This window comes from Burkholderia torrens (genome assembly GCF_984668525.1).
In genome coordinates this window covers 687,167-1,604,608 of record NZ_OZ480212.1, presented here as the reverse complement: position 1 = coordinate 1,604,608, position 917,442 = coordinate 687,167, and the positions used below count along the sequence as shown (strand labels likewise).

Sequence of the window (917,442 nt, the reverse complement as noted above, 5' to 3'; positions counted from 1 at the left end):
GCAGGCGGCACGGGCGCGCCGCCGTACAGCTATGATCCGAAGCCGACGCAGGTGGCGCTGGGCCGGCCGGCAGCCGATCCGGGCGCGAAGGTGTATAACGCTTACTGCCTGCATTGCCACGGTGCGGACGGGCGCGGCTATGCGCCGCTGCTCGCGCCGCTCGCCGGCAATCCGAACGTGCTCGAAGCCGATGCATCGTCGCTGATCAACGTGACGCTGAACGGCAGCGACACGCTCGTGATCGGCGGTGTGCCGTCCGCGTATCCGATGCCGGCGTTCTCGAACCAGCTGAACGACCAGCAGATCGCCGACGTGCTGACGTTCATGCGCGCCGGCTGGAACAACGGCGCACCGGCCGTGCAGGCGGCAGACGTCGCGAAACTCCGCAAGGCGACGGCTGCCGCGCACTGAGCGCGGCACGCTGCGCAACGATGGCGGGCCGCCGTGCCTGCCGTCGGCGCCACCGGGTGCGTGCCTGCCCCGGCGGCCTCGCTCTTTCTGTCAACCGGCGCGCGGCCGTTCGCGGCAGCGCGCGTTTTATCGACGCAATGTAGGGGTGTCTGGATGGCTAACGTGACTTATACGGATACGCAACTGCTGATCGACGGCGAGTGGGTCGACGCCGCGAGCGGCAAGACGATCGACGTCGTGAACCCGGCGACCGGCAAGCCGATCGGCAAGGTGGCCCATGCGGGCATCGCCGATCTCGACCGGGCGCTCGCCGCCGCGCAGCGCGGCTTCGAAGCGTGGCGCAAGGTGCCCGCGCACGAGCGCGCGGCGACGATGCGCAAGGCGGCCGCACTGGTGCGCGAACGTGCCGACGCGATCGCGCAGCTGATGACTCAGGAGCAGGGCAAGCCGCTCACCGAGGCACGTGTGGAAGTGCTGTCGGCGGCCGATATCATCGAATGGTTCGCGGACGAAGGCCGCCGCGTGTACGGCCGCATCGTGCCGCCGCGCAACCTCGGCGCGCAGCAGACGGTCGTGAAGGAGCCGGTCGGCCCGGTCGCGGCGTTCACGCCGTGGAATTTCCCGGTCAACCAGGTCGTGCGCAAGCTGAGCGCGGCCCTCGCGACCGGCTGCTCGTTCCTCGTGAAGGCGCCGGAGGAAACCCCCGCATCGCCGGCCGCGCTGCTGCGCGCGTTCGTCGACGCAGGCGTGCCGGCCGGCGTGATCGGCCTCGTGTACGGCGATCCGGCTGAAATCTCGTCGTACCTGATCCCGCACCCGGTGATCCGCAAGGTCACGTTCACGGGTTCGACGCCGGTCGGCAAGCAGCTCGCCGCGATGGCCGGGCTGCACATGAAGCGCGCGACGATGGAGCTGGGCGGCCACGCGCCGGTGATCGTCACCGAGGATGCGGACGTCGCGCTCGCGGTGAAGGCCGCCGGCGGCGCGAAGTTCCGCAACGCGGGCCAGGTCTGCATTTCGCCGACGCGCTTCCTCGTGCACAACAGCATCCGCGACGAATTCACGCGCGCGCTGGTCAAGCATGCGGAAGGGCTGAAGGTCGGCAACGGTCTCGAGGAAGGCACGACGCTCGGCGCGCTCGCGAACCCGCGCCGCCTCACCGCGATGGCATCGGTCGTCGACAACGCACGCAAGGTCGGGGCGCGCATCGAAACCGGCGGCGAGCGGATCGGCTCGGAAGGCAACTTCTTCGCGCCGACCGTGATCGCGGACGTGCCGCTCGACGCGGACGTGTTCAACAACGAGCCGTTCGGTCCGGTCGCGGCGATTCGCGGCTTCGACAAGCTCGAGGATGCGATCGCCGAAGCGAACCGTCTGCCGTTCGGTCTGGCCGGCTACGCGTTCACGCGCTCGTTCGCGAACGTGCACCTGCTCACGCAGCGCATGGAAGTCGGGATGCTGTGGATCAACCAGCCGGCGACGCCGTGGCCGGAAATGCCGTTCGGCGGCGTGAAGGATTCGGGCTACGGGTCGGAAGGCGGGCCGGAAGCACTCGAGCCGTACCTCGTCACGAAGTCGGTCACCGTGATGGCGGTCTGACGACCAGCCGTGCATGGCGATGCCGCCGCTCCCGCGACTGTCGGGGGCGGCGGTTTTTTTAGGGGCCCGCAAGGGGTTCCGCCGCGGACGTCGAACGCATTGCGAAGCATTGACCCATCGCCTATCCTCAGATCAATACGGCTACACGATTTCGCGGACGGCAGGGGCGCCGGCAGCAGAAGAATGACAACCGCGCGCGAACTGAAAGGCTGCGCCCGTGACCGGGCGATCGGCATGCCGTCTCCATGACTTTCCGACACCCGGGCCAGGCACCGGTGCTTTCGACGCACAACGCAAAACACAAAGCGGGAGCAGTTTGGTCAACCACCACTATGGGGATATCGTCATGGCCAATTCGGTAGCAAATCAATTCGTCGATTGGGGTTCCGAATATCACGCGCCACCCTGGCAAGCGAACGACAACATCGCAATTGCGCCCGGCGTGACGACCGTATTCGATCTCCTGACCGCCGACGGCGTGTCGCCCGCCCTCAACCCGCAATCGCAGGGATCGGGCGCAAGCCTGTTCGTGACGGCCCTGGGCGGCGTGCAGGCGAATCAGGGCGGAAACGGCTACTGGTGGGTGTATTTCGTCAACGGTAAGATGCCCGACGTCTCGTGCGCGGTCTACACGCTGCAACCCGGCGATAGCGTGGCCTGGGACTACAAGCACTACTCGAGCGGCCTGAAGCAGGCCGTTCATCCGCCGCTGGCCTGACGGCTGCGGGTGCGGCACCGGCGGGAAGGCGAATCGTCTTCCCGTGCATCCGCTTCGTCAATGCCGCCCGCTGCCGCGATAGCTTTCCACTTCCGCGTCGTACGCGGCCAGGAATGCCTTGCCGAACACCGACGCGAAATCGTCCTCGATCGCGAACACCGTATCGCGATGGGTCGCCGCGTAGCGATCCCACATCCTTGCCTTGTACAGCGCGGGCACGCGCTTCTCGTACCAGCGCATCGCGTCGTCGCGTTCGCGCAGCCGTTGCGGCGAAAAACGCGTGAGCAGGTCCATCAGCGCGGCGCGCATGCCGGCGACCATGCCGATCTGGTGCGCGTGCAGATCCTGGAACGCGTCGCTGACCGCGCTCTGCGGCGACATGAAGCCCGGCAGCGGCAGCCCGAACATCTGACGCAGCACCGCGCCGCCGTCCGGCAGCAGTTTCAGCGGGTTGTTCTCGCGATCGAGCAGCATCGTCATGTGCGCTTTCACCTCGCGCTTCAGGATGCTGCGCGACGACAGCAGTTCGACCGTGCCGTTCGCGAACAGCGCCAGCAGCTGGCCCGCGATGTACAGCTGTTCGGCCGACCACTGGTGCGATTCGGCGGCCGTATCGAGCCCCGCGCCTTCGAAGAACGCGTTCAGCAGCTCGTCGGGTGTCGGCGGCGCCGGCCTGGCACGCGCGGCCGGTGACGCCGGCTCGTCGGCCGGCCGTGTGTCGGCACGCGTGGCTGCCGGCTGAACGCGCACGTGCTGCGTCCACTCGGGCGCATGGTCGGCCTGCGTCGCGTGCGACGTGTCGCGATCCGCGTTGCCGTGCCCGGCCGGCGGCGCCGTGCTCGGCCCGCCGGGGTCGCCCGACGCATGCGCAAACAGATCCAGCGGATCGATCGACAACTGGTTCAGGTCGCGCTGCGACGGCGCGGGCGGCACGGCCCGGGCCGCGCGGTTCGCCGGCTGCGGCGCATCCGGGCGGGCGGGACTGCCGGGCCGTGCGGCGGCATCCGCCGCCTTGCCGCGTGGCGCGAGACGATCCTGGAGCAGCCCCCACAGCCGGTTGCCGGCGCCTTTCGGCAAAGGCGAGGGCGCCGCCGCGGCCGCCCCGGCCGTACCGCGCGTGTCGACAGGCGCACCGGTATCGGGGACCATGTCGATGACCGGCGTGTCGTCGTCGCCATCGCCGCCATCGTCGCGTTCGGCCCGCAACACGTACGGCCCGATGCGGATGATGTCGCCCGTATTGAGCGGACGCTCCTGCGCATAACCGACCGGTTCGCGGTTCACCTCGATCGTCGATACGCTGCTCAGGTTCTTCAGCAGGCAGGTGTCGTCGCCGACCTGCAGCAGGGCCTGCAAGCGCGAAATCTGCCGGGTGTCGTCGCGCAGCACCAGATGGTTGTCGGTCGCGCGGCCGATGGTGCCGCCCGGCGGATGAAACACGACGGCGTCGTAGGAGTCGTTTTCGACCGGCTCGCCGGCATGTTCGATCACGATCAGTTGCATGTCATACGTCGCTCGGTGGATGAAGCGCTCGCGTGGAAACCGGTTCGCTCAGGACGACGACGCATGCCTGCGGCGCGCGAATTCGAACGCGGGCCCCCAGATCGGATGCCCCTTCTCGGCGGGGGACAAGTCGAAGCGCGGGTTGAGGTCGAGAATCTTCGAGAACTCGGCGCGGCACGGCGCGATGCGGTTCGTCACGCAATAGCTGAACGCCAGGAGCTTGTGCGCGGCGACCTGCGTCTCGGTGTCGGCGCCGTCGATCTCCTTCGCGTGGCTCAAGAGCGCGATCGTGCGCCCGTAGTCGCCAGCGGCGTACGCGGCACGCGCGCTGTCGACCGTTGCATGCGCAGCCGACTGCGTCGGCGACGTGCTGCATCCGCCGGCCCCCAGCAGCAGCGCGCCAAGGAAAAGAACGATCGATGCACGTCCTTTCATTATTGAAATTAAGAATTCGCGTAATTGGAAGAGGGCTCGCAAGTGCTGTTGGATTCTAGTGCCAATCATCGACATCGATGGTGCTGTTACGTTTTGTTTCAAATGACCGATCCGATTCCATTTAAACCTGAAAATAGACTACGAATTTCAGTGCTTGTTAATCCAGAAAAACGATCTATAGTTCGCTGTGTTTTTCGGATTTGTCAGTTGTTTGGCCAGCGCTCGTCAATGCCGGAGAAAACGGGACATCCGTTCGGGCAACACGAATAGCCTGGCTCATCGTCAGCGCCGCACAGCCCTTGTCCGGTGGCCGGCCGGCTCGTACCCTCCGAGCCCATCCGAAAGACGTCGACGCAATAGAACCGGGCCGCCCAGGCGAACCGGCTGGATTAACTTTTCCGTCAAATGATTCACATCAATTCAATTGCCAATCATCCTGCCAAATCAAATTTCGAAAAACTCGAATGATTTGACCCGGCTTCAGACAAGAACAATTTGCCGACACCATTTTCAATGGATGGACATGCCAGTCACATAATTACCAGTCAATTAATTGTCCCTTTTTTAATCCGGTCAACCGGTTTCGCACTCGGAAACCGGCGCACGGCTATTGGGTGGCGAGGGTGGAATATGCAATGGCGGTCGAGCAGTTTCATCGTATGGGGATGCGCGTTGCTGCTGCCGGGGTGCGGCGCGACGGAGCACGCGGCCGCGGTGCCGTATGCGATCACGGTCGACGTGGCGCCCGACGTCAACCCCGACATGAATCGCAAGCCCTCACCGATCGTACTGAAGGTGTTCCAGCTTCGCGCGGCGTCGGGATTCGACAGCGCGGATTTCTTCTCGCTGCAGGACAAGCCCGAGAATGTGCTCGGCGCGGACCTGCTCGGCACCGACCGCGTGATCCTGCGGCCGGGCGAGTCGCGCACGCTGCACTATCGCGGCAATGTCGAGGCCGGCGCGATCGGCGTCGTTGCCGAATACCGGATGCTCGAAAGGAACCGCTGGCGGCTCACGGTACCGTTGCCGCGCGCGAAGCAGCTCAACCTGTACAAGTTCTGGCAGACGTCGCCGGGCGAGTTGAAGTTGTCGATCGCGGTCCGGAACGGCGGCGTCGCGCTGAACAATCCGCAGGGGCGACCATGACCGAACCGACGATGTCCGCGACGCCGGTTGCGGCGCTGCGCCAGCGCGTGGTGTGGACCGAAGGCATGTTCCTGCGCCCACAGCATTTCCAGCAGCTCGAACGGCACTGGGAACGCTACGTCGCGTTGCGCTGCCTGCCGCTGCAAGGCTTCTACTGGGGCTTCGACACGCTCGAGATCGATCGCGAGCAACTGGCGTTCGGCAAGGTCGCGCTGCGCGCCGCATCGGGCGTGATGCGCGACGGTACGCCGTTCGACCTGTCGCATCCGGACGATCTCCCCGAGCCGCTCGACGTACCGGGCGATGCGAAAGACCAGCTCGTCGTGCTTGCGCTGCCGCTGTGGCGCGGCGGGGGCGAGGAGGTGTCGTTCGGCGCAGGCGCCGCAAACGGCGGAAGCAGCGCGAGCGCCGACGCGGACGTCGCGCGCTATGTCGTGCGCGAATACGAAGTCGCCGACGCGAACGCGGTTGCGCTCGGCCCCGCGCTGCTGCAGACGGGCCGCCTGAACGTGCGGCTGATGCTCGAAGCCGAATTGACCGGCGACTGGCACGCGCTCGGCGTCGCGCGGATCGTCGAGCGGCGCACCGATGCACGGCTGCTGGTCGACGACGGCTACATTCCGCCGCGGCTCGTCGCGCAGCGCGATCCCGTGTTGCTCGCCTATGCACGCGAGCTGCACGGGCTGCTTGCGCAGCGCAGCGAGGCGCTTGGGGAACGGCTGTCGGAACCAGGGCGCGGCGGCGTGTCGGAAGTCGCGGATTTCCTGTTGCTGCAACTCGTGAACCGTTACCTCGCGCTGACCTGGCATGCGCAGCAGCATGTGGCGACGCATCCGGAAACGCTGTTCTGCGACTGGCTGAAACTCGCGTGCGACCTGAGCACGTTCACGGCTGCCGGCCGGCGCCCGCAGTCGCTCGCGGTCTACGTGCACGATGACCTGCGCACGAGCTTTGCCGAACTGATCGCGGAACTGCGGCGGTCGCTGTCGACGGTGCTCGAACAGAACGCGATCCAGATCGAGCTGCGCGATGCCGGCAACGGCATCCGCGTCGCGACGCTGGCCGATCCCGCGCTGCGCGACACGGCCGGCTTCGTGCTCGCGGTGCGCGCGGACGTGCCGGCCGACAGCCTGCGCACGCGCTTTCCCGCGCAGGCGAAGCTCGGGCCCGTCGAGCGGATCCGCGATCTGGTGCAGTTGCAGCTGCCGGGCATCACGATGCGCCAGTTGCCGGTCGCGCCACGCCAGATCCCGTATCACGCGGGCCATACGTACTTCGAGATCGACAAGGGCAGCGACCTGTGGAAGCAGTTGGCGCGTTCCGGCGGTCTCGCATTTCATTTCGCCGGCGAATTCCCCGGACTCTCGATGGAGTTCTGGGCGATACGCGGGTGACGCCGGGGCGACGCGATGAATTCTTCTTCCGATCCGATCTCCGCCGGTGCCGGCGGATTCGTGCCGCCGAATCCGGGCGGCATGCATCCGGCTGCCGCGTCGGGCACGGCCGGGCCGACGGCCACGCAGCCGCGGCCGGGCCGCTGGGCCGCGAGCGGCACGAACCCGCTCGTCGCGGCCGCGAACCCGCTGCTCAACCTGGTGCCGCAGATCCGCTCGACCGTCCACCATCCGAATCCGGCGTGGCTGCGCGAGCATCTCGTGGTCGAGATCCGGCAGTTCGAGGCACGCGCGCAGGCAGCCGGCGTGCCGTCCGAGGCGATCATCGGCGCGCGCTACTGCCTGTGCACGGCGCTCGACGAGGCGGCCGCTCTGACGCCGTGGGGCGGCAGCGTGTGGTCGTCGCACAGCCTGCTCGTGTCGTTCCACAACGAGACCTGGGGCGGCGAGAAGTTCTTCCACCTGCTCGAACGGCTGTCGCAGCAGCCGCGTCAGCATCTCGACCTGCTCGAGCTGCTGTATTTCTGTCTCGCGCTCGGCTTCGAGGGCCGCTATCGCGTGCTCGACAACGGCCATGCGCAGCTCGACGCGCTGCGCCACCAGCTCGCGCTCACGATCCGCTCGGTGCGCGGCGAATTCGAGCCCGCGCTGTCGCCGCACTGGCGCGACGTCGTCACGCGCGACGTCGCCCGCCGGTTCGTCGTGCCGCTGTGGGTGTGCGTGGCGCTCGCACTGCTGATCGGCTTCGGCCTGTTCGTCGGGCTGCGCATTGCGCTCGCCGGGCATTCCGACCGGCTGTTCGCGTCGATCGACGCGCTGCACGTGCCGAAGCTGCAGCCCGCGCAGGTGCCGCCGCGCCCGGCGCCGGCACCGCGGATCGCGAAATTCCTCGCGCCCGAGATCGCGGCCGGCCTCGTGTCGGTGCGCGACGATGCCGATCGCAGCGTGATCGTGCTGCGCGGCGACGGGCTGTTCAAGTCCGGCTCGACGTCGGTGATCGACCGTTACGCGCCGGTGCTCGCGCGCGTCGCCGATGCGCTGAACAAGGTGCCCGGCAACGTGCGCGTGACCGGCTATACCGATGACACGCCCGTGCATACGGCGCGCTTCGCGTCGAACTGGGACCTGTCGCGCGAACGCGCGGAAGCCGTGCGCACCATGATCGCCGCGCGGCTCGACCATCCGGAGCGGCTGGCGGCGGAAGGGCGCGGCACGCTCGATCCGGTCGCACCGAACGATTCGCCCGCGAACCGGGCACTGAACCGGCGCGTCGAGATCACGCTGCTGCCGGCACCCGGCAGTGTCTCCGGCGCGACGCAGGGGGCGAACTGAAATGAACCAGGCTGTCGCGCGTTTCGTCCGGCCCTTGCCGTCGCGGGAAATCTGGACCTTCGCCGGTCTCGTCATGCTCGCGTGCTTCGTGTGGCTCGCGGGCCCGCTGTTCGCGTTCGCCGAGGTCCGGCCGCTCGAAAGCGGCTGGGCGCGCGGGCTGACGATCGCGGTGCTGTTCATCGCGTGGGGCGCACGCGTCGCATGGCGCAGCTGGCGCGCCGGCCGCCTCAACGCGCAGTTGCTGAACCAGTTGCGCGAGGCCGCGCCGGGGCCGGCCACCGCCGACGATCCGGCAAAGGCGCAGCTCGACGAGCTGCGCAGCCGCTTCGACGAAGCCGCGACGCTGTTGAAGAAAGTCCGCTTCGGGCAAGCCGACACCGTGCGTCACGGCCTGCCGCGCTGGTTCGACCGGATGTCGCGCCAGTATCTGTACCAGTTGCCGTGGTACGTGTTCATCGGCGCGCCCGGTTCGGGCAAGACGACCGCGCTCGTCAATTCGGGGCTCAGCTTCCCGCTTGCCGAGCAGTTCGGCCGCGCGGCGATTCGCGGCGTGGGCGGCACGCGTCATTGCGACTGGTGGTTCACGAACGACGCGGTGCTGATCGACACGGCCGGCCGCTACACGACGCACGAAGGCAATCGCGCGCTCGACGAGGCCGAGTGGAAAGGCTTCGTCGAGCTGCTGAAGAAATACCGCACGCGCCAGCCGCTGAACGGCGCGATGCTGACGATCAGCGTCGCCGACCTGCTCGGCGCGTCGGAAGCCGAGCGCACGCAACACGCGATGGTGCTGCGCAAGCGGCTGCTCGAACTGCGCGCGCAGCTCGGCATCCGCTTTCCCGTCTACCTGCTCGTGACGAAGGCGGACCTGCTGGCCGGCTTCGCCGAATATTTCGGTGCATACGGCCGCGCGGAATGCGCGCAGGTGTGGGGCTTCACGTTCCCGCTCGCGCAGAGCGAGGCGCCGGGCTTCGACCTGCGCGCGGCGTTCGACCGCGAATACCGACTGCTGCACCAGCGGCTGAACGACGGGCTGCCCGAACTGCTCGCCGCGCAGACCGACGCGCGCCAGCGCGAGATGACGTACCTGCTGCCGCAGCAGATCGCCGACCTGCAGGACATGCTCGGCCAGTTCGTCGCCGAAGTGTTTTCGGTGTCGAGCTACGAGCCGATGCCGATGCTGCGCGGCGTCTACCTGACGAGCGGCACGCAGGAGGGCACCGCATTCGATCGCGTGATGAGCGGCATCAAGCGCTTCCTGAAGATAGAAGGCGTGCCGCCGGTCGCGCAGGTCGGGTCGACCGGGCGCAGCTTCTTCCTGAAGTCGCTGTTGCAGGAACACATCTTCCGCGAAGCCGCGCTCGCCGGCAGCGACCTGCGCTGGCACCAGAAGCGGCGCGTACTGCAGATCGCCGGCTACGTGCTGCTCGCGCTGGCCTGCGTGGCCGTGCTGGCCGCATGGCTGCGCAGCTATGCAAACAACCGTGCGTATCTCGACCAGATCGCCGCGCGCGTGCCGGCCGTCGATGCGCAGATCGCCGGCGCGAAATTCTCCGATGCGTCCGACATCGCACGGCTGCTGCCCGTGCTCGACGCGCTCGGCGGCCTCGCGAATGCGGGTGGCGTCGACCTGCAGCATCCGCCGCTCGCGTACCGGTGGGGGCTATTCCAGGGCGAGAAGATCGACGAGGCCGTCGACGCCGTGTACCGGCGCGCGCTCGAGGACGTGCTGCTGCCGATAGCCGCGAGCCGGATGGAAGCCGCGCTGCGCGACGCACGGCCCGACGAGACCGAATACGCGTATGCGGCGCTGAAGGCGTACCTGATGCTGTACGACAGCGCGCACTACGATCCCGCGTTCGTGCAGGCCGTCGTCGACCTCGAAATGGAACGCTCGCTGCCGCCCGATTTTTCGCCGGCCGAACGTTCGGCGCTGCGCGCGCATCTCGCCGCGCTGTTCGGGAGCCGCGTCGCCGTGTCGCCGTACCCGATGAACGAACGGCTCGTGGCCGACGTGCGCGACCGGCTGCGGCAGGTGCCGCTCTCGCAGCGGCTGTACCGGCAGCTCACGCGCACGCTGCGCCCGGCGACGGCGTCGTTCGACTTCAGCGTCGCGCGCGCGGTCGGCCCCGACGCGTCGCTGGTGTTCCGCCGCCAGAGCGGCAAGCCGCTGTCGGAAGGCGTGCCGGGCTTCTATACGCGCAACGGCTATCGAAACGTGTTCGCGCCGCGCCTGGCCGGCGAGGTCGAAGCGTACGGGCGCGAGGAAGTGTGGGTGCTGAACCTCGGCCTGTCCGAGATCCCCGGGCCGAACGACGCGGCCGCGTGGGTGCGCGACATCCGCCAGCTCTACCTGAACGACTACCTGAAGATCTGGGACGACTATCTCGCCGACATCAGGCTGCAGCGCACGGCGACGCTCGCGCAGAGCATCCAGGTCGCGCGCGCGCTGTCGTCGGCCGATTCGCCGCTCACGCGGCTGATGGTGGCGCTCGCGCGCGACACCGCGCTCGGCGACGCGCCGGGCGGCGCGCGCAATCTGGCAGCGCGTGCGCAGGACAAGGTCGACGAGGCGCGCAGCTCGCTGTCGCAGATCTTCGCGGGGCAGGCCAGCGACGCGAATCCGGCGACGGCGGCGCCCGCGAGCCCCGAGCAGGTGGTCGACAGCCATTTCGCCGGGTTGCGCGCGTTCGCGCCAGGCAGCGGCGACCAGGCGCAGGCATTCGACGCGGTGCTGAAGTCGATCGACGCGCTGTACACGTACCTGACGGCCACCGACGACGCGCTGAGAAGCGGCGCGCAACCGCCGCCGTCGGACGCCCCCGCACGGCTGCGCGCGCAGGCCGGCCGCCTGCCGACGCCGTTCCGTGAAGTGCTCGACGACCTGTCGAACGTCGCGAACGGCAGCGTCGCGACCGTCGAACAACGCAGCGTCGCGCAGCGTGCCGGCGCGAACGTCGGCGACTTCTGCCGGCAGGCGATCGCGGGCCGCTATCCGTTCGCGCGCGGAGCGTCGCGCGACGTCGCGCCGGCCGATTTCGCGCAGATGTTCGCGCCGGGCGGGCTGATGGACGACTTCTTCCAGAAGAACCTGCAGTCGATCGTCGATACGACCTCGCACCCGTGGCGCTTCGCGAACCGCAATGCGGACGCCGATCCGTCGGCCGCGGCGATGCTGGCGTCGTTCGAGAAGGCCGCGGTGATCCGCGACGTCTATTTCGGCGGCGGTGCGCGCACCGCGCAGTTGAAGGCGCAGATCCAGCCGCTCGAAATGGATCCGTCGATCACCGAGATGGTGCTCGACGTCGACGGACAGATCGTCCGCTACGCGCACGGCCCGCTCGTGCAGAGCGCGGTCGAGTGGCCGGGCCCGCGCGGCAGCAACCAGGTGCGGCTGCAGGTGTCGGGGCAGGCCGGCGCGACCGACGGCTTCTCGACCGACGGGCCGTGGGCGCTGCACCGGTTGTTCGACCGCGCGGCCGTGTCGGCCGGGCGCGGCTCGGACCAGATGATTGCGCGCTTCACGGTCGACGGCAAACCGATCGTGCTGCAGGTGAATGCGGGCAGTGTCCGCAACCCGTTCCGACTGCCCCAGATGGAGTCCTTTACATGCCCTCCGAAGCCATGAGCCCGACACCGCCGCTCGCGCGCGCCGACGGCGACGCGCCGGCCTGGTACGGGAAGATTCCCGGCGCCGGCGACTTCGTGAACAGCCGGTTGCCGCATGCGCTCGCGCTGTGGTGGGAACGCTGGCTCCAGCAAGGGATGGCTGCGATGCGCCAGCGCGGCACGGACGAGATCGAGCGCCACTACACGGTCGCGCCGGTCTGGAACTTCCTGATCCCCGCGGGTGCCGGCGCGTCGTGCGTGCAGTCGGGCTGCCTCGCGCCGAGCTGCGACCGCGTGGGGCGCTATTACCCGGTGATCGTCACGCTGCCGATGCGCGCGGCCGATTACCGGAACGGGCTGCCGGACACCGCCGACGCGTTCTACTGGCAGGTCGGCCATGCGTTGCTCGACGCGATCCGCCATGCGCGCGCGCCGGGCGATCTCGAGCAGACGCTCGAACGCGTGCGGCTCGCGCCCGACGTCGGCCGCGATGCGGCGGACCTCGTCGACGGCACGCCGGCAGCGCTGCCGGCACAGCCTGCGCCGGCCGCCTGGCCCGGGCTGTCCGGCTATTTCGATCCGCACGGCGGCACCAGCTTCTGGTGGACCAACCGCGCCGACGGATCGCCGTTGCGCACGCATGCGCATACGGGCACGCCCGACAACGCACTGTTCCTGACGCTGTTCGGCGGCAGTTAGCGGCGCGGGTGACGATCGGCGGGCCGCCACGCGCGGCAGGCGGAAAGGACGCGGTTTCGAGAGGTGGTGGACATGAAGGACGCTGGATCGAGAGACAACGAGCACGACACGGCGACACGCGGCGACGCATCCGAATTCACGGTGCGGCCGCTGCCGCTCGGCCATCGCCTCGGTGAACTGCAGCTCGACGAGGTGCTGGGCATTGGCGGTTTCGGCATCGTCTATCGCGCGTTCGACCGCACGTTGCGGCGCGCGGTCGCAATCAAGGAGTACATGCCGTCGATGCTCGCGACGCGCGGCGGCGACTATACGGTGTCGCTGCGTTCGGAGCGGTTCGCGCAGGCGTTCGACGCGGGGCGCGGCGCGTTCCTCAACGAGGCACGCCTGCTCGCGCAGTTCGATCATCCGGGGCTCGTCAAGGTCCTGCACTTCTGGGAAAGCCACGGCACCGCGTACATGGTGATGCCGTTCTACGAAGGCCGCACGCTCAAGCAGCTGCTCGACAGCGGGATGCGGATCAGCGAGACGCAGTTGCGCAACATCGTCGGCGCGCTGCTCGGCGCGCTCGACACGCTGCATCGCGCGCAGTGCTTCCATCGCGACGTCGCGCTCGACAACGTGCTGATCCGCCCGAACGGCAGCGCGATCCTGCTCGACTTCGGCGCGGCGCGCAAACGGATCGGCGATATGGTCGACGACGGCGCGATGATGATCAAGCCGGGCTACGCGCCGATCGAGCAGTACACCGACGATCCCGCGTTCAGCCAGGGGCCGTGGACCGACCTCTATGCGCTCGGCGCGGTGATGCACGCGATGATCACCGGCGAATTGCCGCCCGCGGCCGTCGTGCGCAGCATCAAGGACACCTACCGGCCGCTCGCGTCGCGCGAACTGCCGGCCGGCGAGGTGTACAGCCCGGCATTTCTCGCGGCGGTCGATCATGCGCTGCAGTTGCGGATACCGGAGCGGCCGGAATCGGTCGCGGCGTTCGCGGCGGAACTCGGGTTGCGCGACTTCGACCGGACGGGCAGCGCGTATGGCGCGGCAGTCGTGCCGCCGGTGGGCGATGCGGGCAAGGGCGGGGAAGGGCAGGCTACCGCGGCTCCCGGTACCGCGTCGTCGTCGGCGGCGTCGACGATCGGTGACGGCGGGACCGCTTCGGGCGGGGCCGGGTCGGATACGCGGGCTTCGCAACCCGCGCGCTCGAACAACGTGTCGACAACGGAGGAAACCGCCTCCGCTTCGCCCGCCGCGTCGTCCGCGTTGTCTGGAGGAGCAGCTCCGCCGACCGACACTCCTCATGCGGCGGCACCCGCCGGATCGCGCAACCGCCGCATGCCGGCCTATGTCGGCGCCGCAGTCGTTGCGCTGATCGCCGTCGGCCTCGCCGCGACCTATCTGTCGCGTCCGTCCCGCGTCGCTGACGACACCGCGCCCGCCGCGAGCCAGCCACTGGCCGGCACGTCACCGCCCGCAAGTACCGCGGAGCCTACGCTGGCCCAGCAGGGGCCGACACCGACCGTCGTGCCGCCCTCGAGCCTGCCGGCCGGATCGTCCGCGGATGTTCCGCCGCCACCTGTCGCCGCCGCGCCGGCCAGCGCGCCTGCCGTCGAAGCCGCCGTGCCGGCGCCGCAGGTCGCGACGACCGTCACGAACCCGCCCCCGGCGCGCGTCGGCGCCAGTTCGACCATCGCACCGGCCGGCAGCCTCGACGCGTCCGAACGCGTCGTCAACGTACCGCCGTCGGAAGCGGCCGCGACACCCGCAACAGCACCGACACAAGCGCCGAAGGCGCCGTCGGAAGCCGAGACGGCCGTCGCCGCCGTCAACGCGCCGACGGCCGAATCGCAACCGCGTCCGCCGAAGACGCAGGAAACCGTCCAGGTCCGTTTCAATGTGCGGCCGTGGGGCGACATCTACGTAAACGGCGCAAGGCGCGGCGCGAGCCCGCCGCTGCGTTCGGTGTCGCTGACGCCGGGCGTCTACGTGATCGAGATCCGCAACGGCTCGCTGCCGCCGTTGCATCGCACCGTCGCGATCGATTTCGGCAGCAAACCGGTCAACATCGACTATGCATTCGAATGACGTCAGCCAGGCGGCGCTGGCCGCCGCCGAATCTTCCGCGGCATCGCCCGGCGTGCCGGCGTCGCCGCGCGCCGACCTGATCGGCCGGCTGCTCGCGGACGTCGCACCCGATGCACCGTGCGGCGCGAACCTCGAATACGACGCCGAGTTCCTGCACCTGCAGGAGCGCGCGACGCCGCGCGCCGAGCAGCAGTACGGCGACACCGTGATCCCGGCCGAGGCGCCCGACTGGCGGACGGTCGAGCGGCTTGCGCTCGCACTGTCCGCCCGCACGAGGGACTTGCGCGTCGTCGCGTATCTCGCGCGCAGCTGGACCGAGCAGCACGGCATTCCCGGCTATGCGGACGCGCTCGCGGTCGTCGCGATGCTGCTCGAACACCGCTGGGACGACCTGCATCCGCGGCTCGATGCGGACGGCGAGCCGGACCCGACGCCGCGCATGAACGCGCTTGCCGACGTGGCCGGCGCGCACGACTGCGCACGCGCGGCGCGCCGCCAGCCGCTGTTCGACGGGGGCCCGAGCGTGCGCGACGCCGAACGGCTGCTCGACGGCCGTGACGAAACGGGCGCCGCCGCGACCGGCAGCCGCGAAAGCCTGATCGCCGCGCTATCGGCCGCACGCGACGACGGCACGATGCCGCTCGACGCTACACGCACTGCGTTGCAATCGCTCGATGCGATCCGCGCGTGCGTGGCGGGCAAGCTCGGCCGCGAATGGGCGCCCGACGAAGGCGATGCGGAAAAAGCGTTGCGGCGGATCGTGCAGGAAGTCCCGCTGCCCGAGCCGTCGCAGCACGTACCGGACGGCGCGACGCCCGCACGGCAGGCCACGCCCGGCAGCGCCGCAACCGCCGCACCGGCGGCCCCGCCGAACGCTCACGCGTGGCGCGACGCCGAATTCACGAGCCGCGACGACGTGCGCATCGGCCTCGACAAGATGTGCCGCTATTTCGAGCTGCACGAGCCGAGCCATCCTGCGCCGCTGCTGCTGCGGCGCGCCCAGCGGCTGCTCGCGCTCGACTTCTACGCCATCATCCGCGATCTCGCGCCGGAGAGCCTGCCGAAGCTGGACCTGCTGAGCGGCGAGCGGAGCGAATGAACCGTACGAAGGAAGCCGCCACGCGGGCGGCAACGACCTGCGCAACCTGATCGAAGTGAAGGAGTGGACGATGACGGACAGAACCAAGGCAGCGGGCAGCGGACAGAAGTTCATCGCGCGCAATCGGGCGCCGCGCGTGCAGATCGAGTACGACGTCGAGACCTACGGCGCCGAACGCAAGGTGCAGCTGCCGTTCGTGATGGGCGTGATTTCGGACCTGGCCGGCAAGCGCGCCGAGCCGCTGCCGGATTTGCCGGAGCGCAAGTTCCTCGAGATCGACGTCGACAACTTCGACGAGCGGATGAAGTCGGTCGCGCCGCGCGTCGCGTTCCAGGTGCCGAACACGCTGACGGGTGAAGGGATGCTCAACGTCGACATGACGTTCGAGCAGATCGACGATTTCTCGCCGGCCGCGATCGCGCGCAACGTCGACGCACTGCGCCGGCTGCTGGAGGCGCGCACCGAGCTGTCGAACCTGCTGTCGTACATGGACGGCAAGCACGGCGCCGAACAGCTGATCGAGCGCGCGATCAACGATCCCGACCTGCTGAAGACGCTCGTGCGCGAACCCGCGCAGGGCGGTGACGCGACCCAACCGGAGGCCCGCGATGAATGATCCCGTCCAGTCCCGCGCCGACGCGCGCCAGCCCGCGCAGCCGGCCGTCGCGCACGGTGAATTCGCGGCGCTGCTGCAGAAGGAATTCAAGCCGAAGACGGCCGAGGCGCGCGAGTCGGTCGAGCGCGCCGTGCGCACGCTCGCGCAGCAGGCGCTCGAACATACGGTCGGCATGACGAACGACGCGTACGGCAGCGTGAAGCAGATCATCGCCGAGATCGACCGCAAGCTGTCCGAGCAGATCAACCAGATCCTTCACCACAACGAATTCCAGACGCTCGAAGGCGCGTGGCGCGGGCTGCATTACCTCGTCACGCACACGGAGACCGACGAACTGCTGAAGATCAAGGCGCTGCCGGCATCACGCAACGAGGTCGCGCGGATGCTGAAACGCTACAAGGGCGTCGCGTGGGACCAGAGCCCGCTGTTCCGCAAGATCTACGAGGAGGAATACGGGCAGTTCGGCGGCGAGCCGTTCGGCTGCCTGGTCGGCGACTTCCATTTCAACCACAGCCCGCCGGACGTCGAGATGCTCGGCGAGCTGTCGAAGATCGCGGCGGCCGCCCATGCGCCATTCATCGCCGGCGCGTCGCCCGAGTTGATGCAGATGGATTCGTGGCAGGAGCTGTCGAACCCGCGCGACCTGACGAAGATCTTCCAGAACACCGAATACGCGGCGTGGCGCAGCTTGCGGCAATCGGAGGACTCGCGCTACGTCGGCCTCGCGATGCCGCGCTTTCTCGCGCGGCTGCCGTATGGCGCACGCACCAACCCGGTCGACGAATTCGACTTCGAGGAAGACACCGACGCCGCGAACCACGACCGCTACACGTGGGCGAATTCGGCGTACGCGATGGCTGCGAACATCAACCGCTCGTTCAAGCAGTACGGCTGGTGCTCGTCGATCCGCGGCGTCGAATCGGGCGGAGCCGTCGAAGGGCTGCCGAGCCACACGTTCCCGACCGACGATGGCGGCGTCGACCAGAAATGCCCGACCGAGATCGCGATCAGCGACCGCCGCGAGGCCGAGCTCGCGAAGAACGGCTTCATGCCGTTCGTCCACCGGAAGAACTCCGATTTCGCGGCGTTCATCGGCGCGCAGTCGCTGTACCAGCCGACCGAGTATCACGACCCCGACGCGACCGCGAACGCGCGGCTGTCCGGCCGCCTGCCGTACCTGTTCGCGTGCTGCCGCTTCGCGCATTACCTGAAGTGCATCGTGCGCGACAAGATCGGCTCGTTCCGCGAACGCGACGACATGGAGCGCTGGCTGAACGACTGGATCATGAACTACGTCGACGGCGACCCCGTGAACTCGTCGCAGGAAACCAAGGCGCGCAAGCCGCTCGCGGCCGCGCAGGTGGTTGTCGACGAGGTCGAGGACAACCCCGGCTACTACACGTCGAAATTCTTCCTGCGGCCGCACTACCAGCTCGAAGGGCTCACCGTGTCGCTGCGGCTCATCTCGCGCCTGCCGACCGCGAAGGCGGCGAACGAGTGAGCGGCGCAGCGGGCAACGATCGGTATTCAACGCGGCATTCATCCTGACATCGCACTGAAACGGAGACGGCAATGGGCGTGGCAATGTTTATGAAGGTGGACGGCGTGACCGGCGAATCGGCGGACGCGCAGCACAAGGGCTGGACCGACATCCAGTCGTTCACGTGGGGCGCGAGCCAGCCGGGCGCGATGGCGAGCGGCAGCGGCGGCAACGCGGGCAAGGCGAGCTTCAACGATCTCGTCGTCGCCGCGTACATGGATAAGGGCGCGCCCGCGATCATCAAGAACTGCGCGAACGGCAAGCATCTGTCGTCGGTCGAGATATCCGCGTGCAAGACCGGCGGCACGCAGGTCGAGTTCATGCGCGTGACGCTGCAGGAGGTGCTCGTCACGTCCGCGCAGGTCGCGGGTATCGATCCGGGCGACGTCGCCGACCGGCTGATGATGCATTACGGCTTCCAGGCCGCGAAGGTGAAGAAGCAGTACTGGCAGCAGAACGACAACGGCGGCAAGGGCGCCGAGGTGACGGTCGGCTGGAACATCAAGGAAAACACCGAGATGTAACGGTACAAGCAGGCACGGAGACGACCATGGACGACCCGCGAACCCGCGACGGCCGCGAGGGCAACCTGCGCGACCGGCTGCAGCCGGCGTTGCTCGACCGGCTCACCGACGACGCACCGCAGCGCGCCGCCGAAGCACCCGGCGCGCAATGGATCGGCACCGAACGCCTGCGTGCAGCCGTGCTGCGCGATCTCGCGTGGCTGCTCAACACGCGCAATGGCGAGGACGGCTTCGTCGACTGGTCGGCGTTCGCGCACGCACAGGCGTCGGTGCTCAACTACGGGATGCGGCCGCTCGTCGGCAAGCCGATGTCGGGCGTCGAGCGGATGTCGGTCGAGGCGTCGATCCGCGATGCGATCGTCCGCTTCGAGCCGCGCATCGCGCCCGACAGCATCGATGTCCGCAGCGTGACCGACGCGCCCGGCGGCCGCGCCGGCGAACGGCGCCACAACGTGCTGCTGTTCGAGATCCGCGGCACGCTGTGGTCGATTCCGCATCCGCTCGAATTCGTGCTGAGCTCCGACCTCGATCTCGAGACGGGCGCGATGTCGCTGCAATCGGCGTCGGGAGGCTGACGCGATGGATACGCGCCTGCTCGACTACTACAACCGCGAACTCGCGTACCTGCGCGAGCTTGGCGGCGAATTCGCGCAGCAGTTCCCGAAGGTCGCCGCGCGGCTGCGATTGAATGAATCGGGGCCGCCCGACCCGTACGTCGAGCGGCTGCTCGAAGGCTTCAGTTTCCTCACGGCGCGCGTGCAGCTGAAGATGGACGCCGAATTCCCGCGCTTCACGCAGGCGCTGCTCGATGCCGTGTATCCCGGCTATATCGCGCCGTTGCCGTCGATGGCAATCGTGCGCTTCGCGCCGATGCTGAACGAAGGCAGCCTCGCGCAGGGCTGGCGGCTGCCGGCCGGCACCGCGCTGCGCGCACGGCCGGTTGCGTCCGAGCAGACCGCGTGCGAATTCCGCACCGCGCACGACCTGACGCTGTGGCCGCTCGAACTGACCGATGCGACCGTCACCGGCGCGCCGTCGTGGCTGCCGCGCGGCGCCGTCGCCGCCCGCCAGGACGTGCGCGGTGCGCTGCGCATCCGGCTGAAGGCGCGCGGTGGCACGAAGCTGTCGCAACTGCCGCTCGACCGGCTGACGTTCCATCTCGCGGGCCCCGAGCGCGATGCGCTGCATCTGCTCGAACTGATCGCCGCGCATGCGCTCGGCGTCGTGTGCCACGACCCGGGGCAGCCGCCGCGCTGGCTGCACACGCTCGACGCCGATGCGATCGTCCACGAAGGTTTCGATCCGGCGCAGGCGATCCTGCCCGACGACGGCCGCAGCTTCCACGGCTACCGGCTGCTGCGCGAGTATTTCGCGTTTCCGGCGCGCTTCCTGTTCTTCAGCATCGGCGGGCTGCGCGCCGCACTCGCGCGTGCGACCGGCGACGCGTGCGAGCTGACCGTGCTGTTCGACCGGCACGACGCTGCGCTCGAAGCGGCCGTCGATGCGCGCCATCTCGCGCTGAACTGCACGCCGGCCGTGAACCTATTCGCGCGCCGCGCCGACCGCATTCCGCTGCAGCCGGGCGCACGCGAACACCATGTCGTCGTCGACCGCAGCCGGCCGCTCGACTACGAGGTCTATGCGGTGCAACGGCTCGCGAGCGAACAGCGCGACGACGGCCAGTCGCGCGAATTCCGGCCGTTTCACGCGTCGTTCTCCGGCGACGACGGCAATTACGGCGCGTATTACACCGTGCGGCGCGAGCCGCGGCTGGTGTCCGCACAGGCACGCTCGAACGGCACGCGCACCGGCTACGTCGGCAGCGAAACCTACGTGTCGCTCGTCGACAGCCAGTGCGCGCCGTACGACGAGACGATGCGCTACCTGTCCGCCGACACGCTGTGCACGAACCGCGATCTCGTGCTGCTGCAGCCGCCCGGCGACGCGAACACGTTCACGCTGCGCGTGTCGGCGCCGGTCGAGCGAGTCGTCGCGATCCGCGGCCCGTCGCGGCCGCGCCCGCCGATCGCCGATGCGCAAACTGCATGGCGCCTGATCCGCCATCTCGGGCTCGCGCGCCACACGCTGACCGATCTCGACGACGACGAGGGCGCGCATGCGCTGCGCGAACTGCTCGGCCTGCATGCCGACCCGGCCGACGCCGCGATGCGCCGGCAGATCGACGGCGTGCAGCGCGTCGCGTTCTCGCCGGTGTTCCGCCGGCTGTCGGCATCCGGGCCGTTGATGTTCGGGCGCGGCGTGCAGGTCGACGTGACCGTCGACGACCATGCATTTTCCGGCGACAGCCCGTTCCTGCTCGGCGCGGTGCTCGAACAGTTCTTCGCGCGGCATGTCTCGATCAACGCGTTCGCCGAATGCGTGCTGACCAGCACGCAGCGCGGCACGCTCGCGCGCTGGCCGGCGCGTATCGGCAGGCGGCCGGCCATATGAAGCGCGAACCGTCATCCGGTATCCAGCCGGCCGCCGAAGCCGCGCGCCGCGACGCGTGGTGGGCGCGGCTGCGTGCGGCGCCGCACGGCTACGACCTGTTCCAGGCGCTGCGCTGGCTCGACGCGCTGTCGCCCGGGCGCCCGCCACTCGGGCGCGCCACCCGGCCGCGCGACGAGCCGGTGCGGCTCGGGCAGCAGCCGTCGCTCGCGTTCGCCGCGTCGATGCTGGCTGGCGTCCACGACGACGGCGGCGCCGTGCCGCCGCGCATCGCGATCCACGGGTTCGGGCTGTTCGGCCCGAACGGGCCGCTGCCGACGCACCTGACCGAATACGCACACGAACGCGCGGCGCAGCACGACGACCCGACATTTGCCGCATTCGCGGACCTGTTTCATCACCGGCTGATCCTGTTGTTCTATCGCGCATGGGCCGACGTACAGCCGACGGTGAGCCTCGATCGGCCCGGACGCGCACGATTCGACGGCTATGTCGCGAGCCTGATCGGGCGGGCCGCGCATGGCGACCAGTCGAACGCACCGGCCGACGCCGACACGCTCGCGCCGCATGCGCGCTATTTCCATGCGGGTCATCTCGTGCGGCACACGCGCAACCCGGAAGGCCTCGTGCAGATCCTGCGCCGGCACTTCGGCGTCGACGCGCGCATCGTCGAGCACGTGCCGCAGTGGGTCGCGATCGAGCGCTCGCAGCGCTGCACGATCCGCGCGACACGGCCAACGTTGCGCGTCGGTGCCGTCGCGCTCGGCATCGCGGTGCGCGACGCGCAGTCGCGGTTCCGGATCGTGCTCGGCCCGCTGTCGCTCGACGCATACCGCCGCTTCCTGCCGGGTGGTCCGCACGCACGCCAGCTCGCGCAATGGGTGCGCGAATACGTCGGCATCGAATTCGACTGGGACGTGCAACTCGAACTGGCGGCCGACGCGGTGCCGGCGCTCGCACTCGGCGAGCCGCAGGGCATCGGCCGTACCGCGTGGCTCGGGCAGCGGCTCGAACCGGGCCCGGCCCGCGACCTCGTCGTCCGCTACGACGTGCGGCGCGGCGGCACGCCCCTTCATCGCGAAACCGCCTAACCGGGAACCGTCATGTCCGATATCGGCCGCGTCAACCTGTTCGGAAAACTGAATCCGTTCCTCTACGAGACGCTCGAGCAGGCGACCGGGTTCTGCCGGCTGCGCGGCAATCCGTACGTTGAACTCGCGCACTGGTTCAAGCAGATGCTGCAGCGGCCCGACGGCGACCTGCAGCGCGTGCTGCGACGCTTCGAGATCGACGAGGCCGCGATCGACCGCGGGCTCGTCGCCGCGCTCGACAAGCTGCCGCGCGGCGCGGGATCGGTGTCGGACCTGTCGGCGCACATCGACGACGCGGTCGAGCGCGCGTGGGTCTATGCGACGCTGAAATACGACGCGACGCGGATTCGCGGCGCGGTGCTGCTGCTCGCGATACTGAAGACACCGCAGTTGCGCAACGTGCTCGTGGCGATCACGCGCGAATTCGAGCGAATCGTGCCCGACGTGCTCGCCGACGCGCTCGAATCGATCGTCGACGGGTCGCCGGAGGCGCAGCCGGCCGGGCAGGCTGCGCAGAGCGGCGACACGGCGATGCGCGGCGCGACCACCGCTGCCGACGGCTCCGCACTCGCACGCTTCGCCGTCGACCTGACCGCCCGTGCGCGTGCCGGCGAGATCGATCCGGTGATCGGGCGCGATCCGGAGATCCGCCAGATCGTCGACATCCTGCTGCGGCGCCGGCAGAACAACCCGTTGCTGGTCGGCGAGGCCGGCGTCGGCAAGACGGCCGTCGCGGAAGGCTTCGCGCTGCGGATCGCCGCCGGCGACGTGCCGCCGTCGCTGCGCGACGTCGCGCTGTACCTGCTCGACATCGGGCTGCTGCAGGCCGGCGCGAGCGTGAAGGGCGAGTTCGAGAGCCGGTTGCGCGGCGTGATCGACGAAGCGATGTCGTCCGAGCGGCCGGCGATCCTGTTCATCGACGAAGTGCATACGCTCGTCGGCGCAGGCGGCGCAGCCGGCACCGGCGACGCCGCGAACCTGCTGAAACCGGCGCTTGCGCGCGGCCTGCTGCGCACGATCGGCGCGACCACGTGGTCCGAGTACAAGCAGTACATCGAGAAGGATCCCGCACTGACGCGGCGGTTCCAGCTCGTCCACGTGCACGAACCCGAAGAAGCGGCCGCGCTGACGATACTGCGCGGCCTGGCTGCAAAACTCGAGGCCCATCACCGCGTGCTCGTGCTCGACGACGCACTGCAGGCTGCAGTGACGCTGTCGCACCGGTATATTCCCGCCCGCCAGTTGCCGGACAAGGCGATCAGCCTGCTCGACACGGCCTGCGCGCGCGTCGCCGTCAGCCAGCATGCGGTGCCGGCACCGGTCGAGGACGCACGACGCCGCATCGACGGCCTGCGCGTCGAGCAGGAACGGATCGGGCGCGAGTGTGCGCTCGGTACCGGCGATGCCACACGGCGCGATGCGATCGACACCGAGATTTCGGCTGCACGGGCGGAACTCGACCGGCTCGACACACGCTGGCAAACCGAACGAGCCGCGCTGGCGGCGGTCGTCGCATCGCGTGCCGTGTTGCTCGACGACGATCCGTCCCACGCGCTCGATGCAGACGCCCGTACCGCCGCGCAGGCGCGTCTCGCCGCCGCCCAGCAGGCGCTGGCCAACCTGCAGGGCGATGCGCCGCTCGTGCTGCCCGCCGTCGACATGCACGCCGTGGCGGCCGTTGTCGCCGACTGGACCGGCATTCCGCTCGGCCGGATGGTGCGCGACGAGACGCAGGCCGTTCTGAAGCTTGCCGATACGCTCGGCGAACGCGTCGTCGGCCAGCGGCATGCGGTCGAACTGATCGCCGAACGCATCCAGACCGCACGCGCGAAGCTCGACGATCCGGCGAAGCCGCATGGCGTGTTCCTGCTGTGCGGCCCGTCCGGCGTCGGCAAGACAGAGACCGCGCTTGCGCTCGCCGACACGCTGTACGGCGGCGAGCACAACGCGATCACGATCAACATGAGCGAGTTCCAGGAGGCGCATACCGTGTCGACGCTGAAGGGCGCACCGCCCGGCTATGTCGGCTACGGGCAGGGCGGGGTGCTGACCGAGGCCGTGCGCCGGCGGCCGTATAGCGTCGTGCTGCTCGACGAGATCGAGAAGGCCCATCGCGACGTCCACGAGATCTTCTTCCAGGTGTTCGACAAGGGCTGGATGGAGGACGGCGAGGGGCGCGACATCGATTTCCGGCACACCGTGATCCTGCTGACGTCGAACGTCGGCGCCGATCGCGTGATGGCGCTATGCCGCGACCCCGAGCGCCTGCCCGACGCGCAAACGCTCGCCGATGCGCTGCGCGCGCCGCTGCTCGACGTGTTTCCGGCCGCGCTGCTCGGGCGGCTCACCGTCGTGCCGTATTACCCGCTCACCGACGCGACGCTCGCACGGATCGTCGCACTGCAGTTGCGGCGCATCGAGAAGCGGATCGACACGCATCACGGCATCCGGCTGCACTGCACCGACACGGCGACTGCGCTGATCGTCGAACGCTGCCGGACCATCGAATCCGGCGGCCGCCTGGTCGACGCGATCCTCACCCATACCGTGATGCCGCGCATCAGCCGCGCGATCCTGCAGGCCATGCTCGAAGGGCGTGTGCTGGCCTCGATCGAGGTGAGCGCGGCCGACGGCGAATTTGCCTACCGGTTCGACGAGGAGGCCACGACGTGAATCGCGTATTCACCCTCGACAGCCCGCACGGCGACGACCTGAAATTCCACACGCTCGACGGCAGCGACGAACTCGGCCGGCTGTTCGAATTCCGGATCGAGGCGCTGGCCGACAGCCATAGCCTGTCGCTGAAGGACATGCTCGGCAAGCCCGTGACGGTGCGCATCGAGCAGCAGGACCAGTCGACACGCCACCTGAACGGCATCGTTGCCCGCGCATCGCTCGCCGGCCGCCGCGCGGAGCGGTATTACGGCTACGAGTTGATCGTGCGCCCATGGCTGTGGCTCGCGACGCGACGCTCCGATTGCAGGATCTTCCAGCACAAGACCGTGCCCGAGATCGTGCAGGAAGTGCTGTCGACGTACGGCTTTCCGATCGAGAACCATCTCGCGGAAACGTACGCGCCGCGCGAGTATTGCGTGCAGTACAACGAGACCGATGCCGCGTTCGTGTCGCGGCTGATGGAGTTCGAGGGCATCTATTACTGGTTCCGGCATGCGGAGGACACGCATACGCTGATGCTCGGCGACGCGATGTCGTCGCATACCGCGCTGCCAGGCTACGAGACGATTCCGTACATAGCGCGCGACCGCACCGCGATCGCGGACGAGGAGCATATCGACGGCTGGCTGCCCGCGCAGGAGGTCAGCGTCGGCAAGCACCAGACCACCGACTACGACTATACGAAGCCGCGCGCCGATCTTTCGGCGCAGAAGGTCGATCCGCGTGGTCACGATCACGACAGCTTTGCGTCGTTCGAATGGCCGGGCGGCTATCGCGACGATGCGCCCGGTGCCCATTACAGCCGCGTGAGGCTCGAGGAACAGCAGGCGGAACACGAGCGAGCCAGTGCGGATACCGACGTGCGCGGTGCCGCGCCGGGTTACCTGTTCACGCTCGCGCATTGCCCGCGAGCGGACCAGAACCGCGAGTACCTGATCGTGCGGTGCCAGTACCGGTTTCAGGAGAACGCGTATGCGAGCGACCAAGGTGCGGAGGCCGTCGTGCATCAGACGATGATGCTCGTGCAGCCGTCGAGCCTGCCTTACCGGTCGCCGCGCGATACGCCGCGACCTCGCACCAACGGCCCGCAGACGGCGACCGTCGTCGGGCCGCCGGGCGAGGAAATCTGGACCGATCAGTATGGGCGCGTGAAGCTGCAGTTTCGCTGGGACCGGTACGGGCAGAGCAATCAGGATTCGTCGTGCTGGGTGCGGGTGTCGAGTCCCTGGGCCGGTGGTGGATTCGGCGGTGTGCAGATTCCGCGGGTGGGTGATGAAGTCGTCGTCGATTTCCTGAACGGCGATCCGGATGAGCCGATCGTCACCGGGCGGGTTTTCAACGGCGAGAAGATGCCGCCGTGGGGACTGCCGGGGAGTGCGACGCAGAGCGGGCTGCTGTCGAGGTCGTCGCCGGGCGGGACGACCGACCATGCGAACGCGTTCCGGTTCGAGGACAAGAAGGGCGCCGAGCAGCTGTGGATGCATGCGGAGCGGAACTTCGATGCGGAGACAGAGGCCGATCACACGCTTTCCGTTGGGAACAACCATACGCATACGGTCGGGAACGACGAAACGATGCAGGTCAAGAACAACCGGCAACGCAGTGTGGGGCAGAACGAGACGGTCAATATCGGGCAGAACCGGGTCGCGCAGATTGGGGCGAACGAGACGCATGGGGTGACGGGGAATCGCACGCGGACCGTTGGGCAGAACGAATCCGTGACGATCGCCGCCAATCGCGATGCGACCATCGGTGGCGTGCACAACGAGACGGTCGCGAAAGCCAAGACCGAAACGATCGGTGAAGGCAAGACGCTGAGCGTGGGGCAGCTTTATCACACGACATCACAGGACATGAAGACGCAGGTCGCGTCCACGCATACCGAAGAAATCGGTGCGCGCACCTCGACGATCGCAAACGCGCATACGCACACGGTCGGCGGCGAACACACCGTCAACGTCGGCGCGAACCATACGACGAACGTGCAGCATCAGGTGGTCGTCAACGCGGGCGACCAGCTTTCGCTCGTCTGCGGGATGTCGAGCATCGTGATGAAGAGCGACGGCACGATCACGATCCAGGGCGTCAATGTCGCGTCGACCGGCACGGACACCCATCGCGTGAACGGCAAGACGGTGACGTCGTCGGCGACCGCCGAGCACACGGTCGAAGGCGCCGTCCTGAAACTGAATCCGTGACGGAGGTCCGCACGCATGCAGAACTGGCAGCCGACCAATCCGATAGAGCGCAGGTTCATGGATGCGCATTCGGACTGGATGAGTTTCGCGAAAGAGCGGGACGCGCGATTGATGATCTGGCAGACCGACGAGACGGATGCGGAGCTCGTGCGGCTCTATTTCCAGGTTCAGGACGAGACGTCGTGTGCGGTCAGGACGATGCGCGCGTCGTTCGTCAATGAAGCCGGTTATGCAAGAGCGTTGACGGATGAACTCATCGCCTTCTACGACAGTCGGCGAGAGGGGTCCGCTGCGCAGGGCGTACGGGCGGACTGGCAGCCGCCGCACGACGACGGCAAGAATTCGATGCTGTATCTGTTCGCGGTTGCCGACAGCCTGATGCAGCACCACCCCGATATTTTTCCGGCGATGGTATTCGTGCTGGAGCCGGTGAAATTGCGGGATGACGCGGCGTGGGTACGGTGGATGGACGATTTGCTGTCGATCATCGCGGTCGCGCCGCAGCTTGCCGAGCGTGTGCGCTTCGTCGTGCCGCGTATCGATATCGCGCCGTTTGCGGCGTTGATGCATCGGCATCGCGCCGCGGTGCGCGTCGTGCACGGCAAGTATTCGATGGCGAGCGTGCCACGAGAGTTACTGGCGGAATCGGGCGAGCGCGGGCCGAGCGGCGAGTTTCGACGGCATTTCGTGATGCTGACCGAGATGATCGAAGGCGGTAGTCCTGCTCGGCTGGAGGAACTGCGCGCGGCGGCGCTGAAGGTCGCGGAGCGCGAGCAGTGGTTCGATCAATGCGTGGTCGTGCATTTGATTGCGGGGGCCGCGTATCTGAAATGGCGTGATCGTGAGAGGGCGATCAATGCGTATCGGAGCGCGGCCAGCAGCGGCACGCGTGCGGTTGAAGCCGGACATCCGGCGGGGCACAAGCTCGTGGCGAACGGGTTGTTCGGCGAGGCGAGCGTGCATTTGACGCACAAGGATTATGCACACTCGGCGTATTGCTACGAGCGCGCGGTGGCGTCGACCACGGCGGCGAAGGACGGGCTGATGACGGTCGAGGCCTGGCGGATGAGCGCGGTGTGCTGGGAGCGGGCAGGGGAGCGCGAGCACGCGCTGGAGGCCGGGTTCAATGCGCTCGATGCGGGGTTGATGATTGACGAGCCGATGCGGGCGAACAGCAGTCTGCCGACGGTTGTCGAGTGGATGGTGTCGCAGCTGGGCACGCAGGACCGACGGCGCAACGCGTTGAGCGAGAAGGTCGCGGCGTTGCGTGGCGGGCGTTGAGCGGGAGGCGAAACCTTGGCACTTCTCGCCGTCAAGCATCTCGATCCCGTTGTTGGCGTGGACGTTCATTCGGTGCTGGTCACGCCGGGAACGCCGCCGGTGTTCCTGCCGCATCCGCATGTCGGTTTCATGCTCGATCTGCGCGAATACATCCAGGCGGCGAAGGCCGTAGTCGGCTGCATTGCGATGATGATCGTGCAGGAGCAGGTGACCGAGTACATCGAAGATCATCCCGACGATGTGACGAAGCTGGAACACCTGGCCGATGAGGCGGACCAGCAAGTCAATGACCTGATGGGCAGCGGCAAGCTGCCGGACTTCAAGAACGATCCCACCGTCACGGAGGGGATGAAACTGGCGAAAGAGGCCAACAAGATCAAGAGCCGCATCAGCGACGATCTTGGCTCGAACGTCGGGTCAGGTGGCGGCAGCGGCCGGCCGATTTTCGTGAATGGGATGATGCGGGCCACGGCCGGGACGCATGCGTATCACGTCCCGGGTTTGCATTTTCCGCTTGGCGAATCGTTCGCCCCGCCGCCGGCCGAGTTCGAACCGTCAAATGACGGGGAGTCGTTCATGGGCAGCAAGACGGTGCTCGCCAACAACGATCCGCTGTCTTACATGGCGCTTGAAGCGTTGAGTTGCTGGTCGATCGGGATGGAGCCGCCTCCGCACAACAGCGCACATACGGATCGAACCTATCCGTCGATGCCGAGTTCGGTGATGCTGCCGATTCCGGCGGGGCGGCCGGTGTTGGTGGGCGGGCCGCCGATCATGAACATGGCTGCGGCGGCGAAGGGGTTGTTCAAGGCGTTTCGCGGCTCCAAATGGGCGAAGGCGCTGGCGGACAAGCTTCATTTGAAGCCGGGGTTCTTGCGCTGCAAGGTGTTGCATGCCGAGCCGGTGGACGCGACGACGGGTGAAGTGATCGTGGAGCAACGCGACTTCACCGTACCGGGGCGATTGCCGCTCGAGTGGGATCGATATTATTCAAGTCACGATACGCATATCGGCGTCGTTGGCGTGGGTTGGCAGACGCCAGCCGATATCCGGTTGGAGCTGTTGCCGCACGGCGACGGGATCGGCGCGGTCGCCTATCTTCCCGATCATACGACTGCGTTCGATGCACTGCCCGTGACCGAGGGCTGGCCCTCTTGCGAAAGCGACTGGCAGCAAGCGGATGGACTGTACCGACTGTCCGACCAGCTAGTGTTGCGCACGCGCGAAAGCATCGAGTACCGATTCACGTTACCGCCGCAATCGCGGCAGACGATTGCCTTGGCGAGAAGCGATTCGAGACTGACTCTACCGATCCAGTGCATTTCCGATCTGAACGGAAATGCATGGGTCTTCAAACGCGATCAGGGCGGAAGCCTCGAGCATATCGCCGAACGGAGTCGGGATGGAGCAACGGGCCGCGTCATCGCATGCGAGATCCGCATCCCCCGTCGTGACGCGAATGGCCCCGGGCATGCCGGGTGGCTGACCGCATTGACGCTTGTCGACGCGAATGGGCACGCGCACCCGCTCGTCACCTACGAGCATGATCGAGATGGCCACTTGCGTGCTGTGGTCGATGCAATGGGATACCCGTATCGCTTCGATTATGACGACGGGCACCGGATCGTCGGTCATACGACCGCGCGGGGCGTGTCATTTCTTTACCATTACTGCGCCGATGACGACGGCGTTTGGCGCGTCGACCATGCCTGGGGCGACGATGGCCTGTTCGATTACCGATTTGCGTACGATCGCGCACGAATGCAGACATGTATCACCAATTCGTTGGGGCATACGACAGTACTGCAACTGAACGCGCGGGGCATGCCCGTATTCGAACTGGGGCCGCTCGGCGGTGTCACGAGTTACCGGTACGAGGCAAAGGGACGCACGAGTGCGCTGACCGATGCCGCGGGACGTATCACGTCATGGGCATACGATCGGTACGGCAATCTCGTGACGCAAACGCTGCCGGATGGCAGATCGATTCGAACCGAGTATGACGCTAACCATCATCCGGTCTGTGTGACGTTGCCAGGCGAGCGACAATGGCGCTACGAATGGGATGAGCGAGGCAACCTACTTGCACAAACGACGCCATCGGATGCGACCTCTCGTTACCAGTACGACGCATACGGGCAGCTCGTCGCACAGCTCGGGCCTTGCAGCGACATTTCCCAACTCGAATACGACCGCGACGGTCAGTTGGCTGCGGTGACGGATCCACTCGGCCATCGAACGTTCTATCGGCACGATGCGCGAGGAAATCTCGTCGAAGTGATCGACGCACTGGGGCAGACAAGTCGTTACGAATACGACCGCAATGGCAATTTGACGCGCGCGATCGAGCCGAGCGGAAAGGAGATTCTGTGCGGGTACGATGCCGACGGCAACCTGACGCACTATCGCGACCCGGCAGGCCATACGGCGGAACTACAGTATTCAGCGCTAGGGCGGATGATCAAACGGCAATCGCTGGACGGCACCCACGTCAGGTATCAGTACGATACGGAAGGGCAACTCGTTGGCGTCGTCAACGAGCGCGGCGAACCATACCAGCTCAAGCGCGACGCGTTGGGCCGGATCGCCGAAGAAGTCGACTACTGGGGCCAACTGCGTCGCTACGAGTATGGTGACTTCGGCGAACTGCGACGTAGTGTCGACCCGGCCGGGCAGGCTGTCCTCTACCTGACCGACAGGTTCGGGCGCGTCGTGCAGAAGCAGGTCGCGGATTCCAGACAGGCTGCCGGCTTTCGCGTCGAGACATTCGAATACGACCGCATCGGCAGGCTCGTCGAGGCGCGGAATCCGGACAGTCGCCTCGAATTTTGCTACGACGACGCTGGCCGCATCATCGAAGAAAGGCAAGGCGACGATTTCGTCATCGCCTACCGGTACGACACAGTTGGACGACGCGTGGAGCGCCGAACACAGCTCATGACCGATCGCGAAACGGTGACGCACACCGTACGCTATGGTTACGACGCTTTCAGTGCCGTCGCCTCGATCCAGATCGACGATGCCGCACCCGTCACGCTCGAGCGGGATGCGCTTGGCCGAATCTGTGTGGAATACCTCGGCGAGGCGTTGCGGCGCGAGTTGGCGTACACACAGGAAGGGCAACTGGCGCGGCAAACGTTGTTGTCCGGTGCCGGCGTTCTCTTTGCCACCGAGTACGGATACGATGCCAACGGCGAGATGACCGAGAAGCGCGACTCCCGCCTTGGTATCGAGCGTTTCGATTACGACCCGATGGGCAAGCTGACCGCTTATCTCGACCCGGGCGGAAAACTGCACCGCTTCCTGCACGACCCTGCAGGCGATCTGTTGACGACGAGAGGCAACCCGGGCCATCGCACCGAGGTGCCGGACCAGACATCGCCGGTCGATGCCTGGGTACGCGTAGGCGAGCACGACGGCTGTCACTATACGTTCGACCGTACCGGCAACCTGATACGCAAGCGTGACGCGCACCAGGATTTGCGGTTGCGATGGGACGGCGACGGGCTGCTGATCGAAACGTTGATGCTGCGCGCGTATGCGGACCCGGCGATCGCGGCTAGTCGTATTCATACCCGCTATGCGTACGACGTCTTCCAGCGACGCGTCCGGAAGACTACGCGGGTCCTCGGCAAGCCTGACGCGCCGGCCGGGTCAGAGTCAGCATCGACAGTCGGGGGGCATCGTAACGATTACTTTTGGGACGGCGACGCGTTGGTGGGCGAAATAACGCGCCCGTGCCAGAACGTCGATGTGCCGTTCACGAACGTTGCCACCGAGCCGAATCCCGGCTGGGGAGCGTACCCGGTCGACATATCGCCAGCGGATGGCTGCGGAGAATCGTACGTGTGGGTTTATTACCCGGGTACGTTTCGGCTGCTGGCAGCGATGCGACACGTACCGAAGATCGATTCGGATCAGGCGACGGCGGCGTCGAAATCTGCAGCGCGCAACGTGTTCTTCCATACCGAACCGAACGGAGCGCCGACACGACTGACCGATCAATTCAATGCAATCGTCTGGGAGGGGCGCTACGGGGCGTGGGGGCACGTCAGCGCAGCCGGGATGCATGCTGCCGATGATCAGCGACTGCGGCTCCTGGGACAGTACGAGGACTGGGAAACGGGCCTGCACTACAACCGATACCGATATTACGATCCGGTAATCGGGAGCTTTGTCAGTCAGGATCCCCTCCGAATCGATGGTGGAATCAACCCCTACCAATACGCGCCCAACGTACTTGGCTGGAGAGACCCGCTCGGTCTCAAACGAGAGGAAACGCCCTTTGAGGGTTATCAACGAATCCGGTCATTTCGGGAAAGAAGAGGGCTCGACCTGCCAAACAACCCTGATGGCCGGTTCAAGACGGGAGACAAATTGGGATCGATCGGCACGATCTTGGGCTCGGATCGCGTGTACGGAATCAATTCCACTTTGCGGGAGACCCAGGATTTCCAAATGACGCGGGCTTGGCGGGAAAGTCTCGGCCTTGATGGGTCAAAGGGAAACACGTTTCAATTTCTATTTCATTCCGAGGCGGGCACGTTATTGCTGGGACATCGTGAAGGCTTGCTCGGCGATGAGGTCACCCTGATCAACGACCGGACGACATGCGCCCCTGCTTGCAGACCGATGCTGTCCCGGCTGCTGGCCCCGCTGGGAATTGGCCGCTTGACGGTGTATTCCGGTGGTTCGATGTCGCAGATAGCACGCGTGGACGTTTATACGAGAGGCGGGCGGCACGAATGCATGACCGGCAAGCGCGATCCCAAGTTGTAACGTCCGCACGCCCTATGCCCCAAGTTCGGGGCACTCGTCGCAGCACGTCCAACCGTATTCGACCTTGACCTCCGCGTGAATCGCCTTGATGTGCGCCAGCAGTGCATCGTTGCTCACGCGGCCTCGGTGCGGCTTGTTCTGCGCAACACGTTGCCGCCGCTGATGAAAGCCGCTGGGGCTCACATCGAGCGCCTCGCACAGCACCGAAATCGGCCAGTGACGGCGATTGCGCTCGATAAAGACGTACTTCACGTCGAGTCCTTCGCGAAGTACGCACAGGCCTTTTTTAGGATGTCGCGCTCCATCTTCAGCCGCGCCACTTCGGCACGAAGTCTCGACATCTCCATCTGCTCTGGGCTTACCGGCTTCGCGCCCGCTCCGCCAAGCGCCGCGCAGACGGTGGCTTCTATCGGGCAAAAGCCGCTCGATCAACAGGCTGCGGTCGAAGAAGCGCGTCGCATCGCTGCGGGTGGAGCGGCCGCCGGCTCGGAATCGGTGATTGATCGCTTGCGCCGGATCTCGCGGTCGTAATCAGATAGGCCGCGCGCCGGCGACGACGGCGCGCGGCAAACAGAGGCGAATCGTGCCGATCGATGTGGCTTATTTTTTAGTTGACATAACGTGAATTATCGACATAACTGGTTGTAGTGGCTAGATTGAAATGTCCGCTTTTGGCTACATAGAAATGTCCGCTTTCGGGCCGCGTAAGCTATCCGGCCGCCGGTTGTCCGGCGCCGGAGGCTGCGATGGCTGCAACGGAGCGGATCACGATGACGATGCGCGAACTGGACCGATTCAAGGTCATTCAGGACGTGGCGGACGGCAAGCTCAAGCCGTGGCGTGCAGCGGAACGGTTGGAGTTGACGACACGGCAAGTTCGCCGGCTGGTCGCCCGGCTGCGCGAGCACGGTCCAGCGGGTTTGGTGTCGGGACACCGGGCGAAGCCCGGCAACCGCCGTCTGGATCCAGGAGCCGCCGACCGGGCGCTGTCGATCATCCGAGATCGCTACGCCGATTTCGGGCCGACGCTGGCCTGCGAGAAGCTCTGGGAGTGTCACGGCATTGGGCTGGCCAAGGAGACGGTCAGGAAGCTGATGACGGACGCTGGGCTCTGGATTCCGCGCCGGCAACGACCGCCGAAGGTCTACCAGCCGCGAGCGCGTCGGGCGTGTCTGGGCGAACTGATCCAGATCGACGGCAGCGATCATCGATGGTTCGAGGAACGGGCGCCGGCCTGCACGCTGCTGGTGTACGTCGACGACGCGACGAGCCGGTTGATGATGCTGCACTTCACGCAGACCGAATCGACCTTCAGCTACTTCGAGGCCACGCGGGCGTATATCGAACGCCATGGCAAGCCCGGAGCGTTCTACAGCGACAAGGCCAGCGTGTTCCGCAACGTGAAGCCAGGCAAGACCGGTAACCGTGTGACGCCGTTCGGCCGCGCGATGGTACGAGCTGAACATCGACACGTTCTGCGCGAACAGCAGTTCAGCCAAGGGGCGCGTCGAGCGCGCACACCTGACGTTGCAGGACCGATTGGTCAAGGAGATGCGATTGCGCGGAATCAACACGGTGGCCGACGCCAACGCATACGCGCCCTCCTTCATGGCCGCCTACAACACACGCTTCGCGAAGCCGCCGAAGAGTGACTTCAATGCGCACCGGCCGCTGCGGGCCGACGAGAGTCTGGACTTGGCGCTGACGTGGCGCGAGCCGCGGAAAGTAACGAAGTCGCTGACGGTGCAGTACGACCGGGTGCTGTACTTGCTGGAGGACACGCCGGAGAATCGGAAGTTGATTGACCGGCAGATCGAGGTGTGGGAGTACCCGGATGGACGGATTGAACTACGGGCTGACGACCGGGTGTTGGACTACAGACAGTACGACCGCCTAACCGAAATCGATCAAGGCGCCGTCGTTGAGCACAAGCGCTTGAGTCATGTGCTGCAGGTCGCGCAAGCGCTTCAGGCGCAACGCGATAACAGCCGAATCGGTAAAGCGCCGTCACGGACACATCGCGGCGACTCAACCCGGACCAATCGAAACGACCCGCAAGCGGGAAAGAAGAAGCAACGCGAGATCACGCAGGCCGACGTCGAGCATGTGATCGTGGATCTGGCGCAGCGTCGGCAAACCGCCAAGCCAGCAGGCAAATCTGGCCGACGGTCTGCAAAAGCTGGAGAAACAAGCGTGAGCGCCCTGCCCGTTCAGGCGCCGACCTTCGACACTGCGTAACGGTCAAGACGAGAAAGCAGAAGCAGCAAAACCAACCTAAAAACCGGACATTTTTAAATAGCTGGAAGGTGGACATCTGAATCCGGGTATGACACTGGTTGTAGTGGCTAGATTGAAATGTCCGCTTTGTGCGGCGGAATTCTTGGACTATCAGGAGCTAGTCCATGTACTCATACGAAGAACGCATCCGAGCAGTCAAGCTCTACTTGGAGCTTTGAATACGCGTTCCTATCCTTCTAGATTCGACGTTACGTTACGCGACGAACCGGATCGCGTTGTCCTCGATGGCAGCCTGGTTGCCGTATTGCCAAGTGATGTTGCGGTGTTCATGTCCGATCGGCAGACCCGAGTAGATCGGCAGGCCGATGCCGCCCAGCACGTCGACAAGCATCTGCTCGAGCGTGAAATCCGCGCCGTCCGGGATCGGGCAGCGCGTGAATTGCCCGAGCACGAACGCGCGGGCCCCATCGAACGCGCCGCTCAGACGCAGTTGCGTCAGGCTGCGGTCGAGCCGGTAGCCGAATTCCGTCACGTCCTCCAGCAGTACAATCGCGTCGCGTGAGCGAAGCGACCAGCGTGTACCCGCGACGCTCGCGAGCACCGTCACGTTGCCGCCGCACAGACGTCCCCGCACCGCACCAGGGGCGCCGGACAAATGCCGCAGGCTCAGCGGCGCGCGTTTGCCACCGGTCAGCACGGCGCGCATGTCGGCACGCGTCGCGTCGTCGACCTTGGTCGCCAGGCTGTGGAATGTCGGACCGTGCAACAAGCGCACGCCGGGCCGGTCTGCAAGCGCGCAGAATAGCGACGTCGCGTCGGAAAAACCGATGATCGTCTTCGGCGTCGCGATCTCGTCGGGCAGGTGCTCGAGCAGATGCGCGCAACCGAATCCCCCTCGCGCGAGCCAGACGATATCGATTGACGGATCCATCAAGGCGCGCCGCAGATCGCCCGCGCGCTCCTCGGCGGTACCGGCGAAATAGCGGTACCGGCTGCCGAGATGTGCGCTCGTCGTGACCTTGAAGCCCCAGCTTTCGACGAGCGCGATGCCGCGCTCGATTCCTTGCGGATCGGGCACACCCGCGGGCGCGACGATGCGCACTGTCTTGCGTCTCGATTCCATTGAACGGATACCGTGAGGATAAGAACCCGCTGAATATACCTGACACCTCTCGCGAGCCGCTCACACCTGCGAGGCGACCTTGAACGCGGGGAGAGGCCATTCTCCGTCGCCCGCGAATCCGATTCGCTTCCACCGCTTGAGAATCACAGTCGATGCAAAATCGCCGGCCGATCGATGCGGATCCCACACCGGGAACAGGCCCGGGCACCGAACTCGCGCGCCGCCCTCCCCGACCACGTGGACGTGGCCTTTGCCGATCCGCATTGCCGTACCGGATACGTGCGCGAACCACGACGTTCGATTCAGCGAGCGGCAATCGGTGATTCGCTCAGCATCGTATCGGCGATATCGAGCATCGCGCGCAAGCGATCCATATGCCGAAGGTCATGGTGGTAACCCACCCATATGTCTCTGGATGGAGGCGGTTCCGGCGTCTCGATGCGCTGCACTGCCGGTACCGCGTCGCCCAGCGGTCGCGGCAGCACCGCGATGCCCATGCCTGCCGCGCACATCCGGGCCTGAACGGCTCGGCTCGTGCTGGTGAACACGCGCGGCGACTGCGGGAACCTGTCGAGCAGCCAGGCGACGTCGGGGAAATGAGACTGCGCCGTGTTCATCACGATCAACCCCACCGAAGCAGGATCGCGCCGCAACGCACGTATGGTTTCGGCCGTGCCGTAAAGACCGTACGGAACGGTCATCAGGCGGCGCTGGACAATGTCCGGTTCGGTGAAAGGAACGATCCGGAACGCCAGGTCGGCCTCGCGACGCGACAGGCTCAGCAATCGGTAGCTCGCGATCACTTCCGGCACCACGGCCGGATGCCGGCGCACCAGTTCCGCCAGCACAGGCGTCAGCACGTAGCCGGCGAACCACTCTGCGCACGAGATGCGCAAGATGCCTTCGAGGCGATCGTGATTACCGGCCAGACGCCGCTCCATGGCCAGCGCGGCGTTTTCCATCGCTTCGGCCATGCCAAGCACGGTATCCCCGGCGTCCGTGAGCACCAGCCCATCCGCGGTCCTGCGGAACAACGCCTGCCCGGCTTCATCCTCCAGCGCCTTGATCCGGCGGCCGATCGTCGGATGGCTCACGCCCAGGCCTCGGGCTGCCGCACCGAAAGATCCGCCCCGCTTGACGGCCAGAAAGACCCGGACATCACTCCATTCCATGCGAGGAACCTTCGTTCAAAAATGTACGCTCAATATACAAGAACGACCATTCACAAACAATTGTGTACGTCTCACCATGGTGGTGTTCATCAATCGAACCGGCCCGCTCGGGGCCGGCGTCTGCGGAGTGTGAAGACATGGGCAAACGCATGTCGGCGTGCCCCGTCGAGCGTATCGAAACGCGGAATCGAGCAAAAGGAGAAACACATGAACAAAACCTGGTTGATTACCGGCTGCTCCGGCGGCTTCGGCCTGCATCTCGCACGCGCGGCAGCCGCGCGCGGCGACCACGTGGTGGCAACGGCGCGTACGCCGGAAACGCTACGCGATCTGGCACGGCGTTATCCGGACACGCTGCGTGTCGCAGCACTGGACGTGACGAAGCCGGAGACGATACAAGCGGCCATTGCCTTGACGACTGAAACGTTCGGCAGGCTGGACGTGCTCGTCAATAACGCCGGCCATGGCTTCATGGGCGCAATCGAAGAAGGCACGCCGGAGGAATACCGGCCGTTATTCGATGTGAACGTGTTCGGGCTCATCGAGACGACGCGTGCGGCGTTGCCGCTGATGCGGCGCACCGGAGGCGGCAGGATCGTAAACCTGTCGTCCGGTGCGGGCATCGCCGGCTCGGGGGGCCGCGGCTATTACAACGCGACGAAGTTCGCAGTCGAAGGCCTGTCGGAGGCCCTCACGCAGGAAGTCGAACCGATGGGCATTCGCGTGATCATCGTGGAGCCCGGCCCGTTTCGAACCGAATTCCTGGGGCGCTCGATCGCGGTCGCCAAGCAGCAAATCAGCGCCTATTCGGCAACCGCGGGCTCCGCGCGCAGCTATCGCGACAGCAACGACGGACATCAGGCAGGCGATCCGGCCAAAGCCGCCGCGGTGATCATCCAGGCGATCGACTCGGACGATCCACCCTTGCACCTGCCGATCGGACCGAGTGCCCATGCAATTGCGGAGCGCAAGCTGAAGGCGTTCCGCCAGGACATCGACGCGTGGCGCGCGCGCTCCATCGCGACCGACTTCGATTGACGGTCCCGGGCCGACGCAACGGTCGGCCCGAAAAAAGAATCTCGGACACGCGGCCGGTCCTCGAGCATCGGTTCGGAGACCGCCGTCCGCTTGCACGCCGGCGAACGACAAGTCGCTCGCCGGGCGGCCGGCTTACATCGGAGGCGCTACCCCATCCTTCTCGACCACGATCTGGCGTCCGTCGTATGCCCCGTCCTTGCCCGGCGTAGCCACGACGAAGATCTTCTTGCCCGTCGACAAATCGGCGCGCGTCGCCGGGACCAGCGTCACGACCGGTGCGTCGGGCGGCACGTTGATCGTGTTGCTGCCGCCCTTGTATGAAAGCTTGAGATCGCGCCCGCTCGTGCCTTGAACGACGGTATCCACATTCGCGTTCGTCATCGAGCTGTTCGCGCCGAGATCCCATGCGTAGTGGCCTTCACCCATGCCGCGCGCGGCTTCGGGGAATACGAGCACTTCCTTCGCGATCAACTTGCCGTTCTCGCCCGGCATGGCTGCCGCGCCCACGTAGGAACCGGGCTTGATATCGGAAAGCTGAATCGCTTTCACCGCGTTCACGTTGGCCGACGCTGCGATATTGATGAGCACGGTATCGCCGCTGCGGCGGTGTACCTTCAGACTGTCTCCGGAAAACGAGACGATGTCGCCGCGAATGCGCTCGGGCTTGACCGCGACGGATTGCGCGAACGCAGTGCCGGCCAGCGTAGCCGCGACGACGGAGACAACGAGTTTGAGTCGAATGGACATGAATGCTCCTGTGAAGAGGTTGCGATCGAGAACGTCACCGGCGCGGGCTCCTGGGCCGGAAGCTCAGGAGCCGCCAAACCAGTTGTATCCCTGGTTTTCCCAATAACCGCCCGGGAATGCGTTGGTCACCGTGATGGCGACGATGTGTTTGGGATTCTTGTAGCCGAGCTTGGTCGGCATGCGCAGCTTCATCGGGAAGCCGTACTTCGCCGGCAAGACGCTGCCGTCATAGGTGAGCGTCAGCAGCGTTTGCGGATGGAGCGCAGTCGGCATGTCGATGCTCGTCCAGTAGTTGTCGGCGCAATGCAGCGCGACGTACTTCGCGGTGGTGTCGGCGCCGGCACGCAACAGGAAGTCGGAAAATCGCACACCGCCCCACTTCCCGATCGCGCTCCACCCTTCGATGCAGATATGCCGCGTAACCTGGCTTTCCTGCGGCAGCGCATGGAGCTCGTCGAGCGTCCACGCACGCTTGCCCTTGACCAGCCCGCCGAGCTGGAGCCGATATCTCGCCGCATCCACGTCCGGCACCTGGTCGATGTCGTAGTACGCATTGAACGGAAAGGGCCGCGTGATCATCGACTCCGGATACGTCGGCGCAAGCTTGCGCGGATCGAAGAGCGACGCCTGCACGTCGTCGTTGAACGACGACACGCGGCGCAGCATCGTGTTGACCGATTGGTCGTCGGTCAGGTCGCAGCCGGAAAGCAGCATCAGGCCGCCTAGCGTGAGGATCCGCTTGCCGAACAGGCGGCGTTGCGTCGACTGGAGTGCGTTGCGCGCATCCTTGACGATCGCATGCGAATCGAGCTGCGCGAAACGGTCGGCACGCGGCGAACGTTTTGGTTCATTCATGATCAGCGCCCTCGAATCATCGTGAGCAATGAGCGCGGAACGAGCGCGACCATCACGACGTGAACGGCAAAGAAACCGACGAGCACGCTCATCGCGACGAAATGAACGATGCGCGCGTTGTCGAATCCGCCCATCAATGTCCTCAGGACCGCAAACTGCACCGGTTTCCAGATGGCGAGCCCCGAAAGAACGAGCAGCACGATATCGGCGAGCGCGCCGATATACGCGAACTTCTGCACGGCGTTGTACCGGGCGGGATCATCGTGGACCAGCTTTCCGCGCAGCGCGGCGGCGAGGTCGGAAAGGAGCGCGCGCATGCCGAGCGGCAACAGCTTCCTGCGCAACCGCCCTGTTGCGATGCCGAGCACGAGATAGGCGAACAGGTTGCCGACCAGGATCCACATCGCCGCGAAGTGCCAGAGGAGCGCGCCGCCCAGCCAGCCTCCAAGCGTGATGGAAGGCGGAAACGTAACCGCCCTGAAAATCGGCGACGCGTTGTAGACCTGCCAGCCGCTCATGCACATGGCGATGACTGCGGCGGCATTGAGCCAGTGGAAAAGACGAACCCACAGCGGATGAATCGTCGAGCGTCTCAAAGCGAACTTCCTCGTGACCTTGCGGATGGTGCATGCACAATGCCGTGGCGACATGCGGGTGACGAGAAGGATCGCAATTGCCCCGACGTACCGGTATCGGTCGAACGACCGACCCCGGCCGAACGCCCGTCGAGCCGATATCGGCGGCCCGTCGCACTCGTTGACATCGGAACCGATCGGTCCATATAATGGCGCTACATTCAAGCACCGCATCGTTTGCGAAACTGACCGATGGCAAATCCGGCTGGCGTGGGCCGTCCGCGCGAATTCGAACTTGGCGATGCCGCGCGCGACGCGATGGACGTTTTCTGGGACCGCGGATATGAAGGCGCGTCCCTGCCCGACCTGATGGCCGGCACCGGCTTGTCGCGCGGCAGTCTCTACAAGGCATTCGGCGACAAGAAGGCGTTGCTGCTGGCGGCGCTCGACCTGTACATGGCCGACGGGCTCAAGGCGACCGCGGACATCCTGTCGCAACCCGGCCCCGTGAAGGATGCGATTCGCGATTCGCTGCTGCGCTATGCGCGCCTGTCCGTCGGCGACGCGGGCCGGCGCGGGTGCCTCGCGGTCGCGATGACCACCGAACTGGCCGCGCGCGACGCGGATGTCGCTGAGCGCACCGGGCGCATGTTCCGGCGCCTGCAGCAGCTCTATGCGGGCGCGATCGTCCGCGGCCAGGCGAGCGGCGAGATCGCCGAGCAGGACGAACAGGTACTGGCGCGTTTGCTCGTCTGCCAGATCGAGGGCATGCGCGTGCTGGGGAAAACCGGCGTGCCCGAGAGCGACATGCTCGCGCTGGTCGACCGTACGATGCGCACCCTCGACTGATTTTTTTTACCCAATTTGGAACCGATTGGTTCCGTATAGAGAGGCATCAATGTCACGAAATGATCCCGTATCACCCGACCCGCGCCGCTGGGCCATGTTTTCGGTCCTGCTCGTCGGTGCGTTCCTCCCGCCGCTGGACTTCTTCATCGTCAATGTCGCGCTGCCGTCGATCCGCGCGGAACTGGGCGCCTCGTCGTCGGCCGAGCAACTCGTCATTTCGTCGTATGCGGGCCTGTATGCGGTGACGCTGATCACCGGCGGGCGCTTGGGCGACCTGTTCGGCCGCGGCCGCGTGTTTTTCCTCGGGTTGATCGGCTTTGCGATCGCCTCGACGCTGTGCGGTCTCGCAAGTTCGCCGTGGACGCTCATCGTCGGTCGCGCGTTGCAGGGTGTGACGGCCGCGATCATGGCGCCGCAGGCGCTCGCTTCGATCCAGGCGATCTTTCCTGAATCGGAAAAGCCGCTCGCACTCAGCTTGTACGGCGCGGTGTTCGGTCTCGCAGCCGTGGTCGGGCAGGCGCTGGGCGGGATCCTGATCTCGCTGAACCTGTTGAACCTGGGCTGGCGCACGATTTTCCTCGTCAACCTGCCGCTGGCGATCCTGGTCGTCCTGTTCGGGATTCCGCTGTTGAAGGAAACGCGTGCGCAGCATGCACGCAAGCTCGACCTCGGCGGCACCGCGCTGTCGATGCTCACGCTGGGCGCGCTGATCGTGCCGCTGATCGAAGGGCGCGAAGCAGGCTGGCCCGGATGGGCATGGGTGTCGCTGCTCGCGGTGCCGGCCCTCGCCTGGTTCTTCTGGCGCTACGAGCGCCGGCTGGGACGCAGCGGCGGCGCACCGCTGCTCGATCCGGCCGCGCTGCGCGCGCCGGGGCTGAGCCGAGCGTTGCTGATCGCGCTGCTGCTGTACTCGATCGGCGCGTTCTTCCTGCTGTTCTCGGTGTATCTGCAGAATGCGTTGCACGTCGACGCGCTGAGCGCGGGCCTCGTGTTCTTGCCGTTCGGCGTGGGGTTTCTGCTCGGCCCGTTGTCGACGCCTTTGTGCACACGTGTCATCGGCGCGTACGTCAATCCGTTCGGGATGAGCCTGGAGATCGTCGGGCTCGTCGGCCTCGCGTGGTTGATCGATGCCACGCCGATCGGGATGCCGCTCGCTACCGTGCCGCTCGCCGTCGTTCTCTTCGTCATCGGTTTCGGACAAGGCCTCGCGCTGCCGACGCTGATGCGCATGGTGACGGGGCGCGTCGCACCGGCGCTTTCCGGCATGATCGCCGGCATCGCCAGCTCGACGCTGCAGGTCAGCACGTCGCTCAGCGTGGCGATCATCGGCGGCATTTTTTATACGGCGCTCGGCACGCGCCAGGATCCTGCGGCCATCGCTCACGCGTTCATCGTCGCCCTCCTGGCGATCTCGTTGTTCCTCGCCGTCGGCGCCGCGCTGGGTATCTCGCTCGCACGCGCACCTGCCGCGCCCGCTCCGATGCGCGCTGCCGCCCGGCCGGGCTTCGGCCCCGAACGCAAACGGCCGTAATCGTCCGTATCGACATTCATCGTTCATGCTTGAGACTCGCACCAGTCGGCGCGGAGGCCGCCGAAGCAGCCGACGGCGCGTTCATGTACGCCGGTGGAGGCTTCTTCTCCTTTCGGATGCCCGGCGGCGGTGCCGTCGGGCGCCGCTCCATGTCGGCCAGCATCTGCCGGCACGGCAACGGGCTGCTGCGGCCCGGTTGCACCAACGCGAGCAGACTTGCGAGCGGATTCACCAGGCCCAGCCCGATCGCCGCACCGCCACGCGCGATCAGTGCTCCCGCCTTCACCCCGACGTGCGGCTGCTTGAAGGATCCGGTGACATACAGCGGCGAGCGCAGCGATATCACCCGGAATCCCTTGGTATGGGGATGCAGCGTCAGATTCATGGTCTCGTCTCGCAGGTTCACGTTGCCTTCCATTCCGATCACCGCATCGTCGGTGTCGAGTGCGAACACGCGCGAGTCGAGCACGCCATTGGTGGCCACCAGGTCGGCCACGCCGCAGTTGATCTTTACGTCACGTGTGCCGAACAATTTCTCGTAAACCACGTTGGCGACGTTCAGGCCTGCGGCTTCCATCAGCAGGAGGCTCACCGTGCCGTCGGTGATCAATGTCTTCACTTCCCCGTTGGAAGTCGCGGCGAGTGCCGCCGGCGAATTGCCGGTGGCTGACAACTCGGCATCGCCGTTGACCTCGCCGAGCGCCGTTTGCATCACCGAGAATGTCGGGAACAGCTGCTTGAGTTTCAGATGTCGCGCCTGCAGCGAGAATCGCCCCTTGAGCGGCACGCCGCTGCCGTCCAGATGAATGTTGGAAGCCAGCGTCCCGCCCGCGACGCCGAAGTTCAGCGGGTTGAGCATCAGAACCCCGTCACGCATGACTATGTGGGTCGACAGGTCGGTGATCGGCAAGCTCGAGGTCTTGACGATGCGTCGCCCGGTAAATCGAACGTCGGCGTCAATCTTCTTCCAGCGGTCGGTTCGGAATGTCTCGACAGGCAACGCCTTGTTCGCGGGCTGCGCGACTGCGGCACCGCGCCGCGCCTTCCTGGCATTCGTGTCGGCGCCGACAAGCGGTGCGAGGTCAGAGAACTGCAACAGTCTGGACTCCAGCGTGCCGGACAAGAGCGGCCTCGGTTCGCGCGAAACGTACACCAGCGTGCCGTTGAGATCGCTGCCGCCGACGCGTCCCGTGAAGTCCTCGTACTTGAAGACGTCGCCAGACGCCCGGAATTGGCCGATCAATCGGCCGTCGGTCGCATAAGGAGAGGTTTCGGGTAACGTGATGCCCGTGACTTCATACAGATGGGCCATCGTGGTGCCTGCGAGCCAAAGCCGGAGATCGACCGCAGCCAGGTGAGCCGGATCGGTCAGCGTACCGACGAACGCCAGATGCGTATCGCCAAAGCGCAAATCGGCCTGCACCGGAAATGGCCGCGACGTGCCCTGCACCTCCAGCAAATTGCCGATCTTGCCGGTGCCGGCGACATTGCTCTTCTTGTAGGTTCCCTTGACGGTCCAGCCGATCATGTAAGTGCCGGCGCCAGCAGATTCCGCCGGCGCCGGGCCCGCCGATGCACTCGTCGTCGCAGCGGACGTCGCGCCCGGTGCGGCAGCAGCGGAGGCGTTCGATGCAACCGGTGCGCCCGATGCGGCAGCAGCGGAGGCGTTCGATGCAACCGGTGCGCCCGATGCTGCCGGCGGCATTGTGGTGCCGGCTTTCATCCCTGCGGTACGCGACGCCGCGGCCAGCGCTTGCGAAGCCGCTGCCGATGCGCGGGACGCGGCGTCGGCACCCGACGCGGGAACCACCGGTTGCACCTGGCCGGCGTGCGCCTGGGCCGCGAGTTTCTTTTGACCCGCCGGCCCGACGGCCTTTGCCGATTCGTGGCGCGCCAACGCCTCTTGCTGTTTCATCGCGACACCGAACGGGATCGGCTGGCCAAGCGTGTCGATCGTCGCGCTCAGATCGAATTGCTTTTGCTGGTCGTAGTAGCCGAGACTGCCTCGGGCGAACGCGACCTGATGCAGATCGAGCGTCCATTGGCCCGGCTGCGCGAGCTTCTTGAACTTGAACGTCCAGTTGGCTCGCCCGTCGCCGAGACGTTCGAGGTCGACGGAAGGATTGACCAGGTCGATCGCCGGAATCACGATGTGGCGCGCCATCAGCGGCAGCGCCTCGATCTCGAAGCTGATCGCGTCCAGCGCGACGAAATTCTTTGACCGCGCCCAGTCCGGGTTGGAAATCGTGACGTTGTGTGCGGTGAATCGTGGCCATGGTACCCATGCGCGCCAGCCTCGCTCGGCCACAGGCTTATGCCACCCGACACTCAGGTCGCCGTTGATCGCGAATTGCCGCCCGATCGCGTCCGACACCTTGTCATCGATCCAAGGGCGGGCCCGATTCCAGTCGAACGTCACAATGACGATAACCAGCGCTGCAAGCGCCAGCGCGACGATCGCGGCAAGCCACGCGGCCGCCTTGCCGACGGTGTGGCCGATGTGCATGTCTCACTCCCCGAATTTGCTGTACGGTCTTGCGCAATTCGTGTTCCTGAATGCGCTTCGGATGGACATGTCTGACGATATCGACGTGCACGTCGAAATGGGGTTCTCACGACTGTTCGCACGTCGATCGTCGCAGTAATGTGACGAATCGACTTCTCCGCCTGCTCAATGGTGTGCGGCAGTGCCAGCATGCTGAGAGAGAGAAACGGACGCCTGCTGCGGCCATGACATGTCGATCGGGAGGATCAATGGATCGTCGCCGTTTCCTCGAGTCGTCGGTCTTTTTTACCATTGCGGCTGCCGCCGCTCCGCACAGCGTCTCACCGGCGGTCATACCCGTCGGTGCCGCGCGCAAGAACCTTGATCGATTCCCGCAAGGTGTCGCCAGCGGCGATCCGCACGATCGCTCGATCGTATTCTGGACGCGATGCGTGCCGGTACCCAGGAGCGTCACGCAACGGGCAAAAGGTGTCGCGCGGGCGGTACCGCTGCGACTCGAAGTATCGACCCTGCCGGATTTCTCGACGCTCGTCGCAAGCGTACCGCTGACGGCGCTGGCCACCTACGACTTCACCGTGCGCGCGAAGGTGACGGCGCTCTCGCCGAAGACCACCTACCACTACCGGTACGTTGCCGGCAACGACGTCAGCATGACGGGTGTCGCGCGGACTGCGCCGGAAGTCACCGAGGCAAACGAACAGGTTCGCTTCGCGTGGCTCACGTGCCAGGACTGGAGCGTCAACCATTGGCAAGCGATGACGCTGCTGGCCGCCGAGCGCGATCTCGATTTCTTCGTGCACGTGGGCGACTACATCTATGAAACGGTCGGGGCGTTTCCTCCCGGCCCTGCCGAGCCGTCACACCCTCCTCTGCGCTTGCCCGACGGAAAGCGGCTCGCGGACGGCCGCGCGTATGCCGATACGCTCGAAGACTACCGGACGCTCTATCGCACCTATCGCACCGATCCGCGACTGCAGATGCTGCACCAGCGCCTTCCGATGATAGCGATCTGGGACGACCACGAATTTTCCGACGACTGCTGGCAGGATCATCAGGTCTATACCAACGAGGAGCGGCAGGAAACCCGGCGCCGCCGCAGCGCCAGTCGCGCTTGGGCAGAGTACATGCCGGTGGATTGGGGCGATGTGCGATTCGATCCGGACAATCCGTCGTACACGAACATTCGCATCTACCGCGATTTTCGCTTCGGCATGCTGATGCATCTCGTGATGACGGACGAACGGCTGTATCGCGACGATCATGTCGTCAGCGAGGCAGCCATCGCGCGCGTGCATGGGCACGACCCGGTACATGGAGACGACGCAGCCGGCTCGCGCTATTTCGTACAGCAGGATGTGCTGCAACGATACGAGGCAAGCGATACCAAGCGGCTTGGTCGCCCACCGTCGATGCTGGGCCCGGAACAGACGCAATGGTGGAAAGCCGCGATGAATGACTCGCCCGCAACCTGGAAGGTATGGGGCAACGAGGTGATGTTGAACCGTCTGTGGTTCCAGATGCCGGGCGCACCCAAGACGCCAGCGGCCCGCCTCGTGGCCGATTGCGACGCCTGGGACGGTTATCCCGCGCACAAGCACGAACTGCTCGCTTACTTGAGGGAGCACCAGATCCATAACGTGGTCGCGATCACCGGCGATCTGCATGCATTTCAATGCGGCGTCGTGCGCGACGACCCCGACCCCGCGACGGGGGTGCCGGTGATCGTCGATTTCGTTTGCGCCGGCGTCAGCAGTTCGTCCTTCTATTCCAACCTGAAGGCAGCATGGACCGGCACACCGCTGGCGTCGATGGTGGCCACCCCTGGCAGACTCGACAGCTTCCTGATGGCGAACAACCCCGATCTGTGCCACGCCGACCACGATGCGCAGGGTTATGCGTCGGCCACCGTCACGCCGGAACATTTCTCCGTCACGTTCATCAAGGTGAAGCCGTTAAGTCCGGACGGCACGGCGCCCGCGGATGCACTGCTTGGTCGCACGCGATTGACGGTGCCCAGGGACTCGGCCGAAGTACGCGTCGAGCACATCTAGATGGAATTGCACCGGGCCGCTCCAGGCGGCTCGTCAGTGGTAATGTCCGCCAAAAAGCCCAAGCAATCCAATGACGATCAGGTAGATCGCGACGATGTAGTTCAGCAGGCGCGGTACCACCAGAATAAGAATTCCGGCGATCAGCGAGACCAAAGGGCTCAGGTTGGTGAATACGTGCATGGCATTGCCTCCTAACAAATGAATCGCCAGAACACCGCAGGGAGCGCCTGTCGTCTATTTCTTTCAATGCAGCACGCGTTTCCGCGCATGTGACGGAGATCGGTTACCGACGCCGGCGATCCGAGCGACGCATGCCTGGCCGGTGCAGCGTTTGTTTACATTGCCGAGCGATTTGCGTGCCCGCCGCAACGCATGGCGCATCGCTTCTTCAAATTGGCGGCCGGCGGCAATGCGACCTCTGTCGTTCTCCGACTAATTCAAGTCTTCGCTTCGACGGGAATGACAATTGCGGGGTGTCAAAAAGGAGGCAAGCGCGTGCTCTCGTGATACCGGCGCGGCCCTCGCACGCGATCTGCTAAGGTTGCTTCGGGCCACCACCACGACAACATTCGCCATGCACTACCACCCCGACGACATCAGCCGGCTGTTCCGGTCCGTGCCGACATTGCACCTGAACCGCCCGGCGCCGGCCGAATCGTTCCTGGCTGGTGCCGTCGAGGCCGGCATCGCATTCGGGCACGTGCTGCGCGACTACCCGCTGGTCCGCTGCCAGCCGCTCGACTTCCACTACCTGTGCCAGCAGAGCCTGTCCGTGCTCGACGACACGCTGCTGGCCGACCTGACATGCGACCTGCCGCCGCTCGGATGGCGCGGCGCGCACTGGGCCGCGCTGCTGATCGCGTTGTCGGGCAACGCGCGCTATCTGCCGCATCTCGACAAGGCCAGGCACCATCGCGGTGTCGAGTGGGCGGCCGGCCTGGCCGAAGCCGCCGTGCACCAGGAGGCGTCGTCCTCGCGGTACCCCTGTGCCCGGCTGATCGTCGACCTTCGACAGCAGCTCGCGTCGCTGCCGCGCGTGGCCGTGCGCCTGCGCAGGCTGCCGCCACCCGACGCCGTGGCGGCCACGGCCGCGGCCGTCCGTGCCGCGTATCGCCGGGGCGATGTCGCGGCGGCACTGGCGATCGCCCGCGGGTAGGTTCGCAGCGCGTGCCGGTCGTGCCCGCCGCGGCCTACTCGACGTTGTCCGACACATCCGTCATCCGGATCATGTGCGGCCGCACGCCGTCGTCGTCGGCAGACACGGCCTCCTTCGGATGAATCAGCGCTTCGAGCCGCGCCTTCGTCGCGATGAACGCCGGCGAATTGACCTGAGAATAGTCGCGCGGCCTCGGCACCGGCACCTCGATCAGTTCCTGCACGCCCCCCGGATTCGCCTTCAGCACGAGAATCCGGTCCGCCAGGAAAATCGCCTCGTCGAGATCGTGCGTGATGAACAGGATCGTCACGTCGATGTTGCGCCAGATGTCGAGCAGGTGCGTCTGCATCCGTGCCCGCGTTTGCGCGTCGAGCGCACCGAACGGCTCGTCCATCAGCAGGATGCGCGGGCGGTTCGCGAGCGCGCGGGCGATCGCCACGCGCTGCTTCATCCCGCCCGACAACTGGTGCGGATACACGTCGGCGAAACGCGTCAGCCCGACGAGATCGAGCCATTGCAGCGCTTCACGCTCGGCTTCGCCGCTGCTGCTTCCATTCATCCGGAGTCCGAACATCACGTTCTTCTTCACGGTGAGCCATGGAAACAGCGTGTAGCCCTGGAACACCATCCCGCGATCGGCGCCCGGCCCCTGCACGGGCTGGCCGTCCAGCAGCACCTCGCCGCTCGTCTGCGCGTCGAGCCCCGCCAGGATGCGGATCAACGTCGACTTGCCGCATCCGGACGGGCCGATCACGCACACGAATTCGCGCCGGTGCGTACGGAAGCTGATGTCGTCGAGCGCGACGCACTCGCCTTGCGGCGTCGTGAAACGCTTGCCGACATGGCGCACGTCGAGTATCACGTCACGGGTTTTCAGCCGCGCGAAGCGCTCGCGCACCGCGTCGGACTGGATCAGGTAATCGGGAACGGCTTGCGGATTCTGCATGATGCCCTCTGCGGAAATCGGTCGATGGATGCGAATCAACGGGCGTCACGCTTTCAGCGTGCGATCCCACGGAAACAGCTTGCGGCCGAGCAACCCGAGCACGATGTCGGTGCCGAGGCCGATGATCCCGATCATCAGGATCGCCGCATACACGTTGTCGAAATGCTGGTAGCGCGCCTGCTGGCTGATGTACCACGTGATGCCCGAGCTCGTGCCGACGAGTTCGGCAACGATCAGGTAGGTCCACGCCCAGCCGAGCAGGATCCGCTGGTCGCGATACAGGTCCGGCAGCACGCCGGGAATCACGACGTGCGTGAGCAGCTTGAGCTTCTTCGTGCCGAGTGTCATCGCGGCCTCGAACAACCCGTATTCGAGCTTGCGCGTCGTGTTCGCGACGATCAGCACCTGCTGGAACAGTGTCCCGATCACGATGATCGCGATCTTCGGCGCGTCGTAGATGCCGAGGATCGCGACCATCAGCGCGCCGAACGCCGGCGCGGGCAGGTAGCGGAAGAACTCCAGGAACGGCTCCTGCAGCCGCGCGAGCGCGCTGAAGGTGCCGCAGACGATGCCGAGCGGCACGCCGATCGCGGACGAGATCACGAAGCCCCAGAAGATGATCCGGATGCTGTGCCACAGGCTCTCGTGCAGCCATACGCCGTCGCGCGAGGCAGGCGGCGTCGTGAATGCGGTGTAGAACGCGCGCAGCACCTGGTGCGGCGCGGGCAGGTAGACCGGATTCGCGCGCACGCCTTCCGGCACGGCCGCGTGCGTTGCCCGCGCATGCGCGAGCTCGTCGTCGAACACGTCGCGGTCGATCTGCATGCCGGTCTGGAAATAGTCGACGCTGCCGGGATTCGTGATGCGCATCTGCGGATGCCAGACGAACGGCACATAGCTGATCAGGCACCAGACGGCGAACGGCAGCAGGAAGGACGCGAGGCCGAGCGTCCATTTGCCGCGCGTCGTCAGCTCTCGGCGCACGGCCAGCCATCCGGTCGTGTTGCGGGTCATTGACATGGGAATCTCCGTATCGTTTCGGGTGCCGGCCGCGCAACGCTCGTGGCATCGCGCGGCCGTGCGTTCATTGCAGCGCGCTGCTCGCGGCATGTGCGCGGTAAGCCCGCCAGCCGCCGAACCGCGTGATGTCCGTCGCATCGCCGAGCGCCGCGCTTTCGCACAGGAAGCCCTGCACGCGCGCGCCGTCCGCGAGCGTCAGCGTGCCGATGCCGAGCGGCCCCGCGATGCCCGCGACGAAGCTGCCGTACGCAGCGACCGGCATCTCCCAGATCTCGACCGCGATCGGCGCGCCGCCGTCCGGCACGCGCACGAGCCCCGGCTTGGCGACCCCGCCGCCGGATGCCGCATCGGACAGTGCGTACAGCCGATAGGCCGCCGCCGTCGTCGTCGCGGCAACGAAGCGCGCGCCGCGCTGCACAAGCTGCCTGTTCAACGGCTCGCCGCGCAGATGCGCACCGACGACGGCCACGCGCACCACGCCGGCGGATGCGGCAGGGGCAGCGCGCGCCGGGGCCCGTGCGTCGCCGGCAGCCGGATCGCCGTCGCCCCACGCCTGGGCGAGATCGAGCAACCTCGCATCGTCGTGCGCGCGGCCGACGAACGTGATCCCGAACGGTAACCCCGCGTGCGGCCCGGTCGCGCAGAAACCGGCCGGCACCGCGATCGCCGACAGGTCGAGCAGGTTGACGAAGTTCGTGTAGTAGCCGAAGCGCGAATTGACGGCGATCGGATCGGCTTCGAGCGCGTCGACGGTCGCGGTCGTGGCCGAGGTCGGCATCGCGATCGCGTCGAGTCCGTCCCATGCGCGGGCAGCCTCGACGCGCAGCGTCGCGAGCCGGTCGAACGCGGCGAACGCGTCGGCCGCGCTGAAGCGCGACGCGCCGCCGACGATCGTGCGAATCACCGGATGCAGCGCGTCGGGTTCCCGCGCGGCGAATTCACCGAGCGCGGCGAGCCGCTCGGCCACCCATGGCCCGTCGTAGAGCAGTCGTGCAGCGGCCAGGAACGGGCTGAAGTCGATCTCGACGATCCGCGCGCCGGTCGCCCGCAGGCGTTCGAGCGCCGCGCCCCATGCCGCGCGGTACGACGCGTCGCCGAAGAATTCGAGCTGGTCGGCACGCGGCACGCCGAAGGCCGACTGCGCGAGCGACCGTGCCGGGTGTGCACGCAGCCCGTCGGCCCCCAGCAGCGGCTGCCACGCGCGCCCGTATGGATCGCCTTCGGTCGTGCCATGCGCGGCGGCGAACACCGACCGTACATCGGCCGCCGAATGTGCAAACACCGACACGCAATCGAGCGACCGGCAGGCCGGCACCACACCGAGCGTACTCAGCACGCCGCGGGTCGGCTTGAGCCCGACGAGCCCGTGAAACGCGGCCGGCACGCGCCCGGAACCGGCCGTGTCGGTGCCCAGCGAGAACGTCGCGACGCCGAGCGCGACCGCCACCGCCGACCCGGAACTCGACCCGCCCGATGCGTAGCGCGGATCGAGCGCATTGCGGCACGCGCCGTACGGCGAGCGCTGCCCCGACAACCCGGTCGCGAACTGGTCGAGATTGGTCTTGCCGACCGGAATCGCGCCGGCCGCGATCAGCCGCTCGACCACGGGCGCGCTGCGTGCCGGCGTGTACGCATACGCCGGACAGGCCGCTGTCGTCGGGATGCCGGCGAGGTCGATGTTGTCCTTGATCGCGAACGGCACGCCGTAAAGCGGCAACGACGCGATGTCGCGCCCGGCCAGCGCGTCCGCGTAGGCCGTCATCTCGGCCTGGGTCAGCGGCCGGATCCACGCGTGATGCGGATCGCCGGCGTCGAAATGCGCGGCGATCGCGTCGACGAGCGCATGCGGTGTCAGGTGGCCGGCCTCGTAGCGCGCCCGCAGCGCGGCAATCGAGCGAAGCCCCGGCAGGAGCGAGCGTGGCATCGTGCTCATGCGACCTCCTCGGCGGCGCCCGCCTTCAGCACCATCAGCCGCTGGCCGGCCACCACCGCCACGCCCGGTGCGCAATCGACCGTCTCGATCATGCCGTCTTCCGTTGCCGTCACCGCCACCTCCATCTTCATCGATTCGACGATCGCGACGACCTGCCCCTCGGTCACGCGCTCGCCGGGCTCCACCAGCACCTTCCACACGCTGCCCGACACGTCCGCGGCAATCGCGCGCTGCGTGTCGTCGAGCGCACCCGCGCCGCGTGCCGCCTGTGCGTCGCCCTGCTCCGCCTCGCCGACGTATTCCGCGTGCCCGGCCGCCCGCCACCGGTCGCGTTCGGCTTCGAACGCGGTTTGCTGCGCGGCCTTGAACGTCGCGATCGACGCCGCCTCGTCGCGCAGGAAGCGGTTGTACGCGCCCAGGTCGAACACGGATTCCTCGATCCTCAGCGCCGCGCGGCCCGCGATGAAATCCGCGCGCAGTGCGGTCAGCTCGGCCTCGCTGACTTCGTAGAAGCGGATCTCGTCGAAGAAGCGCAGCAGCCACGGCTTGCCGGCTTCGAATTCACGCGTCGTGCGGTGACGGTTCCACATCTGGACGGTACGGCCGACGAACTGGTATCCGCCGGGCCCTTCCATGCCGTACACGCACAGATACGCGCCGCCGATGCCGACCGCGTTCTCGGGCGTCCACGTGCGCGCGGGGTTGTACTTCGTCGTCACGAGCCGGTGCCTCGGATCGATCGGCGTCGCGACCGGCGCGCCGAGGTAGACGTCGCCGAGCCCCATCACCAGATAGCGCGCATCGAACACGATGCGCTTCACGTCGTCGATGCTGGCCAGACCGTTGATCCGCCGGATGAACTCGATATTGCTCGGGCACCACGGCGCGTCGGGCCGCACGGACTGCATGTAGCGCTCGATCGCGACGCGCGTCGACGGGTCGTCCCACGACAGCGGCAGATGCACGATGCGATTCGGCACGCGCATGTCGGCCACGTCGGGCAGTTCGCGCTCGGCGGCCTGCAGATGCGCGAGCAACGCGGCGAGCGGCAGCGTCCGCGCGTCGAACTGGATCTGCAGCGAACGGATCCCCGGCGTCAGGTCCAGCATGCCGGGCAGCCGGTGCGCGTCGAGCCAGCACATCAGCGCGTGCACGCGAAAGCGCAGGTTCAGGTCGAGCATCAGCGGCCCGTATTCGACCAGCACGTTGCGATCGCCCGAGCGGCGGTAGACGACGCCGATGCCGCCGCCCGCCGACGGGTCGCGATGCAGCACGCAATCGTCCGGCGTGCCGGCCGTCGCCGCGGCATGGCCAGCCGGCACGCGGGCGCGCACGAACTGCACGGTATCGCCGGGGCGCAACTGCCCGAGTTTCCACAGCTCGTCGCGCACGACCGTCACCGGACACACGAAGCCGCCGAGGCTCGGGCCGTCCGGGCCGAGGATCACGGGCATGTCGCCGGTGAAATCGACCGCGCCGATCGCATACGCGTTGTCGTGGATGTTCGACGGATGCAGGCCGGCCTCGCCGCCGTCCGCGCGCGCCCATTGCGGTTTCGGGCCGAGCAGCCGGACACCGGTCCGGCTCGAGTTGTAGTGGACCGTCCACCGCGTGCCGTAGAGCATCGCGATGTCGTCCGGCGTGAAGAAGTCCGGCGCGCCGTGCGGGCCGTCCAGCACGCCGAGCGTCCACGCGTGCGTCAAGGCGGGAATGTCGGCGTCGGCCAGCGTCGCGCCGGCATCGCCGCGCCCCGCGTCCGCGTGCAGGTGCAGCACGTCGCCCTTGCGCAACGCGCGCCCCGCGTGGCCGCCGAACTGGCCGAGCGTGAAGGTCGCCTTGCTGCCGAGATAGTCGGGCACCTGCAGCCCGCCTTTCACGGCCAGGCAGGCGCGCACGCCCGCGCCCGTCACGCCGCCGAGCTTCAGTACCGAACCGGGCCGCGCGCGCAGCACCTGCCAGAACGGCGCGGGCTCGCCATCGAGCGCGGCGGCGAGCGGCGCGCCGCCGAGCACGAACAGCGTCGCGGTGTTGAAGCGCAGCGCCGCGCCGACCATCGTGAATTCCAGCCCGGCCGCGTCGCTTGCATTGCCGAGCAGCGCGTTCGCCAGAGCGAACGCGCGGTCGTCCATCGGACCGGACGGCGGCACGCCGACGCTCCAGTAGCCGACGCGCCCCGGCGCCTGCTGCACGGTAGTCTGTACGCCACCGTCGAGCACGTCGATCGTATGCGGCGCGAACGCGAAGCGCGACAGGAACGCCGTCGTCGGCGCGCCGCGCGCGAACGTGTCCGAGCCGGCGATCGCGCGCAGGTAGTCGAGGTTGGTTTCGATCCCGTACAGCTCGGTGCGCGCCAGCGCGGCCTGCAGCGCGGCCAGCGCGTCGCGGCGCGTATCGCCGCGCACGATCAGCTTCGCGAGCAGCGGATCGTAATGCGCGCTGACTTCGGTTCCCGCTTCGATCCAGCCGTCGACGCGCACGTCGTCCGGAAAGGCGACGTGCGTGAGCAGGCCGGCGCTCGGCAGGAACTGCTTGTGCGGATCCTCCGCATACAGCCGCACCTGGATGCTCGCGCCGCGCGGCTCGACGGCGAGCGTGTCGAGCGGCGGTAGGTCGCCTTCGGCCTGCAGGATCATCCATTCCACGAGATCGATGCCCGTGACCGCCTCGGTCACGCAATGCTCGACCTGCAGCCGCGTATTCACTTCGAGGAAATAGAACCGCCGCGTGCTCGCGTCGAATACGAATTCGACCGTGCCGGCCGACGCGTAGCCGACCGCGCGGGCGAGTCGCACCGCGCTCGCGTGCAGCGCGTCGCGCTCGGCATCGGTCAGGTCCGGCGCGGGCGTTTCCTCGATCACTTTCTGGTTACGGCGCTGCACCGAGCAGTCACGTTCGCCGAGCGCGATCGCATCGCCGCGCCCGTCGCCGAAGATCTGCACTTCGATATGCCGCGCGTGCTCGACGAACTTCTCGAGATACACGCCCGCATGCGCGAAGTTCGCGTTGCCGAGCCGAACGACGGATTCGAAGGCGGACTCGAGCTGCGCGGCGTCACGGCACAGCGACATGCCGATCCCGCCGCCGCCGGCCGTGCTTTTCAGCATCACCGGATAGCCGATCGCGTCGGCTTCGGCGAGCGCGGTCGCCACGTCGTCGAGCAGGCCCGTGCCCGGCAGCAGCGCGACGCCCTGCGAGGCCGCGAGCTCGCGCGCGGTGTGCTTGAGGCCGAACGCGCGCATCTGGTCGCCGCGCGGCCCGATGAAGCGCAGGCCCGCCGCTTCGCAGGCATCGGCGAAGCCCGCATGCTCGGACAGGAAGCCGTAGCCGGGATGCACGGCCTGTGCACCGGTCTCGCGCGCGGCGGCGAGGATCGCCGCGACGTTCAGGTAGCTCTCCGCCGCCGGCGCGGGGCCGACCCGCACGGCTTCGTCGGCGAGCGTCACATGGCGCGCATCGCGGTCGGCATCCGAGTAGATCGCGACCGACGCAATGCCGAGCCGTTTCAGCGTACGAATCACGCGGCACGCGATTTCTCCGCGGTTCGCGACGAGGACTTTGGCGAATCTCATGTTGCCTCCCGTCGGGCCGCCCCAAGGGGCGTAGCGGGGAATTCGCGGAGCATCGCTCCGCGCCCGCGCAGCCGGCCGGCTCTGCAAAGCCGGCCGTGGACGGCAACCGCCCCCTTGGGGGGCAGCGAACAATAGTGAGCGTGGGGGCAGTTCATTCCGCCTCCCATACGGTGAGGCGCACGGGCGTCGGGTTGTAGCCGTTGCACGGGTTGTTGAGCTGCGGGCAGTTCGAGATCAGCACCGTGACGTCCATCTCCGCGCGCATCTCGACGTACTTGCCAGGTGCGGAAATGCCGTCCTCGAACGTCAGCCGGCCGAGCGGCGTGACAGGCACGTTCATGAAGAAGTTGACGTTGCCGACGAGATCGCGCTTCGTGAGCCGCGCGCCCGCGCCGCACGTGCAGTGCGCGATCGCATTGAGGAAGCTGTCGCGGCAGTTGTGCATGTGACGCTTGTCGAGCGCATAGCGCACCGTGTTGCTCTCGGCCGCGCACGCGCCGCCGAGCGTGTCGTGGCGGCCGCAGGTGTCGGCAACGATCGTCGCCATCGGGTTGCCCCGGCTCGACAGCAGCACGCTGCCGGCGCTCAGGTACAGGTTGCGCTGCGCGCGGATCGTGTCCTGTGCGCTGTAGCGCTCCTCCGGGTCGTCGGACCGGTAGAACAGCGTGTCGACGGCCTGGTTGCCTTCCAGGTCGAGGATGCGGAAGACCTGCCCGCGCTTCAGGTCGTGCAGCCACGGTTCGCCCGCGTTCAGCGTGACGTCGTGGATCGCGTCGCGCGTGTCGAGTCGGCTTTCGATGATCGGCATGGCTCGGCTCCTTATGCGAACAGGCGGTCGGTGTTGATGAAGCCGCGCGTGTTCTCGGCGCACGCGCGCCGGCACGGATCGTCTTCGGGCGCGGCGCCGTCCGCCGGATACGCGCGGTACGCGATCAGCTTCACCGGCTTCGGCGCATAGTCCGCGCGTGGATCGAGCGGATGCGGCGCGGTCGAGAATGCCGCGAGCGTATTCATCTCGAAGCGCAGGTCGACGGCACTGCCGGCCGTCGAATGTCCGGGGACGAAGTCGAGCGCGCCGTCGTCGCGCGTCTCGAGCTTGCTGAAGAAATTGACGTTCGCAACGAGGTCGCGCGCCGACAGCCCGTATTTCGCGAGTTCGAGCACGAGGCTGTCGCGGCCGTTGCGGATCATCGCGTTGCGATCGGCCTGATACGTCGTCGTGCCGTACTTGTGCGCGAACAGGCGCGCGTCGCCGACGCCGCCGAGCGGGTCGTGCCAGCCGAGCGTGTCGGCCGTGATCGACGCGATCACGCGCCCCATGTCCGTGTACAGCGCATGGCCGCGCGTGAGATGCGCGGTGTGCTGCGCCTTCAGCGTATCGGCCATGTTGTAGCGCTCGAGCGGGTCTTCCTGGCGATGAAACACGGCGGACAGATTCGCGCCGCCTTCGATATCGACGATGCGCAGCGCGAGGCCGCGGCGCAGGATGCCGGACCAGTGGGTTCCGGCGGGAATCAGCGTTTCCCACGCGACGTGCGGCGGTGGGGCGAGGACGGCTTGGGGGCTCGGCGACATGGCGGCTCCGTGGTCGGTTGGATAAAAGGCGTGAGAGGGCGACCGAACGACATCGCGACCTCCCGGGCTTTTATCCCTCCGTGGAGCCTCGCCGTTTCCTCGAATCGAGGCGAAGGCAAGACCGGATTGCTCTCGGACCAGGCATCGCACGGCACGAACGCCGCACGACCGGAACCCTAGCGATCCTGAAGATGATGCAAATTGCTTCGCACCTCTCGGGCAATGATTAAGCGAGTTGCGTGCCAGCGTCGACGGAATGGCCGCACAACGCGGTGCGGCGGCGTGCGGGCGCGCTGCGTGCACGACATTGCGGCGGCCGCTTGCCCGCGCCGCGGGCGTGCGGCGCACCAAGCGAACGCGATCCCGCACCGCTGCAGTGCGTGCCGCACGCGCAGGCACGGCACGATCCGCAGTGGCACGGGCATTGCATCGACGGAGGCACACTCACTCGATATGCCATCGTTCATGAACAAGCTCGACCTGCTCCGGCGCGTGCTGACCGCCCTCTTCTCCGCCCGCTTCATCGAGCTGCAGCGCGCCGCGCGCCGACGCTGAACCACCCCCGTCGCACGTCGTTGGCACGGTTCTCGCTCGGCATGACGCCGAGAGGTGCGGCGGCGTCGCATCTTAGGGGTGCTAGGGTTCCGGTTCATCGAACGTCTGGTCCGAGAGCAGCCCGGCACGTGTTTGCCCGATCGCGAGAGCGGGCACGCACGCGCTACACGGCGGGACAAAAGCCCGGGAGATTGGCGATGGCAACGGCCGTCGCGCCTCTCCGTGGCCGTTTCGTTCGTTCCGCATCCGCAGGAACCGGCCACGCGGCCGGACCGTGCTCAGGCACGGTCCGTATCGACGATCCCGATCCCGGTCTCCTGGAGAAACACGATGACCCGTCCCGCCCCGGCGCTTCGCCGCCTGCTGTCCTTCCGTTCCCTCCGTCATGCACTCGGCGCCGCCGCCACGGCCGCGACGCTGCTCGCGGCACCCGTCGCGCACGCGGCCGCGCCGCTGAAGATCGGCTATAGCGACTGGCCCGGCTGGGTCGCGTTCCAGGTCGCGCTCGACAAGGGCTGGTTCAAGGAGGCCGGCGTCGACGTCGATTTCGAATGGTTCGATTACTCGGCGTCGCTCGACGCGTTTTCCGCGGGCAAGCTCGACGCGGTCGCGGCCACCAACGGCGATGCGCTCGTGACGGGCGCGTCCGGCGCGAAGAACGTGATGATCCTGCTGACCGACTATTCCGCCGGCAACGACATGATCGTCGCGAAGCCGCCGCTGCGCAGCGTCGAGGCGCTGAAGGGCAAGAAGGTCGGCGTCGAACTCGGCCTCGTCGATCACCTGCTGCTCGAAACCGCGCTGCAGAAGCACGGCCTGAAGGACGGCGACGTGACGCTGGTCAATGCGAAGACCAACGAGCTGCCGCAGGTGCTCGGCTCGTCGGCCGACATCGCCGCGGTCGCCGCCTGGCAGCCGAACGCGGGCGAGGCGCTGAAGCGCGCACCGGGCGCACGCGCGATCTTCACGTCGGCCGATGCACCGGGGCTGATCTACGATGCGATCACGGTCGCGCCCGCGAGCCTTGCCGCGCGCCGGGCCGACTGGGCCAAGGTGATCAAGGTCTGGTATCGCTGCGTCGCGTACATCAACGATCCGAAGACGCAGGCCGACGCGGTCAGGATCATGTCGGCACGCGTCGGGCTCGCGCCCGAGCAATACCTGCCGCTGCTGAAGGGCACGCACCTGCTCGACGAGGCTGCCGCGAAGCGCGCGTTCCGCAAGGGCGACGGGCTGGATTCGATCTACGGCTCGACGCACAACGCGAATGCGTTCAACGTGCGCAACGGCGTGTACAAGCAGTCGCAGGACATCGACGCGTACATCGATCCGCGCCTGGTGGCGCCGCACTGACCACGGCCAGACCGGTGTCGCGGACAGCAGGCAGCAGCCACTGGCCGCGACATCGCCCACCGCAAGCACCGGCCGGCTGAACGACGGCCGGCTTCTCCCCTCCCCTCGATTCTGCTCGATTCCGCACAGGACCTTTCCTGTGCAACGCCTTAATCGACGGCCGCACGATCTCCAATAATGGCCGCTCGATCCGTCGGCCAGTCCGGCGACGCGACCCGCCCGCCATCGTGCCGGGCCAACGATAAAAAATCCTATGCATTCCTACCAGATGAACAAGCATGCCGGCGCACGCGTCGCGGGGACCGTCATTGCCGCATGCCTGACCGGCATCGCACCGGGCATCGCGCACGCACAGAGCAGCGTGACGCTCTACGGCCTGATCGATACCTCGATCACCTATGCGACCAACCAGCGCACGCACGGCGCGGGCTCGCCCGGCTGCGGCACCGTCGCGCTGACGAGCGGTGCGCTGAACGCGTCGCGCTGGGGGCTGCGCGGCCGCGAAGATCTCGGCGGCGGAATGGCCGCGGTCTTCGCGCTCGAGAACGGCTTCTCGGGCACGAACGGCAAGCTGTCGCAGAAAGGCGTCGACATGTTCGGCCGTCAGGCGTGGGTCGGTGTGAGCTCGAAGACGGCCGGCACGCTCACCTTCGGCCGCCAGTACGACCTGATCCTCGATTTCGTGACGCCGCTCGGCGCGTCCGGCCCCGGCTGGGGCGGCAATCTCGCGGTCCATCCGTACGACAACGACGATTCGAACCGCAACATCCGCATCAACAATGCGGTGAAGTACACGAGCCCGACGGTTCGCGGGCTGACGTTCGGCGCGATGGTCGGCTTCTCGAACACGGCCGGCCAGTTCGCGAACAACGCGGCGTTGAGCGCGGGCGTGTCGTATGCGAACGGGCCGCTGAAGCTCGGCGCCGGCTACCTGAAGATCAGCCGCGACCGCAACTCGCCGAACCCGGACGGTGCGCTGAGCACGGTCGACGGATCGGCGACGATCACGGGCGGCAACCAGCAGATCTGGGCCATGGCCGGCCGCTATGCGTTCGGCCCGCATTCGGTCGGCGCCGCATGGTCGCACTCGACCACCGACGGCGTGACGGGCGTGCTCCAGGGCGGCAACATCGCGCCGCTGAAGGGCGAATCGCTGGTATTCGACAACTTCACGGTCGACGGGCGCTACTTCGTCACGCGCGCGTTGAGCGTCGCCGCCGCGTACACGTACACGATGGGCCGCTTCGACGCACGCACGGGCCAGACGCGCCCGAAATGGAACCAGGTCGTCGCGCAGGCCGACTACGCGCTGTCGAAACGCACCGACGCGTATCTCGAAGGCGTTTACCAGAGCGTGAGCGGCGGCAACGGCATTCCGGCGTTCAATGCGTCCGTCTGGACGCTGACGCCTTCGGCGAACAGCAACCAGGTGGTCGTCGCGCTGGGGCTGCGGCACAAGTTCTGACGGCGCGCCGCGCGATCGTCGCGACTCGCCCCCATCAGGCCGCGCCCGTGCGCGGCCTTTTTGCCGTGGCAGCCCGGACCGCATGCCGGCGTCGGGAGCAAGAATGCCTGCCCGACTGTCGCGTCCGCGCAAAAAATGCGAAGAAACTGGTCGCGATGTGACATTTTTCCTAATCTGTTTGCAGCGGCGCCGTATTTCGGCGCTCCGGACGCAACACTCTTTCATATGGCGCACCGCCGGCTTACGAACACGCATCACGTCGACGGAGCCGGACTTTTCGCGCCATTGCGGCCGGATACGCGCGTGCCGATGGCATGCGCCACGCTTTCAACGCAATCAACCGCTGGAGAAGAACGATGAGCAAAATGAACCGGTTTGCGGTCCTGGCAACCTTCGTACTACTGGCCGGTTGCCACAATGCGGCGAAAACGCCCGAAAACGCCGGCACGCCGCCGACGCCGTCGAGCGAAGCCGTCGCAACGGTGACGGCCGACGATCTCGACAATCCGAACAGCCCGCTCGCGAAGCGCAGCATCTATTTCGACTTCGACCAGTACAGCGTGAAGCCCGAGTTCCAGTCGCTGCTGCAGGCGCACGCCGATTACCTGCGCAGCCATCCGGCACGGCATGTGCTGATCCAGGGCAACACCGACGAACGCGGCACGTCGGAATACAACCTCGCGCTCGGCCAGCGCCGCTCGCAGGCGGTGTTCAGCGCGCTCCAGACGCTCGGCGTGCCGGCGACGCAGCTCGAGGCCGTCAGTCTCGGCAAGGAAAAACCGGTCGCGCTCGGTCATGACGAGGATGCGTGGGCGCAGAACCGTCGCGCCGATCTCGTCTATCGTTGATCTGCTGCCGCCGCGACGGCGGCCTCCGCATGAGGGAAAGTCACGCAGGCCGTTGACCGTCGTCACGGCCGCGCATTGCCGTCCGGTCTGCCGGATCGTGCTCGCTCGTCGGTCAAGCGCGCGATGCGCGGCGCACCGCACTCAACGCCGGCGTTCGAGCCGCCGATGCAGCCAATGCGACAGCACCGCGGACGTCACGATTGCATCGAGCATTGCGATCGCGTTGATATCGCCCACCTTGTCCGACTTGAGCATCCAGGCGACGAGCAGCACGTAGCCGATCATCGTGCCGGCGCCCGCGAGCGAGCCCAGCAACACGAACCAGCGCCGCCGGATGCGCGTGCCGATCGCGCCCAGGATGCCGCCGGTCACCATCGCGGGCAGGAAATAGCCGAACAGAAACGACGCAAAGAAGATCAGCGGCACCATGCCTGCGCTGACTTTCAGCACGTCCCATGACGGGCCGTCGATCAACGTCCATGCGATCAGCATCACCGCCGGCCAGACGAGCGACGCGACCAGCGGGCCGCCGATGGCGAACGTCAGACAGCCGAACACGGCACGACTGGGCATGCGCGACGAATGGCGCTCCGGGCGCTCGACGGTAGTACTCATTTTTCTGTAGTCGGAATCGGAATGGCGTGCTGGAGTGTACCAAGTCGCCGCGCCATGCCTCGATTCCGGCCCCTTCTCGCATGGCGATACGCAAAAAGCATGGAATAAACGGCCGGCCCGCCGCGTTTCGTCATCGCGCAGTCGCGCGGTTCATGCGAACCGCCTTTTCGTGCGGCCTGCGCGCTGCAAGGAGATTGCAATGAAATCGGCAACGTTGGCCGCGGCGCTGATCGCGGCACTGGTGCTCGCGCTGACGGCGGGATGTTCGTCGTCCGGCAGCGGCGTGTCGCAAGGGCCGAGCATGAGCCGGTACGGCGGCGGCTCGGGAGGCAGTGGAGGGGGTGGCGGAGGGGGTGGCGGCTACTGAAGCGCCACCGAATAATGCAGCGCGGTGCATCGCGCGCAAGCGCCGGAAACCGGCTGCCTCGCGCACGACGCCCCGCCCCGCGGCACGACTTAACGCATCGCCTTCACGTCGGCCGGCGTGACGCTCGCGGGCTGGCCGCCCCACGTCGCGCGCAGGTAGTTCGAGAGCTGCGCAAGCTCGTCGTCGCTCAGCGTGTGCGCGAAGCCCGGCATCGGCTGCAGGTTCTCGAAACCGGCGAACTTCTGCTCGCCGATGCCGTCGAGCATCGCGACCAGCAGGTTGCGCGGATCGCCCTGACGGACCGTCGAGTTGCCGTTCATCGGCACGGCCACGTGCGGCTTGCCTTCGCCGTTGAAGCCGTGACAGCCAGCACACACCGCGAGATACACCGACCGGCCGGCCGCGAGCTGCGCGGCATCGGCCGATACCGGCTTCACCGGTTGCGGCGCGGGCGGCGTGTCGCCAAGCAGGTACACCGACAGCGCGCGCAGGTCGTCCTTCGCCAGGTATTGCGTGCTCAGGTGCACGACCGGATACATCTCGCCGAACGCCGAGCCCTGCGGCGCGATGCCGACACCGAAGAACGCCTGCAGGTCGGTGCCCGTCCAGCCGCGCGCGGCGAGGCCCGCCGGCGTGATGTCGGGCGCCGCCACGCGGCCGAGCGCGGCACCGGCGAACGGCTTCGCACCGTCGAGCTGGCCCGTGAATGCGCGCGGCGTGTGGCATTCCGCGCAGTGGCCGAGCGCGCCCGCGAGATAGCGGCCGCGCTGCCAGTCGGCGGATCGTCCGGCCGACGCATCCGGCAGGCTGTCCTTCAGGAACACCATGTCCCAGAACACCATGCCGAAGCGTAGGTTGTACGGGAACTTCAGGTCGTGCGCGCGGTTTTCCTGTGCGACGGGCTTGACCGTCATCAGGTACGCGTACATCGCGTCGGCGTCGGCACGCGTGAGCTGCCGGTACGACGTGTACGGCATCGACGGATACAGGCGCTTGCCCGGCGCCTTGCCGTCGTGCAGCGCGGCGTAGAAATCGTCCGCGCTCCAGCTGCCGATCCCGTGATCCTTGTCGGGCGTGATGTTCGAGCCGTAGAACGTGCCGAACGGCGATTCGAGCGCCGCACCGCCGGCGAACGGCGCGCCGTCCTTCGCGGTGTGGCACGCCGCGCAGTCGGCGGCCTTGACGAGATAGCGGCCGCGCGCGACCTGGTCTGCGCCGGGCGCGCCGGAAGCCGCGTTCGGAGCCGGCGCGTCGTGGCCGCCGCACGCGGCGAGCAGCAGCGCGCAGGCCGCGGCGAGCGCGGGCAGGCCCGCAGCCCGCGCAACACGATGAGCGAGTGTGCGCTTCATGCGGACTCCTTCACGAGTCCCGGCGTCGTCAAGATCACGTCCTTCACGGCTGCGTAGTAACGGACATAGCCCGTGCAGCGGCAGAGGTGCGCGTCGAGCGCATCGGTGATCGTGCGTTCGACGTCGGCCTTCGCGACCGGCTCGCGCTTCAGGCGTTCGATCAGCACGGTCGCCGCGTTGACGAAGCCCGGCGTGCAGTAGCCGCACTGGAAGCTGAAGTGCTCGAGGAACTTCTGCTGGATCGGCGACAGCTCGACCACTTCGCCGGCTTCGTTGCGCTTCGCGTGGCCTTCGATCGTGCGGATCGAACGGCCGTGGAAGAAGTGCGCGCCGGTGATGCAGGTGCGCATTTCCTCGCTCGTGCCGTCCGGCTTGTCGACGATCACGACGCACGCGTGGCAGACGCCCTGCCCGCAGCCGAGCCGCGAACCGGTGAGGCCTGCGTACTCGTGCAGGAACTCGATCATCATCAGCCCTTCCGGCACCCGCATCGGGCCGACGGACTTGCCGTTGATGTTCACCGACAGCGGCTTCTGCTGGAACCGGACGAGTGGACGCTCGATGGCGGCCGGAGCCGATGCCGGCGCGGAAGGAACGGATGCCGGTGCGGCCGAAGCCGCCGCCGGCGCGGAAGCGCCGGTCGCAGCCGCGCTGGCGCTCGCGGCCGAAGCCGCGGTTTGGGCGGTCGTCATGCGAGCACCTCCTGGATCTTTTGCGGGGTCACCGGCAAATCGGTGAAACGATGGCCGATCGCATGCGCGATGCCGTTCACGATCGCGCCGACGACGGGGATCATCACCACTTCGGCGACGCCCTTCGGCGGATCGGTCTCGGACAGCGGCGGCAGCACGTCGCCCGTCTGCGTCCACACGGCGACGTCGGACGCGCGCGGCAGCTGGTAGCGGTTGAAGTTCCACGTGCCGTTGCCGGGGCCGTCCTCGTAGAGCGGCAGGTACTCGTGCAGCGCATGGCCGATGCCCATCGCGAGGCCGCCCTGCAACTGGCCCGACACGAGCTGCGGCGAAATCTGGTTGCCGCACTCCATGATCGAGTGGTGCGTCAGCAGTTCGACCTTGCCGGTCGCTTCGTGCACGGCCAGCTCGACGAGCGTGCCGACCGCCGTGTAGTACGTGACGGCCGCGTTGTTGCGGCTCGTCGGCGGGATGAACACGCGCTTGCGGTCCAGCACGCGGTAGCCGTTCGCGGTCGGCGCCAGCGTGCCGCGCATCGCGGTCGCGCCGGCCGGCGCGGCGGTGCCCGGCACCGGGCCGTCGTCGGCGCCCGTCTTCGGCGCGCCGATACGCAGCGACAGCCCGTCGATCGGCAAACGTTCGACCGTGCCGCCCACGTCGAACTCGGCGTCGGTCCACTGCCAGCGGTTGAACACGTGCACGACGGCGCCGGTCGGCAGGCCGAGCGCATGCGCCTGCTTCGCGAGCTGTTCGAACGTCAGCGGCTCGAGGCCGTCGGCAGTCAGCTTGCCGTCGACCCAGCGCGCATCCTCGATGCGGATCGTGTACGGCGCGGCCTGGCCGCCGCCGAGGCCGCGCGTCCAGATCGACATCGCGGCCGGCCACAGGCCGTAGCGGAATACCGCCCGTGCGGCTTCGCGCGTGCTGTGCGTGAAGTAGTACGCGGAGTTCGTCGCGCTCGACGGCGACGCATAGCCCGGCGACCAGCGCGGGTTCGCGCTCAGGCGATCCTGGTCGGCCTGCGACATCAGGTACGGGTCGCCGCTCGTCTCGACCGGCAGGTCGGGCCATTCGGTCACGGCCACCCGCACTTCCGTTGCCGGACGGCCTAGCCATTTCGCGACCGCGACGGCCTGCGACGTCGACATCCCGGTGCCGATCTCGGCAGCCGTGTGCTGCAGCGACACCTTGCCGTTCTCGTCGAACTCGATCTTCGCGAACGACGCTTCCGCGCCCGTGCCGAAATCCTTCTGCACGCACGCGAAGCCGACGCCGTAGCGCTTGCCCGGGTTCGCGGCCTCGAATTCGGCCTTGCGCGCAACACGATGCGTCCACAGCGGATGCTGCTTCGCGCGCTCCAGCACCTCGTCGACGCGCAGCGCGCCGGCGGGAATCGCACCCTGCGTGTTCTTCATCCCCGAACGCAGCGCGTTGCGCAGACGGAAATCGATCGGATCGAGGTTCAGCTGCGCGGCGATCTCGTCGACCGCCATCTCGGTCGCGGCCATGCTCTGCAGCGTGCCGTAGCCGCGTGCCGAACCGGCGTCGATCGCGCGCGACGCGATCGCGACCGCGGCCAGGTCGCTCTTCGGGAAGTAGTAGATCGATTGCGCGGCCGTGGCGCCGACCATCGCGACCGACGGCGAGAAGTTCGAACGTCCGCCGCCGTTCGCCTCGAAGTCGCCCTTGAACGACTGCAGCAGGCCCGTGTTGCGGTCGACCGCGATCCGGTAGTGCATCTTGAACGCGTGACGCTTCAGCGACGTCTGGAACTGCTCGTAGCGGTCGTTCGCGAAACGCACCGGACGGCCGTCCGCGTACAACGCGCAGACGAGGCCGTAGAACGGCACGTTGAAGTGATCCTTCGAGCCGTAGCCGACCGTGTAGCACGGATGCACGAACAGCTTCTTCACCGGGAAGCGGCATTTCGCGACCATCGCGGCCGCGTTCTCCGACACTTCGAGCGGCGACTGCGTCGGCACCACGAGGTGCAGCGACTGCGTCGCGGCGTCGTACCAGCAGTTCGCGTTGTCGGGTTCGAGTGCGGCCGTGTCGACCGACTGCGTGTTGTATTCGCGATCGAACACGAGCCAGTCGGCCGACGGATGGTCGAGCTCGCTGGCGATCTGCCCGGCCAGGAACATGCCCTGCTCGTCGAGCTTGCCGTGCTCCTTGCCGTCCGGCCAGACCGGCAGGTGCTTGCGCATCATGCTCGGGAAGATCGGCGCGTCCTTCAGGCTCGAATAGACGTCGTCGTCATAGGCCGTCTTGCCGCCCACGCGCACGTAGCGGAAGGTGCCCCACGGGTCGCGCTCGAGCGGGCCCGTGACCGCGCCGTAGCGGATCACGTCGTCGCGGAACTTGAGCGCGTTCTTCGCGAAGCGGAAGCGCGCGAAGTCGTGATAGATCAGGATCGCGACCGCATGGCCGAGATACGCGGGCGTCTTGCCGGCCGGCAACAGCATGTCGTCGCCGTAGAACGCCGGGAACGCGACGCCGTCGCGCGCGAGATCGTCGGCCGTGACCACGCGGTCCGGCTTCAGGTCATCGCCGAGCAGTGACAGGTCGAAACCTTCGTACGTGCGGTCGGCCTGCGTGACGCGCAGGATCAGCGCATGCGACTGCTGCTGCGGCCAGTGCGGCATGTCGGCGGCACGCACGTCGCGGGCGAACACTTTCGAGCCCGTGACCTTCGCGATGCCGTCGATGCGGAATTGGGGGATGCCGGTGACGCTATCCCATTTGACAGGGGTGAGGAGTTTTTCTTCGAAGAGCGCCGCGAATGCGCGGCTGCCGATGGGCGCGACATACACCGCGACGCCCGCCAGCACGCTGGCTTTCAGAAAACCCCGCCGTGACAGGCCGTGGTTTTTCATTGGGGGGAACCTCCTGATGCGGCTCGGACGGCGATCGGGTGTCGCGACGTTCGGAGCGGCGCGCATTCTGGCATTGTTTTCGATATATCGCCTATAGTATTTCTCGCATGAAATACTTATTGAATTTCTTATAACGGGATTCAGCCGGCCTGCGGCGGGTGGTCGCATGGTGCACATCGTCTGGTTTACCCCGGTTCGCTCCGGCCCGGGACGTGTCGACGGCATGCGGCAGGCATGCGCGCCATGCATCGCGGCCGGTCTCCGGTCGGCCGCCACGTATCGCCCCGTTCGCAACGATGCAGCCCCGCGCCGACGGATGCGCAAGCCTTTCGCCAGCGTGGTTGCCCACCAGCGACCGGCTCGGCATCGGGTCCTCCCGCCCTGCCGCGCCGTCCATTTTTCATGTTAATGTCGTGCGCATCCGGCCGGGCCGGCGCTTCCGCCACGTGCCGTGCGGGCGCCGCCGGCCATCGCGACATCGTGTCGAGGTCAAAAACCATGGCAGTCAGGACCTTTCTCCTGAACTCCGTTCTCGCCACTCCCGCCTCCGGCAACCACCGCGTGACGGCCGCGCTGCGCCCGTCGATGCTCGTGACGCTGTTCGAGGACGTGCGCCCGATGGCGCTGTCCGGGCTCGCGAGCAGCTTCGTCGCGGCCGTTGCACTGATGCGGCTGCAACAGTTCTGGTGCCTCGCCTGGCTCATCGTCGACTTCGGCCTGCTCATCGCGAGGCTCGCGATCGCGCGCGCGTACACCGAGCAGCGCAACGCCGGCGACGACCGCGCCGAATACTGGGCGTTGCGCTATGCGCCCGTCTCGCTCGTCGCGTGCTTCGTGCTCGGCCTCGGCGTGATGGGCTGCGTGCAGGCCGTCGACGTCGAGCTCGGCACGCTGTCGGTGATGGTCGCCGGCGGCGTGTTCGGCGGGATCGCGTCGCGCAATTCGGCGCTGCCGCGGCTCGCGATGACGCAGGTCACGCTCGGCGTGCTGCCGATCGGTGTCGGCGCGCTGCTCGCTCACCGGTCGGGCGCGTGGCTGCTGCTGCCGCCGCTCGCGATCTATCTCGCCGCGATGCGCACGGTCGTCCAGCGCCACTATCGCGTGCTCGTTGCGCTGCTCGCCGCACGCCAGCGCAACACCGAACTCGTCGCGCACTTCGACGCCGCGCTCACTTACATGCCGCACGGCCTGTGCATGATCGACGGCGACAGCCGCGTGATCGTCGCGAACCGGCGCACCGCGCAGCTGTTCGGCTCGCCGCGCGAAATCATGCTCGATACGCCGCTGCCCGACGTCGTTGCCGCGCTCGGCGCGAACGCCGTGACCGGTCCCGGCGACGGGCTCGCCGCCCAATGCGACGCGTGGCTGCGCCGCGTCGAACCGGTGCCATTCGACATCGTGCTCGACGACGGCCGCCAGCTCGAACTGACGCGCCATCGCGTGCCGGACGGCAATGCGGTGATCATCGTCGAGGATGTCACCACGCGCCGCCGCGCCGAACAGCACATCCGGCACCTCGCGCGGCACGACGCGCTGACGGGTTTGCCGAACCGCCACGAACTGCATGCGGAGCTCAAGCGGAGGCTCGCGCGCCGGCCGCGCCTGCCGAGCTCCGCGTTCGCCGTCATGTATCTCGACCTCGACGGCTTCAAGGCGATCAACGACCGCTTCGGTCACCAGGCCGGCGACGAGGTGCTCACGCAGGTCGCCGAGCGGCTCGGCAAGACGCTGCCGCCCGGCGAGCTCGCGGCGCGCATCGGCGGCGACGAGTTCGTCGTTGCGATCGACGACACGACGATGCAGGCATGCTCGATCCTCGCCGCGCGGATCATCCGGCAGATCTCGGCGCCGTACGCGCTGTCGATCGGCGAGACCGTCTGCATCGGCATCAGCATCGGCATCGCGCTCGACGACGGACACGGCTCGCCCGACGACCTGATCCGCCAGGCCGACAGCGCACTGTACGACGCGAAGTCCGCCGGCAAGGGCATCTACTGCTTCTACTCGAGCGGCAGCCGCCGCTTGGCGCCGGCCACCGCGAGCTGACCCGGCGACGCACGCGCCGCCCGCTGCCGCTTCGTCTCTTCCCTGCCTGCCGCATCCTCCCGGCGATTCAATTCCGAAACGCCTTGCGCGTTCGCACGTGGCGTCGCGCATGCGCGTGTCACGTGACGTGTTCCGTAACATCGCTGCTTGCCGCGCGTCACGTTGGCCGCAGAAGCCGGCACGATCGACGCAGCGCAAGGCTTTTCGTGGTTGGCACTCTTATTGCTCCCTGTCAGGGAAACAGGTTGTCAGGGAGACCCAACATGAATACCGTCGAAGTCCTCAGCCGCAGCGAAACCGTCGACGAACTGGATGTGATCGACGGCGCATCGCTGATCCGCCGGCTCGTGTCCGAACGCCGCGTGCCGGCCGCACGCGAAGCCGCCTGCATCGACAATCCGCCGCTGACGCTGTACGGCGCGTTCCGCCAGGGCGTCGCCGATCACGGCACGCGACGCGCGAATCCGTATCGCGCCGGCAGCCGTTTCTGGGCACTGTGGGAAGAAGGACGTCTCGAAGCTGAAACATCGGGACGGTAAGCCGGTTGCACGCGCCGTCCCTGCTGCGGCAAGGGATCGGCGCGAATTCCAACACACGAATGCAGCCGGCCCGCGCGCCGGCATGTGTTCATCGCTGAAACATCCGCGTGGCCTCGCGTGTCGTTCTCGGCGGCATGGGTAGGTTTGTCCGGCCGCAGCGCCTTGTCACGCGATCTGCTGAACCCATTGCCTCCGCCAATCCGGCGCATCGAAGGGATCGGAAAAATACTGGGTCTCGTGAACGACCTTGCCGTTGCGAAACGCCATGATGCTGACCGTGCAAGTCGGCCGGCCGTTATAGGTGATCGAATATTCCGTGACCCATAGATTGCCCTCCCCTTGAATTCGCCTGACGTCGAAACCTGCCGGCTTGCCGGGATGATGACCGCGCAGTGCCTGCAAATTCACGCGTCCCAGGATGCGTTCCCCTGACTGCGGATAGTCGCAGACGACATCGTCATCGTAAATATCGTGCTCCGCTTCGAGATCACCGGCCGCCGACGCCTGCCAGTGCGCATTCAGCGCTTCGCGTATGCCCTCTTCCTGCATGGGATGCCTCCGTTTCATGCGTGTCGTGGAGCAAGCTCGCGGTCGCCCGGCTCGATGACTTCGGGACGCCGCCAAGGATGTGCTCGTGAGTGTCCTTGCCTCGGAACGCAGAGGCCGCCAGTTCTTCATGATAGGTGGTGGTCGGCAGGGCGCGACTGTGTGATTGGTCTACGAGCTTCGAACTTGCGTCGGTCGATCGCTTCCGCTCTGTTACCGGCTTGTGTGAGGGGCGACTGTCGACCCAGAACGGCCCTTCAGATTTATCCAAAGCGGCCAATCGTTGCGACCTGCGGCGGGATTTTATAGCCACGCTCGATGAGTATCTTGGCCTCGGCGCGACTGCGGAATCATTCCCGATTAAATCGCTTCTCCCGCAGCGTGCCGTTGGAACCTTCAACGGAGTCGTTCTGCCAAAGGCGGCAAGAACGGACACAGCGTGTACGATCTGGTCTTCAAGAAAACCATCCAAGGAGAGAGGAATGAATCCGGAACAGGCCCGAGCCGAAGAAACCGAGGCGATGGAGCGCATGGTGGCCGCCACGCTGCGCGTGCAGAGTACGTTCGCCTCGATGCAGAAGCAATTCCCGCCGCAAGGCAGCGGCGAGCCTTCGCCGTTCGCGCTGCAAACCTTTGATGCCGCCCTGCAGGAACTTGAAGACGCACAGGCCGCGTTCGATGCGCTGCTGAACGATCTGATCGACGGTAACCGCTAAAGGCTACGCCCTTATCCGCACCGATTGTCGACGATCTAAAAAGCTGTGTCGAACGGCCGTTCGTGGCCGGCAGCAACCGCTCGTAAGCGTCGCCTTCCAGCCGGCCTGCCCCTCACATTCGACACCATGCGGTTTCGCCCCCACTGGCCTCGAACGTGACGTCACCTTCTCATTTCAACGCGACGCCCATAAAAGCCCGCGGCACCCTGCCCGCGTCCTGACGCTCGATCATCCAGCCGGGATAGCTCGGCGACAACGCACTCACGGTGTCCAGACACGCAAGCTCGTCCCCGCTCAGCACGACATCGACCGCGCCGAGATTGTCTTCGAGCTGCTCGACCCGTTTGGCGCCGACGATGACGCTCGTGACGTGCGGCTTCGCGAGCAACCACGCGAGCGCGATCCGGGCAACCGACACCCCATGCGCGTCGGCGATCGAACGCATCGCGGCAACGCACTGCCACGCGCGCTCGAGGTCGACCGGCGGAAAGTCGAAATGGCTGCGTCGCGCGCCCTCCTCGGTGGGCGCATCGGGACCGAACTTCCCCGACAGCAGCCCGCCTGCGAGCGGCGACCAGACCAGCAACCCCACCTGCTCGTCGATCGCGAGCGGCACCAGTTCGCGCTCCACGTCGCGTCCGGCGATCGAATAGTAGGCCTGCAGCGTCTCGAAGCGCGTCGCATGGAGCGCCTGGCTGAGGCCGAGCGCCTTGCCGATTTTTCCGGCGCGCCAGTTCGAGACGCCCACGTAGCGAACCAGCCCCTGGCGCGTCAGGTCGTCGAGCGCCCGCAACGTCTCTTCGACCGGCGTGACGGAATCGTTGGCGTGTATCTGGTAAAGGTCGATATGGTCGACCTGAAGACGTTCCAGGCTGCGCTGCACGGAATCCATGATGTGGCCGCGCGACGCGCCCTGGTCGTTGGGCTTCGGGCCTATCGCGCCGGCCGTCTTGGTCGCCAGCACGATCTCGCTGCGCGGGACGCCGAGGTCCCGGAGCGCCTGTCCGACGAGCCGTTCGGACTGGCCGAACGAGTAGACGTCGGCGGTATCGATGAAGTTGATGCCCGCGTCCAGCGCACGGGAAATCAGCCGGGTCGCGTCGCGCTGATCCAGTGTGCCGATCGCCGCCCACATGCCGGCATCCGCATTGCCACCCAGCGTCATCGTGCCGAGGCACAGCTCGGAGACATACAGGCCGGTGCGGCCCAGTCGCTTGTATTTCATGGTCGTTTTCCTTCAGGCTCGGCGGGGAAAAATGCGGCGGCGGCCGATCCGGCGCACCGCGCACACCAGGACTTCCATTGATTCAGGGCTGCCCGGCCCGAAACTGTCCCGCGATCGCCGCAACGCGTTCGCCATAGCGGCGTGCGGTTTCGAGATCCCCCGGCGACATCTCGTCAGGCGACGCGTCGGCCGGCGTCTGCGCCATCGGCGCGATATAGGAGCCCATGCGGTTCAGGTCGTCACGCGCCGACGCCTTCAGGTTCGCCGGCTTGATGTCCATGCTCACCCAGATACCCCCGTGCTGCCCGGCCAGCAAGACGAAGTACTCGAGCGTATTGAGCTTGTCGCCGTTGAGGCTCGCGCTGTTGGTGAAGCCGCCGAAGATCTTGTTGCGCCACGCCCCGTCGAACCACGCCTTCGACGACGCATCGGCGAACTTCTTGAACTGCCAGCTGGGCCCGCCCATGTAGGTCGGCGAGCCGAACAGGATCGCATCGGCGCCAGCCAGCGTGTCCCATGCGTCGTCGGCCAGGTTGCCGTCGGCGTCGATGGCGACGAGTACGGCGGCGGCCCCCTCGGCGACCGCCGCGGCCAACCGCTGCGTATGTCCATAGCCGGAGTGGTAGACCACGGCCGTTCTAACCGGAGAAGTGTATTGCGTCATGCGTGTGCCCTTCCGTTGAGGTTGTCGTCGGGTGACGACGTCGGAAAGCACTCTACTGGGTCGAAACTGAGTTATAAATGACGATCGATTGAACGTTCTGTTACTCCGTGAGTGAACAATGCAAAACCTCGATGCGCTTCTGATCTTTGCGCGTGTCGCCGAAATGGCGAGCTTCACGCGGGCGGCCGAAAGCCTGGGCATCCAGAAAGGACGTGTCTCGATGGTGATCCGGCAACTCGAACGCGACGTAGGGGTTGCGCTGCTGCATCGAACGACGCGGAGCGTGCAACTGACCGACGACGGCCGCGCGTTCTATTCGCGCGCACGGGACCTGCTGGCCGACGTCCAGGCGCTGCAATCGATGTTCTCCGGCGACGGCACACGCATCCGGGGAAGGTTGCGCGTCGACATGCCGACCGAGCTGGCACGCAGCGTTGTCGTGCCCGCGCTCCCGCAACTGATGGCCGCGCATCCGGAGCTGGAACTGGAGCTGTCGAGCACCGACCGGCGCGTCGATCTCGTGCAGGAAGGATTCGATTGCGTGATCCGCCTCGGTCCGATCGTGGACGAGACGCTGATTGCCCGGCCGCTGGGCCGGCTGCGCATGATCAATGCGGCCAGTCCCGATTATCTGGCGCGGCATGGCGTGCCGCATACGCTCGACGATCTGCTCAGCCAAGGGCACCGGATGGTCCACTATTCGCTGACACTCGGTGCCAGGCATGCCGGCTGGGAATATCCGAGCGGTGACGGCTATGCGACGCTTGCGCTGCCGAGCGCGATGCAGGTGAACAACGTGCAGACCTATCACGCGGCCGGGCTGGCCGGCATCGGATTGATCCAGGCCGGCTATTCAGGGGTCGCGAATCACGTCGCAAGCGGCGCGCTGGTGGAGGTGCTGCCCGACCTGCGTCCGGAGCCGCTCGCCGCGTCGCTCGTCGTGGCCCATCGGCGCAATCTGTCGCCGCGTGTCCGGGCGTTCATGGACTGGATCGAACCGGTATTGGAGCCGTATTTCGCTTGAGGGCGTGCGGACGTGCGGCGTGGTACGCGCCCGGCGCAGCGCGCGGCGGTCGTTTCCCGATAAGATGGCAGATTCCGTTCATCGAACCACGCTGCCATGACCGCCTCTTCTTCACACCGCAACCCCATTCACTGCGAAATCGATCTCGACGCGCAAGGCAAGCACGCAGGCTACCTGCGGCTGCCGCACTCCGTGCACCGGTCGGCGTACGGCTGGCTGCCGATCCCGATCGTGTCGATCCGCAACGGCGACGGCCCAGTCGCGCTCGTGATGGCCGGCAACCACGGCGACGAGTACGAAGGCCAGATCATCGTGTCGCAACTGATGCGCGAGATCGAGCCCGAGATGGTCAGCGGGCAACTGATCCTGCTGCCGATGGCGAATTTTCCGGCAGCGGATGCGGGCCTGCGCGTGTCGCCGCTCGACGGCGGCAACCTGAACCGCAGCTTCCCCGGCGACCCGACCGGCACGCCGACGCAGATGATCGCCCATTTCATCGAGCACGCGCTGCTGTCGCGCGCGCAGTATCTGGTCGACCTTCACTCGGGCGGCAGCTCGCTGCTGTATCAAGGCGGCAACATGCTCGCGATCGATCCGCTCGACGCCGACGAAGCCGCGAAGCTCAACGGGCTGCTGGTCGCGTTCGGGTTGCAGAATGCGCTGCTGCATGCGCCGAATCCCGTGCATTCGGCGTCGGCCGCGCGCCGGCAAGGCGCGATCTCGATCGTGACCGAACTCGGCGGCGCCGGGATGGCCGATCCGTCGCTGATCCGGCTCGGCCGCCACGGGCTGCTGCATTACCTCGGGTATATCGGTCTGCTGCACGGCGCGCTCGTGCCCGACGCGCCGCCCACCGTCACTCGCTTCATGCGCGTCGACGGCGATCGTCATTTCGTCTATGCGTACGAGCGCGGGCTGTACGAGCCGCTCGTCGAACTCGGCGACCAGGTGAAGGCCGGACAACCGGCCGCGTGGGTGCATTTCCCCGATACGCCGCTGCGCGAACCGGTGCTGCACCGGTTCAAGGGCGATGGCGAGGTGGTGTGCAAGCGCGTGCCCGCGCAGGTGCAGCGCGGGGACTGCATGTTTCAGCTGGCGGAGTTGTCGACGCCGCCGCGTGTCGTCGCGTGATCGACGCGACTGACGCGTTCACGACCGTCGTACGCCGCCCGTGCTACGCGCTGAGCGTCAGTCGGATGACACCGGCGACTCGTTCCCCTGCGCAGCACCGCATTGATGGCAATGCGGGAAGAAAAAGAAATTCCGGCCGCCGCATTCGCATACATTGAAAAGCCTCAATCCGCAATGCACGCAGAACGTGGAGTCGTCGCCGCCGAGATTCCATTGTTTGTCGCATGACGGGCAGCGCTTTTTCTCGAGTGACCGTACGGCTTTTTCGTATCCGATCGTGCGCGCGCGTTCGCCCTGATCCTGCTGCAATTCGAGCCGTTTGCGTTCGGCGTAGCGCTGAAATGCCCTCATCATGTAAAGACCGGCGAATACCGTGAGCACGATGCCGACCAGGACCCGCACATAGCCGCCGAAATTCGGCAAGTACGGGACCAGTTCGATGAAGAACGCGCTCAATGCAAACAGGCCGAAACCGTACACGAACGGCCAGTAGCGCGCCTTGCGGTAGCGGATGAACAGCCAGGTCGCCACCAGCAGTATCGGCAACGTCAGCGCAAGCCTCAGCCCGAACACTTGCATCTCGTAGTGCCGGGTTGCCGCGTCGAAGCGCCGTTCGGCCGCTGCGTCCGCTTCGGCGATGTGCGCGTCGACTTGCGTCTGCTGCGATGCCAGTGCCCGTTGCTGGTCGGCAATCGCATCGATCTGATGCTGCCAGCCGACCACCACGGCCTGCAGCTTGTCCAGCTTGCGCGTTCTCGCCACAATGTCCGGGTCGCTCGCCCCGTCCCCTGTCACCGCGCGAGTGGCCAGCCAGTTGCGGAAACTCTCCTTCTCGTCCGCATACTCCTTCGCGGCGCGGCTGCGCGCCACTTCCATCGTGTCGACTTTCTCGGTCAGCGCGTCGCGCTGTGCCTGCAACTGGCGCCGCGCCGCGTCCAGCCGCGCTTTTACCGGAGCGTCGGCGAATTGCTCCACGACCGGCGGACCACCGCTCGGCGCAAATGCCATGTCACGGATCACGAGACTGCCGAGCATGTTCAGAAAGACAGCGAAGATGATCGCAATCACCCATGACGCGACTCGTAGGAGCCGCGCCGGGCTGGTCAGGCCGTCGCCGGAAATCATCATTGTTTTTGCCCTCTTGTTGGAATGGTTTCCATTGTCATCAATCTTGATGCAATCGTCGACTGCCTCTTTCTCTCGGCGGATTCCGGAGGCGGATCGGTCGCCTCGACAGTGCCCTCCCTCTAGTCGCTCATTTGATTGCGAGCGCGTCGAACGCGGCCCGAACCTCGCTCACCGTCTGCCCAGGCGCCTGCAGATGCGGAAAATGGCCGAGTGCCGGGAGAATCGAGAGCGTCACGCCGCTACGGCTCGCATACTCGACACCCATTTCCTTCTTGATATAGATGTCCTGTTCGCCCCATACCACCCTGACGGGGATGTTCAGCTTTGCGATATTGGCTTCCAAGTAGTCCTGGTCGCGAGTGAAGCAGGAGTAGTAGTGATAGAAGGCATCTGCCGCCGTGATATCGCCGTCCCAGCCTTTCGCCATATCCTCCCTGAAATCCTCGGGCAATGCGTAACGCTCTTCCGCCGCCATGCCGCGAAAGAATGTGTTGGCGAGAATTTCGTCACGGTTCTTGTTCATCGCCGCATGCACGACGTCAGACGAAGGTTTCGACTTCAGAGCCTGCAGGCTCTCGTACATGTATTGCGGGCGGTTGAACGGGGCAAAGTCGCCAACGACGATTCCCCTGGCGATATCCGGTTGCGCCAATGCGGCCAGCAGCGCAGGCAAGGCCCCGATATCGGTCGCATAAATCAGCAGCTTCGAGCGGTCGATGCCGGACGTGCGGATATAGTCTTCCAGCACACGGGCGCAATCCATCGGCGCATAGGAGAAACGGTCCGCGGACGGACGCGAGGATTGCCCATAGCCCGGCCAATCAAATGCATGCACTTCATGGTCGCTGGACAGCGATTCGGCAATCGGCTTCCACGCATGCATCGTCTCGGGAAAGCCGTGCAGGAACAGTACGGTACCCTTTGAATACGCGGGCCGATACACCATATGACGCAGCTTGATGTCGGCATTGACCTGCACCTTGCCGACTTCAACCTTCGGCACCGATGAGGATGACGCCGGCACAATCGTGCAAGGGGAAATGTCCACCGCGATTGCGGAGGAAAGTGGCGCCTTCGTTGAAACTTTGAACATGATTGGCTCTCGTTTGGAAAGACTTACTCAGCAGAATCGACGCGTACGGAAGCGGTCGTCGGTTCAAGACGAAGCCGCTTCATCGTGCGGCCGTGCTTCCGGTCCCGTCAGATAGCAACTTCGGAAACGCTCGTCGACGCGTTCCGCCATCAGCCTGGAAAACAGCATTGCCGCTTCGAGCGGGCGATGGTTGATGACCACGGAATCCGTCTCGCCCTTGTCGTTCAGATGCGCGACGACCACCGTCTCGATCGGCATGCCCTGGATCCGGGAACGATAGGACTCCAGATACAAGCCGTCTCCGATCGTGCCCTTGTAGGTGTGATGCTGGAATTCGTAGAGCGAGACCGCGTGCTGGATCACGGAGAGAATGTCTGCTCGTCCTTCGATCGGTCGTTTCAGGACGGTGGCTTCGAGCGTGGCGTTCTCAGCGAGGCTCGTCAGCCACAGCGGCGGAACGCCGGCGGGCGGCATCACGGCGGCCGTGTCGTTGAATTTCATGGGGTGCTCCTGTTACGGCTTGCGTGTGGTGCCCGCGATAGCGGCATCACGAGCCGCTTCGAGCGTGATGCACGCTTTTTCGCGGCGGCGTCGTGCGAGACGTTCAACGCCCGCGATGCGTTCGGACTCGCCCGCCAGCAACGCATGAATGGCGGGCAGCGTCCAGATCGCGCCGCGCGTGCCCCACGTGCCATCCGGGATCTCGGTCGGGAAGACCCAGACGCGCGGCGCGACATCGTCGAACGGTCGGTTCTCCGCGCGTGCCACCGCCTCCGTGACCCGTCTGACGAGCCAGCGACGCGATTCGTCTGTGTATTGCCCTTCGGGTACGGACGGAATGATCCGGTAACGTATCGTGTCCGTGCGTTCACCGCCGATGTAAAGCGCGGCAGGTCGATGAAGATGCAACACGGTGACGCGTTGCGCAATCGGACTGGCGGGATCGTAGCCTTCGGCCTCGATGAGGATGTCGGTCAATTCCTTGACGAGGCGTACCTCGGCCTCGGGCGTCAAAGCGTTTTCGGGCCACAGTGCATCGATCATCGGCATGGTACTGCTCCTGTTTTCGGTTCGTCGGAGGTGCCCATGATCGGGGTTTACTGGCGCAGTCATAAGTGGCAGGATCGCCATTATTGAGGGAATTTCAGACACGCAAATGGCCATCATCCGCATCTGGGTCTACGACGGCATCCTCGCGTCCGGCGTCGCGGGTCCGGTTGATGTCTTCAGCGCAGCCAATCAATTCCATATGCGCAAGGCCACACCGGCCGGCACCACCGCCGCCCCCCTGCTCGCATGGCGTGTGGAATCGCTCGACGGTCAACCCGTCACTGCTGCGTCGGGCCAGACCATTCCGGTCGACGGAAAGATCGACCCGCGCAAGCGGGCGGACGCCGTTCTGCTGACCGCACCCTTCTTCTCGAACATCGACGAATTCATCGGGCGCCGCGAGCGGTTGAACGAGTTGACTTCCGCGCTGAGGCGCCAACGCAAGGCCGGCGCCGTGCTGGCCGCCTATTGCACAGCCAATTACCTGCTCGCCGAGGCCGGCCTGCTGGATGGCCGCGCCGCCACCACGCACTGGGCGCGGGCCTCGGATTTCGCGCGCCGCTATCCGCGAGTCGAAGTTCGCGCGCACGAACTGATGATCGCGCAAGACGGCATCATCTCGGGCGGTTCCGTGACGTCGTATCTGAATCTCGCGGTGCAGCTCGTCGAAACACTCGCCGGCGAGGCGCTCGCGACGATGACCGCGAAGGCCCTGTTGATCGACATGAACCGGACTTCGCAGGCCTCCTTTGCAACGCTGGTCGAGGAACACGGACATACCGATACGCTCGTCGCCCGTGCGCAGCAGCAGATGGAGGCAACGTTGCAGCAGGGATTCCGGCTGAGCGAACTGGCAGCATCGCTTGCGGTGAGCGAACGCACGCTCAATCGCCGCTTCAAGGAAGCCGTCGGGCTCGCGCCGCTCACGTATCTGCAGAATCTGCGTATCGAAGTCGCGAAACGCTTGCTGGAAACACGGCCAATCGGGCTGGAGGCGCTGAGTCAACGTGTCGGTTATGGCGATATCAGCACGTTCCGGCAATTGTTCAAGCGCAAAACCGGATTGTCCCCAAGTGAATATCAAATGCGGTTTTCGCGCGCGGCGGCGAAGAATAGGGACGACGAACCAGGCAGCAATGGCTGAGACCTTGCGACGTCACGCCGTCGCCCTGCAGGCAAAGACGCCCACCTGATTGAGCGCGGTATGGTTCGAGGATGCGGCGCGCGTTTTCAGCATACGCGCGGCGGATTGCAGGCGGAGCTGGCGCCCGAACGTCCGGATGACCGTCCCGGTGAGTGACGCTTCATGGCCGGGAGCCGCCCACGTCATATAGAATGACGCGCTTTGCCCGTACGCCTATGTGGTTCAAGAACCTTCAGCTTCATCGTCTTCCGGCACCTTGGGCCGTGACCCCCGATCAGATCGAAAAATGGCTGGCGCCCCACGCGTTCCAGCCGGGCAGCAGCGTCGAGATGCAACGCCACGGCTGGGCATCGCCGCGTGACGACGGCGCGCTCGTGTATTCGAACAACCGTCAGATGCTGCTGCTGTTTCGCGCCGAAAAGAAGCTGCTCCCGGCGTCGGTGGTCAATCAGGTGACCAAGGCACGTGCGCTCGAAGTCGAGGAGCAGCAGGGCTTCAAGGTCGGCCGAAAACAGATGCGCGAACTCAAGGAGCAGGTGACCGACGAACTGTTGCCGCGCGCCTTCAGCATTCGCCGCGATACCCGCGTGTGGATCGATACGGCGAACGGCTGGCTCGTCATCGATGCGGCGGCCCAGGCGCTTGCCGACGACGTTCGCAGCCTGCTCGTCAAATCGATCGATCAGTTGCCGCTCGCCGGCGTTCAAGTGGCGCGTTCGCCGGTCGCCGCGATGACGGACTGGCTGCTGTCCGGCGACGCGCCGGGCGGATTCACCGTGGACCAGGACGCCGAGTTGCGCTCGAGCGGCGAAGGCGGCGCCACGGTGCGCTACGTCGGCCACGCGCTGGAGGCGAACGACATGCGCCGGCATATCGAAGCCGGCAAACAATGCATGCGCCTCGCGATGACCTGGAATGACCGCATCTCGTTCGTGCTGACCCCGTCGCTGACGATCAAGCGTGTCACGCCGCTCGATGTGATCAAGGAGGCGGCGGATCCGACCGCGCAGAATGACGATGAACGCTTCGATTCGGACTTCACGCTGATGACGGGCGAATTGGCGCAGATGCTGACCGGGCTCGTCGATATCCTGGGCGGCGAACAGCAGGACGCGATTCAGCAGGCGGCAGCAGCCTGAACGCCGTCGTCTGCGAGGGGCACCGCCTCGCGCTGACGCGACGATTCGACGAGGTCCGTCGCCCGCGTGGCGGCGCGCCTCGGCCGGGCGCTCGCGCCCCTGACGAGCGAGCCCCGAATCGGCATGACCGGTCGGCCATCGAAACCACGACGCCCCGCCGATCGTCGCCGGTCATCCCGGTCGTACGCACCCCGTACGCCCCCTCCAACGGGCTCGCCGCCCCAGCCGTTCGATCCTCCCACTCCGCCTGCAAGCCTTCTGACTCGCCTCGCGAAATCCTTATCGGAATTGCTTCGTTCGCCTTTGCCGGCCGCACCGCTAACGTGTTCGAAACGGCGGCGGCGCGCCACCGGCATCGCAGGATGCGCAGCGACCGCCGCCATCACGACAACTGCGTCGCGATAACGGAACAGACCGGACGGGCAGCGTGCCCGCACCCCGCCAGGAACGTCCGCATCGCGCGCCCTTCGCGATGCCCATGGCCACGAACGACCGCATCATCGACACGACGCCGCTCGACGTCCGCGCGCAACCGCTGATCGACGCGCTGATCGACGAATATTCGACCCGTTACGACGCATACCGCCCCGACAGCCGCGCGTCCGCCCGCGACGAACTCGCGCGCTACCCGGCCGAACTGTTCGCGCCGCCCGAAGGCGCGTTCGTGCTGCTGCTGCGCGACGGCGAAACGATCGGCGGCGGCGCGTTCAAGCGCTACGACGCGCAGACCGCCGAACTCAAGCGCATCTGGACACGCACCGACCTGCGCCGCCAGGGCCTCGCGCGGCAGATCGTCGAAGCACTCGAACTGCGCGCCGCGCAGCAGGGCTACCGCCGCCTCTACCTGACCACCGGCTTTCGCCAGCCCGAAGCGTGGGCGCTCTACGACCGCACCGGCTATACGCGGCTGTTCGATTCGTCGGTCGACCCCGAAGCGTATTTCCACCTGCGCTTCGGCAAGGATCTCGTCGATCCGTCGCGCACGTCGACGCTGGCCGACCTGTGGGCGCCTTTGCCCGAACCGGTGCTCCCGCGCTGACGGCGCGGCGCGCGACGCCTCGCCACTCACCTTCCGCTTTCCCCGACAGGACGTTTTCATGCAACGAGCCGTATCGCTTTCCTCCCGTACCGTGCGCACGCTGGCTGCCGCGCTGATCGGCCTGACCGCCTTCGCCGCCGCGGCAGCGGCCGCGACGTTCGACCTGAGCCCCGAGCAGCGCGGCCGTCCGCGCGGCACGGCCGACGCGGCGGTCGAGCGCGCGGTGCCCGCGTCGTTCAAGTTCGCCGAACCCGGCACGCTGACGATCGGCATCGCGCCGAGCCTGCCGCCGATCAGCTCGTATGCGACCGACGCGCGCACGGTGATCGGCTTCGACGCCGACATCGGCCAGCTCGTGTCCGACAGCCTCGGCCGCAAGCTGAAGATCGTCGCGCTCGCGTGGGCCGACTGGCCGCTCGCACTCGAATCGGGGAAAGTCGACGCGGTGATCTCCAACGTCACCGTCACCGAGGAACGCAAGCAGAAGCTCGATTTTTCGACCTATCGCAAGGACCAGGTCGGCTTCTACGTACGCAACGACAGCAAGATCCAGGCGATCCGCGAACCCAAGGACGTCGCGGGGCTGCGCATCGTGACCGACGCCGGCACCAACCAGGAAAAGATCCTGCTCGCGTGGGACCGCGAGAACGTCGCGCACGGGCTGAAACCCGTGCAGTTCCAGTACTACGACGACCAGGCGATGCGCATCGTCGCCGTGCAGTCGGGCCGCGCCGATGCGGTGTTCAGCGTGAACTCGGTGCTGGCATACCAGAGCGCGCAGCAAGGCAAGACGCGGCTCGTCGGCGCGATCAGCGGCGGCTGGCCGCGCACGGCCGACATCGCGATCGCGACGCGTCGCGGCAGCGGGCTCGCCGAGCCGCTGACCGTCGCGCTGAACGGGCTGATCAAGACCGGCCGCTACCAGCAGGTGCTCGACCGCTGGAACCTCGCGTCCGAAGCGATCGACCAGTCGCGCACGAATCCGCCGGGACTGCCGAAGAGCTGAGCGCCGCGCGCACCCGTCGTCCATCCACGCTTACGCAGGAACGCCGCCCATCATGTCTTATTCGCTTTCGCTGCTGGACAAGAGTCCGATCGCCGACGGCGCGACCGCCGCCGACGCGCTGCGCTTCACGACGACGCTCGCGCAGCGCGCCGAACAGCTCGGCTACGAACGCTTCTGGGTCGCCGAGCATCACGGCACGCCGGGCTTCGCGAGCTCGGCGCCGGAAGTCGTCGTCGCGCACCTGCTCGCGCATACGTCGCGCATCCGCGTCGGCTCGGGCGGCGTGATGCTGCAGCACTACAGCCCGTTCAAGGTCGCCGAGACGTTCAAGCTGCTGTCGGCGCTCGCGCCCGGCCGCGTCGATCTCGGCATCGGCAAGGCGCCCGGCGGGCTGCCGCTGACCACGCGCGCGCTGCAGTGGTTTCACGACAAGGCGCGCAAGCCCGACTTCGCAGGCCAGCTCGCGGAGCTCGACGCGTTTCTCGGCTGGGGCGTCGCCGAAGATCATCCGCTGGCCGGCGCGGTCGCGACGCCGGTGCCGCCGCAGCCGCCCGAACGCATCCTGCTCGGCGGCTCGCCGGACAGCGGCGCGCTCGCCGCGCGCAACGGCTGGCGCTTCTGCTACGCAGGCCATTTCAACGGCGACGATGCGAATCTCGAACGCTCGCTCGATGCGTACCGCAGCGCCGGCGGCGCGAAGCCGCTCGTCGCGCTGTATGCGGTCGCCGCGCCGACGCGCGACGAAGCCGAGCAACTGATCGGGCCGCTGAAGATCTTCAAGCTGCAGCTCGCGGGCGGCCAGAGCTTCAATCTCGCCAGCGCGCAGGCAGCCGCCGAATTCGCGCGGCAAAGCGGCGCGTCCGACTACCGGATCGACGAGTTGCGCCCGACGGTACTCGCCGATACACCCGAGCGCATCCACCGCGCGCTCGACGCATTGAGCCGGCGGCTCGACGTCGACGCGTTCGTGATCGATTCGCCGGTGACCGACTACGCGGCGCGGCTCGCGTCGGCCGAATGGCTCGGCGGCGCGCTGTCGGCCACGCCGTTGCAGACGGCCCTCGCGGCCGACCGCTCCCTCTCCCCTGACCAGAACGCGTGACATTCCCATCATGACGACCCGACGATCGATCCCTTTCGGCCTGATGCTGCAAGGCGCAGGCAGCCATATGAACGCGTGGCGGCATCCGAGCAACCCGCCCGACGCGAGCATCAACCTCGACTTCATGATCGGCGTCGCGCGCAAGGCGGAAGCCGCCGGCATCGCGTTCGCGTTCGTCGCGGACGGCCTCTACATCAACGAGAAGTCGATCCCGCACTTCCTGAACCGCTTCGAGCCGCTGACCGTGCTGTCGGCACTCGCGGTCGCGACGAAAAAGATCGGGCTCGCCGGTACGATCTCGACGTCGTACAGCGAGCCGTTCACGGTCGCGCGCCAGCTCGCGTCGCTCGACGCAATCAGCGGCGGCCGCGCGGGCTGGAACGTCGTGACGACGCCGCTCGAAGGCACCGCGAAGAATTTCGGCAAGGCGCACCCCGATCACGAACTGCGCTACGAGATCGCCGACGAATACCTCGAGGTCGTGCAGGGCCTGTGGGACAGCTGGGACGACGACGCCTTCGTGCGCGACCGCGCGACCGGCCGCTTCTTCGATCGCGACAAGCTTCACACGCTCGATCACCGCGGCCGTTTCTTCCAGGTCGCGGGGCCGCTGAACATCCAGCGCTCGCCGCAGGGGCAGCCGGTGATCTTCCAGGCCGGCTCGTCCGACACCGGGATCGGGCTCGCGGGCAAGTATGCGGATGCCGTGTTCACGCATTCGCCGTCGATCGAGGAAACGGCCGCATTCACGCAGCGCGTGAAGCAGAGCGCGATCGAGCACGGCCGGCAAGCCGGCGACGTGAAGATCTTCCCCGGCGTCGGGCCGATCGTCGGCCGCACGGCCGCCGAGGCGGAAGACAAATACCAGGCGATCCGCGACCTGCTGACGATCGACGAGGCGCTCGCGTACCTCGGCCGCTATTTCGATCATCACGATTTCACGCAGTACGCGCTCGACGCGCCGTTCCCGGAACTCGGCGAACTCGGCCGCAACAGCTTCCGCTCGACCACCGACCGGATCAAGGCCGACGCGAAACGCAAAGGTCTGTCGTTGCGCGAAACGGCGCTCGCGGTCGCCACGCCGCGCCCGAACTTCATCGGCACGGCCGAGCACGTGGCCGACGAGCTGATCCGCTGGCACGATGCAGGTGCCGGCGACGGCTTCATCCTCGGCTTTCCGGTGCAGGCGCAAGGCGTCGACGATTTCGTCGAACTCGTGATTCCGGTGCTCGAGGCTCGCGGCCGCTACAGCCGCGACCTGCCCGGCGCGACGCTGCGCGACCACCTCGGCCTGCCGCGCAAGGCTAGCCGCCACGCGGCGCCCGGCGCCGCGCACGAAACGGCGGCCGAAGCACACGCCTGACGCCGCCGCGCCGCCCGTGCGCGGCGCGCCCGCCCGACCGATTCGAGGATTTCCAACGCCATGAGCGACACGACCCATCTCGGCGGCGCGCTGCCGCCGCTCTCTTCCCCCGTCGCGCGCGACGCCGGCACGCGTTTGCGGATCGTGCCCGCGCGCCACCGGTCGCGCACGGCCGGCACCGTGCTCGCGCTCGTGCTGATCGCGATCACGCTGCATTCGATCCTCGGCAACCCGCAATGGGGCTGGCCGGTATTCGCCGAATGGTTCCTGTCGCCGCCGGTGCTGTCGGGGCTCGCGCGCACGCTGGTGCTGACGCTGCTGGGTGCGGTGTTCGGCTTCGCGCTCGGCGCGTTCGTCGCGCTGGCCCGGCTGTCGCGCTCGCGCCTGCTGTCCGCGAGCGCCTGGACCTTCGTATGGCTGTTCCGCTCGATCCCGCTGATCGTGCTGCTGCTGATCCTGAACAACCTCGGCTACCTGTACGAACACGTGCGGCTCGGCGTGCCGTTCACCGACATCGTGTGGTTCGAGGCGCCGACCACCGACCTGATCAGCCCGTTCCTCGCGGCCGTGCTCGGCCTCACGCTGAACCACGCGGCGTTTTCCGCGGAAGTGATCCGCGGCGGCATTCTCGCGGTCGACCAGGGGCAGCTCGAAGCCGCCGCCGCGCTCGGGCTGCCGCGCGGCCGCCAGACCACGCGGATCGTGCTGCCGCAGGCGATGCGCGCGATCCTGCCGACCGCGTTCAACGACCTGATCACGCTCGCGAAAGGCACGTCGATGGTGTACGTGCTCGCGATGCCCGAGCTGTTCTACACGGTGCAGGTGATCTATCGGCGCAACCTCGAAGTGATTCCGCTGCTTATGGTCGCGACCGTCTGGTACCTGATCATCCTGACCGTGCTGTCGGCGATCCAGGTGCAGGTCGAGCGGCACTATGCACGCGGCGCGCTGCGCAACCCGCCGCCGTCCATGCTCACGTTCGCGCTCGTGCGCATCGGCGCGCTGTGGCGGCGTGCCGCGTCGCGCCGCGCGACGTCGATCGCGCGAGCCGAAAGCGATGCCCTTGCCGATGCCGCTGCCTCCGCTGCGCCGCGCACCGGCGGCGAAGTGGCCGTGCACGGCGTGTCGAAGCAGTTCGGCATGCAGCGCGTGCTCGACAACGTGTCGTTCGTCGCGCCGCGCGGCAGCGTGACCGTGATCGTCGGGCCGTCCGGCTCCGGCAAGTCGACGCTGCTGCGCACGATCAACCATCTCGAACGCGTCGACGACGGCTATATCGACATCGACGGCGAACTGATCGGCTATCGCCGCGACGGCGACGTGCTCCACGAGCTGAAAGAGCGTGACGTGCTGAAGCGGCGCACGGCCGTCGGCATGGTGTTCCAGAACTTCAACCTGTTCCCGCACCTGACGGTGCTCGAGAACCTGATCGAAGCGCCGGTCGCCGTCGGCGGCGTAACGCGCGACGCGGCCGAGCGCACCGCGCGCTCGCTGCTCGCGCGTGTCGGCCTCGCGGACAAGGCCGATGCGTACCCGCGCCAGCTGTCGGGTGGACAGCAGCAGCGCGTCGCGATCGCACGAGCGCTCGCGCTGCGGCCGAAGGTGCTGCTGTTCGACGAGCCGACGTCCGCGCTCGATCCCGAACTCGTCAACGAAGTACTCGACGTGATCAAAGAACTCGCGCGCTCGGGCACGACGCTCGTGATCGTCACGCACGAAATCGGCTTCGCGCGCGAAGTCGCGGACACCGTGCTGTTCATGGAGCAAGGGCGCATCGTCGAGGCCGGGCCGCCGGCCGTCGTGCTCGACGCGCCGTCGCATCCGCGCACGCGCGCATTCCTGTCGCGGGTGCTGTGATGCGCGCCGCTTCCGACCTGCGAGGGACCGCACGATGACCGATCGTCGCCAGTTCATCTCGGCCGCGCTGGCTGCGGCAACCGTCCTGCCGTGGCAGGCCGCGCACGCGGCGGCGGCCACCGCCGATCTCGACCCGCGCCAGGCGGGCCGCCTGCGCGCGGCACGCGACGACGCGGCGATCCGTGCCGCAGCCGCCTACCGCTGGGTACGCGATGGCGCGTTCACGGTCGCGATTTCGCCGCATGCGCCGCCCGTGTCGACCTACGCGACCGACGCGCGCACGGTGGTCGGCGCCGATCCCGACTATGCGCAATTGGTCGCGGACGCACTCGGCCGCACGCTCGTGCTACTGCCGATCGCGTGGGCCGACTGGCCGCTCGGGCTGACGTCCGGCAAGTACGACGCGGTGATTTCGAACGTCGGTGTCACCGAAAAGCGCAAGGAGAAGTACGACTTCACGACCTACCGGCTCGGGCTGCACGGCTTCTATGTGCGCACCGCCAGCCCGATCGCGAGCATCGCCGAGCCGAAGGACGTCGCGGGCCTGCGGATCATCACGGGTGCCGGCACGAGCCAGGAGCGCATCCTGCTCGAATGGAGCAAGCGCAACGTCGCGCAGGGGCTGAAGCCGGCCGAGCTGCTCTACTTCGACGACGATGCCACGGCGCGCGTCGCGCTGCTGTCGGGCCGCGCCGATGCGGAGCTGAATCCGAACGCGTCGCTCGCGTACGAGGCCGCGCGCACCGGCAAGATCCGACGCGTCGGCGTCGTCAATGCGGGCTGGCCGGCCAATGCCGACGTCGCGATCGCGACGCGTCGCGGCAGCGGGCTGGCACCGGCGCTGACGCTCGCGACGAATGCGCTGATCGGCAGCGGCCGCTACGGGCAGGCGCTCGCGCGCTGGGGTTTGCAGAGCGAGGCGATTGCACGCGCGGAGACCAATCCGCCGGGGCTGCCGTCGTTCTGACGAATGAAGGCAAGCGCCCCGGCATGCCGCGAGGGACATGCCGGGGCGATTCAGCGTGCGGCTCGTTCGTCTACGCCGGCACGGCCGCCTGATGCCGGTCGAGTTCGGCGATCTGCGCATGGATCGCCGGAATCAGGTCGCGCCCGTAGGCCAGCGCATCGTCGAGCGGATCGAAGCCGCGAATCAGGAACGTCGACACGCCGAGCCGGTAATACGCGCCCAGCGCCCGTGCGACCTGTTCCGGCGTGCCGACCAGCGCGGTCGAATTCCAGCGCGCGCCGGTCAGGTTCGCAACCCCCATCCACAACCGCTCGTCGAGCACGTCGCCCTGCGCGGCGGCCGCCATCAGCCGTTGCGAGCCCGCATTCTGCGGCGCGTGCCCGGCGATCGGCTGCCCGTTCGCGACGCGCGCCGCACGCACGCGCTCGCGGATCGCCTCGGCCTTCTCCCATGCGGCAGCTTCCGTATCGGCAACGATCGGCCGGAACGACACGCTGATCCGCGGCACGCGGCCGAACGGCGCGGCGGCGGCCCGCACGCGCGCAATCTGCTCGCGCACCGCGTCGAGCGGCTCGCCCCATGTCATGTAGACGTCCGCATGCTCGCCCGCGACCGCCAGCGCGGCCGGCGACGATCCGCCGAAATAGATCGGCACGTGCGGCTGCTGCGCGCTTTTCACGAGCGGCGACGCGCCGCGCAGCCGGTAGAACGCGCCGTCGTGATCGACCGGCGCATCGGCCAGCCAGATCCGCTTCAGCACGTCGAGATATTCGCCGGTGCGGCGGTAGCGCGCATCGTGCGGCACGAAATCGCCGTCGCGCTGCAGGTCCGTATCGTCGCCGCCCGACACGACGTTCAGCGCGAGCCGGCCGCCGCTGAACACGTCGAGCGTCGCGATCTGGCGTGCGGCGGCCGACGGCACGATCACGCCCGGCCGGTGCGCGAGCAGGATGCGGATGCGCTCGGTCGCGGCGGCCGCGAACGACGCGACGATGAAGCCGTCCGCCGCGTTGCTGAAATGGCCGACCAGGACCTGATCGAAGCCGGCGGCCTCGTGCGCCTGCGCGAAGCGGCGCACGTAGTCGGGCTGGACGGCCGCGCCGCCCGGTACGTCGACCTCCGCGCCGGGCGTCGCGGTGATCATGCCGATGATGTCGACTGGCATGTCGGGATGTCCTCGGGTACGTCTATCGGGAATCGGGGAAATCGTCGGAACGGCCGCACGGTCACTGCGCGGCTGCCGTCTTCTGCGCCGGCACGGCGAACGCGCCCGCATACGAGCGGTCGAGCAGCTTCGCCGTGTCGTACGCGTTTGGAATCACGCCGGCCTTGTGCAGGAAGTCGGCCGTGTTCTGCGCGTCCTTCGCGGCCGTGTCGTCGACCGGGCCGACGCGCTGCTTCGCGTTGTTGAGCCAGCGATACGCGACGTCGGGCTCGAGCTTCGCGCGCTTCGCCCACAGGTCCGCATACTCGCGCGGGTGGTTGTCGACCCACTGGCGCGCGGCCACCACGCGCCGCAGGAAATCGGTGATCTCGGCGCGCTTGTCCGACGCGGCCTGCTCGTTCGCGGCGACGAAACTCAGTGCGGGCATCAGCCCCTGCGCGGTCGTCACGGGCCGTGCGCCCTGCCGCAGCGCAAGCGTGCTGACGAACGGCTCCCACAACGACACGGCGTCGACCGAGCCGTTCGCGAACGCGTTGGTCGCATCGATCGGCATCAGGTACGCGTACTTGACCGAATCGGCGCGCAGGCCTGCGTGTTCGAGCGCGCGCAGCACGAGTTGCTGGCTCCACGCGCCGCGCCATACGGCGATGGTCTTGCCCTGCAAGTCGGCCACGGTGCGCACCGGCGAATTCTTCGGCACCAGGATCGCGACGCCGTCGAGGCTTTGCCGCGATACCGCGACGACCTTCACCGGCGCGCCGCGCGCGGCCAGCGTCAGCAGTGCTGAATCGCCGAGGAAACCGACGTCGATCGCGTTGCCGTTCAGGCTTTCGGCAACGGGTGCGGCGGCCTGGAAGTGCTTCCACTCGATCGTGTAAGGCAGGTCCTTCAATGCGCCGGACGCCTCCATCGAGGCCTGGATGTTGAAGTAGTTCTGCTCACCGACGCGCAGCGTGACGGTGTCCTTGGCAATGCCCGGCTGCGCGGCAAGCGCCAGCAAGAGCGCCGTGACGATTCGGCTCGACAACATGATCTCCCGGAAGGTTGGCGGGCGGCCGCGTGATGGCGCGGCCGCGTGGTCCGCCATGCGCGACGGCCGGCGGAACGGATTGAACCGGTGAAGATACGTCGATCGGCTTCATGAGACAAACGCAATATTCTGCTTTGCAAAGATGCAAATATTTTATGACGCGAATTCAGACGCACTGTGCGCGGACCGGTCTCGGCCGTCTGCCGTTCGAATGAATCCTCGACAGATATTTCGTGCGCGAAATAAATCCCGGACTATATTTCGCATACGAAACAACTCCCCGGAACGAGGATGGCCATGACCGCCGAACCCATCGAGTTCTCCGCCGCCGACGGTTACACGCTGCACGGCACGCTGTGGTCGCCGGACGCCGCGCCGCGCGCGCTGGTGCTGATCCATCCCGCGACGGCCGTGCCCGAGCGGCTGTATGCGGGCTTCGCGCGCTTCCTGACCGAACGCGGCTTCGCGGTGCTGACCTACAACTACCGCGGCATCGGCGCATCGCGGCCCGCCCGCCTGGGGGCGCTGAAGGCCCGCATGCGCGACTGGATGGAGCTCGACGTGGGCGCCGCGACCGCATGGGCGCGCCAGGCGCATGAAGGGCTGCCGCTGCTGGCGGTCGGCCACAGTGTCGGCGGGCATGCAATCGGGCTGTCGGGCGCCACCACGCACCTGCGCGCGGCCGTGCTCGTCGCCGCGCATGCAGGCAGCACGCGGCTGATCGCGCAGGCGGCCGAACGCCTGAAGGTGCGGCTGATCCTGCGCGTGCTCGGCCCGCTGACGTCGGCGCTGCTGGGTTACGTCCCCGGCAAGCGGCTCGGGCTCGGCGAGGATCTGCCGGCCGGCGTGTTCCGCGAATGGAGCCGCTGGACGACGCTGCCGCACTATTTCTTCGACGATCCGACGCTCGAAGCGGCCGAGCGCTTCTCGAAGCAACGGCTGCCGATCCTCGCACTCGGCTTCGACGACGATCCGTGGGCGAACCCGGCTGCGATCGGCCTGCTGGTAAGCTATCTGACCCGCGCGAAGGTCGAACGCCGCCAGATCGATCCGCACGCGGCGGGCAGCGGCCCGGTCGGGCACATGGGCTTCTTTCGCAGCCGGCCCGGCACCGTGCTGTGGCCCGATGTCGCCGACTGGCTCGCGCAGGCACTCGACACGCCACGCACCGCGGGCCGCCCCTCCCTTTCCATTGCAGCCGGGAACCCAGCTTGAGCGAAGACCGACGACTGTTTTTCATGTTGAACATCGGCCAGCGGCGCGTGCAGCGCTGGATCGACCGCAGGGCCGAAACCGAGACGCGCGCGAGCGCCGCGCAGGCCGGCGCGCTGTTCTGTCTCGCGAAGCAGGATGGCGCGCTGATCGGCGAAGTCGGCGCCGCGCTGCAGCTCGCGCCGTCCGCGATGACGGGCCTCGCCGACCGGATGGCGAAAGCCGGCCTCATCACGCGTCATGCCGATTCCGACGACGGCCGCGCAACGCGGCTGTACCTCACCGATGAAGGCCACGCGGCGCTCAAGCGCGCACGCGTGCTGCTGCGCGAACTGAACGGCAAGCTGTGCGACGGGTTTTCCGACGACGAACTCGATGTCGTCGCGCGCTGGTTGCACGCGTTGCAGGACCGGTTCCCGGCGGAGCGCTGAACGGCACGTCGCCCGCCGCGACCGACTCGCGCCGGCATCAATCGAAAGCGATTGCGATTCGTGTTTTCGATTCGATTTTCATGTCGTCGCGACGGCAAAATTTGCGTTGCCGACACACGCCGCCGGCAACGCTTTCCGGCTACCGACTGTTACAAAAAACTGCCTGTCGCGCGGCATTCGAATCACCTACATTGCAATCCACTTCGACACATTCGTCGCATGCCCGGACTGGCCTTCCCGTCGGGTCGACATCGCAGACACACCCGACAAGCAATCAGAATGAAGAGGAGTCTTAACCGACGTGCTGGCGGGTTCCAGCGCACGCGGATTGCGATCGCTGAAGCGGCATCCTGAACGACACGCAGCAACGCGCGCGGCACGATTCGCCGCGCCCCGGCTCGCGTGGCCGCCTCGTGCCGTGCCTTCGCAGCCGCACGTCAACGAGGAGCAGTCCATGCGACGCACGATCGTGTCCCCTTCGCTTGTCACCCGCCTGTCCGCCGCGATGGCAATGGCCGCCGCTGCCGCGGCGCACGCCGAGCCTGTCGTCGTGTCCGGCCCGAGCCCATTCGCCGCGTGCACCATCGGCGGCCCCGGCACCAACTACGTGAATGCCGAAGTGGAACCATGGCTCGCGGTCAACCCGGCGAACCCTACGAACATGATCGGCGTGTGGCAGCAGGACCGCTGGTCGAACGGCGGCGCGCACGGGCTCGTCGCCGGCTACACGTTCGACGGCGGCGCGACCTGGGCGCGCACGCCGCAGCCGTTCAGCGCGTGCGCGCCGGGCGGGCTGAAATACGAGCGCGCGTCCGATCCGTGGGTGTCGTTCGGGCCGGACGGCACCGCGTATTCGGTGTCGATCTCGTTCAACCAGTCGAACAACAGCAACGCGGTGGCCGCGTCGGTCTCGACCGACGGCGGACAAACCTGGAGCAGCCCGGCCGTGCTGATCGCGAACGACGAACCGACGACGCAGTTCTTCAACGACAAGGAATCGGTGACGGCGAACCCCGTGAAGGCCGGTACCGCCTACGCGGTCTGGGATCGTCTCGAACTGCCGAACGGCAACCCGTACGCGAACCTGCACACGAAGGCGTACCGCGGGCCGACGCTGTTCTCGAAGACGGCCGATGGCGGCAAGACGTGGAGCACCCCGAAAGTCATCGTCGACGTGCCTTCGCGCCAGCAGACGATCGGCAACCAGATCGTCGTCGATCCGAAGAGCGGCACGCTCTACGATTTCTTCGACCTGATCCAGCCGCCGTTCAGCAAGGCGGCCGGCAAGGTCGCGTTCATCAAGTCGACCGACGACGGCGCGACGTGGACGAAACCGCAGGTGATCGCGGGGCTGCAGACGGTCGGCGTCACCGATCCGAACACCGGCGAACCGGTACGCACCGGCGACATCATTCCGGAACCCGCGATCGATCCCGCATCGGGGCAGCTCTACGTGGTGTGGCAGGACAGCCGCTTCAACGGCGGCAAGTACGACGAGATTGCGGTATCGACGTCGAAGGATGGCGGCGCGACATGGAGCACGCCGCAGCAATTGAACACGCCGACCGGGCGCCCCGCGTTCAATCCGTCGGTGCGCGTCGACAACACGGGCGCCGTGATGGTCACCTACTACGACTTCCGTGACCTGCTGGCCGGCAACACGACGACGCTGCCGACCGGCTTCTGGCGCAAGATCTCGCACGACGGCGGCACGACGTTCGCCGACGAGCGGCGCGTCGGCGGCCCGTTCGACATGAAACTCGCGCCCAACGCCGAAGGGTTCTTCATCGGCGACTACCAGGGGCTCGACGTGCTCCCGTCATCGTCGTTCCACCCGTTCTTCGTGCAGACCAGCGCGGGCAACCTGACGAACCGCACGGACGTGTTCTTCGCACCGTAAGGCGACGCCGGCCGCCATGCCGCCGCGCGACACCCTGCGTCGCGCGGCGGCATGCGCACCGCAATGCGTCAAGCAGCCTGCGGAATCGCGGCGACCACGGATTCCGCCTTCAGCGCGGCGACCTTGCCGATCGTATCGACGCATGCATGCGCAAGTTCCGCGCCCTTCACGAGGAAGTGCTCGTGGAAGTAGGCGACATGCTCGGCGCCGTGGAAATGATGCGGCGTCAGCACAGCCGACAGCACCACCACGCCGGTTTCGAGCTGCACCTGCATGAGACCGGAAATCACCGCCTGCGCGACGAAGTCATGGCGATAGATGCCGCCGTCGACCACCAGGCCGGCGCACGCGATGGCCGCGTACTTGCCGGTGTTTGCGAGCAGCTTGGCATGCAGCGGAATCTCGAAGGCGCCTGCCACTTCAAAGAAATCGCAATCCGCCCGGCTCAGGTTCGCGTTGGCGAGCCCGTCGACGAACGCGTTTCGGCACTGGTCGACGATCTCCTTGTGCCAGCACGACTGGACGAAGGCGATACGCGGCGCGGCAGTTTGGGAGGGGGAAGCAAGTTGGGTCATCGATGGGTCCTGTGTGAGTTGAATGGGCGCACAGGGACAAGCCGCGTACCTTGCGTACGCAACGAACCCCGCTCTCTCTCATCCGGACTTTGACCGTCGGCCCCGGAATCGAACCGGGTCTGCTGACCTTGCCGTGCACATGCGTGCCGGCAAGCGCTCGCGGGCTACGCGCAATTGCGCGATTACCGCCGGTGGGGAATTTCACCCCGCCCTGAGAACGTTCGCGGCACATCGGCCGCGCCGGAAATCTATCACAGTCTCGTCGTGTTGGTGCTTCAACGTCGCCGCTCGCGTCATGCGCCCGACGCGCCCCCGGTCGTTTCCCGCACTCCCCCCTCCGCTCCAGCCGCCGTTTTCACCGATCCGACAGAAACCCGACGGGAACCTCCCGGCCGGCTTGGAATTTGAAATGATATAACATATCATTTCGGGTGCTCGTTCGCCTGACGCCGTTCCACCGTGGGTGGCCGAGTCTCGCCGAGCGATGTTCCAGCGGGTCACTGCGCGTCAGTGACGCAACAATATATCGTATCAAAACGTGATCCGCATCGCTCGTTATCCGATCCGATTCCAACCGATTCACCGACCATGCGCGACCTCCCTCGTTTACCGCTTCGCCCGCTCTCGCCCCTTTCGCTGATGCTGCTCGCCGCCGTCGCCCATGCGCAGACCGATACCCCCGCGTCGTCGAACCCGCCACTGCCCACCACCTCGCTCGCACCGATCTTCGTGACCGCTAACCCGCTCGGCGACACCGAGCTGATCGCGCCGACCGTGCAGCTCTCCGGCGATGCGCTGACGCGCCGCCAGGCCGATTCGCTCGGCGAAACGCTCAACGGGCTGCCCGGCGTGTCGACCACGACCTACGGGCCGATGGTCGGCCGCCCGATCATCCGCGGGATGGACGGCGACCGGATCCGGCTGCTGCAGAACGGCGTCGCGGCCTACGACGCGTCGTCGCTGTCGTATGACCATGCGGTGCCGCAGGATCCGCTGTCGATCGAGCGCGTCGAGATCGTGCGCGGCCCGGCCGCGCTGCTGTACGGAGGCAACGCGGTGGGCGGCGTGGTCAACACGATCGACAACCGGATTCCGCGCGAAGCGATCGAAGGCGTGACGGGCGCGCTCGACGCGCGCTACGGCGGCGCGAATTCCGTGCGCGCGGGTGCCGCGCAGGTCGAAGGCGGCAACGGCCGCTTCGCATTCCACGTCGACGCGTTCGACCGCGAAACAAGCAAGCTGCGGATTCCGGGCTACGCGCGCAGCAGCCAGCAACGTGCGATCGACGGCCCCGACACGCCGCAGCCGGAAGGCAACGTGCCGAACAGCGACGGCCGCGTGCACGGCGGCGCGGTCGGCGCGTCGTACACGTGGGCAGACGGCTTCGCGGGCCTGTCGTACAGCGGCTATGAATCGAACTACGGCTCGGTCGCGGAAAGCGACGTGCGGCTGCGGATGCGCCAGGAACGCCTTGCGTTCGCGTCCGAGGTGCGCAACCTGAGCGGGCCGTTCACGAAGCTGAAATTCGATTTCGCGTACACCGACTATCGCCACAAGGAAGTCAACAATGGCGAGACGGCGACCACCTTCCGCAATCGCGGCTACGAAGCGCGCATCGAGGCACGGCATCGCAAGATCGGCCCGTTCGAAGGCGCGATCGGCGTGCAGTTCGGCCAGAACACGTTCTCCGCGCTCGGCGACGAATTGCTCGTGCCGTCCACGCGCACGAACAGCGTCGCGCTGTTCGGCCTCGAGGAATGGCAGGTCGTCCCCGCGCTGAAGCTGAGCCTGGGCGGCCGCTTCGAGCACGTGAAGGTCGACCCCGATCCGGCCGGCGTCGAGAAATTCGCGGGCGCGCAGCCGCGCGACTTCAACGCGGGCAGCCTGTCGGCCGGCGCGCTGTTTTCGCTGACACCGGTATGGTCGGTCGCGGCGAACGTCGCGTACACCGAACGCGCACCGACCTTCTACGAGCTGTATTCGAACGGCCCGCACGACGCGACCGGCCAGTTCCTGATCGGCAACCCGAACGCATCGAAGGAGAAAGCCGTGTCGACCGACCTGTCGCTGCGCTATGCGAGCGGCCCGAATCGCGGCAGCGTCGGCGTGTTCTACAACCGCTTCTCGAACTACCTGACCGAGTACAACACGGGCCGCGTCGTGGACGGCGACGGCGAACCCGTCGCGCCCGGCACCGACGGCTCGCTGAACGAGGCGATCTATCGCGGCGTGCGCGCCGAGTTCTACGGCGTCGAGCTGGACGGCAAATGGCGCGCGTTCTCGCGACGCGGCCACACGGTCGACCTCGAACTGACGGCCGACTACACGCATGCACGCAACGTCGACACGGGCCAGCCGCTGCCGCGTATCGCGCCGCTGCGCGCGACGCTCGCGGCCGACTATGGCTACGGGCCGTTTGGCGCACGCGCACAGGTCACGCACGCGTGGTCGCAACATCGCGTGCCCGACAACGACTTCTCGACGGACGGCTACACGTCGCTCGGCGTGATGCTGACCTACAAATTCCGTGTCGGCCCGACGCATTGGCTCGCCTACCTGCGCGGCGACAACCTGACGAACCAGGAGATCCGCTATTCGACGTCGGTCGTGCGCGGCTTCGCACCCGAAGGCGGCCGCAGCGTGATGGCCGGGTTGCGCACTACGTTCTGACCCTTGTACGGCTCGCGGCGCCCGCCGCGGGCCGGTCCGGCGCGCCGACACGGCGCGCCCGTTTTCGTTTACCTGCCCATCGCGCCAATCAAGCGGCGCACGCCGGACATCTGTATCGGCGCCTCCCGTGATTCACCGAAAACGAAATTCCAGCATTCATCCATAAATCGAAACGAAATCATCAGACAATTATTATAAATAAGATGGTTTTTGTTTTTACCAATAAAACCGGTTTCAAATTCCACATATAAACCCTTGAATCACGGGCGACAGGCGATTTTTTGATCAGAATCAAGAACGCCCGCCGGATAACGCTCTCAGCGCCAGAAAAACTAATATCAGGGTTTTCGAAGGGTAAAGAATCATCTCGCATACCCGTTAATGCGGGCACGAGCCCGTATCTGGTCGAACAATAAAATCCATTTGCCAACCACACGCGCAGAGGCACATCGTGAAAATCGCCAGAATGAGCATCAAAACAAAACTCCTTGGCGGCTTCGGCCTGCTCGCCGCGGTCGTCGTAATCGTGTCGGGCGTGGCCCTCAAGGCACTGTCCGATACGAATGCCGAGTTTTCACGCTACATGAACGGCATCAACGCACGGGCGAACCTGTCCGCGCAAATCCGCACCGCGGTCGACCGACGCGCGATCGCCGCGCGCAACCTCGTACTCGTGACCAAGCCGGCCGACGTCGAGGCCGAACTCGCCGACGTGAACCAGGCGCACAAGGACGTGCAGGAGCATCTCGCGAAGCTGAAGGACATGATGGCGAACGCGACCGATACGTCCGATCGCGCACGCGAGCTGGTGGGCGACATCGTGCGCATCGAAGGCAGCTACGGGCCCGTCGCGCTGCGCATCGTCGGGCTCGCGCAGGCCGGCAAGAAGGACGAAGCGACCGCCGACATCGACGACAATTGCCGCCCGCTGCTCGCCCAGCTGGTGCGTGCGACCGATGCGTACGCGGCCTACACGCATGAACGCGAGCTCGCGATCGCACAGCAATTCGCCGACCGCTACGCGATGGAGCGCAACCTGCTGGCCGGCATCTGCCTGATCGCGGTCGTTGTCGCCGCCGCCGGCGGCCTGTGGCTGACGCGCAAGATCACGGTGCCGATCGGCTCGGCCGTGGACGTCGCACGCACGGTGGCGGACGGCGATCTCGGCAGCCGCATCGACGTGAGCGGCAACGACGAAACGCGCGACCTGCTCGACGCACTGCGGACGATGAACGAGCGGCTGATCGGCATCGTCGGGCGCGTGCGCGATTCGTCGAACAGCATCGCGCATGCGGTGAGCGAGATCGCGTCGGGCAACCTCGACCTGAGCCAGCGCACCGAGGAACAGGCCGCGTCGCTGCAGGAAACCGCCGCGACGATGGAAGAATTCACGTCGACGGTGCGGCTGAACGCGGAGAACGCCCAGCAGGCGAGCACGCTCGCCGCGAACGCGTCGGACGTCGCGCAGCGCGGCAGCTCGGTGGTCGGCCGCGTGGTCGACACGATGACGGAAATCGGCCAGAGCTCGTCGAAGATCGCCGACATCACGGGCATCATCGAAGGCATCGCATTCCAGACCAACATCCTTGCGCTGAACGCGGCCGTCGAGGCCGCACGCGCGGGCGAACAAGGCCGCGGCTTCGCGGTCGTCGCGAGCGAGGTGCGCAGTCTCGCGCAACGCTCGTCGACGGCAGCGAAGGAAATCAAGGAGCTGATCTCCGCGTCGGTGCAGACGATCCAGGACGGCTCGGCGCTCGCGGGCGAAGCCGGCAAGACGATGTCCGACGTGACGCAGGCCGTCGCGCGCGTGACGGACATCATGGGCGAGATCGCGGCCGCATCGGCCGAACAGAGCCGCGGGATCGACCAGGTCAACCTGACGATCACGCAGATGGACGAGACGACGCAGCAGAACGCGGCGCTCGTCGAGCAGGCCGCGGCTGCATCGAAGTCGCTCGAGGCGCAAGGCCGCGAGCTGTCCGAAACGGTTGCTGCATTCCGGATGCCGTCCGGCACGCACGCGACGTCGCCGGGTGCGCATGCGCATGAGGCCGGCACGCATCACTGGCAGCCGGCCGTCGTGTAACCGATACCGATACGGCCGCGAGACGGGGAAGCGTATGCTGTTCCGCTTGCCCGTCTGCGGCGCAACCGTGCGGGTTCTGCGCACGCCGTTGCGCACACTGCGTTTGCCGCCTCGCGCAAATTTCGATCCCGCCCGGATATCGCGTGTTGCCATACCGCCGTCATGGAAATCGCGCTGCATTCCCACCTGCGCCGCTCGCCGATCCAGACTTTTAAAACGAGCGAATGACGAGTATGCTTAAAAAAGCACTCCCCGTTCGGACGGCGAATCGCGTGCCCTGACTCCCGTCCGTTCGCATTGCGGCCCCATCGCATCGCGCACTGCGCGCCGATGGCGGCGTCTGCTTCTCGCGCCTTGGCCGCACGAATCTTTCCCCCAACAATCGTCAGGAGAGCTGGTGAGCCGACTCGTCGTCGTATCCAATCGCATCGCAGATCCCCGTAAGGCCGCGGCCGGCGGCCTCGCGGTCGCCGTGAAGGACAGCCTGCAGGAAACCGGCGGCGTATGGTTCGGCTGGAGCGGCAGGCTACGCGGCGGCGACGATCAGCCCACGCATGGCGACGACGTGCAGGTCCAGAACGTCGGCGGCATCCAGCTCGCGACGATCGACCTCGATCCGCAGGACTACGACGCGTACTACCTCGGCTATTCGAACAACGTGCTGTGGCCGGTATTTCACTACCGGCTCGATCTCGCGCAGTTCGACCGACGGTTCGCCGACGGCTACCGGCGCGTGAACCAGTTGTTCGCGCGCAAGCTGCGCACGCTGCTGCGGCCCGACGACACCATCTGGGTTCACGACTACCAGCTGATTCCGCTCGCGGCCGAATTGCGCGCGATGGGCTGCACGAATCCGATCGGCTTCTTCCTGCACATCCCGATGCCGCCGCCGCCGATCATGGCCGCGATCCCGGAGCACGAATGGCTGATGCGCTCGCTGTTCGCGTACGACCTCGTCGGCTTCCAGACCGAATCGGACCTGCTTCACTTCGAGCATTACGTCGAAGCGGAAGCCGGCGCCGCGCGGCTGCCGGACGGCCGCCTGCAGGCGTTCGGCCGCACGCTGTCGGCCGGTGCATTCCCGATCGGGATCAACGTCGACGAATTCGAGTCGCTCGCACGCGATCGCGACGGCCTCGACATGTTCGAACGGATGCGCGATGAATATTCGCGCCGTCAGCTGCTCGTCGGCGTCGACCGGCTCGATTACACGAAGGGCCTGCCGCAGCGCGTGCATGCATTCCGCCAGCTGCTCGAACAGTATCCGGAGAACCGCAACCGCGCGACGCTGATCCAGATCGCGGCGCCGAGCCGCGAGGATCTCGGCGCATACGACGATCTGCGGCGCGAGATGGACAGCCTGTGCGGCGCGATCAACGGCGACTACGGCGAGCTCGAATGGATGCCGATGCGCTACATTCACCGCACCGTTGCACGCAAGCGCCTGCCGGGCCTGTATCGCGCGAGCCGCGTCGCGCTCGTCACGCCGCTGCGCGACGGGATGAACCTCGTCGCGAAGGAATTCCTCGCCGCGCAGGACGCAGCCGATCCCGGCGTACTCGTGCTGTCGCGTTTCGCGGGCGCGGCCGAGCAACTGAAGTCGGCGCTGCTCGTCAATCCGTACGACACGCAAGGCACCGCGCAGGCGATCCAGCGCGCGCTCACGATGCCGCTCGAAGAGCGCCGCCAGCGTCATTCGGCGCTGATGGCGATCGTGCGCAAGACCGACGTGCACTGGTGGCGCACGCGCTTTCTCGACGCACTCGCCGAAGCGGCCGAAGTCGCGGCCGCAGCCGAATCGTGACGCGCTGACGCACGCCGCCAGCAGGTCGGCGCGACGCGTTCAGCGATCGGGCTCGCGCGGCCGCCCGTACGAGACGAAGTCGCGTTCGACCGCGGAGGCCTGTTCCGTCTCGATCGCCCCGCCACGCGCGCCGGCTTCGTCGCCGGGTGCCGCCGACGTGGCGGACGGCGGCTCGATGCCCCCGTCGATCAACGTCTGCAGCGCGTCGCGCTCGAGCACCTCGCATTCCAGCAGCCGTCGTGCGATGCGTTCGAGCGCATCGCGACGCTCGCCGAGCGTCGCCGCGACTCGCGCATGCGCATCGGCCAGCAGCGTGCGCACTTCGTCGTCGATCATCCGTGCCGTGTGCTCGCTGCAGCGACCGTCGCCCGGATGCCACGCGCCGGGCATGCCCTGGCGCGCATCGCCGTCGTCGAACGTCGCGAGTCCGATCTTCTCGCTCATCCCGTACTGCATGACCATGTGGCGTGCCATCGCGGTCGCGCGTTCGAGATCGTTCTGCGCGCCGGTCGAGACGTCGCCGAACACGAGCTCTTCAGCGACGCGCCCGCCGAGCAGCGCATCGATCCGGTCGAGCAGTTCGCTCCGGCGCAGCACGTATCGATCCTCGGTCGGCACCTGCTGCGTATAGCCGAGCGCGGCGACACCGCGCGGAATGATCGACACCTTCTTCACCGGGTCGCAATGCGAGCGGCTTTCCGCGACGAGCGCATGGCCGGCCTCGTGATACGCGATGGTCAGCTTCTCCTGCGCGTTCATCACGCGGCTCTTGCGTTCGAGGCCCGTCAGCGCGCGGTCGATCGCCTCGTCGAAGTCGGCCATGCCGATCGCGGGCTTGCCGAGTTCGGCCGCATGCAGCGCGGCCTCGTTGACGACGTTCGCGAGATCGGCGCCGACGAAGCCCGGCGTGCGCGACGCGAGCTCGCCGAGGTCGATGTCGGCCGCGAGCTTCACGCGCTTCACGTGAACGCCGAGAATCTGCCGGCGACCGTTCACGTCGGGCCGGTCGATCGCGATGTGGCGATCGAAGCGGCCCGGGCGCAGCAGCGCGGGATCGAGGATCTCGGGACGGTTCGTCGCGGCCATGATGATCACGCCCGAGCCGGCCTGGAAGCCGTCCATCTCGACGAGCAACTGATTGAGCGTCTGTTCGCGTTCGTCGTTGCCCGACATCGGGCCGACGCCGCGCACCTTGCCGAGTGCATCGAGCTCGTCGACGAACACGATGCACGGCGCCTTCTGCTGTGCCTGCTCGAACAGGTCGCGCACGCGCGCCGCGCCCACGCCGACGAACATCTCGACGAACGCCGAGCCGCTGATCGAGAAGAACGGCACGGCCGCCTCGCCGGCCACCGCGCGCGCGAGCAGCGTCTTGCCCGTGCCCGGCGCGCCCACCACGAGCACGCCCTTCGGGATCTTGCCGCCGAGCCGCTGGTAGCGGTCGGGATTGCGCAGGAACGCGACCAGCTGCTGCAGCTCGGCCTTTGCTTCGTCGATGCCCGCGATGTCGTCGAACGTGATGCCGGTTTCCTGCTGCACGTACACGCGTGCGCGGCTCTTGCCCATCCCGGTGAAATCCTGCAGCCCGCCGCGCTTGCGCAGCATCATGTTCCACACGAACACGAACAGCACGAGCGGCAGCAGCCACGACGCGAGCCCGGCGATCCAGCCCGTGTCGGGCGTGCCGTGATAGCGGATGCCGGCGGCGGTCAGCGTGTCGGTCAGGCGCTCGTCGGTCACGCGGTTGGTCGTGAAGCGCCACGGTGCGCCGACCTGCTGCACGGCAGCCGCTTCGGATGCCGGCAGCATCGTGCCGGCCTGCGGCATCTTCAGCGTGCCCGAGATCGACGCGGGGCCGACCTCGAGATCGTCGACGAGCCGTGCGGCGACGAGCTTGTGGAAATCGCTGTACGCGATCGATGCCGACGTCGGATGCAGCATCAGCAACTGCGCGGCGAACAGCACGAAGAAGCCCGCCGCGATCAGCAATCCCGGGTAGTCGAATTTCCTGTCCATGACATCGGGCCGGCCTCGTGTGCTGCGCGGCGTGCGCTCACACGGGCACGCGGCATCGGCGGCCCTGCGAAAACGGCATCCATCCGCGCCATCGTCGCCTCCCTGTGTCGCCTCGTTTCGTCGCATCGACGACGCCGCGGCGACGCCATCGGCCGGCGCCGCCGGGCGATCCTCGCCCGGGCGGCACACCGCGACGCGCCGCCCCTGCATCCAGTCTAGTTCGCGCGCGCACGTCCCGCATCGCCCGCCGCACGCGTCGATACATCCGACGAACGGCTTTCATTCGCGGCACGCAGCGCGTTATAGTCGCATTCGTGACATTTTTATGACAATTCGATTGCCCGCGCTTGCCGCGCCGTGCCCGGCATTGCATGCCGTCACGCATCGCGGCAGCCTGAGCGGCGCCGCCGCGCATCGAACGACACCGCCCACCCGACATTCGAGGAGCCCACGACGTGACCGACACCCCCGATCGCCCCGACGACCTTCCCGCCGATCCCGACCGCCGCCGCGTACTCGGCGGCCTCGCCGCACTCGGTGCCGGTGTCGCGCTCAGCGGCTGCGAAACCACCTCGGGCAGCGCGCCGCGTTCGGCCGCCGACCTGCGCATCGACGAAGCGTTGCGCCAGCGCGTGCGCCACATCGTCGTGATCTACGCGGAAAACCGCAGCTTCGCGAACCTGTACGGCGATTTCCCCGGCGTGCAGCATCCGCTGAGCGAAGTGCGGCCCGAACACGCGCAGCAGCTCGACCGCGACGGCAAGACCCCGCTGCGCGTGCTGCCGAAGATCTGGGGCGGGCTCGTGCCGCAGGCGCAGGAAGTGGACGGCAAGCGCTACGCGATCGCCGAGCGCGACATCGACAAGCTGCCGAATGCGCCGTTCCGGATCGCCGACGCGCAGGGCAACCCGCTGCCGAACGGCGTAATCACGCGCGACCTCTGGCACCGCTTCTACCAGAACCAGATGCAGATCGCCGCCGGCCGCAACAACCAGTTCGCCGCGTGGGCCGATTCAGGCGGCCTCGTGATGGGTCATTACCGCAACTCGGCCGATTCGCTGCGGCTGTGGAACCTCGCACGGCAATACACGCTGTGCGACAACTTCTTCATGGCGGCTTTCGGCGGTTCGTGGATGAACCACATGTTCCTGATCTCCGCGCAGCCGCCGCTGTATCCGGACGCGCACAAGCATCCGCATGCGGCGAAACTGCTGTCGAAGGTCGAAGGCGACGATCCGGCCGGCACGCGCCTGAAGCTCGCCGACGATTCGCCCGCGTCCGCGCTCGACGGCCCGCCGAAGTTCGCGGTCGACGGGCCGCTGACGCCGGACGGCTATGGCGTGAACACGATGGCGCCGCCGTACCAGCCGAGCTACGTGCCGCCGCCCGATCCGGGCAACGCGGCGTATGCGGACCCGGCCGACCATCGCGTGATGCCGCCGCAGGGCTATGCGACGATCGGCGACCGCCTGTCGGAGAAGAACGTCGACTGGGCGTGGTACAGCGGCGCGTGGCAGTACGCACTCGAGCACCGCGACACGGGCACCGTGCCGGATTTCCAGTACCACCACCAGCCGTTCAACTACTTCGTGAACTACGCGCCGGGCACGGAAGCCCGCCGCCGGCACCTGCGCGACGCGGGGCTCGGCGACGAGCCGTCGACCAACCGCTTCATCGCCGACATCGACGCGGGCCACCTGCCTGCCGTCACGTTCTACAAGCCACAGGGCAACCTGAACATGCACGCGGGCTATGCGGACATCGAATCGGGCGACCGCCACATCGCGACCGTGATCGACCATATCCGGCGCGGCCCGCAATGGGAAAACACCGTGATCGTGATGACGCACGACGAGAACGGCGGCTGGTGGGATCACGTCGCGCCGCCCGTGGGCGACCGCTGGGGCCCCGGCTCGCGGATTCCGGCGCTCGTGATCTCGCCGTTCGCGAAGCAGGGCTTCGTCGATCACACACTGTACGACACGAACTCGATCCTGCGCTTCATCAGCCGCGTGCACGGGCTCGCGCCGCTCGACGGCGTGGTCGTGCGCGACAAGGCGTTCGCCGCACGCGGCGCGACGCCGCCGGGCGACCTGACGAACGCGCTCGATCTCGGCTGACCGCCAGTCAGACGCCTGACCGGCGGCTACGCGGCGCTGCGCAACGCGTCGCGTCGCGCCTGCGCCGCATGACGGCCGGCCTGCCGGCCGAAGAACGTCGAGTCGGCCAGCGACAGCCCCGAGCTGTATCCGGCGCCCCAGCGCGGCAGCCCACAGGTCGTGCGGCCGGCCGCGTAGAGGCCCGGCACCGGCGCGCGCGCCGCGTCGAGCACCTGCCCGGTCGGCAGCGTGTCGAGCCCGCCGAGCGTGAAGTGCGGGTAGAACGCGTAGTCGATCCGGCAATCGAGCGCGACGAACGGCGGCGCGATCAGCGGCTGCAGCCACTTCTTCGCCTTGTGGAACAGCGGATCGGCGCCTTCGGCCGCATGGCGGTTGTACACGTCGACGGTCGCCGTCAGCGTGCCGGCCGGCATCTGCAGGTCGCGCTCGATTTCTTCCCACGTTTCGCCGGCTGCCGCGATCCCGATCCGCGCGATCGCGGGCGGCTCCTGGTAGGTCGCCTGATCGACCAGCAGGTAGATGCGATCGCCGGCCTGGTGAAACGCGTGATGGCCCGTGCGGCCGTGATAACCGTCCTCGTTGATGAAGCGCTGGCCGCGCCCATTCACGAAGATCCCCTTGATCAGCGATTCGGGCGCGTAGAACGGCAGGCTGACGAAACCCTGGTCCATGTGGATCGCCGCGCCGCCCACGCTCTGGCCGAGCAGGATGCCCGAGCCGTCGTCGCCGGGGCTGCCGATCGGCTCGTCCGAGCGCAGGAATTGCGGTGCATGCCGGCGCACCATGTCGCGGTTCATCGCGAAGCCGCCCGCGCACAGGATCACCGCACCGCGCGCCCGCACGAACACCGTCTCGCCGTAAGCACGCAGCACGGCGCCGCACACCGCGCCGCCGTCGTCGACGATCAGCGCGAGCGCGCGGGTGTCATAGCGCGTGGCGACGCCGAGCGCCGTGACGCGTTCGGCCAGCACGCGCATCAGCATCTGGCCGCCGCCCCAGCCCGGCCATTGCGGCGTATGGCCGCGCGGACACGGCTTCGCGGCCTCGCTGAACGGCCAGGCCTCCTCGCTGCCGGACCAGATCAGGCAGTCATCGGTTTCCGGCTCGACGATCCGCTCGGCGATGAACGTGTTCTTGTAGGTCACCCCCTGCGCGACGAGCCAGTCGTGGTGCGCGAGGCTCTCGTTCGCGTAGAGGCGCACCTTTGCCTCGTCGGCGTCGCGGCCGCCCGCGAGCATCAGGTAGCGGTACAGATCCTCGGTGTCGTCGGTGAAGCCGGCTTGCCGCTGCGCAGGCGTGCCGCCGCCGCCGCCGAGGTAGATCTCGCCGCCCGACAGCGCGCTCGTGCCGCCGTAGCTCGATGCGCGCTCGACGATCAGCGTGTCGGCGCCGGCGCTCGCGGCTTCGATCGCGGCGCATGCGCCGGCCGCGCCAAAGCCGACGATCACGACATCGTGTTCGGCGTCCCAGCGATGTACGTCGCGAAGGTTCAGGGGGCGAGTCAGGAAATGGTCGGATGACATGAGGATGGGTCAGCGTGAAGGAAATCTGCGGACAGCGGTGGTCGTGGCAGTGCGAACGCCTGGCGCGTACGGGGTGCTGCCCGAGGGAAATCAAATGATGCGAAGCCGAACCGGCGACTCGATCGGGCGCCGCGCGCAACGTGCGACGTCCGGCGCCTGCGACCCAAGACCGCCGCGCTGGCCTCACATGCCGCGCAACGCGGCGAAACCGAAGTGAGACGGATCGATCGGCACGCACGCGGTCGGCAAGCCGTTCGGATCGACCGAGCGGCATTGCAGGATGCCGGCCGCGTACGGCGGCGACGGGACCGCGTCGGCACCGTATCGCGCCATCGCCATCGCAGCGAACGTGCCCATCGCCAGTACGCACAGCTTGCGAGTCGTCAGTCTCATGATCGTCGTCCCCTCCGGTTGGCCGCTGGTGCGGTTCGTGTCCGGCGCATCGCTTGCGGCACCGGATGACTGCACGGTAGCCAGCGCCCGGCCGGCGGCCATCGTCCGTTTCGACTAGGGACAAACGCTGAAAGGAAGTCGCACGCGATGCGGCGCCGCAACATCGTCGTCGGCGAATCCGCGTGCGGCCGGCAAACGCGCCGCATCCAGCGCCTTTACCGGCCTGCCGTGCGAATCGTCAGACGCATGCCGCGCATCGGACGCTGCGTCGCAGCAGCGCCGCCACGTCGCGTTGCGCCCGCCTGCCGGCCCCGGTGTTTTCCCCGACCTTCGCCCTGCTCCGTATGGACGATGAGTATCGATCGGTCCGATGCGAACCTGCGCATCGACGTCGCACGCACTCGCGACGCGACCCGGCATCACGTGCACGACCAGTCCGTCACGCTCGTCGGCGGCGAAGCCGATGTCGAGACCCAGGGCGTCGCGTGCCACGTGTACATGCGCGGCGACGTGCAGCGCGCGGTCGACGAAGTCGTCGCGCATTGCCGCGCGTAATAAGCGACGCGGATGCGAAAACGTCCCGCCGCCGGCAAGCGCTGCCGGCGACGGGACGTCAAGGGCGATGCGTCGATACGGATCGTCAGGCGCCGATGCGCTGCGCGATCTTCGTCATCGTTTCGGTCATCTCGGCAGGCAGCCGCAGCTTCAGCGTATCGAACAGTTCCGCATGCAGCTTCAGCTCCTCGCGCCATTCGTCGGCGTTCATCGACGTCACCGCATCGAACTGGTCGCGTGTGAAATCGAGGCCGTCCCAGTGCAGGTCTTCATACGCCGGCGACACGCCGAACGCGTGCTCGCCGCCGCCGCCCGTGCCTTCGAGACGATCGAGCATCCACTTCAGCACGCGCATGTTCTCGCCGAAGCCCGGCCACACGAACTTGCCGTTCGCGTCCTTGCGGAACCAGTTTACGCAGTAGATCTTCGGCAACGTCGCGCCCGTGGCTTCGAGCTGCTTGCCGAGTTTGAGCCAGTGCGCGAAATAATCGCTGACGTTGTAGCCGCAGAACGGCAGCATCGCGAACGGATCGCGGCGCACGATGCCCTGCTGGCCGACGGCGGCGGCCGTCGTTTCCGAGCCCATCGTCGCGGCCATGTACACGCCTTCGACCCAGTCGCGCGCCTCGGTCACGAGCGGTACCGTCGTCGAGCGGCGGCCACCGAAGATGAACGCGTCGATCGGCACGCCGGCCGGGTTCTCCCAATCATCGTCGATCGACGGACACTGCGCGGCCGGTGCGGTGAAGCGCGAGTTCGGATGCGCGGCCTTGCGGCCGGTTTCCTTGGCCGTTTCCGGCGTCCACGGGTTGCCCTGCCAGTCCGTCAGCTTCGCGGGCGGCGTGTCGGTCAGCCCTTCCCACCACACGTCGCCGTCTTCCGTCAGCGCGACGTTCGTGAAGATCACGTTCTTCGTCAGCGTCGAGATCGCGTTCGGGTTCGTCTTCACACCGGTGCCCGGCGCGACGCCGAAGAAGCCGGCTTCCGGGTTGATCGCATACAGGCGGCCGTCGCGACCCGGCTTCAGCCATGCGATGTCGTCGCCGATCGTCGTGACCTTCCAGCCTTCGAAGCCCTGCGGCGGGATCAGCATCGCGAAGTTGGTCTTGCCGCACGCGGACGGGAATGCGGCCGCGACGTGATACTTCTTGCCGGCCGGCGACGTCACGCCGAGGATCAGCATGTGTTCGGCGAGCCAACCCTGGTCGCGGCCCATCGTCGACGCGATGCGCAGTGCGAAGCACTTCTTGCCGAGCAGCGCATTGCCACCGTAGCCCGAGCCGAAGCTCCAGATCTCGCGCGTCTCGGGAAAATGCACGATGTACTTGACCGGATTGCACGGCCACGGCACATCCTGCTGTCCTGCTTCGAGCGGATGGCCGACGCTGTGCACGCACGGCACGAACTCGCCGTCCTCGCCGAGTACGTCGTACACGTCGCGGCCCATGCGCGTCATGATCCGCATGTTCACCGCGACGTACGGGCTGTCGGACAGTTCGACGCCGACGTGTGCGATCGGCGAGCCGAGCGGGCCCATCGAGAACGGCACGACGTACAGCGTGCGGCCGCGCATCGAGCCGCGGAACAGCCCGTTGAGCGTCTCGCGCATTTCGGCCGGCTCGATCCAGTTGTTGGTCGGGCCGACGTCGTCGCGCGAAGCCGCGCAGATGAACGTGCGATCCTCGACGCGTGCGACGTCCGACGGATCGGATTGCGCGAGATACGAGTTCGGGCGCTTCGCCGGGTTCAGGCGCTTGAGCGTGCCCTGGTCGACCATCGCCTGGCACAGCGCGTCGTTTTCTTCCTGCGAACCGTCACACCATACGACGCGCTCGGGCTCCGTGAGTGCCGCGATGCGCGACACCCAGTCGATCAGCTTGCGATGTTTGACGAAAGCCGGCGGAGCGATCAGCGGGCCGTGTGTTGCTTCGGCCATGGTGTTTTGCGACATGGGGATGTCTCCAGATTATTGGACGGGATGGGGGATGCGGGGCCAGCCCGCGAGATGGGGAATGCGATTGGAGCGCAGGAGGAGGCAGCGCGCAGGACGAGACGCGCGAGCGGAGCGCGCGTCGATGCCGCGATGCGTGCGAGAGAAGGTGAAGTCTCGTTAGAGGGTGCGAACGCGAGTTTCGCCATGCAAGCAACCTGCCATACAACTCCATTCCGGCCAGCATACCACCGCCGTTATTGGACGAGCGTTGCGTTGCAACAAGAAACAACTGTGACGGCGAACCGGCATGCGCATTGCAGGCTGCTCTTTTTTACAGCCGTCATCGCGTGCGCTTTGGGGACGAAACGGCCGGGACGTCCGTCTGCTTTGGGTTTCGCGGGAGCGGCAATTTCAGTGTGTCGCACCCGAGCACTACAAACGCGAATGCGCACCGGGCGAATTCGCGTTTTCGCTATTCAGGCAAACCCCGAATTAGGTTGCGCACACAAACATCCTGATCGAATGCCCGATACGCACCCCCGCTCAAAACGGCGCGCCCGGCAATCCGGGGTAATACGCGCCCGCCGCCATCCCGCCGTCGACGGCCAGCTCGGCACCGTTGCAATACGACGCTTCGTCGCTCGCGAGAAACAGCGTCGCGCGCGCGATTTCTTCGGGCAAGCCGACGCGCTGCTGCGGCACGTTCGCATAGTGCCGGTTGATTTCCTCGAGCGGCGCGCCGGTCGGGTTCGACATCGCGGTATTCACGCCGCCCGGATGGATCGAATTCACGCGCACGCCCTGGTGGCCGAGTTCGAGCGCCGCGACCTTGGTCAGCCCGCGCACGCCCCACTTGCTCGACACGTATGCGGCCAGCGCGTTCACGCCACGCAGCCCGTCCACCGACGAGATGTTGACGATCGACCCGCGCTTCTGCGCGATCATGCGCGGCGCGATCGTACGGATGCCGACGAACGTGCCGACCAGGTTGATCGACACCGCGCGTTCGAAATCGCGCTTCGACAGCTCGGTGATGCCGCCGAACGTCAGCACGGCCGCATTGTTGACGAGCACGTCGATGCGGCCGAACTGCTCGACGGTCGCGTCCGTCACGCGTACCCAGCTCGATTCGTCGGCCACGTCGAGCCGCATGAAGCGCGCCGCGTCGCCCAGTTCGCGTGCGAGCGCCTCGCCTTCCGCGTCGAGCACGTCGCCGATCACGACGCGCGCGCCCTCCTCGACGAACAGCCTGCACGTCGCCGCGCCCATGCCGCGCGCGCCGCCCGTGACGATCGCTACCTTTCCTGCCAGTCGACCCATGTCGTCCTCGCTTCGATTCCGGTTTTCCGGCAACCGTGCGCATGCAGGCGCGCAATTGCCGAATTCATGATTGATTGGCACCGGCCGTATGCCGTCAGCCCCAGTACGCCTGCCCGCCGTCGAGCGGCAGCGTCGCGCCCGTCAGGTAGGCAGCGTCGCGGCTCGCGAGAAACACGATCGCGCGCCCGATGTCCTGCTCGCAGTCGCCGACGCGGCCGAGCGGAATCGTGCGAAAGAACGCAGCGGCTTCCTGCGGATTCGCGTCGACCCAGCCCTTCAGGCCCGGCGACAACGCATGCGGCGCGACCGCATTCACGCGAATGCCGTCCACACCCCATTCGCATGCGGCCGCACGCGTCAGCGCGCGAATCGCTTCCTTCGTCGCCGCATACGCGCCGTACCCGGACGCATCCCAGCGCACCGCGGCCGACGACGCGAAGTTGACGATCACACCGTCACCCTTCAGGTGCGGATGGCATGCGCGCATCATCCGCAGCGTCGCGATCGGCCCCGATTCGAGCCCCGCCATGAAATCCGCATCGGTTACGTCGAGCAGCCGGCCGAGCGGCACGACCTGCGCGTTGTTGATCAGGATCTGCACGCCGCCGAACCGTTCGACGACGGCATCGACGCACTGCGCAATCTGCGCGGCGTCCATCACGTCGCACTCGAACGGCTCGGCCACGCCGCCGCGTGCGCGAATGGCCTCGCACGTGACAAGCAGCTTGCCGCGTGTACGGCCGACCACCGCGACGTGCGCGCCTTCGGCCGCCAGCGCATGCGCGACGCCCTGGCCGACGCCCTGCCCCGCGCCCGTCACGAGCGCGACCTTGCCCTTCAGGAGGTCCATGCGCGCTCCCTAAGCGACGATCGCCGGATGGGCCTGCACGGGCCCGCCGAGCAGCTCGCGATACGACGGCGGCTGCTTGCCGTCGAGATCGGCAATCCCGTACTGCAGCGCGGCTTCCGCACCGACGAGCACTTGCCCCGACAGCGCCATGCGCTGCGGATCGCCGTGGATCGCATGAATCACGCGGCCCGTGAATTCCGGGCTTTCGGCGACGAGCGAGAATTCCTTGTAGAGATCCGGATGTGCTTCCCACACGCGCGTCGTGCGCTCGGTGCGAAGCGGGCCCATCCAGATCGACACGGCCGCGACGTCGAACGGCTTCAGGTCGACGGCCATGTCCTTCGCGAACTTGTCGACGCCGGATTTCTGCGCGCCGTACGCCGCGCCGTGCATGTAGCAGCTCGCACCGAACGACGACGTGAACGCGATCAGCCCGCTGCGGCGCTTCGCCATCAGCGGCGCCGCATGCCAGCTCGCGACATACGCCGAGCGCAGCCCGACGTCGAGGATGTTCACGAGGTCGAGCGACTTCTCCCAGAACGGGCCCGGCAGGATCAACTGGTCGTGCAGATAGGTGGCGTTGTTGACGAGGATGTCGAGCCGCCCGCCGTCGCGCTCGACGCGCTCGAACAGCGCCTTCACCTGCCCGTCGTCCGCGTGATCGCAGGCCACCGCGATCCCGCGGCCGCCGAGCGCGTCGATCTCGCGCGCGGTCTCGTGGATCGTGCCGGGCAACGGTGCATCGCCTTCGCGCTGCGAGCGGCCCGTCACGTAGACGGTCATGCCGGCCGCACCGAGCGCGCGCGCGATGCCCTTGCCCGCGCCGCGCGATGCGCCCGTCACGACGGCGACCGGCGCATCGTGGTTCCGTGTCATGTTCTGTCTCTCCTGTGGAATGTTCGCCACGACCGTGGCAATCGCGTGCGTCAGGCGGCCGGCGGCTGTGCGCCGGCGAACAGCACGCCGCATGCATCGCCTTCGTAGCGGGCCGACAGCGTCGACGTGACGACGCAGCGCGTGGCCGCGATCTTCCATTCGCCGTCGACCTTCCGGTACGCGTCGTCGTAATACGCGCCGAGCTGCGTGAGCGTGCGCGCGTTCGTGTCGATCATCTGGTAGTGCAGGCCCCACGTGCCACGCGCATGCGTGTCGTCGAGCACGGCGATGTCGGGATTCACGCCGTGATGCATCTCGACGATGTGCGGATGACAGCCGAGCTGCTCGAACACGTCGACGAGCGCGTCGCGCGTGTCGAACGTGCCGATTCGCCCGTAGTCGATCTGCACGGGGCCGGCGACGAAGCAGTCGCGCATCCCTTGCGGATCCTTGCGATCGCAGCACGTGAAGTAGCGCGCCTTCAGCCGGCGGATCGCATCGGCGTCCTCGAGCCGGCGCACGCGTGTCTCCAGCGATTCGATGGGGGTCATTCCGTCTCCTTGTTCGGTGCCGGCGCGGTTCGAAGGCCGCGTCGACGCCACGTTACCGCTGCGCGCTGCGTCGGCCATCACCCGTTTGGATTAACGGCCTGTTCCCGCATGAGGGTTTCGTCCGAACAGACGATGTGATGCAGGCGGCTTCGTTCCTACCATCGAACGACACCACCACGAGACACGGCGATGGACGACACGACCCGCACACTCCACGAGTACGAGCTGATCCGGCAGTTGAAGTATCGGTATTTCCGCGCGGTCGATACGCACGACTGGGCGCTGCTCGCGGCTTGCCTGACCGAGGATTGCGAGGCGCGGCTGTATGGCGGCCGCTATGTGTACGACGGCCGCGACGCGTTCGTGTCGAGCCTGCGCGACCTGATCGGCAAGCCGACCTTCCTGACGATGCATCACGGCCATCACCCGGAACTCACGCTGGTGTCCGCCGATCATGCGTGCGGCGTGTGGTTTCTCGAGGATCACGCGATCAATCTCGAGGACAACTACTTGATGCACGGTACCGCGTTCTACGACGACCAGTACGTGAAGCGCGACGGCGCGTGGCGCATTCACGCGACGCGTCACGAGCGGCTGTTCGAAACCGTCACGTCGCCCATCCCACCGTCGTGCACGCTGACCGCGAACCGGTTCGCACCCGGCGCGCATCAGGCGGCCGGATCGGCCGAAACCGCTTCCTGAACCGCGGCGGCAGCGCCGCCGATCCCGTCATTCCCCCTGGAGCCGAAGCAATGGAGAAAGTCATTTACGTGTTGTGGCGCGATACGCAGGCTGCGCCCGACCAATGGAACCGCACGGTGCGCGCGCAGCTCGCCGACACGCTGCTGTCGCTCGGTGCGCACGGCGTGCAGGTGAACGTCGTCGATGAAGATGTCGCGCCGGCCGCCGCGCTGAAGCAAACCAGCACGCACCCGGGCATCGACGGCATCGTCGCGGTGTGGATGGACAGCGCGAACGCGATGTTCCGCCAGCCGTTCGACGAGGCGGTGCGCGCGGCGGTCCCGCACATGGCCGCGTATCTCGTCACCGAGTCGCAGCCGATTCCGAACACGCGCTTCCCCGCGCGGCCCGGCGAGCGCACGACCGGCTTCTCGCAGCTCGCGTTCCTGAAGCGGCCGCCGCGTCTCACGCACGAAGCGTGGCTCGACGTGTGGCACGGTCATCACACGCGCGTCGCGATCGATACGCAGGACAACTTCCTGTACGTGCAGAACTTCGTCGTGCGCGCGCTCACGCATGCGGCGCCCGGCTACGACGCGATCGTCGAGGAATGCTTCCCGGCCGCGGCCATGACCGATCCGCACGCGTTCTTCGATGCGGTCGGCGATGAGGAAAAGTTCCAGCGCAACGTGGCCGAAATGATGGACAGCTGCGGACGCTTCATCGATTTCGACAAGATCGACGTGGTGCCGACGAGCCAGTACATCGTGAAGGCCGTGCGCGGATGACGCGCCAGGATCGGGCGGATAAAAAAAACGCCAGCCCCGAGGGGCTGGCGTTGTGCTTCGGGTCGGACGATGATCAGAACTGGTTCATCGTGTTGTCCTTGCCCGCAGCCTTCAGCGCTGCTTCGCCGCTGAAGTATTCCTTGTGGTCGTCGCCGATGTCCGAGCCCGACATGTTCTGGTGCTTCACGCAGGCGATGCCCTGACGGATCTCCTTGCGCTGCACGCCCGCCACGTAGCCCAGCATGCCCTGGTCGCCGAAGTATTCCTTGGCCAGGTTGTCGGTCGACAGCGCAGCCGTGTGGTAGGTCGGCAGCGTGATCAGGTGATGGAAGATGCCTGCTTCACGCGACGCATCGGCCTGGAACGTACGGATCTTCTCGTCGGCGAGCTTGGCCAGTTCGGTCTCGTCGTACTCGACGCTCATCAGCTGCGCACGGTCGTAGGCCGACACGTCCTTGCCTTCCGCCTTCATCGCGTCGTACGCCTGCTGACGGAAGTTCAGCGTCCAGTTGAACGACGGGCTGTTGTTGTACACCAGCTTCGCGTTCGGGATCACCTTGCGGATCTCGCTGACCATGCCGCCGATCTGCGCGATATGCGGTTTTTCGGTTTCGATCCACAGCAGGTCGGCGCCGTTCTGCAGCGACGTGATGCAATCGAGCACGCAACGCGCTTCGCCCGTGCCGGCGCGGAACTGGAACAGGTTGCTCGGCAGGCGCTTCGGACGCAGCAGCTTGCCGTCGCGCTTGATGACGACGTCACCGTTGCCCAGCTGGTCGGCCGACAGCTCTTCGCAGTCGAGGAACGCATTGTATTGGTCGCCCAGGTCGCCCGGCGTGGCCGTCACGGCGATCTGCTTGGTCAGGCCGGCGCCCAGCGAGTCGGTACGCGCAACGATGATGCCGTCGTCCACGCCCAGCTCCAGGAACGCGTAGCGGATCGCGCGGATCTTCGCGAGGAAGTCCTCGTGCGGCACCGTGACCTTGCCGTCCTGGTGGCCGCACTGCTTCTCGTCCGACACCTGGTTTTCGATCTGGATGCAGCACGCGCCCGCTTCGATGAACTGCTTGGCCAGCAGGTAGGTCGCTTCCGCGTTGCCGAAGCCCGCGTCGATGTCGGCGATGATCGGCACGACGTGCGTTACGTGGTTGTCGATCTTTTCCTGGATCGCAGCCTTGGCCGTCGCGTCCTTCGCCGCGTCCAGCTCGCGGAACAGGCCGCCCAGTTCACGGGCGTCGGCCTGGCGCAGGAACGTGTACAGCTCGCGGATCAGCGCGCTGACCGACGTCTTTTCGTGCATCGACTGGTCCGGCAGCGGGCCGAACTCCGAGCGCAGCGCGGCGACCATCCAGCCCGACAGGTACAGGTAGCGGCGTTCGGTGCTGTTGAAGTGCTTCTTGATGGAGATCATCTTCTGCTGCCCGATGAAACCGTGCCAGCAACCCAGCGACTGCGTGTACTTGGCCGGATCGGCGTCGTAAGCGGCCATGTCGGCGCGCATGATCTTCGCGGTGTACTTCGCGATGTCCAGGCCGGTCTTGAACTTGTTCTGGGCACGCATGCGAGCGGCGTACTCGGGGCTGATGGCATTCCACGCGGTGCCGTGGTTTTCCTTCAAGCCAGCCACTGCCTTGATGTCGTCTTGGTACTGGGACATGTCGATCTCCTGGGAACGAAGCGCATTTGAGTAAAGGGTTCAGCGTGCCCGCCCCGTGTGACGAAGCGAACTGCATGGACTCAATATTAATCCTGTCGAGCGCGCTGTCGATCAACTCTTATATAAGACATAAGATATAAATTTCCTTTGTTTTTCAATGAGATAGTCAATCGATTTTGCGATGCAAAACAACTTTTCAAGCGGCGGAAAGACGACGCGGCAGGAATTTCCCGCGAGTTTCGCAATGTGAAAAGCCCTTTCGCAGTTGGAGAAACGCCAGGCGCGACAGCCTCTGCTTTTGCCACATCGCATGACAAAACGTCTATACTTGGACAATCCATCGATAGCGAGCAGCACGCTCGCTTCCCGTGCACTGCGTGCGCCCCCTCCTGGCCGGAGCGACATGAACGACTCTCCCGTTTTCGACACGCTTTGCCATCTGCTGAATACGTCCGGTGCGCGATTCCGCGTGCTCGAACATCCGGCGGAAGGCAAATCCGACGTGATCGCCGCGATCCGCGGCACACGCCCCGAACAAGGGGCGAAGGCGATGCTCTGCACGTTCAAGGACGGTGGCGACACCACCGCGCTCGCCGTGATCCCCGGCCACCTGAAGATCGATTTCCGCAAGGTTGCCGATGCCGTGGGCCGCCGCAAGGCGACGCTCGCATCGCCCGACGTCGCGGCCGCCGTCACGCGCTGCGTGATGGGCGCCGTACCGCCGTTCGTGTTCGACGCGAACGTGACGCTCGTCGTCGATCCCGCACTGGTCGAACGCAACGCCGAGATCGCGTTCAACGCGGGCCGCCTCGACCGCTCGGTCGTGCTCGACTCGGCCGACTACGTGCGGATCGCGCAGCCGTTGCTGGCCGACATCACGCGGCCGGAAACGACCGATGCGCCGTCACCGCAGGAAAGCGCATGACCACGCACCGCACCCCGCCGCTGTCCGAGCAGGCGTCGCTGATCGAACAGGTGCAGCGCATCGCCGAAGGGCTCGGCGAGATGTTCGCGCCGTTCACCGAAGTCGTCGTGCACGACCTGCGCACGCCGCAACACGCGATCCTCGCGATCCACAACAACCTGTCCGGGCGCGCGGTCGGCGATCCGGCGACCGAACTCGGCCTCGCCCGCATCGCCGACGACGATTTCCCGCAGGTGCTCGCGAACTACCCGAACCGCTTCGCCGACGGCCGCACCGCGAAAAGCACGTCGATCGGCATCAAGGATTCGACCGGGCGCTACGTCGCCGCGCTGTGCCTGAACGCCGACGTCACGCTGTTCCGCGGCTTTCAGGGCATGCTGAACCAGTTCTGCCGCACCGACGGCGAAACCGTCGTCGAGACGCTCGACCCGGCCGGCGCCGACGCGATCCGGCAGCGCATCGACGCGTTCGCGACGCGCCTCGCGACGACGCCGCGCGAGCTGAAGACCGACCAGCGCCGCGAGTTGCTGCAAACACTCAAGGCCGACGGCTTCCTCGAGGTGCGCCGCGCGATGGAAATCGTGTCGCAGCATCTCGGCGTCTCGCGCGCGACCGTCTACAACGATGCGAAGTAGAAGTCATACGCGCGCGGCTTCTTCCCAGTTGACTGATCTTTCCGACTCACGACCCACCATGAACGCTCCGACTCTTCCCACGTACGACGACGTCGCCGCCGCCGCGGCCCGGCTCGAAGGCCATGCGCACCGCACGCCGGTGATGACGTCGCGAACGGTCGACGACGCACTCGGCGCGCAGGTGTTCTTCAAGTGCGAGAACCTGCAGCGCATGGGCGCATTCAAGTTCCGCGGCGCGTTCAACGCGCTGTCGCGTTTCAACGCCGAACAGCGCCGCCACGGCGTCGTCGCGTTCTCGTCCGGCAACCATGCACAGGCGATCGCGCTGTCGGCACGCATCCTCGGCATTCCGGCGACGATCGTGATGCCGCAGGACGCACCGGCCGCGAAGATGGCCGCGACACGCGGCTACGGCGGCAACGTCGTGACCTACGACCGCTACACCGAGGACCGCGAGCAGATCGGCCGCGATCTCGCGGAGCGGCACGGGCTCACGTTGATCCCGCCCTACGACCACGCGGACGTGATGGCCGGCCAGGGCACGGCGGCCAAGGAACTGTTCGACGAAGTCGGCCCGCTCGACGCGGTGTTCGCGCCGCTCGGCGGCGGCGGCCTGCTGTCGGGCACCGCGCTCGCCACGCGCGCGCTGTCGCCGCACGCGAAGCTGTACGGCGTCGAGCCCGAAGCCGGCAACGACGGCCAGCAATCGTTCCGGTCCGGCGCGATCGTCCGGATCGACACGCCGCGTACGATCGCCGACGGCGCGCAGACGCAGTACCTCGGCAACCTGACGTTCCCGATCATTCGCCGCGACGTCGACGACATCCTGACCGCGACCGATGCGGAACTGGTCGACTGCATGCGCTTCTTCGCCACGCGTATGAAGATTGTCGTCGAGCCGACCGGCTGCCTGTCGTTCGCAGCCGTGCGGCGGATGAAGGACGCGCTGCAGGGCAAGCGCGTCGGCGTCGTGATCAGCGGCGGCAACGTCGACCTCGAGAACTTCTGCGCACTGGTATCGACGCCGGCGTGACGCGCGCGGCTTACATGAATATCTGGTAATCCGTACGTCATTGCGCCTTCACGACGCGTTAAGTTTCGCGCCCTAGACTGATTACGTTGTCCCGCAGTCAGTCGTGAAGGAGCCACCATGAACACGCACGCGATCGTCGCCGCCGCCCTGGCGGCCGCCTCCCTTTCGGCGTTCGCTCAACCGGGCGCGACGTCCTCCGGTTTCCCCGCCGCATCGCCGCACGACGCCGTCGCGCAGGCGATGCACCACTCTCCCGGCGGGCTGCCGCACGCCGGCTTCGTGCTCGCGAAGATCGATCAGAACAATACGCCGCCCGATCGCGGCGGCGACCCGGGCGGCCGCACGCACGCCGGCACGCACATGTAACGGCGTGCGCCGGGCGCTGCTGCCGCGCCCGGCCCCGCCGGCATTCAGAACGACGTCAGCGACGGATCGCGTGCCGCAAGAATGTCGCCGGTACGCCGCTGCAGCGCGCCGTCTATCGTCTCCGGTTGCGGAATCAGCCAGTAGCGCCCTGCGCGGATGCCGTCGAACACCCGTTCGGCAAACGCGTCGGGCGTGAGCCCGTGTGCGTTCAGCATCGCGCGCATCGTGTCGACGAAACCGCGCACCTCGGGCCGGTCGTGCGCGGCGCCGAACGGATCGTTGAAGATGCCGGACTGCACGGGCCCCGGCGCGAGCAGCGATACGCCGACCGGCGCGCCGAGCATCTTCAGTTCTCCATACAGCGACTCGGTCAGCGCGACCACCGCGAACTTCGTCGCCGAATACGGCGACATCAGCGGGCTCGGCAGGAAGCCACCGACCGATGCGGTGTTCACGACCCGCGCGGGCACGTTGCGCTCGAGCATCCGCGGCACGAAGCTGCGGATCCCGTTCAGCACGCCGTGCACGTTGATCGCGAAGCTGCGCTCGAAGCGTTCCGGCGTGATTTCCCAGCTGAAGCCGGTCGCCATCACGCCTGCGTTGTTGAACAGCAGGTCGACGCCGCCGAAACGCCGCCACGCGGCTTCGGCCAGCGCGTCGACGGCTTCCGGCTGGCTGACGTCGGTCGGCACGCACAGCACGTCGGTATCGAGCGTCGCGGCGAATGCATCGAGCTTCGCCGGATCGAGATCGGCCAGCACGACGCGCATGCCGAGCGCGGCAGCGTGGCGTGCCAGCCCGCTGCCGATGCCGCTGGCCGCGCCGGTGATCACGGCGGTGCCGCCGTCGAAGCGAATCGAATTCGTCATGTCAGTCAGAGTCCTGAGGGGTCAATGAGAGGATGCGCGTACGCGGGAATCACCGGCGGCGGCAGCGGCGTGCGGCCGTCGAGCGAGCGCACCGCGAGTGGCTGCGCGAGCGGGAAATGCAGGCTGTGCGTGTCGAGGCCCGTGCGCTCGCGCGCCGGCGGGCTGGACAGCGCGAGCGCGCACTTGCCGGCCAGGATCGGCGATGGGGTGTCGGTCATGCTGTCTCCAGTCGTTTCGATGCGTGTCGTTCAGCCCGCAATATCCGCAACATGCAGCACGAGCTTGGTTTTCGCCTCGCCCGTTTGAACGAGATCGAGTGCGCGGGCAGCCTGGTCGAGCGGGAAACTGGCGAAGCGCGGCACGCACAACGCGCGCCGGCCGAGCCGTTCGGCGATCGACGCGAGCGTGGCGCCGCTCGGCATCCGGCTGAGGGCAGCGCGACGTGCAGCCCGCGTATCTCGGCTTCGGCGGCGAAGAGGCGTTCCGGCGCGCGTTCGTGCGCTGGACCGGCATCGCGCCGAGCCGGTTCAGGCGCGAGCGCATCGCGCTTGATCACCTCAATTCATCAGACGATAAATGCAGCGCTGGTGCATGACAGAAAGGATTCGGAAAGCGATGGCCGGGTAATGACGTTTTTTCGCATCCCCGCACGGCGCGGCAATTGACGCGCCCGAGCGCACGCCATTACCCTTGCGCGCTGATGGTTCCCAGGGATGGGATCAAAAGGGAACGCAGGAGGGGCAACGCCTCGAATCTGCGGCTGCCCCCGCAACTGTGAGCGGCGAATCCGTGCCTCTGCATGCCACTGGGAAACCGGGAAGGCCTGCACGGATGACGACCCGCGAGCCAGGAGACCTGCCATCGACCCGAGGTCCAGCAGCCGCACCGGGCGGGGTGTCCCGATGCGCCAGGCGCCGCCGTTGGCGGTCGCCCGTTGCATGGACGACCCGACCTCAGGATCCGTCAGATGTCCTTCGTTCCCGAATCCGCTTCCGTGCCGGAAGCGTCGCACCGACACGCCGTCGCCATACGCAACCTGCCCGCCGTCCGCTCACGATCGCCGTACGCGCAACACGCTTTCTCCCGCTGTCTCATGAACATTCGCTACCTGCTCGCCACGTCCGCCGCCACCGCGCTGCTTGCTCCGATCGCCCATGCCGCGGGCGACACCGCACTACCGCAGCCCGCCCAGCCAGCGGAAAGCGCCGACCTGCCGACGATCAGCGTGACCGACACGCGCCGCCTGCCCGAATCGTTCGACGGACGCTATGCGTCGACCCAGGTCCTCACGCGAACCGATCTCGACCGGCTGTCGCCGAGCGACCCGAGCATCACGCAGGCACTCGCGACGCTGCCCGGCGTGACCGTGTCGCAAACCGGCGGCCCCGGCTCGTCCGCATCGGTCAGCATCCGGGGCTCGTCCGCGAGCCAGGTCGCCGTGTTCATCGACGGCATCCGGATCGGCTCGCCGACCACCGGCATCGCGCCGTGGGCCGACCTGCCGACGGATGCGTTCGAACGGGTCGAGGTGATTTCGGGGCCGGCCGCCGCGTCGTTCGGCGCCAACGCGATGGGCGGTGTCGTGCAGCTGTTCACGCGCCGCTCGTCGAACCAGCCGAACCAGACCACCGTATCGTTCGGCGGCGGGTCGAACAAGACGTTCGACACGCAGCTGCGCACGTCGGGCACGGTGCCGTCGACCGGGCCGCTCGCCGCACTCGGCGGGCTCACCTACTCGCTCGGCCTGCACGCATACAACACGGCCGGCATCGATTCGACGCGGCCCGTCTTGCCGTATCACGAGGACGGCCGCAATCCGTATCACGCGCAGGATCTCGATGCGCGCCTCGGCTACGCGCGCGACAACTGGTCGATCTCGACGTTCGCGCTCTATCACCGCTCCGACCTGTCGTTCGACAACAGCGGCTATGCGAACCGCGAGCTCGATCACCAGCTGACGACGGGGCTCGCGTTCCATCTCGACATCACGCCCGATACGCAGTTCGACCAGTCGTTCGGTTATGCGAATGATCGGCAGTTCCTCTACGCGAGCGATCCGGCCATCCCGACCGGCCAGATCGATTCGCAGCGCATCAGCACGTCGACCTCCCTGACCCATCAGGCGCGCGGGTTCCACCTGTTCGGGCTGCCGCTGTCGGGCGAAAGCAAGCTCGCGTACGACTTCACGCGCGAACAGGCGTTCCTGCCGGTCGATGCGCCCGGCGGCATTCCGACGCGCAACGACTCCGCGTTCTCGCTCCATCAGTCGGCCACGCTCGGCAGCGTGACGCTGTTCCTCGCGGGGCGTCGCGAGATCATCGCCGGGCAAAGCGTGAACACCGGCAATGCCGCGCTGTCGTGGGCGATCACGCCGGTCTACACGGCGCGCGTGTCGTACGGCAATGCGTTCCGCCTGCCGAGTTTCAACGACCTGTACTACCCCGGCTACGGCAATCCGAACCTCAGCCCGGAGCGCAGCACGTCGGTCGAGGCCGCGCTCGACGCGAACACGTCGTACGGCACGTTTTCCGCGGCGATCTACGACACGCGCGTCAGCAACCTGATCGCCTACAACCCGGCGACGTTTTCGCCGATGAACATCGGCCGCGCGCATATCCGCGGGATCGACCTGTCGTACAAGGGGACGATCGGCCGCTACACGCCGGTGAGCGTCGCGATCGGCATCCTGAATCCGCAGGACGAGACCCATGACAGCTGGCTGAACCGCCGGCCGCGCCAGACGGTCAGCCTGACCGTGGACCACACGTGGGACGAACTGCACCTGCACGCGCTCAGCACGGGTGCGTCGCTGAACTACGGCGGAACGACGTTCGACGATCCGGTCAACACGACGTACCTGCCGTCGTACCTGACCGTGAACCTGCGCGCGTCGTACCGGATCAATTCGCACCTGACGGTGTCGGCCACGCTGTCGAACCTGTTCGACCGGCAATACATGACCGCGTACGGCTACAACACGCTCGGGCGGACTGCGTTCGGGAAGGTCAGCTACACGTTCTGACGGACCGCCGCGACCGGCACGTGCGGGAAATTGACATCGCGGCGAAAACTAATAGAATTAGTTTTTTGACTAATTCGCATAGTATTCGTCATGGCACGTGCCGGCATCACCGTGGACAAGCTGGTCGAAGCCGGCGCGCAACTCGCCGATGAAACCGGCTTCGAGCAGCTCACCGGCGCGGCGCTCGCGCGACACTTCGACGTCAAGCTGGCCAGCCTGTATTCCCATGTCCCGAGTTTCGACGACCTCAAGAGCCGGATCGCGCTGTTCGCGCTGAAGGAACTCGCCGATCGCGCGACCGACGCACTGGCCGGCCGCACCGGCAAGGACGCGCTGGCCGCGCTGGCGAACGTCTATCGCGACTATGCGCGCGCGCACCCCGGCCGCTTTGCGGCCGCGCGCCATCCGGTGAGCGCCGAGCGTGCCGCCGGGAGCGCGGGCGGCACGCTCGTCAGGATGACCTCGGCCGTGCTGCGCAGCTACGACCTGCCGGAGGCCGAACAGGCCCATGCGATCCGCCTGCTCGGCGGCTTCTTCATGGGCTACGTGACGCTCGAGGGCGCCGGCGGTTTCTCGCACAGCGCGCCGGATTCCGACGCGTCGTGGTCGCGCAGCCTCGACGCGCTGGACGTGATGCTGCGCCACTGGCCGTCGGCCGCATGACGTGCCGGATGGAATTCAAGCGATGAAAAACAAACCTGACGGCGTCGTGCTGCCGAGCCGCGTCGTGCCCTTTCCGGCTTCGATCAGCGACGAAGCGCGAATCGCGTTGCAACGACTGGTCGGCGACGACGGCGTGCCGCTGAATGCGCTGCACGTCATGCCGGCGCCGGACGACGTCGATGCGTGGATGCGCGTGAAGGCGGCCGCCGACGAGCACTACGCGGCCGCCGTCGAGAAGCTTGCCGGGTATCTGCGTTCGAGCGTCGAGACGATCCGGGCCGGCCACGCGGACGTGCATGTCGCGACGCCCGAAGCGCCGGTTTCCGATGAATGCGCCTACATCGACCTGCATGGCGGCGCGCTGATCGTCGGCGGTGGCGCCGCGTGCCGCGCCGGCGCGCAGATGCAGGCCGACCGGCTCGGCCTTCGCTGCTACGGCGTCGACTACCGCATGCCGCCCGACCATCCGTATCCGGCCGCGCTCGACGATTGCATCGCCGCCTACACGTACGCGCTGGAACGCCACGCGCCGGAAAACATCGTCATCGGCGGACGCTCGGCCGGCGGCAATCTCGCCGCCGCGATGGTGCTGCGCGCCCGCGACGAAGGCCTGCCGCTGCCGGCCGCGCTGGTCCTCCTGTCGCCGGAAGCCGACCTGACCGAATCCGGCGACAGCTTCGAGACCAACCGGCTCGTCGACGTCGTGCTGCCGGCGTCGCTGATGGCGAACAACCTGCTCTACGCGAACGGCGCCGATCTCGCGCATCCGTATCTGTCGCCGCTGTTCGGCGACTTCTCGGCCGGTTTCCCGCCGACGTTCCTCCAGAGCGGGACGCGCGACCTGTTCCTGTCGAACGCCGTCCGCCTGCATCGCGCGTTGCGGCGCGCGCAGGTGCCGACCGAGCTGCACGTGTTCGAGGGAATGCCGCACGGCGGGTTCATGGGCGCGCCGGAGGATCTCGAACTGAGCCAGGAGATCGCGCGCTTCGTGCAGGCGCATGTGCGGGCGTTGCAAGCTGCCGAAGGCGTCCGACCGAACGGCGGCACGCTTCAGCGCTAGACAAGGCCCCGCACGCCCGCAACCAGCTGGATCACGCCAAATACCGCGACGACGGCGGCCGACACGCGCGACAACCCGTGCATGAACGCGAACGACATCCTCGTGCGCAGCGCGGCCGTCGCGCCGCTCAGGCACAGCCACCAGGTTGCCGAACCGACGAACACGCCGGCGACCATCCACTCGACCGCCGGCCGCATCGCCCCTTCGTTTGAACCCGACAGCGGGCCCAGCGCCGCGAAAATCCCGACGAACGACAGGATCGTCATCGGGTTCGACAGCGTCAGGCCGAACGTCGTCAGGAAGTCGCGCAGCACGGTCGTGCGCGGAAGGTCACGCTGCGGCGCCGACGCGGCCGGCGGCTGGCGCGCGATGGACCACGCAAGCCACACGAGGAACGCGCCGCCGGCGATCTTGAGGCCGACGGTCAGCATCGGGAATGCGGTGACGATGCCCGCGATGCCCAGCGCGCCGAGCAGGCCGTAGATTGCATCGGCGCACGCAGCACCGATGCCTGTCGCGAACCCTGCCTGAAAACCGCGGCTCAGGCTGCGCTGAATGCACAGCATGCCGATCGGGCCGACCGGCACCGCGATCGACAGCCCCATCACGACGGACTTGATGAACAGCATGGCCTGCTCCTTGCGACATGCAATAACTCGAACAGGCATCGTAGGGAAAATCCGGTCACCGCTGAATGCGGTTTTTAAGGAAAAATGGGGACTTCACCTTAAAAAATACCGCCGCGATGGATGATCTGGACTGGAAGGTACTGGCGCTGTTGCAGGCCAACGCCCGCATCAGCTATACGGAACTCGCGCGCCAGGTTCACCTGTCGGTGCCGGCGGTGACGGAGCGCGTGAGGCGCCTCGAGGCGTCCGGCGTCATCGAGGGCTATACGGCCCGAATCAATCCGGCCGCGGCCGGCTACCCGGTGAGCGCGCTGATCGGCATCACGGTGCCGCAGCCGGCCAAGGCCAAATTCCTCAAGCTGCTGGAAGCGATTCCCGAAGTCGTCGAATGCCGTCACGTGACCGGCGCGGATTCGTACGTGATGCGGTTCGTCGCGACCAGCATGACCCATCTCGAACAACTGATCGAGCGCATCAACCTGTATGGCGAAACGCGCACGTCGATCGTGATGTCGACGCCTGTGCCGGTGCGCGGGCTGGCGCGACCGCCGTCGAAGCTCGACGGCAATCGCGGCTGACGGGCTGATCGCCACTGTCGGCCGGGCCGCGCCGCGAAAGTCGCGAGCGGCGGCGGCCGGCCGATCTCAGGCCGGCGGCCGGCCACCCACCTTTCCCAGGATGACCGACGCGCTCCGGCTACTTGCCGGCGACTCCGCCCGTCACACCACCGAGCAGGCCACCCACCAGCGACGTAACGGGCGCGAGTGGATTGCCCGTGCCGCCCGACGCCGCACCGCCGCCCGTACCGGCTCCGGGCCCGTTTATCACCATCGCCGGCATGCCGCCGGCGACGCTGATCACCAGACCGGGAATCGGCGCGCCGCCGTTCGCGCCTTTCGGACTCACAAGACCGCCCGCATTGGTCACCGTGTTGCCGACCGCTGACACGACCTGGCCGACGGCGCCGACGATCGGCTGCGACGACGCCGACGCCACCTTGCCGCCCGCCGAGGTGATCGCCGCGCCGACCTGTCCGAGCAGGCCGGCAACCGGCTGTCCGAGGCCCGTTGCCGTGCCGACCTGCTGCGTGAGCTGGCCGGTGGTCGTGACGAGCGGCGTGATCGCGGTGCTGATCGCCTGCGTCGCCTGTTGCACCGGGCCCGACGACAGCGTCGAGCCGAGTGTCGCGCCGGCGCCCTGGAGACCGCCGGCAACCGTATCGAGCAGGCCGCCGACGGGCGCCGTGATCGGCGCCAGCGGTGCGAGCGGCCCGGTGCCGAGCGCCTTCGCGGTCTGGCTCAGGCCCGTGACCGGGCTGCTCGCCGAGCCGACGAGCGAGCCGAGGCCGGCAACGGTCGTGCCGACCGGATTCGATGCGATGCCGATCCGGCCGATCCCGTTGCTCACCGCATTGGCGGTATCGCGAATGATCGTGCCGGCGCCGTTGACCGTGTTGCCGAGTCCGGCCGTCGCGTCCTTGCCGACGGGAGGCGTCACGCCGTCGATCGTCGTGCCCGCGGCCATGACGACGCCGCCGACGGAACTGATGATGCCGTTCGTGCCCGGCGTGCCGCTGGTCCCGAAGCCGCTGGTGTTGCCGCTGCTCGAACCGCTGCTACTCGTGCCGCTGCTGCTCGTGCCGCTACTGCTCGTGCCGCTGCTGCTCGTGCCGCTGCTGCTCGTGCCACTGCTGCTCGTGCCACTGCTGCTCGTGCCACTGCTGCTCGTGCCGCTACTGCTCGTGCCGCTGCTGCTCGTGCCACTGCTGCTTGTGCCGCTGCTGCTTGTGCCGCTGCTGCTCGTGCCGCTGCTGCTCGTGCCGCTGCTGCTCGTGCCGCTGCTGCTCGTGCCGCTGCTGCTCGTGCCGCTGCTACTCGTGCCACTGGTCCCGCTCGTGCTCGCCCCGATGTTGTTGCCCGACAGCGTCGGCGCCGTGATGTCCCCGCCGCCGCATGCCGCCAGCGCACACGCCGCAGCAATGGCGGCGAGCGCGACATTCGCGTTGATGAAATGATTGTGCATGGAAGTCCCCGTCTGCTGTTCAACGTCGGGCTTCCAGCAAGCATCTACCGTGCCATCGCGATCAGGACCGCTGATGGTTCGGCGATCTCATCGGATCACGCCGTCCCGACGCCCCTCGCACGCACCACGCACGGCACCGCCGCCCGATCTTTCGGCGCACGCTCACCTTACGTTCCGATAACGCATGCGTAACACGAATCCGTTGTTACGTAGCACTGCACGTCAAACGACCGCGCGCTGCCTCGCCGCCTCCTCCGAGCGCCCCCAACGATGCTATCGTCGATACCTGCCCGAAAGCCTGCAATCCGCGCCGCCGGCGCCCCGATCCCCGGACCAGACAGACGATGAACAACCCCCGAGCCATTCTGAGCGCCGCCGATATCGCGGCGATGGAACCGGAGCACTCCGTCCATCCGCTGAACCCAAATGCCATCCGCCTGAAGCGGTCGCTGGGCGACGCGACCGGGCTGACGCAACTGGGCTTCCATCTGATGACGTTGATGCCGGGTCACGAATCGACCGAATATCACCGGCATCTGTACGGCGAGGAATGCGTCTACGTGCTGTCCGGATTCGGCGAGGCAACCATCGACGGCCAGACCTGTCCGGTCGGCCCGGGAGACTTCATGGGATTCCCGCGCGGCGGCCCCGCGCACACGATGGTCAATACCGGGGACCTGCCGCTCGTCTGCCGGCGATCGGCCGGAGCACGACGTGTGCGACTACCCGAAACTCGGCAAGCGGCTGTACAAGGCGGGCGCCAACAAGGTGTTCGTCGATCACGACGAATAGCGTCACCCGTCACGGCCGCTTGACGAGCTTCACGATCGTGAGCGTGCCATCGACGCGTTCAACCCGAACCCGGACCTTGTCGCCCGCATGCAGCGACGGGATCATCGCCACGTCGCCGACCTTGAACGCCATCGTCATCGGCGGCATCCCGACGTTGTCGAGCGCACCGTGCTTCAGCGTCACACGCCCGCGCCCGGCATCGACCGCCCTGACCTCGGCATCGGTCAGCTTCGCATCCGGCGCCGACATCGTCGTGTCGCCCATTTGCATGCCGGACATGTCGCCGCCCGCGAACACCGGCATCGCGACGACGGCCATCGCGCACCACGCGGCGACGGCATGAAACCAGGTCTTCATCGAGAGTCTCCCGACAGGCCCCGCAAGTTTCCACTGCAGGGCGGCACCGCCCGTCACACGATCAACGTCGCACCGGCCCACGCAATCAGCACGATGCCAAACGCGCGGCCGATGCGTTCGCCGCCGGGCAGGACCTTTTCCGCGAACACGAGGAACGACAACGCGGCAATCCACACGACGTTCATCACGCCGCCGACGAACAACAGCGCCATCAGCAGCCAGCAGCAGCCCACGCAGTACGCGCCGTGACGCACGCCGAGCAGAAAACTGCCGGCGATACCCGGACGCCAGTGCGCAACCAGGAACGCGGCCGGCGCACGGCATTGCTGCAGGCACGCGCGCTTCAGCGGCGAGAACTGATAGAGCCCGGCGAGCGCCAGGACGACAGCGGAAAGGACGGCGCTCTTCGACCACAGCATCATCGCGGAGATCAATCCGGCCGGCTGCAGCATCGCCTGCAGCAGCGCCGCGCCGATCGAGAACGCGAGCCAGGCCGTCAGGTAGCCGGCCAGCAGCGACACCGACGTGAACGCCGAGCCGGACGCCTGGCCGCCGCGATGCCGCAGCACGCGCCGGTACAGGATCACGAGCGGCGCCGCGCCGGGCGTCATCATCGCGATCATCATGACCCACCACATCGCGATCACGGTCGGCAGCGATGGATCCATGCTGCCCATGTCGTCCGCGAGACGGTGCGGAAAGAGCGCGAACGTCGTCATGTCCAGCGCCGACATGCCGGTCCCGGCGCCGGTCCACAGGTAGAACCAGCACACGCCGGCGAGCGCGGCCATCGCGAGCAGCGTAACGACGCGCTCGCGGCCGAGCCAGGTGTCGAACGGGGTCATGCCGCGACGCGATGCCGGATCAATCCGTGGTTGTTCATGTGCAGCCGCGCGAACTGCGCATAGGTGCCGTCGAGATTCAACACGATGTTGCCTTGCGAGCGCCCCGAGCCCGAGCCGATCTCCGCCACCTCGTATTCGAAACCGTGCGGCAGGTCGATCCGCGCGCGATGCTCGGCGCCCGTCACCGGGTTGCGGATCGGTTCGCCGGTTGCGTCGAACACGCCGTCGACGTGAATCCGGCCGCGCCGCGCATCGACATCGACGTCGAAATCGATCTTCGTGAAGATCGGATCGAACGCGTGCTCGAGCGTCGACGCGTACACCGAGAACATCGTCGCGAATGGATCGGTATCCTGACCGGTCATGATCTTCAGCACGGCATCGCGCTGCTCGGGGCTGGCACGCTCGTCGACGATCGGCTGGCACTTGCCCCTGCCTTCGTGAACGGCACCCGGCCACTGGAACACGACCGCGATCCTCACACCGTCAAGCGCCACGTCGCCGTAGTGGCCGCTGTCGATCGATATCGCCCCCATCGCTTCGCAATTGCCGTTGGTCGGCAACGCATTGAACTGGCACGGGCAACCGTATGAGCAATTGCAGCTGATCATTTCGGTACCCTGAATCTCCCACGGCGTCATGGCTCCACCTCGCGCTCGGTGACATATAAACGCTTCGAATCTAGTGCACGCAGTGGGGAAATCAAAGCAGGAATGGCGGCGTGAAAACCCTGTGTACCAGCTGCGCACGACGCGTGTCGGCACGCGCCCGCAACACGGTTTCGGCCACCGTCTCGCCGCCCCGATCTCAAACGAACAACGACGCGACGATCGCGCACCACACCGCACTCGCACCGCACAAAAACACGCGCCGCGCGACGAACATCCGCGACTCGTCGTCGGGTGTTTTCATCGGCGACGTCGCGAGAAACGGCACGCTGGCGAGGCACGCGAAGCCCGCGAGCGCGGGCACGATCACGACGTAGTCGCCGAACCGCCAGGGCAGCGGTTCGTGCAGCCCCCAGTAGCCGAGAAACAGCATGCCCAGCGAAAACATCGTCGCGGCCGCCGAACTGAGCGCGACCACCGATCCGGTCGGAAATTGCATGGGAGCCTCCCCTCGCGCCGTATGCGCGTTACAACGCATCCCGGCCGGAATCAACGTGATCTCGCCCGCGGGCAGCAGGCTTGTGCGTGGTTTTCCGGCTCGCTTGAATCCGCAACGGAATCGCCATCGAGCGGCGAATACGCGTTGTCACGAATTGACAGGATTGGCGCGAACGCCGGCTGTTTCGTGACCGTCCAGGGGAAAGCGTGCGCCACGCCTCTAACCCGGCTTCTTCCCCGACTGCGCAAACGTCATCCATCCGACCACCGCGGTGGCGACCCAGCAACACGTGAGCAGCAGGTCGAGATTCATCCAGCCCTCGAAATTCGCGCTGTTTTCGAAACTGCAGCGCTGACGGCCCCTGACCCACATGCAGCCGCTGATCAGTTGGTCGATGTGCATGTAGATGCTGTATGCCGCAACGGCCGAGGCGATGACGGCGACCCGCAGGCTCATGCTCTTTTTCATTGGTGCTGGACGCGTGTGGTGAACTCCTGCCGATCTTAAGCCAATGGCGATGTGTCACGCAATTGATCGGGTATCGTCCCGATTGACCGGCACGCATGAAAGATGTGCGCCCCGCTCACCCGTCGATCGGCGTGATCGTCCTCAGGCAGTCCGCCGCCAGTTGCTGATAGATCCGCGTGCCGTTCGCCTTCGCTTCGATCTCCGCGTCGCTCAACCGCCGCACGACGCGCCCCGGCACGCCCGCGAGCAGCACGCCGCCCGGCACGTCGTAACCGACCTTCACGAACGCGCACGCGGCAATGATCGTCGTCGCCCCGATCGTCGCGCCGTCCATCACGACCGCATTCATCCCGATCATCGTGTCGGGTTCGAGCGTCGCGCCATGCACGATCGCGCCGTGGCCGACGTGGCTGTTCACGCCGAGCCGGCATGTCTCGCCGATCCCGACATGCAGCACGCAGCCGTCCTGCACGTTGCTGCCGTCCTCCACGACGATCGCACCGAAGTCGCCGCGCAGGCTCGCATGCGGACCGATGTAACAGCGCGCACCGATCGTCACGTCGCCGATCACGACCGCGGTCGGGTCGACATATGCGGACGGGTCGACGCGCGGCCGCATCCCGTTGAATTCGAACAGCGGCATCGTCAAAGCGCCGCGACGGCTTCCGGCACGAGCGCGAACAGGTCGCCGACGAGGCCGTAGTCGGCCACGCTGAAGATCGGTGCCTCCGGATCCTTGTTGATCGCGACGATCACCTTCGAATCCTTCATGCCGGCCAGATGCTGGATCGCGCCCGAAATACCGACCGCGACGTACAACTGCGGTGCGACGATCTTGCCGGTCTGGCCGACCTGGTAGTCGTTCGGCACGTAGCCGGCATCGACCGCCGCACGCGATGCGCCGAGTGCGGCCTGCAACTTGTCGGCCAGCGGCTCCAGCACCTTCGTGTAGTTCTCGCCGCTGCCCAGGCCACGGCCACCCGACACGATGATGCTCGCGCTCGTCAGTTCCGGACGGTCCAGCTTCGTTACTTCACGGCTCACGAACTGCGACTTGCCGGCGTCTGCCGCTGCTTCGATCTTGTCGACCGATGCGCTGCCGCCTTCCGCTGCCACCGGATCGAAACCCGTCGCACGCACCGTGATGACCTTGATCGGGTCGCTCGATTGCACCGTCGCGATCGCGTTACCCGCGTAGATCGGGCGCTCGAACGTGTCGGCCGAATCGACCGCCGTGATGTCCGAGATCTGCGCGACGTCCAGCTTCGCGGCGATGCGCGGCGCGATGTTCTTGCCGTAGGCCGTCGCCGGCGCGAGGATGTGCGAGTAGTCCTTCGCGATATTCAGCGCGGTCGCCTCGACGTTTTCCGCCAGGCCTTCGGCCAGTTGCGGCGCGTCGGCCAGCAGCACCTTAGACACGCCGGCGATCTTCGCTGCCGCGTCGGCAGCCGCTTGCGCGTTGTGGCCCGCGACCAGCACGTGGATGTCGCCACCGATCTTCGCGGCCGCCGCCACCGTGTTCAGCGTCGCGGCCTTGATCGACGCGTTGTCGTGTTCTGCAATCACCAGAATCGTCATTTCTTTGCGCTCCCTCTTACAGCACCTTGGCTTCGGTCTTCAGCTTCTCGACCAGCGTCTTCACGTCCGGCACCTTCACGCCGGCTGCGCGCTTCGGCGGCTCGACCACCTTCAGCGTCTTCAGACGCGGCGCGACGTCCACACCGAGGTCTTCCGGCTTCACGGTTTCCAGCGGCTTCTTCTTCGCCTTCATGATGTTCGGCAGCGTCACGTAGCGCGGCTCGTTCAGGCGCAGGTCGGTCGTCACGACCGCCGGCAGCGTCAGCGACAGCGTTTCCGCGCCCCCGTCGACTTCGCGTGCAACCGTGGCCTTGCCATCGGCGATGGTGACCTTCGACGCGAACGTCGCTTGCGGGAGACCTGCCAGCGCGGCCAGCATCTGGCCCGTCTGGTTCGAATCGTCGTCGATCGCCTGCTTGCCGAGGATCACCAGCTGCGGCTGCTCCTTGTCGACCAGCGCCTTCAGGATCTTCGCGACGGCCAGCGGCTCGACGCTGTCGTTCGACTCGACGAGGATCGCGCGATCCGCGCCGATCGCCAGCGCCGTGCGCAGCGTTTCCTGCGCTTGCGTCACGCCCACCGACACCGCGATCACTTCGGTCGCGACGCCCGCTTCCTTCAGGCGCACGGCTTCTTCAACGGCGATCTCGTCGAACGGGTTCATCGACATCTTCACGTTCGCGATGTCGACGCCCGTCCGGTCGGATTTCACGCCGACCTTCACGTTCGCGTCGACCACGCGTTTCACTGCCACGAGCGCTTTCAACTGCCTGTCTCCTGTTCCGTTGCGTGCACCGCGCCGTATCAGCGCGCGGTATACCCGCCGTCGATCACGAGCTCCGCGCCCGTCACATAGCGGCCTGCCGGCGACACGAGATACAGGATGCCGGCCGCGATGTCGCGCGGGCTGCCGATCTTCGCCATCGGTACGTGCGTCTGCATGTACTCGAATGCGCGATCGGGGTCCTGCCCCATCTGGCGGAACGCGTCCTCGAGCATCGGCGTGCGGATATAGCCGGGATGCACCGAATTCGCGCGGATGTTCTTCGCCGCGTACAGCATCGCGTCGACCTTCGCCATCATCCGCACCGCAGCCTTCGACGCGTGATACGCGGGCACGTCGGGGCCGCCGACGATCCCGTACATCGACGACAGGTTCACGATCGACCCGCCGCCGGCTGCGTCGATATGCGGAATCGCCGCACGCGTGCACAGGAACACGCCGTTCACGTTCACGTCCTGCACGCGCTGCCACTGCGCGAGCGTGAGCTCGTGCGTCGGCACGTTGTGCCCTTCGATGCCCGCGTTGTTCACGAGCACGTCGAGGCGCCCGAAGCGCGCGACGATCTCGCCGAACACGCGCGCGACGTCGGCCTCGTGCGTCACGTCGAGCGACCAGAACGCGGCCTGGCCGCCCTGCGCGCGGATTTCCCCGACCAGCGCTTCCGCCGGTTGCGACAGCACGTCGAGAATCGCCACGCTCGCGCCGGCAGCAGCCAGCGTGCGCGCCGTCTCAGCGCCGATGCCGCGCGCGCCGCCGGTGATCGCGGCGACCTTGCCGCGCAGGTCGAACAGTTCTTCGATGAGTTTCATGGTGTCTCCGTAAATTCATACGGCCCGCCCGCATGCGCGGCGGCCTTCAAGGGCATCCGGCGTTATCGCGTGTTCCGCGTCGCAAGAAAATCGACGCATTCCCGATTGAAATAATCGGCGTGTTCTACCATCACCCAGTGGCCGCACCGGTTCATCAGCACGAAGCGCGCATCGCGACAGTGTTCGAGGAATTTCAGCGCGCCGCCGACCGGATTGAAGCGGTCGTCCGTGCCCCAGAAGCCGAGTATCGGGCAGCGCAGGTCGCCGAGTGCACCGGTCAGGTTCGGCACGCTCATCGTCGACAGCACTTCGGTCGGCTGCTCGACACACACCTTCATCCGCTCGGCGACGAGCGCGTCGGTGACGATCGCCGGATCGTGCACGAGCAGCGTCAGCAGTTCGCGCATCGTGTCGTCATTCATCTGGCGATTGGTGAACAGCTCCACCATCCGCTGGATTCCTTCCATCCGGAAATAGGTGTCGCGATCCTCGACACCGCCCGGCGCCATCATGATCAGCCCGTCGACTTCGTCCGGGTAGTCGAGCGCGTATTTGAGCGCGATCGCGCCGCCGAGCGAGTTGCCGAGCAGCACGGCCGGCCCGATCGCGAGCGCGGCCAGTTGCGCATGCAGCGCGCCGACGAAGAAATCGAGCGTATAGGCGACGTCGGACGGCTTCGACGACTGCCCGTAGCCCGGCAGGTCGACCACGATCGCACGGTAGCCGGCCGTCGCGAACGCCGGCACGTTGTGCTTGAAGTTGCTGAAACCGCTGGCGCCCGGGCCGCTGCCGTGAATGAACACCACCGGCCGGCCCTCGCCCACCTCGAAATGGTGCAGGCGCATGCCGCCCGGTACGTCGGTGAAGATGCCGGCCGGCGGCGTCGTGAGGGTCGTCATCGCGAGTTGTCTCCTTCGTCGTTCGATGGATGCCTGCCACGATGATTGCGCCGCCGGCGCCGGCCGGCATCATCCTTTCAGACTACGAAGCCGCGCGCGCTTCTTCCTATCATCGGCCCACCGAAACGGAGGCAACGATGAACGGATTCGACTACAGCGGCAAGACGGTGCTCGTGACGGGCGGCACCAAGGGCATCGGGCGGCGCATCGCCGAACGGTTTCTCGCGGCAGGCGCGCGCGTGTTCGTCTGCGGGCGCAGTGCGCCCGATACGCCGCCTTCGGCCGATGGCCGCTCGGCGGCCTTCATCGCGGCCGACCTGCGCGACGTCGAGCAGGTCGACGCGATGCTCGCGGCGATCCGCGAGACGGCCGGCGGCCTCGACGTGCTCGTCAACAACGCGGGCGGCTCGCCGTTCGCGCTCGCGGCCGATGCATCGCCGCGCTTCACCGAATCGATCGTACGGCTGAACCTGATCGCGCCGCTGCAGCTCGCGCAGCGCGTGAACGCGATCATGCAGCCGCAGCCGGCAGGCGGCGTGATGCTGTTCATCGCGAGCGTCAGCGCGTCGCGGCCGTCGCCCGGCACGGCCGCGTACGGCGCCGCGAAAGCGGGCCTCGTCAATGCGGTCGCGTCGCTCGCGGTCGAGTGGGCGCCGCGCGTGCGCGTGTGCGCGATCAGCCCGAGCCTCGTGCAGACCGAATCGGCCACCGAAGGCCACTACGGCGACGACGCCGCGCTCGACGCGATCCGCGCGACGATTCCCGCCGGACGGCTCGCGACGCCCGACGACGTCGCATCCGCCTGCCTGTTCCTCGCGTCGCCCGATGCGTCGTACACGTCGGGCACGAACCTGCGGCTCGACGGCGGCGGCGAACGGCCCGCGTTCCTGTCGGCCGCGCAATCCGACGCGCGCTGAACCACGCAATGCAAGTGGTGCGGGCAATTCTTTTCCAGTCCTAGGGAAGTCATCTAGTTCATTTCGACGATTCCCTGCTACCGCGATCTCCCTACTCTGCCTCTCACGACAACACACACAGTCGACCGTCGTCGATACCCCCAAGAGGAGACACCATGCATCAACGGATTTCGCGCCGTACCGACAAGCGGGCCACCGCCACGCTGTCGACGCTGGCCGCCGCGCTGCTGACGTGCGCCGTTCCCGGTGCGCATGCCGGCAGCACGATCGAGCTTGGCGCCGACACGACGCTGGACTATACGTTCACGCTCAGTTACGGCCTCGGCATGCGCACCCGCGCACCGAGCGGCAATCTGCTGACGCCGGCGAACATCAACGGCGACGACGGTGACCGCAACTTCGCGAAGAACAAGCTGATCGAGAACCAGGTCAGCCTGCTCGGCGAAGTGAACCTGAAGCACGACGACTGGGGTGTGTTCGTCCGCGCGGACACGTTCTACGACCAGGCCTATCGCCGCCCGAACTACAACGACGCGCCGGGCACGGTGAACCACGCGGGCCAGTACAACGACTTCACGAGCGATGCGCGCTACTGGTCGGGGGGCCACACGACGCTGCTCGCCGCGTATGCGTACAACACCTTCCACATCGGTTCGACGAGCCTGAACGTGAAGGTCGGCGACCAGGTGGTCGCATGGGGCGAAAGCCTGTTCTTCCCGAACATCGCCGGCGCACAGGGGCCGTCCGACGCGACCAAGTCGTACATGGCCGGCGCCGAGGTGAAGGACATCCTGCTGCCGGTGCCGCAGATCTCGACGCAGTGGCAGATCACGCCGAACTTCAGCCTGCTCGGCTACTACCAGTTCTCGTACCAGCAGAACCGGCTGACCGCGCCCGGCACGTACTGGAGCTACTCCGACGTCACGGGTCCCGGTGCGCAATACATCATCGGCCCGGGCGGCATGATCATTCCGCGCGGCCCCGACGACAAGCCGAGCGCGCGCAACCAGTGGGGTATCGGCGCGCGTGTGCGCGTGCTCGGCGACACCGAGATCGGCCTGTACCACCTGCACTACAACGACATGAACCCGAGCGTCGTCACGACGTACTTCCCGACGCTCCAGTATCAGCAGACCTATTTCAGCAACATCAAGCTGACCGGCGCGAGCTTCTCGACGCAGGTCGGCCCCGTGAACGTCGCGGGCGAGGTGTCGTACCGCCAGGGCGCGGCCGTGCTCGTCAATACGCCGACGGGCCCGCAGTCGACGCGCGCGAACGTGCTGCAGACCAACCTGTCCGGCATCTACTCGATCGGGCCGAGCTTCCTCGCGAACTCGCAGTCGCTGATCGGCGAACTCACGTACGTGCACGCCGGCAGCATCTCGGCGCTCGACGGCTCGACCACGCTCGCGAATTCACGCAATGCGCTCGCGATGGAGATCGCGTGGACGCTCAGCTACAAGAACGTGTTCAACGGCTGGGATCTCGACGTGCCGCTGACCTACACGCACGACCTGACGGGCACGTCGCCGCTCGCCGGTGCGCTCGGCTCGCTGACGGGCCAGGGCGACCACCGCGTGACGGCCGGCGTGACGTTCACGCGCCTGAGCAACCTGCAGCTGTCGCTCGTCTACGCGAAGTTCCTCGGTTCGCCGAATCCGGTCACGCGTCCGCTGTCGGATCGCGACTACGTGCTGGCCACGGCGACCTACCACTTCTGAGCGGCCCGGCCGCTCGTCATTCAGCAACAAGAGGATCGATATGAAACGCATTCATCTCCCCCTCCTGCGCGCGTCGGTGATGGCCGCGTGCGCGGTCGCCGCGACGGCGTCGTTCCCGAAGGTCACGCCGGACGACCTGAAGGCGCTCGACGGCCCGCTGACGCCGGTCGGCGCGGTGCGCGCCGCGAGCAAGGACAACGGCGTGCCCGAGTGGACCGGCAAGTGGCTCGGCACGCCGCCCGACGTGCAGTACAAGCGCGGCAGCCGCTACCCCGATCCGTTCGCGAGCGAGAAACCGATCGCAACGATCACCGCGGAAAACATGGCGCAGTACGCCGAGCACCTGACCGACGGCCAGAAGGCGATGTTCAAGCGCTATCCGGCCACGTTCAAGATCAACGTCTACCCGAGCCATCGCGACTTCCGCTTCCCGGACGCCCTCTACAAGGACATCCGCACGTACGCGCCCGAGTCGACGATGACGCCCGATGCGAACGGCCTGACGAACGCGCCGCCGACGGTGCCGTACCCGATCCCGAAGACGGCCGCCGAGCTGCTGTGGAACCAACGCTTCTCGTCGGCGATCGGCGCCGAGCAGGCGACCTACGACCAGGCGGTCGTGTACTCGGACGGCAACATCGCGTGGGGCAAGATTCGCTACGACATCTACTCGCCGCGCAACGTCGGCAAGTACGACGTGAAGAACGACCTGAACAACCGCACGTACTACCGCAACGCGACGGAGCTGCCGCTGTCCGACCGCGGCTCGCTGATCGTCGGCTTCCAGAACTGGGACAAGGCCGGCGCCGACAACGCGTCGCGCACCTGGATGTACAACCCCGGCACGCGGCGCGTGCGCCAGGCGCCCGAGTACGGGTACGACCAGCCGTCGGGCGCGGGCGGTTTCCGCACCGTCGACGACGACCGCCTGTACAACGGCCCCGGCGACCGCTACGACTGGAAGATCGTCGGCAAGCGCGAGATCTACGTGCCGTACGACAACTACAAGGTCATGGACAGCGCGATCAAGTACGGCGACCTGCTGACCAAGGGCCACGAGAACCCGGCGTACCTCCGCTACGAACTGCATCGCGTGTGGGTGCTGCAGGCGACACTGAAGAACGGCTATCGCCACCAGTATGCGAAGCGCGTGCTGTACATCGACGAGGACTCCTGGCAATCGCTGCTGGCCGACAACTACGATGCGCGCGGCCAGCTGTGGCGCACCAACGTCGCGACGTCGCTGTATGCGTTCGACGCGAAGACGTTCTATCCGAGCGCGGTGTTCTATCACGACCTGATTTCCGGCGCGTACTTCGCCGACCGCCTGACGAACGAAGGCCCGATGCCGAAGCTCGACAACAGCCCGCAGTTCAACGAGGCGTACTTCTCGCCGGACGCGATCCGCAGTTCGGGCAACTGATCGATCCACCGACTCGGCGCGGCCGCGACCCGCGCGCCGGAGCCCCGCTCCGGCGCACGACGCCGCCCGCGACGGCGGCTTTTTCCATTCGAGATTCGAGGGTACTTTCATGTCTTCCCGCCTGCATACGACGCTCGGCGACGAACTGTACGCCGCGTGGCACGCGCGTGCGCCGGTCGCGCCGCTGTCGAATCGTCCGCGCCGGCTGTCGCTCGACGACGCCTACCGCATCCAGCAGCGCTTCATCGAGCGTCGCATCCAACAGGGCGAAGCGGTCGTCGGCAAGAAGATCGGCGTGACGAGCCAGGCCGTGCAGGACATGCTGAACGTGCGCCAGCCCGATTTCGGCATCCTGCTGTCCGGCATGCACTACGCGGCCGGCGAGGCGATTGCCGCCGATTCGCTGATCGCGCCGCGCGCCGAAGGCGAGATCGCGTTCATCCTCGCGCACGACCTGCGCGGCCCCGGCATCGACCGCACCGACGTGATCGCCGCGACGGCCGCTGTCGCGCCCTGCTTCGAGATCGTCGATTCGCGCATCCGCGACTGGGCGATCCGCATCGAGGACACCGTCGCAGACAACGCGTCGTGCGGCGTATACGTGCTCGGCGATGCGCGCGTCGACCCGTGCTCGCTCGATCTCGCCGCGTGCGAGATGACGATCGACAAGAACGGCGAGCGCGTCGCGCAAGGGCGCGGCGACGCGGCGCTCGGCCATCCCGCCGACGCGGTCGCGTGGCTCGCGAACACGCTCGCCGCGTACGACGTGCCGCTGCTGGCCGGCGAGATCGTGCTGTCCGGCTCGCTCGCGAAACTGATTCCGGTCACGGCCGGCGACACGCTGTCGATGCACATCTCCGGCATCGGCAGTTGCGACGTCCGCTTTATCTAAAGGAACCATCCTGATGAAGAAAATCAAATGCGCACTGATCGGGCCGGGCAACATCGGCACCGACCTGCTATACAAGCTGCGCCGCTCGACGGTGCTCGAACCCGTGTGGATGGTCGGCGTCGATCCGGCATCCGACGGTCTCGCCCGTGCGCGCGAGTTCGGCCTGAAGACCACCGACAAGGGTGTCGACGGGCTGCTGCCGCACGTTGCCGCCGACGACATCCGCATCGCGTTCGACGCGACGTCGGCATACGTGCACCGCGACAACTCCGACAAGCTCACCGCGCTCGGCGTGAAGATGATCGACCTGACGCCCGCGGCGATCGGGCCGTACTGCGTGCCGCCGGTGAACCTCGACGCGCATCTCGACAGCGCGCAGGCGAACGTGAACATGGTGACCTGCGGCGGCCAGGCGACGATCCCGATGGTGTACGCGGTATCGCGCGTGCAGCCGGTCGCGTACGGCGAGATCGTCGCGACCGTGTCGTCGCGCTCGGTCGGCCCCGGCACGCGCAAGAACATCGACGAATTCACGCGCACGACGTCCGGCGCGATCGAACAGGTCGGCGGCGCACGCAAGGGCAAGGCGATCATCGTGATCAACCCGGCCGAGCCGCCGCTGATCATGCGCGACACGATCCACTGCCTGACCGACGGGCCGCCCGACGTCGACGCGATCACCGCGTCCGTGCATGCGATGGTCAAGGAAGTGCAACGCTACGTGCCCGGCTACACGCTGAAGAACGGGCCGGTGTTCGACGGCAATCGCGTATCGGTGTTCATGGAAGTCGAAGGGCTCGGCGACTACCTGCCGAAATACGCCGGCAACCTCGATATCATGACCGCCGCCGCGGCCGCCACCGCCGAGCGTTTCGCCGAACAGATGCTGGCCGCGACGGCCGCCACCGCTTGAGTCGAGGAGTCACACGATGTCACTTGCAGGCAAGAAGATCACCGTTCACGACATGTCGCTGCGCGACGGGATGCACCCGAAACGCCACCAGATCACGCTCGACCAGATGCGCAACATCGCGCGCGGCCTCGACGCGGCCGGCGTGCCGCTGATCGAGGTCACGCACGGCGACGGCCTCGGCGGCGCGTCGGTCAACTACGGTTTCCCTGCCCATACCGACGAGGCGTACCTGAGCGCCGTGATTCCGGAGCTGAAGCAGGCGAAGGTGTCGGCGCTGCTGCTGCCCGGCATCGGCACCGTCGAGCACCTGCGCATGGCGCACGCGCTCGGCGTCGGCACGATCCGCGTCGCGACGCACTGCACCGAGGCCGACGTGTCGGAGCAGCATATCGGCCTTGCGCGCACGCTCGGGCTCGATACTGTCGGCTTCCTGATGATGGCGCACATGTCGTCGCCGGAGCAACTCGTCGTGCAGGCGAAGCTGATGGAGTCTTACGGCGCGAACTGCATCTACATCACCGATTCGGCGGGCCACATGCTGCCCGACGACGTGACCGCACGGATCGGCCAGGTGCGCGACGCGCTGAAGCCGGAGACGGAACTCGGCTTCCACGGCCACCACAGTCTCGCGATGGGCGTCGCGAACTCGGTTGCGGCGGTTGCGGCCGGCGCGAACCGGATCGACGCGGCCGCGGCCGGCCTCGGCGCCGGCGCGGGCAACACGCCGATGGAAGTGTTCGTCGCCGTGTGCGACCGGATGAGGATCGAGACGGGCGTCGACGTGTTCGCGATCTCGGACGTCGCCGAGGATCTCGTCGTGCCGATCATGGACGCGCCGATCCGCCTCGACCGCGATGCGCTGACGCTCGGCTATGCGGGCGTCTACTCGTCGTTCCTGCTGTTCGCGAAGCGCGCGGAGGCTAAGTACGGGATTCCGGCGCGCGACATTCTCGTCGAGCTGGGCCGGCAGCGGCTCGTCGGCGGCCAGGAGGACATGATCGAGGATGCGGCGCTGACGATGGCGCGGGCGCGGGCGGTGGCGGCCTGAGCGGACGGAATCACGAGCGCAGCGATGAACGCTGTGCGCTGCCGCGCACGACTTGCGCGCGCCAATGTTTGCCGGCGCGCTGGTCCAACTGACGGGCGCGGTGGTGTCGGCGGTGAGCGTGCAACATGCAGCGTGACCCACCGCTCCTCCGGCTCAGCGATGTTTCCCGCCGTGCTTGCGCGCCCGATGCTCGGCGCGCTTTTGCAGCAGCGCCGGCATCAGCTCCTCGATATATTGCCGCGCCTGTCCGCGCGTGACGATCTCGCTGAATCGCTGATGCGCCTTGTCCTGGCCAACCAGCGCCGCATGCGCTTTGCGCAGGATGTGCAGATACGCGATCAGGCTCGTGCCGTCGCGCACGGGCAGCGCATCGCGCGGGTCCGGGGTCGTACTCATGTTCCGATCCTTTGCGGACAATCCGTCCGGCACGTTGTCGTCACGAGCGATAGCAGGTCGTTGGCAAGGCGGTCGCGATCGGTCAGCGGCGCGAAGCCGAACAGCCGCTCGAGCGTCGCGGCGACCGACGCATGGTCGTACAGCGTGTGATCGACCTGCCCGGCCGCGACCCACGGCGAAATCACGATTCCCGGCACGCGCACGCCGTACACGTCGAAGCCGAAGCCGCTCGCGTTCAGCGTCGCGGCCGCGCCGTCGTTCGGCGGCGGCGCGGCGCCCGGCTTGACCGAATCGTAGAAGCCGCCATGCTCGTCGTAGACGATCACGAACAGGCTGCTGTTCCACACCGGTGAATTGCGGATCGCGTTGTACACGCGCGCGGCGAGCTGGTCGCCGCCGGCCAGCCCGTCCATCGGATGCTGCGAACTGCCGTTTCGATAGGTGCCGTGCACGATGTCGCCGTAGCCGGGTTCGATGAACGTGTAGCGCGCCGTGTAGCCGGCCGCGAGATCGGCTTCGAAATGCGCGAGATCGTCGATGTCGAAGAAGCTGACGCCCTTCAGCGACGCGACCTGCGGCACGTGGCCGAGCGGGTCGCCCGTCTGGTCCTGGTAGATGCGCCAGTTGCCGTCGCCGAGCGCGCCGAAGATCGAGCCCTTCGGATAGGGAAAGCCGTCGAATGCGTCCCATCCGGCCATCTCTTCCTTGGTCGGCGAATGGTCGAGCCCGGCCGACGACGCGCCGTGCAGGAAGAAGCGGTTCGGCCAGGTCGGCCCCGGCATCGACGCATGCCACGCGTCGCACAGCACGAACGCGTTCGCGAGCGCGTACAACGACGGCGCCTGCGTCGCGACGTCGACACCCTGCATGATCTTGCCCGCGTCGGCCGGCTGCGGCGGCGTGCCTTCCGAGCGCGACGTCGCGTAATTCGACACGAAGCCGGAATTGCCGATGGGCGGATAGGCCTGCCCTTTCACGAACGGCACGCCCGCGCCGCAGAGCTGCTCGAGCACGTCGGTGAATTCGTGGCACGGATCGGTCGGCATCAGGTCGGGCGCACCGCAGCCGAACGGATAGACCGCGCCGCCGTACGCGTTGCTGTTGCCCGGCGATGCGGCGACGATGTCGGGATAGCCCGACAGCGCGAACAGGTGATCGAAGGAGCGGTTCTCGAGCATCAGCACGAACACGTGCTGGATGCGGTCCTGAACGGACGGGGATGCGGGGGCTGCGTCTGCACTCATGGCGCCTCCTGGCGTCGCGCGACGAATGTCCGGCTGCACGGTCGCAGGCCCGCTGAAAGCCACTGAAGGGATTGAAAGCCACGCGCGCGGGCCGCGAGTTGCCGACGAGTGTACGACTGCGCCACCCCGCGCGTAAAGCGTCATACGAACGGCGTCACCGCCTGCCGGTTCAGCCGTCGGCCGATGTGGTTTTCAGCGCGACGACATCCGCGGGCTCGATACGCGCTTTCTGGTGATCGTGGGCGACAAGGATCCGGGGCTCGACACGGCGGCGATGCAGGCGACGTTCCTCGCATGGCATCCGAACGCGCGGCTCGTGACGATACCGAATTGCGGGCATTACCCGATGCAGGAATGTCCGCCGTACTTCGCGATGATCGTCGAGGATTTCCTGCGGGACGCGGCTGCCTGAGCGTTGCGCACGCGCAGTAGCCGGTAAAGGCGGGGCTGGCCGCCGCGGCGCGATGGCGCCGCCGGCGACCGACGAACGGCATGCAACGTGCCGTTCATCCGGTTCGTCCGGCCGAGTGGCCGGAAGGATGTCGACCGCGTGCGCGATGTGCCGCGCACCGATCGTTGCCGCTTAACGACGCGGCTGGCCGGTTCGCGGCGGACGCGGGGAGTTCGCGTCCTTGTGACGGAAGTTGATGCGGCCCTTCGTGAGGTCGTACATCGACAGTTCCAGCGTCACGCGGTCACCCGCGAGAATGCGGATGTGGTTCTTGCGCATGCGGCCCGACGCGTACGCGCCAACCACGACGCCGTTTTCCAGCGTCACACGGTATTTGCTGTCCGGCAGCACTTCGTCGACGATTCCGTCGAGTTCCAGCAGTTCTTCTTTTGCCAAACCAATTCCTCCAGACAAGGTGATAGACCGCGGCCGCGGCGATCTGCCCGGCGCCGTATCCCGCAACGGGACGGCCGCCGGCAGGCTGCCGGGGATCGGTTCGTTCAGACGGGCAACGGGCCTGTCTTGCGATCGGAGCCCGGCGCGTTGCGGCGGTCGGGCGGTCGGTGGCGGCGGCGGGATGAGCGCCGCGCAAGTCGGGACCGCGCCGGCTACGACATGGTGGCGGCGGTCTGCTCAGGTTGATGCGTTGAAGCGGTGATACGCTCGCGAAGCGGCGAGCGCTGTACGAGGGCGTTACGTCGCACGCCGTTCAGGCATGCGAGGAGGGAGGCGTCACGACCGATGCATCGTGAATGTCGCGATGCATCGGTCGTGCGCATCGGAACGCGCTGGCGCCGCCAAAGCGGCGCGTCGCGCAAAACTCCATCCGGCAGCGGCCGCCGCTGGCGACCGATGCCGATGCGGCTTACTGCGGCGTGATGTTCGACGCTTGCAGACCCTTCGGGCCGCGCTTCACTTCGAAGCTGACCTTCTGGCCTTCGGCCAGGGTCTTGAAGCCCGTGCCGCGAATTTCCGAGAAATGGGCGAACAGATCGTCGCCGCCGTTGTCCGGGGAAATGAAACCAAAGCCCTTGGTTTCGTTGAACCACTTGACGGTACCGGTATCCACAAATACTTCCTTAATACAAATAATTGAACATGCGCCCACGACGGGCACAGAAAGACTCAAAGAGGGAGAGACCAACGACTGCCGCACGGAATGCGGCCAATGATGAGCAATCGGACTTCTTGAACACTTCGACCATAGACACTACGCTGTCTCAGCCGGTTCGTCAAGCCATTTCGATGCAGTGCAGCATGCGATCGCCTCGAGCGCCTTATGCGGCGGGCGTGACCGGCCGACGGGGCACCTATCGTTACCTCCCCGTTTTCGGCCGGCCTGCCCGCTTTTTTACTGCGGCTCGAACACGTGATGCAGCGCCGGCGGCTCGCCGCCGTCGCGAATCCGCATCTCGAACGCCTTGCGCGCGACGCTGGACGGCCGCACGTCGGCCACGTCCAGGTAGAACTGCGCGTACCAGTCGCGCATCTGGTACAGCGGCCCGTCGCCCTCGCACAGCAGCGGGTTGTCGATCCGCGTCTTGCTGTGCCAGATGTCGACGTCCTCGTAGAACGCGCGCTGCGCTTCCTTCACGTACGCGTTCGCGATCTCCATGTTCTGCTCGTCGGTCAGCCCGGCCACCTTCTTCACGATCACGCCGTAACGCAGCTCGAAGCTGTTCATGTCGATCGGCACGTGGCAGTTCAGCAGCACCGAATGGATCGGCTGCCCGTTGCTCTGCCCCGTCATCTGCGTGATGTGCACGGCCGGCCCGAAATAGGTCGACAGCGCGGTCAGGCTGTCGCCGCCGAGCTTCTCGCTGCGGCCGACCATCAGTTGCGTCGCCTTGTGGTCCTCGAACAGGTTCGCGAAATAGTCGATCGGCGCATGGTGCACGGTCGCGAAATGCGCGACGTCCGAGATGTTGTCGACCAGCTCGCGGCAGTTGGCCTGGATCACCATCTTGTCGACGACCCAGCCCGACCATTCGTCGGAAAAGCACACGTCGAGGCGCGGAATCGCGACGTCGACCGGCGGCGCATTGCCTTCCGGGTCGTTCCACACGAACAGCAGGTTGTTTTCCTCGCAGGTCGGCCACGCGCCGATGCGCGCCTTCGGCGGAATCCGCTTGCAGTACGGGATCGACGCGCACTGCCCTTCGCCGCTCCACGCCCAGCCGTGGAACGGGCACACGAGGTTGTCGCCTTCGACCGTGCCGAGGCTCAGGTCGGCGCCCATGTGCGGGCAGTACGCGTCGACGATGTTGACCTTGCCGGTCGAATCGGCGAACGCGGCGAGCTTGCGGCCGAAGACGTTCAGCGTGTGCGGCTTGCCGTCCTTGTAGTCGCGGGCGAGCCCGAGGCAGTGCCAGCCGCGCGCATAGCGCTGCGCGAGCGGCTGGGCTTCGATCTTGTAAGGGCGTGCGGACATGTGGGTTGACTCCTTCTTTGGGAGAACGCGCGACGGCCGGCCGCGCGCGGGGGAAATGGGAGCGCCGTTCAGCGCATCGGGTTGCCGGGTTCGAGCGCGGGCGACGGCTTCAGCGGCGCCGGGGCCGCCGACGTCTGCGGCCGGGGCGACACGCGACGCTCGGCACGTTCGACGCCGAGCCACGCGGCGAGCGCGGGCAGCAGAAAGACCGCGCCGAACAGGTTCACGAGGAACATGAACGCGAGCAGCACGCCCATGTCGACCTGGAACTTCAGCGCGGAGAACGCCCACGTGCCGACGCCGATGAACATCGTGACGGCCGTGAACAGCGCCGCGGTGCCGCGCTGGCGCATCGCGTCGGCAAATGCGTCGGGCAGCGTCGCGCCGTGGCGGATGTCGTGCTGCAGGCGCTCGTACAGGTAGATCCCGTAGTCGACGCCCACGCCGACGCCGAGCGTGATCACCGGCAGCGTCGCGACCTTCAGCCCGATGCCGAGGCGCGCCATCACCGCATTGCACAGGATCGACACGAGCGTGAGCGGCACGATGATGCACAGCACCGCGCGCCACGAGCGGAATGTCGCCGCGCAGAGCAGCGCGATCGCCCCGAAGATCGACAGCAGCATCGCGATCTCCGCGTCGCCAACGGCCTCGTTGGTCGCGGCCATCACGCCGACGTTGCCGCCCGCGAGCCGGAACGCGACGTTCGGCGTCGGGTTCTCGGCCGCGAAACGCCTGATCTCGTCGACGATGTGCGCGATGGTCGTGCCTTCGTGATTCTTCGTGTAGATCAGCACCTGGATCGCCTTGCAGTTTGCGGTGTTCATCCCGTTGTCGGGATCGAACGCGCTGGAACCCTGCGTGAGCCCTTCGCTGGAGCGCGGCAGCGCGGCCCAGCGCGGGTTGCCTTCGTTGAACGCGGCGATGAACACCTTGCCCTGCGACGCGACGCTCGTCACCGACTGCACGCCGGCCACGCCGCGCATGGTCATCTCGAACTTCTCGATCGCGCTCATCACCGGGTAATGCAGGCACGCGTCGTCGAAGCCGGTCGTCTCGACGATCACCGACAGCACGTCGACGCCGATGTTGTACTGGTGCGTGATCGCCGCGTTGTCGATGTTGTAGCGCGAGTTCGTGCGCAGCTCCGGCGCGCCCGTGCCGATGTCGCCGATCTCCAGCTTGCGCGACTCGAGCGCGCCGTACGCGAGCAGCACGAGCGCCACCGCGAACACGCCGAGCGCCGGCGCCGGCCGCGCGAACACGGCGAAGCGCAACCACATCCGGCTGCCGCCGGCCGCCGCCGTGCGCTGCGCACGCGCCAGCGTGCCGCGTTCGAGGCGCGTGTACGACAGCAGGATCGGCAGGAACACCTTGTTCGTCACGATCATCAGCAGCACGCCGAGGCACGCGGTGATGCCGAGTTCGCGCACGATGTCGATCCTGATCCGCATGATCACCATGAAGCCCAGCGCATTCGTCAGCAGCGCGACGGTGCCCGGCACGAACAGCTTGCGGAACGCGTCGCGTGCGGCGTCGGCCGACGACGCGCCGCGCACCAGCGCCTGCTTCCACGCGTTGGTCATCTGCACCGCGTGCGACACGCCGATCGAGAAGATCAGGAACGGCACGAGGATCGACATCGGGTCGATGCCGAGCCCGAGCAGCGGCAGCGAACCGAGCAGCCAGACGACCGGCAGCAGCGCGACGACGAGCGCGAGCACGGTCGTCTTCAGCGAGCGCGTATAGGCGAGCAGCAGCGCGGCCGTCACGAGGAACGCAAGCGCGAAGAACGCCATCACGCCCGCGATGCCGTTCTCGACGTCGCCGACCAGCTTCGCGAAGCCGATGATGTTCACGTCGATGCCCTGCTTCGCGACCTTCGCGCGGATCTCTTCGAGCTGGCGCGCGACCGCGCTGTAGTCGAGCCGCTTGCCGGTCGCCGGATCGGTCTCGCGCAGCTCCGCGCGGATCAGCGCCGACTTCAGGTCGTTGCCGACGAGGCGGCCGATCTGCCCGGAGCGGGCGACGTTGCGGCGCACCTTCGCGAGATCGTCCGGGTTCGCGCTGGAGAACTGGCCGGGCACGACCACGTCGCCGCGGAAGCCGGCCTCGGTCACTTCCGTGTAGTGGACGTTCGGCGTGAACAGCGAGAACACGCGCGAGCGGTTCACGCCGGGGATGAAGAACACGTCGTCGGTCGCGTGGCGCAGCGCGTCCATGAACGTCTGGTTGTAGATGTCGCCGTCGCCCTTCCAGCGCAGGCTCACGAGGATCGTGTTCGCGCCGGGGAACGCGCCCGCATAGCGCTCGAACACCTGCATGTACGGGTGCTGCATCGGGATCATCTTGTTGAAGCCCGGATCGAGCTTCAGGCGCGTCGCGGACAGTCCGAGCGCGAGCGTCACCGCGACGCACAGCAGCATCAGCAGCTTGCGCCGGCGGATGATCGTGTCGGCGCAGCGCTCGACGAACGTCGCGAGACGCGACGCGGGAACCGCTTCAGGGGGGCGTGACAGGTCGTTCATGGATTTCTCGTGTCGGTACGGACGGGCGATGCGAAACGAACGGTTGCATGCGGAAACCGGCGGTCGCGTCGGTCGCGGCCGCCATGAGCGCGCGTCAGGACGGCGACGCGGCGAGCGGCGCGACGCCGGCTTCACCGCCGAGCAGCAGCGCACCGTGGCCCATGTCGAGCACGGCCGCGAGGCTCTGCACGCCGCCGAGCTTCCGTACGTCGAAGGTCAGCCCGCCGTCGCGCGACGCGACGATCGCGCCGCCCTGGCCGACCAGCACGAGTTCGCCGTCGCCGAGCTGGGTCGCGCCGAAGTACGACACCGGCACGTGGCTGTCGACGTGCGTCCAGGTCGCGCCGTGATCGGTGCTGCGCACGACGTTGCCGCGCATCCCGTATGCGACCCAGTCGCCGTTCGCGAGCATCAGCGCGCCGAACAGCGAGCCCGCGTATGGCGACGCGAGCTTGTTCCATGTGACGCCGTTGTCGGTCGAGCGCAGCAGCGTGCCGCTTTCGCCCGCGACCAGCAGGTTGCCGCGGCCGTCGCCGACGATCGCGTTCAGGTGGCGGTCGCCGGCCGGCGTCTTCACCGCCTGCCAGTTGACGCCGGCATCGTCCGAGCGCAGCAACTGGCCGAAGCTGCCGGCCGCGAACAGCGGGCCGCCGGCGGTGCCCCATACGGACAGCAGCGGATCGGAATGCGCGTGGTCCATGTGAACCTCGCGCCAGTGCCCACCGCCATCGTCGCTGCGGACGATCCTGCCGTCATGGCCGACCGCGATCCCGAGCGTCGGCGTGACGAAGCGCACCTGCGTGAGCGTCGACGCCGGGTCTTGCGCGATCGATGCCGGACGCCAGTGCGCACCCGCGTCGTCGCTGAGCAGGATCACGCCGCGTTCGCCGACCGCGACGATGCGCGTCGTGCCGGCGCGGGCAAGCCCGTTGATCTGCAGCCGGTCCGCGTGGATCGCGGTGACCGGGAACGCCGGCAGCGGGCGCGGCGAAAACGCGAACAGCGCGGCGCCGAGCACCAGCGCCGACATCGCGAGTCCGGGCAAAGTTCGTTTCATCGCTTGTCTCCTGTGTCTGCGTTCGACGGCGGTGCGCCCGGAAGCGCCTGCCGCAGTCGACTGCAAGTCTCCGGGCCGTCGGTCGTTGCCGCGGCCTCGAATGGTCCCGACTGGAATCGCTAGGCGCCGACTTCGAACAGCGCGGCGGCACCCATCCCGCCGCCGATGCACATCGTCACGACCGCGTGCCGCACGCCGCGCCGCGCGCCTTCGAGCAGCGCGTGCATCGTCATGCGCGTGCCCGACATCCCGAACGGGTGGCCGAGCGCGATCGCGCCGCCGTCCACGTTCAGCCGGTCGTCGGGAATGCCTAGCGTGTCGCGACAGTACAGCGCCTGGCACGCGAACGCCTCGTTCAGCTCCCACAGCCCGACGTCGGCCACCGTCATCCCGAAGCGTTCCAGCAGCTTCGGAATCGCGAACACCGGGCCGATGCCCATCTCGTCCGGCTCGCAGCCGGCCACCGCGAGGCCGCGGAACGCGCCGAGCGGCGTCAGCCCGCGGCGCGTCGCCTCGCTGCGCGACATCACGACCACGGCCGCCGCGCCGTCCGACAGCTGCGACGCATTGCCGGCCGTCACGAACTCGCCCTGCTCGACGACCTTGCCGCCGCTCCACGACGGCTTCAGCCCCGCGAGCCGCTCGGCCGTCGTGTCGGCGCGCACGCCTTCGTCGCGCGCTGCGCGCAGATCCTCGTGGCCGGTCGCGTTGCCTTCCTGGTCGAACAGCGCGCGGCGCACGTCGAGCGGCACGATTTCCGCGTCGAAGCGGCCGGCCGCCTGGGCGTCGGCCGTGCGGCGGTGGCTCTGCAGCGCGAAGGCGTCCTGCTCGGCGCGCGAGATCCCGTAGCGGCGCGACACGATCTCGGCCGTTTCCATCATCGCGATATACGCGGCCGGCTGGTGGTCGAGCACGGCCTGCGAGCGCGCGCGATACGCGTTCTTGTGCTTGTTCTGCGTGAGCGAGATCGACTCGACGCCGCCCGCGACGACGATCCGAGCGTCACGCGCACCGATGCTGCGCGCGGCGCTCGCGATCGACATCAGGCCCGACGAGCACATGCGGTCGATCGCCATGCCGGGAACCGACGCCGGCAGTCCGGCCGCCGCGGCCGACAGGCGGCCGAGGTTGTAGCCCTGCGTGCCCTGCTGCGCGGCGCAGCCGATCAGCACGTCGTCGACGTCGGCCGGCGCGACGCCCGCGCGTTCGAGCGCCGCGCGCACGACGTGCCCGCCCAGCGCCGGCGCCTCGGTATCGTTGAACATGCCGCGAAACGCCTTGCCGATCGGCGTGCGTGCGACGGAAACGATGACTGCGTCTTCCATGTCTCTGACTCTCTACAAGTAATAGCGGCTGATCGTGTCGGCGACGCAGCCGGGTTTCGCTTCGCCCTCGATCTCGACGGTCACGCGAATCCACGCCTGCACGCCGCCTTCGAGCGGCTCGACGCGCAGCAGCTCGCCGACGCCGCGCACGCGCGCACCGACCTGCACCGGCGCCGGGAAGCGGATCCTGTCGCAGCCGTAGTTGACGCCGAGCCGCGCGCCTTCGATGCGCACGATCTGCGGCAGGAAATGATTGACGAGCGACAGCGTCAGGTAGCCGTGCGCGATGCACGCGCCGAACGGGCCGTCCTTTGCGCGCTCGGGGTCGACGTGCACCCACTGGTGATCGCCCGTCGCATCGGCGAAGCCGTCGATGCGAAGCTGGTCGATCGCGAGCCACGCGCTCGCGCCGAGCGTGTCGCCGACGGCCGCGACGAGTTCGCCGGGATGCGCGAACACGCGGGGCGCCGCATGCACGAGGTCGAGCGTCGTGTCCATCATGCGTGCTGGCTGCTGACCGACAGCACTTCGCCCGTCATGTACGACGCGTAATCGCTTGCAAGAAACACCATCACGTTCGCGACCTCCCAGACTTCGGCGGCGCGCCCGAAAGCTTCGCGCGACGCCAGTTGATTCAGCAGGTCGGCCGGAGCCGACTTCTTCAGAAAATCGTGCATCGCGATGCTCGGTGCGACCGCGTTGATGCGCACGCCGTACGGCGACGCCTCGAGCGCCGCGCAGCGCGTGAGCGCCATCACGCCCGCTTTCGCGGCCGCGTAGTGCGCCTGTTCCGCCTGCGCGCGCCAGCCGAGCACCGATGCGTTGTTGACGATCGCGCCGCGGCCGCGGGCCTGCATGTGCGGCAGCATCGCGCGCGTCATCCGGAACGTCCCGGTCAGGCTAATGTCGATCACGCGCGACCATTCGGCATCGTCCATATCGACGATGCGGGTCGACCCGCCGAGCCCGGCGTTGTTGATCAGCACGTCGACGCCGTCGAGCGTGTCCTCGGCTGCGGCGACGAGCGCCCGCACGTCGGCCTCGACCGCGACGTTGCACAGGCGGCCATGGATCCGTTGCAGCCCCGTTTCCGCGCGCAGCGTGTCGACGGCCTGCTCGAGACGCTTTTCGTGGATGTCGGAGATGAACAGCGCGCGGCAGCCTTCCTCCGCGCAGCGGCGCGCGGCCGCGAAGCCGATGCCGGCGCCGGCGGCGGCCGTGATCAGCACCGATTTGCCCGCGAGCAGCTGGTGGCCCGGCACGTAGGCCGGCGCTTTCTGGATCTGGGGTTCGGTCATGCTGTGCCTCGTGGTTCCCTGGGCATGCCGAGCCCGCGCTCGGCCATGATGTTGAGCTGGATTTCGTTGGTGCCCGCGTAGATCGTGTCCGCACGGGAGAACAGGAACACGCGCTGCAGATGGGTGAGCTTGTCGTCGGCGGGATCGATCACGTTCGCGCGGGGCCCGAGCGCGTCCATCGCGAGCTGGCCGAGATCGCGGTGCCAGTTCGACCAGAAATACTTGTAGATCAGCGCCTCGCGGCGCAGCGGCGCGCTCGCGTCGGCATCGTCGGCGCCCGACAGCATCCGCAGCGCGTTGTAGCGCATCACGCGCAGCCCGGCCCATGCGCGGCCGATCCGCTGGCGCAGCACGGGGTCGCGGTCCGCGCCCGATGCACGCGCGGCGTCGATCACCCATTCGAGTTCGCGGACGAACTGCATCTGCTGGCCGAGCGTCGACATCCCGCGCTCGAAGCCGAGCAGCGTCATCGCGATCCGCCAGCCGTCGCCCGGCGCGCCGACGAGGTCGCGAGCTTCGGCACGCGCGCCGTCGAAGAACACTTCGTTGAATTCCGCGCCGCCGTTGAGCTGCCTGATCGGACGGATCTCGATGCCCGGCTGGTCGAGCGGCATCAGCAGGAACGACAGCCCCTTGCTGCCCTTCGACTCGGGATCGGTGCGCGCCAGCACGAAGATCCAGTCGGAATCGTGCGCGAGCGACGTCCACACCTTCTGGCCGACCACACGCCACGTGCCGTCCGCGTCCTGTTCGGCACGCGTGCGCACATTGGCCAGGTCCGAACCCGCACCCGGCTCCGAATAGCCCTGGCACCAGAACTGCGTGCCGGCCAGGATGCCGGGCAGGAAGCGCGCGCGCTGGTCGTCGGTGCCGCACGCGACGAGCGTCGGCCCGAGCAGCCCTTCGCCGATATGGCCCATCCGACCAGGGCCGCCCGCGCGGGCATATTCCTCGTGGAAGATCACCTGCTCGGCGACCGAGAAGCCGCGCCCACCCGCGCTCGCCGGCCAGCCGAGCCCGGTCCAGCCGCCCTTCGCCAGCGCCTGCTCCCACGCCTTGCGCAGTGCCGGCCACGCTTCCTCGTCGCCGGGGCCGCCGCGATATTTCAGGCAGGCGAATTCGCCGGTCAGGTGCGACTGCACCCAGTCGGCCACTTCGTGCCGCAATTGCTGTTCGCGCGTTTCGCTGTTCATTGGAGGGCTCCTGAGCGCGCGGCCGATGGGCGGGATGCGACTGCAACCGATGACTCGAGCGCTGCATCGCGCGGCGACGCGCTGCCGTCGATCGCATGACAGGCGATCCATTCGAGCAGTTGCGGCGTACTGCCGAACTGCGCGCCCGACGCCTGCGCGCGCTTGAAATAGAGATGCGGGTCGTATTCCCACGTGAAGCCGACGCCACCGTGCAACTGGATCGCTTCCTGTGCGCAGAACGCATACGCGTCGTTCGCGGCGGCTTTCGCGGCCGCGATGTCGGCGCGCAGCGCGGCGCCCGCCATCGCGCCGGCTTCGGCATCCCATGCATGCGCGGCGCCGAGCACCGCCGAACGCGCCGCTTCGATCAGCACCATCATCTGCGCGCAGCGGTGCTTGACGGCCTGGAACGATGCGATCGCGCGGCCGAACTGCACGCGCTGGCTCGTGTAGTCGAGCGTCAGGTCGAGGCACTGCCGCGCGCCGCCGAGCTGTTCGGCGGCCAGCGCGAGCGCCGCGAACCAGCCTGCGCGTTCGAGCGCCCGTGCAGCAGTGGCGCCGCTGGCGAACAGCACCTCGCGGCTCACGCGCGTGTCGTCGAACACCACGCGCGCGATCGGCCGCGTCGCGTCGAGCGTGTCGAGCGGCGTGACGGCCAGGCCCGACGCCGATGCAACGTCGATCGCGAACAGCCCGATCGATTGCCCTTCGTTCGCGATCCGCGCGGGAATCACCAGCAGGTCGGCGCGTGCGCCGTCGATCACCTGCTCGACCGTGCCGGACAGCGCATAGCCACCTGCCACTGCTTCCGCGACGACCGGCAACTTCCACGCGCCGGCCGGCAGGTCGAACGGCAGCGCCAGTGTCGCGCTGCACGCGCCTTCGGCGATCTTCGCAAGCCAGCCGTTGGCCGGCGGCGTGTCGCAGCCGGCCAGCGCGGTCGCCGCGAGGCATGCGGTCGCGAAGTACGGCACGCACGCGACGCGCCGGCCGAGCTGCTCCATCAGCACCGTCTGCTCGACCGCGCCGAGCCCGAGCCCGCCGGCCGCTTCCGGCAGCGCGAGCGCGTTCCAGCCGAGCTCGCCCGCGAGCGTGGCCCACAGCCCGTCGTCGCGGCCGGCCGACTGTTCGAGCGCGCGGCGCACGTCGGCCGACGCACTGCGTTCGGCGAGCACGTCGGCCGCCGCGTCGCGGATCATCGCCTGTTCGTCGGTGAGCGCCAGATCCATCGGTCAGCTCCCGTACACGCGTTGCGCGGGCCGCGCATCGGCCAGCAGTTGCGCGACCGCCGGGCCGATCTCGGCCGCCGCCCAGCGCGCGCCGCGATCGACGCTCGGGCCTGTGCGCCAGCCTTCGGCGACCGCGATCATCCCGCCCGCGACCTCGAACACCTGGCCCGTCACGTCGGCCGACAGCGTGCTGCCGAGCCATACGACGAGCGGCGCGACGTTGGCCGGATCGAAATAGTCGAAGCCGCCGTCCTCGGGCTTCTTCATCATGTCGGCGAACACGCCTTCCGTCATCGACGTGCGCGCGGCCGGCGCAAGCGCATTCACGCGCACGCCGTAGCGCTGCAATTCGGCCGCCTGCATCAGCGTGAGCGCGGCGATCCCGGCCTTGGCTGCGCCGTAGTTCGACTGGCCGATCGAGCCTTGCAGCCCGGCGCCCGAACTCGTGTTGACGATCCGTGCGTCGACCGCGTGGCCGGCTTTCGCCGCGTCGCGCCACACGCGCGCCAGCACGCTCGACAGGCAGAAGTGGCCGCGCAGGTGCACGCGCATCACGTCGTCCCAGTCGGCTTCGGACATGCTCGTGAACATCCTGTCGCGGCAGATGCCCGCGTTGTTGACGAGCACGTGGACGTCGCCGAATGCGTCGCGCGCCGCGTCGACGATCCGCTGCGCGGTGTCGGCCTGCGTGATGTCGTCGGCATTCGCGAGCGCGCGACCGTCGCTTTCAGCTCGATCGGCGATTTCGTCGCACACGGCCTGCGCGGCGTCGTGCCGGATATCGTTGACGACGACCGACGCGCCTTCGGCCGCGAACGCCAGCGCGTACTCGCGCCCGAGCCCGCCGCCCGCGCCGGTGATGATGACGGTGCGTCCGTTACAGATTCCCATGCTTGTGCCTCGTGGATCGTGGAGATGACGCGCTCACAGGCGCTCGATGATCGTGACGTTCGCGAGGCCGCCGCCTTCGCACATCGTCTGCAGCCCGTAGCGGCCGCCGGTGCGTTCCAGCTCGTGCAGCAGCGTCGTCATCAGCCGCGCGCCGGTCGCGCCGAGCGGATGGCCGAGCGCGATCGCGCCGCCGTTCGGGTTGGTCTTTTCGTGCGGGAAACGCGTGTCGGCCAGCCACGCCTGCGCGACCGATGCGAACGCCTCGTTCAGCTCGACGACGTCGATCTGCGCCAGGTCGAGCCCGCTCTTCTTCAGCGCGGCCTTCGTTGCCGGAATCGGCGCGGTGAGCATCCACAGCGGATCGTCGCCGAGCACGCTCAGGTGATGGATACGCGCACGCGGCGTGAGGCCGTAGCGCTTCAGCGCCTCTTCCGACACGATCAGCAGCGCGGCCGCCGCATCGCAGGTCTGGCTCGCGACGGCCGCCGTCAGCGAGCCGCCCGGCGTCAGCGGCGCGAGCGTCGCCATCTTCTCCAGCGACGTGTCGGGGCGCGGCGTCTCGTCGTGCATCACGCCTTCGAACGGCACGATCTCCCGCCTGAAATGGCCGCCCTCGATCGCCGCGACCGCACGGCGGTGGCTTTCCAGCGCATAGCGCTCCATCGCGTCGCGCGACAGGTTCCAGTGATCGGCGATCCGCTGCGCGGCGACGAACTGCGACACCGGTGCATCGCCGAAACGCGCGCGCCAGCCGGTGCTGCCCGAGAACGGATCGGTGAAGCCGAGCGGCGCCGCGCAGGTCATCGCGGACGAGATCGGAATCTGCGTCATCGTCTGCACGCCGCCCGCGACGATCACATCCTGCACGCCGCTCATCACGGCCTGCGCGGCGAAGTGCACGGCCTGCTGCGACGACCCGCACTGGCGGTCGACCGTCACGCCCGGTACCTGCAGCGGCAGCCCGGCCGCCAGCCAGCAGGTGCGCGCGATGTTGCCCGCGAGCGGGCCGATCGTGTCGACGCAGCCGAACACCACGTCGTCGTATTCGTCGGCGGGAATTGCGTTGCGTTCGACGAGCGTCTTCAACACGAAGCCGCCGAGGTCCGCTGCATGGACGTGCGCGAGCCCGCCCTTGCGGCGGCCGGTCGGCGTGCGCAGCGCGTCGACGATATAAGCCTGTTTCATGCGTTCGATTCCTCGAGGTCGAAGGTCTGCGCGGGGCCGATCGGCAATGCGTCGCCGAGGATCGCGTCGGCCACGCGGGCCTTGTGGAAGGCGGCGTCGCCCCAACTGCCCGAGAGCGCCCAGATGCGCTTCATGAAGATCTGCAGGTCGAGCTCCCACGTGTAGCCGATCGCGCCGTGCACCTGCATCGAGTGGCGTGCGGCCAGTTGCGCGGCCGACATCGCCGCGAGCTTCGCGTGCGACACGAACACCGCGCGCTGCGGGTGATCGTCGGCGATCGCCTGTGCGGCGCGCGCCACCACCGGCCGTGCGAACTCGTAGCGGATCGCGACGTCGGCGAGCAGGTGCTTGAGCGCCTGGTACGAGCCGATCGCCTTGCCGAACTGCTTGCGCTGCGTGCTGTAGTCGAGCGCGACGTCGAGCACGCGCTGCGTGAGCCCGAGCAGCTGTGCGGCGACCGCGAACGCGCCGTGGTCGAGCGCACGATTCAGCAGCGGCGCTGCGTCGTCCGCACGCGCGACGCGGGTGGCCGCCGACGGCTCCCAGTCGAGCGTGAACAGGCGCCGCGACGGGTCGACGCTGTCGACCGCACGCCACGCGCACTGCGCGGGATCGACGCGGTGCAGCTCGCCGCGGTGTTCGCACAGGAGTGCCTGCGCGACATGCACGTCGGCCGCATACGGGTTCACCGGATGCACGAGCGCGACACGCGCGCGCCCTTCGGCGATGTCGCGCAGCAGCGCGTCGCGCCAGTCGCTCGCGGGCAGCCGCGCCAGCACGCCGGCCGACACGAGCGCCGTGTCGAGCAGCGGCTCGGGGCTGCCGAAATAGCCGTAGGCCTGCGCGAGCAGCGCCCATTCCACTTCGGTCAGGCCGAGGCCGCCCTGCGGCTCGGGCACCGACACGGCCGTCAGCCCCTGCGACGCGAACAGCGCCCACAGGTCATCCGAACGCCCGGTCGGCGTCGCCCAGAGCTCGCGGATCAGCTCGGGCGTCATCTCGGTCATCAGCAGGCGCTTCACGCTGTCCGCGAGCGCTTCCTGGTCTTCATCGAATACGAAATCCATACGATGTCCGTTCTGTGAGGGTGGCGCCGGCGCCGTTACGCGCGCGGCATGCCGAGCATCCGTTCGGCGACGATGTTGCGCTGGATCTCGTTGGTGCCCGCGTAGATCGTGCCGGCCTGCGCGAACAGGAAGCCGTCGAGCCAGTGGCCGAGCGCCGCGTGCTGCGCGGCCGTCTGCGGGACGACCTCGCCGTGCGCACCGAGAATGTCGAGCGCGGTCTGGTGCATGCGCAGGTCGAGCTCCGACCAGAACACCTTGTTGGTGCTCGACTCCGCACCGATGTGGCCGCCCTTCAGCAGGCGGCTCGCGGTCGCGTAGGTCGACAGCGCATAGGCCTGCGCGTCCATCCAGGCCTGCACCACGCGTTCGCGCAGCGTCGGATCGCGGTCCGCGCTGTCGCGGTGGGCGAGATACAGGTCGCGCAGCGCCTGCGCGGTGCGCTGGAAGCGCGCGGGCGAACGCAGCATCAGCCCGCGCTCGAACCCGGCCGTCGCCATCGCGACCTGCCAGCCCGCGCCTTCGGCCGCCAGCCGGTTCTCGACCGGTACGCGCACGTCGTCGAAGAAGATTTCAGCGAAACCGGTCTGCCCGTTGAGCTGCCGGATCGGCCGCACCGTGATGCCCGGCGCGGACAGCGGCACCATCAGGAACGTCAGCCCGTGGTGGCGCGACGATTCGGGATCGCTGCGGAACAGCCCGAACAGCCAGTCCGCCCACACCGCGCGCGTCGACCAGATCTTCTGGCCGTTCAGCACGTATTCGTCGCCGAGGCGGGTGGCCGTCGTGCGGATCGCGGCCATGTCCGAACCCGCGTTCGGCTCCGACCAGCCCTGCGCCCACACGTGCTCGCCGGCCGCCATCGCGGGCAGGAAGCGCGCCTTCTGCGCGTCGGTGCCGAAATCCATTAGCGTCGGGCCGAGCAGGAAGATGCCGTTCTGGTTCACGCGCATCGGCGCGTCGGCACGCCAGTACTCTTCCTCGAAGATCAGCCACTCGATCAGGTCGCAGCCGCGCCCGCCCAGCTCGCGCGGCCACGTGACCATGCTCCAGCGGCCCGAGTGCAGCGTGCGCTCCCATTCGCGGTGCGCGGCGAAGCCTGCCTCGGTGTCGAAGCTCGGCAGCCGCTCGCGCGGCACGTGCGCGGCGAGCCATTCGCGGATTTCCGCGCGGAACGCGTGCTGTTGCGGCGTATAGGTCAGGTTCATGCGCGTGCCTCCGCGGCGGTTGTCTGCGCGTCGAAACGCGCATCGCGCTTCTCGACGAACGCGGCGCGCGCCTCCGTCGAGTCGTTCGTCATGTATGCCTGCAGCGTGAAGCCCTGCTCCCAGCGGTACTTGTCCTCGAGATCGCCGTCCTCGACGCCATTCAGCGCCTCCTTCGCGAGCCGCACCATCGCCGGGCTCTTCTCCGAGATCTTGCGGGCGATCGCGAGCGCGGCGTCGCGCAGCGTGTCGCGCGTGACGACCTGCTCGACCGCGCCGAGCCGGTACGCCTCGGCCGCGTCGATCATGTCTCCTGTGAAATACATCGCGCGGACCTTCTGTACGCCGAACAGCCGCTGCAGGTGCGCGCCGCCGCCCATTGCACCGCGATCGATCTCGGGCACGCCGAAGCGCGCGCAATCGGCCGCGACGACGATGTCCGCCGCGCCGCAGATGCCGATCCCGCCGCCGAGCACGAAGCCGTGCACGGCCGCAATCACCGGCTTCGGGTTGCGGTGCACTGCGCGGAACGTCTCGTAGTTGCCCGCGTTGACCGGCACGATCCGCTCCGGATGCGCGGCCAGTTCCTTGATGTCGACGCCCGCGCAGAAGCCGCGGCCTTCGCCGCGCACGACGATCACGCGGACGTCGTCGTCCGCGCCGAGCGCGTCGAGCGCACGCGAGAGCGCATGCCAGCCCTGCGCGTCGAGCGCGTTCACGGGCGGATGGGCGATCACCAGTTCGGCGATGCCGTCGGCGCGATCGATCCGGAACGGCATCGCGCCGGCCGGTTGGTTGGATGCTGTCATCTCCTTGGCCTCCCTGTGATGGTTGTTCATGCGGCCTGCACCGCTGCCGCGCCGCGCAACGCGGCCAGTGCATCGATCCGCTCGCAGGCTTCCGCGACGATCCGCGCGATCAGCGCGTCGCACGACTCGATCGCGCCGATCATCGCGGCCGCCTGGCCGCTCGGCAGCACGCCTTCATCCGGGCGGCCCTCGACGATCGCGCGCTGGATCAGGAACGGCGCGTTCGCGGCCATCAGCGTCTGGCTCGCCGTGTAGTCGTGCGAACGCAGCGCCTTGAGCGCGAGGCCGAGCATGTCGCCCGTGCCGAGGCCGTTCTGGCGCCGCCACGCTTCGGCCGTCTTCAGCGCGAACCACGTGCGGCGCAGCGGGCCGAAGCGTTCGAGCTTCAGCAGGTACGGGTTGTCGATCATCCGTTGCGGCAGCCCGTCGAGCGCGTCCGACACGCGGATGCGCGCCGGGTCGCCGACCGCGACGTAGCGGTCGAGCGTTTCGCGCGGCACCGGCGATTCGGCGCTCATCAGGAAGCGCGTGCCCATCGCGATGCCGGCCGCGCCGTATGCGAGCGCGGCAGCCAGCCCGCGCCCGTCGAAGAACCCGCCGGCCGCGACCACCGGCACGCGCACCGCGTCGAGCACCTTCGGCAGCAGCAGCGTGGTCGGCACCGAACCGGTGTGCCCACCACCTTCCGCGCCCTGCACCGTCACGATGTCCGCGCCGAGTTCGACGGCCTTCGCCGCGTGCTTCGGCGCGCCGACCGTCGGCATGCAGACGATGCCGGCGTCCTTGAAGCGGCGAATCGTCTTCGCATCGGGCCCGCGGCCGTAGCTGACCGCGCGCAGCCGGTGCTTGATCGCGAGATCGACCACCTGCGCGGCGTTCTTCTGGAACATGTGGAAATTGATGCCGAACGGCTGGTCGGTCAGCGACTTCACCTTCAGGATCTCAGCCTCGACCTGCCCGGGTTCGAGCGTCGCGCCGGCCAGGAAGCCGAAGCCGCCCGCGTTGGCGGTCGCCGCGACGAGCCGCGCGTCGGCCACCCAGCCCATCGCGGTCTGCACGATCGGGTAGCGGCAGCCGAGCAGGTCGCACAGCGGCGTATGCAGCGGGCTTTGCGGCGTCGTGCTCATGCGGCGGCTCCGTTGACGGCGACCGGGGCCGGCGCGTCGCCGCGATCCGCGCCGTTCGGCTGGCGCTGCGAGCTGGCCATGCTGCGCGCGTCGTAGCCGCCGAGGCGGTCGCCGCTGACGAGTTCGTTGTGCGCATGCGCGAAGTGATGCCACGCGAACGCCGCGTCCATCGCCGCGCGCTTGCCCTGCAGTTCCTCGACGTGGTTCAGCGCCTGCTTGGTCAGCGTGAGCCCGAGGCGCGGCATCATCGCGATCTTCGCGGCGATCGCGTAGGTCGCGTCGCGCAGCCGCTCGCGCGGCACCACGCGGTTGACCATCCCCATCTGATATGCGCGCTCGGCCGGCATCCGCTCGCCCAGGAACAGGAATTCCTTCGCGATGCGCGGGTTCAGCTCGTAGGCATGCGCGAAATACTCGACGCCCGGAATCCCCATCCGCACGACCGGATCGGCAAAGAACGCGTCCTCGGACGCGACGATCAGGTCGCACACCCATGCGAGCATCAGCCCGCCTGCGATGCATGCGCCCTGCACCATCGCGATCGTCGGCTTCGGCAGGTCGCGCCAGCGCCGGCACATTCCGAGGTACACCTCCTGCTCGCGTGCATAGAGGAATTCGCCGCCTTCCTTGTCGACGTGGTCGTACCACAGCGACGCGCGATCGAACGACTCGTGGATGTCGCGGCCCGGCGTGCCGATGTCGTGGCCTGCCGAGAAATGCTTGCCGGCGCCCGCGAGCACGATCGCCTTCACCGCGTCGTCGTGCGCCGCGCGCCGGAACGCCGCGTCGAGCGCATACGTCATCTTCGAATTCTGCGCGTTGTGATACTCGGGGCGGTTCATCGTGATCGTCGCGATGCCGTCCTCGACCGCGTAGTCGACGACACCGTCGCCGAACGTCATCTGGGTCGCTTCCATGTCGGACCTCATCGCCGGCGCGGCGCCGGATTGTTGCGCACGATCGTCGCGCGCAGGTTGTGCGGATCGAGCGCGCGCACGATGCGCAGGTCTTCCGCGTTCGGCGGGGCCGTCGTGCCGAGCTCGGGCGCCGCGATCAGCGGGAAGCCGGTCGCGTCCTGCACTTCGTCGAAGCTCACGCCCGGGTGCAGCGAACGCACGCGGATCGCGTGATCGGGGCCGCCGAAATCCATCACGCAAAGGTCGGTGACGATGCTGCGCAGGTCGACGAAGGTCTTCATCCCCGGCAGCCGGCGCGCCGGGTTGTAGCCGACCGTGCACACCATGTCGACTTCGCGTTCGACGAACGTGCGCTTGCCGTGGCCGCTGACGAAGAACGAGTTCGCGTGGTTCGTCGTGTTGCCGGGGAAGCCGCGCGCGCCGAGCAGCTGGGTTTTCGGGCGGGCGTAGTCGTCGCCGAGCCACGAGATGTTGGCCTGACCGAAACGGTCGATCTGCGTCGGCATCACGAGCGCATGGCGGCGGCCGTGCCACAGGCAGTCGAACACGCGTTCGTAGGTCATCCAGCCGCTCGCCTTCACGCGATAGCCGTCGGGGCGCGGGCCGAGCGGCACCGGCTCCTCGACGAGATACGCTTCGCCGTCGGTCAGCATCAGCCCGTTGTTGTACGCGAGCCGCGCAAGGCCGGCCGCGAGCCGCGGGCCCGTGCCGATGCCGGTCGCCAGTACTTCACCGTCGTCGCGCCAGAGTCGCGCGGACGCGACGATCATCAGTTCCGCGAGGGAATGGTCGAGAGATTCGCTCACAGGCGCTCCTTTACAGAATCGGCAACGGCAACGTCGTCACGTGCGACAGGCCGCCGATGCCTTCGAGGTACTGGCGTTCGTCCCGGCCGACCACGTCGCGCAGGTACGCCGCCGTTTTCGCGTCGTCTTCCGCACTGGCGCAGTACGCGCGCAGGTGCGGCAGGTCCCAGCCGTAGGCCGGCCCGCATGACGTCGGGTGCGCGCCGCCCGGCGCGTGGACGACGCCTGTGACGAGCGAGCGTTCGAACGGGTTGCGGCGCGCGGCGTCGAGGTCTTCGCTCGCGAGCGATGCGTCGACCGTTTCCGCCGATACGTAGCAACGCTGAGCGGCCCGCGCCATCCACGCATCGAAGAACGGATCGGGGCCGTCGATGCGCGTATTGCCCATCCGGTCCGCCGCGTTCACGTGCAGCAGCGCGACGTCGAGGTCGATCGCGGGCATCGCGAGCAGCGTCTCGCCGTCGTCGTACGGCGATTGCACGGTGCGCAGTGTCGGCGCGTGATCGAGCAACGCGGTGCCGAGCCCAGCGCGCGTCGGCAGGAACGGCAGGCGCGCGGCGGCGGCGCGCAGGCCGAGCTGCAGCATCCCTTCGTCGAGCTCGAGCACGTCGATGCGGCCCTGTTCGCGCGCACGGCGGAAATGCGGCTCGAGCGGGATCACGTCGAGCGACACGAAGCCGAACACCACCTTGCGAACCTTGGCCGCCGCGCACAGCAGGCCGACATCGGCGCCGCCATAGGCGACGATCGTCAGGTCCCGCAGGTTCGAGCGCGCGATTTCGCGCACCAGCGCCATCGGCTTGCGCCGCGGCCCCCATCCGCCGATGCCGATCGTCATGCCGTCGGCGAGTTGCGCGACCACGTCGCGTGCGGACATCGTCTTGTCGAGAGGTTTCATCGTCATCGTGCTGGCTTACCGGTATCCGATGCTGAAATCGTGGCCCCACTGGCTCACCTTGGTGGCCTCGAACACCGCGTGCTTCGACCAGTCGACCGTGAGGCCGCCGAAGCCGTATTCGAGATCGAAGCCGCCGGGGGTCTTCATGTAGAAAGAGACCATCTGGTCGTTGCAGTGGCGGCCGAGCGTCGCGGACATCTTCACGTCGTGCGCGGCGACACGGTCGAGCGCGCGGCCCACTTCGTCCATCGAATCGACTTCGGCCATCACGTGCACGCAACCCGACGGCACGGCCATCTCGAACAGCGCGAGGCTGTGATGGCGCGCGTTGCGGCAGTGCATGAAATGGATACGCTTTTCCGGTTCGGCCGGATCGGGCGTGAACTTCACGCGGTAGATGTCGGACAGCTCGAAGCCGAGCACGCCGCGCACGAACGCGTCGGTCGCGTCGAACTGCGGCGCGGGCAGCACCGCGTGGCCGAGCCCCATGTCGCCGGTGACGAAGCGCGCGACGCCCAGCGGCGACACGAAGCGGCGGAAGTCGCAGCGCGCGCCCCAGTACAACTCGTGGCGGTTGCCGGACGGGTCGGTGCACCACGCCATCGCCTGTACGCGGCGCAGCGCGGCTTCGTCGCGGGTCGCGCGCACGGGCTCGACGCCCGAGCGCTGCAGTGCCGCCAGCGCGGCGTCGAACGCGGCGCCGTCGGGCAGTTCCCAGCCCGACGCGAAATAGCGGTCGGCCGCGCCGGGGACGATCACGTAGCGGAAATCGCGCTCGTCCATCTTCAGGTACAACGCGCCGCCGGGCGCATCGAGCGCCTGCATGCCCAGCACGTCTTCCGCGTAGCGGCGCCACGCATCGACGCGCGTCGCCTCGACGACGACATAGCCAAGCGCACGGACATCGATCATGTCGGCCTCCTCCTGGTTCAGAATCCGTTGTTCGTGTAAGGATTCTGGCCGGTCGGGGGTGGCGTTACATCGTCTGTTGGGACGAGAGGACGGGTGGGAAACAGCGGGGTTTGCGGCGCGGAATGGGCGCCGAAGGGAGATTCGGTGCGCGAGCGTGGATTGCGGCGGCCGTGCCGGACCCGGTCACGGCGGCCGGCAATGGGTGCCGGCTTGCCTGCCGGCCGCCGCCCGCGTCGATTTCGCGCGACGGCAGACCACCAGACGCCGCCACGCCGCCGCTAGTCGAACGGATTCAGCAGGCGCACGCCGGTGCGCGCGAAATCGCCGACGTTGCGCGTGACGACCGTGAGATCGTTGATCAGCGCGGTGGCCGCGATCAGCTTGTCGAGTTCGTGCGCCGGATCGGGCGCGCGCAAATGCCCCCACATCTGGCTGATCTCGATATCGACCGGCAGGATGTTCGGCGCATAGCCGGACAGGATCATCGCCATCCACGCGTCGAGCGCCGACGCCTGGACGTGATCGCCGCGATGACGGATCAGGTCGACGCCGCGCCGCAGCTCGGCCACCGTCACGACGGACAAGTAGAGCGGGCTCGCGTCGACCTCGGCCTGCCTGAAGAACGACCGCACGCCGCGGTTGGTTCGCTTGCCCTTCCTGATTTCGCTGATGACGTTCGTATCAATCAAAAACACGCCTGACCTCGCCGGAATCCTGAACCCGTTGGAAATCCGCGTCCTCGCCGACCTCCGGCATGCTCATCAGCACTTGCGCGAATGTCCGCCGCTTCGGGCGGCCGAGCGCTTCGGCCAGAATGGCCCGATGTTCGGCCTCGGCGCTCCTGCCGTTTGCCGCAGCCTGCTCGCGCAGGCTCTGAACGATAGTGTCATCCACGTTACGCACCAGTAAATTTGCCATGAGTTCCTCCATCCGGATTTGCTATCAATGATAGCGCCATGATGATGAATTGCAAGCATTGCTATCACCTTCATGACCGGACGGACAACGGGGTCGGCGCAGACCCGCGGCGGTGGACGGCATGAATCCGTCCACCTTCCGCCGCGGGCCCGACGCGTCGAACTGCTGTCGCTCAAGGTAAGCCGGAGCGGGACGATGTGGAAGCCGGCCGAATGGCCAGTCAAGTGCCGTCGACAGCGACGAATGTCCGGCCGGCGAGGAACGGGATTTGCGACACGAGCATCGTTGGCGTCATGCGCGACGGAATACGGGCGCCATCTCGCTTCACGCTGAAACATCGTGTTGCACAACGGGCTGCGGCCGTTGCAACCGTTTGCTACCATCAGCCCATAAGTCGGCGATCGAACGCCGCACGAAGCGCGCAGAAGACCTTGCATCGACGCGGACCCTCCGTGCCTGAAACCCCGATCCAAGACACGAGACGCTCTTCAGTGGACTTTGTTACGCTCTCTCCGGCCACCCTGTTCTCCCCGACTCCCGACAAACTCTACTTCCCGGCATGCCTCGCGGCCGTCGCGATCATCGCGTGGCTCGTCGCCAGGCACGTGCCGTTCTACCGGTGGGCCGTCGACCGTTCGTTGTCGATGCGCTATCGCAACCTGGACGGATTCCGCGGCATCCTGGCCACCTCCGTCGTCTTCCATCACTTCGCGTGCAACCAGGCGTTGCTGTCGACCGGCATCTGGGGAGCCGACTCCGATTTCCTGCGCAATCTCGGGACGATTCCCGTCGCGATGTTCTTCATGGTCACCGGTTTCCTGTTCTGGGAACGCGCATGCCGACGCTCGTTCGACGTGCGGACCTTCTTCGTCGGACGCGTGCGACGCCTCGCGCCGCTCTACCTGTCTTACGCGGTCGTCATCGTCGCGTGCACGCTGTACTGGTTTCCCCGCAACGCCGTCGGCGCTCCGGCGCAATTGCTGGGCGACCTGCTCAAAGCGGTGTCGCTCGGCTGGTTCGGAGCGTTCCCGATCAACGGTGCGGCGCGAACCAGTTATCTGAGCGGCGTGTGGTGGACGCTCGCATACGAATGGCGCTTCTACGTCGCCGTTCCGCTGCTCGCATGGTTCGTCGCCACGCACGCGTGGCGCAAGCTGCTCGCGCTCGCGATCGTCATGGCCTGCGCCGCGCTGTTCGGACCGCCAGCCGGCATGGCGCTGCTGTTCGCGTTCGGCGCCGCGGCATACGAGGTATCGCGGCACCCCGTGATCCGTGCGCGGCTCGGCACGAAATCGGCGGCTACCGTCGCGTTGCTGATCCTCGCCGTGTCCCCGTCCCCGACCGAACGCTATTCAATCGAGGGCGCGCTGCCGCTGCTCCCGGTATTCCTCTGCGTCGCGTGCGGGAACACGTTCTACGGTGTGCTCGGCACGCGGCCGCTCGCGCTGCTCGGCACCGCCAGTTTCAGCATCTACATGGTGATCGTGTACGCGATCACGCATGCGGCCAACAAGTTCGCGTTCCCGATCGATTCGGCCGGCGTCCCCGGCATCTGGGCGCTGTCGCTTGCAAGCGCGCTGATCGCCGTCTTCTGCGCGCTGCTGACCTACCGCTACATCGAGCACCCGTTCATCGCGAAGCGCAACGATGCACGCCCCGCACGCCGCGCGGCCGACCCCGTTCGCGAGCATCACACGGTCACGTCGTGACGGATGCGCAGTTCAGAACCGGTACGAAATCCCGATCTGCAAGACCGGATACCACCGGTATCGCGACATCACCCGCCGCAGCTGGTCGAGCCCGCTCGCGACCAGGATCTGGCTCTTCACCGGTCCGGCCGCGGCCGCCAGTTCCGGCGACAGCGAGTACGAACATTTCGGGATCCCGTACGCGACGCCGATATCAGCGACGAATCCGAGCCCTTTCGACGCCGGCCGGTGCCCGTAGCCGATACCCGCATACGGCATCACGGTCGGATAGCGCGCTTCCGCGACCGCATACATCCCCGGCAGCGCCGGATAGCGCTTGCCGCCGAACACGTAAGTGCCGTTGGTCGGTACCGACACGCCGCGAAGCTCGTCGTCGTTGAAGCGCAGCCCGAGCGTCGCGCGGAAGCCGCTGCCCCGCCACGGAAAGATGTCGGCGTACAAGCCGCCCTGGCGCAGTTTCAGGTCGTCCTGATAGCGATTGCCGGCCACCGTGAAGTCATGCGAAAGATCGATCGCGTTGAAATCCGCATGCGCACCCAGCATCGAATTGAAGCTCACGGCCGCGCCGATGCCGACGCCCTGCGTACCGCCCTGCAGATAGATTTCCTGCGCGTGCGCACTCGCGGCAAACGCCACCGCGACGAATGCCCATTGATTCACCGTCGTTTTCACGGGCGCCTCCCCCGACACGTGCCGGGCGCAGCGTCCCGCCGCACGCGGCCTTCGTCGCGATGCGCGGTGCGAACCCCGGCACGACACCTTGCAAGCAAGCTTGCTGTTCGACGGATCGGGAACGCGTTGCACCGTGCGCATGACCGATACGACATGCGCGGCGCTTGCGCCACGACACGCGGCGCCCGCGACCCGATCCGATCCCCGGTTTGTTTCGATGTCGTTACACGCCGCCGATGTGCTGATCGTTCTGGCGAATCCGTCTGCGCCGGCGGCACCGGGTCAACCGCAAGGCACGTGCCATGCGGCGCAAATCGAAGCGGGAAAAGCGTGACGGCCGCGCACGCGCGACACTGCGGGTCGCAATGGTGGGGAAATGTTTCAGGAACGTATCCGTATTCGGCACGCCAGGCCGAATTACGCGATCGGCGGAATCGCGCATCGATCGCGCAATGTCAGCAGAACGAGACCGGACGGCGCGTCAGCGCACGCGCGTCGCCATCGCGATCGATCGTGTGCAGAGGAACACGTTGGAAAAGCGTTGCAAAAGTGTGACCTCGTGGCATGCGCATGCGGTGCCGATGCACCCTCGTGCGTGACGAGGCAGGGTGAATACCGATGCGTGCGCATGCATCTTGCCCGCGCCGGGTACGGATGCGACAAGCGAGCCGATCGGCATCCCGGCCAGCTTCGTCGATGATTTCAGGAAGGCACGCCGGCGCGTGCGATCTCGAGCGCGACGCCCTGCCCGATCCCGCCGCTGCTGCCGAACACGAGCACCGCGCCCTGCGGAAATCCGTCGTCGCTCAGGCAGCCGCGTCGGCCGCCGCGCGCAACCGGTACTTCAGCACCTTCCCCGCGGCGCTCGTCGGCAGCTGCTCGACGAACGTGAAAAATCGCGGCACCTTGTAGTTCGCCATGTTGCTGCGCGCCCAGTCGTTCAGTTCGCCGGCATCGACATGCGCACCCGGACGCAGCACGACATACGCATGACCGACCTCGCCGAGGCGCGTATCGGGCACGCCGACCAGCGCGACCTGCGCGATCGCCGGATGCGCGGCGAGCAGCCGTTCGATCTCCGCCGGATAGCAGTTGAAGCCGCCGACGATGAACATGTCCTTGATGCGGTCGGTGATCTTCAGGTTGCCGTTCGCATCGACGCAGCCGAGATCGCCCGTATGCAGCCAGCCGTCCGCATCGACCGTCTCGCGCGTGGCGTCCGGCTGGTTGAAGTAGCCGCGCATCACGTTGTAGCCGCGCACCCAGATCTCGCCGGTCTCGTCCGCACCGAGCGGTATGCCGCCCGGCCCCGCGATGCGCAGCTCGACGTCCGGCATCGGCCGGCCCGACGTATAGGCGACCGTCTCCGCATCGTCGCCGTGACGGCACAACGTCGCGAAGCCGCACGATTCGGTCAGCCCGTAGCCGGTCAGTACCGTCTCGAAGCCGAGCTCCGCGCGCATCCGCTCGATCAGGCTCGGTGCGATCGCCGCTGCGCCCGTCACCGCGATCCGCAGCGACGACAGGTCGCGCGTCGAGCGATCGGGTGCGTCGAGCAGTGCGTAGTACAGCGTCGGCGGCCCGGGCAGCACCGACACGCGATCGTCGGCGACGCGCCGCAACACGTCGGCGGGCTGGAACACGAGATGCGGCAGCACGGTCGCGCCGCTCGACAGCGCAGCGAGCCAGCCGGCCTTGTAGCCGAACGTATGGAAGAACGGATTGACGATCAGGTAGCGGTCGTCCTGTCGCACGCCCGCGATCGCGGCCCATGCCTGCGCGGCGCGCAGGTTCTGGCCGTGCGCGGTCATCACGCCCTTCGGACGGCCCGTCGTGCCCGACGTGAACATCAGGTCCATCACGGTGTCGGGCGTGACCTGCGCCTCGCGTTCGCGCACCGCGGCCTGCGATACCGCCGCACCGCGCGCGAGGAACGCGTTCCAGGTCTCGTCGCGCGCACCGGACGGCGGCTCTCCGTCGAACACGACGACCCGCTCGAGCGTCGCGGGCCGGTGCGGCGCGAGCATCGCCGGATACGATTCGCCGAGGAAGGCGCCGCAGCAGAACAGCAGTCGCGCACCGCCGTCGTGCAGGATGCCGCCGACCTCCATCCCCTTCATCCGCGTATTGACCGGCACCAGGATCGCGCCGACGGTGTGGATCGCCAGCGCCGCGACGATCCATTGCGGCAGGTTCGGCGCCCAGACCGCGATGCGGTCGCCGGCGTCGATACCGCTCGCCAGCAGCGCACGGGCCGCATCGAGTCGCGCGGCGTCGAGTTCCGCGTAGGTCAGCCGGCCGTGTTCCGACTCGATCGCCGGATGCGCGCCGTGGCGCGCGGCAGCCCGTGCGATCAGCGCGGGCGTGGTCAGGATTTCATTGTCCATCGTCATAGATCAGGATGGCCGTGCGCGCAGCAGGCGCGCCACGGCTCAGTCGGGAAACACCACGCGCAGCGCGTCGCTCGCGGGCCGCGCGCAGCAGGCGAGCGTCCAGCCGGCCGCGATCTCGTCGTCGTCGAGCACGTGGTTGCCGTCGAGCGCGACCTCGCCGCGCTCGATCCGGCACATGCACGCGCCGCACTGCCCCATCCGGCATGAATTCGGCGCCGGCACGCCCGCGCGCAGCATCGCGTCGAGCAGCGTTTCGCCGGGCGCGCTGTCGAACGCGAACGCGTCGCCGTCGAGCACCGTCTCGATCGCCGCGCCGTCGCCGGACGCCGCCGTTGCCGCCGCCTGCGCCGCGGTGCCGGCCTGCGCCGGCGCATCGGGCAGCGACGCGAACCGCTCGACATGCACGCGGGCCCGCGGCAACCCGAGGCCGAGCATCGCGGCCAGCGCGTTCTCCATGAACAGCGCGGGCCCGCAGATGAACGTCTCCTGCTGGCTGAACGGCCGCGCGAGTTCCTCGAGATGGCGCTGCTGCGGGATGCCCTGCACGCTGTCGAGCCAGTGGATCACGCGCACGCGGCCCGGATGGCGCTGCGCAAGCTGCTGCAACTCGGTGCGGAAGATCACCGAGCGTTCGTCGCGGTTCGCATAGATCAGCGTCAGCATCCCGCGGCCGTGCACGAGCGCCGATTTCAGGATCGACAGCACGGGCGTGATGCCGCTGCCGCCCGCGAACAGCAGCAGGTCGCCGTCGAGCGTGCGCGGCGTGAACACGCCGGCCGGCGGTAGCACGTCGAGCGTGTCGCCGGCCTTCACGCGGTCGCACAGCCAGTTCGACGCGCGGCCGTCGCGCACGCGCTTGACGGTGATCTTCGGCGCCGCGTCGATATCCGGTGCGCTCGACAGCGAATAGCAGCGCGCGACGGTCGCGTCCGCGCACGGCACGTTCAGCGTCAGGAACTGCCCGGGCCGGTATGTGAATGCTTCACGCAGCGCGGCCGGGACGTCGAACACGAACGAGCACGCGTCGTCGCTTTCGGCAATCACTTCGGCCACGGCCAGCCGGTGGAAGCGTGGATCGCTCATCGCCGGTTCCTTGCGTCACGCCGCCGCACGGGCCACCGGCGCGCCGGGCGTCGTATACGCGCCGTCGAGATAGACGAGCGGATCGACGTCGCCGCTCATCAGCACCTCGCGGATGCGCCCGATGAACACCGTATGCGTGCCGTATTCGAAGCGGCCGTCCTGCTCGCACACGAGGCTCGCCTGCGCGTCGCGCAGATACGGCACGCCGTGCGGCGACGTATGCCAGTCGCCGGTCGTGAAGCGCGCCTCGCCCTTCAGGCGGCCGCTGCAGTCGATCGCGACACCTTCGTGGCGTGCGGACAGCACGTTCACGCAGAACGGCGCGCCCGCATCGAGCGGCGGATACAGCGACGCGGTGCGGTTGATGCAGATCAGCAGCGAAGGCGGATCGGTCGACAGCGAGTCGACCGCCGTCGCGGACATCGAGTAGCGCCGGCCGTCGTGCGTGCTGCTGATGACCGTGACGGAGCGCGCGAGGCGGCGCATCGCGAGCAGCATGTCGGTGCGCAGCGGGTGGGTGGTGAGATCGCTCATGATCGGACTCCGTCAAGTTCAGTCGTGAATGGCCGGGCCTGCCGGCCTCCGGCGTCGGCTGCGCGAGCAGCCAGGTGGTCGGCGGCGAGATACCCGAAGGTCATCGCCGGGCCGAGCGTCGAGCCCGCGCCGGGGTAGCTCGCGCCCATCACCGATGCGCTGGTGTTGCCGATCGCGTAGAGGCCGTCGATCGGCGCGCCGTCGGCGCGCAGCACGCGGGCGTGCACGTCGGTGACGAGCCCGCCCTTCGTGCCGATGTCGCCCGCGTCGATCCGCGCCGCGTAGAACGGCGCTTCGTCGACCGGCCCGAGACACGGGTTCGGCGTGTTGCGCGGATCGCCGTAGTACGTATCGAATGCGTTGTCGCCCTTGCCGAACGCCTCGTCGATGCCGGTGGCCGCGTAGCGCGCCATGTCGCGCAGCGTGTCGTGCAGGCCGGCCGCATCGACGCCGATCTTCGCGGCCAGCGCGTCGATCGTGTCGGCTTTCACGAGCACGTCGCGAAAGGCTTCCGGTATCCGCGCATCGGGCATCATCGACGCCGGCATGACCGGCCCGCACGGATACTTGCGGCGAAAGCGCGCGTCGAACACCATCCATGCGGGCACGGTCGCGCCGGTGCGCGCATGGTCGCGATACATCGCGGGCACGAATTCGGAATACGGCGCGGCTTCGTTGACGAAGCGCTTGCCAAGGCCGTTGACGATCACGCAGCCCGGCAGGTTGCGTTCGACGAACAGCGCGCGTTGCTTCTCCTCACCCGCGACGCGGACCGTCGGCGCGCCCCACACGTGCTCCATCAGGTCCAGCGCGCCGCCGAGCCGGTGGCCTTCGGCGATCGCGTCGCCGGTGTTGGACGGCGGCGTCGCACTCCATTGCGCCTGGGTCGGCTGCGGCAGGTAGCGCTCGCGCATCGGCTGGTTGCGCTCGAACCCGCCCGCGCCGAGGATCACGCCATGCCGCGCGGCGATCGTCACCGGCTGCCCGAAGCGCTGCGCACGCACGCCCGTCACGCGGCCGTCCGCGTCGAGCAGGTCGCGCATCGGCGTGTCGAGCCACACGGGCACGTTGCGGTCGAGCAGCGCACGGCGCAGCCCGCCGATCAATGCGTTGCCGAGCGTCAGGCGCCGGTCGCGCCGCGTGCGGCGGCGCATGCCGACATCGAGCCAGTAGCGGCCGAACTGCCTGATCGTGAGCGTCATGAAGCCGGGGCCGCGCGAGAACAAGGTGTGCGCTTCCTTCGACGTCACCGCGAGACGCCCGAAGATCAGCGTGCCGGGCGACGGCGGCCGCAGCCGGTCGAATTCCTCGCCGAGCAGCCCGCCGTCGAACGGCAGCGGATCGAGCGCGCGATAACCGGGCATCGCGCCCGGCAGCTTCTGGAAATAGTCCGCGTACTTCGGCAGCGCCTGGTAGCGCACGGGCGTCTTCGCTTCCAGATAGCGCAGCATCTCCGGCGCGCGATCGAGATAAGCATCGAGCCGTTCCTGTGCCGACGCACCGGCCACGCACGCGTCGACATAGCGGCGCGCGGCCTCGCGCGAATCGGCCGCACCGAGCTCGGCGATATGGTGGTTGCACGGAATCCAGATGCCGCCGCCCGATACGGCCGACGTGCCGCCGTACAGCGCCGTCTTCTCGATCACGACGACGGACAGCCCGTGGTCGGCCGCGCGGCACGCGGCGAGCAATGCGCCCGCGCCCGAACCGACGACGACCACGTCGAACGTGTATTGCTGTGCTTGCGTGTCGTTCATCACGGCCTCGTCAGATGAAGAAGTCCGTGTTGTCGCGACCGAGCATCACCGCGCCGAGGTTCTGGCCGAAGCGGTCGACGTTGTTCGCGTAGTGCGCGCGGGCCGCATGCAGGTCGAGGAAACGGCGCACCAGCGGATTGCGGTGATAGATGCCGTTGCCGCCCGCGTAGCGCAGCAGCGTGTTCGCGGCCTGCGCGCAGCGCTCGGCGACCTGCGCCGACTGGTAGCGGAAATGCACGCGGCGCTCGATCGACACGGCCGGGCCGCCCGTCACCGACGCCATCAGTTCCGCGAAATTGCGCTGGAGCAGCACCTTCATCTCGTCGATCGCGACGGCCGCGTTCGCGCACGCGCTCTGCGCGCCCGGATCGTCGGTCGTCTTCGCGCCGCTGTTCGCCGACACGCGCGTCGCCGCATAGCCGGTGAAATCGTCCAGCGCACCCTGCAGCGCGCCGATGCACGACGTGCACACCGCGCGCACGAAGATCTGCGCGAACGGCAGCTTGAACAGCGGCGCATCGTTGACGACGAGGCCGGGGCTCGTGCCCATCATCCCGTCGATCGCCTTGTGCGTGCGGTACGCGGGCACGAACACGTCGTCGACGACGATGTCGTGGCTGCCCGTCGCGCGCAGGCCGAGCACGTCCCAGTCCTGCTGGATCCGGTAGTCGGTTTTCGGCAGCAGGAAGGTCCGGTATTCGGGCGGCTGGCCGGCCTCGGCCGGCGGCACCAGCGCGCCGAGGAACACCCATTCGCACAGTTCGCTGCCGCTCGAGAACTTCCAGTGGCCCGACAGGCGGAAGCCGCCGTCGACCGGCGTCACGCGGCCGACCGGCATGTAGGTCGACGCGATCAGCGTGGCCGGGTCGTTGCCCCAGACATCCTGCTGCGCGTGTTCGTCGAACAGCGCGAGCTGCCAGTTGTGCACGCCGACGACGCCGTACACCCACGCGGTCGACATGCAGCCGCGCGCGAGCGCCATCTGGATGTCGAAGAAGGCCTGCGGATCGAGCTCGTAGCCGCCGTAGCGCTTCGGCTGCAGCACCTTGAAGAAGCCGGCGGCCTGCATGTCGGCGATCGTCTCGGCCGGGATCCGGCCCTGCGCGTCCGCCTGCGCGGCGCGCCCGGCCAGTGTCGGCGCCAGTGCCTCGGCCCGGGCGACCAGCGTGGCGGCCAATGCGTTCGAATCGTTGTCGCGATGCACGAATGTCTCCTGTGGAACGGGGGCTGCGCCGTGGTGCGCGCCCCGCTCTCGTTCAAAGTTGTTCGGCGCGGCCTGGCCGCGGGCGATGCTCGCCACCACCGATGGTCGGCGTCGCGCGACCGCGCCGCATCGTCCGACCGGACGGGACGACGGGCGCAGCCCCGTGCATCACGCGCAGGCGCGTTCCTTCTCGCGGTTGAAGAACGGGATCACGTGCTCGCCGATGTTGCGGATCGTCTCCATCTGCGCTTCGTGCGGCACCGTGCCCATCTGGCACAGGAACAGCACTTCGTCGACACCGGCTTCCTGCAGGCGGCCGACATAGCCGATGCAGTCGTCCACCGTGCCGTACGCGTGGTTCGGGTTCATCATCGCGAGCGCCGGGTCGGCGAAGTTGACGACGACTTCCTCCGACGCGAAGCGCGAGCGGATCACCATCTCGCCGGTGTCGGCCTGCACGAGATCGTCGCCCCACTTCGCCGGGTCCGGACGCTCGCCGCCCGTGTACCAGTACGCGAGCGATTCCATGAAGTAGCGCTGGCCGCGGATGCCGATCTTGCGGGCCGCCTGGCCGTCGGCCATCACGACCGTCGGGCACAGCGCCGCGAGGTGCTGGGTCGGGCGGAAGCCGACCTGGTCTTCCGGCTTGCGGTTCGCCCATGCCTCGCGGTACACCGCATTCTTCTTCGCGACCTCGTCCGGGCCGCCGAAGCCGAGCACCAGCGCGCCCATCCCGCGCTGGCCGGCGCGCAGCAGCGCATCGGTGTTCGTGCACGCGAGGTACATCGGCGGGTGCGGATCCTGGAACGGCTTCGGGTGGATCGGGCGCTTCGGGATCTTGATGTACTTGCCGTCGTGCTCGATCTCGTCCTGCACGAACATCTTCGGCACGAGGTACATCGATTCGTCGATCATCGGCTGCAGCTCGTTGAGGTCGTAGCCGAACGCGCCGGCTTCCTGCTGGCTGCCGCCCTTGCCGACGCCGAAATGCACGCGGCCGCCCGACAGGATGTCGAGCAGCGCGACGCGTTCCGCCACCTTGATCGGGTGGTTCATCGCCGGCGGCAGGCACACGACGCCGTGGCCGAGGCCGATGCGCGTCGTGCGGCCCGCGAGGTACGCAAGGAAGGTTTCCGGCGCGCTCATGTGCGCATAGTGGGTCAGCGACGTGTGCTCCACGCACCAGATCGTGTCGAAACCGACCTGCTCGGCGAGCAGCGCCTGCTCGACGGTCTCCTTGAACACCCGGTGGTCGCCCTCGCGCGATGCGTCGGTGGTCTGGGCTTCGTAGATGAGGGAAAACTTCATTGCGTGCGTCTCCATGTGTGTTGGACGAGTCGGGGTCGCGCAGGCCGCCCGCACGATACGGACGAATAGCGACGGTCCACGAATGGGAGTGTCGGCGTGCCGGCTGGCGTGGACATCATCTGTTCGGAGTAGCTGCCCGCCTGAGGGGACAGAGGGGTTTCACCGTCATCCGATCGGACTGCGTGAGCCCGCGGGCGACGCGCTAGCATCGACCGGCGGCGCATTGCACGCCGCCCACATCAAGACAAGGGAGAACCGGAATGAAGGTATCGATGCTGCTGTATCCGGTCGACGACATCGACACGGCGCTGCCGCTGTTCGTCGACGGGCTGGGGCTGAACGTGAAATTCCGCGACGGCGACCGCTATTGCGCGCTCGACGGCGGCCCGCTGACGATCGCGCTGGTCGCGGGCGACGAGCAGATCGTCGAGCGCGCGGCGCTCACGCTGCGCGTCGACGAAGACGACGACCTGTATGCGGCGATGGCGCGGGTCGTGAAGGCCGGCGCATCGGTGCGCGTGCCCGTGCAGGCCGGGCCGCACGAATACCGCGCGGTGCTGGAGGACAAGAACGGCGCGCTGCTCGTGATTTCGCAGAAGCGGTCGACCTGACGATGCGCGGCGCGGGCGCCGGATGCCGGATGCCGGCGCATGGCGTGCGTCACCTGCCCCCTTTTCCGCGAGCGCCTTCAGCACGACCGCGTGCGTGACGCTCGGCTCGACCTCAATTTCCTCAGACAGCTTCCCGATATCCACCGGAATCGGTACCATCGAGCGCTCGAAGTCCGGCAGGCGCCGCGCATCCGCGCAGCGGCGCACCCGCGCCGGGCTTTCGCACCGCCGATTTCGCCATGTCCTGGGAACCCACACACGCCGTGCTGCTCTGGATCGTCGCCGCTGCATTCTTCATGCAGTCGCTCGACACGACGATCGTCAACACCGCGCTACCCTCGATCGCCCAAAGCCTGCACGCGTCGCCGCTCGCGATGCAGCCCGTCGTGGTCGTCTATACGCTGACGATGGCAATGCTCACGCCGGCATCCGGCTGGCTCGCCGACCGGTTCGGCACGCGCCGCGTGTTTTCGGTCGCGATCCTCGTGTTCGTGCTCGCGTCGATCGGCTGCGCGGCGTCGCATACGCTCGGCCAGCTCGTCATTGCGCGCGCCGTGCAGGGCATCGGCGGCTCGATGCTGCTGCCGATCGGCCGGCTCGCCGTGCTGCGCCGCGTGCCGGGCGAACAGTACGTCGCGGCGATCGCGTTCGTGTCGATCGCCGGCCAGCTCGGCCCGATCGTCGGGCCGACGCTCGGCGGCTGGCTCACGCAGGCGATTTCATGGCACTGGGTGTTCATCGTCAACGTGCCGGTCGGGGTGGTCGGCTTCATCGCGGTGCAGCGCTACCTGCCGCACGACCACGCGACGCAGCCGCCGCCGTTCGACTTCGTCGGCTGTGCGCTGCTGTCGGTCGCGATGATCGCGCTGTCGCTCGCGATCGACCCGCCGACGCCCGCGCATCGCGCTGCGTGGGCGGCCGGGCTTGCCGTGGTCGGCCTTGCGAGCGCGCTCGCCTACCTGCCGCATGCGCGGCGGCATGCGCAGCCGCTGTTCCGGCTCGGGCTGTTTCGCGAGCCGAACTTCGGTTCGGGGCTGCTCGGCAACCTGCTGTGCCGGATCGGCACGAGCTCGGTGCCGTTCATGCTGCCGCTGCTGATGCAGGTGCAGCTCGGCTATACGCCGCTGCAATCGGGGCTGATGATGCTGCCGGCCGCGATCGCGGGCGTCATCGCGAAACGCTGGATCGCGCCGCTCGTGAAGCGCTTCGGCTATGCGACGTTCCTGGTCGTGAACACGGTGATCGTCGGCTGCGCGATCGCGGGATTCGCGCTGGTGTCGGCGCGGCCCGCGCCGGTGCTGGAGGGTGTGCTGCTGATCGTGTTCGGCACGGCGAACTCGATGCAGTTCGCGGCGATGAACAGCGTGACGCTCAAGGGGCTGTCGCATGCCGACGCCGGCAGCGGCAACAGCCTGTTCACGATGATGCAGATGCTCGCGATGGGCCTGGGCGTGTCGATCGGCGGCGGGCTCGTCAACCTGTTCGCCGCCTATTGGGGCTCGATGGCGCACGGATTCATGCTGTCGTTCGCGTGCATGGGCGGCGTGACGCTGCTGTCGTCCGCCGTATTCCGGCGGATCGATACGGCCGCGCCGCCGGCCGGTGCGGCGGCGCGGTCATCTGCTTGAACGCGGCCGTCAGTTCGCCTGACGGCGTTCGACGACGCGCTTGAGCACCCAGCGGATCGACGAACCGTCGGCCGGCGGCTGCGCGACGCGGTATTCGTCGATTTCGAGCGAGTACAGGTAACCGGGCTGATAGGCAAACCCTTCGATCCCCGCGTACCACAAGCTCCACGGCTCGCTCGGGCTGCTGCGCACCTGCAGGCACTCCATCGGCGCGACGCCCGTGCAGCGCGCCGCCTGCGGCGCGACGTAGACGGTCCTGGCCACGGGCTTGCCGTCGGCCGGGCGGGCCGCGTTCGGCGCCGTGGCGGCCGCGTCGGTCTGGCATCCGGCGAGGAGCGTGCTGCCGGCAATCACGGCCGCGCCGAGCAGCGTTCGGGTCTTGTGAATCATCAGATGTTCCTCTGGGAGCGTTGGAGGGCCGGTTAGACGAGCGGCGCGGAGAGAAGGTTCACAAATACCTTACAAAACGCACTCGACCACCCTCATTCATGGGATGTCGCGCGCGAGCCGATACGCTACCGTGTTCCGGTTCCGCCACGCGCATCGCCGCCGGCGGTCCGAACGTGCACGCCGGGCGCCCTGCGACCCGGCGGCCGCAACAGGAGACAACCCGAATGATCACGGCGCCCCCGGCCCTGCCGCCAAACCTTGCCCAATCGAAACTGACGCTCGAGCAGTTCGACGCGTTGCTCACGACCATCTACGAAGGCCCGCTCGAAGACGTGCCGTGGGGCGCCGCGCTCGAACAGATCCGCGTGCACCTCCACGCGAACTACGTGACGATGATCCTGCGCTGGCCCGCCAGCGGCCATACGGGGCTGATGATCAACGCGTCCGGGGAGAGTGCGCCGCTGACGGGCGTCGCGTCTTACAACAACTACTACTACGCACTCGACCCGTTCGTGAATCTGCCGGGCGATCGCGTCGTCACCGTCGACGAGCTGCTCGGCGTCGGCGTCTGGCGCAACAGCGCGATGTATGCCGAATTCCTGAAGCCGTTCGACGTCGGCTATCTGATGGGCGCCGACCTGCGCACGCACGACGGCGTCGAGTGCCGCTTTCGCGTCTGCCGTCCGCATCGCGGCCAGGCATTCTCGGCGGCCGACAAGGCCGTGTGCAACGCACTGCTGCCGCACCTGAAGCGCGCGGTGCGGCTGCACGCGAAGTTCGGGATGGTCGAATCCGAGCGCACGCTGTATGCGAGCACGATCGACCGCATGCTCGTCGGCACCGCGATTCTCGACGAGCGCGGCACGATCATGAGGACCAACTCCGTCGCCGACGAGATCTTCGCCGAATGCGACGGCCTGCGCGTGCGCGGCGGCACGCTCGAGGCGTCGTATCCGCTCGAGGACCGCAAGCTGCAGAAGCTGATCCGCCAGGTGCTCGCGGAACGCACGGGCGTCACGCCGTCGGTCGCGCACGCGATCGCGGTGCCGCGCCCGTCCGGCAAGCCGCGGCTCGGCGTGCTGATCCGTGCGGTCCCGTTGAGCGAATGGTCGGAGGACAACCCGCGCCGGCCGGCGTGCGCGATCTTCATCCGCGATGCCGAGCGCAAGTCGCAGGCGTCGCACGACATCGTGCGCAAGCTGTTCGACCTCACGCCGGCCGAAACGGCGCTGGCGCTCGCGCTCGTCAACGGGCAGACGCTCGAGGAAGCGGCCGACGAACTCGCGATCAGCAAGAACACCGCGCGTTCGCACCTGCGTGCGATCTTTTCGAAGACGGGCGTCACGCGGCAGGCCACGCTGGTGCGGATGTTGTTGAACAGCGTGCTGTCACTGGGGTGAGGGGCGCTGCGCGACGAATGCCCGCCGTCGAATCCGCCTAGTCCGTTTCAACGTCGAAGCACCGGCCCGTACCGCCTAACCTGTCGCTCCACCCCGCGCCTCAGGAGACAGGTATGGAACATTTCGCAGGAAAAGTCGCCGTCGTGACCGGTGCGGCGACCGGTATCGGACGTCAGGCCGCCCTATGTTTCGCCGAAGCCGGTGCGCAGGTCGCGCTGCTGGACACCGCGGTATCCGCCGCGGAAGACACCGCGCACGAAATCGAGCGCCTCGGCGCAAAGGCGATCGTGCTACGCGCCGACGTGGCGCGCGACGATGACGTGCGCGCGGCAATCGACACGACGGCCGCCACGTTCGGCCACCTCGACTTCGCGTTCAACAACGCGGGCATCGCACCGCGCGGAGCCCCCGCCGCCGAGTTCGACGAAGGCGAATGGGACCGCACGATCGCCGTGAACCTGAAAGGCGTGTGGCTGTGCCTGAAGCACGAATGCCGGTACATGCTGCAATCCGGCGGTGGCGCGATCGTCAACACGTCGTCGATCATGGGGCTCGTCAGCGGGCCCGGGCTCGCTGCGTATTCGGCGTCGAAAAGCGGCGTTATCGGCCTCACGAAAGCGGTGGCGATCGACTATGCGAGCCGCGGCATCCGCGTGAATGCCGTGTGTCCGGGCGGCATCGCGAACACGGCGATCACCGAGCGGCCGGACAATCGCGACGACATGGCGCGGCTGATGCAGGCCACGCCGATGGCGCGGCTCGGCGAACCGCGCGACATCGCGGAAACGGTGTTGTGGCTGTGCTCGCCGGCCGCGCGCTTCGTCACCGGCCAGGCGATCGCGATCGACGGCGGTTTCACCGTGTGGTGATCGTGTACCATCGGCGCTTCCCGATACGCCTTGACGCGTTCGTTGCCTGCGTCCGCCCGGCCACGCCCGCGCGGTTCGCGCAACGCGCCTCCCTTCGCATGCCCTCACCCGTTCCGTCCGACGCCGCGCTGCGCCCGCTGCCGATCGATACGCTGACCGTGCCGGCCGCGCTCGACGGACGCACCGGCTCCAACCGTTCCGGCAGCGCGCATCCGCAGATCGCCGCGACCAACGATCTCGACGCCGTGCGCGCGTGGCTCGCGCGCTTCGTCGATACGCCGACCACGTTCCAGAACTACCGCAAGGAAGCCGAGCGCCTGCTGCTGTGGGCCGTGATCGCGTGCGGCAAGCCGCTGTCGTCGCTCACGCACGAGGATCTCGTCGTCTACCGGCAGTTCCTGCTCGCGCCCGCGCCGGCCGACCTGTGGTGTGCGAACGGCGGCCGCAAGCATCCGCGCGACGATCCGCGCTGGCGGCCGTTCTACGGGCCGCTGTCGGCGGCCAGCCAGCGGCAGGCGCTGGTGATCCTGAACGTGATGTTCTCGTGGCTCGTGCAGGCCGGCTATCTGGCCGGCAACCCGCTCGCGTTGTCGCGGCAACGGCAGCGCCGGCCCGCGCCGCGCGTCACGCGCCATCTCGGGCAGCCGCTGTGGCAGTCGGTCAAGGATGCGATCGCCACGATGCCGCGCGACGATGCGCGCGCGTGCTTCCATGCGGATCGCGCGCGCTGGCTGTTCACGCTGCTGTATCTCGGCGGGCTGCGCATCACCGAAGCGGCCGACACGACGATGGGCCAGTTCTTCTGCCGGCGCGATGCGAACGGGCACGACCGCTGGTGGCTCGACGTGACGGGCAAAGGCGGCCGGCAGCGGCTCGTGCCGGCAACCGACGAGATGATGGCCGAGCTGTCGCGCTACCGGCGCGCGCATGGCCTGGCCGCGCTGCCGTCGGACGGCGAGCCCACGCCGCTCGTGCTGCCGGTCGGCCGGACGCGCAAGCCGCTCACGCGTGCAGCGCTGCACCGTATCGTGAAGCAGGTATTCCGGCACGCGGCCGACCGGCTGCGCGCGAACGGCGAAGCCGGCGACCAGCAGGCACGCGTGCTCGAACAGGCGTCCGCGCACTGGCTGCGCCACAGCGCAGGCTCGCACATGGCCGACGGCCGCGTCGACCTGCGGCTCGTGCGCGACAATCTCGGCCATGTGTCGCTCACGACGACGAGCCAGTACCTGCACGCGGACGACGACTGGCGGCATCGCGAAACGGAGGAGAAGCACCGGATCGGGTGGTAGCCGGTATCCGCACCGCCCGGCACGTCACGGCCGGTCAGTACACCGCCACCCAGTGCCCCGGCACCCACGCCCAGTGATTGCCGGCCCACCGGTAATGCCCCTTTGCCCAGCGATAGCCCGGTGCAGGCGGCGGCGGTGCCACCTCGACGAGCGGCGCCGGCTGCGGCGGCCGTACGGGTTCGACCACGCAGGCGGACATCAGCACGGCACTTGCGCTCACCAGCACGGCAAGCGAAACGGATCGCATCTTCATCGTCAATTCTCCCTGTTGTGTAGTCGGTCGGCGGGCACGAACGCGGCATGCGCCGCGTCACGCGGCTCCGCGAATCAAGCCGGTCATCGGCCGCATCGCGCCGCTTTCCGCGAACAACGCAGCTGCCGTGCGGCGCGGATCGAGCCGCAGGCTTTCGGCAGCTGCGCCCGAGATCAGCGCGTCGAGCGACGCAGTCGGCTTCAGGTCGCGCCCTTCGTACAGGTCGCCCGGCCGCAGCCCCGGCCAGTCGGCGATCACGCGGCCGCCGGCCACCGCGCCGCCTGCGAGCATCGCGACCGACGCCTGCCCGTGATCGGTGCCGCCCGTACCGTTCACGGCCGCCGTGCGGCCGAACTCGGTCGCGACCAGCACCGTGGTCTGCTGCCAGGCGGGCCCGAGGCCGTCGCGCAGCGCGGCGAGCATCGTGTCGAGCGCCTTCAACTGGTTCGCGAGCCGCGCGTTCTGCGCGCTGTGCGTGTCCCAGCCGCCTGTCTCGATCATCGCGATCCGCGGGCCGTCGTCGCGTGCGAGGAACGTCGCCGCGAGCTTGCCGACGCCGGCCGGGTCCTGCCGCGCATGCGCGTCGCCGGCCAGGCCGCGCGCGTCCATCGCCGACTGCCACAGCGGGCCGAGCTGCGCGTCGGCCTCGTAGAGCGACGACACGCGCGCGAGCAGGTCGTCCGGCGCGGCCGGCAAACCGGACGGCGCATACGACGCGGCCTGCACGGCGCCGCGCAACGCGAGCGGCACGGTCGGCGCGAACGCGATCGCGTTTTCGCGTGTCGCCGGCAGCAGCGCGGCGAGCCGGTTCAGCCAGCCGTCCTTCACCTGGTATGGCGCGCGGCCGCCCGTTTCGAGCACGTTCTGGCCGTCGAAATGCGACCGGTCGCGATACGGCGACGCGATCGCATGAACGAACAGCGCCTGCCCGTCGCGATACAGCTGCGCGGTTTGCGCGAGCGACGGATGCAGCGCGAACGTGCCGTCGAGCCGCGTCGCGGCCGCCGTGTCGATCGCGAGCGGGCCGCGCAGCGACGCATACGCGGGTTCCGCATACGGGACGACGATGTTCAGGCCGTCGGCCGCGCCGCGCTGGATCACGAACACGAAGCGCCGGTCGGTCGCGACGTTCGCGAATACGATCCGCGGCGCGACGAGGATCGCGCCCGCACCCGCGGCGGCAACGCTCAGGAATTGTCGGCGTGACAGGGCCATGGTCATCTCCGTTGGAAATCGGGCGAAACGAGCAGCAGCGCGAGCGACGTGGTCGCGCTTTCGGCACGCGACAGCGCAGTCGCGGTCGGCGCGCTCATCGAACCGGCCAGCAGCGTGTTGCCGAGCGTGCGCGGATCGAGGCGGTCGCCCGTGCGCGCGGCCAGCCGCTGTGCAATCTCGACGCGGCGCACGAGCGCATCGGGCGCGGCCCAGCTCGCGGCGACATCGTCGTAGCCGGCCGGCGAGCCCGGCCGCCACACCGGCTGGCCGAGCTGCGCGAGCAGCGGCGCGGCCTTCAGGTCGCCCGTATCGCGCCAGCCGAGCCCGCGCAGCGACGATACGGCCCATTCCCACGGCGTCTTGAACTTGCGGTTGACCGGCGACCACGCGTCGGGCGCATCGACGAGCGCGCGATAGACGGTCGGCAGGTCGCCGCCGCTCGCATCGAACGCACGGGCCAGCCGGTCGGTCAGCGCGGGCGGCGGATTGTCGGCGACGAAATGACGCGCGAGCTGGAACGCGATGTGCCGGCCGGTTGCGTCCGAGTGCGCGAGGTCGTGCAGGATCGCGCGCGCCTGCGCTTCGCCCGGCTGGTCGTAGGTGCGTCCCATCACCGTGCGCGCGCCCGGTTCGTGCAGCTTCGGGCGAAACACGAATGCACCGGGAGCGGCATCGCCCGGCTGCGGGCCGCGGCCGCCGGCGATGCTCCAGCCGGTCAGCGCGCGCGCGAATTCCGTCACGTCGGCTTGCGTGTAACCGGTGCGTACGCCGAGCGTGTGCAGCTCCATGATTTCGCGCGCGAGGTTCTCGTTGAGCCCGCGCTTCGTCGAGGGATTGCGCGCTTCGGCGCGCAACGCGGCCGGGCTGTCGGGGCCGACCGAGCGCGCCTGGTCGAGGAACACCTGCATCGCGGGATGCTGCTCGACGGCGACGAGCATGTCCTCGAAGCGGCCGAGCACGTGCGGGCGAATCGCGTCGCGTTCGAACGCGCCCGCATAGGCAGCCACCTGCCCCTTGTCGACCGACACCGCGAAATGGTTCGCCCAGAAATGCACGAGACGCTCGACGAACGGCGCGGGCGTGTTCAGCGCGCTGTTCATGCGTGCGGTAACCGCACTGCGATAGGCGTCGTAGCCGTCGCGCCGGATCGATTGCCCGGTCGCGCGCTTCGCGGCCGCATCGCCGCCCGTCATCGCGTTGCGTGCATCGGCAAAGCGCGTGGCGAGTGTGACCGCGTCCGGTTCGCCGGCCCACGCGGCCGGTCGTGCGTCGTAACGGTCGAATTGCGCGACGAGGGCCGCCTTCGGGTCTGCTGGCGGCGCTTCGTCGGCCCGTGCGCCGAGACCGAATCGGTTCAGCGCGATCGCGGCCGGCGTGATGTCGTTCGGATGGTCCATGACAGGCTCTCTCGCGGTGCGTACCCACGTTCAACGCGGGAGCGCCGGGAAATCCGTCGCGGGAATCGCAAATAAATGTCGATCGGGGAAACGCGGGGCGGAGTGATCGGCAGAAATCTCGCAACGCGGCAGCGTACGTCATGAATGAACGAACGACGACGACGACGACGCAATCCACCGGAAACGGCACACGCGTTGCGCGTGACCGAAAGCGCGCGACGGCGGCACGCAGTTCGCGTGTCGCCCCCGGCGCGAGGTTTTACTGACTCGCCGGCGTGTCCGGCTTCTTCTGCAGCCTCGGCGGCAACCGCCAGTTCCCGCTGCGCTGCAACCCATCGACGAACTTCGCGCGCTCTTCTGGCGTGAGCGTAGCCGCGAAATCGACGACGCTGCGTTCGACCTGCGCACGCATCGCGGTATCGGCCGCGCGCGTGCGGTCGAGCGCGGCATCGATCGCCGCCCGATCGAGTTGCGGCGCGGCGAGCAGGTCCAGCACGGTGATCCGGCCGTCGCGCCCTTCCCGTGCAAAATCGCGGCCGGTCTTGCGGGCCGCCTTCAGCGCGGCCGCGAATTCGCGCTGCCGCGCATCGGGCAATTCGTCCGCCGCGAAACGCAACGCGGTGCGCGATGCAGGGGCGCCCGCCGCATGCAGGTCGCGATGCGTCGAGAACCACTGATAGGCGCCGCCGCCGATCGCGCCGAGCATGAACACGTTCAGCACGACCGAGCCGACGAGGATGAATTTCCAGCCACGTTCAGTCATTCATCGCTCCAGTCGACGCTCGGGCCGCCGAATGTCGTCGTCAGATAGCCCGGTTCATGCTGCGACATCGGCGCGCCGCCGAGCATCAGCATCGACACGACCACCGCGCCCGCGAGCGCACCGGCCAGGCCGACGCCCGCGAACGCCGCGCCCGACCACCAGACTTTGCCACGCCTGCGTGCGCGCTGCGGCGCGGGCGCCGTCGCGACGATGCGCTCGACCAGCGACGGCGCGGGCGGCGCGACCGTATCGCATGCAAGCCACGCATCGAGGTCGGCTGCGTCGTCCAGGGCGAGCAGCGCTTCGCGCGGGTTCGCGTGCGCCCACGCCTCGGCGGCCGCGCGCTCGCCGGCCGGCCAGCGCCGCGCGTCCGAGCCGTACGCGGCGACGATGGTGCGAAATCGTTCGGGTGTCATCGCTTGTCCTCGCTAGGTGGGTCGCCGGCCAGCTGCGCGCGCAGGTTGCGCCTCGCACGGGCGAGCAGGCTTTCCAGCGCATCGACGGTGATGCCCATCAGGTTGGCCGCTTCCACATTCGACATTTCCTGATAGTACTGGAGCACGAGCGCTTCCCGCTGCCTCGGCGGCAATGCGGCCAGTGCCTGCCGCACGCGCGCATCGCGCGAACGCAGCTCCGCCTGCGCGGCCGGCTCCGGTTGCGTGTCGGGCACGTCGGGCAGCGTATCGACGGGCTCCTCGCGCCGGCCGCGCAGGCGGTCGTAGCACAGGTTCAGCACGACGCGATGCAGCCACGTGTCGAAGCGCGCCTCGCCTTCGCGCCAGCGCGGCGCCTGGTTCCAGATTCGCAAGAACGTCTCCTGTGCGACGTCCTCGGCTTCGTTCCGGTCGCCGAGCATGCGCGTCGCCAATGCGAGCAGCCGCGGCAGCTTGCGTGCGACGAGCACGCGCACGGCCGACGAATCGCGCGCGCCGACGCGCGCGACGAGTTCCGCGTCAGGATCGCGGTCGCCGCGATCGTTCAACGCCGCCTGCTCCGTCGCGCGGCGCGCGGGCGCCGCACTGTCACGGCAGGTGTACCCGCCGCCCGGCTGAAGCTCATCGTCGTGCTCTCCTTGCATGCGTCGGGCCATCACCGGACGGCGCCACGCCGACTGTTCGGCACTGCCGCGCGCATCGCGCCCGGCGTCGCACACGGCGTCGGCCATGTCCGTTTCATCGACATCCGGTTCGCGCGGCATGTCGATCCTGTCGGCCGGCCGCACGACCGGCGGCCGGCGCGCTCAATATACGACGACCGGCGCGGGCCGGTAATACACCGGACGGGCCGGCACCACGACGCAGCCGGCCAGCACGATGGCTGCGGCCGCCAGGATCACGATGGTTCGAAAAGGCATGGCTTCGACTCATGATGTTGCACGAAGTAACCGCCGCGCCGGCACTGCGTGCCGTGCGGCGGCGTATGCATCACGCCCAGTGACCGGGCACCCAGCGCCAGGCCGGCCCGCGCGCGGCCCAATGGCCGGGCACCCAGCGGTAACCGACGCGCACCACTTGCCAGTGGCCCGGAATCCAGACATAGCGGCCCTGCCGCCAGTGCCAGTGCCCCTGATCCCAGACGTAGCCCGCACGCGGCGCCGGCAGCACTTCGACGCGCGGCGGCGGCGGCGCGTACGGCGCGACGATCACGGCCTGCGCGAACGACACGGAGGCCGCCAGCGCGGCCACGCATGCCGTGGCGAATCGCAATGGAACAGAAAGTTTCATGAAAGACTCCGAAGTAACGGGCATCGACCGGTGGCGGTCGTTCATGCGTTAAACGGCGCCGGCGAACGGAATCCGTCGCGGAGTCTGCAAATAAATTTCGGGGAGACCGACGTGGCGTTGGCGGGTGCCGCGGTTCCGCTCGGCAAGAGCCTGCGAGATCCTGCCCGCGCCGGGTTGCGGGGCTGTCACATCGCGGCAAAACTGCCCTTCGACAATGCATGCGACCGGGATCCCGCTCGTTTCCGGCCCACGCCCCGGCCGCGCTCGCGCATGGCCGCGCGGTTCCACCCTCTCGCGTCCCCACCCAACGAAAACACCGATCATGTCGAACCAGGACACTTCCCCTGATCAGCCGAACGAGCCGGCCGCCTCGGTATCGCGTCGCGGCTTCCTGAAACTGGCCGGCGTCTCCGGCCTCGCCACCGCTGCCGGCGGCCTCGCGGCCGCGCGCGCCGCCGCATCGAATCCGGACGGCACGCCCGAACAGGTCCACCTGACGTGGGGCAACGACCCGACGTCCGAGGTCGTGATCTCGTGGGCGTCGCTCGCGCCGGCCGTCAACCCGCGTGCGCGCATCGTCGCCGACGGCGAGCCGGCGCGTACCGTGCACGGCGTCCAGCGCCTGTACACCGACGGCCTGAACGGCGAAACCGTGTTCGCGTACCACGCGCGCGTGCACGGGCTGAAGCCCGACACGCACTACCGCTACGAGATCACCGCCGACAACGACGGCAACGCCGCACAGCCGTTCTCCGCGACCTTCTCGACGGCGCCGCGCGGCCGTGCGCCGTTCCGCTTCACGAGCTACGGCGATCTCGCGACGCCGAACGGCGCGTGGGTGCTGTCGTCGCCGCAAAGCCGCTTCGCGGTGCAGGCCGTCGAGCAATTCCAGCCGCTGTTCCACCTGCTGAACGGCGACCTCTGCTACGCGAACCTGAACCCCGCGCACCAGCCCGAGGTGTGGCGCGATTTCGGCAACAACAACCAGACGTCGGCCGCGAACCGCCCGTGGATGCCGTGCCCCGGCAATCACGAGATCGAGTTCAACAACGGCCCGCAGGGGCTCGACTCGTATCTCGCGCGCTATACGCTGCCGGAGAACGGCACGCACTTCCCCGGCCGCTGGTACAGCTTCCGCGTGAGCTCGGTGCTGTTCGTGTCGCTCGATGCCGACGATGTCGTGTATCAGGATGCCGCCGCGTTCGTCGGCGGCCCGGCGCCGCTCGTGCCGGCCGCGAGCACGGGCCGCCCGCCGATCGAACCCGGCACGTCGTTCTACGTGCGCGGCTACAGCAACGGCGAGCAGACGCGCTGGCTCGAACGCACGCTGCGTCACGCCGCCCATGACGACGACATCGACTGGATCGTCGTGCAGATGCACCAGGACGCGCTCAGTTCGTCGAAGACGGGCAACGGCTCCGACAAGGGCATTCGCGAAGCCTGGCTGCCGCTGTTCGACCGTTACGGCGTCGACCTCGTGCTGTGCGGCCACGATCACGACTACGAGCGCAGCTACCCGGTGCGCGGCTGCAATCACCGCGCAGGCGTCGACGCGACGACCGGCGAAGTGGTCGAGACGCTGCAGCCGCGCCCGGTCGGCTCGAACGATCCGGACCGCACGAAGTTCGACACGAGCCACGGCACGATCCACCTGATCCTCGGCGGCGGCGGCACCAGCGCGCCGCTCGACGTGTACGGCGAGAACCCGTCGACCGGTTTCGCGCGTGCGAAGGTGTTCACGAAGCCGAACCGGCCGGTGCCGGGCAGCGCGCCGAACACGTTCGTGCGCCAGCCGGCCGATGCGCTCGAGGATGCGATCTGGTCCGCGCGCCGCGATACGGGCACCGGCTACGGGATTGCCGTGTTCGACCACGATCCGGGCAAGCCGGGCGGGCACACGACGATCACGATGCGCTACTACCACGCGCCGGGTGCCGACCAGCACCCGACCGCGCAGTACGAACTGTTCGAAACGATCGAACTGAGCAAGAAGCGGCGCGAGCGGTAATCACGCCGGCGCCCGCTGCGGCGGGCGCCGGTAGCGCTGCCTTCGGGGACGGGATGCCGCGGCACGGGTTAGACTGCCCGGCTCGCACACCGGCTCGCGCAGATGAGTTTCGAATATCGCATCCACACGATTCCGTTGGCCGCCGCATTCGATGCCATCGCGCATGCCCTGCGGCAGGCGTATGGCGGCATCGACATCGATCCCGGCCGACAACGGCTCGACGTTCGGGATGACACCTGCGCCTGGCCGCTGATTGGCCTGACGACCGACGAAGACGGATTCTTCCTGGTCACGACGCTGGGGCCGACGCGGCGCGCCATGCTCGACGCGATCGGACACGCGTTGTCGGCAATCGGCGCCGCATGGCGTATCGACGACGCGTGACCGATTCGCGCGCCTGAATCGACCGCAGGCCGTACACACGCGTCCGGCCGGATCGCTGCAACGGCTTCGCCCCGTTAAAATGCGCGCTTCCAGCGAAATCACCCCACCACACTTCCGCTCGCGACAGCAGCACGCGCGAACGGCCCCCGTATCATCCGCAATCGAATCGGCATGTCGAAGCAGGCAGGAAGCATGAAACGCAAGAACAAGGCAACGCTCGCCGGGCTCGGCGCGGTGCTGTTATGGGCCTCGGTGGTCGCGCTCGTCCGCAGCGTCAGCGAAAGTCTCGGCGCGACCGGCGGCGCCGCGATGATCTATACGGTGGCGTCCGTGCTTCTGCTGTTTTCGATCGGCTTCCCCGACCTGAGCAAGTTCCCGAAAGGCTATCTGCTCTGGGGCGGCCTGCTGTTCGTGTCGTACGAACTGTGCCTCGCGCTGTCGATCGGCTATGCGAGCAACGGACAGCAGGCGATCGAAGTCGCGATGGTCAACTATCTGTGGCCGAGCCTCACGCTGGTCGCCGCCATCGTGTTCAACAAGCAGCGGGCAAACCTGCTGGTCGTGCCGGGCGTCCTGCTGTCGATGCTCGGCATCTGCTGGGTGCTCGGCGGCGACCGCGGCCTCGATCCGGCCGGCATGCTCCGCAACGTCGCGGACAATCCGCTGAGCTATGGCCTCGCGTTCATCGGCGCGCTGATCTGGGCCGGCTACTGCACGGTCACCGCGCGCCTCGCCGACGGCAAGAACGGCGTCACGCCGTTCTTCATGCTGGTCGCCGCGGCGCTCTGGATCAAGTTCGCGATCGAAGGCGGCGGCGGCATGACGTTCAGCTTTCACGCGGTCCTGTATCTCGTGCTGGCGGCGTCGGCGCTGGGGTTCGGCTATGCGGCCTGGAACACCGGCATCATGCACGGCAACGTGACGGTCATCGTCGGCGCGTCGTACTTCACGCCGGTGCTCGCCGCCGCGTTCGCCGCGACGCTGCTGCATGCGCCGCTGTCGGTCGAATTCTGGCAAGGCGCATCGATGGTGTGCGGCGGATCGATCCTGTGCTGGCTCTCGACGCGCAGCCGGCGCCAAGCCAAGGCCGCGCCCGTTCGCGTCGGCAAAGAGGTCGAAGGCAATTGCAACGGGTGACGTTGCCCGAAGCTGTCGACGCAAGGCCGGCTTGCTGCCGGCCGCGCTCCCGAGCGCCGGCCACCGTGTTCTAGCGTTGCGACTCCAGCGCGATACGCACGGCCAGTCCTGCCAGCACGGTGCCCATCAACCAGCGCTGAACCGACGCCCAGAACGGCCGGCCCGCCAGAAAGCCCGCGATGGAACCGGCCATGCACGCGATCAGCGCATTCACGCTGACGCTCACCGCGATCTGCACGCAGCCCAGCACCAGCGATTGCGCGAGCACGCTGCCGTGGCCCGGCGAAATGAACTGCGGCAACAGCGACAGATACATCACCGCGATCTTCGGGTTCGCCAGGTTCGTGACGAACCCCATCGCGAACAGCCTGACGCGGCTGTCGTGCGGCAACTGCCGGACCTGGAACGCCGAACGGCCACCGGGCTTCAGCGCCTGCCACGCCAGGTAGGCCAGATACAGCGCGCCGGCAAAGCGCAGCACATCGTATGCATACGGCACGGTCATCACCAGTGCGGTAATGCCCAGCGCCGCACACACCATGTAGAACACGAAGCCCAGCGCGACGCCGCCGAGCGACACGAGCCCGGCACGGCGGCCCTGGCAGATCGAACGCGACACCAGGTAGATCATGTTCGGGCCAGGCGTCAGCACCATGCCGAGCGCTACGAGTCCGAATGCAAACAGGGTAGGCAAGGCCGGCACGGCAATCTCCTTCGGGGCGACGGGAATGATGTCCGATCAATGTATTGCATTCCGGGCATCATCAGCATGAATAAACTGCAAGCCACCCATGAACGCCGTTCATCGTGCCGCCTGCTTGCTACCTGCCCTCTTCGCGCGTGCGTGGATCGCCTTCCCCGCTTTCGCACGTTGTGCGTCGACTAGCCTCACGAATTCATCGGTCACCGCGTTGCCGGCCGTATTCCACGCCAGCCGCACGGAGCGATGCAGCCGCGGCGACAGTTCCAGTACGCGGCCGCCGAACGGCGTATACGTGAGCGTGATGCGCGGCACGATCGATACGCCCATGCCGGCCTCCGCCATCGACAGGATGGTGCGCATCTCGACCACGTTGAACGCGGCCTGCAGCGGCGCGCCGCCGCGCGCGAAGTAATCCGCGATCACCGGCCCGCACCCGCCCTTCGAAAAGATGAACGGCGCCGCGGCCAACTGCCTGGCCGACACGCTCTTGCGGCCGGCGAACATCCCGTCCGCCACCACGGCGACGAAATCCTCGTCGAGCAGCGGCAGGTTGTGCGTGAACGTCTTCGTGCCGGCCACCACGCCGATGTCGGCGGTCCCGTCGTCCAGCCACCCTTCGACTTCGCTGTCCGTGCCTTCGAGCAGCACCGCCGATACGCCTTCGTGCAGCGCCTTCAACGCCTCGAGCGCGGGGACGACGAACGCCAGCGACACGCTCGGCAACGACGCGACCACCAGCCGCCCTTCGAGCTTCCCGCGCGACAGGCTGAACTGCTGGCGCAGCATCTGCGCTTCACGGACGACACTCTGGACGTACGGCCACAGGCGTTCGCCCGCCGCCGTCAGGACGACCGGCTGCCGGTCACGCCACAGCAGCTTGACCTGCGTGATGTCCTCCAGTTCGGTCAGCGCGTGACTGATCGCGGACTGGCTGCGGCTGAGCCGGTCGGCAGCCGCCGTGAGCGAACCGAGTTCGACCACGGCCGCCAGGGCCTGCAACTGCGCAAGCGTCATCGGATTTCCTTGTGTCGATGGCATGTATTCGCCGCATGAAACGGCAAGCCGTCGTGAATTATATTGAATCGGCACCATCGCATGAAACGCCGTGCCCGCATCGCTCAGGTAAGATGCACGCTCGTCCCGCCGCGCCCTTGCAGGCGCACCGGCCGGCGGTCGACAAGCGATGTTGAACCACGCCACCGCGTGGCTCATGCTCGCCGGCACGACCTGCCGGCCTGGACCGGAGCCGCGCGCCCGCCGGCCGCACACGAGGCGGTGCCATGCGATCGCATGACCGGTTCAAGCCAGACAAGAACGAATGCGTGCGAAACGCACGCGACCGCAACGGATTCGACCGACAGCGCTCGCTGCCGGATATGCCGCGACAGGCCACTCCATGATTCATTTCAATCTGACTGAAGGTGTGCTGGTTTCCAGCCTGCAGGCGCTCACCGTGCTCGACCTGGCCGGCATCGCCATTGCGTTGCTGCTGGGCGGCATGGCCAAGGGCATCACGGGAATCGGCGTGCCGCTGATCGCGATGCCGATCCTCAGCCAGTTCCTGCCGATCCGGCACGCGGTGCTGCTGCTGTCGATGCCGATCATCCTCGGCAACATTCCGCAGGCGCTGGAAGGCGGCCAGGTGCTGGCGACGGCCCGGAAGATCGCCGCGCCGATCGCCGGCACCGTGATCGGCAATATCGTCGGCGTCGCGATCCTGCTGTCGCTCGATCCCAGGCATGCGCAGGCGGCATCCGGCGCGCTGCTGATCGTGGCCGCGGCGCTGATGCTCGCCGCACCGAAACTCAGCCTGCCGGAAGCATGGCAAAAGCCCGTCGGGTTCGTGCTCGGCTTCGGCGCGGCTCTGATGGAAAGCATCGCGTCGGTTCCCGGGCCGCTGCTCGCGACCTACCTGATTTCGTCCGGCGCGACCGGGCGCGTGTTCACGAAGCAGATCGCGATCATCCTCGTGGTGTCGATCGTCACGCTGATCACGACGTTCAGCGGCGCCGCGCATGCCAGCGGCGCGGACCTGGCGATCTCGGCGGCAGCCAGCCTGCCGGCCCTCGCCGGCATGTGGCTGGTGCGCCCGCTGCGTGACAGGATGTCGCCGAAAATCTTCCGGATGGTCGTCCTGCTGTTCGTGCTCGTCGCGGCGTCGCAGATGATCTGGAAATCGGGCGTGTTCCGGCACGGCGGCCCGCACGCTGCGCAGATCGACGGCACGCACGCAGCCGGGAAATAGCCGGCGATGTGCCGTCACCGGTCGCGCATGGGTCCTGAAAGCTGCGACGCGTAGTATTCGCGGATCCGGCGTAGCGCTCCGGCCGTCGACGCCGACGATACGCTGCCGACTTTGCGGTTCGCGCACCGATGCCGACATCGGCGCTGCCATGTTTTCAGAGGCACGAAATGGAAACCTATGTGTTGCTGGGCTGCGGGCTCGGCCTTGGGCTGTTGATCGCGATCTGGGGCATCTGGTCGCTCAGATGAGGCGACCGGTTCCGTCCGCGCGCAAGCAATCCGTATGGCGATGGACGGGAAACTGTAGTTTGCGGCCGTGCCTTCGACCCTATTGCTTCGCACTCCGATCCAGCCGTCCGGCAACAACGATCACGCAGATCACGCCGTCTTCGACATCACACGCGACCGGGCCTCGCCGAAACGCACGCACTCGGCCTTGAGCCAGCCCGAAAAGGCGGCGGTTCGGGGATCGTCCGGGTTGCGTGACAACAGCACGTAGCGCGCCGGCGCACGCACGTGCACGCCGAACACATCGACCAGCCGTCCGCTCGCAATCTCGTCATGCACGAGCGCCGCGCGCCCCATCGCGACGCCTTGATGGTTCAACGCGGCCGTGATCGCCAGGCTGGAAAAGTTGAACTGAGGCCCGTCCAGATGCGCGATCCACGCTGGCCGGACGGCCTCCAGCCACGTACGCCACTCGACGAACTCGGGCGCGCCGGCCCACGGCGCGGCGTCGTGCAGCAACACGACGCCGTCCGGCGACGCCCCGCCGGCGAATGCCGGATGCCGCGCCAGATACGCCGGCGTGGCGACCGGAAACAGGGTTTCGTCGAGAACGGTTTCCGCATGCAGCCGGCTGTATTGCACCGGGTCGTAGCGCACGGCCACGTCGATGTCGCCGGTCTCCATCGCCTGGCGGTCCAGCACCTGGAATTCGGCCTGCACACGCACCGACACGTCGGGCTGCTGCCGGTGAAATTCGGTCAGGCGCGGCATCAGCCACTGCAACGCAAACGACGGCAGGCAACTGACTTGCAGCGGCGCATCCGACATGCCAAGCGTCTGGAGCGTGCGGTGGATCTCGCCGAATGCGCCAGACATCGTCGCGAGCAGGATCGCGCCCTTCTCCGTCAGCCTCAACCCGCGCGCCTGACGCACGAACAGCGGATAACCCAGCCGGTCCTCCAGATTCCGGATCTGCTGGCTCACGGCGCTTTGCGTCAGGTTGAACGCCTGCGCCGTCTTCGTGAAGCTCAACAGCCGGCCGGCCGTTTCAAAACAGAGCAGCGCACCGAGGATCGATCCGTCCAGTCGCATTCGTATAAGTCCAGCTAATGCATTGATTAGAAATCGGCGCTTTTGCGCAGTTGCCTGGAATCGTAGCATTTCAGCTCTGCAATTCGCTCAACGAATACAAGGCCGATCCGTGACTGCTACGCTTCAACCTGCCGATCTATTAGCCAGACTGCAATCCCGTCACCCGCTGCTGTGGCTGAACGCCGCTGCCGGCAGCCCGTTGCCGCACGGCGCGCCTTCGTTCGACGCCATCGCGGCGGCCGAAGCGCGGCTGGCACGCTGCGAGCCGCTGATGGCCGAGCTGTTTCCGGAACTCGTGGCCACCACGGGAAAAATCGAATCGCCGCTGATGCCGGCGGACGCGTTGCGGCGCGCGTTGCCGCACGCGGATGATGCGCACGGCGCCTGGTTCATCAAGCGCGACGACGCATTGCCGGTCGCCGGTTCGATCAAGGCGCGCGGCGGCTTTCATGAAGTGCTCGCGCTCGCCGAGTCGATCGCGATCGAACACGGGCTGCTCGCCCCCACGGGCGACCGGCGGATCCTCGCGTCGGCGGCCGCACGCGCATTGTTCGCCACCCATACCGTCGTCGTGGGCAGCACCGGCAATCTCGGCTTGAGCATCGGCGTGATGGCTGCCGCGCTGGGGTTCGAGTCGGTCGTCCACATGTCGACCGATGCGAAACCGTGGAAGAAGGCGCGCCTGAGAAAGCGCGGCGTCCGCGTGATCGAGCATGACGGCGATTACGCACAGGCCGTCGCGGCCGGTCGGGCGCAATCGCGCGATCAACCGCGCTGCCACTTCGTCGACGACGAAGGCTCGCTGATGCTGTTCCTCGGCTACGCCGCGAGCGCCCGGCATCTCGCCGCGCAGCTTGCCGGATCGGGTCGCCGCGTGGATGCCGCGCATCCGCTTTTCGTCCATCTTCCGTGCGGGGTCGGCGGCGCACCGGGCGGCATCACGTATGGCCTCAAGGCGCTGTTCGGCGAACACGTGCATTGCTTTTTCGCCGAACCCGTCGCGGCGCCATGCATGCTCGTCCAGCTCGCCGCCGGCGCAGGCAGACCGGTGTCCGTCTACGACATCGGGCTCGACAACCGGACCGAGGCCGATGGCCTGGCCGTTGCGCAGGCGTCGCATCTGGTCAGCCCGCTGATGGCGTCGCAGTTGTCGGGCGTCTTCACGGTCAGCGACGCGCAGCTCTACGCGCAATTGCTCGCGGTTCGACGCGCGATGGGGATAGAACTGGAGCCGTCGGCCGCAGCCGCCGTCGGCGGGCCGGGCTGGCTGGCGCGGTCACCGGCCGGCAGGGACTACCTGCAGCGCCATGCGATCGACATGCGTGCGTCCACGCACGTCATCTGGGCGACCGGCGGCTCGCTCGTTCCGCCGGAAGAACACCGCCGCTTCCAGTCTCATGCGGAGGCGCTCGCCGGGCCCGGCGCATGACCTTCCGCCCGGCGCCTGCCCCGTTCCCGAAGACCGGTTAGACTGTCCGGATGGAACAATGCCGTTATTGCCAGAGAATCCGCGATGAATGGGATTGCCACGGGGACGAATGCCGCCGGGCAATCGCCAAGGCGCTGCGCCGGCAGCGTGCGGGCCTGCCGATGGTGCCCGATCGCATCCGCAACGAACTGCCGTCCGGCGCGCCGACCCAGCAGGTGATCGCCGTGCTGTCGCGGCAGCGCCTGCGCGCGCGTCGCGGCAACGAGGAACGCCGGGAGCGCAAGGAAATCGACGACGACGTCTGATCCGGCCTACCCGCCACCCGCCCGCCTCCATCCCCGCTTCCCGCTACCGTCGGGCGGCCGCCAGTACGCGCCATCCGCGCTGCGCGCCGTTCCGTTGCAAATCCGGCAAGACACAATGGGGACAGAATATATTTGCCGCCGAATTATTGCCTCTCCGGCAACGATCTTTCGCCGAAACTCACGTTTACCCTAGGTCGACCGGCGCCTACGATGTAATCAACCGCTGACGACATGGTGTCGAACGCGGAAAGCCAACAAACATCGGAGGTCATCATGAAATCGCTCGTTTCCGCAGTCGTTGCCGCTGTTGCCCTGTTCGCTTCGTTCGGCGCATTCGCCCAAAGCACCGTGACCCGCGCCCAGGTGCGCAACGAACTCGTCCAGCTCGAACAAGCCGGCTACAAGCCGGGCCTGTCGAGCCCGTACTACCCGGCCGACATCCAGGCCGCCCAAGCCCGCGTGCGCGGTGCCGACAACAGCGGCTACGGTGCACAACCGACCGCCACCGTCGAAGGCGGCGCACCGGTCGTGAAGCCGCAAAGCGCTCACGACTCGGTCTACTTCGGCCACTAAGCCTGCCGCTCCGCGCGCCTCGCGCGCGGTCCGGCCATCCAGCGAGCCCGTCCATGACGGGCTCGTCGCGTTTGCAGCGCATGCGTTGCCGGCAGATCGTCAGCGGCTGCCGCCCGATGCGACCCGGTCGCCTTCATCCGTCGCGACACCGCCGCGGACCAGGTCCTGATAACGCACGCATGCACACTGCGCGGACGCTTTCGCCGCGTACATCGCCGCATCGGCCTTGACGAGCAGTTCCTCGGCCGACGCGCCGTCGGCCGGAAACTCGCTGACGCCGATGCTGGCGCCGACCGCCATACGCTGCTCGCCGAATTCCAGCTCCTCGGCCATCACGATCTGGATGCGCGACGCGACGTCGCCAATCACCGCCGGCGAACGCACGTCCACGATCAGCACGACGAATTCATCGCCGCCGAGCCGCGCGACCATGTCGCCGCTGCGCAGCACGTGGCTCAGCCGCTTCGCGACCGCGACGAGCGTGCGGTCGCCGGCCGAATGCCCGTGCTGGTCGTTGATCTGCTTGAAGCGGTCGAGATCGACGAACATCACGGCCAGCCCTTCGCGCACCGCCGCCGCATGCCGGATCGCCGCATCGAGATGCTCCATGAACAGCAGCCGGTTCGGCAACGCGGTCAGCGGGTCGTGGCCGGCGAGATGCGTGAGTTCCTGCTGCTTCGCACGCAGCATCGCGACCTGCGTGCGGATCTCGACACGCATGCTGTCGAAACAGCGCGCGAGCACGCCGATCTCGTCGGCACGCGCGATCGGCAGCCGCTCGACGGCCGAATCGTCGAACACGTGCGTCGCGGCACGCGCCAGCGTCTGCAACGGCCGCGTGATCGCACGCGCGAACAGGATCGCGAGGACCACCGCCAGCAGGCTCGACACGAGCACCATCCGGACGATCCGCTCGCCGAGCACGCCGGCCGGCGCCAGCACGTCCGCGAGCGGACGCGCCATGCCGAGCACGACGAAGCGGTTGCCCTCGTCGTGCCCGAACGGCGTGCGCGCGAACGCGAACATCTGGCCCGGCGCCTCGTCGGGCTGCGCGAGACCGTTGAGCGTCACGTTCACTCGCGCGTTGTCGAACAACGCGCGCGTGGCGGTGAAGCGATCCTGCATCAGCACGCGCCGGCCGCGATCGAAACCGAACGTCTGCGCCGGATCGGGATGCACGAGGAAGTCGCCCCATTCGTTCGCGAGATAGACCGCATAGTCTTCCGGCAGGTCGCGCTCGAGCCGGTCGAACACGCGCGACAGCTCGACGTCGACGACGAGCGCACCGACCGTCCGGCCCGACGCGTCGACGACGGGCGTGCCCACACGCAGGATCGGCAGCCCTTCGGCCGCGTGCGACCCCGTCTCGTGGTTGATCGCGATCGGCGACAGGTAGATATGACCGGGCGCCGTCGCGAGCGTATCGAATACGTAGGAAAACTGCCCTTTCTCCTGGAATGCACTTTCGGGCAGCACGACGATGCCGCGCGCATCGCGATAGACACGGATGCGTTCGATCCCGAAATGCCCGTTCGCGATCAGCCGGATCTGCAGGTATTCCGGATGATTTCTCATGAAGCTGAAATAGACCTGCTCGAGTCGCGTGCGTCGCGCGATGTCCGGATTGTCGCCGCCGGCCACGAACGCCGCCGACGGCAACTGCGCGAGCACGAGCGCATCGTCGGCAACGTCCGACAGCACGGTCGTGAAGCGCTGCCCGAGCAGTTGCGTCGACATCAGCAGGCTGTGCTGCGCTTCCTGCACGAGCATCGCGCGGGTGGCGCGATACGCGTAGTAGCCGGTCGTGCCGGATGCGATCACGCCGATGCAGGCGAACAGCACCGACAGCTTCGACGTGAGCCCGAGCCGGATCATTTTCCGAACCGCTCCGGCCGGTCGCCCGACACGATGCGGCTCCACAACGATTCGCGGCGCGCGATGTCCTCGACCGGCTGGAGCCATACGAGATGCTGGTGCCCGGTGTCGAGTCCCGTTGGCGGCTGGAGCGTATTCGCGAGCCCCTGGCGCTCGGTCAGCAGCGTGCCGATCGCCGGTTCGAGCATGTAGTTGATCCATGCGAATGCAAGCTCGGGGCGTTGCGCGCCGCGCGTGACGGCCCAGCAGTCGAGCCACGCGAGCGCGCCTTCTTCCGGGATCACGTAGCCGACGTCCGCGCCCGCGCGCCGCAGCAGCTCGACCTGCTGCGTGCCGTAGTTGCCGAACATCAGCGCCGCGCGATGCTGGACGAACAGCGCGGTCGCCTCCTCGGGAAGCGTGTAGTAGGTCAGCAAGTTGCGGCGCAGGTCGATCAGCTTGCGCGCGACCGCGAGCGTCTGCGCGGACGACAGCCGAAACGGATCGGAATAGCCGAGCGCGAGCGCGGTGAACGAGAAATTGTGCTGCGCGCTGTTGAAGTCGAGCACCTTGCCGCGGTAGCGCGGATTCCACAGCTCGCGCATCGAGCGCGGCGCCGCCGGTACCTGCTTGCGGTCGTAGATCAGCCCCATCGACGAATACGTGAGCGGGATCGCGTAGGTCGCGCCGTCCTGCACAAGCCCGCCGATCGCCGCGAGCTGCTGGAAGTTCGGCAACTGCCGCCGCCGGTTCGGGATGCGCGACAGGTCGATCGGCGCAAGCAGCCGTTCGTGTGCGTAGCGCTGGATCTCGGCCGTGTTCGCGGCCAGCACGTCGTACGCCGGCGGCGACGCGCTGTGCATGCGCGACCACAACGCTTCGTCGGAATCGACGAACGTCACTTCGACGCGCGCGTGGAACTGCGTCTCGAACGCGCTGACGACGTCGCCGTCCGCATAGCCGGGCCATGCGAGCACGCGCAGCACGTTGTCGTTGACGGTTTCGGGAGAGGCGGCGAAAGCCGGCGGGACGGGCGCCAGCAAGGCGATTGTCAGTATGACGAGCAGCCTGCGCACGGCTCCGCGTGCACGCATGCGTGCACCGATTCCCCTGATCAATCGGACCCCGTATGAATCGCCCGGCTGCATTCGACTGTCCTTTTTCGAGTCGATGCGATATCCCGCAACGAGACCATAAATCGTACGGTCGCGCAATCGGAAGAAGCCGCACGCGGCGTGCAGGGTCGCCGGCACCGGCGACTGAATGCGGCAAGTTACAACGGCCCGCTTCGGGCCGCGGAAACGAACGTCAGCGCCACGCCTGCGTGAACTCGGCGATCACGCGCGACAGGTGCGCACGCATCGCGTCGCGCGCACCGGTTGCGTCACGTGCCATGATCGCCGCGAAGATCCGCTGGTGATCCTCTTGCGACGCCTCGCGCAGCGCGGTCGAGTGGAAATGCTCCTCGATCTTGTCCCACAGCGGATCGCTGCGCGCGCAGTCCCACATCGCCGTGACCATGTGCAGCAGCACCGTGTTGCCGGTCGACTCGGCAATCCGCAGATGAAACTGGCGATCGGCCGCGTCGTACGCGGCCTTGTCGTCCATCTGCTCGCGCATCGTCGTCAGCGAGAAAAACAGGCGGTCGAGATCGGCGTCCTTGCGTTCGGTCGCCGCGAGTGCCGCGACTTCCGCCTCGATCAGCCCGCGCGCGCGCAGCGTCTCGATCGGCCCCGGGCCGCGCGGTACCTCGAACGTGACCGGCCGCGCGGCATCGGCCGCCGACACATAGATGCCCGAGCCGATCCGCACTTCGACGATCCCCTGCACCTCGAGCGCGATGATCGCCTCGCGCACCTGCGTGCGGCTGACGCCGAACTGGTCGGCCAGGCTGCGCTCCGACGGCAGTCGCGCGCCGGCCTCGAACGCGCCGGCGGCCACCATCGCGTGAATCTGCCGCGCCAGGCCGATATAGGAGCGGTCCGCGGCGTCGGTGTCGCGGCTGGCGGGCAGGCTGGAAAGATCAGTCATCGAAAGGCTCGCAACAGGCTGGCTGGTGCCGTCGCGGCACCGGATCGCCAAAATGGTACACCAATTTCGGTCCACCTCCGATTCGTCCTGCCAGCCAATCCTGACGGGCAGTCGCCGAAGCGTCATGCCTCCCGCACGGGAATCAGGCAACTGGTAAACCACTATCCCGCACAACTGGCATACCAATCATAATCCGCACACCGACGACAGGCCGGCACGCTGCCGCCCGGTCGTTCATGCATGAACCGCCAGCCAGGAGCCGCTCCAGTGAAGATGTCTTTCCGTTGGTACGGCGAGTCCGATCCGGTCTCGCTGCAATACATCCGCCAGATCCCGGGCGTCACGCATATCGTGTCCGCGATCTACGACGAACCGGTGGGCGAAGTCTGGCCCGTGCACAAGATCGATGCGCTGAAGGCGACGATCGAGCGCGCCGGCCTGCAGTTCGAAGTCGTCGAATCGGTGCCCGTGCACGAGGACATCAAGCTCGGCAAGCCGGGCCGCGATCGCCTGATCGACCGTTACCGGCAGACGATCCGCCATCTCGGCGCGGCCGGCATCCGCGTCGTCTGCTACAACTTCATGCCCGTGTTCGACTGGACGCGCACCGAGCTGTCGAAGACGCTCGACGACGGCTCGACCTGCCTCGCGTTCAGCACCGACGCGGTCGACCGGATCGATCCGAACGACGGCATCGCACTGCCCGGCTGGGATTCGAGCTATCGGCCCGAACAGCTGCAGGCGCTGCTCGCCGACTATCGCGACGTTGACGAAGCCGCGCTGTGGGCCAACCTCGAATACTTCCTGAAGGCGATCATCCCCGTCGCCGAGGAAGCCGGCGTGAAGATGGCGATCCACCCGGACGATCCGCCGCGCCCGATCTTCGGGCTGCCGCGCATCGTGAAGAACCGCGACGATCTCGCGCGGATCCTGCGCATCGTCGACACGCCCGCGAACGGGCTGACGCTGTGCTCGGGCTCGCTCGGCGCGGGTCCGCAGAACGACGTGGAAGCGCTGGTACGCGAGTTCGGTGCGATGGGCCGCATCCACTTCGCGCACATCCGCAACGTGAAGGTCGACGCGAACGGCGATTTCGAGGAAACCGCGCACCTGTCGAGCTGCGGCTCGCTCGACATCGCCGCGATCGTGAAGGCGTACCACGACACCGGCTTCACCGGCTACGTGCGCCCCGACCACGGCCGCATGATCTGGGGCGAAACGGGCAAGCCCGGCTACGGCCTGTACGACCGCGCGCTCGGCGCGGTCTACCTGAACGGCCTGTGGGAAGCGCTCGCGAAGTTCGACACCACCGCGCACGCGTCGCGCTGATCCGCCCATCGAGGCGGCCGGCGCTGCGGATCGCCGGTCGCCCGTCACGACATTCCGCACGGAGACACCGCATGCCACGCATCCGATGGGCCATGATCCTGATGTGCTTCCTGGCCAACGTCATCAACTTCATCGACCGCGCGAACCTCGCGATCGCGGCGCCCAGCATCCGCGCCGACCTCGGCCTCGACGCGGTCGGCATGGGGCTCGTGCTGAGCGCGTTCTTCTGGACCTATGCGTTCCTGCAGCTGCCGGCCGGCTGGTTCATCGACAAGGTCGGCGTGCGCGTGAGCCTCGCGCTGGCCGTCGGCTGGTGGTCGGTCTTCACCGTCGCGACGGGCGCCGCGCGCGGCCTTGCGCAACTCGTCGGCGTGCGGCTGATGCTCGGCGTCGGCGAGGCAGCCGCGATCCCGTCGTTCGCGAAGGTCGCGTTCAACTGGTTCCCGCGCAGCGAGCGCGGGATCGCGAGCAGCATCTTCGACAGCGGCTCGCGCGTCGGCTCCGCGCTGTCGTTGCCGCTCGTCGCGTGGCTGATCTCGATCGTCGGCTGGCGTGGGTCGTTCGCGATCACGGGCGGCATCGGCATCGTGTGGGCACTCGCGTGGTGGTTCGTCTATCGCGACCCGGAACGCTACCGCGCGATCGCACCCGATGCCGTCGATGCGCTGCTCGCGCAACGCGGCGCACCGGCCGTTGCGTCCGCAACCAATGGCCCGAAGGTGTCGTGGCTCGACCTGTTCCGCTACCGCACCATGTGGGGAATGATGATCGGCCTGTTCTGCCTGAACTTCGCGATCTACTTCTTCATCACGTGGTTCCCGAGCTACCTGCTGCAGTCGCGCGGCTTCTCGCTCGCGTCGCTCGGCACGTGGGGCATGCTGCCCGCGCTGCTCGCGATTCCCGGCGGCTGGCTCGGCGGCTACGTGTCGGACAGCCTGTTCCGCCGCGGCTGGAGCGCCACCGCTGCGCGCAAGACCTGCCTCGTGCTCGGGATGCTGCTGTCGTCGTCGATCGCGCTGTCGGCGTTCGTCGAAAACGTATGGGCGTGCCTCGGGCTGTTCGCACTCGCGTATGCGAGCCTGTCGTTCGCGGGTGCCAACGTGTGGACGCTCGTCGGCGAAATCGCGCCGACGCCCGCGCACGTCGCGTCGATCGGCGGCATCCAGAACTTCGCAGGCAATCTCGCGGGGATCTTCATCACGACCTTCACCGGCGTGATGCTGTCGATCACGAAAGGCTCGTTCGTGGTGCCGCTCGCGGTGGCCGGCGCACTGTGCGTGGTGGGCGCGCTGTCGTACCTGTTCATCGTCGGCAAGGTCGAGCCGCTGCCGCCGCTGCGTGGCGGCGCGACCGGGCGGAATGCGGCGCCGAACGCGGCCTGACGCTTCGGGAACGCGCGGCCGGCCCGCCGCGCTTTCCTTTTCGGGCCGCCCGTCGGACAATGACCCGCGCCCCCGCCGGCGCGGTGCCACTCCGGCCCGCGCGTGGAGACGGCGCGCTCCGCCCACGCCGATGAAACGCTACGAAACCCTCGCCCACACGATCGCCGAAGAAATCCGCAACGGCAACCTCGCGGTCGGCACGCGCCTGCCGTCGCTGCGGCAGATCATCGCGCAACACGGCGTGAGCCAGTCCACGGTGTTTCGCGCGTATTACCTGCTCGAACAGTGGGGGTTGATCCGCGCACGCGAACGCTCGGGCTACTATGTCGCGCCGGGCGCCAGGCCGGAGCCGGGGCCCGCCGCGAAGCGCCGCGCGAGCCGCACCGGTGCCACGCGCAAGGTCGACATCAGCAGCCTCGTGTTCTCCGTTCTCGATGCCGCCACGCAGCCCGGCATCGTGCCGCTCGGCTCCGCCTTCCCCGCACCGCAACTGTTTCCGCTGCCGCGGCTGGCGAAGTCGCTCGCGCAGGCCACGCGGCTCGTGAGCCCGTGGAGCACGGTCGTCGACCTGCCGCCCGGCAACGAGGCGCTGCGCCAGCAGATCGCGCGACGCTATCTCGCCACCGGCATCTCGCAGCCGATCGACGAGATCGTCGTCACGAACGGCGCGCTCGAAGCGCTGAACCTGTGCCTGATGGCCGTCACGCGGCCCGGCGACGTCGTCGCGGTCGAGGCGCCCGGCTTCTATGCCGCACTGCAGGCGATCGAACGGCTCGACCTGCGCGCGGTCGAGATTCCCGTCGATCCGCGCACGGGCCTCGATCTCGATGCGCTTGCGAACGCACTCGACCGGCACGACATCCGCGCGTGCTGGTTCATGACCAATTTCCAGAATCCGACCGGCGTCACGCTGTCCGCCGACAAGAAACGTGCGCTCGTCGAGCTGCTCGCGGCGCGCGAGGTGCCGCTGATCGAGGACGACGTGTACGGCGAGCTGCATTTCGGCCCCGACTATCCGCTGCCCGCGCGTGCGTTCGATCGACACGGCCTCGTGATGCACTGCAGTTCGTTCTCCAAGACGCTCGCGCCCGGCTACCGGATCGGCTGGGCCGCCGCCGGCCGCTTCGCCGAGAAGGTGCAGCGGCTCAAGCTGATGACGACGCTGTCGGCGAGCATTCCCGCGCAGGCCGGCATCGCGAACTATCTCGAGCACGGCGGCTACGACCGCCATCTGCGCAAGCTGCGCGGCGCGCTGCACGCGCAGCTCGACCGGATGGACGACGCGCTGCGGCGCTGGCTGCCGCCCGGCGTCGAATGGGTGCGGCCCGACGGCGGGTACTTCCTGTGGCTCGCGTTTCCCGACGCGATCGACGCGATGGAACTGCATCGCCAGGCGATCGCACGCGGAATCAGCTTTGCGCCGGGGCCGCTGTTTTCGGCAGCGCACGGCTTCGAGCGCTGCGTGCGCGTGAACTTCGGCCATCCGTGGAGCCGCGACATCGAGCGCGCGATCCGCGTGCTCGGCGAGCTGGTCGCGCAGCCGTCGGTCCGCAAGCGCGGCTGAATCGCACGCGGCACGCGGAATACCGCATGCGGCAACCGCCGCTCGTCGCCCGCGTCGACTCCGTGCACGCCGTCCGCGCGCGGGTTACAGTGCTGATCCCGCGGCCCCTTCACGATTGCCCATGAACCCAATGCCCTACCTCGATCACGATGCACTGTTGAAACTGACGACCGAAGCGGCGCGCATCACGCAGCCCTGCGTCTGCACGAAAACACCGCTCGCCGGCTGGACGACCCTGCCGCTGTCGCTGCAGGACGCGCAACTGAACGAGGTGGCCACGCTCGCGCCGCCGGACGAGACGGAGCCGACCTACGCGGAACATCACCCGGCCGGCACGCACTACGCATCGGACGACGCGCCGATCGCGTTGCGTCATTTCCCGTACAACCGCTGCACCGTCAACCGCTGCCGCTCGTGCGGGCGCCTGTTCCTGCGCTACCAGGAAGGCGGCGGCTACTTCATCGACCAGCGCATCCGCGCGCTCGATCCGGCGCTCGTCGTCGACGCTCCGGTGTAATTCCCGTTCGTTTCGAGCGCCGCGCCGGCATTCATGGCGCGTTTCTCAAACCCGGTTGCTGCCCGATCTGACGGAATACCATTCGGTGTACAGAGCGGTATTTACGAAACCGTCTCTTAGCGTAGCCATTCACTTACCCGGGTGCGATTGGAGGCAATCCATCGCGCGACACCCTTCTGCGGATCGGATTCACCGTTTGCACGGATATCGTTCATCAGCGTGCCGAGTGTCTGGTCGTCCATCTTCCATGCAGCGAGCCAGCGCGCGACATCGGGATGCGCATTACCGAAGCCGGACTTCGCGATCGCATAGATCGCATCGGGTTGACCGTACACCTGCTTCGGGTCTTTCAGGTAGTGCATCGGATACTTCGCCCACACCCAGTGCGGATTCCACAGCGTGACGACGATCGGCTGGCGACGCTTTTCCGCACGTTCCAGCGCGAGCAACATCGCGGCCTCCGATGACGGCAGCACGGTTGCGTCAAGCGCATACGCGACGCGCGCCTCGCCCGTCAGTTTCATCAAGCCACTGCCGGGTTCGATGCCGAAAATCGTCGGCTTGCCGTCGTGGCTGAACTGTGCGGCATTTGCATTCAACTGGTCGATGCTGTCGATCGCGACGTAATCGGGCACCGCGAGGCCGAGCTGTGCGCGGGGGAACCACGGGCCGATCTTCTCGACGCGCGATTTGATCGCGTCGTACGGCGGGCCGTCCGCCGACGGCAGCCAGACTTCGAACGTCAGGTCGAGCTTGCCCTGCGCGACGCCGTTGTAGATGATGGCCTTGTCACCGGGCTGCAGCGTGACGTCGTAACCTTTTTCCGCGAGCAGCGCCTTCCACAGATTCGCGACCGCGATATTCTCGGCCCAGTTGTTCACGCCGATCACAACCGTTCCATTGCCGGCGGCGTGTGCCAACGCCGAAACCGACAGCGTGAAGACAAGCATGAACCGCCCGAGTACCGGGCGGCGCATGGCGACAGTGAACAAGCGGGCAAGCAACGACGGGATCATGGGAAAGGCTCCTGTTGGATGGCGAAGGAACTTGGGCACGGCATGACGTGGCCGCTGGAACCGGGCGTGCGCGATCGCGCGCACACCGGCATCCGTGGCAACGGTCATCCGTTCGCTCACCGATATATTTATTGCGCCAATTTCGTTTTGACAGCGAGGAATTCCGATAGGGACCATCGGAGAGGCCGAACGATCGCGTCGTTGCGTGTGGCCCGGTTCACCCGAGGCTACCGGATGGGATGCGCGATCATTCAGTCGGGCGACAGCGCGCTCGCCGCGCGGCGGCGTTCCTCGACCATCGTCTCGATCAGCAGGGCCAGATCGTCGGCGGCAGGATTGCGATTGCCGGGTGCGCGGAGCAGTTCGAGATCCGCGGGCGGCAGCGCCGGCAAGCCGTCTTCCATATCCAGCACGCGCCAGTTCCCGGGCAGCGTGCAGCGGTCGATGATCGTCACCGCCGCACCGTGATTGACGGCAACCTTGATGCCGGTCGGGCTCTGGCTCGTGTAGACCACGTGATACGGCCGTCCGAGTGCCGCCAGGGCCGCGAGTCCGCGCTGACGGTAGCAGCAGGTTTCCGGAAACAGCGCGAGCGGCACGGACGCGTCACCCGGCAACACGAAATCGCGATGCGCGGCCCACACCACGTCCTCGCGGCCGAGATGACGACCGCCGCTTTGCGTGTTGTGCCTGACGACCAGCGCCAGGTCGAGTTCGCCCGCCTGCAGGCGCTCGATCAGCTCCAGCGACATTCTGCAATCGATATGCGGGCGCGCATCCGGCCGCAGGCGATAGAACTTCCCGAGCAGATCGGGCAACCAGAGCTCCGCGTAATCCTCAGGCAAGCCGAAGCGGATGACGCCATGACTGCCCGTGCGTTTGAGTGCGGCTATCGCTTCGTTCTGCACCTGAATGATGCGGCGCGCATGAATCAGGAAGTTTTCGCCATCTCGCGACAACGCCAGACGGCGGCTGTCGCGCAGGAACAGGTGCGTTCCCAGCCGCTCTTCGAGCGTACGAATGCGAAGGCTGATCGTCGATTGCGTCCGGTGCATCTGCCTGGCGGCGGCGGTCACCCCGCCGCTGTCGACCACCGTGATGAACGCGCGCACCAGTTCCCCGTCGAGCGAGCTGAGTTGAGACCAATCGGGATCCCTGATGGTAGTCATCGAAATTACTCGCTATGCAATGGAATTTGTCGATCAAATCATGGGCGCATCGATAGGCCGATTGTTGTCGAAAACAATTCAGGCCACAAACCCCCTCACCCCTCGAAAATGGAGCCAACCGTGCAAGCAAGCCTGCCTCTGGCCGACGCAGAATGTACCGATCTGAGCGATATCGTCGATGCCGACCGCTATCCGTTGCATGACCCCGAGCACCCGCGAATGCGCGACCTGATTGCAACCTGCCGGGCCCAGCTCGCCGGCAGCGGCAGCGCGGTACTGCCCGGCTTCCTGCGCCCCGCCGCACTGGAACAGGCGCGCGTCGAAGGGCTCGGCTTCGCGAAAAAGACCTATTTCTCGAGCCGCAAGGTCAACGCGTATTTCACCGCCGACGATCCGTCGTTGCCCGAAGCGGACCCGCGCCGTGTCTTCATGGATCGCACGAGCGGATTTGTCACCCGCGATGTGATCCCGGCCGACGCAATCGTTCACAGGATTTACGTGGCGCGTGCGATGAAGCGATTCGTCGCCGCCTGTCTCGGCGAAGCGCAGATCTGGGAATACGCGGATCCGTACGCCGGGCTGGTTCAGAACGTGATGCCGCCCGGCACCGAACAGCCGTGGCACTACGACACCAACGAATTCATCGTATCGATGATGACGCAGCAACCCACGGCAGGCGGCGATTTCGAGTACTGCCCGAACATCCGGTCGCCCGAGGGCGAAAACTACGGAGCGGTCGGCGCCGTGGTGCGCGGCGAGACGCGCGCACCGATCAGCGTGATTACGCTGCAGCCGGGCGATCTGCAACTGTTCAAGGGCCGTTTCTCGCTGCACCGCGTGACCCAGGTTCGCGGCGACATCGACCGTCACACCACGATCTTCGCCTATTCGAAAAAGCCCGGCGTGATCGGCCGCCTCGAGCGAACCCGCCAGCTGTACGGCCGCGTATCCGAAATGCACCTGGAAGCCGAAAAGACGCTGGTCCGCGCGGACGATCTGGTCGACTGACGATGCGAGTTCCCGATGGGTCAACCCATCACCATATTTCGTTCTACTGACACAAATAACATTCACCCTACCATCATGACGATGCTCCGACCGACTCACCGCCCGGAAGATTGCGAGCCGACCGCCGACGAAATCGCGCAGATCCAGCGCGACCGGCTTGCCGCGGTTCGCCGCGAACTGAAGAAACGCGACCTGACCGCCGCGATCCTGTTCGACCCTACCCACATGCGATACGCGACCGGTTCGCGCAACATGCAGGTGTATTCGATGCGCAATCCGGCACGCTATCTGTTCGTGCCGGCCGAGGGAAAGGTGGTGCTGTTCGAATACGCGGGATGCGAATTCCTGGCCGACGGACTCGATACCGTGGATGAAATCCGGCCGGCCACCGCGATCTCGTACTACTTTTGCGACGACATGCTGCGCCAGGTCACCGAGCGCTGGGCGGACGAGATCGACGATCTGGTTCGCGCGTGCGGTGGCGGCAAGCGGATCGCGATCGAAAGCGCGACATCGGCGGCCGCATTTGCGTTGCAGGCGCGCGGCTACGAGATTTCGGACGCCCAGGAGCCGCTCGAACGCGCCCGTGCAATCAAGGTGAAGAACGAGATCAAGATGATCCGCGCGTCGCTGCGCGCGGCGGAAGCGGGCGTGCACAAGCTCGAGGCAGCCCTCGTGCCCGGCATCAGCGAGAACGAACTGTGGTCGCACCTGCATCAGCACGTGATCGAGACCGACGGCGACTACGTCGAAACCCGCCTGATAAGCTCGGGCCCGCGCACGAATCCATGGTTCCAGGAAAGCAGCCCGCGCAAGATCCAGGCGGGAGAGCTGGTCGGGCTCGATACCGACGTGGTGGGCCGCTTCGGCTACTACGCGGATTTCTCGCGCACGTTTCTATGCGGCGACGGCCCCGCGTCCGCCGCGCAAAAGACGCTGTACCGCCTCGCCTATGACCAGATCCACGCGAACATGGAGAACGTGAAGGCCGGCACCACGTTCCAGGAGTTCATCGCGAAGGCGTGGCAGATCCCGCAGCCGTACCGCGCACGCCGCTATTTCGCGCTGGCCCACGGCGTCGGGATGACAGGCGAATATCCGTACATCTGCCATCGCGAGGACAACGATGCAAAGGGCTATGACGGCGTGATCGAACCCGGCATGACGCTGTGCATCGAGAGCTACATCGGCCACGAGGCGGGTGGCGAGGGCGTGAAGCTCGAGGAACAGGTGTACGTGCGCGACGACGGCCAGCTCGAACTGCTGTCCGACTACCCGTTCGAGCAACGTCTGCTCGCGTGAACGCCGCGCAAGACCGATCCCGCGGGGCCCATTCTTGAGTCCGTCACCGCAAGGGTATGCAACGCCGGGCACTGCAATCGAAAATCAGGCGACGCTGGCGTGAGCATGGCGCGTCGGGGCGATGCCGCTTTCGCCCCGACGTACAGGGTCGGCGCACCGCCAACGGCTTGCCGAACGTGCCGAGAAATCTTCTTCTCGAGCACGATGTCGTCGACGGCCGGCGTCTGACCGCGTCACGGGCATGCACGCCGGCCCGGCTACTCGCGCCGGCGTGTCGCCGGCCATCTGCTGTGCCCTTTTCGTCCCGATCTGCTGCTTGTCCCGCCGCACCGCGTTCCCTACGCTGTCTTCCGTTGCCCGACATCCGTCGCAACGTCTGTCCGAGCCGCGCGCAACCCGCGTCGCGGCGCTTCTCGCGTATCACGTCATGTACCGATATACCGATTTCGACCGGGCGCTCGTGCACAGCCGCGCCGCCCAGTTCCGCGACCAGCTCGAGCGCTGGCAGCACGGCACGCTCAGCGAAGACGCGTTCCGGCCGCTGCGGCTGCAGAACGGCTGGTATGTGCAGCGCCACGCGCCGATGCTGCGCGTCGCCGTGCCGTACGGCGAACTGTCGAGCGCGCAGCTTCGCGTGCTCGCGCGGATCGCGCGCGACTACGACGTGCCCGACGACGCCACCTACCGCGCCGCGCGCGACGCACAGGCGCTGCTCGGCACATTGCGCCTGCCGACCCGCAGCGCGCACTTCACGACGCGCACCAACGTGCAGTTCAACTGGATTCCGCTCGCGAAAGCGGCCGACGTGATGGACCTGCTCGCGACCGTCGACATGCACGGCATCCAGACGAGCGGCAACTGCATCCGCAATATTTCGTGCGACGAGCGCGCGGGCGTCGCGCCGGACGAAATCGCCGATCCGCGCCCGTTCGCCGAAGTGATGCGCCAGTGGACGACGCTGCACCCCGAATTCGCGTTCCTGCCGCGCAAGTTCAAGATCGCGATCACCGGTGCCACCGAAGACCGCGCGGCGACCGACTGGCACGACGTCGGGTTGCGGCTCGTGCGCAACGACGCGGGCGAACTCGGCTTTCGCGTCAGTGTCGGCGGCGGGATGGGCCGCACGCCGATGATCGCTACGCTGCTGCGCGCGTTCCTGCCGTGGCAGCACGCGATGAACTACATCGAGGCGATCGTCCGCGTGTACAACCGCTACGGGCGCCGCGACAACAAGTACAAGGCGCGCATCAAGATCCTCGTGAAGACCGAGGGGCAGCGCTATATCGACGACGTCGAGGAAGAGTTCCGCCAGATCGTCGACCTCGACGGCGGCCCGCACACGATCCCGCAGGCCGAGTTCGACCGCATCGCCGCGTCGTTCGTCCCGCCGCGGCTCAAGCCGCGCACGCTCGACATGTCCGATGCGGATGCGCGCGTGTCCGCGCAGGCGGCCCGCCATCCGGCGTTCGCACGCTGGCTCGCGCGCAACGTCGCCGAACATCGCGATCCGGCGCTGCGCATCGTCACGCTGTCGTTCAAGCGCCGCCTGCAGGCCCCCGGCGACGCATCGCCGGACCAGCTCGACGCGCTCGCCGATCTCGCCGACCGCTTCTCGGCCGGCGAGGCGCGCGTCACGCACACGCAGAACGTCGTGCTGCCGTGGGTGCACGTCGACGACCTGTTCCTGCTGTGGGAAAACGCCCGTGCGATCGGGCTCGCGAGCGCGAACGTCGGGCTGCTGACTGACATGATCGCGTGCCCGGGCGGCGATTTCTGCGCGCTCGCGAACGCGCGCTCGATCCCGATCGCCGACGCGATCACCGAGCGTTTCCTGGATCTCGACCTGCTGCACGACATCGGCGACATCGACCTGCACATCAGCGGCTGCATCAATTCGTGCGGGCATCATCACAGCGGCCACCTCGGCATCCTCGGCGTCGACAAGGACGGCGCGGAGTGGTACCAGGTCACGCTCGGCGGGTCGGACGGCTCGGCCGCGAGCGGCCCCGCGCGGCCGGGCAAGGTCATCGGCCCGTCATTCGCGGCTGACGAGATCGTCGATGTCGTCGACGCGATCGTCAATGCATACCTCGACGCGCGGATCGATACGAACGGCCGCAGCGAACGATTCATCGACACGGTGCGCCGCATCGGCGCGGAACCCTTCAAGGCCGCCGCGAACGACGCGCGCCACTCGGCGGAGCACGCATGAACCAGGAAACGTCCAACGCACACGCACGCATCCGCCTGCTGACGCCGGCCGAACACGCCGGCGACACGCCGCTGCACGACGACACGACGCTGATCATCGGCAACGACGAGGAATTGCCGCCGCTCGCGTCTCGGATCGCTCGTGCCGCGCGCATCGACCTGCAGTTTCCGTCGTTCACCGACGGCCGCGCGTACAGCCAGGCGTACCTGCTGCGCAAGCGCTACGGTTTCACGGGTGACCTGCGCGCGACCGGCGAAGTGCTGGTCGACCAGTTGCTGCTGATGGAACGCACGGGGTTCTCGAGCGCCGTGCTCGGCGACGATACCGACATCATGGCCGCACGGCGACAACTCGACCGGTTTCCGGGTTTCTATCAACGCGATGCGAGAACGGTCACGCCGCCGCAGAACGCGGCAGCACCGGCCGGAAAATGAAACGGGCGGCACGCTGGCCGCCCGTAAGAAGCACCGGAAGCAATCCGGCCGGCGCCCGCCGCGACGCGGGCGCCGGCGTTCAGCGCGCCGCCACCGGCTTGCCGAACGCGCCGAGGATCTTCTTCTCGAGCGCGATGTAGTCGCGGCCGAAGTGGTGATCGCCCTGTGTCTTGATCACGTCGGCGCCCGTGTTCGCGAGCGCCGGGCACATCGTGTCCTTCTCTTCCGCGCCGTAGAAGCACTGCACGAGCTGCGGCGGCACCTTCGCGATTTCAGGCGCGACCTTCAGCGCATTGTCGCTCGCGGGCATGCCGAGCCAGCCCGTCACGCGGATCTGGAAATCGGCGGCCGGCGCGAAGCCGAGCAGCGACATCACCACGACCTTGTCGCGCAGGTCGGCCGGCAGCCGGTTGTACGCGAACGGCATCACGTCCGCGCCGAACGAGTAGCCGACCAGCGCCATGCGGCTCGCATGCCAGCGCGCCGTGTACGTGCGCATCACGCGTGCGAGATCATGGCTCACCTGCGCAGGCGGCTTCTCGCTCCAGAAATAGCGCAGGCTGTCGATGCCGACCACCGACACGCCGTCACGCTGCAGCGCCTCGGCGATCGTCTTGTCGAGATCGCGCCAGCCGCCGTCGCCCGAGATCACGATCGCCAGCCGGTCGCTGCCGCCCTTGGCCGGCAGCTCGACGAGCGGCAGGTCCGACACGTCGAGTTCGGCATTGCTGCTGGTGTCGCGCAGGTGCGCCGTCACGAGCGGCACGAGCTTCGAGTTGTCGCCCGCGGTGGCCGTTTCGACGAAGCCCGGCATCGCGCGGCGCACGATCGTCGGATCGGGCGGGCACGGCTTGAAGCGCGGATCGAGCTTCGCGGCCGGGCCGACCGATACGACGCCGGCGATCGTGTTCTCCGGCGCCATCGACAGGATCTGCTTCGCGATCGCACCGCCCTGGCCCACGCCTGCGACGATCGGCGTGAAGTAGCGTGACGACTGCGCGAGACGTTCGAGCTGGTGGCTGACCGCCTCGGCGTCGCCGTCGAGGTGGTGGCAGGTCTCCTGCTTCGCCGCGAGATTCATCGCGTAACGCTCGGAATCGACGCCGACCGTCATCGCGCCGGCTTTCGCCAGCGCATCGGCCGCCTGCTGATCGGCGGCATTCCAGCCGGCCTCGCGCGAGAACAGCACGACGAATCCGCGCAGCGGACCGCTCGGCCGGGTCACGGTGACGGGCCCATAGCGGCCGCCCGACACGGTTTCGGCTTTCACGGCGGCCGGCTGCGTGGCGCACGCGGCGCCGGCCAGCATCATTCCCGCGCAGGCGGCAGCCGCCCGCGCGATTCCCTTCTTCAAACTCATGAGCGCCGACCTCCAGCCAGCAATGACAGATCCGCGAGCGTGACGAACACGCCGACCGTGCCCGAGGCCGCGAGGTAACGCGGCTCCCAGTGCGGTTCGAACTTGCTCTTGAAAGCGCGCAAGCCGCGGAAGTTGTAGAAGCGGCCGCCGAAGCGCCAGACCATCAGCCCGATCCGGTGCAACGGCGACGGCATCTTCGCCGCCCCCATCCCCGAGAACGGCGCGATACCCAGGCTCAGCTTGCGGAAACCCGCTTCCTTCAGATGCAGCGCGAGCTGCGTAAACAGATACTCCATCGCGTACGGCGACGCGTCCGGCAGATGGCGCATCACGCCGACCGTCGCCTCGGTGTTGAGGTCGGTCGTCATGAACGTGACGAACGCGATCGGCTTGTCGGCCTGGCGCACGAGCATCACCGACTGCGTCGCGAGATAGCCGTCGTGGAACGCGGCCACCGAGAAGCTCTTCTCGCGCGCATCGCGGCTGTCGAGCCAGCCGTCCGAGATGTCGCGCAGCGCCGGCAGCGCGGCCGGCACGTCGCCCGGCGCGATCACCTCGACCGTCAGCGCGTCCTTGTCGCCGCGGCGCAGCGCGTAGCGCAGGTGCGACCGGTTCGAACCCTTCAGGTCGAACCGGTCGAGCGCGATATGCGCTTCCTCGCCGAGCTTCATCAGCGTGAGGCCCGCGTCGAGATACAGCGGCAGCGCATTCGCCCGCACCTGGTAGAACGCCGCGCGGCCGCTGTGCGCGTGCGCGAGCGCGATGAACTTGCTGATCAGCGCCGGCCACTCCTCGCGCGGCCCGACCGGGTCGTGCAGCGCGGCCCACGTGCGGCCGTTCTTCGCGTACATCAGGAACGCCTGGCGCGATTCCGAGAACAGGAACGACTTGTCGCCCATCAGCGCGAGGCCTGCATCGCTGCACTCCTGCGCGCGAATGATCCGTTCGGCGTCGAACAGGTCCTGCGGCACGGGCTTCACGAAGCGGCCGGGCGCCGGACGCAGTAATTGCCACAGCGCGAACAGCGCGACGAACACGCCGGACGCGAGCGTCGCGCGCAGCGCCCGCGGCGCGCGCGCATCGAACGAGAAATGCGACCACAGCTCGCGCGTGTACGGCACATCGCGGAACGCGAAGAACAGCACCCATACGGCCAGTATCAGCACCATCGTCACCGACACGAACCAGCTCACCGTGAAGCGCTCCGCGAGCAGCGACGAATGGCGGTTGAAACGGCGACGGCTGACGAGCAGCAGCACGAGCAGCGTGCCGAGCACGCCGGCCTCGACGAACGCAAGGCCCTTCGCGAGCGACAGCGCGAGGCTCGCGAGCGTCAACGCGAAGGTCATCCACCACGCGCCGTCGAGCCGCCGCAGCAGCCCGCGCGCGACGAACAGCAGCGCGACGCCGAGCACGCTGCAGATCACCTGCGAGCCTTCGAGCACCCACAACGGCACGATATGGCGCAGGATCGCGATCCGGTGCCAGAACGCGGGCGTCGCGCTCGAGATCACCAGCATCCCGCCGACTGCGAACGTCACGAGGCTCAGGAACACCGGTGCGAGCTGCGACACGCGCACGGCCTGCCGCGTGACGAGCCGGCGCCGCAGCGCGCGGCCCTCGAAGCCGGCGAGCAGGCCGGCCGACAGCACGAGCGGCACGCCGAAATAGATCGCGCGATACGCGATCAGCGCGGCGACCATCGCGTGCGCGGGCACTTCGCGGCCGAGCGTGAATACCATCGCGGCTTCGAACACGCCGATCCCGCCCGGCGTATGGCCGATCATCCCGAGCAGCAGCGCGGCCGCGTAGACGGTGATGAAGGTCGGGAAGCCGACCGGCGCGGCCGGCAGCAGCACCCACAGCGTCAGGCCCGCGGCGACGACGTCGAGCACCGCGTAGACGACCTGCGCGACGAGATCGCGCCGCGCGGGCACGTCGAACGACAGCCACTTGAAGCGCGTGACGACGGGGCGCGCGGTGTTGCCGCACATCACGACCATCGCGGCCAGTACCGCGAGCAGCGCGGCGCCGCCCCACGTGAGCACGCCGGGTGCGACGTGCAGCATCGCGGCGAGCGCCTCGGGCACGCAGACCATGCCGACCGCCGTCATCAGTACCATCGCGAGCGCCAGCGTACCGCTCGTGAACACCGTCATCCGGCCGATCTGCGCGGGCGTGACGCCCGACACGCCGTACACGCGGGCGCGGACCGCGCCGCCCGTCAGCGCGCCGAAGCCGGTTGCGTTACCGAGCGCCGAACCGGCGATCGCGCCGATCCACAACGCGACGCGCGGCACCTTCGCGGCGACATAGCGCAGGCCGACCGCGTCACGGGCGACGAGTGCGAGATAGCTGAGGGCCGTCGCGGCCAGCGACGCGCCCCACTCGCCGACGGACATGTGACGCAACTCGCGGATCACCGACCGGTAGTCGACGGATTCCGACAGATGCTGGAAGACCACGATCAGCAGCAGGCCGATACCGAGCGCGAGCAGCGGCGACAGCACGCGCTCGTTGCGGATCAACGCCCGGGCACGGGCGATCACCGCCGCGGCACGGCCGGGCGAACCTGAGTGGCGGGAAGACATAAGTTGTTCAGTGGTGGTGCATAGCGTGTCGCGGCGCAAGATGGCCTCACGGCGACGAACGGGTTGTTCTGCGCGGGCGGTCGGCCGAAAGGCAAGGCTGGCAGCGCATGGATCAGAACTTTCAAGTATACGGAATTTATATTACAGAATCTTTCACGTCGGCTTTGTGCCGATTTGTGGTTTCTCGCACATCAAAAACGCATAAAGAAACAGCGTCCTGCGAACGCAAGGTGCGCATCATACCGGGAACCGGGGTGGTTTTTTCATCAGATGAATGACTTGTGATGCATTTGGGAGAAATCTGCCGGACGAGGCCCGGCGGGCGAGGATGAAAACGGGATGGCGCGGGGCGTTTCGGGAATGGGGACGGGTTGATCCGGGGCGCCAGTCAGCACACTTCATCAGTGCGGAAACACTCGGCTCGCCTCACTTCCCCCGCTCACGCTCCCCCAACGCGATCGCCTTGTAGTCGTAAGTCGGATAGAACTCCGTTCTGTAAGCCCCCCACGCCGTATCCTCGAGCACGCGATTGACCTCGCGCAGCCGCGACGCCGGCAGCCGCAGCACGACAATCTGCCCGATCCCCATCGTCACGGTCCAGCTCACCACTTCGACGCCCGGCGGCGGAAACGCCTTGTAGAACCCCTGCTTCGCGAGTTGCGCATTCAGCTCGGCGAGCGGGCGCGACTGGTCGTGTTTCAGGAACACCGTCAGCAATATTGCGTTGTCGGGCGTCGCAGCCGCCGAGCCGGCCGGCACGGTCGACGTCTGGATCTGGCCGATGGCTGGTGCGCTGCAGATCGCGGCGCCGGCCAGCGCCGCAGCAATCACAAGGGTTCGAATCGGGAAATACGGGGATGCCGTCATGACGCGACTCCATGGCTTCGTGGCTGGAGCCGCCATCATGCATCGTCACCGCCATCGCTGCAGCCGGCCGGCCGATGCGATTATGGCGCGTGCGCGCCGTCGCGCTCGCGCAGCACGTCGATGAACGCGCGCAGCTTGGCCGGCACGTGCTTGCGGTTCACGTAGTAAAGCCACATCGGCGGCAGCGTACGGCACATGCCCGGCAGCACCTCGACGAGCGTGCCGTCGCGCAGGTCCTGCTCGATCCGCTCGCGCATGAACGCGAACGCGATGCCGACACCCGCACGTGCCGCGTCGATCACCGCGTCGGCATCGTTCGTCACGAATACGCCGTCGGGATCGAGATCGACGTCACGCTGCCCATCATGCAGCAACCATTTGTGCAGGCGGCCGCTTTCCGAGAACCGGAAACGGATGCACGCATGCCGTTCGAGCGCCGCAATCGACGCCGGCGCGCCATGCTTCGCCAGATAACCGGGCGACGCAACCAGCGCACACGACAGCGCCGGCGCGATCCGCACACCGATCATGCCCGGCTGCAATCGGTCGGCCAGGCGAATCCCGGCATCGAACCCGCCCTTCGCGATGTCGACCAGTTCGTTCTCGTAGCGAATCTCGAGCCGCACTTTCGGGTAGCGCTCGCGGAACGTGGCAAGCACGGGCGCAATCACGAACGCACGCGCCAGCGGCAGCGCGGTCACGCGCAACACGCCACTCGGCTCGCTGCGCGCATCCTTCAGCTCGTCGCGCGCCTGCATGACCTGCCGGTATGCAGGCTCCGTCTGATGCCGGTAGCGCTGTCCCGCTTCCGTCAGGCTCACGCCGCGCGTGCTGCGGTTGAACAGCTTCACGTTCAACTCGCCCTCGAGCTGCCCGATCGCGAGGCTGACGGCAGCCGGCGTCAGGCCGAGCGCAGCGGCGGCGCGCGTGAAGTTGCCGGCCGTCGCGACGGTCATGAACACGTGCAGCCCGGCCATCGGATCGCGTCTGCTCATCGTCCGTCCATCATTAAAAAAACTTGAAACTGCTTCGAGCGGAATACGGATTCTCCCATATACCGCAACTGCCTACACTGGCGCTGTCGTCCCCTCGGAGCCTCACATGAACCCGCTCACCGCCGCATGCCCCCTGCCGCTCGCCGTCGCCCGCCGCACGATCGACGCGGCGCTCGCGCATGCCGCATCGCTGCAGGTGGCCGGCGTCGCGATCGCCGTCGTCGATGCCGGCGCGAACCTGCTCGCATTCGTGCGCACCGACGACTGTTTTCTCGGCGCGATCGATCTCGCGCAGCGCAAGGCGCTGACGGCCGTCCGCTTTCGCGCGTCGACCGGCGCGCTCGGCGCGATGTCGGGCGACGGTCCGCTGCGCGGCATCGAACACAGTCACGGCGGGCTCGTCACGTTCGGCGGCGGCGAGCCGCTCGTCGACGGCGACGGGCGCTGCGTCGGCGCGATCGGCATCTCGGGCGGCAATGTCGACGAAGACACCGCGATCGCGCAGCACTGCCGCGACCTTTTTCAGGCAACCCTTCACTCAACAAGGTAAGCAGATGACACGGAAACGCATCCTCATCACCGGCGCGGGCACGGGCTTCGGCCGCGAAGTCGCGCTACGTCTCGCCGAGCGCGGTCACCACGTGACGGCCGGTGTACGCACGGCCGTCGAGATCGACGCACTGACGGACACCGCCGCGCAGCGCGGCACCGCGTTGCGCGCGGTGAAGCTCGACGTCACGTCGGCCCACGATCGCGCCCGCGCCGCCGAACTCGACATCGACGTGCTCGTGAACAACGCGGGCGTCGGCGAAGCCGGCGCGCTCGTCGACCTGCCGGTCGAGATCGTCCGCGAGCTGTTCGACGTCAACGTGTTCGGGCCGCTCGAACTCACGCAGCAGATCGCGCGCGGGATGCTCGCGCGCAAGCACGGCAAGATCGTGTTCGTGTCGTCGATCGCCGGGTTGATCACGGGGCCGTTCACCGGCGCGTACTGTGCGTCGAAGCACGCGGTCGAATCGGTGGCCGAGGCGATGCACGCGGAACTGGCGCCGCACGGCATCCGCGTCGCGGTCGTGAACCCGGGCCCGTACCGCACCGGCTTCAACGACCGGATGATGGAAACGACGCGGCGCTGGCACGATCCGGCCGTCCATTCCGTGACGCCCGAGCGGCTGACGTTCCCGCTGGAGCAGCATGACCCTGAGGAAATGATCGCGAAGATGGTCGACGTGATCGACAGCGACGGCGGCGCGTTCCGCAACCTGCTGCCGGCCTCGTCGGAAGCGTTCGTGCGCGCCGAGCAGGCGCGTGCGTGGGAGCGGCAGCAGTAACCGGCCGGCGAAGCGGCGGACAACCGTCCGCCGCATCCGTGAAAATGCGCGCCGTCCTGCGGGGAAGAGAACAGTTCCGCACCCTGCTCGCGCCGCTTGAAGAAACGGCGCGCACCGGCTGCGAAACGAACCGGCCGGCGCCCGCGCCTGTGCTACGCTGCGACGATCGATTCCCGCCTGCGGCCGCTACGCCGCCAGCCGAGTGCAAGCGTCATGCCCGCCGCCGCGAAGGACAACGCCAGAATGAAAATGACTTCGCTGAAGAAGATGCCGATTTTCAGCGGCGATGCGCCGGAAACGGTCCGGATAGCCGTCACGCTGCTGACGGGCGCGTGGTGCATCTTCGCGTACCGGGTCGCCGTGTTCGAGTCGGAGATCGTCCCAGTCCTGCTCGGCCGCTTCTCGCGCGACGCCTTAGCCACCAGGCTCGTCCAGATGCTCGCGACGATGTTCATCGCGCTCGCCGTCGTCCTCGCACTGCTCGTCGTGCAGATCGCGCGCCGGAAGAACTGGGCGCGCATCACGATGATCGGGCTGGTCGTCGCCACGCTGGCCATGATGGCGTTCGCGGCCGCCCACCGACCATCCGATTTCCTGAGCACCGTCTACTGTCTTTTCGTGCTGGCGACCTTGCTGTTGCTGTCGCGCTCGAGCCGGCAGTGGTTCGGCCGCCCGCAACCGGACGATCAAGCGTAACCCGCCCGGCCCGCGTCGCCGGAAATCAATACACGTCGCGCATGTACCGCCGGGCCTTCGAAAGCCGCGCGACGTAGTCGTTCGCGGCTTCATCCGACATGCCGCCGTGCTGGGCGACGATCGCCTTCAGCGCCATGTCGACGTCCTTGGCCATCCGCGCGGCGTCGCCGCACACGTAGAAGTGCGCGCCTTCCTCCAGCCATGCGAACAACTCGGCGCCCTGCTCGCGCATCCGGTCCTGCACGTAGATCTTGTCGGCCTGGTCGCGCGAGAACGCGAGGTCGAGCCGCGTGAGAAAGCCGCTGTCGTGCATCGCGCCCAGCTCGTCGCCGTAATAGAAGTCGGTCTGCGCATGCTGCTCGCCGAAGAACAGCCAGTTGCGCCCGCGTGCGCCGCGTGCCTGCCGCTCGTGCAGGAAGCCGCGGAACGGCGCGACGCCGGTGCCCGGGCCGACCATCACGATCGGTACGTCGCCGTTCACCGGCGGACGGAAATGCGCGGATTTCTGCACGAACACCGGCACGCGGCCGTCGTCCGCGCGATCGGCGAGGAACGTCGACGCGACGCCTTTGCGTGCGCGCCGGCCGTTGTGATAGCGCACGGCCGACACGGTCAGGTGAATCTCGCCCGCGTGCGCGCTCGGGCTCGACGCGATCGAATAGAGACGCGGCTGCATGCGCTTCAGCATGCCAACCAGTTCCGTACCCGACAGATCGACCGGGTATTCGTGCAGCACATCCGCAAGCTGTTGCCCCCACAACCATTGCTTGAGGTCGGCCTTGCGATCTTCGCCGAGCAGCGACTTCAGCGCGCCGTTCGAGCTGCGCGACGCGATGAAGGCCAGCGTGTCCGGATGCGGGCGTGTGATGTCGAAGTGGTGCGCGAGCGCTTCGCCGAGCCGGATGTCGCCAACGCCCGGCACCGACACGGATGCATCGGCCTTCAGCGCGGTGACCGACAGCAGTTCGTCGACCAGTTCCGGGCAGTTGGTCGGCCACACGCCGAGCGCGTCGCCGGTTTCGTATTCGAGGTTCGCGCCTTGGGTCGACAGCGACACGTAGCGCGTATCCTTCGCGGCGCCCGGGCGGTTCAGCCGCAGGTTCGCGACGAGCTTCGACGGCGCCGGATGCGCCTTCGTCGGCAGCAGCCCCGACGGGCTCATCCCGCCGGACGGCACCGCGTGCAGCGCGGCATCGGCCTCCTTGATCCGCGCGACGACACGCTCGAGCCACTGGTCGGCATCGTGCTGGAATTCGACGTCGCAATCGACGCGCGCACACAGGCGCGCCGCGCCGAGTTCCGCGAGCCGCGCATCGAGCCGGCGGCCGTGGCCGCAGAACTGGTCGTAGTTGCGGTCGCCGAACGCGAGCACCGCGAAATGCACGCCGTCGAGGCGCGCGGCGCCGCCGGCCTGCAGCGCGTCCCAGAATTCGGTGCCGTTGTCGGGCGCATCGCCGTCGCCGAACGTGCTCGTCATCAGCAGCACGTATTGCGCACCGGCAAGCGACGCGACCGGATAGTCGGACATGCATGCGGTGCGGATCTCGAAGCCCGCGTTCATCAATTGCGTCGCGTAATCCTCGGTCAGCGATTCGATGTTGCCGGTCTGTGACGCCCACAGCAGCACTACCTTCGGACGCGCGCGCACGATGCGCACGCCGCCGCCGGCAGCGGCATCGGCCGGCAGCGCAGGCGCCGCGGCAATCTGCGCACCGGCAGGCAGCGAGCGGCTGAACAGCCCCGCAAGCATCCCGTCGAGCCAGAACCGCACGGGCGGCGTCAACGGCGTGCCGGCCGGCAGCACGGGCACGCCGCCTTCGCGACGGCCGACGCTCGCCTTCAGCCCGCTGACGAGGCCGGCCACGTACAGCCGCTCGGTGTCGGTCAGCGGCGGCGGCGCGAGATCGGCGACGCCGAGCGCGGCCGCGAAAGTGTCGAGGTCTGCCATGTCGAATTCCTGTGAAGCCGAGATTGGCGAGATCGCAGGCGCGGGCGAGGCATCGTCCTCGCTTGCGTCCAAGCGCGCCGTGTCGTCGCCGGCGGACGAGAATGCATCCGTGTCGACGCGCCGCAGCGCGACCGCGCAGTATTTCAGTTCGGGTTGCTGAGATTCCGGATCGATCGCGTCGTTCGTCACCGCGTTGATGCACAGGTCGTCGCCGTACACGTCGTTCCAGTGCATCGGCGCGAAGCAGTTGCCGCGCCGCACGCGCTCGGTCACGACGGCCGGCAATACCGCGCGGCCGCGCGCCGAGCGGATTTCGACGCTGTCCTTCGCGGCAATGCCGAGCGCGCTTGCATCGTCAGGATGCAGCTCGACGAACGGACGCGGGTTCAGCTTGTTCAGCATCGCGACCTTGCCCGTCTTCGTCATCGTGTGCCATTGATGCTGCAGCCGGCCCGTATTGAGCACGATCGGGAACGTGCCGTCGGGCAGTTCGGCCGGATCGACGTGCGGCCGGGCGAAGAAGCGCGCCCTGCCCGACGGCGTCGGGAACGCGACGCGCGGTGTCTCGTTGCCGCCGGCGCCCGGGCGCAGCGTCTGGCTCACGCCGTCGTTCAGGTAGCGGATCGGGTGCCGCTCGCGCGCGGTGCCCGGCGCGACCGGCCATTGCACCGGGCCGTCGCGCAGCGCCGCGTGGCTCGCGCCGCGCAGGTCGTAGCCGGTCGCCGGATTCGAGAAACGCACGATCTCGTCGAACACGTCGGCCGCCGACGCATAGTCGAACGCATCGCCGAAGCCCATCGCACGCGCGACTTCCGCGACGATGCGCCAGTCGGGCAGCGCGTCGCCGGGCGGCGCGACCGCCGCGCGCATCAGCGTCATGTTGCGCTCGGAGTTGACCATCACGCCGTCGCCTTCGGCCCACAGCGCGCCCGGCAGCAGGATGTCCGCGTAGCGGTTGGTCTCGGTGTCGAGAAACGCGTCCTGCGCGATCACGAGTTCCGCGGCCTGCAGCCCGGCGATCACGTTCTGCCGGTTCGGCACGGTCGCGACCGGGTTCGTGCAGACGATCCAGCACGCCTTGATGCCGCCGGCCGCCATCCGCGAGAACAGGTCGACCGTGCCTTGCCCCGCCTCCTTGCGCAGCGTGCCGGCCGGCACGCGCCAAAGATGCTCGACGTAGCGGCGATCGTCGTCGGACAGCACCGAGCGCTGGCCCGGCAGGCCCGGCCCCATGTAGCCCATCTCGCGCCCGCCCATCGCGTTCGGCTGGCCGGTCAGCGAGAACGGGCCGCTGCCGGGGCGGCAGATCTTGCCCGTCGCGAGATGCAGGTTGCAGATCGCGTTGGTGTTCCACACGCCGTGCGTGCTCTGGTTGAGCCCCATCGTCCAGCAGCTCATCCATTCCTGCGCGTCGCCGATCCATTGTGCGGCCGTGCGCAGGTCGGCTTCCGCGAGCCCCGTGATCGCCGCGACGCGCTCGGGCGTGTAATCGGCGAGGAACGCGGGCATCGCGTCCCAGCCTTCCGTGTACGCGTCGATGAATGCGGCATCGGTGCGGCCGTTCGCATGCAGCAGGTGCAGGAGCCCGTTGGTCAGCGCGAGATCGGTGCCCGGCCGGATCTGCAGGAACAGGTCGGCCTTGTCGGCGGTGCCGGTGCGGCGCGGATCGACGACGATCAGCTTCGCGCCGGCCTTCACGCGATCCATCATCCGCAGGAACAGGATCGGATGGCAATCGGCCATGTTCGCGCCGGTCACGAAGAACAGGTTCGCGCGATCGAAGTCCTGGTAGGACCCGGGCGGGCCGTCCGCGCCGAGCGACTGCTTGTAGCCGGTGCTCGCGCTCGCCATGCAGAGCCGCGAGTTCGACTCGATGTTGTTGGTGCCGACGAAGCCCTTCGCGAGCTTGTTGACGAGGTACTGCGCCTCGATCGACATCTGGCCCGATACGTAGAACGACAGCGCGTCGGGGCCGTGCGCATCGAGTATCGCGCGCAGGCGGCGCGCGGTTTCGGCGATCGCGTCGCGCGCCGGCAGCGGCACGAGGTCGTCCTCGCGCGCGCGGCGCACGAACGCGCGGTCGAGCCGCCCCGAGCGGCGCAACGCGACGTGCGCAGACGAACCCTTCGTGCACAGCCGCCCGAAGTTGGTCGGATGGTCGGCGTCGCCGGATACCTTGACGACTTCGCCGTCCTCGACGTGCAGCACCATCCCGCAGCCGACGCCGCAGTACGGGCACACGCTCTTGACGGGAGTGGCGGTCATGCGTGCTCCGGCGCGCTCAGGCCGCGATCCACACGAAGCCGTCCTCGACCCGCGACGGATACGCGCTCACCGACTGCTCGGGCACTTCCAGGCATTCGCCGGTGCGCAGGTCGAAGTGCTGCTTGTACAGCGGCGACGCGACGACGACGCGCTCGCCGAGGCTGCCGACCAGCCCGCGCGACATCACGGCCGCTTGCGACACGGGATCGACGTTGTCGATCGCGAACACGCCGCCGTCGGGATGCGCGACGTGAAACACCGCGACCTGCTCGCCGTTGACGAGTGCGCACACGCCGGTGTTCGGCACGATGTCGTCGAGCGGGCACACGCGGGTCCAGGACAGCGGAAGACGATCGTTCATGATGGGCTCCTTGCAGTGAGGCTGGTATCGGTCAGGCGGTTGCCGTTTCAATCCCGGCATGCGTCGCGCTTTCGGCGACGGCGGGAATCGACACGGGCTTGCCGCCCGTGCGCTCGCCGGGCGTCGCGGGACGAATCTGGCCGCGCGTCTCGACGAATTCGATGGTCGTATCCTGCGCGTCGCTGTTCACGAAGTGACGGAAGCGCTTGCGCGTGTCGGGATCGGTCACGGCCTTCTTCCATTCGCACTCGTAGGTGTCGACCACGTGCTGCATGTCGGCTTCGAGTTCGGCCGCAATCGCGAGCTTGTCGTGCACGACGACGTCGATCAGGTAGTCGAGGCCGCCTTCGAGGTTGTCGCGCCACACGCTGGTGCGCTGCAGCCGGTCGGCCGTGCGCACGTAGAACATCAGGAAGCGGTCGATGAAGCGGATCAGCGTCGGGCGGTCGAGATCGGACGCGAGCAGTTCCGCGTGGCGCGGCTTCATCCCGCCGTTGCCGCACACGTACAGGTTCCAGCCTTTTTCGGTCGCGATGATGCCGACGTCCTTGCCCTGCGCTTCCGCGCACTCGCGCGTGCAGCCGGATACGCCGAACTTGATCTTGTGCGGCGCGCGCAGCCCCTTGTAGCGGTTTTCCAGGTCGATCGCGAGGCCGACCGAATCGTCGACGCCGTAGCGGCACCAGGTCGACCCGACACACGACTTCACGGTGCGCAGCGCCTTGCCGTAGGCATGACCCGATTCGAAGCCGGCCTCGATCAGTTCTTCCCAGATCGACGGCAGCTGCTCGACGCGCGCGCCGAACAGGTCGACGCGCTGACCACCCGTGATCTTCGTGTAAAGGCCATACTTCTTCGCGACCTGCCCCACGGCGATCAGCCCTTCCGGCGTGACCTCGCCGCCCGGCATGCGCGGCACGACCGAGTACGTGCCGTCGCGCTGGATGTTCGCGAGGTAGTAGTCGTTCGAATCCTGCAGGCTCGCGTGTTCCCGCTTCAGCACGAATTCGTTGAAGCACGACGCGAGGATGCCCGCGACGGCCGGCTTGCACACGTCGCAGCCGAGCCCGCGGCCGTGCTTCGCCAGCAGTTCGTCGAACGTCGTGATGCGCTCGACGCGAATCAGGTGGAACAGTTCCTGGCGCGAATACGGGAAGTGTTCGCACAGATGGTTGTTGACCGACAGACCCTGCCTCTTCATCTCGGCCTTCATGATCTGCGTGACGAGCGGCACGCAGCCGCCGCACGACGTGCCGGCGCCCGTGCACGTCTTCAGCGCGCCGAGGCTCGTCGCGCCGTCGGCCACCGCCGCGCAGATCTGCGACTTCGACACGTTGTTGCACGAGCAGATCTGGGCGGCCGCGGGCAATGCATCGACGCCGATCGCCGGCTTCGCCGCGCCGTCCGACGACGGCAGGATCAGGAATTCCGGCGACTCGGGCAGTTCGATGCGGTTGAGCATCATCTGCAGCAGCGTGCCGTATTCGGCTGCATCGCCGACCATCACCGCGCCGTGCAGGAACTTGCCGCAGTCGGACACCACGAGCTTCTTGTAGACCTGGCGACGCTCGTCCGCGTACTGGTAGGTGCGGCTGCCGGCCGTCGTGCCGTGCGCGTCGCCGATGCTCGCGACGTCGACGCCCATCAGCTTCAGCTTCGTGCTCATGTCGGCGCCCGCGAACGCGGCAGCGGGCGCGTCGTCCGCGTCGCCGGCGAGCTGTTTCGCGACCACGCGCGCCATGTCGTAGCCGGGGGCGACGAGGCCGTACACCATGCCGTTCCACGCCGCGCATTCGCCGATCGCGTAGATGTCGGCATCGCTCGTGCGGCAGGCGTCGTCGATCGCGACGCCGCCGCGCGGGCCGATGTCGAGCCCGCAGGCGCGCGCCAGTTCGTCGCGGGCGCGGATGCCGGCCGAGAACACGATCATGTCGGTGTCGAGATGCGTGCCGTCGGCGAACGCCATCCGGTGCGTGCCTTCGTCGCCATCGACGATTTCCAGCGTGTTCTTGCCCGTATGCACGGTCACGCCGAGCGCCTCGATCTTCGCGCGCAGCATCCGGCCGCCGCCGTCGTCGACCTGCACGGCCATCAGCCTCGGCGCGAATTCGACGACGTGCGTGTCGAGCCCCATGTCGCGCAGCGCCTTCGCGCATTCGAGGCCGAGCAGCCCGCCGCCGATCACGACGCCGCGCTTCGCGTGCGCGCCGCACGCCTGCATCGCCTCGAGATCCTCGATCGTCCGGTACACGAAGCAGCCTGCGCGATCGCGCCCCGGCACCGGCGGCACGAACGGGCGCGAGCCCGTGGCGAGCACCAGCCTGTCGTACGCGAGCGTTTCGCCCGACGCGAGCGTGACCGTATGCGCGGCGCGGTCGATCGACGCGACCTGCGCGTTCAGGCGCAGGTCGAACCGCGGATGACGCGCGAAGAAGCCCGGTTCGACGAGCGACAGGTCGTCCGCCGACTTGCCCGCGAAAAATTCGGACAGGTGCACGCGATCGTAGGCCGGGCGCGGCTCCTCGCCGAGCACGGTGACCTGCAGCGCGCCCGCCGTGCCGGCTTCCGCCGCGACGCATTCGAGGAGCTTGTGGCCGACCATGCCGTGGCCGATGACGATGAGTTTCATGATGACGGTTCCTTCGGTCGATCAGTTCGCAGCGCTGGCGGCGGCCAGCGCGCGGTCGCGCAGTTCGGCTTCGCGCGCCTTGTGTTCTTCGCTGAAGCGCACGGCCATCGCGCACAGCGCGGTCGCGGTGACGGCAAGGCCGAGCAGGCTCAGCGTCTGCTGCACGTCGCCGACGCCCTTCAGCAGGAAGGCCGCGGCCACCGCGCCGACGTTGCCGCCCGCGCCGACGATTCCCGCGACGCCGCCGAGCGCCTTGCGGTCGATGAACGGCACCAGCGCATAGGTCGCGCCGCAGGCCATGTGCGTGAACAGGCCGAAGACCAGCATCGCGACGAGCGCGACGCCGATGCTTTGCGCATGCGAGAACCAGATCAGCCCGAGCCCTTCGCCGACGATCAGCGCGCACAGCAGCGCCGCACGCACGTCGAGGCTGCGGCGCGCGGCGATCTTGTCGGACAGCCAGCCGCCGAGCGCGCGGGCGAACAGCGCGAGCAGCCCGAACAGGCCGACCGCGAAACCGGCGTCCTTCAGCGACAGGCTGAAGTGATTGACGTAGTAAAGCGCGGCGATGTTGTGGATGAACACTTCGACACCGAAGCACGCGCCGTACGTGACGAACAGCATCCACACGCGATAGTTGCCGCACGCGGCGAAGAAGCTCGCCCAGCCGCCCTTCTTGCCGCTGTCGACCGTCACGCCTGCCTTGCGCAGCGCGATGACGTCGCCTTGCGGGCAGTCCTGCGTGAAGCGCCAGTAGGCCCAGGCCATCACGAGCATCGCGATGCCCGGCACGACCAGCGCCATGCGCCACGACGAATCCTCGCCGAAGCCGAGCATCAGGCCGGCGGCGACCAGCAACGGCATCAGCGCCTGCGTCGCGCCGGCCCCGGCGTTGCCCCAGCCGGCCGTCGTCGCGTTCGCAGTACCGACGACGTTCGGCGCGAACATCACCGACGTGTGGTATTGCGTGATCACGAAGCCTGCGCCGATCGCGCCGATGCCGAGCCGGCAGATCAGGAACGACAGATAGTCGTGCGTGAACGACACGGCGAATACGGGGATCGCACCGAGCAGCAACAGGCCGACATACACGCGGCGCGGGCCGAAGCGGTCGCACAGCGGGCCGACGAGCAGCCGCACGGCGATCGTCGCGGCCACCGCGGCGATGTTGATGTTGGCGACCTGGGCCGCCGTCAGATGGAATTCGCGTGCAATGAGCGGCATCAGCGGCGCGCACGCAAACCAGGCGAAGAAACACACGAAGAACGCCATCCACGTCATGTGGAACGCGCGCATCGGCGCGGTGCGGAAGCTGAAGAGATCGATACGGGTAGCTTTGTCGGTCATGTCATCCGCCAAACGAAAAACGGCGTCCTGCGCACCCGGTCTCGTCGAGACCCGATGCGTAGGACGCCGTTGCCCATGAAGCCCGTTGCCGGGCGCGTCGGTAATCGGTACTGCGGACGAATCGCCATTGATCCGCCCGAATCGGCTTACGCAAGCGCCATGCCAAGTCGCCGCCGATCGGGCCTTCGGCCCCGCGCTGCAAGGCTTGCCGGTCGGCAGGCGGGGGGCAGCGACTCGCGCCGCACGACGCGCTTTGAGGCAGCGAGGCACAGATGTGGTGCGCTGCAGCACTGTCGCCGTGCGACATCGCGGTGCGCGCCGGCGGCGCACGATGCACGCCGATGCGGCATGACGGCCGCCCGCGCGCGGCGGCTGCCTGCAAGCCTGCACGCGCGCCCCCCCCGTCATACGGTCCATCGCGTGCTGCGCGCGCCGGTTGGCCCGGATATTGCTCGATCGACGCATCACACCGGCAACGGCGCCGGTGGGCAGTCCCCGCAAACCCTGCCCGCCCTTCACGGCGGGCCCGTCAGGACAACGGCGTCCTCCCGTGCGCGGCACGGCAGGACACCGGTGCGTTTCGACCGCCCGCCGCCGCGCAGACCATCCGTTATCGGCCGCCGCACGACGCATGCGGCAATGGAACACGACATGACGACTGGCAAAGTCACGCTGCTGGGCGCCGGCCCCGGCGATCCCGATCTCCTCACGCTGAAGGCCGTGAAGGCACTGGCCGCGGCCGACGTGCTGCTGCTCGACGATCTCGTCGCGCCCGGCATCGTCGAACTCGCGCCCCAGGCGCGCGTGATCCGCGTCGGCAAGCGCGGCGGCTGCCGCTCCACGCCGCAGGCATTCATCGAAAAGCTGATGCGCCGCTACGCGCTGCGCGGCGCGCAAGTGGTGCGCGTAAAAGGCGGCGATGCGCTGCTGTTCGGCCGTGCCGGCGAAGAGCTCGCGACGCTGCGCGCCGCCGCGATTCCGGTCGAGATCGTCAACGGCATCTCGTCGGGATTCGCGGCCGCCGCAAGCCTCGGCATCTCGCTCACTCACCGCGAGCACTGCCAGGGCGTCACGTTCGTCACCGCGCACCGCCAGGACCACGGCGAACCCGACTGGGCACGACTCGCGTCGACCGGCACCACGCTCGCGATCTACATGGGCATGAGCCGCGTCGACAGCATCGCGGCCGGCCTGCTCGCCGCGCTGCCTTCGTCGACGCCGGCAGCCGCCGTGCAATGGGCCGGTACGCCCGACGAACGCCGCTGGACCGGCACGCTCGCCACGCTCGCACACGGCATCGAGGCCGCGCGGCTCGGCAGCCCGGCCGTGATCCTCGTCGGCGGCGCAATCGGCGAAGCAGCCGCGCCGTGCGCGGACGTCGCGGCCGACACCGCATTTTCGCGGGCCGCCTGACATGTACCGCGTCACGCGGCTGCGGCCGTTCCCCCTTCCCGTCATCGCCGGCCGCGCATGCGGCCTGCCTGCATCGTTCGCGCGTTGCGCCGAAGCGTCACCGCTCCTGTTACCCGCCTCATGAGTTCGCCTGCCCCGACCACCCGCCTGCGCGTGCTGCTCGTCACCGACACCGACAAGCCGATCGGCGAGCTCGGCGACGCGCTCGCGCGCCTCGGCTACGAGATGCTGAACGACGTCGCGACGCCCGCGCGGCTGCCCGCGGCCGTCGAGGAGCAGCGTCCCGACGTCGTGATCATCGATACCGATTCGCCGTCGCGCGATACCCTCGAGCAGCTCGCGGTGATGCACGCGACCGCGCCGCGCCCCGTGCTGATGTTCAGCCACGACGCCGACCAGGAACTGATCCGTGCGGCGGTCGGCGCGGGCGTCAGCGCGTATCTCGTCGAAGGGCTGTCGGCCGAGCGTCTCGCCCCGATTCTCGAAGTCGCGCTCGCGCGCTTCTCGCACGACGATGCGCTGCGCCGCCGGCTCGCCGACGTCGAGCGCGAACTCGCGGAACGCAAACTGATCGACCGCGCGAAACGCGCGCTGATGGACCAGCGCAAGCTGTCCGAGCACGATGCGTATGCGGCACTGCGCAAGCGTGCGATGGATCAGGGCCTGCGTATCGTCGACGTCGCGCGACAACTGCTCGACGCGCCACCCCAGTCATGACTGCCATGCATACCTCACCTCCCGCCGCGCCGGAACGCGCGCATCTTCGCCTCGGGTTCGTCGCGCTCAGCGACGCGGCCCCGCTGATCGTCGCGCAGCGCCTGAACCTCGGCGCTCGGCACGGCCTCACGCTCGAATTGAGTCGCCAGCCGTCGTGGGCCGCCGTGCGCGACAAGCTGCTCAGCGGCGAGCTCGATGCGGCGCATGCGCTGTACGGGCTCGTCTGCGGGCTGCAGCTCGGCATCGGCGGCCCGCAGGCCGACATGGCCGCGCTGATGGTGCTGAACCGCAACGGCCAGGCGATCACGTTGTCGCGCGGTCTCGCCGACGCGTTCCGCGCAACCGGCAACGTGCGCGACGCGTTCGCGACGCTCGGCCGCAAGCCGCTGCTCGCCCAAACCTTCCCGACCGGCACGCACGCGATGTGGCTGAACGCGTGGCTCGCGTCACACGGCATCGATCCGCTGCGCGACGTGCGCAGCGTCGTGATCCCGCCGCCCGAGATGGTCTCCGCGCTCGCCGGCGGCGAGCTCGACGGCTTCTGTTCCGGCGAACCGTGGCACGCGGTAGCCGAAGCGTGCGGCGCGGGCCGGACCGTCGCGGTCACGAGCGAGATCTGGCCCGATCATCCGGAGAAGGTGCTGGCCGCCCGGCGCGACTTCGTCGCGCTGTATCCGGCCACCGCGCGCGCGCTGATCCGCACGCTCGTCGACGCGTGTGCGTGGCTCGACAGCGCCGCGCACCGCCGCGAGGCGGCCGACTGGCTCGCATCGCCCGATGCGCTCGGCGTGCCGGCACGGCTGATCGCGCCGCGCCTGCTCGGCGACTACGGCGCGGGGCCGTTCGCCGCGCCGCCGCTGCCGATCCGTTTCCACGACGGCGGCGCCGTGAACCGGCCCGATCCGCAAGAAGGGCGCTGGTTCCTGTCCCAATACCGGCGCTGGGGCATGCTCGACGGTCCGCATGACGATGCGGCGATCGCCGCGGCAATCGCGCAAAGCGCGTTGTATGATGCTGCGGTCGCCGAAGGCGGCGCAGCGGGCCCGTCGCACGCGTAATGCGTGCCGCATGAGGCCGCGGGCGCGCGCTCCAGGGCCGCGCCACGCCGATCCGGGCCACCCGGCGGCTCCGGCGGGCGCCGTCCGGGCGACATTGCACGCCCCTTCCGTCCCCGATCCGAATCGATGCCGAAACGAACGCGCGCGCCGCTCGACGTGCTGCTCACCGAAATCCGTGCGTGCCGTGCCTGCGAAGCCGACCTGCCGCTCGGCCCGCGCCCCGTCGTGCGCGCCCATCGCGACGCGCGCATCCTGATCGTCGGACAGGCGCCGGGCGCACGTGTCCATGCGAGCGGCATCCCGTGGGACGACGCGAGCGGCAAGCGGCTGCGCGGCTGGCTCGACGTCGCCGCCGACACCTTCTACGACGAAACGCGCTTCGCGATCGTGCCGATGGGCTTCTGCTACCCCGGCCGCGGCGCGAGCGGCGACAACCCGCCGCGCCCCGAATGCGCGCCACTGTGGTTCGACCGGCTGCTGGCCGAGCTGCCGTATATCCGACTGACGCTGCTGATCGGCCAGTACGCGCAGCGGCATTTCCTGCGCGACACGCGCAAGGCGACGCTGACCGACACCGTGCAGGCGTGGCGCGACTACGGCCCCGGCGTGCTACCGCTGCCGCACCCGTCGCCGCGCAACCAGGCGTGGTTCAAGCACCATCCGTGGTTCGACGCCGAGGTCGTGCCCGAGCTGCGGCGCCGGGTGGTGCCGCTGCTCGACCGATGAACGCAATCACCGGCGCCATCGCGATGCGTCGCGTGGCGCCCGATGTCCCCGCGATACCCTCATGAATACCACCTCGACCGACCTCGACGTCGACTTTGCCTGCACCGGATGCGGCGCATGCTGCCACGACCTGCGCATTCCGCTGACGCTCGACGAGGCGATCGCGTGGCTGCGGCGCGGCGGCCACGTGGAATTGCTGTGCGACGCGATGCCGTGGCCCGTCGAACCCGAGCCGGGCGACGCGTTCGCTGCGTACAAGCGCGCGCGTTCGACGGCCGCGACGAGCGGTTCGCTGCCCGTACGCATCACGGCCGTGCTCACCGCGTCCCATGCGGGCCCGTGCCCGAACCTGCGCGACGACCTGCGCTGCGGGATCTACGACGAACGCCCGCTCGTGTGCCGGATCTATCCGGCCGAGATCAATCCGTTCGTGGCGCTGCTGCCCGGCGGCAAGCAATGCCCGCCCGATGCCTGGCAGCACGCGCCGCTCATCCGTGGCGGCACGCTCGTCGACGCGGCGACGCGCGAGCACATCGCACGCTCGCGCGCGGCGAGCGAGGCCGAGACGCCGTTGCGCGCGCGGCTGTGCGCGGCGCTAGGCATCGACACGGCGGCCGTCGCCAATGAAGGATTCATGGTCCATGCGCTGCCCGCCGCCACCTTGCTCGCCGCACTGACCGACCTGCGCGCCCCGTCGGCGGCTGAAGCTGTCGAGGCTACCGGATGGAAGCTGGTGTCGAACCGCGCGCCGACGGTGGAAACGCTCGTGTCGGTCGGCGCATCGAGCGTGCTCGCCGGCAACGGCACGGGGCCGCACGCCCGCTATCTCGGATTCCATCCGGACGCCTGAATGCCGCGCCGCAGCGCGCCCGCACGTTCCGGCCGCGCCCGGTTCGCTGTACCATCGCGGCTCCACCGCGTCACGAACAGCAGAATCCTTCATGCCCTCCACCGCCCCGCCGCGCCTGTACGGGATGCCCGAACGCAGCGACCGGCTCGACTTCTACATTCGCGACCAGGCGTCGCGCCAGGCGATCACCGAGCCGCACCGGCACGCGTATTTCCAGATCCAGTTCAACCTCGGCGGCGACACCGAGCAGCGGATCGGCGGCGTCACGCGGCCGTTTCCGCGCGGTGCGCTCGCGTTCGTGCTGCCGCACCGCGAGCACCTGATCCCGCATCCGGAAGGCGCGCATTTCATCGTGATCAACTTCAGCCAGGCGTTCCTGCGCGCCGATCTCGACGTCGATCCGCTCGACCTCGAGGACGTGCCCGCGCACCGCTTCCCCGAGCTGACGCCGTTCCGTTTCCAGGAACATCTCGACTTCATCCTGACCGGCGACACCTACGACGAAGCGCGCCGCCTCGCGCTGTGCATGCTCGACACCGATCGCGTGCGCACGTTCGGTTCGACCACGTTGCTGCGCGGCTACCTGCTGCAGCTGATCGGGCTCGTCTGCACGCAGTACGCGGGCGCGCTCGACAAGCTCGCCCAGCGCGGCGCCCAGCGTGCAGGCCGGCGCGATGCGCTCGCGCGCGTGCTGCGGCACGTTCGCGCGAACCTGACCCGCGAGGACCTGACGCTCGCCGCGACGGCCGAGGCCGCGTTCCTGTCGCCGAACTACCTCGCGCACCTGGTCCGCAAGGAAACCGGCAGTACGTTCACCGATCTCGTGACCGAGCGCCGGATCGCGCTCGCGCAATCGCTGCTGGCCCATACCAGCCGGCGCATCGCCGACATTGCGCGCTCGGTCGGCTTCCGCGACGAAGGGTATTTCGCGCGGCGCTTCCGGGCGCGCGTCGGCGTGTCGCCGAAGGCGTACCGCGACGCGAACGCCGCGCTGCCGGACAGCGACGACACGCCGCCAGCCGCCGACGCGTAGTTTTGTCCCGGTAAAACGCAGTTGCGTCGCATCCGGCCGTACGCGCGTCGGGTATCGTTGCACGCATGCCGGCCCGCGCGCCGCACGGGCACCGGCATCCGTCTTCCTACCGAACGAGGCCATCCGATGTCCGCCTATGTCATCGACGCCGCAGAGCGTCCTTCCGTCGAAGTCGAACAGTCGTCCGCGCGCTTTCCGGTGCGCCGCGTATTCTGCGTCGGCCGCAACTACGCCGACCACGCCCGCGAAATGGGCGCCGATCCCGACCGCGAACCGCCGTTCTTCTTCACGAAGCCGGGCGACGCGATCGTCCCGGCCAGCGGCACCGTCGCCTATCCGCCGCTCACGAACGACCTCCATCATGAGATCGAGCTGGTGGTCGCCATCGGCAAGGACGGCCGGTCGATCGCCCCGGCCGACGCGCTGTCGCACGTGTGGGGCTACGGCGTCGGCGTCGACCTCACGCGCCGCGACCTGCAGGCCGAGGCGAAGAAGCTGAGCCGTCCGTGGGACTGGGCGAAGGGTTTCGACGCGTCGGGCCCCGTGACCGCACTGCGCCCGGCGTCGGCCACCGGGCACCCGGCGACGGGCCGCATCTGGCTCGCAGTCAACGGCGACACGCGCCAGCAAGGCGACCTGGCCGACATGATCTGGGCCGTGCCCGACGTCATCGCGTACGTGTCGCGCTCGGTCGAACTGAAGGCCGGCGACCTGATCTTCACCGGCACGCCGGCCGGCGTCGGCGCGCTGCAGCCGGGCGACCGCGTGACGGGCGGCGTCGACGGCGTCGCGACGTTCGAATTCGTCGTGGGCGCGAAGCCGTAACGAAGCACGCACGGCGGCCGCCCGCCCGGGCCGCCGTGCGGTATCCCGATGGCGGTCAGCCGTAGCGGCGCAGGAATGCGTCGGCGACGGCCGGCGGATTCAGCGCTTTCGCCGATGCGTTTTCCAGCGCCTCGGCGGCATCGTCGTCGCTGATCGACACGAACAGCGTGATGGCCGCCCGCTCGTCGCCCGTGCCGAACAGGCCCTCGCGGTCGAGCAGCCGCAACGCCTCGATCATGTCGGTGTGCAGTTGCCGGGAAAATTCGGTGAATCGCGACCGGACGAACTGCGGGCTCAGCACTTCGTCGGCCAGCCTGCCGCAGATCGCGTTGAACGGCGAGGCCTCCGCCGCCTCGTACGCCCATTCGGAAACACCCCACACGAACCACGGATCGTCGTCCGGAATCGCCTGTTGCGCGCGCATCCGGCGCAGCCCTTCGACCGTATTGGCGGCCGGCACCACCGTCATCGCGCCGCTGTCCGTATAAAGCGCGAACGCATAGAAATGCTCGTCCGGGTGCAACGCCCGCAGCGCCTTGAAGGTCGCCCTCGCGGCATCGGCAATGTCCCGCTGGAAATCCGAAAAGTCGCTCATCGCATCCTCGTCCAGTCACCCTTCACGCGTGTCCGGGAATACGGCTCGCGGATGGTGCATCGTGTCCCGGTATTCGACGGATTTTCCGCCAATCGACCGCGCCCCGGTACCGGGGCGCACCCGCGCTCACCGCCCGGCGTCTTGCCCGTCGAACACCCGGACGCACACGGCCGCCGCCAGCGCGATCGCCGCCGACAGCAGCATCATCGCGAGCGGCGCATAACCGGCGTTGCCGGCGGTCAGCACCGCGCCCGTCAGCGACGACAGCACGGCGCCGCCCGCGATCGTCATCGCGCCGGCCAGCCCCGACGCGCTGCCCGCCAGTTCCGGGCGCACCGACACCGCGCCGGCATGCGCGCCGGGATTGGTCAGCCCGTTGCCGATGCCGACCAGCACGCACGGCCCGAACCATGCGAGCGCATGCATCGCGCCGCCGGACACGAGCCCTAACGCGATCAACGGCCCCGCACACGCGACGACCCGCCCGCACAGGATCGTCGTGGCGAGCGCATAGCGGCGCGCGACACGTGCGGCCAGAAAGCTGCCGACGACGAAACCGGCCGTGATCGTCCCCATGTAAAAGCCGACCTCCGCCGGCGCAATGCCGAACCGCGTTTTCGCGGCAAGCGGCGCGCCGGCCAGGAACGCGTAGAACGCGCCCGTCGAAAACGCCATGCAAAGCGCGTAGGCCCAGAAACGGCGTGCGCGGAGCAGCGCCGGATACGCGCGAAGCTGCTGCCGGAAGCTCGACGACCGGTTCGCATGGGTTTCGACGAGGTCGAATGCGCACCAGCCGAACAGTGCGATGCCGGCCGCGCCGAGCAGCCAGAAGCTCGCCCGCCAGCCGACCGTCTGGTCGAGTGCGCCGCCGAGCGTCGGGCCGAGCATCGGCGCGAACGCGGCCGCCATCGCCGCATAGCCGATCCGGCTCGCCGCGCGCGCGCCGCCGCCGGTATCGCGGATCGTCGCCATCGACACCGGATAGACCGATGTGATCGCCGCCTGCATCATCCGGCACGCGAGAAACACGCGGATATCGGTCGCCGTCGCGCAGCCGAGCGAACCGAGCACGAACACGCCGACGCTCGTCAGCACGATCGGCCGCCGCCCGAACCGGTCCGACAGCGGCCCCATCACGAACTCGAGCGACGCGGCCACCGCCGCGTAACCGCCGAGCGACAGCGCGACGAGCGCATAGTCGGCATGCAGGTCGCGTGCGATCGCCGGCAACGCCGGCAGGAACAGGCTCAGCGGCAATACCGAGAGCGCGCACAGCAGGATCAGCGTCACATGTCGCGGTGACGCCGGGGCGGATTCGATCGGCAGGTTCGATTGCAAGCGGATGCCCTCCGCGCACGTGCCGCAGCGCCGTGCGCAATGCAAAAAAAAGCCCCCGAACGAGTCGGGGGCGCATGGGTGCCGGCGCGGTGCCGCTACCGGACCCTGCGCCTGTGGACTACTACGATGAAGCAAGCCGTATTCATGCCGAATGGCTCCTGAATGCCGGGCTGACTGCCGGCGAGATCGAACGATGTTAGGCGGGCGACACCCGCCGCGTCAACGCCCTAACGCGCACGCACCGACACGAACTTCCGCGCGTTGTTGCGCTGGATCAGCACCGCGATCACGTTGCCGCCGCTCGCTTCGAGCATCGGCACGTCGTCCGGCGTCTCGAGCAGCGTGTCGTTCAGCTCCAGGACGACGTCGCCCGGCTGGATGCCCGCGCGCGCGGCCGGCCCGTGCACCGCGTCCACCATCATCCCGACCGCGAGCCCTGTCGAACGGCGCTCGTCGTCGCTCAGCGCGTGCATCGTCAACCCCAGGCGGTCGCCGCGGTCGCCCGCCCCCGGGCCCGGTCGTGCCGCGGCCTTCGGCGCGGCCATGCCCGCTGCCGTGGCCGGTGCGTTCCCGGCCGTCTCGTCGGCGCCCGTGATCGTCAGCATCACCGGTGCACGGTTGCGGATCACGCGCAGCGACGCCTTTTCGCCGGGCGCCAGCGCGGCGGCCAGGTCGTTCAGCTCGGCCGAGCGGCCGATCGCCTTGTCGCCGAGTTTCACGATCACGTCGCCGGGTTTCAGGCCGGCCGCGGCGGCCGGCGAGCCCGGCGCGACGCCGTTGACGAGCGCGCCTGCCGGACGCGGCAGCCCGAATGCCACGGCCAGCCCGACGCCGACGTCCTGCACGTCGACGCCGAGCGCGTTGCCGGCCGGCGCATCGGGAGCGGGCACCTGAACCTGTTGCACCTGCATCTGGGCCTGTTGTTGCGCCTGCAACTGCGCGCGCACCTTTGCGGCAAATGCGATCGGGATCGCGAACGTCATGCTCGCGTAGCGATCGTTGCCCGTGTAGACCTGCACCGCGATGCCGATCACGTCGCCCGCGCGGTTGAACACGGGGCCGCCGGAGTTGTCGGGATTCGGCGCGATGTCGGTTTCGAAGAACGGGAATGCGCTGCCGTCCGGCAACTGGTGCGACGTCGCGCTGACGATGCCGGCCGTGACCGTGTTGCCCGCCCCGTCCGGCGCGCCGATCGTCATCACCGGTTCGCCCGCCCGCACCTTCGCCGAATCGCCAACGCGCACGAACGGCAGCTTCGTTGCATTGACACGCAACACGGCGACGTCGCTTTGCGGATCGACGGCCAGCACCGTTGCCTTGAATTCGCGCCGGTCGGTCAGCCGCACCGTCACGTCGGCCGCCTCGTCGACCACGTGCGCGGACGTCAGGATCAGGCCGTCGGCGCTGACGATGAAGCCCGAGCCGCTGCCCGACACCGCGCGCAGCACCGGGTCGGGCGTCGGCACCTGCGCGCCCTGCACAGGCGTCGGCCCGCCACGCCGGAAGAACACGGCGAGCGGATCGTCGGTATCGAGGATCGCGAAGGACGGCCCGCCGGTTTGCTGGTTGAGCGCGGTCATGATCGTCACGACCGCGGGTCCGTAACGCTCGACGATGGCCGGAAAATCGACCGGCATCGCATAAGGCGCGGCGGGCGGCCGTTGCTTCAGGGCGCGTGGCGCGGCAGGCGGCGCGAGGGTGGCGGCAATGGCGGCCGGCGGCGGCAAACCTCCGGCAAACACGCTCCCGATCAACGCGGTGCGAAGCACGGCGCGAGCAAGCGTCTGGCGAACCACGGCGCACCTCCCCCGGCAGTCGCGACGCCATCCTGCGCGAGACGCGCAGGCGCCCGACAAGGACCGGTACACCCAACCATTTATAGCCCACGCGCCGGTCGGAACATACGAATCGAAACCCGTATGGCGGAGAGACGGCACGTGCCGAGCCGCGTTGGCGCTCGTTTCGAACAAAGTCGGCGATTCGTCAATCCGAACAAGTCCGATCACCTGACCCGCCGCATTGGTTATCGGACATGAAAGACCGGCTCGGCCGACATGCGCGGAAGGCCGCACAGCACTTGCCGGAACAGAATCACCGCATACCGCCTACTTGACGCACCAGTAACGCGACGCAAACTCCTTGTTGATCGTCACCGAAACCATCCCGTATGCACCGCGCGGCGGCTTGCCGTCGGTACATGCGGCGCTGTCCGATACCCGGTACTCGATATTGCCGCGCCTGAACGACCAGTCGGTGCTCACGCACGGGTCCGTTCCACCCGTTTCTTCGGTGCCACCGCGCACCTCGACGTCCGGCTTCCGGTCGACCGGACGCGGCTTGTTCCACACGCGATAACGCAATGCACCGTCCGCGACGTGGTCGATCACGACGTGATGTTTGTCGGTATCGCAGATGAAGCCGTCATGCGTCACCTGTGCGTGAGCGACGATCGCTGACAGCGACGTACTGGTAATGGCAACGAACAGGAAAGATTGGCGGAGCGTGATCACGATCGGGCAGCAGGAAGTTCGAATGGCCGAACTATACCGTCACGCGTTACCGCCGCCCCCCCACCCGCTCCGCAATCGCCGACAGCATCCGCAACATCGGCTCGAACGCATCGGCCGACGTGTTGCCGAAACCGAGCACGAGCCCGTTGCCCGCCCGCGCTGCATCGATCGAAAAACCCGACAGCGGAAACGGTCCGATGCCGTGCGCGCGCGCCGCTTCGACGATCGCACGATCGCGATAGCGCGCCGGCATCCGCAACGCGAGATGCAGCCCGCACGGCCCGCCCTCGACCTGGTGCGGCACGCTCAGGCTGCTGTCGAGCGCGGCGAGCAGCGCACGCCGCCGGTCGCGATACAACCGGCGCATTCGCCCGAGATGCCGGCCGTACTCGCCCGTCTCGATGAAATCGGCCAGCGCGAGCTGCACATGGCGCGTCCCGCCGCGCAGCATCTCCGGCAGCGCCGGCCGCACGGCGGCCAGCAGCGCCTCGGGCAGCACTAGAAAACCGATCCGCAACGCCGGAAACATCGTCTTGCTGAACGAACCGAGATAGACGACGGGCGAATCGGGCGCGAGCCCGTGCATCGCGCCGATCGGCTCGCCGGTGTGACGGAATTCGCTGTCGTAGTCGTCCTCGATGATCCACGCGCGATGCCGGCGCGCCGCATCGATCAGCGCGAGCCGGCGCGAGATCGACAGCACGGCGCCGGTCGGAAACTGGTTCGACGGCGTCGTGTAGACGAGGCGCGGCGTCCGCTCGCGCCAGTCGTCCTCTTCCGCGCGCAGCCCCTCCGCGTCGACCGGCATCGGCACGACCTCGAGATCGGCCGCCTGCATCGCGGTGCGCGCGCCGCGATAGCCGGGCTCCTCGACCCATACCGTATCGCCCGGGTTCGTCAGCAACTGCGCGCACAGCGCGATCGCGCCCTGTGCGCCCTCCGTGATCACGATCTGCTCGGGATCGCAGCGCACGCCGCGCGTCACGGCCAGATGGCGCGCGATCGATTCGCGCAGCGCGGGCTCGCCGAGCGGGTCGCCATATGCCAGCAGGTCGCGGCCGGCGCGGCGCAGCGCGCGGTCGATCGCGTGCCGCCACGCATCCACCGGGAAATGCGACAGCGCGGGCACGCCCGGCCGGAACCCTTCCGACTCGCCGGACCCGACGAGGCTGGGGCGAATTCGGCCGAGCCGCTGCGCGACGGCCGGCGGCGCCGCTCGCCGGCGCGGCGGCGCCGGCCGCGACAGCCCGACCACGCGCGTGCCGCGACGGTCGGACTGCAGGAAGCCTTCGGCGACGAGCTGCTCATAGACGGCGGCCGTCGTGTTGCGCGACACACCGAGCGTCTCGGCCAGCGCGCGCGTGCCGGGCAGCCGCGTGCCGGCCGGCATCGCGCCGCCGAGAATCGCGTCGCGCACGCGGCGCAGCAACTGACGCTGCAACGAAGGTGCGCCCGGCGCACGCGCCAGCGGAGCGTCGAGCGGCAGCAACGGCGCGTCGCCGGAAGAAATGGCAGTCGTCATCGGAACATCGCAGCGTGAAAGTGTCGGAACAGCGCACAGGTGACGGCACCCTATCGTGGCACCATAAATTTGCCAATCTCTGGCGCTTCTCATGGTACCTCGCCAGGACTACGATCGTCTGCATGCCGGCATGTCGCCGGCCGCCAACCGAAGCGAGATCGACCTTGTCCACGCTCACCAACGCCTTCCAGCAATCCATCGGCCACCCCGTTCCCGACTGGTCCGCGCGCCCGCGCCCGGAGCGCATCGCGATCGAAGGCCGCTACTGCCGGCTCGAACCGCTCGACGCCGAGCGCCATGCGGCCGACCTGTACGCGGCCTACTCGCAAGCGCCCGACGGCAGCGACTGGACCTATCTCGCGCACGGCCCGTACACCGACGAATCGAGCTACCGCGACTACGCACGCACCGCGCAGGCGAGCCCTGACCCGCTGCACTACACGGTGATCGATCGCGCGACGGGCCGCGCGGTCGGCACGCTCGCGCTGATGCGGATCGATCCGGCTAACGGCGTGATCGAAGTCGGCTCCGTCACGTTCTCGCCGCTGCTCAAGCGCACGCCGATCTCGACCGAAGCGCAGTTCCTGCTGATGAAGTACGCGTTCGACACGCTCGGCTACCGGCGCTACGAATGGAAGTGCGACGACCTCAACGAACCGTCGCGCAAGGCGGCCGCGCGGCTGGGCTTCCGCTATGAAGGCACGTTCCGGCAGGCGATCATCTACCGCGGCCGCAATCGCGACACCGCGTGGTTCTCGATCATCGACGGCGAATGGCCGGACGTGCGCGCCGCGTTCGAAGCGTGGCTCGCACCGGAGAACTTCGACGCCGAGGGCAACCAGCGCCGGTCGCTCGTCGCGATCCGCCACGCGCAGGCCGGCGCGCGCGACGCGGCCAGCCGTGCGAACGACGCGACGCGCGTCACGGTGCGCCCGCTCGTCGCTGCCGACGAAGCCGCATGGCGCCCGCTGTGGCAGGGTTACCAGAAGTTCTACGACACCGCGCTGAGCGACGCGGTGTTCGCGACGACGTGGGCGCGCCTGATGGATCCGGCCGAACCGATGTTCGTGCTGGGCGCATTCGACGCGTCGGGCGCGCTGGTCGGGATCGTGCATGCGATCTACCACCGCTCGTGCTGGACCGAAGGGCCGTACTGCTACCTGCAGGACCTGTACACGGCGCCCGACGCGCGCGGACAAGGCGCGGGCGGCGCGCTGATCGAGGGCGTGTACGAACGGGCCCGCGAAGCCGGCGCGAGCCGCGTGTACTGGCTCACGCATGAAACCAACACGACCGCACGTGCGCTGTACGACAAGCTCGCGAACAATGCGGGATTCATCCAGTACCGGCACGATCTGAAGAAGTAAGCCGATCCGCGGCCGGCCGGCGTTCCGCTCAGTCGAGCACGTCGGCCGGATCGCGTGCGTCGTCGTGCTCCGGCGCCACGTCCCGCGCCGTGCCTGCTGTGCCCGCTGTGCCGGCCGCACCCGGCACCGACGCCGGGCAGATCATCTCGTCGCCATTGGCCGGCACGGGCCGCCGCACCGGCCGGAACACCGGCTCGCCCGGCTCGATCGGCCGCCCCGACAGCGCGCAGCGGCCCGACTGTAGCGCGACGCGCAAGCGCCAGCGTTGCTCGCCGTAATGGCAACGGCCGCTCTCGACCCATCGAATCAGCAGGCCGTCGTCGCCGGCCTCGAGCACCGTGACGAACAGTTGCGGACGCAACGGCGAGGCCGCCGCCGCGGCGTGTTCGGGTACCGGTGCGCGGCCGATCGTCACGAGCGGATGCGCGACAACGCGGTCGCGCAGCGACATCGCATCGTGCGCGCCATGGGCGGGCGCATTGCACGACACGTCTTCTTCGCAGATCGGGCTTTCCATGATGATGAGCATGCTTGACGGAATTCCGTGCAGGTTGAACGGCACCGGCGCACTCAGCGCCGGCCCATCGGTTCGCGCAGCAGCGACAGGCCGATCGCCGCACCGGCCACGGCGGCCGTGAGCATCAGCCCGACGACGCCCGACCAGCCAAACGCACCGACGAACGGAAACACCGACATGATCCCGCTCAGCGACGCGAGCGATCCGCCGAGCTCGTTCTGCAGCGACGGCAACGTGGCGGCATCTGCCGCGACAGGCGCTTCGGTCATCTCCACCTCCGTTGCGGCGGCCGCGCGCAACGGGATGCCTCACGCGGCCGCAATCGGACTGGCCCACATGATACAAATTGAAGTTCACTTCAAGTAAAGGGGTAACGTGCGCAACGATGCGTTTCGGCGATCATGGCAATCGGTCGGTACGACAGCGGTGAACGAAGTCGTCGCCCGAGCATGCATCGAACCGCACCGCCCGCTGCCGTTCGTCTCACGATTCGTCTCATTGCGTTGAGACGAACGTCCCGGCGTCTCACCCGATCCGCTTTTTCGCACATGCAGCAAATTCCACGCGCCTTTCTCGTCCGATCGTCGCCGGCCGACGCAGGAACGCGTGCTGCGCCGCACGCTTTCTCACCCGCCCGATCACCGTAACCGGCATCGATTCACGCTGGCCCCGTTCCTGCATACCGGTCGAGCGCGCAATCGCGCGACGGGCGTCCCGGCAGCCACGCCATGCGCCCGACGACAACCTGACGGAGACTGCAACGTGAATACACCGGCACCGATCACCGCCCGCAGCATGAAAGCCGCCGTCTGGCGCGGCCGCCACGACATCCGCGTCGAAGAGGTTCCCGTTCCGGAGCGCCCGCCGGCTGGCTGGGTCACGATTCGCGTGCACTGGTGCGGCATCTGCGGCTCCGACCTGCACGAATACGTCGCCGGGCCCGTATTCATCCCGGTCGATGCGCCGCATCCGCTGACGGGCCTGAAGGGTCAGTGCATCCTCGGGCACGAGTTCAGCGGCGAGATCGCCGAACTCGGCGCGGGCGTATCCGGCTTTGCTGTCGGCGACCGCGTGACGGCCGACGCCTGCCAGCATTGCGGTACCTGCTGGTATTGCCGGCACGGCCTGTACAACATCTGCGAGAACCTCGCGTTCACCGGGCTGATGAACAACGGCGCGTTCGCCGAATTCGTCAACGTGCCGGCCGAGCTGCTGTACAAGCTGCCCGACAACTTCCCGACCGAGGCCGGCGCGCTGATCGAGCCGCTCGCGGTCGGGCTGCATGCGGTGAAGAAGGCCGGCAACATCGTCGGGCAGACCGTCGTCGTGGTCGGCGCCGGCACGATCGGCCTGTGCACGATCATGTGTGCGAAGGCCGCGGGCGCCGGGCGCGTGATCGCGCTGGAGATGTCGGCCGCGCGCAAGCAGAAGGCGCTGGAAGTCGGCGCGAGCGTCGTCATCGATCCGAAGACGTCCGACGCGATCGCGGAAGTCAAGGCGCTGACGGGCGGCTACGGCGCCGACGTGTCGTTCGAATGCATCGGGCACACGGCCACCGCGAAGCTCGCGATCGACGTGATCCGCAAGGCCGGCAAGTCGGTGATGGTCGGCATCTTCGAGGAGCCGACGCCGTTCAACTTCTTCGACATCGTGTCGACCGAGAAGGAAGTGATCGGCTCGCTCGCCTACAACGGCGAATTCGCGGACGTGATCCGCTTCATCGCGGACGGCCGCATCGACGTGCAGCCGCTCATCACCGGACGCATCGCGCTCGGCGACATCGTCGCGCACGGGTTCGAGGAACTGGTCAATCACAAGGACCGGAACGTGAAGATCATCGTTCAGCCTGCCGTTTCCTGACAGCGCGCGTATCGCCATTTCGCTGTCGAGCGTCGCCCGATTCCCGGGCGACGTGTCCGAGTGCCTCCCGCCCGATTTCCTCCCTGCCGTCATCCGACGCGATCCGCATCCCGTGCTCCACCCCGGACACGCCGTCAAATAACTTTCGCAATCCAAACAATCAAGCACGACGCACCACGCGCCTGACGCGTGATCAGGGTTTCTCCCGATCGCGCACGTTCGACCGGTGTCGACAGGACGGAGGCGCAAGGCACCACGGTCACGATCACGCTGCCGGCGGCCGCCAACGCGTGACGAAGCGTGCCACCGCTGCTGCGCGCGATTCTTGGATATACTGGACCGAACCCTTTTCGGGGCGACCGGAGGCCACCACGTCCTTCGCGCGTTCGCCCCAATCTGCGTGGAATTGCGCACCGTGAAACCGCGAGCCGGACTGATACTCGAACTTTTCGTCAACCTCGTGCTGCCGTGGGTGGCCTACCGGGTCGCGCAGCCGCAGTTCGGCGATACCGGCGCGCTGTACGCGTCGGCGGTTCCGCCGATCATCTGGTCGATCGTCGAATTCGTCCGCTCGCGCCGCGTCGACGCGGTGGCGGCCATCGTGCTGCTCGGCATCGCGCTGTCGATCATCGGCATGGCGCTCGGCGGCAGCCCGCGTACATTGCTGATGCGCGAATCGCTCGCGTCGGGCACGATCGGCGTCGTGTTCCTGCTGTCGCTGTTTCGCGAGCGCCCGCTGATCTTCTATCTCGCCCGCGCGACCGTGGCCCGCGAGATGGACGGCGGCGCCGCGCACTTCGAAGCGGTCTGGGCCGCGCAACCGGGGCTGCGGCAGATGCTGCGCCGGATGACGTTCGTGTGGGGCGGCTTCATGACGCTGGAAATGCTGCTGCGCTGCTGGATGGTGATGACCTGGCCGGTCGAGCGCGTGCTGGTCGTGTCGCCGATCGTCGGCTACACCGTGTTCGGCTGCCTGCTGGCCTGGACGTTCTGGTACCGGCGGCGGATGCGCGTGCGCAACAGCGTCGACATTCCGGGCCGCAGCGGCGTCACCGAGACCGCCGGCCGCTGACGCCCGGCCTGCCCGCCGACGCCCCATCGTCGTCGGCCCGGCGGCAGTCCCTGCGGCTGCTGTATGATGCGCGGCGTCCCGTCCGACCCAAGCCTGTCCCATCATGTCCCTTTCGCTCCTTCCGTGTGCCACGATCTGGCTGGCCCTGTTCGCGGCCGCCGCATTCGCGTGGCAGCGCCCGCTGCACGGCCTGAGCATCATCCTGGCCGGGTTCGGCTATGCGGTCGCGCTGGCGTTCGGCAAGCTCGGGGCAGCCGCACTGGCGCCGCTCGCGCTGCTGGCCGCAGCCGCGTGGGGCGTGTGGCCCGCGCGCCCGCTCGCGGTGCGGATCGCCGCGCACGCCGTGTTTGCCGCGCTGGCGATCGCACTGAGCCTGCATCTGATCCCCGGATTCCACAATCCGCTCGTGATCGGCCCGACGCGCTTCACGCCGGACGCCGTGCCGTTCACGATGTACCTGAATCTCGACAAGCCGCTGGTTGGCCTGTGGCTGCTGTGGGTGCTGCCATGGGTCGCGCCCGACGTCGCGCTGTCGCGCGCGCTTCGCACCGGCGCGCTGGCGGCCGTCGCGACGGCGGCCGCGTGCCTGGCCGGCGCGCTGGCGTTCGGGATGGTCGGCTGGGCGCCCAAGTGGCCGGCGTCGGGCTGGCTGTGGCTCGTGAACAACCTGCTGCTCGTGACGCTTGCCGAGGAAGCGCTGTTCCGCGGCTACGTGCAAGGCGGGCTGACGCGCGCGCTCCGCGCGTTCTCATGGGGCCCGTGGGTCGCGCTCGCGGTCGGCGCGGTGCTGTTCGGCGCCGCGCACGCGGCCGGCGGCTGGCAATGGATCGTGCTGGGCACGGTGGCCGGCGCCGGCTACGGGCTCGCATGGCGGCGCGGCGGACTGCTTGCGTCCGCCATCACGCATGCCGGGTTGAACGTCGTCCACTTCGGCCTGTTCACCTACCCGATGCTCGCCGCCGCACGCTGAACGCGCTGCGCGGCGGCGCCTGCAATACCGCTCAGTCGAACCCGGCGACCGCGTGCGGCACGTACGGGCGTTCGAGCGTCGCGATCTCGTCGTCGGTCAGCTTCAGCGCGAGCGCACCGAGTGCGTCGTCCAGCTGCTGCGGCTTCGAGATGCCGACGATCGGCGCGGTCACGCCGTGCTTTTGCGCCACCCATGCCAGCGCGACCTGCGCCCGCGGCACGTTGCGCGCGGCGGCGATCGCCGCCACGGCCTCGACGACGGCCTTGTCCGCGTCGATCGTCGCGTCGTACAGCTGCTTGGCGACTTCGTCCTTCTGCTGCCGTTCCGACGATTCGTCCCAGTTGCGCGTCAGGCGGCCGCGTGCGAGCGGGCTCCACGGAATCACCGCGATGCGTTCGTCCGCGCACAGCGGCAGCATTTCGCGCTCTTCTTCCCGATACAGCAGGTTCAGGTGGTTCTGCATGCTGACGAAGCGGGTCCAGCCGTTCTCCTTTGAAATGTGCAGCGCCTTCGCGAACTGCCACGCGAACATCGACGATGCGCCGATATAGCGCGCCTTCCCGGCCTTCACGACGTCGTGCAGCGCCTCGAGCGTCTCCTCGATCGGCGTGCCGTAGTCCCAGCGGTGGATCTGGTAGAGGTCGACGTAATCGGTGCCGAGCCGCTTCAGGCTCTGGTCGATGTCGGTCATGATCGCCTTGCGCGACAGGCCGGCGCCGTTCGGCCCCGGGCGCATCCGGTAGAACACCTTGGTCGCGATCACGACATCGTCGCGCTTCGTGAAATCGCGCAGCGCACGACCGACGATCTCCTCCGACGTGCCGTCCGAATACATGTTCGCGGTATCGAAGAAATTGATGCCGGCTTCGACCGCCCGCTGGATGATCGGGCGGCTCTCCGCTTCCGGCAACGTCCACGGATGCGTGCCGCGCAACGGCTCGCCGAACGTCATGCAACCCAGCACCAGCTTCGACACGTCCAGCCCGGTCGACCCGAATTTCACATATTCCATTGCACGCCTCGCCACTCAAGTTGGGATTGCGGCCGGATGCGCGCCGCGCATCCGCCAGACGTCGCATGGTATCCCGCATGCCGCGAACGCGTATGACCGCGCGTCGCGTGCAGGCTGCGTGAAAGAATAAACCTCGAAGGATGAACCGGAAGGCGCCGGTTACTTTGCCTGGTCGGCGATCGGCTGCAGGAACGCGGAGAAGCCAGTCAACATGATCTGCACGCCGATGCACAGCAGCAGGAATGCCGACACGCGCTTCGCGACCTTGGTCCCTTCGCTGCCGAGATAGCGCGCGAGCAGCGCGGAGCGGCTGTAGACCTGCCAGATCACGACCGCGACGAGCACGGAGACGGCGATCGACACGATGCTCGACAGCATGAACTCCGACAGCTTGTGCGTGCGGTTCGCGTTCAGCGCGATCGCGGTGGCGATCGAGCCGGGGCCGACCGTCAGCGGCACGGTCAGCGGGAAGAACGCCCGCGTCATGATCGCGTTCGCGTCGATCGGCTTGACCGGCGTATCGCCGCCGCCGGGGCCGTCGGGCTCGTTCAGCATCTGCCAGCCCGCCACGGCAACCGCGAAGCCGCCGCCGATCCGCAGCGCTTCCATCGAGATCCCGAAGAAATGCAGCACCGGCGTGCCGGCGAAGAACGCGACCAGCAGCACGACGAACGAGTTGAATGCGACCTTCCGCGCGAGCAGGTCGCGCTCGTGCTCGGTCAACGCCTCGGTCCGTTCGAGAAACAGGAACGCGATGCCGATCGGATTGATGATGCCGATCAGGCCGGTGAAGCCGAACAGGATCTCGGAGATAAGGCGGTTGACGATCATCGGGCGAAGCATCGGACGGGGCTGGGCCGGCAGCGCGCCGGGGGTCACGCATTGTAGAGCAAGCGCCCGGGCCCGAGACGCAATTTGCGGCCGGGCCCGTTTCGCCGTCGATCGTGGTCGCGCCGCCTTACTCGGCGGGCGCCTCCCAGGCCGGCGGCCGCTTCGCGAAGAACGCGGCGAAGCCCTCCTTTGCTTCCGCCATCGCCCGCACGCGGGAGATCGTCTGCGCGGTGAATGCCGCACGCTCTTCCGACGGCGGATACTCGCCGATCGCGTCGAAGAAGCGCTTGATCTCCGTCAGCGCGTTCGGGCCGTTGCGGCCCAGTTCGGCAAGCGTCCGGTCGAGCGTTGCGTCGAGCGCATCGAGCGGCACGGCCTGGTGGATCAGGCCGATCGCCACGGCCTCGGCGGCGCCGAGTTGCGTCGCGGTCAGCGCAAGCCGGCGTGCCTGGCGCTGGCCAACCGCCTCGACCAGATACGGGCCGATCACGGCCGGCAGGATCCCGAAGCGTGCCTCGCTGACCGAAAAGCGCGCGTGGTCGCTCGCGATCACGATGTCGCAGGCCGCGCACAGGCCGACGCCGCCGCCGAACGCATGGCCCTGCACACGCGCCACCGTCGGTTTCGGGCACTGCCGGATCGCGCGCATCATCGCGGCGAAGCGCTCGGCGTCGCGCAGGTTCGCGGCCGCGTCGTTCGCGCTCGCGCGCTGCATCCACTGCAGGTCGGCGCCCGCGCAGAACGCACGACCGTCCGAGCGCAGCACGATCGCGCGCACGTCGTCGCGCCGGCCGAGCGCCGTGAACGCATCGGTCAGCTCGGCGATCATCGTCTCGTCGAACGCGTTGAGCACGTCGCCGCGCTGCAGCGCGACGGTCGCGATGCCGCGCGCATCGACCGCGACGGCCAGGGTCTTCAATCCATCCATCGAACAGGTTTCCTCGGGTAGAACGGTCAATCTCGGAATCAGGCAGCCTGGCGGCGGTCGATCACGCGCCGAGCCTTGCCGGTCGCGGTCGCGGGAATCCCGCCGGCCGCCAGCACCGTCACGCCGGACGACACGCCGACCATCGTCTTGATCCGGTGCTGCAACTCGCGCGCAAGCGCCGCGCGATCGCCGGCGGTAACGGACGCGGCCACCTCGGAGCGCAGCTCGACCGCAAGGTCGAGGCGGTCCATGTGACCGTCGCGCGACAGCGTGATCTGGAACTGGCCCGACAGTTGCGGCAGCGCGACGACGATCTCCTCGATCTGGCTCGGGAACACGTTCACGCCGCGCACGATCAGCATGTCGTCGGAGCGGCCGGTAATCTTCGCGAGCCGGCGCATCGCGCGCGCGGTCGGCGGCAGCAGCGCGGTGAGGTCGCGCGTGCGGTAGCGGATCACCGGCATCGCTTCCTTCGTCAGCGACGTGAACACCAGCTCGCCGTGGCTGCCGTCGGGCAGCACTTCGCCCGTCACGGGATCGATGATCTCCGGGTAGAAATGGTCTTCCCAGATCACCGGGCCGTCCTTCGTCTCGACGCATTCGCACGCGACGCCCGGGCCCATCACTTCCGACAGCCCGTAGATGTCGAGCGCGTCGATGCCCACGCGCGTTTCCACTTCCTCGCGCAGCGCCTGCGTCCACGGCTCGGCACCGAAGATGCCGATCTTCAGCGACGACTCGGCCGGGTCCATCCCCTGCCGCACCATCTCGTCGATCAGGTTCAGCATGTACGACGGCGTGACGAGGATGATCTTAGGCTCGAAATCGCGGATCAGCTGCACCTGCTTCTCGGTCTGGCCGCCCGACATCGGCACGACCATGCAGCCGAGCCGCTCCGCGCCGTAGTGAATCCCGAGGCCGCCCGTGAACAGCCCATAGCCGAACGCGTTGTGCAGCGTGTCGCCCGGGCGGCCGCCGGCCGCGCGGATCGAGCGCGCGGTCACGTTCGCCCACGTATCGATGTCGCGCGCGGTGTAGCCGACCACCGTCGGCTTGCCCGTCGTGCCGCTCGACGCATGGACGCGCACGACCTGCTCGCGCGGCACCGCGAAGAGCCCGAACGGATAGTTGTCGCGCAGGTCGCTCTTCGTCGAGAACGGGAATTTCGCGAGATCGGCAAGCGACTTCAGGTCGTCCGGATGCACGCCGGCCGCGTCGAACGTGCGGCGATAGTGCGGAACGTTGTCGTACGCGTGACGCAGCGACCACTTGAGGCGCTCGAGCTGCAGCGCCTGCAGTTCGTCGCGGCTGGCGGTCTCGATCGGCTCGAGGGCGGCGGCGGGATGCGTCGGGTGAGTCATCGGGGTGCTCCTCCAATGGAGTGATGTCGTTATCGTGTTCGAAGTCACGGGGCCGGCGGCTGCGACCGGAACGTGCGGCCGGCCGCATGCAGCGCGGCGAGCCGCGGCGACACGCGATAGCGGTCCTCGCCGTAGCTCGCCGCGAGGTTCGACAGCACGCGATGCACGCGGCCGATGCCGATCGCATCGGCCCACGCGAGCGGGCCGCACGGGTAGTTCACGCCCTTCTCCATCGCGAGATCGAGATCGGCGGGCGAGCACACGCCCTGGTTCACCGTGTCGGCCGCCTCGTTCGCGAGCATCGCGACGGTGCGCATCGCGACCATCCCCGGCACGTCGCCGACGCCGACGACGCGCAAGCCCGCCTGCTGGAACAGGCCGACCGCATCCGCATAGGCCGCGTCGCTGCACTGGAGCGCGCGCGTCAGCGCGACGAGCCCGGCCTGCGCGTAATCGCGCGCAAGATCGACGAGCACGAGATCGGCCACGCCAGCCTGCGCGGCGCGGACGGTGGCCGTGCGGCCGTCGGTCAGCGCGATCGACGCGCGGCCGGCCGTCGCGAGCAGGTCGTCCGCCTGCGCGCCGGCCTGCCGGGCACCCGCGATGCGTTCGGCGAAGCGCGCCTGCAACGCCGCGGCCGGGCCATCCTGCGCGTACAGCACGACGTCGGCCGGCGCGGCGCGCGGCGGTTCGAGATCGGGCGCGGGCGGCGTCGCACCGTCCGCATACGAATAGAAGCCGCGCCCCGACTTGCGCCCGAGGAAGCCCGCGTTCACGAGTTCCTGCTGGATCAGCGACGGCGTGTAGCGCGGATCGTTGAAGTACGCGCGGAACACCGATTCGGTGACCGCGAAATTCACGTCGTGGCCGATCAGGTCCATCAGCTCGAACGGCCCCATCCGGAAGCCGCCGGCTTCGCGCATCACCGCGTCGATCGAGGCCGGCGCGCCGCCCTGCTCGTTCAGCACGCGCAGCGCCTCCGCGTAGTACGGCCGCGCGACGCGGTTCACAATGAAGCCGGGTGTCGATTTCGCCATCACGGGCTGCTTGCCCCACGCGGCAGCGGTCGCATGGAGCACTTGCGCGACCTCGGGTGCGGTCGCCAGCCCGCTGACCACTTCGACGAGCGCCATCAGCGGCGCCGGGTTGAAGAAATGCAGCCCGGCGACCCGCTGCGGCACGCGCAGCCCGGCCGCGATCGACGTGATCGAGATCGACGACGTGTTGGTCGCGAGCATGCACGCGTCGTCGACATGGCCTTCGAGCGTCGCGAAGATCTCGCGCTTCACGTCGAGCCGCTCGGCCGCCGCCTCGACGACCAGCGCGGCGCCCGCGAAGTCGGCCAACGCACGCACCGCGCGGATCCGGTTGCCGGCAGCGTCGGCCTGTGCCGGTTCGAGCCGGCCTTTCTCCGCGAGTCGCGCGAACTGTGCGCGGATGCCGGCCAGCGCCTTGTCGCAGGCTGCTTCGCTCAGGTCGTACAGCAGCACCGTGTGCCCGGCCGCGGCCGCGACCTGCGCAATGCCCGCGCCCATCGCGCCGGCTCCGATCACGCCGACGATGGCCGACGACGCCAACGCGCCCGAGTTCACCGATTGTGCAGAGGAAACAGCCATCGCTTGCGATCCGTCATGAAGTGGAGGTGCGAGCGATTATAAACCGACCGGTCGGTAGATTTATGTCAGGGCGTGCCCGAATTCGTCGTGCAAGAGACCGTTCCGGAGACTGCAAAGATAAAAAATTGAAAGATCGGGGCACTTTTTATCAACCGAAAGGTCAACGTAAGGGTTCGAATATGAGATAGCGACCCCCGAACGCCTGATAAAATTCGACAAACCGCCGGATTTCAGGGGGAAACCGCGTGTCACGTCGCTACCGCCGTCCGTCACCGGCCGCCCTGTCGGCGCCGGAACCGCGCCTCCGGCCCGCGCGTCGTCACGTGTACCGCCTCGCCGTCAGCGGGCAGCCGCATCGAACCACCGTTTCATCCAGCGACGGGCTTCGGCCCGCCCGCGCCCCTCGCCGCCTCACGGCAGCGAATCCAGGGCAGCGCCGTTGCGTGCTGCCGCCCTTTCTGTTTCATCGTCCTCGTTCGGCGGATAGTACGGCCGGGCTTCGTCAACCCGTGACGGCGCGTCGCGCGCCGCCACTCGCATAAGGAAACCCTCCATGCCGCTCTCGTCCAACCAGCTCCCGCGCTGGACCCTCTGGGCCCCGCTTGCCGCGTGGCTGGTACTCGCGCTGTCGCGCGCGGTGCCGGCCGAAGGCCTCGTCATCGCGGTGTTCGCCGCCGCGCTCGCCGGCGCCGTGTTCGCCGCCGTCCACCATGCGGAAGTCGTCGCGCACCGCGTCGGCGAACCGTTCGGCACGCTCGTGCTCGCGGTCGCCGTGACCGTCATCGAGGTCGCGCTGATCGTGTCGGTGATGCTCGGCGCGGGCCCCGAGAAATCGGGCCTCGCGCGCGACACCGTGTTCGCCGCGGTGATGATCATCTGCAACGGCATCGTCGGCATCTGCCTGCTGGTCGGTGCGTGGAAGCACGGCGAACAGGACTTCCAGGGGCGCGGCGCCAGCAAGGCGCTCGCGGTGCTCGCGTCGCTGTCGGTGCTGTCGCTCGTGATGCCGAACTACCTGAACGCCGCGCCGGGCCCGTTCTTCTCGAAATCGCAGCTCGCGTTCGCCGGCGTCGCATCGCTCGTGCTGTACGGCGCGTTCGTGTTCGTGCAGACCGTGCGCCATCGCGACTACTTCCTCGCCGAGCACGACAGTGCAAACGAGGCGGTGCACGCGGCGGCGCCGAGCAACCGCACCGCCGTGATCAGCATGATCCTGCTGTTCGCGAGCCTCGTCGCGGTCGTGCTGCTCGCGAAGCTGCTGTCGCCGGCGGTCGAACACGCGGTGCTGAAGCTCGGGGCGCCCGAAGCCGCGGTCGGCATCGTGATCGCCGCGCTCGTGCTGCTGCCGGAAGGGCTCGCGGCCGTCACCGCCGCGCGCGCGAACCGTCTGCAGACCAGCATGAACCTCGCGCTCGGTTCCGCGCTCGCGAGCATCGGGCTCACGATCCCGACCGTCGCGGCCGTGTTCATTTGGGTCGGCCAGCCGCTCACGCTCGGCATCGGCGCGATGGAAACGGTCCTGCTCGCGCTCACGCTGCTGGTCAGCACGCTCACCCTCAGCCAGGGGCGCACGACGGTGCTGCACGGCGTCGTGCACCTCGCGCTGTTCGCCGCGTACCTGTTCCTGTCCATCACCCACTGACGTCCGAATGCACGCGGCCCGGCGGATTCTCTTCGCCGGGCCGCGGGCCGTCTTTCACGTCCCTTCACCTTCCTTCATTCACGCCACGCCGCTGTTACCGGGCCGGAATCACGAGATGCTGGCCGGCCAGGATCAGGTTCGGGTTCGCGAGGTTGTTGCGGCGCTGGATCTCGCGATAGCGCTGGCCGCTGCCGAGCTTGCTCGCCGCGATCAGGTTCAGCGTGTCGCCCGCCTTCACCACGTATGTGAGCTCGCCCGATGCGGCCGCGGTCGTCACCGCCTGGTCGCTGACGAAGTACTTGCGCAGCAGCTCGAGATACTGCGGCGACTGCCGGAGCTTCGCGATCGCGGCGTTCAGGTAGATCAGCAAGTCCTGGTCGTCGGCGCGCACGCCGATCTTGTACGCGATGTTCGAGCCGTCGAGCTTGGTCACCGCGAATTTCAGGTCGGTGTTTTTGATCGAGCTGACCGCAAACGGATAGTCGTAGATGAACGCGTCGACCGTACGGCCGTCGACGCTCTTCGCGATGAACGCCGGATCGGAATCGTCGACCTCGACGAAGTGCACGTTCGGATACTGGCGCGTGACGAACGCGCGCACGTCGGGGTCGCCCTTCAGGATGCCGACCGTCTTCCCGGCGAGATCGTCGGTCGAGCGGATCGCCGAGCCCTGACGCACGATCAGCGAATAGCCGAAATCGTCGACGTACGGCACCGAATAGACGACGCCGGCCGGCGAGTTGTCCGGGAACGTCAGCCCATCCATCGCAACGTCGACCACGTGGTTCCCCTTCGCATCCGTATCGAGCAGCTGCTTCGGCACGCCGGGGTACGTATCGACCTCGTGACGCGTATCGACGACGACCGGCTTGCCGCCGTGCGAGAACGACGGATCCGCGAACAGCAGCCGCGCGAATTCGACGTTGAAGCCGTGCGGTGTGCCCTTGTCCTCGCCGAAGAACGGCTCGCTCGGGTTCTGCACCGAGATCCTGACGATGCCGTTTTCGGCAATCGATTTCAGCGTGCTGGCCTGCGGCGTGAAGCCGGCCGGCAGCACGTTGGCGGATGTCGGCGTCTGCGCGGACCGGCCAGTGTCGACATTTTGTGCGGACGTCGACGACGGCGCCGCGTCATGCGCGGGAATCAGCGTCGACAGGCCGCCCTGATGCACGATCCATACGCCGACGAGCACGACCAGAAACGCAATTGCGCCAAGAAGTTTTTTCATGGTTGAGGGCCTGCGGGAAGTTATTGTTGTTTGGACGGCAACTGGGCGGGGTTCGCCGCATCGAGCCCGGGCGCGCGGCCGCCGTTCAACACCGCCTGCTGTTGCGCCTGCTTGACCTCGGGGTTATCCATCAGCGACGTCTCCATCTCGGAGAACGCCTTGTTGACCGAGCGCATCACCGAATCGACGGCCACGTCGGTCTTGATCTGCTCGAACGTATCGGACGCCTGCCGGCCCGCGAGCTTGTTCATCTGCTGCGCCGCCTGCGACATGTCCCACATCGCCTTCGCGCGGTCGATCGCCGATGCGAAATTCTTCAGTTCGACCTGCACCTGCTTGTAGCGGCCCTCGCGGAACGCGAGCAGCTGCTTCATCGTGTCGAGCTGCGCCCGGAAGCGCGGCGCGTCGTCCGGGTACTGCTTCTCGAACAGCTCCGTCTTGCTCTCGAAGTTCTTCACCTCGGTACGGAACGCGGTGATGCTGTCTGCGAACTTCTGCGCGTCCTGGCGCTTTTCCGCGAGCTGGTTGATCAGCGTCTCGATCGGATTCGACTGCGCCTCCTCGACGATCATCTTCACCTTCTGGTTCGCGAGCTTCATCGCGACGACCGGCGCCAGATAGATCGCGCCGAGACCGATCACGCCCGCCGCGACCAGCGCGATCACCCCCTTCAGGATGAACAGCGCGGCCGGTGCCGCGATCGCGACGCCGGCGACGATGATCGCCCACTTGATCAGCTTGACCTTGCCGCTCCCCGAACTGCCGTTTGCTTCATTTGAAAGCTGCGACATGAGTTTTTCTCCTTGAACCTCGAACCGGACTGCGTACGTTTGCTTTTTCAAATGCAATCGAAATGCTTCGGACTCCGGTGCCGCCCGGCAATCAGGAAAGCCGGCGGCGCAATACCAGGACGGACGCGTGCGGACGTCACGAGACGCCGGTGTAGGCGCCGTTCGGGATGCGGTGATCGGGGGTAGCGGGCGGCGATGCGATGCGGCGGGCCGCACTGGCGCCGTTCATCGTCGCGGCCAGCGCGCGGACGGGAAAGTGTACCGGCGCGCAGGTACGAACGGGATGACGGATACGTGACGCGACGGGCGTCGGGTGAAGCGTCGTTGCGGCGCGCGGATGGATGCGGCGCCGGCATTCCGGTACGAAGGCGTAAAGGCTCATCGTTGTTCTTTTGCGTGTCGCGGGTGCAGGAACCGCGCGGCCGGCGCGTCCCGCTCCAAATGCACGGACGTATCCTGCGCCGACCGGCATGCAGCGTCAAGCGGTCGGTATGGAGCCCCTCGTCGGGCTGACAGCGCCCCTGGCGTTCGTGCCGCCCGCCGCGAAGCACGCGCATGACGGCATGCTTTCGAAATTGCAAGGATTCCTGTCGTCGGCGCGTGCGCCGCTCGCTCAGGATTGCTTGTCGTCGCGGCGCCGCAAGCTTCCGGATTGAAAGCTTGTGACACGATGCGACCGCGCGACGCCGCTACGCTGCGCCGCCGCCTTGTTCCTGTGCGAGAAACCGCTCGACCATCGCGTTGAACACCGGCAGCGCCGGATTGTCGTTGTCCGCGCGCCACGCGAGATACAGCTCGGCTGCGACATTGACGCCCGCCAGCGGCCGGAACACCACGCCGTCGACATGAAGCTCGCGCGCCGACGCCGGCACCAGCGCCGCGCCGAGCCCCGCACGCACGAGGCCGAGGATCGTATGCGTCTGCCCGACGTAGTGCAGGTAGTTCGGCAGGCGCCCGGCGCCCGCGAACATCCCCGAGATCATGTCGTGGAAGTACTTCCCCTCGTTCGGCGAATATGCGATGAACGGCTGCCGGTCGAGTTCGTCGGGGCCGATCTGCTCGTAGGCGGCAAGCGGCGCGCCTTGCGCCACCGCGACGAGCATCGGTTCGCGCTGCACGAGCCGGTATTCGAGCGGCTGGCGCGCGGCGCGCTGCCGCACGAAACCGGCGTCGAGCATCCGCGATGCGAGCGCATCGATCTGCACGGTCGACACCATCTCGCGCAATTCGACGTCGACGTCCGGCAGCGCATGCGCCGCGTGCGCGAGCAGCACCGGAATCATCCGGTACGCGCTGACAGCCGTGAAACCGAGCGTGATGCGGCCGGCCCCGCCGTGCGCGACGCGCTGCGCGGCCTGCTCGGCCCGGGCGGAGAATTCGAGGATGTGCCGCGCGTCGCGCAGGAAGCGCTCGCCGGCCGCGGTCAGGCTGACCTGCCGGCTGCTGCGCTCGAGCAACGCGATGCCGAGTGCGTGCTCGAGCAGCTGGATCTGCCGGCTCAGCGGCGGCTGGGTCATGAAGAGCCGTTTGGCCGCACGGCCGAAATGCAGTTCCTCGGCCACCGCGACGAAGCAGCGAAGCTGGTGCAGTTCAATCATCCAATTCTTGAATCAATCGATAGTCTTTTGATGTTAGACCGATATCGATGCGATTTCTATACTCGGTTCCACCCGATGCGCGGCCCGCGCCGCGCACGACGACCGAGACCTTCATGACCATCGACATCCTGCTGACCCAGCCGCTCCCCGCCACCATCGACGCCGAACTGTCCGCCCGTTACACGGTGCATCGGCTGCACGCGGCCGAAGACCCGGACGCGTTGCTCGATCGCGTGGCGTCGCGCATTCGCGGCGTCGTGACCGGCGGCGCGAACGGCCTGTCCGCCGCGCTGATGGACCGGCTGAGCGCGCTCGAGATCGTCGCGATCAGCGGCATCGGCACCGACGCGGTCGATCTCGACCGCGCCCGCGCACGCGGTATCCACGTGACGACCACCCCCGACGTGCTGACCGACGACGTCGCCGACATGGCGCTGGGGCTGATCCTGATGACGCTGCGCGACCTCGGCGCCGGCGAGCGGATCGTGCGTGCCGGCCGCTGGGGCAAGACGGCCCAGCCGCTCGCGACGCAGGTCACCGGCAAGCGGCTCGGCATCGTCGGGCTTGGCCGCGTCGGGCGCGCGATCGCGCAGCGCGCGCAGGCGTTCCGGATGCCCGTCAGCTACTTCGGCCCGCGCGAGCATCGCGACAGCGGCTATCGCTACGTGCCCGACCTCGCCGCGCTCGCGCGCGACAGCGACGTGCTCGTGATCGCGGCATCGGCCGACCACGGCAACGTGCTCGTGACGGCCGACGTGCTCGCCGCGCTCGGCCCCAAAGGATTCCTGATCAATGTCGCGCGCGGCAAGCTGGTCGACGAAGCCGCGCTCGTCCGTGCGCTCGCCGACGGCACGATCGCCGGCGCCGGCCTCGACGTGTTCGCGAACGAACCGCACGTGCCGGCCGCGCTACTCGAACTCGACCGCGTCGTCGTACAGCCGCACCGCGCGAGCGCCACGCATGAAACGCGCGAGGAAATGGGCCGGATCGTGCTCGCCAACCTCGCCGCGTGCTTCGCGGGCCAGCGCCCGCCGACCAGCGTCACGCGCTGAACGCCGCGCGGCCGCCTCGTTACAACACCGGATGCCTCCGCCCGACGGAGGCCAGGAGACACGCATGTCCAATCGATCCAGCGGCGGCGCCCTCGCCGCGTCGCCCGCCGCCTCGCGCACGATCGGCCGCGTCCGCTATGCGGTCCTCACGCTGATTTTCGCGGTCACCGTCGTCAACTACGCGGACCGCGCGACGATGTCGATTGCCGGCACCGGCGTCGCGCACGATCTCGGCCTGACGCCCGTGCAGCTCGGCATCGTCTTTTCGGCGTTCGCGTGGGCCTACGCGATCGGCCAGATCCCGGGCGGCTGGCTGCTCGATCGCTTCGGCGCACGGCGCGTGTACGGCCTGAGCCTGCTGCTGTGGTCGGTCTTCACGATGCTGCAGGGCACGGTCGGCTGGCTCGCCGTGCAGGGTGCGGCCGCGACGCTCGCGCTGTTCGTGATGCGCTTCATGCTCGGCCTCGTCGAATCGCCGGCGTTCCCGGCCAATTCGCGGATCGTCGCCTGCTGGTTCCCGACCGCCGAACGCGGCACCGCGTCGGCCCTGTTCAATTCCGCGCAGTACATGGCCGTCGTGCTGTTCACGCCGGCAATGGCCTGGCTCACCCACGCACTCGGCTGGGAGCATGTGTTCCTGTGGATGGGGCTGCTCGGCATCGCGCTCGCCGCGCTGTGGTTCGCGTGGTATCGCGAGCCGCACGGGCACCCGCGCGTGACGGATGCCGAGCGCGACTACCTGCGCGCCCACGGCGCGCTCGTCGATCTCGAGGCGAACCGCGTGCGCCAACGGCCGCGTGTTTCGTGGCACGACGCATCGCAACTGTTCCGCCACCGGAACCTGTGGGCGATCTATATCGGTCAGTACTGCATCACGGCGCTCACGTACTTCTTCATCACGTGGTTTCCGATCTACCTGATCAAGGGACGCGGGATGACGATCATGGAAGCCGGCTGGGTTGCCGCGCTGCCGGCAATCTGCGGGTTCACGGGCGGCGTGCTCGGCGGCGTGCTGTCGGACTGGCTGATCCGGCGCGGCATGCATCCGTCGAAGGCGCGCAAGACGCCGTTCGTCGCGGGGATGGCGATGGCGACGCTGCTCGTGCTCGCGAACGGCGCGTCGTCGAACGCGGTCGTGATCGCGTTGATGACGATCGCGTTCTTCGGCAAGGGGCTCGCGGCGGTCGGCTGGGCCGTGCTCGCCGATACGGCGCCCGAAGGCATGGTCGGACTGAGCGGCGGCGTGTTCAACGGCCTCGGCAACATCGCCGGGATCGTCACGCCGCTCGTGATCGGCTACTTCGTCGCCAGCACCGGCTCGTTCGCCGGCGCGTTGTGGTTCGTCGCCGCGCACGGGCTGATCGGCATCGCCGCCTACGCATGGCTCGCGGGCCGCTTCGAGCGGATCCGCATCACGCCGGCGGCCTGAGCCGCGCAGCGGCCCGCACGTGCGCCGTCACGCGCGCTTGCGGCCGCCCGGCGCATGTTCGGTCGTCAGCCTGTCGAGTTCGCGCAGGTCGTTCTCCAGCGCGGGCGTGAGCGTCGTGCGCAGGTGCTCGAGGAACGTACGGATCTTCGCGTCGAGATAGCGGCGCGTCGCGTAGACGGCATACACGCTCACCGTCTGCAGCCGGTACTCCGGCAGCACGCGGATCAGCCGCCCCGCGCGGATGTCGTCGAGCACCGTATACAGCGCGACGCACGCGATCCCGCGCCCAGCGCGGACCGCGACGCACAGCGCGTCCGGCACGTTGACCTGGAACGGCGCCGGCTGCAGTTCGTAGACGGCTTCCTCGCCGTCGCTGCGCTCGAGCCGCCATTCGCTGGCCGGCGAGGCCGGCGTGTCGAGACGCAGGCACACGTGGTTCGGCAATTCGCCAGGCGTCTGCGGCGTGCCGTGCCGCGCCAGGTATTCGCGCGACGCGACGAGCACGCTGCAGCTCGTGCCGCAGGTCTGCGCGACATAGCCCGAATCGGGCAGTTGCGACGCCGTCACAATCGACACGTCGTAGCCCTCCTCGACGAGATTCGGCATCCGCTGTGCGAGCGTCAGCTCGACCGACACGTCGGGGTTGTCCTCCTGGTAGCGGACGATCGACGACACGACATGACTCTGCCCGAGCCCCGTCATCGCATGGATGCGCATCTTGCCGCTCGGCCGCAGCAGCGCGTTGCGCGCCTCCGCGTTCGCATAGTCGATTTCCGCGAGGATCGATTTCGCGCGCTCGAAATAGCGTTCGCCGCTTTCGGTCAGGCCGAGGTGGCGCGTCGTGCGATGCAGCAGGCGCGTCTGTACGTGCGCTTCGAGGTTCGAGACCGCGCGCGACACCTGCGCGGTGGTCGCGTCGATTTCCTTCGCGACCGCAGTAAAACTGCCGGCTTCGACAACGCGCACGAACAGGCGCATGTTTTCGAGCATGTCCATTGGATTGGCTTGGGGAGAGTCGGTGGGGAGGCGTCGGCGGCGCTCGCGTCAGGTGGGAAACGGAACGCGGCCGCGAACCACGTCGAGTCGATCACCGGGCCGGGGAAAAGGCGGGAGAGCGGGCATCGCGTACGTGGTTCTGGCATGACGGGGGATTCGGTGGCCCGAATTGTACGCCGCCGCCGACGAATGTGCGCGGTTGCGTGGCCCCAAAGCTCTCATCGAATGAAAGGCTTTCGCAAGGCTCGCGCGTCGTGTGCATGCAACGGCTTGATGCAGCACGGCAATTTATATCACAACACGATATAATTGCACCCTTGTCGCCGTACGGCCCCGCGCCGTCCTATTTACCGCGTACCCGTCCATGTCGTCGTCAGGCTCCTCTCCGTCTCGCCGCACGCTGCAGCAATGGCTGCGCAGCTTCCTTCCCCATCCGATGTCGCTTGGCTGGCGCGAGCGCCTGCGTTCGTGCACGGGGGCGCTCGTCGGGATCGCGACGGTCGGCGTCACGATGCGGCTGCTGCCCGGCGTGCCGGGCCTCGTGCCGCTGCTCGTCGCGCCGATGGGCGCATCAGCCGTGCTGCTGTTCGCGGTGCCGGCGAGCCCGCTCGCGCAGCCTTGGTCGATCATCGGCGGCAACCTCGTCGCGGCGACGGTCGGCGTGGCCTGCGCGCAATGGATCGCCGATCCGATCACGGCCGCCGCGGTCGCGATCGCATGTGCGATCGGCGGCATGTTCGCGCTGCGCTGCGTGCACCCGCCGTCGGGCGCCGTCGCGCTCACGGCCGTGGTCGGCGGCCCGGCCATCCACTCGCTCGGCTTCGGTTTCGTGCTGGAGCCGATCGCACTGCAATCGGCGATCCTGCTGTCGGCCGCGCTCGTGTATCACGCGCTGACCGGACACCGCTATCCGCACGGCGGTGTGCGACCCGACGCGAAACCGCAGGCGGGCGGCGCCGCATCGGCGCGCGGCGGTTTCACGCGCGGCGACCTCGACGTGGTGCTGAAGCGCCGCGGCGAATGGCTCGACGTCGATCCGGACGATCTCGAGACGCTGCTGCTCGAAACCGAGATGCAGGCCTATACGCGCACGTTCGGCCAGCTCACGTGCGCCGACCTGATGACGAACGATGCGATCGAGGTCGCGCCGTCGACATCGGTGACGGCCGCGCTGACGCTGCTCGACCGCCACCGCGTGAAAGCGCTGCCGGTGGTCGATGGCGAAGGCCGGCTGACCGGCATCGTCACGCGCGCCGACCTCACGCGCCAGCTGCGCCGTCCGGCCCCGCTGTGGCAGCGCCTGTCCGCGCGGCTGCCGCAATCGCTCGGCGGCCCGCCCGCGAGCGTCGCCACCGTGATGACGCGCGACGTCGCGTGCGTGCCGGAAACGATGCCGATCACCGCGCTCGTGCCGCTGTTCACGCATTCGGGCCATCACCACATTCCGGTTGTCGATGCGTCGCGCCGGCTCGTCGGGATCATTACGCAGACGGATCTCGTGACGGGCCTCTATCAGCAGACCCGAATGCTCGAGGCCGCGTAGCACGCGCCATGTCCCGTAACGGCTGACGCGACGCAGCACACATTCATTCTACCCTCGCTCGGCCATTTATATCATATTGTGATATATTTGATGCCACCGAAACTGACCGTACAACCGACCTCGATGAACGATACCCGACGCGCGCTGGCCAAAAGCGATTTCCAGCAACTGTCCGAATTCCGCTACCAGATGCGCCGCTTCGAGCGCTTCTCCGAACGCGCCGCCCAAAGCGAAGGCGTGACGCCGCTGCAATACCTGCTGCTGCTGCACATCAAGGGTTATCCGCATCGCGAATGGGCAACCGTCGGCGAGCTCGCGGAACGCCTGCAGGCGCAGCATCACGGCGTCGTCGCGCTGGTGACGCGCTGCGAGGCGCTCGGGCTCGTGAAGCGCAAGACGAGCGAAGCCGATCGCCGGCAGGTCGAAGTCCACCTCGAACCCGCCGGCGAGACGTTGCTCGCGCGCCTCGCGGCCATGCACCGCGCCGAGCTGAAGTCGCTCAAGGGCACGTTCCAGGTTCCCCAGATCGATTACTGACCCTTGCTCTTTCCACTCCGATGAACGCACCACACAAACGCGATTTCTCGACCAACGCACGCCTGCCCAGGATCGCGTTGCTTGCCGCCGGGATCGGCCTGCTCAGCACGCTTGCCGCGTTCGTGCTGTTGAGCCTGATCCACCTGTTCACGAACCTGTTCTTCTTCCAGCAGTTCTCGTTCGCCGACCGCTCCCCGGCGAACAACACGCTCGGCGCATGGGTGATCGTGATCCCGGTGATCGGCGGCCTGATCGTCGGGTTGATGGCGCGCTTCGGTTCGGAGAAGATCCGCGGCCACGGCATTCCCGAAGCGATCGAGGCGATCCTGTTCGGCAAGAGCCGCATGTCGCCGAAGGTCGCGATCCTCAAGCCGCTGTCGTCCGGTGTCGTGATCGGCAGCGGCGGCCCGTTCGGCGCCGAAGGCCCGATCATCATGACGGGCGGCGCACTCGGCTCGCTGATCGCGCAATGCGTGCACGTGACCGCCGCCGAGCGCAAGACGCTGCTCGTCGCCGGTGCGGCCGCCGGCATGACGGCCGTGTTCGGCACGCCCGTCGCCGCGGTGCTGCTCGCGGTCGAGTTGCTGCTGTTCGAATGGCGGCCGCGCAGTTTCCTGCCGGTCGCGCTGGCGTGTGCGGTGGCCGGGTTCGCACGTGCGCTGTTCTTCGGCGTCGATCCGCTGTTTCCGCTGTCGACGGCCGCGCCGACGCCGGTCGCGCTGCTGTCGTGCATCGTCGCGGGCCTGCTGTCGGGCATGCTCGCATGCGGCCTGTCGGCGGCGCTGTACCGCGTCGAGGACACCTTCGCGAAGCTGCCGGTGCACTGGATGTGGTGGCCCGCGCTCGGCGCGGTCGTGATCGGCATCGGCGGCTGGCTCGAACCGCGCACGCTCGGCGTCGGCTACGACGTGATCGGCGACCTGCTGCATCAGCACATCGCGTTGAAGATCGCGCTCGCGCTGCTGATCGTGAAGGCCGTGATGTGGGTGATCGCACTCGGCTCGGGCACGTCGGGCGGTGTGCTCGCCCCGCTGCTGATGCTCGGCGCCGGCCTCGGCACCGTGCTGTCGCCGCTGCTGCCGGGCGGCGATCCGGCGCTGTGGCCGCTCGTGTGCATGGCCGCGACGCTCGGCGCCACGCTCGGCGCCCCGCTCACCGCGATCGTGTTCGCGTTCGGCCTCACGCATGACGCGAACGCACTGCTGCCGCTGCTGGCGGCAACGCTCGTCGCGCACGGTTTCTCGACCATCGTGATGAAGCGCTCGATCATGACGGAAAAGATCGCGCGTCGCGGCTATCACATCTATCGCGAATACGGCGTCGATCCGCTCGAGCGCCATGACATCGGTGAAGTGATGACGCCGGCCGACCGGCTCGTCGCGATCGACGGCGCAGCGACGCTCGATATCGTCGAGTCGCAATACTTCGGCGCGAAGCAGACGCATCGCGCCTACCCGGTCGTGCAGCACGGCCGCCTGCTCGGCCTGGTCGATCGTGCGACGCTCGACGCGCAGCGCTCACAGGCCGGCGCCGACACGCCGATCGCGGGCGCGTTCGCCGGCCGCGCGCCGGCCGTCGCGCTCGCGCACGAAACATGCCGCGTCGTCGCATCGCGCCTCGCGATGCTGGGCCTCGAACGCCTGCCGGTCGTCGACGACGAGCAATCGCTGCGCATCACGGGCCTCGTGTCGCGCAGCGACCTGATCAAGCCCGCGCTCCAGCACTTCGACGACGAACAGAAGCGCGAGCGCTTTCGCCCGATCGTCCCGGTCAACCTGCGCGACGCCGCCACCCGCAAGGCCGGTTGACGCCAACCGCGTGCGCGGCACACCGGCCGCGCACCGCCTCCTCATCGCGCCACGCCTCGCTTCACGATGCGGCGCGCCCTCGTGCGCCGCATCGCATTCCGCCGTGTTCCGTGTTTAAAGTTGGTTAACATTTTGTCTGGCGAAAGTTTGTCATCATGGTGCTCATGCGACGGGGCCATCAATCAGCCATTCCACTTCGCCATCAGATAAAGAGTCGCGGCACGGCATGCATACACATGCCGTGTGCCGTGACCGTCACGACACCACACGACCGGGCAGCGCGCTGACCGCGCAACGCATGACGTCGAGCCGCACACGACGCATGCCGCATCGCAGCAACGCCGCACAGCACCGGAGCCGCCATTTGGCAAGCGCGTTAACAACTTGTTTCGGAATCACCGGAACCGTGCTTGCCCGATGCGATCTCATTAGCACGCAGTACTGCTGCGCATCCCACTTAATCAATCACGACTCGAGGGAGATAACGTGAACGCGAAATACTTACCGCTCATCGCATTGACCGTGGCATTTTCTGCTCATGCAGCCGATTCTGCCCTGCAGAACGTGGGACAAAGCCAAAAGCCCGCCGACCAAGTGGCGCAGTGCATCGCCAAGACGTGGGCCGACAAGTCGCAGCAACAAGTGACGTCGCAGTACGAACTGGCGAACGGCCTCGCAATGGCCGTCTACGCGCCTGGCCAGCAGCCGCCGAACGGCGCTGCCGCCGTGGTGCGCCCGGCCAACGCCGGCAACGCGAAGACCTGGGTCGGTTTCCGCGGCGGCGACGCATCGTCGGCCGGCGACATCAACGCCTGCCTGTAACGAGAACAGGCGCTCCGGATGGCCTTGCGCCATCCGCTTGCGACAAGCCCCGCTTCGGCGGGGCTTTTCTTTTTCTGCCGCCTGCGCTTACAGGTAGCTGCAGACGTAATCGAGCATCTCGAGCACTTCGATGTCGAAGCGGCTCTTGCCCGGCACCGAGAACGATTCGCCGGCGCCATAGGTCTGCCATTCGCTGCTGCCGTCGAGCTTCACGCGGCACTTGCCGGCCTGCACTTCCATCAATTCGGGCGCGTCCGTGCCGAAGTTGAGCGCGCACGGCAGGATCACGCCGAGCGTCTTGCGCGTGCCGTCCGGGAAGAGCACGGTATGCGACACGCACTTGCCGTCGAAATAGACGTTCGCGCGCTTGACGACCGATACGTTGTCGAATTGGGTTGCACTGGTCATGTGAAGCCTCTGATTGCTGGATGCCGGATGGCGAGAGTGGTTGGCGGCCGGCCGGAGCGGCGGGCCGGCCGATATCATACCGGCTCGCGCGGCATGCGCCGGAATGGCGTACCGCTCGCCGCGTGTCGGCACGATCATCGTCAGGATGACTACATGATTATCGTCGGGTTCCGCTTCACCGCAGTCCCTTGCGCCGCGCGGAATCGCGCAGGCAGTCGAGCAGCATCGCCGCGGCCGGCGTCAGCGGGCTGTCGCGGCGCGTGACGACCTGCACCGAGACGCCCGGCAAGCGCTCGCGGATCGGCAGCACCGCGAGCTGGTCGCGCGCCCACTCGCCCTGCAGCAATTGCTCGGGCATCGATGCGATCAGGTCGCAACCCGTCATCAGGCTGTGCGCGAGCCCGAAGCTCGGGCATTCGACGACGCGCGCCGGCACCGGCAGCCCGTACGCGACGAACGAATTGAACAGCACCTGCGTGGAGCTTTCCGGCGACGGATTCATCAGCCAGTCGGCGTCGACGAGATCGGCGAGCGACGTAGCCGACGCGAGCGGATGCCCCTTGCGCGCGACGATCAGCGAACGGCTCGCGTAGAGCTCCGCATGATCGAACTCGGCCGCCAGCAGCTCGGGCACGACGACGGCGACCGCGAAATCGAGCGAACCGTCGTGCAGGCGCGGCAGCGCGACGCCCGGAAACCCTTCGACCAGATTGACGCGCGCCACCGGGAAGCGGCGCCGGAACGCGCGGAACGCGTCGGGCAGGATCGTCACCGCGGCCGCCGGCGTGATGGCGGCCGCGACGGAGCCCGTCATCGCGCCCTGCGCCTGCTCGATGTCGTCGCGGGCACGCTGCATTTCGGCGACGATCAGCCGCGCGCGCACCTGCAGCTGCTGGCCGAACGCGGTGAGCTGCACGCCGCGTGCGGTACGCACGACGAGCGACACGCCGAGTGCGATCTCGAGTTCCTTGACGGCCTTCGTCAGCGCCGCCGGTGACACGTTCAGGCGCCGCGCGGCCGCGCGGATGCTGCCTTCTTCGGCAACGGTGACGAACGCTTTCAGCTGATGGTATTTCATGGCGGCAATGCGTGATCCGTGGAAACCCTGTGCGTCGCGCGGCACAGTGGCTCAGGGTATTCCCGAGCGGCAACCGACGGTGTGCACCAAAGCAATTTAGCAGCTTCTGGTACCCGAAAGAAATTTATATGCTTGCTCGTCATATGCACGTCAAACGCTCCACCTGCCCCACAGGAGACCCCATGCTGCAAGCCGTGAACCCCGTCATCCCCGGCATCGCCGCGATCGCCCCCGAGCTGGTCGAGGTGCGCCGCCGCATTCACGCTCATCCCGAGCTCGCGTTCGAGGAGACGCTCACGAGCGATCTCGTCGCCGAGCTGCTCACCGGCTGGGGCTACGACGTGCATCGCGGCATCGGCAAGACGGGCGTTGTCGGCGTGCTGCGCGAAGGGCAAAGCACGCGCACGGTCGGACTGCGCGCCGACATGGACGCGCTGCCGCTCGCGGAAGCCACGGGCCTGCCGTACGCGAGCCGCCATGCAAACAAGATGCATGCATGCGGCCACGACGGCCACACGGCGATGTTGCTGTGCGCGGCGCGCCACCTCGCGGCCACGCGCCAGTTCTCCGGCACGCTGAACCTGATCTTCCAGCCGGCCGAGGAAAACTTCGGCGGCGCGAAGGCGATGATGGACGACGGCCTGTTCGACCGCTTCCCGTGCGACGCGATCTTCGCGATCCACAACATGCCGGGCCGCGCGGCCGGCGACATGGCATTCCGCACCGGCGCTGCGATGGCATCGGCCGACCGCGTGACGATCACGCTGCGCGGCGTCGGCGGCCACGGCGCGATGCCGCATTTCGCGCGTGATCCGATGTCGGCCGCAGGCAGCATCATGGTCGCGCTGCAGACGATCGTCGCACGCGAGGTCGATGCGCAGCATGCGGCCGTGATTACGGTCGGCAGCGTGCAGGCCGGCGAGACCTTCAACATCATTCCCGAAACCGTCGTGATGAAGCTGTCGGTGCGCGCGCTGAACGCTGACGTGCGCGCGCTGCTCGCACGCCGCATCGAAGCCCTCGTGAAAGGCCAGGCGGAAAGCTTCGGCATCACCGCGGAAGTCGACTACGACTACGGCTACCCGGTGCTCGTCAATCACGCGGAACCGACCGCGTTCGCGGCCGAGATCGCGCAGCAGATGCTCGGCGCCGAGCGCGTCGAAACCGACGCCGCGCCGCTGATGGGCAGCGAGGATTTCGCGTTCATGCTCGAGGCGCGTCCCGGCTGCTACGCGTTCATCGGCAACGGGATCGGCAGCAAGGGCGGCTGCATGGTGCACAACCCCGGCTACGACTTCAACGACGACATTCTCGCGATCGGCGCGAGCTATTGGGTTCGCGTCGCCGAAGCCTGGCTCGCGGCCTGACGGCCTTTCACCACGCAGTTTCGCGCTTAACCGGGGGAACCCCATGGAAACGTCCGCCCTTCCGTTCGCCGGCACACCGGTCGATGCCCGCGCCGCCGCGAAGAAACGCCGGCTGATAGCGGCAGCCGCCGTCGGCAACGCGCTCGAGTTCTACGACTTCACGGTCTACAGCTTCTTCGCGATCCTGATCGGCAAGCTGTTCTTTCCCGTGCATTCGTCGTTCGGGCAATTGATGCTCGCGGTCGCGAGCTTCGGTGTCGGTTTCGTCACGCGCCCGCTCGGCGGGCTCGTGATCGGCATGTATGCCGACCGTGCCGGCCGCAAGAAGGCGATGATCCTCACGCTCCTGCTGATGGCGCTCGGCACCGCGACGATCGCGGTCGCGCCGACCTTCGCGCAGATCGGCATCGCCGCGCCAGTGCTGCTCGTGCTCGCGCGCCTGCTGCAGGGGTTCGCGTCGGGCGGCGAAGTCGGCGCATCGACGACGCTGCTGCTCGAACAGGCGCCGCAGCATCGTCGCGGCTTCTACGCGTCGTTCCAGTTCTCGAGCCAGGGGCTTGCCGCGCTCGCGGGCGCGCTGACCGGCGTCGCGCTGACGTCGACGCTGACTGCCGCGCAACTCGAAAGCTGGGGCTGGCGCGTGCCGTTCATCATCGGCACGCTGTTCGTGCCGCTCGGCTACTGGCTGCGCCGCACCGTCGAGGAAGTGCCCGCCGCCGCACCGGCGGCCGCGCACGACGAGCCGGTCGCATCGCTGCCGCTCGCCGATGTGCTGCGCCATCACGGCAAGGCCGTGTTCGCGGGCCTCGGCGTGACGATCGGCGGCACGTCGATCCACTACATCATCGTGTTCTACATGGCGATCTACGGCGTGCAGGTGCTGCACCTGCCGACGTGGCTGTCGATGACGGCCGGCTGCGTCGCCGGCGCGATCCTGATGCTCGTGACGCCGATCGGCGGCTATCTGTCCGACGTGTACGGGCGCAACCGGATCGTCTGGTGGACACGCATCGTGCTGATGGCCGCGATCTACCCGGCGTTCATCGCGCTGAACCGCTGGCCGGGCGCCGCGTCGCTGCTGTCGATCATCGCCGCGCTGTCGATCGTGCATGCGATCAATATCGGTGCGACGGGGGCGATGCTCGGCGAGTTGTTTCCGCGGGCGGTGCGGGCGACCGGGGGTGCACTCGTGTATAGCGTCGGCGTCGCGATCTTCGGCGGCTTCGCGCAGTTCTTCGTCACGTGGCTGATCGCGGCAACCGGGAATCCGAATGCGCCGGCTTGGTATGCGATCGGGTGCGGCGTCTTCACGCTGCTCGCGATTCGCTGCATGGACGAGAAGGCCGGGAAGGCGCTGGATTGAATGGCGGCCGATGCGGCCGAAGTTGCCGCAGGCCGCAAATGAAAAAGGCACGGGTCCGATCACCCGTGCCTCTTGCGTATCTGGCGCTGCCCGCGCTCAGAACGTATGCATCATCCCCACATAAGCACCCGTCTGCGACTCGCCCGCGAGCGGGCTCGTCCCCGACGTCGCATCCCGCGGCGTCGCGAGCAGCGAGAAGTTCGAATTCCCGCCGTTGCGCGCATACGCGACCGTGCCATACAGGAACGTACGTTTCGACAGGTTGTACGTGGTGCCGAGCACATACATGATCGCGTGACCCGACGGATCGTGCGATGCGTCTCCACCGCCGTCACCCACCTTCACGTAATACCCGCCACCCGTCACGGCCCACTGCGGCGTCGCCGCATAAGTCGCACCAAGCCAGTAGTGATCCGCACGATCGGCGACACCAGCCGGGCTGTCCGGCGCCTGGTAGTGCGTATACGCGCCCTGGATCTTGAACTTCGACACCTTCACGTTCGCGCCGACGAAATACTCGCGCGACGCCGTGAAGATGTTGCTGAACTTGCCGTTGTTGTCGCGCAGCTCGTCGTAGATGCCGCGCACGTCGAGCACCGGCGAGTGGTACGAGATCATGATCCCGTCCGAGCGGCCGAAATCGTCGGCCGCGCCGTAGTTGAAGCCGCGCGACTGGTTGCCGAACGCATATTGCGCCTGCACGTCGAAGCCGCCGATCACCGGGCTGTGATATTCGATGTTGTTGCTGCTCTGCTGCCAGTTGCGGCCGCGCACGAGCGACGCCGACGAAAACGCCTGCTGGACGAACGGGTCGAATTCCCACACGCCGTCGCTGTCGATGAACAGGTTTCGGCCGGCCTGCAGCTGGCCCCATGTGTTGCTCTTCAGCCCGACGTACGCGCGCCGCGACCACATGCGCCCGCCGCCCGTCGTGCCGTTCATCACCTGAAATGCGGTTTCCAGGTTGAAGACCGTCGACAGCCCGCCGCCGAGATCCTCGAAGCCCTTCAGGCCGAACATGCTGGTGCCCCAGTCGCCGCCTTCCGCGCTCCAGCGCGACTTGCTGCCGTTCGGCGTCGCGATGTGGTTCAGGTATTCGATGCCGCCGTCGATCCGGCCGTACAGCGTCACGCTCGTCTGTGAAAAGGCGGCCGCCGGTGTGGCAGCCGCAATCAGCCATGCGAAATGTTTAAGTCGCAAAATGATGCCCCCTCGGAGTCTCGACCTTCCCGCGCGCGCCCCATGCGCGCGCCCAGGGTCTGCTTATCCGCGATCGATCGAATATCGACCGGGGCCCGCTGCGCACAGTGCAAGCAGGCCGCCCGCGATCGCGATGTTCTTGTAGAAATGAATCATGTTGTTGATCTGCTCGCCGCCCGTCATCGTCCAGTAGTGGTGGCCGATGATGCCGGTGCCGATCGTATACAGCGCAAGCAGCAGCGCGAGCGGGCGCGTCTGGAAGCCGACGAGGATCGCGATGCCGACGACGAGCTCCATCACGACGGAGATCGCCGCCGAGATGATCGGCGCGGGCGCGCCCTCAGAGCCCATGAACGCGATCGTACCGGAGAAGTCGACAATCTTCTTCCAGCCGAACATCACGAACAGGATCACGAGCAGGATCCGGGACAGCAGCAGCAGCACATCGCGCTGGGACGCGAGAAACGGTTGATTCGGTGTCATGGTCTCGATCAACGAAAGCGATGCGCGGCCTGCGCGCACCGGATTGCCAACGAACCAGGACGGGCGGCCGCCTGCGCCGCCCGCCCCGCTCTGCAACAACCGGCATCGGGCCCGCCCGATGTGCTGTGCGCCTCCTCTTCTCTGTCGTCGCTCTGCTGCGTCGCGCGCCGCGTCAGCGCAGCTTCGCGACGTCCTGCTCGGTCACCTTCGCGGCCGGATTGCCGAACTGCCCGGTCAGGTAGTTCGTCAGCGCGGCGATCTGCGCATCCGACAGCTCGTGGCGGAATGCCGGCATCCCGACGTCCTCGCTGCCGGCCTTGCGCTGCACGCCGTTCAGGATCACCTGCACGAGGTTGGTCGGATTCGGTGCGCCGACCGTCGAGTTGTGGAACAGCGGCGGGTAATAGCCGTCCGGCGTGCCCTTGCCCTGCATCTGGTGACACGTTGCGCAGTTGCCGAGGTACAGCCGCGCCGGATCGATACCCGACGACGCGAGCGCGACACCACGAAGCTTCAGGCCGTCCTCGGCCGGCTTGCCCCACGACGAACGCGACTGCTTCGCGTCGCCGCTGGCCACCGCCGGCACCGTACGGATATACGTCGAGATCGCGCCGATGTCGGCTTCGGTCATCTTCGAGAAGCTGTGCTCGACCGCCTCGGCCATCGGGCCGGCCGCCTGCGCGAGGCCCGGCACGCTGCCGGTGCGCAGGTACTGGACGAGCTGCTGCTGCGTCCAGCCGCCGATCCCCGCGTTCGGGTCGGACGTGATGTTGTAGCCGTCCCAGCCCGCGAGCACCGAACCCGACAGGAAGCTGCCGCCGGTTTCATCGAGCGACTTCTCCTGCATTGCAATGCCGCGCGGCGTATGGCACGTGCTGCAGTGCGCGAGGCCCTGCACCAGATACGCACCACGGTTCCACTCGGCGCTCTGCTCGGGCTTCGGCTGGTACACGCCGTCCTTCAGGAACAGCCAGTTCCAGATCTTCAGCGGCCAGCGCATGCTCAGCAGCGCGGGGATCTCGTTCTTCGGCGGCGCTTGCTTGACCGGTTCGACGCCATGCATGAAGTACGCGTACAGCGCCTGCACGTCGTCGTCGTTGATCTTCGCGTACGACACGTACGGCATCGCCGGGTACAGGTTGTCGCCGTTCTTCGAGACGCCGTGACGCACCGCGCGCTCGAAGTCGTCGAACGTCCAGTTGCCGATGCCGGTGTCCGGGTCGGGCGTGATGTTGCTCGTATAGATCTTGCCGAGCATCGGCACCGGCATCCCGAGGCCGCCCGCGAACGGCTTGCCGCCCTTCGCGGTGTGGCAGGCCATGCAGTCGCCGGCCACCGCGAGGTATTCGCCGCGCTTGACCTGCGCCGGATCGGCCGAATCAGCCGCACGGACGAGCCCCGGCAGCGCGAGGCAGCCGGCGAGGAGGAAGGTGAGAGTAGATTTCCGCACGGTCAGACTTCCTTCTTCAGCGTGTCCGACATCCGCAGCGCCAGCGCCGCGATCGTCAGCGTCACGTTCACCGTACCGACGGTCGGCATCGTCGAGCTGCTCGAGATGAACAGGTTCGGATGGTCGAACGTGCGGCAGTCCTTGTCGACGACCGAGTCGCGTGCATCCGCGCCCATGATCGTCGCGCCCGTGATGTGGTTGTTCGGCGCGAATTCGTCATTGAAGACGACTTCGGTGCCGCCGAGCACCTTCGCGGCCGTCGCGTAGACCTCGCGTGTATGCACGGCGCCGCGCTTCACGTAATCGTCGATCGCATACGTGATCTCGGGGCGCGGGATGCCGACCGCGTCGGTGGCCGTCTTGCTCGGCACGATGCGGTTCTCGGGCTGCGGCAGGATTTCGTGGAAGCAGTCGAACTGCACGTAGCGCGCGGAACGGTCGCGGATCTGCGCGTCGAGCTCCGCGGGCTTCATCAGCTTGCCGGCCTTGAAGATCTTCTGCGTCTCCTGGTTGATGCGCGACATGTTCGACAGGTGGATCTTCTTCGCGGCTTCGGTCGCACGGAACGGGCCGTCGCGGAAGCCGATCAGCGACGTCATCTCCTGCGGGCCGCGGCCCGGCCACAGCTTCTCGTTCGCGTAGAACGACACGCCGGTGCCCGGATGGTCCATCAGGTTGCGGCCGACCATGTCGGAACTGTTCGCGACGCCGTTCGGGAAATCGCGGTTCGCGGACATCAGCAGGATCTTCGGCGTCTCGATACCGTTCGCGGCGATCACGAAGTACTTGCCCTCGACGCGATGGTCCGCGCCGGTCTTGTCCTTGTAGATCGCGGCGACGATGCGCTTGTCCGGCCCGGTCTCGAGCTTGTAGACGACCGCGCTGTCGATCAGCTTCGCGCCGGCCTGCTCGGCCTTCTCGACGTGGACGATGCCGTTGTACATCGCGCCGATCGGGCAGATCGGCATGCAATTGTTGTTCCCGCAACAGGTCGGCCGGCCGTCGTACGGGCGGCTGTTGCGCGCGACGGGTTCGGTCACCACGTGGAACTTCGGATCGTAGCCGTTGAGCGCGCTCTTGATGGTCTGCTCGTTGAACGACAGCGGCAGCGGCGGCATCGGATACGCCTGTTTGCGCGGCGAGTACAGGTCTTCCTCGGGGCCCGGGCCCCACACGCCGAGTTCTTCCTCGGCGCGCTGGTAGTAATGCTCGAGGTCGTCGTACTGGATCGGCCAGTCGCGGCCGACGCCGTACACCGTCTTCATCTTGAAGTCGTTCGGGATGAAACGCCACGCCGACGCGGCCCAGTGCCACGTCGTGCCGCCCACCGCGCGGATGTACTGCGAGTTGAACTTGTGCTCGCCCTTCAGGATCAGGTAGTCGTTCGGCGGGCCGTATTCCGGATGCGGCGCCCATGCGCTCGACGGGTACGGCGCCATGAAATCGGTTTTGTCGACCTGATTGCGAAAGCGCTCGACGATTTCCCCGCGCGGCATGCGCGGGCCGGCTTCCAGCAGGATCACGGACTTGCCCGCCATCGCGAGCTGGTGGGCGACGATCGCGCCTGCGACACCCGATCCGACGACGACGATGTCGGCTTTTTGCGTATCGGTATCGGCCATCAGGCTTGCCTCTCGATCGGTTTTTCGGCCCAGAAGCCGGGTTTGTTGGGGCAATACGAGGGAATCACGAGCGTATCGGACACGACGCTGAACATTAATGCTTCTTCGTAGGTAATCACGACGTTGTCGACGATGCCGAGATACCACGCTTCAAGAATCTTCAGCGCGAGCGCTTCCTGATCGGGATTCAGCGAACCGGACGCGAGTGCGCCGGCGAGTTGCGGCAGGCTGTCGGCCGTCTTGAACGAGCCCTTCTGCAAGGCCTGCAGGAAGCGTTCGCCGAGCACGCGGCTCAGCCCCTTCTTGCCGGTCACTGCTTCGGAGAGCGTCATGAACGTATCGAGCGGCGCAGTGCCGGGGTCGTCGGCCAGGGCCCGCAACGCCAGCGAGCCCGTGAGGCCCGCCGCCGTCAGCGCCAGTGCGCCCTGCAGCCATTGACGCCGCGTGATACCGCTTGTGGTTGCGTCGCTTTCGCGACGCGAGTGGGGAGTGTTGTCGTTGTGCATGTTTCCTTCTCTCGAACACCGGATTCGGGAAAACCACGCTTGATATTTCTCAAACATTGGCGCGGACCTGAAATGTACGCGCACAAATCGGATCGAACAATCTTTTTATAGTCCATTTAATGTTCCGCAATCCGAGACAATCGACATTTCGCTGCATTTTTGTGTCGTCGGCGCGACAAATCTGCGGCACCGGCACCCGTGTCGCGTGCGGGCGACACTCTGCGCACCGCGATGCGCGTGCCTGACGGTCGGTTAGAATCGCGTGCAATCAAACAGAAAGCTTCCCTCCGAGGGCAATCGAGCGATGAAGCAGCACGACAAACACAACAAAGAAACGAAGCAAACCAACCACACCACCCGGCTGCTCTGGCGCATCGGCGCCGTCACGGTGCTCGGCGCCGCCGCGGCGCTGTCGCTGCATGCGGGCGCGGCGCGCACGGTGAGCGTGTCGCCGCAAGGCACCGTCACCGAAGTCCGGCAGAGCGTCGTCAAGTTCGACGAACCGATGGTCGCGTTCGGCTCGGCCTCCGCGCCGAATCCCGCACGCGTGACCTGCAACGACTCGACGGCCGCGCGCGGCCAGGGCCACTGGCTCGACGCCAAGACCTGGGTTTACGATTTCGAAAACGACCTGCCGCCCGGCGTGCGCTGTTCGGTTGCGCTCAACGACTCGCTGCGCTCGGTCGCCGGCAATGCGGCGAGCGGCCCGCGTCGCTTCACGTTCCAGACGGGCGGCCCGTTCCCGGTGTCGGTGCGTCCCGGCTCGCGCGAGATCGAGGAACGCCAGGTCTTCGTCATGAAGTTGAACGGCCCGGCCGAGCCGCGTTCGGCACTCGCGAACATCTGGTGCGAAGCGGCCGGCATCGGCAACCGCATTCCCGTCACGGCGGCCGACGACGATGCGCGCAACGCACTGCTCGATCATTTCGGGCTGAAGCAGGACGCCGCACGCGTGCTGACGCTGTCATGCTCGCAGGCGCTGCCGGCGAGCGCGAAGATGCAGCTCGTGTACGGCAAGGGTGTCGCAAGCCCGAGCGGCATCGCGAACGAGACCGAACGCCGCTTCGATTTCACCGTGCGCGCGCCGTTCGCCGCGAGCTTCTCGTGCGAACGCGAGAACGCGAAGGCGCCCTGCACGCCGCTGCGCCCGCTCACGCTGTCGTTCAACGCGCCGATCTCGCGCAAGAACGCCGAAGCGATCAAGCTGCGCGGCCCCGACGGCACGTTGAACCCGACCTTCGCGGCCGACGACCACAGCGAGGAAGTGACGACCGTCGCGTTCAACCCGCCGCTGCCCGCGCAGGCCGGCCTGACGATCGAACTGCCGTCGGGCCTGCGCGACATCACCGACCGGTCGCTGTCCAATGCCGACCTGTTCCCGCTGGCCACGCGTACCGCGCCGATGCCGCCGCTCGCGAAGTTCTCGTCGGGCACCTTCGGGATCGTCGAGCGCTTCGCCGAACCCGATACGCCCGCGCTCGTGCCCGTCACGCTGCGCAACGTCGAAGCCGACCTGCATATCGCGGGCCTCAACGCGGGCGGCGCGCAATTCGCGAACCTGAAGGTCGAGAACGACACGGCGATCCGCCAGTGGATGCGCACCGTCGACCGCTTCGACAACTGGTCGATGACGGCCGGCTCGATCGACAGCCAGATTCCCGGCCTGCTCGACCGCAAGGGCCAGCACCCCGTCTACGTGCCGCTCGAGGCCGGCGAAAAGCAGCCCGCGCCGAAGAACCGCCGCATCGACGTACGCTCGCTGTCGCTGCTCAAGGGCGAGTCCGGCGTGCAGACGATGACGCTGCCGCCGGCCGACCCGAAGACGCTGCGCCCGTTCGAGGTGGTCGGCGTGCCGATCGACAAACCCGGCTTCTACGTGCTCGAACTCGCGTCGCCCGCGCTCGGCCGCTCGCTGCTTGCGAAGCCGTCGAGCATGTACGTGCGCACCACCGTGCTCGTCACGAACCTCGGCGTGCACCTGAAACAGGGCCGCGAGAACAATCTCGTGTGGGTCACGACGCTCGACAAGGGCAAGCCGGTGCCGAACGCGCAGATCCGCGTGTCGGACTGCAACGGCGACGAAATCGCGGCGGGCAAGACCGACGCGCAGGGCCTGCTGAAGATCGACGGGCCGTTCGAGCCGAAGCGCGCATGCAGTTCGTCGGAGCAGCGCTTCGACGACTACTTCGTGTCGGCCCGCGTCGACGACCCGAAGACGGGCCCCGACATGGCGTTCGTCAGCTCGGGCTGGAACCGCGGGATCGAATCGTGGCGCTTCAACGTGCCGACCGATACCGACAGCGCGCCGACCGTGCGTGCGCATACGGTGTTCGACCGCACGCTGCTGCGCGCCGGCGAAACCGTGTCGATGAAGCATTTCATCCGCGCCGAAACGCTGCAGAGCCTCGCGTTCCCGTCGCAATACCCGACGCGCGTGACGATCCGCCATCTCGGCACGGGCCAGACCTACAAGCTGCCGCTCACGTGGGCGGCCGACCATAGCGCGGACACGCAGTTCACGCTGCCGGCCGCCGCGAAGCTCGGCGAATACAGCGTCGAGCTCGAAGGCGGCCCGGAAGATGCACCGACCGCCACCTACTACAGCGGCAGCTTCCGCGTCGAGGCGTTCCGCCTGCCGGTGCTGAAAGGCTCGATCGGCGCGCGCGACGCGCAGAAGAGCCCGCTCGTCGCCGTGAAGGAGGCGCCGCTCGCGGTGCAGATCGACTACGTGTCGGGCGGCGGCGCATCGAACCTGCCCGTGCAGGTGTCGGCGCTGATGAAGTGGGCATCGCCGCCCTTCGCCGATCGCTTCGAGGACTTCAGCTTCACGCCGTATCGTCCCGACGCGAGCGACGGCAACGCCGACGACGATTCGCAGGACGGCGACAACGCGTCGTCGTCTTCGAACCACGACCCCGATGCGACGAAGCTGATCGCCGACAAGCTGCCGCTGACGCTCGATCGCAACGGCGCGGGCTCGGTCACGCTCAAGGGCCTGCCGGACGTCGATGCGCCGAAGCGCATCGCGCTCGAAGCGACGTTCGCGGACCCGAACGGCGAAGTGCAGACGATCCGCGGCGACACGATCCTGTGGCCGGCCGCGGTGGTCGCCGGCATCAAGGCCGGCCGCTGGGTGTCGGTCGGCCAGCGCGTGCCGGTGCAGGCGCTGGCGGTCGATTTGCAAGGCAAGCCGCGCGCATCGGTGCCGATCGAGATCAAGGGCGTCGCGCACATCACGACGACGTCGCGCAAGCGGATGGTCGGCGGCTTCTATGCGTACGACAACAAGAGCGACACGCGCGACCTCGGCGTGCTGTGCTCGGGCAAGACCGACGACAAGGGCCGCATGGCCTGCGACGCGACGCTCGAGCAGGCCGGCAACGTGCAGCTGATCGCGGTCGCGAAGGACGGCGACGGCCGCACGTCGAATGCATCGACGTCGGTGTGGGTCACGCGCGAGGACGAGCTCTGGTTCGGCGGCGACAACACCGACCGGATCGACGTGATCCCAGAGAAAACGTCGTATGAACCGGGCGAAACGGCCCGCTTCCAGGTGCGGATGCCGTTCCGCTATGCAACGGCGCTCGTCGCGGTCGAACGCGGCGGCGTGATGGAAACGCACATCGTCGAGCTGAACGGCAAGAACCCGACCGTCGACCTGAAGGTCGGCGAATCGTGGGGGCCGAACGTCTACGTGTCGGTGCTCGCGCTGCGCGGCCGGATTCGCGAGGTGCCGTGGTACTCGTTCTTCACGTGGGGCTGGAAGGCGCCGGTCGAATGGGCGCGGGCGTTCTGGCGGGAAGGCCGTCACTATGAAGCGCCGACCGCGTTCGTCGACCTGTCGAAGCCCGCGTTCCGCTATGGCCTCGGCGAAATCAAGGTCGGCACGGGCGTCCACCGTCTCGGCGTGACCGTGACGACCGACGCGACGCGCTACACGGTGCGCAGCAAGGCGCAGGCGCACGTGAAGGTCACGCTGCCGAACGGCCAGCCCGCGCCGGCCGGCACGCAGATCGCGGTCGCGGCCGTCGACGAGGCGCTGCTCGAACTGATGCCGAACAACAGCTGGGACCTGCTCGACGCGATGCTGCGCCGGCGCGCGTACGGCGTCGAGACGGCCACCGCGCAGATGGAGATCGTCGGCCGCCGCCACTTCGGCCGCAAGGCCGTGCCGGCCGGCGGCGGGGGCGGCAGCGCGCCGACGCGCGAGCTGTTCGACACGCTGCTGCTGTGGAACCCGCGCGTGACGCTCGACGCGAACGGCAGCGCGACGGTCGAAGTCCCGCTGAACGACGCGCTCACGCGCTTCCGGATCGTCGCGATCGCGGCGGTCGGCCCCGACCGCTTCGGCACGGGCAGCACGTCGATCCGCAGCACGCAGGATCTGCAGCTGATCTCCGGCCTGCCGCCGCTCGTGCGCGAAGGCGACGCGTTCCGCGCGCAGGTCACGCTGCGCAACACGACCGATCGTACGATGCAGGTCGTCGTGACGCCGCGCGTGACGGGCCTGGAGGTCGCACCGCAGACCGTTTCGCTCGCCGCCAATACGGCGACCGAGGTCGCGTGGACGATCACCGTGCCCGAGCAGGCGCTCGACGCGGCCGGTGCGCTGAACTGGCGCATCGAGGCGGCCGAGCAAGGCGGCAAGCGCGCGTCCGACGCGCTGGCGGTCGCGCAGAAGGTCGTGCCCGCGCTGCCCGTAACGGTGCAGCAGGCGACGCTCGCGCAGGTCGACGGCACGCTGACGGTGCCCGTATCGGCCCCGGCCGGCGCCGTGAACAACGCGCAAGGTTCACCGCGCGGCGGCATCGCCGTGTCGCTGCAGTCGAAGCTCGCCGACGGCCTGCCCGGCGTGCGGCGCTGGTTCGAACGCTATCCTTACCGCTGCCTCGAGCAGCAGACGTCGCGCGCGATCGGCCTGCGCGACCCGGCGCAATGGCAGGCGCTGGTCGCCCGCATGCCCGTCTACCTCGACGGTGACGGGCTCGCGAGCTACTTCCCGCCGTCGTCCGACGATTCGCACCACGGCAGCCCGACGCTGTCGTCGTACCTGCTCGTGGTGTCCGACGAAGCCAGCCGCCTCGACCCGCGCTTCGCGCTGCCGGAGGATGTGCGCACGCAGCTCGAGGCCGGGCTCGCGCGCTTCGTCGACGGCCGCATCGAGCGCAACGCGTGGGCGCCGCGCCAGGATCGCGACCTGCGCAAGCTCGCCGCGATCGAGGCGCTGTCGCGCTACGGTGCCGCGCAAGGCCGCATGCTCGGCTCGATCGAGATCGCACCGAATCAGTGGCCGACGTCGGCCGTGATCGACTATCACGCGATCCTGACGCGCGTGAAGGACATCCCGCAACGCGACGAGAAACGCGCGCAGGTCGAGCAGATCCTGCGTGCGCGCCTCACGTACCAGGGCACGCAGCTCGTGTTCTCGACCGCGCGCGACGACGAGCTGTGGTGGCTGATGACCAGCAACGAGACCAATGCTGCCCGTCTCGCGCTGGAATTCGCGGGCGACCCGGCGTGGAAGGACGAGATGCCGCGCGTCACGGCCGGCCTGCTCGCGCTGCAGCGCCAGGGCGCATGGCAGACGACGACGTCGAATGCGCTCGGGCTGCTCGCGGTCGAGCGCTTCTCGCGTACCTACGAGAGCACGCCGGTCGCCGGCGCGACGAAGGTCGCGCTGGGCGGCGACGAGCGCTCGATCTCGTGGTCGCAAGCGGCACCCGCCGCACCCGCCGATACGTCCGCGTCCGCGTCGGCGACGCCCGCGACCCGCGCCGCCGCCGCGCGCAGCGTGATGCTGCCGTGGCCGCGCGCGTCGCAGGGGCCGGCCACGCTGTCCGTCACGCAGGACGGCACGGGGCGCCCGTGGGCGACGGTCGAGAGCCTCGCGGCCGTGCCGCTGCGCTCGCCGTTCGCAGCCGGCTACCGGATCACGAAGACCGTCACGCCCGTGTCGCCGGCCGTCAAGGGTGTGCTGACGCGCGGCGACGTCGTACGCGTGCATCTCGATATCGATGCACAGAGCGACATGACGTGGGTTGCCGTCAACGATCCGATCCCGGCCGGCGCGACGATCCTCGGCTCGGGGCTCGGCCGCGATTCGGAAGCAGCGACGCAGGGCGAGAAAACGCCGGACGGCGCGTGGCCGGCATTCATCGAGCGCGATTTCGACGGCTACCGTGCGTACTACGACTATCTGCCGAAGGGCAAATTCTCGGTCGAGTACACGGTACGGCTGAACAACGTCGGCACGTTCGGGCTGCCGCCGACGCGCGTCGAGGCGCTGTACGCACCGTCCGTGTACGGCCTGTGGCCGAACCCGCCGATGACCGTGAAGGCGGCCGACGCGGGCAAGTAACGAGAACGTGATGATCGATCTGGCATGGCCGCGGCCGGCGCGTTTCGCCGGCCGCGTATTCGTCGCCGTCGTGCTGGCGGCGCCGCTGGTCGCGCATGCACTGCCCGGCTACGACGACGTGCGCCGCAACTGGCGCAGTTCCGACTGGGTGCTGCTCGCGCGCGACGGCACGCCGCTGCAACGCACGCGCGTCGACCTCACCGAACGGCGCGGCGACTGGGTGTCGCTCGCGGATGTCTCGCCCGCGTTTCGCGAGGCGATCGTCGTGTCCGAGGACAAGCGCTTCTACGAACACAGCGGCGTCGACTGGCGCGGGATCGCCGGCGCCGCGTGGGGCAACCTGTGGAACGAGCGCACGCGCGGCGCGTCGACCGTCACGATGCAGCTCGCCGGCCTGCTCAGCGATTCGCCGCGCCGCTCGGGCCAGCGCTCGCTGCCGCAGAAGGCCACGCAGGCGATGAACGCGCTGCTGCTCGAACGCGGCTGGCGCAAGGACCGGATCCTCGAGGCGTACCTGAACCTGGTGCCGTTCCGCGGCGAGACCGTGGGGCTCGGTGCGCTGTCGCAGGTGCTGTTCGGCAAGGCGCCGTCGGGCCTCGACGCGCGCGAAGCCGCGATCGCGGCCGCGCTCGTGCGCGCGCCCAACGCGGCGCCCGCGAAGATCGCCGAGCGTGCGTGCCGGATCCTGCGCGACATGCATGCCGAGCAGGCGTGCGCATCGCTCGACGGCTACGTGCAGCTCGTCGTCGCGCGCCCGGCCAACGCGGTGCGTAACGACGTCACGGCGGACGGCGCCGCCCTCGCCCCGCACTTCGCGCGGCGCATCGCGGCCGAAGTCAAGCCGGCGGCCGGCGCGCAGGTGCGCACGACGCTCGATGCGCCGCTGCAGCGCTTCGCGCGCGACACGCTGGTGCGCGCGCTGACCGAGCTCAACGCGCCCGCGCACCGGCGCAACGTGCAGGACGGCGCGGTGGTCGTGATCGACAACGCGACCGGCGAGATTCGCGCATGGGTCGGGTCGTCGGGTGCGCTGTCGAGCGCGCGCGACGTCGATGCCGTGCTCGCGCCGCGCCAGGCCGGCTCGACGCTCAAGCCGTTCCTCTACGCGCAGGCGCTCGACGAAAAGCGGCTGACGGCCGCGTCGCTGCTCGACGACGCGCCGATCAACCTCGCCGCCGGCGGCGGCCTGTACATTCCGCAGAACTACGACAAGGATTTCAAGGGCTGGGTGAGCGTGCGCAGCGCGCTCGGCGGCTCGCTGAACGTGCCGGCCGTGCGCACACTCGTGCTCGTCACGCCGCACCGCTTCGCGCGCACGCTGACCGCGCTCGGCCTGCCGCTCGCGCAGGAAGGCGACTACTACGGCTTCAGCCTCGCGCTCGGCAGTGCGGACGTCACGCTGCTGTCCCTGACCAATGCGTATCGCGCGCTTGCGAACGGCGGCGTCGCGCGCCAGGTGGTCGACCTGCCCTCACCGGCACCGGCGTCCGGCGCATCGGCCCCCGTACGGGTGGACAGCGGCACGCGCGTGTTCAGCGAGGCGGCCAGCTTCGTCGTCACCGATATCCTGTCGGACAACAACGCGCGCGTCCGCACGTTCGGCTTCGACAACCCGCTCGCAACGCGCTTCTTCTCGGCGGTCAAGACCGGCACGAGCAAGGACATGCGCGACAACTGGACGATCGGCTACACGTCGCGCTACACGGTCGGCGTGTGGGTCGGCAATGCGGACGGCTCGCCGATGTGGGACGTGTCGGGCGTCACGGGCGCGTCGCCCGTGTGGTCGGCTGTCGTCGGCTACCTGCACCGCGACCTGCCGAGCCGCGCACCGCGCGCGCCGGCCGGCGTCGAGACGCGCCGCATCGCGTTCGAGCGCGACATCGAGCCGGCACGCAACGAGTGGTTCCTCGCCGGGACGGCGGTCGACACGATCCGGCTCGCGGCACCCGTCACGCCGGGCAAGGACGGTGCGCGTGCGCCGTTGACGATCGGCGCGCCGACCGACGGCACGATCTTCGCGATCGACCCCGACATTCCGCCGAAGAATCAGCGGGTCTGGTTCGAGCGTTCGGCCGGGCACGCGACGAAGTTCGCGTGGCGGCTCGACGACAAGGTGATCGGGCATGCCGACCGTATCGCGTGGCTGCCGTGGCCGGGCCGGCACCGGCTCGAACTCGTCGATGCGCGCGGCAACGTCGCGGATACGATCAGCTTCGAGGTGCGCGGCGCGTTCGCGAAAGCGGCCGCGCGCAAGCCGTGAGCGGATAAGCCGGCCGCTTACTGGCCGGCCGTACTCGCCTTCGGCGGCTGGGCGGAGAAGTCGAGTGCCGGCGCCGTCGAGATCGCCGCTTCGTTCGCGACGCTGAAGTTCGGGCGCGGCTGGTAGCCGAAAATCTTCGCGATCACGACGCCCGGGAACTGGCGGATCTGCACGTTGTAGTGCTGCACCGTCTTGATGTAACGGCCGCGCGCGACCGCGATGCGGTTCTCCGTGCCTTCGAGTTGCGTCTGCAGGTCGCGGAACGCTTCGTTCGCCTTCAGTTCCGGATAGCGCTCGGATACCACCATCAGGCGGCTCAGCGCGCCCGACAGCTCGCCCTGCCGCTGGTCGAATGCCGCGAGCGCGGCCGGATCCTTCGCCATCTCCGGCGTCATCTGCACGCTGCCCACGCGTGCGCGGGCCGACGCCACTTCGGTCAGCACGCGCTCCTCGTGCGACGCATAACCCTTCACCGACGCGGCGAGGTTCGGCACGAGATCCGCGCGGCGCTGGTACTGGTTCAGCACTTCGGACCACGCGGCATTGATGTCCTCGTCGGACGATTGAATCGCGTTATAGCCGCACCCCGCGAGCGGAGCCAGCACGCAGCATGCGATCAGGATTCGAAACCATTTCATCGTGGGTGACTTCCGGTTGAACGCTCCGGGCGGAGCGGTAGGTAAAAGGAAATGCGCGCGGCGGCTACCAACGGCCCGACGCACCGCCGCCGCCGCTCGACCCGCCGCTCCCGCGGAACGAATCGGAACGCGAACTCGAGCGCGACGAACCCGACTGCGAACCGGACGACGAAGACGAGTCGATGCCCATCAACTTCGCCCAGATCACGGCGAGCACGCACAGCACGCCGAAGATGCCGGACAGCACCTCCTCGATCGAATAGTCCATCTCGCGCCCGATCGCGATGATCATGAACAGCGTGCCGCCGATGATCGCCGTGTATTTGCGCACGCGCGCCGATCGGAACAGGTTGATGCCGAGCAGGCACGGCACGACGCCCGCCGCCGCCGGGACGAACAGCGCTGCGCAGAGGATCTCCACGAGATTGCCGTTGAAGATCGCGCCGACCGGCAGCATCACGACCGGCACGACGGCCGCCACGAGCCAGGCCGCCGGGAGCGTGATCCGCAGGCGCAGCCTGCGCCACTCGGCGACCACGCCCAGCACGACGCAGGCAAGCCCGAGCAGGAACCAGAACCGTACGCCGCCGGTCTTCGGGGATTTGCGCACGGGCAAGCCGTTCGACTGGTACGTTTCGCCGTCGGGTCGTGTGGCGCGGGGCGATGAGTGCGTGGTATCCGTCGCGTCCGTGTCGTCGCGCCCGCGCATCGCCGTCTCCGGGGCGGCCTGCTCCGGTGTCGCCATGTCCGCAGGTGCCACTTCGCGCATCAGCGCGTCGACCGCATCGCTGATGCCAGCTTCGATGCGGCTCTCGCGAAACGCCGGCACGACCCGCTCACGGATGATCCGGCCCGCGACGATGTCCGGAATCGTGCCTTCGAGCCCGTAGCCGACTTCGATCCGCACGGTACGGTCGTTGAGCGCGGCGACGAGCAGCACGCCATTGTCGACTCCGCTTCGGCCGAGCTTCCAGCGATCGAACACGGTGGTTGCGAACTGTTCGATCGTCGACTGCCCGGTCGAGCCGACCAGCAGAATCGCAATCTGCACGCCGTGTCGTTGTTCGAGCGCGGCGAGGCGGTCGGTCAGTTCGGATGCGCAGGCGGCACTCAGCACGCCCGTCATGTCGGTCACGCGGCCTTTCAGCGGCGGAGCGGCTTCGGGTTTGCCGGCGACGGGATAGACCGCGGCGACGGCCTCGTGTGTGCAGGCCGACTCAGCCGGCGCTGCCAGCGAGCCGGCTGACGATGCCGCGATCGCGGCGCTGTCGGCGCCCGCCGGCGCGGCAAACACGGCACTGCCGAACAGCAGGGCCGCGCCCGCCAGGGTGGCTGCGGCCTTCCGTGCGCCGGACCGCACTGCCGCGCCGCGCATGTGTATGTGCTGAACGTCGTGGCGGGCCGTGTGGGCCCGCGATGCCGGATTGCCGTCGCAACCCGCCGGGCACGGCCGGCCCGTTAGTCGTTTGAAGTTCATGTCGGAAACGGCACGCCGGCCCTCTCGGGAACGGCGCGTTCTCTCATCGTTTTTAGTCGTCCCGCAGCATAACGAATTGCGAAGGGAACTGAAAGGTTTCCGACCGAACGCGTGCAGAGGTCGATCACACGCGCCTCCCGTCGTCGGACACGCGTCGCGCCGTCGCCGCCGGACCGTCCTTCGCGCAAGTGACGCAGCCGCCCAGCGGAAGCGTGCCTGAGCCGTCGACGCCAAGTCGAACAGGCCAGCAGCACGCCGATTCGGGACATAGAATGAGAACAGCGCCGTATTCCCGACGCTCGCCGGTTGCCCCATTCTCCCGACTGCCCGCGACCATGAACATTCGCCACGAACGCTTCACCCGCCCCGCACTTGGCGCCTTGTGCGTTGCAACGCTCGCAGCCCTCCAGGCGTGCAACGGCGACGCCTGCTTCGGCGTCGATGCCTGCTTCAACAACAACACGCAGACCGTCGCGCTGTCGGGTACGGCCGCGACGGGCGGCGCGCTCGCGAGCGCGCAGGTGACGGTCAGTTGCGCGGCCGGCTCGGCGACAACGCTGACGGACGGCGGCGGCAACTACCGCGTGACGGTCAACGCGACGCTGCCGTGCGTCATCACCGTGGCGTCGGGCGGCACGAGCCTGCATTCGCTTGCCTATGCGGGCGGCACCTTCAACACGACGCCCGAGACCGAGCTGATGCTGGTCTATCTCGCGGCGCAGCTCGGCACGAACACGGCCGGGCTGATCGGCAATTTCCAGGGTAGCCTGCACGATCAGCAGGTGATGAACGATCCGAACGCGGTCCAGGCCGCGCAATCGGCCGTGGTGTCGAACCTGCAGCAGCGCTATGCGGTCACGCTCGCGGCGCCGGCGTTCCTGACCACGTCGTTCGTGGTCGGGCAACCGGGCGTCGACAGCGACCTCGTCGCGCTGGCGAAGGCCGGCGCGATCGATTCGAACGGGCAGCCGGATCCGGCCGCCGTATCGCTACTGACACAGGCCGGCGCCGCACATCCGCTGTAAGCCCTGACGCGGGCGCGGCATCGGGCGTCACGCGTCCACAGCGCTCTCGTTGTCGGCCAGCAGCGCCCACCGTTCGTGGTCGCGCCATTCGCCGCCGATACGCAGGTAGCGCGGCGAAAAGCCTTCTTTCATAAAGCCGAGCCGCCGCACCAGCGCGATCGACGCGTGGTTGCCGGGCTGGATGTTCGCTTCGAGCCGATGCAGCCCCAGCTCGCCGAATGCGACGACGATCGCCGCGCGCAGCGCATCCGTCATCAGCCCCTTGCGGCTGAAATCCGCCATCCCGTAGTACCCGAGATACGCACTCTGAAACACGCCGCCGACGATCTCGTTGAGGTTCACGACACCGGCCACCGCACCGGAAGCCCGATCGCGCGCGACGAGGCCGACGTTCGGCCCCGTCAGGCAGCGGTTGAACCATTGGTCGAATCCCGCCTGGTCGACGAACGAGTCGACCCACGGCAGATGATGACTCCGGCTCGCTCGGTTGGCGGCGATCAGGTCGGCGGCGTCGGATCGGGCGACGCGGTTCAGCAGGATTCGATTCATCGGTCGGCCGGCGGCGCTTACGCGGCCTCCCCGCTCCGGCACGCGACCGGCGCGGCCTGCTGCTGCGACAGGTAGCGCAGCAGCTTCGTCACCATCCACACGACGATGAACGACAGCGCGACGAAGAACACCGCAAGCGGCGTCAGCACGTGGATCGACACGAAACCGGCGAGGCCCATCATCGCGGACGACACGAGCAGCAGCGCGCAGCCGAGGATCGCGCTCGTCAGCCCGGCGATATGCGGAAACAGCGAATTGCCCTTGGCCATCAGCGTCGGATACATCGCGCCCGCGCAGAAGCCCATCACGAGCACCGGCGTCGCGAGCGTCCACACGCGCAGGCCGACGGTCAGCGCGAGCACCAGCATCGCGACCGATGCGCCGGCCATCACGCGCGCGCCGATGCGCAGCCGTTGCTCGGCGCTCGGCAGCCCGCGGCCGTGAATCCGGTTCGACAAGCCGCCGAGGAAATACATCAGCCCGATCCCGAGCGCGAGATAGCCGAAGAAGGTCGGCGGCTTGTGCAACGTTGTCTGCACCATGAACGGCCCGACGATGTTGAACACGAGCAGGATGCTGTAGCACAGCCCCTGTGCGAGGAAGCAACTCTGGAACACCGGGCTCGCCAGCACCTTGCCCGCGTTCGTCATCAGCGTGCGCGGCTCGAGATGCACCGGCTTCGGCAGGGTTTCGCGGTAACGCCACAGCAGCGCCCACATCGCCAGCGAGTAGACCAGCAGGAACACCAGGCACGCGCGCCAGCCGAACCATTCCTGCAGGTGCGCCCCTATCACCGGCGCGATGATCGGCGCCAGCCCCCACGCGATCGACATGTACGTGAACGCGTGCATCAGCGCCTGGCCCGAGAACGAATCGGTGATGATCGCCTTCGCCAGCAAGTTGGTAGTCGCGATCCCGAAGCCCTGCAGGCAGCGCGCCAGCACGAACGTCTCGAGGTTCGGCGCGCCGAGCGACAGCAGGCAGCCGATCGTGTAGATCACGAGCCCGAACGCGAGCACGCGCTTGCGGCCGTACGCGTCGGCGATCGGCCCGAAGATCAGCTGGCCCAGCGCGTAGGCCGCCATGTAGCCGGACACGCTCGACTGGATCGCCTGCGGCGTGGTCGCAAACGAACGCGCCATATCGGGCAGCGCGGGCACGTAGATGTCGATGGCGAGTTGACCGGCGGACGCAAACAGGCAGATCAGGAACAGCAGGAAGCGCGGCGAATTCGACTCGCGCGCCGGGGTGAGCGTGGCGTTCATGACGACTGGGGAGGATCTCGGGCAGCAGTGACGTGCCGACAATGTTCGAATTGCGAACATGCGTGCGGTCGCGACGAATCCCGTATTGTGCCCGTTGTTGCATCGGGCGACCGGATTCCCATGGCGCGCGCGAGGTTGAATGCCGATTGCGGCACATCCTGAAAGGCGCTGGCCGGGATGAACCCGTCATCGCGACGGCCCGCCCTGCGCGAGCCGGTCGTCAACTCGACACCTGGCGCGACTCGCCCCGCTCCCGAACCGCCGGCACGCGCCGGCGGCGTTTCATCGCGACGACCGGATCAATACTGCGCCTGGTCCGTCGGATTCTTGAACAGCTGCTTCATCTCCGCCGACAGCGGATAGTCGAGACTCACGCCCTTCGGCGGAATCGGTTGCGTGAACCACTGGTTGTAGAGCTTCTCGGCCGCGCCCGACGTCTGCATTTTCGCGATCACACCGTCGACGACATGCTTGAACGCCGGATCGTCCTTGCGCATCATGCACGCGTAGTTCTCGTGGACGAGCGGCGTGCCCGTCACCGTATACGCGCCGGGATTGCGATCCTTCGCGATCTCGCCGTACAGCAGCGGCTCGTCCATCACGAACGCCACCGCCCGCCCGGTCGTGACGTTCATGAACGCTTCGGCGTGATCCTTCGCGCTGATGATCGTCATGTTCATCGCCTTCTCTTCGTTGAGCTTGCGCAGCAGACGCTCGTCCGACGTGCCGGCCGTGGTCGCGACCGTCTTGCCGGCCAGGTCCGTGAAGTCCTTCACGCCCGAATCCTTGCGCGTGCTGAAGCGAATGCCGTAGAGAAAGATGCTGTTCGAGAACGCGGCCTGCTTCTGCCGCTCGAGCGTGTTGGTCGTCGATCCGCATTCGAAATCGATCGTCCCGTTCTGCAACAGCGGAATCCGGTTCTGCGACGTGATCGGAATTTCCTTGACCGTGAGGTTCGGCACGTTCAGTTCCGTCTTCAGTTGGTCGATGATGCGCGACGCGATGTCCCGCGAGTAGCCGATGTTCTTCTGCTGGTTGTCCGAATACGAGAACGGCACCGACGATTCGCGAATGCCGAGCGACACGATGCCCGTGTCCTTGATCTTCTTCAGCGTACCGGTGAGGGCCTGCGCGTGCGCGGCACCCGCCAGTGCACAGGACAGCGCGACAGCCAGCCAACGGAAGCGGCGATCCATGCTTTTCTCCTGACGAAACGTTGATCGAATCGCGATCCTACGCCCGACAAAATTCGCGTCGCATCAGGGAAAGCGTAAGCGGCCTTCCGCAACCGCGGGCCATGAAAGATGTTTTCCGTGCCGCGCCAATCACGTCGAAGCGGTGCGTTCGGCCCGACCGGCCGCGCGCGGACTCGCCGCCATCCTCTGTGCCACGCGTTCCAAACGCGCGTTCATGCCGCGACGCACCAACGTAATCGTTTGCGGCCACCCCTGTTTTTCTCGTGAAACGCACTCAAGAAGCCGCCGTGCAAGCCGTTACCCAGAGCATGGCGCGTCGCAGCAACCTGGCTGCAACCGTCAGACAAAAAAGACTAGGTCCGGGTCAGCCGGACCAGCGCCACCGCCGGCACGACGGTTATCTACGAGGATCGAGTTTCAACATGAGAGCCAAACGTTTCAATTTTGCGCTGGCGCGCTCCGCACACGCGCGCATGCTCGCCGGCATGCTGTCCGCCGCCGCCCTACTGCCTCTCGCCGGCTGCGGCGGAGGCGGCGGCGACGGCAGCAACCCCTCTTCCTCCAACGCGTCGCCCGCACCCGCCCCGACGCCTGCCCCCACCCCCGCGCCCAGCAACCCCACGACCCCGCCCGCCTCGTCCGGCAGCAATGCATGCGCCACGCAGCAGGCCGCCGTGCAGATGGCTGCGCAGACGGCACCGGTCGAGCCGCCGGTCGATCACCTGATCGTCAAGCTGAAGACGCTGACGGCCACGCGTGCGATGGCGGCCGTCGACAACGGGACGCGCCTCGATGCGGTCATCCAGCGCTCGATGACGCGCTGGACGGCGCCGGTGACCGGCAGCGCGCGCGCCTATGCGAGCACGGTCGCGCAAACGCCAGTCAACGTGCAGGTCGAGCGGACGATCTCGAACGGCGCAGCCGTGCTGTCGCTCGGCCAGCGCATGGCGGCTGCCGACGCAGCCGCCCTGGCGCAGGCATTCGCGGCCGACGGCGATGTCGACTACGCGGAACCGGATCACCCGATGCAGGTTCGCGACACGCCGAGCGACCCGCTCTACAACCAGCAGTGGAACCTGTCCGATCCGACTGCCGGGATCGACCTGCCGCCCGCGTGGAGCGCGACCAAGGGTTCGCCGACCGTCGTCACCGCCGTGCTCGACACGGGCTACCGGCCGCACGGCGACCTGGTCGGCAACCTGCTGTCCGGCTACAGCTTCATCAGCAACGTCAACACCAGCAACAACGGCCTGACGCGCAGCCCCGATGCAACCGATCCGGGCGACTGGGTCACGCAGCAGGAACTCGACAACGCCAACGGTCCGTACTATCACTGTGCGAGCCAGCCGAGCGACAGCAGCTGGCACGGCACGCGCGTGATGGGCGTGATCGGCGCGACCGCGAACAACGGCACCGGCATCGCCGGCGTGTCGTGGCTCGGCCAGATCCTGCCGGTGCGCGTACTCGGCAAGTGCGGCGGCGTGACGAGCGACATCGCGGACGGGATGCGCTGGGCAGCCGGCATCCCCGTGAACGGCGTCCCGACGAACCCGCGGCCCGCGAAGGTCATCAACCTGAGCCTCGGCGGCGTCGGCGCATGCAGCACGACGTTCCAGCAGGCGATCGACGACGTGACCGCGAAGGGTGTGACCGTCATCGTCGCGGCCGGCAACGACGGCTTGTCGACCGGGCTCGACCAGCCCGCGAACTGCCGCGGCGTGATCACCGTCGCCGCGACCGACGCGACGGGCCGCCGTGCATCGTTCAGCAACTTCGGCGCCGACGTATCGCTGAGCGCGCCGGGCGTCAACATCCTGTCGACGTCGAACACCGGCACGACGACGCCGGGCGCGGACACCTACGGCCTCGCGAACGGCACCAGCCTCGCGACGCCGCAAGTGTCGGGCGTCGCGGCGCTGATGCTGTCGGTAAACGGCAACCTCACGCCCACGCAGATCCAGCAGAAGCTGCAAGGCGGCACGCGCGCGGCGAAGCTGGCAGCCGGCACGTCGTGCACCGCGATGCCGGCAGGCTCGGGCATCCTCGATGCAGGGGCCGCCGTCGCGTCGGCGAACCAGTAACCGGCGCCCTGCCCGAAGCGGCCGCGCACATGCAGGCATGGCATGCGCGCGGCCGCTTCGTTGCCGGCCCGCCGGCGCTTCCGCGAGCCCGCATCGACCCGATCACGCATCTCGAAATAACGCCTGACAAAAGGGTTGACGCTTCGCACAGCGAGCCATTACCATCGCTCCCGTCTCATTACTTGGAGTGTTCTGTGAACACCGATGCGAGTTGTAGTTGGTGCTTGACCAACTCGACTGCTGCCTGAGGAAAACGCGCAGAGCCTCGTCTTCTGCCGCATCCCGGGAAGCAGGATGCGGCGTCCTTCCGGCCTGAGTACTGGCCCGATCTCCCGCCGAATTTTTCGAAGTTGTCGAATGCACGCGACGCGCCGTCGCGCGTGTGCGTTCGTGTCGCGCGCGGCGCCAGCCGCGTGCACTCTCCGTTCGCGTGCCGTCCGGCCGCGCGCCTCGTTGCGCGCGCCGCCGTCGATCGCACGTGCCGACTCTCCGCAACCGACAGGAGTGCAGATGAACTCAGACGACAGTAGTCGATTACCGCTCGCCGGTGCGACGCTGCGCATCGACATGCCGACCGCATCACGCGCGCCGGCGAGCGTTCCCGCCTTTACCGATCCACAGCCGATCGCGCCTGACGCGACGCGGCGGGGAGCGCTCGTGCGTCGATAACGTCACGGCCGCTCCCCGCCCGCCGCCTCGTGCGCAAGGAGCGACTCATGACAACACGACACAACACCTCTCAGAAGAAACAGCGCGGCTTCATCAAGGCCGGCGCCGGCCGGCAGAACGAGCCGCGCATCATGCGCGCCGCGCAGGAAGCGGCCCGCCCGCTCGAAGATACGCTGAAGGCACTGCACACCAGCACGCGCGGCCTCACCTACGACCAGGCCGCCGACCGCCTGCAGCACTACGGCCCGAACGAGATCGCGCACGACAAGCCGCCGCACTGGACCCGCCAGCTGCTGCTCTCGTTCCACAACCCGTTCGTCTACGTGCTGCTGGTGCTGGCCGCCATCAGCTTCTTCACCGACGTCTACTTCGCGGCGCCCGACGATCGCGACTACGTCGGCATGACGATCCTGCTGACGATGGTCACGATCAGCGCGCTGCTGCGCTTCGTGCAGGAATTCCGGTCGCTGCGCGCGGCCGAGAAGCTCAAGGCGATGGTCCGCACGACGGCCACCGTGCAGCGTTCCGTGACCGACACGTCCGAGCCGACGCGCCGCGAAGTGCCAATGCGCGAAGTCGTGGCCGGCGACATCGTGCACCTGTCGGCCGGCGACATGATCCCCGCCGACGTGCGCCTGCTCGCGTCGCGCGACCTGTTCATCAGCCAGGCCGTGCTGACCGGCGAGGCGCTGCCCGTCGAGAAGTACGACACGCTCGGCGCAGTGGCCGGCAAAACCGCGAGCACGAACGCGGCCGGCCCGGCAAGCGATGCGTCGGCGTCGCTGCTCGATCTCGAGAACGTCTGCTTCATGGGGACCAACGTCGTCAGCGGCACGGCGACGGCCGTCGTCGTCGCGACCGGCGAGGACACGTACTTCGGTTCGCTCGCGCGCAACGTCGTGAGCCACAAGCGCATCGAGACGAGCTTCGATCGCGGCGTCGCGAGCGTGAGCTGGCTGCTGATCAAGTTCATGTTCGTGATGGTGCCGATCGTGTTCATGATCAACGGGCTGACCAAGGGCGACTGGCTGAGCGCGCTTACGTTCGCGCTCGCGGTGGCCGTCGGCCTGACGCCCGAGATGCTGCCGATGATCGTCAGCGCGAACCTCGCGCGCGGCGCGGTCGCGATGGCGCGCCGCAAGGTCGTGGTCAAGCGGCTGAACTCGGTGCAGAACTTCGGTGCGATGGACGTGCTGTGTACCGACAAGACCGGCACGCTCACGCAGGACAAGATCATCCTCGAACACCACCTCGACCTGTCCGGTCACAAGAACGAGGAAATCCTGCGGCTCGGCTGGCTGAACAGCTTCCACCAGAGCGGCCAGAAGAACCTGATCGACATCGCGGTCGTCGCGCGTGCCGACGAGATCGGCGAACGCGTGAAGCCGCAGGGCTACAAGAAGATCGACGAGCTGCCGTTCGACTTCGTGCGGCGCCGCCTGTCGGTCGTCGTCGAGGACAGGCACGGCACGCACCTGCTGATCTGCAAGGGCGCGGTCGAGGAAATGCTCGCCGTGTCGACCCACGTGCAGGACGAAGACGGCGTACGCCCGCTCGACTTCGTCGCGCGCAAGCGGCTGCTCGAACAGGCGACCGCCTACAACGAGGACGGCTTCCGCGTGCTCGTGCTCGCGACGCGCACGATCGCACGCGGCGACGAGCGCGCACAGTACCGCACCGCCGACGAACACGATCTCGTCGTGCGCGGCTTCCTGACCTTCCTCGATCCGCCGAAGGAATCGGCCGCACCGGCGCTCGCCGCGCTGCGCGAGAACGGCGTCGCGGTGAAGGTACTGACGGGCGACAACCCGACCGTCACGATGAAGGTGTGCCGCCAGGTCGGCCTCGAACCGGGCAAGCCGATGCTCGGCACGGAAATCGAAGCGCTCGACGACGACACGCTCGCCAAGGTCGTCGAACGCACGACCGTGTTCGCGAAGCTCACGCCGCTGCAGAAAGCGCGCATCGTCAAGGCATTGCAGGCGAACGGCCACACGGTCGGCTTCCTCGGCGACGGCATCAACGATGCACCGGCGCTGCGCGACGCCGACGTCGGCATCTCGGTCGACAGCGGCGCCGACATCGCGAAGGAAACCGCCGACATCATCCTGCTCGAAAAGAGCCTGATGGTGCTCGAGGAAGGCGTGATCAAGGGCCGCGAGACGTTCGGCAACATCCTGAAGTACCTGAACATGACGGCCAGCTCCAACTTCGGCAACGTGTTCTCGGTGCTCGTCGCCAGCGCGTTCCTGCCATGGGAGCCGATGCTCGCGACGCAGCTGCTCGTGTTGAACCTGATCTACGACACGTCGCAGATGCTGCTGCCGTGGGACAAGATGGATCCCGAGTTCCTGAAGAAGCCGCGCAAGTGGGAAGCCGGCAACATCAGCCGCTTCATGCTGTGGGTCGGGCCGACGTCGTCGGTGTTCGACATCACGACCTACATCCTGATGTGGACCGTGTTCGGCGCGGGCGCGCTGTATCACCTGAACGGCGGGACCGGCGGCCAGATCGTGATGAACTCGGGCTGGTTCATCGAGAGCCTCGTGTCGCAGACGCTCGTCGTGCACCTGCTGCGCACGCAGAAAATCCCGTTCCTGCAGAGCACGGCGTCGCTGCCGGTGCTGCTGTCGACCTTCACCGCGATCGCGATCGGCTGCTGGCTGCCGTTCTCGCCGTTCGCGGAAGCGATCGGCTTCATGCACCTGCCGGGCACCTACTGGCTGTGGCTCGCCGCGACGATGGTCGGCTACATCGTGCTCGCGCAGATCGTCAAGACGATCTACGTGCGCCGCTACAAGCAGTGGTTCTGATTCCGTCCTGATGACAACGTGCCGGCGCGACGCATGCGCCGAGCCGCTACACGACGGGCCGCATCAGCGGCCCGTTTTTCATTCATCAAGCGTCGTTCGCGCCGAACAGTTGCGCGCACACCGCGCGCCCTTCGTCGGTCAGCGCAGCGCTGCCGGTGCCGTCTTCATTCAGCGTCGTCGCGCTCAGGCCCGCGGCGTCGAGCTGCGTCAACACACGGCGCAGCGTACTCATCGGCAGTTGCGTGCGCTTCGCGATCTTCGGCAGCGACCACGTCTTGCCGGCCGGATCGTTCGCGGCCTCGTTCAGCGTCGCGAGCGTCGCGACGAGTGCGGGATCGAGCGGGGATTCGTCGGATTCTGAAGTCATCGGTTCGGGGTCATCCGCCGGCAGCGGGCCGGCGTTCGGTCAGGAAAGGTCATCGCGGACACTATACGCCGCGTCATACGCCCTTGAGTGCCGTGCGCATGAACGACACGAAACGCGTGGTGACGGGATCGTCGCGATCCGACAGCCACGCGAGCCCCACGCGCCACTTCGCGTCGCGACCGTCGAGCGGTATCACCGTCGCATCGCGCAGCAGATACTGCGCGCTCGACGGGATGAACGCGACGCCCACGCCGGCCGCGACGGACGTCAGCACCGACTGCACGTCCTCCGCCTGCTGCGTCACGTGCGGCACGAAGCGGCGCTCGACGCACCACCGGTCGATCTGCGCGGCCAGCCCCGGGCCGCGCGCACGCTGCAGCGCGATGAAGCCGATCTCGTTGAGCACGTCGAGGTCGGCCGGCACGCGCTTGAAGCCGAGGTGCGGAGGCACCGCGAGCGCGAGCGATTCGTCGATCACCTTGAACGACGACACGCCGTCGTCGGACGGCAGACGCAGGAACCCGGCGTCGAGCTTGCCCGCACGCAACCGGCGCGTCTGCTCGGACGACGACAGGTCGCTCAGCGTGACCGCAATGCCCGGATTGCGACGTCGAAACTCGGCGATCAGCTTCGGCACGAGCGTCAGCACGGACAGGCAGATGCCGAGCCGCAAATGACCGCGCTGCCCGCCGGCTGTCTCACGCGCACGCGCGAGGATCTCGTCGGCGTCGCGCACGAGCGCCTGCGCATCGGGCAGGAAGCGTTCGCCGAACGACGTCAGCTCCGCGCCGTGCCGGCCGCGCTCGAACAGCTTGCCGCCGAGGCTCGCCTCGAGCGCGCCGATCTGCTTGCTCAGCGCCGGCTGGCTCATGTGCAGCGCATCCGCGGCGCGGCTGAAATGGCACAGCTCGGTGACCGTCAGGAACGTGCGGAGCAGTTTCAGTTCCATTCTTCAAAAGAATCGTATTGATCGAAATATTCATTTTACTGATCGAATCCGATAGCGTCCAATACGGACATGCCCTTCCCGGAATTCACCGTCATGTCTTTCGATCAAGCCGTTGAATGCGTGGCCCAGCCGTCATGCGATGCCGCGGACGCAAACGAACCCGCTGCCGCAACCGATGCGCACGCGCCGAAACGTCGCGCCGGACGCGTCGACGGACGCAGCCGCCGTTTCCGCTTCGGCGATGCGATCGAAGACCCGACGCCGCGCGCCGTGACGGGGTCGATCGCGATCAGCTTTGCGGTCGTGTCGCGGCGGAACTGGCCGCGCTGAACGGCCAGCCTGCACGGCCGTCACCACACGCGCACCACCCGCACCATCTCAACAGGCAGATCGAAAACACGCCGAATCCGCCTGCATCACGCGTCATTGCGACTCATCCCATCGTCATCGCCACGCGATCGACCGTATAATTTCCCGCACCCGCTGACCGCCCATGCATTCCGCGCAGCCGCATCGCGCGTGAAAAGGAGACTTTCGCTTGACCGGCCTCATCGCGCGCCTGCCTCGCGCCCGGACCACCGTGATCCTCGCCCTCTCGTTCCTGCTGCTCGCGTTTGCCACGAACGCGTCCGCGCAACGCGTGCAGCCGCATCGCACCGCACATGCCCACGCGCATGGCCACACGAAGGCCGTCAAGAAGAAACCCCACCGCAAGAAAAAGGCCGTCAAGCAGCGCCGCCCGCGCGTCACGCATCAGGCCGCCAAACGTCACGCCGCACCCGCACCGCAACCGCGGCGTGCGAAACGCACGGCGGCCGTACGGCCGCGCCCGCCCGCGAAACCGAAGCTGCTCGCCAGTTGCGGCTTCACGCCGCGCGCGGTCGGGTCGCTGCATTCACGCGCGGCCTACGTGCTCGACGTCGACTCCGGCACACCGCTGCTGGCCCGCAACGCGCGCACCGTGCGACCGATCGCGTCGATCTCGAAACTGATGACGGCCGTCGTCGCGCGCGATGCCGATCGTCCGCTGAACGGCGTGCTGCGCGTCACCGCGCACGATCGCGACACCATCAAGTTCACCGGTTCGCGCCTGCAGGTCGGCTCGGAACTGTCGCGCCGCGACATGTTCCATATCGCGCTGATGTCGTCGGAGAATCGCGCGGCCGCCGCGTTGAGCCGCGACTATCCGGGCGGGCGCGCCGCGTTCGTCAAGGCGATGAACCGCGAAGCGCGCCGGCTCGGCATGCGTCATACGCACTTCCGCGAGCCGACCGGCTTGTCGCCGCACAACGTGTCGACGGCGGAAGATCTCGCGCGACTCGTCGGCGCGGCCGCGCAAGATCCGCTGATCCGCTATTTCTCGACGGACACGTCGACCACCGTGCGCCCCGGCGACGGCGAGCTCGTGTACGTGAATTCCGACCCGCTCGTCCGCTACCGCCGCCTGCCGATCCGGCTGCAGAAAACCGGCTTCATCAACGAGTCGGGGCACGGCGTCGTGATGCGGATGCGCGTGAAGGGCCGCCGCGAAACGGTCGTGCTGCTCGGCGCGCCGACGCGTGCCGGCGTATCGAGCGACGCGCTCAAGATCCACCGCTGGTTGTCCTGCTCGATCCAGTAAGCACGCGCAGGCAGCCGTTGCGTTCACCCGACGGGAGCGATGCCATGCAGGATGAATACCGCTTCAACGCGTTCGGACGGCTGCTCGCCGTCGTGCGCGCGAACGGCCGATGGGCTGTGTTCGACCTCGGCACCGAAGGCAAGCGGCGCCCGGCCAACCTGCAGATTCCGTCGGCGCTCGCCGCGGACGAACTCGCGCAATACCTCGGCGACCTGCTGCACGAAAGCGCGACCCCGAAATACAACGAAGTCGTCCCGGTCGACCCGCGCCGCGCGTGATCGCGCGATGGACCGCTCCGTCGCGCAGCGGGAAATTCAACAGTTAAACTTGCAAGTTTAACTGTCGTATTCTATGATCCGCCGCATGAACCCGCCACGCAAACCCGGCGTTTCCGCCGACACCGTCGCCGCCGACCTGACCCTCGCGGTCGGCCAGCTGATCCGCCGGCTGCGCTCCGAGATCGAATCCGAAGGGCTCGGCATGTCCCAGACCAGCGCGCTCGCGCGGCTCGAACGACACGGGCCGATGACGACCGCCGACCTCGCGCGCGCCGAAGCGATGAAGCCGCAATCGATGAAGGCGATTCTCGCGAGCCTCGAGGAAGATGCGCTCGTCGAGCGCGAGCCGCACCCGACCGACGGCCGCCAGATCCTGTTCAAGCTGACCCAGGCCGGCCTCGACGCACGGCGCAAGCGCAACGCCGCGAAGCACAAGTGGCTCGGCGCCGCGATCGACAAGCTCGATCCCGAAGACATCGCCACGCTCGCCGCGGCGATCCCGCTGATCCGCCGCATCGGCGACCAATGAATCCGGCCGGCGCGCCGCGCGGCATCCGCGCGCCCGGCTTTCCCCGCCCTTTTTCACGGAGCCCCGTCATGAGCGCAACCCGTCTCGACACGAACACGGCACTGGTCGTCATCGACCTGCAGAAAGGCATCGTCGCCCTCCCCACCGCCCACCCGGTCGCACCGGTGATCGCGCACGCCCGCACGCTGCTCGACGCATTCCGCAGCCGCGGCCTGCCGGTCGTGCTCGTCAACGTCGCCGGCGGTGCGCCGGGCCGCACCGAGCAAGCGCCGCGCACGGCGCAACTCCCCGCCGACTGGGCCGAACTCATCCCCGAACTGGACCGCCGGCCGAACGACCACGTCGTGACGAAAAAGACCTGGGGCGCATTTACCGGCACGGATCTCGACGCTCACCTGAAGGCGGCCGGCGTCACGCAGATCGTGCTGACCGGCGTCGCGACGAGCATCGGCGTCGAATCGACCGCCCGGCAGGCCCACGAACTCGGCTACAACGTGACCCTCGCCGTCGACGCGATGACCGACCTCAGCGCGGACGCACACGTGAACAGCATCGAGCGCCTGTTCCCGCGCCTCGGCGAGACCGGCACGACGCAGGACATCGTCGCGCTGCTCGACCGGCGCGACGCGTGAGCGACCAGCACGCGAAGCCGGCGCCGGGCCATGCGGCCGGCCGGCTCGACCCGTCGATCTGGAAGGTCAGCGCGGTCGCGACGCTCGGCTCGCTGCTGTCGCAACTCGACGCGACGATCGTCAACGTGTCGCTGTCGAGCCTCGCGACCGACCTGCACGCGAGCCTGTCGACGATCCAGTGGGTGACGAGCGGCTACCTGCTCGCGCTGACGCTGGTGCTGCCGCTGAACGGCTGGCTGGTCGACCGCATCGGCGCGAAGGCGCTGTATCTGTGGTGTTTCTCGGCGTTCACGCTCACCTCGGCGCTGTGCGGGCTCGCGTGGTCCGCACCTTCGCTGATCGCGTTCCGCGTGCTGCAAGGCGTCAGCGGCGGGTTGCTCGCGCCGATGGCGCAGATGATGATCGCGCGCGTCGCCGGCCAGCAGATGGCGCGCGTGATCGGCTACGCGGCGGTACCCGTGCTGCTTGCGCCGATCCTCGGGCCCGTGGTCGCCGGCGCGATCCTGCAGCATGCGTCGTGGCGCTGGCTGTTTCTCGTGAACCTGCCCGTCGGCGCGCTTGCGCTCGCGCTGGCCGCGCGTTTCCTGCCCCGTGACCACGACGATGCGCATCGGCGCGAACTCGACTGGGTCGGCCTCGCGCTGCTGTCGCCCGCCCTCGTGCTGTTCCTGTACGGCGCCGAACGGATCGGCTCGGCGCTCGGCGTCGCCGCGGTCGGCTGCTCGGCGCTGCTGCTCGCCGCGTTCCTGCGCTTCGAACGGCGCAAGGGCGAACAGGCACTGATCGATCTCGCGCTGTTCCGCTCGCGCATGTTCGGCGCGGCGGCCGGCACGCAGTTCCTGTCGAACGGCGCGATGTACGCGGGCCAGATGCTGATCCCCGTGTTCCTGATCCAGGCGTGCGGGCGTTCGCCGGGCGAGATGGGCTGGCTGCTCGCGCCGCTCGGGCTCGGCATGCTCGTCACCTATCCGTCGATGGGCGCGCTGACGAGCCGGTTCGGCGTGCGCCGGCTGGCCGCGGCCGGCGCCTTGCTCGCGCTCGTCGCAACGCTGCCGTTCGTGGTCCTCGCGCTGACCGGCTACGACCCGGTCGTGCTCGTACCGGCGCTGTTTCTGCGCGGCATGGGCCAGAGCGCGATCGGCGCGCCGTCCATCTCCGCCGCGTATGCGTCGGTCGAACGCCGCAACCTGCCGATGGCGACGACGTCGCTCAATATCGTGCAGCGCCTCGGCGGCCCGACGTTCACGACGATGTGCACGCTGTTCCTCGCGTGGCGGCTGCACGTCGAATCGGCGTCGGCCGGCGGCTCGCAGGCCGTCGCGTATGCGTGGGCATTCGGCCTGCTGTGCGCGCTGCACGCGGCGAGCTTCATCACGACGCTGTGGCTGCCGTTGTGGTCGAGCGGCGCCGGTGGCCGGCCTGCCGGCGCCGTGCGGGCCGGTTAGCACTGAACAGGGGGAGCGCCGCGCAGTGTGCGCGGTCTCCTGCTACGGCAGCCACATCGGCACGATCGACACCACGAGCAGCAAGCCGAGCCCGACATTCAGGCAGCGCCACTGCCGCTCCGTGCGCAACACGCGTGCAAACAGCAGCCCCGCGAAACACCACAACGACAGCGACGCCATCGCGGCCACACCGAACGCGAGCCCGAGCAGCACGCCGAGCCGCGCCGGCCCGGACGCGAGCGCCGCGAACGACGCGGCCGCGCCGAGCGTCATCGCCCAGCCCTTCGGGTTGTGCCAGAGCATCCACACGCCGCTGACGAATCCCTGCGGCCGCTGCACGGCGGCATCGAGCCGCGGCTTGCCGCCGCGCCCGATACGCACGGCCAGCCACATGAGGTACAGCGACCCGACCGCCTTCATCGCGAGCTGCAACGCCGGCAGTGCGAGCAACACACTGCCAAGCCCGGCCGCCGCGGCCGCCGCCATCGACGCCAGGCCGGCCGCGATGCCCGCCATCAGCGGCAGCGAACGCCGGTAGCCGAAATGCGCACCCGACGCCGTCGCGAGCGTCGTCGCACCGCCCGGCGTCACGGTGGATACGATCACGAACAGCATCAGCGGCAGGTAGTCGTGAAGCGGCACGGCGGCTCCCGGTTGTCGTCGTCGAAGCCCCGTTTTACCCGCGATTCATCCATTACGACAGTGAAAGCTTCTTATGTCTGCCATTAGCGTTCATAATGTGACGCATGGCTCGCAATCTCGACATCGCGCTGCTGCGCGCATTCGTCTCCGTCGCCGATCATCGCAGCATGACGGCGGCCGGCCACGCGCTGCACCTGACGCAAGGCGCGATCAGCCAGCAGGTCGCGCGGCTCGAAACGCTGTCCGGCCCGCTGTTCGTCCGCGAGCATCGCAACCTGCTGCTCACGGCGACCGGCGAGCGGCTGCTCGAACAGGCGCGCCGGCTGCTCGCCGTACACGATGCGCTGCTCACCGACCTGACGGCCGGTGCGGTGGAAGGCGCGGTGCGCCTCGGTGCGCCGCAGGATCTGGTCGGCACCTGTCTCGCGCCGATCCTGAAAAGCTATGCGCAGGCGCATCCGCAAGTTGAGCTCACGCTCGTGTGCGCGGCGTCGCCGGAACTGCGGCGCGGGCTCACGCAGGGCGACCTCGACGTCGCGCTGATCGAGGCGCCGGTCGGATCGTCGCGCGGCGAGTGCATCGCCGTCGACCGGCTGGTCTGGGTCGGCGCGAAAGGCGGCGCCGCGCATCGCACCACGCCGCTGCCGGTGTCGATGGTCGCGCAGACCTGCGCGTTCCGCCCTTCCGTGCTCGACGCGCTGCGCGGCTGCGATCGCACGTGGCGCACCGTGTTCGAGAACGGCAGCTTCGACGCAACGGCCGCGACCGTGCGCTCCGATCTCGCGGTGACCGTCTGGCTCGCGTCCACCGTGCCGGCCGACCTCGACATCCTGCCGGCCGGCAGCGGCCTGCCCGCGCTGCCGAATTTCTCGATCAACCTGCACGTGCCGCGCGGCCAGCGCACGCCGGCCGCGACGGAACTGGCCCGCTACCTGCGCAACGGTTTCGCGCGCCTGCGCACGGCTGCGTAGCGCCCGTTCGCGCTACACGGTGCCCGGCTCCTGCGGCGCGGGCGTCGTGCCGGCCGCCTCCAGCGCCTGATGCAGCGTCGCGAAGATGCACGACGCGCCGACGACCTCGGTGATCCCGTGACGATCCATGTCCGCACGCAGATAGCGATTCACGCGCCCGAACAGCACGCCGATCCCGCGCGCATGCAACATCTTGACGAGATCGGTCAGCGTCCGCGCGGCCGAATAATCGACGTCGGTGATCGCGCCCGCGTCGACGACGAACCAGCGCGGCCGCACCGGCGCCGCGTCGACGAGCTCGGTGATTTCGCCGGCGAACAGATGGTCGTTCGCGAAGAACAGGTCGGAGCCGAACCGGTAGACGATCAGCCCCGGCGCCGTCATCGCACCGCGCCGCGTGGGCACCGGCTGCCACCGCCCATCGCCCGCGACGGGTTCGAGCACCATCGTGTGCGGCTGGTAGCTGTGGCGCACGTGCCGCATCAGCGACAGCGCCACGGCCAGCAGGATGCCGTGTTCGACGCCGACGGTCACGACGGCCGTGGCCGTCACGAGCGCAAGCGTGAATTCGCCGGGGCTTTCCTTGCGGATCGCCGCGAGGCTGCGCACGTTGATCAGCCCGAGCGCGATCGTGAACACGATGCCGGCCAGCACCGCATGCGGCAGATACTGCAGGTAGGTGCTGAAGCACAGCAGCACGACGGCCACGACGGCGGCGAACGCGAGATGCCCGATCTGGCTGCGCACGCCCGCGCCGTCGGCCATCGCTGTTTGTGTCGGGCTGCCGTTGACGACGAATGCACCGCCGACCGCCGCCGCCGCATTCGCGGCCGCGAGGCCGAGGATGTCCGCGTTGGTGTCGACGTCTTCGCCGTATTGCTGCGCGAACACGCGTGCGGCCGCCGCGCTCTGCGCGATGATCATCACGAAACACGACGCGGCGACCGGCACGAGATCGAGGAACTGCTGCCACGTGACGGACGGCCAGCGCAGCGGCGGCAAGCCGCCCGCAACAGGCCCGAGCACCGCGATGCCGTGCGCGGAGAAGCCGAACCCGTCACTCGCCGCGATGCTGCCCACGACGACGATCATCGGCATCGGCACGCGCGGCAGGAACCGCTTGCACGCGAGAATCGCGACGACCACGAGCGCCGCGAGCGCGAGCGTCGGCCGGTTCGTGTGGACGAGATGCGTGACGACGTAGTCGAGTTGCGCGAGGCTGCGCGACGCCGGGTACGGCACCGCCAGCCCGAGCATGTCGCCGAGCATCGCGATCGACACCTGCACGCCGACGCCCGCGAGAAAGCCGACCAGCACCGTGCGCGACAGGAAATCGGCGAGAAAACCGAGCTTGAAGACGCGCGCGAGCAGCAGCATCGCACCGGTCAGCAGCGCGACCATGCCGGCCAATGCCGCATATTCCGCGCTGCCGGCCGGCGCCATCGACGACAGCCGGCTCGCGAAGATCGTTGCGGTCGCGGAATCGGCGGCGACCACGAGATGACGCGATGCGCCGAAGCACGCGAACGCGATGAGCGGCAGGAACACCGTGTAGAGGCCCGTGACGGCCGGCATCCCGGCGATGCGCGCATAGCCGAGCACCTGCGGGATATCCATCGATGCGAGCGAAATGCCCGCGAACACGTCGCGGACGGCGCCTGCCCGGCGGATCGGGAGAATGCCTTTCAGCAGCCGCACGCCCGACGGGCGGCTTTCGTTGGAATCTTGCATGCGTGAAATGCGTGAGGTCGAAGTGACGAGGATCGCGAAGGCTTTCGCGCATCGTGCCTCGGGCGAGCCTCGCATGGCAAGTACGGCCTTTCACCCTCACCTCGATGCAGAGGATACCTGCACAATGGTGAACGTATTCGGGAGCCGGTTGACGCGGCATCCACGACACGCGCCCGGAACCCGATGGCACAATCACGGTCCCTTTCATGTGCCCTTCACCGGGCGCGCGCCGCGTCGCGGCGCCGATTCAACGCACGAGAAGGCCCCTGTTAGCCGCTATGACCCTGAACGAATCCTGGTTGACGCCGCTCGTCGGCATCCTCATTCTGCTCGCCGCTGCCGGCGCCATCACCGCCGCCGTCCATTTCCTGCTGTTTCGCGTGGTCGCGCGCCTCGCGCGGCTGTCCGCCACGCGCGTCGACGACGCGCTGTTCGAGTTCGGCGCATTCAAATGGCTGAACCGCATCGTCCCGTTCGTCGTGATCAAGCTCGGGCTCGGCGCGGTGCCCGGCATTCCGGAGCGCGTCGCGCAGGTCACCGACAAGGTGCTGTTCGCGCTGATCGTGTTCCTCGTCACGATGACAATCAGCGCGACGCTGTCCGCGCTCGAGCACACGCACCGCACGCACCAGCGCGACCAGCCGCGCCTGTCGCTGAAAGGCGCGATGCAGCTCGTCAAGCTCGTGATGTTCATCACGGCTGCGCTCGTCGTGATCGGCGATGCGACCGGCAAGCAGATCGGCCTGCTGCTGTCCGGCATCGGCGCGATGTCCGCGGTGCTGATGCTGATCTTCAAGGACACGCTGCTCGGCCTCGTCGCCGGCGTGCAGCTGTCGTCGAACGACATGCTGCGGATCGGCGACTGGATCACGATGCCGTCGGCCGGCGCGGACGGTACCGTCATCGACATCACGCTGAACACGGTCAAGGTCGCGAACTTCGATCACACGATCATCACGGTGCCGACGTGGAAGCTGATCACCGAGAGCTACCAGAACTGGCGCGGGATGACCGAAGCGGGCGGCCGCCGCATCAAGCGCGCGCTGTTCGTCGATGCGACGAGCGTGCGCTTTCTGTCGAACGACGAGATCGAACGGCTCGAGCGCCTGACGCTGCTGAAGGACTATCTGGAGGACAAGGTCGACGCGATCGAGCAATGGAACGGCACGCTCGGCGCGGCCGGCGACTGCCCGGCGAACCGGCGCCAGCTGACGAATCTCGGCACGTTCCGTGCGTATGTCGCGAACTACCTGAAGGGCCATCCGCGCATCCGCCGCGACATGACCTGCATGGCTCGGCAACTGCCGCTCACGGCCGAAGGCATTCCGCTCGAACTGTACTGCTTCACCGACACGACGACGTGGGTCGACTACGAGGCCATCCAGGCCGACCTGTTCGACCACCTGATCGCGGTGCTGCCGGAGTTCGGGCTGCGCGTGTACCAGCACCCGTCGGGCTTCGACATGCGGCAGATGGGCGTCGCCGCACAGGCCGGGTTGCAGGCGCCGCACGCGGGTTGAGGCACTGCACGGCCGCGCTCACCGCGCCGCGCACTCCGACGCGAGCCGTCCCAGCACCTTCAATGCGTCCTCGATCTGCCGCGACCACGGATAGCTGTAGTTGAGCCGGATGAAATGCCGGTAGTCGGTGCCGGCCGAGAACATGTGGCCGGGCCCGACCGTGATCCGCTGCGCGAGCGCGAGCGTGTACAGCTTCATCGCATCGACCTGCGGCGGCAGCTCGACCCACAGCACATATCCGCCCTGCGGCTGCGACAGCCGCGTGCCCTCCGGGAAGAAGCGCCGCACCATCGCGCTCATCAGGCTCGCCTGCTGCGCGTACTGCTTGCGCATGCGCCGCAGGTGGAAATCGTAGCCGTCGTGTTTCAGGTACTCGGCGATCGCCAGTTGCTCGATCGCGGGCGTCGCAAGCGTGTTCAGGAATTTCAGCTTCTCGACCTGGTCGCGGTAGCGGCCCGGCATCGCCCAGCCGATCCGGTAGCGCGGCGACAGGCTCTTCGTGAACGACGCGCAATGCAATACGAGCCCGTCGCGGTCGAACGACTTCAGCGCGCCCGGCGTCGTGTCGCCGAAGTGCAGCTCGTGATAGACGTCGCTCTCGATCGCCGGCACGCCGTGCTTCGCCAGCAGCTCGACGAGCGCGCGCTTGCGCGCATCGGACATCTGGAAGCCGAGCGGATTCTGAAAATTCGGCATCACCATGCACGCCGCGATGCGCTCGCGCTCGAGCACCCGTTCGAGCGCGTCGAGATCGATGCCTTCGCCCGGGTGCGTCGCGACTTCGAGCGCGCGCATGCCCATCCGCTCGATCGCGTGCAGCATCGCGTAGAAAGTCGGCGATTCGACGGCGATCGTGTCGCCCGGCTTCGCGACGGCCTGCAGGCACAGGTTGATCGCCTCGGTCGCACCGATCGTCATCACGATCTCGCCCGGCTCGACCGCGATCCCGCGCTCCGCATAGCGCCGCGCGATCTGGCGGATCAGTTCCTGGTTGCCGGGCGGCAGGTCGTCGATCACGCCCCAGCGCGTGCGGCGCCGCCCGATCGCCTGCGCATAGCGCGCCAGGCGCTGCACCGGGAATTGCGACGCGTCGGGGTACGGCGAGCCGAGCGGCACCGCGTCGTCGCGCGCGATCGAGCGCAGCGTCGACAGCACGAGCCGGCTCACGTCCACGGCCGAGGGCTCGGCCGTCGGCGCCGACGTGTGCAGCTCGGCCCCGGGCGGCGCCGACGCGCGCGCCCGGACGAAATAGCCCGATTGCGGCCGGCTCTCGATCAGTCCGCGGCTTTCCAGCACGAGGTACGCGCGCAGCACGGTCGTGACGCTCAGCTGCTGCTGCCGGCTCGCGTGCCGCACCGACGGAATCCGCTCGCCCGGCCGGTACACGCCACGCTCGATCTGCGCCTGGAGATCGTCGGCCAGTTGTTCGTAACGCTTCACGCGCCTCCCTTTCAGCTTCCCTTCAACAACACAGTTGCGATCCGCACTGTATGAATGGCCGAAACTGTACTCTTTTTTGAAGTGAACAGGTGTACACACAGCCGGACGGGTGCCGCGCGTACTCTGCAGCCATCGACCCCGACACCCGCATCATGAAAAAGAAATCCGCCACCGCGCGCATCGAACCGTACACCCACCCGGCCGCCGGCTGGGGTGCGCTGAAAGCCGTCACGATCAACCTGATCAAGGAAAAGGTCGCCGGCGGCAACTACCGGACGCTGCTGCGCCAGAACCAGCCGGACGGCTTCGACTGCCCCGGTTGCGCGTGGCCCGACCGCCAGCACGCGTCGACGTTCGAATTCTGCGAGAACGGCGTGAAGGCGGTGGCCGCCGAAGCGACGAGCAAGCGCGTGACGCCCGAGTTCTTCGCCGCGCACACGGTCACCGAGCTGCTCGACCAGTCGGATTTCGAACTCGAGCAGCACGGCCGGCTCACCGACCCGATGGTGTACGACGCGCGGACCGACCGCTACGTGCCGATCGCGTGGGACGACGCGTTCGAGCTGATCGCGCGCCACCTGCGCGCGCTGCCCGACCCGAACCAGGCCGCGTTCTACACGTCCGGCCGTGCGAGCAACGAAGCCGCGTTCCTGTACCAGTTGCTGGTGCGCCTGTACGGCACGAACAACTTCCCCGACTGCTCGAACATGTGCCACGAGGCGACGAGCCGCGGGCTGCCGGCGTCGGTCGGCGTCGGCAAGGGCACCGTCACGCTCGACGATTTCGAGCACGCGGACACGCTGCTGATCTTCGGCCAGAATCCGGCGACCAACCACCCGCGGATGATGGGCGAGCTGCGCGAATGCGCGAAGCGCGGCGCGACGATCGTGTCGATCAACCCGCTGAAGGAACGCGGCCTCGAACGCTTCGCCGATCCGCAAAGCCCGATCGAGATGCTGACGATGTCGGGCACGAAGATCGCGTCGACGTTCATCCAGCCGACGATCGGCGGAGATTTCGCGCTGATCAAGGGAATCGCGAAGCGCGTGCTCGAACTCGACGATGCCGCGCGCGCCGCCGGTGCGCCGCGTGTGCTCGACACCGCGTTCATCGATGAGCACACGGCCGGCTTCGACGCGTTCGCCGACGACCTGCGCAACGAAAACTGGTCCGCGCTGACGGCCGAAAGCGGCGTGCCGTACGAGCAGATCGACGGCCTCGCACAGCTCTATGCGCGCAGCGAACGCGTGATCGCGACGTGGGGCATGGGCATCACGCAGCACAAGCATTCGGTCGCGACCGTGCAGATGCTGACGAACCTGATGCTGATGCGCGGCAATATCGGCCGCCCCGGCGCCGGCCTGTGCCCGGTGCGCGGCCACTCGAACGTGCAGGGCAACCGCACGGTCGGCATCGAGGAAAAGCCGTCGCAGGCGTTCCTCGACCGGCTCGGCCACGTGTTCGACTTCGAACCGCCGCGCCATCACGGCTACGACGTCGTCGAGACGATCGAAGGCATGCTCGAAGGCCACGTGAAGGTGCTGATCGGCCTCGGCGGCAACTTCGCGATGGCGACGCCCGACACGCCGCGCACCTGGGAAGGCATGCGCCGCTGCGACCTGTCGGTGCACATCACGACCAAGCTGAACCGCAGCCACCTGATCCACGGCCGCGACGCGCTGATCCTGCCGACGCTCGGCCGCACCGAGATCGACCTGCAGGACAACGTCGCGCAAGGCGTGACGGTCGAGGATTCGATGAGCATGGTCCACGTGTCGTACGGGATGAACAAGCCGGCGTCGCCGAACCTGATGTCGGAGCCCGCGATCGTCGCGCACATGGGTCATGCGCTGTTCGGCAGCGGCAAGGTCGACTGGCTCGCGTACAAGGACGACTACGCGAAGATCCGCGACGCGATCGAAGCGACGCTCGACGGCTTCTACGACTACAACACGCGCATCGCACGGCCGGGCGGCTTCCACCTGCGCGTCGCGTCGCGCGACCGCGAATGGCTCACGCCGACCGGCAAGGCGAACTTCATCGCGCACGCATTGCCGACCGACACGCCGATCCAGCGCGCCCGCGCGCTGCACGGCGAACGGCTGATGACGCTGATGACGACGCGCTCGCACGACCAGTACAACACGACCGTCTACGGGCTCGACGACCGCTATCGCGGCGTGTTCGGCCAGCGCCGCGTGGTGTTCGTCAACCGCGACGATCTCGCGATGCTCGGCCTGAAGGCCGGCGAATGGGTCGACATGGAAACTGTGTGGCACGACGGCATCGAGCGGCGCGCGGACGGCTTCCTGCTCGTCGAGTACGACATCCCGCGCGGCTGCATCGGCGCGTACTACCCGGAAACCAACCCGCTCGTGCCGCTCGACAGTGTCGGCGACGTGTGCAACACGCCGACGTCGAAGTCGGTGCCCGTACTGCTGCATCGCGCGGCCGCGCCGGCGTCGATCGCCGCCTGACGGAGCGCGACGATGATCGTTCGTCCGCGCGAGCACTGGCTGCGGATGCTGCTCGTCTGGAACGGCTCGGTGCTGCCGACCATCCTGCCGCAGCTCGTGCTGACGCTCGCGATCAGCCTCGTCGCGGTGTGGGGCGGCGGCCGCGTGCTCGGCGAGAAGGTGCCGCTGAACCCGACGCCGTTCACGTTGATCGGCCTCACGCTGGCGATCTTCGCGGGGTTTCGCAACAACGCGAGCTACGAACGCTACCGCGAGGGCCGGCAACTGTGGGGCGGCGTCCTGACCGCCACGCGCACGCTGGTCTCGCAGGCGCTCTGCTACGGCGCGGTCGATCGCGACGATGCATCGCGGCGCGCATTCGTGCGGACGGTCGTCGCGTTCGTCTATGCGCTCAAGCATCAGCTGCGCGGCACCGATCCGGCCACGGACCTGCGCGGTCTGCTCGACGAGGCCACCTATGCGCGCATCGCCGGTGCGCGATTCCGCCCGGTCGTCATCGTGCACGCGCTGCGCGAAACGTTCGCCGCACGCGCCGACGCGGGCCGTCTCGCCGAGACGCGCCTGTGGATGCTCGATGCGCGACTCGACGATCTCGTGTCGATGGTGAGCGGCTGCGAGCGGATCGCGTCGACGCCGATCCCGTTTTCATACGACGTGCTGCTGCACCGGACCATCTATGCGTACTGCGTGCTGCTGCCGTTCGGCCTCGTCGACTCGATCGGCGCGGCGACGCCGTTCGTCACCGTATTCGTCGCCTATACGCTGATCGCGCTCGACGCGATCGCGCATGCGATCGCCGAGCCGTTCGGCGACGGGCCGAACCATCTCGCACTCGATGCGATGACGCGACAGATCGAGCGCACGCTGCTCGAACTGAACCACGAGCCGCTGCCGGCCGAAGTGACGCCCGGCCGCGCGTACCGCCTCACCTGACCCTCGCCCCGCTCAGTCGCCGCGGCCGCGCAGGAAGCGGCCGTGCTCGGCGGCTGCGTCGGCGATCCGCCGCAACAGCACGACGCCGCGCAGCAACGCGTGCGCATCGTCGCCGTCGCGCACGGCCGCGCGCCGCCGCAGCACGCGCGCCGCCGCGTCGCAGGTCCGGTCGAGTTGCGCGACATCCGCCCGCGCGACGCGCCCGCGCACCACGGCCGCCGCACGGCGCGCTGCGGGCTCGCGCGATGCCAGTTCGGCGAGCGACAGCAGGCTGTCGCCGATTCCCCAGATCGCGAGCAGGTCGCGCATGTCGCGCTCGATCAGCGTCTGCGGCAGGCTGCCCGCGAAGCCGAGTTCGCGCGCGAGACGATCGGCCGTCCGGCTCAGCCACACGCTCTCCGGCCACGCGCGCGGGTCGCGTGCGATGCCGGCCAGGTCGCGGCGCACCGCGCGATGCAGCCGCCGCCGGCTTGTGCCGGGATCGCCGGGAAACACCAGCGCGAAGATCAGCGCGCCGAACGCGATGCCGAGCATCGTGGCGAGTGCGCTGTTCAGGAACGCGGCGTCGCCGATGCGCACCGTATTGTCCGGCGACGTGAAATTCCAGAAGAAGATCGCGAATGCGCTGCCCATCGCGGCCGTGCGCGGATGACGCATCGCGATGCCGTTGGCGACCAGGAATACGCCGAGGATGGTCGCGAGCATCTCGAAGCCCGACACCGCGGGCAGCAGGATGAAGTTGCAGACGACGCCCGCGACCGCCGCGCATGCCGTGCCTTTCAGGAAGCCGACGGCCGCGCGCACCGAGTTCGGGCGTGTCGAGAACAGCGCGCCGACCACCGCCGTGATCGCGACGAAGCCCGCGCCCGACGGCCATGCGGTGACGATCCAGATCGCCGACGCGGCCAGCACCGCGATGAACGCGCGGATGCCGTTGTGGCACGCGAGCACCGGATCGTGGTGGAACGCGTAGCGCACGCGCGCAGGCGGCGGCTCGGGCCGGTCGAGCAGCGTCCGGCTCGCGAACGCACGATCGAACCCGGCGAGCAGCGCCGCCAGCCGGTCGAGCGTGAGCAGGCGCGACGTGTCCGGGCCGATCTGCGCGGCGGCCTCCGCGTGCAGGGCGTCGTCCACACGCGCACGCAGTGCCGCGATCTCGTGCCCCGCATCGCCCGAAGCGGCGACACCGTCGAGCACGCGCGCGACCTCGTCGACCAGCGGATCCGTCGCATCGCCGGCTCGCGCCGCATGCTCGCGAATCGCCTGCCCGGCGGCCTGCGCGGTGAGCACACCCAGCGCCGCCGCGCGCAGATGGCCGATCGCGTTGCGCACGGGCGGTGCGCCTGCCGCCGCATACTCGGCCGCCGTGTCGAGTTCGAACGCATCCGCAAACAGGCGATGCACGGCCGCGCCGTTCGGCTCGCGGCGCAGCGCGCCCGCGCCGACCGCCACCGCGCGGTCGAGATAACGCGCGAGGTGGGTCCGGACGTCCTTCAACGGCGCACCCGGCGCAAAGACCGTTTCGACCAGCGCGCCGCACAGGATGCCGACCACCACATACAGGAACCGCGCGACCGCGATGTCGAACGCGTGCAGCGGCGCCGATACCGCATCCATCGCGATGATCGCGGCCGTATAGCCGGCGAGCACCGCCGCATACGCGCGGAAATTCCGCTGGAACGTCGCGACGCCCGCGCACAGCCCGATCCACGCGGCAAGCGCCAGCAGGAACAACTCGGGCGTCTGCGCGAATGCGCCGGTCAGCACGAGCGCGACGGCCGCGCCGATCGCGGTGCCGAGAATCCGGTACTGGCTCTTCGACAGCCCCATCCCGCGGCTGCCCTGCGCGACGATCCACACGGTCGACGCGGCCCATTTCGGATCGTCGAGATTCATCCGGAACGCGATATAGAGCGCGAGCAGCGACGCGGCCGTATTGCGCAGCGCGAACGCGAGCGCGCCGGGCGGCAACGTCGGGCGCGCATCGCGCAGCGCGGCCCGGACGGCCGCGAGCGGCGGCACGCTGGGGAGAGCGAATTTCATCCGGCGAGCATACGATCGCGCGCCGGCCGCCACTACGGGGCGGCGGCGGGATGCGTTATTGCACCGGGCAGGATAATCGGCGCGACCCGCTGCGATCCGGCGCGCGACGGTAAGATGCGCGCAGAACGAACCTCGAAACGCCCCGTATGGACCTCGAAAGCATCCGGATATTCTTGCGCGTGGTGGAGCGCGGCAGCTTCACCGCCGCCGCCACGCAACTCGACATGCCGCTCAGCCGCGTGAGCCGCAAGGTCAGGCAGCTCGAGGACGACCTCGGCGTCCAGCTGCTGTACCGCACGACGCGCCGCGTGTCCGTCACCGAAGCCGGGCGCGACTATTACGAACGCTGCCTGCGCGCCGAGGAAATCCTGCTCGACGCCGACCGCCAGGCCCGGGCGCTGCGCACCGAGCCCGAAGGCACGCTGCGCGTGCTGGTGCCCTACGCGATCGGCCTGATCGAACTGGAGCCGGCGCTCGCCGAGTTTCGCCGGCGCTACCCGCTGGTGCAGCTCGTGCTGATCTACGACAACAGCCCGCTCGACCTCGTCGAGCACGGCTTCGACGTCGCACTGCGCACGGGCGTGCTGACCGATTCCGGCTATGTCGCGCGCTCGCTCGGCTGGTCGCACGCAAAGCTCGCGGCCAGCCCGCACTATCTCGACCGGGCCGGCCGGCCGCAGACGCCGCAGGATCTCGCCGGTCACGACATCCTGTTCGTCGGCCGCGACACGCCGGGCCTGACGCTGCGACTCACCAACGCGGCCGGCGACGTGGCCGATGTGCCGGTGCGGCCGGTGCTGATCTCGAACGAATCGGTCACGGTGCTGCGCCAGGCCGCGAGCGGCGGCGGCATCGCGCTGATCTCCACGCACTTCACGACGCGGCGGCTCGCCAGCAACGAACTCGAAATCGTGCTGCCCGACTGGCACCGCACCGACGACGTCGAGCTGCACGCGCTCTACCCGAAGCGCGCGACGCTCGACAGCAAGGTGCGCGCGTTCGTCGAGTTCCTGACGGAAGTCTTCACCGCGTGGCGGACCGCGCCGTAACCGGCGGCACCGGCGACCGGCCATCGATGCCCATCGGCTGCATTATTGCGGCGCACGAAAGGAACTAATGAGCGCGCGAGCGTTGATCGCCGTGCGCCGCATCGTTAGCCTGTGCCCATGCCAAATCACCACACACGCTACGGCAGCCACGTGCCCGCTGCCCGCCGACGCGTCACGCGCGTCGCGCCCTCCTGACCGGCCTGCCCGCGTCCCGAAGCCCGCCACGGCTTCACCGATCCGATCGAACGCCTGAACCGCATGCTGCGCGCGGACGGCCCCGTTTGCCGGGCCGCCCGCGCGCAGGGCGTGTTCGTCCGCTTCGCGGCCCGTCCGCGCAGGCGTCGCGCGCGTACGTGCGCGACTGCCGGCGCGCGCCGCCCGGCCCCTTTCATCACGCAGGAACACCATGTCATCTCCGTCCCCCCAGGCGCCGCTGTCGGGCGGCAAGCTCGCGATCGGCACGATCGCGGTATCGCTTGCCATGTTCATGAACGTGCTCGACTCGTCGATCGCGAACGTCGCCATTCCGACGATCTCCGGCGACCTCGGCGTGTCGGTCGACGAAGGCACGTGGGTGATCACGATCTTCGCGGCCGCGAACGCGGTGTCGATTCCGTTGACCGGCTGGCTCACGCAGCGCTTCGGCCAGGTGCGCCTGTTCGTCACGTCGATCCTGCTGTTCGTGTTCGCGTCGTGGCTGTGCGGGATCGCGCCGAACCTGCCGACGCTGCTCGCCGCGCGGATCCTGCAGGGCGCCGTCGCGGGGCCGCTCGCGCCGCTGTCGCAGGCGCTGCTGCTCGGCGCATGGCCGCGGCAGAAATCGTCGAGCGCGCTCGCGCTGTGGTCGATGACGGCGCTCGTCGGCCCGATCGCGGGGCCGTCGCTCGGTGGCTGGATCACCTACGACTACAACTGGTCGTGGATCTTCTACATCAACATCCCGGTGGGCTTCTTCGCGGCAGCCGTCACGTGGATCGTGTTCCGCGACCGCGAATCGGCCACGAAACGCATGCCGATCGACACGGTCGGCCTGCTGCTGCTCGTGCTGTGGGTCGCGTCGCTGCAGATCATGCTCGACAAGGGCAAGGATCTCGACTGGTTCAACTCGTCCGTCGTCGTCGCGCTCGGCATCGTCGCGCTGATCGGCTTCGCGTTCTTCCTCATCTGGGAGCTGAACGAGGCCAACCCGATCGTCGACTTGCGGCTCTTCACGCAGCGCAATTTCGCGGGCGGCACGATCGCGATCTCGGTCGCGTACGGGATGTTCTTCGGCACGCTCGTGCTGCTGCCGCAATGGATGCAGGGCTATCTCGGCTACCGCGCGGTCGACTCGGGGCTCGCCACCGCGCCGCTCGGGGTGTTCGCGATCCTGCTCACGCCGGTCATGGGGCGCCTGCTGCCGCGCACCGACCCGCGCTACATCGCGACGCTCGCGTTCGTCGGGTTCGCGGTCGTGTTCATGATGCGCACGACCTTCTACACCGACGTGTCGCGCTGGGATCTCGTGCTGCCGACGCTGCTGCAGGGCATCCCGATGGCGATGTTCTTCGTGCCGCTGACGTCGATCATCCTGTCCGGGCTGCCGCCGGAGAAGATCCCGGCCGCGGCCGGCCTGTCGAATTTCGGTCGGACATTCTGCGGCGCGGTGGGCACGTCGCTGATCAGCAACGCGTGGAACGACCGCACGATCCTGCATCACGTGCGGCTCACCGAACAGGCGAGCGTCACCAATCCGGTCTTCACGCAGCAGGTCGACGCGACGCGTTCGCTGCTGCACCTGAGCCCCGATTCGGCGCTTGCGTTCTTCAACGCATCGGTCGACTCGCAGGCGGCCGTGATGGGGTTGAACGACATCTTCTACGTGTCGGCGATCATCTTCATCGCGATCATCCCGCTCATCTGGATCACGAAACCGGTGCGCTCGGGCGGCGGTGATGCCGATGCGGCGGCGGCCGGCGCGCATTGATCCGTACCCGCTGCGGCGCGCGCCCCGCGCCGCGGCAGACGTAATAAACACTTGCAATCGATACAGGCCGAAACGTCAACAGCCGGTGCCCGTATCGCGTTTTTTCGTCATGCGCCCACGATTCCGGAGCGCAACGACAGGAGAAAACACCATGCGAGCCCTTACGCGCCATATCGCGATTGCCACCACCCTGATGTCGGTGCTGACCGGCACCGCGTTCGCCGATACACCGTGGCAAAACGCGCATCCGCGCCGCGAAGAGGTCAACCAGCGCCTCGCGAACCAGAATCGCCGCATCCATCACGAAGTGAAGGAAGGCGAAATGTCGCACGCCCAGGCCGCGCGCCTGCACCGCGACGACCGCAAGATCCGCCAGGAAGAGCGGGACATGGCCGCGCAGGATCACGGCCACATCACGAAGAGCGAAAAGCACGTGCTGAACCAGCAGGAAAATGCGGTCAGCCACAAGATCGGCCAATAACGACGACAACACCGGCAAGCGCCCATTCGCCCTCACCTGAAACGCCCGCTGCCGCGATGCGGCAGCGGGTGCTTGTTCTGGTTGTGTATCGAATCGTTTCAACGCACCGACGGCGTCAAATGCTGCGGGTATACTCCGTCGTCAGCCGCCTGTCGCATCGTCGTCCGTCAAAAACGGCCCGATTCCGGGCGGTTTCGTCGCGAAGCTTCGCGTTTCGCCTACCCCGCGCCCCAGCCTCGATACGAGACACCCGACGACCGACCATGAAACGATTCCTGCTGCTCCTCCCCGCCGCCCTGCTCGCCGCCTGCGGTTCCGCGCCCTCGTCCGACTCTGCCTCGTCGGGTGCCGCACCGATGATCTACGTGTCGTCGCAACGTCCGGCCTACGCGATCGCGAACTGCCTCGACAGCCGCCTGTCTGGCACCGAGCAATCGCAGCGCAACGGCGTGACCGACATCTCCGTCGGCTCGAATTCGTACTTCGTCACGCTGACGCCATCGGGCAACGGCTCGGTCATCAAGGTCGTGCGCGGCTCGGGCAACGAACCGGCCGAGGAAGCGATGCGCTTCGCGGTCGCGCGCTGCGCGATCTGATCCAAACCTGCCAATGCCGGGCGCCCGCCCGGCTCGTTCCTGCGCGCCAGCCCGCCGGCGCGCCTGCCGAATATTTTCATCCGGGCGGCCGTCGATGAGAGAATCGCACCCACGATTCCCTTTCAACGGAGCCCGCATGAAGCACCTGCTGTCCCGGCTGTTCGTCAGCGCCGCGCTCGTCGCGCTTGTTCCGGCGCTGCCGGCGCAGGCTGCCACGCCGCCCGGCATCTTCGTCGTCGCCACGCAACTCGGCGAATTCACGACCCTCGACCCGAGCGGGATCTACGAGCTGGTGCCGTCCGAATATGTCGCGAACACCTACGAGCGGCTGGTGCGTGTCGACCTGAAGGACCCGACGCGCTTCGACGGGCAGATCGCGCAATCGTGGACGGTCGGCGCCGACGGCACGACCTACACGTTCAAGCTGCGCCCCGGTCTCACGTTCCATTCCGGCAACCCGGTGACCGCCGACGACGTCGCGTGGTCGCTGCAGCGCACCATCCTGCTCGACAAGGGGCCGGCCGGCGTGCTCGCCGATCTCGGCCTCACGAAGGCGAACGTGATGCAGAAGGTGCGCGTGGTCGATCCGCAGACCGTCGTGCTCGAAACCGACCGCAAGTACGCGCCGAGCTTCGTGCTCAACGTGCTGAGCGCCTGCCCGGCATCGGTGTTCGACAGGAAGCTGCTGCTGTCGCATCAGCAAGGCAACGATTTCGGCAGCGGCTGGCTGCGGACCAACGACGCGGGCTCGGGCCCGTACCAGCTCGTCAAGTGGACGCCGAACGAAACCATCGTGCTGCAGCGCTTCGAGAAATACCGCGCACCGTACCCGATGAAGCGCGTCGTGCTGCGCCACGTGCCCGAAGCGTCCGCGCAGCGGCTGCTGCTGGAGAACGGCGACGCCGATGCCGCCCGCAACCTGAGCCCCGACAGCCTCGCCGCGCTGACGAAGGCCGGCAAGATCAAGGTCGCGTCGTGGCCGGTGTCCGCGCTGCTGTACCTGAGCCTGAACACGAAGAACCCGAACCTCGCGAAGCCCGAGGTGCAGCAGGCGATGAAATGGCTGGTCGACTACGACGGCATCCAGCGCAACATCGTCAGCACGACCTACAAGGTGCACCAGACCTTCCTGCCCGAAGGCTTCCTCGGCACGTCGAACGCGCGGCCGTACAAGCAGGACGTCGCGAAGGCGAAGGCGCTGCTCGCGAAGGCCGGCTTGCCGAACGGCTTCGACGTGACGATGGACATGCCGAACGACTATCCGTACCTCGAGATCGCGCAGGCGCTGCAGGCGAACTTCGCGCAGGGCGGCATCCGCGTGAAGCTGATCCCCGGCGATGCGAAGCAGGCGATCGGCAAGTACCGCGCGCGCCAGCATGACATCTTCATCGGCGAATGGTCGCCCGACTACATGGACCCGAACAGCAACGCGCGCGGCTTCGCATGGAATCCGGACAACTCGGATCAATCGCCGACGAAGATGCTCGCGTGGCGCAACAGCTGGGACATTCCGCAACTGACGAAGGACACCGAGGCCGCACTCGTCGAGCCGTCGCCCGCCAAGCGCGCGCAGCGTTACGAAGCGCTGCAGAAGGCCGTGCTCGCGAACTCGCCGTTCATCATCATGTTCGAGAAGGTCGTGCAGGTCGCGACGCGCCCCGGCGCGACCGGGCCCGAAATCGGGCCGATCAACGACCTCGTGTCATACCGCACGCTAGCGAAGTAATCGCGCCTGCCCGCGTGCCCGGCCATGCCGGCGCGCGGGTAATCGCCACGTGCCGCCGCGCCGGCGCTGTGCCGTGCGGCGGCCGCGATCTACAATGGCCGGCGCCGCGCGGATACCGCGTCGGGCACACGTAACGGGGAAACAACATGCATCCGAGCGAGCACGCGGTCTGCGTGGCGATCAACGACAACAACCGCGCCTGGTACGAAATGCTCGTGCCGTTCCTGCTGTCGCTGCGGCAGACCGGCTACGACGGCCGGATCGCGGTGATCGGCTACGGGCTGTCCGAACGCAAGCGGCAGATCCTCGCGAGCGAGTCGGTCGACGTGATCGACGCGTCGGGCGCATATGCGCTGCCGGTCGGCCGCTTCATCGAGGCCGCCGCGTATTGCGCGCGCCATCCGCAGATCCGCAAGCTCGCGCTGTACGACGCCGACATCTGGTTCTGCGCGCCGCAGTTCGACCTGTTCTCGCAGATCGGCGACGACCGCATCCACGTGTGCCCCGACCCGCTGTTCTGCACGTTCGTCGTCACGCCGCTGATCGGCGAGCGGCGCGACCATCACTGGCGGCTCGTCGTCGACGATGTCACCGCACGCCACGGCGGTGCGCTGCAGGCCGGGCTCGTGGCGGGAACCGCCGACGCCTGGGCACGCTACGCGGACCACCTGCGCGACTGCATCGCGCGTGTCGGCACCGATTTCCAGGAATGCTTCGGCATCGATACGACGTTCCTCCATCTGTGGAGCGCACGGGGCGAAACGGCGCTGCTCGACCCGGTCCAGAACTTCGTCAGCAAGTACGGCATCCACGAATCGTTCGACGCGGGCAGCGGCACGACGACGCTCCGGTATCAGGGCGAGCCGATCCGCGCGCTGCACATGACCGGCGACATCCGTTTCCTCGACCGCTGGCGCTACTACGCGAACCACACCGACGCCGCGCTGCGCGACGGCTCGCCGTTCGCGCTGTCGGACGGCACGCCGGTGCCGGCCGGCGCAGTCGCCGCACGCATCGCCGCGGCGGACTACGTGCAATCGGCCGGACTGACCGTTTCGTCCGCCGCGATCGAGGGCAGCGCAGGCGCGTACCTGCAGGCGCTCGACGAACCGGGCGGCACGATGCTCGTCGGTAGCGGCAACCACGAAGTCGTGTTCACCGCGACACGCGACATCGCGCGGCTGAACGTCTACGTCACACATCCGTCCGGTTCGCCGTCGCCGTTGCTGTGCGAAGTGCTGGTCGACGGGCACGCGCAGCGCAAGGGCACCGAGCTGATGGCGCATTTCTCGTATCAGGTGGCGGCCGGTACCGTCATCACGCTGCGCGCGACGAGCCTCGGCGGCCAGCAGTGCAACGCGATCTGGCGGCTGCGCGAAGCGCCAGACATGCAGCAGTAAGCCGCCGGCCGCCCCCGTTCAATTGAATGCCGCCCACACCAGGTAGACATTCAGCCCGACGATCACGACCGTCGCCGCACCGGCGACGATCCGCAGCGGCATCCGCATCGCGTAAGCGCCCATCACGTCCGCGCGCGCCGACAGCATCAGCAGCGCGATCATCGGCATCGGCAACACGAAACTCAGCACGACCTGGCTCGCGACCATCGCGCGCGTGACGTCGCAGCCGAGCGCGACCACCGCGAACGCGGGCACGATCGTCACCGCGCGCCGCACCCAGACCGACATGCGGCGATGGATGAAACCCTGCATCACGACCTGCCCGGCCATCGTGCCGACCACCGAGCTCGACACGCCAGACGTCAGCAGCGCGACGAGAAACAGCGCACCGGCCGCCGGCCCGAGCACCGGGATCAGCGTGTGGTAGGCGTCGCCGATGTCGGTCATGCCCGGCGCGCTCAGGTGGAACGCCGACGACGCCATCATCACCATCGCGAGATTCACGAACCCGGCCAGCCCGAGCGCGACGACGACCTCGCGGTTCGAGAACCGCACGAGCCGCCGCCGCTCCGCATCGTCGCGCGGCGCGGCGCGATCCTGCGTGAGGCCGGAATGCAGGTACAGCGTGTGCGGCATGATCGTCGCGCCGATGATCCCGACCGCGATCGTCAGCGCCGCGTGATCCGGAATCTGCGGGACGACCAGATGGAACGCGGCCGCGTGCCAGTCCTGCGGCGCGATCAGCAGTTCGCCGAGATAGCACGCGCCGATCACGCCGACCAGCGCCGCGATCGCGGCCTCCAGCGGCCGGAAGCCGCGCTTCTCCAGCGCGAGGATCGCGCAGGTCGCCAGCCCCGTCGCGATCATCCCGGCGAACAGCGGCAGGTGGCACAACAATCCGAACGCGAGCGCGCCGCCGAGGAATTCGGCGAGATCGGTCGCCATCGCGGCGATCTCCGACGCGGCCCACATGGCCCACACGACGGGCGCGGGGAAACGGTCGCGGCACAGCTCGGCGAGATTGCGGCCGGTGACGATGCCGAGCTTCGCGGACATCGCCTGGAACAGCATCGCGATCGCGTTCGCGGCCAGCACGACCCACAGCAGCCGGTAGCCGTATGCGGCACCGGCCTGGATGTTGGTCGCGAAGTTGCCGGGATCCATATAGCCGATCGACGCGATCACGGCCGGTCCGACGAACGGCAGCAGCGCGGCGGCGCCGGTGCGGCGCCCTTCCAGCGCGGCACGCGTCGCGCCGTCGATACGCTCGGGGGACAGGCCCGGCAGCACAAGGCCGCCGGCAGGTTTGCTCGGGACGGGAAGCATGGTGGAGTTTCCGTTCGAATGAGGAAGACCGCTTCGGGAGCGGGCACCGAGGCCGGCATGCCGCCTGCCGGCTTCGGCCTGGAGCGAAGACCGCGTTACAGCGGCACGACGTCGGGACGATTGCGCGGAAACTGCGCGATCACGTCGGGCGCGACGTTCAGATGCGCTTCGACGAGCTTCGGCGGCGTATGCGCGAGCCAGTCGGACAGCGACACCTCCGCATAGCGGTCGGTCTTGAAGATCTCGAGGAACACGAGGTCGGTCTTGCCGGTGTTCTGCACGTAGTGCCCAAGGCTCTTCTTCACGTAGCCGACGTCGCCCGCGCGGAAGTCAGCCGTCTGCGCCTTCGGGCCCGTGTCGAACACGGTCATCCGCGCTTCGCCCTGCAGGTAGTACTGCCATTCGTCCGCGTTCGGGTGCCAGTGCAGCTCGCGCATGCCGCCCGGGTGCACGGTGACGAGCGCGGCCGCGACGGTCGTCGACACGTTGAAGTTGGTGCTGTCCGCGATCCGCACTTCGCCGCCGCGCGTCTTCCTGACCGGCTTCATGTCGCCGAGCGAAAAAATGAACGGATGCGGCGGCGCCCCGGCCGACGAAGCCGATGCACGCTGCGCGTCCGCGAGCGGCCCCGGTTCGTCGCCCTGGAAGATCCACAGGTTGTCGAGCGGAACATTCCTGAACGCATTGGCCGGCACGCCGAAGTTCAGCGCAAGCACGTCGGGCGGCGTATGCGCGATCCAGTCGGTCAGCAGCAGCGTGTTGAATTCCGATGCGCGGCCGTTATCGAACGCGAGCAGGAATTCGGCGCCGTCGGTGCCGAGGCCCTGCAGCGAATGCGGCAGGCCGGGCGGGAAATACCAGAGATCGCCGGTCTTGACGTCCTGCACCGACGGCCGCCCGAGTTCGTCGAGCACCGTGATCCGGCAGCGGCCGTCGAGCATGATTGCCCATTCGGCCTGCTGGTGCCAGTGCATTTCGCGAATGCCGCCGCGCGTCAGGCGCATGTTGACGCCGGAAATGGTTTCGGAAATCGCAAAATCGTCCTGCGTGACTTCGCGCGCCCATCCGCCATTTTGAATGCGCTTATGGGCATTATTGAATGAGGCCCAGAATAACGGCATCCCGTTGATATCGGTGGCCGGCGGATCCTGAAAGGATGGAAACTGGTTTGCAATGGCCGGATTTTTCGGGCCCGGGTCGGTCAGGCTCTGGCGGTTGAGCGCATTCACCGCGCCTTCCGGCGGACGATCCGGATTGCCGAACGAGGCGGCCTTGGCCGATACCGCGATACCCGCGGCAGCAATGGCGCCGGCCGTACCCGCCAGCATTTTGCGTCGAGAAAGATTCGTCACGATTTCCTCTTCATTTCTGCAATTGAGAGAATTTCCATTACGGAGCACATGTCGCTTTTCCGATTATCGAAAATCGAACATCCCGTGACGCAAGTTAAATACATATCCTCATAAAAATTAAATGAATTATTAACCTGAATTAATGATTTTAACTGATCGACTTTAATTTTGTAATTATCGAGACGCTGTGTGGTGCTGGATGCAGGTGAATCGGCGAGTCAAGTGAAGGTGGAAATCCAACCGTGCGTGGTGGTCATGCCATCCACCTGCTGCCTGGTCCAATATTCCTGACAGGCATAAACGCAAAATATGTCTGTCAGGAATAATCCGCCGCCCGGCTCACACCCCTGCCCATGTCACCAAGCGCGCTTTCGACCCTATCACCTATCCTCGCATCATAGTTTTTATCCGCTGGCGCGATTGATTTTGGCTTTGTTAGATGGATGACATCAAATCACCAGACGACAAATATCTAACAGCCGATGACCTGCGCATTCGCCCGCACCGTCGAATCCCGCTATGCCGAACTGACGCCGACCGCCAAGCGCATCGCGAGCTACATGCTCGCGAACCTCGACCGGCTCGGGCTCGAGACGGCCGACCAGATCGCGCAGCAGGCCGGCACCAGCGGCATCTCGGTCGGGCGCTTCCTGCGCAGCGTCGGCTATCGCAATCTCGACGACCTGAAACGGGAGCTGCGCGGCGGCGGCGATCGTCCGTGGATGATCACCGACCGGCTCGACGAATACCGCCGCATCGCCGGCACGCCGCCGGACGAACGCAACGGCAACGGCAATAGCAGCGACGGCACGCTCGCGTCGTCGCTCGAACGCGAGCTCGACGCGATCCGGCACGTGTACCGGCTCGCCGAAGGCCCCGTGTTCGCGCAGGTCGCCGACCGGATCGCGCAGGCCGACGCGGTGTTCATCCTCGGCATCCAGTCGACGCGCGGGATCAGCAACGCATTCAGCAGCTACCTCGAATACCTGCGCCCGCGCGTGTTCTATTCCGACGGCCAGTCGGGCTCGTACGTCGATTCGCTGAACTCCGAATTCGAGCGGCCGTATTGCATCGTCACCGATACGCGCGCGTATTCGCGCAGCGCACGCCGCTATTGCCAGGCAGCCGCCGAGCGCGGCCAGCCGTTCGCGCTGGTCACCGATCTGTCGTGCCCGTGGGCGCGCGACTGGCCGGCCGACCTGCTGCAGGTGAAGACCGACGTCGGCCAGTTCTGGGATTCGCTCGCGCCGCTCACCTGCCTGTTCAACCTGCTGATCACGGCCGTGGTCGACCGCCTCGGCCCCGCGATCGACCGGCGCGTCGCGCGCAACCGCGAACTGCAGCGCACCTTCGACCAATTCGAATCCTGAGCGAGCCCGCCCTGCCGATGAACGATCACCGCCTCGTCGAAATCACGTCCGCCACGCATCGCGTCGAGATCGACCTCGTCTATGCGACCGACCGCAACCTGACCGGCAAGCCGATCTATCGCCGCGCGCACTGCCTGCTGCTGGCGCCGGCCGAAGCCGCATTGCGCCGCGCAGTCGACATCGCGGCGCAAGCCGGCTTCACGCTGCGCATCTACGACGCGTACCGGCCGCCGCAGGCGCAGCAGGTGCTGTGGGATTTCCTGCCCGACCCGAACTTCATCGCCGATCTCGGCCGCGGCTCGAATCACAGCCGCGGCACCGCGCTCGACCTGACGCTCGTCGGCGCGGACGGCGAACCGCTCGACATGGGCACGGGATTCGACGAGATGGTCGCCGCGTCGGGCCACTTCCATGCGGGGCTGCCCGAAACCGTGCAACGCAACCGCCTGCTGCTGCTCGGCGTGATGCACGCGGCCGGCTTCACGCACATCGACAGCGAATGGTGGCACTACGAACTGCCCGGCTCGCGCGCCTTGCCGCAGATCGACAACGCGGCGAGCGGCCCGTGGCGCCTGATGTAACGACGATGCACGTCCCCTTTTTCATGCACGTTCACGTTCAACGACTCAAACGACAGATGGAGAAGCGCACATGAATTTCCCGACATCCCGGCTCGTCGCGGCGCTGGCCGCCGCATCCGTTCTCGCCGCCGTTCCGCTCTCCGCCGCCTACGCGGAGACGCCGAAGGACATGTTCGTGATGGCCACGCTGCTCGACGAATTCACGACGCTCGATCCGGGCGAGATCTACGAGCTGGTGCCGGAGGAATACGTCGCGAATACCTACGACCGGCTCGTGCGCGTCGACCTGCGCGATCCGTCGAAATTCAACGGCGATGTCGCGCAGTCGTGGTCGGTGAGCCCCGACGGCCTGACCTATACGTTCAAGCTGCGCCCCGCCCTCAAGTTCCACTCGGGCAACCCGCTGACGGCCGACGACGTCGCGTGGTCGATCCAGCGCGCGGTGCTGCTCGACAAGGGGCCTGCCGCCGTGCTGACGGGCATCGGCCTCACCAAGGAGAACGTCGCGGCGAACGTGAAGAAGCTCGACGACCAGACGGTGTCGGTCACGACCGACCGCAAGTACGCGCCGACCTTCGTGCTGAACGTGCTCGGCTCGTGGCCCGCGTCGGTGCTGGACAAGAAGCTGCTGCTGTCGCATCAGCAAGGCAGCGACTTCGGCAATGCCTGGCTGAAAACCAACGAAGCCGGCTCCGGCGCGTACAAGCTGGTCAAGTGGGCGGCCGGCGACAGCATCGTGCTGCAGCGCTTCGACGGCTACCGGCTACCGCTCGCGATGAAGCGCATCGTGCTGCGCCACGTGCCCGAAGCCGCGAGCCAGCGCCTGCTGCTGGAAAACGGCGACGTCGACGCGGCACGCGACCTGAGCCCCGACGATCTGGCGTCGGTCGTGAAATCCGGCAAGGCGAAGGTATCGGCTTCGCCACAAGCGACGCTGCTGTATCTCGGCCTGAACACGAGGAACCCGACGCTCGCGAAACCCGACGTGCAGGAAGCGCTGAAATGGCTCGTCGACTATGCGGGCATCCAGGGCAACGTCGTGAAGACGACCTACAAGGTGCACCAGACCTTCCTGCCCGAAGGCTTCCTCGGCACGCTGAACACGAACCCGTACAAGCTCGACGTCGCGAAAGCGAAGGCGCTGCTCGCGAAGGCCGGCGTGCCGAACGGCCTTTCGGTGACGATGGACGTGCGCAACGACTATCCGTACACGGAAATCGCGCAGGCCGTGCAGGCGAACTTCGCGCAGGCCGGCATCAAGGTGCAGCTGATCCCCGGCGACAACAAGCAGACGCTCGCGAAATACCGCGCGCGCCAGCACGACATCTACATCGGCGAATGGTCGGCCGACTACATCGATCCGCACAGCAACGCGCAGGGTTTCGCATGGAATCCCGACAACTCCGACAAGTCGAGCTATAAAATGCTGGCCTGGCGCAACAGCTGGGACATCCCGCAACTGACGAAGGAAACCGACACCGCGCTCGCCGAGCCGACCGCCGCGAAACGCGCGCAGCTGTATCAGGCGATGCAGAAGGAAGTGCTCGCGCGCTCGCCGTTCGTGATCATGTTCGAGAAAGTCGCGCAGGTCGCGACGCGGCCCGGCGTGAGCGGGCTCGAAGTCGGGCCGATCAACGATCTCGTGTCATACCGCAACCTGAAGAAGCAATAAGCATTGGGAGAATGTGCGGCGCGGCGAACACCGGCGGCACGCGGCTTCGGGATGGACGCGGGAAAATTCATCCGCCGCCGCACGCAGGTAGCGCATTTCCGCATCGAAATACTTGAGGAACGGCTTCTAGTTCTCTGGGGGATCGTTTCCACGGGCCGTTCATGGTTGCATCTCCGGCGGCAAAGGTGGCGGCGGCAGGAATGGCGGCTGGCTGCCGCCCTTGCCGACGACAAAAATTCGCTCCGGCATCCGGAAGCCTCGCAGCTTCAGCAGATCCAGCGGTCCGGCACCTACCTGTGCTCGCAGCACATAGCGCAGCGATTCGTCGTGTGGCACGTTCCACGTGAGTTGATAACGGGTGCTGTCGAGCGGCTTCACGTCGGCCTTGCCCAACAAACGCAGGAATGCCCAGTCGCCCGTCGCATCGAATGCCTGCCGCAATCCCGCATCGACCGTCTGCCACGTCAGTCCCGCGTGCCCGTTCAGGCCATTGCCGGGCCATGCGAGCGGTGTCCAGCTTTCCCGTTGGTTGAAGTAGACGATCTGCTTGCCGTCCACCGACAGTTCCGAACGCGTCACGTTTGGCGTCGGCAGCGCCATCATCTCGAAGCGCTCGCCCGCATCGCCCTGCAGATACAACTGGGCACCCACGGTCGACAACTGGCGCAGGCCGGAGAGGAACTTCGGATCGAACTGCAGTGCCTGGGGCGCCAATTCGTTCGGCACCCAGTGGTCGCCCTCCATCGTCAGCACGCCCGCCAGTTGCGTCGAGACGAAGCGCGCGATCAGGCCGGTGTCGGGGCGCACGTAGCGCCCGAGTTCGGCAAACGACGCATCGGTGTTTGTATCGAAGAACGGATACCGGCCGTTCATGGCCGCGTTGAACGGCATGGCGACGCTTGAGCGCCACGCCCCGTTCAGGCTCGCAGCGGCCGGCTGCAAGATGGTCTGCCACGCTCCCTCGAGCGGCTGAGCGAATGCAGCGCCGCCGAAGCCCGACCATGCAGCGCCTAGGCTTGCAGCGGTGAGCGCGGCATCGTCGCGGGCCTGCGAGAGATCCGACAGCTTGCCCTGGAATACCGCCTGCGCGAGCGAGCGGGCCATCGCTTGCGCATCGGCGCTGCCCGCGATCTGCTGTAGCTTCAGGCGCATCGTCGTCACGGCCGTCAGATAGCGCGATAGACTCACGCCGTTCAGCGCGATATTGGCGGGCATGTTGCCCTCGCCGTTGCCGCCGGCTGGTGCGGCGCCGACGTCGCCCATCAGCGCAAGCAGTGGGCCGAATGGCTTGTCGAGAGGATGGACGGCCCGCGCGTCCAACTGCTCGTCGCTGCCGATCAGGCTTTGCGCCTTGCGCACCAACGTGTCGCTCAACGCCTGCGACGGGCGGCCCGCCTGCGCCTGATCTTGCACCGTCTTCATCAGCGCGATCAGCGGCGAGGTCTGCGCATCCGCGAGTCGGGACAACTGGTCGATCGCACCATTCAGATTCGCCGCCGGTTGCCACTGGATGCTGTTGAGCATGTGCTGCCACGCAGCCGCATACTCGGCGAAGTAGCGCGCAGTCAGGCGTTGTTTCAACTCCTCGGTCACGCGCTTCTCATCGATTGCCGCCACTGTCTTGATGGTGCCCACCGAAAGCACATTGCCGATAGTCTGCGCCGACTGTGCACCGGTTAGCACCCAATCACCGCTCACGCGACGTTCGCTCGACGCCTTGTCGATCGCCGCTGCGACAATGCCGTCCCACGCAGCACGGGTATAGATCCCCGGCACCGTCTGCGCGGTCGTAAAAAGACCATGTGCATCCGCACCGGCGAGCAGCGTCGCCAGCGACGCATCCGCATACTTGCCGCGTGCTGCATCGAGGATGCCCTGATACAGCACGTCGTCGCTGCCTGCCAGCCCGATCTGATTGACGAGCGTCGAGCGCATCTGTGTGACAAGCGGCATCGATGCGTCGATCCGCCAGACCGGGTGCGCCTGGAGGTGTGTCGCCCAAAACCCGGCCAGTTGCTGCGAGATATCAAGCCATTCGCCCGCACGCATGCCGGCAGGCGCGGGCCATACGTCGAGCAGTTGGGTCTTGAGGTAGGGCGCATCGGTCCGCGACGGCTCGGCCAGCATCAGATAGGCCTTGAGGCGGTTATACGCGCGCGTCCGCGCGTCGGGGCTCTGCTGTTCGTCGTCACGAACCTGAGAGAGCTGGGTAAGCTGGCCTTCCAGCGCCTGCACGACTGGTTGCCGCAAATTGCGTGCGGCGATCGTCCGATATGGCAACCACAGCGCGTCGAGCAGTTCATCGTTGCGCGACAGGCCCGCGCGCAAGTACCACGGCACCCCATGCAGCTGGCGGTATTCCAGCAGGCTGATCTGCTTCTGCAGCGCGAGTTGCGCGTGCAACGCCTGCGGCGTGCCGGGCGGAGCGGTCAGCGCCACGTCGGCCACTGCTTGCACTTCGCGAACCAGTACACGGTTACCGATGCCGGACATCACCAGCATTACCAACCACGCAATCGCCCCGAACAGCGCGCACCCCGCCAACACGTTCGGCCAGTAAAGCTTCGTGCGGCGGCCCCGGCAGTGGCACACACCGGCGGCGATCTTCCGCCAGACGGGGAGCAGCGCAACCGGTTGTTCGCGCGTGACCGCTTCCACCGGTATCGCCGGGGCGGACGGATCTTGCACGTCATCGGCGACTTCCGGGATCGGCACCGGGACAGTGGATGCCCCCGGAAGGACTGGCACGAACATGATCCCCGTCAGCGGTACGCGCAGCCACTTCGATGCAGCGAGCGCTTGCCAGCCTTCGATCATCCGCTCGCGTTGGTCGCCAATGTATTCCGAAATCTCCAGCAGCCACGTGTACCAGTGCGGCTGGCCGCCCATGCGTACTCCAGCATCTGCAGTCTTGTATTCGAGGTCACGCAATCTGTCCAGCAGGAAGGCTCCGGCGGTTCGCATCTCCTTGCGCGAACTGCTTGGCATGAATGTCCCAACCGGATCGAACCGTTCGGGTAGATTGCCGCCTTTAGCCTCGACCGGATGTAGAAACGTGATCGGAGCGGCCCAGCCCAAAGCGATGGCAATCGTCGAGAGCGTACGAGGCAGCTTGGGATCTGCATCGCTCGCGCAGGCCACCTGTACCAAGCCGTCAACCGGGTTGCGGCGACGCAACTCCCGGATCTGGCCGAGCCACTTCGTCGACTCAATCCCGTCAGGCGATGCGTGTACCAGCACCGTTTCGTCCACGTGCATGATGCCGGCCTGCTTGAGGCCCGGCGCGACCTGATCGATCCGGTCATCCGTGCCGTTCACCAATAGCCAGCACAGGCGGCGGCGCCAGAACCAACCGTGCGTGACGCGTAATTCCTCATAAAGACATTGCAGCCGGGCGTCACGCTTCGGCGGCTTCAGCCTCGTGGACGCTGTTCTCGTCTCACCCGTTTCAAGACGAAATAATCGGGCAGCGCTCGCATAGGCGCCCGTGGAGATCGAATACAGATGAGCGGTCACGACGGCGACGAGTAACACCGGAATGCCGGTCATTATCTGCATACGATGCATACCGTCTGCAATGCCGAGATGATCGCCATAAAACCAGATCAGCCAGAGCGCTACGACGGCAAGCACCAACGCGGCGAGAGGCAAGCCCCAGATCGCCGCGCGGCTCGGAGTCGCCTTCTCGGCGGAAACTTGGCGCTCGATGTGCTGCAGGTTATTTTTGGATATCGACATGCGCGGAAATCATTTGATCTTCGGATATGACATGGAGAATGGCCGACTGAAGACCATCGACGACAAGTTGAGGTTCGTCATCGGTGGGCGCTTCGATGGCAGCGGCAATCGACAACAAGCTATTGCCCGCCCAGGCGTCGCCGACAATCCGATCCAGCCTGCACTGCGCAGCGTCTTTTGCCGCAGCCAGAAATCCGGCGGCACGCAAAACCTCGTCGCACCTTTCGATCGGACGGGTGATCCACGCGCTCTTCACCGCCCCGGGTTCAGTCTTGCCGCAGATTGCGGCATCGGCGAAACCGTATTCGGGTTCGGCGGCATCACATGCGATGGGCCTGCACAGCTTCGCTTTCAGGCTGACTTCTGACGGAAACTTGAAATAGCCGGCATCAAGCAATACGGCGGCACATCCCTCGGAGAAGCCTTCGTCAATGTCATCGTCGTACCACGCCGCCGCAATGACGAGAAGCGGACGACGCTCGTGCGCATCGAGCCACGCATCGGCCACCAGCAATCCGTCGCTAGCTGGCGCTGGCTGAACCGCCAGCGGGGGAAGTCCTGCCAGGCGCATCGCATCGCGAACCTGGGCGAGACGCTGGTTCGCCACTTTCGATTCGACCAGTACGCGTACTTGGGGCCAATAGGTCGCTCCGTATCGAGTCAGCGCGCGGATACTCTCGATCAACGGTTCAAGCGCCAAACGAATCATCTGAACGGCGGGTGCGATCTTCACCGGTTCGGGTGGATCGTCTGTCTGGTCGTCTTCTCCACTCGTCGTGAATGCGGTAGCAAGTAACGGATCGTCGTCCGCAAATCGGTTGCATAAAACCTTACCTGGACCGTGCCGAGGGGCTTGCATTTTCAGGATCGGCCTTTTCGCTTCCAGAACTTCGGACAAGGATTTGCCCGCCAGCGGCAAGCAATAGCCTGCACCGAGTACGTGTAGCGGGCGCTGTGCGAATCTGATTTTCTCCGCGAGCCAGCGATCACGATGATGGTTGCTCCAGTACGCGCGATACCACAGCACTTCGTAGCCGGCGCGGCCGAAACCGAGCAGCACCAGGAACAGTCCGTTCGGCACGCCAACGATCCAGCTCCAGAACTTGAGGCCGCTTGCTGGCTCGCCTTTGGGCCATGCCAGCAACACGAACGCCGGGCCGAATACGTTGCAGACGAGCCACGTACACGCCCATGGCCAGAAACGCATTCGATGGGGGTACGCGCTGGGGCGTCCGGCGGGAGAAAAGTCGACCGGCATCAGACAATATTGACGTTCTGTAGCGACGAAATCAGCCGGCACCCGCAGGCACATCGATGGTGATGCATGGCGATGAACCTGCCGTCGCGATCGGGAAAACGCTCGTAGCCTTCGTCAATGGTGGTCGGTCCGTGCTGGTCACAGATTGCGTCGTCGCCCTTGCGGGCGAGTGGCTTGCCCATGAATACGGTCCACGCGGAGCCGCTGGTGACTTCGCCACCGTGTTCGAGTTTGTCGCCCTTTCGGATGGGAGATTTCATTTTTGGAATGCCATTTCTGTGGTGTTTAAAAGACCGCACTTGTGTCATCTGTCGTCACGACGCGTCGATTGCCCTGAATTGCCCACACTTGGACAGGCTCCGTCCGTGCAATCCATTTTCCCTTTGGACGTGTTGCGCGACATTCATTCAACGAGGGGTGTCGCTGCATTGATCCGAGACCGTCAAAAGTTTCCACTTAATTGCACCATGATCGAAGACGGAAATATCCGGGCAATACATGATCTTGCCGCCCGCAACTGGGGTTTTCTTCCAGCGCCATCGTTCCGTTCGGACTAGCTTCGTCGACGGCGAGTGGCCGTTCTTCTTTCTGAAGATCGTGGAGTGATATCGGATCATTGCGCGACAGGGACACTTGCTGTCACGGGTTTTGATCCTGAAGTATCAACGAATTCGACGCTGCGAAGGACTTCAATAACATATGAGAGCAGACTGCCATTCGGATCACTAAGGTACATGACAGGTTCACCACCACATACAGCCATACCTTCGTGAAAAATACAGAATGACAAGTAGCGCTCGCGCTGACCTGGATCACCATCCTTATCGTCCTGGATCAAATAGAATCCGTTCCCGTTGACCGCTTCCAGGTTGTACACATTGGTGAATGCACCCAGAAGCTCTTTATCTCTCGCGCTCTCGAAATAAGGGATCCACTTTTTTCCATATTCATCATAGAGAGCACCATATTGGCGCGCGACTTCGTTTTTCGATTTTTTGACAAAATTAACGCATGCAAAATTAATACCGAACTTCGAAAATGCATTTTTAATTGGCGGCTTTTCCGTCCAGTAAGACGCATTTAATGGCACCCCACTGACTAAGTGGCCATTGAAATAGTCAACAATACTAATTACACATTGCTCACCCATATCGACTACAAGCCTCGATGGTTTATCGTCTGAGAAAGTGCCACCTTTGGCGCACGATGCAAATTGGACGAATACGAGAATTATCCCAATCAAAATTGCACTCAATTTGTCACGCATACTCAATCTCTCCGGGGAATGCGCCCCTCAGGAAACTCGTGTGAGGGAGCGCCTGATTCGTCTGGAAATTTGACTTCCGCCAGCACCGCTAGCGCTTGCGCGAATGCCACGCACCGGGCGATATAGCCATTAAATGGTTTATGGAGACGGCCTACGGCAGCAGGAAGGTTCACAGCAGCCGACGCGTCCCGAAAATTCATGCTGTGATAATAGATCTTGCTGACTGGTGGGTTCGGACGGGGACGTTGACGGTCCGGCGGTCGCGTAGCAGTTACTGCACGCCGCTCCAAGATGATTGGCCTATCAGCGTAACGCCCCATACCCATTTTTGCCCAGTAGTACCCGGCACTATCGGCAGGAGCAAAGGTGTCTTCGGGTGTTACAGGCTGGCCCTCAGCACCGACTTGCTCGCGCCACGTTAGCATTACAGGCGTTACGCCACTGACTGGATCCGCTAAATAAGTTCGGGCCTGTGCTCGATGCCCATCGGCTTGGGCCTGCGCGTGTGCCAAGTCGTTGCGTGTGGTTTGCGAGATCAGAGCGTTGCGTCCACGAAAATCCCAGTAGCCGATGTAATTTGACGAATGTGTAAGCTGCAGAAATCCGCGACCATCCCACGGGTAGTACCACTCGTTACGATTGTTCTCGTGCAATTTTTCAAGCCATTGGGTTTCCTGCAAAGAATTTCCAAAGAACGTCGCCATGCGATCAGGCGAAGAAACAGTGTATTTTCGCAAAGCACAATTCAACGGAACCCGATGAGCGTTAGAGATATCTGATCGGCGCCTCGAATAGGCCACTTCTTCGTAATACAACCGGTGGGTTCCTGCTTCGCGCAGGACCTCTATTGGCAACAACTGTTTGAATTCGCTCGCGCTCAACCATGCACACTTCCTGAAATGCCGAATAAACGCCAAGGGATGAAAAAACCAGACCTTCTGTCCAGCAAGCGGCGTCTTATCCAGAAATTGGAACTTTCTCAAGAATTCAATGAACTTCTCGTACCCGTCCGGATTGGTATCTTTCTGCTTACCGAAGAATCCATCCGACTCGTTCAATCCCTGATACCGCTCGTCGTTGTCGGACGGGTCCCACTCGCTGCGTGCCTTGCACACCAGTCCCCTAAGTTTTTCGCGCGCGCCCTCTGCGTTCCGCACGTAGCCTGCGAGTTGCAGGTTGACGCTATCGTCGTTGTTCCTGTCGTATTCGAGCGGCGAGATCATGCCGGACGCGGCTTGCGGATCCGCGACGCCAGTCAGACGGCAAAGCTCATCGTAGCCGCAGAGTCCATCGTGATTGAATGGCGCATTGTCTTCATCGACCTTTTGCCAATCCTTGAAGAACGGGAAATCCGCATCAGAAAGCTTGACGATCACGTCTGATGCGATGTTGATATATCCCTGGCTTCCGTTCTCATCGACTGGCACCGCGACCCAAGTATCACAAGCCGCACCCGAGAGCGTCGGATCGTCCGAGAGAATGCGCCCAAACCGAAGCATTTCGTAGCCATCGCTCGGGCAATCGGAATAGAGCGCCATCGAACGCTGATACAGGTCGTACTCGTATTGCTTCGTGTCGTTGTCGTACGGGTCAGCGACCGGGGCAGGCGTGAGCAAGGTGACGCTACCACTGTTGCCGCGGTCGATCCACGCCTGCGTATAGCGCCGTCCCTTGTTGAACCAGGCCTCGACATAGAGCGTGTCGTTTTCACCAATTGAACCGCCCTGCACTGGAGGAAACCAGGCGTCACTCATACCCGCCGGCTGAGGCACGAAATCCATCGGGCCGGGAATGACAAAATACGTATGTCCCCAATAGTCGCCCGACGTAGGCTGAACGGGGTTCTTTTCACCTAGCTGAACCTTGTGGCCGTCCTGCTCGAACCAGGCCGTGAAATCATCGTCTGCCATGAAGATTTCAAAGTGCAGATGCCGAACACCCTGATGCCAGCCGACATAACCAAGTATGTCCTTGCGATACACCTTTTTCGTACCGCCCGGCTGAACCACGCAATCCTTGCCCTCTGCCGTATCGAGCAGCCATTTCGGCAGGGCGTTCGCCGATCCGGTCGCTGGCGGATCGTTCGATTGAGGCGCGACATCTTGCTGCCCGGTCATGTCCAGCAGGTGCATATAGAGCGAGTAATACGTGATCGTGCGCCCGTCTCCCGTGTCGGTCGTGTGCCTGAGCAGGACGAAACCGGCATTCGAGTTCCGTTCCAGCTGCCCTGTCGTCGGATCGATCCTGCCATCGGACAGGGCGTTCTTGCAGATCCGATAGGCCACCACGTCACCGTCGGCAATCGCGCGCACGGGTTCGTGCTGCTCGCTCGGCGCCAGATGAATGCCGCCGTGAAAACGCCGGTCGAAGGCGACCGGGTAGACCCCGTGATGGCCGATCTCGAACTGGTCGACGGCGTCCATCATGGGGTCCGGCCTCGACGCATCATTGGACGACAGACCCGATGCGGGCAAAAAAGGAGGGCTGATGATCATGGCTTCAATGCGACGACGAGTAATGGTCGGAAATTTTCAGGCCGATTTTTGGCAGGAGTGGCAATGGCGCTGCAACGTTGTCCGGCCCTTCGAAGGTGAACGACGCCGCCTTGATAACGAACGCACCGGGACAGTGGAACGTCATGTTGCCGTTTTCGATGACCAGCGACGCCCCGCCGCTGTTGAGCGTGATTTTCGACTTTGCCGCCAGTTGGACGTCCGCGCTCTCGCTCGCGACACGCAACTGTTTCTGCGCGAACAGATCCATGCCGTCCGTCAGGGCCATAGCCGTCAATTTCCCCTTCGAGGCGGTCAGATTGATGCCTAGCTTGTGGGCACACAGCGAAATCAATTCGCCCGCCATCATCCGCAGCCGCTTGGTGACGCTGACGTCCATGTGCTTGCCCGCCGTGACGATCACGTTCTCGCCCGCCGAGTGCTGGGCAGATTTAGGCGTCACGAACGCCATGCCGCCGGGCGCGCTCGCGAGCAGCCCCGCGTCACGAAGCTGGTTCAATCCGTCCAGCAGTGCCGCCTGCGTGGCCCGGTCGGCCGGTTCTACCTTCGCCTGCCGTGTAGCATCGGCCAGTTCCGTTACGTGCTGCAGCGCTGCCTTCAGCTGCTGGATGGCAGCGGGCATGTCGAGGTGCGGCGTGTCAGCACCACCTGTCGAGTCCGCGGAAAAATACAGCCCCTTCTCCGCACGCATCGTGCCCCACGCACGAGTCGTGACGTCGATTCCCTCTCCGCGCTTGAATTTCTTGCTGTCGAGCAGATAACCGAGATTCACCGCCGACTGGCCGTAGACCGTGGCGATGCGCGCGCTTTCCTTCTCTCTCAGGTCGTTGAACACGATCTCCGCGCCCCGCAGCGGCGAGCGCCAGATCGCGTAGCTGAACATCGCCTGCGCGCCATGCACCAGGTCCGGGTTCGAATAGTCGTGCAGCGCGCCCGATATAAGCAAGCGATCGACGTCGTTGTGTTCCCCCTGCAGCAGCACCTCCGTCTGCGGCAGCAATGGCGAATGGAAGCCGGCCTGGTACGACGACGACGGACGCACAAGGCGCAGATTCAGCAACTGCTTGTCGGCGCTGTCCGATCCCTGCAGGAACTTGGGCAGGACGGGATAGCGCCCGTGCTCGTCTATACACGCATAGGGTGCGCGGTCAAACGTCGTTACAACGCCGGCGACTGGCCCTTCCAGAAAACGCCAATGCTTTTCGTAGTCGAATTTCGGCCGGTAACCGAGATGTCCGGGCATCGCCTTGAAGGTATTGTGCGCCGGCTTGGTGCGCCCGCCCTTCATCTCCATCGATGTGATCACGAACCCGTATTCGGCGCCGCGCATCTTCGTGTTGCCAAGTTTCACCACCACACCCGGCATGAGGCCCTTCACGTTGCCGGTACCGAACAGAGTGACCTGACGGGCGATCTGCTCGTCGCGTCGCGTTTGCACCAGCGCCTCGCCCCCTTGCTGCGTCAGGTGAAATTCCGCGCTACGGTTGATCCGGCCGAACACCGAGCGGTCACCGCTCTCGTCCGAAACGGTCGCCGTCGCGCGCAGCGGATCCTCCGGCGTGCGATAGTTGCGCTCCCACACCTCGATCTCGGCCGGCACCAACGTGCGTTCGCCATTCAGTGAAAGCACCGCCTCGTGCCAGTTACCCGTGAGGCCGGAATCCGGCATCAGGGGCACTTCGATCGAACGCACATAGGCGCGCGGATTGTCCGCAAATACAACGGTGTCGAGCTGCCCCTGCTTGCCGCGTCCCTGTTTGTAGAACCAGAAAATGCCTTTTCGGCGGCAATGACGTGCGATGAAGTTCCAGACGGACTCCTCGTACATAACCACCTGCTCAAGCTTCTCCTTCACGCCTTCCAGGTCGAATTCGATATCGAACGCGTCGAAGTTCCGCCGATCGACAACCAGTTCGGTGATGATCTCCTGCAGGCTCTTGTCGCGAAATACCCGCGAGCCATGCACGCGCTTGAGCAGAGCGGCAAACCTGGGCTCGATGCGCAACTGGTAAGCCGCCTCGTCGCGACTCGTACGGATACGCTTCCAGCGCGTGACGATGCCATTGAAGGTGGCTGCGGCATGCTCGACCGGATCGACGTAATTGACCGACGGGACAGCCACCCGCTCGTCAATTTGCAAGCCTGCGCGCCGTCCGACGCACTGCTTGCCATCGATATCGAGATGTGGCGAGGTAACCGTGACATCGACCTTGTAGTCCCTGCAAAACCCGGCGCGTACCTTGAAGTCGAGCACGTCGAGCCCGAGGTCAAGCGTGCCGATCCATATTCCAAGACGCTGGCTAAGGCGTGCGCTCGGATGGCGCAGTGCATCCACAAGGGTTTTCGTCACCGCATTCATATGCCATTCCTATCCGATTGAAGAAGAAACGATGTAATACCGTTGCACCAGCAACTTTGATCGAAAGGGCGCAGAAGCTGCAACGCGAAAAATCCAGCTTCCGTTACTACGTATACGAGGCCTTCAATAAAATTGTTAAATAGAGTGACTTTTGATTCTCTGGCCCGCCCAAAATCAATATCGAATGATTCGACCGCACCAGTTTCGTTTTCTTGATTCGAACGGCGGCGAGCGGTCCATTTCGACCGCGGGTTGCGTCGAGGGCATCAGCGCGCTTCGAATATATGGATACTGTGTGGCGCCGCCTCCCGAAGAAGCGCTAAGATTCACCGCATGTCGACTCCCGCCTCCTCCCTCGAAGCACTGCGCACGCTGCCCGCGCGGCGCCCGGCCGTGCGCTGGGCACTGCGCGTGCTGCGCTGGGCGCTCACGCTCGCCGTCACGTTCGCGGGGCTGCTCGCGCTGACGTTCGTGATCGGCCGCAAGGTGCCGATCGATCCCGTGCTCGCGATCCTCGGCGATCGCGCGTCGGCCGACGCGTACGCGGCCGAACGCCTCGCACTCGGGCTCGACAAGCCGCTCGTCACGCAATTCGCGATCTATGTGCGCGACGTGCTGCACGGCAATCTCGGTGTGTCGCTGCTGACCGCGAACCCGGTACTCGACGACATCAGGCGCGTGTTCCCGGCGACGCTCGAACTCGCGACGATCGCGACGCTGATCGGCATCGCGATCGGCGTGCCGCTCGGCGTCGCGGCCGCGGTGAAGCACAACCGCCCGATCGACCACATCGCGCGCTTCGTCGGGCTGATCGGCAATTCGGTGCCCGTGTTCTGGCTCGGACTGATGGGGCTGCTGCTGTTCTACGCGCGGCTGCACTGGGTCGGCGGCCCCGGCCGGCTCGATCCCGTGTACGACGGGATGGTCGACACGCGCACGGGCAGCCTGCTGATCGACGCAGCGCTCGCCGGCGAGTGGGACGTGTTCCGCAACGCGGTGTCGCACATCGCGCTGCCGGCCGCGATCCTCGGCTACTACTCCGTGGCCTACCTGAGCCGCATGACGCGCTCGTTCATGCTCGACCAGCTGAGCCAGGAATACATCGTCACCGCACGCGCGAAGGGCTTGTCCGAGCGGCGCGTGATCTGGCGGCATGCGTTCGGCAACATCGCGGTGCCGCTGCTGACCGTGATCGCGCTCACCTACAGCAACCTGCTCGAAGGCTCGGTGCTGACCGAGATCGTGTTCGCGTGGCCGGGGCTCGGCTCGTACCTGACCGGCGCGCTGCTGAACGCCGACATGAGCGCGGTGCTCGGCGCGACGCTCGTGATCGGCGCGATGTTCATCACCGTCAACCTGCTGACCGACGCGCTGTATCGCGTGTTCGATCCGCGTGCGCGCTGAGGGCCGCCCGGACATGACCGCTTCCACCCCGCTTCTTTCATCGTCCATGCCGAAGGTCGTCCAATCATGAACACCGAGCGCCTCACGCTGCGCGCGTGGCTGCTGTCCGATGCGCCCGCGTCGCGCTCGCAGGCCGCATTCGGCCTCGCGTACCGACGCTGGCGCCGGTTCGCCACGAATCCGCTCAACCTGTTCGGGCTCGCGATCCTCGTCGCGCTGATCGTCGTCGCGATCGTCGGCCCGCTGATCATGCCGCACGACCCGCTGCGCCAGGTGCTGTCCGACCGGCTGCTGCCGCCCGGCTCGCCGTCGCACTGGTTCGGCACCGACCAGCTCGGCCGCGACATCCTTTCGCGGCTGATCGACGGGTCGCGCCTGACGCTCGGCATCGCGCTGCTCGTCGTCGTGATCGTCGTGCCGATCGGCCTCCTGATCGGCACGACGGCCGGCTATTGCGGCGGCTTCGTCGACAGCGTGCTGATGCGCATCACCGACATCGCGCTCGCGTTCCCGAAGATCGTGCTCGCGCTCGCGTTCGCGGCCGCGCTCGGGCCCGGCGTGATCAACGCGGTCGTCGCGATCTCGATCACCGCGTGGCCCGCGTATGCGCGGCTCGCGCGCGCGGAGACGATCCGCATCGCGCAGGCCGACTACATCCACGCCGCGCGGCTGCAGGGCGCATCGGGCCCGCGCATCCTGCTGCGCTACATCATGCCGCTGTGCATGTCGTCGGTGATCGTGCGCGCGACGCTCGACATGGCCGGCATCATCCTGACGGTCGCGGGCCTCGGCTTTCTCGGCCTCGGCGCGCAGCCGCCGAGCCCCGAATGGGGCTTCATGGTCGCATCGGGCCGCAACGTGCTGCTCGACGCATGGTGGGTCGCGACGCTGCCCGGCATCGCGATCCTGCTCGTGAGCCTCGCGTTCAACCTGCTCGGCGACGGGCTGCGCGACGTCTTCGATCCCCGTCATGGAGCGTGACATGCCGACGCATTCCGCCACCGCGCCCGCGCCGCTCTGCGAGATCGACGGGCTGAAGATCGGCTTTCGCGGCCACGACGGCGTCGTCACCGACGCCGTGCGCGACCTGTCGCTGACGCTCGCGCCGGGCGAACGGCTCGGCATCGTCGGCGAATCGGGCTCCGGCAAGTCGCTGACGGGCCGCGCGCTGCTCGGCCTGCTGCCCGACGCCGCACGCTGGTCGGCGCGCACGATGCGCTTCGCGGGCCACGACCTGCTCGCGATGTCGCCGCGCGAGCGCCGGCGGCTGTGCGGCAGCCAGATGGGCATGATCCTGCAGGATCCGAAGTATTCGCTGAACCCGGTGATGACGGTCGCGAAGCAGATGGGCGAAGCGTTCCGCTTGCACGAGCCCGGGCTGCGCGGCCGCGCGCTGCGCGAACGGATCGTCGATGCGCTCGCGGCCGTGCAGATCCGCGACCCGGCACGCGTCGCCGATGCGTATCCGCACGAACTGTCGGGCGGCATGGGCCAGCGCGTAATGATCGCGATGATGGTGTCGACCGGCCCGCGCCTCTTGATCGCCGACGAACCGACGTCCGCGCTCGACGTCGCCGTGTCGATGCAGGTGCTCGCGGTGCTCGACGCGATGATCGCGCGCCACGACACCGGCCTGATGTTCATCAGCCACGACCTGCCGCTCGTGATGTCGTTCTGCGACCGCGTCGCGGTGATGTATGCGGGCCGTGTGGTCGAAACCTGCGCCGCGCGCGACCTGCGCAACGCTTCTCACCCCTATACGCGCGGGCTGCTCGCGGCGAACCCGCCGCTCGCGAACCCGCCCGACGAACTGCCGGTGCTGCGCCGCGATCCGGCGTGGCTCGAGCCCGCCGACCGACAGGAGGCCGCACGATGATCGACGTCGATCACGCATCGATCCGATTCCCGACCCGTACGGGTCACGTCGACGCCGTGCGAGACGCGAGCTTCGCGGTGCGCGACGGCGAAGTGTTCGGGCTCGTCGGCGAATCGGGTTCCGGCAAGTCGACGCTGCTGCGTGCGCTGACGGGCCTCGTGCCGCTCGCGTCCGGCAGCCTGTCGATCGACGGCCGGCCGGTCGGCGGCACGCCCGATCGCGCGTTCCGCCGCCACGTGCAGATGGTGTTCCAGGATCCGTACGCATCGCTGCATCCGCGCTTCACGGTCGACCAGACGCTGCGCGAGCCGCTGTCGATCCATGCGATCGGCGACGCCGATGCGCGCATCGCCCGCGCGCTCGCCGAGGTCGGCCTCGGCCCGGCGTTCCGCTTCCGCTATCCGCACCAGTTGTCGGGCGGCCAGCGGCAGCGTGTCGCGATCGCGCGTGCGTTGATCGTCGAGCCGCGCGTGCTGCTGCTCGACGAGCCGACGTCCGCGCTCGACGTCTCGGTGCAGGCCGAGATCCTGAACCTGCTGCGCCGCCTGCATCGCGAACACAAGCTGACGATGATCCTGGTGAGCCACAACCTCGCGGTGATCGGCTTCCTGTGCCAGCGCGTCGCCGTGATGCAGCATGGCGAGATCGTCGAGCAGTTGCGGATCGAGGACGTACGTGCCGGGCTGGTTGCACGCGACTACACGCGCACGCTGCTGAATGCGACCGAGGGCTATCGCCGTCTCGACCCGGTGGCCGGTGTGCCGGCCGCCTGACATCTGCGCGATGCGCCGGCGTGCGATACTCGGCACGCCACGCGCCGGCTGCGCCGCCGCATGGAACCCTTGTGCGTCGCACGGGTCAACTTCCTTTCGTCAACAGCTCAACCGCAATAGGGAGGCGTTCATGCTGCAATTCATCGAAACCCTGGTCGTCGGGCTCATCGTCGGCCTCCTCGCCCGCGCGCTCAAGCCCGGCGACGACAAGATGGGCATCCTGATGACCATCGTGCTCGGCGTCGTCGGCTCGCTGGTCGCCGGCTACGTCGGCCGCGCGGCCGGCTGGTATGCGCCGGGCCAGGGCGCAGGCTGGATCGCGTCGATCATCGGCGCGATCGTGCTGCTCGTCGTCGTGGGTGCGATCCGCAAGCGCGCGGGTTGAACACCGAAGACCGCGCTCCGACGCAAACGGCCGCTCGTCGCACACGAGCGGCCGTTTTCTTTTGGCGCATCGTCATTCACCGGATGGTCGATTCGTTGAGCCCTCAACGATTTACCTGCGAATCCCGCGTCCATTGACGCGCTTCCTCCGAGTTTACGTCACCGGCAATACCCCGACTTGCGGCCGCACAATTTTGAGATAAATTGATTGAAGGAACACGGCGTCGTTTGCTCATCGTCGTTATTTCCGGTTTCTCACTCAAGAGGTTCGATGAACTTGCCGTTTACGCATACAGCACCGCAGCGTTGACGGACTGCCACCCGAGCGGCCCCGCTGCGACGCGCTTCCTCTCTGGAGCCTGTCATGAAGCACCGTTCGTTTGCCGCCTCGTTCGCGCTGGCTGCCTCGCTTCTGGCCACGTCCTCGTCCTTTGCCGCCGGCGCGTCCGGCATCATCCATTTCACCGGCATGATCGTCGAGCCGCCCTGCTCGTTCGCACTCGATACGGCCGATGCCGTCCACGCGCACGTGCGCCCCGACTGCCCGCGGCCTGCCAGCGGACAAGTCGCGTTCGTCGACGCGGCAAGCCTGCGCACGATCAAGACCACGACCTTTACGCAGGCCTCCCGCGCAATCGTTTTACCTGACCGTCCGGGCAACGCGCGCGCGCCGATGATCGCCGTCGTGACCTACCAGTAGAACCCGCCGCCGGAGCCCCGCGCGTCAGTCGCGATGGCGCGCGATCCAGTCGCTGAACGCGCGGATCTTCTGCTGGCTGCCGATGGTCTCGGGATACACGAAGAAGTAGCGCGCGCCGGTTTCGAGCACGATGTCGAACGGCCGTTCGAGCCGGTGTGCGCTGACGTCGTCGTCGACGAGCGTCACGTCGCCGATCGCGACACCGAAGCCCTGCATCGCCGCGTTCGTCGCGAGATCGAGCGTGTCGAACGTCGGCCCGCGAGCGGGATCGACGCTGCGCTCGCCCGCATGATCGAGCCACGCGCGCCAGTCGCGATGGTCGCGGGTCGGATGCAGCAGCGTCTGGCGCGCGAGATCGCCGACCGCATCGAGCGGCGACGCCTGCCGCAGCTCGGGCGCGCACACGGGCGTGAGCCGCTCGTCGAACAGCGGCAGCGCGACGACGCCCGGGCCCGGCGACGTGCCGTAGACGACCGCCGCATCGAACGGCTCGGTCGAAAAATCGACGACGTGCTGCCACGCGGTCGTGATCTGCACATGGAGATCGGGATGCTCGCCCTGGAAGCGCATGATGCGCGGCAGCATCCAGCGCATCACGCAGGTGGGCACCTTCAGCGCGAGATCGGTGCGCTGCCGCGTGAGCTTCATCGAGATGTCCTCGATCCGCGCGAAGCTCTCGTTGACGACCGGCAGCAACTGCTCGCCCTCCGCCGTCAGCGTGAGCCCCTTCGCATGCCGCTTGAACAGCGGAAAGCCATAGTGCGCCTCGAGCGTCTGGATCTGCCGGCTCACTGCGCCCTGCGTGATGCACAGCTGCTCGGCCGCGCGCGTGAAGCTGCGGTGGCGGGCCACCGTCGAGAAGATCTGCAGCGCGTGCAGGGGCGGAAGTCGGTGCATGGCGAACGGGAAACGGAAAAACGGCGCGGAAGAACCGCGCGCCGACGCCGGCGCGCTCAGACCGACACGATAAGCCAAACGCCCGCGTTGCGCGAGACGCCGGCCCGTCAGGCCGTCGCGGTCAGCGCGCCCGCAGCGATGCGCGCCGCCGACGCGACGACGTCCGCGCGCGCCGCCGCATCGGCCTGCTGCTGCGTGAACGACACGGCCATCACGATCGGCGCACGCGACGGCGGCCACAGCACCGCGACGTCGGTCGTCGTGCCGTAGCCGCCCGTGCCGGCTTTTTCCGCGACGCGCCAGCCCGGCGGCACGCCCGCCGCGATGCCGGTCGCGCCGCGCGCGCCGTCTGCCATCCATTCCGTCAGCTGCGCGCGTTGCGGCGCTTGCAGCGTATTGCCGAGCAGCAGCCGCTGCAGCGTGTCGACCATCGCGACCGGCGTCGACGTGTCACGTTCGTCGTCGGGCGCGGCCTTGTTCAGTTCCGGCTCCCAGTGGTCGAGGCGGAACGTCGTGTCGCCGCTCTCGCGCGCGAACGACGTGACGGCCTGCGGGCCGCCGAGCACGCCCATCAGCAGGTTGCCCGCGCCCTTGTCGCCCGCCTGCAGCATCGCCTCGCACAGCTGCGCGATCGTCATGCCCGTGTCGACGTGGCTTTCGGTGATCGGCGAGCCCGACACGACTTCATAGCGGCGATACAGGATGCGGCGCGGCAGCAGCGAGGCATCGAGCGAACCGCGCGCGAGCATCGCGGCGGCGGCCATGACCGCATACGTGCCGCACAGCGGGAAGCGCTCGCGCGCGTGGTGGGCGATGCGCACGCCGTTCGACGTGTCGAGCGCGGCGACGCCGAGGCGGCCGTTCGATGCTTTTTCGAGTGCGGCCAGTTCGGCCTGGGCGGTGTGAGCGCGCCCCTTGTCGGCGACCGGCGCGGATGTGCACGCGGCGACGAACGGCGCGGCAACGGCGGCAAGCAACAGCGAGCGGCGTGTCGGAGAGTGTTCCATGTATGAGGTGCGTTCTGTCGGAAACGGTGGCACGAAGCAACGCGGGCACGCCTCGGCGAAGCGCGCCCGTTCACGCCGACGGCCGGCCCGCGACGGCATTCGCCGCGCATCCCCGAAAGACGCCCGTCGGCCCGCGGCGCGCGGGACGTGCATGAACAGACCCTAGCGTAGCAGCGACCGCCGCCACGTTCCAGCAAAACGGCCCTGCGTCACCCTTGCGACGAAGGCAGGTACGGCATCGGATTCACCGGCTTGCCGTCGCGCCGCACCTCGAACAGCAGCGCGACGCGCGAGTTGTCGAGGTCGCCCATCTCGGCGATCTCGTCTCCCTGGCGCACGATGTCGCCCGTCTTCACGAGCAGCTTGCGGTTGTGCGCATACGCGGTCAGGAAATCGGCGTTGTGCTGGACGATGATCAGGCTGCCGTAATCGTTCAGGCCGGTGCCCGCGTACATCACGCGGCCGTCGGCCGCGGCGCGCACCGGGTCGCCCGGCCGGCCGGCGATCTGGATCCCGCGGTTCTGCCCCGGCCGGAACCCGTCGACGATCTTGCCGCTTGCCGGCCACTTGAGCGCGACACCGCCCGCATGCCGTTTCGTTTCCTTGACGACCTGGCGGTCGCTCGCATTCGATGCGCTGGCCGGTGAAGTTGCCTGACCACCTGCGGCCCCATTGCCCGCGGCCGTTTGCGTACCGGCCGCGCCCGCCGGCGGCAGCGGCTGCTGCTTGACGATGCGCAGCACCTGCCCCATCCGCAGCCTGCCGTTCGCGGCCAGCTTGTTCCAGGTGCGCAGGTCGGCCACGCTGCAGTCGTTCGCGGACGCGATGCCCGTCAGCGTGTCGCCGCGCTTCACGACGTACTTCTGCGCGACGAGAATCGGCGCGGGCGGCAAGGTGGCGGACGGGGCCGCCGGCGGCGCGGAAGCCGGCTGGCTTGACGACGAGCCCGCCAGCGTATCGCTCGGCGGGACGGACTGCGTGCTTGCACAACCGGCCATGACGAGCACGGCTGCCAGGCCTGGCAGCCACGCCGCGTTGCGGTGAATCTCGCGCGTTTTCATGGACGATCCGACTCCGGTTTGACAATCTTTCAAGCATCTCAAAAACGGAACGGCCGACGTGTAACCGGATGCAAACAATGATGACAAACGATCACGAACCGGATGCCGGCCGGCATTCGCTACCGGTAATACGGTCCGATTCAGAAAAACTTGATGGTCTTTTTGTGGAAAAGCGGAAGAATTTTCGTCGTTAAAAACTATGGCAGATTTGTTTCAATAGGCGCGCAGCCGCACTCAACGCAACCATCCGACGAATTCGGAACAGGCCCACGCGATGCCGATGCACAGGAACAGCAGATGCAGCGCGATCTTGAACGACACGCCCCACGACGAATCGATCTGCATGACAGGCTCCCCCCCGGGTTGATGTGCAGCCATGATCGACCATCGATCGCGCCCCGAAAATGCGGAACCGGCGAATCGGGCCTCAGGCTGCGCCTGAGACCGACGCGGCGGTTCCTGCTAACTTATCGGCCATCCAACGCCTTCACTCCCCGCCCATCATGCGCTTCGACCTGACCGACCTGCGGCTCTTCCTGAACATCTGCGAAGCCGGCACGATCACGAGCGGCGCCGAGCGCACGCACATCACGCTGCAGGCGGCGAGCGAGCGCATCCGCGGCATGGAGGACGAGCTCGGCGTGCCGCTGCTGCACCGGACCAAGTCAGGCGCGCAGGCGACCGACGCGGGCCGCGCGCTCGAACACCACGCACGCACCGTGCTGCAGCAGATCGATCACATGCGCGGCGAACTGCAGCAATACGGCCAGGGGCTGCGCGGCCATATCCGGCTGCTGTGCAACACGGCGTCGCTGAGCGAATACCTGCCCGACGCGCTGGCCGATTACCTGCCGCACCATCCGAAGCTGTCGATCAGCGTCGAGGAACGCTCGAGCCAGGAGATCGTGCATGCGATCCGCAACAAGACGGCCGAGGTCGGCATCGTCGCCGATTCGGTCGGGCTCGGCGGGCTCGAACAGAAACCGTTCCGCGAGGACTGGCTGATCGTCGTCGTGCCGGCTGCGCATCCGCTCGCGTCGCACGGGGCAGTCGCGTTCGACGCGATCGCCGGCGAAGATTTCATCGGCCTCACCGACGGCAGCGCGCTGCAAGTGCATCTCGCCGACCAGGCGCGCGCGCTCGGCAAGCGGATCCGTTACCGCGTGCAGTTGAAGAGCTTCGATGCGATCTGCCGCGTGATCGCGAGCGGCGTGGGCATCGGCATCGTGTCGCGCCATGCGGCCGAGCGCGCGATGCAGACGATGGACGTGCGGCTCGTCGAGCTGTCCGATCCGTGGAGCCACCGGAAGCTGACGCTCTGCGCGCGGTCGTTCGACGCGCTGCCGAAGTACACGCGCGAGTTCGTCGCGTTCCTGTCCGGCGCGAGAACGTCACCGTAACGCGCGCCGCATCGTCGAAACATGGAGGCATGACCATGACCGAAACCGATCTCGCTACCCGCTATCGCGCCTATATCGATTGCCTGAACCGGCAGGACTGGGCGGCGCTCGGCGAGTATGTGTCCGACGACGTGATCCACAACGACCGGCCGCTCGGCCTCGCCGGCTACCGCGCGATGCTCGAACAGGACTATCGCGACATTCCCGATCTCCGTTTCGACATCCGGCTGCTCGCGTGCGAGCCGCCGCGCGTCGCATGCCGGCTGCGCTTCGCCTGTTCGCCGAAGGGGACGTTCATGGGGCTCGCCGTCGACGGCCGGAAGGTCACGTTCGCCGAGAACGTGTTCTACGAGTTTCATGACGGCAAGATCCGCCAGGTCTGGTCGGTAATCGACAAGGCTGCGATCGAGGCCCAGCTTTAGGCCCGTCGCGGCGGCCCGATATCTGCGGTGACGCACCTCGATCCTTATGGATAACGTTTTCTCTCGTCATCCATCTAAAGCAGCTCGACGGTCAATCTTGTTGTCTGTCGTTCCAGCGCTCTTTCCCGGCACGATATCTGCTCGATCGACGACAAAATACCGGGTAATTTCCGCACCATCCTGATCTCCCGCCCCATCTCGCCATTCCCACCATCCGGGTTTTCACCGGCGCATCGGGCGTGAAAGTTCATTGACATCGCGCCGCGCGATGCCTAAATTTGGAAAACGTTTTCCAATGCATCAGCGCGACGCCGGCCTCGGCCCGCGCAGGGGGAACGCTTGCCCGCTCGAGTTGTGATTCAGGCTGTCCGCCCGCAGGGATCAGGGTTGCAGGGCGGTGGCCGGGTACGGGCGTCGAGCGCGGCAACGGCCACACCTGCCCGTCCTTCATCACTATTCGAAACTGGAGACACAATGCATCCGCGCAGCAGATTCGCGCTCGGCGCCGCGCTCAGCGCCCTTTCCGTCGTATTCATCAGCGCATGCGGCGGCAACGACGTGACCGACACGCCGCCGTCATCGCCACCGCCGTCCACGACACCCACGCTCGCGTCGAACTCGCTGCAGGCGCTCGTCTATGGTGCGCCCGACACGAGCGTGCCGGCCGGCACGAACATTCCGGTCACGATGATGGGCCAGATGCGCGCGCTGTTCGACCTGATCCGGAAGTCGCCCGACTTCACGCAGGTCGTGATGGATCTCGGCGACGGCACGCCGGTCCACGTGCTCGACACGAACACCGGCGACAAATTCCTGCCCGGCAAGCTCGCACTCGGCCTGTCGTACATCCTGATCGACATGAAGTCGAAGAACGACCCGCAATACGCGAGCTACCTCGCGACGTACCAGACGATCACGACCGCGATGATGGCGCAGTCGGGCAGCAACTACGCGTATGCGAACACGTCGTGGGGCGAGTACTACTACCTCGTCGCGCTGAACAACCTGAAGGCGCACGGGATGCTCAACGAGGTCTTCAGCGACGCGATGCTCGCGACGCTGCAGCAGCGCCTCACCTTCTGCGACATGTTCGGCCCCGATGCGAGCGGCAAGACCAGTACGTGCCCGGCCGCCGGCACGCCGATCGACATCGCATCGCTCAATACCGCGCAGAATTACTATGCGGTGTCCTACGGAATTGCCGGGTTGCGCCAGAAACTCGGCTGGAGCAGCCCGTCGTTCGCGTCAAAGACCGATCCGTCCGTCGCGACGATGGGCGCGCGCGACGCGCTGCTGTACACGCTGACGAACCACATCCGCAACGATTCTTCCGGCGGCTTCTCCGACGAAGCGTCGAACACGCATACGACCTACTACGACCAGGCGCGCTTCGACCGCTACAGCACGCTGCTGATCGGCGAAGTGGTCGAGCGCACGTTCGAGATGGACAACGTGGCAAATCTCACGCCCGAGCTGAAGGGCTATCTGCGCAAGTCGGTCGACCTGATCCTGCCGCAGCTGAACGCCGGCGGCCAGGGCTTCAACTACGGCCGCTCGATCGGCCCGTACGGCGATTCCGCGTTCATGGAAGTGCTGACGGCCGCCGCCAACGCCGGCGTGCTGACCGACCAGGAGAAGCAGGTTGCGTACGCATTCATCTACCGGGCCGCGCATCGTTTCGACACGTACTGGTACGACCCGTCGCTGCCGACGCCGTCGGTGAACATGTGGGTCAAGGGCCGCGGCACCGACACGTATCGCGGCAAGCCGCGCGTGATGGGCGAGAACTTCAGCCTGCTGCACCAGTACCTGTACGTGAACGCGTGGTGGAACAAGCTCGGCTTCGGCGGCAAGGCGCCGATGGCCGATGCCGACTACGGCGCATGGCTCGATGCGCTGCCGCGCTACACGCTCACCTGGTACAACCAGCCGACCGATGCCGCGCACCCGTACAGCGCGGCGCTGCTCACCGTGCGCGACGGCCGGCGCGTGATCAACCTGAACCTGAGCCAGGCGCCCGACTACAACTCGTACACGCCGTACTACCCGGTGCCGTTCTCGGACAAGCTGATCTACGGCACGACCGATCTCGGCTACGCGCTACTGGTGCCGCAGGTGACGTACAACGCGAAAACCTACATTCCCGTCACGTACTACAAGAACCTGAACGTGCAGCAAGGCAACGGCCAGGTGATCGTGTCGTTCGATACGACGAAGTTCCGTCTCGCGTCGAAGAACGCTGCCTACACGACGGATCTCGACCTGCAGGTGCATACGGTGCTGACGTTCGCGCACGGCACGGTGTCGCGCAGCGATACGCTGAGTTCGGGCACGCTCACGGGCAACCTCGCGGTCGAGACGGACTTCACGTCGTTCGCGGATTTCGCGTCCACGCAGGCCAACGGCGACGGCATGTCGGTGACGTACGCGAACAGCGCCGCGACCGGCTATGCGGCCTCCGGGTTCGACACCTGCGCACTGTCCGCCTTCGATACGGCGAACGGCGCGACGAACCCGCTGTCGACGACGCCGATCGGCCAGCTGCATTCGAACTTCGCGTGCACGACGAAGCCGTTTGCACTCGGCGCGGGCACGACGCGCACGTTCGGGTGGTCGCTGAAATACGCCGATCCGGCCTGATCCGCGTGATCCACGCCGTGTGAAACACGCCCGGAGCCGGTCGCTGAAACCGGCCTCGGGCGCTTCTGAACGAGGCAGGCATCACCCTCGCCCGCGATACCCGCTCACAGCCACCCCGACGCTGCCATATACGCGCCGAGCGCGATCAGCCCGATGAAGAAGCAGCGCTTGAACGCCTTTTCGCTCATCACGCGCCGCGCATACTGGCCGCAGGCCATCCCCGCCAGCGCCGGCACGAGCGCGAGCGCCGACACGCCGAGATCGACCGTCTGCAACGCGCCCGACACGTGCAATTGCAGGCCGAGCGCGATCGTCGATGCGGTAAACGACAGCCCGAGCGCCTGGATCAGGTCGTCCTTCGACAACCGCAGCGCCTGCAGGTAAGGCACGGCCGGCACGACGAACACGCCGGTCGCCGCCGTCACGACGCCCGTCAGGTAGCCGACCACGGCCGACAGCCCTTTCTCGTGGCGACCCGGCGCGGGCAAGCGCGCGGCGGCCAGCCCCCACAACCCGTATACGATCAGCACGACGCCGAGCGCCGCGTGCGTCCAGGTGCTGCCGGCCGCGAGCGCCGGCAGCCCGCCCGTGAGCGTGCCGATCGTCAGGCCGGCGAGCAGCGGCCACAGCCGGCGCAGCAACGGCCCGAACGACGGGCCGAGCCACAACTGCCACACGTTGGTGATGAACGACGGCACGAGCAGCAGGCTGGCCGCGGCCGACGGCGGCATCGCGAGCGTCAGCAGCCCCATCGCGATCGTCGGCAGCCCGAGCCCGATCATTCCCTTGACCGCGCCGGCCAGCAGGAACACCAGCACGATGATCGTCAGCGTATGAATTTGCATGGAGGCGATTCCATCGGTTGAGTACGGCGCCGATGGTGCCGCCCCGCCATGCTGCCCGCCATCTGGTTTTGCCTGAGGCTGGCTAGGGCCCGCCGGACGGGCCTGTGGCGCCCGGCGATCCGGCCCCGTGGATCACCCCCGGCCCTGCTCGCTGTCGAGGTGCGCCATCTGTGCGGCGGGATAACGCTCGCCGGCAGCCGCCCCGGCGGGCACCGCCGCTTCGATGCGAGCGAGATCATTGACCGTTAGTTGCAAATTAGTTGCCAGCAAACCGTCCTGCAGTTGCGTGCGTTTGCGCGCACCGACCAGCGGCACGATATCGGCGCCGCGCGACAGCACCCATGCGATCGCGACCTGCGCCGGATTGCTGCCCTTCTCGTCGGCGATCGCCCGCAGCGCGTCGACGAGCGCGAGGTTGTGCGCGAGGTTCTCGCCCTGGAAGCGCGGGCTCGCCGCGCGGAAATCGCGCTCGCCCTGCCGTGCCGTGCTCCAGCGCCCGCCGAGCAGCCCGCGCGACAGCACGCCGTAGGCCGTGACGCCGATCCCGAGTTCGCGGCAGGCAGGCAGGATGTCGGCTTCGATACCGCGGGACAGCAGCGAATATTCGATCTGCAGATCGGCGATCGGCGCGACGGCCGCCGCCCGGCGGATCGTGTCGGCGCTGGCTTCGGACAGCCCGATATGGCGCACGTACCCGGCCTTCACGAGATCGGCGATCGCGCCGACTGTCTCCTCGATCGGCACGGCCGGATCGACGCGCGCCGGACGGTAGATGTCGATGTAGTCGGTGCCGAGCCGCTTCAGCGAATACGCGACGAAGTTCCGGATCGCGTCCGGCCGTGCGTCGTAACCGGCAAATCCGCCGACCGGATCGCGCAGCGCGCCGAATTTCACGCTGATCAGCACCTGGTCGCGTGCGCGGCCGCGCAGCGCGTCGCGGATCAGCATCTCGTTGTCGCCCATCCCGTAGAAATCGCCGGTATCGAGCATCGTGATGCCGTTGTCGAGCGCCGCGTGCAGCGTGGCGATGCTTTCGTCGCGGTCGGCCGGCCCGTAGAAGTCCGACATCCCCATGCAGCCGAGCGCGATCGCCGAAACCTGCGGGCCCGTGCGGCCCAGTTGACGCGTGTCCATGTGCGTTTCCTTCAAGTGGTGAGTGGATGGACCGGATTCTGGGCGCTTTGCCGCGCACGATAAACGCGAAACGCTCCACCAAACCATTCGACGCTGATTAACAATGGAGCCTTGTTCCCCTCCCCGCCAAGGCTTCCGCCCGCATGGACCATCTGCAAGCAATGCGCATCTTCGCGCGCGTCGCCCATCTCGGCAGCTTCACGAAAGCGGCCGAGCAGCTGCAACTGCCGCGCCCGACCGTCAGCAACGCGGTCCAGTATCTGGAAAAGCACCTGAAGATCCGCCTGCTGCAACGCACGACGCGGCGCGTCGCGCTGACCGCCGAAGGCGCGACCTACTACGAGCGCTGCGAGCAGCTGCTCGCCGATCTCGACGATGCGGAAACGCTGTTCGAGGATGCCGGCACGTCGCCGCGCGGCGTGATCCGCGTCGACCTGCCCGAACGTTTCGCGCTGAACCAGGTGATCCCGGCGCTGCCGGATTTCCACGCGCGCTACCCCGACCTGCGCGTCGTGATCAGCACGACCGATCGCTTCGTCGATCTCGTCGCCGACGGCATCGACTGCGCGGTACGCGTCGGCGTGCTGTCCGACACGTCGCTCGTCGCACGGCGCGTCGGCGAGATGGCGCAGATCAACTGCGCGTCGCCCGCGTATCTGGCGCGCCACGGCACGCCGCGCTCGCCGGACGAGCTGCCCGACCACGTCGCGGTCGGCTATTTCTCGAGCCGCACGGGCCGCGAGCTGGACTGGGAATATGCGGACATGGATTCGGGCGAGATCCATACGGTGAAGATGCACAGCGTCGTGTCGGTCAACAGCTCGCAGGCGTATCTCGCGTGCTGCGTCGCGGGCCTCGGGCTGATCCAGGCGCCGCGCGACGGGCTCGCGCCGCTGCTCGCCGACGGCTCGCTGGTCGAGGTGCTGCGGGAATGGAATGCGACGCCGCTGCCCGTGTCGGTGGTGTTCCCGACCGGCCGGCATCTGGCGCCGCGTGTGCGGATCTTCGTGGACTGGCTCGCGGAGACGCTCGGCGGCATGCACCGCGCGGACTGACACCGGCCGACGCCGGGACGCCGCCGGTCGAAACAATCAGAACTTGTGGCGGATCGCGGCACGCACCGCGAACTGGTTCGACGACGCCGACGGGCCGTCGGTCCCGACCACGTAGCCGCCGTCGGCTGCCGTGCCGGTCTTGTCGCCGGCCACCTTCTGCCACGCGCCCTGCAGATAGACGTCGGTGCGCTTCGACAGGCTGTAGTCGGCCATCAGGCCGACCGTGTGGTACTTCGGCTTGAACGAGCCGGCGGCCGCGTCGAACTTGCCGTCCGTATACACGTACTGCGCGCCGAGAAAGAAATCGGGCGTGAGCTGGTACTTGCCGTTGATCTCGATGTTCTGGAACTTGGTCGCAGTCAGCCCGAGGCCGGCGAACGTCGAGGCCGGCAGGTAGACGGTCGACACCGGGTTCTTCACGTCCGTCTTCGTGTAGACGAGGCCGACCGTCGCCGGGCCGAACGTGTAGTTCACGCCGCCGCCGAAGATGCGCAGGCGGTCGGCGACGAAGTTTGCATCGTCGGCCGCGATCGCGCCCGCATTGCCGATACCCGGGTTGTTGGCCTGCAGGTACGCGGCCGCGACCTGCAGCCCGGCCAGCGAATACTGCGCGCCGATGCTGTACTGGCGGTTGTTCGAGAAGCCCGTGCTGTTGCTGAAGCTGTACGTGCCGCCGAACGTCAGGCCGTTCCAGTCGGGGCTCGCGTACTTGACCGTGTTGTTGACGCGGAACGAGTTGTCCGTGTTGTCGTTGTCGAACGGGTGCGAGAACAGCGTGCCGCCCCAGTTGCCGTTCGCGGTCAGCGGCGCGAGATAGTCGACGACGGAGTCGTACTGGCGACCGAAGGTCAACGTGCCGAAGCGCGATTGGCTCAGCCCGACGAACGCCTGGCGGCCGAACATGCGGCCGCCCTGGCCGAGTCGGCCGTTGTTCACGTCAAACCCGTTTTCCAGCGTGAAGACCGCCTTCAACCCGGCGCCGAGATCCTCGCTGCCCTTCAGGCCCCAGCGGCTGCCCTGCGCGTAGCCGCTCGCGAGCTGGTAATTCGTCTTTCCGACCCCATTGACGTTGACGTTGTTCGTGTAATTGAAGCCTTCGTCGATCAGGCCGTACAGCGTCACGCTGTTCTGGGCAAAGGCCGGCGCGGCGAATGCAGCGAGCGCGGCGGCAAAAATGACGTGCTTCTTCATGACGAATCTCCGGAGCCGAGGGCCGGGCAGGCCGTGCGCCCGGCGAATTGTTCGATCTGTTGTATGTGTGGCCCGCAGGGCGGACGACGCGGTGTGCGGCCGCGTGAGGACAAAATGGTGTCACGACGCAAACCGTCCGTCCATCGGGTGCGAGTCGTCGCGCGCAAAGCGTTGCGCTCGTCCAACTGCCCCGTTGCGCAGATGGCCTGACCGGGCTTATCGGCAGCGGCAGGCCGACCTGCCATCCGCGTAAACCCGATGCGCGTCGCATCGATGGCACAATGCGCATCCGTTCGCCATTTCCTCACGAAGTCATGCTTCACCCCGATTCCTGCGCGGCATGTGCCGGCTGCGCCCGCGGCCCGCGCCGGGAGGCGGTCCGATGACCGCGCCGGCCCGTGCTGGCCGCTACGCCGAACTCGATTTCTTCCGCGGCCTCGTGCTGCTCGTCATCGTCGTCGACCATATCGGCGGCAGCATCCTGTCGCGCGTGACGCTGCACGCGTACGCGCTGTGCGACGCGGCCGAGGTGTTCGTGTTCCTCGGCGGCTTCGCGACCGCCATTGCGTACAACTCGCTCGCCGAGAGGCACGACGAGGCCGCCGCGCGCCAGCGCTTCATCCGGCGCGCGTTCGAGATCTACCGCGCGTTCCTCGTGACGGCCGGGCTGATGCTGCTGATCACGGCTGCGCTGAACGCGTTCGCGATCGACGGCCCGAACATGCCGACCAACGACCTCGACGGCCTGCTGCACAAGCCGCTCGCCGCGCTGCGCGACATCCTGCTGTTCCGCCGCCAGCCGTACCTCGCGTCGGTGCTGCCGATGTATGCGTTCTTCGCGCTGCTCGTCCCGCTCGCGCTGCCGCTGGCGCGCACGCAGCCGTGGCTGATGCTCGCGTTCAGCGGGTCGCTCTGGTATGCGGCGCCGCACGTCGCACGCTTCTTGCCGACCGTCGAAGGCGCGCCGTGGGACTTCAATCCGTTCGCGTGGCAATTCCTGTTCGTGCTCGGCGTGATTGCCCGCTGCCAGCCCGTGTACCAGACGCTCGCGCCCAAGCCGCAGGGCTGGGTGCTGACGGCCGTGTCGCTCGCGATCGTCGCGGCAGGCGCGTACTACCGGCTGCGCTTCGAGCCGTTCCCGACCGATCCGTCGATCAAGCAGAACCTCGGCACGCTGCGCCTCATGAACTTCCTCGCGATCGCGTGGCTGGCCGCGAAGCTCGTGCACCTCGGCTGGATGAAGAAGGTCGCGCACGCGATGCCGTGGATCGGCACGATCGGCCGGCAGGGGCTGCTGTGCTTCGTCGCGGGCACCGGCATCTCGCTCGCGGTCGATTCGCTGCTATACCAGGCGACCGAAGGCTATCTCGACGTGCCGCTCGGCCTGACCGCCGACGCCGTCGCGATGGGCCTGCTGTATCTCGTGGCCAAACTCTACGGGCCGCTCGTCGCGCGGCTGCCGTTCCGTTCGCGGCGATGACGCGCCGCGCCGTCATGTGCCGCTGCTACGATAGCCGGCGCCTCTCCTGAAACGCTTCGCCATGCGCCGACTCGCCCTTCCGTTCGCCCTCGCCCTGATCGCCGGCTCCATCGCCGCCGCCCGCGCCGCGCCGGCCGCGCCGCCGGTCTCGCCCGTGCCGCCGCCACCGGCCGCCCAGACCGCGACGACACCGTCGACCGCCCAGGAGCCGCCGGTCAACCCGGGCAGCAGCGTCGTGCTGCGCACGTTCCGGTCGGCGTCGCTGAAGCGCGACTGGTCGTACACGGTCTACCTGCCGCCCGGCTACAACCCGGAAGGCGCGCGCTACCCGGTGATGTACCTGCTGCACGGCAACGCCGGCAACGCGAACGACTGGGTCACGCTGGGCCGGCTGCAGGCCACCGCCGACACGCTGATCGAGCGCCGCGAGATTCCGCCCGTCGTGATCGTGATGCCGCAGGGCGGCACCGACTGGTACGTCGATCGCAAGGAGAAGATGCAGAGCGCGTTCCTCAACGACCTGCTGCCCGAGGTCGAAGCGCACTTCGCGGTGTCGAACCAGCGCGCGGGCCGCGCGATCGGCGGCGTGTCGATGGGCGGGTTCGGCGCGCTGCGCTTCTCGCTGCTCGAACCGGGGCTGTTCTGCGGCGCGATGCTGCTGAGCCCCGCGATCTATGCGAACGAGCCGCCGCTCAATTCCGCCGCGCGTTATGTCGGCGTGTTCGGCGACCGGCAGTTCGACGCGCGCGTATGGCACGAGCTCAACTACCCGGCGCTGCTGCGCGGTTATTTCGCGCGCACCTGGCGTGTGCCGATGTTCATCGCGGTCGGCGACGACGACCTGACGATCCAGGCGGAATCGAGCGTGCTGTACACGCAGCTGCGCCGCGCGCAAAACCCGGCGGAGCTGCGCATCGTCGACGGCGGGCATACGTGGGACGTGTGGCGCGGGTTGCTCGGGCAAGGGTTGAAGTACGCGCTCGAGTGCGTGAAGTGACGGCGGGCGGGCATCGCCCGGCCTGTTTTCGTCCGGCCGGCCGCCAGGCGGCAAACGCAAGACCCGGCGCGCCGGTCGCATCCGGCATCGGGCTCAAAGCCACGTGCCGCCCTGCCGCTCGTTCGGCACCTCGTCGAGCGCGTCGAAATCGTGAATCCAGTCCAGGTGATGCAGCACGCTGTCGCGTTCGGCCAGACGCGCGTTGCGCGCCTGCGCGGCCGGTCCGTCGGGCAGGTGCAACACGTCGGCCGCTGAAATCGACGCGTATTGCACCTTGCGTGTCCGGCCGCGACGCAGCCGCTCGTAGGCTTCCTGCGCTTCGCGCCAGTTCCCCGGCCCGGCCTTCGCGAGTTGCGCCGCCAGCACCACCGCATCCTCGATCGACTGATTCGCGCCCTGTCCGTGGTGCGGCACCAGCGCATGCGCGGCATCGCCGATCAACGTCACGCGCCCGCGGCTCCAGCGGCCGAGCGGCGGACGATGAAACAGCCCCCAGCGCTGGCTGATCGGCACCGCGGTGATCATCTGCACGACGGCCGGATGCCAGTCCCTGAACACGCGCAATTGCTCGCCCTCTGCCGCCGGCATGACCCAGTCGCGCGACGGCCACGGCGACGGATGCCGCTCGACCAGCAGGAAGTTCTGGTCGCCGTTGTCGCCGATCGGGTAGTGCAGCAGATGCCCGTGCGGCCCGACCCAGAACTGGATCGTGTCGGCATCCGGCAGCAGGTCCAGGCGCGCGGCCGGCACCACGCCGCGAAAGCCCGAGCAGCCCGAATACAGCGCATCGTCGTAGCCGAGCATCCAGCGCCGCGTGATCGAACGCGCGCCGTCCGCGCCGATCACGAGATCGGCCTCGACGCGCGCGCCGTTGTCGAACGACAGCGTGACGCGATCGGGATGTTGCGCGAGATCGACCAGACGGTGGCCGAGATGAATGCATTCGAGACCGACCGCCTTCGACAGCACGGCCTGCAGATCCGCGCGATGCACGCCCCAGTACGCGCCGCCGAATTGCCGGCGATAGTCGGGTTCGCCGCGATGATGGCCGATCACCGCACCGCTGCGCCCGTCACGATAGACGAGGCCCGGGATATCCGCGCACACCGCCTCGAAGGCCGCGCGCAAGCCCATGCGTTCGTAGAAGCGTGTCGCATTGGCCGACAGCGCGACGGCCGCGCCGACTTCACGCAACGCATGGGTCTGCTCGTAGAGCTGCGCGTCGATGCCGTGCTCGCGCAATGCGAGCGCGAGGGTCAGGCCGCCGATGCCGGCGCCGACGATGGCGATCTTCAGGTTCGTCTGCATGATGAAGGTGTCTCCGATATTCGTTTGGGGGCCCGCGACCGGCGCAGCGGTCATGTCGAATGCATGGTCCGTATCGGTATTTTCAGCAGTGGACTTTCATCCCGCAATAAAATGAAATGAATCTCCTTCATCACTGAATGCAATGAAAGAGGCACCGCGGAACCCATGGAACTGAGCGAGATCGACCTCAACCTGCTGCTGCTTTTCCAGCGGCTGATGCAGGAACGGCGCGTGTCGAGCGTCGCCGAGCAGATGAACATGAGCCAGCCGGGCGTCAGCAACGCGCTCGCGAAGCTGCGCCGCCGGCTCGGCGATCCGCTGTTCGTGCGCGGGCCGGGCGGCGTCGTGCCGACGCCGTTCGCGCTGCAGTTGGCCGAACCCGTATCGCGTGCGCTCGCGACGCTGCATGCCGCGCTGAATCCCGAGACCGGTTTCGATCCGCTGCGCGCGGCCCGCACGCTGACGATCGGCATGACCGATATCGGCGAAGTCGTGTTCCTGCCCGCGCTGCTCGAACACCTGTCGCACGCGGCGCCGGGCATCGCGCTCAATACCGTCCGCAACACGAGCGTCAACCTCGGCGACGAAATGGCCGACGGCCGCGTCGATCTCGCGATCGGCCTGCTGCCGCAGCTCAAGGGCGGGTTCTATCAGCGCCGGCTGTTCGATCAGCGCTATGTGTGCCTGTTCAGGCGCGGCCATCCGCTCGAGGAAGCGCCGCTGACGGTCGAAGCGTGGCGCGACGCCGAACATCTGGTCGTGGTATCGGCCGGCACCGGTCACGGGCAGGTGGACGAATGGCTGCAGCGCCGCCGCGTGAAGCGCCGGGTGCGGCTGACGGTGCCGCATTTCATGAGCGTGGGTTACATCCTGCAGCGCACCGACCTGATCGCAACGGTGCCCGAGCATCTCGCGCTGCAACTCGCCGCGCCGTTCTCGCTCGGCTGGCGCGCACTGCCCGTCACGCTGCCCGGTGCACCGATCCACCTGCTCTGGCATACGCGCGTCAATCAGGACGAAGGGAACCGGTGGCTGCGCGACGTCGTGGTCGACCTGTTCGCGGAGACGGGCACACGGGCACGAAAGGCCGTGCCTGGGCGAAAGAAATAGTCGTCGTCACCACGCGGTCGCACGCGAATCGCGATATCGCTCGAATCCGCGTGCCGCGCATTTAGACTACATTGCCGAAGCGGTCACGACATCGAGCCGCGGTCGCCTCGCTCCTCATTCAACCAGCAGGAAATCAAGCCATGTCTGTCTCGAAGAAATTCGCTGCCGTCACGGGCGCCGGCTCCGGCATCGGTCGCGCGGCGGCCATCGCGCTCGCCCAGGCGGGATTCGCCGTCGCGCTGCTCGGACGCAACGAAGCATCGTTGCGTGAAACGCAGGACGCAATCCGCACCGCCGGCGGCGGCGCGCAGGTGTTTCCCGCCGACGTCACCGACGAAGCATCGGTCGACCACGCGTTCGCGCAGATCGCGCAGCAGTTCGGGCGGCTGGATGTCCTGTTCAACAATGCCGGCCGCAATGCGCCCGTCGTGTCCCTCGACGAATACGACCTCGACGTGTGGAACAGCGTCGTCGCGACGAACCTGACCGGCGTCTTCCTGTGTGCGCGCGCCGCGTGGCGCCTGATGAAAGCGCAGCAGCCGCAAGGCGGCCGCATCATCAACAACGGCTCGATCTCCGCGCACGCGCCGCGCCCCGATACGATCGCGTACACGGCCACCAAGCACGCGGTGACCGGCATCACCAAGTCGCTGGCGCTCGACGGCCGCCGGTACAACATCGCTTGCGGCCAGATCGACATCGGCAACGCCGCGACGTCGCTCACGGAACGGATGACGCAAGGCGTCCCGCAAGCAGACGGCAGCCTCGCGCCCGAGGCGCGCATGGACGTCACGCATGTCGCGAATGCAGTCGTTCAGATGGCGAATCTTCCGCTGGATACGAACATCCTGAACATGACGATCATGGCGACCACGATGCCGTTCGTGGGGCGCGGATAAGCACGCGCTGCGGCCTGCGCCGGGGCGCGCCGCCCGGGCCAGTGCCGGCGTACGCTGCCGGGCCTAGCCCGCCGGGTGACGCGCAGCCGAAGGCAGCGTTGCCGCGGTTCGGCACGCCAGCCATGCAGTCCTTCATGTTCCATCAACCCCGCTTTGCCTTCTTGCCGGCAGGCGGAGGCTTGCAATGGCGAACTGGCGGCGGTCCTTGCCGCGAATCCAGAGCGGCGCGTTACCGCGCCCGCTCCACTCCTTCCCGCTCGCGGGATCGCGATGCCGCGCCGGCAATACTTTCACCATGTACGGGCCCCGGCTGCCGTTGCGGCCGACCGGGTCGCGATGCTTGATCGCATACGTGTCCATCAACGCGTGAACCTTCTCGAACGCGTCGACGCGTTCGCGTGCACGCGCGCGTTCGATCTCCTCATCCAGTGCGGCCAGCTCCGCAACGAGCTGCGCATAGGTCTTGCTCACGCTCATCTTCTGCTTCATGCCACGCATCCGCATGCGGATCGACATGATTCGCATGACTAAAAGATGGTTACACCACACGCCGCACGGGCGGCATTCACCGGGGCGGCAGGCGACGCTCACAAGCGGCAATCCCTGGCACCCTGGCGGCGCATCGACGCCCCCAGCTTGCCGCGACGCCACGCTTCAGTGAGGCAGGCTGATTGCCTCCTGTTCGTCCTCGAGCAGTTGAACGAGCTGCGATAGCGGGGACCGTTGACGACAACGGACCCGTAACCTGTCTCGGCGAGATCAATCGGTTCCTGTCGAACCCAAACTCGTATCGGCGATCGAGCGGCAGGTGATGCGGGAGCCGCAGTTATCTCCGCCACCGTTCGTCGCCCGCATTTTTTCCGAACAGCGCGTCCTCGAATGCTCGATTGAGTTCGGTCAATTTCGCGTCGAGCCGAGCCAGTTCCCGATGGGCCGGTAACGGATGATTGCCGGATATCGCGAGTGTTCCGTGCCCGACGTTCACATCCGCATCGAGTCGCATCGAGTGGCTGCAATGCAAGTCGCTCATCAAAGCATCGATTCGCGTCACGATGGCTGCGCGCGCATGTCGCTCCAATGCGACAACCGGGCCGCCTGCTTCAACGGGCAGGCGGGTCGCCACGATTCGGCCATGCAGCCAGCAGTACAGCAGCGTGTCCAGCAACCGTCGGGCGTCGCCGGATACACGCAGCATGCGCCACGCGGCCAACGGCCTGATAGCCATGCGCACGTCGTGAAAGCGGCGATCGGCCGCGCGCGTCTGCGCCGCCCCCGGCCGCGTGCCATCGTCGCGTTCGTGTACGAGTTCGCGCAGCGCAGCCAACAGGCTGTGCGAGCGCGTCGCGATGTGGCGCGACGCCGCCAGCGGCATCACCAGCAGCGCCGCCGCGAGCGAAACCGAACAGCCGATCAACACCTCGCCGATACGCAGTTCCGCGAGCAGGCCGATCTCGAAACCCAGTTGCGCATAGACGAGGCCGATCAGCACCGTGAGAAAGAAAACACCGCGCCCATAGGCGTGCAGGATGTGGTACGCCCAGGCAAACACACAAACGCCCATTACGATGGTCACGAGTGCATTCGCATGATGAACGGCGCCGACGACGAGTACGCTCGCGAGCGCGCCGGCGAGCGTACCGGCGATGCGTTGCGCGCCGCGATAGATCGTGTCCGCGCACGAATACGTGCCAAAGAACACGACGAACGTGCTAAGCACCGCCCACATCCACCGTTCCGACGACAGCGTCTCGCCGATCAACATCGCGGCGCACGCAGCCGCCGCAGCGCGGATCGCCGGTAACCATGCGAGCGTGCGCCAGTCGGCGCCCCACCAACCCGCACGCGCGTGCCGCGGCACCGCGGACGGACGTGCGGTGGTCATGCGCGCCGCCACTTCGTCGGCGACGCTATCGAAGCGGGCGATCGCGGCGCGTAGTGCCGCGGTGGCGGTGGCGGTCCGATCGTGGTTCAGCACGCGTCGAGCCGACGCGATCTCCAATGCGACGAGCGCGGCATGCAACGCATGCGCGTCGCCTTCATCGAGTGTCGACGCCTGATTCTCGAGTGCGATGGCGGCTTCGTTCAGCGCCAGTAAATGCGCCATCGCATCCAGTGCGCCAGCGTCCGATACGTCGCTTCGCGCAATGCATGCCGCTTGCAGCGATACGGAACGCGCGATGAGCCGTGGCGTGGGCGCCGCATGCGCCGACAACAGCAACCGGCAGACGAGCACGACGCTTGCGGGGCCTGCGATCGACATCGCCAGCATGCGGTCGATCTGTAGCGCGGTCGGATGCAGATAGAGACCAAGGTAGTACATGGCGATCGCGAGGAACGCACATCCGATCGTGCGCGGCCCCCGGGTTTGGCACAGCATCGAACAGAACAGGACGATCACGAAACCCGCCTTGCCGACGGCGGGCCACGCGCTCACGACGGCGGCCGCGGCGAAACTCGCGCATGCGACGCCGTACTGCCATGCAAGCGATTCATACCAGTCCAGCCGGTGAGCATCGCGCAGGAAGAGTGGCGCGATCATCGAGAAAAGTATGCCCACGGCGCCGGTGGTGATCGCAAAACCGAGATGGAGCGCCGATGCAATGCCGAGCGCTCCGGCAAGCAAGCTCGCCAGGGCGGCGCGCGCACCGCCCAGCAGACGATGAAGACCGGGGTCGACTATGAACAGGCGGTCAATCACCCGTGACAACGAAACAGCTGACATGATCGAAGAATTCCAACAGGCAGCGCGGCTGCTTCCGGCCGGGATGCCGGCCGCGGTTTTCACGGCGGCCGTCGCGAGTCGCGAGGGCCGTCGCGCCGAACTCAAAACACGCGATCCACCCAGCCGTGGCGATCGGCTTCGCGCCCGTTCTGGATATCGAGCAGCGCCGCCTTCAGGCGCGACGTGACCGGCCCCGCACCGCCTTCGCCGATCGTGAAGTCGTACGCACGGCCCTTCACCCGGCCGATCGCCGTCACGACCGCCGCCGTGCCGCACGCGAACGCCTCGACCAGCCGACCGCTGCGCGCATCCACCTGCCACTGCTCGATCGTGTAGCCCTCCTCCCGCACCGTGTAATTCAGATCCCGGGCCAGCGTGATCAACGACGCGCGCGTGATGCCCGGCAGAATCGTCCCGTTCAGCGGCGGCGTCTGGATCGACCCGTCGTCGAACACGAAGAACACGTTCATTCCCCCCAGTTCCTCGATCCAGCGGCGTTCGACCGCATCGAGAAACACCACCTGCTCGCAGCCTTCACGGATCGCCTCCGCCTGCGCAACCAGGCTCGCCGCATAGTTGCCGCCGCATTTCGCGTCGCCCGTGCCGCCCGGCGCCGCCCGCGTGTAGTGCTCCGACACCCACAGCGTCACCCCCGACGCGCCGCTCTTGAAGTACGCGCCGACCGGCGTAGCGATCACGCAGTACAGATACTCCGGCGACGGCTTCACGCCGAGCACCGCCTCCGTCGCGATCATGAACGGACGCAAATACAGCGCCGCGCCGTCGAACGCCGGAATCCAGTCGCGATCGGCCCGGACCAGCGCACGTACCGATTCGACGAACATCGCCTCCGGCAACGGCGCCATCGAGAGCCGCTCGGCCGAATGGCGAAAGCGCCGCGCATTCGCATCGGGACGGAACAGCGCCGCGCCGCCGTCGGGCAACCGGTAAGCTTTCAGGCCCTCGAAGATTTCCTGCGCGTAGTGCAGCACGAGCGTCGCCGGATCGAACCGGAACGCTTCACGCGGCCCGATTTTCGCGTGATGCCACCCTCGTTCCGCCGAGTACCGGATCGTCACCATGTGATCCGTGAAGACACGGCCGAAACCGGGATTGTCGAGCAGCGCCGCGCGCTCGGCCGCCGCGACGGGATGAGGATTTTGTTCGAATTCGAAGTGCTGGACGGAATCGGTGCTCATCTTTTGCCCCTTGATCGGCAGCGGGACCGTCCCGGCTGCTACGGGCAAAAATTTATCGTAGAAAAAATAATTTCAGGTTGCGTGTTCGACTTAAGATCGGAGCAGTTTGGCAATTCAATGCTTCAAAAAGTGAACATTCAGGCATCGTGTGCCTCAACTCAACCTATCGGACCAATGGCCGAGATCGAGCTGGACGAAACGGACCGTCGCATTCTGAGAGCGCTCCAGGAAGATGGGCGGATCCAGAACGTGGAACTTGCGCAGAAAGTGGGCTTGTCGCCGTCACCGTGCCTGCGTCGAGTCAAGCAACTGGAACAGGCTGGCGTCATCGAGCGCTACGCGGCGCTGCTCGACGCATCGAAGATCGGTGCGGGGTTGACCGTCTTCGTCCGCATCTGGCTGACGAGCCAGGACGCGAAAACCGTCGACCGTTTCACCGAGGCGGTTCAACGTCTTCCGCAGGTTCTCGAGTGCCACTTGATGGCGGGCGATTGCGATTGCCTGCTGCGTGTCGTGACTGCCGACATCGACGCCTATCGGAAGCTCCAGATCGACCACTTGACCCGGATCGACGGCGTGCAGAGCGTAAAGACCGAGATTCCGATGCAGAAGATCAAGCAGACTTCCGTGCTTCCGCTTTGACCTTGGCGATAGCCCGGGCCGTCGCGACATCGGGCGCTGCCGCCCCCCGCTTCCGACCGATCTCGGTGCGTGTGTCAGTCCGGAACGCGTGCAGTCGATCGCATCCGGGCCGAGCCGACGGCAACGACCGCGCCGCCCAGTATCGCCATGGCGATCGAAGTCAGCGTCATGACGAGCGCAACGCGCCCGTGACCGGAGAAGAGCCCCACAAGCAGCCCGGCAAGCGGCTGCGTCGCGTTGTTCAGCAGAACGATGACGCCTATCGTCTTGCCGTAATCCCGAGGGGGGATGATGGCCTGCCGTGCGCTGCGTATATACACGTTGAACATCTTGTCGAAGCCGATGACCATCAGGAAACCGGCAACGTACATCGCAATCGAACCCGACATGCCCATCACGAGGCCGCCAGCCGCGATCGCAGCGAATGCGACGATGCCGAGCCGCACGCGCGATACCTCGATACGCGCGACGAACAACAGGATCGCGACCGTCGCGACGGCACCCGCGACCTGCAGTGCGGCATAGAAACCGCCTGACTGTCGAAACGCACCGGTGACCATTGCAGCCGACGTCGCAAGTGTCGTCCCGATCACGAGGTTTTCCGCCGCCGCAAGCAGGACCAGCCGCAAGAGCCCCGGCAGCGTGACGACATGCGTCAGCGCCACGCCGAACGGCGCATACCACGGCCCCACCGAGCGTTCGGGAGGCGCAATGCTTGCCGTGCTGGTCCGTTGCCATACGAATGTCAACCTGTCCGCCGCGACAAACAGGAGCGCCGCGCAAGCGACGGCCCACTCCCAGGTACGGAATCCAAGCAGCGCCGCCGCGACGATCGGCCCGAGCACGACACCCAGCTGATCGGCAAGCTGCGTATAGGCCAGCACTTTCTCGAAGCGCTGCCGCGGGAAAATCTGTGGCAGCAGCACCTCCCGAGCGACGAGGCCCTGGCTCGTCAGTACGCCGCATACGGCGGACAACGCGATCAGCCAGCCGATTCCACTCCAGGCGACATAGCCGGCGATGCCGATCAAGCAAGCGACAGCGCGGCTGGTCTGGCTCGCTCGCAGCACGCGAATCGGGGACACGCGGTCGCTCAATGCACCGCAAATCGGGAAGGCGATGAATCGCGGGAACGCTTCAATGAAAAAAGCGAGCCCGGACCACGTCGCTTTCTGAGTGACCTGAAAGACGACGAGCGGGACCAGAAACAGCAGCATCTGGTCTGCAAGCCGCGACAGAAAAAGAGAACCCAGAAAAGCCGGCTGATCGACGCGCATCACGCGTATGCCCCCCCGTAAGATTGTTCGGAAGTCTTCTGATTCCAGGGCAACGTTCTCAGATTTCTTCCGACCACACCATGTTCTCGCGCGCCATCAGCGCGGAAGATGCAGCAGGCCCGAACGTGCCGGCGATATAGTTGCGCGGTCGGTCGCCGAGTTCCTTCCAGCCGTTGAGAATCGGTTCTACCCACGCCCATGCCGCTTCGAGCTCGTCGCAGCGCATGAAATGACTGGTCGTACACGGTCTACCTGCCGCCCGGCTACAACCCGGAAGGCGCGCGCTACCCGGTGATGTACCTGCTGCACGGCAACGCCGGCAACGCGAACTCATGGCGACCACGATGCCGTTCGTGGGGCGCGGATAAGCACACGCTGCGGCCTGCGCCGGGGCGCGTCGCCCGGGCCAGTGCCGGCGTACGCTGCCGGGCTTCGCCCGCCGGGTGACGCGCAGCCGTGGGCAGCGCTGCCGCAGTTCGGCACGCCGGCCATGCCGTCCTTCATGTTCCATCAACCCCGCTTTGCCTTCTTGCCGGCAGGCGGTGGCTTGCAAATGGCGAACTGGCGGCGGTCCTTGCCGCGAATCCAGAGCGGCGCGTTACCGCGCCCACTCCACTCCTTCCCGCTCGCGGGGTCGCGATACCGCGCCGGCAATACTTTCACCATGTACGGGCCCCGGCTACCGTTGCGGCCGACCAGGTCGCGATGCTTGATCGCATAGGTATCCATCAACGAGTGAACCGCCGCGATCGCATCGACGCGTTCGCGCGCGCGTGCTCGCTCGATTTCCTCGTCCAGTTCGGCCAGCTCGACTACGAGCTGTGCATAGGTCTTGCTCGCGCTCATCTTCTTCATGCCCGCATCCAGATCTGCATGCGAACCGCCATGATTCGCATCACTAACTGACTGTTTCACGACACCCCGTGACGACGGTATCCACTCGATCGGCAAGCGGCTGGCGTCGGCGCGTCGAAGCACGCGACACGCGGGTAACGACACACCGCCGCGCACCGGTACACAGTGCGCGCCCCCGCGTCGACCCGAACGTCCGCCCGGGGAATCCCCGCTGCAGACGTCCGGCGGCACAATCGCGCCCTGCGTTTCAAATATCAAGTGATATTTGAAACGCGATCGTAATGGTATCTATCTCAAATATCAACTGATATCCTGCCTGTCATGAACATGCCCTCCCTTCCCCCGCGGCTGAGCCGCGAAGAAAGCCGACAGCAGACTCGCGCCCATTTGCTCGCCGCGGCGAAGCGGCTGTTCGTCGATCGCGGGTTCGGCGCGACGTCGCTCAGGGATATCGCGGCCGAGGCCGGTTATACGCAGGGCGCGTTCTATTCGAATTTCGCGAGCAAGGAGGAATTGTTCGTCGAACTGATGCGGGAGCGTTCGACGACGCAGGTGGCCGACATCGCGCGGGCGCTGAGCGACCCGTCCGCGTCCGGGGAGGACATTCTGAATGCGCTGGACGTCTGGTCGCGGACCGTCGATGCCGAGCCCGAATGGTCGGTGCTGGGCGTCGAGTTCAAGCTTCAGGGGCGGCGCAACCCCGCTTTCGCCATCGCGTCGCAGGCGATGCTGGACGCCCATCGCGATGGCCTCGCCTATTGCATCGAGCAGATTTTCGCGCGGCTGAAGAAAGTGCCGCCCGAACCACCGGCCGTCCTGGCCATGTCGTTCATGGGGCTCTCGCAAGGCCTGTCGCTGCAGCAGTCGATCCTGTCCGAGGTGCCGATCGGGCACATGATCATGGTGTTCCTGCGTAGCCTGCTGGCCACGGCCGAGCCGGCAGGTTGACCGGAAAGGTCACTCGCGACCGGGAAATGACCGGCTCCACGATGGAGCCGGATCGCGCGTGATGCCGTGCGGGCCATTGCGGCCGCTCGACGCACGCGAGGGCGCCCATATCCGGGCAGTGCCGCAGCTCCACCGCTCACGAACGCCGGGATGCCGCTGTGATGCGCCGCCTGCGGATGTGCAGCGTCATGCCCGCAGGATCTCCTCGGCGACCTGTTCGAACGTCACCCGCCCTTGTCGAAGCTCGACGGTATCGTCGCTCCCGAAATCGATGTGCCCGCTGTTCAGCCCGTGATTCAGTTCGATGAATCCATTTATCGCCACACTGGAGAACAGATTCATCGTGAGTACGCCAGCCCACTCCGAAGACTCGAGCGCCATCGGCCTCACCGGTCGATCCAGCGCGCGCGCAAAGATCGCCGCGATGTCGGCAGGCGAATATGCAGTCGGCCCTTCCAGGCCGATCTTCCGGACGCCTGTCCAGTCTTCACGCAGCAAGCCCGCCGCGCGCACCGCTTCGGCAACGGCGCGCGCCGTCACGTCCGCGTGTTCGAACAGGTTCTCCCGCGCATAGTTGGGCGGCTTGACCAGATACGCGCCATGCCGTTCGTCAATGCCCCGAAATCATTCGACAACACCGCGCCCGCCGGCACACGTGATCGCTCCCTCGCGCCGTTCGGCATGCACATGGACATCGACCGGCCAGCCCGGCTCGAGCACCGACAGGATGCACCCTGGTATCGCGTGCGGCGCAGCTTCGGCCGCTGAATCACCGACCGCAAATCGTCTACGGCAGGGATTTCCGCGTCGCCCCATCACCCCGCGCCAGCAAATCATTTTGCCCAGTCTTTTACATCCCTTCCACACTGCCGATATTAAAAATTGCAATGCGGGGGCATTGCAAATTCCAATTAAATCCGGGGGAGGTGTCGCGTGGAAGCCATTCTTCAAAGCGTCTATCGCTCATATCGGACGCTGCCCGAACTCATCGAGCCAATGATGCTCGCCTTGATCGGGAAGCTGAGGTTGCCAGCGGCGTCGATATGGCTGCGCGACGTAGGCACCTTGAAGCTCGGCTGCAACGGCGATGCCGTCGATTTTGCCTGGGTCGGCGACGGGAGCAGCGGCCAGGATCGACATGACCTGCACGATGGCGACTTCGCTCGGTTCGCCGTGATCTACGCGGGCGAGCAGATCGGCGAACTTCGGCTGCCCGAACCGGATACGTCAGCGGACGCTGATTCCCGCCGGGAATTGGGCACACAGTTCGCTCGATGGTGTGCGCTGCTGAGCATGCGCTATGAAGTGCAGCGATGGACCCAAGCGCGATTGGGCCATCCGCTGCTGCTTGTCGGGATATCGAAAGCGTTGCAACAAATGGAAGTGTTCGTCGAACGGGCATCTCGCAGCACGCTTCCCGTGCTGCTGGCGGGCGAATTCGGTACCGAGAAAATCCCGTTGGCGGTGGCGCTGCATTGCAACGGCCCGAGGCGCGACGGGCCGTTCATCGAGGTGAATTGCGCCGAACCGGCAGGCGAGCCCGCGCAATGGTTCAAGCAGGCAGCCGGCGGCACCTTGTTTTTCAATGGCATCGATGAACTGACTCCCCGCCTTCAGAGCCAATTGCCCCAACATATGCATTCACGGCTCGGGCAATGGCTGACCGTGCCGGATGCAAGCGAGGCGCGCGTGGTGGCGTCGACGACATCCAATCTGCGGCAGCAAGTCGAAGACGGGCGGTTCTCGCGAGCGCTGCTGGCCGAACTCGATTTCCTGTCGGTCAGCATTCCACCGCTGCGCACGCGCACGCTTGACATTGCGCCGCTGGTCGTCGCTGCGCTCGAGCGTCATGGCCATGTCGCGGACAACAAATGCAGCGATGCGTTGATTGCCGCTTGCGAGGCCTACGCGTGGCCGGAAAACCTCTTCGAGCTCGAGCGCGTGATTGCGCGTCTCGCGGTGATGGCGGACAACATGCCGATCAGCCTCGAAGACATCGCGCACCATACACCCTGGATGGCGCCGCCGTCGGCCGGCGCTCACGCCGGCACGCCGACGTCGCCCGAACGACTCAACGCGGAGCCGGCGGGAGCCTCGGCCGCGGATGAAGCCGCGTCAGGCGCCCTGGCGCCGCTGGCGCATTGGGCGCATTGCGCCGTGACGCGCGACGCGGCGGCACTCGGCCATTTGCATAAGGCGCTGCGCAAGGCGCTGCTGTATCTGGGCGAACATTATGCGAGCGCGGTTTCGATGGACCATCTGGCACGGCATGCGCATGTGAGTCCGTCGCACCTGAGCTATCTGTTCCGCCACGCGTTGAACACCGCATTCAAGCCGCTTCTGCAATATATCCGCATTGAAAAGGCGAAAGAGCTGCTGATACGCGACAACGGCATACGCATCACCGAAGTCGCCTTGAGTGTCGGCTTCGGTGACTTGAGCCACTTCGAGAAGAGCTTTCGCCGCATCGTGGGGGTGAGTCCACGGGAATACAGACATGCGGTCACGTGAAGCGCAGGGACTACGACGACTGGCACGGCTCGGACGGGTCCGCCAGGCTCGACGTGCTCAAATCCACCTGAATGTTCCCGATCGGCGCACCCCGCAGCAGCAGCGCGCAGTTCTGTTGACACTGCCACGCCACGGCATCCGGATAACCCGAGCCGGAAGGCGCGCCGTCAGGAAAATCGTCGAGGGCACCGACATACGGATGCGCGGCATCGGTCGGTATGTTCCAGGCCCAGATGCGCAGCGCGGGAGCCGGGCTCAACGTGGCCATCAGCGACGCCATCGTTGCGGCCAGATCGTGTGAGCAATAGATGCCCGGGTGATAGCCGCGTTTCATCACCGCGGCAGCCCACGCGCGGAGATAGACCCGGGCGTCCGTGCCGAGCGCGTTGCCGTCTTCCCAGTCGATGAATACGTAGGAGTTGGGCGAAAATCCTTCGCGGTTCATCAACCGGGCTGCCTCGGAACCGTCGATGGCACCCTGCGATGCCGATACGTCATGCGAGCCGGCGCCAGTCGTTTGCTGGCCCACGTAGATGGGCAGCAAACCCCAGCCTTTTTCGATCAGCATCCCGCGGTTGCCCATCCAGCTGGTGTTGCCGTGACTGGGGGCAGGAGCCAGATAGTAGCCGCACCAGACGAGGTTGGTATTGCGCTTCAGCCATTCGAGTTGCGCGTGGCCGGGAAAGATATCGGTGTCGAAGCCTGCGTAGTAGCTCATGATCGTGTCCTGCCTGTCGCGATGAAGGTCTGGAAATTCCATGTGGCCGTGGTACGCCGCGCGCGCAAAACCGAGAGCGGTATCCGGTCGGATCTAGACGCCCTGCGACGAGGACGCATCCTCGACTTGCACGACTCTCCAGACCGCCCATTCGCCGGCTTTGTCGCAGAGATGGGACGCGTCGTCGCCGATCGGCATCAGACGCGTGGGAATCCTGTCCGAGAATGGTGAAACGTCGAATAGCTCCCGATCGCCGTCAAAGGCTTTACGTGGCACGCATTTCGACAGCGAGACGAAATACACGTAGTCGCCGACTCTCACGGGGCTGTCCGGTTGCCGACTATTGCACAGGCGGATTTGCCAGAGGGCGCGGGGGTCATCAGAAAGATAGGCATCCTTAGAATCAAGAACGGACAAATTCCACCATTTATCTCGCTCGTGACATCGGATATACAGCGCCGACATATTGAGTATCCTGGACGCCTGGGTCTTTCCGTCGAGTTCTCCGGTGCGGTAACTGAGCGCAACCCTTACCGTGAGGTCCCGATCCTCCGAGACGGTGGGATACCACCACGTCCTGCGGCTGTAGCGGTGGACGGCGCTCGTTGCTTTCGCGAGGTACAGCGGTTCGCCACGCACCTGCCTCCAGGGATTGCCGACGTACTCGAGAACATAGATCTGACTCGTATCGAGTTCGTTGGCTGAATCGGAATCGTGATAGGGATAGGGGCCCGAATCGGAATCGGGATCGAATGCGGCCGGCACCGTCAATGCGCTCGACGGTTCGGTGAGCGCATCTTTGCGAGGGTCTTCGTTGATCAGGTACTCGAAGGTGGGAGCGTTCTCCACGCGCGATCCGAGTTGCCAGAATCGTCGTTCGATGCCTGCCATGCTCAGAATGGTTGCGATGATCGACGCATGATCAAACGGGAGTATGGAGCCCTTGGGCCGGAAGATGGTCGATCGACTGACGCGCGGCGATATGACGAGCGTCGGCACTCGCACCCCGTACTGGTCGAACTCGAATCCGAACTGCGTGCGAGTGGCCGGATCCATCCCCCGGCCGGTCCTGTCCCCGGGAAGCGGGCATCGATCCAGATCCGACGGCGGCGCCGGCGGTGGAACCAGATGGTCGTACGTTCCGCCGTTCTCGTCGAACGTGATGATGAACAGCGTATCGCTCCAGTTCTTACCGGTCGACAGCGCGTTATAGACGTTCATCACGAAGTCCTCGCCGACCGTGGTGTCGCCAACCGGGTGATAGTCGTTCCCGGTAAGGCTGAGTTCCCACGACGGCCCACCGCCCCACTTTGGTTCGATCCAGCTCACCGCCGGCAAGGTGCCATCGCGGGCGGCCGTGTAAAAGGCGTTGTTAGGATCATCGGCGCTGAACTGGGCGAAGTTTGCATTGAAATCGCTGCCATACAGGAGGGGGAACATCGTTCTCACATACTGATTCCACTCCTTCAAGGGGGTCAGCGGCCAGGGCCGTTGCCAGTAGACCTTCCAACCGATGCCGAACGCTCCGAGCACGTCGAACAGGCAGCGCGTGGAAGCGGGAAGCGTGTCCGCTTCAGTGCCAGCCAATTCCGGCAATGACCAATCCCCGGACTCCTGATTCCACCAGTTGCGGGCACTTGAGGCGGCCCGGCCCGCCCAGGCGGCCGGATCGCGAAACGCTGGATGATAGAAATTGTTGTCGACCAGTCCCCTGGACGTTCCCGCCATCGAAAATGCCCGGTTGGTATTGGTCTGGCTCGGGACCGAGCAATACCAATCGTCCGAGACGGCGTAGTACCTGGCGAGGCCGCTGAGCACCGGAAGCTGCTGCGGAATATAGGTTTCCATGATCTGGCTCAGCGTCTCCCGCGTGGGGCCGGGGTCGCGCATCTTGTGCTCTTTTCGGAGTACGTCGTCGAAGTCGACGACAAAACCTTTCATGTCTGCCCGCGAAGATGATCCGCTGATGCTCCCGAGATCCTCCGGCCCCCTGATTTGCCGCCGAATGTGCTGATATTTCTCGCCGGGACCGTAGACAGGTGTCGCGGGCGAGCGTGTCGCCCTGATGGGCTCGATCGGGCCATCGCTCGCGCACGACGGCGGAACCGGATTGGCCAGGTTCTGCAACGAGCTCCTGTTTTCGCCATATGTCGAAAGTCCGCGGAACGGTTCCGGGTTGTCTCCGGGAACGATCGTCGGGTCCTCGTCGCGCGCATAGAGCCAGCCCATCAGGTGATCGAAACCGCGGTTCTCCAGCATCAGCACGACAATATGCTTGATGACGCCGGGAAACAGCCGATCGCCGCTTTCGCTCTCGTCGAGCCCCTTCTCTTTCTCTTTATCTTTGCCCACTTTTCTCTCCCTGGTCATCGGACGCATTCGTGCTCGTTGCCCGCTCGGCTGCTTGCTGTGCCGCGTCGGCCTGCCGCCATGCGGCTTCGATCGCGTTGGCCTGCGCGTCACCCGCCTGTCGTACGGCTTGGGCAACCGCAGCCTCGCTCGCGCTCGCGCCATCCTGCGAAGTTGCCTGCGCGTCGGCTTGCGCCGTTGCATCGGGCGTGTACTGACCGCCGACGGTCAAGCCAGCGTTCGCGGTACCGCCCAACGCCGTCCGTATCGCTTCGTCACTGGCCGCGACCGCCCGGTCCACGGACTGCTGTGCCTGCGTTTCGGCGTTCCGGGATAAAGAATCCTGAGGCTCCGCAGCAGTTTCATTGCCGGTCGAGTTCATGATTCTTCCCGCTCCTGAGACGCCGGGTTCGAATCGCCGGCGGCACGATCCGGCTTGTCGGATGCATGAAGCGCCCGCAGCGATTCGAGCAGCGCGCGCTCCGCGTCCGCGATCATCTGCCGGGCCTTCGCCCGAGCGTCCTCCCGAATGTTCGCGAGCGCAGCCTGGACACTGGCGAAGACTGGCTGCGCCTCGGATACCACGCCGGCAGGCACGGCGTCGGACCGGGGCGGCGAAGGCGCTTGCGACGTCGCCGGTTGCGCGCTGGACGGTTGTTCGGGCGCCGTCGATTCCGTATTTGATGGTGTGCTCATGATTCGTCATCCTGATAGATTTGCGATCCATCCGTATCGACGGAGACCGCAGTATTGGTAGGAGTTGGCCTGGCACCAAAGTCGGCCAACGAAATCACGCCGTGGCTGTTCAACCGCAACTCGGCCCGCAGTTGACCCGTCTCGACGGAAAACGAACAGGTCGCCCCGTCCTGCCCCATCAGCCCGTGGTAGACCTGTTGCGAAGCCAGAAACGACTGTGCCGAATGCAGATAGAAGTCGACGATGCGCCTGGCCGCGTCGCCGGTTTCACCCTTGTAGGACGTGTGACGCACGATCTGCTGTGCCCCCTGCGAGAGTCGCGTGAAGCCCATCATCCGCCCACGGGCAAGCCAGTTCCGCACGGTCGATTCCACCTCCGGCGGCCCCGTCAGGCCCTGCACCTGCGGGCAATCGAGCGCGCCGAACATCAGTGGCAGCAGTGCGTGCATGGCATCGGTCGCCGCGACTTCGCGCTGCTCCGGTGTCGTCGCATCGCCGCCAAGCTGTTCCGCACGATCCAGGTAAAGCCGGTAGAAATCGCAGAACTCGTGAACCGTGCGCGCCTGCTTCACCGCGAACGAGGCGGCTTCGCGCTGCAACGCAGGCTGTTGCGCGGCCTGCCCCGGATACATCAGCCTCATCAGCGCGAGCTTCTCGTCGAAGCCCGGGGCTTGAAAAAGCGGCGCGGAATTCACGCTCAGCTGCTCGAGGAAGCTGACGCCCGCCGCCAGATCCTCGCGGGTGACGAGCCCATGCGCGGAGAGGATCTGGCGCACCTGTGCGGCCACGATGTCCGAATCGTCACCGCTCTCCGCCGACGCCAGCGTCCTGAGGTCAGCGGTGCTCAACGTCAACAGCTTGACGGGGCTGACCATCAGACCGAGTTGCGGCAACAACGCGAAACGCGATGCGTGCAAGCCTTGCTGAACGGCGGCGACGAGTTGGGTTTCGTCCGCGAAGTCATAGCGCGCCGCCGGCGCGTTGGCAGCCCACCCGAGCCACTCGATCCCGCCGTCGATGAACGCAAGCGCGAGCCGCCCCCCTTCGGATAGCGCAGCAGGTAGCGGGATCAGCTTGCCGGCAACGGATACGGTCATGTCCTTGCTCCTTGGTCGTACTTCGATGGCGTACGGCTACGCTTCAACCCGCCGGAAACCCCTTGAGCACGGCGGCGGCGGCCGTGCCGACCTTGGCGAAGTCCTCGGTCGCGGCGTGCATCAGCGCCTGCGCCTGCTGCAACGCGGTGACGTATTTCGGGTCGCTCGAAACCAGCAGCTGAGCCAGCGCCACGCCGGCTGCGGTCGTCGCGATCGTCGAGATGTTGCGCAGTGCGTCCGTCGCGTCCTGCACCGCGAGCGCGGTCGACTGAGCCACCGACTGATAAGCCTTTCCCGCACCACTCGTCAGCACGACCTGAGGGCTCATCGTCGCCAGTTGGCTCTGGTTGATGACGTCGATGATCTGAGAGTTGACCTTCATGGGATCCATGGAATCTCCTTCGATGGAGTGAACGCGTCAGTTGACCGATGCGTGTGCCGTCAATGTCCTGGTGGCGTCCCGTCCGGCTCCGGTGCGGGATCGTGAGCCGTCGAAGCGCCTGTCGGGGTATCCGTCGAGTGATGATTCGGTGGCTCGTTCGAAGCGCTTTTCGACACGTCGGCCGTGATCGCCTTCGCGAAATCGGACAGCGCCTGCTCGGCATCGGTCGCGTCCTGCGCCGCGGCGCCCGCTCCGGCCTTCAGGTTCTCGAGTGCGGCCTTCGCGCCGCTGAACGCGATCTCGCCCTCCTGTACCGCCGCCTTGACCAGGGCTGCCTGCGACGGCGGCTCCTCCGGCCCCGGAAGCGGGTGCACCGCCGGCGGGGGTGTCGGTGCAGGCGGCGGCGGCGCCGGCGGCGCAGGGAACGGCACGGCGAGCATCTTGGCGCACGCCGCCGTCAGCGCGGCCGCGCTCACCATGCTCGCGCTTTGCTGTCGATTCACGGCGTTATGCATCGCCATGCCGAGCGTTTCCAGCAAGACGGCGTCGAGCATGGCAAGCGCCTGTGACGGCGACTGGCCCGTGGTCAACGTGACGATGCTGCTCACTGCGTCGACGATCTGGCTGTTGACGGTGCTGTTGTCGGTGGTCATGGCTATTTGCTTCCGTTCTTGATGATCAAGGCGAGAACCTGGATCGTTGCGGCATCGGCGACGACCTGGCCGCGCTGCTGGTTGGCCACGGCGTTACCCATCGCGAGACCGAGACTGTCGGCCATGGCGACATACGTCATCGCCATGGCGAACGCCGGCCCGTGCCCCGCGGCGAGCTGAGGCAGCGCGCTGACCGGCGCTGCCAGACGCGAGCTGGCCGATTGGCGTGGCAAGCTTGCACTCCGCTGCCGCGAGGCTCAGACGCCGCTACTTCAGCCCGAGGATCTCCGTCGTTGCAACGCCGGTGGTCGCCGTGTCCACCGTCAGCAGCGTGGATACGGCCTGCGTGGTGGACGCCTGCATCGTCACGTAGGACTGCTGCTGGTTGTTTGTCGCGTTGTGAGCGGCATTCGAAAGCGCTTGGCTCGTCGCCACGTACAGATTTCCCATCGCGACCGATGGCGCGTCGCCCAGGACTTTCGTGTTGACCTGCGAAACCGAATCGGTGATCTGACTGTTGACTGATGTCGGAAATGCCATGATTTGAACTCCTCAACAAATGAACGAAACGTGATGCCGGAATCCGGTCGGAAACTGGCCGTCAGCCGAGAATCTTCGCGGTTGCGGCCGCCGTGCTGCCGGTATCGAGTGAATAGAGAAGCGACACGCCCATCGTGGTTGCGGCTTGCGCCGTAACGTACATCTGCTGCTGCGCCAGCGTGGCGTTGTGGGCCGCGTTGGCCAGTGCTTGCGCCGTAGCCTGGTAAAGGTTGCCCATTGCAACGGCCGGCGATACGCCCAACACCTGGGTGTTCCCCTGCGTCACCGAATCGGTGATCTGGTCATTGACGGCTGTAGGAAAGGCCATTTGCTCAGCTCCTTCGTGTCAACGGTTGACGACGGACCTCAACTGCCGAGGATGTCCTTCGTCGCGACGCCCGTTGAAGCCGTGTCGAGCGAGTACAACGTCGCCACCCCCATCGTCGTGGCAGCCTGGGATGTCACGAAGCTCTGCTGCTGCGCATTGGTAGCGTTGTGGGCGGCATTGGCCAGGGCTTGCGCGGTGGCCTGGTAGAGGTTGCCGAGAGCGATGGCCGGCGCGTCGCCCAACACTTTCGTGTTGGCCTGCGTGACGGAATCGGTGATCTGGCTGTTCACAGAGGTAGGAAATGCCATGTCGGGCTCCTCGATGTTTTATGGCGCGGGGTTAGCGGCCGAGCCCGGGGACGCCGGTGCTCAGGATGTCCTTCGTCGCGACACCGGTGGAGGCCGTGTCGAGCGAGTACAACGTCGCCACCCCCATCGTGGTGGCGGTCTGGGCCGTCACGTAGCTCTGCTGCTGCGCATTGGTGGCGTTGTGGGCGGCATTGGCCAGGGCTTGCGCGGTGGCCTGGTAGAGGTTGCCGAGAGCGATGGCCGGCGCGTCGCCCAACACTTTCGTGTTGGCCTGCGTGACGGAATCGGTGATCTGGTCGTTGACGCTGGTAGGAAAAGCCATGGTTGCTCCTTGGATGTGAGGCTGCCGTCGGGCAGGCCCGGTTTGCGGAACGAACCCTGCACTCAATGGGTCCGGCCGTGGAATTCATCGTAGGAAAGCAACGGCGACAGCGAATGGCGCGGTCTACGGAAAATACGGCGCCGAAGCGGAAGAACCCGCGCAACGTGCGGACCCGGCGCCCTCGCGATCAGCGATTTCGCGGCATCCGCGCGCGCTGTCGCGTCGGGACAGCACGCGGGAGGCGGGCAAATCGACGATTTGCGGTGGAATCTACGATCGAATCGGAGCGGACATCTGCGGCATACCGCCCCTTCGCAACACCTGGGAATGACGAAAACCGCGCGAAGCGGTACGAGCAACGCATCACGCGCGGGTACGGCCTCATGGCTCGCCCGTCGGTCCTCAAATATCCGGATCCGGAATCCGCGCCGACTGAATCACGACCAGCGTGTCCCCTTTCTCGATCCTGCACGGCGGATCCTCGTAGAACGAAAAGATCTTCCCGCAGCGATCGAGCCCGACGACGATCGCGCCCGGCACCACATTCGTCAGGCAGCCGATCTCGTGCGGCAACGCCTCGCGCTCCAGCAGCGTCGCGCGCCCGCGCGTCGACAGCATGTCGTTCACGAACGGCACGATATAGCGGCTGTGCACGGCATCCGCGAGCAGCAGCGCGCCGATCTTCGTCGACGACACGATCACGTCGGCGCCGGCCTGCCGCAGTTGCCGCTGGTACAGGTTCTCCTGGATCCGCACGACGATCTTCGTATCGGGCGCGATGCTGCGCACCGACAACGTGAGCAGGATCGCGGTCGGATCGTCGGTCACCGAAATGATCACGGCCTTCGCTTCACGCACCTGTGCCTGCTGCAGCAGATCCTCGTGCGCGGGATCGCCAAGCAATCCCGCCACGCCGAGCGACGTCGCGGCCTCGATCGCCTGCTGCTGCGAATCGATCACGATGAGCGTCGCCGGATCGACGCCGCTCTCGAGCAGTTCGCGCACCGCGATCGACCCCGACAGGCCGTAGCCGCACACGACGATGTGATCGGACAACTGCTTCTGCAGGCGTTTCATGCGGAATTCCTCGATGACACGCTGGATCACGAACTGATACGCCGTGCCCAGGAAAATGAACCAGATGCCGATGCGGATCGGCACGATGAAGAACGCATCGAGCAGGCGCGCCCGTGCGGTGACGGGCACGATGTCGCCGTAGCCGACCGTCGCGACCGTGACCATCGTGAAATACACGAGATCGGCGACGGTCATCGGCGTGCTCTTGGTCGAATCGCGCAGGCCGTCGCGATCGAGATACAGCACGACGAACGCGAGCGTGCACAGCAGCACGACCGCGCCGATGCGGAACAGCAGCGTGCGCCGCGGCGACGTCGCGGGACGCGTGAACAGCGTGCGCGCACGCGGCGCCTGCCACGGATTGCGGGCGCGGCGCAGGCGCAAGCGCAACGAGCGGCGCTGGTCGGATGGCGAAGCCAACGGGAAGTCTCCTGAAGAATGCGGGCTCGATTCTACGACGGGAACGCGCGCGCCCGGCCGTCACAGCATGCTGCGCGGCCGCACCATCGTCCCGTCGACGAAGCGCTGCGCGCGAAACGCCGACAGGTCCAGCGACGGCGCGCCCGTGTCGATCCATTCGGCGAGCAGCCGGCCGACGATCGGCCCCATCGCGAAACCGTGGCCGCAGAACCCCGTCGCGATCGCGAGGCCCGAAGGCGTGCCCGGCGCATCGATCACCGGAATGCCGTCGGGCAGCACATCGATCAGGCCGGCCCATGCCTCGACGATCTGCGCGTCCTTCAACGCGGGGAAGATCGCCTTGAGCTTCGCGAGCGCACGCGGCGCGTGCGCGCGATTCGGCTGCGGCTGCGGATCGCGCGGCTCGATCGGGCCCGCCGCGCCGTTGATGCGTGCGAGCACATCGCGCCACGCCGCCGCATTCACGTGCAGCCGGAATTTGTCGCGCTGCGACCAGAACTCCGGCCAGAAGAGACTCAACCCGCGCAAATGGCCGAGCGTCAGGTCGACGTCGACCTGCATGTCGTCGGCGAGATTGATCGCGCCGTTCTTGCGCTGCCGGATGCCGAGGCCATGCCCCCACACCGTCGACGCCGACACCGGCGGCACCACATTGGTGCGCATGCAGGTTCCGCGCACGGCCTGTTGCGGCAGCCGGATGCCGACACCGTCGAGCAGCCGGAAACTCGTCGCGCCGGCCGCACAGATCACGCGCCGCGTGCGGATCGTGCCGCGCTCGGTCGCGACGCCGACGACCGCGCCGCCGGCCGTTTCGATCGCCGTCACGCCGCAACCTTCGAAGAAACGCGCACCGCCCTCGGCGGCGCGTGCCGCGAACGCGGCGGCCACCCGACGCGGCTCGGCCTGCCCGTCGGTCGCGGTGAACAACCCGCCGAGCGTACGCGCCTGCGGCGAAAGGCCGCCGACGCGTTCGTCGATCTGCGCGCGCGTCAGCGTGCGCGTGTCGAGCCCGTGCTCCCGCGCAACGGCGAGCCACGCATTGAACGACGACCAGTCCGCTTCGTTGTCCGCAATATAGAGACAGCCGCCCTGCCGCCATTCGAGATCGAAACCGAGGGTTTCCTCTAACTCCTCCCAGATCCGCATGCCGGCCATCATCAGCGGCACCTCGGCCGACTCGCGGCCCTGCTGCCGCACGAAGCCCCACGCGCGTGTCGACTGCTGTCCGGCGATGCGCGACTTGTCGAGCACGACGGCCTTCAACCCGCGCAGGCCCAGGTAGTACGCGGCCGCGCAGCCCATGATGCCGGCGCCGGCGATCACGACATCGGCTTCGGCCGGAAACGCCGTTTCGGCGCGGGTCAGGGTATCGTGCAGCGGATAGGTTGTCGTCATTGTTTCCTGTCAGGCGTTAATTCCTACGAGATGTGCGCGCGGCGGTAACGTCGTGACACACCTTTCACACAAACGCACCTTACGCGACACGGAATGACGACCATTTTGCGGTAAAGTTATCTTTTCCGCGCGTGGCCGGTCGGCTCGCCCCTGGACGTCATGAAGACTGTCCATCGAGACTGCCGCAAGGCATCGTTCTGAACGTCACGATCCGTTCCCGTAGCATGACCACTGAAGCAATCACCACGGATTCCCTCGCGGTCGCCGAGCGCGTGCGCGAGCTGATGACCCGCAATGGTATCGGCAAGCGCCAGCAGACCACCGAGCTGTGCCGCATCCTCGACCTGAGTTTCTCGCAAGGCCATCGCAAGCTGCGCGGCAGCAGTCCCTGGACGCTCGCGCAGATCAAGAAAGTCGCCGAAGCGTACGGCGAACCCGCCGCACAGCTGTTCGGCGCGCAAACGCTCGACCCCGGCATGGTCGGCGCCTGTTCGCAGGAGGCCGTACTTTATGCGGGTGTCGCCGAGATTCCGTGCACCGCATGGATCGGCGCGCCGCTCGAAGCCGGCGCCCGCCCCGAGTTCGTCGCGTACGAACAGAACGGCCGCTGGCGCGTGCTGCGCCACACCGGCGTGCTGTATCAGAATGCGTACGACGTGCACAAGATCGAAATCTATCCGCGCCGCGCCGAGAGCGACAAGCTCGTCGTCGCGGTGATCGACCCCGATCGCGTGAGCGCAACCGAGCTGTGCCGCTACCTCGAACGGCAGGGTTTCGCGACGGCCGCGTTCGACGGCCTCGCGCCGTTCGTCGACGCGCTGCAGGGCCAGGCCTTCGACGCCGTGCTGACCGAATGGCTGTTCGACGACAGTACGGCCGCCACCGCGATCAAGGCCGTGCGCACGTCCGACAACCCGGGCGCGCCGATCTTCGTGCTGACGGGCGACCTGCTCACCGGCCGCGCGAGCGAGGCCGACATCAGCGAAGTGATCCGCGCGTTCGACGTCGTCTGCTACGAAAAACCCGCGCGCATGGCGATCCTCAGCGCCGATCTCGCGAAACGGCTCGCACGCGGATAACGCCCGCCGGGCCGGCCGCTCGTCGAGCGGCCGATGCACGCGCGGCGCCGCGGGCACGAACAGGTTCCTCAGTACAATAGCCGCACCTGTTCACGCCCACGCCGGCATTTGCCGCCCGACTCCATGGCCCGCCTCATCCCCGACGACTGGAAAAGCCTCGCCGCGACCGGCGCAGCCGAACGCGAGCGCGAAACGCTAGCCGCGCTCGAACACGCGCTGCCCGACAGCTACACCGTGTATCACGGCGTCCACTGGACGCGCGCCGACCAGGCGTTTTCGGTATTCGGCGAAGCGGCGTTCGTCGTCGTGAGCCCGGCCGGCCGCGTGCTGCTGATCGAGCAGAAAGCCGGCTTCCTGCGCGAAACGCCGAAGGGGCTCGTGAAGGTTTACCTGCAGAAGGAGCGCAATGTCCCGATCCAGCTCGCGCGTACGCAGGAAACGCTGCACCGGCGTCTGACGGCCGCGCTCGGCGCGGGCGTCTGCGGCGTCGAGGCGCTGCTGTACTGCCCCGACTACTCGATCCGCGACGCGTCGATCGCGGGTGTCGCGGCCGACCGCATCGTCGACGCGTCGCGCAAGGCGCAGCTCGCTCAGGTGATCCGGCAGATCCTGCCTGAAGACGACGAACACTTGCCGAACGCGTCGAAGCTCCACCACTTCCTCGCGGACGAGCTCGCGCTCACGCCTGACACGAGCGCGCTCGTCGGGCAGGCGGGCACGCTCGTCACGCGGCTGTCGGGCGGGCTCGCCGCGTGGGCGCGCCAGCTCGAATTCGCGCCGTTCCGGCTGCGTGTCACCGGCACGGCCGGCTCGGGCAAGACGCAGCTCGCGGTGCAGGCGATGCGCGACGCCGTCGCGGCCGGCAAGCGCGTACTGTACGTGTGCTTCAACCGGCCGCTCGCCGACTACATCGCGCGCATCGCGCCGCCCGGCGCGAAGATCGCGAACTACCACCAGCTGTGCGACTGGGTCGCGCGCGACGGCGGCTATACGCCCGACTTCCAGGTGCCCGGCGAATTCGAGCGGCTCGAAGCGCGTTTCGCGCAAGCGCCGATTCCCGAACGCTGGCGCTTCGACGTGCTGGTCGTCGACGAAGGACAGGATTTCCACGCGCCGTGGGCGGCCGCGCTGGAGCGCTTGCTGGCGCCGGACGGTGCATGGTGGTGGCTGGAAGATCCGCTGCAGAACCTGTACATGCGCGAACCCGTCGCACTGCCAGGCTGGGTCACGCTGAAGGCGCTGACGAACTACCGCAGCCCGCGCGACCTGCTCGAATTCGTGCGCGACGTCGTCGGCCGTGTTGAGCCGCTCGCGGCCGAGCTGCGCTCGGGCAGCCCGTTCGACGGTTCGGAGCCATCGGTATCGGCATACGGAGAGGAAGGCGCGTCGGCGGACGCATTGTCGGAAGCCTGTATCGACGCGACCAAGCGCGCGGTCACGCAGGCGCTGTCGCTCGGCTTCCGCAAGCAGGACATCGCGGTGCTGTCGTATCGCGGCCGCGAAGGTTCGGTGCTCGCGCCGCTCGACCAGCTCGGCCCGCACCGGATCAAGAGTTTCACCGGCAAGTACGACCTGTTCGGCAATCCCGAATACCGCGAAGGCGACGTGCTGCTCGATTCGATCTACCGCTTCAAGGGCCAGTCGGCGCCGTGCGTGATCCTCACCGAGGTCGATTTCGACACGCTCGACGCGCGCGCGGCACGCAAGCTGTTCGTCGGCGCGACGCGCGCGACGATGAAGCTGCTGATCGTCGCGTCGTCGCGCGCGGCTGGGCAACTGGCGGGCGCGTCCGGTTGACGCGGCGGGCGGGCGAACGCCTGTCCGCGCCGGGACGCTCTCCGATATCGTGGTCGTCGACACAATCGGGCACATTTCTCGATGCTCCGGACCCTTGTCCACGCTCGTTTCGACCTGTTTCGGCAATACTTGACGGTTTGTCCACTTGCAACCGGCCTCTACGATGCCAGGCCATTCGTTGCAAACGGAATAGTCCATGGCCGACGTAAAAAAGCTGCCGTACTACAAACCGAAAAAGGGGTTGTTCGGATCGGAGTTGAAGGAATACAAGGGTTCCCAAGGGTGCGTGCCGCTTGATACGCAAAGGAGCGTATCGATCGACAGGCTTGCCCCGGGGGAAAAGCCGCCGCCACCGAAACCGAAACCGATTTCCAGGCCTTCGAATGTCCCGAAGCCTCCCGCAGCACCTCAACCGCCGCCGCAAGCCAATCAGGCAATAACCAAAGGACCACCAACGCAGGCGGAATCGGAGGTGTGCGAAAACCCGCCGCCTTTCGATCTCCAGGACGTGCCGATTGCGATGGACACTCTGGGCTGGAGGGTTTCAGCCAGGCTTGCGCGAATCTGGTTTGCGGGCGCTGCGCATACCTACAATGACGACCCAACGTCGGCCCAGCCGATGAATAATGATGACGTTACCCTTGACTGGGTGTTGAAATTCGGGAATGTAAGAAAAAAATACGAGAAACTTCTCGCGAGCGATATCTACAGCGAGCGCTCCGTACGCACAGCATCAGATATCACGAAGTCGTTTGTCAAAGAGCTATTTTTTGACAGAAATTCGACATTCAATTTCAACACCACCTCGCTTACCGGAAATTTGCAGAAATTTCACAAAAAGTGGCAATTTCAACTATCTAAAATAGGAAATTTTGACACCCTGGAAAATCTTTCCCCAACGGATCTCACAGGGGCATTGGCCAATTTCAACATTTATGCAGCCATTGGAAATGTTGAAATTTCCAGTGAAAAATACTTTAAATATGAAAAATCAAGCACCTTTTATTGCCTAAGCGCCACCGGGAAAATTACGCACATCTATGTTTACGTGAAAGACAACTACTCGTTCAACGGAGAGCAATATTTAGGCCACTGGAACAAGCATGGGGTGATCATCGCCACAGGGGCGCTCCTCACCGGATCAAGTTCGCCAAAGCGAGAATTCGATATTGATATTTGGTCAAGAAATATCAAAAAACCAGTCGACACACGAAGAAGCCCGTTCGGAAAATTCAAAATAAACGATGTTTACTTTCCGATCTACAACGCAGACTACAGTCGCTGGCGAGAGAAGCATCACCGAGGCAGAGACTTCATGATATATTCAAGTCCAGTCTATTTGAAGCTGAAGAGGCCGATCGATCTTAATCTTGGTGAAATATGTCGAATAGAGTCATCAGATACATTGGCCTAGCCACTATCATTTATATATGCACAGGTTTGGTCATTCATTTCAATCGCCCCACCTATGGCCGATGTGACTTCTATGACCGCCCTGATACATTGGATGGCGGCATGAAAAACATGAATGGCGTTTGGTACAAATTCAAGCTGTGCGGCACCGGCGGGAACGATCAGAACGCGACCAATGACGACATAGAGCTAAGAGTGTTTAGTGAAAATGGCGAGCTTCTTGCGAGACGATATTTTTCCGTCAACTGGTATCACGGAGAAAGCTTTCACCCGCCTCTGGGTTACGAGGGCAACCTGGTTCGCTACATCGACTTGACCGATGAATCGAATTACACGAAACATCTGAAAATCCCACCATCCAAGTGGGACTGGCTTCGCGCCAGATTGCCTTTGTTTTAGAGGCTGCACTATAAGACTTTGATTTTCAATAAATAAAGCCCCTCTACCGGGGCTTTATTTATCAACAGACTGCTCGATCGGATCAACGACACGAGTTCGACCAACCCGTAAAAACAGGTCGCCTCAGCCGACAAATCCCCGGCGACTCACCTCGAGCCCGCTCACGCCACCCGAAACGCCCCCACCGCGCGACGCAACCCATCCGCCTGCTCCTCGAGCGACGCAGCCGCGGCGGCAGCCTGCTCGACCAGCGCCGCGTTCTGCTGCGACACCTGATCCATCTGCGACACCGCGCGGTTCACCTGTTCGATCCCGTCGCGCTGCTCGCTCGATGCGGCGGCGATCTCGGTCATGATGCCCGTCACGCGCCCGATCGCCTGCTGGATGTCCTGCATCGTCGCGCCGGCCGTACTGACGAGCCGCGAGCCCGTCGCGACACGTTCGACCGATTCGCCGATCAGCGTGCGGATTTCCTTCGCGGCCGATGCCGAGCGCTGCGCGAGCGTGCGCACCTCGCCGGCGACCACCGCGAAACCGCGGCCCTGCTCGCCTGCGCGCGCGGCTTCGACCGCCGCATTCAGCGCGAGGATGTTGGTCTGGAACGCAATGCCCTCGATCGTGCCGATGATGTCGGCAACCTTCTGCGAGCTCTGGTCGATCTCGTTCATCGTGCCGATCACCTCGCCGACCACCGTCGCGCCGCGCGTCGCGATCTCGCTCGCGCTGTCCGCGCAAGCCTGCGCCTCGAGCGCGTTGTCGGCATTCTGCTTCACGGTCGCCGTCAGCTGCTCCATGCTCGCAGCCGTCTCCTGCAGCGCCGATGCCTGCTCCTCGGTGCGCTGCGACAGGTCGGTATTGCCGGCCGCGATCTGGTGCGTCGCCGTCGAGATCGCTTCGGAACCCTGGCTGACCTGACGCACCGTATCCGCGAGACTGCGCTGCATGCCCGTCACGCCCTTCACCAGCTCGGCCATCTCGTCGCGTGACGACCAGCGCACTTCCGACGTCAGGTCGCCGTCCGACAGGCGGCGGAAATGCGACAGCAGCCGGTTCACCGGCTGCGTGATCGCGAAATGCAGGCCGATCGCGCAACCCAGGCACGCGGCCAGGCCGAACGCGATGCCCGCGATCGCGCCCATGCGCATCCAGCCGTAATAGGTCTGCGCGGTGTCGTAGACGTCCTTGCCGCGCGCGACCTGGTACGCGTCGAGCGCATCGGTCGCTTGCGTAAGCGCAACCGACAGCGGCGGCGCGACCGTCATCAGCAGCCGGTCGGCTTCGTCGCGCCGGCCTTCGCGGATCGCATCGATCATCGGCTTCAGCGCCTGCCCGATCAGCGCCTGGCGTGCGGCGTCGAGACGGCTCGCAAGCGGGCCTTCGTCGCCGTCGTGCGGCATCGCCGCATAGTTGCGCCAGGCGGCGTCGGCCTTCGCGAGATAGCTCTCGGCCTTCTTGACGAGCTCCGGCACTTCCGGCGCTTCCGGATGCAGCAGCGCGCGATCGAGCGTCGTGCGCACGATCGTCAGGTTCAGGCTCGCCGCGGACAGCGCGGTCTTCGCAGCCAGTTGCTGCGTGTAAGCCTCGTCGAGCGCGCGGTTCGAGCTCTGCATGCCGGCGAGGCCGATCAGCCCCGACACGACGAGCAGCACGGCGACGAGACCGAGCGTGGAGAAGATCCGCGTACGGATCGAGAAACGGGAAAACAGGGCGTTCAGGTTCATGACGGCACGTGAGCGGTGAAAAATGCCGCGGCAATCGGTCCGCGGCACTCTGTATTACGGTTTGCCTGCAAAAAACTTGAGCCTGTCCCCGCTGTTCGCCTGATCGCGGTCAATTTTTCATGTCGGCAATCTCCTGTTACCGCTGAAACATATCGAGTCTGGGCAGAAATTGACTAGTCAATCATCCATGGCTATATTTCGACACGATTCCCTGCCATGGCAGACAACTCGATGACAACCGATACCCTCCTCACTCCACCGGCCGCCGAAGCGGCCCGCCGCGACGCGCCGACCGCGCTGATCGTCGCCGCGCTGCTGCTCGTCATGCTGCTGTCCGCGCTCGACCAGACGATCGTGTCGACCGCGCTGCCGACGATCGTCGGCGAGCTCGGCGGGCTCGACCAGTTGTCGTGGGTCGTCACCGCGTACCTGCTGTCGTCGACCGTCGTGCTGCCGCTGTACGGCAAGCTCGGCGACCTGTACGGCCGCAAGATCGTGCTGCAGGCCGCGATCGTGCTGTTCCTCGCGGGCTCCGCGCTGTGCGGCGTCGCGCAGGACATGACGCAGCTGATCGTGCTGCGCGCGCTGCAGGGGCTCGGCGGCGGCGGCCTGATGGTCGTCACGATGGCCGCGATCGGCGATCTGGTCCCGCCCGATCGCCGCGCGCGCTACCAAGGGATGTTCGGCGGCGTGTACGGCCTCGCGACGATCGTCGGCCCGCTGCTCGGCGGCTTCCTGGTCGAGCACCTGTCGTGGCGCTGGATCTTCACGATCAACCTGCCGCTCGGCTTTCTCGCGCTCGCGGTGATCGGCATGGCATTCCGGCCGCATACCGCGCACGTGAAGCACCGGATCGACTACATGGGCGCCGCGTTCCTCGCGACCGCCCTCACCTGCGTGATCCTGTTCACGAGCGAAGGCGGCTCGTTGCTGCCGTGGACGTCGCCGCAACTGTGGATGACGCTCGTGCTCGGGCTCGTCGCGATCGGCGGCTTCATCTATGAGGAGCGACTCGCGGCCGAGCCGATCATGCCGCTCGAACTGTTCCGCCATCGCACCTTCGTGCTGGTCAGCCTGATCGGCTTCGTGGTCGGCGTCGCGCTGTTCGGTTCGGTCACGTTCATCCCGCTCTACCTGCAGGTCGTGAAGGGCTCGACGCCGTCGCAGGCCGGCATGCAGCTGCTGCCGATGATGGGCGGGATGCTCGTGACGTCGATCGTCAGCGGCCGGCTGATCTCGCGGCTCGGCTCGTACCGGATGTTCCCGATCGCGGGGACGTTGATCGGCGGCGTCGCGATGGCGCTGCTGTCGACGCTGACGCTCGATACGCCGCTGCACACGATGTACGCCTACATGGCGCTGCTCGGGATCGGGCTCGGCATGGTGATGCCCGTGCTCACGCTCGCCGTGCAGAACACGGTCGAATTCCGGCACATGGGCGTCGCGACGTCGGGCGCGACGCTGTTCCGCTCGATCGGCGGCTCGCTCGGCGTCGCCGCGTTCGGCGCGCTGTTCTCGCACGGGCTGCAGTCGCGGATGATGCGCGCGCTGCCGGCCGGCACCGAGCTGCCGCCCGCGCTGGGCCCGGCCACCGTGCACCAGTTGCCCGATGCGGTACGCGACGCGTATCTGCATGCGTTCGCAGGCTCGCTGCATGTCGTGTATCTGTCGGCTGCGACGGTCATCGCGATCGCGTTCGTGCTCGCGTGGTTCGTCGAGGACGCACCGCTGCGCAAGCACAACTGACCTGCTATCGAGTGGCGATGCGGCCGTCGGGCAGCGTCGCGATCCGCAACTGACGCCCCGTTACGGCAGCAGCACGACCGCGCCCGTCGTCGAGCGTGACTCCAGCAAGCGGTGCGCGTCGGCCGCCTGTTCGAGCGGCAGTCGCGCGCCGATCTCGACGTGCATCCCGCCCGCCAGCCGTTCGAGCGTCGTGCGCGCGGCGTCGCGATAGCCGTCGACGTCGCGTGCAATGAAGCCGAGCACGCTCGGCCGTGCGAGCGCGATCGAGCGGGCCGGGCCCAGTTCGTCGAGATCGAACGTCTGCCGCGCACCGATCGCAGCCACCTGTCCGATGCTCGCGACCATCCCGAACGGGCGCACCGCGCCGAGCGTGCGCGTCAGCACGTCGCCGCCGATGCCGTCGATCGCGTAGTCGACGCCCGCGCCGCCGCCGAACGCACGCGCCGCCGCGACAAAATCCTCCTCGCGGTAATCGACGACCGCCTCGGCGCCGTGCGTGCGGACGAGCGCGGCTTTCGCGGCCGATCCGACCGTGCCGATCACCCGCGCACCGAGCGCGCGCGCCCATTGCGTCGTCAGCAGCCCGACGCCGCCGGCCGCCGCATGCACGAGCACCGTGTCGCCGGCGCCGACCTGCCGGACGCGATGCATCAGCATGTAGACGGTGATCCCCTTCAGCAGCCCGGCCGCGGCGGCTTCGTCGCTCAGGCCGTCGGGAATTGGCAGCACGCGCGTTGCCGGCATCGTGCGCAGGCTCGCATAGCTGCCGGTCGGCATACCCGCATACGCGACGCGCTGGCCGGGCACGAGATCCGTCACGCCGCCCCCGACCGCGTCGATCACACCGGCCGCTTCGACGCCGAGCGCGTCCGGCAGCGCGGGCAACGCGTGTGCGCCCGTCCTGAAATAGATGTCGACGAAGTTCACGCCGACGGCGGTCTGGCGAATCCGCACTTCGCCTGCGCCGGGCGGCGCAACGGGCGCATCGACGCGGCGCAGCACGCCGGCGTCGCCGTAACGGTCGATCCCGATCCGGATGGCATTGGCAGTCTGGGTCATGACGTTCCTCGCTCTCGAATGAAGTGACACGATCATCTCATCGTGCATAATCGAACGGAATTCACGTTAATCGCCCAGTTACTGTGCAAAATTCGACCGATCAGGATCCTGTTCCCGCGTCCGCGCTGCCAATGAGCTGGGACGACATCCGCTACTTCCTCGCGGTGATGCGCGGCGGCAGCCTGTCGGCCGCTGCTCGCGCGCTGCAGGTCCAGCATTCGACGGTCGCGCGGCGCATCGACGCACTGGAATCCGCGCTCGGGATCCGGCTGTTCGACCGGCTGCCGCGCGGCTGGCCGCCGACCGACGAAGGACTGCACCTCGCCGAGCACGCAACGCGCCTCGAAGCCGATGCGCATGCGTTCGCGCGCGCCGCGCAGGGCGCCGCTGCACTCGACGGCGCGGTGCGCGTGTCGGCGTCGCCGGTGTTCGCCAGCCATTTCCTTGCGCCTCGCCTGGCCCGTGCGCAGCGCGCGTGGCCGGCATTGCGGATCGACCTGATGGGCGAGATGCATGCGGCGAACCTGTATGCACGCGAAGCCGATCTCGCGGTGCGGCTGTCGCGGCCGAGCGAGCCGGGACTCGCCGCGCGCCGGCTCGGCACGATGCGCTTCGCGCTGTGCGCAGCGCTGGAATGGGTCGACGCGCCGCCCGACACCTGGCCGTTCGTCGGCTACGACGACGCGCTCGCGCAAACGCCGCAGCAGCAGTGGCTCGAACGCTTCGCGGCTGGGCGGCGTTTCGCGTTCGTCGCCAACGACCTCGCCGCGCAGCACCGCGCCTGCGCCGCGGGAGCCGGCGTCGCGCTGCTGCCGCGGTTTCTCGTCGACGATCCGGCCGTGCACGCCGGCGCACCGCTCGTCGAGCTGACCGATGCCCCTCGTTGCGACATCGAGCGCGAAATCTGGCTCGTCGTTCACCCGGACGTGCGCCGGTCGCCGCGCGTGCAGCGCGTCGCCGACGCGATCGCCGATGCGGTTCATGCGGCGGACGGACGGCTGTAGGCACCCGGCGGCGCCATTCGCCGGATGGATTTGCCACGCGCGCCGGCGGACGGCATAGTATTCATTTGATTTCGCTCCCGCCGCCGCCATGCCTATCGCTCCCGCCTGCGTCGTTCGCGACGCAACCGACGCCGACCTCGATGCGATCCACGCGATTTACGCGCATCACGTTCACCACAGCGTCGCGTCGTTCGAGGAAACGCCGCCCGGCGTCGCCGAGCTGCGCGCACGCCGCGACGCGGTGCTGCATCACGGGCTGCCGTATCTCGTCGCCGAATGCGACGGCCGCGTGGCCGGCTACGCGTACGCGACGCCGTACCGCGCGCGCAGCGCGTACCGCTTCGCGATCGAGGATTCGATCTACATCGACGATGCGCAGCGCGGGCGCGGGATCGGCCGCGCGCTGCTCGCCGCGCTGATCGAACGCTGCGAAGCGGGCCCGTGGCGGCAGATGATCGCGATCATCGCCGACGGCGGCACCGGCGGCTCGACGTCGCTGCACCGCGCATTCGGTTTCGAGCCGGCCGGCGTGCTGAAAGCGGTCGGCTTCAAGCACGGCCGCTGGATCGACACGGCGCTGCTGCAACGGCCGCTCGGCGACGGCGCGCACATGCTCCCTGCGTCGCGCCAGCCCGCCGCGTCGCGCTAGAATGACCGCATGTCAAAACAGACTCATTCCACGCCCGACGAGGCTGCGCCGGATTCCCGCAACGAGTACACGGTCGACGAACTCGCGCGCGTATCCGACACCACCGTGCGCAACGTCCGCGCGTACCAGGATCGCGGGTTGCTCGCGCCGCCGGAAAAACGCGGACGCGTCGGCATCTACGACGACACGCACGTCGCACGCCTGAAGCTGATCAACCATCTGCTCGCGCGCGGCTACACGCTGTCGAACATCCAGGACCTGATCAAGGCGATCGACGAAGGCCACGACCTGCGCTCGATCCTCGGTCTCGAAAACGCGATCGGCGGCCGCTGGTCGCACGAACTGCCGAAAACCTATTCGCTCGCCGCGCTCGCGCAGATGTTCGGCCCGCAGGCGACCGCGCAGCTGTCGCGCGTGACCGAGCTCGGGCTGCTCGAACGGCGCGGCCTGTCGTTCGTCGCGAAGAGCCCCGCGCTGCTCGAGGCGGCGGCCGCGATGACGAAGGAAGGGATCCCGCCGCGCGAGCTGCTCGACGTGATCAGCCTCGCGCGGCCGCATTTCGACGCGATCGCGCGGCTGCTCGTCGACCTCGTCGTGAAGCGGCTCGACCGCTACGACGCCGGCACGCTGCCGCCGGCCACCGACGTGCCCGAGCTGGTCGACGCGATCTGGCGCTTGCGCCCGCTCGCGGCCGTGTTCGTCGAGGGCGAGACGAATCGCGCGCTCGAAACCGCGGCAAGCGCGTATCTCGGCGGCCGCGTCGCGACGATCCTCGACAAGAAGCTCAGCGACGAAGCGGCGCGCCAGTCCGGCACGCCGGATACGTCCGGTCCGGCAGACGACGGCGACAAAGCATAGGGCCGCCGCCGTCATATTCATATCGGCAATGCTTCGTTTGCCGGCGCGATCGCCCATGCGACGATTCTTCCAACCGAGCGGCACCGGCCGCTCCCCGAAGATGTCTCGCATGGAGTTCGTTCGATGATTCGTTTCACCCGCTGGATCACCCGCACCGCCGCCGTCTCGCTCGTTGCCCTGTCTGCCGCGTCGGCCTTCGCGCAAGGCAGCGCCGACAAGATCGTGCGCATCGGTTATCAAAAGGCCGGCCTGCTGTCGATCGTCAAGGCGCAGGGCTCGCTCGAAGCGCGGCTCAAGCCGCTCGGCTACGGTGTTCAATGGTTCGAATTCCCGGCCGGCCCGCAACTGCTCGAAGCGCTGAATGCGAACAGCATCGACTTCGGCTACACGGGCGCGCCGCCGCCCGTGTTCGCGCAGGCGGCAGGCGTGCAGTTCGTCTATGTCGGCGCGGAACCGCCGGCGCCGCACAACGAGGCCGTGTTCGTGAAGGGCGATTCGCCGATCCGGACGGTAGCCGGCCTGCGCGGCAAGAAGGTCGCGCTGCAGAAAGGCTCGAGCGCAAACTACCTGCTGCTCGAGGCGCTGAAGAAGGCCGGCGTGCGCTATGACGAAATCCAGCCGGTCTATCTCGCGCCGGCCGACGCGCGCGCCGCGTTCGAAAGCGGCAATGTCGATGCGTGGGCCGTGTGGGATCCGTACTATGCAGCTGCGCAGAACGCGCTGAAGGTGCGTACGCTGTCCGACTACACGGGGCTCGCGGCGACCAACAATTTCTACGAGGCGACGCGGAGTTTCGCGCAACAGCATCCCGACGTGGTCGGCGCGATCCTGAAACAGGCGCGCGAAACGGGCCAGTGGGTCAACGGGCATCCGGCCGACACGGCCGCGCTGCTTGCGCCGAAGGTCGGGTTGCCGCAGGCGCTCGTCGAGACGTGGATCAAGCGCGTGCCGTTCGGTGCGGTGCCGATCGACGAGAAGATCGTCGCCGGTCAGCAAGGCGTTGCCGATGCGTTTTACGCGGCGAAGCTGATTCCGCAGAAGCTGAGTGTCACGGAGAATGCGTGGATCGATAAAAGCGTCGCGGGTGCGCTGGCGGCGAAGTAACGCACGGTCGTCGCGCGCCTGTCATTCGCGACAGGCCGACGAGCGCCCTGCCCGTCGGCCGTCGCCCGTTCCGGACCGGCATCCTGTCGTCGCATCCGGCGCCGGCCGGCTCGTGCGGCGCCGAACGCTTCGGCTGAGCGTACCCGCGTTCGCATGCATGGCCCCGCTGCACGAACGTGCGCATCAAGATTAGGCGGAACCCGTTCGCCGATCAGGAAAGCGCTGATGCTACGCACCAACCCACTCGCTTCGCCCAAAGATACTGCCGTCCAATCCACCGAACAGCACACCCCGCCGCCGGCGCCGGAGCGCACGCCATCGCCGCAGCAACCGGGGCACGCGTTGTCGGGGCTTCAGGATCTGTCAAGCAGCCGCGCACGTGCACCGGGCACCACGGGTGTCGAAAAGCGCCCGATTTCGCCGAGCGCGTTCAGCACGCCACAGGCGTCTGCGAAGAAGTCCAGGCTCGACGCCGATGCGCAATCCCCCACCGATATCGGCGACAGTCACGGCCCCGGTCGACTCTTCGGTTCCGGTTCAAACAGCCCAGCGCCGTCTCGCACGGAAAGCGTCCAGACTATCGCGTCGGCACACGGCAGTGATGCGAAGATGGGGGGCAAAGTCGTCGACGTGCCGAATCTGCCGACGCTTCAAGGCCAGCCGGATAAATGGGATCCCAAGCAAGTCCAGCAGGTGAAGCACGCCATCGAGACCGAACTCACGAAGCAACAAGGTCATCCGGTCAAGGTGCTCGGCTATCACGTGACACCCGATCACAACGTGGCATCGCTTCGGGCAGAGGGTTTTTCCGCCGACAAGCACCAAGGGCAAGCAGGCGGGGTCGCCGGCACCAACATCCACGGCCCGGGCCTCTATATTTCCAAACGCCCGACCGGCGACTACGCCAGAGCCGACGGGCACGACACGATGTTCGCGGTAGTCGTGCCCGGTACCGGATTCCACGAGAGCAACGCGAGTCCATCCGAAGCCTGGGCGCCGGCGCAACATCACGCGAGTACCGATACCGGCCATTACATGAAGAGCATTGAAGGCGACCTCAAGATCCTGCCGAGCGCAATCGGGCAGGTCGGGCTCGTTCCCATCGCCCGCATTCCGCCTTCGATGTCGTCGGCAGCGCTGGCGGAGCGCGCGAGCATGTTCGCCAAACCAGCTGTGCCTAAGGCAAACGGCGTTTCACCCGAACTGCACAAGTGGATCACGAGTGCGATCGAAAATCATCCTGCGTTGAAGAACATCGACACGGAGACCGACCCGGAGAAGAGGCGCGCCAGCATCCAGCGCGTGGTGAACGAGCTCGACAGCAATTGGATGAAACCGAACGATGCAAACAGGGAAAGCCTGCTGGCCGATCTGAATGCGCGCTATTCGATACCGGGCTGAGTCGATCTTCCTTTCGCGTTGAATCGACGTTGCGGCCGGCCGGGACCCCGACGCTTCGACGGCGCCGGATTCGCGTGTGCGCCGACGCGTCGAGCAGCAGCAGGCCCGATGGGCTTTCACCAGGGTGCCCGACCTGTCGGCGCACCCGCTTGCCTACTTCCCCGCCACCTTCTTCTGCCGCCACAGGCACAGCAGGTCGCAAGCGACATGCGCCGCCGCGATCGCGGTAATGTCCGCATGATCGTAAGCCGGCGCCACCTCGACCACGTCGGCCCCGACCAGGTTCACCGCCCCGAGCCCGCGCACGATCGCCAGCGCCTGCGCGGACGGCAACCCGCCCGCGACCGGCGTCCCCGTTCCCGGCGCGAACGCCGGATCGAGGCAGTCGATGTCGAACGTCAGATACGCGGGCCGCGCGCCGACGATCTCGACGATCCGCTCGACCGCCGCGCGCGAACCATGGTCATGCACCCATGCGGCATCGAGCCGCTCGATCCCGAGAAAGTCGTCGTTCCACGTACGGATGCCGACCTGCACCGACGTCGCCGGATCGATCAGCCCTTCCTTCACGGCCTTGTAGAACATCGTCCCGTGATTGAGGCTGTCCGGCTCGTCGTCGGCCCACGTGTCGCAATGCGCGTCGAAATGAATCAGCGACAGCGGCTTGCCGTAGCGCTCCGCGTGCGCGACCAGCAGCGGATACGTGATGTAGTGGTCGCCGCCGAACGTCAGCATCTTCGCGCCCGAACGCAGGATCGTGCGTGCGTGCTCGATGATCGCCGGCTTGATCGACAGCGGGTTGTGCGCGTCGAACCAGCAGTCGCCGTAGTCGACGGCCGCGAGATCGTCGAACGGATCGAAGCCCCACGGATACGGATTGAGCTCGGCGAGCTGCACGCTCGCGGCGCGGATCGCGGCCGGCCCGAGCCGTGCGCCCGAGCGATAGGTCGTCGCAAGGTCGAGCGGCACGCCGGAAATCGCGACGTCGACGCCGTCGAGCGTGCGCGAATAGTTGCGGCGCATGAACGACAGCACGCCCGCATAGGTGTTTTCGATCGACGAGCCGTACGGCGTCGTGCGACGGATCGCGCCGTCGCCGTGGAGAAGTTCGGTCATGGGTCGGACCTGTATTCGTGGAGAGCCGGCGCCGCCCCGCTTTCTACGAGCGCGCGGGCCGGGCACGGCATGGATACATCGGGCACGCACCGGCTGTGCATCCAGTCGCGCGGCCGGGCGGGACAACGACAACAACGGCGACAACGGCAATACCGCGGCGATCATAGCAAGCCGAATTGAAGTCGTTGCCCCGGTTCAACCGGGGCAACGCGCGGAAAACTCAGCCGGCGGCGTCGCCCTCCTTCGCAATCGATTCCTAGAAGGATTCGCCGGTTTTTGCACGCCCGTTCTTCCGGATAATGGCCGGCAGCCGCGCCCTCGACGGCGCGCCGTCCGATGCCGGCCGTCCGCTGCCGGCCGCCCGCCGCAGACAACAACAAACCGGAGACACCCGCCTTGATCGCCACGCTTCCCGCCACCTACCGCCGGCTCTGGCCGCTCGCCATCGCCGCCGCGCTGCTGTACGGGCTGTCGCTCGCTGCCGCGCCCTATCCGGGCCAGGCCGTCGCGAAAGCCGCGATGGGCATCCTGCTGCTCGCGGCGGGCAGCACCTGCGGCGCGCCGCGCGAACGCGCGTGGCTATGCGCGGCGCTTGCCACCGCCGTGCTCGGCGACGTACTGCTCGCGCTGCCCGACTGGCCGCTGTCGTTCGTCCTCGGCCTCGGCGCGTTCCTGCTCACGCACCTGTGTTATTGCGCGATCTTCTTCCGGTGGCGCGCGCGGCCGGACGGCTGGCGCATCGTTGCGCTCGTCGGGCTGTGGATCGCCGCGCCGTCGTTCTACGCGGCGTTCTTCCCGCATCTCGGCGAGTTGCTGGCGCCCGTCGCCGTCTACATGCTCGTACTGTGCGTGATGGCGAGCTTCGCGCTCGCGGCCCGCACGCACGGCCCGCTGGTCGCGATCGGCAGCCTGATCTTCGTCGGCTCGGACACGCTGATCGGCGTCGGCCGCTTCCTCGGCGGTTTTCCGGGCATCGACTACCTGATCTGGGGCCTCTACGCACTCGCGCAGGTCACGATCGTGGCCGGGGTTTTCCATGAGACGGCCACCCGATCGATCCGGCCCTGATACTGTTTCAAACAGACCGCCGCATGCCGGCGGTCTGGTCCATCGCCTGTCTCGTCCTGCCGACGGCCCTTCCCGCCCATCCCGCATCGCGGAAAGCGGATCGTTCCAAACCCCGCTCAGCCTTTTCCCGTCTGGCTTCCGGCCCTTAGAGCGCCGCTTCTAGCCCCTTGCGGTTTCCAGGCTCACCCTCTATCGTTACATCAAACAATGTAACATTCGAAAATGAGCCAAATCGGAGACACCCGGATGAATGCTCGTACGTTGCCTTTCGGTCCGCCCGGCCACGACGGCCAGGACGAAACCATCGACATCGCCATCATCGGCACCGGCTTCGCCGGTCTCGGGATGGCGATCCGCCTGCGGCAAACAGGCGTGACCGACTTCGTGGTCCTCGAGAAGGCCGCGTCGGTCGGCGGCACGTGGCGCGACAATCATTACCCAGGGTGTGCGTGCGACGTGCAATCGCACGTCTATTCGTTCTCGTTCGCGCCGAACCCGCGCTGGACGCGCATGTTCGCGCCGCAGCCGGAGATCCGCGCGTATCTGGAAGACTGCGTGCAGCGCTTCGGCATCGGCCCGCACCTGCGCATGAACCACGAGCTGCAGCGCGCCGAGTACGACGAGGCCGCGCAACGCTGGCGCCTCACCTTCGCGAACGGCAAGCGGCTGTCCGCGCGCGTGCTTGTGTCGGGGATGGGCGGCCTGTCGCGCGCCGCGCTGCCGTCGATTCCCGGCGTCGAGAACTTCCGGGGCCGCGCGTTCCATTCGCAGCAGTGGGATCACGACTACGCGCTCGAAGGCAAGCGCGTCGCGGTGATCGGCACCGGCGCGAGCGCGATCCAGTTCGTGCCGCAGATCGCGCCGCGCGTGAAGGCACTCGCGCTGTTCCAGCGCACGCCGCCGTGGATCATGCCGAAGCCCGACCGCAACCTGACCGCGCTCGAGAAATGGCTGTTCCGCACGCTGCCGTTCACGCAGAAGGCCGTGCGCAGCGGCATCTACTGGATGCTCGAATCGCGCGTGCTCGGCTTCGCGATCCATCCGGCGCTGATGAAGAACGTGCAGAAGCTCGCGCTGCGCCACGTCCGCAAGCAGATTCCCGATCCGGAGCTGCGCAAGGCCGTCACGCCGAACTACACGCTCGGTTGCAAGCGCGTGCTGATCTCGAACGACTACTACCCGGCGCTGTCGCGCAAGAACGTCGACGTGATCACGACCGGTATCGACCACATCGAAGCCGACGCGGTCGTGACGACCGACGGCAAGCGTCATGAAGTCGACTGCCTGATCTACGGCACCGGCTTCCAGGTGGCCGACCCGTATCCGCGCGGCGCGATCATCGGCCGCGGCGGCCTCGACATCGTCGACGCATGGCGCGACGGCGCGCATGCGTATCTCGGCTCGACGCTGCCCGGCTACCCGAACTTCTTCATGATCGTCGGCCCGAACACGGGCCTCGGCCACAACTCGATGGTGTTCATGATCGAGTCGCAGATCGAATACATCCTCGGCGCGCTGCAGGCGATGCGCCGCGAGCGCGCGGATGCGATCGAGGTACGCCCGCTCGTCGAGGCGCAGTTCAACAGCGACCTGCAAGGCAAGTTGAAGAAGGCGATCTGGTCGACGGGCGGCTGCAAGAGCTGGTACCTCGACCCGCGCACCGGCAAGAACACGACGCTGTGGCCGGGCTTCACGTGGCGCTTCCGCCAGGCGACCGCGCGCTTCTCGATCGCCGATTACCACGCGTATCGCGCGCCGCAACACGACACGACCGCGCGGCCCGTCGCCGCGCCCGCCGCTTCCGCATCCACGTCCGCCGAAGCGGCCTGAGCCAGACAAGGAGCCATCGACATGAGAGATTTCGCCAACAAGGTCGCCGCGATCACGGGTGCCGGCTCGGGCATGGGGCGCGCGCTCGCGATCCAGCTCGCGCAGGCCGGCTGCCACGTGTCGCTCGCCGACAAGAACGGCGTCGGCCTCGCCGAAACCGAGCGGATCGTCAGCGCGATCGCGCCGAACGTGCGCGTGTCGACGCGCGTGCTCGACGTCGGCGACCGCGACGCGATGTTCGCGTGGGCCGACGACACCGCGAAGGAACACGGCAACGTCAACCTGATCTTCAACAACGCGGGCGTCGCGCTGTCGAGCACGATCGAAGGGATGGAATACAGCGATCTCGAGTGGATCGTGAACATCAACTTCTGGGGCGTCGTGCACGGCACGAAGGCGTTCCTGCCGCACCTGAAGGCATCGGGCGACGGCCACGTGATCAACACGTCGAGCATCTTCGGAATCTTCGCGCAGCCGGGCATGAGCGGCTACAACGCGACGAAGTTCGCGGTGCGCGGCTTCACCGAATCGCTGCGCCAGGAACTCGACATGATGAAGTGCGGCGTGTCGGCGACCTGCGTGCATCCGGGCGGCATCCGCACGAACATCGCGCAGTCGAGCCGCGTCGCTAAGAACATGGTCGGCTTCATCGTCGAGAGCGAACAGCAAGGCAAGGATAGCTTCGAGAAGTTCTTCATCACGACCGCCGACGACGCCGCGCGCACGATCCTCGCCGGCGTGCGCAAGAACAAGCGCCGCGTGCTGATCGGCCGCGACGCGAAAGGTGCGGACTGGATGGCGCGCATCCTGCCGGCCGCGTACCAGGCGCTCGTCGTGCTCGCGACGCGCCGCGAGGCCGCGAAGGCCCGCCGCGCCGCGCGCGGCACGACGGCGCCCGCGCCGGTGCACGCCACCTACAACAATGCAGGCAATCAGGGAGAACAATCATGACGACACCGAACATGATGCCCGTGCGGCGCGACATCCGTTTCGCGCTGCCCCCCGAACGCGCGAAGGACTGGCACGTGCAGGGCGTGCCGGTCACGCACTTCATGAATGCACTGTCGCTGCTGTTCCCGGCCGGCGAGCGCTTCTTCATGGATTCGGTGCGCAACTACCGCGACCGGATCGACGATCCCGAGCTGAAGAAGCAGGTGATCGGCTTCATCGGGCAGGAAGCGATGCACACGCGCGAGCACATCGAATACAACGACCTGCTGCAGTCGTCGGGACTGCCCGCCCACAAGCTCGACAAGCGCCTGTGGACGATCCTCGGCTGGTTCAAGAAGGCGCTGCCCCATTCGATGCAGCTCGCGATCACGATCGCGCTCGAACACTACACGGCGATCCTCGCGAACCAGCTGCTGTCGGGCCACGAGCACCGGATCGACGGCTCGGTCGAAGGCTACCAGCAGATGTGGATGTGGCACGCGATGGAGGAAACCGAGCACAAGGCGGTGTCCTACGACGTGTGGACCACCGTGATGAAGCCGGGCCTCGGCAGCTACCTGCTGCGCACCGGCACGATGCTGACGACGACCGTGTTCTTCTGGACGATCGTGTTCGACTTCCACGTGCGCCTGATGCTCGCGCACCGTCGCGAACACGGCAGGTTCGGCGGCATGTGGCGCCTCGTCAAGTATCTGTACGGCCCGAAACACGGCGTGTTTCCGAGCATCGCACGCGAATGGCTCGACTACTTCCGCCCGGGCTTCCACCCGTGGGATCACGACAACCACCAGTACCTGCAAGGACTCGACACGCTGCTCGAGAACATCGACGCGACCAACGCGCGCTATGCAGCGCAAGCCGCCCCGCGCCGCGTGCCGCTGCACCCGGTCCCGCAGGCATGACGCCATGGCGCGCGCCCACGAGATGCTGACCGTCCAGTCCGGCGACGTGAAGCTCGCCGTCTACGTGAGCGGGTCGCGGCGCGCGCCGCCGCTGATCCTCGTGCACGGCTACCCCGACTCGGCGGCCGTGTGGGCGCCGATCCGCGCGCGGCTCGCGAAGCGCTACCGCGTGATCGCGTACGACGTGCGCGGCGCCGGCGCGTCCGACGCGCCGCGCCGCCGCGCCGACTACACGCTCGAGCGGCTCGCCACCGACCTGAAGGCGGTGGCCGATGCGACCTGCGGCGGCCGGCCGTTCCATCTCGTCGGCCACGACTGGGGCTCGATCCAGTGCTGGGAGGCCGTGACCGATCCCGCGTTCCGCGGCCGCATCGCGTCGTACACGTCGATCTCGGGCCCGTGCCTCGATCACGTGTTCCGGGCGAAGATGCGGCTCAGGCAGAGCCTGAAGTCGTGGTACATCGCGTTCTTCCACCTGCCGGTCGTGCCGTCGCTGGTGTGGCGGCTCGGCGGCGCGGCGCTGTGGCCGCGCTGGCTGCAGATCACCGAACGCGTGCGTGCCGAGCGCGATCCCGTGCAGTTGAAGAACGCGCTGAACGGGCTGCAGCTGTACCGCGCGAACTTCATTGCGCGGGCCCGCAAGCCGCGCGAACGGTACGCGCAGGCGCCGGTGCAGATCCTCGTGCCCGTGCGCGACCGCTACGTGACGCCCGAGATGTCGGTCGACCTCGACCGCTGGCTCGGCGACCACGTGCGCGAGGAAATCGACGGCAGCCACTGGATCGTACTGCGCCACCCCGACATCATCGCGCAGCGGATCGACCGCTTCGCGTCCGCGCAGGAGCGGCCGGCGGCCACGAGCGCCGCGGTTCAGCGCCCCGTCGGCGCCGGCAGGCGCCTGAACAGCGTCTCGTAGTCGATGACGAGCCCATCGTCGTCGATCTCCATCTCGGCCGTGAAATTCCGGAAGATCCCTTCGTAGCGGTAGCGCCGGCCCGGCTCGATGCACGCATAAGCCTGCTTGACCGGCGTGACCTTCAGGTCCGGCGTCGAGATGTACGCGACGTCGATCGGCCGCCGCTCGCCGCGCGCGAGCCCCAGGCGGCCGATCGGCAGCGCATTCGTGAACGGCGTCGCCGCGATGTCGATGTCGATGCAGCCGTCGAGCGCCGGCAGCGCGCGGCCCGAGCCGTCGCGCCAGTGGCCGGCGGCGTCGCCGCGCAACTCGAGCGTGCCGCCGCCCATCACCTTGAGCACCGCGTAGGTCACGCGCCATTGCGGATCGCACTCGACGCGATACGCGAGCCCGTATGCGCGGCCGTACCGCTGGCCGACCACCGCGCTTTCGACGACGATCGCGCCGCCGCTCCGGTCGAACGTCAGATGTTCGACTCCGTCGCCCTCGAGCGACGCCCAACGCACTTCGCGCATCTTTCCGCCTCCGTTTTCCCCAATGCGGGGCATCGTTGAACAAATCCTGACTATCCAGAATTCCCTATTACGGTGCACGAGATTGTGTCCTATGCTCGCGGCTCGTCCTGTTCCGCAGCCATCATGCCTACCGTCCGCCCCGTCCCGCCGTCGATCGACCTGCGTATCCTGCTGCGCGGCATCGGGCAGATCGTGCTGCAGGCGAACGCATTCACCGGCGCGCTGCTGCTCGCCGCGCTGGCCCTGACCGACCTGCGGCTCGCGAGCGCGGCGCTGGTCGGTTCGGCCGCCGCCAGCATGACCGCCGTGCTGACAGGCGCCGAGCGCCGCGACATCGAACAGGGGTTGCACGGCTTCAATGGTGCGCTTGCCGCACTGATCGCGGTGCTGTTCGCGCCCCATCAACTCGCAGCCGTCGCGCTGGTGCCGCTGGTCTCGATCGGCGCGGCACTCGTGCAACGTTCGATGCGCGGGCCGCTCGCCCGCTGCCGCCAGTGCCCGTATTCGAGCCCGTGCCTCGCCGTCACCACGCTGTGGCTGCCGTTTGTCGCGCCGCAGCATGCGAGCGGCGCGACGGCCGGCGCGGCGCCAACGCTTGCTTCCACCGCCGACGCCCTGCTGTCGGGCGTCGCGCAGACCACCTTCGCGCAAGGCGCATGGGCCGGCATACTGATCGTGGCCGGCCTCGCCGTCGCGTCGCGCCGCGCGGCCGCGTTCGCGCTCGGCGGTGCGATCGTGTCGACCGTGCTGCTGGTCGCGCTCGGCGCAAACGGCGCATCGTTCGCCGATGGCCTCCTCGGCTTCAACGGCGCGCTCGCCGCACTCGCGCTGATGCCGCGCGGCCCGCGCGCGGCGCTTGCCGCCGCCGCGCTCGCCGCGCTGATCCAGTGGCTCGCGATGCGCGCGGACGTCCCCGTGTTCACGGCCCCGTTCGCACTCGCATCATGGGCGACCGTCTACGTCGCGCGCCGCTTCACCCTCGGAGAACCCGATGTCGTCATTCGCACACCGTCCTGATGCCGTGAAACCCGGCGGCCCGATCTCGGACGCCGAACGCCGGATGCGCGTCGATCTCGCCGCAGCCTACCGGCTCGTCGCGCTGAACGGCTGGGACGACCTGATCTACACGCACCTGTCCGCGACCGTGCCCGGCGAGCCCGGCCACTTCCTGATCAACCCGTTCGGCCTCACGTTCGACGAGGTCCGCGCATCGAACCTCGTGAAGATCGACCTGGCCGGCAACCGGATCGGCGACGGCGAGCATGCGGTCAACGTGACGGGCTTCGCGCTGCATGCGGCCGTGCACGCCGCGCGCGCCGACGCCGTCTGCGTGATGCACCTGCACAATACACCCGGCATCGCCGTGTCGATCCAGCGCGACGGGCTGCTGCCCGCGTCGCAGCACGCGCTGCGCTTTCATGGCGACCTCGCGTACCACGACTACGAGGCGCTCGCGTTCTCCCCGGCCGAAGGCGCGCGGCTGACCGCGAGCCTCGGCGCGAAATCCGCGATGCTGCTGCGCAATCATGGCACGCTGACGGTCGGCCGCACCGTGGCCGAAGCCTATGTGCTGATGGATACGCTGATCAAGGCCTGCGACATCCAGGTTCGCGCGCAAGCAGGCGGCGGGCCGCTCGTGCTGCCCGACCCGGCCATCGCGGACCGCACGGCCGCGCAACTGCGCGACGGCGGCGCGATCGAAGGCGAACTGGAATGGCCGGCGCTGCTGCGTCGGCTCGACCGGATCGATCCGTCGTATCGCGACTGACGCCGCCTGTCTCATCCTCATCCCGCCGAATCGTTCAACCTCAACCGGAGCATTGCCATGCCGACTTTCAATATCCAGCTGTTCGAAGGCCGCACCGTCGACCAGAAGCGCGCATTCGTCGAAGCCATCACACGCGTCACGTGCGAGACGCTCGGCTGCGAGCCGGGCTCGGTCGACATCATCCTGACCGACGTGAAAAAGGAGAACTGGGCGACGGCCGGGAAGCTGTGGAGCGACGAGCGCTGAGCGTCAGGGGCGGCGAAGCTTCGATACCGCCCGCCCCACGCTGAATCCACGCCGGGCCGCCCGCGTTGTGCGCCCGCACATCGCTTTGTCACGCGATCGGCGCCATAATGCCGGACAGACGCAGCAGCCAATGGCCACCCGACGAGGAGACCGCCATGGAAGCGAAGAACGAGGAAGTCGTCGCACACCTGCTCTCCGATGTCGTCGAATTCGCGCGCGGGCGCCTGCCCGAAGCCACCTTCCGGATCGTCGAACCCTTCCTGCGCCACTACTACGATTTCGTCGACGCCGACGATCTGCAGAACCGCAGCATCGCCGACCTGTACGGCGCCGCGATGGCGCACTGGCAGACCGCCCAGAAGTTCGTGCCCGGCAGCGAGCGCCTGCGCGTGTACAACCCGATCCTCGAACAGCACGGCTGGCATTCCGATCACACGGTGATCGAGATCGTCAACGACGACATGCCGTTCCTCGTCGACTCGGTGACGATGGCCGTCAACCGCCTCGGGCTCGCGCTGCATTCGGCGCTGCACCCGGTGTTCCGCATCTGGCGCGGCGCGGGCGGCGGCATCGAGCGCGTCGATGCGGGCGGCGCGACGCCCGGCGACGGCCAGTCGCAACTCGCGTCGTTCATCCATTTCGAGGTCGACCGCTGCGGCGACGCCGCGCTGCTCGACACGCTGCGCGAGGACATCGCGCGCGTGCTCGGCGACGTGCGCGCGTCGGTCGAGGACTGGCCGAAGATCGTCGAAATCGCCCGCGCAACGATCAAGGAGATGAAGGCGCGCGAATCGACCGCGGAAGACATCGAGGCGCGCGCGTTCCTCGAATGGATGGCCGCCGACCACTTCACGTTCCTCGGCCAGCGCGACTATGCACTGGTGTCGCACGGCACGGGCTTCGGCCTGCGCGGCGTCGAAGGCTCGGGCTACGGCATCCTGCGCGAATCGCTGCGCACGCCGGGCGCGCCCGACGTGACGCCGCTGCCGCAGGCCGCCGCGGACATCATCACCGGCGCGTGGCCGATCTTCCTGACGAAGGCGAACTCGCGTGCGACCGTGCACCGGCCGGGCTATCTCGACTATGTGGGCGTGAAACTCGTCGGCGCGGACGGCAAGGTCACCGGCGAGCGCCGCTTCATCGGGCTCTACACGTCAACCGCCTACATGGTGTCGAGCGCCGAGATCCCGATCGTGCGCCGCAAGTGCGCGAACATCGTGCGGCGCGCAGGCTTCCTGCCGAAGGGGCATCTCGGCAAGTCGCTCGTGACGGTGCTCGAAACCTATCCTCGCGACGAACTGTTCCAGGCCGACGAAGACCAGCTCTACGACATCGCGCTCGGCATCCTGCGGCTGCAGGAACACCAACGCACGCGGCTGTTCGTGCGGCGCGACCGGTTCGACCGCTTCGTGTCGTGCCTCGTGTTCGTGCCGCGCGACAAGTACAACACCGACCTGCGCCGCCGCATCGCGAAACTCCTCGTCGACGCGTACAACGGCGTGAACGTCGAATTCACGCCGCTGCTGTCGGAATCGGCGATCGCGCGCATTCATTTCGTTGTCCATGCGGAACCGGGCACGATGCCCGATGTCGACACGCGCGAGCTCGAAACGCGGCTCGTGCAGGTCACGCGCCGCTGGCAGGACGATCTCGCCGACGCGCTGCTCGACGCATTCGGCGAAGAGCAAGGCAACCGCCTGCTGCAGCGGTATGCCGATTCGTTCCCGGCCGGCTATCGCGACGACTACCCCGCCCGCACGGCCGTGCGCGACATCGAGCTGATCGAGCGCGTGAAGGACACGGGCCAGCTCGCGATGAACCTGTACCGCCCGATCGAGGCCGAGCCGCGCGCGTTCCGCTTCAAGGTCTATCGCGCGGGCGACCCGATCGCGCTGTCGCGCAGCCTGCCGATGCTCGAGCATCTCGGCGTGCGCGTCGACGAGGAGCGCCCGTACCGGATCCAGACGCCGGACGCGACGCACGCATGGATACACGACTTCGGCCTCGAGCTCGCGGACGATACCGAGTTCGACATCGAGCGCGTGAAGGGCCTGTTCGAGGATGCGTTCGACCGGATCTGGAGCGGCCGGATCGAGAACGACGACTTCAACCGCCTCGTGCTGCGTGCGCACCTGAGCGCGCGCGAAGTGACGATCCTGCGCGCGTATGCGAAATACCTGCGGCAGGTCGGCTCGACGTTCAGCGATGCGTACATCGAACGCGCGCTGACCGGCAATCCGGCGATCGCGCGGCAGCTCGTCGAGCTGTTCCTGCTGCGCTTCGATCCGGCCACCGGCGACACGCGCGACGTGCAGGCCGAACGGCTGCTGAAGGCGATCGAAGGCGCACTCGACCAGGTGCCGAACCTCGACGAGGACCGCATCCTGCGCCAGTTCCTCGGCGTGATCAACGCGACCGAGCGCACGAACTACTTCCTCGTCGACGCGAGCGGCGAATCGAAACCGTACCTGTCGTTCAAGTTCAATCCGGCCAAGGTGCCCGGCCTGCCCGAACCGAAGCCGATGTTCGAGATCTGGGTGTATTCGCCGCGTGTCGAGGGCGTGCACCTGCGCGGCGGGCGCGTCGCGCGCGGCGGCCTGCGCTGGTCGGATCGCCGCGAGGATTTCCGCACCGAGGTGCTCGGGCTGATGAAGGCACAGATGGTGAAGAACGTCGTGATCGTGCCGGTCGGCTCGAAAGGCGGCTTCGTCGTGAAGAACCCGCCGCCGCCGAGCGATCGCGAAGCGTGGATGCGCGAAGGCGTCGCGTGCTACCAGACCTTCCTGCGCGGGCTGCTCGACCTGACCGACAACCTCGTCGGCAACGCGATCGTGCCGCCGCCCGACGTGGTGCGCCACGACGCCGACGATCCGTACCTGGTCGTCGCCGCCGACAAGGGCACGGCCACCTTCTCCGACTACGCGAACGCGATCTCGCACGAATACGGCTTCTGGCTCGACGACGCGTTCGCGTCCGGCGGCTCGGTCGGCTACGACCACAAGAAGATGGCGATCACCGCGCGCGGCGCGTGGGAATCGGTGAAGCGGCACTTCCGCGAGATGGGCATCGATACGCAAACCACCGACTTCACCGTAGTCGGCGTCGGCGACATGTCGGGCGACGTGTTCGGCAACGGGATGCTGCTGTCGCCGCATATCCGGCTCGTCGCCGCGTTCGATCACCGCCACGTGTTTCTCGACCCGAACCCCGATCCCGCGACGAGCTTCGCGGAGCGCGCTCGCATGTTCGCGCTCGAACGCTCGAGCTGGGCCGACTACGATCCGGCTGCGATTTCGCCGGGCGGCGGCGTGTATCCGCGCACCGCGAAGACGATCCCGCTGTCGCCGGCCGTGCAGGCCGCGCTCGGCATCGACGCCCACGCGCTGCCGCCCACCGAGCTGATCCGCGCGATCCTGCAGGCGCCGGTCGACCTGCTGTACAACGGCGGCATCGGCACCTACGTGAAGGCCGCGCGCGAAACCCACCAGCAGGTCGGCGACCGCGCGAACGACGCAGTGCGCGTGAACGGGGCGGACCTGCGCTGCAAGGTGGTCGGCGAAGGCGGCAACCTCGGCTGCACGCAGTTCGGCCGCATCGAGTTCGCGCAGCGCGGTGGCCGCATCAACACCGATGCGATCGACAATTCGGCCGGCGTCGATTGTTCGGATCACGAAGTCAACATCAAGATCCTGCTCGGGCTCGTCGTGTCGGATGGCGAAATGACCGAGAAGCAGCGCAACGCACTGCTCGCGGAAATGACCGACGAAGTCGGGCTGCTCGTGCTGCGCGACAACTACTACCAGACGCAGGCGCTGTCGATCGCCGGCCGCTATGCGGTCGAGCTGCTCGACGCCGAAGCGCGCCTGATGCGCTGGCTCGAACGCGCGGGCCGGCTGAACCGCGTGATCGAATTCCTGCCGACCGACGACGAAGTCGCCGAGCGGCAGGCCGCGAAGGCCGGCCTCACGTCGCCGGAGCGCGCGGTGCTGCTCGCGTACAGCAAGATGTGGCTCTACGACGCGCTGCTCGAATCCGACGTGCCCGAGGATCCGCTGGTGGCCGCGATGCTCGTCGACTACTTCCCGAAACCGCTGCAGCAGCGCTTCAGCGAGCCGATGGGACGCCATCCGCTGCGCCGCGAGATTCTCGCGACGCACCTGACCAACGCGCTCGTGAATCGCGTCGGCTGCGCGTTCGTGCACCGGCTGATGGAGGAAACCGACGCGAAGCCGGGCGACATCGTCCGCGCGTGCATCATGGCGCGCGACGTGTTCGACCTCGACGCGGTATGGCGCGACATCGACGCGCTCGACAACCGCGTGGCCGACGACGTGCAGGCGCGCATGTTCGTCGACGTGGCGCGGCTGCTGGAACGCGCGGCGCTGTGGTTCCTGCGCCACCTGCAATCCGGCGCGGTGGCCGACGGCGGCGTCGCCCAGCTGATCGCGCGTTGCCGCGACGCGGCGGAACGGCTCGCCCCGCAACTGCCGTCGCTGCTGCCGGCCGACGATCTCGACGCGCTGTCCGAGCGGCAGCGCGTGCTGGTCGAAGCCGGCGTCGACAGCGCGCTCGCGGTACGCGTCGCGAGCGGCGATATTTCAGCCGCGCTGCTCGACATCGCCGAAGTGGCCGCGACCTGCAACCGCAGCCTCGAACTCGTCGCGGGCGTGTATTTCTCGCTCGGCACGCTGCTCAATTACGGCTGGATCAGCGAGCGCGCGGCGACGCTGCCGACGCCGACGCACTGGGACATGCTGGCGCGCGCCGCCGCACTCGCGGAAGTCGCGCGCCTGAAGCGCACGCTGACGACGAGCGCGCTCGCGGAGTCGCCGGATTCGACGACGCCGGAGACGATCGTCGGTGCGTGGCGCGAGCGCCGCGACGCCGCGCTCGCGCGCTACGAGCACCTGCTCGCGGACTTGCGCGCGTCGGGCGGTGCGAGCCTGGCGGTGCTGCTCGTGGTCGTGCGGGAAATGGCCGTGCTCGAACGCGCGTGACGGGGATCGCGCGCGTCGTGGTTCAGACTGTCGCGACCAGCAGCTCTTCCGCGTGGTTCGGCGGCCGCAGGCCGTCCGTGCGATCGGCGAAATAACGACGCGTCAGCTCGGCGGCCGACACGTGCTCGGCCTTCGCAAAACCGGCCTCCAGCGCGAGCGCCCGGATCTGCGCCGGCATGAAGAAGCTGATGAACGGCGTGCCACTCGCGCGTGCGCCCTTCGCGGCCATGTCGAGCGCCGGACGCACGTCCGGGTCCGCGTTCTCCAACGGCAGCAAGAATGTCATCGCGAGTGTCGAGCCCGGCGCGAGCGATGCGACTTCGCGCAACGCGGCCGCGTTCGCTTCGCGCGTCAGGTACATGCTGACGCCGGTCGACACCACGACAGCCGGCCTGCCGGCATCGAAGCCCGCGCCGACGAGCGCAGCGCGCCACGACTGCTTCGCCTCGAAATCGACCGGCACGAAACGCAGCCAGTCGGGCACGCCGAAACCGAGTTCGACCAGGCGGCGCCGCTTCCATGCCTGCGGCGCGGGCGGGTCGACTTCGAACACGGTCACGCGCGACGCCATGTCGGGACGGCGCTGCACGAAGCTGTCGAGGCCCGCGCCGAGGATCACATACTGGCTCACGCCGCGCGCGGCCCGCTCGGCCACGAGATCCTCGATGAAACGGGCCCGCGCGACGATCGACGCGCGAAACGGCCGCGTGAACTGCGGATCCATGTCGCCGCGCTGCTGCCAGCCCGGTGGCGGCGCGAGTAACTGAAGCCCGACTTCGTCGGCAAGCACGTGCGGCGGCGCGTCGAGTTCGACGTGCAGCGCGCGCCACAGCGCGACGCGGGCGGCCGTGCTGTCGGGGGCGTCTTCGCGGATCTCGCTCATGCCGGCCTCACGCGCCCTGCTTGCCCGGCGCCTGCAGGCGCCACACACGGCCGTCGGGATCGCGCACGGTCATGTCGCGCGTGCCCCAGTGCGTGTCCTCGAACGGCGTGACGACGTCGACGATCGGCTGCGGCCGCACCGCCTGCTCGTCGGCCACCTTGAGCACGACCTGCATGTCCGGCGTCTCGCCCGGCGGCACTTCCGCGATGAACAGGAACGGACCGTCGCCGCTGCGCAGCTGGCCCGAGTTGTGATCGGTTTCGAATTCCAGCTTGAAGCCCAGCGCCTGGAAGAACTTCGCCGACTTGCCCCAGTTGTGCGTGGTCAGGTACACGGCTTCGATTCGCTCGGATGACATGTCATTCCTCCTTGGTGGACGGTTCCGCTCCTGGCGGCGGCGCGGCCAGGTACGCGCGCAACGCATCGGCCACCAGCGCGGACAGCGATTGCTCCGTCTCGATGGCGCGATGCTTGACCTGCCGGATCAGGCCGAGCGGCAGGTACACGTTGAATTGCTTCACTTCTTCGTCGGTCATGATTGCTAGTATGCTAGCAATCTAGCAAAAGTCAATCACGGGGGCGGCGGCGGCGCTCATCGATCCGCCCCGATCGAATGGAAGGTGCCTCCGGGCAGGGTCGCGGCGATCTCGACAACAAGCGCCTCCATTCATGTCGCCGCAACCCGCTATATAAACTCCATTTCAACACGCTCAATAATCGCCACCAGTTCTACCAAAAATGACAGTTGTAAAGCGCTCATGCGCGAACTAGTCTGAATGGGCCGTAGCTGATTTCGATAAAAGTCGAATTTCACGTTTTTCGAAACTATCCCAATATTCATTGACATGGTCGCGCGCAATGTTTCGCTTTCCGTCGATCCATTCCGCTTGCCGTTAAAAAATTAAACAATACAGCCCCGGAGTTACCATGAATGTCAGCAATGTATCGAATTCGGATCGGTGTGTTTCCCGGTGGGCGGCAGCGGCAATTTACGCATGCGTTTTCATATCGGCAACCTGCGTCGCCCTGCCAGCCAATGCAATAGGCGTCGAAAGCGGCGAATGCGACACGCCGACGACGCCATTCTGCGATGCATTGATGAACCCGTTGCCGGGATGGCCCGGCCACGTTTTCAAGCTGTCGCAGGATTACCCCGATTCAGCGCCAAAAGATTACGAGCCTTGGCGTAAATACGATCCAATTTACGATACCAAACGCTACATCCTTTCAGCGCTCACGTATTTCTATGAAGGAAATATCCGGGGAAATCCTGCGGAAAGCGAATCCAATTTCGATCCAGCACTCAATTCGAGGCGCACCTGGTATCACGCGCCCTGGCAGGATTACGGCAAGGAAGGGCGTGAGTTCATCCATGGATTGACGCGCGAACGCGTATCGGCGCCGCTCGAACTCGCCAAGACGCAAAAGTCATATTGGAACAACTACGCGGTCGGCTTCTATAACGCGCCGGGCGGCGTCACGTTCGGGAAGGTGTGGAAGGATCACGGGAAGCCCGATACGAATGCGGGAATCTTCCCCGAAGGAACCGTTTCAGGGAAGTTGCTGTTTACGACCGCCACCCCTAACGAGGTTCCCTATCTCGCCGGCGCGCCCGAATGGAAGGCCTATGTCTATTGCGACGTGCACGAACAAAACCCGACGCAGGACAGCAAGCGCTGTGTCACGACGGTCCGCTTGCTGCAGATCGACATCGCAGTGAAGGACGACCGTTCGAAGGACACCGGCTGGGTATTCGGCACCTTTGTCTACGGAGGCGGCAAGCCACCGAATACGAAGAACGCGGAACTCGCTGTCGGCGACGGGAGGCCGAAGGTGAAGCCGCTCAGGAACTGGGAACAGGTATATCCCGTCGGTGTCATGTGGGGCAATGATCCCGGCTTCACGGGATCCGGCAAGCTGACCCAGACATGGCTCAATCCGGCGGTCAAGCTGCCCCACTACGGTTATCAGAACCGCCTCAACGGTCCGGTCGACAACCCGAAATCGGCTTGCATGTCGTGCCACTCGACTTCCCAGTGGCCATTAAGTGCAAGCATGGTCCCACCCAAGGGCGCATCCGATTACGTCACGGCATGGTGGTTCCGCAACATCCCTTCGGGGACACCATTCGGACCGGGGATGCCGCCGGCACCGCCGCCGCCGGGGACGCAGCCCGCCAGCGACAATGTGCACCGCGTGTCGCTCGATTATTCGCTTCAACTCGCGGGCGGCGTCAGAAACTTCTTTGAAGCCAATCCGCCGCTCATCAAGAAAATGTTTCCCGAGTCATCCGCTGACGATGTCAAGGCGTACCTTGGCCATCCGGTCAGCCGGTCCGGCGACGAATAGTCTCGAGGACCGGCACGGATAGCGATTTCGCGCGACTCGGGATCATCAGGAATGGCGCGAGGGCCCAGGGCTGCCGTGTGCGTGCTGTCACGGCGGCCACACGCAATCGAAAATCGACTTGCGGCCCTCGAAAAACACGATCGGAACCAGGAGTTTTCGGTTAGGAGAACGCAATATGTTGCAACCTGGAAAATGCCGCACCCGCTTGCTGCGTATCGCGATGCTGATGGCCGGGAGCGTGTCGCTCGCGATTTACCCTGTCGCCGGGATGAGCAGCGCCTCCGGTGGTAACGCAAACGATTCGATCGAGATCAGTTCCTCGCTCCCCAAGGATCTCAATAATTCCGACGCGCCGCACGCAACACTGCAACAGGCCGCCACTTTTGCCTGGAATCAGTTCATTGCACTGAACTGGCCAGCGCTTGCCAAAGATACCAACAATCAAAAGCGCGACTACCCCGACACGAGTTTGCCGTTCGGCGACCCTCAGTACAAGGACCCGCTCGTCTGGCATACCTTCCGCGGGAAGGTCGAAATATTCCCGACGGACAATTCCAGCGCCTTCGCAAAAGGAGCTGCCAGCGACTACGGCTACGACGACAGGCCGAATTACAGTTATGGCCAAGGAAATGTCGCGCCCTCTTCCGGGCCGGCGCCCTGGATCAATCTCGACGAGAACAGCCAGATCGGCCTGAACAAGATTTATGCCGGCGTCGTGTCGAGCACGCCCCTGGACAAAAATGCACAAATCCTGTTCATGGCAAAAGCCAACAGAAATGAATACAAATACATTACCGCAAACAAATGGTGGAATCCGCAGGCCCCCGACCCGAAACTGTCGAATCCGCCAGGCACCGTTCCAGCCATATTCCAAGCGACCGCCGACTTCGTCAAAGCATACAAGCGCGACCCGCTAGCCGGCTCGACCAATTGCGACGGCAACCCCTCCAAAGCCAGGTGCGTCAGCTTCCCTCTGGATTCCATTGAAATCAAGGCGGCATGGAGAAGATTGACGCCTGACGAAACAAAATCCGGCCGATTCTATACAACGCTGACCCGTCATTACGAAAGTGAAGACGACGGAAAGCACATCAAAGCCACCGATGAAGTCATGGGGCTGGTGGGATTGCACATCATCAGGAAAACAAGATCCGCCCCCTATTTTATTTACACGACATTCGAGCAGGCGGACAACATAACGGATGCCGATGGGAACCCGATTGAAGACGAGGACGGAAATTACAAGAGCGCACTGAAGAACGTCACCCCGATGACGCCGAACGTAATCTCCAACAACGCCACCCCACACACAACCCAGACATTCGTGCAACCGGGAGGCTACCCCGCCACACCGAACAAGCAGCTTTACTATCAGAACATCAAAGACACCAAAGATCGCAGTTCCGGCCTGCTCGATGGCGGGATCATTCTCGTCAACAAAAGAATAAATGACATACCGGACGAAATAATAAGCGCCAACAAGCAGGCTCACGACAAGATTCGCTCGTATGCGGCATCCAGAAATTTCAAGTCACCGCCTGTCTGGCTGTACTACAAGCTCATCAATGTTCAAAATACGCCGCTTGGAGCAAAGATTCCCGGAATCGATAGATTTCCACGCTCAACCTATTATCAGGCCAATAGCGTTATCGAAACCGACTACAATCTCCAGCGGTTCAGCGGAGAATTTGACGACTTCCGGAATAAAAAATTCACCATTACCGATTTCACCAGGAGCGGAAACAACCTGACCAACGTTTCGCATAATGGGAACAGCCTCAACATGGGCGGCTGCATGGGCTGTCACGGCAATGCCCAGGCTGCCGGGTCCGGCTTCAGCTTCATCTTTCTCGACTCACCCGTGACCGCCCCGGAGTGGGATACCAAATCGCTGAACGACAGCAAATTTCGCCGATTCATGAATTACCTGGCTCGCCCATGAGGGCCCTTACATCTCGATCAGGCATCAGTGTAATTTTTCAAAACTCCGGAATACCGTCCTGCAAATGGACAGGTGATTTAACCCTTAATTGAAGAGACCATCATGTCAAACACCATCAACATACTTGTTGCGGTAAATACGACCGGCGCACTCGGCGTAAATAGCGGCCAGATCTCCGATAAAAATGTTGGCGATTTCGTCTATATGGCAGACGACTCCGACACCACATACCCGGCTGCCAAGAATTACAAAACCGAGGGCACCGACGAATTGCTCACGTACTGCGAAGACGGAGACACCCTCATTTGGCGCGTTTATTCAATCAATCAGCAGCCGAGCATTTCCATTACAGGAATTACCGGAGACGTGGATACCACGTTCAATGAATTCAAGCCTGTGGCAATACCTGGGCATGATGGCCAATGGTGGTCTGCGGTTGTTCATGGAACGGGTACGAGCGTTCAATACTCGGTCAACCTGTCGATAGGCGGCACGCCTGTCAGTTTTGATCCGCATATCACGTCCGTAGAACCGGAATACGCCAAGCGCTAGCCAGGCACAACGGAGCAGTCGGCCGCGATCGTGCGCGGCAGCGGCGAGGTGGGGCGGTCCTGGGGGCGGTTGCCGCGCAATCGCCCCGCTACCTTCAGCGCGCCGCGAGCCGCGCAAACAGCGCGTCGAGATCGAAGCCGTCCGTATTGATGCCGATCGTGTCGCGCAGGCATGCGCCCCACTCGGCCGCGCTGTCGAACGTGACGGAGCGCCCCGCGCCCGCCGCGTCGCGCAGCGTCAGCGTGGTGTTGCGCAGCGCGGCGCGGCCGTCCGGCAGCACGCGGCACGCGATCAGGTCATGCAGGAAGATCGAGTCGGGATAGGTCGACGTGAACCAGTTCGCGACATCGTAATCGATCCATTCGACCTGCTTCGGCTGGAAGCGGTAGGTCGTCTGCCAGCCGCCCGGCGTCTCGAACTGCATGTCGAATTCGCCATCGACCGGCGCGGCGACCACGCGGAACGCACCGTGCGGCGTCAGTTGCCGCTCGTCCGGCACGAAACGCAGCGGCGCCGTCAGCGTCGCGCTGCCGAAACCGATGTCCGCGAGCCACGCCACGCCGTCGAGATCGATGCGCAGCAGCATGTGCGTATGCGGCGCGGCCGGCAATTCCGGCGGCCGCATCCAGAGCACGCGCGCGATCATCGGCGTCACGCGAAAGCCGATCGTCGTGAGCGCGGTGTAGAACAGCTTGTTGAGTTCGAAGCAGTAGCCGCCGCGGCGGCGCTCGATCACCTTGTCGACAAGCGCGGGCAGGTCGAGCGCGACGTGCGCGCCGGTCAGCGGATTGAGGTTTTCGAACGGGATCGCCTGCGGATGCAGCAGATGCAACCGGCGCAGCACGGCGAGCGTCGGCTCGGCCGGGCCGTCGTAGCCGATGCGGGAGAAATAGCGCGAGAGGTCGAACGAGTCAGTCATGAACCTGCACCGATAAAAAGGACTCGCCACGATAGCATCACGCGAAATCCCCATGTTGCGCGGGGCGATTGTCCAGCGCCGCGCGCGATGCCGGCACCGCATCGCGCGTACGCCCGCACGACGTTACGGCAGCAGCTTCAGCGCGGACGATGCGACCGACGGCACCGAAATGCCCTGGCTCGTCGCGAACTGCACGGCCTGGCTGAGCGTCGCCGCGAGCGACTGCAGCTGGCCCGGCGCGCTTTGCGCGATATACGAAGCGGCCTGCATGTTCTGCGGATTCAGGCCCGACTGCAGCAGCGACGCCGCGCTCGTCGAACCGAGATTTCCGAGCCCCGACTGCAGCTGCGAATACTGCGTGAGGCCTTGCCCGAGCGATGCGAGGCCGTTGCTGAACGCCTGCTTGTCGATCGGGCCGTGCGTTGCACCGCCGCTCGCGAACGCCTGGCCGAGCGCCTGCGACACCGACTGCTGCGCGCCGCCCATCTGCGACAGCGTGGCCGGCGTCAGCGCATCGCCGCCGGACAACTGGCTCGCGGCCTGCTGCGCCTGCCCCGCCGCCCCGGTCAGCCCCATCGCCGACGCGAGCGACGACTGGCCGGTCAGCACCTGCCGGTTCGCGCCGACATAGGCCTGCAGCAACTGCGCGACACCGCCGCCCTGCGCGGGGGCCGCCTGCTGTTGCTGACCGCCGCCGAGCAGCGACGCGCCCAGCGACTGCAAGTCGAGCTGCGCGTGCGCGGCGTGACTGATCAGGATGCCGAACGCGATGCCTGCCGAGGCCAGGTGACGGCCCGTCGCGCGAATGTGCTTCATGTGCTTTCCTCGTGCCCGAATGATTGAGGCCGATATTGTCGAAGCGCGTCGCGCGATGCCGCAACGACTGAAACACATCGAAACGAAATCACGGCGCGCGGCTGCTTGCAATTCCGCGACTGGCAGGCGTCGTCACGTGGATTCGTCCACGTTTGCCGTGCGATGTCACGCGGACACCGGCATTCGTTCTCCGGTTGCGTCAATGCAGGCCGAGTCCGGCCTTTGCATGCAGCGCAGCAAAACGCCGCGCCGTCACGCGTCGCGTTCGCCGCTCCAGGCAAAACGGATGGCTCGCCGCCGCCCGTTTCATCGCCCTGCTACCGGCTCGTTGGCCAGCCTGGCCGCGACGTTACGCGGCCATCCACGCCGGCAACCGCTGGTTGACCCAGTCGGCCGCCTGCTCGTAGCCGCGCGCGAGCTGCAGCACCGCGAGATCGGCACGCGGGCGCCCGATCAGCTGCATTCCCATCGGCAGCCCCGCATCGTTGAAGCCGACCGGCACGTTGATCACCGGGCAGCCGGCCAGCGTCCACGGCACGACCGTTTCCATCCAGCGGTGGTAAGTGTCCATCGTGCGGCCCGCGATCTCCTTCGGCCAGCGCTGGTCGACGTCGAACGGGAACACCTGCGCGGTCGGCGCCGCGATGAAGTCGTAGCGATCGAAGAAGCTCAGCACGGCCTGATGCCACGCGGTGCGCTCGACGCTCGCGTCGAACACCGCCGCACCCTGCATCGCGAGCAGCCCTTCGACTTCGTAGATTGCCTCGGGCTTCAGCAACGCGCGGCGCGCCGGGTCGCGATAGTGCGCGAGCAGCCCGCCGCCCGACAGCAGGTGCCGGTGCGTGAGCCACAGGCGCCAGATCCGGTCGGGCGCGAACGCCGGCAACGCGGCATCGACGTCGCAGCCGATCTCGCGCAGCGTCGCGAGCCCCGCCTCGCATTGCGAAAGCACGCCGGCCTCGGTCGCGAGATAGCCGTTCCAGTCGCCGACCCACGCGATGCGCTTGCCGCGCAGGTCGGCGTCGAGCGGCTGCGCGAACACGGCCGGATCTTCCGCGAGCGACAGCGGATCGTTCGCGTCGTAGCCGGCCTGGATCGCGAGCAGCTGCGCGACGTCGCCGACGGTGCGGCCCATCGGCCCTTCGATGCCGAGCTGCTGCATGAACACGTCGACGCCCGGCCAGCGCGGCACGCGGCCCTGCGACGGACGGAAGCCGTAGATGTTGCAGAACGCGGCCGGGTTGCGCAGCGAGCCGCCGAAATCGCTGCCGTCCGCGACCGGCAGCATCCGTGCGGCGAGCGCCGCCGCCGTGCCGCCGCTGCTGCCGCCCGCACTCTTCGTCAGGTCGTACGGGTTGCGCGTTGCGCCATGGACCTCGTTGAACGTGTGCGAGCCGAGCCCGAATTCGGGCGTATTGGTCTTGCCGATGAAGATCGCGCCGGCCGCGCGCATCCGCGCGACGCCGACGGAATCGGCCTGCGGCACGTTCTCGCGGAAGATCGGCGAGCCGTAGGTCGTCCGCAGCCCCTTCGTCATCGCCAGATCCTTCGGTGCCTGCGGCATCCCGTGCATCCAGCCGTGGTACTCGCCGCGCGCCAGTGCGGCGTCCTTTTCCGCGGCTTCGGCCAGCAGCGCGTCACGGTCGCGCAGCGCGATGATCGCGTTGATTGCGCCGTTCACGCGCTCGACGTGATCGAGGTACGCACGCATCGTCTCGACGCACGAAACCGTCTTGCTGCGGATCGCCCCGGCAAGCTCGCCGGCCGACAGGCGCACGATCGGATCGACGGAAATGGAAGCGGGAGCGAGAAGCTGCGGGGCGCCGTGCGGCATGCGGGGTCTCCTGGATTCGAAATGAAATGGCGGGCCGCGTGGCGGCGGCAGCCGCTCCCGAACCCGCCGGAAGAGGCCGCGCCGCGGCCGACGCTCTACTCTACGCGACGCCGGATCGGCGACCTCCGATATTTTCCGTCGCGATTCATTGCGGATCCGACTGAATCGGGGCGGCGCATACCGGGCCGCTCGCACCGTCCCGGCCGATGAAATCGTTTATGCGCATAAACTTAAATTTCTTATATTTCTAATAGGCGCGTCATGCGGCGGCGCACGTTAACGACATTTTTACGCGACCGCCCGATCTCTTTAGGTTGCCCGCTCCGGCCGCGCGCTACGCTGGAAGCATCTCGTTCCCAGGACATCGTCCATGCTCAAGCTGCTGGTTCCGGTCGGCCACTCGCCGCGCTCGCTTCAGGCCGTTCGCCACGCGACATTCCTGTATCGCGAGCGCTGCGCGTCGGAGGTCGTGCTGATCAACGTCCAGGCGCCGCTCGAATCGACGCGGCTCGAAGCCTACCACCCGCTGTCGCGACTGCGCTCGATCGAGGAGAAGTTCGCGGCCGACGATCTGGCCATGGCCGAGCGGATTTTGCGGGAGGCCGGCGTGAAATACACCGTCGTGATGAAGGTCGGGCCGGTGGCCGATACGATCGCATCCGTCGCGGCCGAGACCGGGTGCGACGAGATCGTGGTGGTCGCGCCGCGCCAGGATCCGCTGCATGCGCTGATGTCGGTGTTTCGCCGCAGCGTGATGGGCCGGCTGGTGCGGATTTCGAATGTGCCGGTGACGGCGGTGCAATGACGGACAGCGCACGCCGTGCATGCGCACGATGCGCACGGGTGGCGCGCTGCACTCAGTCGATGACCTTGCGCCAGAACACGAAATAGGCGGCCGCCGACGACGCCACCAGCAGGATGGCCCACAGCGGAGCGAGACTGATCAGCACGGAAGAAACGTTCAACATTTGGATTCCTCAATATTTCGACAGCGATATTCATCGCGGACCTGCTTGCCGGAGCCGATGCGTTCATCCGCCATCGCGCTCCGTCAAATCATGCATTCATGCTATCGCCTCGAGCGGTCGCGCGACCGTCCCCTCCCGGCCGGACCCTGACATTCGTCAAACTCGCGCGCATCGCCGTCGCGCCGGGTTCCGACGAATAATCGGGTCGGATTCCCCGCGCCTCGCCACCGCTTTCAGCAGACGTTTACCGGGGGAAGCCCCAAGTGCTTCGTCGAACGTGTCCGCGTTACGCTTGAGTGACGAGGAGACGAATCATGAGACGAGCCGTACATATCGCTGTTTTCGCGCTGCTGGCCTATCTCATCGGCGATCGCGCGATCCTGCACGCGCAGGGTCGCGACGCCAGCCCGCTCGCATGCGAGCAAGGCGCCGCGCAGGTCAGGGCCGATGCGCTCGGCCGCGGCTTCGGCGACGCGGCCGCCGGTAGCCAGAGCGAGGCCTTCATGTCGGGCTGCCTGGTGACCGGACGCGGAAGTCAGGACGTTGCGATGGCGGCCCGCTGACGCGTATCATCCGGCGGCAAACCCGCCGCGCCCGACGCGGCAAGCGCGGGCGTCGGTTCGCGCTGCCTGCCGCCGCCGCTTTCCCGATCGATGTTTCGATGGACGTCACCGTCCCCCCCTTTACGTCCAACATGACTCATCCGAACACCGAGTTGATCCAGCGTTTCTACACCGCCTTCCAGCAGCGCGACATCGACGCGATGCTTGCCTGCTATGCCGACGACATCGTCTTCAGCGATCCCGCGTTCGGCGAACTGCGCGGCGACCTCGCTCGCGACATGTGGCGCATGCTCGTCGCGCGAGCGCAGGATTTCTCGTTGACGTTCGGCGAAGTCGCCGCCGACGAGCAGGCCGGCCGCGCGGAGTGGATCGCGCACTACCGGTTCACCGCGACAGGCCGCATGGTGGTCAACCGGATCGACGCGCGGTTCCGGTTTCGCGACGGGCGCATCGTCGAGCATCGCGACAGTTTCGACCTGTGGCGCTGGGCGCGTCAGGCGCTCGGGCTGAAGGGCGCGCTGCTCGGCTGGACACCTTTCGTGCAGCGCGCAATCCGCGCGCAGGCGCGGAAAAACCTCGACGCGTATCGCGCCAAACGGCGATAAGCCGCACGCCGCGGCCGCTTCGCTACGGCTTCATCGTCGCGTTGATCAGGTCGTAGGCCATGTCCGGCACTACGCCGTCCGGATTCTCGAGACCATTCTGGCGATACCAGCTTTCGTCGGCCTCCGGATGCGGGCCGGCAAGGCCGACGCGCCCTTTGCCGTAACGGTACGTGGCGGCCGCGATGTCCTTGTTCGGGTAGATCGCCAGCACGATCCCGCCGGAGCCGATCGGCGCGACCGGGAGCCTCGCGCCGTCCTGATAGTAGATCCAGCGCTTTTTCCCGCGCCAGACGACCGGCGTCACCGTGTCGGCGATGCCGTGAAGCGTCGAACCCGGCCGGTCGACCTCGGTGTCGATCTCGCCGGCGACCAGCCCGAAACCCTGTCCGCCGGCCAGGTAGGCGCCCATGCAGAGCCCGAGGTATCGGCCGCCGTTCGCTACGTATCGCCGTACGGCCCGGATTTCATTTCGGCCGATGCTGGCTGCCGCGCCAGCAATGTCCTGGCCGCCGCCGGGCTGCACATAGAGTGCCGCACCGGCCAGCGCCGCGGGCGTGATCCTGAGCTTTTCCGCGGGGCCGACGTAGATCACCCGGAATTTGTAGTCCGATTCCCGCAGGCGGCTGGCGATCGTCTCGGGGCAGCCATCGCACGCGGCGGGGCCGCGATAGACCAGCGCGACGGGCCGGCTGGCCTCGCGACGCGCGTCGTCGCCGGTGGTCGCCGCCTGAACGACCGACGACGCGACGAGCGCCGTCACCACGAAAATCGAATCGCTGGATCGCATGTTCCTGATCACCCGAGTAAGAGGACCGCAGCCGCACGGGACGAATCGACGGGCACGCGCCAAATTCCGCCCTGCGATTTCGAACGCCGATCGCAAGCTGCGTGGCAGGAAGCGTAGACGCGCGAAAGCGCCGCGTGTGTACCGTTTCCTGCGTGCTTGTGCAGAAATGTGCGCGTCGGCAACCTGAGCCCGCCCCGACAACCCGCCCACCGAGCCACGCCAGACAAGGCCGCTTCCGCCATGCGGCCACGGCCCCGGTCCTTCGCCCGCCAACTCTTATATAAGACATAAGACATTTGACGTTCCAGACCATTGAGATTAGAATCCCGCTCAAAGCAGTGCCTGGAATAGCCCCGGAGTGCCGGCAAGGCCTTCCCCTCAAACGCAATATCAGCAGGTCTCCCCATGCTTGAAAACTTTCGTGCTCACGTGGCCGCCCGCGCCGCGCTCGGTATTCCTCCCCTGCCGCTGACGGCTCAGCAGACCGCCGAACTGGTCGAATTGCTGACGAACCCGCCGGCCGGCGAAGAGCAGACGCTCGTCGACCTGATCACCCATCGCGTGCCCGCGGGCGTCGACGAAGCCGCCCGCGTGAAGGCCGGCTTCCTGGCCGCCGTGGCCAAGGGCGAGACCGCCTGCCCGCTGATCTCGCGTGCACGTGCGACCGAATTGCTCGGCACGATGCTGGGCGGCTACAACATCCAGCCGCTGATCGAACTGCTGTCCGACGACGCCGTCGCGGCCGTCGCAGCCGACGCGCTGAAGAAAACCCTGCTGATGTTCGACCAGTTCCATGACGTGAAGGAACTCGCCGACAAGGGCAACGCGCATGCGAAGGCCGTGCTGCAGAGCTGGGCCGATGCCGAATGGTTCACGAGCCGCCCGGAAGTGCCGCAAAGCCTGACCATCACCGTGTTCAAGGTGACGGGCGAAACCAACACCGACGACCTGTCGCCGGCGCCGGACGCCACCACCCGCCCGGACATCCCGATGCACGCACTGGCGATGCTGAAGAACGCACGCCCGGGCATCACGCCGGAAGAAGACGGCAAGCGCGGCCCGGTCAAGTTCATCGAATCGCTGAAGGAAAAGGGTCACCTGGTCGCGTACGTGGGCGACGTGGTCGGCACCGGCTCCTCGCGCAAGTCGGCCACCAACTCGGTGCTGTGGTTCACCGGCGAAGACATCCCGTTCGTCCCGAACAAGCGCTTCGGCGGCGTGTGCCTCGGCGGCAAGATCGCCCCGATCTTCTACAACACGATGGAAGATGCCGGCGCGCTGCCGATCGAGCTCGACGTGTCGCAGATGGAAATGGGCGACGTGGTCGAACTGCGCCCATACGAAGGCAAGGCGCTGAAGGACGGCAAGGTGATCGCCGAATTCCAGGTCAAGTCCGACGTGCTGTTCGACGAAGTGCGCGCCGGCGGCCGCATTCCGCTGATCATCGGCCGCGGCCTGACCGCGAAGGCACGTGAAGCGCTCGGCCTCGCGCCGTCGACGCTGTTCCGCCTGCCGCACCAGCCGGCCGACAGCGGCAAGGGCTTCTCGCTCGCGCAAAAGATGGTCGGCCGCGCGTGCGGTCTGCCGGAAGGCCAGGGCGTGCGCCCGGGCACGTACTGCGAACCGAAGATGACCTCGGTCGGCTCGCAGGACACCACGGGCCCGATGACCCGCGACGAACTGAAGGACCTCGCATGCCTCGGCTTCTCGGCCGACCTCGTGATGCAGTCGTTCTGCCACACCGCCGCGTATCCGAAGCCGGTCGACGTGAAGACGCACCAGACGCTGCCGAACTTCATCAGCACGCGCGGCGGCATCGCGCTGCGCCCGGGCGACGGCGTGATCCACTCGTGGCTGAACCGCATGCTGCTGCCCGACACCGTCGGCACCGGCGGCGATTCGCATACGCGCTTCCCGATCGGCATCAGCTTCCCGGCAGGTTCGGGCCTGGTCGCGTTCGCGGCCGCCACCGGCACGATGCCGCTGGACATGCCGGAATCGGTGCTGGTCCGCTTCAAGGGCAAGATGCAGCCGGGCGTCACGCTGCGTGACCTCGTCAACGCGATCCCGCTGTACGCGATCAAGCAAGGGATGCTGACGGTCGCCAAGCAAGGCAAGAAGAACATCTTCTCGGGCCGCATTCTTGAAATCGAAGGCCTGCCCGACCTGAAGGTCGAGCAAGCGTTCGAGCTGTCGGATGCGTCGGCCGAGCGTTCGGCCGCCGGTTGCTCGGTGCACCTGAACAAGGAACCGATCATCGAGTACCTGAACAGCAACATCACGCTGCTGAAGTGGATGATTGCGCAGGGCTACCAGGATCCGCGCAGCCTGCAGCGCCGTATCGCGGCGATGGAACAGTGGCTGGCCGACCCGCAACTGCTGGCGCCGGATGCCGACGCCGAGTACGCGGCCGTCATCGAGATCGACCTCGCCGACATCCACGAGCCGATCGTCGCGTGCCCGAACGACCCGGACGACGTGAAGACGCTGTCCGACGTCGCCGGTGCGAAGATCGACGAAGTGTTCATCGGTTCGTGCATGACCAACATCGGTCACTTCCGTGCCGCGTCGAAGCTGCTGGAAGGCAAGCGCGACATCCCGGTCAAGCTGTGGGTCGCGCCGCCGACCAAGATGGACCAGAAGCAACTGACGGAAGAAGGCCACTACGGCGTGTTCGGCACGGCCGGTGCGCGTACCGAAATGCCGGGCTGCTCGCTGTGCATGGGTAACCAGGCTCAGGTGCGCGAAGGCGCGACGGTCATGTCGACGTCGACCCGCAACTTCCCGAACCGTCTCGGCAAGAACACGAACGTGTATCTCGGCTCGGCGGAACTGGCGGCGATCTGCTCGCGTCTGGGCAAGATCCCGACCAAGGAAGAGTACATGGCCGACATGGGCGTGCTCACCGCGAACGGCGACAAGATCTACCAGTACATGAACTTCGACCAGATCGAAGACTTCAAGGAAGTGGCCGACTGCGTGCAGCTGTAAGCACGCAGTCGGGCTGCGGCGGGAGGTTGACGTCGCAGCGCCACCGCGAAAAGGCGCCGCAGGCTGAAAGGCCTGCGGCGCCTTTTTCATGCGGCATCGTCGCTCGGCTCGGGGCGGATCACCAGTTCGTTGAAGCCGGTGTGCGGATCGGGTTCGCGGGCAAAACGATGCGCAGGCAGCAGCGCGAGCAGGATCTCGGCCGTCGTGCGCACCACGCAACCGCTCGCGACATGGCCGCCCGTCACGCGGCCGTCCGCATCCGAGATGGACATGTGCAGGTGCGCGCCGTCCGGCGACACCGAGCCGGCCAGCGTCAGGATCTCGAGGTCGCCGCGCAGTTCGGTCGGCTGGTCGACGCCGGCGAAGCGCAACTGCGCGACGCTCAGGCTGCCGATGCCCTGGATCACGAAGGCCGCCTGCGATTCGTGGCAACGCAACGCCGCCTCGATGGCGCCGCGCAGATCGTCACCGGGGGAAAGACGCAGGGGATGGGCTTGCATGATCGAGAGCCTGTGGGTGGACCGGGGTGTCGACCAAGCGTACGTTCGTCCGGGGAATCCGGCAAGTCGGCCGCTTACGCGCGGCGATCACTCGCCAGCAACCCGTACAGCGCGCTGTCCGACACTTCGTCGCCGACGATCCAGCGTTCGCGCAGCAGCCCTTCCCGGACGAAGCCGAGCCGTTCGAGCAGCTGCGCCGACGCGACGTTGCGCGGATCGATATCGGCCTCGATCCGGTTCAGCCGCAGCGTGCCGAACGCATGATCGATCATGGCCGACGCCGCTTCGCGCATGTATCCGCCCCGCCAGAACGTGCGCCGCAGGCTGAAGCCGATCTCCGCGCGCCGGCATTGCTCGTTCGCGTGGAACAGCACGCATTCGCCGAGCGCTTCGCCGGTTTCCCGCAATTCGAGCACGCAGGTCAGGCTCTCCCCGCTCGCGGACGTCTGCAGGTTGCGCGCGACGCGCGCCTCGGCCTGCCCGATCTGCGTCATCGGCGAGAACGAGAAATAGCGCATCGCTTCCGCATCGGACCAGATCTCGAAGAAAGCCTGCGCGTCGGCGTCGCGAAGCGGCCGCAGGACGAGGCGGGAGGTATGCAGCGTGACGGGTTCGAACAGGGGCATGGCAATGGTCTGACGAAATCGGGACCGTGAATTAGAACACGCTCGCCGTGCCCCAACAATCGCGCGCACCCTGCGCGCCGCTGCGGGAGCGCCCCGAAAAAAGCCCGGGAGCATCGCCCGGGCCTTTCGGTTCACTTCATCCACCGCAGCGGAAGACACTCACGCCTCCAGTGCCTCCAGAACCCTCCCTTTCGTCTCGATCCCGACGAAATGCACGGTCACCGCCGCGATCAGCGGCACGACACCGATCAGGTAGAACGCCGGCGCGAGGTTCCCGCCGATGATCGCGTGCGGCACGACCATCGGTGCGACGAACGACGCGATCTTCAGCCACGCGCTGCCGAGCCCGCAGCCCGATGCGCGAATGCTCGTCGGATACTGCTCCGGCGTGTAGACGTACGCGGTGATGAACCCCGACGCCATCAACCCGAGCGACAGCGAACAGAAGATCGCGACGACGTAGACCGACGACGCGTGATAGACACCCGCGAGCGCCAGCGACAGCGCGCACAGCACGAACGACCACACGATCACCGGCTTGCGGCCGAGCTTGTCGACCAGCAGCGCCGACGCCAGCGAGCCGAGCACGCCCATCACCGAGCCGATCACCGCGAGGTTCAGCGCGAGCTGCAGCGGCGCGTGATAGAAGTTCTTGTAGATCGTCGGCAGCCACGTCGACAGCCCGTACTGGATGAACCCGCAGGTCGCCCACAACGTCGCCACCGCGAGCGTACGCTTGCGATACGCCGCGCTGAACAGGTCGCTCATCTTGCGCTTCGGATGCTGGCGCACCATCTCGTCGAACGCGGCCGCCTGCGTGACGGGCGGCAGTTCGCCGCGCACCGACGCTTCGAACACGCCCACCGCGCGCCCGGCTTCCGGGAGCCGCCCGCGCGACGCCAGCCAGCGCGGCGATTCCGGCACAAGGTGCGTGAGCACGAGCGACAGGATCAGCGGCAGCCCGCCGACGAAGTACATGATCTCCCAGCCGAAGCGCGGCACGAGCCACGCGCCGAGCGCCATCGACACCAGCAGGCCGATCGGGAACACGATCTCGTACAGCAGTACGAAACGGCCACGGCCATGCGCGCGCGTGATCTCGTTGATGTACGTCGCGGCAACCGGCAGTTCGCCGCCGAGCCCGAGCCCCTGCAGGATCCGCAGCAGCACGAACACCTCGAAGGTCGGTGCGAAGCCGCACGCGATGCTCGTGACGCCGATCACGGCCGAACTCCACGCGATCGCCTTCACGCGGCCGTGCTTTTCCGCGAGCGCCGGGAACAGGAAGGCGCCGATCAGCTGGCCGATCGCGCCGGACGCGATCAGCATGCCGATCTGCGTCGGCGACAGCCCCCATTTGTGGATCAGCAACGGCAGCGTCGCCGCGATCGTGATCACGTCGAAGCCGTCGAAGAACGTCGCGGTGCCGATCAGCACGCGCGCGCGGATCTGCATCGAGTTGGCCGGAAGCCGCTCGAGCCGCGCGATGATCGCGCCGGGCGTGGAGGCGGCAGCTTCCATCGTGGCGCGACCGGCCACGACATTGTCGAAAGTGCTCATGCGAGGTGTCTCCTGGTCTTTCGCCGGTCAGGCAAGCGCTTGGGTCGTGTCTGCCAGGGCTTCCGTATCCACTGCCCGGCCCTGGTTCATCCACTTGCGCGCGAGCTTCAGCTCGCGCGCGTTGTTCACGGCGATGACACCTCTCACATGCCCATCGCCCACAAAAAACAGCGTCGCTCGGCGCGCGGCGAGATCGCCGCGCACGACAAGCTGCGCATCGGCCGGCAGATCGCCGAGGATCTGCAGGTTCACGTCGTACTGATCGGACCAGAACCACGGAATCTCCGCGTACGGTGCGCGCACGCCGAGCACGGCCTTCGCCGCCGCGATCGCCTGGTTCTGCGCGTTGGCCCATGATTCGAGCCGCACGCGCCGCTTCAGCCAGCCGTTGTGATGGTTCGCGACGTCGCCGCACGCGAAGACCGCCGGGTCGCTGGTCGCGCCGTATTCGTCGACGACGATGCCGTCGTCGACCGCCAACCCCGCATCGCTGGCGAGCGACGCGTTCAGCGCGAGGCCGATGCCGGCCACCGAGAAGTCTGCGTCGATCGTCGTGCCGTCGGCGAGCGTCGCGCGCACCTTCGATGCATCGCCGGGCTGCGCGTCGAGCGACGCGAGCGCCGCGCCCGTCCGCACGTCGACACCGTTCGAACGATGCAGGTCGAGCAGGAAATCCGACACGATCTGCGGCACCGAGCGGCCGCACAGGCGCGGCGCGCCTTCGACCACGACCGCATCGACGCCAAGCTTGCGCGCGGTCGCCGCGACTTCAAGACCGATCCAGCCTCCGCCGATCACGAGCACGCGCCGGCTCGCGCGCAGCTTCTCGCCGAGCGCGGCCGCTTCGTCGAGCGTGCGCAGGTAATGCAGGTTCGGTGTGCTGACGATTGCATCGGGCAAGCGGCGCGACGTGCCGCCGGTCGCGATCACGAGCCGGTCGTATTCGATCTCGCGGCCGCTTTCGGTCGTCACCACGCGGCGTGCGCGATCGATCGAGGCCGCGCGTTCCGGCTGCCACGCTTCGACGTTCAGCGCGTCGAATTCGTCGGGACGCACGACGCGTACGGTTTCGATGTCGGCGTCGCCGGCCAGCACGGCTTTCGACAGCGGCGGACGCTCGTACGGCAGATGCGGCTCGTCGGCGATCATCACGAGGCGGCCCGCGAACCCTTCCGCGCGCAGCGTCTTCAGCACCCAGCCGGCGGCCTGGCCGCCGCCGATCACGACGACCGTGCCCGGCGCGGTCGATTCCTGCGAGTTCGTTTCGCTCACGATTTCCGCTCCGTCATGAACTTGCCTTCCGGCGCCTTCGCGTTCTTCTGCCGGCGCGTGTTGCCGTCGAGGCCGCCGTCGACGGCCCATTCGGCGAACACGGTCGGGCCCGGCTCGAATTCGCGCGGCTGCCACTCGGGCGTCAGCATGTCTTCGTCCGCGTAGTACTCGATCAGGCCGCCGGCGGGATTCTGGAAGTACCAAAAGTACGCGGACGACACCGGATGGCGACCCGGGCCGAGTTGCGTTTCCCAGCCGCAGCGGTCGATGTGCATGCCGCCGCCGAACACTTCGTGGATGTCGCGCACGGTGAACGCGACGTGGTTCAGGCCGCGCTTGCCATTCGGCAGCGCGAGCAGGAACAGGTCATGGTGACCGCCGTGCGGCGCGCAGCGCATGAACGCGCCGCGGCCCGGATAGCGGTCCGACGTCTCGAAGCCGAGCAGCTTGTGATAGAACTTTTCCTGCGCGTCGAGGCAGTTCGTGAAGAACACGACATGGCCGACCTCGACCGGCTCGGCGCGCGCATAGATCGGGCTCGGCTGGTCGACGCGCAGCGTCCGGCCCCACACGTTCGACGGCGAGCCCGTGATGTCGAGTTCGCGCTTGCGCGTGACTTCGACGCGGATCGCCATCCCGTTCGGGTCGATGCAGCCGACCGCATCGTCCTGCGCGTAGTAGCCGGGCTGGCCGGCGAGCTTGGTGCGCAGCGCGTCGAGTTCGCCCTGTGTCGCGACGCCCCACGTGACTTCCCGCAGCGTCGGGCCTGCTTCGAATGCAGGCGGCAGCGCCGGATCGTCGGCCTTGACGGCCAGCACGGTGCAGCCGTTCAGCGTCTCGAAACGCGCGCGCGTGTCATCGTGCGCGACTTCCTTCATCCCCCAGTCGGCGAAAAAGCGCCGGCAGGTCGCGAGGTCGTCGACGCCGTACGTGATCTGCTCGATTCCCAAAATGCTCATTGCGTCATTCTCCTTCGCTCAGTTCGCCCACGGCAGCGGCGCGTCGTTCAAGCCCCAGTAGAGGCTCTTCTGCTGCATGTACTCGCGGATGCCGAGGCGCCCTTTCTCGCGCCCCATCCCGCTCTCCTTCCAGCCCGAGAACGGCGTGGAGATCGAGAACAGCTTGTACGTGTTGATCCACACGGTGCCCGTCTCCAGCGCGCGCGCGATGCGCCATGCCCGCTTGTAGTCGCGCGTCCAGATGCCGGCTGCCAGGCCGAACACACTGTCGTTCGCCTGCGCGATCAGCGACGCTTCGTCGTCGAACGGCATCGCGACGAGCACGGGCCCGAAGATTTCCTCCTGGCAGATGCGCGCGCTGTTCGGCAAGCCTTCGAGAATCGTCGGCTGATAGAAGAAGCCGTGCTCGCGCCCGTCGCCCGACGGCCGCTCGCCGCCGCACAGCAGGCGGCCGCCTTCCTCGAGGCCGAGCGCGACGTAGCGCTCGACCGATTCGCGATGCTTCGCGGTGATCAGCGGCCCCATCTGCGTGTCGGGCCGCGTCGGGTCGCCCACGCGCAGCTTGCGCGCGCCGGCCACCAGGCGTTTCATGAATTCGTCGTACACCGCGCGCTGCACGAACAGCCGCGAACCTGCGATGCACGCCTCGCCCGACGAGCTGAAGATGCCGTACAGCACGCCGTTGACCGCGTGATCGAGATCGGCGTCGTCGCACACGATCGTCGGCGACTTGCCGCCGAGTTCGAGCGACACCGGCATCAGCTTCTCGGCCGCGAGGCGCGCGATGCCGCGGCCCACTTCGGTGCCGCCCGTGAACGACACCTTCTTCACGAGCGGATGACGCACGAGCACGTCGCCGATCACGGAGCCCTTGCCCGGCAGCACGCTCAGCACGCCCTTCGGCACGCCGGCTTCCTCGCAGATGCGAGCCAGCGCGAGCGACACGAGCGGCGTGACCTCGGCCGGCTTGAGCACGACCGCATTGCCGCCGGCGAGCGCCGGTGCGAGCTTCTGCGCGTCGGATGCGATCGGCGAATTCCACGGCGTGATCGCCGCGATCACGCCGATCGGCTCGTACACGCTCATCGTCAGGTAATCGCCGCGCGACGGCGTCAGCTCCTCGTCGAGCGTTTCGAGGCACGCCGCGAAATAGCGGAACGTGTTCGCGGCGCTGGCCACCAGCACGCGCGTCTCGCCGATCGGCTTGCCGTTGTCGCGACGCTGCAGGTTCGCGAGCGCCTCGTGGCGCTGCATGATCAGGTCGGCGATGCGGTACAGCACCTGCGCGCGCTGGTGCGGCTTCAATCCGGCCCAGTCGGCGCGGCGCCACGCGGCGTCGGCGGCCTCGACGGCTTCGGCCGCGTCTTCCGCGTTCGCCGTCGACACTTCCATGTTCAGCGACTGGTCGGCCGGATAGATGCTCGCGTAGGGCGCGCCACGGCCGCGCCGCCACTCGCCGCCGATCAGGATGTTGCCGTCGGGTACGAGGCTCGTATCGAAAGGAGTCATGTCACAAGTCCCACAAATCTGTCTCTGCGCGTCCGCCCTCGCCGTGGCGCGGGCGGACGGTCCAAGGCCCGGTCAGATCACGCAGCGGGCCGCGCGGTTACGCAGCGCGCGGATCGCGCTGAACGCCGTCAGCGCGGACGTCTTCGGGTTGTCGGGCAGCGGCTTGCCGCTCATCTCCAGCGACATCTCGCCGAACGCGCCGCGCGCGGTGAAGCGGTGCACGTTGCGCTCGACCGCCGGATCGGCAATCAGGCGCACGCGCGTCGCGTCGAGGCCGAGGCCCGCGAGCGCGACGGTTGCCGCGACGTTCGCGTTCTTCGGATACAGCCGCGCGGCGTCGCGTGCGGTGCCTTCGAAGATCACCTGTTCCCCGGTCATCGCATGCAGGTCGCACAATGCCTCGGCCGGCGTACCGAGCCAGCCGAGCGGCGGCTTGCGACCGACGTACAGCACTTCGTCGAGACCGCCCTGCTTCGCGGACGCCAGCGCGTCGATGCCGCCGATCGCGCCCGACAGCAGCGTCACTGTCGTGCCGCCCTCGTCGGCCGCCTGCGACAGCAGGTCGAGCAGCGCGAGATCGGACAGTGCGCCGATCGAGGCGACCGCGCAGTCGGTGCCGGCCTTCAGGAGCGGCACGACGTGATCGACGAGCGCGCCGTGACCGGCGCATTCGAGCGCGAACTCGGGGCGGCGGGCCAGTGCGTCGACCGACGACACGACCTCCACCGCGCTGCCGAGCACGCCCTGCACCGCCGCGCGCTGGTGTTCCGGCACGATCACGTGCGCGACGCGCAGCGACGCATCGTGCTCGACCGCGCGGTACACGGCCGCGCCGATCGCACCGAAGCCGATCATCGCGACGTCGACGGGTGCGTGGTCCCGCTTTTGCCCGTTACGCATACTGGCGCTCCGTCGGTTCTTCCTTCTTCACCGGCGGGCCCGCGAAGTTCGATGCGAACGAGCCGACCGACAGCATGTCGACTTCGACCATCACCGGGCCCTCCTGCGCCATTCCTTCGCGCACGATCGCTTCTGCGTCGTCGAGCGACGTGATCCGGTAGTGCGCGAGGCCGAAGCTCGCGCAGAACTGCGCGAAATCGGGCTGGTGCAGCTGCACGAAGCAGCGGCGGCCGCCGTAGTGCGCGTCCTGGATGTTGCGGATCACGCCGTAGCACTGGTCGTTCATCAGCACGATCATCACGTTCGCGTTTTCCTGCACGGCCGTGACGAGCTCGCCGACGTTGACCATCAGGCCGCCGTCGCCGACCAGGCAGACCGTCTTCGCGGCCGCGCCCGCGAGCGCCGCGCCGATGCCCATCTGAATGCCCTGGCCGATGCCGCCGCCGAGCGCATGCACGCCCGAGCGCGGCTCGAAGATCTTCAGCAGGCGGTTGCCCCACGTGCTGTTCGAGATCGTCACGTCACGCACCCAGTTGTAGTCCCGGCCGACGGCGCCCTGCAGCGTGTCGACGAGCTTCTTGTAGGGCCCGAGGCCTTCCGCCACGCTGGCGACGGCCTGCTCGCGCGCCGCCGCGAGATCGGCCGCGAATTGCGGATCGACCGACAGGCGGCCTTCGAGGCGGTCGGCCAGCTCGGCCAGCACGCGCTTCGAATCGCCGTGCACGAACAGTTCGTTGCGATAGCCGCGGTTGTCGGCGAGCGCGTCGGCATCGACGCGGAACAGCGGCTGCGGCAGCGCGAGCTTGTATTTCAGCGTCTCGTTGCCGCGCAGGCGCGAACCGACGACGACGAGCGCGTCGCAGGTCTTGTAGAACGCTTCGACGGCCGCATGCACGTTGAACGCGCCGAGCGTCGCCGGGTGATCCTCGGGCAGCACGCCGCGGCCCTGCACGCTCGTCACGACGCCGAAACCGAGTTTCACGAGGCGCTCGACTTCCGCGCGTGCATGGCGCGCGCCGCCGCCGAGCCACAGCAGCGGACGGCGCTTGGCCGCCAGTGCGTCGGCAAGCTTCGCGACGCGTGCGGAATCGTGCTCGTGCACCGTGACATGCGCCGGCGCGAGGTCCTCCGGCCACTCGATTTCAGCCGCCTGGATGTCGATCGGAATCTCGACCGACACGGGGCCCGTCGGCGCGGTTTGCGCGATGCGCACGGCTTCGCGGATCGTCGGCAGCACGGTTTCGACCGTCCGCACGCGGAACGCGGCCTTCGAGATCGAGTCGAGCATCGACAGCTGGTCGGGGGCCTCGTGGATGTACGCCAGATCCTGATCGAGGTAAGGCGTCTCGATCTGCCCCGTCACGTGCAGCAGCGCGGTGCCGGCCGTCAGTGCCTCGACCATCGCGCCGGCGGCGTTGCCGGCCGCCGTGCCCGTGCTCGTGAACGCGACGCCGAGGCCGCCCGACACGCGGGCCAGGCCGTCGGCCATGTTCAACGCACCGGCTTCACCGCGCGCGCCGACATACCGGATGTTGCCGCGCGAGTTGATCGCGTCGAGGATCGGCATGTTGTGGATCGAGATGACACCGAATGCGGTTTTCACGCCGCACTGCTCGAGAAAGGCGGCAATCAGCTCGCCAACCGTGGTTTTTTTAGACATGGCGTGCAAAGCCTCCAGAAACGTCGATATGGCTGCCCGTCGTGTACGACGACAGATGCGTTGCGAGATAAAACAGTGCCCAGGCGGCCTCGTCAGGCTTGCCGAAGCGATTCAGCGGAATGTTCTTCTTGCGGGCGAGCGCGCCCGTCCAGTCTTCCCAGCTTTCGCCGGGTTGTGCTTGTGTTTCGTAGCGACGGCGCCACTGCCCCGACTCGACGATGCCGATCAGGATCGAGTTCACGCGGATGCGTTGCGGCGCCAGTTCGGTCGCGAGCGACTTCACGAGGCTCAGCACGCCCGCGCGCGCCGACGACGTCGCGACCATGTGCGGCTCGGGCTGCAGCGCGAGCAGCGAGTTCACGCAGGTGATCGTCGGGGCCTGCGCGTCGCGCAGCAGCGGCAGGAACGCACGCGTCGGGCGGATGATACTGAAGTACTTCAGTTCGAGTTCTTCGCGCCATGCGTCGTCGGTCGTATCCGCGAAGGTCGACACGCGGCCCTGGCCGGCGTTGTTGACCAGCATGTCGGCGCGGCCGAAGCGTGCGGATACCGCTTGTGCGAACGCGTTGACATCGGCTTCGTCGAGCACGTTGCAGCGTGCGGTCAACAGTTGCGCATCGGCGTACTTGTCGCGCAGCATCGCTTCGGCGCGTGCAAGGCGGTCGCTGTCGCGGCCGCAGATGGCGACCGACGCACCGGCCTGCAGGAACCGTTCGGCCGTCGCGAGGCCAATGCCGGACGAACCGCCCGTCACTACCGCAACCTGCCCGGTCAAATCGATCTCAATCATCGGAGTCCTAAAGCCTTCATGAACGTATGCTCGTCATCCGAGCGGTAGTTGAGCCGCCGAGACAGTTCCGCCGCCGCGCGCTGCACCTTGTCGATCAGTCCGTCCGCGATCAGCGCCGCGTCGATTTCCGGACGCGGCACCGTCACCGTGATGCACGCGACGATCTTCTGCGTCTCGTTGCGCACCGGTGCCGTCACCACCGAAATCCCGCGCTCGAACGACGAATTGCTGACGCCGTAGCCTCGCAGTGCATCCTCGCGGATCACTTCGTACAGCGCGTCGACCGTTTCCGGCGTCGCGTTCGTCATCCGGTTCAGCGCGCCTTCCGGATACAGCGCGTGCAGCTCCTTCAGCGACAGGTCGCCCATCAGCACATGGCCGTGGGTCGTCGCATGCGCGGGCAGGCGCGTGCCGACGTTCACGCGGATCGAGCTGAACACCGGCGACTGGCTCTGCGCCTTCGCGACGAACACGACGTCGCGGCCGTCGCGGATCACGATGTGCGTCGTGAAGCCGGTCGCATCGCGCAGGCTTTCGATCACCGGCAGGCCGAGGTCGGTCAGCTCCAGCGAGCTCAGGTATTCGAAGCCGAGCCGCAGCACGGCGATGCCGAGCTTGTAGTTGCGATCCTTGTCCGCGCGCTCGAGGAAGCCGAGCGATTCCAGCGTCTGCAGCAGACGGAACACCGTCGTGCGCGGAATGCCGAGCCGCTTCGACAGTTCGGGCGCGCCGAGCACGGGCTCGCGCGGCGAGAATTCGGCGAGGATCCGCAACCCGCGTTCGAGGCCAGGCACCACATAGCCGGCGTCGGACTTCGTGTTGTCGGAAACCGGTTGTTCCAGCGGTTCGCTCATGCCTGCCCCCGCTGTTGGTCGCACTGGCGGCAGAACGTTTCGATCAGCGCGGAATAAACGGCCGGCGCCTCCACGTAGCCGGCATGACCGGCTTGCGGAATCACCTGCAGCGCGACGTGCGCGGCTGCGGCGATCCGCTCGCACGCGGCGGGCGGCGTGATCGCGTCGTTCGCGCCGACGGCCACGGCCGTACGGCCGCGAAAGCCGGCGAGATCGGTGGCGAGATCGGCGTTCGCGAGCAGATGCGTGGCCTGCGCGTAGCCGGCCGGCACGATGCGCGCCATGTTCCAGCGCACCCATGCCTTTGCATCCTCGTTCGCGAAACCGGACAGCATGTTGCCGCTGCGCTGCTCGGCGAGCCCGGCCGGGCCGAGTTCCGCGAGCATCGCGAGCCGCGCGTCGCGGCGCGATTCGCGGGTTTCGGCCGGTGCGCTGCCGTAGCCGCCCGCGGGCGACACGAGCAGCAGGCCGGCGATCCGCGCGGGCATCACACGGGCGAGACCGCCCGCAATGATCGCGCCGAGCGAATGACCGACCAGCACGCAACGATCGATGCCGAGTGCCTCGAGCCACGCGTTCAGCGCTGCCGCGTAATCGGCGGCGGCCGGCGACGCGCCGTGCACGGGCGTCGATACGCCGTATCCGGGTGCGTCCCATGCGAGCACGCGGCGCGACGCGCCGAGCGTGTCGAGCTGGCGGACCCACGATGCGGCGCCCGAGCCGATCCCGTGCAGCAGCACGACGGGCAGCGCACGGCCCGCATGCTGCGCGCCGGCCTCACGGTAACCGATCGTGCCCGCCGCGCCGGTTGCGCAACGCTGCTCGGGAAACCACCCGAGCAGCGCGGCGAACGCCGCGGTGCGGTCGCGTTCACGTTTGTCGATGACACTCATTGCTTTACCGGCTCCGTCTCAACGCTTGATCTTCGCGAGCGGCGAATCGGGCGGATACGTCGGCGTGACCGGCTTCGGCGAACCGAGCATCACGCACATCAGCGCATCTTCCTCGCCGATGTTGATTTCCGTGCGATACACGCCCGGCGGCACCGAGATCAGGTCGCGCTCGCCGAGGACCGCTTCCCACGTCTCGCCGTCGCGCTCGCAGATCACCTTCATCTTGCCGCGCAGCACGAAGAAGATTTCCTCGACGTCCATGTGGATGTGGCTCGGGCCGATGTTGCCGGCCGGGATGACCATCGTCGAGAACGTGAAGCCGCCGGCCGGCACCGTGTTGACGTCCTTCGCGACGCCCGTGCCGCCCGTGCCGACGTAGCGCATCTGCGCACGGCGGTACTTCGGGTCGTAGTCGGCCTGGAACTTCAGCGCGTCCCAGTCGTAGCGCCGCGTCGCGTAACGCGCGACGCGCCCTTCCATCCAGTCGTCGAAGCTTGCACCTTCCGGCTGGTCCCACGACTTGCGTTCGAGATCGGCGTCCGCCATCGTCCTCTCCTTCATTCAGTGTGAAAACATCAATTCATTACGAAGCCGCCGTTCACCGGCAGCAGTTGACCCGTCACGAAGCGCGCGCCGTCCGACAGCAGGAACAGCACGGGGCCCGTGACGTCGTCGGGTACCTGCGCGCGCGTCAGCGCGCGGCCCTGCATATAGAACGCATGACGCTCGGCCGGTACGTAGGCAGTCGCCTCGACTTCGGTGAGCCCCGGCGCGATCGCGTTGACCGTCACGCCGTGCGCGCCGAATTCGCGTGCCTGCGCATGCGTCATCGCGATCACCGCGCCCTTGCTCGCGACGTACGCGAGCAGCTTCGGCGCGCCCCACAGCGCGGTGTCCGACGCGAGGTTCACGATCGCGCCGCGGCCCGACTGCGCGAGGTGCGGCAGCGCTGCATTGCTGACGAGCCACACGCCGCGCACGTTCACGTTCATCACGGCGTCCCACGTCGACACGTCGAGCTCCGTGGACAGCTTGCCGCCCGAGTTCGTGATCGCCGCGTTGTTGATCAGTGCGTCGATGCCGCCGAGCGCCGCCGCGCCCTGCGCGACGAACGCGTCGATGCTGGCCGGATCGGCGAGGTCGAGCGCGAAGAAATGCGCGGCGTGGCCGGCTTGCGTGAGTTCGGCGGCCAGCGCACGGCCCTCGTCGGCGAGCACGTCGCCGAACGCGACCTGCGCGCCGGCTTCGACGAGCGCCTTCACGAACGCCGCGCCGAGCCCGCGCGCACCGCCCGTGACGAGCACGCGGCGCCCCGGCAGCGACACGACCGGAGCGAGCTCAGCCATTCGCGGGCTCCGACGCGGCCTGTGCGGCGCGATGCGCATCGAGTGCGGACAGGTGTTCCTGCGCACGCTGGCGCAGCATCCGGCGCACGCGCGTGATGCCGACGTCGTGCTGGTACAGGTATTCGTGATCGCGCGCGTGCGGCGCGAGGCTTTCGAGGACGTAGCGGTCCTGCTCCAGCACGTCCCAATGCAGGCCTTCGAGGCGGTTGCGATACATGAAGCGCCACACGTCGCGCTGCCAGCCGCTGACCTTGCGCGTCCGCCAGAAATAGACCTGGCAGTTGTCGCCGTCGACCGGCGTCGCGAAGCCGATGATCCCGAAGTTGCCGCCCGGGCCGAACTTCTGCTTGTACGGAATCGCGAGGCGCATCCACAGGCAGCCCGTTTCGCCGAGCTCGACCCAGTCGAAGTTCACGTCGCGCTGGCCGATCTTCTCGAACATCAGGCCCGTTTCCGTCTTGCGCACGCGCATGTCGGCCTGCTTGTCGCCTTCGGCCATCGAGTGCGAGGTGGCGTGCAGATACGCGCCGTGCATCGGATCCATCACGTTGTCGATCGCGTACTGGTAATTGCACTTCCAGTTCGACACGCACAGGAAGTGGCCGTACTCGTCGGCGACCAGTTCCTCGGGCAGGTTCAGCGGCGCCGGCTCGCCGTGCGCTTCGTCGCCGAACCACAGGAAGATCGCGCCGGCCTTCTCTTCGACCGGATACGACTTCACGCACTTCGTGCCTTCGAGCGGACAGTTCGACACGGCCGGCACGCGGTTGACCGTGCCGCCGCCGTCGACCTCGATGCCGTGATACCAGCACGCGATGTTGCCGCCGAGGTTCCAGCCGAGCGACAGGCGCGCGCCGCGGTGCGGGCAGCGATCTTCCAGCGCATGAACCTTGCCGTCGTGATCGCGCCACAGCACGATCTGCTCGGACAGGCGCGTGAGGCCGACGGGCGCATTCGACACCTGCCAGCTCGGTGCAACGGGGTACCAGTAGTTCTTGATGCCGCGGTCGAGATAGTCACGGACCGGGTCGTGTTGGACTGCGTGTTGTACGGGGGACGTCATCAGTGTGCTCCGGATGCGGTTGTCGGGTCGGCGCTCAGGCGCGCGGCGCGGTCGGTACGCTCATTCCGCCAGCGCGGCCATTTCGGCGCGGAAGCGCTCCGCGGTCCACGCGGTACCGTCCGGTGCGCGGAAGCCGATGCGGTTCAGGCCCGCGACGACATCGTCCAGCTCGGTTGCGCCGCTCTCGAACACGCGTTCGAGCGCATCGCCGAGGTCGTTCTCGTACTGCGTCGGTGCGGCCTTGCGGTTCTGCCAGACCTGGTTCTCGACCTGGCCGGGGACCTCGATCTGCCCCTTGCCCGCGACGTTGTTCGGCTGCGGTGCCACCCACGGCTTCAGGAAGGGATTGAAGTTGACCGTCGCTTCTTTCATGTCATTCCACCTTTACTTGGATTTCTTCACCGGCGAGGCGCACCGCGTACTGCTTCAGCGCGCGTCCACCCGGACCCTTCAGGCATGCACCCGTCCTGATGTCGAACACGGCTTCGTGCAGCGGGCATTCGACCGTGCCTTCGTCGACGAAGCCCTGCGTCAGCAGCGCGTATGCATGCGGGCACACGTTCTCGAGCGCATACACGTCGTCGCCGACGCGGTAGATCCCGATTTCCACGCCGTCGGTCCGCTTGAACTCGATCGGCGTGTCTTCCGACAGCGCGCCGGCGTGACCGGCGCAAATCCATTGCTCAGACATCTCACACCCTTCCTTCTGATCGACTCTCGGTTTGTTCCGATTTGTTCCATATTCGGAACAGCAGTTTATGTATGGTGATTATAGAAGTGACTTTCCACGAGTAAAACAAAAAGCTGCATGTCCTAGGGAAAACACTGACCGCCTGGTCGGCAATCGCTCTCGACTACCTTGTCGAATGTAATTTTTTGTTTTACTGCGGGGATTTATCGTCTTTTTCGAGACATGCGGCACCAATGCCGGGCATCGGCACGAAGCCCTTCCGTCCCGAAAAATTTATTTTTGATCCGGCGCTTGACGCCTCTATACTTCATTCCACCAGAGGCACATTGTTCCTTATATGGAACATACGAATGCCCGCCAGATGGCGCATCCCTGCGCGACGGACGGCCGTCCCCGCGCACGACGCCACGGCACGTTTTCATCAGGTTGGAGATTCAGGAGATCAAATGATCAAGCAAGCGGTAGCAGCAGCAGTGATCGGATTGGGCGCCGCGTCGGGCGCATGGGCGCAGAGCAGCGTGACGCTGTACGGCAGCCTGGATGCGGGCGTCGCCTACGTGAACAACGTCGGCGGCCATGCAAAGTGGGCGATGATCCAGGGCAACACCCAGCCCGACCGGTGGGGCCTGAAGGGCAAGGAAGATCTCGGCAGCGGCCTGTCGGCGATCTTCCAGCTCGAAAACGGCTTCTATACGAACAACGGCCAGTTCGCGACCGCGAACACGATCTGGAACCGCGCGGCATTCGTCGGCCTCAGCTCGGACCGCTACGGCACGCTGACGCTCGGCCGCCAGACGCCGCTGTCGTTCGACTATCTCGATCCGCTCAGCACGGCCTATCTCGCGTTGAGCTGGTACGCGTTCCACCCCGGCAACATCGACGGGCTCGCCGCGACCGGCAACGTGCCGTACAACAACGCGATCAAGTACCGTTCGCCGGCCTTCGCGGGCTTCTCGGCCGCGGCCACGCTGGCGCTCGGCAACACGACGAACTTCTCGACCGGCAAGTCGGTCGGCGTCGCGCTGAACTATGCGAACGGGCCGTTCAAGGCGTCGGCCGTGTACTCGAGCGAGCACGACCGCTCGATCCTGATCGGCCAAACCGGCATCACCTCGTTCCAGGGGCAGAACACCGCGAACGGCTATCTGGCGAACAAGGTGGAGAACATCGGCGCGGGCGCGTCCTACCAGTTCGGCGACTTCCTCGTCCATGGCCTCTACACGCGCACGAAGATGCAGTCGAACGGCTTTTCGGATACGTTCCAGAGCTACGACGCGGGCGTGAACTACCGCAGCAGCGTGTTCAACACGATCGCGGGCGGCGCGGCGACGACGACACTGGCCGGCCGCCGCTGGACGCAGGTCGAGCTCGGCGACATCTACGCGCTGTCGAAGCGCACGCAGCTCTATGCGAACGTGCTCTACGAACACGGTTCGGGCGGCGCCAAGGCTGCATTCTTCACGGCCGGCGTGTCGAGCACCGCGAACCAGGTGATCGTGCTGACCGGCATCCACCACTCGTTCTGAGCGGTGCCGGGCATCCGGTGCCGGAAATGAAAAGAGCGGCCCCCTTGGGCCGCTCTTCTTCGTTTGCAATGCCGCGTGCAGCGGCCCGTCCGATAGGTGGGCGTCAGAACATCGCGACCTTGTGGCGCGCATGCGCGAACGTCGGGTCGCTTTCGAGCGGACGGTAGTTCAGCCGCTGCGACAGGTCGACCGCCGCGCCGCACACGGCTTCGACGAGCCGCTCCTTCTCGCCGGCCTCGCCGATCTCCGAACGCGGTACCGTCGCGGTGATCGCCGCGACGATCGAGCCCGACTGATCGCGCACGGGCGCCGTCACGGCGGAAATGCCGCTCTCGAATGCCGCCTCGCTGACCGCATAGCCGAGCCGCGCGTAGTGGCGCACGCGTTCATACAGCTCGTCGACGCTGCCCGGCGTGCGTTCGGTGAACTGCTCGAGTTTTTTCTCCGGATAGAGCTGACGTAGCGCATCGCGCGTCAGGTCGCCCATCAGCACGTGGCCGTGCACGGTGGCGTGCGCGGGCAGGCGCGTGCCGACGTGCACTTTCACCGAACCGAACATCGACGTATTGCTCTGCGCCTTCGCGACGAACACGACGTCGCGCTGGTCGCGGATCAGCAGGTGCGTCGACAGGCCGGTCGCATCGCGCAGCCGTTCGAGCACGGGCGTGCCGAGATCGGTCAGTTCGAGCGAATTCAGGTATTCGAAGCCGAGCCGCAGCACGCCGACGCCGAGCCGGAAATAGCGGTCGCCGTTCACGCGCTCGAGGAAACCGAGCGCCTCGAGCGTCTGCAGCAGGCGGAACGTGGTCGTGCGCGGAATGCCGATGCGCTTCGACAGCTCCGGCGCGCCGAGCACGGGCTCGCGCGCGGAGAATTCGGCGAGGATCCGCAGCCCGCGTTCGAGCCCCGGCACCAAGTAGGACGAAGCGCCGCCGGACGATTCGTCGTCGCCAGGCGGCGCCGGATCGGGTGCGCCGCTCATCGTTGTCTTGACCATGTGGACATGGACGAAAGGAAATCAGTCACGGAACAGGTCATGGATCATCGTGGATAGTCAGTCATGCTACCTCAGCGCGCGCGCCGGATCGCACCGGCACGCATCGCCGCGATGCAGCATGCGCTGCCACGCCGCCATGCGGTGTCATTCAAGGTCGAGAGGATAGCAGCGTTGGACGGCGCGACGCCATGCGGAAATGGCCGGACGACGGGCCGGCGCCCGCCTGGCCGAACGGTGCGGCCGGCCCGTGCCCGGCATGGCGCGCCGGTGCACCGGTGTGCCTACAGGCGCGACAAGTAGACGCGAAGGCTCGCGCGGTCGTAGGTGAAGCCGCCGGCCGGGTCCCGCTCCAGCACCCGCGCAAGATCGACCGCATACATCCAGCCGCTGCCGAGCAGGCCGCCGTTGATCGCGCGGATCCGGCTGCCGCCGACGGCGATCGCGGCATGAAACACGTTGCCGTTCCGGGAGAAGCCGACCGCGGTGCCCGCCGGAATGCTCGCACGCCCATCCCACTGATCGCCGGTCTCGAAATTGAAGCGCGGCTTCCACAGCTGGCCGATCGTGTCGAGCAGCGTGCCGGGCGAGATCAGCGCGTCGGCGCGCAGCAGATACCGGACATAGGCCGCGGCGTCATAGCAGACGCCGCCGGATACGTACTCGTTGATGTTGGCCATCCCGAACATCAGCGCTTGCGCGTGTTTTTGCCGTTCGCCGAGGCCGGATTGGGCGACATGCCCGCCTAGCTGGGTCAGTTGCATGGATAGCTCCTTGTGAGGAAGACGGACACCATCGTCCCGCCAACGCAATAACCTCGTATCTTATTACGATATCCACCGGCGTCGACCAGGCTCCGGGCGTCTCGTTACGGCGCGCGTGCCGCCGCCGGTGACGACGCCGGATCGACTGCCTGCGCATCGGGATTCGGCGCAAGCCGCAAACGCACGCGCAGCGGCTGCAGCATGTCGGGCGGCGGCGGCTCCGCCAGCGGGCCGGCCGTGAGCAGCTGCCGCAGCGTCGCGTCCGCATCGGGATCGCCGAGCGACGCGAACTCGACGCGCGTGACGGCGCCGTTCGCACCGATCCACGCGCGCACGACGATCGCGGGCGGCGGCGCATCGGCACGCGCGTTCAGCACGCGTGCTTCGAGATAGCGGTGCAGCCGGTCGGCTGCCGCGCCGTCCGCCTCGAGCCACGCCTGGAACTGCTGCCCGGCGAGCTGGCCATAGCGGATCCACGTGGCCGGCACGTCGGCGGTTTGCGCGACGGCGGGCGCGGCCCCCGCGACCAGCGCACACGCCACGACGATTCCCCTCAGCCATCCGGATGCGCCCCGCTCCTGCATTCGCTTCATCCCGCCTCCGTTTTCAATCGCGCGCGCGCGCCGCCCGGCCGCGCCCGCTCACCCGATCTCGATCGGCACATACAGCCGCGTGCCGCCGCGCTGGACGAGCAGCGCGACGTTGCCGTGCGCGGCGTCGATCTCGGTCATCAACGCGCCGATGCTCGCAACCGGCGTGCCGTTGACCGACAGCACGACATCGCCGGGCTGCAACCCGGCACGCGCAGCCTGGCCGCTCGCCTGTTCGACGACGAGCGCCTGGCCGACGCCGAGCCGCTGGCGCTCCTGCTCGGTCGCCGCGCGCAGCGCGAGCCCGAACCGTGCGGGCCCCTGTTCGCCGCCTGCCGACGCCGTGCCGCTGTCGAATGCACCGACCGTCGCGGTCACGTGCATCGCGCGGCCGGCACGCCACACGAGCAGGTCGGCCTGCCGCCCGGCCCGCATGCCGGCGACCGTGCCGAGCAGGTCCGCGGATTCGGCCACCGGCTTGCCGTCGACTGCGAGCACGACGTCGCCGGCCTGCAATCCTGCATGCGCGGCCGGGCCGTCCGGCTCGACCATCGTGACCAGCGCGCCGTCGGGGCTGGCGAGGCCGAACGAGCGCGCGAGCGCCTGGCTCACTTCCTGCAACGCGACGCCGAGCCGGCCGCGCGTGACCTTGCCGGTGCGCAGCAACTGGTCCTTCACGTCGAGCGCGATATCGATCGGAATCGCGAACGCGAGCCCCTGGTAGCCGCCCGTCTTCGAGAAGATCATCGAGTTGATCGCGATCACGCGGCCGCCGAGGTCGAACAGCGGGCCGCCCGAATTGCCGGGATTGATCGGCACGTCGGTCTGGATGAACGGGATCGCGCGCTCGCCGGGCAACGAACGCGATTTCGCGCTGACGATGCCCTGCGTGACCGTGTTCGCGAACCCGTACGGCGAGCCGATCGCCATCACCCAGTCGCCGACTTCCGTGCGCGCGGGGTCGCCGGTCGCGACGACCGGCAGGTCGTGCGCGTCGATGCGGATCACCGCGACATCGGACACGGGATCGCTGCCGATCACGCGCCCCTTGAACTGCCGCTTGTCGGTCAGCTTCACGTCGATGGCGACGGCGTCGCCGACCACGTGCCGGTTGGTCAGGATCACGCCGTCCGCACTGACGATGAAGCCTGAGCCGAGGCTCACTTCCTCACGGTTGCCGATCACGCGCCGCGCGAGAAACGGCGCGAGCGGATGATCGGGCGCGATGCCGGGCGGCAACTGGATGCCCATCTGCGTGACTTCGCGCGTGACGCTGATGTTGACGACGGCCGGACCGACACGCCGGACCAGCGCGGCGAAGTTCGGCAGCGCGACGGTCGGCGGTGTCGCACCGGGCTGCGCGGCGCGCTCGGCCGACCGTGCCGGCGCACAAGTACAAGCGCACGCGAATGCGAGCATGCCTGCCATTGCCCGCAGCACCATCGCCCGGCCCGTCTGCCTGACCGCTCTCATGTCGCTGTTCCTCGTCGGTTCCGGCCAATCGCGCGGCGCGGACATCACTTCGGCGGCACCGCGACTGGCGCATCGGGCCGCTGCGGCGTGATCGACCGGCCCCAGTTCGTGCCGAAGCGGTTCCGTTCGGTCGACAGGTTGAACGTGCCGAGACGGTTCGACGGCTGCTTCGACAACCGCTCCGAATCCGTTTGCGATGCGCCCGCCTGCGGCTCGGCCGTCGGCTTCAGCTGCTGACTCAGGCAGTCGTACGACAGCGCGCGCTTGCCGTCGACTTCCGCATCGACGCACACCGGCTTCGCCGCCGATCCGGCACTGGCCTGCGCCGGTGCGTGGCCGCCCTGCGCGTGTGCGCCGGCCGCCAGCAGCAGGCAGACGAGCGTCGCGAATCCGTTTCGTCGCACCTTCATCCGCGCCTCCTTCAGTGATGTCATCGCGCCGGCGGCCGCACTCACACGCTCGCGCCCGGCGCCTGCGCACGCGCGAGGAAACGCTCGAACGCCGCGCGCTCGGCCGCGTCGACGGCCGGTTCATGTGCGTCGGCGTGCTGCGCCCACGCGTCGCGCATACCGTCGACCGGCTGCCACGCGTGCACCTGCGCACCGGTCGGATACGGCGTCACGAGCGGCTCCCGATAGTCGACGCGAAACAGCGGCGGCGCGGTGCTGCCGGCCGTCCACAGATCGCCGACGTCACGCACGCTCGCGTCGAACCAGAACCGCACCCATCGCACCGTGGGCGCGCGCGCGTCGTCGGCCGGCGCAGCGGCGCCCGACACCTCCGGCACGCGCAGGAAGCCGGCCAGCACGAGCAGCACGGCCGCGAGATCGTCGTCGCGCAGCATCCGGTACGACCAGAGATCCGCGACATCCACGCACGCGATCACCGCGATGAAGCGCCCGATCGTCAGCGCGGGACACGCGCGCCGCATCAGCGCGTAATGGCGCGGCCACTGCGCGACGAAACGCTCGCGATGCACCGCCGCGACCTGCACGTCGCGCGCCGCGCGGATCGTCAGCTCGTCCGGTTGATACTGGCGGGTCGTGAGCACGCACTGCGCGGAACAGCGCGCGCTCCGGTGCCGCGCATAGCCGCCCGCGCCGGGCAACGGCTCCAGTGCGCCGAAGCACAGCGGGCAATGCGTCGGCCACTCGCCGGGCCGGCCCGGCCACGGGTTCGCCTTCGGCATGCGCGGACGGTCGGTGGCGGCCGCGCGACGCCGCCCCGGCGTGCGCGCGTCGGGCACCTCGACGCGCGGCGTCGAACGGACGGTTGCCATGGGCGCGCCTACCGGGCGGACGCGAGCGCTTTCTTCAGCGCGTCTTCGTTGATCGGCGCGTTCGCGGCCAGCTTCGCGAGATACGCCTGGGCATTCTGCTGCGTGCGCTGCGCGCGCAGCATCGCGCGCAGTTGCTCCTTCACGTCGGCCAGCGGGCGCGGCGCGGCTGCGCGTATCTCGATCAGCTTCACGACGTGAAAGCCGGACGGCGTCTGGATCGGCGCGGAGACCTGGCCCGGCTTCAGCGCGTCGGCCGCCTGGCGGACCGCCGGCACCATCAGCTGATCGGGCACGAAGCCGAGATCGCCGCCGTTCGCGGCGCTCGCCGTGTCTTGCGAATTCGCCTTCGCCAGCGCCGCAAAATCGCCGCTGCGTGCCCGGCTCGCGAGATCGGCCGCCTGCTTGCGCGCCTTATCGAGCGTCGCGGCGTCCGCGTTCGGCGGCACCGCGATGTAGATCTGCGCGACATGCAGCGCGCGCGGCGCCATGAACGCCGCGCGGTTCTTGTCGTACGCGGACTGGAGCTCCGCGTCCGACGGATAATCGGCCGCCGGCGCGTTCACCGACGCCAGATAGCTGCGCACGACGATGTCGCGCTGTGCTTGCTCGACGGCCGACTGCACCTGCGCCTGCTTGTCCCAGCCCTTCGATTTCGCCTCGGCCAGCACGGCCTTCTGCGCGAGTGTCGAACGCACGACCTGGTCCAGCGCCGCCGGATCGGCCGCGAGGCGCTCGCGCCCTTCGGGGCCCACCGTCTTCAACAGCGCCGCGAAGTCGGCCTGCGTGACGGACGCCTGCGCGGCGTTCGCGATCACGTCGTCCTGGGCATGCGCAACGAACGGCGCACCCAGCACGAGACTGCCTGCCACCATCGCCCGCATCTTCATTTTCGTCATCATGGTTCGACTGCCCTCTGGATTGCTCTCTTGAAATGCGGACGCCGCATCAGCGCGCGCCCGTCAGCGTCACGCGCAGGACGAGCGGTTGCGCCATCCCGCGCGGCGGCGCCAGGCCGACCGCCCTGCCGACGAGCGCAGCGTGCAGCGCGGCGTCGAGCGCCGCTGGCCCGGCCGCCGCGCTGTCGGCGCGCGTCACCCGCCCGCGCCGGTCGAGCCATGCACGCACCGGCAGCACGGGCTCGGCGTCGCCGGCATCGGCCAGCGCATCGGCCCAGCGCTCGACATCGCCGCGCAGGCGGCTCGCGGCGACATCGTCGCCATCGAGCGCCGTCTGAAACCAGCGCGCCGTATGTTGCGCATAGTCGCCCCACGCGGCGGGCGCATCATGCGCGGCCGTCGCGCCGGATCGCGTGCGGCCCGGCAGCCACGCGCGCAGCGCGGCGCCGATCCGGCGCGCGACGATCATGATTGCGCAGCCGCCTCGATCCCGGCCGCGGCGGAAGTTGCCGCCTCGCCGTGCCGTTCGCCCGCCGCCGCACGCGCCGCCGCTTCCTGCTCGGCCATCGCGGGACGATTGCGCAGGTGCAGCAGGAACTCCTGGATCAGCCGGTCCCACAGCTCGATCGTCGAACGCAGGTAGCGTTCCGACACGCCGCCCGCGACGACGACGTCCATCTCCAGCGCGAGAAACTGCCCGTGGCTCGCGAGACGCGCAAAGCGCTTGGTGCGGTTCCAGTCCGCGACGAGTTCGGCGGGCAGTTCGCCCTGCACCTGCAGCACGCACGACAGCGTGTAGTCGATGTACGGCAGTGCGGCGAGCTGCGTATCGGCACCCTGCGGCGCAAGCGGCGCTGCCGGGTTGCCGAAGCGCACCGCAAAGCCGATGCCCTGGCTCGCGCTCATCAGTTGCACCGTGCCGTTCTGCTCGGCCGCCGTCACGCGGTAGCCCGCGCGGCGCAGCACGTCGGCCAGGCGATCGGCGCTGATCGCTTCGATCGGCGCATCGTGTGCCGTGCGTTCGTCGCCGGCGTTCGGTTGCTTGTCTTGCATGTCGGTGTCCCCCGTATTCGACGAATCGATGAATTTCAATGACGTGCCCGGCTGCCCGCTCACGGTGCGCTTGCAGCCGATGCCGGTGCCGCGGCGGCCGCACGTGCGGCCGGGTCGTACTTGCCCGCATACAGCGCATCGCCGTAGCGTTGCGCGAGATCGTCGTACTTCACGCGCGCCGACTGCGCGAACGGCTGCCGCGACGAGAAGAACGTGCCGATCCCGACATGCTCGTACGCGTCGAGAATCTCGTGCCCCACGCGATACAGCTCGGCATTGTGTGCCTGGCAGGTTTTCAATTGCGTGTCACGCGCGGCGGCATCCTTCTGCAGCTGCGTGTGCTGCGCATCGCGGGCGCGCGACACGGCGAGCAGGTCTTCGTAGGACGCCTTGTATTTCGCGAGCGACTTCGCATCCTGCTCGCGGCCGGCCCGCTCCTGCGCGAGCGCGCGCTTCGTGGCCGCCTCGGCGCCCGAGTCGCCGCGGGCCGCCGCAAGCTGGCCCTGCATCGCCTTCAGTTGCGCGAGCGCGTCGTCGCGCTGCTTCTCGGCCGCCGCCTTGTCGCTCTGCAACTGCGCCTGGCCGTCCTGCAGCTGGCGCAGCTCCTGCACGGTCGAGCGCAACTGGCTGCGCAGCTTGTCCTCGATGCTCTGCGCGTGCGCGCCGCCGGCCGCGAACAGCAGCGCGCCGGCCACGGCGGCCGCCAGCATCGTGCGAGTGGTCGTGTTCATTCGCGGCTCCGGTCAGAAGCGAGCATTGAGCTCGATCTGCAGCACGTCGATCGACACCGGCGGCCCGTACACTTCCTTCGAGCTCAGGTAGCGGGCCGACACCCACGTGTCGCGCGCGACCGCATACGCGGCACCGATCACGTAGCCGCGCGCGTTGGTGCCGCCGAGATGGAAGTCGGGATCGTTGAACGCGTCGAGCACGGCGTCCGGCTGCAGGTACTTGTACGCGATCGAGAAATTCCACTGGCCCTTCTCGCGCGGCTCCGGCTCACCGACCGTCGCCTTCGCGAGGAAGCCGCTCGGGCCGCTGCGGTAGTCGGCACGCGTCGCGTTCACCGACGTCGATTCGTAGTTGTTGACCGGCAGCGAGGCCGCCGCGAACGCCTTGTTGTCGTTGTACGCGAGGTTGCGCACGTATTCGCCGTCGAGCCGCAGCTTGAAGCGGTCGGCCACCACCGTGTCCCACTGCGCCTTCAGGTCGAGCAGCCGGTAGTTGTAAGCGAGCCCGAACAGTTGCGGCTGCGGCGTCATTCCCGGCGCGAGGTTCGGGTTCTGCACGATGTTGCGCAGCGCGATCAGCGTGTTGCCGCCCTGCATGAACGTGGGCGCCTCGTTGTCGGTACTGCAGCTCGTCGGGCCTTGCCCCAGCGCGCACGGCGACGACAGCGTGCCGCGCATGTTCTGGAAGTCGTAGTACGCGACCGCGCCGCGCAGCCGGTTCTTCGCGTCGATCTTCCAGTCCGCGCCGAACTGCGCGCCGAACATCCACTTCGTGTCGCTGCCGGCCTTTTCGGTGCTGTTCGACGGGAAGTTCTCGCTCGTGTACTGGATCGGGAACACGCCGAGCGTGCCGAACAGCGTGACGTCCGGATTCCACGGCAGCGCATGGCGCAGGTTCGCGGCGAGCCCGTCCATCATCAGGTCGTCGGAGAACACGAGATCCGACTTGAAGAACGGGTTGTCGAAACGGCCGGCCGTCAGGTTCAGCCACGAGGTCGGCTTGTACGCGAAGAACGCCTTGTTCAGCCAGATGTTCTTCTTGCCCCAGCCGCCGCCGGCCGTTCCCGTCGTGGAAACCGGGCCGTTGTCGTTGCCGCTCGCGAGCTGGAGGCCGGCCGTCATTTCGTCGGACAGCGTCGCCGTCACGCCGAGCCGTGCGCGGTAGCGCAGCAGGTTGTTGCGGTTCTGCGTCGTGTTCTGCGTCGGCAGCTGCGTCGTGTTGGTGTTCGGGTTGATGTCGAACCCGCCGCCCTGGTTGATCGCCGCGAAATTCGTGACGTTGTTCGCGTTGCGGCTGCCGTAGAAGTGATATTCGTCGCGCACGCGCAGGTCGCCGTCGAGCTTGATGCGCGACACCCAGTCGGGGAACGTGTTCGGCTGCGCCCAGTTCTCGGCCTTCGCCTGCGCGATCACTTCCTGCTTCACCTGGTCGCGGATCTGGTCGCGCACGAGCTGCGGCACGTACGGCACCGCGACGTCGCCCGGCTGCGTCGGCGGGTTGACCACGCCGCCCGCCATGACCGGTGCGCCCGACGCGCGCGCCGACCTCGCCTGCACGGCTTCCGTGCGCGCCTCGCTGATCAGCTCATTGGCGTTCTGCTGCGTGAGCACGCCGCGCTTCACGAGCAGGTTGATCAGGTTGATCACCACGCTTTCCGTCGGCGCGGCCTTCCCCGATGCCGCCTGCGCTTCGAGCGATTGCCCGTGCGCGGCAGACGTGCACGTCAGCCCGAGCGTCAGCACCGCCGCGCCGACACGCGACAGGCGCGCGGGCAGCGCGCCGTTGCGGGGCACCCCACCCCGTTCGTTCATCTTCCGAATCATCGAAGCACTCCGAACAATTTTCGTTTCTTTTCCGGCAGCATCCGTGCGACGGCGCTGCCCCATGATTCTTGCGTGGTCTCTCTCGCGCATCGTCATGCCGGCTTGCGGCCCTGGAGCCTGACGAGCACCGGATACGTCGTCGCCGGCGGCGGTACTTCATCGACCCGGCCGAGCGCCTCCACCGCCGCGACGACGGCCGTGTCGATCTTCGCGTCGCCGGTCGACTGCGCGATCGTCACCTTCGTGATCCGCCCCGACGCATCCATCCACAGGTTCAGGCTGCCCGCGAAACGCGCACCGCCGGCGTCCTGCACTCCCTTGTCCTGCTCGATCGCGCGCTGCAGCACGTACACCATGTATTGCGCGTAGCTCGCATTGCCGAACTTGCCGCCTCCGCCGCTGCCAATCATTCCCGAGCCGTCGCCCGCGCCGATGCCGAAGCTGTCGGTGCCGGCCTGCGCATCGGCATTCATCGTCATCTGCTTCGGCTGGTTGTCCGACGGCTTCGGCGCCTCGGACGGCTTCGGCGCGATCGTCGGCCGCTCGACCGGCGTCTTGACCTCTTCCTTCACCTTCTCGGGCGGCGGCTTCTGCTTCGGCGGCGGCGGGGGCGGGGGCGGCGGCAACGGGATCACCGTCGTCACCTGCGGCGCGCTCACGCGCTTCACGCCCGCAGTATCGCCAGCGAAATGCCAGATCAGCGCGGCCAGCCCCGCGAGCACGAGCGCGATCGCCACCGGCTTCACGAAGCGGCCGGGGCCTTTCTGCGGCGGGCCGCCGTTATAGGTCATTTCCATCGCGCTAGCCGCCCTGCTTCGCCTTGCCGGTCACGAGCCCGACCTGCGACAGGTCGAGGCGGCGCAGCAGGTCGAGCACGTCCATGACCTTCTGGTACTGCACGGCCGCGTCGCCCTTCAGCACGATCGGGAATTCCGGATTGGTTGCCTTCTCGGTGCGCAGCCGGCTTTCGAGCTCGTCCATCGTCACCGGGTACGCGTCGAGGAACACCTGCCCCGAATCGGCGACCGTGATCGCCTTCGTCTTCGGCTTCGCGAGACTCGCGGACGAGCTCGCCTTCGGCAGGTCGACCTTGATGCCCTGCACCGACGCGGTCGTCATGATGATGAAGATGATCAGCAGCACGTACGCGAGGTCGAGCATCGGCGTGATGTTGATGTCGTCGTACGGCTTGTCGTCGTCCTGAACCTGCATGGTGGTCTCCTGCGTGCGGTCAGTCGGCCAGCACCGCGTGATCGGGCGCGCGATGGGCTTCGGCGAGGCGCGTGACGAATTCGTCGACGAACACCTGCATGTTCGCCGTCACGTTCTTGTTGCGGATCAGCAGGTAGTTGTAGCCGAACAGCGCCGGAATCGCGACGAACAGGCCCGTGACGGTGGCGAGCAGCGCGGCCGCGATACCCGGTGCGATCGCGTTCACGTTCACGTCGCCGGCCGCCGCGATCGCCGCGAACGTGATCATCACGCCCACCACCGTGCCGAGCAGGCCGAGGAACGGGCCGCCCGAGATCGCGATCGTCAGCAGCACCATCGATTTCGACAGCCGCTGGTTCTCGCGCACGAGCGTCGCGTCCATCGACGCGCGGATCGCCTCGATCGATTCGGACGTGATCACCGTGCGGCCGTTGCCGTCCACGCGGCTGTGGATTTCATGCACGCCGGCCTTGTACAGCCGGTACAGCGACGACTGGTACAGCCGGCGGCCGTCGGCGCTCGCTTCGTCGACATGCGCGAGACCGACCAGGTGGCGGCCGGCCACTTCGCGAAAGCGCTGCACGAAATACTGGTTGGCCTTGTCGACCGTGCCGACGTAGCGCGCCTTCGTCCACATCACGATCCACGACACGAGCGCCATGCCGAGCAGGATCGTGATCACGACCCACGCGTCGACGGTCACCGACTGCACGATCACGCCGAAGTAGCCGAAGCCGAAGCCCGACTGCTTCTCGTCGGCGCCGTACGCGACGAGCTTCGATTCCGAGCCCTGCGCGAGCGCGTCGACGGCGATCGCGGCCGGCGAGCGTGCGATCTTCGACAGGCGCAGTTCGTCGAGTGCACCCGAATAGGCAGCGAAACCGGCCGGCGCGCCGCCGACGTCCGCGCCGATCGTCGCCGCACCGTTCAGCGCGGGCAGCGTCGCCGCGACCTGCGCGGCCTGCTTGCCGTTCACGTAGACGGTCAGGTTCTTGCCGTCGGCCGTGACCGCGAGGTAGGTCCACTGGTTCGCGGCGACCGGCGGTGCGGCCGGCGTGCGCACCGGCGCCGGATTGCCGGCCGCGCCGGCGACTTCCGCGAACGGCACGCCGTTGTCGAGGCCGATCAGCAGCGCGTTCGCGCCGTCACGACGGCTGTACAGCAGCGTGTTCGCGGCCAGCGCCGACGGCTTCACCCACGCGCTGAACGTGAAGCTGCCGCCGGCCGGCACATTCAGCGACGCGCTGGCAGGCAGCGTCAGCGAACCCGTACCGTCGAACCGCGCGCCCTTGCCGACGATGCCGTCCTCGACCGTGCGGAACGACGCGTTCTGCGCGTGGTTGCCGTACGCGGTCGCATCCTTCGGCGGTCCGCCGGCCGCGCCGTTGAAGTGGTAGACGAGCGTGTAGTCGGCATCGAACGTCTCGGCCGGTCGGCCGCCGTCGGGCGCCTTCTTGTTGCCGTAGTACATCCAGATCGACTCCGCGGCGCCGGCCGGCATCTTCGGCACGTCGACCCAGATCAATGCGACGCCGAGCACGGGATCGTATTGCTCGACGTGGAAATTCAGCGGCGTCTTGTCGTCGGCGGCGACGAAGCGGATGTCGGCGCCGTTGTCGGCCAGCCCGTCGAACTGGAAGTTGCCGGAATGCAGGCGGATCAGCAGCGGCACGCGGCCGGCCGACTCCGCCAGGTTCGCGCCTTTCGCGCTCGCGTCGATCGTGATCGCCTTCCGGTACGACCAGTCGTTCTGCCACCATGCGTTCGCGATGCCGGGCAGCACGCCGAGCATCACCGCCAACAGGAAAAACAAGACTCGCTTCACGATCCACTCCCCGAATGGGCGGGCGCCGCGCTCGTCGCATCGCCCCGCCACGATAGAAAATCCGTCAGAACCCCAGCCTCACGTAGAAATCGAACCGCGGGCTGTACTGCCGCGTATAGACGCCCGCCTTCAACGGCCAGCCGGCCTCGAAATCCGCGCTGGCGTACTTCATCAGCTGCAGCCGCGTGCCGACGCCGACGCTCATCAGGTTGAAGCGCGACGTCTGCTCCGGCAGCGGGCTCAGCAGCCACAGGTGCGCCGCGTCGAAAAATGCATGGAAGCGCCACTCGTTCAGGCGGCTGCCGACCGCGCCGCCCAGCCATTTCGCGAGCGACGGGCTGCGCAACTCGAGCGACGCGATCACGCCGCTGTCGGCCGTGTTCTCGGCCTGCATGTAGCCGCGCACGCTGTTCATCCCGCCCGCGGCGAACTGCTCGCTCGACACGAGCGGCGAGTTCGAGATCTGTGCGTTCACGTGCGCATTGGCCTGCATGTCGTTCGCGAAGCGCTGCGTGTGGTTCACGTCGAACTTGCCGTACACGAAATCGGGCGTCGCGTTGTAGCGCTTGTTGTCCCATGCGCCCCAGTCGCTGCCGAGGCCGCGGATGTTCGTCGTCAGCGACGCGGAGAACGAAGTCTGCGAATTCTTCAGGCTCAGCTGGCCGTTGTACGACAGCGTGACCGGCACGTACGTGAGCGGTGCCGTCGAGCCGCCCTGGCCCGGCAGCGACACGTCTTCGTCGTAATGCTTGCGGTCGATCTCGATGCTGACCGAGTGCGCGTAGGTCTCCGTCGCCGGCAGCGAATAGATCGCGGTGAAGCCGTACGTGGTGCCCTTGCCGAGCACGTTGGTGTTGCCGACCGATGCGACGTTGCTGTCCGAATGCACGACCGTCGCGAGGAAGCTCCAGCGCGAATCCTTGATCGGCGCGAGATACGAGAACGCGTAGACGCGCGCATCGTTCGGATGCTGCGGCGCGATCACATAGGTGCCGGAAATCACGTGGCCGAGCTGCCAGAGATTCGAATAGCTGAGGCTCGCGGTCGTGCGCAGCGTCGACGTGCCGGGGCTGTTGTCGTTGTTCAGTTCAAGCGAGCCGTGCAGCGGGCTGTGATCGTCGACCTTCAGGTCGACGTCGACCGTCTGCGGCAGCGCGCCCGGCTTCAGCACCGGAATCACCTGCCGGTCCGCCGAGCGGTTCAGGTCGGTGAGCTGCTGCTGCGCCTGGTTGAAATCGGGCACCTGGCCCTCGGCCAGTGCGGGCACCGCGTCGCGGATGTTCTGCGGCGAGTTGTACTTCGCGCCGTCCACGCGCAGGCGACCGACTTTCGCCTCGGTCACCTGCAGCAGGATCACGCCGTTCTTCACCTGCTGCTGCGGCAGCTCGACGACGACCGACTGGTAGCCGCGATCCTGGTACGCCTTCTGCAACGCATCGCGGGCCGCATTCACGTCGGCGAGCGTGCGGCCCGGCCCTTCGTACGGATACACGGCCTTCTCGATCTCGAGCGCCGGCAACGTCGTATTGCCGCGCACCACGAAGGCATTCACGTCGAACGACTGCGGCGCGGCCGGTGCCGCCTTCGCGGCCGGCGCGGCTTCCTGCGCATGAATGCCCGGTGCGACGCTCAACCCTCCGGCCAGCACGGCGCCGGCCAGGCATCGGCAATTCAGCCGCCATCGTTCGCGTGACTTGCGGTCTACTCTCGGCGGCATGCGCCATTCCCCTTTGTTGTTCCGGATCGCAGCGAAGCCGCACTGCACCAGCCGCTCGCTCCGCTATCAGTTGCCTGTTTCACTTTGATGACTATTGATTCGCCATCCTTATCATGAACTGCGCAATGCTTTCTTCTACTGCCGATCCGAACTCAGCCGTGATACGTCAGCGAAGCCTGCACACCGGCCTGGAAACCGAACTGCGCCATCGCGAATTGCATCAGCGTATCGACACACGTCGCGAGCGATGCACTGCCGGTATCGATCGCGAGATCGGCTCGCACCGGCGGTTCGTACGGCGCCGAAACGCCCGTGAATTCCGGCAGCGCACCGCGTCGCGCCTTCGCGTACAGCCCTTTCGGATCCCGCGCCTCGCAGCAGGCCAGCGTCGTGCTCACATACACTTCACGAAAGGCCGGCCCCACGATCGCTCTCGCCGCATCGCGCATCGCCGCGAGCGGCGAAATGACCGCGACGATCGCCAGCGCGCCGGATTCGCTCGTCAGTGCCGCGACTTCGGCGATGCGCCGCACGTTCTCGAAACGGTCCTGCACCGTAAAACCGAGGTCCCGATTCAGCCCGGTCCGCAGCCGGTCGCCGTCGAGCACCACCGGATGCACGCGCCGGTCGCGCAGTCGCGCCGCCACCGCGTCTGCCAGCGTCGTCTTGCCCGCGCCCGACAACCCCGTGAGCCACAACACGCCGCCGGCCCGTTGCGGCGACACGCCCCGCCATGCGCGAGCCACGTCTACCGATAAGGACGAAACGACCTCTTGAAACCCGCAACGATCGTCGTTCATCACGCGTGCTCCACCGCCTTTGCGGGTTCGTCGTCCTCGCGCGGACGCGTCTGCCAGAAGCCGCCCTGCATCGTCACGATCGACGGCGTCTCGGCCCATTGGTGCGGGCTCAGGATTTCGGCACGCCGCACGTCGGGGATCACCTGCACGTCGAAGATCTCGTCGACGCCGTTGAAGAACTGCAGGATGCCGAGCACGTCGCCGGTGTTCGCGTCGAGCGCGGCGACGCCCGCGACCAGCCCATCCGATTCGCTTTCGATCGGCAACCCCTGCGGACCGCGCTTGTCGCGCAGCTTCGACAGCCCAACGAACAACACGCCGCCGTACTCCGCGAGACCGTGCGTAAAGCCCGGCAGCTTCGCGAGCACGTGCCGCGCGCCGGACTGCGGATCGATCTGCAGCACGTGGCCGCGGCCGCCTTCGAGCACGTGCAGGCGCCCGCCGATCACACGCGGCGAGTGCGGCATCGAGAGCCCCGAAGCGACGACCCGGCCGGACGGCACCTCCATCACGATGCCGCTGCCGGCCATCCCGCTGCGCCAGCCGAACGGCTCGTTGCTCATGCCGAGCGCCGTCGCGAACCGCACCTTGCCGTCGGCGAACGCCATGCCGTTCAGGTGGCAGCGATCGTCCGGCGTGGTCTCCGTCACGAACGGCGGCTGCCAGATCGGCGTGAAATTGAAATAGCCGTCGATCACGCTGATGCAGGAATAGCGCGTGTTGACCGCGAGCAGCACGTGCTTGTCGAACGCCATGTCGTGCAGGTCGAGATCGCCCGTGTAGTAGGACATGCGCGGCACGAACATCGCATCGTAGTGATCCGGGCGGGCCGGATAGTGCGGCGCGAGCGTCGACACGTTGGCGAATACCATCAGCTCGTGCATCGTCGCGACCGCGAGCCGCTTGCCCGACACGGCCATCCCCATCGAGCGCGGCAACAGGCACGCGGACAGCGTGGGCACGCCGTCGTCGACGCCGATCACGGCCACGCCGGACGGGCGGCGGCTCACGGCAAGCGAGCACCCGAGCGCCTCGAGCACCTGCAGGAAGCGCCCCGTGTCGCGCAGGTTGATGACCGGCGACAGCGCTTCCGCCTGCCGCGCCGATACGTCGTCCGTCGGTGCAGCGCCTTCGCCCGCCGGCCGGGTTTCCTCGAACTGTTCCACTGTCATGCACCTGTCGGCTTCACGCCGCCTGATGAGAAAAAATGTGCGCGCTTGCGTGCTCCCGCCCGCCGGCCCGACACACGCGCATCGGTCGCGAACGGGGCCACGCGCGACGCACCAAGTCGCAGCTCCCACCTACCTAGACGGAACGAAGCGCGCATTGCCGCAATGTTTTTTTCGCGTGACGTCGACCGATCCGCCGGCACCGGCGAGCGGTCGACGCAAGCGGCCTGCAATGCGCGCAGGCGCTCCCTCGCGCGAGACTCGCGAGACGCGGCGCATGACCTTGCGTGCCCCCCTTTTTCGTATACGTTTCGTTGCCTGGCCGACGTGCACGCGAAAACGCGGCCGGCCAGCGTGCGGCCCGACAATCCTCCGGTTTCAACCGGGAAGTTTTTGTGACATTCCGCTGAAGATATTCACGAAACGCTCGCGAAAACACGGCACGCGTTCGCGCGAAACCCACGCGGGACCGTTTACACCGCACCGCGGCATCGCGAGCACGCGCGAAATCCTGCGGTTTTCGGCTGCCCGCTTCGTCCTAGCTATTGAGAACGAAACATGTCAACGACAGGACACGCCATGTCATTCGCCACGATGCTCGTACGGTGGCTCGCCGGACGGCTGGCCGGCGCCGCCGGAATGCCGGGCCGGCTGCGGCCGCGCGCCGCTCATGCCGCGTCGGATCCGCCGCTGCGCTGGCGCACGCCGTGGCTCGCGTGGCAGCTGCTGTCGTGGTCCGTGCTCACGCTGCTCGCGCCGCCGATCTGGATGATCGGCACGCTGCTGCTGATCAATTCGTCGAGCGACCAGCCGCTGTTCTGGGCGCTCGCGATGGCGATCGTGCCCGTCGCGAACGGGGTCGCGATCGTCGCGACCAACCAGCGGCATCACCGTGCGCCGTTCACGCAGCGCCCCGCGATCGCGGCGCACATGTTCGCGATCGCGATGACCGTCGGCTGCACGCTGTTCGTGCTGCTGCTGTGGCGCTCGCACGCGATCGGCGACCTCGTCGGCCCGCTGGCGGCCGACGGCATGCGTCCCGCGACGCTCGCGTGCTGGGTCGCGGGGCTCGCCACGCTGTTCGGCGTCACGTCATCTGCGCATGCGAGCATCGCGCATGCGTGGCTGGCGTTCGAGGTGTGAGCGCGCCGCGCCGACACTGCGGGGGCACGCGGATGCATCGATACGGGGCAGGCAGGACAACGCACGCACGGCGCGAACGCGGCATCGCGATCGTGACGGTGCTGCTCGTCGTCGCGCTGGCGGCCACGCTCGCGGCCAGCGTGCTGTGGCGCCAGCAGGTCGCGACGCGCGACGTCGAGAACCAGCGGCTGGCGACGCAGACGATGTGGATCGAACGCGCCGCGGTCGAGTGGGCACGCGCGACGCTGCGCGCGCAAAGCGCGACGTCGAACGTCACGTTCGCCGGCCAGCCGTGGTCGGCACCGGTCGCCGACGTGCAGCTCTCGGACCTGCTGCCGTCCGACGCGCTGGCGGTCAACGCGGAGTTGTCGCGCGCGTGGATCTCGGGCAGCGTCGAGGACGCGCAGGCGCGCTTCAACCTGACGAACCTCGTGTCGCGTGTCGCGCCCGGCAAGCCCTGGCAGTCCAGCGGCGAAGGCGTGCTGGCGTACCGGCGCCTGCTCGTCCAGCTGTCGCTCGATCCCGCGCTCGCGCAACCGACGGCCGACTACATGCTGCGCTCGCTGCGCGACGCGAACGGCCCGGGCGGCTGGCCGCTGCAGCTCGTGTCGGTCGACGATCTCGCGCGTATTCCCGGCTACGACGCACATGCGATCGACGCGCTCGCGCCGTTCGTGACGATCCTGCCCGACCTGACCGTCGTCAACGCGAACACCGCGGCCGAACCCGTGCTCGTCGCCGCGATTCCGACGCTGTCGCCGAGCCAGGCCAAGCGGCTCGTCGACCGGCGCGCGACCGCCTACTTCGTCAGCACCGGCGACATCGCCGAATACCTGCTGCCGGCGCAAGGCGGCAACCCGACGCTGCCGGACGGCTCGGCCGTCGGCGTGAACAGCGGCTATTTCATCGTGCACTGCCGCGTGCATTCGGCACGGATCAACGCACGCATCGACACGCTGATCGCGCGCTACGGCAGCGGCAATTTCGCGTGGACGTCGGTCATCTGGGTGCGGCGGCTGACGAGTTGAAGCCGGATGCGGGCCGGGCCGCCAACGTGCGATCGGCGCCCGCTAATTCAGCGACGATTCACTCAACGTCACCGGTCGCGGGCCCTGCGCCGCCGCATCGAACGTCAGCCGCGTGAAGCTCGTCTCGCGCACTTCGCCGAGCAGCCGGTTCCAGTCGTCGATCGACACGAGCAACGCGATCGGCCGGTTGTACTTGGTGACCATCACGAGCGCCTCGCCCGCGTGCCGCAGCGCCTTCGACGGATTGCTGCTGAAGTCGCGCGTGGCCATCGCGATCGTGCGCAGGCTGAACACGTTCGCGGCCGGATCATCGCCGTCCTCGTGCATCAGGCGCTCGAGCGTTGCCGCGCGCAGTAACGCCTGCGACTTCGCGGACAGCCGGTTGTCGCGGCGCCGGCGCCGCTCGCTGCGCGGGTCGACGTGCACGGCGAGCATGTGCACGATCTGCCCCAGCGTCGCCGCCGGCAACTGGTCGTAGCGCGCCCACCACTCCGGCGGCAGCGCGATCATCATGCCCGCATAGGTGGCCGTCACGCCGTCGGCGATCAGCGACGGCAGGCGGTCGACGTCCCGCGCGTCGAGATCGAGCGCACCGCCGACCACGCGCGCCATCACGCTGAACGCGTTGTATGCGAAGGCGGCGATCCCGCACGCCAGCAGCGCCGCGCGCGCGGGCACGGCGCCGAACAGCGCACCGCCCGTGACGGGCTCGAGCGGCAGCGGCAACGCGTCGCGCCAGCGCCGGCGCGACAGCGCCACGACCTGCGGCGCATCGAACCGCTCGGCCGGCAGGTCGGTCAGCAGCGTGACGATGTCGCCGGGCGTCTCGTCACCGTGCCATTCGATCCGCCGAAACGCGCCCGACACGCCGCCTTCGCCGGCCATCCCGACGGACTGTTCGCGAACGCAGCCGCCGCCGAACACGCCGGCTTCCTGCCAGTCGCCAAGCGGCCGGCATGCGGCCGAGCGGCCGTATTCGCGCAGCACGAATGCGCCGCCGCGGCGCGGCCAGCCGGACAGGATCGCGTCCGTATCGAACCGCCCGTCGACGATCCACAGCTCGCCGGGCCGGACCGTCTCGAGCAGCGCGCCGACGAAGGCACGCTCGTGCGATCGGCCGCGTTCGCAAGGCAGCAGGTCGACGATCATCCCGAGATCCGGATCGTAGACCGGCAGGACGCGCACACCGCCCGCCGCCGCATCGCGCGCGGGGTCGTCGCACGCACGCCCGCAGCCGCAACCGTCGGCCCGCGGTGCGCAGGCCTCGCCGAACCCGTCCAGCACGCGCAGCCGCATCCCGTCGACTGCGCGCGCGCCGTCGACGCGGCACACCGACGCGACCGGCAGCAGCAGGTCGACGCTGTCCCTGGCCAGCGCGCGCCCCCAGCCCGAGCGCCACCGGCTCATGCAATCGTGCAGCGCCGTCACGGCCGCGCCCAACCCCGGCGCGACGGCCGCGGCGGCATCCGGCGTCGGCTGCCACGCGGCAATCGCGGCGATCGCGCCGACGGCGACGGCAAACAGCGCCTCGCGGATCGACTCGCCGTCGGGCTCGTCGCCGGCATCCGCCGCGGCACCGCCCCAATCGTCGTGCAGCGCGCATTGCAGCACGAGCCGCGCCATGATCGTCATCGGGCTCTGCTCGACAAAGCGTTCCACGATCGTGCGCATCATCGGGATACCCCACACTGTCTGGTTGATCGCGCGGGCCGCCGCGACGGCATGCGCATGCGTGCGTCGCGATGCGTTCGCTCTTGACGGCGCGCCGGCGACACCGCAGCATCGTGGGCGACCCGATCCGCGCGACGCCGCGCCGTCGCGACGGTCCGCCCGCAATCGATGCACGAGGCACCGGCATGTACGTAGATCCCCGCGTGGCGCACGGCCGCGCCCGGTTCGACCTGAGCGGCTCCCCGAGGCTCGTCGCCGACGAGCGCCGCTGGGAGATCAGCGACGTCATCACGCGCGGCATCGACGATTTCACGGGCGTGCGCAACCGCCGCAACCTGATGCGGCTGCTCGAGCGCCAGATCGCGCCGAAGCTCGCGCGCCTCGGGCTCGAACCGTACGTCGGCGTGCTCGGTCATGCCGAAGGATTGTTCGTCAATTTCTCGACGATGAGCGCCGAGCACGGGCTGCGCGAATTCCAGCTTCAGCTGACGGTGCCCGACCTCGTGCTGCGCAGCTTCGCATCGAACGTGATCCGGCCGCACGCGGTCGCGCGCTGCATGCAGCGCAATGGCGTGATGTCGCTGGCGGAAATCGCGCATGAGACACGCATCGCGTTCGTCGCGGCGCGCGTGATGCGTTCGCTCGCGCTCGCGGAAGGCTGGCAGCAGATCGGCGTGCCGACGCCGCACGGGCTGTTCGTCGGCACGCTGACCGATGCGGACGATGTCGCGATGAACACCTATTTCCGGCCCGGCGACAACGATCGGCCGTCGCGCTGGAGCGGCTTCTCCGCGCTCTTCTCGACGATGCCCGACTGGCGCCCGGAACAGGTCCGGCACGGCGGCGAATTGCTGCAATGGATGGTCGGCCATATCGTGTCCCTGCAAGAATCCGCACCGTTCGTCGAACGCTTTCCGTTTCTGCGTGAGCCGCTGCGCGACGCCGGCGATCCGCTCGACGCCGCCTGGAGCGCCGCACACGGCGGCCACCGTGCGTGAACGGCGATCCGGAAGCCCGTTCAGGCTCCCGGTCCCGGTCTCCGCCTCTCGGCCCCTCTGCACGGCCCCCTCGCTCTCTCGTATACAAGGTCGAAGCGGGCCCGGCTAACCCGCAGACTTTCTTGCGCTGCCCGTGCGCGGGTCAATGCGTGCGCGTCGACCCGGCCGTCTCGCCGGGCTCCTGGCGGCCGACCGTCTCCAGCACGGCCCACATCCAGATCAGTTCGCGGACCGTGCGCGCATGCTCGTCGCTCTGCGCGCGCCAGCGCCCGAAAGCGTCGCGTTCCTGCTCCGTCGTGTCGCCGGCGCGCAGCCACAGCAGCCAGCGCACCGCGCCCTCGCGGATCGCGTCGGCGCGCGTGTCCGCGTCGCCGCAATCCGACTCCCGTTGCAATTCGTTCATGATCACGCCACCGCCCGAAGCTCATTCGACACACCTTCCCCACCCCACGCATCGCTGCGCGGCCGGGGCGCTTGCCACCCACGCCTCGGGTCCGACGACGCCCCGCCGGGCCATCGCGAACGACAGCCCGGCGTTTTGCCGGCCCTCATGGATAAAGTCGTATCGAAGGGCCGTAACCCGCAGCGCGAGCGGCCCCGAAGCAGGCGACCGCGCGGCCTGGCGGAGACAGGAAGAACGGGAAGGAAGCGGAGGACGCGGGAAACCGCGTCAGCTCAGCAGCACGATGTTGCCGGGCAGGCGCGTGATGTGCGCGCCGTACAGGCGGCCGACCATGTTGATCACGTCGTCGAGCCGCGTGATCGGGAACTGCGCCTGCATCCGGTTCGCGCCGAGCGACGCGCTGCGCAGGATGACCTTGCCGCGCCGGTAGCGGTTGATCTCGTCGACGACGTCCGACAGCGGCACGCCGTTGAACACCAGCATCCCGCGCCGCCACGCGCTGACGGCGCCCGGATCGATACGCGACACCGGCTGCACGCCGCGATCGTCGTAGACGACCTGATCGTCGGCGTTCAGCGTGCGTGCGCCGTGCGGATGCTCGAGCGCGACCGTGCCGGACAGGCAGGTCACGCAGACCTGCGTGCCCGTGCGCCGCACGTTGAAGCGCGCGACCGTCGCCTGCATGCGGCCGCCGCCCGCCACCACGGTGACGGGCTGGATCGGCGTCGCACGGCCGGCCGGCGGTGCGGCCGCGTCGATCTCGGCCTCGCCCGCGACGACTTCGACGCCATGCGCGGCATCGCTCGCGGGCAGCACGTCGAGACGCGTCTGCGTATTCAGTTCGACCGTCACACGCGACGACAGCGCGACGCTGCGCTGCTCGCCGGTACCGGTGTGGTAATCGGCCGCGATGTCGCCGAGCGACGGCCACAGCTGCATCGGCGGCCGCACCGCGAGCCATGAAGCGCCGGCCGCGACCGCGAAGCCGATGAACGCGCGGCGCCCGGTGCGCATCGTGCGTTCGCGCTTTGCAACATCTGCCCAGGCAGCAGCCGTGCGCTCCTCGTGCGCGAGTTCGGTCGCCGCCGTGCGCAGCGAGCTCCACGTATCGCGCAGCAGATCGGCGGCTTGCGGACGATCGGCACACCAGCGCTCGAACGCATCGGCTTCGGCCTGGCCCGCTTCTCCCGAGCGCAGACGCAGCAGCCACGCACTCGCTTCGTCGAGTTCGTCGTGGGCAGGTTGGGCCTGGGCTTTCGTCATCGTCCGGATGCTCAAAATTTGCGCGGGCCGCCTCGCGTGCCCGTGTACGAATCACCGTCTTCCTGCATGCGCTGCAGGCAGTACTTCATCGCCGCGCTCAGCTCGCTTTCGACGAGCCGCAGCGAAATACCGAAATGCTCGGCGATCTCGCGGTTCAGCAGGCCATCCACGCGGGCGGCCAGCAGGATCGCGCGGCGCCGCGGCGGCAGGCCGCGCAGCACGTCCTTCAGTGTCTCGACCTTGCGGCGCGCCGCGACGATGCGCTCGGGATCCGCGAGTTCGTCGGGCATCTCCAGCAGCGTCTCGACGTCGTCGTCGTGCAGATGCCGCCGTTCGCGCCGATGCTGGTCGATCGCGACATTGTTCGCCATCCCGAGTATATAGGCGTCCGCATTCGTCACCTGCGTGGAGACGTTCGCGTTCTCGAGGCGCAGCCAGGTTTCGTGCAGCGCATCGGCGGCGCCGTCCTTCGACCCCGTCACGCGTTCGAGCCGCCTGACCAGGTACGCGTAGCGCGCCGCCAGCAGATGCCTGAGCCCGGAGCGGTTGCTGTCGGACATGGCGGCCTAGCGCCGGACGGCCGGCTGCGGCGCCGGGCAACGGAAATGCACGCCATTGCCGGCCGGGCGCAGCAGGATCGTGACCGGCTGCGGCAGGTCTGCCGGCGGCCCATCGTCCAGCTTCAGCGCGCGCAGCGCGCGCATCACCGCCGCGTCGCGGGCGGCCGAACCGCTCGATGCCACCATGTTGACCGCCACCACCGCCCCCCTGTTGTCGATGCGCACCTGCGCGACGAGTCGATAGCTGCCCGGCACGGCTGCCGGCTGCGCGCACAGCGCATCGATCAGATGCGCCTGCAGCAGGCCCGCGAACGCGCGCCGATCGCCCGAATCGCCGATCCCGTCGATCGGCAGCGCCGGATCCGCCGGCGTGTCGGCCGTCGCGGGCGGCGTCTCGGCCGCCGGCTGCGCGACGATGATCGCTTCGTCCGGACGCGAGAATTCCGCACGCAACCCCGTTCCGGCCAGCATCCGCTCGAGCGCGTTGCGCGGCGTGAAATCGCCCTGGACCGGCGCACTCGTGCGCCCGTCGAGCAGCGGCGCCGGCGCGAGCACGATCAGCTCGGTGAGCCGCGCGAAGTCCTGCAACGTCTTCGCGAGCGGCTGCGCAGGCAGATCGAAATGCACCGCGCTGCCCGGCTGGCGGCCGATGGAACCGGTCTCCTGCGCGTGCGCGCCGCGCATGCACAGCACGACCAGCGCGAGCCACGCGACGAGCGCCAGGACACCGGTCGGCGCCCGTGAACGAGTCATGAATCCCTGGACGGAAGTGGAGTTGCACGCCGCGTGCCAAAGCGCGCGCCCCCGGGAGCGGCTCCGTCGCAAGCGAACGACAGATTGTGAGCGGGCACTGTGACAGTCCGGTGAAGCATGCAGCGGCGCGATTCAATCCACACGGGTTCGCCCATCGTGTTCGCGCGCGGCGCCACGCGCCGCTCAAGGCCGGCGCACGACGAAGTTGCCGATGCCCGTGCCGACGACGGCCATCCGCACGTCGCCGGACCACAGCGTGATCGTCACGGGCACGTCGATGCTTTCGCTGCCGAGCACCACGCGCGACGGCACTTCGCCGCCGCCGGTGTAGCGCACCGACACGCCCGTTACCTCGGTGCCCCAGCGGCGTGCGCGATAGAGATCGTCGGTCATCGGCGCCCAGCTGCCGCTGTCGGTGCGCTGCACGAAGCGATAGCCGCCGCCGACCGGTTGCCATGCGATCGGCATCGATCGCACCTGCGCCTCGTCGCCGGCCGATTCGAGCAGGTTCGCGAGACGCTGCGCCTCCTCCGCCAGATCGGTGCGGCGATTGCGCGACGGCGCGAGCGTCACGACCGCGACCAGCAACCCGACGATCACGAGCACGACGAGCATCTCCAGCAGCGTGAAACCGCGTTGCGTGCGGCGACGCGCGTATCCGCGCGACTGGCCGGCGTACGACGTTCGGGTTTCGTTGAGGCCCGTCATCATGCATTCACCCTCGCGGCAAAGAATGGAAAACGTCTTCTGTCCATCGCACCGACCTGTCGCCATGAAACCGCTCGACCTGCTTCGCATCGCGCCGTCCCGCGCCGATCTCGTGCCGCTCGCGGCGACCCTCGCCGCCGCCGCGGCACTCGCTGCCGTGTCGCTGTGGGCCGTGCGCGTATTGAGCGCCGCCGATGCGCCGGTCGCGGCGCTTGCACCACCGCCCGCGCCGATCGACGTGGCGGCCGGCGCACGGCTGTTCGGCGCGAAACCCGACGACGGCCACGACGCCATCCAGTTGCTCGGCGTGCTCGCCTTCGACGCGCGCCGTGCGGCGGCGATCGTCAGCGTCGGCGGCGATGCCTCGCGCGTCGTGTCGCTCGGCGCGGCGATCGGCGAAGCCGCGAAACTGGCCGAGGTTCGCGCACGCTCGATCGTCGTCGACCGCAACGGGCTGCATCGCGAGATCGCGCTGCCCGCCGCGGAGAAAGCCAACGCATACGTGCGCTGAGCTGCGTATCACTGCACCATGTTGTTCAGCTCGATGATCGGCATCATCACCGCCAGCACGATCACGAGCACTACGCCGCCCATCGCGAGGATCAACAGCGGTTCGAGCAGGCTCGTCAGGAACATCGTGCGGCGCTCCAGCTCGCGCGACTCGCCTTCGGATGCGCGATCGAGCATCGTCGTCACGTCGCCCGTCGCTTCGCCCGAACGGATCAGGTGCACGAGCACCGGCGGAAACGTCTTCGTATGCGCCAGCGCGCGTGACAGCGCCGAGCCTTCGCGCACGCGGACGATCGCGTCGTCGACGTTCGCGCGCATCGCGCGGTTCGACAACGTCTCGCCGGCCGCCTGCAAGGCGCGCAGGATCGGTACGCCGGCCGCGGTGAGAATGCCGAGCGTGCTCGCGAAGCGCACCGTGTTGTAGCCGCGCACGAGCTTGCCCGCGAGCGGCGCGGTGAGCACCCACGTGTCGAACCTGAGCCGCGGCGCATCGCGCGACAGCAGCTTGCGGATCGCATAGGCGATCGCGACCGTCGCCGCGAGCGACGCCCACCACCAGTGCCGCACGAAATCCGACAGCGCGAGCATCACGATCGTCAGCGTCGGAAGTTGCTGCTTGGTGCTGGTGAACACGTTCGCGACCTGCGGCACCACGTAGCTCAGCAGGAACGTGACGATACCGAACGCGATCAGCGTGACGATGCCCGGATACGTGAACGCGAGCAGGATCTTCTGCTTCAGCGCATTGCTCTGTTCGATGTAGTCGGCCAGACGCGACAGCACGATGCCGAGCTCGCCCGTGTGCTCGCCGGCCGCGACCAGCGCGCGGTAGATTTCGGGGAAATCGCGCGGATGCTGGCTCAACGCGTTCGCGAACGAATGGCCGCCGACGATTTCCGCGCGGATCGACGCCATCAGCTCGCGCACGTATTCGCGTTCGGCCTGCTCGCTCAGCACCGACAGCGATTCGTCGAGCGGCAGCCCCGCGACCAGCAGGCTCGCGAGCTGGCGCGTGATGATCGCCTGCTCGCGCTGCGACAGCTTGCGGCCGAGCGACAAGCGTTGATGGCGCTCGCCATGCAGGCGCTGCGCGGCCAGTTCGACGACGAGCGGCGTGAGCCCCTGCGTGCGCAGATGGCTGCGGCCGGCGCGCGCGCTGTCGGCTTCGAGCACGCCTTTCAGCGTGCGGCCGGTGGGATCGATCGCTTCGTAGCGGAATGCCGACATGCCGATGCTCTCCTGTCACGTGCGCGACCGCTTCCGATGACGTCGCGCAGCTTGCCGGACGGAGTCGCCGGGGAAGACTACGGAACGAACCGGCGCAGATTTGTGACGGATGTTGGGCTACCTTTTTGGGCGAGCTTTATTACTTGGCGTCGTTGTTCTTATAACGTAAAAACGATTTCAATCTTATCCAATCAATTAATCTGTCACACATTAAATACGCGCGACCACAATCAATCTTCTATTTACAGATTCTCGCGAAAATGCGAGAAATACATCAAAACGAAAGACATTCGTCGACGTGGAAAATGTTCCGTAACATCCGCCACAAAATCGTCTTGAAGTTGGGATAGCCGTGCGCGGGCTCGCCTGCTACGTGAACGGCTTCCGTCAAGCGTGATGCGGGCTCCCACGCGTGATCCACCGAACGATTCGTCCAGATCTCAATATCTGAACGCTCCAACTTGTGCCGAATGACACTCCCATCCGCGCTTTATCAATGCGAATAACGCAATGGCTAGCTCGATAAAAATGTTACGCACCATTCGTTATGAAAAATTCACACGTTTCATTCTGATTTCCCCCTACATTTACGCGGCGGTCCATAAGCATTCCAACCGCAACAGCAGGGGTTCCCGTTTATCTTCGTTCAAGGAAATTTCTCATGAAATCCAGCAAGCGCAAGATCTGTCAAGTCCTCGCTCTCGTTGTTTCCGGTCTGGGCGCCACGGCCGCAATGGCCGCGGACATCCACGGCGGCGGTTCGTCGCTCGTCGCCCCGACCATCGGCGCGATCGGCAACACCGCGACCGAAATCGGCCTGTTCGGCACCGCCGAAGGCTCGTTCACGTATTACTCGGTTGGCTCGGGCGCCGGCCAGAACGCGTTCCTGAACAACCAGCCGACGTACTTCGGCTCGACGGTCACGGGCACGGTCCACTTCGCGAACAGCGATGCGGCGCTGTCGACCGCCCAGCTCACGTCGTACAAGGCCGGCCTTGGCGCGACCAACGGCCCGCTGATTCAGATTCCGTACATCGTCACGCCGATCACGGTGCCGGTCGTCAACGGCCCGGCCGTGACGAGTACGACGACGCCGCAAACGACGCCGGGTCAAGCGCACAGCATCGCGCTGAACGACGACGATCTGTGCGGGATCTTCTCGGGCCGTATCACCGACTGGGCTGGCACCGTCGTCAATGGCGTCCGGACCAACGCGCTGATCAATCCGGAAACCGGCTCGCCGTACACGACGACCAGCACGCCGATCAAGGTGGTTTATCGCGCGGACGGCAGCGGCACGACCGAACTGCTGACGCGCCATCTGGCCGCCGTGTGTACGACGACCAACACGAACGCGGGCGTCACGTTCGCCGATTCGCTGACGTTCACGGCATCGTTCCCTGGCGGCACGGTGCCGGCGAACTTCGTCGCGGCATCGGGCAGCAGTGGCGTGCGTAACGCCGTGGCGAGCTTCTCGTCGGCTGGTACGGCAGCCATCGCCTACCTGAGCCCCGATTACACGAACACGTTCCTCGCTCCGTCGAGCACGGTCGTGACGTCGGCCGGCGCGCTGCAACTGCCGGTGGCCAGCCTCGTGAACGCGAAGAACAGCGCGTACTACGCGCCGACGTATGCGAACGCGTCGACGGCACTCGGTTCCGTCCTGCCGCCGGCGAGCAAGCTCGCCGCCTCGAATCAGGCGAACTGGGTTCCGAATGCCGGCAACCCGGCTTCCGGCTATCCGGTTTCGGGCACGAGCCAGATTATTCTGAGCCAATGCTACAGGGATGCGACCGTCAAGACTGCGGTTCATGACTTCCTGAACAGCCACTACACGAACGCCAGCTTCGCGTCGATCGTTCATGGCAACGGCTTCGACACGGTTCCGTCGAACTACCAGACGGCCATCTCGAACGACTTCCTGAGCAACGCGAGCACGTGGAACCTCGATATCGGCAACGCGAGCGTCTGCACGGGCACGGTGGTCGGTCGATAAGTCGTCGACATACTGACTACCGGGATCCAAACTGCTGCGCCTCTCGGTTACGAGGGGCGCAGTTTTATTTGAAAGCCACCAGCCTATTCATCAGGCGACCCGTAACTTCCCGATCCACGTCATTGCAATCGGACAGGCCGCTTCGTCTCGCGACGTGTAAAGCGCCCGGCGAACGACTGTCAATACGGCTCGCGCTTCCCTCTATACGAACAGCAAGAATCCGAATCACGGGGGACACTCATCCCGTCTTTGATCGAATGATCCGTGCGGCGCACGCATACAAAAAACGCGAGCGCCGATACTTACCGGCTACCCGCGTCGCGCCACGCTTCGATCAGATCTTGCCCAACCTGTTACGCTCCTCCGATGTCAACGCGGCCCGTTGCGTGGCTCCGGGTTGACCGAAGCCAAGAATCGACACCGCGTTCGACGAATCGTAGCCAACCTGCTGCTTGTGCTTCTTCGCGCCGTCGCCACCCATATCGCCGAAGCCCTCCACCTGCACCGAGATCGTCCAGCGACGCACCGCCCCACCTGCCGCATTGTTCTTCGCGATATCCTGCGCCACCTGCGTGGCAGCCGATGCGGCAGCACTCGCGGCCGTCAACGCACCGGTATTCACCGCTTGCACGAGCGGGATGCCGGTCGCTTTGCCGGTTACCTGGATGTTGTCGGCATTCACCACGCGCAGCGCGGCAACGTTCAAGTTGCCCGCACGAATACCAGCATCGCCCGCATCGACCGTGCCGCGAGGCGCGATCAGGTTGATCGTACCAATCGGCACACCGGGCACGCTTTGCAACGTTGCAATGCCCGCGCCCGTAACCTGCCCGCGTGCGTCGACCGTGCAATAGTGGTTCGCATCGCACACGTATTGCGGCGCCGGTGTGTCAGCCGACGACTTCGCACCCTTGCCCGCATTGATGTCGCCGTTCGAACTCCAGATCGTCATGTCGCCGCCCTGCTCGGTGAAGATCCGGCTCTGGGCGAGCAGCACGCTGCGGTCCGTAAAGATGTTGATGTCCCCCTTCTCGAGCGTGAGGACACCCATCGTTCCGGGCCCGGCAATCGTCTTGCCGGTCGCACTGTCGACGATCTGAGGCGGTGCGGATGTGCTCCCGATCAGCGCCTGGCCGCCCGGGCCGAGGATAGACACGTTACCGCCCTGCTGGGTCTGGATGGTCGTGCTGCGAATATCCAGGTCGCCCGTATCGGTCAGCTTGTTCGCACCGTTGCTGCCACCGCCGAGATTGTTTGCCGTGTAGCCCAGCGAAGCCGGGAACATCGTATTGAGCGCCTCGTAGCCGCGCGCGTATTTCTGATAGTACGGACTGGTCGGGTTGTTGTAATCCTCGCCGACGCTGGTCAGCACCTTGAACAGCACCTGCTCGGCAAAGAGCTGCTGGACATACTGCGGCAGCGCCTTGAATTTCGACCAGGCCTCGTCCGCGCTCAACGGCTTAATCGCCGGCTGATCGTTGACCAACCCCGTGTCGACCGAGAGGCCCGCCTCGTATTGCTCCATGAACGTAACGAGCGCGGGCGTCGCGCTGGAAACACCCGGCACGGACTTCGCCGGATCGACATACGTCGAGACGAACGAAGAGGTATCGATACCCGGCCCGACACCGAACAGTACATTGATATTCGCGCTCTCGTGGGGCAAATACGGATTGTTTACGTTGCCTATCGCGTTGATACCGGTGGTTATGCCAGCCGCGTTCGTTACGCCCGACAGATTGGTCAACGGTCCGATATTGCGGCCGGCTTCGATGTCGAACGTGCCGGGACCGCCGATATTCAGCGCGGGCAAACCCGACGCGTGCGTATCGTAGATATCGCGCCCCGCCACGATCCGCGTCACGTCGGATCTGCGCAGATTTTGTCCCAGGAAGGACAAGTTGACGATATCCCGGCCGGCCTGGATCAACGCTGGTTTGTCGATCACCACCGGAACCACGAAATTAAAGATTGACGTATTTCCCGGTACGCTATCGACAATATCGCCGTTCAGACTGTAGATCCGCGCCGGTACGGTATCGTCACCATGCAGGGCAACCGGATCATGTGCCGCCGCCGATGCAATCGTCGGGTTCGCGACGAGAACATTCGGCTTCGCCGGTGACGGCATCGCGGACGGATCGACGTCGAGCATGCCGAACGCAGGAAACCCGCTGACAATCAATCCGTTGACACTCGACAGATTGACGGACTGATCGGCGATCAGGCTCAGGTCGCCAGACGCCGACGGATAGAGCAAGCCGCTCGCCGCCACCGTGATGCCGCCGTCAAACGCAGTGAGGTTCACCGACGCCGGCAGAACGGACGACAAATCGTTCACCCCCGGCAGCTCCGCATTGGTCGCTCCACCGCCGATCAGGCTGATATTCGAAAGCGTGCCGATCGCGACGTCACCCGTCGTCGAAACGATATTGACGGCGGACGTCGACGAATAGCCCTTCATGTCGGCCTGTTGCTGGTACGCACTCAACAGCACATTGCTCTGTACATACGACGGATCGAACACACGCCCGATGCTGACGCCTTGTCGCGCGCTTACGTCGAGCACGCCATCCTGTGTCGCCAGCAGCGTATCCATCGCTGCGGGAGGCTGGCCGTCGAATGACGAAGGCACCGCAATATCCGACCCGATCTTCCCGCCTGCCGTGATCGTTCCTGATCCCTTCGCGACGAAGTAGCCGCCGCTCAGAATATCCCCACCGGCTCGCACCGACAGGTTGCCGCCGCCGACCGTATTGACGGTCGGCGCATCCGTCTTGGTGCCGGTCAACCACCACGTGGTCGGCAGCGACACCGAGAGGTCGGAAATATTCCCGCCAGCCGACACGGACACGTTGCCACCCGCGCTCAACACGCCTTGATCGAATGCGCCGAAGTTGATCGACGTCTGTACGGTCTGCGACACGGGATTGGTCGCGCCGACCATCCCGGTCGGATTACCGATCTGCATCCACTGCCACCAGAATGGGCTGATGTTGGCGCCTTGCCGCCCGGTCACCGTCCCATTCACGTCGGTCAGATACTCCGCGCCCTTGATATCGCCCTGCGCATGAATCGTGATATCGCCGGCCGAGTCCGGATTGACGACCGGCGTGACCAGAATATCCGGATTGTTGTTCTGGCCATGAATGATGGAAAGGCTCGTGCCGGCCGGCGCCCCCGCCGCAGGCGCGCCGCCTGTGTAAATCACGCCGGGAACGGTTATGTCGGGGCTGTTCGGCTGGATCGAACTGCTGTCGAATAGCGCGATGTCATTGCCCGCCGCGATATCGATCGAACCGGTACCGGTGCGTATCGTCGTCGGCGCCAACACCGCCAGGCCGTTCCCGTCCACGAACGCAGTATGCCCGTCGAAGGTCACGCTCTTGCCGTTCGATCTCCCTCCCGTAGCCGACGCCTGGAGCGCCAGCGGATTCGTGCTGTTCAGATCGGCCCCGGCCACCACACGGAATGAACTGCTCGATCCCCCCGTCAGCGAAGCCGACGCCAACGGAATCGGATTCGTCGCGACGGACGTCGGGGCTGGCGAATTGTCCGCCACGGCAGGCAGGCTGATCGTCGGGGTCGCGATCACCGAAACGGGCTGAGCGACCGGCGCTACGAGAGGAGCCAATAGCGGCCATTGCTGGCCGTGCTGGACGGTGTACTGGACAGAATCAGACAGATACTTCTGGTACTGATTCAGATAGATCAGATAGGAACCCGGATTCGATGCCTGCTCGGTTGCGGTCGGCACAGTCGGTGCAACGGGCTGCCCAGGTAGCATCACGCTGTGATTCTGACCGTAAAGAGCGGCGATGATTTGGATACTGCTGTCGTCCGTCGGCAGTTGCAACGCCGACGAAAGACCTGGTGCGGTCGCTCCCAGGAAATTGGCATAGGCTGAATACAGCGCGTAGTACTCGGCAATCTCATCCGACGTACCGCCAACCGCGTGACCAGGGCCGGACACCAGGCCTCTGCTCGCGTAATACGAAATTCCGTACCCGATATCCGCGTAATGTCCCGACGGCGCGTCAAAAATCGCCTGTGCCGCCGCCAACGTCGACAACGGCGGCACCGGAATCGTCCCCCCGCCGCCCAGCGGATTCGCGATCTGGAAGAATCCGTCCGACAGGCTGGCCTTCACCTTCACGTTGTTCTCGGCACGCAGCGTCACAACCGGCGCCTGCCCATCGAACCGGAACGCGAGATTCGTCGGCGATGCACCCGCGCCGAGGTTCCAGTTCGTCAGCACCTGAATATCGCCGCCGTTGATCGCCGGGCTCGGGTTGTCGAGCTCGATCCCCGGCACGATGCGTGCGTTCGCGATGTTCTTGCCAGCAAACGGATCGACCAGCGTATCGAGCCCGTGCTGTACGAACCCCATCAGCGTGCCCGGCGCCGCCGTCGACGCATCGCCGTTCTGATAACCGTAGAAAGTCTGGTGATCCGTATTCGCGCCGCCGCTCGCGGGCGCGAAATACATGTTGTTCAGCCCGCCGAAACCAATGTCCTTATCACCGCCTTGAAGCTGCACCTGCGTGACGCTCGTCGCCACGCCGGTAGTCTGATTCGTCAACGTGCCGCCGCCCGAACCGTCCGGCGCGAACGAGAACGTCGCCGGCGTGCCGGACGTCCCTTGCGCCGTGAACGTGCCGGCCAGCAGATGCCCGCTCTTGTCATACCACCCCGCCGGGTCGATGACGCCGTCGAAGTGCTGCGCGCCCGTCGTCGCGTCCGTCGTGCTCCATACCGCATACGCCTCGAGCGTCGTCGCGCGCGAGCCGACGATGCCCTTGCCGTCGTTGAACGTATCCGGCAAGTTGAGCTTCACGCCGTTGTCGGCCAGCAGCGGCGCACGGAAATTCACCGTGCCGCCCGACAAACCGCCGGCCGTCCCGCCCGACACGTCGATCAGCGCATTCGCGCCGAGCGTGATCGCGCCCGCGTTCGCACGCAGGATGTTCTCGTACCCATAGGTTGCGTTGTACGCGACCGAATTGCCGTTCGCGTCGACGATCGTCGGATCGAACATTGCAGTCGTGCCGATGTTGACCTTGCCGCCGCGCTGGTTCGGATCGGAGCCGCGCGCCAGCAACGAACCTTCGATGTCCACGCCGTTGCGGCCGTACAGGTCGATCTCGCCGCCTGCCTTGCCGGACGCGTCGATCGTCCCGAGCACGTTCACGTTGCCGTTCGCCGTATCGGCCGAGCTTCCCGAACCACCGTCGGCCGTCAGCAGCACCGAATGCGCGGTCAGCGTGTTGCCCGGCGACAGCGTCAGGTTGCCCGTCTTCGTGTGGACGGTGATCGCCTGGTTCACGCCGCTCGATGCAAGCGTCTTCGACAGCGCATCGAGATCCGCGGCACCACCGGTATTCAGCGAGAACGACCCGCCCGCATAACCGCTCGCCGCGCCGCCCTTGATCGTGCCGTTCAGGTTCACGACCTGTTGCGGCGCCGACAGCGAAAGACTGCCTGCCGCACCACCGCCGCTGGCGCCGGAGAAATCGAGCGTCGAGCCCGCCTGCACGTCGACGGTGCCCGCATCGGCCGTCAACGCAATCGAACCGGCCGGCGCGTAGCGCGTCACATCGAAAAACTGTTTCGACACGCCCGCCGCGCTGACCGTCGAGCCGCCGCCGATCGTCAGGTTGCCGGTCGTCGCCTCGACCGTCACGTTGCCGGCCGGCGCGCTGATCGTCGCGCCGTTGTCAGCGACAGTACCGCCGATGAAGGTCCATGCGCCGCCGACCGCGTCGCGCTTCAACGCCGTGCCCGACGCGCCGTTCAGCGTCAGTGCGCCTGTCGTCTTCACGGTGGCGGCCGAGCTCGTATCGGCAAGGTAGACCGGTGCATTGAGCGTCACCGGCAGTGCACCGAAGTCGAACGTGCCGGTACCCTGGCCAACGATGCCGGCCGTCGCGTTCATCACCGCCGAGCCGAAGCCGCTGGCCGCCTTCGTGCCCGCGCCGAAGTCGATCTCTTTCGCATTGACCGTCAGCGTGCCGTTTCCGGCCGTCGTCGTACCGGGCGCGGCGCCCATCTCGTTCGTGAACGCGACCTGCTGCGCATTCAGCGTGACGTGGCCGCCATCGCTCGTGAACGTGCCCGCACTCAGATCGACGCCGTTGCCGAACGTCGCGTTCACGTCGCCGACGAAACCGATCGTGCCGTAGCTGCGCAACGTCACTTGCTGCGCGTTCGCGAACTGCGCGAGGCCGGCCGGATCGACGACGAAGCCCGGCAGGCTCGCCGCCGACGCACCGCTCGCGTTGGTGAACGTGATCGCGGAGCCGTCCGCCGTGATCGACTTGGCCGACAGCACCGCGGACGGATCGACCTTCAGGTCGCCGGACGAATCGAGCAGCAACGCCTGGCCGCCCGCGAGCGTCGCGCCCGCGCCGACCGTCAGCAATCCCGTGCCCGTGCCGCCGGTGCGCGACAACGGCGCCATCGCGCCGTTCGACACGCGCAGCAACGCACCGTCGCCGGCGATCGCGATCGGCTGGTCCTTGGCTGCCGGGTAATCGCCCTGCGCGGCGATCGATGCACCGGCATCGACGCGCAGCCCATTTGCCGCGTTCGGATCGGTGCCGCTGCCGTCGGTCTTCGTGACGAGCAGGATCTCGGGGCCCTTCAGCGCCGTGTTTCCGTCGTTGGACACGACGACGCTGTTCGCGATCGGCGTGATCGTGACGCCGCTCGTCGTCGCCGCGCGCGTGCCGCCGATCAGCAGGCTGCCCGCGTTCAGCGAATCGAGCGCGTCGCCGGCTATCTGCAGATAGCCGGGCAGCGCCGCGCTGCCGTTACCGGTGATCTGGATGTCCTGCGACGCGATGTCGACCTGGGCCGGCGCGCCGCCCGCACCGGCAGCCGCATTCAGCGTCGCGCCGAGCGACAGCGCCTTCGTCGCCGCCAGCACCAGTTGGCCGCCGTCCACCGGCAGCGGCGGCGTCACGTTGCCCTTCGTCGCGGCGAGTTTCGTGAAATATGCGTTCGCGCCCGTCAGCGTGTATTGCGAGTATTGCTGCCACACACTGTTCGACTGCACGTTGAACAGCGTCGGCGTCGCGCTTCGGCTGCCCGTCAACGCGTCGGCGAAATACCCGGCCGTCACGACCGAGCCATCCTGCAGCACCTGGTTCGCGCCCGGCACGAGATTGCCGGCCGTGTTCGACACCGTGACGCGATACGCGCCCGGCAGCGTCGCGTACTTGCCCGGCAGCAGCGTGTAGTAGCCGGGCGCCAGCCCCGGCACGCCCGACAGATACACGGCCTTGCCGACCGGGTCGGTCAGGCTCGCCTGCCCGACGCCCATCGTCGCGGTCACGGTCGATGCCGTGCCGTTTGCATTGGTGGAAGGCTGTATCGTCTGCGCAAGGGTCGGGTCATACGCCGCGACCGGTGACTGCTTGCCCGGCACGATCGCATAGACGTTGCCGGCTCCGACATTGACCGGCACGGCCGTCGCACCCTTGCCGCTTGAATAGCTCACGTTGTATTGCGACAGCACGTCGCGCGTGCCGCCGGTACCCGGCACCCATTCGATGGCCTGCAGGTCGCCGCCGCCGGACAGGTCGATCGTCGCGCCCTTGTCGAGCGCGACATTGCTGCCGTTCACGCCCACGTATTTCGCGGGCGGTGCGGTCAGGTCGGACGTCGTGTTGCCGGCAAGCGGATTGAACTGCCACTCGACTCCGTCGATCGTCGCGCCGTACGGAATGACCAAGCCGCCGTTCGAAACCGACGTCACGCTGCCGTTCACGAGCTTCACCGTATCCGTCGCGACAAGCGGCAACCCGGCAAACTGGGCCTGCGTTGCCGCATTCGACGGATCGCCCACGCCGAACACGATCGTGCCGGACGGCGCGCGCACCGTGCCGCCCTGCACGATGTTCGTCGCGTCCACGAGCAGCGCGCCACCCGCCGACAACGGCGTGCCCGACACGCCGTTCGACGTGAACATGACCGTCGTCGGCGCCGGTTTGCCCGTGGCCGAATCGGTCGGGCCCACCGCGGCGACAATGAACGTGCTGCCGGTCGACGGATACAGATCCGCCGCGTTGAACGTCAGGTCGCCCGGCGTATAAAGAATTCCCGGCGCGGTACCGGCCGTGGACTGACCCGCGTTCGTCGAGCTCAGGCGTATATCGCCGCTGCTCGTGAAGTTCGCATGAGCGAAATTGTTGAGCTGGGCCTGGTTCTTCAGATCGATGAACGATGCGTTCACGTTCAGCGTCGCATCGGACAGTGCCGCGACCGGCTTGAACTGCAGCGACTGCAACTGGATGGGTGGCCCCGACAACGCAACGTACGGCGCGTTGATCTCGACCGTCGTACCCAATGAAGGCTGCGGTTGCGCGAGCAAGCCGTCGACGGCCGCCGAGAGCGTTCCGTCGGCCGAGCGCGCGGGTGTCGACAGCAGCGACGATAGTTGCCCCATGCCGATGGCGGCGACGCGCCCCGTGTTCAATGTCACGGATTCCGGTAACGACAGCGTGACGTTGCCGGCAAACAGGATCGGTATTGATGGCGCACCGTTGGGCGGTATGCTGCTGCCCAATACCAGATTGGCGATGCCGGATCCGTCGAGCCGGTCAGCCGCGAACTGAAGGACGCCGCTCGACTGCCCGATCGGCAAGCCGGTGGTCGAATCGATCGCCGACGCGAAACTCTGCCCGGGCATCAGGCCCGCGGGCACGAATGTGCCGTCTTGCCGCACGACGAGCGCGGTGGCGGTCGAGCCGTTGCTATGCGGGTTCGCCTGGCTCGGCAGGATCGTCAGCGTGCCGCCCCTCGCCTGCGTGGCGCCCGGACGTCCGGCCAGCGTCGCATCCGCGAACAGGCCGTTCGCCGCCGACAGCGTGATCGAGCCGGCATCGCTCCACGCCGGCTGCGACGCGTATGTGCCATTGGGCTGCAACTGGTCGAATGTCGCCGACGTGCCGGATACGTCGATCTTCGAGCCCGACTGCGCGACCACGTAACCCGTATCGCTCGACATCGTGACCGAGCCGCCCGCCAGCACCTTGCCCGTGTTCGGCACGACCGTCGTCGCGCCGATCTTGACCGGCGCCGCAAGCGGATTGGCCAATGCCGTGCCCGATACGTCGAGCGAAGCATCCGCGCCGAGCCAGACCGACTGGCTCGCGCTCATGAAACCCGTGCTGAACTGCCCGGCCTGCGCATTCGTGCCGTTCCCGTCCGCGCTCAGCGTGATCGACCCGCCCGGCGCGACGATGGAGCCGAGTACCGTAACCTGCGCCGGCGACCCAAGGCCAATGCTCGCAGCGGCATCCGCGTGGATCGATGCGCCTTCCGACAGCGTGACCGCGCCGGTGACGCCCGGATACGACGGCGTGGTGGCAAGCTGGCCCTGCCGCCACGACGTATCGTTGCCGGCCGTCAGGACGAGATTCGTTGCCTGCCGGTGATACGCATCGAGCTGCCCGATCGTGGTCAGGCCGCCTGCCGCCAGGTTCACACCCGTGGCCGCCTGCTGAAGCGCGAACATGTCCGGAATACGATTCAATTGCGTGACGGCAACGGATGCGCCGGGTGCGACCGTCGTGTCGTAGAACGCATTCAGCACATACTTGCCGAAACCCTGCCGTGCAAAGAAGGTTTCCGGGAGATAGACGTCCCAGGGCGACGCGGCGGCTTCAGCGCCGCCGATCCGGAATCCGAGCGCCTGCAGCGTCAGCGTGCCGCCACCCGAAAACCCTTCGCTCAGGATCGTGCCGCCCAATGCGATCGTGCCGGCTGTCGGCTGCACGCTGGGCAAGGTCGACCCGCTGTCCGACCCGCCAAACTGTTTCAGCGATGTCGCTGAATACGCCTGCAACGTCACATTTCCGCCGCGTCCGGCAGGCACGCCGTTCTGCATCAGCAGTTGGCCGTTGGACAGCATCTCGCCGCCGCCCGATACGTCCAGTACGCTGCCTGGCTGCAGCAGCACCGAACCCGAGGTGTCGCCCACCAGCCCGCCGCCGATAACGTTCGATCCGAGCAACGCGGAGAGCGTGATGCTACCGCCGTTGATGAACTGGCTGTTGCCCGGCGTCGTACGCGGTGCGGCCTGCACGTCGTTGTTCACCCACTGCCCCGCGGCACTAATCGCGCCCTGCGGGCCGACGATCATGTTGCCGCCACTCGTGATCGAAATCACCCCCGACGGCACGGACAGGCGGCCGGCCACGTTGACGTCGGTACCGGCCACCGGGCTATTGATGGTGATGGAGCCGCCTGGCTGCAGGTTCAGCTGCGTGCCTTGCGGCACCACGACGCCCTTGCCGCCCGCCTTGTCCTCGGTCACGTTCAGGTTCGCGAAGCCGCCATTGTTCAACGTCGCGACCGGCACCACGGTGGTCGTGAGCACATTGCGCGGATCAGTCGCCGGCAGCGCCTGCAGCGCCGTCTGGTCGAGCGGCGTGTCGATCGAGAAACCCGGCGAGATGTCGGCAAGTTGCGGCGCCTTGTCCTGCAGCACGACCAAGCCCGCGGTGCCCGACGCAACGTCGTTGTTGTTCGACGTCAGGTGCACCAGCGCGGCGCCGTCGAGCTTCGGATCGGCGCCGAGGTTGAACGTCCCGCCGCTCGGCAGGCTGTTGCCCTGCATCTGCTTCGCGCCGCCGAATGCCTGCGCGCTGATGTCGCCGTCCAGCACGGTGGACTTCAGCCCGTAGATATCGAGCGTGCCCGCGTTGCCGCCGACGATGTAGTCGCCCTGATACGTGCCCGCCGTCTGCAGCGGGTTGTACCAGGACTTCGTCACGCCCCAGCGCGGATGAGATTCGGTGAACTGGCCCGCGATGCCGACATAGGTGTCGTACGGGCTCGCCTTGTCGATCGGCACGATTGCCCCGTTGGCATCGACCAGCCGCGTCGTGTTGACGATCCCGCCGTCGACGTGCACGTAGCCGCCGTTCAGGTTCATCGATGAACCGGTCGCGGTCATTACCTCGTTGCCCGACAACATGATCGAACCGCCGTTGGTCAGCAGTTGGTCGACGGTGCGCGGAATCAGGTTCACATAGCCCGACAGGTTCAGGATCGGGCTGCCGACCCACGACACGCCGTCGCTGCGCGTGCCCGTCAGCGTGCTGTCGAACACGAGATTCTTGTAGCCGGACAGAAACCCGTTGCGCAGCAGCGGCGAATCGGCGAGTTCGTTCTGGCCGATGCGGTCGACCGTCACGAGCGTCTGCGAGATCGGCACCTCGACGTTCGTGAGACCCGACACATCGATCGTCGCGCCGCTGTCGACATAGATCCGGCCCGGCACGGCGGTCTGGCCGGCCGGCGCCTGGGCGCCCGATGCCGACGGCGCGAGCGCCCCGACCGATACCTTCGAACCGGGTGCCTCGATCAGCGAGCCGCCCTGGAACCACACCGAGCCGGCCGTCATGCCGATGCTGCCTGGCGTGAAGGTCGCGCCGGGCGTCGACGGCGTCGTCTGGCCGTTGCCGTCCGGCATCACCGCCGTCACCGAATCGGGGCCGAAGCTCAGGAGGCCAGCGCGACTCGTGGTGCTGCCGGTGCTTTGCGGGCTCGTCGTCACGACCCCCTGCCCGAGATACCCGGCGCCGGTCGGATTGTTGGAAGAATATTCATCGACAGTGGAAATCGTGATCGTGCCCGGCACGTTGACACTCGTCGTCACGCCCACCACGCCGTTCTGCGCGACGCGGCTACCGAGCAGGTTCACGTTGCCACGCGCGGCCTCCACGATGCCGGTATTGGTCAGTGTACCGGCCGGCGTGATGTCGGTCGTCTGGCCGTTCGGGCCGAGCAGCGCGATCTTTCCGCTGAGCTCCGGCAGCAGCACCTGCGGATTCGTCGTGGCGCCGCTGTTGGGTCGCAGGCTTACGCCGACACCCGCCGCGAGCACCACCTGCCCGTCCGTCGCCTTGATATGCCCTGCGTTCGTCACGTTCGGTGCGGCGATCATCACGAAGCCGCCATCGCTCACATTGCCGTTCGCGTGCGTGGTAATCGAGGCGCCCTGCTCGATGGTGACATCGCCCCACGGCTGATACTGGCTGGCCGACGTGAGGTTGACCTGGTTGCCCAGGCCGAGCACTTCGTTCGGCACCGTGCTGTTGCCGTTCACCCCGGCCGAACTGCCGGACTCCGAATACGCGAGCCCGCCCGTCGTTCCGGCCGGCAGGCTGAGGAACTGCTTGTTGCTCGCGACGATCCCCGCGGCATCCTGCGCAAGCGTGCTGTCCGTCACAACCGGAACCCTGTTGACGAAGGTCTGGTTGTAATTGTTCATGTTCAGCACGTCGAGCGACGACGCCACCAGCGAATGCACGTTCACCTGCGACCCGGCGCCGAACAGCACGCCGTTCCGGTTGATTACATACACCGCGCCCTGCGCCGTGATGTTTCCGAGAATCTGGCTCGGCCGCCCGCTCGGATCGTTGATCCGGTTCAGGACGGCCCAGTTGTTCGCGCCGTTCGTCTGCGTGCCGCCCGACTGGTCGAAGTTCAGCGTGGTCTGCCGGCCGACGTTCATCGTCTCCCACGTCAGCACCGCGTTCTGCCCGGTCTGCTTCACGTCGACGTTCACGTGGCCGCTCGCGTCGGTACTCTGCGTCGGCGCGTTTGCGTTGAACCACAGCACCGGATTGTTCGTATCGCCCGACGCGCCCGCCGCCACCTGCAGCCCGCCCGGCGCCAGCCCGTTCGGCACGGTCGACGGCAGCTTCGCCGCGGCCGCCGCCGCATTCTGCTGCGCGGCGATTTGCGCGGCGATCGCGTGCGCGGCATAGCCGAGGTTGCGGATCGACGGCTGGCTCGCCTGCAGCGCCTGCTGCGACGACACGCCGAGATTCGGCACGCCCGGCATGCCGGCGGCGCCGCCCGCGCCGCCACCGGACACACGTGCGACCTGCCCGAGGTTCATGATGCCGGCCCCATGCGCATGCGCGGACACGCCCGCCGCGAGCATCAGCACGACCGCCCGGTAAAGCGGGCTCAGCTCCGATTTCAGGACCGACCGCGAGGCCGTTGCGCGAAGTTGCCGTTCCGTACGTGCGCGTGCTGCCATTCTTGCCACCCCGATGCTAGGAATTTGCGCGCGGCGCCGGTCCGGCACCGCACATGTCGTTGCGCCCGAAACGAGCCGCTGGAATACGAAGACCATACGAAGCGCGAATGGCAGCGACATGGCGACTGTTACGGACCATTCCGGCCGCCGTGAAAAGGTCCGTAGCTTTTGTCATGGAAGGCCGGTCACGCCGCTGCGGGGCGTGCCGGGCGCGCCGCGCCGAGCGCGTCGACCACGCGGCCGATGACCGCCGGCCAGTCTCCGGGCCGCGTCTGCCGGAACAGCGTCGCGGCCGGATACCACGGGCAGTCGTCGCGTTCGAGCAGCCAGCGCCAGTCCGACACGCGCGGCAGCAGCACCCGGACCGGCCGCCCGAGCGCGCCGGCCAGATGCGCGACCGACGTGTCGACGCTGATCACGAGATCCAGCGTGTCGACCAGCGCCGCCGTTTCGGAGAAGTCGTGCAACGCGTCCGCGAACGACAGCACGCCGCTCGCGGCGAACGCGTCGGCATCGCGCGCGCGAACCTGCGGCTGCAGGCTCACGAACGTCGCGTCGAGCGCGTCGCTCGCGACGAGCGGTGCGAGCATGGTGAACGGTATCGAGCGGTTCTCGTCGTTCGAGTGGCGCGGGTTGCCGGACCACGCGAGCCCGACGCGCAACCGGCCCGGCGGCGCGATCGCGTCGATGCGCCGTGCCCACGCGGCACGCCGCGACACATCGGCGCGCAGGTACGGCACGTCGGACGGCACCGTATCGAGCGTCGTGCGGAACGCGTACGGCAGGCTCATCAGCGGACACTGCAGGTCGAACGCCGGCAGCGGCTGCCCTTCGGTGACGACCCGGCTCACGCCGCGCAGCGTACCGAGCAGTTCGCCGAGCGCGGCCGGCGCCTCGATGATCACGGTCGCGCCCGCGTCGCGCGCCAGGTTCGCGTAGCGGCAGAACTGCAGCGTGTCGCCGTAACCCTGCTCCGCATGCAGCAGCAGCGTGCGACCCGCGAGCGGTTCGTCGCCGGTCCATCGCGGCCGGTCCGCATGACGCCGGTGCAGCATCACGTCGGCCGCCTCCCAGCGCGCCTCGTGCTGCCGCCAGCCCGCGTCGAAATCGCCCGTCAGCAGCCGGCAGAACGCCGCCGAGCGGCGCGCGGCGCCATGATTCGGATCGCGCCGGCATGCGTCGGCGTAGTCGGTCAGCGCCGCGTCGTCGTCGCCGAGGTGCTGGCGTGCAAGCGCACGCGTGAACAACGCCTGCGCCGTGTCCGCCGGCGCGGCCGCCGCCGCCGCGTGGCTCGCGAGCGCGTCGTCGTAGCGGCCGAGCTGCTGCAGCGCGAGCGCGCGGTTGTAATGCAGTTCCGCTTGCGGACCCGTCAGCGCCAGCGCCGCGTCGTAATCGGCGAGCGCGTCGTCGAACCGGCCGAGCGCGCGCAACGCGGCCGCGCGGTTGCGGCGCGCGTCGATATCGCCGGGATTGCGTGCCAGCGCTTGCGCGTAGGCTTCGGCGGCTTCCGCGTGACGTTCGAGCCCGAGCAGCGCATTGCCACGCCCGACCCACGCGGCGACGTTGCCGCGATTCAGCGCGAGCAGCCGGTCGCAGCGCTTCAGCAATTCGTCGCGGGCGTGCAGCAAATCCAGCGCAACGCAACTCGCGTACAGCAACTGTTCGTCCTTCGGCAGCCGTGCGAGCCCTTCGTCGAGACACGCGAGCGCATCGGCCGGGCGGCCCAGTTCGGTCATCACGACGCCGCACGCGTAGACGAGCTCCGGCGTCTTGCCGCGCACGACCATCGCGAGCTGATAGCTGTGCAGCGCCTGCTCGCGATGGCCGAGCGCGCGCAGCGCATGCCCGCGCTCGATGTTCGCGGCCGCTTCGTTCGGGTCGATCCGCAACGCGCGCTCGATGCTGATCAGCGCGTCGGCGGGCCGCTCGAGCCGGCGCAACGTCTCGCCGCGCTTGCGCCACGCCGTTGCATGCGCCGGTTCGCGCAAGAGCGCCCGGTCGTAGGCCGCCAGCGCCGCATCGTATTGCCCGAGCGCAAGCAGCGCATCGCCGCGCGCCGCATGCGACGGCGCATGGTCCGGATCGATCGCGAGTGCGCGATCGGCGAGCGCGAGCGCATCGCGATGACGGCCGATACCGGTCAGTGCCGCCGCGTGGTTCGCCAGATTCCACGGCTGGGTCAATCCGAACGTCATCGAGCGCGCGATCAGCGGCTCGGCCCGTGCGGGATCGCCGAGCTGCAGGTGCACGAGGCCCAGCAGGTGCAGCGCCTCGACATGATCGGGCGCCATCGCCAGCACGCCTTCGTAGAGCCGTCCGGCCCCGGCGAAGTCGCGCTGTTCGAGACGCGTGCGCGCCTGGCGCAGCGCATCGGCGAGCACCACTTGCAGCGGCACGGCCGCAGCGCCCGGTACGGCGCCCGCCAGCGGCGTAGCCGCGCGGCGCGCACTCATTGCGCGCCTCCACCGACGAGCATTGGCAACCCGGCCGCGATACGCTCGACGACGGGCGCCCACTGCCCGCCCTCGGGCTGGCGGAACAGCCGCGCCGACGGATACCACGGGCTGTCGTCGCGTTCGAGCAGCCAGCGGAAATCGGGCGTATGGGGAATCATCAGCGCAAGCGGCCGGCCGAGCGCGCCGGCAAGATGTGCGACGGACGTATCGACGCTGACGATGCCGTCCATCAGCGCAGTCAGCGCCGCGGTATCGGCGAAATCGGCAAGATCGTCGCCGACGAACCGCACCGCGCTCGCGTCGAGCACCGGACGGTCCTCGTCGCGGACCACCTTCTGCAGGCTGATCCACTCGTAACGATCGTCGAACAGCGGCAGCAGATCCGCGAGCGTCATCGAGCGGTTGCGGTCGTTCAGGTGCAGCGGGTTGCCGGACCACACGAGGCCGATGCGCGGCCGCGCGGCCGTGCCGAGCCGTTCGCGCCACTGCGCGACACGCACGGGGTCGGCGGCGAGATACGGCACGCCGGCGGGAATCGACGCCAGGTCCGTGCGGAATTCGAGCGGCAGGCTCAGCAGCGGGCAATGCAGGTCGAACGGCGGCAGCGGCTCGCCGCGCGCGACGAGCGTATCGACGCCGTCGAGCGTCGCGAACAGCGTCTTCAGCTCGACCGGCGCTTCGAGCACGACGCGCGCGCCGAGCGCTTTCACGAGCGGGACATAGCGGCAGAACTGCAGCGTGTCGCCTAGCCCCTGTTCCGGGTACAGCAGGATCGTCTTGCCGTCGAGTGGCATCCCGTGCGTCCAGCGCGGCTGCGCGAACGTGCGCCGGCTCGCATCGAGCTGCGTGTCGCGCCAGCGCCATTCGTACTCGGCCCAGCCGGCTTCGAAATCGCCGATCGACAAACACAGGAACGCGCGCATGCAGTGCGCGAGCACGTAGTCGGGATCGATATCGATCGCATCCGCATACGCCTGCCGCGCGGCATCGTGGTGCCGCAATGCGCGCAACGCATTGCCCTTGTGAAAGTGCGCGAGCTTGTCGCGTGGCGTCGCGTCGATCACGCGCGCGAAGTCGTCGAGTGCGGCCGCGTAGCGGTGCGTCTCGAGCTGCACGCGGCCGCGCGTGACCCAGGCGGGCACGTAGCCGGCGTCGAGCGCCAGCGCGCGGTCGCACATGTCGCGCGCATCGTCGTGACGCTCGACGCGCATCAGCGCGCTCGCGTAGTTGCACAGCACGCCGGGGCTGCGCGATTCCACGTCGAGCGCGCGCGCATAGCTGTCGACCGCGTCGCGATAGCGCTCCAGGTGGCTGGCCGCATTGCCGCGGTTCGCGAGCGCCCGCGCGTGGCGCGGATCGATCGCGAGCACGCGGTCGCAGCGCACGAGCGCCTCGTCGTGCCGGCCGAGCTGTTCGAGCGCGATCGAGCTGTTGAAGATCGCATCGACGAAGGTCGGGCTCGCCGCGATCGCCGCATTGAAATCCGCCAGCGCGCGTTCCGGATCGCTCAGGTCGAGATACGCGACGCCGCGCAGGAACAGCACCTCGGTGCTGCCCGGTTTCTGTGCGAGCGCGTAGCCGTAGCTGTCGACCGCCTCGCGAAAGCGGCCGAGTTCGCGCAGCGCGAGGCCACGCGCGCGCATCGCGTCGAACGAACGCCCGGCCAGCGCGATCGACCGGTCGCAATCGGCGAGCGCGTCGTCGTGACGGCCGAGCGCGCGCAGCATGTCGCTGCGCTTCACATAGCCGTCGGCAAAACCGGGCGTCAATTCGAGCAGCCGATCGTAGACCGCGCACGCATCGTCGTACCGCGCGAGTTGCGCGAGCAGGCCCGCGCGCTGGAACAGCACGCGCTGATGGACCGGATTGATCGCGAGTGCTTCGTCGAGCCGCGTGAGCGCGTCGTGCTCGCGCCCGAGCCCCGTCAGCACCGCCGCATAATTCGCGAGCGCGAGCGGCACCGGCCGGCGCTCGATCGAGCGCCGCATCAGCGGCTCGGCATCGTCGAGGCGGCCTTGCTGGAACCGCACCGCGCCGAGCAGGTGCAGCGCCTCCGGATGCTCGGGATCGAGCGTCAGCAATTCGGTATACGCGTGTTCCGCATGCTGCAGCGCGCCGTCGTGGTGTGCCTTGCGCGCACGCAGGAGCAGCCGTTCGAGTTGCGCGGTGTCGGGCGGACGGCGATCCGGCGCGACCGGCGCGCTCGCGAGTGTCGTCCCTTCCCCGTTCGGTGTCATCGTGTGGCCCCCACTGGTCGCTGTTCGTGTCGCGTGTCGTGTCTAACGTGCCATCGGCGCGAGCGCGGCACGCACCGCGTCGATCACGCTCGTCCAGTCGCCCGGCGCCGCCTGCCGGAACAGCCGCGCGGACGGGTACCACGGGCTGTCGCCGCGGGTCCGCATCCAGCGCCACTCCGCCGGATCGGGCAGCAGCACCCAGACCGCGTGGCCCAGCGCGCCCGCCAGGTGCGCGACCGCGGAATCGACCGCGATCACGAGATCCAGCGCGCCGATCAGTGCGGCCGTGTCAGCAAAGTCGCCGAGTTCGTCGTCGACGCGGCGCACCGGCGTTTCCGCGAACAGCGCCGCGTCGCGTTCGCGCACGGGTTTTTGCAGGCTGATCCAGTCGACGTCGAGATCGAACAGCGGCGCGAGCCGCGCGAAATCGATCGACCGGTTGTGATCGTTGCGATGCTCCGGATTGCCGGCCCACGCGATCCCGATCCGCGGCCGGCGCCGGTCGCCGAGCAGCGCTTCCCACTCGCGCGTGCGCTGCGGATCGGCATGCAGATAGGCGCCGGCTTGCGGAATGGTGGCTTCGTCGGTGCGAAACGCATTCGGCAGGCTCAGCAGCGGCGCCTGGCAGTCGAACGCCGGCAGCGGTTCGTCGCGCGCGATCACGTCGACCGCACCGGGCAGCGACGCCATCAGCGCGCGCAGTTGCGGCTGCACCTCGAACACGACCCGCGCACCGCGCGCGGCCACCAGCGACACATAACGGCAGAACTGCAGCGTGTCGCCGAACCCTTGTTCCGCATGAATCAGCACCGTCCGGCCGTCGAGCGGCGTGTCGCCCTGCCACGTCGACTGCGTGAACGGCCGGTAGTGCCGCGCAAGCTGCGCATCGCGCAGCCGCCATTCGTACTCGGGCCAGCCGCGCGCGAAATCGCCTTCGATCAGATACAGCGACGCGCGCGCGAAATGCGCTTCGGCATAGTCGGGATGCAGCGCGATCGCGCGGTCGTACGCGGCGAGCGCGTCGTCCGTGCGCGCCGCTTCGAAATGCAGGTTGCCGCGGTTGAGCCAGTTCGTCGCGTGATCGGGACGCAGCGCGAGCGCACGGTCGAGCGACGCCATCGCTTCGTCGTAGCGATGCAGGTCCTGCAATACGTTGCTGCGGTTGGTCCAGGCCTCGGCGAACCGTGCGTCGCGCGCAAGCGCGGCGTCGTAGCTGGCCAGTGCTTCGTCGAAGCGCTTCAGGTAACGCAACGCGGTACCGCGGTTGCACAACGTCTCCGTCGAGTGCGGATCGAGCGCCAGCGCGCGCGCATAGGCGGCCAGAGCTTCGTCGTGGCGCTTGAGCTGCAGCAGCGCGTTGCCGCGACTCGCATGGGCGCGGACATGATCCGGATCGAACGCCAGCACGCGCTCGCAGCGGGCCAGCGCTTCGTCCGCGCGGCCGAGCCGTTCGAGCGCGACCGCGCTGTTGTAGAGCACGTCGAGCCGCGCGGGATCGGCCGCGATCGCTTCGTTGAACGCGTCGAGCGCCTCGCCCGGCCGATCGAGATCGATCAGCGTGCGGCCGCGCTCGGCCATGATCGCGGCCACGCCGGGCCGGATCGCGCTGGCGCGCTCGAAGCACTGCAGCGCATCGGCCGGTCGCTGCAGTTCGCGCAGCACGAGGCCGCGGTTGAACCACGATTCGAACGAACGCGGGTCGACCATCAGCGCGCGATCGTAGGTATCGAGTGCATCGTCGAAGCGGCGCAGCGCACGCAGCGCGCTGCCGCGATTGCAGAGCGCATCGAGTACCAGCGGCGACACCGCGAGCGCGCGGTCGAACGACGCCAGTGCATCGTCGTAACGGCGCAATCCGAGCAGCGTGTTGCCGCGGCGCACGAGCGTCTGCACGTCGTCGGGTGTCGTGCGCAGCGCGGCCGCGAAATGCTCGAGCGCCTCGCCAATGCGGCCGCGCTCGCCGGCGATCGCGCCGAGATCCGACAGGACGCGCGTGCCGGGTGCGATCGCGATCGACCGGCGCAACAACGCTTCGGCATCGTCGGCCGCGCCGCGTTGGAACTGCAGCACGCCGTACAGGTGCAATGCCTGGGGATTGTCCGGTTCCTGCTCGAGCACGGCGAGATATTCGCGCGCCGCGTCGTCGAACCGTCCTGCACCGTGCCAGTTTTGTGCGCGGCTCAGGATCGCCGCCGATTGCCGTTGCCCGCGCGCGTCGAGTCCCGACGCGCCCGCGTGTGCATCATGCCGGTGCTCGACCGTCACGTTCGCCCCCTTCCCGTTTGCCGATGCCGCCGCTGACTCGGCTCGATGGAACCGGTCGCGGCGGTCATGCTCGCCACGAGACTAACGGACGGGCAATAACAGATGTATGACGAAAGTTACGGACCATTTTGTCCGGGGGACGGAACACGTTCCGCGCGTCGAACACCCCGTGCCGCCATCACTGGCCGATCGGGATCGTCCGCACGTATTCGACTGCTGGCGCGCCCATCGTGACCGCGAAGCGCACGCCGCGCGGCAGCGGCATGCCGAGCGACGTGAGATTGCTGACGCCGTGCTGCGCGAGAAACTGCGCATAGCTCTGCTCGATGACGGCCTGGCTCGTCGTCCATCCGCCCGGCGGAATCCACACGGAAAGCTGCATCGTCCGCGCATCGTTGCTGACCACCACGCGCGCGAACGCGTCCATGTGCTGCAGCGCGTCCTCCACGTCGGCCAGCGACGCGAGCGGCTGCGACGCGCTGCGCACGAGCTCGCGCCCCTTGAGCTGGTAGCGCACGACCTGCATCTGCGCCGGCCCGCCGCCGACGCCGAGATGGCGCACCATCACGAGTTCGTTCGGGCGAATGCGCAGCGGCGGCCCGAACACTTCGTCGGCCGTCACGAGGTTGGTCAGGTCGAACTGCAACTGGGAGAAATAGCGGCCGAGCAGACGCGTTTGCGCCAGATTCGACGCGATATCGTCGCGACCGCGAATCGTCGCATCGAGGCCGCGCCACGACAGCAGCGCGATCACGGCGAGCAGCGCGATCGCGACCAGCATCTCGATCAGCGTGAAGCCCCGTTGCGGCGCACGCGCCGCCGCGCGCGGTTCATTGGCGCGCTTCATTCTGGATCACCGTGACGACTTCGGCGAGCACGTTGCGGCTCGCCGCGGACGGATACACGCTCACCGTCACGCGCCGCACGAGCGGGCTCGGCAGCGCGGCCACCGACTGGCGGCACACGAACCGGTAGCGGCCCTGCGGGCACGCGAACGTGTTCGTGCCGACGGACGGCCAGGTCGACGCGATGCGGATTTCGCCGAGCGCGTTGTCGGCACTCCATAGCGCGAGCAGCCGCATGCGCGCCATGTCGGTATCCGACGCGAGCGCGCCGATCGCGCGCATCACGGCGCCCAGCGCCACGGCCACGATCGCCAGCGCGATCAGCACCTCGATCAGCGTGAATCCCCGTTGCGGCGCACGCGCCGTGCGCGATCCGCGGCGCGCATGGCGGTGGTAGTCGGTTCTATCGTCGCACATGACCTGCATCATTCTTGTCGATCGGTCGGCGTCCGGCGGTCAAACCGCGGCGCAGGCCGCGTCGCCGGCGCGACGGACGCCGTGCACGGACGTTAAGCGCAACGTATGGCACGCACGTGTCGAATGGTACGGACCATTCGGCGCGGCAAGCGCGGGCGGACGGGCGTGCCGGTGCCGCGCAGGCGGTGTCGCGCGCTGCGCGCATCGCGGCGGCCGGCGGCCAAAAGGCTGAAAGCGGAAAGGAATCAGGAAAGAACCGTCCGGCAGCGGACGGCGAAAGGTGAACGGCTAACGGCTAACGGCGAAGGCGATCCTCGGGCGGAATCGCCGCGACGGTGTCAGGCCGTCACGGCGGCGTCGTATTCGGCGCGGGCAAGCTGGCCGGCGGCGACCGCCTCGGCCTCGCCGCGAAAGCCTTCCCGGCTGAACGCTACGACTTTCACTCCGACGCCGGTCGCCCGCTTCACCGTCAGCGCCCATTGCCATCCACCGTCTTGTTCGAAGACGTGCAGCGAGGGTTCGAAGGAAGGGTCGAGTACGGTCACGCGTTTTGCTCCTGCCCCCTTGCGCGCCGTATCGGCAACACTCGGGGCATGTCGAAAGGGTCGCGCCGGGGTGCCGACGCGTTTCTGCCATTCGACAGTCTAGTCAATAATTGTTGCGACGCACCATCAGAGGTTTCACTCATCTATCGGAACCGCCCGGTCGATCGAGATTGACTGAAACCCATACGGGACGGGCCTCTGGCGCTGTCAGGCGGCACGGTAACGCATTCGTGCGGCAACGTGCCGCACACGCGACGGATTGCTTGCAGCGGCCATTCGTGGATCGCGAAAACGGGGCGCGATCTATCCGGCGGACGTCACGCGCCGGAACGTCAGGTTGACACGTTCGCCCTGCACGGCCGGCGCCTTCGGCACGCGATGCTGCCATTCGGCCTGAGTGCGCCCGCGCATCACGAGCAGGCTGCCGTGCACGAGGCGGTACGCATGCGTGACGCCGGTCGCGCGATGGCGCAGGTCGAACACGCGCATCGCACCGAGGCTCACCGACGCGATCACCGGTTCGTCGCCGAGTTCCGGCTCGTTGTCCGCATGCCAGCCGAGGCTGTCGAGCCCGTTGCGGTAGCGATTGAGCAGCACGCTGTTGAAGCGCGCGCCGCAGGTCGCCTCGACCGCCTGCTTCAGGTCGAGCACGGCCGGCGTCCACGGCGCGGGCACGTTGCGGATCCCCGAGTACACGTAGACGGCATCGGGCTCGCCCTGCCACGCGGTGAGCCTCGGCAACGGAATGCGGCCGCGCGGCGTGCGGATCGTGTCCTGCAGCCACGCGACCTCTCCGATCAGCGCGGCGAGCGTGCGGTCGGCATCGGGTTGTGCAAGCCAGTCCGGGTACCAGTCCACGTCGGGCACGGGCGTATCGGCGAAGAGATCGAGTGTCGACATGTCGGAAGGAACGGGCGAGGAGTGGCGTAAAGGGTACATGTCTGCATACTAGCCAACGGCGCCCTGCACCGCCATGCGCTGTCATTCGCCGCTGAAAGGAAACCGCCGCGCACCGCGATGCGCGTTCGCGCATCACGCTATCATCGCGGCGTGTCGCGGCACGCCCCGCCGAGGGGCGCCGCTTTTCTCCGCCACGCCGGCCGGCGCGCCCCGGCCGCTTTCTTCCCGGATCTCATCATGACGACGCTCTCCGATTCCGCTCTCGACCAACTGTTTCTCTCCGCCCGCACGCACAACGCATGGCAGGACAAACCCGTCGACGACGCATTGCTGCACCGGCTGATCGACCTGACGAAATTCGGCCCGACGTCGGCGAACTCGAGCCCTGCGCGCTTCGTGTTCGTCAAGTCGCCCGAAGCGAAGGCGCGCCTGAAACCCGCGCTGTCCGAAGGCAACCTCGCGAAGACGATGGCCGCGCCCGTCACCGTGATCGTCGGGATGGATTACGCGTTCTACGAACACCTGCCGCGCCTGTTTCCGCATGCCGACGCACGCAGCTGGTTCGCCGGCAACGATGCGCTGATCCAGGCCACCACGTTCCGCAACGCGTCGCTGCAGGGCGCGTACCTGATCCTGGCCGCCCGCGCGCTCGGTCTCGACGCGGGCCCGATGTCGGGCTTCGACGGCGCGCAGGTCGATGCCGAATTCTTCGCAGGCACCACGATCAAGAGCAACTTCCTCGTGAACCTCGGCTACGGCGATCCGGCCGGCCTGTTCCCGCGCAGCCCGCGCTTCGATTTCGACGATATCGCTCGCATCGAGTAACCGTTGTGGGCCAGGGCCTGTTCACGCTAATAACGGGCTTGCGCTGCCCCCCAGAAGGGCCGAGCGCAAGGATTGCGACGAAGCGAATACTCGACGTATTCGCGAGGAGCATGACGCGGCGATCGGCCCTTCTGGGGGCCAGCCCCACGAATGAATTTTTCCAAACAGGGGAACGCGCCTTGCCGGCCGCATTGCGGCGTCGCGCGTCGCTTGTTTGGCTCGGCCAAACGGCGCTCCTTGCTTCTTGCACTGCGGCCGGCAAGGCACGTTCGCAAGCCCGTTATTAGCGTGAACAGGCCCTAACCACGCGTCAACCGGATCAGCGTGATTTCGGACGGCACGCCGAAGCGGTTCGGCGGCCCCCAGTATCCGGTGCCGCGGCTCGTATAGAGCCACATGTCGCCGAAGCGGTTCAGCCCGCCGATCACCGGCTGCTGCATCCGCACGAACGGCGGCCACGGCAAGAACTGCCCGCCGTGCGTGTGGCCCGACAGCTGCACGGTATAACCCGCGCGGTTCGCCGCTTCCGCGCTGCGCGGCTGGTGCGCGAGCAGGATCTTCGTGGCGACGTCGCGCGGCGCACCGGCCAGCGCCTGCGCGGGGTCGCTGCGATGCGCGGGATCGAACCCGCCAGCCGTGAAATCGGTCACGCCCGCGAGCACCGCGCGTGCACCGTCGTGCTCGATCAGCACGTGCTCGTTCAGCAGCACCGTCAGCCCGATGCGGCGGAATTCGTCGATCCACGCATGTGCGCCCGCGTAGTACTCGTGGTTGCCGGTCACGAGGAAGCTGCCGTGCCGCGACCGCATCTGGCCAAGCGGCGCCGTGTGGTCGCGCAGGCGCTTGACCGAGCCGTCCACCACGTCGCCCGTCACGACCACCAGGTCGGCGTCGAGCGCATTGACCGCGCGCACGATCCGTTCGATATACGGCCGCTTGATCGTCGGCCCGACATGGATGTCGGACAGCTGCACGATCGACAGCCCGTCGAGCGCCGCCGGCAGCCCCGCGACCGGAATCGACACGCGCTTGACCGCCGCCGTGCGGCGCGCGCCGACGAACCCGATCGCCGTGACGAGCACTGCGGCCACCAGCACGCCGAGCGCCGTGTCGGCCGCGGCGCCGCTCCACGCGCCGTCGTGCCCGAGTTGCCGCCACGCGACCACGCCGAGCAACACGCAATCGCGCAGGAACGTCAGCACCAGCAGCGACGAAAAGAAACCCATCGCGAGCGCGCCCGCCCAGCCGACCAGCGTCGCGGCCCAGCCTTCGTCGAAGCGGCGCGAGAACATGCCGACCGGAATCAGCACGACGAAACTCGCCAGCACGAGCGCCGCGATCGTGCGCGCGACCGGCGACGCGAACGCATCGGGAATGATCCGCATCCCGACGTACAGATGGAACAGCACGCCGATTGCAATGAACCGGACAAAGAAACTTCGCATGGAACGCTCACCTTCGTTGCGATACCGATACCGCTTCCGCGCCGCGCGTCGCACGGGGTCGTGATGCCCCGTGCCGCGCGTCGCACCCTACGCACGATGGTACACAGATCCCGGCCATGACGACCGGTCGCGGCCGCCGGTGGAGCGCAGCGCGGCTTCGCTCGCCGGCCAGGCCTCGACGCCGTTCGTCGCCACGCTCGACCATGATTCCATCGGCCTGTCCAAAGCGAGCGCGATCCGCAATTTCCTGACGTGCGCGGCCGCCGACGTGCAGCGCACGCTGCGCTGGCGCATCCAGGTCAGCAACTTCGCGGCAGCCTGCCGGATGATCGAGGCGAACGTCGGTATCGGCGTGCTGCCCGAAAGCACCGCACACCGCCATGCAAAGACGATGGCGCTGCGCGTCGTCGCGCTCGAGGACGACTGGGCCGAACGCCAGTTGCAGATCTGCGTCGCCGATCTCGATGCACTGCCGCGCTTCGCGCGCGATCTCGTCGACCTGCTCGTCGAGGATGCCCGCAGCCAGCCGGACTGACCGGATTCGCACGCATTCGAGACGCAATCACCCGCTTGCGCGCCGATTCCGCTACGCCGGCACGGCAAACACCGCCACGCTTCGTTCGTCTGACGATTCTTGACAGTCCGTCAGCAACCCTGCGCGAGCGTGCGCTGGCAGAATCGCGGCGATCGGAACGTTGCTGCGGAAACGCGCGACCGGACGGGCCGGCACGACCGCCGGTGCGCCCGCGACCGGCCACGGCCCGTGCCGCGTATGCATGCCGGATGGCTGGCGATCCGTATCGCGCTGATTTATGATCGGCTCCGTATCCAGGGATCGTCGTCGCGGCCCGGCCGGTCGCGACGATCCACATTGCGCCGCGCCCGGCATCCACCCCCAACGTCGAGCTCGTCACACCATGAGAAAAACAACGCCGCGCACGCGCCTGCGCGTTGCCGCCGTCCTGGCGCCCGCCCTGCCGCTCGCGGGCTGCGCATCGCGCGGCGCACCGTCGTACGTGCTGTTCGGCGCGTATTTCCCCCTCTGGCTCGTCAGTGCGATCGTCGGCGTCATCGGCGCGATCGTCGCGCACCGCGTGTTCGTCGCGACCGGCTGGGCTTCCACCGTGCCTTACCAGCTCGCCGTCTGCACCGCGATCGGGCTCGTGGTCGCCGTGATCGTCTGGCTCACCGGCACCGGGCCGTTCGCATGAAGGCCGCCGGACTCCCCCGCCCCTCCGTGAAGGGCCGCGTGATCGCGCTCGCGATCGTCGCGCTCGGCATCGCCGCGCTCGTGTATGCGTACTGCCGCACGACCGCCTACCCGTCCACCGACGACGCGTCGATCGACGCGGACGTCGTGCACGTCGCATCGCCGGTCGGCGGACGCATCGTCCAGCTCACGGTGCACGAGAACCAGCGCGTCGCGAAGGGTGACCTGCTGTACGAAATCGATCCCGTGCCGTACCGGCTGACGGTTGCGCAGGCGCAGGCCGACGTCGAACTCGCGCGCGCATCGCTCGACACGCGCCGCCGTTCGCTGATCGGCGAGCGCTCGAACGCATCCGTCGCCGCCGAGCAGGTCAAGCGCGCGACGCAGAACTACGACCTCGCCACACGCGACGTGAACCGGCTCGCGCCGCTCGCCGCGCAAGGCTATGTCAGCGCGCAGCAGTTCGACCAGGCGAAGGTCCGCCAGCGCGACGCGTCCGTGTCGCTCACGCAGGCACAGGAGCAGCAGCGTGCGTCCGCGCAGACGATCGGCGACGAAGCCGACGCGATCGCGACGCTGCATGCGCGCGAAGCCGCGCTCGCCCGCGCGCAGCATGCGCTCGACGATACGGTCGTGCGCGCGCCGCACGACGGGCTCGTGACGGGCCTGAGCGTCCTCGCCGGCGAAACGCTCGCGCCGAACCAGTCGATCTTCACGCTGATCGACGCGCGCGAATGGTTCGCCGTCGGCAATTTCCGCGAGACGGCGCTGAGCCGCATCGCGGTCGGCGATTGCGCGACCGTCTACTCGATGATCGACCGCAGTCGCCCGCTCACGGGCAAGGTCGTCGGCATCGGCGCCGGCATCGCGGACAGCGCGCGCATCAATCTGCCGCGCTCCCTGCCGATCGTGCAGAACTCGGTGAACTGGGTGCACGTCGCGCAACGCTTCCCGGTGCGCGTGAAGCTCGACGAACCCGATGCCAAGCTGGTGCGCGTCGGCGCCAGCGCGATCGTCGAGGTCCGGCATGGCACTGCCTGCCGCTGACGTTCGCGCGCCGGGCCCGCGCGAAGTCCTGCGACTGCTCGCGCCGTTTCCGGGGCGCACGGCCATCGCCGTGCGCGTCGCGCTGATCTGCGCGCTGACCGCGCTCGTGACGGCCGCGTACGGCACGCCCGAAGCCGCACTATCCGCATACGTCGTGTTCTTCATGATCCGCGCCGACCGCGTGACGAGCGTCGTGCTCGCGGCCGCGCTGCTGCTGATCGTCACGATCGTGATCGGGCTCGTGCTCGGCATCGCGATCTTCAGCATCGACTATTCGATCCTGCGGGTCGCGTGCATGGCCGTGCTGTCGGTCGCCCACCTGTACCTGACGTCCGCCAGCAAGCTGCGCCCGGTGGGCGCGATCCTCGCGATGATCGTCGGCTTCGGGCTCGACCAGCTCGGCCTCGCACCGTTCGGCGAAGCCGCCACCCGCGCGCTGCTGTACATCTGGCTGACGATCGCGATTCCCGTCGGCGTGGCGATCGTCGTCAACCTGCTGATCGCGCCGTCGCCGCGCAAGCTTGCGCACGCGCAGCTCGCGAAGCGGCTGCGGCTCGCCGCACGGCGACTGCGCGGCGACGACGATGCACGTGCCGCGTTCGACGCGAGCCTGCGCGAAGGCGACAAGCAGCTGCTCACGTGGCTCAAGCTGTCGAAGCTCGAAGGCTCGTCGACCGCCGCCGACTTCACGGCGCTGCGGCAGGCCATCGCGTCGAGCACCGCGCTGATGGTCGCCGTCGCGCTGGCCGATCGCGAACCGAACGCACGCCTGCCCGATACGTTCGCCACGCCGATCGCCGCGACGCTCGACGAGATGGCCGCCATTCTCGAACGCGGCGGCTACCCGGTCGACGTGACGCTCGCGCTGCCGCCCGCCGATGCGCTGCCGCCGCTCGCGCGCATCGCAGCGACCGATCTCCAGGCAGCGATCATGCACTTCGCGGAGCCGGGCGCGACGGCCCCGACGGCCGATGCAGCGACGGAGGCTGCGGCCGGCACGACGCCCGCCGCCCCTGCAGCCACGCACGCACCGGCACCGGCCCCGCGCGGCGGCTTCTTCCTGCCCGACGCACGCACCAATCCCGACCACATCCGCTATGCGCTGAAGACGACCGCCGCGGCGATCTTCTGCTACCTGCTGTACTCGCAGCTCGACTGGTCGGGCATCCATACCTGCGTCGTCACCTGCTACATCGTGTCGCTCGGCTCGACGGCCGAAACGGTCGAGAAGCTCACGCTGCGAATCTTCGGCTGCATGATCGGCGCGCTGCTCGGCACCGCCGCGCTCGTGTTCGTCGTGCCGGCGCTGTCGTCGGTCGGCCACCTGATGGCGCTGGTGTTCGCCGGCGCGTGGCTGTCCGCGTGGATCGCCTTCGGCTCGCCGCGCATTGCGTATGCGGGCTTCCAGATCGCGTTCGCGTTTTTCCTGTGCGTGATCCAGGGCGCCGGCCCCGGCTTCGACCTGACGATCGCGCGCGACCGCACGATCGGCATCCTGCTCGGCAACGTCGTCGTGTATCTCGTGTTCACGCGCATCTGGCCCGTCAGCATCGGCAAGCAGATCGACGTCGCGTTCGCCGCGCTGCTCGACCAGTGGCGGCGCATCGCGCAGATCGCACAACCGGCCGAACGGCGCACACTCGCAGCCGAAGCGTTCGCGCGTCACGGCGCGATCTCGCAAGAACTCGGCCTGGTCCATTACGAACCGTCGTGGGTACGGCCGGCCGCGACGTGGCTCGCCACGCGACGGCGCGCACTTGCGGAACTCGGTGCGATCGAAGGCCCGCTGTTCCTGCTCGCCGAACGCCAGCCCGGCGACGCGGCGATCGGGGCGCAACTCTCGCGCGTGACCGAACCGCGCGACGACGAAGCCGTGCCCCATGCGGCCTCTCCCGCGCCAACGGCTCCGCCGCCGGGCGCCGCCCCCATCGACCCCGCACGCGACGCGCTGCTGAACCTGATCGACACACGGCTCGCGCAGATCGCCGACGCCGCCCGTCAAGCCACACCGAAGGAGCCTGCCCCCCATGCGTCGACCTGAACCGCCGGCCGCCTCGATCGCCGTAGCCGCCCTCGCGACCGCCGTCGCGCTGGCCGGCTGCGCGACGTCGTCGATCGACCTGGCGCCGGAGGCATCCGACCGCCCGTGGCAGCCGCAAACGTCGGCCGCGGGCGACATCGTGCCGGGCCCGCCGCGCGCGTCCGCGCAAGGCGCGCACGACTACACGCTGCCCGCGTCGCCGGCGCTCGCGTCGGTCTCGCCGCCGGCCACGCTCGATACCGCGCATCCGTACACGCTGCCCGAACTGATCGATCTCGCAGAATCGGCGAATCCGCTCACCCGCATCGCCTGGAACGACGCGCGCAACGCGGCGCTCGCGGTCGGCCTCGCGAAGTCCGCCTACCTGCCGCGCCTGTCGGCGACCGCGATGGGCGCGTACCAGGCGAGCCACGGCTCGACGTCGACGTTCCTCGGCGATTCGTCGAGCAACACCACCGTGCACGGCACGATCTCGGCACTGTCGCTGCAATGGCTGCTGTTCGATTTCGGCGGCCGCGCGGCACGCGTCGAGGCGGCCGAACAGGCATCGATCGCGTCGAACGTCGCATTCACCGCGGTGCATCAGCAGGTGATCCACGACGTGACCGTCGGCTACTACCGCTACGAGGCTGCACGCTCGCGCGCCGTCAGCGCGCAGCAGGGCCTCGCGAACGCGGATGCGATCCTCGCGGCATCGCGCGCGCGGCTCAAGCATGGCGTCGGCACGGTCGTCGAGCTCGCGCAGGCGGCGCAGAACCGCGCGCAGGCGAACCTCGCGCTCGTGCAGGCGAACGGCGCGGAAAGCGACAGCTACCTCGCGCTCGTCTCCGCGCTCGGCATCTCGCCGCTGTCGAAGCCGACGATCGCCGCGTTGCCGAAGCGGCCGCTGCCGCCCGCGCTCGGTTCGTCGGTCGACGCGATCGTGTCGGACGCGATCGCGCGCCGCCCCGACCTGCAGGGCGCGTTCGCGCTCGAAAAGGCCAATCGCGCGAAGATCAAGGCGGCTCAAGCCGCGTTCATGCCGAAGATCTTCCTCTCCGCGTCGACGTCGTACGCGAGCGGCGGCACGGCCATCTCCGCGCTGCCCGCGATCGGCGACCAGGCGCCGACCGTCAACCTGAACGGCAGCCGCTACGGCGGCGGCGTGTACCTCGGCGTGACGATCCCGCTGTACGACGGCGGCCTGCGCTCGGCCGTGCTGATGCAGGCGCGCAACGACGCGGAAAGCGCGTCCGCCCGCCTCACGCGGACCAAGGAGGAAGCGGTACGCCAGGTCGTCGCCGCGCAGAACGCGGTGCAGACGAGCCTCGCGTCGCACGACGCGGCCAGGGCGCTCGTCGATGCCGCGCAGACGAGCTACGATGCGGCGCTGACCGCGTACCGCAACGGCGTCGGCTCGGTCACCGACGCGACGATCGCGCAAAGCCAGCTGCTCGCGGCCCGGAACGCTGAGGTCGACAGCTACGCCGGCGCGTTGTCGGCGGCCGCCGCGCTCGCGCTCGCGACGGGCACGATCGGCTCGGCGCAGTAGCGCTGTGGCCGCCAGGCGGTTGACGCCTGCACGCGCCGCCCACTAGAATGCCGCCCATTCTTCCTTCAGGAACCATCGTGGACAGTTGCAGCACTCCGTTGCGTGCGCCGCTTGCCGCCTGAACGCCTGTCCGACGCAGTTCTCCTGCCCCGGCTCGCGTTCCGCGAGCCGCACGCCTACCCGTTTCACACTGCATGACGCATTCGCGCGATAGAGTACCGCGCGATGACGGCTATTGCCGCGTCGCCTGCGGCCTTGCACCGCGGCGACGCGAGCCGGCATGCGCTTCTTGCACGGCAGGACAACCATGACTTTCGATTTCGCACTCCGTCTCTTCACTGCGTTCGCCTGTGGCGTCGCCATCGGCCTCGAGCGCCAGATGCGCCAGCGCACGGCCGGCCTGCGCACGATCACGCTCGTCGCGAGCGGCGCATGCCTGTTCGTCACGCTCGGCGTGCTGACCGGCAACGGCGTCGCGGGCGTCACGCAGATCGCCGCGTACGTCGTGTCGGGCGTCGGCTTCCTCGGCGGCGGCGTGATCATGCGCGACAAGGGCTCGATCCAGGGCATCAACACGGCCGCGACGCTGTGGTGCTCGGCCGCCGTCGGCGTGCTGGCCGGCTCCGGCCATTACGTGCCTGCGCTCGCCGGCACGGGTGTCGTGCTGCTCACCAATACCGTGCTGCGCGGCGTCAGCCAGGCGATCAACGCCACGCCCGTATCGAATGCCGATCTCGTCCGCGAATACCAGATCACGGTGATTTGCCTGACCGCCGACGAAGTGCATATCCGCACGTTGCTGTCGAACTCGATGTACGCGAAGCCGCTGTCGTTCCAGAGCCTGACGAGCGAGGACGTGCCCGACCAGCCGGACCGTCTGAAGGTAACCGCGACGCTGAAGCTGCATCCGAAGGATCAGCAGAAGCTCGAGCAGATCGCGAGCCGGATGAGCATGGAGAAGAGCATTTCCAGCGTGAGCTGGACCGCGAAGGAAGCGGAACCGATGATGGAGTGAACGGCGTGGCGGCCGCCGTATCCGGCGCCGCCCTCGCCTGCGTCACGGTGCGTCGATGAGCCCGGCCGAAATCGCCTTGACGACTGCCTGGACCTTGTTGGTCGCGCCGAGCTTCTCGAGGATGTTGTTGACGTGGAAGTTGACCGTCCGCTCCGAGATGCTGAGGATCTGGCCAATTTCGCACGCGGTCTTGCCCTCGGCCGTCCAGCACAGCACCTCGCGCTCGCGCGCGGTCAGCGTGACGCCCGCCGCGGGCGACAGCTTCGGCACCATGAAGCGGCTCATCAGCGAATGCGACAGGTTTGCGAGCCAGTTCGTCTGCAGCGTCAGCATGTTGATTTCAGCAGGCGTCAGCCGGTCGGCATGGCGCGCGATGCTCAGCAGGCCGAACGCACCGCGGGCCGCCCAGCTCGACTGCGCGACGCCCACCGACAGCCCGAAATCGCGTGCGTCCTGCCACAACGGGCACGGGTCGATCCGGTCGACGTCCGGCCAGACGATCATGTTGGTGCTGAGCGTGCCGTCGCGAACCGTCGAATCGATCTCGATGTAGTTCTTCGCCTGGTAGTGCGCCATCCAGCCGTCGGGATAGGTATTGAAGATGGCGACCGACGGCTTCGATACGGGCAACGGTACGCGAATGCCGTAACAGCAATATTCGAATCCCAGCCGCTTGGAATAGGCGGCGATCCGCTGGAAGAGCTGCTGCTCGTCTTCCGCGGCACTGAATTGTTGATAGGCATCCTGCCAGCGCAGTTCCATTCTTTCTCCGACAACGTCACGCTGTCATACTTGTCAGGTTCCAGCACCCGTTCGACGCTGATACATTCCGCGCATGACCTCACCTTTGCTGCACCCGGTCCCCGGCCCGTCCCCGGACGGCTACGTACGCCTGTCAGAAGGCGCACTGGCCGTGCTTGCACTCGACCATGTGTCGAGCGGCCTCGACGCATCGCTGCTGTCCGAACTGCGCGACAGCGCGATCGACGCACGCCTCGCCGGCTATACCGAATGGCATCGCACGGCCAGTGCCGGCGCCCCTTACGTGACGGTCGGCTGGGACTGGTACCTCGAACGCGCGACGGGCACGTTCGTGATCGCGGGCGGCGACGTCCGCAGCAACGTGATGGTCGTCGATGCCACCGGCACCGACATCGGCATGTTTCGCACTGCCGCCGCGCTCGCCGCGCGGCTTGCCGGCATCGACTGGCCCGCCGCGGTCGCATCGGCGCTGCTCGGTCGCAACGACGCCTATCATGCCGGTCCCACGCTCCAGTGACAACCTGTCGCACAATCCTCTGATCATTTCGCAAGACTGGCGCTCTTTATAAGCAAAAGCCGTCCAGTTTTCAATCCCGTTGATCAAGAAACCGTTACCACGCCGCAAATGGCCTCTTTGCACGGCCACCCTGTAAGAGTTACCAGTTACAGCCTCCTCGTGCCGCGCGATGTAATGCATGCATACAAAAGCACAGATCCGAGGACACCATGCGGACCTTCGTTCACGAGGAAGGGCGGTTGCCACACGAACTTGCAGCGGATCTCGGGCGCTATCGGCGCCGCGTGTTTATCGAGCAGCTCGGTTGGGCGCTCCCGTCGGCGAATGAAAGCTTCGAGCGCGACCAGTTCGATCGCGACGATACCGTCTACGTGTTCGCGAGGAACGCCGGCGGCGACATGTGCGGATGTGCACGCCTGCTGCCTACCACGCGCCCGTATCTGCTGAAGTCGCTGTTCGCCGACCTGATCGCCGAAGACATGCCGTTGCCGCAATCGGCCGCCGTCTGGGAGCTGTCCAGGTTCGCGGCGACCGACGACGAAGGCGGGCCGGGCAATGCCGAGTGGGCCGTGCGCCCGATGCTGGCGGCCGTCGTCGAATGCGCGGCGCAGCTCGGCGCGCGGCAGCTGATCGGCGTGACGTTCGCGAGCATGGAGCGGCTGTTCCGCCGGATCGGCATTCACGCGCACCGCGCAGGGCCGCCGAAACAGGTCGACGGCCGTCTGGTGGTCGCGTGCTGGATCGATATCGATTCGCAAACGTTTGCCGCACTAGGAATCGAGCCGGGACAGACAGCCCGGCAAGCCATCGCCGCCTGAGCCGGAGCACGCGTTTCCGTCCGGGCGGCCTCGTAACGAAGGAGAACCAACGTGGACCAGTCTCAGGTCTTTCGCGCGATGATGCCCGGATTGACGAGCGTCGGCGACGCCCGCATCGCGGTCGCCTATCCGTCGTTTCCCAGGCCGCTGCCGCTCGTACGGCTCGATCGCCGCGGGCTCGTGTTTCGTGCCGCGGGCGCTGCGCCGCTCGTCTGCGGGCTGCCGCGCCCGGCGACGCTGCTGGTCGCCGACGAACCGCTCTGCTCGCTGCGCCTCGTGATTCGCGACGTCGTCCCGGCCGACAGCGGCCGGCACGACCTGACGATGCAGCCGTCCGGCGCCGCCGGCGACGAATTGCTGTGGCATGCGCTGCGCGACCGCGAACCGTACCGGCACATTCAGCACCCGCTCGCGCCCGTCGATACGGCCCTCGCCGCCGACGGCGCGCCGCTCGCGACGACCGGCGACGCCGCACCGCGTCCGTCGCGCAGCGCGGCCTTCCGCTTGCCGTGCCATAGCGATGCGCTGTTTTTCGCCGACTGGCTCGAATATCACTTTGACGAACTGCGCGCGCTGTCGCAGCAGCGCGGGCCGCAACTGCAGCTCAACCAGCTCGAACGACAGGTCGCCGACGACGAGGTCGGCGTGCGTTTCGTCTACGACATCGACGGGCATGCAACGCGGCACGCGCTGACCGACTGCGCACGCGAAGCCTGTGCATGGATCGAGACGGAAATGCGCGACAAGTACGCGCTGCCCGTCGCGCAAGAGCGGTTCGGCGCGTTTGCGGCTCACGCACGGGCCGGCGGCATGTGAACGGGTGACGGCTGCGAGTTGCATGGATACAACTGGGACTTGCAAACGTCCGGGTTTTCCCTTAAATTGACGTCTGTCTCCTCCATGTCTCCAAACATGGATTCAGCCCGCTCAAGCAGCGGGCTTTTTTATTGCCTGCGCGGATTGCGGGGGCCACATCATTTCCCGCTCCGGCTAGGCTGCCGGGCCCAGCCAGTAGTGATGCACCGCAAATATCAGTGCGACCGCCACGGCCAGTATCAGCAGCAGATACAGCCAGCCCTTCCTGGTCGACGGCAGGTCTGCCAGGGCACCGACGTCGCCCGTCAGCGCCGCCAACGCGGCCACCGCCAGCCCGGCCAATACCAACGTTCCCTTTGCCACCCATCCAAAGGCGGCCTCCAGGCCGGTCGCCCATCGCGACTGGCGATAAGGTCCGGCAACCGGCCGACGCAGATCGGGCTTACCCATTCGTCACCTCCTGTCCGGCACGCACGTATCCGCGCGTCGAGCAGCCGGCGCTGCGGAAGGCGGGGGGGTCGAAGGTCCTGAGAACGTACAACCGCTGCGACGCGGTGCACGCATTGATTCGGAAGCGTCATGTTGTTGTTTCGTGAGTCGGGAGTCGACCGGTCGCTTCGTTTGGCCGAAATGAAGCGATATCGTTCGATACGACGAGCGTGCGCCGCGGCCCGATCCGCTCGCCTCGCGCAATCCCGATCGGCCGGCTTATCATTGACCGGCCCGCCACTCTCCCCCGAGGCCACCTTGCACGCCCACCTGCGCATTGCCCGCCCGGTCAGCAACCTCGCCCGCACCGAGCGCATGTATCGCGACGCCCTCGACTTGTCGGTTCTCGCGCGCTTCGAAGATCACGACGGCTTTTCCGGCGTGATGATCGGACGCGAAGGGCTCGACTATCACTTCGAATTCACGCACTGCCCCGATCATCCGATCGCGCCGTCGCCGACGCCCGAAGACCTGATCGTCTTCTACCTGCCCGATCGCCCGGAATGGGAAGCCGCGTGCGAGCGTGCCACCGCGCACGGCTTCATGCCCGTGACGTCGTTCAATCCGTACTGGGAAATTTCCGGCCAGACCTTCGAGGATGCCGACGGCTACCGGATCGTGCTGCAGAACGGCACCTGGCGCTGACACGCGGATACGCGTGAACCGTTACGCGCCGGCAACGCCGCCGGCGCGCGCGACATACACGACGTGCGGCCGCAGCGGATGCCCGTCCGGCAACGCCGGATGATCGAAATCGCGCGCGAGTTGGCGCAGCATGCCGAGCCGCTCCATCACGCGCAGTGATCGCTGGTTGGTATCGGCCGTCCACGCGAAGATCTCGTCGAGCCCTGCCCGGCCGAACCCGTCGACCAGTGCGGCGGCGGCCGCTTCTGCAGCATGGCCACACCCCCACGCGTGGCGCGCCTGCCGCCACATGATCTCGACACATGGCGCCATCGGATGCATTGCGCGCGCTTCGCGCGACAGGCCGCAAAGCCCGATCAGCATCGCATCGGCGCGACGTTCGACCGCCCACACACCGAAACCGTGTGCGTCGAAATGCGCTTCGAAGCGCGCAATTGCGTCGCTCGCCTCGTCGACGGACATCGGACCGCGCGCGAGCCACGCGGTCACGTCCGGGTCCGCATGCATCGCCGCAAGCGCACGCGCATCCGTCGGTCGCCAGCGGCGCAGCGTCAGATGTTCGGTTTCGATCTTCGCGGGAGCGGACATGAATGATGCGGATCGTACGGGAAGCGGCGGAACGCAGGCGAGGTCACGAACCCGAAGGCGGGACGGTTGACTCAGGGAGAATCTCGATCGTCGCGTCTGCCCGCGACGGATAGAACAGACAACGAGAAACGGGCGCAGGTGGTGCGCCCATGATGATTACTCGTTTTCCTCGAAGTAATGCCCGAACTTCGTCTGCTTCGTGCGGATATAACGCTCGTTTTCCTCGCGCACGGGCACTGCCAGCGCCACGCGTTCGCAGACTGGAATGCCGTGCTTCGCGAGCGTGTCGAACTTCTCCGGGTTGTTGCTCATCAGCCGCACCGACGTCACGCCGAGGATCCGCAGGATCGCGGCGGCCGAATCGTATTCGCGGGCATCGTCGGGCAGGCCGAGGTCGAGGTTCGCCTCGACGGTGTCGCGCCCCTGCTCCTGCAGCGCGTAAGCGCGAATCTTGTTGCTCAGGCCGATCCCGCGCCCCTCATGGCCGCGCAGGTACAGCAGCACGCCGCGGTCTTCTGCCGCGATGTAGCGCAACGCGAGGTCGAGCTGCTCGCCGCAATCGCAGCGATACGAGCCGAACACGTCGCCGGTCAGGCATTCGGAATGCAGCCGCGTCAGTACGGACTGCTCGCCGGCCACGTCGCCCATCACGAGCGCGAGATGTTCGGCATCGCTGCCCGATACGCGAAACGCGTATGACTTGAACGTACCGTAGCGCGTAGGCAGCGACGCGGTGGCGACGAGCGTCACGCACTCGTCGGCCTGGTCATTGCCCGGCGTGGGCGATTGGGGACGCGAAGACATCATGAATTCAATCGAAACGTTCAGGAATGTAGGAGTTGTGTGGATAGTGCGTGACGGGAGTTTACCGCTAATCTGGAAACGTCACGCGACTGCCACTGCCTGCCCGGCTATACTGGGCTTATCGGGTGTCGCGCACCAACCCCCAGCCTTCCCTGTATCGACCCGCACACGGAGAAAGCGAATGAGCACGACTGTCGCGCAGATTCTCAAGGCCAAGCCGGATTCGGGCCGCACGATCTACACCGTCACGAAGACCGATTTCGTCTACGACGCCATCAAGCTGATGGCGGAAAAGGGGATCGGCGCGTTGCTGGTCGTGGACGGCGACGACATCGCGGGCATCGTCACCGAGCGCGACTATGCGCGCAAGGTCGTCCTGCAGGACCGTTCATCGAAAGCCACCCGCGTCGAGGAAATCATGACGGCGAAGGTGCGCTACGTCGAACCGTCGCAATCCACCGACGAGTGCATGGCGCTGATGACCGAACACCGGATGCGCCACCTGCCCGTCCTCGACGGCGGCAAGCTGGTCGGCCTCATCTCGATCGGCGATCTCGTGAAGAGCGTGATTGCCGATCAGCAGTTCACGATCAGCCAGCTCGAACACTACATTCACGGCACGCCGGTCGCTTCCACCTGATCCGCCCCAGCGAAAAAGGCCCAAACGCGTCAGCGTCTGGGCGGAAAGCCGCCGACATGCGGCGACGGAGGTTCTGCTCCTGCGGGCGAACGACGCGCGCACATGGCGCGCGTGTCGTCGATTGAATGGTGCGCTCGGGCAGACCGGGGACGTTCGATCAGTTGCCGAAGTAGACCGAGTTCACGGGGTTCGGCGCGTCATGCGTGATGCGGCGGCCTGCCTGGCCGGCACCCGTCGCCACGGCACCGTAGCCGCTCGTATCGGCCTGCGCGAGCGTCGGCTGGTTCGGCTGGACCCGCCGTTCGGCTGCCTGGATGTCGTTCGGGTACTGCGAATCGCTCGCCAGCGGCTTGTAGCCGTTCTGTTCGAGTTGCACGAGTTCAGCCTTGACCTGGTCGCGCGTCAGCCCCTGCTCGGACTGTGCAAACGATGCGATCGGTGCGGCAAGAACGGATGCGGCGATGGCTGCGTAGATGATCGACTTCATGATTTACCTCCGGAATATGTTCTCTTTTGACGTCGCCTCGGCAGGACTGTCTGAAGCGATTGAGTCCAGTGTAGTGCTCGCCATTCCAAGGGGAAACCCTTAGTTTGAACATACAGCGTTGCGATTTTGGAAAAAATCGCCGCGTGTTTCTGGACGCAGCTCTTGCGACTTGCTTCATCTGCACAACAATTGCTGACGAAACGCCGACAGCCGAATCACCTATCCCGAAGGTTGTGTTGTAGAATCGTAAGGTTTTATTCGCCAGTCGATATCCCATCCACCATGTACGCGCCCACGCCCCTTTCGGTTTCGCCGTTCGGCCCGGCCGGCGTGCGCGCGCACGCCGGCCATCCGGCGCATCCCCTCGCTCGACGCACGGCCCAGGCGCCGCTCGCCCCTGCCCGGCGCCTGATCTGACGGCTCGGTCTCCTCCCGGAGCCAGGTCAGACAGGCTCCGGGCGATCCCATAGGCACGCCATGCCTGCCCTTGCCGATCATTTGGAGAACTGCCATGAAACAACGCCTTTACCAGTTGACCGAACTCGACGTTGCTCGCCTCGAAAAGCACGCCGAACACAACCCGCGCTTCCAGGCCATGCTCGACACGCTGCTCGAGCGTGCCGACATCGTCCAGCCCGACGCCATCAAGGCCAATGTCGTCACGATGAACTCGCAGATCACGCTGCTCGACGAGGCGACCCAGGAGCAGGCCACCTGGACGATTGTTTATCCGGACACCGCCAATCTCGAACTCGGCCGCCTGAACGTCTTCTCGCCCGTCGGCATGGCGCTGCTGGGCACGCAGCGTGGCCAGATGGTCAAGGTGATGCAGCCGAGCGGCGCCGAAAAGCTGATGAAGGTCTCCGCGATCGTGTTCCAGCCGGAAGCCAACGGCGAATACACGCGCTGACGTCATCGGCCGCCCGCGCCACGTTTGACACGGGCGCAAAATCAAAAAAGCGAGGCACTGAACTGGCCTCGCTTTTTTGCATCCGGGCGACCCGAATCGTCGCCATCGCATTCCGCAGACGAAAAAAAGGCGCCCGAAGGCGCCTTTTTCGATGCTGCGAAGCGGGTTACCCCGCCGTCACGCTTAGAAGCGGTGACGCAGACCAACCGTTGCTGCGGTTTGGTTGATCGACGAGCTCGCTGCCGTCGTGTTGTCGCCGTTGTAGATCGACGTGCCGAACGCATTGCCCTTCGCGCCGCGCTGGTACACAGCTTGTGCGTACACGTCGGTGCGCTTCGACAGAGCGTAGTCAGCTTGCACGCCGAACTGGTTCCAGTGCGAGCTGCCACCGTCGACCTTCGTGTTCGTGTACGTGTATGCTGCGCCCAGGCCGAGAGCCGGCGTCAGGTTGTACTTTGCGTTGACTTCGTAGTTGTCCGTACGGAACGCACCAGCTTGACCCGGAACGTTGTCGATACGCGATTGCGTCCATGCAGCGCCGACTTGTGCCGGGCCGAATGCGTAGCCAGCACCAGCACCGTACGTGCGGACGCGACCTTGCGAAGCGATGTTCGTCGCGCCGTTTGCGTTCGTGCCGTCGCCCAGGTTAGCTTGCGAGTACGCTGCACCCAGCTTCAGGCCTTGGAACTGGTACGACGCACCAGCGCTGTACGCACGGTTGTTGCCGAAGTTCTGGTTGTTCGAGAACGAGTACGTGCCGCCGAATTGCAGGCCAGCGTAGTTAGCGCTCGTGTACTTGATCGAGTTGTTCAGTGCGACGTCGCCGTTCGTGCTCAGGCGGTCGTTGTTGCCCGGGTGCGCGAAGTACGTGCCGCCCCACGTGCCCGTTGCCGTCAGCGGCGCCAGGTAGTCTTGCGTTGCGTCGTACTGCTTGCCCAGCGTGACCGTGCCGTACTGGCTCGACAGACCGACAAATGCTTGACGGTTGAACATGCCGCCGTTGTTGCCCAGCTTGCCGTTACCGATGCCGAAGCCGCTTTCCAACGTGAAGATTGCCTTCAGGCCGCCACCGAGGTCTTCCGAACCACGCAGGCCGAAACGGCTCTGGTCGATACCCGAGCCCATCGACCACAGCGACTTGCTGGCGACGTTGCTTTGGTAGGTGATGCCTGCGTCCAGCACGCCGTACAGCGTGACGCTGCTTTGCGCGTGAGCGACGGTTGCGAACGATGCTGCAGCTGCTGCAACGATCAGAGTCTTGTTCATTCGTGGAGCTCCCTTCTAAAAAGAGGCAGGTCTCGCGACCTTGTTCATAAACGGTCTGCAACCGCCCGGGAGTGCCATCGGTCCTGCTGGCTACGCCCGGATAGTTGCCCGTTTGGGAACCGTGAGTTTAGGGGTGTACCCTAGGGGAGCGATCCGCAAATAAAGAAATAAGCTTTTCCAGAACTAGAAATAATGAAAGTGGGGGTCGTTCATAAGTATTTGTTTTAACGTTTGTTTTTGACTTCTTGACGACGGCATTTTGGAGGCATTCATCGCATCATTCTTACATGTCATCGTCTTGACGGTTGCATAGAAACAACAAACGGATCTGGCTCATCACCCCTGAATCGGTAATTTATACCTATTTCAGCCTCGATTCTCCGGTGTCGGACGCCTAAAACGTACTCGCCCATCAGTAAACAGGCCGCCTCGGGCGACGTCTCCGTCAGCCGACAGAAAGGAACTGGCGTCGGCCGCCTGCCGTGACGCGCAGTAACAGCCTTAACCGCTCGCGTAACCCGGCCGGCGCACTGGCAGGCTAATGTAAGGCAGCCTTCAATACTGAACAGGACACGCCATGAATCGACGCTCGTTGTTGCGCGCCATCGGATTGACCGCCGCCTTCGCCGGCACCGGCTGGCTGCGCGCCGCCTCGGCCCAGCCCGCGCCGCCCGTGTACCGGCCGTCCGGCCCGAACCGCGTGCCCGGCGGGCCGCCCTACGACGATCGCCCGCGCTCCGGGCCGCCGGCAGCCCGGCACGATCGCCGGCCGCCGCCGCCCCGGCCACACGGCTATATATGGACGGACGGCTACTGGCGCTGGCAGCGTGGCCGCTATATATGGGTGTCCGGCCGCTGGGTCGCACGGCGCCCCGGGCGTCGCTGGGTACCCGGCTACTGGCGCCGCCAGGGGCCGGTGTGGGTCTACGTAGACGGGTCGTGGCGCTAAGCCGTCGCCCGGCTCCGGCCGATGAAGGTCCGGAGCCGGGCGGCGCGCGGGTAGCGGCGTCGTTCGCGCCGTTGCATCAGGATGCGTGGCCCGCCATCAGCACATCGTTACGGCAGCACGCTGCCGTCTTTGCGCCGAATACCTCGCCCCATCATCGCAGCGCGTCGTCGTGACTGCATCCTTCGGATAACGAAATCAATCGATGGCGATGCGAACGCATCCGGCCGTGCGCCATCCCATCGCGCATCATCTTCGGCACATCCTGCACCGGCGAAGCGGTCAGTGCGCGCTGCTCAACGCCCGCCGGTTCCCGCACACGGCGACGCGCCGGGCAAGCGCGGATGCCCGGCGCCGGCGAAGTCTCCTACAATCGTGCTTCGCCGCCGCTCTGGCGCAGGCGAAGCACGGCCCGCACCGGCGGCCGTTCGCGCAGACGGTGTCAATGATGAGCCCCGCCCATATTTCCCTGAGCAACGCCGGCGACCTGGTCGCCAGCCTCGGCAGTCCGCAGTTTCCCGCCCGGCTTTGGGCGTGGCTGCGCGAAACCGTCGATCCGCAATCCCATTACAGCGTCGCGACACGCTACCGGCGTGACGCGCCGTCGCATTCGGTCGACAGCGTCGACGTGCTGTTCTTCGCCGGCGGCGACGATCCCGACGGCACGCGCCATGCACTCGATCTGTATACACGGGGCGACTGGCGCAACGACACGCTGCTCCCGCATATCGAGCGCGCTACCGATTCGCAGCTCGTGTTCTCCTGCAACGAGGACATTGACACGGCGACCGAGTACGGCCGCCAGTTCGCGCTCGGCGAGCTCGGCGAGGACTGCACGCTGCTCGGCAGCGAGCGCGACTATGTCTATGCGTTCTCGCTGTTCCGCCGACGCGGCCAGCCGTCCTATACGCTGGCCGAACTGGCGCTGCTGCGTCAGCTCGGCGATTTCGTGCTGCCGCTGCTGATCCAGCACGCGCGGCTCGCCCGCCTGACGCCGCGCTCGGACGACGGCGCGCTGCTGCAACGCTTCGAACAGCGGCTGGCGGCCAGCGGTGCGGCGCTGTCGCAGCGCGAGCGGCTCGTCTGCCGCGCGGTGCTGCAGGGGCAGCCCGTCCCGCAGATCGCCGACACGCTCGCGCTCAAGCCGAGCAGCGTGCGCACCTATCTCGGGCGCGCGCTCGCGAAGCTCGGCGTCGCGAACCGTGCAGGGCTGTTCGCGTGGTGCGTGACTGAAGAAGCCGTGCCGGAAGACCACAGCCAGTAAGCGCCGCCCCCACCGCCTTTGTCGCGCGTTGTCCTCAAAACAATGACAGACAGCCGCCCGCCCCGCTTCTAGTATCTGACTCACCCGAGCGCCGTAGCGCGTCGGATACCACGGAGATACGGAATGCCGAATACCGGTTCGACACCGGCCCGCGCGGCCGCGCGCCCGTCGCCCCTCGATTCGCCGATACGAATTCATCGGCGAAACCGGCATGACGCTCCGGCAACCGTCGCCGGCCTCCGGCGCGGCACTGCGCCGCCCGGGCCGCGCAGCACCGGCACGTAACGCCCCTTTCCCATTCCAACCCGGCCGGGTTCACGCGACCGGACGAGCCAGATGGCCCGGCCGCCGGACACGTGCGCCCGTCGATCTCCTTACCGGAGCAGACACATGCAACACGCCGATACCGTCTATCTGAACGGCCTGCTTTACACGGGCGACGCGCAACGCCGCTTCGCGCAGGCGCTCGCCACCCAGGACGGCAAGATCGTCGCGGTTGGCCGCGACGACGACATCCGCCCGCTGGCCGGCCCCGCGACGCGGATGGTCGATCTCGCCGGCCGACTGATGCTGCCGGGCCTGATCGACGGTCACGTGCATCCGCTCGAAGGCCATCAGATCCTCGGCGACTTCGACCTGTCCGGCATCAACGATCCCGAGACGATCCTGCAACGCATCCGCGCATGCGCCGACGCGACGCCGAACGAGCCGTGGGTCTATCTCGGCGGCGCGAACCTCGCCGCGTTCGGCGCGTATCCGACCCGCGCGCTGCTCGACCGCGTCGTGCCCGACCGGCCGCTGCTCGTGGTCGGCTCCGACGTGCACAGCGGCTGCCTCAACACGAAGGGGCTCGAGGCGGCCGGCATCCAGGCCGACACGCCCAATCCGTCGGGCGACGTGATCGAGCGTGACGCGTCGGGCGTGCCGACCGGCGTCGTACACGAAGCGGCGTTCTACCGCGTGTGCCCGATCATTCCGCAACTGAGCCCGGCCGGCTACCCGAAGTCGCTCGCCAAGGCGCACGCGATGGCACACGGCTACGGCATCACCGGCTGGTTCGACGCCCGCGTCGAGGAAGACCAGCTCAAGGCCTATGCCGACGCGCAGCGCGCGGGTACGCTGAAGGCGTACATGAGCGCGGGCCTGTACGCGAACCCGCGCCGCGACCCGCGCGAGCAGGTCGAGCGCTTCGTCGCCTGGCGTCGCGAATACGAACGCGACAACCTGCGCCTGCATACGGTGAAGATCTTCGTCGACGGCGTGCCGGAATCGAAAACCGCCGCGCTGCTCGAACCGTACGCGGGCACCGACGACTGCGGCCTCGCGCTGTGGAGCCAGGACGCGCTGAACGAAATCTGCCTGCTCGCCGATACGGCCGGCTTCGATCTGCACTTCCATACGCTCGCCGACCGCGCGGTGCGCATGACGCTCGACGCGCTCGAACACATCCAGCGCCGCAACGGCATGCGCGACCGGCGCGCACAGCTTGCGCACCTGCAGCTCGTCGATCCGGCCGACATGAGCCGCTTCAACCGGCTCGGCGCGATCGCGAGCGTGCAGACGCTGTGGACGGCCGCCCGCGACGAGCAGCAACAGCTTTATCGCGACCTGCTCGGCGACGAGCGCACCGCGCGCAACTATCCGTTCCGCAGCCTGCGCAACGCGGGCGCGATGCTCGCGGCCGGTTCCGACTGGTCGGTCAGCACGATGGACCCGATGCAGATCATCCAGACGGGCGTCACGCATCTGCTGATCGACCAGCCCGACAGCCCGCCGTGGAATCCGCACGAACGGCTCGACCTGCTCACGATGCTCGAGGCCTATACGGTCAACACCGCGTACGCGCTGCGATTCGACGACTGCACGGGTTCGCTCGAAGCGGGCAAGGATGCAAGCTTCGCGATCCTCGACCGCAATCCGTTCGCGCACCCGGTCGAGACGTTCGCGCAGGCCCGCGTGATCGAGACGTGCTTCCGCGGCGAAGTCGTGCACGCCGCGCCGGGCTGGGCCGACTGAGCGTCGGCCCGCGCCGTCGTCAGGCGACGCCGAGCGCCAGTACCTGCTCGGTCGTCAGCACGTCGCCGAACGTGTCCGACAGCGCGGCCAGCGTCGCGCGATGGAGCTCGCGGTGCGGCACCGTCCCGCCGTCCGCGACGTCGAGGTCGCGCGTCGCACACGCGTCGTCGACGACGATCACCGCATAGCCGAGCGGCACCGCGTCACGTGCCGCGCCGGCCACGCACGCATGCGTCATCAGGCCCGTGACGATCAGCGTGTCGATGCCGGCCGCCTTCAGGCGCGCATCGAGGTCCGTCGTCGGGAACACGCTGACCGACGTCTTCTTCACGACCGCGTGGTGCGGCGCCGGCTGCAGGTCCGCGTGGAAGCGGAAGCCGTCGCTGCCTTCGGCGAAGATCGGGCTGTCGGCCGTATCGACGTGCTGGACGTGAAACACCGGAATGCCCGCGCGGTCGGCGAACGCGATCACGCGCCGCGCATTGCCCAGCGCGCGCGGCCCTTCCGGAATCGGCAGGCGGCCGCTGAAGTACTCGTTCTGGAAATCGATCACCAGCAGCGCGCTACGGGCGGCGTCGATCGACGTCGGCGCGGTCGCGCCGGCCAGGGTACGGATGGTCGGGTGTTGCATGGGTCGCTCTCTTTGGGTTCGCACATCGATCGGACGGCACGCCGGTCTTGCCGGCGCCGCCGGACGCGGCCCGATCCTTCACCGGCCGCGAGGCGCCAGTGTCGGGCCGCGCGGCCGTGCGCGACAGCGGCGCGCGGGACAACGTCCGACAGGATCGGGCCAACGTGCGCGCGTGCCGCTTACGACAGAGCGGCCGTACGGGCACCCGGCCGCGTACGCCCGTACGCGACCATCATCGCGAAGCTGAGCAGGAAGCCCGCACCGCCGATCAGCAGCAGGCCGGTCTCGCCGAACACCGGCAGCAGGTTCGTCAGCGCGCCCGTCACGACCCACGCGACCGCCATCACCGAGCCCGCGACGCCGAGCGCCCAGCCTTGCCGGTCCTCGCTGACGGCGTCGGAGAACGCCGTATACATCGTCGTGTACGCAACCATGTCGAAACAGCCGACGACCATCGCGAGCGCCCACAGCACCGGTTCGTGCGGGAACAACGCCGACAGGACCTGGCCCAGCCCGGCGACGAGCAAGCCCGTCTTCGCGATGTCGATCACGCGCCACACGCGCAGCATCAGCCGCACGACGAACAGCAGGCCGAACACGAAGCAGATGCCGATCACGCCGCTGAACAGCCCGAGCCGCGCGCTCGTATAACCGAATTTCGCCTGCAGCAGCAGCATGATGGTCTGCAGGTACAGCCCGTAGCCGACCTGCATCAGGAAGAACACCACCGACAGGAACGCGACGTTGCGCTGGCGCGCGGCCTCCCAGATGATCCGCAGCGGCAGCAGCGGATCGATGCGCGTGTCGCCGCGCGGCGCGGCCGAGTCGCGATACGACGCCCAGGTCCAGAACGCGCAGGCGAGCGACAGCACGGCGACCAGCACGAACGGCGTACCGTAGTCGAACAGCGGCGAGATCGTCCGGTCGGACGTGACGCCGCCGAGCACCGGACCGACGATCACGCCCGCGCTGAACGCGAGCGACATGATGCTCATGTTGTACGCCTTGTTCTCGGGCGTGCTCAGGTCGGTGATCGCCGCCTGCGCGATGCCCTGGCAACCGGCCATCAGGCCGGTGAGCCCGCGCCCGGCCAGCAGCAGCGCGATGCTGGCGTGCCACGCACCGGCCGCCATCATCGCGTAGCCGGCCGCGAGACCGAGCACGCACAGCAGCAGGACGCGGCGGCGGCCGTAGCGATCGGACAGCTCGCCCATCAGCGACGAGCCGAAGAACATGCACAGCGGGTAGATCCCGTAGCCGAGACCGAGATAGAAATTGCGCGCGTGCTCGCCGGCGTCGGCCGGCAGGATGCCCGCGTGCGAATCGCTGAAGATCGCGGACATCATCGGGTAGACGAGCCCGAACCCCATCGCGTCGAGCGCGATGGCGAGCAGGCAGGGGCCGAGCAACTTGTAGTCGAGACGGGACATGGCGACCTTCCGGACGAAGTGGATGATCGCCCAAGCGTAATGACCGCGCGGCGGCGCCGGTAGGCCGCCGCCCGCGATGCTAATCATCGGCCGTGCCGATACCCGCCATGCCGCCCGCGCCGATGGGTCGCCGGCGCAACCCACGCGCACTCGTCCGTTTGGACGGCACGGAGCACGCGCTTTGTTGCGATCATGGCCGTCATTCATCGCGCGGTACGCATCGATGCGTCCGCCACGGAGACGACATGAACGCCCCACTCCCCGGCCCCGTCGACCAGATCGGCTACGTGGTCGCCGACCTCGACCGCAGCATCGCGCGCTGGCGCGCCCGCCACGACGTCGGCCCGTGGACCGTATTCCGCAATGTCCGCCTCGACGGCCGGTATCTCGGCGAACCGGTGACGGTCACGATGGACGTCGGGCTCGCGTATCGCGGCGATCTGCAGATCGAACTGATCCACGTAACGAACGACGCGCCGTCGCCGTACCGCGATGTGCACGGGCAACCGCTCGCGGGCCTGCATCACGTCGCGTGGGTCGTCGACGATCTCGATGCGGCGGTCGCACGGCTCATCGCGCGCGGCCTGCGCGTCGTGTTCGAAGCGTGCAACCCGGCCACGCGCGTCGCGTATCTCGACGACCCCGACGATCCCGACGTGCGCGTCGAAGTGATCGAAGGCGCGGGCATGCGCGACATGATCGTGCACGGCATCGCCGAAGCACTCGCCTGGGACGGCACCGATCCGGTTCGCATCATCGACGCGGCGGCCGCCTCCGCATGAGCGGACCCGCGCGCGTCCCCCCTCACTCACAGGAGCAAGCAGGATGAAACGACTCGAAGGCAAGGTGGCGCTGATCACGGGCGGCGCCCGCGGCCAGGGCGAAGCAGAAGCACGCCGGTTCGTCGCCGAAGGCGCGCGCGTGGTGATCGCCGACGTGCTGGACGACGCCGGCCGGCGCGTCGCGGCCGAACTCGGCGACGCCGCACGATTCCAGCATCTCGACGTCACGAGCGAAGCCGACTGGCAGGCGGCCGTCCAGGCGACGCTCGCGCAGTTCGGCCGGCTCGACGTCCTCGTGAACAACGCAGCGATCCTGAAACTCGTGCCGATCGAATCGTGCTCGCTCGACGACTATCGCAAGGTGATCGACGTGAACCAGGTCGGCTGCTGGCTCGGCATGAAATCGGCCGTGGCCGCGCTGAAGGAAGCCGGCGGCGGCTCGATCGTCAACGTGTCGTCGACGGCCGGGATGGAAGGCGTCGCGGGCGGCAGCGCATATGTGTCGAGCAAGTTCGCCGTGCGCGGGATGACAAAGGCAGCCGCGCTCGAATTCGGCCGCTACGGCATTCGCGTGAACTCGGTGCATCCGGGCGGCATCGATACGGTGATGGCGCGCCCGCCCGAGTTCGCGGATTTCGATCCGTCGTCGATCTACAGCGGCCTGCCGATCGCACGCATCGGCAAACCCGACGAAGTGGCGAGCCTCGTGCTGTTCCTCGCGTCGGACGAATCGGCGTATTGCACGGGGGCGGAATTCATCGTCGACGGCGGGTTGCTCGCGGGCAGCACGTTCCACTGATCCACCGCGCCAGCCGGCAACGGCAACGCCGCCGGCGGCTTGACCCGCACGGCGGCGTTGGCGTTTCGCGACAAGGAGCAAGCGGCCGCGCACCCAGCGCCGCTCAATACCCCTTCGGCTGGATCGCCGGCGCACCGGCTCCGCGCGCACCCTGCTTGCCGCCGCGCACGAAGCGGCGCCCGTGCGGGCCGTACACGCCGTCCGGCTCCGGATACAAAGTCAGCAGCACGAAGTACAGCAGCCCGCCCACCGCCAGCGATACCGGCACGCTCAGGTCGAGCCCGCCCGCGAGGTAACCGAGCGGCCCGACGAACTGGCCCGGCAGGTTCACGAACGCGAGCCCGATGAACGCGGCCGGCAGCCATGCGCCCATCGCGCGCACGTTCCAGCCGTGCGTGAACCAGTAGTGGCCGCCGTGCAGGCCGCGGTTGAACACCTGCAGGTCGTCGGCGAGATAGTAGCCGCGGCGCGTCACGTAGCCGATCACCATGATCGCCATCCACGGGCAACTGAACGTGTCGATCAGCGTCGAGAACGTCGCGACGCTTTCGACGAGGTTGAACCAGAAGCGGCCGACGAAGATGAACGCGATCGCGATCGTGCCGATCAGCAGCGTCGCACGCACGCGGTTGAGGAAACGCGGGAACATGCTCGACACGTCGAGCCCGGTGCCGTACAGCGCGGTCGTGCCGGTCGACATCCCGCCGATGATCGCGATCAGGCACATCGGCAGCAGGAACCAGCGCGGCGAAATCGCCAGCAGCCCGCCGACGTAGTCGTTCGACGCGATGAACGCGGGCGCCTTCGCCGCGATGATCGTCGCGGTCGCGAGGCCGAAGAAGAACGGCACGAACGTCGCGACCTGCGCGGCGAACACGGCGCCCATCACGCGATGCTTCGGCGTGTGCTGCGGAATGTAGCGCGCCCAGTCGCCGAGCGTCGACGCGAACGATACCGGGTTGCTCAGCGCAACCAGCACCGCGCCGACGAACGCGGCCCAGAAACCCGCGCCGCCCGGCTGCAGCGTGCCCGCATAGTTGATGTCGAACAGGCCGGCGAATGCAAACAGGCCCGCGACGAACAGCACGCTCGCGGCCCACACGGCGATCTTGTTGACCCACAGCATGAAGCGGAAACCGTAGATGCAGACGATCAGCACGAGCACCGCGAACACCATGTAGGCCGCGCCGAGCGTGAAACCGTTGACGGGCACGCCGACCATGTCGTGCGCGCCGCCGACGAGCGCATCGCCGGAGCTCCACACCGCGAGCGAGAAGAACGCGATCGACGTGAGCAGCGCGAGAAACGAGCCGACGATCCGGCCATGAATACCGAAATGCGCGCCGGACGACACGGGGTCGCTCGTGCCGTTGCGCGGCCCGAACAGGCTCATCGGCGCGAGGATGCACGTGCCGGCGAGCACGCCGAGCACGATCGCGCAGACACCCGCCTTGAACGACAGTCCGACCAGCACCGGAAAGCTGCCGAGCACCGATGTGGAAAACGTATTGCAGCCGCCGAACAGCAACCGGAACAGATCGATCGGCCGCGCATAGCGCGATGCATCGGGAATGCGCTCGAAACCGAACGACTCGACCTGCGTAATCCTGCCTTCACCCATTTGTCTCCCACTCCTCTGGTGCGCCTGTACGGCCCAAGGCTGCGGCCATACGACACATCGTCATCGATTCGCGGCCACTCTAAACCGGATCGCGCGGCGCAAATATCACGCATTCGAGACGTTTACGACGATGGAGAACAATGTTTCCGGGAGGACAACCGGCCGGATTCCGCGCCGCGCGTGCGGCGCGGGCGATGCGACGTCAGTGCGCCGCTGCTGCCGCCGGCGCGCGGCAGGCGATCAGGCCCCGCTGAACGGCCGGCCGTGCGTCGATGTCGGCAAGCCAGCGCTCGACGTGCGGGAAGCCGGCGACGTCGATATCGAGCTCGGCCGCCGCGCGCAGCCACGGAAACGCCGCGATGTCGGCGATCGAATACCGCGACGATGCGAGGTACGCCGATTCCGACAATCGGCCGTTCACGACCCCATAGAGGCGCGTGGCCTCCTTCCGGTAGCGGTCGATCGCTTCCGCATTGGCCGTCTTCGATGCATGCAGGAACCACCAGAGCTGGCCGAGCATCGGCCCGATCCCGCCGATCTGGAAGTGCAGCCACTGCTGGACCGCCGTGCGCTCGGCCAGCGTGTCCGGATGCAGGCAACCCGTCTTCGCGGCGAGATAGCTCAGGATCGCGCCGGATTCGAACACGGCCAGCCCGGTATCGTGGTCGACGATGGCCGGGATCTTGCCGTTCGGGTTGATCGCGAGGAACGCCGGGCTGCGCTGCTCACCGGCGGACAGGTTCACGTGCACGAGGTCGTGCGCGATGCCGGCCTCTTCCAGGTAGATCGCGATCTTGTGCCCGTTCGGCGTGTCTGCCGTATAGAACGTAAGGGAGTGATTCGAGGTCATGTCGGTCCTTGTCGTCGGGTTGTAGTTGCAATTACAATCGTTGCAATTGCAATTCTATGCCGGAACCGATGGTGCCGGTGACATGCCAGTACTCGAAGGAGGGACATGCAGACTGTGCGACCCGGTCCGCCCGTGCGGACGCCCGACACCCGCCGCGCCGCGGCAGCCTGCCTCGAACGGCTGACGACGCGGCGGCTCGCACCGCCGGGCCACGCGGTGTCCCCGCTCGGCGCCATGCGCGCGGCCGCCGATTGCCTCGAACGCGATACGGCGACGTCGAAGCGCGTGTGGATCGTCCGCGCAGATGCACGCGAGTCGTTCACCGACACGCACGCGCATCGCCACATCAGCGCGTGGCCGCTGCGGTTTCTCGATCCGGGCAAGCGTTTCGAGCGGCCGCTGCTGTACCTGCTGCACGCGCGTGCGATCGACCGGCTGCGGCTGGCATCGATCGAGACCGTCGATCGCGGGATCTTCGTCAACGATGCCGAAACGGCCGCGTCGTCCTGGCCGAAGGGCGTGACGCCCGACGTTCCGCACTGGCTGGCCGCGAACCCCGCATGCACGCCGTACGACCCGGCGTCGGGACACGAAGCGATCGCGATCCTGCGCCACGCGTTGCGCACGCTCTATGTCGCCGGCCAGCCGGGGTTTTTCTACCTCGCGGGCCATGACGACTGCATGCCCGATGCCAAGCCGCTGTCGGCGACGGCGGCCCGCGATGCGTTCAACGGCATGGTGCGGGCCGGCCGGCGTGCGGCGGCCGGTGCGGCCGCGCATATCCGGCTATGCGGCGCGGGCAGCACGCTCACGCACGTGATGGAAGCCGCCGACCTGCTGCACGACGAATGGCGGATCGATTCGACGATCTGGAGCTGCCCGAGTTACACGCAGCTCGCGCGCGACGGTCGCGCGACCGACCGCTGGAACCTGCCGCATCCGCACGACGAAGCGCGCGTCGCGCACGTGCGGACGAGCCTCGGCGAAAGCGACACGCCGGTGCTCGCGGTGACGGGCTATGAGCGGCACGTCGCCGCGCAGATCGGCGCGTTCATTCCGGCCCGCTTCACCGCGCTCGGCGCGGATACGGCCGGCCCCGGCACACGCGCACCGAATGCCCGGTGGATTGCCGCGGTCGCACTCCGCCTGCTGGCCGACGACGGCCGCGTGCCGGCCGACTGGGCCACGCAGGCGATGCACCGCTATGCGCGCGGCTGACGCGCGCGCCGGCTGCCGTTACTTCGCGTCGGCGGCCGCGTCGCGCGCCGCGGCCGTCGCGCGGTCGAGCGCGGCGGCCATCGCCGCCTGCTCCTTGCCGGCGAACTGGTCGAGAAACAGCTCCGCGACCGTCGACTGGTACACCTTCCACATCTTCTTGCGCAGCGTGCGCCCCTTGTCGGTGATGCTCGCAAACGCCGCGCGGCCGTCGTCGGCCGACCGCGCGCGCGTCACGAGCCCTTCCTGTTCGAGCCGGTCGACGAGCCGCGTCAGGTTGTAGCGCTCGATCGCGAGCACATCGGCCAGTTCGTGCATGCGACGCGTGCCGTCGGGCCCGCTTTCGAGCCCCCACAGCGCGTCGTACCACGCATACGCGGGCAAGCCGGCCGCCGCGAGGCGGCGCTCGATCTCGCGAATCATCGTCCGGTGCGCGCGGACAAACGAGAACCACAGATCGGGTTCGGGTGCGCTCATGTCAGGTCGTTCCTTTCGTTGAATTGCAGTTGCAATTAAATTTTACCTCGATAACAATGACCTTCATACGATTGCAATTGCAACCATTTTTGCTCGCCGATCGGCGAGCGTTCCGTCGCGCGACGCGGCGCCACGACCGTCGCCCCGCGCAGCCAGATGCTTCTGGAGACACTGCATGACCGCACCTCTCGCGTTACCCGATATCGATCCGCAGGAAACCCGCGAATGGCTCGATGCGCTCGAATCCGTGATCGCGCTCGAAGGCCGCCCGCGCGCGCACTACCTGCTCGACCAGCTCGCCGATCTTGACGCAGCCCGCCACGGCGACCTGCACGGCCGCGTGACGACCGCCTACGTGAACTCCGTGCCGCGCGAGCGGCAACCGGCCTACCCGGGCGATCTCGCGCTCGAGCGGCGCCTGAATGCGATGATCCGTTGGAACGCAATGGTGATGGTGCTGCGCGCCGGCCGGCATTCGAACGTCGGCGGCCACATCGCGACCTACCAGTCGGCCGCGGTGCTGTACGACGTCGGCTTCGATCATTTCTTCCGGGGTCGCACCGATACGTTCGACGGCGACATGGTCTACATCCAGGGGCATTCGGCGCCCGGCATCTACGGCCGCGCGTATCTGGAAGGCCGCATCACGGATGCGCAGCTCGACAACTTCCGCCGCGAAGCAGGACGCGACGGGCTGTCGTCGTATCCGCATCCGCGCCTGATGCCGGATTTCTGGCAATTTCCGACCGTGTCGATGGGACTCGGGCCGCTCACGGCCGCGTATCAGGTGCGCTTCATGCGCTACCTCGAATACCGCGGGCTGAAACAGCATCAGGGCCGCAAGGTGTGGGCATTTCTCGGCGACGGCGAAATGGACCAGCCCGAATCGCTCGCGGCGATCTCGCTCGCCGGGCGCGAACGGCTCGACAACCTGATCTTCGTCGTCAACTGCAACCTGCAGCGCCTCGACGGCCCCGTGCGCGGCAACGGCAAGGTCATCCAGGAACTCGAAGGCACGTTCCGCGCGGCCGGCTGGAACGTCGTCAAGGTGATCTGGGGCGGCGGCTGGGATCGCCTGCTCGAACGCGACACGACCGGCCTGCTGCGCCAGCGCATGATGGAGTGCGTCGACGGCGACTACCAGACCTTCAAGTCGCAAAGCGGCGCGTACGTACGCGAGCATTTCTTCGGCAAGTATCCCGAACTGCTCGCGCTCGTCGCCGACCTGTCCGACGACGACATCTGGAAACTGGCGCGCGGCGGTCACGATCCGGAGAAGGTCCATGCGGCCTATGCGCAGGCGATGCGCGCGGACGGACGGCCGACCGTCGTGCTCGCGAAAACCGTCAAGGGCTTCGGGATGGGCGAAGCCGGCGAAGGCCAGAACGTGAACCACCAACTGAAGAAGATGAGCGCCGATGCGGTGCGCGCGTTCCGCGATCGCTTCGCGCTGCCGGTCAGCGACGCGCAGCTCGACGAACTGCCCTACCTGAAGCCGGAGCCGGGCAGCGCCGAAGCACGTTATTTCGCCGAGCGCCGCGCAGCGCTCGGCGGCCACGTGCCGGCCCGCTTCAGCACCGTGCAGCCGCTGCCGGTGCCGCCCCTCGCCGCGTTCGACGCGCAGTTGAAGGACTCCGGCGGGCGCGGGCTGTCGACGACGATGGCGTTCGTGCGCATCCTCGGCACGCTGCTGAAGGATCCGCAGCTCGGCAAGCTCGTCGTGCCGATCGTGCCGGACGAGTCGCGCACGTTCGGGATGGAGGGCCTGTTCCGCCAGATCGGCATCCATTCGCATCTCGGCCAGCTCTATACGCCGCAGGACGCGGGCCAGCTCAGCTACTACAGGGAAGCGAAGGACGGGCAGATCCTGCAGGAAGGGATCAACGAATCGGGCGCGATCGCCTCGTGGATCGCGGCCGGGACGGCATACAGCAACCACGGGCTGCCGGCGATCCCGTTCTATATCTTCTATTCGATGTTCGGGCTGCAGCGCGTCGGCGATCTCGCGTGGGCCGCGGCCGACGCGCGCACGCGCGGCTTCCTGCTCGGCGCGACGTCGGGCCGCACGACGCTGATGGGCGAAGGGCTGCAGCACAACGACGGGCACAGCCAGGTGCTGTCGTCGGTGATTCCGAACTGCGTGTCGTACGACCCGACCTACGCGTACGAACTCGCGGTGATCGTGCGCGACGGGCTGCGGCGGATGTTCGCGGAACAGGAGGATGTCTACTACTACATCACGCTCCTCAACGAGAACTATCCGCATCCGGCGCTGCCCGACGGCGCGGAGGCCGGCATCCTGAAGGGGCTCTACCTGCTGCGCGAAAGCGCACCGCACAAGGCCGATGCGCCGCACGTGCAACTGATGGGCAGCGGCGCGATCCTGCGCGAAGTGATCGCCGCCAGCGACCTGCTCGCGCAGGATTTCGGCGTGTCGAGCGACGTCTGGAGCGCGACGAGCCTGACCGAGCTGCGCCGCGACGGGCTGGCCGCGGAGCGCCGGAACCTGCTGCATCCCGATCAGGCACCGCGTGTGCCGTATGTGCAGCAATGCCTCGACGGTCGCACGGGGCCGGTGGTCGTCGCGACCGACTACATGAAGATCGTCGGCGACCAGATTCGTGCGTTCGTCGACGGCCGGCGCTTCGTGTCGCTCGGCACGGACGGCTTCGGCCGCTCGGATACGCGCGAGGCGCTGCGCACGTTCTTCGAGGTCGACCGGCACTTCATCGCGATCGCTGCGCTGAAGGCGCTCGCCGACGATGGCGTGATCGAGCGTGCGCGCGTCGGCGAGGCCATCCGGCGCTACGGTATCGACGTCGACAAGGTCGACCCGGCCACCGTGTGACCACGCGGCGCGCGACAGCCACGCCCCCTCCTGCCTGCCGCGCGCCGCCGCCCGCGCTACGGCTGCGACTGCGCGAGCGGGGCCTGCACGCCCTGCTCCACGCCCGACGGCCAGCCACCCGCGAGCGCCTTGTACAGCGCGACCGTCGACGCCGCGCTGCGCATCCGTCCGTCGGCCGCCGCGTCCTGCGCCTGCAGCAGCGTCCGTTGCGCGTCGAGCACTTCGTAGTAGTCGATCGCACCGGCCGAGAAGCGTGTCTGCGCGAGCTGCGCGGCGCGTGCGCTGTCGTCCGCCGCGCGCACGAGGTGCGTGGTCTCGTCACGCGTACGCGCGACACGCAGCAGCGCGTTCTCGGTTTCCTCCAGTGCGCCGAGCACGGTCTGCCGGTACTGCGCGAGCTGGCCGGCCGCTTCCGCGTCGCTCGCGGCGATCCGTGCACGCACGCGGCCGACATCGAGGAACGACCAGTCGATGCCGAGCGCGATCAGGTTCGTGTCGCTGCCCGCGCGGAAGAACCCGTAGCTGCTCGTCGCACTGCCGAGCAGCCCCGACAGCGTAAAGCGCGGGAACAGATCGGCCGTCGCGACGCCGACGCGCGCGGTCGCCGAGTGCAGCCTGGCCTCCGCCGCCGCGACATCGGGGCGCCGGCGCAGCAGGTCGCCCGGCGTGCCGGGATCGACGTCGGCTCCCAGCGCCGGCAGCGGGACGGGCGTGCCCGGCGGCATGCCGGCTGTCGGCAAATCGAAGCGGCCGATCAACGCATCGGGCGTCTGTCCGGTCAGCACCGCGAGCCGATGCTCGTCGACGCCGATCGCGGCTTCGTATACGGCGATCCGCGACGTCGTCGATTCGTACTGCGCACGCGCACGCGCCGCATCGAGTTCGGACCCTCGCCCCGCGCCGACGCGCGCATTGATCAGCGCAAGCGTCTGCTTCTGGTTGTCGGCGTTCTCGCGTGCGATTCGCAGCCGCTCCTGCGAGCCGCGCAGGTCGACGTACGTGCTCGCCACTTCGCCGGCGATCGCGACGCGTACCGCGCGCACGTCGGCCGCACTCGCCGCCGTTTCGGCGCGCTGCGACTCGATCGAGCGACGCACGCGGCCGAACAGGTCGAGTTCCCACGCGGCATTGATCCCGACGTTCGACGTCGGCGTATCGCGCTGGCTGCGCGGCGCGCCGAACGCCTGGTCCTTGCTCCTCAGCTGATGACCGATCTGGCCGCTTGCGGTGAGCGTCGGATAGCGGTCGAAGGTTGCCTGCGACAGCAGCGCATTCGATGCATCGTAGCGCGACACCGCGACCTGCAGATCCTGGTTGGCCGCGAGCGCCGCATCGATCAACTGCGTCAGCACCGGATCGCCGAAGCCGCGCCAGAACGTGGCATCGGCGGCGGCCGACGCATCGGGCGGCGTAGCGGACGGCGACGCGTCGCGCTGCGTCGCCGGATGCCGGTCACGCGCGAACCGCGCGGCCGTGGCCGTATCGGGTCGCTTGAAATCGGGGCCCACCGCGCATGCGGCAAGCGTCACCGACATCGCGAGCGCGGAAAGACGAAAAGCGGCGCTCATCGGTTTTCTCCTTCGAGGGTGCCGTGCTGTTCGCTCCAGACGGCCGGCGTGCCGCCCGCGAGCTTGCGGACCGCCACATAGAACACGGGCGTCAGGAACAGCCCGAACAGCGTGACGCCGAGCATCCCCGCGAACACGGTGACGCCGGTGGCCGCACGCACCTCACTGCCCGCGCCGCTGCCGATCAGCAGCGGCACCGAGCCCGCGATGAACGCGACCGACGTCATCACGATCGGGCGCAGCCGCAGCTTGCATGCCTCGAGCGCCGCTTCGATCACGCCCTTGCCCTGGATCTCGAGTTCGCGCGCGAATTCGACGATCAGGATCGCGTTCTTGCACGCGAGCCCCATCAGCACGACGAGGCCGACCTGCACGAACACGTTGTTGTCGCCGCCGGACAGCCATACGCCGAACAACGCCGCGCACATGCACACCGGCACGATCAGGATCACCGCAAGCGGCAGCGTCCAGCTTTCATACAGCGACGCGAGCACGAGGAACACGAGCATCACGGCCAGCGGGAACACGACGATCGCCGCATTGCTCTGCGTGACCTGCTGGTAGCTGAGATCGGTCCATTCGAGCGTGATGCCGGGCGGCAGCACCTCCTTCGCGATCTGCTGGAGCTTCGCGATCGCCTGTGACGACGACATCACCTTCGGATCGGCATCGCCGATCAGGTCGGCGGCCGGATAGCCGTTGTAGCGAACGACCGGATCGGGACCGTACGCGGGCCCCACCGTCACCATTGAGCCGATCGGCACCATCTCGCCCTTTGCATTGCGCGTGCGCAGGTTCGCGATGTCGGCGGCCGTCTGCCGGTGGCCGGCATCGGCCTGCGCCATCACGCGATACACGCGGCCGAAGATGTTGAAGTCGTTCACGTACATCGAGCCGAGATACACCTGCAGCGTATTGAACAGGTCGGTCAACGCGACGCCCTGCGCCTTCGCCTTCAGCCGGTCGACCTTCACCTCGAGCTGCGGGATGTTCGCCTGGTACGAACTGACGGGATAGCTCATCCCCGGCGTCTTCGCGACCGCGGCCTGGAACGCCGACAGCGCCTTCTGCAATTCTCCGTAACCGAGGCCGCCGCGATCCTCCAGGTACAGCGAGTAGCCCGAACCGTTGCCGAGGCCCTGGATCGGCGGCGGCATCAGCGCGTAGGTGATGCCGCTGCCGATCGCCGCGAAGCGCGCGTTCAGGTCCGCGTTGATCTGCGCGGCGCTGCGGTGACGCTGGTCGAACGGCTTCAGGATCACGTACGAGTTCGTGATGTTCGGCGTGTTCACGCCCTGCAGCGCATTCAGCCCCGCGAACGCCGGCACCATCTCGACGCCGTCGGTGCCGAGCGCGATCTTCGTCATCTGCTCGGTCACCGCGCTGGTACGCGCGAGCGACGCGCCTTCCGGCAACTTCGCGCCCGCGAACAGGTACAGCTTGTCCTGAACCGGGATGAAGCCGCCCGGCACCGCGTTGAACAGCAGCGCGGTCGCCGCGAGCAGCGCCGCATAGACCGCGAATACCACACCTCGCCGCTTCAGCGTACGTCCGACGACGCCGTGATAGCGGTCGGAGCTGCGTTCGAAGAAACGGTTGAACGGATGGAACAGCCAGCCGAATGCGCGATCGAGCACGCGCGTCGGCGCATCCTTCGGCGCGCCGTGCGGGCGCAGCAGCTTCGCGGCGAGCGCGGGCGACAGCGTCAGCGAGTTGATCGCGGAGATCACCGTCGAAATCGCGATCGTCACCGCGAACTGCCTGTAGAACTGGCCCGTGACGCCCGACATGAACGCCATCGGCACGAACACCGCGCACAGCACGAGCGCGATCGCGACGATCGGCCCCGACACCTCGCGCATGGCCTGGTGCGCGGCATCGCGCGGGCTCAAGCCCTGCGCGATGTTGCGCTCGACGTTCTCGACGACGACGATCGCATCGTCGACGACGATCCCGATCGCGAGCACGAGCCCGAACAGCGTCAGCGTATTGATCGAATAGCCGAGCAGGTAGAGCCACGCGAACGTGCCGACCACCGACACGGGCACCGCGACGAGCGGAATGATCGACGCGCGCCAGGTCTGCAGGAACAGGATCACGACGAGCACGACCAGCACGACGGCCTCGATCAGCGTGTGCTGCACCGCGCGGATCGATTCGCGCACGAACACCGTCGGGTCCCACACCGGGCGATACGCGACGCCGGGCGGGAACCGCTTCGACAGCTCGTCGAGCTTCGCGTACACCGACTTCGCGACGTCGAGCGCGTTTGCGCCCGGCGACAGGAAGATGCCGACCACGGCCGAATGCTTGTCGTTGAAGTATGAGCGCAGCGTGTAGTCGCCGGCGCCGAGCTCGATGCGCGCGACGTCGGACAGCTTCACGACCTGGCCGTCGTCGCCGTTGCGCAGCACGATGTCGCTGAATTCCTGCACGGTGCGCAGGCGGCCGCGCACGTTGATCGACACGAGGAAGTCGTTTTTCTTCGGCGACGGTTCCGCGCCGAGCTGGCCGGCCGACACCTGCACGTTCTGCTCGCGCACGGCCGCGATCACGTCGCTCGCGGTGAGCCCGCGCGACGCGAGCCGGTTCGGGTCGAGCCACAGCCGCATCGCGTAGTCGCCCGAGCCATACACGCCGACGTCGCCGATGCCGGTGAGCCGCGACAGCTCGTCCTTCACGTGCAGCGTCAGGTAATTGCGCAGGTACAGCGAATCGCGGCTGTTGTCCGGCGAGTAGAGGCTCACGTACATCAGCGGCGTCGGCGACTGCTTCTGCGTGGTCACGCCGTACTGCCGCACCTCGTCGGGCAGGCGCGACAGCGCCTGGCTCACACGGTTCTGCACGCGCACGGCAGCCGTGTCGGGATCGACGCCCTGCAGGAACGTGACGACGACCTGCAGGCTGCCGTCCGACCCGGCGACCGACTTCATGTACATGATGCCTTCGACGCCGTTGATCGCCTCTTCCAGCGGTTCGGCGACCGATTCGGCGATTTCCTTCGGGTTCGCGCCCGGATACGTCGCACGCACGACGACGCTCGGCGGCACGACTTCCGGGTATTCGCCGGCCGGCAGCATCGGAATCGAGATCAGGCCGATCGCGAAGATGACGATCGACAGCACGACCGCGAAGATCGGCCGGTCGATGAAGAATCGGGAGAAATCCATTGCGTCTCTCCCGTCATTGCGCGGCAGGCGCGCCGGCATCGGCCACGGCCTGCATGCCGTTGCCGCCACCTGCATCGGCGCGCGCGGGCAGCGCCTTCGGCTTCACCTGCGCACCCGGATAGTAGATCCGCTGCACGCCGTCGACGACCACGCGATCGCCCGCCTGCAGCCCCTTCTCGACGATCCGCTCGCCTTCCATCTCGCGGCCGATCGTCACGTCGCGGCGCAGCGCCTTGTCGCCGGGACCGATCACGTACACGTACTTGCGGTCCTGGTCGGTCAGCACGGCCTTGTCGTCGACGAGCAGCGCTTCCTGGTCGCGGCCGCTGACGAGCTGCACGCGCGCATACAGCCCCGGCGTGAACGCATGGTCCGCATTCGGCAGCCGCACGCGCGCCCGGATCGTGCCGGTTTGCGGGTCGAGCCGGTTGTCGAGGAAATCGACGGTGCCCGCGTGCGGGAAGCCCGTCTCGTTCGCGAGGCCCACGCGCACGGGATCCGCGCCGATCGCTCGATGCCTCGGATCGGCACGGCGCGCGTTGTAGCGCAGATAGCTCTGCTCGTCGCAGTCGAAATACACGTAGACGGGGTCCTGCGATACGACGGTCGTCAGCAGCGTGTCGTCCGCGCGCGCGAGGTTGCCGACGGTCGCGACCGCGCGGCCGACACGGCCCGCGATCGGCGCGCGCACCTCGGTGAAGCCGAGGTTGAGCTTCGCGTCCGCGACGGCCGCGTCGGCGGCCTGCAGATCCGCGCGGGCCTGCTCGGCGGTGGCACGCGCGTTGTCGAGTTCTTCCTGCGACGTCGCATGCGCATCGATCAGCGTCTGCACGCGCTTGAGCTGCACCTGAGCGAGGCTCGCGGCCGCACGGGCCCGCTGCTGCTGCGCGTTGGCTCGGTCGAGCGCGATCCGGTACGGACGCGGGTCGATCTCGAACAGCAGCGCGCCCTGCGCGACGAGGTCGCCTTCCTTATAGGCCACGCGCTGCAGATAGCCGCTCACGCGCGGCCGCAACTCCACCGCGTCGACCGCTTCGACGCGCCCGTTGAATTCGTCCGCGAGGCGGACCGTGCGCGGTGCGGCAGTGGCGACGCCGACTTCGGGAAGGGGCTGGACCGACGATGCGCCTTTGCCGTCGTGACAGCCCGACAACGCCAGCAACAGTGCGCAGGCGGCGCCCAAAGGCGACGTCCTGCGTAGGGATAAGGAAAGCATGGTGCCTCGCGACGGGTTAAACTGCCGCGTAGCATAAAAGTTGAAGTTAACTTCAAGTCAAGCTTTCCCCCCGGAGAACGTCATGGGTACCCCGGAAGAATCGAAATGGCCGCTGATGTCGATCCGCGAAGTGGCCACGCGCAGCGGCGTGCCGGCGTCGACGCTGCGGTTCTACGAAACGCGCGGGCTCATCAAGTCGCACCGGAACGGCTCGAGCCATCGCCACTATTCGCGTGCGGTGCTGCGGCTGATCGCGTTCATCGTGTTCGCGCAGAAGATCGGCTATTCGCTCGACGAAATCGCCGAGCAGCTCGTCAGCCTCCCCGAGGACACCGCGCCGAGCAACAAGGACTGGCAGCGGCTGTCGCGCGGCTGGAAGCAGCGCGTCGCGAGCCGGATCGAGGAGCTGCAGCGGCTCTACATCAACCTCGACGAATGCATCGGCTGCGGCTGCCTGTCGCTGAAGCGCTGCAAGCTGACCAATCCGGAAGACCGCGCGGGCCGCAACGGGCCCGGCGCGCGGCGCTGGCTCGGCGACAAGCCGCCGGCGGATCCGGAGTGACGGGCGAACCCGCGCCCACCGCTGGCGCGGTATGCGTCACACGACGCGCCAGCGGCATGGCATTACGTTCTGCGAACTGAATGATGCGGGCAGCCCGCTTGCGTCCGAGCCGGAGATCGCTTTCCGCACGCCGTCGCCGCCCGTCGATGCGCCGCGCGGGACCGCGCGAAACGCGGTGAGCGAACTGGCGCGGGTTGCCGCGACGTGACCGCGCGCGTTGCGCGCGCGGTGGCGCTCAGACGGCGATCAGGTTGAACACGACCGCGAGCACGGCATGCCGGAACGCCTCCGGCCGCGTGGGCAGCGACGTGTACTCCAGCATCATGTGGCTGTACGACACGGTGGTGCCGATCGCGCTTGCGATCATGAAGAACAGCAGGTTCGGATCGACCGGGCGGATCGCACCGGCCTCGACCGCCTCCGTCAGCAGTGGCAACATCGCATCGTGATAGGGGCGCACGATCCGCTCCTGCAGCCGGTCGAGCCGCGCGCCCTCCTCGGTCGCCGCGGTCGAGAAGAACATGCCGATGTCCGGCTCCGCGAACTCGTGATCGACGCACAGCTCGAACGCGCGCCGCACGCGGTCGCGATGCGGCAGCGACGACGTGCGCAACGCACGCAGCGCGTCGAACATCGGCTCGGCCAGCTCGACGATCTGCTCGACGACAGCCAGCCACAGCGTTTCCTTCGTGCCGAAATGATGGGCGATCAGCGCCGCGTCGATGCCCAGTTCGCGTGCGACTTCGCGCACGCTCGTCGCGTCGTAGCCACGCTTCGCGAAGGTGCGGCGCGCGGCCCGCAATATCACGTCCGGACCGACGGACGCATCCGCCAGCGGCCGCCCGCGCGTACGCCGCTTCGACGGCTCGCGCTCAGTGACTTCAGCCACGTTTTCCTGCTCCCCTTTGAATGGTTCGAATGCCCGTGTTCGGGCCCCGGTTTCATTTCCCCGGAATTGGATGGCTCGCCCTGCTCCGTTGACACGCGGAGCCGGGAAGCGCTACGATCATACCTTATTCATCACTTGATGATTTATCCATGACAACCCCTACGCGCATCGTCATCGTCGGCGGTGGGATCGCCGGATTGCAGCTCGCGACCCGCCTGGGCGAGCGTCTCGGCCGGTCCGGCCGGGCCCAGGTCACCGTCGTCGACCGCAGTCCGACCCACATCTGGAAGCCGATGCTGCACACGATCGCGGCCGGCACGCGCGACGTCCAGCAGCAGCAGGTGATCTTCCTCGCCCATGCCCGCGACCACGGCTACACGTACCAGCCCGGCGAACTGAAGGGGCTCGATCGCGCGCGCCGCCGCGTGCAGCTCGGCGAGATCCGCTCGCAGGACGGCGAAGTGGCGATCGAGGCGCGTGAGCTCGAATACGACGTGCTGATCCTCGCGCTCGGCAGCCAGGCCAACGATTTCGGCGTGCCGGGCGTGCGCGAGCACTGCTACTTCATCGACAGCCAGCAGCAGGCCGAGACCTTCAACGAAGCGTTGCGGATGCGCGTGTTCCGCAGCATCGCGCGCGACGAGCCGTTCCGCGTCGCGATCGTCGGCGCGGGCGCGACGGGCGTCGAACTCGCGGCGGAGCTGAGCCGCCTGCTGGAAGTCGCGCAGGCCTACGGCGACGAAACGGTGCGCGAGCGGTTGCAGCTCACGCTGCTCGAAAGCGGCCCGCGCATCCTGAATGCGTTTCCGCCGAGGATTTCCGCGTCGGCGCAGCGGCGCCTCGAACAGATCGGCTTTCACGTGCTGACGTCGACGCGCGTCACGTCGGCCGACGCCAACGGTTTCCATTACGGCGACGGTTCGTTTGCCGAAGCGGACCTGATGGTCTGGGCCGCCGGCGTGAAGGCGCCCGATTTCATGAAAGCGCTCGGTGGACTCGACACGAACCGCGCGAACCAGGTCGTCGTCGGACCCACGCTGCAGGCAACGGGCGACGAGCACGTGTTCGCGATCGGCGATTGCGCGAGCCTGCAGCCCGACGGCCAGGAACGGCCGCTGCCGCCCACCGCGCAGGTCGCGACGCAGCAGGCCGAGCATCTCGCGAAGCACCTGCCCGCGTGGCTCGACGGCACGCCGATTCCGCCGTTCGCGTTCCACGATTTCGGCGCGCTCGTGTCGATCAGCGACTACGACGCATTCGGCACGCTCGGGCAGTTCGGGTTCTTTCGCGGCGGCTTCATCCAGGGGCGTTTCGCGCAGTTCAGCCACCTGATGCTCTACCGGCGGCACCAGCAGGCGCTGCACGGTTTCTCCAAGGCGACCCTGCTGTGGATCGCCGAACGGATCAACGGCTGGGTGCAGCCGCGCATCCGCCTGTCGTGATGCCGCGCGTTGCGGCACCGCGTAACGTTACGAAACGTTTCGAGGAAAAGAGACATGAACAACCCTGTAGCGCCCTGGCTCATGACTGTTGCCGCGATCGGCAGCTTCGACATGCCGTCCGTTTCGTGGGGCGTCCCGCGGCGCCGCAGCGTCACGCGCGACCGGCTGCCGTCGTGGGACGCGTCGAGCAAGCCGACCATCAGCGTGCTCGAACGGCCCACGGCCGACACCGTGATGATTTCGTGGTGCGATGCATGCACCGGGCATTACGGCTACCAGAAGTGGCGGCTGTTCACGACCCGCAAGCGTGGCGTGTGCGCGCTGTCGGGCCGATCGATCGAGATCGGCGACAGCGTCTATGCGCCGCAATTGCTCGGCTCGACGCCGGGCAACGCCGCCGCGATGGTGCTCGCGGCGTGCATCGACGACGCGCTGGCGGACTGACGTCAGGTCGACGTGGCCCGACCGGCGACATAGGCCGGATCGTTGCTCTGCCGTTCCAGTTCGGCATCGAGATGCGCGGCATGCGCCAGCGCGTCGGATTCCGACATCAGCGCGCCTTCCCACTTCGCCACCACCGCGCTGGCGATCGAGTTGCCCACCGCGTTCGTGGCCGAGCGGCCCATGTCGAGGAACGTGTCGACACCGAGAATCAGCAGCAGCCCGGCTTCCGGGATATTGAACTGGTGCAGCGTCGCCGCGATCACGACGAGCGACGCGCGCGGCACGCCGGCCATCCCCTTCGACGTCAGCATCAGGATCAGCAGCATCGTGACCTGCGTGCCGAGCGACAGGTGGATGTTGTAGGCCTGCGCGATGAACAGCGACGCGAACGTGCAGTACATCATCGAGCCGTCGAGGTTGAACGAATAACCCATCGGCATCACGAAGCTCGAGATCTTGCGCCGCACGCCGAAACGGTCGAGCGCGTCGAGGATCTTCGGGTACGCGGCTTCCGAGCTCGCGGTCGCGAACGACAGCATGAACGCTTCCTTGATCAGCACGAGCAGCCTGAACACGCGGCGGCCGAGGAACAGCAGGCCGGCGGCGACGAGCGTGGCCCACAGCAGCACGAGGCTCACGTAGAAATCGCCCATGAACACCGCGAACTTCAGCAGGATCGATAGCCCGTTGATCGCGACGGTCGACGCCATCGCGGCCATCACCGCGAGCGGCGCGAGCTTCATCACGTAGCCGGTGATCTTCAGCATCACGTGCGCGAGCTGGTCGATCGCGGCGACGAGAATCTTGCCGCGCTCGCCGAGCGCCGACAGCGCGACGCCGAAGAACATCGAGAACACGACGATCTGCAGGATCTCGTTGTTCGTCATCGCCTCCGCGAACGATTTCGGTACCATGTGGCCGACGAAATCCTTCAGCGTGAACTTGGACGTCGCGAGATGCGCGGACGCGCCGATGTCCGGCAGCGGCAGGCCGAGGTTCTCGCCCGGTCGCAGCAGGTTCGCCATCAGCAGCCCGAGCAGCAGCGAGACCAGCGACGCGGTGACGAACCAGCCGAGCGCCTTCACGAACACGCGCCCGACTGACGACGCGTCGCCCATGTGCGCAATGCCGACGACGAGCGTCGAGAACACCAGCGGGCCGATCACCATCTTGATCAGCCGCAGGAACACGTCGGACACGAGCGAGATGTAGCCGGCGATTTCGGCGGCCGACTGCTTGTCCGGAAACTGCGTGTAGATCAGGTAGCCGATGAGGATGCCGGCCGCCATCGCGAGCAGGATCCAGCCTGCCGCAGACATTCGTTTGTTCATGACGGGATTCACCGCACGGTGAATGAGTTGACGGATGAAAGGCGCGCGCGGCGCGCCGGTCAGGCTCGCGGATGTCCGCGAACGGGCGCGCTGCCGCCGCTACGGCATTCGCGCAAACGCGAACGCCGGCGGCAGCGGTTCAGCATGGTGCGATCAGGTCAATAGCCGATCGCCGAGCCGGCCGGACGGCGCGGATCGTTGACGCCGTAGACGTAGCCGACGCGCACGTTGCCGGACACCGACGAATCGTTGCCGGAACTCTGGCGGCTCGCCGCTTCGGTACCCGGCAGGCCGACCATGATCAGCTCTGCCGCGCCCCAGGGCGTCTGCTCGACCATCTTGTAGCCCATGTTGCGCAGGATCGCGAGCGTGTCGGGCGACAGGCCGCGCGTCTCGTAGTAGACCGTGTCGGGCAGCCACTGGTGATGGACGCGCGGCGCATCGACCGCATCCTGCGGCGTCATTCCGTAATCGATCACGTTCAGCACGGTCTGCAGCGTGATCGTGATGATGCGCGATCCGCCCGGCGAGCCGACCACCATGAACACCTTGCCGTCCTTCTTCACGATGGTCGGCGCCATCGACGACAGCGGACGCTTGCCCGGTGCGATCGAGTTGCGCGTGCCCTGCACGAGGCCGAACAGGTTCTGCGCACCGACCTTCACGGTGAAGTCGTCCATCTCGTCGTTCAGGAAGAAGCCCGTGCCCGGCGCGATCACCACGGCGCCGAAGCGGCCGTTGACCGTATAGGTCGTCGATACCGCATTGCCGTCGCGGTCGATGATCGAATAGTGCGTCGTTTCCGGCTTCTCGTGCACGCCGACGCCCGGCTGCACGTCGACCGATGCGGTCGCCATGTCACCGCTGATCTGCTTGCGAAGCTCGGCCGCATATTGCTTGCTCGTCAGCTTCGCGACCGGATTGTCGATGAAGTTCGGATCGCCCAGCAGCGTGTTGCGGTCCTCGTACGCGTGCCGCATCGCCTCGGTCATGTAGTGCACCACCGCGGCCGACTGGTAGCCGAGCTTGCGCAGGTCATACCCCTCTAGGATGTTCAGCGTCTCGCACATCGTCACGCCGCCCGAACTCGGCGGCGGCGCCGACACGAACTCGTAGCCGCGATACGTGCACGTCAGCGGCGCCATGTCCTGCGCGCGATAGGACGCGAAGTCGGCGGCCGTGATCACGCCGCCGCCGCGCTTGGCCGCGGCCTCGACGATCTTCGGGATCTCGCCGTGATAGAACGCGTCGGGCCCCTGCTCCGCGATGCGCTCGAGCGTGCGGGCCAGGTCCTTCTGCACCAGGCGGTCGCCCGGCTGCAGCGGCGTGCCGTCCGGGCGCAGGAAGATGCGCGCGGCTTCCGGATCCTTCTTGAAGCGGTCGACCGTCGTGTCGAGGATGTCCGTGTCGCCGCGCGTCAGCACGAAGCCGTCGCGCGCCAGCCGGATCGCCGGCGCCATCACCTGCTTGCGCGTCAGCTTGCCGTACTTGCGCTGCGCGAGATCGAGGCCCGCCACCGTGCCCGGCACGCCGACCGCGCGATAGCCGTACAGGCTTTCGTCCGGAATGACGTTCCCTGCCGCATCGAGATACATGTTCGCGGACGCCGCGGCCGGCGCGGTCTCGCGGAAGTTGATGAAGCGGTCGCGGCCGTCGGCCAGGTGGACGGTCATGAAACCGCCGCCGCCGATGTTGCCGCAGCAGGAGTTGGTCACGGCCTGCGCATAGCCGACCGCCACCGCCGCATCGACCGCGTTGCCGCCTTCCTTCAGGATGTCGACGCCGATTTGCGACGCAAAGTGCTGCGACGACACGACCATGCCGTTCTTCGCTTCGACCGCGGGGGTCGACGCAGCGAACGCGCTCACGCTCATGGCCGACAACAGGGTGAGTACTACGAGCCGCCTCATGACGGAATCCTCCAGACAAATAAACCGGGCCGGGCCGGGATGCGCAACCGTGCAATCGTGTGCCGACGCAGCGCATCCGGACATGTAATAAACAATACATTCCCGCGAGGCCGCGATCATAACACTCGCCTTTTTGCGTTAAAAACTAGGGTTATCACTCAATTCGAAGCGATGGCTCATCGAAACGACGATCGATGTATGTTTGTTTTATTACATTGATGACCGAAGCAGGCAGCAGGGCGATGCGTCCCTCTAATACCGGGACGTACTCGGCCCGCCATACGTCAATCGGCTAACATGCGTGGAGTCGTCGGCAGATTGCGGTCTGCCGTTTGTCATACAGATAAGAGAGCTGGAGTGCCCGATGGGGACGAGCATCAGGGCGTTGCTGTTATCCCAGATGGATAGCTTCACGCCGTCGGAACAAAAGGTTGCACAGGCGTTGCTGGATCGCTATCCCAGTCTCGGGCTGGGCCCCATCGCGCAGTTTGCGAAGCAGGCGGAGGTGAGCGACCCGACCGTATTCCGCTTCGTCGTCCGGATCGGTTTTCCGAATTACTCGTCGTTCCAGCAAGCGCTGCACGACGAGATCGACACAGCGATGAATTCACCGCTCGCGCGGATGGACGCGTTCCATTCGGAAACGGGCACGCGCGACAGTCATTCGGCGATCTTCCAGCGGCTGTCCGAATCGCTCGCGACCACGATCGAAGGGCTCGACGCGGCCGCGTTCGACGCAGCCGTGGCGGTGCTGGCCGATCAGGACATTCGCGTGTTCTGCGGCGGCGGGCGCTATACGGCGCCGCTCGCGTCGCTGTTCTCGTTCATGCTCGCCTATACGCGGCCGCACGTGCAGTACGTCGAGCCGAACGTGAATCTCGCGTCGGTCGCACTGGCCGACATGGGGCGTGACGACGTGCTCGTGATCTTCGACCTTCGCCGCTACCAGAAGGACAGCATCCGCTTCGCGCGGGCCGCGCACCGGCTCGGCGTGCGGATCCTGCTGATCACCGACGAGTGGCGCTCCCCGATCAGCGAGTTCGCGGAGATCGTGCTTCGGATCCAGGGGCGCCCGTTCGCGATGCTGCAGACCAACGTGCCGGCGCTGGCGCTCGCCGAAGCGCTGGTGATCGGCGTGACGAACCAGATGCCGGAGCTAGCGCGGCAGCGGATGGAGAAGATCGAGCGGCTCAATGCGGACGGAACCGAATGGGATATGAGCCGGCGCGATCTGCCCGAATGACGATCGCTCGCCATCCGGGCGCAGGCGTCAGCTTTCGACCTCGTGGCGTGTGCAATATGAATCCCGAACTGCAAATCCGCACATGTAACGCACCGTACCAACCACCGTCGCATTCCCTCGCTCAGGGCGCCAGTTCCATCCGGTTGCCCGTCACGACCAACTTGACGGGATCCGTCTTCTTCCACTTCGACTTCGGAATCACCAGTTGCCATTCGGCGCCACGTTGATCACGAAAGAACCCGGCCACGCCCACGGCTTGCGTGTCGGCGGCCATCGGCGTGGACAGTTCCACCGTGGCGCCAGGCACGATCGTGGTCTCGATGCTGCTGATCAGACCGGCCCTCAGTAACGCACTGTCGTCATCGAGCAGCGAGACGTAAGTTGTGCTCTCGAAGATCTTCGCATCCTTCAACTGGTAGACACGCATCACGACCGGTAGCGATCGTCCCTGCTCGTTCTCATTGAGCGCGGCGCGGCTCTCGATCACGAGGTTCATCTGCTTGACCTTTGTGATGAAAATCGCGCGCGTCATGCCGGCGGTCGTCTCTTTCATCGATTGCCACATACCGCAGCCAGATAGCAACGCAACCGTCATCGCAGTAGCAGCCGCCAATCGAATGCTTCGTATCATCGGATGTGCTCGCGGTGTCACAGCCAGTCTCCCGTTTTGATCGTGCATGGATAGCGCCGGCTCGGGCCGCCCACGCCTTCATACAGAACGAGCCGCACCGCAAAATGGAAGCACGCATAGCGGCCGACGAAGCGGCTGAGTACGTCGCCGAACAGCGCGACGTCCCCCTGCCCGGCAAAACCCGACGGCTCGATACCCACGTTCACATTCACGATACGGTCGACACGGGCTCCCACCAGTTCCGTTTCCTCATCGAGCCAAACGTGATGAATCGCGTCGATGCGTCGCCGGTTATCGTCATCTCGCGTCCAGTCGTACAACGACAGCGCGCCGCGCAGCACATTCGCGTCCATCATGTTCAGCTCGGTCGTGCCGGCCCCGTTGAAGTGAGAAATCACCCGCCAGTCATAAGCGCCGCCGCGCGGGGGATACAGCGGCATCGTCGGGGCCGTCAAATTGTGCACGTGCTCGACACCATTGAAGGTCGAAACAGGCGTGGTAACCGTCGATTCACGCAGCGCCATACGCGGCAGGCGTCCGTTGTTTGCCAACACCCGGACAGTTACGTGTCCGTCCGGTAAGCTGCCTGCTTCCTCCCACAGATGCCCGCCCAACGTCACGACCATCTCGCGCTGGCCCGTCACGCCCTGCCGAATCGAAGCGTGATAGTACCGATCCGGCGACTCGTGCCGGATCATCCCGCCGCGGTGCCGGAATGCCTTGATCGATTGATACGGGTATTGCCTGGCGGTGCGCGGATCGGTCGCCACGACCGACAGTACGTCGTATGGCTCGACGCTCTCGCCTGCGGAGGCCGGGGCGCGCACCGGATAGTCGCGGTCATGCGCATTGGGGCGGATTGCCTGCGCGTCCAGTTCGAGCAAATTGATCACAGGCGTGCAGAACAACCGGATGTTGTCCGCACCGAACGTGGCGTCACCGGGGATCCGGTCTCGAATCACGATTTCGAATTCCAGCCGTGTTTCGCCCGGCGGCACACTGGCCGCGTCGAAACCACACAAGTCCACGAAGTGAAACTTCTCGGGGAACGCGAAATATTCGAGCATCGTCTGCTCGCGGTCGAGATCGACGTCACGTGCATCGAGGTCGGTCGGCCACAGTCGCGCCTGCGCGCCGAAACCTGCCGCCTCGATCGTCATCGTCGGGCGTGGTTGTAGCTGGCCGTCGAGCAGGCGCGGCATGCGCACGCCGATCGACTCCACCTGGCGCGTGAAAACCGCGTACAGCGCCGATGCAGTCGGCCGGTCACCATGCAGGTATAGCCGGATACGCGACAGGTCGTCCAGCAACCGCTGCTCGCGGTGCAGCAGGTCGAACGCGAGCCGGATCACCGTACGGCCGTCCTCGCGCAGGCGCGCGCCCGCTTCACGCACGTTGAGCGGCAGCAGGTGTATCGACCGAGTGGTTCGATAGACACATATCGTCCCGGCCGGTCCGACCGGTGTCGAACGTACCTGCAACCCTGGCGCCAACGTATCGAGTATCCGCGCCTCGCCGGAGCGCGGCACACACTCGAGGATGGCCAGCGACGGAATCGTGCGGCCTGTATGCGGCCACAGATGATCGAGCAGTGGATCGGTGATTTCCGGCGCTGCGTCGTCGAGTTTCATCCGCAGCCGGCTCGTGAGAAACGCGAAACCCTCGTAGGTCTGCTCGACGCTGTCGTGGCGCGCGCCAGGCATCGTCATTCCCACACGGCGGGCGCTTTGTGGCTGGGACCTCGCGAACTCCCTCCCCGCCTCGCGCAGATAACGCATTTCCGCATCGAAGTAGCGCAGGTATCGATCATCATCTTCACCGAAACCGCTCCCTGCAGGCTTCGTCGGATTGTTTTCGTCTTCACTCATGGCTGGAAATCCGGTGGCAGCGGCGGCAAAAGCGGCATCGTCGGCACGGCACCCGCCTTGCCCACGATGAAAATGCGATCCGGCATGCGGAACCCCCGCAGTTTCAACAAATCGATCGGCCCGGCTCCGACCCGCGTACGCAACACGTACGACAACGGCTCGACGCTCCCCGTGTTCCACGTGAGCCGATAGCGCGTGCCATCGAGAGGCTTGATCTCGGCCTCGCTCAGCAGCCGCAGGAATGCCCAATCGCCGGCCGAATCAAATGCCTGTCGCAGGCCCGCGTCGAGCGTCTGCCATGTGAGCCTAGCGTGCCCGTTCAGGCCGTTGCCGGGCCACGCCAGCGGGGACCAGCGCTCCTGCTGATTGAAATGGACGATCTGCACGCCGTCGATCAACAGTTCCGATCGCGTCACGTTCGGCGTCGGTAGCGCCATCATCTCGAATTTCTCCCCGGCGTCAGCCTGCGGGTAGAGCTGTGCCCCAACCATCGACAACTGCCGAACGGCGCTCAGGAATGTCGGGGCGAACTGCAACGCCTGCGGTGCAAGCTCGCTGGGCGCCCAATGGTCGCCCTCGAGTTTCATCACGCCGGCCAGTTGCGTCGTGATGAAACGCGAAATCAATCCGGTATCGGGCCGCACATAGCGTCCGAGCTCGGCGAAGGACGCATCGGCTTGCGTATCGAAGAACGGATAACGGCCGTCCATCGCCGCATTGAACGGAGCGGCAACACCGGCTCGCCATGCGTCATTCAGGCTCGCGGCGGCCGGTTGCAGGATCGCCTGCCATGCGGTTTCAAGCGGCTGCGCAAACACCATATCGCCAAAGCCCGCCCACGCCGTACCCAGGCTCGCGGCCGTGAGCGCCGCGTCATTGCGCGCCTGGGACAATTCCGACAACTTGCCTTGAAACACGGCCTGGGCGAGCGAGCGTGCCATTACCTGTGCGTCCGGACTGCTCGCGATCTGTTGCAGCTTCAGCCGCATCGTCGTGACCGCCGTCAGGTAGCGAGACAAGCTCACACCGCTTAGCGCGATGTCGGCTGGCGTGGCGCCCTTCCCGTTTTCCGCGGCAGACGACCCGCCCGAGTCGCCCATCAGCACCAGCAGCGGACCAAACGGCTCGTCGAGCGGATTGATGACGGTCGCCCCCGCCTGTTCGTCAGCCCCGATCAGGTTCTGCGCCTTTCTCACCAGCGTGTCGGCCAACGCCTGCGACGGCCGCCCCGCTTGCGCTTGATATTGCACGGATTTCATCAGCGCGATCAACGGTGAGGTCTGCGCGTCCGCCAGTCGGGAAAGCTGTTCGATCGCGCCACCGAGGTTGGCCGTCGGTTGCCACTGCAAGCTATTGAGCATGCGCTGCCATGCCGCCGTGTACTCGCCAAAATACCGGGCCGTCAATCGCTGCTTCAGTTCCTCGGCAGCACGTTTCTCATCATCGATCGCCGCGGTTTGGGTCATGCCCTGCACGAGCGTATTACCGATCCTCTGCGAAGCCTGCGAGCCGGACAACACCCAGTCACCGCTGATCCGGCGTTCATGCGACGCCTTGTCGATAGCCGCGGCGACCATGCCGTCCCACGCCGCACGCGTATAGATCCCCGGGACGGTCTGTGATGCCTTGAACATCCCGTGCGCATCGGCGCCATTCAGGAGCGTTTCGAGCGACGCGTCGGCGTATTTGTTTTTGACTTCGTCGAGGATACGTTGGTACACCGTGTCGTCCGCCGACGCGAGTCCCAATTGCGTGACCAGCATGTTGCGGGTCGAGGTCACGATGCGGTCATCCGTCGCAATCCGCCATTCGGGATGCGCTTTCAGGTGATTAGCGTAGAAGCCTGCAAGGCGCCTGCCGGTATCGTAACGCTCGCCGAGCGGCATTTCCACGGGGCGCGACCACAGGGCGACGAGCATGCCCTTCAGAAATGCGGGTTCGGCGCGCGATGGTTCACCGAGCATCAGATAAGTCTTGAGCGCGTTGTAGGTACTACCACGCGTGTCCTGAGATTGCAGGCTATCGGCGCGCGCCTGATCTGCTGTCTTCAACAGTTCGCCGATCGTTTGCACGACAGGCGCCTGCAAGTTGCGGGTCGCAGCGATTCGGTACGGTTGCCAGAGACTGACGAGGATATCGTCATTGCGCGACAAGCCGGCCCGCAGGTACCAAGGGGCGCCATGCTGCTGCCGGTATTCGAGCTTTTCCATCAACTGCTGTAGCGCCAGTTGCGCGCGCCAGGCAGCTGCGGTCTGCGACCGCGCATCGACCGCTGCGCGCGCTACCGCCTTCGCTTCGCGCATGAGTTGCTGGTTGCCGATGAACGATGCGGTCATCCATGCGCACCACGCTATCGCCGCAATGGTCACGCCCATCGCCAGCGTATCCGGCCAGTAGAATCCGATGCGCCGGCCAATACGTCGCCGGCTGGCGATTGCGCTCCACGCAGGTAGCAGTGCAGCTGGTTGCGGCGGGAATTCGACCGGCAGGTTCGTCACCGTTGTGCTCGCGTCCGCGGCGATCGGCACCGGTGTAGGCATCGCCGCTGTCGCCGTAAATACGGGGGCAAACATCACGTCCGCCAGCGGCGCGCGCAGCCACTGCGAAGCAAGGAGCACTTGCCAGCCGGTAACGATGTGTTCGAGCTGTGTCCCGATGTATTGCGAGATTTCGGCTAGATAGCTGATCCGGGTAGGCGCTGTACATTGCTGCACGCCCGCGTCCGCCGTACCACGCTCGATCGCGGCAAGCTGATCGCGCAAGCCCAGCGCCGGCTGCTCCCCGTTGTATGCCGCCCGCGGAAATGCGCCGATCGCTTCGAACGTCTCGGGTCGATCGCCCTGCGCGGGCACGGCGTGCAGTAACGTGACAGGCGCGGCCCAGCCAATGTCGGCGGCCAACGCAGCAAGTACGCGCGGCAATTCAATATCGCGCTCGTCCACGTGCGTGACGTGCACAACACCGTCGACGGGTCGTTTGCTCCGCAGCTTACGGATCTGCCGGCGCCATACGCCCGCGTCGATTCCATCCGGTGCCCCGTGCACCAGGATCGCATTGCCGACCGGCATCACGCCCGCGCACTTCAGACCGGGCGCGACCTGATCGACCAACGTGTCCGCACCGCTCACCATCAGCCACGGTGATCGGTATCGCCAGAGCCGACCCTGCGATACCCGTAGTTCCTCGACCAGGCGTTGCAGACGGGCGTCGCGTTTCAGCGGCTTCTGCGCCTTCGTCGCGTCGCCGATATCCCGGCGAAACATCCGCCCGGCGATCCCGTATGCACCGATAAAAAACACGCAGAGATGTATGGCAACGAAGACGAGCAACGCAACGACGATGACGACCACCACCTGCATCCGCGCCCCGCCGGGTGCGAGATTGAACAAGTCGCCTCGCGCCCATACAAGGCCGATCGCGAAGGCTGCGACGATCAACGCCGCAATCACCACGCCCCAGAGCGCAACGCGTCCGGACGGCGGAGCATCTGCAGCACGCGCCGAGTCAATCGATCGCAAAGTCAGTTTCGGATCGGTCATGCTGAGTGTGTCCAAGCAACGAGGTTTCCTTCCCGTGGGTACCGGGAAGCACATGAATGATGGCGGACTGCGCGCCATCAACGATCAGTTGCGGCGCGTCGACAGCACCGCATTCGATTGAGGCTGCGATGGCGAGCCAGCCGCTGGCATTGCCGAAATCCCCCACGATGTAGGTGAGGTCGTATTGCGCGTCGCCATTCGCAAGCGTCGCCAGGTTCGCGATGCGCAGTCCCTGATTGCAACGCTTGACCGCACGCGTGATCCAGGCACGCGTCACGGCATCGGAATCGATATCGCCCCAGATCACGGCATTCGCGAAACCGTATTCGATCTCGTCAGGCTTGCCCTCGACAGGGCGATGCAGGGACGCCATCACGGGCACCCCTTCGGGTAGACGGTAGACGCCCGCATCGAGCAGCACCGCGACGCATCCCTCCGTGCTGCCGGTCACAGGCCATTCTTCGTGCCATGCCGTAGCGATTACGAGCAGCGGGCATGCGTCGCGGGTGTCACGCCATGCGTCTGCGACAAGCAATCCGTGGGAAGCCGGTACGGCTGACACCGCAAGCAGCGGCAGACCGGCCAATTGCAACGCGTCGTGCACTTCCTGCTCGCGCAAAGCTTCTTCGCCGGACTCGGCCAGCACGCGCACTTTCGGCCAGTGGGTCGGTTCGTAATGCGTGAGTGCTTGCAAGCTCGCGGAGAGCGGTTCGAGCGCTTCGGCGATCCCGAGCGTCAATTGAGTAATGAATCGCTTTGGTGGCGCATCTGCTGCGGCATCGGCTCCACTGTTGACGGCCGGATCGATCTCATCGACGTCGTCAGCCTCGTCGGATATTTCCGGCGGGTCATCAAAACGGCAATGCTCGACGACTCCCGCGCCATAGCGAGGTTGTTGCGATCGCGGCAGACGCGCGCCGGCGCGGATCGCGTGGGCAAGCGTCTGGTCGTTCAAAGGCAAGCAACAACCAATACCAAGCACTCGAAGCGGTTGCTGCGCGACACGGACGCGTTCCGCCAGCCATCGATCGCGATGGAGATTGCGGTGGTATGCGCGGTACCACATGGCCTCATAGCGTGCGCGTTCGATCGCGAACAGAAGGCCGAAAAGCCCGTTCGGGATACCGACGACGCAGAACCAGAACCACGGACTGCCTGCCCGTTCACCCAACGGCCAGGCCAGCAGGGCAATCGCTGCTCCGGAAACCGCGCAGGCCAGCCAGATGCAGAACCACCACGGCCACAAGCGCGGATGGCTCGGATAGGCGCTCGGACGCCCCGCCTGGGAGAGGTCGACGGGCATTATTCGAAGCGGACGTTCGGCAGCGACGAGATCAACTTACAACCACATGCGCAGCGATGGCCGTCCAGCGCGAATGGCCTGTTGTCGCGATCGGGAAACTTGTCGGCGCCTTCGTCGATGACGGTCGAGCCATGCCGCTCGCAAAACGCCTCGTCGCCCTTGCGGGCAAGCGGTTTGCCCATGAATGTCGTCCATGGTGAGCCATTGGTGACTTCGCCGCCTTGTTCGAGTTTGTCGCCTTTGCGGATGGGAGATTTCATATATTGGTTACCGAGGTAAATATGGTTTTTTCAGACTTGCTGCTTCCCATCTAATCCGAGTTCTCTCCCTAGATATGCCGATCTCCGACGTTAAAAATCTCACCTGATACGTACACTTTGCACAATTTTCACGAGTCTTTCGATAAACGGGATTGTTTTCGTGTATGAATCTAGTGACTCCTCCTGTGGAATTAAAAGCGGCGGACCATTACTCGGTCTATTTGAAAGCACCACATAGCCAAACGATGCATGACGGATTACATATAACGCGACCCACCACTTTTTCGGCCTACTAGATAATGGATACGGACGCCGCCACACACCGAACACCGTGATGCCATCCGGCCCCTCAATGGTTCCGTCCATGGTGTTCGACATTGACTGTTCGAGACTGATTCCGAAGCCGTTTTCCGGTTGGTATGTGCGAAGTCTCCAGCGCTCCCGTTCGTCACGGTGAAAACCATTGTAGATGAGCAATGCCTTTTCCAAACAGGCATCATAGTCAGGGCTATCGCGACACCGATCGACGCCGGGAAGAGTAGGTCATCGTCGCGATGTATCGTGATTGCGATCCTGCTGTTAAACCAGTTCCCCCACTCATCTGTCGCACCTAAAAATGGCGTTAAATTCCCAGTGGACAGAAGCGCGACACACTGCTTTCCTCTATTCCAACGAGTCTCATCCGGCTTACCAAATGAATTATTATAAGAAGACAGCACATCATCATCCTCGTTATCGAAGATAAATGTACTACAATCGTTATAGGCCGCGTAATTTCCAGATCGAGCGAATGCTTCGTCATTCATAGCAAAACACATCCCGAGCAAGAAAATTACAGCACCCGAGATCATGTTGCTCTGGGAGTGGCATTGAGACCTGTTTTCTTTATCACATTCGGACGAAGCTGCTACGGCATCCGTCTCTGGCATCATATTCATTATCGTCTTCATTGGTAATATGCGCACTCGAATTCAGCAACGTCACCCCGTCGCCGAATCGAGTTCCACTCCAATCGGGACTGCGCAGCCAGTATCGTGAAAAATAAAAACTAGCAATCTCCATTGCCCGCAGCGCTTAGATAACGCATATTAAATTTCTCCACAACATCACTTACTTCGCAGCAGGGGAAATACGATGTTTCATCGCAAGCGCTTTTCTAATCGATTCAGCATCCTTATAGCGAGCATGCGTTGAGCGCCCATCGCGGAAACCACATTCACACTGATCTAAAAAAGGTGCGCTTGCGTCACTTTGCAGCCCAGCGAAAACAACTCCAGTTCCAGGATCACCAGTCAAATTGTAAACATAACCATCGTAATATTCTCCACCATAATCATAATGGTTAAGCGGCGTGCGCACTAAAACAACAACCTCCTTACCCCTTCGATCATGATTCGTATTCACAAAAAATACGGTCGAAATTTCCGGAACCCCATCATCTTTCACATAACGATCAAACAATACGTCATGCCAATTTTTATTTTTGTCTAAAAAAATAAGATGAGCATCAAGCATGTAAGGCCTATTATCCTTACCATAACCCGGAACGTTAGATGTGTTTCTTAAAAAATAAATATACACCCCCTGCATCGCGGGATCTGCATCAATTATTGGTGGCTGCAACACATGGTTTTCATCTGTGCGCGCTTCTATTTCACTCTGAATGACGACCGGAACGTCGGCTGCATGAGATCGAAGCGTAAAGAGCAAAGAAATTAACACCAGTGAGATGCCAAACGAAAAAACTCGTCTATCACCCATAATAGCCCTCGAAATCAAACTCCAAAAACACCTCGAAATACATAAAACCAAAGACATCAAACAGGCTCAACATATCCACATCCACTCAAAAATCAATTCTCTTGACGCTTCAAAACTCCTTCCCCCGGGAAATCCGGCGCGTCATTAAGAATGAAATATGCATAACGAAATAACTGCTGACGTGCCGGCAGTCCACCAGCGCCCCCCACTGAACCAAAGCACGCCTTGACGTCGAGATCACTAGCCCCCCTGTCAGCCTTTTTGTTGATACTCTTCTTAACCCAGAAATAACCAGCTGAATCCGCCGCCATTCCCGCATCGCTTTGAATAAGAAGTGGATTGGGGTCACTCGTAAAATCCTTGGCGCGGTACTCGCCATACTCACGATAGCCTCTCCTCCAAGTCAAATGAATTAGCCCGCGCCCGCAGAAACGAGGCCCATCACCTAGCTGTGTATTCTCACCAGCAACCGCCTTCTTATGAACCTCTCCTGGTCGCTGAGCTATGTACGTTGCACGATCCCGGCCCTTCAAAAAGCCAAGCCTATCCAACCATGCCTTCTTATGATCAAAATCGTAGGAAGCATCGCTCGCGGAGTAGCTCTCGTACATTTTTCTGAAATAACTAGCATCGCCATTTTCTCTTGTCGAGCATAGCGCTCCTGTTTCTTTAAGTATCTGACCAAGAAAATGAGACTTCCGAAGACTGTTCCCAAATCCGTATTTCCGATACACATGATTGAGCGCCAACCACATTCGCGGAGGCAATTTCCCGCGAGCATCATCATTTCCCTCTGCAAAACGCCTTGCACTCTCCACCCATGAGATATGCCCGCCGGCATCTGGCATTGAATTACGAGGCAACAATTGTGTCTGATCTCGCAAACTCAACCAATCGCATCGTCTGAAGCACCGAATAAATTCAAGCGGATGAAAAAACCACAGCTTCTGCCCTGCGGGAAGCCCCGTTTTGTCCCAAAACTGAACCCCCTTCAGATACTTCATGAAATCGTTGTAGCCCTTGTCATTGCCGTGATAGAAGCCACCTTCGTCAAGCAGCCTCGCATAGCGCTCTTCGTTGTTCGTACTGTCCCATTCACTCGGCGCGCTGCAGATGAGCCGGCGCAACTGCTGCCGTACCTGGGCGTTGCCTTGTACATACCCTGCAAGCGCTCTCGCCTTGTGAGCTTCCAGCGTTTCACCTTCCACGGCTGGTACCTCGTGCGGAGCGGCGTCGCTCAGTATTTCCTTCAACGCTGCCACATCGCACATTCCGTCACTGTCGAACGGAGTGTTCCCTTCACTGATTTTCTGCCAACCCATAAATGACAGGAAATCCGCATCGGAAAACTTCTGGATACTCGGGTCATTGATATCGATGTAGCCTGCCTTGTCCGCCGCCCAATTGACCTGCATCCACGTCGCGCGCGCATCCGCCGCCAGTGTTTGAGACGGTGACAGGATGCGACCGAAGCGCAGCAACTCGTAGCCGTCGCTCGGACATGACGAATAAAGCGCCGTCGCACGCTTGTACAGGTCGTATTCGTAGTCCCTTTCCTTGACGGGTTGCGGCGTAAGCAGCGTGCGGGTGCCGTCTTCCGCCATACTCCAGACCTTGGTATATTTCGAGCCGACGCTGAAGTAGGTCTCGACAAGCAACGGCAAGGTATTCGAGCCCTCGTGACCCGGCTTGAATTCAATCCCGTGCAACTTGTTGCGAGCATCAGCCTTCTCAGGCAAACGACGAAAGTTGCTGCCTGCCGGAATGACGAAATACGCGTGCCCCCACCAGTCCGTTCCATTCGGCGAAGTGGGTGTGCTGTTATCCAGCTGTGTGCTCCCGAAGTAGGCATCGAAATCTTCCGGCAACATGAAGATTTCGAAATGCAAATGTGGCATGCCCTCATACTGGCCGAGCCACCCGAGCACGTCTTTGCGCCGGACCTTCTTGCTCTCCCCCGAGACAGCCGGCGTCACCTGCCCCCGGCTTACCGGGCCAGTCGGCTCGCGCAGGAATTCCGGCAAACGCTCTTTGTCCGCACCGTGCTTCCTATATTCCGCCAGCGGCAGCAGATGCATATAAAGTGAGTAGAAGATCAGCGTACGGCCTTCGCCCGTCTCGGTCGTATGCTTGAGCAACATAAATCCCGTATGGCTGCTGCTGCCGACCGCATGCTGGCAGACCCGATAGGCGACGACTTCTCCGTCGGCGATCGCGTACACCTCCCCCTTCTCATCGGGCTGAAGATGCATGCCGCAATGCCAACGCCGATCGAAGGCGATCGGATAGATGCCGTGATCGCATTCGCGCTCGTCTACGGCGTCCATCATCTGATCGGGGTTCGTCCCGGTCGGGACTGCAAGGCCGGCATTGGGCAAAAAGGGCGGGCTGATGATCATGTCGTTACCGAGTGTGACTGTATCTTGAGCTAGGCGAGTAGTCGCTCACCGGCAGTTGCGGCAAGCGGATGGACGTATGGCGCGGCCCTTCGAACACGAACGAGGCGGCCCTGATGCGAAATTCACCCGGACAATTGAAGACGACATTGCCGTCCTCGATGGACATCGACGCGCCGCCGCAAGCCACCATCGCCCTTGTCTTGGCGCTTACGAGCACATTCGCGTCGGCGCTCGACACGTGCAATTGCTCGTCGGAGAAGAGATCCATCGAAGCGCCTTGCGCCTGAAGCTCGATTTTTCCTTTCGAAAAAATCTTGATGCCGAGCTTGTGCGCACACAGCGAGATCAGGTCACCCGCGACCATGCGCAGTCGCTTCACGATGCTCACGTCTATGTTCTGCCCTGCGGTGACGATCACGTTCTCGCCCGCCGAGTGCTGCATCGATTTCGGTGTCACGAATGCCATGCCGCCGGGAGCGCTCGCAAGCAGCCCCGCGTCGCGAAGCTGATCCATGCCATCGAGCAGCGCCGCCTGCGTCGCACGGTCCGCAGGGTCGACCTTGGCTTGCGTCGTCGCAGCCGCAAGGTCCGTTACGTGTTGCAACGCAGCCTTGAGTTGCGCGATAGCGGCGGGCATGTCGAGATGCGGCGTCTCGGATCCTCCTGCTGCGTCTGCCGAAACGAACAGCCCCTTCGGCGCGCGCAACGTGCCCCAGTTCTGCGTGGTCAATTCGAAGCCCTGGCCGCGCTTGTTCTTGTCCCTGTCGACCAGATGGCCCATGTTGAGCGACGACTCCCCGAACACCGTCGCCAATCGGAGGCCCTCGTGGTCTTTCAGATCCTCGAAACGCAACTTGTTGCCGAGCAATGGCGAGCGGAACACCGCACGGCTATACCAGCCCTCCTTGCCGTGGACGAGGTCGCGACGCGCATGGTCATGCAGGGCCCCTGCGATCAGCAGGCGGTCGCAATTTCCCTGGGTCGCGACGACGCGTACTTCGGACCGCGGCAGCAAGGGGATGTGCAGGCCGCCCTGGTACGACGCGGATGTACGCAGCACGCGCAACGGCATGCTGTTCGTGCCGCGCTTGCCGCTGTGTCGGGTGAACAGGAGCCTGACGCGATAACGGCCATATTCGTCCATCCATGCGTACGGCTCGTCATCGCCGGACTCGATCACACCGATCAGCATGCCGGCGATCCATCGCCAATGCTTTTCGGGAATGTATTCAGGCCGGTAGGTGTGATGTGCAGGGATCGCCTCGAAGGTGTTGACTACCGACTGGCTGCGGCTACCGGTCGTGACGAGCTTCGTGATCACCATCCCGTGCGGCGCCTCGTGCACCTCGTCATTGGTGATCCGCACCACCATGCCAGGCGTCATGCCGATGACGTTACTCGTGCCCGTTAGCCGCATTTGCCGCGTGAGCAGTTCGTCACGCCGCGCGTCAGCCAGCGCCTGCCCTTCCTCAACCGAATGGAAATGCTCGATGCTGCGGTTGACGCTCCCATAGACCGAGCGATCGTCATGGCCCACGATCGATTCGACCTGCAGCGGATCGTCGGGTACGCGGTAGTTGCGGTCCCATTCGCGTACCGTCTGCGGCACCAGCGCGCGCGTGACTTCCAGCGTCAGAATCGCCTCGTGCCAACTCGTCAGACCGGAATGCGGCAGCAACGGCACCTCGAGCGCTCGCATATAGCCCTGCGGCGTATTACCGAACACCAACGTGTCGCGTTGCGGGCCGTCCTCCTTCTTCGCCTGCTTGAAGTAGTAATAGACGCCCGCGCGCCGGCAGTGCCGGTCGATAAAGTTCGCGACCGTCTCTTCGTACATCACGGTTTGCTCGAGCTTCCCATCGAGCCCTTCCAGCTCGAACTCGACGTCGAAGGATTGGAACAAGTCGCGATCGACGATCATGTCGCTCAGCAGCTCGCGAAACGACCTGTCCAGCAATACGGCCGAGTCGTGCACCTCTTCAAGCAGCGAGAAACGCGGCTTCAGATAGACTTGGTAGGTTGCTTCGTCGCGAGACGTTTTGACGCGAGTCCATTGCGTTACGACGCCGTGCACGGTACGCGCCGCATGCCGAACCGGATCGATCACAGCCGCCATCGACGGCACGGCAGCGTGTTCCTCGATCGTGAAGACCGCCGGCTGGCCCACAATCGTCGCACCGTCGATCCGCTTGTCCTGCGAGGTCACGATGATGTCCGCGAGGAATCGCGTATTCATTTCCTCGGTCAGAACGAACGACAGAACGGAGACCGGCACATCGAGCACCGCGATCTCGAGATGCAGTGGTTGGGTAACGACCGAATTGGGGTGCTTCAGTACATCCTGAATGGTTCGCATGGTTGCCGTTGAACGAGAGGTTTTACGCCGGCACATTCGCCCATTCACGCATTCAAGGACGCAGTGCCACAACGCTCTCGCCAGTGAAGCATGTGTTCGCGAAAATGAACACGCAGTGGCCTCGGATCTGGCAATTCTGCATCTTTACAGGATCATCGAAATCACTTTTTTTGATTTTATAAATTTCGATTTACCGTGAATAAAATTTCTATTTTTTCTTATCTCTTATTACCCCAAACCCCGAGCCCTCAAAGCGCCGCTAAAATTCAATCAATGGATGGTGAAATAGGCCTTCTTGCTGCTACAACGAGGATCCGCAGTCATCACATTGCAACCACGTTCCACATCATAGAAAACCAATCCTCTCGAAATTCAAATATATTTTATACATAATGATATCCAACAAATACCTCTAAAAATCCTCAATATGTCGAACGATACCAAGCCACCAATCTGATAAATAACCGAATTTAGAAATGTAGAAAATTGTCACGCCCAACGTCGGCGCGACATCGGTGATGGATGGATGTCGCGCCCTACTGATTTACTTTCCGAATTTACGACTCGACATCCTCCAGACTGAACACTTCCGTCTTGTCGTTGTACGAAAAGACCTCCCCGTACCGCCCCCAGTCGATCACCGCATCGAGCGTTTCTTCCGCCGCTTCGTCGGACAGGAAATCCTCGAGCTCCTGCTCGAAGCGCACGCGCGGCGCACGATGGCCCGGACGCTCGTTCAGCACTTTCCTGATCCGGGCCGCCAGCGGCACGTGCTTCAGCAGATGGTCCGCGAACATCAGCTTGCGCTCCTGCGTGCCGAATTCCGCGAACACGCGGGCGGGCGGCGTCAGGAACACGTCGCCTTCGCGCACGTCCGCGAAGCCTAGGTACTGCAGCACTTCAGCGATCGGAAACAGTTCGTCGACCTCCAGATGCAGCGTGCGCGCGATTTCCGGCATGTCCGCGCGGCCGTGGTACGGCGCCATCGCAAGCGTCTCGATCAGGCCGGCCATCAGGTTGGTCGACACGCGCGGCACCCAGCTGCCGAGCTCGAGCCCCTTCTTCGTCGCCTCGCCGGTCTGGCGTGCGGTCATCTTCGCGTAGATGTCGTCGACGAGCTTGCGGAAATCGGTGTCGAGCCGGTTGCGCGGATGCTTGAACGGCACCTTGATCTCGGCGATCACGCGGCCGGGGTTCGACGACAGCACGAGGATCCGGTCGCACATGAACACGGCTTCCTCGATGTTGTGCGTGACGATCAGCACCGACTTGATCGGCATGCGGCCCTGCGTCCACAGGTCGAGCAGGTCGGTACGCAGCGTCTCAGCCGTCAGCACGTCGAGCGCCGAGAACGGCTCGTCCATCAGCAGGATCGTCGGGTCGACGACGAGCGCGCGCGCAAAGCCCACGCGCTGGCGCATGCCGCCCGACAGTTCGCGCGGGTACGCGTTCTCGAAGCCGTCGAGGCCGATCAGGTCGATCGCCGCAAGCGCGCGTTCGCGCCGCTCGCGTGCGCCGACGCCGAGCGCCTCCAGCCCGGCTTCCACGTTCTGCAGCACGGTGAGCCACGGGAACAGCGCGAAGGTCTGGAACACCATCGCGACGCCTTCGGCCGGGCCGCTCAGCGGCTTGCCGAGGTAGGTCACTTCGCCGCCGGTCGGCTCGATCAGGCCGGCGATGATGCGCAGCAGCGTCGACTTGCCCGAGCCGGACCGGCCGAGCAGCCCGACGATCTCGCCTTCGCGCAGCGACAGGTTCGCATCATCGAGCACGAGCAGTTCGCCCTGCGACTTGTTGAAGCCGCGGTTCACGTGCTCGACGCGCAGGATTTCCTCGCCGAGACGCGGCGGCTGCAGCGGCTGGGACGTCTTGACGGGGGCGTTGATAACGGTCGAATTTTGCATCGCGCTTACTCTCAATCGAGACGGAGCCGGGATTCCGCGTAGGCGTACATCGGACGCCACAGCAGACGGTTGAACAGGGTGACGAACAGGGACATCACGGCGATGCCCAGGATGATCTTCGGGAAATCGCCAGCGGCGGTGGTCTGCGCGATGTACGAGCCAAGGCCGTGCGCGACGACCTTCGTGTCGCCCCACTGCACGAACTCGGACACGATGCTCGCGTTCCAGGCGCCGCCCGATGCGGTGATCGCGCCGGTCACGTAGTACGGGAAGATGCCGGGCAGGATCGCCTGCCGCCACCACTGCCAGCCGCGGATACGGAAATTCTTCGTCGCTTCCTTGTAGTCGTTCGGATAGGACATCGCGCCCGCGATCACGTTGAACAGGATGTACCACTGCGTGCCGAGCACGATCAGCGGCGACAGCCAGATGTCGGCGTTCAGGTGGAAGTGGACGATCACGATCACGAACACCGGGAACAGCAGGTTCGCCGGGAACGCGGCGAGGAACTGCGCGAGCGGCTGGATCTTCTCGGCCAGCGCCGGGCGCAGCCCGATCAGCACGCCGAGCGGCACCCAGATCACCGATGCGATCGCGATCAGTATCAGCACGCGCAGCAGCGTGATGAGCCCGAGCACGAGCACGTGGCCGACCTCGGCCATCGTCACGCCTGTCGACACGAAGCTGACGACGCGCCACACGACGTACGCCGTCAGCAGGATCACGAACGCCCCCCACACGATGTCGCCGATACGCGACGAACGGCGCGCCGCCGCACCGCGCGAGCGCGTGCCCTTCAGCGACGGCAGGCGCAACGGAATCCGCGCGGCCTGCGACAGCAGCCAGCCGGCCGGCACGAGCAGCTGATGGATCAGGTGCGTGCGGCGCATCATGTCGAGCAGCCAGGATTGCGGCGCATCGCCCGATGCGGTGTTCTCCATCCGGAACTTGTCGGCCCATGCGACGAGCGGGCGGAACAGGAACTGGTCATAGGCGAGGATCACGACCGACATCGCGACGATCACCCAGCCGACGGCGCCGAGGTTCTTGTCCGAGATCGCCTGCGCGAGATACGCGCCGATGCCCGGCAGCGTGATGGTCTGGTTGCCGACGGTGATCGCCTCGGACGCGACGACGAAGAACCAGCCGCCCGACATCGACATCATCATGTTCCAGATCAGGCCCGGCATCGAGAACGGCACCTCGAGCTTCCAGAAGCGTTGCCACGGCGTCAGGTGGAAGCCGCGCGACACTTCGCTCAGGTCGCGCGGCACCGTGCGCAGCGACTGGTAGAAGCTGAACGTCATGTTCCACGCCTGGCTCGTGAAGATCGCGAAGATCGCGGCCAGCTCCGCACCGAGCACGCGGCCCGGAAACAGCGCGAGGAAGAACGTGACGGTGAACGAAATATAGCCGAGCACCGGCACCGACTGCAGGATGTCGAGGATCGGGATCAGGACCATGCCCGCGCGGCGGCTTTTCGCGGCGAGCGTGCCGTAGACAAGCGTGAAGAAGAGCGACGCGACCATCGCGGCGAGCATCCGCAGCGTGGTGCGCAACGCGTATTCGGGCAGGTTCGACGGGTCGAGCGAGATCTTCTGCGTCTGCAGCACGCCGATCGGCGCCATCGTCTGGTGGAAGCCGACGATCGCCATCGCAAGTATGCCGATGATCAGCGGAAACGCGACCACGTCCCAGCGGTTGGGCAGCACGCGCCACGCGGACGCGTTGGCGGTGCGATTCGGATCGAAGAAACTGATATCCATCGGTAGCGTCTTGTGTCGAATTGAAAATCGATGGGTCCGGCCGCGCGTCGCGCGGCCGGGCGTCGCGCCCCCGGCGCGAATCAGAACAGCCCGTGCAGCGCCCAGTACAGGACGGCCGACAGCGCGATCGACGCGGGCAGCGTCAGCACCCACGCGAGCACGAGGTTGCGCACGGTATCCCAGCGCAGGCCCGCGCCGCTCGCCGTCATCGTGCCGGCCACGCCCGACGCGAGCACATGCGTCGTCGACACCGGCAGCCCGTACGCGTCGGCCATCCCGATCGTCAGCATCGCGACGGCTTCGGCCGACGCGCCCTGCCCGTAGGTGAGATGCGATTTGCCGATCTTCTCGCCGACCGTCACGACGATCCGCTTCCAGCCGACCATCGTGCCGAGGCCGAGCGCGATCGCGACCGCGACCTTCACCCACGTCGGGATGAATTTCGTCGCGCGGTCCATCTGCTTCTTGAACGCTTCGAGCGCGCTCGCGTCCTCGATCGAGAACGCCGGCGCCTTCGCCTTCTCCATCAGGCGAATCGCCTCGGACGCGACGTACATGTTGTTGCGCACGTTGTCGACGAGGTTCTGCGGCACGCTCGAAATGCCACCTGCCTGTGCGACCTGGTCGGCGATCGTGTCGGTGAGTTTGCCGAGCGCCGGAATCGTCACCGGCGTCAGCTTGTGCGTGCGCACGTACGCCTCGACATCGGCACGCGGATTGGCGGACTGCACGGCCGGGTCCGCGTACTTGACGAGCGTCGTCGATGCATGGCGCGCGACTGCGACGAACGTGCTGGTCTGGTCCGGCGTCACGGCCTTGTTCAGCGCGTAGGCGGTCGGCATCACGCCGATCAGGATCAGCATGATCAGGCCCATGCCCTTCTGACCGTCGTTCGAGCCGTGCGCGAACGACACGCCCGTGCAGGTCAGGATCAGCAGCAGGCGAATCCAGAACGGCGGCGGCTTGTTGCCCTTCGGCTCCTGGTACAGCGCCGGCACGCGCACGAGCGCCTTCAGCAACAGCAATACGAGCGCGGATAGCACGAAGCCGATCAGCGGCGAGAACAGCAGCGCCTTGCCGACGCCGAGCGCCTGGTTCCAGTCGACGCCGCTCGTGCCCGACGGGCCGCTGACGATCTGGTTCATCAGGCCGACGCCGATGATCGAGCCGACGAGCGTGTGCGAGCTCGACGACGGCAGGCCGAAATACCAGGTCGCGAGGTTCCACGTGACGGCCGCGATCAGCAGCGCGAACACCATCGCGAAGCCCGAGCCGCTGCCGACCTGCAGGATCAGCTCGACCGGCAGCAACTGCAGGATGCCGAACGCGACCGCGCCGCTCGACACGAGCACGCCGAACAGGTTCCAGAGGCCCGACCAGACGACCGCGAGATGCGGGTCGAGCGAATGCGTGTAGATGACGGTCGCGACCGCGTTCGCGGTGTCGTGAAAGCCGTTCACGAACTCGAAGCCGAGCGCGATCAGCAGCGCGACGATCAGCAGCAGGAACGGGAGGGCCGAGCTTTCCTTGACGGGACTGAGATCGGCGCTGAGATGAACACCGACATAGACGATGCCGCAGGCAATGATCAGGAAGAACAGCGCAAGGCTGATGGTGCGCGTGCGATGGCTGACCGCACCGCTGGTTTCCGTTGCCGCGAGATTCGGCATGAAGGGGCTCCGGATAGGTGACTCGGAGTGGCAGGCTATCGATCGGTCGTGACGCAAATGTGACGTGTCACTTACAGGACATTGACAGGTCATCCTCGCGGCGTCGCACGTCGCCCGATCAGCCGGAAACACGGGTGCTCGACCTTGTCACGCGCGGGAATAAATCTGCCGCTTCGCCGGTATGGCATGCGAAGGCGCCGGCTTATTCCAGGACGATCCGGCCGTCCGGTTTCGTCATACGATTGCGAGGCTCACATGTCTTCGACCCCTACCCGCCCGTCGCGCCGCAAAGCCCTGCAATGCATGGCCTTCGGCGGCCTCGGCACGCTGTTTACGCTGTCCGGCGGCATCCTGACGCCGTTCGACCTCGCGCTCGCGCAGACCGGCGACGCGCGCCCGGCCGATGCGGGCAAGCCGCTGTTCGTGCAGATCAGCGACACGCACATCGGCTTCAACAAGGACGCGAATCCCGACGTGTCGGCCACGCTGAAGCAGACGATCGAGCTCGTCAACGGGATGCCCGCAATGCCCGCGCTGGCCATCCACACGGGCGACATCACGCACCTGTCCAAGCCGGAGGAATTCGACCACGCGTCGCAACTGCTGTCCGCGCTGCGCGTGCCGGAACTGCACACGGTACCCGGCGAGCACGACGTCACCGACGGTTCGGGTGCCGAATATTTCGGCCGGTTCGGCAAGGCATCGGACAACCGCGGCTATTACAGCTTCGATCACGCGGGCGTGCATTTCATCGGCCTCGTCAACGTGATGCATTTCAAGCCGAACGGGCTCGGCAGCTTCGGCGACGAGCAGCTCGCGTGGCTCGCGCAGGATCTGAAGGGGCGTTCGTCGAGCACGCCGATCGTCGTGTTCTCGCACATGCCGATGTGGACCATCTACGAACCGTGGGGCTGGGGCACCGGCGACGCGCCGCAGACGATGGCGCTGCTGCGCCGCTTCGGCTCGGTCACGGTGCTGAACGGGCACATCCACCAGATCGTGTCGAAGGTCGAGGGCAACGTGACGTTCCACACCGCGCGCTCGACCGCGTTCCCGCAGCCGACGGCCGGCAACGGCCCGGGCCCCGTGCCGCTCACGGTGCCGCACGACCGGCTGCCGTCGATGCTCGGCGTGACGACCGTCGAATTCGCCGGCCATCCGGCCGCGTCGTCGCTGCACGATGCGACGCTCGCCTGACCAACACGAGGAGACCGACATGATCCGCTTCAAGCCATCCCGAATCAGCGCGGCACTGATCCTGTGCGCGGCGGCCGCCGGTACGCCGCTCGCAGCGTTCGCGCAGGGCCCGGACGGCCCGCTCGTGACGATCCGCAATTTCATGTTTTCGCCGATGTCGACCACGATCAAGGCCGGCACGACGATCACGTGGAAGAACCTCGACGGGGAGCCGCACACCGTCGTCAACGACGCCGGCATCTTCCATTCGAAGGCGCTCGACCAGGACGAGACGTACTCGTTCCGCTTCGACAAGCCGGGCGTCTACAAGGTGTTCTGCGGGATTCACCCGTACATGAAGGAGACGATCACCGTCGAATGACGCGGCCCGCCCTGCAACGCGCGGACGGACGGCGGACGGCAGCGGCCTACAATGATCGCCGTCCCATTCGCCCGCGTGGCAGACGGAGCCGCCCATGCCCAGGATCGACCTCAGCACCGTGCCCGAACGCCGCGGCAGCGGCTATCCGCGGCCGTTCGACGCGCCGTGCGCGCAGCGCATCCGCCAGCGTCTCGGCGACGCCGGCGGGCTGCGCGATTTCGGCGTCAATCTGATGCGCGTGCCGCCTGGCGGCTGGTCGGCCCAGCGCCACTGGCATTCCGACGAGGACGAATTCGTCTACGTGCTCGAAGGCGAACTCGTGATGATCGAGGACGATGGCGAAACCGTGCTGCTTGCGGGCGACTGCGCGGCGTTTCCGAAGAACTCGGGCAACGGCCATCACCTCGTCAACCGGTCGAACGCAGTCGCCGTCTATCTCGAAGTGGGCTCGCGTTCGCCGGACGACGTAATCACCTGCCCCGACATCGACATGATGAGCCCGAGTCGCGACGGCCGGTTCCTGCACAAGGACGGCACGCCCTACCCGGACGCGTGACGTCCGTCGCCGGGCCGGCCCGCCGCACCAAAGGGCCGGAAGCGACCGGCGCGGCAAGCAGCGCAAGCCGCCAGTGTGCAAGCGGGCGGTTCCGCGCCGCCGATCGCCTAAACTGAATCGAACTGTTCGGTTCCGACCCACCGTCACACGCAGCGAGGCATGCCATGACCGCGAGCCAGCCGGCACGAATGGACCTCCCCGGGCAAGTCGTGCTCGTGCTCCAGGGCGGCGGCGCCCTGGGCGCGTTCCAGCTCGGTGTATTCCAGGCGATGGATGAAGCGGGGATCCGGCCCGACTGGGTGGTCGGCACCTCGATCGGCGCGATCAACGCGGCGCTGATCGCCGGGAATCCGCCGGAACGGCGCTACGAGAAACTGTCGGCGTTCTGGCATCGCGTAACCGAGCGGACCCGTTTCGACGTCCCGCCGCTGGTGCCCGGCTGGGACCGGATGCTGGCCGAGCTGATGATCATCGGCGGCGGCATCACAGGCTTCTTCCAGCCCAATCCGGCGTCGTGGCTCGGGCCGATGACGCGCCTCGGCGTCGATCGCGCGTCGTACTACCGGATCGCGCCGCTGCGCGACACGCTGGCTTCGCTGATCGATCCCGACCTGCTGAACGCGGGCGAGCCGCGCCTGACCGTCAGCGCGGTCAACGCATGTACGGGCACGATGCGCTATTTCGATTCGCGCGACACGCGGCTCGGCATCGAGCACATCATGAGCTCGGGCGCGCTGCCGCCCGCGTTCCCGGCGATACGGATCGACGGCGCGCCGTACTGGGACGGCGGCGTGTATTCGAATACGCCGGTCGAGGTCGTGCTCGACGACAACCCGCGCCGCAGCTCGATCATCTTCTCGGTGCAGATGTGGAATCCGGCCGGCCCGGAGCCCGAGAGCATCTGGCAGGTGTCGGAACGACAAAAGGACATCCAGTACGCGAGCCGCACCGACAGCCACATCGCGCGCCAGCAGCAAATTCACCGGCTGCGCCACGTGATCCGCGAACTGGTCCGGCACGTGCCGGAAGCCGACCGCGCGTCGCCGTCCGTGCGCCGGCTCGCTGCGTGGGGATGCGAAACCACGATGCACCTGATCAAGCTCGCCGCGCCGCGGCTCGACGGCGACAATCAGCTGAAGGACATCGATTTCACGCCGGCCGGCATCGCAGCCCGCCGACAGGCCGGCTACGACGCGGCGAAACGGGCCATCGCCGCCCGGCCGTGGGACCTGCCGACGGACCCGACGGAAGGCTTGACGGTGTTCGATCCGGACGCCCCGCCGATCGCGGAAAAAACGGCATGACGCGCGGGAGGCACCGCCGCGCGCCGACTGCCCCGCCCGGTCAGGCGCGCGCGGCCCGGACATGCGCGCGGCCGGCCTCGCTCACTTCGACCTCGGCCACGCCGCCCGGCGCATGACGGCGGACCACGTAGCCGCGTGCGCAGGCCTCCTCCCACACCGGCAGGCGCGGGCACGACGTGCGCCACGCGTCGATCACCTCGTCGTACGGCCGCGCGCCGGGCCCGATCCATTCGAGCAGGTCGAGAATCAGCGGCTCGATCGATGCCGCTTCACGCTCGGGTACGTCCGGGGGCACTACGTGGATCGGCTGCCCATCGGGCTTGAGGTCATCGTCGCGGATCGTGATGTTCATGGGGACGCTCCTGGGAACGCCGTCATCCTGAACTGCGAACGCCGCGCGGGGAAATGAATTTATCTTGCCGATTCCTGCATTTTTCTGATCGATCGATTTTCGTCGGACGCCTGCGAGTCCGCCGCGGTGCCGGCCACCACCGGACACGACTGCGGCAATGCCTGCCCGAACAGCACGGCCAGCCCGCAAGCAGACGTGAACATGCCGAGACCGTCATGCCCGACGCCCGGTACTTCGACGACCTGCTGCGCGAGATCGTCCGGGTGCCGCTTCTTCAGGTAATCGAAGTAGGCAAGCCCGCGCGCGAGCCGGTACGGGCCCTGCGCCATCGCCGCGCACGAACGGTCGATGAAATGTGTGTATGGGTTCGTGTCGGCCTGCCCGAGCAGATACACGACATGGCGCGCGACGTAGCGTGTTTCGAGTTCGCGCACGTCCTGCGACGCAACGTAAGGCGGCGCCGACTTCAGCCCGTATTTCCATTCCGTCGCGCGCGGGCAGGTGCCGCCCGCGATCGCGTCGGCATTCGGACGTTCGTCGTCGAAGTACAGGTAACTCGACGGATTCGCGACCACGTAGCGCACGGCGACGCCGGCCCGTGCGAGCGCGTCGCCTTCGCGCCCGGCCACTGCGTAACGCTGCAGCAGCTGCGCGCCGGCGGAGTGGCCGATCACGACGACCGTCGTCAGTGACGGGTACAGGCCGCGGTCGGCGAAATGCGCGAGCAGCGCGTCGAGCGCGGCAAACGAGCTGACCGGGCCCGGCTGGCGCGCGGGTTCGCCGCCCTTCCACCCTTCCTGGGTCCACGCGAGCGTCGAGGCGGGCAACGAGAACGCACGCGTATCGGCACGTGTCAGGAACTGCGGCGCGACGACCATCGTGCCGTTGCCGGCCGCGCCGGCCTTCTCGACGACCTTGCGCCCCGACGCGTAGTAACCGTCGGCATTGCGCAGTGTGCCGTGAATCACGATGAACACGCGCGTGACGTCGGGTGCCGCCTCGTCGACCGGATGGTCGGCATACACGGGCAGCATCGCACTGCCCTGCGGCGTGTCGACGGCCAGACGCTGGTCGGCGACGGCCTTCACCGGCGCGTCGAGACGTTCGCGCTGGGTGGGCGTCGCGGCTTCGACCCGGTGCGCGCCACCCAGGACGCCGATGGCCGCCGCGAGCGGAATCGCAAACGACAGGAATCGGGCGGCCGGCAGCACGCGTGAGCGCCGGATGCTTGCAAAGGCAACGGAAATGAGGGACATGGCGGCAGATCGAGTGGCGGATATCGTTTTAACGGCGATGGTCGCAGAATCCGTCGCGCGCTGCCGGCCCGTTGCGAAACCCGGGTCAGTCGGCCGGCTCGGAAACCTGCCCGGCGTCGGCTCGGGTTTGGCGCGCGTCGCCGCGCCGCGCGTTCCGGCCCCCGGCCGCCGGCGGCACGCCGCCCGCCACCACGGCGAGCAACGGGCGCTCGGGATGCACGAACAGCCACAGCACCGCGCCACAGGCCGCCGCGGCGCCGATCACGACCATCCCGCTGCCCCAGCTGCCGGTGACCTTGACGACGAGCGCGAGCGCCATCGGCCCCGCGACGTTCGACAGTGCGCCCCACACGTTGGTCCAGCCCGACATCACGCCGGCGAACGGCCGCCCGAGATCCTGCGCGGCCGACCATACGACGACCTGCACGAACCCGACGGCCGCAAACGACAGGCACAGCAGCGCGATGACCGCGGCGATCGCGTCCGCGTGCGACGCGGCGACCAGTGCCAGCGCGCTCACGACGAATCCCGCGATCGCGACCGGCGTGCGCGCCCAGTAGATCGAGCCCGTTTTCCTCAGCAGCCGGTCGCTGACGGCGCCCGCGACGAATACCGCCACGAACACGGCAACCCACGGCAGCGACGCGTATATCCCCATCGCCTTCAACGACAGCCCGCGTGCGCGCATCAGGTAAGTCGGCAGCCACGTCGTGTAGAAGCTCTGGATCAGCACGAGCAGGAAATACTGGATGCCGAAGATCCAGAAGCGCCCCAACCGCAGGCAACGCACGAGCGAACCCGACGCGGCCGCGTGGCCGGGCGGCTGGCCGGCCGCGATGTAGTCCGCCTCGGCCCGCGTGATGAGCGGATGCGACGCCGGCGCATCGCGGTAGCCGAACCACCAGATCGCACCGAGCAGCAAGCCGAGCGCGCCGAATCCGTAGAAGACGGCATGCCAGCCGAAATGGACGATCGTCCAGGCCGTGAGCGGCGCCGACACGATCGGGCCCAGATACAGCCCCGCGAGCAGCACCGCGTTGCCTTTCGCGCGCTCGCCGGCCGGAAACCAGCGCTTGAGCGCGACGACGCTGCTCGACCAGTCGGCCGACTGCGCGCCGCCGAGCACCAGCCGGCAGCCGAACAGCCAGGCGAACGAACCGCCGAGCGGCGTGACGATCATCATCAGCGACCACAGCGTGCTCGTGCCGAACAGCACGCGGCGCGATCCGAAGCGTTCGGCCGCGCGCCCGGCCGGAATCTGGCCGATCGCATAGGCCCAGAAGTAGATCGTCAGGATCATCGACATCTCGACGATCGACAGGCCGAGTTCGCCCTGGATCGTCGGTGCGGCCACGGCCATCGCCGCGCGATCGAGCGTCATCACGAAGGTCAGCGGCGCGACCAGCAACGCGACGATCTTCCAGCGGAGATGGTTCACGTGGCGCGGCATCGTGTGGCTCCTCAATCCGACGTCAGGCGTCGTGCGGGCCGGACGCCTGCCCCGGTTCGCACTGCATCCGCTGCACGAGCGCGGCCAGTTCCCCGATATGCGCGGATACCGCCTGCTTGCCGGCGCGCGCCCAGGCATCGAACGACGTCATGCCGGTCACCGCGCCGACGAACGGCACGCCGGCGCGCTCGGCCGCCTGCGCATCCACCGCATGGTCGCCGACGTAGATCGCCGCGCGGGCCGGCAGTTCAAGCCGCGCCAATGCCTGCACGAGCCCCTCGGGATCCGGCTTGTGACGCTGCACGTCTTCCGCGCCGATCAACACGTCGACCAGCGGCCGCAGGCTGTTGCGTTCGAGAATCGCCTCGATCCGGTAGCGAAACTTGGACGACACGATCGCAACGGCGAGCCCCTGCTCGCGCAACCGCGCAAGCAGCGAAGGCACCTCGGGATAGATGCGCGTACCGGGCACCATGATCTCGTCGGCACGCGCGACGAAGTGCCGTGCGAACGCGTCCCCCCGTGCCGGTTCGGTTTCGTCCGTCAACGCACGGAACATCTGCGGCAGCGGCAGCCCGATCACGGCGGCGATCTGCGCCGGCGTCGCGCCTGCCGCGCCAAGCTGGCGCAACGCGTATTCCGTGCATTCGACGATCGCCGCGGACGAATCCGCCAGCGTCAGGTCGAAGTCGAAGATGACGGCCCGGACAGACATGCAAGGACTCCGCAAACAAAAAATGGATCACGCTCGACGCGTGACCCGGAACGATGTGGCGATGCGCAGCCGGGCGCGGACGATCAGCGCGCCTGACCCGATTGCTCGCGATCGGCCGCGTCCAGCCCCTCCGGGTCGCGCTTCGCCCACTGTCTTGCCCATCCCAGCAACGGCTGCAGCGCCGCTTCGAGCCGCCGGCCTTCGGCGGTCATGCAATAACCGCCCTCCCCGTGCTCGACGAGGCCCGACGCCTTGAGCTCGGCCAGCCGCGTGTTGAGCAGGCGCGCGTTCGTTTCGCAGGCTTCCTGCAATGCGCGGAACGTGAGCGGCGCGCCTCGCAGCTCCCACAAGATGCGCAGCGCGGTGCGGCGCCCGAGCAGATCCAGCACGACCATGATGGGCCGCCCTGTCGTCGATCCGCGAACGCGTTGTCCGATTCTTGGTGTCGTCATGCTTTACTTTTTAAAGCAACTGGCAGGCAGAGTCAATTGCCATAACCGAGCCTCGCCTCTGCTTTACTTTTTAAAGCACGGTGCCCACGCTGCCACTGACCCTGAACCGGAATCGGTCCCGGTCGGAAGTGAAGATTTCCTGCTTGGAGGTCCGGTTTTCGACCTCTCCGTCCGGTTGCAAACCCCAACCGGACGGTCGACAGGTCGATCAACCTCAATTGCTGAAGATCAGACCGCGCGCGGCGCCATTGACGTAAATCCGGCCATAGGTGTTCCAGTCGCCGGCCATCACGCCGGAGTCGCCGAATTGGTGCGCGTCATCGTTGAAGCGCGCCCACGTTGCACCACCGTCGTCGGAATGGTAGATGCCCCAGACGCCGTTCATCGTGCCTTCCACGTAGACCGCGGCCGAGTACGGCGAACCGGTCGGTGCCTTGCCCAACGCGATCACGGTGGCGCCCGGTGTGTCGCTGGTCGACGCAAAGGCGCCGAGCTTCGCCCAGGTCGCGCCCGAGTCCACCGAGTGGTACACGGCCGTGCCGTCGGCCAGCCAGAGGTCGCCCTCGGCGTTCGGGTTGACCGCCATCGACGTATCGCGCCACGAATTCCAGGCCAGGTTCGCGTTCACCGAGCCCTGGCTCAGCGTGAACGTGTGGCCGCCGTCGTTCGACACGTAGATCTTGCCGCGCTGCCAGCTCCACGATGCGCCGCCGGAGTCGTAGGCATAAACCTTCTTCGCATTCTTGCGGTCTGCGGCCAGGCGATAGGCACGCTGGAAGCCGTTCCAGGTGGCGCTGAACGCCGGCAGGTTGGTGGCCGTCCAACTGGCGCCATTGTTCGTCGTATACGACGGCACCGAGTCCGGCGGTGCCCAGGTCACGTTGTTGCGGGACGGTACGACAAGGTTGCCCACGTTGCTCTGGCTTGCCGCGGCGCCGTTGGGCAGCGACGCGAACGTCGCCCAGCTGTTGCCGCTGTCGCCCGACCAGAAGCCCTTGGTGGCATGGCCGTTGGCGTTATCGACGCCCGCGGCGGCGATGTACGTCGGATCGGACCACGACATGTCGGCCGAATTGCCGCTGCTCCATGTGTTCAAAGGCCCTTTCGTCGGCCTCGTCGAGAGATCCGTATTGACCCACGTGCCGATGTCGCCGGCGCTGTTGATGAACTTGTACGACGCACCGGGCGGCGCCGTGACGAGCGCCAGCGTCACGGTTTCCTCGAGGTTGTCGACCTTGGCGCTCCAGGTTGGCGTGGGCGACGACGCGTTCATGGTTTCGCAGATGCCGCCGCCGTGGACGTGCATGACGTGATCGCGATTGGCTGGGTCGATGGCGACGCCCTCGACCCAGCCGGCGCAGCCACCCGCGGCAAGGCCGGTGTGCGGCATGCCGGCCTCGATTTCGCGCCACGTACTGCCGCCGTCGTCGGATAGCTGGATGGTCTTGCTGGTGTCGCTCCAGCCAGTCATGCCCAGTGCGATGCGGGCGGACGCGCCCAGACCGGAGACGGACAGGCCGCCAAAGCCGTTGCTGCTGGAGCTCTTGAGCAGCGTCCAGTTGCTGTTGTTGCTTCCGCCGAACTTGTAGAGATAGCTCGGTCCGCCGATGCCCTGGCCGACGCCCGCATTGAACACCACGTAGAAGTTGCCGTCGGACGTGCGCACGACGTGCGGGATGTAGTAGCCGGACACCGTCGACGGGACGGGCACCGGCGTCCACGAGAAGCCGCCGTTGATGGACTTGTACAGGGTCGACGTCAGGCCCGCCGCGTTGGCGTAGTCCGGGGCGACGGTGGCCCACATGATCCAGGTCGGCTGGCCGCCGCCCGTGCCCGACGTGTCGAAGATGACCTGCTCGACGCCCAGCGGGGAACCGCCGCCGCTGATCGTGGTGGAGGACAGACCCGTGACCTGCGTCCAGGTGCGGCCCGAATCGGCACTCTTCCACAGGCCGGCCGTGCGCGATCCGTAGAACAGCGTCGACGGATTGTTGGGGTCGACCTGCAGGCGCTCGCCCGTGGCCCGGCCGTTGTCGTTGCCGCCCACCGGGAACGGCAGGTCGTAGTGCGTCCAGGTGTTGCCGCGGTTGCTCGAGATGTAGATGCGGCCGTTGTGACCCTGCGTCACGGTAATGCCGGTCATCATGTAGACGAGCTGATCGTTGTTCGGGTCGAGCGCGAGGCTTTCGACGCCGTGGAAATCGCCCTCGCCTGAACCGAAACCGATGCCGTCGGTGATGGGCGTCCACGTCGAGTTGGCCGCGTTCCAGCGGTACGCGCCGCCGACGTCGGTGCGTGCGTACAGCAGGCTCGCGTTGGCTGGATGGTAGATCAGGCCGGTGACATAGCCGCCCCCGCCCCACTTGACGCTGGTCCAGCTGGCCGCCGGCAGGTTGCTGCTGCCATTTCCGCCGATCTGACTACGATTGGCGGCTGCATTGGCACCCGCATTGGTCACGCCTGTCGCGCTATCTGATCCGCCATCACAGCCCCATAGCGTGCACGCCATCGCCGCAACGGCAATCCATCGTTGAGAAAACACGGTCATCGGAGAAATCCTGAAAGGAAGAGGTTCATCGCAGGGCCCGCCATCGGGCCCCGCGCAATCAATTCGCCATGAGCGATGCAATCTGCGCAGCGCTGAGCGCACCGCGATAGATGCGGAAATCGTCGATCAGGCCGTGGAACGTGGCGTCGGCACTGTATTGCGATTTGCCAAGCCAGTTCTGCGTGGTACGGCCCAGGCGGAACGGCGCCTGGAACATCGCCGTGTTGGTACTCACGGGCGTGCCGTCCACGTATATCGTGCCGGTCGAACCCGACAGCGTGACGGCCACATGCACCCATCGCTTGCTCGGCAGCTCGGTGGGGGCGTCGATGATCTGCTCCGGCGGGCCGTCACCGGGGCCGTTGGCCGTCATGGCGAAGCGCATGCCGGCCCAGCCGTTGCGCATCTGCCCACGCGGCGTGAACATCATGTAGCGGTGGAAGCCCGTGCCGAAGTCGAACAGGCGTGCCCACGTTTGCGCGCCGTTCCAGAACACCCAGCTGGCGATGGTGAAGTCCGACACATCGGCCAGCAGGTCGTCGGGCAACGCCACATACGCGCCCGAGCCGTTGAGCGAGACCGCGTTGCCGCTGTGCCCCGCTGCCCACGTTGCGCCGTTGAGCGTGCCATTACGCCCGTTGCCCGAGCTATCGGCGGCCGTGATGCCACCGCCTTCATCAAACGCGAGGTGCGCGAGCAGTTGCTGCGCCGTGATCACTTTCACTTCGTTGGAGAGCGCCGATTCGCCCGCAATCGTTTGCGCTGTCACGACATAAAAATACGTGCCGGCACCGCCTGGCATATCGGTATAGGTCAGCAGATCGGTGATACCGCTCTGGATGGTGCTGTACGGTCCGCCGGCAATGGTGGCGCGCTTGACGTTGTAGCTGACGGCGTTGCTGCTGCCCCACCACGACAGCACCACCTTGCCCGCGCTGGCGTAGCCGGTCAGGCCGGTCGGCGTTGCGGCAGGGGTGCCGGGGTCGAGCGTGCAGGTGAGCGTGCCGTAGCCCAGCTGGTCGAAGCCGCCACTGTTGGGGCCGTAGTTGCCGCCGCCGCCTTCCGGTGCCACAAGCTCGGCAGCGCGCTTGGTGTAAGGCGCCGCCAGACCTTTGCGGTTGATGTAATGGTTGGCCACCAGCGCCCAGCAGGGCCGCCCCAGCGCGCCGCCTTGCCCGCCGGCGGCGAACTGCGTCTGGATGACGCCGGCGCTGTTCTGGTACGTGACGAAAGGCACCGTGTAGAACGCGCCGTCTGCCTGCTTCAGGTTGGCCTTGGCCACGTATTCCGCACCCGCCAGAAAGCGATTGTTGTCGTAGCCGTACAGGTCGATGCCCTGATTCCACGCCATCTCGCAAATGGCGCCCGTCAATGCAATGCCGAGCGTGCTGTGGCCCTGGTCCCGGCCGGCTTCCTGCCATTGCCCGAGGTTGCCGGGGTGCAGGTAGTACACGGCTTGCCGGATACAGCCGTTACTGCCACCGGTCTTGAAATGGGTGACGGCCTCGTTGACGAGCTCGGCATCGTCGCACAGCACGCCGATGGCCAGGACGCACGCGATGTTGGACAGGCCCCAGTTGGCCCAGTAGTGCGTGTCCATCGCGGTGTCGATGCGGGTCAGGAAAGCATGGCTGACCGGGTAGAAGACATTGCGCATCATTGCCTGAAACGCCGCGAGTCCGGCCGGACTCCAGCCACTGTAGCCGCGCATGATTTCGGCTGCGTTGGCGAACTCGTAGCCGTATATGCCGGCAGCGAGCGCCACGTCGCTGCCGCCAAGCGTCGTCAGCGTCGACGCCCATTGGTCCAGATACTCCACAGCTTTGTCGGCATAGCGTTTGTCGTCCGACACCTTCCAGCGCAGCGCGTCGCCATAGGCGGCGGCGATGTCGTTGTAGAGGGCGCCGTAGTTCTGACCATGCATGGGATCATTGCCGCGATAGATGCCGACCTGCGGGTTCGGCTTGTTCGTCAGGCGCGTGTGACCGTTGGCGACGAGCACGTTCCAGCTGTCGACCCACGGAGAAGCTTGGGCGCCGACTTTGGCGCGCATGCGTTCGAAATCCGCCTCGGTATGCAGCAAGCCGGGATGCGTGAAGGCACGGGTTTGGGCAGTGCCTGCAGACGTCGCCCCTGCGTCGATACCGTCCGAAGCGGGAGCCACTCCGGACGCCTGGCCGGTGCCGTTTGCCGATATACGCTCACCGCCTGTAACCGCGTTGCTTCCGTCACCGCCGCAGCCGGCCAGAAGCGTTGCACCGAGCCCCATCACGAAATGGCGTCGTGCAATATTCTCGATGTCGCCAAGTGGGACGACTTCCTCGGACAGCATCGTCGATGCTCCGTTGTCTCGCATGTCTGGATCCCCAGTTTTTTAGCTATGGTCGAAGCGGCACAAATGTACGAACCGTTCCGTATTCATCAGGAACGCGTAGCATTCTATCCAGCACGACAGGGATGTAATCAAGCGAAAAAAAACATATTCGCTAATGACATGCAGTTGTCACATCGGTGATGCAGGTTCTGCGCCCCGTTGCGGAGCTTGACGTCGAAAGTTGAAATGGCTCCCCCAAGGTAACAGGCGATCATGTGTCTACAGCGGGCCAACGCCTCGTACGTCATCGGCCGCTGCGTACCTGACGGGGGCGGTTACGCGAAGGGGAACGGGCCTTCGAAATGCCCCACGTAGCACAGGTGGGAGACCGCTGACCGGCCTCGATCCGTCCAGCGATGCAGCATGTATGCAGGCGGTTCGAGAAAAGAAGCGGGCTGCGCGTCCGCTTCCACTCGTAGCGCAATCTGAGTGGTCGTGCTCGGGCAGGTGAATACCGGAACGCTTCCAAGACGCGTCTGCATCGACCGGTGGACGTGCCCGGCAAGAATGCGATCTACGTTGCCATGCCGCGCGAGAACCATCGCAAATGCATCCGCATTGCGCAACCCGTAGATGTCCAGATAAGGAATGCCGGTCATGAACGGTGGATGATGCATGACGATAACCACGGTCCGGCTGCGATGCTCGGTCAGTTCAGTGTCGAGCCATGCCAAGGTTTCGGCGTCCAGTTCACCGTGATGCAGTCCCGGAACCGAGGTGTCCAGCGCCACGAGGCGTAGTTCACCCACGTCCAGCGCGAACGAGAGCGCACCCTCGTTCGGAAGCCACGCGTGATCGGGGAACGCGGCTCGCAGATTGCCACGGTCGTCGTGATTACCCGGCAGGACCACGAACGGTCGCCGCAACCCGACAAGCAACTCGCGAAGCTTTCGATACTCGTCTTCGGTGCCCTCGTCCGTAAGGTCGCCGGAAATGACAACCAGGTCTGGCTCGGGTCGAATGCGGTTCAGCGAATCGACCGCTGCCGAAAACATTGCATTTGAATCCACGACGTCTTGATACAGCGCGCCGTGAGGCCGGACATGAATATCCGAAAGTTGTGCGATGACCGTCACTCGGCGCTCCGTTGGCTTTGACCTGCCCGTACATGGATCAAAGCGATTCTAGGCCGGACAAAATTCGCCCATCGACAGCGCCTTTCCGTGACAACGATCTTGCTCCACGCGCTCCCAGTCGTGCGTCCGAGCAGCTGATTCGCGATGACAAGCAGACGCCGGGTGGCGAAGCACGAACGACCGCTTCCGCCGGAGGCCGCCAGCCACCGCCCTGCACCGCTCGACCGACGACTTCCAACCGTGGCTGTGCAGTTCGGCGTCCCGCTATGTGACGTGGCAGCCGATTTCGGCGGATGGCGCGCTCATCATGCGCCGAGCGCGCCGCGGCAGCCGCGCATACACGGCCGCACGCCCCGTCAACGCGACGTGCCTTCGTCGCGCGCGGGCCCCGCTATCAGGACATCGGACAATTTCAGCACGGGACAATGCGCACCGGCGCCGGCAACGGCATCGCGGTACGTATCCGTGACGGCCGCCGCGATCGCATGAGCCGCCTCGACGCCTTCGGCCATCGCCGAGTAGTAGGACAGATCCTTGAGCGCGTTCGCCATATGGAACGGCAGCGCGGACGTGTCGCCGGTCTCCAGGAACGGACGCAGCCGGTTCAGTGCGGCGCCGCCGCCACCGCCGTTGGCGAGCACGTCGGCCAGCACCGCGACGTCCACGCCCGAGCGCTTCGCGCACGCAACGGCTTCCGACAGCAGCGCGATGGTCCCGAGCGAAACATAGTTGTGCAGAAGCTTCATGCTGTGGCCGGCCCCGACATCGCCGACGCGCGTGATGTTTTCCGCGAAGCACGCGAGCACCGGCCTGATCTCCGCGAACGCCCCGGGCGACGCACCGACCAGCAGGTTCAGCCGGCCCTCGTGCGCCTCCCTGGCGCCGCGCGTCATCGGCGCGTCGACGAAGCGCCCGCCTGCCGCTTCGACCAGCCGCGCCATCCTGACGGTCGACTCGGGAACGGCGGTCGAACAATCGACGACGATCGCGTTGTCCTTCAGGCCGGCCAACACGCCGTCTTCACCGGTGAGAACCGCTTCCACTTCGGGGGAGCCCGTCACGCAGAGGATGATGACGTCCGCTTGCGCGGCCAGTTCGCGCGCGGTCCGCACGGTCCGTACGCCGCCGCGCAGCAATTCGTCGAGCGGCTGGTTGCCCGGATGCTCGACGACCGTGAGCGGATAGCCGTGCTTCAGCACGTTGCGTGCAATGCCATGCCCCATCAAGCCCACGCCGATCAGGCCAATCTGCTGTTTCATGTCGTTCCCGTCAAAAGATGGCGCCGCGGCGCAGCGTCCGCGGCGAAATGGATTGCCGTTACCGGTCGACCAGCCGCGACGGCAGCAGCATCGTGAGGACGATGCCCGACAGCAGGCACCCGACCATCAGGAACAGCGGCGCGGCGAGACTGCCCGACATCTGCTTCAGGTAGCCGACCGCATAGGGCCCGAAGAAGCCGCCGAGATTCCCGAACGAACTGATCACCGCGATGCCCATCGATACCGACGCGGTGCCGAGCGCCGCGGTCGGCATGCTCCAGAACAGCGGCGGAAACGAGATGAGCCCCGCGTTCGCGATGCAGAGCGCGAACATGCCGAGCCATAGCTGATCGTGCCAGACGACCGACAGCCCGAGCCCGATCGCGCCCATCAGCAAAAGCGCGGCGACGTGCAGCCGCTGCCGGCCGCGCCGGTCCGCGCTGCGTCCGAACAGGACCATCACGACCACGGCCACCGCATTCGGCAGCGCGGCGAGCAAGCCGATGACGAAATCGCTGCCGATGCCCATCTGCTTGATCATCGTCGGCGCCCAGAATGTATAGCCGTAAATCGCGAACACGTCGAGAAAGTAGATCACGCAAAACGCCCACACGAGCCAGTTCGAGAACAGGCCGCGGTGATTGACCGACTCGGTCGTCGCGCGGTCCTCCGCCAGCACGCGTGCCAGGATGGCGCGCTCCGCTTGCGAGAAACGCTCGCTGCGCGTGACGTCGTCGTCGAGGCCCTTCCATACATACAGCGCAGCCACGAATGCGGGCAGCGACTCGAGAATGAAGATCCATTTCCAGCCCGGGATCTGCATCGCCCCGTCGAAATACTGAAGGATGAAGCCGGTCAGCGGCGATCCGATCAACCCGGCCAGCGCGAGCGCCGCATAGAACATCGAAAGGATCCGCGCGCGCCGCCGCCCCGGGAACGAACGGGCCATGTAAAGCACGATGGCCGGGATGAAGCCGGCCTCGGCGACGCCGAGCAGGAAGCGCATCACGTAGAACTGCATCGGCGTGGACACGAACGCCGTCAATCCCGACACGACGCCCCACGACACGACGATCCGCGTGATCCAGCGGCGCGGCCCGACGCGCACCAGCAGCATGTTGCTCGGCACCTCGAAGATCACGTAACCGAGAAAAAAGATCCCCGCACCGAAGCCGAACACCGCATCGGAAAAGCCCAGGTGCTGGCTCATCTGCAGTTTGGCGAAGCTGACGTTCACGCGATCGATGTACGACGTGACGTACGCGAACATCAGGATGGGGAGGATTTGCACGGCGAGCCGACGAAAGATCCGGTCCTCCGTTGCGAGGTCGTGCGCCGATGCCGGGGCTGCGAGGTCGCCCGGGTTGCAGGTCGCGTCGATTTCCACGTTTGTCTCCGAAAGTTCTTGGATGGCCCCGCGTGCATGCTTGCATTGCCGCGCGTGCAGTCGCTGTCGAGATAGGTGTGTGCGACAGGGGACGGTTCGAATCTACCGGCTGCCCCGCGCACTCGATATGCGAAATCCTTCAAGCGGCACTTCGAATATCTCGAACGCACGGGCCTGCCGGCATCGTACGGTGCGATGCACAAGCCGCCGATAAAACGGATTCCAGCCTCCGATCGCTCGCACGACACGGGCCGGTGCGGCGTGACGGCGGCGTCGCGGTGTGCGGCGCACCATTCGCGGCCAGTCAGGGTTAGCACCACTTCGCTCGATACCGTGGAGCGCATCGATGAATGACATACTTGCCGCAGTTTCAACCGGAGTCCGCGCTTGTTCGATCTCACGTCCCTCGCCCTGTTCGTCCGTGCAGCCGAGCTGGGCAGCCTGTCGCGCGCCGCGCAACAGTCCCACATGTCGCTTTCCACCGCAAGCCGCCGGATCGCGCTGCTCGAGCATCACTTTCGCGTGGTGCTGCTGAACCGCACGGTGGCCGGCGTCGAACTCACGCCTGCCGGCGAAGCACTGTTGCGCCACGCGACCGACCTGCTGCTGCGCACCGATGCGATCTACAGCGAGCTGTCCGACTATACGAAAGGCGCGGTCGGCCGCGTCCGCGTGTTCGCGAACATCTCGGCGATCAGCCAGGATCTTCCCGATCAGTTGCGCGCGTTTTCGCAACGCTATCGCGACATCAAGCTGCAGATCAGCGAGCTGAGAAGTTCCGACATCCTGCAGGCGCTGCGCGAAGGCCGCGCGGACGTCGGCATCGTCACGTCGCGCACCGCGCCCGAAGGGATCCACCTCGCCCCCTACTGCATGGACCGGGCCAGCGTGGTCGTGCCCGACGACTACCCGCTCACCGGCGACGCGATCGACTTCAGCGCGTTGCTCGACCACGATCTGGTCGCGCTCGACGACCGCTCGGAACTCACGCGGTCGCTCGTCCGGGAAGCGGCGCTGCTCGGCAAGTCGGTCCGCTTCCGCGTGCAGGTGCAGAGCTTCGAAGCCATGTGCCGGCTGATCGCCGCAGGGCAAGGCATCGGCATCCTGCCCGAGCGCGCGGTCGCGCTGTTTCGCGAACCGATGCGCCTGCGCTTCATCCGCCTCAACGATCCGTGGGCGAACCGCGTCATGTCGGTCGGCATTCGCGCCGGCGCCGTGCCGCTGCCGACGCGCAAGCTGTTCGAGTTCCTCGCATCGTTCGCGCCGCCCTCGCTCGTCTCCGGTGAAGCCGGGCAATCGACCGACTGACTGCGCCGCCACGCGTCAGCGCGCACCGGCGTGTTGCAGATTTTCGAAGATCCCGTTCACGGATCCGCACTTCCTTCCGGCGCCCGCGACAAAGTAGATTCGAAGGACAGATTCAACAGTCCGCCGGTTACCGCAACGGAAGAGACACAGGAGACACGCCGACGCGATCCGATGTGATCGGAGGCAGCGTCGCGTATCAACGGCCGCCGCGCAGCAGTTCGATGCGGGCCGGTTCGCACACCCTCCCCGTGTCTGCCCCTCCCGTGCGGGACGCCAGCTTCGTCCTGGAGGCTTCCCGCAAAATGAAGAACCCGCACCGCATCGCGGTCATCGCCGGCGACGGCATCGGCAAGGAAGTGATGCCCGAAGGCATGCGCGTGCTGCGCGCTGTCGCGGAACGCTTCGACATTCCGCTGGCGTTCGACGAGTTCGGCGACTGGTGTACCGATCACTACGTTCGCCACGGCACGATGATGCCGACCGACTGGGCACGGCAGATCGGCGCGCACGACGCCATTTTCTTCGGGGCCGTCGGCACGCCCGATATCGTGCCGGACCACGTCGCCGTGTGGGAATCGCTGATCAAGATCCGGCGCGAGTTCGATCAATACGTGAACCTGCGCCCCGTGCGCCTGATGCCGGGCGTGCCCGCGCCGCTCGCCGGGCGCCGGCCGGGCGACATCGACTTCATCGTCGTGCGCGAGAACACGGAAGGTGAGTATTCGTCGGTGGGCGGCCGGATGTTCGCCGGGACCGACCGCGAGATCGCCGTGCAGCAGTCGGTGTTCTCGCGCATCGGCGTCGACCGCGTGCTCAGGTTCGCATTCGAACTCGCCCGCTCGCGCCCGCGCAAGCAGCTGACGGCGGCGACGAAATCCAACGGCATCTCGATCACCATGCCGTTCTGGGACGAGCGCGTCGCGGAGATCGCCCGCTCGTTCCCGGACATCGAAACGCGCAAGTATCACATCGACATACTGTGCGCGCACTTCGTCCAGAATCCGGATCGCTTCGATGTCGTCGTTGCATCGAACCTGTTCGGCGACATCCTGTCCGACCTCGGCCCGGCCTGCACCGGCACGATCGGCATCGCGCCGTCGGCGAACCTGAACCCGGAGCGCCGCTTCCCTTCGCTGTTCGAGCCGGTGCACGGGTCGGCGCCCGACATCGCCGGTCGCGGCATCGCGAATCCGATCGGCCAGATCTGGTCGGCCGCGTTGCTGCTTCAACACCTCGGTCGCGGCGAATCGCGCTACGAAGCCGCGGCCGCCGAAATCGTCGCCGCGATCGAATCCGTGCTCGTCGCCGGCCCGCGCACCCGCGACATGGGCGGCACGGCCACCACCGAAGAACTGGGCGCCGCGATTGCGCACGCCATCGCGAATCCCGCATCGATCGAGGAATGACCCATGCAATTTGATCACTACATCGACAACGCCCGCGTCGCGCCGAATACCGGCGCGCGGATCGACGTCGTCGACCCGAGCACCGGCGAACCGTTCGCGACGATCGCGCGCGGCGATGCGATGGACGTGCAGCGCGCCGTTTCCGCGGCACAGCGCGCGATGGGCGACACGCTCGACGGCCCGTGGGCGAAGCTGTCGCCGGTCGAGCGCAGCAACTTGCTGTTCGCGTACGCCGCCGCCATCTCGCAGCATGCGGACGAACTCGCGCAGCTCGAGGCGCGCGACACGGGCAAGGCGCTGAACACCGCACGGACCGACGCAGCGGTGCTCGCGCGCTACCTCCAGTACTACGCGGGATGCGTCGACAAGCTGCACGGCGACACACTGCCCTACACCGCCGGGTTCACGGTATTGACGGTGCGTGAACCGATCGGCGTGACCGGCCACATCATTCCGTGGAATTACCCGATGCAGATCTATGGCCGCTCGGTCGGCGCGTCGCTCGCCGCCGGCAATGCGTGCGTGGTCAAGCCGGCGGAGGATGCGAGCCTGTCCATTCTGAGGCTGGCCGAAATCGCGGCCGAGGTCGGCTTTCCAGCCGGCACGGTCAACGTGGTCACGGGCTTGGGCGGCGAAGCCGGCTCGGCACTGTCGGCCAATCCCGGCATTCGTCACGTCTCGTTTACCGGATCGACCGGAACGGGGGCGCTGGTCGGCCGCGCGGCCGCCGAGCGTCACTGCCCGGCGGTGCTCGAGCTGGGCGGCAAGTCGCCGCAACTGCTGTTCGACGATGCCGATCTCGACCAGGCGCTGCCCGTCATCGTCAACGCGATCGTGCAGAACGCAGGGCAAACCTGCTCGGCCGGCAGCCGCCTGCTCGTCCAGCGCACCGTCTACGAGCGCGTGCTCGATCGTCTCGCCCAGCAATTTGCGCGGCTGCGTTCGGGGCCGCCGTCGATGAATCTGGAGATGGGGCCGCTCGTCAACGCGAAGCAGCATGCGCGGGTCCGGGCCATCGTCGAGCGCGCGCAGGCCGACGGCATTCGCGTGGCGGCCCGCGGCACCATCGCGGCCGGCGCATCGGGTGCAGGCTACTACCAGGAAGCGGTCCTGTTCCGCGACGTGCCGCCCGACAGCGAACTCGCGCAGGAAGAGGTATTCGGCCCCGTGCTCGCGGCGATGCCGTTCGACGACGAAGACGCGGCGGTCGCGCTCGCGAACGGCACGCAGTATGGCCTCGTCGCTGGCGTCTGGACGAGGGACGGCGCCCGCGCGCTGCGGCTCGCGCGCAAGCTGCAGGCCGGACAGGTCTTCATCAACAACTACGGCGCCGGCGGCGGCGTGGAACTGCCGTTCGGCGGCGTGAAGGCAAGCGGATATGGCCGTGAGAAAGGCTTTGAGGCATTGCTCGGCTTTACCGCGCTCAAGACCATCGCGATCAAGCACGACTGACCGCCGCAACGATGCGACGGCCGTTCGGGCCGTCGCCGGAGAATCGCCAGGTCCCGACTGACCATGGTGGGTGCCGGCGGCGGCGGCAAGACGTTCGGCAATCTGATCGTCGCGAACCACGTTGTCGATGTCGGGCAGATCTACGATCGCGACATCGCGTGCGCGCGTGCCGCCGTCCCTCCAGGCATTCCTTGACTGCCTGGCAGCCCGGTCGCGATCAATCGACGGACTGAAGGGTGGCGACTTTGTTGCGGCCCGTTGCTTTCGCGTAATACAACGCTTCGTCCGCTGCCTTGATCAGCGAGCCCGGCTCGCCTTCCTGCTCCGGCGCCCAGCTCGCCAGACCGATACTGGCCGTGACGCGCCCGTATTCGCTTCCGGCATGCTCGAGGCCGAGTTCATCGATGGCCGCACGAATGCGCTCGGCAATCTGCGCGGCGCCGGTTTGCGGCGTATCCGGGAGCAACACGACGAACTCCTCCCCGCCGTAGCGCGCCGCGGTATCGGCCGGGCGACGGATGTTATCGCCGATGCAGCGCGCGACCGCGGCCAGCGCGTCGTCGCCCGCCTGGTGGCCGTACGTGTCGTTGTATGCCTTGAAGCGGTCGACGTCGACAAACAGCAGCGAGAAAACGGAATGCGCCCGGCGCGCGCGGCGCCATTCGCGGTCCAGCACTTCCCCGAACGTGCGTCGATTGTTCAGGCCGGTGAGCCCATCGGTGCGGGCCAGCAGCACGAGTTCGGACTCGGCGCGCATCCGGCGCCGCAGCTGGATGCCCAGCATGACCGACACGGCGACGAACGCGGCGCCGAACGTGGCCACCAGCGCGCCGATCGTCACGGCGCGGTGCCGCCAGCCGGCGTAAATGTCCTGTTCGGCCTCCGCGACCATGATGATCAGTGGCAGCTTCGGCAGATGCTTGAAGTAGTAGAGGCGGCGCACCCCGTCGATCGACGACGTTTCTGAAAAGGAACCCTCGGGAGCCGTCTGGAAACGCTGGAAGGTCGCAGCCTTGCTGATGTTGCGGCCGATCGTGTGCACGTCGTACGGGTGACGCATCACCATGATGCCGTCACTGCCGATCAGCGACATCGAACCGTGCTGCCCAAGCGACAGGCCGGCAAACAGCTGACGGAAATACTCGAGGTTGATCGCAATCAGCGCGACGCCGCCAAACGTGCCGTCAGGGTTCGAGACCCGCCGCGACAGCACCATGCTGAGCGACCCGCCCCGCAACCGCGATGCGAACGGGTCACTGACGTAAAGCCCGACGTCGGGATTGTCGCGATGGACGGTGAAGTACTTGCGATCCGAAAAATTGCCCTGACGCGGCACGTCGTTGGCGGAGTCCAGGACGATGTTGCCGCCCGCGTCGAGCACCAGCATCGAGCCGAGAAATTGGGCCGTCATCGCGTGGTCGAACAGCACGCCGCGGCGCAGGCTGGCGGAAGAATTCATCACGTCCTGCCGCTGCAGGCCGTGGAGCACCGCCTGTAGCGAGAGATCGTAGAGTTCGACGTTGCGCTCGATGTCGCGCTCGGCCATCAGGCCCAGATTGCGCGAGGTTTCGCGGGCGCGGTCGAGCGCATCGTCGCGGCTCTGGAACAACAGCAGTGCGCACAGCCCCATCAGCGCGCAGGCGATAACAACCCCGGTGACGACGACGATGTAGGGGGCAGTCGACTTGGATCGCATGGAGGCTCTCGGGTGTGGTGTGAGCGCAAGTGCTGGCGCGTTTCCCGCATAGTAAAAAACCGATGGGGACGCATCAAGCCCGAGAAGACCCAGCGGGCCCTGTGCGACTTGGAAATACCTGTCAATTTTCCTCGAAGGGTAACGCTTGCGCCCGCTGCCGATACTCAAGCACACCGAACGTAGCGAGACATAAAACACATTGATATGAACCGGTTACGCCGATTCCACCACATAGTGAAATGCGAAGCACGTTCTTTTTAGATGTCGACACCTATCAACCCCATAGCCAGCAGTGCTTTCAAACATATCGTCGAAAGACGATATATGATTCGCCCATCGACGATACCCGTTTGCCCGACCGAAACGCCCAACCCTTCCATGCCGACCGAACTCGACATCGACGCCATCCTGAAAGCGCTCTCGAACCCCGTGCGCCGGGAGATCCTCGTCTGGCTGAAAACGCCCGGCGAGTATTTCCCGCAACAGACGCTGCCGTATGAACACGGCGTCTGCGCGGGCCAGATCGATGCGCGCTGCGGGCTGTCGCAGTCGACTGTCTCCGCGCACCTCGCCACGCTGCAGCGCGCGGGGCTCGTGACGTCGACGCGGATCGGCCAGTGGGCGTTTTTCCAGCGCAACGAGGCCGTCATCGACGCATTTCACGACGCCCTGCGCCGCGAACTCTAGCCAACGGCCTAACCGGCCATGCGGGGCGCCATCGCACATGACGCCACGGCTTCCCCGCTCTCAGTGAAGAGGTTATCTGCCATGCCTACGTTGTTCGATCCCGTTACCCTCGGCGACCTGACCCTGCCGAACCGCATCGTGATGGCGCCGCTCACCCGCTCCCGTGCGGGCGAGGCGCGCGTGCCGAATGCATTGATGGCCCGCTATTACACCGAGCGCGCATCGGCCGGCCTGATCATTACCGAAGCAACGTCGGTCACGCCGCAAGGCGTCGGCTATGCAGACACGCCGGGCATCTGGTCCGACGAGCAGGTCGCAGGCTGGAAGCAGGTGACGCAGTCCGTGCACGCGGCCGGCGGGCGCATCGTACTGCAGCTCTGGCACGTCGGCCGGATCTCCGATCCGATGTTCCTGAATGGCGACCTGCCGGTCGCGCCGAGCGCGATCGCCGCGGGCGGCAACGTGAGCCTCGTGCGTCCGCCGCGTCCGTTCGTGACGCCGCGCGCCCTCGAACTCGACGAAATCCCGGGCATCGTCGCCGCGTACCGCAAGGGCGCCGAGAACGCGAAGGCGGCCGGCTTCGACGGCGTCGAGATCCACGGCGCGAACGGCTACCTGCTCGACCAGTTCCTGCAGGACAGCACCAACCACCGCACTGATGCGTACGGCGGCCCGATCGAGAACCGCGCACGCCTGCTGCTCGAAGTGGTCGACGCAGCGATCGACGTGTGGGGCGCCGGCCGTGTCGGCGTGCACCTCGCGCCGCGCGGCGACGCGCACACGATGGGCGATTCCGATCCGGCGGCAACCTTCGGCTACGTCGCGCGCGAACTCGGCCGCCGCAAGATCGCGTTCATCTTCACGCGCGAATCGTATTCGGGCGACCAGTTGAGCCCGCGCCTGAAGGAAGCGTTCGGCGGGCCGCTGATCGCAAACGAGCAGTTCACGCTCGACACCGCGCAGGCCGCGCTCGAGAACGGCAGCGCCGACGCGATCGCGTGGGGCAAGCTGTTCATCGCGAACCCGGACCTGCCGCGCCGCCTCGAAATCGGCGCACCGCTCAACAAGCCGGTGCCGGAGACGTTCTATGCGGAAGGCGAAACGGGTTACACCGACTACCCGGCGCTGAGCGACGCGGCCTGACGGCCGACGACACGCGCGGCGCACGGTCGTGTGCCGCGCCCCTCTCGTCGCCTGGGCACGGCACGTCAGCGTGCCGTTTCCTCGCGAAACAACGCCAGGCCGACGAGACTGGCCACCCCGCCGCCGAGCACGTACCAGGCCGGCGCGTAGAAGCTGCCCGTCGCACGCCACAGCGCGCCGACGATCAACTGCGCGAAGCCGCCGAAGATCGTCACGCCCAGCGCATAGATCATGCCGAGCGACGTCGCACGGACTTCCGGTCGCAAGGCTTCGAGGATCATCACGAAGCCCGCGGGGCTCGACAGCGTCATCAGGCCGATCAGCACGATCACGACCGCCAGCACGGTGAAGACCGACGGCCATGTGCGCATCGCATGAAACGCCGGCAGCACGAGTGCGGTCGAGATCGCGCACACCGTTCGCAACATCGGCTTGCGGCGGCGCAGGCGGTCCGCGAACCGGCCTGCGAACGGCGAGCCGACCAGCATCACCGCGCCTGCCGTGCAGCCGGACAGCAACGAGACGGAAGCCGGCATGCCGAGTGTCAGCGTCAGGAACGACGGCAGGAAAAACACGATCGTATACATCGTCGACGTGCCGCCGATCACCAGCAACGTGCCGGCCGCAACCTGCCGCCACGGAATGCGGCGGCTGGCACGCGGCGCGCCCGCTGCCGCATGCGGCAGCGTGTCGTCGAGATGGCGTCTCAGATAAAACCCGACCGGCCCGATCAGCAGGCCGAGGACGAACGGCACGCGCCAGCCCCAGCCTTGCAGCGCATCGGGCGGCAGGCAGCGCGACAGCGTCAACGCGACGAGCGCGCCGGCGAGCGCCGCGCCCCCCTGGCTGGCCATCTGCCAGCTGACCAGTTCGCCGCTCCGACGGGTGCCGCCCGACTCCATTAGCAACGTCGTCGCGGCCCCGACCTCGCCACCTGCCGAAAAACCCTGCAGCAGCCGGCCGATCACGATCAGCAGCGGCGCCGCGATGCCGATCTGCGCGTAGGTCGGCGCGAATCCGATGATGCCGGTGCCGAGCGCCATCAACGCGACGGTCAGCACCAGCGCGGGCTTGCGCCCGACGCGATCCGCATACGCGCCGATCGCGACGCTGCCGAGCGGTCGTGCAACGAACCCGACGCCGAAGGTCGCCAGCGACAGCATCAACGCACCCGCATCGCTGGACGCCGGAAAGAACAGCCGGCCGATCAGCACCGCGAAGAAGCTGTACACGGTGAAGTCGAAGAATTCGAGTCCGTTGCCGAGCGCTGCGGCGGCAACGGTCCGCCGCAGCGCACGTCGTTCGTCGATCGTCTGCGCGGTAGCCGCGCGATTCAGGGTGCTCATCCGAAGCCCTCGTTCAGAAGTTGTGATACATCCCGAGCGACACCGTCACGGGCGTCGTGCCGGTGCGCGGCGTCGTGCCGCCTGGCTCGGTCGGCAACGGATTGCCGTTCAGCAGAACGGTCGAGATACCGTAGTTGCGGATGAACCCGGCCCGCGCGTAGAGGCCCGTACGTTTCGACAACAGGTAGTCGTAGCCGAGCATGACGCCAAGCGCCGAATCCTTCGCCGATCGTCCGGCGGCATCGCGCACGCCCGACGTATCGCGATAGACGACCGACGCGCGAACCGCATTCACACCGAACGGCACGATGGTGCCGAGGGTGTACACGCGTGCGATCCCGTCGCCGGCAAGTTTCGGCGCATATTGATTGAACGACGCGGACAGCACGAGCCGCCCCGTGTCGTATACGGCGCCAAGCCCGTACAGGTCGTTGCGTACCGTGCTCGCGCCGTTGATGCCCCACACCTGGTTGTAGCTCGCCGCCAGATAGGTCGTGCCGTTGTACCACTGCAGCAGCGCGCCCTGCGCGGACGCGGCCGGTGCGCGCCCCGCGACGTTGCTGGGCGCGTACATCAGCATCAGCGTCGTGGTGCCGGCCACGATCGGCGTGCGATAGGTAATCGCGTTGTCGACGCGTGCCGGCAGTTGCGTTGCGCCCGGCCCGAGGTCGCTGTTGTAGCCGACGCCGCGCGCCGTCTGCACGGCGGCCGCGCCGAGCCACGTGTAAACCGAATTGGTGCCCACGGTGCCGAACACGTCGATGAACAGCGGCAGCCCCGTACCGATCTGCTTGCCGGCTCGCAGCCGGCCATAGCGGTCGGACATGAGTCCGATCCACGACTGCCGGTTGAAGAACGACTGCGTATCCTGCTGCGCGCCGTTGTTCGCGAGAAAGCCGCTCTCGAGATTGAATTCGGCGCGCCACCCGCCGCCGAGATTCTCGCGCCCGAAGAAGCCGAATTTCGACGTCCATTCGCCGCCGCTCTGGGTCTGCCACGTCGACCGTCCGCCCACCGTCTGGTAGTTGATCCCCATGTCGACCGAGCCGTACAGCGCCACGCCCTCCTTCAACCCGCCGTTGAACTCCGGCACCGCCGCGAGCAGCACGTCCTGATACGGCACCGCGCAGGCGCTTCCGGTGACCAGCGCCAGACACCCCGCACCCCATGTCAGACTCTTCTTCATTCGTTTTCCTTATTTTTCAGCGAGAAAATTCCGAATTGCCGCGACTGGCCGACGTGCTCGTCAAACCGCCAGGAAGCGCTCCGCGATGCCGACGAAATAGGCGGCGCCCCAGCCGAGCGCCTCGTCGTTGAAGTCGTAGCCCGGGTTATGAACCGAGCAGCCGCCGTGCGAATCGATACCGTTGCCGAGCATCACGTAGCAACCCGGCACGCGCTCCGTCATCCATGAAAAATCCTCGCTGCCCATCACACCGTCGGCGATCAGCGTGAGCGCACCGGCACCGGCCAGCGCCGTGATCGTCTCGACCGCGAGATCCGCGGCGGCGGCATCGTTGACGACCACGCGCGAGATGGCCTGGTAGTCGACCTGCGCAACGGTTCCGTAGGCCTGCGCCTGCGCGTCGGCGATCCGGCGAATCCGCGCCTCGACCTCGTCGCGCGTGGCTGCGTCGAGCGAGCGGACCGACAGTTGCAGCGTCGCGGTCTCCGGAATCACGTTCGGGGCCGTGCCGGCATGGAACGTCCCGACGGTCACCACTGCCGCCTTGGCGGGATCGATGTTGCGGGCGACGATCGATTGCAGCGCGATCACGATGTTCGCCGCCGCAACGATCGGATCTCTCGCGAGTTGCGGCATCGCGCCGTGCCCGCCCTTGCCCGTCACGGTGATCGTCACCGAATCGGACGACGCCATCATCGCTCCGTAGCGCAACGCGAAATGACCGACCGGTACGCCAGGCGCGTTATGCAGCGCATAGACGCGCTCGCAGGGAAAGCGCTCGAACAGGCCCTCCTCGATCATTCGTCTCGCGCCGCCGAGCCCCTCCTCCGCGGGCTGAAAGATCACGTTCAGCGTGCCGTCGAAACGCCCCTGCGTGGCCAGATGGTGGGCGGCTGCAAGCAGGATCGCCGTATGGCCATCATGACCGCAGGCGTGCATCGTCCCGGCGACCGTGCTCGCATGGGGCAGGCCCGTTTCTTCCCGAATCGGCAACGCGTCCATGTCGGCGCGCAAGCCGAGCGTGCGCGACGACGTACCGCGCCGCAACTGGCCGACCACGCCGGTGCCGCCGATGCCGGCCGTCACGTCGTAGCCCCACTCGGCCAATTGCGCGGCGACGATCCGCGCGGTGCGGGTTTCGGCAAAACCGAGTTCCGGGTGGGCATGGATGTCGCGTCGGATCGCGACAAAGCGGGGGGCGGCTTCACGGATCGCCGCGAGCGTCGGGGCAAGGTCCTGCGTCATGTCTGGCTCCATTGGATCGGCTGCATCGCAACCGCTGCGGCCAAGTATGGAGAGACGCGCCAGGTCAAAAAACACATCAATTTTGATACGAATAAGATTTGGTTATATCCTCCGCATCATGAAAACCCATCAATTGCGCGCACTGGTTGCAGTGGCCACGGCGGGCAGCATCAAGGCTGCCGCGAAAACGATGCACGTCAGCCAGCCGGCCGTCAGCAAGGCGATTCAGGAACTGGAAAGCGAATTCGGCGTGGCGCTGCTCGAACGCAAACCGTGGGGTGTCGTGCCGACGCCGGAAGGCGACGTATTGCTCGGCCGCGCGCATGCGGTCGTGCGGGAACTCGAGCGCGCACGCGACGACATCGCGCATCTGAAAGGGCTGCGTGAAGGCAGGCTGGTGCTCGGCTTCACGCCGATCGTCGCGGTAACGGGGTTCGCGCACGCCTATGCCGAATTTCGACGCCACTGGCCGCATGTCGAATGCGAACTGCGCGAACTGTCGTTCAGCCAGCTGACCGAGCAGTTGCACAACCGGACGCTCGATCTCGCGTTCGCGGCCATCACCGGCGAGGTTGCCGAGTCCGCCGACGTGAAGCCGATCCGCACCTTCGACACCGCATTCGTCACCCGCGAGAACGGGCGTTTCGCCGGTGCGACATCGCTGGACGCGCTACGCGATGCCGAATGGATCCACACCGATCCGAGCGACAATTTTCCGGCGCACATTCGCGCTCTCCATGCGCACGCGGGCCTGCCGGCGCCGCGCTGCATCACGCGCTGCACGTCATATGCGCTGTTCTACAGCCTGCTTCTCACGACGGACGCAATCTTCTCGTGGACCCGGCACTCGCTGTCGGAAACCGTGTTCGGCCAGGCGCTCACGCCGCTCCCGCTGCCGCTGGCGCCGCCACCGCTGCAGCTCTATCGGCTCACGCCGCCCGGCCTGCAGTTGACGCGCCCCGCGACGGATTTTCTCGCGTACATCGAAGCCGCGTTCGCGTCGCGTTCGTTCGGGAGCGATACGCGGCGCTGACTGCGCCGGAATCGGTCCGCGCGGGCATCAGGCCGCCACGGCGCGCCGCATGAACACGCGCTGCGTTTCGTCGAGACCCAGCGAGATGTGGTGCGCGCGAATCGCGCGCAGCCTATCGTCGAGCAACGCATCGTCGATGATGTGAAAACCGAGGCGCGCGTAGTAAGGCGCGTTCCACGGCGCGCCGCGAAACGTCGACAGCACGACCTCGGCGATGCCGTCTTGCGCGGCGCGCGTCATGATCCGCTCGATCAGGCGCGCGCCGATCCGCTGCCCCGCATGCGACGGCGCGACATCAAGCTCCTCCAGATACAACCGTTGCGCATCGAGCAGCCGGTAGAACGCGAACCCCACGCACGCGCCCTGCGGATCGACCGCGACGTACGCGCGGCCATCGTCGATCCGCACGAGCACGGCAGCCGCGTCGGTCGGCTCGCCGTCGGCGATGTCGGTCATGCCGATTTCGCGAAACCGCTGCGCGGCGGCGACTTCCACGGCGGCCATCGCGGCCGCGTCTTCCCGCGTGGCGGGGCGAATCAGGATCGATGCAGGCATGACGGCAATTCAGGCAGTCTGGACGGCCGTCACTATAATCGAAACTTCATACGTATCGTTTCGACTATCCGATCCACGAGGTCCATCATGACGTTGTCCGCACTCGCCGTCTTCGCCTTCGCCCTGCTCGTCACCGCCGGCACGCCCGGCCCGAGCGTCGCCGCGCTCGTCGCCCGCGTGCTGACGAACGGCGTGCGCGACGTGCTGCCGTTCCTCGCGGCCATGTGGCTCGGCGAAGCGCTGTGGCTCACGCTCGCGGTCGCGGGGCTGTCGGCATTCGCACGCACGTTCGCGACGGGCCTGATCGTGCTGAAGCTGATCGGCGTCGCGTACCTGCTGTTCCTTGCTTGGAAGATGTGGACCGCGCCGACCGACACGGGTGCGGACGACCTGCCGCGCGGCCAGTCGCCGTGGCGCATGTTCGTCGCCGGCACGCTCGTGACGCTCGGCAATCCGAAGATCATGGTGTTCTATCTCGCGCTGCTGCCGACCATCGTCGACCTCACGCACGTCGGCGTCGTCGCGTGGGCCGAGCTGGTCGGCACGATGCTCGCGGTGTTGGTCCTCGCCGACTGCTTCTGGTCGCTGCTCGCGTCGCGTGCCCGTGCGTTCCTGACGTCGGCACGTGCGAAGCGGATCGCGAACCGCACGAGCGCGACCGCGATGGCCGGTGCGGCGGTGGCGATCGCGACGCGGTAGTCCGACGGGCCACGCGACGCCCGCGCCTGCCGCCTGTCGTGCCACCGCTCGATCGCGTCGCCTTTCACCAGACGTTCGACGCCAAGGCACTCGCATTCTTCAACACGAATCTGCGCTGATCAACAGCGAAACGCCCTGCGCCACGTGCGCGGCTCCGGCACAGGGTCGTTGCATTCGATCAGCGCACGCACCAGCGCCCAGTCGTCGTCGTCGCAGAAATCGAGCAGCACCACGCCATACGAGCCGCGCTGCTCACGCAATCGTTCGGCCAGCCGCGCATAAATGCCCCGGACCCTGCCGTCGCCATGCGCCACCACGGACGGATTCGCGCCCATCCCCGTCCCGCTGCAGAAACTGATCGCCCAGCGGCCGCTGTCCGGCAGCGGCAGGTGCGTCAGCAACGCGTCGATCGCGCGCCACTTCCACGCGATCGACGCGGCCACCGGCACGCGGTATTCGTCCTGGATCACGAACGCGCCGTCGGGATGATCGATCGTGAACGTCGCGTTGTCGGGCCAAGCGGTCAGGTCGATACCGAGCGGCCGGCCGCTGCGAAAGCGCCGCAGCAGCACGATCGCGCCGCGCACGTCGCCGAGCGCGGGCAGCGTGCCGCCGGCATGCCAGCGCAGCCGCGGATGCCGCGCGCGATGCGCGTCGAACGTCGCGTCGAAACCGCGCGTGCATGCGTGCGCCGGCCACTCGTCCTTCACCGACATCACGATGCATTCGCGCGGATGCGCATCGAGAAAGCGCGCACAGGTTGCCAGCACGTCGTCGAACGTCATCCCGAGCGCGATGCCGCCGTGATGGATGTCGAACGCATCGCGCACGTGCCGGCAGCGGATGTCGAGCAACCGCACGCCGTGCGCGAGCTGCGCGTCGAGCGGTGCGCGCTGCGTGCGCACGAGCCCGTCGTCGACCGTATACGCACAGGTGTCATGGCTGCCCGGTAGGGTCAGCGTATGCAGCAACCGCGCATCGTCGAGCGCCGACATCCAGTCGGCGAGCGGCATGCGGGTTTCGTGGCTCGAAGGGATCATGAATCGATGAATGACAAGGAAAGAAAGCCGTGGGTAACGGCGTCGGACGTCGCGGCGCGGGCCGGCGTCTCACGCTCGGCAGTGTCGCGCGCGTTCTCGCCGACGGCAAGCATCGCGCCGCAAACGCGCGAACGCGTGATGGTCGCCGCGCGCGCGCTCGGCTACCAGGTCAACCTGATCGCGCGCGACATGATCACGCAGCGCAGCAGCATGATCGGCGTCGTGACGGCCGGGTTCGAGAACCCGTTCCGCGCACGGTTGCTGTCGGACCTGATGGCCACGCTCGGGCAGCGTGCGCTCACCCCGCTCGTGACCAATGCGGAAGATCCGCGTCAGGTCCGGCAATCGCTCGAACAGCTGCTCAGCTACCGGATCGCGGGGCTCGTCATGACGTCCGCGTCGCCGCCGCTGTCGGTCGCACAGCAGTATCTCGAACACCGGATTCCGGTCGTGATGATCAACCGCGAGGCGAATCTGCCGGGTGCCGACGTCGTCGTCAGCGACAACGCGGCGGGCGCCGTTCATGCGGCTCAGCGGCTCGTGCGGGCCGGCGCGCGCCGGCTTGCGTTCGTCGGGCCGCGCAGTGCCAGTTACAGCGCGCGGTCGCGCGCCGCGGCATTCGAACACGCGATCGGGCAAGGCGACGCCTTCGACGCGACGCTCGCGCACGTGATCGACACACCGTCCGACACCCATGCCGGCGGAGTCGATGCAGCACGGCAGCTGTTCGCGGCGAGCGAACGGCCCGATGGCGTGTTCTGCTCGTCCGACCTGCTCGCGCTCGGCGTGATCGATGTCGCGCGCAGCGAATTTGGGTTGCGCGTGCCGGACGACCTGTGCGTGATCGGCTTCGACGACATTCCGGCCGCCGAGTACGACGCGTACCGGCTGACGACGCTCCGGCAGGACACGCGCGGCCTCGCGCATGCCGCGATCGAGCTGCTCGCGGACCGCATGCAGACGTTCGATGGCCCGTCGCGCACGCGCGTCGTGCCGGTCACGCAAGTGGTGCGGGAAAGCTGCGCGTGACGGCGTGACATCGGACGTGACATCGGGCGCGGCACGGCCGCGCGTCACTTCAGCCCGCCCGCGAAGCCGCGCAACAGGTAGCGCTGCACATAGCCGGCCACGGCCAGCGTGGGCAGCGATGCCATCAGCCCCGCGCTCATCAGGTCGCCCCAGTCGATGCCGTTCTCCGTTACGTAGCCGGCAATCGCGAGCGGCAGCGTGAAACGGCTCGGGGTCGACACGAACAGCAGCGCGATCAGGAATTCGTTCCACGCGGCGATGAACACGAAGATCGCCGTCGCGATCAGCCCCGGCGCGCACAGCGGCAGCACGATCTGCACGAGCCGGCGCGCAAGCCCCGCACCGTCGATGCAGGCCGCCTCTTCGTACTCGATCGGCACTTCACGGACGAACGCGAGCAGCATCCAGATCGCCATCGGCAACGCATAAATCTGGTACGCGAGCATCAGGCCGAGCGTCGAATCGAGCAGGTGCAGCCGCTTCGCGAGTGCGAACAACGGCACCGCGATCGTGATCGGCGGCATCAGCTTCAACGCGAGCACGAGCACCAGGAACAGCAGGTCGAGCCGCGCCGGAAACCGCAGACGCACGAGCGCGTACGCGGCCGGAAACGCGAGCGCCAGCGCGAGCAGCGTCGTGCCGAAACCGACCAGCAGCGAATTCAACAGCGGCGCGCCGATGCCGTTCGACCATACCGATGCGAAATGCTCGAGCGTCGGCGCGGCCGGCCAGATCCGCAGCGGATGATCGAGGCGTTCGAGCGTCGGCATGAAAGCCGCGCCGGCCATCCACAGGCATGGCAGCAGCAACAGCGCGAGCGCGGCGATGCGCAAGACCCACGGCAGCGCGCGACCGAATGCGGCGCCCGTCCGCGCGCTCGTGACGCCTGCGGGATGCGCCGTCATGCGCGCCGCTTGCGAACCGTCTGCCATACGTACCCCGAGACCAGCACCGCGGACGCCGCGAGCATCAGCACCGACGCGGCGCTCGCCGGCCCGACGTTGAAGAAGCGGAAGCCCGTGTCGTAGATATAGGTCGACAACGTCTGCGTCGCATTGCCGGGGCCGCCGCCCGTCAACGCATAGACCTTGTCGAACAGCTTGAACGTGTCGATCGAGCGCAGCAGCAGCGCGAGGCCGATCTGCGGCGCCGCGAGCGGCAGCGTGATGTCGCGCAGGCACTGCCACTCGCTCGCGCCGTCGGTGCGCGCGGCTTCGTAGAGTTCCTGCGGAATCGACTGCAGCCCGGCCAGCACGATCAGGAACGCCATCGGCGTCCACTGCCAGACGTCGACGAGCGCGAGCGACCACAGCGCGAGATGCGGGTCGGACAGCCAGCGCACGCCTTCGATGCCGAACGCCGCGAGCAGCGCGTTCAGGAAGCCGTCGAAGTTCAGCCAGTTGCGCCAGATCGCCGAACACACGAGCGTCGACAGCATCATCGGCAGGATCGCGAGCGGCAGCGCGATGCGCCGCCCCGGAAACGCGCGCACGAACAGCAGCGCGAGCCCGAAGCCCAGCGCGACTTCGGCGAGCGACGCAACGATCGTGAAGCGCAGCGTGTTGCCGAAGCCGGCCGTGAACGCGTCGTCGCCGAGCACCGCGCGGTAGTTTGCAAGCCCCGCGAACGCGCGGCGCCCGGCCGAGTAGTCGACCTGGCAGAACGAATCGATCAGCACCTGCGCGACCGGATACAGCGCGAGCGCGGCGAGCACCAGCAGCGCGGGACCGAGCAGCGCGACGAACGGCAGGCTGCGGCCGAAGCCTTTCATGCGCGATCTCCGGTCGACGGATTGACGCGCGCGGTCACTTGCCGGCCGCGGCCGTCGCCTGCGCGATCTTCTGCTGCGCCTGGCGCAGCGCGGCGTCGGGTGCGGCCTGCCCCGTCAGCGCGAGCTGCAACTGGTCGCCGAGAATGCTCTCGACCTGCTGCCAGTCCTTCACGCGCGGCCGTGCACGGCCGGCTTCGAGCGCCTTCAGTTGGTCGGGGTACCAGCGGTACTGACGCACCAGCGCCGGATCGTTGAACACGCTGCGGCGGGTCGGCGGAATGCCGATGCCGGCGAGGCGCGTCTGCGTATCGCGCGCGGTCAGGTAAGCGAGGAAATCCTGCGCGAGCTTCGCGTGCGGCGCGTCCTTCGGAATGCCCATCTGCCAGATGCCGAGCATCGGCGCCGGGCCGGCGGTCTGCCCGGGCGGCGGCTGCAGCGCGATCTGCCCGACCACGCGCGACTGCTTCGGATCGTCAAGCGCGGGCACCCACGCCGGCCACACTTCGATCGACTGCGCGGCCGTGCCGCGCTGCAGCGCGTCGCGCACTTCCGCCGCACCGTACACGTCGACGTCCTTCGGCGCCGACGCCTTCAGCGCGAGGAACGTCTTCAGCGCGGCCTGCGCTTCGCGCGAATCGATCGTCACGTTGCCGGCCTGGTCGAACACGTCGCCGCCGTACGCCCACAGGATCGGCAGGAAGCCCGTCACGACCGGGTTGCCCTTGGTGCCGCGAAACACGACGCCCGACACGCTCTTGTCCGCGCCGCCGACGGTCTGCGCGATCTTCAGCACGTCGTCCCAGTTGCGCGGCGGCTGCAGCTTGTACTTCGCGAGCAGGTCCTTGCGGTACGCGAACATCTCGACGTTGCCGACGATCGGCAGCGCGTACAGTGCACCGGCCGCGTTGCGGCCGAGCGCGACGGCGGACGGCACGAGATCGGCGTCCGCGAGCGAGGCCGGCAGCGGCTTCAGCCAGCCGTTGCCGATGAATTCGGGCGCCCACGTGTCGTCCATCATCACGAGGTCGTATGCGCCCGTGCCTTCGCGCATCGACAGCTTGAGCTTCTGGTACAGGTTCGCGTTCGGCAGCTTGAGCAGCTCGATCTCGGTGCCCGGGTGCAGCTTGGTGAAGCCGGCGACGGCGTCGGCCAGCCCCTTGCCGTAGATGTCGTCGCGGCCTGCGATGACGAGATCCGCGGCAACGGCGTGCGTGGCGGCGAAGGACAGCGCAAGGGCGGCAGCCAGCGCGCGCAGGCGGGTCAGCAAGGTCATGAGGTCTCTCTCGTTCGGCGTGGTGGCGGGACGGCCAGACGTTGCACACGTGTGCAACGCGGGTGACGCGACTGGCCGCCGGGTGCGAACGCCATTGTTCACGCCGATCGTTAAGAATTTATGGCACACGGCGGGAACGGCAGCCGCCGTGCCCGGCTGCCCCCGTCCCGCCTGGCGCCCCGGCCTCCGGCTGGACCTCCCCAACCGGACCTTCCCGGCCGGATCAGAAGTTCACACGAATCCCGGCCATCACGGCCAGTTGCCGGCTCGAGTTGCTGTTCGCGAGCACCGGAATCTGCGCGTAGTTCACCGCATTGCCGTTCGCGTCGGTGCCGAGCCCCTTCCCGCTCGCGATCTGGCCGATCGCGACCGCGTACAGCGCCGTGCGCTTCGACAGGCTGTAGTTCGTGCCGACGTTCACCTGGTGGAACCGCGTCGTGCCGCGCCCGTCCGTATGCGCGGCGTTGAAGAGATACGCGACGCCGCCCTGCAGCGCGGGCGTGAACATGTACGTGACGTTCAGCTCGCCGATGTCGAACGTGAACGCCTGCGTGCGCGGCTGCGCGGCGGTCGAGAAATAGCGGCTGTCGCCGAGGCGCGTATGCGTGTAGGTCAGCGCGACCGTCGCCGCGCCGAGCGTGACCGAGCCGCCTGCGCCGAACGCGCGCATCGAGCCGGCATCCTGCAGCAGGCAGTACATCGCACCCGGGTTGCTGCACGCGAAGTCGCCGATATAACCGCTCGCGCCGCCGAGCGCCGCGTCGAGCGGCTGGTGCAGGTCGAGGTAGCCGACCGAAAACGCGACCGGCGCACGCGTGTACGTCGCGGCCACCGCATAACCGCGCTTCGCGGAAAAGTCGCCGGCCTGCCCGCCGAAGCTGAACGTGCCGCCGACCGTGAGGCCATTGAAATCGGCGCTGGTGAACTTCACCGCGTTGTTGAAGTTGAACGCGGCATTCAGGTTGTCGACGTCGCCGAGATGCGAACCGTACGGCGTTGCCCAGTTGTTGCTCGACACGTATGCGCCGAGCATGTCCGTGTACGAGTCGTACTGGCGGCCGAGGCCCAGCGTGCCAATGCCGTCCCGCCGCAGCCCGACCCAGGCCTGCCGGCTGAACGCCGTGCCGCCCTGCAACGCCTGCCCGTTCGCGGACAGGAATTGCTGCTCGAGCGTGAACACCGCGTCGAGCCCGCCGCCGAGCGGCTCGGCGCCCTGGAAGCCGAAGCGCGACGGCACGAGGTTGCCGCCGCCCATCTGCCATGCATGGCCGCCGCCCGTGCTGCCGTCGGCGCGCGTGAACTGCTGGTTCGTCGAATAGATGATGCCGGTGTCCACGGTGCCGTACAGCGTCACGCTCCCCGAGGTCTGCGCCTGGGCGTGCATGCACCCCAGCGTCGCCGCGGCTGCGGCCAGTCGTCGTCCGATTTTCATGTCCCGCCCTCTGTGTTCATCGATTCGCAGTGCAAATCGATGGCGTTGTCGATATGGGTGACAGGACTCTATCCAGCGAAAATTCAGGACCTCTATCGCAAATCGGCAAACGGTGGGTTGCACTGCCCGCGACGCTGCCCGGCGGCGCCGTCGCGGCGTGCGTGCGTCATTCGGGACGCGTCGTCTGGGAAGGCAGTTCGCCGAACAGGTCGCGATACTCGCGCGCGAAATAGCCGAGATGCGTGAAGCCCCAGCTCGCGGCAGCCTCGCCGACGCCGAGCTGCCGCACCGACGTCGTGCGCAGCATGCGGCGCACCGCGTTCAGCCGGATCGTGCGCAGGTAGCCGACCGGCGTGACGTCGGCCACGCGTTGAAAACTCGTTTGCAGCGTGCGGCGGCTGCAGCGCAGCGCGCGGCACAGTTCGAGCACGGTGACGGGTTCCTCGGGCCGGTCGCGCAGATGCTTCTCGCAGCGGCTCACGATATCACTGTAGGTGGCGTGCGTGATGTCGCGGCGCTCGACGCCGATGCCCTGTTCGAGCGCGTCGAGGAACATGCCGAGCATCGCGTCGCGGAACATCTTGCGGGTGGCCGCGTATTCGAGGTGGCCCGGATTGCGCTGCGCGTCGTCGATCAGCGACGACAGCCGCACGCCGAGCGCGACGCCTTGCTCGTCGGACAGCCGCGTCACATGCCGCAGCTTGCGCGCGCCGGCCGCGCCGAATTCGGCCTCGCACAGCTCGTCGACCATGTCGGACGCCGCGCTGATCCCGACGAGCCCCATCCCTTCCGGTGTGTGGAATTCGAAATCCTCGCCGGCGCGCAGCGCGAGCAGCGCATAGCCGTCGACCGGCTGGCCCTGGAAGGTGCCCGCGAGCGGCACCGACAGCGGCACCGCGAGCGACGTGCGCGCGGCCGGCGCGAGCCCGGTTTGCGCGACACGCCGGTTGGTCGTCTCGCGGAAGAAATGGAAATCGTCGTACAGCACCTGCGTGACGGTGCCCTTGAAGCGGCCGGGCGTCATCTGGCGGTAGACCTGATGCCAGCCCGCGATCGCGAGCCCGTGATCGTGCACGTCTTCGTGTGAGCGTGACTGGAACAGCATCGGCATCTCCGGTAAAACCCTCGGGTCCTGGATGCGGCCGCCGGGTTCGCACGGCACGCAACGCCACAGCTTACCCTCGCAAAATCCCGTGTAGTGCGGTTTCGAACGCAAGCAAGGCCGCCGACAGCGCGGCGGCCTGCTCGCCGGTCAGACGGACGTAGCGGCGAAACGACGGCATCCGGTTCACGACTTCGCTGCCGCCGAACGGCACGATCGCGAGCGTCCAGCGGCCGTCGCGCGCGTCGATCGTGCAGTCGGTCAGGTGCAGCGGCCGCAGCGCGCCGGCCAGCGACGGCTCGGCAAGCAGCGTGGCCAGCGTTTCAAGGAATACGGGGTCGCATCCGGATGCTGGCACGCCATCGATTCCCGTGCTGCGCAGCCAGCCGGTCTGCCGCACGCGGGCGCTGCCCTGCGCAGCCGGGCCGCCGGCGGTCGCCGCCACCTTCACGCTGACCGTATGCATCAGGAACTGGCGCTCAACACGCTCGTCGACACTTACGCGCACGCCGTTCGGCAGCCGGGCCGAGGCGCCGAACGCGCCGTCGGCATCACGCGCGGCCTGCAGATCGGCCAGCACGCGCGCGGCGATCGCGCCGTGCCGATGACCGGGCGGCGGCGCGTCGGGCGCCGCGCGCCACCGGGCGAGCGCGGCCCTCACGACGCGACGTGCTCGTTGCGCAGCACGTCCTCGACCGGCACCGGCTTGAACGGATGCCGGCGCTGCACGACGAGCGTCCAGAACAGCGCATACAGCGCGGTGAGCCCGAGCATCGCGCCGAACGGCACGTAGATGTCGCGCGGATTCATGCCGGGCGGCGTGATGTACCAGATCGCGAGCACGATGCCGACGCTCGACACGATCTGCGGCAGCGGGAACAGCGGCGACCGGTACGGGCGCGGCAGGTCCGGGCGGCGGATGCGCAGCATCACGACCGACGCGGTGACGAGCAGGTACGCGGTGCCCCATGCGCAGGTCGCGGCGAGCACGAGGTGCAGGATGCTGTCGAGATTGCCGTTGATCAGCCACGCATGGACGATCGGCACGATCGCTGCAGCCACGATGCCGACCACCGGCGTCTTGAAGCGCGGATGCAGGTATGCGAAGCAGCGCGGCAGCGCGCCGTCGATCGCCATCCCGTACAGGATGCGCGGCAGCCCGGCCATCAGCGTGTTGATCGTCGCGGCGCCCGCGCACAGGAACGCGATGCCGAACCAGATGCGACCGAAGGGCCCAAGCACCTGCAGCGCGAATGCCGGAATCGCGCCCGGCGTGTCGAGCAGGTGCGTGAGGCCGTCGGCGCTCACCGGCACGTTCGCGACCTGGCGGCGGATCGCCGCGCCGTACAGGAACATGCAGATCGCGACGCCGACGAGACCGAGCGCCATCGCGCGCGGGATCGTCCGGCCCGGCGCCTTCATTTCCGGCGCGAGCGGTGTGACGAATTCGCAGCCGACGAACATGAACATCGCCATGCCGACGAGCGACAGCACGGCCGGCACCGACGTGCCGACTTCCGAACCGCCGAACCAGCCGTCGAGATGCACGGCCGGCGCGGCCGCGAGCCCGAGGATCCCGAAGATCATCAGCGACAGCCACATGCCGGCCGTCAGCACGATCTCGAGCTTGCTGAACACCTTGATGCCGATGATGTTGGTGATCGCGAACGTGACCACGAGGCCGACGCCGACGAGCCACGAGCTGTTGTGCTTCTCGAACGCGGCGTTCAGCGATTCGAAGTTGACGAGCGCCATGATGCCGCTCAGGATCGTTTCCGCCGTGCCGGCGAACACGTGCACGAGGAAATACGCAGAGATCGTGCCGGTGATCGCCCAGAAGCGGCCGAGCCCGCACGACAGGTAATCGTAAACGGAGCCGGCCGTCGGCAGCATCGCGGCGGCTTCCGAGAACGTGGTGGCCTGCGCCTGCATCATCACGAACGCGATGATCATCGCGACCGCGAACGCCCAGCCGCCCATCCCGAAGCCCGACGTCGCGGTGAGGATCACCGGGCTCGCCATGATGAGGCCGACGGCGCTCGCCAGCGCGGTCGGAAAACCGACTGCCCCGGCCTTCAGCGCGGTGCCGCCGCCCGCTTCCGCCGGCGAGCCTGCGGACGTATCGCCCGCGGCGCCGGTCACTCCTGACCATCCCGACATCGTTGTCTCCTTCCTTGACTGGCCTGCACCGGCGCTTCGTCGGCGGCTGGGGCCACTTGCCTTGCGGTCGGCCCGGGGCGGCGCTTCAGCGCTGCGCCACCCCGGTCCCCTGTCGATCACATCGTGATCCGATGTCGAAAAAATACGCAGGCAAAATAATCCGGTCATAGCGCAAATCGGCAAACCCGCGGCGGTATCCACGCCTTCCGCCGCAGGTTTGCCGTCAAGCGACTACGCCGTCATGCGAACGGCACGGCCTCGAAGCCGGCCGCGAGCGCGTCGACGATCCGGTCGAGCTGCTCGCGCTGGATCACGAGCGGCGGCGACAGGATGATCTTCGTGCCGACCGGGCGCACCAGCACGTCGTTCTCGCGTGCGACCTCCGCCACCGCGTTCGCATAGCCGGACAGCGGGTCGATCGGCTCGCGCGTGTCCTTGTTCGCGACGAGGTCGAGCGCGAGCATCAGCCCCTTGCCGCGCACCTCACCGACCGCCGCGAAGCGTTCCGCGAACGGCTTCAGCGCTTCGAGCAGATACGCGCCCTGCTTCGCCGCATTCGCCGGCAGGTCCTCCTTCACGACGATGTCGAGGCTCGCGATCGCGGCCGCGCATGCCACCGGGTGGCCGGCGTACGTATAGCCGTGCATGATCGCACCGCCAAAATCGGCGTTCGCGGCGAACGCGTCCTCGATCCGCGCGTTCACGACCGTCGCGCCGAGCGGCACGTAGCCCGACGAGATCCCCTTCGCGAGACACATGATGTCCGGGCGCACGCCCCAGCCGCGGCTGCCGAACATGCTGCCGCTGCGGCCGAAGCCCGTCACGACTTCGTCGGCGATCAGCAGCACGCCGTAGCGGTCGCACACCTCGCGCACCAGCGGCCAGTAGTTGGCCGGCGGCACGATCACGCCGCCCGCGCCCTGGATCGGCTCCGCGATGAACGCGGCAACGGTGTCGGGGCTCTGGAACTGAATCTCGCGCTCCAGCATTTCCGCGCAGATCCGGCCGAGTTCTTCGGGGTCCTGCGTGAACGGGTTGCGGTACAGCCACGGCGTCTCGACGTGGAAGCAGCCGGGCAGGTTCGGTTCGTAGTTGCGGCGGAACACCGTGTTGCCGTTGACCGACGCGCCGCCGAAGTGCGTGCCGTGATAGCCCTGCTTCAGCGAGATGAACTTCGTGCGGTCGGCCTGGCCGCGCACCTTCCAGTACTGGCGCGCGATCTTCAGCGCGGTCTCGATCGAATCGGAGCCGCCCGAGCTGTACAGCACGCGGCGCATCCCTTCCGGTTCGAGCATGTCGATCACCTTCTTCGACAGTTCTTCCGCACGCGGATGCGAAATGCCGTCGAACAGCTGGAAGTATTCGAGCTCGTCGAGCTGGCGCACGATCGCGTCCTTCACTTCCTGGCGGTTGTGGCCGACGTTCACGTTCCACAGGCCCGCGACGCCGTCGACGAGCTTGCGCCCGTCTTCGTCGAACACGTAGCAGCCGTCGCCGCGCACGATTCGGATCGGCTTGCGCTGCTTCATCTCGTTCGGGTGCACCATCGGATGCCAGAATTTTGCTTCGTTGTAGCTCATTGCAGTCTCCACTGTCGGATCGTTTGAACCGGGGTCGTTCGGGTTCGGAGGTCGCGCCGCGCGTCAGTGCGCGATGCAGACGGATTTGGTTTCGGTGAAGCCTTCGATCGCGTACTGGCCGAATTCGCGGCCGATGCCCGATTGCTTGTAGCCGCCGAACGGCATCGACGGATCGAGCGGGATATGGCAGTTCACCCATACGGTGCCGGCCTCGATCTGCGGCACGAGGTTCATCACGCGCGTCAGGTCGTTGCTCCAGATGCTCGCGGCGAGGCCGTACGGCGACGCGTTCGCGAGACGCACGGCTTCGGCCGCGTCGTCGAACGGCACGACGACGATCACGGGGCCGAACACCTCGTCGCGCACGATCGCGCTGTCCGGATGCGGATCGGCGATCACGGCCGGCTTCACGTAGTAGCCGGGCAGGTCGTCGGCCGGCGTGCCGCCCGCGAGGAACGTGAGGCCCGCGCGGCGCGCGCCTTCAATGTGCTGGACGACCTTGTCGCGATGGTGCGCGGATACGAGCGGGTTGATCTGCGCGGTCGTGTCGAGGCCCGCGCCGAGCTTCATCGACTGCGCGACGCCCGCGAGGCCGTCGGCGAGCTGCGCGAACTTGCTGCGGTGCACATAGATGCGCGACGCGGCCGCGCACACCTGCCCCTGGTTGAAGAACGCGCCGGCGGCGACACCGTCGAGCGCCTGCGCGACGTCGACGTCGTCGAGCATCACGATCGGGTTCTTGCCGCCGAGCTCCAGCGAGAAGCGCGTCATGTTCTGCACGGCCGCCGCGCCGACCAGCTTGCCGGTCGCGGTCGAGCCCGTGAACGAGATCTTCGCGATCGACGGGTGGCTCGCGAGCGCCGAGCCGCAGACGCGGCCGCCCGTGACGACGTTGAACACACCCGGCGGTACGCCGGCTTCGCGTGCGAGCTCGGCAAGGCGCAGCGCGGTGAGCGGCGTTTCCGGCGACGGCTTCAGCACGATCGTGCAACCGGCCGCGAGCGCGGGAATCAGCTTCCACACCGCGATCATCAGCGGGAAATTCCACGGCACGATCGCCGCGACCACGCCGACGGGCTCCTTGCGCGTATAGGCCGTATAGCGCGCGCCGGGCGGGAACGGAATCGACACGTCGAGCGTCTGGCCGGTGATCTTGGTCGCCCAGCCGGCCATGTAGCGCACGTATTCGACGCTCGCGCCGACTTCGATCGCGCGCGACACGTGGATCGACTTGCCCTGGTTCAGCGTTTCGAGCTGCGCGAGCGTTTCGGCGTCGGCTTCGATCAGGTCGGCAAGCTTCAGCAGGATGCGTTCGCGGTCGGCCGGGCGCAGCCCGCTCCATACGCGCGTGTCGAACGCGTGCTTCGCGCTGGCGACCGCGCGGTCGACGTCGTGTACGTCGGCATCCGCGACCGTGGCGAGCCGCTCGCCCGTGGCGGGGTCGTACACGTCGAGCCGCGCAGCTGCGTGCGCGGGCTGCATGTCACCGTCGATGAAGAGGCCGAAATCGCGCGCAACGAAGGTGCGCACGGTGTCGCTGACGGCGACGAAGTTCGTGTTGCTCATGGGCGTCTCGAGGATTGTCGTGGCTGGACCGCGTGCGGGTGAGGCACGCGGGCGTCGGACCACTGTATCGACGGGGGATCACGCCCGGTGAGCGCAAATTGGCAGCGCGTGGGGGGAGAAAGATGGCGGGTTCGGACTGAAAGGCTAGTTTCTGAAACCGTGCGCCATCGACGCGAGGAAGTCGTACGCCTGGTAGTCCAGCCAGTAAACGCCGAGCGCAAGCGGAATCAGGAAGTACAGCGAATCGTAGATCCCGCTTCTCACGGTTCTGATGATGAAAATCGGTAACGCTACGCTCAACGCGATGACCACAAGCGAAGCGACAATGATCGTGACGTCCATCTTCCCGGCCCTTTTCTTGATTGTTATCGAAACGACGATCGCGCATGGTACTGCACGATCTCGCGGGCCCGTTCGCAGAACGACTACAGGAACAGCGCCCCGACCAGTTCGGTGCGGTTCGACACGCCGAGCTTGCGATACATGCGCATCAGGTGGGTCTTGATCGTCGGTTGCCCGAGCGCGAGATCGCGCGCGATCTCCTTGTTCGAGCGGCCGTCGCGCACGAGGCGCGCGATCTGCTCCTCACGGTAGGTGAGCCGTTCCTCGCAACCGATCCGGTGGATCCCGCGCCGCGCGCGCAGCAGCGGGCTCAGCGCGGCTTCGGCTACCGGCTGCAGCCGCGCGAGCGCGTCGATTTCGCCGGACGCGAACCGCCCTGCCGTGCTGTTGCCGGTCGCGTCCCCCTTCCCGAAACGCAGCAGCGAAAACGCGCCGACCGTCCGGCCCGCATCGCGCAGCCAGATCTCGATGACGTCGGCGACGTCGTGCCGCCGCAGGAAACGGGTCCAGTACGCGGACGCATCGCGCCTTTCGTCAGGCAATTGCGACGCGAGCGTGACGACCGCGCATTCGCCCGCCGCACAGCGCGACGGATGCAGCGGATCGAGCATCCGGTAGCGCGCGACATAGGTGCGGTGCATCGATTCCGGCATCCCGAACAACTCGAAATCGGCCGGCTCGCCGCTCTGGTCGAGCCGGTAGAACACGATCGCGGACGGGCTCGCGAACGCGTCGAACGCGTCCACGCACGCGCGCAGCGCGCGCTGCCAGTCGGCGGCGTCCGGATCGGCGGGAACGGAGGGGGTCGGCATGGTGGAGTCGGCTGGCGGCCGCTTGGAAGGAATTGCGAGGTCCGGGCCAGCCTACCGGCGCCGAAAAGCGCGGGTGAGCACGAATCGGCAAATCGTCCCGTTCCGGCTGCGGTGGCCGGTTCGGCCGGGACGATACGGGCGCGCGAAGGTGCGCGCCCCGTTTTCAGCGCGCGTTCGCGGCGAACGTGTCGCAGGCGCTCACCTCGCCGGACTCCATCCCGCGCCGCAGCCAGTACACGCGCTGGTCGCTGGTGCCGTGCGTGAAGCTTTCCGGGACGACATAGCCCTGCCCTTGCTGCTGCAGCCGGTCGTCGCCGATCGCGGCCGCCGCCTTCAGCCCCTGCTCGAAATCGCCCGGCTCCATCAGCCGCTGGTTCGCGCGCTGCGCGTTGTTCGCCCACACGCCGGCAAAGCAGTCGGCCTGCAACTCCATCCGCACCGACAGCGCGTTCGAGCGCGCCTGGCTCGACCGCCGGCGCGCGGCGTCGACCTTGTCGGAAATGCCGAGCAGGTTCTGCACGTGATGGCCGACTTCGTGCGCGATCACGTAGGCCTGCGCGAAATCGCCGCCCGCGCCGAAACGCTTGCGCAGCTCGTCGTAGAAACCGAGATCGATGTACACGTTGCGGTCGCCGGGGCAGTAGAACGGCCCCATCGCGGTCTGGCCGGTGCCACACGCGGTCGGCGTCGAATTCGTGAACATCACGAGCTTCGGCGGTTGGTACTGCGCGTGCAGCTGGGTATTGAACACGCCCGTCCACGTGCGCTCGATATTGCCGAGCACCTTGCGCGTGAAGACCGCGCCCGGATCGTTCGCCGGTGCGCCCTGGTGCTGCGTCGGCGCGGGCTGCGCCTGCTGCTGGCGCCCCTGCAGCGCCGATGCGCCTTCGAGCACCACGCGCGGGTCGATCCCGAAGAAATACGACGCGGCCAGCGCGACCACGATCGTGCCGATGCCGATCGTCGCGCCGCGCCCGCCGCCGAAACCGCCGGCGCCGCGGCGATCCTCGACGTTCATGCTTTCTCTTTCGTCGTCCAGCCTCATTGCCGGCCCCTCCCTGTTCTCGTCGATGGTCCGGCCGCACCAGCGCGCAACCGGGCGATACGCCGCGGCGACCCGATCCATCGGCGGGCACGACGCCTGCATATCGGGCGCAGGCTCGCGCCGATCTCGTCCGCCTGCCGCTCCGCTCGCACGACGGAATCGGCCGGCCGACGCGCCGCGCGTCTAGGCGTGCGCACGCCTGCGCTATTTTGCCGGGCTTTCGTGACTTATCCCAAAAATGTGGAGGATAGAGCGATTCGGCGCCGGACATCGTCAGCCTTTGCAAAATGGGCCACGGCCGCGCCGGCCGTCCGGACGACCCGCGTTCATCCTTTCGGCGGATACCGTCGCGCGCCGGCGCCGCCTAAAGTGGCCGGTAACGACACCTTTCCGGAGAACGACATGACGCACCCGCAACCCCGCACGATCGCGATCACCGGCGCGGGCACCGGCATCGGCGCCGCGTGTGCGCGCCGCTTCGCCAGCCGCGGCGATCGCGTCGTGCTGATCGGGCGCCGTCAGGCGCCGCTCGACGCACTGGCCGCCGAGACGGGCGGCCTCGCCCTCGCCAGCGACGCCGCGAGCACCGCCGACTGGGCCGGGTTCCTGCCACGCATCGCCGAACGCTTCGGCCGCGTCGACGCGCTCGTCGCGTGCGCGGGCGGCCACGGCATCGGCCGCGTGGACGAAACGGACGACACGCAGTGGCGCAACGCGATGCACGCCAACCTCGACACCGCGTTCGTCAGCGCGCGTGCGTGCCTGCCCGACCTGATCGCGCAGCGTGGCAGCATCGTGCTGGTCGCGTCGATCGCGGCGCTCGCGGCCGGACCAGGCGTATGCGGCTACACGGTCGGCAAGCATGCGCTGCTCGGGCTCGCGCGGTCGCTGGCACGCGACTACGGGCCGCACGGCGTACGCGCGAACGCCGTGTGCCCCGGCTGGGTCCGTACGCCGATGGCCGACGCGGAAATGGAACCGCTGATGGCCGCGCACGGCGACTCGCTCGACGGCGCGTACGCACGCGTGAGCGCCGACGTGCCGCTGCGCCGTGCGGCCGAGCCGGACGAAATCGCGGCTGTCTGCGCGTTCCTCGCATCGCCGGACGCGTCCTTCATCACCGGAGCGACGCTCGTTGCCGACGGCGGCGCGATGGTCGTCGACGTGCCGACGCTCGCGTTCGACCCGCTTTGACACGGAGCGGCGCACCGCCCGCGCGGCACGTCGTGGCGGGCAAGTGCGCCGGCACCGGGCCGCGAGCATCCGTACCCGCCGCGGCAAACGCGCCGCGCCGCCTGCCCGTTTGTCTGCCCGGCGGCAAACGCGCCGTTTGTCTGCCCGTTGCCCGCCCCGAAAATCCGCTACCATCGACCGATCCTGCCGCCCCGTCCGGCGCCGCCTCACAGTTCGGTCATCGATGAACATCCGGTTTCTTGAAACCTTCGTCTGGCTCGCGAAGCTGGAAAACTTCCGGCTCACGGCCGAAAAGCTGCACACGACGCAGGCCGCCGTATCGAGCCGCATCGCCTCGCTCGAGGAAGCGTTCGACGTGCGCCTGTTCGACCGCAACACGCGCTCGGCCACGCTGACGCCCGCGGGCCGCCGCATGCTCGCGTACGCAGAGCGGATCGTGCGGCTCGACGGCGAAATGCGTCGCGACATCGATGCGGCGAGCGACGCGGGCCTGATCCGGATCGGCGTGATCGAATCGATCGTGCACAGCTGGTTTCCGGCGCTGATGGCACAACTGCGCGAGCGCTATCCGCGCCTCGACGTCGAGATCACGAGCGACACGACGCTGCACCTGATCCGTCTGCTCAGCACCGACGGCGTCGACCTGATCCTGCAGACCGACGCCGTGCCGGGCCCCGACTTCACGAACCTGCCGCTGTGCGAATTCCCGGTGCGCTGGGCCGCGAGCCCGCGCCTCGGGCTCGGCGGCCAGCCGCTCGACGTCACGCGACTGGCCGGGTTTCCGATCATCAGTTTCTCGCGCCATTCGGGGCCGCACGCGACGATCGAGCGGCTGTTCGCGGCAGTCGAGCGGCCGGCCAGCATCAACTGCATCACGTCGGTCGCCGCGATGATCCGCCTCGTCGCCGACGGCTTCGGCGTGGCCGCGCTGCCGCCCGCGATCATCGGGCGCGAGCTGCAGGAAGGCACGCTCGAACTGCTCGACGTCGAACCCGAATTCCCCGCGTTGCCGCTCGTCGCGACGTACCGCAGCCAGGGTTTGCCGGTGGCCGCGCGCATCGCGGAACTCGCGAGCGAAGTCGCACGCGCGATGGCCGCCGCCAGTCACGCAAAACCGGCCGCGCCCGAACGCATCGATGCAACGCCCGCACGCAAGGCGCCGCGGACCAAGACGAAAACGCAGGCAAAAGCGCCGCGCACGACCAAGGCCGAGCCGCCTGCCGCCCCCGCCGCAAAACGCCGCTCGCGCCGCTCATAAGAAAACCTGTTCACCGCGAATTTGTTTTCTTGTTGGACGGGCGCAGCCCGGCTTCGGGAAACTGCGGTTCCTGACACCCCCGTCACGAGGAACCCCGCGATGACCCGCCTTTCCCTTCCGCACGGCCAGCTTTGCGTCTGGACGGATATCGACCGCGCGCACGAAGCCGATTTCAACGCGTGGTACGACCGCGAGCACATGCAGGAGCGTGTCGCGATTCCCGGCTTCACGCATGCGCGGCGCTTTCGCGCGACCGACGGCGGCCCGCGCAAGTACCTCGCGCTGTACGTGACGGACGCGCTCGACGTGTTCCGCGGCGATGCGTACCGGCGCGCGTTCACGCAGCAGACCGCGTGGTCGCTCGCCAACTTCGAACGCATGACGGGCACGCAGCGGCGCGTCGGCGAACTGACGATCGAGGCCGGCGACGGCGAAGGCGCGCATCTCGCGCTGTTCGTGCTTCCGCCGGACCGCATCGACGTGCCGCGCTTGCGCGAACGCTTCGACGACGCACTGCACGAACCGCATATCCACGCCGCACGACTCTTCCGCACTACGCCCGACCTGTCCGCGCCGATCGGCGCCGATGCGGCCGCGCGCCCGGCTGCCGATGCGCTCGTGCTGATCGAAGGCAGCGACGCCGCCGTGACGCGTCGCGTGGCCACCGCGCTCGCCGGGCACGACGACGTGCGCACGTTCGACCTGCTGTGGCGCGCCGCTGCACCGCTGCAGGTTGCGCACCGCGCCGCCGAAGACGAACCGGCCGCCGCTGCCGCATTGCCTGCCTGAACCCTGAACGCCGCCCGCCTGCGCTCGCCGTACCGCACCCGCGCGCGGCCGGCACGCCGGCCCGGCGCTTACTCCCGTCATCCGTCACGACCTGCCCGATACCATGAGCACTCTCGCCCAGCCCGCCGCCCGCGCGCCCCGCCGCGTCCGCACCAGCCGACTCGCGACCGCGAGCATGATCGGCACGTCGCTCGAGTGGTACGACTTCACGATCTACAACACGCTCGCCGCGCTCGTTTTCAATCATCTGTTCTTCCCGTCGGTCGACCCGCTGGCCGGCACGATCCTCGCGTTCTCGACCTATGCGGTCGGCTACGTGTCGCGCCCGCTCGGCGGTTTCGTGTTCGGCAACCTCGGCGACCGCATCGGCCGCCGCGCGGTGCTGATGCTCACGCTCGTGCTGATGGGTGTGACGACCGCGTCGATGGGCGCGCTGCCGACCTATGCGCAAGCCGGCATCCTGAGCCCGATCCTGCTCGTCGCGCTGCGCTTCGTGCAGGGCGTCGCGCTTGGCGGCGAATGGGCCGGCGCGGTGCTGCTGTCGGTCGAGCATGGCGACCAGAAACGGCGCGGGCTGTCCGCGTCGTGGACGCAGATCGGCCCGTCGTTCGGCACGCTGCTCGGCACCGGGTGCATCGCGCTCGTGACGCTGTCGACCACGTCCGACAACTTCCTGTCGTGGGGCTGGCGCGTGCCGTTCGCGGCCAGCGCGCTGCTCGTCGTGTTCGGTTTCTGGCTGCGACGCGGCGTCGACGAAACGCCGCAGTTCGAGCAACTCGCCGAGTCGCACGCGACCGCCGAAGTGCCCGTCGCCGACGTGCTGAAGCATCACTGGAAGCGCCTGCTGATCGCGGGCGGCTCGCGGATCGGCTCGGATGTGCTGTATGCGCTGATCGTCGTGTTCACGCTCACCTACGTGACGACCGTGCTGCACCTGTCGCGCCCCGTCGCACTGACGGCCGTGATGATCGGCACGGCCTGCAACGCGCTCGCGGTGCCGTTCTTCGGCGCGCTGTCGGACCGCTTCGGCCGCCGGCCCGTATATCTCGCCGGCGCAGTTGCCGGCATCGTGTGGGCGTTCGTGTTCTTCGCGATGCTCGATTCGGCGCGCCCGGGTGCGATCGTCGCGGCGGTTGCGATCGGCCTCGTGATCCATGCGGTGATGTACGGCCCGCAGGGCGCGTTCGTGACCGAGCAGTTCCCGACCCGCGTGCGCTATGCCGGCTCGTCGCTCGCGTACACGCTCGCGGGCATCGTCGGCGGCGGCTTCGCGCCGCTCGTGATCGCCGCGCTGTTCCGGCAGACGGGCACGACGACAGCCGTGTCGCTGTACGTCACCGCCGCGCTCGTCGTCACGTCGATCGCGCTGCTCGCCGCGCGCGAAACCGCGCACCGGCCGCTCGAGGATTGAGCGCCGCCGCCAGCCGATTCCTCTCTTCGCACTTCAAACGGATCTCCGCATGCCAACCCTGTCGTTCAACGTGATTTCCCTGCAAGGCACGCCGGCCGCCGTCGACGTCGACATCCAGCGCGTCGTGATTGCCGGCTGGGCCGGCCGCGACCCGGCTGCGATCCAGGCGCATATCGACGAACTCGCGGCACTCGGCGTCGCGCCGCCGTCGACCACGCCGTGCTTCTACCGCGTGTCGTCCGCGCTGCTCACGCAGGCGCCGTCGATCGGCGTGCTCGGCGCGCGTTCGGGCGGCGAAATCGAATGCGTGCTGGTCGACAGCCCGGCCGGCACGCTGATCACGGTCGGGTCCGATCATACGGATCGCGAAGTCGAAGCGTATGGTGTCGCGGTGTCGAAACAGGTATGCGCGAAGCCGCTCGGCCGCGACGCGTGGCTTTACGCGGAAGTAGCGGATCACTGGGATGCGATCGAGATGCGTGCTTGGCTGATTTCGCGCGATGGCGAACGGTCGGCATATCAGCACGGCGCGGTCAGCGGCCTGCTTGTGCCCGAGGTGCTGTGGCAGCGTTTCGACGACCGCCGCACGATGCCCGCGCGCTGCGCGATGTATGGCGGCACGGTCGCCGTGCATGGCGCGATCGCGGCGATGGGCGACGGCGATGTGTTCGAGATGGAACTGCACGATCCGGTGCTCGGGCGCAGCCTTCGGCACCGGTATGCGGTCGAGGTGCTGCCGGTCGTGGCGTAACGGGCAGCAGGAAACCGCACGGGACGCGGGCGCGGCGGCTTTCGGTCGGCGCGCCTGTTCTACCGGTATGATTCGAAGCAGTGGTAATCCGGAAAATTGAATTGCGAGTTGCCGCAGTACAGTACGCCGGCCAGGTTGGTGCACCCGCTCAACGTGAACATGATTGCCCCCGCAACCGACACTTTCCATCCGAAATACCCCATCGCGCCCCCCGTTTTCGCCGTCTCGGCATTGACCGACATGATGCGCATCGGACATGCGCGGGTATGTGGAGAATTGTTGTTCCGCGAGTGCGGTGGTTCGCCGTGACGCGTTTCGGGCGCAGCCCGTGACCGGCCGCGGCTCATTTGAGACACCCCAGCCCCGCCAGCGTCGCCTCCACTGCCGTATCGAGCGGCGTCACCGGCTCGCGGCCGAGCACTGCGGTCAGCCGCGTGTTGTCGAGCCGGATCGGCTCGCGCCACAGGTAGCGCATCTCGAGCAATTCGCGCAGCGTCGTGACGAACGGCGCCGCGGCCCACACGAACCACCAGGGGAACTTGCGCACCGTCGGCCGCAGCCCGTGCCGCTGAGCGACGCGGCGCACGGCCTCCGCCATCTGCGAGCCATCCTCGTCCCAATGCCCGCCGAGGTGAAAGCGCGCGAACGGTTCCAGCGTGTCGCGCCGCTCGATCAGCTCGACCATCGAGCGCGCGGCGTCCGGCACGTACGACCATTGATGCCCGATGCCGTCCCGCCCCGGTACGCTGATGGCCGCAACCGGCTGCCCGGCCTTGACGAACCCCGCCGCAAACCAGCTGTTGCCGGTGAGCTTCGGCCCGAAGAAATCGCCGGCACGCACGATGATCGTGCGAACGCCCTGCCCGGCCGCATCCTGCAGCCGGCGCTCCAGCTCGACGCGAATCGCGCCCTTGCGCGTCGACGGATGCTGCGGCGCATCTTCGACCAGCACCGGAAACGCGTCGGCGCCGTAGTTGTAGACGGTGCCCGGCAGCACGACGGTGGCCCGCTCCGCCTTCGCCGCCGCGATCGTGTTGTCGATCATCGGCAGCACCTGCCCGGCCCAGTTCCGGTAGCCCGGCGGATTCACCGCATGCACGATCACGCTGCAGCCGCGCGCGGCGCGGACGACCGCATCGCGATCCATCGCGTCGCCGCGCATCCAGGCAATGCCGTCGCGCTCCACGACCTCGGCGTCGAGCCCGCGCTTCAGCCCGCGCACCTTCCAGCCCGCATCGCGCAACTGCCGCGCGACTTCCCCGCCGATCCCGCCGCTCGCGCCGAGCACGAGTGCCTGTCGTTGCGTCCCGCCTGCGTGGGTCGTCATTGCCGCTCTCCTTGAATGAACCGTGATGACACGCATTCTGGCGCGCCGACGGCTAACAAGGAATTGCCGAATCCGATGGATCAGCTATACATTTATGTATGACCACCGATCTGAACTGGGAACGCTACCGGACCTTCCTCGCCGTGCTGACGGAAGGCTCGCTGTCCGGTGCGGCGCGCGCGCTCGGCATTACGCAGCCCACCGCCGGCCGCCACGTCGCGGCGCTCGAAGGCGCGTTCGGCCAGACGCTGTTCACGCGCTCGCCGTCGGGCCTGCTGCCGACCGAGGCGGCGCTTGCGCTGCGCGGCCACGCGGAAGCGCTGCGCAGCGCGGCCGCCGCGTTCGAGCGTGCGGCCGCGAGCCACGGCGCGGGCGTGCGCGGCATCGTGCGGATCTCGGCGAGCGACGTGATCGCCGTCGAGGTGCTGCCGCCGATGCTCGCGCAGTTGCGGCGCGACCATCCGGGGCTCGTCATCGAGCTGGTGCCGACCGACCGCATCCAGGATGTGCTGAAGCGCGAGGCCGACATCGCGGTCCGGATGGCGCCACCCTCGCAGGACGCGCTCGTCGCGCGGCGCGTCGGCGAAATCGAGGTCGGGCTGTATGCCCGCGACGACTATCTCGCGCACCACGGGGCGCCCGCGACGACCGACGCACTCGCGCATCACGCGCTGATCGGCTTCGATACGGTCACGCCGTTCATCCGCTCGGCGGGGCGCGGGATGCCGTCATGGAAGCGCGAAGCGTTCGCGCTGCGCACCGACAGCAACCTCGCGCAACTCGCGATGATCCGCGCCGGCTTCGGGATCGGCTTCTGCCAGAGCGGGCTCGCGAAACGCGACGCCCGGCTCGTGCGCGTGCTGCCTGACCGGCTCTCAATGCAGCTGGAAACCTGGGTCGTGATGCACGAGGACCTGCGGACGAGCCCGCGCTGCCGCGCGGTGTTCGATGCGCTGGCCGAAGGGCTGCGTGCGTATGTGAGCGGCGAAGCCGTCGAATAGCCGGTTCGCGACGGCCTGCGTGACCTGGACGAAGCGCGCGAGCGGCGCTATTCGTAGATTTTTCCGGCGAACAGGATGTCCGCCATACGCCGCCACGGATTGTCAGGCACGTCGTAGAAGCGCAGCCCTTCCTCCGACGCTTCGGCCCAGTCGACCATCGCGTCCAGGTACTCGCCGATCGAGTGGTTTTCCCAGCCAAGCGCGGCGCGGGAGTACGGCGACGGCGGCACGTCGGCCTCGAGCTGCCGCTCCTTGTTCCAGTCATGGCCGAGCACGCGCAGGAAGTGGATCAGCGAGCGCTCGTCGACCACGCGCTCCAGCGCATCCTGCAGTTTTGCGGCCATCTGGCGTTGCAGTTCGTCGTTCATTTTTAAGTTCCTTCGCGCGCCTCTCAGGTACGCGCCGCCGCGTGTCGTGCGGCCCGGTTTTACATCAGCAATTGCCGCGATAGCACCTCGCGCGCCTGCGTGACGGCTTCGCGTTCGCCCGGCATCGGCGGGGTCAGCGAAAACACCGCGTCGGGCAGCGGCGGCAACCGGAATTTCGCGCCGAGCCGCATCATGCCCTCGCCGATCGCCGACGCGCACAGGCAGCCCACACCGAGCCCCGCCGCCAGCATCGATTGCAACCCGGCCACCCCCGACGCGCTGTGCACGAGCCGGTACGGCATGTGCTGCTCGTCGAGCGAGCGCACCGCGACCTGATGCATCATGCAGTCGTCCGGCAGCAGCACGAGCGGCAGCGGCTCGGGCAATTGCTCGGCGAGCGCGGGCGATGCGACCCACGACAGCGGCTCGCGACGCAACACCCAGCGCGTATCGGCCGACGCCGGGCGGAAAGGCCCGCTCGACAGGTTCATCACCACGCCGAGATCGACCTGCCCGCGCGCGTGCGCCGTTTCGATCTCCGCGCTCTTCATCGCGCTGACGTGCAGGCTCAGTTGCGGGTAGCACTCCCGCAGCCGCGCGAGCAGGCCCGCGACTTCGTTGGTCCGGTAGTAATCGGTGATCGCGACGCGCAGCTCGCCCTTGATTGCCTGCCCGCGCACTTCGTCGAACGCGGCCTCGTTCAGCGCCACGATGCGCCGCGCGTGCTGCAGCAGCCGCGTGCCGGCCGGCGTCGGCTCGACCCCACGCTTGCTGCGCACGAACAGCGGCACGCCGGCGCGCGATTCGAGCTTGCGCACCTGCTCGCTGACCGTCGACTGCGACAGGTGCAGCAGCGGCGCGGCGGCCGTCAGGCTGCCGGCATCCGCAACCGCCGCGAAAGTGCGCAACTGATCCAGGTCGAAACCGCGCATCGCCATCCTCTATCCATCGAATAACCCGATGAATGCTACCACCAATTCCCGCTTTTCCGATTCATTGCCACCACCCAGAATGGGGGTCAATCGCCCGCCCACGGCGGAACCGGCGCACCAGGCGTCGCGTCCTGCGTGAATGTGGCACCCATTCCTTCGGACTTGCTTCCATGACGAACGACACCCTTGCTCCCTGCGCGCCGGCCGGCACGGCCGCCGCGGCGACGCCGCGCAGCCACCATGGCTGGGCGCTGGTGGTCCTGCTGGTTGGCGCGATTTTGCCGCCGCTCGACTACTTCATTGTGAATCTCGCCTTACCGGCCATCCGCGACGGCATCGGCGCGCGCCCGGCCGAGCTGCAGCTCGTCGTGTCGGCGTACGCGTGCGCGAACGCGGTCGTGCAGATCACCGGCGGACGGCTCGGCGACCTGTACGGCCGCAAGCGCATGTTCATGATCGGGATGGCCGGCTTCGTCGTCGCGTCGACACTGTGCGGGCTTGCCGGCAGCGGCGCGGTGCTGGTCGGCGGCCGCGTGCTGCAGGGCCTGTTCGCCGCGATTCTCGCGCCGCAGGTGCTCGCGACGATCCGCAGCGTGTTCAGCCCGCAGGAGCAGGTGCGCGTGATGGGCTTCTACGGTTTCGTGTTCGGCCTCGCGGCCGTGATCGGCCAACTCGGCGGCGGTGCGCTGATCAGCCTGCATCCGTTCGGGCTCGGCTGGCGCGCGATCTTCCTCGTCAACCTGCCGATCGGCATCCTGGCGCTGATCGGCAGCTGGCGCTTCATCCCGGAAAGCCGGCCGCCGCGCGGCCAGCGCATCGACGTGCCGGGCATGGCCCTGCTGTCGCTGTTCCTGCTGATGCTCGTCTACCCGCTCACGCACGGGCGCGAGGCCGGCTGGCCGCTGTGGATGGTCGCGTGCCTCGTCGGCGCGCTGCCGATACTCGGCGCGCTGCTGGCGGTCGAGGCGCGCCGCCTCGCGAGCGGCCACGATCCGCTGCTCGACGTGCGCCTGCTCCGTCACCCCGTCGTCGCGCTCGGGCTCATGCTGGCGTTCCTGTTCTATACGCTGAGCGCGTTCTTCCTGAGCTACGGGATCTACCTGCAGGGCTGCCTGAACTGGTCGCCGCTCGCGTCGGGGCTCGCGATCCTGCCGCTCGGGCTCGGCTTCCTGTCGAGCCCGCTGCTGATGCCGCGACTCGTCGAACGGTTCGGCGGCTATCGCGTGCTCACGCTCGGTTTCGCGATGCTCGCCGCCGGCGTCGCGACGGCCGCCGCGCTGGCCGGTGCAGCCGCGTCGGGCGCCGGCTTCTACGCAGGGATCGCGGCGATCGGGATCGGCCAGGGCCTCGTGCTGCCGTCGGTCGTGCGGATCGTGCTCGCGGAAGTCGATACTGCGCGCGCGGGCTTGGCATCCGGCATGGTCACCGCGATGCTGCAGATCGGCGCGGCCGTCGGCGCGGCCACGCTCGGCGGCATGTTCTTCGCCCGGCTCGGCGCGCATCCGGCCGCGCTCGATTATGTGCAGGGCTTCAGGACGTCGATGTTCGCGCTGACGGCCGTGTTGCTCGTGTGCGTCGCGCTGTCGGCCATGCTCGGGCCGCTGCATCGGCGGCTGCACGCAGGCACGTAAGCGGGACGGGAATCGCGGCGCAGGCAGGGTCCGACGCGCAAACGGTGCAGATGCGGCCGCTCGCCCGCACCCGGCTCACGCGTGATGCTTGCGCTGCGCCTGGCGCGCTTCCCATTCGGCCAGTTCGACGCGATAGCGCGCGAGTGCTTCGTCGTAGAGATCGAAGACACACGGCGAACAGCCGCTGTTGCAGCAGTCTTCCAGTTCGGGTTGGATGGGCGGGGTCGGACGCGGATCGTCGACGGGCGATTCCGGAGAGGCAGTGTTGGGCACGGCGAAAATCGAATGAAGAGACGCGTTCAGTATACGCGGAGCCGCACGGCATGCGGGCCGCGCGGGCCGCGCCATGCTGCGTCATATTCCCAGTATCGTCACCTGGTCGTGGCGAATCCGCACCTCGCGCGTCCATGCGTCGATTTCGGCGATGACCTCTGCAAGCTCGGCGCAGCTCGCGTCCAGACGGTCGACGAATGCCTGCCGCGAATCGTGGAACACGAAGCCGAGCCGGTCGAGTGCCGCCGTACGCCGCGCGGCGTCGCCAAGCAATCTGCGCGTGTCGTCCAGTTCGTCGATGATCCGAAGCCAGTCCGGCATACCGATGCCGTTGAACGCGTAATGATCGTAGTCCGGGATCTGTCGCTCGCTTGCCGCTTCGAACAGGCCGAAGACTTCCTCCCTGAAAAACAGCGAGCCCTCGTTCCAGCACTTGCGCGCATACGGCCCGCCCATGAGCTCGATGTAGGCGGTGTCCTCGATTTCTGCAAGATCCCTGATGATCCGGATATCGTCCATGAGGTGTCGTCGTTACCGCCGTGGCGTCGCTCACGCTTCACCGGGCGCTGATCCATAATGGCGCGATTGTCGGTGAACCCGGCGACGCTGTCGATGTCTCGCTTCCATTGCATTTCCGGCCGGCGCTCGGCCTTGCTCCATCGCGACGCCCGCCGCCAAACCTGCCGCCGCATCCGCCTCATCGCCCCACAGGAGCCGCACGATGGCTGAAGCAGTGAACCCACCGGAAGTCTGGGCGCCGTTCGGCGCGTTCTCGATGGCCGTGATCCAGGGCGACGGCCGGATCGTGCATCTGAAGGGACAGGTCGCGCTCGACCGCGACGGGCAGGTTGTCGGCCACGGCGACATGCGCGCCCAGGTACGCCAGACGCTCGACAACATCCGCGACGTACTGGCCGCGATGGGTGGACAGATGCAGGACGTGATCTCGCTCGTGCACTACGCGACCGACATCGACGCGTTCATGCAGGCGGGCGATATCCGCAAGCGGTATTTCGCCGAGCCCTATCCCGTGACGACGACCGTTCAGGTCGAGCGTCTCTACCATCCCGACCTGCTGATCGAGATCACGGCCGTCGCCGAGATTCCGCTTGCGCGGTTTCGTCGGCCCGCCTCGCGCGCATGAAGCTCGGCAGCCCCGTACAGAAGCGCGCGCCGGCCGCGGCATTCCCGACCGGTGCGCGTGCTCGCCTCCCACGCAATTACTTCGCCTGCGCGCCCGGTTTCACGGCACCCTGCTTGTCCGCCAGCGGCTGCCATGCGGCGCCGAGCGAATACCAGTCGACGCGGCGCGTGAGCGTCATGATGCCGGCGAGGATCGCGAACAGCAGCAGCGAACCGAGCATCAGCGCATTGTCTTCCGACAGCAGCAGCCCGTAGAGCGCCGCGTACAGCATCGCGAGCAGCGCCGTGAACGTCGCGCCGCGCTTCACGCTGTGCAGCACGAACGACAGGTAGAAGCCGAGCAGTCCGATGCATGCGGCGCTCGCCGCGAGATACGCATAGCCGAACGCGATGTGCTCGGACAGGCTCAGCAGCAGCAGGAAGAACAGCGCGAGCGACAGGCCGACCAGCGTGTACTGGATCGGGTGAATGCGCAGCCGCTTCACGAGCTCGTACATGAAGAAGCTCGCGAACGTGAGCATCACGAACAGTGCACCGTACTTCGTCGCGCGCTCCGCCTGCAGATAGACGTTCACGGGTTCGATCAACGACACCGACGCCATCTCGATCTCGTCACCGCCGTTGCCGGACGCCACCTGCTCGCGCGCCTTCGTGTTGAACGACGTCACGTGCCAGTTGCTCGTGAAGCCGTGCGCATCGATCGTGCGCTCCGCCGGCAGGAACTCGCCGCCGAAGCTCGGATGCGGCCATGTCGACTTCAACGAAAAGTCGTTCTGGTCACCCACCGGTGCAAACGCGACGGATTCCGCACCCGCCAGCGGCAGGCCAATGCTGAACGGCACGACCGCCGCCCCTGCGTTTGCGTCCAGCAACGCCGCGAGATCGACGTTCGCGTGCACGCCCTGGCGCAGGCTGTCGAGCCGCGTGCCCTGCTCCACATCGAGCGGCTTGCCGCCGATGCGCAGGTCGGGTTGCGCCTTCAGCCCGCGAAGATCGCCGATGCCGAGCGCGACATACGCGCCGTCGATCTTGAAGCTCACGTGGCCGTCGGCCTGCGGCAGCTTCTTCACGTCAGGCAGCGGCAGCGTGCCCGTCATCCGGCTGTCGAGCCCGTACACCAGCGCCTTGTGGATGCCGCGATAGCGCACGCTGACCGACAGCGTGCCGTCGACGCTCAGCGTCTTCGGAAACACGAGCAGGCGTTTCGTCTCGCTCCTCAGGCTCGTCTTCGCCTTGCCGCCGGCCGGCGAGTCGTCGCGCACGCGCGTGACTTCCGTGTAACGCACGACGAGCACCGGCCCCGTCACCGACTGCGGGCCCGCGTAGCTCGCCCAGATGCTCTGCAGCGCACTCTGCCGATAGTCGGCGCGTTCCCGCACGATGCTCTGGACCATCTGCAGCGGGATCAGGATCGCCAGCGCGAGAAACGCGGTGATCACGGACTTGAACAACAGGACTCGATTCATTGCTGACGGATACCGAAGTGGAAGGTGCGGTCAGCATGAGCGGCCCCGGTGAAGGGCGATTGAAGCCGGTGTGAAGCGAATGTGTGGCGAACGTGAAGCGCGCTCAGCCGGCCGCCGGCAGCGTGAGCGTCGCGCACGCTCCGCCTTCGTCACGGTTCGCGAGCGCGACCTGGCCGCGGTGCAGCATCGCGACTTCGCGGACGAAGCACAGCCCGAGGCCCGTGCTGCGATCCTGCCCGTCGGGGCGCGGCAGCGAATAGAAGCGCTCGAACACGCGCGCGAGCGCGTAGTCGGGCACGCCGGGGCCGTCGTCGTCGACGCGCACGACAGCGACGTGCGCTCTGCCCACCGGCTGCCGTTCGAGCGCGATCCGGATCGTGCTGCCTTGCGGCGCGAAATCCAGCGCGTTGTCGAGCAGGTTGCCGAGCGCCTGGCGCAGCAGGAACGGATCGCCTTCGACGATGGCAGGATCGACCGCATCGTTCGCGTCGATCCGCAGGCTCACGCCGCGCTGCCGCGCGCGCGGTTCGAGATCGTCGACGAGCTGTTCGAGCACCGGCCGCAACGCGACCGGTTCGTGCACCGACAGGCGCTGCTTCTGCTCGACCTCGGCCAGCGCGAGCAGCTTGCGGATCATCTGTTCGAGGCGGCCGGCCTGGCGACGGATGTTCTCGGTGAAGCGCCGGCGGTTCGCGACCGGCATGTCTTCCTGAAGCAGTTCGGCCGCGCCGCTGATCGCGGCCAGCGGGCTCTTCATCTCGTGCGTGAGCGTGTGGATGTAGGTTTCGACGTACTGCCGGTCCTCCAGCCGCTGATGCATGCTCTCCACCGCGCGCCCGAGCTCGGCCAGTTCGTTCGCGCCCTGCAGCGGCATCGCCGCGCGCTCGCCGGCCGCGATCGCACGCGCATAGCGCTGCAGGCGCCGCAGCCCGAGCACCAGCCACCACGTGCACGCCACGCCGATCAGGATCGCGCCGCCCATCAGCAACGCGCCGTACAGCATGATCTTGCGCTGGCTGCGCGCGATGAACGGCGCGACCGTCTGGTTCGGCTTCGCGATCGTCAGCACGCCGATGATCTCGTTGCCGCGCCGGATCGGCGCCGCGACGTGCATCACGGTACTGCTGTCGTCGTTCGGATCGCTGCGCGTGCTGCGCGCGCCGTATTCGCCGCGCAGCGTCCGGTACACGTCGTTCCAGCGCGAATAGTCCTGGCCGACCGCGCTGCCGGACGAGTCGTAGCGCACGATGCCGTGCGCGTCGGTGATGTAGAGGCGGTAGCCGATCGCGTTCTTCTGGATGCCCCATACGTTCGCGCTGACCGGACGCTCGCGCAGTTTTCCGAGCTGACGTGCGAACGCGCCGTCGGCGATATGCCCGTGCGCCATGTCGTCGGCGGCCAGCGTCGCGAGTACCTGCGCGGTATCGACGAGCGTGTCCTCCATCGCCTCGCGCACGCCGGGCTTCACCTCCTGCACGAATACGCGCAGCGTGATCAGCGCAGCGAGACCGACGATCAGGAAGAAACCGAAGAAGATGCGCAGGCCGATATGCATGGGCGGTGCCGGTCGTTACGGTTGCAGCGAATAACCCATTCCGCGATGCGTACGGATCGGGTCGCGCTCGGGATCGATCGCGCGCAGCTTGGCGCGCAATGTCTTGACGTGCGTGTCGACCGTGCGGTCGGCCGAATCGAATGCCTCGTGCCACACGAGGTCCATCAGCTGTTCGCGCGAATAGATGCGCCCCGGATGCCGGACCAGCAGCGCCAGCAGGCCGAATTCGTAGCGCGTGAGATCCAGCGCGTGGCCGTGCCACGATACGCGCGCGCCGTCGGTGTCTAGCGTGAAACCCGGTGCGATCGTTTCGGCCGGCGATGCCGCCGGCGCAGGTGCAGGCGCCGGTCCCGGCGCGGCCGTGCGGTAGAAGCGGCGCAGGATCACACGCACCCGCGCCGCCAGCTCGCGCGGCGAGAACGGCTTGACCACGTAGTCGTCGGCGCCGATTTCGAGCCCGACGATCCGGTCGATCTCGTCGTGCCGCGCGGTCAGGAAGATCACCGGAATGTCGGTGAACGTGCGCAGCCGCCGGCACACCTCGAAGCCGCTGAGGTCCGGCAGGCCGACGTCGAGCACCACGAGATCGAAACGCGTGTCGCGCAGGTGGTCGAGCGCCGCCTGCCCGAGCGTGCAGTGGACGGTTTGCATGCCGTCGGTGCCGAGGGCGTAGACGATCGTGTCCGCGATCGCCATTTCATCTTCGACGATCAGGATATTGGGCTGATTCATGGTCTCGGGTTCGGGTCGCACAATCCGGTGCGACATTGTACGCACGGCAGGACCCGGCCAGCCCCTCCCCGGCGCGTTACGCGACGCGGCCGTTCACCGGAATCGACGCGCCGGTGATCGCCTGCGCGTCGGCCGACAGCAGGAACCCGATCGTCGCCGCGATCTGTTCCGGCCGCACCCAGCGCGAGAAATCGGCATCGGGCATGTCCGCGCGGTTCGGCGGCGTGTCGATGATGCTCGGCAGGATCGCGTTCACCGTCACGCCGCGGTCGAGCAGTTCGGCTGCCAGCGCCTCGGTGAGCCGCGCGACGCCGGCCTTCGCGGCCGCATACGCGCCCATGCCCGCGCCGGCCTTGAACGCCGCGCCCGCGCCGATATTGACGACGCGGCCGGCCGGGCTCGCCAGCAGGTACGGCAGCGCGGCCTTCGACGCGTTCAGAGCGGTCTTCACGTTCAGGTCGTACATGCGGTCCCACGTGGCCGCATCGCCGTCGGCGATCGTCTGCCATACGAATGCGCCGGCGATGTTCAGCAGTGCGTCGACCCGGCCGAACGCGCGGTTGACCGATTCGAGCGCCTGCACCGCGGCCTGCGGGTCGACGAGATCGATGCCGCCGACGCGCAGCGCGTCGGCCGGCACGCCGGGCAGCGCCTGTGCATCGGGCGCCGCGCCGCGGCCGATCAGCGCGACGCGTGCGCCGCGCTCGCCGAGCCATGCGGCCGTCGCGACGCCCAGATGGCCGAATCCGCCGGTGATCGCGACTGCCTTGCCTTTCAGATCGTGTTCCATCGATGAGTTCTCCTGGATCGAGGGTAGTTTGACGAAGTTGCGACAGCGTAGCGCCGTTCACGCATCCGTGCGCACGGCGACGAGGCTGAAGCGACGCAATTCGTTCGTCGTTTCGCGCCGGTTGCCCGGCCGCCAGCCCGGCGGCAGCATCACGAAACGGATCGCGGCCCACCCGTCGCGGGCCGTCACGACGTCGCGAGCCAGGCTCGCCCGGCGCTCGAGCGCGACGACGAACGAGTTGCGCAAACACGTCGGCGGACGACCGCGCCATGCAGCGCCCGGCAAGCGCGGACGCGGGCGGCCGGGCATAATGCGCGAGGCCCGTCCGGCGCGGCGCGCGCGCCCCGACTCGAATCCTGAATCCCGACCCGTCAATTCCATGCAAGTAATCGTCGTAGGAACCGGCAAGCTCGCCAACGAACTGCTCAATGCGCACAAGCTCGACCCGGCGACCTGTCGCGTGATGCCCTGGTCGGACAGCATGCAAGACGACGCAACGCGTAGCGACGCCCGACATAGCGACGCCCGATCGATCGTCGTGCACGCCGGTTCCGGCCGCGAACTTCCCGCCGCGATCGCGTTCTGCCGGGCCACCGCGTCGCCGCTCGTCGAGTTGTCCACCGGCTCCGACCTCGAAACCGCATCGCATGACTTCCCGGTCGTGCTCTGCCCGAACACCAACATCCTGATGCTCAAGTTCATGAGCATGCTGGAAACGAGCGGCCACCTGTTCCGCGATTGCGAGATCAGCCTGGCGGAATCGCATCAGGCCGGCAAGACTTCCGTCCCCGGTACGGCCGTCGGCATCGGCCAATCGCTCGGCGTACCGCCGGAGGACATCCGCTCCGTGCGCGACCCGGACGTGCAGCGCAGCGAATTCGGCATCCCCGACGATCAGCTCGGCCGCCATGCGGTGCACCGGATCCGCATCGACGACGGCGCATGCAGCCTGCAGTTCGAATCGCGCGTGGTCGGCGCGGCGCCCTATGCGGATGGCGTATCGCGCATCGTCGAAGCCGTCCGGCAGCACGATCTCGAGAACCGCCGCTATTCGATCGTCGAATTCATCCGCAACGGCTGGCTGTAATCGAGACGGCGTGCGGGCCGGCGACGGCGCGGCTCGCCACGACGCGCGCCACGACATGCCGGCCACACCGTTACCGCAACGGCTGCTCGCGCCGGTTCGCGTCCTCCGTTACGCGTCCCCCAGCACCGCCCCGCTCTCCGGCAAGGTCGCGCCGCCGTCGACGACGATCGTCTGCCCCGTGATGTACGCCGCGTCGGCCGATGCGAGAAACAGCATCGCGTTCGCGATGTCCTCCGGCTCGCCCATCCGCGCGAGCGGAATGTCGCGCGCGATCTGCGCCGCGACCGACGCGCCGCCGAGATTGCCGGCCGCCGGCGTGCGGATCATCCCCGGCTCGACGCCGTTGACCGTCACGTTGCGGCGCGCGAGTTCCAGTGCCGCCGCGCGAATGAAGCCGTTCACGCCGGCCTTCGACGCCGCGTAATGCGCGAGCCCCGGATAGACGACGCGCGGCCCCGTCACCGACGACGTGACGAGCAGCCGCCCGGCCCCCGCGCGCTCGAATGCCGGCAACGCGGCCTGCGCGAGCCAGAACAGCGCCGACAGGTTGACCGACAGCGTTCGCTCGAGCGTCGGCTCGTCGATCTGCGCAAACGGCGTCAGCGGAAAATACGCGGCGTTATGAACGACGACGTCGAGCCGGCCGCCGTCGCGCTCGACGGCCGCGACGAGCGCGCCCAGTTCGTCGCGGCTGGCTGCGTCGACCCGGTACGCGCGCGCAGCGCCGCCCGCACTGGCCAGCGCGTCGGCCTGCGCGGCGGCCGCGTCGCCGTTCAGGTCGGCCACGGCGACGAACGCATCGGACTCCGCGAAACGACGCGCGATCGCCGCGCCGATCCCCTGTGCGGCACCCGTGACGAGCACGACACGCCCGCTGAAATCCGCACGCAGGCGGCCGCTGCCCGGCACGGCATTCATCGCTGCGCCTCGCCGCCGAGCGGATGCACGGTTTCGTTCAGCACCTGCGCGTAGGCGCCGATCTGGAAGTTCGACAGCGACCCGAAATCGCCGCCCTTGTAGCCGAAGATCTTGCCGTCGGTCTTGCGCTGCGCAAGGTCGATCAGGACGACGCCCAGCGTCGGCACCACCTTTTCGCTCCACACGAACAGATACAGTTCATCGGCGATCCTGAAGTAATGACAGCGGTCGACATCGGCCAGCCCGCCCTCGACACCCTGCAGGCACTGCCACGCATAGAAATTCTCGTTCAGGTAGATGTGCTCGTAGCATTCGGTCGGGCTGTAGCGGTACATCGTCCGCTTGCCGATCAGCTCGCGCGTGGGCGCATGCAGCGGCCCCGGCTGCGCGTGGCCGCCGAGCGTGCCGTGCCGGAATTCCGCATCGACGGCCGTCAGCGGCAAGCCGCGCGCGACGCGCGTGAATGCGTCGATGCGCGTGTCGGCTTCGGTCGGCAGCACGCCGACGACCGACGTCCACACGCCATGATCGAGATCGATCACGAGACTGACCGACGTCGCGCGGGCAGCCGTGTCGATATAGTCGACAAAGTACAGCCCGTCGCGCAGCCGCGTCACGCGGCACGGCTCGCGACCGCCCGTGTCGGTCGCCGCATCGCGCCACCGCAGCGCGCCCGGCTCGAACGAATAGACGCGCCATGCGCCCGATGCGTCGCCGAGCGCCAGCGTGCGCCCGGCCAGTGCGTCGACCGACGCGAGGATGTTCGCTTCCGGCGCGAAGCCGTCTGCCAGCGCGCCAACCTGAATGAATACCGGATCCTGTCGTTCCACCTGCCGTCTCCCGCGCAGCTTCAGGCCCGGCGGGCCATGTACGCTGCAGATGTGCACATGGTGCGGGCTGCGCGCGCCGCGCGGTATCCGCCAAAAGGATGAAGGGCGCGTGGCAACGGAACGCGCTAAAGTGCACGTGATCCGCGCCGCAACCGGCGCGAGGAGCGCACATGCACCGTGTCACCCACTACCGACGCACCGGCGAAGGCATCGAGGCGATCAGCCTCGAATCCGACCGCGCGTTTCCGCGCCACGCGCACGACGAATTCGGGGTCGGCGTGATCGTCAGCGGCGCGCACCGGTCCTGGAGCGGCCGCGGGCAGGTCGACGCGCTGGCCGGCGACGCGATCATGGTCAACCCGGGCGAAATGCACGACGGTTCGCCGATCGATGCCGGCACGGGCCGGCGCTGGCGGATGCTGTACCTCGCACCCGCGCTGGTCGCGGGCGTCGCGGCGGAAGAAGGCCTCGCCGGTGTCGAGCTGGCGCACCCGGCCGTGCGCGACGCACGGCTCGCCGCCGCCGTCGGCCGGCTGCATGCCCGCATCGTCGCGGGGGAATCCCGTCCGCTCGCCCGCGACGAGGCGCTCGTGATGCTCGTCGCCGGGTTGCTCGCACGGCATGCGAACCGCGCGCTGCCGGCGTCCGGCGTCGCACCGGCGATCCGTGTCGCCCGGGAGCGGCTCGACGCGGCGCCGGCCGCACCCGTTTCGCTCGCCGAGCTGGCCGGCCTCAGCGGCGTGAGCCGCTTCCAGCTGCTGCGCGGTTTTGCGCGCGAGCTCGGCATTACGCCGCATGCGTACCTGATCCAGTCGCGCGCCCGGCTGGCGCGTGCGCTGCTCGCCAGCGGAATGCCGATCGCGGACGCCGCGGCCGAAGCCGGTTTTGCCGACCAGAGCCACCTGACGCGCGCGTTCGCGCGCCAGTTCGGGATCACGCCGGGGCGGTTTACGCAGGCGGTTTGACGCGTCTGCTGCCGGCGCATGAGCATCCGCGGGCACCGCATCGCAGTCGATGGTCGTTGGCACTACTGCCGCAACCGTTCCCCATACGGCCAGCGCACGCACCGCATTCAACGCCCCCGCCCCGCTGCAATTTCGTTCAAGACGCACGTTGCCGCCGTACGCGACGATGCGGCGCATGAAGACACGACTGATTGGCTATCTCTATCTCGCCGCCGCGATGGCAGGCGTCGGCAGCACCGTCATCGCGAGCCGTCTCGCGGCCGGCGGCCTGCCACCGTTCGCGGCCACCGCGTTGCGCTTCCTGATCGCGACGCCGCTGCTGTTCGCGCTGATGCGCGCGCAGCGCATGCGCTGGCCGCGCGTTTCCACGCGCGACGCCGTCTTGCTTGTCGTCCAGGCCGCTGCGGGCGGCGTCGGCTATACGGTGCTGCTGATCAGCGGCACGAAGCTGTCGTCGCCGCTCGACGCCGGCGTGATGCTCGGCACGCTGCCGGCCATGTCGACGCTGATCGCGGCCGTCGTGCTGCGCGAGCGGCAGACGCCGCGCGACTGGGTGGCCGCCGCGCTCGCCACGGCCGGCGTGCTGCTCGTCACGTTCGCACCCGGCCACGCGATGCCGTCGCTCCAGACGCTTGCCGGCGATGCGCTGGTGCTGGCCGCCGTCGCGTGCGAAGCCGTTTTCATCCTGCTCAACCGGCGGCTTGCCGCGCCGCTGCCGCCCCTCGCGCTGTCCACCGCGATGTCGGGCCTCGGCTTCGTGCTCGCGCTCGTGCCGGCCGCATTCGAATGGCGCGCGGTCGCAAACGGCTGGACCGTCGGCGCAGTATCGGCAATCGCCTACTACGCGCTGGTGCCGACCGTGCTCGGCTACCTGTGCTGGTACGCCGGTTCGGCTCGCACGAGCGGCACCGAGGCCGCGCTGTTCACGGCGGTCGCACCGGTCTCGGCCGTGCTGTTCGCGGTCGCGCTGCTCGGTGAAACGCTGAACGGCACGCGAGTCGCCGGCATCGCGCTCGTCGTCGCGGGCATGCTCGTCGGCGCGACGCGGCGGCGCGAGCGGCTCGCCGACGCGAACGATGCCCGGCCGGCCAGCCCCTCGCGCGCCACCGCGCAAACCACCGCGGACTGACCCGCGGTCAGCGCGGGATCGCGGCAACGGCGGCCATTCTCTCCCGTGACATGGCCCGTCACCCGTGCGCCACGGCGGCTGTAGGAATGTGTCCGGGTGCTGCAAACCGATTGCGCATGACTCCGCAAGATGCAATATTCGCGTGGCCGGAACCTTTGACAACCATCGAACGACAATCCGCCACGCAATGAACAGGAAGGAAGCCAAGACAAGAATCGCGGTGCTGCTCTCCGCAGGCACGCGAAAGGCCGACGCGCTCGCCGAACTGTCGGGACAAGGGCTCAAGGATCGCGTGCTCGCGCAGCTGATCGCGTCGCGCCCCGATCCCGAGCGCTGCCGCAAGAACAAGGTGCACGTCCGGATCCTGGTCGCGCTCGGTATCGCCCAACTGGCGATCAGCCTCATCCTCGCGTATTACTTCTTCGCGAGCGGCGCCGGCACCGGCCTCGTGGCCGTGTTCCTCGTGTTGACCGTGCCGCTGTCGCTGCTGTTCATCTGGGGCTTCGCAACCCATCGCGTCGGCGCCTATCACGCGTTCATCGTGTTGTCGCTGCTGCAATTGCCGAAGACCGTCGCCGAGCTCGGACGCGATCCGTCGACCGCACTGCCGAGCCTCGCGATCACGGCCCTGCTGGTGGGCTACGTCTGGTACGTGCGCAACCGGATGTTCCCCGACTACGGCTGGTTCACGCCGCGCAAGGTCGAAGGCCGCTACGCGTTCGTCGAACACGCCTGACGCCACCGGCGTCGGCACCGGCCGAAAAAAAGGCGCCGGGCCGCCCCGCAATCGCGGGACGGCCCGGCGCCTTCTGCATGCCGGAACCGGTCGGCTTACTTGGCCTTCTCAGCCGAATCGCTGATCGCCTGGCCGCCCTTCGAAATGTCCTGGCCCATGCCGGCGACCGTGTTGCAACCGGCGAGCGCGGCGGTCACCACCAGCAGCATTGCAGCAATCGTACGCGTCATTCTCATTCTCCTTCGAATCAACAAGCCCGACCGGGCGAATTGTTAGCGGCATGGCGCCCGGCACCATACCGGGCACGGGGCCTGACCTGATTATACGGAGACGGACGCCACGCGCCAGTACAACCCGCCGCGCGTTCCATGCCCCGCACTGCCGTTCGCGCAAATTTTCCTTGACTTCGTTGCGCCAGGAATTAATATACGCATCGCGTATATTTTCCGCCAGGAGCCGCCGATGACCGTTCCCCAGCAAGCCTTCCTCCGCGACGCGATGCGCCGCCTCAACATGACCCGCGAAGCGTTCGCCAATCGCATCGGCGTCAGCCGGCGCGCACTGGATACGTGGCTGCTGCCCGATGACTCGCAGGAATCGCGCGGGATGCCCGAGATCGTCGAGCGCTTTGTTTCGGAAATCGTCGAGCGCTCGGCGCCGGACGGCGGAGACTATACGCAAAGCGTAGACAAACAGGAGCTCTCGAAGCAGTTCCTGTTCGAAGGCAAGCCGCAATTGATCTCGGTCGACCAGTTCTCGCGCGAATCGGTCGAGGCGCTGTTCCGCGTGGCCGACGTGATGCAGCCGATCGCGCGGCGCCACAAGATCTCGCGCGTGCTGGAAGGCGCGGTGCTCGGCAACCTGTTCTTCGAAGCCAGCACGCGCACCCGCGTGTCGTTCGGCGCGGCCTTCTGCCGGCTCGGCGGCTCGGTGTGCGACACGACGGGCTTCACGTTCTCGTCGATGGCCAAGGGCGAATCGATCTACGACACGAGCCGCGTGATGGCCGGTTACGTCGACGCACTCGTGATCCGCCATCCGGAGAAAGGCTCGGTGGCCGAGTTCGCGCGTGCAACCAACCTGCCCGTGATCAACGGCGGCGACGGCCCCGGCGAACATCCGAGCCAGGCGTTGCTCGATCTCTATACGATCCAGCGCGAGTTTTCGCGGCTCGGCAAGATCGTCGACGGCGCGCACATCGCGCTGGTCGGCGACCTCAAATACGGCCGCACCGTGCACTCGCTCGTCAAGCTGCTCGCGCTGTACCGCGGGCTGAAGTTCACGCTCGTGTCGCCGCCGACGCTCGAGATGCCGGCATACATCGTCGACCAGATCGCGACGAACGGCCATGTGATCGAGCAGACGACCGACCTCGCGGCCGGGCTGCGCGGCGCGGACGTCGTCTATGCGACGCGGATCCAGAAGGAGCGCTTCACCGACGAGTCGTTCGAAGGCTATACACCGGATTTCCAGATCAACCAGGCACTCGTCGACTCGGTGTGCAAACCCGACACGCTGATCATGCACCCGCTGCCGCGTGACAGCCGGCCCGGTGCGAACGACCTGTCGGTCGACCTGAACCGCGACCCGCGCCTGGCCATCTTCCGCCAGACCGACAACGGCATTCCGGTGCGGATGGCAATCTTCGCGATCCTGCTCGGGGTCGAGAATCTCGTCCAGCACTCGATGCGCGATGCGACGTGGCGCCCGCCTGCATACCTCGGGCCGGAGGACGCAGTGTTCCACGGGATCGACTAACCTGCGGCCGGTGTTGCGCGCCTGAACGCGAGATTGCTTCGGTTCAAGGGCCGCACGCAGACGTAACGCACCCAGCGCGCCGGCTTGCACGGCGCGTTGTCATTTTCGGTGCCGGTAGCGTGGCGGCGGCCGACCCGGCGTCAGCTGGCCCAAGGGTCGATCACACGCAGGCCCGCTGCCTCGAAGGGCGCGACGTCGCGCGTGGCCACGACCAAGCCGTTCGCGGCGGCGGTTGCAGCGATGAAGCCATCGGCCGACGCCATCGCATTGCCGACCGCACGCGCCTTCGCACGAAGGCTCGCGTACGCCTTGCTGGCCGCATCGTCGAACGGCAAAATCCGGCCGCGAAACAGCGGCACGACGCGCTGCTCGATACTTTGCTCGAGCCAGTCACGCCGGCGTCCGTCCGGCAACGCCGCCACGCCGAAGCGCATTTCCGCCAGACTGATCGCGGCAAGAAACAGCGTCTCGACGTTCTGCGCGTCGAGCCATTCGATCACGGTCGCGTTCGGTTCGCGCCGCAGCGGCTCGGAAATGACGTTGGTATCGACGAGGATCATTCGAAGCTCATCGGATCGGTTGACGATGTATCGCGCCGAACGTCGAAATCGATGCCGCCCGCCTCCCGCCCGATTTCAGCCAGCAGCGTCCCGAGCCTGGGCCGGCCGCCGGGCCGAACAGCTTGCTCGAGAATGTCTCTCACCTCGGCCTCGGTACTGCGGCCATGTTGCGCGGCCCGGATTCGAAGCGCGCGATGCACTTCGTCGGGCAAATTTCGAACCGTGATCACGGGCATGATGCGCCTCACTACATTTGCTTGCAATGCAGTCATACTAACACCTTGCTGTCATTTGAGCCGAATGGAGATTCGACCACTGTAAGCCGTCCGCCACGCCCGTCCCATTCGGCCATTCGGCCATCCCGCCCGCCCCGCCAACCCTCAAAACCCCTCCGCAACATTCGTCAACAATTACCTTACAAACATAAACACGAACGCTTCTCATTCAACAAGAAATTACATAGAATGCCGCCTGAAAACAAATCGTAATAATTCCCGGCGGTATGCACATTTCTGCAGCGCACCGTCTCCGGGGCCACATCGCGAGGTCGAACGCATCATGAAGTCCCGTTCCGACGAGCTGAAGCTCGGTAAATTCACCACCCTGTGCAGCGTGCTCGCCGCGAGCCCCGCGTTCGCCGACGGCACGCCGCCCGCGGCCCCCGCCAGCACCGAAGGCCATCTCGCGCCGATCGAGATCAAGGGCAAGACTGAGCACAGCTACAAGGCCGACTTTTCCGCTTCCGCGAAATTCACCGCGCCGCTCGTCGACACGCCGAAGTCCGTCACCGTGATCCCGCAGGAGCTGATCCATAGCAGCGGCGCGTCGACGCTGACCGAAGCGCTGCGCACCGTGCCCGGCATCACGTTCGGCGCCGGCGAAGGTGGCAACCCGCTCGGCGACCGTCCGTTCATCCGCGGCTACGACACGCAGGGCAGCATGTTCGTCGACGGCATGCGCGACACGGGCGCGACCACGCGCGAGATCTTCAACACCGAGCGCGTCGAGATCACCAAGGGCTCCGACGGCGCGTACGGCGGCCGCGGCGGCGCCGGCGGCAGCATCAACCTGATCACGAAGGCGCCGCACCTCGGCACGACGGCCGCCGCGAGCGCGGGCCTCGGCACCGACCGCTATCGCCGCTTCACGGCCGACGGCAACTGGCAGTTCGCCGATCACGCCGCGTTCCGCCTGAACCTGATGAGCCACAACAACGACGTCGCCGGCCGCGACGCCGTCAACAACGAGCGCTGGGGCGTCGCACCGTCCATCGCGTTCGGCCTCGGCACGCCGACGCGCGTGACCGCGAGCTACTACCACCTGCAGACGGACGACATGCCGGACGGCGGCATCCCGTACTTCTACACGACGTCGAACAAGCCCGCGAACGTCAATACGATCTATCCGGCGCCCGTCGATCGCCACAACTTCTACGGCCTGATCGACCGCGATTTCCGCAAGACCACCTCGGACATCAGCACGATCAAGATCGAGCACGACATCACGTCTTCGCTGACGATCCGCAACACCACCCGCTACACGGAATCGACGCAGGACTACATCTGGACGCAGCCGGACGACAGCCAGGGCAACGTGGTGAACGGCAAGGTCTGGCGCCGCAACAACAACCGCGACAGCTCGATCAACAGCCTCGCGAACCTGACCGAGCTGTTCGGGGAATTCCGCACGGGCCCGTTCAAGCACAGCTTCACGACCGGCATCGAACTGTCGCGCGAATGGGGCAAGCGCGATTCGTACACGGTCGCCACCGACACCGGCAAGATCTGCCAGAAAGGCGTCGGCGCCGCGTCGGGCTACAACTGCACGAGTCTCCGGTCGCCGAACCCGAACGATCCGTGGGCCGGCTCGATCACGCGCAACAACGACTACGCGCATGCGCGCACCACGACGAAGTCGATCTACGGCTTCGACACGATCGAGATCACGCCGCGCTGGCAGGTCAACGCCGGCGTGCGCGTCGACGACTACTCGACCCGCTTCACCGATACGAAGGCCAACGGCGGCAAGACCTATACGCGCGACGACACGCTCGTGAACTGGCAGGCCGGCCTCGTGTTCAAGCCCGCGCAGAACGGCAGCATCTACGCGTCGTATGCGACGTCGTCGACGCCGGCCGGCATGCTGCTCGGCGAAGGCAGCGAAACGCAGTCGCTCACGCCGGGCCGCGGCGGCGTCGGCCCGAACGCCGATCAACTGTCGCCGGAAAAGAACCGCAGTATCGAGCTCGGCACGAAGTGGAACGTGCTGAACGACAAGCTGTCGCTGACGGCCGCGCTGTTCCAGATCGACACCACGAACGCGCGTGTGACGCTGCCGAACAACCAGTACGCGATGGTCGGCAACAAGCGCGTGCAGGGTCTCGAACTCGGCCTCGCGGGCCAGATCACGAAGCAGTGGCAGGTGTTCGGCGGCTACACGTACATGAAGAGCGAACTGCGTGACAACGGCAAGGACGCCGCGAACAACGGCAACCGCTTCCCGAACACGCCGAAGCACAGCCTCACGATGTGGTCGAACTACGACGTCACGCCGAAGTTCACGGTCGGCGGCGGTGCGTTCTACATGTCGGAAGTCTTCGGCGATCCGGCGAACCAGCGCGCCGTGCCGTCGTACTGGCGCTTCGACGCGATGGCGCAGTACCGGATCAACAAGAAGCTCGACCTGCAGCTGAACGTGAACAACCTGTTCAACCGCACGTACTTCGATCAGGCGTACCCGGCGCACTATGCGTCGATCGCGCCGGGCCGCTCGGCGTTCGTCACGCTGAACGCGCGCTACTGATCGATGGAGGCCGTGTCGCTGAAGGCGCTCGCGTCGGTATCGCCGCGCGAGTTCGCCGACATCCTGGCCGGGCCGCCCGAGCGTGCCGCCGCGTGGGTCGCGGCGGCCGCCGACCACGGCATCGTCGATGCGCAGGCCGTCTACGGCCAGTACCTGCTCGACGGGCACGGCGTCGCGCGCGATCCGGCGGCCGCGTTCAACTGGTTCCGGCACGCGGCGCGGGCCGGTCATCCGATGGCGATGAACATGCTCGGCCGCTGCTACGAGTTCGGCTGGGGTACGGCCGCGTGCGCGCCGGTGGCCGTGTACTGGTACCGGCTCGCCGCGCAGGCGGGGCTCGACTGGGGCATGTACAACTACGCGACGGCGCTCGCGCTCGGCAACGGCGTCGACGAGAACCGCACCGACGCGCTCGACTGGTTCCGCCGCGCGGCCGCACTCGGCCATGCGAAATCGATCAACCTGATCGGCGGTTTCTACGAAGATGGCTGGGTCGTGACGGTCGACACCGACGCCGCGTTCGACCACTATCGCCGCGCGGCCGAAGCGGGCGACTTCCGCGGCCAGTTCAACTATGCGCGGCTGCTCGCCGAGCGCGGGCACATCGACGAAGCGCTCGACTGGCTCGCGTGCGTGCCGGCCACCGCGACGCCCGCCTTCATCGCGAAGATGCGCGCGTATCTCGCGTCGTCGCCGGTCGCCGCTTTTCGCTCGGTGGCGCTGCAACTGGCGCCGCACGCAATGGAATCCGCCTCATGATGCTTCATATCCCCGGCGTATTGACCAAGGCGCAGGTCGCGCAATGTCGCGACCTGCTCGACGCGGCCGAATGGGTTGACGGTAACGCGACGTCCGGTGCTCAGTCGGCGCTCGCGAAACGCAACCGGCAGTTGCCGGAAGGCTCGCCAGTCGCGCGCACCGTCGGCGATGCGATCCAGGATGCGCTCGCACGCAATCCGCTGTTCTTTTCGGCAGCGCTGCCGTTGAAGGTCTTTCCGCCGCTGTTCAATCGCTATGCGGGCGGCGAGACGTTCGACACGCACGTCGACAACGCGATCCGGTTGCTGCGCGGCACGGATTTCCGCGTGCGCAGCGACCTGTCGGCGACGCTGTTTCTCGAAGAACCCGATGCGTACGACGGCGGCGAGCTGTGCGTCGAGGATACGTACGGCGTGCATCGCGCGAAGCTATCGGCTGGCGATCTCGTGCTGTATCCGGCATCGAGCCTGCATCACGTGACGCCGGTGACGCGCGGCGAGCGCGTTGCTTCGTTCTTCTGGATCCAGAGCATGGTGCGGGATGACGGCGACCGCACGCTGCTGTTTCAGCTCGATACGCAGATTCAGGCGCTTTCCGCGGAGAAAGGGGCGAAGGATCCGATGGTCATTTCATTGACGGGGATTTATCACAACCTGTTGAGGAAGTGGGCGGATGCGTGACGCGGCGCGCAAGACGTCGAACTTCACGCTACGCCACACACAAAAAGAGGACGCGGAACGCGTCCTCAAAATCAATAATTCGGGCATCACCGAAGTGACGCAACGGGATGCTATCGCAGCACGAAGATGTGTAGCAGTCCGATTACAAGCACCGTCACAATGGCGCCGTAGAAGGCAACCTTCGTTCGGAGGAAATCGAACTTGCTGGACCTCCGCTCGTATTCGTTGTCGAGGTTCCAGAAATCCGATATGGAATCAGGGCGATAGGCAAGATTCAGAATGACGATCGCTCCAGCCGCAACGAACAGGATCACCATCAGCACTGTAACGAACATTGACATCTCTTCTACCCAATCTCACTTGGAAGTCCATCGATAGAACTCATCCAGTTCATCTTGATACACGTCATTCACCATCTCTCCGGTGATCGCACCAGCGCTCGTGCCAATGTAGACGAGAATCGCGGCACAAACGGGCTCGGCCGGCCCGCACATGAACGACACGAACAGGCCTGCAATGCCGCCGCCCAACATCGAGCCTGCGATGATACTGCCCTGTCGCGCGGCCTCCTTTACTTTATCGTCTGCGTTGATGATAGCGCCAATCGCGAACAAGGAAGTCACGAGGATGGCAACCTTTGCCATAACCCGCATCTTGCGAATCGACGCGTTGACGTCATCATTCGGACGCCCCGCCGCTTCGATGACCGCATAGTAAACCTTGCTCCGCTCCAGTTCCGTCAGTTGAGAAAACGACTTACCAAATTGACGCTGCGCATACTTGTCCAGGTAGTAGTCGAACCCTCTCGACTTCAGCTTAATTTTCTCGGCGCCGGCGACGCCGATGGCAGACGTATATCGCCGATATTCGACAAACAGCTTGTCTCGCAATTGGTTGATATAGATCGCACCATCCTTTACGGTGATGTGTCCGCCATCGACCTGTTTACGAGTTTCGTCCGAAACCTCCTTAATGTGCGCCATGTAACGCTCGCGCGTCTTGCTATCCTTGATCGCATCGGCCGCAAACTTCGCCGCCACTGCTTCGAATTCAACGATGGCTGCTTCAAGGATGCCCTTTTCCAGCGTGTGTGTTTGCTGCGTCGCGTAGTTGCCTTCGTGGGTGATCTTGTTTTGCGCTTCAGTTGTGCTCACGACGACATTGCTCCCAGCAAACGATCAATAACGGAGCCACTTTGAGCGCCGCTCTCGTGGTGAATCTCAAGCTTTTCGCACACACTGCTGTTCGGTCGCTCGAACGCAATCATGTTGTTCGAGCCGACAACTCCGTGCTGGACGGATCCATCGGCAAAATGTGCTGTGCATTTCATCCCTTCGCAGCTTCCCTTTTCATCGAGCTTGAATCTAACCCAATGCTCGGGATCGGAAAGTGCAGCGATTGCAGCGGCGGCAGACGAGAAGCCCATGCTCGAAAGTCCTTCGCCGTCGTATTGCTCATACATCACGCTTTGCGACGGCAGCATCGTCGGCAACGAAAAGCACCCGCAAGAAACCTTGTCTCCTTCAAGCGCGACCTTCTGTCCCATCCACCCATCCGGAAACCGCGGACCTACCGGGACAATATGTCCGACCGTCTTGCATGCCGGACACGCTACTGACGCGCCAAGACGGGTCAACTCCTGGCCCAGGACCGATGTCGTCGCAATGCCGTCGACTACGACGCCCCCGGCTGTCGATTTGTCGCCTACTCTCAGATAATGTCTTTTCACAAGCGCCCTTTGATTATTCTTGGGAAAGTCTGTCTTTCTGTGTTCTATTACAGCTCGAGCATGGTATCGCAAGCTTATTGAAAGCACCATGCGATCTGACAGGACTGCAATTTGAATCAACAGCTCCCGGCAATCTCTGCGACTTCCGCCTCCACATTCGCGCGTCAGTTGTATCAAGCAGCGGCAGAACCAGTAGATTGTCCCTCTCGGCAAACTGCCCCCCTCTGCCAGTTCGACGACAGACTCCATGCGTAGCCACGTTGCGAACGAAGATGTCTTCGCTGCCCCGATCAGTTCCTCGTCGCTGCGAAGCTCTCGCGATGCCGCCAAATCAGCGACGGGCTGCGGTTTCTCGACAAGGCGACCTCGTGCTGTATCCGGCTTCGAGCCTGCATCACGTGACGCGGGTGACGCGCGGCGAGCGCGTTGCTTCGTTCTTCTGGATCCAGAGCATGGTGCGGGATGACGGTGATCGCACGCTGCTGTTTCAGCTCGATACGCAGATTCAGGCGCTTTCCGCGGAGAAAGGGGCGAAGGATCCGATGGTCATTTCATTGACGGGGATTTATCACAACCTGTTGAGGAAGTGGGCGGATGCGTAGCGTGAACCGGTAACGCCGCCCTTTCCGGTGTCACGCATTGCACACGCATGACACCCGGCGCTTGCATCGCGTCGAAATACGAGCCTAAAATGACCATCGTCAGATGACCATGCTCATATCATGATGCCGCACGCTCCCGTATCGAAATCCGAATTCAAGGCCCGCGCCCTCGAATACTTCCGGCTAGTCGAGGCGTCGGGCGAAAGCCTGATCGTCACCGACCACGGCAAGCCGACGCTCGAGATCCGGCCGTATCACGCACGCGAAGCTCAGCCGTTGGACATATTGCGCGGCTCGGTCATGCGCTACGACAATCCTCTCGATCCGATTGGGGAAGATGATTGGGAGGCGTCGCGGTGATCGTGCTGGATACGCATGCATTGGTGTGGTGGGTGGCGGGCGACCCTTCGCTCAGCAAGAAGGCGCGAAGCGCGATCGATCGCGCACGCAGCGAAGGTGCGCTCGCCGCATCCGCGATCTCCGCGTGGGAGATCGCGATGCTGGTGCGCAACGACCGCCTCGCACTGACGATGGATGTCGACGCATGGCTCGCCACCGTCGCGCAGATCGACGGCATGCGCTTCGTGCCGGTCGATGCCGACATCGCCGCGAAGTCCACCGACCTGCCCGGCACGTTCCACAAGGATCCGGCCGATCGCATGATCGTTGCAACCGCGCGGCGGCTCGGCGCGCAGTTGATTACCCGCGACGAAAAAATCCGCGCGTACGCGCACGTCAAGACGCTCTGGTGAGCGCCACCCGCCCGCATACGCAACCGCGGTACACGCTCCCGCCCAACTCTGGCATATTGGCGATTCGTCTGACCAAAACGACCACGGCCGCCCATTCGACATCGGCTTGTGGCCCGCCACCGTCATCGCGCTACTTGCTCGCTACCGTGATACCGCTCTCCGATCCCGCCGTCCGCTCGATCGCCCTGCAGGAGTCGCACGAAGGGTTCGTCGATCTCGCAGGCTTCCATGACCGCATCGCCGTCGATCTCGACCGCCGCGATATCGAGAGCAGGAGCCCGCATTTCCTGAAAGTGCGTTGCAGCGTGGCGGAACGGCTGATCGCCGCCGCGCACGCGCTGCCCGGCGACCTGCGCCTGTACGTCAAGGAAGGCTACCGCCCGCTGGCCCTGCAGCGCCAGTACTTCACCGAGCATCTCGCGCACCTGCGCCGGACGCTGAATCCGCTGCCGGACGAAGGCACGTTGATCGCACTGACGAGCCACTACGTCGCACCGCCGGAAGTCGCCGCCCATCCGACGGGCGCCGCCATCGACCTGACGCTGATCTCGGCGGAAGGCATCGAGATCGACATGGGTTGCATCATGAACGCCACCGACCGGGAATCCTCCGGCGCGTGCTACACGCACAACGTGTTCATCAGCCGCGCTGCCACACGCAACCGCCAGGTGCTGATCGCCGCGATGACCCACGCCGGCTTCACGAATTACCCGTCCGAATGGTGGCACTGGTCGTTCGGCGATCGCTATTGGGCCGTCATCCAGAACGAATCGCACGCAATTTACGGTCCCGTCGAGGAAAGCATGCTCGACGAAGTGTCGTGATGGCAGACGTTCCGGCCTGACGGGCGCGAATCGGTAACATCCTCACTTGCCGATCCCCGTGTGCTCCCGCACAATCGCAGCACCAGCCCCACTCCCCCCGCGCCGATGTCCTATGCGTCACTCGTCACCGGCGTCCTGCTCGCCGGCGGCCTTGGTCAACGCTTCGACCCGAGCGGCCTGCACAGCAAGCTGCTCGCGCTGCTTCCCGACGGCACGCCGGTTGCGGTCGCCGCCGCCCGTCATCTCGCGGCGGCCACGTCCGACGTGATCGCCGTCGTGCGCCCCGGCGCCGAGAAACTCGCGATTCTGCTGAACGAAGCCGGCTGTCAGGTCGTGTACGCGCCCGACGCGTTGCGCGGCATGGGCGCGAGCCTTGCGGCCGGCGTCCGCACGACGCCCGACGCGAGTGGCTGGCTGGTCGCGCTCGGCGACATGCCGTGGATCGCCGCTTCCACTTACGAGACGGTCACGCGCGCGCTCGAAGCCGACAACGCATCGATCGTCGCGCCCGCGCATCGCGGCGTGCGCGGCCATCCGGTCGGCTTCGCGGCGCACCATTTCGATGCACTCGCCGCGCTCGACGGCGACACGGGCGCCCGCGCGCTGTTCGCCAGCGCGCCGGTCAAGCTGCTCGACGTCGACGATCCCGGCATCCTGCGCGACGTCGATACGCAGGCGGATTTGCGTTGACCGCGATCGCGAGCGGCCGGCTCCCGGCACGATCCCGCACGAAAACCGCCCATGCGCGGATTTCGCCGACGATCGCCAACCGGGCGCAATAATCCCGCTGCAAACGTGCGCCCGATTGGCTATAACGGAGACGAGGCGCCCCCGCCGCGCCACCGCCGTCACGCACTGCGCGAGTTCTCCATGACCGATCACACGACCCCGACGCCCGAGCCACCGGCCGACCCGAACCGCGATCCGGAAGACGACCCGCTGTCGTCGCCGCCCGGTCATCACGACAATCCGCAGCAACCGGACGGACCGCCGAGCAAGGACCCGGTCTAGCCGCGCGTCGGCCGCCCCGCACCTGCACCGCAACGCCCCGTCGTCCGCGACCGCCGCGTGACGCGGCCTAGCGCGCCGTATACCCGCCGTCGACCGGCAGCGATACGCCGCTGATCATCGACGCCGCATCGCTCAGCAAAAACAGGATCGGCTCGACGACCTCGTCGGGCTCCGCAAAGCGCCCGAGCGGAATCGCGGCCAGCATCGGCGCACGCTTCTCCGGTTCGCTCCACGCGAACTGCGCCATCGGCGTGAGCGTGACGGTCGGGTTCACGCTGTTCACACGAATGCCGTGCGGCCCGAGTTCGATGCACAGCACGCGCGTGATCGCGTCCATCGCCGCCTTCGACGCGCAATAGCTCAGATGCGCGGGCAGGCCGACGAGTGCGGCCTGGCTCGACACGTTGACGATACTGCCCCGTGCGTTCGCCGCGCCGCGTCCGTCGCGCTCGATCATCTTGCGCGCCACGGCCCGCGCGACGAGCGCCGCACCGCGTGCATTGACGGCCATCACGCGATCGAAATGCGCGGCTTCGACATCGAGCGCCGGTTCGAGCGATGCGATCCCCGCGCAGTTGACTAGGCCGTCGAACGCATCGTGCGCGGCGAGCGCCGCGTCGATCGCATGCTCGTCGCCGCCGACGTCGATACGCAACGTCTCGCACGCGGTCTCGCCGGCGAGTGTGTCGAGCGCGGCCATGTCGCGCCCCGCCGCGACGACCTGCGCACCGGCCTTCGCGAGCGCGACCGCGCACGCGCGCCCGATCCCGCTCGATGCCCCCGTGACGAGCACTCGCGCACCGCTGAAATCGAATCGTGTGTTCATCAGAATTTGCTCCGAGAAACCCCGCCATTTCCCCCAAGGGGACTTCCTTCGGGGTGGATGGCGGGAAGGAAAGGCGTGCTGTTGACAGGCTGCTTCTTCCACGGGTTAGGATCACCGACATGATCCTTGTCTACCGCTACCGCGTGAAGTCGCTCAACGGACTGCTTAACAAGCAGAGCCGCGCGGTGAACTACGTCTGGAACTTCTGCAACGACACGCAGAAGCACGCGCTCAAATGGAGCAAGAAGTGGCCGACGGGATTCGATCTGAACGTGCTGACGACGGGGAGCAGCAAGGAACTCGGCATCCACTCCGGCACGATCAACGCGACGTGCGAGCAATACGCGAAGTCGCGCAGTCAGCACCGTCGGCCCTACCTGCGCTATTGCGGCAGGAAATCGCTGGGCTGGGTGCCGCTGAAGGGCCGTGACCTGAAGCGCGAGGGTGATGCGTTCCGTTTTGCCGGTAACACGTTTCGCGTGTTCAACAGCCGGGCGCTTCCCGAAGGCAAAATCAAGGACGGGACCAACTTTGCGCAGGATGCGCGCGGTCATTGGTTTCTCAACGTCGTGATTGAGGTGCCCGATGTTCAGGCCCGCCCGGTCCGTTCCGGCGTTGGCATCGATCTCGGCTTGAAAGACTTCGCCACACTTTCGACGGGCGAGAAGCTGCCCAATGACCAGTTCGGTCGACGAGCGGCGGAAAAGCTGGCTAAAGCGCAACGGGCGCGAAAGCACAAGCGGCATATCGCAAAACTGCACGCCAAGGTGGCAAATGCGCGTGCCGATTTCCAGCATAAGCTCGCGCTCGATCTGGTGCGGCGTTTCGATTACATCGCGGTCGGCAACGTGTCGGCCGTCAAACTTGCCAGAACCAGGATGGCGAAAAGCGTCTACGACGCATCCTGGTCGTCCTTCCGAAACAAGCTCCGCTACAAAGCGATCGCGCACGGGGCCACGTTCGAGGAAGTCGACGAATGCGGTTCGACCCAGTCCTGTTCGTCGTGCGGATCGAAAGACAGCACGACGCGGCCGAAAGGTATCGCGGGACTGCGAGTAAGAGAATGGGCCTGCAGTGGATGTGGTGTCGTGCATGATCGTGATATCAACGCTGCGCTGAACATTCTCCGATGCGGACGTGCATCGCCAGATGTGGGAATCCTCCGCCTTCAGGCGGAAGAGGACGTCAAGATGAGGTGCCCAGCTTGTGCATGATCGGCTTGAGTGCCGGATACAGCGCCGTATAGAGCGAAAAACGCGCGTCGTACGCTTTCGCGCGATCGGCATCGGGACGCGCACGCTCGACGAGCGTGACCCAGCCGCCCTGCGCCTCGTCGTGCGACACGAGCCCTGCCCCGACACCCGCGAGCAGCGCGGCGCCCATCGCGGCTTCGACGTCCTGCTCGATCGTCCACACCGGAAAGCCCGTCACGTCCGCGATGATCTGCATCCACAGCGCCGAATGCGCGGCACCGCCGACGACGATCAACCGGTCGTCCAGCGCGACCGCCCCGCGACGTCCGGCCTCGATGTTGTGCCGCAACGCGAACGCGACACCTTCGAGCACCGCGCGATACAGGTGCGCACGCGTATGCGCGAGACTCAGCCCGACGAACGCGCCGCTTGCCTTCGCGTCCCACACCGGGCTGCGCTCGCCCATCAGGTACGGCAGGAACAGCACGCCGTCGGCGCCGGCCGGCACGCGCTCGGCCGCCTCCTCGAGCAGCACGTGCGGATCGCCGTGCGGCAGCAGGCGCGCCGCATCGATTTCTGCCTGACAGAACTGGTCGCGAAACCACGCGACCGATGCGCCGGCCGTGATCGCGCCGCCGAACACGTACAGGTCGCGCTGCCCGTTGAACACGTGCGGCATGCTGACGAGCCCGTGCCGCGCGTCGACGTGCCGGTTCACGTAGCCCCAGCACATGCTGGTGCCGATCATCGCGACGTGCTGCCCGGTACGCGTCGCGCCGGCCGCGAAGGTCGCCACCGCCGCATCGACGCCGCCCGCGACGACGGGCGTGCCGGCCGGCAGGCCGAGCTGCCCGGTCCATTGCGACAGCAATCCGCCGACGGTCTCCGACGAATCGACGAGCCGCTCGGGCATCATCGTCGCCGGAATGCCGAGCATGTCGAGCGCGTCGTCGGACCACTCGCGGCGCGCGACGTCGTAGACGCCGCCGATGTTGCCGGCCGAACTGTGATCGACCGCGACCTCGCCGGTCAGCAGGTAGATCACGTACGCGTTCGGCGGCAGGAAATAGCGCACGTTCGCCCACACGTCCGGCCGCTGGTCGCGCAGCCACAGCATCTTCGTAAAGCCGTAGTAGCTGTCGACGCCGTTGCCCGTGATCACGCGCAGCCGCTCGACGTTCACATGCTCGTTGACCCAGTCGACTTCCGCGGTCGCGCGCCGGTCCATCCAGATCAGGCACGGATGCAACGGCCGCATGTCGATGTCGACCGGAATGCCCGAGCCGCCGTACAGGCTGCTCACGCACACCGCGCGAATCGCGTCGGCCGGCACGCCCTGCGCGCGCGCGTCGCGCACGCAGCCCGCGATGCATGCGAGCACCGCGTCGAACCATACCTGCGGCCACTGCTCGGCCCACAGCGGGCGCGGCGTATCGGGCTGGTAGCCGGCCGCGTGCCGCGCGACGATCGTGCCATGCCGGTCGACCAGCAGCGCCTTGGTGCTCTGCGTGCCGATGTCGACGCCAATCACGTATTCCATGATGTCTCCGGTGAGGCGCATGCTTGCCACATCAGCGGGCCGGCTTCAGCAGCACCTTGATCGATTCGGGCGATTTCGCGACGCGGATCGCGTCGTCCCAGTCCTCGAGCGCGAAATCGTGCGTGACGATGCCTTTCGACGTGACGAGCCCGCGCGCAAGCAGGTCGATCGCGACCGGATAGCAGTATGGCCCGAGGTGCGCGCCGCGCACGTCGAGCTCCTTGCGGTCGCCGATGATCGACCAGTCGGCGGTCGTATCCTCGCCGAACACGCTGAATTCGACGAAGCGGCCGAGCTTGCGGATCAGGTCGAGCCCCTGGTTCACGCCGACGGGCGCGCCGGTCGTCTCGATGTACACGTCGCAGCCGTAACCGTCGGTCAGCGCGCGGACGATCTCGCGCGCGTCGTCGCGCGTCGGATTGATCGTCACGTCGGCGCCGTACTGCCGCGCGAGTTCGAGCCGTTCGTCGATCAGGTCGATCACGACGAGCTTCTTCGGCGTCTTCAGATGCGCGACCTGCGTCATCATCAGGCCGAGCGGGCCCGCGCCCGCGATCACGACGACGTCGTCGAGCTGCACGTCGCCGCGATTCACGGTATGGATCGCGCACGACAGCGGCTCGATGATCGCCGCATCTTCGAGCGATACGCCGAGCGGGATCCGGTGAACGATCGCGGTCGGCGGAATCCGCATGTAATCGGCCATCCCGCCGTCGGCGACTTCGCGCTGGAAACCGAAGATGTTGTGCACTTCGCACATCCAGTACTGGCCCGACTTGCAATAGCGGCACTTGCCGCACGGCACGATCTGCTCGGCGATCACGCGATCGCCGATTGCCACGCCGAAATGCTCGGCCGCGCCGTCGCCGAGCGCTTCGACGTGACCGAAGAATTCATGGCCGGGAATCACGGGCGCCTTCACCCACGGGCTCGGGCCGCCCCAGAACATCTTCGCGCCCGTATAGCACTTGCAGTCGCTCGCGCAGATCCCGCATGCGGCGATGCGGATCACGAGCTCGTTCGCACCGGGGCGCGGCTTCTCGACCTGCTCGACGCGGTAATCCTCGGGACCGTGGCAGACGACCGCGGTCATGCGCGGCTGGGCTTCGGGTGTCGTCATGAGTTGTCTCTTTCGTTGATGATAGGGATAGCTGATCGACTGGATCGTTACCGCGACCGTTCGCGGCTGATATAGATCGCGAGCAGGATGATTCCGCCCTTGATCACGTTCTGCACATACGGGTTCACGCCGATCATGTTCAGCCCGTTGTTGAGCACGCCGAGCAGCAGCGCACCGACCAGCGTGCCGAGGATCGCGCCGCGCCCGCCGGAAATCGACGTGCCGCCCATCACGACGGCCGCGATCGCGTCGAGCTCGAAGCCGACGCCCGCGTTTGGCTGGCCGCTCATCAGGCGCCCGGTCAGCACGATCGCGGCGAGCGCCGACGTGACGCCGGCCAGCGTGTAGACGATCAGCTTCACGCGCGCGACGCGCACGCCGGTGAGCCGCGTCGCCTGCTCGTTGCCGCCGATCGCATACACGTAGCGGCCGAACGGCATGCGCTCGAGCAGCAGCCACGCGATCGCGTACACCACCAGCACGATCAGCACGGGCGCCTGGATGCCGAGTACCTTGCCGCTGCCGAAGAACGCGACCCAGTCGGGCAGGCCGTCGATCGGGTAGCCGCCCGTGTAGATCAGCGCGAGCCCGCGCGCAATGCCCATCGTTGCCAGCGTGACGATGATCGGCGGCATCCCCGCGAACGCGACGAACACGCCGTTCAGGAAGCCGAAGCCGAGGCCCACCGCGATGCCGATCGCGAGCGCGGCGACCGCGTTGACGCCCGCGACCATCAGCCCGGCCGCGAGCGTGCCCGACAGCGCCATCACCGAACCGACCGACAGGTCGATCCCGCCGGTCAGGATCACGCAGGTCATGCCGACCGCGATGATCGCGTTGATGGACACCTGGCGCAGCACGTTCTCGAGGTTCGCAGCGGACAGGAAGCTCGGGCTCGCGATCATCATCGCGATGCACACGACGATCAGGCCGACGAGCGGATAGAACAGCGTCGAGCGCCGCAGTTGCGCCCACATCGCGCGCGGCGGCGGCGCATCGCCGTTTCCGGCCGTGGCCGAGAGCGTCGTCGAAGACGTGGAGGAAGAATCAGGCAGGTTCATGGGTCGCTCCTCGCGTGCCGGCCGTGGCATAGGTCATGACCGTGTCGGGATCGATCTCGTCGCCGGCGAGCGTCGCCTCGATGCGTCCTTGCCGGAATACGGCGACGCGATCGCACATGCCGACGATTTCCGGCAGCTCAGACGAGATCATGATGATGGCGTAGCCGCGCGCGGTGAGTTCGCGCATCAGCCCGTAGATTTCGGCTTTCGCACCGACATCGATGCCGCGCGTCGGCTCGTCGAAGATCAGCACCGACGTGTGATGGTTCAGCCAGCGCGCGATCACGACCTTCTGCTGGTTGCCGCCGGACAGCGTCGCAACCTCGGTGTGAATCGACGGCGCCTTCACGCCGACGCGCCGCATCACGTCGTGCGTCGTGCGCGCCTCGCTGCCGCGGTCGATCAGCCAGCGCATCGACCGGTACTTGCCGAGGTTGTTCAGCGAGATGTTGTCGCGGATCGAGAACGACGTGACGAGCCCTTCCGTCTTGCGGCTTTCCGGCAGGATGCCGATGCCCGCGCGCAGCGCATCGGCCGGATCGGCGAGCTTCGCCGCCGCACCGCGCACGCGCACGTCCTTGCGGTGTGCGCGCGTCGCGCCGATCACCGCGAGCGCGGTTTCGGTGCGGCCCGAGCCGACGAGCCCGGCAAAGCCCAGAATCTCGCCGGCCCGCAGCGTGAAGCGGTTCACCGGGCCGTCGCGCCCGATCTGCAGCGCATCGACTTCGAGCACGGCCGGTGCGTCGGCCCGCAGCGCAGGCTTCGGCGGAAAGCTGCTTTCGATCCGGCGGCCAATCATCATCCGCACCAGTTGCTCGACGTCGGTGCGCGCGACGTCGGTCGTCGCGACGTACTGGCCGTCGCGCAGCACCGTGATGCGGTCGCACACCGCGAAGATCTCGTCGAGGTGATGCGAGATGAAGATCATCGCGACGCCCTGCCGCTTCAGCTCGCGCATGATCGCGAACAGGTGCTCGGCCTCGGCCGGAGTGAGCGTGGCGGTCGGCTCGTCGAGAATCAGGATGCGCGCGTCGAGCGACAGCGCCTTGCCGATCTCGACGAACTGCTGCTGCGCGACCGACAGCGTGCGGATCGGCGCATCGAGATCGATCGCCACGCCGAGCCGCGCGAAGATGCTCGCCGCCGCCGCGCGCATCCGCTTGCGGTCCCGCGCACCCCAGCGATTGCGCAGCTCGCGGCCGAGGAACAGGTTGTCGACGGCATCGAGGTGCGGAATCAGGCTGAATTCCTGGAACACGATGCCGACGCCGGCCGCGACCGCGTCGTGATAGTCTGCGAAACGGCGTGCCGTGCCGTCGATCTCGATCGCGCCGGCATCCGGCTGATAGATGCCGCACAGGATCTTCATCAGCGTCGACTTGCCCGCGCCGTTCTCGCCGAGCAGCGCGTGGATCTCGCCGCGGGCAATCTCAAGATGAATGTCGGACAGCGCCTTCACGCCGGGAAAGCTTTTCGTGATGTGGCTGAGCCTGAGTATCGTGTCCATCGGCTTCTCCGTACGAAGGGCGCCGGCCGCACCGCCGCCCTTCACGTCGCGTCGCACGTCGTTCACCAGCTGAAGCCCTTCGCGTTGCCGCGATCGACGACCTTCACGTCGACGGGAATCGCCTTCGGCACCGTCGCGCCCCACTTGCGCGCGATCGCGATGCCGAGCGCGATGCGCACCTGGTCGGCCGGGAACTGCGCGGTCGTCTCGATGAACTTCGAGTTCGGTTTCTGGATCGCCGCGATCGCCTCGGGCGCGCCGTCGACACTCGTCAGCTTGATGTCCTTGCCGGAGCCTTCGATCGCGGCGAGCGCGCCCATCGAGCCGCCGTCGTTCACGCTGAAGAGGCCCTTCAGGTTCGGATGCGCGGAGATCATGTTTTCGGTGACCGACAGCGCAGTCGCGCGCTCCTGCTTGCCGTTCTGCGTGTCGACGAGCTTCACGTTCGGGAATTTCGCGAGCCCGGCCTTGCAGCCGCGTACGCGCTCGAGGATCGGCACGACCGGAATCCCGTCGAGGATCGCGACTTCGCCGCTGCCGCCGATCGCCTTCGCGAGGTATTCGCACGACATCACGCCCGCGTCGTAATTCTTCGAGCCGACGAACGAATCGACCGGGCCGTTCGCGTTCGCATCGACGGCCACGACCACCGCGCCGGCCTTCTTCGCCTGCGTGATCGCCGACTGGATGCCGGTCGAATCGGTCGGGTTCACGAGCAGGATGTCGATCTTCTTCTGCAGCATGTCCTCGACGTCGCTCACCTGCTTGCTGACGTCGTGATGCGCATCGGTGACGACGACCTGGGCGCCGATCGACGCGGCCGCATCGTTCAGCGCCTTCTGCATCGTCACGAAATACGGGTTGTTCAGCTCCTGGAACGTCATGCCGATGCGCAACGGCGCGGCCTGCGCGGCGGCGGGCAGCAAGGCCGCGACGGCGAGCGCGGCAACGGCCGCCAGGCGGGCGGCGCGACGGGGGGATGAAACGGGCGATGCGTGCGTCATGACGGTGTCTCCGGAATTGTGTGCAGCTTTTTCGTGGGTGAATGCGCCCCTCGCGACGCAAGCGGCGCGATCGGCTGGGTAAGACGGCGGGAAAAGCTCGGGCGGGCAACGGCCCGGCGATCATCCGGGCTGCGGCGCGAGCTCGGGTGCGCCGGGCGTGAGCACGCGCGGCGGCATCGGGTTGCCGGTAGGCGCCGCATGCAGCGCCAGGTCGCGGCTGCGCGCGTTCAGGCGCTGCAGTGCACGGAATTCGGACGGCGCCATCCCCTTCACCGCGCGAAACTGGCGGTTGAAGTTCGACACGTTGTTGAAGCCGGCCTGGAAGCAGATGTCGGTGATGCTCGCGTCGTCGGCGAGCAGCATCTGGCACGCGGATTCGATCCGCAGACGATTCACGTACTGGACGAACGGCATGCCCGTGTGGCGATGGAATGCGCGCGAGAACGCGCTGACGCTCTGCCCGGTCAGCTGCGCGAGATCGGATTCGCGCAGCTCGGACGCGAGGTTCTTGCCGATATACGACAGCGCGTGGCTGAGCCGCGTGGGCGTGACATCGGCCTGGTCGTATGCGGGGCTCGCGAGCAGCGTGCGCTCGGCCGCGCCGCACAGGCGCTCGAGGATCGTCATGAACAGCGCGATCCGGCGCATGCCGCGCGCGGTCAGCAGTTCGTCGAACAGCGGCGCGATCGCGGCGCTCGTCGCGGCGTCGAAGCCGACCCCGCGCCGCGCATCGTCGAGCAGCGCCTGCGCGTCGCGACATTCGGGAAACGCGTCCATGCAGCGGCGCACGAACGCCGGGTCGAACTGGATCACGAGGTTGCGGCGCTCGACGGTCTCGCCTTCGGCCATGTCGCTGACCCAGTTGTGCGGCAGGTTCGGGCCGAGCAGCACGAGATGGCCGGGGCCGAACGAGCCGATGTGGTCACCGACGAAATACTTGCCGCGCGTCGCGACGATCAGGTGCAGCTCGAATTCGGGATGGAAATGCCAGCGGATCGTGCGATACGGATAACCGTGCGACCAGACCTTGAATGACTCGTCGCGTCGCACGTCGACCACTTCGAGATCGGGGTGCATCATGTTGGCGTCTCCATTCCCATGGTTCGCTGGCCGGCCTGTTCGGCTGGGCGCACATCGCCGCGCGTCTCGCGCGGCGATGCGACCGGTCGCATGGGAAGCAATGTAGGTCGATCGAGCGCGCGGCTCCACCAACTTTACGCCTGATTTTCGATACTTTTTTGCCACCCCCGGGCTGAAATGGCGCCGGATGGCAAATTTGTTGCAGCGCGGAACGGCGCGGCCGGCCGCACCGGCTGCCCCGTCGGCTTACGCCGCCGCGTGTTCGCGCGCGGTGCGCACCTCGTACGCCTTCAGGTGGTTGTACGCGATCCGCAGCAGCGACAGCGTATCGGCAGCCTGCGGGTCGCGTCGCGCGAGCAGGTCGCCGATCACGTGATCGGCTTCGACGCGCGCATGGTTCTCGACGTCGCGCAGCATCGACGCCGTCAGCGGCGACGGCGTCAGCACCATCCGCTGCATCCGTTCGACGGCGACCGGATCGGGCCGGTGGCCGTTGTGTTCGGCGATCGCGCTGCATTCGGCGAGCATCGTCTCGAGCAGGCGGCGGCCGTCCGGTGCGGCCAGAATGTCGCCGACCGAGCCGCGAAACAGCGACGTGCTCGCGGCGAGCGTGGCGAGGAACACCCACTTCTCCCACATCCGTGCGGCGATGTCGTCGCTGAGGGTCGCGTCGAAGCCCGAGCCGCCGAGCACGTCGGCGACTGCCCGCACGCGCGGCGATTCGCCGCCGGCGAGTTCACCGAAGGTGACCCCGTGCGTGTCGTTGAGGTGCACGATGCGCTGTTCGCGATCGAGCGTGGCCGCGATCACGCACAGCCCGCCGAGCACCTGCGCGGCGCCGAAGCGCTCGCGCAGCACGTCGAGGTGACGCATTCCGTTGAGCATCGGCAGGATCAGCGTCTGCGGGCCGACGAACGGTGCGAACGAGGCAATCGCGTCGTCGAGGCTGTATGCCTTGCAGCTCAGCAGCACGAGATCGAACGGCGCGGCGCCGGCATCCGCATCGGCCGCGCGCACGGTCTGCACGTTCGCGAGCGTCAGGTCGCCGCACGGGCTGCGGATCAGCAGCCCGTCGCGTGCCAGCGCAGCGGCGCCTCCGTCGCGCACCAGGAACGTCACGTCGCGCCCCGCCGCGGCCAGCCGGCCGCCGAAGTATCCGCCGACCGCGCCGGCCCCTACCACCAGAATTCGCATCGTTGCCTCCTTTCGGTTTCGTTCAGTGCCGGCGCCGACGCGGGGGCGCGGCGCGACGCCATTGCCCGACAGTATAGCGATGCCCGTTATGCATATGCATAGATATCCCTGCCGGCGTCGAAGGCATGGGCGACGGCATCGGTTCCTAGGGATAACCCGTCTACGGCGATACGCATCAAACGCCGTCAAGACACTTATCCCGTCACGCCGCCCCGGCGAGCATCCTCGACTGACCGACCACACACCATGCGCAACCTTTCCCTGAATCAGAAACTCGCTTCGATGATCGTCATCCTGTGGCTCGGCCTGCTCGTGATCGCCGGGCTCGGCGCATGGCAGACGCGCGCCTCGATGATCGCGGACCGCCGCGACCAGCTCGCGTCGCTGGTCGCGCAGGCCGCGAGCGTGACCGACCATTACTACAAGCTGTCGCAGCAGAACGTGCTGCCTGAGGCCGATGCGAAGCAGAAGGCGATCGAGGCGATCGCCGCGATGCGCCACGGTGCCGACGGCTACATCTCCATCAACGATTCGAAGCCGGTGATCGTAATGCACCCGATCAAGGCCGAGCTCAACGGCAAGGACGTGTCGAATTTCACCGACCCGAACGGCAAGCACCTGTTCGTCGAGATCGTGAAGGCCGGCAACCTGGAAGGCGGCAAGGGCTTCGTCGAATATCTGTGGCCGAAGCCGGGCGCCGACAAGCCGCAGGAGAAGACCAGCGCCGTGCAGCGCTTCGCGCCGTGGGACTGGTATCTCGTCACGGGCATGTACATGAACGACGTGCGCTCGGCCGTGCTCGCGAGCATCGGCCGCTGGCTCGCGATGACGGCCGTGCTCGGTGCGCTCGCGACCGCCGTGATGGTGCTCGTGCTGAAAAGCGTGCGTGCGAATCTCGGCGGCGAGCTCGAGGCCGCACTCGACGCCGCGCAACGCATCGCGCGGGGCGACCTGACCGCGCGCGTGACCGTGAAGCAGGACGATCGCGGCAGCCTGCTGCATGCGCTGCACACGATGCAGGGCGGGCTGATCGACATGGTGTCGCGCGTGCGGATGGGCACCGAGAACATCAACGTCGGCGCGAGCGAGATCGCGTCCGGCAACACGGACCTGTCGCAGCGCACCGAGGAACAGGCGGCGGCGCTCGTGCAGACCGCGTCGAGCATGGACCAGATGACCGCGAACGTGAAGCAGAACGCGGACAGCGCCGCGCAGGCCGCGTCGCTCGCGGGCCAGGCCGCGCAGGTCGCGACGCGCGGCAGCGCGGTGGTCGACGACGTCGTGCGCACGATGAACGAGATCACCGACCGCTCGCACAAGATCGGCGACATCATCGGCGTGATCGACGGGATCGCGTTCCAGACCAACATCCTCGCGCTGAACGCGGCCGTCGAAGCCGCGCGCGCAGGCGAACAGGGCCGCGGCTTCGCGGTGGTCGCGGCCGAAGTGCGCTCGCTCGCGCAGCGCTCGGCGACGGCGGCGAAGGAAATCAAGTCGCTGATCGTGTCGTCGAACGAGACGGTCGAACACGGCGCTGCGCTCGTTTCGAATGCGGGCGAGACGATGGCCGAGCTCGTGCAGTCGGTGCGACGCGTGAACGAGATCCTCGACGAAATCAGCCATGCGTCGCGCGAGCAGAGCGCCGGGATCGAGCAGGTCAATCGCGCGGTGGGCGAGATGGACCAGGTCACGCAGCAGAACGCGGCGCTCGTCGAAGAGGCCGCGGCGGCCGCGCATTCGCTGCGCGATCAGGCCGAAGCGCTGCGCGACGCCGTCACGCGGTTCGCGTTGCCGGCTTGAAGGCGCCCGGCCGGCGCGGGCGGGCTCACCCCGCGCCGCCGGCCCGCGGCGCGCCCGCCCCGCCGCCGAGCCCCAGCCCGGCCGCCCGCTGGATCAGCTCGACGTCGTTGTTCGCACCGAGCTTCTTCATCGCGCTGATCTTCTGCGCGCTGACCGTCTGCTTGCCCTTGCTGAGGCGCTGCGCGATCGTCTTGATCGGCACGCCCGCCAGATACAGGCGAATCACCTCGATCTCCCTTACCGACAGCTTCACGGGCGCCTCGCCGCGCGCGCCGAGCGTGTCGACCGCGCGCCTGACGACCGGCGACTGGTACGCGCCGCCACTGTAGCTCGAATGGATCGCCGTGACGATGTGGCCGACCTCGTCGAACTTGCTGACGACGCTCACGCCGCCGATCGCGAGAATGGACCGGAAAATCAGCGGGTTCTCGTTCGCGACCAGCGCGACGATCCCGACGTTCGGCCGCGTGCGGCGCAGCCAGCCGAACAGCGCGAGGCCGTCCATCTGCGCGTCGCCGCGGATCGCATAGTCGACCAGCACGACGTCGCAATCGACCGCGCCGAGCGACGCGACCAGTTCGGCCGTGCTCCGGTAGACCGCGACGAGCTCGATGGCACAGGCGCTGCCGGCGACCTGCTCGATGCCGGCCAGCGTCAACGGCCAGTCGTACGCGACGACGACGCGAACATTGAATTTCCTCATGCGCAGTTCCTGGTGGTTCGCCGGCCGCGCGGCGCGAAAAGCGGGCGGCCGGTTGAGCGTTGAAAGGGCATTCAGGCTATTTTTAGCCTGAAACCCGATTCTAGGCAGCCAGGCGCGGGCGGGATATCGGACAACACATGGATCGGGCGCCGGGGACGTAATACGAGTTTGATATTTGCACGGGTTCGAGCGCCCGGCAGCCGGCGGCCGACCGGCGCGGCATCGGCCCAATGGCAGGCGTCGTGCGCGATGCGGCCGGCCAGCAGGTAAAATTGCGCCTTTGCATGCCACCCCGGGCCCCCGGCGGCGAGCGATGCGCCGATGCCGGCCGCGCGCCCCCGCCTTTTTGCCGGCTGCCCGCACTCGCGCTTTCCTCATGACCGAATCCGACCTGCAATCCGACGACACCACCATCCACGAAGACGGCCTCTGGCGCGACAACGGCTGGACGGCCCGCATCATCAAGAACGAAGACGACGACGGCTGGGCCGTCGAGATGATCAAGGACGGCGAGTCCGAGCCCGCGCTCGTCGGGCCGTGGACGATGGGTCGCGACAAGAAGAACCCGAAACCGATGGACGCGAACGCGTTCCGCACGCTCGTGAAGACCGCGACCGAAGTACTGATGCGGCACGAGCAGCAGCGGCGCGCGATGCTGCACAAGGAAGTGACTGTCCAGGGCGACGACGAACAGGATGTATCGGTGACGCTCGACATCGTGCCGGACGAGTTCGAGCCGTATGCGCAGTTGAAGGCATTCGATCCGTACGGCGAGTTGCTGGCCGAAGCGAAGGTGTCGGCCGGGTTCAAGCTCAACAAGGCCAGCGCCGAACGCTGGGTCGCATCGGGCTTCGAGCGGCCGGCCTGAGCGGGCGCGGTGCGCGCAAGCGCACGATCAGGTGCCGGCGCCCTGCTCCGCACGCTCGAGCCGGCGCGCCGCCAGCTTGCGCCGCACGAACTCCTCGAACTGCTGCGTCGCGACCTCCGGATCGCGCGCGGCCAGCCCGAGCGCGTTGCGCACGAGCTGGATCGGCGTCAGCACGATGCCCCACGGCAGCCCCCACCAGCCGAGCGTGGCCGATGCGAGCAGCGCGACCGCCTGCTTCCGGCGCCCGCAACGGCGGCAACACACGTGGCGCCGGGTCGCCCAGCGCGTGACGAACAGCAGCGACACGACGCGATGCGACGCATGCACGTCGACCGGCTGCCCTTCGCGCAGGCAGATCGGGCACGGCCCGTAGCGCCAGTCGTCGACATACTGCCGAACCTTCGCGTCGGGCACCCGTTCGGCCTCGACGATGATCGGATGCGCGCGTGCGCACACCCGGCTGCAATAGCGGCGCCCGTCGATCGACCGGCCGCCGACCAGGAACGTCCTGCCGCAGTGACTGCACTCTGTCACGATAAACCCCGGATAAGCGTGATGCGCCGCGTGCCGGCCGCGCGCGCATCGATGCGCCGGCGGTCCGCACGGGTCATTTCATGTTTTAACGGCCGCTGCCGCGCAGTCTTGAGCGGCGCGCGCCGACGCGCATCAGCCGTGCAGCCCGAGCGCGGTCATCAGGCGGTACAGCGTCGCGCGCGAAATACCCAGTTCCGCGGCGACATCCGCATGCTGGTGGCGGTTGCGCATCAGCGTTTCCTCGATCGCGCGCCGCTCGGCCTGCCGGCGCGTTTCCGCCAGCGTCGGCGGCTGCCGCGACGTGTACGCGCGCAGTTCGAGATCGGCCGCCGAGATCAGCGGACCGTTCGTCATCACGACCGCGAACCGGATCCGGTTGATCAGCTCGCGCACGTTGCCGGGCCACGGATAGTTGTGGATCGCCTCGACCGCGCAGGGCATGAAGCCGCGAATCCGGTGCGAACTGTCGCCGCGATAACGCCGCAGCACGTAATCGGCGAGCAGCATGATGTCGCGCCCGCGCGCGCGCAGCGGCGGCTCGTCGATGCGCAGCACGCACAACCGGTAGTACAGGTCGGCGCGGAACCGCCCCGCCTGCATCGCGGCCTCGAGATCGACGTGGGTCGCCGACACGATCCGCACATCGACCGGTAGCGACGCATGCCCGCCGAGCCGCTCGATCTTGCCCTCCTGCAGGAACCGCAGCAGGCTCGCCTGGCTCTCGAACGGCATGTCGCCGATCTCGTCGAGAAACAGTGTGCCGCCGTGCGCGGCCTCGATGCGGCCGATCTTGCGCTGGTGCGCGCCCGTGAATGCGCCACGCTCGTGGCCGAACAGTTCGGCCTGCAGCAGCGTCGACGGAATGGCCGCGCAGTTCACGGCGACGAACGGTGCAACGGCCCGCATCGACTGCTGATGGATCGCCGCGGCGGTCAGCTCCTTGCCGGTACCGGATTCGCCGGCGATGAACACGGTGGCATCCGTGTTCGCGACCTTGCGGATCGTCGCGAACAGCCGGCGCATCGCGTCGCACGAACCGATCATCGTGCCGCCGGGCGGCGCAGCCTCCGCGGCGGGGTCGCCGTCCGCGAGCTTCAGCATCCCGTACGCATGGCCGACGAGATAGCCGATCGTCGTGTAGGCCGTCACGTTACGCACGTAGTCGAAACAGCAATGACGGATCAGGCGCGCGATCGGGATGTCGCGCAGCCGCTCCCTGTCGGTGAGCGCGACCCAACCGACGCGCGGGTCGCGCAGCAGCGCTTCGAACGACACGATGTCGAGCGATGCGAAGCTGCCGAAATCGACGATACCCGCATGCGGGCGGTTCGCCTTGACGAGATTCAGTGCGTCCGCAACGGTTTTCGCGCGCCACACGTCCCAGCCGCGCGACGCCAGGCAATCGACGAGCGCGGCATCGTGCCGCTGAGACAGATAGACGAGCGGCCGCGACGGCACCACCTGATCGCGCCGGACGGCGACGAACGGCATCGCGCCGGCTTCCCGCTCGACATCCTGCGGGCCTGACACGCTGAGCTGGCAGCAATAGTTCACGATGGCCTCGCCGCATAGGGTTGTATATCGGGACGGCCGTTGCCGGATCGCGTATGGCGGGGCCTCGTGGTCCCGCGGCGCGGCGCCGCCCCGTCCTCGAATCGATGTTTCGTTATCGGCAGAACACGACGCGCTGCGTGTAGATCTGCGGCTCGACGACCGGCTTCGCCGCCCCGTTGAGATCGTCGCGATACGCACGGTAGGTCTTGCCGTTCACCGTCACGTCTTCCGCGCGAGCCGTCTCGATCTTGTTGAGCCCGTTGAGCTGCCACTCGCTCACGCGGTCCGCTGCCACCAGGCTCGACTCGCCGGCGATCTTCTGCGTGATCGCACTGCCGTCGCTCCACGGCAAAGTCCGCATGTCTTCCGTGTGCTGCATCGCGCCGACCGTCTTGCCCGTCGGCGCCGGCCCGTTCTGCGCCCGGAACGGCGCGCCGCGACCGTACACCGGCGATTGCCACGACGGCGCGTGCCCCTCCTCGGGCATCATGTAAATCATCTGCGGGTCGCCGATCATCATCATCGGTGCGCACGCCGTGTTGTCGGGACGGTTGAGCGTCGAGAGCGCCTGCTGAACGCTTGCGGCGTTCGCGAGGGTCTGCTCGTTCAGGATGATGAAGACCGCGGGATTCTGGAAAACCGACTGCGCAGCGGCTTGCACGCCGACCAGCAGCAAAGCGACCAAAAAGATCCTCATGATTGAGGCCTCCTTGCATCCTCGTCAGGCAAAAAGTGGGGCTGACCTCGGGGATGGGACCAACACCCGTCCAACCGGGAACCACCGCCGTGCATCGGGGCCGGCCGTCTGCCGTGCGACCGGTATGCCGGCCACATGGCAGACAGCCCCGCGCGCTTACGACGACGTGCTCGTCGAGATGACAGCCGGTGCCGGCGCGACCGGTGCTGCCGGTGCGGCCTGCTGGTCGACGGCAGCCGGCCGCAACGCCTGGGCCGGGTCGGACAATGCCGGCATGTCGGCAGACGGCGCAGCCGGTGCGGCAACGGATTCGACCGCTTCGGGCACCTTCGCGTCGGCGGCAGGCATGTCGGCCGGCGCTGTGGCGGCAGCAGGCTGCGCGGCTTCCGGCGCGGGCGCTTCGACCGCCGCTTGCGACGCCGGCTCGGCAGCCTTTGCATCGGCTGCCGGCGCCGCGACGACGGCAGCAGCCGGCATCGGTTCGGCAACCGGTTCGCCGGCAGCCTGCGCTGCGTTGTCGGTCGCGACCGGCATCGGCTCCGGCGCCTTGTCGGCTACTGGCTGTGCGGGCTCGGGTGCCTTCGCGTCAGCTACCGGCTGGGCAGGCTCGGGCGCCTTCGTATCAGCTACCGGCTGTGCGGGCTCAGGGGTCTTCGTGTCGGCAACCGGCTGCACGGCCTCGGGCGCCTTCGTGTCGGCCACCGGCTGCGCAGGCACGGGCGCCTTCGTGTCGGCTACCAGTGCGGCAGGCTCTTGCGATGACTTGTCGGCAACCACCGGCGCAGCAATGATGGCCGCAGCCGGCACGGCTGCCATCGCTGCCGCCGGTACGACCGCGGCGGCAGGCGCGGCGGCGACGGCGGGTGCCGCGGCAGCCACATGCGCTGCCGGCGCTGCAGCAACCACAGGTGCAGCAGCCGCAACGGCCGGCGCTGCGACTGCCGGAGCGGCTGCGGCGACTGCCGGCGCCGCCACTGCCGGCGCGGCGGCAACTGGCGCCATCGCCGGGACCGGGACCGGCACCGGAACAGGCGCGGCCTGCACCGACGTCGTCTGGATCGGACGCGTCGGCGCGGGAGCCGGTGCCGGCGCAGCCGAACCGAGCGGCGGCAGGCCCATGCGGTCGCGCACGATCGGATCGCGATACTTCACGTCGTCGGCGACGGTCGCTTCGACGCTCGGCGCCACGTTCGAACGCGCGAGTGGCGCGGTCGTGCCCGGGCACAGGTGGCCGGTCGCTTCCACCGCGCGCCGGTTCGCATCGCTCTGGCACAGCAGCGCGAGCGCCACGTCGGTCAGCCCCATCGCGCGGAATTCACGCGCATCGAGACGCCGGACGCACGCCTGGTCGACCAGTGTCGTGCCGCCCGTCGCGCCGAACCCCGGGAACGACACGCCGACGCTCACCGATCCCATGCAGGTATCGGACAGCGTGGTCGTGAGGCCCGGTGCCTGGATCGACGGGTTGGTCTTGATCGTCTGCGTACCCGAGTAATTGACGTTTTCGGAAGTCTGGGTGTTGTAGGGGTTGGTGCCTGGCGAGCCCGACGTCTGGAGCGTGCTCACGCTCTGCGGCGTCACGTTCGAGCCACCGCTGGTGCCGGACGGCATCGTCACGTTCACGTTCACGCTCGAATTGCCGCTGCCACGCACCCCGCTGCTGCTCGTTGCATTGCCGCCGCGCGAACTCGTGGTGTTCGTGTTCATGCTCGAGCCGCCGCCCTGGCTGATCGCCGTCGACGACGTCGAGGATTGCGCGCTCGAACTCGAGTCGGCAGTTTGCGCCTGGGCACCGATCGTGGTCATCGCGAACATCGCCGCGCATGCCACCCTGATCCTGTTGCTGTTCATTTCACTCTCCGGACGAGGTTATACCTCCCACCCAGGCAACCGTGCTACTTCCCCTGAATGACTTCAGTTCTTGCTGCTTCCCCGAACTGCTTCCAGCCGCTACCCAGCTGGGACCACGGGCCATCCGACATTCCCTGCTGCTGGGCGTCCGATGCGCCGATGGCACTGCCCGACGAAAGCGATTGTTGTTCCGACGGTCTGGTTGTCTGAGAAGGGTTGTTTGACGTCTGCATATTCGATTGCCCACCATCGGCAGCACGGTCAGCGCCATATGCCGTCAGTGACGCGAGCATCAGAGCGGCGGCAATCAGGTTCTGCTTCATGCCAACTCCTTACGTGACAACAAGGCGGGAAAAGAGACCAGCGTCGCTGGGAAACTGGTCCCCCCACGCCTGACTAATGACTGCTCCCGGTCGCGCTCGAACTGCCCTGGCTTCCGCCCGACGCGGACGGCGAGCCAGCCGGACCGGTACTCCACGCGGTCGACGAGTTGTAGTGATTCGAACCCGTGATCGCAGCCGATCCGCCACTGCCCGTCAGTCCAGCGGCACCCGCGTTGGCATTGCCGTTGTCGTTCGCGCCCGTGGCCGTGTAGTGGTTGGCGCCGAGTACGATCGTGGCGGTCACCCCTCCCGACAGTGCGTTTGCGTTCTCGTTCGTTTTGCTGTTTCCGCCGTACGAGCCTGCGGCACCGATACCGCCGCCTGCCGCAAACGCGCCCCCGTTCGTGCCGGAACCGCTGGCCGTCGAGGTCGAGTTGTGGTTGGCGGACGCCGTGCCGACGGAACCAGCGGGTGTCACGGTACTTCCGGCGCTCGCACCAGCCGTCGATGTCGAATTGCTCGTATAGCTGCCGGACCCGACCAGTACCGAACCGGACACACCCGCTGCGACGGATTGCGTCTGGTTGTTCGTGAACGAACCTGCTGCCATTGCGGCCGACGATAGGACGGTGAGCGCTGTCGCTAATATGACTTTGGCTTTCATAGCAATTCCTTGCCGTGAGAAAGTTCGACGGTGGCGGAGCCGAGCCTGCCCGCGCGGGGCAACGCCCGGCATCCGCACCGCCAGCCAATGACGAACGCTACGCGTCGCGGCTTAGTGGTGATACGTCCAGCCAACCGAGCCGGCGTTCGCACCGCTGCTGCCACCCGCTTGTGCGCCGCCGAAGCCGAAGCCGCCGACCGTCGACGTTTGGGTGTGGCTCGTGTACGAGACCGAGCCGCTGCCGGGGCCACCGGCGAGCGCGCCGGCTGCGCCGAGCGCCGCGCCGGAATCGGTCGCGGAGAAGTGGCCGAACCCGGCGACCCCGGCCATCGTCTGGCCACCGCTCGACGAGTTGCTGCCCGAAATCGTGCCGCTCGCTGCGAACGCTGCACCCGAAACCGCCAGAACTGCTGCTGCAATCAGAAGCTTCTTCATGGTCGACTCCATAACGGCGTGGAGAGAATGAGCAAGGAAGACCGCACGCCTTCGATCCTCCCGCCTCGAGCAATCCTTAAAAATAAGGATTACTATCAAATTTGTTTATTAACTCAGCAATGTAATTTTGTGATTTATGAATTTTGGCCAGTCGAATTCTAGTTTTGCTTTTATAAGTTGTCCAAAATTTATAAGTAGGTGTTTTCTATAATTTTTATGAACATTGAATTCTTTTAAAAAACTCAATTAATTTCGCGACCGCGATGATGCATAAATCATCCCGGATGACGATTTTCGATATCCCGTTGAAAACGGATACCGGCACTGGAATCCATTTTCGGAATCAAAAACGCGCGAATATATACCACCGCAAAATGCGACAGCCGTTCAAACTGCGCTCGTCAGTCGAGCGATGACGGCGCCGCATTGCAGCCAGATGGCATGTTTGCTCCCTGAGCTGGCAAAGAAAGGGCTTCCGGGCAATCCGGCGTGCGTGCGTTCGATCTAATCCGGCCAGCGCCGATACTGGCCCGGCGCGATCGAAACCGCTTTGCACGGTTGAAGACGAGACGGCGTCAGGTTGTACTGCACGACCAACATGACCCATCGTGGTGAACTGAAAGGAAGCGGGCACCGCTGTCGCCCGATTGCCGCGAGGCGCGACAACGTTTCCGGCGCGCGGCCGGTGCGGAGGCATGAAAAGCGGCAATGGAATACCCGCGACGCTGGCACGGCGTCGTGAGCACCACCCCGGTTTTTCCAACTACCCCAATGGTGCGCAAAATAGGCGCAGATCACACTACTGCTTTTGGTCTTCATCGCCGTTTCCCCGACTGCTTATTGACGAGTTGGCCGCCCCCACATCGTTGTTGCATCGTGTCGACCGCTCGCCGGTGCGTTGAATATCGCAAGCGGCGTGCCACACGTTGTTCCGTCGTCCATTGCGCGTGACGGACCGCCTCAAGATGGGGGTATTTCTCCAGAAGCGACATTTTTTGTTTCAGGAATGTATCGCGGCAAAGGTTTGGCACCCGCCGAGATCATTGAGCGTCACGACGCAATACCGCGATTAGACGGACGAATCCGGCCCGCGGAGCCTTGCCCGACAGCAAGATGAACGAGTGTTTCAAACTTGAGAAGCGCGCCGCCCCGTGGGCCGGGCTGCATCCGTCTTTCCGCTGACGAACGACGCTTCGCGGCGTTTGCGGCCGGGCTCCCGCGCGAAGACGAACGAGAATCGATTCTCCCGGCGCGCTGCCCCTGGGCCAGACGCAGCGGCCTTCGATGTGCGTCCGGCACGCGTGTATCGCGATCATCGAGACGAAATTGATTCATTCGTGAAAATACCGACACGATCACTCGATGACGATGCAGTCATCCGGGGTGTCATCGTTGTAATAATAAAAACAAATGAAAACGCGCAATTCCGACCGAAGCAGAGGCAACGACTTTTCATTTCCATTCGATTCAGCCTTCACACCACGAGTCATTCGGTAAGCGATACGCCGAAGAATTATCTTCAAGTAATTTTTCCCGAAATTTTCATCGATGAAACATATCGACCCGGCATCGCCCTTACGTTGGAAATCCCGTAAAATCCTGATTTATCGGGCATTTCTTCGTATCGAATTGCATTGCCCCCGCACTCGCCCCGCTTATATCCCTGTCCCCACGATACACGCCTGAAACACCCGCACGCTCGTCGAACGGCGGTCGCATGGGCATGCCCGCGCCCGACGGGACTGCAACGTCGATGGCATGCCGATTGCCTGAGATCCGGCTCTCATCGAGCGGCACGCCACGGCACACGTATCACGGTCGGCGGCCGCCTTGCCAGTCAGCGTGCCGGGGGGAAAGGCGATGAAGATCACCTGTTGTCGATCGACGCTCGCGTCATTCAAGCATCAACCGAGTAGTCAGCGAAACCGGAGCACCCGTCGCGGTGCTTCGTCGAGATCAGCCCATTCGAACCGGCCCTTGCCGAAGCGATGCGCGTACGACGGGATGGAGCAGGTACGCGCCGCCGTCGAGCAGCTCGACGTGTGGTTCCTGGAAATGGTTGACGAAGTGGAAGGCGATGAATGACAGGCTCGCGCACGAAACGCGCGCCGGTCAGCGCATGCTCGTGACGGTCGCCCTGAAACAACCGCCGTGCGGCGGCACGTCAGCCGAGCAGTTCCTTCTTGCGCAGATGCACGACGTCGCGCATCGGCGGCGCGCCGAACAGCCGGCTGTATTCGCGGCTGAACTGCGATGCGCTTTCGTAGCCGACGACGGCCGCCACCGACCCGACGTCGCCGCCCTGCCGCAGCAGTAATCGCCGCGCCTCGTGCAGCCGCAACTGCTTCTGGTACTGCAGCGGGCTCAGCGTCGTCACGTGCTTGAAATGATGGTGCAGCGACGACACGCTCATGTTGACCGCCTGCGCGAGCGACTCGACGCGCATCGGCTCCGCGAAGTGATCGCGGATCCATTCGATCGCCCGCGCGATCCGGTGCGTCTGGCTGCCTGCGATGGCCATGTGCCGCAGCCGCGTGCCCTGCCCGCTCGTCATCAGCCGGTACAGCACTTCCTTTTCGATCAGCGGCGCGACGACCGGAATGTCGCCGGGCGTATCGAGCAGGCGCAACAGCCGCAGCGCGGCGTCGAGCAGCGGCGGCGTCAGCTCGGCGAGCGCGATCCCCTCGCCTTCCGGGCCCGCGTCGGGCTCGGGCAGCCGCATCTCGGCCGCAAGCTCGACGATGCGCTGCGGATCGAGCGTGAGCGACAGGCACAGGTACGGCGCATCCGCCGACGCGCGCGTCACGCGCGAGAGGATCGGCAAGTCGATCGACGTAATCAGGCAATTGTGCGTGTCGTATTCGTAAGCCTGGCCGGCCACGATCACGCGCTTCGCGCCCTGTGCGGCGATCACGAGCGCGGCCCGCGACACGCCGCAGCCGAGATCGACCGGACGCGTGTGCCGATGCAGCATCAGGCCCGGCACGGCCGTCGAATGCGAGCCGTCGGCCGGCGCGAAACGGCCGATCAGCGATGCCAGCTCGCGCCGCCCGGATTCGCGCGACGCCACGATATCGGTCATGTCCATGACGCATCCTCGAATGATTTCCCGTGTCGCGCGAGCATAGCGAAACGGCCTGCCGCGTGCCGGGGATTTGCAGGATTGTTCAATAAATTTGCAGGATTGGGTAGACGCAAAAAGCGGCGGCTCGCGCACACTCCCGGCTAACCTGCCCGTATGGCGGGTTTTCCCCATGGAGACATAAAAATGCCTACCTCGTTTGTCCTGAACGGCAAGAACGTCACGCTCGACGCCGATCCGTCGATGCCCGTCCTCTGGGCGATTCGCGAACATGCGGGACTGACCGGCACGAAGTTCGGCTGCGGCATGGCGCAGTGCGGCGCGTGCACCGTGCATCTCGAAGGCCAGGCCGTCCGCTCGTGCGTGCTGCCGCTCGCCGGCATCGCGGGCAAGCACGTCACGACGATCGAGGGTCTGCAAAGCAAGCCCGCGCATGCCGTGCAGGCCGCCTGGGTCAAGCTGCAGGTGCCGCAATGCGGCTACTGCCAGTCCGGCCAGATCATGTCGGCCACCGCGCTGCTCGAACAGAACCCGAAGCCGACCGACGCGGACATCGATGCCGCGATGAACGGCAACCTGTGCCGCTGTGCGACCTACGCCCGCATCCGGGCCGCGATCCACGACGCGGCAGCGACGCTGGGAGCCTGACCATGACGATCGAACTCGACAACAACGATACGGTGCGCCCGTCGCGCCGCACCTTCCTGAAGGCCGCGGGCGCCACGGCCGCGGTCGGCCTGACCATCGGCTTCGACTTCAGCGGCTTCGGCCGCCGCGCGCTCGCCGCGACCGCGCCCGCCGCCGGTTTCGCGCCGAATGCATTCCTGCGCATCACGCCCGACGGCACCGTCACGGTCATCGCGAAGCACGTCGAAATGGGCCAGGGTGCGTACACGGGCATCGCGACGATCGTCGCCGAGGAGCTCGACGCGAACTGGTCGCACGTGCGCGTCGAAAGCGCGCCGGCCGACGCGAAGCGCTACGCGAACCTCGCGTTCGGCACGATGCAGGGCACGGGCGGCAGCTCGGCGATGGCGAACTCGTGGCAGCAGTTGCGCGAAGCCGGCGGCAAGGCGCGCGCGATGCTGGTGTCGGCCGCCGCGACCCGCTGGAAGGTGCCGGCCGGCGAGCTGACGACCGCCAACGGCGTCGTCACGCACGCGAAGAGCGGCAGGACGGCGCCGTACGGCACGCTCGTCGCCGATGCGTCGAAGCTGCCCGTGCCGGACAAGGTCACGCTGAAACAGCCGGCCGATTTCAAGCTGATCGGTCACCGGATCCCGCGCGTCGATGCGTCGGCGAAATCGAACGGCACCGCGCATTTCACGCTCGACACGACGTTCCCCGGCATGCGCGTCGCGCTGCTGCAGCGCCCGCCGCGCTTCGGCGCGAAGGTGAAATCGTTCGACGCGACGGCCGCGAAGGCCGTGCCGGGCGTCGTGTCGGTCGTGCAGGTGCCCGGTGGCGTCGCCGTCGTCGCGAACGGCTTCTGGGCCGCGAAGCAGGGCCGCGACGCGCTGAAGGTCGATTGGGACGAAACGAACGCGGAAAAGCGCGGCTCGGACGAGATCATGCGCGAATACCGGCAACTCGCCGACAAGCCGGGCACGTCGGCACGCAAGGACGGCGATGCCGACGCGGCGATCGCGGGCGCGACGCGCAAGATCAGCGCGTCGTACGAATTCCCGTACCTCGCGCACGCGCCGATGGAGCCGCTCGACGCGGTCGTCAAGCTGACGGCGAACAGCTGCGAAATCTGGGCCGGCGACCAGTTCCAGACCGTCGATCAGGCCAACGCGGCCAGGACGGCAGGGCTGACGCCCGAGCAGGTGCAGATCCACACGCTGTATGCGGGCGGCAGCTTCGGCCGGCGCGCGAACGCGTGGTCGGACTACGTGGTCGAGGCCGTGTCGATCGCGAAGGCGCTCGGCGCGGACGGCAAGCCCGTCAAGCTGCAGTGGACGCGCGAGGACGACATCCAGGGCGGCTTCTACCGGCCGATGTACTTCCACAAGCTCGACGCGGGCCTGACCGCGGACGGCAAGCTTGTCGGCTGGCGCCACCGGATCGTCGGCCAGTCGATTCTCGCCGGCACGCCGTTCGAGGCGTTCATGGTCAAGAACGGCGTTGATGCCACGTCGGTCGAGGGCGCGGCGAACCTGCCGTACGCGGTGCCGAACGTGTCGGTCGAGCTCACCACCGCGAAGACGGGCGTGCCCGTGCTGTGGTGGCGCGTGGTCGGCAGCTCGCACACGGCCTACGCGGTCGAGGCGTTCATCGACGAAGCCGCGCACACGGCCGGCAAGGATCCCTACGCGTTCCGTCGCGACCTGCTCGAGAAGGAACCGCGGATGCGCGCGGTGCTGGACCTCGCCGCGCAAAAGGCAGGCTGGGATCCGGCCAAGCCGCTGCCGAAGGGGCGCGGGCGCGGGATCGCGGTCGCCGAGGCGTTCAAGAGCTATGTCGCGCAGGTGGCCGAGGTGTCGGTCGACGCGGACGGCAAGGTGAAGGTCGAGCGCGTGGTGTGCGCGGTCGATTGCGGGATCGCGATCAATCCCGACATCGTCGCCGCGCAGATGGAGGGCGGCATCGGCTTCGGGCTCGGCGCGGCGATGCACAGCGCGATCACGCTGAAGGACGGCCAGGTCGAGCAGCGCAACTTCGACGGGTACCACGTGCTGCGGATGGCCGAGATGCCGAAGGTCGAAGTGCACATCGTGCCGTCGGCCGAGGCGCCGACCGGGGTCGGCGAGCCGGGCGTCGCGCCGGTCGGCCCGGCCGTGGCGAACGCGATCTTCGCGGCGACGGGCAAGCGGCACTACGGGCTGCCGTTCGATTCGGCGGACAGCGCGAAGGCCTGATGCGACGGAACGCCGGCTGCGGGAAGAAGATATTCCGCGGCCGGCGTGTTTTCGCGCGAGACTCGATGTAGGGTTCGATGTCGGCAAAAATTGCCGGCAATTCATTGATTTACATACACAATTCTTCAAACCTGTAGGGTTCGATGTCGGGTTAGTCGTCAGCCGAAAAACCCTCGTATATCTCGCCCCACCTCCCTCTCCCCACGTTACATCAGACGTAACGCCCGTAACGTCGCCCGCCGATGCTACGTAACAATCCTTCAACATTGTTCTGCCCCCTTCACAACCCACATCGCGCCTCACGTTAAAAATTCTTTTAAATTCAAATATGTAGAGCCACCCGCATCGGCACGGCCGTCAGCTGGCGACCGTCAATTCTTCCCCTGGCCCGGAAGTTGCAGCACAGGACCCGCAAACACTCCTTTATGGACATGCGAGGGCCACCATGGATTGCAAATACCTGTACATCGACAACATAAAAATCAACTTCGTGCGCCGCACGATCGAGATCGACAACACGATCGTCGACGTCACGCCGCGTGAATTCGACGTCGTCGAATTCCTGCTCGACAACATGAACAAGATCGTGCCGCGGCAGGCAATCCAGGAGGCCGTATGGGGCCGTGAGCTCGGCGTGTCGTCGCGCACGCTCGACACCCATATCTCGCGTATCCGTTCGAAGCTGCGGCTCGACCACGACAAGAACCTGCGGATCATTCCGATCTACGCGGTCGGCTATCGCCTGGTGCTGTTCGGTGCGGCGATGACGCACGTCGAGCGCCACGAAGCCGCGCCGATCCTGCGAGCCGCGCCGCAACCCGCGATGGCCGCCGACTACGCGTGACGCTTCGCCCGCGCGCCGCCTGCTCGCGGCGCGCCGGCCACGTTCCCCTTACCGCGCTGCGCCAAGCCGCAGCGCTTCGCGGCCTGCCGGCCGGACCCGGCCTGCACGCCATCCGGCCCGCCATCCCGCCGCGCCCCGACCGCCGCCTCCGGGCGGCGGTTGCTTTTGGGCGCCGGTCGCGTCCTGCCCGGCTTCCTCACGCTTCGTAGCGCACCGCTTCCACGATCGCCGGGCAATGCACGCGACTACGGATTCCGGCGCGGCACGCGGCCATGGCCGTCCCTACAATCGACGCAGCAGCCGCGCGCCCTTCCGCGCCGCCGGCCCCAGAATAACCCGTCGAATCAACGCCGAATCCGCCCCGATCCCGCCGTGCCTGCGCTGTTCCTGACGAATGCCGACGCCGGCGACGCCGCCAGCCGGGCGATGCCCGCCGCTTCCGCGCCGCCCGCCGCTGCGCCGGCCGCGGTCGCGCTCGACGCGTCGCCCTACCTGCCGCGCCTGTCCGCCGCCGCTGCGCGCGGGCTGTCGCACGCGTACTGCGCAACCGGCGCCGCCCCGGTCACGCTCGGCGAGCACGCGTACGAGGTGCGCTGGCGCGTCGACGCGGAACCGGCCGCCGATGCACACGCCTACCGCTTCGTCATCGGCCCGGCCACCGGCACGCTGTGGATCGATCCGGTCGCGGAAACCGAATGGCTCGGCGACGCAGCCGATCCGGCCGTGCCGGCCGTGATCCGCGCGGCGTTGCTCGCCGACCTGTGCGCGCCGCTCGCGGCCGTGCTGCAGGCCGCGACGCGGCAGCGCGTGGAACTGCTGCCGCCGCCCGACAGCGTGCCGGCCTGGCGCGCGGTGCCGGACGCGCTGCGCTTCGAGCTGCGGCGCACCGATGCCGCGTGGCGCTGCCATGGCGCGCTGCTGTTCGACGTGCCGGACGCACTGGCCGTGTTCTTCGCGACCGCGCCGGCCGCGCTCGCCGATGCCCGCGCGGCCTACGCGAACCTGCCGGTGCCGCTCGTGTTCGAGATCGGCCGCACCGAGCTGACGACGGCCGAACTGGCCGACGTCGTCGGCGGCGACATCATCGCGATCGAACGCTGGCAGGCGCACGAGCAGAGCCTGCTTTGCGTCGCGCGGCTGCCGGCCGCGCCGGCATGGGAGATCACCGGACGGCCGTCGGGCAACCGGCTGACCGTCGAACGAATCAGGGAGATGCCTTTGGAACCGACCCGCACCGACAACGCGCCCGCCACGACACACGACGCGCCCTCCGCCGATGCGCCACGCACGCTCGACGGCCTCGCGGTCGACCTGCGCTTCGAGCTGCCGCCCACGTCGATGCCGCTCGGCGAGCTGAGCGCGCTGCAGCCGGGCGCCGTGATCGAGCTGCAGCAAGGGATCAACCAGAGCGTGATCCATCTCGTCGCGAACGGGATGCTGATCGGCACGGGCCACCTGATCGCGGTCGGCCAGAAACTCGGCGTGCGTGTCGTCACGCTGACGCAACCCGCACCGCGCGAGCGCTGAACGATGGGCAGCCTGCCGAATCCGGTCGCGCTGATCGCGGTCATTGCGGCGCTCGGCATCGCGCCGTTCGCGGCGCTGATGGTGACGAGCTACACGAAGCTCGTGGTCGTGCTCGGCCTGCTGCGCTCCGCGCTCGGGATCCAGCAGGTGCCGCCGAACCTCGTGCTGAACGGCATCGCGCTGATCCTGTCGCTGTTCATCATGGCGCCCGTCGGGATGTCGATCCGCGATGCGCTGCAGGCGCGCCACTTCGATGCGTCGGCGCAGTTGTCGACCGCCGATATCGGCGCGCTCGCCGACGCCGCGCTGCCGCCGATCAAGGATTTCCTCGTGTCGCACACGCGGCAGCGCGATCGCGAGTTCTTCGTGCGGACCGCGACGTCGGTGTGGCCGAAGAACCGCGCGGACGGCATCAAGGACGACGACCTGCTCGTGCTGGTGCCGAGCTTCACGCTGGCCGAGCTGACGAAGGCGTTCCAGATCGGCTTCGTGATCTATATCGTGTTCATCGTCGTCGACCTGCTGGTCGCGAACATCCTGCTCGCGCTCGGGATGCAGATGATCTCGCCGACGACGATCTCGGTGCCGTTCAAGCTGCTGCTGTTCGTCGCGCTCGACGGCTGGTCGCTGCTCGTACACGGGCTGGTGATGTCGTACCGCGTGGCGGGCGCGGGATGAACGCGCGCGGCCTGCGAATCGCGGCCGCGTGCCTGTGCGCGCTGGTCGCGCTCGCGCTTGCAGGCCTGTCGGCGCGAGTCGCGCAGGCGGCCGGCAGCGGCGCGGGGTTCGCTCGACTCGCGCGCGCCTGCGCGCCGAACGTCGATCCCGATACGCTCGCCGCACTCGTGCGCACCGAGTCAGGCTTCAATCCGTATGCGATCGGCGTGGTCGGCGGCCATCTGGCGCGCCAGCCCGCGTCGCTCGACGAAGCGCGCGCGACCGCGCGCGACCTCGCGGCGCGCGGCTTCAGCTACAGCGTGGGCCTCGCGCAGGTGAACGAGCGCAATTTCGCGAAATACGGGCTCGATGAAGCGACGATGTTCGAACCGTGCCGCAACCTGCAGGCCGGCGGCGCGATCCTGACCGAATGCTTCGCGCGCTCGTCGGGCACCGGCCGCGCCACGCAGGCCGCATTGCGCGCGGCACTGTCGTGCTACTACAGCGGCAACTTCACGACCGGCTTCTCGAGCGGCTACGTGAGCCGCGTCGTCGCCAGCGCGCAGCGCAACGCGCGCGAAGGCGGCGTCGGACCGATTCCCGTCGTCGGCGACCCGCCGCCGCCCGCGCGCCAGCGGCGCATGGACGCGGCCGCGACCACGCCGCCGGAGCGCGCACGCCGGCTGCCGTCGCCTGCCGCGTCCGCCGACGCGCCGTCGTGCCACGCCCGCCCGGTCGTGATGATGTGCCGCGGGCTCGCGGCCAGCCAGGCGAAGCGGCTGTGCGTGAAGTGTCTCGACGAGTAGCGATGCGCGCCCCGATTTCAGGGGCGCGAACGGCGCTGGCGCGGCACCGCCATCGGGCTGCGGGCGTCTCGTAGCGTGCGGCGCGCTCGCGCGGCGGCCGCGCCGACGAGCTACGAAACAGCGGCGATCCGGCCGCAACGCCTATCCCTACACTCGTCGGATCGCGTCGCGGCGCGCGTGGCGCCGCGCCTTCAGGGAGACGAGCATGCTGTTGATCGACGGATTGGGACTGGGCGTCAACTGGCAGCGCTTCCTGTCGGAAACGCTGAACCCGGTCGTCGCACCGCCGCCCCCGCCGCCGCCTCCGCCGAAGAAGGACGACCCGTCGGCCGGCCCCGCGAACCCGGTCGCGGCGCCGCCGATTCCGGTGACCGCCACGCCGTCCACCGATCCGTCGAAGCCGACCAACGCCGAGATCGCGTCCGCGACCTCGCTGGTCCAGAGCATGGCCGCGCAGTACACGGTGCCGCCGCCCGACATCACGGTCGAGAACGACAAGACGCAAGCGGTGCAGAAGGCGATCCAGGCCGCGCAGACGCAATACGACGACGCATCGCAATCGCTGCAGGGCGCGCAGAACGTGCTGCGCCTCGTGAACCGCGATCCCGAATCGACGCCCGACGACCGCAAGACCGCTCAGGATGCCTATGCGAAGGCGCGCACCGCCGCCGACAGCGCGCAGCGCGACCTGAACGTGACGACCGACGCGGGCTACATGATCCTGTACGGCGAACAGGCGAACGCCGACATGCCGGCCGGGATGAAGATCGACGACTCCGGCAAGGTGACCGATCCCGGTGACGCGCAACATGCCGCCGACCAGCAGTTCAAGACGCTGCTGGCCGCGTTTCCCGAGCACGCGAACGATCCGAATTGGGTACCGCAGCAGAGCGACTGCAAGAACCCGCTGCAGATCCGGCTCTTCGACAACTGGCAGACCGCCAGTGCAACGGCCGCCGTCGGCGCGTCGAAGTACTACGCGGACGTCGCGAATTCGAACCTCGCCTATACGCAGTTCCAGTCGTATCTCGCCGATCCTGACTACAAGAGCGCGCTCGACTCGGGCGTCAGCCGGCTCAACAAGGCACTCCAGCCGCTGGAACTGCAGGTCACGATGCCCGACGCGCCGGCGTCGCAGGACGCCGCGCAGCAGGCCGTCACGGCGGCGGCGAAGGACGCGAACTATGCGAATGCCGCGGCCGGCGCCGCGAAGGACAGCCTGACGCTCACGAACGCGCAGCAAACGTACGACTCGGTCAGCGGCAAGGAAGGACCGACGGTGATCGTGGCGAATGCCGTGTCGGATGCGAAGACCGCGCTCGCCCGCGCGCAGACGGCCGCGAACACGAGCGGCAGCTATCTGCAGATGCTGTCCGCGCAACATCAGGTCGACACGCTGCAGGCCGACTACACGAAGAAGCAGCAGGCCGCCGACGCCTGGCACAAGGCCAACCCGGGCTCGATGCTGAAGGATCCGCAGGTCGACCTCGACGTCGGCGACGCCTACGCGAAACTGTCGCAGGCGCAGCAGCAGGCCGGTATCGCGCACGACGGTTTCGTCGCGACCTACGGCGCGACGCTCGCGCAGCAGTATGACGACCAGGCGTCGCAGATCCAGGCGCAGGTCAACGCGCGCTCGATCTTCACGAAGCCGACGACCCAGCCGCCGCTGTTCGCGCCGTCGCTGTCGACCGCAAGCGGCCTGCCTTCCCTGCCCGCATCGTCGCTGTCGACCGCTGCGAGCGCCGCCCCCACCGGCACGCCGACGCTGCCGACGTCGTCACCGTTGCCCGCGCCGTCGCTGTCGACCGCGAATGGCGGCCTGCCGCCGTCGCTCGCCGACTCGTCCCCGTTCGTGCTGCCGCAGTCGCCGGCCACGCAGGCCGCGCCGGCGGGCCCGACGCTGCTCGATGCAAAGCGCCTGCAGGTCGTCGCAGGCGCGATCCGCGCGGCCGACAGCCGGCTCGCGGATTCGGTCAACGAGCGCGCGACCCAGGCCGCGCTGTCGCAGGCACGCATCCAGCAGACGCAGGCCAAGAGCACGCTCGCCTCGGTGCAGAAAGAGTACGACGACTGGGCGGCCGCGAATCCGCCGCCCGTGCGGTTCCGCTACGTCGCGGGCGACGACATGATCCCCGCGCCGTCGACGCCGCGGCCGAACCTGTACCAGGACCAGCTCGACAAGGCGAAGGCGGCCGTCACGCAAGCCGACAACGCGGTACAGCGCCTGCAGCTGCTGAGCGAGACGTCGCACCAGCAGGTGTTGATGGACCGGTTCGACGCGGGACTCGACGAGCGGCTGCGCTACGCGGCGCCCGATTCGGATGCCGGCAACGACTACAAGAAGGCGCTGCACGACTTCTACGAGGCGCATCGCGGCGAACTGTCTAACTCGCTGCTCGACGCGGCGAGCGCGAGCACGCAGAACGGCAATACGATCGCGTTCGGCAAGCTGACCGACAACGAACAACGCAACCTGATCGGCGTCGCGCTCGGGATGCAGCCCGACGTGCCGAACACGGCCTCGTCGAGCGACGGTTCGGATCCCGTATCGCCGACGAACGACGACGTCGCGCGCTTCACCGACAAGGACAAGCTGTCGACGATCAACAGCGTGCGCGACCAGTTGCTGAAGGTCGGCGGCGGCGCGACCACGCAGGTCAGCGTGCTGCCGATGGTGTATGCGGCGAAGGACGCCGGCATGACGACCAGCGCGATCTTCAAGGTCACCGGCAAGGACGGCACGCAATACGTCGACGAGACGGCGAGCACCTACCACGACATCAACGACTACATCAACAACAACGAGCTGTCGAAGGACGGGACCGTCGACATCGCGACCGGCCACAACGCGGACGGCTCGCTACAGCTCGTGTCGAAGGCCGCGCATCATGAAAGCGGCTTCGACAGCTTCCTGAACACGCTGACCAGCACCGGCCTGAACATCGGCATGATGGTCGGCGGCATGGCGCTGGAAGGTCTCGGCGGGCTGCTCGACGGCACCGGTATCGGCGCGATCGTCGGCGTGCCGCTGAACATCCTCGGCGCGGGGATGATGTACACCGCGATCGGCGCATCGATGACGAGCGCGGGGCTCGACATCGCGACGCGCATGGAACACGGCCGCAGCATCAATCCGTTCACCGACGCGGGCGCGCGCGCCGACTTCATCAATCTCGTGCCGATGGGCGCGGCCGGCGCCGCCAAGCTCGCCGGCAGCAAGCTGTTCACGCGCGCAGTGACGGCGCTCACGCGCACGCCGAAAGTCGCGTCGCTGCTTTCCACCGGCGCGAAGGCCACCGCGATCGTGACCGGCGTCGGCGGCGCGGTCGAGGCGTTCGGCGAGGCCGGCGTCGACTATCTCGCGGGCGACAAGAAAGCGGCCGGCGAGCAACTCAAGTCCGGGCTCACCAACGTCGCGCTGATGGCCGCGGGCGGCCTCAAGGAACGCGCGGTCACGTCGGTGCGAACCCGCACCGGCCGGCCGGTGCCGATCCGCACGGCCGACGGCGAGACCGTCACGGTCGACAGCAAGATGCTCGGCCAGATCCTGAACAAGGGCGACGTGTCGTCGCTCGCCTACGGCCGCACCCGCGCGACGCTCGACGGCGAGGCCGTGAAGGTGTCGCCCGAAGGCATGCTGATGGTCGGCGACAAGATCCTGACCTACGACAACCAGCCGATCCGCGTGCTCGACAAGACCTCGAGCAAGCAGATGCCGCCCGGCAAATCGGTGGTGCTCGGCGAAGACGGCACGCTGTCCGTCGTGTCGGCATCGCCGAAGGAATGGACCAACGGCACGCGCATCGACGACGTGAAGGGAACCGGCGAGCGCCTGTCGTTCGGCCCGGACGGCGAGATGACCACGACGTCGAACGTCGTCCCGAAGACCCGACTCGAACTCCTCGATCACGCCATTGCGCAGACGAGCGAAGCGATCCGGCAGGCGCACGGCGCCGACGAGGAGGCGCCGCGCAGCCTCGCGCAGACGGCCGCCGAGAGCGAAACGGCCAGCACCGCGAGCAACGCCCGCAGCACGCAGCGCGCGAGCCAGGAGCGCGCGCGCGTCGATCAGCAGCACGACGAAACCGAAGTGGACCGCACGACGGCCGCGCGCAACGACCGGCGCAGCCAGGATGCGCAGGCGCTGCGCACGCGGGCCGCCGAGCTCGACGAACCGGCCGGCGCCGGCACGCGAACGAAGACGGACGGCACGCCGCCGCGCGTCGACGTGAAGGTCGTCGACCTGACGGACGAAGCGCCCGCCGCGCGGCCGGCCACGCGCGATCCGGCCGGCGTCGCGGTACCGCGCGGGCCGAGCGCCGAACCGCTGGAGGTCGGCGACCGCACCGTCTATGTCGTGCGCGACCGCATGGCGCAGGACGCACCCGGTGCACGGCCGTCCCCATTGCGCCCGCAGGATCTCGACGAACCCGTGATCGTCGTCGCCGGCGAGCATGACGCGGCACTGGCGCCCGAGCTCGCGAACCGCTGGCAGAAAGCCGTCTACGCGGCCGCGCCCGACGCGTTCGGCGCCGACGGCCAGCTTCGCGCGGACGCGCGCGTGCTGCGCTTCGATCCCGCGCCGGAAACCACGGCAGCCGAAACCGGCTTGCCGGGCGTTGCCGCAGCCGACGAAGCGGCGCCGGCGTCGCCCCGCCCGGCAGCCGGCGACGACACGGTGATCGTGCTGGCCGGCAAGCGCGGCCCGAACGAACCGGCGATGCCGCGCGCTGCCGCGACGGCCGAACCCGTCAGCGCGCTCGACGGCCTCTTCAGCGCGCCGAATCGCGTGCTCGTGCTCGTCAAGACGGAGCGCCCCGCCACCGTCGAGCGCACGGCCGAACGCGAGACGGACACCGGCAAAACCGCCGGCAAGGCGGCCGGCGACACCGCCGACCGGACGACCGCCCGCGCGAACGCGAGCGACGCGCGCCCGGCCGCCGCGAACGACGATATCGCACTCGCCGCCGCGCATCCGGAAACGACCGAAACGCCGCCGCCCGACCATGCCGCGTCGAACCCCGGCTGGATCACGCGGATGCAGATGCGTTTCGGCGGCGCGGCGCTGCCCGAAGCCGCGCAGGCGCTCGCGATGCAATCAGGTACGCTCGCGACGCAGTTGCGCATGCTGCAGGACGCCGGCTGGCGCGTGACGCTCGGCAAGCGCGGCGGCGGCAGCCGCATCGATCCGCGCAAGCGCCGCGTGACGATCGACGGCGGCCTCCAGCATCCGGGCAGCATCGCGTACACGCTCGCGCACGAAGCGCGGCATGCGGTCGAGGCAATGGCCGGCGTGCTCAATCTCGACTATGGCAACCGCAGCCGCTTCACGCGCAAGGCGCTCGAAGCCGAGGCGCGCGCCCAGATCAATGCGTTCGAGGCCCGTTACGAGATCCAGCTCGCGGGCGGCGGCGACATCGCCGCGCACATGCGGCTGCCCGATGCGATCGAGCACGAAGGCGACGCATGGCGCGCGCCGTCGCACGACTATGCGGGCACGGTCGGCCGGCTCGTCGATGCATTCGCCGACGCACCCGTGTCCGGCCGCGACGGCGAGACCTACCGCGACTTCTATCACGACGTCTGGGCGCGCCAGAAACGCCGCGGCGGCATTCCGCGCCGGATGCCCGCGCCGCAGACGCGCGAAACCGGCGACACGCCGCGCGGCGTGCGCAGCTTCGACGAACGCGTCGCGTGGAGCCGCGCGCATGCCGAGTACGCGTCGCCGTTCGGTGCGCGGCCGGCACCCACGGTGTCCGAGCTGCAGGCGGCCCGCAGCCGCCATTTCACGGTGCTGGAGGACGCCGGCGTGATGATGCTGCACGCCGACACGCTGCCGGACGGCACGCTGCTGACGGGCGTGCACGAATACGCGCTCGACCAGGCGCCCGCGTTCATGATCCAGGACGGCTATTCGATCGTGCTGTCCGCGCAGCAGGGCGGCGAAGCCGCCGCCGCGCAGCTCGCGAACCTGTGGCAACGGCCGGTGTATGCGCCGCCCGCGCACGCGGTCGGCGCGCATGCCGCATTGCTCGACACCGGCGTGTTCCGCCGCTTCGACCCGGCGCCCGCGGCACCGCACGACCTCGGCCCGCGGACGGCTGACGCCGAAGGCGTGCACGTCGAAGGCCGGCCGGGAGAACGGATCGACGTCGAACGCCACGTCGGCGAGCTGCTCGGCTCCGGCGGCGAGAAAACCGTGTTCGCGCTCGGCGACGACGCCGCGCTCGCGGTGTACGACAAGGGGCCCCATACATCGGAAGCCGAGCATCTCGACGCGGCGATCGACGAAAGCATCGCGCTCGACGATCTCGCGTCGTACGGCCTGAAAACCGTGACGATGAGCGGCCCGTTCTCCGCGCTCAACCGCGTCGCGGTACTGTACCGGCCGCTCGGCGTATTCCACAGCTTCGGCTTCGAGACCGGCGCGCTGCCGCGCGTGGTGTCGCGCGCGGCGCTCGAACATATCCGGCAGATCCGTGCCGTCGTCGAAAGCACGGGTATCGGCTTCGACCTGCAGGGCCTGTTCACGCGCAACGGCGATTTCCTGCTGAGCGACCCCGGTTCGATCGGCATGGGTGCAGGCGAGCACTTCACGGCATTGCAGCGCCTCGCGCTGATCGAGCGCGCGCTGACGAACGGCCTCGAACGCGGCAAGATCGAGCTCGCGCATCCGCAGCTCGCGGAAACGCCGGCACCCGGCGCGTTCGTGCAGAAGCCTTCGATCATCACGCGCGTGCGGATGCGCTTCGGCGGCGCACCGCTGCCGAAGGAAGCCTATCGCCTGATCGATGCGTCGGGCCTGCTGTCGCAGCAGATGCGGCTCGTGCGCGACGCGGGCTGGAAAGTCGTGCGCGGCACACCCGGCGAAGGCAGCAAGATCGACACGCAGCGACGCCGTATCACGATCGACGGCAACCTGCGCTCGACCGGCTCGATGGTCTATGTGCTCGCGCACGAAGCCGGGCATGCCGCCGAAGCCGTGACCGGCACGCTCGGGCTCGACTACGGGTCGACGCAACGCTACGTGCGCTCCGCGCTGCTGGCGGAAGCCCGCGCGCAGGCGAACGCGTTCGCGATCCGCGACGAAATTCGCGCGAACGCCGGCGTCGACGTCGGCCGCTACGTCGCGCTGCCCGATGCGATCGCCAACGAATACGGCCGCGTGCGGCCCGGCGATGCCGAATCGATCGCACGCCTCGCCGACGCGTTCGAACACGCGCCGACCTCGCTCGGCGGCATCAGCTACGGCGAGTTGTACCGCCGGCAGGCGCAGGCCGCGCAACCGGGCCGGGCGACGCTGGCCGCACCCGAGCACGACGCGGCCGCCGCGCTCGCGGCCGAAACGGCGTGGTCGCGTGCGCGCCCCGTCAAGGCCTCGCCGTTCGACGGGCGCGGCGTGGCGGGCGTGGACGGCCTGCGCCTGCTGCATTCGGACGGGCTGTCGTACGACCGCGAAGCCGGCATCGTGATCGTGCGCGGAACGACCGACGCGCAGGGCCGCCTCGTCGACGCCGACGGCCGCCCGTGGTCGCCGGTCGAGTTCACGCTCGCGCACCGCTCCGTGTTCGGCTTTCCCGGCGCGGCGATCATCCTCGCCGCGCGCAACGGCCGCGACGCGGGCGCGTGGCTCGCGAACGTGTGGCAACGGCCGGTGCACGTGCCGCCGACGATTGCCGTCGGCTTCGGCGCCGAAGCCGCGCTGAGCCCCACGCGCGCGTGGCTGCGCTACGACCCGGCGCCGCACACCCGCCCCGATCTCGGCCCGCTCGCGGTGGACGGCAACGGCGTCCACACGAGCGGCGACCCCGCCGCACGCCTGCCCGTCGAGCGCGTCATGGGCGCAGCGACCGGCGCCGGTATCGAAAAGACCGTGTTCGAGCTCGGCCGCCGCAATGCGATCGGGCTCTACCTCGGCACCGACAACCACGCGATCCTCAACCATATCGATGCGATCCGGCACGAGCAGGAAGGCCTCGCCGCCCTGCGTGCGTACGGGCTGAAGACGCTCACGATCGGCGGCCCGTTCGCCGCCTTCGACCGCGTGGCCGTGATGTACGAACCGTTCGCGTCGCTCAGCAGCCACGACGTGACCGCCGGCGTGCTGCCGGAGCGCGTCACGCTCGACGCGTTCGCGCAGCTCGATCGCGCGAGCGAGATCACCGCGCGGCACGGCCTCTATTACGATTTCGAAGGCGTGTTCGACACCCACGGCGATTTCTACCTGAGCGACCCGTCGTCGCTCGACGTCGGTGCGCCTCGGCTGAACGTCGACGGCATCGTGCGCGACATCCGCGCGCTGCGCGTCGTGCTCGAGGACGGCATCGCACGCGGAGCGATCGAGCTCGCGCATCCGGAAATCACCGAACATCTGCCGCCCGATGCGTTCGCGCAAAAGCCGTCCGTCATCACGCGGATCCGGATGCGCTTCGGCGGCGCGCCGCTGCCGAAGGAGGCCTACGCACTCGTCGACCGCTCGACCCTGCTCAGCGGGCAGGTCGCGCAAGCGCACGCGGCCGGCTGGAAAGTCGTGCTCGGCCGCCCCGGACGCGGCAGCCGCATCGACACCGCGAAACAGCGGATCGTGCTCGACGGGCGGTTGCGCGGCACCGGCACGCTCGTCTATGCGCTCGCGCATGAAGCGCAGCATGCAGTCGAGACGATCACCGGCCAGCTGGCGCTCGACCACACGTCGCCCGAAGCATGGACCGACAGCGCGCTGCTGGCCGAGGCGCGCGCGCAGGCGAACGCGTTCGCGGTACGCCGCGAACTCGCCGGCGACACGGGCATCGATATCGCGAAGGACGCCCACCTGCCCGACGCGATCGCGCGCGAGGCCGATCATGTGATGCCCGGCGACGAAGCCGGCCTGCGCCGGCTTGCGGCCGCGTTCGGCGACGCCGCGCCGTCGGTGCCAGGCCATGCCACCTATCGGGACTACTACACGAGCCAGGCAGCCGGCATGCGGGCCGGCGGCGTCCCGCGCGAGATGCCGGCCCCCGCCCCGCTGTCGCGGCGGCGCGCAACGGCGCCCGCGCACGCGTCGGGACCGGCCGTCAAGCGCGGGCAGCGTGCACTCGACCAGCTCGCCACGCACGGCAAGCGCGACCTGGTCCGCATCGACGGCGACCAGCTCGCCAGTGTCGACGACATGAAGGCGGCGTTCGGCAACGACGCCCATGTGCTGATCGCACCGCACATCGACCGGCCGGCCGACCGGATCGACGCGCGCCATCCGCAGCCCGAGTTCATCGCGAGCCTGCGCACGAGCGCCAACGGCAAGTTCATCGACAAGAAGCCGGCCTCGGACGAAATCGACCCGAAGGTCGCACAGGATGCGTTCCTGCCGCTCAAGTCGAAAGGCGACGCCAGCCGCAAGAACTACGACTACTACCTGTCGCCCGTCCCGCTCGACGAGTTGCTCTCGTTTGGCGGCGCCGCGCGCATCGAAGCGTACTTCGGCGAGCTGCGCCAGTGGGACGCCGAACCGTCGGCCACGGGCGCCGCCGACAACGTCGTCGCCACCGTGAAGCAGCTCGACGACGCGCCGCGCTTCCAGCGGCCGAAGCAGGCGGAAAAATACGCGCGCAAGCATCCCGGCACGCAAACGACGCTCTACGCGATCGATCGCAAGTCCGGCAAGGTGCTCGGTTACGCGACGCTCGATGCCGAGCAGAAATGGACGTACGTCGAAACCACGTCGCTGGGCGACGCGACGATCGCCGAGCGCGAGCTCGCCGACGCGTTCCGGCGACGCTCGCGCCTGTTGCCCGACGGGCGCCGCGGCGTGCGCTTCGTCGTGGCTGACGTCGCGCACGACGTCGTCGACAGTTACGGCGGCTTCGCGCCGGCCAAGATGCGCCGTGCGCTCGACGACCGGAAGACTCCGCTGTCGAAGCCCGATGCCTACGTCCAGCGCGTGCTCGGGCGGGTTCGCCCGTCGCTGCGCCAGAAGAACCTGGAAGCGGCCGATGCCGGCACGCCGAACCTGCTGCCGGCAACGCCGGACACCGCGCTCGACTTCAACGCACAGCATGCGCCGCAGCTGTTGCGCGCGATCGAGATGGGCGAGGTACCCGACGGCCATTTCGTGTACGTGTTCGATCACGAAGGGAGCGTCACCGACGCGCTGCGCGGCACGCTCACCGGCCTCGTCGCGGTGGAGGACGGCACGATCCGCTGGTACGACACCCTCGCCCAGTACCGCGACGGCGCCAACGAAGGCCTGCCGCTGGATCGGGCGACGATCGGCCGCGGGCCGTTCGGCGGGAACCAGCATTTCCTGCTGTCCTCGCTCGCCCCCGATGCGTTCGTGCCACGCGCCGCCGCGCTGAAGGAGGCCGCGCTGCAGGCCGAGGAAGCGGCTCGGCAAGCCGCGGCGGCCCAGGCCGCGCCCGCCGCACCGCCCGCCGCCGGCAAACGCAACGCAGGCGGCCGGCCCGGTAAACCCGGCCGCAAGGCCGCGCGCGGCAAACCGCAAGCGAAGCAACCGGCCGTTCAGCCGGCAAAGCCGCCGGCCGTACCCGCCGCCAAGCCGATCGCGCTCGAACCGTACCAGCCGGCGTTCGTGTCGAGCACGATCGTCGAATCGGTCACGCGCTACGGCAAGGCGAAGGTCGCCGATTTCGCGTCGACGCTCGAACGCGTCAAGGAATGGGGCAAGCGCGACCAGGGCAAGCACGACGGCAACGGCTTGACGCTCAGCGACGAGCCGCGGGCCATCATGGCCGACGCCACGCTGTGGAAGAAGATCTTCAAGTCGCTGGACATGTGGCGCGAGGCTTCGAGCCTGCATCCGCACGGCTTCGTCGCCAATCCGGGCGGCGGCCGCAACCGGCTGGTACGCCGTTCGCAGCGGTTCGCGATCGACCACGGCGCCGCGCGAACCGCCGACAAGAAGCTGATCGACGCGTACGCCGAGCTGCCGGCCGACATCCGCGACCGGCTCGTCCCGATGTCGCGCTCGTTCTCGCTGCGCGACGATCCCGAGCCGATGCGGCAGTACTTCGAGCAGTACGGCGGCCTGCTCCCGGCCGTCGCGCTCCAGGTCGATCCGTATTCGCAGGCTGCCGCCGTCGGCGGCAAGCAGGACCCGGGGCTGATCCAGCGCGCCAGGAAGTTCGGCGACCCGACGGGCGCCCGCTACGACGACGATACGGCGACGATCACGCGTACGGATCCCGACGGCACGCAACACACGCTCGAACTCGACGACCTCGCCCACCTGCACAAGTGGCTCACGGCGGCATCGAAATACGGCTTCCTGCTGCGGCTCGAGGCCGCGCCGTCGCGGCCGCTCGTGTCGCGCGAAGACGGTCACGCGATGGCCGGCACGAACAACGGGTATGCCGAGATCCGGCGCATCGCCGAATCGCTGGAAACGTGGGCGAAGCAGCACGAGGGCGAGAAGGCGCCGCTCGTGCTGCTGACCTTCCACGGCGCCGATGCCGTGCTCGAGCCGGTGCCGGGCGAAGGCCACGTGCAGTTGCTGGACGCCATCCTCGGCCGGAAACAGCTCGACTGGGTTCATGTCGGCCTGTCCTGGGGCACGCACGGCGACGACTTCATCGCGAATGCGGATTTGACGCGCGCGCTGGCGGCGAAGCTCGTCGACTACAAGCTGAACGCAGCCGGGAAGTTCGCGAGACTGCATGGCGGCGATGCACTGACGCGCGTCTACGAACCGGTCAGCGCCGAAGACTTCGCGAACCAGCAGCGCATCCTGTTCACGGAAGTCGAGCGCATCGCGAAGACGAAAGGCATGACGGACAGTGAGATCGCCGCGTTGCGCGACGAGCTGTACGAGCACAACACGTCGACGCTGCTGAACCAGGCGCGCCGCGCAACGAACGAGTACGGCCAGAGCATGTGGCGGCGCATCGGCGACGACGACGTCGGCAAGCTCGAAAAGAAGGCGCGCGAGATCGGCCGCGACTGGCTCAAACGCCATCGCGCCGGCACGCCCGCGCGGCCGAAGCTGGCGCCGCAGCCGGCCTCCGACAGCCGCCTGCACTGGAAGAAGGTCACCGGCCGGCCGGCGCTGCAACACGACGGCTCCCATCCGATCGGCGCCAACCGCAAGGCCATCGCCCAGCCCGATGCGCCCGCCGCCGCCAACGCGACGATGGACGAGGCTGCCGCGCATCTCAACGCGCTGCGCGTGCACCGGCCGTCGAAGGAACCGTCCGACCGGAGGAAGACGAACATCACGAGCGGGATCGTCCTCGGCGCGTCGAGCCTGATCGGCCTCGACGCCGCGTTCCACTGGATCAACCCGACCGTCATGAGCAACATGTCGTCGTCGTTCCTGCTCGCGTCGCGTCTCGGGCGCGTGTTCCAGGTGATGCACCAGGGCGCCATCCGCAGCCTGCAATCGGGCGACCCGAAAGCCGCGGTCGCGGCGCTCTCACATCTCGAGACGACGCTCGTGCGGCAATTCGGCTCCCAGACGCACGAATACGGCGAACACCGGCCGATCCAGCTCGACGCCGCGGTACGCGACGCGCAGGCGATGGCGAGACAATACGTCCGGCAATACCGGCGCGGGACGATGAGCTTCGAGGACGCCAAGGCCAACATCACCGCGCTCGCCGACGACGTGCTCACGCAGATGCAGGGGTTCGTCGGCGGCACGTCGTTGCAGCAGCTTCACGCGGGCAATCCGCGCAGCCGGCTGGGCATCGCCGGGCGCGCGGGCACGGCCGTCGCGTCGGTCGCCACGCTCACGAGCGGCATCGGCAAGATCGCCGGCGCGCACGACTGGTTCGGCCTGGCGCTGGGTTCGACCGGCGTCGCCAGCGGCGTGCTCGGCGCCGCGTACGCGGGCGCGTCGTTCCTGATCGTGTCGCGGCGCGTGAACGCGGACAAGCGCAGCCGCGTCGTGCGCGTGCTCGATTCGGCGGGCGACTTCGCGTCGGTCGCGCTCGGCGGGCTGTCCACCGCGTCGCAATGGAAGCAGGGGGAATACGATCTCGCGGTCGCGACCGCGACGTCGACCGCGCTGCTGCTCGCCGGCCGGCTCAATACGCACTTCCCGAACGCCACGCCGTTCGTCAAGAAGATCCCGACCGCGGTCGTCATGATTCCGGTCGCCGCATTCGGCTACAAGTTCATCATCGGCGTCGCGCCGATGATCGGCGGCCTGTTCAACTGGATCTTCGGCGGCGGCTCGCCGTCGCAGTCGAATCTCGCGCCAGGCGCGTTGCCGAGTACCACGCCGTCCGCTTTGCCGTCTGCCTCGCCGTCCGCTTCGCCGAGCGCCACACCGTCCGCCACGCCGTCGCCCACGACGAGCACGACGGCGCCGCAGCCGTCGCAGCCGTCGCAGGGCACGCCGTCGAGCCCGCCGGCGTCATCGAACTCGCCGCAGCCGTACATCGTCGTCGCCGGCGATTCGCTGTGGGTGATCGCGGACCAGCATCGCCAGTCGCTGCTCGACGCCGCGCAGGTGTCGCGTGCCGACCAGCAGGCGATGACGCGCGGCGAGCAGGACGCGCGCGCGCTGACCGAGATCCTGCAGCTCAATCCGTCGGCCGCGCGCGATCCGGGCCGTCTCGCGATCGGCACGCCGCTGAACGTCGGCTGACGGCCGAGTCCGACCGCGGATGGCCGGAACGCCGGCTGTCCGCGCGGCGCCGCGTCACCCCGCGCGCTGATGTTCCAGCCACGCCTGGAACATCAGCACCGCCCACAACTGGTGCTGCCAGTTCATCCGGCCGGTCTGGTGCTGCCGCCACAGACGCTCGACCGCGGTCGCATCGAAGAAGCCCTCCTCGCGCAGTCGCGACGGCTGCAGCAACGCCTCGGCCCAGTCGCGCAGCGCGCCGCGCAGCCAGTGGTCGACCGGCGCGCAGAAGCCCTGCTTCGGCCGATCGATCAGCGCGGACGGCACGTACCGGTCGAGCAGTCGGCGCAGCAGCGCCTTCGACTGCCCTTCCGGCAAGCGCACGGCCGCCGGCACGCGCCACGCGAATTCGACGACGTGATGGTCGAGGAACGGCATGCGCGTTTCGAGGCTGACGGCCATCGCGGCACGATCGACTTTCGCGAGGATGTCGGTCGGCAGGTACGTGAGCGTATCGATCGCCATCGCCTGCTCGGCGAAGCTCAGGTGCGCGGGCCACGCTGACACCGTGTCCAGCGCCGTCGGCGGCTCCTGGCCCGACAGCGCGATGCGCTCGGGATGATGCACCGACGACATCAGCAGCCGGTACAGCCCGATGCGGCTCTCGGCCGTCATCACGTGGCCGAGCTTGTGCAGGCGATCGCCGATGCGCGTCGCCGAGTCGCGCGCCTCCACGCCGCCCCACGCGCCCTGCGCGACGGCCGCGAGCTGGTCCGCATGATCGGGCCGCAGCGCATGCAGCGCGGCCGCGATCCGCGCGCGCACGGCCGCCGGCACGCGATGCAGCTTGCGCCACAGGCGCGGCGTCAGGAAATAGCGCGTATAGCCGCCGAACAGTTCGTCGCCGCCGTCGCCGGACAGGCTCACCTTCACGTGCCGGCGCGTCAGTTCGGACACGAGGAAGGTCGGAATCTGCGACGCATCGGAGAACGGCTCGTCGTAGATCGACGGCAGCTTCGGCACGACGCCGAGCGCATGGTCGGCCGTCACGTAGAGTTCGGTATGACGCGTGCCCAGGTGGCGCGCGACGGCCTTCGCGTAGCCGGCTTCGTCGTAGCCGGCCTCGTGGAAGCCGATCGTAAACGTGTCGACCGGCGTCGACGATTGCGCCTGCATCAGCGCGACGATCGCCGACGAATCGACGCCGCCCGACAGGAACGCGCCGAGCGGCACGTCCGCTTCCATCTGCCGCGCGACGGCCTGGCGCAGGATCGTGTCGAGCTGGCCGACGGCCTCGTCGGCGCTGCCCTCGAACGGTTGCGCACGGCCGTTCTCGATCGCCTGTTCGAGCGTCCAGTACGCACGCACGCGCGGTGTGTCGCGCGCATGTTCGAACTGGATGAAGGTGCCGGGCGGCAGCTTGTGGATGCCGCGATAAATCGTGTAAGGCGCGGGCACGCTCGACTGGCGCAGGTACAGGCACAGCGCGTCGCGATCGATCGCGCCGTCGAAGCCCGGATAGCCGCGCAGCGCCTTCAGCTCGGACGCGAACACGAGCGCGTCGCCGATCCGGCCGTAGTAGAGCGGCTTCTCGCCGATCCGGTCGCGTGCGAGCGTCAGCACGCGCGACGCGCGATTCCACAGCGCGAACGCGAACATGCCGGTCGCGCGGCGCAACGTTGCCTCGACACCCCACGCGACGATCGCCGCGATCAACACCTCGCTGTCGGAGTGGCCGCGCCACGCCGGTGCGCGACCCGCGCGCTCGAGTTCCGCGCGCAGTTCGCGATGGTTGTAGATTTCGCCATTGAAGACGAGGACGTAGCGGCCGCATGCGGATGCCATCGGCTGCCGGCCGTGTACCGACAGGTCGACGATCGCGAGCCGCCGGTGGCCGAGCGCGATGCCGGCTTCCGGGTCGACCCAGATCCCCTGCCCGTCCGGCCCGCGATGCGCGAGGCTCGCCGTCATTCGCGCGAGCGTGCCGCGCGCTGTCTCCTCATCGAAGGCGACGCTATTCAGAAAGCCGTCGATTCCGCACATTTGATATGTCTGCCCCCTGTTGACCTGTTCCGTCACGTGCGGCGCAACCTCGCTGCCCGCCGTCCGGCATGATGGTCGGGCCATATTACGAAGAAATAAATCAGCAATAATTCACCAGTGAATGTCGGATAAAACCGGAAAAAAAATGGCGTCAAGCGCCCTGCGCCGATAGTTACGTCAAGGGGCCATATCAAATCGGAGCGGATGGCCGCGGCACGTTGCAGAACAAAAAAAGGGGCGGCATTCAAAGGAGCCCGCAGCGGCCTTCGCCAAGCGCGTCACCCCGCGCCGGTCGCCCATTTCAGCAACTGCGCGACCTCGCGGAAATGCTGCGGCTGGATCGTGCCGTTCTCGGGTGTCGTCTCGTAGAGCGCCTGCGCGAGCCCGACGTTCGCGAGCGTCGGCCGCAACGCGTCACGTGCGAGCCGCACGATCCGCTCGGCCGCGTCGCCCTCGCCGCGCGCGAGCACCCACGGCAGCGTGCCGATCCCGCCGTAGTAGAGCGCGACCGCGACGCGCGACGAATACACGACCACCGACGCATAGCCGATGCGGTCGGGCAGCGACGCGAACTGCGCTTCGCGCGCGAGCTGCCGGCGCTTGGCCTCGATGTGCGGATCGCCTTCGTCCTCCTTGTGCTCGCGCCGCACTTCGTCGATCGACATCTTCATCTTCTGGTTGAACTCGTGCCGCTGGTGCACGATGTCGATCAGCGCCATCACGATGTAGATCAGCGCGGCCCAGCCGAACAGCAGCATCAGCAGCTTCACGATCAGCGCGAGGATCGAGACCGGCCGCGTGAAGCCCGACTGCACCGCCGGATCGAGCGACTCGACGATCAGCCAGCCGAGCGTCGCGACCAGCAGCGCCGTCTTCACCAGCATCTTCGCGAGATTGACGAGGTTGCGCAGCGACCACTGGTTCTTCATCCCCTCGGCCGGATTGAGCCGCGACAGCTGCGGCACGAGGCGGCTCCACGCCATCACGCCGCCCACCTGCACGAAGCCCGCGAGCAGGCCGGCAAGCAGCCCGGCCGCGACGATCTGCGCGGACAAGGTCGCCCAGTCGCGCGCGGCGCCGTCGATCAGCACCGCGATCCGCGCGGACGGGTCGGCGGCGCCTGCCGCGTCGAACACGAGCCGGAACAGCGCCTGCAGCCGTGCGAACAGCGAACCGATACCCACCGCGAGCGCGACGCACACGCCGACGAAGAACGCCGACGAAATCGTTTCCGCGCTCTTCGGCACATCGCCTTTTTCGCGCGCCTCGCGCAGGCGCTTCGCGGTCGGCTTCTGGTCCTTTTCGGCCATCTCGGCTCCGGCCCGCTCAGCCGCCGCCGTGCGCGGCGAACAGCGCGCGCAGCAGCGCCATCAGCCCGCTGTCGGGGCTCAGCAGCGAATGCAGCGACGCATACACCACCGGCAGGAACAGCATCATCATCAGCAACGCGAGCGCGCTCTTCAGCGGCTGCGAGAACACGAAGATGTTCAGCTGCGGCACCGCGCGCCCGACGAGGCCGATACCGAGCTCGACGAGGACCAGCACGATCGTCACCGGCGCGGCGAGCTTCACCATCCATTCGAAGATCGTGTCGGTCTGCCGCACGATGAAGGTCTGCAGCATCGACGAGAAATCGGGGCCGAGCGAGCCGATCGGCCACCACGCGTACGACTGCGCGAACAGCTGCACGAGCACCTGCAGGCCGCCCGCCGTGACGAACAGCGCGATCGCGACGAAATTCAGGAATCCCGACGTCGGGCCGCCTTCGTGACCGCCCATCGGATCGAAGAACGCGGCGCTGCCGCTGCCGGTCTGGAAGTCGATCAGGTAGCCGACGCCCTGGATCGCGAACAGCACCGCGCTGAACGCGCCGGCGAGCAGCATGCCGACCACCGCCTCCTTCGCGACGAGCAGGCACCACATCAGGAACGGCAGCGCGGCCACCTGCGCGGCATCGATCGCGGGCGCGACGAACGCGGCGATCACGACGGCGATGCCGTTGCGCACGAGACCCGTGATGATCTGTTCGTTGAACACGGGCACGACGAACATGATCGGCAACAGGCGCGGCATCACGTAGAGCAGCGGTCGCAGCGTGCCCACGACGTCGTTGAAACCGGCTGCCTGGTCTAGCATCGGCGCTCCGCGGCGGCAGGCGAAGCGGTCTCGTCGGCCGCGGCGGATGTGCCCGGTTCGGTGCCGGCTTCGGTGTCGGTCATCTCCGCATCGAACGCGGCGGCCGCTTCAGGCTGCGCGGACGCATGACCGGACGCATCGCCCGCGCCGGCCGCCCACGCACCGGCCGCCGAGAAACGCCGCACCGCGTAGCCGTCCGCCACTTCGTCTGCGTCGCGCTCGACGCGCGCGGCGCGCGCCTGCAGCGCCTTCTCGCCGGCCTTCTCGAGCTTGTCCTCGGCGGCCTTCGCCTTGCGCGCGGCGCGCTGCAGGTCGGCCAACGTCGCCTCGTGGCCGCGATGCACGTGCGCGGCCTCGTGCACCGATGCGTTCGCGGTGCCGATGTGGCGGTCGAACGTGCGGGTGTCGGCCGCGGCATCCTGCAGCGCGCGCGCCTCGCGCAAATCGTCGGCGAGCCGCGCCTGGATCGCGGCCTTCGCGGCAACCTGCTGCGCGAGCTGCGCATGCGCGGCATCGAGTGCGCGGCGGCTTTGCGCGGCGATGCCCTGCTGGCGCGCGGCCGCGACGCGGGCGATCTGGCTGCGCATCTCGCGCACGCGCTTCAGGCGCGCGAGCGTCGCGAGCACGAGGCGGTCGTCGGCTTCAGACATGATCGTTCGCCAGCTTCATCAGCTTCGCGAGCTGCGCGTCGAAACGCACGTCCTCGTCCGACGCCTGCGCGCAGAACGCGCCGATCGCGTCACGCGCACGCAGCGCGAGATCGCCGAGGCGGTCGCTGCCTTCGCGATATTCGCCGATCTGCACGAGCAGCTCGATCTCCTGGTACTTCGCGATCAGCTCGCGCACGCGCGCCGCTGCATGCTGGTGCGCGCGGCTCGCGACGAGCGGCATCACGCGCGACAGGCTCGCGAGCACGTCGATCGCCGGATAGCGGTTCGCGAGCGCGATCTTGCGCGACAGCACGATATGGCCGTCGAGGATCGAGCGCACTTCCTCGGCGATCGGGTCCGACTCCTCGTCGCCTTCGACGAGCACCGTGTAGAGCGCGGTGATCGACCCGTGCGCGCCCTGCCCCGCGCGTTCGAGCAGGCGCGGCAGCACCGCGAACGTCGACGGCGGGAAGCTGCGCCGCGTCGGCGGCTCGCCGCTCGCGAGGCCGACCTCGCGTTGCGCACGGGCAAAACGCGTCAGCGAATCGACCAGCAGCAGCACGCGCTTGCCCGCATCGCGGAAATGCTCGGCGATCGCAGTGGCGACCAGCGCGGATTTCACGCGCTCCATCGCGGGGCGATCGGACGTCGACACGACGACGATCGACCGTGCGCGCACCTCCGGCGACAGGCTGTGCTCGATGAATTCGCGCACCTCGCGGCCGCGTTCGCCGACCAGTGCGATCACGTTCACATCGGCCTGCGCGCCGCGCGCGATCATCCCGAGCAGCGTGCTCTTGCCGACGCCGGACGGCGCGAAGATGCCGACGCGCTGCCCGATGCCGAGCGTCATCAGGCCGTCGATCACGCGCACGCCGGTCGGAAACGGCGTGTCGATCATCTTGCGCGCGAGCGGATTCGGCGGGTCCTGCTGCGTCGATACCCACGCGGCGCCCGTCACGGGGCCGCGATCGTCGAGCGGCCGGCCGAGCCCGTCGAGCACACGGCCGAACAGCGCTTCGCCCACCGGAAACACATGCTCGCGCCCGGACGGCACGACGGTCGTCTCCGGCGACAGCCCGGCCACGTCGCCGAGCGGCGTGAGCAAGGTCGTCTGCCGCGAAAAGCCGACCACCTCCGCGAGCAGCGTCGGCTGGTTCGGCGTGCGCAGCTCGCAGATCTCGCCGAGCCGCGCACGGATGCCCGTCGCGTTCAGGATCTGCCCGACCGCGTGATTGACGCGCCCTTGCACCGACACCGGCGAGAAGAACGCGAGCCCCGCATCGAGTTCGCCGACGAGGCGGCCGCGATCGAACGGTGCGCCGTCGTCGTCGCCGAACGGTTGCGGATCGTCGAGCGGCGCGTTCATCGCGCGGCACCCTTCAGCGCATCGCGGCGGATCGCCTGGCGCAGCGCGTCGATCTGCAGGTCGAGGCTCGCGTCGATGCGCCCGGACGGCGTCTCGACCGTGCACGCGTGGCGTTCGAGCTGCGCATCCTCGACGATGCGGATCTTCTGCCGGTTCGACTGTCCGGCGAACGCGCCGTCGAGCGCGTCGCGCATCTCGTCCTTGCGGCCGGGCGCGACATGCACGACCAGAAACGCCTCGTCGCGCACCAGCGGCGCGATCCGCGCGAGCGCGGCCTCGTACAGCTTCTGCGTGCTCATCTCGCCGACGATCGCGCGCACGGCCTTCACGACGATATCGGCCATCGCGTCCTTCATCGTCTCCATCGTGCGCGTGGCGGCCAGCGCCTGCGTGTACGCCTGCGCGGCCTGCTCGCGCTGCGCGCGGCGCATCCCTTCGTCGTAGCCGGCGGCCTGGCGCTTGTCGAATTCGCGCTGTGCATCGGCGACGATGCGCGCGGCCTCTTCATGCGCGGTCGCGATCACCGCGGACGCATCGAGCAGCGCCGCGTATTCGCGCTCCTTGAGCACCTTGCGCTCCGACAGCAGCTGCAGGTTGTCGCTCGTGATCAGAAAAGCCAGTCCCATGACGCAAGCCTCTCGGGAATCAGAAACAGGAACATCAGTTCGCCGAACTGGTCGCGCTGCGCGCGGTTCAGCCAGTACGGCGCTTCATCGTCGATCGCGCGGTTGAATTTCAGGCGCACGCGCCGCGCGACGGCATCACCGGCCACGCCGATGAAATCCGCGAGCAGGCGAGCGCCGCGCGCGCGGATCACGACCGGCAGCGCGGCGGGATCGGCACGCCATGGCTCGAGCGTTTCGGCGAGCGCGCCGAATTCCGGCGCGCGTTCGAGCGTCAGTTCCAGCGCGTCGCCGCCGAGCCGCGCCGCGACTTCCGCGCGGATGCGGCGCCCGGCCAGCGCGTCGCGCAGCCAGGTGCGATGCAGCAGCAGCCCCGCATACGCGGCCAGTTGCTCGAGCGCCGCGCCCGGCAGCAGCGCGAGCCGCGCGCACGGGTTCGCGACGTCGAAGTCGTGATGGTCGGCTACCCCGTTCGCAGCGAGCAGGTGCCGCGCGAGAAGCTTGCGGCCGGCCGCGCCGAACGCGTCCGGCGAACGGTAGCGCGCGGGCCAGTCGGCCGGCACGCGCGTCACGTGCAGGTAGCGGTCGGGCCGCAGGTTGAAGTCGCACACGAGCGCGTGAAACGCGCTGCGGCGCGCAGCCGGCGGCGGCGCGAGCGGATGCAGCCACGGTAGCGGCACGGCGTCGGCCGGGTTGGGCCCGGCGCCCGGCAACGGCGCGTGCGGATCGCTCATGCGCCGTCGCGCGCACCGTCCGGCGTGCGCAGGCCACCACCCTGCTGCGACGCGCCGCCGGCACCGTTCGCCCCGCGCGGTGCGCCGAGCAGGCCCGCGAGCCGCGCACCGAACATCCCGCGCCGTGCGGCCGACAGCGCAATGACCGCGCAGGTCAGCAGGATCAGCGCGAACACGAGCCAGCCCAGCGGCGAGCGCAGCCGCAGGACGTCCGATACCGCGCTGCCGATGCCGTCCACGCGCGTCGCGCGCGCGGCGGCCGGCTGCAGGAACAGCGACACGTTGTCGTATTGCAGCCCTTCGATGCTGTGCGCGACGAGATCCTTGACCATCGGCGCCATCGCGCGCAGGTCGACGCCCGGCCGGTAGCGGATGTACACGGCCGCCGACGACGGCTTGATCTTGTCCGCGAGCGGATCGTTCTCCGGAATCACGACCTGCACGCGCGCGACAACCACGCCCTCGATGTCCTGCAGCGTGCGCGACAGGTCCTGCGACACGCCGTACAGGTAGCGCACGCGTTCCTCGGCCGGCGTCGACACGAGGCCCTGCTTCTGGAACAGCTCGCCGAGGCTCGCGTAGCTCGGCTTCGGCAGCCCGTTCGCGTGCAGCACCGTGAGCGCCGGCTGCATGTCGCCGTCGGCGACGCTCACGAGCCATGCGTTGCGGTCCGACGTGTCGCGCGCATCGTTGTCCTTCGACGCGCTGATGCCCGCGTCGCCGAGCACCGCGATCATCTGGTTCGCGTCGCGCTCCGACAGGCCCGAGTACAGCTCCTTCTGGCACCCGGCCAGCAGCACGAGCAGCCCCGCGAGCAGCGCGCGCGCTGCCCGGCTGCGCCACGCATGCACGCGTGGCGTCGAATCGATCGTCGTCATCGTTTGTCCGCTTCAGGGTGCGTGAGGCCATCGACGGCCCGCACGCACGCTTTCACTCCTGCGTCTTCAGCACGGTGTGCGTGAAGCCGTTCGCCGCCTGCGCGACCGACAGGCTCAACTGGTATTCCGAAATCGTGGTGGTCGCCGTCCACTGGAAGTCCATCGCCTTCACCATCGTCATCAGCGGATCGCTGCGGTTGTCCGCCATCGACGTCAGCATCTCGCTGCGATGCTTGTCGATGTTCGCGTACCGCGAATCGAGATCGTTGCCGTAGGTGCGCAACCGCTCGACGAGCGACGACTGGTTCGCCTGCGCGGGCGTCATCTGCACGGCCGGCGCCGCATCCGCCGGCGCGCGCGACATCGCGACGCCCGATGCGGACGGCGGAGCGGACGGCGATGCCCCCGGCTGCATCAGCGCATCGAACTGGCGCACCTGCGCCGGATCGGACGCCGCCCCCGCCTGCTGCTGCGCGGCACTCGCGAGCGCGGCCGCGCCCGGCGGCGCCGCGCCTACGCCTGTCACTGACATGTCATGCCCTCCTTGAATGGCCGACACCGGACCGGATCGGTCGGGCCAGCCCGGAACGGGCCGGCCGGCACGCGCGCCTTCACCGCCGGATGCCCGCCACGGGCAGACCCGGCGCGCGGCCACGCGCGGCACGGCCGGCGGCCGGCGTCATGCGCGGCCGGCCGAGCTCAGGTGTTGCGCAACCTGGGCGTTCGCCGTCCCCTCTTGCGCGGTCACCGCGTTGCTGGTTTCGAACGTGGCCGTCGACTGCTGGACCTGGAAGTTGATCTTCGTCAGTTCGAGCTGCGTCTTGGTCAGGTCGTCGGCCTGCTGCTGGACCTGGTTCGTGTTGGTTGCACCTGCTGCCTGCGTACCCATGTTGCGCTCCTTTACGTGAACGTCATCCACCTTCCGGCGGCGGCCCCATGCCCCCCCGGCGACGTGGGGCGCCGCGCCCATGCGACGCCCCGCGTATTGCACGCACCGCGCGCCGCGCGATGCGCATGACCTGTCGCGGCGCTAGTGCGCCGCCCCTTTCGATGCGCCGGCGGAGGCAGTGGCCGCCGCCTCCGGCAACAGCGTCGGCCCCGGCACCGGCTGCGCGACCCCGGCGGCCGCGCCGGTCGCGAGCGGCGCCACGGGCGGCGCCGGCGCCTGCTCGGGCGCATTCGCCGACGGGCCGCCGAGCGGCATCGTGATGCGCTGGCCGCCGCGTTCGAACACGACTGCGTCCGGGCCGATCGACACGACGGTCGCGCCCTCCTTCAGCCGCGCACCTTCGAAATAGCGGCTGCCGTCGGCCGTCTCGATATAGCGCTGGTCGCCGTCGCCGGCGAACACCGTCGTGATCTCCGGAATGCCCGCCATGCCGCCGAGCGTCGTCGCCGTGCGCGGCGCGGCCGGATCGGCATCGCGCACGTGATCGACCACTTCGAGCGCCGGACGCGCGTCCTTCATGTAGTTGCGGATGCGCGGCTCGATCTGCGCGCGCGCGGCCGCACCCGTCAGCTCGATCCGGCCGCGACCGAGATACGTGACCGTCAGCGCCGTATCGCTGAAGTAGGTCTGCGCGGTCGCGACCAGGTCGCTGACCACGTAGATGTTGCCGAGCGCCGCGTTGTCGACGCCCGCGACGATCTGCGCGACGCGTTCGCGCGCGGCCGGGTCGCTGACGTAGCCGGACACGATCACGCCGTCGTCGCGCGGCGCGACGGCCAGCTCCGGATACGCATGCAGCAGTTGCTGCAGCCGGTGCGTGCGCGCGAGCACCGATTCGTGCTGCCACGGCAGGCGCCCCGACCACGTGACGAAGCCGTAGCCGAGCGCGCCGAGCAGCACGCCGATCCACAGCGCGACGAGCGCGATCACGAGCCGCCGGCTGCCGAGGCGGCGCAGCCCGCCCGTGAGCCAGCCGAGCCACGCCGCCTCGCGCGCGGCGTCCGGCGCATCGGCTTCGTCCGGCACCGCGACGCTCGCCTGCGCATGCCGCGCGATGCCGAGCCGGATCGAGCCGACCGTCACGACGTCGTGCGGCGTCAGCGAGCGGCGGCCCGCGCCGAGCGGTTCGTCGTTGAACAGCACCGCCGCGCCGGTTTCGCCGCCGTGGTTCTGCACCGTCACCGCGAGCGCGCCGACCTGCAGGCACACCTGCTTCGCGCCGATCTCGCGATCGGGCAGGATCACTTCGCAATCGGCCGCCGTGCCGACCCAGTTCGCGCCGCGCGCGAGCGACATCGTGCGGCCGTACATCGGCCCGCTCAGGAAGCACAGGTTCCACGGCGACGCGAGCGCGGCCGAACCGGCCCCCGCGCCTCCCGCGCCGCCGGGCAATGGGCCGTCGCCGTGCGGGTCAATGATGGTCGTCGACATGGGTGGTGGCTCCTGCGGTCGTCGCCGCCGGCTGCGCCGCCGCATCCTTCGGCTGCGGCAGCGCGGGCGGACCGAACTTCGTGCCCGGCAGCGGCTTCGGCGTCAGCGGCACCGCGACGTCGTTGTCCGGCGGCCGATACATCGACATCCCTTCCTGGCTCGCCGGCCCGTCGGCGCCCGGATTCACGGGCGATCCGTCCGGCGCATACATCGACGCGGTCGTCACCACGCGCGGCGTCAGCAGGTAGAACCGCTCCATGTGATTGCCCGACTTGTCGGTGTACTTGAACAGGTTGCCGATCAGCGGAATGTCGGACAGCCAGGGCACACCGCTCTTGTTCAGCCTCACCTCGTCGTCGTTGAAACCGGCGATCAGCAGGCTCTTGCCTTCGTCGATCATCGTCTTGGTGACGATGTTGCGCTGCTGGATCACCGGCACGTTCGACACGGCCTGCCCCGGCACGATGTTGCCGTCCTGGATGTCGATCGACATCATCACGCTCTGCGGATTGCCTGACACGGCCGCCGCGTTGCGGATCGCCTCGTCGACGATCATCGGCGTCACCTTGATGCTCGTGCCGGTCGTCACGCTGTACAGCGACGAATCCTGGTAGCCCGGCACCTGTACGTAGAACTGCGTAAGGTTCTCGAGGATCGCCTCGGTGTTGTCGAGCGCGAGCACCTTCGGCTTCGATCGCATCTGCGCCTGGCCCTTCTGCGCGAGCGCGTTGATACGCGTGAGCAGGTAATTGCGCAGCGACCCGCCGATCGACGCGGTCAGTGCGATGCCGGTCGGCATGAACGCGCCCGTCTGCCCGGTTTCCGACGTGCCGATGCCGAACGTCAGCGGCGGATTGCCGACGCCGTTGTACTGCGTGTTGCCGTTCAGCGGGTTTTGCCCGTTGCCGATCTGCACGTCGCCGTGCGTCGTATGCAGGCGCCAGTCGATCCCGAGGCTGTCGAGCGAATCCTCGTTGATGTCGATGATCGTCACGTTGATCTCAACGATGCGCGGACGCTCGTCGAGCTGGCCGATCAGCGACTGGTAGCGGTACATGTTCTCCGGCAGGTCGCGCACGATCACCGCGTTGATCGCCGGGTCCGCGACGATCTGCGGCAGCGTATCGCCGCCGCCGCTGCTCGAGAACGGCGAGAAGCCGCCGCTCGCGCCGCCGTCGCCGGAATAGCCGCCCTGCCGCGGGCCGCCGGAGATGTCGGGGAAATCGAGGCGCGGCACCGCGATCGTCAGACCCGAGCCGAGCTTCACCTGGCGCGCGGCCTGGCCGAGCGACGGGCTCGTCGGTGCAGCCGTCGTGTCGCCGGCCTTGCCGAACAGCCGCCGCAGGATCGTCGCGACACCGGGTACCGTCACTTCCTTGCCCGAGCGGTTGATCGTGAAATCCGACGCCCAGCCGTACTTGAGCCGGAACGCGCGGATATCCGCATGCGCGCCGTTCGCCGACGGATCGCCGACCGAGCCCACCGCCTGCCGCACGAGCTCGACGTAGCGGCGCGGGCCGGCCACGTACACGCTGTTCGCGCGATCGTTGATCACCAGCGTGTAGCGCTTGTCGGGAATCTGCATCGCCTGCAGCGCGCGGCCGATTTCACCGGAGGCGTTGGGCGGGATCGGGATCATCTGCGTCTGCGACTGGTCGGCCGGATCGACGTACAGGAACGAGCCGTCGTAGTACCACGTGAGCCCGTAGGTCGAGCAGATCGTCTCGAGCGTCTGTTGCGGCGTGCCCGAGAAGCGGCCGCTGATCACGCCGTCGACCTTCGGGTCGACCACCGCCGTCACGCCCTGCGACGACGCGAGCTCGCGGATGAAGTCGCCGATCTTCTTGCCGTTCGCGACGATCGTGAACGGCTTGTTGCGCCAGCGCAGGTCCGCGGCCCGCGCATGCTGCGCGGGCGCCATGCACAGCGACGCCGTGAGCAGCGCGGCCGCGCACATGGCGAGCGCGGCCCGTTGCAGGCTGCGCGGTTGAAACGGGATCGAGGCGACGCGTCGACGCATCAAAGGACTCCTGTGGAAGAAACGAACATGCGTTCCAGCGCCTGCTGCGCGAAGCGCAGCACTTCGCCGCCGAGCCAGGCCGACAGCAGCACGAGTGCGACCATCACGGCGATCAGCCGCACCGCGATGCCGATGTTGGCGTCCTGCACTTGCGTGACGGCCTGCAGGATCGCGACGACGAGGCCCGTGACGGTGGCGATCAGCACGATCGGCAACGACAGCAGCAGCACGAGCATCAGCGCCTGGCGCGTCAGGTCGAGGATCGTCGAGCTCGTCATTGCACGGCTCCCGGTACACGCACGTCGGCGCCCGCGCCGACCGTGCCGTCATCCGGCGGGTTCTTGACCCAGCCGACCGTATGCAGCTGCACGTCTTCCTCGACTTCCTGGTACGACAGCACCGCGAGGTCGGGCAGCACGGGCTGCAGGATCGTCTTCACGTAGCGGCGCGCACCGAGCGCGACCATCACCGCGAGCCGCGCGGCGCCCTGCGCGGTGCCGTGGCCGCCCGCCTGCGCGGCCTGCACGATCGCGCGCACCTGCTCGCCGATGTCCTGCTTGACCGCGCTCGACAGCGCGAGAAAATTGCCCTGCTTCGTGCGCATCACCGCACTCTCGATCCGCTCCTGCAGGTTCTGCTCGAACAGCACGACCCGCAGCTGGCGCGTCGTGCCCGCATGGCGGTCGGTGATCATCCGGCGCAGGTCGACGCGCACGAGCTCGACCAGCGCGATCACGTCGTCCGGTTCGTTCGGCGCCCACGTGATCAGGCTTTCGAAGATCACGCGCAAATTGCGGATCGGCACCTGCTCGGCGAGCAGCCGGCGCAGCACCTCGGTCACGCGCTGCAGCGGCACGAGCCGCGTCAGCTCGCCCACGAGTTCCGGGTGCTCGCGGCGCACCAGATGCACGAGCGCCTGCGTTTCCTGGATCCCGAGCAGTTCGTCCGCATGCTGGCGCACGATCTGCTCGACGTGCGCGGCGAGCGCGCTTTCGCTCGACAGCCACTTGCCGTCCGGCGCGGGGCCGTCAGGCTTGATCCACAGCGCGGTCGCGAACGGGCCGAACGCCTCGGCCGGCTGGCGCTCCGCGCGCTCGGGCAGCGGCGCGACGCCGTCCCACAGCAGCCAGCCCGGCTTCAGCGCGCCGTGCGCGGCGAGCACGTCCTGCAGATAGATCCGGTACGTGCCGGCCGCCGCGCCTTCGTCATCGTTCAGCGTGATGCGCGGGAACACCGTGCCGATGTCCGCATCGACGCGCGCCTTCGCGCTCGACAGCGCGGCCTGCAGCTGCGCGAGGTTCAGGCTCGTGCGCAGGTCGTCGGACAGCGACACCGCGATCAGCGACGTGACGCCGGCCGCATGCGACACCTTCGCGGGCTGGCCGTCGTCGGCCGCGCCGACACGCCCGGCGATCTGGATCAGGTTGAAACTCGGCGCGGCCGTCTTGCGCTTGAGCTGCGAGAACGCGAACACGCCGAGGCCGATCGCGATCAGCGCGAACGACCATTTCGGGAAACCGGGCACGACGAGAAAGCCGGTCAGCACGACCGCCGCGATCAGCAGCGCACGCGGATGCGCACCCAGCTGCTCGCCGAGCTGTTCGCCGAGCTGGCGCTGCCGCGCATCGCGCGTCGCGACGCGGGTCGTCACGATGCCGGCCGCGATCGACACGAGCAGCGACGGAATCTGCGATGCCATCCCGTCGCCGACCGTCAGGATCGCGTAACGTTGCAGCGCCTGGCCGATATCCATCCCGTGCATCAGCGTGCCGACCGCGATCCCCGCGACGATGTTGATGAACGCGATCACGAGGCCCGCGATCGCGTCGCCCTTCACGAACTTCATCGCGCCGTCCATCGCGCCGTGCATCTGCGATTCCTGTTCGAGCTTCTCGCGGCGCTCGCGCGCTTCGTCGGCGCTGATGATGCCCGCGCGCAAGTCCGCGTCGATGCTCATCTGCTTGCCGGGCATCGCGTCGAGCGAGAAGCGCGCGCCGACTTCCGCCACCCGCTCCGACCCTTTCGCGATCACGATGAACTGCACGACGGCGATCACGAGGAACACCACGCCGCCCACCACGACGTTGTTGCCGACCACGAGCCGCCCGAACGCGTCGATCACGTGGCCCGCGTTCGCGTGCAGCAGGATCAGCTTGCACGACGCGATGTTCAGCGCGAGCCGGAACAGCGTCGTGAACAGCAGCAACGCGGGAAACGACGAGAAGCTGACCGCCGACGGCACGTAGGTCGAGACCGTCAGCAGTACGACGCTCGCGGCCAGGTTCAGCGAGATCATCCCGTCGAGCGCGGCCTGCGGCAGCGGCAGGATGAACAGCGCGACGACCGCGATGATGAACGCCGCGATAAACAGGTCGGCGCGCGGCGACGCGCCTCCGAGACGCCGTCCGGACACGCCACGGCCAGCGGAAAACAACCGCTGCCAGTCGCGGGAGAGCGCCTTCGGTTCTGCCATCGTGCCGGTGTCCTGTCGTTATCGCCGGCTGGCACGGGCAATCCTGCCCCTGCCGCGCGGACCGTTGAATGGGACGAGTGTAGCGACGGGAAACGGTGGAAAAAGGGACGCGCCTCGTAGCGTGAAAGCGCGTTTTCCGGCGACGATCGAATCGGACTACGAAACCCGGCGGCACGCCCGGGAACGCGCCGCCGGAACCGCTTCCATTGCGTGCGAGCCGCGGCCGCGCGCACGTCGGCGGTGCGTCAGGCGACGGTTACAGGCGCCGCGCGGCGAGATACGCGAGCTGCGCGCGGTTCTGCACGTTGAAGAGTTTCTCGAGCGAGCGGATGTGATGGCCGACCTTGTGCAGCGACGTGCGCAGCGCGCTCGCGATCTCCTGGTCGGACAGCCCGTGCACGAGCCGGTCGAGCACCTGTTGCTGCTCGTCGCCGAGCGCGAAGCCGCGCATGCGGGCGATGCGTGCCTCGAGGAACGGCAGCGCGACGCGATGCACGGCAAGGCTGACCGACAGCGCGCCGCCGATCACCCGATCGTCGATCCATTCGGTGCCGTGCGTCTCCGACGTCACGTTCACCGCGACGCGCAGGTCGAGACGCGGCGCCGACAGGCTGAAGATCACGCCGCTGTTCATTGCGTGCGCACGCAGGTGGCCGGCGAGCGCCAGCACCTTGCGGTCACCGCTGCCCTGCGCGGCCGACTCGATCTCGTCGAGCCGCCACGCGACCGGAAAGCCGCTCTGCCGCACCTGCGCGAAACGCGGGTCGCTCTCGTAGAGCATTCCCTCGATGAACGGCTGCATGAACGTCGCCGGCGCGAGGTCGCGCAGCAGATGCGCGCACAGAATGCGCCGCCCGATCATTTCGTAGGCGCCGTAACCGAGCGTACTGAATCCGATTTGCCGCAATCGCGCATGGCATTGCGCGAAATCGATTTGCGCAAGGTCGGTTTTACCGGATCCGATTTGAATGCCGGTAAAAACGTCGCGCTCGATTGCCTGATATTCGTTCGAATAAGCGGCAGCGGTCGCTATATCGGCTTGTGAGAACCATTCGACGCGTGGTGCGCCGTCAGCATGTGTCATGAGGAGCCCGCCCCTTTCCCAATATATGAAACTGCGCCCCGTCACGATCTGGTCTTTTCTTTATGATTTTCTGGTAGTCAATATACGCGCGCGAACATGAACCTTTCGCCGCAATTAGTATTACGGCATATTACGCATACACAGGCATTTTTGTACAATGCCCCCGCGTTTCGTCAGGGATGACGATCGGCGCATATCAAAACGATGCTCGATCGCACCGCCGCGAATGCCGTTCACGATACGGCCGCCGCTAGGCGATGCGCGTCGATTCCGAGGGATGACTCATGTCCGATATTGCATTGCATGAAGAAGCGGTCGCCCCAACCTTTGCACGCCCGTCGCGCGGGTCGAGCGCCTGCGCGGATGCGCTGCGGGAGCGCGCCGTGCAGGTCGTCTGGTGCGACGACGTGAAGCGCGGCGACGTCGCGCAGCCGCACGCGCCGAAGCTCGGCGTCGCCGATACGCTCGCGCACGCGCAGAGCACGGCCGAGCGCAACCGGATCGTCACGAGCCTGCTGCATCTGACGGGCTTCTCGACGTTCGCGTACTTCGCGCTCGAATTCGCGCGCGACCGTGTCGAAAGCCTCTACCTGCACGAAGCGTTCACGCCGGCCACCTATCGCGGCGACTATGTGCGCCACAACCACCACGATGTCGATCCGCGCACGCTCGGCGCGCGTGTGTGCAACATGCCGATCGTGTGGGACCTGCAGCAACTGCGGCGCGATCACCGCGAGCGCGAGGACAGCCCGTACGCGAGCCCCGCCGCGCTCGACGGCTTCCTGCAGACGATGCAGGACGACGGCATGTGCAGCGGCATCATGTATTCGATGGCCGTGCCCGGCACGCGGCTGCACGCGTTCATGAGCTTCACCGCGCCGCGCCGCACGCGCGAATGGATCACGCCGGCGACCATCGAGCAGGCGCTGTCGATCGGGCTGTCGGTGCACAAGTTCGCGTCGCCTCAACTGATCTCGACGTCGCGCGAGCGCGCGGTGAACGGACTCACGCCGTTCGAACAGGAACTGCTGCTCGGCATTGCCGAAGGCGCATCCGACAAGGAGATCGGCCGGCGCCTCGACACCAGCGCGCACAACGTCGACTATCACCTGCGCAAGTTGCGCAAGCGCTTCGGCGTCGCGAACCGGATCCAGCTCACGTATCTGACGTCGAAGCTCGAGCTGATCTGAGCACGGCGCAACGGCGTTTCATGAAATCGAGCGCGTAAACACACATGCCGGCCTCGCGGGCCGGCATGGTCGGGTTGCGGCGCGGTGCCGGGTCCGGCGCCGCTTCCTGGCTGACGATCGCCGTTACTTCAGCAGCGTCATCTGCACGACCTTCACGATCACGAGGCCGACCGCGATCACGAGATAGCCGCGCAGCACGGCCATCCAGATCCGCGTCGCGACCGTCATGTTCTGCGGCTCGAGCGTGTCGAGCGCCGGCATGCGCCACGTATCGCGCAGCGAGCGATCGAGCGCCGGCTCGACCACGCGCTTGTTGCGGCGAATCAGGACCGTCGCGAGATAGCCGGTGATCGCGAGCACGGTGCCGCCCACCAGCACGTCGACGATCGCTTCGCCGCTGATATCCGGATACATCACCGAGGCGGTCAGGATGATCGACAGCAGCACGAGCACCCAGATCACAGCGCCCGTGAACACGTTGAGCTTCGTCGAGTTGACCCAGGGCCCAAGCACCTGGCGGTCGTTGCACAGCACGAGCAGGAACACGGTCGCGCTCGGCAGCAGCACGCCGGCCAGCGTCTGCACGGCTTCGGTCAGCAGGCCGAGCGGGCTGCCCGGGATCAGCACGAGCGTGGCCGCGGCCGCGACGATGCCGAAATAGACGAGATAGAAGCCCTTCGCGTCGGTCACGCCGCGATGCAGCGAGTGACGGATCTTGAACACGTCGCCGATCGCATACGCGGTCGACAGCGACACGGCCGCCGCACCGATGATGCAGGCATCGAGCAGCGCGACCGCGAACAGCGTCGCGCTCGTGCGGCCCGCATACTTCTCGAGGCCCGCGATGATGCCGCCCGCGTCGGTGAAGTTGCCGGCTTCCGGATGGCCGTTGAACAGCGCGGCGCTGAAGCCGATCATGGCCACCGCACCGACCAGCACGAATGCGATGCCGATCCACAGGTCGGCCTTCTCGTACTTCATGAAGCGCGGCGTGATGCGCTTGTCGATCACGTAGCTCTGCTGGAAGAACAGCTGCCAGGGCGCCACCGTCGTGCCGACGATGCCGATCACGAGCAGCATCACGTCCGACAGCTTCGCGTGCGCGGGCCAGTTCGGCACGAAGAAATCGCGCGTCATCTGTGCGACGGGCGGGTGGATCGACACGAGCACCGGCACGAGCAGCAGGCTCAGCACGCACAGCCCGATCGCGAACCGCTCGAAGCGCCTGAAATCGCCGGTACTCACCGCGGCCATCGTCAGCGCGGCGGCCACGCACACGCCGGCCACCTTCGGCAGGCCGAAGAAATCCAGCACGAACGTGATGCCGATGAACTCGGTGACGATGGTCAGCGCATTGAGCAGGAACAGGTCGATCACGCTGAACGCACCCCAGAACTTGCCGAAGCGTTCGAAGATCAGGCGCGCGTGGCCGACGCCCGTCACCGCGCCGAGGCGCAGCACCATTTCCTGGTTCACGTACAGCACCGGCACGAGCAGCAGCAGCGTCCACAGCAACGTCGTGCCGTAGTTCTGGCCGGCCTGCGTGTAGGTGCCGAATGCGCCGGCGTCGTTGTCGCCGACCATCACGATCAGGCCGGGGCCGATGATCGCGAGCAACGTGCGCAGGCGCGCCCACCACGAGCCGCGCGCACCGGTGTCGTGGCGCTCGATCGTGCCGAGTGCACCGCGGATGTCGCCCAGGTGGGCTTCGTCGAGCACGGCGCTGCGTTCGACGGCGATCGGTGGAGAGACGTTGGATGGCGTGGACATGATGTGTTCCGTACGGCTAAGGGTTATTCGATTCGATAAGCGTGTGGCCTTGGAATGCGCACGAGGCAACCGCTCGAAGGCGGATACGCGTGCGCATGCCGAGGCGCGCTCGGCACTTCTTTCAGCGGATCAACGATTTCAGCTGGTTCAGCAGGCGGGAAAACACCCGCGGACGGGCGTCGAGCGTCAGCATCGCATCGTAGTGGTTGCGCGATTCCGTGACGTGCGGAAGGTTCGACAGCAGAAGGCCGAAGTTCATGGTCTGGCTCCGTGCGGCGACGGCAGGCGTGCCGGCCGCGTGGTGGGTGCGGGGCCAGTCCGGGGCCTGAACGACGTGTCAGGCTAGTCGGCCGGATTGTCCCTGCGACCCGGGTTCAAAAGGGTCTGCGTATGCAACGGGCATAAGGGACAACTGTCGCTGTCGTTCATGGCGGCTCCTGTGCGGTGTTCCGGAAAACACGGTTGACCGCCGTCAGGCCTGCGGGCCGCCATTCGCGAGCATGGAACAAGCATGCGCGAACGCGGCCGCCTGCCGGGCGGCGGTGAAACCGGGCAACGCATGCGAGAACGCATCACGCTAACCGGCGCGAATCAGGGTGCACGTAGGAATTTGCTGCGGAATACTGCTGCGCGCACCGTTTGCCTGGGAGACAAACGGCGGCTTCGATGAGGCGCGGACGTCGGTCGCTCAGGCGGAAATTTCGTTCGAAGATCGACTACTGCAGGCGTCCAAGGCGGCGGCCCCAAGAGTGAAGATGGCGGATTCTATGGACGGCCCGAAAGTGAAGTCAACCCCTCCAAACCCCATTTCCCGAAATAAATTCCCCCCTTTCCGCCACTGAAAGATTTGCCCTTGAAACGGCGTACCGGAACCTTTCAGCGCATCGCGACGCGGTCAGGCACGCGATGCGCGCGAACAACGGCTCGGCACCCTGCCGTGCGCGCTTCCCGTCCTCGCCCAGACGCGGTCGCGCCGCGGCGGTCCGTTGCGACACCCACGCCACAGACGCCATTCTTCGTGCGTTTTTTACTTGCACCGCAGCAAAAATCGCGACTACAATCCGCCCCAATTCATCAAGGGAGTCCCTCCGTGGACACATGCTCTAGTTGCAGTTCGATGCCGGTCCAGGCCGGCCAAGCCATCGCGAGATAGCAGCCAGACGCATGTCTTTCGCCGCTAGCTCGCATTCGTCGGGTTAGCGCGCTTCCTCCGGGGCCGGTCATCGCCGCCTCGCCAGTCGCACGCTCCGTTACGTTCCACCCTCCGATCGCAGGCCGCATCTTGCGCCGGCGCTCGAACACGTCGTCCGGCCCACGCCGGACCGGACGGAGGTAACGTCATGTTCTTTCAATCGTTCGCGCTCAAACTCAAGCGCATCGTGCACGTCGCGTGCGACCGCTCGTTCGTTTCCGGCCTCTCGCCGCTCGCCCACGCGTTCAGCAACTGGCGCGGCATGGCGCTCACCCACGTGCCGGCGACGCCCCGCCCGCTCGACTGCGTGCTGGTCGCCGTGATGGCAGCCGCGGTCGCGCTCGCCGCGCTGCTGTGCGCGGCCGCGTCGCGCCTCGGCTTCGCGCAGGTGTGGCGCGTCGGCGGCTGGCTGCCGTAACCCCATTGCCGCGCGGCGGTTCCACTCGCCCTGGGCCGCCGCGCGATCGTCTCGCCGCGTTTCCCTCATCACGTTTTCGTTTATTCAGTCTAACTAATCAAACCGTCGACGGAGCCCATATGAAGAACCCTCTCTCTCCCGTCCCGCGCAAGCTTCGCGTCAATGCGCTCGCCACGCTGCTGCTGTCGCTCGCCTCCGCATCTGCGTTCGCGCAGGCATCGTCGCCGGCTGCAGCCGAACCGACGGCCGGCACCAACGACGCCGCCGCGCCCGCACAACAGGCCGCCGATGCTGCCGCGCCCGCCCCCACCGGTTTCTGGGAGCGGTCGAACCTGCTCGGCAACATGGGCGGCCTGCGCGACCTGCTCGGCGATCACGGCGTCACGCTGAGCCTGCAGGAAACCAGCGAGTACCTGTACAACACGTCCGGCGGCACGGGGCGCGGCGGCGCGTACCAGGGGCTCACGCAATTCGGCTTCAACGTCGATACCGGCAAGGCGATCGGCCTGCCGGGCGGCACGTTCAACGTGTCGGCGCTGCAGATCCACGGCACCAGCCTCACGCAGCGCTACCTGCAGACGCTGCAGACCGCGACCGGCATCGAGGCGACCTCGACCACGCGCCTGTGGGAGCTCTGGTACCAGCAGTCGCTGCTCGACGGCAAGGTCGACGTGAAGGTCGGCCAGCAGAGCGTCGACCAGGAATTCATGGTGAGCCAGAACGCGGCGACGTTCATGAACGCGACGTTCGGCTGGCCCGTGCTGCCGTCGACCGACCTGCCGGCCGGCGGCCCCGCCTACCCGCTGTCGTCGCTCGGCGTGCGGCTGCGCGTGAAGCCGGCCGATGCATGGACCGCGATGATCGGCGTGTTCGACGGCAACCCGGCCGGCCGCACCGACGGCGACGCGCAGGTGCTGAACGCACACGGCACCAACTTCAACCTGCGCAGCGGCGCGTTCGTGATCGGCGAAGTGCAGTACGCGCTGAACGCGCCGCCCGCCGATCCGAAGGCGCCGCAACCGGCCGGCCTGCCCGGCACGTACAAGCTCGGCTTCTGGTATCAGTCGCAGCATACGAACGATCCGCGCTACGGCACCGACGGCCTGTCGCTCGCGGATCCGGCGAGCAACGGCACGCCCGCCACGCATCGCGGCAACTACGGGTTCTATGCGGTCGCGGACCAGATGGTGTGGCGGCCGTCGGCCGACAGCCCGCGCTCGGTCGGCGTGTTCGCGCGCGTGACGGGTTCGCCGGGCGATCGCAATATCGTCGATTTCGCCGCCAATGCAGGCGTGACGCTGAAGGCGCCGTTCGCCGGACGCGACAACGACGTCGCCGGCATCGCGATCGGCTACGCGAAGATCGGCTCGCATGCGCGCGGCCTCGACGGCGACACCGGCGCGTACACGACGCCCGGCTATCCGGTGCGCCGCGCGGAGACGGTCGTCGAAGCGACCTACCAGTACCAGGTCACGCCATGGTGGCAACTGCAAGCCGACCTGCAGCACTTCTTCCGCCCGGGCGGCGGCATCCCGAACCCGAACGCGGCCGGTGCACGCATCGGCGACGAGACGGTGGTCGGCGTACGCACGACGATCACGTTCTGACGCGAGCCGCATGAAGACACGGGCCGGACGGCCGCTTGCGCGACAGTCCGGCCCGTGTGCTTGCGTACCGTGCGGGCACATGGCCCGCGCCGCGTATTACTCGCCGTACAGCCCGAGCAGTTTCAGCGTGACGCCGTTGGTCCAGCCGAACCCGTCCTGCAGCGGATATTCGCCGCCTCCGCCGCCACCCGTGCCGGCGCCTTCGACCACGTATTTCTCGACGAGCTTGCCTTCGGTGGCATACACATGCTTCACGTCCGACAGAAAGCGCGTGCCGATCTCCTTCGCGAGCGCCGGTTCGCCATAGCGGCGCAGCCCGTCGATCGCGATCCACTGCAGCGGCGCCCAGCCGTTCGGCGCGTCCCACTGCTGGCCCGTGTTCTCGGTCGTCGTCGCGAGCCCGCCCGGCTGCAGCAACGTCTTGCGCACTTCGCGCGCGGTCGCCTTCGCGCGCTCGGGCCATGCGACGCCCGCGAACAGCGGATACAACGTGGCCGCCGTCACGCCGTCGCGCGACTTGCGCAACTGCCAGTCATAGTCGCCGTAATAACCGCGACGATTCCACAGATAGCGGTTGATCGCGGCCGCACGCCGCGCCGCGCGCCCGGAGAAATCGGTCACGCATGCGATGTCGCGCGTGACCGTGCAGCCCTTCACGATCGTCGTCTCGAGATGGAACATCAGGCTGTTCAGGTCGACCGGCACGATCGACGTCGTGCGAATCGTCGCGAGCGTCTTGCCGTCGCCGAACCAGCGCGAGCTGTAGTCCCAGCCGCTTTCGGCACCCGCACGCAGGTCGCGGTACACCTCGTTCGCCGGACGGGACGGCACGGACTTCGCGGTCGTCACGTCCTCGAGATACGACTCGTCGCGCGGCGTGTCGCTCGCATCCCAGTACCGGTTCAGTACCGTGCCGTCGGGCAGCGCGACCACGTGGCGCGCGGCCTGCCCGCGCGGCGTCGTGGTTTCGCCCTGCATCCAGTACGCGTGCTCCTTGCGCAGTTCCGGCAGGTATTTCTGGTAGACCTTGTCGCCTTCGGCCTGCGCGGCGAGCGTGACCATGTAAGCGAAGAACGGCGGCTGCGAGCGGCTCGCGTAGTAGGTGCGATTGCCGTTCGGGATGTGTCCGATCGTATCGATCAGATGTGCGAAGTTGTCGAGCATGTCGTCGACGAGATCCTCGCGCCCCGACACCTGCAGCCCGAGCATCGTGAAATAGGTATCCCAGTAGTAGCCTTCGCGGAAGCGGCCGCCCGGCACGACATACGGTTTCGGCATCGCGATCAGCGAACCGTACTGCGGCACCGTGACGCTCGTGCGCGTGAGCTGCGGCCACAACCAGTCGATGTGCTGGCGCAGCGTCTGGTTCGGCGGCGGCGTCACGCCGCTTTCCGGGGGCGGCGTGAAGTGCTGGCCGACGAACGTCTTCAGCGAAAAGCCCGGCTGCGATTTCTGTTGCTGATACAACTGCACGATCGTCGCGGGATCGGTATCGGGCGTCGCGTCGACGAAGGTTTTCTGGTCGGGATAGATCTGCGCGGTCTGCACCGCGACGAACAGGTCGCCGTAAAGCTGGCTCGGCGGTGGCAGCAGCGTGCCCGACGCGGGAGCCGCCGCAGCGGCAGCGGTCGCGACCGTGGACTGGCTGGCCGCCTGCGCAGCGGCCTGGTTCGCGTTGTCGGCCTGCGCGGCGCAGCCCGCGACGGCGAGATAGGCGACGGCCAGCGCGGCAGCCCAGCGCAGACGCGGCGCGGGTGGCGCAACACGTGAAGCGCGATGAACCGGGAAGCGAGAAGCAATCGATGCGGCACGACGTGACGTCATGGCGTGTCCCCTCCTTTCGATGGTGAGTGGATCGGCACGAGGTCTCGTTCGCGCGCGCGTTCGTCCCGATGGCCCTCGATCGATACGCGTCATGTTGTGGTGCGAATGGGTCCGACTGTCGCACGAAACGTGCACATCAAGCAAGTTTCGATTCGCGCGACTCGCGCAGGTAGCCGCGCACGGCCCGCCACACGCGCGTTTCGAGCGCCGCCGCATCGGTCTCGCCGCGCGCGCCCGCCGCATCGACGATCCCTTTCACAATCGCGAGCAGGTCGTGTGCGACGACGCCGGGTGCGGCGACACGCGGCGCATCGCGCTGCCCGAGCGCATGCAGCAGCGTCGTGTGGATGCGGTCCGCGACGCGTGCGGCGCGCGCACCGAGCGGCAGCCGCGCTTCCTCGAAATCGATCAGCCGCGCGAGCACCGGCCGGCGCATCTGGTGCGCGACGGCCCCGCGCACCAGCATGCGCAGCACGTCGTCGCACGAAGCCAGCGCGGCTGCCCGGTCGACGTCGTCGAGCAGATGCGCACTCTCGCGCTCGACGAGCGCGGCCGTCAGCGCATCGCGATTCGGGAAGTATTGATAGAGCGAGCCGATACTCACACCGGCCAGCGCCGCAACGGCGTTCGTCGTGTATCCGTCGAAGCCGTCGCGCTCCAGAACGCGAGCAGCGGCCTCGACGATCGCGTCGACGGTAGCCATCGAGCGGCGCTGGCGCGGCGCCTTGCGGGGCGAAAGCGGGAGAGGCGAAGGCGACTCGGACATGGCGGGAATGCGCGTTTCCAATATGAGCAAACGCTCATATTTTAGAAACGCCTTTCCACGCCGTCAAAGGGAATCACCATGATCCGGCCAACTTCGATCGTACGCACCGCAACCATGCCGTGAAGATGCGCGTCGGGGCCGCTGTTCCCGAACACCCCCTGCTGCAGCGCCAACTACGTCGAGCCGTTCCGGGATCGTTGCGTCGACAACGTCGGGATCCTGCCGTGCGTCGAAAACGCATCGCATGCGTCGATCGACGACGAGGCCGCGCGGCCCGCCGGCCGGTTCCGTGTCGCACACCGACACGATCGTTGAGCCGTGCGTGCGCAGTCGTTCTTTCCATACGGTTCGCCGGAAAGGACGACTGTTGCAACATGCGGAACAACTGTTGTCACGCGTGACTCAGCGGTCACATTGTGGGCATAATGGCGTCTTTACCGCGCGCCCAGCCCATGTCGCCCGTCTTTCTAGCACCGCTCATCGTTGCCTGTGCGTTGTTCATGGAAAGCGTCGACGCGAACATCATCGTCACCGCACTGCCCGCGATGGCGAGGGACTTCGGGCACAATCCCGTCACACTGAACATTGCGATCACGGCCTACGTGGTCGGCCTCGGCGTGTTCATTCCGATCTGCGGCTGGCTCGCCGACCGCTTCAGCGCACGCTCCGTGTTCCGCACCGCGATCGGCATCTTCGTCGTCGGCTCGCTGATGTGCGCGGCCTCCAACTCCCTCGGCGTGCTCACGTTCGCGCGCTTCATCCAGGGCGTCGGCGGCGCGATGATGGTCCCGGTCGGCCGCATCATCATCTTCCGCGCAGTGCCGCGCTCCGATCTCGTGCGCGCGATGAACTACCTCGCGATTCCCGCGCTGTTCGGGCCGACGGTCGGGCCGCTCGTCGGCGGCTTCATCACGACCTACCTGCACTGGCGGATGATCTTCTTCATCAACGTGCCGATCGGTATCTACGGAATCTATCTCGCGAGCAAGCACATCGCGAACACCCACGAGCCCGATCCCGGCCCGCTCGACTGGTTCGGCTTCCTGCTGTCGGCCAGCGGGGCCGCGCTGCTGCTGATGGGCCTCACGCTGATCGATGGCGCGCTCACGTCGCGCTCGAACGCACTCCTCATGTGCGCGGCCGGCATCGCGATGCTCGCGCTGTACGTGCCGTACGCGCGCCGCAAGGAGCGGCCGGTGCTCGACCTCAGTTTCCTGAAGATCCCGACGTATCACGCGAGCGTCGTCGGCGGGTCGCTGTTCCGCATCGGCCTCGGCGCGGTGCCGTTCCTGCTGCCGCTCGCGCTGCAGGAAGGGCTCGGCATGACCGCGTTCCATTCGGGGCTCATCACGTGCGCGTCCGCGCTCGGCGGCGCGGTGAGCCGCTCGACGGCCACGCATACGCTGCGGCGCTTCGGCTTTCGCACGGTGCTGATCTACAACGCGGCCTTCGCGGGCCTCGCGATCGCCGCGTACGGCGTGTTCCATCCCGGCATGGCGACCTGGGCGATCTGGCTGATCGTGCTCGTCGGCGGCATCTTCCCCGCGCTGCAGTTCACGAGCCTGAACTCGATGATCTATGCGGACATCTCGCCGCGCGACGCCGGCCGCGCGACGAGCCTCGGCAGCGTCGTGCAGCAGATGTCACTCGGCCTCGGCGTGACGGTGGCCGGCCTCGTGCTGCACGTGTCGCACTGGCTGCAGGGCCATCAGACAATGATGTGGTCGGATTTCTGGCCCGCGTTCCTCGTCGTCGGGCTGTGCTCGTTCGCATCGATTCCGATCACGCGGCGGCTGCCGCCCGGCGCCGGCGACGAAGTCGCGCGCGGCAAGCGGCAATAGCCAGCCGTAAGCGGCCGGTGCGGCGGAATCGCGTGGTGGGGAAGTAAAAACCGGAAGTACAAAAAAATCAGCGGACATCCACTCGGGGCCGGTGCACAGCCGCATGGATGTCCGCTCAGGGCTCCTGAATTCCCGATGGGGGGTTGAGAATCCAGGATTCGCTTCCTGCGTGCCATGGACATATGTGCGTCGGAAGCGGAATCGTTCGGCGCACTTGTCGTCGCGCCATGAACTGCACTATAGGGAAACTTGCGAAACCCGTCTGTCAACCATTGTCAGACGCGTTGCAGCGGCGCGGCGCACACGTGCGCCGCTTTCGCGCTAAAGTGGTCCCCGATCGCCACCTTCGACCGCCCTTCCCATGCTTACGCTCTCGCCCGCCGCCGCCCGCGCGCTGCATCTCGCCGCGCAGGGCCTGCTGACGCCGCCCCGCCGCAAGGCGACCAAGGCCGACGTGCTCGACTCGATCCGCCGGATGGCGCAGTTGCAGATCGATACCATCCACGTCGTCGCGCGCAGCCCGTATCTCGTGCTGTTCAGCCGCCTCGGCGATTTCGCGCCGCAGTGGCTCGACGAACATCTCGCCGAGGCACGCCTGTTCGAGTACTGGTCGCACGAAGCGTGTTTTCTGCCGGTCGAGCAGTTCGGGCTGATGCGCTACAAGATGCTCGATCCGTCGGGGATGGGCTGGAAATACGCGGCCGAGTGGCACGAGCAGAATCGTCCGGAGATCGAACGGCTGCTCGCGCGGATTCGCGACGAAGGCCCGGTGCGGTCGGCCGATTTCACGCGCGAGGATGGCGCAAAGGGCAACGGATGGTGGGATCGCAAGCCGGAGAAACGGCACCTGGAGGTGCTGTTCACGACGGGCGACCTGATGGTGTTGGAACGCCGCAATTTCCAGCGCGTGTACGACGTACGCGAACGCGTGCTGCCCGGCTGGGACGACTCACGCGACCTGCCGCCGCGCGATGCCGTGCTGCCGGCGCTGCTCGACTACACGTGCCGTGCGCTCGGCGTCGTGCGCGCGGACTGGGTCGCCGACTACTACCGGCTGCCGCGACGCTCGTACCGCGAGGAACTGGAACGGCTCGCGGAAGCCGGCGACCTGATTCCGGTGCAGATCGACGACTGGAAGGAACCCGCGTACGTGCATCGCTCGCTCGAGGCCTGGCTGCCGGCCGCCGAGGCCGACACGCTGCGCTCGACGGTCACGACGCTGCTGTCGCCGTTCGATCCGGTCGTCTGGGACCGGCGCCGCGCATCGACGCTGTTCGGCTTCGACTACACGATCGAGTGCTATACGCCGCAACACAAGCGGCGCTACGGCTATTTCTGCCTGCCCGTGCTGCATCGCGGCCGGCTGATCGGCCGCGTCGATGCGAAAGCGCATCGCACGCTGGGGACGTTCGAGCTGAAGGCGGTGCATGTCGAGCCGGGCGTGCGCTTCGGCACGGGGCTCGCGGCCGACGTGGCGAAAGCAGTGAAGAAGCTCGCTGCGTGGCACGGCACGCCGGAGGTGACGGTCGCCCACGCGCCGCCGGCCCTCGTGCAGGCATTCGCGCGCACCTGACGCCGCCCGCCATCGCCTGCCGCCGGCACACTAGCCGAGCATGTGCATGCCGGCGTCGACATAGTGCGTGCCGCCCGTGATCGCCCGCGCGCCATCGCTGGCGAGAAACGCACAGAACGCGCCGACGTCGTCGATGTCCAGTACGTGATGCAGCGGCGCCCTGCGCGCAGTGTCGTCGAGCAGCCGGCCGAAGTCCGGCAGGCCCGACGCCGCGCGCGTCGGCAGCACGCCCGGCGAAATCGCGTTGACGCGAATGCCCGCACCGCCGAGTTCGGCCGCCAGGTACCGCACGCTCGCTTCGAGCGCGGCCTTGACCGGCCCCATCACCCCGTAGTTCGCGACGACCTGCTCCGCGCCAAGATAGCTCATCGCCATCAGGCTCCCGCCGCACGTCATCAGCGGCTCGGCGAGCCGCGCCATCCGGATGAACGAATGGCACGAGGTATCCATCGCCAACGAGAAGCCTTCGGGCGAACTGTCGACCACGCGACCCTGCAGATCGGCCTTCGGCGCATACGCGACCGAATGCAGCACGAAGTCGATCGCACCCCATTGCACCGCGATCGCGTCGAACACCGCCGCCATCTGGTCGGGCCGCCCGACGTCGAGCGGCATCCGGATCGGCGCGTCGAGTTGCGCGAACAGCGGCTCGACGTGCGGCAAGGTCTTGTCCGACTGCCAGGTCACCGCGAGCGTGGCGCCCGCCCGGCAAAACGCGCGCGCGCATCCCCACGCGATGCTCTGTTCGTTCGCGATGCCGACGACGAGCCCCCGCTTGTGTCGCAACGTCATGTCGCCCTCCCGTGTCGATCCGCGCCGGCCTAGCGCTGCGCCGCGATCCATCGCGCGATGTCGGGCCACACCGTCTTCAGCGTGCGCGTCCCCATGAACAGGCCGATATGGCCGCCCGGCACGAGCCGGCTCTCGATCCGCGACGCGGGCGTCCCGAGACGATCGCGCGCCCCGAACACCTGCTCCGGCGTCGTGATGTCGTCGGCCTCGCCGGCGAGCAGATAGACCGGGCACGCGACGTCCTTCAGGTCGAGCGTGCGCCCGAGCGCGACGAACGTGCCCTTCGCGAGCCGGTTCTCCTTGAAGATCTGCACGATCGCCTGCAGGTACCAGCGTCCCGGCAGATCGATCGGGCTTTCGTACCAGTTCGCGAACACCTCGCGCTTGCGCAGGTAGTCGGGATCGTCGAGATGCTCGTACAGGTCGACGTGCTCGGTGAGATAGTGCTGGTCGGGATGCATGTTCTTCCAGCCGCGCAGCATGAAGCGCCCGCGCATCAGCCCGCCGCCCATCGCGACGAGTTCCTCGTAGAACGACGTCGGATACGTGTGCACCATCTGCTTGATCGGGCCGTCGCCCGCATCGGTGTCGATCGGCGAGCCGGCCAGCACGAGGCTCGCGACCTTGTGCGGGAAACGCGCCGCATACATCGCGGACATCCAGCCGCCCTGGCACAGCCCGACGAGATTCACGCGTCCGCCGAGTTCGTCGACGCACACGTTCAGCTCGGCCAGATACTGGTCGATCTCGAGGTCCTTCATGTCCTCGGTGGCCGAGCGCCAGTCGGTCAGGTACAGGCGCGTCACGCCGTGCTCGCGCAGCGTCTGCATCAGGCTCTGCCCCGGCTGGTAGTCGGCGATCATCGCGCTGTGCCCTGCGTACGGCGCATCGACGATCGTCGGCAGCCCGTGCGCCGGCGTGGCCGAATAATCGCGAAACGTCATCGTCCGCAGCTCCAGCAACGGCCGGTTCGTCGATGCCAGCGCCGGATGCGCTTCGAAATGGAGCTTCTCCTCTTCCGCGAGGAAGCGCAGATTGCGCGCAGCGATCTCGGCGCCGGCCGCAAACATCGCCGTGGCGGCGGCCATCGGCCAGAAAATCGGCAGCGCGGGCGCGCTGGCGGCAGGGAAAGACGTGTCGCGTGCTGTCATCGAAGGTCTCATCAGGTCGGATACGGCATGGAAGGGATCGCGTCGTCCAGCACGCGGCGTGTGTGCCGCGCGATCATCAGGTTCTCGTCGGTCGGGATCACGCGCACCGTCACGCGCGACGCGTCGCTCGAAATCACCGGCAGGCCCGCGGCGTTCGCCGCGTCGTCGAGCACGATGCCGAGCCACGCCGCGCGGTTGCAGATCCGTTCACGCACGCGCGGCGCGTGCTCGCCGATGCCCGCCGTGAACACCAGCGTGTCGAGACCGCCGAGCACGCCGGCCAGCGCGGCAAGTTCGCGGGCCGCGCGATAGGCGAACAACTCGACTGCATGCGCGGCCGACGGTGCGTCGCTCGCGAGCAGCGTGCGCATGTCGCTCGACACGCCGGACACGCCGAGCAAGCCCGATTCGGCATAGATCAGATGCTCGACCTCGTCGAGCGACCGGCCCGCGTGACGCTGCAGGTACAGGATCACGCCCGGGTCCAGCGCGCCCGTGCGCGTGCCCATCGGCAGCCCGTCGACGGCCGTAAACCCCATCGTCGTCGCGACGCTGCGGCCGTTCGCGAGCGCACACAGGCTCGCGCCGTTGCCGAGGTGCGCGACCACCGTCCGGTGCCGCACCCACGACGGATCGAGGGCCGCCAGCGCCGTCGCGATGTACTCGTACGACAGCCCGTGAAACCCGTAGCGCACGATGCCCTGCTCGGTCAGCGCGCGCGGCAACGCGAACTCCCGTTCGAGCGCCGGCACCGTCGAATGGAACGCGGTGTCGAAACACGCGACCTGCGGCAGGTTCGGCGCAACCGCGGTAACCGCGCGAATCGCGTCGACGTGATGCGGCTGGTGCAGCGGCGCGAGCGGCGAAAGCGACGCTATCGCATCGAGCACGCGCGCGTCGATCCGCACCGGCGCGGTGAAATACGGGCCGCCATGCACGACCCGGTGCCCGACGCCGTCGAACGCGGCCTCCTGCCCGACGTGGGCCGCGAACCACGCGTGCAGTGCCTCGATCGCGCCTTGATGCCCCGATCGCGCGACGGGGCGATCGGCGAGCGTCGCACCGTGCGCGTCGGCCACGAACAGATGCGGTGTGTCGTGCAGGTTCTCGACCTGCCCATGCAGGCCCGCATCGAGCGAACGATCCTCGCGCGCGTCGTAGACCGAAAACTTGAGGCTCGACGAGCCGGCGTTGAGCACCAGGACGGGATGTCGCATCGCGGCCCCGTCAGTGTGCGTCGGCCGCAACCGCTGGCGCGGCCACGGGCGCCGCCGTGGTGCGCGTCGCCGCCGCGACGAGCGCCGCGACCGCGCAGCTCGCCAGGCGCGTGCGTTCGCTGTCGGCGCGACTCGTCAGGATCACCGGCACGCGCGCGCCGAGCACGATGCCGGCCGCATCGGCATTCGCGAGGAACGTCAACTCCTTCGCGAGCATGTTGCCGGCCTCGAGGTCGGGCACGAGGAGGATGTCCGCATCGCCCGCGACCGCGGAACCGAGATGCTTGAGCCGCGCGGCCTCCGGGCTGATCGCGTTGTCGAGCGCGAGCGGCCCGTCGAGCAGCGCGCCGGTGATCTGGCCGCGCTCGGCCATCTTGCACAGCGCGGCCGCGTCGAGCGTCGACGGCAGCTTCGAGTTGACCGTCTCGACCGCCGACAGGATCGCCACCTTCGGCCGGGCGATGCCGAGCGCATGCGCGAGATCGATCGCGTTCTGCGCAATGTCGGCCTTCTGTTCGAGCGTCGGACGGATATTGACGGCCGCGTCGGTGATGAACAGCGGCTTGTGATAAGTCGGCACGTCCATGATGAACACGTGACTCAGGCGCCGCCCGGTGCGCAGCCCTGTGTCGGCACGCACCACCTCCGCCAACAACTCGTCGGTGTGCAGGCTGCCTTTCATCAGCGCCTGCGCATCTCCCGCGCGCACCAGCTCGACGGCGCACGCCGCCGACGCATGACTGTGCGGCGCATCCACGAGCCGATAGCCGGACAGGTCGATACCGAGCGTCGCGGCGAGCATCGTGATCCGCGCCACCGGGCCGACCAGCACGGGCACGATGATGCCGGCCCGGGCGGCGGCCGCCGCCGCGTGCAGAGATACCTCGTCGCAGGGATGTGCGACCGCGACCGTCACCGGGCGCAATGCGCGGCAACGCGCAATCAGCGCGTCGTATTTCTGATGCGTGCGCAACTCGGTCATCGACTGCCCCTTCGCAAGGATCACGTGAACGGATTCTGGTGCGGGACCGAGCGAAGTCGTTTGATTTCCGTCAATCGTTTCAGGTGAAGTCCCGATAGCATGAAATCACACGACGACATCCGGATGGCCGCGACGCCGCCCCCTGACATGCACATACGCGAAATCCGCTCGAAGATCGCCAGTACCTCGTCCACGCGCAAGATCACCAAGGCGATGGAAATGATGGCGCGCACCAAGATGGCGAGCGCGCAGCGACGCGCGCGCGAGTTCCGGCCGTACGCGGCGCGCATCGGCGCGATGGCGGAACGCGTGCTGCGCGACCGTCCCGACCATGTATCGGCGCTGATGGCGCGACGCGATACCGTGCGCCGCGTCGGCCTGATCGTCGTCAGCACCGATCGCGGGCTGTGCGGCCCGCTCAATGCGCGGCTGCTCGTCGAATGCGTGGATGCGCTCGAACGCTGGGACCGGGACGGCGTCGCTTGCGAACTGAGCGTGATCGGTGCGCGTGGCCTCGCGCCGTTGCTGCGCCACGGCGCGACCATCGCGGCACGTGCGAGCGGCCTGGCCGCCGAGCCGCACTTCGAGCAGTTGCTCGGTGCGCTGCTCGTGCCGCTGACCGCGTTCGTCAACGGCGAGCTCGACGAAGTGCACGTCGCGTACAACCGGCTGACGAGCCCGCTCGCGTACGAGCCGCGCATCGACGCGATGCTGCCGATCACGGGGCTCGACACCGGCGCGCCGACTGCCGACGCGGCCGCGTCCGACTATCTGTACGAGCCCGCGCCCAAACCGGTCGTGGACACGTTGCTGCTGCGCTACGTCGAGGCGACGCTCTATCAGGCCGTCGTCGAAAACTACGCGTGCGAGCAATGCGCGCGGATGTTCAGCATGCAGACCGCGACGGACAACGCCGACCGCGTGTTGCGCGACCTTCGGCACCTGTACCAGAAGACGCGACAGGCGCAGATCACCACCGAGCTGTGCGAAATCGTCGCCGGCGCGGCGGCGGTCTGAAGGAGTACGCATGAAGACGTCGATGAAGCTCGACATCGTGAGCGTGGAAGCGGTGCTGTATGCCGGCGACGCGCATTTCGTCGTCGTCCCGGGGGAAAGCGGAGAACTGGGGATCTACCCGCACCACGCGCCGCTGCTCACGCGGATCCGGCCGGGCGTCGTGATGCTCGTCGATGCGCCGACCGGCGAGCATCGCCGCCTCCTCGTCGCGGGCGGCGTGCTGGAGGTCAGCCGCGACGGCGTGACGCTGATCGCCGATCACGCGCTGCGCACGCCCGAACTCGACGATCTGCGCGCACGCGAAGCGCGGCATGCGGCCGACGACTGGCGCCGCCGCTACGCGCACGAAAACCGGCGCGCGTTCGATTTCGCGTCGGCCCGTGCGGAATTGATGGATGAAATCCGGCGCTTCTTTGCGATGGCGCTGCGGCAACAAGGGCCGCACGACGAGCCGGGCAGCGCCGGCTAGACACCGGCTCCGGTGCCGCCCGCTCAGTCGCGCAGCTTGCGAAAACGCGGCGTGCCGTCTTCGAGATTGCCGTTGAACATCGCTTCCGGCCGCACCCAAAGGCCGCGCGCATGCGGCCACAGATGCTCGTAGACGACCACCGATTCCTCGGTTTCGGAATGGCGCGCAACGCCGATGTAGCGGTACAGCCCGCCCTTGTAGTGACGGTGCGTCGCGAGCTGTTCGGCTTCCTGTTCGGTCATGATGGGATTCTCTTCGGCAAAAACGGAAAGCGCGTATTGTATGCGCTGCGCCGCGCGTCAGCGTTTCGCGTAGATGTCCGGGCGGCGGATCTCCATCAGCCGCTCGGGATTCGCGGACGGCCCGAAGCCGACCGGGCGGTACAGCTCGTGCGCATCGGTCGTCACGAGCATGATGCGGCGCAGCCGCTGCACCATCTCCTGCGCGAACACATGGTCGATCAGCGCGCGGCCGTAGCCGTTGCCGCGTTCGGCCGGCAACACGAACACGTCGCACAGGTACGCGAACGTCGCGTGATCGGTGACGAGCCGCGCGAACCCGACGAACCGGTCGCCGACATACGCGCCGAAGCACAGCGACCCCTCGATCGCCTTCTCGACCACATCGCGCGGAATGCCCTGCGACCAGTACGCGTCGCGATGCAGGAAGTCGTAGATCGCGTCGATGTCGAGTTCGCGCTTGTCGGTGGAAAATCTCAGCGTGGCGGGGGCGGCTGCGGGCACGGCTGTTCTCCGGTCGGGGTCGGAAGGCGGAGCATCGACGATACCGCGCCGTGGGGCGGGGGACAAGGGACACCGCCAATCCGCTGCAGCTGAACACAGGTGCGGCGTCTTGCCGGATGGTGATGGGCGACTACGCCGGGCACCATTGAACCTGTACAACAATCTGTACATATCCTTCGACGGTGCTATACTTGTACCATTATATGTACAAGTGAGGCACATCATGCGCACGATTCATTTTTCGGATGCCCGCGGCAATCTGAAGACCGTCATCGACCAGGTCGTCGACGACGCGGACGTGACGCTCATCACGCGCCGCGATGCACCGAACGCCGTCATCATGTCCCAGGACTACTACGACAGCCTGATGGAGACGGTTCACTTGCTGCGCTCGCCGGCCAACGTCGCCCATCTCGAACGCTCGATCGCGCAATTGCGCAAGGGCAAGGCGAAAGAGCACAAGCTCGCCGAGGACGACGAATGAGCGTACGCCGTGTGCTCTTTACTTCCGACGCGTGGGACGACTATGTCTACTGGCAGGGGCAGGATCGCAAGACGCTCAAGCGCATCAACCAGCTCATTCGCGAAGCCCAGCGAACGCCGTTCGAGGGCATCGGCAAGCCCGAGCCGCTAAAGGCCAATCTATCGGGTTTCTGGTCGCGGCGTATCGACGATACGAACCGTCTGGTCTACGAGGCTGATGACCATCAGATCGGCATCGTTTCCTGCCGCTACCACTACGAGTAGCGTGACCTCCATCTACCTTCGTCACGGCGCCGGCAACGTCTTGTCGGCCTTGCAACGCTTCAGCGGAAGCGGCTTCGCAGCGACGATCCTCGTTACCTCGCGCGTGTGCGGATCGATTTCCAGGTCGAGGCACGCGCAGCCGTAGCCGTGCTCTCCCGCGTTGGTGACGACCCAGCCCTGCGTCGACATGTCGGGCATCTCGTCGAGGCCCGGTACCGGCTCGTTGCCCATGGTCGACAATGTCCAGCTGCCGTCCCTGTCGACCAGCCACCAGTTGGCCGGCGTCGGATTCTCGAGCCATCCGCAACGTTTTACCGGAGCGGCGGCCACTTCCGTAGCAGCGGTCAACGCGAGGGCCGCGCCGAGAACCCACGTCGCACAATGGGCACGAGCGATTTTCATTTGATCGAATTCAGCCAGGAAGAGACATCGGGAAACCGCCAGCGCGGACGCCGGACAGCATACCGGGCTTTCCTTTCCGCGTCGCGCGCCAGCCGACAACACGCGCACGCCGCGCGGCACGCGCAAGCGACGGTGCAGGCACCGGGGCGCGATTCGGTGACAATGTCGCCTGTCCAATAAACCTGTCACGTCGCTTCATGACCTTCCGCCTCATCGCATTCGACTTCGACGGCACGCTCGCCGATTCGCTCGACAGCTTTCTCGCGGCGCTGTCGGAAGCGTCGCGCCTGCACGGCTTTCGCGACGCCACGCCCGAACTGCGCCCCGCGCTGCGCGGTATGTCGGCGCGCGACATCATTCGCGCGCTCGACGTGCCGATGTGGAAAGTACCGCGCGTGACGATCGACATGCGCCGCCTGATGCGGCCGCGCATCGCGCATGTGCGGCTCTTTCCCGGCGTCGATGAAACGTTCGACGCGCTCGCCGCGCGCGGCATCCGCATCGCGATCGCCACGTCGAATACCGAAGAGATCGTGCGTGACCGGCTCGGCCCGCGTGCCGGCGCACGCGTCGACCATTTCGCATGCGGCATTCCGCTGTTCGGCAAGGCGCGCCGTCTGCGCGCGCTCGTGCGCGAAGCCGGTGTGCGCGCAGACGAAGTGCTGTACGTCGGCGACGAGATCCGCGATGCAGACGCGGCCCGGCGTGCACATATCGCGTTCCAAGGCGTCGCGTGGGGCTACACAGCGCCCGACGCGTTGCAGGCACATTGCGCGACGCCGCTGCTGCCGCGCCTCGATGCGCTGCTCGATCGCGTTTAACGCTTTCGCGCACGCCACGCACACACGCGGCCCTCTCGCCCGACGGGCCTCCGCGGCAACAGCCGCGACAACATCACGCCGATGAAATGCCGACGACACGCGCGTGCATCTCATGCATTGCATGCGCCACGTGTGCGCAAAAATTGCCGCCACCGCACGCGCATCAGGTACGCAATACCTGTCCGCGCACGTGCGCCCCGTTTCGTCTTACCAACCGTTACACAAACCACAGCACGGTTGCACCTGCTACCCGACCACTCTCCTAGAATCAGTCGGGCCGGGAAACACTTCGACCGGCGCCGCGGCAGAGCGGCGGTCGAATCCGGCCCGGGCGCGCCCGGTCTCTCGCACAGCTACGGATCACGTCATCCGTTTTTTAAACCAGAGCCCCGATCGAAAGGAGGTCCCATGAACCGCTTTCCCCACATCTCGCGCCTTGCATTGTCTGCCGCCGGCCTGCTTCTCGTCGCCGTGACGGCGACCGCACAAACCGCCCAACCGGCACCCGCCGCGCCTGCTGCGCCGGCCGCCGCCGCGACGCGCATCCACGAAGCCGACCAGGCCTTCATTACGGACGGCACGAAGACTGTGTCGACGCAGCACGACGCGGCACGCATCGCCGATTCGCGCACGTCGGACAGCCAGGTCAAGGCCTTCGCGCAACGCGTATCGACCGACGACGAAAAGATCATCCAGGCGATGCGTGCGGCGAGCCCGCGCGGTGTAGACGTGCCGGCCAACGATCCCGACACGGCCGTGCTGAGCAGCATCAAGAGCCTGCGCGGCGCCGAGTTCGACAAGGCATATATCGAACAGGTCGCACTTGCCGGCCAGCAGAAGACGATCTCGGCATTCCAGGCCGAAATCGCATCGGGCCGCGACACGAAGCTGAAGGAAGTCGCACGCCAGTCGCTGCCGATCCTGCAAGCGCACTACGCAGACGCGCAAAAACTCGCACAGCGTCACCACCTCGCATCGGCGCAGTAACGCGATGCAGCGCCGCGCCTCGTGCGCGGCGCACCGCCCCCTGCGTCGCGCTGCCGCCTCCCCTGCTGTCGGCGCGACGCACGTCACACGTTACGTCGCGAGCTTCGCCGCCAGCCGCGCACTCACCTCCGGCCATTCGTCGTCGATGATGCTGAAGCGTACCGAGTTGCGCTTGCGGCCGTCCGGCATGATCCGCTCGTGACGCACGATCCCTTCCTGCTTCGCACCGAGCCGCAAGATCGCCGTGCGCGATTTCTCGTTCAGCTCGTCGGTGGTGAACTGCACCCGCACGCATTGCAGCGTGTCGAACGCATACGCGAGCAGCAGCCGCTTCGCTTCGGTATTCGCACGCGTGCGCTGCGCCGATTCGCTCAGCCACGTATGGCCGATCTCGAGCTTGCGATTCTTGCGGTCGATCTTCCAGAAGCGCGTGCTGCCGATCACGCGGCCCGATGCGCGATCGACGATCACGAACGGCATCACGGTGCCGGCCGCGCGCCCCTGCAATGCGGTATCGATATAGGCGTCGATAGTCTCCGCGCCAGGCACGACCGTGACCTTCAGATTCCACAACTCGCCGTCGGCTGCGGCATCCAGCAGCGCCTGCCGGTCGGATGCGTCGAGCGGCCGCAGAACGACGCGTTCGCCATAGAGGGTCGGCGGTTCGACGGAAGATGAAGCGTCGGTCATGACGGGATTCCGGAAAGTGAAGACGTTGGCGGCGAAACGCCCATCATACGGTGCCGCTAGCCGAGGTGCGCGGCCAGCCGGCGGCGGATCGCCTTCGCCTCGCCGCGCAGCGCGTCGGCGAACGCATCGACGAGCAGGCTCTTCGGCCGGTGCTCGGGCACGACCACGCTGACGCGGTACGGAAACGACCGCGTGAGCGGCCGCACGTGCAGGTCGCGCCCGACGAAATCGAGCGCGGTCAGCGGATTGACGATCGCGGCGCCGAGCCCCTGCCGCACGAACGCACACACCGACACGGCCGACGGCGTGTCGATCACCGAGCGCGGCGCGACACCGAGTTGCGCGAACGCCTCGTCGATCAGGATGCGGTACGGATCGTTCAGCGACAGGCTCACGAACGGACGATCGGCAAGATCGAGCAGATCGATCGCGTCCTGCGCGAGCAGCGGATGGCCGGCGGGCAGCACGCACACTTCGTCGACCTCGAGCAGCGGCGTGAGCACGGTGCCGGCCGGCGCGACGTCGCGCTCGGTCAGGCCGAGGTCGTAACGCTGCGCGGTGAGCCATTCCTCGAGCACCGGCGATTCCTGCGTCGCGACCGACACGCTGGCGCCCGCGTGAGCCTCGTGAAAACGGCGGCACGCGCCGGGCAGGATCGCATGCGAAAACGCCGGCAGCGCGATCACCGACAGCTGGCCGTCGCGAAATTCGCGCAGGCGCGCAGCCGTTGCCGCGACGCGTTCGAGCCCCACATAGGCGAGGCGCACGTCGTCGAACAGCGTGAGCGCGGCCATCGTCGGCCGCAGCCGGCCGTGCGTGCGCTCGAACAGCGCGAAGCCGACGACCTGCTCCATCCGCGCGAGTTCGCGGCTGATTGTCGGCTGCGACGTGTACAGCATCTCGGCCGCGCGCGTCGTGCTGCCGGTCACCATCAGCGCGCGGAAAACCTCGATATGACGGTGCGTAAGCATGGTCAGCTATATCAAAAATGAATCGAATCACGACAAACCGGCATTTTACTGTATAGACGATCCGATGCATCATCGACGCTATCCGTTCATTCGACCCGATTCATCCGCCATGTCCCTCGATTCCCGCCAGCTCGCGACGCTCGCCCAGCAATACGGCACCCCGCTGTGGGTGTACGACGCCGACGTCATCCGCGACCGCATCGCCCAACTGCGCCAGTTCGACGTCATCCGCTATGCGCAGAAGGCCAACTCGAACGTCCATATCCTGAAGCTGATGCGCGAAGAAGGCGCATGCGTCGACGCCGTGTCGCTCGGCGAGATCGAGCGCAGCCTCGCAGCGGGGTTCAGTTCGGCAGGCGAGCCGGAAGGCGTCGTGTTCACGGCCGACCTGATCGACCGCCCGACGCTCGCGGCCGTGCTGAAGCATGGCGTGACCGTCAACGCCGGTTCGCTCGACATGCTCGCGCGCATCGGCGAGCACGCGCCGGGCCACCGCGTGTGGCTGCGCGTGAACCCCGGCTTCGGCCACGGCCACAGCAACAAGACCAACACCGGCGGCCCGCAGAGCAAGCACGGCATCTGGATCGACGACGTGCCGCGCGCGATCGAGATCGTGCGCCAGCACGGGCTGAAGCTCGTCGGCATCCACATGCATATCGGCTCGGGCGTCGACTACGGCCATCTGTCGCAGGTGTGCGATGCGATGGTCGATCTCGTCACGTCGCTCGGCCATGACATCGACGCGATCTCGGCCGGCGGCGGCCTGTCGATCCCGTATCGCGACGGCGAGCCGCGCGTCGACGTCGGCCACTACTTCAGCCAGTGGGACGCCGCACGCAAGCGGATCGAGCGGCACCTCGGCCACCCGGTACGCATCGAGATCGAACCGGGCCGCTTTCTCGTCGCGGAAGCCGGCACGCTCGTCACCGAAGTGCAGGCCGTCAATCGCCGGCCGAAGCATGATTTCGTGCTGATCGACGCGGGCTTCAACGACCTGATGCGGCCGTCGATGTACGGCAGCTACCACGCGGTGTCCGTGCACGCGCACGACGGCACGCTGCCGGCCGGCCGGCCGTCGGTCGATCTCGCGATCGCGGGGCCGCTGTGTGAATCGGGTGACGTGTTCACGCAGGACGCGGGCGGCGTGGTCACGCACCGCAAACTGCCGCAGCCGCAGATCGGCGACCTGCTGTTCCTGCACGATGCGGGCGCGTATGGCGCGTCGATGTCGTCGAACTACAACAGCCGGCCGCTCGCGCCGGAAGTGCTCGTCGATCGCGGCACGCCGCGGCTGATCCGCCGCCGGCAGACGATCGAGGAACTGCTCGCGCTCGAAACGTTCGAGTAAAGCAACCTCGAGGAACGCGGCGCGTGTCACCCCGCGCGCTGCACCGGCGCCATCTTCGAGAAATACTTCGCGCCCGCCACGCAGCCGACCACGACGAGCGTCACGGCGACCATCGACGGCGGCACCGTCTCGTGCAGCAGGCCGGCCGCCAGCAGGAAACCGAAGAACGGCTGCAGCAACTGCAGCTGGCCGACGCCCGCGATCCCGCCGAGCGCGAGCCCGCGATACCAGAACACGAAGCCGATCAGCATGCTGAACAGCGACACGTACGCGAGCCCCCACAATGCAGCGGCATCGACGGCGTCGAACGACGCGGGCCACGTGAGCCACGCAAGCGGCACCATCAGCGGCAGCGACAGCACGAGCGCCCACGAGATCACCTGCCAGCCGCCGAGCTGGCGCGACAGGCGCGCGCCTTCCGCGTAGCCGAGCCCGCACGCGACGATCGCGGCCAGCATCAGCGCATCGCCGACGACCGACGCCTGCCCGCCGTTGCGCAGCGCAAACGCAGCCACCGCACCGCTGCCGACGATCGAGAAGATCCAGAACGGCAGCCGCGGCCGCTCGCCGCCGCGCCATACGCCGAAGAGTGCGGTTGCCAGCGGCAGCAGCCCGACGAACACGATCGCGTGCGCGGACGTCACGTGCTTCAGCGCCAGCGCGGTCAGCAGCGGAAAGCCGACCACGACGCCAAGCGCGACGATGGCCAGCGACACGGCCTCGGCCCGCGTCGGCCGCCGCTGCTTCAGCACGGCGAGCAGCAGCAGGCCGAGCGCACCGGCGATCGTCGCGCGTGCAAAGGTCAGGAACAGCGGGTCGAGTCCCTGCACCGCGACACGCGTCGCCGGCAGCGAGCCACTGAAGATGATCACGCCCAGCAGGCCGCTGAGCCATCCATCGGTCGTCTTTTGCACGGGAAATCCTGAACGGGAAAAGTGGATGACCATGATCCGCCGCCCGCGAAAAGCGCGTAAGCTACAGCCCAATACAATTCAGACAAACTGTACTGGACAACCGACCGTACAGTTCACTCGCCATGAGCCGAGCCGCCCTGCCTCCCGCCCCGCCCGCCGCGTCGCGCACGCGCGTCGAAACCGTGATGGACACCTTGCGCGCGCGCATCGCGAGCCGCGCGCTGATGCCTGGCGCGCGCGTGCCGTCGATCCGGATGATGGCCGACAGCCTGGGCGTGTCGAAATCGACGGTCGTCGACGCATACGAACGGCTGGCGAGCGAAGGCGTGCTGGTCGCACGGCGCGGCTCGGGTTTTTACGTGTCGGGCCACGCGCCGCCGCTCGCGCTCGCCGATCTCGGCCCGCGCCTCGATCGCGAGCTCGATCCGCTGTGGCTGTCGCGCCAGTCGCTCGAAGCGGCGCCGACGTCGGTGAAGCCCGGTTGCGGCTGGCTGCCGTCGTCGTGGTTGCCGGACGAGAGCCTGCGCCGCGCGCTGCGCGCCGTGTCGCGCGACGACGCCGACGCGCTGACCGACTACGCGACGCCGCTCGGCCTGCCCGCATTGCGCCAGCAGCTTGCCTGGCGGCTCGCGCAGCACGGCGTCCATGCGGAACCCGCGCAGATCATGCTGACCGACGGCGGCACGCATGCGCTCGATCTCGTGTGCCGCCTGCTGCTGGAGCCCGGCGACACGGTCGTGCTCGACGATCCGTGCTACTTCAATTTCCAGGCGTTGCTGCGCGCCCACCGTGCACGGATCGTCAGCGTTCCGTATACGCCGAACGGTCCCGATCTCGTGCGCTTCGAGCAGGTGCTCGCCGAGCACCGGCCGCGCCTGTACATCACCAACGCGGCGCTGCACAACCCGACCGGCGCGACGCTCGCACCGCCCGTCGCGCACCGGCTGCTGACGCTTGCGGCCGAGCACGGGCTGCTGATCGTCGAGGACGACATTTTCGCGGACTTCGAGAACGCTCCCGCGCCGCGCCTCGCGGCATTCGACGGACTGTCGCGCGTCGTGTCGATCGGCAGCTTCTCGAAGACGCTGTCGGCCGCGATCCGCTGCGGCTTCGTCGCCGCACGCCCGGAATGGATCGACGCGCTCGTCGACCTGAAGCTCGCGACGTCGTTCGGCAACGCGCAGATCGGTGCGAACGTCGTGCACCGGTTGTTGATCGACGGCACGTACCGGCGCCATCTCGACAGCCTGCACGCGCGTCTTGCGGATGCGATGGGCGAAACGATCCGGCGCCTGACGCGCGCCGGGCTCGGCATCTGGACGGAGCCGCGCGGCGGCCTGTTCGTGTGGGCGAAATTGCCCGACGGACTCGATGCCGCGCGCGTCGCGCGTCATGCGCTGGATCACGACGTCGTGCTGGCGCCCGGCAATGTGTTCAGTCCGTCGCATGGCGCGACGTCGTACATGCGCTTCAACGTGTCGCGCTGCAAGGGGCCCGCGGTGTTCGATGCGCTCGCGCGGGCGATGGATGCGGTGCGGGCAGGTGACCGCAGCGGCGTGCCGGTGGAGGCAGGTGGCAGATAAATGCCCGAAGCGGGCATCGGGAGAGGTTTCATACCTCCCCCACCTGCCTCACATCTCGCCCGCGTGCGCCCTCGCCCGCACCTCGGCAAACGATGTATCGACGAGCAAGCGCCCGGTATCGAACACGGTCTCGAGCGCCTCCTCCCATTCGCCTTCCAGTGCACGGTCGTCCCACGCAACGGGCAGCGTTACAGTCCGATACTCGCCGGTGCGGCGATTGCACAGCAACGTGAGCCGCCCCTTCTTCGAACGCTTGCCCTGATCGGTGACCGGATCCTTGCGGACGTCGTGCCACACGCCACCGCGCCGGATCGCCGAGCACTTCATCGCGAAACGCTGCGTATCGCGGTTCACCTGCTGCAACAGCGCACCGCCCATGCCGAACACGAGGTTGCCGGCCGCGTAGCCCGCATCGTCGAGCGCGGAGAGAATCGCTTCGATCGACGCCTCGTCGACACCGTCGCCCTGGATCACGCGCACACGGTTCAGCACCCGCCGCCCTTTTCCATTGACGGTCGAACCGAACGATGCGTCGAGCGCACGCACGGTCTGCAGCACGATCGTCACGGGGTCGCCCGAATCGGGGCGCACGACGAGCGTCGCACCCGAATCGAGCACGGCCTGCCGAAGCTCGCCGCCCCACAGATCGAGCGCGGCGAACAGATCGTAGGAGTCCGATACGACCGATACGATCGCATCGGGCAAGCCGAAGCGGTTGATCATGTTCCGGTACGCATCGATCTCGCCTTCGCGGCCCCATGACGTGATCGTGCTGTGCTCGGCCGCCGGCACCGAGTACGCGGCCATCGGCTCGCGATAGAAACGGTTCGCGGCCAGCACGCCGAGCACCGTGTCCGAGCCCATGAAGTTCACGAGGTGCGCGGCGCCGCCGATCGCGGCCGACTCCGCGCTCGACACGCCGCGCGCGCCGAAGTCGTGCAGCTTGAACGGCAGTTGCGCGAGATCGTCGTCGGTCTTTTCGAGGAAGCGGCGAATCGTCTGCCGCAGATGCCAGCTGCGGGTCGCGACCGTCACCGGATACCAGATGCGCAGCAGCATCGTCTCGAGATAAGACGCGAGCCAGAACACCTGCGGATCGTCGCATTCGACGGTCATCAGCACGTTGTGCACCGGTACGACCGAGCCTTCGGGCACCGCGCGGATCTTCACCGGCAGGTAGCCGTCGTAGCGTTCGACGATGTAGCGCCACCCCGCTTCGTTGAACGGCTCGCCGTGCGCCGCGAAGAAATCGCGTGCGTCGTCGATCATCGCGTGCGTGACGGGCTTGCACAGATATTCCTTCAGCAGCATCTGCAAGCCGAAGAACACCGTGCGGTCGTAGCATCCGCCGCGCGATTCGACGTACGAGAACATCGCCGACGCATCGGGCGGATATTGCAGGAAGTGCGAAGCCTTGTAGGAATCCGTATTGAGGATCGGATTGGCGAGAACCGCGGCAAAGCCGCCGAGATCGTTTTGCATGGCTAGAGCTCCTCTAGGCCGTTGAAGTGCCGCCGCGTCTGTCGCGGCGGACGGAATGCGGGGAATCAGCGGATCACAGCTTCCCCAGGAAGTGATACGCGATGTCGAAGTGATCCTCGAACATCACGTTGCGCATCTGCGCGAATTCGTTGAGCGGCACCCAGCGCGCCTTGTCGGCATCGTCGCTGCCCTTCACGCGCGGCAGCTCGCCGGTCGGGAAGTTGAACAGGCACGCGTGCGTGATCGTGCGGCCGCGCAGCGAACGCGTCGGGTGATCGAACACCTGGCGATCCTTGATCGAGCCGCGCAGCACGGGCTCCGGCAGCTTGAGGCCGGTTTCCTCGCGCAGTTCGCGGATGCAGGCCGCATCGAGCCGCTCGTCCTGGTTCACGAACCCGCCCGGCAGTGCCCACAGGCCGCGGCCCGGCTCGCTGCGGCGACGCACGAGCAGGATGTGGCCCGAGTGCACGACCACCGCGTCGACCGTCACGAACGTGACGGGATACGGTGCGGCCGCCCACGCCTTGCGATACGCGGCAATGAATTCGGCTTCCGACTTCAGCTGCGCGAATTCCGGCTGCGTGCGAAAACGCTCGAGCCAGCCGAACACGGGTTCCGGCACGGCCCACTGCACGAAGCTGTTGGTACGTTCGGCGAAATACTGGTCGCGGATCTCGGTGGCGGAAATGTCTTCCGTCGCGTCGACGTCGACGAGTTCCCATTGCGGGAACATCCGCAGGTAATACGACGTGGCGTCCTTCTCGTGGCCGATCAGCCCGACCTTGCGCTGTGCGATGTCGCCGAGCGTGGACGCGACGGCTTCCTGCACCCAGCGCACCCAGTCGCCGTCGTTGTACGTCGAATCCTGCAGCGGCGCGATCGTCACGCGGTCGCGCTCGGACGCGTCGAGCAGCGAAGCCAGCATCTGGCGGCGCTCGTCGAACGAGAACGGATCCTTGATGGTGCGGGGCTTGTCGGTCGATCCGATCAGCACGCACACGCGCTCGGCCCGGCTCAGCGCCGACTTCAGCACGTTCAGGTGACCACGATGCGGAGGCTGGAAACGACCAATGAAAACGAGCGCGTCGAAGCGCCGGTTCTGTTGCGTACTCATGAGGCTCCCTCAAGAGATTGAAACGCTCCGGGTCTGTCCCGAAGGGTTGTATCGAATCCTAGGTGAAATCCCGAGGTGCGTCAATCGCGCCCGTTCGAGCACACGCTCGACTTGACGAAGTCTGACGAAACGCGCGTTTTTGGCGGGTTACACTCGATTTCATCCTAATCCGCGCCCTTGCCCGCCATCATGAGGATCTCAGTCAGCCGGACCGTCGGCGTCGATCGCAGACGCCTCTTCACGTGGTCGCAGGATTACGCGCGGCGGCTCGTGTGGGACAGTTTCCTTACCGACGCCTATCTGCTCGACGGAACGACGGCCGACGTCGGTGTCGACGCGTTCTGCCGCAGCCAGTCGGGCGCGACGATGGTGTCGCGCTACATCTCGTACCGCCCGCCGCAGGTCGCCGCCGTCGAAATGGTCGAGGGGCCCAAGGTGCTCGAACGCTTCAGCGGCAGCTGGAATTTCACCGAACACACGCCCGGGTCGACCGAGGTGAAGTTCACGTACAACTTCCGCGCCCAGCCGTCCTGGCTGCGCTGGCTGCTCGAACCGCTGATCGGCGCGTTCTATCTCGTGCAGACACGCCGACGTCTCGATTCGTTCAAGCGCTGGGCCGAGGCCGAGGCGTTGCCGCACTGACCTGCGCGTGCCGCCGGCCGCGCCATCGGATATTTGCCAGATTCGCCGAACCCGGGGAAACTACGGGCCACCGTCATCCCGACGGCATGCCCTGCCCGAGAGAACAGGGCGCGCTCCCTGTAACGGCATCGACACAAACACAATCCGATGAGCCTGATATCCCGATTCTTTGGCCGCAAGGAAGCGCCCGAAAACCCCGTCGCGCTGGTCGCGGCCCCCGACGTCGAGAATCCATTGAGCGTGGCGGTCGTCTTCGACGGCCCGCTGCAGGTCGACATTGCCGCGCTGACGGCCGCGCTGCGTGCCTATCACCCGAGCATGAAACAGGCGCGCGTCGAAACCGAGCCGACGCTGGAGCAGGTATTCGGGCTCGCCGGCTGGGGCGACCATGTCGTCCGGCTGGTCGGATTCGATGCGCCCTATCCGTCCGACGCGCTGGAGACGTGCGTCGCACCCGCCCACTACGGGCAGGACCTGAAGCAGCAGGTACGCGCGAGCCGCAGCCACGTGATCCTCTACTACGCCGGGCACGAAGCGAATCCGCTCGACCAGTATGTCGCGCTGGCGGCCGTCGCCGGCGCGCTGGCCGAGCAGAACGGCGTCGCGGTGCTGAACGAGCATGCGCACACGTCGTTGCCGGCCGGCGTCTTCAACGCGAAGGAACTCGGCGAAGAAAGCCTCGAGGTGCTGCGCGACATCCCGCTGAACCTGTTCTTCTGCGGCTTCGTGAAATACGAGGTCGAAGGCGTCGAAGGCGTGTGGATGCGCACCTATGGCGCCGACGTGTTCGGCCTCCCCGATTTCGCCGCGCTCGCGGCGGGCCATCACGAAGGCGAACGCTATTCGGGCATCTTCAACAACGTGATGCACTACCTGCTGGACAGCGGCGCACGGATGCACGCGGGCGAGACGATGCAGATCGGCTCGGAAACGTACATGAAGCTGCGCGAACCGCTCGAACACGAGTATTACCTGCGGGGTCCTGCGCAGGTGCTGGTGGCCGAACTGATCTCGGCCGACGAAATCAATCGCTGAAACGCACGTCGATGCGCGGCGCGCGGGGGCGAACGTTCTCGAAACGAACCGCGCGCCGCCACGCCAAATGACGGCTGCGTGACAGTCGTCCACCCGATGAGGAGATGTCCGTGTTCGGCATTCGCGTCGCTCTCACGCTGGCCGCGATCGGCCTTTCGTTGTCGGCCCATGCAGACGGCATCGACTGCTCGCGTGCGAAGACACGCACCGATCGCCTGATCTGCGGCGACAAGGCGCTCGTCTCGGCCGACACCACCCTGTCGAACGCGTACTACGATGCGATCGGCATCGCGGCCGACCAGCAGGCCGTCGTCCGGTCGCAACGTGCATGGCTCGCGCAGCGCGATGCGTGCGCCGACGCCGCGTGCATCGCCACCGCGTACCGCGACCGCACGGCTGCGCTGAAGCAGGTGAAACACGCGGGCTGGAAAACCTACCGCGATCCCGCGCTCGGCATTTCGTTCGAATACCTCGCGAACCGGCAGGTGAAAAAGCCGTGCCCGGAAGGCGGCAGCGACCATTGCGTCGCGATCGTCGGCCGGAACATGACCTACAGCAGCAGCTTCATCTCGTTCGAGATCGTCGACGGCGCGCTGGAACCGGTCGCGGAGAAAGAAGCGGGCTTCGTGAAGGACGACGACGGCAAGTGGGTGACGTCGTACGGCCCCGGCATTCCGCAGGAAGTCGAGCGCTTCTCGGGCCCCGGCTGGCGCGGCATGCGCGCGACGATCACGTGCGGTATCAGCGATCCGGAAACCGGCTTCCATGCTGCCGGCGGCGAATGCTACTGGGCCGTGCTGAGCAACGGCAAGCGCTCGGCCGTCGCGGGCACGCAAGGCATCGTCGGCACCGACGATGCAACGTTGCACAGCGTGTCGACGTTCCGGTTCGAACGCTAGCGCGTCACGAACGTATCCGCGCCCGATTCGCGGCGCAACATCGCTTCCGTGATGGCGAACAAGGTGCGAAATGCGTGTTCAAGCCGACACGCCGCCACGCGCCACCTGCTGCCGAACCTGCGCGTGCGTGCCGAGCGCGGCGGCAATCGCATCGACCGCTTCGGCCGCGCGCGCCGCGCCGCACATGAATGCGTCGACGGCCGCGAAGCGATGCTCTGGCCACGTGTGGATCGTGATGTGCGACTCGGCGAGCAGCACGACACCCGTCACGCCATGCTCGCCGCCGAAGTGATGGAAATGCGCGCCGATCACGCGCGCGCCGGCCTGCCGCGCGGCGCCGGTGAGGATCGCTTCCAGCCGCGCGGTGTCGCGCAACAGTGCCGCATCGATGCCGGCCAGATCGGCCAGCACGTGCGAGCCGAGCGTCGCACGTGGCGGCTCGATCCCGTCGCGTGCGGTCATTTGTGCGACCCGTACGACGAGTAGCCGCTGCGGGCCGACGAACTGCCCCAGCCGCTGCCGCCCGACCCGCTGCCGCCGATCGACGCGCAGCTGAACAGCGTGACGACGAACAGGCCGTAGAGGCCGTAGAGGATGTACCGGATCACGACTTGCCCCCGTCCGACGCAAAGCCCTTCCACAGCCATTCCGGCAGCCACAGCACCAGCAGGCCGACCAGCACGTAGACGGTGCGGCCGCTGAACGAGAACAGCGTTCCCATGTTGAAGATCACGAGCAACGCGCTGAACACCCACGGCAGCGGCGCGAAACTGTGCGGACTTTTCCCGCCGAACAGGCCCGTCGACGCTGCCGCCCCCGAAGCAGCAGCAAGCGCCGGCGCGCTGAAACGTTCGGCAAGCGCGCTGCCCGACAGCGGCCGTGCGCGCGACCAGACGATTTCCGCATCGCTGCGCTCGCGCGTCAGCTTGTCCTTCTGCCAGCCGTAATCGATGATCGACGTGCGATCGCCCACCTGCACGCGCCAGTTGAACGCACCGACCACGTAGACGACCTCCGAGTCGTATTCCTCGCGCAGCCGGTAGGTCTTGCCGCCGTCGGTCACGTCGGAATCGCTGCCGATCGTCGGCCATTGGTCGAGCACCTTCACGCGCTCCCAGCGCCCCTCGCTCTGCACCAGCCACAGGAAGCCGCGCTTCGGGTTCAGCAGCAGGTATTCGTCCCAGGTTTCGTCGTCGCCCGGCACGCGGCAGCGCATCATCCCGATCACCGTGTACTTCACGCCGTCGAACGTGCCGATCGCACCGAGTTCCAGCGCGCCCTTCACCGAGTCGAGCTTGCGCTGCGCCGCGAACACGGTCTGCTGCTCGGCCGTGCACTGCACGCCCGCATGGCAGCTTCCGCATACGACGTAGTCGGCCAGGTTCGGCAGATACGACAGCGGCGCGCCGCAGCTCGGGCACGCGAACGGCACCATCTCCGCGCCGCGCTTCTCGCGCGTGTCGTGTTCGGTGTCGCGCAGCCCGGTGAACGCCAGCGCGTCGAACTCCAGTGCTTCACCCGTGTAGACGGCCGGGCTGCCGCCGTTCGAGTCGGCGTCGGAATAATCGTAAGTCGCGAATGCGTTGCCGGTCCGCAGGTCGACGACACGCGCCTCCCAACCCGCATCGACGCGGAACGGCAACTCGCCGTCGCCGCCCGTGCACCGCGCGGTACGCACGTCGGACACGAGATACGCGCGGCCGCCGTGGTCGATCCGCATGCCCGGCTCGAGCGTGCCGAATGCGGGCCACGCGCCGCCGGACGCATCGTCGGGCTCACGCACCGTGACCGCGTACTGGCCCGACGCATCCGACAGCCAGCCGAACGCGCCGTCGTCGAACACGACGTACCACTCGCTCCACGCGCCGGCGTCGTAGGTCATCTGGATGCGCCCGAGCACCGTGAACGCACGCTTGCCGTAGCGGCCGGCCGTACCGATCTGGATCGGCGAAGCATCGTCGAGCACCGTGGCCAGCTCGCCGATCCGTTCGACGTCGGCGCCGCGCTTGAGCAGCGTGCTGCGGCAGAACGCGCAGACGGCCATCACGGCCGCCGCCGAGCGAAACTCGACTGGCGCGCCGCACTGGGGGCACGAGGTGCTGAACATGCGCGACGTTTACCGGGTGAGCTTCGCGAGGATCTCGGCCTTCGCGCGCGAATATTCGTCTTCGGTCACGAGCCCCTTGTCGAACAGTGCCTTCAGCTGTTCGAGCCGCTGCACGTAATCGGTGCCCTCGGCCGGCGCGGCAGCGACGGGCGCCGCGGCGGGCGCGGGCGGTGCGGGCGGCGCCGGTTGCGCGGCGCCCGCGATCTGGCCGGCCATCGCCTGCCCGATCGCCGCACCGGCTGCGAGCCCCGCGCCGACCCCGGCGATGCCGCCCGGGTTCTGCGCGGCGAGCGGAATCGCCTGCGCGGTCTGGTATTGCGTGGCGCGTGCGAGATCGCCGGCCATCCCCGCGCCGATCCGCAGGTCGAGCGCCTTCTGCAGCTCGGCCGGCAGCGACACGCTTTCAACCGCGAACGCGTCGAGCGCGAGCCCGTAGCGCGTGAATACCGGCACCAGCGCCTCGGCGACGCGCTGCGACAGCAGCGACTGGTTCGCGGCCATGTCGACGAACGGCACGTCGGCCGAGCCGAACGTCGTGCTCATCGCGGTGACGACCAGGTTGCGCAGCTGCTGCTCGAGATCGTCGACCGTGTACGCCGCGCGCGTGCCGCTGACCTCGCGGTGGAACGCGGCCGCATCGACGATCCGGTACGAGTAGATGCCGAACGCGCGCAGTTGCACGAAGCCGAATTCACGATCGCGGATCGTCACCGGCTGCGCGGTACCCCAGCGCCGGCCGAGCTGCAGCCGCGTGCTGAAGAAGTAGACGTCCGACTTGAAAGGCGACTGAAAGAATTTGTCCCAGTTCTTCAGGTACGTGAGTACCGGCAGCGTATTCGTTTCCAGCGTGTACAGCCCCGGCTGGAACACGTCGGCCACCTTGCCTTCGTTGACGAAGATCGCGACCTGCGTTTCGCGCACGGTCAGCTTGCCGCCGTACTGGATCTCCTGGTCTTCCATCGGATAGCGCCAGGCCAGCACGCCGTCGGTGTCTTCCGTCCATTGCAGGACGTCGATGAACTGCTTGCGGATGAATGAACCCAGACTCATGTCGGTCTCCTCGAAACGCGTGGCGCGTCAGGTCAGGCAGGCGGCATTGATGATGCCGACGACGAGCGACGCGGTGCCCATCAGGCCGCCCATCGCGACGTTGCGATCCTCGATTGCATGATTCATGCCGGGCATCAGGCGCGTCAGCGCCGCATAGGTGATCAATTGCACGATCATCGCGCCGACGGCCCAGATCACGACTTCGCCGAGCGTCGAGTTGTGCGCGATGCTGGACGCGAGCGTCAGGCAGAAACCGATCAGCGCGCCGCCGAACGACAGCGTCGCGGCCGCGTTGCCGTCGCGGATCAGCGCCAGTTCGTCGAACGGGGTGACCTTCAGGTACACTGCCGCGAACACAAGAAGCAGCACGAACGCCGACAGTAAATGAACCGCATAAAGATAGGCACTATTCATTCTTTCCCTCGGATTTTGTGCTCGGTTCGCCGCCCCGTCGCCGGCCGGCCCGTGCAGGGCCAGCTGACAAAATTCCGCGCCAGTATATCCACATTGCCGACCGCCGCACAACGGACGCACCATGCTGCATAGGCGTGCGCTCGTCCTGTCGATTCTCGTGCTCGCGTCGTGCGGGCTCGGCTACGAACTGATCAGCAGCGCGCTGTCGAGCTACCTGCTCGGCGATTCGATCCTGCAGTTCTCGTCGGTGATCGGCACCTACCTGTTCGCGATGGGGATCGGCTCGTGGCTCGCGAAGTTCGTCGAGGACGACGACGTGCTCGACCGCTTCGTCGACATCGAGCTGCTCGTCGGCCTGCTCGGCGGCGTGTCGGCCGCGCTGCTGTTCGCGGTGTTCGCGTGGCTCGCGGCGCCGTTCCGCGCGGCGCTCTACGCGCTCGTGCTCGCGCTCGGCCTGCTGATCGGGATGGAGATCCCGCTCGTGATGCGCGCGTTCCAGCAACGGCGCCAGGCGTTCCGCCACACCGTCAGCGAAGTGCTGACCTTCGACTATCTCGGCTCGCTCGCCGTGTCGCTGATCTTCCCGCTCGTGCTCGCGCCGCGTCTCGGCCTGCTGCGCACGAGCTTCCTGTTCGGCCTCCTGAACGCGTTCGTCGCGCTGTGGACGACGCACCTGTTCCGCGACGAGATCCGCAACGTACGCGGCAAGCTGATGCGCGCGGCGCTCGTGATCGGGCTGCTGGTCGCCGGGTTCGCGCTGTCGGACCGCATCACGCACTGGGCCGAGCACGGGGTGTACGGCGACGAGACGATCTATTCGGAAACGACGCCGTACCAGCGCATCGTGCTCACGCAGTGGCACGACGACATGCGGCTGTACCTGAACGGCAACCTGCAGTTCTCGTCGCGCGACGAGCATCGCTATCACGAGGCGCTGATCCACCCGGCGATCGACGCGCTGCCGTGGGCGAAGCGCGTGCTCGTGCTCGGCGGCGGCGACGGCCTGGCGGTGCGCGAACTGCTCAAGCACCGCAATCTCGAACAGATCACGCTCGTGGACCTCGATCCCGCGATGACGAAGCTGTTCTCGACGTCCGTGCCGCTCGTCAAGCTGAACCAGGGGTCGCTGAAGGACCCGCGCGTACGCGTGATCAACGATGACGCCGTCCGCTGGCTCGAATCGAATGCCGACGTGTATGACGCGATCGTCGTCGACTTCCCCGATCCGACCAACTTCGGCCTCGGCCGGCTGTATTCGGTGCCGGTGTTCCGGCTGCTCGCGCGCCACCTGTCGGAGAACGGCTATGCGGTGATCCAGTCGACGTCGCCGTACTTCGCTCCGCACGCGTACTGGACCATCATCGCGACGCTGCACGAAGCCGGGCTCAACACGTGGCCGTACCACTGCTACGTGCCGTCGTTCGGCGACTGGGGCTTCGTGATCGCCGGCAAGCGCCGCGACTTCACGGTGCCGACGCACTACTCGGTGCCGACGCGCTGGCTCGATGCGCAGACGGCCGCCGAGATGTTCCACTTCCCGGCCGACATGCCGGCGCTGCCGATGTCGCCGAACGAACTCAACGACCAGCCGCTCGTGCGCCGCTTCGACGACGACTGGAAACACGTGCTGCGCTGATGGACCGCCGCACGTTCCTCGTTGCGTCGGCGGCCGCGTCGCTCGCCGCATGCGGCCGCACCGGCTGGATCGAGACGACGCCGCGCGTTGCCTACCCCGGCATGCGCGAAGGCCACGCGCTGCGCGACCATGCAACGCTGCCGCCGCCGTCGGGCACGATCGAGACGGATGTCGCGATCCTCGGCGCCGGCGCGGCCGGACTGTCGTGCGCATGGCAGCTCGCGCGCGCGGGCCACAAGCGCTTCACCGTGCTCGCGGGCCCCGAATTCGGCGGCAATGCGGCCGGCGGCCGCTTCGGCGATCTCGGCTATCCGAAAGGCGCGCACTACCTGCCGCTGCCGTCGCTCGAATCCGCGCATCTGCGCGACATGCTCGCCGATCTCGGCGTGATCGAATCCGCGCCGTTCTCCACGCGCCCCGTGTACGACGAGCGCGCACTCGTGCACGCGCCCGACGAACGGCTCTTCATCGCCGGCCAGTGGCAGGACGGCATCGTGCCGACCGCCGGCCTCGGCGCCGACGAGCTCGCGCAGCAGGCGAAGTTCTTCGCGTACACGGACGGACTGCGCGCCGCGCGCGGCACCGACGGCCGCAAGGTGTTCTGCATCCCGATCGCCGAATCGTCGCGCGACCCGCAATGGCGTGCGCTCGACCGGCGCTCGTTCCGCCAGTGGCTGCTCGACGAGGGCTACACCGCGAAGGCGCTGCACTGGTACCTGAACTACTGCTGCCGCGACGACTACGGCGCGGGCTACGAGCACGTCTCCGCCTGGGCCGGCCTGCACTATTTCTCGTCGCGCGGCGGCCATGCAGGCGATGCGAGCGACGGCGCGGTGCTGACCTGGCCCGACGGGCTGCACACGATGGTGACGAAGCTGGGCGCTTCGATCACCGCGCGCACCGGCTCGAACGCGTGGTCGCGGGACGGCTTTGCCGTGCGCGCGACCGAGCGCGCAGGCGGCGTCGACGTGCTGTGCGCGCGCATCGACGATGACGGCACGCTGTCGACGTTCACGCTGAAGGCGCGTCGCGTCGTGAGCGCGATGCCGCTGTTCGTCGCGGCGCGCGTGTTCCCGCAGCTTGCCGCGTATGGATTCGAACCTGCGCGCGACCTGCCGCCGCGCGCGCCGTGGCTCGTGTCCAATTTCCTGCTCGACGGGATGCCGGCCGAAGAAGCAGGCGTGCCGCTCGCGTGGGACAACGTCGTCTACGACGGCGCGGCGCTCGGCTACGTGGTGTCCACGCACCAGTTGATCCGGATGTCGCCGCCGACGCGCTCGGTGTTCTCCGCGTATCAGGCGTTGAGTACGCAGACGCCTGACGATACGCGCCGCTGGCTTGCGCATGCGCGGCCCGACGCGTTGCGCGAACAGGCGGCGATCGACCTGCAGGCCGTCTACGGGCGCGAGCTGTGGAAACACGCGACGGCGCTCGAGATCACGGTGCGCGGCCACGCGATGGCGACGCCCGACGTCGGCTTCCTGAGCCGGCCGGGCCTGCTCGCGCTGCGCGATGCCGACGGCCCCGTCGTGTTCGCGCACGCCGACCTGTCCGGGCTGTCGCTGTTCGAGGAAGCGTCGTACTGGGGCACGCTCGCGGCCCGGCGCGTGCTCGCCTGACGGCCGACGTTCGTCATTGCGGCGCCGCCGCCACCCGCTATAATCGCGCGACATTCCGACTGCATCGAGCAGGCCGACGGCGCCGCACCGTGCGACGCGCCGTATGCCCTCCGCGACAACAACAATGACGAACCGTACCCTTCGACGCCTTCACCCGCTCGTGCGCGCCGCCGCGCGCGTGCTCGCGTGCGCCCCGCTGCTCGGCGCGCCGCCGGCGCTGCATGCAGCCGACACCGCAGGCACCACCGGCACCGAGCCCGCCGCCGGCCGTTACATCGTCGTCGACACCGGTCATACGCCGGCGCACCCCGGTTCCACCGGTGCAAGCGGCCGCGTCGAATACCTGTACAACCTCGACCTGTCCGGCGCGGTCGCGGAAAAGCTCGCCGCGCACGGCGACCGCGTGCTGCGCACATCGGCCGACGGCCGCGAGATCAAGCTCGATCAACGCTCGACGCAGGCGCCCGACGCGAACCTGTTCGTGTCGATCCATCACGACTCGATGCAGCAGCAATTCATCGACGCGGGCCGGCAACGTGAATTCCACGGCTTCTCGGTGTTCGTGTCGGAACGCAATCCGCACTATGCGGAAAGCCTGCGTTGCGCGAAGGCCATCGCCGAGCGGCTGGTCGCGGCTGGCGAACGGCCGTCGCTGTATCACGCGCAGCCGATCCGCGGCGAGAACCGCCCGCTGATCGACCCGCAACTCGGCATCCACCGATTCGACGATCTCGTCGTGCTGCGCACCGCGCCGATTCCGGCCGTGCTCGTCGAAGCCGGCGTGATCGTCAATCCGGACGAAGAAGCACGACTCGCGCGGCGCGAGACGATCCAGCGCCTGTCCACCGCGATCGCGGGCGGGATCGACGCATGCACGACGCCGCAATAAATGACGATATCGCCCGTCGGGCTCAACGGTTTTCACCCAGTCAGGAGCATCAAAATGAAAAAGAAGAATCTGTTCGCATCCTGCGCGCTGCTCGCGCTCACCGTTCCGTTCGCCGCTCACGCGGCCGGCTGCGGGAAGCCGCGCAGCGCGTTCGACCAGGTGTACTGCACCAGCACGCAGTTCTCGCAATCCGACCGCGATCTGAACGACGAATACGGCCGCCTGCGCAAGCAGCTGAGCGGCGACCAGCAGGCGACGCTGAAGGCCGGTCAGCTCGCGTGGCTGAAGCAACGCGATGCGCAGTGCAGCGAGACGCGCGGCAGCAGCTATCTCGTGGATATCCAGTGCGCGAACGACATGACGCAGTCGCGGCTGTCGTTCCTGCGCGAGCGTGAGCGCGAATGCTCGAGCACCGGGTGCGTGACGTCGAAGCTCGGCGAGTAAGGTCGTCGCACGTGCCATGCCGCGACGCATTTCGCGGCATGGCATGCTCGAAAGGAACGACGATGCGGCATGAATTCTCCGAAGTCCTCAACGACCTGATCGACTATTTCCTCGTCGGCGATCTTCTGCTGCTGAAGCGCTACAAGGAAACCCATCGGCTGTCAGATAACGTCGCGTCCGAGTTCACGACCGGCGACAGCGGCGACCATGCCGTGCTCGAAGGTATCGTCATTCCACTGGCCGGCATCGAGAATCATCCGTACACGATCATCTTCACGCTGGATGACGACACCCCCGAATTGCTGAAGGCCGGCAGCCGCCTGCAGCATCGCCGAGGCGGATACGTACTGCGCGTCGAGCATCGTTCGGTGATGCTTTACACATGGCGCATTCTCGAATGCCTCACCGACGAGACGGTGAACGCATTGCTCACGCGTTATCGCGAACCCGGCAGGCCCGTGATCGATCTCGACAACGGCTGGTACGACGTCGAAATCCTCGGCGGCGAAGTGCCGCGCAACGGCTGGTTCGAGCCCGCGTTCGAGTTCGTGCTGAAGAAAACCGAGATGCCCGCCGACGCATCGCAACTGGATCTCGGCTACAGTTTCGCAATCGCCGCCAGTCTGGATCCGGCGGATTGAAACCCGCGCGCTGCAACGCGGCGCATGGCAACCGGTCAGGCGAGGCACGCATGGCACCGAACACCGCGACGATCGACATCCGCGCCGCCACCTCCGCCGACGCACCGGCCATCGCCGATATTCACGTCGCGTCGTGGCAAGCCACCTACACGGACATCATGCCGGCCGCGTTCCTCGCCGGCCTGTCGGTCGAAAAGCGCACGGCCGCGTGGCGTTACGCGCTCGACGCCGGACGGCCGCGCGTCGCGCTCGCGATGACGAACAACCTGCCTGCCGGCTGGATCGCCTACGGTCCGACGCGCGACACCGACAAGGATCGCGCGTGGGGAGAAATCGAAGCGATCTATCTGCATCCGTCGCATTGCGGCCAGGGCATCGGCGCGGCGCTGGTCGACCATGCATGCCGGTCGCTGCATGACGCCGGCCATGCATGGGTGTCGCTCTGGGTCCTGATCAAGAATCGACGCGCCAGGGCGTTCTACGAGCGCGAAGGCTTCGTTGCCGAGGACGACATCAAGACGTTCGAAATCGACGGGACGCCGATCGAAGAAGTGCGTTATTGGCGCGCACTACCGTAGCGAGTGCGATGAGGGCAACGCTTCCTCCGCCGCCAGCCGCTCCTGCATCATTTGCAACAACTCGCGAATCTTTGCGTTGACCGAATTACGACTCGCATAAGCGGCATGCAACTCCAGCGGCGCAGGCGTCATCTCCAGCGGCACGCGCACCAGCCGCCCTTCGGCCAGCTCTGCCACGCACGCGCGCTCGACGAGAATCGCGAAGCCGATTCCGTTCGCCGCGGCCAAGCCTGCCATCTCGCCGCTGTTGACGCGATACCGGCTCGCCACCGGAATTTTGTGAATCCGCCCGTCGCGGTCGGCGAACTGCCACGGCTGCCCTTTCAGCGTGCTCAACGTCGTGATGCACGGCAATTGCCTGAGCTGTTCCGTCCGGGTCGGCATGCCCGTGCGCTCGATCAGCGACGGCGCGGCCACGACGACACTCGGCAAACTCACGAGCGGCCTGACGACGAACGCGCTGTCGTCCAGCTTCCCGCGATTGACGATGATCGACAGGTCGATATCGTCGCGCAGCGTCGACACGCCGGCAAGGCTCGTATCGCAATCGATTTCGACACGCGGATGACGGCTCGCGAATTCCGCGACGATCGGCCCGAGCATGCGCGGCCCGATTTCACCCGGCACGCAGAGCTTCAATACGCCGCGCAATTCCGTCAGTTGCGAGGTCAGCTCGAATTCGGCCTGCGTCAGCGCATCGAGCATCGGCCGCGCCCGCTCGTGAAGCAAGCGCCCGGCTTCGGTCATGCGCAGGTGCCGCGTGCTGCGTTCGATCAGGCGCACGCCGAGCCTCGACTCCAGTTGCGCGACATGGCGGCTCACGTTGGAGCTTGGCATCGCAAGCACACGTGCAGCGCCGGCAAAACTGCCTTCGTCGACCACCGACACGAACACGCGTACCGCATTCAGATCCAGCTTGCTACGCATCATTAGCCCATTTCAGGTATCAAAGCCTGCCGATTTTCATGGCTTATCCCGCCAGAGACCATAATTTACGATGCTCATCCCGTCAATGCGACACCGACTCGCGAACCCGCGTTCAAGCGAGTGCGCGCACGACACAAGGAAGGAGCGTCATGAACATTGCAATCCTGGGCGCCGGCGTGGCCGGCATGAGCACCGCACTCGCACTCGCCGGGCGCGGCCACGATATCCGGCTATACGAACGCAGGCCGTCTGAATCGACGATGGGTGCGGGCGTGGTGCTGTGGCCGAATGCCGGCTTCGTCCTCACGCAGCTCGGCCTGCTGCCGGACATCGTCAAGGCCGGCGGCCGCATGAACGCGATGAAGCGCATCGACCGGCATGGCAACGCGCTCAAGGTCACCGATATCCGCGCTCTCGATCGCCGCATGGGTTTCCCGACGTATTCGATCCTGCGGCGCGACCTGCAGGCCGTCCTGGCACGGCATCTAGCCAGGCAAGGCATCGACGTCCGCTACGGCCACGGTGCAACGTCCATCGAGGCCGGGGCGGACGGTCGCGCCGTCGTTCGCTTCGACAACGGAACGACGATCGCGCCCGATCTCGTGATCGGCGCGGACGGGCGCATGAACTCCGTCGCGCGACACTACGTGGTCGGCCACAACGCACCCGTCTATCAGGGATTCGTCAACTGGATCGGTATCGCGCAAAGCGATGCGCCGCTGATCGACGACGTGTCGATCTTCGACTACTGGGGCACGCGCGAACGATTCGGCATCGTCGCGGTGGACCGGCGTTGCGCGTACTGGGCCGCGGCATGGCCCGAAGCCGCCCCGGTCAACGCGACGGAAAGCGATCCGGGAGCGATGCTGGAACGCCGCTTCGCATCGTGGCCGGCGCCCATCGCGGACGTGATACGCGCGACGCCGCCGGACACGATCGCGCAGATCCGCGTGCACGATCTCGATCCGGTCGACGTCTGGCACCGCGGCAACGTGCTGCTGATCGGCGACGCCGCGCACGCACCGCTACCGACGTCCGGACAGGGCGCATGCCAGGCGCTCGAGGATGCGTGGCATCTTGCCCGGTGTCTCGACGGATACGATGCCGGCAACGGCGGCGACCTCGATGCGGCACTCGCATCGTTCACGATGCGGCGCAGCCGGAAAACCGCGGCGATCACCGAGCGTGCGCGTGAATTCGCGCACCTGATATTTAGCGACGACGTGAACGAAAGCACGCGACAACAGATCGACCCGGTCGCCGAAATCGAAGCGCTGACGAGCGCGTGGGGCGCGCACCTGCCGATCGAGCCGATGCGCGAACGATAGGACGTGCGAGCGGCAGCATTCGGTCACAGAAACCACCGATACTCCCGCGCGCCGATCTCGTTGCGGAAATCCAGTTCCTCCTGCCGCTTGTTCTCGCAATACACCATCACGAACTCGCCGCCGAGCCCTTCGCGCACGGCCGGATGATCCTGCATCGCGGCGACAGCCGACAGCATCTCCTTCGGGAAATCGATCCCGCTGCCGCGATCCTCGTTGAGCGGCGCAATCGGCTCGCGCTTCGCGTCGAGCCCGTGCTCCATCCCCGACAGGATCGCCGCAAGCACCAGATACGGATTCGCATCCGCGCTCGCGAGCCGGTGCTCGATGCGCAGGTTGCGTGCATCCGACTCCGGAATCCGGATGCACGCGTCGCGATCCTCGAAACCCCAGCTCGCACGGCTTGCCGCATTCACCATCGACCCGTAGCGCCGGAATGCGTTGTGATTCGGCGCGAACACCGGCATGCAGTGCGGCAGCAGCGCAAGGCAGCCGGCCACCGCATGCCGCAACGGACGCTGCCCGTCCGCCGCGAGCAGGTTGCGGCCCGCGTCGTCGTACAGGCTCACGTGCACGTGCATCCCGCTGCCCGGCGCGTGGAGGTACGGCTTGCCCATGAAGCTCGCACGATAGCCGTGCCGCAGCGCGACGCCGCGCGTGCTGCGGCAGAACATCGCCGACCAGTCGGCCGCGCGCAGCGCATCGTCGGTGTGGCCGAAATTGATCTCGAACTGGCCGGGCCCGAGCTCGGCGGTGATCACCGTCGCGTCCACACCCTGCTCGCACGCGACGTCGACCATCTCGTGCAGCACGTCGGAGAAGCGCGACAGCCGCTCGATATGCATGTTCGGCTGATCGTCGCGGTCGTCGCTCAAACGGTCGCGCGGATACTGCGGCATCCCTTCCGCGAGCTGCGCGTCGAACAGGTAGAACTCGAGCTCGAACGCGACGACCGGCCGGATGCCGCGCCGCGCGAGCCGCTTCAGCACGCGCGCGAGCACCTCTCGCGGCTCGAACTCGACCGGCGAATCGGTGCCGTCGGTCGTGATCAGCATCTGGCCGAGCGGCTGCTTCTCCCAGGTCACCGGCTTCAGCGTGCCGGGGATCAGCCGGCGCACGGCGTCCGGGTCGCCGTCGTTGAAACAGTAATCGCCGATCTTGTAGAGCCCGCCCTGCGTACCGAGCAGGATGCAGTTCTGCGGCAGCTTCAGCAGCGAACCGGCCGCGACCTTTTCCAGCGCATCGATCGGATAGCGCTTGCCGTAGAAGTGTCCGGGCAGGTCGAGGCAGATCAGGTCGACATATCGGATTTCGGGGTGCGCCTGCCGGAATGCGCGGACCTCATCGACCAGCGCGGGAACGACGTCAGCCATGTCTCATCCTTTCCATGTCTTTGTATGGCGGTGCCGCGACGCGGCGAACCGGATTCATGCGGCACACGTGATCCTATGCGCTGCATTTCAATCAGTACTGCAAACAGGCTGCATGGCGCGACAGCTTGCAACACTGCGCGCCCCGCGGACGACTCAGGTGAATACCCAGATCACGCGCGTCGGCGCTTCGGTCAGGTTGGCATATCGGAAACGCTTGTGCGCGGGAAGCTGGAATGCATCGTTCGGGCCGAGCGTGACGGGCGTGTCGTCACCGTCGACCCAGATCGTCAGTTCGCCTTCGAGCACGAAGCCGCCCTGCTCGTCGCTGTCGTCGACCGGCCGCTCGCCGCTGCTCGCGCCCGGCGCGAGATGGCTTTCGAGGATCGAGAAGCGCGAACGCATGTTCGGCGACACGAGCATGTCGGTAATGCCGGCCGCGTAATACACGGTGCGCCGTTCGTCGGGCCGCGTGACCCACGGCACGCTGCGCGGCTTGCTCAGGCTGTAGAAATACGTGGTCGGCACGCCGAGCGCCTCGCCGATCGCGGTGAGATCCGCGACCGTCGGGCGCGACAGCCCGCGCTCGACCTGCGACAGAAAGCCGACCGAGCGGCCGATCCGTTCGGCGAGATCGTTGAGCGTGACCTTGCGATGCTTGCGCAGGTCGCGGATCAGGATCGCCAGACTTTCTATCTCTTCCTGTTCGTTCATGACGGGTTCCGGTGGGTCAGACGGTATCGCGCAGACGGTACCAGGCCTTGCCGATCGCTTCCAGCGGCGCGGCGAGCCGGTCGCCGCCCGGGAAGCGCGGATTGCGGATGCGCTGGTACTGCGCGAGCAGGCGTTCGTCGCCGAGCACGGCATCGGCCACCGCGCGCGCGCCGGCGAGCGTCGGCAGCACACCGTGCCCCGAAAAGCCCTGCAGCCAGAAACGCTGCCCGTGGCGGCCGATATCCGGCGTGCGGCGCATGCTGATGTCGATATGGCCGCCCCACGCGTAGTCGAGCGGCACGCCGGCCAGTTGCGGGAACACGCGTTCGAGATGCGGTCGCGTCGCCGCCGCGATATCGGCGGGAATGCCGCCCAGGTATGTGCAGCCGCCGCCGAACAGCAGCCGGTTGTCGGGGCTCAGGCGGAAGTAGTCGGGCACGAACTGGTTGTCGATCACGCAACTGTTCTGCGGCAGCAGCGCCCGCGCGACATCCGGCGCAAGCGGCGCAGTCGCGACCTGATAAGTGCCGACCGGCAGCAGCCGGCGCGCGAGATCGCGATCGAGCCGGTCGACGTATGCGTTGCATGCCAGCACGAGCACGTCCGCGCGCACTTCGCCGTGCGCCGTGCGCGCGACGTGACCGCCGGCCGTCTCGCGGCAGTCGAGCACGCGGCTCTGTTCGTAGATGCGGCCCCCCGCGCGCTCGATCGCCTGCGCGAGGCCGAGCGCGAGCTTCAGCGGATTCAGGTGGCCGGCCTCCGGATCGTGGAGCGCGGCGAGATAGCGCGTGCCGCCGATCCATTCGGGCATCTCGCCACGGCCGATCACGCGCAGCCGGTCGTAGCCCCAGCGCTCGGCCGCCTCGTCGCGGGCCTGTTCGAGCATCGCGACGCGGCGTGGTCGCACGGCCGCCCACAGGCTACCGGGCCGGTAGTCGATGTCGAAACCGTGCCGCACCGGCAGTTCGCGCACCTCGGCCGCCGCCCACCGCATGCTGTCCCACAGCAGGCGCGCGCCGTCGCGGCCGAGCGAATCCTCGAGCGGCTGCATGTCGCACGACCAGCCGAGCAGCGCCTGGCCGCCGTTGCGGCCCGACGCGGCCCATGCGACGCGGCTCGCTTCGAGCATGACGACGCGCTTGCCGGCGAGCGCCAGGCGCAACGCCGTATGCAGCCCGCTGAAGCCCGCGCCGACGACGAGCACGTCGGCGTCGATGCGCTCGTCCAGCTCAGGCCGATGCGGGATCGGCGCCGGGTAGGTGCCGGCGTAGTAGCTTGCGACGTGACGGTCGGACTGCGCGAACATGCGGGCTCCGTGAAATTTACGTCGATAAATTTCATGAAAAATTAGCACGACAATTTCACCGGAGCAAGCGCTTGATGTGATGTACTTGGCTGACACGCGGCGGCTGAAGTCCAGCAAGCTAAAGTTGCGCGTCGCGTAGATCTTGTACGGACTGCGGCGTACCGCGTCGTCTACACGATAGCCATTGCGCGGAACTGAAAACCGTATCGGGAAAGGTTTTCAACAGCCGCGAACGATGGAAGGCCTGCGCATGCGGTGCCGACAGAACAAGGTACGTCGCTCCGCCCAAGGAATACGTGACGGAGGCTAGCACCGACGAGCTGAGACGGCTGCACGCGGAGCCTGGTGCGACGATGCCCTATCGGCTAGCCAAGGGCGTCATGGGCCTTCTGTTACCCACCTCGGTGGCGTGAAGCAAGAGGGATCATGCGGATCCTTCGCGCCCCCAGCGCACGTCTGTCGGCAACACTGGGGGGGAATGGCGGGGTCGTCAGAATTTATGGCGGATAGCGGCACGCATGACGAGCTGATTGCGATTGGAGGACACGTCGTCCGCCCCAGGCACGAAGGCGACATCCAGCACGGTGCCAGTCCTGTCGCCGCCAACATGCTGATATGCACCCTGGAGGTAAACATCCGTTCGCTTCGACAGGTTGTAGTCGGCCATCAATCCGACGGTCTGATAGTTCGGATGTTGTCTACCGGTCGTCGCATTGAAATCCGCTCGAGTGTAGGTATACATCGCACCCACGTAAAACGCCGGTGTGAATTGGTACTTCCCGTTCACCTCGAAATTCTGGAACCGCAGGGACGAAAGCGTTCCGCTAGACGGTGTGATCGCGCCGATGTACCCCGAGCTTTGAGGCTGCGTCACATACGTGTTCGTGTACGCGAAGCCCATCGTCGCAGGGCCGAAGCTGTAATTGACACCGGCACCGAAAATGCGAAGACGTTGCGCGACGAAATTTTCGTCACCTCCGTTGTTGATGGCGCCGCCTGCCGTTGCCGACGGATTGTTCGCTTGCAAATAGGCTGCCGCAATCAACAGTCCGCCGTTCGCATACTGCGCCCCCACGCTGTACTGGCGGTTGTTCGCAAAATTTGTGTCATTGCTGAAGCTATACGTGCCACCGAACTGGAAGCCGGAAAGGTTGGGACTCGCATATTTGATCGTGTTGTTCACACGAAACGTGTTGTCGGTGTTGTCGTTGTCATAGGGGTGCGAGAACATGTAACCCGCCCAGTTCCCGTTTGCCGTCGTCTGCGCGAGATAGTCGACGAGAGAATCGTACTGTCGGCCGAACGTAACCGTGCCGAACTTGTCGTTTGCGAGGCCAACATATGCCTGGCGACCGAACATGAGGCCACCTTGACCCAGGCGGCCGTTATTGACATTGAACCCATTCTCGAGCTGGAAGATGGCTTTCAGTCCGCCGCCGAGGTCCTCCGTGCCCTTCACTCCCCATCGACTCCCTTGCACGAAACCACTCTGGAGTTCAAAGACTTTTCCACCACGGACATTATTTGTGAAGTCGAAGCCCTCGTCGATGAGGCCGTAAAGCGTGACCGCGCTTTGGGCATGCGCGGAAGCACCGATCGCCACTAAAACCGACGTCGCAATAATTTTCTTCATTCCATGATCTCCAAATACATACTTAGTACAATTTAATATTAGATGAACAGTGACTACCGGTGAATCAAGAACAGAACGCAACGCCAAGGTCTTAAGGTTGATTGTATTTATGCTGAAACAGCATGAGGAATCGTCGGAAGTACGGTTGCCGATTCGCACCAGATCTTCGTCGTTCTGCTTCGGTATGTGACGAGATCAGCAATGGAGATGATCGGCAAGTCGTGCAGCCTCGCAAATGCCTCCAGTTCCGGCCTGCGCGCCATGGTTCCGTCGTCATTGACCACCTCCGCCAGTACAGCGCCGGGCCTGAGGCCCGCGAGCCGAGCCAGATCCACCGCGGCCTCAGTGTGCCCCCGTCGATGCAATACACCACCAGGCACCGCGCGCAACGGGAACACATGACCAGGTCGACTGAAGTCCCCCGCAGTGGCCCGTTCGTCGACCAGCGAACGTATCGTCGCCGCGCGGTCCGCGGCAGAGATTCCGGTCGTCGTCCCATGGCGGTAGTCGACGGTTATGGTGTACGCGGTTTTCATCGAGTCAGTGTTGCGCTCTACCATCAGTGGAAGCTCGAGCTCGTCAAGGCGCTCGCCCGCGAGGCCGACGCAAAGCATGCCGCTCGTAAATCGCACCATGAAGGCGATCGCCTCGGGCGTTGCATGCTCGGCAGCCAGGATGAGGTCCCCCTCGTTTTCCCGATCCTCATCGTCTACGACAACAACGATCGAGCCTCGGGCCATTGCTTCAAGTGCGTCCTCAATTCGATCCATCCTCATTTCGATATCCTCATAATTAATTCCACCAGGTTCCGCCCGAGAATTGATCGAGTCGAGTGCGTCAATACTCAAAACATCGGGTCAACTCGTAGGCCTCCCGTTCACATCGACGAGGTTGGGCATATCAGTGAAGAGTTCCGTGTACGCCCCGTTGTAAAAGGCGGCTCGGACGACGGGCATATCGATGTCGTGAATCAACTGCGGTACTGCGTGAATTTTCGGAATTCCAACGAATCCTGCCGGTTCCGATCCATGCCTGTCTGAATCTTGCTTCGTCCATGTTCGGTCGTAAACGCAGGAAAAAAAAGGGAGCGTGATAAGCCTGGGTTAACAGGCGACCGAAGTATCGGCGTCGCCCGAATGTATGGCTTCGATGTCGAGCCGTGCCGGTCCGCGACGCGAATCGAGCGGACTGCCGGCTGGCAATCGGATTGCGCAGAATCGGGACGCCACCGAGCACCTGATGGCCACCACCTTTCCCCCGCACGAGCGCGCACCAGCACCCTGGAGAGCTCTGGAGAGATCGGGTTTGTACGCAGTAGCGAAGAGCCTGAAGTCGTTACCGCGTTCGGTCCATACGTATGACCAAAGATCACCCCTCGAACATCTGACTTTTTTGCACGCGACGGCGTGGTATCCAGAGTGCCGCGCTTCCAGGATCGCGCGACGCGGCGCCTTCTTGGCGAAGGCCGCGCTGCCGGTTTCCGCTGACCCAATCTCGCAAACCCTAAGTTAAGAAAAACTTTACGTTCCGATATTATTTTCCTGCGTTTACCGGGCATGACCGCGTCGATATGATCAGTTTCACTTACTGCCGAAGCGAGACAAGAACGGCACGGAGCACGCTGGTGGCCGAGCAGTCCGGCCAACCTACCTGGCAGCCGAGGTCCTCCTCGAGCCTGTCGCGATGGATACGGAAACGCAGAGGATCCGATGAGCAAGAAGCAGATGAAACTTGGCCTGTCGATCAGGTACATGGGATACCACCTCGGCGCATGGCGCCACCCGGACCTGCAGGCCGATGCTGCGTCGCAGTTCAATTTGTATCTGGACATCGCGAGGCTCGCAGAGCGCAACAAGTTCGATCTGCTGTTCCTCGCGGACGGCATCGGCGTGCGCTACGACGACGTGCCGAAGGGCTCGCTGTGCCGCTCGGGCCACAACGTTGAACTCGAGCCGCTCACTTTGCTGTCCGCCCTCGCCAGCCAGACCCGGCAGATCGGCCTTGTCGCGACGGCGTCCACCACCTACAACGAGCCGTACCACATCGCACGCAAGTACGGTTCGCTGGACCAAATCAGCGGCGGGCGCGCCGGCTGGAACGTGGTGACTTCCTGGTCCGAACAGGAAGCGTGGAATTTCAACCGCGCCAAGCATCTCGACTACGACACCCGCTACGAGCGAGCGGCCGAATTCGTCGACGTGGTGACAGGGCTGTGGGACAGCTGGGACGCCGATGCCTTCGTGCACGACAAGGAATCGAGCGTGTTCTACGACGAGTCGAAGTTGCACGTGCTCGGTCATACGGGCAAGCACTTTTCGGTGCGCGGCCCGCTCAGCGTGCGACGCTCGCCGCAGGGGCGGCCGATCCTGGTGCAGGCGGGAACCTCCGAGGTCGGCCAGCAGATCGCCGCGAAACATTGCGACATCGTGTTCGCTGCCCAGCAGAGCATGGCAGCAGCGCAGAAATACTACGCGTCGGTCAAGGATCGCCTGCCGGCGCTCGACCGCAGCGAGGATGAACTGCTGATGATGGTCGGCCTGACACCGATCGTCGGCCGCACGCGCGACGAAGCGCAGGAGAAGTACGCGATGCTCCAGGAGCTGATCGATCCGCTGGTCGGACTGTCGATCCTGAAACGCTCGTTCGGCGACCTGTCGCACATGGACCTGGACGGCCCGGTGCCGCCCCCGCCGCTCGAAGACGTCGGGCTGCGCAGCAGCGCGAGCATGTACTACGAGACGGCACAGCGCGAAGGCCTGACGATCCGGCAACTGTACAAGCGGATCGCGATGTCGCAGGAGCATCTGACCGTGATCGGCACAGCGAACGACGTGGCCGACGCGATGGAAGCCTGGATCGACGGCAAGGCCGCCGACGGTTTCAATATCGCACCGACCCACCTGCCGCACGCACTGCACGACTTCGCCGATCATGTGCTGCCCGAACTGCGCCGGCGCGGACGATTCCGTAGCGAATACGAAGGAACCACGCTGCGCCAGAACCTCGGGCTGCCGGAACCGCGCAGCCTCTACGCCTGACGCGCAGGGAACGCCGGTTTTCGTGAAACTCTCTTGAGACTGTCAAACCGATCATGCGCCTCTCCGAATCTTCCACGCAGCGCGCGCTCGCGCCGATCGAACAGGGCAACCCGGCCGACGATGCGCGCATGTTCCGCCGCGGCCTGAGCCAGTACGGCACGGGCGTCGCCATCGTCACGACCGCAGACGGCGAGCGCCGTTCTGCGGTCACCGTCAACTCGTTTTCCTCGCTGTCGCTGGATCCGCCGCTGCTGCTGTGGTCGATCGACCGGAAATCGCGCAGCTTCGCGGCATTCTCGAACTGCGAGCACTTCGCGGTGAACATTCTGTCCTCCGAACAGATCGAGCTGTCGCGTCATTTCTCCAGCAAGATCGAGGACAAGTTCGCGGACGTGGCCTGGCACCCGGACCCGTTCGGCTCGCCGCTTCTGGACGGCTGCCTCGCCCATTTCGAATGCGACGTGCATGCCCGCCACGACGGCGGCGACCACCTGCTGCTGATCGGCCGGGTCACCCGGCTCACACGCTTCGAAGGCGTGCCGCTCATCTTCAGCCAGGGTCAGTACTGCATTGCCAGCGAGCCTCCCGAGGTGCCGGGCGATTCGGCCGAAATCGCCAACGCGGGTACCGGGCCGTCCGGCAACAACCTGCTGCAACTGATCTTCGACACGCACCACGCGTTGTCCGAAGCCTTCGATGAACATCGCCGCGCCGAAGGCGTGAGCATCGCGGTGGCGCGCGTACTGGCCAGTGTCCACGCGAGCCCCGGCATCAAGGTCGGCGACGTCGCTCGCCAGACCTATCTCGGCCAGCGCGATGTCGAGGACGCCGTCACCTGGCTGGCCCAGAAGGCGCTGTTGATCCGCGCGGCCGATGGTGGCGTAAGGCTGACCGATGCGGGGCTGGCCTTGCGCCAGTCGATCCGCGCGCGCTGGATCGCCTTCGAGGATGCGCAGCTCGACGGCGTGTCGGCCGCAGATATCGCCGTGCTGATGCGCACGCTGACGCGGCTGGTGGAGCGCACGCGCGGCCAGCCGGCTACCGCGCGCCAGGCGTGACGCGCCGCGCGCGGACGGATCTCCCCCGCCCGCGCACGCAGCCGGCCACACGTTTTCCGGTCGTCGGTCAACCGGGCGATTGCCAGACACCCGTAAAGGTTCGAAAGGGTACGAAACAATGAGCTGGGATTTCATCATCATCGGTGCAGGGTCGGCGGGATGCGTACTGGCGAATCGCCTCAGCGCCGATCCGCGCCACAGGGTGCTGCTGCTGGAGGCTGGCGGCAGCGACAACCGCTTTGCCATCAAGATTCCGGCCCTGGCGATGAAAGCCATGAACGATCCGGAAACCGACTGGATGTTTCCGACCGAGCCCGACCCCACGCGCAACGATCGCACCGAGGTCGTGCCGCGCGGCAAGGTGCTCGGCGGGTCGAGCTCGATCAATGCCACCTGGTACGTGCGCGGCAACCGCGGCGACTACGATCATTGGGCCGCGCTCGGCAATACCGGCTGGTCGTACGACGAACTGCTGCCTTACTTCCGCAAGGTGGAATGCAACCGGGACGGCGTCAGCGAAACCTACGGAAAAACCGGCGCGATCGTAATCAGCGAAATCCGCGGCGTACCGCCGCTCACGCGCGTATTCCTCGACGCGATGGAAGAGCTCGGCTATCCGAAGAACGTCGACTTCAATGCCGAGCCGACCGAGGGCGCGGCCATCCTGCACTCGACCCAGCATCGCGGCCTGCGCTGGAGCGCGGCGCGAGGCTATCTCGATCCGGCCAGGCGCCGCCCCAACCTGTGCGTGCTGACCGGCGCGCTGGTGCGCCGTGTCGTGATCGAGAACCGGACGGCAGTCGGCGTCGAATTCGATCTCGACGGCCAGCGCCGCGTGGAGCGCTGCCACGGCGAGGTCATCGTCAGCGCGAGCGCCATCAATTCGCCGAAGATCCTGATGCATTCGGGCGTCGGCCCGGCCGACCAGTTGAACCTGGCCGGCATTCCTGTGATCGTCGAGAACCGCGCGGTGGGCCGCAATCTGCAGGAGCACCCCGCCTGCCAGGTCAAGGCCTATGTAAACGTTCGCACCGCCAACCAGGAATTCAACGCGCTCGGCATGCTCAAGTACGGCACGCGCTTCCTGCTGTCGCGCTCCGGCCAGGCCACTTTCTCGTATAGCGGCGTCGGCCTGGTGCGCACGCGGCCCGAGCTTGCCTATCCCGATATCCAGTATCACTTCGGCGCGTTTTCCTCGAGCTATACCGACCAGGGCATCCGCATGGAACCCGAGGCCGCGATCAACCTGCAGCCCAACGTGAACAATTCGCGCAGCCGAGGCGAGGTGAAGCTGAAATCCTCGGATCCGCTCGCGCCGCCGAGCATCCAGTTCAACATGCTGGCCGATGCCTACGATCGCGAGACGCTGATCGCGGGGGCTCGCATCGCACGCGCGGCGCTGCGCTCGCGCGCCTTCGCACCCTATGTGACCGGCGAGTGCAAGCCCGGTGACGACGTGCAGACGGACGACGAATGGCTCGCCTACTTGCGCGAGAACGCCGGCGGCAGCTTCCACCCGTGCGGCACTTGCAAGATGGGCGTCGATGCCGATGCGGTGGTCACGCCGGAGCTGAAAGTGATCGGCGTGGACCGCCTGCGCGTGGTCGACTCCTCGATCATCCCGCAGATTCCGAGCGGCAATCTCAATGCCATCAGCCTCGTGATCGGCGAGAAAGGCGCCGACATGATCCTCGCCGCACGTCGAGCCGCAACGGCTGCCGAGGCCGTGCAGCAAACCTAAGGAGGCCTGGGCCTCGTCGTTTTACCGTTCCTGTCCACTCAGCCTTTGTTGGAGATTCAGTGTCATGAAATCACGACTCGCAATTCTCGCTGCAGCCCTCCTGATCGGTCCGATCTCGGCCCCCGCCATGGCGGCGGAGTGCGGCTCGGTGACCATCACGGAGATGAACTGGTCATCCGCCGCAATCGTCACGGCGGTGTCGAGCTTCCTGATGGAACAGGGCTACGGCTGCAAGGTGCAGAAGGTGCCGACCTCGACGGTGCCGGCGCTGACCTCGCTGTCCGAAACCGGCAAGCCCGACATCCTCACCGAAGTCTGGCCGGCGGTGGCCGACGTGTATTACACGCTGGAAAAGCAGGGAAAGATCGTGTCGCTCGCCAACGTGATCGCCGACGGCGGCCAGGACGGCTGGTGGGTGCCCAAGTATCTGGTGGACCAGCATCCTGAACTGAAGACGCTCGACGGCATCCTCGCGCATCCGGAACTGGTCGGCGGCCAGTTCGACAACGGCCCGCCCGGCTGGGGCTCGACGGTATCGAACAACAACCTGATCAAGGCCTTCGAGCTGGAGAAGCACGGCATCAAGGTGGTCAGCTTCGGTTCCGGCGAAACGCTCGCGGCCTCGCTGGCGGCGGCCTACAAGGACAAGAAGCCGTGGTTCGGCTACTACTGGGCGCCGACCGCGCTGCTCGGCAAGTATCCGATGGTCAGCGTGGACATGGGGCCCGTGGTACCGGCCGTCGCCAAATGCAACGCGCGCCTGGACTGCCCCACGCCGGGCAAGACGGGCTGGCCTCGTGCCCCCGTGCTGACCACCATGTCGAAGCCGTTCCGCGACGCCCATCCGGACATCGCGGCCCTGATGAGCCGCGTGTCGTTCTCGAACACGCTGATGAGCCAGCTGCTGTCCTGGCAGGAGACGAACAAGGCCACGGCCGATGAAACCGCCGCCTACTTTTTGACGCACTATAAGGATCAGTGGAAGAGCTGGGTGTCGCCCGCCGCGCTGACCAAGGTCAGTTCCGTCATCAAGTAAGGCACCCTCATCGGCTCCGGGCAGGCAGGCGTATCCGGAGACCGATGCATCGTTTTTCGCGCCCTGCCACAACGCAATGCATCCATGACTCGAGCGGCCCCGGACGCGAGGATTGACATCCATGAACATCGATAACGCATTTTTTGACTCGGTCGGCCTGCGGCCATGGTGCGATGCCCATGCCCAGTCCGGGCCGGTCTCCCTCGCGCAGTTGCTGTCGAAGTCCGCCGCCTCGTCATCGAACCAGGACAGCGGATGGAACTTCCCGTTTCCATCGCTCGACGCGCTGAACGCGGACTGCGCGGCCATCCCCCGCACCCGCGACCTGACCACCGGCATCGAGCAGGGCTTCCTGCACATCCGCCACGGCCTGAAAGTGGTACTCGACCCGATCACCCAGCCATTGTCGTGGATGCTGCAGCTATCGCTGCACATGGTGGAGATCGTGCCGTGGTGGCTGGCCACGCTGGCGCTGCTGGCCATCACCTATGGCCTGTCGCGTTCGAAGAAGGTGACCGCGATGACGGCCGCCCTGATCTTCTGCCTCGGACTGGTCGACTATCTGCACTACGCACTGCAAACCACGGCGATCGTGTTGACCTGCACGCTGATCTGCATCGTACTGGGCATTCCGGCCGGTATCGCCATGTCGAAGAGCGACCGTCTCAAGAGCAGCATGCTGCCGGTGCTCGACATGCTGCAGACGCTGCCGTCGTTCGTCTACCTGATCCCGCTGATCTTCCTGTTCAGCGTGACCGACCCGAAGCTTTACGGAATCGCCATCATCCTTTACGCGATCGTGCCGATGATCCGGCTCACCGATCTCGGCATCCGCCAGGTAGACGGCACTGTCGGCGAGGCGGCCTCCGCCTTCGGCATGAGCTGGTTTCAGAAGCTGGTGGGCGTGGAGCTGCCGCTGGCGCTACCCAGCATCATGGCCGGCGTGAACCAGACCATCATGATGTCGCTGTCGATGGTCGTGATCGCCTCGCTGGTATCGGCGCCGGGACTCGGCGTGCTGGTGCTGCGCGGCATCAACAACCTCGAACTCGGCGTAGGTCTGCTGGCCGGGCTGTCGATCGTGTTGCTCGCGATCCTGTTCGATCGCGTCACCAAGGTATCGATGTCGCGTCTCGCGGTCCACAAACAAGGAGGCCAGCAGTGAGCCAGGACATCAAGATCGCCGTGCGCCAGTGCTACAAGGTGTTCGGCCCCGAGGCCAAGTCGATGATGCCGCTCGTGATGAACGGCATCAGCAAGGCCGAACTGCTCGACAAGCATGGCCACGTGATCGGGCTTCACGACATCAACGTCGACATGCGTGCCGGTGCGATCACGGTGGTGATGGGCCTGTCGGGCTCGGGCAAATCGACGCTGATCCGCCATCTCAACGGCCTGATCGTGCCGACCGCCGGCGAGATCCTCGTGGACGGGCGCGACATTACCCGGCTGTCGGGGCGCGCATTGCTGGAGTTCCGCCGCTCGAACGTGTCGATGGTGTTCCAGAACTTCGCACTGATGCCGCACCTGACCGTGCTCGACAACGTCGGCCTGGCGAAAAAGGTGTGCGGTCAGGCCAAGCCGGCCGTGCAGCAGGAGGCACGGCGCTGGATCGCGCGCCTCGGCCTGTCGGGCTTCGAGGGCCGCTACCCGCACCAGCTGTCGGGCGGCATGCAGCAACGCGTCGGGATCGCGCGGGCGCTGACCTCGGACGCCGACGTGTTGCTGATGGACGAGGCGTTCTCGGCGCTCGATCCGCTGACCCGTGCCGACATGCAGGACTTGCTGATCGAGTTGCAGCGCGAATTGAACAAGACGATCGTGTTCATCACGCACGATCTCGAGGAGGCGCTCAAGATCGCCGATCACATCGTGATCCTCAAGGACGGCAAGGTCGTGCAGCAAGGCAGCCCGGAAAGCATCGTGCTGCAGCCGAAGGACGACTACATCCAGCGCTTCGTCAACGACATCAACCGCGCACGCGTGCTGAAGGTGGGCTCGGTGATGAGCCCGTCGTCATCCGCAGCGTACCGGGCCGGCGACACGCTCGACGAAGGCGACACGCTCGAGGCCGCCCTGGCGAAGTCGCAAGGCGATCTCGACCGGAGTTTCGCGGTGATCCGCGGCGGTGCGGTAGTCGGTCAGTGCGCGATGCGCGACGTGGTGCGAGCAATCGTGCCGCGGCAGGTTCGCGGACAGCAGCAACCGAGCGTGCCCGATACCGCCGGTGTTCCGACCACGGCGGCCTGAACCCGCGAGCGCCCCGCTTCCCGTTGTCACTCAATTCAAGGACTATCGTGCGATACCTCGACCATTTCTACATCGACGGCCAATTCGTTCCCGCCACGCATCCGGCGCGGCGCGCCGTGATCAATCCGGCAACCCTGGCGCCGGTCGGCGAGATCGCGATGGGTACGCGCGAGGACGTGAACGCCGCCGTCGCGGCGGCCAAGCGCCGGTTCCCGTCGTTCTCCACCTCGTCGGCCAGTGCGCGCGTCGCCATGTTGCGTCGTATCGAGGCGCTGTTCATCGAGCGCAGCGAGGAGTTCGCGCGGCGCATGACGCTCGAAATGGGCACGCCGATCAGCTTCTCGCGGCAGGCTCAGGTGGCGGGCTCCCTGGCGCATATCCAGAACGGCATCGAGATCCTCGAGCGCTTCGAGTTCGAAAAAACGCGCGGCAGGACCACGCTCGTGATGGAACCCGTGGGCGTGTGCGGCCTGATCACGCCGTGGAATTTCCCGATATTGCAGATCATCACGAAGCTGATCCCGGCACTCGCGGTAGGCTGCACCGTCGTGCTCAAGCCCAGCGAATACTCGCCGCTGAGCGCGCTCTACCTCGCCGAACTGCTGCACGACGCCGACCTGCCGGCCGGCGCGTTCAATCTCGTCAACGGCGACGGCGCCACCGTCGGTACCGCGATCGCCGAACATCCGGATCTGGAGATGGTGTCCTTCACCGGCTCGACCCGCGCCGGCGTCCAGGTGGCCCGGGCCGCGGCCGACACCGTGAAGCGCGTCCACCAGGAACTGGGCGGCAACTCGGCCAACCTGATCCTGCCCGGTGCCGACATCGACACGGCGGTGGCCGCCGGCGTGCATGCCGCATATCGCAACGCCGGGCAGTCGTGTACGGCGCCGGGGCGCATGCTGATACACCGGCCGCAATACGAACAAGCGGTAGCGCGCGCCAAGGCCGCTGCCGAAACGCTGCGGTGCGGCGACGTGTTCGACGAGCGCACCACGCTTGGGCCCGTGGTCAACCAGATCCAGTTCGAGCGGGCACGCGCGCTACTCGCGTCGGCCGAGCAGGAAGGCGCCATCGTCGTGACGGGCGGCCTCGGCCTGCCGGCCGGCATCGACACGGGCTATTTCATCGCGCCGACGGTCGTGGCCCAGGTCACGCCGGACATGCGCATCGCCAGAGAGGAAATCTTCGCGCCGATCGTATCGCTGATCGCCTACGACACCGTCGACGAGGCGATCGAGATCGCCAACGATACCCCCTACGGGCTGGCCGCATACGTGCAGGGTGATGCGGCGGCCGCCTCGCAGGCTGCCGCGCGGCTGCGCGTGGGCCAGGTGGAAATCAACACCCCGGGCTGGGATTCGTGCGCCCCGTTCGGCGGCTTCAAGCAGTCCGGCAACGGCCGGGAATGCGGTGAAGCCGGGTTCGAGGCCTATCTTGAAGTGAAGGCCGTGATCCGGCCGTAGCCGCGCGCCCCGGCCCACCGGCTACCGTCCGATCATGCCGCCCCTGCTCCCGCACGCACCGCAAGCGCCGGTGCCGGTCGACAGAACGCTGGCGAAAGTCGCCAGCGCCTCGCATTTCGTGTTCCTGCTGGTGCCGAACTTCAGCATGATCGCCTTCGTCAACGCGCTGGAAGTATTGCGGATCGCGAACCAGTTGAGCGGCAAGCCGCTGTACCGCTGGTCCGTGATCAGCGTGGACGGGCAGCCCGTCCAGGCGAGCAACGGCATGACGCTGCCGGTCGATGTGCCGGACATGCCCGGGCCGGCCGATATCGTGTTCGTCTGCGCCGGCAACGAGGTGCAGCGCGCCACCACGCCGGCACATCTGCAACGGGTCCGCCAGTTCGCCCATGCCGGGGCGCTGCTCGGCAGCATCTGCACCGGCGCCTACGTACTGGCCAAGGCCGGCCTGCTGGCCGGCCACACCTGCGTGATCCATTGGGAATACCTGCACGCGCAAGCCGAAAGCTTCATCGACGTCACGTTCGAGCGCAGTATCTTCCGCATCGACCGCGATCGCATCACCTGCGCGGGCGGCGTGGCACCGCTCGAGATGATGCTGTACCTCGTCGGCTCGTCGATGGGCGATGCGTTCGTGCAGCGCATCTCGAGCTATCTGGCGGTGGACCGGGTTCGGCATCCCCGCGCGCTGCAACCGCCCGCCGGCTACGGCTCCACCAGTCGGCTGCTCGCCGAAGTGCTGCAATTGATGGAAGCGCACATCGAGACGCCGCTGTCGCTGGTAGCGTTGGCGCAGCGTGCCGGCGTGCGCGAGCGCAGGCTGCTGCGCCTGTTCAGGTCGGCGGTGGGCCAGCCGGTGATGCAGCACTATCGCTTGTTGCGCCTGCGTCGGGCTCGCCAGTTGCTGCAGCAGAGCGCCATGTTGCTGACCGATATTGCGGTAGCCTGTGGATTCCAGTCGCTCTCGGTGTTCACTTCCGCCTACCGAAAAACCTTCGGCCTGACACCCGGCCAGGAGCGCCGGCAGGCGCAAAGCCGCACCTTCGGCGGCGACGCGCGCGAGCACGCTGCCGAGCGGCACGATACAGTCGTGGCAATGCGTCGCTGAGCCCCGCGTGGACAGGAGACCCGATACATGAGTTCATTGAAAGCAACGCTGCCGCCGCCGAACACCTTGATCGTGTTCGAGGCAGCCGGCCGTCATTTGAGTTTCTCGCGGGCGGCCGTAGAACTGAACGTGTCGCGCGTGGCCGTCAGCCAGCAGATCCAGGCGCTCGAGAATTTCCTCGGCGTGCAGTTGTTCGACCGCGTCGACCGCACCATCCGGTTGACCGACAGCGGAGTGCGGTATCACACGGCCATCTCGTCCGCGCTGCGGCAGGTCGGGCAGGCCACCATCGAGATCAGTTCGCGGCCGGCGAACAACATCGTCACCATCAGCGCGACCGCCGGCTTCGTGACCTACTGGCTGCTGCCGAACTTCGGCAGTTTCCGCGCGCAGTACCCCGACATCGAACTGCGCTTCATCGTGTCGGACCTGCCGTATCTGGGCGAGAAGGATGTGGATCTCGCGGTGACCTACAGTTCCGCGCCGCCCGCCGAGGATTCGATCCTGCTCACCTCGCAGACCATCGCGCCCACCTGCTCGGCCAACTATCTGGTCGACCACGACACGCCGCTCGATCCCGCCGATCTGCTCGGACATCCGCTGATCCACCTCGAAGGGCCCTACGATCGCCTCACGCGCTGGTCGACCTGGTTTACCAACCATGGCGTCAGCATGGACGGAACCAAGCCGAACATCACGGTCAACACTTATACCAACCTGGTCCAGGCCGCGCTGGACGGGCAAGGCTTTGCGCTGATCGGGCCGCCGCTGATGAGCCGCTTTCTCGCCAGCCGGCTGCTCGTGCAGCCCATTCGGACCGATCCGGTGCGTTGCCACGGTTTCCATCTGACGGTGGCGCGCAACTCGGCCGGCACACCGGCCACCGAAGCCGTGGCGTCCTGGGTCAAGGGCTCCTTCATTCAGCAGATGGCCGCCTGAGGCACCGGCCCGACACGTTCACTTTCCATTAACAGGCGGAGATTTTTTCCTTGCGTTTACGCGGGGACGGGCCGCGAACGATACTGGTGCCACGGGGCCGGACAACGCTGCCCCGCCCCGGCGAAGGGCGCCGCTGAACCATGCTCAAATTTATATGTATCACTAATCAATATCGATCGAAGTGACGCCACCGATTCCCGGCTGCGCATCGTCGGTCCACTTCCCCTCACTGACAGGTATTCGAATGAACCGCCGCTTCACTGATGAAACGGATGCATCGACGGTCGCCACGACCGAGCGCCGCCAGTTCCGGCAGGACCCGCTCTCGCAAGGGCATCGGGCCAGTTCCGTCGACCCCGGGCTGATCGACGCGTTCGAGGCGCTCGACCGCCCGGCGCTGCGCGCGTACCGACTCGAGCGATTGCGTGCGCAACTGAAGCAACACGACTACGCCGGGATGCTGCTGGCCGACCCGATCAACATCCGTTACGCGACCGACACCAACAGTCTCGGCGTTTGGGTGATGCACTCGCCAAGTCGTTACGTGTTCGTCGCCACGGACGGCCCCGTGATTCTGTTCGACTTCGCCACCAGCCGACACAACAGCGAAGGTATCGAGACGATCGACGAGATCCGGCCGACCATCCCGTGGAACTTCTTTCTCGCCGGGCCGCGTGTGGACGAGAAGGCACGCGAGTGGGCACGTACCATTGCGGACGTGGTGCGGCAGCACGGCGGCGGCAACCGCCGGCTCGCACTCGACAAGTGCGACCCCTGGGGCGCGGAATGGCTGCGCACGGAGGGCCTGTCCTTGCATGACGCGCAACCGCTGGCTGAAATGGCACGCATGATCAAGGGTCCTCAGGAAATCGAGCAACATCGCATCTCGATGGGCGTGTGCGACCTCGGCGTATCGAGGATGCGCGAGGCATTGCGCCCCGGCATCACCGAGAACCAGCTGTGGAGCGTGTTGCAGGACACCAATACGGCACACGGCGGCGAATGGAGCGAGGCGCGGCTGCTCAGCTCCGGGCCGCGCACCAACCCGTGGTTCCGTGATGCCACGAATCGCGAGATCCTCGCCGGCGACATTGTCGGCTTCGACACCGACATGGTCGGGCCGGGCGGGTACCTCTCCGATATTTCACGCAGCTTCGTGTGTCCCGGCAAGTCACCTTCCGCCGCACAACGTACGCTGTTCGGCCGTGCGCGCGATCAGATCGCGCACAATTGCGCGCTGTTGCGTCCGGGCGTGACTTTTCGCGAGTTTGCCGAGAAAAGCTGGGCGGTACCGTCGCAGTACGTCCACAACCGCTACATGATGATGGTTCACGGTTGCGGGCTGGTGGACGAGTTCCCGAGCGTGGCCTATGCGGTCGACTTCGAGGAATGGGGCTACGACGGAGTGTTCGAGGAGAACATGGTGGTATCGGTCGAGAGCTTCATCGGCGAAAAGGACGGGATTGAGGGCGTCAAGCTCGAGGAGCAGGTACTGATTACGGCCGAGGGCGCGGTGCCCTTGTCATCGGTGCCGCTGTGTGACCTGCGGGACATTTGAGCGAGGACGCAGGTGGCCGCCGCATCGAGTCCTAGCAGATGTGCCGCGGCGGCGGCCGCGCCGAGTGCGCACTTTCCTCGATTCGCTCGATCTCGCCAAGGAGAAACTCATCCCCCATTGATGACTCGTTCTTTGTCGGCCCGACTATCTGTCAGATCAAGTCCCGGCTAATACAGCACCTGCGACCGTCACGCCGGTTAAACGCCCGATATCCCCGGTGCATACTCAGTCTTCGTGCGGAATTCCTTCGATCGGGCACTCCGGCGTGCCGGGAGTGGCGCGCGTGAGCGCTTCGACGCGGCGGCGCGTGGCGTCGGGATCCGCAATCCAGTCGCGATAGAAGCCGAATGGACAGTCCGCGACGCCATTCGCGCCATCGCCGGAATTGATCGTGCCGGTATAGCCGCGATGCAGCAGCTTGTATAGATGATTCTGCGACTGCATGTTGCGCCGCGCGTCGCGAATCATGCCGAGCGACAGCTCCGCATACTGCACGCCCATTTCCTCCTCGCCGCATTCGCCGAGCGTGCGCCCGTCGAACCCGACGATCGCCGAATGGCCGAAGTACGAATACACGCCGTCCCAGCCGGTGGCGTTGGCCACGGCCACGTAGGTGTTGTTCATCCACGCCATGGCCTTCGCGACCATCACCTGCTGCTCCTTCGCCGGATACATATAGCCCTGGCAGCGCACGATCAGCTCCGCGCCGTTCATCGCGCAGTCGCGCCAGATCTCCGGATAATTGCCGTCATCACAGATGATCAGGCTGATCTTGAGGCCCTTCGGCCCGTCCGTCACATAGGTGCGGTCGCCCGGATACCAGCCTTCGATCGGCGTCCACGGCATGATCTTGCGATACTTCTGCACGATCTCGCCGCGATTGTCGATCAGCACGAGCGTGTTGTACGGCACCTTGCGCGGATGCTCCTCGTGACGCTCGCCCGTGATCGAGAACACGCCCCATACATTGGCCTTGCGGCACGCCGCCGCGAAGATATCCGTCTCCTCGCCGGGAATCGCGGACGCCGTATCGAACATCTCCTGGCGGTCGTACATGATGCCGTGGGTCGAATACTCGGGGAACACCACGAGATCCATGCCCGGCAAGCCCTGCTTCATGCCGACCACCATGTCCGCAATACGGCGCGCGTTGTCGAGCACCTCCGCCTTCGTGTGCAGGCGCGGCATCTTGTAGTTGACCACCGCGACGCCCACGCAATCGCGGCTACTCGAAATATCACCATGTCGCATGACGCTTCCTCCTCGAACACGTACACATTGACGCCGCGCGCGACGGCCGCTGCTTCCGGGCATCGGATCGCGCGCGGCACACCTTAGTGGCTGATCATCCACGGCCGTCCCGCCGGCCGCTTGAGGCCGTCCGACGCCGTGCCGGCGAGCTTCGCCGCGCCGCCCGAGCAGCAACTGCAACCGGCGCGATGGCGCAGTGGCGGCCCGTCGCCGGACTGGCGCGGCGCGTGCGCGGCACATTCGTTGGTCGCATGTGCAACACGGCGCGCCCCTGTCATCAGCGCCAGTGACGGCGCGCTGATGACGCGTGCACCTTGCGCGCCGCAGTCGGGGCAACAGCACGATTTTTCGCGATCCGCGATGCGGCGCATGACGGAGAACGGCCCGCAATTTGCGCATTCGAAGTCGTAGATTGGCATGACAGCCTCCTGTTCCTGCGTCGTTTCGGTGAGTCGCTCACGCGTTCGCGAGATCCGGCGAACACGGCAGATCCACGCCGCCCTGGATGTGCCGGATCGGGCCGTCGGCATTCGGGCGAATGTCGAAGTCGAAGATCTGCGTGGGCAGCCACAAGGTCGCACACGCGTTCGGAATGTCCACCACCCCGCTGATATGCCCCTGCACCGGCGCACAACCCAGCAGCGAATACGCTTGCGCGCCCGAATATCCGAATTTCTTCAGATACTCGATGGCATTCAGACACGCCTGGCGATACGCGGTAGTGACGTCGAGATAATGCTGGCCGCCCTGCTCGTCGACGGAGATGCCTTCGAAAATGAGGTAATCGTTATAGGTCGGCGTGATCGGGCTGGGCTGAAAGACGGGGTTGCGAATACCGTATTTCGCCATGCCGCCCTTGATGAGATTCACGCGCATATGCACCCAGCCGGCCATTTCGATCGCGCCGCAGAACGTGATCTCGCCGTCGCCCTGGCTGAAGTGCAGGTCGCCGACCGACAGGCCCGCGCCATCCACGTAGACCGGGAAAAACACCTTCGAGCCGCGCGACAGATCCTTGATGTCGCAATTGCCGCCGTGCTCGCGCGGCGGCACCGTGCGTGCGCCCTGCGCGGCGGCCTTGTCACGCGCCTCGCCCGCGAGCTTGCCCATGTGCGCGGTGGCCGCGAACGGCGGATTCGCGAGCGGCGGCACGCGATCGGGCGCGGTGGCGATCAGGCCGGTTTCGCGCGCGTTCCAGGTCTCCAGCAGTGTCGGGTCGGGCAGGCAGCCGATCAGGCCCGGGTGGATCAGGCCCGCGAAATTCACGCCCGGAATATGGCGCGAACTCGTGTAGACACCGTGAAAATCCCAGATCGATTTTTGTGCGCTGGGGAAATGATCGGTGAGAAAACCGCCGCCGTTCGTCTTCGAAAAAAAGCCGTTGAAGCCCCATTGACTATCGGCCTTCGCGCCGATGTCGAGCAGGTCGACCACCAGCAGGTCGCCAGGCTCCGCGCCGTGCACGCCAACCGGGCCGGAGAGAAAATGCACGATCGACAGGTCGATGTCGCGCACGTCGTCGGCGCTGTCGTCGTTCTTGATGAAGCCGCCGGTCCAGTCGTAGGTTTCGAGGATGAAATCGTCGCCGGGCTTGACCCAGCAGGCCATCGGAATGTCGGGGTGCCAGCGGTTGTGCACCTGTTCGTTTTCGTAGGCAGACTGGTTCAGATCGACCTTGATGAGAGTCTCGGGCATGACGTTCGCTCCTGGGTTCGCGGATTGACATACGGCGCGGCGGGCGACGCCGCGCCGCGCTCAGACGGAGAGGTACTCGCGGATGCGGTCGGTGTCGCCCGCATCGCGTGTGCTTTGGTGCACGAAGCGCCCGCCCTCGATCACGAACAGACGGTCGGCCACGTCGAGCGCGAAGCTCAACACCTGCTCCGACACGACGATGGCGATATTGCGGCTCGTGCGAATCTGGTTGAGCGCCTTGGCGATGTCCTTGATGACGGACGGCTGGATGCCTTCGGTCGGCTCGTCGAGCAGCAGCACTTTGGGGTCGGTCGCGAGCGCGCGCGCGATCGCGAGCTGCTGTTGCTGGCCGCCCGAGAGATTGCCGCCCTTGCGCTTTCTCATGTCGAACAGCACGGGGAACAACGCGTAGAGTTCGTCGGGCACGTGTTGGCTCTGCGCGTTTTCGAGGCCCGTCTGGATGTTTTCCTCGACGGTCAGCGACGCGAAGATCTGCCGTCCTTGCGGCACGTAGCCGATGCCTTTCGATACGCGGCGGCAGCTCTCGTCCTTCGAGACGTCGGCGCCGGCCACGCGCACCGTGCCGCGATTGGCGGGCAGCATGCCGATGAGCGCCTTGAACAGCGTGGTCTTGCCCATACCGTTGCGGCCCATCACGGCCACGCTTTCGCCTTGCGCAACGGAAAAGCCGATGCCGTGCAGCACTTCGCTCTGGCCGTAGCTGACGACGAGATCGTCGACTTCCAGCATGATGTGTTCTCCGTGTTGTCGTTCGTTTTCCGACTCAGTGGCCCAGGTAGACATCGATCACGCGCGGATCGGCTTGCACCTGCGCCATCGGCCCCTCCGCGAGAATCTTTCCCTGATGCATGACCGTGACCTTGTGCGCGATGCGCTCCACGAAAGCCATGTCGTGCTCGATCACGATCATCGAGCGGTTGCGGCAGATGCGGTCGAGCAGATCGGCGGTCAGTTCGCGCTCGCGCACGCTCATGCCGGCAATCGGTTCGTCGAGCATCAGCAATTCGGGGTCCTGCATGAGCAGCATGCCGATTTCTAGCCATTGTTTCTGGCCGTGCGAAAGCAGCCCCGCTTCCAGATCGAGCGCGGCCGCGAGACCGATTTCGTTGGCCACGTCGCGCACGCGATCGGCCACGTCCGCGTCCTCGCGATAGGCGAGCGCGCCGAACACGCTGCGGCCGCGCGGAAACGACACTTCGAGGTTCTGCGCCACGCTCAGGTTTTCGTAGATCGACGGCGTCTGGAACTTGCGGCCGATCCCTTTACGCACACGGCGGAATTCCGCGAGATGCGTGATTTCCTCGTTGCGGAACTTGATGCTGCCCGCCGTTTCCTTCGTCTTGCCGCAGATGAGATCGAGCAGCGTGGTCTTGCCCGCGCCGTTCGGGCCGATCACCACGCGCAACTCGCCGCGTTCGAGATAGAGATTGAGCGAATCGATCGCCTTGAAGCCGTCGAACGACACGGTCAGGTCTTCGATCGCAAGCAGAAAATCGGTATTGCTCATGCTTCACGCCCCCTCGTTCGCCGCGCCGAGCAGCCGCCGCACGCGCGGACGCACATGCTCGTCGTAGAGCCCTGCCAGCCCGTTCGGAAACACCATCACCACGCCGATGAACATCGCCGCCATCAGATAGAGCCACAGGTTCGGAAAGCTCTCCGAGAACCAGCTCTTGCCGAGATTGACGAGAATCGCGCCGTACACCGCGCCGACCAGCGACATGCGCCCGCCAATGGCCGCGTAGATCACCATTTCGATCGACGGCACGATGCCGACGAACGACGGCGACATGAAGCCGACCTGCAGCGTGAACATCGCGCCGCCGACGGCCGCGAGCATCGCCGCGAGACAGAACGCGAACACCTTGAACATCGCGACGTCGTAGCCCGAGAAGCGCACGCGGTCTTCCTTGTCGCGCATCGCGAGCAGCAGCGTGCCGAGCTTGCTGCGCTGAACCCAGCGGCCGGCGAGCAGCGCGCCGATCAGCAGCGCGGCGTTCACGAAATACAGCACGAGCTTCGCGTGATCGGTGCGGATGTCCCAGCCGAGCAGCGTGCGCAGGTCGGTGATGCCGTTCACGCCGCCCGTATAGCCTTGCTGGCCGATGATCAGCACCGACAGAATCAGTGCCACGGCCTGCGTGATGATCGCGAAGTACACGCCGCCCACGCGCCGCTTGAACATCGCGTAGCCGATCACGAAGGCGAGCGCGGTGGGCACGACGAGCACCGCGAGTATCGAGAACGGCAAGTAATGAAACGGCTTCCACCATCCGGGCAGCGCGGTGAGCTGGTTCCAGTCCATGAAGTCGGGAATGCCCGGCGTGGTCTGCGTGCGCGTGGCGGCCAGATCGGACGCCTCGAGCTTCAGAAACATCGCCATCGCGTAACCGCCGAGGCCGAAGAACACGCCCTGGCCGAGGCTGAGCACGCCGCCGTAGCCCCACGCGATCACGAGGCCGATCGCCACGAACGCGTAGGTCAGGTACTTGCCCATCAGGTTCAGGCGGAAGGTGTCGAGCGCGAGCGGAAACACGACCACGATCAGCAGTGCGAGCAGCACGATGCCCGCGTAGCCCGACGCGTCGAGCCGCGCCACGCGCGCGCGCCAGCCAGCGGGCGGCGCGCCCAGGCTCGATCGCGGGGATACGCGGCCCGCCGTGGGTTGGATGGGTTCCATGTCCATCTCTCCAGTCGAATGAAGCTGTGAATGAGGCTGGTGCATTAATGCGCGCTCAAACCCGCCGCACCTTCGAGGCGAACAGGCCTTGCGGACGCAGCATGAGAATCACCACGACGGTGAGCAGCGTGAGCACGCGCGCAATCGATCCCGAGAGAAAGAACTCGCTGATCGACTGCATCTGCGCGATGCCGAACGCCGACGCCACGGTACCGAGCAGGCTCGCCGCGCCGCCGAAGGTCACGACGAGAAACGAATCGACGATATAGAGCGAGCCGCTCGTCGGTCCCGTCGAGCCGATGGCAGTGAAGGCCGCGCCGGCCACGCCCGCGATCCCGCAGCCGATCGCAAACGTCATGCGGTCGGTGCGCCGCGTGTTGATGCCGGCCGCGTTCGCCATCGGCCGGTTCGCGACCGTGGCGCGCACGCGCAAGCCCCAGCGCGAGCGATAGAGCGCGAGCAGCAGGCCGCCCGTCATCAGCAGCGCGAGGCCCATCACGAACATGCCGCTCACCGGAATGTCGAGGCCGGGCGTGGGCTCCCACGAGCCCATCAGCCAGTCGGGCAGCGCCGGACTCACTTCCTTCGGCCCGAAGGTCGAGCGAAACACCTGCTGCATGCCGAGGCTCAGGCCCCAGGTGGCGAGCAGCGTGTCGAGCGGGCGCTTGTAGAGATGGCGGATCAGCGCCCATTCGGCGAGCCAGCCCGCCGCGAAGGCCAGCGCGAACGCCGCGAGAATCGCGAAGAAGAAATACAACGGCGTGAACGCTTGCCAGACGTTCTGCGAAAACCACGAAAACATGTAGACCGTATATGCGCCGATCGTCATGAATTCGCCGTGCGCCATGTTGATCACGCCCATCTGGCCGAAGATCACGGCGAGCCCGAGCCCCATCAGGAGCAGGACGCTGAAGAGGCTCAGACCGGCGAAGCCCTGCATCAGCGTGATGTTGAAAATATCGGTAGCGGACATCGAACGCTCCTCGCGCGGCGGCGTCATCGGCCGCCGCGCCGCTGCGGTTGACGGATTACATGTAGCCCTTCGGGAACGGATTCGGCTGGATCGGCTGATCCGACTGCGCGACGACCTTGAACTGGCCGTCCGTCTGGCCCTGGCCGATCAGCGAGCGGCTCCACAGGTGATGGTTCGCATCGACCTTCGCGTAGCCTTGCGGCGCGTTCGCCACTTCGATGCCGGCCGAGTGCGCGACCACCTTGTCCACGTCGAAGCTGCCCGCGCGCTCGCACGCGGCCTTCCAGATCCACGGGCCGAGATAGGCGGCCTGCGTCACGTCGCCGATCACCGACTTCTGGCCGTAGCGCGCCTTGAATGCCGCGACGAACTTCTTGTTGTTGTCGTTATCGAGCGACTGGAAGTACTTCATCGACGAATAGAAGCCCGCGAAGTTGTCGCCGCCGATGCCGAGCACCTCGTCCTCGGTCACCGACAACGTCAGCAGGAACTGCTTCTGCGGCGTGATGCCCGCGGCCTTGAGCTGCTTGTAGAACGCCACGTTCGAGCCGCCCACCACGGTCGCGAAGATGCAGTCCGGGCGCGCGAGCTTGATCTTGTTCATCAGCGACGCGAACTCGGTCGTGCCGAGCGGGTAATACTCCTCGCCTACCACCTTCGCGTGCAGATGCTGCTCGATATGACGGCGCGCGATCTTGTTGGACGTGCGCGGCCAGATGTAGTCTGAACCGATCAGGAAGAAGGTCTTGGCCTTCTTCGTGTTCGACGCCCAGTCGAGCGCCCAGACAATCTGCTGGGTGGCTTCCTGGCCCGTGTAGAACACGTTCTTCGACTGTTCGAGGCCCTCGTAGAAGGTCGGGTAATAGAGCAGGCCGTTGTCCTTCTCGAACACCGGCAGCACCGCCTTGCGCGACGCCGAGGTCCAGCAGCCGAATACCGCCGCGACATGGTCGTTCTCCAGTAGCTTCTTCGACTTTTCGGCGAAGGTCGGCCAGTCGGACGCGCCGTCTTCCTGAATGATCTGCACCTTGCGGCCCAGCACACCGCCCATCGCGTTGATCTGCTCGATCGCGAGGCGCTCGGCCTGGATCGAGCCGGTTTCGGAAATCGCCATCGTGCCCGTGGCCGAGTGGAGCTGGCCGACCGTCACCGTGGTGTCCGTGACCGCGAGGCGCGTGGTGTTGACCTTCGCCGTGGGCGGGGTTTGCGCAAACGCGCCGCGCGGCAGGCCCAGCGCCATCAGCGGCACGGCGGCGAGACCGCCGAGCATTTTCCGGCGCAGCGGCGACAGCATCCGGGCATCGTCATCGAGTCGATCGTCTGCGGACATCACGTTCTCCTTATCGGGTGCCCGGCGCGGGTCGCTGCGGGCTGGGTCGAGGTTGGACGCAATGTAGAAAGCCAAATTGGCGATCGGAATACGTCAATCGACGTATTCCCGGCGCACGCACTGGAATGTAATTTGCATGACAGGGCGATCCTGAGCGGCGTGGTCCGCCGTTACGCCGTTCGCGCCCCGCTCGTGCCGCTTTCGCACCAATTCGGATCATCTTCATGTCCCAGAGTCACCCGTCAGTGGGCGCGCCCGGTACGCAACGCATCGTCAAGGTGCGCCGCGACTACAACGCCTGGGTTGGCGACGAAACCCTCGAGGACTACGCGCTGCGCTTCACGCCGCGCTCGTTCCGGCGCTGGTCGGAACTGCGCGTGGCCAATACGGCGATTGGCGCGGTGTCGTTTCTGGTGCTGGAAGCGATAGGCGGCAGTCTCGTCGTCAACTACGGCTTCACGAATACGGTCTGGGCCATTGCGGCCGTCTCCGTGCTGATCTGGCTCACGAGCTTGCCCATCAGCTATTACGCGGCACGCTACGGCGTGGACATGGACCTGCTCACGCGCGGCGCGGGCTTCGGCTATATCGGCTCGACGGTCACTTCGCTGCTATACGCGGTGTTCACGTTCATTTTTTTCGCGCTCGAAGCGGCCATCATGTCGCTCGCGCTCCAGCTTTATTTCCATATTTCGCTGGCGATTGCCTACGTCGTGAGTTCGCTCGTGGTGATTCCGATCGTCATGTTCGGCATCACGCTGATCAACCGCCTGCAAAGCTGGACGCAGCCGCTGTGGCTCGTCCTGTTCGTGCTGCCCTACGCAGCCGTGCTGTGGCACCATCCCGACCTGATCGCGCAATGGACCACCTTCGCGGGCTTCGCGCCGCAAGGCCGCGCTTTCAGCCTGATCGCCTTCGGCCAAGCCTCGACGGTCGTGTTCGCGCTGATCGTACAGGTGGGTGAACAGGTGGACTACCTGCGTTTCCTGCCGCCGCTCACCGCGAAGAACCGCACGCGCTGGTGGTTCGCGTTGCTCTCGACGGGGCCCGGCTGGATCGTGCCCGGCGCCCTCAAGATGCTGGGCGGCGCATTGCTCGCCTTCATCGCGCTCCAGTACGAAGTCGATCCCGGCCACGCCACCCAGCCTACGCAGATGTACCTCGTCGCCTATCATCTGCTGCTCGATCCGTTGGGGCTCGCGAGTTGGGCGCTGCCCGCGATGACGCTGTTCGTGATCGTCTCGCAGCTGAAGATCAACGTGACCAATGCCTATGCGGGCTCGCTCGCGTGGTCCAATTTTTTCGCACGGCTCACCCACAGCCATCCGGGCCGCGTGGTATGGCTCGTGTTCAACGTCATGATCGCGTTGCTGCTCGTGGAAATGGGCGTGTTCGACGCGATCGCCAAGGTGCTGTCGCTCTATGCGAACATCGCGATTGCGTGGGTCGGCGCATTGTTCGCCGATCTCGTCATCAACAAGCCGCTCGGCTATAGCCCGCGGCATATCGAGTTCAAGCGCGCACATCTCTACGATGTGAATCCCGTCGGCGTCGGTGCGATGCTGATCGCAGCCGCCGTCGCGATGCTCGCGCATAGCGGTCTGTTCGGCGAGCTCGCCAGGGCGATGTCGTCGTTCATCGCGTTCGGTGCGGCGTTCGTGTGCGCACCCGTGCTCGCGGTACTCACGCGTGGCCGCTATTACATTGCCCGCGCCGCGCAGCCGACCGGCGACGCCACCTCGCTGCGCTGCGCGATTTGCGAAAACACCTTCGAACCCGACGATACGGCGTACTGCCCGGCCTATGGCGGCACGATCTGCTCGCTGTGCTGCTCGCTCGACTCGCGCTGCCACGATCGCTGCAAACCGCATGCGCGCTTTGCCTCGCAGGCAGGCCGCGCGCTGCATCGCGTGCTGCCGGGCACGCGACTCGGCCCCGCCGCGCTGCGCCTCATTCACTATGCGAGTCTCGTGTTCGCCATGCTCGCGGTGCTGGGCAGCGTGCTCTATCTGATCTGGTCGCAGAGCGCGACTTCGATGATCGCCGCCGGGCCGTCGGTCGGCCATGCGCTGTCGGGCAGCTTCCTGAACATCTTTCTCGCGCTCTCGCTGGTGGGCTGCATCGCGGCCTGGTGGTTCGTGCTGGAGCGCGAGAACCGCCGCGTCACGCAGGAAGAGTCGCAGCGGCAGAACGAATTGCTGATGCTCGAAATCGACGCGCATCAGAAAACCGACGCGGCGCTCAAGCGCGCGACCGCCGCCGCGGAATCGGCCAATCAGGCCAAGAGCCGTTACGTGTCCGGTTTGAGCCACGAGTTGCGCACGCCGCTGAACAGCATCCTCGGCTACGCACAATTACTGCTTCAGGCGAAGCAAGAACTCACGCCCATGCGCTACAACGCCGTGCGCACGATCCATCGCAGCGGCGAGCATCTGCTCGCGCTCGTCGACGGTCTGCTCGACATCGCGCGCATCGAGGCGGGCAAGCTTCAGTTGAACATCGCCAAGGTATCCCTCGCCGATTTCGTCGCGCACCTGACGTCGATGCTACGTCCGCAAGCGCTCGAGAAAGCGCTCGCCTTCGACGTGCGGACGGTCGGTCGGCTGCCCGCCACCGTGCGCACCGACCAGAAGTGCATGAGTCAGATCCTCACCAACCTGATCGGCAATGCGATCCGCTTCACGTCGAGCGGCACGATCACACTGCGCGTGAGTCACGTGCTCGATACGCTCAAATTCGAGGTGATCGACACCGGCCCCGGTATCCCGCCCGCGGAAATGGAGCGCCTGTTCCTGCCGTTCGAACGCGGCGAAGCGGCCCATGCATACGATCACGGCGCCGGTCTCGGACTCACGATCTGCCGCCTGCTCACGCAAGCGCTTGGCGGCAGCCTGGAAGTGGACAGCGAAGTCGGGCAAGGCACGCGCTTTGTGGTACGCCTGTTCGCCCCCGCCGTCGACGCGGCGGCCGATACACACGCCGAACTCGCGTCGATTCGCGGCTATACGGGTGCGCGCCGCACCATTCTCGTGGTCGACGACCTCGACGATCAGCGCGACATCGTCGTGCAATTGCTCACACCGCTCGGCTTCGACGTCGCCGAAGCGGCCAGCGGCACCGATGCGCTGCGCTGGCTGGCGATGCACGCGGCGAACGCGATCATCATGGACATTTCGATGCCGTTGATGGACGGCTACGAAACCAGCCGCCTGATCTCCGAGAATCAGTTGTCGAACGCGCCCATCGTTCTGCTCTCCGCCAACGCGTTCGCCGATGACCGTGATCGCGCGAGCGCGACCGGATTCGGGGGTTATCTGGTGAAACCGCTGCAGGTGAATCTGCTGCTCGACACGCTCGCGCAACTGCTTGCACTCGACTGGATCGCATCCGATACCAGCGCGAGCGCGCCGGCCGCGACACAGCCGCTCACCCCCGCCGCGTGGCCGCGCGAGCTCGTCGAACATCTGCATGCGCATCTCGAAGTCGGCTACGTTCAGGGCGTGATCGAACAGCTCGACGCCGCCCGTGAGGCCTGGCCCGAATTGCAGAATCAGATCGACGCGTTGCGCATGTTGGCGGAACGTTTTCAGCTAAGGGAACTCGAGCATGAACTTGACCGACTCGCGCGCGGCGCGGACGCGTGACGCACACACCACGATCGCGGCCTCCCCGATCGTCGATGACCCGGCCGCGTGGCTGCGCGAACGGCCCATGATACTGATCGTCGACGACACGCCGGAGAACCTCGCCTTTCTATCCGATACGCTGCAGGCGCATGGCTACGCGGTGATCGTCGCGCTGTCCGGCGACGACGCGCTCAAGCGCCTCGCGCGCGTGACGCCCGACGTGGTGCTGCTTGACGCCATGATGCCCGACATGGACGGCTTCGAAACATGCCTGCGTATCAAGCAGGACGGACGGCACGAGCATCTGCCCGTGATCTTCATGACTGCGTTGACGGAGAGCGAGCACGTCGTACGCGGCTTTCGCGTGGGCGGCATCGATTACGTGACCAAGCCGGTGCAGCCCGAGGAGCTGTGCGCGCGGATCGGCGCCCACGTGCGGCGTTCACGCGCACAGTTGTATGCGGAGGCGGCCCTGTCGCTCGACACGCGCGCGGCGCTGATCGTCGGCGCGGACGGCACGATTCGGTGGCAGAGTCCGCAGGCGGCACGTCATATCGCTGCCTACACGACTGCGCACGATGGCGCCGCCGGTGCCGGGCAAACCTCGAACGCGCGCGATACCGGTGCGCAGCCGAAACTGCCTGCGCTGCTGCACACCTGGTTCATCGACTGGCTCGCACGCGGCGGCCAGGGCGACGCCGCGCACGAATTCAGCTCGGGCCAGATACGCCGCTCGGCCAGTGCGACGCTCGGTCCGGAGCCGGGCGAATGGATCGTGGTTCTCAAGGAAAGAGACGACACCGTACATTGCAATGCGCTCGCCGAACGCTTCGGCCTGACCATGCGGGAGGCCGAAGTGCTGCTCTGGGTGTCGCACGGCAAGACAAACCGCGATATCGGCGACATTCTGGGTATCGCCCCGCGCACGGTGAACAAGCACCTCGAACACCTGTTCCGCAAGTTACATGTCGAGACCCGTGCGGGAGCAGCCGCCACGGCGATCAAGATGCTCGAACGCACGTGAAAAGATCGCCCCCCTCAATCGTCCACGTCCAATGCCCTTGCCGGGCGGTTCGCCGGCAGATGAAGCACGAGCGACGCGGCCCGACGGCGTTCCGCGCGTGGGTCTATCCGGTGTCGAACGGGGGTCGCGCTGCTGGCGCTCGTTGCCGTGCTCGGGTCGCAGGCGTTCAACCCGGATTCGCGCTTCCCGTTCTGCTGCAAGGTGCCGACGGCGCTCGCGGTCGTCGCGGCGTACTTCCTGCGGGGCAGGCAACCGCCGTTCGGGCAGGCGTCCGGCGCAAAGGCGCGTTGACCGGCGGCCGGCGGCCCGGCGTGCGCGTTCAGCCGAATGGCCGCACGCCGATCAGCGGGCCATGCAGGAACAGCGCGAACACGGCCCAGACGACGAGCCCGCCCAGCACGGCGACGATGTCGCCCGACAGGCCGCCGACCGGATAACGGACGCCGTCGCGGCGATCGCGTGCACGCGACACGACGAAATCGACGATCGACCACACGAAGAACGCGCCGAACAGCACGACCGCGTGCACGGTGCCGTTCACGAGCAGGTGCGCGACCGCCCAGACCATCACGCCGGCCAGCATCGGGTGCCCGACGAGCGTCTTGATCCGGTTGCGCGGCACGTACGCCGCGGCGATCAGCACGAACGCGACCGCGGTCAGCATGCCCGTGAGGTGACGCACGCCGACCGGCGACACCCACAGCAGCGTCGCGCCCGTGCGGGCGATCCCGTACCCCCAGACGATCAGGACGAAGCCGACGATCGACGCGATCGAATAGCCGCCCTTCCAGCCCTTCTCGCCGATCCGCTCGATCGTCGTGGACCGCCAGCCGTCGGCGACGATCCGGATCGAGTGCACACCGAGGAAGATCGCTAAACCGAGAATCAGGACGAGCATCGACTGTCTCCGTCTGAAATGATGAGTGGGGAAACATCCCGCGCGGCGTACGATGCGCCGTTCGCGGAGCCGGCGGCGAGGCCGGCGCAGGCCGCGCCAGGCACGGGCGCAACCCGCGCCGATCATAAACGCCGGGGCCGCCGTTGTGAAGCATGGAGGACGTGCGGCGCGTCGACCTTGATGCGTTCGACCGTCAGGTCGTGCGGGCCTGCGGCCTTACAGCGCACCGATCGCCCGGTGATGGGTACGCCTGAAATAAAGGACGGCGAAAAGCGCGAGACTGCCGCCTTGCGCGACCGACGCTACGTCTGCTTGCGCTTCGCCGGTTGTTTCGGTGCCGGCTCACGCGCGGATTTCGATGCCGGTTTGGCTTTCGCCACCGAGGCCGGCTTCGGCGTGGACTTCGACGCCGTCCCGGATGCCGTCTTCCGCGCAGGTTTCGGTGCAGGTTTCGACGCGGATGTCGGTGTCGCCGCGGCACCCGCTTTCGACGCCGGTTTCGGCACGGCCTTCGCCTTGCGCTTCGGCGGCCCCGCCAGCAGCGCCGCGCGATACGCGCTGCGGCACCAGTCGAACAGCGCGCCCGCATCCTCGAGCACGTCGGCCGGCGTTTCGTAGTAGCCCTCGAGCGCAACGGTGCGCGTGGGCCTTGAATACGAGAACGGCCCCATGCCCGCCGCGACGAACGCCGGACGGTTCACGTCGTCGACCCGCAGGAACAGCGACCCGCGCGACATGAAGCCGAACATCACGCCATCGAGCCGCATCGCCGCCCCGCTGAAGAACCGTGCGACCTCGACCGTGCCGAGCGGCGCAAGCTGGTACGCGATTTCCTCGCCGTGCGCCTTCTCCGACTGCCAGCTCATGCGGCCACCTCGCAGCGCTGCGTCCACGCATCGAGTTCGGCGTCGTCGAAACCGGCGGCCGCCGCACTCTCGCGAATCTGCCGCCACGTCGCGTGGTCGACCGGGATGCCGGCGACTCCGCGTGCGGCGCGGCTCGCCTCTTCCGGCTCGCCGGGCATCAGCACCGGCGCATCGCCGGCCTGCGGCGACGCCTTCGCCCACGCGACGAACGCATCGGCCTCGCGCTCGGCGTCGGCCGCGTCGAACGCGTTCGGGTCGATCAGCACCGACAGCATCCCGTTGACGATCGCGCTCGTCTTCTGCAGCGTATCGCCGTGCGTCGTATGGCCGCCGACCAGCGCGCCGCCGAATATCTCGCACATCGCCGCGAGCGCATACCCCTTGTGCAGCCCGAACGGCAGCAACGCGCCGAACGGCTGTTCGTGCATCGCGGCCGGATCGTCGGTCGGCTGGCCGCGATGATCGATCAGCGACCCGGCCGGCACGCGCTTGCCCTGGTTGTAGGCCACACGCGTCTTGCCGTACGCGATCGCACTCGTCGCGAAATCGAGCAGCAGCGGCGGCTTGCCCGCTCGCGGATACGCGGCGCAGAACGGATTCGTGCCGAAACGCGGATCGGTGCCGTGCAGCGGCGCGACCAGCAGGTCGCCCGGCACGTTGACGAAATGGAACGACACGAGCCCCGAGCGCGCACACTGCTCGGCCCAGTGCCCGATACGGCCGAGGTGGTGGACGTCGCGCAGGCCGATCGCGCAGATCCCCATGCGCCGCGCGCGCTCGATCCCTTCGACCATCGCCTCGAACGCGATCACCTGGCCGAAGCCGCGCCCGCCGTCGATTGTCAGCACCGCGCCGCCGTCGCGGACGATCGACGCGTGCCCGTTCAATTGCAATTGCCCTTCCCGCCACGACGCAACGTAGTTCGGGATCATCCCGATCCCGTGCGAATCGTGGCCCGCGAGATTCGCGCCGACCAGGTGATCGGCGACGAGCCTTGCCTCACGCTCGCTGCTGCCGGCCCGTTCCCAGAGTGCCGCGACGAATGCATGCAGCGGTTCGGCGCGCATGCGCAGCGGTTCGGTATCGGGCGTCGGCAGTGCGGTCATCGGCAACACTCCATCGGGTCGGGCCAGGTCGGGCAATCGGTACTTCAGGCGTAGCGACGATCAGCGCGCGGTCGCGATCACGTCGGCAACCGCCGCGGTCAGCTTCTTCGCGTACGGCACGTGCAGGAACTCGTTCGGGCCGTGCGCGTTCGACTTCGGCCCGAGCACGCCGCACACCATGAACTGCGCTGCGGGGAAGCCTTCCTGCAGCACGTTCATCAGCGGGATCGTGCCGCCGAGGCCCATGTACGCGCAGTCGGCGCCGAAGTGGCGGCGCGACGCGGCGTCGAGCGACGATGCGAGCCACGGCGCGAGATCGGGCGCGCTCCAGCCCGTCGCGGCACCTGCGTCCGGCTTGAACGTGACCTTCGCGTTGTACGGCGGATCGAGTTCGAGCAGTTCCTTCAACTGCTGCACGGCCTGCACGGCGTCGACGAGCGGCGGCAGGCGCAGCGACAGCTTGAACGCGGTGCGCGGGCGCAGCACGTTGCCGGCATCGGCGAGCGCCGGCATGCCGGCCGCGCCCGTGACCGACAGCGACGGACGCCACGTCGAGTTCAGCAGCGCCTCGCGCGGATCGGTCGTGGTCGGCAGCACGGGCTTGCCGTCCGCACCGCATGCCCACGGCAGCCCCTTCCACACCATGTCGCCGAGAATCGCGGCGGCTGCCTCGGCTTCGCGCACGCGGCTCGACGGAATCTCGCAATGGAACACGCCCGGCAACAGGTTGCCGTTCTTCGCATCTTCGAGACGTTCGAACAGCTGGCGCATCACGCGGAAGCTCGACGGCGCGATGCCGCCGTAGACGCCCGAATGGATGCCTTCTTCCAGCACCTCGACCTGCAGGTCGCCCGACACGAGGCCGCGCAGCGACGTGGTAAGCCACATCTGGTCGTAGTTGCCGGCGCCCGAATCGAGGCAGACGACGAGCGACACCTGGCCGAGCCGGTCGCGCAGCGCGTCGACGTACGGCAGCAGGTCGTAGCTGCCCGACTCCTCGCAGGTCTCGATCAGGCCGACGCAGCGCGGCCGCTCGATGCCCTGCTCGTCGAGCGCGCCGAGCGCCGCGAGGCTCGCGTAGATCGCATAGCCGTCGTCCGCGCCGCCGCGGCCGTACAGCTTGCCGTTCTCGAATTTCGGCGTCCACGGGCCGAGATCCGCGCGCCAGCCGTCGAATTCGGGCTGCTTGTCGAGGTGGCCATACAGCAGGATCGTGTCGGTGCTGCCCGAGCGCGTGGCGGGCGTCTCGAAGAAGATCACCGGCGTGCGGCCCGGAAGGCGCACGATCTCGAGCTTCAGGCCCTTCACGGGTTGCCGCTCGGCCCACTGCGCGGCGTCGGTGACGACGCGCTCGAGGTAGCCGCGCTTCGCCCAGTCGGGGTCGAATGCGGGGCTCTTCGCGGGAATCGTGATGTAGTCGGTCAGGGCGTGGAGGATTTCATCGTTCCACTTGCGCTCGATGAAGGTAACGAGCTTGTCATGGTCGAGGACGGGGGTAGTGTCGACGGAAGTCATGGTGGGGGGTGCCTGGATCGGGCTGACGAAAACCCAGATCATACGCCGATGCTCCCCCGCCGGCGCCCCCTTCCTGGCCGTTCAGACGACCTTCGGGAACGCGTCGCGCAGCCCTGCCGCGCAGGCCAGCGCGTCGTCCCACAGGCGCCGCGTCAGTGCCCCCGCATCCTCCTCGCGTGCGAGCGCCGCGGCCTCGCCCGACCACAGCAGCGAGAAATCATCGCGGCCCTGCCGCTCGAACGCGCCGCGCAGCGGATCGACCGCGGCCGTCGCGAGCGGGAACGCGGGCGCGAGCGCACTCATCGGCCCCTGCTCGCGCATGAAACGCGTCAGCAGCCCGCGCGCGGGGCGGCCCGTGTACAGGTTGGTCATGCGCGTGCCGTCGTCGCGTGCGGCACGCACGGCCGCACGATGCTGCGCGGAGCGGCCGGCCTGCGGCGTCAGCAGGTAGCCGGTGCCGATCTGCACCGCGCGTGCGCCGAGCGCGAACGCGGCCGCGATGCCGCGCCCGTCGGCGATCGCGCCGGCCGCGATCACCGGCGCGCGCACCGCGTCGACGATCTGCGGCAACAACGCGAACAGGCCCGGTTGCGCATGAATGTCGTCGGTCAGGAACATCCCGCGATGGCCGCCGGCCTCCGCGCCCTGCGCGACGATCGCGTCGACGCCGCGCGCATCGAGCCAGCGCGCTTCCTCGACGGTCGTCGCGGACGAAATGACCTGCGCGCCCGTGCGTCGCACGCGCTCGAGCAGCGTGTCGTCCGGCAGCCCGAAATGGAAACTCACGACGGCCGGCCGCAGTTCCTCGACGACCGCACACATCGCGTCGTCGAACGGCGCGCGGCCGGGGCCGCCCTTCATGCCGCCCGGATCGAGCCCGGCTTCCGCGTAGTAGCCGGCGAGCGCCGCGCGCCAGCGCCCGTCGACCTCGGCGTCGGGCGCGGGCGGCGCATGACAGAAGAAGTTCACGTTGAACGGCGCGGGCGTGCGTGCACGGATCGCCGCGATCTCGTCGCGCAACTGCTGCGGGCCGAGCGCCGCGCATGCGAGCGAACCGAGCCCGCCGGCTTCGCACACGGCGATCGCGAGCGGGCTCAGCGAGCCGACCATCGGGGCCTGGATCAGCGGCAAACGGGAAGGCAGTGTCGTCATCGGAATCCCTGTTCGGAATGCGTGGCCGTCGCCACGTTGGTCGTTCTTGTCATCGTCGCGCGCGAACCGATCCACCCGGTGCGCGCTAGCTTCCGCCGCGATCCATCCCGCGCCGGTACGCGGCCGGGCTCGTCGCCGCGACGCGCCGGAAGTGCCGGCGCAGCGATTCCTCCGAGCCGAATCCCGCGCGCGCCGCGACCTGCGCGAGCGACAGCGCGGGCTGCGCCTCGAGCATGTCCTTCGCGACGTTCACGCGCTCGCGGATCAGCCACGTGAGCGGCGACATCCCCGTCGCATCCGCGAACTGTCGCTGCAGCGTGCGCGTGCTCATCGCGGCCTGCGCGGCGAGCGACGCCAGCGTGTGCGGCTCGGCCGCATGCGCGCGCATCCAGTCGATCAGCTTCGCGAGCCGGTCGGTGCCGCCCGGCGCGACCGGACGCGGCACGAACTGCGCCTGCCCGCCGTCGCGGTGCGGCGGCAGCACGAGGCGCTGCGCGACACGGTTCGCGATCGCGCCGCCGTGATCGCGGCGCACCAGATGCAGCAGCATGTCCAGCCCCGCCGCCGAACCGGCCGACGTGACGATCTGCCCTTCGTCGACATACAACGCATCGGGATTCACGCGCAGCGCCGGATAGCGCGCCTGCAGGCGTTCCGCGTAGCGCCAGTGCGTCGTCACCGTGAGCCCGTCGAGCACGCCGGCCGCCGCAAGCACGAACACGCCCGAACAGATCGAGCAGAGCCGCGCGCCGCGTCGATGCGCGGCCCGCAGCTTCTTCAGCAACGGCTCGGGCGGCAGTTCGTCCGGATCGCGCCAGCCGGGAATCACGATGGTGTCCGCGCGATCGAGCGTCGCGAGCCGGTACGGCGCGGCGACCGTGATGCCGCCCGCGGCGCGCACGGGCCCCGGCTCGCTGGCGCATACCGCGAAGCGATACCAGTCGACGCCGAGCTCGGGGCGCTCGAGCGCGAACAGTTCGACCACGCAGCCGAATTCGAACGTGCAGAGGCGATCGTAGGCGAGCGCGACGACGAGATGATTGTGCATGGCGCGATGTTACCGGAACTTGTCGATCGCGCCACTGCCGCAAAACCGGCCGAACCGCGATACTGCCCTTCATCCCGGCGCGTTCCGCGCCGTTCGACCCGGAGAACCTGCCCATGTCCTACGTCACCGACGTGCCCGCTGCCGACAGCCCCGCCGCCCTCGCGCATTTCGAGGCCTCGCTGCGATTCGAGACCGATTGCTGGGACGTGCACGACGCGTTCGCGTCGGGCGCGCCCGATTTCGTCCTGCTCGACGTGCGCGGCCCCGACCAGTTCGCCGCCGGCCATGTGCCCGGCGCACGCAACCTGCCGCACCGCAAGATCATCGAGAGCAAGCTCGCCGGTTATCCGGCCGGCACGCTGTTCGTCGTGTACTGCGCGGGCCCGCACTGCAACGGTGCCGCACGCGCGGCGATCCGGCTCGCGCGCCTCGGCCGGCCCGTCAAGCTGATGATCGGCGGCATGACCGGCTGGCTCGACGAAGGATTCGCGTTGAGCAATGAAGTGCAGCCGATGGACGCCGAAGCCGGCTGATCGTCATTAAAAGCGCAACAATCAATTGCCGGCACGCGAACGGAAAAAGCGCGACAATCAGCCACATTGCAGTTCGGACGGAGCAGCACCATGCATGATGAAGTCCTGATTCAAGTGGCCGGTTCAGTCGCCGCGATCGCGATCTATTTTCTGCCGGCCGTGATTGCCGACAGGCGCGGCCGGCACGACAAGCTGACGATCGCGATGTTCAACGCGCTGTTCGCGTGGACCGGCATCGGCTGGCTGATGACGCTGTACTGGGCCTGCCAGCCGAACCCGCGCACCGACGTCGCGCAGGCGATCCTCGCGAAGCGCCGCGGCATCAGCATGCGGACCTTCTCGACCGGCCTCGTCGAACGCGTGCAACGCCGGGTCGCCGCCCAGGAGCAATGGGCCGAGAAGCAAGGCTGCCGTTAAGTCCCTTTTTCCCCTTCACCGTGCCGCGTCGAACTTCGGCATCCTGACGTTGGTCGACGCGCGGTAATTCCAGTTCAGTCCCTCGTGCGGCGGCCAGCCGCCTGCGCGCAAGCACGCCCCGAACGCCCCTGCCGTCACCGCCCGCGCGATCCGCTCGCCCGGGCAGCCATGCGGCCCCGTGCCGAAACCGAAATTCGGCCCCGCCGCGCGGCCGGGCGTCAGCCGGTGCGGTTCGCGGTGCACGGCCGGGTCGCGGTTCGCTGCAGCGAGCACGACGAGGATCGCGTCGCCGGCTTCGACGGTCACGCCTTCGATCGTCGTGCGCGCCGCGACGAAGCGGCGCGTGTTCTGCACCGGCGAATCGAAGCGCCCGACTTCGGCGACGAATGCGTCGAGCGCGGGGGCGTCCGGCACGGTGCGCCCGGCGTGGGCGTCCCCGTTCCAGGCCACCAGCGCGTTGCCGAGCCACGCGGCCGTCGCTTCGCACGTCTGCGACAGCAAGCCGACGAGATTCGCGACCAGCCCGCCGCTCGCCTGCCAGCCCGACGCGCGCGCCGCCTGCTGCACGGCGGCGACGAGCGTGCCGTCGTGCGCATGCGTCCGTGCGACGCGCTCGGTCATCCGGTCGAGCAATTGCCGTGCGCCTTCGCTCGCTCGAGCCAACGCCTCTGCATCCGACAACGGCGACAGCGCGGCGACGAAGTCGACAACCCGCGCCGCGACTTCGTCGAGCTGCGCTTCGTCGAAGCCGAGCAGATCGGCAACCGCGCAGACGGGCACGGTCATGCACCACGTATTCAGCGCGGCGGCATCGCCCGGCGCCGGCAACCGTCGCGCGGCAAGCTGCGCCGCGCGATCGTGCAGCGCATCCGTGTCGATCGGCGCGAACGCCGTGCGCAGCGCCTGCTTCGGCACGTCGTGCCGCAATGCGCCGTCGTTCATGCGCACCAACTCGCCGAACAGCGCGCCGGCCGTCGTGCCGCGCAATGCGGGCGGCACGGGCGTGTCCAGCGGGCGAACGCGGCACGCCGGATGGCCGAGCACGGCCGTCACGGCCGACGCGCGGCTCGCGACCCACAGGCCGAGCGTGGCATCGAACGCGAGCGGCGGCCCGTCGACGAGCGTCGCGTAGTAGGGATAGGGATCGCGGTGCGTCACCGCTGCAATGGGATCGGTCGGGTTCATGCGCTCAGTATCGATGCAGTGCATCGCCGCATGTTTCGGGTTCGCGTGAAATGTCGCTGCGCGGGCGCCGCGAGTCGCGGCATCGCAACAACAGGCAACCGTCAGGCGGCCGACCGATAGCGGTGCGACTGCATGCGCATCCGGACGCGCCCGGCCGAAATCGCCCGCGGCTCGGGCACCACCGTGTCATGAGGAAACATTTCCTGCCGGAATTCGCCGTTTTCGTCGAACCACTGGCAGATCAGCCAGTCGCCGTCGTCGAACACGACCGGCCCCGCATAGGTGACGGTCATGCGCGGCCCGCCGGTTTTCAGCGTCACGACATCGCCGACACGAAACCTGACGCGCTGATTTTCTCGGTTCGTCATCGCTCTCTCGGATTTTATATATTGATATTCCCGGCGGCCCGCCGACCGGTCATTTGAATGTGCCGCAGATTATCAATCAAAAAACCCGACAGCAACTGCCAAAATCAAAAAAGCATCGCTCGGGAAAATGCAACGATGCGCGGCATCGGCACGCACGGCGGACCGCCGCCCGCCCGATCCGGTGCGGTTTGCGCGGAGGATCGGGTCAAACGGGGAAAATGCGGGGAATAGACGATGGTTTTCGCGCCGTCACCGGCGATTAATTCAGATGTGAAATAGATTGATTATTGTCAATCAACGTTTTCATTGGAAACGATCCCACGTTTTATTGACGATCATTCCCCGAACTGAATCGGCGAATTATCGGGTGCCGCAAACCAGCGGTTGATGTCGCGCCCCGGCACGGCCGCCTGCGTGAACGTGAACGTGCCGTCGCGCGCCATCTCGGTCGCGGCGCGCAGGAACGCGCCGAGCGCGGCCCGCGCCAGCGCGCCGCCGACGCTGACGCGCTTCACGCCGAGCGCCGCCAGCTCGTCCAGGCTCAGCAGCCCGCCCTGCAACCCCATCACGACGTTCACGGGCGCGCCAACCGCCCGTGTCACGGCCGCGATTTCGCCGGCATCGGTGATGCCCGGCGCATACAGCACGTCGGCGCCCGCGTCGCGATAGGCGACGAGCCGTGCGATCGTGTCGTCGAGGTCGCGGCGGCCGTGCAGGTAGTTTTCGCAGCGCGCGGTCAGCGTGAACGGAAACGGCAACGCACGCGCCGCTTCGACGGCCGCCGCGATGCGCTCGACCGACGCGTCGCGCGCGTAGATCGGCGCATCGGCGCGGCCCGTCGCGTCCTCGATCGAGCCGCCGACCGCGCCGGCCTCGGCCGCGAGCCGGATCGTTTCCGCCACCGTGCCGGGCGCGTCGCCGAAACCGTTCTCGAGATCGGCGCTCACCGGCAGGCCGCCTGCGGCGACGAGATCGGCAATATGGTCGAGCATCGCGTCGCGGTCGATCGCGTTGTCGGGCTGGCCTTTCGAAAATGCGTAGCCGGCGCTCGTGGTGGCGAGCGCCTCGAAACCGGCCATTGCCAGCAGGCGCGCGGTGCCGGCGTCCCACGGGTTCGGGATGATGAACGCGCCGGGGCGCGTGTGCAGCGATCGGAAAGCTTCGGCGTGGCGGGCTTGCAGGTCGAAACGGGTCATCGTGGACTCCCGGATGGTGATGACGGGTGAGCTTACGCCGATCGTGCACGCGACGTTTCAGCGATGGCCGAAATGTCGTCGCGCGACCGGAAAAAGTCCGAGGCGCCGGATGCGCGCTGCCGGCCGCCTTCGCTTACATCGATGCAGGCGCCTCGCCATCGATGCCGAGCAACACGTCGGTGACGGCTTCGGAGAACCGCATCGTGCGGCCGTCGATCCGCACGGCGTCAGGATGCGACGGATCACGCGTCGCCTGCGGCAAGCCATGTGCGATCAGCACGCGGGCGCATGCTTCCCAGTCCGGTACGTCGACGCCCTCCGGTTCGTTGACGGACGCCCACGACAACGTGCCGAGCGCGTCGCTCCCGAATCCGTGCTGCTCGCGCCAGCTTGCGCCGTGCGCGAGCAGGAACGCCAGCAGCTCGGCATCGCCGCGGAACACCGCATGATTGAGCGCGCTCGCGTCCCAGTCGCCGCCGCGCGCGGCGATCGGCCAGCCCAGCTCGACCATGACCTTCACCGCGTCACGCGAACCCCAGGCTGCGGCATCCGGCAGTTGCCGCAGCCGGTCCCCGGTCAGCGCCGCCGGCAATTCGGGATGCTGCGCCTGGATGCGCCGCGCGTCGTCGGCGTCGGCGCGCGCGCAGGCCGCCACGAACGCGTCGTCCGCGCTGAGCGCCTCTTCCGCGCCGGCGTCGCGCAACAGCGCCGCGACGTCGGTCAACCCGGCCTGCATGGCCAGCCGGTACGCACTGACGCCCGCCGGCGTGCATGCACGGGGATCGGCGCCGGCCGCCAGCAGCGCGGCGACATGGCGCGCCGAGCAGCGCACGCCGATCGCGCGCAGCAACGGTGCGCCCCACGTCTGCGCGAGCCCCGCGCCGGGCGGCTCGTTCGCGTCGCCACCATGCGCGAGTAGCAGCTCGAGCGCATCCGCGTCGCGCATGTCGAACGCACGCCGCAACGCATTCGTGCCGCCCACCTGCGCGCCATGCTCGAGCAGCACACGCGTGCAGGCCGGATTCTCCAGTGAGTGATACAGCGATTCGCCGTCGTTCGGGTCGGCGCCGGCCTCCAGCAACATCGTCGTGAGCGCCGGATCGAGATTGACGCCCGCGGCGCCATACAGCGCCGACAGCGGCGCCGACTCGTCAGGCTCGGCGAGCGAAGCCGGCGGGAACCGGTTGCCGATCCGCTGGTTCGGATCGGCGCCCGCGTCGAGCAGATGACGCGCGCAAGCGCGCAGCCTGACGGCGAACGCCGGAATCTGCCCGAGCCGCGAATGCGTGACCGCGACCAGCGGCGGCAGCTTCAACGCACCGTCGGCACGCGCGATCCAGCCGGAATCGGCGGCCAGCGCCGCCTTCACGACGTCGAGATCGCCGGCCGCGCACGCGATGGCCGGATCGGCCGACACGAGATCGGGATGGTCGAGCAGCAACTGCGCGGCGACGCGCGGCCGCGCCGCGTCGCCACCGCCGGTCACGTCGCCGCCGTAGGCCAGGCCGAGCCAGCGCCGGACCAGCAGCGACCGCTGCTGCCGCGCGAGCGCCTGCGCTTCGACGAATGCACCGAGATCGGCCCACGACGCGAAACCGTACTCGCGCGCAATGCAGGACTGTGCGTCGTGCAGGCGCAACCCGAGCGCGAGCGCTTCGTCGTGCGTGCGGTTCCGGGCGGCGGGGAGAAACCGGACGAAGCGGGCGACAGCCTGCGCGTCGCCTTGCCGGTACAGGCGCAACAACGCCTTGGCCTGCTTTTTCAGATGATCGGGATGAGCGTTGGGAGGCAGCGTGTTCATGCGGATCCTCGTGCATAAATGGCCGAAGGTCCGCAATACCGCCAGCACAAAGGAGGGGGAAGACTGGAGTGACTGCGACAGGTGGGTTCAACCCTTTCCGCGGACCCGGAAGCGACCTGCATCGCTGCCCGGTATCGTAGGCGACGGCCGGCGGCATCGTCAATCGTGCCGCCGGCGGCGCCACTCAGCCCGCGAGCCTCTTCGTCAGGAAAATGCGCGTGTGCCCGACCGGATAGTCCGGCAACTCGCCGAAGCGGACATAGCCGCGCTTCTCGTAGAACGGCCGTGCCTGGAAATCGAACGTGTCGAGCCACGCGCCGTGGCAGCCGCGCGCGATGGCCTCCGCTTCGGCCAGATCCATGATGCGCATGCCGACGCCCTGGCCGCGCGCGGCTTCGGGCACCACGAGCAGATCGACGTGCAGCCAGCCGAACGCCGTGCCGCCCCACAGGCCGCCGACCACCGCGCCGGCCGCGTCGGTCACGACCACTGCCAGCGGCCGGAATTCGGCCGGACCGGCATGGCTTTCGTTGAATCGGACGAGCGGCGCGACGATCTGCCTGCGGACCTCGGCATCGCCCGCATCGGTCACTTCGTAGGTAAACGTCATCGATTACGTCGGGTTGAATCGAGAATGGGGAGCCGAAGCCGCATGTGCCGCGCGCGTCAGACGACGTAGGCGCCCTTCGCGTGCAGTTCCGCTTCGGTACGTTCGAGCTCCGCGATCGCATCGCTGCCCTCGAGTGCGAGCAACTGCGCGACCAGCGCCTCGGCCATCGCATGCGCGGCCACCAGCGACGGGAAAAACGACGGGCTGTCGTGCGTGAAGATCAGTTGCGCGTCCGCGTTCAGCGCGATCGGCGAGACCGCGCTGTCGGTGATCGCGACGATCTTGCTGCCCTGCGCCTTCGCGGCCTGCGCGACGCGCTTCGCTTCCGCGGAATACGGTGCGAAGCTGACGACCACGGTCACGCTCTGCTTCGCGATCGTCCGCAGCTCCATTTCGAGCGAACCGGCGACGCCGTTGAGCAGCGACACGGTCGGGCGGAACAGCCGGTAGCCGTAGACGAACCCGAACGCGATCGGATAGCACGAGCGGAACCCCGCCACGTGCACGTGCGATGCCTTGCGGATCAACTTGGCCGCGTCCGCGAGCGCGTGCTCGTTCTGTGCGGCGGTAGCCGACAGGTTGTGCTGCTGCGCGGCGAGCAGGTCATGCGCGAGCGACGCCTTCGCGTCGGGCCGCACGAGCGAGCGCGCGCGCTGCGTGAGCGGCTCGGGCCGCGTGCGCACGCGCGCGACGCACAGATCGCGCAACTCGTTCCAGCCGGGGAAACCGAATTGCTGCGCGAACCGCACGAGCGACGCGGGCTGCACCTGCGCGCGCTGCGCGACCTTGCGCATCGACGACGTGGCGACTTCGTCGGGATGATCGAGCAGGAAGGCGGCGCCCGCCTGGAATTGCGGGCTCAGCTCGGAAAATTGCGCCCGGATCCGGGACGCGAGTTCGTCGAAATTGGCAGCCATCGTGGTGGGAACGGGAACCGGTCGTTCATGGTATCACCGGCCCCGCACGCACCGGTCAGCGCACCACTTCGACGTGATCGGCGTCGACCTTCACGCTGCCCGACCATTTGCGCTCGAATTCGCCGGTCACCTTCACTTCGTTCTTGTCGCTGACGGGCTGGCCGGCCGCCCACAGCTTGTGGTCGATCTCGACGCGGATCGTGCCGGTGGCATCGGCGAACTCGTAGTCCTCGCCGCCGACGTGCTTGACGATGCGCCCCTGCAACTGCACGTGCTGGTCGTCCTTGCCGTTGGCGAGCAGCTCCTTCACGGTCGTCGTGGTCAGCGCGGACGGCCCGGTGTACTGCGCGTAGACGGCGGCGGGCAGCGTGGCGAGTGCAACCGCCAGGATTCTGGCCAGGTATTTCATGATGTCGGTCCTCTTCTTCGATGTGACGCCGCGCCCCGTTGAGCACGACGGCGCCAGATTACGGACCGTAAGATTAAGCAAACCTGAAGGGTGTGCCAAAGCGTCACGGTGCCGCATTAGACGAGTACGAAATGCCCGCCGCGCCGCGCCCGCATTTAAGCTTCGCCTAAGACGCGTGTGCTTATCATGGGAACCCCGGGCGTTGCTGCGCCCTGCTGAAGAGAAGAGACATCAATCCATGCGCGTACTGCTCGTCGAGGACGATCCGCTGATCGGCAGCGGGCTCGAACAGGGCCTCAAACAGGAAGGCTTCGCGGTCGACTGGGTGAAGGACGGCGACGCCGCGTCGCTCGCGCTGCGCTCGACCGGCTACGGCCTGCTGCTGCTCGATCTCGGGCTGCCGAACCGCGACGGCCTGTCGGTGCTCGCCGCGCTGCGCCGCCGCGACGAAAACCTGCCCGCGATCATCATCACCGCGCGCGACGGCGTGCCCGACCGCATCGCGGGGCTCGACAGCGGCGCGGACGACTATCTCGTCAAGCCGTTCGAGCTCGACGAACTGCTCGCCCGCATCCGCGCGGTCAATCGCCGCCACGCGGGCCGCGCGCAGACGACGCTCGCGATCGGCCCGCTGCGGCTCGATCCCGTCAAGCACCTCGTGTGGCTCGACGACGACGAAGTGCCGCTGTCGCCGAAGGAGTTCGTGCTGCTGCACGAACTGATGCGCGAACCGGGCGCGGTGATTTCGCGCGAGCAGTTCGAGGAGCGGCTGTACAGCTGGGGCGAGGAAGTCGAGAGCAACGCGGTGCAGGTGCACATCCACAACCTGCGCAAGAAGCTCGGCCACGACATGATCCGCACGGTGCGCGGCGTCGGCTACCGGATCGGTGACGGGACGTGACGCACGTGCAACGCGCGATCGCGCACTGGCGCAACGCGTCGCTGCGGCGGCGCCTGCTGACCTGGCTGATGCCGGCCGCGTGCGTGATCGGCCTGGTCGCGAGCGCGGGCACCTACTGGGGCGCGCTGCGCGAACTCGACGACCTGCTCGACGACCAGATGCGCAGCATGTCGAGGCAAATCGTCGTCGGCCCGAACGGCGAGCTGTCGTTCAGCGACCACGCGAACGGCAAGCACGGCTTCGAGGCAAGCGACCCCGATGCGGTGCTGCTGCAGGTCTGGCGCAACGGCTCGCTGGTGTATTCGACCGACCGCGATTCGAAGCTGCCGCCGCCCACGCAGAAGGGCATCGCGAGCGTCGACGTCGGCGGCCAGCCATGGCGCACCTATGTGACGGAACGCGGCGGCACGACGATCCGGCTCGCGCAGGCGCGGCACGCGCGCTGGGAAGCGATCGCCGCCATCGCCGTGCACCTGCTGTGGCCGGTGTTCTCGATGCTGCCGCTGCTGGCCATCGGCCTGTGGTTCGGCATCGGCGCGGGGCTGCGGCCGCTGCGCACGATCGCATCGGGCCTGAAACGCAGGAATGCGAACAACCTCGAACCGGTCGACGTCGCGTCGATGCCGAACGAGGTTCGCCCGCTCGCGGAAGCGATCAACGACCTGCTCACGCGGCTCGACCGCTCGTTCACGTTGCAGCGGCACTTCATCGCCGATGCCGCGCATGAATTGCGCACGCCGATCATGGGGCTGTCGATCCAGTCGCAGCTGCTGCGGCGCGCGGCGACCGCGGAGGAACGCGAGCGCATCCTCGCGCAGATCCAGGCGGGTACGACGCGCCTCGGCCACCTCGCCGAGCAGTTGCTGACGCTCGCGCGCCTCGAACCCGATGCGCAGGCGGCCGCGTCGGCATCGACGCCCGTCGATCTCGCCGCGCTGTGCCGGTCGGTGGTGTCGGACCGCGCACGCGTCGCCGACGCGCACGGGATCGATCTCGGCGCGATCGTCGCCGCGCCCGTAATGGCAGCAGGCAACGTCGACACGCTGCGCGTGCTGCTGAACAACCTCGTCGACAATGCGATCCGCTATGCGGGCAGCGGCTCACGCGTCGACGTGTCCGCACGCGTCGACGGCACGACGCCCGTGCTCGAAGTCGCCGACGACGGCCCCGGCATTCCGGAAGCCGAACGCACGGACGTGTGGGAACGCTTCTATCGCGGCGAAGGCGCGCAGGCCGTCACGTCGTCGGGCAGCGGGCTCGGGCTGTCGATCGTCAAGCGGATCGCCGAACAGCATCGCGCGACGGTCTCACTCGGCACCACGCAGGGCGGGCGCGGGTTGACCGTCACGGTGCGGTTTCCCGCACCGGTCTGATGCGCGCGTGACCGGCGGCTTTTCCACAGATTATGTTGGCAAGCTTGTGGACAACCGTCCATTAACGGCACCAAGCCCTTGATCGGAAAGCGTTTGTCGCGCATGCGCGGCAAATGCGCCAGGCGGCGGCAAACCGGTGCGCGATGCACCGCACGCGGTCGGCCGTGCACCCGATTCAATCGTCATGCACGATCCGTCGCAGCCGATGAAACCGGCCTTTCCGATCCGTCAACAGATTGCGATCGACGCGGAGCCGGTCGTGCGCGTCAACGTGTTCTCGCTCGCCCCTGCGGACGAAGCCGGCTTTCTCACCGGGTGGAAAGACGATGCGGAATTCGTGATCGGCACTGCGTGAGTGCGCGTGCGAAACGTGGCAGTACGTGGCATCGACCGTCATCGCGAACGCGGACTTCTCCACAGAAAATGTTGGCAAGCTTGTGGATATCCTGCGCACCGCGACGCTAAACCCTTGATCCGATGGACTTTGGCACGCGTGATGCAGACGCGGCCCGGCCGCTGGCCGTTGCACGCCCCGCTTCGCCTCGGTTCGCATCACGACGCCACGACGGATGCACGCCGCGAGCGCCACACGCGTGCGGGCCGGCTGCCGCGCCACTTACCCACAGATTGTGTTGGCAAGCTTGTGGATATCCTCCGCATGCATGCGCTAACCCGTTGATCGGCTTGCCATTCATGCGCGGCGTCACCGTTTCGGCAACACGCGGCGCCAGCGTGTGCGAAAGCGGACGATCCGGCGCAACGGCAACGCGCTACCCGCGCCTTGACGCCCGTGCACGTCACGCATCAAGATCATGCGAGCCGCACCACGACACATCACTCCGAGGAAGACCATGGAACACTTCACCGCGTGGCAGTTGCTCGTCTCGCTCGTGCTCGTCGCCATCGTCGTCTATCCGTACGTCCGCATCGTCCGGCGCACCGGGCATTCGGGCTGGTGGATCCTGACGATGTTCGTCCCGATCCTGAACTTCATCATGTTGTGGGTGTTCGCGTTCGCGCGCTGGCCCACCGTCGACGATCGGCAGCCCTGATCGTCGCCCCCGCGGCCGCCAGGCTTGTCCACAGATTTTGTTGGCAAGCATGTGGATAGCCTGCGCATACCGCGACCAAGCGTTTGATCCGTAAGACTTTGTCCGCGCCGCTTCAAATGCGGCACGCGGCCGGGAAAGTGCCGCTCGCTCGCCCCTCTGCGGCGTGACAGGCGCCTTCCGCGCGCGCGAACCGGCTTGTCCACAGATTGTGTTGGCAAGCGTGTGGATAGCCTGCGCATACCAGGGCCAAGCGCTTGATCCGAAAGACTTTGTACGCGCCGCTTCAAACGCGGCACGGCGGCGCACGCGATGGCGAACGCGGCCCCACGCAGGCTTGTCCACAATTTTTGTTGGCAAGCATGTGGATATCCTGAGCATGCGTGACCTAAGTCGTTGATCGCACAACGTTTGGTCACGCGGGTCACGACTGCGGCACGGCGTGCATGCGGATCGCTTCACACACGCCGCACCGCTCCGCTCAACCGAACGTCTGCGCGACGATGCGCGCGACCGACGCGATCACGTCGTCCTTCGCCCGTGCATCGACTTGCGCCTGCGTGTAGTAAACGACCAGCACGATCGGCGCGCCCGACGCCGGCCAGATGACGCCGGCATCGTTCGTCGTCCCGTAGTCGCCGGTTCCCGTCTTGTCGCCGACCTTCCACCCGGCCGGCACGCCCGCACGAATCCGCTTGTCGCCGACCTTGTTGCCGCGCAGCCAGGTGACGAGCTGCGCACGCTGCGCGGCCGGCAGTGCCTCGCCGAGCGTGAGCACGCGCATGCTCGCGGCCATCGCGGCGGGCGTCGTCGTGTCGCGCGGGTCGCCCGGCAGCGCGGTATTCAGTTCGGTCTCCCATCGATCGAGCCGGAACGCGTCGTCGCCGATCGAGCGCGCGAACGCGGTCACGGCGGACGGGCCGCCGATCAGCTTCATCAGCAGGTTCGCAGCCGAGTTGTCGCTGTACTGGATCGCGGCCTCGCACAGCGCGGCGACCGTCATGCCCGTGCCGACATGCTTCCCGGACACCGGCGAATAGTTGACGAGGTCGGCCTGCGTGTACGTGACGTGCTGTTGCAGCAGGCCCGGGCGATCGACGCTCTGCGCCAGCACCGCCGCGCTCAGCATCGCCTTGAACGTACTGCAGAACGGGAATCGCTCGCCCGACCGATGTTCGACGACGCGGCCGCGCGCGGTGTCGATCGCGCACACGCCGAGACGGCCGCCGGCGTCGCGCTCGAGATCGGCAAGCGCCGCCTCGGCTGCCGCCGCTGCCTGACTGGCCGCATCCGGCGCCGCGGCCTGCCGCGACGCGCACGCGGTCACGGTGAGTACGAGCGGCGCCGTCGCGGCGGCCAGCAACAGGGTTCGACGTTTCGATGAGTAGGTCATGTCGGTTGTCTCGTGGTGGAATGGCGGCGAATCGACGTTGAAAACGGCCGGCCGCCGAGACAGCACTATCGAGACTTTACGGTTGCCTGACAAGCAACGATAATTGAGCGCTGACAAAAGAAATTCTTATGACCAAGCTCCGCCCTCATCTTCCGCTCAATGCGTTGCGCGCGTTCGAATCGTCGGCGCGCCACCTGAACTTCACGCGCGCCGGCCTCGAGCTGAGCGTGACCCAGGCCGCGGTCAGCCAGCAGGTGCGCTCGCTCGAGGAGCGGCTCGGCTGCACACTGTTTACACGGCTGCCGCGCGGCCTCGGGCTCACCGACGAAGGACGCGCGCTGCTGCCCGTGCTGAGCGACGCGTTCAGCCGCATCGAGACGGTGCTCAAGCAGTTCGACGGCGGGCGCTTCCGCGAGGTGCTGACACTCGGTGTCGTCGGCACCTTTGCCCTAGGCTGGCTAATGCCGCGACTGAAGCAATTCGGCGATACGCACCCGTTCGTCGAACTGCGGCTGCGCACCAACAACAATGTCGTCGACCTGGCGGCCGAGGGTCTCGACTTCGCGATCCGTTTCGGCGAAGGCAACTGGCCGGCGACCCGCAACGAGCCGCTGCTCGATGCGCCGCTCACCGCGCTATGCGCGCCGGAAATCGCGCGGCGCCTCGCGCAGCCGGCCGATCTCGCCAATGAAACGCTGCTGCGCTCGTACCGCACCGACGAATGGCACGGCTGGTTCGACGCCGCGCAGCTCGAGCCGTGGACGGTCAACGGGCCCGTGTTCGATTCGTCGCGGCTGATGGTCGAGGCTGCGATGCAGGGTGCGGGGGTCGCGCTCGCGCCGGCCTGCATGTTCGCGCGCGAACTGCAGCTCGGCCTGCTCGCACGGCCGCTCGATATCGACGTGTGCGCGGGCGGTTACTGGCTCACGTCGCTGAAATCGAAACCGCTGACGCCCGCGATGGCGCTCTTTCGCGACTGGATCGTGGCCGAGGCGGCCGGCACGACGCCGGACGCGTAACGCGGCCTCGCTTGTCCACAGAAAATGTTGGCAAGGATGTGGATATCCTGGGCACCCGGGATCCAAGCCCTTGATCGTGCACGCATTTGCTTTCCGGTACACGCATCGGGCAGCCTTTGTGCAGGGGCTTCGCACACCTGTCGCATTCGGCCCTGATACTCAACCAATGCGACGCAATCGATTGCAAGTTGTCCACAGATTTTGTTGGCAAGCCTGTGGATATCCGTCAGATCCGGCGCGTAACATCTTGATACACAAGGGTATTCGATATCCGGACCTTGAGCGGTCAATGGTGTGGCACCGGAAGGGCATTCGACGCATACCGGACGACCTCCGGGCACGCACCGCACGCGTGACCGCAAGGCCGGCCGGTTCTCCACAGATTATGTTGGCAAGCTTGTGGATATCCTGCGCAGCGCCCACCTAACTCATTGAGCGCACGGGGTTTTGTGCTTCATCTGCAGAATCGGGCAGCGCCGGCGCAAGCAATGCATCAATGCCGGTCGAGCCCGCCGCGCAATTCGCTCGCCTTGTCGCGCAGCGCTTCATAGCCCGAACGCGCATGCTCGGGAAGATCGGGATCGCCGATCAGTGCGCCGAGCGTTTCGATCAGGCTGAACAGGATGCCCTTCGCCGCGCCGACCGCGATGCTCTGCGATTCGATCGACTTGTGCAGGTGGTCGACCGCCGCTTCCAGATTCTCGAGCTTGTGCTCGCCGTCGTCGGGCCGGTTGTCGGTCGTCATCTTTCTACCTCCGCCATCGTTCAAGGGTCATGTCACGATTCTATGCCGCCGGGCGCGAACGTGGCGCGACATCGCGCAACGTTCGCGCAGCACGGCGCTACAGCACCGCGACCACCTTCACGCGGCCCGGCTGCTCCGCCGCCGCGACGACCTGGCCGTCGACGCGGCGGAACGTCAGCGACACGGTTTCGTCGCCGACGCGCAGCGCGTCGATCCGCAACCAGTCGACACCTTCCGGCAGCGCCGGGCGCTCGACGCGCACCTCGTGGCGCGACGCGTCGATGCTCACGCCGAGACACGCCTGCAGCATCATGAACGGCGCACCGGCCGCCCATGCCTGCGGCAGGCAGGCTACCGGATACGCGGTCGGCGGTTCGCCGCGCCGGCGCGGGAACCCGCAGAACAGTTCCGGCAGGCGCATCTCGAAGCTCACCGCCGCCTCGAACAGCGCGCGCAGCAGGTTCACCGCGGCCGTCTTGTCGCCGTAGCGCGCGAGCCCGCGTGCGATCAGCGCATTGTCGTGCGGCCATACCGAGCCGTTGTGATAGGCCATCGGGTTGAAGCGCGGCTGGCCGGCCGCGAGCGTGCGAATGCCCCACCCCGTCTGGAACAGCGTCGAGCCGAGCACGCCGGCCACCGCCGCGCCGCGCTCGGTGTCGGGCAAGCCGAATGCGAGCAGGTGGCCCGCGTTCGACGCGAACACGCGGCACAGATCGCCATGACCGTCGAGCGCGATCCCGTAGAAATCGCCTTCCGGCATCCAGAACAGCGCGTCGACCTGGTCGCGCAGCGTCTTCGCGCGCAGTGCGTAGCGCGTCGCGTCGGCCGCGTGGCCGCGCCGGTGCGAGCACGCCGACATCGCATCGAGCGCCGCGCACGCATAGGCCTGCACTTCGACGAGCGCGATCGGCCCGTCGGGGAAGCGGCCGTCCGCATGGAACACCGAATCGTGGCTGTCCTTCCAGCCCTGGTTCGCGAGGCCGCGCTCCGACGTGCGCTGGTAATCGAGCAGCCCGTACGGATTGCGGTCGCACTTGTCGATCACCCATTGCGCGGCGCGTTCGAGTGCGGGCCACAGTTCGTCGATCAGCGCATCGTCGCCGGTGCGTTCGACATAGGCGCCGGCCAGCACGATGAACAGCGGCGTCGTGTCGACGCCACCGTAGTACAGCGCGAACGGCACCTCGCCCGTGGCGGCCATCTCGCTGCGGCGGAACTCGTGCATGATCTTGCCGGGCTCCGCGTCGCGGAACGCAGACGTTTCGCGCGCCTGGTGCTCGGCGAGAAAGCGCAGCACGCCGCGCGCGAGCGACGGCTGCAGCCACAGCATCTGCAGCGACGTGATCACCGCGTCGCGGCCGAACGGCGTCGAGAACCACGGAATGCCCGCATACGGGTACGGCCCCGTGTCGAGCTGCGTCGTGAGCAGCCCGAGATCCGCGAGCGAACGATCGAGCCATGCGTCGAACAGCGGATTGCCGGTGTTCACGCGCGCCATCGACTCACGCCGCGCGCGCATCTCGCGATGCACGCCGACGAGCGCGGTGCGCAGCGCGACGCGGCCGCATCCCGGCCCTTCGCCGTGCGCCGGGCCGAGCGTCGCATCGACGGTCAGGTAGATCGACACGCAGGCCTGCGCGGCGATCGCCAGCGTGTAGTCGGCACGATCGACCGACAGCGCGTCGGGCGCCGGCGAGAAATGCACGGTCACGTTGCGCTCGACGCTGTCGAGGCCGTCGTAGCGCAACCGCACCGCGCCTGCATCGACGCGCGGAGCAACGACCGTGCCGCGCTTCGGGCGCTGCGTGCCGCGCACCTCGAACATGTCCTTGAAATCGGCCGCGAACGACAGCGACAGCGGCACCTCGGCTTCGCTCGCGCCGTAGTTCGTCAGCGTCAGCGCTTCGTACAGCACGTCGCCCGCGAGCACGCGCGTCCGCTCGATATGGATCACGCCCTCGGGCGTCTCGTGACCGCCGAGCGGCGGCAGCGGACGGTTGGTCAGGTGCGCGGTGAACGACGCGTTGTCGGCGCTAGTCGCGCCCGACAGCAGCGACGGCGCCCGGCCGCCGAACGTCAGACGCCATTTCGACAGCACGCGCATGTCGTCGACGAACAGGCCGTCGTCATGCCCGCCGATGTCGCCGAGCGCGTCGCTGACGACGAACGCGTCGCCGGATTTGAGCACGTACTGGTTGTTGCGCGCGAGGGCCTGCGGATCGGCTTCGGGTGCGATGAAGGCAGGGCCCGACGCGGTGGTCGGGGCAACAGGCGCGACTTGCGGCGCCTGCGTCGTAGTGGCTTCGGCGTGATTCGGCATCGATGCTCCTGTGTCGAGGCGCAACGCGCGGCGCGCGTCGCGTGTTTCGCACAGGATAGGCCAGAACGGGGCACGTGCGCAGCGACGACAAAGAGGCGACGCCCGGCGACGTTACCGTCGCCGCCTGGCGTCGCGCACAGGCACATCAGGTGCAGCTCAGAACTTCCACAGGATGTTGCCGAGGATCGCGTTGTCGCGCACGCCGCTGCCGTACTGGCCGCTGTACGTGAGGCCGAGCGTCAGGCGCTTCGTGATGTTCGCGTCGATACCGGCTTCGAGCACCGCGCTGTCGCGCGCAATCGGCACGCCCGACACCTGGAACGACGTACCGCCGTTCGCGAACGTGAACGCCGACGACGGCCGCACGTTGCCGAACGCATGGCGCCAGCCGACCGTCCCGCGCGCGGTGAACGTACCGCTCCCGATCGAGCCGAGTTGCGACGCCGCGCGCAGGCCGAGTGTCGAGAAGCCGACGTGAGTCGTCTCGCCGCCGGCGCGCAACGCGGCCGCACCACCGGTTTCCGTGTAGCCGTCGGTATGCAGGTTCACATACGCGAGGCCCGCGAACGGTTCGATCGCGACGGGCCCGACCGGCAGCGCGTACCCGACTTCGCCGAACACCTGCGCCGAATTCGCGTTGTAGCCGGCCGAGTCGTGATCCGAGAAGCCCGCGAAGCCGGGGTAACGGTCGCTGTTGATCCGGTACCACGTGTACGACGCGCCGCCGCGCACGCCGAGCGCGCCGTACTGCGCGCCGCCATACAGCGACAGGTAGTAGCTGTTCACCGCCGCCGACGCGCTCTGGTCGTTGTCGAGCGAACTGTGCGTGACGCCTGCCGCCAGACCCGCACGCCACTTGTCGTTGAGCGCCATGTCGGCGCCGGCGATGAAGCCCGTCATGCTGCGGTTGATCGTCGACGCATTGCCGTCGCCGGCGAGCCTGCTGCGGCCGCCGAACGCCTGCCCCCAGACGACCGGCTGATACGGCGTGCCGCCGTAGCACCCGTCGCGCGAACCGATCCGGCGTTCCGGCGGCAGCGTCGGGTCGACCACGCCGGCCGTGTTGTCGCCGCACAGCGCGGCGCCGCCCGACGACAGCGCGGCAAGCGGGCCCGATCCGGGTGCGAGGCCCTGGCGGACACGGTCGGTCACCGCGTCGCGCACGTAGCGGCTGTCGAGCAGCAGCATGCTCTTCAGGCTCGCCTGCAGTTCGCCGTCGAGCAGCCCGTACGCGCGCCGTGCGGTGGGCGCGTCAGTCGTCAGCACTGCGTCGTACAGCGGGTTGCCGGCGCCGAGCCCGCCGAGCGCGGTCGCGACCGAACGCTGGTTCGGCGTCGTCGCGACGTCCGGCAACGACGTGCCGTTCTCGACGAGCCGCAGGTACACGTGACCCGGATCGTAGCTGAGCGTTGGCATCAGGAACGCGTAGTTCGCGTTCACCTGGCTGAACGTGCCCTGCACGCCCGATGCGGCCGTGAGGATCGTGTAGGTCGTGCTCGGCTGGTAGCCGCTCTGGTTCGCGATCACCTGCACGGTGCCGCCGTTCAGCGTCGCCGTGCCGCCCGCGGCGAGGCTGCCGCTCTGTTGCGGCGACGCCGCGACCTGGAACGTCGAACCCGGCTGGAACGTGACGTTGCCGCCCACGTTCAGCGCCGCGCCCGGCTGCGATGCGGCCGCCGTCGCACCGCCCTGCACCACGAGGCCGCCGACCGTGCCGGTTCCCGTCAGCGTCGCGCCGCTCTGCACGGTGACGTTCGACTGGCCGAGCGAGCCGTTGACGGCGAGCGTGCCCGCGCTGACCGTGGTCGGGCCGCTCAGCGTGTTCGTGCCCGTCAGCGTCAGTTGGCCGCTGCCGGCCTGGGTCAGCGAACCGGCGCCGGACAGCACGCTCGCGATCGTCACGTTGCCGGATTGATTGACGACCAGCGCACCGTTGTCGACGACATTGCCGGCCACGCTGCCCGACGTGCCGCCGTTGCCAAGCTGCAGCGTGCCGCCGGCCGCGATCGTGGTGCCGCCCGTGTACGTGTTGCCGCCGGTCAGCACCTGCGTGCCGCTCGCCACCGTCACGCCGCCCGAGCCGCCGATCGTGCCGGCGAACGTGCTGCTGCCGCTGCCGTTCAACGTCAGCGCATTCGTGCCGAGGGTCACGTTCGTGCCGGCCGCGCCCGACAGCGCGCCGATCGTCTGCGCGCCCGTCGCCCCGCTCGCGTCGAACGTCGCACCCGCGCCGGCGAGATTCACCGCGCCCGTCGACGCGAGACTGCCGCCCGCACCGAGCGCGAGCGTGCTGCCGCCGTTGATCGTCGTGCCGCCCATGTAGGTGTTCGCGCCCGTCAGCGTCTGCGTGCCGGTACCGGCCACCGTCACGCCGCCTGCGCCGCCGATGGTCCCGCCGAACGCGCCGCTGGTGCTGCCGTTCAGTGTCAGCGCATTCGTGCCGAGGTTCACGCTGGAGCCGGCCGCACCGGTCAGGGTGCCGATCGTCTGCGCGCCCGATGCGCCGCTCAGGTTGAACGTCGCGCCCGTGCCTGCCAGATTCACCGAGCCGGTCGATGCGAGACTGCCGCCCGCGCCGAGCGCGAGCGTGCTGCCGCCGTTGATCGTCGTGCCGCCCGTGTACGTGTTCGCGCCCGTCAACGTCTGCGTGCCGGTGCCCGCGAGCGTCAGGCCGCCCGTCCCGCCGATCGTGCCGCCGAACGTGCTGTTGCCGCTGCCGTTCAGCGTCAGCGCGTTCGCGCCGAGGGTCACGTTCGTGCCTGTCGCGCCGGTCAGCGTACCGATGGTCTGCGCGCCCGATGCGCCGCTCAGGTTGAATGTCGCACCTGCGCCCGCGAGATTCACCGTGCTGCCCGACGCGAGACTGCCGCCCGCACCGAGTGCGAGCGTGCTGCCGCCGCCGATCGTCGTGCCGCCCGTGTACGTGTTCGCGCCCGTCAGCGTCTGCGTGCCCGTACCCGCAACCGTCACGGCACCCGTGCCGCCGATCGTCCCGCCGAACGTGCCGGCACCGCTGCCGCTCAGCGTCAACGCGTTTGCACCAAGGTTCACGTTCGTGCCGGTCGCGCCCGACAGCGTGCCGATCGTCTGCGCACCCGTCGCGCCGCTCAGGTTGAACGTCGCGCCCGTGCCTGCCAGATTCACCGATCCGGTCGATGCGAGGCTGCCGCCCGCGCCGAGCGCAAGCGTGCTGCCGCCGTTGATCGTCGTGCCGCCCGTGTACGTGTTCGCGCCCGTCAGCGTTTGCGTGCCCGTACCCGCAACCGTCACGGCACCCGTGCCGCCGATCGTCCCGCCGAACGTGCCGGCACCGCTGCCGCTCAGCGTCAACGCGTTCGCACCGAGGTTCACGTTCGTGCCGGCCGCGCCCGACAGCGTGCCGATCGTCTGCGCACCCGATGCGCCGCTCAGGTTGAACGTCGCGCCCGTGCCGGCCAGATTCACCGATCCGGTCGATGCGAGGCTGCCGTTCGCGCCGAGTGCGAGCGTGCTGCCGCCGTTGATCGTCGTGCCGCCCGTATACGTGTTCGCGCCCGTCAGCGTTTGTGTGCCGGTACCGGCCAGCGTCACGCCGCCCGTCCCGCCGATCGTGCCGCCGAACGTGCCGTTGCCGCTACCGTTCAGCGTCAACGTGTTCGCGCCGAGGTTCACGTTCGTGCCGGTTGCTCCCGACAGTGTGCCGAGCGTCTGCGCGCCCGTCGCACCGCTCACGTCGAACGTCGCGCCGGTACCCGCGAGATTCACCGCACTGCCCGACGCGAGACTGCCGCCCGCACCGAGTGCGAGCGTGCTGCCGCCGTTGATCGTCGTGCCGCCCGTGTACGTGTTCGCGCCCGTCAGCGTCTGCGTGCCGGTGCCCGCGAACGTCACCGCGCCCGTCCCGCCGATCGTGCCGCCGAACGTGTTGTTGCCGCTGCCGTTCAGTGTCAGCGCATTCGCGCCGAGGGTCACGTTCGACCCGCCCACACCGGTGAGCGCGCCGATCGCCTGTGCGCCCGTCGCACCGCTCACGTCGAACGTCGCCCCCGTGCCGGCGAGGTTCACCGAGCCCGTCGCCGCTAGACTGCCGCCCGCGCCGAGCGCGAGTGTGCCGCCCGCGTCGATCGTCGTGCCGCCCGTGTACGTGTTCGCGCCCGTCAACGTCTGCGTGCCGGTGCCCGCGAGCGTCAGGCCGCCCGTCCCGCCGATCGTGCCGCCGAACGTGCTGTTGCCGCTGCCGTTCAGCGTGAGTGCATTCGCGCCGAGATTCACGTTCGTGCCGCCCGCGCCGGTCAGCGCGCCGAGCGTTTGCGCACCCGTCGCACCGCTCACGTCGAACGTCGCACCGGTACCCGCGAGATTCACCGCGCTGCCCGACGCGAGACTGCCGCCCGCGCCGAGTGCAAGCGTGCTGCCGCCGTTGATCGTCGTGCCGCCCGTGTACGTGTTCGCGCCCGTCAACGTTTGCGTGCCGGTGCCGGCGAACGTCACCGCGCCCGTTCCACCGATCGCGCCGCCGAACGTGTTGTTGCCGCTGCCGTTCACTGTCAGCGCATTCGCGCCGAGGGTCACGTTCGTTCCGCCCGCGCCGGTCAGCGCGCCGATCGTCTGCGCGCCCGACGCGCCGCTCAGGTTGAACGTCGCGCCCGCGGCCGCGAGATTCACGGCACCCGTCGCCGCGAGGCTGCCGCCTGCGCCGAGTGCGAGCGTGCTGCTGCCGCCGATCGTCGTGCCGCCCGTGTAGGTGTTCGCGCCCGTCAGCGTCTGCGTACCCGCGCCGGCCAGCGTCAGGCCGCCCGTACCGCCGATCGCACCGCCGAACGCGTAGTTGCCCGCGCTGCTCAGCGTCAGCCCGTTGCCGCCCAGGTTCACGTTCGTGCCGCCCGCACCGGTCAGCGCACCGATCGTCTGCGCGCCCGTCGCGCCGCCCAGGTTGAACGTCGCGCCTGTCCCGGCCAGATTTACCGTACCGGTCGACGCCAGGCTGCCGCCCGCGCCGAGTGCGAGCGTGCTGCCCGCGTTGATCGTCGTACCGCCCGTATAGGTGTTCGCGCCGGACAGCGTCTGCGTGCCGGTGCCCGCGAGCGTCAGGCTGCCCGTGCCGCCGATCGCACCGCTGAACGTGCCGCTGGCGGTCCCACCCAGCGTCAGCGCGTTGCCGCCGAGGTTGAGGTTCGTGCCCGCGACGCCCGACAATGCGCCGAGCGTTTGTGCGCCCGTCGCGGCGCTCAGATCGAGCGTCGCGCCGGCACTCGCGAGATTCATCGCGCCGGTCGACGCGAGGCTGCCGCCCGCACCGACCGCCAGCGTGCCGGCGTTGATCGTCGTGCCGCCCGTGTAGGTGTTCGCGCCCGTCAGCGTGGTCGTCGCCGCGCCGTTCTTCACGAGACTGCCCGCACCGGAAATCGCACCGCTCAGGTCGAGCGCATTGCTGCCGCCCAACGTGAGCGCCGCACCCGTGCCGAGGTTGACCGCGTTGGCCACCGTCAGGCTCGTGTTCGTATCGAGTGTCGCCGCGCCACCGACGTTCACCGTGCCGGTGCCCAGCGCCGCATTGTTGCCGAGCACCACGCCACCGCTATTGAGGTTCGTGCCGCCCGTATAGGTGCTCGCGCCGTTCAGCGTCTGCGTGCCGGTGCCTGCGAGCGTCAGGCTGCCCGTGCCGCCGATCGCACCGCTGAACGTACCGCTGGCGGTCCCGCCCAGCGTCAGCGCGTTGCCGCCGAGGTTGAGGTTCGTGCCCGCGACGCCCGACAGCGCACCGAGCGTCTGGCCGCCCGTCGCGGCGCTCAGGTCCAGCGTCGCACCGGCGCCCGCGAGGTTCATCGTGCCGGTCGATGCGAGACTGCCGCCCGCACCGATCGCCAGCGTGCCGGCGTTGATCGTCGTGCCGCCCGTGTAGGTGTTCGCGCCCGTCAGCGTGGTCGTCGCTGCGCCGTTCTTCACGAGGCTGCCCGCACCGGCAATCACACCGCCCAGCGCGAGGTTGTTGCTGCCGCCCAGCGTCAGCGCCGCGCCCGTGCCGAGGGTGACCGCGTTGGCCACCGACAGGCTGGCGTTCGTATCGAGCGTCGCCGCACCGCCGACGTTCAGCGCGCCCGTGCCGAGCGCCCCGTTGTTGCCGAGGACGAGGCTGCCGCTATTGAGGTTCGTGCCGCCCGTGTATGCGTTCGCGCCGTTCAGCGTCTGCGTTCCGGTGCCTGCGAGCGTCAGGCTGCCCGTGCCGCCGATCACGCCGCCGAACGTGCCGCTGGCGGTGCCGCCCAACGTCAGCGCGCTGGTGCCGAGATTCACGCTCGTGCCGGCGCCGCCCGACAACGCGCCGATCGACTGTGCACCGCCCGCGCTGATGTCGAGCGCGGCACCCGGATTAACCAGGTTCACCGTGCCCGTCGACGACAGGCTGCCGCCCGCGCCGATCGCCAGCGTGCCGGCGTTGATCGTCGTGCCGCCCGTGTACGTGTTCGCGCCCGTCAGCGTCGTGGTCGCCGCGCCGTTCTTCACGAGCGCACCCGCGCCGGAAATCACGCCGCTCAACCCGAGCGCGTTGCTGCCGCCGAGCGTCAGCGTATTGCCCGTCCCGATATCGATCGCATTGCCGACCGTCAGATTCGCGTTCGTATCGAGCGTCGCCGAGCCGCCGACGGTCAGTGCGCCGGTGCCGAGTGCCGACGCGTTGCCGAGCACCAGGCCGCCGGCGTTCAGCGTCGTGCCGCCCGAGTAGGTATTCGCGCCGGACAGCGTCGTGGTCGCCGCGCCGTTCTTCACGAGGCCACCGCCGCCCGAGATCGTGCCGCCCAGCCCGAGCGCGGTGCTGCCGGCCAGCGTCAGCGTCGTGCCCGTCGCGAGGTTGACGGCATTCGCGAGCGACACGTTGGTGGTCGCGTCGAGCGACGACGAAGCGTTCACGTTCACCGCGCCGGTGCCGAGCGACGTGTTGCTGCCGACGGCGAGGTTGCCGCCGTTCAGGTTGGTCCCGCCCGTGTACACGTTCGTGCCGGTCAGCGATTGCGTGCCGGCGCCCGAGAGCGTCACGCTGCCCGTGCCGCCGATCGTGCCGGCATAGGTCGCGTTGCCGGTGGCGTTGATCGTCAATCCGTTGCTGCCGAGCGCCACGTTCGTGCCCGCCGCGCCTGCCAGCGAGCCGATCGTCCGCGCGCCCGACGCACCGCTCAGGTCGAACGTCGCGCCCGCGCCGGTCAGGTTCACCGTGCCGGTCGACGCAAGGCTGCCGTTTCCGCTCAGCGCGAGCGTACCGGAATTGATCGTCGTGTCGCCCGTATACGTATTCGCGCCGGTCAGCGTCGTGGTCGCCGCGCCGTTCTTCACGAGGCCGCCGGCCCCGGAGATCGTGCCGGTGAGCCCGAGATTGTTGCTGCCGCCAACTGTCAGTGTCGTACCCGTCGCGAGATTGACCGCATTGTCGAGCGTCACGTTCGTGCTCGTGTCGAGCGCCGCCGACGCGTTGACGTTGAGCGCACCCGTGCCGAGCGCCGAGTTGTTGCCGACCGTGAGGCCGCCGCCGTTCAGGTTCGTGCCGCCCGTGTAGGTATTCGCGCCGGACAGCGTCAGCACGCCGCCATCGTTCTTTGTCAGCGCACCGCCGCCCGACACCGCGCCCGACAGCGTAAGCCCGGTCGCGCCCTGCACCGTCAGCCCGCCCGCGCCGATCGTCACGTCGTTGGAGACGTTGAGCCCCGCCGTGCCCGCCTGCAGCGCGCCGCCGGTGGCCGTGATGGTGCCCGTGCCGAGCGACGCGTTGTTGTTGATGATCGCGACGCCGCCCCCCAGCGTCGCGTCCTGCGCGGTCGATGCACCGTTGATCGTCCAGTTGCCGCTCGTGACGTCGAGGTGATTGAAGTTGATGTAGTTGTTGGCCGCGATCGTGCCGTTCGCGGAAGCGCCCTGCTGCAGGACGAGCGTGTTGTTGCCACCCGCGCCGCCGTCGACGACGCCGGTCGCCGCGACACCGAGCGTGACCGGACCGACCGTGATGTTGAACGCGCCCCCGGTGCCGCCCGCCGTGTTGACCTGCGAGCCCGTCACCGCATTGAACGTGTTCGTGCTGTTCGCGCCCATCGACACGCTGCCGTTGATCACGCCCGAGTTGGTAAACGTATTGCCTTGCCCGGGCGTACCGTTCGAGCCGAGCGACACGCGGCCGGTGATCGTCCCGCTGTTCGTCATGTTGACCGTGCCGCCGCCGTACGCGGCAACGACGGGCGAGTCCGCGCCGGTAAGCGTCGCGCCGACCAGCGCGGTGGAACCGATCGAACCGGTGTTGTTGATGTTCGACGTGCCGCCCGTGCCGTTCTGGACCGACAGCGCCATGCCCGTCACGCCGCTGATCGCCACGCCGGTCGAGCCGAACATCGTGCCGTTGTTGGTGACGTTGACCGAGCTCGCCGCCGCGTTGCCGATCACCGCGCCGCTCGACAGGATGCCGAGCCCCGAGCCGAGCGCGGACGGGTCGATCGTGCCGTTGTTGGTCAGCGTGGCGTTGTTGCCCGTCAGCGACATCGCCGTGCCGCCGACGCCAAGCAGCACGCCGACGCTTGCGCCGGGGTTGACGGTCGCGTTCACATTGTTGAGGTTGCTCGAGAAACTCGGCGCCAGCGGGTTCGCGACGCCGGAACAGGTCACCGTCGTGCCCGCCTGGCTGCAGGTCGCATGGGCAGGCACGATACCCGCGCCGGACAGTGCCAGGAAAACGCCTGTCGGCAACAGCAGTCTCGGAAACGGCTCACCGGCTTTTTTCGAACGCGCAAGATTCATGCTTTCCCTCGTTTTTGGTTTTGGTTTTGATACGGGTATGGCGGCCGCGCCGCACGGCGCGCAGCAGAAAATCGCGGACAAAAGCGTCCGCCCCGGCAGTCGCGATGCAACGTCGGTTTATTCAAGGATGAATTTTCAATCAGCCCGGGATCGGGATGGCAGACGCAAGACTAGTCGAATGACATGATGGCGGCCCCTGTTTTTCTGCAGCGACTTTCTGGTTGATTTGATTACTGCCCTGCTTTTATCAGACAAGGCTATATCAAACTCGGACCGTTTTCCAGTCGATGTTTAACCATCGGACCAAGGGCCTGCAAGCATGTATTTTTTACCCATCGAAAGACGTCCGGCGGCGCCCCTGCATGTTTTTCGTCTTTGTTATTTGATTTTTCGCAGAAAGAGCGGAATCGCCGCATCCGTGAAAACGCTGATGCGCATTCTCGATTCAAGGTATATGAGTCCCGCAGTGCAATATCAAAATTCCCGAAAATCGCCTACGCGGATAATCAGCACCCACTTAATTACTGGAGAAAATCGGGATTTTCCGGAGATCGATGGATTTACCCGGATTTTCGCATCGCATCAAAATTGCAACGCGAATCGTTATCGCTTGCCGAGTGTCGAATATATTCGCGCCGCGGCGCGTTACGAAAACAGGCTCATCAGATAAAGCATCGGCCGGAACGACAGGGGCCGCGCATCGGGATTCATCCACAGCCGCACCGCATACATCGCGTAAGCCGGCACTTCGCGCCAGCTCGAATAGACATCGCGCAACTGGAAGCGATGCGGATACGCGGCAGAGATGTTCGCCCGCGCGATGCCGACGCGCTCGAACGCGAGCCGGGCCCGCGCGAGGTGGTAGTACTGGCTGACGATCAGCACGCGCGACAGCTTGTGCGCCTGCAGGTAGGCGAGCGTGTGCCGCGCGGTCGCGAGCGTGTTGTCGCCCTGGTCGTCGACCGCGATCCGGTCGGGCGGCACACCGCGCGCGACGAGATAGTCGCGCATGGCCGTCGCCTCGTTCAGCCCGGGACCGTCGATCGCGCCGCTGACCAGAAACGCCGGGCACTGCCCCGCGCGGTAGCAGCGCACGCCGACATCGAGCCGGGCCGCGAGCACGGGCTTCGGCGCGCCGGTATCGTCGAGCGCGTTGCCGAAGATCACGGCCAAGTCCGCCGGCTCACTCGGCATCCGCATCCCGTGGACGACGATCGCAACGGCCGCCGCGACCCAGAGGCACGCGAAAACGGCCAGCAGGCGGCCCGCTCGGGCCGCAAAGCCCCGTTTGGTTCGATATTTCAAGGTTGTCGGTCTCTCAGGTCGTCGGGCGTGCTGGCTGGCCCGGCCCCGGACGGGCGCAACACCCTAGCATGGCGCGCTCGCGCGTGTCCACGCGGCGGACCGATGCCGGTAGGTCGGCGGCCGTTCGACACGACGATCGACGCAGCGCGTGGCGGCAAGAGGGAGATCGAAGGAGTGCGAATGCCTGCGCGACCGGCCGCGGAACCGGCTCAGTCGGCCGGACACATCGACAGCCGCCCCATCGCCTCGCCGGCGCCGCGCACCGCGCAGGTGGCCGGTTCGTCGGCGATCCGGGCGACCAGCCCCGTCTCGTCATAGAGCAGGCGCTCGAGATCGGCGAGCAGCGCGCCGCCGCCCGTCAGCACCACGCCGCGATTGGCGATGTCGGTCACGAGCTCGGCCGGCGCGTTTTCCAGCACCGACTTCACCGCACCGATCACCTGCTTCAGCGGCGCGGCCAGCGCGTCCGCGACGTCGTGGTTGGACAGCTCGACCGAGCGCGGCAGGCCGTCGCCGATGCTGCGCCCCACCGCACGCGTCGACGTGCGCGGCACCGCGCTGGTGGCCGAGCCGATCGTCTTCTTCACGTGCTCGGCCGTCTGCTCGCCGAGCAGCACGCCATACAGGTTGCGGACATGGTTGACGATCGCCGCGTCGAACTGGCTGCCGCCGACGCGGATCGCCTCGCGATAGACGATCCCGCCGAGCGCGATCACCGCGACTTCGGTCGTCCCGCCGCCGATGTCGATGACCATCGAGCCGACCGGCTCGGTGACCGGCAGGCCGGCGCCGAGCCCGGCCGCGAGCGACTCCTCGATCAGTTCGACGTCCGATGCACCGGCCGCGAACGCGGCCTCGCGGATCGCGCGGCGCTCGACGGCCGTCGCGTCGGACGGCACGCACAGCGTGACCTCGACCCGGCGGCCGAAGCGCGACCGCGTGCGCGACATGTCGATGAAGCTGCGGATCATCTGCTCGGCCGCGTGCGCGTCGGCGATCACACCGTGCCGCATCGGCCGCACGGCTTCGAGATGCCCCGGTTCGCGGCCGAGCAGCGCCTTCGCGAGCTCGCCGACGGCCTCGAGCGTCGGCCGCGCGTCGGTCGCGCCGCCCTTGCGGAAGCAGACGACCGACGGCTGGTTCAGCACCACACCGCGCTCGTGCGTATAAATCTGCGTACTCGCCGTTCCAGGGTCGATCGCAACGGGTTGCGCAAACAACTTTCCGAACAGCGGTGTCGACATATCAAACCTTTGTGAAGGAACGGGCCGGGACAGCCGCGCCGCGTTTTCGCGGCGCGTCCATGCCGCCCCATCACGAGCTTAGCGGCAAATCGTTCCGATACTTTAGGCAATTCCGAGGATTTTTTCGCGGCGATATTGCCGAAAATGACATTTCGGATGCCTCAGGCTGCACAACGGCCTCTCGCGTTGCGCGTGTAAAACACGGTAATCTCTCGGTCTTGCCTGCTCCCGGCAGGCCTCAGACGCCCGATCACGCCAGGTATTTTCACCATGACAGCGACCGTTTCCTCCCGCTGGGCGCGGGTGCGCCCGCTCTGCACGACGCTCGTCGCCTTCTGGTGCTGCACGGTCGCCGCGCAGCCGCTGCCGGCCACCGAACCCGCTGCTGCCCCGGCCACCGCGGCCACGACAGCCGACACGCCCGCGGCCAGGCCCGCTGCACCCGCGGAAGCCTGCACGGCCGACGGCGGCCCGGCCGGCCGGCCGTCGATCGGCCTCGTGCTGTCCGGCGGCGGCGCGCGCGGTTACGCACACCTCGGTGTCCTGAAGGTATTGGAGGACAACCGGATCCCGATCGACTGCATCGCCGGTACCAGCATGGGCGCCGTGGTCGGCGGCCTGTACGCGAGCGGGATGGCGGCCGGCGAGATGCAGAAGCGGCTGTCGGAGGTCAACCTCGCGGATATCGCGTTCGACGTGACGGACCGCGCGGACCTGCCGCAAACGAGCCGGGAAGACGAACGCCTGTACATCAACGGGCTGACGCTCGGCTTCGGCAAGAAGGGCGTGAAGGCGCCGGTCGGCCTCGTGCAGGGCAACCGGCTGCAGGCGCTGCTCGCGAACTGGACGGCCGCCGTGCCGACCAACCAGCCGTTCGACCGCCTGCCGATCCCGTACCGCGCGGTCGCGACCGACCTGCAGACGGGCCAGATGGTCGTGCTCGACCACGGCTCGCTGCCGCTCGCGATCCGCGCGAGCATGGCGATGCCGGGGCTGTTCGCGCCGGCCGAGATCAACGGGCGCGCGCTCGTGGACGGCGGGCTCGTCAGCAACCTCCCCGTCGACACCGCGCGGCAGATGGGCGCGAACGTCGTGATCGCGGTCGACATCGGCTCGCAACTGCGCCCGCTCGATGCGCTCGCGTCGCCCGCCGACGTGATGCAGCAGATGGTCGGCATCCTGATCCGCCAGAACGTGACCGCGCAGCGCAAGCAGCTCGACGCACGGGACGTGCTGCTCACGCCGGACCTCGGCGCGCTCGCGTTCACCGATTTCCAGAACGCGAAGCAGGCGATCGCCGCCGGCGCGGCCGCCGCGACCGCCGCGCTGCCGAAGCTGCAGCGTTTCGCGCTCACGCCGGAGCAGTACGCAGCCTACCGGTCCGCGCACGCGCAGCCGCTGCCGCCGCCGATCCGGATCACGCGCATCGACATCCAGACCAGCGGCGGCGTGCCGAAGCGCGTCGTCAGCAATGCGCTGCACGTGAAGCCCGGCGATACCTACGATCCGCAGACCGTCAGCCAGGACCTGCTCGGGCTCACGACGGGCGGCAATTTCGAGAGCGTCACGCAGCAGATCGTGAGCCACGGCGACGACAACGTGCTCGAGATCAACGCGCGCGAGAAGTACTGGGGGCCGAATTTCCTGCTGTTCGGGCTCGGCATGTCGAGCAGCTCGACCGACGAGGGCGGCTTCCGGCTGCACGTCGGCTACCGGCGGCCGTGGCTCACCGAGTCGGGGCTCGAATTCCGCGCGGATACGACGATCGGCAGCGACCTGCAGTCGGCGCGCATCGAATTGCGCCAGCCGCTGCCGGCCGCCTACGGCGTCTACCTGTCGCCCTACGCGGAATACCAGCGCCGCTACGCGAACCTGTACGACGACAGCGGCAACGTGAAGATCACGCAGTACCTGATGCAGACGGCGCGCGCCGGGCTCGATCTCGGCCTGCCGATCGGGCGGCTCGGCGATTTCCGGATCGGCGTCGGTTACGTGACCGGACACGGTTCGCCGACCTACAACGTGCCGTTGGACGACGGGAGCGGCCAGACGCTGCTGTGGCCAAGCTTCACGTCGCAGGCGCTGACCGCGCGCGCGCGGCTCGTCATCGACCAGCTCGACGATCCGCTGTTCCCGCGCAAGGGCTATTTCACCGAGCTGCGTGTCGAACGCTCGCTGGTGTCGCGCAACGGAGGCTCGGCGTCGGAGTTCGACGACAGCATCAACAACGCGCCCTACACCGAGATCTACGGCAAGGCGATGGTCGCGCAGCAGTTCGGCCGGCACAGCGTCAGCGCGACGATCGAAGGCGGCAAGAGTATCGGCGGCACCAACCTGATCAACGCGTTCAACTTCACGCTCGGCGGCTTCCAGCACCTGTCCGCGTATGCGGCCGACCAGCTGAACGGCAACGAGCTCGCGTATGCGCAGGTGACCTACATGAACCAGTTGATGACGTTCAACGCGTCGCCGGTCAAGGCGCTGTCGGTCGGCGCCAGCGCGGAAGTCGGCAACGTGTGGTCGAGCGGGCAGCAAATCGGCGGCGGCGCACTCAAGCAGAGCTATACGTTCTTCACGAGCCTGTCGACCGCGTTCGGGCCCGTCTATATCGGCGTGGCGCTCGCGCCGGGCGGCCGCCGCAACTTCTACCTGCAGCTCGGCCGTACGTACTGAGCATGCACGGATGCCGCTTCGGCGGCATCCGTGGTGCCGCGTTGCCGTCCTGCCTTCGAACTCCCGATCAGAAATCCGCGGCCATCGCCACCGCCCGCGCTTGCGCCCGCGCGATGCTGTCGCGCGCTCCCGCATTCCACGTGTGTCCGACGGTCAGGCTCCTGACCTCGTCCACGCCGATGAACTTCAGCCAGAATTCGATGTAATCGGCCTGATGCCCGAACCCGGGGGTGTCGAGACGCCCCGCACCGGTTTCCCCGCTCTGTCCGCGGACATGGATGACCAGCGCGCGCGGAATCTTCAGCAGCGGGCCATAGGCGGCACCGTCGAACGTGAACAGCATGTTCCGCTGGCTGACGAGATCGATCAGCTGCTTGAGTTTGTACGGATAACCGAAATTCCACATCGGCACGCCGACGACGATCCGGTCCGCCTCCTGAAACCGCTTCACGAGCGACTGAATCCGCAGCCAGACCGACTGCTCGGCGGCATTCATCGGTTCGTTGGCGACGCCTTTGTACTTCGCGCCGATCGCCTCGCTGTCGAAGTCCGGCAAGTCCGCGTCCCAGACATTCAGCGTATCGACGTCGAGCAGCGCGTTCGCGTTGCGGCACGCATCGACAAACGCACTGGCGACCGCGATTGACGCCGACCGGGCGCCGCGCGGAGAAGACACGATGTTCAGCAGCCGCATGATGCGTGACCTCGCACACGAGTTATAGTTGCAAATGCAATCGTAATGCAAAGCGTGCGCATGCCGCAAACGAATCTTCATCCGATTGCGGCGCAAAAGAGGCATCAACGAGGGAAAGGGGCGGCAGGAATGGTCGGCGACGCGCGTCCAATCGACGCGCGCCGCCATCGCGGCGATCGAGGATCGGACCTCGTGCGCGGAATTGCTAGACCGGCCAGCTGATTTCGAAGCGCGCGCCGCCGAGCTCGACCGGATCGACGACCGCGATCCGACCGTTGTGCGCATGGAGCACCTGCCGCGTGATCGACAGGCCGAGCCCGTAGCCGCCGGTGCGGCGGTCGAGCCGCACGAAGGCATCGAAGATCCGTTCGCGCTCGCTCTCGGGCACGCCGGGGCCGTCGTCCTCGACGAAGATCCCGATGTTGCCGTGCACGAGCGATATCCCGACGACGATCCGCGATCTCGCGTACTTGCTCGCATTGCGCAGCAGGTTGCGCATCGCATACGACATCAGCCGCCGGTCCATCTTCACGCGCAGGTCCGAAGCGATCGCGATGCGCGACTCGATCGCGCGTTCCGGATACAGCAGTTGCGCGTCGTCGACCTGATGCTCGAACCACGCGACGGGCGCGGTCATCTCGAGGTTCGACTGCAGCGAGCTGTATTCGAGCCGCGCGTACGTGAGGCTCATGTCGATCAGCTCCTCGAGCTCGGTCACATCCTGCGCGATGCTCTCGAGCGCGCCCTGGTACTCGGCCGCGGAACTCGGCTCGCGCAGCATTTCGAGCGCGAAGCGCACGCGCGCGAGCGGCGTGCGCAGCTCGTGCGAAATGCCGTTCGTCAGGTCGCGCTGCGCGGCGATCAGCCGCTCCATGCGCATCGCGAGCGCATTCAGCGTGCGCGCGAGCGGGCCGATGATCACGCTGTGCGATTCACGTGCACGCGTGTTGAAGCGGCCGCCCGTGAAGTCGATCGCGCGTTCGCGCACCATCACGAGATCCGACCAGACGGGCCGCATCCACCGGTACGCGGCGAGCGCGGGCGCGGCGAACACGAACGCGAGCACGATCCAGATATCGCCCGGCAGCGAGTCGAACGCATGCCACACGACTTGCGGCGACAATTCGACGCACAGCGCGAGCGCCGGCACCAGTGCGGTCAGCAGGACGAGGCCGAGCAGGTGCAGGTAGGTGCGCACATACAGGCGCGACCAGCTCGGTATACGGTCGGCGCGCGTGTCGGTCCATGCGCGGCGGAAATGCAGCCAGCGCCATTTGACGTAGCGCAGCGTCGGCAGCGGCGGTGCATCGGGGTGCGAACGGGTTCGTCGGATCATCGCGGCTCCGGGCCGGCGGGCGGAATGCCCGCGCGGAACGTGACGGCGTCGCGCGCGGGCGGCGTCATTCCCACGCGTGCTTGCTGAATTGATAACCCTTGCTGCGGATCGTCTTGATCCGCTGCGGGTTGCTCGCATCGTCGCGCAACTTGCGGCGCAGCTTCGAGATGCGCCCGTCGATCGTGCGGTCGAGGCCGTCGAATTCGACGCCGCGCAACTGCAGCATCAGGTCGTCGCGGCTGACGACTTCGCCCGCATGGCACACGAGCGCCCACAGCAGGTCGAATTCGGCTGACGTCAGGTCGGGCGTGCTGCCGTCGGGCAGCACGACGGTGCGGTCGGTGCGGTCGATCGAGAACTTGCCGAACGCGTAGCGCTCGGGCTGCGGCGCGGCGTTCTCGGTCGCGCGCACGGGCGCGCGGCGCAGCTGCGCCTTGATCCGCGCGAGCAGGATGCGCGGCTCGACCGGCTTGTGCACGTAGTCGTCCGCGCCGAATTCGAGGCCGAGCAGTTCGTCGAACGGCTCGTCGCGCGCCGTCACCATGATGATCACGCCGTCGTACTGCTTGCGCGCCTCGCGGCAGATTTCGAAACCGTCCTTGCCCGGCAGGTTCACGTCGAGGATAACGAGATCGGGACGAATGGACAGGATCGCCGGCACCGCGGCGTCGCCATGCAGCACAGTGTCGACTTCGTAGTCGTTCTTGCGCAGGTAGCCGGCGATCAGCGTGGACAGGCGGGTGTCGTCTTCGACGAGCAGGATACGAAAAGACATGGGCAGCGGTCGGATCATCAGGAAGGCCGCGGCGACGGCGCCGGCCCGTGCCGGACGCCGGCCCTCGGCCGAAACGTACCGCATGATACTGCGCCCGCCGCTTGCCTGTTTGCCGGTCTTGAAAATAAGGGCGCGATGCCGGCCACGCTTGACGAATCGGCGCCGGGGCGGTTCCATACGGGCTCGCCGGAATCCCCGGCTCTGCTTCTACCCTGCCCGACGTGATGAATTACCAATCGATTCTCGAACGCATCCACACCGAACTCGCCCCCTGGATCGGCCAGGGACGGGTTGCCGACTACATTCCCGAACTCGCGAAAGTGCCTGCCGACAAGTTCGGGATGGCCGTCGTGACGCTCGACGGAAACGTTTACACCGTCGGCGATGCGCGCGAGCGTTTCTCGATCCAGAGCATCTCGAAGCTGTTCGCGTGCACGCTTGCGTTCCAGCTGCTGGGCGACGAGCTATGGGAACGGGTCGGCCGCGAGCCGTCCGGCACCGCATTCAATTCGCTCGTCCAGCTCGAAAGCGAGCGCGGCAAGCCGCGCAATCCGTTCATCAACGCGGGCGCGCTGGTCGTCACCGACGTACTGTGCCGCCGCTTCGTGAAGGCCGAGACGGCGCTCGTCGAGTTCGTGCGGCGGCTGATCGGCGCGAACGACATCGACTACGACTCGCGGGTCGCGCTGTCGGAGCTGCAGCACGCGGAACGCAATCGCGCGATGGCGCATTTCATGGCGAGCTTCGGCAACATGCAGATGCCGCCCGATACCGTGATCGACGCGTATTGCCGCCAGTGTGCGATCGAGATGAACTGCGTCGAGCTGGCCAGCGCCGCGCTGTTCCTCGCGAACGGCGGCGTCGCACCGGTGACGGGCGAGCGGGTCGTCGATTCGAGTTCGGCGAAGCGGCTGTCGGCGCTGATGCTGACCTGCGGCACCTACGATGCGGCCGGCGATTTCGTGTATCGCGTCGGGCTGCCGGCGAAGAGCGGCGTCGGCGGCGGGATCGTCGCGGTGCTGCCGGGTGAGATGGCCGTATGCGTGTGGGCGCCGGGGCTCGATGCGAACGGGAACTCGCTGGCGGGGACGCTGGCGCTGGAGTGGTTGACGACTTATACGGGGCGGTCGATTTTTTGAGGTGACGGAATCGAGCGCGTGTCATCTGGCGTGACTGCGGCAGGTGAATATCGGCGCGCTCGATGGAGAATTCGTCATTCGGCAGCAGTCGACCCCAAAGAGACATTCACAAGTTCATAAAACAAAATCAAAAAATGAAAATATTCGTCATCGCGTCGCTAGGGATTTCATTGCTGGCCCAAACATCACCGACCTTTGCGGACAGTGACAACGGGAAAAGGATCTTCCTGGCGAGATGTGCCATGTGCCACGGAGCAGATGCCAGAGGAACAGGGCCATTGGCCAACAAAAGCAATCCACCCACACCCGACCTTACGACGCCCGCCTTCAAAAAACGGCTTGGCGACTATCCGGGCGTCATCGTCTCGTCAGTCATACTTCGCCCGAATGGCGACCTGATTCCCAAGACTTTGCGAGAAAACGGCGTAAAGCTACCGCCCCACTCCTGGACGGTTAAGGATTTTCGCGATTTGAATCAATACCTGAGTGGCTTGATCTTGAAAAACTGAATGCTTGCTTGTTGGCCGCCGCGCTCACGGATATCCTCACGCGAGGCTGCGAGCCGCGAGCAAACGGCATGGTTGACGACGTATGCAGAACGATCAGATTTTCTGACACCCCGCAGCGGTTACTGGAGAACATCACGCATGCATCCGGACAACGCACCAGCAGTCGCAACGACCGCGGCCCCCAGCGCCTCCGCGCCGATCCCCGCCATCGTGCCGTCGAAAACCGCGCTGCTCGTCATGCATTACCAGACCGACATCCTCGGCCTCTTCCCGTCGGTTGCGCCTGAATTGCTCGCCAATACGCGTCGTCTCTGCGACGCGGCACGCGCTGCCGGCGTCGGCGTCTGGTTCGCGAACCTCCGCTTCAGCCCCGGCTATCCGGAAGTCAGCCCGCTCAACAAGAACGGCCAGGGCATCAAGCAACTGGGCCTCTTCATCGACGATGCCCCGTGTCCCGAACTGGCCAAGCAGCCCGATGAGCCGCTGATCGTCGCACATCGCGCAAGCGTGTTCTTCGGCACCGATCTGCAGGCACGGCTCGCCGCACAAGGCATCGATTCGCTGATCATGGTCGGCATCGCATCGACCGGCGTGATGCTGTCGTCGATCGCCCACGCGAGCGACGCGGATTTCCGCCTCTATACGGTCAAGGATTGCTGCTACGACCCGGACCCGGTGGTGCATGAGCATCTGTTCGCCACCGCGTTCGAATCGCGCACGACGGTGCTGTCGCTCGCGGATGCGTTGCGGCTGCTCGCGTAGCGCATCGGCCCGTCGAACGACGGCCTACCTGGCCGCCACGATCCCCGCCAGAATGAGGTCGATGCCGGCCAGGAACTGCGCGCGCTCGTCGTGTGCGGCCAGTTGCGCCGCCACCTTGCGCACGAACGGATATTGCGCCGGATCGAGCTGCGCCCACCGCTCGGCCACGGTCGCGACGATCTCAGGCTGCTCCGCCTCCGCATCGCGCGGATGAAACCGCGCGCCGGCCGCGTACTGGCCGGCCAGCCCGAAGATGTAGTGCATCAGCGCCGACGCCGCATTGAATTGCGCGGCCTCTGGCACGCCCATCACCTGAAGCTGCGCGCCGACGCGCTCCAGAATGCGCAGCACCGCTTGCTGCCACGGTTCCCTGAACAACTGCGCCCCCACCCACGGATGCGCGCTGAACACGTCGAACAGACGCAGCGCGACGCGCCGGAGCGCTTGCGCCGCATCGCCGTCGGCCGCGCCCGGCTCATCGCCCATCGCGCCCGCGATTACCTGCTCGGCCGCCGCCGCGAGCAGGTCTTGCTTGTCAGCGACATGCCAGTAAATCGCGCCGCTGCCGGTCGCCAGGTGCGCGGCGAGTGCGCGAAACGTCAGCGCACCCTCGCCGTCCTTGTCGAGTATCTCGATCGCGGCCTCGACGATCCGCTCTTTCGACAGCGCATCCGTGCGCCGTTCGGTCCGGTTGCTGGTTTTCATGCGCGGTAGCTTGACACATCTGGAACGGCGTTCCAATATCTCGCCAATGGAACGGCGTTCCATCCGTTTGGCAAAATAGGGCGCAATACCGGCCAGGCGCTGCGTCCTCATCCACCCACGGCCCGTTCCGGCCAGAAACCGAACCACCCGATGAATCCCCGTGACGTCCTGATCGCCGGCGCCGGCCCGGTCGGCCTGTTCCTTGCCTGCGAGTTGCGGCTCGCCGGCCTGTCCGTGCTGGTGGTCGAGCAAGCCGGCGATCCGGACTCTCCGCTGAAGCGCCTTCCGTTCGGCATGCGCGGCCTGTCGGCGCCCACCATCGAAGCGTTCTACCGCCGCGACCTGCTCGACGGCATCGCGCTGCCCCCGCTCGCGAACGACACTGCTCACTGGGCGCACCGGACGCGCCGCCCGGGCGGTCATTTCGCCGGCATCCAGTTCTTCGACGACAACATCGATGCGTCCCGCTGGCCGTACCGCCTGCCCGGCCCGGCCGGCACGCACATGGCGACCGACATGGAACGCGTCGAATCCGTGCTGGCCACCCGTGCGAGTGCGACCGGCGTCGAGATCCAGCGCGGCCTCGCCGTCGAAGCCTTCCATCAGTCCGACGACGAGGTCACGCTCCGCGCGGGCGGCGAGACGTTCCGCGGACGCTGGCTCGTCGGCTGCGACGGCGGCCGCAGCACGGTCCGCAAGGCCGGCGGCTTCGCATTCACCGGTACCGATCCGGAATTCACCGGCTACTCCATCGAAGCCGAATTCACCGATCCCGGTGCGCTGCTGCCGGGCCGACACTACACGCCGGCCGGCATGTACACGTATTCGCCGCCCGGGACCGTCGCGCTCGTCGAGTTCGACGGCGGCACATTCCACCGCAGCGGACCCGTTACGCTTGACCATGCGCAGGCCGTATTGCGCCGCGTGTCCGGCACCGATGTCACGTTGTCGGCCCTTCGGTTCGCCGCCACGTGGACCGACCGCGCATACCAGGCCGCGACCTACCGCAACGAGCGCGTGCTGCTCGCCGGCGATGCCGCGCACATCCATTCGCCGCTTGGCGGCCAGGGGCTCAATCTCGGGCTCGGCGACGCGATGAATCTCGGCTGGAAACTGGCTGCGACGGTCCGCGGCGACGCACCGGCGGGCCTGCTTGACAGTTATACGGACGAACGCCATCCGGTCGGTGCGCGCGTGCTCGACTGGTCGCGCGCGCAGGTCGCGCTGATGCGGCCGTCCCCGAGTTCACGCGCGCTCGCAGCGATCATGCGCGATCTCGTCGACACGCGCGACGGCGCGACGTACTTCGCCGAACGCGTATGGGGCGTATCCGTTGCGTACGACCTCGGCGGCAGTCACCCGCTCGCGGGCCGCAGCGTTCCGGACTTCGAACTGAACGACGGCACGCGGCTCGGCGAACGCTTCAGGCATGGCAAGGGTGTGTTGCTGGACTTCGATGCAGGCCGGCCGCTGCAAGCGCTGGCAAGCCGTTGGCGCGACCGGATCGCTTACGTCGCGAGCGATGCGAAAGACCGGCTCGGATTGCGTGCGGTGCTCGTGCGGCCCGACGGCTTCGTCGCCTGGGCCAGTGACGACGATGCGGACGTCGATGCAGCGACGCACGCGGCAACGCGATGGTTCGGGGAGCCTTGCGCCGCGCAGTGATCGCGTCGACTGCCGCAGGAAACGGTCGAGCATGACAAGCGCCAGCTCGACGCGCCGGAACCGGCCGGGCCACGGTGGCCAGGCATCCTGACGAAGCCGTAACCGGCGACGACGTGCGCGATGTCGCACACGTCGCGCCCGGTCCCGTTACTTCGCGATATACACCCCCGACGTCGGGCACGTGCCCTGCGTGTTGCCGTCCGTCACGAGCGACGCGGCGCTCGGGAACTGCGCGGCCGCATCTGTCTTCACCGCGATCCACGCTTCGGTGAAGTAGCTCACGCCGTTCGTCTTCGTGCACTTCAGCGACACCGCGCTGCGCGTGTTGCTGCCGAACGCGCCTTCGAATGCCGACAGCAACTGGTTACGCGTGACCGTCTTGCCCGCGTTCGCCTGCAGGAACGCGTTGAACGACGTATTGCCGAGCCGGCTGATCATGCCCGACGCCTGGTTCCAGTACGCATCGGGCGTCGCCGAGTTCGAGCAGGTGCCGTGCTTGAACCACTCGTGCTTGTCGAGACACGACGCGACGCCCGGCATGTACGTGGACAGCGTGTTGCGCGTCGCGCTGCTGATCGGGTAGGCGTCCATGCTGCACCACTGGTGCGCGTTGTCGAGGTCGATGTCGTTCTGCGGCACGCCGCAGTAGAACGGCTGGTTGCCGTCATAGCGGTTCGGCCACAGGCCATGCAGCGACAGGCTCGTCGCCGCATACGAGCCGGCGAGGTTCGTGCACTCCGGCGTGTCGTGCGACGCGCAGAAGCCGGGCTCCCACGATGCGGCAAGCAACAGGTAGTCGTAGCTGGTCTGCGCGGCGGCGTGCAGTGAAACGGAAGCGACGGCGAGTGCGGCAGCGGCGCGGGCGAGCGTCTTGAGCATGGCGTGTTTCCTCGGAAAAGGCATGCGGTCGCGGGATGCGCCGCACGGTTGTCGAATATCTGCACGCGATTGTTGCTGCCGCAACGTGGCACGAATGTGAAGGTGGACGAAAGAATTCGCACGCACCGCCGACTCCGCTACGCGCGGTACCGGTACCAGCCGTTGCCTTCCGTCGCGAGCGATGCCGGCAAGCAGGTGCTCAGGATCCGCTACCGAGCTGCGTGCACGCGCGAGCGGACGCTTCGGGGCCTTCGAGCGCGAGTATCTGCCACACGCCGATACTGACGCGCTGGCGGGCCGCCGTCGATGCATCGGCCAGCAGCGCCTCGACACGCGGCGCGGCATCGGGCGCCTTCTGCTGCAGCGCCGCGTGATGCCGCGCGCGCGACGCCGGCTCGGATTCGTACACGTCGCAGAGGCGCACCATGCCGGCGAGCCCGGCCAGGTCGTCGTCCTTGTCGATCGCGCCCGGCTCGACGGGCGCGAGCCCCTTGCGCTCCTCCGGCGGCAGCTTGCTGCGCGCGCCTTCGTCGATCGCCGTGGCGGACGCCGGCGGCAAGCCGCCGATCGCCGCGACGATCCGGCTGCCCGCGGCGATCATGTCGCCCTGGCACGCGATCTTCTCGGTGGCCGCGACGTTCGAGCAGAACGATACCGATGTCCGGTACACGTCGTTGCTCATGCGCGGCACTTCGTCCGTGCCCGCCTGCGCGAGGCCTGCGCCGGCCAGCACGAGCGCCACGGGAATCAGGGTGCGGAAAGCTCTCGTCTCGTTCATTGTTGTCGTCTGTGGGTTGTCATGGCGGGCATACTCACCGGGCCGCACGGTGGCGGCCCTTGTGACACCGGGCCCTCGTCCAGCGCCACGCGCTTCACTTCATCGACGCCGCCTCCGATCCGCCGGGCGACAGCGCCGCGTTGTCCTGCTCCCGCCACGTGCGGCGCGACGCCATGATCGCGCTCACCGCCGAGCGCGCGACCTTCCACCACGCAAACGGCCGCGGATCGGCGAGCATGCTGAGCGCGCGTGCGTAGTCGAGCGTGAGACCGGGCGTCCACGCCATCGTCACCGCACGCTTGCGGATCTGCGCGGCCACCCACAGCTCGGGCGTCAGCAACAGCCGCACGAACGCGCCCCACCCGGCCCGCGCGCCCTTCAGCCGCCAAACCGCGCCGTCGAGCGCGGCTTCGAGCGCGTTCGACACGGTGCTCGAGCAGTTGCGGTACGTGAGGTTGTACGTCACGTTCTGCCGGTACGACGACCAGAACGCATCGAGCTTCGCCGGATCGTAGTTGCGAATGCGCACGCGCACGGTCGACGGGCACCACGCGTTCGATTCGGTCGCATAGTCGGGCTGGAACAGGCCCGGCACGTCGTTCTTGCGCGTCGCGCGCAGGATGCGCGTGAATTCGTCCGGAGAACGATCGATTTCGACGCCGGGGTACAGGCTGATGTAGATGCCTTCCGGCGATTCCAGCGCCGCATGCCCGGTCGAGATCACGCCGTTGACGTCGACCGCCGCGATATAGCGGTCAATCACCGGATAGCGCTGCGCTTCGGCCTTCGACGTGCCGGTCGGCGTCCACACGTGCACGGTGAGCGCGTGCTCGCCGTCGGCCGGCGGGCCGTCCCATTCGGATTGCGCGAACCGCGGCTGCTCGCGCGGATCGTCGAGATCGGGCACGAGCGCCGGCGCGGGCGACGTCGCGAACGCGGGATTGCGCGTCAGCCGCCGCACGCGCGCGGCGAGGCTCAGCATATGCATCCCGCCGAACATCAGCAGCAGGCCGAGGCAGTACGGTACGGTGCCCGCGTAATGCGTCGGGTACGGCTGGAAGAAGAAAACCGCCAGCAGGATCTCGACGACGCCCCACGCGAACGCGACGTTCCAGCGGCGGTAGCGCACCATCCACGCGGACGTGCACTGCAGCAGCCCGTCGACCAGGAACAGCGTGCCGAAGATCATCGACAGCAGGAAGTGGCCGTGGTGATGGCCGGCGAACACGAGCCCCGCGGCCACCACGGCCACGATGCCCTTCACGTAGCGCAGGATACGCTGCCCGCCGACGCCGCTGCCGGCCACCGCGAGCGTCGCGAGCCCCTCGATCAGGAACAGCCACGCGAACAGCTCGATCGGGAAATGCAGCGCGCCGTCGAGCGCGTCGACGAAGATGCCGACGCCTGCGGCCACCCACACCCAGCCGAGTACGGTCAGCCCGCGCCAGCGGGTTCGCAGATATTCGATGCCCAGCAACAGCAACACCAGTCGTACCATCGCGCCCTCGTGTCATTTTCCGGGATACGCGCGGCCTCGCGCTCCCTTTCATGTCGACCGCGCGTCGTGCGACGCGGCGGCCGGAAGGCGGTCATCGTTGCCGGCGCGTCATGCCATCGACATGACCGATGGCGGCCGGCACGCGCCGCTCTGGCCGAATAATAAGATATGAAGGAGCCGGTTGAAAGCGCGACGGAAACGTTTTCGGCGACGCGCGGGCCGATCCGGCCGCCCGCTGCCATGGCAGATTTCCCGTTCGACAACCTGCCGCGGATACGCGAGAATCCGGCTTCCGAGGGCGAAAGCCACTGAACCGAACCGCACAGACGGGACAACAAGAAATGAGCATATCGATCACGCGCCGGCGCCTGCTGGCCGCGGGCATGGCCGCAAGCAGCCTCGCGCTGTCGGGCTGTTTCACGCCGAAGCTGTACGAGAACGACGCTTACAGCGAAAACGTATCCGCATTCATGATTACCGAAGACGGCAAGAAACTGGTCGTCCTCGGCACGCGCTACCATTACATCTTCGATCTGCCGGCCCAGTTGCGGCCGGTACTGCAGTCCGGCTACCGGAAATCGGTGCGCACGACGTTTGCCGGCTTTCATGCGAGCGGCGGCGGCGTCACCGGGCATTACCGGATCGTGCTGCCGAAAGACGCTTCGGACGACGATCGACGGGCCGCGTCCGCCGACAGCTTCGCGAGCGAGCCGGCCGGCCTCGTGCTCGAAGGCGACATCGACGGCAAGCGCTACTCGACCGAAGGCTTCGTCGAGAAGAACACGACGGCCGCGCAGCCGTTCAACCGCCCGTACTCGGTCACCATCAGGGAATCGCCGTCCGTCGTCGGCATGGGTCTGCGGATTCTCGCCACGCCGATCACCGTGGCCGCCGACGGCGTGCTCGTGCTGGGTGGCATCGTGCTCGTGCCGTTCGCGGCGATCGCGATCCAGGCGAACGGCGGCCTCCGGATCATGTAACGGCGCGCACGATACGGCCGCCACAGGAGCATCGTCATGACCGCCTCACCGCTTCATACGCCGCCGCTCGGCCCACAGCTCAAGCGCTGGCGCGCGCTGCACCGCGTCAAGCAAAGCCATGCGGCCGAACTGTTCGGCGTCGCGCAATCGACGATCTCGCGCTGGGAGGCCGGCCTCCAGCAGATGTCGCCCGCCGAGCGCGCGACGGCCGAGCGGTTGCTCGCCGCGCGCGTCGATTCGGCGGGCGACCATGCGCTCGCGCGGCTGATCGCCGGCAGCGCGGGCCGCATGCATCTCGTGTGCGATCTCACGCACCGCCTGCTCGCCAGTTCGCCGGCGCGCGCGGCCGAATTCTCGCAACCGCTGTCGATGCTGCTCGGCACCTCGCTGTGGCGCTATGCGACTCCGGAGATCGTCCGCATGGAAGCCGCGCTCGCCCCGCTCGGCTGGCATGACCGCGCGGGGCCGCCGAGCGTCGAGTTCGACACCGGCGCGAATGCGTCGCGCGTCGTGCCGATTCGCGGCAGCCGCTGCCGATGGACACGGATGACGCTGTCGGACGGTTCGGCGGTGCGGCTGGTGGAAACGCTCGACGCGCACTGACGCACCGCGCATATTTCATGCGTGGACGAATCGCGCGCGGCCGGCGTACGCTGGACGGCTCATCGCAAGGAAGCCGACCATGAACCTCGATACGATCCGCGCGCGGCTCGATTTCCTGCGCGAAGCCGAACGCCTGAAGGACGTGCTGCGCAGCGGCCACACGTCGGGCGGCCGCCCCGAAAGCACGGCCGAGCACAGCTGGCGGCTGTGCCTGATGGCGCTCGTGTTCGCCGACGCGCTACCCGGCATCGACACGTTGAAGCTGCTGAAGCTGTGCGTCGTCCACGATCTCGGCGAGGCGCTGCACGGCGACATCCCCGCGATCGAGCAGGCCGCGCACCCCGACAAGAGCGCGCACGAACGCGACGACCTGCTGACGCTGACGGCGTCGCTCGATCGCACGCGGCGCGATGAGATCGTCGCGCTATGGGACGAATACGAGGCGGCCGCGTCGCCGGAAGCACGCGCGGCGAAGGCGCTCGACAAGCTCGAAACGATCCTGCAGCACAACCAGGGCAGCAATCCGCCCGATTTCGACTACGCATTCAATCTCGGCTACGGCCGGCGCTATACCGACGCTGCGCCGCTGTTCAGCGCGATCCGCGAGATCGTCGACGCCGATACGCAGCGCAGGATCGACGCCGCGGGCGGGCAGCACGCGTAAGCTCGCCGGTTCGGGCACGCCGCGCGGCGGTAACGCGGGCCTCCCCCGCCGGCGTCACGGTTGGCAACCATGCTGCAGCCCGGCCCCCGCTCCGGCACGGCATTCGCACAATTCAGCACAAATTCCACACGATTTGTCGCGAAATCCTCGCTTACCATGAGCGCCTGATTCGACCCGGCACGCCCGCGCGATGCGTATGCGGATGCCGTCGCGGGCGACATGCCCGGCATGCGACGCCGACCGCATCGTCCCGCTCGGCGGCACGCATCGCCGGCGCCGCCTCATCCTCGCAGCGTTCTCATGATCCAGAAGACCCATCGCCGCCGGCGCATCGTGCTGGCCACCCTCGCCGTCGTCGCGATCGCCGCCGGCGTGACGCTGAAGGCCTGCGCGCCCGACAAGCATCCGCAGTACCTGTCCGCGCCCGTCACGCGCGGCGATCTCGAGAACGCGGTGCTCGCGACCGGCGCGCTGCAGGCATACCGGCAGGTCGACGTCGGCGCGCAGGTGTCGGGGCAGTTGAAGACGCTGAAGGTCAAGCTCGGCGACAAGGTCACGAAGGGCCAGTGGCTCGCCGAGATCGATCCCGTGATCTCGGAAAACGCGCTGCGCCAGGCGCGCGCCAGCGAAGAAAGCCTGCGCGCGCAGCAGCAATCGGCGGCCGCGCAACTGACGCAAGCCGAACTCGCGTTCCGCCGCCAGCAGGCGATGCTGCCCGACGACGCGACGTCGCGCGAATCGTTCGAGGCCGCAAAGGCGACGCTCGACGTGCAGCGAGCGACCCTCGCGTCGCTCGCCGCGCAGATCCGTTCGGCCCGCATCCAGATCGAGACCGCGCAGGCCAACCTCGGCTACACGCGCATCGTCGCGCCGATCGACGGCGAGGTCGTCGCGATCGTCACGCAGGAAGGCCAGACCGTGATCGCGCAGCAGCAGGCGCCGGTGATCCTGAAGCTCGCGAATCTCGACACGATGACCGTGAAGGCGCAGGTGTCGGAAGCCGACGTGATTCGCGTGAGCGCCGGCCAGATCGCCTATTTCACGAGCCTCGGAGAACCGGACAAGCGTCATTACGGCAAACTGCGCGCGATCGAACCGGCGCCGCAGAACTACGCCGACGCACAAAGCCCGCTCGGCGGAGGCGGCGCGAAGCCGAATGCCGCGGTGTTCTACAACGCGCTGTTCGACGTGCCGAATCCCGAGCACCGGCTGCGTATCGCGATGACCGCGCAGGTCAACATCGTGCTCGGCAACGCACGCAACGCGCTCAGCATTCCGGCCGCCGCGCTCGGCGAGAAGCGCAAGGACGGCACCTATGCGGTACGCGTGCTGCGCGCCGACGGCAGCACGGAAACGCGGCATGTCCGCATCGGCATCAACAACAACGTGCGCGTCGAAGTGCTGGCCGGCCTGAAGGACGGCGAGCGCGTGGTGATCGGCGAAGCATCGGCGGACGAGCACGTACCGCTGTCGGACGCGTTGTGATGATGAGCCAGCCCCTGCTGAAACTCTCGGCCGTCACGCGACGCTTTCCCGCCGGCGACAAGGACGTCGTCGTCCTGAACAACGTGAGCCTGTCGATCGACGCGGGCGAGATCGTCGCGATCGTCGGCGCGTCGGGCTCGGGCAAGTCGACGCTGATGAACATCCTCGGCTGCCTCGATCATCCGAGCGAAGGGATCTATACGGTCGGCGGGCGCGACACGCACATGCTCGACAGCGACGAGCTCGCGCAGCTGCGGCGCGAGCACTTCGGCTTCGTGTTCCAGCGCTATCACCTGCTGCCGCACGTCGACGCGGTCGCGAACCTCGAAATGCCCGCGATCTACGCGGGCACCACGCGCGCGGCGCGGCACGCACGCGCACGCGAACTGCTCGCACGCCTCGGGCTTGCGGATCGTGCGCATCATCGGCCGGGGCAACTGTCCGGCGGCCAGCAGCAGCGCGTGAGCATTGCGCGCGCGCTGATGAACGGCGGCCAGGTGATCCTCGCCGACGAACCGACCGGCGCGCTCGACACGAAGAGCGGCCAGGACGTGATCCGCATCCTGCACGAGCTGAACGCGCTCGGCCATACGATCGTGATCGTCACGCACGACAAGGCCGTCGCGCGCCATGCGCGGCGCATCATCGAGATCAGCGACGGCGAGATCGTCGCCGACCGGCCGAATCGTCAGTACGCGGAAGCACTCGCGGAATCCGGCATCGAGACGACCGATGCCACCGCAACCGCCGTGGCAGCCGGCACGCCGACAGCAACCGATGGTCACGATGAACCACCGCCCGCCGGTGCCGATACCGATACCGGCCCGCGCGCCCCGCGCTTCGCGGCCGGCACCGGCCGTTTCGCCGAGGCGTGCCGGATGGCGTGGATCGCGCTCGTGTCGCACCGGCTGCGCACGCTGCTGACGATGCTCGGCATCGTCATCGGCATCACGTCGGTCGTGTCGATCGTCGCGGTCGGCGAAGGCGCGAAGCGCTACATGCTCGACGAGATCGGCAGCATCGGCACCAATACGATCAGCCTCTATCCGGGCAGCGACTGGGGCGACAGCCGCGCGGACACGATCCAGACGCTCGTGCCGGCCGATGTCGTCGCGCTCGCCGAGCAGCCGTACGTCGACAGCGCGACGCCCGAAACGTCGCGCACGCTGCTGCTGCGCTACCGCAACATCGACGTCCATGCGCTCGTGAGCGGCGTCGGCGACAGCTACTTCCAGACGCGCGGGATGCGTTTCGCGCTCGGCGTGGCGTTCGACGACGATGCAGTGCGCCGCCAGGCGCAGGTCGCCGTGATCGACCAGAACACGCGCCGCAAGCTGTTCGGCGCGACGCGCAACCCGGTCGGCGACGTGATCCTCGTCGACAACGTGCCGTGCGTCGTGATCGGTGTGACCGCCGACAAGAAAAGCGCGTTCGGCAGCGTGAAAAGCCTGAACGTGTGGATGCCGTACACGACTGCGAGCGGACGCCTGTTCGGCCAGCGCTATCTCGACAGCATCACCGTGCGCATACGCGACGGGCAGCCGAGCGCCGCGGCCGAGAAAAGCCTCGAGAAGCTGATGATCCAGCGCCACGGCCGCAAGGACTTCTTCACGTACAACATGGACAGCGTGGTCAAGACCGTCGAGAAGACCGGCCAGTCGCTGACGCTGCTGCTGTCGCTGATCGCCGTGATCTCGCTCGTCGTCGGCGGGATCGGCGTGATGAACATCATGCTGGTGTCGGTCACCGAGCGCACGCGCGAGATCGGCATCCGGATGGCGGTCGGCGCGCGCCAGTCGGACATCCTGCAGCAGTTCCTCGTCGAAGCCGTGCTCGTCTGCCTGCTCGGCGGCACGATCGGCATCGCGCTGTCGTTCGGGCTCGGCGCGCTGTTCTCGATGTTCGTCACGCAGTGGAAGATGGTGTTCTCGGCCGGCGCGATCGTGACCGCGTTCGTGTGCTCGACGCTCACCGGTGTGATTTTCGGGTTCATGCCCGCGCGCAACGCGTCGCGGCTCGATCCGATCGATGCGCTCGCGCGCGACTGACGAAACATGGCCATCACACATTCCTCCCCGCTTCACCGTCTCGGCGCATTCGCGTGCGCGGCCGCGCTGCTCGCCGGCTGCGCGGGCGCACGCCACGATCCGCTGCCGGCCGTCGCGATGCCCGCGAACTGGGCCGCGCCGGTCGCGGCCGACGCGCCGGCCACCACGCGCGACTGGTGGCGCAGCTTCGGCGATCCGCAACTCGACACGCTGATCGACGACGCGCTGCGCGCCAACAACGACCTCGCGATCGCCGCGATCCGCGTGTATCGCGCGCAGTTGCAGGCCGGGCTCGCCGACACGAACCTCACACCCAACGTGACGCTCGGCGCGAACGGCGCCGTGTCGCGCACGGTCGATACGCATCAGACGAGCCGGTCGAGCGGCATCAATGGTTCGCTGAGCTATGAAATCGACCTGTGGGGGCGGCTCGCCGCGCTGCGCGACGCCGCACGCTGGGAAGCCGACGCGACGGCCGCCGATCTCGAAGCCGCGCGGCTGTCGCTGATCGGCACGACCGCGTCGCTGTACTGGCAGCTCGGCTATCTGAACCGGCAGATCGCGCTCGGCGACGCTAACATCGCGTATGCAGTGCGCACGCTCGCCGTCGTCCGGTCGCGGCACACGGCCGGCGCCGTGTCCGGGCTCGATCTCGCGCAGGCCGAACAAAGCCTCGCCGCGCAACGCGCCGCGCAGACGCAGTTGCTCCAGCAGCGCACCGAGAACCGCCACGCGCTCGCGATCCTGTTCGACCGGCCGCCGCAGCAGCTCGCGGCCGAACCGTCGGCACTGCCCGACGCGGCCCCGCCGGAAGTGGCGGCCGGCCTGCCCGCGAGCCTGCTCGGCAGGCGCCCCGACTTGCGTGCAGCGGAATTCCGGCTGCGCGAATCGCTCGCGCAGGTCGATGCGACGCGCACGAGCTTCTACCCGACCTTCACGCTGACCGGCAGCGCCGGCACGTCGAGCGCGAGCCTCGAGCGCGTGCTGACGAATCCGGTCGGCACGCTCGGGCTCGGCCTCGCGCTGCCGTTCATCCAGTGGAACACGATGCAGTTGCAGATCAAGGTGTCGAAGTCGCAGTACGAGGAAGCGGTAGTCGGCTTCCGCCAGCGGCTCTACACGGCGCTCGCGGAAGTCGAGAATGCGCTGTCGGCGCGTGTGCAACTCGAGCGCGAAGCCGAACAGCGCGCGCTGTCGCTGGCCCAGGCGCAGCGTGCCGAGCGGCTGGCCGCCGCGCGCTTCGCGGCCGGCGCGACCGCCGCGCAGCCGTGGCTCGACCAGCAGCAGGTACTGAGGAACGCGCAAAGCGCCGACGAACTGACGCGCCTGAACCGGCTCAACAACCAGATGACGCTGTACCGCGCGCTCGGCGGCGGGACGTCCTGACGCGCCGGCACACGTCGCACGCCGCGCGTCGACCGCCTCACTCGCACACGGCCGCCCGGCGCCGCGCGGGCGCGAACGCCACCGCGCTCGCCGTGGCGAGCACGGCCACGCCGGCCGCGCCGTACACCATCACCCAGCCGAAGCCGTGCACGAGCGCCGCATGCAATGCAGCACCGGTCGGGTCGGCCTGCGCGAGCGCCGGCGCGATCGCGTTCAGCCCGTCGGTGCGGCCCGACGCGATCTCCTGCGCGAGCCGGCGCAGCGCGGCATCGCCGATCGCGCCGGCTGCCCCGCCCTTCAGGCTCGCGACGATCCCCGCGACCAGCACGAAGCCCATCGCCGCGATGTTCAGCGCGAGCGAGATCATCCGCGCACTCATGTCGATGCCCGACGCCATCCCGGCTCGCGAACTCGGCACCGCGCCCGTCGTCGTGTTGGTGACGGGCGTGTTCGTCAACCCGAGCCCGATGCCGGCGATCACGCAGCCGGGCAGCATCGTCAGCCAGCTCGCATGCTCGGCCGCGCTGCCGAGCCGCATCAGCGCGAAGCCGGCCGCGATCGTGAACAGGCCGCCCGGAATCACGACGCCCGGCCCGTAGCGCAACGCGAGCCGCTCGCCGAACGGCGGTGCGACCAGTGTCGGCAGCGTGTACGCGAGCAACGCGAGGCCGGCCGTCACGCTGTCGTAGCCGAGCGCGACCTGGAACCAGATCGGCAGATAGATCATGAACGGCCAGAAGCTGAAGTTCATCCCCATCGAGCCGAAGATCGCACCGGTGAACGCGCGGATCCGGAACACCTGGAAGTCGAACATCGGCCGCGCGCTGGCGCGCTCCGCGAAGACAAAACCGATCACCGCAAGCACGGTCGCGCCGAGTACGCCGAGGCCGGCCGCACTCGTCAGCCCGAGTTCCGCACTTTGCGTGATGTAGAACGCGAGGCCGAGCACCGCGAGCGACAGCGTGACGATGCCCGCGACGTCGAGCGTGCCCGCATGCGGATCGCGCGACTCCTGCACCGCGCCGCCGATCAGCACGAGCGCGACGGCCGCGAGCGGCGCATGGACGAGGAACACCCACGGCCAGCTCGCCAGCGCGACGATCGCGCCGCCGACGATCGGCCCGAAGCCGAGCCCGATGCCGAACACGATCCCCCAGATCCCGAACGCGCGGCCGCGCTCGCGGCCCTCGCGGAACTGGTGCGACAGCACGGCAATCTGGCAGATCAGCATCGCGCCGCCGCTCGCGCCCTGCAGCAGCCGGCCCGCGACGAGCACCGGCACGTTCGGCGCGAGCCCGCACAGCAGCGACGTCGCGCCGAACAGCGCGGTGCCGATCACGTACACGCGCTTGCGGCCGAACCGGTCGGCGAGCGTGCCGGCCGCCATCAGCACCGTCGTGCACGCGATCGTGTACGCGTTCATGATCCACTGCATGCCGTTGAAATCGCCATGCAGCACGTGTTCGAGCGTCGGCAGGATCACCGGCACGCTCGAGATTTCAAGGCCGAACATCAGCGACGTGAGACAGACGGCCGCGAGTGCGACCGCATTCCTGCGGGAGTCGGATAGCGTCATGCGTATTGCGCGGCGGCCCGTTGACGAGCCGCGCGCCTCCAGGTGAGTAGGATTCGCCGCGTGCGGCCGGCAACGCACGCTGGACGGGAATCGGTACTATAGTGAGAATTTCCCGCCCCATTGACGCGCATATTTCCACGAACTGGGGAATTTCAGGACTCAATCGACGCAACCAGTGATGACCGACAGACTCGACGGCGTGACGACCTTCGTCCAGGTAGTGGAATCGGGCAGCTTCGCGCTCGCGGCGGAGCGGCTCGACATGACGCGCTCGGCGGTCGGCAAGGCGATCGCGCGGCTCGAGAAGCGGCTCGGCGCGCGGCTGCTGCAGCGCACGACGCGCAGCCAGAGCCTGACCGACGACGGCCAGGCGTATTACGACCGCTGCGTGCGTGCGCTGGCGGAACTCGAGGCGGCGGAAGCCGATCTCGATTGCGGCCGCAACGAAGCGCGCGGCAAGCTGCGGCTGAGCGTGCCGCTCGCGTTCGGGCACCACTGCGTGACGCCGATCGTGCTCGATCTCGCGCGCACTTACCCGCACCTGCGGATCGACGTGTCGATCACCGACCGCTTCGTCGATCTCGTCGAGGAAGGCATCGACCTCGCGGTGCGGATCGGCACGCTGGCGGACAGCACGAGCCTCGCGGTACGCCGGCTCGGCACGCAATACGGCAGCCTCGGCGCGGCGCCGTCGTACCTGGCGCGCTACGGGGTGCCGAAAACGCTCGACGATCTGAAGCACCACCGGACGATCGCGTATTCACGCTCGGGCGTGGTTCAACCGTGGGACTTGCGCGCGCCGGACGGCACGACGGTGCGGATCGACATGCCGCACCAGCTGAGTTTCGACGACGTGCAGGCGATCGCGGCGGCCGGTGCGTCGGGGTTCGGGATCGCATGGGTGCCGAGCTGGCTGCTCGACCATTACGTGAAGCGCGGCGAGATGGTCGTCGTGCTCGATCGTTGCTTCGTCTGCGAAGGCGACATTCACGCGATCTGGCCGAAGACGCGCTACCTGCCGCGCAAGACGCGCTGCGTGATCGACGCGCTCGCACAGGCGGTTCCGCCGATGATCGAGCGCCCGGACGAAGCGCGATGAGATGAATTGAAACCGACGCGCCGCACGGCGCGTCGGGAGATCACGCCGCGCCGAGATCGGCGAGCGGATGCGCGAACAGCTTCCACGGCGACGTCAGGAAATGCCGCACGCGTTCGGCGCGCACTTCGACGAGCGACGCGGGCGCCCAGCGCGGCTTGCGATCCTTGTCGACGAGATGCGCGCGCACGCCTTCGCAGAAGTCGCCCTCCTCGATCCCGCGCGCCACGATGCCGAGTTCCATCCGAAACGATTCGGCGAGCGTCATCTGCCGGCCGCGCAGCAGCGCCTCGCGCGTCACCGAGAGCATCGTCGGCGAATGGCTCGCGAGCGCATCGAGCGTCGCCTGCAGCCATTGACGGTGCTCACGCGACAGTTCTTCACGCGCGAGATCCTGCGTGAGCGTCGCGACGATCCGCTCGACGGTCGAGCGCTTGTCGAAGTGACGGACGATCCACGGCATCTGGCTGTCGAGCGCCGCGTGCGGCACCACGTTGCACGGCGGCTCGAACACCTTGCGCAGCAGCGGCAGCGCATCGCCGTCCCACTTGACGCTTTCGATGCGCGTCTCGAACGTATCGAGCCATGCGGACGGCACGCACAGGTCCGCGAGCTTCGCGGTCAATGCATCGGCACCCGACAGCATCGCGCCGGTCAGCCCGACGTACAGCTCGAGTTCGACCGGCATGCGCGACAGGAAATGCGTCGCGCCGACGTCGGGCACGAGGCCGATGCGCGTCTCCGGCATCGCGATCCTGCTGCGCTCGGTCGCGACGCGCAGCGCCGCGCCCTGCGCGAGCCCCATGCCGCCGCCCATCGTCACGCCGTCCATCAGCGCGACCACCGGTTTCGGGAACGTGTGAATCGCGTAGTCGAGCCGGTATTCGTCGACGAAGAACGGCAGCCAGGTTTCGCGCTGCGCGACCATCCGGTGCAGCGCACGCACGTCGCCGCCCGCGCAGAAACCCTTCTCGCCCGCGCCGCGCAGCACGACCGCGACGATCTGGCTGTCGTCGCGGCAGCGCTCGAACAGCGCGGCCAGCTCGCCGATCATCGCGTACGACAGCGCGTTGAGCGCGGCCGGACGGTTCAGCGTGATCAGCGCCACGCGGTTCACGACGCGGAACAGTACCTCGGGCGCGTGCTCCGCGAACGCGTCGCGACTCGTGACCGGCGTGCTCATCGTTGCGGCTCTCCGTCGGTCTGCCACTGCGGCGCGCGCTTGCCGAGGAACGCGGCCACGCCTTCGCGCGGATCGTTCGTCTCGAACAGGTCGACGAAGCGTTCGCGCTCGACCGCGAGCGCCGCGCTGCGCGGCACGCCACGGCGCGCGAGGCCGATCAGTTCCTTGCTGTACGCGACCGCGTGCGGGCTCTGCCGCGCGACGTTGCGCGCCAGCGCCAGCGCGGCATCGCGTGCGCCGCCGCTTTCCACCACGTCCTCGACGAGGCCGATCCGCAGCGCCGTGGCCGCATCGACGCGCGCGCCGGTCAGGATGATCTTCTTCGCCCAGCCTTCGCCGACGAGCCAGGGCAGCGTCTGCGTGCCGAGCCCGCACGGCAGCAGGCCGACCGACGGCTCGGGCAGCGCCATCTGCGCATGCGTCTCGGCGATCCGCAGGTCGCATGCGAGCGCGCATTCGAGCCCGCCGCCCATCGCATAGCCGTTGATCGCGGCAATCGTCACGACGCGCGCATCGTGCAGCGCCTCGAATGCCGCACCGAAGCGCGACGCCATCTCACGCGCGATCGCGCGATCGCCGTCGGCGAACGTGTTGAGGTCGGCGCCCGCGCTGAAGAACTTCGGGCCGTCGCCGGTGATCACCAGTGCGCGCACGCGCGGGTTCGCATTCAGCTCCGCGACGGTTGCCTGCAATTGCTGCAGCCCTTGCGCGGTAAACGCGTTCGCGGGCGGACGCTTGAGCGTCGCGCACGCGATCGCGCCGTCGTCGACGTAGTCCAGTTCGATCATCATGCGTCCTTCTTCGTTGGCGGTTGATACAGGCGGATCACCGCCGAGAAATCGAGCTGGCCGTCGCCGCGGCTGCTCATTGTCTGGTACAGCTGCTGCGCGAGCGCGCCGAGATAGACGGGCTGGCGCGCCTGCTTCGCCGCGTCGTTCGCGAGGCCGAGATCCTTCAGCATCAGGTCGGTGCCGAAGCCGCCCGAGTAGCCGCGCGACGACGGCGCGGTCTCGATCACGCCCGGATACGGGTTGTAGGTGTCCGAACTCCAGCAGCGGCCCGTCGACGTGTTGACGATGCCGGCCAGCACCTTCGGGTCGATGCCGAGCGCGACGCCGAGCGACATCGCCTCGGACACGGCCGCCATCGAAATGCCCAGCACGAGGTTGTTGCAGACCTTCGCGACCTGCCCCATGCCCGTCGCGCCGCAATGGACGATGTTCTTGCCCATGCCGGCGAGCACCGGCTTCACGCGCTCGAAATCCGCGTCGCTGCCGCCGACCATGAAGGTCAGCGTGCCGGCCGCCGCGCCGCCGGTGCCACCCGACACCGGCGCATCGACGAACGCGCCGCCGTGCTCGCGCACCAGCGCGCCGAACGCCTGCGCGCTCGCCGGATCGATCGTGCTCGAATCGATCACCGTCGCGCCGGCGCCGAGGCCGGCCAGCACGCCGTTCTCGCCGGACAGCACCGAGCGCACGTGCGGCGCGGCCGGCAGCATCGTGATCACGAACGTCGCGCCCGACGCCGCGTCGCGCGGCGATGCGGCCACCTGCGCGCCGGCGTCCTGCAGCGCGCGCAATGCGTCGGCGCTCAGGTCGAACGCGTGCACTTCATGGCCGGCTTTCAGCAGGTTCAGCGCCATCGGCGCGCCCATGTGGCCGAGGCCGATAAATCCGATTTTCATGTTGATTTCCTCCGTCGCTCAATGCAGCCGGATCGTCGTGTTCACCGGGCCGGCCGTCGTGTCGTCGTCGAACCAGCGCGCGGTGACCGTCTTGGTCTGCGTGTAGAACTGCACGACCTGCTTGCCGTACGGGCCGAGATCGCCGAGCTTCGAGCCGCGCGAGCCGGTGAAGCTGAAGAACGGCACCGGCACCGGGATCGGGATGTTGATGCCGACCTGGCCGATGTCGATCTCGCTCTGGAACCTGCGGGCCGCCGCGCCGCTCTGCGTGAACAGACCGACGCCGTTGCCGAACGGGTTCGCGTTGACGAGCGCGATCGCTTCGTCGAGCGTGCCGACTTCCATCACGACCAGCACGGGGCCGAAGATTTCATGCGTGTAGACCGACATGTCGGTCGTCACGCCCGAGAAGATCGTCGGGCCGATGAAGTTGCCGTGTTCGTAGCCGTCCACCTTCACGCCGCGGCCGTCGAGTTCGAGCTTCGCGCCTTCCTTCACGCCCGCTTCGACCAGCGACAGGATGCGTTCCTTCGCGGCCTTCGACACGACCGGCCCGACGTCCGTGCCGGCTTCCGCGCCCGCATTGACCTTCAGCGCCTTCGCCTTCGCGACGAGGTCCGGCAGCCAGTCGCGCGCCTTGCCGACCAGTACCGCGACCGAGGTCGCCATGCAGCGCTGGCCGGCTGCACCGAAGCCCGCGCCGACGAGCGCGTTGATCGCCTGCTCGCGGTTCGCGTCGGGCAAGACGATCGCATGGTTCTTCGCGCCCATCATCGACTGCACGCGCTTGCCGTGCGCGCTGCCGAGGTTGTACACGTGCGTGCCGACCGCCGTCGAGCCGACGAACGAGATCGCCTTCACGAGCGGATGCGTGCAGATCGCATCGACGACTTCCTTGCCGCCGTGCACGACGTTCAGCACGCCTTTCGGTACGCCGGCCTCGATCGCGAGTGCGACGAGTTCCATCGTCGACATCGGATCCTGTTCCGACGGCTTCAGCACGAACGTGTTGCCGCACACGATCGCCATCGGGAACATCCACAGCGGAATCATCGCGGGGAAGTTGAACGGCGTGATGCCCGCGCATACGCCGAGCGGCTGGCGCAGCGTGTAGGTATCGACGCCGCCCGCGACGTTCTCCGCGAATTCGCCGAGCTGCAGCGTGCCGACCGAGCACGCATGCTCGACGACTTCGAGGCCGCGGAAGATGTCGCCTTCGGCGTCGGGGATCGTCTTGCCCTGCTCGGCCGTCAGCGTCTTCGCGATGCGCTGCAGGTTCGTGCGCACGAGATCCTGGAACTTCAGCATGATGCGCATGCGCGCGGAAATCGGCGTGTTCTTCCACGTCGCATACGCGGTATGCGCGGCCTGCACGGCCGCGTCGACTTCCGCGACGGTCGCGAACGGCACGCGCGCGAGCACCTGCTGCGTCGCCGGGTTGACGATGTCGCGCCACTCTTTCGTGGCGGACTCGACGAAGGCGCCGTCGATCAGCAGCTTGACCGTCGGCACGTCTTGCCCCGTACGGGGCGTCGGATTCGCGTTCATCAGCGTTCTCTCCTTGCAGTGGGCCGCGGCGTAGCGTCATGCCGCCGTGCGACCGGTTCAGTTCGGCTGCGGGCGGCCGCCGCGACATGCGGCGCGCGCGGCCCGCGGTCACGTCATTTCAGTTCGGCAGCAAAATCCTCTTCCCAGTACTCGCCCGGCATGCGCGCGCTCGCGTCGTCGCCGCGCTCGATCTCGCGGCGGCGCAGCTCGACGCGGCGGATCTTCCCCGAAATCGTCTTCGGCAGCTCCGCGAACTGCAGGCGGCGGATGCGCTTGTACGGCGCGAGCTTCTCGCGCGAGAAACGGAAGATCTCCAGCGCGAGTTCGGGGCTTTCCTCGTAGCCCTGCCGCAGCGTGACGAAGGTCTTCGGCACCGACAGCCGCACGGGGTCGGGGCTCGGCACGACGGCCGCCTCGGCGATCGCCGGATGTTCGATCAGCACGCTCTCGAGTTCGAACGGGCTCAGCCGGTAGTCGGACGACTTGAACACGTCGTCCGCGCGGCCGATGTACACGTAGTAGCCGTCGTCGCCGCGCATCGCGATGTCCGACGTGCGGTAGTGGCCGTCGCGCATCGCGTAGGCCGTCGCGTCGGGATTGTTCGCGTAGCCGGTCATCAGCCCGACCGGGCGCGTGTCGCCAGCGCCGATCGGCAGCGCGACTTCGCCTTCGGCCACCGGTGCGCCGTCCGGATCGAGCAGCGCGATCCGGTAGCCGGGCAGCGGCCGGCCCATCGAGCCCGCGACGACCGGCTGGCCCGGCGAGTTGCCGATCAGGCAGGTCGTCTCGGTCTGGCCGTAGCCGTCGCGAATCGAAATATTCCACGCCTTCTTCACGCGCTCGATGATCTCGGGATTCAGCGGCTCGCCCGCGCCGACGATCTCGCGCAGCTTCACGTCGAACGACGCGAGCGGCTGCTGCACGAGCATGCGCCACACGGTCGGCGGCGCGCACAGCGTCGTCACCCGGTATTTGACGAGCGCATCGAGCACGACCTTCGGCTCGAAGCGCGCGTAGTTGAAGGCGAACACGCAGGCCTGCGCATTCCACGGCGCGAAGAAACAGCTCCATGCATGCTTCGCCCAGCCCGGCGAGCTGATGTTCCAGTGGATGTCGCCCGGCTGCAGGCCGACCCAGTACATCGTCGACAGATGACCGACCGGGTAGGTGCGGTGCGTGTGCTCGACGAGCTTCGGCTTCGACGTCGTGCCCGACGTGAAGTACAGCAGCATCGGATCGTTGGCGTGCGTGACGGCGTCCGGCTCGAATGCGGCGCTCGCCGCGTAGCCGTCGTTCATCGCGAGCCAGCCCGCGCGCGGCGCGCCGGCGACGATCTTCTGCGCAAGGCCGAGGTCGGGTTGTTCGAATTTCGCGGTTTCGTTCTCATCGACGATCACGTATTTCGCGCCGCCGATCTGCACGCGGTCGCGCACGTCGTCGGGTGACAGCTGCGTGGTGGCAGGCAGCACGATCGCGCCGAGCTTCATCGCGGCGAGCATCGCGTCCCACAGCTCGACACGGTTCGGCAGCATCAGCAGGATGCGGTCGCCGCGCGCGACGCCGATCGAGCGCAGCCAGTTCGCGATCCGCGACGAACGCTCGGACATCTGCGCGAACGAATACGGATCGCCCGTGCCGGTCGCCGCGTCGACGATCCACAGCGCGGGCTGGTCGTTGCCGCGCGCCATCGGGTCGAAGTAGTCGAGCGCCCAGTTGAACGCATCGAGCACCGGCCATTCGAAATCGCGGTACGCGGTTTCGTAGTCGGTGCGATGGCGCAGCAGAAAGTCGCGTGCGTTCAGGAATGCCTGTACCGTCATGTGTCGTCTCCGTCCAGTCTCCATGCCCAGCGGTCAACCGGCGCAGGTGCTGCAGCACATGCCCGGTTCCGTGTTGCACGGCGCACGGTCACGCCGTTGCGTGCCGCGTTCACCGCGCTGCCCTCGTGCCCTGCCTGACGTTTCAAACGGTGCGACCGGCGCGCGTCAAAGCTGCCGCGCGATCACCATCCGCTGCACTTCGCTGGTGCCTTCGTAAATCTGTGTGATGCGCGCGTCGCGATAGTGACGCTCGACTTCGTAATCGACCAGGTAGCCGTAGCCGCCGTGGATCTGGATCGCATCCGAACACACGCGCTCGGCCATCTCGGACGCGAACAGCTTCGCCTGCGACGCTTCCGACAGGCACGGCAAGCCAGCCGTGCGCAGTTTCGCCGCGTGATGCACGAGCAGGCGCGCGGCATTGATCTGCACGGCCATGTCGGCGAGCTTCTGCTGGATCGCCTGATGCTCGGCGATCGGCTTGCCGAACTGCACGCGCTCGCCCGCATAGCGGCGCGCCTTGTCGAACGCGGCGCGCGCGATGCCGAGCGCCTGCGCGGCGATGCCGATACGGCCGCCTTCGAGGTTCGACAGCGCGATCTTCAGCCCTTCGCCACGGCTGCCGAGCAGGTTTTCCTCGGGAATCGCGCAGTTCTCGAACGTGATCGGGCACGTATCCGACGCGCGGATGCCCATCTTCTTCTCGGGCTTGCCGACGATGAAGCCCGGCGTGTCGGTCGGCACCAGGAACGCGGAAATGCCGCGCTTGCCGGCTTCCGGGTCGGTCATGGCAAAAACGATCGCGACACCGGCGCGCTGGCCGTTGGTCACGAACTGCTTCGCGCCGTTCAGCACCCATTTGCCGTCGCGCAGTTCAGCACGCGTGCGCAGGTTGTTGGCCTCGGAACCGGCCTGCGGCTCGGTCAGGCAGAACGCGCCGATCACGCGGCCCGCCGCCATGTCGGCCAGCCAGCGATCCTTCTGTGCGGGCGTGCCGAAGCCGAGGATCGGCCCGCAGCCGACCGAGTTGTGCACGCTCATCATCGTCGCGCACGCGGCGTCGCCGGCGGCGACCTCTTCCATCGCCAGCGCGTAGGCCACGTAGTCCGTATACGAACCGCCCAGCTCCTGCGGCACGATCATCCCGAGCAGGCCGAGTTCGCCCAGCTGCGCGACGATCGCGTCCGGCAGGTGCGCGTCGTGGTCCCACTGCGCCGCGTTCGGCGCCAGCATCTCGGTCGCAAAGGCGCGCGCGGCGTCGCGGATCATCCGCTGGTCTTCGGTGTAAAGCTCGTCCATGGTGCTGCTGTCTCCCGCGGCCGCCGGGCGCGACCGTCCTTGCGTTTCGATGCAACAAGTGTAGGCAAGCCCGTGCGACTGTTCGATGCTCGCGTCGCTCATTTACACTGAGCGTTTTTGCCACACCGGCGGCACTGATGAAGCAGGAAGACAAGGGAACCGTCGCGATCAGCCTCGTCGCTTACAGCGTCGCACTCGCCACGCGGCGCGGCGTAGCGGCCGAGCCGCTGCTCGCGCAGGCCGGCATCGCGCCCGCGCTGCTCGAGCAGCCGCGCGCACGCGTGTCCGCGCAGCAGTACGGCGCGCTGTGGAATGCGATCGCGCGCACGATGGACGACGAGTTTTTCGGGCAGGATCGCCACCCGATGCGCAGCGGCAGCTTCATCGCGATGAGCCAGTCCGCGCTGTCCGCGCGCGATGGGCTGCACGCGATGGCGCGCGCGGTGAATTTCATGCACTGCGTGCTCGACGACCTGCACGCGGAGCTCGACGCGAACCCGCAGCGCGTGCGGCTGCGCTTCGTGCACCGCAACAATGGCGCGACGCCCGCGATGTTCACGTACGCGACCTATTTCATCATCGTGTACGGGCTCACCTGCTGGCTGATCGGGCGCCGCATTCCGCTGCTGCACGCGAGCTTCCGCTGCGACACGCCGCCCGCCGACCACGAATACCCGTCGATGTTCTGCGACGAAATGCGGTTCAACGAGCCCGATTCGTATGTCGATTTCGATCCCGAATTCGCGACGCTGCCGGTCGTGCAGAACGCGAAGACGCTGAAGACGTTCCTGCGCAACGCGCCGGCCAGCTTCATCGTCAAGTACCGCAACCCGAACGCGCTCGCGCAGCGCGTGCGCGCGGTGCTGCGCGGGATGCCGCCCGCCGCCTGGCCGGGCGCGGGCGGGATGGCCGCGCGGCTGCACGTGGCCGAGGCCACGCTGCGGCGCAAGCTGCACCAGGAAGGCCAGGCCTACCAGTCGATCAAGGACACGCTGCGGCGCGATCTCGCGTTCGAGGCGCTGGCCGACCCCGCACGCACGATCGCCGATGTCGCTGCGGCAACCGGTTTCGCGGAGCCCAGCGCGTTCTACCGCGCGTTCCGCAAATGGAGCGGGCGCAGCCCGGCCGACTATCGCGACGAAGTGCTCGCGCGCGGCGGCGGCGCGGTCTGAATCGGGCCGGCACGGCCGCGGCTTCGCGCTTTCCGCCGAAACCGCCTAATCTTTAAGCATCGGGCCCACGCCCTTTCCGCGAGCCGGACGGCACGGTCGTGCGCCGCCCGGACGCCCCGATGCGCTTTCACCGTCATGAGCCGCCGGCGCCTGCCGCGTCCGGCGGCCGCCCCCGTCATCCGCTCTCCGCGCGGGTCGCGCGCGCCGCGCTGTTCGCGGCGCTGCTCGTCGTATGCGCCGCGGTCGCCGCGCCGCCGCCCGCCGACGCACCCGCCGCGCGCCCGGTCGTCGTGATCCCCGTCAACGGCGCGATCGGCCCGGCCAGCGCCGATTTCATCGTGCGCTCGCTCGATCGCGCCGCCCGCGAGCACGCACCGCTCGCGATCCTGCAGCTCGACACGCCCGGCGGCCTCGACACGTCGATGCGGCAGATCATCAAGGCGATCCTCGGCTCGCCGGTGCCGGTCGCCGCGTTCGTCGCGCCGGGCGGCGCACGGGCCGCGAGCGCGGGCACCTACATCGTCTATGCGAGCCACTTCGCGGCGATGGCGCCCGGCACCAATCTCGGCGCGGCGTCGCCCGTGCAGTTCGGCATCGGCGGCGCCGCGCCGCCGGGCGGAAACCCGGCGGCACCACGGCCCACCGGCGCAGCGGGCGCATCCGGCGCGTCGGATGCGTCCGCCGCAACCGCGCTGCCGACCGATACGCAATCGACCGAAATCCGCAAGGCGATGCAGGACGCCTCCGCCTATATCCGCGGCCTCGCGCAGCTGCGCGGACGCAATGTCGAATGGGCCGAACGCGCGGTACGCGAAGCCGTCAGCCTGTCGGCCAGCGAAGCGCGCGCGCAGCACGTGGTCGACCTGATCGCGCAGGATCCGGCCGACCTCGCGCGCCAGCTCGACGGCCATGGCGCGACGACCACCGCCGGCACGGTGCGGCTCGCGACCGCGCATGCGCCGCTCGTCGTGCTCGCGCCCGACTGGCGCAGCCGCTTTCTCGCGATCATCGCCGATCCGAACGTCGCGCTGATCCTGCTGACGATCGGCATCTACGGCCTCTTCTTCGAATTCGCGAACCCCGGTTTCGTGCTGCCGGGCGTCGCCGGCACGATCTGCCTGCTGGTCGGGCTGTTCGCGATGCAGTTGCTGCCGATCAGCTATGCGGGCCTCGGCCTCGTGCTGCTCGGGCTCGGCTGCCTCGTCGCCGAGGCGTTCCTGCCGACCTTCGGCGTGCTCGGTTTCGGCGGGATCGTGTCGTTCACGATCGGCGCGCTGATGCTGATCGACACCGACGTGCCCGGCTACGGGATTCCGTGGCCCGTGATCGCGAGCCTCGCGCTCGGCGGCGGGCTGCTCGTCGCGGGCGTGTCGAGCGTCGCGCTGCGCGCGCGGCGCCGGCCGGTCGTGACGGGCGCCGAGGCGATGCTCGGCAGCATCGGCGAAGTGCTCGATGACGGCCTCCATCCGGACCAGCCGCATGGCGCGGCCGGCGCCGCCCCGTCGGCCGCCGGCTGGGCGCTCGTGCATGGCGAGCGCTGGCGCGTGGCGAGCAGCGCGCCGCTGGCCGCCGGCTGCCGCGTGCGCGTCACCGGCCGCCAGGGGCTGACGCTGACCGTCGCGCCGCTCTACGACATGCCGATACCGCAGCCAACCCAGGGAGAACCTTCATGATCGGTTACACGTTCGGCTTCAGCAGCGTCCTGATCGTCTTCGTCGTGGTGCTCGTCGCGTCGTCGATCCGCATCTTCCGCGAGTACGAACGCGGCGTCGTGTTCATGCTCGGCCGGTTCTGGAAAGTGAAGGGGCCGGGGCTCGTGCTGATCATCCCGATCGTCCAGCAGGTCGTGCGGATCGACCTGCGCACCGTCGTGTTCGACGTGCCCGCGCAGGACGTGATCACGCGCGACAACGTGTCGGTGAAGGTCAATGCGGTCGTGTATTTCCGCGTCGTCGACCCGGAGAAGGCCGTGATCCAGGTCGCGCGGTTCTTCGAGGCGACGAGCCAGCTCGCGCAGACGACGCTGCGCGCCGTGCTCGGCAAGCACGAACTCGATGCGCTGCTCGCCGAGCGCGAGCAACTGAACGCGGATATCCAGAAGACGCTCGACGCGCAGACCGATGCGTGGGGGATCAAGGTGTCGACGGTCGAGATCAAGCACGTCGACCTGAACGAGACGATGATCCGCGCGATCGCGCGGCAGGCCGAAGCCGAACGCGAGCGGCGCGCGAAGGTGATTCACGCGGAAGGCGAACTGCAGGCGTCGGAGAAACTGCTGCAGGCCGCGCAGCGCCTCGCGTTGCAACCGCAGGCGATGCAGCTGCGCTATCTGCAGACGCTGACGACGATCGCCGCGGACAAGAACTCGACGATCGTGTTTCCGCTGCCGGTCGATCTGCTGGGGGCGTTGCTGGATCGGCTGGGCCCGCCGCGCGAGCGTTGACACGCACGTGTGGCGGCCCGCACGACGCCGCAGCGGCCGACGCAGATACAGATGCCGATGGGCGCGGAGCTGCGACGGCCGGGCGGCCGGTTGCCCGCCGCCCGGCCCGCGTCAGGCCAGCAGCTTGCGCTCGGCCTTGCCGTACTTGATCGACTTCTCGTCGGGGATCATCAGCCCCGTGTGCTCGTCGCGGCCCTGCAGCAGGAAGCGCGCGTCCGGGTTGCCGATCTGCTCGGCCGCGAGCTTGCTGTCCGCGCCGATCTCGCCCTTCTTCATCCGGTTGACGATCACGCCGGCCGCGGTGTCCTTGAAATCGCGCAGCATCCACGCGTCGCCGTCGCTGTCGCCGAACACCAGCAGCGGGCCGTAGCCCTTCTTCGACGCGAGGACGTTGCGGATGCCCACCGTCTTGCCGGGCCCCCAGTTGAAATGCCAGCCGGCCGGATAGGTGCTCGTGTACTTGCCGTCCTGCATGTCGAGACGCAGGCCGATCACATTCTCTGGCGCCACGCCGTAGCCATAGTTCGGATTGCCGGCGAACACGCGCACGACGTCGTCGAGCGACGCGGTGCTCACGTACACGTCGATGCCGTTCGCACGCAGCGTATGCATCACCGCGCGGATTTCCTCGTGAATGCGGATGCCGTGGAAATGCGTATCGGCCACCACGCCGGCCTTGCCCGGCAGCGCCTTCGGGCTTTCGTAGCGGACCTTGCGCAGCGCGTCGCCGATCCCGTAGTTGTTCGACGCTTCCGCCATCGCCTGCAGCTCGGCGGTCGTCATGTTCTTGTAGAAGTAGATGATCCACTTGTAGCCGACTTCGAGCGGATGCGTGTCGCAGATCGCGTCGTACATGAAGTACAGCTTCGCGCGAAAATCCTTGAACTGGTCGGTCTCGCGAATCTCGTCGAGGCTCTTGTCGCCGCCGAAGCCCTTGTAGTTCGCATGGAGCCAGCGGTAGTCGGACTCGACGTCGGCGGCGAGGTCCTCCATCGTCACCGGCTTGCCGTCGATCGTCGTGTAGTCCTTCATGAACGCGCCCTTCGGCACGTCCTTCCACATCACGGCGACGAACTCGTCCGGCGTCAGCTTGTACTGCAGATGGTTGATCTGGTACATCAGCAACGCCTCTTCGCAGTCGTTCATGATGCACGTGTTGTCCCAGTCGAACACCGCATACGGGCGGCGCTTTCCGTCGTAGCGCGCGCTCGCGACGCCATGCTGGTCGAGCACCGCCTGCAGGCGCACGGCGTTGAACGGCGACCAGCGGCCCGGGTCCAGCGCGTCCGGCGCGGTTGTGCTCTTCGCGCCGGCCAGGCCGGCCTTGAGCATCAGCGGCGTCGCGGCAGTCGCCGCGGCAAGGGTGTTCATGAACTGGCGGCGTTGCATGGTCTCTCCGTTGAAATGTCGAATCGGCTTCGGTCGCTGCCCCGCACGACGCGCGGCACATCGGCCCCGCGACGCCGCAAAGGCTTCGAATCGGGGCGGATGATGTGACGAAATTATTTCGGCAATTTGACAGCGTCGCGCTGCGACACGACGAAGAGTTGATCCGGCACGACATCCGGGGTCCGCGCCAGGCCTCGCGTGGCGCTCGCCGGCCGGCTCCCCCGGCTCGAGACGCGTGCGCAGCAGCAGCAACGGCCATCCGGCCCCCACTGCCGGAAACCTAGAGCGTCCCCTCCATTTCGGCCCTTCATTAGGAGAAATCCTCACCTCCGGGGGCTGGCGCACGACGTCGAACCGGCTATGATTGTTACATCATTCAATGGCACATTAAATGCTGACTGAATAATCCACCCCAGGATCGCCGGTGGATGCATTCCGGATCAGCGCCCGCCTTGCACCGGACCCGCGCCGCGCCGAGACGCAAACGCGGGCCGACACATGGAGACGCATCATGCCCGACCACCATCCGCTGCCGGAAGTCCACCTCGACGAATTGCCGCAATTCCGCGCGGTCCAGCAACTGGCGTACCGCTGCGTCGAAACCGTCGGCGCGATGCTCTACCCCGGCATCACCGAGAAGGAAGCCGCGCGCCTCCTGACTGAATGGCTGCAGGACAACGGCGTGCACGACTGGCTGCACAAGCCGTTCGCGTGGTTCGGCGACCGCACCGCGTTCGAAGGATTCTCGGGCCTCAAGCACATGGGCGGCTTCAATCTCGCGTTCTTCCCGGGCAACCGCCAGCTCGAAACCGACATGCCGGTGATCCTCGACGTCGCGCCGGTGCTCGACGGCATCGTCGCCGACGTCGGCTACGCGCACTGCCTCGGCCACAACCCGATCCTCGAACAGCTGCAGGACGACCTGATGGACCACCGCGAGATGATCGTGCGGCTCGTGAAGGCGCGCCGGCCGATGGCCGAGGTCGCGCAGGAAGTCGACGCGCTGTGCCGCCGCCAGGGCGTCGAGCCGCGTCACAAGGCCTATCCGTTCAAGGTGCTCGCGCATCGCGTCGCGAAGATCCACAAGCTGTCGAAGCCGCGCTTCGTCGCGCGCTTCGGGCTGAACGCGACGCGCAACCTGCTGCTCGACCAGGGCCGCGCGGCGAAGCAGCAGGGCTGGTCGCCACTGTGGTCGATCGACCGGCGCTCCGAGCATGCGCCGGTGCCGGGCTTGTGGGCCGTCGAGCCGCATCTCGGCTTCGCCGGCGTCGGCGCGAAATTCGAGGAACTGCTCGTGATCACCGACGACGACGCGTACTGGCTCGACGACGACCTGCCGCACGTGCGCCGCTGGCAGCGCCGCCAGGCCGAACGCACGCAGGCCGTCGCGACCGTGCCGGCCGCCGCCTGACGCACCCGCGCCTTCCTCCCGACTCCCTGAACGACGGACTCACGATGCAGCCTCTTTCCGACGAAGCGCCGCTGGCCCTGTTCGAATCGGTTCACAGCGAAACGGCGGTCGCCTCGGGCGACCTGACGCTCGCGGTCAGGACCTGGGGCGACCCCGCCCGCTCGCCGGTCGTGCTCGTGCACGGCTATCCCGACGACAGCAGCGTCTGGCAGCACGTCGCGCCGCTGCTCGCGCGCAAGCACTACGTGATCGCGTACGACGTGCGCGGCGCGGGCCTGTCCGGCGTGCCGAAACGCACGGCCGACTACCACCTCGCGAAACTGACCGACGACTTCATCGCGGTGATCGACGCGCTCTGCCCCGGCCGCGCGGTGCACCTGGTCGCGCACGACTGGGGCTCGATCCAGGGCTGGGAATTCGTCACCGATGCGCGTCTCGCCGGCCGCATCGCGTCGTACACGTCGTGCTCGGGGCCGTGCCTCGACCACGTCGGCTTCTGGCTGCGCGAGCGCGTGCTGCGCCCGACGCCCGCATCGCTCGCCAAGCTCGGCGGCCAGCTCGTGCGCTCGTGGTACGTGTACCTGTTCCACCTGCCGTTCATTCCCGAGCTCGGCTGGCGGCTATGGCTCGGACGCGCATGGCCGCGCCTGCTGCGCCGGCTCGAGAAGACGCCGGCCGCGCCGCGCCCGACGCAAGCCGACGACGGCGCGCGCGGCGTACGCCTCTATCGCGCGAACTTCATCCGCTGCCTGTTCGCGCCGCGCGAGCGCCATGCGCACGCGCCCGTGCAGACGATCGTGCCGCTCGGCGACAAGTACGTGAGCCCCGCGCTGTCCGAAAACCTGTCGCGCTGGGTGCCGCAGTACTACCGTCGCGAAGTCGCGGCCGGCCACTGGCTGCCGCTTGCCGATCCCGCACGCTTCGCGGAACTCGCCGGGCAACTGATCGACGCGGTCGAATCCGGCGACGAGCCGCCCGCGCTCGCGAACGCGCGCCGCCGTGCCACGAGCGGCCGCTTCAGCGGCAAGGTCGCGGTCGTCACCGGCGCGGGCAGCGGCATCGGCCGGTGCGCGGCGCTCGCGTTCGCCCGCGAAGGCGCGACGGTCGTCGCGTGCGACATCGACCTCGCGAGCGCCGAACGCACCGCGCTGCTGCTCGAACTGACCGGCGCACCGGCGCACGCGAAACGCGTCGACGTCGGGTCCGCCGACGAGATGGAAGCGCTCGCGACGTGGGTCGGCAACGCACTCGGCGGCGCGGACATCGTGATCAACAACGCCGGCATCGGCATGGCCGGCGGCATCCTCGACACGAGCGCGCGGCACTGGGAGCGCATCCTGCACGTGAACCTGTGGGGCGTGATCCACGGCTCGCGGTTGTTCGCACAGCAGATGGCCGCGCGCGGCACCGGCGGCCACATCGTCAACACCGCGTCGGCTGCCGCGTTCGGGCCGTCGCGCGACCTGCCCGCCTACGCAACGACCAAGGCCGCCGTGCTGATGCTCAGCGAATGCATGCGCGCGGAACTCGCGGAGAAAGCCATCGGCGTGACGGCCGTGTGCCCGGGTTTCGCGGAAACCGGAATCATGGCGTCGACGCAATACGCGGGCGCCAACGCCCAGGACGAAGCACGGCTGCGCAAACGCGCGACGAAGCTGTACCAGATGCGCGGCCTGAAACCCGAAACCGTCGCGCAGGCGATGGTCGACGGCGTGCTGCGCAACCGGCCCGTCGTCGCCGTCGGCGGCGAGGCGCACGCGATGCGCTTCGTCGGCCGCTTCATGCCGTGGCTCGGCCGGATGATTGCCCGCGTCAGCATGGCATCGCATTGACGGCGCATGACGCCGCACAGGGAGACAACATGACCGATACCGCCGACTATCACAAGATCAGGGCCCGGCACGTGAAGTTCGACTTCAGCGACACGCCGATTACCTGGGTGCCGAACGATCCGGGCAGCACGCACATCATCAACACGCTGAACCTGCTGTTCCCGGAAGGCGAGCTGTGGTTCTGCCGCGTGTACAACAAGGCGCTGCCGCTGATCACCGATGCGCGCCTGCGCGACGAGGCCGAAGGCTTCCTGCGCCAGGAAGCCGTGCATTCACGCTCGCACGGCGGCGTGCTGAAGCACTACTACGACCGGCACGGGATCGACACGAAGCCGTTCACGCAGAAACTCAACCGGCTGTTCACGCGCGTGCTCGGCGAGCAGCCGCTCGGGCTGAAGATCGGCCATACGCGCTTCTGGCTGCGGCAGCAGCTGGCCGTCATCGCGTCGCTCGAGCACTTCTTCGGCTATCTCGGCAACTGGGTGCTCAACGCGCACGGGCTCGACGAAGGCCGTGCCGACCCGACGATGGTCGACCTGCTGCGCTGGCACGGCGCCGAGGAAGTCGAGCACCGCACCGTCGCGTTCGACATCTACCGGCACCTGGGCGGCAACTATCCGGAGCGCTGCGTGCACATGGCGTTCGTGATCCTGCTGCTGCTCTACTACATCACGACCGGCGCGAAGTTCATGTACCGGCGCGACCCGGACGCCGGCCGCTATCCGGGCTTCGTGCGCGCGTGGTGGCAGGGTTCGCGACGCGGGCACCTGCCGTCGTTCTGGAAGGTGATCGGCGCGGCGCTGCGCTATTTCAAGCCGGGCTATACGCCGCACCACGAAGGTTCGACCGAGCAGGCGCTCGCCTACCTCGCGCGCTCGCCGGCCGCGCAGGCAGCCGCGCACGGCGGCAACTGGGGCACGACGAAGGGCGCCTGACCGCGTTTCCGGCCGGTTCGGCGGGCGGCGCCCGCCGAAATGCGTACAATCGCGGCTTCAATTTCCCGGAGGTGCCGCGATGGCCATGAAGAAAACCGATCTCGAAAAGAACAAGGCGCTCAAGCTGACGCAAGCGATGAAGCAGTCCGGCTCCGCGCGTTTCGGCAAGGGTGCCGAAGAAGCGGTCAAGCTGGACCGCCGAGCGCAGCGCAAGCTCGACCAGGAACAGGGCCTCGTGCCGTTCGCGTGCAAGCTCAACGCCGAGCTCGTCGAACAGCTGAAGGCGCGTGCGGCCACGCACCCTGAAGGGATGACCGGCCTGCTGTCCGAGCTGCTCGTGAACGGCCTCGCGCAACGCGACGCGTAACCGCCACGTATCTCGAAATTTCCGTTGACATTGCCGCGCTGCGACGACACACTCGATCGCATGCCTATGCTCAAGCCCAACGCCATCGCGCATAAAACACGAGTGAACGCCCATGCGTGGCGATCACCGGAGGCGCTTGTGCGTTAGCATCGAGATTCAGTTGCGCATGTCACAAGGCCTCGCCGGAAACGGATGAGGCCTTTTGTTTTGGTGCGCGTCATCCCGCCCGGCTCAACGGATGGAGATGACGATGGACCAAGCAAGCCGGCTGGTTGTTTGTCGCGATCGGTGCCGCACCGACGCAATCGCATTGCCGAGAGTCGAGCTGCATTTCACGGTCGCGCCGCGCAGGACGCTGGCGTGGCGTGCCCAGCATGACGCCGAGATCCGTGTGCACGATGCGACGCTGTGGATCACGCGGTTGGGCAGCGTCGACGATTACTGGATTCGAACCGGCGACGTGCTGCGCGTGCAGCGCGGCGATCGCATCTGGATCAGCACCGACGACGAGCGGCCCGCCGCAGCGTCGATCACGACTGCGTACGTGATGAGACGCGACACGTGGCTTGCGCGTGCGCTCGCGCAGCTGCGTACCCTGCTGGGCGAACGATGTCGATGACGTCCCGAGTGACGCATCATGCATCGCTGTGCACTCGATCCGCGTGCGCAGCGACCTCATGAAACGCAGCACGCGCGCGGCAACGTATCGCCCGCGCATCTCCCGAAAATTGTCGTTGACAACACCGCAGCCCGACAACAAAATCGTTCGCATGCCTACGTTCAAGCTCATCGCCGTCGCGATTCATTGCTCGATGAACATTCGAAAGAATGATTCACGGGAGGCGCTTGTGCGTTAGCAATCGAGCAATACCGCATGTCACACAAGGCCTCACCGGAAACGGATGAGGCCTTTTTGTTCTGGTGCGCGTCATCCGTCCGGCTCACTGAATGGAGAAGACGATGGACAAGGCAAGCCAGCTGTTTGACCGTCCCGATCGGCGCCGCACCGGCACGATCGCACTACCGACTGTCGTGATCCGTTTCGCGGTCGCGCCGCGCACGACGATGACCTGGCGCGCGCCGCAGGATGCGGAGCTCCGCACGCATGGCGCGGCGCTGTGGGTCACGCGCCCGCCGAGCGTCGATGATGACTGGGTGCGCCCCGGCGACGTGCTGCGCATCGCGCGCGGCGAGCGCATCTGGATCGGCACCGATGCCGACCGATCGGCTGAAGCGACGATCACGACCGCGTACGTGCGCCGCGGCGAGCGCTTCAGGCGCGCGCTTGCGCAAGTGCAACGTTTGCTCGTCGGGGTAGGGAGAAGCAGCGGATGAGCGACGTGCCGTCAAGCACGCGAGACGCGGAACGGCCGCGACCGGAAACGGACGCACCCGCGGCGCAGCACGCCGCAGGTGCGCATCGAATGCCGCGGCACGCCAGTGCGTGCCGCGAGCGATTGCGCGCCGTGCGCAACGGCCGGATGCAATGCGTGCATCAGGTGCTGGCGGCGAGACGCGGGCCCGTGCTCCGGGGAGTGGAATCAAGGTCGGGACGTTGCGCTGCCTGCGAGGTCACCCACGGATCGATGCCCTGCTTCTGCACCTCTTCGAGGAATGACACTCGTGTACGCCAGTAATCCGCTTGTAATTTCGCATCGATGACGCGCTGTTCGGCTGCGAACAGTTCCATGCGCGCCGTCACGAGCATCGACGCTGCGGTTTTTTCCGGCGTGGGGGCGTGTCGCATCGCCCAACGGCTGATCCAGTTCAACATGCTGACCTCCGTGATTTACGGACGAACCCGCATCGGGCAATCGCAATCGGCCATGCCTGACCGGCCGTGCCTGCCCAAACGCGCAACGGCCTTGACCGCCATTCACCGCCTGGCCTGCACGGACTGCGACTCCCCCGCGTCGGCAATTACCGGCCGGCGTGTGCATGCGCGGTGTATCTATCCTAGAAAGACTTGCCGGTTTATGCGATGGGGTCTTGCAATCTTTTACACAGAAACCACAGTCGCGCCCGCATCGCGAAATGACAGTTGCGGACGGGACGGCTTCGGCGCAGGATAGCCCGATACTGCACCCGCCCGGGCTGACGAATGGCCGCTGCACGCCGCTGCCGGGCATTCTTACCGGCCGCGCACGGGTGTCCGCGCGGTTTCCATCGCATGTCGTCGCGCACTCGCCACGCGCGACGCGGCCGCCATGCCGTTGCGCACGCATCGGCCGGTTTTCCGCGCCCCTCCCGCTTCCGCTTCCTTCATTTCGCCCGCTTCCGCCATTTCTGCCGGTCCGTGCCGCGCGAACCGGTAAAATGCGCGCCTTCGTCGCGCGGCCGGGCTGCCAGACCGTTCGCGCGCAGGCAACCGATCGTGCCCTCCAACTATATCGTCCGAGCTATCCGCGCTATTACAATCCGCCGATAGCCGGGCAATAGTGGCTGGTTACATTAGGCCGGCCGCGCGCTGCCTGTAAAACAATTCGGCACAACAATCAACACGATCCGACCGGAGAAACGCCTTCATGGAATCCATCAAGCGGTATTTCGGCTTCGCTGAAGCCGGCACCGACTTCCGCACCGAGATACTCGCGGGCGTCACCACGTTCCTGACGATGGCTTACATCATCTTCGTCAACCCCGCGATCCTCGGCGATGCCGGCATGCCGAAGGAATCCGTGTTCGTCGCGACCTGCCTTGTCGCGGCGCTGGCGTCGATCATCATGGGGCTGTACGCGAACTACCCGATCGCGTGCGCGCCCGGCATGGGCCTGAACGCGTATTTCGCGTACACGGTCGTCAAGGGGATGGGCTTCACGTGGCAGGCCGCGCTCGGCGCCGTGTTCATCTCCGGCTGCCTGTTCCTGCTCGTCACGCTGTTCCGCGTGCGCGAGGCGATCGTCAACGGCATTCCGAAATCGCTGCGGATCTCGATCACCGCCGGTATCGGCCTGTTCCTGGGCATCATCTCGCTGAAGACGTCGGGCGTGATCGTCGGCAACCCGGCCACGCTCGTCACGCTCGGCGACCTGCACAAGCCCACGACGGTCCTCGCGATCGTCGGCTTCTTCACGATCGTCACGCTCGACCACCTGCGCGTGCGCGGCGCGATCCTGATCGGCATCATCGGCGTCACGGTGCTGTCGTTCTTCTTCGGCGGCAACCAGTTCCACGGCGTGTTCTCCGCGCCGCCGTCGATCGATGCAACGCTGTTCAAGCTCGACATCGGCGCCGCGCTGTCGACCGGCATCATCAACGTGATCCTCGTGTTCTTCCTCGTCGAGCTGTTCGACGCGACGGGCACGCTGATGGGCGTCGCGAACCGCGCGGGCCTGCTCGTCGAGGGCAAGATGAACCGCCTGAACAAGGCGCTGCTCGCCGACAGCACGGCGATCGTCGCGGGCTCGGTGCTCGGCACGTCGTCGACCACCGCGTACATCGAAAGCGCGTCGGGCGTGCAGGCCGGCGGCCGCACCGGCGTGACGGCGATCACCGTCGCGGTGCTGTTCCTCGCGTGCCTGTTCATCGCCCCGCTCGCCGGCGTCGTGCCGGCCTACGCAACGGCGCCGGCGCTGCTGTACGTGTCGTGCCTGATGCTGCGCGAGATGGTCGAAGTACCGTGGGACGATGCGACGGAAGCCGTGCCGGCCGCGCTGACTGCACTGCTGATGCCGTTCACCTACTCGATCGCGAACGGCGTCGCATTCGGCTTCATCGCATACGGCGGCCTCAAGCTGCTGACGGGCCAGGCGCGCACGGTCAAGCCGATCGTGTGGATCATCGCGGCCGTGTTCCTGTTCCGCTTCTTCTACCTCGGCAGCGAGTAAGCGAAGCGCATCGCTGCGCGACACGATGCGAAAACGCCACCTTCGGGTGGCGTTTCTGTTTTCTCGCGATTTCTTCTGCGATCCTGATAATCGGCGTACCGGGCCGTGCGTGCGCCCGGTCGACCGGTGCCGCCCGCATACGAAAATGCCGCCCGGCTCCGCCGAACGGCATTGCGTGAAGGCAACGTCTTCGCGTGCGCCGCGCACGGTCGCGCGCGCCGCAAGACGAGCGTCGTGTCGTCAGCGCCAGTTGGCCTCGTAGAAGCGCACGTAACCGCTGCGCAGCGTCACGCACTGCGCGCGCGTCTCCGACAGCAGGCGTCGCGCAGCCGCCTCGATACGGTCGCGGTGCTGGTCGAATGCGCCGACCATGTCCTCGAAGCGCGGCGATGCCGCGCCGAAGTGGTCTTCCAGCGCCTCGGCGGTGATCTGACATTGGACGCGCTCGCCATTGACCAGTGCCGTGAATGCAAGCATCAGGTCACGCCCCGAATACTCGGGCTTCTCATTCGTGAAATGGATCTGCATGGGCGCTGCCTCGACCGGTAGAAAACGAATGACCGCGTCCGTCGTCCGCTACCGGCCGGACGAAATGTACGCGGGCTCGCCGGCGGAGGCCCCGACCGCGGAGTGTGGCGCGGTCAATGCATGCCGGTTGATTTCCACTTTAGACGGTTTCGCGCAGGAGACAAATTTTCCCGCGTGCGTCGTTCCGACGCGCCATTCGTCAGATCAGCGCGGCATCAGGCACCGTTTCGGAAACGGGCGTCAGTGCGGATCGGTGGGCCAGATGTTGAGCGCGATCGCGGCAGTCGTGACGCCCACCGCAATCGCGGCCGCCCCGTATTGCACCGCATCGGTCAGATCGAACAGCAATCCGTGGATCGCCACGGCAATGCCGCCCAGCATGATGAACGTGGCGATGGCCGCCAGCACGACTCTCAGTTCCGTCCGAACCATGATGCGTCTCCCGAACGGATGCATGTCGCGTCGCATGCATGTTGCAGTGCGGAACACGGCGCGTGCGTGCTCCATTTCCATCATTGCAGGCGGGCGCTTAAAAGCAAGGGGATTTTGTTCGCGGTCGCGCATCGCACGTGGCGCTTGTATGATGATGCGTACCCGGACGGTCGGCTGTTGCGCCGGATGGTGCACCGCGAGCGGAGACGCACTCCGCCGCCGGTTCCGATTCGGTCGGCCCAGGTTGCCCCGGGAACAGGAGACAAGTCATGCCGCAACCCTTCGTGCTGCCCGCCGCTGCGGGTCGCACCGACCTGCTCGCGCAGGCGCATGCGCGTTCGACCGCGGTCGGCCTGCGCGCGCACGAACGCCCCGATTTCGCGCCGCTGTCGCGCATCGCGCTGCGCGAACTGCTCGACACGAATCACACGCTGTTCTCCCACGCGCGCCCGGTGATGGAAGACCTCCACGCGCAGATCGCCGATACGCAAAGCCTCGTGCTGCTGACCGACGCCGACGGCGTGATCCTGCACAGCATCGGCGACGCGGACTTCATCGAGAAAGCCAACCGCGTCGCGCTGTGCACCGGCGTGTCGTGGGCCGAAGGCGCGCGCGGCACCAATGCGATCGGCACCGCGCTCGCGTCGGGCCAGGCCGTCGTCGTGCATGGGTCCGAACACTTCCTGCGCGCGAACCACATCCTCACCTGCTCGTGCGCGCCGATCGTCGATCCGTTCGGCCGCACGCTCGGCACGCTCGACGTGAGCGGCGACCCGCGCGGCTCCAGCCCGCATACGCTCGCGCTCGTACGGATGTCCGCGCAGCTGATCGAGAACCATCTGTTCGCGAACCAGTGCGGCGAAGCACTGCGGCTGCGCTTTCACGCACACGAGGATTGCGTCGACTCGCTGTTCGCCGGGCTCGTCGCGTTCGGCCCCGACGGCGGGCTGATCGCCGCGAACCGCAGCGCGCAATTCCAGCTCGGCGCGTCGTTCGACGCACTGCAGCATCAGGCCTGCGATGCGCTGTTCGGCATGCGCTTCGGCCAGCTCGCGCAGCAGGCCGCCCGCGCGCCGGGCGCCACGTTCCGCCTGACGCTGTCGACCGGCGTGCGCGTGCTCGCACGCTGCGAATTCCCGGAAGTGCAGAAGACGGCCGTGGCCGTCACGCCGCCCGCGCCGGCCGCACGCGTACGCGCGCCGGACCCCGACACCATCACGTTCGCGACGCTCGACACCGGCGACGCACGCATGGCCGCCGTGCTCGAGCGCGTCGCGAAGATTCGCGGGCGCGACCTGCCGCTGCTGATCCTCGGTCAGACGGGCACCGGCAAGGAATGGCTCGCCCGCGCACTGCACCAGGCGTCGCCGCGCGCGGACGGCCCGTTCGTCGCGGTCAACTGCGCGGCGCTGCCCGATTCGCTGATCGAGGCCGAACTGTTCGGCTATGAAGACGGCGCGTTCACGGGCGCGCGCAAGCGGGGCAGCCCCGGCAAGATCGCGCAGGCCGACGGCGGTACGCTGTTTCTCGACGAAATCGGCGACATGCCGCTCGCGCAGCAGGTGCGGCTGATGCGCGTGCTGCAGGAACGCGCGGTGATGCCGCTCGGCGGCGCACGCGCGGTGCCGGTCGACGTGCGCGTGGTCTGCGCGACCCATCGCGACCTGCGCGCGATGATCGCGGACGGTACGTTCCGCGAAGACTTGTTCTACCGGATCAACGGGCTCGCGGTCACGCTGCCGGCGCTCGCCGCGCGTACCGACCTGCCCGCGCTCGTCGACCGCATCCTGGCGCGGCTGGCACGCAGCGAACCGATGCCGCGCCGAATCGCGGCCGACGTGCTCGACGCATTCACGCGCCACCGCTGGCCCGGCAACCTGCGGCAGATGACCAACGTGCTGCGCACGGCCGGCATGCTCGCCGAAGACGAAGCCGAAATCGCGCTCGTGCATTTGCCCGACGATTTCTGGCTCGACTGCGACGACGCGCCGGCCGTGCCCGCCGCGGCTGCGCCGGCCATGCCGACCGCACCGGCCGGCACGCGCGAAGGCACGACGCTGCAAAGCCACCAGGCCGCGGTGATCGACGCCGCGCTCGCGCGGCACGGCGGCAACGTATCGGCGGCCGCGCGCGAGCTCGGCCTCGCGCGCAATACCGTGTACCGCTACCTGCGGCGGCACTGACGCCCACGGCCGGCGGAGGCTGCCGGCCGCTTCGGGTATGCTTGGCGCGTTGCCGCCGAACCGCCGCCCGCATTCGTCATGACCGACCCAGACCACCCGCCCCTCGTGCGCATCGAGCCGCTCGGCACGACCTTCGACGCCCCCGATTCGCTGACGCTGCTCGAAGCCGCCGCGTTCGCGCGCGTCTCGCTGCCGCGCTCGTGCCGCAACGGCACGTGCCGAAGCTGCCTTTGCCGGATCGTCAGCGGCAGCGTACGCTACACGATCGAATGGCCCGGCCTGAGCCGCGAGGAAAAGGCCGACGGCTATACGCTGCCGTGCGTGGCCGTCGCGACGTCGGACCTCGTGCTCGACGTGCCCGACGCGGTCATGCTCGACTAGATGCGGCGTGCGGTCGCGCGCGCCGTCCTGCAACGCCTGATCCTGCATGGAGAACGTGATGACCCAGCAAACCGACCGCATCGAGAAACACGCCCAGCTCGCGGCATCGCCCGACCGCGTCTGGGAAGCCATCAGCAATTCCGGCGAATTCGGCCAGTGGTTCGGCGTCACGTTCGACGGCCCGTTCGCGGCCGGCCAGCCGCTGTTCGGCCGTATCACGCCGACGCGCGTCGACGACGACGTCGCCAAGGCGCAGGAGCCCTATGCGGGCACTGTGTTCGAAATCGTCGTCGATCGCGTTGAACCGAAGCAACTGTTCTCGTTTCGCTGGCACCCATTCGCGATCGACCCGAACTTCGATTACGCGTCGGAGCCGATGACGCTCGTCACGTTCACGCTCGCCGCCCAGGCCGGCGGCACGCTGCTCACGGTCACCGAAGCTGGCTTCGACCAGTTGATCGAAGCGCGCCGCGCAAAGGCACGCGAGATGAACGACCACGGCTGGGCCGCGCAGATGATGCTGATCACGAAGTACCTGGCGAAGCACGCGTAGCGTGCCGCTTCGTCGCACACCGCTGCCATCCCGCGAATCGACGTGCGTGGCATAATCCGCTCCATCTTCGTCCACCCGCCGCCGCGCATCGCATGCTGAGTCGTCGCCTCCGGAAGATCGGCAGTCTGATCGGGATGCTCGCCATCCTGATGACGGCGCTCGCGCCGGCGATCTCGCAGGCGCTGACGACGCAAGGGCGTGTCGACGCGCTGCTGGCCGGCTACTGCACGGCCGCGCCGGCCGCCGGCGACCACTCGGCCGATGCGTCGACGAAGCGCCTGCAAGCCCACCTCCAGGCATGCGGCTATTGCAGCCTGCTTGCCCATTCGCCCGCGCTGCCCGCGCCCGAACTGACGTTCGCGGCCAACGTGCGCGTGATCCAGCACCGCGCGGCCACCCGCTTCGAAAGCCTGCGCCGCGCGCTGCCGCTCACGGCCGCGCAGCCGCGCGCCCCGCCGTTCACGTCCTGATCCGTTGCCATCACGCGTAATGCCGTAGCGCATCGCACGGCCCGCGCACGCCGCCCGCGTGCGTGACATGTCACGTTTCGAAGGACGCTCACCGTCATGAACATCGCCACTTTCTTTCGCGGCGCACTCGCCGCGCTCGGCTTCATCGTCATCCAGGCTGCGCACGCGCATGCCATGCCGAAAACGCAGGACCCGGCCGCCGACGCCACGCTGTCGGCCGCACCGCACGCAGTCACGATCAATTTCAGCGAAGCGCTCGAACCGGCCTTCAGCTCGATCGCCGTCACCGACAGCCACGGGCAATCGGTCGCCGACGGGAAATCGGCCGTCGACGCCGGCAACCGGAAACGGATGCAGGTCGCACTGGCCAGCCTGACGGCCGGCACGTACACGGTCGCGTGGGTCGCCGTCGCAACCGACGGCCATCGTACGCAAGGCCGCTACACGTTCACGCTGAAGTAACGCACGCGCGCGCCCTGCGTCCCGCCATAAGGAGAACAAACGATGAAACGCTCGATTCCGACCGCCCTGCTTGTTGCATTGCTCGCACTGCAAGCCCCTGCCACGTTCGCTGCACCGGCCGTGCAGGCCGCTGCGTGCTGGATCCGCGCGATGCCGGCGACGGTACCGTCGTCCGGCTACTTCACGCTGAAGAACGACGGCGACACACCCGCCACGCTGACGGGCATCGACAGCCCCGCGTACGGGATGGCGATGGTGCATGAAACGCAGACGAACGGCAGCACCGCGAAGATGGTTCATGTCGACTCGGTCGTCGTCCCCGCGCACGGCTCGGTGGTCTTCAAGCCGAAGGGCTATCACGTGATGCTGGAGGAGCCGCGCCACGCCGTCGCGCCTGGCGCGAAGGTGCCGTTCCGGCTGCGTTTCGCAGACGGCTCGACGGTGCCGGTCACCTGCGACGCGAAGCCGCCGACCTACGCCGGCCAGTAACGCGCCCCGTACCGCGAACGAAGGAGACGCACATGAAAGACCGCCTGCCGCTGGCCGACCTGATCGTCCGCTACCGGACGCCGCTGAATCTCGCCGTGCTGATCGTCTGCGGGTCGTGGGCCGCGTGGATCGCATGGATGACGCGGCCCGCCGCGATCGACACGCCGCCGTCGATCCCCGCGTACTGCATGCGCGACGCGCGCTGACGCGCCGCGCATGCGCGGTTCCGGCGGCGGCCCGCGCCATTATTGGCGTGGCATCATCGGTGCATCCCGACCGCCGGAACCGCCATTCGGAGCGACGCATGTCCATTCAGACCTGGATGCTGTTTGCCGCAGCCTATCTCGCCACGACGCTGTCGCCGGGGCCGAACGTGCTGCTCGTGATCCGCAACACGGTGCGCTACGGGTTGCACGGTACCGCCGCGACGATCGCGGGCAACCTCGTCGCACAGGGCGTGGTCGTGCTGCTCGTCGCGCTCGGCGTCGGCGCGGTGCTGGCCGCGATGCCGCCGCTGTTCGTCGCGATGAAGATCGTCGGCGCCGCGTACCTGATCGTTCTGGGTGTCCGGCAACTGCGCGGAGACCGCAAGGCTGCCGCGTCGGGCAGCGCTGCGGAAATCGCCGTGCCCGACCGCAGGAAGCTGTTCCGCGAAGCGCTGTTCGTGTCGGGCAGCAATCCGAAGACGATGATCTTCCTGTCGGCGTTCATGCCGCAGTTCATCGTGCACGACCGCCCGCTCGCGCTGCAGTTCGTCGTGATGTACGCGACGATCGCCTGTACCGTCGTGGTCGTTCACAGCGTCTATTCGGCCGGCGTGCGCCGGTTCCATCGCGGTTTCGGCATGAGCCGCGCGGTGCGTGCGCTCAAACGTGCCAGCGGGCTGCTGTTCGTCGGGCTCGGGATCAAGCTGCTGACCGCGCGGCAAGCGTAAGCGGGCGCTCGCGTCAGCGCGTGTGCGCGGCGAGCGCCGTCAGGATCTCGCCGAACGACGGACGCGCGTCGACCTCTTCACTCAGGCAGGCCGCCGCGAGCGCATCGAGGGTATCCGTGCGCGGCTCGCATCGCTCGAGCAACTCGCCGAGCAGATAGCCGAACGCGCGCACTTCAAGCCTTTCGAATCGCGCGCCGACGGTGCGGTCGTTCACGTCGTAGAGCGACGCCGCCCCGAAATCCCCGAGCAACGCGCCGCCTGCCCCGTCGTGCAGGATGTTGTGCGCATACAGGTCGCCATGCATGATGCCGCGCGCATGCAGGTGGCCCGCGACCGACGCGATGCCGTGCGCGATCCGCACTGCTTCCGCCGGCGCGAATCTCTCGTCGGCCGCATAGACGTCGCGCGTGCAGGACGTGAAGCTCGGCGGCCCGGCGAGATTCCTGAGCGCCGGATCGACCAGTTCCATCACGAGGCCGTGCGTGCCGTCCGGATGCCCGCGCACCTTGCCGATCACCGGGATCAGGTCCGGGTGGCGACCGGCATGCAGGCACGCGGCCATTTCGCAATCGGGCAGGCCGTCGCTCGTCACCGCCCCCTTGAACAGCTTGACCGCGACGGCTCGTGAAGCGTGCCCTTGCGCGTGCCACTGCGCGCGGTAGATGACGCCCGATGCACCCTCGCCCAGCTTCCGTTCACATGAAAGCGACGCCCAGTCGATCTCCGCGACGTCCGGCCCCGCGGACGCCGCGGCCTCCGGCGCCGCGCCGAACGGATTGCCGGCAGCAGCGAGCCACGCGAGGCGCGGCAGACGCAGCAGCCAGTCGGGCAACGCGTCCAGCCGGTTCGCCGACAGGCGCACCAGTTCGAGCGCGCGACATGCAGCCATCTCGGGCGGCAGCGCGCACAGCCGATTGCCCGCGAGCATGAGCTTCTGCAGCCGCGCACAGTCGCCGATGTCGGCGGGCAGCGCATCGATCGCGTTGTCGGTGAGGATCAGCCAGCGCAGCGCGCGCGGCAAAGCACCGCTCGGCACCGTGCGAATCCGGTTCGCCTTGAAGCCGATCATGTCGAGTTGCCCGCACGCGCCAAGCACGTCGGGAAACGCGGTGAAGCGGTTGCCGGACGCAAACAGGATGCGCAGGCGATGCAGCCGCGGCAGGTCGTCCGGCAGCGCGGACAGCGCATTGCCAGTCAGGTCGAGCACTTCGAGCGTGTCGGCAAGATCGAAGATCTCGCGCGGAAATTCGGTCAACCCGCATGCGAGCTTGAGTTGCCGTGCGCCCGACAGTTGTCCGGCCTGCAGTTGTTCGAGGGTGTGGGTCACGGGAGAAAACGGGTTGCGGTTGCGATGATCGTCAGACCGATCCAACGAATTCTACCGGGATCGCCGCCGCCTGCCCCGCGATCGGGTCATCCCGCGCCACAAACGCGCAACGTGACGCTAGAACTGCGCCCCTTGCAGTACCGAAGTGCCGACGTGGTGAAATTGGTAGACACGCTATCTTGAGGGAGTAGTGACCAAAGCTGTGCGAGTTCGAGTCTCGTCGTATCTCGAGCATGTTCGAATACCCGCGACGGCGCAACGCTTCGCGGGTTTTTTGTTGCCTCAGCGATCCTCACCTCAGCGCACGGCACACTTCTCGAGGCGCGCGACGTCGAACGCCCGCAACTCCGGCCGGAGTTGGCCAGTCCGCAGCCAGTCGGCAACGGCCTGCCCGAACACCGGCGCGAACTTGAGACCATGCCGCACTGGCGCGACGCCGCGATCGGCAGTTCCACGCCGCAGCTCGCCGCGAGCCGCGCCGTCATTGCCCCGGCTCCCGCACACAACAGCGGCCGAGATGCCGTCTCGTCACCAACATGGATCGCTCGGTTGTTCATTTCGTGATTACCCAAATTCGTGCCAGACGTAATCAGCATAGACACGCGGTCCAAGAAAAATCCGCCACCCAAAACACAACAGAACGACGACGGCAATGACCGCCGTAAAAACGGTCTCAAAGGTGTCCCACGTCTTGTCCGGCGACATCAGGATCAGAAACGTCCACAGGCTCATGCAACAGACCAGCTCAACCCGTGGGAACAGGTTGTACTCGTATTCAGCCTTCCACGGCACGTCCACCGTCGGCGCATCCTTGACGACGACATTGAGCGCGACGCCGTGCGCCCTGGGCAGGGCGACGAGTTGCGCACCTTGACCAAAATGCGCCATCTTCGCCGCCAGCGCCTGAAGGACCCAGCGTGCCACCGGTGCCTGCGGGCCGATTGCTGGATCAAGCGCGTGATCTTCCACCTTCAAGTCGGCGTCCCGCACCGCGCCCAGGGTCGCGTGCTGCGCCAGTCCCTTGAGGCGGCTGTACCAGAAGTGGCGGATGCGCTCACGCGGCACCTGTTCCGCACCGATCAGCAGTGCAAGCGCCTTGTCCACCTCGTCGGCATCCGCCACGATCTGACGCAACAACCACGCCTGACATTTCAGCCCCGGCTTCTCCCGCATGAGCGCGGACGAGCCGAGCAGCAGCGCAACGGCCCCCTCGGAAGCGTCCGGCTGAAGGTCTGGGCCTGCGTTGTTCAGATGCCATGTCAGGACGAGCCGATATTTTGGAGTCCTGTCCAGAATGAAAGAGCCAAATGCATGGGGCGCGTACCTTTCGTCATCGAACCAGATATCCGCAAAGCCCGGGGCCTGGTCGTTACCCAGCCACCGGATACGAGGTTTCCCGGGCAATTGCAACTGTTCCCACACTGCCTGCACGTGGAGTGACGATTCTGCATGCTCGCACTGAATCACAATATCGAACGAATCGCCGCGTGCCTCCCGGGTAAGCCGCGCCGCAAGCGGCGTCAGCAGATGTTCGATCACCGCGCGCTCACGGGACTCGCCATTGTCCCCCTCAATGCCATCGAGTCGCATGACCTTACCGGGATTTTCTGGCGGACTGCCCTCAAGCTTGAGCATGCGCTCCGCGAGATCAGGCTCCGGCACAAGCATCACGCTGTCGAGAACGGCCACGCCCGCACGGACCTTTCGTTGCCATCCTGTGAGCAGATGCCAGCGCGCCGCATTCTTGACGGCTGCCTCAAACGCGCGACTGTCGTACAGGAATGAGTAAAGCGCAAAGCTGACCGCGATCCAGAGAACGAACGGAGCAAACAGCGCGGTTCGCACGAAGTCCTCTGACGCCATGGGTTTTCCGTGCGGCCACGTCGCGACAGTGCCCGCAAGAAACACGCATTCGATCAAGAGAAACAGGGCGACATAGAGCCAGACGGGCGGGGGGTCGCCCGCCGACCACTCGCCACCAATAGGCGGGGTCCAGCGAAATTTCATCGTGTCTCCATCCACAGCGCGTTATTCAACGGTCCAGTCGCGCTGCGAGGCGATCAGCCGGGGCGGCGGATTGCAGGCGCACCGGCACAGGTCATTCTCCAGCGCGTGCTGCTTGCCGCTGAGATCGTCATCCAGCGGCCTCGGACCATCAGGTTCGATATGTCCGATGGTATTGCACGCGGGGCATCGAACCCGCGCCCCCAAGTAGCTCATCTTGCGGTCATCTAGACCGATGTCATCGAGGCCATCGAGCACGCCCCCGTTGGCCGTGCTCCGGTCATGCTGGAATATGCAGGCACGTTCGGTCATGTCACGCCCCGACCCATTCCCAGTCGGCGTCATCGCCAGCACCCTTCACGGCCGGCATCGTCTGTCCATGCCGAATTGTGACGATGCCCGCCAGATCGTAGTGAAGCGAATCCCAGCCCTTGCGCAGGCGCGGAAGCCACCGGCCACTACGCGGGCATGCCATCCCTGGCTTGCAGAACTGTCGGGTCTCTTCGATGGTGTCGAACGAATACTGCTTGACCGGCGTCGGCGCGCTACCTTCCCACAGCCACTGCACCGGGCCGTCAAGCTCGACGCCATCGGCAGAGGCCATCAGCATCTTCACAGTGTCGGTGGTCGCAATGTCGCCAGCCTTGAACGGCCTGAGCTGAAGACTGCGATAGGCACTGGAGGTCAGACGCACGGCGCGGTACAGACCATCCTCCACGAACGTCTCGCCTGGCTGCACCGGCTGGGATGACATGGTGGCCCGGTACGTAGCCTCCCACTGCTCACGCTCCTGCGGGGTCGAGGGATAGTCCTGGTCGAACGTCACATTGCTTTTATTTGGCTTAAAGTCTACTTGTGATGAAAGACCCCAACCGTAACCATCGTACTCGATTCTCATAAAAACAACCCCTGAAAATTCGTACCTACCCTTTTCAGCCTTGTAATCTGGCGTCGTCTCGAATTTCAGGATCTTCCCCTCCCCCGGATTTAAAGTGACGACACCTCCTGGAAATTCATTACTATTAATTATTCTTTTCCCGCCCAACCCAAACGACCACGATCCGCGAATTTCTTCAACCTTACTATCTTGATTAATTTTACCAACAGCACCGACTCCCAATCGCCCCCCAACAGATGTCCCATCCCATTGATCCGGTGTCTTAAATTTAATCCATCGACTTCCTGAATTTATGAACTCAACCGATACAACATAATTACCGTCTTTGCGATCAACGCTCACGGTCTTAAAATCTAGCTTGACGATCTTTCGGCCGTCAGTACGCGCCTGTTCGGATAACCTGACAGGTGCATCAAAAACCTGATGCCTGAAACTCTCTGGAATCAGACGCAACGAGCCTGATCTCTGCACGACTTTGCCTTCATCCAAGCAGGCAACGCCGAACGTTGCAGCAGGATCATGAGTTTCTGGCCCGCCAGTCTGGATATCCTTGTCACACAAGGATTGAGCCACGTTTTTCAGTTCTTGCACATCACTATTTTTCAGACTGAGAACAAAAACACCGACACCCGCCTGGGTTTCATCGTTGATCGTGTCGCCTTTGGCGAAGTAAAATTTTCCTTCGCCATCGAAACTCATTTTCCTAGAGCCGTATTCAAGGCCACCTGACTGCGAAATAGAAAATGCACCGGGTTTCATGACACCATTGTCGAAATCATTCGCCATCACGTATCCATCCCCCATCCATACAAAAATTAGCGACAGAACCACTGTTCGCGCGATATTACGAAATTTCAAACCGTCCCTCGCGCTTCGTTCAGGTTTTCCTGGCTGGTGCGTCATAGCCGACCCTCCATAATTTGTTGGTGTGAGCGGAGAACCACCTTCGGATATATTCCAGGTAATACGGTGATGTCGTTGCCGTCGGCTTAAGGCAGCCACCACCCATAAGATTGGTTGCCGTTTCAACAATCCAGAACGTATTCTTGGCCTTGTTGGCATCGGCAAGAGCAAAATCAATATTCATTCCATCTTTGACATAAATCGAATGCACAAAGCCACCCTGCTGCCAGTATTCATCGGGAAAATTAAACAGATGGCCAGTTTCATGTGCTTTGGTCTGGGTCACAACCTTTACCTTTCCAGCTCCACTGTTATCAAGTTCGTAGTCGCACTCCGGCCAATTCAGGGCATCGGCCCGCGCAGTCGTCGGATACAGATTGATGGTTATGTTCGGGTTGAGCACCGGGGCATCAGCTGCTCGGACCACATGTACATCGGCACAGAACTTGACAGCAATTCGACAACCGCAAGCACCGCCTTTCTGACACCCGTCGAGAATCAGCTTGTAATTACCCTGATTCAATGTCTTTTCAATCTGGTTTTTGTAGGTTGAAGCCTCAACTTCCTTCGGGTCACGCTCAACCAGCATCAGCCCCTGCTCAGCAAACGATTTCCCAGAATTCGCTCCATTCCCGAAGGTTTCGTATTGCACGACAACATAGTTGTTATTTTCGTCGCGCAAGGGCTGCCCGGTTGCTGGATTCAGCTTCACCAACAGTCGCGGCACCAATGCGGTCACAACCTTGGCCGTTAAGGTTTTCGTGTTCGAGTCGTAGGTGAACTGGCACGTGGTCGGTGCCGTTCCCGCACACATGACCGGTTGACCACCTTCTGTAAGACGCTCGGTTCTCGTCCAGCCGTATTTCTGGTAGGTCGGCGTCTCCCGTTCCATGGTTGCCGATTCCACAAAGTCCGCCAGTTGCCAGTTACAGGGCGCAGGACTCTTCAACTGGATCGGATCAGGCGGGACGCAGATTTGCTCCTCGTTTTCGGAGTCGTTGACCTTCAGACCACCATTAGCTTGCGATTCTGGCCTCGTGCCCGATTGCCCATCGAATATGCCGCCGAGGAACGACGGCGGCACGGTACCCGTATTTGGCGAAGGTGCGGGCGGCACAGCATCAGTTGCCCCCGAAGCATCTGTCGCAGGCGTGGGTGCTTTCGGCGGAACAAAGTTCGGGTTGGTGCGCCATACCTCACATTGGGTCGTGTAGGGGACAAATGCTGGCGCGAATGCCACACCACCCAGGTCCATCTGTGCCGGCCCGGTCTTTTTTAGGCTGCTGGTCTTGAACAGCACACCGCCGCGCGTCCCCATTTCGATGCCACTCGGCGTCATGCGGAAATACGAGCCGCCGACGTTCAGTACGATTTCCTTGGGCGACTTGACGTGAAGTACGCCGTTCACCGTCTCGACCGTCATGTCTTCCTGCGAGGCAAGCTGCATGCGTCCGCGTTGTGCCTGCACGATGACTGCGCCCGCTGCCGCAATCAGGCTCATGCCTTTTTGCGTGAACAGTGAAACCATGTCATGCGCGGCCACTGTAAAGCGCTTCCAGACGCTCCAGCTCGCGTCGCCCCTGGCAACGCCCATAATGTTTTCGCCAGCGACGAATTGCATGCTCTTGCCCGTCACCACGCCTGCCGATGCCGGCGTGGTCACCAGCACACCTGACTGCTCAAGCTCGTCGAGCGCCTTGTTCGCGGCCCGCTGACTGTCGATGTCCGCTGCTTCGGCCTTCGACGCCTGCGCCGAAGATGCCAGTGCTTTCGCCAGCCCCAACGCGTCCTCAAGCTGTGCAATGGTCTCCGGCATGTCAAGCTGCTTGCCGGACGCGCCGTTTCGCCCATAGGCCGACACCATCACGCCGCCGCCGCCGCGCAGGGCAGCAGGCCCATCCGATCTCAATTCAGCCCCGCTACCTCGCTCGTTCTGGCGACGGTCGACCATGTGCCCGAGATTGAGTTGCGACTTGCCGTGCTCGGTGGCGAGCTTGATGTGCTCGCGCCCATCACGGTCGTCCATCTCCAGCGTGTTGTTCGAGCGCGTGCGGATCGTGTTGCGCGTGCCCCACGGCGCGCCCGCCACGATCGGGTCCGTGTGCTGCGCGGTATGCAGCACATGGCTGATGAACGGCAAGTCCGGACAGCCCCACAGGAAACCCACCGCGACCACCGTGCCGTCGACCAGCCCCATGTGCAGACCGGTCTGGCCCGGCCCGGCAAACGGTTTGGCCAGGCGCATCGGGCAGCTTTGCAGGCCCGGCGCGCGCCTGTCCTTGTCGGCGTGAATATGGACGATGTAGCACCCCTGCTTGTCCAAGTACGGGTCTTTCCAGCCACCCGACGATGCGATCGTTCCGGTGATGACCCCGTGGATTTTGGGCCACGTTTCTTCCTTCAGCGGCAGCCGATACTGGCGGTCCGCCGGAATCGCGTCGAACTTCACGTGATACGGCTTCTTGCGCGCCGCGCCGCACGTCACCCGCACCACCACCAGCCCGTGCTTCGCCTCGGGCAGCTCGCGATTCGACAGCTTCAGCACGCAGCCGGCCGTCAGGTCCAGCATGTCGCATTCGCCGCGATACTCGACCTGGGCGGCCAGCGCTGCCTCGCGGCGCAGCTGCGCCTCCTCTTTCGCCTCGTCCTCGCCAAGGTTGGGCGTCCCCCACGTATACGCCTCGCCATACGTGGTGCGGTCCTCGCGGATCGGGCTGGCCGCCTCGATCGGCTCTGACACCGGGCTCTCCGTGCTGAACGTACGTACCGTGTAGGTCGTGGGAAGCGTCTTTGCGCACATCTCCAGCATGCTGACCGACTCGACACCGGGCGTCTCCAACCCGCTGGGCGGCCGGTACGCTGCCGTCAGGCGGGCCGGATCGCGCCGATAGTGTGCGTAGTCATCGCAAAAACGCACCTGCTCGCAGCGCTCCCCTTCCTCGCACACGAACCAGATCCCCGAGCGTTGGCACAGCCGCGTGATGAACGTCAGGTCGTCCTCGCCCCACTGCATCACGAAACTTCGCTTGCGATAGGTGCGGTACAGCTGGAATTCAAAGCGCGCGAAGATCTGGTTGAACTCGTGCTCCCGCAGAATCTGCTCGATGATCTCGGGAATCGTCATGTTCAGGAAGAACCGGCACTTCGGCGCATTGCGCAACAGCGCCAAGCGCGACTCCAGCCCGATTTCGTACAACGACTGGTCGCGGTTGGTATCCTTCAGCGCGAAGCTCGTCACCACGCCCTGCACGCGCCGCGCGCTTTCCGGCCGACTCCAGCGGTCACGCGGCGGCGGCTGGATCACGAATGCGCCGATGTGGTTCAGGAACTCGCTGCGCGACAGGTCGTGCCGGGGATGGGTGAACTGGATCGTATACTTTGTCGGCTCACCGATGCCGCGCGTGCCTTCGAACGCGTAGATGTCGGCCAGCGCCGCGGCGGGCGCGCCCTTGAAATCCAGACTGTAGAACTGATGGATGTCAACGCCCGCACGCGCGGGGGTGTCGGTAATAGCCGTGCTCGCGGTCAAGGCGTCCCTCGTCAATTTTTTTGTGAAATATCGCGAGTGATCCTAACCGGCTGCGGCGAAGGACCGCCATAGGACCCGTATGAATTTTTCGCTAAAGCTACCTAACACCCAGGGCAATCGCACGAAATGTGTAAATGGTTAAAAGGGTTTCAGATTGCTTGTGAGCACGCCCGAAGCCGGCTGTAGTAGTGGATTTTCCGTGAGGGAAGCCCATGCGAGAGTCGGATTTGCAGCAGGAAGTGTTGAGCATCGAAGAAGCGTTCGGCAGCTTGACGGATCCGCGCAGTCGGCCGTCGCCGCACGATCTGCGAGAGATCCTGATGGTTGCGCTGTGCGCGATTCTGTCGGGCGCGGATAGCTGGGTCGCGATCCAGATCTGGGGCGAATCGAAGCTCGACTGGCTGCGCCGATACTTGCCCCTGGAACGGGATGTTCCTTCACATGACACGTTCGGCCGCATATTTGCGGCACTTGATCCACTCGAGTTCGAAGCCAGTTGGGCATGCCGCTGGGGCAAGTGCGCACCGCCGACAAGAGCAACGAGATTACCGCCATTCCGGAACTACTCGACGTACTGCTGCTCAAGGGCGCAATCGTCACGCTCGACGCCATGGGATGCCAGCGCCAGATCGCCACGCGCATCGTCGAGGCAGGCGGGGACTATGTGCTGGCGGTCAAGGAGAATCAGTCGGCGTTACTGGGCCGAATCCGTCATGCGCTCGATGCGATTGAGCGCGTGCCGCAGGCCTATCAGGACCACGTGACCAAGCACCAGGAGATCGACAAGGACCACGGACGCATCGAAACGCGCCGGTGTATCGCCAGTGACGTGCTCGCGTGCTGGGAACCGGAGCCGGATTTATGGCCGTCTCTACGCTCGATCGTGATGGTCGAGGCCACTCGGGAAATCGGCAATGTCAGCACGACCGAGCAGCGTTACTACGTGTCGAGCTTGCCTGCTGACGCGGCCCGCATTGCACGGGCCGTGCGAGCGCATCGGTGCATTGAAAACAGCATGCGCTGGGTACTGGACGTGGCCTTCGGTGAAGACCAGTGCCGGGTTCGCATGAATCATGCCGCTCAGTACTTTGCGATCTTGCGGCGCATCTGTTTGAACCTGCTCAAGGCAGATAAAGCCACGAAGGCCGGCCTCAAGAATCGACGGCTCAAGGCCGGGGCCAGTGATGCTTACCGTGCCGCCATTCTACGTTTGTAACATTTCATGCGATTGCCCTGGGCGGTTGCAATGATCGTCGGGAGAATCGGACGAATTCTACCGGGATCGATTGCGTGTCCCTACACAACCTTGTCACAGCCCCTTCACAAATGCGCGATGTGACGTTAGAATTGCGCCCCTTGCAGTGCCGACGTGGTGAAATTGGTAGACACGCTATCTTGAGGGGGTAGTGGCGAAAGCTGTGCGAGTTCGAGTCTCGCCGTCGGCACCAAACTCATGCGCAATCTCCCTGCGCAGCAGCCCATCGGGCATCAACCGGCGAATCGCATCGTCGTCAAGCCGGCCGCCGCGCCGTCCACGATATCCCCACCGGTATCGACCTCCGGACCACTTCGCCGCGACCGCACACACCCAGGCACGACGACGACAACGACCTGCTCGCGCACGTCATCGGCATCGTCTTGCACCACATCCGTCTGCACTTTCGTCACGTCCCGCTCTTGAGCGGATGCAGGTGCGCGTCGAAGTTGTCGAGACTCGGAAACGCCAGTGGCTGCTCCGCCGCCAGCGACGGCAACCGGTTTCGCCACGCATCCAGATAACCGAGCCGGACTTCGTTCGACACATACGGCACATGCCACGCGACGAACGGTTCGAGCATGTCGAGACCGGTATACGCGAGCGTCCCCTGCAACAGGTGTCGAAGCATGCCTTGCAGCGAGCCGTGCACGCCGTCGTTGTCGAACATGTGCGCCTGCCCGCCCGGCGTCAGGCTCACGATCGCGCTTGCCCTCGAGACTGCCGCGATCGTGGAAACGCATGCCGCCGTAGACCGCGCCGGACACAAGCAGGTCGCATCGCATCAGCTTGTCGAGTTCTCCGGATATCCGCACCGATGGCGCCGTTCGCCACGCCAGAGCCTGCGGATCGAGGCGCCCCACGGACTGTTCGAGGCTGCCGACCTCACGATCGAGGAAGTGGCCGTCAAGGTCGGCTATAGCGACGTGAGTTCGTTCTGCCGGTTGTTCAAGGAACGCGTCGGGATGAGCCCGGGCGCGTATCGGGGGCGCTTTCGAACGGTCTGACCTGCGCGCCGCCCCGCTTCCCGCGCGCGCCAGCGCCCTTCCACGCTCCGGAAAGGCGCCCGGCGAACGTCAGGCCACCGCGAACTGCGGACGCGCACGCGTATCCCTGCGCGGCAGCCCGAGCATCTGACGCGCCTCGGCCGGCGACGCGACGTCGTAATCCATCTCCCTGAGCAGGCGGACGGTCCGCTCGACCAGCGCAACGTTGGTCGTCAGCTCGCCCTGCCGGTAATACAGGTTGTCTTCGAGCCCGACCCGGATGATCGCGCCGCCGAGCAGCAGCGCGTTGATCCCCGCCGGCAACTGGGCCGGGCCGATGCCGCTCACGCAGAACAGGCTGTCCTTCGGCAGCAGGTCGACCATCGACTGCAACACGCGCGGCGTCTACGGCATCGCATTCTGGAACCCGCGATGCGCGTTGAGCACCATGTTGACAATATAGGGCGGCTCGTCGAACCCCTGTTCGATCAGGCTCGCGACGTCCTGCAGGATATGGGCCGGATTGAACACCTCCCATTCCGGCTTGATCCCGCGCTGCTTCATCCCCTCGGCCAGTTCACGGCACCGCGACGGCGGCGTATTGAGCAGGACTTCCGTGCCGTTGAACGTCGCATTCATCGTGCATGCGTCGAGCGTGCACATCTCGGCGCCCGCATCCATCCCTTTCAGGCGTTCGGTCCAGACGGTATCGAGCAAGCCGTCCTCGAACGGCTTCACCATGTCGCCATGGATGCCGCCGCCGGTCGAGTTGTTGATCACGATGTCGCATTTCGCGCGAATGCGGGTATTGATGTCGCGATAGATCTCCGCATTACACGTCGCGAGGTCGTTCGGCAGGCGGGCATGGATAGCCACGACGCTTGCCCCTGCGTTATAACAATCGTAGACGTCCCGCGCGATCTCCGCGGGCTGAGTCGGCAGATGCGGATTCTGCGACTTGAACGCCATGCCGCCCGTCGGGGCGACGAGCACGATTACCTTCCTGTTTGCCATTTCCGTTTCCTCTCGACTTCGTTTGAAATAGTGCACTTCGATGCGACCAGCGGAGTGCCATGTCGCTCAACGGCCGTCGCAGGCCGCCTGGGTCCGCTGCAGATACCGGGACATCCGTTCGCGCAGCGGTGCGGACAACGGCACCGGGCGATGCGTGTCGAGCGACATCAGCACGACCGTCTGGCTCGCCTTCATTCGCACTTCGTCGATGCCATCCCGATTCACGCCGTGTACGGCCATCACGAGTTCGATCGAGGTGCTGCCCAGCCGGCCGACCGCGAGTTCGAACGCGACATGGTCGCCAAGCCGGCTCGGCGCAAGGAACTCGCATGCGAGCCGGACGACGGGGATGCCCAGACGCTGCTGACCGATGAAATGCCCGTAGGGCAGTTCGAGACCTTCGTCGAACCAGGATTCGACCAGTTCATGCAGCATCACCAGATACTGCGGGTAGAAGACGATCCCGGCCGGGTCGCAATGGTGAAAGCGGATGATTCGTTCGCGTCGAAATGCGGACTTGCCGTATGTGTTCAAAGTGCCTCCCCGTCCTTCACGTCGCATGCGATACCCCGCTTGATCGACACCCATGCAATGCCGGCACCGACGACGAGAATCGCGCTCATCATCTGCAGCCCTCCGGCCAGGCTGCCCGTCATGTCGCGCGTCAAGCCGATCAGCGTCGGGCTGCAGAAGCCCCCGAGAATGCCGATGCTGCTGACGATCGCGATCCCCGCGGCCGCGCTGCGTTCCGGCAAGACGGTCGACGGCACCGCCCAGAACACCACGCCCGCGCCCATCAGGAAGAAGTCGGTGATGCCCAGCAGCGCCAGCGACACGGCCAGCGAGTGGTTTGCCAGCGTGGTGGCGGCCAGCGCGCCAGCCGCGATCAGCATCGACGGCACGATGTACGTACGACGGTCCCGTCGCGCGTCGGAGCGCGCCGCGACGACCCACGTGCCGACCGCGCCGGCGGCATACGGCAGCAGCGAATACCAGCCGATCGCCGCCGGATCGGTCACGCCGAGCCCCCTGATCAGCATCGGCAACCAGAACGTGAACGCATACGACCCGCAGGCAATCGCGAAATAGACCAGGCCGAACGCATACACGCGCGCATCGGCCAGCACCTCGCGCATCACCAGCCAGCCGCCGTGCGCGGCGGCACCGCGCGGTGGCAGCGCTGCCGCGACGATCCGCTTTTCCTCGGCGGTCAGCCACGGCGCCTGCTCCGGCGTGTCGCTCAGGAACCGGTAGCAAAGCAGGCCGACGATCACCGTCGGCAGCCCTTCGAGCAGGAAACACCACTGCCAGCCGCCAAGACCGCCGACGCCTTCCATGCCCTTGATGAGGGTGCCGGACAGCGGGCCGCCCACGACACCCGCGACCGGCAACGCAAACAGGAACGCACTGGTTGCGCGGCCGCGCCATTCCGGCGTGAACCAGTATCCTAGGTAGAGAATGACGCCCGGAAAGAAGCCGGCTTCGAACACGCCGAGCAGAAAGCGCATCACGTAGAACTGCAGCGGTGTCTTCACGAACATCGTGGCCGCCGACGTCAGCCCCCAGAGCAGCATGATGCGCAGGAACGTCTTGCGTGCGCCGATCCACTCGAACAGCAGGTTGCTCGGTACTTCGCACAACAGATAACTGATGAAGAAGATGCCGGCACCGATCCCGTAAACCGCGTCGGAGAAGCCCAGCGCATCTTTCATCTGCAACTGCGCGTAGCCGATGTTGATGCGATCAAGGAACGCACACAGGTAGCCGATGAAGACCAACGGCATCACCCGCCACATGATCTTGCGAAATACTCGGCCGGTACGGTCGTGCTGCAATGCCTCCGGCACGGCAATGGTCGATTGCATCTTGTCTCCTCTCCTGGCCGTGTCGCACGCTCGCGCACGCCGGCCGCCTGTCTGGATGTCGTGCCGACACGACGGTCGTGGTTCTGTCATCGGCCGGCTCAGTGTAGTAACGCCGAAACCGTGCAACAATCCGGCAACGGCGAAAAATTCCGCCTGACGGAATAAAATTGCACGCCGGCGATCGGCGCATCGGCAACGCACATGGCGACAAAACCAGGATTGAGGCAACCGGCAACGCAGAATCACGGCGGCGGCGGCCCGGAAACGGCGCCGGCCAGGAACGAGCTCGTGCGCAGCACGGAGCGGGTCGCGCAGATCCTCGGTGCGGTGGCGATCGGTCAGGATCAGGGGCGGCGCCTGAGCGACATCGCCGAAGAACTCGCGTTGCCGCCGGCAACCGTCCATCGGCTGCTGGCGACCCTCGTGGAACAGGGGCTCGTGGAAAAGCCGGCGGGCGAGCGCCGCTACTACATCGGGCAGGAGGTGTTCCTGCTCGCGCTGTCGCGCCGCAATCGCTTTCCGGTCAGGACCATTGCATCGCCGCACTTGGATGCGTTGCGCGCCAACTTCGGCGAAACGGTGTTCCTGACGGCGCGCAACGCGCTGGATTCCGTCTGCATCGATCGCCGCGCGGGTGAAAACCCGGCAAAAATCCTGTACGTGGATGTCGGCAATCGTCGCCCGCTAGGCGTCAGTATCGGCGGCATCGCGTTGATGCAGACGATGGCGCGTGCGGAATTCGATGCGCTGCTGACGCGCAACGCCGGGCGTCTCGCCGCATTCGGCACGACGATGTCCGAGATTCGTGCGCGCGTCGCGCATTGCCGCCGGAACGGCTATGGATGTCTCGACGTCGATCTTCAGAACACGCACTATCGCGGCATCAGCGTGCCGATCGTGACCGACACCGACGAGACGATCGGCGCGATCGGTCTCGGTGCGATCGCGTCCCGCATGACCGACGGCAACGTCAAGCGCTTCGTGCGTTCGATGCAGAAGCATGCGCAACAGATCGCGCATGCGTATCAGGCGCGCGCGTCATCCGCATGACGTCGATCTCGTGCCGGCGCGTTTCGCATCACGATGCCAGCACATCGCGCCCCTCTACCGCATGCGCGGCCTCCCGCCGCCGCTTCATCGTCTTGCCGGTGCAGTCGATGCACCGCTGCCCCGCCTGCCCAACCGCACGTAACGGATTGCGCATTACCGGAACACCATGCGACGCGACCTCCTGGGAATTGCAACCGGCAAGCTTCGATCAAATCTGCATTCCTGATCGAATTTCCGATGACGCCGGAAAATAACGCGTATTTCTCGATCGCAGCGACTATGCTGAAGTGACGGGAATACGCGCCTGTGCCAGGCGCGCTGATATTCCCCGCTGCCGTGCGCAGCGATCTGGGTGGACGCCTATGCAGTCGCGAGACCGGATTGCCTCGGAGCAGGTCAGGATCGTCTACGACGCCGTGATGCCCTACGCCGTCGGCAGCACATTGCTTGCCCTCGTCGCGACGCTGTCGATCGGCTGGCTTGGCCGTCCGCCCGCCGTGTCGGGCCTTGCGTGGACGCTCTACATTGCCGCGTGCTCGATCGGCCAGATCGTACTGTCGCGCTTGTATCGCCGGTCGACGTCGTGCTCCGACCACTGGCGGCGCTGGGCGCTGTGGTTCTCCGCCTTCAGCACGGCCACCGGCATGGGCTGGGGATGGGCGTCGATTCATCTCGCGGCGCACGCGGATGCCGAAATCGCGAGCCTGGTGGTCGTCGCGACGACCGGTGTCGTCGCCGGCGCCATCCCGGTACTCGGTACGTACTTCCCGGCGTTCATCGCCTTCCTGCTGCCGGCCACCGTCCCGTATATCGGCGCCGCGATCCTGTCGACGAACGCGCTCCAGCGGACGACCGCGCCGATGCTGCTGCTGATCGCCTGCGTGGTCGGCTATCTCGGGCTGTTGGCGCACCGTGCGGCCACGCGGAACATCCGCCTGCGCCTCAGGGCCGAGCGGTACGCAGTCAATCTGCAGACGCAGAACGAACGGATCGAACGACTCGCCGTCGACCTCGACTGCCAACGACACATCGCCGACCAGGCCAATCTCGCCAAGTCGCAATTCCTCGCGGCGGCCAGCCACGATCTGCGCCAGTCCGCGCACGCATTGAATCTGCTGATCGGTGCGCTGCACGGCATCCCGATGCCGCCGGACGGGCAGCGGCTCGTCGAGCGCATCGAGCGCTCGTCCGATGCGCTCAGCCGGCTCTTCGGCGCGCTGCTCGATCTTTCCCGGCTCGACGCCGGCAGCATGAACGTGGAGTGCCGGCCGTTTGCCATCGACACCGTGCTCGAGACCGTCTGCAACGACTGCCTGCCCGATGCGCAGGCGAAAGGCGTCGCGCTGTCGCGCGTTCCATGCCGCGCGGTGGTGCATTCGGATCCGCTGCTGGTCGAACGCATCGTGCGCAACCTCGTCGCGAACGCGGTGCGCTATACCGAGCGCGGAAAAATCGTCGTCGGCTGCCGGCGCCGCGGCACCCGCCTCGCGATCCAGGTCTGGGATACGGGCTGCGGGATTCCCGATCACCTGCAGAAGCGCGTGTTCCACGAGTACTACCAGGTCGGCAACGCCGAACGCGATCACGAGAAAGGCTTCGGGCTCGGGCTCGCGATCGTGCGACGGCTCGCCGGCCTGCTCGATGGCCAGTTGGCCGTGCGCTCGACGCCCGGCCGCGGCTCCTGCTTCGAAGTCGCGATCGCGCTTGCCGCATGCCTGCCCGACCCGCTCGACATGCCGATCGCCGGTCGCGACGACGTGCCCGGTTCGACGGGGCTCGTGATCGTGATCGACGGCAATCGCGCGACGCGCAGCGGGTTGTCCGGGCTGCTGGCGACGTGGGGCTACGAGACGATCGCGGTTCGCTCGGGCAAGGAGGCGCTGGACCGGCTGTCGGCCGGCGAACGGCAGCCCGATCTGCTGATCTGCGATTACCTGCCGCCGCGCGGAGAAAACGGCATCGCGGTGATCGAGCGGCTGCGCCGCGACATCGACGCCGCCCTGCCCGCGTTGCTGATCGGCGGCGATACGACCGATGAACAATCGGCTGCGGCGCACGCACGCGGGCTGGTTCTTCTGCACCGGCCGTTGCCGAACGGCAAACTGCGCGCGGCGGTCGATCATCTCGTCACCGCCGGTGCGCGCCGGCGCTCGACGGCCGACGCGGACGCCCGCGACGTCGCGATCTAGCAGCACCGTGCGTGCTCGCCGGCCGCTGCCGGGTCGGGCGCGGCGCGGACCTTCGCGCTCGCCGCATCGCCGGCAGACGACTCCTGCTTTGCGCGGCCGGTGCGCTTGCCTGCCCGCGCGGGCGGCCGACAGGCGACGCAGACGCGATTCGGCCGCAGGTCGTGACGATGGATCACGAAGGCGGCGTGGCAGCGGACACAGCGCGCCGTCGACAGTACGCCGCCGTCGACGAAGCGCACCAGCATCCATGCGCGCGTCAGGTCGAGCAGCGGATCGCAGTGCGCCGCACTGCATCGTTCCGCATACAACCCGTACGCCTTCACCAGCGCGTCGAGCCGCGAACACTGCGCGTTGATCCGCAGGAAGCTGTAGATGTTGTGGAACAACGACGCATGGATGTTGGCCATCCACGTCATGTACCAGTCGCTGGAAAACGGCAGCAGGCCCTTCGGCGGCGGAACGCCACGCACCTCGCGATACAGGCGGGCCACGCGCTCATGCGGCAGCGCCAGTTCGATCTCGAGCATCTGCGGACGCGCGCCGAGCCGGATCAACGTCACGGCATCGAGGATGAGCCGTGCGTGATCGGCGAGACTCGCCGCATGCGCGGCGTCGGGGCCGCCGTTCACGGCGTATCCTGGTCGCACGCCCCGATACTGGAGAACGCCAGCGCGACGTGCAGCGGCGCGACTTCGTCCGGCGGCGCGTGCCGCGCGAGCGCCTCGACCGTGTCGCAGCGGCTCAGCCGCAGCACGCAGATCAATTGCCCCGACGAGGCCAGGTTCAGCATCGACCGCATCGACAGGCTTTCCAGCGCGCCCGCCATTTCCGGCGTCGCGCCGAGCCGAAACATGCCGGTCGCGCGATCCGCCCGCAGCAACCGCTGCGCGAGCCACAGATAAGACATGTTCAGGTCACGAATTAAATCCTCTTCATTGATAGTGTCCATATTGCACCTTGATTGATATCGAATCAGTCTGATGGAGACGTCCGTCAAATTCGTGCAAAGGAAAATGTCTTGCTTTACGGCGCGAATCGCGTGCTTCAGCGTCAAATTCCCGATTTCCGGAAAGCAATCAATTGAAATGAACGATGCACACCGTATCGGCACGTTCGGTTCTTTTTTATCGTATAGTCAGCAGCCGGGATCGATCGCTCCCCGAAAACTCTCGGCTTCCGCAGCTGGCCCGAACCCTTGCCGTCGCGGTCTTCGTTACGCGCGTTGTGCGGCCCAGCGCACCGAAGACCGCGACGATTCAGTGTCAACCACGATTTACCGGATGTAAATCCGACGTTAGCCCATGGAAAAACGGCGTCGAATACGACCAAAGTATTAAGACTTTTCGAAAAACCCGGATTCCACATGAGCAAAAGAGATCTGCCTCCGGCTTTATTTTTATTTTCATGAAAATACTCATTGTCGATGATCATCCGGTTCTGCGAGACGGCGTGGCGACGTTGTTGCGTCAGGACAATGGCGGGATGGTCGACATTCAGGCGAGCAACGCCGACGACGCGATGCGGCTGCTCGAGCTGCACACCGACCTCGACGTCATCGTCCTGGATCTGAAAATGAGCGGCATGGACGGTTTCGCCGCGATTGCCGGGATCACGCAGCTCCGGCCCGAGCTGCCGATCGTCGTGCTGTCTTCGTCCGAGGACCCGCACGACGTGCGCGCCGCATTCACGCATGGTGCACTCGGCTACATCCCCAAGTCCGCCACCGCGCACACGCTGCTGTCGGCCATCAAGATGGTGATGAACGGCGAGCGGTACGTGCCGCCGCTGCTGCTCGACATGCAGTCGACGCATCGCGACCCGCCGCCCGCGCACGAACCCGACAGCCCGCGCCTGACGTTGCGCCAGCTCGACGTGCTGCGCCTGATCGCGGAAGGTGTGCCGAACAAGCTCATCGCCGACCGGCTCGGGCTGTCCGAGAAAACCGTGAAGGCTCATATCACCGCCATCTTCAAGGCATTGCACGTGCGCAACCGCACGCAGGCGGCGGCGGCGGGCCAGCGCCTGGGGCTCCTCTGATCGTCGTCGCGGCATCATCGTGCCGCGCCGGTCGACGGCGCCGCACTGCCCGACGACTGCATCAGGGCGGTGCGCACCTGCGGCAGCGCCGTCGTCACCGCACCGGCAGCCGGGATCGTTCCCGACGACGACGCGCCGACCGGCCGGACCAGCGCGACGCCGTCCAGCGTGTTGCCGCCGGCGACGATCCGGCTGGCCGTGCAGCCGCTCGACAGCAACGACACCGCGGTACCCGCGATCGACGCGAACGTGTTGCCCTCGACCTCGAACTCGCATACGTTGCCCAGGGCCCGGAATCCCGAGTAGCCCGATCCCGTCACGCGATTGCGCGTGACCGTCACATACGACACCGTGCCGGACCACGTGTCCAGTTCGAGCGCCGCCTGCTGCGTCGGCTGCAGCCCGTTGTTCACGGTCGAGTTCTGGATGTTGGTGACGACGTTGCTGTCGATCACGACGTTCGATGCACCGTAGGTACGCCAGCTGTCCTCCTGGGCGACGAGAATGCCCGCCGCCTTCTGCACGCCGTCGACCGAATTGTTCGAGATCGTCACGGCCCGGCCGCCAACCACCGCAATGCCACGCCCCCACGGGTTGCCCGACACCGCGTTATGGTCGATCAGCACGTTGCTGCTGATGCGGCCGTCGCCGAGATAGCTGACGACGGCGATCAGGTCGTCGCCGGTAGCCGTCACCGTATTGCCTCGCACGAGCACGTTGGTCGAGCCGTAGGTCATGTGGATGCCGTCGGCCAGCGTGGCGTTCACCGTATTGCCGACGATCGCGACGTTGCTGCCGCCGTACACGAAGATGCCCGCGCTGGCGCCGCCCTGTATCGTCACGCCGAGCACCTGGACGCCCGTGCCCGTCACCTCGACCTTGGTCGAGGCCGGCGTCGTGAGCCGTGTCGTGCCGGTGCCGACCAGCGTCACACCCACCAGCGTCGAGCCGGCGCCGCTCATCACGATCGTCTGGTCCGACGGATTGGTCGCGACGAGCGTGGCGCCGTAGCCCGATACCACGACGCCCGACATCGCCACCGACAGCGAGCGGCCGACCGTGTAGCGTCCCGGCGCGAGCACCAGCGTCTGTCCGGCCTGCAACGCATTGAGCGCGGCCTGCAACGCATCGGTCTGGTCGCTGCCGTCGCTTGCCGGCCGGATCGTCGCGGCCGCCGGTACGGCTGGCGCCGGTGCCGCCGGCCGCATCCGTGCACCATGCCGCGGTGCGGTGTACTCCGTGAGCGTCGCTGCGCAAACCTGAACCGGGAAGCTGGCAACGGCGCACGTCCATGCGACAACCGCTGCGCCGACGATACGAAATGACCTGGTCATGATGACCCCCTCGATAGGCATTCGCCCGACGCAGCGCACGATGCGACGGCATCCGGTCGCACGGCGTCGACGGTCGGCCGGCGCACCGGCTCGATACGCGTCGAACGTCTGGGCGTAACGATTTCGTCCGGAAACAGTCGGGCAATGCCCATGTCTGGCGATTGCCCGCTCGTCTGCCGATACCAGGCGGGCCGCTCCCCCGAGAGCGGTCGATGTCGACGGTGCCGGCAGCGTGCGACCGTCGGGCGACATGCCGAAGCGCTTGCGCGAGCGACGTTGGGGCGGCCGGCTTCGTGTGCCGTCCCGTACGATCATTTCGCTCGATTGGAAGTCTATTTCGCCGTCGGCGCGCGTAAATCCGACAGAAGCCCCGCGACCGTCGTAGGACGGGTCCCGGGCCTGTCGCGCTGCGGAAAACGAGACGGCGTACGACTCGTCAGGCCGGTACGCGTGCGCTATGCGGCAGCGGACGAAACATCAGGGGAAAGGCGGCAGGCCGCGACCGGGATCGAAGCCCGATCGGGTAGGGGTGGGCATCGATCAAGCCCGATGCCCGGGAGATTCGGGAATGCGTCGAATGTCGACGTGTCGGTCCGTCCCGGGAACCGGGGGCGAACGATGCGCGCAGACGCACGATTCGGCGTCTGCGCGGAAGGAACGCGACGCCGCCGCTCAGGCGCCGACGGTCTGCGTCGCCGACGCGGCCAGCTCCGCGTCCATGAGTGCGGCGTTCGCCTCCGCATCGCTCTCCGACAGCAGTTCGCCCTCCCATTTCGCCACCACCGCGCTGGCGATCGAGTTGCCGACCGCATTGGTGGCCGAGCGCCCCATGTCGAGGAACGTGTCGACGCCGAGGATCAGCAGCAGGCCAGCTTCCGGGATATTGAACTGGTGCAGCGTCGCCGCGATCACGACCAGCGACGCGCGCGGCACGCCGGCCATCCCCTTCGACGTCAGCATCAGCACGAGCAGCATCGACACCTGCGTGCCGAGCGACAGATGAATGCCGTAGGCCTGCGCGATGAACAGCGACGCGAACGTGCAGTACATCATCGAGCCGTCGAGATTGAACGAGTAGCCCAGCGGCATCACGAAGCTCGAGATCTTGCGCTTCACGCCGAAGCGGTCGAGCGCGTCGAGGATCTTCGGGTACGCGGCCTCGGAGCTCGCCGTCGCGAACGACAGCATGAACGCTTCCTTGATCAGCACCAGCAGCTTGAAGACGCGCGGGCCGATGAACAGCAGCCCGGCCAGCACCAGCAAGGTCCAGAGCAGCGTCAGGCTCAGGTAGAAGTCGGCCATGAACACGGCGAACTTGTACAGGATCGACAGCCCGTTGACCGCGACCGTCGCCGCCATGGCGGCCATCACGGCCAGCGGCGCGAGCTTCATCACGTAGCCGGTGATCTTCAGCATCATGTGCGACGTCTGTTCGATCACGGCCACGAGCGTCGCGGCGCGCTCGCCGAGCGAGGCCAGCGCCACCCCACAGAACATCGAGAACACGACGATCTGCAGGATCTCGTTATTGGCCATCGATTCCGCAAAGGATTTCGGCACCATGTGCCCGATGAAATCCTTCAGCGTGAACTTCGACGTCGCGAGATTCGCGGTCGCGCCGATATCGGGCAGCGGCAAGCCGAGATTCTCGCCGGGCCGCAGGATGTTGGACATCAGCAACCCGAGCAACAGCGACAGCAGCGAAGCCGTCACGAACCAGCCCAGCGCCTTCGTGAACACGCGCCCGACCGATGCCGCGTCACCCATGTGCGCGATCCCGACCACCAGCGTCGAGAACACCAGCGGCCCGATCACCATCTTGATCAGCCGCAGGAATACGTCGGACACCAGCGAGATATAGCCGGCGATCTCAGTCGCGGCCTGCTTCTCCGGGAAATTGCTGTAAATCATGTAACCGATGATGATCCCCATCACCATGGCGACCAGAATCCAGACGGCCGCCCCTCCCCTTCTCTTCATGATAAGGATTCCTTTTCATTATGAACGAGTGAACCTCGTCGACATCGATTGGCCACCCCGCCATGATCAATCGCCACGCGGCCGCTTCGATCCGTCTCCACCGAATCGATCCGGTCGCGCCGACGCCTTACAGATCGCTTCCGCGATCGCGCGAAAGGCATCGCCGGCTTCACCGAGCACTCGATCCTCGCGTTTCAAATTCCCGCGCACAAGCCATACTGACATTTATTGACAATCCATCGGCAGACCGGAAGACGCGAGCCGGAACGCCATGATCGAAAACCCGAGGCCGACGCCCCGCATCGTGCGTCACAACAGCGGCAACGCGTTCCGGATGTGCTCGGCAAATGCCGCCGTCAGGTGCGACGGCCGCTTCCGGTCGAACTTCAGCGTAATGCCGACGGCCGGCAGCGGCGGCAGCCGCGGATCGCCGTTCACGATCGCGAGGTCGGCCGGCACGGCCGTCTGCGTCATCACCGCGAACGCCTGGCCCGAGCGCACCAGCGCGATCAGCCCCGCGAGGCTGCTGCTCGCATACGCGACGCGGTAATCGCGGCCGACGCGATCCAGTGCCTCACAGGCTGCGATGTGATCGAGCGTGTCGCGATCGGACAACGCGAGCGGCAGCGGATCGAAATGCCCGGGCTCCAGCCCCGGATAACCGATCCACACGAGTTGCTCGCGGCGAATGATGTCGTCGTTCGCGCCGTCGTCCGGCAATGAAATCATCGCGAGATCGACCGCACGCTTCTCCAGCTGCTCGATCAGCCGCGGCGTCGGCCCGCACACCACTTCGACGATCGCCTGCGGATGCTGGCTCGAAAACTGCCGCAGCAGCGACGGCAGCCAGACTTCCGCGTAATCGTCCGGGCACCCGAACCGGATCGTCCCCGACAGCCCCGTGCCGCACAGGTCGGCCATCGCCTCGTCGTGCAGCCGCAGGATGCGCTGCGCATGCACGAGCAGCCGCTCGCCCGGATGCGTCAGCACCACGCCGCGGCCGGTGCGCTGGAACAGCGGCTGGTCGACGACCTCCTCGAGCCGCTTCATCTGCTGGCTGAGCGCGGATTGCGTGCGGCCGACGCGCGCGGCCGCACGGCTGAGCGCACGCACCTCGGCGATCACGACGAACGAACGCAGCAGGTCGATTTCGAGCGAAAGCCCCAAGGTATTAGCTCCTTTTCTACCTTGCATAAGAACTATTCGTTTCCATCAAACCAGACGCGCGCCTAGACTGCAAGCGATCCCTGCCCTTTTGCCCGGAGACGCCCGATGTCCCTGAACGACGACGCAACCTTCTGGCGCAACGCCAGGCAGCACCTGGTCCGCTACGGCGGCACCTTCGAGCCGATGATCATCGAGCGCGCGCAAGGCAGCTTCGTCTACGACGCCGACGGCCGCGCGATCCTCGATTTCACGTCGGGCCAGATGAGCGCGGTGCTCGGCCACAGCCATCCGGAGATCGTGTCCGTGATCGGCGAATACGCGGGCAAGCTCGACCACCTGTTCAGCGGGATGCTGTCGCGGCCGGTCGTCGATCTCGCGACGCGCCTCGCCGACGTCACGCCGCCGGGGCTCGACCGCGCGCTGCTGCTCAGCACCGGCGCGGAATCGAACGAAGCGGCGATCCGGATGGCGAAGCTCGTCACCGGCAAGTACGAGATCGTCGGCTTCGCGCAGTCGTGGCACGGCATGACGGGCGCGGCCGCGTCGGCCACGTACAGCGCGGGCCGCAAGGGCGTCGGCCCGGCGTCGGTCGGCTCGTTCGCGATTCCGGCGCCGTTCACGTACCGGCCGCGCTTCGAGCGCAACGGCACCTACGACTTCCTCGCCGAACTCGACTATGCATTCGACCTGATCGACCGCCAGTCGAGCGGCAACCTCGCCGCGTTCATCGCGGAGCCGATCCTCAGTTCGGGCGGGATCATCGAGTTGCCGGAAGGCTATATGGCGGCGCTCAAGCGCAAGTGCGAGGAACGCGGGATGTTGCTGATCCTCGACGAAGCGCAGACGGGCGTCGGCCGTACCGGCACGATGTTCGCGTGCCAGCGCGACGGCGTGACGCCCGACATCCTGACGCTGTCGAAGACGCTCGGCGCCGGGCTGCCGCTCGCGGCGATCGTCACGTCCGCGGCCATCGAGGAACGCGCGCACGAGCTCGGCTACCTGTTCTATACGACGCACGTGTCCGATCCGCTACCGGCTGCAGTCGGCCTGCGCGTGCTCGACGTGGTGCAGCGCGACGGGCTCGTCGCGCGCGCCAACGTGATGGGCGACCGGCTCCGGCGCGGCCTGCTCGACCTGATGGAACGATTCGACTGCATCGGCGACGTACGCGGGCGCGGGCTGCTGCTCGGCGTCGAGATCGTCAAGGATCGCCGGACGAAAGAGCCGGCGGACGGGCTCGGCGCGAAGATCACGCGCGAGTGCATGAACCTCGGGCTCAGCATGAACATCGTGCAGTTGCCCGGCATGGGCGGCGTGTTCCGGATCGCGCCGCCGCTGACCGTCAGCGACGCAGAAATCGACCTCGGCCTGTCGCTGCTGGAGCAGGCGATCACGCGCGCGCTGTAACGCCCTTCTCCGCGTCATGCGATCCGTCGCGCCGGTTCAACCGGCCGGCGCGACGGATTCCGGATCGATCAGGCTGCTTCCGCCGCCCACGCTTCGGCGTCGGCACCGGCCGGAATGCGCATCGGGCTCGACGGATCGGTCGCCGCGCGCCACACGGCTTCGGCGACGTCCTCCGCATGGGTGATCGGCCCCGACGCATCGAGGATCCGCGCGACGGTCTTGCCGACGAAGTCCGCATACGCTTCGTGCTCGAAGCCGTGTATGTTGGCCCGTGCGTTGTCGGAGAAACGCGTGTCGGGCGCGCGGCCCGGCAGCACGAGATGCGCGCGCACGCCGAACGGTTCGAGCTCGGCCGCCATCGATTCGGTATAGGCATTGACTGCCGCCTTGCTCGCGCGGTATGCGCTGAGCAGCGGCAATGCCTTCAGCGTGACGCTCGACGTGACGTTCACGACCACGCCGGCGCCGCGCGCGCGAAACTGCGGCAGCACGGCCTGCGTGAGCGCGATCGTGCCGATCGTGTTGGTCTCGAACAGCGCGCGCACCGTGTCGAGCGGCATGAGTTCGGCCGGTGCGGCCGCGCCGAAGCCCGCGTTGTTGACGAGCACGTCGATCGGGCCGGCCGCGTCGATCGCGGCGCGGATGCTGTCCACGTTCGTCACGTCGAGCGGCAGTACCTGCAGGTTCGCCGACGGCGGCAGCACGTCCTCCCGCAGCGTGCGCATCGTCGCGACGACGCGCCAGTCGCGGGCAAGGAAATGGCGCGCGATCTCGAGGCCGAAGCCGGAAGAACAGCCGGTGATCAATACGGTCTTCATGCGAACTCCTGTGATGGGTGGGGCAGGTGTTCGTACGATAGATGGCCGGACTCGTATTCGCTACAATCGAAAATCCGCTTTTCTTTTGCGAGAGTCCGGCAATGATCGACCCGCTGACCGAAGTCGTGACGCTGCTGCAACCGGGCGCGCGGTACTCGAAGTACGTGCGCGGCGCGAGCCCGTGGGCGATCAGCCGCACGGTCGCCGGCGAGCCGTTCTACTGCGCGATCCTCGACGGCGGGTGCCGGATCGCGATCGACGGGCATGCGCCGATCGAGCTGCTGTCCGGCGATTTCATGCTGATTCCGGCAGCCTACGGCGTCGCGATGACGAGCCTCGAACCGCCGGCGCCGGGTGTCGAAACCGCGCCGCCGGTCGCGCTCGACCACGGCGAATTCCGGATCGGCGATCCCGCCAACCCGGTCGACACGCGGATGATGGCCGGCAACTGCAGCTTCGGTTCGCCCGACGCATCGCTGCTGGTGTCGCTGCTGCCCCGCTTCGTGCATGTGCGCGGCGAACCGCGGCTGACCACGCTCGTGCAACTGGTGCGCGACGAATCGCGCGCGCAGCGCCCTGCCCGCGAGATCGTGCTCGCGCGCCTGCTGGAAGTACTGCTGATCGAAGCGCTGCGCTTCACGTCCGGCACGCATGCGTCGCCCGGCCTCGTGCGCGGGCTCGCCGACAGCCGCCTCGCGGCCGCGATCCGCCGGATGCACGAACGCCCCGCGCATCCGTGGACCATCGTCGAACTCGCGAAGGAGGCCGCGCTGTCGCGCTCGACGTTCTTCGAGCGCTTCAGCCGCGCGGTCGGCGTCGCGCCGATGGAATACCTGCTCACATGGCGCATGGCGCTCGCGAAAGACCTGCTCCGCCGCAACGAAGGCCGCATCGCGGAGATCGCGGCGCGCGTCGGCTACAGCTCCGCGAGCACGTTCAGCGTCGCGTTCACGCGGCACGTCGGCCGGCCGCCCGCGCAATATGCGCGCGGCGAACAGGCGGCGGCGAACGACGCATGAGCCGCGCCCGCCACCACCATTGCGCGACCTGCGTACACTACCCGTCACCCAACGACGACGCGCGAGGCATTCGATGACGACAGCGGCCAAGGCCTCCGCCACGACCGACCACTGGCTCGTCGCACGGCGCGATGCGGAAACCGGCATCGAAAGCCTGCACGCGCATTTCAACGGCCATGCCTACGACGCGCACGATCACGACGACATGCTCGTCGGTTTCACCGAACAGGGCGTGCAGCGCTTCCAGTGCCACCGGTCGCTGCATACCAGCGTGCCGGGCCGGGCGATCCTGATCGAGCCGGGCGCGATGCACGACGGCCATGCGCCCGAAGCCGGCGGCTTCACCTACGGCATGCTCTACCTGCCGCAAGCATGGGTCGAGCGCGCGGCGCGCCGGCTGGACCTGCCGGGCCTCGGCGGCGTCGAGGCCACGTTCGGCCATACACTCGTCGACGACCGCAGCCTCGTCGACGCGATCCGGAACGCATTCTTCGCGATCCACGACAACGAAGGCCGGCTCGCCCGCGACCAGACGCTCGATCGCCTGCTGACGCGGCTCGGCGGCGAACTGCGCGGCCCGCTCGCACTGGAAAGCAGCGTCGTGCCGCCCGCGATCGCGCGCGTGCGCGACCTGCTGCACGAGCAGATGGACGGCAACCTCGGGCTCGACGAACTGGCCAGCGTCGCCGGCATCGACCGGTTCCGACTGACGCGGATGTTCCAGCGCGCATTCGGCACGTCGCCGCATGCGTACCTGGTGCGCTTGCGGCTGCGCGCCGCGCGGCGGTTGCTGGCGGCCGGCCGCACGCCCGCGCAGGCGGCCGCGGACGTCGGCTTCGCCGACCAGAGCCATCTGGGCCGCTGGTTCCGCCGCGCGTACCGGATCACGCCGGCCGCGTACCGGCAACTCTGCACAAACGTTCCAGACTGATCGCGCGCGGCATCCGATCATGGGCGCTCCAACCAGGAGCAAGCATGTTCGATACGAAAGTAGCGCTGATCGTGCGTGACGATCTCGCAGCGTGGCAGAAACTCAATGTCGTCGCGTTTCTCGCGACGGGTGTCGCGGCCGGTGCGCCCGAGGCGCTTGGCGAGCCTTACGAGGATGCGGCCGGCCGCCGCTACAGCCGGATGCTCGGCCAGCCGATGCTGGTGTTCGCGGCCGATTTGAACGGGTTGCAGGCCGCGCACCGGCAGGCGCTGTCGCGCGAATTGACGATCGTGCCCTACGTGCGCGCGATGTTCTCGACCGGGCACGACGCAGCCAACCGCGAAGCGTTTCGCGCCGAGGATGCGGCGAATCCCGATCTGGTCGGTCTGGCATTGCACGGGCCGAAGAAGGCCGTCGACAAGGCGGTGAAGGGGCTGGCGTTGCATGCGTGACGCACCAACGTTTCGAGTCGGCACTTCGACACGGTAACGGCTACGGTGTGCCCAGCAACTCAGGCTTGTTCCCCGCCAGCCATGCCTTTACATCGATCATGAGCGCGGCCGCGCTATCGAAACACTCGCGAACGGTTGACGGCTGAACCACATCCCCGGAGTAATCGGACAGATTGCGCTGCTTGCGCAGCGCGTCGAGTACGATCATGCGCGCGACCGGCAAACCAATCGTCTGCGGAAGCGTCTGGATCGCCGTCTGGTGGTGCCCCGGCCGACTCGTCAATGTACGAAAGCCGTTCGCGTGCAATGCAAGCATGGCGAGTTGCATGATCGCCTTGTAGGCCGCATCGAAGCGGTTTTCATTGCTCAATCCTGCGAGTTGCGCATCGGCCAGATTCCGTTCCGCCGCGGCCAGCAGGCGCGCCGCTTGTCCGCCGTCCGGTTGGACCGCATCGAGACTAACGCCGAGCAAGTTCTGCAAGGTCATCATCGCTACCAATCAAGAATATCTTGGGTTTCCCAAGCACGTCTCGCAAAAATGCGTCCTGCCCGGCGACGCCGTCGCGAAACTCGTCTGGCGCCAGTACCTTGGGATTGATGTCGCGCCCCAATGTTGTCTGTGCGTCGTAAAGCAGCCGGACCACCGTTGCAAAGCCAACTGAGCCGATCACCATTACATCGATGTCGCTGTCCGCCGTCTCCTGGCCACGCGCAACGGAACCGAATACGAACGCCACGCTGATTTGCTCCGTGCAGGGCAACAACGCTTCGGACAACACATCACCCAACCCCGACGTCTTTCGCATGATCGAAGCAAGTTCCTCGTAGATCGGACAACTTCGATTGGCGCGATAGCGCACCTGGTTACCTTGCCGATCCCTGCTCAGGATGCCGGCTTCGGCCAGCTTGCTCAGTTCCTTGTGAAGCGTACCGGGCGTCGTGCCGGTCAAACGAGCGATTTCACGGACGTGCAACGCCTGTTCGGGCCGCAGCAGGAGCAAGCCCAGCACGCGGCGCCGGTAGTCGCTAAACAGGGTCGAGGCAATGGATCGTAGCATGATTGGCTTCAATTGTAGCTGAATTAGCTACAATGCATAGTCCAAGTCGCCGATTTTGTACCGACGCCGACGAAAGATCCAAATGTAGCATCTTCGACTACAATCGAAGCCGATTCGACTACATTTTGGCTGCGACCAGCGCGCAACCCGGCGCCGAATCCAGGCACGACGCGACCAATCGCGAAGCGTTTCGCGCCGAGGATGCGGCGAATCCCGATCTGGTCGGGCTGGCGTTGCATGCTTGAACGTCGAAGCGTCGAAGCCGCTACAGTGCTTCGGGTCAGCGATGCGTGAGGGTTCCTTCGCGAGTCGGGCTGTCTCGCGACGCTAAGCCGGAAGCGCCCGTCCGACCAGCCCGTCAGCGGCCGGCCGCCTCCATCTCCGCGCGCCGCGGCCGCGCGGGCCGCTCGACGTGCTTGCCGGCCAGCCACACGCCGATCGCGACGACGACGATGCCTAGGTAGGTCGTCACCTCGATCCGGTCGCCGAACATCCACGCGGCCCACATCAGCGTCACCGGCGGTTCGAGATAGACGAGGGTCGCCACGCGCGTCGCGGGCATGCGCTTGAGCAGCGCCCACAGCGACAGGTATGCGATGAAGGTCGAGAACAGCGTCAACCACACGACGGACACCCACACGTTCGGTTGCGTCGGCACATGCAGGTTGCCCGTGACGATTCCGCACACGGCGAACAGCACGAGGCTCACGCAACCCTGTACGAACAGCGGCAGGAACAGCCCGTCCTCGTTGCTGCGCGCGGCCGTCAGCGCGCGCCGGCGCTGATAGATCGTCGCGATCGACAGCCCCAGTGCGGACACCAGCGGCAGCAGGTACATGACGATCCCGACCGACCCGGCCGGCAGCGCATACTGCCCGCCGATCACGATGCCCACGCCGACGAACCCGACGACGAGCCCGGCCCACTGGCGCGCCCCGCTGCGTTCGCTGCCTTCGAGCGACGTCATCGCGGCCGTGATGAGCGGCTGCAACGCCGCGACGATCGCCGCGATGCCCGGCGGCAGACCATGCTGGATCGCGATATACACGCAGGTCAGATAGAGAAACTGCGACAGGAAGCCGATCACCGCGTGATAGCGGATTTTCTCGAGCGTCAGCCGCCCGAGCTGGCGGTTGAGGACGATCGCCAGGCACAGCGTGACGAGCAGGAACCGCCAGAACAGCAGGTTGAATGCGCCGGCCGTTTCCGCGCCGAGCTTCGCGCCGATGAAACCGGAACTCCACGACAACACGAATACGAGCTGAAGCAGGAATAGCTGCATGGGGCGACGGCTCTCAGAAAGTGGCCGGGGACAGGCGCTGGTCGTGCAGGTCCTCGGGCCGGATCGGCTCGATCCCGAGACGGCAATACTGCAGTTCGGCGTCGTCCCGGAGCGCGCGCTGCAGCGCCAGCCAGTTGACGATCGTGCGTGGAATGCCGTCGTCCGACGCGAGATGCCAGAACCCGTTGTCGTCCTCCCGCGTGTACGGGCAATGAAACGAAAGCACCAGCGACATGCGGCGCCCGGCCTCGACCGGCTCGACACCATGAAACAGCTTGCTGCCGTAGATGAGCAGCGCGTCGCCCGCGTTGTCGAGATTCGCGACCCTCACGTGCCGGCGTTCCTTGTCGTGACGATCGAACGTCTCCGCGGTCGATTCGTAGAACAGAAAGTTGCCGCCCTCGTAGTCGGAACGATCCGACAGCACGACGTTCAGCACGAAACTGGTGCCGTCGGTGTGCCACATGCCCAGCTGTTCCTTGCCGTCGTCGCGCGGGTCCGTCGGATAGTAGTAGTTGAACTGCGACCGCGCATTGATCATCGGATACGGAATCAGCGGCGCGCCGGCAAGACGCGACACCCGCATCAGGAATGCGCGGTCGTGCATCATGTCGTCGATGAAGCGCGAGCGGTTCGTCACCGCACGCACGCGCTTCGAGATGATCCAGTTGCTGCTCGACGCGCTGCGCTCGAGCGCGCGACCGATCTCGCGCAACGCACTCACCGCTTCGTCGGAGAACAGCCCGCGCAGATGGCACACCGCATTCAGCGAATCCGAGCGCGTGCCGCGCATCGGCACATCGCGGTAGCCGAGATCGTCGAGGTTGCGGCGATATCGCACCTGATAACCGTCGCGCAGGCATGCGCCGGTCCAGCGCATCGGTTCCTTCGACGCATCCATCGTGCCTTCGACGTTCACGCCGGCGGACAGCGACGTCTGCAACGCGAGCCTCACCCGATCGAATCCTCGCGCAAACACCGGCAATGCATTTCCCTTGTTCATCGCGCGCCTCGCTGTCGACGTTTCGGCATTCAGCTCTTGAACTGCGCAATCTGGTACACGACGCTGCCGTCGCCGCTGTGCAACTCGTCGATCACGCGGCAATTGCCGTGGCTCAGGCGCACGTGGCGGAACTGCTCCGGCGTGTATTTCAGGCAGACATTGGTGATCAGATGCCCGTCGGCTCCCGCTTTCGACACCGGTTGCAGCGTGACCGCGACATGGAACTGGTCGCCGAGCAGATTGAGCCGCACGATCGACACATGATGCTCGCCGAGCGGCTCGAAGCCCTGCTGCCGGCTGACGATCTCGGAGAACCGCACCATGTTCTCGTTCTGGTAGAAGTTGTAGATGGGCTCTTCGCGCCCCTCCACGAGCAGCTGCATCTCCGACACGACGTAGGTCGACCGGCCGCCGAGATTGCGGATGAGCCGGCCGATCGTCACCGGCAACTCGTTGCCTTCCTGGAACCCGAGCATCGTGATGAACGTCACGTCCTGGCCCAGGTCGATATGGTTCCACTGCACGTTCCGGTAATCGTCGGCGATGTAGTTGAAACAGCCGGGCGTTTTCAGGAACGGCATGATCGCGTGCCGCATCGCGTCTTCGGACGATTCGTTGATGTCGACGGCCGTGTAGCGCAGATGGTCCGGCCCGCCGCCGCTGACACCCTTCATCAGCTCGGTCGTCTTGACCGGCTCGGGCCCGAGCTCGATGTAATGGACATCGCGGCCGCGCGACAACGTGGCCAGCCGCTCGCTCAGCGCGCCGATCGCTTCGCGCAACGAACCGTTGCCGTCGCGATCCGCGCACAGCGCCGGGCTCCGCACGCCCAGCTCGTTCAGGTTGCGCATCAGCGAAAAAACTTCGCGCCCCGCTTCCCTGCGCCGCGCATCATCGTCGTCAGTGCGATTCAGCGTCGAATACTTTTCGTGATTCTCGACCGTCCATACCAACTCCGCCTTCAGCTTCCTGTCCCGCACCCATGCATCTACGACAAAATCATTGATCGACATGAATCGTTCCCCGGATGCGTGCAACGCCCGACCGGCTGCCTGCCGTTGTCTGCCTGTTGACCCGAGAATATGGGATGCTCAATAATTCCGTCAATCGACATTACCTGAATCACTGATTCGGAAAAACCAAATCATGCCGCGCACCCTTGACGTCGACCTGCTGCGAACCTTCCACGCCGTCGCGAAGCTCGGCCGCTTCAAGGATGCGGCCGTCCACGTCAACCGCAGCCCGTCGTCGGTCACCGCGCAGATCCAGAAGCTCGAGGAGATGGTCGCGCAGCGCCTGTTTACGCGAAACAACCAGGCTGTCGAACTCACGCAGTACGGCCACAAGCTGCTGAGCGACACCACCGAGTTCCTGCTGAGCCACGACCGGCTCGTCGAATCGCTGTCGCCGCAAATGCTCACCGGCAAGCTGCGGCTCGGCATTCCCGATTCCTACGCGGCGCACTTCATGGCGGAATTCCTGCCGCGCTTCGCCGCCGATCGCCCGTTGCTCGAACTGACCGTCGAAGCGCGCTCCAGCGAGGAATTGCAGCTGCTGTTCTCGCGCGGCCAGCTCGACATCACGATCGCCGTCGTGCCGAAGGCGCCGCCGCACGCCGAACTGCTCAGCAAGACCCATCCGGTGTGGGTCGCCGCGCGCACGTTCAAGTTCAATCCCGACGCGCCGTTGCCGATCGCGGTACAGCTGCAGGGCTGCCCGTATCGCGACACCGCGCTGAACGCGCTGAAGAAGGCGAAGATCGCGCACCGGATGCTGCTTGAAAGCGCCAGTTCGCCGGCGGTCGAGGCCTGCATCGCGAACGGTCTCGCGGTCGGCCTGATCGAGCACGACCGCGTGTCGGGCAACCTGACGAGTCACGTCGCCGGCATCGTGCTGCCCGATCTCCCGCCGCACCTGATCACGATCCTGACGGACGACAGCAACCGCGCCGCGCTGCATCTTCGCGACGTGCTGAAAAGCACGTTCAGGATCGGCTAGGGAAGACAAGGCCGCGAGCCGGCTTTGCATGCGGAAACATCGAAAGCAGAACGCCGCCGGCCCGTTGCAGGCCGGCGGCTGTCGGCATCAACCGCCGAGGTAGGCCTGCTTGATGCGATCGTTCGCGAGCAGGTTCGCGCCCGTGTCGGCGAGCACCACGCGCCCCGTTTCGAGCACGTAGCCGCGATCAGCCACGCCGAGCGCCTTGTTCGCGTTCTGCTCGACGAGGAACACCGTGACGCCTTCGTCGCGGATCGTGCGGATGATGTCGAAGATCTGCGCGATCACGAGCGGCGCGAGGCCGAGCGTCGGCTCGTCGAGCAGCAGCAGGCGCGGCTTGCTCATCAGCGCGCGGCCGATTGCCAGCATCTGCTGCTCGCCGCCCGACATCGTGCCGGCCCGCTGCGCCGCGCGTTCCTTCAGGCGCGGAAACAGCTTGAACACGTGCTCGATGCCGTCGTCGATCTCGTGACGGCTCGCGAAGAAGCCGCCCATCTTCAGGTTCTCGAGCACCGTCAGGCTCGGGAACACGCGCCGCCCTTCCGGCGAAATCGCCATCCCCTGCCGCATGATCTGGTGCGTCGACATCGCGGTGATGTCGTTGCCCTCGAACAGTACGCGGCCCGACGATGCGCGCGGCGTGCCGCACACGGTCATCATCAGCGTCGTCTTGCCGGCGCCGTTGCTGCCGATCAGCGTGACGATCTCGCCCTTATTCACCTCGATCGACACGCCCGCGAGCGCCTCGACCGCGCCGTAGTGCGTATGGACCTGTTCCAGCTTCAGCATCACTCTTCCCCCAGATACGCCTTGATCACGCGCGGGTCGTTGCGGACCGCTTCCGGCGTGCCGATCACGATCGGCCGGCCATGCTCCATCACGAGGATGCGGTCGGACACGCCCATCACGAGGCTCATGTCGTGTTCGATCAGCAGCACCGACACGCCGAATTCACGGCGCAGCTTGTCGATCAGGTGCTGCAGCTCGATCTTTTCCTGCGGGTTGAGACCGGCCGCCGGCTCGTCGAGCATCAAGAGGCGCGGCTCGGTGATCATGCAGCGCGCGATCTCCAGACGCCGCTGGTGCCCGTACGACAGCGTACCGGCCTGGCGGTTGGCGACCGACGTCAGCCCCATCCGGTCGAGCCACACGGCCGCGCGTTCGAGCGCTTCCTTTTCCGCGTGACGATACGCGGGCGTCGCGAACAGCCCGTGCAGCAGCCCCGCCTTCACCTTGCGGTGCTGCGCGACGAGCAGGTTCTCGACGACGGTCAGCGACTTGAACAGGCGGATGTTCTGGAACGTCCGCACGAGGCCCTTCAACGCGATCTTGTGGCTCGGCAGCCCCGCAATCGCGTGGCCGTCGAGCACGACGTCGCCGCCGGTCGGCTTGTAGAAGCCGCCGACGCAGTTGAACACCGTGGTCTTGCCCGCGCCGTTCGGCCCGATGATCGCGAACACCTCGTCGCGGCGCACGTCGAAATCGATGCCGTCCACCGCGAGCAACCCGCCGAAGCGCATCTGCAGCCCGGCGACCTTCAACAGTTCTGCATTCGCGCTCATTGCGGCAGCTCCACGTGGGGACGGCTCGCGGGCAACAGGCCCTGCGGACGCCACATCATCATCAACACCATCACCAGACCGAAGATCAGCATCCGGTACTCGGCGAAGCCGCGCGCGACTTCCGGCAGCACGGTCAGCAGGATCGCCGCGAGGATCACGCCGAGCTGCGACCCCATCCCGCCGAGCACGACGATCGCGAGGATCAGCGCCGATTCGATGAAGGTGAACGATTCGGGATTCACGAGGCCCTGGCGCGCCGCGAAAAACGCGCCGCCGATCCCCGCGAACGCCGCGCCGAGCGTGAACGCCGACAGCTTGATGCGCGTCGGGTTCAGGCCCAGCGAACGGCACGCGATTTCGTCGTCGCGCAGCGCTTCCCATGCGCGGCCCATCGGCATGCGGATCAGGCGGCTCGTCACGAACAGCGTGAAGCCGACCAGCACCAGCGCGATCAGGTACAGGAAGATCACCATGTGCTCGCCGCTGTATTCCAGCCCGATCAGCTCATGGAAAGTCTTCGCGCCTTCGACGCTCGCCGAGCGCGCCATCTCGAAGCCGAACACCGTTGGCTTCGGAATGCTCGAGATGCCGTCCGGGCCGCCGGTCAGGCTCGTCAGGTTGTTCGCGAGCAGGCGGATGATTTCGCCGAAGCCGAGCGTGACGATCGCGAGATAGTCGCCGCGCAAGCGCAGCACCGGGAAGCCGAGCAGGAAGCCGAACGTCGCCGCGGCGATCGCCGCGATCGGCAGGCATTCCCAGAACGACAGCCCGAAATACTGGTTCAGCATCGCGTACGTATAGCCGCCGACCGCGTAGAACCCGACATAGCCGAGATCGAGCAGGCCCGCGAAACCGACCACGATGTTCAGCCCGAGGCCGAGGATCACGTAGATCAGCGCGAGCGTCGCGACGTCCACCGCCCCGCGCGAACCGAAGAACGGCCACACGAGCCCGACCGCCAGCAGCACCCAGATGATCACGCGCTGCTGCTGCGCACCCATCGCGGGCACCGCCGGCAGCTTCACGGCCGCTTTCGCGCGCACGAGCCACGGCTTGAACAGCTGGAACAGGAACACGGCCGCGACCGCGATCCAGACCGGGCGCCAATGCGGCGTCAGCACGACCTGATAGCCCTCGAGCTTCAGCTGCAGGCCGAGCACCGGAATCGTGAGGATCGCCGTCAGGAACGCGGCGGCCACGGCATTCTTCAGCGCCTGGCCGATCGAAGCGTCGGCGGCCGGGCGGCGAATGGAAATGACTTGACTCATCTGCGTCTCCCTCAGACCTTTTCGATGTCCGACTTGCCGAGCAGGCCGGTCGGGCGGAAGAGCAGGATCAGCACGAGCAGGCCGAACGCGACGACGTCCTTGTACTCGGCTGGCATGTAGCCTGCGGCGAAGGTTTCTGCGAGGCCGAGCAGTACGCCGCCGAGCATCGCGCCCGGAATGCTGCCGATCCCGCCGAGCACCGCGGCGGTAAACGCCTTGATGCCCGCGACGAAGCCGATGTACGGATTCAGCTTGCCGATCGTCAGCCCGATCAGCACGCCGCCGACGGCCGCCAGCATCGCGCCGAGCACGAACGTGAACGAGATCACCCGGTTCGTGTCGATGCCGAGCAGATTCGCCATCTTCATGTCCTCGGCGCATGCGCGGCACGCACGGCCCATCCGCGAATGCGAGATGAACAGCGTGAGCGCGATCATCAGCACGAGCGTCACGCAGACGATCATCAAGCGCGAATACGGGACGGTCACGTCGAAATCGCCGCCGAGATGGATGTCGAACGCGCCGGAGATCAGCACCGGCACGGACACGTCGCGCGCGCCCTGGCCGATCTGCACGTAGTTCTGCAGGAAGATCGACATGCCGATCGCGGAGATCAGCGGCACGAGGCGCGGGCCGCCGCGCAGCGGGCGATACGCGACGCGCTCGACCGCGAAGCCGTACAGGCCGGTGACGATCACCGACACGATCAGCGCGGCGCCGAGCACGAGCGGCAGCGGATAGCCGGCGGAGATGCCGATTGCCGTGAGGGTCACGAGGCCCACGTACGCGCCGATCATGTAGATCTCGCCGTGGGCGAAGTTGATCATGCCGATGATGCCGTAGACCATCGAATAGCCGATGGCGATCAACGCATAGATCGCACCCAGCGTCAGGCCGTTGACCAGCTGCTGGGCGAATTGAGGAAAGAAGTCAGTCATGTGCGGGAAGCTCCCGTTGGCGCTGGGTCGCATGCCGTCGCCGGATCACGGCGTTTGGCCGCGCGCAACGCACGGTGTCGTCTCGGGCCGCCCGTTGGCCGCGCACCGGGCCGATGCGCAGCCAATACGCACCCGCCCCGTCCGGGTCTCGGACAGGGCGGGTGCACGGGCGGGTACTCCGTATTACTTGGCGGCGGTCTTCGTCGCGTCCTTGTGCCACGTGTAGACGACGAACTTGAACGCCTTCAGGTCGCCCTGTGCGTCATATGCGACCTTGCCGATCGGCGTGTCGAACGTCGTCTTGTGGATGTACGCGGCGACCTTGGTCGGGTCGGTCGTCTTCGCGCCGGCGATCGCGTCGGCGATGATCTTCACCGCTGCATACGACGGCATCTGGAACGGGCCGTTCGCGTCGCGCTTCTTGTCCGCGAACGCCTTCACGAGCGCTGCGTTGGCCGGATCGGCCGAGAAGTCGGCCGGCAGCGTGACGAGCATGCCTTCCGAAGCCGGGCCGGCGATCGCCGTCACGTCCTTGTTGCCCACGCCTTCAGGGCCCATGAACGTCGCCTTCACGCCCTGCTCGCGCGCCTGGCGCATCAGCAGGCCCATTTCCGGGTGGTAGCCGCCGAAGTAGACGAAATCGACGCCTTGCGACTTCAGCTTCGTGATGATCGCCGAGTAGTCCGAATCGCCGGCGTTGATGCCTTCGAACAGCACGACCGGGATCTTCGCCGATTCGAGGTCCTTCTTCACCGACGACGCGATGCCCTGGCCGTACGACTGCTTGTCGTGCAGGATCGCGACCTTCTTCGGCTTCACGTTGTTGATGATGTAGTGCGCGGCGGCCGGGCCTTGCTGGTCGTCACGGCCGATCGTGCGGAAGATGAAGTGACGCTTCTTGCCTTCGGTCAGCTGCGGCGCGGTGGCCGACGGCGTGACCATCACGATGCCTTCGTTCTCGTAGATGTCCGAGGCGGGAATCGTCGAACCCGAGCACACGTGGCCGATCACGTACTTGATCTTCTGGCTGACGATCTTGTTGGCGACGGCGACGGCCTGCTTCGGCTCGCACGCGTCGTCCATCATCACCACTTCGAACTTGTTGCCGCCCGCACCGCCTGCCGCGTTGATCTGTTCGATCGCGGTCAGCGCGCCGGCCTTCACCATGTCGCCGTATTGGGCGACCGAGCCGCTCATCGGACCAGCGATGGCGATCTTCACGGTTTCCGCTTGCGCGGCGGCGGCGCCGGCGGCGAACAGCACGGCGGCAACGGAAATGGACGTAAGACGGGACAGCGTCATCTGGGAGCTCCTCGATGTTGTTTAGTCATACGGGCAAAGGCGGCATGACTTGCGCAATCGAACAGCACCCGGGGCGAGGACATGGGACACGCCCGAGACACATAGAAGACGGAACTCCAGCGGAATGTTGCGTAGCGGGGCCCGGCTCTTGCAGTCCCCGAAGGGGACGTCTGGTTCGGAAAGACATCGTGATGCGTCTTGCATTGCGCAAGCGTTTCGCCTGCCCCGCTTGCCAAATTGCTCGTTCGGAGGGATGGTCCGACAGCCATTGGCAAGGCAGTCGAAATTATATGGGCGTTTTTCAATCGTCTGTCAAAAATGCCGGTCAACCAAGGGAAAACACGTACGTTTTTGAGATGGATGGGTGGCGATGGGGGCGCAACCTCGGGGAGGCGGGAGCGTTTGCGTCGAGTGCAATCGGGTTGCTATTTGACAGGGTGATCGGGTTGAGTGCCTTGCTGTGTATGGGATTCGGTGATCGGTCATTCTGCAGGGCGTACTTCTGGGCGACAGAGGGTCAGGTCGTTGAAAATCAATCGACTGATGATTGTGCGGGCAGGCACCAACACGGGGCACTCGTACCATGCGGTAAATCTTTCTGTTTTCCGACTGATCTGGACGCCATGAAAGCTGATTGATATTTTCGTGAAATAATACGAACTCGCTTCTGCAATCCAGCCAGCCTCCCCTGCAAGTCGCGCCCGCGCGCCTCGCAGTCGCTTCAGGGCCGCTTCGACGCCCCTCCGTCGCCCAGCCGCCAGCCAGTGATCTGCCGTTTTGTTCAATGCACATCACCTGCTTCGGATCGCCAATGAATCACCCCGTCCGCCTCTCTTCCGCCGCCGCGATTGCGTGCGCGCTTTCTGTTTCTACGGTCCATGCTTCAGGTCGCGATACGCTGACCGATCGGTCGGCCGGTGTCAATGTGTTTCGCTCGGAGCGGCGTGCGGCTGCTCGGGATGATGGGCATGCGGCGCGTATGAGCCGCCGACGGGTGCAGTTCGCTGCGCCTGTGGAGCGCAGTCCGTTCGATACGCCGGACAAGCGGCCGTTGCGTGCGACAAGCGATGCGCTGGTGGCATCGCCACCTTCGTCTGTGCATGATCCCGAGTTTGCATTGCCGCCGAACCGCGTCGCGCTCGGTGCGGGTGGAAGCGATAGTTTGGGTCGCACCGTGCCCGGGTATGAGCAGCGCGAACAGAACTGGAATGAATACCTGCGCGCCAACGGCTCGCGGCCTGCGGGTAGTGGTGGATCGTATGCGCCGCAGCGGCCGTACGATGCGCCGCGTGGTCCGCATGGGGCGCCGAATCCGTTCGATCCTTCGGTGCCGCAGCCGGAAACGCGGACGTTCTACGACAACGGCTCGGGGACGAAGTGCACGGCTACCGGCGGTGCGGGGACGTCGCGGTCGTCTTGCAATATCGACTGGTGATGTGTGGTTTTGGGGCGGCTGCGGCTGGAGCCGCCCTGATCGCTATGCGCGTTCGGGCCGCGTCGATTGAGGAAGGCGGTACGAGGTTTTCACAGGACGACGCCAACCTACTCGATGTGCCCCTGTTCGCGATAACGAATCACTATCGGCTGCGACGGCGTTCCCGTCGCCGTCATCGGCTCCCGCAGCCCGAGGCGCTCGTCTTCTGCAATCCGAACCAGGGCATCCGCGACAAAGCCGAAATAGCGGCAAACATCATTCCAGCCGCCATCGAAATCGATGGTTGGACAGTCGCCTAGCTCAGGGCCATTGCTCCACGTGAGGTGAATGATAGAGTAACGCCCCGACTCGTCTGTATGAGCGCAAAGAACGTCGTCATTACCGATGGCATGCGCAATGACCATCAGCTTGCGCCCGTGAAATGGGTGATTCGGGTGAAGCTCTACGTCGAGTTCTGCCTGGATTCGCGCATGGTCAAGATCACACTCCGAATGGCGGTGCGCAAATTCGCACCAATCCTCGGGCCACGTAAAGTCGTTCTGCTGCTCCATCGAGCCCCCTATCAGCAATTTCAAATAACTCGATGCCATGAACCGTTCAGTTTGACGAGCACGGTACCCCACCGCGTCATACCCGAAATGGCTCGTCCGCTTGCCCTGCGTCCGTAGCACCTCGCGATGCAGATCGTCCCCTTTGATGTCCGCAACTGCGGCACCGTCGAAACGAATCTGGTGCACATGCCCTGAGCCGTAATGCAGCCAATCGATCGTGCGCTCACCGGAAATCGTCGTGCTGACACGATTGCCAAGCTCGTCGTAGGTGTGTGCGAGCCAGCCGGTCGGCGTGTATTCCTCAACAACCGCTCCTTTCCTTCGGTAGCATCCGGCATAGTCGCTAATTCAGCCTCTCACCTAGCCTTCCATTTATTTAAGTAATTTTCAAATCTCTCCCAAAACCCCTCCTCAAACACGCTTTCCTCATTCAGATTTAAATCCCCCCCAATCTTTCTATAAATACCCACATTAATTTCACCCGGATCAAACTCGACATTCATCAGATCAATAAATAAACCCTCGTAAGCCATCTCATATTCGTCATGATCAATAAAATGCCGAACAGAATCTACTGTTTCACGACCTAATTTTCTCTCGTACACATCAAGCAACAGAAGCAATTGATATTTAACAAATTCATAATCTATTTCATTTTTACTCATTCGCTCACCTATATTACGGAGGATTAGGCGCAACATTGATCGGATATGCCGTTGATATTTTTCCAGCGTAAGTCGGATGCGTCGGCGGATAAAAATCAACCCTGATCTCAATTCCATCTCGGACACCGACAACATAGGGCGAATTCCATTTCCCAACACCCGCTACCGAATGCGGATCCGTGGCAACGTCCGACACATGCCGCAAAATATCACTATCATTCCAATGAGATGAAAACTCCGTCTTCCCTGATTTTCCGGCACCATATCTATGGCGATCCAAAATATGATCCTTTCGGTGCTCGGTTAGATCGCAAGATAACCCTAGAGGATCAATCCACGCGACCGAGTTCGGTGCGTACTGATAGAGGTTCACTCCCCCATCAACCCGATCGGATCCGGATTGATGAACCGCCCGATGTCCGGATCGTAGAATCGGAAAGTGTTGTAGTGCAACCCGGTCTCGCGGTCCAGATACTGCCCCTGGAAACGCAGGTTTTGCGGTCGCGGGGCATGTGTCGACGTCGGCGCGGCCACCGACACTTCGCCCCAGGCAGCTGCCGGCCGCTGCGGCGCCGCGCAACCCACTCCTCCTGCACCGCATTGCCCCAAACCTTGTAGCGCGCCTGCCAAACCAGCTCGCTACCAGCGTCAGTCAGCTCCTCCGGCAACCCAGAAACATCGTTGTGGAAGTAATAAACCGAGTCCCGTACATCCGCGTCATTCGCCGCCGCCTTCCCTTGATCAATCCGGGCAAGCGGCACATAACTATTCGACTCGTACAAATACGTCAGCGCCTCCTCGCCCTGACGGTCGTGATACGTCTCCTGCACCAACCGCATGCCGTCCCACAGGAAATCCGTACTCGCATAACTGCCATTGAGCTTCCGGATTCGCCGACCGAACGCGTCGTACTCGAAATGCGTCGTCGCGATCCCGAGCCGGTCCTTCGTCACGACAGTCTTGAGCTGGTTCCAGTCGTCGTATTCAAGCGTGAGCTCTTTAGCCGGCCCATGCCCACTCAGCTTGCGAACCAGCCGCCCATACGCCGCTGTGCCGGCACGACGCATCCTTCTTAATTCACTTTAATCAAGTATAGTTACCTCTGCCACCTTCTTGGGACCTTCATAAATATCAAATATTTTATGCCTTAGCATTCTCTCCTTAGGAGCATCATTTACAAGAAAATCAACCCCACCCAAACTCACCACTCCTTCACTTGATTCAAAAGAATCACCCAAATCAAAAACAACACTCCATGCATTATTTTGCCAATTAACATCCCCAGGAAATCGGGACACAGAATAATATTTACCTGCCGCGGGAGGTTTTTTCCTCCCCCCATTCGCCTCAGAAATCCAAACCACTCTAACGGAATGCACTTGACACCTCCAATCCTTACCTGCAACCAGAATAATTAACCTCTTTACTCCAAGTGACCCTCGATCTCGGATTATTAAGATCTTCTAGTTCAGCATATCGAGCAGGCCCAATACCATCGAGATGCGGATCCTTATGCATTTTTCCTGCCATATCATCCGGCACATCTACTTGCACCACTCTAAACGCACCTTCGCCATGCCCCATTGTATTGCCCCACTTGACCGCATCCTGATAAGACTCGGCAAACCATTTTCCTTCCATATTTCCATTAATAGTCCATTTGCCGGACTCCATAAGCCCATTATACTCATCAAGACTCATGGACCGATACAAAACCATTAACCCGAGAGGATCAATCCATGTCAGCGGGTTAGGTGCGTATTGATATAAATTTACCCCTCCATTCAAACCAATAGGGTCTTGCGTAATAAATCGACCAATATCCGGATCGTAGAACCGGAACGTGTTGTAGTGCAGCCCAGTTTCACGATCCAGATACTGACCTTGAGAGCGCAAATTTTGCGGTCGTGGAACGTTTGCAGGTCCCAGTTCAGATAAATGAATTTCGCCCCATTCCGGCGCCGGCTGCCGTGCCCCCCGCGCAACCCACTCCTCCTGCACCGCATTGCCCCACACCTTATAGCGAGCCTGCCAAACCAGCTCGCCGCCAGCGTCAGTCAGTTCCTCCGGCAACCCAGAAACATCGTTGTGGAAGTAGTAAACCGCATCGCGTACATCCGCATCATTAGCGGCCACCTTCCCTTGATCGATGCGGGCAAGCGGCACATAACTATTGGACTCGTACAAATACGTCAACGCTTCCTCGCCCTGACGGTCGTGATACGTCTCCTGCACCAACCGCATGCCGTCCCACAGGAAATCCGTACTCGCATAACTGCCATTGAGCTTCCGGATCCGCCGGCCGAACGCGTCGTACTCGAAATGCGTCGTCGCGATCCCGAGCCGGTCCTTCGTCACGACGGTCTTCAGCTGATTCCAATCGTCGTACTCAAGCACCAATTCTTTAGCCGGCCCGTGCCCACTCAGCTTGCGAACCAGCCGCCCATACGCGTCGTACTCGAAGCGCTTGTCCTCGAACACCTTGAGCCGGTTGTGCTCGACGTAGCCGCCCGGGTGATCGCTCGACACCAGGTTGGCCGCCGCATCCCAGCGAAACACTTCCGACGGCAGTCCCGGCCCTGCCGCCTGTTCGATGCGCCCCGTCGGGTCATACCGATAGCTCGTCGTGCCATAACGCTGATCGCGCTTCTGGATCACGTCGCCTGCTGCATCGTATTGCCACTGCTTCGCAAGCAACTCGCCGCCCGCCGTACCTCGCTGCGCAGTTTGCCGCGCACGGCGCCCCACCGCGTCATACCCGAAGTGGCTCGTCAGCTTGCCCTGCGTCCGTAGCACCTCGCGATGCAGATCATCGCGTTCGATGTCCGCAACCGCGGCACCATCGAAACGAATCTGGTGCACATGTCCCGACCCGTAATGCAGCCAATCGATCGTGCGCTCGCCGGAAATCGTCGTGCTGACACGATTGCCAAGCTCGTCGTAGGTGTGCGCGAGCCAGCCGGTTGGCGTGTATTCCTCAACAACCGCGCCCTCCTTCGTTAGCACCGGGCATAGTACTAATTCAGCCTCTTATCGTGCTTTCCATTTATCCAAGTAGCCTTCAAATCTTTCCAAAAACCCCTCCTCAAATACACTCCCCTCATTCAAATTCAAATCTTCTCCAATTTTTATATAAACACCCACACCAACATCACTCGGATCAAACCCAATATTCATCATATCAATAAATAGTCCCTCGCATGCCATCTCATACTCATCATGATCAATGAAACTCCGGACAGAATCTACCGTTTCACGACCCAACTTCTCCTCGTACTTCTCAAGCAACAGAAGCAATTGATGCTTAATAAATTCATAATCAATTTCATTCTCATCCATTAATTAACCTATATTACAGTGGATTATGCACAACATTGATCGGATATGCCGTTGATATTTTTCCAGCATAAGTTGAATGTGTCGGCGGATAAAAATCAACCCCGATCTCAATTCCATCTCGGACACCGACAACATAGGGCGAATTCCATTTCCCAACACCCGCTACCGAATGCGGATCCGTGGCAACGTCCGACTTATGCCGTAAAATATCACTATCACTCCAATGAAATGGAAACTCCGTCTTCCCTGGTTTTCCGGCACCATATCTATGGCGATTCAAATCTGGTGCACATTCCCCGAACCGAAATGCAGCCAGGTGACGGTGCCGGAGCGACCTGCGCTCGGAATCGAACTCGACATGGCGCAGGTCGAGGCTCCGCATGCGCCGTACCGGAAGTCGGTGACACAACGCGCGACGATGCAGTCGCGATGCGCTATCTGGTGCCGGGGGCGTCTCAACCTTCACGAACCGGTGAGGCCATCCCAAGTATATTGCCAAGTCTCTGACCGAAACCCGGCTGTTCGAGCGCCTTCTCGATCGCGCAGCCCTCCGTGCATCATATTGACAGTGCAGGCAGACCACCCCGGTGGTAATGGTGAGCATCCACGGGCGCCTGCCGCCCGTCGGCTGCGATGTTCATCGCCGCGTCATATCCACAGGCTTATATCGAATTCAGCTTGTCCAAATAAAAATCCGAGCCAGCACCGAACCTTTCACCCTTACTCTTCAGATCCTCAAAAAATTCGATTGCGAATCTCTTCATTTCCGAGACAAACTCAAACCGATCCACAACCACCTTCACGGTTTCATGCACAGTTACAGAAAAAACTACACCACTACCGTGGACAGCAAATTTTATCTCGATAGGTTGATCTGGAAAATAAGTCGCGAATCCTTCTCCTCGCGAAATACACACCAAACCTTCAGTTATATATGCCCACAATTGGTCAACACAATCCCACATCGATTTATCAAGAAGAACGACCCCATCCACAGAGAGCTCAATGGCCCCTTCAATGTAATTAGGATCTTGTATTTTTCCATTAAATCCGTGAAAATCAACAAATTTATTCTTGACCTTAAGATACGTTTTCGAGGTTATCATTCCACTTACTCTTTATAAAACTGACCAACCCTACCATTATTCAACCCGAGCACATAATCGGAACCATCATAGGTTCCTTTAATTTGATACATACCCTGAGTACCTCGAGCCTCTAGCAAGCCACCATTTTGCTTCATGACGCTGCCAATAGCATCACTAACATCATCAATCGACATCTTCGAATCGAAGAAAGTTTGCTTAGCCTTAACCGAACCATCCCAATACTCCGGATGATGACGTTCCAATATGTGCTTCATCCCGCTCTTTTCCAACTTGAAGGTCTCTGAGCCAAACCTGAAATCGCGGCTTCGGAAATCCTTCAGATCATTGACGACCTTCTGCGGGCGTGCTGCCTTTGTCGGTCCACATGACAACCCCCAAGGATCAATCCATGAGATTGGATTCGGCGCGTATTGATAGAGATTAAACCCTCCGGCCAGCCCAATCGGATCTGGGCTGATGAACCTTCCAATATCGGGATCGTAATATCGAAAAAAATTGTAGTGCAGCCCCGTTTCCCGATCCAGATACTCACCTTGGAAACGCAGGTTCTGCGGTCTTGGCACTTGGGCTGACGACAGCGCAGCTTCCTGCACCTCGCCCCATGCCGGGATCGACCGCTGCGGCGCCCGCGCAACCCACTCCTCCTGCACTGCATTGCCCCACACCTTGTAGCGGGCCTGCCAAACCAGCTCGCCGCCAGCGTCAGTCAGTTCCTCCGGCAACCCAGAAACATCGTTGTGGAAGTAATAAACCGCGTCCCGTACATCCGCATCATTAGCCGCCGCCTTCCCTTGATCAATCCGGGCAAGCGGCACATAACTATTGGACTCATACAAGTACGTCAGCGCTTCCTCGCCCTGACGATCGTGATACGTCTCCTGCACCAACCGCATGCCGTCCCACAGGAAATCCGTACTCGCATAACTGCCATTGAGCTTCCGGATCCGTCGGCCGAACGCGTCGTACTCGAAATGCGTCGTCGCGATCCCGAGCCGATCCTTCGTCACGACGGTCTTCAGCTGGTTCCAGTCGTCGTATTCAAGCGTGAGTTCTTTAGCCGGCCCATGCCCACTCAGCTTGCGAACCAGCCGCCCATACGCGTCGTACTCGAAGCGCTTGTCCTCGAACATCTTGAGCCGGTTGTGCTCGACGTAGCCGCCCGGGTGATCGCTCGACACCAGATTGGCCGCCGCATCCCAGCGAAACACTTCCGACGGCAGTCCCGGCCCCGCCGCCTGTTCGATGCGCCCCGTCGGGTCATACCGATAGCTCGTCGTGCCGTAACGCTGATCGCGCTTCTGGATCACGTCGCCTGCTGCATCGTATTGCCACTGCTTCGCAAGCAACTCGCTGCCCGCCGTACCTCGCTGCGCAGTTTGCCGAGCACGGCGCCCCACCGCGTCATACCCGAAGTGGCTCGTCAGCTTGCCCTGCGTCCGTAGCACCTCGCGATGCAGATCGTCCCGTTCGATGTCCGCAACCGCAGCACCGTCGAAACGAATCTGGTGCACATGCCCTGAGCCGTAATGCAGCCAATCGATCGTACGCTCGCCGGAAATCGTCGTGCTGACGCGATTGCCAAGCTCGTCGTAGGTGTGCGCGAGCCAGCCGGTTGGCGTGTATTCCTCGACGACTTCTCCACGCGCGTCGTATTTCAGACTGACCCGATTCTTCAGCGATGGCCCACGAGCGGCGAGCGCATACAACTCGGCCGACGTGATCCGGCCAGCCTTGTCATACAGGTACTCACAACGCTCATGTGGAGCCTGCTTCGCCGTCAGTCGCCCGACCGCATCGCGCTCGTATCGCGTCTCGATCTGCCCATCGCGTACGATCGTGCCTTGGCCGCACACGTCGTACTCGTACGTCCGCTTGTGGCCATCGAGACCGATCTGTGCGGAAACGAGATCGCGCCGGTCATACTGAAAGCGATAAGTCTCACGGTTCTCGTTGGTCAAGCTCGCGAGCCTGAACGCGTCGTCATAACCGAACCGCACGACACGATCAGCCGCATCCGTGCGCGCCAGCAGCAATCCACGCGCATTGAGTTCGTAACGCGTACTGCGCTGATTCGCATCAACGACCTCAACGAGACGCCCCGCCGCGTCATACCGAAACGTCTGATGCGCACCGTCAGCCGTCCCGATCCCCGTGACCCGCCCCATCGCATCCGTTTCGTACACGGTAGCCTGCCCGGCCGCATCGGTCACCCGCGCGAGCGCACCGCGCGCGTCATACGCAAACCGCGTGACCTTGCCGGAGCAATCGGTATACGAAGTCAACTGCGCCCGGCCATTCCATTCGAGGAACTTGTAGCCGCCACGCGCATCGCGAATCGTATGCACGAGCCCGCGCTCGTCGCGGTAATACTCGGTCGCGAACCCCGCCGGATCGCGCGTCATCGTCAGGTTGCCGCGATCGTCGTAGCGATAGATCCAGCGAGCATTGGCCGGATCGGTTTCGGCAACAGGCAGATCGTAGTGCCCGTTCCATTCGGTGCGCTCGACCTGGCCGAGCGCATCGATGCGCTGCGTCTGCCGCCCGCGCTCGTCATATTCGAAGCGCGTCGCGTTCCCGGCCGGATCGGTCGTACTGACCAGCTGCCGCATCGCGTTCCATTCGAGCTGCCACACGTTGCCTTCGGCATCCGTGTGCCTCGTCGGCTGCTGATCCTCGTTCCACGTCCATTGCGTCACGCGCCCGATCTGGTCGGTGATTGTCACCGAACGCTGCGCGAGGTTCGCATCAAACGTGTACGCTTCGCCGTCGTCGGTCCAGTGGCGCACGACACGCGCGTCGCGGCCAACACCGTGCCACGCATAGAAACACTTCAAGCCGCCGCGCAACGTGTGCTGAACCATCAGACCACGCTCGTAAGCGAACCGTCGCCCGATGTGGCCACTGCGATCGGTCACGGCCACGAGCTCGCCGGCGTCGTTGTACGCATAACGCACCAGCGTGTCCGTTTGTTCACCGTCCACGCCACGCGTCAGTTCGATCGTGGCAATGCGTCGAGGATGAGGTTTCTCATAACCCAGCGTCAGCACGCGCCCCGCGCTGTCACGCAACCGCACCGGCCGCACGACCTGATCCGCCGATTCCTGCTCGACCTCGATCCAGTTGCCGTTGCGATCCTCAAGCCGCCACAGCTTGAGCGTCTCGCTATCCGCATCGCTGCGCGCGCGGCCGAAATCGCGATACAACCCATCGATCGTTTCGACCACATAGTGCCCGCCGGCGGTACAAATCAGGTAAATGCCTTCAGGCACGCTGAAATGGCTCTCGCCCGGTGGCACGGCCGGAAACTCGATGTCTCGCCCCTGCTCGTCCCAGTACGTGATCGACGTGACTTCGCCCTGCTCGCGCGCAATCCGCAGCTCGACGCTGATCGGCACACTCCATCCCGTCCCGAACAGGCTGTCGGCCCGATCGTCATGGCTGCTGTAAAAACGCCGCCATAGGATCGGCAGCGGCCCGGGCAATGCGAAGTCGGTGTCGTCCGTGCCGTCGAGAACCTTGCCGCCAGTAATGACATTGACCGGGTGACCTGCTGACGGCCTGGCGAGGCTACCAAGCCACGTCCCGAATGCACCGGCCGCAAAATTCATCGCGATACACGGCGCCTTGCTCTTCAGGAACTGCCCCCAGCTCATCTTGCCGCGGCCGCAAACCGCCAGCGCAATCCCGAGCGCCGCACCCAGCCATCCGAGCCGCGTAGCCGACTTCACGTCCCGCACCCGCTGCGTGCCGCCGCCGATGAAGACGTTGTCGGAACCTTCGGCAATCGTCCCGTCACACGTCGTCTTGTCGCCAACGCGCGCAGCCGGTTGATCGTTGATATAAACGCTCCCCGACCCGTCGGCAATCATCTGCGGCCCGGGATGGTCCGTACACGCGACGGTATCGAGATCGCCCGGCTTGGCCGCCCGCGCCGCCGGCTTGTCGTTGACGTAGACGTTCCCCGAACCGCTCGCGATCTTGCCCTTGATCTCGGGCGGCGCGATCGTATCGGCCAGCGCCTTCGCGCCGTCGTCGATCGCTTCGTTCATGCCGCTCGCTTCCATCAGCGCACCCGAGCCGACCGCCACGCCGACACCGATCGCGATCACGAGCGGCGTCGCCAACCCCGCCGTGCCGATTTCAAGCGCGGCCAGGCCGGCGAACACCAGCCCCTCCATCGCCTCGGCCACGAGTGCGCCGACGACGGCGCCGCCGACCACCGACCCTACCGTGCCGACAAGCTCGCCCCAGAACGACGTGTGCTGGATCGGGTCTTCGAAGCGAGCGGCCGCAAAGTGCTCCGCACTCACGACGCGTCACCCGGCCCAAGCAGGGTCGGTCGCGCCGCACGCGGCTGGAAACTGGCGAGCATCCGGTCGGCGATCGCCTGCTGCTCGTCGGTCAGCGGCGCCGCGCTGGTCAATGTCATCACGAGGACGCGACCGGCGTCGTCCGACGGGAACATGGTCTGCATTTGATGCCACAGCCGGCCGTCGCGTTCGTGCGTGGAATCGATCTGAATGCCCGCGCGCCCACCGACCGTGACGGGTCGGCGGGCCTTCTCGGTGAGCATCCGGGCATCGCGCGACGCCACGTCCCATTCGCGCGCAACGAACGCGTCGAGATTCTCGCCGTCGCGAAACCGCCCGCGGGCGATCACAAGATTGAGGCCGCCGGGGCCGACGTTCATCATCAGGATGTTGACGGTGCGATCGAGTGCCGTGTCGGGCAGCTCGAAGGTGCCTTCGTGGATTGAGTAGTGCATGGCTGGTGTTCTTCGAGTTATTTGTTGAGATCGATGCGCTTGCCGTTGACCATCACGCCGTCGTCGGTCATCAGGATCACGGAGCCGTTGTGCTCCAGGCGAATGCCTTCCGGCGCGAGCGAGATCGAGCTGTTCTGCACCTTCAGCAGGATGCCGCGCTCGGCCATGTAGACCTGCGTGCCGCCACCACCGTCCTTGGCCGGCGTCGTGACCTCGACGGTCGTGGCCGTGGTGCTGCGTTTCTCGGCGATCGTCTCGGTCAGATTGCCCTGCGGAATCTGCTTTTCTTCGCTGCCCGTCGCCACGAGCACGGTACGCATCGGCCCCAGCACCTTGTGCGTCTCGTTGTTCTCGACGACGGTGTTCATGTCCTTCTGCGCGTGCATGAAGAATTCCTGCATGCCGTTCGTGTCGGTCATGCGGATCTCGTTCGACCCCTGCCCCTTGTGCGTCTGGCTCTTGATCCCCATCGTCTGGCCGGCCGCGCCGTGATACGGATTGCCCTGCTCGCCGTTGAACACGCGGCCGACGATCACCGGGTTATCCGGATCGCCCTGATTGAACGCCACCAGCACTTCCTGCTTGATCCGCGGAATCGCGGCCGCGCCCCAGCCGTCGCCTGCCCACGGCTGCGACACGCGCACCCACATCGAATCGGAGCCGTCCTTCTTGCCGCGCCGATCCCACGGGAAATGCACTTTCACGGCACTGCCGTTGGTATAGATTTCCTCGCCCTTCGGACCGACGACGATCGCCGACTGCGTGCCGTGAATCACCGGCTTCGGCGTCGCACGCGTTGCGCGATACGGAATCTTCTTCGGCAGCAGCGCGAAGCTGTTGCGGTACGGGAGCTTCGCGCTGTGCTGCGTATAGTCGTTCACCGCCTCGTGACGCACGTGCAGGATCACGTATTCCTGGTTGTTTTCGAGAACCGGATGATTCGCAACGGTCACGGCGCCGGCCGTGGTCATGCGCCACGCGTAGCCGCCACCGGTATAGCGATGGGCTTGCGCCTCCTCGGCCTCCATCGCGAAACGCGCGTAGCGGTGGCCGTCGTCGCCATGGTCGTACAGCGACTGGTGCTCGAACCGCTCGGTCGCATCGAGCCGTGCGTGCTTGAGGTTCTGCGGCCCGGCCTCCACCAGCATCAGCGGCGACGACGGATTCTGGTGATTGAAGTCGCGGAACGTGACCTTGCCGACGCCGAAGCGCCGGCCTTCGTGCAACTGGTCGATGCCGCTGTCCTCGCTGGCCTGGGTCGCGGCGAACGGCACGGTGGCGAGCCCGTCGATCGGGCGGAACAGCAGGTTCGTGTCGCCGATCACGAGAAAGTGCTTGTCCTTCTCGTAGCGGTGCGTCCAGACGAGCCCCTCCTGCTCCATCAGCCGCGCGCAGAAGTTGTAGTAGCTCTCCTGGTACATCACGACGTACTCGAGCGGCTTCTGGCTCGTCCGGATGTCGAACACGAAATCGGCAAAACCGTGTTCCTGGAAGATTTCGGTGAGGATGTCCTGCGCGGTCTTGTTCTGGAAGATCCGGCAGTCGGTCGAGCGCGTGAGGAACCAGAACCACGGCACGGCCGTCAGGTGGTATTGCGTGACGTTCCCGGGGTTGCCGGCTCGGTCGAACGACGCGACGTAGCCGTCGAAGTAGCGGTCGCCCTCGACGATATCCGACGCCACGACGCGCTCGAGCGTCGACAGGCGCGCCTGCTGGTCGAAGCGGATCTTGACCTGCTGGCCGATCAGGTCGTCAGGGCGCAAGTCGTGGCGATGCGACAGCAGGTCGAGGTGGATTTCCGGCAAGCGGTTCACATGCTCATCGACGACGGCCGCACTGACCAGGAGAACATCCGGGCCGAGCGGCGTATCGAGTGTGACGTAACGGTTGAGCTGAGTCAGGCGCGCAGGGTTGGCGGCGCCGTTGATCGCTTCGGCGATGGCGCCGGGCGTCTTGTCCATCAGCGAGAAGCCGGTCTGCGCGAGTTGCATCGCGCGCTGGACGGTGTCGACGTGCCCGGCCAGACCCGCGAGCGGCCCGAGGCTGCCGGCCACGCTCGACGCAACCGGCCCGGCAAGGCCGCCGAGCGCGCTCAACGAGCCGAGCGCACTGCCGCCCAATCCACTGGGAATACCCCCGTTCGGAGCGAAACTCATTCTTTTTTCCTTGCTTGTGATCTCAGGTTCCATGGACCAGCTCGCCGGCCCGAAGCCCCGATAATGTAGGGTAAAACCCGATGGCTTGAAAGATGCCGCAAACGTTTTCGTTCGGGCCCTGAAAGTCGGAAAACTAGACCAGCGGCTGGGCGCCGGGACGCGGCGCCCCGCGTCGAAGCAGTGCGCCGGTAGCGGCCGAAAACAGCACGACCTGCACGAAGCTGGTGACAGGCACGTACGGCGCGAAAAACCGGTCCATCACGTGCGCGAATCCGCTCAGGCTGAACGCGGCGAAGCGCTGCTCGTCCACGACCAGCCGCACCTCCAGCCCCGGCACGAAAGCCGATGCCGGCTTGCCGGGCAGCCAGCACCGCACGCGCGCCGTCGACAACGACACGAGCGCATCGAAGCGCCGGCCGGCGTCGACGGCGTCCTGCGCCCAGTGTGCGCAAAGCCGCCTGAGCTGGGTCAGGCCGCCCTTGTCCAGCCGGATCGCCTGCGGCACGAGGAGCGACAGCAGATCCCACAGCTCCCCGTAGCGGAAAGCGGGCGGTCGGCTCGACGTCGGCCGGTTCAGCAGCACGACCGTTCCCGCCGGATCGCCCGCGGGCAATGCCAGTTCGCGCTCCTGCATCCCGGACAGATCGCCCTGGGTGCAGGACAGCCGGATCTCCAGCTTGCGACGGCCGGGATCGGCGGTGCGTCCGTCCCGGTCAACCAGTTCCAGTTCGACGCCGCGGAGCGACTCCGCGGCGTCGGACGGGTCCGGCGGCGCGGTCGTCTCCGTCTCGCTGGATCGGGGATCGACAGGTTCCCTGGGTGCCCGCCTTGCCTCGTCGCGCAACACCGTCCAGAACAACCTGGTATGCGTATCCGTGCCATGCCGTAGCGACCGAAACGGTGCCAGCGTCGACGTTCCCGTGTCGGACGCCTGACGAACGGTGTCGATCGACCAGATAGCCGTGCGCGGCGCTCCCGCCTGCGCGAGCGCCCTCACCGCATAGTGGGCGCAACCGGCGCGCGTCTCGATCGGCTGGGCGTCGTCCGGAAACAGGTTGACGACCGGCGTACAAAACAGCCGGACGTGGTCGGCCGTGGCGGCGGCCAGGCGCTGGGCGCGGTGCGAATCCGGATGCACGCCCGCGATCGCGAGATGGAGCGCGACGCGACGGCCGCCGCCGGCGATTCGCTTGATCGCCCGCATGTCCAGGTCGACAAAGTCGAAACGCTCCGGCACCGCGCAATACGTCCTCAGCAGGTGGAACGGCCAGAGGGCATCGTCCGGCCGCACGTCGAGCAGCGCATCGGCAGGCTCGAAGCCGACAGCCGTGAATGTCGCGTCCGGCAAGCGCTTCCAGCGCGTTGAGTCGCCTGCTTCGGCGAAGCTCCGGTTACCAAGAAGCAACACGGCATCGGCGAGCGCCGCGACGATTTCCCGCGCACCGGTGAAATGCAGGCGCACGGTATCCGGCACGATGGCGAACGTCGCATTCGGCGTAGTGAGCTCGAACGTGAAGGTCAGCAAACCGGTCGTTTCCGAAGGCAGCGTGACATCGCGCGGCGCGATCGACGATGTCGTGTAACGCACCGACGACACCGTCAATGGCAGGATCGCGACGTCGTCCGCGATGCGGAATACTTCCTTGCCGACGGGCGCGATCAGCCGATCGCCGCGTGGCACGACGCGCGGTGCAGTCAGTTCGCTGCTGCGGTCGCCATGAAATTGCGCAACCGCGCACGACGGAAACGGACGCAGAAAAACGCCGTGCAGCGTATCGAGAAAACCGTGCGTAAACGCAGGCACGTCATCTTCGAGACGAATGTCGTGACACGCCGCCATCAACGCGAACGACTGCAACAGGCGTTCGACGTGCGGATCGTCCGAATGCTCGCCGGTGATCGCCAGCCGAGCGGCTATTTTGGGAAAGCGTTGAGCAAACGTCTGCACCGAACGGCGCAGCAGCGTCATCTCGCGTTCGAAGTGCGGCAACAGATCCTTGGGTTCGATGGCCATACGCGTTCCGTCCGTCGCTGCATGTGCGGATGACGATGCAGCGTTAAAAAAGGCGGAACGATTTTATTTGGATGACCGATCGTTTCATTTTCACTGAATCGAATATCGTGATTTTGGGATATCGAATTCAGTGGATGACCATCCGACATGCCGCGAACATCAAGGGTCGCCGCTTGCAAACGGCCGTTCGTGCACCTTCTCGCCAATGATGGCAAACCGTTACAACAGACGGCACAGGGTGCTTGCCGGCACGGCTACCCACGCGCGCCGCGCCGCGTCGCCTCACCGCGGCGAAACCACGATCGCCGCCCTTCGATTCTGCGCCCGCCCCGCCGGCGTCTTGTTATCCCCTACCGGATCGAGCTTCCCTTTCCCGACGATCGCGATCTGCTTCGCGTCGAGCCCGACGTCAACCAGCTCGATCGCCACGACTTCCGCCCGGCGCCTCGACAACTCGAGATCGTATTTCTCCGTCCCGTCGTCATCCGAGTAGCCATAGACCCGCACGCCGTTGATCCCCGCGGACCGCAGCGTCCGTCCGATCCGTTCGACGATCCGCCGCACATCCGGCTTCAGGTTGTACCGGTCGAAATTGAACAGGATCGGCCCGGTCGACCCGAACTCGAACCCCTGTCCAGTCTCCTGGAACCCGGCCGACTTCAGCGCCGTGACCTGCGTCTGCGTCAGCCCGCGATGAAGCGGCGGCGGCGTCTTGCAGCCCCCCAGCAGCATGCACAGCAGCAACGCGCTTCCAACGCACAGCCGCTCCATGCTCACAGGAAACGAGTGGTTCATTTCGCATCCCCTTCGAGTGCGCAATTGTTGGGCGCACCTCTTGTAAATCGCTGCCACGGCCTCGCCCGCAGCGCGAGACGTTAACCCTCAAGCCGACCGGACGACGCCCTCCGCCAACTGCCACGAGCCCGGCCGCGCGCGCTTGGCGCGGTACATCGCGGCATCCGCGGCGCGCAGCAAGCCGCTCGCGTCCGATGCGTGATCGGGATACAGCGCAACGCCGGCACTCATCATGGTGGCCACCACGCGGCCGTCGGACAACTCGATCGACGGCGCCATGCCGGACAAAATCTCGTCGGCGATCCGGCACACGCTGTCCGCTTCGGGCACCGTCGCCAGCATCACCGCAAATTCGTCGCCGCCCAGGCGCGCGACGAGATCGGTCTCACGCACCTGCGTGCGCAGTCGAGACGCGATGCCGATCAACACCGCATCGCCTGCGTCATGGCCGAGGCAATCGTTGATCTCCTTGAAGCGATCGCAGTCGAGATACAGGATGGCGACCCGCTGCCCGGTCAACGTGGCATCGCAAAGCGCGAGCGCGAGGCGCGACTCGAACTGCACACGGTTGGGCAGCCCCGTGAGCGCATCGTGCGTCGCCTTGTGTTCGAGCGACGCGTTCTCGTCGCGCAACGTGTTCTGCCAGTCTTCGAGTTCGTCGAGCAGCGCGTTGAAGTCGTCGCCGAGCTGATTCAATTCCGCAATCGCCGCCGGCTCGACACGCCGCGCGAATGCCCGCTCGCGCCGTACCGCGTGCGCAACGCCAGCCAGCGCGCGCAGCGGCGACACGATGCTGCGCAACAGACGCTTCGAGCTGACATACGCGCCGAGCACGCTGACGACCAGGCAGCCAAGAATGCCGCCGACACCACCCAGCAGGAAGCCGAAGAACTGATGTCCACGCCCCCGCACGACGACGTGTCCGACGACGATGCCGTCGTGCATCACCGGGACGGTCACCGGCCCGGGCAGCGCGACATCGGCGACCGCGCGTTCGAGCCGCGCGATCTCGCTTCCGGCAGGCAGCTGCCACGTCGCGAACAGTTGCCCCTTGCTGTCCGTGACGACCACCTGCGCGACGTCCTCGTCGCTCGCGATCAATCCGATCGCCTCGTTCGCCGCGACACGGTCGCCGAACACGAGCGCCGCCTCGACCGTATAGCCGAGCGAGCGCGCCAGCAGGTTCAGGTTGTTGCCCGCATACGCACGCAACGCGATCACCGCGACGACGATCAACGACACGGCCGCCATCGTCACCGCGACGAACGCGAGGCGCAAATGCGCGCGCCGCAACACGCTTTGCAGCGTCGGGCGCGACATGCGCGAAGCGGAAACGGGGAGCGCGGACCGTGTCATGGCGTCACCGGCCGTCGCGCGAGATTGAGCACGTTCGGGTGCACGCGCACGCCGCTGCGCGCGACGGCGTCGAGATTGATGTCGAACGACACACGATCGCCGTCGACATTCAGGCAGAACATGCCGCCCGCGGTGCAGGACGGATCGTGTTCCGCAATCGTCAGCACCGGATGGCCGGCCACCGCGGTTCTCACCCGCGTGCGTTCGCCGTTGTTCAGCGTGCCGAAGTAGACGATGTCGCACGCCATGCCGAGCGCAGGATCGTCGGGACTCACGCGCTGCACGTCGACCAGCGTCGAGCCGGCTTCCAGCGTGTCCGTCAGGCCGCGCGCGTAGTCCGGCCGGCCCGTGACGCACAGATGCAGGTGAACGGGTGTGGCCGGCCAGCGCGTGAAGCTGATGATGCCGAGCACGACCTGGCGCACGGTCGCGTCGTGCGAAGAATCAGGAGGATTCGCGGGGCTTGCGGCGGCTGCGATCTGCACGATGTCGACCGGATCGTCCGGATTGGCGGGCGCACCGGCGAGTACGGCGGAGGCCTCACCCAGAGCGCAAACGATTGCGAACAATGCGTGACGCAGCGAAGCGGTTCGACCGAGA

The 917,442-nt window shown here is 66.9% G+C and carries 797 protein-coding genes, 2 tRNA genes, 17 pseudogenes and 4 riboswitches (2 of these 820 only partly in view); of the genes and pseudogenes, 353 read left to right on the top strand and 463 right to left on the bottom strand.

Annotation, left to right across the window (positions count from 1 at the left end):
- The 3 genes from AC5LXX_RS23435 to AC5LXX_RS23425 all read left to right on the top strand — a co-directional run.
- Positions 1-411, top strand: partial view of a c-type cytochrome gene (locus AC5LXX_RS23435; protein ID WP_493411141.1) — the end only. 888 nt of this gene lie to the left of the window's left edge; only the last 411 of its 1,299 coding nucleotides appear in the window; the start codon falls outside the window, past its left edge; it ends in the stop codon at positions 409-411.
- Between the two features lie 153 nt (positions 412-564).
- On the top strand, positions 565-2,010 hold the full coding sequence (locus AC5LXX_RS23430) for an NAD-dependent succinate-semialdehyde dehydrogenase (RefSeq protein WP_493411140.1): 1,446 nt from the start codon (positions 565-567) through the stop codon (positions 2,008-2,010).
- Positions 2,011-2,356: 346 nt separating this feature from the next.
- A complete protein-coding gene (locus AC5LXX_RS23425; protein ID WP_124447519.1) occupies positions 2,357-2,728 on the top strand; it encodes a DUF4430 domain-containing protein in 372 nt (123 codons plus the stop codon).
- 57 nt (positions 2,729-2,785) lie between these two features.
- Here AC5LXX_RS23425 and tagH read toward each other — a convergent pair whose 3' ends face one another.
- Positions 2,786-4,231, bottom strand: a complete 1,446-nt coding sequence (gene tagH / locus AC5LXX_RS23420; protein ID WP_493411139.1) for a type VI secretion system-associated FHA domain protein TagH — start codon at positions 4,229-4,231, stop codon at positions 2,786-2,788.
- Positions 4,232-4,279: 48 nt separating this feature from the next.
- Complete coding sequence (locus tag AC5LXX_RS23415) at positions 4,280-4,666, bottom strand: TssQ family T6SS-associated lipoprotein (RefSeq protein ID WP_493405543.1); 387 nt, start codon at positions 4,664-4,666, stop codon at positions 4,280-4,282.
- A 630-nt stretch (positions 4,667-5,296) separates the two neighbouring features.
- On the opposite strand from AC5LXX_RS23415, the gene tssJ (AC5LXX_RS23410) reads away from it, so the two are divergent.
- The 17 genes from tssJ (AC5LXX_RS23410) to AC5LXX_RS23330 all read left to right on the top strand — a co-directional run bounded on the left by tssJ (AC5LXX_RS23410) (position 5,297) and on the right by AC5LXX_RS23330 (position 33,183).
- Entirely contained in the window at positions 5,297-5,812 is a 516-nt protein-coding gene (gene tssJ, locus AC5LXX_RS23410; protein ID WP_124447515.1) for a type VI secretion system lipoprotein TssJ, read from the top strand.
- Entirely contained in the window at positions 5,809-7,206 is a 1,398-nt protein-coding gene (tssK, locus tag AC5LXX_RS23405) for a type VI secretion system baseplate subunit TssK (protein WP_322082381.1), read from the top strand. Before tssJ (AC5LXX_RS23410) ends, tssK begins: the two co-directional genes overlap by 4 nt.
- Positions 7,207-7,221: 15 nt before the next feature.
- The gene (locus tag AC5LXX_RS23400; protein WP_493413376.1) at positions 7,222-8,538 is read left to right on the top strand and encodes a DotU family type VI secretion system protein; all 1,317 of its coding nucleotides are present in this window, start codon (positions 7,222-7,224) and stop codon (positions 8,536-8,538) included.
- Between the two features lies 1 nt (position 8,539).
- A complete protein-coding gene (gene tssM, locus AC5LXX_RS23395; protein ID WP_493413375.1) occupies positions 8,540-12,166 on the top strand; it encodes a type VI secretion system membrane subunit TssM in 3,627 nt (1,208 codons plus the stop codon).
- Positions 12,148-12,846, top strand: a complete 699-nt coding sequence (gene tagF, locus AC5LXX_RS23390; protein WP_493413374.1) for a type VI secretion system-associated protein TagF — start codon at positions 12,148-12,150, stop codon at positions 12,844-12,846. Before tssM ends, tagF begins: the two co-directional genes overlap by 19 nt.
- 72 nt (positions 12,847-12,918) lie before the next feature.
- On the top strand, positions 12,919-14,931 hold the full coding sequence (locus AC5LXX_RS23385) for a serine/threonine protein kinase (RefSeq protein WP_493413373.1): 2,013 nt from the start codon (positions 12,919-12,921) through the stop codon (positions 14,929-14,931).
- On the top strand, positions 14,918-16,030 hold the full coding sequence (gene tssA, locus AC5LXX_RS23380; RefSeq protein ID WP_493413372.1) for a type VI secretion system protein TssA: 1,113 nt from the start codon (positions 14,918-14,920) through the stop codon (positions 16,028-16,030). The genes AC5LXX_RS23385 and tssA overlap by 14 nt, the downstream gene beginning before the upstream one ends.
- Before the next feature lie 70 nt (positions 16,031-16,100).
- A complete protein-coding gene (tssB, locus tag AC5LXX_RS23375) occupies positions 16,101-16,646 on the top strand; it encodes a type VI secretion system contractile sheath small subunit (RefSeq protein ID WP_124447500.1) in 546 nt (181 codons plus the stop codon).
- Entirely contained in the window at positions 16,639-18,147 is a 1,509-nt protein-coding gene (gene tssC, locus AC5LXX_RS23370; RefSeq protein ID WP_493413371.1) for a type VI secretion system contractile sheath large subunit, read from the top strand. Before tssB ends, tssC begins: the two co-directional genes overlap by 8 nt.
- Before the next feature lie 71 nt (positions 18,148-18,218).
- Positions 18,219-18,710 (top strand): Hcp family type VI secretion system effector, encoded by a 492-nt coding sequence (locus AC5LXX_RS23365; RefSeq protein WP_027791618.1) that lies wholly within the window; start codon positions 18,219-18,221, stop codon positions 18,708-18,710.
- Positions 18,711-18,736: 26 nt separating this feature from the next.
- A complete protein-coding gene (gene tssE, locus AC5LXX_RS23360; RefSeq protein ID WP_493413370.1) occupies positions 18,737-19,285 on the top strand; it encodes a type VI secretion system baseplate subunit TssE in 549 nt (182 codons plus the stop codon).
- Between the two features lie 4 nt (positions 19,286-19,289).
- Positions 19,290-21,161 (top strand): type VI secretion system baseplate subunit TssF, encoded by a 1,872-nt coding sequence (tssF, locus tag AC5LXX_RS23355; RefSeq protein ID WP_493413369.1) that lies wholly within the window; start codon positions 19,290-19,292, stop codon positions 21,159-21,161.
- Positions 21,086-22,249, top strand: coding sequence for a type VI secretion system baseplate subunit TssG (gene tssG / locus AC5LXX_RS23350; RefSeq protein ID WP_493413368.1), 1,164 nt, complete (start codon positions 21,086-21,088; stop codon positions 22,247-22,249). The genes tssF (AC5LXX_RS23355) and tssG overlap by 76 nt, the downstream gene beginning before the upstream one ends.
- 12 nt (positions 22,250-22,261) lie before the next feature.
- A complete protein-coding gene (tssH, locus tag AC5LXX_RS23345; protein WP_493413367.1) occupies positions 22,262-24,922 on the top strand; it encodes a type VI secretion system ATPase TssH in 2,661 nt (886 codons plus the stop codon).
- Positions 24,919-27,123 carry a type VI secretion system Vgr family protein gene (locus tag AC5LXX_RS23340; RefSeq protein WP_493413366.1) on the top strand — a complete coding sequence of 735 codons (2,205 nt, stop codon included), beginning with the start codon at positions 24,919-24,921 and terminating at the stop codon, positions 27,121-27,123. Before tssH ends, AC5LXX_RS23340 begins: the two co-directional genes overlap by 4 nt.
- A gap of 15 nt (positions 27,124-27,138) precedes the next feature.
- A complete protein-coding gene (locus AC5LXX_RS23335; protein ID WP_493413365.1) occupies positions 27,139-28,404 on the top strand; it encodes a hypothetical protein in 1,266 nt (421 codons plus the stop codon).
- Between the two features lie 15 nt (positions 28,405-28,419).
- Positions 28,420-33,183: an RHS repeat-associated core domain-containing protein gene (locus AC5LXX_RS23330; protein WP_493413364.1), complete on the top strand. Its 4,764-nt coding sequence runs from the start codon at positions 28,420-28,422 to the stop codon at positions 33,181-33,183.
- A gap of 48 nt (positions 33,184-33,231) precedes the next feature.
- Here AC5LXX_RS23330 and AC5LXX_RS23325 read toward each other — a convergent pair.
- Positions 33,232-33,569 (bottom strand): annotated as a pseudogene (locus tag AC5LXX_RS23325) (IS3 family transposase); the annotation flags it as partial.
- A 360-nt stretch (positions 33,570-33,929) separates the two neighbouring features.
- Here AC5LXX_RS23325 and AC5LXX_RS23320 point away from each other — a divergent pair.
- A pseudogene (locus AC5LXX_RS23320) lies at positions 33,930-35,421 on the top strand (ISNCY family transposase).
- Between the two features lie 253 nt (positions 35,422-35,674).
- On the opposite strand, the gene AC5LXX_RS23315 reads toward AC5LXX_RS23320, so the two are convergent.
- Both AC5LXX_RS23315 and AC5LXX_RS23310 read right to left on the bottom strand, forming a co-directional pair.
- Positions 35,675-36,544 carry a S66 peptidase family protein gene (locus AC5LXX_RS23315; RefSeq protein ID WP_493413363.1) on the bottom strand — a complete coding sequence of 290 codons (870 nt, stop codon included), beginning with the start codon at positions 36,542-36,544 and terminating at the stop codon, positions 35,675-35,677.
- A gap of 302 nt (positions 36,545-36,846) precedes the next feature.
- The gene (locus tag AC5LXX_RS23310; RefSeq protein ID WP_493413362.1) at positions 36,847-37,716 is read right to left on the bottom strand and encodes a LysR family transcriptional regulator; all 870 of its coding nucleotides are present in this window, start codon (positions 37,714-37,716) and stop codon (positions 36,847-36,849) included.
- A 207-nt stretch (positions 37,717-37,923) separates the two neighbouring features.
- On the opposite strand from AC5LXX_RS23310, the gene AC5LXX_RS23305 reads away from it, so the two are divergent.
- Positions 37,924-38,754 (top strand): oxidoreductase, encoded by an 831-nt coding sequence (locus AC5LXX_RS23305; RefSeq protein WP_493413361.1) that lies wholly within the window; start codon positions 37,924-37,926, stop codon positions 38,752-38,754.
- A gap of 132 nt (positions 38,755-38,886) precedes the next feature.
- Here AC5LXX_RS23305 and AC5LXX_RS23300 read toward each other — a convergent pair whose 3' ends face one another.
- From AC5LXX_RS23300 to AC5LXX_RS23290, 3 genes are all read right to left on the bottom strand, one after another.
- The gene (locus tag AC5LXX_RS23300) at positions 38,887-39,501 is read right to left on the bottom strand and encodes a hypothetical protein (RefSeq protein WP_493413360.1); all 615 of its coding nucleotides are present in this window, start codon (positions 39,499-39,501) and stop codon (positions 38,887-38,889) included.
- Positions 39,502-39,564: 63 nt separating this feature from the next.
- Positions 39,565-40,356 (bottom strand): molybdopterin-dependent oxidoreductase, encoded by a 792-nt coding sequence (locus tag AC5LXX_RS23295; protein ID WP_493413359.1) that lies wholly within the window; start codon positions 40,354-40,356, stop codon positions 39,565-39,567.
- A gap of 2 nt (positions 40,357-40,358) precedes the next feature.
- On the bottom strand, positions 40,359-40,952 hold the full coding sequence (locus AC5LXX_RS23290) for a cytochrome b/b6 domain-containing protein (protein WP_493413358.1): 594 nt from the start codon (positions 40,950-40,952) through the stop codon (positions 40,359-40,361).
- A gap of 231 nt (positions 40,953-41,183) precedes the next feature.
- Here AC5LXX_RS23290 and AC5LXX_RS23285 point away from each other — a divergent pair, with 231 nt between their 5' ends.
- Positions 41,184-41,780: a TetR/AcrR family transcriptional regulator gene (locus tag AC5LXX_RS23285; protein ID WP_493413357.1), complete on the top strand. Its 597-nt coding sequence runs from the start codon at positions 41,184-41,186 to the stop codon at positions 41,778-41,780.
- 49 nt (positions 41,781-41,829) lie between these two features.
- Positions 41,830-43,311 (top strand): MFS transporter, encoded by a 1,482-nt coding sequence (locus AC5LXX_RS23280; protein WP_493413356.1) that lies wholly within the window; start codon positions 41,830-41,832, stop codon positions 43,309-43,311.
- A gap of 16 nt (positions 43,312-43,327) precedes the next feature.
- Here AC5LXX_RS23280 and AC5LXX_RS23275 read toward each other — a convergent pair whose 3' ends face one another.
- Positions 43,328-45,817 (bottom strand): AsmA family protein, encoded by a 2,490-nt coding sequence (locus AC5LXX_RS23275; RefSeq protein WP_493413355.1) that lies wholly within the window; start codon positions 45,815-45,817, stop codon positions 43,328-43,330.
- Between the two features lie 248 nt (positions 45,818-46,065).
- On the opposite strand from AC5LXX_RS23275, the gene AC5LXX_RS23270 reads away from it, so the two are divergent.
- Positions 46,066-47,868, top strand: coding sequence for an alkaline phosphatase D family protein (locus AC5LXX_RS23270; protein WP_493413354.1), 1,803 nt, complete (start codon positions 46,066-46,068; stop codon positions 47,866-47,868).
- A 33-nt stretch (positions 47,869-47,901) separates the two neighbouring features.
- On the opposite strand, the gene AC5LXX_RS23265 is transcribed toward AC5LXX_RS23270, so the two are convergent.
- Positions 47,902-48,048, bottom strand: a complete 147-nt coding sequence (locus AC5LXX_RS23265; protein ID WP_124448121.1) for a DUF3096 domain-containing protein — start codon at positions 48,046-48,048, stop codon at positions 47,902-47,904.
- A 394-nt stretch (positions 48,049-48,442) separates the two neighbouring features.
- Between AC5LXX_RS23265 and AC5LXX_RS23260 the strand changes: the two genes are divergently transcribed.
- Positions 48,443-49,024 (top strand): hypothetical protein, encoded by a 582-nt coding sequence (locus AC5LXX_RS23260; protein ID WP_493413353.1) that lies wholly within the window; start codon positions 48,443-48,445, stop codon positions 49,022-49,024.
- A gap of 34 nt (positions 49,025-49,058) precedes the next feature.
- Here the strand turns inward: AC5LXX_RS23260 and AC5LXX_RS23255 are convergent, their stop codons facing one another.
- The 6 genes from AC5LXX_RS23255 to AC5LXX_RS23230 form a co-directional block, all read right to left on the bottom strand.
- On the bottom strand, positions 49,059-49,970 hold the full coding sequence (locus AC5LXX_RS23255; RefSeq protein ID WP_124447437.1) for an ABC transporter ATP-binding protein: 912 nt from the start codon (positions 49,968-49,970) through the stop codon (positions 49,059-49,061).
- A 45-nt stretch (positions 49,971-50,015) separates the two neighbouring features.
- Positions 50,016-50,990 (bottom strand): ABC transporter permease, encoded by a 975-nt coding sequence (locus AC5LXX_RS23250; protein ID WP_493413352.1) that lies wholly within the window; start codon positions 50,988-50,990, stop codon positions 50,016-50,018.
- A 64-nt stretch (positions 50,991-51,054) separates the two neighbouring features.
- Positions 51,055-52,923 carry an allophanate hydrolase gene (gene atzF / locus AC5LXX_RS23245; protein WP_493413351.1) on the bottom strand — a complete coding sequence of 623 codons (1,869 nt, stop codon included), beginning with the start codon at positions 52,921-52,923 and terminating at the stop codon, positions 51,055-51,057.
- Positions 52,920-56,492, bottom strand: a complete 3,573-nt coding sequence (gene uca / locus AC5LXX_RS23240; RefSeq protein WP_493413350.1) for an urea carboxylase — start codon at positions 56,490-56,492, stop codon at positions 52,920-52,922. The genes atzF and uca overlap by 4 nt, the downstream gene beginning before the upstream one ends.
- A gap of 151 nt (positions 56,493-56,643) precedes the next feature.
- Positions 56,644-57,300 carry an urea amidolyase associated protein UAAP2 gene (locus AC5LXX_RS23235; RefSeq protein WP_493413349.1) on the bottom strand — a complete coding sequence of 219 codons (657 nt, stop codon included), beginning with the start codon at positions 57,298-57,300 and terminating at the stop codon, positions 56,644-56,646.
- Between the two features lie 11 nt (positions 57,301-57,311).
- A complete protein-coding gene (locus AC5LXX_RS23230) occupies positions 57,312-58,067 on the bottom strand; it encodes an urea amidolyase associated protein UAAP1 (RefSeq protein WP_493413348.1) in 756 nt (251 codons plus the stop codon).
- Positions 58,068-58,124: 57 nt separating this feature from the next.
- Positions 58,125-58,258, bottom strand: a riboswitch (guanidine-I (ykkC/yxkD leader).
- A gap of 434 nt (positions 58,259-58,692) precedes the next feature.
- Positions 58,693-58,814, top strand: a riboswitch (guanidine-I (ykkC/yxkD leader).
- Between the two features lie 138 nt (positions 58,815-58,952).
- On the opposite strand from AC5LXX_RS23230, the gene AC5LXX_RS23225 reads away from it, so the two are divergent.
- The 3 genes from AC5LXX_RS23225 to pal all read left to right on the top strand — a co-directional run bounded on the left by AC5LXX_RS23225 (position 58,953) and on the right by pal (position 62,288).
- Positions 58,953-59,975 carry an ABC transporter substrate-binding protein gene (locus AC5LXX_RS23225; protein WP_493413347.1) on the top strand — a complete coding sequence of 341 codons (1,023 nt, stop codon included), beginning with the start codon at positions 58,953-58,955 and terminating at the stop codon, positions 59,973-59,975.
- A 253-nt stretch (positions 59,976-60,228) separates the two neighbouring features.
- Positions 60,229-61,440: a porin gene (locus AC5LXX_RS23220; protein WP_493413346.1), complete on the top strand. Its 1,212-nt coding sequence runs from the start codon at positions 60,229-60,231 to the stop codon at positions 61,438-61,440.
- A gap of 356 nt (positions 61,441-61,796) precedes the next feature.
- Complete coding sequence (pal, locus tag AC5LXX_RS23215) at positions 61,797-62,288, top strand: peptidoglycan-associated lipoprotein Pal (protein ID WP_124447421.1); 492 nt, start codon at positions 61,797-61,799, stop codon at positions 62,286-62,288.
- Between the two features lie 141 nt (positions 62,289-62,429).
- Here pal and AC5LXX_RS23210 read toward each other — a convergent pair whose 3' ends face one another.
- Positions 62,430-62,903, bottom strand: coding sequence for a hypothetical protein (locus tag AC5LXX_RS23210; RefSeq protein WP_493413345.1), 474 nt, complete (start codon positions 62,901-62,903; stop codon positions 62,430-62,432).
- A gap of 199 nt (positions 62,904-63,102) precedes the next feature.
- Here AC5LXX_RS23210 and AC5LXX_RS23205 point away from each other — a divergent pair, with 199 nt between their 5' ends.
- Positions 63,103-63,270, top strand: coding sequence for a hypothetical protein (locus AC5LXX_RS23205; RefSeq protein WP_493413344.1), 168 nt, complete (start codon positions 63,103-63,105; stop codon positions 63,268-63,270).
- A gap of 89 nt (positions 63,271-63,359) precedes the next feature.
- Here AC5LXX_RS23205 and AC5LXX_RS23200 read toward each other — a convergent pair whose 3' ends face one another.
- Genes AC5LXX_RS23200 through AC5LXX_RS23190 form a run of 3 tightly spaced genes read right to left on the bottom strand, consistent with a single transcriptional unit; the run spans position 63,360 to position 68,187 of the window.
- A complete protein-coding gene (locus AC5LXX_RS23200) occupies positions 63,360-64,619 on the bottom strand; it encodes a c-type cytochrome (RefSeq protein WP_493413343.1) in 1,260 nt (419 codons plus the stop codon).
- Positions 64,616-65,311, bottom strand: coding sequence for a (2Fe-2S)-binding protein (locus AC5LXX_RS23195; protein WP_493413342.1), 696 nt, complete (start codon positions 65,309-65,311; stop codon positions 64,616-64,618). The genes AC5LXX_RS23200 and AC5LXX_RS23195 overlap by 4 nt, the downstream gene beginning before the upstream one ends.
- Positions 65,308-68,187 carry a xanthine dehydrogenase family protein molybdopterin-binding subunit gene (locus tag AC5LXX_RS23190; protein ID WP_493413341.1) on the bottom strand — a complete coding sequence of 960 codons (2,880 nt, stop codon included), beginning with the start codon at positions 68,185-68,187 and terminating at the stop codon, positions 65,308-65,310. Before AC5LXX_RS23190 ends, AC5LXX_RS23195 begins: the two co-directional genes overlap by 4 nt.
- Before the next feature lie 498 nt (positions 68,188-68,685).
- Here AC5LXX_RS23190 and AC5LXX_RS23185 point away from each other — a divergent pair, with 498 nt between their 5' ends.
- A complete protein-coding gene (locus AC5LXX_RS23185) occupies positions 68,686-70,233 on the top strand; it encodes a diguanylate cyclase domain-containing protein (protein WP_493413340.1) in 1,548 nt (515 codons plus the stop codon).
- A 263-nt stretch (positions 70,234-70,496) separates the two neighbouring features.
- Entirely contained in the window at positions 70,497-70,772 is a 276-nt protein-coding gene (locus AC5LXX_RS23180) for a hypothetical protein (protein ID WP_493405429.1), read from the top strand.
- 165 nt (positions 70,773-70,937) lie between these two features.
- On the opposite strand, the gene AC5LXX_RS23175 is transcribed toward AC5LXX_RS23180, so the two are convergent.
- Positions 70,938-71,321, bottom strand: coding sequence for a nuclear transport factor 2 family protein (locus tag AC5LXX_RS23175; protein WP_493413339.1), 384 nt, complete (start codon positions 71,319-71,321; stop codon positions 70,938-70,940).
- A gap of 479 nt (positions 71,322-71,800) precedes the next feature.
- Here AC5LXX_RS23175 and AC5LXX_RS23170 point away from each other — a divergent pair, with 479 nt between their 5' ends.
- Positions 71,801-72,034, top strand: coding sequence for a hypothetical protein (locus AC5LXX_RS23170; RefSeq protein WP_006487081.1), 234 nt, complete (start codon positions 71,801-71,803; stop codon positions 72,032-72,034).
- Positions 72,035-72,203: 169 nt separating this feature from the next.
- On the opposite strand, the gene AC5LXX_RS23165 is transcribed toward AC5LXX_RS23170, so the two are convergent.
- Positions 72,204-73,259 (bottom strand): aldo/keto reductase, encoded by a 1,056-nt coding sequence (locus AC5LXX_RS23165; protein WP_493413338.1) that lies wholly within the window; start codon positions 73,257-73,259, stop codon positions 72,204-72,206.
- 82 nt (positions 73,260-73,341) lie between these two features.
- The gene (locus AC5LXX_RS23160) at positions 73,342-73,923 is read right to left on the bottom strand and encodes a flavodoxin family protein (RefSeq protein WP_493413337.1); all 582 of its coding nucleotides are present in this window, start codon (positions 73,921-73,923) and stop codon (positions 73,342-73,344) included.
- 118 nt (positions 73,924-74,041) lie between these two features.
- On the opposite strand from AC5LXX_RS23160, the gene AC5LXX_RS23155 reads away from it, so the two are divergent.
- A complete protein-coding gene (locus AC5LXX_RS23155; RefSeq protein ID WP_493413336.1) occupies positions 74,042-74,947 on the top strand; it encodes a LysR family transcriptional regulator in 906 nt (301 codons plus the stop codon).
- 96 nt (positions 74,948-75,043) lie between these two features.
- Complete coding sequence (locus AC5LXX_RS23150) at positions 75,044-76,078, top strand: succinylglutamate desuccinylase/aspartoacylase family protein (protein ID WP_322083909.1); 1,035 nt, start codon at positions 75,044-75,046, stop codon at positions 76,076-76,078.
- A gap of 57 nt (positions 76,079-76,135) precedes the next feature.
- Here the strand turns inward: AC5LXX_RS23150 and AC5LXX_RS23145 are convergent, their stop codons facing one another.
- From AC5LXX_RS23145 to AC5LXX_RS23130, 4 genes are all read right to left on the bottom strand, one after another.
- Entirely contained in the window at positions 76,136-77,203 is a 1,068-nt protein-coding gene (locus tag AC5LXX_RS23145; protein ID WP_493413400.1) for a hypothetical protein, read from the bottom strand.
- 130 nt (positions 77,204-77,333) lie between these two features.
- Positions 77,334-78,299, bottom strand: coding sequence for an alpha/beta fold hydrolase (locus tag AC5LXX_RS23140; RefSeq protein WP_493413335.1), 966 nt, complete (start codon positions 78,297-78,299; stop codon positions 77,334-77,336).
- Between the two features lie 63 nt (positions 78,300-78,362).
- Positions 78,363-78,800, bottom strand: a complete 438-nt coding sequence (locus tag AC5LXX_RS23135; RefSeq protein ID WP_493413334.1) for a hypothetical protein — start codon at positions 78,798-78,800, stop codon at positions 78,363-78,365.
- Positions 78,801-78,812: 12 nt separating this feature from the next.
- Positions 78,813-79,349, bottom strand: a complete 537-nt coding sequence (locus AC5LXX_RS23130; protein WP_493413333.1) for a tautomerase family protein — start codon at positions 79,347-79,349, stop codon at positions 78,813-78,815.
- Positions 79,350-79,455: 106 nt separating this feature from the next.
- On the opposite strand from AC5LXX_RS23130, the gene AC5LXX_RS23125 reads away from it, so the two are divergent.
- The 8 genes from AC5LXX_RS23125 to AC5LXX_RS23090 all read left to right on the top strand — a co-directional run bounded on the left by AC5LXX_RS23125 (position 79,456) and on the right by AC5LXX_RS23090 (position 88,966).
- Positions 79,456-80,493: a GlxA family transcriptional regulator gene (locus AC5LXX_RS23125; RefSeq protein WP_493413332.1), complete on the top strand. Its 1,038-nt coding sequence runs from the start codon at positions 79,456-79,458 to the stop codon at positions 80,491-80,493.
- A 215-nt stretch (positions 80,494-80,708) separates the two neighbouring features.
- Positions 80,709-81,632, top strand: coding sequence for a recombination-associated protein RdgC (locus AC5LXX_RS23120; RefSeq protein WP_493413331.1), 924 nt, complete (start codon positions 80,709-80,711; stop codon positions 81,630-81,632).
- A gap of 478 nt (positions 81,633-82,110) precedes the next feature.
- Positions 82,111-82,671, top strand: coding sequence for a GNAT family N-acetyltransferase (locus AC5LXX_RS23115; RefSeq protein WP_124447385.1), 561 nt, complete (start codon positions 82,111-82,113; stop codon positions 82,669-82,671).
- 58 nt (positions 82,672-82,729) lie between these two features.
- A complete protein-coding gene (locus AC5LXX_RS23110; protein WP_493413330.1) occupies positions 82,730-83,677 on the top strand; it encodes an ABC transporter substrate-binding protein in 948 nt (315 codons plus the stop codon).
- A 52-nt stretch (positions 83,678-83,729) separates the two neighbouring features.
- Positions 83,730-84,779, top strand: a complete 1,050-nt coding sequence (locus tag AC5LXX_RS23105) for an LLM class flavin-dependent oxidoreductase (protein WP_493413329.1) — start codon at positions 83,730-83,732, stop codon at positions 84,777-84,779.
- 10 nt (positions 84,780-84,789) lie between these two features.
- The gene (locus AC5LXX_RS23100; RefSeq protein WP_322083918.1) at positions 84,790-86,142 is read left to right on the top strand and encodes an LLM class flavin-dependent oxidoreductase; all 1,353 of its coding nucleotides are present in this window, start codon (positions 84,790-84,792) and stop codon (positions 86,140-86,142) included.
- Between the two features lie 60 nt (positions 86,143-86,202).
- A complete protein-coding gene (locus AC5LXX_RS23095; protein ID WP_493413328.1) occupies positions 86,203-87,999 on the top strand; it encodes an amino acid ABC transporter permease/ATP-binding protein in 1,797 nt (598 codons plus the stop codon).
- Between the two features lie 34 nt (positions 88,000-88,033).
- Positions 88,034-88,966 (top strand): ABC transporter substrate-binding protein, encoded by a 933-nt coding sequence (locus AC5LXX_RS23090; protein ID WP_493413327.1) that lies wholly within the window; start codon positions 88,034-88,036, stop codon positions 88,964-88,966.
- A gap of 70 nt (positions 88,967-89,036) precedes the next feature.
- On the opposite strand, the gene AC5LXX_RS23085 is transcribed toward AC5LXX_RS23090, so the two are convergent.
- Both AC5LXX_RS23085 and AC5LXX_RS23080 read right to left on the bottom strand, forming a co-directional pair.
- Positions 89,037-90,131: an LLM class flavin-dependent oxidoreductase gene (locus AC5LXX_RS23085; RefSeq protein ID WP_493413326.1), complete on the bottom strand. Its 1,095-nt coding sequence runs from the start codon at positions 90,129-90,131 to the stop codon at positions 89,037-89,039.
- A 61-nt stretch (positions 90,132-90,192) separates the two neighbouring features.
- Positions 90,193-91,161, bottom strand: a complete 969-nt coding sequence (locus AC5LXX_RS23080; protein WP_493413325.1) for an ABC transporter substrate-binding protein — start codon at positions 91,159-91,161, stop codon at positions 90,193-90,195.
- Positions 91,162-91,458: 297 nt separating this feature from the next.
- Here AC5LXX_RS23080 and AC5LXX_RS23075 point away from each other — a divergent pair, with 297 nt between their 5' ends.
- From AC5LXX_RS23075 to AC5LXX_RS23065, 3 genes are all read left to right on the top strand, one after another.
- Entirely contained in the window at positions 91,459-92,376 is a 918-nt protein-coding gene (locus AC5LXX_RS23075; RefSeq protein ID WP_493413324.1) for an alpha/beta hydrolase family protein, read from the top strand.
- A complete protein-coding gene (locus AC5LXX_RS23070; protein WP_493413323.1) occupies positions 92,373-92,804 on the top strand; it encodes a MarR family winged helix-turn-helix transcriptional regulator in 432 nt (143 codons plus the stop codon). Before AC5LXX_RS23075 ends, AC5LXX_RS23070 begins: the two co-directional genes overlap by 4 nt.
- A gap of 454 nt (positions 92,805-93,258) precedes the next feature.
- Positions 93,259-94,704, top strand: a complete 1,446-nt coding sequence (locus tag AC5LXX_RS23065; protein WP_493413322.1) for a sialidase family protein — start codon at positions 93,259-93,261, stop codon at positions 94,702-94,704.
- 68 nt (positions 94,705-94,772) lie between these two features.
- Here the strand turns inward: AC5LXX_RS23065 and AC5LXX_RS23060 are convergent, their stop codons facing one another.
- Positions 94,773-95,279 (bottom strand): 6,7-dimethyl-8-ribityllumazine synthase, encoded by a 507-nt coding sequence (locus AC5LXX_RS23060; RefSeq protein WP_493413321.1) that lies wholly within the window; start codon positions 95,277-95,279, stop codon positions 94,773-94,775.
- 66 nt (positions 95,280-95,345) lie between these two features.
- Positions 95,346-95,502: riboswitch (FMN riboswitch) on the bottom strand.
- 365 nt (positions 95,503-95,867) lie between these two features.
- Between AC5LXX_RS23060 and AC5LXX_RS23055 the strand changes: the two genes are divergently transcribed.
- The 3 genes from AC5LXX_RS23055 (at position 95,868) to otsA (ending at position 101,839) form a co-directional block, all read left to right on the top strand.
- A complete protein-coding gene (locus AC5LXX_RS23055; protein WP_493413320.1) occupies positions 95,868-97,949 on the top strand; it encodes a TonB-dependent receptor in 2,082 nt (693 codons plus the stop codon).
- A gap of 466 nt (positions 97,950-98,415) precedes the next feature.
- The gene (locus AC5LXX_RS23050) at positions 98,416-100,035 is read left to right on the top strand and encodes a methyl-accepting chemotaxis protein (protein ID WP_493413319.1); all 1,620 of its coding nucleotides are present in this window, start codon (positions 98,416-98,418) and stop codon (positions 100,033-100,035) included.
- Positions 100,036-100,432: 397 nt separating this feature from the next.
- Positions 100,433-101,839 (top strand): alpha,alpha-trehalose-phosphate synthase (UDP-forming), encoded by a 1,407-nt coding sequence (otsA, locus tag AC5LXX_RS23045; RefSeq protein ID WP_493413318.1) that lies wholly within the window; start codon positions 100,433-100,435, stop codon positions 101,837-101,839.
- 39 nt (positions 101,840-101,878) lie between these two features.
- Here otsA and ftsH read toward each other — a convergent pair whose 3' ends face one another.
- Positions 101,879-103,855 carry an ATP-dependent zinc metalloprotease FtsH gene (gene ftsH, locus AC5LXX_RS23040; RefSeq protein WP_493413317.1) on the bottom strand — a complete coding sequence of 659 codons (1,977 nt, stop codon included), beginning with the start codon at positions 103,853-103,855 and terminating at the stop codon, positions 101,879-101,881.
- A gap of 455 nt (positions 103,856-104,310) precedes the next feature.
- Here ftsH and AC5LXX_RS23035 point away from each other — a divergent pair, with 455 nt between their 5' ends.
- The gene (locus AC5LXX_RS23035; protein ID WP_493413316.1) at positions 104,311-105,975 is read left to right on the top strand and encodes an acid phosphatase; all 1,665 of its coding nucleotides are present in this window, start codon (positions 104,311-104,313) and stop codon (positions 105,973-105,975) included.
- Between the two features lie 26 nt (positions 105,976-106,001).
- On the opposite strand, the gene AC5LXX_RS23030 is transcribed toward AC5LXX_RS23035, so the two are convergent.
- Positions 106,002-107,498 carry an FAD-dependent oxidoreductase gene (locus tag AC5LXX_RS23030; protein ID WP_493413315.1) on the bottom strand — a complete coding sequence of 499 codons (1,497 nt, stop codon included), beginning with the start codon at positions 107,496-107,498 and terminating at the stop codon, positions 106,002-106,004.
- Positions 107,499-107,681: 183 nt separating this feature from the next.
- A complete protein-coding gene (locus AC5LXX_RS23025) occupies positions 107,682-107,891 on the bottom strand; it encodes a hypothetical protein (RefSeq protein WP_493413314.1) in 210 nt (69 codons plus the stop codon).
- 351 nt (positions 107,892-108,242) lie between these two features.
- On the opposite strand from AC5LXX_RS23025, the gene AC5LXX_RS23020 reads away from it, so the two are divergent.
- On the top strand, positions 108,243-108,446 hold the full coding sequence (locus tag AC5LXX_RS23020; RefSeq protein WP_493413313.1) for a hypothetical protein: 204 nt from the start codon (positions 108,243-108,245) through the stop codon (positions 108,444-108,446).
- 85 nt (positions 108,447-108,531) lie between these two features.
- Here AC5LXX_RS23020 and AC5LXX_RS23015 read toward each other — a convergent pair whose 3' ends face one another.
- From AC5LXX_RS23015 to AC5LXX_RS22995, 5 genes are all read right to left on the bottom strand, one after another.
- Positions 108,532-110,397, bottom strand: a complete 1,866-nt coding sequence (locus AC5LXX_RS23015; RefSeq protein ID WP_493413312.1) for a phosphoenolpyruvate carboxykinase (GTP) — start codon at positions 110,395-110,397, stop codon at positions 108,532-108,534.
- Between the two features lie 525 nt (positions 110,398-110,922).
- Positions 110,923-111,699: a glucose 1-dehydrogenase gene (locus tag AC5LXX_RS23010; protein ID WP_493413311.1), complete on the bottom strand. Its 777-nt coding sequence runs from the start codon at positions 111,697-111,699 to the stop codon at positions 110,923-110,925.
- Positions 111,700-111,793: 94 nt separating this feature from the next.
- Positions 111,794-112,549, bottom strand: coding sequence for an SDR family NAD(P)-dependent oxidoreductase (locus tag AC5LXX_RS23005; RefSeq protein WP_493413310.1), 756 nt, complete (start codon positions 112,547-112,549; stop codon positions 111,794-111,796).
- A gap of 9 nt (positions 112,550-112,558) precedes the next feature.
- A complete protein-coding gene (locus tag AC5LXX_RS23000) occupies positions 112,559-113,425 on the bottom strand; it encodes an SDR family NAD(P)-dependent oxidoreductase (protein ID WP_493413309.1) in 867 nt (288 codons plus the stop codon).
- Positions 113,426-113,475: 50 nt separating this feature from the next.
- Complete coding sequence (locus tag AC5LXX_RS22995) at positions 113,476-113,976, bottom strand: nuclear transport factor 2 family protein (RefSeq protein ID WP_493413308.1); 501 nt, start codon at positions 113,974-113,976, stop codon at positions 113,476-113,478.
- 189 nt (positions 113,977-114,165) lie between these two features.
- Between AC5LXX_RS22995 and AC5LXX_RS22990 the strand changes: the two genes are divergently transcribed.
- Together AC5LXX_RS22990 and AC5LXX_RS22985 are read left to right on the top strand one after the other, a co-directional pair.
- Positions 114,166-114,678: a nuclear transport factor 2 family protein gene (locus AC5LXX_RS22990; RefSeq protein WP_493413307.1), complete on the top strand. Its 513-nt coding sequence runs from the start codon at positions 114,166-114,168 to the stop codon at positions 114,676-114,678.
- A gap of 50 nt (positions 114,679-114,728) precedes the next feature.
- Complete coding sequence (locus tag AC5LXX_RS22985) at positions 114,729-115,445, top strand: EthD domain-containing protein (RefSeq protein WP_493413306.1); 717 nt, start codon at positions 114,729-114,731, stop codon at positions 115,443-115,445.
- Positions 115,446-115,518: 73 nt separating this feature from the next.
- On the opposite strand, the gene AC5LXX_RS22980 is transcribed toward AC5LXX_RS22985, so the two are convergent.
- A complete protein-coding gene (locus AC5LXX_RS22980; RefSeq protein ID WP_124447331.1) occupies positions 115,519-117,102 on the bottom strand; it encodes an isocitrate lyase in 1,584 nt (527 codons plus the stop codon).
- A gap of 403 nt (positions 117,103-117,505) precedes the next feature.
- On the opposite strand from AC5LXX_RS22980, the gene AC5LXX_RS22975 reads away from it, so the two are divergent.
- The 4 genes from AC5LXX_RS22975 to AC5LXX_RS22960 all read left to right on the top strand — a co-directional run bounded on the left by AC5LXX_RS22975 (position 117,506) and on the right by AC5LXX_RS22960 (position 120,061).
- Positions 117,506-118,027: a YbaK/prolyl-tRNA synthetase associated domain-containing protein gene (locus AC5LXX_RS22975; protein ID WP_124447329.1), complete on the top strand. Its 522-nt coding sequence runs from the start codon at positions 117,506-117,508 to the stop codon at positions 118,025-118,027.
- Entirely contained in the window at positions 118,024-118,662 is a 639-nt protein-coding gene (locus tag AC5LXX_RS22970; protein ID WP_493413305.1) for a helix-turn-helix transcriptional regulator, read from the top strand. Before AC5LXX_RS22975 ends, AC5LXX_RS22970 begins: the two co-directional genes overlap by 4 nt.
- A gap of 58 nt (positions 118,663-118,720) precedes the next feature.
- Positions 118,721-119,695 carry a threo-3-hydroxy-L-aspartate ammonia-lyase gene (locus AC5LXX_RS22965; protein ID WP_493413304.1) on the top strand — a complete coding sequence of 325 codons (975 nt, stop codon included), beginning with the start codon at positions 118,721-118,723 and terminating at the stop codon, positions 119,693-119,695.
- 117 nt (positions 119,696-119,812) lie between these two features.
- A complete protein-coding gene (locus tag AC5LXX_RS22960; RefSeq protein ID WP_493413303.1) occupies positions 119,813-120,061 on the top strand; it encodes a hypothetical protein in 249 nt (82 codons plus the stop codon).
- Positions 120,062-120,105: 44 nt separating this feature from the next.
- Here AC5LXX_RS22960 and AC5LXX_RS22955 read toward each other — a convergent pair whose 3' ends face one another.
- The 3 genes from AC5LXX_RS22955 to AC5LXX_RS22945 are packed head-to-tail and all read right to left on the bottom strand — an operon-like array spanning position 120,106 to position 121,352.
- A complete protein-coding gene (locus tag AC5LXX_RS22955) occupies positions 120,106-120,930 on the bottom strand; it encodes an SDR family NAD(P)-dependent oxidoreductase (protein WP_493413302.1) in 825 nt (274 codons plus the stop codon).
- Between the two features lie 5 nt (positions 120,931-120,935).
- A complete protein-coding gene (locus AC5LXX_RS22950; RefSeq protein WP_493413301.1) occupies positions 120,936-121,148 on the bottom strand; it encodes a hypothetical protein in 213 nt (70 codons plus the stop codon).
- A 30-nt stretch (positions 121,149-121,178) separates the two neighbouring features.
- Complete coding sequence (locus tag AC5LXX_RS22945) at positions 121,179-121,352, bottom strand: hypothetical protein (protein WP_493413300.1); 174 nt, start codon at positions 121,350-121,352, stop codon at positions 121,179-121,181.
- A gap of 29 nt (positions 121,353-121,381) precedes the next feature.
- Here AC5LXX_RS22945 and AC5LXX_RS22940 point away from each other — a divergent pair.
- From AC5LXX_RS22940 to AC5LXX_RS22925, 4 genes and pseudogenes are all read left to right on the top strand, one after another.
- Positions 121,382-121,525: pseudogene (locus AC5LXX_RS22940) on the top strand (AraC family transcriptional regulator); the annotation flags it as partial.
- Positions 121,526-121,614: 89 nt separating this feature from the next.
- Positions 121,615-121,807: riboswitch (cobalamin riboswitch) on the top strand.
- Positions 121,808-122,023: 216 nt separating this feature from the next.
- Positions 122,024-123,952, top strand: a complete 1,929-nt coding sequence (locus AC5LXX_RS22935) for a TonB-dependent receptor domain-containing protein (RefSeq protein ID WP_493413299.1) — start codon at positions 122,024-122,026, stop codon at positions 123,950-123,952.
- Between the two features lie 90 nt (positions 123,953-124,042).
- Positions 124,043-124,615, top strand: coding sequence for a TetR/AcrR family transcriptional regulator (locus tag AC5LXX_RS22930; protein ID WP_493413298.1), 573 nt, complete (start codon positions 124,043-124,045; stop codon positions 124,613-124,615).
- A gap of 22 nt (positions 124,616-124,637) precedes the next feature.
- Positions 124,638-125,675, top strand: coding sequence for an alpha/beta hydrolase (locus AC5LXX_RS22925; RefSeq protein ID WP_493413297.1), 1,038 nt, complete (start codon positions 124,638-124,640; stop codon positions 125,673-125,675).
- On the opposite strand, the gene AC5LXX_RS22920 is transcribed toward AC5LXX_RS22925, so the two are convergent.
- The gene (locus tag AC5LXX_RS22920) at positions 125,672-126,304 is read right to left on the bottom strand and encodes a LysE family translocator (protein ID WP_493413296.1); all 633 of its coding nucleotides are present in this window, start codon (positions 126,302-126,304) and stop codon (positions 125,672-125,674) included. The two genes, AC5LXX_RS22925 and AC5LXX_RS22920, sit on opposite strands and share 4 nt — an antisense overlap.
- Before the next feature lie 116 nt (positions 126,305-126,420).
- Here AC5LXX_RS22920 and AC5LXX_RS22915 point away from each other — a divergent pair, with 116 nt between their 5' ends.
- Positions 126,421-126,882, top strand: a complete 462-nt coding sequence (locus AC5LXX_RS22915) for an Lrp/AsnC family transcriptional regulator (RefSeq protein WP_493413295.1) — start codon at positions 126,421-126,423, stop codon at positions 126,880-126,882.
- 118 nt (positions 126,883-127,000) lie between these two features.
- On the opposite strand, the gene AC5LXX_RS22910 is transcribed toward AC5LXX_RS22915, so the two are convergent.
- Positions 127,001-128,326, bottom strand: a complete 1,326-nt coding sequence (locus AC5LXX_RS22910; RefSeq protein ID WP_493413294.1) for a collagen-like triple helix repeat-containing protein — start codon at positions 128,324-128,326, stop codon at positions 127,001-127,003.
- A gap of 344 nt (positions 128,327-128,670) precedes the next feature.
- On the opposite strand from AC5LXX_RS22910, the pseudogene AC5LXX_RS22905 reads away from it, so the two are divergent.
- A pseudogene (locus tag AC5LXX_RS22905) lies at positions 128,671-129,118 on the top strand (cupin domain-containing protein).
- 9 nt (positions 129,119-129,127) lie between these two features.
- On the opposite strand, the gene AC5LXX_RS22900 reads toward AC5LXX_RS22905, so the two are convergent.
- The 10 genes from AC5LXX_RS22900 to AC5LXX_RS22855 all read right to left on the bottom strand — a co-directional run bounded on the left by AC5LXX_RS22900 (position 129,128) and on the right by AC5LXX_RS22855 (position 135,965).
- Entirely contained in the window at positions 129,128-129,475 is a 348-nt protein-coding gene (locus AC5LXX_RS22900; protein WP_493413293.1) for a copper-binding protein, read from the bottom strand.
- Positions 129,476-129,528: 53 nt separating this feature from the next.
- Positions 129,529-130,320: a DUF2182 domain-containing protein gene (locus AC5LXX_RS22895; RefSeq protein WP_493413292.1), complete on the bottom strand. Its 792-nt coding sequence runs from the start codon at positions 130,318-130,320 to the stop codon at positions 129,529-129,531.
- A complete protein-coding gene (locus tag AC5LXX_RS22890) occupies positions 130,317-130,961 on the bottom strand; it encodes a DUF1326 domain-containing protein (protein ID WP_493413291.1) in 645 nt (214 codons plus the stop codon). Before AC5LXX_RS22890 ends, AC5LXX_RS22895 begins: the two co-directional genes overlap by 4 nt.
- 166 nt (positions 130,962-131,127) lie before the next feature.
- The gene (locus AC5LXX_RS22885; protein ID WP_124447305.1) at positions 131,128-131,427 is read right to left on the bottom strand and encodes a hypothetical protein; all 300 of its coding nucleotides are present in this window, start codon (positions 131,425-131,427) and stop codon (positions 131,128-131,130) included.
- Positions 131,428-131,646: 219 nt separating this feature from the next.
- Complete coding sequence (locus AC5LXX_RS22880) at positions 131,647-131,895, bottom strand: hypothetical protein (protein ID WP_493413290.1); 249 nt, start codon at positions 131,893-131,895, stop codon at positions 131,647-131,649.
- Between the two features lie 115 nt (positions 131,896-132,010).
- Positions 132,011-132,538, bottom strand: coding sequence for an acyltransferase (locus tag AC5LXX_RS22875; RefSeq protein ID WP_493413289.1), 528 nt, complete (start codon positions 132,536-132,538; stop codon positions 132,011-132,013).
- Between the two features lie 2 nt (positions 132,539-132,540).
- Entirely contained in the window at positions 132,541-133,473 is a 933-nt protein-coding gene (locus AC5LXX_RS22870; protein ID WP_493413288.1) for an electron transfer flavoprotein subunit alpha/FixB family protein, read from the bottom strand.
- Between the two features lie 16 nt (positions 133,474-133,489).
- Positions 133,490-134,239 carry an electron transfer flavoprotein subunit beta/FixA family protein gene (locus AC5LXX_RS22865; RefSeq protein ID WP_493413287.1) on the bottom strand — a complete coding sequence of 250 codons (750 nt, stop codon included), beginning with the start codon at positions 134,237-134,239 and terminating at the stop codon, positions 133,490-133,492.
- A gap of 38 nt (positions 134,240-134,277) precedes the next feature.
- A complete protein-coding gene (locus AC5LXX_RS22860) occupies positions 134,278-135,066 on the bottom strand; it encodes an SDR family NAD(P)-dependent oxidoreductase (protein ID WP_322083399.1) in 789 nt (262 codons plus the stop codon).
- A 62-nt stretch (positions 135,067-135,128) separates the two neighbouring features.
- Positions 135,129-135,965 carry an alpha/beta fold hydrolase gene (locus tag AC5LXX_RS22855; protein WP_493413286.1) on the bottom strand — a complete coding sequence of 279 codons (837 nt, stop codon included), beginning with the start codon at positions 135,963-135,965 and terminating at the stop codon, positions 135,129-135,131.
- Between the two features lie 137 nt (positions 135,966-136,102).
- Between AC5LXX_RS22855 and AC5LXX_RS22850 the strand changes: the two genes are divergently transcribed.
- The 6 genes from AC5LXX_RS22850 (at position 136,103) to dmpG (ending at position 142,879) form a co-directional block, all read left to right on the top strand.
- A complete protein-coding gene (locus tag AC5LXX_RS22850) occupies positions 136,103-136,882 on the top strand; it encodes an SDR family oxidoreductase (RefSeq protein ID WP_493413285.1) in 780 nt (259 codons plus the stop codon).
- 155 nt (positions 136,883-137,037) lie between these two features.
- Positions 137,038-138,603, top strand: a complete 1,566-nt coding sequence (locus AC5LXX_RS22845) for a DUF1302 domain-containing protein (protein WP_493413284.1) — start codon at positions 137,038-137,040, stop codon at positions 138,601-138,603.
- A gap of 40 nt (positions 138,604-138,643) precedes the next feature.
- The gene (locus AC5LXX_RS22840; RefSeq protein WP_493413283.1) at positions 138,644-140,026 is read left to right on the top strand and encodes a DUF1329 domain-containing protein; all 1,383 of its coding nucleotides are present in this window, start codon (positions 138,644-138,646) and stop codon (positions 140,024-140,026) included.
- A 109-nt stretch (positions 140,027-140,135) separates the two neighbouring features.
- Entirely contained in the window at positions 140,136-140,918 is a 783-nt protein-coding gene (dmpE, locus tag AC5LXX_RS22835; RefSeq protein WP_493413282.1) for a 2-oxopent-4-enoate hydratase, read from the top strand.
- 13 nt (positions 140,919-140,931) lie between these two features.
- Positions 140,932-141,831 (top strand): acetaldehyde dehydrogenase (acetylating), encoded by a 900-nt coding sequence (locus AC5LXX_RS22830; protein WP_174929456.1) that lies wholly within the window; start codon positions 140,932-140,934, stop codon positions 141,829-141,831.
- 16 nt (positions 141,832-141,847) lie between these two features.
- A complete protein-coding gene (gene dmpG / locus AC5LXX_RS22825; protein WP_493413281.1) occupies positions 141,848-142,879 on the top strand; it encodes a 4-hydroxy-2-oxovalerate aldolase in 1,032 nt (343 codons plus the stop codon).
- A 153-nt stretch (positions 142,880-143,032) separates the two neighbouring features.
- On the opposite strand, the gene AC5LXX_RS22820 is transcribed toward dmpG, so the two are convergent.
- Both AC5LXX_RS22820 and AC5LXX_RS22815 read right to left on the bottom strand, forming a co-directional pair.
- Positions 143,033-143,275, bottom strand: coding sequence for a hypothetical protein (locus AC5LXX_RS22820; RefSeq protein WP_322083406.1), 243 nt, complete (start codon positions 143,273-143,275; stop codon positions 143,033-143,035).
- A complete protein-coding gene (locus AC5LXX_RS22815) occupies positions 143,272-144,519 on the bottom strand; it encodes an alkaline phosphatase family protein (protein WP_493413280.1) in 1,248 nt (415 codons plus the stop codon). The genes AC5LXX_RS22820 and AC5LXX_RS22815 overlap by 4 nt, the downstream gene beginning before the upstream one ends.
- A 238-nt stretch (positions 144,520-144,757) precedes the next feature.
- On the opposite strand from AC5LXX_RS22815, the gene AC5LXX_RS22810 reads away from it, so the two are divergent.
- The gene (locus tag AC5LXX_RS22810; RefSeq protein ID WP_493413279.1) at positions 144,758-144,931 is read left to right on the top strand and encodes an alpha/beta fold hydrolase; all 174 of its coding nucleotides are present in this window, start codon (positions 144,758-144,760) and stop codon (positions 144,929-144,931) included.
- Between the two features lie 171 nt (positions 144,932-145,102).
- On the opposite strand, the gene infA is transcribed toward AC5LXX_RS22810, so the two are convergent.
- The 22 genes from infA to AC5LXX_RS22700 all read right to left on the bottom strand — a co-directional run bounded on the left by infA (position 145,103) and on the right by AC5LXX_RS22700 (position 166,763).
- Entirely contained in the window at positions 145,103-145,366 is a 264-nt protein-coding gene (infA, locus tag AC5LXX_RS22805; RefSeq protein WP_048251091.1) for a translation initiation factor IF-1, read from the bottom strand.
- Positions 145,367-145,835: 469 nt separating this feature from the next.
- A complete protein-coding gene (locus AC5LXX_RS22800; RefSeq protein WP_006483056.1) occupies positions 145,836-146,039 on the bottom strand; it encodes a cold-shock protein in 204 nt (67 codons plus the stop codon).
- A 282-nt stretch (positions 146,040-146,321) separates the two neighbouring features.
- Positions 146,322-147,401 (bottom strand): 3-ketosteroid-9-alpha-monooxygenase, oxygenase component, encoded by a 1,080-nt coding sequence (locus AC5LXX_RS22795; protein ID WP_493413278.1) that lies wholly within the window; start codon positions 147,399-147,401, stop codon positions 146,322-146,324.
- 68 nt (positions 147,402-147,469) lie between these two features.
- Positions 147,470-149,929, bottom strand: coding sequence for an efflux RND transporter permease subunit (locus AC5LXX_RS22790; protein WP_493413277.1), 2,460 nt, complete (start codon positions 149,927-149,929; stop codon positions 147,470-147,472).
- Between the two features lie 94 nt (positions 149,930-150,023).
- A complete protein-coding gene (locus tag AC5LXX_RS22785; RefSeq protein ID WP_493413276.1) occupies positions 150,024-150,986 on the bottom strand; it encodes a WD40/YVTN/BNR-like repeat-containing protein in 963 nt (320 codons plus the stop codon).
- A gap of 119 nt (positions 150,987-151,105) precedes the next feature.
- Complete coding sequence (locus AC5LXX_RS22780; protein ID WP_493413275.1) at positions 151,106-152,311, bottom strand: acetyl-CoA C-acyltransferase; 1,206 nt, start codon at positions 152,309-152,311, stop codon at positions 151,106-151,108.
- A 12-nt stretch (positions 152,312-152,323) separates the two neighbouring features.
- A complete protein-coding gene (locus tag AC5LXX_RS22775) occupies positions 152,324-152,809 on the bottom strand; it encodes a MaoC family dehydratase (protein WP_493413399.1) in 486 nt (161 codons plus the stop codon).
- On the bottom strand, positions 152,809-153,609 hold the full coding sequence (locus tag AC5LXX_RS22770) for an SDR family oxidoreductase (protein ID WP_493413274.1): 801 nt from the start codon (positions 153,607-153,609) through the stop codon (positions 152,809-152,811). The genes AC5LXX_RS22775 and AC5LXX_RS22770 overlap by 1 nt, the downstream gene beginning before the upstream one ends.
- Positions 153,606-154,802: an acyl-CoA dehydrogenase family protein gene (locus AC5LXX_RS22765; RefSeq protein WP_493413273.1), complete on the bottom strand. Its 1,197-nt coding sequence runs from the start codon at positions 154,800-154,802 to the stop codon at positions 153,606-153,608. The genes AC5LXX_RS22770 and AC5LXX_RS22765 overlap by 4 nt, the downstream gene beginning before the upstream one ends.
- Positions 154,799-156,031 (bottom strand): acyl-CoA dehydrogenase family protein, encoded by a 1,233-nt coding sequence (locus tag AC5LXX_RS22760; RefSeq protein ID WP_493413272.1) that lies wholly within the window; start codon positions 156,029-156,031, stop codon positions 154,799-154,801. The genes AC5LXX_RS22765 and AC5LXX_RS22760 overlap by 4 nt, the downstream gene beginning before the upstream one ends.
- 3 nt (positions 156,032-156,034) lie before the next feature.
- Entirely contained in the window at positions 156,035-156,922 is an 888-nt protein-coding gene (locus AC5LXX_RS22755; protein WP_493413271.1) for an SDR family oxidoreductase, read from the bottom strand.
- Positions 156,923-156,955: 33 nt separating this feature from the next.
- On the bottom strand, positions 156,956-158,107 hold the full coding sequence (locus AC5LXX_RS22750) for an acetyl-CoA C-acetyltransferase (protein WP_493413270.1): 1,152 nt from the start codon (positions 158,105-158,107) through the stop codon (positions 156,956-156,958).
- Positions 158,104-159,174 (bottom strand): acyl-CoA dehydrogenase family protein, encoded by a 1,071-nt coding sequence (locus tag AC5LXX_RS22745; protein ID WP_493413269.1) that lies wholly within the window; start codon positions 159,172-159,174, stop codon positions 158,104-158,106. The genes AC5LXX_RS22750 and AC5LXX_RS22745 overlap by 4 nt, the downstream gene beginning before the upstream one ends.
- A 35-nt stretch (positions 159,175-159,209) precedes the next feature.
- Positions 159,210-160,379 (bottom strand): acyl-CoA dehydrogenase family protein, encoded by a 1,170-nt coding sequence (locus tag AC5LXX_RS22740; RefSeq protein ID WP_493413268.1) that lies wholly within the window; start codon positions 160,377-160,379, stop codon positions 159,210-159,212.
- Positions 160,376-161,185 carry an enoyl-CoA hydratase family protein gene (locus AC5LXX_RS22735; RefSeq protein ID WP_493413267.1) on the bottom strand — a complete coding sequence of 270 codons (810 nt, stop codon included), beginning with the start codon at positions 161,183-161,185 and terminating at the stop codon, positions 160,376-160,378. The genes AC5LXX_RS22740 and AC5LXX_RS22735 overlap by 4 nt, the downstream gene beginning before the upstream one ends.
- Positions 161,186-161,211: 26 nt before the next feature.
- Positions 161,212-162,312 (bottom strand): NAD(P)H-dependent flavin oxidoreductase, encoded by a 1,101-nt coding sequence (locus tag AC5LXX_RS22730; RefSeq protein ID WP_493413266.1) that lies wholly within the window; start codon positions 162,310-162,312, stop codon positions 161,212-161,214.
- Positions 162,309-163,229, bottom strand: coding sequence for an enoyl-CoA hydratase (locus tag AC5LXX_RS22725; RefSeq protein ID WP_493413265.1), 921 nt, complete (start codon positions 163,227-163,229; stop codon positions 162,309-162,311). The genes AC5LXX_RS22730 and AC5LXX_RS22725 overlap by 4 nt, the downstream gene beginning before the upstream one ends.
- Before the next feature lie 8 nt (positions 163,230-163,237).
- Positions 163,238-164,035, bottom strand: coding sequence for a CoA-transferase subunit beta (locus tag AC5LXX_RS22720; RefSeq protein ID WP_493413264.1), 798 nt, complete (start codon positions 164,033-164,035; stop codon positions 163,238-163,240).
- A gap of 10 nt (positions 164,036-164,045) precedes the next feature.
- Complete coding sequence (locus AC5LXX_RS22715; protein ID WP_493413263.1) at positions 164,046-164,939, bottom strand: CoA transferase subunit A; 894 nt, start codon at positions 164,937-164,939, stop codon at positions 164,046-164,048.
- A 9-nt stretch (positions 164,940-164,948) separates the two neighbouring features.
- The gene (locus AC5LXX_RS22710; protein WP_493413262.1) at positions 164,949-165,845 is read right to left on the bottom strand and encodes a VOC family protein; all 897 of its coding nucleotides are present in this window, start codon (positions 165,843-165,845) and stop codon (positions 164,949-164,951) included.
- A gap of 278 nt (positions 165,846-166,123) precedes the next feature.
- Positions 166,124-166,540: a type II toxin-antitoxin system VapC family toxin gene (locus AC5LXX_RS22705; RefSeq protein WP_493413261.1), complete on the bottom strand. Its 417-nt coding sequence runs from the start codon at positions 166,538-166,540 to the stop codon at positions 166,124-166,126.
- Positions 166,527-166,763, bottom strand: a complete 237-nt coding sequence (locus AC5LXX_RS22700) for a FitA-like ribbon-helix-helix domain-containing protein (protein WP_069618041.1) — start codon at positions 166,761-166,763, stop codon at positions 166,527-166,529. Before AC5LXX_RS22700 ends, AC5LXX_RS22705 begins: the two co-directional genes overlap by 14 nt.
- Positions 166,764-167,254: 491 nt before the next feature.
- Between AC5LXX_RS22700 and AC5LXX_RS22695 the strand changes: the two genes are divergently transcribed.
- Positions 167,255-168,472, top strand: coding sequence for an acyltransferase family protein (locus AC5LXX_RS22695; protein ID WP_493413260.1), 1,218 nt, complete (start codon positions 167,255-167,257; stop codon positions 168,470-168,472).
- Between the two features lie 12 nt (positions 168,473-168,484).
- Here AC5LXX_RS22695 and AC5LXX_RS22690 read toward each other — a convergent pair whose 3' ends face one another.
- From AC5LXX_RS22690 to AC5LXX_RS22660, 7 genes are all read right to left on the bottom strand, one after another.
- Positions 168,485-169,162, bottom strand: coding sequence for a hypothetical protein (locus AC5LXX_RS22690; protein WP_124447187.1), 678 nt, complete (start codon positions 169,160-169,162; stop codon positions 168,485-168,487).
- A 788-nt stretch (positions 169,163-169,950) separates the two neighbouring features.
- A complete protein-coding gene (locus AC5LXX_RS22685; RefSeq protein WP_493413259.1) occupies positions 169,951-171,537 on the bottom strand; it encodes a FadD3 family acyl-CoA ligase in 1,587 nt (528 codons plus the stop codon).
- Between the two features lie 39 nt (positions 171,538-171,576).
- Positions 171,577-172,620, bottom strand: a complete 1,044-nt coding sequence (locus AC5LXX_RS22680; RefSeq protein ID WP_493413258.1) for a 2Fe-2S iron-sulfur cluster-binding protein — start codon at positions 172,618-172,620, stop codon at positions 171,577-171,579.
- A 15-nt stretch (positions 172,621-172,635) separates the two neighbouring features.
- Positions 172,636-173,154 (bottom strand): flavin reductase family protein, encoded by a 519-nt coding sequence (locus AC5LXX_RS22675; RefSeq protein WP_493413257.1) that lies wholly within the window; start codon positions 173,152-173,154, stop codon positions 172,636-172,638.
- Positions 173,151-174,911: an FAD-dependent oxidoreductase gene (locus AC5LXX_RS22670; RefSeq protein ID WP_493413256.1), complete on the bottom strand. Its 1,761-nt coding sequence runs from the start codon at positions 174,909-174,911 to the stop codon at positions 173,151-173,153. Before AC5LXX_RS22670 ends, AC5LXX_RS22675 begins: the two co-directional genes overlap by 4 nt.
- Positions 174,912-174,921: 10 nt before the next feature.
- Entirely contained in the window at positions 174,922-176,115 is a 1,194-nt protein-coding gene (locus AC5LXX_RS22665; protein ID WP_493413255.1) for an acyl-CoA dehydrogenase family protein, read from the bottom strand.
- A 168-nt stretch (positions 176,116-176,283) separates the two neighbouring features.
- Positions 176,284-177,423, bottom strand: a complete 1,140-nt coding sequence (locus AC5LXX_RS22660) for an LLM class flavin-dependent oxidoreductase (protein WP_493413254.1) — start codon at positions 177,421-177,423, stop codon at positions 176,284-176,286.
- 260 nt (positions 177,424-177,683) lie between these two features.
- Here AC5LXX_RS22660 and AC5LXX_RS22655 point away from each other — a divergent pair, with 260 nt between their 5' ends.
- The gene (locus AC5LXX_RS22655) at positions 177,684-178,034 is read left to right on the top strand and encodes a VOC family protein (RefSeq protein WP_493413253.1); all 351 of its coding nucleotides are present in this window, start codon (positions 177,684-177,686) and stop codon (positions 178,032-178,034) included.
- A 239-nt stretch (positions 178,035-178,273) separates the two neighbouring features.
- A complete protein-coding gene (gene mdtD / locus AC5LXX_RS22650) occupies positions 178,274-179,662 on the top strand; it encodes a multidrug transporter subunit MdtD (protein WP_493413252.1) in 1,389 nt (462 codons plus the stop codon).
- 9 nt (positions 179,663-179,671) lie between these two features.
- On the opposite strand, the gene AC5LXX_RS22645 is transcribed toward mdtD, so the two are convergent.
- Entirely contained in the window at positions 179,672-180,052 is a 381-nt protein-coding gene (locus AC5LXX_RS22645) for a DUF4377 domain-containing protein (RefSeq protein WP_493413251.1), read from the bottom strand.
- Between the two features lie 224 nt (positions 180,053-180,276).
- Between AC5LXX_RS22645 and AC5LXX_RS22640 the strand changes: the two genes are divergently transcribed.
- From AC5LXX_RS22640 to AC5LXX_RS22630, 3 genes are all read left to right on the top strand, one after another.
- Positions 180,277-181,452 (top strand): helix-turn-helix transcriptional regulator, encoded by a 1,176-nt coding sequence (locus tag AC5LXX_RS22640; protein ID WP_493413250.1) that lies wholly within the window; start codon positions 180,277-180,279, stop codon positions 181,450-181,452.
- A 113-nt stretch (positions 181,453-181,565) separates the two neighbouring features.
- A complete protein-coding gene (locus tag AC5LXX_RS22635) occupies positions 181,566-182,321 on the top strand; it encodes an SDR family NAD(P)-dependent oxidoreductase (protein ID WP_493413249.1) in 756 nt (251 codons plus the stop codon).
- A 98-nt stretch (positions 182,322-182,419) separates the two neighbouring features.
- Entirely contained in the window at positions 182,420-183,613 is a 1,194-nt protein-coding gene (locus AC5LXX_RS22630; protein WP_493413248.1) for a tyrosine-type recombinase/integrase, read from the top strand.
- Positions 183,614-183,647: 34 nt separating this feature from the next.
- Here the strand turns inward: AC5LXX_RS22630 and AC5LXX_RS22625 are convergent, their stop codons facing one another.
- The 7 genes from AC5LXX_RS22625 to AC5LXX_RS22595 form a co-directional block, all read right to left on the bottom strand.
- On the bottom strand, positions 183,648-183,866 hold the full coding sequence (locus AC5LXX_RS22625) for a YXWGXW repeat-containing protein (protein WP_493405377.1): 219 nt from the start codon (positions 183,864-183,866) through the stop codon (positions 183,648-183,650).
- A gap of 57 nt (positions 183,867-183,923) precedes the next feature.
- Positions 183,924-185,081, bottom strand: a complete 1,158-nt coding sequence (locus tag AC5LXX_RS22620; RefSeq protein WP_493413247.1) for a DUF1501 domain-containing protein — start codon at positions 185,079-185,081, stop codon at positions 183,924-183,926.
- Positions 185,082-185,083: 2 nt separating this feature from the next.
- On the bottom strand, positions 185,084-186,478 hold the full coding sequence (locus AC5LXX_RS22615; protein WP_493413246.1) for a DUF1800 domain-containing protein: 1,395 nt from the start codon (positions 186,476-186,478) through the stop codon (positions 185,084-185,086).
- A gap of 259 nt (positions 186,479-186,737) precedes the next feature.
- The gene (locus AC5LXX_RS22610) at positions 186,738-187,241 is read right to left on the bottom strand and encodes a periplasmic heavy metal sensor (RefSeq protein ID WP_493413245.1); all 504 of its coding nucleotides are present in this window, start codon (positions 187,239-187,241) and stop codon (positions 186,738-186,740) included.
- A complete protein-coding gene (locus AC5LXX_RS22605) occupies positions 187,238-187,657 on the bottom strand; it encodes a hypothetical protein (protein WP_493413244.1) in 420 nt (139 codons plus the stop codon). The genes AC5LXX_RS22610 and AC5LXX_RS22605 overlap by 4 nt, the downstream gene beginning before the upstream one ends.
- On the bottom strand, positions 187,654-188,439 hold the full coding sequence (locus tag AC5LXX_RS22600; RefSeq protein ID WP_493413243.1) for an RNA polymerase sigma factor: 786 nt from the start codon (positions 188,437-188,439) through the stop codon (positions 187,654-187,656). The genes AC5LXX_RS22605 and AC5LXX_RS22600 overlap by 4 nt, the downstream gene beginning before the upstream one ends.
- 226 nt (positions 188,440-188,665) lie before the next feature.
- A complete protein-coding gene (locus AC5LXX_RS22595) occupies positions 188,666-188,965 on the bottom strand; it encodes a YXWGXW repeat-containing protein (RefSeq protein WP_493413242.1) in 300 nt (99 codons plus the stop codon).
- A 322-nt stretch (positions 188,966-189,287) separates the two neighbouring features.
- Here AC5LXX_RS22595 and AC5LXX_RS22590 point away from each other — a divergent pair, with 322 nt between their 5' ends.
- The 3 genes from AC5LXX_RS22590 to yddG all read left to right on the top strand — a co-directional run bounded on the left by AC5LXX_RS22590 (position 189,288) and on the right by yddG (position 192,494).
- Entirely contained in the window at positions 189,288-190,973 is a 1,686-nt protein-coding gene (locus tag AC5LXX_RS22590; protein ID WP_493413241.1) for a purple acid phosphatase family protein, read from the top strand.
- A gap of 135 nt (positions 190,974-191,108) precedes the next feature.
- Entirely contained in the window at positions 191,109-191,357 is a 249-nt protein-coding gene (locus tag AC5LXX_RS22585; protein WP_493413240.1) for a hypothetical protein, read from the top strand.
- Positions 191,358-191,549: 192 nt separating this feature from the next.
- The gene (yddG, locus tag AC5LXX_RS22580; protein WP_493413239.1) at positions 191,550-192,494 is read left to right on the top strand and encodes an aromatic amino acid DMT transporter YddG; all 945 of its coding nucleotides are present in this window, start codon (positions 191,550-191,552) and stop codon (positions 192,492-192,494) included.
- A 70-nt stretch (positions 192,495-192,564) separates the two neighbouring features.
- Here the strand turns inward: yddG and AC5LXX_RS22575 are convergent, their stop codons facing one another.
- Together AC5LXX_RS22575 and AC5LXX_RS22570 are read right to left on the bottom strand one after the other, a co-directional pair.
- A complete protein-coding gene (locus tag AC5LXX_RS22575; protein ID WP_493413238.1) occupies positions 192,565-193,197 on the bottom strand; it encodes a LysE family translocator in 633 nt (210 codons plus the stop codon).
- A gap of 99 nt (positions 193,198-193,296) precedes the next feature.
- Positions 193,297-194,211 (bottom strand): LysR family transcriptional regulator, encoded by a 915-nt coding sequence (locus AC5LXX_RS22570; protein WP_493413237.1) that lies wholly within the window; start codon positions 194,209-194,211, stop codon positions 193,297-193,299.
- A gap of 382 nt (positions 194,212-194,593) precedes the next feature.
- On the opposite strand from AC5LXX_RS22570, the gene AC5LXX_RS22565 reads away from it, so the two are divergent.
- Entirely contained in the window at positions 194,594-195,442 is an 849-nt protein-coding gene (locus tag AC5LXX_RS22565) for a sulfite exporter TauE/SafE family protein (RefSeq protein WP_493413236.1), read from the top strand.
- A 377-nt stretch (positions 195,443-195,819) separates the two neighbouring features.
- Here the strand turns inward: AC5LXX_RS22565 and AC5LXX_RS22560 are convergent, their stop codons facing one another.
- A complete protein-coding gene (locus AC5LXX_RS22560) occupies positions 195,820-196,767 on the bottom strand; it encodes a LysR substrate-binding domain-containing protein (RefSeq protein ID WP_493413398.1) in 948 nt (315 codons plus the stop codon).
- Positions 196,768-196,855: 88 nt separating this feature from the next.
- On the opposite strand from AC5LXX_RS22560, the gene dsdA reads away from it, so the two are divergent.
- The 3 genes from dsdA (at position 196,856) to AC5LXX_RS22545 (ending at position 199,068) form a co-directional block, all read left to right on the top strand.
- Positions 196,856-198,190: a D-serine ammonia-lyase gene (gene dsdA / locus AC5LXX_RS22555; protein ID WP_493413397.1), complete on the top strand. Its 1,335-nt coding sequence runs from the start codon at positions 196,856-196,858 to the stop codon at positions 198,188-198,190.
- A 50-nt stretch (positions 198,191-198,240) separates the two neighbouring features.
- On the top strand, positions 198,241-198,495 hold the full coding sequence (locus tag AC5LXX_RS22550; RefSeq protein ID WP_027791787.1) for a hypothetical protein: 255 nt from the start codon (positions 198,241-198,243) through the stop codon (positions 198,493-198,495).
- Between the two features lie 273 nt (positions 198,496-198,768).
- Complete coding sequence (locus AC5LXX_RS22545; protein ID WP_493413235.1) at positions 198,769-199,068, top strand: DUF4148 domain-containing protein; 300 nt, start codon at positions 198,769-198,771, stop codon at positions 199,066-199,068.
- Between the two features lie 99 nt (positions 199,069-199,167).
- Here the strand turns inward: AC5LXX_RS22545 and AC5LXX_RS22540 are convergent, their stop codons facing one another.
- From AC5LXX_RS22540 to AC5LXX_RS22530, 3 genes are all read right to left on the bottom strand, one after another.
- Positions 199,168-200,943: a diguanylate cyclase domain-containing protein gene (locus AC5LXX_RS22540; RefSeq protein WP_493413234.1), complete on the bottom strand. Its 1,776-nt coding sequence runs from the start codon at positions 200,941-200,943 to the stop codon at positions 199,168-199,170.
- Positions 200,940-202,070, bottom strand: a complete 1,131-nt coding sequence (locus AC5LXX_RS22535; protein ID WP_493413233.1) for an extracellular solute-binding protein — start codon at positions 202,068-202,070, stop codon at positions 200,940-200,942. Before AC5LXX_RS22535 ends, AC5LXX_RS22540 begins: the two co-directional genes overlap by 4 nt.
- A gap of 160 nt (positions 202,071-202,230) precedes the next feature.
- Positions 202,231-202,953: a FadR/GntR family transcriptional regulator gene (locus AC5LXX_RS22530; RefSeq protein WP_124447126.1), complete on the bottom strand. Its 723-nt coding sequence runs from the start codon at positions 202,951-202,953 to the stop codon at positions 202,231-202,233.
- 267 nt (positions 202,954-203,220) lie between these two features.
- Here AC5LXX_RS22530 and uxuA point away from each other — a divergent pair, with 267 nt between their 5' ends.
- From uxuA to AC5LXX_RS22510, 4 genes are all read left to right on the top strand, one after another.
- The gene (gene uxuA / locus AC5LXX_RS22525; protein ID WP_493413232.1) at positions 203,221-204,282 is read left to right on the top strand and encodes a mannonate dehydratase; all 1,062 of its coding nucleotides are present in this window, start codon (positions 203,221-203,223) and stop codon (positions 204,280-204,282) included.
- A 71-nt stretch (positions 204,283-204,353) separates the two neighbouring features.
- A complete protein-coding gene (locus AC5LXX_RS22520; RefSeq protein WP_493413231.1) occupies positions 204,354-205,664 on the top strand; it encodes an MFS transporter in 1,311 nt (436 codons plus the stop codon).
- Between the two features lie 130 nt (positions 205,665-205,794).
- On the top strand, positions 205,795-207,228 hold the full coding sequence (locus AC5LXX_RS22515; protein WP_493413230.1) for an aminotransferase-like domain-containing protein: 1,434 nt from the start codon (positions 205,795-205,797) through the stop codon (positions 207,226-207,228).
- A 121-nt stretch (positions 207,229-207,349) separates the two neighbouring features.
- Positions 207,350-207,745, top strand: coding sequence for a hypothetical protein (locus AC5LXX_RS22510; protein ID WP_493413229.1), 396 nt, complete (start codon positions 207,350-207,352; stop codon positions 207,743-207,745).
- A gap of 116 nt (positions 207,746-207,861) precedes the next feature.
- Here the strand turns inward: AC5LXX_RS22510 and AC5LXX_RS22505 are convergent, their stop codons facing one another.
- Both AC5LXX_RS22505 and AC5LXX_RS22500 read right to left on the bottom strand, forming a co-directional pair.
- The gene (locus AC5LXX_RS22505) at positions 207,862-208,845 is read right to left on the bottom strand and encodes a glycine betaine ABC transporter substrate-binding protein (RefSeq protein WP_493413228.1); all 984 of its coding nucleotides are present in this window, start codon (positions 208,843-208,845) and stop codon (positions 207,862-207,864) included.
- A 167-nt stretch (positions 208,846-209,012) separates the two neighbouring features.
- A complete protein-coding gene (locus AC5LXX_RS22500; protein ID WP_493413227.1) occupies positions 209,013-209,837 on the bottom strand; it encodes a LysR substrate-binding domain-containing protein in 825 nt (274 codons plus the stop codon).
- Between AC5LXX_RS22500 and AC5LXX_RS22495 the strand changes: the two genes are divergently transcribed.
- The 4 genes from AC5LXX_RS22495 (at position 209,811) to AC5LXX_RS22480 (ending at position 214,886) form a co-directional block, all read left to right on the top strand.
- Positions 209,811-210,938 carry a HalD/BesD family halogenase gene (locus AC5LXX_RS22495; RefSeq protein ID WP_493413226.1) on the top strand — a complete coding sequence of 376 codons (1,128 nt, stop codon included), beginning with the start codon at positions 209,811-209,813 and terminating at the stop codon, positions 210,936-210,938. The two genes, AC5LXX_RS22500 and AC5LXX_RS22495, sit on opposite strands and share 27 nt — an antisense overlap.
- 81 nt (positions 210,939-211,019) lie before the next feature.
- Positions 211,020-212,240, top strand: a complete 1,221-nt coding sequence (locus tag AC5LXX_RS22490; RefSeq protein WP_493413225.1) for a M24 family metallopeptidase — start codon at positions 211,020-211,022, stop codon at positions 212,238-212,240.
- 427 nt (positions 212,241-212,667) lie between these two features.
- Entirely contained in the window at positions 212,668-214,452 is a 1,785-nt protein-coding gene (locus AC5LXX_RS22485) for a nitrite/sulfite reductase (protein ID WP_493413224.1), read from the top strand.
- Positions 214,449-214,886 carry a DUF934 domain-containing protein gene (locus tag AC5LXX_RS22480; protein ID WP_493413223.1) on the top strand — a complete coding sequence of 146 codons (438 nt, stop codon included), beginning with the start codon at positions 214,449-214,451 and terminating at the stop codon, positions 214,884-214,886. The genes AC5LXX_RS22485 and AC5LXX_RS22480 overlap by 4 nt, the downstream gene beginning before the upstream one ends.
- 79 nt (positions 214,887-214,965) lie before the next feature.
- Here AC5LXX_RS22480 and AC5LXX_RS22475 read toward each other — a convergent pair whose 3' ends face one another.
- The 4 genes from AC5LXX_RS22475 to AC5LXX_RS22460 form a co-directional block, all read right to left on the bottom strand.
- Positions 214,966-216,246 carry a virulence factor family protein gene (locus AC5LXX_RS22475; protein ID WP_493413222.1) on the bottom strand — a complete coding sequence of 427 codons (1,281 nt, stop codon included), beginning with the start codon at positions 216,244-216,246 and terminating at the stop codon, positions 214,966-214,968.
- A complete protein-coding gene (gene mprF, locus AC5LXX_RS22470; protein ID WP_493413221.1) occupies positions 216,243-218,837 on the bottom strand; it encodes a bifunctional lysylphosphatidylglycerol flippase/synthetase MprF in 2,595 nt (864 codons plus the stop codon). The genes AC5LXX_RS22475 and mprF overlap by 4 nt, the downstream gene beginning before the upstream one ends.
- A gap of 426 nt (positions 218,838-219,263) precedes the next feature.
- Complete coding sequence (locus AC5LXX_RS22465; protein ID WP_493413220.1) at positions 219,264-219,704, bottom strand: hypothetical protein; 441 nt, start codon at positions 219,702-219,704, stop codon at positions 219,264-219,266.
- Positions 219,705-219,784: 80 nt separating this feature from the next.
- Positions 219,785-220,699, bottom strand: coding sequence for a LysR family transcriptional regulator (locus AC5LXX_RS22460; protein WP_493413219.1), 915 nt, complete (start codon positions 220,697-220,699; stop codon positions 219,785-219,787).
- A 106-nt stretch (positions 220,700-220,805) separates the two neighbouring features.
- Between AC5LXX_RS22460 and AC5LXX_RS22455 the strand changes: the two genes are divergently transcribed.
- The 3 genes from AC5LXX_RS22455 to AC5LXX_RS22445 all read left to right on the top strand — a co-directional run bounded on the left by AC5LXX_RS22455 (position 220,806) and on the right by AC5LXX_RS22445 (position 222,726).
- Complete coding sequence (locus AC5LXX_RS22455) at positions 220,806-221,249, top strand: GlcG/HbpS family heme-binding protein (protein WP_493413218.1); 444 nt, start codon at positions 220,806-220,808, stop codon at positions 221,247-221,249.
- A 4-nt stretch (positions 221,250-221,253) separates the two neighbouring features.
- Positions 221,254-222,030, top strand: a complete 777-nt coding sequence (locus AC5LXX_RS22450; protein ID WP_493413217.1) for an SDR family oxidoreductase — start codon at positions 221,254-221,256, stop codon at positions 222,028-222,030.
- 243 nt (positions 222,031-222,273) lie between these two features.
- On the top strand, positions 222,274-222,726 hold the full coding sequence (locus AC5LXX_RS22445) for a hypothetical protein (protein WP_493413216.1): 453 nt from the start codon (positions 222,274-222,276) through the stop codon (positions 222,724-222,726).
- Positions 222,727-222,751: 25 nt separating this feature from the next.
- Here the strand turns inward: AC5LXX_RS22445 and AC5LXX_RS22440 are convergent, their stop codons facing one another.
- The 4 genes from AC5LXX_RS22440 to AC5LXX_RS22425 are packed head-to-tail and all read right to left on the bottom strand — an operon-like array spanning position 222,752 to position 231,276.
- Complete coding sequence (locus AC5LXX_RS22440) at positions 222,752-226,939, bottom strand: bifunctional nitrate reductase/sulfite reductase flavoprotein subunit alpha (protein ID WP_493413215.1); 4,188 nt, start codon at positions 226,937-226,939, stop codon at positions 222,752-222,754.
- 16 nt (positions 226,940-226,955) lie between these two features.
- Positions 226,956-227,300 (bottom strand): nitrite reductase small subunit NirD, encoded by a 345-nt coding sequence (gene nirD, locus AC5LXX_RS22435; protein WP_493413214.1) that lies wholly within the window; start codon positions 227,298-227,300, stop codon positions 226,956-226,958.
- 31 nt (positions 227,301-227,331) lie between these two features.
- Positions 227,332-229,929 carry a nitrite reductase large subunit NirB gene (gene nirB / locus AC5LXX_RS22430; RefSeq protein WP_493413213.1) on the bottom strand — a complete coding sequence of 866 codons (2,598 nt, stop codon included), beginning with the start codon at positions 229,927-229,929 and terminating at the stop codon, positions 227,332-227,334.
- 21 nt (positions 229,930-229,950) lie between these two features.
- Positions 229,951-231,276 carry an MFS transporter gene (locus AC5LXX_RS22425; protein WP_493413212.1) on the bottom strand — a complete coding sequence of 442 codons (1,326 nt, stop codon included), beginning with the start codon at positions 231,274-231,276 and terminating at the stop codon, positions 229,951-229,953.
- Between the two features lie 651 nt (positions 231,277-231,927).
- On the opposite strand from AC5LXX_RS22425, the gene cobA reads away from it, so the two are divergent.
- From cobA to AC5LXX_RS22390, 7 genes are all read left to right on the top strand, one after another.
- The gene (gene cobA / locus AC5LXX_RS22420; RefSeq protein ID WP_493413211.1) at positions 231,928-232,689 is read left to right on the top strand and encodes a uroporphyrinogen-III C-methyltransferase; all 762 of its coding nucleotides are present in this window, start codon (positions 231,928-231,930) and stop codon (positions 232,687-232,689) included.
- Between the two features lie 120 nt (positions 232,690-232,809).
- Complete coding sequence (locus AC5LXX_RS22415) at positions 232,810-233,406, top strand: ANTAR domain-containing response regulator (protein ID WP_493413210.1); 597 nt, start codon at positions 232,810-232,812, stop codon at positions 233,404-233,406.
- A gap of 5 nt (positions 233,407-233,411) precedes the next feature.
- Positions 233,412-234,464 carry a CmpA/NrtA family ABC transporter substrate-binding protein gene (locus AC5LXX_RS22410; RefSeq protein WP_493413209.1) on the top strand — a complete coding sequence of 351 codons (1,053 nt, stop codon included), beginning with the start codon at positions 233,412-233,414 and terminating at the stop codon, positions 234,462-234,464.
- A gap of 126 nt (positions 234,465-234,590) precedes the next feature.
- A complete protein-coding gene (locus tag AC5LXX_RS22405) occupies positions 234,591-235,190 on the top strand; it encodes a uracil-DNA glycosylase family protein (protein ID WP_493413208.1) in 600 nt (199 codons plus the stop codon).
- A 61-nt stretch (positions 235,191-235,251) separates the two neighbouring features.
- The gene (locus AC5LXX_RS22400) at positions 235,252-236,040 is read left to right on the top strand and encodes a YkgJ family cysteine cluster protein (RefSeq protein WP_493413207.1); all 789 of its coding nucleotides are present in this window, start codon (positions 235,252-235,254) and stop codon (positions 236,038-236,040) included.
- Positions 236,041-236,131: 91 nt separating this feature from the next.
- On the top strand, positions 236,132-237,073 hold the full coding sequence (locus AC5LXX_RS22395; RefSeq protein ID WP_493413206.1) for a helix-turn-helix transcriptional regulator: 942 nt from the start codon (positions 236,132-236,134) through the stop codon (positions 237,071-237,073).
- A gap of 126 nt (positions 237,074-237,199) precedes the next feature.
- Entirely contained in the window at positions 237,200-237,898 is a 699-nt protein-coding gene (locus AC5LXX_RS22390) for a fumarylacetoacetate hydrolase family protein (protein ID WP_493413205.1), read from the top strand.
- Between the two features lie 55 nt (positions 237,899-237,953).
- On the opposite strand, the gene AC5LXX_RS22385 is transcribed toward AC5LXX_RS22390, so the two are convergent.
- From AC5LXX_RS22385 to pdxR, 5 genes are all read right to left on the bottom strand, one after another.
- Positions 237,954-238,493 (bottom strand): DUF4303 domain-containing protein, encoded by a 540-nt coding sequence (locus AC5LXX_RS22385; protein ID WP_493413204.1) that lies wholly within the window; start codon positions 238,491-238,493, stop codon positions 237,954-237,956.
- 126 nt (positions 238,494-238,619) lie between these two features.
- Positions 238,620-239,831 carry a multidrug effflux MFS transporter gene (locus AC5LXX_RS22380; RefSeq protein ID WP_493413203.1) on the bottom strand — a complete coding sequence of 404 codons (1,212 nt, stop codon included), beginning with the start codon at positions 239,829-239,831 and terminating at the stop codon, positions 238,620-238,622.
- A gap of 227 nt (positions 239,832-240,058) precedes the next feature.
- Positions 240,059-241,627, bottom strand: coding sequence for a trypsin-like peptidase domain-containing protein (locus tag AC5LXX_RS22375; protein ID WP_493413202.1), 1,569 nt, complete (start codon positions 241,625-241,627; stop codon positions 240,059-240,061).
- A 309-nt stretch (positions 241,628-241,936) separates the two neighbouring features.
- Positions 241,937-242,341, bottom strand: a complete 405-nt coding sequence (locus tag AC5LXX_RS22370) for a hypothetical protein (protein ID WP_493413201.1) — start codon at positions 242,339-242,341, stop codon at positions 241,937-241,939.
- Positions 242,342-242,387: 46 nt separating this feature from the next.
- The gene (gene pdxR, locus AC5LXX_RS22365; protein ID WP_493413200.1) at positions 242,388-243,863 is read right to left on the bottom strand and encodes a MocR-like pyridoxine biosynthesis transcription factor PdxR; all 1,476 of its coding nucleotides are present in this window, start codon (positions 243,861-243,863) and stop codon (positions 242,388-242,390) included.
- A gap of 164 nt (positions 243,864-244,027) precedes the next feature.
- Between pdxR and AC5LXX_RS22360 the strand changes: the two genes are divergently transcribed.
- Positions 244,028-245,230 carry a GNAT family N-acetyltransferase gene (locus AC5LXX_RS22360; protein WP_493413199.1) on the top strand — a complete coding sequence of 401 codons (1,203 nt, stop codon included), beginning with the start codon at positions 244,028-244,030 and terminating at the stop codon, positions 245,228-245,230.
- A gap of 28 nt (positions 245,231-245,258) precedes the next feature.
- Here AC5LXX_RS22360 and AC5LXX_RS22355 read toward each other — a convergent pair whose 3' ends face one another.
- Both AC5LXX_RS22355 and AC5LXX_RS22350 read right to left on the bottom strand, forming a co-directional pair.
- Positions 245,259-245,759 (bottom strand): DUF3331 domain-containing protein, encoded by a 501-nt coding sequence (locus tag AC5LXX_RS22355; RefSeq protein ID WP_493413198.1) that lies wholly within the window; start codon positions 245,757-245,759, stop codon positions 245,259-245,261.
- A 41-nt stretch (positions 245,760-245,800) separates the two neighbouring features.
- Entirely contained in the window at positions 245,801-246,016 is a 216-nt protein-coding gene (locus tag AC5LXX_RS22350; RefSeq protein ID WP_493413197.1) for a hypothetical protein, read from the bottom strand.
- 526 nt (positions 246,017-246,542) lie between these two features.
- On the opposite strand from AC5LXX_RS22350, the gene AC5LXX_RS22345 reads away from it, so the two are divergent.
- The 3 genes from AC5LXX_RS22345 (at position 246,543) to AC5LXX_RS22335 (ending at position 249,649) form a co-directional block, all read left to right on the top strand.
- Entirely contained in the window at positions 246,543-247,607 is a 1,065-nt protein-coding gene (locus AC5LXX_RS22345; RefSeq protein ID WP_124447039.1) for a 2,3-butanediol dehydrogenase, read from the top strand.
- 415 nt (positions 247,608-248,022) lie between these two features.
- Complete coding sequence (locus AC5LXX_RS22340) at positions 248,023-248,679, top strand: VC0807 family protein (RefSeq protein WP_493413196.1); 657 nt, start codon at positions 248,023-248,025, stop codon at positions 248,677-248,679.
- Between the two features lie 103 nt (positions 248,680-248,782).
- On the top strand, positions 248,783-249,649 hold the full coding sequence (locus tag AC5LXX_RS22335) for a CPBP family intramembrane glutamic endopeptidase (RefSeq protein ID WP_493413195.1): 867 nt from the start codon (positions 248,783-248,785) through the stop codon (positions 249,647-249,649).
- A gap of 31 nt (positions 249,650-249,680) precedes the next feature.
- Here the strand turns inward: AC5LXX_RS22335 and AC5LXX_RS22330 are convergent, their stop codons facing one another.
- From AC5LXX_RS22330 to AC5LXX_RS22305, 6 genes are all read right to left on the bottom strand, one after another.
- On the bottom strand, positions 249,681-250,661 hold the full coding sequence (locus AC5LXX_RS22330; RefSeq protein WP_493413194.1) for an aldo/keto reductase: 981 nt from the start codon (positions 250,659-250,661) through the stop codon (positions 249,681-249,683).
- A 159-nt stretch (positions 250,662-250,820) separates the two neighbouring features.
- Positions 250,821-251,492, bottom strand: coding sequence for a MarC family protein (locus AC5LXX_RS22325; RefSeq protein ID WP_059240354.1), 672 nt, complete (start codon positions 251,490-251,492; stop codon positions 250,821-250,823).
- A gap of 127 nt (positions 251,493-251,619) precedes the next feature.
- Entirely contained in the window at positions 251,620-252,420 is an 801-nt protein-coding gene (locus AC5LXX_RS22320) for an enoyl-CoA hydratase-related protein (RefSeq protein ID WP_493413193.1), read from the bottom strand.
- A gap of 38 nt (positions 252,421-252,458) precedes the next feature.
- Positions 252,459-253,781 carry a phenylacetate--CoA ligase PaaK gene (paaK, locus tag AC5LXX_RS22315; protein ID WP_493413192.1) on the bottom strand — a complete coding sequence of 441 codons (1,323 nt, stop codon included), beginning with the start codon at positions 253,779-253,781 and terminating at the stop codon, positions 252,459-252,461.
- Between the two features lie 44 nt (positions 253,782-253,825).
- Positions 253,826-255,397 (bottom strand): 3-hydroxyacyl-CoA dehydrogenase, encoded by a 1,572-nt coding sequence (locus AC5LXX_RS22310; RefSeq protein WP_493413191.1) that lies wholly within the window; start codon positions 255,395-255,397, stop codon positions 253,826-253,828.
- A gap of 411 nt (positions 255,398-255,808) precedes the next feature.
- Positions 255,809-255,952, bottom strand: a complete 144-nt coding sequence (locus AC5LXX_RS22305) for a hypothetical protein (RefSeq protein WP_493413190.1) — start codon at positions 255,950-255,952, stop codon at positions 255,809-255,811.
- Between AC5LXX_RS22305 and AC5LXX_RS22300 the strand changes: the two genes are divergently transcribed.
- The gene (locus AC5LXX_RS22300; RefSeq protein ID WP_493413189.1) at positions 255,951-257,039 is read left to right on the top strand and encodes a calcium:cation antiporter; all 1,089 of its coding nucleotides are present in this window, start codon (positions 255,951-255,953) and stop codon (positions 257,037-257,039) included. The genes AC5LXX_RS22305 and AC5LXX_RS22300 overlap by 2 nt on opposite strands.
- A 94-nt stretch (positions 257,040-257,133) precedes the next feature.
- Here AC5LXX_RS22300 and AC5LXX_RS22295 read toward each other — a convergent pair whose 3' ends face one another.
- The gene (locus AC5LXX_RS22295; protein WP_493413188.1) at positions 257,134-258,267 is read right to left on the bottom strand and encodes a transporter substrate-binding and LysM peptidoglycan-binding domain-containing protein; all 1,134 of its coding nucleotides are present in this window, start codon (positions 258,265-258,267) and stop codon (positions 257,134-257,136) included.
- Positions 258,268-258,287: 20 nt separating this feature from the next.
- The gene (locus AC5LXX_RS22290; RefSeq protein WP_124447022.1) at positions 258,288-259,058 is read right to left on the bottom strand and encodes a hypothetical protein; all 771 of its coding nucleotides are present in this window, start codon (positions 259,056-259,058) and stop codon (positions 258,288-258,290) included.
- Positions 259,059-259,549: 491 nt separating this feature from the next.
- On the opposite strand from AC5LXX_RS22290, the gene AC5LXX_RS22285 reads away from it, so the two are divergent.
- On the top strand, positions 259,550-259,714 hold the full coding sequence (locus tag AC5LXX_RS22285; protein ID WP_493413187.1) for a hypothetical protein: 165 nt from the start codon (positions 259,550-259,552) through the stop codon (positions 259,712-259,714).
- A gap of 33 nt (positions 259,715-259,747) precedes the next feature.
- On the opposite strand, the gene AC5LXX_RS22280 is transcribed toward AC5LXX_RS22285, so the two are convergent.
- Positions 259,748-260,656: a LysR family transcriptional regulator gene (locus AC5LXX_RS22280; protein ID WP_493405317.1), complete on the bottom strand. Its 909-nt coding sequence runs from the start codon at positions 260,654-260,656 to the stop codon at positions 259,748-259,750.
- Between the two features lie 113 nt (positions 260,657-260,769).
- Between AC5LXX_RS22280 and AC5LXX_RS22275 the strand changes: the two genes are divergently transcribed.
- The gene (locus tag AC5LXX_RS22275) at positions 260,770-261,708 is read left to right on the top strand and encodes a 2-hydroxyacid dehydrogenase (protein WP_493413186.1); all 939 of its coding nucleotides are present in this window, start codon (positions 260,770-260,772) and stop codon (positions 261,706-261,708) included.
- A 64-nt stretch (positions 261,709-261,772) separates the two neighbouring features.
- Complete coding sequence (locus tag AC5LXX_RS22270; protein ID WP_493413185.1) at positions 261,773-263,137, top strand: MFS transporter; 1,365 nt, start codon at positions 261,773-261,775, stop codon at positions 263,135-263,137.
- 27 nt (positions 263,138-263,164) lie between these two features.
- Here the strand turns inward: AC5LXX_RS22270 and AC5LXX_RS22265 are convergent, their stop codons facing one another.
- Positions 263,165-264,133, bottom strand: a complete 969-nt coding sequence (locus AC5LXX_RS22265) for a LysR family transcriptional regulator (RefSeq protein WP_493413184.1) — start codon at positions 264,131-264,133, stop codon at positions 263,165-263,167.
- A 364-nt stretch (positions 264,134-264,497) separates the two neighbouring features.
- Between AC5LXX_RS22265 and AC5LXX_RS22260 the strand changes: the two genes are divergently transcribed.
- The 4 genes from AC5LXX_RS22260 (at position 264,498) to AC5LXX_RS22245 (ending at position 268,843) form a co-directional block, all read left to right on the top strand.
- On the top strand, positions 264,498-265,676 hold the full coding sequence (locus tag AC5LXX_RS22260) for an HPP family protein (protein WP_493413183.1): 1,179 nt from the start codon (positions 264,498-264,500) through the stop codon (positions 265,674-265,676).
- A gap of 123 nt (positions 265,677-265,799) precedes the next feature.
- Complete coding sequence (locus tag AC5LXX_RS22255) at positions 265,800-266,213, top strand: MarR family winged helix-turn-helix transcriptional regulator (RefSeq protein WP_124447008.1); 414 nt, start codon at positions 265,800-265,802, stop codon at positions 266,211-266,213.
- Between the two features lie 20 nt (positions 266,214-266,233).
- Entirely contained in the window at positions 266,234-268,021 is a 1,788-nt protein-coding gene (locus AC5LXX_RS22250; protein ID WP_493413182.1) for a chloride channel protein, read from the top strand.
- Positions 268,022-268,507: 486 nt separating this feature from the next.
- Positions 268,508-268,843 (top strand): hypothetical protein, encoded by a 336-nt coding sequence (locus AC5LXX_RS22245; RefSeq protein ID WP_059240325.1) that lies wholly within the window; start codon positions 268,508-268,510, stop codon positions 268,841-268,843.
- An 87-nt stretch (positions 268,844-268,930) separates the two neighbouring features.
- On the opposite strand, the gene ppnP is transcribed toward AC5LXX_RS22245, so the two are convergent.
- Complete coding sequence (gene ppnP, locus AC5LXX_RS22240; protein WP_493413181.1) at positions 268,931-269,251, bottom strand: pyrimidine/purine nucleoside phosphorylase; 321 nt, start codon at positions 269,249-269,251, stop codon at positions 268,931-268,933.
- A 175-nt stretch (positions 269,252-269,426) separates the two neighbouring features.
- The gene (locus AC5LXX_RS22235) at positions 269,427-270,329 is read right to left on the bottom strand and encodes a LysR substrate-binding domain-containing protein (protein ID WP_124447004.1); all 903 of its coding nucleotides are present in this window, start codon (positions 270,327-270,329) and stop codon (positions 269,427-269,429) included.
- A gap of 182 nt (positions 270,330-270,511) precedes the next feature.
- Between AC5LXX_RS22235 and AC5LXX_RS22230 the strand changes: the two genes are divergently transcribed.
- Complete coding sequence (locus AC5LXX_RS22230) at positions 270,512-271,696, top strand: M20 aminoacylase family protein (RefSeq protein WP_493413180.1); 1,185 nt, start codon at positions 270,512-270,514, stop codon at positions 271,694-271,696.
- Between the two features lie 43 nt (positions 271,697-271,739).
- Positions 271,740-273,059 carry an MFS transporter gene (locus AC5LXX_RS22225; RefSeq protein WP_493413179.1) on the top strand — a complete coding sequence of 440 codons (1,320 nt, stop codon included), beginning with the start codon at positions 271,740-271,742 and terminating at the stop codon, positions 273,057-273,059.
- 96 nt (positions 273,060-273,155) lie between these two features.
- Here AC5LXX_RS22225 and AC5LXX_RS22220 read toward each other — a convergent pair whose 3' ends face one another.
- The 5 genes from AC5LXX_RS22220 to AC5LXX_RS22200 form a co-directional block, all read right to left on the bottom strand.
- A complete protein-coding gene (locus AC5LXX_RS22220) occupies positions 273,156-274,259 on the bottom strand; it encodes a porin (protein ID WP_493413178.1) in 1,104 nt (367 codons plus the stop codon).
- 63 nt (positions 274,260-274,322) lie between these two features.
- Positions 274,323-274,742, bottom strand: a complete 420-nt coding sequence (locus tag AC5LXX_RS22215) for a DoxX family protein (protein ID WP_493413177.1) — start codon at positions 274,740-274,742, stop codon at positions 274,323-274,325.
- Between the two features lie 172 nt (positions 274,743-274,914).
- A complete protein-coding gene (locus tag AC5LXX_RS22210) occupies positions 274,915-276,192 on the bottom strand; it encodes a c-type cytochrome (RefSeq protein WP_493413176.1) in 1,278 nt (425 codons plus the stop codon).
- A 2-nt stretch (positions 276,193-276,194) separates the two neighbouring features.
- A complete protein-coding gene (locus AC5LXX_RS22205; RefSeq protein WP_124446992.1) occupies positions 276,195-277,814 on the bottom strand; it encodes a GMC family oxidoreductase in 1,620 nt (539 codons plus the stop codon).
- The gene (locus tag AC5LXX_RS22200) at positions 277,814-278,320 is read right to left on the bottom strand and encodes a sugar dehydrogenase complex small subunit (RefSeq protein WP_124446990.1); all 507 of its coding nucleotides are present in this window, start codon (positions 278,318-278,320) and stop codon (positions 277,814-277,816) included. The genes AC5LXX_RS22205 and AC5LXX_RS22200 overlap by 1 nt, the downstream gene beginning before the upstream one ends.
- A gap of 304 nt (positions 278,321-278,624) precedes the next feature.
- Here AC5LXX_RS22200 and AC5LXX_RS22195 point away from each other — a divergent pair, with 304 nt between their 5' ends.
- Complete coding sequence (locus AC5LXX_RS22195; protein ID WP_493413175.1) at positions 278,625-284,678, top strand: alpha-2-macroglobulin family protein; 6,054 nt, start codon at positions 278,625-278,627, stop codon at positions 284,676-284,678.
- A 10-nt stretch (positions 284,679-284,688) separates the two neighbouring features.
- The gene (pbpC, locus tag AC5LXX_RS22190; protein WP_493413174.1) at positions 284,689-286,938 is read left to right on the top strand and encodes a penicillin-binding protein 1C; all 2,250 of its coding nucleotides are present in this window, start codon (positions 284,689-284,691) and stop codon (positions 286,936-286,938) included.
- Positions 286,939-286,955: 17 nt separating this feature from the next.
- Here pbpC and AC5LXX_RS22185 read toward each other — a convergent pair whose 3' ends face one another.
- Both AC5LXX_RS22185 and AC5LXX_RS22180 read right to left on the bottom strand, forming a co-directional pair.
- Complete coding sequence (locus tag AC5LXX_RS22185; RefSeq protein WP_493413173.1) at positions 286,956-287,576, bottom strand: LemA family protein; 621 nt, start codon at positions 287,574-287,576, stop codon at positions 286,956-286,958.
- 64 nt (positions 287,577-287,640) lie between these two features.
- Positions 287,641-289,368, bottom strand: coding sequence for a TPM domain-containing protein (locus tag AC5LXX_RS22180; protein WP_493413172.1), 1,728 nt, complete (start codon positions 289,366-289,368; stop codon positions 287,641-287,643).
- A gap of 20 nt (positions 289,369-289,388) precedes the next feature.
- Here AC5LXX_RS22180 and AC5LXX_RS22175 point away from each other — a divergent pair, with 20 nt between their 5' ends.
- Entirely contained in the window at positions 289,389-290,078 is a 690-nt protein-coding gene (locus AC5LXX_RS22175; RefSeq protein ID WP_322083484.1) for a hypothetical protein, read from the top strand.
- Positions 290,079-290,105: 27 nt separating this feature from the next.
- On the opposite strand, the gene AC5LXX_RS22170 is transcribed toward AC5LXX_RS22175, so the two are convergent.
- The 3 genes from AC5LXX_RS22170 to AC5LXX_RS22160 form a co-directional block, all read right to left on the bottom strand.
- Positions 290,106-290,627, bottom strand: coding sequence for a GNAT family N-acetyltransferase (locus AC5LXX_RS22170; protein ID WP_493413171.1), 522 nt, complete (start codon positions 290,625-290,627; stop codon positions 290,106-290,108).
- A 17-nt stretch (positions 290,628-290,644) separates the two neighbouring features.
- Complete coding sequence (locus tag AC5LXX_RS22165) at positions 290,645-291,892, bottom strand: multidrug effflux MFS transporter (RefSeq protein ID WP_493413170.1); 1,248 nt, start codon at positions 291,890-291,892, stop codon at positions 290,645-290,647.
- A gap of 299 nt (positions 291,893-292,191) precedes the next feature.
- Positions 292,192-293,088: a glutamate/aspartate ABC transporter substrate-binding protein gene (locus AC5LXX_RS22160; RefSeq protein ID WP_493413169.1), complete on the bottom strand. Its 897-nt coding sequence runs from the start codon at positions 293,086-293,088 to the stop codon at positions 292,192-292,194.
- Positions 293,089-293,510: 422 nt separating this feature from the next.
- Between AC5LXX_RS22160 and AC5LXX_RS22155 the strand changes: the two genes are divergently transcribed.
- The 3 genes from AC5LXX_RS22155 to mgtA all read left to right on the top strand — a co-directional run bounded on the left by AC5LXX_RS22155 (position 293,511) and on the right by mgtA (position 298,651).
- Positions 293,511-295,169: a S8 family peptidase gene (locus tag AC5LXX_RS22155; RefSeq protein ID WP_493413168.1), complete on the top strand. Its 1,659-nt coding sequence runs from the start codon at positions 293,511-293,513 to the stop codon at positions 295,167-295,169.
- A 510-nt stretch (positions 295,170-295,679) separates the two neighbouring features.
- The gene (locus AC5LXX_RS22150; RefSeq protein ID WP_185658078.1) at positions 295,680-295,838 is read left to right on the top strand and encodes a hypothetical protein; all 159 of its coding nucleotides are present in this window, start codon (positions 295,680-295,682) and stop codon (positions 295,836-295,838) included.
- Positions 295,839-295,885: 47 nt separating this feature from the next.
- Positions 295,886-298,651 (top strand): magnesium-translocating P-type ATPase, encoded by a 2,766-nt coding sequence (mgtA, locus tag AC5LXX_RS22145; RefSeq protein WP_493413167.1) that lies wholly within the window; start codon positions 295,886-295,888, stop codon positions 298,649-298,651.
- A gap of 85 nt (positions 298,652-298,736) precedes the next feature.
- On the opposite strand, the gene AC5LXX_RS22140 is transcribed toward mgtA, so the two are convergent.
- Together AC5LXX_RS22140 and AC5LXX_RS22135 are read right to left on the bottom strand one after the other, a co-directional pair.
- Entirely contained in the window at positions 298,737-299,018 is a 282-nt protein-coding gene (locus tag AC5LXX_RS22140; RefSeq protein WP_493413166.1) for a transcriptional regulator, read from the bottom strand.
- A 73-nt stretch (positions 299,019-299,091) separates the two neighbouring features.
- Positions 299,092-299,967: a LysR family transcriptional regulator gene (locus AC5LXX_RS22135; RefSeq protein ID WP_493413165.1), complete on the bottom strand. Its 876-nt coding sequence runs from the start codon at positions 299,965-299,967 to the stop codon at positions 299,092-299,094.
- 51 nt (positions 299,968-300,018) lie between these two features.
- On the opposite strand from AC5LXX_RS22135, the gene AC5LXX_RS22130 reads away from it, so the two are divergent.
- From AC5LXX_RS22130 to AC5LXX_RS22105, 6 genes are all read left to right on the top strand, one after another.
- On the top strand, positions 300,019-300,297 hold the full coding sequence (locus tag AC5LXX_RS22130) for a hypothetical protein (protein ID WP_493413396.1): 279 nt from the start codon (positions 300,019-300,021) through the stop codon (positions 300,295-300,297).
- Between the two features lie 208 nt (positions 300,298-300,505).
- Positions 300,506-301,588 (top strand): serine hydrolase family protein, encoded by a 1,083-nt coding sequence (locus AC5LXX_RS22125; RefSeq protein WP_493413164.1) that lies wholly within the window; start codon positions 300,506-300,508, stop codon positions 301,586-301,588.
- A 44-nt stretch (positions 301,589-301,632) separates the two neighbouring features.
- Positions 301,633-301,866, top strand: a complete 234-nt coding sequence (locus AC5LXX_RS22120; RefSeq protein WP_124446962.1) for a DUF7661 family protein — start codon at positions 301,633-301,635, stop codon at positions 301,864-301,866.
- Positions 301,867-301,939: 73 nt separating this feature from the next.
- Positions 301,940-302,395 (top strand): MarR family winged helix-turn-helix transcriptional regulator, encoded by a 456-nt coding sequence (locus tag AC5LXX_RS22115; RefSeq protein WP_493413163.1) that lies wholly within the window; start codon positions 301,940-301,942, stop codon positions 302,393-302,395.
- Between the two features lie 68 nt (positions 302,396-302,463).
- Positions 302,464-303,027, top strand: a complete 564-nt coding sequence (locus tag AC5LXX_RS22110; RefSeq protein ID WP_493413162.1) for an isochorismatase family protein — start codon at positions 302,464-302,466, stop codon at positions 303,025-303,027.
- On the top strand, positions 303,024-304,472 hold the full coding sequence (locus tag AC5LXX_RS22105; protein ID WP_493413161.1) for a DHA2 family efflux MFS transporter permease subunit: 1,449 nt from the start codon (positions 303,024-303,026) through the stop codon (positions 304,470-304,472). The genes AC5LXX_RS22110 and AC5LXX_RS22105 overlap by 4 nt, the downstream gene beginning before the upstream one ends.
- A gap of 42 nt (positions 304,473-304,514) precedes the next feature.
- Here AC5LXX_RS22105 and AC5LXX_RS22100 read toward each other — a convergent pair whose 3' ends face one another.
- Positions 304,515-305,114 (bottom strand): LysE family translocator, encoded by a 600-nt coding sequence (locus tag AC5LXX_RS22100; protein WP_493413160.1) that lies wholly within the window; start codon positions 305,112-305,114, stop codon positions 304,515-304,517.
- A 104-nt stretch (positions 305,115-305,218) separates the two neighbouring features.
- Here AC5LXX_RS22100 and AC5LXX_RS22095 point away from each other — a divergent pair, with 104 nt between their 5' ends.
- Positions 305,219-306,085, top strand: coding sequence for a LysR family transcriptional regulator (locus AC5LXX_RS22095; RefSeq protein WP_493413159.1), 867 nt, complete (start codon positions 305,219-305,221; stop codon positions 306,083-306,085).
- 12 nt (positions 306,086-306,097) lie between these two features.
- Here the strand turns inward: AC5LXX_RS22095 and AC5LXX_RS22090 are convergent, their stop codons facing one another.
- Positions 306,098-307,816 (bottom strand): SulP family inorganic anion transporter, encoded by a 1,719-nt coding sequence (locus AC5LXX_RS22090; protein WP_493413158.1) that lies wholly within the window; start codon positions 307,814-307,816, stop codon positions 306,098-306,100.
- A gap of 278 nt (positions 307,817-308,094) precedes the next feature.
- Here AC5LXX_RS22090 and AC5LXX_RS22085 point away from each other — a divergent pair, with 278 nt between their 5' ends.
- A complete protein-coding gene (locus AC5LXX_RS22085) occupies positions 308,095-309,336 on the top strand; it encodes a mechanosensitive ion channel family protein (RefSeq protein ID WP_493413157.1) in 1,242 nt (413 codons plus the stop codon).
- A gap of 18 nt (positions 309,337-309,354) precedes the next feature.
- On the opposite strand, the gene AC5LXX_RS22080 is transcribed toward AC5LXX_RS22085, so the two are convergent.
- Positions 309,355-310,776, bottom strand: coding sequence for an aminotransferase-like domain-containing protein (locus AC5LXX_RS22080; protein WP_493413156.1), 1,422 nt, complete (start codon positions 310,774-310,776; stop codon positions 309,355-309,357).
- Positions 310,777-310,928: 152 nt separating this feature from the next.
- Between AC5LXX_RS22080 and AC5LXX_RS22075 the strand changes: the two genes are divergently transcribed.
- Positions 310,929-313,253, top strand: a complete 2,325-nt coding sequence (locus tag AC5LXX_RS22075) for an FdhF/YdeP family oxidoreductase (RefSeq protein ID WP_493413155.1) — start codon at positions 310,929-310,931, stop codon at positions 313,251-313,253.
- A 12-nt stretch (positions 313,254-313,265) separates the two neighbouring features.
- Complete coding sequence (locus tag AC5LXX_RS22070; RefSeq protein WP_493413154.1) at positions 313,266-314,186, top strand: bestrophin family protein; 921 nt, start codon at positions 313,266-313,268, stop codon at positions 314,184-314,186.
- A 12-nt stretch (positions 314,187-314,198) separates the two neighbouring features.
- Here AC5LXX_RS22070 and AC5LXX_RS22065 read toward each other — a convergent pair whose 3' ends face one another.
- Positions 314,199-316,229, bottom strand: coding sequence for an FUSC family protein (locus AC5LXX_RS22065; protein WP_493413153.1), 2,031 nt, complete (start codon positions 316,227-316,229; stop codon positions 314,199-314,201).
- Positions 316,230-316,375: 146 nt separating this feature from the next.
- On the opposite strand from AC5LXX_RS22065, the gene AC5LXX_RS22060 reads away from it, so the two are divergent.
- From AC5LXX_RS22060 to AC5LXX_RS22035, 6 genes are all read left to right on the top strand, one after another.
- Positions 316,376-317,278 (top strand): LysR family transcriptional regulator, encoded by a 903-nt coding sequence (locus tag AC5LXX_RS22060; protein WP_493413152.1) that lies wholly within the window; start codon positions 316,376-316,378, stop codon positions 317,276-317,278.
- A gap of 406 nt (positions 317,279-317,684) precedes the next feature.
- Positions 317,685-319,244 carry a DHA2 family efflux MFS transporter permease subunit gene (locus AC5LXX_RS22055; RefSeq protein ID WP_493413151.1) on the top strand — a complete coding sequence of 520 codons (1,560 nt, stop codon included), beginning with the start codon at positions 317,685-317,687 and terminating at the stop codon, positions 319,242-319,244.
- A gap of 151 nt (positions 319,245-319,395) precedes the next feature.
- Positions 319,396-319,725 (top strand): hypothetical protein, encoded by a 330-nt coding sequence (locus AC5LXX_RS22050; protein WP_493413150.1) that lies wholly within the window; start codon positions 319,396-319,398, stop codon positions 319,723-319,725.
- A gap of 263 nt (positions 319,726-319,988) precedes the next feature.
- Entirely contained in the window at positions 319,989-320,321 is a 333-nt protein-coding gene (locus tag AC5LXX_RS22045) for a sugar ABC transporter ATPase (protein ID WP_124446932.1), read from the top strand.
- 136 nt (positions 320,322-320,457) lie between these two features.
- Entirely contained in the window at positions 320,458-322,047 is a 1,590-nt protein-coding gene (locus AC5LXX_RS22040) for an ABC transporter substrate-binding protein (RefSeq protein ID WP_493413149.1), read from the top strand.
- Between the two features lie 146 nt (positions 322,048-322,193).
- Entirely contained in the window at positions 322,194-323,447 is a 1,254-nt protein-coding gene (locus AC5LXX_RS22035) for a hypothetical protein (RefSeq protein WP_493413148.1), read from the top strand.
- A gap of 18 nt (positions 323,448-323,465) precedes the next feature.
- Here AC5LXX_RS22035 and AC5LXX_RS22030 read toward each other — a convergent pair whose 3' ends face one another.
- Both AC5LXX_RS22030 and AC5LXX_RS22025 read right to left on the bottom strand, forming a co-directional pair.
- On the bottom strand, positions 323,466-324,773 hold the full coding sequence (locus tag AC5LXX_RS22030; RefSeq protein ID WP_493413147.1) for an Nramp family divalent metal transporter: 1,308 nt from the start codon (positions 324,771-324,773) through the stop codon (positions 323,466-323,468).
- Positions 324,774-324,868: 95 nt separating this feature from the next.
- The gene (locus AC5LXX_RS22025; RefSeq protein WP_493413146.1) at positions 324,869-326,125 is read right to left on the bottom strand and encodes an oxalate decarboxylase family bicupin; all 1,257 of its coding nucleotides are present in this window, start codon (positions 326,123-326,125) and stop codon (positions 324,869-324,871) included.
- 482 nt (positions 326,126-326,607) lie between these two features.
- Here AC5LXX_RS22025 and sapR point away from each other — a divergent pair, with 482 nt between their 5' ends.
- The 3 genes from sapR to AC5LXX_RS22010 all read left to right on the top strand — a co-directional run bounded on the left by sapR (position 326,608) and on the right by AC5LXX_RS22010 (position 329,748).
- Entirely contained in the window at positions 326,608-327,495 is an 888-nt protein-coding gene (gene sapR, locus AC5LXX_RS22020) for a sap1 transcriptional regulator SapR (protein WP_493413145.1), read from the top strand.
- Positions 327,496-327,512: 17 nt separating this feature from the next.
- Positions 327,513-328,076 carry a D-alanyl-D-alanine dipeptidase gene (gene ddpX, locus AC5LXX_RS22015; RefSeq protein WP_493413144.1) on the top strand — a complete coding sequence of 188 codons (564 nt, stop codon included), beginning with the start codon at positions 327,513-327,515 and terminating at the stop codon, positions 328,074-328,076.
- Positions 328,077-328,146: 70 nt separating this feature from the next.
- On the top strand, positions 328,147-329,748 hold the full coding sequence (locus tag AC5LXX_RS22010) for an ABC transporter substrate-binding protein (RefSeq protein WP_493413143.1): 1,602 nt from the start codon (positions 328,147-328,149) through the stop codon (positions 329,746-329,748).
- 159 nt (positions 329,749-329,907) lie between these two features.
- Here AC5LXX_RS22010 and AC5LXX_RS22005 read toward each other — a convergent pair whose 3' ends face one another.
- The 7 genes from AC5LXX_RS22005 to AC5LXX_RS21975 form a co-directional block, all read right to left on the bottom strand.
- Positions 329,908-333,486, bottom strand: a complete 3,579-nt coding sequence (locus AC5LXX_RS22005) for an ImcF-related family protein (RefSeq protein ID WP_493413142.1) — start codon at positions 333,484-333,486, stop codon at positions 329,908-329,910.
- Positions 333,467-334,633 carry a hypothetical protein gene (locus AC5LXX_RS22000; RefSeq protein WP_493413141.1) on the bottom strand — a complete coding sequence of 389 codons (1,167 nt, stop codon included), beginning with the start codon at positions 334,631-334,633 and terminating at the stop codon, positions 333,467-333,469. Before AC5LXX_RS22000 ends, AC5LXX_RS22005 begins: the two co-directional genes overlap by 20 nt.
- Before the next feature lie 110 nt (positions 334,634-334,743).
- On the bottom strand, positions 334,744-335,004 hold the full coding sequence (locus AC5LXX_RS21995; protein WP_493413140.1) for a PAAR domain-containing protein: 261 nt from the start codon (positions 335,002-335,004) through the stop codon (positions 334,744-334,746).
- Between the two features lie 147 nt (positions 335,005-335,151).
- Positions 335,152-335,361, bottom strand: a complete 210-nt coding sequence (locus tag AC5LXX_RS21990) for a hypothetical protein (RefSeq protein ID WP_493413139.1) — start codon at positions 335,359-335,361, stop codon at positions 335,152-335,154.
- Positions 335,358-336,011: a hypothetical protein gene (locus AC5LXX_RS21985; RefSeq protein WP_493413138.1), complete on the bottom strand. Its 654-nt coding sequence runs from the start codon at positions 336,009-336,011 to the stop codon at positions 335,358-335,360. Before AC5LXX_RS21985 ends, AC5LXX_RS21990 begins: the two co-directional genes overlap by 4 nt.
- A 2-nt stretch (positions 336,012-336,013) precedes the next feature.
- A complete protein-coding gene (locus AC5LXX_RS21980) occupies positions 336,014-338,506 on the bottom strand; it encodes a M23 family metallopeptidase (RefSeq protein WP_493413137.1) in 2,493 nt (830 codons plus the stop codon).
- Between the two features lie 4 nt (positions 338,507-338,510).
- Positions 338,511-340,883 carry a type VI secretion system Vgr family protein gene (locus tag AC5LXX_RS21975; RefSeq protein WP_493413136.1) on the bottom strand — a complete coding sequence of 791 codons (2,373 nt, stop codon included), beginning with the start codon at positions 340,881-340,883 and terminating at the stop codon, positions 338,511-338,513.
- Between the two features lie 333 nt (positions 340,884-341,216).
- On the opposite strand from AC5LXX_RS21975, the gene AC5LXX_RS21970 reads away from it, so the two are divergent.
- The 6 genes from AC5LXX_RS21970 (at position 341,217) to AC5LXX_RS21945 (ending at position 346,020) form a co-directional block, all read left to right on the top strand.
- Entirely contained in the window at positions 341,217-342,287 is a 1,071-nt protein-coding gene (locus tag AC5LXX_RS21970) for an ABC transporter permease (protein ID WP_493413135.1), read from the top strand.
- A 66-nt stretch (positions 342,288-342,353) separates the two neighbouring features.
- Positions 342,354-343,268 (top strand): nickel transporter permease, encoded by a 915-nt coding sequence (gene nikC, locus AC5LXX_RS21965; protein WP_493413134.1) that lies wholly within the window; start codon positions 342,354-342,356, stop codon positions 343,266-343,268.
- Position 343,269: 1 nt separating this feature from the next.
- Positions 343,270-344,163 carry an ABC transporter ATP-binding protein gene (locus AC5LXX_RS21960; protein WP_493413133.1) on the top strand — a complete coding sequence of 298 codons (894 nt, stop codon included), beginning with the start codon at positions 343,270-343,272 and terminating at the stop codon, positions 344,161-344,163.
- A complete protein-coding gene (locus AC5LXX_RS21955) occupies positions 344,160-344,936 on the top strand; it encodes an ABC transporter ATP-binding protein (protein ID WP_493413132.1) in 777 nt (258 codons plus the stop codon). Before AC5LXX_RS21960 ends, AC5LXX_RS21955 begins: the two co-directional genes overlap by 4 nt.
- A 130-nt stretch (positions 344,937-345,066) precedes the next feature.
- A complete protein-coding gene (locus AC5LXX_RS21950) occupies positions 345,067-345,321 on the top strand; it encodes a GlsB/YeaQ/YmgE family stress response membrane protein (protein ID WP_124446911.1) in 255 nt (84 codons plus the stop codon).
- Positions 345,322-345,684: 363 nt separating this feature from the next.
- Complete coding sequence (locus tag AC5LXX_RS21945) at positions 345,685-346,020, top strand: type 1 fimbrial protein (RefSeq protein WP_493413131.1); 336 nt, start codon at positions 345,685-345,687, stop codon at positions 346,018-346,020.
- 24 nt (positions 346,021-346,044) lie between these two features.
- On the opposite strand, the gene AC5LXX_RS21940 is transcribed toward AC5LXX_RS21945, so the two are convergent.
- The 3 genes from AC5LXX_RS21940 to AC5LXX_RS21930 all read right to left on the bottom strand — a co-directional run bounded on the left by AC5LXX_RS21940 (position 346,045) and on the right by AC5LXX_RS21930 (position 348,985).
- Positions 346,045-346,917, bottom strand: a complete 873-nt coding sequence (locus tag AC5LXX_RS21940; protein WP_493413130.1) for a LysR substrate-binding domain-containing protein — start codon at positions 346,915-346,917, stop codon at positions 346,045-346,047.
- A 107-nt stretch (positions 346,918-347,024) separates the two neighbouring features.
- Positions 347,025-347,924: a class A beta-lactamase gene (gene bla / locus AC5LXX_RS21935; protein ID WP_493413129.1), complete on the bottom strand. Its 900-nt coding sequence runs from the start codon at positions 347,922-347,924 to the stop codon at positions 347,025-347,027.
- 209 nt (positions 347,925-348,133) lie between these two features.
- On the bottom strand, positions 348,134-348,985 hold the full coding sequence (locus AC5LXX_RS21930) for a peptidoglycan DD-metalloendopeptidase family protein (RefSeq protein ID WP_493413128.1): 852 nt from the start codon (positions 348,983-348,985) through the stop codon (positions 348,134-348,136).
- A 503-nt stretch (positions 348,986-349,488) separates the two neighbouring features.
- Here AC5LXX_RS21930 and AC5LXX_RS21925 point away from each other — a divergent pair.
- The 3 genes from AC5LXX_RS21925 (at position 349,489) to AC5LXX_RS21915 (ending at position 353,447) form a co-directional block, all read left to right on the top strand.
- Complete coding sequence (locus tag AC5LXX_RS21925; protein WP_493413127.1) at positions 349,489-350,385, top strand: LysR substrate-binding domain-containing protein; 897 nt, start codon at positions 349,489-349,491, stop codon at positions 350,383-350,385.
- Positions 350,386-350,420: 35 nt separating this feature from the next.
- Positions 350,421-350,807, top strand: a complete 387-nt coding sequence (locus AC5LXX_RS21920) for an ester cyclase (RefSeq protein WP_124446899.1) — start codon at positions 350,421-350,423, stop codon at positions 350,805-350,807.
- Between the two features lie 474 nt (positions 350,808-351,281).
- Positions 351,282-353,447: a hypothetical protein gene (locus AC5LXX_RS21915; protein WP_493413126.1), complete on the top strand. Its 2,166-nt coding sequence runs from the start codon at positions 351,282-351,284 to the stop codon at positions 353,445-353,447.
- Positions 353,448-353,551: 104 nt separating this feature from the next.
- Here AC5LXX_RS21915 and AC5LXX_RS21910 read toward each other — a convergent pair whose 3' ends face one another.
- Both AC5LXX_RS21910 and AC5LXX_RS21905 read right to left on the bottom strand, forming a co-directional pair.
- The gene (locus AC5LXX_RS21910) at positions 353,552-354,292 is read right to left on the bottom strand and encodes a sulfite exporter TauE/SafE family protein (protein ID WP_493413125.1); all 741 of its coding nucleotides are present in this window, start codon (positions 354,290-354,292) and stop codon (positions 353,552-353,554) included.
- Positions 354,293-354,424: 132 nt separating this feature from the next.
- The gene (locus tag AC5LXX_RS21905; RefSeq protein WP_493413124.1) at positions 354,425-355,426 is read right to left on the bottom strand and encodes an aldo/keto reductase; all 1,002 of its coding nucleotides are present in this window, start codon (positions 355,424-355,426) and stop codon (positions 354,425-354,427) included.
- 143 nt (positions 355,427-355,569) lie between these two features.
- Here AC5LXX_RS21905 and AC5LXX_RS21900 point away from each other — a divergent pair, with 143 nt between their 5' ends.
- Positions 355,570-356,481, top strand: coding sequence for a LysR family transcriptional regulator (locus AC5LXX_RS21900; RefSeq protein WP_493413123.1), 912 nt, complete (start codon positions 355,570-355,572; stop codon positions 356,479-356,481).
- A gap of 36 nt (positions 356,482-356,517) precedes the next feature.
- Here the strand turns inward: AC5LXX_RS21900 and AC5LXX_RS21895 are convergent, their stop codons facing one another.
- On the bottom strand, positions 356,518-357,672 hold the full coding sequence (locus AC5LXX_RS21895; RefSeq protein WP_493413122.1) for a porin: 1,155 nt from the start codon (positions 357,670-357,672) through the stop codon (positions 356,518-356,520).
- Between the two features lie 382 nt (positions 357,673-358,054).
- On the opposite strand from AC5LXX_RS21895, the gene AC5LXX_RS21890 reads away from it, so the two are divergent.
- Both AC5LXX_RS21890 and AC5LXX_RS21885 read left to right on the top strand, forming a co-directional pair.
- Positions 358,055-359,152 (top strand): OpgC domain-containing protein, encoded by a 1,098-nt coding sequence (locus AC5LXX_RS21890; RefSeq protein WP_493413121.1) that lies wholly within the window; start codon positions 358,055-358,057, stop codon positions 359,150-359,152.
- 61 nt (positions 359,153-359,213) lie between these two features.
- On the top strand, positions 359,214-360,149 hold the full coding sequence (locus AC5LXX_RS21885) for an alpha/beta hydrolase (RefSeq protein WP_493413120.1): 936 nt from the start codon (positions 359,214-359,216) through the stop codon (positions 360,147-360,149).
- A 93-nt stretch (positions 360,150-360,242) separates the two neighbouring features.
- On the opposite strand, the gene AC5LXX_RS21880 is transcribed toward AC5LXX_RS21885, so the two are convergent.
- Positions 360,243-361,457: an FAD-dependent monooxygenase gene (locus AC5LXX_RS21880; RefSeq protein WP_493413119.1), complete on the bottom strand. Its 1,215-nt coding sequence runs from the start codon at positions 361,455-361,457 to the stop codon at positions 360,243-360,245.
- A 165-nt stretch (positions 361,458-361,622) separates the two neighbouring features.
- Here AC5LXX_RS21880 and AC5LXX_RS21875 point away from each other — a divergent pair, with 165 nt between their 5' ends.
- A complete protein-coding gene (locus AC5LXX_RS21875; protein ID WP_493413118.1) occupies positions 361,623-362,567 on the top strand; it encodes a LysR family transcriptional regulator in 945 nt (314 codons plus the stop codon).
- 140 nt (positions 362,568-362,707) lie between these two features.
- Positions 362,708-363,466: an SDR family oxidoreductase gene (locus AC5LXX_RS21870; RefSeq protein WP_493413117.1), complete on the top strand. Its 759-nt coding sequence runs from the start codon at positions 362,708-362,710 to the stop codon at positions 363,464-363,466.
- Positions 363,467-363,598: 132 nt separating this feature from the next.
- Here the strand turns inward: AC5LXX_RS21870 and AC5LXX_RS21865 are convergent, their stop codons facing one another.
- From AC5LXX_RS21865 to AC5LXX_RS21855, 3 genes are all read right to left on the bottom strand, one after another.
- Positions 363,599-364,057 (bottom strand): H-NS histone family protein, encoded by a 459-nt coding sequence (locus AC5LXX_RS21865; protein ID WP_493413116.1) that lies wholly within the window; start codon positions 364,055-364,057, stop codon positions 363,599-363,601.
- Positions 364,058-364,292: 235 nt separating this feature from the next.
- Positions 364,293-366,251 carry an FUSC family protein gene (locus tag AC5LXX_RS21860; RefSeq protein WP_493413115.1) on the bottom strand — a complete coding sequence of 653 codons (1,959 nt, stop codon included), beginning with the start codon at positions 366,249-366,251 and terminating at the stop codon, positions 364,293-364,295.
- A gap of 38 nt (positions 366,252-366,289) precedes the next feature.
- Positions 366,290-367,387: a branched-chain amino acid aminotransferase gene (locus tag AC5LXX_RS21855; RefSeq protein ID WP_493413114.1), complete on the bottom strand. Its 1,098-nt coding sequence runs from the start codon at positions 367,385-367,387 to the stop codon at positions 366,290-366,292.
- A gap of 183 nt (positions 367,388-367,570) precedes the next feature.
- On the opposite strand from AC5LXX_RS21855, the gene AC5LXX_RS21850 reads away from it, so the two are divergent.
- The gene (locus AC5LXX_RS21850) at positions 367,571-368,029 is read left to right on the top strand and encodes an Lrp/AsnC family transcriptional regulator (RefSeq protein ID WP_493413395.1); all 459 of its coding nucleotides are present in this window, start codon (positions 367,571-367,573) and stop codon (positions 368,027-368,029) included.
- A 74-nt stretch (positions 368,030-368,103) separates the two neighbouring features.
- Here AC5LXX_RS21850 and AC5LXX_RS21845 read toward each other — a convergent pair whose 3' ends face one another.
- Positions 368,104-369,306, bottom strand: coding sequence for an MFS transporter (locus AC5LXX_RS21845; protein WP_493413113.1), 1,203 nt, complete (start codon positions 369,304-369,306; stop codon positions 368,104-368,106).
- 58 nt (positions 369,307-369,364) lie between these two features.
- A pseudogene (locus AC5LXX_RS21840) lies at positions 369,365-369,541 on the bottom strand (glucose-6-phosphate dehydrogenase); the annotation flags it as partial.
- Between the two features lie 17 nt (positions 369,542-369,558).
- On the opposite strand from AC5LXX_RS21840, the pseudogene AC5LXX_RS21835 reads away from it, so the two are divergent.
- Positions 369,559-369,642, top strand: a pseudogene (locus AC5LXX_RS21835) (esterase family protein); the annotation flags it as partial.
- 174 nt (positions 369,643-369,816) lie between these two features.
- Here AC5LXX_RS21835 and AC5LXX_RS21830 read toward each other — a convergent pair.
- On the bottom strand, positions 369,817-370,161 hold the full coding sequence (locus AC5LXX_RS21830; protein WP_493413112.1) for an H-NS histone family protein: 345 nt from the start codon (positions 370,159-370,161) through the stop codon (positions 369,817-369,819).
- A 321-nt stretch (positions 370,162-370,482) separates the two neighbouring features.
- Here AC5LXX_RS21830 and AC5LXX_RS21825 point away from each other — a divergent pair, with 321 nt between their 5' ends.
- Entirely contained in the window at positions 370,483-371,109 is a 627-nt protein-coding gene (locus AC5LXX_RS21825) for a TetR/AcrR family transcriptional regulator (protein WP_493413111.1), read from the top strand.
- Positions 371,110-371,295: 186 nt separating this feature from the next.
- Here the strand turns inward: AC5LXX_RS21825 and AC5LXX_RS21820 are convergent, their stop codons facing one another.
- Complete coding sequence (locus tag AC5LXX_RS21820) at positions 371,296-371,649, bottom strand: hypothetical protein (RefSeq protein WP_493413110.1); 354 nt, start codon at positions 371,647-371,649, stop codon at positions 371,296-371,298.
- A 60-nt stretch (positions 371,650-371,709) separates the two neighbouring features.
- Here AC5LXX_RS21820 and AC5LXX_RS21815 point away from each other — a divergent pair, with 60 nt between their 5' ends.
- Positions 371,710-371,877, top strand: coding sequence for a hypothetical protein (locus tag AC5LXX_RS21815; RefSeq protein WP_493413109.1), 168 nt, complete (start codon positions 371,710-371,712; stop codon positions 371,875-371,877).
- 165 nt (positions 371,878-372,042) lie between these two features.
- Positions 372,043-373,620: a helix-turn-helix domain-containing protein gene (locus AC5LXX_RS21810; protein WP_493413108.1), complete on the top strand. Its 1,578-nt coding sequence runs from the start codon at positions 372,043-372,045 to the stop codon at positions 373,618-373,620.
- A gap of 10 nt (positions 373,621-373,630) precedes the next feature.
- Here the strand turns inward: AC5LXX_RS21810 and AC5LXX_RS21805 are convergent, their stop codons facing one another.
- The 13 genes from AC5LXX_RS21805 to AC5LXX_RS21745 form a co-directional block, all read right to left on the bottom strand.
- Entirely contained in the window at positions 373,631-374,338 is a 708-nt protein-coding gene (locus AC5LXX_RS21805; RefSeq protein ID WP_493413107.1) for a glycoside hydrolase domain-containing protein, read from the bottom strand.
- 93 nt (positions 374,339-374,431) lie between these two features.
- The gene (locus AC5LXX_RS21800; RefSeq protein ID WP_493413106.1) at positions 374,432-376,708 is read right to left on the bottom strand and encodes an alkaline phosphatase family protein; all 2,277 of its coding nucleotides are present in this window, start codon (positions 376,706-376,708) and stop codon (positions 374,432-374,434) included.
- On the bottom strand, positions 376,677-377,069 hold the full coding sequence (locus AC5LXX_RS21795; RefSeq protein ID WP_493413105.1) for a hypothetical protein: 393 nt from the start codon (positions 377,067-377,069) through the stop codon (positions 376,677-376,679). Before AC5LXX_RS21795 ends, AC5LXX_RS21800 begins: the two co-directional genes overlap by 32 nt.
- A 310-nt stretch (positions 377,070-377,379) precedes the next feature.
- Complete coding sequence (locus AC5LXX_RS21790) at positions 377,380-378,480, bottom strand: hypothetical protein (RefSeq protein WP_493413104.1); 1,101 nt, start codon at positions 378,478-378,480, stop codon at positions 377,380-377,382.
- A 43-nt stretch (positions 378,481-378,523) separates the two neighbouring features.
- Positions 378,524-378,871 carry a hypothetical protein gene (locus tag AC5LXX_RS21785; protein ID WP_493413103.1) on the bottom strand — a complete coding sequence of 116 codons (348 nt, stop codon included), beginning with the start codon at positions 378,869-378,871 and terminating at the stop codon, positions 378,524-378,526.
- Positions 378,872-378,921: 50 nt separating this feature from the next.
- Positions 378,922-379,515, bottom strand: a complete 594-nt coding sequence (locus AC5LXX_RS21780) for a RebB family R body protein (RefSeq protein ID WP_493413102.1) — start codon at positions 379,513-379,515, stop codon at positions 378,922-378,924.
- 2 nt (positions 379,516-379,517) lie between these two features.
- Positions 379,518-379,748, bottom strand: coding sequence for a RebB family R body protein (locus AC5LXX_RS21775; RefSeq protein WP_493413101.1), 231 nt, complete (start codon positions 379,746-379,748; stop codon positions 379,518-379,520).
- Between the two features lie 34 nt (positions 379,749-379,782).
- Complete coding sequence (locus tag AC5LXX_RS21770; protein ID WP_059522473.1) at positions 379,783-380,055, bottom strand: RebB family R body protein; 273 nt, start codon at positions 380,053-380,055, stop codon at positions 379,783-379,785.
- A gap of 61 nt (positions 380,056-380,116) precedes the next feature.
- Complete coding sequence (locus AC5LXX_RS21765) at positions 380,117-380,383, bottom strand: RebB family R body protein (protein ID WP_493413100.1); 267 nt, start codon at positions 380,381-380,383, stop codon at positions 380,117-380,119.
- Between the two features lie 38 nt (positions 380,384-380,421).
- Positions 380,422-380,691 carry a RebB family R body protein gene (locus AC5LXX_RS21760; protein WP_059522471.1) on the bottom strand — a complete coding sequence of 90 codons (270 nt, stop codon included), beginning with the start codon at positions 380,689-380,691 and terminating at the stop codon, positions 380,422-380,424.
- Between the two features lie 31 nt (positions 380,692-380,722).
- Positions 380,723-381,013, bottom strand: a complete 291-nt coding sequence (locus AC5LXX_RS21755) for a RebB family R body protein (protein WP_059522470.1) — start codon at positions 381,011-381,013, stop codon at positions 380,723-380,725.
- Positions 381,014-381,415: 402 nt separating this feature from the next.
- On the bottom strand, positions 381,416-382,510 hold the full coding sequence (locus AC5LXX_RS21750; protein ID WP_493413099.1) for a potassium channel family protein: 1,095 nt from the start codon (positions 382,508-382,510) through the stop codon (positions 381,416-381,418).
- Positions 382,511-382,570: 60 nt separating this feature from the next.
- Positions 382,571-383,905, bottom strand: a complete 1,335-nt coding sequence (locus tag AC5LXX_RS21745; RefSeq protein ID WP_493413098.1) for an NAD(P)/FAD-dependent oxidoreductase — start codon at positions 383,903-383,905, stop codon at positions 382,571-382,573.
- A 224-nt stretch (positions 383,906-384,129) separates the two neighbouring features.
- Here AC5LXX_RS21745 and AC5LXX_RS21740 point away from each other — a divergent pair, with 224 nt between their 5' ends.
- The 4 genes from AC5LXX_RS21740 to AC5LXX_RS21725 all read left to right on the top strand — a co-directional run bounded on the left by AC5LXX_RS21740 (position 384,130) and on the right by AC5LXX_RS21725 (position 388,593).
- Positions 384,130-384,984 (top strand): helix-turn-helix domain-containing protein, encoded by an 855-nt coding sequence (locus AC5LXX_RS21740; protein ID WP_124446873.1) that lies wholly within the window; start codon positions 384,130-384,132, stop codon positions 384,982-384,984.
- Between the two features lie 123 nt (positions 384,985-385,107).
- Positions 385,108-386,781: an ATP-binding domain-containing protein gene (locus AC5LXX_RS21735; protein ID WP_493413097.1), complete on the top strand. Its 1,674-nt coding sequence runs from the start codon at positions 385,108-385,110 to the stop codon at positions 386,779-386,781.
- Positions 386,782-386,977: 196 nt separating this feature from the next.
- Positions 386,978-388,195: a DUF6402 family protein gene (locus tag AC5LXX_RS21730; protein WP_493413096.1), complete on the top strand. Its 1,218-nt coding sequence runs from the start codon at positions 386,978-386,980 to the stop codon at positions 388,193-388,195.
- Positions 388,196-388,296: 101 nt separating this feature from the next.
- On the top strand, positions 388,297-388,593 hold the full coding sequence (locus AC5LXX_RS21725; protein WP_493413095.1) for a hypothetical protein: 297 nt from the start codon (positions 388,297-388,299) through the stop codon (positions 388,591-388,593).
- A 161-nt stretch (positions 388,594-388,754) separates the two neighbouring features.
- Here the strand turns inward: AC5LXX_RS21725 and AC5LXX_RS21720 are convergent, their stop codons facing one another.
- Complete coding sequence (locus AC5LXX_RS21720; RefSeq protein WP_493413094.1) at positions 388,755-390,314, bottom strand: methyl-accepting chemotaxis protein; 1,560 nt, start codon at positions 390,312-390,314, stop codon at positions 388,755-388,757.
- A gap of 231 nt (positions 390,315-390,545) precedes the next feature.
- Between AC5LXX_RS21720 and AC5LXX_RS21715 the strand changes: the two genes are divergently transcribed.
- Positions 390,546-392,060, top strand: a complete 1,515-nt coding sequence (locus AC5LXX_RS21715; protein ID WP_493413093.1) for an MDR family MFS transporter — start codon at positions 390,546-390,548, stop codon at positions 392,058-392,060.
- A gap of 60 nt (positions 392,061-392,120) precedes the next feature.
- Here the strand turns inward: AC5LXX_RS21715 and AC5LXX_RS21710 are convergent, their stop codons facing one another.
- Positions 392,121-393,119 carry a quinone oxidoreductase family protein gene (locus AC5LXX_RS21710; protein WP_493413092.1) on the bottom strand — a complete coding sequence of 333 codons (999 nt, stop codon included), beginning with the start codon at positions 393,117-393,119 and terminating at the stop codon, positions 392,121-392,123.
- Between the two features lie 131 nt (positions 393,120-393,250).
- Here AC5LXX_RS21710 and AC5LXX_RS21705 point away from each other — a divergent pair, with 131 nt between their 5' ends.
- From AC5LXX_RS21705 to AC5LXX_RS21685, 5 genes are all read left to right on the top strand, one after another.
- Complete coding sequence (locus tag AC5LXX_RS21705; protein ID WP_493413091.1) at positions 393,251-394,123, top strand: LysR family transcriptional regulator; 873 nt, start codon at positions 393,251-393,253, stop codon at positions 394,121-394,123.
- An 88-nt stretch (positions 394,124-394,211) separates the two neighbouring features.
- A complete protein-coding gene (locus tag AC5LXX_RS21700) occupies positions 394,212-394,772 on the top strand; it encodes a GNAT family N-acetyltransferase (protein WP_493413090.1) in 561 nt (186 codons plus the stop codon).
- 9 nt (positions 394,773-394,781) lie between these two features.
- Complete coding sequence (locus tag AC5LXX_RS21695) at positions 394,782-395,630, top strand: MerR family transcriptional regulator (protein WP_493413089.1); 849 nt, start codon at positions 394,782-394,784, stop codon at positions 395,628-395,630.
- Positions 395,631-395,753: 123 nt separating this feature from the next.
- The gene (locus AC5LXX_RS21690; RefSeq protein WP_493413088.1) at positions 395,754-396,734 is read left to right on the top strand and encodes a sulfonate ABC transporter substrate-binding protein; all 981 of its coding nucleotides are present in this window, start codon (positions 395,754-395,756) and stop codon (positions 396,732-396,734) included.
- A 225-nt stretch (positions 396,735-396,959) separates the two neighbouring features.
- The gene (locus AC5LXX_RS21685; RefSeq protein ID WP_493413087.1) at positions 396,960-398,135 is read left to right on the top strand and encodes a hypothetical protein; all 1,176 of its coding nucleotides are present in this window, start codon (positions 396,960-396,962) and stop codon (positions 398,133-398,135) included.
- Positions 398,136-398,288: 153 nt separating this feature from the next.
- Here AC5LXX_RS21685 and speB read toward each other — a convergent pair whose 3' ends face one another.
- On the bottom strand, positions 398,289-399,251 hold the full coding sequence (speB, locus tag AC5LXX_RS21680) for an agmatinase (RefSeq protein WP_493413086.1): 963 nt from the start codon (positions 399,249-399,251) through the stop codon (positions 398,289-398,291).
- A gap of 396 nt (positions 399,252-399,647) precedes the next feature.
- Here speB and AC5LXX_RS21675 point away from each other — a divergent pair, with 396 nt between their 5' ends.
- The 5 genes from AC5LXX_RS21675 (at position 399,648) to AC5LXX_RS21655 (ending at position 404,918) form a co-directional block, all read left to right on the top strand.
- Complete coding sequence (locus AC5LXX_RS21675; RefSeq protein WP_493413085.1) at positions 399,648-400,319, top strand: lysoplasmalogenase; 672 nt, start codon at positions 399,648-399,650, stop codon at positions 400,317-400,319.
- A gap of 246 nt (positions 400,320-400,565) precedes the next feature.
- On the top strand, positions 400,566-402,149 hold the full coding sequence (locus AC5LXX_RS21670) for a flavin-containing monooxygenase (protein WP_493413084.1): 1,584 nt from the start codon (positions 400,566-400,568) through the stop codon (positions 402,147-402,149).
- A gap of 21 nt (positions 402,150-402,170) precedes the next feature.
- A complete protein-coding gene (locus AC5LXX_RS21665; protein ID WP_493413083.1) occupies positions 402,171-403,100 on the top strand; it encodes an SDR family NAD(P)-dependent oxidoreductase in 930 nt (309 codons plus the stop codon).
- A complete protein-coding gene (locus AC5LXX_RS21660; RefSeq protein ID WP_493413082.1) occupies positions 403,097-404,002 on the top strand; it encodes a metal-dependent hydrolase in 906 nt (301 codons plus the stop codon). Before AC5LXX_RS21665 ends, AC5LXX_RS21660 begins: the two co-directional genes overlap by 4 nt.
- A gap of 4 nt (positions 404,003-404,006) precedes the next feature.
- Positions 404,007-404,918: an alpha/beta fold hydrolase gene (locus AC5LXX_RS21655; RefSeq protein WP_493413081.1), complete on the top strand. Its 912-nt coding sequence runs from the start codon at positions 404,007-404,009 to the stop codon at positions 404,916-404,918.
- On the opposite strand, the gene AC5LXX_RS21650 is transcribed toward AC5LXX_RS21655, so the two are convergent.
- Entirely contained in the window at positions 404,873-405,433 is a 561-nt protein-coding gene (locus tag AC5LXX_RS21650; protein WP_493413080.1) for a putative glycolipid-binding domain-containing protein, read from the bottom strand. The genes AC5LXX_RS21655 and AC5LXX_RS21650 overlap by 46 nt on opposite strands.
- A 123-nt stretch (positions 405,434-405,556) precedes the next feature.
- Between AC5LXX_RS21650 and AC5LXX_RS21645 the strand changes: the two genes are divergently transcribed.
- The 4 genes from AC5LXX_RS21645 (at position 405,557) to AC5LXX_RS21630 (ending at position 412,444) form a co-directional block, all read left to right on the top strand.
- Entirely contained in the window at positions 405,557-406,450 is an 894-nt protein-coding gene (locus AC5LXX_RS21645; RefSeq protein ID WP_493413079.1) for an urea transporter, read from the top strand.
- Positions 406,425-407,201 carry a class II aldolase/adducin family protein gene (locus AC5LXX_RS21640; protein ID WP_124446839.1) on the top strand — a complete coding sequence of 259 codons (777 nt, stop codon included), beginning with the start codon at positions 406,425-406,427 and terminating at the stop codon, positions 407,199-407,201. The genes AC5LXX_RS21645 and AC5LXX_RS21640 overlap by 26 nt, the downstream gene beginning before the upstream one ends.
- Positions 407,202-407,258: 57 nt before the next feature.
- Positions 407,259-407,447, top strand: a complete 189-nt coding sequence (locus AC5LXX_RS21635) for a 4-oxalocrotonate tautomerase (RefSeq protein ID WP_039344138.1) — start codon at positions 407,259-407,261, stop codon at positions 407,445-407,447.
- Between the two features lie 155 nt (positions 407,448-407,602).
- A complete protein-coding gene (locus AC5LXX_RS21630; protein ID WP_493413078.1) occupies positions 407,603-412,444 on the top strand; it encodes an NAD-glutamate dehydrogenase in 4,842 nt (1,613 codons plus the stop codon).
- A gap of 22 nt (positions 412,445-412,466) precedes the next feature.
- On the opposite strand, the gene AC5LXX_RS21625 is transcribed toward AC5LXX_RS21630, so the two are convergent.
- From AC5LXX_RS21625 to AC5LXX_RS21615, 3 genes are read right to left on the bottom strand one after another with little or no spacing between them, the layout of a single operon-like run.
- A complete protein-coding gene (locus AC5LXX_RS21625; RefSeq protein WP_493413077.1) occupies positions 412,467-413,327 on the bottom strand; it encodes a class I SAM-dependent methyltransferase in 861 nt (286 codons plus the stop codon).
- Positions 413,328-413,334: 7 nt separating this feature from the next.
- Positions 413,335-413,685, bottom strand: a complete 351-nt coding sequence (locus tag AC5LXX_RS21620; RefSeq protein ID WP_322081438.1) for a VOC family protein — start codon at positions 413,683-413,685, stop codon at positions 413,335-413,337.
- A 1-nt stretch (position 413,686) separates the two neighbouring features.
- Positions 413,687-413,863: a ribbon-helix-helix protein, CopG family gene (locus AC5LXX_RS21615; RefSeq protein ID WP_176050107.1), complete on the bottom strand. Its 177-nt coding sequence runs from the start codon at positions 413,861-413,863 to the stop codon at positions 413,687-413,689.
- 391 nt (positions 413,864-414,254) lie between these two features.
- Between AC5LXX_RS21615 and AC5LXX_RS21610 the strand changes: the two genes are divergently transcribed.
- From AC5LXX_RS21610 to AC5LXX_RS21600, 3 genes are all read left to right on the top strand, one after another.
- Positions 414,255-415,676 (top strand): hypothetical protein, encoded by a 1,422-nt coding sequence (locus AC5LXX_RS21610; RefSeq protein WP_493413076.1) that lies wholly within the window; start codon positions 414,255-414,257, stop codon positions 415,674-415,676.
- A gap of 175 nt (positions 415,677-415,851) precedes the next feature.
- Positions 415,852-417,618 (top strand): hypothetical protein, encoded by a 1,767-nt coding sequence (locus AC5LXX_RS21605; protein ID WP_493413075.1) that lies wholly within the window; start codon positions 415,852-415,854, stop codon positions 417,616-417,618.
- A gap of 102 nt (positions 417,619-417,720) precedes the next feature.
- Positions 417,721-418,170: a DUF8788 domain-containing protein gene (locus AC5LXX_RS21600; protein ID WP_493413074.1), complete on the top strand. Its 450-nt coding sequence runs from the start codon at positions 417,721-417,723 to the stop codon at positions 418,168-418,170.
- Between the two features lie 94 nt (positions 418,171-418,264).
- Here AC5LXX_RS21600 and AC5LXX_RS21595 read toward each other — a convergent pair whose 3' ends face one another.
- The 3 genes from AC5LXX_RS21595 to AC5LXX_RS21585 all read right to left on the bottom strand — a co-directional run bounded on the left by AC5LXX_RS21595 (position 418,265) and on the right by AC5LXX_RS21585 (position 421,739).
- Entirely contained in the window at positions 418,265-419,089 is an 825-nt protein-coding gene (locus AC5LXX_RS21595) for an arylamine N-acetyltransferase family protein (protein ID WP_493413073.1), read from the bottom strand.
- 123 nt (positions 419,090-419,212) lie between these two features.
- The gene (locus AC5LXX_RS21590) at positions 419,213-419,905 is read right to left on the bottom strand and encodes a hypothetical protein (RefSeq protein WP_124446828.1); all 693 of its coding nucleotides are present in this window, start codon (positions 419,903-419,905) and stop codon (positions 419,213-419,215) included.
- A gap of 349 nt (positions 419,906-420,254) precedes the next feature.
- Positions 420,255-421,739: an amidase gene (locus tag AC5LXX_RS21585; protein WP_493413072.1), complete on the bottom strand. Its 1,485-nt coding sequence runs from the start codon at positions 421,737-421,739 to the stop codon at positions 420,255-420,257.
- Positions 421,740-422,109: 370 nt separating this feature from the next.
- Between AC5LXX_RS21585 and AC5LXX_RS21580 the strand changes: the two genes are divergently transcribed.
- The 3 genes from AC5LXX_RS21580 (at position 422,110) to AC5LXX_RS21570 (ending at position 423,875) form a co-directional block, all read left to right on the top strand.
- A complete protein-coding gene (locus AC5LXX_RS21580; protein WP_124446824.1) occupies positions 422,110-422,544 on the top strand; it encodes a universal stress protein in 435 nt (144 codons plus the stop codon).
- 477 nt (positions 422,545-423,021) lie between these two features.
- Positions 423,022-423,270 carry an adhesin gene (locus tag AC5LXX_RS21575; protein ID WP_493405180.1) on the top strand — a complete coding sequence of 83 codons (249 nt, stop codon included), beginning with the start codon at positions 423,022-423,024 and terminating at the stop codon, positions 423,268-423,270.
- A gap of 131 nt (positions 423,271-423,401) precedes the next feature.
- Entirely contained in the window at positions 423,402-423,875 is a 474-nt protein-coding gene (locus tag AC5LXX_RS21570; protein ID WP_493413071.1) for a nuclear transport factor 2 family protein, read from the top strand.
- Between the two features lie 22 nt (positions 423,876-423,897).
- Here the strand turns inward: AC5LXX_RS21570 and AC5LXX_RS21565 are convergent, their stop codons facing one another.
- The gene (locus tag AC5LXX_RS21565) at positions 423,898-424,635 is read right to left on the bottom strand and encodes a BPL-N domain-containing protein (RefSeq protein ID WP_493413070.1); all 738 of its coding nucleotides are present in this window, start codon (positions 424,633-424,635) and stop codon (positions 423,898-423,900) included.
- A gap of 432 nt (positions 424,636-425,067) precedes the next feature.
- Between AC5LXX_RS21565 and acnB the strand changes: the two genes are divergently transcribed.
- Positions 425,068-427,653, top strand: a complete 2,586-nt coding sequence (acnB, locus tag AC5LXX_RS21560; protein ID WP_493413069.1) for a bifunctional aconitate hydratase 2/2-methylisocitrate dehydratase — start codon at positions 425,068-425,070, stop codon at positions 427,651-427,653.
- A gap of 86 nt (positions 427,654-427,739) precedes the next feature.
- Here acnB and AC5LXX_RS21555 read toward each other — a convergent pair whose 3' ends face one another.
- The 16 genes from AC5LXX_RS21555 to AC5LXX_RS21480 all read right to left on the bottom strand — a co-directional run bounded on the left by AC5LXX_RS21555 (position 427,740) and on the right by AC5LXX_RS21480 (position 442,276).
- Positions 427,740-428,153, bottom strand: a complete 414-nt coding sequence (locus AC5LXX_RS21555) for a PPC domain-containing DNA-binding protein (protein WP_493413068.1) — start codon at positions 428,151-428,153, stop codon at positions 427,740-427,742.
- Between the two features lie 74 nt (positions 428,154-428,227).
- Positions 428,228-428,779: a GNAT family N-acetyltransferase gene (locus tag AC5LXX_RS21550; RefSeq protein ID WP_493413067.1), complete on the bottom strand. Its 552-nt coding sequence runs from the start codon at positions 428,777-428,779 to the stop codon at positions 428,228-428,230.
- A gap of 159 nt (positions 428,780-428,938) precedes the next feature.
- On the bottom strand, positions 428,939-430,339 hold the full coding sequence (locus tag AC5LXX_RS21545) for an MFS transporter (protein ID WP_493413066.1): 1,401 nt from the start codon (positions 430,337-430,339) through the stop codon (positions 428,939-428,941).
- A 27-nt stretch (positions 430,340-430,366) separates the two neighbouring features.
- Positions 430,367-431,611, bottom strand: a complete 1,245-nt coding sequence (locus tag AC5LXX_RS21540) for an NAD(P)/FAD-dependent oxidoreductase (RefSeq protein ID WP_493413065.1) — start codon at positions 431,609-431,611, stop codon at positions 430,367-430,369.
- Complete coding sequence (locus tag AC5LXX_RS21535; RefSeq protein ID WP_493413064.1) at positions 431,608-432,570, bottom strand: VOC family protein; 963 nt, start codon at positions 432,568-432,570, stop codon at positions 431,608-431,610. The genes AC5LXX_RS21540 and AC5LXX_RS21535 overlap by 4 nt, the downstream gene beginning before the upstream one ends.
- Before the next feature lie 18 nt (positions 432,571-432,588).
- The gene (locus tag AC5LXX_RS21530; RefSeq protein ID WP_493413063.1) at positions 432,589-434,079 is read right to left on the bottom strand and encodes an aldehyde dehydrogenase; all 1,491 of its coding nucleotides are present in this window, start codon (positions 434,077-434,079) and stop codon (positions 432,589-432,591) included.
- Between the two features lie 72 nt (positions 434,080-434,151).
- Positions 434,152-434,979: an aspartate dehydrogenase gene (locus AC5LXX_RS21525; RefSeq protein WP_493413062.1), complete on the bottom strand. Its 828-nt coding sequence runs from the start codon at positions 434,977-434,979 to the stop codon at positions 434,152-434,154.
- Entirely contained in the window at positions 434,972-436,639 is a 1,668-nt protein-coding gene (locus AC5LXX_RS21520; protein ID WP_493413061.1) for a thiamine pyrophosphate-binding protein, read from the bottom strand. The genes AC5LXX_RS21525 and AC5LXX_RS21520 overlap by 8 nt, the downstream gene beginning before the upstream one ends.
- Positions 436,632-437,429 (bottom strand): SDR family oxidoreductase, encoded by a 798-nt coding sequence (locus tag AC5LXX_RS21515; protein WP_493413060.1) that lies wholly within the window; start codon positions 437,427-437,429, stop codon positions 436,632-436,634. The genes AC5LXX_RS21520 and AC5LXX_RS21515 overlap by 8 nt, the downstream gene beginning before the upstream one ends.
- Positions 437,426-438,283: an IclR family transcriptional regulator gene (locus tag AC5LXX_RS21510; protein ID WP_493413059.1), complete on the bottom strand. Its 858-nt coding sequence runs from the start codon at positions 438,281-438,283 to the stop codon at positions 437,426-437,428. The genes AC5LXX_RS21515 and AC5LXX_RS21510 overlap by 4 nt, the downstream gene beginning before the upstream one ends.
- Complete coding sequence (locus AC5LXX_RS21505; RefSeq protein WP_493413058.1) at positions 438,280-439,176, bottom strand: alpha/beta fold hydrolase; 897 nt, start codon at positions 439,174-439,176, stop codon at positions 438,280-438,282. Before AC5LXX_RS21505 ends, AC5LXX_RS21510 begins: the two co-directional genes overlap by 4 nt.
- A gap of 18 nt (positions 439,177-439,194) precedes the next feature.
- Complete coding sequence (locus AC5LXX_RS21500; RefSeq protein ID WP_124446787.1) at positions 439,195-439,722, bottom strand: cupin domain-containing protein; 528 nt, start codon at positions 439,720-439,722, stop codon at positions 439,195-439,197.
- A gap of 29 nt (positions 439,723-439,751) precedes the next feature.
- Positions 439,752-440,522 carry an SDR family oxidoreductase gene (locus AC5LXX_RS21495; protein WP_493413057.1) on the bottom strand — a complete coding sequence of 257 codons (771 nt, stop codon included), beginning with the start codon at positions 440,520-440,522 and terminating at the stop codon, positions 439,752-439,754.
- A complete protein-coding gene (locus AC5LXX_RS21490) occupies positions 440,515-441,585 on the bottom strand; it encodes an aromatic ring-hydroxylating dioxygenase subunit alpha (protein WP_493413056.1) in 1,071 nt (356 codons plus the stop codon). The genes AC5LXX_RS21495 and AC5LXX_RS21490 overlap by 8 nt, the downstream gene beginning before the upstream one ends.
- 60 nt (positions 441,586-441,645) lie before the next feature.
- A complete protein-coding gene (locus tag AC5LXX_RS21485; RefSeq protein WP_493413055.1) occupies positions 441,646-441,957 on the bottom strand; it encodes a recombinase-like helix-turn-helix domain-containing protein in 312 nt (103 codons plus the stop codon).
- Position 441,958: 1 nt separating this feature from the next.
- On the bottom strand, positions 441,959-442,276 hold the full coding sequence (locus AC5LXX_RS21480; protein WP_124479326.1) for a non-heme iron oxygenase ferredoxin subunit: 318 nt from the start codon (positions 442,274-442,276) through the stop codon (positions 441,959-441,961).
- A gap of 446 nt (positions 442,277-442,722) precedes the next feature.
- Here AC5LXX_RS21480 and AC5LXX_RS21475 point away from each other — a divergent pair, with 446 nt between their 5' ends.
- Positions 442,723-443,802, top strand: coding sequence for a porin (locus AC5LXX_RS21475; RefSeq protein ID WP_493413054.1), 1,080 nt, complete (start codon positions 442,723-442,725; stop codon positions 443,800-443,802).
- A gap of 103 nt (positions 443,803-443,905) precedes the next feature.
- Here the strand turns inward: AC5LXX_RS21475 and AC5LXX_RS21470 are convergent, their stop codons facing one another.
- The 17 genes from AC5LXX_RS21470 to AC5LXX_RS21390 all read right to left on the bottom strand — a co-directional run bounded on the left by AC5LXX_RS21470 (position 443,906) and on the right by AC5LXX_RS21390 (position 460,132).
- On the bottom strand, positions 443,906-444,799 hold the full coding sequence (locus AC5LXX_RS21470) for an IclR family transcriptional regulator (protein WP_124446776.1): 894 nt from the start codon (positions 444,797-444,799) through the stop codon (positions 443,906-443,908).
- 281 nt (positions 444,800-445,080) lie between these two features.
- On the bottom strand, positions 445,081-445,560 hold the full coding sequence (gene tecA / locus AC5LXX_RS21465; RefSeq protein WP_493413053.1) for a type 6 secretion system effector deamidase TecA: 480 nt from the start codon (positions 445,558-445,560) through the stop codon (positions 445,081-445,083).
- Between the two features lie 104 nt (positions 445,561-445,664).
- Positions 445,665-446,153 (bottom strand): YbaB/EbfC family DNA-binding protein, encoded by a 489-nt coding sequence (locus AC5LXX_RS21460; protein ID WP_493413052.1) that lies wholly within the window; start codon positions 446,151-446,153, stop codon positions 445,665-445,667.
- 48 nt (positions 446,154-446,201) lie between these two features.
- Entirely contained in the window at positions 446,202-447,623 is a 1,422-nt protein-coding gene (locus tag AC5LXX_RS21455; protein ID WP_493413051.1) for a Do family serine endopeptidase, read from the bottom strand.
- 44 nt (positions 447,624-447,667) lie between these two features.
- Complete coding sequence (locus tag AC5LXX_RS21450; RefSeq protein ID WP_493413050.1) at positions 447,668-448,033, bottom strand: hypothetical protein; 366 nt, start codon at positions 448,031-448,033, stop codon at positions 447,668-447,670.
- Positions 448,034-448,074: 41 nt separating this feature from the next.
- Positions 448,075-448,902 carry a hypothetical protein gene (locus AC5LXX_RS21445; protein WP_493413049.1) on the bottom strand — a complete coding sequence of 276 codons (828 nt, stop codon included), beginning with the start codon at positions 448,900-448,902 and terminating at the stop codon, positions 448,075-448,077.
- An 8-nt stretch (positions 448,903-448,910) separates the two neighbouring features.
- Entirely contained in the window at positions 448,911-449,801 is an 891-nt protein-coding gene (locus AC5LXX_RS21440; RefSeq protein ID WP_493413048.1) for a peptidylprolyl isomerase, read from the bottom strand.
- 46 nt (positions 449,802-449,847) lie between these two features.
- The gene (locus AC5LXX_RS21435; RefSeq protein ID WP_493413047.1) at positions 449,848-450,267 is read right to left on the bottom strand and encodes a hypothetical protein; all 420 of its coding nucleotides are present in this window, start codon (positions 450,265-450,267) and stop codon (positions 449,848-449,850) included.
- Positions 450,264-450,851, bottom strand: coding sequence for a YbjN domain-containing protein (locus tag AC5LXX_RS21430; RefSeq protein ID WP_493413046.1), 588 nt, complete (start codon positions 450,849-450,851; stop codon positions 450,264-450,266). The genes AC5LXX_RS21435 and AC5LXX_RS21430 overlap by 4 nt, the downstream gene beginning before the upstream one ends.
- Before the next feature lie 59 nt (positions 450,852-450,910).
- The gene (locus AC5LXX_RS21425; protein ID WP_493413045.1) at positions 450,911-451,582 is read right to left on the bottom strand and encodes a hypothetical protein; all 672 of its coding nucleotides are present in this window, start codon (positions 451,580-451,582) and stop codon (positions 450,911-450,913) included.
- Positions 451,583-451,594: 12 nt separating this feature from the next.
- Positions 451,595-453,406 (bottom strand): putative porin, encoded by a 1,812-nt coding sequence (locus AC5LXX_RS21420; protein WP_493413044.1) that lies wholly within the window; start codon positions 453,404-453,406, stop codon positions 451,595-451,597.
- A 92-nt stretch (positions 453,407-453,498) separates the two neighbouring features.
- Positions 453,499-454,203, bottom strand: a complete 705-nt coding sequence (locus AC5LXX_RS21415; RefSeq protein WP_493413043.1) for an energy transducer TonB family protein — start codon at positions 454,201-454,203, stop codon at positions 453,499-453,501.
- Positions 454,204-454,207: 4 nt separating this feature from the next.
- Positions 454,208-454,618: an ExbD/TolR family protein gene (locus AC5LXX_RS21410; RefSeq protein WP_027780971.1), complete on the bottom strand. Its 411-nt coding sequence runs from the start codon at positions 454,616-454,618 to the stop codon at positions 454,208-454,210.
- A gap of 19 nt (positions 454,619-454,637) precedes the next feature.
- Positions 454,638-456,443 (bottom strand): DUF2341 domain-containing protein, encoded by a 1,806-nt coding sequence (locus AC5LXX_RS21405; RefSeq protein WP_493413042.1) that lies wholly within the window; start codon positions 456,441-456,443, stop codon positions 454,638-454,640.
- A 64-nt stretch (positions 456,444-456,507) separates the two neighbouring features.
- Entirely contained in the window at positions 456,508-458,160 is a 1,653-nt protein-coding gene (locus AC5LXX_RS21400; RefSeq protein WP_493413041.1) for a ShlB/FhaC/HecB family hemolysin secretion/activation protein, read from the bottom strand.
- 152 nt (positions 458,161-458,312) lie between these two features.
- Positions 458,313-458,885 (bottom strand): adenylyl-sulfate kinase, encoded by a 573-nt coding sequence (gene cysC / locus AC5LXX_RS21395; protein WP_493413040.1) that lies wholly within the window; start codon positions 458,883-458,885, stop codon positions 458,313-458,315.
- 74 nt (positions 458,886-458,959) lie between these two features.
- Entirely contained in the window at positions 458,960-460,132 is a 1,173-nt protein-coding gene (locus tag AC5LXX_RS21390) for a TIGR03032 family protein (protein ID WP_493413039.1), read from the bottom strand.
- A 576-nt stretch (positions 460,133-460,708) separates the two neighbouring features.
- On the opposite strand from AC5LXX_RS21390, the gene AC5LXX_RS21385 reads away from it, so the two are divergent.
- Both AC5LXX_RS21385 and gspK read left to right on the top strand, forming a co-directional pair.
- Entirely contained in the window at positions 460,709-461,272 is a 564-nt protein-coding gene (locus AC5LXX_RS21385; RefSeq protein WP_493413038.1) for a hypothetical protein, read from the top strand.
- Between the two features lie 32 nt (positions 461,273-461,304).
- Positions 461,305-462,300, top strand: a complete 996-nt coding sequence (gspK, locus tag AC5LXX_RS21380) for a type II secretion system minor pseudopilin GspK (RefSeq protein ID WP_493413037.1) — start codon at positions 461,305-461,307, stop codon at positions 462,298-462,300.
- A 42-nt stretch (positions 462,301-462,342) separates the two neighbouring features.
- On the opposite strand, the gene AC5LXX_RS21375 is transcribed toward gspK, so the two are convergent.
- Positions 462,343-463,974, bottom strand: a complete 1,632-nt coding sequence (locus tag AC5LXX_RS21375; protein WP_493413036.1) for a transposase — start codon at positions 463,972-463,974, stop codon at positions 462,343-462,345.
- 182 nt (positions 463,975-464,156) lie between these two features.
- Here AC5LXX_RS21375 and AC5LXX_RS21370 point away from each other — a divergent pair, with 182 nt between their 5' ends.
- On the top strand, positions 464,157-464,969 hold the full coding sequence (locus AC5LXX_RS21370; protein ID WP_493413035.1) for a hypothetical protein: 813 nt from the start codon (positions 464,157-464,159) through the stop codon (positions 464,967-464,969).
- A gap of 142 nt (positions 464,970-465,111) precedes the next feature.
- On the opposite strand, the gene AC5LXX_RS21365 is transcribed toward AC5LXX_RS21370, so the two are convergent.
- The 5 genes from AC5LXX_RS21365 to gspH form a co-directional block, all read right to left on the bottom strand.
- The gene (locus AC5LXX_RS21365; protein ID WP_493413034.1) at positions 465,112-465,372 is read right to left on the bottom strand and encodes a FecR/PupR family sigma factor regulator; all 261 of its coding nucleotides are present in this window, start codon (positions 465,370-465,372) and stop codon (positions 465,112-465,114) included.
- Positions 465,373-465,639: 267 nt separating this feature from the next.
- Entirely contained in the window at positions 465,640-466,635 is a 996-nt protein-coding gene (locus AC5LXX_RS21360) for a FecR family protein (protein ID WP_493413033.1), read from the bottom strand.
- A gap of 11 nt (positions 466,636-466,646) precedes the next feature.
- Complete coding sequence (locus AC5LXX_RS21355) at positions 466,647-467,195, bottom strand: RNA polymerase sigma factor (RefSeq protein ID WP_493413032.1); 549 nt, start codon at positions 467,193-467,195, stop codon at positions 466,647-466,649.
- Positions 467,196-467,201: 6 nt separating this feature from the next.
- A complete protein-coding gene (locus AC5LXX_RS21350) occupies positions 467,202-467,948 on the bottom strand; it encodes a secretin and TonB N-terminal domain-containing protein (protein ID WP_493413031.1) in 747 nt (248 codons plus the stop codon).
- Positions 467,949-468,131: 183 nt separating this feature from the next.
- Entirely contained in the window at positions 468,132-468,659 is a 528-nt protein-coding gene (gene gspH / locus AC5LXX_RS21345; RefSeq protein WP_493413030.1) for a type II secretion system minor pseudopilin GspH, read from the bottom strand.
- A gap of 61 nt (positions 468,660-468,720) precedes the next feature.
- On the opposite strand from gspH, the gene AC5LXX_RS21340 reads away from it, so the two are divergent.
- Positions 468,721-469,167, top strand: coding sequence for a type II secretion system protein N (locus AC5LXX_RS21340; RefSeq protein WP_493413029.1), 447 nt, complete (start codon positions 468,721-468,723; stop codon positions 469,165-469,167).
- Between the two features lie 8 nt (positions 469,168-469,175).
- Here AC5LXX_RS21340 and gspF read toward each other — a convergent pair whose 3' ends face one another.
- Positions 469,176-470,393 carry a type II secretion system inner membrane protein GspF gene (gene gspF, locus AC5LXX_RS21335; RefSeq protein ID WP_493413028.1) on the bottom strand — a complete coding sequence of 406 codons (1,218 nt, stop codon included), beginning with the start codon at positions 470,391-470,393 and terminating at the stop codon, positions 469,176-469,178.
- A 661-nt stretch (positions 470,394-471,054) separates the two neighbouring features.
- On the opposite strand from gspF, the gene AC5LXX_RS21330 reads away from it, so the two are divergent.
- Positions 471,055-472,389, top strand: coding sequence for a substrate-binding domain-containing protein (locus AC5LXX_RS21330; protein ID WP_493413027.1), 1,335 nt, complete (start codon positions 471,055-471,057; stop codon positions 472,387-472,389).
- Between the two features lie 334 nt (positions 472,390-472,723).
- Here AC5LXX_RS21330 and AC5LXX_RS21325 read toward each other — a convergent pair whose 3' ends face one another.
- The 8 genes from AC5LXX_RS21325 to AC5LXX_RS21290 all read right to left on the bottom strand — a co-directional run bounded on the left by AC5LXX_RS21325 (position 472,724) and on the right by AC5LXX_RS21290 (position 495,114).
- The gene (locus tag AC5LXX_RS21325; protein ID WP_493413026.1) at positions 472,724-485,569 is read right to left on the bottom strand and encodes a filamentous hemagglutinin family protein; all 12,846 of its coding nucleotides are present in this window, start codon (positions 485,567-485,569) and stop codon (positions 472,724-472,726) included.
- 65 nt (positions 485,570-485,634) lie between these two features.
- Positions 485,635-487,902, bottom strand: a complete 2,268-nt coding sequence (locus AC5LXX_RS21320) for a tetratricopeptide repeat protein (protein ID WP_493413025.1) — start codon at positions 487,900-487,902, stop codon at positions 485,635-485,637.
- Entirely contained in the window at positions 487,899-490,142 is a 2,244-nt protein-coding gene (locus AC5LXX_RS21315; RefSeq protein WP_493413024.1) for a tetratricopeptide repeat protein, read from the bottom strand. Before AC5LXX_RS21315 ends, AC5LXX_RS21320 begins: the two co-directional genes overlap by 4 nt.
- 42 nt (positions 490,143-490,184) lie before the next feature.
- On the bottom strand, positions 490,185-492,407 hold the full coding sequence (locus AC5LXX_RS21310) for a tetratricopeptide repeat protein (protein ID WP_493413023.1): 2,223 nt from the start codon (positions 492,405-492,407) through the stop codon (positions 490,185-490,187).
- A 178-nt stretch (positions 492,408-492,585) separates the two neighbouring features.
- Positions 492,586-493,254 carry a PulJ/GspJ family protein gene (locus AC5LXX_RS21305; protein ID WP_493413022.1) on the bottom strand — a complete coding sequence of 223 codons (669 nt, stop codon included), beginning with the start codon at positions 493,252-493,254 and terminating at the stop codon, positions 492,586-492,588.
- Positions 493,238-493,669, bottom strand: a complete 432-nt coding sequence (gspI, locus tag AC5LXX_RS21300) for a type II secretion system minor pseudopilin GspI (RefSeq protein ID WP_493413021.1) — start codon at positions 493,667-493,669, stop codon at positions 493,238-493,240. The genes AC5LXX_RS21305 and gspI overlap by 17 nt, the downstream gene beginning before the upstream one ends.
- 338 nt (positions 493,670-494,007) lie before the next feature.
- Positions 494,008-494,214 (bottom strand): hypothetical protein, encoded by a 207-nt coding sequence (locus AC5LXX_RS21295; protein ID WP_124446710.1) that lies wholly within the window; start codon positions 494,212-494,214, stop codon positions 494,008-494,010.
- A 303-nt stretch (positions 494,215-494,517) separates the two neighbouring features.
- Positions 494,518-495,114 (bottom strand): alpha-ketoglutarate-dependent dioxygenase AlkB family protein, encoded by a 597-nt coding sequence (locus tag AC5LXX_RS21290; protein ID WP_493413020.1) that lies wholly within the window; start codon positions 495,112-495,114, stop codon positions 494,518-494,520.
- Between the two features lie 237 nt (positions 495,115-495,351).
- On the opposite strand from AC5LXX_RS21290, the gene AC5LXX_RS21285 reads away from it, so the two are divergent.
- Positions 495,352-495,939 (top strand): malonic semialdehyde reductase, encoded by a 588-nt coding sequence (locus AC5LXX_RS21285; protein WP_493413019.1) that lies wholly within the window; start codon positions 495,352-495,354, stop codon positions 495,937-495,939.
- 299 nt (positions 495,940-496,238) lie between these two features.
- On the opposite strand, the gene AC5LXX_RS21280 is transcribed toward AC5LXX_RS21285, so the two are convergent.
- The gene (locus AC5LXX_RS21280) at positions 496,239-497,384 is read right to left on the bottom strand and encodes a metallophosphoesterase (protein WP_493413018.1); all 1,146 of its coding nucleotides are present in this window, start codon (positions 497,382-497,384) and stop codon (positions 496,239-496,241) included.
- 184 nt (positions 497,385-497,568) lie between these two features.
- On the opposite strand from AC5LXX_RS21280, the pseudogene AC5LXX_RS21275 reads away from it, so the two are divergent.
- From AC5LXX_RS21275 to AC5LXX_RS21250, 6 genes and pseudogenes are all read left to right on the top strand, one after another.
- Positions 497,569-497,919: pseudogene (locus AC5LXX_RS21275) on the top strand (LysR substrate-binding domain-containing protein); the annotation flags it as partial.
- Between the two features lie 382 nt (positions 497,920-498,301).
- The gene (locus tag AC5LXX_RS21270) at positions 498,302-498,595 is read left to right on the top strand and encodes a hypothetical protein (protein ID WP_493413017.1); all 294 of its coding nucleotides are present in this window, start codon (positions 498,302-498,304) and stop codon (positions 498,593-498,595) included.
- Positions 498,592-499,641 carry a multidrug transporter subunit MdtN gene (gene mdtN, locus AC5LXX_RS21265; RefSeq protein ID WP_493413016.1) on the top strand — a complete coding sequence of 350 codons (1,050 nt, stop codon included), beginning with the start codon at positions 498,592-498,594 and terminating at the stop codon, positions 499,639-499,641. Before AC5LXX_RS21270 ends, mdtN begins: the two co-directional genes overlap by 4 nt.
- Complete coding sequence (locus AC5LXX_RS21260; RefSeq protein ID WP_493413015.1) at positions 499,622-501,682, top strand: FUSC family protein; 2,061 nt, start codon at positions 499,622-499,624, stop codon at positions 501,680-501,682. Before mdtN ends, AC5LXX_RS21260 begins: the two co-directional genes overlap by 20 nt.
- Positions 501,669-503,213, top strand: coding sequence for a TolC family protein (locus tag AC5LXX_RS21255; protein WP_493413014.1), 1,545 nt, complete (start codon positions 501,669-501,671; stop codon positions 503,211-503,213). Before AC5LXX_RS21260 ends, AC5LXX_RS21255 begins: the two co-directional genes overlap by 14 nt.
- A 307-nt stretch (positions 503,214-503,520) precedes the next feature.
- Positions 503,521-504,228, top strand: a complete 708-nt coding sequence (locus tag AC5LXX_RS21250; protein WP_021162348.1) for an MgtC/SapB family protein — start codon at positions 503,521-503,523, stop codon at positions 504,226-504,228.
- A gap of 42 nt (positions 504,229-504,270) precedes the next feature.
- Here the strand turns inward: AC5LXX_RS21250 and AC5LXX_RS21245 are convergent, their stop codons facing one another.
- A complete protein-coding gene (locus AC5LXX_RS21245; protein ID WP_493413013.1) occupies positions 504,271-504,990 on the bottom strand; it encodes an autoinducer binding domain-containing protein in 720 nt (239 codons plus the stop codon).
- 73 nt (positions 504,991-505,063) lie between these two features.
- Here AC5LXX_RS21245 and AC5LXX_RS21240 point away from each other — a divergent pair, with 73 nt between their 5' ends.
- The 3 genes from AC5LXX_RS21240 to AC5LXX_RS21230 all read left to right on the top strand — a co-directional run bounded on the left by AC5LXX_RS21240 (position 505,064) and on the right by AC5LXX_RS21230 (position 507,141).
- Positions 505,064-505,507, top strand: a complete 444-nt coding sequence (locus tag AC5LXX_RS21240) for a DUF4902 domain-containing protein (protein ID WP_493413012.1) — start codon at positions 505,064-505,066, stop codon at positions 505,505-505,507.
- A 209-nt stretch (positions 505,508-505,716) separates the two neighbouring features.
- Complete coding sequence (locus tag AC5LXX_RS21235) at positions 505,717-506,325, top strand: acyl-homoserine-lactone synthase (protein ID WP_493413011.1); 609 nt, start codon at positions 505,717-505,719, stop codon at positions 506,323-506,325.
- Positions 506,326-506,376: 51 nt separating this feature from the next.
- A complete protein-coding gene (locus AC5LXX_RS21230) occupies positions 506,377-507,141 on the top strand; it encodes a hypothetical protein (protein ID WP_493413010.1) in 765 nt (254 codons plus the stop codon).
- Positions 507,142-507,315: 174 nt separating this feature from the next.
- Here AC5LXX_RS21230 and AC5LXX_RS21225 read toward each other — a convergent pair whose 3' ends face one another.
- Positions 507,316-507,591 carry a hypothetical protein gene (locus AC5LXX_RS21225; protein WP_493413009.1) on the bottom strand — a complete coding sequence of 92 codons (276 nt, stop codon included), beginning with the start codon at positions 507,589-507,591 and terminating at the stop codon, positions 507,316-507,318.
- 297 nt (positions 507,592-507,888) lie between these two features.
- Between AC5LXX_RS21225 and AC5LXX_RS21220 the strand changes: the two genes are divergently transcribed.
- Positions 507,889-508,275: a VOC family protein gene (locus tag AC5LXX_RS21220; protein ID WP_493405114.1), complete on the top strand. Its 387-nt coding sequence runs from the start codon at positions 507,889-507,891 to the stop codon at positions 508,273-508,275.
- 21 nt (positions 508,276-508,296) lie between these two features.
- On the opposite strand, the gene AC5LXX_RS21215 is transcribed toward AC5LXX_RS21220, so the two are convergent.
- On the bottom strand, positions 508,297-508,863 hold the full coding sequence (locus AC5LXX_RS21215; RefSeq protein ID WP_493413008.1) for a GNAT family N-acetyltransferase: 567 nt from the start codon (positions 508,861-508,863) through the stop codon (positions 508,297-508,299).
- Positions 508,864-509,019: 156 nt separating this feature from the next.
- Complete coding sequence (gene ribA, locus AC5LXX_RS21210; RefSeq protein ID WP_493413007.1) at positions 509,020-509,670, bottom strand: GTP cyclohydrolase II; 651 nt, start codon at positions 509,668-509,670, stop codon at positions 509,020-509,022.
- Between the two features lie 178 nt (positions 509,671-509,848).
- Between ribA and AC5LXX_RS21205 the strand changes: the two genes are divergently transcribed.
- Positions 509,849-510,307 carry a CBS domain-containing protein gene (locus tag AC5LXX_RS21205; protein WP_034189919.1) on the top strand — a complete coding sequence of 153 codons (459 nt, stop codon included), beginning with the start codon at positions 509,849-509,851 and terminating at the stop codon, positions 510,305-510,307.
- A gap of 157 nt (positions 510,308-510,464) precedes the next feature.
- Here AC5LXX_RS21205 and AC5LXX_RS21200 read toward each other — a convergent pair whose 3' ends face one another.
- Positions 510,465-510,794: a DUF4148 domain-containing protein gene (locus AC5LXX_RS21200; RefSeq protein ID WP_493413006.1), complete on the bottom strand. Its 330-nt coding sequence runs from the start codon at positions 510,792-510,794 to the stop codon at positions 510,465-510,467.
- Positions 510,795-511,305: 511 nt separating this feature from the next.
- Between AC5LXX_RS21200 and AC5LXX_RS21195 the strand changes: the two genes are divergently transcribed.
- Complete coding sequence (locus AC5LXX_RS21195) at positions 511,306-511,704, top strand: GreA/GreB family elongation factor (protein WP_493413005.1); 399 nt, start codon at positions 511,306-511,308, stop codon at positions 511,702-511,704.
- 183 nt (positions 511,705-511,887) lie between these two features.
- Here AC5LXX_RS21195 and AC5LXX_RS21190 read toward each other — a convergent pair whose 3' ends face one another.
- A complete protein-coding gene (locus tag AC5LXX_RS21190) occupies positions 511,888-512,970 on the bottom strand; it encodes a porin (RefSeq protein ID WP_493413004.1) in 1,083 nt (360 codons plus the stop codon).
- Positions 512,971-513,547: 577 nt separating this feature from the next.
- On the opposite strand from AC5LXX_RS21190, the gene AC5LXX_RS21185 reads away from it, so the two are divergent.
- The 3 genes from AC5LXX_RS21185 (at position 513,548) to AC5LXX_RS21175 (ending at position 517,196) form a co-directional block, all read left to right on the top strand.
- The gene (locus AC5LXX_RS21185) at positions 513,548-513,919 is read left to right on the top strand and encodes a hypothetical protein (RefSeq protein WP_493405110.1); all 372 of its coding nucleotides are present in this window, start codon (positions 513,548-513,550) and stop codon (positions 513,917-513,919) included.
- A 445-nt stretch (positions 513,920-514,364) separates the two neighbouring features.
- Complete coding sequence (locus AC5LXX_RS21180) at positions 514,365-515,180, top strand: helix-turn-helix transcriptional regulator (RefSeq protein WP_493413003.1); 816 nt, start codon at positions 514,365-514,367, stop codon at positions 515,178-515,180.
- Positions 515,181-515,570: 390 nt separating this feature from the next.
- Positions 515,571-517,196: an amidohydrolase gene (locus tag AC5LXX_RS21175; RefSeq protein WP_493413002.1), complete on the top strand. Its 1,626-nt coding sequence runs from the start codon at positions 515,571-515,573 to the stop codon at positions 517,194-517,196.
- Positions 517,197-517,215: 19 nt separating this feature from the next.
- Here the strand turns inward: AC5LXX_RS21175 and AC5LXX_RS21170 are convergent, their stop codons facing one another.
- Both AC5LXX_RS21170 and AC5LXX_RS21165 read right to left on the bottom strand, forming a co-directional pair.
- Positions 517,216-517,827, bottom strand: coding sequence for a cysteine hydrolase family protein (locus tag AC5LXX_RS21170; RefSeq protein ID WP_493413001.1), 612 nt, complete (start codon positions 517,825-517,827; stop codon positions 517,216-517,218).
- A gap of 179 nt (positions 517,828-518,006) precedes the next feature.
- On the bottom strand, positions 518,007-519,257 hold the full coding sequence (locus AC5LXX_RS21165; protein WP_493413000.1) for an MFS transporter: 1,251 nt from the start codon (positions 519,255-519,257) through the stop codon (positions 518,007-518,009).
- Positions 519,258-519,502: 245 nt separating this feature from the next.
- Here AC5LXX_RS21165 and AC5LXX_RS21160 point away from each other — a divergent pair, with 245 nt between their 5' ends.
- Positions 519,503-520,039, top strand: coding sequence for a VOC family protein (locus AC5LXX_RS21160; protein WP_493412999.1), 537 nt, complete (start codon positions 519,503-519,505; stop codon positions 520,037-520,039).
- Between the two features lie 43 nt (positions 520,040-520,082).
- Positions 520,083-520,838 (top strand): glucose 1-dehydrogenase, encoded by a 756-nt coding sequence (locus AC5LXX_RS21155; protein WP_124449884.1) that lies wholly within the window; start codon positions 520,083-520,085, stop codon positions 520,836-520,838.
- A gap of 103 nt (positions 520,839-520,941) precedes the next feature.
- Here the strand turns inward: AC5LXX_RS21155 and AC5LXX_RS21150 are convergent, their stop codons facing one another.
- Positions 520,942-522,459 carry a purine-cytosine permease family protein gene (locus AC5LXX_RS21150; RefSeq protein ID WP_493412998.1) on the bottom strand — a complete coding sequence of 506 codons (1,518 nt, stop codon included), beginning with the start codon at positions 522,457-522,459 and terminating at the stop codon, positions 520,942-520,944.
- Between the two features lie 202 nt (positions 522,460-522,661).
- Positions 522,662-523,309, bottom strand: a complete 648-nt coding sequence (locus AC5LXX_RS21145; RefSeq protein ID WP_493412997.1) for a glutathione S-transferase family protein — start codon at positions 523,307-523,309, stop codon at positions 522,662-522,664.
- 105 nt (positions 523,310-523,414) lie between these two features.
- Between AC5LXX_RS21145 and AC5LXX_RS21140 the strand changes: the two genes are divergently transcribed.
- Positions 523,415-524,527 carry a transketolase-like TK C-terminal-containing protein gene (locus tag AC5LXX_RS21140; protein ID WP_493412996.1) on the top strand — a complete coding sequence of 371 codons (1,113 nt, stop codon included), beginning with the start codon at positions 523,415-523,417 and terminating at the stop codon, positions 524,525-524,527.
- Positions 524,528-524,545: 18 nt separating this feature from the next.
- On the opposite strand, the gene AC5LXX_RS21135 is transcribed toward AC5LXX_RS21140, so the two are convergent.
- Positions 524,546-525,001 (bottom strand): MarR family winged helix-turn-helix transcriptional regulator, encoded by a 456-nt coding sequence (locus tag AC5LXX_RS21135; RefSeq protein WP_493412995.1) that lies wholly within the window; start codon positions 524,999-525,001, stop codon positions 524,546-524,548.
- A gap of 175 nt (positions 525,002-525,176) precedes the next feature.
- Between AC5LXX_RS21135 and aceE the strand changes: the two genes are divergently transcribed.
- A complete protein-coding gene (gene aceE / locus AC5LXX_RS21130) occupies positions 525,177-527,849 on the top strand; it encodes a pyruvate dehydrogenase (acetyl-transferring), homodimeric type (RefSeq protein ID WP_493412994.1) in 2,673 nt (890 codons plus the stop codon).
- Between the two features lie 56 nt (positions 527,850-527,905).
- On the opposite strand, the gene AC5LXX_RS21125 is transcribed toward aceE, so the two are convergent.
- Genes AC5LXX_RS21125 through AC5LXX_RS21115 form a run of 3 tightly spaced genes read right to left on the bottom strand, consistent with a single transcriptional unit; the run spans position 527,906 to position 533,803 of the window.
- The gene (locus AC5LXX_RS21125; protein ID WP_493412993.1) at positions 527,906-529,417 is read right to left on the bottom strand and encodes an efflux transporter outer membrane subunit; all 1,512 of its coding nucleotides are present in this window, start codon (positions 529,415-529,417) and stop codon (positions 527,906-527,908) included.
- Positions 529,414-532,587, bottom strand: a complete 3,174-nt coding sequence (locus AC5LXX_RS21120; protein WP_493412992.1) for an efflux RND transporter permease subunit — start codon at positions 532,585-532,587, stop codon at positions 529,414-529,416. The genes AC5LXX_RS21125 and AC5LXX_RS21120 overlap by 4 nt, the downstream gene beginning before the upstream one ends.
- 13 nt (positions 532,588-532,600) lie before the next feature.
- A complete protein-coding gene (locus AC5LXX_RS21115) occupies positions 532,601-533,803 on the bottom strand; it encodes an efflux RND transporter periplasmic adaptor subunit (protein ID WP_493412991.1) in 1,203 nt (400 codons plus the stop codon).
- Positions 533,804-533,885: 82 nt separating this feature from the next.
- Here AC5LXX_RS21115 and soxR point away from each other — a divergent pair, with 82 nt between their 5' ends.
- Complete coding sequence (soxR, locus tag AC5LXX_RS21110) at positions 533,886-534,365, top strand: redox-sensitive transcriptional activator SoxR (protein WP_493412990.1); 480 nt, start codon at positions 533,886-533,888, stop codon at positions 534,363-534,365.
- 235 nt (positions 534,366-534,600) lie between these two features.
- Here the strand turns inward: soxR and AC5LXX_RS21105 are convergent, their stop codons facing one another.
- The gene (locus tag AC5LXX_RS21105) at positions 534,601-535,254 is read right to left on the bottom strand and encodes a TetR/AcrR family transcriptional regulator (protein ID WP_493412989.1); all 654 of its coding nucleotides are present in this window, start codon (positions 535,252-535,254) and stop codon (positions 534,601-534,603) included.
- A 149-nt stretch (positions 535,255-535,403) separates the two neighbouring features.
- On the opposite strand from AC5LXX_RS21105, the gene AC5LXX_RS21100 reads away from it, so the two are divergent.
- Together AC5LXX_RS21100 and AC5LXX_RS21095 are read left to right on the top strand one after the other, a co-directional pair.
- Entirely contained in the window at positions 535,404-536,696 is a 1,293-nt protein-coding gene (locus AC5LXX_RS21100; protein WP_493412988.1) for an NAD(P)/FAD-dependent oxidoreductase, read from the top strand.
- Between the two features lie 54 nt (positions 536,697-536,750).
- On the top strand, positions 536,751-537,140 hold the full coding sequence (locus tag AC5LXX_RS21095; protein WP_493412987.1) for a DUF3331 domain-containing protein: 390 nt from the start codon (positions 536,751-536,753) through the stop codon (positions 537,138-537,140).
- 2 nt (positions 537,141-537,142) lie between these two features.
- On the opposite strand, the gene AC5LXX_RS21090 is transcribed toward AC5LXX_RS21095, so the two are convergent.
- Both AC5LXX_RS21090 and ggt read right to left on the bottom strand, forming a co-directional pair.
- A complete protein-coding gene (locus AC5LXX_RS21090; protein WP_493412986.1) occupies positions 537,143-538,471 on the bottom strand; it encodes a dicarboxylate/amino acid:cation symporter in 1,329 nt (442 codons plus the stop codon).
- A gap of 158 nt (positions 538,472-538,629) precedes the next feature.
- On the bottom strand, positions 538,630-540,381 hold the full coding sequence (ggt, locus tag AC5LXX_RS21085; RefSeq protein ID WP_493412985.1) for a gamma-glutamyltransferase: 1,752 nt from the start codon (positions 540,379-540,381) through the stop codon (positions 538,630-538,632).
- A gap of 364 nt (positions 540,382-540,745) precedes the next feature.
- Here ggt and AC5LXX_RS21080 point away from each other — a divergent pair, with 364 nt between their 5' ends.
- The gene (locus tag AC5LXX_RS21080) at positions 540,746-541,624 is read left to right on the top strand and encodes a MurR/RpiR family transcriptional regulator (RefSeq protein WP_493412984.1); all 879 of its coding nucleotides are present in this window, start codon (positions 540,746-540,748) and stop codon (positions 541,622-541,624) included.
- Between the two features lie 121 nt (positions 541,625-541,745).
- Here AC5LXX_RS21080 and tssJ (AC5LXX_RS21075) read toward each other — a convergent pair whose 3' ends face one another.
- From tssJ (AC5LXX_RS21075) to AC5LXX_RS21020, 12 genes are all read right to left on the bottom strand, one after another.
- A complete protein-coding gene (gene tssJ, locus AC5LXX_RS21075) occupies positions 541,746-542,177 on the bottom strand; it encodes a type VI secretion system lipoprotein TssJ (protein WP_493412983.1) in 432 nt (143 codons plus the stop codon).
- 95 nt (positions 542,178-542,272) lie between these two features.
- Positions 542,273-544,123: a type VI secretion system baseplate subunit TssF gene (tssF, locus tag AC5LXX_RS21070; RefSeq protein ID WP_493412982.1), complete on the bottom strand. Its 1,851-nt coding sequence runs from the start codon at positions 544,121-544,123 to the stop codon at positions 542,273-542,275.
- Positions 544,120-547,662, bottom strand: coding sequence for an ImcF-related family protein (locus AC5LXX_RS21065; protein WP_493412981.1), 3,543 nt, complete (start codon positions 547,660-547,662; stop codon positions 544,120-544,122). The genes tssF (AC5LXX_RS21070) and AC5LXX_RS21065 overlap by 4 nt, the downstream gene beginning before the upstream one ends.
- Positions 547,628-548,965, bottom strand: a complete 1,338-nt coding sequence (locus AC5LXX_RS21060) for a hypothetical protein (protein ID WP_493412980.1) — start codon at positions 548,963-548,965, stop codon at positions 547,628-547,630. The genes AC5LXX_RS21065 and AC5LXX_RS21060 overlap by 35 nt, the downstream gene beginning before the upstream one ends.
- Positions 548,965-549,225, bottom strand: coding sequence for a PAAR domain-containing protein (locus AC5LXX_RS21055; protein WP_493412979.1), 261 nt, complete (start codon positions 549,223-549,225; stop codon positions 548,965-548,967). Before AC5LXX_RS21055 ends, AC5LXX_RS21060 begins: the two co-directional genes overlap by 1 nt.
- Positions 549,226-549,324: 99 nt before the next feature.
- The gene (locus AC5LXX_RS21050; protein WP_493412978.1) at positions 549,325-549,702 is read right to left on the bottom strand and encodes a hypothetical protein; all 378 of its coding nucleotides are present in this window, start codon (positions 549,700-549,702) and stop codon (positions 549,325-549,327) included.
- Between the two features lie 633 nt (positions 549,703-550,335).
- Positions 550,336-550,986: a hypothetical protein gene (locus AC5LXX_RS21045; protein WP_493412977.1), complete on the bottom strand. Its 651-nt coding sequence runs from the start codon at positions 550,984-550,986 to the stop codon at positions 550,336-550,338.
- A 92-nt stretch (positions 550,987-551,078) separates the two neighbouring features.
- Positions 551,079-553,385, bottom strand: coding sequence for a hypothetical protein (locus AC5LXX_RS21040; protein ID WP_493412976.1), 2,307 nt, complete (start codon positions 553,383-553,385; stop codon positions 551,079-551,081).
- Between the two features lie 4 nt (positions 553,386-553,389).
- Entirely contained in the window at positions 553,390-555,741 is a 2,352-nt protein-coding gene (locus AC5LXX_RS21035; RefSeq protein WP_493412975.1) for a type VI secretion system Vgr family protein, read from the bottom strand.
- Between the two features lie 557 nt (positions 555,742-556,298).
- Positions 556,299-557,645 (bottom strand): ABC transporter ATP-binding protein, encoded by a 1,347-nt coding sequence (locus AC5LXX_RS21030; RefSeq protein ID WP_493412974.1) that lies wholly within the window; start codon positions 557,643-557,645, stop codon positions 556,299-556,301.
- 11 nt (positions 557,646-557,656) lie between these two features.
- Positions 557,657-559,411 (bottom strand): ABC transporter permease, encoded by a 1,755-nt coding sequence (locus tag AC5LXX_RS21025; RefSeq protein ID WP_493412973.1) that lies wholly within the window; start codon positions 559,409-559,411, stop codon positions 557,657-557,659.
- Positions 559,412-559,491: 80 nt separating this feature from the next.
- Positions 559,492-561,081, bottom strand: a complete 1,590-nt coding sequence (locus AC5LXX_RS21020; RefSeq protein WP_493412972.1) for an inorganic phosphate transporter — start codon at positions 561,079-561,081, stop codon at positions 559,492-559,494.
- Positions 561,082-561,336: 255 nt separating this feature from the next.
- Between AC5LXX_RS21020 and AC5LXX_RS21015 the strand changes: the two genes are divergently transcribed.
- The 4 genes from AC5LXX_RS21015 (at position 561,337) to AC5LXX_RS21000 (ending at position 564,499) form a co-directional block, all read left to right on the top strand.
- Positions 561,337-562,278 (top strand): metallophosphoesterase family protein, encoded by a 942-nt coding sequence (locus tag AC5LXX_RS21015; RefSeq protein ID WP_493412971.1) that lies wholly within the window; start codon positions 561,337-561,339, stop codon positions 562,276-562,278.
- Positions 562,279-562,297: 19 nt separating this feature from the next.
- Positions 562,298-562,639 (top strand): cupredoxin domain-containing protein, encoded by a 342-nt coding sequence (locus AC5LXX_RS21010; protein WP_322081371.1) that lies wholly within the window; start codon positions 562,298-562,300, stop codon positions 562,637-562,639.
- Between the two features lie 94 nt (positions 562,640-562,733).
- Entirely contained in the window at positions 562,734-563,195 is a 462-nt protein-coding gene (locus tag AC5LXX_RS21005; RefSeq protein ID WP_493412970.1) for a cupin domain-containing protein, read from the top strand.
- A 164-nt stretch (positions 563,196-563,359) separates the two neighbouring features.
- The gene (locus tag AC5LXX_RS21000; RefSeq protein WP_493412969.1) at positions 563,360-564,499 is read left to right on the top strand and encodes a patatin-like phospholipase family protein; all 1,140 of its coding nucleotides are present in this window, start codon (positions 563,360-563,362) and stop codon (positions 564,497-564,499) included.
- Between the two features lie 40 nt (positions 564,500-564,539).
- Here the strand turns inward: AC5LXX_RS21000 and AC5LXX_RS20995 are convergent, their stop codons facing one another.
- The 10 genes from AC5LXX_RS20995 to AC5LXX_RS20950 form a co-directional block, all read right to left on the bottom strand.
- A complete protein-coding gene (locus tag AC5LXX_RS20995) occupies positions 564,540-564,851 on the bottom strand; it encodes a 3-phosphoglycerate dehydrogenase (RefSeq protein WP_493412968.1) in 312 nt (103 codons plus the stop codon).
- Positions 564,852-564,910: 59 nt separating this feature from the next.
- Entirely contained in the window at positions 564,911-566,107 is a 1,197-nt protein-coding gene (locus AC5LXX_RS20990) for an alpha/beta hydrolase (RefSeq protein WP_493412967.1), read from the bottom strand.
- Between the two features lie 85 nt (positions 566,108-566,192).
- Positions 566,193-567,557, bottom strand: coding sequence for an MFS transporter (locus tag AC5LXX_RS20985; protein ID WP_493412966.1), 1,365 nt, complete (start codon positions 567,555-567,557; stop codon positions 566,193-566,195).
- A 22-nt stretch (positions 567,558-567,579) separates the two neighbouring features.
- Positions 567,580-568,272 (bottom strand): HAD family hydrolase, encoded by a 693-nt coding sequence (locus AC5LXX_RS20980; protein WP_493412965.1) that lies wholly within the window; start codon positions 568,270-568,272, stop codon positions 567,580-567,582.
- Positions 568,273-568,355: 83 nt separating this feature from the next.
- Positions 568,356-568,667: a winged helix-turn-helix transcriptional regulator gene (locus AC5LXX_RS20975; RefSeq protein WP_226196263.1), complete on the bottom strand. Its 312-nt coding sequence runs from the start codon at positions 568,665-568,667 to the stop codon at positions 568,356-568,358.
- A gap of 271 nt (positions 568,668-568,938) precedes the next feature.
- Entirely contained in the window at positions 568,939-571,272 is a 2,334-nt protein-coding gene (locus AC5LXX_RS20970) for a WD40/YVTN/BNR-like repeat-containing protein (protein WP_493412964.1), read from the bottom strand.
- A 58-nt stretch (positions 571,273-571,330) separates the two neighbouring features.
- On the bottom strand, positions 571,331-573,604 hold the full coding sequence (locus AC5LXX_RS20965) for a LamG-like jellyroll fold domain-containing protein (protein ID WP_493412963.1): 2,274 nt from the start codon (positions 573,602-573,604) through the stop codon (positions 571,331-571,333).
- Positions 573,605-573,921: 317 nt separating this feature from the next.
- Positions 573,922-574,722, bottom strand: coding sequence for a phosphodiesterase (locus AC5LXX_RS20960; RefSeq protein ID WP_493412962.1), 801 nt, complete (start codon positions 574,720-574,722; stop codon positions 573,922-573,924).
- Between the two features lie 356 nt (positions 574,723-575,078).
- Entirely contained in the window at positions 575,079-575,981 is a 903-nt protein-coding gene (locus tag AC5LXX_RS20955; RefSeq protein ID WP_493412961.1) for an NAD(P)-dependent oxidoreductase, read from the bottom strand.
- Positions 575,982-576,039: 58 nt separating this feature from the next.
- The gene (locus AC5LXX_RS20950; protein WP_493412960.1) at positions 576,040-577,368 is read right to left on the bottom strand and encodes an MFS transporter; all 1,329 of its coding nucleotides are present in this window, start codon (positions 577,366-577,368) and stop codon (positions 576,040-576,042) included.
- 387 nt (positions 577,369-577,755) lie between these two features.
- On the opposite strand from AC5LXX_RS20950, the gene AC5LXX_RS20945 reads away from it, so the two are divergent.
- The 4 genes from AC5LXX_RS20945 (at position 577,756) to AC5LXX_RS20930 (ending at position 581,729) form a co-directional block, all read left to right on the top strand.
- Positions 577,756-578,676 carry a LysR family transcriptional regulator gene (locus tag AC5LXX_RS20945; RefSeq protein WP_493412959.1) on the top strand — a complete coding sequence of 307 codons (921 nt, stop codon included), beginning with the start codon at positions 577,756-577,758 and terminating at the stop codon, positions 578,674-578,676.
- Between the two features lie 302 nt (positions 578,677-578,978).
- The gene (locus tag AC5LXX_RS20940; RefSeq protein WP_493412958.1) at positions 578,979-580,082 is read left to right on the top strand and encodes a tartrate dehydrogenase; all 1,104 of its coding nucleotides are present in this window, start codon (positions 578,979-578,981) and stop codon (positions 580,080-580,082) included.
- A gap of 3 nt (positions 580,083-580,085) precedes the next feature.
- Positions 580,086-581,534 carry an aldehyde dehydrogenase family protein gene (locus AC5LXX_RS20935; protein ID WP_493412957.1) on the top strand — a complete coding sequence of 483 codons (1,449 nt, stop codon included), beginning with the start codon at positions 580,086-580,088 and terminating at the stop codon, positions 581,532-581,534.
- Positions 581,535-581,597: 63 nt separating this feature from the next.
- Complete coding sequence (locus AC5LXX_RS20930; protein ID WP_493412956.1) at positions 581,598-581,729, top strand: hypothetical protein; 132 nt, start codon at positions 581,598-581,600, stop codon at positions 581,727-581,729.
- A 22-nt stretch (positions 581,730-581,751) separates the two neighbouring features.
- Here AC5LXX_RS20930 and AC5LXX_RS20925 read toward each other — a convergent pair whose 3' ends face one another.
- On the bottom strand, positions 581,752-583,230 hold the full coding sequence (locus AC5LXX_RS20925) for a sensor domain-containing diguanylate cyclase (RefSeq protein ID WP_493412955.1): 1,479 nt from the start codon (positions 583,228-583,230) through the stop codon (positions 581,752-581,754).
- Between the two features lie 378 nt (positions 583,231-583,608).
- Here AC5LXX_RS20925 and AC5LXX_RS20920 point away from each other — a divergent pair, with 378 nt between their 5' ends.
- Together AC5LXX_RS20920 and AC5LXX_RS20915 are read left to right on the top strand one after the other, a co-directional pair.
- Entirely contained in the window at positions 583,609-583,917 is a 309-nt protein-coding gene (locus tag AC5LXX_RS20920) for an ArsR/SmtB family transcription factor (protein WP_493412954.1), read from the top strand.
- Positions 583,918-583,998: 81 nt separating this feature from the next.
- Positions 583,999-585,060 (top strand): alkene reductase, encoded by a 1,062-nt coding sequence (locus AC5LXX_RS20915; protein ID WP_493405072.1) that lies wholly within the window; start codon positions 583,999-584,001, stop codon positions 585,058-585,060.
- A 65-nt stretch (positions 585,061-585,125) separates the two neighbouring features.
- Here the strand turns inward: AC5LXX_RS20915 and AC5LXX_RS20910 are convergent, their stop codons facing one another.
- From AC5LXX_RS20910 to AC5LXX_RS20900, 3 genes are read right to left on the bottom strand one after another with little or no spacing between them, the layout of a single operon-like run.
- Complete coding sequence (locus AC5LXX_RS20910) at positions 585,126-586,406, bottom strand: MFS transporter (RefSeq protein WP_493412953.1); 1,281 nt, start codon at positions 586,404-586,406, stop codon at positions 585,126-585,128.
- Between the two features lie 13 nt (positions 586,407-586,419).
- The gene (locus AC5LXX_RS20905) at positions 586,420-587,592 is read right to left on the bottom strand and encodes a porin (protein ID WP_493412952.1); all 1,173 of its coding nucleotides are present in this window, start codon (positions 587,590-587,592) and stop codon (positions 586,420-586,422) included.
- Positions 587,593-587,652: 60 nt separating this feature from the next.
- Positions 587,653-588,837: a M20 aminoacylase family protein gene (locus tag AC5LXX_RS20900; RefSeq protein ID WP_493412951.1), complete on the bottom strand. Its 1,185-nt coding sequence runs from the start codon at positions 588,835-588,837 to the stop codon at positions 587,653-587,655.
- Here AC5LXX_RS20900 and AC5LXX_RS20895 point away from each other — a divergent pair.
- Positions 588,836-589,870, top strand: a complete 1,035-nt coding sequence (locus AC5LXX_RS20895) for a LysR family transcriptional regulator (RefSeq protein ID WP_493412950.1) — start codon at positions 588,836-588,838, stop codon at positions 589,868-589,870. The genes AC5LXX_RS20900 and AC5LXX_RS20895 overlap by 2 nt on opposite strands.
- A gap of 27 nt (positions 589,871-589,897) precedes the next feature.
- On the opposite strand, the gene AC5LXX_RS20890 is transcribed toward AC5LXX_RS20895, so the two are convergent.
- Positions 589,898-590,425 (bottom strand): GNAT family N-acetyltransferase, encoded by a 528-nt coding sequence (locus tag AC5LXX_RS20890; RefSeq protein WP_493412949.1) that lies wholly within the window; start codon positions 590,423-590,425, stop codon positions 589,898-589,900.
- 87 nt (positions 590,426-590,512) lie between these two features.
- Between AC5LXX_RS20890 and AC5LXX_RS20885 the strand changes: the two genes are divergently transcribed.
- Positions 590,513-591,124 carry a LysE family translocator gene (locus AC5LXX_RS20885; RefSeq protein ID WP_493412948.1) on the top strand — a complete coding sequence of 204 codons (612 nt, stop codon included), beginning with the start codon at positions 590,513-590,515 and terminating at the stop codon, positions 591,122-591,124.
- Positions 591,125-591,243: 119 nt separating this feature from the next.
- Here AC5LXX_RS20885 and AC5LXX_RS20880 read toward each other — a convergent pair whose 3' ends face one another.
- On the bottom strand, positions 591,244-592,164 hold the full coding sequence (locus tag AC5LXX_RS20880; protein WP_493412947.1) for a phosphatidylinositol-specific phospholipase C: 921 nt from the start codon (positions 592,162-592,164) through the stop codon (positions 591,244-591,246).
- Between the two features lie 6 nt (positions 592,165-592,170).
- Between AC5LXX_RS20880 and AC5LXX_RS20875 the strand changes: the two genes are divergently transcribed.
- Positions 592,171-593,193, top strand: coding sequence for a LacI family DNA-binding transcriptional regulator (locus AC5LXX_RS20875; RefSeq protein ID WP_493412946.1), 1,023 nt, complete (start codon positions 592,171-592,173; stop codon positions 593,191-593,193).
- Between the two features lie 44 nt (positions 593,194-593,237).
- On the opposite strand, the gene AC5LXX_RS20870 is transcribed toward AC5LXX_RS20875, so the two are convergent.
- The 12 genes from AC5LXX_RS20870 to ypfJ all read right to left on the bottom strand — a co-directional run bounded on the left by AC5LXX_RS20870 (position 593,238) and on the right by ypfJ (position 606,276).
- Positions 593,238-594,098: a carbohydrate ABC transporter permease gene (locus AC5LXX_RS20870; protein ID WP_493412945.1), complete on the bottom strand. Its 861-nt coding sequence runs from the start codon at positions 594,096-594,098 to the stop codon at positions 593,238-593,240.
- Positions 594,095-594,964: a carbohydrate ABC transporter permease gene (locus AC5LXX_RS20865; protein ID WP_493412944.1), complete on the bottom strand. Its 870-nt coding sequence runs from the start codon at positions 594,962-594,964 to the stop codon at positions 594,095-594,097. Before AC5LXX_RS20865 ends, AC5LXX_RS20870 begins: the two co-directional genes overlap by 4 nt.
- Before the next feature lie 34 nt (positions 594,965-594,998).
- On the bottom strand, positions 594,999-596,237 hold the full coding sequence (locus AC5LXX_RS20860) for an ABC transporter substrate-binding protein (RefSeq protein ID WP_493412943.1): 1,239 nt from the start codon (positions 596,235-596,237) through the stop codon (positions 594,999-595,001).
- A gap of 223 nt (positions 596,238-596,460) precedes the next feature.
- A complete protein-coding gene (locus tag AC5LXX_RS20855; protein WP_493412942.1) occupies positions 596,461-597,669 on the bottom strand; it encodes a porin in 1,209 nt (402 codons plus the stop codon).
- A 166-nt stretch (positions 597,670-597,835) separates the two neighbouring features.
- Positions 597,836-598,774, bottom strand: a complete 939-nt coding sequence (locus tag AC5LXX_RS20850; protein WP_493412941.1) for a helix-turn-helix domain-containing protein — start codon at positions 598,772-598,774, stop codon at positions 597,836-597,838.
- A 70-nt stretch (positions 598,775-598,844) separates the two neighbouring features.
- Positions 598,845-599,432, bottom strand: a complete 588-nt coding sequence (locus AC5LXX_RS20845; protein ID WP_493412940.1) for a DUF3156 family protein — start codon at positions 599,430-599,432, stop codon at positions 598,845-598,847.
- Complete coding sequence (locus AC5LXX_RS20840) at positions 599,429-600,931, bottom strand: APC family permease (RefSeq protein ID WP_493412939.1); 1,503 nt, start codon at positions 600,929-600,931, stop codon at positions 599,429-599,431. Before AC5LXX_RS20840 ends, AC5LXX_RS20845 begins: the two co-directional genes overlap by 4 nt.
- Before the next feature lie 239 nt (positions 600,932-601,170).
- Positions 601,171-602,511, bottom strand: coding sequence for an aspartate aminotransferase family protein (locus tag AC5LXX_RS20835; protein WP_493412938.1), 1,341 nt, complete (start codon positions 602,509-602,511; stop codon positions 601,171-601,173).
- Between the two features lie 63 nt (positions 602,512-602,574).
- Positions 602,575-604,077, bottom strand: coding sequence for an aldehyde dehydrogenase family protein (locus tag AC5LXX_RS20830; protein ID WP_493412937.1), 1,503 nt, complete (start codon positions 604,075-604,077; stop codon positions 602,575-602,577).
- A 144-nt stretch (positions 604,078-604,221) separates the two neighbouring features.
- Positions 604,222-604,419: a hypothetical protein gene (locus AC5LXX_RS20825; RefSeq protein WP_493412936.1), complete on the bottom strand. Its 198-nt coding sequence runs from the start codon at positions 604,417-604,419 to the stop codon at positions 604,222-604,224.
- A gap of 83 nt (positions 604,420-604,502) precedes the next feature.
- Positions 604,503-605,231: a helix-turn-helix transcriptional regulator gene (locus tag AC5LXX_RS20820; protein WP_493412935.1), complete on the bottom strand. Its 729-nt coding sequence runs from the start codon at positions 605,229-605,231 to the stop codon at positions 604,503-604,505.
- 163 nt (positions 605,232-605,394) lie between these two features.
- Entirely contained in the window at positions 605,395-606,276 is an 882-nt protein-coding gene (ypfJ, locus tag AC5LXX_RS20815; RefSeq protein WP_493412934.1) for a KPN_02809 family neutral zinc metallopeptidase, read from the bottom strand.
- Positions 606,277-606,678: 402 nt separating this feature from the next.
- Between ypfJ and AC5LXX_RS20810 the strand changes: the two genes are divergently transcribed.
- From AC5LXX_RS20810 to AC5LXX_RS20790, 5 genes are all read left to right on the top strand, one after another.
- Positions 606,679-607,470 (top strand): SDR family NAD(P)-dependent oxidoreductase, encoded by a 792-nt coding sequence (locus tag AC5LXX_RS20810; RefSeq protein WP_493412933.1) that lies wholly within the window; start codon positions 606,679-606,681, stop codon positions 607,468-607,470.
- A gap of 223 nt (positions 607,471-607,693) precedes the next feature.
- Complete coding sequence (locus tag AC5LXX_RS20805; protein ID WP_493412932.1) at positions 607,694-608,728, top strand: LysR family transcriptional regulator; 1,035 nt, start codon at positions 607,694-607,696, stop codon at positions 608,726-608,728.
- 99 nt (positions 608,729-608,827) lie between these two features.
- Entirely contained in the window at positions 608,828-609,517 is a 690-nt protein-coding gene (locus tag AC5LXX_RS20800; protein WP_493412931.1) for a hypothetical protein, read from the top strand.
- Positions 609,518-609,608: 91 nt separating this feature from the next.
- Positions 609,609-610,928 carry an MFS transporter gene (locus AC5LXX_RS20795; protein WP_493413394.1) on the top strand — a complete coding sequence of 440 codons (1,320 nt, stop codon included), beginning with the start codon at positions 609,609-609,611 and terminating at the stop codon, positions 610,926-610,928.
- Positions 610,929-610,977: 49 nt separating this feature from the next.
- On the top strand, positions 610,978-611,679 hold the full coding sequence (locus AC5LXX_RS20790; RefSeq protein ID WP_493412930.1) for a DUF2848 domain-containing protein: 702 nt from the start codon (positions 610,978-610,980) through the stop codon (positions 611,677-611,679).
- 343 nt (positions 611,680-612,022) lie between these two features.
- On the opposite strand, the gene AC5LXX_RS20785 is transcribed toward AC5LXX_RS20790, so the two are convergent.
- Positions 612,023-613,006: an NAD-dependent epimerase/dehydratase family protein gene (locus AC5LXX_RS20785; RefSeq protein WP_493412929.1), complete on the bottom strand. Its 984-nt coding sequence runs from the start codon at positions 613,004-613,006 to the stop codon at positions 612,023-612,025.
- A gap of 98 nt (positions 613,007-613,104) precedes the next feature.
- Here AC5LXX_RS20785 and AC5LXX_RS20780 point away from each other — a divergent pair, with 98 nt between their 5' ends.
- Complete coding sequence (locus tag AC5LXX_RS20780) at positions 613,105-614,007, top strand: LysR family transcriptional regulator (protein WP_493412928.1); 903 nt, start codon at positions 613,105-613,107, stop codon at positions 614,005-614,007.
- A gap of 47 nt (positions 614,008-614,054) precedes the next feature.
- On the opposite strand, the gene AC5LXX_RS20775 is transcribed toward AC5LXX_RS20780, so the two are convergent.
- Together AC5LXX_RS20775 and AC5LXX_RS20770 are read right to left on the bottom strand one after the other, a co-directional pair.
- Positions 614,055-614,375 (bottom strand): DUF7660 family protein, encoded by a 321-nt coding sequence (locus AC5LXX_RS20775; protein WP_089448070.1) that lies wholly within the window; start codon positions 614,373-614,375, stop codon positions 614,055-614,057.
- Between the two features lie 59 nt (positions 614,376-614,434).
- Positions 614,435-615,307, bottom strand: a complete 873-nt coding sequence (locus AC5LXX_RS20770) for a LysR family transcriptional regulator (RefSeq protein ID WP_493413393.1) — start codon at positions 615,305-615,307, stop codon at positions 614,435-614,437.
- Positions 615,308-615,477: 170 nt separating this feature from the next.
- Here AC5LXX_RS20770 and AC5LXX_RS20765 point away from each other — a divergent pair, with 170 nt between their 5' ends.
- A complete protein-coding gene (locus AC5LXX_RS20765; RefSeq protein WP_493412927.1) occupies positions 615,478-616,938 on the top strand; it encodes an MFS transporter in 1,461 nt (486 codons plus the stop codon).
- A gap of 75 nt (positions 616,939-617,013) precedes the next feature.
- Here AC5LXX_RS20765 and AC5LXX_RS20760 read toward each other — a convergent pair whose 3' ends face one another.
- Positions 617,014-617,211, bottom strand: coding sequence for an oxidoreductase-like domain-containing protein (locus tag AC5LXX_RS20760; RefSeq protein WP_493412926.1), 198 nt, complete (start codon positions 617,209-617,211; stop codon positions 617,014-617,016).
- Positions 617,212-617,292: 81 nt separating this feature from the next.
- On the bottom strand, positions 617,293-617,730 hold the full coding sequence (locus tag AC5LXX_RS20755; protein ID WP_493412925.1) for a hypothetical protein: 438 nt from the start codon (positions 617,728-617,730) through the stop codon (positions 617,293-617,295).
- A gap of 202 nt (positions 617,731-617,932) precedes the next feature.
- Between AC5LXX_RS20755 and AC5LXX_RS20750 the strand changes: the two genes are divergently transcribed.
- Positions 617,933-618,355, top strand: coding sequence for a RidA family protein (locus AC5LXX_RS20750; RefSeq protein WP_493412924.1), 423 nt, complete (start codon positions 617,933-617,935; stop codon positions 618,353-618,355).
- Between the two features lie 76 nt (positions 618,356-618,431).
- Here AC5LXX_RS20750 and creD read toward each other — a convergent pair whose 3' ends face one another.
- The 5 genes from creD to AC5LXX_RS20725 form a co-directional block, all read right to left on the bottom strand.
- Positions 618,432-619,820 carry a cell envelope integrity protein CreD gene (gene creD / locus AC5LXX_RS20745; protein ID WP_493412923.1) on the bottom strand — a complete coding sequence of 463 codons (1,389 nt, stop codon included), beginning with the start codon at positions 619,818-619,820 and terminating at the stop codon, positions 618,432-618,434.
- 103 nt (positions 619,821-619,923) lie between these two features.
- Positions 619,924-621,375: a two-component system sensor histidine kinase CreC gene (gene creC, locus AC5LXX_RS20740; protein WP_493412922.1), complete on the bottom strand. Its 1,452-nt coding sequence runs from the start codon at positions 621,373-621,375 to the stop codon at positions 619,924-619,926.
- Between the two features lie 15 nt (positions 621,376-621,390).
- Complete coding sequence (gene creB / locus AC5LXX_RS20735) at positions 621,391-622,107, bottom strand: two-component system response regulator CreB (RefSeq protein WP_493412921.1); 717 nt, start codon at positions 622,105-622,107, stop codon at positions 621,391-621,393.
- A 76-nt stretch (positions 622,108-622,183) separates the two neighbouring features.
- The gene (locus AC5LXX_RS20730; RefSeq protein ID WP_493412920.1) at positions 622,184-622,897 is read right to left on the bottom strand and encodes an SDR family NAD(P)-dependent oxidoreductase; all 714 of its coding nucleotides are present in this window, start codon (positions 622,895-622,897) and stop codon (positions 622,184-622,186) included.
- Between the two features lie 57 nt (positions 622,898-622,954).
- The gene (locus AC5LXX_RS20725; RefSeq protein WP_493412919.1) at positions 622,955-623,143 is read right to left on the bottom strand and encodes a hypothetical protein; all 189 of its coding nucleotides are present in this window, start codon (positions 623,141-623,143) and stop codon (positions 622,955-622,957) included.
- A gap of 133 nt (positions 623,144-623,276) precedes the next feature.
- On the opposite strand from AC5LXX_RS20725, the gene AC5LXX_RS20720 reads away from it, so the two are divergent.
- The gene (locus tag AC5LXX_RS20720; protein ID WP_493412918.1) at positions 623,277-623,984 is read left to right on the top strand and encodes a dihydrodipicolinate reductase; all 708 of its coding nucleotides are present in this window, start codon (positions 623,277-623,279) and stop codon (positions 623,982-623,984) included.
- 108 nt (positions 623,985-624,092) lie between these two features.
- Here AC5LXX_RS20720 and AC5LXX_RS20715 read toward each other — a convergent pair whose 3' ends face one another.
- Both AC5LXX_RS20715 and AC5LXX_RS20710 read right to left on the bottom strand, forming a co-directional pair.
- Positions 624,093-624,902, bottom strand: coding sequence for an SDR family oxidoreductase (locus AC5LXX_RS20715; RefSeq protein WP_493412917.1), 810 nt, complete (start codon positions 624,900-624,902; stop codon positions 624,093-624,095).
- The gene (locus tag AC5LXX_RS20710) at positions 624,899-625,732 is read right to left on the bottom strand and encodes a molybdenum cofactor biosynthesis F family protein (protein ID WP_493412916.1); all 834 of its coding nucleotides are present in this window, start codon (positions 625,730-625,732) and stop codon (positions 624,899-624,901) included. The genes AC5LXX_RS20715 and AC5LXX_RS20710 overlap by 4 nt, the downstream gene beginning before the upstream one ends.
- A 170-nt stretch (positions 625,733-625,902) precedes the next feature.
- Between AC5LXX_RS20710 and AC5LXX_RS20705 the strand changes: the two genes are divergently transcribed.
- The 3 genes from AC5LXX_RS20705 to AC5LXX_RS20695 all read left to right on the top strand — a co-directional run bounded on the left by AC5LXX_RS20705 (position 625,903) and on the right by AC5LXX_RS20695 (position 628,562).
- Positions 625,903-626,697, top strand: a complete 795-nt coding sequence (locus tag AC5LXX_RS20705; protein WP_493412915.1) for an AraC family transcriptional regulator — start codon at positions 625,903-625,905, stop codon at positions 626,695-626,697.
- Positions 626,698-626,872: 175 nt separating this feature from the next.
- The gene (locus AC5LXX_RS20700; protein ID WP_493412914.1) at positions 626,873-627,826 is read left to right on the top strand and encodes a DMT family transporter; all 954 of its coding nucleotides are present in this window, start codon (positions 626,873-626,875) and stop codon (positions 627,824-627,826) included.
- A gap of 187 nt (positions 627,827-628,013) precedes the next feature.
- Complete coding sequence (locus AC5LXX_RS20695; protein ID WP_493412913.1) at positions 628,014-628,562, top strand: permease; 549 nt, start codon at positions 628,014-628,016, stop codon at positions 628,560-628,562.
- A gap of 95 nt (positions 628,563-628,657) precedes the next feature.
- On the opposite strand, the gene AC5LXX_RS20690 is transcribed toward AC5LXX_RS20695, so the two are convergent.
- The gene (locus tag AC5LXX_RS20690) at positions 628,658-628,792 is read right to left on the bottom strand and encodes an entericidin A/B family lipoprotein (protein WP_034204471.1); all 135 of its coding nucleotides are present in this window, start codon (positions 628,790-628,792) and stop codon (positions 628,658-628,660) included.
- A gap of 232 nt (positions 628,793-629,024) precedes the next feature.
- Here AC5LXX_RS20690 and AC5LXX_RS20685 point away from each other — a divergent pair, with 232 nt between their 5' ends.
- Positions 629,025-630,320 (top strand): aspartate carbamoyltransferase, encoded by a 1,296-nt coding sequence (locus AC5LXX_RS20685; protein WP_493412912.1) that lies wholly within the window; start codon positions 629,025-629,027, stop codon positions 630,318-630,320.
- Between the two features lie 140 nt (positions 630,321-630,460).
- Here the strand turns inward: AC5LXX_RS20685 and AC5LXX_RS20680 are convergent, their stop codons facing one another.
- Together AC5LXX_RS20680 and AC5LXX_RS20675 are read right to left on the bottom strand one after the other, a co-directional pair.
- A complete protein-coding gene (locus AC5LXX_RS20680) occupies positions 630,461-630,880 on the bottom strand; it encodes a type II toxin-antitoxin system VapC family toxin (RefSeq protein ID WP_493412911.1) in 420 nt (139 codons plus the stop codon).
- Positions 630,877-631,116: a FitA-like ribbon-helix-helix domain-containing protein gene (locus tag AC5LXX_RS20675; RefSeq protein ID WP_493413392.1), complete on the bottom strand. Its 240-nt coding sequence runs from the start codon at positions 631,114-631,116 to the stop codon at positions 630,877-630,879. Before AC5LXX_RS20675 ends, AC5LXX_RS20680 begins: the two co-directional genes overlap by 4 nt.
- Before the next feature lie 322 nt (positions 631,117-631,438).
- Here AC5LXX_RS20675 and AC5LXX_RS20670 point away from each other — a divergent pair, with 322 nt between their 5' ends.
- Genes AC5LXX_RS20670 through AC5LXX_RS20660 form a run of 3 tightly spaced genes read left to right on the top strand, consistent with a single transcriptional unit; the run spans position 631,439 to position 635,121 of the window.
- Entirely contained in the window at positions 631,439-633,682 is a 2,244-nt protein-coding gene (locus AC5LXX_RS20670) for a TonB-dependent receptor (protein WP_493412910.1), read from the top strand.
- A 3-nt stretch (positions 633,683-633,685) separates the two neighbouring features.
- Complete coding sequence (locus AC5LXX_RS20665; RefSeq protein ID WP_493412909.1) at positions 633,686-634,441, top strand: tetratricopeptide repeat protein; 756 nt, start codon at positions 633,686-633,688, stop codon at positions 634,439-634,441.
- Complete coding sequence (locus AC5LXX_RS20660) at positions 634,438-635,121, top strand: Fe2+-dependent dioxygenase (RefSeq protein ID WP_493412908.1); 684 nt, start codon at positions 634,438-634,440, stop codon at positions 635,119-635,121. Before AC5LXX_RS20665 ends, AC5LXX_RS20660 begins: the two co-directional genes overlap by 4 nt.
- A gap of 110 nt (positions 635,122-635,231) precedes the next feature.
- Here the strand turns inward: AC5LXX_RS20660 and AC5LXX_RS20655 are convergent, their stop codons facing one another.
- From AC5LXX_RS20655 to AC5LXX_RS20640, 4 genes and pseudogenes are all read right to left on the bottom strand, one after another.
- The gene (locus tag AC5LXX_RS20655) at positions 635,232-635,456 is read right to left on the bottom strand and encodes a hypothetical protein (RefSeq protein WP_493412907.1); all 225 of its coding nucleotides are present in this window, start codon (positions 635,454-635,456) and stop codon (positions 635,232-635,234) included.
- Between the two features lie 21 nt (positions 635,457-635,477).
- On the bottom strand, positions 635,478-636,275 hold the full coding sequence (locus AC5LXX_RS20650) for a hypothetical protein (protein ID WP_493412906.1): 798 nt from the start codon (positions 636,273-636,275) through the stop codon (positions 635,478-635,480).
- The gene (locus AC5LXX_RS20645) at positions 636,272-636,667 is read right to left on the bottom strand and encodes a hypothetical protein (protein WP_493413462.1); all 396 of its coding nucleotides are present in this window, start codon (positions 636,665-636,667) and stop codon (positions 636,272-636,274) included. Before AC5LXX_RS20645 ends, AC5LXX_RS20650 begins: the two co-directional genes overlap by 4 nt.
- 12 nt (positions 636,668-636,679) lie before the next feature.
- Positions 636,680-636,940, bottom strand: a pseudogene (locus tag AC5LXX_RS20640) (PAAR domain-containing protein); the annotation flags it as partial.
- 269 nt (positions 636,941-637,209) lie between these two features.
- On the opposite strand from AC5LXX_RS20640, the pseudogene AC5LXX_RS20635 reads away from it, so the two are divergent.
- The 6 genes and pseudogenes from AC5LXX_RS20635 to AC5LXX_RS20610 form a co-directional block, all read left to right on the top strand.
- Positions 637,210-637,452: pseudogene (locus AC5LXX_RS20635) on the top strand (PKHD-type hydroxylase); the annotation flags it as partial.
- Positions 637,453-637,572: 120 nt separating this feature from the next.
- Entirely contained in the window at positions 637,573-637,812 is a 240-nt protein-coding gene (locus AC5LXX_RS20630) for a type II toxin-antitoxin system Phd/YefM family antitoxin (RefSeq protein WP_175667392.1), read from the top strand.
- On the top strand, positions 637,809-638,204 hold the full coding sequence (locus AC5LXX_RS20625) for a type II toxin-antitoxin system VapC family toxin (protein WP_176049919.1): 396 nt from the start codon (positions 637,809-637,811) through the stop codon (positions 638,202-638,204). The genes AC5LXX_RS20630 and AC5LXX_RS20625 overlap by 4 nt, the downstream gene beginning before the upstream one ends.
- Positions 638,201-639,028: a M15 family metallopeptidase gene (locus tag AC5LXX_RS20620; protein WP_493412905.1), complete on the top strand. Its 828-nt coding sequence runs from the start codon at positions 638,201-638,203 to the stop codon at positions 639,026-639,028. Before AC5LXX_RS20625 ends, AC5LXX_RS20620 begins: the two co-directional genes overlap by 4 nt.
- 105 nt (positions 639,029-639,133) lie before the next feature.
- The gene (locus tag AC5LXX_RS20615; protein WP_493412904.1) at positions 639,134-639,718 is read left to right on the top strand and encodes a nucleotidyltransferase family protein; all 585 of its coding nucleotides are present in this window, start codon (positions 639,134-639,136) and stop codon (positions 639,716-639,718) included.
- Between the two features lie 180 nt (positions 639,719-639,898).
- Positions 639,899-640,039, top strand: coding sequence for a hypothetical protein (locus AC5LXX_RS20610; RefSeq protein ID WP_021158153.1), 141 nt, complete (start codon positions 639,899-639,901; stop codon positions 640,037-640,039).
- A gap of 67 nt (positions 640,040-640,106) precedes the next feature.
- Here AC5LXX_RS20610 and AC5LXX_RS20605 read toward each other — a convergent pair whose 3' ends face one another.
- Complete coding sequence (locus AC5LXX_RS20605) at positions 640,107-640,865, bottom strand: SDR family oxidoreductase (protein ID WP_493412903.1); 759 nt, start codon at positions 640,863-640,865, stop codon at positions 640,107-640,109.
- A gap of 119 nt (positions 640,866-640,984) precedes the next feature.
- On the opposite strand from AC5LXX_RS20605, the gene AC5LXX_RS20600 reads away from it, so the two are divergent.
- The gene (locus AC5LXX_RS20600) at positions 640,985-642,079 is read left to right on the top strand and encodes an RNA-guided endonuclease InsQ/TnpB family protein (RefSeq protein ID WP_493412902.1); all 1,095 of its coding nucleotides are present in this window, start codon (positions 640,985-640,987) and stop codon (positions 642,077-642,079) included.
- Here AC5LXX_RS20600 and AC5LXX_RS20595 read toward each other — a convergent pair.
- From AC5LXX_RS20595 to panE, 7 genes are all read right to left on the bottom strand, one after another.
- Positions 642,051-643,598, bottom strand: a complete 1,548-nt coding sequence (locus AC5LXX_RS20595) for an FGGY-family carbohydrate kinase (protein ID WP_493412901.1) — start codon at positions 643,596-643,598, stop codon at positions 642,051-642,053. The two genes, AC5LXX_RS20600 and AC5LXX_RS20595, sit on opposite strands and share 29 nt — an antisense overlap.
- 31 nt (positions 643,599-643,629) lie before the next feature.
- Positions 643,630-644,718: an alcohol dehydrogenase catalytic domain-containing protein gene (locus tag AC5LXX_RS20590; protein WP_493412900.1), complete on the bottom strand. Its 1,089-nt coding sequence runs from the start codon at positions 644,716-644,718 to the stop codon at positions 643,630-643,632.
- 47 nt (positions 644,719-644,765) lie between these two features.
- A complete protein-coding gene (locus AC5LXX_RS20585; RefSeq protein WP_493412899.1) occupies positions 644,766-645,779 on the bottom strand; it encodes an ABC transporter permease in 1,014 nt (337 codons plus the stop codon).
- On the bottom strand, positions 645,766-647,286 hold the full coding sequence (locus AC5LXX_RS20580; RefSeq protein WP_493412898.1) for a sugar ABC transporter ATP-binding protein: 1,521 nt from the start codon (positions 647,284-647,286) through the stop codon (positions 645,766-645,768). Before AC5LXX_RS20580 ends, AC5LXX_RS20585 begins: the two co-directional genes overlap by 14 nt.
- A 62-nt stretch (positions 647,287-647,348) precedes the next feature.
- Complete coding sequence (locus AC5LXX_RS20575; protein WP_124449707.1) at positions 647,349-648,290, bottom strand: substrate-binding domain-containing protein; 942 nt, start codon at positions 648,288-648,290, stop codon at positions 647,349-647,351.
- Between the two features lie 120 nt (positions 648,291-648,410).
- Entirely contained in the window at positions 648,411-649,370 is a 960-nt protein-coding gene (locus tag AC5LXX_RS20570) for an AraC family transcriptional regulator (protein WP_493412897.1), read from the bottom strand.
- A gap of 246 nt (positions 649,371-649,616) precedes the next feature.
- Positions 649,617-650,564 carry a 2-dehydropantoate 2-reductase gene (gene panE, locus AC5LXX_RS20565; protein WP_493412896.1) on the bottom strand — a complete coding sequence of 316 codons (948 nt, stop codon included), beginning with the start codon at positions 650,562-650,564 and terminating at the stop codon, positions 649,617-649,619.
- A gap of 246 nt (positions 650,565-650,810) precedes the next feature.
- Between panE and AC5LXX_RS20560 the strand changes: the two genes are divergently transcribed.
- Positions 650,811-652,364, top strand: coding sequence for a methyl-accepting chemotaxis protein (locus tag AC5LXX_RS20560; protein ID WP_493412895.1), 1,554 nt, complete (start codon positions 650,811-650,813; stop codon positions 652,362-652,364).
- Positions 652,365-652,389: 25 nt separating this feature from the next.
- Here the strand turns inward: AC5LXX_RS20560 and AC5LXX_RS20555 are convergent, their stop codons facing one another.
- Entirely contained in the window at positions 652,390-653,067 is a 678-nt protein-coding gene (locus tag AC5LXX_RS20555; RefSeq protein ID WP_493412894.1) for a LuxR C-terminal-related transcriptional regulator, read from the bottom strand.
- A 376-nt stretch (positions 653,068-653,443) separates the two neighbouring features.
- On the opposite strand from AC5LXX_RS20555, the gene AC5LXX_RS20550 reads away from it, so the two are divergent.
- The gene (locus AC5LXX_RS20550) at positions 653,444-653,935 is read left to right on the top strand and encodes a hypothetical protein (protein ID WP_493412893.1); all 492 of its coding nucleotides are present in this window, start codon (positions 653,444-653,446) and stop codon (positions 653,933-653,935) included.
- 27 nt (positions 653,936-653,962) lie between these two features.
- Here the strand turns inward: AC5LXX_RS20550 and AC5LXX_RS20545 are convergent, their stop codons facing one another.
- From AC5LXX_RS20545 to AC5LXX_RS20530, 4 genes are all read right to left on the bottom strand, one after another.
- Entirely contained in the window at positions 653,963-654,469 is a 507-nt protein-coding gene (locus AC5LXX_RS20545) for a hypothetical protein (RefSeq protein ID WP_493412892.1), read from the bottom strand.
- 132 nt (positions 654,470-654,601) lie between these two features.
- The gene (locus AC5LXX_RS20540) at positions 654,602-655,960 is read right to left on the bottom strand and encodes a sigma-54 dependent transcriptional regulator (protein WP_493413391.1); all 1,359 of its coding nucleotides are present in this window, start codon (positions 655,958-655,960) and stop codon (positions 654,602-654,604) included.
- A gap of 175 nt (positions 655,961-656,135) precedes the next feature.
- Positions 656,136-656,720: a hypothetical protein gene (locus AC5LXX_RS20535; protein WP_493412891.1), complete on the bottom strand. Its 585-nt coding sequence runs from the start codon at positions 656,718-656,720 to the stop codon at positions 656,136-656,138.
- Between the two features lie 156 nt (positions 656,721-656,876).
- Positions 656,877-658,343 (bottom strand): chemotaxis protein CheA, encoded by a 1,467-nt coding sequence (locus AC5LXX_RS20530; RefSeq protein ID WP_493412890.1) that lies wholly within the window; start codon positions 658,341-658,343, stop codon positions 656,877-656,879.
- Between AC5LXX_RS20530 and AC5LXX_RS20525 the strand changes: the two genes are divergently transcribed.
- Positions 658,318-658,632: a hypothetical protein gene (locus tag AC5LXX_RS20525; protein ID WP_493412889.1), complete on the top strand. Its 315-nt coding sequence runs from the start codon at positions 658,318-658,320 to the stop codon at positions 658,630-658,632. The genes AC5LXX_RS20530 and AC5LXX_RS20525 overlap by 26 nt on opposite strands.
- Here the strand turns inward: AC5LXX_RS20525 and AC5LXX_RS20520 are convergent.
- From AC5LXX_RS20520 to AC5LXX_RS20505, 4 genes are all read right to left on the bottom strand, one after another.
- Entirely contained in the window at positions 658,616-658,894 is a 279-nt protein-coding gene (locus AC5LXX_RS20520) for a hypothetical protein (protein ID WP_493412888.1), read from the bottom strand. The genes AC5LXX_RS20525 and AC5LXX_RS20520 overlap by 17 nt on opposite strands.
- A gap of 73 nt (positions 658,895-658,967) precedes the next feature.
- A complete protein-coding gene (locus tag AC5LXX_RS20515; RefSeq protein ID WP_493412887.1) occupies positions 658,968-659,558 on the bottom strand; it encodes a hypothetical protein in 591 nt (196 codons plus the stop codon).
- A gap of 111 nt (positions 659,559-659,669) precedes the next feature.
- Positions 659,670-659,993, bottom strand: a complete 324-nt coding sequence (locus AC5LXX_RS20510; protein WP_493412886.1) for a hypothetical protein — start codon at positions 659,991-659,993, stop codon at positions 659,670-659,672.
- A gap of 2,164 nt (positions 659,994-662,157) precedes the next feature.
- Positions 662,158-663,081, bottom strand: coding sequence for an AraC family transcriptional regulator (locus AC5LXX_RS20505; RefSeq protein WP_124449681.1), 924 nt, complete (start codon positions 663,079-663,081; stop codon positions 662,158-662,160).
- A 180-nt stretch (positions 663,082-663,261) separates the two neighbouring features.
- On the opposite strand from AC5LXX_RS20505, the gene AC5LXX_RS20500 reads away from it, so the two are divergent.
- The 7 genes from AC5LXX_RS20500 (at position 663,262) to AC5LXX_RS20470 (ending at position 683,358) form a co-directional block, all read left to right on the top strand.
- Positions 663,262-663,723, top strand: a complete 462-nt coding sequence (locus tag AC5LXX_RS20500) for a (2Fe-2S)-binding protein (protein ID WP_069252121.1) — start codon at positions 663,262-663,264, stop codon at positions 663,721-663,723.
- 2 nt (positions 663,724-663,725) lie between these two features.
- A complete protein-coding gene (locus AC5LXX_RS20495; RefSeq protein WP_493412885.1) occupies positions 663,726-665,936 on the top strand; it encodes a xanthine dehydrogenase family protein molybdopterin-binding subunit in 2,211 nt (736 codons plus the stop codon).
- A 445-nt stretch (positions 665,937-666,381) separates the two neighbouring features.
- On the top strand, positions 666,382-666,780 hold the full coding sequence (locus tag AC5LXX_RS20490; RefSeq protein ID WP_124449677.1) for a winged helix-turn-helix domain-containing protein: 399 nt from the start codon (positions 666,382-666,384) through the stop codon (positions 666,778-666,780).
- Between the two features lie 372 nt (positions 666,781-667,152).
- On the top strand, positions 667,153-668,307 hold the full coding sequence (sctQ, locus tag AC5LXX_RS20485; RefSeq protein WP_493412884.1) for a type III secretion system cytoplasmic ring protein SctQ: 1,155 nt from the start codon (positions 667,153-667,155) through the stop codon (positions 668,305-668,307).
- 3 nt (positions 668,308-668,310) lie between these two features.
- The gene (gene sctR, locus AC5LXX_RS20480; RefSeq protein ID WP_124449673.1) at positions 668,311-668,985 is read left to right on the top strand and encodes a type III secretion system export apparatus subunit SctR; all 675 of its coding nucleotides are present in this window, start codon (positions 668,311-668,313) and stop codon (positions 668,983-668,985) included.
- The gene (locus AC5LXX_RS20475; protein ID WP_493412883.1) at positions 668,982-669,770 is read left to right on the top strand and encodes a lytic transglycosylase domain-containing protein; all 789 of its coding nucleotides are present in this window, start codon (positions 668,982-668,984) and stop codon (positions 669,768-669,770) included. Before sctR ends, AC5LXX_RS20475 begins: the two co-directional genes overlap by 4 nt.
- A gap of 205 nt (positions 669,771-669,975) precedes the next feature.
- Positions 669,976-683,358 (top strand): LWXIA domain-containing protein, encoded by a 13,383-nt coding sequence (locus tag AC5LXX_RS20470; protein WP_493412882.1) that lies wholly within the window; start codon positions 669,976-669,978, stop codon positions 683,356-683,358.
- A gap of 54 nt (positions 683,359-683,412) precedes the next feature.
- Here the strand turns inward: AC5LXX_RS20470 and asnB are convergent, their stop codons facing one another.
- From asnB to AC5LXX_RS20395, 15 genes are all read right to left on the bottom strand, one after another.
- A complete protein-coding gene (asnB, locus tag AC5LXX_RS20465) occupies positions 683,413-685,380 on the bottom strand; it encodes an asparagine synthase (glutamine-hydrolyzing) (protein ID WP_493412881.1) in 1,968 nt (655 codons plus the stop codon).
- A 278-nt stretch (positions 685,381-685,658) separates the two neighbouring features.
- Positions 685,659-686,690, bottom strand: coding sequence for an EscU/YscU/HrcU family type III secretion system export apparatus switch protein (locus AC5LXX_RS20460; protein ID WP_493412880.1), 1,032 nt, complete (start codon positions 686,688-686,690; stop codon positions 685,659-685,661).
- A 16-nt stretch (positions 686,691-686,706) separates the two neighbouring features.
- A complete protein-coding gene (sctT, locus tag AC5LXX_RS20455) occupies positions 686,707-687,516 on the bottom strand; it encodes a type III secretion system export apparatus subunit SctT (RefSeq protein WP_493412879.1) in 810 nt (269 codons plus the stop codon).
- A complete protein-coding gene (locus tag AC5LXX_RS20450; protein WP_493412878.1) occupies positions 687,510-688,166 on the bottom strand; it encodes a hypothetical protein in 657 nt (218 codons plus the stop codon). The genes sctT and AC5LXX_RS20450 overlap by 7 nt, the downstream gene beginning before the upstream one ends.
- Positions 688,159-689,535 carry a type III secretion system ATPase SctN gene (gene sctN, locus AC5LXX_RS20445; RefSeq protein WP_493412877.1) on the bottom strand — a complete coding sequence of 459 codons (1,377 nt, stop codon included), beginning with the start codon at positions 689,533-689,535 and terminating at the stop codon, positions 688,159-688,161. The genes AC5LXX_RS20450 and sctN overlap by 8 nt, the downstream gene beginning before the upstream one ends.
- The gene (gene sctL / locus AC5LXX_RS20440) at positions 689,532-690,161 is read right to left on the bottom strand and encodes a type III secretion system stator protein SctL (protein ID WP_124449655.1); all 630 of its coding nucleotides are present in this window, start codon (positions 690,159-690,161) and stop codon (positions 689,532-689,534) included. The genes sctN and sctL overlap by 4 nt, the downstream gene beginning before the upstream one ends.
- The gene (locus AC5LXX_RS20435) at positions 690,143-690,892 is read right to left on the bottom strand and encodes a SctK family type III secretion system sorting platform protein (RefSeq protein WP_493412876.1); all 750 of its coding nucleotides are present in this window, start codon (positions 690,890-690,892) and stop codon (positions 690,143-690,145) included. Before AC5LXX_RS20435 ends, sctL begins: the two co-directional genes overlap by 19 nt.
- Entirely contained in the window at positions 690,889-691,770 is an 882-nt protein-coding gene (gene sctJ / locus AC5LXX_RS20430; RefSeq protein ID WP_493412875.1) for a type III secretion system inner membrane ring lipoprotein SctJ, read from the bottom strand. The genes AC5LXX_RS20435 and sctJ overlap by 4 nt, the downstream gene beginning before the upstream one ends.
- A gap of 52 nt (positions 691,771-691,822) precedes the next feature.
- Complete coding sequence (locus AC5LXX_RS20425; protein ID WP_124449649.1) at positions 691,823-692,302, bottom strand: hypothetical protein; 480 nt, start codon at positions 692,300-692,302, stop codon at positions 691,823-691,825.
- Positions 692,303-692,449: 147 nt separating this feature from the next.
- Positions 692,450-692,659 carry a hypothetical protein gene (locus AC5LXX_RS20420; protein WP_124449647.1) on the bottom strand — a complete coding sequence of 70 codons (210 nt, stop codon included), beginning with the start codon at positions 692,657-692,659 and terminating at the stop codon, positions 692,450-692,452.
- Between the two features lie 141 nt (positions 692,660-692,800).
- The gene (gene sctD, locus AC5LXX_RS20415) at positions 692,801-694,150 is read right to left on the bottom strand and encodes a type III secretion system inner membrane ring subunit SctD (RefSeq protein ID WP_493412874.1); all 1,350 of its coding nucleotides are present in this window, start codon (positions 694,148-694,150) and stop codon (positions 692,801-692,803) included.
- Positions 694,131-696,170 (bottom strand): type III secretion system outer membrane ring subunit SctC, encoded by a 2,040-nt coding sequence (gene sctC, locus AC5LXX_RS20410; RefSeq protein ID WP_493412873.1) that lies wholly within the window; start codon positions 696,168-696,170, stop codon positions 694,131-694,133. The genes sctD and sctC overlap by 20 nt, the downstream gene beginning before the upstream one ends.
- The gene (gene sctS, locus AC5LXX_RS20405; RefSeq protein ID WP_124449641.1) at positions 696,170-696,448 is read right to left on the bottom strand and encodes a type III secretion system export apparatus subunit SctS; all 279 of its coding nucleotides are present in this window, start codon (positions 696,446-696,448) and stop codon (positions 696,170-696,172) included. The genes sctC and sctS overlap by 1 nt, the downstream gene beginning before the upstream one ends.
- Positions 696,445-698,643: a type III secretion system export apparatus subunit SctV gene (gene sctV / locus AC5LXX_RS20400; protein WP_493412872.1), complete on the bottom strand. Its 2,199-nt coding sequence runs from the start codon at positions 698,641-698,643 to the stop codon at positions 696,445-696,447. Before sctV ends, sctS begins: the two co-directional genes overlap by 4 nt.
- Positions 698,644-698,899: 256 nt before the next feature.
- Positions 698,900-699,727: a helix-turn-helix transcriptional regulator gene (locus AC5LXX_RS20395; RefSeq protein WP_493412871.1), complete on the bottom strand. Its 828-nt coding sequence runs from the start codon at positions 699,725-699,727 to the stop codon at positions 698,900-698,902.
- A gap of 284 nt (positions 699,728-700,011) precedes the next feature.
- Between AC5LXX_RS20395 and AC5LXX_RS20390 the strand changes: the two genes are divergently transcribed.
- On the top strand, positions 700,012-700,917 hold the full coding sequence (locus AC5LXX_RS20390; protein WP_493412870.1) for a helix-turn-helix transcriptional regulator: 906 nt from the start codon (positions 700,012-700,014) through the stop codon (positions 700,915-700,917).
- A 123-nt stretch (positions 700,918-701,040) separates the two neighbouring features.
- Here the strand turns inward: AC5LXX_RS20390 and AC5LXX_RS20385 are convergent, their stop codons facing one another.
- Both AC5LXX_RS20385 and AC5LXX_RS20380 read right to left on the bottom strand, forming a co-directional pair.
- On the bottom strand, positions 701,041-702,687 hold the full coding sequence (locus tag AC5LXX_RS20385; protein ID WP_493412869.1) for an Nramp family divalent metal transporter: 1,647 nt from the start codon (positions 702,685-702,687) through the stop codon (positions 701,041-701,043).
- Positions 702,688-702,808: 121 nt separating this feature from the next.
- The gene (locus tag AC5LXX_RS20380) at positions 702,809-702,946 is read right to left on the bottom strand and encodes a hypothetical protein (protein WP_165765561.1); all 138 of its coding nucleotides are present in this window, start codon (positions 702,944-702,946) and stop codon (positions 702,809-702,811) included.
- 1,081 nt (positions 702,947-704,027) lie between these two features.
- Between AC5LXX_RS20380 and AC5LXX_RS20375 the strand changes: the two genes are divergently transcribed.
- The gene (locus tag AC5LXX_RS20375; protein ID WP_124449631.1) at positions 704,028-704,297 is read left to right on the top strand and encodes a hypothetical protein; all 270 of its coding nucleotides are present in this window, start codon (positions 704,028-704,030) and stop codon (positions 704,295-704,297) included.
- A gap of 119 nt (positions 704,298-704,416) precedes the next feature.
- Positions 704,417-705,904, top strand: a complete 1,488-nt coding sequence (locus AC5LXX_RS20370) for a carbohydrate porin (protein ID WP_493412868.1) — start codon at positions 704,417-704,419, stop codon at positions 705,902-705,904.
- Between the two features lie 96 nt (positions 705,905-706,000).
- Here the strand turns inward: AC5LXX_RS20370 and treA are convergent, their stop codons facing one another.
- A complete protein-coding gene (gene treA, locus AC5LXX_RS20365) occupies positions 706,001-707,728 on the bottom strand; it encodes an alpha,alpha-trehalase TreA (RefSeq protein WP_493412867.1) in 1,728 nt (575 codons plus the stop codon).
- 136 nt (positions 707,729-707,864) lie between these two features.
- Positions 707,865-708,494 carry a TetR/AcrR family transcriptional regulator gene (locus AC5LXX_RS20360; protein ID WP_493412866.1) on the bottom strand — a complete coding sequence of 210 codons (630 nt, stop codon included), beginning with the start codon at positions 708,492-708,494 and terminating at the stop codon, positions 707,865-707,867.
- A 452-nt stretch (positions 708,495-708,946) separates the two neighbouring features.
- Here AC5LXX_RS20360 and AC5LXX_RS20355 point away from each other — a divergent pair, with 452 nt between their 5' ends.
- Both AC5LXX_RS20355 and AC5LXX_RS20350 read left to right on the top strand, forming a co-directional pair.
- Positions 708,947-710,335, top strand: coding sequence for an MFS transporter (locus AC5LXX_RS20355; protein WP_493412865.1), 1,389 nt, complete (start codon positions 708,947-708,949; stop codon positions 710,333-710,335).
- A 361-nt stretch (positions 710,336-710,696) separates the two neighbouring features.
- Positions 710,697-711,908 (top strand): winged helix-turn-helix domain-containing protein, encoded by a 1,212-nt coding sequence (locus tag AC5LXX_RS20350; RefSeq protein ID WP_493412864.1) that lies wholly within the window; start codon positions 710,697-710,699, stop codon positions 711,906-711,908.
- 30 nt (positions 711,909-711,938) lie between these two features.
- Here the strand turns inward: AC5LXX_RS20350 and fabI are convergent, their stop codons facing one another.
- Genes fabI through AC5LXX_RS20330 form a run of 4 tightly spaced genes read right to left on the bottom strand, consistent with a single transcriptional unit; the run spans position 711,939 to position 716,050 of the window.
- Positions 711,939-712,700 carry an enoyl-ACP reductase FabI gene (fabI, locus tag AC5LXX_RS20345; RefSeq protein ID WP_493412863.1) on the bottom strand — a complete coding sequence of 254 codons (762 nt, stop codon included), beginning with the start codon at positions 712,698-712,700 and terminating at the stop codon, positions 711,939-711,941.
- Positions 712,701-712,729: 29 nt separating this feature from the next.
- Positions 712,730-713,851, bottom strand: coding sequence for an alpha/beta fold hydrolase (locus AC5LXX_RS20340; RefSeq protein WP_493412862.1), 1,122 nt, complete (start codon positions 713,849-713,851; stop codon positions 712,730-712,732).
- 11 nt (positions 713,852-713,862) lie between these two features.
- Positions 713,863-715,068: an acetate/propionate family kinase gene (locus tag AC5LXX_RS20335; protein ID WP_493412861.1), complete on the bottom strand. Its 1,206-nt coding sequence runs from the start codon at positions 715,066-715,068 to the stop codon at positions 713,863-713,865.
- 10 nt (positions 715,069-715,078) lie between these two features.
- Positions 715,079-716,050 carry a phosphate acetyltransferase gene (locus tag AC5LXX_RS20330; RefSeq protein ID WP_493413390.1) on the bottom strand — a complete coding sequence of 324 codons (972 nt, stop codon included), beginning with the start codon at positions 716,048-716,050 and terminating at the stop codon, positions 715,079-715,081.
- Positions 716,051-716,197: 147 nt separating this feature from the next.
- On the opposite strand from AC5LXX_RS20330, the gene atpG reads away from it, so the two are divergent.
- Together atpG and atpC are read left to right on the top strand one after the other, a co-directional pair.
- Positions 716,198-717,067, top strand: a complete 870-nt coding sequence (gene atpG, locus AC5LXX_RS20325; RefSeq protein WP_493413389.1) for an ATP synthase F1 subunit gamma — start codon at positions 716,198-716,200, stop codon at positions 717,065-717,067.
- Positions 717,068-717,077: 10 nt separating this feature from the next.
- Positions 717,078-717,536 (top strand): ATP synthase F1 subunit epsilon, encoded by a 459-nt coding sequence (atpC, locus tag AC5LXX_RS20320; RefSeq protein ID WP_493412860.1) that lies wholly within the window; start codon positions 717,078-717,080, stop codon positions 717,534-717,536.
- A gap of 23 nt (positions 717,537-717,559) precedes the next feature.
- Here the strand turns inward: atpC and AC5LXX_RS20315 are convergent, their stop codons facing one another.
- A complete protein-coding gene (locus AC5LXX_RS20315; protein ID WP_006480837.1) occupies positions 717,560-717,778 on the bottom strand; it encodes a DUF1653 domain-containing protein in 219 nt (72 codons plus the stop codon).
- Positions 717,779-717,835: 57 nt separating this feature from the next.
- Complete coding sequence (locus tag AC5LXX_RS20310; protein WP_493412859.1) at positions 717,836-718,279, bottom strand: GNAT family N-acetyltransferase; 444 nt, start codon at positions 718,277-718,279, stop codon at positions 717,836-717,838.
- A gap of 223 nt (positions 718,280-718,502) precedes the next feature.
- On the opposite strand from AC5LXX_RS20310, the gene AC5LXX_RS20305 reads away from it, so the two are divergent.
- Both AC5LXX_RS20305 and AC5LXX_RS20300 read left to right on the top strand, forming a co-directional pair.
- The gene (locus AC5LXX_RS20305) at positions 718,503-718,763 is read left to right on the top strand and encodes a type II toxin-antitoxin system Phd/YefM family antitoxin (RefSeq protein ID WP_011547275.1); all 261 of its coding nucleotides are present in this window, start codon (positions 718,503-718,505) and stop codon (positions 718,761-718,763) included.
- Positions 718,760-719,026, top strand: coding sequence for a Txe/YoeB family addiction module toxin (locus AC5LXX_RS20300; RefSeq protein WP_493412858.1), 267 nt, complete (start codon positions 718,760-718,762; stop codon positions 719,024-719,026). Before AC5LXX_RS20305 ends, AC5LXX_RS20300 begins: the two co-directional genes overlap by 4 nt.
- A gap of 21 nt (positions 719,027-719,047) precedes the next feature.
- On the opposite strand, the gene AC5LXX_RS20295 is transcribed toward AC5LXX_RS20300, so the two are convergent.
- Entirely contained in the window at positions 719,048-719,374 is a 327-nt protein-coding gene (locus AC5LXX_RS20295; RefSeq protein ID WP_493412857.1) for a DUF4087 domain-containing protein, read from the bottom strand.
- A gap of 251 nt (positions 719,375-719,625) precedes the next feature.
- Here AC5LXX_RS20295 and AC5LXX_RS20290 point away from each other — a divergent pair, with 251 nt between their 5' ends.
- Together AC5LXX_RS20290 and AC5LXX_RS20285 are read left to right on the top strand one after the other, a co-directional pair.
- Complete coding sequence (locus AC5LXX_RS20290) at positions 719,626-720,249, top strand: HAD hydrolase-like protein (RefSeq protein WP_493412856.1); 624 nt, start codon at positions 719,626-719,628, stop codon at positions 720,247-720,249.
- Between the two features lie 408 nt (positions 720,250-720,657).
- Positions 720,658-721,236, top strand: a complete 579-nt coding sequence (locus AC5LXX_RS20285) for a DUF4142 domain-containing protein (protein WP_493412855.1) — start codon at positions 720,658-720,660, stop codon at positions 721,234-721,236.
- A 90-nt stretch (positions 721,237-721,326) separates the two neighbouring features.
- Here the strand turns inward: AC5LXX_RS20285 and AC5LXX_RS20280 are convergent, their stop codons facing one another.
- Positions 721,327-721,926 (bottom strand): GNAT family N-acetyltransferase, encoded by a 600-nt coding sequence (locus AC5LXX_RS20280; RefSeq protein WP_493412854.1) that lies wholly within the window; start codon positions 721,924-721,926, stop codon positions 721,327-721,329.
- A gap of 56 nt (positions 721,927-721,982) precedes the next feature.
- On the bottom strand, positions 721,983-722,897 hold the full coding sequence (locus tag AC5LXX_RS20275) for a LysR family transcriptional regulator (protein WP_322081289.1): 915 nt from the start codon (positions 722,895-722,897) through the stop codon (positions 721,983-721,985).
- A 109-nt stretch (positions 722,898-723,006) separates the two neighbouring features.
- Here AC5LXX_RS20275 and lysA point away from each other — a divergent pair, with 109 nt between their 5' ends.
- On the top strand, positions 723,007-724,245 hold the full coding sequence (gene lysA / locus AC5LXX_RS20270; protein ID WP_493412853.1) for a diaminopimelate decarboxylase: 1,239 nt from the start codon (positions 723,007-723,009) through the stop codon (positions 724,243-724,245).
- A gap of 26 nt (positions 724,246-724,271) precedes the next feature.
- Here the strand turns inward: lysA and AC5LXX_RS20265 are convergent, their stop codons facing one another.
- Positions 724,272-725,159 (bottom strand): DMT family transporter, encoded by an 888-nt coding sequence (locus AC5LXX_RS20265; RefSeq protein WP_493412852.1) that lies wholly within the window; start codon positions 725,157-725,159, stop codon positions 724,272-724,274.
- Positions 725,160-725,281: 122 nt separating this feature from the next.
- Here AC5LXX_RS20265 and AC5LXX_RS20260 point away from each other — a divergent pair, with 122 nt between their 5' ends.
- A complete protein-coding gene (locus AC5LXX_RS20260) occupies positions 725,282-726,742 on the top strand; it encodes an aminotransferase-like domain-containing protein (RefSeq protein WP_493412851.1) in 1,461 nt (486 codons plus the stop codon).
- A 48-nt stretch (positions 726,743-726,790) separates the two neighbouring features.
- Here the strand turns inward: AC5LXX_RS20260 and AC5LXX_RS20255 are convergent, their stop codons facing one another.
- On the bottom strand, positions 726,791-728,224 hold the full coding sequence (locus tag AC5LXX_RS20255) for a nicotinate phosphoribosyltransferase (RefSeq protein ID WP_493412850.1): 1,434 nt from the start codon (positions 728,222-728,224) through the stop codon (positions 726,791-726,793).
- 73 nt (positions 728,225-728,297) lie between these two features.
- Positions 728,298-729,338, bottom strand: a complete 1,041-nt coding sequence (locus AC5LXX_RS20250) for a bifunctional nicotinamide-nucleotide adenylyltransferase/Nudix hydroxylase (protein ID WP_059793393.1) — start codon at positions 729,336-729,338, stop codon at positions 728,298-728,300.
- Between the two features lie 189 nt (positions 729,339-729,527).
- On the opposite strand from AC5LXX_RS20250, the gene AC5LXX_RS20245 reads away from it, so the two are divergent.
- The 3 genes from AC5LXX_RS20245 (at position 729,528) to AC5LXX_RS20235 (ending at position 731,914) form a co-directional block, all read left to right on the top strand.
- Entirely contained in the window at positions 729,528-729,980 is a 453-nt protein-coding gene (locus AC5LXX_RS20245) for a type II toxin-antitoxin system RatA family toxin (RefSeq protein ID WP_124449597.1), read from the top strand.
- Between the two features lie 147 nt (positions 729,981-730,127).
- Positions 730,128-731,015 carry a DUF4261 domain-containing protein gene (locus AC5LXX_RS20240; RefSeq protein WP_493412849.1) on the top strand — a complete coding sequence of 296 codons (888 nt, stop codon included), beginning with the start codon at positions 730,128-730,130 and terminating at the stop codon, positions 731,013-731,015.
- Between the two features lie 110 nt (positions 731,016-731,125).
- Entirely contained in the window at positions 731,126-731,914 is a 789-nt protein-coding gene (locus AC5LXX_RS20235) for a lysozyme inhibitor LprI family protein (protein ID WP_493412848.1), read from the top strand.
- Between the two features lie 78 nt (positions 731,915-731,992).
- Here AC5LXX_RS20235 and speD read toward each other — a convergent pair whose 3' ends face one another.
- The 5 genes from speD to AC5LXX_RS20210 are packed head-to-tail and all read right to left on the bottom strand — an operon-like array spanning position 731,993 to position 735,485.
- Positions 731,993-732,376 (bottom strand): adenosylmethionine decarboxylase, encoded by a 384-nt coding sequence (gene speD / locus AC5LXX_RS20230; protein ID WP_124449593.1) that lies wholly within the window; start codon positions 732,374-732,376, stop codon positions 731,993-731,995.
- Positions 732,373-732,522: a hypothetical protein gene (locus AC5LXX_RS20225; RefSeq protein WP_185658142.1), complete on the bottom strand. Its 150-nt coding sequence runs from the start codon at positions 732,520-732,522 to the stop codon at positions 732,373-732,375. Before AC5LXX_RS20225 ends, speD begins: the two co-directional genes overlap by 4 nt.
- The gene (locus tag AC5LXX_RS20220; protein ID WP_493412847.1) at positions 732,519-734,021 is read right to left on the bottom strand and encodes a DUF4178 domain-containing protein; all 1,503 of its coding nucleotides are present in this window, start codon (positions 734,019-734,021) and stop codon (positions 732,519-732,521) included. The genes AC5LXX_RS20225 and AC5LXX_RS20220 overlap by 4 nt, the downstream gene beginning before the upstream one ends.
- Positions 734,022-734,030: 9 nt before the next feature.
- Positions 734,031-735,071 (bottom strand): SPFH domain-containing protein, encoded by a 1,041-nt coding sequence (locus tag AC5LXX_RS20215; RefSeq protein ID WP_493412846.1) that lies wholly within the window; start codon positions 735,069-735,071, stop codon positions 734,031-734,033.
- 27 nt (positions 735,072-735,098) lie between these two features.
- Positions 735,099-735,485, bottom strand: a complete 387-nt coding sequence (locus AC5LXX_RS20210; RefSeq protein WP_059239663.1) for a DUF350 domain-containing protein — start codon at positions 735,483-735,485, stop codon at positions 735,099-735,101.
- 121 nt (positions 735,486-735,606) lie between these two features.
- On the opposite strand from AC5LXX_RS20210, the gene AC5LXX_RS20205 reads away from it, so the two are divergent.
- The 6 genes from AC5LXX_RS20205 to AC5LXX_RS20180 all read left to right on the top strand — a co-directional run bounded on the left by AC5LXX_RS20205 (position 735,607) and on the right by AC5LXX_RS20180 (position 741,292).
- Entirely contained in the window at positions 735,607-737,121 is a 1,515-nt protein-coding gene (locus AC5LXX_RS20205) for a polyamine aminopropyltransferase (protein WP_493412845.1), read from the top strand.
- Entirely contained in the window at positions 737,121-738,740 is a 1,620-nt protein-coding gene (locus AC5LXX_RS20200; RefSeq protein ID WP_493412844.1) for an NAD(P)-binding protein, read from the top strand. Before AC5LXX_RS20205 ends, AC5LXX_RS20200 begins: the two co-directional genes overlap by 1 nt.
- Positions 738,741-738,864: 124 nt before the next feature.
- Positions 738,865-739,629 carry an N-acetylmuramoyl-L-alanine amidase family protein gene (locus AC5LXX_RS20195; RefSeq protein WP_493412843.1) on the top strand — a complete coding sequence of 255 codons (765 nt, stop codon included), beginning with the start codon at positions 738,865-738,867 and terminating at the stop codon, positions 739,627-739,629.
- A gap of 54 nt (positions 739,630-739,683) precedes the next feature.
- Positions 739,684-740,073 (top strand): lysozyme inhibitor LprI family protein, encoded by a 390-nt coding sequence (locus AC5LXX_RS20190; protein WP_124449581.1) that lies wholly within the window; start codon positions 739,684-739,686, stop codon positions 740,071-740,073.
- A gap of 62 nt (positions 740,074-740,135) precedes the next feature.
- Positions 740,136-740,714, top strand: coding sequence for a hypothetical protein (locus AC5LXX_RS20185; RefSeq protein WP_493413388.1), 579 nt, complete (start codon positions 740,136-740,138; stop codon positions 740,712-740,714).
- A gap of 50 nt (positions 740,715-740,764) precedes the next feature.
- Positions 740,765-741,292, top strand: a complete 528-nt coding sequence (locus tag AC5LXX_RS20180) for a GNAT family N-acetyltransferase (RefSeq protein ID WP_493412842.1) — start codon at positions 740,765-740,767, stop codon at positions 741,290-741,292.
- Here the strand turns inward: AC5LXX_RS20180 and AC5LXX_RS20175 are convergent.
- Positions 741,284-742,219, bottom strand: coding sequence for a LysR family transcriptional regulator (locus tag AC5LXX_RS20175; protein WP_493413387.1), 936 nt, complete (start codon positions 742,217-742,219; stop codon positions 741,284-741,286). The two genes, AC5LXX_RS20180 and AC5LXX_RS20175, sit on opposite strands and share 9 nt — an antisense overlap.
- 149 nt (positions 742,220-742,368) lie before the next feature.
- Between AC5LXX_RS20175 and AC5LXX_RS20170 the strand changes: the two genes are divergently transcribed.
- Positions 742,369-743,547 (top strand): FAD-dependent oxidoreductase, encoded by a 1,179-nt coding sequence (locus AC5LXX_RS20170; RefSeq protein WP_493412841.1) that lies wholly within the window; start codon positions 742,369-742,371, stop codon positions 743,545-743,547.
- A 23-nt stretch (positions 743,548-743,570) separates the two neighbouring features.
- Here the strand turns inward: AC5LXX_RS20170 and AC5LXX_RS20165 are convergent, their stop codons facing one another.
- From AC5LXX_RS20165 to AC5LXX_RS20155, 3 genes are all read right to left on the bottom strand, one after another.
- A complete protein-coding gene (locus AC5LXX_RS20165; protein WP_493412840.1) occupies positions 743,571-744,917 on the bottom strand; it encodes a glutamine synthetase family protein in 1,347 nt (448 codons plus the stop codon).
- A 153-nt stretch (positions 744,918-745,070) separates the two neighbouring features.
- Positions 745,071-745,628, bottom strand: coding sequence for a helix-turn-helix domain-containing protein (locus tag AC5LXX_RS20160; RefSeq protein ID WP_322081274.1), 558 nt, complete (start codon positions 745,626-745,628; stop codon positions 745,071-745,073).
- Between the two features lie 16 nt (positions 745,629-745,644).
- Positions 745,645-746,934: an NAD(P)/FAD-dependent oxidoreductase gene (locus tag AC5LXX_RS20155; protein ID WP_493412839.1), complete on the bottom strand. Its 1,290-nt coding sequence runs from the start codon at positions 746,932-746,934 to the stop codon at positions 745,645-745,647.
- Between the two features lie 125 nt (positions 746,935-747,059).
- Between AC5LXX_RS20155 and AC5LXX_RS20150 the strand changes: the two are divergent.
- Positions 747,060-747,338: pseudogene (locus AC5LXX_RS20150) on the top strand (ISKra4-like element ISBusp5 family transposase); the annotation flags it as partial.
- Between the two features lie 86 nt (positions 747,339-747,424).
- Here the strand turns inward: AC5LXX_RS20150 and AC5LXX_RS20145 are convergent.
- Both AC5LXX_RS20145 and ribB read right to left on the bottom strand, forming a co-directional pair.
- Complete coding sequence (locus AC5LXX_RS20145; protein ID WP_493412838.1) at positions 747,425-748,567, bottom strand: porin; 1,143 nt, start codon at positions 748,565-748,567, stop codon at positions 747,425-747,427.
- Between the two features lie 107 nt (positions 748,568-748,674).
- The gene (gene ribB, locus AC5LXX_RS20140) at positions 748,675-749,337 is read right to left on the bottom strand and encodes a 3,4-dihydroxy-2-butanone-4-phosphate synthase (RefSeq protein WP_493412837.1); all 663 of its coding nucleotides are present in this window, start codon (positions 749,335-749,337) and stop codon (positions 748,675-748,677) included.
- Between the two features lie 939 nt (positions 749,338-750,276).
- Between ribB and AC5LXX_RS20135 the strand changes: the two genes are divergently transcribed.
- The 10 genes from AC5LXX_RS20135 (at position 750,277) to AC5LXX_RS20090 (ending at position 762,761) form a co-directional block, all read left to right on the top strand.
- On the top strand, positions 750,277-751,605 hold the full coding sequence (locus AC5LXX_RS20135) for an LLM class flavin-dependent oxidoreductase (protein ID WP_493412836.1): 1,329 nt from the start codon (positions 750,277-750,279) through the stop codon (positions 751,603-751,605).
- 128 nt (positions 751,606-751,733) lie between these two features.
- Positions 751,734-752,663 (top strand): flavin reductase, encoded by a 930-nt coding sequence (locus AC5LXX_RS20130; protein WP_493412835.1) that lies wholly within the window; start codon positions 751,734-751,736, stop codon positions 752,661-752,663.
- A 118-nt stretch (positions 752,664-752,781) separates the two neighbouring features.
- Positions 752,782-754,404, top strand: a complete 1,623-nt coding sequence (locus AC5LXX_RS20125; protein ID WP_493412834.1) for a GMC family oxidoreductase — start codon at positions 752,782-752,784, stop codon at positions 754,402-754,404.
- A 64-nt stretch (positions 754,405-754,468) separates the two neighbouring features.
- Entirely contained in the window at positions 754,469-755,440 is a 972-nt protein-coding gene (locus tag AC5LXX_RS20120; protein ID WP_493412833.1) for a glycine betaine ABC transporter substrate-binding protein, read from the top strand.
- A gap of 121 nt (positions 755,441-755,561) precedes the next feature.
- Positions 755,562-756,605 carry an ABC transporter permease gene (locus AC5LXX_RS20115; RefSeq protein WP_493412832.1) on the top strand — a complete coding sequence of 348 codons (1,044 nt, stop codon included), beginning with the start codon at positions 755,562-755,564 and terminating at the stop codon, positions 756,603-756,605.
- Positions 756,602-757,690, top strand: coding sequence for a quaternary amine ABC transporter ATP-binding protein (locus tag AC5LXX_RS20110; protein ID WP_493412831.1), 1,089 nt, complete (start codon positions 756,602-756,604; stop codon positions 757,688-757,690). The genes AC5LXX_RS20115 and AC5LXX_RS20110 overlap by 4 nt, the downstream gene beginning before the upstream one ends.
- Before the next feature lie 47 nt (positions 757,691-757,737).
- Positions 757,738-759,156 (top strand): aldehyde dehydrogenase family protein, encoded by a 1,419-nt coding sequence (locus AC5LXX_RS20105; RefSeq protein ID WP_493413386.1) that lies wholly within the window; start codon positions 757,738-757,740, stop codon positions 759,154-759,156.
- Between the two features lie 34 nt (positions 759,157-759,190).
- Positions 759,191-760,264: a GlxA family transcriptional regulator gene (locus AC5LXX_RS20100; protein ID WP_493412830.1), complete on the top strand. Its 1,074-nt coding sequence runs from the start codon at positions 759,191-759,193 to the stop codon at positions 760,262-760,264.
- A gap of 27 nt (positions 760,265-760,291) precedes the next feature.
- Entirely contained in the window at positions 760,292-761,203 is a 912-nt protein-coding gene (locus AC5LXX_RS20095) for a LysR substrate-binding domain-containing protein (protein ID WP_493412829.1), read from the top strand.
- Positions 761,204-761,447: 244 nt separating this feature from the next.
- Positions 761,448-762,761: a M24 family metallopeptidase gene (locus tag AC5LXX_RS20090; protein WP_493412828.1), complete on the top strand. Its 1,314-nt coding sequence runs from the start codon at positions 761,448-761,450 to the stop codon at positions 762,759-762,761.
- Between the two features lie 225 nt (positions 762,762-762,986).
- Here AC5LXX_RS20090 and AC5LXX_RS20085 read toward each other — a convergent pair whose 3' ends face one another.
- From AC5LXX_RS20085 to urtA, 8 genes are all read right to left on the bottom strand, one after another.
- Positions 762,987-764,012: an aliphatic amidase gene (locus AC5LXX_RS20085; RefSeq protein WP_493413385.1), complete on the bottom strand. Its 1,026-nt coding sequence runs from the start codon at positions 764,010-764,012 to the stop codon at positions 762,987-762,989.
- An 83-nt stretch (positions 764,013-764,095) separates the two neighbouring features.
- Positions 764,096-764,431, bottom strand: a complete 336-nt coding sequence (locus tag AC5LXX_RS20080; RefSeq protein WP_493412827.1) for an FmdB family zinc ribbon protein — start codon at positions 764,429-764,431, stop codon at positions 764,096-764,098.
- A gap of 37 nt (positions 764,432-764,468) precedes the next feature.
- On the bottom strand, positions 764,469-765,707 hold the full coding sequence (fmdA, locus tag AC5LXX_RS20075; RefSeq protein ID WP_493412826.1) for a formamidase: 1,239 nt from the start codon (positions 765,705-765,707) through the stop codon (positions 764,469-764,471).
- A gap of 60 nt (positions 765,708-765,767) precedes the next feature.
- A complete protein-coding gene (gene urtE / locus AC5LXX_RS20070) occupies positions 765,768-766,457 on the bottom strand; it encodes an urea ABC transporter ATP-binding subunit UrtE (RefSeq protein ID WP_493412825.1) in 690 nt (229 codons plus the stop codon).
- A gap of 34 nt (positions 766,458-766,491) precedes the next feature.
- Positions 766,492-767,235: an urea ABC transporter ATP-binding protein UrtD gene (gene urtD, locus AC5LXX_RS20065; RefSeq protein ID WP_493405215.1), complete on the bottom strand. Its 744-nt coding sequence runs from the start codon at positions 767,233-767,235 to the stop codon at positions 766,492-766,494.
- Positions 767,236-767,238: 3 nt separating this feature from the next.
- A complete protein-coding gene (gene urtC / locus AC5LXX_RS20060) occupies positions 767,239-768,408 on the bottom strand; it encodes an urea ABC transporter permease subunit UrtC (protein ID WP_493412824.1) in 1,170 nt (389 codons plus the stop codon).
- Positions 768,409-768,463: 55 nt separating this feature from the next.
- The gene (urtB, locus tag AC5LXX_RS20055; RefSeq protein WP_493412823.1) at positions 768,464-769,381 is read right to left on the bottom strand and encodes an urea ABC transporter permease subunit UrtB; all 918 of its coding nucleotides are present in this window, start codon (positions 769,379-769,381) and stop codon (positions 768,464-768,466) included.
- A 55-nt stretch (positions 769,382-769,436) separates the two neighbouring features.
- Positions 769,437-770,711, bottom strand: coding sequence for an urea ABC transporter substrate-binding protein (urtA, locus tag AC5LXX_RS20050; RefSeq protein WP_493412822.1), 1,275 nt, complete (start codon positions 770,709-770,711; stop codon positions 769,437-769,439).
- A gap of 224 nt (positions 770,712-770,935) precedes the next feature.
- Here urtA and AC5LXX_RS20045 point away from each other — a divergent pair, with 224 nt between their 5' ends.
- The 3 genes and pseudogenes from AC5LXX_RS20045 to AC5LXX_RS20035 all read left to right on the top strand — a co-directional run.
- A complete protein-coding gene (locus tag AC5LXX_RS20045) occupies positions 770,936-774,355 on the top strand; it encodes a hybrid sensor histidine kinase/response regulator (RefSeq protein WP_493412821.1) in 3,420 nt (1,139 codons plus the stop codon).
- A gap of 67 nt (positions 774,356-774,422) precedes the next feature.
- Positions 774,423-775,361: a response regulator gene (locus AC5LXX_RS20040; protein ID WP_493413384.1), complete on the top strand. Its 939-nt coding sequence runs from the start codon at positions 774,423-774,425 to the stop codon at positions 775,359-775,361.
- A 44-nt stretch (positions 775,362-775,405) separates the two neighbouring features.
- Positions 775,406-775,652, top strand: a pseudogene (locus AC5LXX_RS20035) (GABA permease); the annotation flags it as partial.
- Positions 775,653-775,680: 28 nt separating this feature from the next.
- On the opposite strand, the gene AC5LXX_RS20030 reads toward AC5LXX_RS20035, so the two are convergent.
- The 6 genes from AC5LXX_RS20030 to ftrA form a co-directional block, all read right to left on the bottom strand.
- Positions 775,681-776,259, bottom strand: coding sequence for an NnrU family protein (locus AC5LXX_RS20030; protein WP_493412820.1), 579 nt, complete (start codon positions 776,257-776,259; stop codon positions 775,681-775,683).
- 302 nt (positions 776,260-776,561) lie between these two features.
- The gene (locus AC5LXX_RS20025) at positions 776,562-777,125 is read right to left on the bottom strand and encodes a TfoX/Sxy family protein (RefSeq protein ID WP_493412819.1); all 564 of its coding nucleotides are present in this window, start codon (positions 777,123-777,125) and stop codon (positions 776,562-776,564) included.
- Entirely contained in the window at positions 777,122-778,231 is a 1,110-nt protein-coding gene (locus tag AC5LXX_RS20020; RefSeq protein WP_493412818.1) for a malate/lactate/ureidoglycolate dehydrogenase, read from the bottom strand. Before AC5LXX_RS20020 ends, AC5LXX_RS20025 begins: the two co-directional genes overlap by 4 nt.
- Positions 778,232-778,291: 60 nt before the next feature.
- Complete coding sequence (locus AC5LXX_RS20015; protein ID WP_493412817.1) at positions 778,292-779,746, bottom strand: M20 family metallopeptidase; 1,455 nt, start codon at positions 779,744-779,746, stop codon at positions 778,292-778,294.
- A gap of 81 nt (positions 779,747-779,827) precedes the next feature.
- Positions 779,828-780,898, bottom strand: a complete 1,071-nt coding sequence (locus AC5LXX_RS20010; RefSeq protein WP_493412816.1) for an NAD(P)H-dependent flavin oxidoreductase — start codon at positions 780,896-780,898, stop codon at positions 779,828-779,830.
- A gap of 85 nt (positions 780,899-780,983) precedes the next feature.
- A complete protein-coding gene (gene ftrA, locus AC5LXX_RS20005) occupies positions 780,984-781,946 on the bottom strand; it encodes a transcriptional regulator FtrA (RefSeq protein WP_493412815.1) in 963 nt (320 codons plus the stop codon).
- A 113-nt stretch (positions 781,947-782,059) separates the two neighbouring features.
- Here ftrA and AC5LXX_RS20000 point away from each other — a divergent pair, with 113 nt between their 5' ends.
- Together AC5LXX_RS20000 and AC5LXX_RS19995 are read left to right on the top strand one after the other, a co-directional pair.
- Positions 782,060-782,479 carry a rhodanese-like domain-containing protein gene (locus AC5LXX_RS20000; protein ID WP_493412814.1) on the top strand — a complete coding sequence of 140 codons (420 nt, stop codon included), beginning with the start codon at positions 782,060-782,062 and terminating at the stop codon, positions 782,477-782,479.
- 90 nt (positions 782,480-782,569) lie between these two features.
- Positions 782,570-782,896: a superinfection immunity protein gene (locus AC5LXX_RS19995; RefSeq protein WP_124449549.1), complete on the top strand. Its 327-nt coding sequence runs from the start codon at positions 782,570-782,572 to the stop codon at positions 782,894-782,896.
- A gap of 15 nt (positions 782,897-782,911) precedes the next feature.
- Here AC5LXX_RS19995 and AC5LXX_RS19990 read toward each other — a convergent pair whose 3' ends face one another.
- From AC5LXX_RS19990 to AC5LXX_RS19960, 7 genes are all read right to left on the bottom strand, one after another.
- Entirely contained in the window at positions 782,912-784,081 is a 1,170-nt protein-coding gene (locus AC5LXX_RS19990; RefSeq protein WP_493412813.1) for a cytochrome P450, read from the bottom strand.
- Between the two features lie 101 nt (positions 784,082-784,182).
- Positions 784,183-784,449 (bottom strand): YodC family protein, encoded by a 267-nt coding sequence (locus tag AC5LXX_RS19985; protein WP_011354382.1) that lies wholly within the window; start codon positions 784,447-784,449, stop codon positions 784,183-784,185.
- A 335-nt stretch (positions 784,450-784,784) separates the two neighbouring features.
- Complete coding sequence (locus AC5LXX_RS19980; protein WP_493412812.1) at positions 784,785-785,645, bottom strand: isocitrate lyase/PEP mutase family protein; 861 nt, start codon at positions 785,643-785,645, stop codon at positions 784,785-784,787.
- A gap of 133 nt (positions 785,646-785,778) precedes the next feature.
- A complete protein-coding gene (locus AC5LXX_RS19975) occupies positions 785,779-787,446 on the bottom strand; it encodes an ankyrin repeat domain-containing protein (protein ID WP_493412811.1) in 1,668 nt (555 codons plus the stop codon).
- A gap of 184 nt (positions 787,447-787,630) precedes the next feature.
- Positions 787,631-788,056, bottom strand: a complete 426-nt coding sequence (locus tag AC5LXX_RS19970) for a GNAT family N-acetyltransferase (protein WP_493412810.1) — start codon at positions 788,054-788,056, stop codon at positions 787,631-787,633.
- 56 nt (positions 788,057-788,112) lie between these two features.
- Positions 788,113-788,973, bottom strand: a complete 861-nt coding sequence (locus tag AC5LXX_RS19965; protein WP_124449540.1) for a MurR/RpiR family transcriptional regulator — start codon at positions 788,971-788,973, stop codon at positions 788,113-788,115.
- 55 nt (positions 788,974-789,028) lie between these two features.
- Positions 789,029-789,382, bottom strand: coding sequence for a YgiW/YdeI family stress tolerance OB fold protein (locus AC5LXX_RS19960; protein ID WP_493412809.1), 354 nt, complete (start codon positions 789,380-789,382; stop codon positions 789,029-789,031).
- 238 nt (positions 789,383-789,620) lie between these two features.
- On the opposite strand from AC5LXX_RS19960, the gene AC5LXX_RS19955 reads away from it, so the two are divergent.
- The 4 genes from AC5LXX_RS19955 (at position 789,621) to AC5LXX_RS19940 (ending at position 792,708) form a co-directional block, all read left to right on the top strand.
- On the top strand, positions 789,621-790,283 hold the full coding sequence (locus AC5LXX_RS19955; RefSeq protein WP_493412808.1) for a response regulator: 663 nt from the start codon (positions 789,621-789,623) through the stop codon (positions 790,281-790,283).
- On the top strand, positions 790,280-791,656 hold the full coding sequence (locus AC5LXX_RS19950) for a sensor histidine kinase (RefSeq protein ID WP_493412807.1): 1,377 nt from the start codon (positions 790,280-790,282) through the stop codon (positions 791,654-791,656). The genes AC5LXX_RS19955 and AC5LXX_RS19950 overlap by 4 nt, the downstream gene beginning before the upstream one ends.
- A 184-nt stretch (positions 791,657-791,840) precedes the next feature.
- On the top strand, positions 791,841-792,011 hold the full coding sequence (locus AC5LXX_RS19945) for a hypothetical protein (RefSeq protein WP_493412806.1): 171 nt from the start codon (positions 791,841-791,843) through the stop codon (positions 792,009-792,011).
- 496 nt (positions 792,012-792,507) lie between these two features.
- A complete protein-coding gene (locus AC5LXX_RS19940) occupies positions 792,508-792,708 on the top strand; it encodes a DUF805 domain-containing protein (protein ID WP_493412805.1) in 201 nt (66 codons plus the stop codon).
- A gap of 478 nt (positions 792,709-793,186) precedes the next feature.
- Here the strand turns inward: AC5LXX_RS19940 and blaPEN-bcc are convergent, their stop codons facing one another.
- Entirely contained in the window at positions 793,187-794,098 is a 912-nt protein-coding gene (gene blaPEN-bcc, locus AC5LXX_RS19935) for a PEN family class A beta-lactamase, Bcc-type (protein ID WP_493412804.1), read from the bottom strand.
- 128 nt (positions 794,099-794,226) lie between these two features.
- On the opposite strand from blaPEN-bcc, the gene penR reads away from it, so the two are divergent.
- Positions 794,227-795,117 (top strand): beta-lactamase transcriptional regulator PenR, encoded by an 891-nt coding sequence (penR, locus tag AC5LXX_RS19930; protein WP_493412803.1) that lies wholly within the window; start codon positions 794,227-794,229, stop codon positions 795,115-795,117.
- A gap of 493 nt (positions 795,118-795,610) precedes the next feature.
- Here the strand turns inward: penR and AC5LXX_RS19925 are convergent, their stop codons facing one another.
- The 3 genes from AC5LXX_RS19925 to AC5LXX_RS19915 form a co-directional block, all read right to left on the bottom strand.
- Positions 795,611-795,862, bottom strand: coding sequence for a hypothetical protein (locus tag AC5LXX_RS19925; RefSeq protein WP_006482135.1), 252 nt, complete (start codon positions 795,860-795,862; stop codon positions 795,611-795,613).
- A gap of 97 nt (positions 795,863-795,959) precedes the next feature.
- Positions 795,960-798,182 (bottom strand): amylo-alpha-1,6-glucosidase, encoded by a 2,223-nt coding sequence (locus AC5LXX_RS19920; protein WP_493412802.1) that lies wholly within the window; start codon positions 798,180-798,182, stop codon positions 795,960-795,962.
- 156 nt (positions 798,183-798,338) lie between these two features.
- Positions 798,339-806,936, bottom strand: a complete 8,598-nt coding sequence (locus AC5LXX_RS19915) for an autotransporter-associated beta strand repeat-containing protein (RefSeq protein WP_493412801.1) — start codon at positions 806,934-806,936, stop codon at positions 798,339-798,341.
- On the opposite strand from AC5LXX_RS19915, the gene AC5LXX_RS19910 reads away from it, so the two are divergent.
- Positions 806,935-807,123 (top strand): hypothetical protein, encoded by a 189-nt coding sequence (locus AC5LXX_RS19910; protein WP_493412800.1) that lies wholly within the window; start codon positions 806,935-806,937, stop codon positions 807,121-807,123. The genes AC5LXX_RS19915 and AC5LXX_RS19910 overlap by 2 nt on opposite strands.
- Positions 807,124-807,581: 458 nt before the next feature.
- Here the strand turns inward: AC5LXX_RS19910 and AC5LXX_RS19905 are convergent, their stop codons facing one another.
- Positions 807,582-808,241: a YdcF family protein gene (locus tag AC5LXX_RS19905; RefSeq protein ID WP_493412799.1), complete on the bottom strand. Its 660-nt coding sequence runs from the start codon at positions 808,239-808,241 to the stop codon at positions 807,582-807,584.
- Between the two features lie 209 nt (positions 808,242-808,450).
- The gene (locus AC5LXX_RS19900) at positions 808,451-809,485 is read right to left on the bottom strand and encodes a rod shape-determining protein (protein ID WP_124456635.1); all 1,035 of its coding nucleotides are present in this window, start codon (positions 809,483-809,485) and stop codon (positions 808,451-808,453) included.
- A gap of 270 nt (positions 809,486-809,755) precedes the next feature.
- On the opposite strand from AC5LXX_RS19900, the gene AC5LXX_RS19895 reads away from it, so the two are divergent.
- Positions 809,756-812,158: a patatin-like phospholipase family protein gene (locus tag AC5LXX_RS19895; protein WP_493412798.1), complete on the top strand. Its 2,403-nt coding sequence runs from the start codon at positions 809,756-809,758 to the stop codon at positions 812,156-812,158.
- A gap of 67 nt (positions 812,159-812,225) precedes the next feature.
- Here AC5LXX_RS19895 and AC5LXX_RS19890 read toward each other — a convergent pair whose 3' ends face one another.
- The 3 genes from AC5LXX_RS19890 to AC5LXX_RS19880 all read right to left on the bottom strand — a co-directional run bounded on the left by AC5LXX_RS19890 (position 812,226) and on the right by AC5LXX_RS19880 (position 814,963).
- A complete protein-coding gene (locus tag AC5LXX_RS19890) occupies positions 812,226-812,852 on the bottom strand; it encodes an FMN-dependent NADH-azoreductase (protein ID WP_493412797.1) in 627 nt (208 codons plus the stop codon).
- 205 nt (positions 812,853-813,057) lie between these two features.
- On the bottom strand, positions 813,058-814,188 hold the full coding sequence (locus tag AC5LXX_RS19885) for an ATP-binding protein (RefSeq protein WP_322081246.1): 1,131 nt from the start codon (positions 814,186-814,188) through the stop codon (positions 813,058-813,060).
- A gap of 64 nt (positions 814,189-814,252) precedes the next feature.
- Entirely contained in the window at positions 814,253-814,963 is a 711-nt protein-coding gene (locus tag AC5LXX_RS19880) for a response regulator (RefSeq protein WP_124456631.1), read from the bottom strand.
- 224 nt (positions 814,964-815,187) lie between these two features.
- Here AC5LXX_RS19880 and AC5LXX_RS19875 point away from each other — a divergent pair, with 224 nt between their 5' ends.
- From AC5LXX_RS19875 to AC5LXX_RS19865, 3 genes are all read left to right on the top strand, one after another.
- Positions 815,188-816,102 carry a glutaminase gene (locus AC5LXX_RS19875; RefSeq protein ID WP_124456630.1) on the top strand — a complete coding sequence of 305 codons (915 nt, stop codon included), beginning with the start codon at positions 815,188-815,190 and terminating at the stop codon, positions 816,100-816,102.
- A 134-nt stretch (positions 816,103-816,236) separates the two neighbouring features.
- Positions 816,237-816,611: a c-type cytochrome gene (locus AC5LXX_RS19870; protein WP_493413383.1), complete on the top strand. Its 375-nt coding sequence runs from the start codon at positions 816,237-816,239 to the stop codon at positions 816,609-816,611.
- Between the two features lie 138 nt (positions 816,612-816,749).
- Positions 816,750-817,373: a cysteine hydrolase family protein gene (locus AC5LXX_RS19865; RefSeq protein ID WP_493412796.1), complete on the top strand. Its 624-nt coding sequence runs from the start codon at positions 816,750-816,752 to the stop codon at positions 817,371-817,373.
- A 24-nt stretch (positions 817,374-817,397) separates the two neighbouring features.
- On the opposite strand, the gene AC5LXX_RS19860 is transcribed toward AC5LXX_RS19865, so the two are convergent.
- On the bottom strand, positions 817,398-818,189 hold the full coding sequence (locus tag AC5LXX_RS19860) for a TetR/AcrR family transcriptional regulator (protein ID WP_493412795.1): 792 nt from the start codon (positions 818,187-818,189) through the stop codon (positions 817,398-817,400).
- Positions 818,190-818,228: 39 nt separating this feature from the next.
- Between AC5LXX_RS19860 and AC5LXX_RS19855 the strand changes: the two genes are divergently transcribed.
- Positions 818,229-819,743: an FAD-dependent monooxygenase gene (locus tag AC5LXX_RS19855; RefSeq protein WP_493412794.1), complete on the top strand. Its 1,515-nt coding sequence runs from the start codon at positions 818,229-818,231 to the stop codon at positions 819,741-819,743.
- A 147-nt stretch (positions 819,744-819,890) separates the two neighbouring features.
- Here AC5LXX_RS19855 and AC5LXX_RS19850 read toward each other — a convergent pair whose 3' ends face one another.
- The 3 genes from AC5LXX_RS19850 to AC5LXX_RS19840 form a co-directional block, all read right to left on the bottom strand.
- Positions 819,891-820,622: a ribonuclease T2 gene (locus tag AC5LXX_RS19850; RefSeq protein WP_493412793.1), complete on the bottom strand. Its 732-nt coding sequence runs from the start codon at positions 820,620-820,622 to the stop codon at positions 819,891-819,893.
- Positions 820,623-820,821: 199 nt separating this feature from the next.
- Positions 820,822-821,400: a hypothetical protein gene (locus AC5LXX_RS19845; protein ID WP_493412792.1), complete on the bottom strand. Its 579-nt coding sequence runs from the start codon at positions 821,398-821,400 to the stop codon at positions 820,822-820,824.
- A 94-nt stretch (positions 821,401-821,494) separates the two neighbouring features.
- Positions 821,495-822,898 (bottom strand): HdeD family acid-resistance protein, encoded by a 1,404-nt coding sequence (locus AC5LXX_RS19840; RefSeq protein WP_493412791.1) that lies wholly within the window; start codon positions 822,896-822,898, stop codon positions 821,495-821,497.
- Positions 822,899-823,066: 168 nt separating this feature from the next.
- Between AC5LXX_RS19840 and AC5LXX_RS19835 the strand changes: the two genes are divergently transcribed.
- The 7 genes from AC5LXX_RS19835 to AC5LXX_RS19805 all read left to right on the top strand — a co-directional run bounded on the left by AC5LXX_RS19835 (position 823,067) and on the right by AC5LXX_RS19805 (position 830,064).
- Positions 823,067-823,210 carry a hypothetical protein gene (locus tag AC5LXX_RS19835; RefSeq protein WP_493412790.1) on the top strand — a complete coding sequence of 48 codons (144 nt, stop codon included), beginning with the start codon at positions 823,067-823,069 and terminating at the stop codon, positions 823,208-823,210.
- A 29-nt stretch (positions 823,211-823,239) separates the two neighbouring features.
- A complete protein-coding gene (locus AC5LXX_RS19830) occupies positions 823,240-823,878 on the top strand; it encodes a hypothetical protein (protein ID WP_493412789.1) in 639 nt (212 codons plus the stop codon).
- Positions 823,879-823,914: 36 nt separating this feature from the next.
- On the top strand, positions 823,915-824,481 hold the full coding sequence (locus tag AC5LXX_RS19825) for a helix-turn-helix domain-containing protein (RefSeq protein WP_493412788.1): 567 nt from the start codon (positions 823,915-823,917) through the stop codon (positions 824,479-824,481).
- Between the two features lie 79 nt (positions 824,482-824,560).
- On the top strand, positions 824,561-825,145 hold the full coding sequence (locus AC5LXX_RS19820; RefSeq protein WP_493412787.1) for an HD domain-containing protein: 585 nt from the start codon (positions 824,561-824,563) through the stop codon (positions 825,143-825,145).
- A gap of 300 nt (positions 825,146-825,445) precedes the next feature.
- On the top strand, positions 825,446-826,630 hold the full coding sequence (gene macA, locus AC5LXX_RS19815) for a macrolide transporter subunit MacA (RefSeq protein ID WP_493412786.1): 1,185 nt from the start codon (positions 825,446-825,448) through the stop codon (positions 826,628-826,630).
- A 2-nt stretch (positions 826,631-826,632) separates the two neighbouring features.
- Positions 826,633-828,678, top strand: coding sequence for a MacB family efflux pump subunit (locus tag AC5LXX_RS19810; protein WP_493412785.1), 2,046 nt, complete (start codon positions 826,633-826,635; stop codon positions 828,676-828,678).
- 6 nt (positions 828,679-828,684) lie between these two features.
- A complete protein-coding gene (locus AC5LXX_RS19805; protein WP_493412784.1) occupies positions 828,685-830,064 on the top strand; it encodes an efflux transporter outer membrane subunit in 1,380 nt (459 codons plus the stop codon).
- Positions 830,065-830,101: 37 nt separating this feature from the next.
- On the opposite strand, the gene AC5LXX_RS19800 is transcribed toward AC5LXX_RS19805, so the two are convergent.
- Positions 830,102-831,640, bottom strand: coding sequence for an MFS transporter (locus AC5LXX_RS19800; RefSeq protein WP_493412783.1), 1,539 nt, complete (start codon positions 831,638-831,640; stop codon positions 830,102-830,104).
- Positions 831,641-831,818: 178 nt separating this feature from the next.
- Between AC5LXX_RS19800 and AC5LXX_RS19795 the strand changes: the two genes are divergently transcribed.
- Complete coding sequence (locus AC5LXX_RS19795) at positions 831,819-832,739, top strand: LysR family transcriptional regulator (protein WP_493412782.1); 921 nt, start codon at positions 831,819-831,821, stop codon at positions 832,737-832,739.
- Positions 832,740-832,779: 40 nt separating this feature from the next.
- Here the strand turns inward: AC5LXX_RS19795 and AC5LXX_RS19790 are convergent, their stop codons facing one another.
- The 6 genes from AC5LXX_RS19790 to AC5LXX_RS19765 form a co-directional block, all read right to left on the bottom strand.
- Positions 832,780-833,919 (bottom strand): enoyl-CoA hydratase/isomerase family protein, encoded by a 1,140-nt coding sequence (locus AC5LXX_RS19790; protein WP_493412781.1) that lies wholly within the window; start codon positions 833,917-833,919, stop codon positions 832,780-832,782.
- Positions 833,916-834,707 carry an enoyl-CoA hydratase gene (locus tag AC5LXX_RS19785; RefSeq protein WP_493413382.1) on the bottom strand — a complete coding sequence of 264 codons (792 nt, stop codon included), beginning with the start codon at positions 834,705-834,707 and terminating at the stop codon, positions 833,916-833,918. Before AC5LXX_RS19785 ends, AC5LXX_RS19790 begins: the two co-directional genes overlap by 4 nt.
- The gene (mmsB, locus tag AC5LXX_RS19780; RefSeq protein ID WP_493412780.1) at positions 834,707-835,606 is read right to left on the bottom strand and encodes a 3-hydroxyisobutyrate dehydrogenase; all 900 of its coding nucleotides are present in this window, start codon (positions 835,604-835,606) and stop codon (positions 834,707-834,709) included. The genes AC5LXX_RS19785 and mmsB overlap by 1 nt, the downstream gene beginning before the upstream one ends.
- Positions 835,607-835,624: 18 nt before the next feature.
- Complete coding sequence (locus AC5LXX_RS19775) at positions 835,625-837,154, bottom strand: CoA-acylating methylmalonate-semialdehyde dehydrogenase (protein WP_493412779.1); 1,530 nt, start codon at positions 837,152-837,154, stop codon at positions 835,625-835,627.
- 113 nt (positions 837,155-837,267) lie between these two features.
- Positions 837,268-838,974: an AMP-binding protein gene (locus AC5LXX_RS19770; RefSeq protein WP_493412778.1), complete on the bottom strand. Its 1,707-nt coding sequence runs from the start codon at positions 838,972-838,974 to the stop codon at positions 837,268-837,270.
- 165 nt (positions 838,975-839,139) lie between these two features.
- Entirely contained in the window at positions 839,140-840,273 is a 1,134-nt protein-coding gene (locus AC5LXX_RS19765) for an acyl-CoA dehydrogenase family protein (RefSeq protein WP_493412777.1), read from the bottom strand.
- Between the two features lie 137 nt (positions 840,274-840,410).
- Between AC5LXX_RS19765 and AC5LXX_RS19760 the strand changes: the two genes are divergently transcribed.
- The 3 genes from AC5LXX_RS19760 to AC5LXX_RS19750 all read left to right on the top strand — a co-directional run bounded on the left by AC5LXX_RS19760 (position 840,411) and on the right by AC5LXX_RS19750 (position 843,888).
- Positions 840,411-841,445, top strand: coding sequence for an AraC family transcriptional regulator (locus tag AC5LXX_RS19760; protein ID WP_493412776.1), 1,035 nt, complete (start codon positions 840,411-840,413; stop codon positions 841,443-841,445).
- Between the two features lie 119 nt (positions 841,446-841,564).
- Positions 841,565-843,118 (top strand): NfeD family protein, encoded by a 1,554-nt coding sequence (locus AC5LXX_RS19755; RefSeq protein WP_493412775.1) that lies wholly within the window; start codon positions 841,565-841,567, stop codon positions 843,116-843,118.
- Entirely contained in the window at positions 843,115-843,888 is a 774-nt protein-coding gene (locus tag AC5LXX_RS19750; protein WP_124456609.1) for a slipin family protein, read from the top strand. The genes AC5LXX_RS19755 and AC5LXX_RS19750 overlap by 4 nt, the downstream gene beginning before the upstream one ends.
- A gap of 111 nt (positions 843,889-843,999) precedes the next feature.
- On the opposite strand, the gene AC5LXX_RS19745 is transcribed toward AC5LXX_RS19750, so the two are convergent.
- A complete protein-coding gene (locus tag AC5LXX_RS19745) occupies positions 844,000-845,277 on the bottom strand; it encodes an HAD family hydrolase (protein WP_493412774.1) in 1,278 nt (425 codons plus the stop codon).
- A 511-nt stretch (positions 845,278-845,788) separates the two neighbouring features.
- Between AC5LXX_RS19745 and AC5LXX_RS19740 the strand changes: the two genes are divergently transcribed.
- The 7 genes from AC5LXX_RS19740 (at position 845,789) to AC5LXX_RS19710 (ending at position 851,157) form a co-directional block, all read left to right on the top strand.
- Positions 845,789-846,688, top strand: coding sequence for a M24 family metallopeptidase (locus AC5LXX_RS19740; protein WP_493412773.1), 900 nt, complete (start codon positions 845,789-845,791; stop codon positions 846,686-846,688).
- Between the two features lie 44 nt (positions 846,689-846,732).
- Entirely contained in the window at positions 846,733-848,520 is a 1,788-nt protein-coding gene (locus AC5LXX_RS19735) for an SDR family oxidoreductase (protein ID WP_493412772.1), read from the top strand.
- Positions 848,521-848,549: 29 nt separating this feature from the next.
- Positions 848,550-849,455, top strand: coding sequence for a metal-dependent hydrolase (locus AC5LXX_RS19730; protein WP_493412771.1), 906 nt, complete (start codon positions 848,550-848,552; stop codon positions 849,453-849,455).
- Between the two features lie 79 nt (positions 849,456-849,534).
- Positions 849,535-849,822 (top strand): hypothetical protein, encoded by a 288-nt coding sequence (locus AC5LXX_RS19725; RefSeq protein ID WP_493404889.1) that lies wholly within the window; start codon positions 849,535-849,537, stop codon positions 849,820-849,822.
- Between the two features lie 250 nt (positions 849,823-850,072).
- The gene (locus AC5LXX_RS19720) at positions 850,073-850,441 is read left to right on the top strand and encodes a DUF2917 domain-containing protein (RefSeq protein ID WP_493412770.1); all 369 of its coding nucleotides are present in this window, start codon (positions 850,073-850,075) and stop codon (positions 850,439-850,441) included.
- Positions 850,442-850,499: 58 nt separating this feature from the next.
- Complete coding sequence (locus tag AC5LXX_RS19715) at positions 850,500-850,679, top strand: hypothetical protein (protein ID WP_124456602.1); 180 nt, start codon at positions 850,500-850,502, stop codon at positions 850,677-850,679.
- Positions 850,680-850,782: 103 nt separating this feature from the next.
- Positions 850,783-851,157: a DUF2917 domain-containing protein gene (locus AC5LXX_RS19710; RefSeq protein ID WP_493412769.1), complete on the top strand. Its 375-nt coding sequence runs from the start codon at positions 850,783-850,785 to the stop codon at positions 851,155-851,157.
- A gap of 160 nt (positions 851,158-851,317) precedes the next feature.
- Here AC5LXX_RS19710 and AC5LXX_RS19705 read toward each other — a convergent pair whose 3' ends face one another.
- A complete protein-coding gene (locus tag AC5LXX_RS19705) occupies positions 851,318-851,596 on the bottom strand; it encodes a hypothetical protein (protein ID WP_006480752.1) in 279 nt (92 codons plus the stop codon).
- 751 nt (positions 851,597-852,347) lie between these two features.
- On the opposite strand from AC5LXX_RS19705, the gene AC5LXX_RS19700 reads away from it, so the two are divergent.
- Positions 852,348-853,649, top strand: coding sequence for an NCS2 family permease (locus AC5LXX_RS19700; RefSeq protein WP_493412768.1), 1,302 nt, complete (start codon positions 852,348-852,350; stop codon positions 853,647-853,649).
- A gap of 240 nt (positions 853,650-853,889) precedes the next feature.
- Here AC5LXX_RS19700 and AC5LXX_RS19695 read toward each other — a convergent pair whose 3' ends face one another.
- Positions 853,890-854,177 (bottom strand): DUF1488 family protein, encoded by a 288-nt coding sequence (locus AC5LXX_RS19695; RefSeq protein ID WP_011354308.1) that lies wholly within the window; start codon positions 854,175-854,177, stop codon positions 853,890-853,892.
- Positions 854,178-854,417: 240 nt separating this feature from the next.
- Positions 854,418-854,693, bottom strand: a complete 276-nt coding sequence (locus AC5LXX_RS19690; RefSeq protein ID WP_311767318.1) for a DUF2964 family protein — start codon at positions 854,691-854,693, stop codon at positions 854,418-854,420.
- A gap of 185 nt (positions 854,694-854,878) precedes the next feature.
- On the opposite strand from AC5LXX_RS19690, the gene AC5LXX_RS19685 reads away from it, so the two are divergent.
- The 8 genes from AC5LXX_RS19685 (at position 854,879) to AC5LXX_RS19650 (ending at position 860,081) form a co-directional block, all read left to right on the top strand.
- A complete protein-coding gene (locus AC5LXX_RS19685; RefSeq protein ID WP_493412767.1) occupies positions 854,879-856,792 on the top strand; it encodes a sigma-54-dependent Fis family transcriptional regulator in 1,914 nt (637 codons plus the stop codon).
- Between the two features lie 78 nt (positions 856,793-856,870).
- Positions 856,871-857,173, top strand: coding sequence for a 2Fe-2S iron-sulfur cluster-binding protein (locus AC5LXX_RS19680; RefSeq protein WP_077220533.1), 303 nt, complete (start codon positions 856,871-856,873; stop codon positions 857,171-857,173).
- Positions 857,174-857,231: 58 nt separating this feature from the next.
- Complete coding sequence (locus tag AC5LXX_RS19675) at positions 857,232-857,726, top strand: SRPBCC family protein (protein WP_493412766.1); 495 nt, start codon at positions 857,232-857,234, stop codon at positions 857,724-857,726.
- Positions 857,727-857,818: 92 nt separating this feature from the next.
- Entirely contained in the window at positions 857,819-858,196 is a 378-nt protein-coding gene (locus AC5LXX_RS19670) for a DUF2946 domain-containing protein (RefSeq protein WP_322081226.1), read from the top strand.
- A gap of 96 nt (positions 858,197-858,292) precedes the next feature.
- Positions 858,293-858,658 carry a copper homeostasis periplasmic binding protein CopC gene (copC, locus tag AC5LXX_RS19665; RefSeq protein ID WP_493412765.1) on the top strand — a complete coding sequence of 122 codons (366 nt, stop codon included), beginning with the start codon at positions 858,293-858,295 and terminating at the stop codon, positions 858,656-858,658.
- Positions 858,659-858,700: 42 nt separating this feature from the next.
- Complete coding sequence (locus AC5LXX_RS19660) at positions 858,701-859,147, top strand: copper chaperone PCu(A)C (RefSeq protein ID WP_493412764.1); 447 nt, start codon at positions 858,701-858,703, stop codon at positions 859,145-859,147.
- 32 nt (positions 859,148-859,179) lie between these two features.
- Positions 859,180-859,353: a hypothetical protein gene (locus AC5LXX_RS19655; RefSeq protein WP_493412763.1), complete on the top strand. Its 174-nt coding sequence runs from the start codon at positions 859,180-859,182 to the stop codon at positions 859,351-859,353.
- A gap of 98 nt (positions 859,354-859,451) precedes the next feature.
- A complete protein-coding gene (locus AC5LXX_RS19650) occupies positions 859,452-860,081 on the top strand; it encodes a LysE family translocator (protein WP_493412762.1) in 630 nt (209 codons plus the stop codon).
- A 13-nt stretch (positions 860,082-860,094) separates the two neighbouring features.
- Here AC5LXX_RS19650 and AC5LXX_RS19645 read toward each other — a convergent pair whose 3' ends face one another.
- Entirely contained in the window at positions 860,095-861,408 is a 1,314-nt protein-coding gene (locus tag AC5LXX_RS19645) for a leucine-rich repeat-containing protein kinase family protein (RefSeq protein ID WP_493412761.1), read from the bottom strand.
- Positions 861,409-861,557: 149 nt separating this feature from the next.
- Here AC5LXX_RS19645 and AC5LXX_RS19640 point away from each other — a divergent pair.
- A tRNA-OTHER gene (locus AC5LXX_RS19640) sits at positions 861,558-861,639 on the top strand.
- Positions 861,640-861,972: 333 nt separating this feature from the next.
- Here the strand turns inward: AC5LXX_RS19640 and AC5LXX_RS19635 are convergent.
- From AC5LXX_RS19635 to AC5LXX_RS19620, 4 genes are read right to left on the bottom strand one after another with little or no spacing between them, the layout of a single operon-like run.
- Positions 861,973-863,415, bottom strand: coding sequence for a hypothetical protein (locus AC5LXX_RS19635; protein WP_493412760.1), 1,443 nt, complete (start codon positions 863,413-863,415; stop codon positions 861,973-861,975).
- A gap of 21 nt (positions 863,416-863,436) precedes the next feature.
- A complete protein-coding gene (locus tag AC5LXX_RS19630; protein ID WP_493412759.1) occupies positions 863,437-863,724 on the bottom strand; it encodes a PAAR domain-containing protein in 288 nt (95 codons plus the stop codon).
- A gap of 1 nt (position 863,725) precedes the next feature.
- Entirely contained in the window at positions 863,726-865,213 is a 1,488-nt protein-coding gene (locus AC5LXX_RS19625; RefSeq protein WP_493412758.1) for a hypothetical protein, read from the bottom strand.
- Complete coding sequence (locus AC5LXX_RS19620; protein ID WP_493412757.1) at positions 865,188-868,742, bottom strand: type VI secretion system Vgr family protein; 3,555 nt, start codon at positions 868,740-868,742, stop codon at positions 865,188-865,190. The genes AC5LXX_RS19625 and AC5LXX_RS19620 overlap by 26 nt, the downstream gene beginning before the upstream one ends.
- A gap of 212 nt (positions 868,743-868,954) precedes the next feature.
- Between AC5LXX_RS19620 and AC5LXX_RS19615 the strand changes: the two are divergent.
- The 3 genes and pseudogenes from AC5LXX_RS19615 to AC5LXX_RS19605 form a co-directional block, all read left to right on the top strand.
- A pseudogene (locus AC5LXX_RS19615) lies at positions 868,955-869,179 on the top strand (transposase family protein); the annotation flags it as partial.
- A 65-nt stretch (positions 869,180-869,244) separates the two neighbouring features.
- Positions 869,245-869,958: an ISAs1 family transposase gene (locus tag AC5LXX_RS19610; protein WP_493412756.1), complete on the top strand. Its 714-nt coding sequence runs from the start codon at positions 869,245-869,247 to the stop codon at positions 869,956-869,958.
- Positions 869,959-870,105: 147 nt separating this feature from the next.
- Positions 870,106-870,190: transfer RNA gene (locus tag AC5LXX_RS19605), tRNA-Leu, on the top strand.
- A 40-nt stretch (positions 870,191-870,230) separates the two neighbouring features.
- Here AC5LXX_RS19605 and AC5LXX_RS19600 read toward each other — a convergent pair.
- Complete coding sequence (locus AC5LXX_RS19600) at positions 870,231-870,410, bottom strand: hypothetical protein (protein ID WP_493412755.1); 180 nt, start codon at positions 870,408-870,410, stop codon at positions 870,231-870,233.
- On the bottom strand, positions 870,407-870,697 hold the full coding sequence (locus AC5LXX_RS19595) for a hypothetical protein (RefSeq protein ID WP_493412754.1): 291 nt from the start codon (positions 870,695-870,697) through the stop codon (positions 870,407-870,409). The genes AC5LXX_RS19600 and AC5LXX_RS19595 overlap by 4 nt, the downstream gene beginning before the upstream one ends.
- Positions 870,698-870,728: 31 nt before the next feature.
- Between AC5LXX_RS19595 and AC5LXX_RS19590 the strand changes: the two genes are divergently transcribed.
- Complete coding sequence (locus AC5LXX_RS19590; RefSeq protein WP_493412753.1) at positions 870,729-871,004, top strand: helix-turn-helix domain-containing protein; 276 nt, start codon at positions 870,729-870,731, stop codon at positions 871,002-871,004.
- 69 nt (positions 871,005-871,073) lie between these two features.
- On the opposite strand, the pseudogene AC5LXX_RS19585 reads toward AC5LXX_RS19590, so the two are convergent.
- The 3 genes and pseudogenes from AC5LXX_RS19585 to AC5LXX_RS19575 form a co-directional block, all read right to left on the bottom strand.
- Positions 871,074-871,997 (bottom strand): annotated as a pseudogene (locus AC5LXX_RS19585) (beta-keto acid cleavage family enzyme).
- Between the two features lie 66 nt (positions 871,998-872,063).
- Positions 872,064-872,531 carry an acyl-CoA thioesterase gene (locus tag AC5LXX_RS19580; RefSeq protein WP_493412752.1) on the bottom strand — a complete coding sequence of 156 codons (468 nt, stop codon included), beginning with the start codon at positions 872,529-872,531 and terminating at the stop codon, positions 872,064-872,066.
- Positions 872,528-873,862: an MFS transporter gene (locus AC5LXX_RS19575; protein WP_493412751.1), complete on the bottom strand. Its 1,335-nt coding sequence runs from the start codon at positions 873,860-873,862 to the stop codon at positions 872,528-872,530. Before AC5LXX_RS19575 ends, AC5LXX_RS19580 begins: the two co-directional genes overlap by 4 nt.
- A 201-nt stretch (positions 873,863-874,063) precedes the next feature.
- Here AC5LXX_RS19575 and AC5LXX_RS19570 point away from each other — a divergent pair, with 201 nt between their 5' ends.
- Entirely contained in the window at positions 874,064-874,912 is an 849-nt protein-coding gene (locus AC5LXX_RS19570; protein WP_493412750.1) for an IclR family transcriptional regulator, read from the top strand.
- A gap of 419 nt (positions 874,913-875,331) precedes the next feature.
- Entirely contained in the window at positions 875,332-877,101 is a 1,770-nt protein-coding gene (locus tag AC5LXX_RS19565) for an ATP-binding response regulator (protein WP_493412749.1), read from the top strand.
- Here AC5LXX_RS19565 and flhC read toward each other — a convergent pair.
- Both flhC and AC5LXX_RS19555 read right to left on the bottom strand, forming a co-directional pair.
- Positions 877,098-877,730: a flagellar transcriptional regulator FlhC gene (flhC, locus tag AC5LXX_RS19560; RefSeq protein ID WP_493412748.1), complete on the bottom strand. Its 633-nt coding sequence runs from the start codon at positions 877,728-877,730 to the stop codon at positions 877,098-877,100. The two genes, AC5LXX_RS19565 and flhC, sit on opposite strands and share 4 nt — an antisense overlap.
- Entirely contained in the window at positions 877,727-878,155 is a 429-nt protein-coding gene (locus AC5LXX_RS19555; protein ID WP_493412747.1) for a flagellar transcriptional regulator FlhD, read from the bottom strand. The genes flhC and AC5LXX_RS19555 overlap by 4 nt, the downstream gene beginning before the upstream one ends.
- A 38-nt stretch (positions 878,156-878,193) precedes the next feature.
- Here AC5LXX_RS19555 and AC5LXX_RS19550 point away from each other — a divergent pair, with 38 nt between their 5' ends.
- Positions 878,194-879,138 (top strand): response regulator, encoded by a 945-nt coding sequence (locus tag AC5LXX_RS19550; RefSeq protein WP_493412746.1) that lies wholly within the window; start codon positions 878,194-878,196, stop codon positions 879,136-879,138.
- 14 nt (positions 879,139-879,152) lie between these two features.
- Here AC5LXX_RS19550 and AC5LXX_RS19545 read toward each other — a convergent pair whose 3' ends face one another.
- From AC5LXX_RS19545 to AC5LXX_RS19535, 3 genes are all read right to left on the bottom strand, one after another.
- Entirely contained in the window at positions 879,153-880,472 is a 1,320-nt protein-coding gene (locus AC5LXX_RS19545) for a right-handed parallel beta-helix repeat-containing protein (RefSeq protein WP_493412745.1), read from the bottom strand.
- A 672-nt stretch (positions 880,473-881,144) separates the two neighbouring features.
- Positions 881,145-882,452 carry a dicarboxylate/amino acid:cation symporter gene (locus tag AC5LXX_RS19540; protein ID WP_493412744.1) on the bottom strand — a complete coding sequence of 436 codons (1,308 nt, stop codon included), beginning with the start codon at positions 882,450-882,452 and terminating at the stop codon, positions 881,145-881,147.
- A gap of 309 nt (positions 882,453-882,761) precedes the next feature.
- Entirely contained in the window at positions 882,762-883,646 is an 885-nt protein-coding gene (locus AC5LXX_RS19535; RefSeq protein ID WP_493412743.1) for a LysR family transcriptional regulator, read from the bottom strand.
- A 78-nt stretch (positions 883,647-883,724) separates the two neighbouring features.
- Between AC5LXX_RS19535 and AC5LXX_RS19530 the strand changes: the two genes are divergently transcribed.
- Complete coding sequence (locus AC5LXX_RS19530; protein WP_493412742.1) at positions 883,725-885,026, top strand: aspartate aminotransferase family protein; 1,302 nt, start codon at positions 883,725-883,727, stop codon at positions 885,024-885,026.
- Between the two features lie 68 nt (positions 885,027-885,094).
- On the opposite strand, the gene AC5LXX_RS19525 is transcribed toward AC5LXX_RS19530, so the two are convergent.
- Positions 885,095-885,844: an SDR family oxidoreductase gene (locus AC5LXX_RS19525; RefSeq protein WP_493412741.1), complete on the bottom strand. Its 750-nt coding sequence runs from the start codon at positions 885,842-885,844 to the stop codon at positions 885,095-885,097.
- A 41-nt stretch (positions 885,845-885,885) separates the two neighbouring features.
- Between AC5LXX_RS19525 and AC5LXX_RS19520 the strand changes: the two genes are divergently transcribed.
- The 3 genes from AC5LXX_RS19520 (at position 885,886) to AC5LXX_RS19510 (ending at position 888,246) form a co-directional block, all read left to right on the top strand.
- Positions 885,886-886,863 carry an AraC family transcriptional regulator gene (locus tag AC5LXX_RS19520; protein WP_493412740.1) on the top strand — a complete coding sequence of 326 codons (978 nt, stop codon included), beginning with the start codon at positions 885,886-885,888 and terminating at the stop codon, positions 886,861-886,863.
- Between the two features lie 73 nt (positions 886,864-886,936).
- The gene (locus AC5LXX_RS19515; protein WP_124455172.1) at positions 886,937-887,794 is read left to right on the top strand and encodes an AraC family transcriptional regulator; all 858 of its coding nucleotides are present in this window, start codon (positions 886,937-886,939) and stop codon (positions 887,792-887,794) included.
- 44 nt (positions 887,795-887,838) lie between these two features.
- Positions 887,839-888,246 (top strand): DUF2000 domain-containing protein, encoded by a 408-nt coding sequence (locus AC5LXX_RS19510; protein ID WP_124455173.1) that lies wholly within the window; start codon positions 887,839-887,841, stop codon positions 888,244-888,246.
- 40 nt (positions 888,247-888,286) lie between these two features.
- Here AC5LXX_RS19510 and AC5LXX_RS19505 read toward each other — a convergent pair whose 3' ends face one another.
- The 5 genes from AC5LXX_RS19505 to AC5LXX_RS19485 form a co-directional block, all read right to left on the bottom strand.
- The gene (locus AC5LXX_RS19505; protein WP_493412739.1) at positions 888,287-888,736 is read right to left on the bottom strand and encodes a DNA-binding protein; all 450 of its coding nucleotides are present in this window, start codon (positions 888,734-888,736) and stop codon (positions 888,287-888,289) included.
- On the bottom strand, positions 888,705-889,304 hold the full coding sequence (locus AC5LXX_RS19500; RefSeq protein WP_322084213.1) for a nucleotidyltransferase domain-containing protein: 600 nt from the start codon (positions 889,302-889,304) through the stop codon (positions 888,705-888,707). The genes AC5LXX_RS19505 and AC5LXX_RS19500 overlap by 32 nt, the downstream gene beginning before the upstream one ends.
- A gap of 358 nt (positions 889,305-889,662) precedes the next feature.
- Positions 889,663-890,586: a DMT family transporter gene (locus AC5LXX_RS19495; RefSeq protein ID WP_493412738.1), complete on the bottom strand. Its 924-nt coding sequence runs from the start codon at positions 890,584-890,586 to the stop codon at positions 889,663-889,665.
- Positions 890,587-890,599: 13 nt separating this feature from the next.
- Positions 890,600-891,589, bottom strand: coding sequence for a 2OG-Fe(II) oxygenase (locus AC5LXX_RS19490; RefSeq protein ID WP_493412737.1), 990 nt, complete (start codon positions 891,587-891,589; stop codon positions 890,600-890,602).
- A 29-nt stretch (positions 891,590-891,618) separates the two neighbouring features.
- Positions 891,619-892,602, bottom strand: coding sequence for a hypothetical protein (locus tag AC5LXX_RS19485; protein ID WP_493412736.1), 984 nt, complete (start codon positions 892,600-892,602; stop codon positions 891,619-891,621).
- Positions 892,603-892,735: 133 nt separating this feature from the next.
- Here AC5LXX_RS19485 and AC5LXX_RS19480 point away from each other — a divergent pair, with 133 nt between their 5' ends.
- Complete coding sequence (locus tag AC5LXX_RS19480; protein WP_124455178.1) at positions 892,736-893,587, top strand: LysR substrate-binding domain-containing protein; 852 nt, start codon at positions 892,736-892,738, stop codon at positions 893,585-893,587.
- Positions 893,588-893,674: 87 nt separating this feature from the next.
- Here the strand turns inward: AC5LXX_RS19480 and AC5LXX_RS19475 are convergent, their stop codons facing one another.
- The 5 genes from AC5LXX_RS19475 to AC5LXX_RS19455 all read right to left on the bottom strand — a co-directional run bounded on the left by AC5LXX_RS19475 (position 893,675) and on the right by AC5LXX_RS19455 (position 898,657).
- Positions 893,675-894,376, bottom strand: coding sequence for an ABC transporter ATP-binding protein (locus tag AC5LXX_RS19475; protein ID WP_006484776.1), 702 nt, complete (start codon positions 894,374-894,376; stop codon positions 893,675-893,677).
- Complete coding sequence (livG, locus tag AC5LXX_RS19470; RefSeq protein ID WP_124455179.1) at positions 894,376-895,149, bottom strand: high-affinity branched-chain amino acid ABC transporter ATP-binding protein LivG; 774 nt, start codon at positions 895,147-895,149, stop codon at positions 894,376-894,378. The genes AC5LXX_RS19475 and livG overlap by 1 nt, the downstream gene beginning before the upstream one ends.
- Positions 895,146-896,417 carry a high-affinity branched-chain amino acid ABC transporter permease LivM gene (locus tag AC5LXX_RS19465; protein ID WP_493412735.1) on the bottom strand — a complete coding sequence of 424 codons (1,272 nt, stop codon included), beginning with the start codon at positions 896,415-896,417 and terminating at the stop codon, positions 895,146-895,148. Before AC5LXX_RS19465 ends, livG begins: the two co-directional genes overlap by 4 nt.
- A gap of 11 nt (positions 896,418-896,428) precedes the next feature.
- Positions 896,429-897,355 (bottom strand): high-affinity branched-chain amino acid ABC transporter permease LivH, encoded by a 927-nt coding sequence (livH, locus tag AC5LXX_RS19460; protein WP_034186151.1) that lies wholly within the window; start codon positions 897,353-897,355, stop codon positions 896,429-896,431.
- Positions 897,356-897,538: 183 nt separating this feature from the next.
- Complete coding sequence (locus AC5LXX_RS19455; RefSeq protein ID WP_493412734.1) at positions 897,539-898,657, bottom strand: branched-chain amino acid ABC transporter substrate-binding protein; 1,119 nt, start codon at positions 898,655-898,657, stop codon at positions 897,539-897,541.
- A gap of 784 nt (positions 898,658-899,441) precedes the next feature.
- Between AC5LXX_RS19455 and AC5LXX_RS19450 the strand changes: the two genes are divergently transcribed.
- Positions 899,442-900,092 carry a hypothetical protein gene (locus tag AC5LXX_RS19450; protein ID WP_493412733.1) on the top strand — a complete coding sequence of 217 codons (651 nt, stop codon included), beginning with the start codon at positions 899,442-899,444 and terminating at the stop codon, positions 900,090-900,092.
- A gap of 107 nt (positions 900,093-900,199) precedes the next feature.
- Here the strand turns inward: AC5LXX_RS19450 and AC5LXX_RS19445 are convergent, their stop codons facing one another.
- The 8 genes and pseudogenes from AC5LXX_RS19445 to AC5LXX_RS19410 all read right to left on the bottom strand — a co-directional run bounded on the left by AC5LXX_RS19445 (position 900,200) and on the right by AC5LXX_RS19410 (position 904,927).
- Positions 900,200-900,829 carry a hypothetical protein gene (locus AC5LXX_RS19445; protein WP_493412732.1) on the bottom strand — a complete coding sequence of 210 codons (630 nt, stop codon included), beginning with the start codon at positions 900,827-900,829 and terminating at the stop codon, positions 900,200-900,202.
- 170 nt (positions 900,830-900,999) lie between these two features.
- Entirely contained in the window at positions 901,000-901,425 is a 426-nt protein-coding gene (locus tag AC5LXX_RS19440) for a hypothetical protein (protein ID WP_493413461.1), read from the bottom strand.
- Complete coding sequence (locus AC5LXX_RS19435; protein WP_493413381.1) at positions 901,322-901,588, bottom strand: EndoU domain-containing protein; 267 nt, start codon at positions 901,586-901,588, stop codon at positions 901,322-901,324. Before AC5LXX_RS19435 ends, AC5LXX_RS19440 begins: the two co-directional genes overlap by 104 nt.
- Before the next feature lie 36 nt (positions 901,589-901,624).
- Positions 901,625-902,351 (bottom strand): annotated as a pseudogene (locus AC5LXX_RS19430) (RHS repeat-associated core domain-containing protein); the annotation flags it as partial.
- Between the two features lie 39 nt (positions 902,352-902,390).
- Positions 902,391-902,687 carry a hypothetical protein gene (locus AC5LXX_RS19425; protein WP_493412731.1) on the bottom strand — a complete coding sequence of 99 codons (297 nt, stop codon included), beginning with the start codon at positions 902,685-902,687 and terminating at the stop codon, positions 902,391-902,393.
- A 343-nt stretch (positions 902,688-903,030) separates the two neighbouring features.
- Positions 903,031-904,299: pseudogene (locus tag AC5LXX_RS19420) on the bottom strand (RHS repeat-associated core domain-containing protein); the annotation flags it as partial.
- A 39-nt stretch (positions 904,300-904,338) separates the two neighbouring features.
- Positions 904,339-904,647, bottom strand: a complete 309-nt coding sequence (locus AC5LXX_RS19415) for a hypothetical protein (RefSeq protein ID WP_493412730.1) — start codon at positions 904,645-904,647, stop codon at positions 904,339-904,341.
- Between the two features lie 13 nt (positions 904,648-904,660).
- Positions 904,661-904,927 carry an EndoU domain-containing protein gene (locus tag AC5LXX_RS19410; RefSeq protein WP_493412729.1) on the bottom strand — a complete coding sequence of 89 codons (267 nt, stop codon included), beginning with the start codon at positions 904,925-904,927 and terminating at the stop codon, positions 904,661-904,663.
- A gap of 33 nt (positions 904,928-904,960) precedes the next feature.
- Here AC5LXX_RS19410 and gudD point away from each other — a divergent pair.
- A pseudogene (gudD, locus tag AC5LXX_RS19405) lies at positions 904,961-905,097 on the top strand (glucarate dehydratase); the annotation flags it as partial.
- On the opposite strand, the pseudogene AC5LXX_RS19400 reads toward gudD, so the two are convergent.
- The 9 genes and pseudogenes from AC5LXX_RS19400 to yfiR form a co-directional block, all read right to left on the bottom strand.
- Positions 905,096-905,300 (bottom strand): annotated as a pseudogene (locus tag AC5LXX_RS19400) (hypothetical protein); the annotation flags it as partial. The pseudogenes gudD and AC5LXX_RS19400 sit on opposite strands and share 2 nt — an antisense overlap.
- 9 nt (positions 905,301-905,309) lie before the next feature.
- Positions 905,310-905,753, bottom strand: a complete 444-nt coding sequence (locus tag AC5LXX_RS19395) for a hypothetical protein (protein ID WP_493413460.1) — start codon at positions 905,751-905,753, stop codon at positions 905,310-905,312.
- A gap of 5 nt (positions 905,754-905,758) precedes the next feature.
- Positions 905,759-910,066, bottom strand: coding sequence for an RHS repeat-associated core domain-containing protein (locus tag AC5LXX_RS19390; protein ID WP_493412728.1), 4,308 nt, complete (start codon positions 910,064-910,066; stop codon positions 905,759-905,761).
- A complete protein-coding gene (locus AC5LXX_RS19385; RefSeq protein WP_493412727.1) occupies positions 910,063-910,449 on the bottom strand; it encodes a DcrB-related protein in 387 nt (128 codons plus the stop codon). The genes AC5LXX_RS19390 and AC5LXX_RS19385 overlap by 4 nt, the downstream gene beginning before the upstream one ends.
- Before the next feature lie 89 nt (positions 910,450-910,538).
- Positions 910,539-912,677 (bottom strand): type VI secretion system Vgr family protein, encoded by a 2,139-nt coding sequence (locus AC5LXX_RS19380; protein WP_493412726.1) that lies wholly within the window; start codon positions 912,675-912,677, stop codon positions 910,539-910,541.
- Between the two features lie 133 nt (positions 912,678-912,810).
- Positions 912,811-914,646, bottom strand: a complete 1,836-nt coding sequence (gene tssF, locus AC5LXX_RS19375; protein WP_493412725.1) for a type VI secretion system baseplate subunit TssF — start codon at positions 914,644-914,646, stop codon at positions 912,811-912,813.
- A 327-nt stretch (positions 914,647-914,973) separates the two neighbouring features.
- Positions 914,974-915,486, bottom strand: coding sequence for an outer membrane lipoprotein YfiB (gene yfiB, locus AC5LXX_RS19370; RefSeq protein WP_493412724.1), 513 nt, complete (start codon positions 915,484-915,486; stop codon positions 914,974-914,976).
- Between the two features lie 87 nt (positions 915,487-915,573).
- Positions 915,574-916,842 (bottom strand): diguanylate cyclase DgcN/YfiN, encoded by a 1,269-nt coding sequence (gene dgcN / locus AC5LXX_RS19365; protein ID WP_493412723.1) that lies wholly within the window; start codon positions 916,840-916,842, stop codon positions 915,574-915,576.
- Positions 916,839-917,442: the 3' portion of a regulatory sequestration protein YfiR gene (gene yfiR / locus AC5LXX_RS19360; protein ID WP_493412722.1), read on the bottom strand. Its footprint extends 95 nt past the window's final position; only the last 604 of its 699 coding nucleotides appear in the window; the start codon falls outside the window, past its right edge; it ends in the stop codon at positions 916,839-916,841. The genes dgcN and yfiR overlap by 4 nt, the downstream gene beginning before the upstream one ends.

Coding starts and splice junctions, on each gene's coding strand:
- AC5LXX_RS19530 (WP_493412742.1), top strand. CDS start 883,725: ATGTCCCTGAACGACGACGCAACCTTCTGGCGCAACGCCAGGCAGCAC.
- AC5LXX_RS21970 (WP_493413135.1), top strand. CDS start 341,217: ATGTCGACTCCCGCCTCCTCCCTCGAAGCACTGCGCACGCTGCCCGCG.
- AC5LXX_RS23185 (WP_493413340.1), top strand. CDS start 68,686: ATGGCAGTCAGGACCTTTCTCCTGAACTCCGTTCTCGCCACTCCCGCC.
- AC5LXX_RS20840 (WP_493412939.1), bottom strand. CDS start 600,931: ATGTCGGGATGGTCAGGAGTGACCGGCGCCGCGGGCGATACGTCCGCA.
- AC5LXX_RS21320 (WP_493413025.1), bottom strand. CDS start 487,902: ATGAGTGCGCGCCGCGCGGCTACGCCGCTGGCGGGCGCCGTACCGGGC.
- AC5LXX_RS21795 (WP_493413105.1), bottom strand. CDS start 377,069: ATGAACTCGACCGGCAATGAAACTGCTGCGGAGCCTCAGGATTCTTTA.
- pdxR (WP_493413200.1), bottom strand. CDS start 243,863: ATGACGACTGCCATTTCTTCCGGCGACGCGCCGTTGCTGCCGCTCGAC.
- AC5LXX_RS23105 (WP_493413329.1), top strand. CDS start 83,730: ATGTCTTATTCGCTTTCGCTGCTGGACAAGAGTCCGATCGCCGACGGC.
- AC5LXX_RS20675 (WP_493413392.1), bottom strand. CDS start 631,116: ATGCCCGTGATCACGGTTCGAAATTTGCCCGACGAAGTGCATCGCGCG.
- AC5LXX_RS22675 (WP_493413257.1), bottom strand. CDS start 173,154: ATGAGCGATCTCACCACCCACCCGCTGCGCACCGACATGCTGCTCGCG.
- AC5LXX_RS19535 (WP_493412743.1), bottom strand. CDS start 883,646: ATGCAAGGTAGAAAAGGAGCTAATACCTTGGGGCTTTCGCTCGAAATC.
- AC5LXX_RS21160 (WP_493412999.1), top strand. CDS start 519,503: ATGAACGCCCCACTCCCCGGCCCCGTCGACCAGATCGGCTACGTGGTC.
- AC5LXX_RS23170 (WP_006487081.1), top strand. CDS start 71,801: ATGAATCCGGAACAGGCCCGAGCCGAAGAAACCGAGGCGATGGAGCGC.
- AC5LXX_RS21195 (WP_493413005.1), top strand. CDS start 511,306: ATGAAACAACGCCTTTACCAGTTGACCGAACTCGACGTTGCTCGCCTC.
- AC5LXX_RS20905 (WP_493412952.1), bottom strand. CDS start 587,592: ATGAAGAAGAGTCTGACATGGGGTGCGGGGTGTCTGGCGCTGGTCACC.
- AC5LXX_RS23085 (WP_493413326.1), bottom strand. CDS start 90,131: ATGCCAGTCGACATCATCGGCATGATCACCGCGACGCCCGGCGCGGAG.
- AC5LXX_RS21845 (WP_493413113.1), bottom strand. CDS start 369,306: ATGCGCGTCGATCAGCCGGCTTTTCTGGGTTCTCTTTTTCTGTCGCGG.
- AC5LXX_RS22010 (WP_493413143.1), top strand. CDS start 328,147: ATGAATTTCCCGACATCCCGGCTCGTCGCGGCGCTGGCCGCCGCATCC.
- AC5LXX_RS22680 (WP_493413258.1), bottom strand. CDS start 172,620: ATGAGCGATCCACGCTTCCACCGGCTGGCCGTGGCCGAAGTGATTGCC.
- AC5LXX_RS21770 (WP_059522473.1), bottom strand. CDS start 380,055: ATGGCATTTCCGACATCAGTCAACAGTCAGATCACCGATTCGGTTTCG.
- AC5LXX_RS19975 (WP_493412811.1), bottom strand. CDS start 787,446: ATGAACACGCTGCCTCCCAACGCTCATCCCGATCATCTGAAAAAGCAG.
- AC5LXX_RS22885 (WP_124447305.1), bottom strand. CDS start 131,427: ATGCAATTTCCGACCGGATCGGTGGTCGCGCTCAGTTCGGCGGCCGCG.
- ribB (WP_493412837.1), bottom strand. CDS start 749,337: ATGGATCGAATTGAGGACGCACTTGAAGCAATGGCCCGAGGCTCGATC.
- AC5LXX_RS22265 (WP_493413184.1), bottom strand. CDS start 264,133: ATGGACATGCTCGAAAACATGCGCCTGTTCGTGCGCGTTGTCGAAGCC.
- AC5LXX_RS22040 (WP_493413149.1), top strand. CDS start 320,458: ATGAAGCACCTGCTGTCCCGGCTGTTCGTCAGCGCCGCGCTCGTCGCG.
- AC5LXX_RS19870 (WP_493413383.1), top strand. CDS start 816,237: ATGAAAATATTCGTCATCGCGTCGCTAGGGATTTCATTGCTGGCCCAA.
- speB (WP_493413086.1), bottom strand. CDS start 399,251: ATGACCGAACTTCTCCACGGCGACGGCGCGATCCGTCGCACGACGCCG.
- AC5LXX_RS23400 (WP_493413376.1), top strand. CDS start 7,222: ATGAATTCTTCTTCCGATCCGATCTCCGCCGGTGCCGGCGGATTCGTG.
- AC5LXX_RS20025 (WP_493412819.1), bottom strand. CDS start 777,125: ATGAGCTGGCAGTCGGAGAAGGCGCACGGCGAGGAAATCGCGTACCAG.
- soxR (WP_493412990.1), top strand. CDS start 533,886: ATGGGTACCCCGGAAGAATCGAAATGGCCGCTGATGTCGATCCGCGAA.
- AC5LXX_RS21180 (WP_493413003.1), top strand. CDS start 514,365: ATGAGCCCCGCCCATATTTCCCTGAGCAACGCCGGCGACCTGGTCGCC.
- AC5LXX_RS21115 (WP_493412991.1), bottom strand. CDS start 533,803: ATGCTTTCCTTATCCCTACGCAGGACGTCGCCTTTGGGCGCCGCCTGC.
- fmdA (WP_493412826.1), bottom strand. CDS start 765,707: ATGCCCGAGACTCTCATCAAGGTCGATCTGAACCAGTCTGCCTACGAA.
- mmsB (WP_493412780.1), bottom strand. CDS start 835,606: ATGAAAATCGGATTTATCGGCCTCGGCCACATGGGCGCGCCGATGGCG.
- bla (WP_493413129.1), bottom strand. CDS start 347,924: ATGGAACACTCTCCGACACGCCGCTCGCTGTTGCTTGCCGCCGTTGCC.
- AC5LXX_RS21495 (WP_493413057.1), bottom strand. CDS start 440,522: ATGGCTGAGCTCGCTCCGGTCGTGTCGCTGCCGGGGCGCCGCGTGCTC.
- AC5LXX_RS19700 (WP_493412768.1), top strand. CDS start 852,348: ATGGAATCCATCAAGCGGTATTTCGGCTTCGCTGAAGCCGGCACCGAC.
- AC5LXX_RS20825 (WP_493412936.1), bottom strand. CDS start 604,419: ATGGACGTCACGATCATTGTCGCTTCGCTTGTGGTCATCGCGTTGAGC.
- AC5LXX_RS19760 (WP_493412776.1), top strand. CDS start 840,411: ATGAAGCAGGAAGACAAGGGAACCGTCGCGATCAGCCTCGTCGCTTAC.
- AC5LXX_RS21015 (WP_493412971.1), top strand. CDS start 561,337: ATGTCTTCGACCCCTACCCGCCCGTCGCGCCGCAAAGCCCTGCAATGC.
- tssM (WP_493413375.1), top strand. CDS start 8,540: ATGAACCAGGCTGTCGCGCGTTTCGTCCGGCCCTTGCCGTCGCGGGAA.
- AC5LXX_RS20390 (WP_493412870.1), top strand. CDS start 700,012: ATGTCCGATATTGCATTGCATGAAGAAGCGGTCGCCCCAACCTTTGCA.
- AC5LXX_RS21740 (WP_124446873.1), top strand. CDS start 384,130: ATGACCACTGAAGCAATCACCACGGATTCCCTCGCGGTCGCCGAGCGC.
- AC5LXX_RS23190 (WP_493413341.1), bottom strand. CDS start 68,187: ATGAAAAACCACGGCCTGTCACGGCGGGGTTTTCTGAAAGCCAGCGTG.
- AC5LXX_RS20590 (WP_493412900.1), bottom strand. CDS start 644,718: ATGACGACACCCGAAGCCCAGCCGCGCATGACCGCGGTCGTCTGCCAC.
- AC5LXX_RS21800 (WP_493413106.1), bottom strand. CDS start 376,708: ATGACCAGGGAGAGAAAAGTGGGCAAAGATAAAGAGAAAGAGAAGGGG.
- AC5LXX_RS20985 (WP_493412966.1), bottom strand. CDS start 567,557: ATGCCGCGCCACGTGAACCATCTCCGCTGGAAGATCGTCGCGTTGCTG.
- AC5LXX_RS21910 (WP_493413125.1), bottom strand. CDS start 354,292: ATGCAAATTCATACGCTGACGATCATCGTGCTGGTGTTCCTGCTGGCC.
- AC5LXX_RS20715 (WP_493412917.1), bottom strand. CDS start 624,902: ATGAATGCCGTGCCGGGCAGCGGCCGCCTGCGTGCGGATTTCAGCGGG.
- AC5LXX_RS22255 (WP_124447008.1), top strand. CDS start 265,800: ATGAACGATACCCGACGCGCGCTGGCCAAAAGCGATTTCCAGCAACTG.
- dgcN (WP_493412723.1), bottom strand. CDS start 916,842: ATGACACGGTCCGCGCTCCCCGTTTCCGCTTCGCGCATGTCGCGCCCG.
- AC5LXX_RS20610 (WP_021158153.1), top strand. CDS start 639,899: ATGACCGATCACACGACCCCGACGCCCGAGCCACCGGCCGACCCGAAC.
- AC5LXX_RS21520 (WP_493413061.1), bottom strand. CDS start 436,639: ATGTCTAAAAAAACCACGGTTGGCGAGCTGATTGCCGCCTTTCTCGAG.
- AC5LXX_RS23305 (WP_493413361.1), top strand. CDS start 37,924: ATGAACAAAACCTGGTTGATTACCGGCTGCTCCGGCGGCTTCGGCCTG.
- AC5LXX_RS19840 (WP_493412791.1), bottom strand. CDS start 822,898: ATGGTACGACTGGTGTTGCTGTTGCTGGGCATCGAATATCTGCGAACC.
- dmpE (WP_493413282.1), top strand. CDS start 140,136: ATGTCTTCCCGCCTGCATACGACGCTCGGCGACGAACTGTACGCCGCG.
- AC5LXX_RS22140 (WP_493413166.1), bottom strand. CDS start 299,018: ATGACTTCAGAATCCGACGAATCCCCGCTCGATCCCGCACTCGTCGCG.
- AC5LXX_RS21430 (WP_493413046.1), bottom strand. CDS start 450,851: ATGCAAGACAAGCAACCGAACGCCGGCGACGAACGCACGGCACACGAT.
- AC5LXX_RS21580 (WP_124446824.1), top strand. CDS start 422,110: ATGCTCAAGCTGCTGGTTCCGGTCGGCCACTCGCCGCGCTCGCTTCAG.
- AC5LXX_RS22150 (WP_185658078.1), top strand. CDS start 295,680: ATGAACTCAGACGACAGTAGTCGATTACCGCTCGCCGGTGCGACGCTG.
- AC5LXX_RS19720 (WP_493412770.1), top strand. CDS start 850,073: ATGGACCAAGCAAGCCGGCTGGTTGTTTGTCGCGATCGGTGCCGCACC.
- AC5LXX_RS20800 (WP_493412931.1), top strand. CDS start 608,828: ATGACCCGCCTTTCCCTTCCGCACGGCCAGCTTTGCGTCTGGACGGAT.
- AC5LXX_RS19455 (WP_493412734.1), bottom strand. CDS start 898,657: ATGACGCTGTCCCGTCTTACGTCCATTTCCGTTGCCGCCGTGCTGTTC.
- blaPEN-bcc (WP_493412804.1), bottom strand. CDS start 794,098: ATGACCTACTCATCGAAACGTCGAACCCTGTTGCTGGCCGCCGCGACG.
- AC5LXX_RS22445 (WP_493413216.1), top strand. CDS start 222,274: ATGAAAATGACTTCGCTGAAGAAGATGCCGATTTTCAGCGGCGATGCG.
- AC5LXX_RS23000 (WP_493413309.1), bottom strand. CDS start 113,425: ATGACACGGAACCACGATGCGCCGGTCGCCGTCGTGACGGGCGCATCG.
- AC5LXX_RS21925 (WP_493413127.1), top strand. CDS start 349,489: ATGCGCTTCGACCTGACCGACCTGCGGCTCTTCCTGAACATCTGCGAA.
- AC5LXX_RS23205 (WP_493413344.1), top strand. CDS start 63,103: ATGAAATCGGCAACGTTGGCCGCGGCGCTGATCGCGGCACTGGTGCTC.
- AC5LXX_RS19940 (WP_493412805.1), top strand. CDS start 792,508: ATGGAACACTTCACCGCGTGGCAGTTGCTCGTCTCGCTCGTGCTCGTC.
- AC5LXX_RS20160 (WP_322081274.1), bottom strand. CDS start 745,628: ATGAACGAACAGGAAGAGATAGAAAGTCTGGCGATCCTGATCCGCGAC.
- AC5LXX_RS19745 (WP_493412774.1), bottom strand. CDS start 845,277: ATGCAACGCCGCCAGTTCATGAACACCCTTGCCGCGGCGACTGCCGCG.
- AC5LXX_RS22610 (WP_493413245.1), bottom strand. CDS start 187,241: ATGACTGAACGTGGCTGGAAATTCATCCTCGTCGGCTCGGTCGTGCTG.
- AC5LXX_RS22390 (WP_493413205.1), top strand. CDS start 237,200: ATGTCCGCCTATGTCATCGACGCCGCAGAGCGTCCTTCCGTCGAAGTC.
- sctV (WP_493412872.1), bottom strand. CDS start 698,643: ATGGCAGAACCGAAGGCGCTCTCCCGCGACTGGCAGCGGTTGTTTTCC.
- AC5LXX_RS22050 (WP_493413150.1), top strand. CDS start 319,396: ATGCGAGCCCTTACGCGCCATATCGCGATTGCCACCACCCTGATGTCG.
- sctL (WP_124449655.1), bottom strand. CDS start 690,161: ATGGGACTGGCTTTTCTGATCACGAGCGACAACCTGCAGCTGCTGTCG.
- AC5LXX_RS19790 (WP_493412781.1), bottom strand. CDS start 833,919: ATGAGCACGCCGGTCACGAGTCGCGACGCGTTCGCGGAGCACGCGCCC.
- atpG (WP_493413389.1), top strand. CDS start 716,198: ATGCACATACGCGAAATCCGCTCGAAGATCGCCAGTACCTCGTCCACG.
- AC5LXX_RS21005 (WP_493412970.1), top strand. CDS start 562,734: ATGCCCAGGATCGACCTCAGCACCGTGCCCGAACGCCGCGGCAGCGGC.
- AC5LXX_RS23225 (WP_493413347.1), top strand. CDS start 58,953: ATGACCCGTCCCGCCCCGGCGCTTCGCCGCCTGCTGTCCTTCCGTTCC.
- AC5LXX_RS22615 (WP_493413246.1), bottom strand. CDS start 186,478: ATGGACCATCCGAACGACATCACGCCGGCCGCGATCGCGCTGAACCGA.
- AC5LXX_RS22740 (WP_493413268.1), bottom strand. CDS start 160,379: ATGAACCTGACCTATACGCCGCAACAGCACGCGTTCCGCGCGGAAATC.
- AC5LXX_RS19715 (WP_124456602.1), top strand. CDS start 850,500: ATGAAACGCAGCACGCGCGCGGCAACGTATCGCCCGCGCATCTCCCGA.
- AC5LXX_RS20700 (WP_493412914.1), top strand. CDS start 626,873: ATGAAGACACGACTGATTGGCTATCTCTATCTCGCCGCCGCGATGGCA.
- creC (WP_493412922.1), bottom strand. CDS start 621,375: ATGCATATCGGCCTGCGCATCTTCTTCGGTTTCTTCCTGATCGTCGGT.
- pal (WP_124447421.1), top strand. CDS start 61,797: ATGAGCAAAATGAACCGGTTTGCGGTCCTGGCAACCTTCGTACTACTG.
- ppnP (WP_493413181.1), bottom strand. CDS start 269,251: ATGACCAGTGCAACCCAATTCGACAACGTATCGGTCGTCAAGCGCGCG.
- sctD (WP_493412874.1), bottom strand. CDS start 694,150: ATGTCGACGACCATCATTGACCCGCACGGCGACGGCCCATTGCCCGGC.
- AC5LXX_RS21790 (WP_493413104.1), bottom strand. CDS start 378,480: ATGACCGTATCCGTTGCCGGCAAGCTGATCCCGCTACCTGCTGCGCTA.
- AC5LXX_RS23300 (WP_493413360.1), bottom strand. CDS start 39,501: ATGTCCATTCGACTCAAACTCGTTGTCTCCGTCGTCGCGGCTACGCTG.
- AC5LXX_RS20630 (WP_175667392.1), top strand. CDS start 637,573: ATGATGCCGCACGCTCCCGTATCGAAATCCGAATTCAAGGCCCGCGCC.
- AC5LXX_RS20030 (WP_493412820.1), bottom strand. CDS start 776,259: ATGCTCGTCCTGATTCTCGGTTTAGCGATCTTCCTCGGTGTGCACTCG.
- AC5LXX_RS22485 (WP_493413224.1), top strand. CDS start 212,668: ATGTACCGATATACCGATTTCGACCGGGCGCTCGTGCACAGCCGCGCC.
- AC5LXX_RS20865 (WP_493412944.1), bottom strand. CDS start 594,964: ATGAAAGGCTTCGGCCGCAGCCTGCCGTTCGTCGCGCTGCTCGGTCCC.
- AC5LXX_RS20780 (WP_493412928.1), top strand. CDS start 613,105: ATGACCACCGATCTGAACTGGGAACGCTACCGGACCTTCCTCGCCGTG.
- tssC (WP_493413371.1), top strand. CDS start 16,639: ATGAATGATCCCGTCCAGTCCCGCGCCGACGCGCGCCAGCCCGCGCAG.
- AC5LXX_RS21330 (WP_493413027.1), top strand. CDS start 471,055: ATGAAATCCAGCAAGCGCAAGATCTGTCAAGTCCTCGCTCTCGTTGTT.
- AC5LXX_RS23385 (WP_493413373.1), top strand. CDS start 12,919: ATGAAGGACGCTGGATCGAGAGACAACGAGCACGACACGGCGACACGC.
- AC5LXX_RS21980 (WP_493413137.1), bottom strand. CDS start 338,506: ATGATCATCAGCCCTCCTTTTTTGCCCGCATCGGGTCTGTCGTCCAAT.
- AC5LXX_RS19895 (WP_493412798.1), top strand. CDS start 809,756: ATGACAGCGACCGTTTCCTCCCGCTGGGCGCGGGTGCGCCCGCTCTGC.
- AC5LXX_RS23295 (WP_493413359.1), bottom strand. CDS start 40,356: ATGAATGAACCAAAACGTTCGCCGCGTGCCGACCGTTTCGCGCAGCTC.
- AC5LXX_RS21020 (WP_493412972.1), bottom strand. CDS start 561,081: ATGCCGAATCTCGCGGCAACGGAAACCAGCGGTGCGGTCAGCCATCGC.
- AC5LXX_RS22655 (WP_493413253.1), top strand. CDS start 177,684: ATGAAGGTATCGATGCTGCTGTATCCGGTCGACGACATCGACACGGCG.
- uca (WP_493413350.1), bottom strand. CDS start 56,492: ATGAGATTCGCCAAAGTCCTCGTCGCGAACCGCGGAGAAATCGCGTGC.
- AC5LXX_RS19880 (WP_124456631.1), bottom strand. CDS start 814,963: ATGTCTTTTCGTATCCTGCTCGTCGAAGACGACACCCGCCTGTCCACG.
- AC5LXX_RS20180 (WP_493412842.1), top strand. CDS start 740,765: ATGGCACCGAACACCGCGACGATCGACATCCGCGCCGCCACCTCCGCC.
- AC5LXX_RS22075 (WP_493413155.1), top strand. CDS start 310,929: ATGAAAAAGAAATCCGCCACCGCGCGCATCGAACCGTACACCCACCCG.
- AC5LXX_RS20895 (WP_493412950.1), top strand. CDS start 588,836: ATGTCTGGCTCCATTGGATCGGCTGCATCGCAACCGCTGCGGCCAAGT.
- AC5LXX_RS22115 (WP_493413163.1), top strand. CDS start 301,940: ATGATCCGCCGCATGAACCCGCCACGCAAACCCGGCGTTTCCGCCGAC.
- AC5LXX_RS23280 (WP_493413356.1), top strand. CDS start 41,830: ATGTCACGAAATGATCCCGTATCACCCGACCCGCGCCGCTGGGCCATG.
- AC5LXX_RS21755 (WP_059522470.1), bottom strand. CDS start 381,013: ATGGCTTTTCCTACCAGCGTCAACGACCAGATCACCGATTCCGTCACG.
- AC5LXX_RS22440 (WP_493413215.1), bottom strand. CDS start 226,939: ATGACCGCCACTCCCGTCAAGAGCGTGTGCCCGTACTGCGGCGTCGGC.
- AC5LXX_RS21605 (WP_493413075.1), top strand. CDS start 415,852: ATGTTGCAACCTGGAAAATGCCGCACCCGCTTGCTGCGTATCGCGATG.
- AC5LXX_RS22120 (WP_124446962.1), top strand. CDS start 301,633: ATGCAGGATGAATACCGCTTCAACGCGTTCGGACGGCTGCTCGCCGTC.
- AC5LXX_RS20475 (WP_493412883.1), top strand. CDS start 668,982: ATGAACGCGCGCGGCCTGCGAATCGCGGCCGCGTGCCTGTGCGCGCTG.
- AC5LXX_RS22625 (WP_493405377.1), bottom strand. CDS start 183,866: ATGAAGATGCGATCCGTTTCGCTTGCCGTGCTGGTGAGCGCAAGTGCC.
- AC5LXX_RS20695 (WP_493412913.1), top strand. CDS start 628,014: ATGAACAGGAAGGAAGCCAAGACAAGAATCGCGGTGCTGCTCTCCGCA.
- AC5LXX_RS20380 (WP_165765561.1), bottom strand. CDS start 702,946: ATGAACTTCGGCCTTCTGCTGTCGAACCTTCCGCACGTCACGGAATCG.
- AC5LXX_RS19805 (WP_493412784.1), top strand. CDS start 828,685: ATGGCCATCACACATTCCTCCCCGCTTCACCGTCTCGGCGCATTCGCG.
- AC5LXX_RS22950 (WP_493413301.1), bottom strand. CDS start 121,148: ATGACCGACACCCCATCGCCGATCCTGGCCGGCAAGTGCGCGCTCGCG.
- AC5LXX_RS19725 (WP_493404889.1), top strand. CDS start 849,535: ATGGCCATGAAGAAAACCGATCTCGAAAAGAACAAGGCGCTCAAGCTG.
- AC5LXX_RS21205 (WP_034189919.1), top strand. CDS start 509,849: ATGAGCACGACTGTCGCGCAGATTCTCAAGGCCAAGCCGGATTCGGGC.
- AC5LXX_RS23275 (WP_493413355.1), bottom strand. CDS start 45,817: ATGCACATCGGCCACACCGTCGGCAAGGCGGCCGCGTGGCTTGCCGCG.
- AC5LXX_RS23415 (WP_493405543.1), bottom strand. CDS start 4,666: ATGAAAGGACGTGCATCGATCGTTCTTTTCCTTGGCGCGCTGCTGCTG.
- AC5LXX_RS20890 (WP_493412949.1), bottom strand. CDS start 590,425: ATGCCTGCATCGATCCTGATTCGCCCCGCCACGCGGGAAGACGCGGCC.
- ypfJ (WP_493412934.1), bottom strand. CDS start 606,276: ATGAGGCTGGACGACGAAAGAGAAAGCATGAACGTCGAGGATCGCCGC.
- AC5LXX_RS21410 (WP_027780971.1), bottom strand. CDS start 454,618: ATGCAGGTTCAGGACGACGACAAGCCGTACGACGACATCAACATCACG.
- AC5LXX_RS19655 (WP_493412763.1), top strand. CDS start 859,180: ATGAAAGACCGCCTGCCGCTGGCCGACCTGATCGTCCGCTACCGGACG.
- AC5LXX_RS20855 (WP_493412942.1), bottom strand. CDS start 597,669: ATGAAAATCGGACGACGACTGGCCGCAGCCGCGGCGACGCTGGGGTGC.
- AC5LXX_RS21505 (WP_493413058.1), bottom strand. CDS start 439,176: ATGAGTGTCATCGACAAACGTGAACGCGACCGCACCGCGGCGTTCGCC.
- AC5LXX_RS20820 (WP_493412935.1), bottom strand. CDS start 605,231: ATGCCGACCCCCTCCGTTCCCGCCGATCCGGACGCCGCCGACTGGCAG.
- AC5LXX_RS19660 (WP_493412764.1), top strand. CDS start 858,701: ATGAAACGCTCGATTCCGACCGCCCTGCTTGTTGCATTGCTCGCACTG.
- creD (WP_493412923.1), bottom strand. CDS start 619,820: ATGAATCGAGTCCTGTTGTTCAAGTCCGTGATCACCGCGTTTCTCGCG.
- AC5LXX_RS20100 (WP_493412830.1), top strand. CDS start 759,191: ATGCCGCCCCTGCTCCCGCACGCACCGCAAGCGCCGGTGCCGGTCGAC.
- AC5LXX_RS19465 (WP_493412735.1), bottom strand. CDS start 896,417: ATGAGTCAAGTCATTTCCATTCGCCGCCCGGCCGCCGACGCTTCGATC.
- AC5LXX_RS19945 (WP_493412806.1), top strand. CDS start 791,841: ATGCACGATCCGTCGCAGCCGATGAAACCGGCCTTTCCGATCCGTCAA.
- AC5LXX_RS19865 (WP_493412796.1), top strand. CDS start 816,750: ATGCATCCGGACAACGCACCAGCAGTCGCAACGACCGCGGCCCCCAGC.
- AC5LXX_RS22355 (WP_493413198.1), bottom strand. CDS start 245,759: ATGCTCATCATCATGGAAAGCCCGATCTGCGAAGAAGACGTGTCGTGC.
- AC5LXX_RS20175 (WP_493413387.1), bottom strand. CDS start 742,219: ATGCGTAGCAAGCTGGATCTGAATGCGGTACGCGTGTTCGTGTCGGTG.
- AC5LXX_RS21100 (WP_493412988.1), top strand. CDS start 535,404: ATGACAACCCCTACGCGCATCGTCATCGTCGGCGGTGGGATCGCCGGA.
- AC5LXX_RS22700 (WP_069618041.1), bottom strand. CDS start 166,763: ATGGCAAATTTACTGGTGCGTAACGTGGATGACACTATCGTTCAGAGC.
- AC5LXX_RS21240 (WP_493413012.1), top strand. CDS start 505,064: ATGACCTCACCTTTGCTGCACCCGGTCCCCGGCCCGTCCCCGGACGGC.
- AC5LXX_RS22785 (WP_493413276.1), bottom strand. CDS start 150,986: ATGAAACGAACTTTGCCCGGACTCGCGATGTCGGCGCTGGTGCTCGGC.
- AC5LXX_RS20900 (WP_493412951.1), bottom strand. CDS start 588,837: ATGACGCAGGACCTTGCCCCGACGCTCGCGGCGATCCGTGAAGCCGCC.
- AC5LXX_RS21280 (WP_493413018.1), bottom strand. CDS start 497,384: ATGCGAAGTTTCTTTGTCCGGTTCATTGCAATCGGCGTGCTGTTCCAT.
- AC5LXX_RS20920 (WP_493412954.1), top strand. CDS start 583,609: ATGCCGACCGAACTCGACATCGACGCCATCCTGAAAGCGCTCTCGAAC.
- AC5LXX_RS20540 (WP_493413391.1), bottom strand. CDS start 655,960: ATGCCGTTCGTCGCCGTCCGGCGCGATCAGGTGGTGCCGTCGCGGCCG.
- AC5LXX_RS20135 (WP_493412836.1), top strand. CDS start 750,277: ATGAGCAAGAAGCAGATGAAACTTGGCCTGTCGATCAGGTACATGGGA.
- AC5LXX_RS20290 (WP_493412856.1), top strand. CDS start 719,626: ATGACCTTCCGCCTCATCGCATTCGACTTCGACGGCACGCTCGCCGAT.
- AC5LXX_RS22620 (WP_493413247.1), bottom strand. CDS start 185,081: ATGGCCCTGTCACGCCGACAATTCCTGAGCGTTGCCGCCGCGGGTGCG.
- AC5LXX_RS23235 (WP_493413349.1), bottom strand. CDS start 57,300: ATGCCGATCATCGAAAGCCGACTCGACACGCGCGACGCGATCCACGAC.
- AC5LXX_RS23115 (WP_124447385.1), top strand. CDS start 82,111: ATGGCCACGAACGACCGCATCATCGACACGACGCCGCTCGACGTCCGC.
- AC5LXX_RS21930 (WP_493413128.1), bottom strand. CDS start 348,985: ATGAAAACGCGCGAGATTCACCGCAACGCGGCGTGGCTGCCAGGCCTG.
- AC5LXX_RS21525 (WP_493413062.1), bottom strand. CDS start 434,979: ATGCGTAACGGGCAAAAGCGGGACCACGCACCCGTCGACGTCGCGATG.
- AC5LXX_RS23120 (WP_493413331.1), top strand. CDS start 80,709: ATGTGGTTCAAGAACCTTCAGCTTCATCGTCTTCCGGCACCTTGGGCC.
- AC5LXX_RS22895 (WP_493413292.1), bottom strand. CDS start 130,320: ATGACCCCGTTCGACACCTGGCTCGGCCGCGAGCGCGTCGTTACGCTG.
- AC5LXX_RS23145 (WP_493413400.1), bottom strand. CDS start 77,203: ATGATTTCCGGCGACGGCCTGACCAGCCCGGCGCGGCTCCTACGAGTC.
- AC5LXX_RS21500 (WP_124446787.1), bottom strand. CDS start 439,722: ATGGCGGACGCCGATCTCGAACGCAAGTCGTGGGACCAGCCGGAAGGT.
- AC5LXX_RS19955 (WP_493412808.1), top strand. CDS start 789,621: ATGCGCGTACTGCTCGTCGAGGACGATCCGCTGATCGGCAGCGGGCTC.
- AC5LXX_RS22795 (WP_493413278.1), bottom strand. CDS start 147,401: ATGTCCGCACGCCCTTACAAGATCGAAGCCCAGCCGCTCGCGCAGCGC.
- AC5LXX_RS19885 (WP_322081246.1), bottom strand. CDS start 814,188: ATGATCCGACGAACCCGTTCGCACCCCGATGCACCGCCGCTGCCGACG.
- livH (WP_034186151.1), bottom strand. CDS start 897,355: ATGACTGACTTCTTTCCTCAATTCGCCCAGCAGCTGGTCAACGGCCTG.
- AC5LXX_RS20720 (WP_493412918.1), top strand. CDS start 623,277: ATGCAAGTAATCGTCGTAGGAACCGGCAAGCTCGCCAACGAACTGCTC.
- tssJ (WP_124447515.1), top strand. CDS start 5,297: ATGCAATGGCGGTCGAGCAGTTTCATCGTATGGGGATGCGCGTTGCTG.
- AC5LXX_RS22770 (WP_493413274.1), bottom strand. CDS start 153,609: ATGACCGAACCCCAGATCCAGAAAGCGCCGGCCTACGTGCCGGGCCAC.
- AC5LXX_RS20930 (WP_493412956.1), top strand. CDS start 581,598: ATGGTGGGTGCCGGCGGCGGCGGCAAGACGTTCGGCAATCTGATCGTC.
- AC5LXX_RS22780 (WP_493413275.1), bottom strand. CDS start 152,311: ATGGAAGACGCAGTCATCGTTTCCGTCGCACGCACGCCGATCGGCAAG.
- AC5LXX_RS19685 (WP_493412767.1), top strand. CDS start 854,879: ATGCCGCAACCCTTCGTGCTGCCCGCCGCTGCGGGTCGCACCGACCTG.
- AC5LXX_RS21035 (WP_493412975.1), bottom strand. CDS start 555,741: ATGCGAACCATTCAGGATGTACTGAAGCACCCCAATTCGGTCGTTACC.
- AC5LXX_RS20810 (WP_493412933.1), top strand. CDS start 606,679: ATGACGCACCCGCAACCCCGCACGATCGCGATCACCGGCGCGGGCACC.
- AC5LXX_RS21830 (WP_493413112.1), bottom strand. CDS start 370,161: ATGAAGAAGATGAGCGCGAGCAAGACCTATGCACAGCTCGTAGTCGAG.
- AC5LXX_RS21695 (WP_493413089.1), top strand. CDS start 394,782: ATGTCAAAACAGACTCATTCCACGCCCGACGAGGCTGCGCCGGATTCC.
- AC5LXX_RS21435 (WP_493413047.1), bottom strand. CDS start 450,267: ATGATCGTCGCGCGCCGGATCGGCGCCGCGCTGCGCGCGTGGCTGCCG.
- AC5LXX_RS21645 (WP_493413079.1), top strand. CDS start 405,557: ATGCCTACCGTCCGCCCCGTCCCGCCGTCGATCGACCTGCGTATCCTG.
- AC5LXX_RS23020 (WP_493413313.1), top strand. CDS start 108,243: ATGAGTATCGATCGGTCCGATGCGAACCTGCGCATCGACGTCGCACGC.
- AC5LXX_RS20990 (WP_493412967.1), bottom strand. CDS start 566,107: ATGTCCCTCATTTCCGTTGCCTTTGCAAGCATCCGGCGCTCACGCGTG.
- AC5LXX_RS21995 (WP_493413140.1), bottom strand. CDS start 335,004: ATGAAATCTCCCATCCGAAAGGGCGACAAACTCGAACACGGTGGCGAA.
- AC5LXX_RS22995 (WP_493413308.1), bottom strand. CDS start 113,976: ATGACCCCCATCGAATCGCTGGAGACACGCGTGCGCCGGCTCGAGGAC.
- AC5LXX_RS19475 (WP_006484776.1), bottom strand. CDS start 894,376: ATGCTGAAGCTGGAACAGGTCCATACGCACTACGGCGCGGTCGAGGCG.
- tssF (WP_493412982.1), bottom strand. CDS start 544,123: ATGAGTGAAGACGAAAACAATCCGACGAAGCCTGCAGGGAGCGGTTTC.
- AC5LXX_RS22600 (WP_493413243.1), bottom strand. CDS start 188,439: ATGCCGCGCGAACCGGATGTCGATGAAACGGACATGGCCGACGCCGTG.
- AC5LXX_RS21060 (WP_493412980.1), bottom strand. CDS start 548,965: ATGCCCGTCGACCTCTCCCAGGCGGGGCGTCCGAGCGCCTATCCGAGC.
- AC5LXX_RS22930 (WP_493413298.1), top strand. CDS start 124,043: ATGGCACGTGCCGGCATCACCGTGGACAAGCTGGTCGAAGCCGGCGCG.
- AC5LXX_RS22270 (WP_493413185.1), top strand. CDS start 261,773: ATGTCCAATCGATCCAGCGGCGGCGCCCTCGCCGCGTCGCCCGCCGCC.
- AC5LXX_RS22550 (WP_027791787.1), top strand. CDS start 198,241: ATGGAACAATGCCGTTATTGCCAGAGAATCCGCGATGAATGGGATTGC.
- AC5LXX_RS23015 (WP_493413312.1), bottom strand. CDS start 110,397: ATGTCGCAAAACACCATGGCCGAAGCAACACACGGCCCGCTGATCGCT.
- urtB (WP_493412823.1), bottom strand. CDS start 769,381: ATGTCCGCTACCGATATTTTCAACATCACGCTGATGCAGGGCTTCGCC.
- gspF (WP_493413028.1), bottom strand. CDS start 470,393: ATGTCGGCATTCCGCTACGAAGCGATCGATCCCACCGGCCGCACGCTG.
- AC5LXX_RS19690 (WP_311767318.1), bottom strand. CDS start 854,693: ATGATGGAAATGGAGCACGCACGCGCCGTGTTCCGCACTGCAACATGC.
- AC5LXX_RS22460 (WP_493413219.1), bottom strand. CDS start 220,699: ATGAGCAGACGCGATCCGATGGCCGGGCTGCACGTGTTCATGACCGTC.
- AC5LXX_RS22760 (WP_493413272.1), bottom strand. CDS start 156,031: ATGGATCTGGCGCTCACCGACGAACAGGCGATGATCCGCGACGCGGCG.
- AC5LXX_RS21450 (WP_493413050.1), bottom strand. CDS start 448,033: ATGAAGGTGCGACGAAACGGATTCGCGACGCTCGTCTGCCTGCTGCTG.
- AC5LXX_RS21185 (WP_493405110.1), top strand. CDS start 513,548: ATGAATCGACGCTCGTTGTTGCGCGCCATCGGATTGACCGCCGCCTTC.
- AC5LXX_RS19850 (WP_493412793.1), bottom strand. CDS start 820,622: ATGCTCAAGACGCTCGCCCGCGCCGCTGCCGCACTCGCCGTCGCTTCC.
- acnB (WP_493413069.1), top strand. CDS start 425,068: ATGCTTGAAAACTTTCGTGCTCACGTGGCCGCCCGCGCCGCGCTCGGT.
- AC5LXX_RS20305 (WP_011547275.1), top strand. CDS start 718,503: ATGCGCACGATTCATTTTTCGGATGCCCGCGGCAATCTGAAGACCGTC.
- AC5LXX_RS22310 (WP_493413191.1), bottom strand. CDS start 255,397: ATGGCTGTTTCCTCTGCACAATCGGTGAACTCGGGCGCGTTGGCGTCG.
- ftrA (WP_493412815.1), bottom strand. CDS start 781,946: ATGCACAATCATCTCGTCGTCGCGCTCGCCTACGATCGCCTCTGCACG.
- AC5LXX_RS19385 (WP_493412727.1), bottom strand. CDS start 910,449: ATGATGAACGTCGGCCCCGGCGGCCTCAATCTTGTGATCGCCCGCGGG.
- AC5LXX_RS22540 (WP_493413234.1), bottom strand. CDS start 200,943: ATGATCCGGCTCGGGCTCACGTCGAAGCTGTCGGTGCTGTTCGCCTGC.
- AC5LXX_RS20470 (WP_493412882.1), top strand. CDS start 669,976: ATGCTGTTGATCGACGGATTGGGACTGGGCGTCAACTGGCAGCGCTTC.
- AC5LXX_RS22890 (WP_493413291.1), bottom strand. CDS start 130,961: ATGACGCCGTGGGAGATTCAGGGTACCGAAATGATCAGCTGCAATTGC.
- AC5LXX_RS22985 (WP_493413306.1), top strand. CDS start 114,729: ATGGAGAAAGTCATTTACGTGTTGTGGCGCGATACGCAGGCTGCGCCC.
- AC5LXX_RS19785 (WP_493413382.1), bottom strand. CDS start 834,707: ATGATCGAACTGGACTACGTCGACGACGGCGCGATCGCGTGCGCGACG.
- AC5LXX_RS22225 (WP_493413179.1), top strand. CDS start 271,740: ATGGAAACGTCCGCCCTTCCGTTCGCCGGCACACCGGTCGATGCCCGC.
- AC5LXX_RS21890 (WP_493413121.1), top strand. CDS start 358,055: ATGACCGCGCCGGCCCGTGCTGGCCGCTACGCCGAACTCGATTTCTTC.
- AC5LXX_RS21415 (WP_493413043.1), bottom strand. CDS start 454,203: ATGGAAATGACCTATAACGGCGGCCCGCCGCAGAAAGGCCCCGGCCGC.
- speD (WP_124449593.1), bottom strand. CDS start 732,376: ATGACCGCACGCGACGGGATCGAGCCGCCACGTGCGACGCTCGGCTCG.
- mdtN (WP_493413016.1), top strand. CDS start 498,592: ATGAAGGCCGCCGGACTCCCCCGCCCCTCCGTGAAGGGCCGCGTGATC.
- AC5LXX_RS21760 (WP_059522471.1), bottom strand. CDS start 380,691: ATGGCATTTCCTACCTCTGTGAACAGCCAGATCACCGATTCCGTCACG.
- sctC (WP_493412873.1), bottom strand. CDS start 696,170: ATGCGTCGACGCGTCGCCTCGATCCCGTTTCAACCGCGCAGCCTGCAA.
- AC5LXX_RS22005 (WP_493413142.1), bottom strand. CDS start 333,486: ATGTCGATATCCAAAAATAACCTGCAGCACATCGAGCGCCAAGTTTCC.
- AC5LXX_RS22820 (WP_322083406.1), bottom strand. CDS start 143,275: ATGAGTACGACCCCGGACCCGCGCGATGCGCTGCCCGTGCGCGACGGC.
- AC5LXX_RS21950 (WP_124446911.1), top strand. CDS start 345,067: ATGCTGCAATTCATCGAAACCCTGGTCGTCGGGCTCATCGTCGGCCTC.
- AC5LXX_RS22300 (WP_493413189.1), top strand. CDS start 255,951: ATGCCGCTCTCGTCCAACCAGCTCCCGCGCTGGACCCTCTGGGCCCCG.
- AC5LXX_RS21000 (WP_493412969.1), top strand. CDS start 563,360: ATGACCGCGAGCCAGCCGGCACGAATGGACCTCCCCGGGCAAGTCGTG.
- AC5LXX_RS19755 (WP_493412775.1), top strand. CDS start 841,565: ATGCGCTTTCACCGTCATGAGCCGCCGGCGCCTGCCGCGTCCGGCGGC.
- AC5LXX_RS21720 (WP_493413094.1), bottom strand. CDS start 390,314: ATGAACCTGAACGCCCTGTTTTCCCGTTTCTCGATCCGTACGCGGATC.
- AC5LXX_RS20315 (WP_006480837.1), bottom strand. CDS start 717,778: ATGACCGAACAGGAAGCCGAACAGCTCGCGACGCACCGTCACTACAAG.
- AC5LXX_RS20955 (WP_493412961.1), bottom strand. CDS start 575,981: ATGAAACAGCAGATTGGCCTGATCGGCGTGGGCTTGATGGGGCATGGC.
- atpC (WP_493412860.1), top strand. CDS start 717,078: ATGAAGACGTCGATGAAGCTCGACATCGTGAGCGTGGAAGCGGTGCTG.
- pbpC (WP_493413174.1), top strand. CDS start 284,689: ATGATCGATCTGGCATGGCCGCGGCCGGCGCGTTTCGCCGGCCGCGTA.
- AC5LXX_RS21945 (WP_493413131.1), top strand. CDS start 345,685: ATGAAGCACCGTTCGTTTGCCGCCTCGTTCGCGCTGGCTGCCTCGCTT.
- atzF (WP_493413351.1), bottom strand. CDS start 52,923: ATGAGCACGATGCCACGCTCGCTCCTGCCGGGGCTTCGCTCGATTGCC.
- AC5LXX_RS19810 (WP_493412785.1), top strand. CDS start 826,633: ATGAGCCAGCCCCTGCTGAAACTCTCGGCCGTCACGCGACGCTTTCCC.
- AC5LXX_RS22515 (WP_493413230.1), top strand. CDS start 205,795: ATGAAACGCTACGAAACCCTCGCCCACACGATCGCCGAAGAAATCCGC.
- AC5LXX_RS21065 (WP_493412981.1), bottom strand. CDS start 547,662: ATGACCGATCCGAAACTGACTTTGCGATCGATTGACTCGGCGCGTGCT.
- AC5LXX_RS22535 (WP_493413233.1), bottom strand. CDS start 202,070: ATGCAGCCGGGCGATTCATACGGGGTCCGATTGATCAGGGGAATCGGT.
- AC5LXX_RS20095 (WP_493412829.1), top strand. CDS start 760,292: ATGAGTTCATTGAAAGCAACGCTGCCGCCGCCGAACACCTTGATCGTG.
- AC5LXX_RS19740 (WP_493412773.1), top strand. CDS start 845,789: ATGCCCGACCACCATCCGCTGCCGGAAGTCCACCTCGACGAATTGCCG.
- tssE (WP_493413370.1), top strand. CDS start 18,737: ATGGACGACCCGCGAACCCGCGACGGCCGCGAGGGCAACCTGCGCGAC.
- AC5LXX_RS20940 (WP_493412958.1), top strand. CDS start 578,979: ATGAAGAACCCGCACCGCATCGCGGTCATCGCCGGCGACGGCATCGGC.
- mdtD (WP_493413252.1), top strand. CDS start 178,274: ATGTCCTGGGAACCCACACACGCCGTGCTGCTCTGGATCGTCGCCGCT.
- AC5LXX_RS21880 (WP_493413119.1), bottom strand. CDS start 361,457: ATGCAGACGAACCTGAAGATCGCCATCGTCGGCGCCGGCATCGGCGGC.
- AC5LXX_RS20330 (WP_493413390.1), bottom strand. CDS start 716,050: ATGACCGAGTTGCGCACGCATCAGAAATACGACGCGCTGATTGCGCGT.
- AC5LXX_RS20300 (WP_493412858.1), top strand. CDS start 718,760: ATGAGCGTACGCCGTGTGCTCTTTACTTCCGACGCGTGGGACGACTAT.
- dmpG (WP_493413281.1), top strand. CDS start 141,848: ATGTCACTTGCAGGCAAGAAGATCACCGTTCACGACATGTCGCTGCGC.
- AC5LXX_RS23090 (WP_493413327.1), top strand. CDS start 88,034: ATGACCGATCGTCGCCAGTTCATCTCGGCCGCGCTGGCTGCGGCAACC.
- yfiB (WP_493412724.1), bottom strand. CDS start 915,486: ATGAACCACTCGTTTCCTGTGAGCATGGAGCGGCTGTGCGTTGGAAGC.
- gspH (WP_493413030.1), bottom strand. CDS start 468,659: ATGATGACGGGCCTCAACGAAACCCGAACGTCGTACGCCGGCCAGTCG.
- AC5LXX_RS20045 (WP_493412821.1), top strand. CDS start 770,936: ATGTCCCAGAGTCACCCGTCAGTGGGCGCGCCCGGTACGCAACGCATC.
- ribA (WP_493413007.1), bottom strand. CDS start 509,670: ATGATGTCTTCGCGTCCCCAATCGCCCACGCCGGGCAATGACCAGGCC.
- AC5LXX_RS21250 (WP_021162348.1), top strand. CDS start 503,521: ATGACTTTCGATTTCGCACTCCGTCTCTTCACTGCGTTCGCCTGTGGC.
- AC5LXX_RS23005 (WP_493413310.1), bottom strand. CDS start 112,549: ATGGACCTCCTGAAGGGCAAGGTCGCGCTCGTGACGGGCGCGGGGCAG.
- AC5LXX_RS22875 (WP_493413289.1), bottom strand. CDS start 132,538: ATGCCGCTGTTCGAATTCAACGGGATGCGGCCGCGCGTCGACCCGTCC.
- AC5LXX_RS20980 (WP_493412965.1), bottom strand. CDS start 568,272: ATGTCTGTCCGGGCCGTCATCTTCGACTTCGACCTGACGCTGGCGGAT.
- AC5LXX_RS20685 (WP_493412912.1), top strand. CDS start 629,025: ATGACCGTTCCCCAGCAAGCCTTCCTCCGCGACGCGATGCGCCGCCTC.
- AC5LXX_RS19705 (WP_006480752.1), bottom strand. CDS start 851,596: ATGTTGAACTGGATCAGCCGTTGGGCGATGCGACACGCCCCCACGCCG.
- AC5LXX_RS20040 (WP_493413384.1), top strand. CDS start 774,423: ATGATACTGATCGTCGACGACACGCCGGAGAACCTCGCCTTTCTATCC.
- AC5LXX_RS21765 (WP_493413100.1), bottom strand. CDS start 380,383: ATGGCCTTTCCTACAGCCGTCAATGACCAGATCACCGATTCGGTGACG.
- AC5LXX_RS22915 (WP_493413295.1), top strand. CDS start 126,421: ATGGATGATCTGGACTGGAAGGTACTGGCGCTGTTGCAGGCCAACGCC.
- AC5LXX_RS20195 (WP_493412843.1), top strand. CDS start 738,865: ATGACGAACCGTACCCTTCGACGCCTTCACCCGCTCGTGCGCGCCGCC.
- mprF (WP_493413221.1), bottom strand. CDS start 218,837: ATGTCTTCCCGCCACTCAGGTTCGCCCGGCCGTGCCGCGGCGGTGATC.
- AC5LXX_RS22815 (WP_493413280.1), bottom strand. CDS start 144,519: ATGAGTGCAGACGCAGCCCCCGCATCCCCGTCCGTTCAGGACCGCATC.
- AC5LXX_RS22475 (WP_493413222.1), bottom strand. CDS start 216,246: ATGAGTTTGAAGAAGGGAATCGCGCGGGCGGCTGCCGCCTGCGCGGGA.
- AC5LXX_RS21390 (WP_493413039.1), bottom strand. CDS start 460,132: ATGACAGTGGAACAGTTCGAGGAAACCCGGCCGGCGGGCGAAGGCGCT.
- AC5LXX_RS22290 (WP_124447022.1), bottom strand. CDS start 259,058: ATGTCGCAGCTTTCAAATGAAGCAAACGGCAGTTCGGGGAGCGGCAAG.
- AC5LXX_RS20995 (WP_493412968.1), bottom strand. CDS start 564,851: ATGAACATCACGATCCGCGACGATGACCTCAAGCCCGATGGGCAGCCG.
- nirD (WP_493413214.1), bottom strand. CDS start 227,300: ATGAACGATCGTCTTCCGCTGTCCTGGACCCGCGTGTGCCCGCTCGAC.
- AC5LXX_RS22605 (WP_493413244.1), bottom strand. CDS start 187,657: ATGACACCCGAACGATTTCGCACCATCGTCGCCGCGTACGGCTCGGAC.
- AC5LXX_RS20550 (WP_493412893.1), top strand. CDS start 653,444: ATGACCGAATCCGACCTGCAATCCGACGACACCACCATCCACGAAGAC.
- AC5LXX_RS22970 (WP_493413305.1), top strand. CDS start 118,024: ATGACCACGCACCGCACCCCGCCGCTGTCCGAGCAGGCGTCGCTGATC.
- AC5LXX_RS21550 (WP_493413067.1), bottom strand. CDS start 428,779: ATGCCCCTGTTCGAACCCGTCACGCTGCATACCTCCCGCCTCGTCCTG.
- AC5LXX_RS22640 (WP_493413250.1), top strand. CDS start 180,277: ATGATCACGGCGCCCCCGGCCCTGCCGCCAAACCTTGCCCAATCGAAA.
- AC5LXX_RS19860 (WP_493412795.1), bottom strand. CDS start 818,189: ATGAGGACGCAGCGCCTGGCCGGTATTGCGCCCTATTTTGCCAAACGG.
- AC5LXX_RS21940 (WP_493413130.1), bottom strand. CDS start 346,917: ATGCACCGACTTCCGCCCCTGCACGCGCTGCAGATCTTCTCGACGGTG.
- AC5LXX_RS21040 (WP_493412976.1), bottom strand. CDS start 553,385: ATGATCATCAGCCCGCCCTTTTTGCCCAATGCCGGCCTTGCAGTCCCG.
- AC5LXX_RS19570 (WP_493412750.1), top strand. CDS start 874,064: ATGGCGACAAAACCAGGATTGAGGCAACCGGCAACGCAGAATCACGGC.
- AC5LXX_RS21260 (WP_493413015.1), top strand. CDS start 499,622: ATGGCACTGCCTGCCGCTGACGTTCGCGCGCCGGGCCCGCGCGAAGTC.
- AC5LXX_RS21490 (WP_493413056.1), bottom strand. CDS start 441,585: ATGACGTCCCCCGTACAACACGCAGTCCAACACGACCCGGTCCGTGAC.
- AC5LXX_RS22415 (WP_493413210.1), top strand. CDS start 232,810: ATGAGTTCGCCTGCCCCGACCACCCGCCTGCGCGTGCTGCTCGTCACC.
- AC5LXX_RS22595 (WP_493413242.1), bottom strand. CDS start 188,965: ATGAAACTTTCTGTTCCATTGCGATTCGCCACGGCATGCGTGGCCGCG.
- AC5LXX_RS20420 (WP_124449647.1), bottom strand. CDS start 692,659: ATGGGTACGCAGGCAGCAGGTGCAACCAACACGAACCAGGTCCAGCAG.
- AC5LXX_RS19380 (WP_493412726.1), bottom strand. CDS start 912,677: ATGAGTTTCGCTCCGAACGGGGGTATTCCCAGTGGATTGGGCGGCAGT.
- AC5LXX_RS20535 (WP_493412891.1), bottom strand. CDS start 656,720: ATGAGGATCTTTTTGGTCGCTTTGCTGCTGGTCGGCGTGCAAGCCGCT.
- AC5LXX_RS20850 (WP_493412941.1), bottom strand. CDS start 598,774: ATGCTGTTCCAGTCACGCTCACACGAAGACGTGCACGATCACGGGCTC.
- AC5LXX_RS23050 (WP_493413319.1), top strand. CDS start 98,416: ATGAGCATCAAAACAAAACTCCTTGGCGGCTTCGGCCTGCTCGCCGCG.
- AC5LXX_RS20155 (WP_493412839.1), bottom strand. CDS start 746,934: ATGTTCGCGCAGTCCGACCGTCACGTCGCAAGCTACTACGCCGGCACC.
- AC5LXX_RS20255 (WP_493412850.1), bottom strand. CDS start 728,224: ATGCAAAACGATCTCGGCGGCTTTGCCGCGGTTCTCGCCAATCCGATC.
- AC5LXX_RS20680 (WP_493412911.1), bottom strand. CDS start 630,880: ATGATCCTCGTCGATACCAACGTCATTTCCGAGCCGCTGCGGCGCGAA.
- tssA (WP_493413372.1), top strand. CDS start 14,918: ATGCATTCGAATGACGTCAGCCAGGCGGCGCTGGCCGCCGCCGAATCT.
- tagF (WP_493413374.1), top strand. CDS start 12,148: ATGCCCTCCGAAGCCATGAGCCCGACACCGCCGCTCGCGCGCGCCGAC.
- AC5LXX_RS22960 (WP_493413303.1), top strand. CDS start 119,813: ATGAACACGCACGCGATCGTCGCCGCCGCCCTGGCGGCCGCCTCCCTT.
- AC5LXX_RS21780 (WP_493413102.1), bottom strand. CDS start 379,515: ATGACCACCGACAACAGCACCGTCAACAGCCAGATCGTCGACGCAGTG.
- AC5LXX_RS19875 (WP_124456630.1), top strand. CDS start 815,188: ATGAATTACCAATCGATTCTCGAACGCATCCACACCGAACTCGCCCCC.
- AC5LXX_RS22285 (WP_493413187.1), top strand. CDS start 259,550: ATGGAGCCCCTCGTCGGGCTGACAGCGCCCCTGGCGTTCGTGCCGCCC.
- AC5LXX_RS22450 (WP_493413217.1), top strand. CDS start 221,254: ATGACACGGAAACGCATCCTCATCACCGGCGCGGGCACGGGCTTCGGC.
- AC5LXX_RS22095 (WP_493413159.1), top strand. CDS start 305,219: ATGGCTCGCAATCTCGACATCGCGCTGCTGCGCGCATTCGTCTCCGTC.
- AC5LXX_RS20080 (WP_493412827.1), bottom strand. CDS start 764,431: ATGCCAATCTACGACTTCGAATGCGCAAATTGCGGGCCGTTCTCCGTC.
- AC5LXX_RS20775 (WP_089448070.1), bottom strand. CDS start 614,375: ATGAACGACGAACTGCAACGCCAGATGGCCGCAAAACTGCAGGATGCG.
- AC5LXX_RS23130 (WP_493413333.1), bottom strand. CDS start 79,349: ATGCCGATGATCGATGCACTGTGGCCCGAAAACGCTTTGACGCCCGAG.
- AC5LXX_RS19830 (WP_493412789.1), top strand. CDS start 823,240: ATGAGCATATCGATCACGCGCCGGCGCCTGCTGGCCGCGGGCATGGCC.
- AC5LXX_RS20170 (WP_493412841.1), top strand. CDS start 742,369: ATGAACATTGCAATCCTGGGCGCCGGCGTGGCCGGCATGAGCACCGCA.
- AC5LXX_RS22755 (WP_493413271.1), bottom strand. CDS start 156,922: ATGGGAATCTGTAACGGACGCACCGTCATCATCACCGGCGCGGGCGGC.
- AC5LXX_RS21165 (WP_493413000.1), bottom strand. CDS start 519,257: ATGTCCCGTCTCGACTACAAGTTGCTCGGCCCCTGCCTGCTCGCCATC.
- AC5LXX_RS23095 (WP_493413328.1), top strand. CDS start 86,203: ATGAGCGACACGACCCATCTCGGCGGCGCGCTGCCGCCGCTCTCTTCC.
- AC5LXX_RS21620 (WP_322081438.1), bottom strand. CDS start 413,685: ATGTCATCCGAGCGAATCGAAGCCGTGTACCTGACCACGCACAACTGG.
- AC5LXX_RS21470 (WP_124446776.1), bottom strand. CDS start 444,799: ATGGTCAAGACAACGATGAGCGGCGCACCCGATCCGGCGCCGCCTGGC.
- sctN (WP_493412877.1), bottom strand. CDS start 689,535: ATGAACGCGCCGCTCGACGATCCGCAACCGTTCGGCGACGACGACGGC.
- AC5LXX_RS21870 (WP_493413117.1), top strand. CDS start 362,708: ATGTCTGTCTCGAAGAAATTCGCTGCCGTCACGGGCGCCGGCTCCGGC.
- copC (WP_493412765.1), top strand. CDS start 858,293: ATGAACATCGCCACTTTCTTTCGCGGCGCACTCGCCGCGCTCGGCTTC.
- AC5LXX_RS20435 (WP_493412876.1), bottom strand. CDS start 690,892: ATGAGCGATCCGCACGCGCCGTTGCCGGGCGCCGGGCCCAACCCGGCC.
- AC5LXX_RS21825 (WP_493413111.1), top strand. CDS start 370,483: ATGAACATGCCCTCCCTTCCCCCGCGGCTGAGCCGCGAAGAAAGCCGA.
- AC5LXX_RS22660 (WP_493413254.1), bottom strand. CDS start 177,423: ATGAAGTTTTCCCTCATCTACGAAGCCCAGACCACCGACGCATCGCGC.
- penR (WP_493412803.1), top strand. CDS start 794,227: ATGACCAAGCTCCGCCCTCATCTTCCGCTCAATGCGTTGCGCGCGTTC.
- sctJ (WP_493412875.1), bottom strand. CDS start 691,770: ATGACGACGATCGATTCGACGCCACGCGTGCATGCGTGGCGCAGCCGG.
- AC5LXX_RS20490 (WP_124449677.1), top strand. CDS start 666,382: ATGGATTGCAAATACCTGTACATCGACAACATAAAAATCAACTTCGTG.
- AC5LXX_RS22295 (WP_493413188.1), bottom strand. CDS start 258,267: ATGAAAAAACTTCTTGGCGCAATTGCGTTTCTGGTCGTGCTCGTCGGC.
- AC5LXX_RS19540 (WP_493412744.1), bottom strand. CDS start 882,452: ATGAAGAGAAGGGGAGGGGCGGCCGTCTGGATTCTGGTCGCCATGGTG.
- AC5LXX_RS21030 (WP_493412974.1), bottom strand. CDS start 557,645: ATGCAAAATTCGACCGTTATCAACGCCCCCGTCAAGACGTCCCAGCCG.
- AC5LXX_RS22385 (WP_493413204.1), bottom strand. CDS start 238,493: ATGAGCGACTTTTCGGATTTCCAGCGGGACATTGCCGATGCCGCGAGG.
- AC5LXX_RS21510 (WP_493413059.1), bottom strand. CDS start 438,283: ATGAGCGAACCGCTGGAACAACCGGTTTCCGACAACACGAAGTCCGAC.
- AC5LXX_RS22980 (WP_124447331.1), bottom strand. CDS start 117,102: ATGTCCCAGTACCAAGACGACATCAAGGCAGTGGCTGGCTTGAAGGAA.
- AC5LXX_RS20165 (WP_493412840.1), bottom strand. CDS start 744,917: ATGGCTGACGTCGTTCCCGCGCTGGTCGATGAGGTCCGCGCATTCCGG.
- AC5LXX_RS22235 (WP_124447004.1), bottom strand. CDS start 270,329: ATGAAATACCATCAGCTGAAAGCGTTCGTCACCGTTGCCGAAGAAGGC.
- AC5LXX_RS19680 (WP_077220533.1), top strand. CDS start 856,871: ATGACCGACCCAGACCACCCGCCCCTCGTGCGCATCGAGCCGCTCGGC.
- AC5LXX_RS22065 (WP_493413153.1), bottom strand. CDS start 316,229: ATGAAATTCGCTCTCCCCAGCGTGCCGCCGCTCGCGGCCGTCCGGGCC.
- AC5LXX_RS19505 (WP_493412739.1), bottom strand. CDS start 888,736: ATGATGACCTTGCAGAACTTGCTCGGCGTTAGTCTCGATGCGGTCCAA.
- AC5LXX_RS20205 (WP_493412845.1), top strand. CDS start 735,607: ATGCTGCATAGGCGTGCGCTCGTCCTGTCGATTCTCGTGCTCGCGTCG.
- sapR (WP_493413145.1), top strand. CDS start 326,608: ATGACCTGCGCATTCGCCCGCACCGTCGAATCCCGCTATGCCGAACTG.
- AC5LXX_RS22850 (WP_493413285.1), top strand. CDS start 136,103: ATGAACGGATTCGACTACAGCGGCAAGACGGTGCTCGTGACGGGCGGC.
- AC5LXX_RS23155 (WP_493413336.1), top strand. CDS start 74,042: ATGCAAAACCTCGATGCGCTTCTGATCTTTGCGCGTGTCGCCGAAATG.
- AC5LXX_RS20925 (WP_493412955.1), bottom strand. CDS start 583,230: ATGCGATCCAAGTCGACTGCCCCCTACATCGTCGTCGTCACCGGGGTT.
- AC5LXX_RS23260 (WP_493413353.1), top strand. CDS start 48,443: ATGCACTACCACCCCGACGACATCAGCCGGCTGTTCCGGTCCGTGCCG.
- AC5LXX_RS20790 (WP_493412930.1), top strand. CDS start 610,978: ATGCCAACCCTGTCGTTCAACGTGATTTCCCTGCAAGGCACGCCGGCC.
- AC5LXX_RS21615 (WP_176050107.1), bottom strand. CDS start 413,863: ATGACCGACGAAGAAGTGAAGCAATTCAACGTGTACCTGCCGCTCGGC.
- AC5LXX_RS22545 (WP_493413235.1), top strand. CDS start 198,769: ATGAAATCGCTCGTTTCCGCAGTCGTTGCCGCTGTTGCCCTGTTCGCT.
- treA (WP_493412867.1), bottom strand. CDS start 707,728: ATGACGTCACGTCGTGCCGCATCGATTGCTTCTCGCTTCCCGGTTCAT.
- AC5LXX_RS21440 (WP_493413048.1), bottom strand. CDS start 449,801: ATGATGACGAAAATGAAGATGCGGGCGATGGTGGCAGGCAGTCTCGTG.
- AC5LXX_RS22250 (WP_493413182.1), top strand. CDS start 266,234: ATGAACGCACCACACAAACGCGATTTCTCGACCAACGCACGCCTGCCC.
- AC5LXX_RS21270 (WP_493413017.1), top strand. CDS start 498,302: ATGAGAAAAACAACGCCGCGCACGCGCCTGCGCGTTGCCGCCGTCCTG.
- AC5LXX_RS21135 (WP_493412995.1), bottom strand. CDS start 525,001: ATGAGCGCACCCGAACCCGATCTGTGGTTCTCGTTTGTCCGCGCGCAC.
- AC5LXX_RS19510 (WP_124455173.1), top strand. CDS start 887,839: ATGTTCGATACGAAAGTAGCGCTGATCGTGCGTGACGATCTCGCAGCG.
- AC5LXX_RS21460 (WP_493413052.1), bottom strand. CDS start 446,153: ATGAAGCGAATGCAGGAGCGGGGCGCATCCGGATGGCTGAGGGGAATC.
- AC5LXX_RS21420 (WP_493413044.1), bottom strand. CDS start 453,406: ATGATTCGGAAGATGAACGAACGGGGTGGGGTGCCCCGCAACGGCGCG.
- AC5LXX_RS22170 (WP_493413171.1), bottom strand. CDS start 290,627: ATGAATCGAATCCTGCTGAACCGCGTCGCCCGATCCGACGCCGCCGAC.
- AC5LXX_RS21600 (WP_493413074.1), top strand. CDS start 417,721: ATGTCAAACACCATCAACATACTTGTTGCGGTAAATACGACCGGCGCA.
- AC5LXX_RS21255 (WP_493413014.1), top strand. CDS start 501,669: ATGCGTCGACCTGAACCGCCGGCCGCCTCGATCGCCGTAGCCGCCCTC.
- AC5LXX_RS22860 (WP_322083399.1), bottom strand. CDS start 135,066: ATGAAACTCATCGAAGAACTGTTCGACCTGCGCGGCAAGGTCGCCGCG.
- AC5LXX_RS22060 (WP_493413152.1), top strand. CDS start 316,376: ATGGACCTCGAAAGCATCCGGATATTCTTGCGCGTGGTGGAGCGCGGC.
- AC5LXX_RS22405 (WP_493413208.1), top strand. CDS start 234,591: ATGCCGAAACGAACGCGCGCGCCGCTCGACGTGCTGCTCACCGAAATC.
- AC5LXX_RS20690 (WP_034204471.1), bottom strand. CDS start 628,792: ATGACGCGTACGATTGCTGCAATGCTGCTGGTGGTGACCGCCGCGCTC.
- AC5LXX_RS22455 (WP_493413218.1), top strand. CDS start 220,806: ATGAACCCGCTCACCGCCGCATGCCCCCTGCCGCTCGCCGTCGCCCGC.
- AC5LXX_RS21095 (WP_493412987.1), top strand. CDS start 536,751: ATGAACAACCCTGTAGCGCCCTGGCTCATGACTGTTGCCGCGATCGGC.
- AC5LXX_RS19490 (WP_493412737.1), bottom strand. CDS start 891,589: ATGAACAAGGGAAATGCATTGCCGGTGTTTGCGCGAGGATTCGATCGG.
- AC5LXX_RS21895 (WP_493413122.1), bottom strand. CDS start 357,672: ATGAAGAAGCACGTCATTTTTGCCGCCGCGCTCGCTGCATTCGCCGCG.
- AC5LXX_RS20645 (WP_493413462.1), bottom strand. CDS start 636,667: ATGGGACAGAAGGTCGCGCTTGAAGGAGACAAGGTTTCTTGCGGGTGC.
- AC5LXX_RS22090 (WP_493413158.1), bottom strand. CDS start 307,816: ATGCAAGATTCCAACGAAAGCCGCCCGTCGGGCGTGCGGCTGCTGAAA.
- tssJ (WP_493412983.1), bottom strand. CDS start 542,177: ATGAAAGAGACGACCGCCGGCATGACGCGCGCGATTTTCATCACAAAG.
- AC5LXX_RS23065 (WP_493413322.1), top strand. CDS start 93,259: ATGCGACGCACGATCGTGTCCCCTTCGCTTGTCACCCGCCTGTCCGCC.
- AC5LXX_RS20190 (WP_124449581.1), top strand. CDS start 739,684: ATGAAAAAGAAGAATCTGTTCGCATCCTGCGCGCTGCTCGCGCTCACC.
- AC5LXX_RS23160 (WP_493413337.1), bottom strand. CDS start 73,923: ATGACGCAATACACTTCTCCGGTTAGAACGGCCGTGGTCTACCACTCC.
- AC5LXX_RS21785 (WP_493413103.1), bottom strand. CDS start 378,871: ATGGATCCCATGAAGGTCAACTCTCAGATCATCGACGTCATCAACCAG.
- AC5LXX_RS20510 (WP_493412886.1), bottom strand. CDS start 659,993: ATGAAGAAGCTTCTGATTGCAGCAGCAGTTCTGGCGGTTTCGGGTGCA.
- AC5LXX_RS23310 (WP_493413362.1), bottom strand. CDS start 37,716: ATGGAATGGAGTGATGTCCGGGTCTTTCTGGCCGTCAAGCGGGGCGGA.
- ddpX (WP_493413144.1), top strand. CDS start 327,513: ATGAACGATCACCGCCTCGTCGAAATCACGTCCGCCACGCATCGCGTC.
- AC5LXX_RS22955 (WP_493413302.1), bottom strand. CDS start 120,930: ATGACGAATTCGATTCGCTTCGACGGCGGCACCGCCGTGATCACCGGC.
- AC5LXX_RS20090 (WP_493412828.1), top strand. CDS start 761,448: ATGAACCGCCGCTTCACTGATGAAACGGATGCATCGACGGTCGCCACG.
- AC5LXX_RS20935 (WP_493412957.1), top strand. CDS start 580,086: ATGCAATTTGATCACTACATCGACAACGCCCGCGTCGCGCCGAATACC.
- AC5LXX_RS22790 (WP_493413277.1), bottom strand. CDS start 149,929: ATGAACGACCTGTCACGCCCCCCTGAAGCGGTTCCCGCGTCGCGTCTC.
- AC5LXX_RS19395 (WP_493413460.1), bottom strand. CDS start 905,753: ATGATAACCTCGAAAACGTATCTTAAGGTCAAGAATAAATTTGTTGAT.
- AC5LXX_RS23425 (WP_124447519.1), top strand. CDS start 2,357: ATGGCCAATTCGGTAGCAAATCAATTCGTCGATTGGGGTTCCGAATAT.
- AC5LXX_RS21625 (WP_493413077.1), bottom strand. CDS start 413,327: ATGAGCGAGATCCGCGAAGACGCCCCCGACAGCACGGCCGCCCGCGTC.
- AC5LXX_RS22305 (WP_493413190.1), bottom strand. CDS start 255,952: ATGGAGGGTTTCCTTATGCGAGTGGCGGCGCGCGACGCGCCGTCACGG.
- gspK (WP_493413037.1), top strand. CDS start 461,305: ATGCATCGATACGGGGCAGGCAGGACAACGCACGCACGGCGCGAACGC.
- AC5LXX_RS19925 (WP_006482135.1), bottom strand. CDS start 795,862: ATGACGACCGACAACCGGCCCGACGACGGCGAGCACAAGCTCGAGAAT.
- tssF (WP_493412725.1), bottom strand. CDS start 914,646: ATGACGCTGCTGCGCCGTTCGGTGCAGACGTTTGCTCAACGCTTTCCC.
- AC5LXX_RS21090 (WP_493412986.1), bottom strand. CDS start 538,471: ATGAACAAACGAATGTCTGCGGCAGGCTGGATCCTGCTCGCGATGGCG.
- AC5LXX_RS21150 (WP_493412998.1), bottom strand. CDS start 522,459: ATGGGTGAAGGCAGGATTACGCAGGTCGAGTCGTTCGGTTTCGAGCGC.
- AC5LXX_RS20355 (WP_493412865.1), top strand. CDS start 708,947: ATGTCGCCCGTCTTTCTAGCACCGCTCATCGTTGCCTGTGCGTTGTTC.
- AC5LXX_RS22400 (WP_493413207.1), top strand. CDS start 235,252: ATGAATACCACCTCGACCGACCTCGACGTCGACTTTGCCTGCACCGGA.
- AC5LXX_RS22775 (WP_493413399.1), bottom strand. CDS start 152,809: ATGGACACGACGCTCGACCTCGTGCATGCGGCGCCCCGCGTGTTCGCG.
- AC5LXX_RS23195 (WP_493413342.1), bottom strand. CDS start 65,311: ATGACGACCGCCCAAACCGCGGCTTCGGCCGCGAGCGCCAGCGCGGCT.
- AC5LXX_RS20755 (WP_493412925.1), bottom strand. CDS start 617,730: ATGGACGATATCCGGATCATCAGGGATCTTGCAGAAATCGAGGACACC.
- AC5LXX_RS21325 (WP_493413026.1), bottom strand. CDS start 485,569: ATGTCGCTGCCATTCGCGCTTCGTATGGTCTTCGTATTCCAGCGGCTC.
- AC5LXX_RS20115 (WP_493412832.1), top strand. CDS start 755,562: ATGAACATCGATAACGCATTTTTTGACTCGGTCGGCCTGCGGCCATGG.
- AC5LXX_RS20360 (WP_493412866.1), bottom strand. CDS start 708,494: ATGTCCGAGTCGCCTTCGCCTCTCCCGCTTTCGCCCCGCAAGGCGCCG.
- AC5LXX_RS22425 (WP_493413212.1), bottom strand. CDS start 231,276: ATGACCGACAAAGCTACCCGTATCGATCTCTTCAGCTTCCGCACCGCG.
- AC5LXX_RS20385 (WP_493412869.1), bottom strand. CDS start 702,687: ATGTCCACGCCATCCAACGTCTCTCCACCGATCGCCGTCGAACGCAGC.
- AC5LXX_RS19525 (WP_493412741.1), bottom strand. CDS start 885,844: ATGAAGACCGTATTGATCACCGGCTGTTCTTCCGGCTTCGGCCTCGAG.
- AC5LXX_RS22855 (WP_493413286.1), bottom strand. CDS start 135,965: ATGACGACCCTCACGACGCCGCCGGCCGGCATCTTCACCGACGTACCG.
- AC5LXX_RS19770 (WP_493412778.1), bottom strand. CDS start 838,974: ATGACGGTACAGGCATTCCTGAACGCACGCGACTTTCTGCTGCGCCAT.
- AC5LXX_RS22165 (WP_493413170.1), bottom strand. CDS start 291,892: ATGAACGCCACGCTCACCCCGGCGCGCGAGTCGAATTCGCCGCGCTTC.
- AC5LXX_RS21590 (WP_124446828.1), bottom strand. CDS start 419,905: ATGAAGCACATTCGCGCGACGGGCCGTCACCTGGCCTCGGCAGGCATC.
- AC5LXX_RS23125 (WP_493413332.1), top strand. CDS start 79,456: ATGGCCATCATCCGCATCTGGGTCTACGACGGCATCCTCGCGTCCGGC.
- AC5LXX_RS22410 (WP_493413209.1), top strand. CDS start 233,412: ATGCATACCTCACCTCCCGCCGCGCCGGAACGCGCGCATCTTCGCCTC.
- AC5LXX_RS21990 (WP_493413139.1), bottom strand. CDS start 335,361: ATGATCCGATATCACTCCACGATCTTCAGAAAGAAGAACGGCCACTCG.
- AC5LXX_RS20285 (WP_493412855.1), top strand. CDS start 720,658: ATGAACCGCTTTCCCCACATCTCGCGCCTTGCATTGTCTGCCGCCGGC.
- AC5LXX_RS20335 (WP_493412861.1), bottom strand. CDS start 715,068: ATGCGACATCCCGTCCTGGTGCTCAACGCCGGCTCGTCGAGCCTCAAG.
- AC5LXX_RS22215 (WP_493413177.1), bottom strand. CDS start 274,742: ATGACACCGAATCAACCGTTTCTCGCGTCCCAGCGCGATGTGCTGCTG.
- AC5LXX_RS21660 (WP_493413082.1), top strand. CDS start 403,097: ATGACGACACCGAACATGATGCCCGTGCGGCGCGACATCCGTTTCGCG.
- AC5LXX_RS21585 (WP_493413072.1), bottom strand. CDS start 421,739: ATGCCGCACGGCGCCCCGCAGCTTCTCGCTCCCGCTTCCATTTCCGTC.
- AC5LXX_RS21480 (WP_124479326.1), bottom strand. CDS start 442,276: ATGTCTGAGCAATGGATTTGCGCCGGTCACGCCGGCGCGCTGTCGGAA.
- AC5LXX_RS22195 (WP_493413175.1), top strand. CDS start 278,625: ATGAAGCAGCACGACAAACACAACAAAGAAACGAAGCAAACCAACCAC.
- AC5LXX_RS19970 (WP_493412810.1), bottom strand. CDS start 788,056: ATGACGTTTACCTACGAAGTGACCGATGCGGGCGATGCCGAGGTCCGC.
- AC5LXX_RS22045 (WP_124446932.1), top strand. CDS start 319,989: ATGAAACGATTCCTGCTGCTCCTCCCCGCCGCCCTGCTCGCCGCCTGC.
- AC5LXX_RS21010 (WP_322081371.1), top strand. CDS start 562,298: ATGATCCGCTTCAAGCCATCCCGAATCAGCGCGGCACTGATCCTGTGC.
- AC5LXX_RS20660 (WP_493412908.1), top strand. CDS start 634,438: ATGATGCTTCATATCCCCGGCGTATTGACCAAGGCGCAGGTCGCGCAA.
- AC5LXX_RS19630 (WP_493412759.1), bottom strand. CDS start 863,724: ATGACCGAACGTGCCTGCATATTCCAGCATGACCGGAGCACGGCCAAC.
- AC5LXX_RS20655 (WP_493412907.1), bottom strand. CDS start 635,456: ATGTTCGTTACAGTGCTGATGGTGATCCTGTTCGTTGCGGCTGGAGCG.
- AC5LXX_RS20020 (WP_493412818.1), bottom strand. CDS start 778,231: ATGACCGCACTGCCGACGCCCGATACCGAACCGCTGCGCATGCGCGCC.
- AC5LXX_RS20280 (WP_493412854.1), bottom strand. CDS start 721,926: ATGACCGACGCTTCATCTTCCGTCGAACCGCCGACCCTCTATGGCGAA.
- AC5LXX_RS19795 (WP_493412782.1), top strand. CDS start 831,819: ATGACCGACAGACTCGACGGCGTGACGACCTTCGTCCAGGTAGTGGAA.
- AC5LXX_RS22845 (WP_493413284.1), top strand. CDS start 137,038: ATGCATCAACGGATTTCGCGCCGTACCGACAAGCGGGCCACCGCCACG.
- AC5LXX_RS20875 (WP_493412946.1), top strand. CDS start 592,171: ATGAATGACAAGGAAAGAAAGCCGTGGGTAACGGCGTCGGACGTCGCG.
- AC5LXX_RS21805 (WP_493413107.1), bottom strand. CDS start 374,338: ATGAGCTACTACGCAGGCTTCGACACCGATATCTTTCCCGGCCACGCG.
- AC5LXX_RS19545 (WP_493412745.1), bottom strand. CDS start 880,472: ATGACCAGGTCATTTCGTATCGTCGGCGCAGCGGTTGTCGCATGGACG.
- AC5LXX_RS20145 (WP_493412838.1), bottom strand. CDS start 748,567: ATGAAGAAAATTATTGCGACGTCGGTTTTAGTGGCGATCGGTGCTTCC.
- AC5LXX_RS19985 (WP_011354382.1), bottom strand. CDS start 784,449: ATGACGAACCGAGAAAATCAGCGCGTCAGGTTTCGTGTCGGCGATGTC.
- AC5LXX_RS22990 (WP_493413307.1), top strand. CDS start 114,166: ATGGACGACACGACCCGCACACTCCACGAGTACGAGCTGATCCGGCAG.
- AC5LXX_RS21635 (WP_039344138.1), top strand. CDS start 407,259: ATGCCGACTTTCAATATCCAGCTGTTCGAAGGCCGCACCGTCGACCAG.
- AC5LXX_RS22230 (WP_493413180.1), top strand. CDS start 270,512: ATGCTGCAAGCCGTGAACCCCGTCATCCCCGGCATCGCCGCGATCGCC.
- AC5LXX_RS20915 (WP_493405072.1), top strand. CDS start 583,999: ATGCCTACGTTGTTCGATCCCGTTACCCTCGGCGACCTGACCCTGCCG.
- AC5LXX_RS20770 (WP_493413393.1), bottom strand. CDS start 615,307: ATGCGCGGTTTCGACCTGGATCAGTTGCGCACTTTCGCGGCGGTTGCG.
- AC5LXX_RS19775 (WP_493412779.1), bottom strand. CDS start 837,154: ATGAACGCGAATCCGACGCCCCGTACGGGGCAAGACGTGCCGACGGTC.
- sctS (WP_124449641.1), bottom strand. CDS start 696,448: ATGACGAGCTCGACGATCCTCGACCTGACGCGCCAGGCGCTGATGCTC.
- AC5LXX_RS22765 (WP_493413273.1), bottom strand. CDS start 154,802: ATGAACAGCGAAACGCGCGAACAGCAATTGCGGCACGAAGTGGCCGAC.
- AC5LXX_RS22055 (WP_493413151.1), top strand. CDS start 317,685: ATGTCATCTCCGTCCCCCCAGGCGCCGCTGTCGGGCGGCAAGCTCGCG.
- AC5LXX_RS19650 (WP_493412762.1), top strand. CDS start 859,452: ATGTCCATTCAGACCTGGATGCTGTTTGCCGCAGCCTATCTCGCCACG.
- AC5LXX_RS22465 (WP_493413220.1), bottom strand. CDS start 219,704: ATGACGGCATCCCCGTATTTCCCGATTCGAACCCTTGTGATTGCTGCG.
- AC5LXX_RS22335 (WP_493413195.1), top strand. CDS start 248,783: ATGTCCCTTTCGCTCCTTCCGTGTGCCACGATCTGGCTGGCCCTGTTC.
- AC5LXX_RS21055 (WP_493412979.1), bottom strand. CDS start 549,225: ATGAAATCTCCCATCCGCAAAGGCGACAAACTCGAACAAGGCGGCGAA.
- AC5LXX_RS21155 (WP_124449884.1), top strand. CDS start 520,083: ATGAAACGACTCGAAGGCAAGGTGGCGCTGATCACGGGCGGCGCCCGC.
- aceE (WP_493412994.1), top strand. CDS start 525,177: ATGACCGCACCTCTCGCGTTACCCGATATCGATCCGCAGGAAACCCGC.
- AC5LXX_RS21715 (WP_493413093.1), top strand. CDS start 390,546: ATGACAACCGATACCCTCCTCACTCCACCGGCCGCCGAAGCGGCCCGC.
- AC5LXX_RS20250 (WP_059793393.1), bottom strand. CDS start 729,338: ATGAGTACGCAACAGAACCGGCGCTTCGACGCGCTCGTTTTCATTGGT.
- AC5LXX_RS21855 (WP_493413114.1), bottom strand. CDS start 367,387: ATGAGCACCGATTCCGTCCAGCACTTCGAATTCGAACAAAATCCTCAT.
- AC5LXX_RS20125 (WP_493412834.1), top strand. CDS start 752,782: ATGAGCTGGGATTTCATCATCATCGGTGCAGGGTCGGCGGGATGCGTA.
- AC5LXX_RS19520 (WP_493412740.1), top strand. CDS start 885,886: ATGGCCGGACTCGTATTCGCTACAATCGAAAATCCGCTTTTCTTTTGC.
- AC5LXX_RS22320 (WP_493413193.1), bottom strand. CDS start 252,420: ATGGATGGATTGAAGACCCTGGCCGTCGCGGTCGATGCGCGCGGCATC.
- AC5LXX_RS20885 (WP_493412948.1), top strand. CDS start 590,513: ATGACGTTGTCCGCACTCGCCGTCTTCGCCTTCGCCCTGCTCGTCACC.
- AC5LXX_RS20860 (WP_493412943.1), bottom strand. CDS start 596,237: ATGACCTTGCTGACCCGCCTGCGCGCGCTGGCTGCCGCCCTTGCGCTG.
- sctR (WP_124449673.1), top strand. CDS start 668,311: ATGGGCAGCCTGCCGAATCCGGTCGCGCTGATCGCGGTCATTGCGGCG.
- AC5LXX_RS19495 (WP_493412738.1), bottom strand. CDS start 890,586: ATGCAGCTATTCCTGCTTCAGCTCGTATTCGTGTTGTCGTGGAGTTCC.
- AC5LXX_RS20500 (WP_069252121.1), top strand. CDS start 663,262: ATGCCTACCTCGTTTGTCCTGAACGGCAAGAACGTCACGCTCGACGCC.
- AC5LXX_RS19835 (WP_493412790.1), top strand. CDS start 823,067: ATGAAGGAGCCGGTTGAAAGCGCGACGGAAACGTTTTCGGCGACGCGC.
- AC5LXX_RS22530 (WP_124447126.1), bottom strand. CDS start 202,953: ATGACTGATCTTTCCAGCCTGCCCGCCAGCCGCGACACCGACGCCGCG.
- AC5LXX_RS21475 (WP_493413054.1), top strand. CDS start 442,723: ATGATCAAGCAAGCGGTAGCAGCAGCAGTGATCGGATTGGGCGCCGCG.
- AC5LXX_RS19750 (WP_124456609.1), top strand. CDS start 843,115: ATGATCGGTTACACGTTCGGCTTCAGCAGCGTCCTGATCGTCTTCGTC.
- macA (WP_493412786.1), top strand. CDS start 825,446: ATGATCCAGAAGACCCATCGCCGCCGGCGCATCGTGCTGGCCACCCTC.
- AC5LXX_RS21530 (WP_493413063.1), bottom strand. CDS start 434,079: ATGACTCCTTTCGATACGAGCCTCGTACCCGACGGCAACATCCTGATC.
- AC5LXX_RS23080 (WP_493413325.1), bottom strand. CDS start 91,161: ATGTTGTCGAGCCGAATCGTCACGGCGCTCTTGCTGGCGCTTGCCGCG.
- AC5LXX_RS22185 (WP_493413173.1), bottom strand. CDS start 287,576: ATGAAATGGTTTCGAATCCTGATCGCATGCTGCGTGCTGGCTCCGCTC.
- AC5LXX_RS23175 (WP_493413339.1), bottom strand. CDS start 71,321: ATGCAGGAAGAGGGCATACGCGAAGCGCTGAATGCGCACTGGCAGGCG.
- AC5LXX_RS23285 (WP_493413357.1), top strand. CDS start 41,184: ATGGCAAATCCGGCTGGCGTGGGCCGTCCGCGCGAATTCGAACTTGGC.
- AC5LXX_RS20015 (WP_493412817.1), bottom strand. CDS start 779,746: ATGACTTCCGTCGACACTACCCCCGTCCTCGACCATGACAAGCTCGTT.
- AC5LXX_RS19635 (WP_493412760.1), bottom strand. CDS start 863,415: ATGAAATTTCGCTGGACCCCGCCTATTGGTGGCGAGTGGTCGGCGGGC.
- AC5LXX_RS22155 (WP_493413168.1), top strand. CDS start 293,511: ATGAGAGCCAAACGTTTCAATTTTGCGCTGGCGCGCTCCGCACACGCG.
- AC5LXX_RS23165 (WP_493413338.1), bottom strand. CDS start 73,259: ATGAAATACAAGCGACTGGGCCGCACCGGCCTGTATGTCTCCGAGCTG.
- AC5LXX_RS20395 (WP_493412871.1), bottom strand. CDS start 699,727: ATGACACATGCTGACGGCGCACCACGCGTCGAATGGTTCTCACAAGCC.
- AC5LXX_RS22570 (WP_493413237.1), bottom strand. CDS start 194,211: ATGACGCTTGCGCAGTTGCAGGCCCTGGCGGCCGTGGTCGAACTCGGT.
- AC5LXX_RS21690 (WP_493413088.1), top strand. CDS start 395,754: ATGATTCGTTTCACCCGCTGGATCACCCGCACCGCCGCCGTCTCGCTC.
- AC5LXX_RS20275 (WP_322081289.1), bottom strand. CDS start 722,897: ATGCTTACGCACCGTCATATCGAGGTTTTCCGCGCGCTGATGGTGACC.
- AC5LXX_RS22715 (WP_493413263.1), bottom strand. CDS start 164,939: ATGACGATGAAACCTCTCGACAAGACGATGTCCGCACGCGACGTGGTC.
- AC5LXX_RS19695 (WP_011354308.1), bottom strand. CDS start 854,177: ATGCAGATCCATTTCACGAATGAGAAGCCCGAGTATTCGGGGCGTGAC.
- AC5LXX_RS21455 (WP_493413051.1), bottom strand. CDS start 447,623: ATGAGAGCGGTCAGGCAGACGGGCCGGGCGATGGTGCTGCGGGCAATG.
- livG (WP_124455179.1), bottom strand. CDS start 895,149: ATGAGCGCGAATGCAGAACTGTTGAAGGTCGCCGGGCTGCAGATGCGC.
- AC5LXX_RS20605 (WP_493412903.1), bottom strand. CDS start 640,865: ATGAACACACGATTCGATTTCAGCGGTGCGCGAGTGCTCGTCACGGGG.
- AC5LXX_RS22175 (WP_322083484.1), top strand. CDS start 289,389: ATGAACATTCGCCACGAACGCTTCACCCGCCCCGCACTTGGCGCCTTG.
- AC5LXX_RS20450 (WP_493412878.1), bottom strand. CDS start 688,166: ATGTCTGAAGCCGACGACCGCCTCGTGCTCGCGACGCTCGCGCGCCTG.
- AC5LXX_RS21955 (WP_493413132.1), top strand. CDS start 344,160: ATGATCGACGTCGATCACGCATCGATCCGATTCCCGACCCGTACGGGT.
- ggt (WP_493412985.1), bottom strand. CDS start 540,381: ATGAGGCGGCTCGTAGTACTCACCCTGTTGTCGGCCATGAGCGTGAGC.
- AC5LXX_RS22030 (WP_493413147.1), bottom strand. CDS start 324,773: ATGCTTCCCGTCCCGAGCAAACCTGCCGGCGGCCTTGTGCTGCCGGGC.
- AC5LXX_RS22085 (WP_493413157.1), top strand. CDS start 308,095: ATGACCCTGAACGAATCCTGGTTGACGCCGCTCGTCGGCATCCTCATT.
- AC5LXX_RS21545 (WP_493413066.1), bottom strand. CDS start 430,339: ATGAGCACTTTCGACAATGTCGTGGCCGGTCGCGCCACGATGGAAGCT.
- AC5LXX_RS19800 (WP_493412783.1), bottom strand. CDS start 831,640: ATGACGCTATCCGACTCCCGCAGGAATGCGGTCGCACTCGCGGCCGTC.
- AC5LXX_RS21610 (WP_493413076.1), top strand. CDS start 414,255: ATGAATGTCAGCAATGTATCGAATTCGGATCGGTGTGTTTCCCGGTGG.
- AC5LXX_RS22975 (WP_124447329.1), top strand. CDS start 117,506: ATGAACGACTCTCCCGTTTTCGACACGCTTTGCCATCTGCTGAATACG.
- AC5LXX_RS20910 (WP_493412953.1), bottom strand. CDS start 586,406: ATGAGCACCCTGAATCGCGCGGCTACCGCGCAGACGATCGACGAACGA.
- AC5LXX_RS22180 (WP_493413172.1), bottom strand. CDS start 289,368: ATGGGGCAACCGGCGAGCGTCGGGAATACGGCGCTGTTCTCATTCTAT.
- AC5LXX_RS19480 (WP_124455178.1), top strand. CDS start 892,736: ATGCCGCGCACCCTTGACGTCGACCTGCTGCGAACCTTCCACGCCGTC.
- AC5LXX_RS23030 (WP_493413315.1), bottom strand. CDS start 107,498: ATGTCATCCGACCATTTCCTGACTCGCCCCCTGAACCTTCGCGACGTA.
- AC5LXX_RS21445 (WP_493413049.1), bottom strand. CDS start 448,902: ATGGCAACCGTCCGTTCGACGCCGCGCGTCGAGGTGCCCGACGCGCGC.
- AC5LXX_RS22160 (WP_493413169.1), bottom strand. CDS start 293,088: ATGGATCGCCGCTTCCGTTGGCTGGCTGTCGCGCTGTCCTGTGCACTG.
- AC5LXX_RS20085 (WP_493413385.1), bottom strand. CDS start 764,012: ATGCGACATGGTGATATTTCGAGTAGCCGCGATTGCGTGGGCGTCGCG.
- AC5LXX_RS22070 (WP_493413154.1), top strand. CDS start 313,266: ATGATCGTTCGTCCGCGCGAGCACTGGCTGCGGATGCTGCTCGTCTGG.
- AC5LXX_RS23140 (WP_493413335.1), bottom strand. CDS start 78,299: ATGTTCAAAGTTTCAACGAAGGCGCCACTTTCCTCCGCAATCGCGGTG.
- AC5LXX_RS20665 (WP_493412909.1), top strand. CDS start 633,686: ATGGAGGCCGTGTCGCTGAAGGCGCTCGCGTCGGTATCGCCGCGCGAG.
- urtC (WP_493412824.1), bottom strand. CDS start 768,408: ATGGAACCCATCCAACCCACGGCGGGCCGCGTATCCCCGCGATCGAGC.
- AC5LXX_RS23135 (WP_493413334.1), bottom strand. CDS start 78,800: ATGAAATTCAACGACACGGCCGCCGTGATGCCGCCCGCCGGCGTTCCG.
- AC5LXX_RS22935 (WP_493413299.1), top strand. CDS start 122,024: ATGAACATTCGCTACCTGCTCGCCACGTCCGCCGCCACCGCGCTGCTT.
- AC5LXX_RS20830 (WP_493412937.1), bottom strand. CDS start 604,077: ATGAGCAACACGAACTTCGTCGCCGTCAGCGACACCGTGCGCACCTTC.
- AC5LXX_RS19965 (WP_124449540.1), bottom strand. CDS start 788,973: ATGGCTGCCAATTTCGACGAACTCGCGTCCCGGATCCGGGCGCAATTT.
- AC5LXX_RS23100 (WP_322083918.1), top strand. CDS start 84,790: ATGACGACCCGACGATCGATCCCTTTCGGCCTGATGCTGCAAGGCGCA.
- AC5LXX_RS21630 (WP_493413078.1), top strand. CDS start 407,603: ATGGAAGCGAAGAACGAGGAAGTCGTCGCACACCTGCTCTCCGATGTC.
- AC5LXX_RS20220 (WP_493412847.1), bottom strand. CDS start 734,021: ATGTTCAGCACCTCGTGCCCCCAGTGCGGCGCGCCAGTCGAGTTTCGC.
- AC5LXX_RS21385 (WP_493413038.1), top strand. CDS start 460,709: ATGTCATTCGCCACGATGCTCGTACGGTGGCTCGCCGGACGGCTGGCC.
- AC5LXX_RS20495 (WP_493412885.1), top strand. CDS start 663,726: ATGACGATCGAACTCGACAACAACGATACGGTGCGCCCGTCGCGCCGC.
- fabI (WP_493412863.1), bottom strand. CDS start 712,700: ATGACGTTGCGACACAAGCGGGGGCTCGTCGTCGGCATCGCGAACGAA.
- AC5LXX_RS19515 (WP_124455172.1), top strand. CDS start 886,937: ATGACGACAGCGGCCAAGGCCTCCGCCACGACCGACCACTGGCTCGTC.
- AC5LXX_RS23110 (WP_493413330.1), top strand. CDS start 82,730: ATGCAACGAGCCGTATCGCTTTCCTCCCGTACCGTGCGCACGCTGGCT.
- AC5LXX_RS22275 (WP_493413186.1), top strand. CDS start 260,770: ATGACCATCGACATCCTGCTGACCCAGCCGCTCCCCGCCACCATCGAC.
- AC5LXX_RS21125 (WP_493412993.1), bottom strand. CDS start 529,417: ATGAGCGCCGCTTTTCGTCTTTCCGCGCTCGCGATGTCGGTGACGCTT.
- AC5LXX_RS20120 (WP_493412833.1), top strand. CDS start 754,469: ATGAAATCACGACTCGCAATTCTCGCTGCAGCCCTCCTGATCGGTCCG.
- AC5LXX_RS23180 (WP_493405429.1), top strand. CDS start 70,497: ATGAATACCGTCGAAGTCCTCAGCCGCAGCGAAACCGTCGACGAACTG.
- AC5LXX_RS21535 (WP_493413064.1), bottom strand. CDS start 432,570: ATGAGCATTTTGGGAATCGAGCAGATCACGTACGGCGTCGACGACCTC.
- AC5LXX_RS22925 (WP_493413297.1), top strand. CDS start 124,638: ATGAAAAACAAACCTGACGGCGTCGTGCTGCCGAGCCGCGTCGTGCCC.
- ftsH (WP_493413317.1), bottom strand. CDS start 103,855: ATGGACAGGAAATTCGACTACCCGGGATTGCTGATCGCGGCGGGCTTC.
- AC5LXX_RS20615 (WP_493412904.1), top strand. CDS start 639,134: ATGTCCTATGCGTCACTCGTCACCGGCGTCCTGCTCGCCGGCGGCCTT.
- AC5LXX_RS21575 (WP_493405180.1), top strand. CDS start 423,022: ATGAGACGAGCCGTACATATCGCTGTTTTCGCGCTGCTGGCCTATCTC.
- AC5LXX_RS19485 (WP_493412736.1), bottom strand. CDS start 892,602: ATGTCGATCAATGATTTTGTCGTAGATGCATGGGTGCGGGACAGGAAG.
- AC5LXX_RS22260 (WP_493413183.1), top strand. CDS start 264,498: ATGTCGTCGTCAGGCTCCTCTCCGTCTCGCCGCACGCTGCAGCAATGG.
- AC5LXX_RS21485 (WP_493413055.1), bottom strand. CDS start 441,957: ATGAAAGAAGCGACGGTCAACTTCAATCCCTTCCTGAAGCCGTGGGTG.
- AC5LXX_RS19910 (WP_493412800.1), top strand. CDS start 806,935: ATGCTTTCCCTCGTTTTTGGTTTTGGTTTTGATACGGGTATGGCGGCC.
- AC5LXX_RS20555 (WP_493412894.1), bottom strand. CDS start 653,067: ATGAGGAAATTCAATGTTCGCGTCGTCGTCGCGTACGACTGGCCGTTG.
- AC5LXX_RS22910 (WP_493413294.1), bottom strand. CDS start 128,326: ATGCACAATCATTTCATCAACGCGAATGTCGCGCTCGCCGCCATTGCT.
- tagH (WP_493411139.1), bottom strand. CDS start 4,231: ATGCAACTGATCGTGATCGAACATGCCGGCGAGCCGGTCGAAAACGAC.
- AC5LXX_RS20010 (WP_493412816.1), bottom strand. CDS start 780,898: ATGACGACACTGCCTTCCCGTTTGCCGCTGATCCAGGCCCCGATGGTC.
- AC5LXX_RS21045 (WP_493412977.1), bottom strand. CDS start 550,986: ATGGGTGATAGACGAGTTTTTTCGTTTGGCATCTCACTGGTGTTAATT.
- AC5LXX_RS22520 (WP_493413231.1), top strand. CDS start 204,354: ATGCCACGCATCCGATGGGCCATGATCCTGATGTGCTTCCTGGCCAAC.
- AC5LXX_RS19995 (WP_124449549.1), top strand. CDS start 782,570: ATGCATGATGAAGTCCTGATTCAAGTGGCCGGTTCAGTCGCCGCGATC.
- AC5LXX_RS20185 (WP_493413388.1), top strand. CDS start 740,136: ATGCGGCATGAATTCTCCGAAGTCCTCAACGACCTGATCGACTATTTC.
- AC5LXX_RS19855 (WP_493412794.1), top strand. CDS start 818,229: ATGAATCCCCGTGACGTCCTGATCGCCGGCGCCGGCCCGGTCGGCCTG.
- AC5LXX_RS20585 (WP_493412899.1), bottom strand. CDS start 645,779: ATGAACCTGCCTGATTCTTCCTCCACGTCTTCGACGACGCTCTCGGCC.
- AC5LXX_RS20870 (WP_493412945.1), bottom strand. CDS start 594,098: ATGACGGCGCATCCCGCAGGCGTCACGAGCGCGCGGACGGGCGCCGCA.
- AC5LXX_RS19915 (WP_493412801.1), bottom strand. CDS start 806,936: ATGAATCTTGCGCGTTCGAAAAAAGCCGGTGAGCCGTTTCCGAGACTG.
- AC5LXX_RS21200 (WP_493413006.1), bottom strand. CDS start 510,794: ATGAAGTCGATCATCTACGCAGCCATCGCCGCATCCGTTCTTGCCGCA.
- AC5LXX_RS19575 (WP_493412751.1), bottom strand. CDS start 873,862: ATGCAATCGACCATTGCCGTGCCGGAGGCATTGCAGCACGACCGTACC.
- AC5LXX_RS21960 (WP_493413133.1), top strand. CDS start 343,270: ATGCCGACGCATTCCGCCACCGCGCCCGCGCCGCTCTGCGAGATCGAC.
- AC5LXX_RS20595 (WP_493412901.1), bottom strand. CDS start 643,598: ATGGAATACGTGATTGGCGTCGACATCGGCACGCAGAGCACCAAGGCG.
- AC5LXX_RS19415 (WP_493412730.1), bottom strand. CDS start 904,647: ATGGATGAGAATGAAATTGATTATGAATTTATTAAGCATCAATTGCTT.
- AC5LXX_RS20970 (WP_493412964.1), bottom strand. CDS start 571,272: ATGACCGTGTTTTCTCAACGATGGATTGCCGTTGCGGCGATGGCGTGC.
- AC5LXX_RS22330 (WP_493413194.1), bottom strand. CDS start 250,661: ATGGAATATGTGAAATTCGGGTCGACCGGGCTGGACGTGTCGAAGCTG.
- AC5LXX_RS21900 (WP_493413123.1), top strand. CDS start 355,570: ATGGACCATCTGCAAGCAATGCGCATCTTCGCGCGCGTCGCCCATCTC.
- AC5LXX_RS23335 (WP_493413365.1), top strand. CDS start 27,139: ATGCAGAACTGGCAGCCGACCAATCCGATAGAGCGCAGGTTCATGGAT.
- AC5LXX_RS20785 (WP_493412929.1), bottom strand. CDS start 613,006: ATGACGACCCACGCAGGCGGGACGCAACGACAGGCACTCGTGCTCGGC.
- AC5LXX_RS21350 (WP_493413031.1), bottom strand. CDS start 467,948: ATGACTCGTTCACGGGCGCCGACCGGTGTCCTGGCGCTCGTCGCGTGG.
- AC5LXX_RS20370 (WP_493412868.1), top strand. CDS start 704,417: ATGAAGAACCCTCTCTCTCCCGTCCCGCGCAAGCTTCGCGTCAATGCG.
- cobA (WP_493413211.1), top strand. CDS start 231,928: ATGACGACTGGCAAAGTCACGCTGCTGGGCGCCGGCCCCGGCGATCCC.
- AC5LXX_RS21365 (WP_493413034.1), bottom strand. CDS start 465,372: ATGAACGAATTGCAACGGGAGTCGGATTGCGGCGACGCGGACACGCGC.
- AC5LXX_RS21875 (WP_493413118.1), top strand. CDS start 361,623: ATGGAACTGAGCGAGATCGACCTCAACCTGCTGCTGCTTTTCCAGCGG.
- AC5LXX_RS22685 (WP_493413259.1), bottom strand. CDS start 171,537: ATGACGATGGACAATGAAATCCTGACCACGCCCGCGCTGATCGCACGG.
- AC5LXX_RS20200 (WP_493412844.1), top strand. CDS start 737,121: ATGGACCGCCGCACGTTCCTCGTTGCGTCGGCGGCCGCGTCGCTCGCC.
- AC5LXX_RS21700 (WP_493413090.1), top strand. CDS start 394,212: ATGCCTATCGCTCCCGCCTGCGTCGTTCGCGACGCAACCGACGCCGAC.
- AC5LXX_RS21670 (WP_493413084.1), top strand. CDS start 400,566: ATGAATGCTCGTACGTTGCCTTTCGGTCCGCCCGGCCACGACGGCCAG.
- AC5LXX_RS21665 (WP_493413083.1), top strand. CDS start 402,171: ATGAGAGATTTCGCCAACAAGGTCGCCGCGATCACGGGTGCCGGCTCG.
- AC5LXX_RS23025 (WP_493413314.1), bottom strand. CDS start 107,891: ATGAGACTGACGACTCGCAAGCTGTGCGTACTGGCGATGGGCACGTTC.
- nirB (WP_493413213.1), bottom strand. CDS start 229,929: ATGAAACTCATCGTCATCGGCCACGGCATGGTCGGCCACAAGCTCCTC.
- AC5LXX_RS22480 (WP_493413223.1), top strand. CDS start 214,449: ATGAACCAGGAAACGTCCAACGCACACGCACGCATCCGCCTGCTGACG.
- AC5LXX_RS19675 (WP_493412766.1), top strand. CDS start 857,232: ATGACCCAGCAAACCGACCGCATCGAGAAACACGCCCAGCTCGCGGCA.
- AC5LXX_RS21170 (WP_493413001.1), bottom strand. CDS start 517,827: ATGCAACACCCGACCATCCGTACCCTGGCCGGCGCGACCGCGCCGACG.
- AC5LXX_RS21710 (WP_493413092.1), bottom strand. CDS start 393,119: ATGACCCAGACTGCCAATGCCATCCGGATCGGGATCGACCGTTACGGC.
- AC5LXX_RS20750 (WP_493412924.1), top strand. CDS start 617,933: ATGGCTGAAGCAGTGAACCCACCGGAAGTCTGGGCGCCGTTCGGCGCG.
- AC5LXX_RS23265 (WP_124448121.1), bottom strand. CDS start 48,048: ATGCACGTATTCACCAACCTGAGCCCTTTGGTCTCGCTGATCGCCGGA.
- AC5LXX_RS22135 (WP_493413165.1), bottom strand. CDS start 299,967: ATGGAACTGAAACTGCTCCGCACGTTCCTGACGGTCACCGAGCTGTGC.
- asnB (WP_493412881.1), bottom strand. CDS start 685,380: ATGTGCGGAATCGACGGCTTTCTGAATAGCGTCGCCTTCGATGAGGAG.
- AC5LXX_RS21305 (WP_493413022.1), bottom strand. CDS start 493,254: ATGAAGCGCGCCAATGAACCGCGCGCGGCGGCGCGTGCGCCGCAACGG.
- AC5LXX_RS21570 (WP_493413071.1), top strand. CDS start 423,402: ATGACTCATCCGAACACCGAGTTGATCCAGCGTTTCTACACCGCCTTC.
- AC5LXX_RS21175 (WP_493413002.1), top strand. CDS start 515,571: ATGCAACACGCCGATACCGTCTATCTGAACGGCCTGCTTTACACGGGC.
- AC5LXX_RS21735 (WP_493413097.1), top strand. CDS start 385,108: ATGGCCCGCCTCATCCCCGACGACTGGAAAAGCCTCGCCGCGACCGGC.
- AC5LXX_RS21190 (WP_493413004.1), bottom strand. CDS start 512,970: ATGAACAAGACTCTGATCGTTGCAGCAGCTGCAGCATCGTTCGCAACC.
- AC5LXX_RS22670 (WP_493413256.1), bottom strand. CDS start 174,911: ATGAACGACACGCAAGCACAGCAATACACGTTCGACGTGGTCGTCGTC.
- AC5LXX_RS21145 (WP_493412997.1), bottom strand. CDS start 523,309: ATGACCTCGAATCACTCCCTTACGTTCTATACGGCAGACACGCCGAAC.
- AC5LXX_RS21215 (WP_493413008.1), bottom strand. CDS start 508,863: ATGTCCGCTCCCGCGAAGATCGAAACCGAACATCTGACGCTGCGCCGC.
- AC5LXX_RS20600 (WP_493412902.1), top strand. CDS start 640,985: ATGATCCTTGTCTACCGCTACCGCGTGAAGTCGCTCAACGGACTGCTT.
- AC5LXX_RS21290 (WP_493413020.1), bottom strand. CDS start 495,114: ATGTCGACACTCGATCTCTTCGCCGATACGCCCGTGCCCGACGTGGAC.
- AC5LXX_RS22725 (WP_493413265.1), bottom strand. CDS start 163,229: ATGGAAGCGACCCAGATGACGTTCGGCGACGGTGTCGTCGACTACGCG.
- AC5LXX_RS23430 (WP_493411140.1), top strand. CDS start 565: ATGGCTAACGTGACTTATACGGATACGCAACTGCTGATCGACGGCGAG.
- AC5LXX_RS21745 (WP_493413098.1), bottom strand. CDS start 383,905: ATGACGACAACCTATCCGCTGCACGATACCCTGACCCGCGCCGAAACG.
- AC5LXX_RS23270 (WP_493413354.1), top strand. CDS start 46,066: ATGGATCGTCGCCGTTTCCTCGAGTCGTCGGTCTTTTTTACCATTGCG.
- AC5LXX_RS22565 (WP_493413236.1), top strand. CDS start 194,594: ATGATTCATTTCAATCTGACTGAAGGTGTGCTGGTTTCCAGCCTGCAG.
- AC5LXX_RS22710 (WP_493413262.1), bottom strand. CDS start 165,845: ATGATCGATGTCCGTGCGCTTGGCTATGTCGTCGTCGAGGCGACGCGC.
- AC5LXX_RS19825 (WP_493412788.1), top strand. CDS start 823,915: ATGACCGCCTCACCGCTTCATACGCCGCCGCTCGGCCCACAGCTCAAG.
- AC5LXX_RS20000 (WP_493412814.1), top strand. CDS start 782,060: ATGTCCTACGTCACCGACGTGCCCGCTGCCGACAGCCCCGCCGCCCTC.
- AC5LXX_RS20505 (WP_124449681.1), bottom strand. CDS start 663,081: ATGGACATGACCGATATCGTGGCGTCGCGCGAATCCGGGCGGCGCGAG.
- creB (WP_493412921.1), bottom strand. CDS start 622,107: ATGAATCAGCCCAATATCCTGATCGTCGAAGATGAAATGGCGATCGCG.
- AC5LXX_RS20375 (WP_124449631.1), top strand. CDS start 704,028: ATGTTCTTTCAATCGTTCGCGCTCAAACTCAAGCGCATCGTGCACGTC.
- AC5LXX_RS22945 (WP_493413300.1), bottom strand. CDS start 121,352: ATGCCGAGCGGCGCCACGCTCGCGTCGATCGCCGAACGGCTCGGCCGG.
- AC5LXX_RS22730 (WP_493413266.1), bottom strand. CDS start 162,312: ATGAGCACGACGCCGCAAAGCCCGCTGCATACGCCGCTGTGCGACCTG.
- AC5LXX_RS19610 (WP_493412756.1), top strand. CDS start 869,245: ATGCCGCTGGGGCAAGTGCGCACCGCCGACAAGAGCAACGAGATTACC.
- nikC (WP_493413134.1), top strand. CDS start 342,354: ATGAACACCGAGCGCCTCACGCTGCGCGCGTGGCTGCTGTCCGATGCG.
- AC5LXX_RS22840 (WP_493413283.1), top strand. CDS start 138,644: ATGAAACGCATTCATCTCCCCCTCCTGCGCGCGTCGGTGATGGCCGCG.
- AC5LXX_RS21705 (WP_493413091.1), top strand. CDS start 393,251: ATGAGCTGGGACGACATCCGCTACTTCCTCGCGGTGATGCGCGGCGGC.
- AC5LXX_RS19890 (WP_493412797.1), bottom strand. CDS start 812,852: ATGCGGCTGCTGAACATCGTGTCTTCTCCGCGCGGCGCCCGGTCGGCG.
- AC5LXX_RS21595 (WP_493413073.1), bottom strand. CDS start 419,089: ATGACTGACTCGTTCGACCTCTCGCGCTATTTCTCCCGCATCGGCTAC.
- AC5LXX_RS22750 (WP_493413270.1), bottom strand. CDS start 158,107: ATGAAACAGGCTTATATCGTCGACGCGCTGCGCACGCCGACCGGCCGC.
- AC5LXX_RS19710 (WP_493412769.1), top strand. CDS start 850,783: ATGGACAAGGCAAGCCAGCTGTTTGACCGTCCCGATCGGCGCCGCACC.
- AC5LXX_RS20240 (WP_493412849.1), top strand. CDS start 730,128: ATGAGCCTGATATCCCGATTCTTTGGCCGCAAGGAAGCGCCCGAAAAC.
- gspI (WP_493413021.1), bottom strand. CDS start 493,669: ATGTGCGACGATAGAACCGACTACCACCGCCATGCGCGCCGCGGATCG.
- AC5LXX_RS21360 (WP_493413033.1), bottom strand. CDS start 466,635: ATGACGAAAGCCCAGGCCCAACCTGCCCACGACGAACTCGACGAAGCG.
- AC5LXX_RS22205 (WP_124446992.1), bottom strand. CDS start 277,814: ATGGCCGATACCGATACGCAAAAAGCCGACATCGTCGTCGTCGGATCG.
- tssF (WP_493413369.1), top strand. CDS start 19,290: ATGGATACGCGCCTGCTCGACTACTACAACCGCGAACTCGCGTACCTG.
- AC5LXX_RS21355 (WP_493413032.1), bottom strand. CDS start 467,195: ATGTCCGACAGCAACCGCTCCGGGCTCAGGCATCTGCTGGCGGCGCGC.
- AC5LXX_RS20765 (WP_493412927.1), top strand. CDS start 615,478: ATGACGAACGACACCCTTGCTCCCTGCGCGCCGGCCGGCACGGCCGCC.
- AC5LXX_RS19730 (WP_493412771.1), top strand. CDS start 848,550: ATGACCGATACCGCCGACTATCACAAGATCAGGGCCCGGCACGTGAAG.
- AC5LXX_RS22325 (WP_059240354.1), bottom strand. CDS start 251,492: ATGATCGTCAACCGCCTTATCTCCGAGATCCTGTTCGGCTTCACCGGC.
- AC5LXX_RS21285 (WP_493413019.1), top strand. CDS start 495,352: ATGACGACGCTCTCCGATTCCGCTCTCGACCAACTGTTTCTCTCCGCC.
- AC5LXX_RS19765 (WP_493412777.1), bottom strand. CDS start 840,273: ATGGACGAGCTTTACACCGAAGACCAGCGGATGATCCGCGACGCCGCG.
- AC5LXX_RS19565 (WP_493412749.1), top strand. CDS start 875,332: ATGCCCTACGCCGTCGGCAGCACATTGCTTGCCCTCGTCGCGACGCTG.
- AC5LXX_RS23210 (WP_493413345.1), bottom strand. CDS start 62,903: ATGAGTACTACCGTCGAGCGCCCGGAGCGCCATTCGTCGCGCATGCCC.
- AC5LXX_RS20350 (WP_493412864.1), top strand. CDS start 710,697: ATGCTTACGCTCTCGCCCGCCGCCGCCCGCGCGCTGCATCTCGCCGCG.
- AC5LXX_RS19980 (WP_493412812.1), bottom strand. CDS start 785,645: ATGACCCGTTTCGACCTGCAAGCCCGCCACGCCGAAGCTTTCCGATCG.
- AC5LXX_RS21225 (WP_493413009.1), bottom strand. CDS start 507,591: ATGGGTAAGCCCGATCTGCGTCGGCCGGTTGCCGGACCTTATCGCCAG.
- AC5LXX_RS22630 (WP_493413248.1), top strand. CDS start 182,420: ATGCCCTCACCCGTTCCGTCCGACGCCGCGCTGCGCCCGCTGCCGATC.
- AC5LXX_RS20460 (WP_493412880.1), bottom strand. CDS start 686,690: ATGGCCGAAAAGGACCAGAAGCCGACCGCGAAGCGCCTGCGCGAGGCG.
- AC5LXX_RS21235 (WP_493413011.1), top strand. CDS start 505,717: ATGCGGACCTTCGTTCACGAGGAAGGGCGGTTGCCACACGAACTTGCA.
- AC5LXX_RS22635 (WP_493413249.1), top strand. CDS start 181,566: ATGGAACATTTCGCAGGAAAAGTCGCCGTCGTGACCGGTGCGGCGACC.
- AC5LXX_RS20805 (WP_493412932.1), top strand. CDS start 607,694: ATGAACATCCGGTTTCTTGAAACCTTCGTCTGGCTCGCGAAGCTGGAA.
- AC5LXX_RS21915 (WP_493413126.1), top strand. CDS start 351,282: ATGCATCCGCGCAGCAGATTCGCGCTCGGCGCCGCGCTCAGCGCCCTT.
- AC5LXX_RS22035 (WP_493413148.1), top strand. CDS start 322,194: ATGCATCCGAGCGAGCACGCGGTCTGCGTGGCGATCAACGACAACAAC.
- AC5LXX_RS23010 (WP_493413311.1), bottom strand. CDS start 111,699: ATGGGTCGACTGGCAGGAAAGGTAGCGATCGTCACGGGCGGCGCGCGC.
- AC5LXX_RS22490 (WP_493413225.1), top strand. CDS start 211,020: ATGCTCCGACCGACTCACCGCCCGGAAGATTGCGAGCCGACCGCCGAC.
- AC5LXX_RS20215 (WP_493412846.1), bottom strand. CDS start 735,071: ATGAGTCTGGGTTCATTCATCCGCAAGCAGTTCATCGACGTCCTGCAA.
- AC5LXX_RS22645 (WP_493413251.1), bottom strand. CDS start 180,052: ATGATTCACAAGACCCGAACGCTGCTCGGCGCGGCCGTGATTGCCGGC.
- AC5LXX_RS20965 (WP_493412963.1), bottom strand. CDS start 573,604: ATGCTGTCCGAGGAAGTCGTCCCACTTGGCGACATCGAGAATATTGCA.
- AC5LXX_RS21640 (WP_124446839.1), top strand. CDS start 406,425: ATGTCGTCATTCGCACACCGTCCTGATGCCGTGAAACCCGGCGGCCCG.
- AC5LXX_RS22350 (WP_493413197.1), bottom strand. CDS start 246,016: ATGACCGAAGCGCCTGTCGCGGCAGATGCCGCCACGTTGCCGTCGCTG.
- AC5LXX_RS20260 (WP_493412851.1), top strand. CDS start 725,282: ATGAGCCGAGCCGCCCTGCCTCCCGCCCCGCCCGCCGCGTCGCGCACG.
- AC5LXX_RS19450 (WP_493412733.1), top strand. CDS start 899,442: ATGCACATCACCTGCTTCGGATCGCCAATGAATCACCCCGTCCGCCTC.
- AC5LXX_RS23075 (WP_493413324.1), top strand. CDS start 91,459: ATGACCGCCGAACCCATCGAGTTCTCCGCCGCCGACGGTTACACGCTG.
- AC5LXX_RS23255 (WP_124447437.1), bottom strand. CDS start 49,970: ATGCAGAATCCGCAAGCCGTTCCCGATTACCTGATCCAGTCCGACGCG.
- panE (WP_493412896.1), bottom strand. CDS start 650,564: ATGCGAATTCTGGTGGTAGGGGCCGGCGCGGTCGGCGGATACTTCGGC.
- AC5LXX_RS21245 (WP_493413013.1), bottom strand. CDS start 504,990: ATGGAACTGCGCTGGCAGGATGCCTATCAACAATTCAGTGCCGCGGAA.
- AC5LXX_RS20245 (WP_124449597.1), top strand. CDS start 729,528: ATGAGGATCTCAGTCAGCCGGACCGTCGGCGTCGATCGCAGACGCCTC.
- AC5LXX_RS20575 (WP_124449707.1), bottom strand. CDS start 648,290: ATGACGCACGCATCGCCCGTTTCATCCCCCCGTCGCGCCGCCCGCCTG.
- tssG (WP_493413368.1), top strand. CDS start 21,086: ATGCGTGCTGACCAGCACGCAGCGCGGCACGCTCGCGCGCTGGCCGGC.
- AC5LXX_RS21650 (WP_493413080.1), bottom strand. CDS start 405,433: ATGCGCGAAGTGCGTTGGGCGTCGCTCGAGGGCGACGGAGTCGAACAT.
- AC5LXX_RS21375 (WP_493413036.1), bottom strand. CDS start 463,974: ATGATGCGCACGATCGTGGAACGCTTTGTCGAGCAGAGCCCGATGACG.
- AC5LXX_RS20580 (WP_493412898.1), bottom strand. CDS start 647,286: ATGGACACGATACTCAGGCTCAGCCACATCACGAAAAGCTTTCCCGGC.
- AC5LXX_RS22280 (WP_493405317.1), bottom strand. CDS start 260,656: ATGATTGAACTGCACCAGCTTCGCTGCTTCGTCGCGGTGGCCGAGGAA.
- AC5LXX_RS19900 (WP_124456635.1), bottom strand. CDS start 809,485: ATGTCGACACCGCTGTTCGGAAAGTTGTTTGCGCAACCCGTTGCGATC.
- AC5LXX_RS22735 (WP_493413267.1), bottom strand. CDS start 161,185: ATGACAGCATCCAACCAACCGGCCGGCGCGATGCCGTTCCGGATCGAT.
- AC5LXX_RS22830 (WP_174929456.1), top strand. CDS start 140,932: ATGAAGAAAATCAAATGCGCACTGATCGGGCCGGGCAACATCGGCACC.
- AC5LXX_RS21425 (WP_493413045.1), bottom strand. CDS start 451,582: ATGAACACGACCACTCGCACGATGCTGGCGGCCGCCGTGGCCGGCGCG.
- AC5LXX_RS21655 (WP_493413081.1), top strand. CDS start 404,007: ATGGCGCGCGCCCACGAGATGCTGACCGTCCAGTCCGGCGACGTGAAG.
- AC5LXX_RS23250 (WP_493413352.1), bottom strand. CDS start 50,990: ATGTCAATGACCCGCAACACGACCGGATGGCTGGCCGTGCGCCGAGAG.
- paaK (WP_493413192.1), bottom strand. CDS start 253,781: ATGACTCACCCGACGCATCCCGCCGCCGCCCTCGAGCCGATCGAGACC.
- AC5LXX_RS20705 (WP_493412915.1), top strand. CDS start 625,903: ATGCACCGTGTCACCCACTACCGACGCACCGGCGAAGGCATCGAGGCG.
- AC5LXX_RS23200 (WP_493413343.1), bottom strand. CDS start 64,619: ATGAAGCGCACACTCGCTCATCGTGTTGCGCGGGCTGCGGGCCTGCCC.
- AC5LXX_RS21905 (WP_493413124.1), bottom strand. CDS start 355,426: ATGGACACGCGTCAACTGGGCCGCACGGGCCCGCAGGTTTCGGCGATC.
- AC5LXX_RS20880 (WP_493412947.1), bottom strand. CDS start 592,164: ATGATCCCTTCGAGCCACGAAACCCGCATGCCGCTCGCCGACTGGATG.
- AC5LXX_RS21080 (WP_493412984.1), top strand. CDS start 540,746: ATGGGGACGAGCATCAGGGCGTTGCTGTTATCCCAGATGGATAGCTTC.
- AC5LXX_RS19920 (WP_493412802.1), bottom strand. CDS start 798,182: ATGCCGAATCACGCCGAAGCCACTACGACGCAGGCGCCGCAAGTCGCG.
- AC5LXX_RS23365 (WP_027791618.1), top strand. CDS start 18,219: ATGGGCGTGGCAATGTTTATGAAGGTGGACGGCGTGACCGGCGAATCG.
- AC5LXX_RS20130 (WP_493412835.1), top strand. CDS start 751,734: ATGTTCCGCCGCGGCCTGAGCCAGTACGGCACGGGCGTCGCCATCGTC.
- AC5LXX_RS20520 (WP_493412888.1), bottom strand. CDS start 658,894: ATGAAGCAGAACCTGATTGCCGCCGCTCTGATGCTCGCGTCACTGACG.
- AC5LXX_RS23060 (WP_493413321.1), bottom strand. CDS start 95,279: ATGACCCAACTTGCTTCCCCCTCCCAAACTGCCGCGCCGCGTATCGCC.
- AC5LXX_RS22965 (WP_493413304.1), top strand. CDS start 118,721: ATGAACGCTCCGACTCTTCCCACGTACGACGACGTCGCCGCCGCCGCG.
- AC5LXX_RS21515 (WP_493413060.1), bottom strand. CDS start 437,429: ATGATTGAGATCGATTTGACCGGGCAGGTTGCGGTAGTGACGGGCGGT.
- urtE (WP_493412825.1), bottom strand. CDS start 766,457: ATGCTGGAAGTCGACGATCTCGTCGTCAGCTACGGCCAGAGCGAAGTG.
- AC5LXX_RS20560 (WP_493412895.1), top strand. CDS start 650,811: ATGCGCAACCTTTCCCTGAATCAGAAACTCGCTTCGATGATCGTCATC.
- AC5LXX_RS19670 (WP_322081226.1), top strand. CDS start 857,819: ATGCTGAGTCGTCGCCTCCGGAAGATCGGCAGTCTGATCGGGATGCTC.
- AC5LXX_RS21730 (WP_493413096.1), top strand. CDS start 386,978: ATGGCCGACGTAAAAAAGCTGCCGTACTACAAACCGAAAAAGGGGTTG.
- AC5LXX_RS19845 (WP_493412792.1), bottom strand. CDS start 821,400: ATGAACGAGACGAGAGCTTTCCGCACCCTGATTCCCGTGGCGCTCGTG.
- AC5LXX_RS21025 (WP_493412973.1), bottom strand. CDS start 559,411: ATGGATATCAGTTTCTTCGATCCGAATCGCACCGCCAACGCGTCCGCG.
- AC5LXX_RS22345 (WP_124447039.1), top strand. CDS start 246,543: ATGAAAGCCGCCGTCTGGCGCGGCCGCCACGACATCCGCGTCGAAGAG.
- AC5LXX_RS21975 (WP_493413136.1), bottom strand. CDS start 340,883: ATGAATGCGGTGACGAAAACCCTTGTGGATGCACTGCGCCATCCGAGC.
- mgtA (WP_493413167.1), top strand. CDS start 295,886: ATGACAACACGACACAACACCTCTCAGAAGAAACAGCGCGGCTTCATC.
- AC5LXX_RS21985 (WP_493413138.1), bottom strand. CDS start 336,011: ATGCGTGACAAATTGAGTGCAATTTTGATTGGGATAATTCTCGTATTC.
- AC5LXX_RS22395 (WP_493413206.1), top strand. CDS start 236,132: ATGCCCTCCACCGCCCCGCCGCGCCTGTACGGGATGCCCGAACGCAGC.
- AC5LXX_RS21725 (WP_493413095.1), top strand. CDS start 388,297: ATGAAAAACATGAATGGCGTTTGGTACAAATTCAAGCTGTGCGGCACC.
- AC5LXX_RS19960 (WP_493412809.1), bottom strand. CDS start 789,382: ATGAAATACCTGGCCAGAATCCTGGCGGTTGCACTCGCCACGCTGCCC.
- tssH (WP_493413367.1), top strand. CDS start 22,262: ATGTCCGATATCGGCCGCGTCAACCTGTTCGGAAAACTGAATCCGTTC.
- AC5LXX_RS21400 (WP_493413041.1), bottom strand. CDS start 458,160: ATGCCGCCGAGAGTAGACCGCAAGTCACGCGAACGATGGCGGCTGAAT.
- AC5LXX_RS21555 (WP_493413068.1), bottom strand. CDS start 428,153: ATGCAAGCCCATCCCCTGCGTCTTTCCCCCGGTGACGATCTGCGCGGC.
- AC5LXX_RS21340 (WP_493413029.1), top strand. CDS start 468,721: ATGAAACCGCTCGACCTGCTTCGCATCGCGCCGTCCCGCGCCGATCTC.
- AC5LXX_RS22745 (WP_493413269.1), bottom strand. CDS start 159,174: ATGGATTTCGTATTCGATGAAGACCAGGAAGCGCTCGCGGACAGCGTG.
- AC5LXX_RS19735 (WP_493412772.1), top strand. CDS start 846,733: ATGCAGCCTCTTTCCGACGAAGCGCCGCTGGCCCTGTTCGAATCGGTT.
- AC5LXX_RS22900 (WP_493413293.1), bottom strand. CDS start 129,475: ATGAAGACCTGGTTTCATGCCGTCGCCGCGTGGTGCGCGATGGCCGTC.
- AC5LXX_RS23315 (WP_493413363.1), bottom strand. CDS start 36,544: ATGGAATCGAGACGCAAGACAGTGCGCATCGTCGCGCCCGCGGGTGTG.
- urtA (WP_493412822.1), bottom strand. CDS start 770,711: ATGTCCGCAGACGATCGACTCGATGACGATGCCCGGATGCTGTCGCCG.
- AC5LXX_RS19500 (WP_322084213.1), bottom strand. CDS start 889,304: ATGCTACGATCCATTGCCTCGACCCTGTTTAGCGACTACCGGCGCCGC.
- AC5LXX_RS21120 (WP_493412992.1), bottom strand. CDS start 532,587: ATGGATTTCTCCCGATTCTTCATCGACCGGCCGATCTTCGCGGTCGTG.
- AC5LXX_RS22920 (WP_493413296.1), bottom strand. CDS start 126,304: ATGCTGTTCATCAAGTCCGTCGTGATGGGGCTGTCGATCGCGGTGCCG.
- AC5LXX_RS22590 (WP_493413241.1), top strand. CDS start 189,288: ATGTCGAACCAGGACACTTCCCCTGATCAGCCGAACGAGCCGGCCGCC.
- AC5LXX_RS20210 (WP_059239663.1), bottom strand. CDS start 735,485: ATGAATAGTGCCTATCTTTATGCGGTTCATTTACTGTCGGCGTTCGTG.
- AC5LXX_RS22880 (WP_493413290.1), bottom strand. CDS start 131,895: ATGAAAAAGAGCATGAGCCTGCGGGTCGCCGTCATCGCCTCGGCCGTT.
- AC5LXX_RS22110 (WP_493413162.1), top strand. CDS start 302,464: ATGAGCGCAACCCGTCTCGACACGAACACGGCACTGGTCGTCATCGAC.
- AC5LXX_RS20425 (WP_124449649.1), bottom strand. CDS start 692,302: ATGTCAGTGACAGGCGTAGGCGCGGCGCCGCCGGGCGCGGCCGCGCTC.
- AC5LXX_RS21370 (WP_493413035.1), top strand. CDS start 464,157: ATGTACGTAGATCCCCGCGTGGCGCACGGCCGCGCCCGGTTCGACCTG.
- AC5LXX_RS20835 (WP_493412938.1), bottom strand. CDS start 602,511: ATGAGCTACAACGAAGCAAAATTCTGGCATCCGATGGTGCACCCGAAC.
- AC5LXX_RS20670 (WP_493412910.1), top strand. CDS start 631,439: ATGAAGTCCCGTTCCGACGAGCTGAAGCTCGGTAAATTCACCACCCTG.
- AC5LXX_RS19990 (WP_493412813.1), bottom strand. CDS start 784,081: ATGAACCCGACCGATCCCATTGCAGCGGTGACGCACCGCGATCCCTAT.
- AC5LXX_RS22870 (WP_493413288.1), bottom strand. CDS start 133,473: ATGACGATTCTGGTGATTGCAGAACACGACAACGCGTCGATCAAGGCC.
- AC5LXX_RS21685 (WP_493413087.1), top strand. CDS start 396,960: ATGCTACGCACCAACCCACTCGCTTCGCCCAAAGATACTGCCGTCCAA.
- AC5LXX_RS19440 (WP_493413461.1), bottom strand. CDS start 901,425: ATGGAATTGAGATCAGGGTTGATTTTTATCCGCCGACGCATCCGACTT.
- AC5LXX_RS23055 (WP_493413320.1), top strand. CDS start 95,868: ATGCGCGACCTCCCTCGTTTACCGCTTCGCCCGCTCTCGCCCCTTTCG.
- AC5LXX_RS22200 (WP_124446990.1), bottom strand. CDS start 278,320: ATGCACAACGACAACACTCCCCACTCGCGTCGCGAAAGCGACGCAACC.
- AC5LXX_RS19625 (WP_493412758.1), bottom strand. CDS start 865,213: ATGACGCACCAGCCAGGAAAACCTGAACGAAGCGCGAGGGACGGTTTG.
- yddG (WP_493413239.1), top strand. CDS start 191,550: ATGAAACGCAAGAACAAGGCAACGCTCGCCGGGCTCGGCGCGGTGCTG.
- AC5LXX_RS20570 (WP_493412897.1), bottom strand. CDS start 649,370: ATGATGCACCCCGATCTCGAAGTGGTCGACGTGCGACGCGACGAGTCA.
- sctT (WP_493412879.1), bottom strand. CDS start 687,516: ATGCTAGACCAGGCAGCCGGTTTCAACGACGTCGTGGGCACGCTGCGA.
- AC5LXX_RS21885 (WP_493413120.1), top strand. CDS start 359,214: ATGCGCCGACTCGCCCTTCCGTTCGCCCTCGCCCTGATCGCCGGCTCC.
- AC5LXX_RS21315 (WP_493413024.1), bottom strand. CDS start 490,142: ATGACACCGAACGGGGAAGGGACGACACTCGCGAGCGCGCCGGTCGCG.
- AC5LXX_RS20975 (WP_226196263.1), bottom strand. CDS start 568,667: ATGGTCGTGCTGGATCTGCTCGGGCGCCGCACCGCGCTGCGCATCTTG.
- AC5LXX_RS20515 (WP_493412887.1), bottom strand. CDS start 659,558: ATGAAAGCCAAAGTCATATTAGCGACAGCGCTCACCGTCCTATCGTCG.
- AC5LXX_RS20730 (WP_493412920.1), bottom strand. CDS start 622,897: ATGGAACACGATCTGAAAGGCAAGGCAGTCGCGATCACCGGCGGATTC.
- AC5LXX_RS21920 (WP_124446899.1), top strand. CDS start 350,421: ATGACCGAAACCGATCTCGCTACCCGCTATCGCGCCTATATCGATTGC.
- AC5LXX_RS23220 (WP_493413346.1), top strand. CDS start 60,229: ATGCATTCCTACCAGATGAACAAGCATGCCGGCGCACGCGTCGCGGGG.
- AC5LXX_RS21140 (WP_493412996.1), top strand. CDS start 523,415: ATGCAGACTGTGCGACCCGGTCCGCCCGTGCGGACGCCCGACACCCGC.
- tssK (WP_322082381.1), top strand. CDS start 5,809: ATGACCGAACCGACGATGTCCGCGACGCCGGTTGCGGCGCTGCGCCAG.
- AC5LXX_RS19820 (WP_493412787.1), top strand. CDS start 824,561: ATGAACCTCGATACGATCCGCGCGCGGCTCGATTTCCTGCGCGAAGCC.
- AC5LXX_RS23230 (WP_493413348.1), bottom strand. CDS start 58,067: ATGTCGCCGAGCCCCCAAGCCGTCCTCGCCCCACCGCCGCACGTCGCG.
- tecA (WP_493413053.1), bottom strand. CDS start 445,560: ATGCAACTGACCCAGCTAGGCGGGCATGTCGCCCAATCCGGCCTCGGC.
- AC5LXX_RS19550 (WP_493412746.1), top strand. CDS start 878,194: ATGCACACCGTATCGGCACGTTCGGTTCTTTTTTATCGTATAGTCAGC.
- tssB (WP_124447500.1), top strand. CDS start 16,101: ATGACGGACAGAACCAAGGCAGCGGGCAGCGGACAGAAGTTCATCGCG.
- AC5LXX_RS21815 (WP_493413109.1), top strand. CDS start 371,710: ATGCCGTTCGTCAATGCCCCGAAATCATTCGACAACACCGCGCCCGCC.
- urtD (WP_493405215.1), bottom strand. CDS start 767,235: ATGAGCAATACCGATTTTCTGCTTGCGATCGAAGACCTGACCGTGTCG.
- lysA (WP_493412853.1), top strand. CDS start 723,007: ATGTCCCTCGATTCCCGCCAGCTCGCGACGCTCGCCCAGCAATACGGC.
- AC5LXX_RS23150 (WP_322083909.1), top strand. CDS start 75,044: ATGACCGCCTCTTCTTCACACCGCAACCCCATTCACTGCGAAATCGAT.
- AC5LXX_RS22510 (WP_493413229.1), top strand. CDS start 207,350: ATGAACCCAATGCCCTACCTCGATCACGATGCACTGTTGAAACTGACG.
- AC5LXX_RS20340 (WP_493412862.1), bottom strand. CDS start 713,851: ATGACAGCACGCGACACGTCTTTCCCTGCCGCCAGCGCGCCCGCGCTG.